The organism is Methylocystis sp. S23, from assembly GCF_054106005.1.
The window spans coordinates 3,115,380-3,907,646 of sequence record NZ_CM134185.1 but is presented as its reverse complement, the minus strand read 5'-3'; the positions used below and the strand labels follow the sequence as shown (position 1 = coordinate 3,907,646).

At 65.2% G+C, this 792,267-nt stretch carries 770 protein-coding genes, 14 tRNA genes, 24 pseudogenes and 2 riboswitches; of the genes and pseudogenes, 389 read left to right on the top strand and 419 right to left on the bottom strand.

All coding sequences use genetic code 11. The features are described from left to right. Positions 1-695: 695 nt before the first annotated feature. The 4 genes and pseudogenes from ACV7JP_RS19295 to tnpC (ACV7JP_RS19280) form a co-directional block, all read right to left on the bottom strand. Positions 696-1,181 carry a GNAT family acetyltransferase gene (locus ACV7JP_RS19295; protein WP_457797244.1) on the bottom strand — a complete coding sequence of 162 codons (486 nt, stop codon included), beginning with the start codon at positions 1,179-1,181 and terminating at the stop codon, positions 696-698. Between the two features lie 397 nt (positions 1,182-1,578). Continuing rightward, entirely contained in the window at positions 1,579-1,743 is a 165-nt protein-coding gene (locus tag ACV7JP_RS19290; protein WP_434506311.1) for a DUF3309 family protein, read from the bottom strand. A 52-nt stretch (positions 1,744-1,795) separates the two neighbouring features. Beyond that, positions 1,796-2,146 (bottom strand): annotated as a pseudogene (locus tag ACV7JP_RS19285) (AI-2E family transporter); the annotation flags it as partial. 126 nt (positions 2,147-2,272) lie between these two features. After that, positions 2,273-3,764, bottom strand: a pseudogene (tnpC, locus tag ACV7JP_RS19280) (IS66 family transposase). Between tnpC (ACV7JP_RS19280) and ACV7JP_RS19275 the strand changes: the two are divergent. Then, positions 3,729-4,019, top strand: a complete 291-nt coding sequence (locus ACV7JP_RS19275; protein WP_457799134.1) for a hypothetical protein — start codon at positions 3,729-3,731, stop codon at positions 4,017-4,019. The pseudogene tnpC (ACV7JP_RS19280) and the gene ACV7JP_RS19275 sit on opposite strands and share 36 nt — an antisense overlap. Here the strand turns inward: ACV7JP_RS19275 and tnpB (ACV7JP_RS19270) are convergent. The 5 genes from tnpB (ACV7JP_RS19270) to ACV7JP_RS19250 all read right to left on the bottom strand — a co-directional run bounded on the left by tnpB (ACV7JP_RS19270) (position 3,991) and on the right by ACV7JP_RS19250 (position 7,589). Next, positions 3,991-4,344 carry an IS66 family insertion sequence element accessory protein TnpB gene (tnpB, locus tag ACV7JP_RS19270; protein ID WP_457797243.1) on the bottom strand — a complete coding sequence of 118 codons (354 nt, stop codon included), beginning with the start codon at positions 4,342-4,344 and terminating at the stop codon, positions 3,991-3,993. The genes ACV7JP_RS19275 and tnpB (ACV7JP_RS19270) overlap by 29 nt on opposite strands. Then, positions 4,341-4,592 carry an IS66 family insertion sequence element accessory protein TnpB gene (locus ACV7JP_RS19265; protein ID WP_457797242.1) on the bottom strand — a complete coding sequence of 84 codons (252 nt, stop codon included), beginning with the start codon at positions 4,590-4,592 and terminating at the stop codon, positions 4,341-4,343. The genes tnpB (ACV7JP_RS19270) and ACV7JP_RS19265 overlap by 4 nt, the downstream gene beginning before the upstream one ends. 195 nt (positions 4,593-4,787) lie before the next feature. Next, positions 4,788-5,660 (bottom strand): AI-2E family transporter, encoded by an 873-nt coding sequence (locus ACV7JP_RS19260; protein WP_457797241.1) that lies wholly within the window; start codon positions 5,658-5,660, stop codon positions 4,788-4,790. Between the two features lie 94 nt (positions 5,661-5,754). Next, positions 5,755-6,606 carry an ATP-binding cassette domain-containing protein gene (locus ACV7JP_RS19255; RefSeq protein WP_457797240.1) on the bottom strand — a complete coding sequence of 284 codons (852 nt, stop codon included), beginning with the start codon at positions 6,604-6,606 and terminating at the stop codon, positions 5,755-5,757. Further along, complete coding sequence (locus tag ACV7JP_RS19250; RefSeq protein ID WP_457797239.1) at positions 6,504-7,589, bottom strand: SbmA/BacA-like family transporter; 1,086 nt, start codon at positions 7,587-7,589, stop codon at positions 6,504-6,506. The genes ACV7JP_RS19255 and ACV7JP_RS19250 overlap by 103 nt, the downstream gene beginning before the upstream one ends. A gap of 270 nt (positions 7,590-7,859) precedes the next feature. Between ACV7JP_RS19250 and ACV7JP_RS19245 the strand changes: the two genes are divergently transcribed. Next, entirely contained in the window at positions 7,860-8,051 is a 192-nt protein-coding gene (locus ACV7JP_RS19245) for a CsbD family protein (RefSeq protein WP_434506308.1), read from the top strand. A gap of 170 nt (positions 8,052-8,221) precedes the next feature. Here the strand turns inward: ACV7JP_RS19245 and ACV7JP_RS19240 are convergent, their stop codons facing one another. From ACV7JP_RS19240 to ACV7JP_RS19230, 3 genes and pseudogenes are all read right to left on the bottom strand, one after another. Beyond that, a complete protein-coding gene (locus ACV7JP_RS19240; protein ID WP_281932578.1) occupies positions 8,222-8,365 on the bottom strand; it encodes a DUF3096 domain-containing protein in 144 nt (47 codons plus the stop codon). Between the two features lie 88 nt (positions 8,366-8,453). Continuing rightward, a pseudogene (locus ACV7JP_RS19235) lies at positions 8,454-8,608 on the bottom strand (DUF3309 family protein). Between the two features lie 240 nt (positions 8,609-8,848). Next, the gene (locus tag ACV7JP_RS19230) at positions 8,849-9,211 is read right to left on the bottom strand and encodes a response regulator (RefSeq protein ID WP_457797238.1); all 363 of its coding nucleotides are present in this window, start codon (positions 9,209-9,211) and stop codon (positions 8,849-8,851) included. 472 nt (positions 9,212-9,683) lie between these two features. On the opposite strand from ACV7JP_RS19230, the gene ACV7JP_RS19225 reads away from it, so the two are divergent. From ACV7JP_RS19225 to ACV7JP_RS19200, 6 genes and pseudogenes are all read left to right on the top strand, one after another. Next, positions 9,684-11,120 carry a chemotaxis protein CheB gene (locus ACV7JP_RS19225; RefSeq protein ID WP_457797237.1) on the top strand — a complete coding sequence of 479 codons (1,437 nt, stop codon included), beginning with the start codon at positions 9,684-9,686 and terminating at the stop codon, positions 11,118-11,120. Next, positions 11,023-12,168: a PAS domain-containing protein gene (locus ACV7JP_RS19220; protein ID WP_457797236.1), complete on the top strand. Its 1,146-nt coding sequence runs from the start codon at positions 11,023-11,025 to the stop codon at positions 12,166-12,168. The genes ACV7JP_RS19225 and ACV7JP_RS19220 overlap by 98 nt, the downstream gene beginning before the upstream one ends. Positions 12,169-12,178: 10 nt before the next feature. Continuing rightward, on the top strand, positions 12,179-13,645 hold the full coding sequence (locus ACV7JP_RS19215) for a hybrid sensor histidine kinase/response regulator (RefSeq protein ID WP_457797235.1): 1,467 nt from the start codon (positions 12,179-12,181) through the stop codon (positions 13,643-13,645). Beyond that, positions 13,528-14,112, top strand: coding sequence for a response regulator transcription factor (locus tag ACV7JP_RS19210; protein ID WP_457797234.1), 585 nt, complete (start codon positions 13,528-13,530; stop codon positions 14,110-14,112). The genes ACV7JP_RS19215 and ACV7JP_RS19210 overlap by 118 nt, the downstream gene beginning before the upstream one ends. 139 nt (positions 14,113-14,251) lie before the next feature. Further along, positions 14,252-15,682 carry a hypothetical protein gene (locus ACV7JP_RS19205; RefSeq protein ID WP_457797233.1) on the top strand — a complete coding sequence of 477 codons (1,431 nt, stop codon included), beginning with the start codon at positions 14,252-14,254 and terminating at the stop codon, positions 15,680-15,682. A 293-nt stretch (positions 15,683-15,975) separates the two neighbouring features. Then, a pseudogene (locus ACV7JP_RS19200) lies at positions 15,976-16,258 on the top strand (IS21 family transposase); the annotation flags it as partial. Between the two features lie 733 nt (positions 16,259-16,991). Here the strand turns inward: ACV7JP_RS19200 and ACV7JP_RS19195 are convergent. The 4 genes and pseudogenes from ACV7JP_RS19195 to ACV7JP_RS19180 form a co-directional block, all read right to left on the bottom strand. Further along, a protein-coding gene (locus ACV7JP_RS19195; RefSeq protein ID WP_457799075.1) for an IS5 family transposase occupies positions 16,992-17,746 on the bottom strand; the annotation gives its coding sequence in 2 pieces (ribosomal slippage) (positions 16,992-17,182 and positions 17,182-17,746; 756 coding nt in all). A gap of 94 nt (positions 17,747-17,840) precedes the next feature. Further along, positions 17,841-18,602, bottom strand: a pseudogene (locus ACV7JP_RS19190) (IS5 family transposase). A gap of 535 nt (positions 18,603-19,137) precedes the next feature. Further along, positions 19,138-19,386 (bottom strand): helix-turn-helix transcriptional regulator, encoded by a 249-nt coding sequence (locus ACV7JP_RS19185; RefSeq protein ID WP_457797232.1) that lies wholly within the window; start codon positions 19,384-19,386, stop codon positions 19,138-19,140. A gap of 130 nt (positions 19,387-19,516) precedes the next feature. Further along, a pseudogene (locus ACV7JP_RS19180) lies at positions 19,517-21,576 on the bottom strand (AAA family ATPase); the annotation flags it as partial. 65 nt (positions 21,577-21,641) lie between these two features. On the opposite strand from ACV7JP_RS19180, the gene ACV7JP_RS19175 reads away from it, so the two are divergent. Together ACV7JP_RS19175 and ACV7JP_RS19170 are read left to right on the top strand one after the other, a co-directional pair. After that, positions 21,642-22,401 (top strand): IS5 family transposase gene (locus ACV7JP_RS19175; protein WP_457797231.1). Its coding sequence is split into 2 segments (ribosomal slippage): positions 21,642-21,973 and positions 21,972-22,401, totalling 762 coding nucleotides; the frame shifts between segments, so codons are not numbered across the junction. A gap of 73 nt (positions 22,402-22,474) precedes the next feature. Further along, entirely contained in the window at positions 22,475-22,882 is a 408-nt protein-coding gene (locus tag ACV7JP_RS19170) for a hypothetical protein (RefSeq protein ID WP_457797230.1), read from the top strand. A 792-nt stretch (positions 22,883-23,674) separates the two neighbouring features. On the opposite strand, the gene ACV7JP_RS19165 is transcribed toward ACV7JP_RS19170, so the two are convergent. Then, positions 23,675-24,277: an alpha/beta hydrolase gene (locus ACV7JP_RS19165; RefSeq protein ID WP_457799124.1), complete on the bottom strand. Its 603-nt coding sequence runs from the start codon at positions 24,275-24,277 to the stop codon at positions 23,675-23,677. Further along, positions 24,193-24,645: pseudogene (locus ACV7JP_RS19160) on the bottom strand (alpha/beta fold hydrolase); the annotation flags it as partial. The gene ACV7JP_RS19165 and the pseudogene ACV7JP_RS19160, both read right to left, overlap by 85 nt. Before the next feature lie 448 nt (positions 24,646-25,093). Here ACV7JP_RS19160 and ACV7JP_RS19155 point away from each other — a divergent pair. Next, on the top strand, positions 25,094-25,231 hold the full coding sequence (locus tag ACV7JP_RS19155) for a hypothetical protein (RefSeq protein WP_457797229.1): 138 nt from the start codon (positions 25,094-25,096) through the stop codon (positions 25,229-25,231). Between the two features lie 138 nt (positions 25,232-25,369). Here ACV7JP_RS19155 and ACV7JP_RS19150 read toward each other — a convergent pair whose 3' ends face one another. From ACV7JP_RS19150 to ACV7JP_RS19120, 7 genes and pseudogenes are all read right to left on the bottom strand, one after another. Beyond that, positions 25,370-25,777 carry a hypothetical protein gene (locus tag ACV7JP_RS19150; protein ID WP_457797228.1) on the bottom strand — a complete coding sequence of 136 codons (408 nt, stop codon included), beginning with the start codon at positions 25,775-25,777 and terminating at the stop codon, positions 25,370-25,372. Positions 25,778-25,965: 188 nt separating this feature from the next. Next, a pseudogene (tnpC, locus tag ACV7JP_RS19145) lies at positions 25,966-26,973 on the bottom strand (IS66 family transposase); the annotation flags it as partial. A gap of 279 nt (positions 26,974-27,252) precedes the next feature. Further along, a pseudogene (locus ACV7JP_RS19140) lies at positions 27,253-27,495 on the bottom strand (transposase domain-containing protein); the annotation flags it as partial. 54 nt (positions 27,496-27,549) lie between these two features. Next, positions 27,550-27,918, bottom strand: a complete 369-nt coding sequence (gene tnpB / locus ACV7JP_RS19135; RefSeq protein WP_457797227.1) for an IS66 family insertion sequence element accessory protein TnpB — start codon at positions 27,916-27,918, stop codon at positions 27,550-27,552. Next, complete coding sequence (locus ACV7JP_RS19130; RefSeq protein WP_457797107.1) at positions 27,915-28,043, bottom strand: hypothetical protein; 129 nt, start codon at positions 28,041-28,043, stop codon at positions 27,915-27,917. Before ACV7JP_RS19130 ends, tnpB (ACV7JP_RS19135) begins: the two co-directional genes overlap by 4 nt. Beyond that, positions 28,003-28,341, bottom strand: coding sequence for a transposase (locus tag ACV7JP_RS19125; RefSeq protein ID WP_457799123.1), 339 nt, complete (start codon positions 28,339-28,341; stop codon positions 28,003-28,005). Before ACV7JP_RS19125 ends, ACV7JP_RS19130 begins: the two co-directional genes overlap by 41 nt. Positions 28,342-29,236: 895 nt before the next feature. Beyond that, positions 29,237-29,312, bottom strand: a tRNA-Glu gene (locus tag ACV7JP_RS19120). A 111-nt stretch (positions 29,313-29,423) separates the two neighbouring features. On the opposite strand from ACV7JP_RS19120, the gene ACV7JP_RS19115 reads away from it, so the two are divergent. The 3 genes and pseudogenes from ACV7JP_RS19115 (at position 29,424) to ACV7JP_RS19105 (ending at position 32,095) form a co-directional block, all read left to right on the top strand. Further along, complete coding sequence (locus ACV7JP_RS19115; protein WP_457797226.1) at positions 29,424-30,719, top strand: glutamate-5-semialdehyde dehydrogenase; 1,296 nt, start codon at positions 29,424-29,426, stop codon at positions 30,717-30,719. Between the two features lie 211 nt (positions 30,720-30,930). After that, positions 30,931-31,222, top strand: a pseudogene (locus ACV7JP_RS19110) (GIY-YIG nuclease family protein). Positions 31,223-31,483: 261 nt separating this feature from the next. Continuing rightward, a complete protein-coding gene (locus ACV7JP_RS19105) occupies positions 31,484-32,095 on the top strand; it encodes a nicotinate-nucleotide adenylyltransferase (protein WP_457797225.1) in 612 nt (203 codons plus the stop codon). 15 nt (positions 32,096-32,110) lie between these two features. Here the strand turns inward: ACV7JP_RS19105 and ACV7JP_RS19100 are convergent, their stop codons facing one another. Further along, the gene (locus ACV7JP_RS19100; RefSeq protein WP_457797224.1) at positions 32,111-32,407 is read right to left on the bottom strand and encodes a hypothetical protein; all 297 of its coding nucleotides are present in this window, start codon (positions 32,405-32,407) and stop codon (positions 32,111-32,113) included. 650 nt (positions 32,408-33,057) lie between these two features. On the opposite strand from ACV7JP_RS19100, the gene ACV7JP_RS19095 reads away from it, so the two are divergent. Beyond that, positions 33,058-34,203 (top strand): hypothetical protein, encoded by a 1,146-nt coding sequence (locus tag ACV7JP_RS19095; protein ID WP_457797223.1) that lies wholly within the window; start codon positions 33,058-33,060, stop codon positions 34,201-34,203. Between the two features lie 128 nt (positions 34,204-34,331). Here ACV7JP_RS19095 and rimO read toward each other — a convergent pair whose 3' ends face one another. Beyond that, positions 34,332-35,681 (bottom strand): 30S ribosomal protein S12 methylthiotransferase RimO, encoded by a 1,350-nt coding sequence (rimO, locus tag ACV7JP_RS19090; protein ID WP_457797222.1) that lies wholly within the window; start codon positions 35,679-35,681, stop codon positions 34,332-34,334. A 472-nt stretch (positions 35,682-36,153) separates the two neighbouring features. Between rimO and ACV7JP_RS19085 the strand changes: the two genes are divergently transcribed. The 10 genes from ACV7JP_RS19085 (at position 36,154) to ligD (ending at position 46,089) form a co-directional block, all read left to right on the top strand. Then, positions 36,154-37,137, top strand: coding sequence for a beta-ketoacyl-ACP synthase III (locus ACV7JP_RS19085; RefSeq protein WP_457797221.1), 984 nt, complete (start codon positions 36,154-36,156; stop codon positions 37,135-37,137). A 246-nt stretch (positions 37,138-37,383) separates the two neighbouring features. Next, entirely contained in the window at positions 37,384-38,448 is a 1,065-nt protein-coding gene (gene ftsY / locus ACV7JP_RS19080; protein WP_457797220.1) for a signal recognition particle-docking protein FtsY, read from the top strand. Positions 38,449-38,454: 6 nt separating this feature from the next. Beyond that, positions 38,455-39,084 (top strand): septation protein A, encoded by a 630-nt coding sequence (locus ACV7JP_RS19075; RefSeq protein WP_457797219.1) that lies wholly within the window; start codon positions 38,455-38,457, stop codon positions 39,082-39,084. Positions 39,085-39,413: 329 nt separating this feature from the next. Beyond that, positions 39,414-39,638 (top strand): hypothetical protein, encoded by a 225-nt coding sequence (locus ACV7JP_RS19070; protein WP_457797218.1) that lies wholly within the window; start codon positions 39,414-39,416, stop codon positions 39,636-39,638. Positions 39,639-39,920: 282 nt separating this feature from the next. After that, entirely contained in the window at positions 39,921-40,634 is a 714-nt protein-coding gene (locus ACV7JP_RS19065; RefSeq protein ID WP_457797217.1) for a L,D-transpeptidase, read from the top strand. 108 nt (positions 40,635-40,742) lie between these two features. Next, positions 40,743-40,886 (top strand): oxidoreductase, encoded by a 144-nt coding sequence (locus ACV7JP_RS19060; protein WP_457797216.1) that lies wholly within the window; start codon positions 40,743-40,745, stop codon positions 40,884-40,886. Between the two features lie 10 nt (positions 40,887-40,896). Then, positions 40,897-41,838, top strand: a complete 942-nt coding sequence (locus ACV7JP_RS19055; RefSeq protein WP_457797215.1) for a tyrosine recombinase — start codon at positions 40,897-40,899, stop codon at positions 41,836-41,838. A 121-nt stretch (positions 41,839-41,959) separates the two neighbouring features. Next, positions 41,960-42,565 carry a bactofilin family protein gene (locus ACV7JP_RS19050; protein ID WP_457797214.1) on the top strand — a complete coding sequence of 202 codons (606 nt, stop codon included), beginning with the start codon at positions 41,960-41,962 and terminating at the stop codon, positions 42,563-42,565. A 161-nt stretch (positions 42,566-42,726) separates the two neighbouring features. Continuing rightward, the gene (gene ku / locus ACV7JP_RS19045; protein WP_457797213.1) at positions 42,727-43,626 is read left to right on the top strand and encodes a non-homologous end joining protein Ku; all 900 of its coding nucleotides are present in this window, start codon (positions 42,727-42,729) and stop codon (positions 43,624-43,626) included. A gap of 3 nt (positions 43,627-43,629) precedes the next feature. Next, complete coding sequence (gene ligD, locus ACV7JP_RS19040) at positions 43,630-46,089, top strand: DNA ligase D (RefSeq protein WP_457797212.1); 2,460 nt, start codon at positions 43,630-43,632, stop codon at positions 46,087-46,089. 10 nt (positions 46,090-46,099) lie between these two features. Here ligD and ACV7JP_RS19035 read toward each other — a convergent pair whose 3' ends face one another. From ACV7JP_RS19035 to hemW, 3 genes are all read right to left on the bottom strand, one after another. Continuing rightward, positions 46,100-46,291 (bottom strand): hypothetical protein, encoded by a 192-nt coding sequence (locus ACV7JP_RS19035; protein ID WP_457797211.1) that lies wholly within the window; start codon positions 46,289-46,291, stop codon positions 46,100-46,102. Between the two features lie 137 nt (positions 46,292-46,428). After that, positions 46,429-46,719 (bottom strand): hypothetical protein, encoded by a 291-nt coding sequence (locus ACV7JP_RS19030; protein ID WP_457797210.1) that lies wholly within the window; start codon positions 46,717-46,719, stop codon positions 46,429-46,431. Positions 46,720-46,792: 73 nt separating this feature from the next. Continuing rightward, positions 46,793-47,959 carry a radical SAM family heme chaperone HemW gene (hemW, locus tag ACV7JP_RS19025; RefSeq protein ID WP_457797209.1) on the bottom strand — a complete coding sequence of 389 codons (1,167 nt, stop codon included), beginning with the start codon at positions 47,957-47,959 and terminating at the stop codon, positions 46,793-46,795. 113 nt (positions 47,960-48,072) lie between these two features. Between hemW and ACV7JP_RS19020 the strand changes: the two genes are divergently transcribed. Together ACV7JP_RS19020 and ACV7JP_RS19015 are read left to right on the top strand one after the other, a co-directional pair. Beyond that, on the top strand, positions 48,073-49,317 hold the full coding sequence (locus ACV7JP_RS19020) for an SDR family oxidoreductase (protein WP_457799122.1): 1,245 nt from the start codon (positions 48,073-48,075) through the stop codon (positions 49,315-49,317). Beyond that, on the top strand, positions 49,317-49,787 hold the full coding sequence (locus tag ACV7JP_RS19015; RefSeq protein ID WP_457797208.1) for a DUF2269 family protein: 471 nt from the start codon (positions 49,317-49,319) through the stop codon (positions 49,785-49,787). Before ACV7JP_RS19020 ends, ACV7JP_RS19015 begins: the two co-directional genes overlap by 1 nt. Here ACV7JP_RS19015 and ACV7JP_RS19010 read toward each other — a convergent pair. From ACV7JP_RS19010 to ACV7JP_RS18955, 12 genes are all read right to left on the bottom strand, one after another. Further along, positions 49,784-51,037 (bottom strand): L,D-transpeptidase family protein, encoded by a 1,254-nt coding sequence (locus ACV7JP_RS19010; protein ID WP_457797207.1) that lies wholly within the window; start codon positions 51,035-51,037, stop codon positions 49,784-49,786. The genes ACV7JP_RS19015 and ACV7JP_RS19010 overlap by 4 nt on opposite strands. An 87-nt stretch (positions 51,038-51,124) precedes the next feature. Next, on the bottom strand, positions 51,125-51,400 hold the full coding sequence (locus tag ACV7JP_RS19005; RefSeq protein ID WP_457797206.1) for a (2Fe-2S) ferredoxin domain-containing protein: 276 nt from the start codon (positions 51,398-51,400) through the stop codon (positions 51,125-51,127). Continuing rightward, on the bottom strand, positions 51,397-51,693 hold the full coding sequence (locus tag ACV7JP_RS19000; protein ID WP_457797205.1) for a type II toxin-antitoxin system RelE/ParE family toxin: 297 nt from the start codon (positions 51,691-51,693) through the stop codon (positions 51,397-51,399). The genes ACV7JP_RS19005 and ACV7JP_RS19000 overlap by 4 nt, the downstream gene beginning before the upstream one ends. Continuing rightward, positions 51,690-51,902 carry a type II toxin-antitoxin system ParD family antitoxin gene (locus tag ACV7JP_RS18995; protein ID WP_457797204.1) on the bottom strand — a complete coding sequence of 71 codons (213 nt, stop codon included), beginning with the start codon at positions 51,900-51,902 and terminating at the stop codon, positions 51,690-51,692. Before ACV7JP_RS18995 ends, ACV7JP_RS19000 begins: the two co-directional genes overlap by 4 nt. A gap of 229 nt (positions 51,903-52,131) precedes the next feature. Next, positions 52,132-52,980: a carbon-nitrogen hydrolase family protein gene (locus ACV7JP_RS18990; protein WP_457797203.1), complete on the bottom strand. Its 849-nt coding sequence runs from the start codon at positions 52,978-52,980 to the stop codon at positions 52,132-52,134. A gap of 126 nt (positions 52,981-53,106) precedes the next feature. Further along, on the bottom strand, positions 53,107-55,539 hold the full coding sequence (gene gyrB, locus ACV7JP_RS18985; protein ID WP_457797202.1) for a DNA topoisomerase (ATP-hydrolyzing) subunit B: 2,433 nt from the start codon (positions 55,537-55,539) through the stop codon (positions 53,107-53,109). A gap of 81 nt (positions 55,540-55,620) precedes the next feature. After that, entirely contained in the window at positions 55,621-56,379 is a 759-nt protein-coding gene (locus tag ACV7JP_RS18980; protein WP_457797201.1) for a hypothetical protein, read from the bottom strand. Between the two features lie 389 nt (positions 56,380-56,768). Beyond that, a complete protein-coding gene (locus ACV7JP_RS18975; protein WP_457797200.1) occupies positions 56,769-57,374 on the bottom strand; it encodes a glutathione S-transferase family protein in 606 nt (201 codons plus the stop codon). A 51-nt stretch (positions 57,375-57,425) separates the two neighbouring features. Continuing rightward, entirely contained in the window at positions 57,426-58,499 is a 1,074-nt protein-coding gene (locus ACV7JP_RS18970; protein WP_457797199.1) for a 5-(carboxyamino)imidazole ribonucleotide synthase, read from the bottom strand. A 2-nt stretch (positions 58,500-58,501) separates the two neighbouring features. After that, complete coding sequence (gene purE / locus ACV7JP_RS18965) at positions 58,502-58,966, bottom strand: 5-(carboxyamino)imidazole ribonucleotide mutase (protein ID WP_457799121.1); 465 nt, start codon at positions 58,964-58,966, stop codon at positions 58,502-58,504. A 330-nt stretch (positions 58,967-59,296) separates the two neighbouring features. Further along, on the bottom strand, positions 59,297-60,640 hold the full coding sequence (locus ACV7JP_RS18960) for a (Fe-S)-binding protein (RefSeq protein ID WP_457797198.1): 1,344 nt from the start codon (positions 60,638-60,640) through the stop codon (positions 59,297-59,299). Positions 60,641-60,668: 28 nt separating this feature from the next. After that, positions 60,669-63,035 carry a TonB-dependent receptor domain-containing protein gene (locus tag ACV7JP_RS18955; protein ID WP_457797197.1) on the bottom strand — a complete coding sequence of 789 codons (2,367 nt, stop codon included), beginning with the start codon at positions 63,033-63,035 and terminating at the stop codon, positions 60,669-60,671. 107 nt (positions 63,036-63,142) lie between these two features. Further along, positions 63,143-63,335, bottom strand: a riboswitch (cobalamin riboswitch). A 175-nt stretch (positions 63,336-63,510) separates the two neighbouring features. Between ACV7JP_RS18955 and ACV7JP_RS18950 the strand changes: the two genes are divergently transcribed. Further along, entirely contained in the window at positions 63,511-64,719 is a 1,209-nt protein-coding gene (locus tag ACV7JP_RS18950) for a cation:proton antiporter (RefSeq protein ID WP_457797196.1), read from the top strand. Between the two features lie 54 nt (positions 64,720-64,773). On the opposite strand, the gene ACV7JP_RS18945 is transcribed toward ACV7JP_RS18950, so the two are convergent. The 4 genes from ACV7JP_RS18945 to ACV7JP_RS18930 form a co-directional block, all read right to left on the bottom strand. Beyond that, positions 64,774-65,007, bottom strand: a complete 234-nt coding sequence (locus tag ACV7JP_RS18945; RefSeq protein ID WP_457797195.1) for a hypothetical protein — start codon at positions 65,005-65,007, stop codon at positions 64,774-64,776. A 111-nt stretch (positions 65,008-65,118) separates the two neighbouring features. Then, positions 65,119-65,337, bottom strand: a complete 219-nt coding sequence (locus ACV7JP_RS18940; RefSeq protein WP_457797194.1) for a YdcH family protein — start codon at positions 65,335-65,337, stop codon at positions 65,119-65,121. 89 nt (positions 65,338-65,426) lie between these two features. After that, a complete protein-coding gene (locus tag ACV7JP_RS18935) occupies positions 65,427-66,854 on the bottom strand; it encodes a protein adenylyltransferase SelO family protein (protein WP_457797193.1) in 1,428 nt (475 codons plus the stop codon). Positions 66,855-67,200: 346 nt separating this feature from the next. After that, positions 67,201-67,380 carry a YdcH family protein gene (locus ACV7JP_RS18930; RefSeq protein WP_457797192.1) on the bottom strand — a complete coding sequence of 60 codons (180 nt, stop codon included), beginning with the start codon at positions 67,378-67,380 and terminating at the stop codon, positions 67,201-67,203. Between the two features lie 280 nt (positions 67,381-67,660). Between ACV7JP_RS18930 and ACV7JP_RS18925 the strand changes: the two genes are divergently transcribed. From ACV7JP_RS18925 to ACV7JP_RS18915, 3 genes are all read left to right on the top strand, one after another. Further along, positions 67,661-67,735: transfer RNA gene (locus ACV7JP_RS18925), tRNA-Val, on the top strand. 234 nt (positions 67,736-67,969) lie between these two features. After that, positions 67,970-69,358, top strand: a complete 1,389-nt coding sequence (chrA, locus tag ACV7JP_RS18920; protein ID WP_457797191.1) for a chromate efflux transporter — start codon at positions 67,970-67,972, stop codon at positions 69,356-69,358. Between the two features lie 22 nt (positions 69,359-69,380). After that, the gene (locus tag ACV7JP_RS18915; protein WP_457797190.1) at positions 69,381-70,262 is read left to right on the top strand and encodes a DUF1259 domain-containing protein; all 882 of its coding nucleotides are present in this window, start codon (positions 69,381-69,383) and stop codon (positions 70,260-70,262) included. A gap of 9 nt (positions 70,263-70,271) precedes the next feature. On the opposite strand, the gene ACV7JP_RS18910 is transcribed toward ACV7JP_RS18915, so the two are convergent. Further along, on the bottom strand, positions 70,272-70,682 hold the full coding sequence (locus tag ACV7JP_RS18910) for a MerR family transcriptional regulator (protein ID WP_457797189.1): 411 nt from the start codon (positions 70,680-70,682) through the stop codon (positions 70,272-70,274). A gap of 79 nt (positions 70,683-70,761) precedes the next feature. Here ACV7JP_RS18910 and ACV7JP_RS18905 point away from each other — a divergent pair, with 79 nt between their 5' ends. After that, positions 70,762-71,193 (top strand): mercury transporter MerT, encoded by a 432-nt coding sequence (locus ACV7JP_RS18905; RefSeq protein WP_457797188.1) that lies wholly within the window; start codon positions 70,762-70,764, stop codon positions 71,191-71,193. After that, entirely contained in the window at positions 71,193-71,429 is a 237-nt protein-coding gene (locus ACV7JP_RS18900; protein ID WP_457797187.1) for a GDCCVxC domain-containing (seleno)protein, read from the top strand. The genes ACV7JP_RS18905 and ACV7JP_RS18900 overlap by 1 nt, the downstream gene beginning before the upstream one ends. Positions 71,430-71,455: 26 nt before the next feature. On the opposite strand, the gene ACV7JP_RS18895 is transcribed toward ACV7JP_RS18900, so the two are convergent. Together ACV7JP_RS18895 and ACV7JP_RS18890 are read right to left on the bottom strand one after the other, a co-directional pair. Beyond that, positions 71,456-72,184 (bottom strand): sensor histidine kinase, encoded by a 729-nt coding sequence (locus ACV7JP_RS18895; RefSeq protein WP_457797186.1) that lies wholly within the window; start codon positions 72,182-72,184, stop codon positions 71,456-71,458. 135 nt (positions 72,185-72,319) lie between these two features. Beyond that, complete coding sequence (locus ACV7JP_RS18890) at positions 72,320-72,805, bottom strand: YgaP family membrane protein (RefSeq protein ID WP_457797185.1); 486 nt, start codon at positions 72,803-72,805, stop codon at positions 72,320-72,322. A gap of 174 nt (positions 72,806-72,979) precedes the next feature. Here ACV7JP_RS18890 and ACV7JP_RS18885 point away from each other — a divergent pair, with 174 nt between their 5' ends. Then, positions 72,980-74,275, top strand: a complete 1,296-nt coding sequence (locus ACV7JP_RS18885) for an adenylosuccinate synthase (RefSeq protein ID WP_457797184.1) — start codon at positions 72,980-72,982, stop codon at positions 74,273-74,275. A gap of 322 nt (positions 74,276-74,597) precedes the next feature. Here the strand turns inward: ACV7JP_RS18885 and ACV7JP_RS18880 are convergent, their stop codons facing one another. The 4 genes from ACV7JP_RS18880 to ACV7JP_RS18865 form a co-directional block, all read right to left on the bottom strand. After that, positions 74,598-75,029 carry an arsenate-mycothiol transferase ArsC gene (locus ACV7JP_RS18880; protein WP_457797183.1) on the bottom strand — a complete coding sequence of 144 codons (432 nt, stop codon included), beginning with the start codon at positions 75,027-75,029 and terminating at the stop codon, positions 74,598-74,600. Between the two features lie 5 nt (positions 75,030-75,034). Continuing rightward, positions 75,035-75,559 (bottom strand): UPF0262 family protein, encoded by a 525-nt coding sequence (locus tag ACV7JP_RS18875; protein WP_457797182.1) that lies wholly within the window; start codon positions 75,557-75,559, stop codon positions 75,035-75,037. Continuing rightward, on the bottom strand, positions 75,516-76,817 hold the full coding sequence (gene hisD, locus ACV7JP_RS18870) for a histidinol dehydrogenase (protein WP_457797181.1): 1,302 nt from the start codon (positions 76,815-76,817) through the stop codon (positions 75,516-75,518). Before hisD ends, ACV7JP_RS18875 begins: the two co-directional genes overlap by 44 nt. Positions 76,818-76,995: 178 nt before the next feature. Beyond that, positions 76,996-77,478: a DUF2948 family protein gene (locus ACV7JP_RS18865; protein ID WP_457797180.1), complete on the bottom strand. Its 483-nt coding sequence runs from the start codon at positions 77,476-77,478 to the stop codon at positions 76,996-76,998. 276 nt (positions 77,479-77,754) lie between these two features. Between ACV7JP_RS18865 and ACV7JP_RS18860 the strand changes: the two genes are divergently transcribed. Beyond that, positions 77,755-78,405 carry an FABP family protein gene (locus tag ACV7JP_RS18860; RefSeq protein ID WP_457797179.1) on the top strand — a complete coding sequence of 217 codons (651 nt, stop codon included), beginning with the start codon at positions 77,755-77,757 and terminating at the stop codon, positions 78,403-78,405. A 19-nt stretch (positions 78,406-78,424) separates the two neighbouring features. Here the strand turns inward: ACV7JP_RS18860 and ACV7JP_RS18855 are convergent, their stop codons facing one another. The 4 genes from ACV7JP_RS18855 to ACV7JP_RS18840 all read right to left on the bottom strand — a co-directional run bounded on the left by ACV7JP_RS18855 (position 78,425) and on the right by ACV7JP_RS18840 (position 80,531). After that, a complete protein-coding gene (locus tag ACV7JP_RS18855) occupies positions 78,425-78,553 on the bottom strand; it encodes a hypothetical protein (RefSeq protein WP_457797178.1) in 129 nt (42 codons plus the stop codon). Positions 78,554-78,685: 132 nt separating this feature from the next. After that, positions 78,686-79,390 carry an RDD family protein gene (locus tag ACV7JP_RS18850; RefSeq protein ID WP_457797177.1) on the bottom strand — a complete coding sequence of 235 codons (705 nt, stop codon included), beginning with the start codon at positions 79,388-79,390 and terminating at the stop codon, positions 78,686-78,688. A 183-nt stretch (positions 79,391-79,573) separates the two neighbouring features. Further along, positions 79,574-80,068: a VOC family protein gene (locus ACV7JP_RS18845; RefSeq protein WP_457797176.1), complete on the bottom strand. Its 495-nt coding sequence runs from the start codon at positions 80,066-80,068 to the stop codon at positions 79,574-79,576. 22 nt (positions 80,069-80,090) lie between these two features. Then, entirely contained in the window at positions 80,091-80,531 is a 441-nt protein-coding gene (locus ACV7JP_RS18840) for a MarR family winged helix-turn-helix transcriptional regulator (RefSeq protein WP_457797175.1), read from the bottom strand. Positions 80,532-80,588: 57 nt separating this feature from the next. Between ACV7JP_RS18840 and ACV7JP_RS18835 the strand changes: the two genes are divergently transcribed. Then, entirely contained in the window at positions 80,589-81,050 is a 462-nt protein-coding gene (locus ACV7JP_RS18835; RefSeq protein WP_457797174.1) for a VOC family protein, read from the top strand. Positions 81,051-81,605: 555 nt separating this feature from the next. Here the strand turns inward: ACV7JP_RS18835 and ACV7JP_RS18830 are convergent. Both ACV7JP_RS18830 and ACV7JP_RS18825 read right to left on the bottom strand, forming a co-directional pair. Then, a complete protein-coding gene (locus tag ACV7JP_RS18830; RefSeq protein WP_457797173.1) occupies positions 81,606-82,772 on the bottom strand; it encodes an amidase in 1,167 nt (388 codons plus the stop codon). A gap of 28 nt (positions 82,773-82,800) precedes the next feature. Further along, positions 82,801-84,573, bottom strand: coding sequence for a long-chain-acyl-CoA synthetase (locus ACV7JP_RS18825; RefSeq protein WP_457799120.1), 1,773 nt, complete (start codon positions 84,571-84,573; stop codon positions 82,801-82,803). A gap of 233 nt (positions 84,574-84,806) precedes the next feature. On the opposite strand from ACV7JP_RS18825, the gene ACV7JP_RS18820 reads away from it, so the two are divergent. Then, a complete protein-coding gene (locus tag ACV7JP_RS18820) occupies positions 84,807-86,120 on the top strand; it encodes an O-acetylhomoserine aminocarboxypropyltransferase/cysteine synthase family protein (RefSeq protein ID WP_457797172.1) in 1,314 nt (437 codons plus the stop codon). After that, positions 86,117-87,064, top strand: coding sequence for a homoserine O-acetyltransferase/O-succinyltransferase family protein (locus tag ACV7JP_RS18815; RefSeq protein WP_457797171.1), 948 nt, complete (start codon positions 86,117-86,119; stop codon positions 87,062-87,064). The genes ACV7JP_RS18820 and ACV7JP_RS18815 overlap by 4 nt, the downstream gene beginning before the upstream one ends. Positions 87,065-87,287: 223 nt before the next feature. Here the strand turns inward: ACV7JP_RS18815 and ACV7JP_RS18810 are convergent, their stop codons facing one another. Further along, the gene (locus ACV7JP_RS18810; RefSeq protein WP_457797170.1) at positions 87,288-87,536 is read right to left on the bottom strand and encodes a phosphopantetheine-binding protein; all 249 of its coding nucleotides are present in this window, start codon (positions 87,534-87,536) and stop codon (positions 87,288-87,290) included. Between the two features lie 230 nt (positions 87,537-87,766). Here ACV7JP_RS18810 and ACV7JP_RS18805 point away from each other — a divergent pair, with 230 nt between their 5' ends. From ACV7JP_RS18805 to ACV7JP_RS18790, 4 genes are read left to right on the top strand one after another with little or no spacing between them, the layout of a single operon-like run. After that, positions 87,767-88,963: an acyl-CoA dehydrogenase family protein gene (locus tag ACV7JP_RS18805; protein ID WP_457797169.1), complete on the top strand. Its 1,197-nt coding sequence runs from the start codon at positions 87,767-87,769 to the stop codon at positions 88,961-88,963. Between the two features lie 20 nt (positions 88,964-88,983). Beyond that, positions 88,984-89,901, top strand: a complete 918-nt coding sequence (locus ACV7JP_RS18800) for an amino acid--[acyl-carrier-protein] ligase (protein WP_457797168.1) — start codon at positions 88,984-88,986, stop codon at positions 89,899-89,901. A 37-nt stretch (positions 89,902-89,938) separates the two neighbouring features. Then, entirely contained in the window at positions 89,939-90,400 is a 462-nt protein-coding gene (locus ACV7JP_RS18795; protein ID WP_457797167.1) for a cupin domain-containing protein, read from the top strand. Between the two features lie 15 nt (positions 90,401-90,415). Next, positions 90,416-91,312: a branched-chain amino acid aminotransferase gene (locus ACV7JP_RS18790; RefSeq protein WP_457797166.1), complete on the top strand. Its 897-nt coding sequence runs from the start codon at positions 90,416-90,418 to the stop codon at positions 91,310-91,312. A 30-nt stretch (positions 91,313-91,342) separates the two neighbouring features. On the opposite strand, the gene ACV7JP_RS18785 is transcribed toward ACV7JP_RS18790, so the two are convergent. Both ACV7JP_RS18785 and ACV7JP_RS18780 read right to left on the bottom strand, forming a co-directional pair. Further along, complete coding sequence (locus tag ACV7JP_RS18785) at positions 91,343-93,016, bottom strand: thiamine pyrophosphate-binding protein (RefSeq protein WP_457797165.1); 1,674 nt, start codon at positions 93,014-93,016, stop codon at positions 91,343-91,345. 22 nt (positions 93,017-93,038) lie between these two features. Then, positions 93,039-93,872: an acyl-CoA acyltransferase gene (locus ACV7JP_RS18780; protein WP_457797164.1), complete on the bottom strand. Its 834-nt coding sequence runs from the start codon at positions 93,870-93,872 to the stop codon at positions 93,039-93,041. 146 nt (positions 93,873-94,018) lie between these two features. On the opposite strand from ACV7JP_RS18780, the gene ACV7JP_RS18775 reads away from it, so the two are divergent. The 4 genes from ACV7JP_RS18775 to ACV7JP_RS18760 all read left to right on the top strand — a co-directional run bounded on the left by ACV7JP_RS18775 (position 94,019) and on the right by ACV7JP_RS18760 (position 96,977). After that, positions 94,019-94,267: an acyl carrier protein gene (locus ACV7JP_RS18775; RefSeq protein ID WP_457797163.1), complete on the top strand. Its 249-nt coding sequence runs from the start codon at positions 94,019-94,021 to the stop codon at positions 94,265-94,267. After that, entirely contained in the window at positions 94,251-95,630 is a 1,380-nt protein-coding gene (locus tag ACV7JP_RS18770) for a class I adenylate-forming enzyme family protein (RefSeq protein WP_457797162.1), read from the top strand. The genes ACV7JP_RS18775 and ACV7JP_RS18770 overlap by 17 nt, the downstream gene beginning before the upstream one ends. Continuing rightward, positions 95,630-96,352, top strand: a complete 723-nt coding sequence (locus ACV7JP_RS18765) for an SDR family NAD(P)-dependent oxidoreductase (protein WP_457797161.1) — start codon at positions 95,630-95,632, stop codon at positions 96,350-96,352. The genes ACV7JP_RS18770 and ACV7JP_RS18765 overlap by 1 nt, the downstream gene beginning before the upstream one ends. A gap of 331 nt (positions 96,353-96,683) precedes the next feature. Beyond that, positions 96,684-96,977, top strand: a complete 294-nt coding sequence (locus ACV7JP_RS18760; RefSeq protein WP_457797160.1) for a hypothetical protein — start codon at positions 96,684-96,686, stop codon at positions 96,975-96,977. 246 nt (positions 96,978-97,223) lie between these two features. Here the strand turns inward: ACV7JP_RS18760 and ACV7JP_RS18755 are convergent, their stop codons facing one another. The 5 genes from ACV7JP_RS18755 to ACV7JP_RS18735 form a co-directional block, all read right to left on the bottom strand. After that, the gene (locus tag ACV7JP_RS18755; protein ID WP_457797159.1) at positions 97,224-97,634 is read right to left on the bottom strand and encodes a four-helix bundle copper-binding protein; all 411 of its coding nucleotides are present in this window, start codon (positions 97,632-97,634) and stop codon (positions 97,224-97,226) included. 149 nt (positions 97,635-97,783) lie between these two features. Further along, positions 97,784-100,987, bottom strand: coding sequence for an efflux RND transporter permease subunit (locus tag ACV7JP_RS18750; RefSeq protein WP_457797158.1), 3,204 nt, complete (start codon positions 100,985-100,987; stop codon positions 97,784-97,786). Then, positions 100,984-102,303: an efflux RND transporter periplasmic adaptor subunit gene (locus ACV7JP_RS18745; protein WP_457797157.1), complete on the bottom strand. Its 1,320-nt coding sequence runs from the start codon at positions 102,301-102,303 to the stop codon at positions 100,984-100,986. Before ACV7JP_RS18745 ends, ACV7JP_RS18750 begins: the two co-directional genes overlap by 4 nt. 21 nt (positions 102,304-102,324) lie before the next feature. Further along, on the bottom strand, positions 102,325-103,911 hold the full coding sequence (locus ACV7JP_RS18740) for an efflux transporter outer membrane subunit (RefSeq protein ID WP_457797156.1): 1,587 nt from the start codon (positions 103,909-103,911) through the stop codon (positions 102,325-102,327). Between the two features lie 204 nt (positions 103,912-104,115). Continuing rightward, positions 104,116-104,577 (bottom strand): DUF3617 domain-containing protein, encoded by a 462-nt coding sequence (locus ACV7JP_RS18735; RefSeq protein WP_457797155.1) that lies wholly within the window; start codon positions 104,575-104,577, stop codon positions 104,116-104,118. Positions 104,578-104,752: 175 nt separating this feature from the next. Here ACV7JP_RS18735 and ACV7JP_RS18730 point away from each other — a divergent pair, with 175 nt between their 5' ends. The 12 genes from ACV7JP_RS18730 (at position 104,753) to ACV7JP_RS18675 (ending at position 115,883) form a co-directional block, all read left to right on the top strand. Beyond that, positions 104,753-105,646: a c-type cytochrome gene (locus ACV7JP_RS18730; RefSeq protein ID WP_457797154.1), complete on the top strand. Its 894-nt coding sequence runs from the start codon at positions 104,753-104,755 to the stop codon at positions 105,644-105,646. 369 nt (positions 105,647-106,015) lie between these two features. Beyond that, entirely contained in the window at positions 106,016-107,890 is a 1,875-nt protein-coding gene (locus ACV7JP_RS18725) for a methanol/ethanol family PQQ-dependent dehydrogenase (RefSeq protein WP_457797153.1), read from the top strand. A 110-nt stretch (positions 107,891-108,000) separates the two neighbouring features. Then, on the top strand, positions 108,001-108,900 hold the full coding sequence (gene moxJ / locus ACV7JP_RS18720) for a methanol oxidation system protein MoxJ (RefSeq protein WP_457797152.1): 900 nt from the start codon (positions 108,001-108,003) through the stop codon (positions 108,898-108,900). Positions 108,901-108,937: 37 nt separating this feature from the next. Further along, positions 108,938-109,516 (top strand): cytochrome c(L), periplasmic, encoded by a 579-nt coding sequence (moxG, locus tag ACV7JP_RS18715; protein WP_457797151.1) that lies wholly within the window; start codon positions 108,938-108,940, stop codon positions 109,514-109,516. A gap of 73 nt (positions 109,517-109,589) precedes the next feature. Next, a complete protein-coding gene (locus ACV7JP_RS18710) occupies positions 109,590-109,889 on the top strand; it encodes a methanol dehydrogenase [cytochrome c] subunit (protein ID WP_457797150.1) in 300 nt (99 codons plus the stop codon). Between the two features lie 132 nt (positions 109,890-110,021). Further along, a complete protein-coding gene (locus ACV7JP_RS18705) occupies positions 110,022-111,050 on the top strand; it encodes an AAA family ATPase (protein ID WP_457797149.1) in 1,029 nt (342 codons plus the stop codon). Beyond that, positions 111,047-111,892 (top strand): DUF58 domain-containing protein, encoded by an 846-nt coding sequence (locus ACV7JP_RS18700; RefSeq protein ID WP_457797148.1) that lies wholly within the window; start codon positions 111,047-111,049, stop codon positions 111,890-111,892. Before ACV7JP_RS18705 ends, ACV7JP_RS18700 begins: the two co-directional genes overlap by 4 nt. Before the next feature lie 8 nt (positions 111,893-111,900). Further along, a complete protein-coding gene (locus tag ACV7JP_RS18695) occupies positions 111,901-112,797 on the top strand; it encodes a nonribosomal peptide synthetase MxaA (RefSeq protein WP_457797147.1) in 897 nt (298 codons plus the stop codon). Next, a complete protein-coding gene (locus tag ACV7JP_RS18690) occupies positions 112,794-113,798 on the top strand; it encodes a vWA domain-containing protein (protein ID WP_457797146.1) in 1,005 nt (334 codons plus the stop codon). The genes ACV7JP_RS18695 and ACV7JP_RS18690 overlap by 4 nt, the downstream gene beginning before the upstream one ends. Further along, positions 113,795-114,376: an MxaK protein gene (locus tag ACV7JP_RS18685; protein WP_457797145.1), complete on the top strand. Its 582-nt coding sequence runs from the start codon at positions 113,795-113,797 to the stop codon at positions 114,374-114,376. The genes ACV7JP_RS18690 and ACV7JP_RS18685 overlap by 4 nt, the downstream gene beginning before the upstream one ends. Beyond that, entirely contained in the window at positions 114,376-115,365 is a 990-nt protein-coding gene (locus ACV7JP_RS18680; protein ID WP_457799119.1) for a VWA domain-containing protein, read from the top strand. The genes ACV7JP_RS18685 and ACV7JP_RS18680 overlap by 1 nt, the downstream gene beginning before the upstream one ends. Beyond that, entirely contained in the window at positions 115,362-115,883 is a 522-nt protein-coding gene (locus ACV7JP_RS18675; protein ID WP_457797144.1) for an SRPBCC family protein, read from the top strand. The genes ACV7JP_RS18680 and ACV7JP_RS18675 overlap by 4 nt, the downstream gene beginning before the upstream one ends. A 61-nt stretch (positions 115,884-115,944) precedes the next feature. Here the strand turns inward: ACV7JP_RS18675 and ACV7JP_RS18670 are convergent, their stop codons facing one another. After that, a complete protein-coding gene (locus ACV7JP_RS18670; RefSeq protein ID WP_457797143.1) occupies positions 115,945-116,577 on the bottom strand; it encodes a response regulator transcription factor in 633 nt (210 codons plus the stop codon). A gap of 106 nt (positions 116,578-116,683) precedes the next feature. Between ACV7JP_RS18670 and ACV7JP_RS18665 the strand changes: the two genes are divergently transcribed. Then, positions 116,684-118,093, top strand: a complete 1,410-nt coding sequence (locus ACV7JP_RS18665) for an ATP-binding protein (RefSeq protein ID WP_457797142.1) — start codon at positions 116,684-116,686, stop codon at positions 118,091-118,093. 51 nt (positions 118,094-118,144) lie between these two features. Here ACV7JP_RS18665 and ACV7JP_RS18660 read toward each other — a convergent pair whose 3' ends face one another. After that, positions 118,145-119,002, bottom strand: a complete 858-nt coding sequence (locus ACV7JP_RS18660) for an outer membrane protein (RefSeq protein WP_457797141.1) — start codon at positions 119,000-119,002, stop codon at positions 118,145-118,147. A gap of 471 nt (positions 119,003-119,473) precedes the next feature. Between ACV7JP_RS18660 and ACV7JP_RS18655 the strand changes: the two genes are divergently transcribed. The 3 genes from ACV7JP_RS18655 (at position 119,474) to ACV7JP_RS18645 (ending at position 121,238) form a co-directional block, all read left to right on the top strand. Then, positions 119,474-120,412, top strand: coding sequence for an outer membrane protein (locus tag ACV7JP_RS18655; protein WP_457797140.1), 939 nt, complete (start codon positions 119,474-119,476; stop codon positions 120,410-120,412). A gap of 296 nt (positions 120,413-120,708) precedes the next feature. After that, positions 120,709-120,915 carry a hypothetical protein gene (locus ACV7JP_RS18650; RefSeq protein WP_457797139.1) on the top strand — a complete coding sequence of 69 codons (207 nt, stop codon included), beginning with the start codon at positions 120,709-120,711 and terminating at the stop codon, positions 120,913-120,915. Between the two features lie 140 nt (positions 120,916-121,055). Further along, complete coding sequence (locus ACV7JP_RS18645) at positions 121,056-121,238, top strand: hypothetical protein (protein WP_457797138.1); 183 nt, start codon at positions 121,056-121,058, stop codon at positions 121,236-121,238. A gap of 67 nt (positions 121,239-121,305) precedes the next feature. On the opposite strand, the gene ACV7JP_RS18640 is transcribed toward ACV7JP_RS18645, so the two are convergent. The 3 genes from ACV7JP_RS18640 to ACV7JP_RS18630 form a co-directional block, all read right to left on the bottom strand. After that, positions 121,306-121,382, bottom strand: a tRNA-Pro gene (locus ACV7JP_RS18640). An 81-nt stretch (positions 121,383-121,463) separates the two neighbouring features. Next, positions 121,464-121,985, bottom strand: a complete 522-nt coding sequence (locus tag ACV7JP_RS18635) for a dihydrofolate reductase (protein ID WP_457797137.1) — start codon at positions 121,983-121,985, stop codon at positions 121,464-121,466. 6 nt (positions 121,986-121,991) lie between these two features. After that, positions 121,992-122,798, bottom strand: coding sequence for a thymidylate synthase (locus tag ACV7JP_RS18630; protein ID WP_457797136.1), 807 nt, complete (start codon positions 122,796-122,798; stop codon positions 121,992-121,994). 614 nt (positions 122,799-123,412) lie between these two features. On the opposite strand from ACV7JP_RS18630, the gene ACV7JP_RS18625 reads away from it, so the two are divergent. The 4 genes from ACV7JP_RS18625 to ACV7JP_RS18610 all read left to right on the top strand — a co-directional run bounded on the left by ACV7JP_RS18625 (position 123,413) and on the right by ACV7JP_RS18610 (position 129,603). Continuing rightward, a complete protein-coding gene (locus ACV7JP_RS18625) occupies positions 123,413-124,420 on the top strand; it encodes a TIM44-like domain-containing protein (protein ID WP_457797135.1) in 1,008 nt (335 codons plus the stop codon). Between the two features lie 359 nt (positions 124,421-124,779). Further along, positions 124,780-127,311 (top strand): ATP-dependent helicase HrpB, encoded by a 2,532-nt coding sequence (gene hrpB, locus ACV7JP_RS18620; RefSeq protein ID WP_457797134.1) that lies wholly within the window; start codon positions 124,780-124,782, stop codon positions 127,309-127,311. A 151-nt stretch (positions 127,312-127,462) separates the two neighbouring features. Further along, complete coding sequence (locus tag ACV7JP_RS18615; RefSeq protein WP_457797133.1) at positions 127,463-127,999, top strand: retropepsin-like aspartic protease family protein; 537 nt, start codon at positions 127,463-127,465, stop codon at positions 127,997-127,999. Between the two features lie 104 nt (positions 128,000-128,103). Continuing rightward, positions 128,104-129,603 carry a phosphomannomutase/phosphoglucomutase gene (locus tag ACV7JP_RS18610; RefSeq protein ID WP_457797132.1) on the top strand — a complete coding sequence of 500 codons (1,500 nt, stop codon included), beginning with the start codon at positions 128,104-128,106 and terminating at the stop codon, positions 129,601-129,603. A 28-nt stretch (positions 129,604-129,631) separates the two neighbouring features. On the opposite strand, the gene ACV7JP_RS18605 is transcribed toward ACV7JP_RS18610, so the two are convergent. The 3 genes from ACV7JP_RS18605 to ACV7JP_RS18595 form a co-directional block, all read right to left on the bottom strand. Then, positions 129,632-130,339 (bottom strand): TadE/TadG family type IV pilus assembly protein, encoded by a 708-nt coding sequence (locus tag ACV7JP_RS18605; protein ID WP_457797131.1) that lies wholly within the window; start codon positions 130,337-130,339, stop codon positions 129,632-129,634. Continuing rightward, positions 130,339-130,962 carry a TadE/TadG family type IV pilus assembly protein gene (locus ACV7JP_RS18600; protein WP_457797130.1) on the bottom strand — a complete coding sequence of 208 codons (624 nt, stop codon included), beginning with the start codon at positions 130,960-130,962 and terminating at the stop codon, positions 130,339-130,341. The genes ACV7JP_RS18605 and ACV7JP_RS18600 overlap by 1 nt, the downstream gene beginning before the upstream one ends. A 149-nt stretch (positions 130,963-131,111) precedes the next feature. Further along, positions 131,112-131,588 (bottom strand): pilus assembly protein N-terminal domain-containing protein, encoded by a 477-nt coding sequence (locus tag ACV7JP_RS18595; RefSeq protein ID WP_457797129.1) that lies wholly within the window; start codon positions 131,586-131,588, stop codon positions 131,112-131,114. Between the two features lie 470 nt (positions 131,589-132,058). On the opposite strand from ACV7JP_RS18595, the gene ACV7JP_RS18590 reads away from it, so the two are divergent. The 10 genes from ACV7JP_RS18590 to cobS all read left to right on the top strand — a co-directional run bounded on the left by ACV7JP_RS18590 (position 132,059) and on the right by cobS (position 141,974). Beyond that, positions 132,059-132,223, top strand: a complete 165-nt coding sequence (locus ACV7JP_RS18590) for a Flp family type IVb pilin (RefSeq protein WP_457797128.1) — start codon at positions 132,059-132,061, stop codon at positions 132,221-132,223. A gap of 155 nt (positions 132,224-132,378) precedes the next feature. Beyond that, positions 132,379-132,885 (top strand): A24 family peptidase, encoded by a 507-nt coding sequence (locus ACV7JP_RS18585; protein WP_457797127.1) that lies wholly within the window; start codon positions 132,379-132,381, stop codon positions 132,883-132,885. Positions 132,886-133,205: 320 nt separating this feature from the next. Further along, positions 133,206-134,006 (top strand): Flp pilus assembly protein CpaB, encoded by an 801-nt coding sequence (cpaB, locus tag ACV7JP_RS18580; protein WP_457797126.1) that lies wholly within the window; start codon positions 133,206-133,208, stop codon positions 134,004-134,006. A 56-nt stretch (positions 134,007-134,062) separates the two neighbouring features. After that, positions 134,063-135,565: a type II and III secretion system protein family protein gene (locus ACV7JP_RS18575; protein WP_457797125.1), complete on the top strand. Its 1,503-nt coding sequence runs from the start codon at positions 134,063-134,065 to the stop codon at positions 135,563-135,565. A 28-nt stretch (positions 135,566-135,593) separates the two neighbouring features. After that, on the top strand, positions 135,594-136,367 hold the full coding sequence (locus tag ACV7JP_RS18570) for a CpaD family pilus assembly protein (RefSeq protein WP_457797124.1): 774 nt from the start codon (positions 135,594-135,596) through the stop codon (positions 136,365-136,367). After that, positions 136,367-137,632, top strand: a complete 1,266-nt coding sequence (locus ACV7JP_RS18565) for an AAA family ATPase (protein ID WP_457797123.1) — start codon at positions 136,367-136,369, stop codon at positions 137,630-137,632. Before ACV7JP_RS18570 ends, ACV7JP_RS18565 begins: the two co-directional genes overlap by 1 nt. Positions 137,633-137,682: 50 nt before the next feature. Next, a complete protein-coding gene (locus ACV7JP_RS18560) occupies positions 137,683-139,119 on the top strand; it encodes a CpaF family protein (protein ID WP_457797122.1) in 1,437 nt (478 codons plus the stop codon). 24 nt (positions 139,120-139,143) lie between these two features. Beyond that, a complete protein-coding gene (locus ACV7JP_RS18555) occupies positions 139,144-140,118 on the top strand; it encodes a type II secretion system F family protein (protein ID WP_457797121.1) in 975 nt (324 codons plus the stop codon). Positions 140,119-140,167: 49 nt separating this feature from the next. Further along, positions 140,168-141,145, top strand: a complete 978-nt coding sequence (locus ACV7JP_RS18550) for a type II secretion system F family protein (RefSeq protein ID WP_457797120.1) — start codon at positions 140,168-140,170, stop codon at positions 141,143-141,145. A 55-nt stretch (positions 141,146-141,200) separates the two neighbouring features. Further along, the gene (gene cobS / locus ACV7JP_RS18545) at positions 141,201-141,974 is read left to right on the top strand and encodes an adenosylcobinamide-GDP ribazoletransferase (protein WP_457797119.1); all 774 of its coding nucleotides are present in this window, start codon (positions 141,201-141,203) and stop codon (positions 141,972-141,974) included. A gap of 1 nt (position 141,975) precedes the next feature. Here the strand turns inward: cobS and dusA are convergent, their stop codons facing one another. Next, on the bottom strand, positions 141,976-142,989 hold the full coding sequence (gene dusA, locus ACV7JP_RS18540) for a tRNA dihydrouridine(20/20a) synthase DusA (protein WP_457797118.1): 1,014 nt from the start codon (positions 142,987-142,989) through the stop codon (positions 141,976-141,978). Positions 142,990-143,383: 394 nt separating this feature from the next. On the opposite strand from dusA, the gene ACV7JP_RS18535 reads away from it, so the two are divergent. Further along, positions 143,384-144,157 (top strand): site-specific integrase, encoded by a 774-nt coding sequence (locus ACV7JP_RS18535; RefSeq protein ID WP_457797117.1) that lies wholly within the window; start codon positions 143,384-143,386, stop codon positions 144,155-144,157. 231 nt (positions 144,158-144,388) lie between these two features. Here ACV7JP_RS18535 and ACV7JP_RS18530 read toward each other — a convergent pair whose 3' ends face one another. The 6 genes and pseudogenes from ACV7JP_RS18530 to ACV7JP_RS18505 form a co-directional block, all read right to left on the bottom strand. Then, entirely contained in the window at positions 144,389-144,634 is a 246-nt protein-coding gene (locus ACV7JP_RS18530; RefSeq protein ID WP_457797116.1) for a hypothetical protein, read from the bottom strand. A 60-nt stretch (positions 144,635-144,694) separates the two neighbouring features. Next, positions 144,695-145,255 (bottom strand): methyltransferase domain-containing protein, encoded by a 561-nt coding sequence (locus ACV7JP_RS18525; RefSeq protein WP_457797115.1) that lies wholly within the window; start codon positions 145,253-145,255, stop codon positions 144,695-144,697. Continuing rightward, the gene (locus ACV7JP_RS18520) at positions 145,248-145,598 is read right to left on the bottom strand and encodes a winged helix-turn-helix domain-containing protein (protein WP_457797114.1); all 351 of its coding nucleotides are present in this window, start codon (positions 145,596-145,598) and stop codon (positions 145,248-145,250) included. The genes ACV7JP_RS18525 and ACV7JP_RS18520 overlap by 8 nt, the downstream gene beginning before the upstream one ends. After that, positions 145,595-146,164 carry a hypothetical protein gene (locus ACV7JP_RS18515; protein ID WP_457797113.1) on the bottom strand — a complete coding sequence of 190 codons (570 nt, stop codon included), beginning with the start codon at positions 146,162-146,164 and terminating at the stop codon, positions 145,595-145,597. The genes ACV7JP_RS18520 and ACV7JP_RS18515 overlap by 4 nt, the downstream gene beginning before the upstream one ends. Positions 146,165-146,491: 327 nt before the next feature. Continuing rightward, a complete protein-coding gene (locus ACV7JP_RS18510; RefSeq protein ID WP_457797112.1) occupies positions 146,492-147,418 on the bottom strand; it encodes an SRPBCC family protein in 927 nt (308 codons plus the stop codon). Then, positions 147,415-147,755 (bottom strand): annotated as a pseudogene (locus ACV7JP_RS18505) (ArsR/SmtB family transcription factor). The gene ACV7JP_RS18510 and the pseudogene ACV7JP_RS18505 overlap by 4 nt, the downstream one beginning before the upstream one ends. Before the next feature lie 200 nt (positions 147,756-147,955). Between ACV7JP_RS18505 and ACV7JP_RS18500 the strand changes: the two are divergent. From ACV7JP_RS18500 to ACV7JP_RS18485, 4 genes are all read left to right on the top strand, one after another. Continuing rightward, entirely contained in the window at positions 147,956-148,543 is a 588-nt protein-coding gene (locus tag ACV7JP_RS18500) for a TetR family transcriptional regulator C-terminal domain-containing protein (protein ID WP_457797111.1), read from the top strand. Continuing rightward, positions 148,540-149,442, top strand: coding sequence for a haloalkane dehalogenase (locus tag ACV7JP_RS18495; RefSeq protein ID WP_457797110.1), 903 nt, complete (start codon positions 148,540-148,542; stop codon positions 149,440-149,442). The genes ACV7JP_RS18500 and ACV7JP_RS18495 overlap by 4 nt, the downstream gene beginning before the upstream one ends. Continuing rightward, the gene (locus ACV7JP_RS18490; RefSeq protein WP_457797109.1) at positions 149,439-150,005 is read left to right on the top strand and encodes a cupin domain-containing protein; all 567 of its coding nucleotides are present in this window, start codon (positions 149,439-149,441) and stop codon (positions 150,003-150,005) included. The genes ACV7JP_RS18495 and ACV7JP_RS18490 overlap by 4 nt, the downstream gene beginning before the upstream one ends. A 123-nt stretch (positions 150,006-150,128) precedes the next feature. Then, entirely contained in the window at positions 150,129-150,515 is a 387-nt protein-coding gene (locus tag ACV7JP_RS18485) for a hypothetical protein (protein WP_457797108.1), read from the top strand. On the opposite strand, the gene ACV7JP_RS18480 is transcribed toward ACV7JP_RS18485, so the two are convergent. From ACV7JP_RS18480 to ACV7JP_RS18455, 6 genes and pseudogenes are all read right to left on the bottom strand, one after another. Further along, positions 150,499-150,606 carry a transposase domain-containing protein gene (locus ACV7JP_RS18480; protein WP_457799118.1) on the bottom strand — a complete coding sequence of 36 codons (108 nt, stop codon included), beginning with the start codon at positions 150,604-150,606 and terminating at the stop codon, positions 150,499-150,501. The two genes, ACV7JP_RS18485 and ACV7JP_RS18480, sit on opposite strands and share 17 nt — an antisense overlap. Before the next feature lie 126 nt (positions 150,607-150,732). Then, positions 150,733-151,499 (bottom strand): annotated as a pseudogene (gene tnpC / locus ACV7JP_RS18475) (IS66 family transposase); the annotation flags it as partial. A 285-nt stretch (positions 151,500-151,784) separates the two neighbouring features. After that, positions 151,785-152,027: pseudogene (locus ACV7JP_RS18470) on the bottom strand (transposase domain-containing protein); the annotation flags it as partial. Positions 152,028-152,094: 67 nt separating this feature from the next. Beyond that, positions 152,095-152,451 carry an IS66 family insertion sequence element accessory protein TnpB gene (gene tnpB, locus ACV7JP_RS18465; protein WP_457796655.1) on the bottom strand — a complete coding sequence of 119 codons (357 nt, stop codon included), beginning with the start codon at positions 152,449-152,451 and terminating at the stop codon, positions 152,095-152,097. Further along, a complete protein-coding gene (locus ACV7JP_RS18460; protein ID WP_457797107.1) occupies positions 152,448-152,576 on the bottom strand; it encodes a hypothetical protein in 129 nt (42 codons plus the stop codon). Before ACV7JP_RS18460 ends, tnpB (ACV7JP_RS18465) begins: the two co-directional genes overlap by 4 nt. A gap of 77 nt (positions 152,577-152,653) precedes the next feature. After that, a complete protein-coding gene (locus ACV7JP_RS18455) occupies positions 152,654-152,875 on the bottom strand; it encodes a transposase (protein ID WP_457797106.1) in 222 nt (73 codons plus the stop codon). A 469-nt stretch (positions 152,876-153,344) separates the two neighbouring features. On the opposite strand from ACV7JP_RS18455, the gene ACV7JP_RS18450 reads away from it, so the two are divergent. The 11 genes from ACV7JP_RS18450 to ACV7JP_RS18400 all read left to right on the top strand — a co-directional run bounded on the left by ACV7JP_RS18450 (position 153,345) and on the right by ACV7JP_RS18400 (position 161,759). Next, positions 153,345-154,031 (top strand): glutathione S-transferase N-terminal domain-containing protein, encoded by a 687-nt coding sequence (locus tag ACV7JP_RS18450; protein ID WP_457797105.1) that lies wholly within the window; start codon positions 153,345-153,347, stop codon positions 154,029-154,031. Between the two features lie 4 nt (positions 154,032-154,035). Then, positions 154,036-154,476: a GNAT family N-acetyltransferase gene (locus ACV7JP_RS18445; protein WP_457797104.1), complete on the top strand. Its 441-nt coding sequence runs from the start codon at positions 154,036-154,038 to the stop codon at positions 154,474-154,476. A 76-nt stretch (positions 154,477-154,552) separates the two neighbouring features. After that, positions 154,553-154,780: a SelT/SelW/SelH family protein gene (locus ACV7JP_RS18440; protein WP_457797103.1), complete on the top strand. Its 228-nt coding sequence runs from the start codon at positions 154,553-154,555 to the stop codon at positions 154,778-154,780. Between the two features lie 243 nt (positions 154,781-155,023). Then, complete coding sequence (locus tag ACV7JP_RS18435; RefSeq protein ID WP_457797102.1) at positions 155,024-155,770, top strand: response regulator; 747 nt, start codon at positions 155,024-155,026, stop codon at positions 155,768-155,770. Further along, the gene (locus tag ACV7JP_RS18430; RefSeq protein WP_457797101.1) at positions 155,754-157,139 is read left to right on the top strand and encodes an ATP-binding protein; all 1,386 of its coding nucleotides are present in this window, start codon (positions 155,754-155,756) and stop codon (positions 157,137-157,139) included. Before ACV7JP_RS18435 ends, ACV7JP_RS18430 begins: the two co-directional genes overlap by 17 nt. Positions 157,140-157,237: 98 nt before the next feature. After that, on the top strand, positions 157,238-158,389 hold the full coding sequence (locus ACV7JP_RS18425; RefSeq protein ID WP_457797100.1) for a serine hydrolase domain-containing protein: 1,152 nt from the start codon (positions 157,238-157,240) through the stop codon (positions 158,387-158,389). Positions 158,390-158,520: 131 nt separating this feature from the next. Continuing rightward, positions 158,521-158,880 (top strand): YXWGXW repeat-containing protein, encoded by a 360-nt coding sequence (locus ACV7JP_RS18420; RefSeq protein ID WP_457797099.1) that lies wholly within the window; start codon positions 158,521-158,523, stop codon positions 158,878-158,880. A gap of 587 nt (positions 158,881-159,467) precedes the next feature. Further along, positions 159,468-159,686, top strand: a complete 219-nt coding sequence (locus ACV7JP_RS18415; protein ID WP_457797098.1) for a cysteine rich repeat-containing protein — start codon at positions 159,468-159,470, stop codon at positions 159,684-159,686. A gap of 267 nt (positions 159,687-159,953) precedes the next feature. Further along, entirely contained in the window at positions 159,954-160,421 is a 468-nt protein-coding gene (locus tag ACV7JP_RS18410) for an ArsR/SmtB family transcription factor (protein ID WP_457797097.1), read from the top strand. Then, positions 160,418-160,816 (top strand): SRPBCC family protein, encoded by a 399-nt coding sequence (locus tag ACV7JP_RS18405; protein WP_457797096.1) that lies wholly within the window; start codon positions 160,418-160,420, stop codon positions 160,814-160,816. The genes ACV7JP_RS18410 and ACV7JP_RS18405 overlap by 4 nt, the downstream gene beginning before the upstream one ends. Positions 160,817-161,174: 358 nt before the next feature. Beyond that, positions 161,175-161,759, top strand: a complete 585-nt coding sequence (locus ACV7JP_RS18400; protein ID WP_457797095.1) for a dienelactone hydrolase family protein — start codon at positions 161,175-161,177, stop codon at positions 161,757-161,759. A gap of 135 nt (positions 161,760-161,894) precedes the next feature. Here ACV7JP_RS18400 and ACV7JP_RS18395 read toward each other — a convergent pair whose 3' ends face one another. The 3 genes from ACV7JP_RS18395 to ACV7JP_RS18385 all read right to left on the bottom strand — a co-directional run bounded on the left by ACV7JP_RS18395 (position 161,895) and on the right by ACV7JP_RS18385 (position 163,220). Beyond that, positions 161,895-162,197: a type II toxin-antitoxin system VapC family toxin gene (locus ACV7JP_RS18395; RefSeq protein ID WP_457797094.1), complete on the bottom strand. Its 303-nt coding sequence runs from the start codon at positions 162,195-162,197 to the stop codon at positions 161,895-161,897. A 117-nt stretch (positions 162,198-162,314) separates the two neighbouring features. Beyond that, complete coding sequence (locus ACV7JP_RS18390) at positions 162,315-162,701, bottom strand: FitA-like ribbon-helix-helix domain-containing protein (RefSeq protein WP_457797093.1); 387 nt, start codon at positions 162,699-162,701, stop codon at positions 162,315-162,317. Positions 162,702-163,013: 312 nt separating this feature from the next. After that, a complete protein-coding gene (locus ACV7JP_RS18385) occupies positions 163,014-163,220 on the bottom strand; it encodes a hypothetical protein (RefSeq protein WP_457797092.1) in 207 nt (68 codons plus the stop codon). Between the two features lie 223 nt (positions 163,221-163,443). Between ACV7JP_RS18385 and ACV7JP_RS18380 the strand changes: the two genes are divergently transcribed. Next, positions 163,444-163,797, top strand: a complete 354-nt coding sequence (locus ACV7JP_RS18380) for a helix-turn-helix domain-containing protein (RefSeq protein ID WP_457797091.1) — start codon at positions 163,444-163,446, stop codon at positions 163,795-163,797. Between the two features lie 33 nt (positions 163,798-163,830). On the opposite strand, the gene ACV7JP_RS18375 is transcribed toward ACV7JP_RS18380, so the two are convergent. Together ACV7JP_RS18375 and ACV7JP_RS18370 are read right to left on the bottom strand one after the other, a co-directional pair. Then, positions 163,831-164,454, bottom strand: a complete 624-nt coding sequence (locus ACV7JP_RS18375; protein WP_457797090.1) for a hypothetical protein — start codon at positions 164,452-164,454, stop codon at positions 163,831-163,833. Positions 164,455-164,570: 116 nt separating this feature from the next. Further along, positions 164,571-164,882 carry a hypothetical protein gene (locus ACV7JP_RS18370; RefSeq protein WP_457799133.1) on the bottom strand — a complete coding sequence of 104 codons (312 nt, stop codon included), beginning with the start codon at positions 164,880-164,882 and terminating at the stop codon, positions 164,571-164,573. On the opposite strand from ACV7JP_RS18370, the gene ACV7JP_RS18365 reads away from it, so the two are divergent. Next, entirely contained in the window at positions 164,832-165,746 is a 915-nt protein-coding gene (locus ACV7JP_RS18365) for a LysR family transcriptional regulator (protein WP_457797089.1), read from the top strand. The genes ACV7JP_RS18370 and ACV7JP_RS18365 overlap by 51 nt on opposite strands. On the opposite strand, the gene ACV7JP_RS18360 is transcribed toward ACV7JP_RS18365, so the two are convergent. From ACV7JP_RS18360 to trbB, 11 genes are all read right to left on the bottom strand, one after another. Further along, complete coding sequence (locus ACV7JP_RS18360; protein ID WP_457797088.1) at positions 165,710-165,967, bottom strand: DUF2274 domain-containing protein; 258 nt, start codon at positions 165,965-165,967, stop codon at positions 165,710-165,712. The two genes, ACV7JP_RS18365 and ACV7JP_RS18360, sit on opposite strands and share 37 nt — an antisense overlap. Next, positions 165,964-167,172: a TrbI/VirB10 family protein gene (locus ACV7JP_RS18355; RefSeq protein WP_457797087.1), complete on the bottom strand. Its 1,209-nt coding sequence runs from the start codon at positions 167,170-167,172 to the stop codon at positions 165,964-165,966. Before ACV7JP_RS18355 ends, ACV7JP_RS18360 begins: the two co-directional genes overlap by 4 nt. After that, a complete protein-coding gene (gene trbG, locus ACV7JP_RS18350; protein ID WP_457797086.1) occupies positions 167,169-168,233 on the bottom strand; it encodes a P-type conjugative transfer protein TrbG in 1,065 nt (354 codons plus the stop codon). The genes ACV7JP_RS18355 and trbG overlap by 4 nt, the downstream gene beginning before the upstream one ends. After that, positions 168,230-168,913, bottom strand: coding sequence for a conjugal transfer protein TrbF (gene trbF / locus ACV7JP_RS18345; RefSeq protein ID WP_457797085.1), 684 nt, complete (start codon positions 168,911-168,913; stop codon positions 168,230-168,232). The genes trbG and trbF overlap by 4 nt, the downstream gene beginning before the upstream one ends. 3 nt (positions 168,914-168,916) lie before the next feature. Then, on the bottom strand, positions 168,917-170,257 hold the full coding sequence (gene trbL, locus ACV7JP_RS18340) for a P-type conjugative transfer protein TrbL (protein WP_457797084.1): 1,341 nt from the start codon (positions 170,255-170,257) through the stop codon (positions 168,917-168,919). Continuing rightward, the gene (gene trbK-alt / locus ACV7JP_RS18335; RefSeq protein WP_457797083.1) at positions 170,254-170,508 is read right to left on the bottom strand and encodes a putative entry exclusion protein TrbK-alt; all 255 of its coding nucleotides are present in this window, start codon (positions 170,506-170,508) and stop codon (positions 170,254-170,256) included. The genes trbL and trbK-alt overlap by 4 nt, the downstream gene beginning before the upstream one ends. Positions 170,509-170,571: 63 nt before the next feature. After that, positions 170,572-171,315 carry a P-type conjugative transfer protein TrbJ gene (trbJ, locus tag ACV7JP_RS18330; protein ID WP_457797082.1) on the bottom strand — a complete coding sequence of 248 codons (744 nt, stop codon included), beginning with the start codon at positions 171,313-171,315 and terminating at the stop codon, positions 170,572-170,574. Next, on the bottom strand, positions 171,315-173,750 hold the full coding sequence (gene trbE / locus ACV7JP_RS18325) for a conjugal transfer protein TrbE (protein WP_457797081.1): 2,436 nt from the start codon (positions 173,748-173,750) through the stop codon (positions 171,315-171,317). Before trbE ends, trbJ begins: the two co-directional genes overlap by 1 nt. 6 nt (positions 173,751-173,756) lie before the next feature. Next, on the bottom strand, positions 173,757-174,035 hold the full coding sequence (locus ACV7JP_RS18320) for a VirB3 family type IV secretion system protein (RefSeq protein WP_457797080.1): 279 nt from the start codon (positions 174,033-174,035) through the stop codon (positions 173,757-173,759). After that, positions 174,035-174,373, bottom strand: a complete 339-nt coding sequence (locus tag ACV7JP_RS18315; protein ID WP_457797079.1) for a TrbC/VirB2 family protein — start codon at positions 174,371-174,373, stop codon at positions 174,035-174,037. The genes ACV7JP_RS18320 and ACV7JP_RS18315 overlap by 1 nt, the downstream gene beginning before the upstream one ends. Then, positions 174,370-175,356, bottom strand: a complete 987-nt coding sequence (gene trbB, locus ACV7JP_RS18310; RefSeq protein ID WP_457797078.1) for a P-type conjugative transfer ATPase TrbB — start codon at positions 175,354-175,356, stop codon at positions 174,370-174,372. The genes ACV7JP_RS18315 and trbB overlap by 4 nt, the downstream gene beginning before the upstream one ends. A gap of 478 nt (positions 175,357-175,834) precedes the next feature. Between trbB and ACV7JP_RS18305 the strand changes: the two genes are divergently transcribed. Together ACV7JP_RS18305 and ACV7JP_RS18300 are read left to right on the top strand one after the other, a co-directional pair. Then, the gene (locus ACV7JP_RS18305) at positions 175,835-176,194 is read left to right on the top strand and encodes an ArsR/SmtB family transcription factor (protein WP_457797077.1); all 360 of its coding nucleotides are present in this window, start codon (positions 175,835-175,837) and stop codon (positions 176,192-176,194) included. Next, complete coding sequence (locus ACV7JP_RS18300; RefSeq protein ID WP_457797076.1) at positions 176,191-176,643, top strand: SRPBCC family protein; 453 nt, start codon at positions 176,191-176,193, stop codon at positions 176,641-176,643. The genes ACV7JP_RS18305 and ACV7JP_RS18300 overlap by 4 nt, the downstream gene beginning before the upstream one ends. Before the next feature lie 66 nt (positions 176,644-176,709). On the opposite strand, the gene ACV7JP_RS18295 is transcribed toward ACV7JP_RS18300, so the two are convergent. The 9 genes from ACV7JP_RS18295 to parA form a co-directional block, all read right to left on the bottom strand. Next, entirely contained in the window at positions 176,710-177,153 is a 444-nt protein-coding gene (locus ACV7JP_RS18295; RefSeq protein ID WP_457799117.1) for a ribbon-helix-helix domain-containing protein, read from the bottom strand. Positions 177,154-177,162: 9 nt separating this feature from the next. Then, positions 177,163-179,142 carry a conjugal transfer protein TraG gene (locus tag ACV7JP_RS18290; protein WP_457797075.1) on the bottom strand — a complete coding sequence of 660 codons (1,980 nt, stop codon included), beginning with the start codon at positions 179,140-179,142 and terminating at the stop codon, positions 177,163-177,165. A gap of 146 nt (positions 179,143-179,288) precedes the next feature. Next, entirely contained in the window at positions 179,289-181,046 is a 1,758-nt protein-coding gene (locus ACV7JP_RS18285) for a relaxase/mobilization nuclease domain-containing protein (RefSeq protein ID WP_457797074.1), read from the bottom strand. A gap of 370 nt (positions 181,047-181,416) precedes the next feature. Beyond that, the gene (locus tag ACV7JP_RS18280) at positions 181,417-182,193 is read right to left on the bottom strand and encodes a lytic transglycosylase domain-containing protein (protein WP_457797073.1); all 777 of its coding nucleotides are present in this window, start codon (positions 182,191-182,193) and stop codon (positions 181,417-181,419) included. Positions 182,194-182,197: 4 nt separating this feature from the next. Next, positions 182,198-182,533 (bottom strand): DUF736 domain-containing protein, encoded by a 336-nt coding sequence (locus tag ACV7JP_RS18275; RefSeq protein WP_457797072.1) that lies wholly within the window; start codon positions 182,531-182,533, stop codon positions 182,198-182,200. Between the two features lie 35 nt (positions 182,534-182,568). Then, complete coding sequence (locus ACV7JP_RS18270; protein WP_457797071.1) at positions 182,569-183,114, bottom strand: S26 family signal peptidase; 546 nt, start codon at positions 183,112-183,114, stop codon at positions 182,569-182,571. Beyond that, positions 183,111-183,629, bottom strand: coding sequence for a DUF2840 domain-containing protein (locus ACV7JP_RS18265; protein ID WP_457797070.1), 519 nt, complete (start codon positions 183,627-183,629; stop codon positions 183,111-183,113). Before ACV7JP_RS18265 ends, ACV7JP_RS18270 begins: the two co-directional genes overlap by 4 nt. Then, positions 183,626-183,880 carry a hypothetical protein gene (locus ACV7JP_RS18260; RefSeq protein ID WP_457797069.1) on the bottom strand — a complete coding sequence of 85 codons (255 nt, stop codon included), beginning with the start codon at positions 183,878-183,880 and terminating at the stop codon, positions 183,626-183,628. The genes ACV7JP_RS18265 and ACV7JP_RS18260 overlap by 4 nt, the downstream gene beginning before the upstream one ends. A 55-nt stretch (positions 183,881-183,935) precedes the next feature. Continuing rightward, positions 183,936-184,574 (bottom strand): ParA family partition ATPase, encoded by a 639-nt coding sequence (parA, locus tag ACV7JP_RS18255; RefSeq protein ID WP_457797068.1) that lies wholly within the window; start codon positions 184,572-184,574, stop codon positions 183,936-183,938. Between the two features lie 269 nt (positions 184,575-184,843). Between parA and ACV7JP_RS18250 the strand changes: the two are divergent. Beyond that, positions 184,844-185,062, top strand: a pseudogene (locus tag ACV7JP_RS18250) (transposase); the annotation flags it as partial. A 34-nt stretch (positions 185,063-185,096) separates the two neighbouring features. Further along, positions 185,097-185,624 carry an IS5 family transposase gene (locus ACV7JP_RS18245; RefSeq protein ID WP_457797067.1) on the top strand — a complete coding sequence of 176 codons (528 nt, stop codon included), beginning with the start codon at positions 185,097-185,099 and terminating at the stop codon, positions 185,622-185,624. On the opposite strand, the gene ACV7JP_RS18240 is transcribed toward ACV7JP_RS18245, so the two are convergent. The 6 genes from ACV7JP_RS18240 to ACV7JP_RS18215 form a co-directional block, all read right to left on the bottom strand. Next, positions 185,575-186,615 carry a replication initiator protein A gene (locus tag ACV7JP_RS18240; protein WP_457797066.1) on the bottom strand — a complete coding sequence of 347 codons (1,041 nt, stop codon included), beginning with the start codon at positions 186,613-186,615 and terminating at the stop codon, positions 185,575-185,577. The genes ACV7JP_RS18245 and ACV7JP_RS18240 overlap by 50 nt on opposite strands. 12 nt (positions 186,616-186,627) lie before the next feature. Then, complete coding sequence (locus tag ACV7JP_RS18235) at positions 186,628-186,852, bottom strand: DNA-binding protein (protein WP_457799116.1); 225 nt, start codon at positions 186,850-186,852, stop codon at positions 186,628-186,630. A 233-nt stretch (positions 186,853-187,085) separates the two neighbouring features. Continuing rightward, a complete protein-coding gene (locus ACV7JP_RS18230; protein WP_457797065.1) occupies positions 187,086-187,631 on the bottom strand; it encodes a DUF2285 domain-containing protein in 546 nt (181 codons plus the stop codon). A gap of 28 nt (positions 187,632-187,659) precedes the next feature. After that, positions 187,660-187,869, bottom strand: coding sequence for a transcriptional regulator domain-containing protein (locus ACV7JP_RS18225; RefSeq protein WP_457797064.1), 210 nt, complete (start codon positions 187,867-187,869; stop codon positions 187,660-187,662). A 138-nt stretch (positions 187,870-188,007) separates the two neighbouring features. After that, on the bottom strand, positions 188,008-188,271 hold the full coding sequence (locus ACV7JP_RS18220) for a DNA -binding domain-containing protein (RefSeq protein WP_457797063.1): 264 nt from the start codon (positions 188,269-188,271) through the stop codon (positions 188,008-188,010). A gap of 131 nt (positions 188,272-188,402) precedes the next feature. Beyond that, the gene (locus ACV7JP_RS18215; RefSeq protein ID WP_457797062.1) at positions 188,403-188,807 is read right to left on the bottom strand and encodes a hypothetical protein; all 405 of its coding nucleotides are present in this window, start codon (positions 188,805-188,807) and stop codon (positions 188,403-188,405) included. A 195-nt stretch (positions 188,808-189,002) separates the two neighbouring features. On the opposite strand from ACV7JP_RS18215, the gene ACV7JP_RS18210 reads away from it, so the two are divergent. From ACV7JP_RS18210 to ACV7JP_RS18200, 3 genes are read left to right on the top strand one after another with little or no spacing between them, the layout of a single operon-like run. Further along, a complete protein-coding gene (locus ACV7JP_RS18210; RefSeq protein WP_457797061.1) occupies positions 189,003-190,043 on the top strand; it encodes a HamA C-terminal domain-containing protein in 1,041 nt (346 codons plus the stop codon). After that, the gene (locus ACV7JP_RS18205) at positions 190,040-192,655 is read left to right on the top strand and encodes a DEAD/DEAH box helicase (RefSeq protein ID WP_457797060.1); all 2,616 of its coding nucleotides are present in this window, start codon (positions 190,040-190,042) and stop codon (positions 192,653-192,655) included. Before ACV7JP_RS18210 ends, ACV7JP_RS18205 begins: the two co-directional genes overlap by 4 nt. Before the next feature lie 18 nt (positions 192,656-192,673). Next, positions 192,674-192,967, top strand: coding sequence for a DCL family protein (locus tag ACV7JP_RS18200; protein WP_457797059.1), 294 nt, complete (start codon positions 192,674-192,676; stop codon positions 192,965-192,967). A gap of 96 nt (positions 192,968-193,063) precedes the next feature. Here the strand turns inward: ACV7JP_RS18200 and ACV7JP_RS18195 are convergent, their stop codons facing one another. From ACV7JP_RS18195 to ACV7JP_RS18185, 3 genes are all read right to left on the bottom strand, one after another. Then, a complete protein-coding gene (locus ACV7JP_RS18195; RefSeq protein WP_457797058.1) occupies positions 193,064-193,390 on the bottom strand; it encodes a DUF736 domain-containing protein in 327 nt (108 codons plus the stop codon). A 588-nt stretch (positions 193,391-193,978) separates the two neighbouring features. Next, complete coding sequence (locus ACV7JP_RS18190; protein ID WP_457797057.1) at positions 193,979-194,419, bottom strand: hypothetical protein; 441 nt, start codon at positions 194,417-194,419, stop codon at positions 193,979-193,981. A gap of 142 nt (positions 194,420-194,561) precedes the next feature. After that, a complete protein-coding gene (locus ACV7JP_RS18185; RefSeq protein WP_457797056.1) occupies positions 194,562-194,735 on the bottom strand; it encodes a hypothetical protein in 174 nt (57 codons plus the stop codon). A 1,026-nt stretch (positions 194,736-195,761) separates the two neighbouring features. Here ACV7JP_RS18185 and istA point away from each other — a divergent pair. From istA to ACV7JP_RS18170, 3 genes are read left to right on the top strand one after another with little or no spacing between them, the layout of a single operon-like run. Then, complete coding sequence (istA, locus tag ACV7JP_RS18180; protein WP_457797055.1) at positions 195,762-197,252, top strand: IS21 family transposase; 1,491 nt, start codon at positions 195,762-195,764, stop codon at positions 197,250-197,252. Next, positions 197,173-197,997 carry an IS21-like element helper ATPase IstB gene (gene istB, locus ACV7JP_RS18175; RefSeq protein ID WP_457797054.1) on the top strand — a complete coding sequence of 275 codons (825 nt, stop codon included), beginning with the start codon at positions 197,173-197,175 and terminating at the stop codon, positions 197,995-197,997. The genes istA and istB overlap by 80 nt, the downstream gene beginning before the upstream one ends. Beyond that, positions 197,994-198,200, top strand: a complete 207-nt coding sequence (locus ACV7JP_RS18170) for a hypothetical protein (protein ID WP_457797053.1) — start codon at positions 197,994-197,996, stop codon at positions 198,198-198,200. The genes istB and ACV7JP_RS18170 overlap by 4 nt, the downstream gene beginning before the upstream one ends. A 365-nt stretch (positions 198,201-198,565) precedes the next feature. On the opposite strand, the gene ACV7JP_RS18165 is transcribed toward ACV7JP_RS18170, so the two are convergent. Further along, a complete protein-coding gene (locus tag ACV7JP_RS18165) occupies positions 198,566-198,727 on the bottom strand; it encodes a hypothetical protein (protein WP_457797052.1) in 162 nt (53 codons plus the stop codon). A gap of 285 nt (positions 198,728-199,012) precedes the next feature. Between ACV7JP_RS18165 and ACV7JP_RS18160 the strand changes: the two genes are divergently transcribed. Then, complete coding sequence (locus ACV7JP_RS18160) at positions 199,013-199,315, top strand: type II toxin-antitoxin system TacA family antitoxin (RefSeq protein ID WP_457797051.1); 303 nt, start codon at positions 199,013-199,015, stop codon at positions 199,313-199,315. A gap of 391 nt (positions 199,316-199,706) precedes the next feature. Here ACV7JP_RS18160 and ACV7JP_RS18155 read toward each other — a convergent pair whose 3' ends face one another. Together ACV7JP_RS18155 and ACV7JP_RS18150 are read right to left on the bottom strand one after the other, a co-directional pair. Further along, the gene (locus ACV7JP_RS18155; protein WP_457797050.1) at positions 199,707-200,906 is read right to left on the bottom strand and encodes a glycosyltransferase family 2 protein; all 1,200 of its coding nucleotides are present in this window, start codon (positions 200,904-200,906) and stop codon (positions 199,707-199,709) included. Between the two features lie 38 nt (positions 200,907-200,944). Next, positions 200,945-201,766: a class I SAM-dependent methyltransferase gene (locus ACV7JP_RS18150; protein WP_457797049.1), complete on the bottom strand. Its 822-nt coding sequence runs from the start codon at positions 201,764-201,766 to the stop codon at positions 200,945-200,947. A gap of 221 nt (positions 201,767-201,987) precedes the next feature. Here ACV7JP_RS18150 and ACV7JP_RS18145 point away from each other — a divergent pair, with 221 nt between their 5' ends. Then, positions 201,988-203,397: a glycosyltransferase family 4 protein gene (locus ACV7JP_RS18145; RefSeq protein WP_457797048.1), complete on the top strand. Its 1,410-nt coding sequence runs from the start codon at positions 201,988-201,990 to the stop codon at positions 203,395-203,397. Between the two features lie 170 nt (positions 203,398-203,567). On the opposite strand, the gene ACV7JP_RS18140 is transcribed toward ACV7JP_RS18145, so the two are convergent. The 7 genes from ACV7JP_RS18140 to dctA all read right to left on the bottom strand — a co-directional run bounded on the left by ACV7JP_RS18140 (position 203,568) and on the right by dctA (position 211,312). After that, a complete protein-coding gene (locus tag ACV7JP_RS18140; RefSeq protein ID WP_457797047.1) occupies positions 203,568-205,154 on the bottom strand; it encodes a glucan biosynthesis protein in 1,587 nt (528 codons plus the stop codon). A 98-nt stretch (positions 205,155-205,252) separates the two neighbouring features. Next, positions 205,253-205,486, bottom strand: a complete 234-nt coding sequence (locus ACV7JP_RS18135; RefSeq protein ID WP_457797046.1) for a hypothetical protein — start codon at positions 205,484-205,486, stop codon at positions 205,253-205,255. 347 nt (positions 205,487-205,833) lie between these two features. Further along, on the bottom strand, positions 205,834-207,312 hold the full coding sequence (locus ACV7JP_RS18130) for a pilus assembly protein TadG-related protein (protein WP_457797045.1): 1,479 nt from the start codon (positions 207,310-207,312) through the stop codon (positions 205,834-205,836). 9 nt (positions 207,313-207,321) lie between these two features. Then, on the bottom strand, positions 207,322-207,960 hold the full coding sequence (locus ACV7JP_RS18125; protein WP_457797044.1) for a TadE/TadG family type IV pilus assembly protein: 639 nt from the start codon (positions 207,958-207,960) through the stop codon (positions 207,322-207,324). A 19-nt stretch (positions 207,961-207,979) separates the two neighbouring features. Next, positions 207,980-208,621 carry a TadE/TadG family type IV pilus assembly protein gene (locus ACV7JP_RS18120; protein WP_457797043.1) on the bottom strand — a complete coding sequence of 214 codons (642 nt, stop codon included), beginning with the start codon at positions 208,619-208,621 and terminating at the stop codon, positions 207,980-207,982. A 522-nt stretch (positions 208,622-209,143) separates the two neighbouring features. Then, positions 209,144-209,662 carry a single-stranded DNA-binding protein gene (gene ssb, locus ACV7JP_RS18115; RefSeq protein ID WP_457797042.1) on the bottom strand — a complete coding sequence of 173 codons (519 nt, stop codon included), beginning with the start codon at positions 209,660-209,662 and terminating at the stop codon, positions 209,144-209,146. A gap of 384 nt (positions 209,663-210,046) precedes the next feature. Further along, positions 210,047-211,312, bottom strand: a complete 1,266-nt coding sequence (dctA, locus tag ACV7JP_RS18110; protein ID WP_457797041.1) for a C4-dicarboxylate transporter DctA — start codon at positions 211,310-211,312, stop codon at positions 210,047-210,049. Between the two features lie 339 nt (positions 211,313-211,651). Here dctA and uvrA point away from each other — a divergent pair, with 339 nt between their 5' ends. Continuing rightward, entirely contained in the window at positions 211,652-214,738 is a 3,087-nt protein-coding gene (uvrA, locus tag ACV7JP_RS18105) for an excinuclease ABC subunit UvrA (protein WP_457797040.1), read from the top strand. Positions 214,739-214,895: 157 nt separating this feature from the next. Here uvrA and ACV7JP_RS18100 read toward each other — a convergent pair whose 3' ends face one another. The 4 genes from ACV7JP_RS18100 to clpS all read right to left on the bottom strand — a co-directional run bounded on the left by ACV7JP_RS18100 (position 214,896) and on the right by clpS (position 220,595). After that, the gene (locus tag ACV7JP_RS18100) at positions 214,896-216,188 is read right to left on the bottom strand and encodes an O-antigen ligase family protein (protein ID WP_457797039.1); all 1,293 of its coding nucleotides are present in this window, start codon (positions 216,186-216,188) and stop codon (positions 214,896-214,898) included. Then, positions 216,185-217,357 carry a glycosyltransferase family 4 protein gene (locus ACV7JP_RS18095; RefSeq protein ID WP_457797038.1) on the bottom strand — a complete coding sequence of 391 codons (1,173 nt, stop codon included), beginning with the start codon at positions 217,355-217,357 and terminating at the stop codon, positions 216,185-216,187. Before ACV7JP_RS18095 ends, ACV7JP_RS18100 begins: the two co-directional genes overlap by 4 nt. Positions 217,358-217,706: 349 nt before the next feature. Next, a complete protein-coding gene (gene clpA, locus ACV7JP_RS18090) occupies positions 217,707-220,142 on the bottom strand; it encodes an ATP-dependent Clp protease ATP-binding subunit ClpA (protein WP_457797037.1) in 2,436 nt (811 codons plus the stop codon). A 12-nt stretch (positions 220,143-220,154) separates the two neighbouring features. Beyond that, on the bottom strand, positions 220,155-220,595 hold the full coding sequence (clpS, locus tag ACV7JP_RS18085) for an ATP-dependent Clp protease adapter ClpS (RefSeq protein ID WP_457797036.1): 441 nt from the start codon (positions 220,593-220,595) through the stop codon (positions 220,155-220,157). Positions 220,596-220,809: 214 nt separating this feature from the next. On the opposite strand from clpS, the gene ACV7JP_RS18080 reads away from it, so the two are divergent. The 4 genes from ACV7JP_RS18080 (at position 220,810) to ACV7JP_RS18065 (ending at position 225,598) form a co-directional block, all read left to right on the top strand. After that, positions 220,810-221,145 carry a hypothetical protein gene (locus ACV7JP_RS18080; RefSeq protein WP_457797035.1) on the top strand — a complete coding sequence of 112 codons (336 nt, stop codon included), beginning with the start codon at positions 220,810-220,812 and terminating at the stop codon, positions 221,143-221,145. Positions 221,146-221,416: 271 nt separating this feature from the next. Further along, positions 221,417-222,895 (top strand): DEAD/DEAH box helicase, encoded by a 1,479-nt coding sequence (locus tag ACV7JP_RS18075; RefSeq protein WP_457797034.1) that lies wholly within the window; start codon positions 221,417-221,419, stop codon positions 222,893-222,895. A gap of 445 nt (positions 222,896-223,340) precedes the next feature. Then, complete coding sequence (locus ACV7JP_RS18070; RefSeq protein WP_457797033.1) at positions 223,341-223,643, top strand: hypothetical protein; 303 nt, start codon at positions 223,341-223,343, stop codon at positions 223,641-223,643. Positions 223,644-223,813: 170 nt separating this feature from the next. Further along, the gene (locus ACV7JP_RS18065) at positions 223,814-225,598 is read left to right on the top strand and encodes a hypothetical protein (protein WP_457797032.1); all 1,785 of its coding nucleotides are present in this window, start codon (positions 223,814-223,816) and stop codon (positions 225,596-225,598) included. Between the two features lie 22 nt (positions 225,599-225,620). Here ACV7JP_RS18065 and ACV7JP_RS18060 read toward each other — a convergent pair whose 3' ends face one another. The 6 genes from ACV7JP_RS18060 to rnr all read right to left on the bottom strand — a co-directional run bounded on the left by ACV7JP_RS18060 (position 225,621) and on the right by rnr (position 231,983). Further along, complete coding sequence (locus tag ACV7JP_RS18060) at positions 225,621-226,055, bottom strand: HIT family protein (protein ID WP_457797031.1); 435 nt, start codon at positions 226,053-226,055, stop codon at positions 225,621-225,623. 238 nt (positions 226,056-226,293) lie between these two features. Then, a complete protein-coding gene (locus ACV7JP_RS18055; RefSeq protein ID WP_457797030.1) occupies positions 226,294-227,160 on the bottom strand; it encodes a prephenate dehydratase in 867 nt (288 codons plus the stop codon). Continuing rightward, the gene (locus ACV7JP_RS18050) at positions 227,157-227,909 is read right to left on the bottom strand and encodes a 3-deoxy-manno-octulosonate cytidylyltransferase (protein WP_457797029.1); all 753 of its coding nucleotides are present in this window, start codon (positions 227,907-227,909) and stop codon (positions 227,157-227,159) included. Before ACV7JP_RS18050 ends, ACV7JP_RS18055 begins: the two co-directional genes overlap by 4 nt. 4 nt (positions 227,910-227,913) lie before the next feature. Further along, on the bottom strand, positions 227,914-228,318 hold the full coding sequence (locus ACV7JP_RS18045; RefSeq protein ID WP_457797028.1) for a hypothetical protein: 405 nt from the start codon (positions 228,316-228,318) through the stop codon (positions 227,914-227,916). 642 nt (positions 228,319-228,960) lie between these two features. After that, positions 228,961-229,128 (bottom strand): 50S ribosomal protein L33, encoded by a 168-nt coding sequence (gene rpmG / locus ACV7JP_RS18040; RefSeq protein WP_036286758.1) that lies wholly within the window; start codon positions 229,126-229,128, stop codon positions 228,961-228,963. A 566-nt stretch (positions 229,129-229,694) separates the two neighbouring features. Next, positions 229,695-231,983 (bottom strand): ribonuclease R, encoded by a 2,289-nt coding sequence (gene rnr, locus ACV7JP_RS18035; protein ID WP_457797027.1) that lies wholly within the window; start codon positions 231,981-231,983, stop codon positions 229,695-229,697. A 367-nt stretch (positions 231,984-232,350) separates the two neighbouring features. On the opposite strand from rnr, the gene ACV7JP_RS18030 reads away from it, so the two are divergent. Both ACV7JP_RS18030 and ACV7JP_RS18025 read left to right on the top strand, forming a co-directional pair. Next, positions 232,351-233,964: a pilus assembly protein TadG-related protein gene (locus ACV7JP_RS18030; protein ID WP_457797026.1), complete on the top strand. Its 1,614-nt coding sequence runs from the start codon at positions 232,351-232,353 to the stop codon at positions 233,962-233,964. Between the two features lie 236 nt (positions 233,965-234,200). Beyond that, positions 234,201-235,925: a VWA domain-containing protein gene (locus ACV7JP_RS18025; protein ID WP_457797025.1), complete on the top strand. Its 1,725-nt coding sequence runs from the start codon at positions 234,201-234,203 to the stop codon at positions 235,923-235,925. A gap of 287 nt (positions 235,926-236,212) precedes the next feature. Here the strand turns inward: ACV7JP_RS18025 and topA are convergent, their stop codons facing one another. Further along, the gene (gene topA / locus ACV7JP_RS18020; RefSeq protein ID WP_457797024.1) at positions 236,213-239,101 is read right to left on the bottom strand and encodes a type I DNA topoisomerase; all 2,889 of its coding nucleotides are present in this window, start codon (positions 239,099-239,101) and stop codon (positions 236,213-236,215) included. Positions 239,102-239,210: 109 nt separating this feature from the next. Here topA and ACV7JP_RS18015 point away from each other — a divergent pair, with 109 nt between their 5' ends. The 5 genes from ACV7JP_RS18015 to ACV7JP_RS17995 all read left to right on the top strand — a co-directional run bounded on the left by ACV7JP_RS18015 (position 239,211) and on the right by ACV7JP_RS17995 (position 241,457). Further along, the gene (locus ACV7JP_RS18015; RefSeq protein ID WP_457797023.1) at positions 239,211-239,696 is read left to right on the top strand and encodes a cupin domain-containing protein; all 486 of its coding nucleotides are present in this window, start codon (positions 239,211-239,213) and stop codon (positions 239,694-239,696) included. A gap of 13 nt (positions 239,697-239,709) precedes the next feature. Continuing rightward, positions 239,710-240,423 (top strand): MgtC/SapB family protein, encoded by a 714-nt coding sequence (locus tag ACV7JP_RS18010; RefSeq protein WP_457797022.1) that lies wholly within the window; start codon positions 239,710-239,712, stop codon positions 240,421-240,423. A 230-nt stretch (positions 240,424-240,653) separates the two neighbouring features. Next, positions 240,654-240,727 (top strand) — tRNA-Cys (locus ACV7JP_RS18005). Positions 240,728-240,852: 125 nt separating this feature from the next. After that, positions 240,853-241,056: a hypothetical protein gene (locus ACV7JP_RS18000; protein ID WP_457797021.1), complete on the top strand. Its 204-nt coding sequence runs from the start codon at positions 240,853-240,855 to the stop codon at positions 241,054-241,056. A 104-nt stretch (positions 241,057-241,160) separates the two neighbouring features. After that, entirely contained in the window at positions 241,161-241,457 is a 297-nt protein-coding gene (locus tag ACV7JP_RS17995; RefSeq protein ID WP_457797020.1) for a hypothetical protein, read from the top strand. A gap of 129 nt (positions 241,458-241,586) precedes the next feature. Here the strand turns inward: ACV7JP_RS17995 and ACV7JP_RS17990 are convergent, their stop codons facing one another. The 7 genes from ACV7JP_RS17990 to ACV7JP_RS17960 all read right to left on the bottom strand — a co-directional run bounded on the left by ACV7JP_RS17990 (position 241,587) and on the right by ACV7JP_RS17960 (position 249,067). Beyond that, positions 241,587-243,482 carry an AsmA family protein gene (locus tag ACV7JP_RS17990; protein WP_457797019.1) on the bottom strand — a complete coding sequence of 632 codons (1,896 nt, stop codon included), beginning with the start codon at positions 243,480-243,482 and terminating at the stop codon, positions 241,587-241,589. A 203-nt stretch (positions 243,483-243,685) separates the two neighbouring features. Then, positions 243,686-244,669 carry a DUF2865 domain-containing protein gene (locus ACV7JP_RS17985; RefSeq protein WP_457797018.1) on the bottom strand — a complete coding sequence of 328 codons (984 nt, stop codon included), beginning with the start codon at positions 244,667-244,669 and terminating at the stop codon, positions 243,686-243,688. 103 nt (positions 244,670-244,772) lie between these two features. Continuing rightward, a complete protein-coding gene (locus ACV7JP_RS17980; protein ID WP_457797017.1) occupies positions 244,773-245,213 on the bottom strand; it encodes a response regulator in 441 nt (146 codons plus the stop codon). A 91-nt stretch (positions 245,214-245,304) separates the two neighbouring features. Continuing rightward, positions 245,305-245,679 (bottom strand): DUF423 domain-containing protein, encoded by a 375-nt coding sequence (locus ACV7JP_RS17975; RefSeq protein ID WP_457797016.1) that lies wholly within the window; start codon positions 245,677-245,679, stop codon positions 245,305-245,307. Between the two features lie 20 nt (positions 245,680-245,699). Further along, the gene (locus ACV7JP_RS17970; protein WP_457797015.1) at positions 245,700-247,229 is read right to left on the bottom strand and encodes an undecaprenyl-phosphate glucose phosphotransferase; all 1,530 of its coding nucleotides are present in this window, start codon (positions 247,227-247,229) and stop codon (positions 245,700-245,702) included. An 18-nt stretch (positions 247,230-247,247) separates the two neighbouring features. After that, positions 247,248-248,453, bottom strand: coding sequence for a glycosyltransferase family 4 protein (locus ACV7JP_RS17965; protein ID WP_457797014.1), 1,206 nt, complete (start codon positions 248,451-248,453; stop codon positions 247,248-247,250). A gap of 17 nt (positions 248,454-248,470) precedes the next feature. After that, entirely contained in the window at positions 248,471-249,067 is a 597-nt protein-coding gene (locus ACV7JP_RS17960; protein ID WP_457797013.1) for a polysaccharide biosynthesis/export family protein, read from the bottom strand. Between the two features lie 162 nt (positions 249,068-249,229). Here ACV7JP_RS17960 and ACV7JP_RS17955 point away from each other — a divergent pair, with 162 nt between their 5' ends. Beyond that, a complete protein-coding gene (locus ACV7JP_RS17955) occupies positions 249,230-251,326 on the top strand; it encodes a GumC family protein (RefSeq protein WP_457797012.1) in 2,097 nt (698 codons plus the stop codon). An 8-nt stretch (positions 251,327-251,334) separates the two neighbouring features. On the opposite strand, the gene ACV7JP_RS17950 is transcribed toward ACV7JP_RS17955, so the two are convergent. Continuing rightward, complete coding sequence (locus ACV7JP_RS17950; RefSeq protein ID WP_457797011.1) at positions 251,335-252,531, bottom strand: GNAT family N-acetyltransferase; 1,197 nt, start codon at positions 252,529-252,531, stop codon at positions 251,335-251,337. A gap of 121 nt (positions 252,532-252,652) precedes the next feature. On the opposite strand from ACV7JP_RS17950, the gene ACV7JP_RS17945 reads away from it, so the two are divergent. The 3 genes from ACV7JP_RS17945 (at position 252,653) to ACV7JP_RS17935 (ending at position 255,972) form a co-directional block, all read left to right on the top strand. Next, positions 252,653-253,708, top strand: a complete 1,056-nt coding sequence (locus ACV7JP_RS17945) for a polysaccharide deacetylase family protein (protein ID WP_457797010.1) — start codon at positions 252,653-252,655, stop codon at positions 253,706-253,708. 75 nt (positions 253,709-253,783) lie between these two features. Next, positions 253,784-254,647, top strand: a complete 864-nt coding sequence (locus ACV7JP_RS17940) for a J domain-containing protein (protein ID WP_457797009.1) — start codon at positions 253,784-253,786, stop codon at positions 254,645-254,647. Positions 254,648-254,733: 86 nt separating this feature from the next. Further along, positions 254,734-255,972: a M48 family metallopeptidase gene (locus ACV7JP_RS17935; protein ID WP_457797008.1), complete on the top strand. Its 1,239-nt coding sequence runs from the start codon at positions 254,734-254,736 to the stop codon at positions 255,970-255,972. 76 nt (positions 255,973-256,048) lie between these two features. On the opposite strand, the gene ACV7JP_RS17930 is transcribed toward ACV7JP_RS17935, so the two are convergent. Continuing rightward, positions 256,049-256,300 (bottom strand): hypothetical protein, encoded by a 252-nt coding sequence (locus ACV7JP_RS17930; RefSeq protein WP_457797007.1) that lies wholly within the window; start codon positions 256,298-256,300, stop codon positions 256,049-256,051. A 197-nt stretch (positions 256,301-256,497) separates the two neighbouring features. Here ACV7JP_RS17930 and ACV7JP_RS17925 point away from each other — a divergent pair, with 197 nt between their 5' ends. The 5 genes from ACV7JP_RS17925 (at position 256,498) to clcA (ending at position 266,016) form a co-directional block, all read left to right on the top strand. Continuing rightward, entirely contained in the window at positions 256,498-257,835 is a 1,338-nt protein-coding gene (locus tag ACV7JP_RS17925) for a PAS domain S-box protein (RefSeq protein ID WP_457797006.1), read from the top strand. 175 nt (positions 257,836-258,010) lie between these two features. Next, positions 258,011-261,304, top strand: a complete 3,294-nt coding sequence (locus tag ACV7JP_RS17920; RefSeq protein WP_457797005.1) for a transglutaminase family protein — start codon at positions 258,011-258,013, stop codon at positions 261,302-261,304. Positions 261,305-261,386: 82 nt separating this feature from the next. After that, positions 261,387-263,828, top strand: a complete 2,442-nt coding sequence (locus ACV7JP_RS17915) for a circularly permuted type 2 ATP-grasp protein (protein WP_457797004.1) — start codon at positions 261,387-261,389, stop codon at positions 263,826-263,828. Further along, positions 263,825-264,712 carry a transglutaminase family protein gene (locus ACV7JP_RS17910; RefSeq protein ID WP_457797003.1) on the top strand — a complete coding sequence of 296 codons (888 nt, stop codon included), beginning with the start codon at positions 263,825-263,827 and terminating at the stop codon, positions 264,710-264,712. The genes ACV7JP_RS17915 and ACV7JP_RS17910 overlap by 4 nt, the downstream gene beginning before the upstream one ends. Next, positions 264,709-266,016, top strand: a complete 1,308-nt coding sequence (gene clcA, locus ACV7JP_RS17905) for a H(+)/Cl(-) exchange transporter ClcA (RefSeq protein ID WP_457797002.1) — start codon at positions 264,709-264,711, stop codon at positions 266,014-266,016. Before ACV7JP_RS17910 ends, clcA begins: the two co-directional genes overlap by 4 nt. A 373-nt stretch (positions 266,017-266,389) precedes the next feature. Here clcA and ACV7JP_RS17900 read toward each other — a convergent pair whose 3' ends face one another. From ACV7JP_RS17900 to ACV7JP_RS17890, 3 genes are all read right to left on the bottom strand, one after another. Next, positions 266,390-267,754, bottom strand: coding sequence for a DUF1236 domain-containing protein (locus tag ACV7JP_RS17900; protein WP_457797001.1), 1,365 nt, complete (start codon positions 267,752-267,754; stop codon positions 266,390-266,392). A 552-nt stretch (positions 267,755-268,306) separates the two neighbouring features. Beyond that, positions 268,307-269,242, bottom strand: coding sequence for a hydroxylamine oxidation protein HaoB (gene haoB, locus ACV7JP_RS17895; RefSeq protein WP_457797000.1), 936 nt, complete (start codon positions 269,240-269,242; stop codon positions 268,307-268,309). Positions 269,243-269,596: 354 nt separating this feature from the next. Continuing rightward, entirely contained in the window at positions 269,597-271,234 is a 1,638-nt protein-coding gene (locus tag ACV7JP_RS17890; RefSeq protein ID WP_457796999.1) for a multiheme c-type cytochrome, read from the bottom strand. 280 nt (positions 271,235-271,514) lie between these two features. On the opposite strand from ACV7JP_RS17890, the gene ACV7JP_RS17885 reads away from it, so the two are divergent. Continuing rightward, positions 271,515-272,240: a metallophosphoesterase family protein gene (locus ACV7JP_RS17885; RefSeq protein ID WP_457796998.1), complete on the top strand. Its 726-nt coding sequence runs from the start codon at positions 271,515-271,517 to the stop codon at positions 272,238-272,240. A 21-nt stretch (positions 272,241-272,261) separates the two neighbouring features. Here the strand turns inward: ACV7JP_RS17885 and ACV7JP_RS17880 are convergent, their stop codons facing one another. Together ACV7JP_RS17880 and rsmI are read right to left on the bottom strand one after the other, a co-directional pair. Beyond that, on the bottom strand, positions 272,262-272,639 hold the full coding sequence (locus ACV7JP_RS17880; protein ID WP_457796997.1) for a YraN family protein: 378 nt from the start codon (positions 272,637-272,639) through the stop codon (positions 272,262-272,264). Positions 272,640-272,859: 220 nt separating this feature from the next. Beyond that, a complete protein-coding gene (gene rsmI, locus ACV7JP_RS17875; protein WP_457796996.1) occupies positions 272,860-273,774 on the bottom strand; it encodes a 16S rRNA (cytidine(1402)-2'-O)-methyltransferase in 915 nt (304 codons plus the stop codon). 183 nt (positions 273,775-273,957) lie between these two features. Here rsmI and ACV7JP_RS17870 point away from each other — a divergent pair, with 183 nt between their 5' ends. Continuing rightward, positions 273,958-275,190: a penicillin-binding protein activator gene (locus ACV7JP_RS17870; RefSeq protein ID WP_457796995.1), complete on the top strand. Its 1,233-nt coding sequence runs from the start codon at positions 273,958-273,960 to the stop codon at positions 275,188-275,190. Between the two features lie 164 nt (positions 275,191-275,354). Here ACV7JP_RS17870 and glyS read toward each other — a convergent pair whose 3' ends face one another. Next, complete coding sequence (gene glyS / locus ACV7JP_RS17865; protein WP_457796994.1) at positions 275,355-277,733, bottom strand: glycine--tRNA ligase subunit beta; 2,379 nt, start codon at positions 277,731-277,733, stop codon at positions 275,355-275,357. A gap of 246 nt (positions 277,734-277,979) precedes the next feature. Then, positions 277,980-278,417 carry an SH3 domain-containing protein gene (locus tag ACV7JP_RS17860; protein ID WP_457796993.1) on the bottom strand — a complete coding sequence of 146 codons (438 nt, stop codon included), beginning with the start codon at positions 278,415-278,417 and terminating at the stop codon, positions 277,980-277,982. 139 nt (positions 278,418-278,556) lie between these two features. Between ACV7JP_RS17860 and surE the strand changes: the two genes are divergently transcribed. The 4 genes from surE to ACV7JP_RS17840 all read left to right on the top strand — a co-directional run bounded on the left by surE (position 278,557) and on the right by ACV7JP_RS17840 (position 284,386). Further along, positions 278,557-279,342 (top strand): 5'/3'-nucleotidase SurE, encoded by a 786-nt coding sequence (surE, locus tag ACV7JP_RS17855; RefSeq protein WP_457796992.1) that lies wholly within the window; start codon positions 278,557-278,559, stop codon positions 279,340-279,342. Then, positions 279,339-280,016 (top strand): protein-L-isoaspartate O-methyltransferase family protein, encoded by a 678-nt coding sequence (locus tag ACV7JP_RS17850; RefSeq protein ID WP_457796991.1) that lies wholly within the window; start codon positions 279,339-279,341, stop codon positions 280,014-280,016. The genes surE and ACV7JP_RS17850 overlap by 4 nt, the downstream gene beginning before the upstream one ends. 201 nt (positions 280,017-280,217) lie before the next feature. Next, positions 280,218-281,774 (top strand): peptidoglycan DD-metalloendopeptidase family protein, encoded by a 1,557-nt coding sequence (locus ACV7JP_RS17845; RefSeq protein ID WP_457796990.1) that lies wholly within the window; start codon positions 280,218-280,220, stop codon positions 281,772-281,774. 578 nt (positions 281,775-282,352) lie between these two features. Further along, positions 282,353-284,386: an NAD(+) synthase gene (locus tag ACV7JP_RS17840; RefSeq protein WP_457796989.1), complete on the top strand. Its 2,034-nt coding sequence runs from the start codon at positions 282,353-282,355 to the stop codon at positions 284,384-284,386. 118 nt (positions 284,387-284,504) lie between these two features. Here the strand turns inward: ACV7JP_RS17840 and ACV7JP_RS17835 are convergent, their stop codons facing one another. After that, positions 284,505-284,678, bottom strand: a complete 174-nt coding sequence (locus tag ACV7JP_RS17835; protein ID WP_457799115.1) for a DUF1328 domain-containing protein — start codon at positions 284,676-284,678, stop codon at positions 284,505-284,507. Between the two features lie 162 nt (positions 284,679-284,840). Between ACV7JP_RS17835 and ACV7JP_RS17830 the strand changes: the two genes are divergently transcribed. Continuing rightward, positions 284,841-285,506 carry a DUF6629 family protein gene (locus ACV7JP_RS17830; protein WP_457796988.1) on the top strand — a complete coding sequence of 222 codons (666 nt, stop codon included), beginning with the start codon at positions 284,841-284,843 and terminating at the stop codon, positions 285,504-285,506. On the opposite strand, the gene ACV7JP_RS17825 is transcribed toward ACV7JP_RS17830, so the two are convergent. Further along, entirely contained in the window at positions 285,507-286,364 is an 858-nt protein-coding gene (locus ACV7JP_RS17825; RefSeq protein ID WP_457796987.1) for a D-amino-acid transaminase, read from the bottom strand. A gap of 89 nt (positions 286,365-286,453) precedes the next feature. Between ACV7JP_RS17825 and ACV7JP_RS17820 the strand changes: the two genes are divergently transcribed. From ACV7JP_RS17820 to ACV7JP_RS17810, 3 genes are all read left to right on the top strand, one after another. After that, the gene (locus ACV7JP_RS17820) at positions 286,454-286,600 is read left to right on the top strand and encodes a hypothetical protein (RefSeq protein WP_457796986.1); all 147 of its coding nucleotides are present in this window, start codon (positions 286,454-286,456) and stop codon (positions 286,598-286,600) included. 262 nt (positions 286,601-286,862) lie between these two features. Then, the gene (locus tag ACV7JP_RS17815) at positions 286,863-288,266 is read left to right on the top strand and encodes a hypothetical protein (RefSeq protein WP_457796985.1); all 1,404 of its coding nucleotides are present in this window, start codon (positions 286,863-286,865) and stop codon (positions 288,264-288,266) included. Positions 288,267-288,268: 2 nt separating this feature from the next. Beyond that, positions 288,269-289,303, top strand: coding sequence for a M14 family metallopeptidase (locus tag ACV7JP_RS17810; protein WP_457796984.1), 1,035 nt, complete (start codon positions 288,269-288,271; stop codon positions 289,301-289,303). Positions 289,304-289,474: 171 nt separating this feature from the next. Here the strand turns inward: ACV7JP_RS17810 and ACV7JP_RS17805 are convergent, their stop codons facing one another. Then, positions 289,475-290,425 carry an endonuclease/exonuclease/phosphatase family protein gene (locus ACV7JP_RS17805; protein ID WP_457796983.1) on the bottom strand — a complete coding sequence of 317 codons (951 nt, stop codon included), beginning with the start codon at positions 290,423-290,425 and terminating at the stop codon, positions 289,475-289,477. 201 nt (positions 290,426-290,626) lie between these two features. Between ACV7JP_RS17805 and ACV7JP_RS17800 the strand changes: the two genes are divergently transcribed. From ACV7JP_RS17800 to ACV7JP_RS17775, 6 genes are all read left to right on the top strand, one after another. Further along, positions 290,627-291,316 (top strand): Crp/Fnr family transcriptional regulator, encoded by a 690-nt coding sequence (locus tag ACV7JP_RS17800; protein WP_457796982.1) that lies wholly within the window; start codon positions 290,627-290,629, stop codon positions 291,314-291,316. Positions 291,317-291,415: 99 nt separating this feature from the next. Then, complete coding sequence (locus ACV7JP_RS17795) at positions 291,416-291,856, top strand: polysaccharide deacetylase (protein ID WP_457796981.1); 441 nt, start codon at positions 291,416-291,418, stop codon at positions 291,854-291,856. Positions 291,857-292,179: 323 nt separating this feature from the next. After that, entirely contained in the window at positions 292,180-293,454 is a 1,275-nt protein-coding gene (locus tag ACV7JP_RS17790) for a hypothetical protein (RefSeq protein ID WP_457796980.1), read from the top strand. A 12-nt stretch (positions 293,455-293,466) separates the two neighbouring features. Continuing rightward, the gene (locus tag ACV7JP_RS17785; RefSeq protein ID WP_457796979.1) at positions 293,467-294,306 is read left to right on the top strand and encodes a FecR family protein; all 840 of its coding nucleotides are present in this window, start codon (positions 293,467-293,469) and stop codon (positions 294,304-294,306) included. Between the two features lie 35 nt (positions 294,307-294,341). Beyond that, positions 294,342-296,558 (top strand): CHASE2 domain-containing protein, encoded by a 2,217-nt coding sequence (locus ACV7JP_RS17780; RefSeq protein WP_457796978.1) that lies wholly within the window; start codon positions 294,342-294,344, stop codon positions 296,556-296,558. Between the two features lie 67 nt (positions 296,559-296,625). Beyond that, positions 296,626-297,303, top strand: a complete 678-nt coding sequence (locus ACV7JP_RS17775) for an HD domain-containing protein (RefSeq protein ID WP_457796977.1) — start codon at positions 296,626-296,628, stop codon at positions 297,301-297,303. A gap of 303 nt (positions 297,304-297,606) precedes the next feature. Here the strand turns inward: ACV7JP_RS17775 and ACV7JP_RS17770 are convergent, their stop codons facing one another. The 22 genes from ACV7JP_RS17770 to ACV7JP_RS17665 all read right to left on the bottom strand — a co-directional run bounded on the left by ACV7JP_RS17770 (position 297,607) and on the right by ACV7JP_RS17665 (position 317,009). Further along, positions 297,607-299,100, bottom strand: a complete 1,494-nt coding sequence (locus ACV7JP_RS17770; protein ID WP_457796976.1) for a bifunctional metallophosphatase/5'-nucleotidase — start codon at positions 299,098-299,100, stop codon at positions 297,607-297,609. 67 nt (positions 299,101-299,167) lie between these two features. Next, complete coding sequence (locus ACV7JP_RS17765) at positions 299,168-300,166, bottom strand: L,D-transpeptidase (protein WP_457796975.1); 999 nt, start codon at positions 300,164-300,166, stop codon at positions 299,168-299,170. 366 nt (positions 300,167-300,532) lie between these two features. Further along, positions 300,533-302,008 (bottom strand): ammonium transporter, encoded by a 1,476-nt coding sequence (locus ACV7JP_RS17760; protein ID WP_457796974.1) that lies wholly within the window; start codon positions 302,006-302,008, stop codon positions 300,533-300,535. A gap of 35 nt (positions 302,009-302,043) precedes the next feature. Continuing rightward, complete coding sequence (locus tag ACV7JP_RS17755) at positions 302,044-302,382, bottom strand: P-II family nitrogen regulator (RefSeq protein ID WP_457796973.1); 339 nt, start codon at positions 302,380-302,382, stop codon at positions 302,044-302,046. Between the two features lie 313 nt (positions 302,383-302,695). Continuing rightward, positions 302,696-303,559, bottom strand: a complete 864-nt coding sequence (locus tag ACV7JP_RS17750; protein WP_457796972.1) for an acyl-CoA thioesterase — start codon at positions 303,557-303,559, stop codon at positions 302,696-302,698. 14 nt (positions 303,560-303,573) lie between these two features. Then, a complete protein-coding gene (locus ACV7JP_RS17745) occupies positions 303,574-303,798 on the bottom strand; it encodes a Trm112 family protein (protein ID WP_457796971.1) in 225 nt (74 codons plus the stop codon). Between the two features lie 22 nt (positions 303,799-303,820). Next, positions 303,821-304,486, bottom strand: a complete 666-nt coding sequence (locus ACV7JP_RS17740; RefSeq protein ID WP_457796970.1) for an LON peptidase substrate-binding domain-containing protein — start codon at positions 304,484-304,486, stop codon at positions 303,821-303,823. A 26-nt stretch (positions 304,487-304,512) separates the two neighbouring features. Further along, a complete protein-coding gene (gene trxA, locus ACV7JP_RS17735) occupies positions 304,513-305,406 on the bottom strand; it encodes a thioredoxin (protein ID WP_457796969.1) in 894 nt (297 codons plus the stop codon). A 23-nt stretch (positions 305,407-305,429) separates the two neighbouring features. Beyond that, the gene (gene trmB / locus ACV7JP_RS17730) at positions 305,430-306,113 is read right to left on the bottom strand and encodes a tRNA (guanosine(46)-N7)-methyltransferase TrmB (protein WP_457796968.1); all 684 of its coding nucleotides are present in this window, start codon (positions 306,111-306,113) and stop codon (positions 305,430-305,432) included. Positions 306,114-306,132: 19 nt separating this feature from the next. After that, on the bottom strand, positions 306,133-306,375 hold the full coding sequence (locus ACV7JP_RS17725) for a hypothetical protein (protein ID WP_457796967.1): 243 nt from the start codon (positions 306,373-306,375) through the stop codon (positions 306,133-306,135). Between the two features lie 84 nt (positions 306,376-306,459). Beyond that, a complete protein-coding gene (gene metK, locus ACV7JP_RS17720) occupies positions 306,460-307,650 on the bottom strand; it encodes a methionine adenosyltransferase (RefSeq protein ID WP_457796966.1) in 1,191 nt (396 codons plus the stop codon). 134 nt (positions 307,651-307,784) lie between these two features. Next, on the bottom strand, positions 307,785-308,141 hold the full coding sequence (locus tag ACV7JP_RS17715) for a helix-turn-helix domain-containing protein (protein WP_457799114.1): 357 nt from the start codon (positions 308,139-308,141) through the stop codon (positions 307,785-307,787). A gap of 280 nt (positions 308,142-308,421) precedes the next feature. Continuing rightward, positions 308,422-310,056 carry an apolipoprotein N-acyltransferase gene (gene lnt / locus ACV7JP_RS17710; protein ID WP_457796965.1) on the bottom strand — a complete coding sequence of 545 codons (1,635 nt, stop codon included), beginning with the start codon at positions 310,054-310,056 and terminating at the stop codon, positions 308,422-308,424. A gap of 214 nt (positions 310,057-310,270) precedes the next feature. After that, on the bottom strand, positions 310,271-311,200 hold the full coding sequence (locus ACV7JP_RS17705; RefSeq protein WP_457796964.1) for a hemolysin family protein: 930 nt from the start codon (positions 311,198-311,200) through the stop codon (positions 310,271-310,273). Then, complete coding sequence (gene ybeY / locus ACV7JP_RS17700) at positions 311,184-311,711, bottom strand: rRNA maturation RNase YbeY (protein ID WP_457796963.1); 528 nt, start codon at positions 311,709-311,711, stop codon at positions 311,184-311,186. Before ybeY ends, ACV7JP_RS17705 begins: the two co-directional genes overlap by 17 nt. After that, positions 311,708-312,748 carry a PhoH family protein gene (locus ACV7JP_RS17695; RefSeq protein ID WP_457796962.1) on the bottom strand — a complete coding sequence of 347 codons (1,041 nt, stop codon included), beginning with the start codon at positions 312,746-312,748 and terminating at the stop codon, positions 311,708-311,710. Before ACV7JP_RS17695 ends, ybeY begins: the two co-directional genes overlap by 4 nt. After that, positions 312,745-314,187, bottom strand: coding sequence for a tRNA (N6-isopentenyl adenosine(37)-C2)-methylthiotransferase MiaB (miaB, locus tag ACV7JP_RS17690; protein ID WP_457799113.1), 1,443 nt, complete (start codon positions 314,185-314,187; stop codon positions 312,745-312,747). Before miaB ends, ACV7JP_RS17695 begins: the two co-directional genes overlap by 4 nt. A gap of 128 nt (positions 314,188-314,315) precedes the next feature. Further along, positions 314,316-314,474: a PIN domain-containing protein gene (locus ACV7JP_RS17685; protein WP_457796961.1), complete on the bottom strand. Its 159-nt coding sequence runs from the start codon at positions 314,472-314,474 to the stop codon at positions 314,316-314,318. Positions 314,475-314,493: 19 nt separating this feature from the next. Then, positions 314,494-314,679 (bottom strand): hypothetical protein, encoded by a 186-nt coding sequence (locus tag ACV7JP_RS17680; RefSeq protein ID WP_457796960.1) that lies wholly within the window; start codon positions 314,677-314,679, stop codon positions 314,494-314,496. Between the two features lie 139 nt (positions 314,680-314,818). After that, positions 314,819-315,307, bottom strand: coding sequence for a GNAT family N-acetyltransferase (locus ACV7JP_RS17675; protein WP_457796959.1), 489 nt, complete (start codon positions 315,305-315,307; stop codon positions 314,819-314,821). Between the two features lie 10 nt (positions 315,308-315,317). Further along, a complete protein-coding gene (tsaB, locus tag ACV7JP_RS17670) occupies positions 315,318-316,109 on the bottom strand; it encodes a tRNA (adenosine(37)-N6)-threonylcarbamoyltransferase complex dimerization subunit type 1 TsaB (protein ID WP_457796958.1) in 792 nt (263 codons plus the stop codon). Positions 316,110-316,448: 339 nt separating this feature from the next. Next, positions 316,449-317,009, bottom strand: coding sequence for a NifU family protein (locus ACV7JP_RS17665; protein ID WP_457796957.1), 561 nt, complete (start codon positions 317,007-317,009; stop codon positions 316,449-316,451). A gap of 228 nt (positions 317,010-317,237) precedes the next feature. Between ACV7JP_RS17665 and ACV7JP_RS17660 the strand changes: the two genes are divergently transcribed. Then, positions 317,238-318,473, top strand: coding sequence for an FRG domain-containing protein (locus ACV7JP_RS17660; RefSeq protein WP_457796956.1), 1,236 nt, complete (start codon positions 317,238-317,240; stop codon positions 318,471-318,473). Positions 318,474-318,489: 16 nt separating this feature from the next. Here the strand turns inward: ACV7JP_RS17660 and ACV7JP_RS17655 are convergent, their stop codons facing one another. Next, on the bottom strand, positions 318,490-318,720 hold the full coding sequence (locus tag ACV7JP_RS17655; RefSeq protein ID WP_457796955.1) for a hypothetical protein: 231 nt from the start codon (positions 318,718-318,720) through the stop codon (positions 318,490-318,492). Between the two features lie 108 nt (positions 318,721-318,828). Between ACV7JP_RS17655 and ACV7JP_RS17650 the strand changes: the two genes are divergently transcribed. Beyond that, positions 318,829-319,227 (top strand): nuclear transport factor 2 family protein, encoded by a 399-nt coding sequence (locus ACV7JP_RS17650; RefSeq protein WP_457796954.1) that lies wholly within the window; start codon positions 318,829-318,831, stop codon positions 319,225-319,227. A gap of 95 nt (positions 319,228-319,322) precedes the next feature. Here the strand turns inward: ACV7JP_RS17650 and aat are convergent, their stop codons facing one another. The 7 genes from aat to lptG all read right to left on the bottom strand — a co-directional run bounded on the left by aat (position 319,323) and on the right by lptG (position 327,542). After that, entirely contained in the window at positions 319,323-319,991 is a 669-nt protein-coding gene (gene aat / locus ACV7JP_RS17645; RefSeq protein WP_457796953.1) for a leucyl/phenylalanyl-tRNA--protein transferase, read from the bottom strand. A gap of 299 nt (positions 319,992-320,290) precedes the next feature. Next, on the bottom strand, positions 320,291-321,649 hold the full coding sequence (gene accC / locus ACV7JP_RS17640; RefSeq protein WP_457796952.1) for an acetyl-CoA carboxylase biotin carboxylase subunit: 1,359 nt from the start codon (positions 321,647-321,649) through the stop codon (positions 320,291-320,293). 9 nt (positions 321,650-321,658) lie between these two features. Beyond that, positions 321,659-322,243, bottom strand: a complete 585-nt coding sequence (accB, locus tag ACV7JP_RS17635) for an acetyl-CoA carboxylase biotin carboxyl carrier protein (RefSeq protein ID WP_457796951.1) — start codon at positions 322,241-322,243, stop codon at positions 321,659-321,661. Positions 322,244-322,261: 18 nt separating this feature from the next. Further along, a complete protein-coding gene (gene aroQ / locus ACV7JP_RS17630; RefSeq protein ID WP_457796950.1) occupies positions 322,262-322,693 on the bottom strand; it encodes a type II 3-dehydroquinate dehydratase in 432 nt (143 codons plus the stop codon). Positions 322,694-322,951: 258 nt separating this feature from the next. Beyond that, complete coding sequence (locus ACV7JP_RS17625) at positions 322,952-323,752, bottom strand: DsbA family protein (RefSeq protein WP_457796949.1); 801 nt, start codon at positions 323,750-323,752, stop codon at positions 322,952-322,954. A 107-nt stretch (positions 323,753-323,859) separates the two neighbouring features. After that, positions 323,860-326,457, bottom strand: coding sequence for an LPS-assembly protein LptD (locus ACV7JP_RS17620; RefSeq protein ID WP_457796948.1), 2,598 nt, complete (start codon positions 326,455-326,457; stop codon positions 323,860-323,862). Beyond that, a complete protein-coding gene (gene lptG, locus ACV7JP_RS17615) occupies positions 326,457-327,542 on the bottom strand; it encodes an LPS export ABC transporter permease LptG (protein WP_457796947.1) in 1,086 nt (361 codons plus the stop codon). The genes ACV7JP_RS17620 and lptG overlap by 1 nt, the downstream gene beginning before the upstream one ends. Positions 327,543-327,881: 339 nt before the next feature. Between lptG and ACV7JP_RS17610 the strand changes: the two genes are divergently transcribed. From ACV7JP_RS17610 to ppx, 14 genes are all read left to right on the top strand, one after another. Continuing rightward, the gene (locus ACV7JP_RS17610) at positions 327,882-329,426 is read left to right on the top strand and encodes a leucyl aminopeptidase (RefSeq protein WP_457796946.1); all 1,545 of its coding nucleotides are present in this window, start codon (positions 327,882-327,884) and stop codon (positions 329,424-329,426) included. Positions 329,427-329,641: 215 nt separating this feature from the next. Beyond that, the gene (locus ACV7JP_RS17605; protein WP_457796945.1) at positions 329,642-330,049 is read left to right on the top strand and encodes a DUF4383 domain-containing protein; all 408 of its coding nucleotides are present in this window, start codon (positions 329,642-329,644) and stop codon (positions 330,047-330,049) included. 67 nt (positions 330,050-330,116) lie between these two features. Further along, complete coding sequence (locus ACV7JP_RS17600) at positions 330,117-330,422, top strand: BON domain-containing protein (RefSeq protein WP_457796944.1); 306 nt, start codon at positions 330,117-330,119, stop codon at positions 330,420-330,422. Between the two features lie 60 nt (positions 330,423-330,482). Beyond that, positions 330,483-330,968, top strand: coding sequence for a DNA polymerase III subunit chi (locus ACV7JP_RS17595; protein WP_457796943.1), 486 nt, complete (start codon positions 330,483-330,485; stop codon positions 330,966-330,968). Further along, positions 330,965-331,669: a class I SAM-dependent methyltransferase gene (locus tag ACV7JP_RS17590; RefSeq protein WP_457796942.1), complete on the top strand. Its 705-nt coding sequence runs from the start codon at positions 330,965-330,967 to the stop codon at positions 331,667-331,669. The genes ACV7JP_RS17595 and ACV7JP_RS17590 overlap by 4 nt, the downstream gene beginning before the upstream one ends. Beyond that, positions 331,666-332,715, top strand: coding sequence for an ABC transporter ATP-binding protein (locus tag ACV7JP_RS17585; protein WP_457796941.1), 1,050 nt, complete (start codon positions 331,666-331,668; stop codon positions 332,713-332,715). Before ACV7JP_RS17590 ends, ACV7JP_RS17585 begins: the two co-directional genes overlap by 4 nt. Positions 332,716-332,819: 104 nt before the next feature. Further along, positions 332,820-332,993: a hypothetical protein gene (locus ACV7JP_RS17580; RefSeq protein ID WP_457796940.1), complete on the top strand. Its 174-nt coding sequence runs from the start codon at positions 332,820-332,822 to the stop codon at positions 332,991-332,993. Between the two features lie 223 nt (positions 332,994-333,216). After that, positions 333,217-334,128 (top strand): ABC transporter permease, encoded by a 912-nt coding sequence (locus ACV7JP_RS17575; protein ID WP_457796939.1) that lies wholly within the window; start codon positions 333,217-333,219, stop codon positions 334,126-334,128. Between the two features lie 29 nt (positions 334,129-334,157). Continuing rightward, positions 334,158-334,916, top strand: coding sequence for an ABC transporter permease (locus tag ACV7JP_RS17570; protein ID WP_457799112.1), 759 nt, complete (start codon positions 334,158-334,160; stop codon positions 334,914-334,916). Between the two features lie 28 nt (positions 334,917-334,944). Then, the gene (locus ACV7JP_RS17565) at positions 334,945-335,493 is read left to right on the top strand and encodes a CDP-alcohol phosphatidyltransferase family protein (protein ID WP_457796938.1); all 549 of its coding nucleotides are present in this window, start codon (positions 334,945-334,947) and stop codon (positions 335,491-335,493) included. Between the two features lie 4 nt (positions 335,494-335,497). Next, entirely contained in the window at positions 335,498-336,754 is a 1,257-nt protein-coding gene (locus tag ACV7JP_RS17560) for an AI-2E family transporter (protein WP_457796937.1), read from the top strand. A 6-nt stretch (positions 336,755-336,760) separates the two neighbouring features. Continuing rightward, positions 336,761-337,456, top strand: coding sequence for a hypothetical protein (locus ACV7JP_RS17555; RefSeq protein WP_457796936.1), 696 nt, complete (start codon positions 336,761-336,763; stop codon positions 337,454-337,456). A gap of 68 nt (positions 337,457-337,524) precedes the next feature. Next, positions 337,525-339,759: an RNA degradosome polyphosphate kinase gene (locus ACV7JP_RS17550; protein WP_457796935.1), complete on the top strand. Its 2,235-nt coding sequence runs from the start codon at positions 337,525-337,527 to the stop codon at positions 339,757-339,759. Beyond that, on the top strand, positions 339,752-341,284 hold the full coding sequence (ppx, locus tag ACV7JP_RS17545) for an exopolyphosphatase (protein ID WP_457796934.1): 1,533 nt from the start codon (positions 339,752-339,754) through the stop codon (positions 341,282-341,284). Before ACV7JP_RS17550 ends, ppx begins: the two co-directional genes overlap by 8 nt. Positions 341,285-341,408: 124 nt before the next feature. On the opposite strand, the gene ACV7JP_RS17540 is transcribed toward ppx, so the two are convergent. Then, positions 341,409-341,696, bottom strand: coding sequence for a hypothetical protein (locus tag ACV7JP_RS17540; protein ID WP_457796933.1), 288 nt, complete (start codon positions 341,694-341,696; stop codon positions 341,409-341,411). Between the two features lie 341 nt (positions 341,697-342,037). On the opposite strand from ACV7JP_RS17540, the gene uvrB reads away from it, so the two are divergent. Then, a complete protein-coding gene (uvrB, locus tag ACV7JP_RS17535; RefSeq protein WP_457796932.1) occupies positions 342,038-344,614 on the top strand; it encodes an excinuclease ABC subunit UvrB in 2,577 nt (858 codons plus the stop codon). Between the two features lie 50 nt (positions 344,615-344,664). Here uvrB and ACV7JP_RS17530 read toward each other — a convergent pair whose 3' ends face one another. Then, entirely contained in the window at positions 344,665-345,894 is a 1,230-nt protein-coding gene (locus tag ACV7JP_RS17530; protein ID WP_457796931.1) for a hypothetical protein, read from the bottom strand. Between the two features lie 674 nt (positions 345,895-346,568). Next, the gene (locus ACV7JP_RS17525; RefSeq protein ID WP_457796930.1) at positions 346,569-347,951 is read right to left on the bottom strand and encodes a hypothetical protein; all 1,383 of its coding nucleotides are present in this window, start codon (positions 347,949-347,951) and stop codon (positions 346,569-346,571) included. Between the two features lie 171 nt (positions 347,952-348,122). Between ACV7JP_RS17525 and infA the strand changes: the two genes are divergently transcribed. Together infA and ACV7JP_RS17515 are read left to right on the top strand one after the other, a co-directional pair. Further along, positions 348,123-348,341, top strand: a complete 219-nt coding sequence (gene infA, locus ACV7JP_RS17520) for a translation initiation factor IF-1 (RefSeq protein ID WP_016920926.1) — start codon at positions 348,123-348,125, stop codon at positions 348,339-348,341. 24 nt (positions 348,342-348,365) lie between these two features. Further along, positions 348,366-349,004, top strand: a complete 639-nt coding sequence (locus tag ACV7JP_RS17515) for a Maf-like protein (RefSeq protein ID WP_457796929.1) — start codon at positions 348,366-348,368, stop codon at positions 349,002-349,004. 154 nt (positions 349,005-349,158) lie between these two features. On the opposite strand, the gene alr is transcribed toward ACV7JP_RS17515, so the two are convergent. Beyond that, the gene (gene alr, locus ACV7JP_RS17510) at positions 349,159-350,304 is read right to left on the bottom strand and encodes an alanine racemase (RefSeq protein WP_457796928.1); all 1,146 of its coding nucleotides are present in this window, start codon (positions 350,302-350,304) and stop codon (positions 349,159-349,161) included. A gap of 77 nt (positions 350,305-350,381) precedes the next feature. Beyond that, complete coding sequence (locus ACV7JP_RS17505; protein WP_457796927.1) at positions 350,382-352,001, bottom strand: phytase; 1,620 nt, start codon at positions 351,999-352,001, stop codon at positions 350,382-350,384. 317 nt (positions 352,002-352,318) lie between these two features. On the opposite strand from ACV7JP_RS17505, the gene ACV7JP_RS17500 reads away from it, so the two are divergent. The 10 genes from ACV7JP_RS17500 (at position 352,319) to ACV7JP_RS17455 (ending at position 360,082) form a co-directional block, all read left to right on the top strand. Beyond that, positions 352,319-353,521, top strand: coding sequence for an MFS transporter (locus ACV7JP_RS17500; protein WP_457796926.1), 1,203 nt, complete (start codon positions 352,319-352,321; stop codon positions 353,519-353,521). A gap of 38 nt (positions 353,522-353,559) precedes the next feature. Continuing rightward, positions 353,560-353,847, top strand: coding sequence for a hypothetical protein (locus ACV7JP_RS17495; RefSeq protein WP_457796925.1), 288 nt, complete (start codon positions 353,560-353,562; stop codon positions 353,845-353,847). A gap of 157 nt (positions 353,848-354,004) precedes the next feature. Continuing rightward, positions 354,005-354,412 carry a succinate dehydrogenase, cytochrome b556 subunit gene (gene sdhC, locus ACV7JP_RS17490; protein ID WP_457796924.1) on the top strand — a complete coding sequence of 136 codons (408 nt, stop codon included), beginning with the start codon at positions 354,005-354,007 and terminating at the stop codon, positions 354,410-354,412. A 15-nt stretch (positions 354,413-354,427) separates the two neighbouring features. Beyond that, the gene (gene sdhD / locus ACV7JP_RS17485; RefSeq protein WP_457796923.1) at positions 354,428-354,823 is read left to right on the top strand and encodes a succinate dehydrogenase, hydrophobic membrane anchor protein; all 396 of its coding nucleotides are present in this window, start codon (positions 354,428-354,430) and stop codon (positions 354,821-354,823) included. A gap of 45 nt (positions 354,824-354,868) precedes the next feature. Next, complete coding sequence (gene sdhA, locus ACV7JP_RS17480) at positions 354,869-356,701, top strand: succinate dehydrogenase flavoprotein subunit (RefSeq protein WP_457796922.1); 1,833 nt, start codon at positions 354,869-354,871, stop codon at positions 356,699-356,701. Between the two features lie 71 nt (positions 356,702-356,772). Continuing rightward, positions 356,773-357,006 carry a FitA-like ribbon-helix-helix domain-containing protein gene (locus ACV7JP_RS17475; protein WP_457796921.1) on the top strand — a complete coding sequence of 78 codons (234 nt, stop codon included), beginning with the start codon at positions 356,773-356,775 and terminating at the stop codon, positions 357,004-357,006. Next, on the top strand, positions 357,000-357,449 hold the full coding sequence (locus ACV7JP_RS17470) for a type II toxin-antitoxin system VapC family toxin (protein WP_457796920.1): 450 nt from the start codon (positions 357,000-357,002) through the stop codon (positions 357,447-357,449). Before ACV7JP_RS17475 ends, ACV7JP_RS17470 begins: the two co-directional genes overlap by 7 nt. A 4-nt stretch (positions 357,450-357,453) precedes the next feature. Next, positions 357,454-358,233, top strand: a complete 780-nt coding sequence (locus ACV7JP_RS17465) for a succinate dehydrogenase iron-sulfur subunit (protein WP_457796919.1) — start codon at positions 357,454-357,456, stop codon at positions 358,231-358,233. A 225-nt stretch (positions 358,234-358,458) separates the two neighbouring features. Beyond that, entirely contained in the window at positions 358,459-358,830 is a 372-nt protein-coding gene (locus ACV7JP_RS17460) for a hypothetical protein (RefSeq protein WP_457796918.1), read from the top strand. A gap of 217 nt (positions 358,831-359,047) precedes the next feature. After that, positions 359,048-360,082: an aspartate-semialdehyde dehydrogenase gene (locus ACV7JP_RS17455; RefSeq protein WP_457796917.1), complete on the top strand. Its 1,035-nt coding sequence runs from the start codon at positions 359,048-359,050 to the stop codon at positions 360,080-360,082. Between the two features lie 37 nt (positions 360,083-360,119). Here ACV7JP_RS17455 and ACV7JP_RS17450 read toward each other — a convergent pair whose 3' ends face one another. Further along, a complete protein-coding gene (locus ACV7JP_RS17450; RefSeq protein ID WP_457796916.1) occupies positions 360,120-360,461 on the bottom strand; it encodes a hypothetical protein in 342 nt (113 codons plus the stop codon). 229 nt (positions 360,462-360,690) lie between these two features. On the opposite strand from ACV7JP_RS17450, the gene scpB reads away from it, so the two are divergent. After that, the gene (gene scpB, locus ACV7JP_RS17445; RefSeq protein WP_457796915.1) at positions 360,691-361,497 is read left to right on the top strand and encodes a methylmalonyl-CoA decarboxylase; all 807 of its coding nucleotides are present in this window, start codon (positions 360,691-360,693) and stop codon (positions 361,495-361,497) included. 13 nt (positions 361,498-361,510) lie between these two features. Here the strand turns inward: scpB and ACV7JP_RS17440 are convergent, their stop codons facing one another. The 3 genes from ACV7JP_RS17440 to ACV7JP_RS17430 form a co-directional block, all read right to left on the bottom strand. Beyond that, positions 361,511-362,263, bottom strand: coding sequence for an outer-membrane lipoprotein carrier protein LolA (locus ACV7JP_RS17440; protein WP_457796914.1), 753 nt, complete (start codon positions 362,261-362,263; stop codon positions 361,511-361,513). A gap of 265 nt (positions 362,264-362,528) precedes the next feature. Further along, complete coding sequence (locus ACV7JP_RS17435; RefSeq protein WP_457796913.1) at positions 362,529-365,063, bottom strand: DNA translocase FtsK; 2,535 nt, start codon at positions 365,061-365,063, stop codon at positions 362,529-362,531. An 82-nt stretch (positions 365,064-365,145) separates the two neighbouring features. Next, entirely contained in the window at positions 365,146-366,024 is an 879-nt protein-coding gene (locus ACV7JP_RS17430) for a YihY/virulence factor BrkB family protein (RefSeq protein ID WP_457796912.1), read from the bottom strand. Positions 366,025-366,199: 175 nt separating this feature from the next. On the opposite strand from ACV7JP_RS17430, the gene ACV7JP_RS17425 reads away from it, so the two are divergent. Further along, entirely contained in the window at positions 366,200-366,487 is a 288-nt protein-coding gene (locus tag ACV7JP_RS17425; RefSeq protein ID WP_457796911.1) for a hypothetical protein, read from the top strand. A 418-nt stretch (positions 366,488-366,905) separates the two neighbouring features. On the opposite strand, the gene ACV7JP_RS17420 is transcribed toward ACV7JP_RS17425, so the two are convergent. The 3 genes from ACV7JP_RS17420 to hflK form a co-directional block, all read right to left on the bottom strand. Then, a complete protein-coding gene (locus tag ACV7JP_RS17420; RefSeq protein ID WP_457796910.1) occupies positions 366,906-368,393 on the bottom strand; it encodes a DegQ family serine endoprotease in 1,488 nt (495 codons plus the stop codon). Between the two features lie 134 nt (positions 368,394-368,527). Next, entirely contained in the window at positions 368,528-369,454 is a 927-nt protein-coding gene (gene hflC / locus ACV7JP_RS17415; protein WP_457796909.1) for a protease modulator HflC, read from the bottom strand. After that, entirely contained in the window at positions 369,451-370,593 is a 1,143-nt protein-coding gene (hflK, locus tag ACV7JP_RS17410; RefSeq protein WP_457796908.1) for an FtsH protease activity modulator HflK, read from the bottom strand. Before hflK ends, hflC begins: the two co-directional genes overlap by 4 nt. A 128-nt stretch (positions 370,594-370,721) precedes the next feature. Between hflK and ACV7JP_RS17405 the strand changes: the two genes are divergently transcribed. Beyond that, on the top strand, positions 370,722-371,105 hold the full coding sequence (locus ACV7JP_RS17405) for a YidH family protein (protein ID WP_457796907.1): 384 nt from the start codon (positions 370,722-370,724) through the stop codon (positions 371,103-371,105). A gap of 128 nt (positions 371,106-371,233) precedes the next feature. Here the strand turns inward: ACV7JP_RS17405 and ACV7JP_RS17400 are convergent. Next, positions 371,234-371,323 (bottom strand) — tRNA-Ser (locus tag ACV7JP_RS17400). Positions 371,324-371,751: 428 nt separating this feature from the next. On the opposite strand from ACV7JP_RS17400, the gene ACV7JP_RS17395 reads away from it, so the two are divergent. The 5 genes from ACV7JP_RS17395 to ACV7JP_RS17375 all read left to right on the top strand — a co-directional run bounded on the left by ACV7JP_RS17395 (position 371,752) and on the right by ACV7JP_RS17375 (position 376,164). Continuing rightward, entirely contained in the window at positions 371,752-372,684 is a 933-nt protein-coding gene (locus tag ACV7JP_RS17395; protein WP_457796906.1) for an outer membrane protein, read from the top strand. 239 nt (positions 372,685-372,923) lie between these two features. Then, positions 372,924-373,856 (top strand): outer membrane protein, encoded by a 933-nt coding sequence (locus tag ACV7JP_RS17390; RefSeq protein WP_457796905.1) that lies wholly within the window; start codon positions 372,924-372,926, stop codon positions 373,854-373,856. A 457-nt stretch (positions 373,857-374,313) separates the two neighbouring features. Next, entirely contained in the window at positions 374,314-375,078 is a 765-nt protein-coding gene (locus ACV7JP_RS17385; protein WP_457796904.1) for an autoinducer binding domain-containing protein, read from the top strand. Positions 375,079-375,159: 81 nt separating this feature from the next. Next, positions 375,160-375,804 carry an acyl-homoserine-lactone synthase gene (locus ACV7JP_RS17380; RefSeq protein WP_457796903.1) on the top strand — a complete coding sequence of 215 codons (645 nt, stop codon included), beginning with the start codon at positions 375,160-375,162 and terminating at the stop codon, positions 375,802-375,804. 48 nt (positions 375,805-375,852) lie between these two features. Continuing rightward, a complete protein-coding gene (locus tag ACV7JP_RS17375; protein ID WP_457796902.1) occupies positions 375,853-376,164 on the top strand; it encodes a hypothetical protein in 312 nt (103 codons plus the stop codon). A gap of 70 nt (positions 376,165-376,234) precedes the next feature. Here the strand turns inward: ACV7JP_RS17375 and ACV7JP_RS17370 are convergent, their stop codons facing one another. Continuing rightward, complete coding sequence (locus tag ACV7JP_RS17370; protein WP_457796901.1) at positions 376,235-376,393, bottom strand: hypothetical protein; 159 nt, start codon at positions 376,391-376,393, stop codon at positions 376,235-376,237. Between the two features lie 177 nt (positions 376,394-376,570). Then, on the bottom strand, positions 376,571-378,034 hold the full coding sequence (locus tag ACV7JP_RS17365) for a helix-turn-helix domain-containing protein (RefSeq protein ID WP_457796900.1): 1,464 nt from the start codon (positions 378,032-378,034) through the stop codon (positions 376,571-376,573). A gap of 196 nt (positions 378,035-378,230) precedes the next feature. On the opposite strand from ACV7JP_RS17365, the gene ftsH (ACV7JP_RS17360) reads away from it, so the two are divergent. Beyond that, positions 378,231-380,156 carry an ATP-dependent zinc metalloprotease FtsH gene (gene ftsH / locus ACV7JP_RS17360; RefSeq protein ID WP_457796899.1) on the top strand — a complete coding sequence of 642 codons (1,926 nt, stop codon included), beginning with the start codon at positions 378,231-378,233 and terminating at the stop codon, positions 380,154-380,156. 374 nt (positions 380,157-380,530) lie between these two features. Here the strand turns inward: ftsH (ACV7JP_RS17360) and ACV7JP_RS17355 are convergent. Beyond that, positions 380,531-381,291: pseudogene (locus ACV7JP_RS17355) on the bottom strand (IS5 family transposase). Positions 381,292-381,442: 151 nt separating this feature from the next. Here ACV7JP_RS17355 and ACV7JP_RS17350 point away from each other — a divergent pair. From ACV7JP_RS17350 to ACV7JP_RS17340, 3 genes are all read left to right on the top strand, one after another. Continuing rightward, positions 381,443-382,197, top strand: a protein-coding gene (locus ACV7JP_RS17350) for an IS5 family transposase (protein ID WP_457799075.1) whose coding sequence is annotated in 2 segments (ribosomal slippage) — positions 381,443-382,007 and positions 382,007-382,197 — 756 coding nt in all. Because the reading frame shifts where the segments join, the coding sequence is not laid out codon by codon here. Further along, positions 382,198-382,968 (top strand): bacterial ammonia monooxygenase, subunit AmoC, encoded by a 771-nt coding sequence (gene amoC, locus ACV7JP_RS17345; protein WP_457796898.1) that lies wholly within the window; start codon positions 382,198-382,200, stop codon positions 382,966-382,968. A gap of 403 nt (positions 382,969-383,371) precedes the next feature. After that, positions 383,372-383,863, top strand: coding sequence for a DUF1269 domain-containing protein (locus ACV7JP_RS17340; protein WP_457796897.1), 492 nt, complete (start codon positions 383,372-383,374; stop codon positions 383,861-383,863). Positions 383,864-383,944: 81 nt separating this feature from the next. Here the strand turns inward: ACV7JP_RS17340 and ACV7JP_RS17335 are convergent, their stop codons facing one another. From ACV7JP_RS17335 to ACV7JP_RS17325, 3 genes are all read right to left on the bottom strand, one after another. Beyond that, positions 383,945-384,619, bottom strand: coding sequence for a hypothetical protein (locus ACV7JP_RS17335; protein WP_457796896.1), 675 nt, complete (start codon positions 384,617-384,619; stop codon positions 383,945-383,947). A gap of 246 nt (positions 384,620-384,865) precedes the next feature. Continuing rightward, positions 384,866-385,168: a hypothetical protein gene (locus ACV7JP_RS17330; RefSeq protein WP_457796895.1), complete on the bottom strand. Its 303-nt coding sequence runs from the start codon at positions 385,166-385,168 to the stop codon at positions 384,866-384,868. 5 nt (positions 385,169-385,173) lie between these two features. Further along, the gene (locus tag ACV7JP_RS17325; RefSeq protein ID WP_457796894.1) at positions 385,174-385,332 is read right to left on the bottom strand and encodes a hypothetical protein; all 159 of its coding nucleotides are present in this window, start codon (positions 385,330-385,332) and stop codon (positions 385,174-385,176) included. 437 nt (positions 385,333-385,769) lie between these two features. Here ACV7JP_RS17325 and ACV7JP_RS17320 point away from each other — a divergent pair, with 437 nt between their 5' ends. Together ACV7JP_RS17320 and ACV7JP_RS17315 are read left to right on the top strand one after the other, a co-directional pair. Next, positions 385,770-386,147, top strand: a complete 378-nt coding sequence (locus tag ACV7JP_RS17320; RefSeq protein ID WP_457796893.1) for a hypothetical protein — start codon at positions 385,770-385,772, stop codon at positions 386,145-386,147. 233 nt (positions 386,148-386,380) lie between these two features. Next, entirely contained in the window at positions 386,381-386,629 is a 249-nt protein-coding gene (locus tag ACV7JP_RS17315) for a hypothetical protein (protein WP_457796892.1), read from the top strand. Between the two features lie 2 nt (positions 386,630-386,631). On the opposite strand, the gene ACV7JP_RS17310 is transcribed toward ACV7JP_RS17315, so the two are convergent. From ACV7JP_RS17310 to ACV7JP_RS17285, 6 genes are all read right to left on the bottom strand, one after another. After that, a tRNA-Thr gene (locus ACV7JP_RS17310) sits at positions 386,632-386,707 on the bottom strand. 41 nt (positions 386,708-386,748) lie between these two features. After that, entirely contained in the window at positions 386,749-387,597 is an 849-nt protein-coding gene (gene rlmB, locus ACV7JP_RS17305) for a 23S rRNA (guanosine(2251)-2'-O)-methyltransferase RlmB (RefSeq protein WP_457796890.1), read from the bottom strand. Continuing rightward, positions 387,594-388,460 carry a 4-(cytidine 5'-diphospho)-2-C-methyl-D-erythritol kinase gene (locus ACV7JP_RS17300; RefSeq protein ID WP_457796889.1) on the bottom strand — a complete coding sequence of 289 codons (867 nt, stop codon included), beginning with the start codon at positions 388,458-388,460 and terminating at the stop codon, positions 387,594-387,596. Before ACV7JP_RS17300 ends, rlmB begins: the two co-directional genes overlap by 4 nt. A gap of 42 nt (positions 388,461-388,502) precedes the next feature. Next, positions 388,503-388,577, bottom strand: a tRNA-Gly gene (locus ACV7JP_RS17295). 154 nt (positions 388,578-388,731) lie between these two features. Continuing rightward, the gene (locus ACV7JP_RS17290) at positions 388,732-388,899 is read right to left on the bottom strand and encodes a hypothetical protein (protein WP_442753818.1); all 168 of its coding nucleotides are present in this window, start codon (positions 388,897-388,899) and stop codon (positions 388,732-388,734) included. A 596-nt stretch (positions 388,900-389,495) separates the two neighbouring features. Continuing rightward, positions 389,496-389,921: an iron-sulfur cluster assembly scaffold protein gene (locus tag ACV7JP_RS17285; protein WP_457796888.1), complete on the bottom strand. Its 426-nt coding sequence runs from the start codon at positions 389,919-389,921 to the stop codon at positions 389,496-389,498. Between the two features lie 256 nt (positions 389,922-390,177). On the opposite strand from ACV7JP_RS17285, the gene folE reads away from it, so the two are divergent. The 4 genes from folE to ACV7JP_RS17265 all read left to right on the top strand — a co-directional run bounded on the left by folE (position 390,178) and on the right by ACV7JP_RS17265 (position 393,199). After that, entirely contained in the window at positions 390,178-390,867 is a 690-nt protein-coding gene (folE, locus tag ACV7JP_RS17280; protein WP_457796887.1) for a GTP cyclohydrolase I FolE, read from the top strand. Beyond that, positions 390,867-391,253: a phosphoribosyl-AMP cyclohydrolase gene (hisI, locus tag ACV7JP_RS17275; RefSeq protein ID WP_457796886.1), complete on the top strand. Its 387-nt coding sequence runs from the start codon at positions 390,867-390,869 to the stop codon at positions 391,251-391,253. The genes folE and hisI overlap by 1 nt, the downstream gene beginning before the upstream one ends. Before the next feature lie 264 nt (positions 391,254-391,517). Beyond that, positions 391,518-391,790, top strand: coding sequence for an acyl carrier protein (locus ACV7JP_RS17270; RefSeq protein WP_457796885.1), 273 nt, complete (start codon positions 391,518-391,520; stop codon positions 391,788-391,790). 404 nt (positions 391,791-392,194) lie between these two features. After that, positions 392,195-393,199, top strand: a complete 1,005-nt coding sequence (locus ACV7JP_RS17265; RefSeq protein ID WP_457796884.1) for a patatin-like phospholipase family protein — start codon at positions 392,195-392,197, stop codon at positions 393,197-393,199. A gap of 167 nt (positions 393,200-393,366) precedes the next feature. Here ACV7JP_RS17265 and ACV7JP_RS17260 read toward each other — a convergent pair whose 3' ends face one another. Both ACV7JP_RS17260 and ACV7JP_RS17255 read right to left on the bottom strand, forming a co-directional pair. Beyond that, entirely contained in the window at positions 393,367-393,798 is a 432-nt protein-coding gene (locus ACV7JP_RS17260; protein ID WP_457796883.1) for a CBS domain-containing protein, read from the bottom strand. A 143-nt stretch (positions 393,799-393,941) separates the two neighbouring features. Next, positions 393,942-394,694: a rhomboid family intramembrane serine protease gene (locus ACV7JP_RS17255; RefSeq protein WP_457796882.1), complete on the bottom strand. Its 753-nt coding sequence runs from the start codon at positions 394,692-394,694 to the stop codon at positions 393,942-393,944. Between the two features lie 469 nt (positions 394,695-395,163). On the opposite strand from ACV7JP_RS17255, the gene ACV7JP_RS17250 reads away from it, so the two are divergent. From ACV7JP_RS17250 to ACV7JP_RS17235, 4 genes are all read left to right on the top strand, one after another. Then, entirely contained in the window at positions 395,164-395,751 is a 588-nt protein-coding gene (locus tag ACV7JP_RS17250) for a PAS domain-containing protein (protein ID WP_457796881.1), read from the top strand. A 90-nt stretch (positions 395,752-395,841) separates the two neighbouring features. Continuing rightward, a complete protein-coding gene (locus ACV7JP_RS17245) occupies positions 395,842-396,456 on the top strand; it encodes a PilZ domain-containing protein (protein ID WP_457796880.1) in 615 nt (204 codons plus the stop codon). A gap of 114 nt (positions 396,457-396,570) precedes the next feature. Next, the gene (locus tag ACV7JP_RS17240) at positions 396,571-397,875 is read left to right on the top strand and encodes a DUF2157 domain-containing protein (RefSeq protein ID WP_457796879.1); all 1,305 of its coding nucleotides are present in this window, start codon (positions 396,571-396,573) and stop codon (positions 397,873-397,875) included. Further along, on the top strand, positions 397,872-398,426 hold the full coding sequence (locus ACV7JP_RS17235) for a GDYXXLXY domain-containing protein (protein WP_457796878.1): 555 nt from the start codon (positions 397,872-397,874) through the stop codon (positions 398,424-398,426). The genes ACV7JP_RS17240 and ACV7JP_RS17235 overlap by 4 nt, the downstream gene beginning before the upstream one ends. Before the next feature lie 13 nt (positions 398,427-398,439). Here the strand turns inward: ACV7JP_RS17235 and ACV7JP_RS17230 are convergent, their stop codons facing one another. After that, positions 398,440-398,790: a hypothetical protein gene (locus ACV7JP_RS17230; RefSeq protein ID WP_457796877.1), complete on the bottom strand. Its 351-nt coding sequence runs from the start codon at positions 398,788-398,790 to the stop codon at positions 398,440-398,442. A gap of 497 nt (positions 398,791-399,287) precedes the next feature. On the opposite strand from ACV7JP_RS17230, the gene ACV7JP_RS17225 reads away from it, so the two are divergent. From ACV7JP_RS17225 to ACV7JP_RS17215, 3 genes are all read left to right on the top strand, one after another. Further along, the gene (locus tag ACV7JP_RS17225; protein ID WP_457796876.1) at positions 399,288-399,512 is read left to right on the top strand and encodes a hypothetical protein; all 225 of its coding nucleotides are present in this window, start codon (positions 399,288-399,290) and stop codon (positions 399,510-399,512) included. A gap of 16 nt (positions 399,513-399,528) precedes the next feature. Continuing rightward, positions 399,529-399,678: a hypothetical protein gene (locus tag ACV7JP_RS17220; RefSeq protein ID WP_457796875.1), complete on the top strand. Its 150-nt coding sequence runs from the start codon at positions 399,529-399,531 to the stop codon at positions 399,676-399,678. Positions 399,679-399,819: 141 nt separating this feature from the next. Then, entirely contained in the window at positions 399,820-400,011 is a 192-nt protein-coding gene (locus ACV7JP_RS17215; RefSeq protein ID WP_457796874.1) for a hypothetical protein, read from the top strand. Positions 400,012-400,138: 127 nt separating this feature from the next. On the opposite strand, the gene ACV7JP_RS17210 is transcribed toward ACV7JP_RS17215, so the two are convergent. The 4 genes from ACV7JP_RS17210 to ACV7JP_RS17195 form a co-directional block, all read right to left on the bottom strand. After that, a complete protein-coding gene (locus ACV7JP_RS17210) occupies positions 400,139-400,612 on the bottom strand; it encodes a hypothetical protein (protein ID WP_457796873.1) in 474 nt (157 codons plus the stop codon). Continuing rightward, entirely contained in the window at positions 400,599-400,895 is a 297-nt protein-coding gene (locus tag ACV7JP_RS17205; protein WP_457796872.1) for a hypothetical protein, read from the bottom strand. The genes ACV7JP_RS17210 and ACV7JP_RS17205 overlap by 14 nt, the downstream gene beginning before the upstream one ends. A gap of 166 nt (positions 400,896-401,061) precedes the next feature. After that, positions 401,062-401,139, bottom strand: a tRNA-Pro gene (locus ACV7JP_RS17200). Positions 401,140-401,182: 43 nt separating this feature from the next. Further along, a complete protein-coding gene (locus tag ACV7JP_RS17195; RefSeq protein WP_457796871.1) occupies positions 401,183-401,821 on the bottom strand; it encodes a MerR family transcriptional regulator in 639 nt (212 codons plus the stop codon). Between the two features lie 288 nt (positions 401,822-402,109). On the opposite strand from ACV7JP_RS17195, the gene ACV7JP_RS17190 reads away from it, so the two are divergent. Genes ACV7JP_RS17190 through ACV7JP_RS17175 form a run of 4 tightly spaced genes read left to right on the top strand, consistent with a single transcriptional unit; the run spans position 402,110 to position 405,536 of the window. Continuing rightward, positions 402,110-403,219: a COX15/CtaA family protein gene (locus ACV7JP_RS17190; RefSeq protein WP_457796870.1), complete on the top strand. Its 1,110-nt coding sequence runs from the start codon at positions 402,110-402,112 to the stop codon at positions 403,217-403,219. Between the two features lie 13 nt (positions 403,220-403,232). Continuing rightward, complete coding sequence (locus ACV7JP_RS17185) at positions 403,233-404,165, top strand: TIGR04222 domain-containing membrane protein (RefSeq protein WP_457796869.1); 933 nt, start codon at positions 403,233-403,235, stop codon at positions 404,163-404,165. Next, positions 404,125-404,988 (top strand): DUF692 domain-containing protein, encoded by an 864-nt coding sequence (locus ACV7JP_RS17180; RefSeq protein WP_457796868.1) that lies wholly within the window; start codon positions 404,125-404,127, stop codon positions 404,986-404,988. The genes ACV7JP_RS17185 and ACV7JP_RS17180 overlap by 41 nt, the downstream gene beginning before the upstream one ends. After that, positions 404,979-405,536, top strand: coding sequence for an Os1348 family NHLP clan protein (locus tag ACV7JP_RS17175; protein ID WP_457796867.1), 558 nt, complete (start codon positions 404,979-404,981; stop codon positions 405,534-405,536). The genes ACV7JP_RS17180 and ACV7JP_RS17175 overlap by 10 nt, the downstream gene beginning before the upstream one ends. A gap of 114 nt (positions 405,537-405,650) precedes the next feature. On the opposite strand, the gene ACV7JP_RS17170 is transcribed toward ACV7JP_RS17175, so the two are convergent. After that, on the bottom strand, positions 405,651-406,058 hold the full coding sequence (locus tag ACV7JP_RS17170) for a flagellar export protein FliJ (protein ID WP_457796866.1): 408 nt from the start codon (positions 406,056-406,058) through the stop codon (positions 405,651-405,653). A gap of 180 nt (positions 406,059-406,238) precedes the next feature. On the opposite strand from ACV7JP_RS17170, the gene ACV7JP_RS17165 reads away from it, so the two are divergent. Continuing rightward, positions 406,239-406,706 (top strand): cupin domain-containing protein, encoded by a 468-nt coding sequence (locus ACV7JP_RS17165; RefSeq protein ID WP_457796865.1) that lies wholly within the window; start codon positions 406,239-406,241, stop codon positions 406,704-406,706. A gap of 105 nt (positions 406,707-406,811) precedes the next feature. Here ACV7JP_RS17165 and pqqE read toward each other — a convergent pair whose 3' ends face one another. The 3 genes from pqqE to pqqB form a co-directional block, all read right to left on the bottom strand. Further along, a complete protein-coding gene (gene pqqE / locus ACV7JP_RS17160; RefSeq protein WP_457796864.1) occupies positions 406,812-408,272 on the bottom strand; it encodes a pyrroloquinoline quinone biosynthesis protein PqqE in 1,461 nt (486 codons plus the stop codon). Between the two features lie 339 nt (positions 408,273-408,611). Continuing rightward, positions 408,612-409,370 (bottom strand): pyrroloquinoline-quinone synthase PqqC, encoded by a 759-nt coding sequence (pqqC, locus tag ACV7JP_RS17155; protein ID WP_457796863.1) that lies wholly within the window; start codon positions 409,368-409,370, stop codon positions 408,612-408,614. After that, positions 409,367-410,296, bottom strand: coding sequence for a pyrroloquinoline quinone biosynthesis protein PqqB (gene pqqB / locus ACV7JP_RS17150; protein WP_457796862.1), 930 nt, complete (start codon positions 410,294-410,296; stop codon positions 409,367-409,369). The genes pqqC and pqqB overlap by 4 nt, the downstream gene beginning before the upstream one ends. Before the next feature lie 467 nt (positions 410,297-410,763). Between pqqB and ACV7JP_RS17145 the strand changes: the two genes are divergently transcribed. Both ACV7JP_RS17145 and ACV7JP_RS17140 read left to right on the top strand, forming a co-directional pair. After that, a complete protein-coding gene (locus tag ACV7JP_RS17145) occupies positions 410,764-411,939 on the top strand; it encodes an alpha/beta hydrolase (protein WP_457796861.1) in 1,176 nt (391 codons plus the stop codon). Positions 411,940-412,452: 513 nt separating this feature from the next. Then, on the top strand, positions 412,453-412,755 hold the full coding sequence (locus ACV7JP_RS17140) for a hypothetical protein (RefSeq protein WP_457796860.1): 303 nt from the start codon (positions 412,453-412,455) through the stop codon (positions 412,753-412,755). Between the two features lie 30 nt (positions 412,756-412,785). On the opposite strand, the gene ACV7JP_RS17135 is transcribed toward ACV7JP_RS17140, so the two are convergent. The 10 genes from ACV7JP_RS17135 to ldtR form a co-directional block, all read right to left on the bottom strand. Next, complete coding sequence (locus ACV7JP_RS17135) at positions 412,786-413,586, bottom strand: CDP-alcohol phosphatidyltransferase family protein (RefSeq protein ID WP_457796859.1); 801 nt, start codon at positions 413,584-413,586, stop codon at positions 412,786-412,788. Positions 413,587-413,597: 11 nt separating this feature from the next. Next, positions 413,598-414,296 (bottom strand): phosphatidylserine decarboxylase, encoded by a 699-nt coding sequence (locus ACV7JP_RS17130; protein WP_457796858.1) that lies wholly within the window; start codon positions 414,294-414,296, stop codon positions 413,598-413,600. A 276-nt stretch (positions 414,297-414,572) separates the two neighbouring features. Then, positions 414,573-415,784: a molybdopterin molybdotransferase MoeA gene (locus tag ACV7JP_RS17125; RefSeq protein WP_457796857.1), complete on the bottom strand. Its 1,212-nt coding sequence runs from the start codon at positions 415,782-415,784 to the stop codon at positions 414,573-414,575. A gap of 222 nt (positions 415,785-416,006) precedes the next feature. After that, the gene (gene moaC / locus ACV7JP_RS17120; protein WP_457796856.1) at positions 416,007-416,483 is read right to left on the bottom strand and encodes a cyclic pyranopterin monophosphate synthase MoaC; all 477 of its coding nucleotides are present in this window, start codon (positions 416,481-416,483) and stop codon (positions 416,007-416,009) included. Positions 416,484-416,537: 54 nt separating this feature from the next. Continuing rightward, the gene (gene trpC, locus ACV7JP_RS17115) at positions 416,538-417,329 is read right to left on the bottom strand and encodes an indole-3-glycerol phosphate synthase TrpC (protein WP_457796855.1); all 792 of its coding nucleotides are present in this window, start codon (positions 417,327-417,329) and stop codon (positions 416,538-416,540) included. A gap of 273 nt (positions 417,330-417,602) precedes the next feature. Continuing rightward, positions 417,603-418,622 (bottom strand): anthranilate phosphoribosyltransferase, encoded by a 1,020-nt coding sequence (gene trpD / locus ACV7JP_RS17110; RefSeq protein WP_457796854.1) that lies wholly within the window; start codon positions 418,620-418,622, stop codon positions 417,603-417,605. A 58-nt stretch (positions 418,623-418,680) separates the two neighbouring features. Then, complete coding sequence (locus ACV7JP_RS17105; protein WP_457796853.1) at positions 418,681-419,289, bottom strand: anthranilate synthase component II; 609 nt, start codon at positions 419,287-419,289, stop codon at positions 418,681-418,683. Between the two features lie 133 nt (positions 419,290-419,422). Beyond that, complete coding sequence (locus ACV7JP_RS17100; RefSeq protein WP_457796852.1) at positions 419,423-420,523, bottom strand: site-2 protease family protein; 1,101 nt, start codon at positions 420,521-420,523, stop codon at positions 419,423-419,425. Positions 420,524-420,632: 109 nt separating this feature from the next. Then, positions 420,633-421,418, bottom strand: coding sequence for a DUF5765 domain-containing protein (locus tag ACV7JP_RS17095; RefSeq protein ID WP_457796851.1), 786 nt, complete (start codon positions 421,416-421,418; stop codon positions 420,633-420,635). A 134-nt stretch (positions 421,419-421,552) separates the two neighbouring features. Then, positions 421,553-422,065, bottom strand: coding sequence for a transcriptional regulator LdtR (gene ldtR, locus ACV7JP_RS17090; protein ID WP_442753500.1), 513 nt, complete (start codon positions 422,063-422,065; stop codon positions 421,553-421,555). Between the two features lie 341 nt (positions 422,066-422,406). Here ldtR and ACV7JP_RS17085 point away from each other — a divergent pair, with 341 nt between their 5' ends. The 3 genes from ACV7JP_RS17085 to ACV7JP_RS17075 all read left to right on the top strand — a co-directional run bounded on the left by ACV7JP_RS17085 (position 422,407) and on the right by ACV7JP_RS17075 (position 425,637). Then, positions 422,407-423,432 carry a bifunctional nicotinamide-nucleotide adenylyltransferase/Nudix hydroxylase gene (locus tag ACV7JP_RS17085; RefSeq protein ID WP_457796850.1) on the top strand — a complete coding sequence of 342 codons (1,026 nt, stop codon included), beginning with the start codon at positions 422,407-422,409 and terminating at the stop codon, positions 423,430-423,432. Between the two features lie 195 nt (positions 423,433-423,627). Then, positions 423,628-425,022: a nicotinate phosphoribosyltransferase gene (locus ACV7JP_RS17080; protein ID WP_457796849.1), complete on the top strand. Its 1,395-nt coding sequence runs from the start codon at positions 423,628-423,630 to the stop codon at positions 425,020-425,022. A 141-nt stretch (positions 425,023-425,163) separates the two neighbouring features. Next, positions 425,164-425,637 (top strand): J domain-containing protein, encoded by a 474-nt coding sequence (locus ACV7JP_RS17075; protein ID WP_457796848.1) that lies wholly within the window; start codon positions 425,164-425,166, stop codon positions 425,635-425,637. Positions 425,638-425,783: 146 nt separating this feature from the next. Here ACV7JP_RS17075 and ACV7JP_RS17070 read toward each other — a convergent pair whose 3' ends face one another. From ACV7JP_RS17070 to ACV7JP_RS17060, 3 genes are all read right to left on the bottom strand, one after another. After that, positions 425,784-426,302, bottom strand: coding sequence for a DUF6163 family protein (locus ACV7JP_RS17070; RefSeq protein WP_457796847.1), 519 nt, complete (start codon positions 426,300-426,302; stop codon positions 425,784-425,786). A 65-nt stretch (positions 426,303-426,367) separates the two neighbouring features. Next, positions 426,368-427,900, bottom strand: a complete 1,533-nt coding sequence (gene trpE / locus ACV7JP_RS17065) for an anthranilate synthase component I (protein ID WP_457796846.1) — start codon at positions 427,898-427,900, stop codon at positions 426,368-426,370. Continuing rightward, the gene (locus tag ACV7JP_RS17060) at positions 427,897-429,798 is read right to left on the bottom strand and encodes a SurA N-terminal domain-containing protein (RefSeq protein ID WP_457796845.1); all 1,902 of its coding nucleotides are present in this window, start codon (positions 429,796-429,798) and stop codon (positions 427,897-427,899) included. Before ACV7JP_RS17060 ends, trpE begins: the two co-directional genes overlap by 4 nt. Positions 429,799-430,061: 263 nt before the next feature. Between ACV7JP_RS17060 and ppk2 the strand changes: the two genes are divergently transcribed. Both ppk2 and ACV7JP_RS17050 read left to right on the top strand, forming a co-directional pair. Beyond that, complete coding sequence (gene ppk2, locus ACV7JP_RS17055) at positions 430,062-431,069, top strand: polyphosphate kinase 2 (RefSeq protein WP_457796844.1); 1,008 nt, start codon at positions 430,062-430,064, stop codon at positions 431,067-431,069. Positions 431,070-431,421: 352 nt separating this feature from the next. Further along, a complete protein-coding gene (locus tag ACV7JP_RS17050) occupies positions 431,422-431,865 on the top strand; it encodes a hypothetical protein (protein WP_457796843.1) in 444 nt (147 codons plus the stop codon). Here ACV7JP_RS17050 and ACV7JP_RS17045 read toward each other — a convergent pair. Further along, positions 431,844-432,142, bottom strand: a pseudogene (locus ACV7JP_RS17045) (arsenical-resistance protein); the annotation flags it as partial. The gene ACV7JP_RS17050 and the pseudogene ACV7JP_RS17045 overlap by 22 nt on opposite strands. On the opposite strand from ACV7JP_RS17045, the gene ACV7JP_RS17040 reads away from it, so the two are divergent. The 6 genes from ACV7JP_RS17040 (at position 432,126) to ACV7JP_RS17015 (ending at position 435,036) form a co-directional block, all read left to right on the top strand. Continuing rightward, positions 432,126-432,314, top strand: coding sequence for a hypothetical protein (locus ACV7JP_RS17040; RefSeq protein WP_457799132.1), 189 nt, complete (start codon positions 432,126-432,128; stop codon positions 432,312-432,314). The pseudogene ACV7JP_RS17045 and the gene ACV7JP_RS17040 overlap by 17 nt on opposite strands. Positions 432,315-432,341: 27 nt before the next feature. Continuing rightward, a complete protein-coding gene (gene tpiA / locus ACV7JP_RS17035) occupies positions 432,342-433,094 on the top strand; it encodes a triose-phosphate isomerase (RefSeq protein ID WP_457796842.1) in 753 nt (250 codons plus the stop codon). After that, complete coding sequence (locus ACV7JP_RS17030) at positions 433,091-433,360, top strand: DUF4258 domain-containing protein (RefSeq protein ID WP_457796841.1); 270 nt, start codon at positions 433,091-433,093, stop codon at positions 433,358-433,360. Before tpiA ends, ACV7JP_RS17030 begins: the two co-directional genes overlap by 4 nt. 4 nt (positions 433,361-433,364) lie before the next feature. Next, positions 433,365-433,613 (top strand): DUF2283 domain-containing protein, encoded by a 249-nt coding sequence (locus tag ACV7JP_RS17025; RefSeq protein ID WP_457796840.1) that lies wholly within the window; start codon positions 433,365-433,367, stop codon positions 433,611-433,613. Between the two features lie 122 nt (positions 433,614-433,735). Then, positions 433,736-434,158 (top strand): nucleoside-diphosphate kinase, encoded by a 423-nt coding sequence (gene ndk / locus ACV7JP_RS17020; protein ID WP_457796839.1) that lies wholly within the window; start codon positions 433,736-433,738, stop codon positions 434,156-434,158. Positions 434,159-434,520: 362 nt separating this feature from the next. Further along, positions 434,521-435,036, top strand: coding sequence for a PRC-barrel domain-containing protein (locus ACV7JP_RS17015; protein ID WP_457796838.1), 516 nt, complete (start codon positions 434,521-434,523; stop codon positions 435,034-435,036). A 106-nt stretch (positions 435,037-435,142) separates the two neighbouring features. Here ACV7JP_RS17015 and ACV7JP_RS17010 read toward each other — a convergent pair whose 3' ends face one another. Together ACV7JP_RS17010 and ACV7JP_RS17005 are read right to left on the bottom strand one after the other, a co-directional pair. Next, positions 435,143-436,648, bottom strand: a complete 1,506-nt coding sequence (locus ACV7JP_RS17010; protein ID WP_457796837.1) for a replicative DNA helicase — start codon at positions 436,646-436,648, stop codon at positions 435,143-435,145. Between the two features lie 185 nt (positions 436,649-436,833). Further along, positions 436,834-437,058 (bottom strand): hypothetical protein, encoded by a 225-nt coding sequence (locus ACV7JP_RS17005; RefSeq protein ID WP_457796836.1) that lies wholly within the window; start codon positions 437,056-437,058, stop codon positions 436,834-436,836. Positions 437,059-437,150: 92 nt separating this feature from the next. On the opposite strand from ACV7JP_RS17005, the pseudogene ACV7JP_RS17000 reads away from it, so the two are divergent. Continuing rightward, a pseudogene (locus ACV7JP_RS17000) lies at positions 437,151-437,438 on the top strand (GIY-YIG nuclease family protein). A 199-nt stretch (positions 437,439-437,637) separates the two neighbouring features. On the opposite strand, the gene nadC reads toward ACV7JP_RS17000, so the two are convergent. The 4 genes from nadC to nadA form a co-directional block, all read right to left on the bottom strand. Then, on the bottom strand, positions 437,638-438,489 hold the full coding sequence (gene nadC, locus ACV7JP_RS16995) for a carboxylating nicotinate-nucleotide diphosphorylase (RefSeq protein WP_457796835.1): 852 nt from the start codon (positions 438,487-438,489) through the stop codon (positions 437,638-437,640). A 136-nt stretch (positions 438,490-438,625) separates the two neighbouring features. Beyond that, complete coding sequence (locus tag ACV7JP_RS16990; protein ID WP_457796834.1) at positions 438,626-440,170, bottom strand: L-aspartate oxidase; 1,545 nt, start codon at positions 440,168-440,170, stop codon at positions 438,626-438,628. Positions 440,171-440,173: 3 nt separating this feature from the next. Further along, positions 440,174-440,794 (bottom strand): DUF4202 domain-containing protein, encoded by a 621-nt coding sequence (locus tag ACV7JP_RS16985; protein ID WP_457796833.1) that lies wholly within the window; start codon positions 440,792-440,794, stop codon positions 440,174-440,176. A 59-nt stretch (positions 440,795-440,853) separates the two neighbouring features. Next, positions 440,854-441,939, bottom strand: a complete 1,086-nt coding sequence (gene nadA, locus ACV7JP_RS16980) for a quinolinate synthase NadA (RefSeq protein WP_457796832.1) — start codon at positions 441,937-441,939, stop codon at positions 440,854-440,856. A 417-nt stretch (positions 441,940-442,356) separates the two neighbouring features. On the opposite strand from nadA, the gene ACV7JP_RS16975 reads away from it, so the two are divergent. From ACV7JP_RS16975 to ACV7JP_RS16965, 3 genes are all read left to right on the top strand, one after another. Continuing rightward, a complete protein-coding gene (locus ACV7JP_RS16975; RefSeq protein ID WP_457796831.1) occupies positions 442,357-444,324 on the top strand; it encodes a putative bifunctional diguanylate cyclase/phosphodiesterase in 1,968 nt (655 codons plus the stop codon). 52 nt (positions 444,325-444,376) lie between these two features. Then, a complete protein-coding gene (locus ACV7JP_RS16970) occupies positions 444,377-445,324 on the top strand; it encodes an aspartate carbamoyltransferase catalytic subunit (RefSeq protein ID WP_457796830.1) in 948 nt (315 codons plus the stop codon). Positions 445,325-445,512: 188 nt separating this feature from the next. Next, a complete protein-coding gene (locus tag ACV7JP_RS16965; RefSeq protein WP_457796829.1) occupies positions 445,513-445,857 on the top strand; it encodes a hypothetical protein in 345 nt (114 codons plus the stop codon). A 56-nt stretch (positions 445,858-445,913) separates the two neighbouring features. On the opposite strand, the gene cysK is transcribed toward ACV7JP_RS16965, so the two are convergent. Both cysK and ACV7JP_RS16955 read right to left on the bottom strand, forming a co-directional pair. Next, complete coding sequence (gene cysK / locus ACV7JP_RS16960) at positions 445,914-446,891, bottom strand: cysteine synthase A (RefSeq protein ID WP_457796828.1); 978 nt, start codon at positions 446,889-446,891, stop codon at positions 445,914-445,916. A gap of 20 nt (positions 446,892-446,911) precedes the next feature. Next, on the bottom strand, positions 446,912-447,715 hold the full coding sequence (locus tag ACV7JP_RS16955) for a sulfite exporter TauE/SafE family protein (protein WP_457796827.1): 804 nt from the start codon (positions 447,713-447,715) through the stop codon (positions 446,912-446,914). 264 nt (positions 447,716-447,979) lie between these two features. Between ACV7JP_RS16955 and ACV7JP_RS16950 the strand changes: the two genes are divergently transcribed. The 5 genes from ACV7JP_RS16950 to ACV7JP_RS16930 all read left to right on the top strand — a co-directional run bounded on the left by ACV7JP_RS16950 (position 447,980) and on the right by ACV7JP_RS16930 (position 452,017). Beyond that, positions 447,980-448,465 (top strand): RrF2 family transcriptional regulator, encoded by a 486-nt coding sequence (locus ACV7JP_RS16950; RefSeq protein ID WP_457796826.1) that lies wholly within the window; start codon positions 447,980-447,982, stop codon positions 448,463-448,465. 78 nt (positions 448,466-448,543) lie between these two features. Beyond that, on the top strand, positions 448,544-449,260 hold the full coding sequence (locus tag ACV7JP_RS16945; RefSeq protein ID WP_457796825.1) for a protein-L-isoaspartate O-methyltransferase family protein: 717 nt from the start codon (positions 448,544-448,546) through the stop codon (positions 449,258-449,260). A gap of 118 nt (positions 449,261-449,378) precedes the next feature. Further along, positions 449,379-450,824: a TolC family outer membrane protein gene (locus ACV7JP_RS16940; protein WP_457796824.1), complete on the top strand. Its 1,446-nt coding sequence runs from the start codon at positions 449,379-449,381 to the stop codon at positions 450,822-450,824. Positions 450,825-450,962: 138 nt separating this feature from the next. Beyond that, entirely contained in the window at positions 450,963-451,622 is a 660-nt protein-coding gene (locus ACV7JP_RS16935; RefSeq protein ID WP_457796823.1) for a PopZ family protein, read from the top strand. Positions 451,623-451,687: 65 nt separating this feature from the next. Then, positions 451,688-452,017 (top strand): septum formation initiator family protein, encoded by a 330-nt coding sequence (locus ACV7JP_RS16930; protein WP_457796822.1) that lies wholly within the window; start codon positions 451,688-451,690, stop codon positions 452,015-452,017. Positions 452,018-452,154: 137 nt separating this feature from the next. Here the strand turns inward: ACV7JP_RS16930 and ACV7JP_RS16925 are convergent, their stop codons facing one another. From ACV7JP_RS16925 to ACV7JP_RS16910, 4 genes are all read right to left on the bottom strand, one after another. Then, the gene (locus tag ACV7JP_RS16925) at positions 452,155-453,036 is read right to left on the bottom strand and encodes an MBL fold metallo-hydrolase (protein ID WP_457796821.1); all 882 of its coding nucleotides are present in this window, start codon (positions 453,034-453,036) and stop codon (positions 452,155-452,157) included. 348 nt (positions 453,037-453,384) lie between these two features. Next, the gene (locus ACV7JP_RS16920; RefSeq protein ID WP_457796820.1) at positions 453,385-456,852 is read right to left on the bottom strand and encodes an error-prone DNA polymerase; all 3,468 of its coding nucleotides are present in this window, start codon (positions 456,850-456,852) and stop codon (positions 453,385-453,387) included. A gap of 448 nt (positions 456,853-457,300) precedes the next feature. Continuing rightward, positions 457,301-457,501 (bottom strand): hypothetical protein, encoded by a 201-nt coding sequence (locus ACV7JP_RS16915; RefSeq protein WP_457796819.1) that lies wholly within the window; start codon positions 457,499-457,501, stop codon positions 457,301-457,303. Between the two features lie 206 nt (positions 457,502-457,707). Beyond that, entirely contained in the window at positions 457,708-458,220 is a 513-nt protein-coding gene (locus ACV7JP_RS16910) for a hypothetical protein (protein WP_457796818.1), read from the bottom strand. Between the two features lie 590 nt (positions 458,221-458,810). On the opposite strand from ACV7JP_RS16910, the gene ACV7JP_RS16905 reads away from it, so the two are divergent. The 11 genes from ACV7JP_RS16905 (at position 458,811) to ACV7JP_RS16855 (ending at position 471,001) form a co-directional block, all read left to right on the top strand. Beyond that, complete coding sequence (locus tag ACV7JP_RS16905; RefSeq protein ID WP_457796817.1) at positions 458,811-459,080, top strand: hypothetical protein; 270 nt, start codon at positions 458,811-458,813, stop codon at positions 459,078-459,080. A 278-nt stretch (positions 459,081-459,358) separates the two neighbouring features. Next, entirely contained in the window at positions 459,359-460,537 is a 1,179-nt protein-coding gene (gene pstS / locus ACV7JP_RS16900) for a phosphate ABC transporter substrate-binding protein PstS (RefSeq protein ID WP_457796816.1), read from the top strand. 295 nt (positions 460,538-460,832) lie between these two features. Continuing rightward, positions 460,833-461,585, top strand: a complete 753-nt coding sequence (locus ACV7JP_RS16895; protein WP_457796815.1) for a glycosyltransferase family 2 protein — start codon at positions 460,833-460,835, stop codon at positions 461,583-461,585. Further along, positions 461,585-462,733, top strand: coding sequence for a glycosyltransferase family 4 protein (locus tag ACV7JP_RS16890; RefSeq protein ID WP_457796814.1), 1,149 nt, complete (start codon positions 461,585-461,587; stop codon positions 462,731-462,733). The genes ACV7JP_RS16895 and ACV7JP_RS16890 overlap by 1 nt, the downstream gene beginning before the upstream one ends. Beyond that, the gene (locus ACV7JP_RS16885) at positions 462,730-464,733 is read left to right on the top strand and encodes a hypothetical protein (RefSeq protein WP_457796813.1); all 2,004 of its coding nucleotides are present in this window, start codon (positions 462,730-462,732) and stop codon (positions 464,731-464,733) included. Before ACV7JP_RS16890 ends, ACV7JP_RS16885 begins: the two co-directional genes overlap by 4 nt. Then, the gene (locus tag ACV7JP_RS16880) at positions 464,714-465,475 is read left to right on the top strand and encodes a hypothetical protein (RefSeq protein ID WP_457796812.1); all 762 of its coding nucleotides are present in this window, start codon (positions 464,714-464,716) and stop codon (positions 465,473-465,475) included. Before ACV7JP_RS16885 ends, ACV7JP_RS16880 begins: the two co-directional genes overlap by 20 nt. Beyond that, positions 465,475-466,743: a glycosyltransferase family 4 protein gene (locus ACV7JP_RS16875; RefSeq protein WP_457796811.1), complete on the top strand. Its 1,269-nt coding sequence runs from the start codon at positions 465,475-465,477 to the stop codon at positions 466,741-466,743. The genes ACV7JP_RS16880 and ACV7JP_RS16875 overlap by 1 nt, the downstream gene beginning before the upstream one ends. Beyond that, on the top strand, positions 466,740-467,534 hold the full coding sequence (locus tag ACV7JP_RS16870) for a polysaccharide deacetylase family protein (protein ID WP_457796810.1): 795 nt from the start codon (positions 466,740-466,742) through the stop codon (positions 467,532-467,534). Before ACV7JP_RS16875 ends, ACV7JP_RS16870 begins: the two co-directional genes overlap by 4 nt. Then, entirely contained in the window at positions 467,507-468,469 is a 963-nt protein-coding gene (locus ACV7JP_RS16865; RefSeq protein ID WP_457796809.1) for a glycosyltransferase family 2 protein, read from the top strand. Before ACV7JP_RS16870 ends, ACV7JP_RS16865 begins: the two co-directional genes overlap by 28 nt. A gap of 22 nt (positions 468,470-468,491) precedes the next feature. Beyond that, entirely contained in the window at positions 468,492-469,817 is a 1,326-nt protein-coding gene (locus ACV7JP_RS16860) for a lipopolysaccharide biosynthesis protein (RefSeq protein ID WP_457796808.1), read from the top strand. Continuing rightward, complete coding sequence (locus tag ACV7JP_RS16855; protein ID WP_457796807.1) at positions 469,814-471,001, top strand: glycoside hydrolase 5 family protein; 1,188 nt, start codon at positions 469,814-469,816, stop codon at positions 470,999-471,001. The genes ACV7JP_RS16860 and ACV7JP_RS16855 overlap by 4 nt, the downstream gene beginning before the upstream one ends. A gap of 45 nt (positions 471,002-471,046) precedes the next feature. On the opposite strand, the gene ACV7JP_RS16850 is transcribed toward ACV7JP_RS16855, so the two are convergent. From ACV7JP_RS16850 to ACV7JP_RS16835, 4 genes are all read right to left on the bottom strand, one after another. Continuing rightward, entirely contained in the window at positions 471,047-472,402 is a 1,356-nt protein-coding gene (locus ACV7JP_RS16850; RefSeq protein WP_457796806.1) for an SLBB domain-containing protein, read from the bottom strand. 2 nt (positions 472,403-472,404) lie between these two features. Beyond that, positions 472,405-473,037, bottom strand: a complete 633-nt coding sequence (locus tag ACV7JP_RS16845) for a response regulator (RefSeq protein WP_457796805.1) — start codon at positions 473,035-473,037, stop codon at positions 472,405-472,407. A 1-nt stretch (position 473,038) separates the two neighbouring features. Further along, complete coding sequence (locus ACV7JP_RS16840) at positions 473,039-473,764, bottom strand: sensor histidine kinase (RefSeq protein ID WP_457796804.1); 726 nt, start codon at positions 473,762-473,764, stop codon at positions 473,039-473,041. A 222-nt stretch (positions 473,765-473,986) separates the two neighbouring features. After that, positions 473,987-474,062: transfer RNA gene (locus tag ACV7JP_RS16835), tRNA-Ala, on the bottom strand. A 159-nt stretch (positions 474,063-474,221) separates the two neighbouring features. On the opposite strand from ACV7JP_RS16835, the gene ACV7JP_RS16830 reads away from it, so the two are divergent. The 3 genes from ACV7JP_RS16830 to ACV7JP_RS16820 are packed head-to-tail and all read left to right on the top strand — an operon-like array spanning position 474,222 to position 475,890. Next, a complete protein-coding gene (locus ACV7JP_RS16830) occupies positions 474,222-474,509 on the top strand; it encodes a YggT family protein (protein ID WP_457796803.1) in 288 nt (95 codons plus the stop codon). Then, positions 474,502-474,825, top strand: coding sequence for a DUF167 family protein (locus ACV7JP_RS16825; RefSeq protein ID WP_457796802.1), 324 nt, complete (start codon positions 474,502-474,504; stop codon positions 474,823-474,825). Before ACV7JP_RS16830 ends, ACV7JP_RS16825 begins: the two co-directional genes overlap by 8 nt. Positions 474,826-474,831: 6 nt before the next feature. After that, complete coding sequence (locus tag ACV7JP_RS16820) at positions 474,832-475,890, top strand: MaoC family dehydratase (protein ID WP_457796801.1); 1,059 nt, start codon at positions 474,832-474,834, stop codon at positions 475,888-475,890. A 326-nt stretch (positions 475,891-476,216) separates the two neighbouring features. Here ACV7JP_RS16820 and ACV7JP_RS16815 read toward each other — a convergent pair whose 3' ends face one another. The 3 genes from ACV7JP_RS16815 to purM are packed head-to-tail and all read right to left on the bottom strand — an operon-like array spanning position 476,217 to position 478,659. After that, on the bottom strand, positions 476,217-476,927 hold the full coding sequence (locus ACV7JP_RS16815) for a glutathione S-transferase family protein (RefSeq protein WP_457796800.1): 711 nt from the start codon (positions 476,925-476,927) through the stop codon (positions 476,217-476,219). A gap of 14 nt (positions 476,928-476,941) precedes the next feature. After that, the gene (gene purN, locus ACV7JP_RS16810) at positions 476,942-477,586 is read right to left on the bottom strand and encodes a phosphoribosylglycinamide formyltransferase (protein WP_457796799.1); all 645 of its coding nucleotides are present in this window, start codon (positions 477,584-477,586) and stop codon (positions 476,942-476,944) included. Between the two features lie 8 nt (positions 477,587-477,594). Next, positions 477,595-478,659: a phosphoribosylformylglycinamidine cyclo-ligase gene (purM, locus tag ACV7JP_RS16805; protein ID WP_457796798.1), complete on the bottom strand. Its 1,065-nt coding sequence runs from the start codon at positions 478,657-478,659 to the stop codon at positions 477,595-477,597. A gap of 364 nt (positions 478,660-479,023) precedes the next feature. On the opposite strand from purM, the gene ACV7JP_RS16800 reads away from it, so the two are divergent. The 8 genes from ACV7JP_RS16800 to ACV7JP_RS16765 all read left to right on the top strand — a co-directional run bounded on the left by ACV7JP_RS16800 (position 479,024) and on the right by ACV7JP_RS16765 (position 490,376). After that, entirely contained in the window at positions 479,024-479,737 is a 714-nt protein-coding gene (locus tag ACV7JP_RS16800; RefSeq protein ID WP_457796797.1) for a DUF1013 domain-containing protein, read from the top strand. 60 nt (positions 479,738-479,797) lie between these two features. Beyond that, the gene (locus tag ACV7JP_RS16795; protein ID WP_457796796.1) at positions 479,798-480,298 is read left to right on the top strand and encodes a coiled-coil domain-containing protein; all 501 of its coding nucleotides are present in this window, start codon (positions 479,798-479,800) and stop codon (positions 480,296-480,298) included. Positions 480,299-480,391: 93 nt separating this feature from the next. Then, on the top strand, positions 480,392-482,050 hold the full coding sequence (locus tag ACV7JP_RS16790) for an acyl-CoA synthetase (RefSeq protein WP_457796795.1): 1,659 nt from the start codon (positions 480,392-480,394) through the stop codon (positions 482,048-482,050). A 184-nt stretch (positions 482,051-482,234) separates the two neighbouring features. Then, the gene (locus ACV7JP_RS16785) at positions 482,235-483,185 is read left to right on the top strand and encodes an outer membrane protein (protein WP_457796794.1); all 951 of its coding nucleotides are present in this window, start codon (positions 482,235-482,237) and stop codon (positions 483,183-483,185) included. A gap of 171 nt (positions 483,186-483,356) precedes the next feature. Next, positions 483,357-484,355, top strand: coding sequence for an AAA family ATPase (locus ACV7JP_RS16780; protein WP_457796793.1), 999 nt, complete (start codon positions 483,357-483,359; stop codon positions 484,353-484,355). A gap of 106 nt (positions 484,356-484,461) precedes the next feature. Then, positions 484,462-485,397: a DUF58 domain-containing protein gene (locus ACV7JP_RS16775; RefSeq protein WP_457796792.1), complete on the top strand. Its 936-nt coding sequence runs from the start codon at positions 484,462-484,464 to the stop codon at positions 485,395-485,397. Beyond that, the gene (locus ACV7JP_RS16770) at positions 485,397-488,180 is read left to right on the top strand and encodes a DUF4159 domain-containing protein (RefSeq protein WP_457796791.1); all 2,784 of its coding nucleotides are present in this window, start codon (positions 485,397-485,399) and stop codon (positions 488,178-488,180) included. Before ACV7JP_RS16775 ends, ACV7JP_RS16770 begins: the two co-directional genes overlap by 1 nt. 117 nt (positions 488,181-488,297) lie before the next feature. After that, entirely contained in the window at positions 488,298-490,376 is a 2,079-nt protein-coding gene (locus ACV7JP_RS16765) for a hypothetical protein (RefSeq protein ID WP_457796790.1), read from the top strand. Positions 490,377-490,383: 7 nt separating this feature from the next. On the opposite strand, the gene ACV7JP_RS16760 is transcribed toward ACV7JP_RS16765, so the two are convergent. Beyond that, on the bottom strand, positions 490,384-491,628 hold the full coding sequence (locus ACV7JP_RS16760; protein WP_457796789.1) for a class I SAM-dependent methyltransferase: 1,245 nt from the start codon (positions 491,626-491,628) through the stop codon (positions 490,384-490,386). Between the two features lie 386 nt (positions 491,629-492,014). Here ACV7JP_RS16760 and ACV7JP_RS16755 point away from each other — a divergent pair, with 386 nt between their 5' ends. After that, a complete protein-coding gene (locus ACV7JP_RS16755; RefSeq protein ID WP_457796788.1) occupies positions 492,015-493,127 on the top strand; it encodes an anhydro-N-acetylmuramic acid kinase in 1,113 nt (370 codons plus the stop codon). A 269-nt stretch (positions 493,128-493,396) separates the two neighbouring features. After that, positions 493,397-493,984: a redoxin family protein gene (locus tag ACV7JP_RS16750; protein WP_457796787.1), complete on the top strand. Its 588-nt coding sequence runs from the start codon at positions 493,397-493,399 to the stop codon at positions 493,982-493,984. Between the two features lie 159 nt (positions 493,985-494,143). On the opposite strand, the gene ACV7JP_RS16745 is transcribed toward ACV7JP_RS16750, so the two are convergent. After that, a complete protein-coding gene (locus ACV7JP_RS16745) occupies positions 494,144-494,818 on the bottom strand; it encodes an alpha/beta hydrolase (protein WP_457796786.1) in 675 nt (224 codons plus the stop codon). A gap of 334 nt (positions 494,819-495,152) precedes the next feature. On the opposite strand from ACV7JP_RS16745, the gene ACV7JP_RS16740 reads away from it, so the two are divergent. Next, the gene (locus ACV7JP_RS16740; RefSeq protein WP_457796785.1) at positions 495,153-496,244 is read left to right on the top strand and encodes a hypothetical protein; all 1,092 of its coding nucleotides are present in this window, start codon (positions 495,153-495,155) and stop codon (positions 496,242-496,244) included. Positions 496,245-496,357: 113 nt separating this feature from the next. Here the strand turns inward: ACV7JP_RS16740 and ACV7JP_RS16735 are convergent, their stop codons facing one another. Then, a complete protein-coding gene (locus ACV7JP_RS16735) occupies positions 496,358-497,473 on the bottom strand; it encodes an IS4 family transposase (RefSeq protein WP_457796784.1) in 1,116 nt (371 codons plus the stop codon). Positions 497,474-497,875: 402 nt separating this feature from the next. On the opposite strand from ACV7JP_RS16735, the gene ACV7JP_RS16730 reads away from it, so the two are divergent. The 13 genes from ACV7JP_RS16730 (at position 497,876) to ACV7JP_RS16670 (ending at position 511,461) form a co-directional block, all read left to right on the top strand. Beyond that, complete coding sequence (locus ACV7JP_RS16730) at positions 497,876-498,421, top strand: RNA polymerase sigma factor (protein ID WP_457796783.1); 546 nt, start codon at positions 497,876-497,878, stop codon at positions 498,419-498,421. Between the two features lie 346 nt (positions 498,422-498,767). Further along, complete coding sequence (locus ACV7JP_RS16725; protein ID WP_457796782.1) at positions 498,768-500,822, top strand: vWA domain-containing protein; 2,055 nt, start codon at positions 498,768-498,770, stop codon at positions 500,820-500,822. A gap of 161 nt (positions 500,823-500,983) precedes the next feature. Further along, positions 500,984-502,138, top strand: a complete 1,155-nt coding sequence (locus ACV7JP_RS16720) for a cysteine desulfurase family protein (RefSeq protein WP_457796781.1) — start codon at positions 500,984-500,986, stop codon at positions 502,136-502,138. Positions 502,139-502,196: 58 nt separating this feature from the next. Continuing rightward, positions 502,197-503,666 (top strand): Fe-S cluster assembly protein SufB, encoded by a 1,470-nt coding sequence (sufB, locus tag ACV7JP_RS16715; RefSeq protein WP_457796780.1) that lies wholly within the window; start codon positions 502,197-502,199, stop codon positions 503,664-503,666. Then, positions 503,666-504,022: a nucleotidyltransferase domain-containing protein gene (locus tag ACV7JP_RS16710; protein ID WP_457796779.1), complete on the top strand. Its 357-nt coding sequence runs from the start codon at positions 503,666-503,668 to the stop codon at positions 504,020-504,022. Before sufB ends, ACV7JP_RS16710 begins: the two co-directional genes overlap by 1 nt. After that, positions 504,019-504,429, top strand: coding sequence for a HEPN domain-containing protein (locus ACV7JP_RS16705; protein WP_457796778.1), 411 nt, complete (start codon positions 504,019-504,021; stop codon positions 504,427-504,429). The genes ACV7JP_RS16710 and ACV7JP_RS16705 overlap by 4 nt, the downstream gene beginning before the upstream one ends. Before the next feature lie 34 nt (positions 504,430-504,463). Next, the gene (sufC, locus tag ACV7JP_RS16700) at positions 504,464-505,216 is read left to right on the top strand and encodes a Fe-S cluster assembly ATPase SufC (protein WP_457796777.1); all 753 of its coding nucleotides are present in this window, start codon (positions 504,464-504,466) and stop codon (positions 505,214-505,216) included. Positions 505,217-505,219: 3 nt separating this feature from the next. Further along, positions 505,220-506,509, top strand: a complete 1,290-nt coding sequence (sufD, locus tag ACV7JP_RS16695) for a Fe-S cluster assembly protein SufD (RefSeq protein ID WP_457796776.1) — start codon at positions 505,220-505,222, stop codon at positions 506,507-506,509. Further along, the gene (locus ACV7JP_RS16690; protein WP_457796775.1) at positions 506,506-507,741 is read left to right on the top strand and encodes a cysteine desulfurase; all 1,236 of its coding nucleotides are present in this window, start codon (positions 506,506-506,508) and stop codon (positions 507,739-507,741) included. The genes sufD and ACV7JP_RS16690 overlap by 4 nt, the downstream gene beginning before the upstream one ends. 16 nt (positions 507,742-507,757) lie before the next feature. Next, a complete protein-coding gene (locus tag ACV7JP_RS16685) occupies positions 507,758-508,147 on the top strand; it encodes an SUF system Fe-S cluster assembly protein (RefSeq protein WP_457796774.1) in 390 nt (129 codons plus the stop codon). A gap of 32 nt (positions 508,148-508,179) precedes the next feature. Next, entirely contained in the window at positions 508,180-508,602 is a 423-nt protein-coding gene (locus tag ACV7JP_RS16680; RefSeq protein ID WP_457796773.1) for a VOC family protein, read from the top strand. A gap of 9 nt (positions 508,603-508,611) precedes the next feature. Then, entirely contained in the window at positions 508,612-508,986 is a 375-nt protein-coding gene (locus ACV7JP_RS16675; protein ID WP_457796772.1) for a HesB/IscA family protein, read from the top strand. 126 nt (positions 508,987-509,112) lie between these two features. Then, positions 509,113-511,461 carry a DUF2167 domain-containing protein gene (locus tag ACV7JP_RS16670; protein ID WP_457796771.1) on the top strand — a complete coding sequence of 783 codons (2,349 nt, stop codon included), beginning with the start codon at positions 509,113-509,115 and terminating at the stop codon, positions 511,459-511,461. A gap of 146 nt (positions 511,462-511,607) precedes the next feature. Here ACV7JP_RS16670 and ACV7JP_RS16665 read toward each other — a convergent pair whose 3' ends face one another. Next, a complete protein-coding gene (locus tag ACV7JP_RS16665) occupies positions 511,608-512,459 on the bottom strand; it encodes a GlcG/HbpS family heme-binding protein (protein ID WP_457796770.1) in 852 nt (283 codons plus the stop codon). A 520-nt stretch (positions 512,460-512,979) separates the two neighbouring features. On the opposite strand from ACV7JP_RS16665, the gene gyrA reads away from it, so the two are divergent. Next, the gene (gene gyrA / locus ACV7JP_RS16660) at positions 512,980-515,709 is read left to right on the top strand and encodes a DNA gyrase subunit A (protein WP_457796769.1); all 2,730 of its coding nucleotides are present in this window, start codon (positions 512,980-512,982) and stop codon (positions 515,707-515,709) included. A 363-nt stretch (positions 515,710-516,072) separates the two neighbouring features. Here gyrA and ACV7JP_RS16655 read toward each other — a convergent pair whose 3' ends face one another. Then, complete coding sequence (locus tag ACV7JP_RS16655; protein ID WP_457796768.1) at positions 516,073-517,203, bottom strand: DUF3611 family protein; 1,131 nt, start codon at positions 517,201-517,203, stop codon at positions 516,073-516,075. A gap of 332 nt (positions 517,204-517,535) precedes the next feature. Between ACV7JP_RS16655 and tuf the strand changes: the two genes are divergently transcribed. Further along, a complete protein-coding gene (tuf, locus tag ACV7JP_RS16650; RefSeq protein ID WP_457796767.1) occupies positions 517,536-518,726 on the top strand; it encodes an elongation factor Tu in 1,191 nt (396 codons plus the stop codon). Between the two features lie 510 nt (positions 518,727-519,236). Beyond that, the gene (locus tag ACV7JP_RS16645; protein ID WP_457796766.1) at positions 519,237-519,806 is read left to right on the top strand and encodes an NUDIX domain-containing protein; all 570 of its coding nucleotides are present in this window, start codon (positions 519,237-519,239) and stop codon (positions 519,804-519,806) included. 8 nt (positions 519,807-519,814) lie between these two features. On the opposite strand, the gene ACV7JP_RS16640 is transcribed toward ACV7JP_RS16645, so the two are convergent. Genes ACV7JP_RS16640 through ACV7JP_RS16630 form a run of 3 tightly spaced genes read right to left on the bottom strand, consistent with a single transcriptional unit; the run spans position 519,815 to position 521,274 of the window. Continuing rightward, positions 519,815-520,084 (bottom strand): TonB-dependent receptor plug domain-containing protein, encoded by a 270-nt coding sequence (locus tag ACV7JP_RS16640; protein ID WP_457796765.1) that lies wholly within the window; start codon positions 520,082-520,084, stop codon positions 519,815-519,817. A gap of 51 nt (positions 520,085-520,135) precedes the next feature. Then, positions 520,136-521,026, bottom strand: a complete 891-nt coding sequence (locus ACV7JP_RS16635; RefSeq protein ID WP_457796764.1) for a metallophosphoesterase — start codon at positions 521,024-521,026, stop codon at positions 520,136-520,138. 50 nt (positions 521,027-521,076) lie between these two features. Then, positions 521,077-521,274, bottom strand: coding sequence for a hypothetical protein (locus tag ACV7JP_RS16630; protein WP_457796763.1), 198 nt, complete (start codon positions 521,272-521,274; stop codon positions 521,077-521,079). 208 nt (positions 521,275-521,482) lie between these two features. Between ACV7JP_RS16630 and ACV7JP_RS16625 the strand changes: the two genes are divergently transcribed. The 3 genes from ACV7JP_RS16625 to ACV7JP_RS16615 all read left to right on the top strand — a co-directional run bounded on the left by ACV7JP_RS16625 (position 521,483) and on the right by ACV7JP_RS16615 (position 525,192). Next, positions 521,483-522,259: a DUF1499 domain-containing protein gene (locus ACV7JP_RS16625; RefSeq protein WP_457796762.1), complete on the top strand. Its 777-nt coding sequence runs from the start codon at positions 521,483-521,485 to the stop codon at positions 522,257-522,259. A 203-nt stretch (positions 522,260-522,462) separates the two neighbouring features. Next, positions 522,463-523,464, top strand: coding sequence for a pyruvate dehydrogenase (acetyl-transferring) E1 component subunit alpha (gene pdhA, locus ACV7JP_RS16620; protein ID WP_457796761.1), 1,002 nt, complete (start codon positions 522,463-522,465; stop codon positions 523,462-523,464). A gap of 333 nt (positions 523,465-523,797) precedes the next feature. Continuing rightward, positions 523,798-525,192: a pyruvate dehydrogenase complex E1 component subunit beta gene (locus ACV7JP_RS16615; RefSeq protein WP_457796760.1), complete on the top strand. Its 1,395-nt coding sequence runs from the start codon at positions 523,798-523,800 to the stop codon at positions 525,190-525,192. Between the two features lie 7 nt (positions 525,193-525,199). Here the strand turns inward: ACV7JP_RS16615 and ACV7JP_RS16610 are convergent, their stop codons facing one another. Then, on the bottom strand, positions 525,200-525,763 hold the full coding sequence (locus ACV7JP_RS16610; RefSeq protein WP_457796759.1) for a DUF29 domain-containing protein: 564 nt from the start codon (positions 525,761-525,763) through the stop codon (positions 525,200-525,202). Here ACV7JP_RS16610 and ACV7JP_RS16605 point away from each other — a divergent pair. Together ACV7JP_RS16605 and ACV7JP_RS16600 are read left to right on the top strand one after the other, a co-directional pair. After that, positions 525,732-526,679 carry a 2-oxo acid dehydrogenase subunit E2 gene (locus ACV7JP_RS16605; protein WP_457796758.1) on the top strand — a complete coding sequence of 316 codons (948 nt, stop codon included), beginning with the start codon at positions 525,732-525,734 and terminating at the stop codon, positions 526,677-526,679. The genes ACV7JP_RS16610 and ACV7JP_RS16605 overlap by 32 nt on opposite strands. Before the next feature lie 176 nt (positions 526,680-526,855). Continuing rightward, positions 526,856-527,962, top strand: a complete 1,107-nt coding sequence (locus ACV7JP_RS16600; RefSeq protein WP_457796757.1) for an Mrp/NBP35 family ATP-binding protein — start codon at positions 526,856-526,858, stop codon at positions 527,960-527,962. Positions 527,963-528,099: 137 nt separating this feature from the next. Here ACV7JP_RS16600 and ACV7JP_RS16595 read toward each other — a convergent pair whose 3' ends face one another. From ACV7JP_RS16595 to ACV7JP_RS16575, 5 genes are all read right to left on the bottom strand, one after another. Continuing rightward, positions 528,100-529,440 carry an OmpP1/FadL family transporter gene (locus ACV7JP_RS16595; RefSeq protein WP_457796756.1) on the bottom strand — a complete coding sequence of 447 codons (1,341 nt, stop codon included), beginning with the start codon at positions 529,438-529,440 and terminating at the stop codon, positions 528,100-528,102. A 180-nt stretch (positions 529,441-529,620) separates the two neighbouring features. Further along, positions 529,621-529,848 (bottom strand): sulfurtransferase TusA family protein, encoded by a 228-nt coding sequence (locus ACV7JP_RS16590; protein ID WP_457796755.1) that lies wholly within the window; start codon positions 529,846-529,848, stop codon positions 529,621-529,623. 10 nt (positions 529,849-529,858) lie between these two features. Further along, positions 529,859-530,359, bottom strand: coding sequence for a sulfur carrier protein DsrE2 (gene dsrE2, locus ACV7JP_RS16585; protein WP_457796754.1), 501 nt, complete (start codon positions 530,357-530,359; stop codon positions 529,859-529,861). Between the two features lie 92 nt (positions 530,360-530,451). Next, complete coding sequence (locus ACV7JP_RS16580; protein ID WP_457796753.1) at positions 530,452-532,968, bottom strand: cation-translocating P-type ATPase; 2,517 nt, start codon at positions 532,966-532,968, stop codon at positions 530,452-530,454. A gap of 157 nt (positions 532,969-533,125) precedes the next feature. After that, positions 533,126-533,452 (bottom strand): hypothetical protein, encoded by a 327-nt coding sequence (locus ACV7JP_RS16575; RefSeq protein ID WP_457796752.1) that lies wholly within the window; start codon positions 533,450-533,452, stop codon positions 533,126-533,128. A 183-nt stretch (positions 533,453-533,635) separates the two neighbouring features. After that, a riboswitch (TPP riboswitch) is annotated at positions 533,636-533,730 on the top strand. Positions 533,731-533,994: 264 nt separating this feature from the next. Between ACV7JP_RS16575 and thiC the strand changes: the two genes are divergently transcribed. Both thiC and ACV7JP_RS16565 read left to right on the top strand, forming a co-directional pair. After that, the gene (gene thiC, locus ACV7JP_RS16570) at positions 533,995-535,821 is read left to right on the top strand and encodes a phosphomethylpyrimidine synthase ThiC (protein WP_457796751.1); all 1,827 of its coding nucleotides are present in this window, start codon (positions 533,995-533,997) and stop codon (positions 535,819-535,821) included. 506 nt (positions 535,822-536,327) lie between these two features. Further along, complete coding sequence (locus ACV7JP_RS16565) at positions 536,328-536,540, top strand: hypothetical protein (protein WP_457796750.1); 213 nt, start codon at positions 536,328-536,330, stop codon at positions 536,538-536,540. Positions 536,541-536,967: 427 nt separating this feature from the next. Here ACV7JP_RS16565 and ACV7JP_RS16560 read toward each other — a convergent pair whose 3' ends face one another. Beyond that, entirely contained in the window at positions 536,968-537,471 is a 504-nt protein-coding gene (locus ACV7JP_RS16560) for a septal ring lytic transglycosylase RlpA family protein (protein WP_457796749.1), read from the bottom strand. Positions 537,472-537,814: 343 nt separating this feature from the next. Between ACV7JP_RS16560 and mog the strand changes: the two genes are divergently transcribed. From mog to ACV7JP_RS16515, 9 genes are all read left to right on the top strand, one after another. Continuing rightward, entirely contained in the window at positions 537,815-538,357 is a 543-nt protein-coding gene (mog, locus tag ACV7JP_RS16555; RefSeq protein WP_457796748.1) for a molybdopterin adenylyltransferase, read from the top strand. 151 nt (positions 538,358-538,508) lie between these two features. Further along, on the top strand, positions 538,509-539,324 hold the full coding sequence (gene dapB, locus ACV7JP_RS16550; RefSeq protein WP_457796747.1) for a 4-hydroxy-tetrahydrodipicolinate reductase: 816 nt from the start codon (positions 538,509-538,511) through the stop codon (positions 539,322-539,324). Positions 539,325-539,340: 16 nt separating this feature from the next. Further along, positions 539,341-539,967 carry a 2,3-bisphosphoglycerate-dependent phosphoglycerate mutase gene (locus tag ACV7JP_RS16545; RefSeq protein ID WP_457796746.1) on the top strand — a complete coding sequence of 209 codons (627 nt, stop codon included), beginning with the start codon at positions 539,341-539,343 and terminating at the stop codon, positions 539,965-539,967. Between the two features lie 30 nt (positions 539,968-539,997). After that, positions 539,998-540,621 (top strand): alpha-ketoglutarate-dependent dioxygenase AlkB family protein, encoded by a 624-nt coding sequence (locus ACV7JP_RS16540; RefSeq protein WP_457796745.1) that lies wholly within the window; start codon positions 539,998-540,000, stop codon positions 540,619-540,621. 196 nt (positions 540,622-540,817) lie between these two features. After that, entirely contained in the window at positions 540,818-541,210 is a 393-nt protein-coding gene (locus ACV7JP_RS16535; protein ID WP_457796744.1) for a cytochrome c-554, read from the top strand. Positions 541,211-541,482: 272 nt separating this feature from the next. After that, a complete protein-coding gene (locus ACV7JP_RS16530; RefSeq protein WP_457796743.1) occupies positions 541,483-543,909 on the top strand; it encodes a TonB-dependent receptor in 2,427 nt (808 codons plus the stop codon). A gap of 195 nt (positions 543,910-544,104) precedes the next feature. Then, a complete protein-coding gene (gene cysG, locus ACV7JP_RS16525; RefSeq protein ID WP_457796742.1) occupies positions 544,105-545,514 on the top strand; it encodes a siroheme synthase CysG in 1,410 nt (469 codons plus the stop codon). A 113-nt stretch (positions 545,515-545,627) separates the two neighbouring features. Then, positions 545,628-547,169 (top strand): serine hydrolase, encoded by a 1,542-nt coding sequence (locus ACV7JP_RS16520; RefSeq protein ID WP_457796741.1) that lies wholly within the window; start codon positions 545,628-545,630, stop codon positions 547,167-547,169. A gap of 632 nt (positions 547,170-547,801) precedes the next feature. Next, complete coding sequence (locus ACV7JP_RS16515) at positions 547,802-548,059, top strand: GNAT family N-acetyltransferase (RefSeq protein WP_457796740.1); 258 nt, start codon at positions 547,802-547,804, stop codon at positions 548,057-548,059. A gap of 4 nt (positions 548,060-548,063) precedes the next feature. On the opposite strand, the gene ACV7JP_RS16510 is transcribed toward ACV7JP_RS16515, so the two are convergent. Together ACV7JP_RS16510 and hemC are read right to left on the bottom strand one after the other, a co-directional pair. Further along, positions 548,064-548,777 carry a uroporphyrinogen-III synthase gene (locus ACV7JP_RS16510; RefSeq protein WP_457796739.1) on the bottom strand — a complete coding sequence of 238 codons (714 nt, stop codon included), beginning with the start codon at positions 548,775-548,777 and terminating at the stop codon, positions 548,064-548,066. Then, complete coding sequence (gene hemC / locus ACV7JP_RS16505; protein ID WP_457796738.1) at positions 548,774-549,700, bottom strand: hydroxymethylbilane synthase; 927 nt, start codon at positions 549,698-549,700, stop codon at positions 548,774-548,776. Before hemC ends, ACV7JP_RS16510 begins: the two co-directional genes overlap by 4 nt. 333 nt (positions 549,701-550,033) lie before the next feature. On the opposite strand from hemC, the gene ACV7JP_RS16500 reads away from it, so the two are divergent. From ACV7JP_RS16500 to ACV7JP_RS16490, 3 genes are all read left to right on the top strand, one after another. After that, entirely contained in the window at positions 550,034-550,654 is a 621-nt protein-coding gene (locus ACV7JP_RS16500; protein ID WP_457796737.1) for a hypothetical protein, read from the top strand. A gap of 109 nt (positions 550,655-550,763) precedes the next feature. Next, entirely contained in the window at positions 550,764-551,966 is a 1,203-nt protein-coding gene (locus tag ACV7JP_RS16495) for an MFS transporter (protein ID WP_457796736.1), read from the top strand. Positions 551,967-551,998: 32 nt separating this feature from the next. Continuing rightward, complete coding sequence (locus ACV7JP_RS16490) at positions 551,999-552,766, top strand: acetoacetate decarboxylase family protein (RefSeq protein ID WP_457796735.1); 768 nt, start codon at positions 551,999-552,001, stop codon at positions 552,764-552,766. Between the two features lie 3 nt (positions 552,767-552,769). On the opposite strand, the gene ACV7JP_RS16485 is transcribed toward ACV7JP_RS16490, so the two are convergent. Continuing rightward, the gene (locus ACV7JP_RS16485; RefSeq protein WP_457796734.1) at positions 552,770-553,009 is read right to left on the bottom strand and encodes a hypothetical protein; all 240 of its coding nucleotides are present in this window, start codon (positions 553,007-553,009) and stop codon (positions 552,770-552,772) included. A gap of 500 nt (positions 553,010-553,509) precedes the next feature. On the opposite strand from ACV7JP_RS16485, the gene ACV7JP_RS16480 reads away from it, so the two are divergent. The 7 genes from ACV7JP_RS16480 to metG all read left to right on the top strand — a co-directional run bounded on the left by ACV7JP_RS16480 (position 553,510) and on the right by metG (position 563,192). Beyond that, positions 553,510-556,575 (top strand): DUF6531 domain-containing protein, encoded by a 3,066-nt coding sequence (locus tag ACV7JP_RS16480; RefSeq protein WP_457796733.1) that lies wholly within the window; start codon positions 553,510-553,512, stop codon positions 556,573-556,575. 158 nt (positions 556,576-556,733) lie between these two features. Then, positions 556,734-557,513 (top strand): RHS repeat-associated core domain-containing protein, encoded by a 780-nt coding sequence (locus tag ACV7JP_RS16475; protein WP_457796732.1) that lies wholly within the window; start codon positions 556,734-556,736, stop codon positions 557,511-557,513. Positions 557,514-557,524: 11 nt separating this feature from the next. Continuing rightward, positions 557,525-557,947: a hypothetical protein gene (locus tag ACV7JP_RS16470; RefSeq protein WP_457796731.1), complete on the top strand. Its 423-nt coding sequence runs from the start codon at positions 557,525-557,527 to the stop codon at positions 557,945-557,947. 141 nt (positions 557,948-558,088) lie between these two features. Beyond that, entirely contained in the window at positions 558,089-559,624 is a 1,536-nt protein-coding gene (locus ACV7JP_RS16465) for an RHS repeat-associated core domain-containing protein (protein ID WP_457796730.1), read from the top strand. A 44-nt stretch (positions 559,625-559,668) separates the two neighbouring features. Then, on the top strand, positions 559,669-560,394 hold the full coding sequence (locus tag ACV7JP_RS16460) for a hypothetical protein (protein WP_457796729.1): 726 nt from the start codon (positions 559,669-559,671) through the stop codon (positions 560,392-560,394). 219 nt (positions 560,395-560,613) lie between these two features. Further along, positions 560,614-561,636, top strand: coding sequence for a hypothetical protein (locus tag ACV7JP_RS16455; protein ID WP_457796728.1), 1,023 nt, complete (start codon positions 560,614-560,616; stop codon positions 561,634-561,636). After that, positions 561,633-563,192 carry a methionine--tRNA ligase gene (metG, locus tag ACV7JP_RS16450; protein ID WP_457796727.1) on the top strand — a complete coding sequence of 520 codons (1,560 nt, stop codon included), beginning with the start codon at positions 561,633-561,635 and terminating at the stop codon, positions 563,190-563,192. Before ACV7JP_RS16455 ends, metG begins: the two co-directional genes overlap by 4 nt. A 250-nt stretch (positions 563,193-563,442) precedes the next feature. Here metG and ACV7JP_RS16445 read toward each other — a convergent pair whose 3' ends face one another. Next, the gene (locus tag ACV7JP_RS16445) at positions 563,443-563,820 is read right to left on the bottom strand and encodes a VOC family protein (protein WP_457796726.1); all 378 of its coding nucleotides are present in this window, start codon (positions 563,818-563,820) and stop codon (positions 563,443-563,445) included. A gap of 157 nt (positions 563,821-563,977) precedes the next feature. On the opposite strand from ACV7JP_RS16445, the gene ACV7JP_RS16440 reads away from it, so the two are divergent. The 10 genes from ACV7JP_RS16440 to ACV7JP_RS16395 all read left to right on the top strand — a co-directional run bounded on the left by ACV7JP_RS16440 (position 563,978) and on the right by ACV7JP_RS16395 (position 573,625). Continuing rightward, positions 563,978-564,790, top strand: a complete 813-nt coding sequence (locus ACV7JP_RS16440) for a class I SAM-dependent methyltransferase (protein ID WP_457796725.1) — start codon at positions 563,978-563,980, stop codon at positions 564,788-564,790. After that, entirely contained in the window at positions 564,787-565,266 is a 480-nt protein-coding gene (locus ACV7JP_RS16435; RefSeq protein ID WP_457796724.1) for a hypothetical protein, read from the top strand. Before ACV7JP_RS16440 ends, ACV7JP_RS16435 begins: the two co-directional genes overlap by 4 nt. A 61-nt stretch (positions 565,267-565,327) precedes the next feature. Then, positions 565,328-565,741: a hypothetical protein gene (locus tag ACV7JP_RS16430; RefSeq protein ID WP_457796723.1), complete on the top strand. Its 414-nt coding sequence runs from the start codon at positions 565,328-565,330 to the stop codon at positions 565,739-565,741. Between the two features lie 226 nt (positions 565,742-565,967). Continuing rightward, on the top strand, positions 565,968-568,097 hold the full coding sequence (locus tag ACV7JP_RS16425; protein ID WP_457796722.1) for a putative bifunctional diguanylate cyclase/phosphodiesterase: 2,130 nt from the start codon (positions 565,968-565,970) through the stop codon (positions 568,095-568,097). A gap of 149 nt (positions 568,098-568,246) precedes the next feature. Next, entirely contained in the window at positions 568,247-569,038 is a 792-nt protein-coding gene (locus ACV7JP_RS16420; protein ID WP_457796721.1) for a TatD family hydrolase, read from the top strand. Beyond that, positions 569,035-569,829, top strand: coding sequence for an MBL fold metallo-hydrolase (locus ACV7JP_RS16415; RefSeq protein ID WP_457796720.1), 795 nt, complete (start codon positions 569,035-569,037; stop codon positions 569,827-569,829). Before ACV7JP_RS16420 ends, ACV7JP_RS16415 begins: the two co-directional genes overlap by 4 nt. 32 nt (positions 569,830-569,861) lie before the next feature. Then, the gene (locus tag ACV7JP_RS16410; protein WP_457796719.1) at positions 569,862-570,815 is read left to right on the top strand and encodes an alpha/beta fold hydrolase; all 954 of its coding nucleotides are present in this window, start codon (positions 569,862-569,864) and stop codon (positions 570,813-570,815) included. A 606-nt stretch (positions 570,816-571,421) separates the two neighbouring features. Beyond that, positions 571,422-572,096 carry a cold-shock protein gene (locus ACV7JP_RS16405; protein WP_457796718.1) on the top strand — a complete coding sequence of 225 codons (675 nt, stop codon included), beginning with the start codon at positions 571,422-571,424 and terminating at the stop codon, positions 572,094-572,096. A gap of 78 nt (positions 572,097-572,174) precedes the next feature. Beyond that, entirely contained in the window at positions 572,175-572,984 is an 810-nt protein-coding gene (gene mazG, locus ACV7JP_RS16400) for a nucleoside triphosphate pyrophosphohydrolase (protein WP_457796717.1), read from the top strand. Positions 572,985-573,076: 92 nt separating this feature from the next. Continuing rightward, positions 573,077-573,625 carry a cytochrome b gene (locus tag ACV7JP_RS16395; protein ID WP_457796716.1) on the top strand — a complete coding sequence of 183 codons (549 nt, stop codon included), beginning with the start codon at positions 573,077-573,079 and terminating at the stop codon, positions 573,623-573,625. Positions 573,626-573,655: 30 nt separating this feature from the next. Here the strand turns inward: ACV7JP_RS16395 and ACV7JP_RS16390 are convergent, their stop codons facing one another. The 8 genes from ACV7JP_RS16390 to dusB all read right to left on the bottom strand — a co-directional run bounded on the left by ACV7JP_RS16390 (position 573,656) and on the right by dusB (position 583,905). Then, positions 573,656-573,976, bottom strand: a complete 321-nt coding sequence (locus ACV7JP_RS16390; RefSeq protein WP_457796715.1) for a DMT family transporter — start codon at positions 573,974-573,976, stop codon at positions 573,656-573,658. Between the two features lie 2 nt (positions 573,977-573,978). Continuing rightward, entirely contained in the window at positions 573,979-575,331 is a 1,353-nt protein-coding gene (gene hflX, locus ACV7JP_RS16385) for a GTPase HflX (protein WP_457796714.1), read from the bottom strand. Positions 575,332-575,336: 5 nt separating this feature from the next. Then, positions 575,337-575,600, bottom strand: coding sequence for an RNA chaperone Hfq (hfq, locus tag ACV7JP_RS16380; RefSeq protein ID WP_457796713.1), 264 nt, complete (start codon positions 575,598-575,600; stop codon positions 575,337-575,339). A gap of 658 nt (positions 575,601-576,258) precedes the next feature. Next, entirely contained in the window at positions 576,259-577,623 is a 1,365-nt protein-coding gene (gene ntrX / locus ACV7JP_RS16375; protein WP_457796712.1) for a nitrogen assimilation response regulator NtrX, read from the bottom strand. After that, complete coding sequence (locus tag ACV7JP_RS16370) at positions 577,623-579,878, bottom strand: ATP-binding protein (RefSeq protein WP_457796711.1); 2,256 nt, start codon at positions 579,876-579,878, stop codon at positions 577,623-577,625. Before ACV7JP_RS16370 ends, ntrX begins: the two co-directional genes overlap by 1 nt. A gap of 337 nt (positions 579,879-580,215) precedes the next feature. Further along, positions 580,216-581,691, bottom strand: coding sequence for a nitrogen regulation protein NR(I) (gene ntrC / locus ACV7JP_RS16365; protein ID WP_457796710.1), 1,476 nt, complete (start codon positions 581,689-581,691; stop codon positions 580,216-580,218). A gap of 28 nt (positions 581,692-581,719) precedes the next feature. Then, positions 581,720-582,907: a two-component system sensor histidine kinase NtrB gene (locus ACV7JP_RS16360; protein ID WP_457796709.1), complete on the bottom strand. Its 1,188-nt coding sequence runs from the start codon at positions 582,905-582,907 to the stop codon at positions 581,720-581,722. Beyond that, the gene (gene dusB, locus ACV7JP_RS16355; RefSeq protein WP_457796708.1) at positions 582,904-583,905 is read right to left on the bottom strand and encodes a tRNA dihydrouridine synthase DusB; all 1,002 of its coding nucleotides are present in this window, start codon (positions 583,903-583,905) and stop codon (positions 582,904-582,906) included. Before dusB ends, ACV7JP_RS16360 begins: the two co-directional genes overlap by 4 nt. A 143-nt stretch (positions 583,906-584,048) precedes the next feature. Between dusB and ACV7JP_RS16350 the strand changes: the two genes are divergently transcribed. The 5 genes from ACV7JP_RS16350 to ACV7JP_RS16330 all read left to right on the top strand — a co-directional run bounded on the left by ACV7JP_RS16350 (position 584,049) and on the right by ACV7JP_RS16330 (position 590,400). Continuing rightward, on the top strand, positions 584,049-585,263 hold the full coding sequence (locus tag ACV7JP_RS16350; RefSeq protein WP_457796707.1) for a bifunctional 2-C-methyl-D-erythritol 4-phosphate cytidylyltransferase/2-C-methyl-D-erythritol 2,4-cyclodiphosphate synthase: 1,215 nt from the start codon (positions 584,049-584,051) through the stop codon (positions 585,261-585,263). Between the two features lie 184 nt (positions 585,264-585,447). Then, positions 585,448-587,826 carry a putative bifunctional diguanylate cyclase/phosphodiesterase gene (locus ACV7JP_RS16345; RefSeq protein WP_457796706.1) on the top strand — a complete coding sequence of 793 codons (2,379 nt, stop codon included), beginning with the start codon at positions 585,448-585,450 and terminating at the stop codon, positions 587,824-587,826. 127 nt (positions 587,827-587,953) lie between these two features. Next, a complete protein-coding gene (locus ACV7JP_RS16340; protein WP_457796705.1) occupies positions 587,954-589,066 on the top strand; it encodes an acyltransferase family protein in 1,113 nt (370 codons plus the stop codon). Positions 589,067-589,479: 413 nt separating this feature from the next. Further along, complete coding sequence (arfB, locus tag ACV7JP_RS16335; RefSeq protein WP_457796704.1) at positions 589,480-589,902, top strand: alternative ribosome rescue aminoacyl-tRNA hydrolase ArfB; 423 nt, start codon at positions 589,480-589,482, stop codon at positions 589,900-589,902. Positions 589,903-589,908: 6 nt separating this feature from the next. Continuing rightward, entirely contained in the window at positions 589,909-590,400 is a 492-nt protein-coding gene (locus ACV7JP_RS16330; RefSeq protein WP_457796703.1) for a CinA family protein, read from the top strand. A 9-nt stretch (positions 590,401-590,409) separates the two neighbouring features. Here the strand turns inward: ACV7JP_RS16330 and ACV7JP_RS16325 are convergent, their stop codons facing one another. After that, a complete protein-coding gene (locus ACV7JP_RS16325; RefSeq protein WP_457796702.1) occupies positions 590,410-590,880 on the bottom strand; it encodes a type II toxin-antitoxin system RatA family toxin in 471 nt (156 codons plus the stop codon). 127 nt (positions 590,881-591,007) lie between these two features. On the opposite strand from ACV7JP_RS16325, the gene ACV7JP_RS16320 reads away from it, so the two are divergent. Beyond that, positions 591,008-591,502 (top strand): hypothetical protein, encoded by a 495-nt coding sequence (locus ACV7JP_RS16320; protein ID WP_457796701.1) that lies wholly within the window; start codon positions 591,008-591,010, stop codon positions 591,500-591,502. 10 nt (positions 591,503-591,512) lie between these two features. Here the strand turns inward: ACV7JP_RS16320 and lipA are convergent, their stop codons facing one another. The 5 genes from lipA to ACV7JP_RS16295 all read right to left on the bottom strand — a co-directional run bounded on the left by lipA (position 591,513) and on the right by ACV7JP_RS16295 (position 598,347). After that, the gene (gene lipA, locus ACV7JP_RS16315; RefSeq protein WP_457796700.1) at positions 591,513-592,505 is read right to left on the bottom strand and encodes a lipoyl synthase; all 993 of its coding nucleotides are present in this window, start codon (positions 592,503-592,505) and stop codon (positions 591,513-591,515) included. 23 nt (positions 592,506-592,528) lie between these two features. Then, positions 592,529-592,864, bottom strand: a complete 336-nt coding sequence (locus ACV7JP_RS16310) for a hypothetical protein (RefSeq protein ID WP_457796699.1) — start codon at positions 592,862-592,864, stop codon at positions 592,529-592,531. Between the two features lie 414 nt (positions 592,865-593,278). Further along, the gene (dnaE, locus tag ACV7JP_RS16305) at positions 593,279-596,740 is read right to left on the bottom strand and encodes a DNA polymerase III subunit alpha (RefSeq protein WP_457796698.1); all 3,462 of its coding nucleotides are present in this window, start codon (positions 596,738-596,740) and stop codon (positions 593,279-593,281) included. A 150-nt stretch (positions 596,741-596,890) separates the two neighbouring features. Next, on the bottom strand, positions 596,891-597,823 hold the full coding sequence (locus ACV7JP_RS16300) for a right-handed parallel beta-helix repeat-containing protein (protein ID WP_457796697.1): 933 nt from the start codon (positions 597,821-597,823) through the stop codon (positions 596,891-596,893). Positions 597,824-598,008: 185 nt separating this feature from the next. Next, positions 598,009-598,347, bottom strand: a complete 339-nt coding sequence (locus ACV7JP_RS16295) for a phasin family protein (protein WP_457796696.1) — start codon at positions 598,345-598,347, stop codon at positions 598,009-598,011. 271 nt (positions 598,348-598,618) lie between these two features. Here ACV7JP_RS16295 and ACV7JP_RS16290 point away from each other — a divergent pair, with 271 nt between their 5' ends. After that, positions 598,619-600,400, top strand: a complete 1,782-nt coding sequence (locus ACV7JP_RS16290) for a serine hydrolase (RefSeq protein WP_457796695.1) — start codon at positions 598,619-598,621, stop codon at positions 600,398-600,400. 53 nt (positions 600,401-600,453) lie between these two features. On the opposite strand, the gene ACV7JP_RS16285 is transcribed toward ACV7JP_RS16290, so the two are convergent. Both ACV7JP_RS16285 and ACV7JP_RS16280 read right to left on the bottom strand, forming a co-directional pair. Further along, positions 600,454-601,161 carry a DnaJ domain-containing protein gene (locus tag ACV7JP_RS16285; RefSeq protein WP_457796694.1) on the bottom strand — a complete coding sequence of 236 codons (708 nt, stop codon included), beginning with the start codon at positions 601,159-601,161 and terminating at the stop codon, positions 600,454-600,456. 3 nt (positions 601,162-601,164) lie between these two features. Continuing rightward, the gene (locus ACV7JP_RS16280; RefSeq protein ID WP_457799111.1) at positions 601,165-601,878 is read right to left on the bottom strand and encodes a VWA domain-containing protein; all 714 of its coding nucleotides are present in this window, start codon (positions 601,876-601,878) and stop codon (positions 601,165-601,167) included. 122 nt (positions 601,879-602,000) lie between these two features. Between ACV7JP_RS16280 and ACV7JP_RS16275 the strand changes: the two genes are divergently transcribed. Next, positions 602,001-602,540: a DUF2478 domain-containing protein gene (locus ACV7JP_RS16275; protein WP_457796693.1), complete on the top strand. Its 540-nt coding sequence runs from the start codon at positions 602,001-602,003 to the stop codon at positions 602,538-602,540. A 211-nt stretch (positions 602,541-602,751) separates the two neighbouring features. On the opposite strand, the gene ACV7JP_RS16270 is transcribed toward ACV7JP_RS16275, so the two are convergent. The 3 genes from ACV7JP_RS16270 to ACV7JP_RS16260 all read right to left on the bottom strand — a co-directional run bounded on the left by ACV7JP_RS16270 (position 602,752) and on the right by ACV7JP_RS16260 (position 605,104). After that, positions 602,752-603,003: a hypothetical protein gene (locus tag ACV7JP_RS16270; RefSeq protein WP_457796692.1), complete on the bottom strand. Its 252-nt coding sequence runs from the start codon at positions 603,001-603,003 to the stop codon at positions 602,752-602,754. A gap of 117 nt (positions 603,004-603,120) precedes the next feature. Next, positions 603,121-604,083 (bottom strand): DUF817 domain-containing protein, encoded by a 963-nt coding sequence (locus ACV7JP_RS16265; RefSeq protein WP_457796691.1) that lies wholly within the window; start codon positions 604,081-604,083, stop codon positions 603,121-603,123. Further along, positions 604,064-605,104, bottom strand: a complete 1,041-nt coding sequence (locus ACV7JP_RS16260) for an amino acid ABC transporter substrate-binding protein (protein WP_457796690.1) — start codon at positions 605,102-605,104, stop codon at positions 604,064-604,066. Before ACV7JP_RS16260 ends, ACV7JP_RS16265 begins: the two co-directional genes overlap by 20 nt. An 84-nt stretch (positions 605,105-605,188) precedes the next feature. Between ACV7JP_RS16260 and metC the strand changes: the two genes are divergently transcribed. After that, a complete protein-coding gene (gene metC / locus ACV7JP_RS16255; RefSeq protein ID WP_457796689.1) occupies positions 605,189-606,370 on the top strand; it encodes a cystathionine beta-lyase in 1,182 nt (393 codons plus the stop codon). Between the two features lie 76 nt (positions 606,371-606,446). Here the strand turns inward: metC and ACV7JP_RS16250 are convergent, their stop codons facing one another. The 10 genes from ACV7JP_RS16250 to ACV7JP_RS16205 form a co-directional block, all read right to left on the bottom strand. Beyond that, a complete protein-coding gene (locus ACV7JP_RS16250) occupies positions 606,447-606,929 on the bottom strand; it encodes an NUDIX hydrolase (RefSeq protein WP_457796688.1) in 483 nt (160 codons plus the stop codon). Then, on the bottom strand, positions 606,926-607,924 hold the full coding sequence (locus ACV7JP_RS16245; protein WP_457796687.1) for an anion permease: 999 nt from the start codon (positions 607,922-607,924) through the stop codon (positions 606,926-606,928). Before ACV7JP_RS16245 ends, ACV7JP_RS16250 begins: the two co-directional genes overlap by 4 nt. A gap of 9 nt (positions 607,925-607,933) precedes the next feature. Continuing rightward, complete coding sequence (locus ACV7JP_RS16240; RefSeq protein ID WP_457796686.1) at positions 607,934-608,578, bottom strand: DUF47 domain-containing protein; 645 nt, start codon at positions 608,576-608,578, stop codon at positions 607,934-607,936. Positions 608,579-608,794: 216 nt separating this feature from the next. After that, positions 608,795-609,574, bottom strand: a complete 780-nt coding sequence (locus ACV7JP_RS16235) for a DUF2865 domain-containing protein (protein ID WP_457796685.1) — start codon at positions 609,572-609,574, stop codon at positions 608,795-608,797. Between the two features lie 19 nt (positions 609,575-609,593). Beyond that, positions 609,594-609,670: transfer RNA gene (locus tag ACV7JP_RS16230), tRNA-Arg, on the bottom strand. Between the two features lie 56 nt (positions 609,671-609,726). Further along, positions 609,727-609,803: transfer RNA gene (locus tag ACV7JP_RS16225), tRNA-Arg, on the bottom strand. Positions 609,804-609,815: 12 nt separating this feature from the next. Continuing rightward, entirely contained in the window at positions 609,816-610,127 is a 312-nt protein-coding gene (locus ACV7JP_RS16220) for an ETC complex I subunit (RefSeq protein WP_457796684.1), read from the bottom strand. Positions 610,128-610,373: 246 nt separating this feature from the next. After that, a tRNA-Pro gene (locus ACV7JP_RS16215) sits at positions 610,374-610,450 on the bottom strand. Between the two features lie 93 nt (positions 610,451-610,543). Then, the gene (locus ACV7JP_RS16210) at positions 610,544-611,026 is read right to left on the bottom strand and encodes a DUF192 domain-containing protein (protein WP_457796683.1); all 483 of its coding nucleotides are present in this window, start codon (positions 611,024-611,026) and stop codon (positions 610,544-610,546) included. Positions 611,027-611,110: 84 nt separating this feature from the next. Then, positions 611,111-611,686, bottom strand: a complete 576-nt coding sequence (locus tag ACV7JP_RS16205; RefSeq protein WP_457796682.1) for a cold-shock protein — start codon at positions 611,684-611,686, stop codon at positions 611,111-611,113. A gap of 460 nt (positions 611,687-612,146) precedes the next feature. On the opposite strand from ACV7JP_RS16205, the gene ACV7JP_RS16200 reads away from it, so the two are divergent. The 3 genes from ACV7JP_RS16200 (at position 612,147) to ACV7JP_RS16190 (ending at position 614,830) form a co-directional block, all read left to right on the top strand. Next, positions 612,147-613,598 carry an aspartate aminotransferase family protein gene (locus ACV7JP_RS16200; RefSeq protein ID WP_457796681.1) on the top strand — a complete coding sequence of 484 codons (1,452 nt, stop codon included), beginning with the start codon at positions 612,147-612,149 and terminating at the stop codon, positions 613,596-613,598. Between the two features lie 146 nt (positions 613,599-613,744). Next, positions 613,745-614,311 (top strand): hypothetical protein, encoded by a 567-nt coding sequence (locus ACV7JP_RS16195; RefSeq protein ID WP_457796680.1) that lies wholly within the window; start codon positions 613,745-613,747, stop codon positions 614,309-614,311. Between the two features lie 45 nt (positions 614,312-614,356). Then, positions 614,357-614,830: a hypothetical protein gene (locus ACV7JP_RS16190; protein ID WP_457796679.1), complete on the top strand. Its 474-nt coding sequence runs from the start codon at positions 614,357-614,359 to the stop codon at positions 614,828-614,830. A gap of 148 nt (positions 614,831-614,978) precedes the next feature. On the opposite strand, the gene ACV7JP_RS16185 is transcribed toward ACV7JP_RS16190, so the two are convergent. Beyond that, positions 614,979-615,851, bottom strand: coding sequence for a branched-chain amino acid aminotransferase (locus ACV7JP_RS16185; protein ID WP_457796678.1), 873 nt, complete (start codon positions 615,849-615,851; stop codon positions 614,979-614,981). 299 nt (positions 615,852-616,150) lie between these two features. On the opposite strand from ACV7JP_RS16185, the gene ACV7JP_RS16180 reads away from it, so the two are divergent. The 3 genes from ACV7JP_RS16180 to ACV7JP_RS16170 are packed head-to-tail and all read left to right on the top strand — an operon-like array spanning position 616,151 to position 618,854. Then, a complete protein-coding gene (locus ACV7JP_RS16180; RefSeq protein WP_457796677.1) occupies positions 616,151-616,711 on the top strand; it encodes a MarR family winged helix-turn-helix transcriptional regulator in 561 nt (186 codons plus the stop codon). Then, the gene (locus tag ACV7JP_RS16175; protein WP_457796676.1) at positions 616,708-617,475 is read left to right on the top strand and encodes a response regulator; all 768 of its coding nucleotides are present in this window, start codon (positions 616,708-616,710) and stop codon (positions 617,473-617,475) included. The genes ACV7JP_RS16180 and ACV7JP_RS16175 overlap by 4 nt, the downstream gene beginning before the upstream one ends. 8 nt (positions 617,476-617,483) lie before the next feature. Further along, entirely contained in the window at positions 617,484-618,854 is a 1,371-nt protein-coding gene (locus ACV7JP_RS16170) for an ATP-binding protein (RefSeq protein WP_457796675.1), read from the top strand. A 209-nt stretch (positions 618,855-619,063) separates the two neighbouring features. Here the strand turns inward: ACV7JP_RS16170 and ACV7JP_RS16165 are convergent, their stop codons facing one another. The 4 genes from ACV7JP_RS16165 to ACV7JP_RS16150 form a co-directional block, all read right to left on the bottom strand. Next, the gene (locus ACV7JP_RS16165; protein WP_457796674.1) at positions 619,064-619,723 is read right to left on the bottom strand and encodes a TetR/AcrR family transcriptional regulator; all 660 of its coding nucleotides are present in this window, start codon (positions 619,721-619,723) and stop codon (positions 619,064-619,066) included. A gap of 75 nt (positions 619,724-619,798) precedes the next feature. Further along, positions 619,799-620,626, bottom strand: a complete 828-nt coding sequence (proC, locus tag ACV7JP_RS16160; RefSeq protein WP_457796673.1) for a pyrroline-5-carboxylate reductase — start codon at positions 620,624-620,626, stop codon at positions 619,799-619,801. Continuing rightward, entirely contained in the window at positions 620,623-621,126 is a 504-nt protein-coding gene (locus ACV7JP_RS16155; protein WP_457796672.1) for a YbjN domain-containing protein, read from the bottom strand. Before ACV7JP_RS16155 ends, proC begins: the two co-directional genes overlap by 4 nt. Positions 621,127-621,677: 551 nt before the next feature. Next, the gene (locus tag ACV7JP_RS16150) at positions 621,678-622,211 is read right to left on the bottom strand and encodes a L,D-transpeptidase (protein ID WP_457796671.1); all 534 of its coding nucleotides are present in this window, start codon (positions 622,209-622,211) and stop codon (positions 621,678-621,680) included. 247 nt (positions 622,212-622,458) lie between these two features. On the opposite strand from ACV7JP_RS16150, the gene ACV7JP_RS16145 reads away from it, so the two are divergent. Further along, a complete protein-coding gene (locus tag ACV7JP_RS16145; protein ID WP_457796670.1) occupies positions 622,459-623,322 on the top strand; it encodes a methyltransferase domain-containing protein in 864 nt (287 codons plus the stop codon). Between the two features lie 230 nt (positions 623,323-623,552). Here ACV7JP_RS16145 and ACV7JP_RS16140 read toward each other — a convergent pair whose 3' ends face one another. From ACV7JP_RS16140 to ACV7JP_RS16120, 5 genes are all read right to left on the bottom strand, one after another. Next, complete coding sequence (locus ACV7JP_RS16140) at positions 623,553-624,227, bottom strand: HAD family hydrolase (protein WP_457796669.1); 675 nt, start codon at positions 624,225-624,227, stop codon at positions 623,553-623,555. Positions 624,228-624,331: 104 nt separating this feature from the next. Next, a complete protein-coding gene (locus ACV7JP_RS16135; protein WP_457796668.1) occupies positions 624,332-624,802 on the bottom strand; it encodes a hypothetical protein in 471 nt (156 codons plus the stop codon). Positions 624,803-624,861: 59 nt separating this feature from the next. Next, positions 624,862-625,218: a protease inhibitor I42 family protein gene (locus ACV7JP_RS16130; protein ID WP_457796667.1), complete on the bottom strand. Its 357-nt coding sequence runs from the start codon at positions 625,216-625,218 to the stop codon at positions 624,862-624,864. Continuing rightward, positions 625,203-626,531 carry a glycosyltransferase gene (locus ACV7JP_RS16125; protein ID WP_457796666.1) on the bottom strand — a complete coding sequence of 443 codons (1,329 nt, stop codon included), beginning with the start codon at positions 626,529-626,531 and terminating at the stop codon, positions 625,203-625,205. The genes ACV7JP_RS16130 and ACV7JP_RS16125 overlap by 16 nt, the downstream gene beginning before the upstream one ends. A 72-nt stretch (positions 626,532-626,603) precedes the next feature. Continuing rightward, on the bottom strand, positions 626,604-627,263 hold the full coding sequence (locus ACV7JP_RS16120; protein ID WP_457796665.1) for a methyltransferase family protein: 660 nt from the start codon (positions 627,261-627,263) through the stop codon (positions 626,604-626,606). Between the two features lie 84 nt (positions 627,264-627,347). On the opposite strand from ACV7JP_RS16120, the gene rlmN reads away from it, so the two are divergent. After that, positions 627,348-628,595, top strand: a complete 1,248-nt coding sequence (gene rlmN, locus ACV7JP_RS16115) for a 23S rRNA (adenine(2503)-C(2))-methyltransferase RlmN (protein ID WP_457796664.1) — start codon at positions 627,348-627,350, stop codon at positions 628,593-628,595. Between the two features lie 126 nt (positions 628,596-628,721). Here rlmN and ACV7JP_RS16110 read toward each other — a convergent pair whose 3' ends face one another. The 4 genes from ACV7JP_RS16110 to ACV7JP_RS16095 form a co-directional block, all read right to left on the bottom strand. After that, positions 628,722-629,495 (bottom strand): class I SAM-dependent methyltransferase, encoded by a 774-nt coding sequence (locus ACV7JP_RS16110; RefSeq protein WP_457796663.1) that lies wholly within the window; start codon positions 629,493-629,495, stop codon positions 628,722-628,724. Between the two features lie 26 nt (positions 629,496-629,521). Next, complete coding sequence (locus ACV7JP_RS16105) at positions 629,522-632,263, bottom strand: glycosyltransferase family 2 protein (RefSeq protein ID WP_457796662.1); 2,742 nt, start codon at positions 632,261-632,263, stop codon at positions 629,522-629,524. 608 nt (positions 632,264-632,871) lie between these two features. Then, the gene (locus ACV7JP_RS16100) at positions 632,872-633,462 is read right to left on the bottom strand and encodes a disulfide bond formation protein B (RefSeq protein ID WP_457796661.1); all 591 of its coding nucleotides are present in this window, start codon (positions 633,460-633,462) and stop codon (positions 632,872-632,874) included. 13 nt (positions 633,463-633,475) lie between these two features. Further along, on the bottom strand, positions 633,476-634,054 hold the full coding sequence (locus ACV7JP_RS16095) for a YqaA family protein (protein ID WP_457796660.1): 579 nt from the start codon (positions 634,052-634,054) through the stop codon (positions 633,476-633,478). A 162-nt stretch (positions 634,055-634,216) separates the two neighbouring features. On the opposite strand from ACV7JP_RS16095, the gene ACV7JP_RS16090 reads away from it, so the two are divergent. Then, positions 634,217-634,301, top strand: a tRNA-Leu gene (locus ACV7JP_RS16090). Positions 634,302-634,326: 25 nt separating this feature from the next. Here ACV7JP_RS16090 and ACV7JP_RS16085 read toward each other — a convergent pair. From ACV7JP_RS16085 to ACV7JP_RS16075, 3 genes are all read right to left on the bottom strand, one after another. Further along, positions 634,327-635,436 carry a tyrosine-type recombinase/integrase gene (locus tag ACV7JP_RS16085; protein ID WP_457796659.1) on the bottom strand — a complete coding sequence of 370 codons (1,110 nt, stop codon included), beginning with the start codon at positions 635,434-635,436 and terminating at the stop codon, positions 634,327-634,329. A 240-nt stretch (positions 635,437-635,676) separates the two neighbouring features. Beyond that, the gene (locus ACV7JP_RS16080) at positions 635,677-635,928 is read right to left on the bottom strand and encodes a hypothetical protein (RefSeq protein WP_457796658.1); all 252 of its coding nucleotides are present in this window, start codon (positions 635,926-635,928) and stop codon (positions 635,677-635,679) included. A 212-nt stretch (positions 635,929-636,140) separates the two neighbouring features. Next, positions 636,141-636,365: a hypothetical protein gene (locus tag ACV7JP_RS16075; RefSeq protein WP_457796657.1), complete on the bottom strand. Its 225-nt coding sequence runs from the start codon at positions 636,363-636,365 to the stop codon at positions 636,141-636,143. Between the two features lie 229 nt (positions 636,366-636,594). Between ACV7JP_RS16075 and ACV7JP_RS16070 the strand changes: the two genes are divergently transcribed. The 4 genes and pseudogenes from ACV7JP_RS16070 (at position 636,595) to tnpC (ACV7JP_RS16055) (ending at position 638,997) form a co-directional block, all read left to right on the top strand. Beyond that, positions 636,595-636,957 carry a transposase gene (locus ACV7JP_RS16070; RefSeq protein WP_457796656.1) on the top strand — a complete coding sequence of 121 codons (363 nt, stop codon included), beginning with the start codon at positions 636,595-636,597 and terminating at the stop codon, positions 636,955-636,957. Beyond that, positions 636,917-637,045 carry a hypothetical protein gene (locus ACV7JP_RS16065; RefSeq protein ID WP_457797107.1) on the top strand — a complete coding sequence of 43 codons (129 nt, stop codon included), beginning with the start codon at positions 636,917-636,919 and terminating at the stop codon, positions 637,043-637,045. The genes ACV7JP_RS16070 and ACV7JP_RS16065 overlap by 41 nt, the downstream gene beginning before the upstream one ends. Beyond that, a complete protein-coding gene (tnpB, locus tag ACV7JP_RS16060) occupies positions 637,042-637,398 on the top strand; it encodes an IS66 family insertion sequence element accessory protein TnpB (protein WP_457796655.1) in 357 nt (118 codons plus the stop codon). The genes ACV7JP_RS16065 and tnpB (ACV7JP_RS16060) overlap by 4 nt, the downstream gene beginning before the upstream one ends. A gap of 67 nt (positions 637,399-637,465) precedes the next feature. Next, positions 637,466-638,997: pseudogene (tnpC, locus tag ACV7JP_RS16055) on the top strand (IS66 family transposase). 335 nt (positions 638,998-639,332) lie between these two features. Here tnpC (ACV7JP_RS16055) and ACV7JP_RS16050 read toward each other — a convergent pair. From ACV7JP_RS16050 to ACV7JP_RS15970, 17 genes are all read right to left on the bottom strand, one after another. Continuing rightward, the gene (locus tag ACV7JP_RS16050) at positions 639,333-639,632 is read right to left on the bottom strand and encodes a hypothetical protein (RefSeq protein WP_457796654.1); all 300 of its coding nucleotides are present in this window, start codon (positions 639,630-639,632) and stop codon (positions 639,333-639,335) included. Between the two features lie 929 nt (positions 639,633-640,561). After that, a complete protein-coding gene (locus ACV7JP_RS16045; RefSeq protein WP_457796653.1) occupies positions 640,562-643,102 on the bottom strand; it encodes a tape measure protein in 2,541 nt (846 codons plus the stop codon). 11 nt (positions 643,103-643,113) lie between these two features. Beyond that, entirely contained in the window at positions 643,114-644,712 is a 1,599-nt protein-coding gene (locus tag ACV7JP_RS16040; protein WP_457796652.1) for a terminase large subunit, read from the bottom strand. Continuing rightward, on the bottom strand, positions 644,709-645,092 hold the full coding sequence (locus ACV7JP_RS16035) for a phage terminase small subunit P27 family (RefSeq protein WP_457796651.1): 384 nt from the start codon (positions 645,090-645,092) through the stop codon (positions 644,709-644,711). The genes ACV7JP_RS16040 and ACV7JP_RS16035 overlap by 4 nt, the downstream gene beginning before the upstream one ends. Continuing rightward, entirely contained in the window at positions 645,092-645,448 is a 357-nt protein-coding gene (locus ACV7JP_RS16030) for a phage head completion protein (protein WP_457796650.1), read from the bottom strand. Before ACV7JP_RS16030 ends, ACV7JP_RS16035 begins: the two co-directional genes overlap by 1 nt. Continuing rightward, entirely contained in the window at positions 645,445-645,855 is a 411-nt protein-coding gene (locus ACV7JP_RS16025; protein WP_457796649.1) for a DUF3168 domain-containing protein, read from the bottom strand. The genes ACV7JP_RS16030 and ACV7JP_RS16025 overlap by 4 nt, the downstream gene beginning before the upstream one ends. Beyond that, the gene (locus ACV7JP_RS16020; protein WP_457796648.1) at positions 645,852-646,262 is read right to left on the bottom strand and encodes an HK97-gp10 family putative phage morphogenesis protein; all 411 of its coding nucleotides are present in this window, start codon (positions 646,260-646,262) and stop codon (positions 645,852-645,854) included. Before ACV7JP_RS16020 ends, ACV7JP_RS16025 begins: the two co-directional genes overlap by 4 nt. Further along, the gene (locus ACV7JP_RS16015; protein ID WP_457796647.1) at positions 646,262-646,543 is read right to left on the bottom strand and encodes a head-tail connector protein; all 282 of its coding nucleotides are present in this window, start codon (positions 646,541-646,543) and stop codon (positions 646,262-646,264) included. The genes ACV7JP_RS16020 and ACV7JP_RS16015 overlap by 1 nt, the downstream gene beginning before the upstream one ends. Positions 646,544-647,088: 545 nt before the next feature. Next, a complete protein-coding gene (locus ACV7JP_RS16010; protein ID WP_457796646.1) occupies positions 647,089-647,460 on the bottom strand; it encodes a phage tail protein in 372 nt (123 codons plus the stop codon). Next, positions 647,457-647,606 (bottom strand): HNH endonuclease, encoded by a 150-nt coding sequence (locus tag ACV7JP_RS16005; protein WP_457799110.1) that lies wholly within the window; start codon positions 647,604-647,606, stop codon positions 647,457-647,459. The genes ACV7JP_RS16010 and ACV7JP_RS16005 overlap by 4 nt, the downstream gene beginning before the upstream one ends. A gap of 201 nt (positions 647,607-647,807) precedes the next feature. Continuing rightward, positions 647,808-647,999, bottom strand: coding sequence for a hypothetical protein (locus tag ACV7JP_RS16000; RefSeq protein ID WP_457796645.1), 192 nt, complete (start codon positions 647,997-647,999; stop codon positions 647,808-647,810). Between the two features lie 51 nt (positions 648,000-648,050). Then, positions 648,051-648,617 (bottom strand): phage tail assembly chaperone, encoded by a 567-nt coding sequence (locus tag ACV7JP_RS15995; protein ID WP_457796644.1) that lies wholly within the window; start codon positions 648,615-648,617, stop codon positions 648,051-648,053. 13 nt (positions 648,618-648,630) lie between these two features. Beyond that, the gene (locus tag ACV7JP_RS15990) at positions 648,631-649,110 is read right to left on the bottom strand and encodes a hypothetical protein (protein ID WP_457796643.1); all 480 of its coding nucleotides are present in this window, start codon (positions 649,108-649,110) and stop codon (positions 648,631-648,633) included. A gap of 72 nt (positions 649,111-649,182) precedes the next feature. Then, the gene (locus ACV7JP_RS15985) at positions 649,183-650,376 is read right to left on the bottom strand and encodes a phage major capsid protein (RefSeq protein WP_457796642.1); all 1,194 of its coding nucleotides are present in this window, start codon (positions 650,374-650,376) and stop codon (positions 649,183-649,185) included. Between the two features lie 20 nt (positions 650,377-650,396). Beyond that, positions 650,397-650,900, bottom strand: coding sequence for an HK97 family phage prohead protease (locus ACV7JP_RS15980; protein WP_457796641.1), 504 nt, complete (start codon positions 650,898-650,900; stop codon positions 650,397-650,399). Next, positions 650,893-651,249 carry a gene transfer agent family protein gene (locus ACV7JP_RS15975; protein WP_457796640.1) on the bottom strand — a complete coding sequence of 119 codons (357 nt, stop codon included), beginning with the start codon at positions 651,247-651,249 and terminating at the stop codon, positions 650,893-650,895. Before ACV7JP_RS15975 ends, ACV7JP_RS15980 begins: the two co-directional genes overlap by 8 nt. Next, complete coding sequence (locus ACV7JP_RS15970; RefSeq protein WP_457796639.1) at positions 651,249-652,508, bottom strand: phage portal protein; 1,260 nt, start codon at positions 652,506-652,508, stop codon at positions 651,249-651,251. Before ACV7JP_RS15970 ends, ACV7JP_RS15975 begins: the two co-directional genes overlap by 1 nt. A 208-nt stretch (positions 652,509-652,716) precedes the next feature. On the opposite strand from ACV7JP_RS15970, the gene ACV7JP_RS15965 reads away from it, so the two are divergent. Further along, the gene (locus ACV7JP_RS15965; RefSeq protein ID WP_457796638.1) at positions 652,717-653,637 is read left to right on the top strand and encodes a hypothetical protein; all 921 of its coding nucleotides are present in this window, start codon (positions 652,717-652,719) and stop codon (positions 653,635-653,637) included. A 521-nt stretch (positions 653,638-654,158) separates the two neighbouring features. On the opposite strand, the gene ACV7JP_RS15960 is transcribed toward ACV7JP_RS15965, so the two are convergent. From ACV7JP_RS15960 to ACV7JP_RS15945, 4 genes are read right to left on the bottom strand one after another with little or no spacing between them, the layout of a single operon-like run. Then, positions 654,159-654,542 carry a hypothetical protein gene (locus tag ACV7JP_RS15960; RefSeq protein WP_457796637.1) on the bottom strand — a complete coding sequence of 128 codons (384 nt, stop codon included), beginning with the start codon at positions 654,540-654,542 and terminating at the stop codon, positions 654,159-654,161. A 59-nt stretch (positions 654,543-654,601) separates the two neighbouring features. Next, a complete protein-coding gene (locus tag ACV7JP_RS15955) occupies positions 654,602-655,099 on the bottom strand; it encodes a DUF2165 family protein (protein ID WP_457796636.1) in 498 nt (165 codons plus the stop codon). Then, positions 655,096-656,220, bottom strand: coding sequence for a GNAT family N-acetyltransferase (locus tag ACV7JP_RS15950; RefSeq protein ID WP_457796635.1), 1,125 nt, complete (start codon positions 656,218-656,220; stop codon positions 655,096-655,098). Before ACV7JP_RS15950 ends, ACV7JP_RS15955 begins: the two co-directional genes overlap by 4 nt. 1 nt (position 656,221) lies before the next feature. Next, entirely contained in the window at positions 656,222-657,169 is a 948-nt protein-coding gene (locus ACV7JP_RS15945) for a hypothetical protein (RefSeq protein WP_457796634.1), read from the bottom strand. An 85-nt stretch (positions 657,170-657,254) separates the two neighbouring features. Between ACV7JP_RS15945 and ACV7JP_RS15940 the strand changes: the two genes are divergently transcribed. Continuing rightward, the gene (locus ACV7JP_RS15940) at positions 657,255-657,959 is read left to right on the top strand and encodes a glutathione binding-like protein (protein WP_457796633.1); all 705 of its coding nucleotides are present in this window, start codon (positions 657,255-657,257) and stop codon (positions 657,957-657,959) included. Positions 657,960-658,073: 114 nt separating this feature from the next. Here ACV7JP_RS15940 and ACV7JP_RS15935 read toward each other — a convergent pair whose 3' ends face one another. Next, positions 658,074-658,367: a peptide-binding protein gene (locus ACV7JP_RS15935; RefSeq protein ID WP_457796632.1), complete on the bottom strand. Its 294-nt coding sequence runs from the start codon at positions 658,365-658,367 to the stop codon at positions 658,074-658,076. Between the two features lie 81 nt (positions 658,368-658,448). On the opposite strand from ACV7JP_RS15935, the gene ACV7JP_RS15930 reads away from it, so the two are divergent. Continuing rightward, positions 658,449-659,090: a M15 family metallopeptidase gene (locus tag ACV7JP_RS15930; protein WP_457796631.1), complete on the top strand. Its 642-nt coding sequence runs from the start codon at positions 658,449-658,451 to the stop codon at positions 659,088-659,090. 131 nt (positions 659,091-659,221) lie between these two features. Here the strand turns inward: ACV7JP_RS15930 and ACV7JP_RS15925 are convergent, their stop codons facing one another. Together ACV7JP_RS15925 and ACV7JP_RS15920 are read right to left on the bottom strand one after the other, a co-directional pair. Beyond that, positions 659,222-659,608, bottom strand: a complete 387-nt coding sequence (locus ACV7JP_RS15925) for a type II toxin-antitoxin system death-on-curing family toxin (RefSeq protein WP_457796630.1) — start codon at positions 659,606-659,608, stop codon at positions 659,222-659,224. After that, positions 659,605-659,856 (bottom strand): AbrB/MazE/SpoVT family DNA-binding domain-containing protein, encoded by a 252-nt coding sequence (locus ACV7JP_RS15920; RefSeq protein ID WP_457796629.1) that lies wholly within the window; start codon positions 659,854-659,856, stop codon positions 659,605-659,607. Before ACV7JP_RS15920 ends, ACV7JP_RS15925 begins: the two co-directional genes overlap by 4 nt. Before the next feature lie 105 nt (positions 659,857-659,961). Here ACV7JP_RS15920 and recG point away from each other — a divergent pair, with 105 nt between their 5' ends. Beyond that, positions 659,962-662,064: an ATP-dependent DNA helicase RecG gene (gene recG / locus ACV7JP_RS15915; RefSeq protein WP_457796628.1), complete on the top strand. Its 2,103-nt coding sequence runs from the start codon at positions 659,962-659,964 to the stop codon at positions 662,062-662,064. A gap of 1 nt (position 662,065) precedes the next feature. Here recG and ACV7JP_RS15910 read toward each other — a convergent pair whose 3' ends face one another. The 12 genes from ACV7JP_RS15910 to ACV7JP_RS15855 form a co-directional block, all read right to left on the bottom strand. Further along, complete coding sequence (locus tag ACV7JP_RS15910) at positions 662,066-662,572, bottom strand: hypothetical protein (protein ID WP_457796627.1); 507 nt, start codon at positions 662,570-662,572, stop codon at positions 662,066-662,068. Between the two features lie 240 nt (positions 662,573-662,812). Continuing rightward, positions 662,813-664,030: a DNA methyltransferase gene (locus tag ACV7JP_RS15905; protein ID WP_457796626.1), complete on the bottom strand. Its 1,218-nt coding sequence runs from the start codon at positions 664,028-664,030 to the stop codon at positions 662,813-662,815. Next, positions 664,011-664,517, bottom strand: coding sequence for a HigA family addiction module antitoxin (locus ACV7JP_RS15900; protein WP_457796625.1), 507 nt, complete (start codon positions 664,515-664,517; stop codon positions 664,011-664,013). Before ACV7JP_RS15900 ends, ACV7JP_RS15905 begins: the two co-directional genes overlap by 20 nt. 68 nt (positions 664,518-664,585) lie before the next feature. Further along, positions 664,586-665,719, bottom strand: coding sequence for a tRNA guanosine(34) transglycosylase Tgt (tgt, locus tag ACV7JP_RS15895; RefSeq protein ID WP_457796624.1), 1,134 nt, complete (start codon positions 665,717-665,719; stop codon positions 664,586-664,588). Positions 665,720-666,036: 317 nt separating this feature from the next. Next, positions 666,037-666,381: a hypothetical protein gene (locus ACV7JP_RS15890; RefSeq protein WP_457796623.1), complete on the bottom strand. Its 345-nt coding sequence runs from the start codon at positions 666,379-666,381 to the stop codon at positions 666,037-666,039. Then, the gene (gene queA / locus ACV7JP_RS15885; RefSeq protein ID WP_457796622.1) at positions 666,378-667,508 is read right to left on the bottom strand and encodes a tRNA preQ1(34) S-adenosylmethionine ribosyltransferase-isomerase QueA; all 1,131 of its coding nucleotides are present in this window, start codon (positions 667,506-667,508) and stop codon (positions 666,378-666,380) included. Before queA ends, ACV7JP_RS15890 begins: the two co-directional genes overlap by 4 nt. 135 nt (positions 667,509-667,643) lie before the next feature. Continuing rightward, positions 667,644-668,102: a peptidylprolyl isomerase gene (locus ACV7JP_RS15880; RefSeq protein ID WP_457796621.1), complete on the bottom strand. Its 459-nt coding sequence runs from the start codon at positions 668,100-668,102 to the stop codon at positions 667,644-667,646. A 150-nt stretch (positions 668,103-668,252) separates the two neighbouring features. Next, the gene (locus ACV7JP_RS15875; RefSeq protein ID WP_457796620.1) at positions 668,253-668,807 is read right to left on the bottom strand and encodes a peptidylprolyl isomerase; all 555 of its coding nucleotides are present in this window, start codon (positions 668,805-668,807) and stop codon (positions 668,253-668,255) included. A 27-nt stretch (positions 668,808-668,834) separates the two neighbouring features. Further along, on the bottom strand, positions 668,835-669,332 hold the full coding sequence (gene coaD / locus ACV7JP_RS15870; RefSeq protein WP_457796619.1) for a pantetheine-phosphate adenylyltransferase: 498 nt from the start codon (positions 669,330-669,332) through the stop codon (positions 668,835-668,837). Next, on the bottom strand, positions 669,329-670,633 hold the full coding sequence (pyrC, locus tag ACV7JP_RS15865) for a dihydroorotase (RefSeq protein ID WP_457796618.1): 1,305 nt from the start codon (positions 670,631-670,633) through the stop codon (positions 669,329-669,331). The genes coaD and pyrC overlap by 4 nt, the downstream gene beginning before the upstream one ends. Positions 670,634-670,642: 9 nt before the next feature. Then, positions 670,643-671,320 (bottom strand): TetR/AcrR family transcriptional regulator, encoded by a 678-nt coding sequence (locus ACV7JP_RS15860; protein WP_457796617.1) that lies wholly within the window; start codon positions 671,318-671,320, stop codon positions 670,643-670,645. 8 nt (positions 671,321-671,328) lie between these two features. Further along, positions 671,329-672,333, bottom strand: coding sequence for a hypothetical protein (locus ACV7JP_RS15855; protein ID WP_457796616.1), 1,005 nt, complete (start codon positions 672,331-672,333; stop codon positions 671,329-671,331). A 17-nt stretch (positions 672,334-672,350) separates the two neighbouring features. Here ACV7JP_RS15855 and ACV7JP_RS15850 point away from each other — a divergent pair, with 17 nt between their 5' ends. After that, the gene (locus ACV7JP_RS15850; RefSeq protein ID WP_457796615.1) at positions 672,351-672,956 is read left to right on the top strand and encodes a CPBP family intramembrane glutamic endopeptidase; all 606 of its coding nucleotides are present in this window, start codon (positions 672,351-672,353) and stop codon (positions 672,954-672,956) included. 3 nt (positions 672,957-672,959) lie between these two features. Here ACV7JP_RS15850 and ACV7JP_RS15845 read toward each other — a convergent pair whose 3' ends face one another. Continuing rightward, the gene (locus ACV7JP_RS15845; protein WP_457796614.1) at positions 672,960-673,604 is read right to left on the bottom strand and encodes a ceramidase domain-containing protein; all 645 of its coding nucleotides are present in this window, start codon (positions 673,602-673,604) and stop codon (positions 672,960-672,962) included. 78 nt (positions 673,605-673,682) lie between these two features. Then, positions 673,683-674,309: a hypothetical protein gene (locus ACV7JP_RS15840; protein WP_457796613.1), complete on the bottom strand. Its 627-nt coding sequence runs from the start codon at positions 674,307-674,309 to the stop codon at positions 673,683-673,685. A 133-nt stretch (positions 674,310-674,442) separates the two neighbouring features. Here ACV7JP_RS15840 and ftsE point away from each other — a divergent pair, with 133 nt between their 5' ends. From ftsE to ACV7JP_RS15820, 4 genes are all read left to right on the top strand, one after another. Beyond that, a complete protein-coding gene (ftsE, locus tag ACV7JP_RS15835) occupies positions 674,443-675,105 on the top strand; it encodes a cell division ATP-binding protein FtsE (protein ID WP_457796612.1) in 663 nt (220 codons plus the stop codon). Positions 675,106-675,110: 5 nt separating this feature from the next. Beyond that, positions 675,111-676,091: a cell division protein FtsX gene (locus ACV7JP_RS15830; RefSeq protein WP_457796611.1), complete on the top strand. Its 981-nt coding sequence runs from the start codon at positions 675,111-675,113 to the stop codon at positions 676,089-676,091. A 201-nt stretch (positions 676,092-676,292) separates the two neighbouring features. Continuing rightward, a complete protein-coding gene (locus tag ACV7JP_RS15825; protein ID WP_457796610.1) occupies positions 676,293-676,979 on the top strand; it encodes a YdcF family protein in 687 nt (228 codons plus the stop codon). A 65-nt stretch (positions 676,980-677,044) separates the two neighbouring features. Beyond that, positions 677,045-677,869, top strand: coding sequence for a lysophospholipid acyltransferase family protein (locus ACV7JP_RS15820; RefSeq protein ID WP_457796609.1), 825 nt, complete (start codon positions 677,045-677,047; stop codon positions 677,867-677,869). Between the two features lie 181 nt (positions 677,870-678,050). Here ACV7JP_RS15820 and ACV7JP_RS15815 read toward each other — a convergent pair whose 3' ends face one another. The 3 genes from ACV7JP_RS15815 to ACV7JP_RS15805 all read right to left on the bottom strand — a co-directional run bounded on the left by ACV7JP_RS15815 (position 678,051) and on the right by ACV7JP_RS15805 (position 679,689). After that, positions 678,051-678,317 carry a hypothetical protein gene (locus tag ACV7JP_RS15815; protein WP_457796608.1) on the bottom strand — a complete coding sequence of 89 codons (267 nt, stop codon included), beginning with the start codon at positions 678,315-678,317 and terminating at the stop codon, positions 678,051-678,053. A gap of 148 nt (positions 678,318-678,465) precedes the next feature. Beyond that, a complete protein-coding gene (gene thpR, locus ACV7JP_RS15810; RefSeq protein ID WP_457796607.1) occupies positions 678,466-679,035 on the bottom strand; it encodes an RNA 2',3'-cyclic phosphodiesterase in 570 nt (189 codons plus the stop codon). A 36-nt stretch (positions 679,036-679,071) separates the two neighbouring features. Beyond that, entirely contained in the window at positions 679,072-679,689 is a 618-nt protein-coding gene (locus tag ACV7JP_RS15805; RefSeq protein WP_457796606.1) for an arylesterase, read from the bottom strand. 97 nt (positions 679,690-679,786) lie between these two features. Here ACV7JP_RS15805 and ACV7JP_RS15800 point away from each other — a divergent pair, with 97 nt between their 5' ends. Further along, entirely contained in the window at positions 679,787-680,464 is a 678-nt protein-coding gene (locus tag ACV7JP_RS15800) for an ABC transporter ATP-binding protein (RefSeq protein ID WP_457796605.1), read from the top strand. Beyond that, on the top strand, positions 680,464-683,022 hold the full coding sequence (locus ACV7JP_RS15795) for an ABC transporter permease (RefSeq protein ID WP_457796604.1): 2,559 nt from the start codon (positions 680,464-680,466) through the stop codon (positions 683,020-683,022). The genes ACV7JP_RS15800 and ACV7JP_RS15795 overlap by 1 nt, the downstream gene beginning before the upstream one ends. Before the next feature lie 3 nt (positions 683,023-683,025). On the opposite strand, the gene ACV7JP_RS15790 is transcribed toward ACV7JP_RS15795, so the two are convergent. Further along, a complete protein-coding gene (locus ACV7JP_RS15790; protein WP_457796603.1) occupies positions 683,026-683,592 on the bottom strand; it encodes a Uma2 family endonuclease in 567 nt (188 codons plus the stop codon). A 158-nt stretch (positions 683,593-683,750) separates the two neighbouring features. On the opposite strand from ACV7JP_RS15790, the gene ACV7JP_RS15785 reads away from it, so the two are divergent. After that, entirely contained in the window at positions 683,751-684,848 is a 1,098-nt protein-coding gene (locus tag ACV7JP_RS15785; protein WP_457796602.1) for a helix-turn-helix transcriptional regulator, read from the top strand. Positions 684,849-685,383: 535 nt separating this feature from the next. Here the strand turns inward: ACV7JP_RS15785 and guaB are convergent. Next, complete coding sequence (gene guaB, locus ACV7JP_RS15780) at positions 685,384-686,871, bottom strand: IMP dehydrogenase (protein WP_457796601.1); 1,488 nt, start codon at positions 686,869-686,871, stop codon at positions 685,384-685,386. Between the two features lie 439 nt (positions 686,872-687,310). Between guaB and ACV7JP_RS15775 the strand changes: the two genes are divergently transcribed. Next, entirely contained in the window at positions 687,311-689,350 is a 2,040-nt protein-coding gene (locus tag ACV7JP_RS15775) for a pilus assembly protein TadG-related protein (protein WP_457796600.1), read from the top strand. A gap of 220 nt (positions 689,351-689,570) precedes the next feature. Here the strand turns inward: ACV7JP_RS15775 and ACV7JP_RS15770 are convergent, their stop codons facing one another. Next, the gene (locus ACV7JP_RS15770; RefSeq protein WP_457796599.1) at positions 689,571-691,412 is read right to left on the bottom strand and encodes an ABC transporter transmembrane domain-containing protein; all 1,842 of its coding nucleotides are present in this window, start codon (positions 691,410-691,412) and stop codon (positions 689,571-689,573) included. Between the two features lie 338 nt (positions 691,413-691,750). Between ACV7JP_RS15770 and ACV7JP_RS15765 the strand changes: the two genes are divergently transcribed. From ACV7JP_RS15765 to ACV7JP_RS15750, 4 genes are all read left to right on the top strand, one after another. Next, positions 691,751-691,918 (top strand): hypothetical protein, encoded by a 168-nt coding sequence (locus tag ACV7JP_RS15765; protein WP_169315509.1) that lies wholly within the window; start codon positions 691,751-691,753, stop codon positions 691,916-691,918. Positions 691,919-692,061: 143 nt separating this feature from the next. Next, positions 692,062-692,229 carry a hypothetical protein gene (locus ACV7JP_RS15760; RefSeq protein WP_457796598.1) on the top strand — a complete coding sequence of 56 codons (168 nt, stop codon included), beginning with the start codon at positions 692,062-692,064 and terminating at the stop codon, positions 692,227-692,229. 308 nt (positions 692,230-692,537) lie between these two features. Next, on the top strand, positions 692,538-692,795 hold the full coding sequence (locus tag ACV7JP_RS15755) for a DUF6111 family protein (RefSeq protein WP_457796597.1): 258 nt from the start codon (positions 692,538-692,540) through the stop codon (positions 692,793-692,795). Further along, on the top strand, positions 692,792-694,024 hold the full coding sequence (locus ACV7JP_RS15750; RefSeq protein ID WP_457796596.1) for a CCA tRNA nucleotidyltransferase: 1,233 nt from the start codon (positions 692,792-692,794) through the stop codon (positions 694,022-694,024). The genes ACV7JP_RS15755 and ACV7JP_RS15750 overlap by 4 nt, the downstream gene beginning before the upstream one ends. 144 nt (positions 694,025-694,168) lie before the next feature. Here ACV7JP_RS15750 and ACV7JP_RS15745 read toward each other — a convergent pair whose 3' ends face one another. From ACV7JP_RS15745 to ACV7JP_RS15720, 6 genes are all read right to left on the bottom strand, one after another. Further along, a complete protein-coding gene (locus tag ACV7JP_RS15745; protein ID WP_457796595.1) occupies positions 694,169-695,242 on the bottom strand; it encodes a DNA polymerase III subunit delta' in 1,074 nt (357 codons plus the stop codon). Further along, the gene (tmk, locus tag ACV7JP_RS15740; RefSeq protein WP_457796594.1) at positions 695,239-695,916 is read right to left on the bottom strand and encodes a dTMP kinase; all 678 of its coding nucleotides are present in this window, start codon (positions 695,914-695,916) and stop codon (positions 695,239-695,241) included. The genes ACV7JP_RS15745 and tmk overlap by 4 nt, the downstream gene beginning before the upstream one ends. Beyond that, positions 695,913-697,094: a D-alanyl-D-alanine carboxypeptidase family protein gene (locus tag ACV7JP_RS15735; RefSeq protein ID WP_457799109.1), complete on the bottom strand. Its 1,182-nt coding sequence runs from the start codon at positions 697,092-697,094 to the stop codon at positions 695,913-695,915. The genes tmk and ACV7JP_RS15735 overlap by 4 nt, the downstream gene beginning before the upstream one ends. A 108-nt stretch (positions 697,095-697,202) precedes the next feature. Next, positions 697,203-698,225 (bottom strand): septal ring lytic transglycosylase RlpA family protein, encoded by a 1,023-nt coding sequence (locus ACV7JP_RS15730; protein WP_457796593.1) that lies wholly within the window; start codon positions 698,223-698,225, stop codon positions 697,203-697,205. A gap of 319 nt (positions 698,226-698,544) precedes the next feature. Next, a complete protein-coding gene (gene recJ, locus ACV7JP_RS15725) occupies positions 698,545-700,347 on the bottom strand; it encodes a single-stranded-DNA-specific exonuclease RecJ (protein WP_457796592.1) in 1,803 nt (600 codons plus the stop codon). 26 nt (positions 700,348-700,373) lie between these two features. Continuing rightward, on the bottom strand, positions 700,374-701,051 hold the full coding sequence (locus ACV7JP_RS15720; protein ID WP_457796591.1) for a MarC family protein: 678 nt from the start codon (positions 701,049-701,051) through the stop codon (positions 700,374-700,376). A 216-nt stretch (positions 701,052-701,267) separates the two neighbouring features. Between ACV7JP_RS15720 and ACV7JP_RS15715 the strand changes: the two genes are divergently transcribed. Both ACV7JP_RS15715 and ACV7JP_RS15710 read left to right on the top strand, forming a co-directional pair. Next, on the top strand, positions 701,268-702,149 hold the full coding sequence (locus tag ACV7JP_RS15715) for an aldose epimerase family protein (RefSeq protein ID WP_457796590.1): 882 nt from the start codon (positions 701,268-701,270) through the stop codon (positions 702,147-702,149). A 36-nt stretch (positions 702,150-702,185) separates the two neighbouring features. Then, a complete protein-coding gene (locus tag ACV7JP_RS15710; RefSeq protein ID WP_457796589.1) occupies positions 702,186-703,217 on the top strand; it encodes a cysteine synthase A in 1,032 nt (343 codons plus the stop codon). A 164-nt stretch (positions 703,218-703,381) separates the two neighbouring features. Here ACV7JP_RS15710 and ACV7JP_RS15705 read toward each other — a convergent pair whose 3' ends face one another. After that, positions 703,382-705,889 carry a TonB-dependent receptor gene (locus ACV7JP_RS15705; RefSeq protein WP_457796588.1) on the bottom strand — a complete coding sequence of 836 codons (2,508 nt, stop codon included), beginning with the start codon at positions 705,887-705,889 and terminating at the stop codon, positions 703,382-703,384. A 286-nt stretch (positions 705,890-706,175) separates the two neighbouring features. Further along, complete coding sequence (mobA, locus tag ACV7JP_RS15700) at positions 706,176-706,784, bottom strand: molybdenum cofactor guanylyltransferase MobA (RefSeq protein WP_457799108.1); 609 nt, start codon at positions 706,782-706,784, stop codon at positions 706,176-706,178. A gap of 79 nt (positions 706,785-706,863) precedes the next feature. On the opposite strand from mobA, the gene ACV7JP_RS15695 reads away from it, so the two are divergent. From ACV7JP_RS15695 to sciP, 3 genes are all read left to right on the top strand, one after another. Then, the gene (locus tag ACV7JP_RS15695) at positions 706,864-707,247 is read left to right on the top strand and encodes a thioredoxin family protein (RefSeq protein ID WP_457796587.1); all 384 of its coding nucleotides are present in this window, start codon (positions 706,864-706,866) and stop codon (positions 707,245-707,247) included. 1 nt (position 707,248) lies between these two features. Then, positions 707,249-707,974, top strand: coding sequence for a cytochrome c biogenesis CcdA family protein (locus ACV7JP_RS15690; RefSeq protein ID WP_457796586.1), 726 nt, complete (start codon positions 707,249-707,251; stop codon positions 707,972-707,974). A gap of 263 nt (positions 707,975-708,237) precedes the next feature. Next, entirely contained in the window at positions 708,238-708,513 is a 276-nt protein-coding gene (gene sciP, locus ACV7JP_RS15685; protein WP_016920503.1) for a CtrA inhibitor SciP, read from the top strand. Positions 708,514-708,684: 171 nt separating this feature from the next. Here sciP and ACV7JP_RS15680 read toward each other — a convergent pair whose 3' ends face one another. Then, positions 708,685-709,677 carry a UPF0104 family protein gene (locus tag ACV7JP_RS15680; RefSeq protein ID WP_457796585.1) on the bottom strand — a complete coding sequence of 331 codons (993 nt, stop codon included), beginning with the start codon at positions 709,675-709,677 and terminating at the stop codon, positions 708,685-708,687. Between the two features lie 173 nt (positions 709,678-709,850). Between ACV7JP_RS15680 and ACV7JP_RS15675 the strand changes: the two genes are divergently transcribed. Then, complete coding sequence (locus tag ACV7JP_RS15675; RefSeq protein WP_457796584.1) at positions 709,851-710,417, top strand: Yip1 family protein; 567 nt, start codon at positions 709,851-709,853, stop codon at positions 710,415-710,417. A gap of 7 nt (positions 710,418-710,424) precedes the next feature. Here ACV7JP_RS15675 and ACV7JP_RS15670 read toward each other — a convergent pair whose 3' ends face one another. From ACV7JP_RS15670 to ACV7JP_RS15640, 7 genes are all read right to left on the bottom strand, one after another. Further along, entirely contained in the window at positions 710,425-712,470 is a 2,046-nt protein-coding gene (locus ACV7JP_RS15670; protein WP_457796583.1) for an ATP-binding protein, read from the bottom strand. A gap of 81 nt (positions 712,471-712,551) precedes the next feature. After that, positions 712,552-713,034, bottom strand: coding sequence for a molybdenum cofactor biosynthesis protein MoaE (locus ACV7JP_RS15665; RefSeq protein ID WP_457796582.1), 483 nt, complete (start codon positions 713,032-713,034; stop codon positions 712,552-712,554). Beyond that, positions 713,034-713,285 (bottom strand): molybdopterin converting factor subunit 1, encoded by a 252-nt coding sequence (gene moaD, locus ACV7JP_RS15660; RefSeq protein WP_457796581.1) that lies wholly within the window; start codon positions 713,283-713,285, stop codon positions 713,034-713,036. Before moaD ends, ACV7JP_RS15665 begins: the two co-directional genes overlap by 1 nt. Then, positions 713,282-713,890 carry a CDP-diacylglycerol--glycerol-3-phosphate 3-phosphatidyltransferase gene (gene pgsA / locus ACV7JP_RS15655; RefSeq protein WP_457796580.1) on the bottom strand — a complete coding sequence of 203 codons (609 nt, stop codon included), beginning with the start codon at positions 713,888-713,890 and terminating at the stop codon, positions 713,282-713,284. Before pgsA ends, moaD begins: the two co-directional genes overlap by 4 nt. 109 nt (positions 713,891-713,999) lie before the next feature. Beyond that, a complete protein-coding gene (locus ACV7JP_RS15650; protein WP_457796579.1) occupies positions 714,000-714,389 on the bottom strand; it encodes a DoxX family protein in 390 nt (129 codons plus the stop codon). Positions 714,390-714,396: 7 nt separating this feature from the next. Continuing rightward, the gene (locus tag ACV7JP_RS15645) at positions 714,397-714,993 is read right to left on the bottom strand and encodes a malonic semialdehyde reductase (RefSeq protein ID WP_457796578.1); all 597 of its coding nucleotides are present in this window, start codon (positions 714,991-714,993) and stop codon (positions 714,397-714,399) included. Between the two features lie 133 nt (positions 714,994-715,126). Further along, positions 715,127-715,897 carry a tetratricopeptide repeat protein gene (locus tag ACV7JP_RS15640; protein ID WP_457796577.1) on the bottom strand — a complete coding sequence of 257 codons (771 nt, stop codon included), beginning with the start codon at positions 715,895-715,897 and terminating at the stop codon, positions 715,127-715,129. Positions 715,898-716,139: 242 nt separating this feature from the next. On the opposite strand from ACV7JP_RS15640, the gene ACV7JP_RS15635 reads away from it, so the two are divergent. The 4 genes from ACV7JP_RS15635 (at position 716,140) to ACV7JP_RS15620 (ending at position 721,407) form a co-directional block, all read left to right on the top strand. Then, on the top strand, positions 716,140-716,400 hold the full coding sequence (locus tag ACV7JP_RS15635) for an acyl carrier protein (protein ID WP_457796576.1): 261 nt from the start codon (positions 716,140-716,142) through the stop codon (positions 716,398-716,400). A 300-nt stretch (positions 716,401-716,700) separates the two neighbouring features. Continuing rightward, positions 716,701-718,539: a dihydroxy-acid dehydratase gene (gene ilvD / locus ACV7JP_RS15630; protein ID WP_457796575.1), complete on the top strand. Its 1,839-nt coding sequence runs from the start codon at positions 716,701-716,703 to the stop codon at positions 718,537-718,539. Between the two features lie 127 nt (positions 718,540-718,666). Further along, on the top strand, positions 718,667-720,565 hold the full coding sequence (locus ACV7JP_RS15625; RefSeq protein ID WP_457796574.1) for a CHASE3 domain-containing protein: 1,899 nt from the start codon (positions 718,667-718,669) through the stop codon (positions 720,563-720,565). An 80-nt stretch (positions 720,566-720,645) separates the two neighbouring features. Continuing rightward, positions 720,646-721,407: a hypothetical protein gene (locus ACV7JP_RS15620; RefSeq protein ID WP_457796573.1), complete on the top strand. Its 762-nt coding sequence runs from the start codon at positions 720,646-720,648 to the stop codon at positions 721,405-721,407. Position 721,408: 1 nt separating this feature from the next. Here the strand turns inward: ACV7JP_RS15620 and ACV7JP_RS15615 are convergent, their stop codons facing one another. The 4 genes from ACV7JP_RS15615 to ACV7JP_RS15600 form a co-directional block, all read right to left on the bottom strand. Beyond that, positions 721,409-722,398, bottom strand: coding sequence for an NAD(P)H-dependent glycerol-3-phosphate dehydrogenase (locus ACV7JP_RS15615; RefSeq protein WP_457796572.1), 990 nt, complete (start codon positions 722,396-722,398; stop codon positions 721,409-721,411). Continuing rightward, positions 722,395-722,925 carry a phospholipase D-like domain-containing protein gene (locus tag ACV7JP_RS15610; RefSeq protein ID WP_457796571.1) on the bottom strand — a complete coding sequence of 177 codons (531 nt, stop codon included), beginning with the start codon at positions 722,923-722,925 and terminating at the stop codon, positions 722,395-722,397. Before ACV7JP_RS15610 ends, ACV7JP_RS15615 begins: the two co-directional genes overlap by 4 nt. A 178-nt stretch (positions 722,926-723,103) precedes the next feature. Further along, a complete protein-coding gene (tsaD, locus tag ACV7JP_RS15605; RefSeq protein ID WP_457796570.1) occupies positions 723,104-724,165 on the bottom strand; it encodes a tRNA (adenosine(37)-N6)-threonylcarbamoyltransferase complex transferase subunit TsaD in 1,062 nt (353 codons plus the stop codon). 127 nt (positions 724,166-724,292) lie between these two features. Then, positions 724,293-725,063: an SDR family oxidoreductase gene (locus ACV7JP_RS15600; RefSeq protein WP_457796569.1), complete on the bottom strand. Its 771-nt coding sequence runs from the start codon at positions 725,061-725,063 to the stop codon at positions 724,293-724,295. A 337-nt stretch (positions 725,064-725,400) separates the two neighbouring features. Between ACV7JP_RS15600 and ACV7JP_RS15595 the strand changes: the two genes are divergently transcribed. Beyond that, on the top strand, positions 725,401-726,078 hold the full coding sequence (locus ACV7JP_RS15595) for an outer membrane protein (protein ID WP_457796568.1): 678 nt from the start codon (positions 725,401-725,403) through the stop codon (positions 726,076-726,078). A 91-nt stretch (positions 726,079-726,169) separates the two neighbouring features. Then, positions 726,170-726,685 carry a peptidoglycan-binding protein LysM gene (gene lysM / locus ACV7JP_RS15590; RefSeq protein WP_457796567.1) on the top strand — a complete coding sequence of 172 codons (516 nt, stop codon included), beginning with the start codon at positions 726,170-726,172 and terminating at the stop codon, positions 726,683-726,685. Between the two features lie 123 nt (positions 726,686-726,808). On the opposite strand, the gene ACV7JP_RS15585 is transcribed toward lysM, so the two are convergent. Beyond that, positions 726,809-727,399 (bottom strand): glutathione S-transferase, encoded by a 591-nt coding sequence (locus ACV7JP_RS15585; protein ID WP_457796566.1) that lies wholly within the window; start codon positions 727,397-727,399, stop codon positions 726,809-726,811. Positions 727,400-727,597: 198 nt separating this feature from the next. Further along, positions 727,598-728,482 (bottom strand): phosphoserine phosphatase SerB, encoded by an 885-nt coding sequence (gene serB / locus ACV7JP_RS15580; protein WP_457796565.1) that lies wholly within the window; start codon positions 728,480-728,482, stop codon positions 727,598-727,600. Between the two features lie 170 nt (positions 728,483-728,652). Between serB and miaA the strand changes: the two genes are divergently transcribed. Then, positions 728,653-729,591, top strand: a complete 939-nt coding sequence (gene miaA / locus ACV7JP_RS15575; RefSeq protein WP_457796564.1) for a tRNA (adenosine(37)-N6)-dimethylallyltransferase MiaA — start codon at positions 728,653-728,655, stop codon at positions 729,589-729,591. Here miaA and ACV7JP_RS15570 read toward each other — a convergent pair. Continuing rightward, positions 729,519-730,397, bottom strand: a complete 879-nt coding sequence (locus ACV7JP_RS15570) for an RMD1 family protein (RefSeq protein WP_457799107.1) — start codon at positions 730,395-730,397, stop codon at positions 729,519-729,521. The genes miaA and ACV7JP_RS15570 overlap by 73 nt on opposite strands. Positions 730,398-730,531: 134 nt before the next feature. On the opposite strand from ACV7JP_RS15570, the gene fdxA reads away from it, so the two are divergent. Then, a complete protein-coding gene (gene fdxA / locus ACV7JP_RS15565) occupies positions 730,532-730,870 on the top strand; it encodes a ferredoxin FdxA (protein ID WP_457796563.1) in 339 nt (112 codons plus the stop codon). Positions 730,871-731,490: 620 nt separating this feature from the next. Then, a complete protein-coding gene (locus ACV7JP_RS15560) occupies positions 731,491-732,954 on the top strand; it encodes a CarD family transcriptional regulator (protein WP_457796562.1) in 1,464 nt (487 codons plus the stop codon). A 208-nt stretch (positions 732,955-733,162) separates the two neighbouring features. Here the strand turns inward: ACV7JP_RS15560 and ACV7JP_RS15555 are convergent, their stop codons facing one another. From ACV7JP_RS15555 to ACV7JP_RS15545, 3 genes are all read right to left on the bottom strand, one after another. Next, a complete protein-coding gene (locus ACV7JP_RS15555) occupies positions 733,163-734,047 on the bottom strand; it encodes an RNA polymerase factor sigma-32 (RefSeq protein ID WP_457796561.1) in 885 nt (294 codons plus the stop codon). A gap of 118 nt (positions 734,048-734,165) precedes the next feature. Continuing rightward, the gene (locus tag ACV7JP_RS15550) at positions 734,166-735,647 is read right to left on the bottom strand and encodes a M48 family metalloprotease (protein ID WP_457796560.1); all 1,482 of its coding nucleotides are present in this window, start codon (positions 735,645-735,647) and stop codon (positions 734,166-734,168) included. Next, positions 735,628-736,443 (bottom strand): thermonuclease family protein, encoded by an 816-nt coding sequence (locus tag ACV7JP_RS15545; RefSeq protein WP_457796559.1) that lies wholly within the window; start codon positions 736,441-736,443, stop codon positions 735,628-735,630. Before ACV7JP_RS15545 ends, ACV7JP_RS15550 begins: the two co-directional genes overlap by 20 nt. Positions 736,444-736,621: 178 nt before the next feature. Here ACV7JP_RS15545 and ybgF point away from each other — a divergent pair, with 178 nt between their 5' ends. The 3 genes and pseudogenes from ybgF to ftsH (ACV7JP_RS15530) all read left to right on the top strand — a co-directional run. Continuing rightward, complete coding sequence (ybgF, locus tag ACV7JP_RS15540) at positions 736,622-737,653, top strand: tol-pal system protein YbgF (protein ID WP_457796558.1); 1,032 nt, start codon at positions 736,622-736,624, stop codon at positions 737,651-737,653. 22 nt (positions 737,654-737,675) lie between these two features. Then, the gene (gene tilS / locus ACV7JP_RS15535) at positions 737,676-738,674 is read left to right on the top strand and encodes a tRNA lysidine(34) synthetase TilS (protein WP_457796557.1); all 999 of its coding nucleotides are present in this window, start codon (positions 737,676-737,678) and stop codon (positions 738,672-738,674) included. Positions 738,675-738,783: 109 nt separating this feature from the next. Continuing rightward, a pseudogene (gene ftsH, locus ACV7JP_RS15530) lies at positions 738,784-740,661 on the top strand (ATP-dependent zinc metalloprotease FtsH); the annotation flags it as partial. Positions 740,662-740,884: 223 nt separating this feature from the next. Here the strand turns inward: ftsH (ACV7JP_RS15530) and arsC are convergent. Beyond that, the gene (arsC, locus tag ACV7JP_RS15525) at positions 740,885-741,235 is read right to left on the bottom strand and encodes an arsenate reductase (glutaredoxin) (RefSeq protein WP_457796556.1); all 351 of its coding nucleotides are present in this window, start codon (positions 741,233-741,235) and stop codon (positions 740,885-740,887) included. A 151-nt stretch (positions 741,236-741,386) separates the two neighbouring features. Between arsC and glmM the strand changes: the two are divergent. Beyond that, positions 741,387-742,733, top strand: a pseudogene (glmM, locus tag ACV7JP_RS15520) (phosphoglucosamine mutase). Positions 742,734-743,166: 433 nt separating this feature from the next. Next, the gene (locus tag ACV7JP_RS15515; protein WP_457799106.1) at positions 743,167-743,805 is read left to right on the top strand and encodes an outer membrane protein; all 639 of its coding nucleotides are present in this window, start codon (positions 743,167-743,169) and stop codon (positions 743,803-743,805) included. A gap of 307 nt (positions 743,806-744,112) precedes the next feature. Here ACV7JP_RS15515 and ACV7JP_RS15510 read toward each other — a convergent pair. Next, a pseudogene (locus ACV7JP_RS15510) lies at positions 744,113-744,697 on the bottom strand (IS5 family transposase); the annotation flags it as partial. A 77-nt stretch (positions 744,698-744,774) separates the two neighbouring features. Between ACV7JP_RS15510 and ACV7JP_RS15505 the strand changes: the two are divergent. The 3 genes and pseudogenes from ACV7JP_RS15505 (at position 744,775) to tnpC (ACV7JP_RS15495) (ending at position 747,176) form a co-directional block, all read left to right on the top strand. Beyond that, the gene (locus ACV7JP_RS15505) at positions 744,775-745,020 is read left to right on the top strand and encodes a transposase (protein WP_457796555.1); all 246 of its coding nucleotides are present in this window, start codon (positions 744,775-744,777) and stop codon (positions 745,018-745,020) included. A gap of 203 nt (positions 745,021-745,223) precedes the next feature. Beyond that, a complete protein-coding gene (tnpB, locus tag ACV7JP_RS15500) occupies positions 745,224-745,592 on the top strand; it encodes an IS66 family insertion sequence element accessory protein TnpB (RefSeq protein WP_457796554.1) in 369 nt (122 codons plus the stop codon). A 54-nt stretch (positions 745,593-745,646) separates the two neighbouring features. After that, positions 745,647-747,176, top strand: a pseudogene (gene tnpC, locus ACV7JP_RS15495) (IS66 family transposase). A 14-nt stretch (positions 747,177-747,190) separates the two neighbouring features. Here the strand turns inward: tnpC (ACV7JP_RS15495) and ACV7JP_RS15490 are convergent. Further along, positions 747,191-747,361 (bottom strand): annotated as a pseudogene (locus ACV7JP_RS15490) (transposase); the annotation flags it as partial. A 160-nt stretch (positions 747,362-747,521) separates the two neighbouring features. On the opposite strand from ACV7JP_RS15490, the gene ACV7JP_RS15485 reads away from it, so the two are divergent. Next, positions 747,522-748,275 (top strand): IS5 family transposase gene (locus ACV7JP_RS15485; protein WP_457799105.1). Its coding sequence is split into 2 segments (ribosomal slippage): positions 747,522-748,069 and positions 748,068-748,275, totalling 756 coding nucleotides; the frame shifts between segments, so codons are not numbered across the junction. Between the two features lie 241 nt (positions 748,276-748,516). Here the strand turns inward: ACV7JP_RS15485 and ACV7JP_RS15480 are convergent. Further along, entirely contained in the window at positions 748,517-749,575 is a 1,059-nt protein-coding gene (locus ACV7JP_RS15480) for a phosphatase PAP2 family protein (protein ID WP_457796553.1), read from the bottom strand. A gap of 46 nt (positions 749,576-749,621) precedes the next feature. Between ACV7JP_RS15480 and xseA the strand changes: the two genes are divergently transcribed. Continuing rightward, a complete protein-coding gene (xseA, locus tag ACV7JP_RS15475; RefSeq protein WP_457796552.1) occupies positions 749,622-751,166 on the top strand; it encodes an exodeoxyribonuclease VII large subunit in 1,545 nt (514 codons plus the stop codon). Here the strand turns inward: xseA and ACV7JP_RS15470 are convergent, their stop codons facing one another. Beyond that, on the bottom strand, positions 751,167-751,616 hold the full coding sequence (locus ACV7JP_RS15470; protein ID WP_457796551.1) for a hypothetical protein: 450 nt from the start codon (positions 751,614-751,616) through the stop codon (positions 751,167-751,169). It abuts the gene before it with no gap. Positions 751,617-752,033: 417 nt separating this feature from the next. On the opposite strand from ACV7JP_RS15470, the gene pal reads away from it, so the two are divergent. The 3 genes from pal to ACV7JP_RS15455 all read left to right on the top strand — a co-directional run bounded on the left by pal (position 752,034) and on the right by ACV7JP_RS15455 (position 753,997). After that, complete coding sequence (gene pal, locus ACV7JP_RS15465; RefSeq protein ID WP_457796550.1) at positions 752,034-752,576, top strand: peptidoglycan-associated lipoprotein Pal; 543 nt, start codon at positions 752,034-752,036, stop codon at positions 752,574-752,576. 68 nt (positions 752,577-752,644) lie between these two features. After that, positions 752,645-752,720, top strand: a tRNA-Trp gene (locus tag ACV7JP_RS15460). A 494-nt stretch (positions 752,721-753,214) separates the two neighbouring features. Then, positions 753,215-753,997: a sulfite exporter TauE/SafE family protein gene (locus ACV7JP_RS15455; RefSeq protein WP_457796549.1), complete on the top strand. Its 783-nt coding sequence runs from the start codon at positions 753,215-753,217 to the stop codon at positions 753,995-753,997. Positions 753,998-754,281: 284 nt separating this feature from the next. Here the strand turns inward: ACV7JP_RS15455 and ACV7JP_RS15450 are convergent, their stop codons facing one another. Beyond that, positions 754,282-754,515, bottom strand: coding sequence for a hypothetical protein (locus tag ACV7JP_RS15450; protein WP_457796548.1), 234 nt, complete (start codon positions 754,513-754,515; stop codon positions 754,282-754,284). 440 nt (positions 754,516-754,955) lie between these two features. Here ACV7JP_RS15450 and ACV7JP_RS15445 point away from each other — a divergent pair, with 440 nt between their 5' ends. Next, positions 754,956-755,255 (top strand): putative quinol monooxygenase, encoded by a 300-nt coding sequence (locus ACV7JP_RS15445; protein WP_457796547.1) that lies wholly within the window; start codon positions 754,956-754,958, stop codon positions 755,253-755,255. Positions 755,256-755,422: 167 nt separating this feature from the next. Here the strand turns inward: ACV7JP_RS15445 and ACV7JP_RS15440 are convergent, their stop codons facing one another. Beyond that, complete coding sequence (locus ACV7JP_RS15440) at positions 755,423-755,689, bottom strand: hypothetical protein (RefSeq protein ID WP_457796546.1); 267 nt, start codon at positions 755,687-755,689, stop codon at positions 755,423-755,425. Between the two features lie 180 nt (positions 755,690-755,869). Next, entirely contained in the window at positions 755,870-757,447 is a 1,578-nt protein-coding gene (locus tag ACV7JP_RS15435) for an ATP-binding protein (RefSeq protein WP_457796545.1), read from the bottom strand. A gap of 368 nt (positions 757,448-757,815) precedes the next feature. Between ACV7JP_RS15435 and ACV7JP_RS15430 the strand changes: the two genes are divergently transcribed. Beyond that, positions 757,816-758,118: a hypothetical protein gene (locus tag ACV7JP_RS15430; RefSeq protein ID WP_457796544.1), complete on the top strand. Its 303-nt coding sequence runs from the start codon at positions 757,816-757,818 to the stop codon at positions 758,116-758,118. A 138-nt stretch (positions 758,119-758,256) separates the two neighbouring features. On the opposite strand, the gene ACV7JP_RS15425 is transcribed toward ACV7JP_RS15430, so the two are convergent. After that, complete coding sequence (locus ACV7JP_RS15425) at positions 758,257-758,601, bottom strand: hypothetical protein (RefSeq protein WP_457796543.1); 345 nt, start codon at positions 758,599-758,601, stop codon at positions 758,257-758,259. A 241-nt stretch (positions 758,602-758,842) separates the two neighbouring features. Here ACV7JP_RS15425 and proB point away from each other — a divergent pair, with 241 nt between their 5' ends. Beyond that, on the top strand, positions 758,843-759,973 hold the full coding sequence (gene proB, locus ACV7JP_RS15420) for a glutamate 5-kinase (protein WP_457796542.1): 1,131 nt from the start codon (positions 758,843-758,845) through the stop codon (positions 759,971-759,973). Between the two features lie 40 nt (positions 759,974-760,013). Here the strand turns inward: proB and ACV7JP_RS15415 are convergent, their stop codons facing one another. Further along, positions 760,014-761,135 (bottom strand): acyltransferase family protein, encoded by a 1,122-nt coding sequence (locus ACV7JP_RS15415; protein ID WP_457796541.1) that lies wholly within the window; start codon positions 761,133-761,135, stop codon positions 760,014-760,016. A 103-nt stretch (positions 761,136-761,238) separates the two neighbouring features. Between ACV7JP_RS15415 and ruvC the strand changes: the two genes are divergently transcribed. The 3 genes from ruvC to ACV7JP_RS15400 all read left to right on the top strand — a co-directional run bounded on the left by ruvC (position 761,239) and on the right by ACV7JP_RS15400 (position 763,102). Beyond that, on the top strand, positions 761,239-761,745 hold the full coding sequence (ruvC, locus tag ACV7JP_RS15410; protein WP_457796540.1) for a crossover junction endodeoxyribonuclease RuvC: 507 nt from the start codon (positions 761,239-761,241) through the stop codon (positions 761,743-761,745). Continuing rightward, positions 761,742-762,362 carry a Holliday junction branch migration protein RuvA gene (gene ruvA, locus ACV7JP_RS15405; RefSeq protein ID WP_457796539.1) on the top strand — a complete coding sequence of 207 codons (621 nt, stop codon included), beginning with the start codon at positions 761,742-761,744 and terminating at the stop codon, positions 762,360-762,362. Before ruvC ends, ruvA begins: the two co-directional genes overlap by 4 nt. Positions 762,363-762,529: 167 nt before the next feature. Then, entirely contained in the window at positions 762,530-763,102 is a 573-nt protein-coding gene (locus ACV7JP_RS15400; protein ID WP_457796538.1) for a methyltransferase family protein, read from the top strand. Positions 763,103-763,129: 27 nt separating this feature from the next. Here the strand turns inward: ACV7JP_RS15400 and ACV7JP_RS15395 are convergent, their stop codons facing one another. From ACV7JP_RS15395 to ACV7JP_RS15385, 3 genes are all read right to left on the bottom strand, one after another. Further along, entirely contained in the window at positions 763,130-763,564 is a 435-nt protein-coding gene (locus ACV7JP_RS15395) for a hypothetical protein (RefSeq protein ID WP_457796537.1), read from the bottom strand. Between the two features lie 105 nt (positions 763,565-763,669). Continuing rightward, entirely contained in the window at positions 763,670-764,086 is a 417-nt protein-coding gene (locus ACV7JP_RS15390; RefSeq protein WP_457796536.1) for a Uma2 family endonuclease, read from the bottom strand. Further along, positions 764,083-764,256, bottom strand: coding sequence for a hypothetical protein (locus ACV7JP_RS15385; RefSeq protein ID WP_457796535.1), 174 nt, complete (start codon positions 764,254-764,256; stop codon positions 764,083-764,085). The genes ACV7JP_RS15390 and ACV7JP_RS15385 overlap by 4 nt, the downstream gene beginning before the upstream one ends. A 60-nt stretch (positions 764,257-764,316) precedes the next feature. Between ACV7JP_RS15385 and ruvB the strand changes: the two genes are divergently transcribed. The 4 genes from ruvB to ybgC all read left to right on the top strand — a co-directional run bounded on the left by ruvB (position 764,317) and on the right by ybgC (position 768,851). Further along, a complete protein-coding gene (gene ruvB, locus ACV7JP_RS15380; RefSeq protein WP_457796534.1) occupies positions 764,317-765,357 on the top strand; it encodes a Holliday junction branch migration DNA helicase RuvB in 1,041 nt (346 codons plus the stop codon). A 117-nt stretch (positions 765,358-765,474) separates the two neighbouring features. Further along, positions 765,475-765,780, top strand: a complete 306-nt coding sequence (locus ACV7JP_RS15375) for a hypothetical protein (RefSeq protein ID WP_457796533.1) — start codon at positions 765,475-765,477, stop codon at positions 765,778-765,780. Positions 765,781-766,379: 599 nt separating this feature from the next. Continuing rightward, on the top strand, positions 766,380-767,927 hold the full coding sequence (locus ACV7JP_RS15370; protein ID WP_457796532.1) for a PepSY domain-containing protein: 1,548 nt from the start codon (positions 766,380-766,382) through the stop codon (positions 767,925-767,927). 486 nt (positions 767,928-768,413) lie between these two features. Next, complete coding sequence (gene ybgC, locus ACV7JP_RS15365; protein ID WP_457796531.1) at positions 768,414-768,851, top strand: tol-pal system-associated acyl-CoA thioesterase; 438 nt, start codon at positions 768,414-768,416, stop codon at positions 768,849-768,851. Between the two features lie 165 nt (positions 768,852-769,016). On the opposite strand, the gene ACV7JP_RS15360 is transcribed toward ybgC, so the two are convergent. Continuing rightward, the gene (locus ACV7JP_RS15360) at positions 769,017-769,994 is read right to left on the bottom strand and encodes a PstS family phosphate ABC transporter substrate-binding protein (protein ID WP_457796530.1); all 978 of its coding nucleotides are present in this window, start codon (positions 769,992-769,994) and stop codon (positions 769,017-769,019) included. A 267-nt stretch (positions 769,995-770,261) separates the two neighbouring features. On the opposite strand from ACV7JP_RS15360, the gene tolQ reads away from it, so the two are divergent. From tolQ to ACV7JP_RS15325, 7 genes and pseudogenes are all read left to right on the top strand, one after another. Next, positions 770,262-771,002, top strand: a complete 741-nt coding sequence (gene tolQ / locus ACV7JP_RS15355) for a protein TolQ (protein ID WP_457796529.1) — start codon at positions 770,262-770,264, stop codon at positions 771,000-771,002. A 3-nt stretch (positions 771,003-771,005) separates the two neighbouring features. Beyond that, positions 771,006-771,455, top strand: coding sequence for an ExbD/TolR family protein (locus ACV7JP_RS15350; protein WP_457796528.1), 450 nt, complete (start codon positions 771,006-771,008; stop codon positions 771,453-771,455). 9 nt (positions 771,456-771,464) lie between these two features. Beyond that, positions 771,465-772,745 (top strand): cell envelope biogenesis protein TolA, encoded by a 1,281-nt coding sequence (locus ACV7JP_RS15345; protein WP_457796527.1) that lies wholly within the window; start codon positions 771,465-771,467, stop codon positions 772,743-772,745. Between the two features lie 383 nt (positions 772,746-773,128). Beyond that, positions 773,129-774,430: a Tol-Pal system beta propeller repeat protein TolB gene (tolB, locus tag ACV7JP_RS15340; protein WP_457796526.1), complete on the top strand. Its 1,302-nt coding sequence runs from the start codon at positions 773,129-773,131 to the stop codon at positions 774,428-774,430. 129 nt (positions 774,431-774,559) lie between these two features. Next, positions 774,560-775,228 (top strand): uracil-DNA glycosylase, encoded by a 669-nt coding sequence (gene ung, locus ACV7JP_RS15335; protein WP_457796525.1) that lies wholly within the window; start codon positions 774,560-774,562, stop codon positions 775,226-775,228. A gap of 278 nt (positions 775,229-775,506) precedes the next feature. Continuing rightward, entirely contained in the window at positions 775,507-776,793 is a 1,287-nt protein-coding gene (locus ACV7JP_RS15330) for an IS4 family transposase (protein ID WP_457796524.1), read from the top strand. Positions 776,794-777,050: 257 nt separating this feature from the next. Continuing rightward, positions 777,051-777,811 (top strand): annotated as a pseudogene (locus tag ACV7JP_RS15325) (IS5 family transposase). 71 nt (positions 777,812-777,882) lie between these two features. Here ACV7JP_RS15325 and ACV7JP_RS15320 read toward each other — a convergent pair. Together ACV7JP_RS15320 and ACV7JP_RS15315 are read right to left on the bottom strand one after the other, a co-directional pair. Beyond that, positions 777,883-778,527: a glutathione S-transferase family protein gene (locus tag ACV7JP_RS15320; RefSeq protein WP_457796523.1), complete on the bottom strand. Its 645-nt coding sequence runs from the start codon at positions 778,525-778,527 to the stop codon at positions 777,883-777,885. A gap of 11 nt (positions 778,528-778,538) precedes the next feature. Further along, positions 778,539-779,618: a calcium:proton antiporter gene (locus ACV7JP_RS15315; protein ID WP_457796522.1), complete on the bottom strand. Its 1,080-nt coding sequence runs from the start codon at positions 779,616-779,618 to the stop codon at positions 778,539-778,541. Between the two features lie 183 nt (positions 779,619-779,801). Here ACV7JP_RS15315 and ACV7JP_RS15310 point away from each other — a divergent pair, with 183 nt between their 5' ends. Further along, positions 779,802-779,972 carry a Flp family type IVb pilin gene (locus tag ACV7JP_RS15310; RefSeq protein ID WP_457796521.1) on the top strand — a complete coding sequence of 57 codons (171 nt, stop codon included), beginning with the start codon at positions 779,802-779,804 and terminating at the stop codon, positions 779,970-779,972. Positions 779,973-780,022: 50 nt separating this feature from the next. After that, positions 780,023-781,999, top strand: a complete 1,977-nt coding sequence (gene uvrC, locus ACV7JP_RS15305; protein ID WP_457796520.1) for an excinuclease ABC subunit UvrC — start codon at positions 780,023-780,025, stop codon at positions 781,997-781,999. 202 nt (positions 782,000-782,201) lie between these two features. Here the strand turns inward: uvrC and ACV7JP_RS15300 are convergent, their stop codons facing one another. From ACV7JP_RS15300 to ACV7JP_RS15270, 7 genes are all read right to left on the bottom strand, one after another. Next, entirely contained in the window at positions 782,202-783,734 is a 1,533-nt protein-coding gene (locus tag ACV7JP_RS15300) for a PepSY domain-containing protein (protein ID WP_457796519.1), read from the bottom strand. Between the two features lie 17 nt (positions 783,735-783,751). After that, positions 783,752-786,091: a TonB-dependent receptor gene (locus tag ACV7JP_RS15295; RefSeq protein WP_457796518.1), complete on the bottom strand. Its 2,340-nt coding sequence runs from the start codon at positions 786,089-786,091 to the stop codon at positions 783,752-783,754. Between the two features lie 85 nt (positions 786,092-786,176). Continuing rightward, positions 786,177-786,506: a hypothetical protein gene (locus tag ACV7JP_RS15290; RefSeq protein ID WP_457796517.1), complete on the bottom strand. Its 330-nt coding sequence runs from the start codon at positions 786,504-786,506 to the stop codon at positions 786,177-786,179. Positions 786,507-786,872: 366 nt separating this feature from the next. Further along, positions 786,873-787,505: a hypothetical protein gene (locus ACV7JP_RS15285; RefSeq protein ID WP_457796516.1), complete on the bottom strand. Its 633-nt coding sequence runs from the start codon at positions 787,503-787,505 to the stop codon at positions 786,873-786,875. Between the two features lie 191 nt (positions 787,506-787,696). Next, positions 787,697-788,542, bottom strand: a complete 846-nt coding sequence (locus tag ACV7JP_RS15280; protein ID WP_457796515.1) for a 23S rRNA (adenine(2030)-N(6))-methyltransferase RlmJ — start codon at positions 788,540-788,542, stop codon at positions 787,697-787,699. A 57-nt stretch (positions 788,543-788,599) separates the two neighbouring features. Continuing rightward, entirely contained in the window at positions 788,600-789,358 is a 759-nt protein-coding gene (locus ACV7JP_RS15275; RefSeq protein WP_457796514.1) for a ribonuclease T2 family protein, read from the bottom strand. A 30-nt stretch (positions 789,359-789,388) separates the two neighbouring features. Then, positions 789,389-789,853 (bottom strand): hypothetical protein, encoded by a 465-nt coding sequence (locus tag ACV7JP_RS15270; RefSeq protein ID WP_457796513.1) that lies wholly within the window; start codon positions 789,851-789,853, stop codon positions 789,389-789,391. 133 nt (positions 789,854-789,986) lie between these two features. On the opposite strand from ACV7JP_RS15270, the gene ACV7JP_RS15265 reads away from it, so the two are divergent. Further along, positions 789,987-791,282, top strand: a complete 1,296-nt coding sequence (locus tag ACV7JP_RS15265; protein WP_457796512.1) for an SGNH/GDSL hydrolase family protein — start codon at positions 789,987-789,989, stop codon at positions 791,280-791,282. A 140-nt stretch (positions 791,283-791,422) separates the two neighbouring features. After that, a complete protein-coding gene (locus ACV7JP_RS15260; RefSeq protein ID WP_457796511.1) occupies positions 791,423-792,088 on the top strand; it encodes a L,D-transpeptidase in 666 nt (221 codons plus the stop codon). Positions 792,089-792,267 lie beyond the last annotated feature (179 nt).

The following is a 792,267-nucleotide window of genomic DNA, read 5'->3' as shown; positions in this document are numbered from 1 at the left end:
CCCATGTCGAGTGGCGACGCACGTCTACATGTTGCTGACGGGTATTTCAGTTACCGGGTCTGAATGGTCGATGGTGAGCTGAAGCCGCAAAATTCGTCCGGAAGATGCCGATAGATGCTGAAACCTAAGAAAAATTTTTCGGCCATTTTCCCTTTGAAATCAAGAGCGTTTCTTTTGACGGAATGCCCGCCGGTATTTGTGGCGCATCCAGCAAGAGTGTCCTAAATATATCAAGTACTTACGGGCATTGTTCATAATCGAGTGGGAGTGAGGGGACGTGCAATCGGCGGCGATAGAGTAGCTGCGGCAGTTTGAGCTGCCGTATAGGTGCTTTTCGCATCCATTTCCCAAGTCCGCTGGGCTCCTTCTGCCTTTCTGAACAGGTTCGATCTGCGCCCACTTCCAGGATGATGTAAAGACGTTTCAAAGGGCGATAGGGCTCTAGCGTAGAATAGCGTGCACAATGACGGGGCAGCTTTGCGCCCAATCTCAGTCATTGCGCCATCGCGACGCGTGACTGGAAGCGGCCATCGGCGCCAACCGCCCCAAAAAGCATTGCAGGACGATTTCGATATCCGAAAGCCCCTTCGTCGTTTCGATGCCAGGCCGATTTCGGAGATTTAGCGACGCAATTTATTCACTGCTGGACCGCTCTTGACCTTGACCCGACCCTGCCCGTGCGCCGCGAGCTTCACTCAGCCTTGTTTGCTCTTAGTTTGCTCGGCCTCGCTCCTTTCGTTGCTCTCTGCCCCGATGTTCAGCCGCTGGTAGATCCCCAGCCCGACCACGATGAGAATTCCAGTCGCGAGCAGGGCAGTCGGGTAGAGCATTTTCTCCACGTCCTGCTTGCTAACCTGAAACACCGTAACCAAGCCTTCGATAAATACGGCCATCGCAATCGTCGAGATGAATCGGGTTAGGCTGCGCCGCGCTTCAAATGCGGTGGGTAACCCGCGCGCGCTGACGACCTCTTCCTCCAGGAAAAACTTCGCTACGTCAAAGACCGCCATGGCGATGACGACATAGCCGATCGCCGTCAAAACTGCGTCGCCGCCCTCGCGCCAAGATTCGTTCAATGCGACGATCAGGTTGATCGCGCCATAGGCGACAAGTGTCAATGCCAAGAGCATCAAGGTGACGCTCGCGATCCCGAAGGCGAGACGCGACAGGGTGTCGATCATTTAGCCAGCCCTCCCCGCCAGACGATCCTGTGATCGGTAGAAATCGTGGATCCAACCGTCAGCGCTTCGCATACGAATTGACGCGAGAGATCGCAGTTCGCATTCAGGTCGCCGACATGCTCCTTTCGCCCCGCTCGATGAACAGTCGCACGGCCTGTACCAGGGTGCGTTTGGTCAGTGTCGAAGGAGCAATCATGCTTGACCAGCCACCTCCGAAACGTCGCGCTTTCAAATCTCCAGTCGTGCTCGATGCCATGGGCTTCGACCTGGGCGCGATCCACGCCGTCAGCGACCAGCAAACGACTGCAATTCATGGCAATTTGGATGGGCGCACAGTTGGTTGGCTAAACCGCGCCGCGAAAGTCGAAGACTACTCATCCGCGGCCCTTTCGTTAGATCAGATCCTTCCAAGCAGCATAAGAACGACAAGGATAATCAAAATAAGCCCGATCACGCCGACACCGCCGTGTCCATAACCGTAACCGTAACCGCCAAAGCGTCCGCTGAAGCCGCCCAGCAAAAAAATAAGGAGGAGGATGATCAGGAGGGTTGAGATTGACATGGTAGCATCTCCAATTTCAGGACCTCAGTCCCGGAGGCGGCTTAGTCAGCGTTTAGTTCTTCTTCAGGTCCGAGACTGGTTCCTTTATTGTATCTTTCGTGCCGCGGACAGCGTCCTGAACGGCGGCGCCGACTTCATCGGCTTTTCCCTGGAGCTCAAGCTCCCAGTGCGTTCCCTGCCTCGTTATGGAATAAATATCCCAAGCAGCGATGAAAATCGCCGCGATCACCGGCCCCATAACAAAGCCATTTAGCCCAAACATTTGAATGCCGCCTAACGTGGAGATCAACACAACGTAGTTAGGCATCTTGGTGTCCTTTCCCACCAAGATCGGACGCAGAACATTGTCCGCCAGACCGATCACGAACGCGCCGTAAACAATCAGAACGATGCCCTGCCAAATTGGTAAGCGCCGTTCCTCTCCCATGTTGGCTTGAACCGCGAGAAGAGCTTGCAATCTTTTACGACAAGCATTGCATACCTTTGGCGCAAAGCTTTGCAAACGATTGGTTGGTGTTGGGTTCGGTGATCAGGTCGTCGGCGCCGGCGGTGAGGATTTGAAGGCCCAGGGCATCAGCTCGTCGATGCGCGATTGCGGATGACCGTTGGCGATGGCCTCGAGGGTCGTCTTCATCCAAGCATAGGGCTCGACGCGATTGAGCTTACAAGTCGCAATGAGTGAAGCGAGACGCGACCAGGAACGGCCGCCTTCATCGTGCCCCGCGAATAGCGCATTTTTGCGCGTAAGAGTCAGCGGCCTGATTTGATTCTCGACGAGGTTGGTATCCATCTCGACGCGACCATCGTCGAGGAACAGCGTCAGCCCGCTCCAGTGATTCAAGAGATACGCGACGGCCTTGCCCATGTCGCTGCGGCCGGAGAGGCGCGCGGCCTGGGCGCGCAAAAATTCTTCGAGCTCGGCGACGAGAGGCCGCGACCGCTCGGCGCGAACGCTCTGGCGGATCGGCGCCTCTTTGCCCCGGATGTCCGCCTCGATCGCATAGAGCGCGGCGATACGCGCCAGGATCGCTTCGGCGATTGGCGAGCCCGCTTTCGGCGTGGCGGCGATGATCTCGCGCCTGCCGTGGCTCCAACACCAGGCGAGCCGTAACGGCGCGCCACCTTTGCGCTCGGGGCGAGCCAGACGATGATAGCCGCCATAGCCGTCGACCTGGAGGACGCCGTCGAATCCTTCGAGCATCCGCTCGGCGTGCTCGCCGCTGCGACCCGGCGCGTAATGATAGACCACGATCGGCGGATCGGCGCCGCCATGGCCGCGGTCGTCGCGCAGAACGGCCCAGAGATAGCCCGTCTTCGTCCGGCCGCGGCCGGGATCGAGAACCGGCGCCCGAGTCTCGTCCATGAATAGACGGCCGGACAGCTTCATCAGCACGCTCATGCGCTCGACGATCGGCGCGAGGTGGAAGGCCGTCGTTCCCATCCAATCGGCCAGAACGGCGCGGTCGAGCATGATCTCGTGACGCGCGAAGACCTGCGATTGACGGTAGAGCGGCATGTGCTCGCTGAACTTGGCGACCGCCACTCGAGCCAGCAGCGCCTCGGTGGGGACGCCGCCCTCGATCAGATGCGCAGGAGCCGGCGCCTGGGCGACGCCCGCGCATCCTTTCGGACAGGCGTAGCGGGGCCGCACGGTCTCGATGACGCGATATTGCGCCGGCGTCACGTCGAGGCGGCTGGAGCGGTCGTCGCCGATCCGAACCATCAGGCCGCAGCCACAGGGACAGGCGAGGCTCGAGGGCTCGATCACGCGCACGACGCGCGGTAGATGGGCGGGAAAGGCGCGTGCGGCGCGGCCGGCTCTTTCTCTCGAGCGCGCGGCCCGTGCGGCGCGCGCGATCGTCCTCGCCTTCCTGGATTTCGGCGATGGCGATCTCGATGTCTTCGAGCACAAGCTGCAATTGATCGGGATCGAACTTTTCTGAACGCTTGCCGAACCGCGCGCGCTCGTATTCCTTGACGAGCAGTTGGAGGCGTTCGACCGTCTCCTCGGACGCGGCCAGCTCGCTCTCGACGTGAAGGCGCGCCGCAAGCTCGTGCTCGGCTCGCTGGCGCTCGCGATCCGCGCGGACCCGTTCGGCCTCGAGCATCGAGCGCTGAGCTTCGAACAACGCGCGCAGATCGGCGGGCAGCTCTGCAAGTCGGGCAGGATCGAAGCTCGGCATCATGCAACGCAATCTATCTCATGCGAGGCGCCGCGCCGAACGAATAAAACCCGCCGGGTCCGAGTCAGTTTGCCGCAGCCGGAGCGGCCATGACCGGCTCGCCGACACGCTTCCAGTTCAGCCCGTCGAACAGCGCTTCGAACTGAACCCGGCTGAGTTGGAGAACGCCACCGCCGATCTGCGGCCAAACGAAGCCGTCCTCGGCCAAGCGTTTGTAAATCATGACGAGTCCGGTTCCATCCCACAGCAAAATCTTCAAGCGATCCTTCCGCTTCGAACGGAACACGACGATCAAGCCGGAATGCGGATCGAGCCCCAGCGTGTTCTGCACGAGAGCGGCCAGCGCGTCATGCCCGCAGCGAAAATCGACGGGACGAACGGCGAGCACGATCCGCAGTCCCTGAGCTGGGATGATCATGCGCTGCGGTCCAACGCCGTCACGATCTCGGCGATGCGTGTCGATGCGGCGTCGCTCTCCAGACGCAGCAGCACCTTGCCGACGACGATCTCGATCTTCGCCTCGGTCTTTCTGTGAGCGGCGACGTCCTCGATTGCAATCTCAACAAACTCGGCAGGCTCGTCGATCACGAGCGCAAGACGCCCCGAGCGCGCCGCGCGGCGCCAATGTGTCAGCTGCTGCGAGCGTAAGCCGTATTTGCGCGCCACGTCGGCGACAAGAGCCCCGGCGCAAGGCTTTCTCGAACAATCCGTCCCTTCTGCTCCTTCGACCAAAGCCGACGGCCCGATCGTGAACGACGAAAATCGACGCGTTCGACAAATCCAGCGCCTTCAATCGCATTGGCCTTCGTGCGTGCGCTCATCATTGGATCCTTCCAGAGACGGGATGTCTCTAAAAGAATCTCACATCAGAGAATCCGCACGAACCCAAAAAATCAATGGGGCAAAAACGGCGCTTACCCAAATTGCGCCAGAAGCCAGGAAATAGATCGCAACGGGACCCCATACCAAGGCGGCGCCTATTGCTGGGACCAGAGACAGTATCGCCATCAACGCTGCCCATAGCAGTGGGGCGCTGACTCCAAGGATCCAGAAAATGAGGCCGCCGAGCGCACCTTGCAGGACCGCGACGAGCAGATCCCCCTTTACTGTAGCGCGAATGACAACGGCGAATTTGCGGAGGAGTGCGTCTTTCTGCTCAGCGCGGAGCGGAATCGCATCCCTGATTTCGTGAGCGAGCGCCTCCTCGTCACGTAGCAGGAAGAACAACAGGTAAAGCATGACGCAAAGATTCACGGTTAAGCTCACCGCGCTCTGCCCAATACCGAGCGCCTTTGTTGCGAAAAACTGGCTTCCCTTGATAACCTCCGCGGACAATTTCTCCTGCGCTTCCCCGAGGCTGGCGAGGCCAAAGCGCCGCATGAGATCGGCGGCCCATGCGGGCAAGGCTTCGAAGACCTGCCGAAAAAGGCGAACGAGATCTAGATCTCCGGATTGAAGCTGTTCATAGACGCCGGACGCCTCCTGCGCCATTGACACGGCAATCAACGCCAATGGCAGGATAACGACCAATACAATGATCATTACCGTCACGATGGCGGCGAGGTTACGTCTTGGCTGCATTGAACTCAACAGGCGGCGATACAGCGGCGCAAACACAATTGCCGTCACGGTCCCCCAGAGAACGGCCCCGTAGAAGGGCCAAAGTATCCAGGCGAAGGCGACCGATACCGCCAAGATCAATGCCAGTAAGGCTGTGTCTTCAGTGTCGCGCATTCGCATGTTCCGTCACAGTTTGCCCTTGCCGACGGATTTGACAATAAGTAAGCCGCATGTAGTCGACCAGCGCCGACCGCGGGTCCAATGCAAATTAGTGGATAGTAGCAGTAGGCAGAAGGGATTCGGACATTCTAGCGGTCAGGCTATTCGCGGAGGCTCGGCAATGCATTGGATGACATCGCCCGTCGAAAATCAGTAACTCCATGAGCTTTTGAGGCAGGCCTCGCCTTGAGCTGAATCTCTCGGTCGTAGAAGCGCTTGTCCAGGTTGCGGCGTGCGGCATGGATGATGGTCGAGCCAGGCGCCCTTCGTTGAGCAGTTCCATCAGCCGGGTCCGGCTGAGGTCGTCGAGCGCCGAGGTGGGTTCGTCCATGATGATGATATCGGGCGGCTTCAGAAGCACCCGCGCGAAGCCAAGCTGCTGCTGCTCGCCGCCGGAGAGCACATCAGACCAGCTCTGCTCCTCGTCCAGCCGCGAAAGGAGATGAGCCAGGCCACAGGCGGCGAGGATCTTTTCGATATGCGCGGGGTCGGGTGGGGCCTCGTCGTGGGGATAGTCGAGCGCATCGCGTAGCGTGCCCCGCGGCATGTAGGGCTGCTGTGGCATATAAGCGATGCGTGCATCCCTTGGACGGAGAATGCGGCCGCTGCCCCAGGGCCACAAACCGGCAATCGCGCGGATCAGCGTGCTCTTGCCCGCGCCGGACTCTCCCTTCACGAGGACTTTCTCGCCGCGTTCAATCACGGCGTCGGTGTCGGCGAGCATCAGTGTGCCGTCGTGCTGGGCGATCGAGAGCCCGCAGAGATGCAATGCGCCATCGTCGCTGAAGGCAAGATCGATCATCTTCTCCTCGGCTGCGATCGCGAGTTCGTCGAGGTTATCGAAGAAAAGGTCGAGCGTGGCGACGCGCCTCGCCGAGGCGAACCAGTCGGCGAGGCGCATCGAATTGTCGGCCAGCCAGTTGAGCGCCAATTGCACCTGTATGAAGGCCGCCGCCGCTTGCATGAGGTCGCCGAGCGACATTTCGCCGGCAAGATATTTGGGGCGCCGAGCATGAGAGGTATGACCGGCGCGAGGACGTTATTGCCGCTCGACAAGAACAGCATGCGCGCCTGCCGTCCAATCACGGCAACCCAGCGCACGGCGACTCGATCAAATCTCGAACAGTGCCGCTCTCGCTCGGCGTCGTCGCCGCCAATGAGCGCGATCGTTTCGGCGTTTTCGCGCGTGTGCGAGAGCTCAAAACGAAAATCAGCCTCAGCCGCCGCTTTTCCCTCGACGCATGCGACGAGCGGACGGCCTAAAAGCAGCATTCCATAGGAGGTGCATGCGGAATAGATTACGACCGCAATCACAAGGTAGCCTGGAATCGTAAGGCCCCAAAAGGTCAGCGAGCCGCCGATGATCCACAACACGCTAACGAAAGAGGCCGCCATGAGCAGAGCATTCGTCACGCCGGTCGCAAAGTCGACAAAAAGCTCAATGGCAATGCGCCCGTCCTCGGCGATGCGCGCTTCCGGATTATCGACGAGGCGAAGGACGCTGAGCTGATAAAAGCGCCGGCGCTCCATCCACCGCCGCACAAGCGTCCGCGTCAGCCATTCTCGCCAGCGTAACTGAAACCGCATGCGCATTTGCAGCAGTGCGACGCTCGTCGACGCAGAGATCAAAGCGAGCGCCAACATGAGGCCGATGCTGAACAGGATAAGGCGATGGTCCTTGTTTTGCAGCGCGTCGAAGAAAGACTTGTTCCATCTGTTCACCGCGATTGCTGGGATGAGGTTCAAGACAAGGCAGCCGAATAGGCCGAGCACAAATAAGGCGGCCTGTCTGCGCGTCGGTCCTGTCCAGAAACCGAGGGAGAGCTTTGCAAAGTGTCGCAGAAGCTTCGCGTCGGCTCTCGTGGGAATAATGGCTTTGACCATGTTGTTGCAGATGCTCAGTTTGGGAGGGCGACGGATCCTCGCGCCTGCGCCTAGGGCGAAGTCGACGGAAATCCACGATCTCTTGGGCGATCATGTCGACTAGGACGGTCGAACGGGGCGGCGCATCCCATACGCGTTTTCGAGTTTGCTTGAGTATCTTCCGAACCTATACGACGCGTGTTCGATCCGCCTATGGTAGCGATGTCGAAAGAGACTTTCGGCGCGCGCAGTGTGATGAAGCATTGCTCTTAACTCTTTAAGGAGCCGATCATGGGCAGTACTACCGACAAGATCAAGGGAATGGCCAATCAGGCCGCCGGCACGATCAAGCAGGGGGTGGGCGAGGCCGTGGGTAACCCGAATCTCGAGATCGAGGGCGCGGCTCAAAAGCTTAAGGGTCAAGCCCAGGAGACAGTCGGCGAGGCGAAGGACGCTGTGAAGAAGCTCGTCGACAAGGCCTAACTGTTAGGCAGATCGAGATATCGAGATAATGAAAGAGCGGCCCGTTCGGGTCGCTTTTTCATGGCGTGATTTCCCCCAGAAAGATCGAGAGAGCGTGTCCATCTGGAGCAATTCTCGTGAAAAGCTCGGATACCTATTCTCGGCCTCATTTTCCGCGTTGAGGCCTTGGGTCATTTGATCAGCCCCAGGCCCAAGATACCCGAGACAATCAGAAAGATTGCCACGATGTAATTGAGCAACTGCGGCATGATCAAGATGAGAATGCCGGCGATCAACGATACGATCGGTTGCAGATGCGCCAAGCCAACAGTCATTTCTCTCTCCACAAACTAGAAGCTTTGGTATTTCCCACCGAACATGGCGCGGCGTCGACGAGTGCGCCTTTCGAGCGCGCGCGCGCACCTAAAGTTTGCCGAGGAGGACGAGGATCAGAACGACAATGAGAACTGTTCCCAATGTCCCCGACGGGCATAACCCCAACTCGCACTATGCGGCCAATTCGGAAGTGCGCCGACGAGCAAGAGGACCAGGAGGACCAGAACGATGGTTCCGAGCACAATAATGCCCTTTCTTTTTGTTGTGTGCCGCAGCGCCTATTCACAAAACCCAACGACAAAGTTTTATCTCGCCGCGGAAAATCTGTAACTGGTGCAGCAAACACGTTTTTGTGAGCATATGATTGATTCTGGATGTGTGCGTCGGCAAGGTTCGGAAAATACTCATCGGGTTGCGCGGGCTTTTGCCTCGCCCACCACGCTCGTAAGGGGACGGTTGATACGCTTCCTTATTCGTCAATCTCATGCCGGCAAGCCGTTGAGCGCAAGTCGAATGGCGTGAACGAGGTCGGCTTCCCGAAAGGGCTTTTGAACCGCTATCGCGCCAGGCCTGAGCACCTTGACCCTCGAAATATCGCCGCTCATAAAAAAGTGAGGGATGAATCCTGCGGCGCATGCTTTCTCTGCTGCGGAGACGCCGCTTCCTTCGCGTAGCCCCGCATCGATGATCATCAAATCTGGTTTGGAGCGGCGCGCGGCAGCCACCGCGTCCGGCTCGGTGCTCTCGATGCCACATACCTCGTGGCCCATCGTTTGGAGCATTTCGGCAAGCAAGTCACCGAGCATGGGGTCGTCTTCCACGACGAGGATGCGGATTCTCTTCATGGAGTGGCTTTGCCCCACCTTCGTTGATCGTTATTTCGATCCGCGCACGTGGCAGTGTGGCTGTTTCGCCTGGGCGTGCAGATCACTGGTCGCCACCAGATGCTTGTTGAGGAGTTCAACGGATCGGTCCCGAACATTTTGAGATAGGGTGTTGTTGGTTGCGTGCATAGCTGAAGTTCCCAACGCTGGCTAAGGCGGAGTCAATTTGGCGCTCGGCGAATGAGACGTGCACAGGACTGGCTGCCTGACCACAAAAGCTTGAGGCTGGACGCTAGCCGACGATCGTGCGCCCTGGGAAGGCACGGAAACTACTCAGGCTATCGCCATAGCGGCGGTCCATTCGGGGCAGGGACGGCGCTCGCCGAGCGCCAGCCCGTTTCAGTGGGCCGCGCCTGACCCCCAAACGTCGACGCAAAGAGCCAGGCGTGATATGTGTAAACAGCTATGTTCTGGGGCAATGACAGAAAAACCAATGCTGAAGCGCCGCCCCAAGGATACGAAGAGGATTCGATCAGAGCCGAAGAAGCGCATCGCGCAGGCGCCAAGGCCACCTCGCAACCGCGGAAAGTTTTTGGTTGTCGGGATCGGCGCGTCGGCGGGTGGACTCGACGCCTGTAAAAACCTTCTGGGCAGCCTCTCCGCCAGCAAAGGCATGGCGTTCATCCTCGTCCAGCATCTCGATCCAACCCACGAAAGCATGATGGTCGAGCTGCTCGCGGCGCACACGTCGATGACCGTGGTGCAGGCAATGGACGGCATGCCAATTGAGCCCGATCACTTCTACGTGATCCCTCCAGGGACCTATCTGTCTGTGGACGAGGGCGTGCTGCGGCTCTCGCAACCGCTTGCGCGTCACGGGGCGCGCCTGCCCTTCGACTATCTGCTGCATACGCTGGCCACGAACTTCGGTCGGCGCGCTGTCTGCGTGATCCTCTCGGGAACCGGAACCGACGGCAGCCTGGGGCTGAAAACCATCAAGGAAAATAGTGGCCTGGTTATCGTGCAAGACCCCGAGGAGGCGGCGTTTGACGGGATGCCGCGCAGTGCGATCATGACCGGCGCCGTGGATTTTGTGCTTCCAGTGCCAAAAATTGGAGAGGCGCTTGTCACCTACGACCAACAGATGGCTGGTTCAGATAAGCATTCCGGACATCCTGGAGCGGGGCCAGAAGACTGTCTTCTACAGATCGTCGAGCTTCTGCGCACAAAGACCGCCCACGATTTCACGCTTTACAAGCCGGGCACGCTAAAGCGCCGGATCGAGCGGCGGATGGGGATGGTAGAGGGCGGGGTTCCCGACATGAGCCACTACCTTAACTTACTCCGGAGCGACGCGAGGGAGCTTGACCTTCTCGCAAAGGACTTGCTCATCCATGTGACCAGTTTCTTTCGTGACCCTCGGACCTTCGCGCTGCTGGCCGAGAAAATCGTGCCGGATGTTGTCAGGAACCACGCACCCGATCGAAACATCCGCATATGGGTTGCAGGTTGTAGCACGGGCGAAGAAACCTATTCCCTCGCCATGCTGTTCCTCGAGCAGATCGCTTTAGAAAACCGTAGCCTCAAGCTTCAGATCTTCGCCTCGGATATTGACCCGGACGCCGTCGCCAGCGCGCGTGAAGGCCTCTACCAGGAAACCATCGAAAAAGACGTGTCGGCGGCGCGCCTTGCCCGCTTCTTCACGAAAGAGGATCATTGTTATCGGGTGACGCCTGAACTGCGGTCAACGGTGGTGTTCACGGTCAGGATTTACTCGCCGATCCCCCTTTTCCCGTCTCGATCTCGTTTCATGTCGCAATCTTCTCATCTATTTGCGCCCCGAGGCACAGGAGAAGGTGGTCGCGCTCCTCCATTTCGCCTTGCGGGAAGGGGGCGTCGTTCTCCTCGGCGGCGCGGAGACGGTTGGTAATGTCGACGGTCGCTTCGAGGCGATCTCCAAAGCCGACCGCATCTATCGGCGCATAGGTCGGAGCCGACCGGGCGAACTCAGCGCCTTGATTAGCCCCGCCTATGGAGCTAGTAGGCCGCCCCGACGTCAGGACTCGGAACAGAAAGGGTTGCGCCCGGCGGCGCTCGCCGACCTTTGCCAACGCCTGATCATGGAGACATACGCGCCGGCGGCTGTGCTGATCAATCGCAAGTGTGAGTGTCTTTATTTTCTCGGGGCTACGGACAGCTATCTGAAAGTCGCGCCCGGTCATCCCGACCAAGACCTGCTCACGATGGCGCGCGAGGGCTTGCGGACCAAGTTGAGGGCCGCCGTCCAACGGGCCGGGCAGGAGAATAGACGAATCGTCGTCGCCGGCGGGCGGATGAAACGAAATGGCGACGCGTTTTCCTTCAGCATCGCCGTGCAGCCGGTTGTGAACGAAGGGGAAGAGCTCCTGCTGGTTTGCTTCATCGACCAGCCTGAGCCCGCGCACAGGCGAGGCCAGCCAGCGGCTTCCGGAGAATTTTCACGGGTCGCCGAACTCGAGCAAGAACTCGAGGCCACGAAAATCGAGCTTCAGGGCGCGATTCACAATCTGGAGACTTCAAGCGACGAGCAGAAGGCGACCAACGAAGAGGCGTTGTCCGTCAATGAGGAATTGCAATCCACGAACGAGGAGCTTCTGACCTCGAAGGAGGAGTTGCAATCGCTCAATGAGGAGTTGACCGCGCTCAACGCCCAGCTCCAGGAAACCTTGGAACGACAGCGCATATTGTCCAACGATCTGCAAAACGTTCTCTACAGCACCGATGTGGCGACGCTCTTCCTGGACGCCAATCTCAATATCCGCTTTTTCACGCCGACCACCAAACTGCTGTTCAGCGTCATCCCGACCGACGTTGGCCGGCCGTTGGCGGACCTGCGCTCTCTGGCGGCGGATGACGCGCTTCTGACCGACGCACGAACGGTGTTGCAAAACCACGCGCCGATTGAGCGGGAAATCCAGGCTCAGACCGGCCTGGTATAGCCGCCGGATTATGCTTTACCGCGCCCAGGACGATCGTGTCGAAGGCGTTGTGATCACCTTTGCCGATGTCAGCGAAAGACATCGCGCTCAGCAAGCGCTAGAAGCCGCCAAGCTTCAGGCGCAACAGGCCAATATGGCAAAGTCGCGCTTTCTCGCCGCCGCAAGTCATGACCTCCGTCAGCCGCTACAATCGCTCGTGCTGCTGCAGGGGCTGTTGGCCAAGACCGTCGAGGGAGAGAAAGCAAAGAAGCTGGTCGCACGCTTCGACGAAACGTTGAACGCCATGTCCGGTATGTTGAACGCGCTGCTCGACATCAACCAAATCGAGGCCGGCACGGTCCGACCGGAAATCTCTCTGTTTCCGATCAGCGATCTTCTCGAGCGGCTGAAAAGAGAGTTCGCCGATCACGCGCACGCACAGGGACTTTCCTTCCGGATGGTCTCGTGCGGGCGTTCAATATGCAGCGATCCGGCGCTGCTCGAGCAGATGATCCGCAACCTGTTGTCTAACGCCCTGAAATACACCCGAAATGGCAAAGTATTGCTCGGTTGCCGTCGGCGGAAGGGAATGCTGAGCATCGAGATCTGGGACACCGGAATCGGAATTCCCGAGGGCGAGCTTCGCGCCATCTTCGACGAATATCATCAGATCGACAATGCCGCGCGCGAACGCAAACGGGGACTTGGCCTCGGTCTTTCCATCGTGCAGCGCCTGGGAGGCCTCCTCGGCCATCAGGTCCGTGTCGCCTCCAAACCTGGCAAGGGCTCGGTCTTTGCCATTGAGGTCACGGTCCCGACAAGCGACTCCGCGCCGCGGCCGGAGCGGGATATTCCAGGCAAAAGTGTCGAAGTCGCTAAAGGCGCTCTCCACACAGGCGCGGTTCTGGTCATCGAGGACGATCCAGAGGTTTGCGGCCTCCTCAAACTTCTCCTTGAAGAGGAGGGTTATCGCATAATGGCGGCGCCAGATGGGGACGCGGCGCTCGACCTCGTCGCGCACGAAGGCTTCCGCCCCGATCTCATTGTCGCGGATTACAATCTCCCGGGCAGTACGAACGGGCTCGACTCTGCCGGGACGCTACGCAAAAGATTTCAGCGCCAGATCCCGGTCATTATTCTAACTGGCGATATATCGACGAACGCTTTGCACGAGATCGCCAGCGGGGATTGCGTGCAGCTCAACAAGCCCGTTAAATCAGCCGAGCTGTTGCAGGTCGCCGAACGGCTTCTCGCGCGGTCCGTTTTCTCAAGCCCCATCGCATGCTTGTTTCGAATACAGGCGAGGCGACTACGGATCGGGAACCGGTCGTCATCTTTGTCGTCGATGACGACAAGCGAGTCCGTGAGACGCTGCGGGAAGTGCTCGAAGACGATGGACGGATCGTCGAGGAATTTGACAGCTGCGAAGGGTTCCTCGAAGCCTATCGCCCGGGCCGAGAGGGCTGTCTGCTGCTCGACGCCTATCTTCCTGGGATGAGCGGACTCGACTTGCTGAAACGGCTGCAGGAGCGCGGCGCGCATCCGCCAACCATCATACTCACCGGCGCTGCCGACGTCACGATGGCTGTCGACGCCATGAAGGCAGGAGCGTTTGATTTCGTCGAGAAGCCGATCAGCCGCGACGACCTGGTGGCCTGCGTGAGGCGTGCTCTCGAACACGCGCGGGATGTGAACAAGTTGACGGAATGGCAGGAGAAAGCCGCCGCTCACGTGGCGGGTCTGACTGCGCGACAGCGCCAGATCCTGGAGCTGGTCCTCGCTGGGCACCCCAGCAAGAATATTGCCGCCGATCTTGGCATCAGCCAACGAACCGTCGAAAATCATCGCGCTGCAATCATGAAGAAGTTGGGCGTCAAATCGCTTCCGGCGCTGGCTAGGTTAGCGGTCTCGGCCGCCTCGGGCTTTCGCGGCGGAACCGGCTCGTCGCGCAGCGGCCCCGCGTGACCCGGTTGAACACGCCCCGCACGAAGGCGCGCGGCGTTTCAACGTCTGGCCGGCGAATTCGGGCGATTCTACCCGACTCTCGCACAGTACTCGAGCGCTTCGACGGGTAGACCAAGCCCCTGATCGCGGAGCACGTGAAATGATGCTCCACCGCCGCGAGGCCCTCGTCGCTGTCACGGTCGCGCGCTCCAGCGTCGCCGAGACCAGCGCCATCGTCGTCGATCCGAAGCCGCTGTTCGAGATTTCGCCGTGGCTCTACATGCAATTCATGGAGCCGCTCGGGGCCACCGACGGCTCGGTCGAAGCCTGTTGGGACGACGACGCCGACGACTGGCGTAAGGACTTCGTCGACGCCGTGCGCGATCTTGCGCCCGGCGCCATCCGCTTCGGCGGCCTCTTCAGCCGTTACTACAAGTGGCGCGAAGGGATCGGCCCCGCGGCCAAGCGACCGGCGATGCGCAACTATGTCTGGGGCGGGTGGGAGACAAACCGCGTCGGCACGGATGAGTTTGTCGATCTCTGCCGCCGCGTCAACGCCGAGCCTTTCTTTTGCGTAAATTTCCTCAGCGACGGGGACAAGCGCTACGCCGCGCGTGCAGGCGACGCCAAAGAGGCGGCGGAATGGGCACGATACTCCAAGCTCAAGCTATGGCAGATCGGCAACGAGACCTCTTACGGGACGGCGTGCTTCACCAGGGAGCAGGCGATCGCGCACACAATCGAGTTCGCCAGGGCGATGCGGCAAATCGATTCGTCGATCAAGCTGATCGGGTGGGGCGACCGCGGGCGCGGCGGAAAGCTCTGGGCGACGGAGATGGAGAAGCAGGCGGGCGAGTTCATTGATTTCCTCGCCATCCACATGATGGGGCAGGACCCTAAGCGAGCGGACACAGTGCTCAAGGGTCTCGCTTATGAGCAGGACCCTGCACGTGCGTGGGAAGAGCTGATGGAGCTGTCGGACGCGGTGGAGCAGCGCGTGTCGGAGATCGAGCGGGCGACCGAGAAGCCGATTGCGATCACCGAGGGACATCTCAGCTTGAGCCCGCATAACGCCAACCCCATACTGTCCGAATGGCTCTCGGCGGTGTATCACGCGCGGTCGATGAATATCTATCAGCGACACGGCCAGCGCGTCCGCATGGCCACCGCGGCGGACTTCCAGGGCAATCGCTGGACAACCACGGCTGTTATGACACCAACTCCTTGCGGCAGAAGCTACCTGACGCCGGCTGGGTCGATCGCGCGGCTATTCGGCAAGCACAACGGGACGCACGGGGTCGCGTTGAAATCCGCGCCGGCGGGGCTCGACATCGCGGCCAGCCGCACTGGCAACAAGCTGTTCCTGCACGTTGCCAACATCCAGCACGACCGGGCGGTCGAGGCGACCTTCCCGGGGACGAAGGGCGGCCGCGTAATCGAGATCGCGCCGGAGAATCTCAGAAGCTATGTTAATCAGGATCAGCCGGACGTGTTCCGCCCGCGAGAGACAGAGCTGAAGGGGGCGTCCTGGTGCTTCCCCGCGGGATCGGTTTCGGCCGTCGAGCTGGAGCTATTTTTCCCGGCAGGTTAGTGAACGACATAGGCATCGCTAGTGACCGCCTCTCTCGCGCAATTTGTGGAGCCCGCTGGCTGCGTCTTTAGCGCGTCCCCGGTCTGTCCGCGCCAGACCGTCAATAGCCGCAGTGCTCACACCGTTGCGTTGTGCGACGCCCGTTATGTTCACGTTCGGCTCCGCGCTCTCGGCGCATGGAAGGGGCCGCTCGCACCGCCTGCGGTTGATTTCCTCAGGCTCGAATGCGTAGATTGGTTGAACAAAGAGCGACCGCAGGAGCCGTTCATTCGCACCGGCCAAAGCCGGCGCGCGGCGCCCTGAGGAACGGCGAGCCGTTCAAGGACTGGGTGTCGCCGTCGGGCATGGAAAAGATCCGCCGCAAGCTCGCGGGGTCTGCTGACGGCGCGCGGCAGATGGTGAAAATCCTCGCTACCCTTGTCCACGACGGGCTGCCAGCGGTTGAATCCGCCTGCGCGGAGGCCAATCGATTAGGGCGCCCATTCCGCCGACGTCATTCTCAATATTCTGGCGCGCCGTCGCTATCCCGGGCCGCCGCTGACCATCCTCACACCGGATGCCCTGAAACTCCGGCATCCCCTCCCGCTGAGGTCTCCAGAAAAAAGCCTTTGCGTCCGGTGGCGCCATCGACGACACGAGAGGCTAAACTTGGGCTATAGAGCGCTTGTCCGACGGTGCTTTTACCGATCCTCGGCTTCAGTCAGATCGCGTCGATCTGCGCTTCAAACGGCAATTGCCTTCGATAGACACCGAAACCACAAAAATTTTTTCGTGGCAAAATTTTGAGGAAAATCAAAAGGGTAGAATTTTGACGACCTCCGGTTCGGTATTTTGAGGGCACTGAGGAGAAAACCTATATGAATTTCATCGTCTTAGGCGATGCTGTGATAATCGAGTGGGAGTGACGGATACAAACGGCGGCCATAGCGTAGTTTCGGCGGTGGTTTTCGCCTTCGCTTGATTGCTGTTCTCCTCCATTTCTCGCTACTTTTGTGCTGACGCACACCATTTATGTCTTTCACAACTGATCTGCGATCACTCTCGAGAGGATGTAAACCCGCTTCGATAAGTGAGAGTGCCCTGGCGTAGGATAGCGTGCACAAAGGCGGGGCTGCTTTGCTTCTATGTTGTCCCACCTTAGCCGTGGAAGCCCGGTCTTAGAAGCTGCTGCCCCGTTATGCGGCAGAGAGGGAGCGTGATGGAAAGCAGCCAGTCCACTTTGGAGCGCCGGCCGCGCTTATCCGCATTCATTCATTTGGGCGCCTGGCAGGTAAGCGCGGGTCCGGATCGCGCTAGGACGGATCGACATTCAGCGTAACCAGAGAATGGCTGCGGCGAGGAAAGCGAAGCCGGCGAAGTGGATGGTTCGACGTTCGTAGCGGGTGGCGAAGCGTCGGAAGTGCTTGAGGCGGTTGAAGCATCGCTCGATGCGATTGCGCTGCTTGTAGGCGATGGCGTCATGCGGGATGATGATCTTGCGGGTGCGATTTGAAGGGATCACGGCTTCGCGCCGATATCGGCGATGATGGCGCGCAAGGCATTGCTGTCATAGGCTTTGTCGGCCAGCACGGCATTGCCTGTCTGTCCTTCGAGCAGGGCGGGAGCCTGGGTGACGTCGCCCACCTGGCCGGCAGTGACGATGAGGCGCAGTGGTCGGCCCAGTGTGTCGGCGAGCATGTGGATTTTGGTGGTCAGTCCCCTCGGGAACGCCCCAGCGCCTGATTCTTGGCCCCCTTTTCCGCTCGCCGCCTGCTGATGTGCGCGGACGATGGTGCTGTCGAGCATCAGATACTTGTTGTCCCGGTCCGCGGTCAGCGCCTCGAACACGCGCTCCCATATCCCCGCATGGCACCAGCGGCTGAAGCGGCGATGCACCGTCTTCCATTTGCCATAGCGATCGGGCAGGTCGCGCCAGTGCGCGCCCGACCGCAGAACCCACAGACATCCGTTCACAAACAATCGGTTATCCGAGCCAGTGCGTCCCGGATCACTCGCCTTGCCCGGCAGCAACGGCGCAATCCGCGCCCATTGTGCCTCGCTCAACTCATATCGCTTAACGCCCATCATTGGCCTCCGCTCAAATCGCGGAACCCTATGAATCAGCACTTACGCCGTTTGGGAATCCTGAATGTCGATCCGTCCTAGGCTGTGTGGACAGTTATCTGAGCCATAGGACGATTGCGGCGAGGGTTACGACCGCTCGATAGTTTCGGGCGGTTTTTTCGAAGCGGGTTGCAACGCGGCGGAACTGCTTGAGTTTTGAGAAGCAGCATTCGACGAGATGGCGCTGAGTATAAAGATGCTTGTCGAGCGGATATTTGAGCGCACGTGACGGGTTGTTTGGGATGACGGCAAGCGCGCCCTTCGCGGCGATGGCTTGGCGCAAATAATTGGCGTCATAGGCGGTATCGGCCATGACGACCTCTGCGGGCAGTCCCTCGATCAACGCCACGGCTTGCGGGGCGTCGCCCTTCTGACCGGCGGTCAGCGTGAACCGTACAGGACATCCCAAGCCGCGAACGGCCAGATGTATCTTGGTGCTCAGGCCGCCGCGCGAACGCCCGATCGCCTGATCTTCAGGCCCCCTTTTTCGCCCCGGCAGCGTGCTGATGCGCCCGGACGATCGTGGAGTCGACGATCAGATATTCGAAGTCAGAATCGTCAGACATCGCCTCGAAAACCCGATGCCAGACCCCTTGGCGCTCCATCGACTGAAGCGCCGAAACACACTGTTCCACTCCCCAAACGCTTCCGGAAGATCGCGCCAGGGGGAACCCGTGCGCACGATCCACAGCACGCCCTCCACAAACATCCGGTTGTCGCGGCCGGTCGAGCCCTTCTGGTCAGGCCGGCCAATGATCAGCGGAGCCATCCGCTCCCACGCCGTGTCCGTCAAAACCAATCGATCCATCACACCCAAGGCCGCCTCCCCAAAAGAACTCTTGAATCTGATTTGCGACCAAATGGGAATCCCTTAGAGTCCACAGGACCTAGACATTCTGACGGTGTTTCGCACCATGTTCGGCGCCAGCCGATACCTGCACCCCGGCCGATACGACAGCGACACGCCGATCAGTAACGCCACCCTCAACCGCGTGATCGACACGGTTGTGGAGCGTATCCGCGTGGCTGATCCTGACTTTCAGAGTTTCGGCGTTCACGACCTCCACCGCACGTTCTCGACAGGCCTGAACCGCGCCAAGTTCGATGATCGCTGGATCGAGATGAGCTTGGCCCACGCGCCCCGGAACCGGATCGCGGCCGTCTACAACGTGAACCGCTACCTTGCCGAGCGGAAGATCATGCTTCAGTGCTGGGCTGATATGCTCGACGCCTGGGCGAAGGGCGAATCCGCGAAAGACTTGATTGCTGAATTAAACGCGGCCTCCCCCGCGCGGCCGCGAAGCGACGTGCAGCCGAGGTGCACGACGACGAACTGGACGACGATCTCTGAACTACGTGCGGCTCGCGTCCATTCTGTTGTCGCGCTCCCGGCCCGGAGTTGTTATCGTTGGTGGCCGCCAGCCGGCAGGATCGGCGATCCAGCGGTCGATGTCGGATTCATGCCAGCCCGCACCATTGACGCTGATCCTCATCTGAGCGGGGAACGTGCCCTCGGCGATCTTGCGGTAGATGGTGGACCGGGACAGGCCGGTGCGGGCGAGAACGGTTTTCATGCGGACGATACGGTCTGCTACGAGCATGGCTGCGCTGCCTCCTGCCGGGTGTTTCTGACGATTACAGAGACCAGACAGGGCGATGATTTGTTGTTGTGCAATATATATTTAGCGGTCGTAGTAATGTGGCGTAGAGGCGGCGGAAAATAGGATAGTTCTAAAGTCCGATACCCAGCCCTCTGCCGAGGTCGATGCCGTGGCTGAAGGCGAGTTCCCGGCCAAGGCTACGGCCCGAGTCGAATGAGATGCCGAGTTCCCGCTTGCGGTTGGCGAGCAGGGATTCCATCTGCGGATCGCGCTCCAGGCTTTTCGCCATGTCGCCCATCGCCGACCGTGTGGCCTTGTAACCGGACATGTCGCCCGCCTGATACTGGCGCTCGCTGGCGCGGGTGAGCTTCCGCCAATCGTCCACGAAGCGGTCGGCGCGCCGGGCCGGGTCGGTGCGGATTTCGGTTTCGAGTTGGAGGGCGCGAATAGCGCGGTTGACCCGGCCCGTTGCTGCTTCTTGGGCGAGTTCCGGGTTCTTCTTGTAAGCAGCTTCGGCATCGTGCGAGCCATGAGGCCGCACTTCCTCGAAGGCTGCGCGGGACTCCTGCAATTCCTTCACCTGCTCCGGGCTGGCCCTGCCGCCTTGCTCCTGCATCTCGAAGATCGCATCCACGGCGCGGGCATGACGCACGAGCGCCTTGGTGCGGGCCTTGCGCAGTGCTTCTGCCGGGTCTTCCTCCACCTTCCTTTCCGGCCCTTGCTCGCCCTCGGTGGGCAGGTGCAACCCGTCGAACATGCCGCGCACCTTCTCCGGCACGACCTTGCGCACGATTTCGGCTACGCGCTCGCGGAAGGTGATCCCGCGCCGCTCGGCATAGTCCTGCGCCGGATCGGCGCGCTCGTAATCCGACGCCATATCCTTGGCTCGGTCGCGCGACAGGGTGCGGATGAGCCGGTTCTGGTCGGCGAAGTCATCGTGGCCGTAATGCAGGTCCATGCCGTCGCGATGGCGCGACAAGGCGACATAGCTGCCGTGGGCGTCCAGGCCAGGCGTCGCCAGAACATGGGTGCGGTCCACCGTCATGCCCTGCGCCTTATGGATGGTCGCCGCATAGCCGTGGTCGATCCGGTCGTAATTCTTGAGGTCGAAGCTGACGTCACGCCCGTCATCGGTGCGCACGGACATGGATCGTTCGCCGACCTCAACGACGGTCCCGAGGGTGCCGTTCTTCACGCCAAGTCCGCGCTCGTTTTGCAGGAACATGACCCGATCCCCGCTGGCGAAGCTGCGCGCACCGCGTTCCACCGTCAGGCGCACGTCATCGCCCAAATCGCCGGCTTCCCGCATCCGTTCGCGCGCGGCCTCGTTGAGCGCGCGCACCTCGTCGTTGGTGTGAGTGAGGATGATGCGGCTCTGGTCGGGCGATGCATGCCGCTCGCGGTCCCAGCGGTCGATCAGATCGCCGCGCGCCTGCTCGCGGGTTTGCGCCTCATGCACCATGCCATGCCGGTCATAGGCATGGATCGCGTCGCCGGTGCGGCCGATCGCCAGATCGCGCGTGGCGTCGCGCTGCCAATCTTCCCGCTGGCGGCGCACCTCGCCGATCTCCGCGCCGCCGTGGCGTTCGTGGATGGAGCGGAACGCCGCGCCCGCCTCGATGGATTGCAACTGCTGCAGATCGCCGACCAGCACCACCTTGGCGCCGGCCTCGGCCGCATGGGATAGCACCCGTTCCAACTGGCGCGTGCCGACCATGCCCGCCTCGTCGATGACAAGCACATCGCGGGAAGTGAGCACGTCGCGGCCCTGTCCCCAACCATGCTCCATGCTGGCGATGGTGCGTGATGCGATGCCCGAGCCGCTTTCCAAATTCTCGGCCGCGATGCCGGACAGCGCCACGCCCCGGACCTCGTAGCCCGCCGCTTCCCAGGCTTCGCGCGCCACGCCCAGCATCGCGCTCTTGCCCGTCCCGGCATAGCCGACGACGATGCCGAGATCGCGCCCGTTCGTGACATGCGTAAGCGCTTCGGCCTGCTCCCCGAAAGCACAAGGCCGCGCTGTTCGGCGCGCGCCAATGCGGCTTCGCGGTCCCTGTCACCGACCTCATGCCGTTCCGTCTCGGCCATGAGTTCGGCGGCGCGGTGCAGACGCTGCTCGGCCTCGATCATGTCGCGGGTGGTGAAGCGGTCTTCGCCCCGTCCGTCCGCCCCGAGCACGACTAGGTCCTGTGGACTCTTGAGCGATTCCCGAATCGGCGACGTCGTGATTCAAGGCTTCTTTTGTGGAGGAAGCCTTGGGCGTCTCTGAACGACTGGTTCTCACGGACCGGCATTGGGCCCGGATATCTGATTTGATCATCGGCCGCCCGGATCAGTGCGGGTCGACTGGGCGCGACAATCGCATGTTCGTGGAAGGCGTCTTGTGGCTGGTGCGCACGGGTTCGCCTTGGCGCGACCTTCCCGAGGCCTTTGGGGAGTGGAACAGCGTGTTTCGACGCTTCAGCCGCTGGAGCGCAAAGGGCGTGTGGTTGCGGGTGTTCAAGGCCCTGGCCGACGATCCCGACTTTGAATATCTGATCATCGACTCCACAATCGTCCGGGCGCATCAGCACGCCAGCGGCGCAAAAGGGGGCTCAAAATCAGGCCATCGGCCGCTCGCGCGGCGGCCTGAGCGCCAAAATCCATCTCGCCGTGCGCGGCCTGGGCTGTCCCGTTCGCTTTCACCTCACCGCCGGCCAGTCGGGCGACTCACCGCAAGCCCTTGCGCTTGTCGAAGGTCTGCCAGCGGACCTCGTCATGGCCGATACAGCCTACGATTCAGACGCGTTCCACCATGCGATCGCAGCCAAGAACGCGAAGGCGGTCATTCCCAACAACCCATCCCGCGCCATAAAGCATCCGCTCGACGCCCATCACTATGCCCAGCGTCATCTCGTGGAGTGCTGCTTCAGCAAGCTCAAACAATTCAGGCGCGTGGCAACCAGATATGAAAAGACAGCGAGGAATTACCTCGCCGTCGTCACCATCGCAGCCATCGTCCTCTGGCTAAGGTAACTGTCCACAGGACCTAGATCGCGAAGGGTATACGCGCAATCTGAAGACCTGGATTCCGGAGAACCGCGCGGATTTGGTTGCTGCCTGCCTGACGCTCATTCGCCACTGGATCAATGAAGGCTGCCCGGAGTGGCGTGGCAAGCCCCTGCCTTCGTTTGAAGAGTGGTCGCGCGTCATGGGTGGATTGCTCCAGACCATTGGCGTTGACGGCTTCCTCCAGAATCTGGACATGACCGCCGACGCTTCTTCGTCTGACGAGGGCGATTGGCCCGATTTCATCGGTGGCTGGTTTGACACGTTCGGCAGCAAGCCCCGCCTCAGCGGCAATCCGTTTGTGAGTAACGCTCTTGGCAAGGAGGCTGGCGAATTCGACGGCAGCGCTTCCTCCTCAGCTTCGTCGAAGAGAACGGCTGGGCTATCCCGATCAAGGGGAAACCCCTTCCCAGAGGAAGGCGTCCCTCGACACTTTGCTGGGATATAAGAAGGGCCACGTCTTCAAGCACAACGGGCGGTCGCTTCGTTTGGTGGCCAGCGGGCGCGGCACCGGGAACAAGCAACATTGGTGGGTCGAAGTCGTCACTGCCGACATCTTCGGGAAGGCGGCTGGGGAAATCTTCCTCGCGCATCCTGACGAGCGGGACGAAGACTGCGGCGTGGATCGTTGGGACGGCTACCACGACGCGGGAGAGCGCCGGGCCTATGCCATCCTGGAGCGGCGGCTTGCCGAACGAGACGACCGGACGCGAGAGAGGGTCGCTGCCATGAACCCGCTGGAGAAGGCTGCCCTGGCGACGCGATTGGCGGAGAGGAGGCGCTGCGCTGATACGCGGACAGAGAGCAAGAGTTGGGGCGGGTTGGGGCCTCGGCTGGACGTTTTCGCAGGCACTTCGAACGGCGTGGGCAGCCTCCGATCGGCTGGCGCGCGCGGCCGTCGTGCAGGCGCGCATGGTCGCCAGCGCGCGGCCATGCGTCGCCTATCCCGTCGTTGGTGGTGAACTCCCGCCGAGGCTCACCGTAGCCACCTGAGCCGAATCGCAACAATTTTACAAGAACCTGAGCACCGACGATTCACTCGGTCCCGTCAGAAAAAGCCCCGATTTCAAGCGGCGAAAAATCATGGACATGAGCAAGGTCTCTCTCACGGCGGGTGCAAATAGGCCCCTGCACCCGGCAACAATTTGTGGTGACTACGCACCTGACGCAGGACGCGTTGGGAGGGCAACATCCCTGCGGCCGGGCGGGTGCCAAGGAGCCCGCCCGCCTCGGTTTCATCTCACGTAGAGAATGCGCGCCGTGTCTCCGTAGTCCGGGCGGGCACCGGCCGATGCGACCGCGTGACCCGATCCACCGCCGCCACGACCTTGTCCGGCGCGGTGTGATGCGCCATGTGGCCCGCCCCGGGAATGACGATCAGCTCGCTTTGCGGGACCTCCTCATGGAAACGCCGCGACTGGCGGTCGAGATCGACCATCTTGTCGCCGTCTCCCGCCAGCAGCACGATCGGGAGCTTCAACTCGCCATAGCGCGACTGCAGCCTGGCGGCGGCGGCCACCATGAGGACGCCGTCCTCCGACTCCGCCCCGATCTGCACCGGTCGGGCCGCGAAGCTGTTGGGGAAGCCACGCTCGAACCTCTCCGTCATCGGCGCGGGCGAGAACAGCCAGCGCAGAATGCCGGGCAGGAAAGCCGCGTCAGCGGCGGGGAAGTCGTATAGCGCATCACATCGCCCAGACCCGGGACGGCCGTGAAGGACATGAAGAACACGTCGGCGCGGGCCGTGGGGTAGAAATAGCCGCCGACGATGACGAGGCCCTCCACCAGAGACGGATGCTGGAGCGCGAGGTCCAGTCCGATGAGCGACGAGAAGGAGTGGCAGACAATCGTCGCCCGCTCCACGCCGAGCTGGGCAAACGCCTTCTGCAACAGCTCCGCATAGGCGCTCGCCGTCCAGATGCGATGCGGCCGCTCGCTATAGCCGAAGCCGGGACGATCGAAGACGATGACCCGGTAACGCTCCGCAAGCTTGTCGACGACGCCGCTCAGGATGAAATCCTCGGCAAGCGTGAGGTTGCCGTGGATGAGCGTGACCACGTCGCCCTTGCCCCTGTCGATGTAATGCAGGCGGACGCCGTCCACGTTCAGAAAGCGCCCGATCGGCGGATGGTCGCGTTCGTCCTGCCGCGTGCGACGGATATTGTAATAGGCCAGAGCCGCGAGCGACGCAGCGACGCCGATCGCCGCCATCCCGAACGTGACGCCACCTTCGCCGGCGGCTCGACTGGGCGCTTCCAAGAGCGCATTTTGAGCCCGCATCGAGACTCGCTTCGTCGGGCTCCAGCTTTCCGCTGTCTTTCGCTTGGTCAAGTTCATGCCCATCTCCTCATGCCAAAGTGCTCAACGCCCGGGGCAGCACAGTGTTTCAACGGCGAAGCGGATCGGCGAATTGCATGATGGGCAAACCAATTCCCTTGCGATCAGGTAGCGACGATGCGATCCCCTGATACAGTCCTGTCACTGAGGCTGCCGAGGCGTGAACACTCTCCCGTAAACTCCAATCTCAGTGTGGATCCCGCTCGAGTGATGAGTGGCACGCGTGGGCCTCCTACTGGCGCGGAGGTAAGACGCCGCCGACTGACCGCCGCGGCGGCTGGCGGTTTCCAAGCCGATGGCCCCCGGCCGGCGAGGGGCGCCGATGACGAACCGCTATGCTCACCGCCGCTACAAGGACGGTGTGCGCCTGCGGCTGGGCTGGTCGTGGTCGCAATGCCTCTCGACGTCATGGGCGGCGGCGAAGATGCGGCGGGAGACGGCGCTGGCGCTCGCCGCGTGACTGCATTGCATTCCTAAGTTCGGCTGATACGTTGGTCCAATCCGCAAACCCCAAGCAAGCCCCGGATAAACGAACGCCCCGACCGTGGATGTAACGGCGGGGCGTTTTTGCGTGGAGCAAGCGGAATATTCGGGCCGTTTAGAATAGGCCACCCATGCCGAACAACCCGCCGCCGTCTCCGCAGCCGCCGCTATAACCATAAGTGGCGGGGTAGGCAGCGCCATAAGTGCCGCAGCAAGGGTTGCAGCCGCCGCTATAGCCATAAGTAGCGGGGGCGGCCATGCCGTAAGTGCCACAGGCGGAGCCATAAGCGCCGTATGGGTAGCTCGCCGCCGCCACGCCGCCTAGCAGGCCGGCGCCATAGCCCCAGCGACCATAGCCAGGGCGCCAGGCCGCCCAACGGCGATGACCCCAGCCTCCCCAACCATAGTGGCGACCCCAACCATGGTGGCGGCCCCAGCCGCCGCCCCAGCCAACATGGCGGTGCCCCCAGCCGCCGCCGTAGCCCCAACGGCCCCATGCGGAGGCCGGAGTAGAGATGGACACCGTGCTGACTAGCATGGTGGCGGCAAGCGCGGTCGTAATCATCTTACGTGAGTTTGTCATTGACACGTCTCCAGGGGTTCTTGTCGGCCAAAGCCCCAGACCTCCCCTGCAACGCGAGCCCGATTTTCTTGTTCCAGCCTAAGCTTTAAGGACCGCGAACGGCATGAGGATCACGGTAACCGCTGTTTTCAGGCCACGTGTTTGAGAGCGACCGGCTGCGCGTAGGCCCATGGCATGAGCTCGTCGAGTTTGCTCGCGAGATGTCCGTCGACGATCTTCGCGAGGACATCGGCCATATAGGCCATCGGATCGACGCCGTTCAGTTTGCAGGTCTCGATGAGCGACGCGACGATCGCCCAGTTTTCGCCGCCTCCGTCCGAACCCGCGAAGAGCGCGTTCTTGCGATTGAGGGCAATGGGACGGATCGCGCGCTCGACGATATTGGAGTCGATCTCGGTGCGCCCGTCGTCGATAAAGCGCGTCAAGCCGTCCCAGCGTGAAAGCGCGTAGCGGATCGCCTCGGCGAGCTTGGTCTTCTGGCTGATCAGCGCGAGCTTCTCGCGCAGCCATGGCTCGAGGGCGTCGAGGATCGGGCGGGATTTTTCCTGTCGCGCTGCGCGCCGGTCGTCCGGGTTCTGCCCGCGGATGTCGCTCTCGATGGCGTAGAGCGCGCCGATGCGCGCCAGAGCCTCACTGGCGATCGGCGCGGGACCTGCTGCGGCGAGTTCGTAGAAGCGCCGGCGGACGTGAGACCAGCAGAAGGCGAGCGACACGCTGTTCTTCTGCGTCAGCGCGCGATAGCCGGCGTAACCGTCGACCTGCACGACGCCCGTGAAGCCGGCAAGATGCGTGAGCGGCTGCTCGGACTTTCGGTTTTGCGCATAGACATAGACTGCGATTGGCGGATCGGCGCCGCCCCATGGCCGGTCGTCACGCGCATAAGCCCAAAGTTGGCCGGTCTTGGTGCGCCCGCGCCCGGGGTCAAGCACCGGCGCCCTTGTCTCGTCGGCGAAGATTTTTGTCGACGATCTGATGTGTTCCAGAAGCCGCTCGTGCACGGGCCGCAAATGCCAGGCGGCGCGGCCAACCCAGTCGGCGAGCGTCGAACGGTCGAGGGCGATCCCCTGCCGGGCGTAGATCTGTGCTTGGCGATAGAGCGGCAAGTGATCGGCGTATTTGGAGACCAGCATGGGCGATTGTCGCCTCGGTCGGCAGGCCGCCCTCGATCAGCCGCGCCGGGGCCGACGCCTGCACGATAGCGCCCTCGCAGGCGCGGCAGGCGTATTTGGGACGCCGCGTCACCAGCACGCGGAACTGCGCCGGCACGACGTCGAGCCGCTCGGAGACATCCTCACCGATCTGATGGAGCGCCCCTTGCAGCAGGGACAGGCTTTATCCTCGATGTCGACGATGGTTTCGATGCGCGGGAGATGCGCAGGCAGCGCGCCACGGTTCGTGCGGCGCTTTCTGGACGCCTTCTCGCGTTCGGTGGCGGACTTGGCTTCCTCCTCCGCGGCGGCGCCCGCTTCCGTCTGTTCGACCTCTTCGAGCGCGAGCAGCATCTGGTCTTCGGGAAGGGTCTCGGCGCGTCGTCCAAAGCGATGGCGCTGCATCTCCTTGATGATCTGCACGAGACGATCGTTGCGCGCCCGCTCGGCGAGGAGCATCGCCTTCAGTTCGTTAGGATCGTCGGGAAGCGTCTCGACCGCCTGCGCCATAGACGCAGAAGACCATATTTTGTGCCGTCTTTCGACGCTCTCCGACGCCCTGATTCACTGTGTCGCATCATCCCGACAAGGCCGGCGCCGACGTCTCCTTCGCGCAGTGACGCGCCGCCAGTCTAGCCCCTCCAGCAGCGCCGAAAATTGCGCCGCCGACAACCGCATCACCCCGTCTTCGATCTTCGGCCAGCGGAACTCGCCGTCCTCCAGTCGCTTGGCGAAGAGGCACACACCCGTGCCGTCCCAGAAGACAAGCTTGATGCGGTCCGCCCTCTTCGCGCGAAAGACGTAGATCGCGCCGTCGAAGGGATCGCACTGTATCGTCTCGCGCACCAGCGCCGCGAGACCCTCCGCGCCCTTGCGGAAGTCGACCGGCTTCGTCGCCACCATCACGCGCACCGCGCCCGTCGGACCGATCATTTGGCGGCTTTCAACGCCCGGATCACCGCAGCGATGGTCTTTGCTTGCGCGCCGCGTCCGACCCGAACCGTGACGCCATCAACTTCAAGTTCGATCGTCGGCGTCGAATCGACTTCCTGGCGCACAGCGCGTCGTTCGCGTTTGGTGAGCGGCGCGGGCGCAGGCCCTTGCGTGACTGCGGGAACGAACAATGGCGGCGCGCCTACGTCCTCGCGAGCCTCGGTCTCTTTGCGCGCCTGACGACGCCACGTAAAGCTGCTGCGGCGTCAGACCATGCCGCCGCGCCACTTCACAAACGCTCGCGCCCTCCGCGAAGCTCTCAGCGACAATCGCCGCTTTCTGATCCGCGCCCCACGTCCTCCGACGCCCCGAGCCCGTGAAGACCTCGATCCGCCGCGCCGGAAACGCTTCAGGCTCCGGCATATGTTTACGCTCTGAAATCGACATGTGTCGGAGCCCTCTATCGCTCCGATTATCGTCCCTACCGCTCGCTCAAAACAGGTGGGAGCAGAACAGCGCTTACGGATCACGATCACGCTACGCCACTGCAAGAGTCGGATCGTTGCAGGCGGCTCGTCGCCAATGCGTTCGAAAAACGGCGAGCCGCCCCCGCAAAGCGGACGCGAGCGAGGCCATAAATTTCTCTCGCGCACAAATACGATAGCCCAGCGAGAACCTTTAGCGACTTGTGGGAATCACGATCTTGCCGACGCCGATACCGAGGTCGTTAGTGCGCCTAACGTGACTGCAGGCTACCCCAAGAAAAGTGGAAGTTCCGTCGCTGCGGAGGCGGCTTAAGTGCGCGGCCTGCCGCGCCGGGCCGGCGCGCTATTAACAGTAAGAGCGGTGATTTCGAGAGAATTTGCGCGCAGCCGCGCCCCTGAAAATGCTAAGCCCTATCTCGGCCATCCCAAGGTTCAATTACATATCCGAACCCAACGTCCTTCAGCGGTATCGTAGACATAGCAATCTAAGAACGCGGCCGAACCTGTCTCGAAATGGCGAGCGGGACGGGGACGGCAAAGGTGACGCCCAAACGTCCGCCATCAAAAAGCAATTCCTATAAGTTGCGTGTTTGTTCGACATTCGTGCATGCCGTGCAATAAGTCCCCGCCGGAGCATCAGAATTATCACGTTCCGGAAGCGTTCTCTTTAGGCTCGCCGTTTTGGGCGAGCGAGACGAGGTGAAGTTGGGAGCGGCCGGGGCGCTTGACTGCGCATTGCTGCGTCATTCTCCGCACCCGTATATTGGACAAATCTTGGACAAAAGCCGATTTTGAGGCTTGCCGATTTGTGCGCAAGTCATTGATTTTAAAGGTGGCGCTCCCTAGGGGACTCGAACCCCTGTTTTCGCCGTGAGAGGGCGACGTCCTAGACCGCTAGACGAAGGGAGCGGGGAGCCGCTCTATAGACTGCCGCGAGCGTCTCGGCAAGCGTAAAGACGGGCGGCTTTCGCGCTTCTTTTCGGCGTGATAGGCCAACGGTCTGTTTTCGGATCCGAGACCATGACCCAAACGCTCTTCCAGGACGCGCCTCAGGCGCAGGCGCTGACGGCGTCGCTTTTCGCCCTCGGCCGCGCCGCCCGCAAGGCCGCGCGGGCGGTCGCGCTTGCGCCGGCGGCGGTCAAGGACGAGGCGCTGCGCGTCGCGGCCGCCGAGATCCGGCGCCGGAACGAGGCGATTCTCGCCGAGAACGCTTTGGACGTCGCCGACGCCAAGGCGCGCGGCGCGGCGGGCTCTTTCATCGACCGCCTGACGCTCGATCCCGGCCGCGTCGAAGCGATTGCGCGCGGCGTCGAGGAGATCGCCGCGCTGCCCGACCCCGTCGGACGCCTGCTCGCGCGCTACGAGCGGCCCAACGGCCTCGTCATCGAGCGCGTGTCGACGCCCCTCGGCGTGATCGGCGTGATCTATGAGAGCCGGCCGAATGTGACGGCCGACGCCGGGGCGCTGTGCCTCAAGGCCGGGAACGCGGCCATCCTGCGCGGCGGCTCGGAGAGCCTGCGTTCGTCGCGGGCGATTCACGCCTGCCTTGTCGCGGGGCTGAAGGCGGCGGGGCTGCCGGAGGCGGCGATCTCGCTCGTCGACACGCCCGACCGCGCGGCCGTGGGCGCGATGCTGGCGGGGCTCGACGGCAATATCGACGTGATCGTGCCGCGCGGCGGCAAGAGCCTCGTGGCGCGCGTGCAGCACGAGGCGCGCGTGCCGGTCTTCGCGCATCTCGAAGGGATCGTGCATGTCTATGTGCACAAGGACGCCGATCTCGACATGGCGAAACGCGTGCTGCTCGACGCCAAGATGCGCCGCACCGGCATTTGCGGCGCGGCGGAGACGCTGCTCGTCGATCGCGGCTGCGCCGCGACGCATCTCGCGCCGCTCGTCGCCATGCTGATCGAGGCCGGCTGCGAGGTGCGCGGCGACGCCGAGACGCAAGCGGCCGACGCGCGCGTGAAGCCGGCGGCGGAGGAGGATTGGAGCGCCGAATATCTCGACGCGATCATCGCCGCGAAAGTCGTGGACGGGCTGGAGGCCGCGATCGATCACATCGAGACCTATGGTTCGCATCACACCGACTGCATCGTCACGAAGAACGACGCGGTCGCGCGGCGTTTCATGTCGGAGGTCGATTCCGCCATCGTGCTGCACAACGCCTCGACGCAATTCGCCGATGGCGGCGAATTCGGCTTCGGCGCCGAGATCGGCATCGCGACAGGCCGCATGCATGCGCGCGGGCCTGTCGGCGTGGAGCAGCTCACCTCGTTCAATTATCGCGTGCATGGGGACGGGCAGGTGAGGGGGTAATATGTCGCGGGCTTGGCCCAGGCGCATTCCCAAGTGGATTCTTGATCGCTCGCTTTGCGAGCGTCGGGAACGACAAGAGGTCGGCGTTTGTGTGTCATTCCCGGCAGGCCGGAGGCCTGACCGGGAATCCAGGGCAAGTTCCCGGACGCCTTTACGTTTGAACTCCCGATCTCCTGCTGTGCGAGCGCGGGGATGACAGGATTGAGCTTCTATGGATCGCGCTTATTGCGTTTATCTTCTTGCCAGCCAACGAAACGGGACGCTCTATATCGGCGTGACCAATGATCTCGCGAGACGCGTCTATCAGCATAAGATGAAGCAGCTTCCTGGCTTCACCTCGCGATACAACGTCCATATGCTCGTGTGGTACGAAACATGGCGACATCAACGAAGCGATCGCGCGGGAGAAGCAGTTGAAGAAGTGGGAGCGGCGATGGAAGCTCGAACTTATCGAAAGCGTTAATCCGACATGGAAAGACTTGTATTTTGAACTCAATTGTTAACGCTGCGAAACATTATTTCTGGTGGGCCATCGGCTGGGCTAGGAATCCAGGCCCGGCGGCGCGAGTTATTGCTCTGGATTCCCGATCGCTCGCTCTGCGAACGTCGGGAATGACAAGAGGCTTGCCTGCGCTTGCGTGTCGTTCCCGGCGAGCCAAAGGCCCGACCGGGAGTCCAGGGCGACGTCCTGGGGCGTCATCCTTGCGCTGGATTCCCGCTTTCGCGGGAATGACGCCGTCGCGGCAACCCTTTGACGCCTGCCTATGACGCGCGCCTTTATCCGTCTTCCGCCTCACGCCCCCGGCATGCGCGTCGGGCTCTTCGGCGGCTCCTTCGATCCACCGCATGAGGGCCATGTGCTGGCGTCGCGCATGGCGCTGCGGCGGCTGCGGCTCGATCGGCTCTGGTGGCTCGTGACGCCCGGCAACCCGCTGAAGGACACAAGCGGGCTCGCTTCGCTCGGCGCGCGCATCGCGGCGGCGCGGGCGGTCGCTTGCGATCCGCGCATCGTCGTCACGGGTCTGGAAGCCGAGATCGGCGCGCGCTACACGGCCGACACGCTGCGTTTTCTCCATGCCCGCTGCCCGGACGTCCGCTTTGTCTGGATCATGGGGGCGGATAATCTTCTCCAATTCCATCGCTGGCGGGACTGGGAGGAAATTCTTCGCACGACGCCGGTCGCGATCGTGGACCGGCCGGGCGCGACGCTGAAAGCCGCGAGCGCGAAGGCCGCGCTGAGATTTCCCGGCGCGCGCCTGGAGGAGCAGGATGCGCCGCTCCTCGCCGCGGCGCGGCCGCCGGCTTTCGTCTATCTGCACGGGCCGCGCAACCCGTCCTCATCGACGGAGCTGCGCCGCAAAGCGGGACGCCGATAGAGGCGTCCGCGCCGATCACTTCTTCTCGAAGAGCGGGATGATCCAGCGCTTATAGGCCCAGAAGCTCGCCGGAATGCCGATGAAGATGGCGACCCACATCATCAGCGAATTGTCGGTGGCGTTCTCGTAGAAATTGCCGCCCTCGTGAACCGACTGCGTATAGGGATTGCGCACGAAGAGCGTCAGCAGGAAGGAGCCCACGACGATCGCGCCGACAATGTAGAAGAAGCTTTTGGGGATGAGCAGCGTCGGCGGCGGATTCCGGCCGGGCTTCTGATCCTGCTGGCCGTTGTCTCTTGGTTCCTCGGTCATTTTTCCGCTCCTGCGCGTTTTCCTCGGCCCCAATATGGGTCAGACCGCTCGGTTGCGCCAGAGACGCTTTCCCGCGCCTCCGACTCCAAGACATAGGCGCTCCGCCATCCCCGCGCAGCAGGCGTTTCTCGCCAAAGAGCGGCCAAATCCGGGGAAAGGCGAAATAACCTTGAGCGCAACTCGGGCGGTCGATGAAAGGCCGAAGCCCTATCCGGCGAGCGGAAGGCCGTCGGGGCGCTTGAGCGGCACCGGAATGGCCGCCGGATCGAGGACGTTCCGCGCGTGTCCCGTCGCACCGCGTGGCGACGCGAAAGCGCCCAATATTCGCTCGCGCATCCGGTCCGCCGCGCGCCTCGCATTCGAGAAAAGGAGTTTCGTCAAATGGAGTTCTGGAAATCCTTCGCTGACTCGGCGTTTTGGACCGGACTTGCCGATGCGCTCGTCTGGCTCGCCGTCGGATTCGGCGCCTGGTGGATCATGTTCCTGGCGCCGCTTGGACGTCGCCTTTTCCGAAACAGCGTCCTGATCCAGGCGCCCGCCGAAAAGATCTGGTCGGCCTATCTGCTGGAGCCGTCGCCGGAAGGCGGCTGGGGGCGCTTCGTGATATTGGCGAGCAGGGCTTTGTCGGGGATGAGCGCCACGAGGCGCTTGTGCGCGGCGCAAATTCGACCGCGCCTTACAAGCTTGTCGTCTCGCGCGTCCGCCGGTTGGAGCCGCACGCTTTCTACGAAAGCGAGATCGAGTCGATCGACGGCGCGCCCGCCTTGGGCGTCAACGCGGTGCAGGCCTGGGCGCGTTTCACGCCGCAGGGCGGCGCGACGCTCCTCGATCAGCAGGTGAGCCAATGCGTGCGCGGCCTTTTCGGCCATTTCGCCATGCAGGGCTATTACGACCGCTATTGCCAGCATTTGCGGACGCATTGCGAGGGCGCGCCGCCGCCTCCGAGAAGCGCCGTTCTGAGCCGCCGCGCCGGGGCTCTTCTCGCCGTCGCGGCCGTCGGCGCCTCCGCTCTCCTCATCGGCGCCTTCAATCCGGGCCTCGGATGGGCGTGCCTCCTCGTCGCGATCCTGCTGGAGCTGGCGATCCTCATTCACGAATTGGGACATTGGCTGGCGATGCGCTGGTACGGGCACGCCGACGCCAGCATCGTCTTCGTGCCGTTCTTCGGCGGCGCCACGATCGGCGCGCGGCCGTCCGGGTCGCGCTTCGAGAAGGCGGTGATCGCGCTGATGGGGCCCGCCTTTTCGGCGCTCTTCATTCTGGCGCTCATGCCCGCCTTGCCATGGGGGCTGGACTTTCTCGAACTCGAAGCCGAGCCCGGCGCCCTGAAAACGGCGATCGGCGTGATCGCGGTCGGCCTCGCCTCGGTGTCGATACCGCTCAACCTCTATAATCTCGCGCCGCTCGGCATGCTCGACGGCGCGAGGGTCGTCGCCGCGCTCGCGGACGGACGCGGCGCGCGCCTCGCCGCGATCGCGGCGATCTGCGCGGCGCTCGCCTTTGCCGTCGCCGAATGGGGCGGGGCCGGAGAGCTTGGCGGCCTTCTCGCCTTTCTCGGAGTCGTGTGGCTCGTCGGCCTGTTCTCGCCCACGCCGCCGCAAGAGACTCTCGCGCCGATGAGCCGGCGCGAGTCGGCGGTCGTCCTTGTTGCGCTCGCCGCGACGCTGGCGGTTTATCTTTGCGCCTCGCGGGCCTACATGCCCGCCATCGCCGAGGCCATCAAGAGCGGCGTCGAAACCTATGCGGAGCAACAGGACGACGCCCCTCCGCCCGCGCGCGACGCGCGTTCCTGGTAGCCTGTTCATTCGCTGCGCGGCCTCTGGATTGCTTCGCTTCGCTCGCAATGATGACGGCAGACGCGAGCAAGAGGCCAGCGGTCGCCGGCCACCCCGTAAAAGGGAGGTATTGGCCGGCCTTCGCCCGATTACCCTGCGGCCGGGCCATAGACGTCGTAGGCGTCGGCGCGCTCGACCTTGATCGACACGATATCGCCAGGGCGCAGCGGGCGGCGCGACTCGACGAAGGCCGCGCCGTCGATCTCGGGCGCGTCGGCCTTGGTGCGGCCCTTGGCGAGCGCGCCGGAGGGGCCGCCGCCCGCTTCATCGATAATGACCTGAAGGCGCTTGCCGACCTTGCGCCTCATCAGCCGCGCGCTCACCTGCCGCTGCTTCTCCATGAAGCGCTTCCAGCGGCTCTCCTTCACCTCGTCCGGGACGAGGGAGAGGCCGAGATCGTTGGCGGGGGCGCCGGCGACCGGCTCATATTTGAAGGCGCCGGCGCGGTCGATTTCCGCTTCGTCCAGCCATTGCAGCAGCGTCTCGAAATCTTCCTCCGTTTCGCCGGGAAAGCCGACGATGAAGGTCGAGCGCAGCGTGAGGTCCGGACAGGCCGCGCGCCAATTCTTGATGCGCGCCAGCGTCTTTTCCTCATTCGCGGGGCGCTTCATGGCCTTCAGCACATTCGGCGCGGCGTGCTGGAAGGGGATGTCGAGATAGGGCAGCACTTTTCCCTCCGCCATCAGCTCGACGACCTCGTCGACATGGGGGTAGGGATAGACGTAATGCAGGCGCACCCAGGCGCCGAGTTCGCCCAATTCCTTTGCGAGGTCGAGGAAGCGCGCGCGCACCGCGCGATCGCCGAAGGCGCTTTCCGCATAGCGAAGGTCGCGGCCATAGGCGCTCGTGTCCTGCGAGATGACGAGCAGTTCCTTCACGCCGGCGCGCACCAGCTTTTCCGCCTCGCGCAGCACGTCGGCCGCCGGACGCGATACGAGCGGGCCACGCAGATGCGGGATGATGCAGAAGGCGCAGCTATTGTCGCAGCCTTCCGAGATTTTCAGATAGGCGTAGTGGCGCGGCGTCAGCTTGACGCCCTGCTCGGGCACGAGATCGAGGAAGGGATCGTGCGCGGGCGCCACGGCGCGATGCACGGCCTCGACGACCGTTTCGTATTGTTGCGGGCCGGTGACGGCGAGCACGTCCGGGAAGCGCGCGGTGATCGCTTCCGGCTCCGCGCCCATGCAGCCGGTGACGATGACCTTGCCGTTTTCCGCGAGCGCCGCGCCGATGGCCTCGAGCGACTCGGCCTTGGCGCTGTCGAGAAAGCCGCAGGTGTTGACCACGACGACGTCGGCGCCCTCATGGCGCCGCGCGAGCTCATAGCCCTCCGCGCGGAGGCGGGTGACGATGCGCTCGCTGTCGACGAGCGCCTTGGGACAGCCGAGCGAAACGAAGGAAACGCGCGGGGCGGCGGCCGGATTCTGGTCTTCCTGCATCGCGCCGGATTGCCATGGCGCGACGCGGAAGGCAATCGGGGCGAAAGAAGCTAGGAGATGAGCGCGCCGACGAGGGCGTAAAGGGCGACGGCGGCGAAGACGAGGGCGTGGGTCATGGACGCAAAACTCCAACGGGCGCGCGGAGGAGGGACGCGCGGCAGGGCGGCTGAAATTCGGAAACGGGAAGCGCGGCGACGATGACGCCGCGCCTCTCGTTAATAGTTTTCAGCCCGTTAAAAAAAGGTTTCAAAAGCGCGGATTCGGCCGCCGAAATAAAAGGCGCGGCGTCGCGGCCAAGTCGGCGGTGGATAAGAAAGCTTCTTATAAACATAAGTTTATGCGCAGCGCAAAAAACGATTTGCGCTTCCCCGCCGCGCCACTATGAATAGCCGCGCCGGAGCCTGCCGCGCGCCAAAACGCGCCGGCGCCCGTTAACGCCGAGCCGACGCCGGCCTTCTGGAAAGACCCCGCCTTGCCGAACGCGATTGTTCTCGGAACCGGTTCCTATGCGCCCGAGCGCGTGCTGACCAACGCCGATCTCGAGAAAATGGTGGCCACCAACGGCGAATGGATCGTCAGCCGCACCGGCATCCGGGAACGCCGTATCGCCGCCGATCACGAGGCGACATCCGACCTCGCCGCCGCCGCCGCGCGCAAGGCGCTGGAATTTGCGGGCGTCGCCGGCGAGGCGGTCGACATGATCGTAGTCTGCACGGTCACGGGCGATACGCCCACGCCCTCCTGCGCCTCTTATGTCCAGGCGAAGATCGGCGCGCCCAACGCCTTCGCCTTTGACGTCGGCGCCGCCTGCGCCGGCTCGCTCTACGGGCTCGTGATGGCGGATCAGTTCATTCGGTCCGGGATGGTGCGGAAGGCGCTGGTCATTGGGGCGGAAACGCTGAGCCGCGTCGTGGATTGGACAAATCGCGAGACCTGCGTGCTCTTCGGCGACGCGGCGGGGGCCATCCTTCTCGGCGCGACGGAAGAGGAGGGGCATGGCGTCCTCGCCGCGACCCTGCGCACGGACGGGACCTTGACCGGCATTCTGAATATTCCCGGCGGGGGCAGCCGCGTCCCGATAACGCCCGAGCTCGCGGCCGGAACCGACGGCAAGATCAAGATGCGCGGCCGCGAGGTCTACAAGGTCGCGGTCCGTCTCCTGCCCGAGGTCGTGGCGGACACGCTCGCCAAGGCGGGCCTCGCGCCCGGCGACGTCGACCATGTGATCTGCCATCAGGCCAATCAGCGCATCATCGAGTCGGCGCTCGAAAATCTCGGCGTCCCGCGCGAGAAATGCTGGATCAATATCGACCGCTACGGCAACACGTCGAGCGCCTCCATGCCGATCTCGCTCGACGAGGCCAACCGCGCCGGAAGGCTCGAAAAGGGCGACGTCATCGCCATGATGGCGATCGGGGCGGGCATGACCTGGGGCGGCGTGGCGCTGAGGTGGTGAGAATGTGGGGCGAGCCGCTCATCGCGGCCCGCCCCGCGGAACCCATACGGCAGATACGCCGCCGCAACGCGATCCCGCCTTGACAGTCTAGGCGGCGCCTTGAAAGAGAAAAGCGCGGCCTGCCAATTATTTGCGGCAAAGCTCCGCATACTTTCGGCTGATATTTAGTCAAAGGCCGCGATCTTTCCGACCGCGCTGGCCCTTTAGTCCCGACTAGTGTAGGCATTTTGGCCGATCGAGGGACGCATGAGCACGGACGCAGACGGGTCTAAAAAGCGCGGCATGTTCGCCCGCCTCTTTGGCAAGGGCGGCCAGGAGCCCAAGGCCGACGCGCCACAGGCGGAGGCGGAGGAGGCGCCCAAGCGTTCCTGGTGGCAGCGCCTGTCGGGCGGGCTGGCCCGCACGTCGCAGGCGATCACCCAGGGCGTCGCCGACATCTTCACCAAGCGCAAGCTCGACGCGCTGACCCTCGAGGAGCTCGAGGACGTGCTGCTGCGCGCCGACCTGGGCGTGGGCGCGGCGACGCGCATCACCCAGGCGGTCGGCAAGGCGCGCTACGACAAGGACATCGCGCCGGACGAGGTGCGCGCCATCCTCGCCAATGAGGTCGAGGCGACGCTGACGCCCGTCGCGCAGCCCTTCGAGATCGACGAGACGAAGAAGCCGTTCATTATCCTCGTCGTCGGCGTCAACGGCTCCGGCAAGACCACGACCATCGCCAAGCTCGCCTCCAAATGGACTGGAGAGGGCAAGAAAGTGGTGCTTGCGGCGGGGGACACGTTCCGCGCCGCCGCCGTCGAGCAGCTCAAGATCTGGGGCGCCCGTTTCGACGCCGAGGTCGTCGCGGGCAAGGAAGGCGCCGACGCCGCCGGCCTCGCCTTCGACGCCATCAAGCGCGCGCGGGAGACGGGCGCGGACATTCTGCTGATGGACACCGCCGGACGCCTTCAAAACCGCGCCGAGCTCATGGCGGAGCTTGAAAAAATCGTCCGGGTGATGAAAAAGGCCGAGGCGGACGCGCCCCATGCGGTGCTGCTGGTGCTCGACGCCACGGTCGGCCAGAACGCGCTCCAGCAGGTCGAGATTTTCGGGCGCGTCGCCGGCGTCACCGGCCTTGTGATGACCAAGCTCGACGGCACGGCCCGAGGCGGCATTCTCGTCGCCATCGCCGAGGCCTATGGCCTGCCGATCCACTTCATCGGCGTGGGCGAGGGCCAGGACGACCTCGAACCCTTCACCGCCCGTGATTTCGCGCGCGCGATCGCCGGCCTGGACGAAAACGAAGCGCCGGAGGCGGCGCCGGAAAGCTAAGATAAAATGACGCAGGAACCGACGACCCGGATAAAGCCCATTGAGCAGCCGGCCGCCCCGAAGAAGAAACTCGATCCCTGGCTGAAAATCGCGCTCGAACTGGGGCCGCTCATCGTCTTCTTCGTCGTGAACGGCAAGTTCGGCATCTTCTACGCCACGGGCGTGCTGATGGCGGGCGTGCTTCTGACCCTCGCCGTTTCATGGGCGATCACCAAGCATTTGCCGGCCATGCCGGTCGTCACCGCGATATTGGTGCTGGTCTTCGGCGGCCTGACCGTCTTCCTTCAAAACGAGACCTTCATCAAGCTGAAGGTCACGATCCTCTATTCCATGTTCGGCTCGGCGCTGATCGGCGCGCTTTATTTCAACAAGCTCCTGCTGCCGATCGTCTTCGACATGGCGATCCATATTGACGACGCCGGCTGGCGAAAGCTGACCTGGCGCTGGGGCCTGTTCTTCTTCTGCCTCGCCGGCCTCAATGAGGTCGTGCGCCGCATCCTGACGACGGACGACTGGGTGAATTTCAAGGTCTTCGGCATTCTGCCCCTGACCATCCTCTTCGCCATCGCACAGGCGCCGCTCATCATGAAGCATGAGATTCCGGCGGAGGAGGAAGACGCGGAGTCGCATTTCTAACGCCGCCGCCGCATTCCCGGAGCGAGGGCAGGGCGATCGGCGAACGACAATCTCGGATGGTTGGCCGCCCAATATACCTCCCCTTTACGGGGAGATCGGCGGTCGAAGGACCGCCGGATGGGGTTCGCGCCGCCATTATATTTGGTGGGGCTTTACCCCGCCCGGCCCTGCTTCGCAGGGCCGCCCTACCCGTAAAGGGGAGGGATTCGCTCATGCCCGGCGTTCACCCGATTGCCCTGGCGGACAGGGCCGTCGCGACTCCCAAGCGCGTCGGATTGTGCTAGCTTTCAATGCGGCGGGGGCGTTCTCGCCTCGAGGGGAGTGAGCAAATGCGTTATTTTCTTGCCGCGATCTTCGTTTGCGCCATCGGCGCGCCGGTCGCCTCCGCGTTGCCGGCGCCGGCCCCCGGCGCGCTGTCAGTCTCGAAAGAGGATTCCATCCTCCAGGTCGCGAAGCGCGGCGGCGGCAAGCCGCAGGCGGCGAAAAAGAGCAAGAGCGGCGGCAACAGCAGCAGCAGCGGCATCCATCCGCTGGTCGGCAGCGGCGATTATTGAGATCGCAAGGGCGGCCTCCTCCCGGGGCGCCGTCTCGCATGATCCGCCCCCGCGCATTTGCGCGGGCGGCCTCGGTCGTCTGCCGATAGCCGCGCCTACGCTCTCAACCTATTTTTCATCATTAATATTCATCGGGGGCTAACCAAGCATTCGTTGGTTTTCCTAATTGCTAACCACGACAATTGCTTACAATTTACCGTAAAAATTAGCCGTATATGATGAGACCCATCGTCAATCGCGCCGTCCTCCCAACAAATGGCGCGCGCAATAGCGGTTCTCGTCATGTCTAAGCGGTCCGTTTTCTTTCGGCTCTCGACCTCGGCCTCCATTGCGGCGCTTCTTCTCGGCTCGGCGCAGGCCAAACCCGTCCTCTCGGCCGCGCCGGGTTATGGCGGCTATTATCAGCAGCAGAGCCCGCTCGGCGGCGGCCTGATCGAGGCGCTGGTCGGCGAGCCGGGGCCTGTGCGCTACGCCACGCCGCCGGCTCGTCCCCAGGCTGGCGCGCATCTCGCCGCCTATGCCCCGCAGCCGGCGGAGGTCCAGCGCGCGATCGACCCGATCTATATGCGCGCGGAGGTCGATTACGGCGGCTCCGAAGCGCCGGGCACGGTCGTGGTCGATACGCCCAACAAGTTCCTCTACCTCGTCCATGGACGCGGAAAGGCGACGCGCTACGGCATCGGCGTGGGCCGGCCGGGCTTCGAATGGTCGGGCGTGAAGACGATCAGCCGCAAGGCCGAGTGGCCGGACTGGACGCCGCCCGCGGAAATGCTGGCGCGCCGTCCCGACCTGCCGCGCCATATGGAGGGCGGCCCGGCCAATCCGCTCGGCGCCCGCGCCATGTATCTCGGCAATTCGCTCTATCGCATCCACGGGACGAACGAGCCGCACACGATCGGCCAGAACGTCTCCTCCGGCTGCATCCGCATGATGAATGACGACGTGGTGGACCTTTATAATCGCGTGCCGGTGGGCGCGCGCGTGGTTGTGCGCTGAGGCGCAGACCGCCGACGTAAACCGCGCCCGAAGGCCGAAAGCGCCGGTTGCAATCGCCGGCGCTTCGGGCGATAGCTGAATTGCGGTCTTTGCCGAAGAGTCTCTTCCTTGCCGAGTCTTCTCCGCTTCCTTGCCATTGTCGCCGCGATCGTCGCGCTTGTTTACGGCGCGATGATCGCCGTCGTGTCCTTCGTGACGCCGCAGCCGCGCGAGATGAGCTACACGATCCCCGCCCAGCGCCTCAACAAATGAGGCGCGCGCCATGAGCGGGAGCGCCCATCGCCAGCTCGACGCTTTTCTTGAGATGCTTGCGGCCGAGCGCGGGGCGGCGCTCAACACGCGCGACGCCTATCGGCGCGACCTTGCCGATTACATCTCCTTTCTGAAAGGCGCCGGCTCCGGGCCGGGCGACGTCGCGACGGACGGCCTGCGCGCCTATCTCGCCGATCTCGCTACGCGCGGCATGTCGACCGCGACGGTGGCGCGGCGCGTCTCGGCGATCCGCCAATTCCACAAATTCCTCTATGTCGACCGCCATCGCCCCGACGATCCGGCGGCCGCGCTTGAAGGGCCGCGCATGATCAGGAGCGCGCCCGGCGTGATGTCTATCGAGGAGGTCGATCGCCTGCTTGCCACGGCGCGCGAGGGGATTGACGACGAGAAGCGGCCATTGCGCGAGCGGCTGAAGGCCGCGCGGCTTCATGCGTTGCTGGAGACGCTCTACGCGACCGGCCTGCGCGTCTCGGAGCTTGTCTCTCTGCCGAAAAGCGCGGCGCGGGCGCGCGATCCCTTCATCACGGTGAAGGGGAAGGGCGGGCGCGAGCGCCTCGCCCCGCTGACCGACGGCGCGAAGCGCGCGCTGGGCGATTACCGCAAGCTGCTCGAGGCCGTGTCGCCGGGGCTTGCCGGCGGCCCGTTCCTTTTCCCCGCCGATAGCGACAGCGGGCATCTGACCCGCCAGGCTTTCGCGCGTGAACTGAAGACCTTGGCCGCCGCCGCGGGGCTCTCGGCCGCGCAGATTCATCCGCACGCGCTACGCCACGCCTTCGCGAGCCATCTTCTCCAAAACGGGGCCGATTTGCGCGTCGTGCAGGAACTGCTCGGCCATGCCGACATCTCCACGACTCAGATTTACACTCATGTCCTCGACGAGCGGATGCGGGCCATGGTGCGCGATCTGCATCCGCTGTCCGATGCGCGCTAAACGAGCGCGCCGATGTGAAGTTGAATTTCCAAGGTCCGCGAATAATCCTTTTTATTGCGATATGTGATTCGTTAACGTATGGTCCCCGCGGAAGATGTTCAGGGACGAGACAGGTAAAGGCATGGCCATTACTACAAGCGCGGGCTTCCGGCCGGATCAGGAGAACGTCGTTTATATTGGCGGCGGCGTGACGCTCAAGGGCGAGATTTCCGTGCCTGATCTGATCGTCGTCGACGGCGCTATCGAGGGCGGCGTCACGGCGCGCGTGGTCTGCGTCGGCGCGACCGGCGTGATTCGCGGCGGCGTCTCCGCGACCGAGGCCGACATTAGCGGCTCGGTCGGCGATCACATCGAAATCAAGCAGCTCCTCATCGTCCGTGCGACCGGCCGCGTCGAAGGCCGCGTCATATATGGCGAGATCGAGCTGGAGAAGGGCGCCGTCGTCACCGGCGACCTTTCGGCCGCCGACGATTATCGCGCGGCCGCCAAGCCGGTCGCTCAAGGCAGACCCGCCATTCAAGGCAAGGCCGCCACGCAAGAGCGCATCGAGGCCGCCGCGCCGGCGCCGGCCGCCAAGGCTGGCAACTCTCTCGACCGCCTGAACGAGGCGGTCCGCGCCGCCAGGAGCGGCCCCGCGAAGAGTCCCGTCTATCTCGCGACCGAGACCGATTCCGAGCGCCGCAACGTCCTGCGCGCGCCGATGTCGAGCCGACGCGCTTCCGCCTGAGCGTCCGCCGCCCGCAAGATTATCCCGCCGCCCGCCTTTCTCGAAAGGCGGGCGCTTTTGTTTTCGGGCGCCTCCGCGCATTGACCGCGTCGAGACCCTGCGCCGTCGCCGCCGGCCGCCTTATGTAAAGACGGGGAGGCAATGCGTGCGGGAGTTCAGTCATGGCCGAGTCGGCGCGAACCTTCTGGAAGGGTCATTTGCGCCTGGCCCTCGTTTCGATCCCTGTCCGGCTGGTCGCGGCGGAAAAGGCCGAGTCGGAGGTCCGCTTTCACCAGGTGGACCGCAATTCCAAGCAGCGCATCCGCTACCAGAAGATCGCGCCCGGCAAAGGCGAGGTGAAGAAGGAGGACATCGTCCTCGGCTATGAGGTCGAGCCCGGCAATTACGTCTTCATGGAGGACGAGGAGCTGGATTCGCTGAAGCTCGCCTCGCGCCACACGATCGAGCTCTCGCAATTCGTCGATGCGGACGAGATCGAGCCGTTTTATTTCAACCGTCCCTATTATGTGCTGCCGGACGGCGAGGTCGCCGAGGAAGGCTATCGCGTGCTGCGCGACGCGCTATGGGCGAAACATAAAGTCGGCATCGGCCAGCTCACGCTGAGGGGGCGCGAGCACCTCGTCGCGCTTTTCCCCATGGGCGAGGGGCAGGGGCTCGTGCTCGACACGCTCCGTTACGAAAGCGAACTGAAGAACGCAGATGAGATTTTCTCGTCCATCGGGCGCGAAAAACCACGGGAAGACATGGTGCGGATGGCGGAGGATCTGATCGAGAGCCGCAGCGAGCCTTTCGACGCCGCCAAGTTCCGCAATCATTACGCCGAGGCGCTGCGCGATCTCGTGAAGGCGAAGCTCAGCCGAAGAGAGACCGTGCCTGTGGAAGAGCATGTCGAGCCCGGCGCCAAGGTGCTCGATTTCATGGAGGCGCTGAAGCGTTCGGTCGCGACGAGCGGCGGCGCGACGCCGCCGGAGCCGCCGAAAAAGGGCAGGGCGCCCGCAAAGAAGGCGACGCCCGCAAAGTCTTCGAAAACCTCGAAGACGCCCGCGCGGCGAAGGGCTTAAGACATGCCGGCGCGCGCGAGGAAAGACGACGGCGCGCTCGCCGCCTATCGCGCCAAGCGCGATTTTTCGGTCACGCCGGAGCCGCAGGGCGGCGCCTCGCGCGGTTCCGCGCCGCGTCTCGTCGTGCAGCGGCATTTCGCGCGGCGGGAGCATTTCGACCTGCGGCTCGAAATGGACGGCGTGCTGAAAAGCTGGGCCGTCACGCGCGGGCCCTCGTCCAACCCCGCCGACCGGCGCCTCGCCGTGCGCACCGAGGATCATCCGCTTGATTACGGCGGCTTCGAAGGGCTGATCCCGAAGGGCGAATATGGCGGCGGCACGGTGATGCTGTGGGAAAATGCGACCTATGCGCCGCAGAACGGCGATCCGCTGACGGCGCTGGAGAAGGGCGAGATCAAGTTCCTCGCCAATGGGGAGCGCATGAAGGGCGGCTATGTGCTCGTGCGCATGAAGACGCGCGACAAGGGCGAGAACTGGCTGCTCATAAAGGAGCGCGACGCTTACGCCGCCGCGGACGCGAATCTCACGGAGCTTTACGACACGAGCGTCGCGACGGGACGCACGCGGGAGGAGATCGAGCGGGGCGCGAAAGCCAGGCGCGGCAAGGCGCCGGCGGGGCGCGCCAAAGAGGCCGCGACGCCGGCCTATTGGTCCGACAAGCCGATCGCGAGCGCGCCGACCCCGAAATTCATCGCCCCTGAGCTTTGCGAAACGGCGGAAAAGCCGCCCGCCGGCGCCGACTGGATCTTCGAGCTGAAATATGACGGCTATCGCCTGGAGCTTGCGACGGGCGCGGGGGGCGCGGTCGTTTACACGCGCTCCGGGCTCGACTGGACGAACCGCTTTCCGAATCTCGCGCGCGCCGCCTTCGCGCTTCCCTGCCGCAATGCGCTGATCGACGGCGAGGCGGCGGTCTTCGACGAGAAGGGCGTTTCCGATTTCGCCTTGCTCGTTTCCGCGCTCGAAGCCGGGCGCAATGAGCGCGTGGAGTTCGTGGCCTTCGACCTGCTTATCCTCGACGAGGAGGATTTGCGCGGCGAGCCCTTGCGCAAGCGAAAGGAGCGGCTGAAGCGGCTTCTCGCGAAAAGCGACGGCGGCATTCGCTACGGCGATTACATTGAAGGCGACGGCGCGACCGTCTTTCGCGAGGCGACGCAGGCCGGCGCCGAGGGCATTATCGCCAAGCGCGGCGACCGGCCCTACCGCAGCGGCCGCACCTCCGATTGGCTGAAGATCAAGGGCGACTTCCGCGAGGATGTGCTGATCGTCGGCTATCGCCCCTCGGAGAAAAGCTCGTCCTTCGCCTCGCTCATCGCCGCGAAGGAAACGCCGGAAGGGCTCCGCTATGTTGGCCGAATCGGAGCGGGCTATGACGCGCGAACCCGGCGCGCGCTGGAGCCTTTGCTGGAAAAGCGCGCGAAGGATGCGCCGAAGCTCCTCGCCGCCGATGAGATTCCGAAGAGCTCCGTCTGGATCGCGACGCCCTTTCCGGCGGAAGTGCGCTTCGGCGGCTGGACCATGGACGGGCAGTTGCGCCAAGCGCGTTTTCTCGGCGTGCGCGAGGATAGGAAGGCGAAAACCGTGGCCAAGCAAACGCAGGCGCCGAAGCTTCCGCGCGTCACTCACGCCAGCCGCGTCGTCTATCCGGCGGACGGGATCGCCAAGGGCGACATCGCGGATTATTACGACGCCATCGCCCCGCGCATGGCGCCGCATCTCGCCGATCGCCCCGTCAGCCTGTTGCGCGCGCCGGAGAATATCGAAGAGCTGTTTTTCCAGCGCCATCCTTTGAAAGGCATGACGCGCGGCATATTGACGGTGGAGAGCGGAGACGAGCCCTATATCGCCCTCGACGGCGCGCTCGGCCTGCACACGGCGGCGCAATTCGGGGCCGTCGAAATTCATGGCTGGATGTCGCTTGCGCGCGATCTCGACCGGCCGGACCGCATGGTCTTCGATCTCGATCCGGATGAGGATCTGCCGTTCACGGAAGTTTGCCGGGCGGCGGCGGATATTCGCGACTATCTTGGAGAGATCGGCCTGCGATCCTGGCCGCTCGTCACCGGCGGCAAGGGCGTCCATATTGTGCTGCCGCTCGATCGCTCGCTCGGCTACGCCGATACGGAAGTCTTCGCGGCGGGCTTTGCGCGCGGCCTGGCGCGGCAGGAGCCCAGCCGTTTCGTGGCCAATATGAGCAAGCGCAAACGGATGGGACGCATCTATATCGACTGGCTGCGCAACAAGAAGACGGCGACCGCGATCCTGCCCTGGTCGCTGCGCGCCCGCGCCGGCGCGCCGGTGGCGACGCCTTTGTCATGGAAGACGCTGGCGGAGGTTGAAAGCGCCGCCGCCTTCGACATTCGCACAGCGGCGACGGTCGAAGATGGGTGGAAGGACTTCTTCGCGACGCGGCAAGCCATTGCGCCGGGCGCCGTCGCCTTCATGCGCGCCGACGGCCGGTGAGCCGCGTTGCTCAGAACCGGAGCAGGCGCAAGCCGGACAAGTGGTTGAACGCATAGCTCAGCGCCACAAGCAAGGAGACGGCGAGCGAACTTGCGAGCGCGCCCCGCCAATGAGTCCCGGCGTTGCGTTCTTTCGCGACCCGAATGTCGCGCGACGTTCGGAACGTCTTCTTGAAATCGGAAATGGGAGGAAGGCGTGTCATGCTTGCCGGAATTTCTGGAAGGCCGCGACCGGGCTGGCGCGCCGGCCGCTTTTTGAATCCAGGCATCTTACGCGGCCGCCGCCTCGAGCGTATTTCGGGCCCGTTGCTCTTATGTCTGGGTCGTATTTTGACGGAAGCTAACCGACGAGCCGCTTCTTGAGCATATTGTAAAGCAGCGTCACGACTGCGCCGGTGACGCCGCCGCCCACCGCCTGCCCGAGCAGAACGCCGAGATCGAAACCGCCGCCGCCGCTGGCGGCGCTCGCGAGCGAGGGGATGACGGCGCTGAGAATCTGCCCGCCCAGCCCGCCGCCAAGGGCGCCGCTGATGAGGTCGCCGAGCGCGCTGTCGCTCTTCGTGGCCTTGCCGGCCGCTTTGCCGCCGAGCGCTCCGGCCACGACCTGAACGAGAATATCGGTGATGGACATGAAAACGCTCCCCGGAAAAATGGTCGAGCCTTCCGGATAAGCGCTCAGTTGGGGTTTTAGTTCCCTTGAAGCGTCAGGCGGCGAGGTCCGCCACCACGGCGTCGAGCACGGGAAAGCCCTCGGAGCTCACGCGCAGCCGGTTCTCGCGCGTAACCTCGACCAGCCCGTCGCCGATCAATTCCGAAATGCGCGACTGCGAGAGCTTCTTGCCGGTGAGCAGGAAATAGCGCTGCGGATCGATGCCTTCGCGCAGGCGCAGGCCCATCAGCAGGAACTCGTCGCCTTCCTGCTCCGAATTGAGCAGCTCGTCCTCGACGAGGCCATGGCCCTCCGTCTCGACGCAGGTAAGCCACATCTCCGGATGTTTTTCCGCCGCCTGCGCGCGGCGGCCGCGCGTCGTGACGAGCCGTCCATGCGCGCCGGGGCCGACGCCCGCATATTCGCCATAGCGCCAATAGACGAGATTATGCCGGCATTCGGCGCCGGGACGGGCGTGGTTCGAGACCTCGTAGGAGGGCAGGCCGTGGCGGGCCGTGACCTCCTGCGTCACGTCCCACAGGGCGCGCTGCGTATCGACGTCCGGGAGCGCCATCTTGCCGGTATTGACCATGCGCTCGAACAGCGTGTCGGGCTCGATGGTGAGCTGGTAGAGCGACACATGCTCGGGGGCGCGGGCCAGCGCGAGGTCCAATTCCTTGCGCCACGCCGCCGCCGTCTGTCCGGCGCGGCCGTAGATGAGGTCGAAGGAAGCGCGGTCGAAGACGCTCGTCGCGACGTCGAGCGCCATCAGCGCCTCGGCGACGGAATGCTGGCGGCCCAGCGCCTTGAGGTCGATGTCGTTCAGGGCCTGAAGGCCGAGCGACACGCGGTTGACGCCCGCCGCCTTGAAGCTCTTGAAGCGCGAGGCCTCGACGCTCGTCGGATTGGCCTCGAGCGTGACCTCCACGTCCTTGGCCGTCGCCCAATGCTTGGCGATCTGGCCGAGAATGGCTTCGACCGTCGCGGGCGACATCAGCGAGGGCGTGCCGCCGCCGAAAAACACGGAGCGGACCTCGCGGCCGGGGGCGAGCCTGGCCCGATGGCCGATCTCCACGGCGAAAGCCTCGACGAAGCGGTCTTCGTCCACGTCGCCGCGGCGAACGTGGCTGTTGAAATCGCAATAAGGGCATTTCGAGAGGCAGAACGGCCAGTGGACGTAAACGCCGAAGCCCGGGTCGAATGCATTCCGAATCGTCGCCATGTCCCCTTATCGCATGAAACCGGCTAAAAGGCAGGCGGGGGAAGGCGGCCGCGCTCCTATATGGTCCATGGCGGTCCGCCGTCCCGCTGCGAAAGGACGCTCCCTTGGCTCGCGTGCTGATCATCGGCGGGACCGGCTTCATCGGCCGCCACATTGCGGGGCGGCTCATCGCCGAGGGCCACGCCGTGAGGGCGGTGGGCCGCGCCGATGTGGACCTCGCCCGGGACGGCGCGGAGCGCCTGCGCGGCAAGGTCGACGGCTTCGAGGCGGTGATCAATTGCGCCGGCCTCGTGCGCGACGAAGGCGCGAACACCATGGACGCTGTGCATGCCGAGGGGCCGATGCGCCTCTTTTCCGCCTGCATCGCGGCGGGGGTGAGGCAATTCGTCCACATCTCGGCGCTGGGGGCCGCGCCGCAGGGGGAGACGGACTATCAGCGCAGCAAGGGCGCGGCGGAGGCCTTCTTTCTGGACGCCGATTTGCATGGGACGCGGCTCGACTGGCGCGTGCTGCGGCCCTCCGTCGTCGTCGGCCGGGGCGGAGCGAGCACGACCTGGCTCCTCGCCGCCGCCGCCTTGCCGATCCTGCCGCGCATCGGCCGGGAGGATTGGCGCTTCCAGCCTGTCCATGTCGGCGATCTGGCCGAGCTTGTGGCGCGGCTCGTGGAGGGCGCCGACTCGCCGCGGCTGATCGACGTGGTGGGGCCGGAGCCGATGACCGCCTATGAGCTGACGCGGATTCTCCGCAACTGGCTCGACCTGCCCCCGACCGGCTCCGTGCGAATTCCGGATCGGCTGCTCGAGCTCGCGACGGAGATCGGCGGGCGCTTCGCCAGCGGGCCGCTCAACCCGGACGTGATGAAGATGCTCGCGCGCGGCAATGTCTCCGATCCCGGCCCGCTGACGGCGGCGCTGGACCGCCCGCCGCGCGATCTGCGCAGCGCGCTGGCGCGGGAGCCCGCCTCGGCGGCCGACAGGCTGGCGGCGCGGCTTTTCCTTTTGCGTCCGCTTCTGCGCTTCAGCCTGGCGTTTCTGTGGATTGCGAGCGGGCTTTTCTCCTTCGGCCTTTATCCGGCGGCGAAAAGCTACGAGATGCTTGCCGCGATCGGCCTTTCGGGCGCTTCGGCGTCGCTCGCGCTTTATGGCGGCGCGGCCCTGGATCTGTTCCTCGGCGTTCAACTGCTGCGGGGCTGGCGGCCGGTCCTTGTCGGCTGGCTGCAGCTTGCGAGCATGGCGGTCTTCACGCTGCTGGCGACAAGGCTCCCGGGCGATTATTGGCTGCATCCCTTTGCCCCCATACTGAAGAATCTGCCCCTGGCCGCCGCCTTGTTGGCGATGATCGCGCTGGAGAGCGAGTAATGCTCGACGTCGCCGTGCTGAAATGGATTCACATCGTCAGTTCGACCGTGCTCTTCGGCACGGGGCTCGGCACGGCCTTTCATGGCCTCGCGACCAATCTGCGCGGCGATCTGCGCGCGATCGTCGCGGGAAACAAGAATGTCGTGCTGGCCGATTGGATCTTCACGACGCCGGCCGTGATCATTCAGCCGGCGACGGGCGTCGCGCTCGCCTTGCAGGAAGGCTGGCCGCTCGATACGCCGTGGATATTGGCGTCCGTCGCGCTCTATATTTTCGTCGGCGCCTGCTGGCTTCCCGTGGTCTGGCTGCAAATGCGGATGGCGCGCATCGCGGAGGAGTGCCTCGCGTCGGGCGAGCCGTTGCCGCCGCTCTATAAGCGCTATTTCTGGCGGTGGTTCGCGCTCGGCTGGCCCGCCTTCATCGCCATGCTCGGCATTTTCTGGCTGATGGTGGACAAGCCGCAGTTCTAGCGGCTCGCGACGCCCGCGCCGCTGCGCGGCGGCAGCTTCGTTCCCTTGTCGAGATTGTAGATGTCGCGGCGGAAATGCGCCGGCCCGTCATCGGTCGCCCAGCCGGTCATATAGACCCAGGCGACCGGGATAGGGTGAAGCAGCCCGATCTTTTCGGTTCTTCCCCGCTCTTCTTCGTCCTTCAATTTCGAGGCGTCCCAATCGCCCGTGTCCTGCAGGAGCCAGGAGGCGAGATCATAGACGCCCTCGACACGCACGCAACCATGCGAAAGGAAGCGATAGTCCTTGTCGAAAAGGTCCTTGCGCGGCGTGTCGTGCATGAACACGGCGTGATTGTTCGGCATGGAGACGCGCAGAGAGCCGAGCGCGTTTTTCGGCCCTGGCTCCTGGCGGAAGGTGAAGCTCGCGGCGCGCCGGCCGGATACGCGCCGCAATCTCAGCGGATTCACTTCGCGGCCCCTGGCGTCCAAAATGCGAATGTTCTCTCGCTCGAAGTAATGGGGGTTGCGCCTGAGCTTGGGCGCCAGCTCCTTCTTGATGATGGAGGCCGGAACCGTCCATGTCGGATTGATGTCGATGGAGACGATCTTTGCGACGAGTTGCGGCGAGGGATGGCGGCGCCCGCCGACCACGGCGGCATAGCGTTTGACGGTCTCGCCGCTTTCAACGGCCTCGACGGAAGCGGCGGGGATGTTGACCACGACATAACGCTCGCCGAAGCGGAACTTCGTCCGCGAAAGACGGGCGGCCGTCGCCGCCAGTTGGCGTGCGCGCGTCGCGGCGGGGACGTTCATCTCGCGAAGCGTCTCGCGTGACGCCTCGCCGGTCTGATCGAGACCCGTATGCGCCTGGTATCGCCGCACAGCGTCGGAGAGCGTTTCATCCCATTCTTCGCCCTCGCGGTCGTCCTGCGAGAGATAGCCTTCGATGGCGAGCCGGCGGCGCAGCGCGGCGACGGCCTGGCCCCTCGAGTCGGGCGTGACCGGCTTTGCAAGGCGCGGCCAGCCGCCATTGGCCGCAATGCCGGCGTAGCGCCGCGCGGCTTCCGCGGTGACGCGCGCGGCTTCCGGGCCGAAATCCGGGACGGAACGCGAGGGTCTTTCCGCCTCGGGCGCGGGCGGCGCGTCTTCGGCGCGCTCGGGGCCGGGCGGCGGCGGATCGTCGCGCTGCGCGCCTGCGGGGGGCAGGGAAAAGAAAAGGGCGGCGGACGCCAGGAGCGCGACGGCGCCGGCGTGAGGCTTTCGTTTCATGGGGCGGCTCGCTGCGCCGGCGTCACCGCGCCGGCTCGTCGCGCTCCTATCTAGCGCGTATCGACGCCACGCAAGGACAGGGCGCCGCTATTTCAGCGTCGCCGCGATCTCTTGCATTAGATTGTCAATGTCGGGATCCGAGAAGGCGTCGCCCGAGGGCTCGATCCGCAGAACCGGATCGCGCGTGCAGAGCCGCAGGCAATCGCGCGTCGAGACTTTGAGGCGGCCGTCCGCGAGTTGGTCGGGGAAAGTGGCGCGAACAGCCGCTTGCGCTTCGGCCAGCAAAGCGCGCCCGCGGCCGTTCGCGTCGCAATTTGGGCCGACGCAGACGAGGAGGCGGATGGGGTGGCTCGTGTTCTTCATTCTGTCGGAAAGAGGATTGGCTCGTAATCCCGTGCGCCATGCAAGATACGGAGTATGACGACTGCGTCGGAGACGCAGAAAAAGACAAGGAAATTGCCGTGAACCATACGGCGCACGCCTGAGGCTTCGTGTCGAGGCACGAGCGGGAAACGTTTCGGCATGTTCGCGAGCGTCTCGCAATGACGCCGCAATCCTTCGACGAATGCAAGCGCTTGCGGGAGACTCTCCTCAGCAATGTAATCGCCGACGCTCTCCAAGTCGGCGGCCGCCTCGTTCGTGAAGAGTGCCCTCACTTGGAAGACATCGCCTTGTATTTCTTCTCGAGGCGATCGAAGACGTCCCGCGCCGGCTTGACGCGACCCGCCTCCACGTCGGCGATGCCGTGCGCGAGAGCGGCATCTAACGCCTCAAGTTTGCGATCGCGTTCTTCCAGCAGACGGACGCCTTCGCGAATGACTTGATCTTTGGAGGCATAGCGGCCAGTGGCGACGAGCCGCTCCAAAGCCTCTTCCAGACTGCCTGTAGCCTGTGTCATCGACACCCTCCTGCCGCAGCAGATCATATACTATGTCGACACTGCAAAAGCCTTTAGTCACTTACCCCCGTTTCCTGCGCTTTTCGAACCGGAGGTCTCGGTTGGCGGGGAATCATGACTCACCGGGTTAACGGACGCAAGGAAGGTGGACTCAGTATGACAAGCGATCTCGACCAACGTGCGCAGCCCGAGTCGATCACGCATCGAAAAACGACAACCGATCATCGCTCCGCGCGTCTGTTACCAGACGCTCCGTATATATGCCGCCCGCCCTCGCGGCGGCGCGCCACGGCCGAGCCTTGTTGATCGCGATGTCAAAACGCGGATCATCCTTGTCGATCCCACCGCACACGAGGGAAGGCTTTCCACCCTCGGACGCCGTCGCCTGCAAGGCGCCATCGGGGCCGATCAGCCCAGCGGAGAGGCGACTGGTCGGTAATGCAGGAATCGACAAGCTGAGCCAAAAGTTGTTGGTGGCCGCGTGAGCGCGCGACAAAAGGCGGAACATTGGATCGTCCGAATAGGCGGAGAAGAGAACGCAATCCACTCCCATCCGACCGTATTCGAGAAAAAGCTCCGGAAACTGAACTTCGATGCAAAGCATCATGCCGAAACGCACGCCGTCGACATCGAAAGTGACGGCACTTCGGCCGGGCGTATACCAGTCAGCCAACTCGGTATTGGAACACAGCCGCTTGTCGTAACGTCCGACCAACCGCCCCTCATGCGAAATCACATAGAGACTGTTGTGCGGCGGGTGCGGCGGTGTGAGCCGGTGATTGCATCCTATTACCGTCCATAGACCGAGATGTGCGGCGTGCGCGGCAATGGCGACCAATTCTTCACGAAGGAGTTTCCAGTCGACGACGGCCCAGTTCTCGATCTGGGATTTGATGTATCCCGACAGGGCGCCCTCGGGAAAATGCGCCAAGCGGCAACCTGCCTCGCTGGCGGACGACATCAGGTCGCGGATGTGGCGCCCATTTTTGCGAACATCGGAAGTGACGATGCTCTGGGCCGTCGCAATTGGAAACACCGATTCCATGCATTTCCCCCGCGATCCATGCGCGAAATCGTCGCGAAAATAGGGATCGAGTCCATCTTCCTCGCAAACTGAGTCTGACTAATCCCTCAAAAGAGCCGGACTTCTGCATTGTCGGTCACGCGCTCGTCACACATCCAGATTCGCGACGTTCAGCGCGTTTTCGTGGATGAATTCGCGGCGCGGCTCCACCACGTCGCCCATCAGCTTCACGAAGATGTCGTCGGCCTCGGCGGCTTCCTTCACCTTCACTTGCAGCAGCGAGCGCGCCTCGCGGTCGAGCGTCGTCTCCCAAAGCTGCTCGGCGTTCATTTCGCCCAGGCCTTTGTAGCGCTGGATGGCAAGGCCTTTGCGACCGATCTGGCTCATCGCGTCATAGAGCGCGATCGGCCCCGAGAGCGGCGCCTCGTCGCCGCGGCGGATGAGCGCCGCCGGCGCGGAGAAGACATCGCGCAGGCTTTCCGCGCGCTCATAGAGCTTGCGCGCCTCCGATGAATTGAGCATCGCCTGATCGAGCGTCACCGCCTGCGTCACGCCGCGCAGCGTGCGTTTGAAGACATAGCCGCCGTCGCGAATCTCGCCCGCCCAGCCGCGCTCGGTCTCCTCGGCGATCGCGTCGAGACGCCGCGCGACATTGGCGGCGGCGCGCTCGGCCTCGCCATCCTCGCCATGCGGCTTCAACGCCCCGACCATCGCCGCCTGCTCCACGACGCTGCGATCGTAGCGCGAATGCAGGCTCGCCATCACCGTGCGGAAGGCGCGCGCATCCTCCAGCACCTTGCGCAGATCGGCGCCGGCGCGGTCCTCGGAGCCCGTGCGCAGCAGGGCGCCGTCGAGCAGCGAGTCGATGAGATAATCCTCGAGCGCGCGCTCGTCCTTGAGATATTGCGTCGACTTGCCCTTGGTCACCTTATAGAGCGGCGCCTGGGCGATGAAGACATGGCCGCGCTCGATCAGCTCCGGCATCTGCCGGTAGAAGAAGGTCAGGATCAGCGTGCGGATATGGGCGCCGTCGACGTCGGCGTCGGTCATGATGATGATCTTGTGATAGCGCAGCTTGTCGGCGTTGAATTCGTCGCGCCCGACGCCCGTGCCGAGCGCGGTGATCAGCGTGCCGATCTGCTCCGACGAGAGCATCTTGTCGAAGCGCGCGCGCTCGACGTTCAAAATCTTGCCGCGCAGCGGGAGCACCGCCTGAAAGGCGCGGTCGCGTCCCTGCTTGGCGGTGCCGCCGGCCGAGTCGCCCTCGACGATGAAGAGCTCCGCCTTGGCCGGATCGCGCTCCTGGCAGTCGGCGAGCTTGCCGGGGAGGTTCGCGACGTCGAGCGCGCCCTTGCGCCGCGTCAGTTCGCGCGCCTTGCGCGCCGCCTCGCGCGCGGCCGCCGCCTCGACGACCTTGGAGACGACATTCTTCGCCTCGGCCGGATGCTCCTCCAGCCACTGGCCGAGAAGGTCGTTCACCACATTCTCGACCGCCGGACGCACTTCGGACGAGACGAGCTTGTCCTTCGTCTGCGACGAGAATTTCGGGTCCGGCACTTTCACCGACAGCACGCAGGTCAGGCCCTCGCGGCAATCGTCGCCGGAGAGATCGACCTTCTCGCGCTTGGTGAGGCCGGAGGCGTCCGCGTAGCCTGTGATCTGGCGCGTCAGCGCGGCGCGGAAGCCGGCGAGATGCGTGCCGCCGTCGCGCTGCGGGATGTTGTTGGTGAAGGCTAGCACATTCTCGTGGTACGAGTCGTTCCACCACAAGGCGACTTCGACGGTGATGTGCTCGCGCTGGCCGCGAATGAGGATCGGCGCGGCGATGAGCGGCGTTTTGGCGCGGTCGAGCCAGCGCACGAAAGCCTCCAGCCCGCCCTCGTAATAAAGCTCCTCCTGCTTCACTTCGGCATGGCGCGCGTCGGTGAGGATGATGCGCACGCCGGAATTCAGGAAGGCGAGCTCGCGCAGGCGATGCTCGATCGTCGCATAGTCGAAATCGACCATGGTGAAGGTCGCCGGCGAAGGCAGGAAGGTGACTTCCGTGCCGCGTTTGGGCGCGCCGTCCTCGATCGGCGCGCCGCCGACGACCTTGAGGTCCTCGACCGCGTCGCCATGCGAGAACTCCATGAAATGCTCTTTGCCGCCGCGCCAGATGCGCAGCTTCAGCCACACGGAGAGCGCATTGACGACCGAGACGCCGACGCCGTGCAGGCCGCCCGAGACCTTGTAGGAGTTCTGGTCGAATTTGCCGCCGGCGTGGAGCTGGGTCATGATGACATTCGCCGCCGACACGCCCTCTTCCGGGTGGATGTCGGTCGGGATGCCGCGGCCATTATCCGTCACCGTGCAGGAGCCGTCGGCGTTGAGCGTGACCGTGACGCGCGTCGCATGGCCGGCGAGGGCCTCGTCGATGGCGTTGTCGACGACCTCATAGACCATGTGATGCAGGCCGGTGCCGTCGTCCGTGTCGCCGATATACATGCCCGGACGCTTGCGGACGGCGTCGAGGCCACGGAGCACCTTGATGGATTCGGCGCCATATTCGGCAGGGTCGTTCGGCTTCTCGTTCTCGCTCATTTCGCTCGCTTTTGCCGGCGATTCCGGGCGGTTGATTCGTAAATCCCATTCTACTCCGGAACAGTGAGCGAATGCACGCGTTTAGAGGGGTTTTCCCCTTGCATTAATAGCTTCCCCAAGCAAAATCATCCGGACGGCCAGAACGGCCAAGATGATCCCGAGAAGAAGGCTGAAGAAGCCCGCAATCGCGGAGGCGGTGAGCCGCCACAGCGAAAAAGTGACCTGGAGGCGATCATCCTGCACGGCGATCCTGTCCAGCGACGCCTTCATCGCCGCGCCCTTCACATCGTCCTTCAGCCGATAGACGGGGCGCTCCTCGAGATAGCGGCGCAGAACCGCGTCGACGATCCTGGCGGTCCAATCGTCGGCCTTGCGGGCTTTTTCCTCGATGAGCGCGCGCAGCTTTTCGTCGGCGACATGCCCGCGCGCGACGCGGGCGACGAGCTCGGCGGCGCTCTCGCCCCCATAGGCGAGGCGGCTGACGTCGATTTTCTCGGGCTCGAAATAAAGGGCGCCCTCCGCATATTTGGGGACGCCGAGCGCGGACGCTTCGATCTCGAAGATCTTGCCCGTGCGCAGCTTGCCTTCGACGCCGAAGGCGAGCGCGGCCTTGCCGTCGCGGAGGCTCACCGTCGCGCTTTTCACGCTCGCGGATTGGAGGAGGGCTTGCGCGGGGCCTTTGACGGCGATCTCCTTGGGGAGACGGTCGTCGATGCGGCTTTGCAGCTCGGTCGCGCTGAGAGAGATCTCATGCGTGGCGGCGAGGGTCCAAAGCCCGGCGGCGCCGAGCGCAATCAGGAGCGTGGCGGCGATCCAGCCATAGCGGCGTAGCTGTTTCATTGTTTCCTCCCGCCTCGAGAGCGTTTTAGAGACTGGAGAGTTCTATAGGCCAGTCGGAAACGCGGCTATGCGCGAACGCACGGGCTTAAGCGGGCTTTCGGGGCGGTTCCCGGCGGGAAATCCTGCTTATTCAAGAAAACGCTAAGGCGTGGTCCGGCAATAAGCGAGCCGGCAATCGCGGGAGGCTTTTTCCCTCTCCCCGTTTCACGGGGAGAGGGTAGGGTGAGGGGCAAAGCCGCCATGCGCATGCTCGCGGCTTGCATACTGCATACTGCAACAAATCGCCGATCTCCCCGTTGCGGCCTTGCCCCTCACCCCAGCCCTCTCCTCGTTTCACGGGGAGAGGGGGCGGTAAGCAGGCGTTCATTGGCGAAGCGACGAATGCCTGCTCAGCGATAGCCCTCTTCGGCCAGAACCTGCCGCACGGCGGGCCGCGCTCTCATGCGCTGATAATGCGCCGCGCAGTTCGGCGGCAGGGTCATGCCGATCTTGTCCGCCCAGAACTCGACATAGAACAGCGCCGCATCGGCGATGGAGAAGGCGCCGGCGGCGTATTCCCGGCCCGCGAGCTCGCTATTGACGGCGTCGAAGGCGGAAGCGGCGATGGCGCGGCCCTCGGCGATCGTCGCCTCGCGGTCTCCGCCATAGCGCTCCGGCGTGAAAACGCGGCGGAAGCCCTCGCCGTGGATATGGCGGTTGCAGAATTCCAGCATGGCGCGCGCCTCGTCCGCGCGCGCGGGATCGTCGGGCAGGAGCTTCCGGCGCGGGTGATTTCGCGCCAGCCATGTCGCAATGCCGACGAAGTCCGTGAGCGCCGTTCCGTCGTCGAGAACGAGAGTCGGGATCGCGCCTTGCGGGTTGATGGCGAGATAGTCGGGCTTGAGATGGTCGCCGCGCGGCAGATTGAGCACATAAGCCTCGAAGACGAGGCCGATTTCCTCGAGCAGGATGTGGATGCCGGTCGAGCAGGAGCCCGGAGTCATATAGAATTTCATCGGAAGGCGCCTTTCGGTTGCGGCCGATGTGCAACCGGGGCGCCAGACGCGTTACGGCTCGATCCTCGTCACATGCCCCATCTTGCGGCCCGGCCGGCTTTCCGTCTTGCCGTAGAGATGCAGGCAGGCGCCGTCCTCGGCCAGTATTTCCGCCCATTTGTCGGCCTCGGCGCCGATCAGGTTGCGCATCACGACCTTGCCGCCATGGCGCCGCGCGGCGCCGAGCGGCATGCCGGCGATGGCGCGCATATGCTGCTCGAATTGCGAGGTCACGGCGCCGTCGAGCGTCCAATGGCCGGAATTATGCACGCGCGGCGCGATTTCGTTGACGACGAGGCGCTCGCCATGCGCGTCGGAAACGACGAACATCTCCACCGCGATGACGCCGACATAGTCGGCGGCGTCCGCGATCGCGCGCGCCATGCCGGTCGCCGCCCGCGCGGTCGCGTCGCCGATCTCGGCCGGAGCCGTCGTCGTCGCGAGAATATGATGTTCATGCCGATTTTCGCAGACGTCATAGGCGCGGAACGCGCCGTCGAGCCCGCGCGCCGCGATGACGGAAATTTCCTTCGCGAAGGGCACGAATGCTTCGAGAATGCAGGGCGCGTGGCCGAGCGCCTTAAAGGCTCCGGCGAGATCGGCGCCTTCCGCGATCTTCGTCTGGCCCTTGCCGTCATAGCCGAAGCGCCGCGTCTTCAAGATCGACGGACGCCCGAGCTCGGCGACGGTCCGCGCGAGCGAGTCGACGTCGGAGACGTCCGCGAAAGGCGCCGTCGCAATGCCGAGGCTCCGGACAAACTGCTTCTCGACCAGCCGGTCCTGGGTCAGCGCGAGAATTTTGGGGTTCGGCCGCACGGGCCGATGCGCTTCCAGCACTTCGGCCGTGCGCGCGGGAACGTTCTCGAATTCATAGGTGACGACGTCGACCGACTCCGCGAAGGCCGCGAGCGCCGCCTCGTCGAGGAAGTCCGCCTTGGTGCGCGCCGCGCAGACGTCGAAGGCCGGATCGTCCGCGACCGGCGAATAGACATGCGACTTCAGCCCGATCCGCGCGCCGGCGAGCGCCAGCATGCGGGCGAGCTGGCCGCCGCCGAGAATGCCGATCGTCGCGCCGGGCTTCAGCATTCTCAAGCCTCGTCCTTGGGCGTCTCGGCGACGCTCGCCGTCTGCTCGGCGCGGAAAGCCGCGAGGCGCTCCGCGAGCGCCTTGTCCTTCAGCGCGAGGATCGAGGCCGCCAGGATCGCGGCGTTGATTGCGCCGGCCTTGCCGATGGCGAGCGTCCCGACCGGGACGCCGCCCGGCATCTGCACGATGGAGAGAAGCGAATCCATGCCCTTCATCGCCTGGGATTCGATCGGCACGCCGAGCACCGGCAGATTGGTCATGGCGGCGGTCATGCCGGGCAGATGCGCCGCGCCCCCGGCGCCCGCGATGATCACCTCGAAGCCTTCCGCCGCCGCGCCCTTGGCGAAGGCGACGAGCCGGCCGGGCGTGCGGTGGGCCGAGACGATCCGCGCCTCGCATCCGACGTCGAGGGCTTTCAGGGTCTCGACGGCGTGACGCATGGTCGTCCAGTCGGACTGCGACCCCATAATGACCGCGACAGGCGCACTCTGCTTCGCCACTTGAAAATCCATCGGCTCGAGCGTGGGAAGCCACGCCCCTTAGACGATGGGGAGCGCTAAAGCAAGGTCGGCAAGCGTGAGGCGGCGGCGAGCGGGGAATGCCGGGCATGAGCGAATCCCTCTCTTTTACGGGGAGGGCGGCCCTGCGGAGCAGGGCCGGGTGGGGCAAACCCCATCAACGTTATGGCGGCGCGAACCCCACCGGCGGTCTTCGACCGCCGACCTCCCCGTAAAGGGGAGGTATTGGGCGCCGCCAGCCATCCTTCCATTTTGTTTGTTCACCCGATCGCCGCCGCCTCAGGCCAGCGCGTCCCTCACCAGCAGCGCGATGTGCCGCGCCTGGCGCCCGCTGCCATGCGCGATCTGGTGGCGGCAGGAAAAGCCGTTGGCGATGACCGGCGTATCTTCCGGGGCGGCGCGCACCGTGGGCAGGAGCGTCAGTTCCGCCATTTGCATCGAGGCCTCATAATGCTCCGCCTCGAGCCCGAAGCTGCCGGCCATGCCGCAGCAGCTCGATTCGACCACGTCATAGGAGAAATCCGGGATCCAGCTCAAGACCTTGCGCGTCGCCTTCATCACGCCGAAGGCCTTCTGGTGGCAGTGGCCGTGCAGCAGCGCCCTGGGCAGGTTCAGCGGCTTGAGATCGAGGCGCAGCCCGTTGTTCTGATGCTCGCGGGCGAGAAACTCCTCGAAGAGATAGAGCTGCTTGCCGAGATCGCCGACCTCGGGGCCGAGGCCGAGACTGTAGAGCTCGTCGCGCAGCGAAAGCAGGCAGGACGGCTCGAGGCCGATAATCGGCGTCCTGGCGGCGACGGCGTCCTTGAAGGCGGCGAGAACGCGCCTCGCTTCGCCGCGCGCCTTCTCGACCATACCGGTCGTCAGATAAGTGCGCCCGCAGCAGAGCGGCCGGTCCGGCTCGGCGTCGGTCGGCGCGGGCTTCGCGATTTTCACCGCATAGCCGGCGCGTGAGAGCGTCTCGGCCGCCGCTTCTGCGATCTGCGGATCGAAGTGATGGCAGAAAGTGTCGACGAACAGGATGACCTCGCCGCGCGCGCCCGTCATCGCCGATGGCGGCGGCGCGAAGGCTTTCGGCGCCAGCTCCGGCAGGGGGCGGCGCGACGTGACGCCAAGCCATTTCTCGGCGAGCTTCGCGGCCGGGGCGAAGGCGTTGCGCAGCAAAATGGCGAAGCGCAGCAGATTGCGATGGCGGCCCGTCCATTCCGGCACGCCGCCGAAGAGGCGCGTGCGCAGCGGCGCGCCTTTGACCTCGTGACGCTGCGCGAGATACTCGGTCTTGATCAGCGTCATGTCGACGGCGCTGGGGCATTCCTTCTTGCAGGCCTTGCAGGAGACGCAGAGATCCATCGCCTCGTCGAGGCGCGGATCCGCGAAGGCCTGGGCGTTCCCGCCTTCGTTCAGGGCGGCCTTGAAGGCGGCGACGCGCGCCTCGGTCGAATGCGCGCGGTCGCCCGTGATGCGGTAGCTCGGGCACATGACGCCCTTGCCGGTTTTGTGACAGTCGCGGCTGTGCATGCACACCGCCACGGCCTTGGCGTAATTGCCGCCCGTCGCGGGGATGCCGGAATAGGCGTCGCCAATGCCGTATGTGTCGTAGGCCGACCAGTCCAGGAACGTCTTCATGGCCGGCCTGCTAGCAACATTTGCGCCGTCAGAGCGGCGGCAGCGGCCCGCCCAGCGTCACCCGCACGGCCGGCGGCTCCACCGGCTTGAAATGCCGGTCCATGACGCCGACGCCGCAGACCGACCCGGGCGCGGCGCCCGCGAGGCATTGCGCGTAGAGCGGATCGCTCGGCAGGAGCGAGCCATAGCCATAGGTGATCTGGTCCGAGCGCGAATTGAAGACGTTGAAGGCGTCGACTTGCAGCTTCCAGCCGTCGGCCCAGCGATAGCCCAGGCGGGCGTTGACGACGCCCGTGGCCGGGCCGGTGAGCCAGCCGTCCTCGGTCAGCGGCCGGCGGCCGAAATAGCGGTATTTGAGCCCGCCGAACCAGCCCGTGGCCTCGCCCAGCTCCAGCCCCGCCATCGCGACGAGGGCCGGGGCATTGACGAGATAATTGCCGGGCGCGTTGCCGAGATAGGTCCCGTAGGGGAACGCCTCCGGCGAGAGCAGATCGATCCAGGCGAGCGCCTGCTGTTGATCGACGCCGCGAAAACGGGCCTGCACGAGCGACACGTCGCCGTCGAAGCTGATCCAGCTCGCCGGCTTGTAGTGATTGGCGATCTCGACGCCATAGCGCCGGCTCGGTCGGCCGAAGGTCGTGGTGCCTTCGTCGCCGACGAACTGGTTCTCCGAATCGAGATCGAGCCAAAAAAGCGCGACGCTGGCGTCGAGCCCTTCGATGGATTTCGTGCGCAGGCCGATCTCGGCGCCGCGCGACTTCACGAGCAGCGGAATGCGCGCCACGGGGACGAAGCCGTCGGCCTCCGAAAGCTCCGACGTCGAGAAGCGCTGCACGGTTCCCCGAGCGTCCGTCGAATGCATGCCCTCGCCATAATTCGCGAAGAGCTCCGTCTTCGCCCACGGACCGACGACGATCGACGCCTTGGGGCTGAAGATGGCGGCGTCGCGGGTTGCGCTATTGAAGGGGCCGGTCCAGAGGAAGGCGGGCAGTCCTGTGCTCGCCGTGAATTTCGGCGCGTCCCACAGCGTCTGGATGGAATTGACGCTCGCCGCGTAATAATCGAAGCGCCCGCCCGAGACCGTCTTCAGCCAGGGGGTCCAGCGCACGGTCGTGTCGGTCCAAAGGCCAATGCTGCCTTCTCCGACCGCATCGTTGCGGATCGCGTCATAGGGCTGGCGACGCACGCTGTCCTGCAATCCGAGACGAATATCGTCATAGCGCGTCTGCAGGCCGATGCGCGTCTCGATGGGCAGGCCGAGGCTCTCCCATTTGAACGCATGCTGCGCGTTCGCGCCGATCATCGTGCGATAATCGAATTGCCGGAACTGGTCGCCGAGATCGGGATGCGCAAGAAAATAAGTGAAATTGTTGAGAAGCTCCAGGGTCGAGCGCATCGCATAGGCTTCGATGCGGGTCGAATGATCGCCGCTCGTCTCGCTCCACCGCGCGGAAAGCGAGAAGCGCGAGGTCGCGCCGCCATCGGTCGGATCGAGCGTGCCCCACAGCGATTTCAGACCGGAATAGACGGCGCGCTCGGCGATCTGGTCCGTCGAACGCCATTTGTTCGCATAGGCCATGAAGGCGACCGACGCGCCGTCCGCCTCCGTCCCTCGCGACCAGCGCAGCACGCTGTTGATGCGGCGCAGATTGTCGCCGCGCTCCCACGGCCCGTTGTAATATTGCGCCTCGACCGCGCCATAGGCCGCGCCGCCGGCAAAATCCTTGTAAGGCGCGACGGCCAGCGCGCGCCCATAGCCGAAACTTCCGCCCGTGAGCTGGAAGAAGCCTTTGTCGATCTTGTCCTTGTATTGGAGATAGATCGAACCGGCGGAGGAGAAGTCGCCGTCTTCGGCGTCATAGGGTCCCTTGCGCGCGAGCACGTAAGCGAGCAGTTCCGGGATGAGGAAATTGGAGTCCGCATAGCCCTGCGCATGGCCGTGCGTGCGCATGTTGAGCGGCACGCCGTCGAGATAGAGCGCCATGTCGGTGCCGTGATCGAGATTGAAACCGCGCAGGAAATACTGGTTCGCCTTGCCGTCCCCGGAGTGCTGGCTGACGATCAGGCCGGGCACGATTTCGAGCGCCTCCGCCGATCTGGCGAAGGGCAGGGCGTTGACCTCCTTGCCGGTGAAGAAGCTTTCGCTGGCCGCCGTGAGTGGCGGCGGCTTGGGACCGTCGGCGACGGGCGCCGGCGCCGCGACAGGGCGCGAGACGGCCGCGACGATGGGAGACGCGGCGCGCGGCAGTTGCGGCTTCGCGGGCGCGGCGACATGCGGCGCCGGGCGGGCCGGATAGCGCCCGCCGATATTGATGGTGGGCAGGGCCTGCTGGGCCTGCGCCGCCGTGGCGATGGACAGAGCGATGATGGAAGGGGGAAGCGAAAGACGTAGCATGGCTGACTCGCAGCGGACGTGGACCGTCACTGCGAATGGCCGCCGCCTTCGCCGCTCACGCGACAAAGATTGACGCCGCCCCGGTGCACCCCGCCCGACGCTTTCGCGCGTGACCACGAATAACGGCAGGTCTCCTGGCTCGCGGGTCTTCGCGCCAAACCGCCTTCCCGGGTGGTCCCAGTGGCTTTCTCGGTCTCGCGCTCGCCGCTTACAGTTGCGGGGGCAGCTACGGCATTGGGCCGAAGCCCGCACCGCATTCCCTTTTGATCCCCGAAGGGAACCGTTGGCTTTAATAAACGGGGTTGACGTAGATTGTGTCAAGGGGGCGGAAGACGCCCGGCGATAGGATGACCGCCGGCATGGCGCCTTTGCAACATGCGCCCAAAGAGGGGAGCCGGCGTTCGGATATTCATCGTGCCCGATTTTGGCGTGCGATAAGAATGGATTTCCGCTTAGCCATATTTCTCGAGCTCCCATGGACGAACACCTCACCAAAGCCGTCGCGTCTCTCGCCGTTGCGATGATCGTCGCGATCGTCGCGCGGCGCCTGAAGCTGCCTTACACGGTCGGCCTTGTCATTGTCGGGGCCGTCATCACCTTGACCAGGCCCGATTTCGGCCCGCATCTGACGCATGAGTTCATCTTCGATCTCATCCTGCCGCCGCTTCTGTTCGAAGCGGCTTTGGCGCTCTCCTGGAAAGAATTGCTGCGCGACTCCGTTCCGCTGCTGACGCTCGCGGGCGTCGGCACGGTCGTCTCCGCCGCGGTCGTCGCTTACGCCTGCGTCGCGCTGCTCGGCTGGCCCTTGCCTTCGGCGCTCGTCTTCGGCTCGCTCATCGCCGCGACCGATCCTGTCGCGATCATCGCCATGTTCAAGGACAACGGGGTCAAAGGCCGCCTGCGCCTCCTCGTCGAGAGCGAAAGCCTGCTCAATGACGGCGCGGCGGCGGTGCTGTTCGTGATGGCGCTGGCCTGGGCCGAAAGCCATGGCGCGGGGCAGGGCGCAGGCGAGATCATGCTCACCCTCGCGCGCATCGTGCTGGGCGGCGTGGCGATCGGCGCGCTTGTGGGCGGCGCGGCGATCATCATCGCCATGGGCACGGCCGAGCATCTCGTCGAAGTGGCGCTCACCACCATCGCCGCCTTCGGCTCGTTTCTATTCGCCGAGCATTTTCACTTCTCCGGCGTGCTCGCCTGCGTGACGGCCGGGCTGATGATGGGCAATCTCGGCCTGCTGCGCGAGGACGACCGCAGCTATCTGAGCGAACGCGGCCGCGAATTCGTGCATGGCTTCTGGGAATATGCTGCTTTTCTGGCGAACTCCATGGTGTTTCTGATGATCGGCGTCGACGTGGCCTCGACGCCCTTCGCGGAATATGGATTCGCGCTCGTTTTCGCCGTCATCGCGATCACGCTCGCCGCGCGCGCCGCCGCCGTCTATCCGCTGAGCGCGCTGTTTCTTCCGACGCGCTGGCGGATCAGCTTCGGCGAGCAACATGTGCTGTGGTGGGGCGGCCTGCGCGGGGCGCTCGGCCTCGCGCTCGCTCTGTCGTTGCCCGAAAGCCTGCCGATGCGCGACGTCGTGGTCGTCGCGACCTTCGGCGTCGTGGCCTTTTCCATCGTGGCCCAGGGGCTGACCATGCCCCTGCTGATGCGCGCCCTCGGCTTTACGCCAAGGAGCTGAGCGGCGGAAAGCGCCATGCCGCCATCGGGCGGAGCCGCCCAATCGCGGAGCGCGCTATCGGTGGAAGGCGTAGATCCGGACGATGGCGAGCGCCACGGAGAGCATGGCGAGCACGGCCAGCGTCGCCGTCACCTTTAGGAAAAGAAAAGAGAAAATCGGCGCCCTGTCGCGCTCGCCGACGATCTGGACCCCGGCGACCTGCCGCGGGCGGCGGCCATAAGCGTCGGCCTTGGAGGCCCTGGGGTAGCTTTCAAAGGAATCTTTGATTGAAAGACCGAGACGAGGCATGGCTTGGCTTTCCCGAATATTGACCGATGACGGATCGCATCCGTCCCGAATGGGGACAGTGGACCGGCCGACGGTCACGGGCTTCAAGCCGCGTGCCCTTTTAAGAGATTGTCAGGCGATGATGTCGGGCGTGAGCTGGTCTTCGAGGAAGACGATGCGGTCGCGCAGGACGAGCTTGCGCTTCTTGAGGCGCTGGATCTGAAGCTGATCCGGCGCGCCGACCGCGATCAGCGCGTCGATTGCGGCCTCGAGATCGTGATGCTCCAGCCGCAGCCGCTCCAATTCGGCCCTGATCGCGTCTTGCTCGGCGTCGTCGGGATTGTCGTTCATTGCCGTCAAAACTCGCCCCGCCGCAGGCTCGCAGAATCGTATGAGGCATTATCGCGCCGCACATAAGAGCCGTTCAAGGGGAAAACGCCTCACAAGGGGGCGAAACCATAAGCCTCGCGCATCTCCTTGATCTGCGCGATTTTCGCCTGCAGCGCGGACCAGTCGTCCTTCTCGGCGATCGGCGCCCAGATGGCCTCGACCTCGTCGATGAGCATGGCGCAGGGCGCGGGGCGCCGGAAATAGGGATGGTCGAGCCGCGCCGCCTCCGTCGTCTCGTGCTCGGCGAGCGCCGCGCGGACGGGCGCGAATTCCGGCGTCTCGTAAAAGGGCGCCGAGGGACTCGCCTTGGCGCGCGCTTCGCTCGCCAGCCCGCCGCGCCAGTCGAAGAAAGTCTGCTCGAAGGGCGCGCGCGTCGCCATCAGAAAATCGGTGAAGGCCTTGGAGAGGCGCGCGTCGGCCTCGTCGCCGGCCGAGGCGAGGGCCAGGCGGCGGAGCAGGGCGGCGCGGAATTCCCGCTGGATCAGCGCCGCGAAGTCGTCGAGCGTCTTCTGAGCCGCCTCGAGCCCGGTGAGATGCAGCAGGCATTCGGCGAGCCGCGCGAGATTCCAGGCGAGCGCCGGCGGTTGGCGCCCGAAGGAATAGAGCCCGCCTTCGTCGAAATAGGCGGCGGTGAATTTCGGGTCATAAGACGGCGCGAAGCGCCAGGGACCGTAGTCGAAGCTCTCGCCGGTGACGTTGATATTGTCGGAATTCAGCACGCCATGGACGAAACCCGCCGACATATAGCCGGCGCCGAGCCTTGCGACGCGGGCGCAGACCTCCGCGAGGAAGGCGCGCGCCTTGGCCTGGCCGGAGAGACCGTCGAGCGCCGGGAAATAGTGGCTGCAGACATAGTCCAGGAGCCGCGCGATGGCCGGCTTGTCGTCGTGAAAGGCGAGGCGCTGGAAGGTGCCGATGCGGATATGCGAATGCGAGAGCCGGACCAGCACGCCGGAGCGGGTGGGCGAGGGCTCGTCGCCGCGCGTCAGCGCCTCGCCCGTCTCGATGAGGCTGAACGTCTTGGAGGTGTCGACGCCGAGCGCCTCCAGCATCTCGGTCGCGAGAATTTCGCGCACGCCGCCCTTGAGCGTGAGGCGCCCGTCGCCGCGCCGCGACCAGGGCGTCTGCCCGCTGCCCTTGGTCCCGAGGTCGAGCAGGCGCCCGTCGGCGGCGTCGCGCAACTGCGCGAAGAGAAAGCCGCGTCCGTCGCCGAGTTCGGCGTTGTAAACGCGGAACTGATGACCGTGATAGCGCAAGGCGAGCGGATGCGGCAGGCCGCCGGGCAGGGGCTCGAACCGACCGAAATGCCCGACCCACTCCTCATCGGTGAGCCCATCGAGCCCGACCCGCGCCGCCCAGCGCTGGTTGCGGAAGCGCAGGATCGTCTCGGGGAATTTCGCGGCGTCGACGCGGTCGAAAAAGGGTTCGCCCAGCGTCTCGTGCAGGGTCTCGGGACGGTAGACGGCGGTCACGGGCATGGGCTGGTCTCGTCGGGGCGGGCGCCGTGGGGGAGCAAGGCCCGCGCCAGAACATATGGCGGTCTTTGGCGTCCGCCTATGACGGGCGCCGCGGATTCGCGCGGCGGCGTCCCCGCGCGCTCAATCCCCCTGCCCCTCAAAGGGCGGCGGGCGGCGGCTTTACGATCGAAGCGGCCGGCAGGGGCAGGATGGCGAGCGGGGAGCCCGGAGCCACTGCGGCGATCATGCGCTCTGAAGATAAAGCTTCCACGCTTCTTTGCGTTGGAAAGAATCGCCTGAAAAAGAAAGGGGCGGAAAGTGCTTCCGCCCAACATCTCGACGGGTTCCGTCTAATCGTCCGGCCGCGTCAATGTCGCGTTTCGCTGATCGCCAATTTGGCGAGCTCGTCCTTGATCTGCAGCTTCTTGCGCTTCAGCTCGATGATTTTCGCCTCGTCGGCGTTGGGGTGGAGCTGTTCTTTCTCGATTTCCTTCTTGAGCGCCTCGTGGCGGCGTTGGAGTTCGACGATATGGCCCTGTAAGGACATGCGAAACCTCCTTTTTCGTCTCTCCTCCAGAAGAGGAGCGCACGGTGAAGCATGCCACAACAAATGGCGGCCGCAAGGCGTGAAATGACGCGGGCGTCACAAATCTTTCGTCCGGCGGAAGGAAAATATTTACGTTTTGTCAATCTGTGCGGGACTTAGGCGCGCGCCCGCGCGGATTGCCGCAGGCGAAAAAATTTCGCGACAAAGCCGCTTGCGCGCTGCCGCGTCCGACACTATACACACGCCACCCGAGCCGCCGCCACGGCGGAACCCCGGAAGGGGGCGCGTAGCTCAGCGGGAGAGCACTACGTTGACATCGTAGGGGTCACAGGTTCAATCCCTGTCGCGCCCACCATCTAAATCAAGCACTCCCGGAACAGAATGCTCGTCGCGGCCCGTCCTTCTGCTGCGTCGCCTCGCCAAACGCCTGTCGAGCGGGACGGCGGCGCGGCCGTCCGGAGGCTCCGCGAACAAGCAGGCGGCTTGACTTCCGCGGCAAAAAGCCATCTTCTCGCCCTCATGGGGAAGCGATCTCCCCACGAGGCGACATGCCCAAGAATCGCGTCCGGTTTTCCACCAAGGGCGCATCATGTCGTCATACAGCTCGATCTCTCCCGACAAAGCCGCCGCCCGCGATCACGGCGTGTCGCTGGCGCAAGCTGCCCGTGTTTGGGCGCGCGTCGCCTTGCTGAGCTTCGGCGGGCCGGCGGGACAGATCGCGGCGATGCACCGGATCATCGTCGATGAAATGAAATGGCTGTCGGAAAGCCGCTTCCTGCACGCCCTCAACTACTGCATGCTGCTGCCAGGCCCTGAAGCGCAGCAGCTCGCCGCCTATATCGGCTGGCTGATGCACCGCACTGTCGGCGGCCTCATCGCGGGCGGGCTATTTATTCTCCCCGGCGCCGTCTCGATCATGGCGCTCAGCGTCATCTATGCGCTCTGGGGAAATGCGGGAATCGTCTCCGGCCTGTTCTTCGGGCTGAAGGCGGCGGTTCTCGCCATTGTCGTCGAGGCGGTCGTCCGGATCGGCAAGCGCGGCCTCAAGACGCCGCGGATGCGCCTTCTGGCCGCCGCGTCCTTTGTCGGCATTTTCTTTTTCGCCGCGCCGTTCCCCGTCATCATACTGGCGGCGGCGCTGATAGGATATGTCGGCGCGGCGAGAGGGAGTCCCGCCTTCGCGACGGCCGGACAGGGGCCGGCGCATGAGGACGGCGAGAGCCTGCTCGGCCACGACACGCCCGCTCATGCGAGGCCCTCAGCAAAAGGGGCGCTGCGCGTCGGTCTGATCTGGCTCGCGGTCTGGCTGACTCCCGTCGGCGCGATTCTCATTATCGCCGGACCCGGCGACGTCTTCTCGCAGATCGCCGTGTTCTTCAGCAAAATGGCGGTCGTGACCTTCGGCGGAGCCTATGCGGCTCTCGCCTATGTCGCGCAGCGGGCGGTCGACAGCTATCACTGGCTCTCGCCTGCGGAAATGCTCGACGGCCTCGGCATGGCTGAAACGACGCCGGGCCCCCTCATCATGGTCTTGCAGTTCGTGGGTTTCATGGCGGCGTTCCGCTCGCCGGGCGGCCTGCCGCCGCTCCTTGCCGGCGCGCTTGGCGGCCTTCTCGCGATCTGGGTCACCTTCGCGCCGTGCTTTCTCTGGATATTCGTCGGCGCGCCCTACATCGAAAAAGTCCGCGCCAATAAGGCTCTGTCCGGCGCGCTGGCCGCCATCGCCGCCGCTGTGGTCGGCGTTATCCTGAATCTCGCCGTCTGGTTTGGCGTCCACGCCATCTTTCGTGAGACCGTCGCCGTCGACGCCTATGGGCTCTCCCTCGACGCGCCGGTTCTCGCAAGCGTGGACTTCCGAAGCTTGGCTCTCTCGGTCGCCGCCGCGATTGCGATCTTCAGGTTTCGGGTCGGGATTCTCCAGACCCTGGCGGGCTCTTGCGTGGCGGGGATAAGCCTGTTCCTCGCCGGGGCGCTCTAACATGCAGCAGAAAGGACAATTCATGAAAACGGCGTTCGGCACTTTTGCCGCAGCTGCGCTGCTTTTTTCCGCTCCGGCCGCTGTCGCGGAAACGGATTGGCCGCTAGTCGACGCCGCGATCGGCAAAAAGCCCGTAATATCGGGAGCCGTGCACAGATACGGCCTGCCGCGCGGCGATCTTCGCGTGACGGTCGACGGGGTCGGCGTCCGGCCGGGTCTCGCCCTCGGCGGCTGGATCGCCTTCGAGCCGAGCGGGCGCGAGGCGGCGATGATGATGGGCGACTTGGTCCTGACCGAGAACGAGGTCAACCCGGTCATGCGGTCGCTGCTCGCCAACGGGATCGAGGTGACGGCCGTCCACAACCACCTTCTGCGCGCAAGCCCCGCGACCTTCTACATGCATGTCGGCGGGCATGGCGATCCGGTGAGACTGGCCAAAGCCGTCCGGGAAGCCCTGGCTGAAACGAAAACGCCTTTCGAGGCTTCCGTCGCCGAAACGCCGAAGCTCGGCTTCGACGCCGCGCAAGTCGAGGAAGTCCTCGGATTCCAGGGCAAGAACAATGGCGGCGTCTATCAGTTCAGCATTCCGAGGGCCAACCAGTTGAAGGCCGGCGGCGCTGTGGTGGCCCCGGCGATGGGCGTCGCGAACGCCGTCAACTTCCAGTCCACGGGCGACGGCAAGGCGGCGATCGCCGGGGACTTCGTCGCCGAGGCGAGAGAAGTCGGGCCCTTGCTGAAGGCGCTTCAATCGAACGGCGTCGAGGTGACGGCGTTGCACAACCACATGCTCGATGACGAGCCGAGACTGTTCTTCGTGCATTTCTGGGCGAACGACGACGCCGTGAAGCTGGCGCGCGCGCTGCGGGCGGGCCTCGACGCCGTGCATGTCGCGGCTAGAAGCTGACGCGCCCGATCATGTCTCCTGTAGCTCCCCGAGCATGTCGAGCACAGGACATGACGGAGCCGCCTCGTCGGCGCATCGGGCGACGGTCTCGGCCAAGAGACGCTCCAATCTGGCGAGATCGGCGAGCTTCGCCCGCACCTCGTCGAGATGCGTCCGCGCAATCCCGTTCGCCTCCGCGCAGGAGGCGCGGGACGGTTCGGCGAGCGCAAGCAGGGCGCGGATGTCCCCGATGCTGAATCCGAGCTCTCGCGCCCGGCGGATAAAGGCCAGCCGCCGCACGTGTCCCGCCTCATAGGCGCGATGGCCGCTCGTTGTTCGCGCGGGCGGCGGCATGAGCTTGATGCGCTCGTAATAGCGCACCGTTTCGAGATTGACGCCCGCCGCCGCCGCCAATTTTCCGATGGTCAAAACGCCGCGCATGATGGCGCCCGATTTTCCGCTTGAACCCGTAGCCCCTACGGGGCGCATGGTAGCCCGATCCGCAGAGGAAAGGCGAGCCATGACGATCAACCACGCAGCACATGAGGCGCCGCAAGCCGTCGCGCCGCCCGATTTCACGCCCGCCGCGCCAAGATGGTTGGCGGCCGCCGGGCTGGCGGCCGGCCTCGGCGCGGTGGTCGCGTCTTCATGCTGCGTCATCCCGCTGGGGCTCGCCGCCCTGGGAGCGGGCGCGGGCGCCCTCGGCGGCCTCGAGGCGGTCGCCGCGTGGCGCATTCCGCTTCTGTCTGTCGCCGCCTTCGCTATCGTCGCGGGGTGGGTCGCGTGGCGGCGACAGCGGCCGGCCGCTTGCGCGCCCGGTTCGGCCTGCGCTTTGGCGGAGCGGTCATGGGCGACGCCGGCGCTGCTTCTGTGCGCTTCGCTTGTCGCCGCGACGGCGGCGGGTTGGAGCTATATCGACCCCGTGCTGCTGAAACTGTTCGCGGGGCGGTGATGCGACTCCTCTCGACGATCGCCTGCCCGTCATGCGGCCATCAATCGACCGAGACGATGCCGACGGACGCCTGCCAGTTCTTCTATGAATGCAAGGGCTGCGGGACGCTGTTGAGGCCCAGGCCCGGCGATTGCTGCGTATTCTGCTCTTACGGCGACGTTCCATGTCCGCCGATGCAGGAAGCGCGAAAGCCCGAAGGAGCGAAGGGCTGTTGTTCAGGAGCCGCCCCGTCCTGAGCGCCCGCGGCCTTCGCCGACGCGTATCAGCTTAGCTCGTCGACTTCGGCGAGCGGCAGCGTGAAGCTGACGATCGACCCGCCGCCCGGATTGGGACGCATCCAGATTCGTCCGTCATGCGCCTCGATGATCGAACGCGAGATCGACAAGCCGACATCGAGCCCTCTCGCCCTGAAGGCGACGAAGGGCTCGACGAACGCCGCCATCGCCTCGTCGCAAAATCCGGCGCCGGTGTCGGTCACGTCGACCTGGATATTATCGCCGGCGCAGGAGGTCGCGATGGTGAGCCGGCGCGAGGCGGCGCCATGCATGGCCGATATGGCGTTGCGGCTGAGATTGACGATCGCTTGCTCGATCTGAATCTTGTCCGCGACGACAAGATGTTTCCCCGCGTGAAATTCGAAGGCGACGTCGATATGCAGTTGCCGCGCGCTCTCATTGGCCAGCGTAAAGGCGTCTTGAATGAGGTCGTGGAGGCTCCAGAGCGTCTTGTCGAATTCGCCGCGCGACACGAATTCCCGAATGTGTCCGAGGAGCTTGCCGGCGCGCAGCGCCTGCTCGGCCGCGCGGTCCAGCGCCGTTTCGAGACTTGCCGGACGTCTTTCCTTAGGCATCCGCATGAGGCGCTGCGCCGCCCGCAAATAGCTCGTCGCGGCCGTCAAGGGCTGGCTGAGCTCATGCGCCAAGGCGGTCGCCATCTCGGCGATGACGGCGACGCGGTCCGCGTGAAGCTGCCGGCTCCGGGCCTCGGTCAAAAGCTCGGCGCGATCTCTTCCCGACGGGGGCGGTTCATTCGCGCGAGAGCGCTCCCCGCGATGGAGGATGTTCGTTACGTTGCTGTTCAAGGCGGTGTCTTCCGTCGCCGCGCCGCTGCGTCATTAGCAACACAATCAGGGCGTCAAGCAAGCGCGGCTTTGGAGACTCTGTCCCTGCAACGTCTCCTGCAGCCGGGCCATGGCTTTCTCCACCTGCTGAAAATCGCCGCGCAGGGCCTTGAGCGCGTAGCGCTCCTGATCGATCTCATGGCTCGTGCGGAAGCCGAGCCGCCGCAGCATGGGCAGAGGCGGACACCAGCCCTGCACGGCGTGCTGGAGCAGGAAGCCGGCCACGAAGGCGGGAAGAGCCAGCCAACGGCGGTCGGAGGCGAGCCCGAGCGTGAGCCCGACAAGCGCGAACGAGGCGGCGTTGGCCTCCAGCGCGCGCTCGATATCCCATTCGCGGTCGAGCTCCGCCAGCCTTTCTCCGATCTTGCCGGGATGAAGCGCGAAATAGACGAGCCGCTCCAGCATCTCCTCGTGGATCATGCTGTTGACGGCGTCGGATGTGTGAAGCTGGACCCGGTCGGCTGTCCGTTCGGTCAATTCGGCTGCGGTCATCGGGGAGGCCTCTCTCCTGCCAACCGGCAACCGGCGGGCCGCCCGGAAGTTCCGGTCCCCGAGGCCGCGCGGCTCTTTACCGCGAGGGCGTCCTGCGCTAAACCCCGCCGGTAACGAGCCCTTCGCGTTACCGCGCGGGGCTTTTGCCGTTTTTTGAAGCGCGAAGACAAGATCATGGCGAATGTGGCGGTGATCGGCGCCCAATGGGGCGACGAGGGCAAGGGCAAGATCGTCGACTGGCTGTCGCTGGAGGCGGACGTGGTCGTGCGCTTCCAGGGCGGCCACAATGCCGGCCACACGCTCGTCATCGACGGCAAGACCTACAAGCTCGCGCTGCTGCCCTCGGGCATTGTGCGGCCGGGCAAGCTTTCGGTCGTCGGCAATGGCGTCGTGATCGATCCTCACTTCCTTGTCGGCGAGATCGACCGGCTGCGGGAGCAGGGCGTCGAGATCACGCCCGCTAATTTCAAGGTGGCCGAAAATGCGCCGCTCATTCTCTCGCTTCACCGCGAGCTCGACGCCCATCGCGAGGAGGGCGCGGGCGGCGGGGCCAAGATCGGCACCACCAAGCGCGGCATCGGCCCCGCTTATGAGGACAAGGTCGGCCGCCGCTCCATCCGCCTGATGGACCTCGCCGAGCCGGATACGCTCGACGACAAGATCGCGCGCGTCCTCGCCCATCACAATCCGCTGCGCCGGGGCCTCGGCCTGCCGGAGGTTTCGCCGGCCGCGCTGCGCGAGGAACTGCTCTCGGTCGCGCCGAAGATCCTGCCCTTCATGGACGCCGTCTGGGACCTGCTGGACGAGCAGCGCCGCGCCGGCAAGCGCATTCTTTTCGAGGGCGCGCAGGGCGTGCTGCTCGACGTCGATCACGGCACCTATCCTTATGTGACGTCCTCCAACACGGTGGCGGCGTCGGCCGCGAGCGGCTCAGGGCTCGGGCCCGGCGCGATCGGCTATGTGCTGGGCATCGCCAAGGCCTATACGACGCGCGTGGGCGGCGGGCCGTTCCCGACGGAGCTAAACGACGCGACCGGCGAGCTGATCGGGGATCGCGGCCATGAATTCGGCACCAATACGGGCCGGCGGCGCCGCTGCGGCTGGTTCGACGCCGTGCTGACGCGCCAGGCCGTCAAGACCTCCGGCATCAACGGCGTCGCGCTGACCAAGCTCGACATTCTCGACGGCTTCGACGAGATTAAGATCTGCACGCATTACATGCTCGACGGCAAGCGCATCGACCGCCTGCCGGCCTCGCAATCGGCGCAGGCGCGGGTGACGCCCGTCTATGAGAGCTTCCCCGGCTGGAACGAGACGACGAGCGGCGCGCGGAGCTGGGCCGAACTGCCGGCGCAGGCGATCAAATATGTTCGCCGCATCGAGGAGCTGATCGGCGCGCCCGTCGCGCTGCTCTCCACCAGCCCGGAGCGCGACGACACCATCCTGGTGCATAATCCTTTCCAGGATTGATGGGCGCGGCGTGCTTGCCTGATTCATTCTCATCACGGCGCCGCCCCCCACCCACGATCCCTCCCCGCCACTTCGTGGGGGGAGGGAGGTCGCCTTCCTTCCAGGACTGTGGATGTGGCCGGGTCGTGATTCCGAACGGCGCCGCTTCCCTCTCCCCTCTCCCCGTGAAAACGGGGAGAGGGGAGGGTGAGGGGCAAAGCCGCAGGGCGGGCTGTGCTCACGACGCCAGGCCAGGAGCAGGAGACAACGACGCATCTCGCGCGACGCCCTTCGCCTCTCACTTTGCCCTCTCCTCGCAAGCGGAGAGCGTGGCGGCGGCGCCTCACCTCCTCGGCGCGAGGAACTGCTTGATCCGCATCGTCAGCCGGTCCCTCACCTCGCGATAGCCGGCGAGGATCGCCTCGCGCGATCCCTGCCGCACCGTGGCGTCCGGCGTCGGCCAATAGACGACGTCGACCGCCATTGTGCGCGTGAACTCCAGCGCCTTGTGATGCGCTTCCGGCGAAAGCGTGACGATGAGGTCGAAGTTGGAGTCCTCGAGGTCCTCGAATGTGTGCGGCTTGTGGCGCGACATGTCGACGCCGATCTCCTCCATCGCCACGGCGGCGAAAGGATCGGGCTCGCCGCGCTTGATGCCGGCAGAAGCGAAGTAGATCTCGCGGCCGAAATAATGGCGCGCGATCGCTTCCGCCATGGGCGAGCGCACCGTGTTCAGCGTGCAGGCGAAGAGGACGGATTGCGGGCGGTCGCCCATCGCCGTCACCCCTTCCAGTGCAGGGCCGTGATCAGCGTGAAGAGCCGCCGCGCCGTGTCGGTGTCGGTCTCGATCTTGCCTTTCAGCCGCTCGGCCAAAAGATGCGCCCCTTCATTATGCAAGCCGCGGCGCCCCATGTCGATCGCCTCGATCCGGCTCGGCGTCGCGGTGCGGATCGCGGCGTAATAGGCGTCGCAGATCATGAAGTAATCTTTGAGAATGCGCTTGAAAGGCGTGAGCGACAGAATGTGGGTGACCACGCTCGCGCCGTGGGGATCGCGTATGTCGAAGACGAGCTTCGCGTCCATCAGCGAAATGCACAGCGCGTAAGGCCCGCCATTATGGCCCACAAGCGCGAAGCTGTTCTCCTCGATCAGATCGTAGACCGCGATGGCGCGCTCATGCTCCTGATCCGCCGAGCCGCGCCCGATCGAGTTCTCGTCGAGCGTGACCGAGATCAGGCGATTCTGCGCGCCAGCGTCCACGCTACGCCCCGATCGAATTGAGGCGGATGGAGACCGAGCGGGCATGCGCCGTGAGGCCCTCCGCCTCGCCGAGCGTCACCGCCGCCGCGCCGATGGCGCGCAGCGAGGCCGCGTCGCATTTCAGGATGGAGGTGCGCTTCACGAAGTCGAGCACGTTCAAGCCGGAGGAGAAGCGCGCCGAGCGCGCCGTCGGCAGAACGTGATTGCTGCCGCCGACATAGTCGCCGACGGCTTCCGGCGTATAGCCGCCGATGAAGATGGCGCCGGCGTTGGACACGCGCGCCGCGAGCTCTTCGGCGTCCTCGCTGATGATCTCCAGATGCTCGGCGGCGATGCGGTCGGCGAGCGGCAGCGAGTCGGAGAGCTTCTCGACGAGGATCACCGCGCCATAGTCGCGCCAGGACTTGCCGGCGATCTCCGCGCGGGAGAGCGTCGAAAGATGGCGCTCGACGGCGGCGACCGTCGCGTCGGCGATCTCGGCGCTGTCGGTGATGAGGACGGACTGGGCGCTTTCGTCATGCTCGGCCTGCGCCAAAAGGTCGGCGGCGATCCAGTCGGGGTTGGCGGTCTTGTCGGCGAGGATCAGCACTTCCGACGGGCCGGCGATCATGTCGATGCCGACCTGGCCGAAGACGCGGCGCTTGGCCGCCGCGACCCAGGCGTTGCCGGGACCGACGATCTTGGCGACGGGCGCGATGGTCGCGGTTCCATAGGCCAGCGCCGCCACGGCCTGGGCGCCGCCGACGCGGTAGATTTCGTCAATGCCGGAGCGCTTGGCCGCGGCGAGCACCAAAGGCTCGACATGGCCGCCCGGCGTCGGCACGACCATGACGATGCGCTTCACGCCGGCGACCTTGGCCGGCACGACGTTCATGAGGACGGAGGACGGATAGGCCGCCGTGCCGCCCGGCACATAGAGGCCGACCGAATCGAGCGGCGACCAGCGCCAGCCGAGCTCGACGCCCGCCGCGTCGCGATAGCGCAGATCCTCGGGCCTCTGCTTCTCGTGGAAGGCGGCGATGCGCTCGAGCGCGAGATCGAGCGCGGCGAGCTGCTCCCCGGAGCATTTGGCTTCCGCCGCCGCTGCCTCGGCGGCCGAGACGGCGATGCCGGTTTGAGAGAGATCAATGCGGTCGAAGCGCCTGGAATAATCGATCAGCGCCTCGTCGCCCCGGGCGATCACGTCCTCGATGATGCCCCGGACGGTCGTGTCGACGTCCTGGGAGGACTCCCGCTTCATGGCGAGCAGGGACACGAACTGCTGCTCGAAATCAGGGGCGGCGGCGTCCAAACGCAGGGTCATTTCCATCTCCAACCGGGGTGCCCGGCTGTCATGGCCTTGCGCGAGCGCTTTCGTCAAGTTTGACGCGCGGCGAGTGCGAACGGGCCGCAAATGCGCGACGCGCCCCCAGCGGCGGGCGCGGGGCCGTCCGGCCGGGGAGGATTACCCGATCGCCCGCCTTTCCTCCGCCTTCGCGGGCTCAGGACGCGGAAGGACGCAGATCAAGGCTCGCAATCTCATGGCTCGGCCGCGCGGCGGTCTTCCAGCGCGGGCCGATATCGGTCAATTGCGCCTCGACGCATTCCACGTCGAGACAAATCGCCGCGCCGCCGGCGAAAGTCAGGCGGATGACGCCTCCCGGCGGCTCCGGCCCCGGCTCGAAGGTCACGGCGAGCAGATCGAGAATGGCGTCGGGCTGATCGCGGGAGACGCGGTTGCATCGCACCCGCTGCACGCCTTCGAAATGCAGGCCCGAGCGGCAGCGTTCGAGGCGTCCCTCCATCTCCGCCGCCCAGTCGAAGCGCGAGCCGACGAGCGCGAAGCGGCGCTTGGCCGGGAGGTAGGTTATGTCGCCGACGCGCACCAGCGCGTCCTGCAGATGCGCGGAAAGTAGCGCGAGATCTTCGCTGTCGAGCGCATGCAGACGCAGCGCGGGCGCATTCTCAAGCGGGGTTACGGCCATGCTGATCCTCCCTGCACGCGATATGGCGAGAGGCGCTGGCGGACGCAAGTGCGGGGATGCGCCGCTCCTGACGGCTTGGCGGTCGGCTTGGCTCCCACCCGCAAAATAAATGCGCCGATAGCGCTTTCGCCCTTCGCCAATAGCGGAAAGAGGGAACGCGCGAGCGATCGATTCAATAAAACCTCGCGTCGCCTTAGCCTGTTCTTTCGTCTTTTCGAGCGGTCGAAATTATGGCCTGATTCGGCGGCCAGCATTGCCCGACCGAGGAACATGACGATGACCGATATTTACGCCGGCTACGCCAGGGACATTTACACGGAGCCCTCCGGCGTCGACAGCGACACGCTGAAAAATCTCGGCCCCTTGCGTCCCATGGCCGGCGTCTGGCGCGGCGTGAAGGGCGTGGACGTCAATCCCAAGGCCGAAGGCCCCGAGACGCAGGCCTATATCGAACGCTTCACGCTCGAACCTATCGATCCGCAGACCAACGGGCCGCAACTCTTCTACGGGCTGCGCTATCACCAGCATGTCGTCAAGCCGGGCGAGACGGAGACCTATCACGACCAGATCGGCTATTGGCTGTGGGAGCCCGCGACGGGCGTCATCATCCAGACGCTCGCCATTCCGCGCGGGCAGACCGCGATGGCGGCCGGCAGGGCGACGCCCGACGCCAGGGAATTCGAGCTCGTCGCGACGCGAGGGCTCACCACCTACGGCGTCTGCTCCAATCCCTTTCTGGAAGAGGCCTTCCGCACCGACGAATATCGCATCAAGGTCACGATCAACGGCGACGGGACCTGGTCCTATGACGAAATCACGACGCTGATGGTGAATGGCGAGACGCCTTTCCAGCACCGCGACAGCAACACGCTCGTGAAGGTCGGAGACGCCGCGCTCAACCCTCTGGCGCCGGCGACGCGGCGATAAAATTCTCGGCGAAGGATTATCAGAAGGACGCGGCGTAATCGGCCGCCCCCGTCATTGCGAGGAGCGAAGCGACGAAGCAATCCAGAGCCGCGGCGAGGCCCTGGATTGCTTCGCTCCGCTCGCAATGACGGCGCGGTCGGGTAGTCATAAGAGCGTTTCCCCGCCGCCGATCACGCATATGGCCGCCGTCCGTCATTGCGAGGAGGCGCAGCCGACGAAGCCATCCAGAGCGCCGTCACGGCTCTGGATGGCTTCGCTTCGCTCGCAATGACGAGTGCGCCTACAGCGCCCCCTTCACCACCCGCGTTTTGCAGACGATGTCGTGAAGGCCTCTCTTCTCGTCGTCCCAAAGGATCATCAGGAAGCCATAGAAAAGCAGGATCGCCGACAGGAAATAGGCCAGATAGCGCCCCGTCGCGACGCCCCAGCCGATCCGCTCGCCATCGGCGCGGATCACATAAATGCCGAGCGCGCGCTTGCCCGGCGTGGCTTGCCAAGGGCCGGCGGTGAAATAGCCGTAATAGGCCAGGCCGACGATCAGGCCCAGAATCGCGCCGATGACGTTCCAGGTTTCGTCGCTCAGCGGGTCTTCGGTCCTTCCCGTGGCCACGGCCAGCAGGACGCCGACCATGACGGCGATCGCGAAGATAATCGCGGCCATGGCCAAATAGTCGATGACATAGGCGCCCAGCCGGGGGAAGAAGCCTGCATATTCGTAAGCCCGAGCCGCTTGCGGGGCCGTGGACGGCCCGACCGCCAAAGCCGCCGGGAAGCAGCTCGAAAATAGCGGGATCCTGGCGAGCTCGGTCCACTCCTCGCCGAGCCGCATCACGTTCGTCCGCGCGGTCGCTCTGCCCGTTTCGATCATCTTGACGAGTTGGAAGCCGGATATCGGCCCGACGATCTCCGAGTCGAGCCGGACGTAGAACTGTTCGTCGAGCGGACGAGGCGCCTGCGCATCGTCCTGCGTCGGAAGGTCGGACATTTCAATGTCTCCGGATGGGGAGCGGGCGCGGCCGGAGCCGCGCCTGAACCGATTTCCGGAAAAGCTAATGCAGGCCCGGCCGGCCAACAAGCGCCAAGGCGCGACGCGCGAACCGCGCGGGAGGGAGCCTCGAAGGAAAGCGGGGCCGGATCGCGCCGGCCCGTATCGACCGCCCCAGGAAACTCACCCGGCTTTCGGCGCCTCCGCGCAGCCCTGCTGCATCGCCTCCCGCCCGGCGGCGGCGATCTCTTCCGGCGTCATGTCGCGAATATGCGTCGCGATCGACCATTCATGCCCGAAAGGATCGACGACGATTCCGTAGCGGTCGCCCCAGAACATGTCGGCCACCGGCATTTTCACCGTGGCGCCGGCGGCGAGGGCCTGCGCGAAGACCTCGTCGACATTGGGCACGGCGAGGTGAAGAGTGACGGAGGAGCCCTTCAGCGCCTTGGGGCCGAGCGCGCCCCATTGCGGCATTTCGTCGACGAGCATCAGCGTGGAGTCGCCGATCTTCACCGCGGCGTGCATCAGCTTGCCGTCCGGCCCGGGCATGCGCATCAATTCCGTCGCGCCGAAAGCCTTCTTGTAGAATCCGATCGCCTCGGCGGCGCCGGCGCAGACGATATGCGGCGTCAGCGTATGCATGCCCTCGGGAACCGGTTTCACATTCTCGCCCATGGCGGCCTCTCCCTGGTTGACCTCAGCCGATCTTGCGGAGCGAAGCGCGCAGGGCCTCGGCGTCGCCCTGCGCGAGTTCTCTGTCCAGCGCCGCATGCGTCGCCCGCCATATGGGGACGGCCGCCGCCAGCGTCCCGCGCCCCGCTTCGGTCAGGGACAGGCGGCGCGTACGCCTGTCCTTCTCGCCGGCGGCGACGCTCACGAGCCCGCGCCGCTCCAGCGACTTCAACGCCGCCGTCAATGTCGTGCGGTCCATCGCGAGGAAGTCGGCGAGCTTGCCGACCGTCGGCGCCAGCGGGGCGCTCAACGCCATCATCAGCGAGAACTGCCCATTGGTGAGCCCGACCGGCGCGAAGGCGCGGTCGAAGCGCCGCGCAAGCAGGCGCGCGGCCCGCTGCGTCGCGAGGCAAAGGCAGGCGTCGCGAACCTCATGAACGACCTCGACGGGCAGCGTCTTTGACATGGCTTATTTATGTTGATACCAACATTTATGGGGCTTGTCCAGCCGAAGGAGCGGCATATGCATAAAGTGAGAACCTGCCTCGCTTTCCGGGATCAGGCGGAGGAAGCGGCGCGCTTCTACGTGTCGCTCATTCCCGGCTCCGAATTCGAAACCGCCTTCCGCCCGGAACCGGACGGGCCGGCGCTGACGGCCCTGTTCACGCTCGCGGGGACGCCCTATCAGGCGCTGAACATGGGCGATTACGTCACGCTCAACGACGCCGTCTCCATCTCTGTGACGACCAGGGATCAGGAGGAGACCGACCGGCTCTGGGGCGCGCTGCTCGCGGATGGCGGCGCGGAAAACCACTGCGGCTGGCTGAAGGATCGCTTCGGCCTCTCCTGGCAGATCGTGCCCGAGGCCCTGCCCCGCCTGCTCACCGACCCCGACCGCGCCGCCGCCGCCCGCGCCATGCAAGCCATGATGGGCATGGTGAAGCTCGACGTCGCGGCGCTGGAGAAAGCGTTTCGCGGGGAGTGACCGAGGCGGCGCAGCCTTGCGCCCGCGCATGATGCGCGCGATCCGGACCGGAAACTTATCCCCAGGCTGCAAATATCCTCCCTGATGCGTCCGCTTCGCCACGCAGGGGCGCCGTCACGATCCCCTCGCTGCGCTTCCTCGACCTCATCGTGCAATGCCTGTGCGAACGCCGCTGCATCGCCGCCATCGACAAGTCGCCCCCGTCAATCCAAGCCGAAAATGCGACAGATCCGCCCCAAACCAGATGAGTTTCGCCTATGCCTAACTTTCCCCGGACAGCCGTGCGTGGAAACGGGGAGAGGGGGCGATAGCGATAATCCTCGTAATCTGTGGCGAGCAACAATTCCCGATCTTTAGCCGCCGCCCCCAACCTCCCCTTTACGGGGAGGTCGGCGGTCGAAGACCGCCGGGTGGGGTTCGCCGGACCGCTCCGCCAATGTCGGATGCGTCATGTTGATCGCGGCAGCCGCTCGCGATACGGCTCGCCCCTCACTCCAACCCTCTCCCCGCAAAGCGGGGCGGGCTCGGGATCAGCGTTCTGAATGAAGGCCCGCGTTACTTCTTCATCTTCCCACAAAAACGCTGCGCCAGCGCGATGAGCTTGCGGTCCGTTCCGCGCCGTCCCACGAAGGAGAGGGCCACCGGCGCGTCGCTCGTCGGCAGCGGCAGGCTGATCTGCGGCAGGCCGAAATAGCTCGCGATGAGGAAGAGCCGCATCATCTGATAGCGCTTCGCGTCGAGCTGCTCCTCGCTCTCATTGAGGAGCGGCGCGCGGAACGGCGTCGTCGGCATGACGAGGAAGCCGTCCTCGCCGAGCAGCGCGTCGACGCGCTTCCCGGCCTCCTCGCCGAAGGCGATCGCCGCCTTCTTCTGATCCGGGGTCACCTTGGAAGCGATGGCGAAGCGCTCTTCGACGCCCTTGCCGAAGGTCGGATGGTTCGCCGTGATCCAGGCGCCATGCGACGCCCAAGCCTCATGCGCCTGAAGATTGCGGAAATGCGCGAGCGCGGTCTTGAAGAAGTCGTCGTCGAGCCGGCCCTCGCGCCACGGTCCGCTCTTCAGCAGGTCGACCGCCGGCGCCGCGGCGGCGGCGAATTCCGTTTCGACGCCGCGAAAGCCGTCGCTCAGCAGCACCGCGTGATTATATTCGCCGGCGCCGGAATCCTCCGGCAGCAGCACGCCGCCTACGGCCGCCATTCGCGAGAGGTCTCGTGCGAACCAGCCGATGACATCGAGAGAGGGCGCCAGCGGCACGACGCCGTCAATGGGGACGGCTCCGTGCGAGGAGCGAAATCCGAAGACGCCGCAAAAGGCCGCCGGCGCGCGGCAGGAGCCCGCCGTGTCCGTGCCGATGGCGAAATTGACGAGGCCGGCGGCGACGGCGACGGCGGAGCCGGAGGACGAGCCCCCCGGATGGCGATCCTGCGCCGCCGGATTGATCGGCGTGCCGAAATGCGGATTGGCGCCGAGAAGGCTATAGGCCATCTCGTCCATATGGGTTTTGCCGACGAGGCGCGCGCCGGCCGCCAGCAGCCTGTCGACGACGGATGCGTTGGCCTGCGCCGGCGGATGGGTGGACGCCCATTGAGGATGGCCGTTGGTCGTCGCCTGACCCTTGACGTCGATATTTTCCTTCACGACGAAGCTTGCGCCGGAAAGGGGACCGGGGCCGTCGACGCCTTCGTTGAGGACGACCGTCAATGCGCCGACATCGACTTTCATCGGGGCAAACCTCTCGCGCTGCTGCCGCCTACAAAGATACGGCGCCGGCGAGAATTTTCTCATAAAGCGCCAAATCCAAGGCGGCATATATAGAACGCTCGGAAGACCCAAAAAAGACAGGGTCGGCGATCCCGCGCGGATCGAAGCCCTCGGCCGCAAGCTCGCGCTTGCGGTGCTTGAAGGTCTCCGTGATCTCGAGACCTTGCGACAGACGCAGGAAGAGCGGGCGCGCATAGGCCGGCAGTTGCGCCGCAAGGTGGGAGTACAGGCCGTCGAGATCGAAGCCTTCGCCCGCGACGACGGCCGCCATGCCCGCGCGGCCGTCGCGCCCGGGAATCTCGACGCCATAGACATTCACGTCCAGGACGCCCGGAAAAGCGGCGATGGCCTGGGCGACTTCCGCCGTCGCCACATTCTCGCCCTTCCATCGGAAAGTGTCGCCGACGCGGTCGACGAAATAGAAGAAGCCGCGCGCATCCTTGCGCATCAGATCGCCGCTGCGCATCCAGGCGTCGCCCGGCTTGAAGACGTTGCGCAGAATCTTCTTCTCGGAGGCCGCGCGATCGAGATAGCCCTCGAAATCGCCGGCGATGCGCGCAATGGCCTCGCCCGCCTCGTCGGCGCCGCAGGCGATGCAGAAGCCGTCGGCGCCCCGCGCGGGCGCATCGTTCTCCGGCTCGTATCTGATAATCCGCACGACCTGACTCGCGGCGAGAAAGCCGGGAATCCGGCCGATGGCGCCGGGCTCGCCCTCGACATTGTAGAGCGAGAAATTGCTCTCGGTCGCCGCGTAGAATTCGAGAATGCGCGGAATGGCGAAACGCTGCTCGAAGACGGGCCAGACCTCCGGCCGCAGCCCATTGCCGACCGCCATGCGCAGCCGGTGCTTCTTTTCGGCGGCGCTTGCGGGCGCGTTGGCGAGATAGCGGCAGAGCTCGCCGATATATTGAAACAAGGTGCAGTCATATTTGACGACGTCGCTCCAGAAGGCGCTCGCCGAAAAGCGCTCGCGCAGCGCCACCGAGCCGCCGCCGAGCAGCGGCGCAAAGATCGCGACGACGCCGCCGACGGAATGGTAAAGCGGCAGGCAGTTATACATGCGGTCGCCGGGCGTGACGTCGATGAGCCCGCAGAACCACAGCGCCCAATTGAGCACGCGCCTATGCGATACGATTGCCGCCTTGGGCAGGCCGGTGGTGCCGGAGGTGTAGATGTAGAGCGCGTGATCTGCGACGGTCGGCCGCGATTCTTCGTCGTCTTGGAGCGGCGCGGCCGAAAGCGCTGAAAGCTCCTCTTCCAGCGCGTCGCCGCAAATGACGAGGCGCGCGCCGCATTCCCGCGCGGCGGGCGCGCAATTTTCGGCGAAAGCGGGCGAGACGAGAACGGCGCGCGGCGCCGCAATCCGGATGCAGTGGGCGAGCGCCGGTCCGGCGAGATTATTGTTGATCAGCGCGACGACGACGCCGATCCGCGTGAGGCCGAGCCATATGGCGACATAGTCGGGCCGGCTCTCCATCGCCAAGGCGACCGCGTCGCCCTTTGCGAGTCCCTGAGCGAGGCCCCAGCGCGCATAGCGGCGCGCCCGCTCGGCAAGCTCACGAAAGGTGAAGCCGCCGCGCTCGGAGAGAATGGCCGGCGCATCGCCGCGCGCTTGCGCGACTTCCTCGAGAGCGATGGGAAGCGTGCGAAGCGGATTCTCGCCGATCGACGCGGTGAGCTTCAGCGCGCGCAGCCAGTCCTTATTGACCGAGCGGCCCGCCGCCGGCGCCGGATTATGGAGAGTCGCGCCCTGGGGCGTCATGGTCTTGTCACCGTCCGAAATGGGCGCCGCGCGCCAAATGCGCCTAGCTTCAATCATATCCAATAATCCCCAGAAAATCTGAAGGAAAGAATGCCGCTTCGTTAGGGTTACGATGCGCTTTTCGTCGCGGCGCCCGCGAAAGCCGCTTAAATGTTTAGACGATTTATCCGCATCCCGCCTCATGCTCCCTGGCGATGCGGGCCACGGCGGCGCCGCCGCGGGAGGCAAATCACATGCGTAACGAAACGATCGCGGTCCATGGCGGCTATGAGGGCGATCCGGCCACGCGCGCCGTCGCCGTGCCGATCTATCAGACGGTCGCTTACGAATTCGACAGCGCGGATCACGCGGCGGCGCTGTTCGATCTCGAGGAGGAGGGCTTCCGCTACAGCCGCATCGCCAATCCGACCGTCGCCGTGCTCGAGCGCCGCGTGGCGCAGCTTGAAGGCGGCGTCGGCGCGCTCGCCGTCTCGACAGGGCAGGCGGCGCTCTATTACGCCTTCGCCAACGTCGCCGACAGCGGCGGCAATATCGTTTCGGCGCCGATGCTTTACGGCACGACGCACACGCTGCTCCAGCATGTGATGGCGCGCCAGGGCGTGAAGGCGCGCTTTGCGGCGAGCGACTCTCCGGCCGATATGGCGGCGGCGATGGACGCCGACACCAAGGCCGTCTTCTGCGAGAGCGTCGGCAATCCGGCCGGAAACATCTGCGACATGCGCGCGCTCGCCGACATGGCGCATGCGCATGGCGTTCCGCTCATCGTCGACAATACGGTGGCGACGCCGATTCTCTGGCGGCCGATCGAGCATGGCGCGGACATCGTCGTGCACTCCATGACGAAATTCATGGGCGGCCACGGCGCGACGCTTGGCGGCGTCATCGTGGACGGCGGCAAATTCCCCTGGCGCGATTATCCGGCGCGCTTCCCGACCTTCAACGAGCCGGACGTTTCCTATCACGGCCTCGTCTATGTGGATCGCTTCGGCGAGAGCGCTTACATCGCCCGCGCGCGCAGCGTGTATCAGCGCACGACCGGCGCGGTTCTGGCGCCGCTCAACGCCTTCCTGCTGTTGCAGGGGCTGGAGACCGTCGCGCTGCGCGTCGAGCGCCACGTGGAGAATGCGCGCAAGGTGGCGGAATTCCTGCGCGACGATCCGCGCGTCGCATGGGTCAATTATGCGGGCTTTCCCGAGAGTCCCTATTACGCGCTGGCGCAAAAATATCTCGACGGCCGCGTGCCGTCGCTCCTGACCTTCGGCGTCAAGGGCGGATTGGAGGCGGGCAAGCGCGCCTACGACTCGCTGAAGATCGTCAAGCGGCTCGTCAATATCGGCGACGCCAAGTCGCTCGCCTGCCATCCGGCCTCGACGACGCATCGCCAGATGTCGCCGCAGGAGCAGGCGAAGGCCGGCGTCACGCCCGAGATGCTGCGGATCAGCGTGGGCATCGAGCATATTGACGACATTATCGAGGATCTGGACCGCGCGCTGACCGCGGCGACCAACGCCATGCGCAACCCCACCCTCGCGGAGGCCCCGCAATGACTGGACTCGCCCGCCGGCCCGGCGACGCGCTGGATGTCGCGCTCGTCAACAATATGCCGGACCAGGCCTTGTCCGCGACGCAGGCGCAATTTGCGCGCCTGGTTCGCGCCGGGGCGGACGGGCGGGAGATCCGTTGGCGCTGCTATTGGCTGCCGGGGCTCGAGCGCGGCGACGTCGCGCGGCGCTATCTCGAAAGAAGCCACGAGGATATCGAGGCGCTCTACCGTCGCGGCGCCGACGCGCTCATCGTGACGGGCTGCGAGCCGCGCGCCGCGCGGCTGGATCACGAGCCCTATTGGCCGCAAATGCAGACGCTGGTCGACTGGGCGCGCGCGCATACGCACTCGACGATCTGGTCATGCCTCGCGGCGCATGCGGCGACCCTGCATCTCGCCGGCGTCGAACGCCGTCGCATGCCGAAGAAGATCAGCGGCGTCTATTCTTTCTCACGCGCCGGCGAGCATTGGAGCGGGAAGGCGGAGGCGCCCGCATCGCTGACGCCGCATTCGCGCTACAACGATCTGCCCCGCAAGGAGCTGGAAAAACAGGGCTTCCGAATAGCCTCCTATTCCGACGAGGTCGGCGTCGACATGTATTGGCGCGAGGAGCCGAGCCTCTTCGTCTTCCTGCAAGGACATCCCGAATATGACGCCGACACGCTGCTGAAGGAATATCGCCGTGACGTTCTGCGGCGCCTTTCCGGCGAAAGAAGCGGCTATCCCGATCAGCCTGAAAACTATTTCAGCGCCGCGACGGCGCAAGAGCTCGACGCGCTGCGCGATCGCGTCGCGGCGGGCGATTGCGGCGACGCTGAAAGCGAGCTGACAAATATATTATCCGGGGAGGATTGCCGAAAGATCTGGGCCGCCGACACGTTGCGGCTCTACCGAAATTGGCTGAACGTCGTCTCCCAAAGGGCGGAAGCCCTGCGCGACAGCGCTTGAAAAAATCAGCTTCGCCGAATTGTGGGCGAACCTAGGCGGCCTCGTCCTTCGAGACGCGAGCTTCGCTCGCTCCTCAGGATGAGGCCTGAGCGTTTCACCCAGACTCAAAAGCCCCCTCATGCTGAGGAGCCTGCGCAGCGGGCGTCTCGAAGCATGAGGGGCGTCGCCATGGCTTTGTCAGCAGCTTTCGCGCACTGCCGGATCGCATGCGCGGCGCATTGCGCTAATGCGCGAGATCGCGAAGCAGGGCTTCGATATTTTCGATCGTGCGAAAATTCGCGGGAACCAGCTTCGAGCTCGGGATGGTGAGATCGAACTCGGCTTCGATCGACAGCATCAAATTGACCATCTGCATCGACGTCAGGCCGAGCTCCTGAAGGTCCTGATTATGCGCCACCTTTTCCTGAGCAGCGATGAATTGGCCGACGATCGCGTTGATGCGGGCGGTCGTCTGAAGCGTTGAGGCGTCCACGGTCTATCTCCAATATGTCGCGACACGAATGTGATCCAACGGTTAGAATTTTAGACGGAGCCAGTAAAGAAATGTCCGCGAATTAAATTACAATTGTAGGGGTTAACCTTTACTTCGACAATTTTCGAAAGAACATGGATTAATTGCGATCGTGAGCCTAACTTCGCCTCGGATACAGACGAACGGAAACAAGCCAAGCGAGGCGCATTATGTCGATGGCGGAAAACTTCGTGACGATCGATGCTCGCAGCAGGTTCGCGTGCGAGGACGATTTCTCGACCAGAATTGCGGCTGTCGCCGAGGTGGCGGCGCGGTTCGCCGGCGCGGTCGATCAGGAGGCGCGCTTTCCGAAGGAAGCGTTCGACGAGTTGAAGGCGCAGCGCCTTCTCGGCATTATTCTTCCGCGCGCCTATGGCGGCGAAGACCGCTCGGTCGCGGACGCGGCGCAAGTCTGCTACGCGCTGGGCCGCGTCTGCTCGTCGACGGCGATGATCTACGCCATGCATATGGCGAATGTCGCTTGCGTTCTGCATCACGGCGACAAGGGAGCGCGCTACGCCTCCTATCTGCGCCGCATCGGGGACGAGCAGATGCTGCTCGCCTCATCGACGACGGAGGGGCAGAACGGCGCGAATGTCCGCTCCAGCGCGTCGGCGATCATGCGCGAGGGCGATCGCATCTCGCTCGACCGCGACGCGTCGGTCGTCTCCTACGGCGCCGCCGCGGACGCGATCGTGACGACCGCGCGCCGCTCGCCGGAATCGCTTTCGAGCGACCAGGCGCTGGCGCTCTTCTTCAAGGAAGATTACCAGCTCGAACGCACCGTCAAATGGGACGTGATGGGCATGCGCGGCACGTGCAGCGAGGGCTTCCGCCTGCTCGCGAGCGGCGAGGCCGAGCAGGCGCTGCCCGAGCCCTATGACAAGATTCATCGGCGCAGCATGGTGCCGGTGACGCATATTCTATGGGCCGCCTGCTGGGCGGGCGTCGCCGCCGGAGCCGTGGAGCGCGCGCAGGGCTTCATCCGCAAGGTGTCGCGGGCGCAGAAGGGCAATCTGCCGCCGGGCGCGCCCTACGCCACGCAGGCGTCGCTTTCGCTGATGACGCTCGTCAATCTCGTCGATTCCGCTGTGGCGGATTATCTCGCCCGCGCGGCCGCTCCCGACGCGCTCGACGAGATCGCCTTCCAGACGTCGCTCAACCTTTTGAAGGTCAGCGCGTCGGACATTGCGATCTCGACGGTGATGCTCGCTTTCCAGGCCTGCGGAATCGCGGGTTACCGCAACGACAGCGAGTTCAGCGTCTCACGTCCGCTGCGCGACATTCTGTCGTCGTCGATCATGATCAACAACAATCGCATCCTCAACAATGTCGCGATGTCCTGCCTCATCGGCGGCGTTCCGGAGACGATCGTCAAGGCGCGGTGAGCGGGGAAGGAGAAGGGTCGATGGAAACGGCAACGCAGACAAAGCCGGTCGCGGACGAAAAGATCCTCGACCATCTCTTTCGCCCGATGGGCGTCGACGGCGTCTATGCGCGCACGCGCCAATATGAGGAGGTCGTCGACGCGTTGCAGCGGCTGATTTCCAAACATCGGCCCGAGGACGCCGAAATCTTCCGCTTCCCGCCGGTGATGAGTCTGCGGCAGCTCGAGAAGCAGGGCTATCTGAATAGCTTCCCGCAGCTTCTGGGCTGCGTCTGCGCGCTTCATGGAACGGAGGCCGACGTCGCCGCCGCCGTCGATCGCGCGAGGCAGGGCGCGGATTGGACCGAGGAAACGACCTCCGCGGATCTCGTGCTGAGCCCCGCGGCCTGCTATCCCGTCTATCCCATCGCGGCCGGGAAGGGCGCCGTGCCGGCGGAGGGTCTGACCTTCGACGTCGCGGCGGATTGCTTCCGGCATGAGCCGTCGACGAATCTCGACCGCCTGCAGTCGTTTCGCATGCGCGAATATGTGCGCATCGGCGCGCCGGCGCAGATCGCGACTTTCCGCGAACAATGGATGCAGCGCGCGCAGTCGATCGCGGAGTCGCTGCAGCTCCCTTATCATTTCGATCGCGCGAGCGATCCTTTCTTCGGCCGCGTCGGCCAATTGATGGCGGCGAACCAGATCGAGCAGGCGCTGAAGTTCGAACTGCTGATACCAGTGCGCGCGGAAGGCGCGCCGACGGCTTGCATGAGCTTTAACTACCATCGCGAACACTTCGGTAAGACCTGGGGTCTAATGGACGAAAGCGGCGAGCTTGCGCATTCCGGCTGCGTCGCCTTCGGCGTCGACAGGCTCACGCTCGCGCTCTTCGCGACGCATGGCCTCGAAACCGAGGCCTGGCCGCGAGGCGTTCTGGAAGTTCTTCGTTTGGATTGAGCCCGGATCAGGGCCCCTCGAGCAGAGTGAGATCGCGATGAGCGTCGACGACAAGATCGTTTTCTACCAGGGCAAGAATGTCGAAATGGAGCCTTGCCCGATCCATCCCGCCTGGGTGATCGAAGGCGCGCCGGTCGCGCGCAATTTCGTTCTCTCGCGCAGCACGGACGGCAGCGCCTCGACGCTGCTGTGGGATTGCACGGCGGGCGTGTTCGATTGGCGCTATGACGTCGACGAGACGGTCTATGTGCTCGAAGGCGCCGCGACGATCCGCGACGATGACGGCGTCGAGCACATTCTCGGCCCGGGCGACCATGCGCTGTTCCGCGCCGGCTCGCACGCCGTCTGGCGGGTGGACGGCTATATTCGCAAGGTGGCCTTCTGCCGGAATCCCGTGCCGCAGCCGGTGATGTTCGCGACGCGCGCTTTCCGGAAGATCGGCCGCATGCTCGGCCTCGCGCCGGCGTCCGATGCGCCGGCGATGTTCAGCAACGCTTGAGTAGCGAGCTCAGCCATGGCGTCTCCCGCGCAGCTTCGACCGGTTTCCCAAACCTGGACCTTTTTCCGGGGGGAGTGGCGTGACGGAAACGCGCCGATCCTCGGGCCGCGCACGCATGGCGTATGGCTCGGCTCGATGGTCTTCGACGGCGCCCGCGCTTTCGAGGGCGTGACGCCGGATCTCGATCTGCATCTCGCCCGCGTCAACAATTCCGCGCGCGAGATGCTGCTGGAGCCGTCGCTGACGGTGGAGGCCTGGCGCGCGCTCGTCGAGGACGGCCTGCGCAAATTCCCGCGCGATGCGCAGCTCTATATTCGCCCGATGTATTGGGCGGAGGAAGGGCTCGGCGGCGGCGTCCGCTTCGAGCCCAATTCGACCAATTGGTGCCTGACGATCTATGAGGCGCCCATGCCGGCTCCCAAGGGCGGCGCGATCACGCTTTCGCCCTTCCGGCGCCCCACCGCCGAAACGGCTCCCGTCGGCGCCAAGGCGAGCTGCCATTACGCCAATGGCGCGCGCGCCTTGATCGAGGCGGCGAAGCGCGGCTTCGACAATTGCCTGATGCGCGACATGCTCGGCAATATCGCCGAGTTTGCGAATTCGAACGCCTTTCTGGCGAAGGACGGCGTCGTCTTCACGCCGGCGCCGAACGGAACCTTTCTTAACGGCGTCACGCGCCAGCGCGTGATCGGATTGCTGCGCGCCGACGGCGTGCAGGTGGTCGAGACGTCGCTTTCCTATGACGACTTCCTGAAGGCGGACGAGATTTTTTCGACCGGCAATTTCCAGAAGGTCGCGCCGATGTCGCGCATCGACGAAAGAACGCTCGAGGCGGGACCTATATATCGGCGCGCCCGCGCGCTCTATTGGGACTTCGCGCATTCGCGGCCGACGATGCGCATCGCGTCGTGACGGTCGGATGACGCGCCCGGCCGGGCGTCGTTACGCGCGCGCCAGCGCCTCGCTTCTGATCCTGGAGAGCGACCCCGTCGGCGAGATGCGGTCCGGGTCGATCATCAGATGTATGATCGACGGGAGGCCCGACGCGCGCGCGGCGGCGAAGGCTTGCGGGAACTCGCTCGTGCGCTCGACGCGCGCGCCGAAGCCGCCGAAGGCGCGGGCATAGGCCGCGAAATCCGGATTGCGCAGATCGGTGCCGATCACGCGCGCGGGATAGTTGCGCTCTTGATGCATGCGGATCGTCCCGTAGCTGGCGTTGTCGCAAATGACGACGACGATCGGCAGCTCATATTGCACGGCGGTCGCGAATTCCTGGCCGTTCATCAGGAAGTCGCCGTCGCCATTGAGCGACAGAACGAGCCGTTCGGGGTAGAGGCGCTGGATCGCGACGGCGGCGGGGACGCCATAGCCCATTGTCGCGGAGGTCGGCGCGAAATGCGAGCCGTAGCGGCGGAAGCGGAAATAGCGGTGAATCCAGGCGGCGTAATTTCCCGCGCCGTTGCAGATGACGGCGTCCTCGGGGAGATTGTCCGAAAGCCAGATCATGGTCTGAGCTAGGTCAACCTCGGCCGAGGGCGTGAAGCTGCGGGAGAAATCGAGATATTCTTGATGCGCCGCGCGGGTCTCCTCGCGCCAACCGATCCGCGCAGGCGGCGCAAGCGTCGTCAGCGCGTCGACGAAGGGCTTAGGAGAAGCGTGAATGGCGAGGGCCGGCGCATAGACGCGGCCGAATTCCTCGGCCTGCGGATAGACATGCACGAAGCGCGTCCGGGGAGCCGGAATATCAAGGAGCGTATATCCCTGCGAGGGGATTTCGCCGAGGCGCCCGCCGATGAGCACGAAGAGATCGCTTCGTTTCGCACGCGCGACGAGCTTAGGATTGGCGGCGAGGCCGAGATCGCCGGCATAGCATTCATGCAGCGGATCGAAGAGCGGCAGGCGGCGATAGCTCGTCGCGACCGGCATGTCGAAAGCGCGCGCCCAATCCATCATCCTGCGCGAGGCGGATTGGTCCCAGCGCGCGCCGCCGAGGACGAAAAGCGGACGCTCGGCCGAGGCGATCATTTCGGCGAGCCGCGCCATGGCGTCGGCGCCGGGCGCGGTCTCGATGGCGGACGCGGCGGGGCAGGCCACGGGGCTCACGCGCTCTTCGAGCATGTCCTTGGGCAGCGCCAGCGCCACCGGGCCGGGGCGTCCGCCCATGGCCACATGAAAGGCGCGGGAGACATATTCGGCCATGCGCGCGCCGTCGTCGATCTCGGCGGTCCATTTGGTCTGGCCGCCGAACATGGCGCGATAGTCGACCTCCTGAAAGGCGCCGCGTTCGCGGTTGGCCCGCTCGATCTGGCCGATGAAAAGGATCATCGGCGTCGAGTCGTGCTGCGCGATATGCACGCCCGCAAAGGCGTTGGCGGCGCCGGGCCCGCGCGTGACGAAGCAGATGCCGGGGCGTCCCGTCGCCTTGCCATAGGCGTCCGCCATCATCGCGGCGCCGGCCTCGTTGCGGCAGACGGTGAGCTTGACGTTGCTTTCGTAGCAAGCGTCGAGCACGGCGAGATAGCTCTCGCCCGGCACGCAGAAGATGTGATCGACGCCATTGACGACGAGCTGATCGACAAGCGCCTGCGCGGCGGAAATTTCGGTCACGGCTTTCACTCGGGCGCCCGTCCTTTGGGTGTTACGGTCCGAAGAGGACGCTCTCGCAGAAAGAGAGATCGCCGAGGCGCGGACGCTGCGGCCCCTTGAAATATTTCGGTCCCCGATCCCGGAAGAACTTGCCGAACAGGCCGGGGATTTTCTCGCTCGCGTCGACCAGCACGGTCGGATGGCCGTGACGCAGCAGCTCGCGGCCGAGCGGGCCCGCGAAGCGCTGAAAATCCGCGATATCGCGGCAATAGACGAGCTGAAGCGTCGGGAACAGGCCCTTGAGCAAACGTCTCGGCAGGAAGACGAAAGGATGCGCTTCCCGCTTTTCGTGCACGACGAAGGCGAGGCATCCGCGCTCGACATGGGCGACGAGGAGATCTCGCTCCTGCGGCGTGAGGGCGTCGCCATAATCGCGCTTCCCGTCGAAGGGACGCACGCGCGCATTGGCGGTCCAGCGGCTCAAGGCCGGGAGGGCGATCATCTGCCCGTTGCAATAGCGGCGAAATCCCTGCGCCTCGATCACGCGCCAGGTGTGAACCGAGGGAGAGATGTTCACATAGGTGACGTCCTTGTGGCGGACCGCGGCGGCGATGAGCAGGGAGGCGTAGCCGCGATAGGGCTCGTCCACATACCAGCTCGAAATATTGCAGCGGATTTGCTTGTCGCCGGTCTTCGTGAAGATCATGAGAATGACGCCGACGGGGGCGCCCTCATGCTCCAGCATATAGCCGAAGCGCGGATAGCCTTCCGGCGCGTCGCGTCGCGCGAGGGTCTCCAGCGCGCGACGCCAGTAGTCGGGCGTGCGGTCGGGGAAGCCGCGCGTGAGCAGCCCGGCGAGCGCCGGCGCGTCCGTCTCGGCGATCATTCTGCACCGGATTCTCGGTGTGACGTCCTGGGTCATTTTCGCTTAACCATCGTTCTGAACGTTCACCATTCATGGCCGAACTACTTGCGGATTGAAGATAAAAATAGCTAGGTCTTCCTTAGCCGACAATGAAGAGGCGCCCGACAATGAGCATACGGTTAACAGTGCTTTCCGTGATGGAAGAAGTCGCCGCGGAGCAGCAAAAGAAGCTTGCGCCTCTCGCGGACGATACGGTTCTCGCAAATTCCGGACTCGACTCGCTTTGCTTCGCGATCATCGTCGCGCGGCTCGAGGACGCGCTCGGCGCCGATCCGTTCACCGCGTCCGAGGAAGTCTATTTTCCGGTGACGCTCGCGGATTTCGTCGCGCTTTACGAAAATGTCGCGACCGCTTGATCTTCGCGCCCTCGCGCGCGCCGCGGCGCCGGGCGACGATGCGCGTCTTTGCGCGCCTCTCGGCGAAATATCCTGGCGCGCGGCGATCGAGGGAACGGTCCTTGGCGGCCGCCGCGCGGCGCTTGCGGGCAAATCCGTCCTGATCGGCGTCACGTCGCAATATGCCGCGGCGCTCGCCATGATGGAGCTCGACGGCGTCGTCGCGCGCATGGTGATCACGCCGCCGGATTTCACGCCGGATCGACTGGCCTCGGCAATCGCGCAGGCCGGCGTCGACGCGGTCGTCTGCGACGACGAGACGAAGGATTTCGGAACGCAGACGCCGCGCCTTCTCCTTTCCGGGCCCGCGCATGACGCGTCGACGCGCCCGGAGCCGGTCGCCACCGAATGGGTCTTGCCGACATCGGGAACGACGGGCGCGCCGAAGCTCGTCGCGCATCGACTCGACGGCCTGCTCGGGGCCATGCGGCGGCGCGCCGCCCATGAGCCGGCGCCGATATGGGCGACGTTCTACGACATTCGCCGGTATGGCGGCATGCAGATCTTTCTGCGCGCGGCGACGAGCGGCGCGACGTTGGTCCTGACCGGCGCCGACGAGCCGCTCGCCGATCACGTGTCGCGCATGGCGCGGGCCGGCGTGACGCATTTGTCCGGCACGCCGTCGCATTGGCGCCGCCTGCTGATGAGCCCCGACGCTGCGCGCATTTCTCCCGCTTATCTTCGCCTCTCCGGCGAGATCGCGGATCGCGCCATTCTGGAGAGCCTCGCGGCCTTCTATCCGAAGGCGAAGATCGTTCACGCCTATGCGTCGACGGAGGCGGGCGTCGGCTTCGAGGTGACGGACGGGCGGGAAGGTTTTCCGGCCGCCTATCTCGACGGGCTTTCCGGCGTCGAGATGCGGGTCGTCGACAATTCGTTGCGCCTCAGATCGCGGCGCACGGCGGATCGCTATATCGGCCGCGACGACCCGCGGCTTGCGGACGACGAGGGTTTCGTCGACACCGACGACCTCGTCGAGCGCGTCGGCGATCGCTTCTATTTCAAGGGCCGGCGCGCCGGCACGATCAATGTCGGCGGATTGAAGGTGCATCCCGAAGAGGTCGAGCAGGTGATCAACATGCATGAGGCGGTGCGCATGTCGCTCGTGAAGGCGCGGCGCAATCCAATCACCGGCGATCTGATCGTCGCGCAGGTAATGTTGAAGGAAGGCGACGCGTCGCCGGAACGAAGGCGCGCGGTGAAGGACGAGATCCTCGCAACCTGCCGCGCGCGGCTCGAACGCCACAAGGCGCCGGTCTCGATCGACTTCGTGGCGTCTCTCGCCATGTCGGCGGGCGGCAAGCTTCTGCGCGGGCAAGCGTGATGCGCAATGTCATCGTCACCGGCGGCAGCAGGGGCCTCGGCCTTGCGATTTCCGTTCGTCTCGTCGCCGAGGGATTTCGCGTCGTCGCCGTGGCGCGCAAGGAGAGCGACGAATTGCGCGAGCGGATCGCCGGCAGCGGCGGCGCGCTCTCCTTCGCGGCGCTCGATCTCGCGGCGCTCGACGCCATTCCGGACTTCGTCCTTCGACTGAAGAAGGAGTTCGGCGCGCCCTACGGCCTCGTCAACAATGCGGGGCTCGGCACGGAAGGCCTGCTCGCGACCATGCATAATTCGCAGATCGAGACGCTTACGCGCGTCAATGTGACGGCGCCGATCATTCTGTCGAAATATGTCGTGCGCAACATGATGTCGGCGGGCGGCGGGCGCATCGTCAACGTCTCGTCCATCATCGCCTCGACCGGCTATAGCGGCTTGGCCGTCTATGGCGCGACGAAGGCGGCTCTGGTCGGCTTCACGAAGTCGCTGTCGCGCGAAGTGGGGCGCATGGGCGTCACCGTCAACGCCGTGGCGCCGGGCTTCATCGAGACGGAGATGACCGCGTCGCTCGGCGCGGAGGATCGCGCCAAGATCGCCGGCCGCGCCGCGCTCCGCCGATTGGCCGCGCCGGAGGATGTCGCGAACGCGGTGGCCTTCCTTCTGGACGACAAGGCCGGCAACGTCACCGGGACAGTGATCACGGTGGATGCGGGCGCGACGGCTTGAGCGCCGAGGCGCGGCGCTCTTCGCCAGCCCGAGGCGGCGCGTTAACCGTCCGTTAACCATGACGCCGCAGTCTGCGATTCGCCAGGTCAGTCCGGTCGCCGTCCAAGCAGGCGGATCGCTACGGATGCGGTTGGAAGGTTTCGCGCCAGACAACCTCGATATGGAAGAGCCGACGCCAGCGCCTTGCGCTGACGCCTGATGACGGCCCGCGACCTCGGAGGTAAAGGCGCGGGTCGTTTTCATTCCGTCCACAAGGCGCGGCGAGCGCTTTTCAAAGGCGTTGCGCTGTTGCACTCTCCTTGCGTCGCAGTTGGATGCGCGAGGAGGGGTCATGCGCAAACTGGCCGTTTTGATTGCAAGCGCTTCGTTGATCGGCGCGGGGCAGGCCGCGGCCCAAAACACCTGGGCGGGGAATTCGGCGGCGGACTATGCCGACGAGCAGAACGCCTGCTACACGGACGCCTATCGCTTCTGCGGAGGCAATACGGTCTTCATTTTCGAGATGGAGAACTGCCTGAAAGAGCATTTGGGGCAGCTCTCCCGGCCGTGCCGCAAGCTGCTGTCGCCGACCGATTTCCGGAAATATTATCGGGAGGAGGCCCATCCTTTCGGCTTCCTCGACTGAGCGGCGGCGCAAAAATAGCGGCTCCCCGATATGCGTGGGAGCCGTCGCGCACGTCACGGAGAGTCGGGTTGCTCGGGGCCTTCCGCACGAGCGACGACGTTCATACGATCAGACGGCGAAGCGCTAAACCCTCAGAAATTACATAGCTTGGCCGCGGTCGCCCGAAGCGTCAGCGCGAGGGGACCGCATTTTTGCGATTGGGCGGCTCCGCCCAATCGCCGCGTGATCCGGGCCGGCCGATCCGGCTCAGTGGCTGAATCCGACAGTCCGAAGCGCGCCTTCGCACGCCTCCTCGCAGCGTCGACAAACCTGCGCGCAGACCTTGCAATGCTCATGGTGGGAGGCGTGCTTCTCGCATTCCTCCGCGCAGAGGCGGCAGGCGACGGCGCAGGACTCCAGCATCGATCTGATGACCTCTTCATTGGAGCCGGCGCGCCTCGACGCAATCGATCCGGTCGCAAAACACATATCCGCGCAGTCGAGGTTCAGGCGGATGCACTGCCTCAGCTCGGCGACGTCGCTCTCCACGATGCATGCGTCCGCGCAAGAAACGCAGGTCTGGCCGCAATCGTAGCATTCCTCGATGCAGCGTATGAGAGCGACATTGACCTGACCCTTTACGTCGGGATGCGTGCTGATGATCTCCTGAGCGTGCATGGGAACTCCTCCGGCAGGTTTCGAACCTTTGGAGAACACATATCAGCTTGTTTTGTTTCGACGGCCGTCTCCGGCGCCGGCCGCGGCCAAGGCGGGAAGCCCGGAAGACGCCGCGCCGCCGCTTCGCGGGGCGGCGGCCAAAGCTCGGCTTACTCCGCGCGCATCTTCTCGACCTCTTCGACGCGCGGCGAAAGGGCGTCGGCGCTCGCCGGCGCGGCAGGCGCCTTCTTTCGCTTCCGGCTTTCGTCGAGCCGCTGCAAAACGACGAAGAAGGCCGGCACGAAGACGACGGCGAGACAGGTGGACGAGAGCATGCCGGTCAGGACGCTGACGCCGAGCGACCGGCGCGCATTCGCTCCCGCGCCGGTCGCGATGGCGAGCGGCACGACGCCGAGAATGAAGGCGAAAGAGGTCATCAGAATGGGGCGGAAGCGGGCGCGCGCCGCGTCTATGGCGGACTCGACGATGGGTTTTCCGCCGAAAATTCGATGTTCGCGCGCGACTTCGACGATCAGAATGCCGTTCTTCGCCGAGAGCGCGATGAGCAGCATGAGTCCGATCTGCACATAGAGATTATTGTCGATCCCGAGGCTCGTGAGCGTGAGCATGGGCCCGATGAGCGCGAGCGGCACGGCGGCGATGACGGCGAGCGGAAGAATCCAGCTCTCGTACTGGCCCGCAAGCACGAGATAGACAAGCAGCACGGAGAGAGCGAAGCACCAATAGAGCAGGTCGCCGGTGATCTTCTCCTGGAAGGAAATCGCGCTCCACTGATAGGCGATGTCGTCCGGCAGCGTCTTTTTGGCGATCGACTCCATCTCCTCCATGGCTTGTCCGGAGCTGAAGCCGCGCGACGGCGAACCGACGATCGTCGCGGAGGGATAGAGATTGTAGAGCGTGATCAGCGACGGCGCGGCGGTCTCGGTGAGGCGCGCGAGCGTCCCGAGCGGAACCATGTCGCCGTCCCGGCTGCGGACATACATGCCGAGCAGATCGTCGGGCCGAAGGCGGTAGCGGGAATCGGCCTGGACATAGACTTGCAGCGGCAGCCCGTATTTGACGAATTGATTGACGTAGCTCGATCCCACATAGGCGGTCAGGGTGGCGAAGACGTCGCCGACCGATACGCGCAGGCTTTCGGCCTGAACGCGGTCGACCTCGACCGCGACATGCGGCGCCGACTCGCGAAAGGTCGTGAGCACGCGCTGGACAGCCGGGTTCGTTTTCGAGGCTCCCACGACGCCGTCGGCCCCCGCGGCAAGTTTGGGAAAGCTGAAGCTGCCGCCGAGGAGCTCGAGCTGCATCTGGAAGCCGCCGGCGTTGCCGATGCCCTGAATCGCGGGCGGAACGACCATGAAAGCCCGGCCGTCCGCGAGGGTCTCGACCTTCTTCTGCAAAGCCGTCACCAGCGAGACGATATCCTCGCCCTTCTTCTTTCCGCGCTCCTCCCAATCGTCGAAAATGACGTAATTCACGCCGGCATTGGCGAGCGTGGCGCTGTTGTCGAGGACGGAAATGCCGGCGATCGTCAGAACCTTCTTCACCCCCGGCGTCTCGAGCGCGCGCTTTCCGACCTCATGCAGCGCGTCGATCGTCCGCCCCAGCGCGGCGCCCTCGGGCAATTGCACCGCGGTCATGGCGAAGCCCTGATCCTCATTGGGGATGAAAGCGGTCGGCAAGCGGGCGACGCCGACAATCCCCACCAGCGAAGTGAGAAGCCCCACGACCACGACGAGGCCGCTGCGCGCGACGAGCCGCTCGATCAGCCGCGTATAGGCGCGTTCCAGCGGGTCATAGACCGCATTGAACAGTCGGTAGACGGCATGGCGCTCTTCCGGCGGCGTGGCGGGCCGCAGCCACAGGGCGCATTGAGTCGGCTTCAGCGTCATGGCGTTGACGGCGCTGATGAGCGCGGTCGCCGCGATGACGACCGCGAACTGGGCCAGCATTCGGCCCGTCAGGCCCGGGAGAAAGGCCGCCGGGAGGAACACGGCCATCAGAACGAGCGTAATGCCGATGACCGGCCCCGTCAGCTCCGACATGGCCTTGATCGCCGCGTCATGGCTGTTCATGCCGCGTTCCATGTCGGCGGACACGGCCTCGACGATGACGATGGCGTCGTCGACGACGATGCCGATCGCGAGCACGATTCCAAAGAGCGTGGAGAGATTGACGGTGTAGCCGAGCCCCGCCATGGCGGCGAAGGCGCCGATGATGGTGATGGGCACGGTTGTCGCCGGCACGAGGGTCGCGCGGAAATTCTGAAGGAAGAACAGGATGACGGCCAGAACGAGAAAACCGGCCTCGTAAAGCGTGTGATAGACCTCGTCGATCGACGCCTTGACGAAGATCGTCGTGTTGTAGGGAATGTCGTAAACGAGGTCCTGGGGGAAGCGGGCGGCGAGCTCGTCCATCTTCGCCTTCACCTCTTTGCCGACCTGCAGCGAATTCGCGTCCGGGGTCTGGTAGATGGCGATGAAGGCCGCCGGCTTCCCATCGACATAGGTCTGCTGGGAATAGTTCTGCGAGCCGAGCTCGATCCGCCCGACATCCTTCACCCGCACGAGCCGGCCGCCTTGCGCCGTCTGCGCCTTGACGATGATGTTCGCGAATTCATTGGGATCGTCCAGGCGCGACTGGATGTCGATCGTATATTGGAAATCCTGGGCGCTCGGCGCCGGCGGCATGCCGGTCTGGCCTACGGCGACAACCTGGCTCTGCTGCTGGACGGCCCGGATGACGTCCGCCGGCTGCAATCCGAAGGAATGGAGCTTCTCGGGATCCATCCAGATGCGCATGGCGTATTTGCCCGCGCCGAAGACATTGGCGTTCCCGACGCCGGGAAGGCGCGCGAGCTCGTTGACGAGATTGATGGTCGCGTAATTGCTGAGAAACAGCGCGTCATGCGTCCCGTGGGGCGAGACGAGCGTGATGATTTGCAGAATCGCGGTCGATTTCTTGTTGACCGTGACGCCTTGCGCCTGAACCGCGGTCGGCAGGGAGGCGAGCGCGTTCGACACCCTGTTCTGGACCAGCACCTGGGCCGTATCCGGGTCCATGCCGATCTTGAACGTCACCGTCAGCGTATAGGTCCCGTCGGCGGCGCTCGTCGACTGCATGTAGAGCATGCCGTCGACGCCATTGACCTGCAGCTCGATCGGCAGGGCGACCGTATCGATCACCGTCTGCGGGCTTGCGCCGGGATAGCGCGCGGTCACCTGCACGGTCGGCGGCACGATGTTGGGATATTGGGCGACCGGCAGATTGAAGAGCGCGACGCCGCCGATCACGACGAGGAGGATCGCGATGACATTCGCGAGGACAGGGCGCTCGATGAAGAATTTCGACATCATTGCGCGTCCTCGACGGCGCGCCCGGAGCGATCCAGCGATACGAGCCTGGGCGTGATCTTAGCGCCCGGATTCGCGCGCCACAGATCGGCGATCACGACGCGGTCGTCGGCGTTCAGCCCCGAAAGGATGACGCGCAGCTCGCCGTCCAGCTCGCCGAGCGTCACATAGCGCTTCTCAACGACGTCGCCGGGACCCGCCACCGTCAGGAAGCGCCCGCCCTGATCCGTTTGAACCGCGCGATTGGGCGCCAGCAGCGCATTGGGGATGACCTTGCCCGCGGGCAGGCGAATCCGGACGAAGAAACCCGGCAGAAGCTTGTGATCGGGATTCTGGAGAACGCCGCGCACCAGCAAGGTCCCGGTCTTCGGGTCGAAGGCCGGGGCGACATATTGAATATGGCCGTGATAGGGATAGTCCTGCCCGGCCTCGAGACCGACATCGACCGGATAGTCGTGGATTTCGGCCAGCGTCAGCAATCGGCCGAGCGCCTGCCGCACGCGCTGCACCTCCTGCTCGCTGAGATTGGCGACGACATAAATCGGATCGAGCTGGATGATCTCGGCGAGAATGGTCGGCTGGCCTGCGCCGCCGACCGTATTGCCCGGATCGATCTGGTGCTTGCCCATCTGGCCGTCGAAAGGCGCGCGCACCTGCGTGTATTCGACATTGAGCTTCGCGACCTCGACCTGCGCCTTTGCGGAGGCGAGTTCCGCCTCGGCCTTTTTCGCCTGAAAATTCCAGTTGTCGACGACGACCTGCGAGGCGGCGCCCTTGCGCCGCAGGTCCGAGAAGCGCTGGACCTCGATCCTCGCATAGGCGAGCGCCGCCTCCTGCGCGCGCACCTGCGCCTCGGCTTGGATGAGTTGGTTCTTGTACTGCTCCTGCTGGATCGTGAAGAGCAGGTCGCCTTTCTTGGCGATCTGGCCGTCCTGGAAATGTATCTTTTCGAGATAGCCCTCGACGCGCGCGATGAGGTTGACCGTCTTCGTCGGCGCGGCGTTGCCGGTGAGCTCGATATATTCGGTGACTTTCTGCTTGAGCGGCAAGGCCACGGGAATGGCGCGGCCCGCCGCGTCCGACGACTTGGCCGAGGATTTGGCCGAGGATTTGGCGGCGTCCTCGGCGGGCGATTTGTCGGCCGCCGCCGCAGGGGACGCTTCCTTGCCGCCGAGAAGCTTTCCGAGCCAGGGCTCCGCGGCGGCGGGAGGCGCGGCGCAAGCCGCCAGCAGGCAGGAAATGAACATTAATCCGCGCGTGGAGGACAGGGTCCTTGCCGAGATCAGTCCCTTCCACATGTCATGACGCCTTCCGCTCATGAAGGGCAGCGCTCCTCCGCCTTACCATTCCGGTAGTCTGATGCTTGAATCCACGTCCTGGGCGGACGGCAGGCCGGGAGTCTCCGGCTGAGGCTGATCCGGCGGGGGAAGCAGATTCCCCCAATTCGTCCGGTTGCGCATTTCCTGAGCGGTCGCGGCGTCGACGAAGGGCTTGCCCTCGCGAATCTGCCAGCCGCCGCCCAGCGCGCGATAGAGGGAGACGAGGCCGACCGAGATATTGCCGGTCGCCACCGCCAGATTGTTCTCGGCCTGATAAAGATTCTGCTCGGCGGTCAGCACGGTCGTGAAGTCGCGCGAGCCCTGCTGATATTCGATCGTCGCGATGTCGAGCGCGCCTTTCGCCTCCGACACGCTGCGGCGCAGATAGCCCGCTTCGACGGACGACAGGAGGAAGGTGGCGACCCCGTTCTCGACCTCCTCCTGCGCCTTCAGAACCTTGGTCTGATAGTCGATCAGAAGCTGCTGGAGCGCGGCGTCCTGCACCCGGACGTTATTGGTGATCTGCCCGTAATTCAGAAGGTTCCACTTGAAGGAAGGCCCGACGAAAAAGGCGCGGCCGATCGGGTGGAACATCTGCGCGAGATTGCGCGCGCCGACATTGCTCGCCTGTCCGCCGAAGGCGCCGCTGATGCTGATCGCCGGGTAGAGCTCCGCCTGCGCGACGCCGATCTGCGCGCTCTGCGCGGCGGCGCGAAGCTCGGCGGCCCGGATGTCCGGCCTGCGGCGGAGCAGATCCGCGGGAATGCCCACCGCGGCGCGTCCCGGCGCAAGCGGTATCTTCCCCGTTCCGCGCGCCAGCAGGAGGCCGAGCGGCTCGGGCGCCATGCCGAGCAGAACGCGCAGCGCGTTGAGGCCGTGCTTCAATTGTATCTCAAGCCGCGGGACGGACGCCTCGGTGGAGGCGAGGACGTTCTGGGCCTGATGAACGTCGAGAAGCGTCGACGCGCCGCCCCGGAAGCGGTCCCGCGCGATTCGCACGGCTTCGCGCTGCCGCGCGACATTGGCGCGGGCAATGGCGATCTGCCGCTCGAGCGTTCGAATCCCGATGTAAGTATTGGCGACGTCCGACAGCAGAGTGACGAGCACGTCGTCATAGGAGGCGATCGATTCGAGATAGGCCGCGTCCGCCGATTCGACGCCGCGCCGGAACTTGCCCCATAAGTCCAGTTCCCAGGAGGACTGCACGAGCCATCGGTCCGCCCAGAAATTTCCGAGAGACGCCGAATTGCCGCCTTGCGACGCGGGCGTGGCGTTGCTCGCGCGATTATAGGTGACGGCGGCCGACGCGGTCTGTTGCTGAGGGAAAAACTCGCCGACCGCGACGCCGAGCTCGGCCCGCGCCTGGAGAACCTTCGCGCCGGCGCTCAGAAGCGTGAGATTCTGGGAATAAGCGGCGTCAATCAGGCGGTCCAGAACGGGGTCGCGAAAGACCCGCCACCAGTCGCCGGGCGCCGCCTCCGAAGATCTGAGGCCCTTGTTCCGCCATTCGAGCCATTTGTCGGCCACGGGGGCGGCGGGCGCCGAGAAATCGGGACCGACCATGCATCCCGCCAGAGAGGCGGCAAGGACGCCGAGCAAACCCGCCACGGCGCCGCGCCGGCCGAGCCTCTTCGCCTCTCGAAGCGAGCCCCTGGCCGCATCGCGCAAACTGGAGTGTCGAGGCATGAGCGGTTGGGTCCAGGCGAGGACCCGATGGGCGGTCCCCTGCGGCAGGCGTAGCAAGCAAGCGGAAGCCTCGCAATCCGAATTAACGTTTTATCAAGAGGTATTATCGGCGGCGTTCGGAGGCCCTCATCGGGGTCCTTGGGAGCCGCAATCCGGGGCCAGGAACAGACCTTCCACCGTAAACCCGGAGCGCCGCTCCCGTGAGCGCGGGTCGATCCGGGTCGTCTTGGCTTGCGTCCGATACCAGTTGCGATAGTCGCCGGTGAAAAGCAGACTCGTCACCTCGCGTTCTTCGCCGCGTCGGCATTCGATGGTCACGATGATCTGTTCGTCGGCGCGCGAGACGGAAGGCTCCGCGCAATCGTCGTCCCGCGGGCCGACGATGCTGTCGCCCGACCCGATGCAGACGGCGCTCCTCCGCATGCCCAACTCGGGCGCAATGGTCGTGATGCGCCACAGGCCGGGCCGACGCGCCGGCAGCGACGGCGGCGCGGGGTCCGGCGCTGCGGCGGGATTCGCGGCGGCCTGAGCGCATGAGGCTCCGAAGGCGAGGATCGACAGCCTGGCGAGGCGGCGAAGTTCGTTCATGGTCTGCATCCGATTCAGCGGCGTCGTCTTGTTGCCGGCTAAGCGACGCCGCTCGCGGCGTAAAGGAGGAAAGCGCGCGATTTCCGATCTTTCCCGCGCGCCCGAGAATCTTTCCCGCGGACGCGGCCGGAGCCTTGTCCTAGGATCGCCCGACGCTCCTCTCAACGCCTTCCTCATGCAAGAGATCGACGATCACATCATCGCCCGCGCGCCGTCGCGGCTGCTCGCCGCCGGGACGATGGCGGCGCTGCTGGCCATGCTGCTGGCGAGCGCGAATGCGCGCGCGGCTGACGTCTCGCGCGGCCAATATCTCGTCGAGGCGGTGGCCGCTTGCGATAACTGCCACACGCCGCGCGGCGGCGAAGGCTATGACCTTTCCGCGCGTTTTTCCGGCGGCTCGCAAACATTCTCGGAAAAGACCTACAAGGTTCGCGGACCGAACATTTCGTCCGACAGAGAGGCCGGAACGGGCGCATGGAGCGATGACGAGCTGCGCGCCGCGATTGTCGACGGCGTCGGCCGCGACGGACGGCGACTCGCCCCGACCATGCCGTCGGCCTCCTACCGTCTGCTCACCAAGGCGGATCTGGCCGCCATCGTCGCCTTCCTGCGCGCCGCGCCGCCTGTATCCGGGACGGCCCGGCCGGTTCAAACGCGCGTGGGAGCGCCGCAGCCCCTCTTTGGCGCCGAACGGCCTCTCGACGAAGCGGACCTTTCCGACCGGCTCAAGAGAGGCCTTTACGTCGCGTCGCTGGCGCGCTGCGTCTCCTGTCATAGCGGCGACGCCGAAGACGCGCCGGCGCCGACGCGCCTCGGCGCGGGCGGCAAGACGTTTCGCACGCCCGACGGCGTCGTGATCGCGTCGAACATCGCGGGAGATCGGGAGAAGGGCGTCGGCGCCTGGTCCGACGACGAGCTGAAGCGCGCCGTCACGAAAGCCGTCGCGCGCGACGGACGCCCGCTCAAGGGGCCGATGGCGCATCTCTCGAAAGCGCATTTTTCGAAAATGTCGGCCGAGGATCTTGACGCGCTCGTCGCCTGGCTGCGCGCCTTGCCGCCATCGGAGTGACGCGGCGCGGCCGCGCAACCGCTTCCTCTATCCCCTCACGAAACCGCCTTTGAAAAGCGGGGCCGTCTTTCCACGCGCGGCGAAGAAGCGCGCGACGCGGTTGCGCCGAGCGGCGGGAAAAATCGAGGGAAATATGCCGATCATTCCCGAGCGACATTACCGATAAATCGTGGAGACACGTCGTCGCGCTTAAACTTATATGCCTGCGGATCGTGGCTCCGAGAAAGCGTCGAACGCGGCGGAGAAAAAGCGACCTTCAACGAACCAGGACGGCTCCAAGGAAATCAGGACCGTCGCATGCGAGGCGTCGTCGCCCTTCGAGAGGCCTGGAAAAAGGCGCTCCCGGCGATGTCGCAGGAGGACTCGTCGATGAGGAAATTGCTGACTTCGGTATCCTTGCTGTCTGTCTTGATCGCAACGCCATTCGCGGTCCTTTCGCCGGCGCGCGCGGAGGATCGGCTTGAGGCGCTCGCGAAGAGCGAGGACAATTGGGCGATGCAGGGCAAGAACTACAGCGCCAACCATTTCAGCGCGCTCACGCAGGTCAATGCGGACAACGTCAAGAATCTGAAGGTCGCCTGGTCGTTCTCGACGGGCCTGCTGAGCGGCCATGAAGGCGCGCCGATCGTCGTCGACGGCAAGATGTATGTTCACACCTCTTTTCCGAATAACACCTTCGCGCTCAGCCTCGACGATCCGACGCGCATTCTCTGGCAGCACAAGCCCAAGCAGAACGCCGCCGCGCGCGCCGTCGCCTGCTGCGACATCGTCAATCGCGGCCTCGCCTATTGGCCCGGCGACGGCAAGACTCCCGCGCTCGTCGTCAAGACGCTTCTCGACGGTCATGTCGTCGCGCTGAACGCGGAAACGGGCGCCGAATATTGGAAGATTGAAAACTCCGACTTCAAGGTCGGCTCGACGCTCACCGTCGCGCCGCATGTCTATAAGGACGTCGTTCTCATCGGCAGCTCGGGCGCCGAGCTCGGCGTGCGCGGCTATCTGACCGCCTATGACGTGCGCACTGGCGAGCAGAAGTGGCGCGCTTATGCGACGGGTCCGGATTCCGACGTTCTGATCGGCGACGACTTCAACAAGGCCAATCCGCATTACGGCCAGAAAGGCCTCGGCACGGCGACCTGGGAAGGCGACGCGTGGAAGATCGGCGGCGGCACCTCCTGGGGCTGGTTCGCCTTCGATCCGGGCACGAACCTCGTCTATTACGGCAGCGGCAATCCGGCGCCGTGGAATGAGACGATGCGTCCGGGCGACAACAAATGGACGATGACGATCTGGGGCCGCGACCTCGAAACCGGCCAGGCGAAGTTCGGCTATCAGAAGACGCCGCACGACGAGTGGGACTATGCCGGCATCAACTTCATGATGCTCAGCGAGCAGAAGGACAAGGACGGCAAGCCTCGCAAGCTGCTCACTCATCCCGACCGCAACGGCATCGTCTATACGCTCGACCGCACCGACGGCACGCTGGTCTCGGCCGACAAGATCGACGACACGGTGAACGTCTTCAAGAAGATCGATCTCAAGAGCGGTTTGCCGGTTCGCGATCCCGAATACGGCACGCGCATGGATCATCTCGCCAAGGACATTTGTCCGTCGGCGATGGGCTATCACAATCAGGGCCTCGACTCCTACGACCCGAACAAGGAGCTGTTCTTCCTCGGCGTTAACCATATCTGCATGGATTGGGAGCCCTTCATGCTGCCCTATCGCGCCGGTCAGTTCTTCGTCGGCGCCACGCTGAACATGTATCCGGGTCCGAAGGGCGACCGCCAGAAGGGCGAGGGCCTCGGCCAGATCAAGGCCTATAACGCCATTACCGGCCAATTCAAATGGGAGAAGATGGAGCGCTTCGCGGTCTGGGGCGGCGTCGCCGCGACCGCCGGCAATGTCGTCTTCTATGGCACGCTCGACGGCTTCATCAAAGCGCGGCACAGCGACACCGGCGAGCTGCTGTGGAAGTTCAAGTTGCCTTCCGGCGTCATCGGCCATCCGATCGTCTATCAGCACAAGGGCGTCGAATATCTGGCCATCCTGTATGGGGTCGGCGGCTGGCCGGGCGTCGGCCTCGTCTTCGACCTTCAGGATCCGACGGCCGGCCTCGGCGCCGTCGGCGCCTTCAAGCAGCTCGCCAACTATACGCAGATGGGCGGCGGCGTGATGGTGTTCTCCCTCAACGGCAAGGGTCCCTACGACGATCTGAGCCTCGGCGAATACAAGGCGAACTGATCGCGACGGCAAGGCTCCCTCGCCGTCCTCCCCGTCCGGAGGCGAGGGAGCCGGTTGCGCCCGTGCGCGGCGCGAGCGCTCTCCGCAAATAACCTGAGATGACAGATCCTATGTTGGCGAGACCGAGCATCAAATACACGATCGGCGCGGCGGCGCTCCATTTGCTGAGCTGCGGAGCCGCAAACGCGGCTTCCTTCGGCGCCTCCGTCGATCAACCCGCGGCGCCGATCGACGTCCCGTCGCCGGCCGATCCGGGCGCGCTGCGCGTTTGCGCGGCCAAGAACCAGCCGCCGCTTTCGCTCGAGGACGGCTCCGGTCTCGAGAACAAGATCGCCGTCGCGCTGGCGGAGGCGATGAAGCGCAAGGTTCAGTTCGTCTGGTCCGAGCGTCCGGCGATCTATCTCGTGCGCGATTATCTGGACAAGAAGCTCTGCGACGTCGTCATCGGCCTCGATACGGGCGATCCACGCGTCGCGACGTCGAAGCCTTATTATCGCACCGGCTATGTCTTTGTGAGCCGCGCCGATCGCAATCTCCGCGCGGCGTCCTGGAACGATCCCGAGATCAGGAAGCTCGGGCGCCTCGTCGTCGGCTTCGGCTCGCCCGGCGAGGTCCTGCTCAAGGATCTCGGGAAATATGAAGACGACATGGCTTATCTCTATTCGCTGGTGAATTTCAAATCCCCGCGAAACCAATATACGCAAATCGATCCGGCGCGCATGGTCGCGGAGGTCGCGAATGGGAGCGCCGAGCTCGCCGTCGGCTTCGCGCCCGACGTGGCGCGCTACGCGAAGGCGTCCTCGACCCCGCTGCGCGTGACGCTGATCGAGGACGACGCCGTCAAGAGCAATGGCGAGAAGGTCGCGCAGCGCTTCGATCAGTCCTTCGCGACGCGGCGCGACGACACGGCGCTCATCAACGAGATCAATGCGGCGCTGCCGCGCGCGAAGCCGCGGATCGACGAGATCCTGACGGCCGAGGGCGTTCCGCTGCTTCCGGTTTCCCAATAGCGACGCGCCGCGCGAGAGACGAACAGGAAAAGACATCGTGCCAAAATCTGGAAAAATCGCTTCTTCGCTGGTTCTTGGCCTGGGCGGCTTCGTCGCCCTCGCGGCGGCCGAGCAGACGCCTTCGATCGCCTTCCGCAATATGATCACGGGCGACGTGCTGAATTTCAACGACGCGCTGCCCGAAGGGCGCGACACTGCGGGCGTGAAGACGTTCCTCGAAACGGGCAGGAACCCCTACAATGAAGATGCGAGCTGTTTGAAGCAGGGCGAGCAGACCTTCCTTTCCGCCTGCTCCGGCTGCCACGGCCATATCGCCGAAGGCAAGATCGGTCCCGGCCTCAACGATGCCTATTGGACCTATCCGCAGAACGAGACCGATGAAGGGCTGTTCTCGACCATCTATGGCGGCGCGCAGGCGTCGATGGGGCCCCAATACCAGAACCTCACGCTCGACGAGATGCTGAAGGTCATGGCTTGGATTCGCCATCTCTTCAAGGAAGCGCCCGAAAAGGCGACGTGGCTCACCGCCGAGCAGCAGAAGAAATTCCGGCCCTACGCGGGTCACGAGACCTTTCCGGACGATCCGCCCGGCATGTGCAAGGGCAAGGAAAAATGAGCCTTCGCCGCTTGAAGACGGCGGCGTGAACAAGGAGGCCTCGCGGCCTCGAACAAATGGAGGAAGCTGAAGGATGCGCGTAATCCATCTGGCCGCGGCGCTCGCCGCGGGACTTCTGATCGGCGGCGCGGCGACGAGCGCCATGGCCTATGACGGAACGAAGTGCAAGGCGCCGGGCAATTGCTGGGAGCCGAAGCCCGGCTTCCCGGAAAAGGTCGAAGGCTCGAAATACGACCCCAAGCACGACCCCAAGGAGATCGCCAAGCAGCAGGCGTCGATCCAGGGCATGGAGGAGCGCAACCGCAAGCGCGTCGAGTATTTCAAGAAGTCCGGCAAGTGGGAATATGACGTGAGCAAGATTCCCGCTCAATGACGAGTTTCATCGCGTCGCGATGACAATGGCGGCCACGATCTGGAGCCCGGCGTTATTCGACAACAACGCGTCCGGCTCCGTTCCCGAGATCGTGGCCGCTCATCCTTCTGGCAGATCGCTTCGCAGGTCACCTTGAAAGAGTCGTCAACCGCCCGACAGCTCGAAGACTGGCGCGCGCGCGCCCTTGCCTTCGAGCGGGAAATCGAGAAGGCCGTCGTCGGCCAGCCGCGCGCGATCCGCCTCGTGACGATCTGCCTTTTTGCGCGCGGCCATGTTCTGATCGAAGGGGATGTCGGCGTCGGCAAGACGACGCTGCTGCGTTCGGTCGCCCGCGCGCTCGGCGGCGATTTCGCCCGCTTCGAGGGCACGGTCGACATGATGCCGAGCGACATGCTCTATCATACCTATCTCGCGGATGACGGCCGCCCGCGCGTCGAGGCCTCCGAGCTCATCCGCAAGGCCGACACGCTCTCCGTCTTCTTCTTCAACGAGATCAACCGCGCGCGTCCGCAGGTGCATTCCCTGCTACTGCGCCTGATGGCGGAGCGCAGCGCTCAAGCGTTCAACCGCGTCCACGATTTCCCGCATCTGCAGGTTTTCGCCGACCGCAACATGGTGGAGCGCGAGGAGACGTTCGAGCTGCCGGCGGCGGCGCGCGACCGCTTCCTGATGGAGATCCCCATGGCGGCGCCGAAGGACGAGGAAACGCGGCGCCGGCTCATCTTCGATCCCGCCTTCCAGGACGTCGAGGCGCTTCTCGAACGCGTCGCGCCTGGCGCGTTCGATTACCGCAAGGTCGCGGGCGTCGCCCGCGCCATTCAGGACGAGGTGAGGTCGAGCCCCGCGATCGAGGCTTATGTGCTCGCCTTGTGGCGCGGCCTGACCGATCCCGTTTCCGCCGGCGTTTCCTTGCCCGATATGGACGCCGCGACGCTCGTGAAGGGAGGGGCGAGTCCGCGCGGGCTGGCCGGGCTGGTGCGCGCGGCGCGGGTGCGCGCCTGGCTCGAAGGGCGCGACCATCTCATCCCGGACGATGTCCGGGACGTGTTCCTCGAAATCATGGTCCACCGCATCTTCGTCGATCCGATTCACGCGCTGAGCGGCGACGAGGCGGCGACGCGGTTTTGCCGCGCCGTCTTCGAGAAGACGCCCGCGCCATGACGGAGGCCTTCGAGCTCCTCTACCGCCCGCGCGGGAAATTCGCCACGAAATATGCCGGCGCGCATGCGTCGAGCGAGGTTGGCGGCTTCGGCGTGTTTCGAGACCAGGTTCCGTTCCTGAGGCGGCCTGACGCGCGGCGGATCGATCTGCGCGCGACGCTGCGCGATCCCTTCGGCGAAACCTATGTCCGGCGTTTCGAGCAGCGCAGCGCGATCGATGTTTACGCGCTGGTCGATCTCTCCGCTTCGATGACGTTCATCGGCGCCGTCGACCGATTCGCCGTCGCCTGCGATCTTTGCGAAGCGCTCGCCATCGCCGCGACCCGGATCGGCGATCGTTTCGGCCTGATCGGCTGCGGGCGCGAATTGCGTCGGGAGACGACCTTCGCGCCGATGCGCGCGGCCCGCGCCGCGCGCGCCGCCGTTGAGAAAATCCGTCACGCGCCTTGCGACGATCGCGGCGCCGACGCCTTCGTCGAGGCGGCGCCGCTGCTCGGCGCGTCGCGAAAGCTCGCTTTTCTGATATCCGACTTCAGATGGCCCGAGGCGATTATCGATCGCGTCCTGAGCGTCCTTGCGCGCCATGACGTCGTTCCGCTCGTTCTCGTCGACAGCGTCGAAGCGTCGCCCCCCGAATGGGGGCTGCTCGCCTTGCAAGACGCGGAGACGGGACAGCGAAAGACGCTGGCGATGCGGCCTGGCCTGCAACGCAACTGGATCGAGCTGGAGCGGGCGCGCCGCCAGAGGCTCGCCCGCCTCGCCGCCGGCCGGGCGCGCAATCCCATTTTCCTGACGGACGGTTTCGATCATGTCGGACTGAGCCGTCGACTGTCGGCCGCGTGAGGCGCGCGATGCGGCTTGCGGCTCTCGCCCTTTTGCTCCTCGCGGCGCCTCCCGCCGGCGCCGAAGCCGTTTCCGTGAACGTGCGTCCGGCGCGCGCATTCGGCTTTTTCGTCGGCGATCTCATCGCCGCGCGCGTCGATGTGTCGGCGCCTGCCGAAGCGACGCTGTCGGCGGCCTCTCTGCCGCGCCCCGGCGCGCTCTCGACCGCGCTGGAATTGAGGAAGGCGGCGCTGAGCGAGGAACGCGACGGCGCGCGTAAAATCTGGCGGCTCGATCTCGTCTATCAGAATTTCTACGTGGCGCTCGACGCGCGAACCATCGACATCCCCGGCTTCGAACTGAAAGTGGACACGGCCGCCGGCGCCGAGACCGTGAAAGTTCCGGCATGGCGGGCCGGCGTGGCGCCGCTGCGCGAGATCGCGCCGGATCGCGAGACGCGCGCCGGCGATTATCTGCGTCCCGACGGGCCCGCCGCCTTCGTCGACGAGGCGGTTCCCCGCGGCGTCTCCCTCGCGCTCGCCGCGACCTTGGCGTTCTCGATCCTCGCTTTGGCGCGGGACCGGGCTTGGCCGCCATTTCATCGGCGCCCCGCGCGCGTCTTTTCCGCCCTGTCGCGCCGCCTGGCCGCAATATCGCGGAGCGGAGCGGGCGAGGAGTGCTTCGCACGCGCGCTGCGGGAGGCGCATCGCGCCATCGACGCGAAGAACGGCGCATGCGTTCTTGCGTCCGATCTCCCCGATTTTTTCGACAAGCGGCCCGAATTCGCGCCGCTGCGCGCCGAATTCGAACGCTTCTTCGCGGCGTCCGCTCGGCTCTTTTTCGGCGACGGCGCCGGGACCGGATTCGGCTGGCCGGATCTCCTGCGTTTCGTCGCGGCGCTTGCGGCAAGGGAGCGTCGCGTATGACGCTTCCGCATGTCGATCGGGATTGGGCGCTCGTTCTGGCGCCGCTGGCTTTGCTTCCCTTCCTGCTGCCGGCGCTGCGCGCCTCGCGCGTCTCCTCCCTTCTCGCGGCGCCCGACGATCCCATCTCGACGGTCTTCTCATTCGCGCTGAAGGTCCTGGGCGCCGTCGCTATCGGCGCGAGCTTTCTCGGCGCCGCGGGGCCGTTTCTTTCCGGCGGCGTGACGGAGCGCCTGGCCGAGGGCGCGCAGATCGTGATGCTGATCGACCGCAGCGGCAGCATGAACGAAACCTTCGCGGGCAGGAGTCCGACGGGCGCCGAGGAATCGAAGGCCGCGGCGGCGAAACGGATTTTGCGCCGCTTCGTCGATGCGCGGCGTCATGATCTCGTCGGCGTCGCGGCCTTCTCCACATCGCCGATGATGGTGACGCCGCTTACCGATCGCCTCGAGGCGACGAAGGCGGCGATCGACGCCATCGACCGGCCGGGGCTCGATTACACCAATATTGCGCGCGGTCTCGCCATGGCGCTGTCCATGTTCCGAGCGAGCGAGGCCGATCGCTCGCGCGCCCTTTTGATGATTTCGGACGGCGCCGGCGTCATCGATCCGAAAATCCGCGACGATCTTTCCGCGGAGTTCAAGAAGGCGAATGTCAGCCTCTATTGGCTGTTTCTGCGCACGGAAGGCAGCCCCGGCATTTACGATCCGCCCGAACCGGGAGAGACCGAGCCGTCGCAGGCCGCGCCCGAGCGTCGTCTCGATCTGTATTTCAAATCGCTTGGCGTCCCTTATCGCGCTTTCGAGGCGGAAGGGCCGGCGGCGACGGAAGAGGCCTTGCGCCAGATCGATCGTCTCGAACGGCGTCCGCTGCGCTATGTCGAAGAGCTTCCGCGCCGCGATTTCGGCGCGGCCTTTTTTGCCGTCGCGCTCGTCGCCGTCGCGCTGCTTCTCGCCGCGCGGCTGTGCGAAGCGCGTCTGTCGCCGGGGGCGTCCCGGCCATGAACGACGGGCGGCTCCTCGCATTATGGCGCGCGTCGCGGTCGCCGCTGCTGGCCGCGCTGACGTCGGCGCTCGCCGCCGCCACGCTCGCCGCCGCTCTTTCCTGGCGCGACGCCCTGGAGGCCAACGGCGCAATCGCCGCCTTGCGCGACGGTCACGACATCGCGCCCGACCTCGCCTCGCGTCCAGAGCTCCTGCTCGCCCGCATCGCCTTTCTGACCGCGCGGGGCGAGCTCGATCGCGCGCGCGCGCTGCTGGAAGCGCTCGATCGACGGGAAGAAGCGGGGCTGCGCGCGCGCGGCCATTACCTTCTGGGCAATGCGCTGATGCGGGAAGCCTTCGCCCATATCGAAGGCTCGGAATTCGACGCGGCCAATCCTTTCGTCACGCTGGCGAAGCGCGAATATCGCATTGCGCTCCGGCTGACGCCCGACGACTGGGATGCGAAATATAATCTTGACGTCGCTGCTAGGCTGCGTCGCGATTTCCCCGACGACGCGCGCAAAGGCGACGACGAACTCGTCGCCGATCCCAAGAAGCTCTGGACCGACATTCCCGGCAAGCCGAAAGGGCTCCCGTGATGCGCCTCCGGCTCGATTTGCGGCTTCTCTCTCTCGCCCTCGCCGCGTCCCTTCTCGTCGCGACTTTCGTCGCGCCGCGCGCGACGATCGAGCGCGACGGCTTCGAGTTTCTTGCAATCGTCGACATTACGGGCAGCATGAATGTGCGCGACGAAGGCGCGCCCCTGCGACCGATGAGCCGTCTCGACGCGGTGAAGACGGCGTTGCGGGAGATGATCGCGGACCTGCCTTGTCCTTCGCGCGTGGGGCTCGGCGTCTTCACGGAACGACGGCCGTTCCTGCTGTTCGAACCTTTCGACGCCTGCGCCAATTTCCCCGCGCTGGCGGCCTCGATCGAGGCGCTCGACTGGCGCATGGCCTGGGAGGGCGACAGCCGCATATCGGCGGGGCTTTTTCGCGCGATCGAGATGGCGCGCGATCTCGGCGCCGATCTCCTCTTCTTCTCCGACGGCCACGAGGCCCCGCCGCCGCCCGCCGCCGGAGGGCCGGCCTTCGAGGGCAAGCCAAGCGAGGTTCGCGGCCTGATCGTCGGCGTCGGCGGCCAGGCATTAGCGCCGATACCGAAATTCGACGACAAAGGCCGAGAGAGCGGCTTTGTCGGCGTCGACGAGGTTCCGCATGAAAACCGCTTCGGCCCGCCGCCCGAGGGCGCCGAGCGGCGTGAGGGCTATAATCCGCGCAACGCGCCTTTCGGCGCGGCGGCGGCGGTCGGCGTCGAGCATCTCTCTTCCGTGAAGGAAGCGCATCTGCGCGCGCTCGCGGAAAAGACCGGCCTGGCTTATGCGCCGCTCGGAGACGCGCGCCGCCTGCGGGCCTCCTATGCCGACGTCGCGACGAAGCGGCCCCGCGCCGCCGAGCTCGATTTGCGCCCCTTTCTCGGCGCCGCCGCCGGCTTCTGCCTCGTCATGGCCTATGCCGGCGCGCCGCTCGCGGAACGCCGCATGCGCGCGCGACATGCTTCCAATCCAAAACGAAGGAGACAATCGTGAGAGCCAAATGGGCGACGATCGCCGTTTTTCTCGCCGCGCCCGCGCTGGCGCATGGTCCGACGCCGATCAAGGTCGATGAGTCGATCACGATCGCGGCCGAACCGAAAGCCGTCTGGGCGATCGCGGGCAAGTTCGACGGACTTGCGAATTGGCATCCGGGCGTTCAGTCGGTAAAGGCGACGGGCGGCGACAAGGCGGGGGCCGAGCGCGAGATCACGCTGAAGAAGGGCGGCGCGCTGAAAGAGAGCCTCGACGAATATGATCCGGCCGTCTTCAAATATTCCTATCGCATGTCGGATCCCAATCTCGACGCGCTGCCGGCAAGCTCCTATTCCGTCACTTTCGCCATCGCGCCCGCGAATGGCGGCAGCGAGGTGAAATGGTACGGGCGCCTCTATCGCGGCGATACGGGCAACGAGCCGCCGGAAAATCTCAACGACGACGCCGCGCGTTCGGCCATGTCCGAGTTCTTGCGCTCGGGCCTCGAAAACCTGAAGAAGAAGGTCGAGGCCAAATAGGCGTTTCCGTCGAACCGCCGTCTCTCCGCCGTCTACGGCGGAGAGACCCGCAGATGCGCGCTCAGACCAGTTTCATGGCGACTCTGTTTTCGACGGCGATGCGCAGCAGGTCGGCCTTCGACCGCGCGCCGAGCTTGCGCTTGAGCAGCAGGCAGTTGTTGGCGACGGTCTTGTACGAAATCTTCAGGAGATGCGCGATCTCCGCCATGTCCTTGCCGTCAGCGAGGTTGCGCAGAATCTCGATTTCCCGTCCGCTGAGCGCGTCGAGCGGATTGTCGGCGAGATTGCGGTCGGCGAAGGCGAGCCGCAGCGCAAGCGCGTTGGACAGAAAACGCTCGCCCGCGGCGACGGCGCGGATCGCCTTTTCGAACACTTTGGGATTTTCGCTCTTCGCCACATAGCCGCGCGCGCCGCGCTCGATCGCCCGCGCCGCGAAGACGGGATCGTCGTTCATCGTGAAGACGATGATCTTCGCGCCAGGATTCCGCTTGAGGAGCTGGCGCAAGAGCTCGAAGCCCGAAACGCCCGGCAGATTGATGTCCAGAACGACGACGTCGGGCGCGCGAGACGCATAGGCCTCCATCGCTTCGGCGGCGTTGTGCGCCTCGTCGATCTCTATGTCGGCCTGTGCGGAGAGCATGCCGCGACAACCTTCGATCACCATGGGATGGTCGTCGATGATGAGAACGCGCATGGAGCTTTTCGCTTGTTTCCTTCTTGGCTCTTATGTTGAGAAACGGCTGGCGCTTGTCAATGATCGCAGCGGCGACGCGCACTTCAAATCGTCATGAGGCGGCGGCATGAACTGTCTTTCTCTTCGCGCGGGACTGAGCTGGCTGATCGGACTCGTGCTCGTCTCGACGCTGCTGATCAATCTGTTCATCCAGCTCTTGCACGCCGCGCCGCGCGTGCGCGCTGAAGCGGGAAGCAATCTCCGGCTGATGCGGGAATTCGTCCTGGCGACGATTGCAAATCTTCCCGCAAACGAAGATCCGACGCCGAAACTGCGGCGGCTATTCGCGAGCCTCGGCGACCTGCGTCACGTCGACATCGTGATCCTCTCCGCGAACGAAGAAGCTCCCGCGCCCTGGGCGGGACTCGCTCACGCGGGCGAGCGCGACGTTCCCGCATGGTTCGTGCGGCTCGTCGGGGCGTCGCCCCGGATCGTGATTGCGCCGGTGACAATGGGCGATCGTGTTTATGGCCGTGTCGCGATCATCTCCAATCCGCTCGACGAGCTGGAGGAAATCTGGTCGGACATGACCTGGCTCGCATCGATCAGCCTGAGCGTCACGCTCGCCATTCTCATCCTGGTGCTGGTTCTGGTGCGGTTCTCGCTCGCGCCTTTCGACGCCTTGCATGCGGGGCTGGCCGATCTCGAAGGCGGCCGGCGCGGCGTGCGGATCGCGCCGCGCGGCGCGCGCGAGTTCCGCAGGATCTCGAATGCGCTGAACTCCCTTGCGGCGACGCTCGACCGCGTGAAGGACGAGAATCGACAGCTCATGAACGAGCTGATTGAGATTCAGGACAATGAGCGCAAGGAAATCGCGCGCGACCTCCATGACGAGGCGGGACCCTGCCTGTTCTCGATCCGCGCCTCGGCGGCGGCGTTGCAGGAGGCGCTTTCTTCGCCGGCGCCGGACTTCGGCCGGCTGCGGCGGCTCAGCGCGATCATGGACAAGGCGAGCGAGGCGCTGCAAAGCTTGTTCAGGGGCTTGCTCGGTCGGCTGCGGCCGCCGGGACTGGACGAGCTTGGCCTCGAATCCGCGCTCAAGGCGCTTCTGGCTTCCTGGGAGTTTCGCCATCCGGAAGTCTCGTTGCGCCTCATCCTGCCGCGCGGCCTCTCGTCTCTCGACGAAGCGACGTCCTTCGCCGCCTATCGCATCGTGCAGGAGGGGGTCACCAATATCTTTCGGCACGCGGACGCGGATCGGGGCGAGGTCAGGCTCGAATTTGGATGGGAATCCGGCCGGGGCGCGGCCGAGGACGAGTCGGACGCGCCGAAGCTGAAGATCACGATCACGGATAATGGCGTCGGAATCCCCGACGCGCGAGGCGCCGGCGTCGGGCTGCTGGGCATGAGCGAGCGTGCGCGCGCGCTCGGCGGGACGATCGAAATCGAAAGATGCGCGGCGGGAGGAACGCGGATTTCGGCTTCTCTGCCGCTTCGCGACGACGAGGAATCGCTGTCCGCCGCCCCTCGCGAGTGATTCTAATTTTCGAAAAATGCGGCCCGGCCCGTAGAAGGCCGGGCCTCCCGCCTAATAGGAGGCGAGAACCGATGGCGCCGGCGCGCCGAACAGGTTGAAGTGGTAGTTGAGGCCGATCTTTGCGGTATGGAAGCGATGGGGCGCGCCCGTCTGACCTGAGATGAAGCTCAACGGAACGACCGGCGGGGGCGCCGGCGGCGGCATGTGCCCATGCCTGACGTCATCCAGGAGGAACCCGCCACTGCCCAGATCGACATAAAGATATTCGATCTTCAGCGACAAGTTCGGCAGGAAGGCCCATTCGAGCCCGCCGCCCGCGGTCCATCCCGTGCGGGTCGCGCTTTCCCAGGCGCCGTCGAAGAAGCCGTTTGTAAAGCCGATCACGAAATTGCTGGAGGTATGGCCATAGGCGAATCCGCCCGTGCCAAAAATGAGCAGGGTCGGCAAGATGGCGTAGCCGACGCGCCCCCGCACCGTGCCGAACCAGTCAAGACTCTGGCGCGTGGTGATGAACGGGAAAACCGCCGTGCCGACCACAGGCGAACCGATGACGGTCGTGCTCGAATTGATGTCGGCGCCCAGAAAATCCGTTTCCAGTCCCACGACGAAGCCGGTTCCGGCGAATTGGTAATTGTAGCCGGCCTGCACGCCGCCAATGACGCCGCTGGCGCCGGGGCTGACGGAGGTCCAGGCGACGCCCGTGGCGGCTAGCCCAGGCGTCAGCGAAACGCCGTCGATCGAACCCGTGTTCGCCCAGCCGCCGCCGATCGTCGGACCGACATAGAAGCCCGTCCAGGAGAAGAGCGGTTGCGGTGGCGCAGGCGGCGCTTTGATCGAGGGCAAATCCGCGGCGACCGCCCCGGTGACCAGCAAAGCCGCGGCCGGCGATAGGATAAGGCGCTTTGTCATTCTCGTCCCTTGCGTAGTGAGTCAGGCGTTTTGCAAGAGACACGACAATTTTATCTTGATAAAGGTCGAAAATAGATGTTAGACGAAAGCTTGTCAGCTATTTATGAAACGAGTTGGAAAAATACAACAGTATACTTAGCAGTATTACGTATTACTACTTAATTAATAGGCGCGAAGTATAACTACGGCAAAGCAAAGCTTCGCCTCTTGAGGGGGCTGTGAATTACAAAAATGCCTGCGGCAATGGCGTTGGAAATCGGTCACGGCGTCGAGCTCCATGATAAAAGCGCAGAGGCGGGGTCAGGCGAGCCGCGGCGTTCCGGCCGTGCTGTAGGCGCCACAGTCGCGCCGAAAAGCGCCAGGGGCTCGCGGAAGGGCCTATTTTCCTTTTGACTGTGTGGACTTAGAGAGATTTCCCTTCCTGTAGGTTGACTGGATTCGCCAACCGTTCTGACCGTCAGGAGCATTCAGATGAAAAAAATTGCGCTCTATGTGACAGCCTTCGCGGCGACCGCGGGCTCCGCGTTCGCGGCGGACCTTCCCTCCCATAAGGGCCCGCCGATCCTTCCTCCGCCGCCCCCGCCGCCGCTGTGGACCGGCTTCTATGTCGGTTTGAACGCTGGCGGCACATGGGCGAACAGCAATACGATTTCCACTGGCGTCGGCAATCTTCAGTTCTGCTCCCCCGCGCAGGGCTGTGGCGGCGGGTTCGAGGTCGCCGCCGCTTCCGCCGCCGGCGCCACGGGGGTCATCGCGGCCAACAATGGCGGCGGGTTCATCGGCGGCGGGCAGATCGGCTACAATTATCAGTTCTACAACAGCCTCCTCGTCGGCATCGAGGCCGATATCCAAGGCGTTGCGAGCAGCGGTTCCGCGGTCTCCTACGCGACGATCGCTCCGGTTCCCGGCTTTGCGGCGAACAGCGTTTCGTCGGTGGCGTCCGTCTCGCGCAGCATCGACTATATCGGCACGGTGCGCGGGCGTCTCGGCTGGCTGGCCACGCCGACCTTGCTGATCTATGGCACGGGCGGCCTCGCCTATGGCGGCGTGAATTCGAACACCGGCATATTCCAGGGGCTCAACGGTCCGAGCGCGGGCATTGCGACCGCTTGGGCGTCAGCCGGCGCCTTCTCCGATACGCGCGTCGGCTGGACGGCCGGCGGCGGCGTCGAGTGGATGTTCTGGCCGAACTGGTCGGCGAAGGTCGAGTATCTATATTACGATCTTGGCAACGTCACCTATTCGGGCATCCTCGCGGATCCCATCCTTGCTCCGGCGCCCGGTCAGCCCGCCACCTTCTTCCTCAACGCTTGGCGGACGACGACCCGCTTCGATGGCAACATCGTCCGCGCCGGCGTGAACTATCACTTCAACTGGGGCGCTCCGGCTCCGGTCGTCGCGAAATACTGATCGAACGAAACCCAGCCTCATCTCGTTCGCAAGAGGAAGGCCCGGCTCGCGCCGGGCCTTTTTCCTTGGGCGCTGACGAGGCGAAGATGCGCGCTCTCGTTTGACGCTCAAGGTCTTGGAATTCAAATACGACGCCACCGCTGGACGGCCTTCGGGACCGCCCGTCCTCGAGGCGGCTCCCAGATCAGAAGTTCGTCGCTATTGAGGGGCGCCAGCACGCTTGACGACATCCGAGGGCTCGGATTCATACTCGAGAACGGCGGGCCGGGGGGCGAGGCTGAGGAAGGCCGATGCGGATGGGATGGCGAAGCAAGCTTCAAAGCAAGCCGCCCGAGCGCGACCCCACGCCGCTCTATGTCGCCGCGACCGGCATGCTCATGTCTATCGCGAGCTACGCCATCCCCGGCGAAGGCGTTTCGGGAACGCTTTTCGGCTCCGGCTTGATCACCGCGGGATTCTGCATTGTGTATTGGCTCGCGAATCCGAGCCATGGCGCGGATTGACGTCGAGGCCCCGCCATCGGGATTCCCGTTTCGGAGCTGGAACATTTGCTGTCGGGTCCGGTTCTATGAGCGGCGGAACCGGCGCCGTTCGCACTGACGCCCAATCGCCCGGATTAGCTTGACCGAAAGGGAGTCGCTCGATGCACGTAGCCGACATCCAGGATTACGCCAGGCAGCTATTTGAGGCGCATGGCGATAAAGCCGTCGCCGAAGCCGCACAAAAAGCCGCGGCTTTGGAGGAAAAAGGCGAGAAGGAGCAGGCCGAAAACTGGCGCCGGATCGAGGCCGCGCTCTATCAAATGCTCGGGCCGCACCAGAGCTGAGCATGGCCCTGGGCGTCTGCCTTGGCGAGTGGTCCACGCCGCGGCGGCGAATGACTGTGATGATGTTTGGTCGGAGTGAGAGGATTCGAACCTCCGACCCCCTCGTCCCGAACGAGGTGCGCTACCAGGCTGCGCTACACTCCGATCCAGCGGCCGCGCGGGCCGCTTTCGAGGGGCCTTATAGCCATTGAGCGCGGTCCCCGCAACTGGTCTTCGCCTGTTATTTTATCGCCCTTTGCGACGTCGCCTGAGGGTCACATAGGCGAAGTCGGCGTCGTCCCTTTCGCCGCGCGGCGGCGTCTCGCGGGCGATTTCTTCCCAGTCTTCCGGGGAAAGCGCGGGGAAATGCGCGTCGCCGGGGATGTCAAGCGCGACCTCGGTCAATTCGATCAGATCCGTCCGCGGGAGCAGCGCGCGATAGATTTCCTCGCCTCCCGCGACGATGATCTCGTCGGCTCCCATCTCCGCCGCGAGCCGTCTGGCGATGGCGAGCGATTCGGGCAGGCTCGACGCGACATGGGCGCCGGGCGCTTCATAGCCGGGGCGGCGGGTGACGACGACGCTTTCGCGGCCGGGCAGAGGGCGCCCGATCGATTCCCAGGTGCGGCGGCCCATGATCATGGGCCGCCCCCAGGTGCGCGCCCTGTAGCGCTTGAGATCGCTGGAGAGCCGCCAGGGCAGGCCGTTGCCGACGCCGATAACGCCGTTTCTGGCCCGCGCGACGACGGCCACGAGTTTGGGTTCCATGCGCTTCTATACCGCGATCGGCGCGGCGATGGCCGGCCAGGGGTCGTAGCCTTCGACCGCGATATGCTCGTAACGGAAGTCGAAGAGCGAGGCGACGGCCGGGTTCAAAGCGAGGCGGGGCAGGGGCCTCGGCGCGCGCGAGAGCTGGAGCCGCGCCTGCTCGACATGGTTCAGATAGAGATGCGCGTCGCCGAGGCTGTGGATGAAATCGCCCGGAACGCAGCCCGTGACCTGCGCGACCATCTGGGTGAGCAAGGCATAGCTGGCGATATTGAAGGGGACGCCGAGGAAGACGTCCGCCGAGCGCTGATAGAGCTGGCAAGAGAGGCGCCTTCGCCCGTCGATCTCCGCGACATGGAACTGGAAGAGGCAATGGCAGGGCGGCAAAGCCATGAAATCCACTTGAGCGGGGTTCCAGGCGGAGACGATCAGGCGGCGCGAGAACGGGTTGCGCCGGATTTGTTCGACCACATTAGCGAGCTGGTCGATTGCGCCGCCTTCCGGCGCCGGCCACCGGCGCCACTGCACGCCGTAGATCGGCCCGAGATCGCCATTCGCGTCCGCCCATTCGTCCCAGATGGTGACGCCATGCTCTCTTAGATAGGCGATGTTGGCGTCGCCCTTCAGGAACCAGAGCAATTCATGGATCACCGACGTCAGATGCACCCGCTTGGTCGTGACGAGCGGGAAACCCTCCGAGAGGTCGAAGCGCATCTGGTGGCCGAAGATGGAGAGCGTGCCCGTGCCCGTGCGATCCTCCTTGCGGGCGCCTTCGCGCAGGATTTTGTCGAGCAGATCGAGATATTGGCGCATGGGATCGTGTAGCGCGTCGAGACGCGCGCGCCAATTGTTTCATCTTCCGCGCCAGCGCGTCATCCGAAAGAGCGGAAGCGCGCTTCGCATTTGAAGCGCGCTCCCTCAATCAGGGGAGCTTGGCCTATTGGCCTCTGTTGCAGGCCAGGAAATTATCCTTTGTCGTTTGCGCCGCCGGGTTGGTTATCACGTTGTAATCCAGGAATTTCTGCGCATTGCTGACGATAGGCGTCGCAAAGGCGAACACGCCCGTGGACGCGCTCTTGTTGCAGCGCTAGGTCTTGCTCGATTGCCGGAAGGAGGGCGTCGTCGGCTGCTCATAGGGAGGGCCTGCATTGCCGCCGCACTCGATCAACGCCGCGGTTGCGGGATTCCATTTGGCCTAGGTAACATCAGGCCAATGCTTCGAATTCGGGCGGAGGGAAATGGCCCAACTATAGCCGGCGCGCCCCGCTGCGTGCGGATGGCAAAAATTCCGTAGCGAAGTCGGGTTCGTCTTATCGTTGCGGGCGGAGTCCGGAGACGCCGCCTTACCGACCTTTGCAGTCGAGCCATCCTCTTCCTATATTTCCTCTCCGAGGGGAGCGACGCTCTCCGGCGAAAGGGGAGGGCACATGTTGCGGTTTCTTGCGCAAAGGCGCGGATCGCTGATTTCACTGGTTCTCGCGGCGCTCCTGGCGCTCGCGCCGGCCATCGCCGAGGCGCGCATGGGCGGGGGCGGCAGCTTCGGTTCGCGCGGCTCGCGCACCTGGTCGGCGCCGCCGTCGACCCGCACGGCGCCGGGCGCGGCTTCGCCCTTCGAGCGCAGCGACACGCCGCGTCCTGGCTACGGAACGAGCCAACCGGGCTGGAACAACCCCGCTTATGGCGGTTCGTCCTTCGGCCGCGGCCTCATGGGCGGCCTCGCCGGCGGCCTGCTCGGCGCGGGCCTCTTCGGCCTGCTGACGGGACAGGGCTTCTTCGGCGGCATGGGCGGTTTCATGTCGATCATCGGCTTTCTGTTGCAGATCGCGCTGATCGTCTTCCTGGCGCGCCTCGCCTTCGCCTGGTGGCGGAGCCGCCAAGCGCCGGCGGGCGCTGGCCCGCAGGGCTCGACCTTCAATTTCGGCGGCGGCGCGCCTTTCGGCGGCCGTCCGATGGGCGGATTCGGCGCCGGCCCGATGGGCTTTGGCGGCGGCGCCGGCGCGCAGCAGCGTCCGCGCGCGCAGCCGATCCAGATCGCGGCCGGCGACTTCAACGCCTTCGAGCGCCTGCTCGGCGCGTCGCAGGCGGCCTATAGCCGCGAGGACCTGGACGCGCTGCGCGCCATGGCGACGCCGGAAATGGTTCGCCGTTTCGACGACGAGCTGGAGGCGAACCGCCGCAAGGGCGTCGTCAACCGCGTCACCGACGTGAAGCTTCTGCAGGGCGACCTGTCGGAGGCGTGGCGCGAGGGCTCGGACGAATACGCCACCGTCGCCATGCGCTTCGCGCTCAACGACGTGATGGAGGACCGCGCCACCGGCAAGCCCGCGCCGGGATCGCCGGGCGCGGCGCAGGCGACCGAGGTTTGGACCTTCCGCCGCCAGGCGGGGGCCGGCGCCGACGCCTGGAAACTTTCCGCGATCCAGCAGGCGGCGTAACGCGCGGACGGATAGGGAAGGGCGCTTCCTCCTCCCGGAGGGGCGCCAATACCTCCCGTTACGGGGAGGCCGGCGGTCGAAAGACCGCCGGGTGGTTCCCTTCCGCCATGATATTGCCCGAGCGCTGCCCCACCCGACCCCGCTTCGCGGGGGCGCCGTCCCCGTAAAGGGGCTGCTGCCGCATGCACATATCTCGAAAGTCGCCAACGCCGTCATGGCTGGGCTTGTCCCGGCCATGACGGCCTCCCGGAGATGTGTGACTCCCTTAACCCGTAAAAGGGAGGCATGGGGCGCCGATCACCGGGGATCGTTCGTCCGATTGCTTGCGAAGGAAGCGCTTTCTTGTTGATCCGTTCGAGATGACGCTTCCGCGAGACCCTCTACCCATCGACGCCGTGCTGCCCGACATTCAGGCGGCGCTGGCGGCGTCGCCCAATCTCGTCATCGTCGCGCCGCCCGGCGCCGGCAAGACGACGCGCGCGCCGCTCGCGCTGATCGGCTCCGACTGGGCGAAGGGCGGCAAGCTGATCTTGCTGGAGCCGCGCCGCCTCGCCGCCCGCGCCGCCGCGAGCCGCATGGCCGCGACCTTGGGCGAGGAGGTGGGCCAGACGGTCGGCCTGCGCATGCGTTTGGAATCGAAAGTCTCGGCGAAGACGCGCATCGAGGTCGTCACCGAGGGCGTCTTCGCGCGCATGATCCTCGACGATCCCGCGCTCGACGGCGTCGCCGGCGTGCTGTTCGACGAATATCACGAGCGCTCGCTCGACGCCGATCTCGGACTGGCGCTGGCGCTCGACGCGCAATCGGGCCTGCGCGACGATCTGCGCCTCGTCGCCATGTCGGCGACGCTCGACGGCGCGCGCGTGTCGGCGCTGATGCGCGACGCGCCGACGGTCGTTTCCGAGGGCCGCGCCTATGAGGTCGAGACGCGCTATCTCGGCCGCGACGCCAATGAGCGCATCGAGGATGCGATGACCCGCGCGATCCTGCGCGCGCTGCGCGAGGAGCGCGGCTCCGCGCTGGCTTTTCTGCCGGGGCAAAGCGAGATCATGCGAGTCGCCGCACGGCTGGAGGAGGCGCGGCTCGAGGGCGTCGACATCGCGCCGCTCTATGGCGCGCTGGACAAGGGCGAACAGGACCGCGCGATCTCGCCGGCGCCGAAAGGGCGCCGCAAGGTCGTGCTCGCGACCTCGATCGCGGAAACGTCGCTCACGATCGAGGGCGTGCGCATCGTCGTCGATAGCGGGCTTTCGCGCGTGCAGCGCTATGAACCGGACCTTGGACTGTCGCGACTCGAGACCGTGCGCGCCCCGCGCGCGAGCGCAGATCAACGTCGCGGCCGCGCCGGCCGCACGGAGCCGGGCGTGTGCTACCGTCTGTGGGACGAGCCGCAGACGGGTTCGCTTCCGGCCTTCGCCGCGCCTGAGATTCTCGCGGCGGATCTGTCGAGCCTTGCGGTCGACCTCGCCGCCTGGGGCGTAGCCGATCCCGGGCAATTGAAATGGCTCGACGCGCCCCCGACGGCGGCCTGGAAAGAGGCGGTGGCGCTCGATCGCGAGCTCGGCGCGCTGGACGCCGACGGGCGGCTGACGGAACAGGGCAGGGCGCTGCGCGCGCTGCCCCTGCCGCCGCGCCTCGCCCGCATGGCGCTCGAAGCCGCGCGCCACGGCGCGGCGGAGCGCGCGGCGGAGCTCGCCATGCTGCTTTCCGAGCGCGGTCTCGGGGGGAACGACGCGGATTTGTCGCATCGGCTGGACAGGCTGCGGGGGGACGGCTCGAAGCGGGCGAAGGACGCGCGGCGCTTGGCGGCGAATTGGGCGCGTACGGCGAAGGGCGTCTCGCCGCGTCTCGCCGAAGCGCCCCCTCTCCAGCGGCGCGGGGGAGGAACGGCGAGAGGAGCTTCGGATTCCTCAAATGGCGCCTTGCTCTCCGACGGCGCGCTCGTCGCCCTCGCTTATCCCGACCGCCTCGCCAAGTCACGCGGCGCGAAAGGCGACTTCCTCATGGCGAATGGCCGCGCCGCGAGCCTGCCCGTCGAAGACGGGCTGTCGCGCGCGCCCTTTCTCGCCATTGCGGAGCTCACGGGCCGCGCGGCGCAGGCGCGCATTCTCGCCGCCTGCGCGCTCGCCGCCGAAGAGCTGGAGGAAATCGCGCGCGATCGCATCGAGACGCGCGACGAAACGGTCTTCGATCCCGCGAGCGCGAGCCTGCGGCGTCGGCGTTTCCGGCGTCTCGGCGCGATACGGTTGAGCGAGCAGAATCTCCCGGTGGACGCCAATGAGGAAAGCGCGGCCGCGCTTGCGCGGGGCGTCGCGAGCCTTGGCGTCTCCCGCCTGCCCTGGACGAAGGCGCAGGCGCAGCTTCGCGACCGCGTCGCCTTCCTGCGCAAGGCCGAAGGCGAGGAATGGCCCGATCTTTCGGATGCGGCTTTGGCCGAAAGCGCGTCGGAATGGCTTGCGCCCTACATTGTGGGACGCGTTTCGCTGAACGACGTCGCCCCAGGCGATCTCGACGCCGCGCTCGCGCATTTATTGCCTTACGATCTCACGCGCCGCCTCGAAGCCGAGGCGCCCTCGCATTTCGAGACCCCCGCGGGTTCGCGCCACGCCCTCGATTACGACGCGCCCAATGGCCCGCTGCTTTCCGTGCGCGTGCAGGAGCTTTACGGCCTCTCGCAGCACCCGACGCTTGCGCGCGGGCGCGTTCCGCTCACCCTCGAGCTGCTCTCCCCCGCGCATCGGCCGATCCAGACGACGCGCGACCTGCCGAGCTTCTGGGCCGGCTCCTGGAACGAGGTGAAGAAAGAGATGAAGGGCCGCTATCCGCGCCATGTCTGGCCCGACGATCCCGCCAGGGCCGCGCCGACGACGCGAGCGAAGCCGCGCGGGTGACAATCTTTCAAGGGGCGCGACTCGCTCGCGCCGATTCATCCGATTTTCGCCGCCTGTCTTAAGACCGGGGCAAAGATTTCGCACGAGGATCGCCTCGTCATGCGAGCCGCCGGCGAGGCGCCTCCTTTCAGTCAGTTGCGGGCGAAGCATCATGCTCTGGACGCAGATCCAATACGCCGCCATCGCCGTCTTCATCAGTCTGATCGCGGCCGGCGCTCTTGCCCGTCTGGGGCCGGGCGCCGGCGGCGCGCCGCAGAACGCGCAGCGCCTTCCCGCGCCCGTCGCGCCGACCCGCGCGGCGCTGCCGGTGCGCGCCGAAGAGGTCCGGATGGGCGCGGATGGCGGCGGCCAGTTTCTGACCGATGCGGAAATCAACGGCGCGCGAATATCGAGGATGATGGTCGACACGGGCGCGACGCTCGTCGCGCTCTCCTATGAGGATGCGGCGTCGGCCGGGCTGTATCCCGCCCCGGCCGATTACAAATATCAGGTCAGCACAGCGAATGGCGTCGCCCATGTCGCGCGGGTCAAGCTCAACGACGTGCGCATCGGCAATATCGTGGTCCACGACGTGGACGCGGTCGTCGGCGAGCGCGGCGCGCTCTCCGGCAGCCTGCTGGGCATGACCTTTCTATCGAAGCTCGCCAAGTTCTCGGTTGAGTCGGGCTCGCTCGTCCTGAAGCGATAAGGGGCCATAAGGCTGGGTCTCAGCGGCGCCTGAGGCGGGCGATTTGGCCGCTCTCCGGCGACGGTGTAAATGGGGCGCGTCGAGAGATTGCTCCAAGGACCATCATGCTCCCCAAGCCCGTTTCCAGCCTCACGCCGAATACTTTCGAATATGAGCGGACGCCGCTCGTGAAGCCGACGGGCTTTCGCGAATATGACGCGCGCTGGCTGTTCGGATCGGAACTCAACTTGATGGGCGTACAGGCGCTGGGCATGGGGCTCGGCACGTTAATCCACGAAATGGGCGTCGCGCCGGACATCGTCACCGGGCATGACTATCGTTCCTATTCGGCGTCGATCAAGCTGGCGCTGATCGCCGGGCTCATGGCCTCGGGCGTGCGCGTGCGCGACATCGGCCTCGCTCTGTCGCCCATGGCCTATTTCGCGCAGTTCGAGCTCGACGCGCCGGCCGTCGCCATGGTCACGGCCTCGCATAACGACAATGGCTGGACAGGCGTGAAGATGGGCGCGCAGCGGCCCGTGACCTTCGGGCCCGAGGAGATGGGCCGGCTGAAGGAGATCGTTCTTGCCGGCAGGTTCCGGGAGGCGGGCGGCGGCTCCTATCGCTATATCGAGAATTTCGGCGCGCGCTATCTCGACGATCTGACGCGGCGCCCGGGCTTTGCGCGCAAGATGAAGGTCGTCGCCGCCTGCGGCAACGGCACGGCGGGCGCCTTCGCGCCGCAGATGCTGGCGCGGCTCGGCTGCGAGGTCGTCCCGCTCGACATCGAGCCTGACTATACTTTCCCGCGCTACAATCCCAATCCCGAAGACATGGAGATGCTCCACGCCATCGCGCATAAGGTGCGCGAGACCGGCGCGGATGTGGGCCTGGGCTTCGACGGCGACGGCGACCGCTGCGGCGTCGTGGACAATCATGGCGAGGAAATATTCGCCGACAAGATCGGCGTGATGCTCGCCCGCGATCTCTCCAAAGTCTATCCGAACGCGAAATTCGTCGTAGACGTGAAGTCGACCGGCCTCTTCGCGACCGATCCGGAGCTCGCCGCGCGCGGCGTGCATACCGAATATTGGAAGACGGGCCACTCCTATATCAAGCGTCGCGTCAACGACCTCAATGCGCTCGCCGGTTTCGAGAAGTCGGGCCATTTCTTCTTCAACGCGCCGATCGGGCGCGGCTATGACGACGGCCTGCTGACGGCGGTCCATATTCTGGAGATGCTCGACCGCAATCCGGAGAAAAGCATGGCCGATCTCTACAATGATCTGCCCAAGACCTGGGGCTCGCCGACCATGTCGCCGCATTGCGACGACGAGAAGAAATACGATGTGGTGAGGAAGGTCACCGCGCGTATCGAGGGCATGAAGGCGCGGGGCGAGCCATTGCTCGGCCAGCCGATCCGCGACGTCGTGACGGTCAACGGCGTGCGCGTGACCGTCGCGGACGGAACCTGGGGCCTCGTGCGCGCCTCCTCAAACAAGCCGGAGCTCGTCGTCGTCGTCGAGAGCCCGGCGTCGGAAGCGCGCATGCGCGAGATGTTCGGGGCGATGGACGCGATTCTGCGGGAGAATCCGGAAGTCGGCGCGTATAATCAGACGATCTGAAAACGGCGCGCCGGCGTTTTGCGGCGCCTCAGGGCGTCGAATTGCAGTTCGTGCCGGTGGTCATGAAATATTGGATGTGGCTCGGCACATAGGTGTTGCGGACCGGGGCGTAGCTCGTGCGCTGCATCGTCCATGTCGGCGGCGAGCCCCATTTGAAGAATTCGAAGTGCACGCCGGGTGAATAATTGTAGATGACGTCGGCGACGATGACCGGCCCCGTGGTTGGATTGACGCCGTTCGTGGCCTGTACATAGCTCGACGGGATTGTGGCGACCGAGACGGGCGCCGCGTTCGACGGCGAAAGCGCCGGGTTGCAGGGACGCGGCGTCGCGCCGTTGCGCGTGACGGTCCAGTTCGTTTTCGCTTGCCATGTGCCGGCCGAAGGGGAGGAGATGTTGATCTCCGAGATCGTCATCTTCAGGGCCGTAGAGGTCGCGGACAGGCCCATGAGCGTGTTCGCCGCCGAGAAGATGTCGGCGACGTCCGTTTCATTGATGCAGGCCGGGCCGCTCGATTTGCATGAGCCTTTGTCAGCGGGAAGAATCTGCGCGGTCAGATCGGCGAGCGTATGCGCGACGAGATCGAGCCGCTGCGCCGTGCGCATGCCGCGCGACAGCTCGACGAGGCCCAAATAGATCATCAGCATGAGCGGCAGGATCAGGCCGAATTCGACGGCCGCTATGCCGGATTCGTTTCGATGCAGCCCTTTGAAGGCAGGGCCTCTGCGCTTGATCATCACGGCTCCACGCGGAAGGCGGCGATGCCCATGAGCATATAAGTCCAGGCGCTGTTGTATCGCATCTGGCCGGTGTGGATCTGTCCATAGCTGTCGCCTTTGAAGACGCCGCCGCCGAGCAGGCCGGAAATCACCGTCATGGGATAGACGATGCGGACGATTGCGATCTGCCCGGGCGCAGGCATGTTGATGACGGACGAGCCGGCGTTCGGAGTCGAATAAAAGCTGTTGCTGGTCTCGGCGGCGCCCCAGCTCGCGGGGCTGCGCACGTCCACCATGATCTTGTCGCAGTCGAACATGGTCGACAGAGTCCCCGGCTTCACGGCGCCGGTCGCTTTCCAGGTGCAGACGTTCTTGTCGACGAACTGCTTGTAGGTCAGTCCTGGATCCGTGCTGTGCGTGAGCACGGCGCGGCTCGCCGTTTCCGTCGCCATTTGTAGCTGGGCGGTGCGGAAATAGACGGCGCCGGTTTCGAAGATGGCGCCGATCAGTCCGAGAAACGGCACCGAAATCATGGCGAATTCGATCGCCGTCGTTCCTTTGACGTCGGCGAGAAAACCCCGCCGGGAAAGTCGCTTCGCAAGCAGCGAAAGCCGTGTGACGAAACGATTGGCGGCTGGCATGTTCACACCCGAAGCGCTCGATGGCGGAGCAAAAGGCTCTCCGCCCTCGCAATTCAGAAGCAAACTGACGCCGAACGGTTGCTGGGCCGTTACCAATCTCCGCGATGCGCCCGCGATCGGGATTCTTGGTTATCGCCGTCGATAAAGCTTTACCGCCGCGTCGAGGTCGCGGCGCTGTCATGCGCCTTCACGGCCTCGATAACGCTGTTCATGTAATTTGAATCGTCGGCGAGATCCACGGCCTTGGCGCAATGCGGATTGCAGGACATGGATTCGCGGTGCATGCCGCGCTGCACGACCAGCTTGTCTTGCGCCGGGACCACCGTGACCGTCGACTCGCCGACCTGCGCTCCGGATTTGTCGAGCACGATGAGGTTGGTCGTGCCGAAGCTCTTGCCGGTGATCACCATGAGCTGGCTGTTCTTCAACATGGTCACGTCGGCGATCAGCGGATTTCCGATGACGAGCGTCGACGCGCCCTCCGGGATCTTCACGATGCGCGCGTAGTCGATGTCGACGCGAATGGCGCGTTCATTGGCGGACGCTTCGCCGACCGTCGCCTGAAGGCTGGCGGCGCCGAAGGCCAGAAGCAGGGCCCCGCGGAAGAGAGTCGTAGCAAAGGTCATTCGGCTCACCATGAAGCGCCGATTTTCGGCGCCGTTCCGCGGAGGGGCGCGCCCTTGTCCGCATAGGAGATAGATGTGGTCTCGTTCGCGCCGGATCCGGTCGTGGCGGAAACCCCGGCGGTCACGGCATGGATGAAATAAAGCATCTAATGGTGAACGATTGCTAAAAAAGATTTTATTAAATTCCATGCGCAATATTGCGCTGGGCGTCGCAAATACAGGCGGTCCAAGGTGAATCTCTCGTAAGGGCGCCGAGGCGCGGGCGCGCGCGGGAAATGAAAAGCGGCGTCAGTCGGCTATTTCAAGTTGAATTTGTCTGAAAACGAATCATCGCAAGGCGTGAACGGGCGCGGCGCCGCGGTCTCGATCAACGATCTTGAAAGATTTGATGGCTACCTTCCGATCATTCGATCGAGCCTTGATATGGAGCGGGTTCGACGAAATGTGAAAAACCAGTTCGGAGCAGGAACATGAACAAGATCTTCGCGCGTTTCGTTAAGGATGAGTCGGGCGCGACCGCGATCGAATACGGCCTGATCGCCGCGCTTATCGGCGTCGCCATCATCGCCGGCGTCAAGGCTCTCGGCACGAACCTTTCGAGCACCTTCGCCAAGGTTTCGGGCAACCTTTCCTGATTGCTCTTCCTTGCAAAAGCGCATCAGCGGCCCGGAGACCGGGCCGCTGATATTTTGCGCAGGACGCGTCGCGGCCCTCTTAACGGGGGGTTAATGATCGGATCGTAACTTCCGGCCGAACGCGTCGCGCGAAACACGATCGGGTAGGATATTCCATGATCGAAGCCGTGGCGTTCGTCGTTTTCCCGACCCTGATGTTCTTCGCCGCGTTTTCGGACCTGCTCACGATGACGATTCCCAATCGGGTTTCGTATATTCTCGTCTTCGTCTATTTCGCGGTCGCCGCTTACCTGCCGCTTCCCTGGGATACGCTGGTCACGCATGTTTCATGCGGCGTGGCGGTTCTCGCTCTTACCTTCGCGATGTTCCAGTTTGGATGGGTTGGCGGCGGCGACGCCAAGCTCGCTTCCGCGACGGCGCTTTGGCTGGGCTGGGAGAATCTGCTCGATTACGGGCTCGTCGCGTCGCTCGCGGGCGGCCTGCTCACGCTCGTCATCGTGATGATGCGCTGGAATGACTTGCCGAAGCGTCTGCTCTCGATCGGCTTCGTCGCACGGCTCGCCGGAAAGACCGAGGGCGTTCCTTACGGAATCGCGCTCGCGGTCGCCGGCCTCGTGATCTATCCGCAGTCTCTGCTCTGGTTCAAACTCTCCGGCGTCTAGAACGCGCGGCGAAGAGCGGGCTTTTTTGCGAGGCGGCCGCAGCGGCGTGATCTAACGCCGGTCGGGGCCCATAACGCGTCGGAATCATTCGTCGATTCCGCAAGGCTCCTACTATGGCTTTCTTAAGGACCTCATCTGCCGCCCGAAATCGCGGGAGAGGGGCGCCCCACGCGACGGAACACAAATTTCTCAGTGCTTTACTATGCATTTTCCGGCCTTCTAAATATCCACGACTTGTAACATCTGATTAACCCTAATTTGACGTTTATCCGCTTGAATTGTGTCCAACCTCGATTTGGCGGGGCGTTGGATATCGCACGATGAACAAGGCACAAATCGCAGTTCTCGCAGTCGCTGTCGCTGCTGGCGGCGCCGCGTTCATGATGATGAACGGCTCAAGTCCGCCGCCGCCGGTTCAGGTCGTCGCGCCCGCGCCCGTCAATGTCGATCAGGTGCTGGTTGCGACGCGCGATCTGCCTTACGGCACGGAAATCGCCGACGCCGACGCCAACTGGGTCGATTGGCCGAAGAATTCCGTTCCCGTCGGCGCGCTTTCCAGGAGCGAGGCGCCGAACGCCAAGGAGGACGTCAAGACTTCCTATGTGCGCATCCCGATTTCGAGCGGCGAGCCGATACGCAAGGATCGTCTGATCAAGGGCGTCACGGCGGGCCTCATGTCCACCATGCTGTCGCCGGGCAAGCGCGCCATCGCCATCGACGTCACGCTCAACAATACGGCGGGCGGCTTCATCCTTCCCAATGACCGCGTCGACGTGATCCGCACCTATCGCGACACGGAAGCCTCGAAGGATCTCGGCCACGAAGTCTACGGCTCGGAGGTCGTGCTTTCGAATGTGCGCGTCCTCGCCATGGGCCAGACGATCGAGAAGAAGGGCTCCGAACCGGTCGTCACCGGCTCGACGGCGACTCTCGAACTCGATCCGCGCCAGGCGGAGCAGGTCGTGCTCGCCCAGCGCACGGGGCAGCTCGTCCTCTCGCTGCGTCCGATCACCGACGCAATCGTGAAGGACGCATCCGCCGAGGCGCCGGGCAACTCCGATGAAGACGATACGCTGACCGTGGTGCGGCACGGCGTCTCCGCCAACATGCGAATGAAATGAGCGCCCAGATGACGTCCTCATATCCGAAATCCAACCAATTGCGAGGAGCGCCGCATATGAGCCGCTTGGTGCAGAATCTGGTCGGCGCCGCGGCGGCGGCGATCGCAATCGCGGCGGCGAGCGCGCCTGCGCCGGCTTTGGCGCAGGGGCCGTACCCCGCAGGCATCGAGGCGGACTCGAGCGCGATGCTGGCGCGGCGCATCTCGATGGGCGTCGGCAAGTCGATGATCGTCGACCTCCCTCGCGACGTGACCGAAATCGTGGTCGGCAATCCCAAGATCGCGGACGCGGTCGTGAGAACGCCCCGCAAAATCTATGTCATGGGCGGCGAGGCCGGGCAGACGACGATCATCGGCCTCGACGCCGGCGGCAGGCAAGTCGCCAATCTTGAAATCAGCATCGGCCGCGACGTCGGCGAATTGATGCCGCTGTTGAAGGCGGCTTTGCCGAAAACAAACATCGTCGCGCGGACGGTGAACGACATCATCATTCTGACGGGCGATGTCGGCTCCGCCGGCGAGGCGCAGCGGGCCGTGGACATCGCGAAGGGCTTCGCCTCTCGCGCCATGAGCGGCTCCGGGGTGACCGGCGGCGCGTCGTCGACCTCCATGCCCGGCGGCGTCGGCGGTTCGGCGGACGGCAACGTCATCAACGCCATGACGATCCGCGGCGAAGAGCAGGTGATGCTGAAGGTCACCGTCGCCGAAGTCGAGCGCAAGGTCATCAAGCAGCTCGGCTTCTCGGCCCAATCGGGCGGCGACACGCTCCTCAGCGGCGGGTGGGGCAAGTTCATCTCCGAGAACCCCTTCGCGGTCAATCCGATCGTGTCGAACACCGCGCTGATCATCAACGGGCCGAACGACACGCGCGCGACCTTGAAGGCGTTCGAGCGCTACGGCGTGACGCGCATTCTCGCCGAACCGACGGTCACCGCGATTTCCGGCGAACAGGCGAAGATGCTCGTCGGCGGCGAGATCGCCGTGCCGGGGTCCGGCGCCTGTACCGTCTCGACCGGCGGCTTCCAGCCCGTCTGCACGCCCGGCATCGTCTTCAAGCCCTACGGCGTGTCGCTGAATTTCATTCCGGTGGTCCTCTCGGAAGGACGCATCTCGCTGCGTCTCGCCACGGAAGTCACCGAGGTCGACGTTCAGAACAGCTTTACCTACGCCAACGTCACCGTGCCGGGCTTCAAGACCCGCAAGAACGAGACGACCGTCGAATTGCCCTCCGGCGGATCGATCGCGACGGCGGGCCTGCTCACGCAGAAATCCGCGCAGGCGATCACCGGCGTTCCGGGCCTTCTGAACCTGCCGATCCTCGGCGCGCTCTTCCGCTCGCGCGACTATCTGCGCAACGAGACGGAGCTGCTCGTCGTCGTGACGCCCTATATCGCTCGCGCGCTCACCCAGCAGGAAGTCGCGAGGCCCGACGACAATCTCGCCGACGCCAGCGATCCGCAGGGCTGGCTGCTCGGCCGCGTGAACCGGATCTACTCGACGCGGAGCAATCCGCAGATGATGCAGAACTTCAAGGGCCGCATCGGTTTCATTCACGATTAACGCGCGACGGCCGCGAGGGATCATGACAATGTCCACCAATATCGAAATCGCGAGGACGCCGGGCGGGTTCGCGCGCGGCACGAAGCGGCGCGACGCGCTTCGGACTGGCAGAGTCCTCGCATTGCTCCTGGCCGCTCCGCTCGGCGCCTGCGGCGTGCAAAGGACTCTGCCTCCGCCGGTCACGCCCTATGACTATCATGATCGGCATCCGGTGGTTCTCGGCGACGCGCCCCAGGTTCTCGACATCTTCCCCGCGTCGATTCGCGGGCGTGTCGATCCGGAAACGAAAGGTCGAATTCGCGAATTCGTGGCGCGCTATCGGGAACTGGGACATGGCCAGGTGACGATGCTGACTCCGGTCGGCAGCGCCGCCGCGCAAGCCAGCGCAGGCGAAGCGGGCGCGGTGCGCCATGCGCTCGCCGCGGCCGGTCTCGGCGGCAACATACTGGTGGGGACTTACCCGGTGAGCGATCCCAAGCTCGCCGCGCCGATCCGGCTGTCCTTCCAGTCGATCAAGGCCAAGGTGGCGGGGCGCTGCGGCGAATGGCCGAGGGATCTCGCCTCCGGCTCGTCGATCGACGGCTGGCAGAACGAAACCTACTGGAATTTCGGCTGCGCGTCGCAATCGACCCTTTCCGCACAGGTCGCGGACCCCCGCGATCTCGCCAATCCGCGCGGCGAAACGGCTTCCGACATCGAGATGCGGATGCGCAGCATCAACAAAATGCGCCGCGGCGAGGATCCGAGCACGGTCTGGCGTCTCAAGGCGAGCGATATCAGCAGTGTGGGTGGGGGCTCGTAATGTCAGACACAGCAGTCGATCGCGCGTCGCATAACGACGCCGCGAACCAGATCGCGCCGGTTCCGCGCATCTCGATCCAGGCCTTCTGCGAGTCGCAGGATGTCGCGGGCGTCATTGAAAGCGCCGCGACCGACCGCCGGATGAGCAAGGCCCATGTGAAGGTTCACATGGGCGGCCTTCCCGCCGCCATCGAGGCCTATCGTACGGCCCCGACGCCGAATCTCATCGTTCTCGAGAGCTTCGCCGATCGCGCCACGCTGATGGACCAGCTCGACAATCTCGCGGAGTTCTGCGACGCGGGAACCAAGGTGATGGTCATCGGCCACGAGAACGACATCGCCCTCTATCGCGAGCTGACGTCGCGCGGCGTCAGCGACTATGTCGTCGCGCCGCTCGAAGTGCTGAGCTTCATCTCGCAAGTGTCGCATCTCTACAACGGTCCCGCCTCGGACGTTCTCGGCCGCACGATCGCGGTGGTCGGCGCCAAGGGCGGCGTCGGCGCCTCGACGATCGCTCACAATCTCGCCTGGTCGATTTCGCGCCTTCTCGAATATCAGACGGTCATCGTCGATCTCGATCTGCCCTTCGGCACCGCGGGCCTCGATTTCAACCAGGATCCTCCGCAGGGCGTCGCGGACGCGGTGTTCTCGCCGGAGCGGCTCGACACGGCCTTCGTCGACCGCCTGCTCTCGAAATGCAGCAACACGCTCAGCATTCTCGCGGCGCCGGCGACGATCGACCGTCTCTACGATCTGCCGGAGCAGGCTTTCGACGCGACGCTCGACATACTCCGTTCCACGACCCCGTGCTCCATACTGGACGTTCCGCATCAATGGGCGGGATGGACGAAACGCGTGCTCGTGGCGGCGGACGAGGTCGTCATCGTTTCCGCGCCTGATCTCGCAAATCTGCGCAACACCAAGACGATCATCGATTCGCTTCGCGTCGCCCGCGTCAACGATCATCCGCCGCGCGTCATTCTCAACATGGTCGGCGTTCCCCGCCGTCCGGAGATTTCGCTCTCGGAATTCGCCAAGGCGATCGAGATAGAACCCTTCGGCGTCGTCCCCTTCGAGCCCAAGCTCTTCGGCACGGCGGCGAATAACGGGCAGATGCTCGCGGAGGTGGAGACGGGATCGAAGATCGTCGAGACGCTCGACGACATCGGTCGTCTCCTGATGGGCCGGACGGCGGCGCGTCGCGCCAAGAAAACGCTTCTTTCGCCGCTCCTCGAACGGCTCTCGGCCCGCAAGAAGGCGAGCTGACGGCTTCGAACCTTCGAGATGACGCACAGGTAACGCAAAGGTAATCGGCAATGTTCGGAAAGCGTACGAATGTCGGCGAAGCGGCGGCCCGCCCGCGCGGACCCGCTGCGCCCGCGGCGGTGAAGCCGCAATTGCCTTTGCCCGTCGCGCCGGCCCTGGAGTTGGCGCCCGCGCAGCCGGCGCCTCCCGAGCAGAAGAGGTCCGAAGAATATTACGTCACGAAAAGCGTCATTTTCGGCGCGCTGATCGAGGCCATCGACCTTGCGCAGCTCTCCAAGCTCGATCCGGAAAACGCGCGCGAGGAAATCCGTGACATCGTCAACGAAATCATCGCGATCAAGAATGTCGTCATGTCGATCGCCGAGCAGGAGGAGCTGCTCGACGATATCTGCAACGACGTTCTCGGCTATGGCCCGCTGGAGCCTCTGCTCGCGCGCGACGACATTGCGGACATCATGGTCAACGGCGCCTTCAAGACCTACATCGAAGTCGGCGGCAAGATTCAGTTGACGAACATTCGCTTCCGCGACAACTCGCAACTGATGAACATCTGCCAGCGCATCGTCTCGCAGGTCGGCCGCCGCGTGGACGACGCCTCGCCGATCTGCGACGCGCGCCTGCTCGACGGCTCCCGCGTCAACGTCATCGCGCCGCCGCTCGCGATCGACGGTCCCGCGCTCACCATCCGTAAGTTCAAGAGGGACAAGCTCACCCTCGATCAGCTCATCAGATTCGGCGCGATTTCCCCCGAGGGCGGCGAGGTGCTCAAGATTATCGGCCGCGTGCGCTGCAACGTGCTGATTTCGGGCGGCACGGGCTCGGGCAAGACGACGCTGCTCAATTGTCTGACGAACTATATCGAGGCCGACGAACGCGTCATCACCTGCGAGGACGCCGCCGAGCTGCAATTGCAGCAGCCGCATGTCGTGCGCCTGGAGACGCGTCCGCCAAATCTTGAAGGGCAGGGCGCCGTCACCATGCGCGATCTCGTCAAGAACTGTCTGCGCATGCGTCCCGAACGCATCATCGTGGGCGAGGTTCGCGGACCGGAGGCCTTCGATCTTCTGCAGGCGATGAATACGGGCCATGACGGCTCAATGGGAACGCTCCACGCCAACTCGCCGCGCGAGGCCCTGGGCCGTCTCGAGTCGATGATCACCATGGGCGGCTTCTCGCTGCCCGCGAAGACCATTCGCGACATGATCGTCTCCTCGGTCGACGTCATCATCCAGGCCGCGCGCCTGCGCGACGGCTCGCGCCGCATCACCCACATCACGGAAGTGATGGGTCTCGAGGGCGATGTGGTCACCATGCAGGACCTCTTCGTTTACGAAATCCTCGGTGAGGACGCGAACGGCAAGATCATCGGCCGTCACCGCTCGACGGGCATCGGCCGCCCGCGCTTCTGGGAGCGCGCGCGCTATTATGGCGACGACGAACGGCTCGCCGCCGCGCTCGACGCCTCGGAAGTGCGCGACGAGGAATAAGAACAAGCCGAGGAGCTTGAGTTCATGAATCAGCAGCTCATCGTTGTCTTGCTGATCGGGATCGCGGTGGCGGGCCTGATGTACGCCCTTGTCTATCCCTATCTCTCGGGAGACATCAAAGCGCAAAAGCGCCAGAAGGCGCTGATGAGCGGATCGTCGGAACGTTCCGTCGCCGGCAGGGGAACCGACCCGGCCAAGCGCCGCAAGATGATCGCCGAGAGCCTCAAGGAAGTCGAGGAAAAGAACAAGAAGAAGCGAGTCGATCTCGAGACGCGCATCACGCAGGCGGGCCTGACCTGGACCAAGCAGGGCTTTCTTATCGGCTCGGTCGCCTTCGGCCTGATGCTGGGCTTCTTCATTTTCGTCGTGAACGGCGATCCGATCATCGCCGCGGGCGGCGTCGCGGTCGGCATATTCGGCATTCCGAATTGGGCGCTCGCCTTTCTGCGCAAGCGCCGCATCGCTCAGTTCATCGAGGAGTTTCCAGGCGCGATCGACGTCGTCATTCGCGGCGTCAAGGCTGGTCTGCCGGTCGCCGACTGCTTTCGGATGATCGCGAGCGAAGGGCAGGAGCCCGTGCGCAGCGAGTTCAGGCGCATCGTCGAATCCCAGACGATCGGCCTTTCCATCGGAGAGGCGGTCGAACGCTTCGCGGAGCGCGTTCCGGTGCCGGAGGCGTCCTTCTTCTCGATCGTCATCAACATTCAGCAGAAGGCCGGCGGCAATCTCTCCGAGGCGCTGACGAATCTTTCCCGCGTGCTGCGCGACCGCAAGAAGATGAAAGGCAAGGTGAAAGCCATGTCCTCCGAGGCGAAATCCTCGGCGGGCATCATCGGCAGCCTGCCCTTCCTCGTCGGCGGCGCGGTCTATCTCACCACGCCGTCCTATATAATGATCCTGTTCACCACCAATATTGGCAAGATCATCATCGCCTGCGGGCTGCTGTGGATGTGTATCGGCATCTTCATCATGCGTAAGATGATCAACTTCGACATCTGACGGAAGCGAAGACAAAAGAAGCGGCGGTTCGACCGGCGAGGCTTGCAGGATGAACGAGATTATCGAGAATGTCACGAGCACACAGTTCGCCGTCAGCGCGCTGACGGCCATCGCCGTCATTGCGACGATCATCACGCTGGCGATGCCGCTCCTCAACACGGATACGCTCGAGAAGCGCATGAAGAGCGTCTCCAGCGAGCGCGAGCGCATTCGCCAGCGCGAGCGCGCGCTGGCCAAGAATCAGCAGCAGAGCAAGGGCCTTCGGTATGAACCGAAGGCGTATATGAAGAACATTGTGGACAGGTTCTCGCTCTCCAAATGGCTGAACACGGAAGACGCGAAGATGAAGCTCGCCTCGGCGGGCTTCCGCGGTCCGCAGGCGGAAATCGCCTTTCTCTTTTTCCGGCTTGTGTCGCCGATCGGCTTCTTTCTCGCGGCTTTGCTCTACATCTTTTTCCTGGGCGACCCGGAAATGGGCGGCCTCATGCAGATCGCGATCGTGATCGGCGCCACCTATCTCGGCATCAAGGCGCCGGAGCTTTTCATCAGCAACACGATCGCCAATCGCCAGATGTCGATGCAGCGCGCTTTTCCGGACGCGCTCGACCTGATGCTGATCTGCGTCGAGTCCGGCATGTCGATCGAGCACGCCTTCCGCAAGGTCGGCCAGGAGATCGGCGCGCAGTCGATTCCGCTCGCCGAGGAATTCGCGCTCGCCACGGCGGAGCTTTCCTATCTGCCGGATCGCCGCACCGCCTACGCCAATCTCGCGGCGCGCACGGGCCTCGAAAGCGTCAAGCAGATTTCGACCGTGCTCATCCAGGCCGAGAAATACGGCACGCCGCTCGGTCAGGCGCTGCGCGTCACCGCGCAGGAAAGCCGAGATATGCGCTTGCTGGAGGCCGAAAAGAAGGCCGCCGCTTTGCCGCCGAAGCTCACCGTGCCGATGATCGTGTTCTTTCTGCCGGTTCTCATGGTCGTGGTGCTGTCGCCGGCCGCCATCCAGGTGATGCAGACTGCGGGCTGAGAGGGAAGGCGAGGAGGCGCTCGACAAGTCGGGCGCCTTCGTCCATGACTATCTCATGGCTTCGACGATCGCCGACGACATACGCGCCTGTCTCAGCTTTTATTCGCGCCTGCCGGTTCCGCCGGGAGCCGACGGCTATGTCATGCCGGATTTCGCGCGCGCGAGCTGGGCGACGCCGATCGCCGGCGCGATCATCGGCGCGATCGGCGCCGGCGCGATCCTGATCGCGAGCATTCTCCATCTTCCGCCGCTCGTCGCCGCCACATGCGCGATCGGCGCGCTCGCATTTGCGACGGGGGCCTTGCATGAGGACGGACTCGCCGATGTCGCGGACGGTTTCGGCGGGGGAGCGACGCGCGATCAGAAGCTTTCGATCATGCGCGACAGCCGCCTCGGCGCCTATGGGGCGCTGGCGCTTTTCGTGACGAGCCTGCTGCGCGTCTCCGCGCTTGCGGCGATTTTGGAGGGCGGGGTGTTCCGAGCCGTTTTCTCGATCGTCGCGGCCGCGGCCTTGTCGCGCGCGGTCGGACTGATCCCTTTGGTGACGCTGCTTCCGGCGCGGAGCGACGGCGCGGGCGCCTCGGCGCCGACGCCGTCTCCCACCGCGCTGCGGCGCGCGCTCTATATTGGAGGCGCCATCGCGCTGGCGCCTTTGTTCGGGGGCGCGACTCTCGCGCAGACGGTGGTCGCGCAAATCGCGGCGGTGGGCGGCGCGCTCGGCGTGTCGAAGCTCGCCGAGCGGCAGATCGGCGGTTATACGGGCGACGTGCTCGGCGCCGCGCAGCAGGCGGCCGAGATCGGCCTCCTCATCGCCTTGTCGGCGGCGTGAGTCAGGCCGCGTTGGCGTCGCGCATGCGGGAGACGGCGTCGGTCACTTCCTGAACGGCGCGCGCCAGAACCTCCACGCCCGCGCCGGGCTTGACCGCATCGAGCGCCAGCCTGCGGCGGAAGCTCCGCGCGCCGGGGAGGCCGGCGAAGAGGCCGAGCATGTGGCGCGTGACGCTGGAGAGCTTCTCGCCTTTGGCCAGCTCCCTTTCGATATAGGGGATGAAAGCGTCGACGGCCGCGAAAGCGTCGCCGACGGGCGGCGCCTCGCCGAAGAATTCCGGATCGACCGAAAGCAGCAGGCCGGGATCGTGATAGGCGGCGCGGCCGATCATCACGCCATCCATGATTTCGAGCTGCGCGCGCATCTCCTCTATGGCCGCGAGCCCGCCATTGATCGCAATGAGCGTGTCCGGAAATGCGCGCTTGAGCCGATGCACGAGCGGGTAATCGAGCGGCGGAATGTCCCGGTTTTCCTTGGGCGACAGCCCTTTCAGCCAGGCCTTGCGCGCATGGACGAAGAGCGCGTCGGCGCCGGCCGCGACGCAATGCGCGGCCATGTCGAAGAGCGCTTGCTCGGGCTCCTGATCGTCGACGCCGATGCGGCATTTGACGGTGACGGGGATGGATACGGCGTCCTTCATCGCCTTCACGCAATCGGCGACGAGGGTGGGACGCAGCATCAGGCAGGCGCCGAAGGCGCCGTTCTGCACGCGATCGGACGGACAGCCGACATTGAGGTTGATTTCCGCATAGCCGAACTCGGCCACGGCTTTCGCCGCCTTCGCAAGATCGCCCGGCTCCGAGCCGCCGAGCTGGAAGGCGACAGGCTGTTCGAAGGCGTCGAAGCCCATGAGACGCGCGCGATCGCCGTGGATGACCGCGCCGGTCGTGAGCATCTCCGTATAGAGGCGCGCGCGCCGCGAGAGGATGCGGTGGAAGTAACGACAGTGGCGATCCGTCCAATCCATCATAGGCGCGGTAGAGAATCTAATGTCTTGATTTGTAAGCGATTTCATTTTAGTCTCAAGGCCATAGGTCGGGTCGTGTGCACTCTCCGGTACGCCTCGATACGACACTTTTCGCTCCTTTTCGACTTCTCAGTGCACACAGAGCGCACACGAAATGGCGACCTTCACGAGGCTCAAATCCGGCTCCTGGCGCGCTCAAGTTCGACGCAAGGGGAAATATGTCAACGAGACGTTTCTCCGCCGGCGCGACGCGGAGGAGTGGGCGCTCGACATAGAGCGCCGGATCGACCGTGGCGAGTCGCCTTCGAAGCGCGCGCGCAAGGAAGCTCGAACATTCGGCGATCTCGTCCGACTCCATAGAGACGATCTCGCGGAAGTCGGAAAGCGGATCGGTCGGTCGAAAGCCGCGAGCCTCAAGTCTCTCGAGCGTCGCCTTGGGCGATTGAAAATTTCAGAGCTGGATCGAGAGCGGCTCATTCAATTCGGTCGAGATAGAGCGAAGGAAGGAGCGGGTCCCGTCACGCTCGGCATCGACCTCGGCTATGTCAAAACGATCTTGTCGCACGCGGCGGCGGTTCACGGCATCCAGCTTTCGACGGAGCCGACCGATCTCGCACGCATTGCGCTGAACCGTCTGGGATTGGTCGGGAAGGGAAACGAACGCGATCGCCGGCCGACGCAGGACGAAATCGATCGCATTATCGCACGAGCCGATTTGACGCCGAAGCTGACAATTCCGTTGGGACGAATCGTGCGCTTCGCGATCGCGACTGCGATGCGGCTCGATGAAATTTGCCGCGTCGCATGGGAGGATTTCGATCCCGACCATAAGATGCTTCTCGTCAGAGATCGGAAAGACCCGCGCCGGAAGTCGGGAAACAATCAGAAGATTCCGCTTCTCGGCGTGAGCGGCTATGACGCATGCGCTCTCGTTCACGAGCAGAAGGAAGCCTCGAAAAGCAGCAAGGGTCGAATTTTTCCGTATAACAGCCGGTCGGTAGGGACGGCGTTTCGTCGGACATGTCGCGCCCTCAAGATTTCCGACCTTCATTTTCACGATTTACGGCATGAAGGCGCGAGCCGCCTCTTCGAGGCTGGCTTTTCGATCGAGCAAGTGGCGCTCGTCACAGGGCATCGAGACTGGAAGATGCTTCGACGATATACGCATCTCAAACCCGAGCAGTTGCATGCCCGGAAGAGTGGTGTGGCGGCGTGAAATCCGTGCGCGATGGGCTGTGGGAACCAACACCCGGATTTTCAGTCGCGAGTTATTGACCTATTTTATAGCGCAAATACAGTTATCTATTAGAAGCAGAAAAATTCGTAGCAAGGGGTCAGCAAGGAGGGAGTTTGCCGAGTTCTGAGCCTGCGGATATGCGACTACCGATAAGAGCCAGCGACGAGGGTCTGCCAAAATCGGCGCCTCCTGGGCCGCCGTGCAGCCAGATCAGAGAGGGGCGTTCGCGTGATCGCCGCGCGCCTCGAGATAGAGGTGCGCGCCGTCATCCTTCTCGACATATTCAGAAACCGCGGGTCCGTCCGTCGAGTCGCCCACACGCGTGTCCGAGTCGCCCGCACGCGTGTCGTCCGACCTCGGGCAGGACGCGCAAAGATACGCCGCGGACGCGAGCGCGACCGTCGCATTGCGCGCCGCGCGGGTCCACGCGCTCGCGGCGTCAAGAGGCGAGGCCATGAGGCCTCGTGAGCCGGCGGCGGAAAGCCGACGTCCGGATTGCCGTTCTCATCGCTCTAATCATTCCTTTTCCAGCAGCGCGGCGACGCAACGCTTTATGGAAGGACGATCGACGACCTTCAGACCATTTGCGGCGGCGGCCGAGAGTTCTCCCGCGAATTCGGCTTCGCCGACGTGACCGTCTGGTTCGGCGAGCAGGAGACTGGCGCCCTTCTTCATGGCCCTCGCCGTTTCGGCGAAGAAACCTTCGGTCGAAGGCGTCTCATGCACGACTGCGAAAGCGAAAGTAAAATCGACCGAGCTATCCAGGTCGTTCAGAGCCATCGAATTTATCGGACAGACACGAGCGTCTATACGATCGAGCAGACCCGCTCTTTGCGCTCGGCGCCTCAGTCCGTCGATCATCTTCGGTTGCGCATCCACCGCGACGACATGGCCGGTGGGGCCGACCATGCGCGCGGCCTCGAGCGTGAAAAAACCCATTCCCGGACCGGGCTCGAGCACGGTCATTCCGGCGCGCACATAGGGCGCTAGGATGAGAGCGGGATCTTGAAGCAGCTTGCGAAGGGGGCTTGCGAGCAAATAGCCCATCCACCAGGGGCACACGGAATGTTCAGCCATCAGTCTTGCTCCAATGTCGTGAGCTTCTCGCTCCATCCGTCGGATCGGCGCGAACCGGCTCGTCGAGCAGCGCCCGCAAATAGGCGACATGAGCCGAGAACGCGCGGCGCCCGACGCTCGTCGCGCGCACGCGGGTCTGCGGTTTCTTGCCGACGAATTTCTTTTCGACGGCCACATATCCCGCTTGGCCGAGCGTTTCGAGATGCGCGCCCAGATTCCCGTCTGTCGCGCTGACGATCGCGCGCAAACGGGTGAATTCGATCCACTCCCCCGGCCCGAGGACGTTGAGCGACGCCATGATCCGAAGGCGCATCGACTGGTGAATTATTTCGTTGGGCTTCATCGCTCGCCGACGCCGTGTCGATACAGCCAGAAACCGCCGAGCACGAAGGCGACTACATATGTCGCGCCGATCCATGCGTGCAGCCATGCTCCCGCGAACAGGAAAGCTGCGAAGCTCATCGCTGTTCCGACGAGTCCGAGGACGGCGAAAAGCGGTCCTCGCCACAGGCCGGCGACGACATAGCCCAACATCATCAGCGTCGCCCAAAAGACCGCGAGGCGATCATGGCCGGCCGGCGCCAGAAGATATGACCATGCGACGCCATAGGCACCGAGAACGAGAAAACCGACGATGATCCGCCAGCCCGCGCGATCAAACGTCCCGATGCGGAGTCGATAGAGCGCGATTGCGGCGGTCCCGAGAACACCGGCCGCGTCGACGCCGTACCAGATTGCCCCAGTTTGGTCAGGGCGCGCCTCGGAGATTCCCGCTCCTACGGCGACCAACGCGCCCCAGAGGATCAAGAACGCGCCAGCACGACGATACGCCAACGCCGCTCTGGTCCGCCGCTCGACAATGGCTATCTGGGCGAGCGAACCAGCGGCTCCGTCACGTGCGCCGTTCATGAGAGGCTCCGTGTTTGTAGAGGACTCTGTAGCACAGAGTAAATGACTTGCGCAACACGGTCGACGCGCCGAGGCGGCGCTTTGATCGCTTATCGATCGAGCGTCGTCTTCATCGCGGCCGTGCCCTTGTCATCAATGGTTCGATAATCGCCGCGGCATCACCAGGTCGGACATCCGCCATCCATACGACCCTCGCGCCGTCGCCTCGATGGTCGGCGTGATCCTCGGCTTTCCCCGAGGATGACGACCATCGCCGACGCGAGCCGCTTCCTCAAAGTCGTCTCATTTCGGCAAGCCCGTTTCGAACGGATGGGAAGCCGTAGCGGTTCAGCGGGACGTGACGAAGCGCTCCAGTTTGCCCAGAGTTTGCAGTCCCAATTCCACGGCGCCGAAGGCCTTTGCCTCCCGAAACTCGGCAGCCGTGCTCAATACCATGCCCAGCGTCACCCTCGTCGTCCCGTCCTGATCCTCGAACGAGACCCAGGCGTCGGCATGCTTCGGCCCGTTCTCGCCCCATAGCAGCATATAACCAATCCTCTCCTCGGGCCGGACCTCGCCATAGAGATGGTGGTTCGGAAAGACCGCGCCGTCAGGCCCGATCATGTCGAACACCCATTCGCCGCCCGTTCGCAGGTCGATCCTCTTCGTTCGGCAGGAGAACCCCTCCGGCCCCCACCATTGCGGCAGCGTCTCGGGGTTCATCCACGCGCTCCAGACCATGGTTCGCGGCGCCTGTATCACTCGCTGCAGCACCATGGTCCGCTCGGCCACGCCTGCGAGATTGTCCAGTGCGGCGCCGAAACCCTGTCGGTAGCCCGCCTCCATATCCCCGGCCAGCGATGAAAGCTGCACCGTCACGACCAGCCGGCTGCGCTCGCCCACGTCTGAGATATCCGCCGTCACCAGCGCTACTGATTGCGTCACGCCCCCGGACGAGACCACCTCGTAGTTCACGCTGCATATCGCCGGCTGCAACTCCAGCCAGCCGTTCTCGCAGCGGATGTCCGGTTCGCCCTCGACCTTGCAGAGCGAGACCTCGCGTCCGCCCACCCTGGTGTCGGCCTCCAAGAACTTCACCGTGACCGAGGGCGTGGGGGCGGCCCAGATCGCCCGCGCGGCCGGCGCCGTCCAAGCCTGCCACAGCGCCGACGACGGCGCGGCCACGTCCCGCTCGAAGGTCAGCGTCGCAAAACGGCGCCTCCTGTCATCAGGCCCCATACGCGTCGTGCTGCTCGGATCCGGGTTCGGTGTCATTTCGCGCGCTCCTTCATCGCGTTCGTCACAAATGCATCCAGCCGATCGAGCGAGCTTCCCAGATGGTCCGCTGCTCGTCGAACCATGTTCGCGCCGGATCCAGCGCCTCGGGCACGATGGCGCAGGTGCGTATCCGCCCGTCCTTGGACGTGGTGATCAACCCTGCGTCCTCAAGCACGGAAAGGTGCCGCATCACCGTGGGCAGACTCAGGCCCGTGGGGCCTGCCAAGTCCGTCACCCGCGCGGGCCTTTCGGCGAGTCGAGTCAGGATCGATCGACGGGTCGGATCGGCCAGAGCGTGGAAGAGCAGCGAGAGATCTGGATCATGCTTAGCCATACAGCTAACTATCATGCGGTCTATCGGCGACGCAAGAGACACTTCGTCATATCGCTAAGTGTTTGCTCCCCGGCTCGTCGCGCCCTTGGAACAATCTGCTTCTGTTGCGCTCGCGCTCCGGAGCGGGGGTGAGTTGGTCATTGAAGCGCAAAAAATAGGGTTGCGCTTGACAACAATACGTCCGTACGTATTATACGGTCATGGCAAAAGCATCGCACCGTGACCGCATTCTGGACGCAGGCCTCAAGGTCATGTTCCGTAAAGGCTATATCGGCTCCGGCGTGCGCGACATCGTCGCCGAGGCCTCGGCGCCCCAAGGCTCCTTCACCAATCATTTCCGGTCGAAGGAAGCTTTCGCTCTCGAGGTGCTCGATCGGTATTTCGAGCACGTCAAAAGACTCGTCGCGCAAGCTCTCGACGACACGCGGCTCTCTCCACGCGAGCGCCTGAAGCGTTATCTCGACATTATTTCCGACCGGCTCGCCGCCGACGGTTTTTCTCGCGGCTGCCTTATCGGAGATTTCAGCCTCGAAGCCGCTCCGCAGAGCGATCTCTTGCGAGAGCGACTCGGCGTCATCTTCACCGAATGGCGTGCGCCATTCGCCGCCTGCATCGCCGAGGCTCAGAAGGCGGGCGAAATCGGCGACGACTTCGATCCCGACGACCTCGCCGAATTTCTGCTCGCGTCCTGGGAGGGCGCGATCCTGCGCATGAAGGTGGAGCGCGGCCCCGAGCCGCTCGAACGATTCAAGCGCATCGCCTTCGCAACGGTTTTCAAGGAGCCATGACCATGAACAAGGACGTTACGCTCCCGCGGCTTTCCGTGCTCGATTCGACGATCGCATATCGTGAAGCCGGCTCCGCCGAGGCGCCGGTCGCGCTTTTTCTGCACGGCAATCCGACATCGTCATATATTTGGCGCGACGTCATTCCGCATGTCGTGCCTGTCGCTCGCTGCATCGCTCCTGATCTGATCGGCTTCGGTCAGTCTGGGAAGCCGGACATCGCCTATCGATTCGCGGATCACGTTCGCTATCTCGACGCGTTTCTCGAAGCGGCCGGCCTGACATCGGCCTATCTCGTCGCGCAGGATTGGGGGACGGCGCTCGCTTTTCATCTGGCGGCGCGCAGGCCCGATTTTGTTCGCGGCCTCGCCTTCATGGAATTCATCCGCCCCATGCCGACTTGGGACGACTTCCATCAACTTCCCGCGGCGCGCGAAATTTTCCGCAAGTTCAGAACGCCCGGCGAAGGCGAGACGCTGATTCTCGAAGATAATGCCTTTATCGAGCGAGTGCTCCCCGGCTCCGTCGTCAGGAAGCTGAGCGATGAGGAAATGGCCGCATACCGCGCGCCCTTCCCGACGCCGCAATCGCGACGACCGATCTTGCGATTTCCTAACGAGTTGCCGATCGCAGGCCGCCCCCCCGACGTCGTCGCCGCCCTAGAACAGGCGCATGCGGCTTTGGCGTCGTCCCATTATCCCAAGCTGCTCTTCGTGGGCGATCCAGGCGCGCTCGTTTCTCCCGCCTTCGCAGACTGCTTCGCTCGGACCTTGCATGATTGCCGTGTCGTCCGACTCGGCGCCGGCGCTCACTATCTGCAGGAAGACCATCCCGAAGCGATCGGGCGAACGCTCGCAGGCTGGATTGCGGCGACAAGCCATGAAGAGAGTGACGCGACGTGAACGGCGAGAGAACGACGTCGCAGCGCAGCAGCAACCCCATCCAAGGATCACGTCATCTGGAGGATCAATCAATGATATCGACAAACCGCCCCATCGATTCCGCAACGCTCGAATGGATTCCGCTCCGAGAAGGTCTATTTTTTCGCCCTTTGCATTTCGCCGATGACGGCTATTCCCTTCAATTGCGCCTCGAACCGGGTGTGACGATCGCCAGGCACAGACACACTGGTGAAGTGCACGCCTACAACCTTTTCGGAAAGCGAGAGCTCATCGAGACGGGTGAGATCGTGGGGCCAGGGACCTATGTCTTCGAGCCTGCCGGCAACGTCGACAGCTGGCGATGCGTCGGGGACGAGCCTTGCATCGTCCAAATCTCTTTGAAAGGCCGGGTCGAGTATCTGGATGCCGATGGCGTCGTCACTGACATCGACGATGCATTCAGCACGCGCGACGCCTATCAAAAATGGTGCGACGTTCGAGGCGTCATCCCCAACGTCGCGCTCATTCCCGATCACGACTCGACGAGCGCATCTCAGGGGAGGCGCCGAGAAGGGCGGCAATAGCCGCCCAGCCTCCACTCCTCCTGCGCTGCAGGCTTCCTGTTCGACAGGGACTTACATCCCGCATCGACGGCCTCGACAGGCCGTCGTGTGGGACTACCCCCGTCAGAATCGAGCGGCGACCCCATGGATACAGCGATCAGTTCGAACCCACGCACGTTTCTGGAAGGCCTCGCCTCGAAAGGGCCTGCCGCCGAATATGCCGATCAGCTCATGCTGTACGGGCAGTTCGTGGGCGATTGGCTCGCGGAGGCGATCGAGTTCGCAGCCGACGGAACAGTCACACATTCACACTGGGATATTCGTTTCGACTGGGTGCTCGAGGGACGTGCGATCCAGGATCTATGGATCACCCCGCCGCGGGAAGGCAAAGAAGTGAGTTGGTCGCAAGTCGGGAATCGATATTCGACGACCATCCGCGTCTACGACCCTGAGATCGACGCCTGGCACATCATCTGGATCAATCCGCCCAATGGAAACATCGTAACCGCTGTTTTCAGGCCACGTGTTTGAGAGCGACCGGCTGCGCGTAGGCCCATGGCATGAGCTCGTCGAGTTTGCTCGCGAGATGTCCGTCGACGATCTTCGCGAGGACATCGGCCATATAGGCCATCGGATCGACGCCGTTCAGTTTGCAGGTCTCGATGAGCGACGCGACGATCGCCCAGTTTTCGCCGCCTCCGTCCGAACCCGCGAAGAGCGCGTTCTTGCGATTGAGGGCAATGGGACGGATCGCGCGCTCGACGATATTGGAGTCGATCTCGGTGCGCCCGTCGTCGATAAAGCGCGTCAAGCCGTCCCAGCGTGAAAGCGCGTAGCGGATCGCCTCGGCGAGCTTGGTCTTCTGGCTGATCAGCGCGAGCTTCTCGCGCAGCCATGGCTCGAGGGCGTCGAGGATCGGGCGGGATTTTCCTGTCGCGCTGCGCGCCGGTCGTCCGGGTTCTGCCCGCGGATGTCGCTCTCGATGGCGTAGAGCGCGCCGATGCGCGCCAGAGCCTCACTGGCGATCGGCGCGGGACCTGCTGCGGCGAGTTCGTAGAAGCGCCGGCGGACGTGAGACCAGCAGAAGGCGAGCGACACGCTGTTCTTCTGCGTCAGCGCGCGATAGCCGGCGTAACCGTCGACCTGCACGACGCCCGTGAAGCCGGCAAGATGCGTGAGCGGCTGCTCGGACTTTCGGTTTTGCGCATAGACATAGACTGCGATTGGCGGATCGGCGCCGCCCCATGGCCGGTCGTCACGCGCATAAGCCCAAAGTTGGCCGGTCTTGGTGCGCCCGCGCCCGGGGTCAAGCACCGGCGCCCTTGTCTCGTCGGCGAAGATTTTTGTCGACGATCTGATGTGTTCCAGAAGCCGCTCGTGCACGGGCCGCAAATGCCAGGCGGCGCGGCCAACCCAGTCGGCGAGCGTCGAACGGTCGAGGGCGATCCCCTGCCGGGCGTAGATCTGTGCTTGGCGATAGAGCGGCAAGTGATCGGCGTATTTGGAGACCAGCATGGGCGATTGTCGCCTCGGTCGGCAGGCCGCCCTCGATCAGCCGCGCCGGGGCCGACGCCTGCACGATAGCGCCCTCGCAGGCGCGGCAGGCGTATTTGGGACGCCGCGTCACCAGCACGCGGAACTGCGCCGGCACGACGTCGAGCCGCTCGGAGACATCCTCACCGATCTGATGGAGCGCCCCTTGCAGCAGGGACAGGCTTTATCCTCGATGTCGACGATGGTTTCGATGCGCGGGAGATGCGCAGGCAGCGCGCCACGGTTCGTGCGGCGCTTTCTGGACGCCTTCTCGCGTTCGGTGGCGGACTTGGCTTCCTCCTCCGCGGCGGCGCCCGCTTCCGTCTGTTCGACCTCTTCGAGCGCGAGCAGCATCTGGTCTTCGGGAAGGGTCTCGGCGCGTCGTCCAAAGCGATGGCGCTGCATCTCCTTGATGATCTGCACGAGACGATCGTTGCGCGCCCGCTCGGCGAGGAGCATCGCCTTCAGTTCGTTAGGATCGTCGGGAAGCGTCTCGACCGCCTGCGCCATAGACGCAGAAGACCATATTTTGTGCCGTCTTTCGACGCTCTCCGACGCCCTGATTCACTGTGTCGCATCATCCCGACAAGGCCGGCGCCGACGTCTCCTTCGCGCAGTGTACGCGCCGCCAGTCTAGCCCCTCCAGCAGCGCCGAAAATTGCGCCGCCGACAACCGCATCACCCCGTCTTCGATCTTCGGCCAGCGGAACTCGCCGTCCTCCAGTCGCTTGGCGAAGAGGCACACACCCGTGCCGTCCCAGAAGACAAGCTTGATGCGGTCCGCCCTCTTCGCGCGAAAGACGTAGATCGCGCCGTCGAAGGGATCGCACTGTATCGTCTCGCGCACCAGCGCCGCGAGACCCTCCGCGCCCTTGCGGAAGTCGACCGGCTTCGTCGCCACCATCACGCGCACCGCGCCCGTCGGACCGATCATTTGGCGGCTTTCAACGCCCGGATCACCGCAGCGATGGTCTTTGCTTGCGCGCCGCGTCCGACCCGAACCGTGACGCCATCAACTTCAAGTTCGATCGTCGGCGTCGAATCGACTTCCTGGCGCACAGCGCGTCGTTCGCGTTTGGTGAGCGGCGCGGGCGCAGGCCCTTGCGTGACTGCGGGAACGAACAATGGCGGCGCGCCTACGTCCTCGCGAGCCTCGGTCTCTTTGCGCGCCTGACGACGCCACGTAAAAGCTGCTGCGGCGTCAGACCATGCCGCCGCGCCACTTCACAAACGCTCGCGCCCTCCGCGAAGCTCTCAGCGACAATCGCCGCTTTCTGATCCGCGCCCCACGTCCTCCGACGCCCCGAGCCCGTGAAGACCTCGATCCGCCGCGCCGGAAACGCTTCAGGCTCCGGCATATGTTTACGCTCTGAAATCGACATGTGTCGGAGCCCTCTATCGCTCCGATTATCGTCCCTACCGCTCGCTCAAAACAGGTGGGAGCAGAACAGCGCTTACGAAACATCACCCGCCAGCTCGCGCGACGAGCGGGCGATGAAATCATTCAACTGTCCGGCGTCGACGCCGCTGGGTCGATGACTCGATGGGTCTATCGGGACATGACGAGGGACAGCTTTCGCTGGTGCAATGAACGATCTGCCGATCAAGGAAAGACTTGGCGATTGGTGCAGGAAATGCGGGCAAAGCGTCAATCTTCCAGGAGCGGCTCGCGCGTTTTTCCGCGCTGAGATTCATCAGTCGACCGGCGCACAATCCAGCGAAAGGCCGCGACGAGCGCGCCACCACGCCACCACATCGACCCCTGTGCGGCGCCTCTCCACAGCATTGCGACAATGAGAGGAGCGCGGCGCGAATGAAGGATTCGATATGATTGAGCTCTATTATGCGGCGACGCCGAACGGTCTCAAGGTTCGCATTTTTCTCGAGGAGGCGGGCCTTCCCTACCGCATCGTCCCGGTAAATCTCTCTATAGGAGAACAATCTCGGCCTGAGTTCGTCGCGATCGCGCCGAACGGGCGAATCCCCGCCATTGTCGATCATTCGCCCGCCATGCGCGACCAGCCGCTATCGATATTCGAGTCGGGCGCGATCCTCCTCTATCTCGCCGATAAAGCCGGGATGTTCATGCCCGAGGAGCCGAGCCGGCGTCTGGAGGCGCTTCAGTGGCTGTTCTGGCAAATGGCGGGATTGGGACCCATGGCGGGCCAGATCGGCCATTTCAATGTCTATGCGAGCGAAAAGGTCCCCTATGCGATCGAGCGCTACAGGATCGAAACTGCGCGGCTCTATGGCGTTCTGGACAGACGCCTCGCGGATCGGCCCTTCATTGTAGAGGAGTATTCGATCGCCGACATGGCCTGCTTTCCATGGATCGTCCCGCATAGGGCGCATGGTCAGAGCCTGCGGGAGTTCCCCAATCTTCGTCGATGGTTCAAGGCGATTCGTCTCCGACCTGCGGTCATGAGAACCTACGGCGACAGCAAGGATGTTTACACCGGCCGGACGTTGCAATCGTCAGATTGCGCCACGCTGGGCTCGCAGTCGGAGGAATAGAGTCATGACGTACATCGACGGCGAACCGATATTCGTTTCGACATTTCGCGATGACGATCAGCTCGCCGGCCTCTACGCGGCGGCGAGGCTCGGAGAGCGGCCGGCGCACGCCATAGTGGAAGCGTTTCGCAATAGTCGATACCGGATCTTCGCGCTCGAGCGAGAGAGACTCGTCGGCGCCGGTCGCGCGTTCGGCGACGAAGTCGACTGCGCCGTGATCTGCGATATGGCCGTACATCCGGAATATCAGGGGAGGGGCTATGGCGGCCTCATTCTCGAAGCGCTGAAGCGAGAGGTGCAACATCATAAGCGGGTCATTCTCTATGCTCGGCGCGGCAAGGAGGATTTCTATTCGAAGCGCGGGTTCAACCTGATGAAAACCGCCATGCTGTGGTCGTTCGCAGTGTCGGTCGAGCGCAATCGGGAAGACGGGATCATCGAATGATCGCGCTTCGGTATTCCTCATCGGCGCAAAGCCACGAGCACTATCGTCCAGTCGTCGACATGAGAGCGCTGAAGCCATGAACGACGTCACGATCACCTATTGCAAGCCATGTGGCTATGAAAAGCGGGCAAAGGAGGCTGCCGATGCGCTAAAGGGCAATCTGTCGGTCGCCGCGCGCCTCGTAGCGGGGAAGGGCGGCGTATTCGAAGTGCGTGTCAATCCGGAAATCGTCGCTAGGCGCGTCAAAGGCCAATTTCCGGATATCGATGAAATTGTCGAGTCGGTCTCCAAGGCGGTGAAATAGCAAGGCCGGTGCAACTCGACGCCATCGTGCCCCTCGCGAAGGGTGAAGACGCTGGAACGGCCGATGGGCGGCGGCTGCAACAATTCGAAATCGACACGCAACGATTGCGTTACGGTTCTCGAGCACCCTTCAGAGTTCCAGAACGCCATCATGCGAGAACCGCTCGGGAAAACGGTCAATTCCTTTCGCTGGATGATCCGGCGAGCGAACGAGCAAATGTCTCTTTAGTTGTGGGATCACCACATGGTTCAGTCGACGACGATCGCCGTGGTGGAGGACGATCCGGAGATTCGCTCCCTCGTGAAGGGCTTGCTCGATCGCGAAGGCTTCGACGCCGCCGCCTGCGGCGACGGGCGCGACCTCGACCGTTTGATGGCGCGGCGCCGGATCGATCTCGTCGTCCTCGATCTCATGCTCCCCGGCGAGAACGGTCTGGCGATTTGCCAGCGGCTCAGGCGGGAGTTTCCCGATACGCCCATACTCATGGTGACGGCGAAGGGCGACGCCATCGACCGAATTATCGGACTTGAGATAGGCGCGGACGACTATCTGCCGAAACCATTCAATCCGCGTGAGCTCGTCGCCCGCGCGCGCGCCATCCTGCGCCGAACGCGCGGCGCGTCCCGGTCTGCGCAATCGCCGCCGGCGGAAATCTATCATTTTGCGGACTGGAAGCTGAATGCAGCCTCGCGGGAGTTGAATGCGCCGGACGGCCGCAATGTCGAACTGACCGGCGGAGAGTTCGACCTTCTGCTGGCGTTTCTCACCCATCCCCAACGCGTTCTCAATCGCGATCAGCTTCTCGATTGGACAAGAGGGCGAAACACGACGCCGTTCGACCGCTCCATCGACGTTCAGCTCAGCAGATTGCGCAAGAAGCTCGAGGACGATCCGAAGGGGGCGGCGATGATTCGCACGGTGCGCGGCGGCGGCTATCTTTTCGGCCCCGCGGTCGAATGTTCGAGGGGCCGACATGTCGAGGATCCTTGACGGTCTCGCTGCTCGCGCCGTGGCGATCTTCCTTGCAGGATTGATCGCGCTGCAACTCGCCATAGCGCTTGCCGCCATTTGGCCAGAGCGCGGGCCCGCCGCGTTTCGACTGCCAGCCCCCAAGTCGGTCGCAGCGATGGCTGGGGTCTTAGAGCTCGCGCCGCCGGCGTTGCAACCCGCGATTCTCGAAGCGCTGAACAACAACGGAACGGTCGTCAGACTTGCGCCGGATGTTTCGGACGACAATGGTCGTGCAGACCCGGCCGACGATGCTCCGGCCTTGAAGCGATTTCTCAGAAGGCGTTACGAATCCGAGCTGGAAGGCCGTTCCTTGCGGTTCGAGATCGAGGCAGGCGGCGCCTTGCTTCAGTCCTTGTCGAGTCGGCCCATCGGCGCCGAAGGCCCGATCCGCTTGATCGTGCGTTTGAACAACGGGCAAATGCTCTCTGTCGAACGCGCGCCTTTGCTCCTGCGACGGCTCGGCAACCGATTCATGGCGATCGCCGCCGCGGCGGCCGTCGTCTTGTTGCTCATCCTGGTCTTTCTCATGCGCCAAATCACGCGGCCCGTGCGTCGCCTGGCCGAGGGGGTGCGATTGCTGGCGGCGGATCTTCGCGCGCCCGACTTGCCGATGCGTGGACCGCGTGAGCTCCAGGAACTCGCTGCGGCTTGCAATGAAATGAAACGGCAGATTCGAGAACTGCTCGATGACCGCACCAGAATCCTGGCCGCGATCGCCCATGACGTTCGCACCTATCTCACGAGACTTCGGCTTCGCACGGAGTTCATCGACGACTGTGACCAGAGAAGGCGTGCGGTAGGCGATCTCGATGAGATGAGTCGCCTGCTCGAGGACACATTGACCTTCGCGCGCGAGGCCAGGGTGAGCGCCGACAGCGGAGCGGAGCGCACGGATGCGTCGGCCGAACTTGCAGAATTTGTCGGCGTGCGGCAGGAGCTCGGCGAGCCGGTTCGGCTCGCGTCGGCTTCCGACGATCTCCCCTATGTTCGCTGTTCTCCGCTTGCGCTGCGACGAATGCTGGCGAATTTGACGGACAACGCAATTCGGTACGGCGACGCCGCCCACTTGCGCGTCTGGAGAGAGGATGGATACGTCTTGATCGCGGTCGAGGACGACGGCCCCGGCGTTCCCGTCGAGGCGGCCGAGCGTTTGACGGCTCCCTTCGAACGTTTGGAGCCTTCGCGCGCGAGAGAGACCGGAGGCGCAGGTCTGGGGCTGGCCATTGTGAAGGCGTTGGCGGAAAGCCAGGGCGGAGCGCTCCATTTGGAGAATCGTCGAGAGGGCGGCTTGCATGCCCGGGTGGCCCTGCGCGTCGCCGCGGAGAAAACCTCGGGCGGCGTCATGTGACGCGACGCGTTTACAATTCGTCACAATTTGTTGCGCGCGCCACAAATTGGCGCCTTGCAGAAGGCCCACGATCGTCGCGATCCACAGAGGAATTGGCGATGATCCATCTATCTAAAATTCGGCCGCCTGGCGCGCTCTGCACGATAGCGGAGGCGTCGGGCGTTTTCGGTGCGATATTTCTTTTCGCCGCATTGGAGCAATGGTCGGCGCCGGCGCGCAGCGACATTTCGCCGGCGCCCTCGACGCTGATCATGAAGCTGCGCGACATCGTCGAAAGAGACGGCGCGCCGGGCGTGACCGCCATGGCCTTTCATAAGGGGCGGCTTCTTTACCGCGCCGATATCGGCGACATAAAGCCGGGCGCGCAATTTCCAGTCGCCTCCGCATCCAAATGGATGGCGGCCGCGCTACTGATGACATTGGTCGATGACGGCAAGCTTTCGCTCGATGAGCCGATCGGTCTCCGTCTGCCCGAATTCGAAGGCCGATCCGGCGCCATAACCCTCAGGCAGCTCCTATCGTTCACGTCCGGTCAAGGCAGTCTTCGCGGACTCTTCGACATCGCGCAGGAGGCCCGCATGACCTTGTCGGAGTCGGCGAAGCGGATCGCGGCGAGGCCGCTCGAAGACCCGCCGGGCGCCGTCTTCAAATATGGCGGTCCGTCATTGCAAGTCGCCGGCGCTCTCGCCGAGCGAACGACCGGCAAATCCTGGGCCGCTCTGTTTCGCGAGAAGCTCGCGGAGCCGCTGGGACTGACTCACAGCTATTGGACGAATGTGCTCGAGCCGAATCTCGATCCGGCCCTCGTCGCCAACCCCAATCTCCAGGCGGGTCTCGTCACGACCGCGGAGGATTACTCGATGTTTCTCACGATGATCGCGGAGAACGGCTCCTATGGAGGCCGGCAAATTCTCTCGCCGACCGCGGTCGAGACGCTCGAGAAGGCGCAGACGTTGAACGCGTCCTTCGGCTATCTGCCGCCCGGGGTTCCGAACAAAGTGCACTACGCTCTCGGCAACTGGTGCGAAACGGTCGCAACCGACGGCGCCTGCACGCTCGTCTCCAGCCCGGGCGCGTATGGAACCTATCCCTGGATCGATCGCAAGAGCGGGCTCTACGGAGTCTTTTTCATGCGCTATCGGCTTCCGCTCGTCGCGGATCGTCTGCGGGAGGCGCGGAGCGTCATTCTCGACTCTTACGACCCGTTCTCGACGAGCGAAGCAGGTCGCGCGTCAGACGACGCCGAATGAAGACGATCCGCGCCGATCGGAGCCGTGCTGCGACCATCAGCCGAAGCGTGCGGCGTCATGATTTGTCAACCTATGTCGCGCGCAGGAAACGCCGACGCGCCACAGTCATGTTCATCAAAAGGAGTCCCGACATGAAACCAGACGCTGCTCGATACATTCTGAAGAATATCGCCCACCGGTCCGCGTCGCTCGCGCGCCTGTTGTCGATACTGGGCGCGTCCGCTGGATTGAGTATGTCGGCGGAGGAAAGCCGGGCCGCGGAAATCGTCGTCGTGCGGCCTCCGCCCTATACGCTTCCCGTCCTCGCTCCGCCTCCGCGGCGCGGCTGGATTTGGGCTCCGCTTCACTGGCGCTGGACGGGCGCGGCCTATGTGCCGGTCGCCGGGCATTGGATCGTCGCGCGGCCCGGCATGACTTACGTCTCCGCGCATTGGAGGGCGACGCCGCGCGGCTGGATATTCGTCCCGGCTCACTGGCGGGCGATCCCGTGAGACCGAACAGCGACCGGCGCGGCGGGACGGTTCGGCGCCGCGCTTTGCGCTTTTCATCGCGCCCGAATCGCCGCGTTACATTTTGAAAGATTTCGATTCCTTTTCGCACATCGCGCGCAAAGGACGACGCCGAGACTGCTCACGCTCCGCATTCTCATCGCGAAGCCACGCCTGACAAAGAAAGGAATGAGGAATGAAGCTCGCTTTCATTTCGCTTGCATTCGCTGGCATATTGTTCACTGCCGACTCTGCCGGAGCGGCGGGATGGTCGCGCAACGGTTCGGTATCCACCCCGCGCGGCGTCTATTCCCGGTCGGTGAGCGGAAACTGCTCCCCGGGCCATTGCGCGCGCTCCGCCTCGACGACGGGGCCTCAAGGGCGCACCGTCACGCGCACGAGCGGGACCAATCGTCGCGGCCCCCATATTTATGGTCACTGGCGCACGGTTGCAGGGCCTTCGGGAGGAAGCGCGACGCGCCGAGGCTTTGTGCGAGCCTATCCTTACTACTGATCGCGCGCTGGCTCTGAGCTTGCTCCCCACATGATTAGGGTAAGAACCGATGAAACATCGCCTTGTCACTTCGGTCGTGATCGTCATTCTGACGATCACGACAGGAGGCTGCCGGCAAGCCTCCTCGCAATCCTTCGGACAGGTCCGCGCCGCTTGCGAGGCCGATGTCCGCAAAATTTGCGCCGGCATTGAGCCGGGCGGCGGACGTATCCGCGAATGCCTGAAAGAAAAGCATGAACAGTTGTCGCCGGCATGCAAAGGCGCGCTGATGGATGCGGCGGCCAAACGTCCGTGATCCCACGCGACCGATCAAGTCGCGTCCGGCCGCGACAGCACTCGACGATCAAAACCGAGTCGTCGGCACGATCCGAGCAAAGTTTCGGCGACCGCGCGTCGCGAAAAAGCCCCGCGCGTGTTTCGACGAGAGCTTCGAATCTACAGTGCGCCTGCGAGGCGCACTGCCCGCTCGACAAAGTGAAGTGGAAATTTCGAGCGGAACGCCGAAATGCGCGGTTCCTGTCTGGTTGCACCCGATGTCTCGACTTGGCGGGAGGCTTCGTTCGTGTCTGTCGTCAGCGACGCTTTCGCCAAGTCGATCGCCGACGGACGAGTGTACGCGCAGCGGCCGCAAACGCTGGCGGCCTGGCGCGCGCCGCAGTTGGCAATAATATGTCGGGAAAAGTTGACATGTCGGAGATTCCCGACATTATATGCCGTTATGGACGAAGCTGTTTTCTCCGCTCTTGCCAATCCGGTCCGCCGCCAGGTGGTGATGCTGTTGCTTTCGGAGGAAAGAAGCGCGGGATCCATCGCGGAGGCGTTCGACATCAGCCGTTCGGCTGTTTCCGAACATTTGGGCGTCCTGCGTCAAGCGGGCCTCGTGCAAGAAACCAAGGCCGGACGTGAGCGGATTTATTCGCTCAACGCCCAACCGCTGGTCGCGCTTCGCGACTGGCTGGCGCCCTATGAGGACTATTGGAAAGCGCGCCTCGCAGATTTGGCGGGGGGCCTCGAGGAGACGAACGAATGACACTGCAGACAGTGATCGTGGAACAGGTCATCAAAGCATCGCCAGCGCGTGTCTGGGAGCGAATTTCAACGCCGGACGGCGTTTCGCGCTGGTGGCGTCCTGGAAACATCGCTCCAATCGAAGGGCATGAGTTCACGATGGACATGGAGAAATGGGGGATGGTCCCATGCCGTGTCATTGCGGTCGAATACGAGCGCAGACTGGCTTACACCTTCGGCGATTTCGAACTTCACTGGGAGATCATTCCACGGGGCGAGGAGACGATCCTGAGGCTCGAGCATCGTGGTTTCGATTTTGAAAATCCTCAACATCGCTTTGCGTTCGAGAATATGGGGGCGGGTTGGCGTAGTGTCGTCTTGCCGAGGCTGGCCGAAGGGCTGCTCGAAGTTGCCTGACCAGCCGTCAATGAAATTGAGCGAGCTGTCTAGGTCAAAATTGTGCTGGAACCAACGATGTCACCATGCTGGTCGCTCACCCGTCGGCGCCCGATTGCCTATATGGACATCAATTCGATGAAGACCGAATGCTGAATGACGAGGAGCAGATCCGCGCGCTTGTCCAAACGTGGCAGTGTGAGTTCACAACCTAATCGCATTCTTCGTAAGCGCCGTCGTCTGGCCACGGCCTCGAGGGTCGGTGTGTGGTTGTGCTGGCCGTTGCGTTGAACGTGAGTATGGCATTCTGACGCACGCTTCGCGGTGACGTGGATGACGCGCTGCTGCATGTTTCTTCCATTCCGCCCGGAGACGCTTTGTGGCTGAGGTCTTGCTGTTTCATCACGCACTGGGGCTTACCCCCGGTGTCTGCGCGTTTGCCGACGACCTGCGGCAAGCCGGGCACATCGTACACACACCGGACCTGTTCGGCGGACGCACGTTCAAGAGCATCGACAACGGTCTCGCCTACATCGAAGAAACAGGGTTCGATGAGATGCGTGAACGCGGTGTCCGCGTCGCCGACAAACTGCCCGTCGATCTCGTTTACGCCGGCTTCTCGTTCGGTGTGCTGCCGGCGCAAAAGCTTGTACAAACACGGCCCGGCGCCCGCGCAGCGCTGCTCTTCTACTCCTGCATTTCGATCAGCGGCGCGTGGTCCTTTGGACCATGGCCGGACGGCGTCCCGGTTCAGATCCATGGGATGGACAACGACCCGGTCTTCGTCGGCGACGGCGGCGATATCGATGCTGCCCGCGAGATCATAGAGAAGGTCGAGGACGCGGCGCTTTTCCTGTACCCAGGCGATCAACACTGCTTTGCAGACAGTTCGCTCCCTTCATTCGACGCCGATGCGGCGGCGCTGCTCACTCGACGGGTGCTCGAGTTCCTGATCCGCGTCTGACGATGCCGGCCTCAAGCTGGGGAGCGTAGATGTAGGCCCAGGGCAACGCGAGTATCGCGTCGCAGCCTCGAATCAGTCGACTGACTTAGCGGCCATGCCGGCGCACCGCGCGACGAGTCCTGAAGCGGTTCATCCTCACGGAACATGGAAAGGATCGACAATCACGATGTCGCATCCCTCGAAATTACGGACATTATTGGTCGCCACCGCGACTCCTCTGACACGGGCGATGGCGGCGATCTGGCAATCGGCTTCCATGCTCGGCTGGCCAGCGGCCCGACGGCTCGCGGCGATGGCTGCGTGAGCTTTCGCCGCTGCGCTGTCGAAGGGCAGGACGCGGCCCGCGAAATCCTCGGTGATCATGATGTCTATGGTGGCGGTCAGACTGTCGCGGCGCTTCCCGGCCGTCGCGCCCGTGCGCAATTCGGCCTCGGCCACCGCGCTAAAAGCAGCTTGGTCGAGTCCTGCGCGGCGAACCAGTCCAAGACCACCTGCGCGGGCTTGGGCCGCATCAGGTCTAGACGACGTTGGTGTCGAGCAGGATGGCGGCGTCGCTCACGAGAACGATGGCGGTTCGCGCATCGGGCCACGCGCGGGAAGCTCCAACTCCACGCCGCCGATGGCGGCGAAGCGGGCGTGAATAGCCTGGCCGAGATTTGTCGGGGCGATGACGCCGCTGATCGCGCGGCGCAGGATTTCCCGCGCTTCTTCTTCCATGGAGCGGTCATGTTCAGCCGCACGCATGCGTAAGCGGCGCTTCAAATCGTCGTCCAGATTGCGGATTGTGATGCTCGCCACGACAGCCTCCAGAATGGAGTCGCCAGCAAAATAGGCAATGACTGCACGGCACTCAAGTTTGGCGTTGCCGGATGGATCGCGCGACGTGAATTTCGCTGGATGCTCCACGTGGGCCTTTTCGGGGCTCGCCAGCGACGGGAACAAAGCAAAAGCTCCGTCCGCCCAGCGATCCTTGATAGGGAGCGTTGCGGCTGTGGCGGAATAGTCGAAATTGCACGGACGTGTTCGGCACCGCCAGCGTCAACGACGTCTCGTCGGCGGCGATGATATCGACTTCGAGCGCCTCTCCAGGGCGATCTATGTCAGTGAGAGTTATTCGTCTTTCCACGACAGATGCTCCCAAAATGAATTTTTGAAATTGATCAACGTCAGTCGCGCTGTTGGTCCGGAAACGTCGGCTCCTGATGGCGCAAGCGCAATGCGCCGCCCTAGCCGGCGCACCGAAAGCGCGATCGACTAATTATCCGTCCGCCGCATTCTCGCGTTTTCCAACGCCTCTCGTATCATTTCGTCGACTGCGAAGCGGACATTGCTCTCGAGCGCGTCGAGCCCGTCTCTGCCGATCAGATAGAGAGCGTCGTCGACGTGCGAATCGAGGAAATAGCGGGAGATGATCGGCTGGTCGAAACCCGCGCCTCTCGACCTCGCTCTGATGCTCGCCATCGCAGCGTCACGTAGCGCGCGAGCGAATTGCTCGCGCGTGCTCAACAAAATCGTCGCCAAAGAGACGGCGTGACCCAGATGCTTCTCACGCATATTCGGACTCTCGGTCGTTTACGGCTTCGCCCCCTCTGCCGCGCCGGCGATTCCCTTCCTCGAACCAGCGGATACCGTTTGTAGAGTATACTCCGTAGATAAATACTCTTCAAGCTGGCTGGTTCTCGTCATGGAAATGCGAGAGACGCTGGCGCGCAATCTGAGGAAATATCGACGGGCGCAACGCCTGTCGCAGGAAGAGCTCGGCCATCGAGCCGAGCTCGACCGCACCTATATCAGCTCGATCGAACGCTGCGTCTATTCGGCGACGGTCGACGTCGTCGGGCGCCTCGCCGACGCTCTCGGAATTCCGGCGCTCGAGCTTTTGAGGCCTGCGAGCGAAAGCGCGGAGGCGAAATCGTCGTCCACGACATCGACTGAAAGCGCGAGCACGAAGGCGCAGCCCAAGAAAGGCGCAAAGCCCTCTCGGAAAAGTGAGGGGCCGGCGCAATGGCGGGCAACTCGAAAGAAGCCGGGCCCGTAACCAGCCGAGCGACCACGGACCCGAGCATGAGGATCACATCGGCGAGACCGCCGCTTCCGGCGACGCCAGCCGCGCGATATCCGCCAGCGCCGAGCGCAGTTCCGGCCAGGGAAATTCCGCATCTGTCGGGCTCGGCTCGCCGAGCTGAATGAGGATGGCGAGCTTGGCCGCGACGCCCGGCAGGCTGGCGGCTTTCGTCTTCGGGACCGAAGCCGTGAAATCGCGCTCCTTGCCGAGAGCGGCTCGGAGTTCGGCGTCGACGGCGTCGAAGCCGAACGCGGCCGCCGCCTCGTCCCATCGCTTTTGCTGCGCGTCGAACGCCGCGAGCAGCGCTTCTCTCTCGATCGCCGGCTCGTTCGCGACCAGCTCCTCGATCTCGTCGACGGATTGAGCGATTTTCGGCTCCGCCTCGCCGGGAAGGCGGATTGCGACCTCGGGGATTCCGACCGAGTGAATGAGCTTCTTCTCGATGCGCTGCCACTGGCGCGTCAGCGCGACGACCTGAGTGTGATTGGCTTGCCAGTTCCGCCAGAGCTGCAGCGCGGGGTCGGACGGCGCCCCTCCCGTCGTCTTCCCGGACGGCAAGGCGCCGGTTCCTCGCAAAATGGCGCGCCAGCTAACGGCGGGCGGAGTCGTGCTATCTTCAGAATCAGCCATGATCCAGGCTCCACGTAAGCTTGGGTTGTGGTCAGGCCGGGCGGGATGCTCCAACATTCCGTTCGGCCGCTGCTCATGAAATTGCAGCCGGGAGAAGGTATGCCGGCTAGAACATTTTAGCAACGCATATTGGAAGCGCAGGTGTCCATAGCGTTGCGCCGCAGAGCGGTCGGGCTGTTCGGGACGGCGCATCGATTGAGGAGGAATCGAGTCCGTTCGCCGAAAAACCCATAGCTTGCAAAGCGATAGCCGCCCGTTCGGCGGCCTTTAAAAGGCCATTTATTTTCAATGAAGTAGGAAGCATTAGAACGGCCGATGGCGGCCCTGTCGCCGGCATAACCGATTCTGAAATCAGCTTGTGAAACCGGGCTTTTCAGGTGAATTCGGAGCTTCGAGATCTGAAATGGGCTCTTGTCGCCTCGCGGCATCGAAGCCTTCGGCAAGCGGCGGAGACGCTGAACACGCGTCAATCCACCCTCAGCCGTCGATTGCACGATCTCGAATGTGAGCTCGGCGTGGACTTGTTCGAGCGCACGACCGGCGGAACGAAGCTCACGCCGGTCGGTCGCGAATTTCTGGATTTGGCGCGGCCCCTCGTCGACGAAGCGGACCGCCTCTTCCTCACATTCAAAACGCGACGCAACGGCGGAAGCAGGCCATTTCGAATTGGGATTTGCTCGTCGCTCTCAGCGGGCAATCTGCGGGAGACGCTCGCGGAGTTGCGCCGCCAGATCGCAGATGCGGATATTCTCTTGGTCGACGGCGCCAAGGAGGGATTGCTCGGCGAGCTCGCCGCCGGCGCGATCGACGTCGCCATATTGACCTCCGGCGGCGGAAGGTGGAACGACCGTGTTCTGCCGCTCTGGGGCGAACGGGTAGTCGTCGCCGTTCCGGAACATCACCCGTTCAATCGGCCAGCGATCAAATGGCGGGAACTTTGCGACAATCGGATATTGCTGACGCGGAGCGGCGTCGATTCCGAGCTCGAGCAATTATTGAGCGTGAAGGCCGGCGGCTCCGATGCTTTGCGTATCAGCTATCAGGATGTCAGCCTCGACCGCCTGCTGAGCCTCGTCGGCGCCGGCTATGGCGTCGCGCCGCTGCTCGAAGGCGCCGTCGGCTTCATCTGCCCCGGAGTGGCCCATCGCGAGCTGCATGGCGACTGTGGGCAAATGCGGCTTCAGTTCGCGGCCTATTGGAAAGAGACGAACAGCAGTCCGATGCTGCAGCCATTTCTCGATCTGTTGCGCGCCCGCTATCCCGACCTTTCGGTTTCCGCGACATCGGGTTGAGGTTTCGGACGCGTCCGAGTCTTCGCGAAGGCTCTGTCGGTCGCGATGAAGCGCTGGAGCATGGGAACGACCAGCTTGAGCGGATCGGCGATCGTCTGCCCATTGGCTCTGCCGAGCGCGTCCGCATAGGCGGCGAGATCGCGATGCAGAGAGGCGGGAATCTCGACGGTGATTTTGACGGGCTTGTCGTCGGCGAGCGGACCGAGCTTCAGTTTCGTCACGGCGCCATTCCTTCCTTGTATGGAGCCAACAAGAGATCCCGCGTCACGAGCACGCGAACAGGAAAGCCTGGACGAATGGTGAGAGTGGGCTGGACATTGAGCTGGCGTTGAATGAGCAACTGTCCGGTCTGGCTCGCGCTGCTGGAGCCGCCGCGGCGGATCGCCTGAATGAGGCTGCTCTCGCTGCCTGTGGTTCCCGCTTCGGCGCCGATGCTGAGGAGCGTCGAGAGCGCGGCTCCTTTGAGAAGCATATCCCAATGATTGTCGACCTCGTCCTCGAGGCCGGCGTAGCCTGCCGCGTCGGCGCCGGGTTGCCGCTCCAGCACGATCGAGGTCCCGTTGGGCATGATGAGCCGTGTCCAGGCGAGAAGCACGCGCCTCTGGCCGTAGGCGACGGAACTGTCGTATTGGCCGATCAGCTTTGAGCCCTGAGGGATGAGCAGAAATTTCCCCGTGGGACTGTCGTAGACCGCTTCGGTCACCTGCGCGGTGATCTGTCCCGGGAGATCGGAGCGGAGGCCGGTGATGAGCGCAGCGGGGATCACCGTTCCGGCCTGGACGACGTACGGCGATGCAGGCTTGGCGAGCCGATCGGGACTGACGGTTCGCCGATCGGTCGATGCAGTCAGAAAAGAGGTCTTGCGATCCTGCATGTTCTGCGCGGAGCCGGCGTCGACGGACGGCGCCGCTGTAGCATCTGCTTCGATAGCAGAGATCGTTGTCGGAGCGATCGGCGTGATCGGCCTCTCTCGCTCGTTCGTCTGAGCAAAGAGCCGACTCACGCGCGCGGCCTCACCTTCCTGGGCGCGACGTTGCGCCTCGGGATCAGACGCCGATGCGCCGACGATCGTCGTATTGCCGGCCGCGCCGGCATTCAGAATGGGCCGGCCGAGATCGCCAGGGAGAGGCGGCCCGAGGGGCGGCGCCGGACGCGGGATTCCGGTATAGTCCTTGGGCAAATTGGCGAGACCGTCGGCCGCGGGACGATTCTGCGTGTTGTAGAGTTCCTGGGCCGCGCCGCTTCTGTCGCGAGGTTGCAGGGCGTAGCCGAGCGCGCCGGCGATCGCGAGGGCGGCGACGCTCGCCATGCCGATCAGAACCTTGCGCGACAGCCGCGTCACGCGCGGGCGTTCACCTCGCAGGCGAAGGTCCGGCGCGATCGGCGGCGATGCGGCGAGCCGATCGTCATTCGCGTCCGGAGTCATGAGCGCGGCCTTCCATCGGTGCGGACGATGCGCACGCGCCGCTCGCTATCCGCATCGCCGAGGCGCAGTTCTGCGGCGGCGAAGAGACGGTCGACGATGTAATAATTGCGGCTGACGCGATAATTGACGAGCTCCGAGCCGCCCGCCGGACCGATGACGAAGAGCGGCGGCGTCTCGCCCTGGCGAATGCCGGTCGGGAATTCGATATAGACCTTCGATCCGTCGTCGAAGGCGCGCAGCGGCCGCCAGGCCGGACTGTCTCCCTGGATCGCGTAGCGGAAATTCAACGCGGAGACGTCGACACCCGCCGCGATCGGCGCGGCGGATTCGGCGACCGAGTTCTGACGGCGCAAGGCGATGAGCTGGTCTTCTGGATATTGCCAGGAGACCGAGGCCATATAGGTCTTCTCGGTCGATCGCAGCTCGAGCAGATAGGTGCGCCGATCGGTGTTGACGATGAGATTGGTGACGAGATCTGGCCGCGTCGGTTTGACGAGAATGTGGATCTTTTTGCTCGCGCCTGCGCCGCTCTCCGTGTCGCCGATGATCCAACGGACGGTGTCGCCCGCGGCAACAGGGCCAGAGCCGACGAGTTGTTCGCCCTCCTGCAGGGCGACGTCGGTGATTTGCCCGGGCGCGGCATAGACCTGATAGAGCGCGCCGCTCGAGAAGGGATAGACCTGCACGGCATTGATGAATCCGCCGCGCACCGGCTGCACGCGGGCGGCGGCGTTGGCCTGATTGACGCGCACGGCCGGATCGGCGGGCTCGGGCGCCGCCTTGCCGGCGTGCAGCGGCTTCAATTGGCCCGGCAGGGGAAGAGGCTTGGCGAGCGTGACGATTTTCACCGGCGCCGGCGGATCGGCGGAGAGCCGCGCCGGCGCCGCGTCGTCATAATCGATGTCGGGCGGAATGAATTTCGCGCATCCGGCGAGCGACGCGGCGGAGATGAGCAGAGTAGCCAAGCCGGCTTTACGGAGAGATGCGTTTCCGCCTATCCGGAACCGCATGTTCGCGGCGATGTCCGGATCGCCGGCATTCAGGAAATTCGGCCGGGTCATTGTCCGAGCTCCTTGGACCAGTTGATGGCGTTGACGTAGACGCCGAGAGGATTCTTGCGGAGGCGATCGGCGTCGGTCGGCGGTTGGATGGCGATGGTGAGGATCGCCGTCCATCGCGTTGTGTCGGCGAGCGCGCCGTCCTGGTAGCGGCGCTCGATCCAGGCGACGCGAAACGAGTCGGTCGAGGCGCGGATGACGCTGGAGACATCGACGGCGATCTGCTGTTTGCCGAGCCTGGCGAAGGGATCGTTGGCGCGGGCGTAATCATTGAGCGCCGCGGCGCCCGCCGTCGTCGTGAAATCGTAGGCCTGCAGCCAACTCTGGCGAACGACGACCGGATCGGCCGGCGCGGAGCGCACATCCTTGATGAAGCGGGCGAGATACCAGGCGATCTGCGGATCGGACGGCGTGTAATCCGCCGTCGCCGGCGCGATGGCGTGCGCCTCGCCGAGCCGGTCGATTTCCACGACCCAGGGGACAACGGACCCATGCGTCGACTGCCAGACGAGGCCAGCCGCGAGACCGCAGGATAAGAGCAGCGAGCCGAAGGCCATCAGCCGCCAGTTCTTCGCCTGGACGCGCGCGGAGCCGATGCGCTCGTCCCAGGCCTGGGCGGCTCTCTGATAGGGCGTCTCCGGTTCGGGCGTGCGGCCATAGCGCACCGAGGCGCGTCGGAACATGGTCTATTCCTGTTGTGAGAGATCGACGGAATGGCCGCCGCCGTGGCTGTCGCCGGACTGAATGACATGCGCGGCGGTCGTCGCGCCGTGGCTCGCGAGCTGATTGCGCTTCATGCGCCGCGCCCAGGCGGGCGGCGCATTTCCCGCCGGAGCGCCGGTCGCGCCGTCGCCTATGCCTCCTGTCGTCGACGAGCCGCCTGTCGCCGCGAAGGCGGCGCGCGCGCCGGCGGAATAGTTTTCGGCCAAGGAATTCGTCGCGCGAGCGGCCGCCCGCCGGAAGGGAGCCGCAGCGACGGCGCCCGCCGCGCGGCCGACGCCGGCGAGTCCAGCGGCGACAGCTGAAGGCCCGGACTCCCCGGCCGAGCCCAGCGCATAAGCCGACGCCGCTCCGCCGGCGAGCCTCGCGCCGCCGCGTGCGGTGGCGGCGGCTCCCGAGGCGGCGGCCGTCGCTCCCCTTCCGGCGAGGCCGAGCGCCGCGCCTCCGACCATTCCGGCGCCCGCGACGGCGACGCCGGTTCCGACCGCCGCGCCGGCGCCGAGCTGCGGCGCGCCGGAGACGAGGCCGGTCGCGATGCCGGGACCGAATATGCCGAGGCCGAGCATGGCGAGCGCGGCGAGCACGACGGAGAGCGTCTGCTCGATCGTCGGCTGCTCGCCGCCATAGCTCGTCGTGAATTGCGAGAAGAGTCCAGAGCCGATTCCGACGATGACGGCGAGCGTCATCACCTTCACGCCCGAGGCGACGATATTGCCGAGCACCTTCTCGGCGAGAAAGGCGGTCTTGTTGAAGAGCGCGAAGGGAATGAGCACGAAGCCGGCGAGCGTCGTCAGCTTGAACTCGATCAGTGTGACGAAGAGCTGCACGGCAAGGATGAAGAAGGCGATGATGATCAGCAGCCAGGAGATCATCAGCACGGCGATCTGAACGAAATTGGCGAAGAAGGACGCAAAGCCCATCATCTGGCTCGCGGCGTCGAGCAACGGCTGGCCGGCGTCGAGGCCGACCTGGGCGAGACGGCCGGGCCGTAGAAAGTCGGCGGTCGATACCGAAGAGCCGCCGGCCTTCAGGCCGACGCCGGCGAAGCTATTAAAGACGATTCCCGAGAGCTTGTTGAAATTGGTGATCAGGAAGGCGAAGAAGCCGATGTAGAGCGTCTTCCTCACGAGCCTCTGGATCACGTCCTCGTCGGCGCCCCAGGCCCAGAACAGGCCGGCGAGCGTGATGTCGATCGTGATCAGCGTCGAGGAGAGATAGGCGACGTCGCCCTTCAGCAGGCCGAAGCCGGAATCGATATAGGTCGTGAAAGTGTTCAGGAAGGTATCGATGACGCCGACATTGTTCATTGCGCGGCGCCTTTCGATGTCGATGTGGCCGGCGCGGCCGTGGGAGGCGTCGGCCGCGCCGGCCTGCCGAAGAAGCGGCGGCGGTTCTCCGTCCAGACCGCCTCACAGCGCTGGTCTTCGGCATCCTGGAGACCGAGCGCGCCGCAGCGGCGCAGCTTGGCGGAAAGATCGTCGGGAGCGATGGCAACGGCGGCTCCGGCGTCACGGATGATCGGCGCTGGCGCATCGATCGCCGCGAGCGTCGCGACCAATGTTGCGATCAGAATGAGGATCGCGCCGGCGCGCCATATGTCCCATCGTCCCATGGGCGCGCCTCAATTGCCGTGGAACATGGCGACATTGCCCGGCTGATAGCCGGAGCGCGTCGAAAAACGCCGATATTGCTCCTGTCCTTGAGACTCGGCGGCCGTCACGCGCGATTGCTCGAGCGCATCGGCGCGACTCTTCGCGGCGACGACGGCGACGAGGTCAGAGAGCTGCTGCGATTGCAGCGCGAGCAGCTGATTGCCCGCCTGCGCCGCCTGCAGCGCGCCGGTCGCCGTCTGGCTGGCCGAGGTCAGCGACGACATGGCGGAGCCGTTGCTCGAGATGTTGCCAACGACGCCGGCCTGCACTTTCAAGGAGTCCTCGAAGGCGGCGACGGAATTGCGCCATCGTGTCTGTGCCGTGGCGATCAGTCCCGAGCCGGAGGCGCTGGTCGACGCCGAACCATAGGTCGTCGCAAAGGCGGTCTCGATCTGCTGGACATCGAAGGCGATGTGCTGCGCCTGGGCCAGCAGGGATTGCGTCTTCTGAATTGTTGACTGAAGCTGGCTCAGCGTCGAGAGCGGCAGGCTCGCGAGATTGCGCGCCTGATTGGTCAGCATCTGCGCCTCATTGGCGAGGCTCTGGATCTGATTATTGATCTGCTGCAGCTCGCGCGCCGCGGTGAGCACGTTCTGCGAGAAATTGCTCGGGTCATAGACGACGAGCTGTGCGGGCGCTGTGCTCGCGACAAGAGAGAGCGAGAAAGCCACGGCGGAGAACAGGCCCGCGCGGCGAAAAGAGCAAGCGGCCATCACGAGAACTCCAGATTGGTGAGGTCGGGGATGAGATCGGCGGCCCATTCAAGGCCGCGCTCGATCAGCCAGGCGCGCAGGAATCCATTCGACCCGTGCTCTGCGAGGATACGCTCGACCGCGGCGTGATCGGTCTTGGATGAGGCAGCGCAGAAGGCGAGGCCGATCGGTCCGAGCCCCAATTCGAACAGACGATTGCCGCCTCGCGATTGACAGTAGTAGTCGCGCTTGGGTGTGGCGCGGGCGATAATTTCGATCTGGCGGTCGTTTAGACCGAACCGGCGATAGATCGCGGTGATCTGCGGCTCGATCGCCCGTTCACTCGGAAGGAAGATCCGGGTCGGACAGCTCTCGACGATCGCCGGCGCGATCGGGCTACTGTCGATGTCGGAGAGCGACTGCGTGGCGAAGACGACGGAGGCGTTTTTCTTCCGCAAGGTCTTGAGCCATTCACGCAGCTGACGCGCGAAGGCGGGATCGTCGAGAACGAGCCAGCCCTCGTCGATGACGAGCAAGGTCGGACGACCGTCCAAGCGATGCTCGAGGCGATGAAAGAGATAGGTGAGGACCGCTGCTGCTGCGCCGGCGCCGATGAGGCCTTCCGTCTCGAATGCCTGGAAATTGGAATAGCCGAGGCGCTCCTCTTCGGCGTCGAGCAGCCGGCCGAAAGGACCTCCGATGCAATAGGGTTGAAGCGCCTGCTTCAAGGCGGTCGAATGCAATAGGACGGCTAGCCCGGTGAGCGTGCGCTCATTGGATGGCGACGAGGCGAGCGAGGTGAGCGCCGACCAGATATGTTCTTTCGCCGTCGGATCGATGGCGGCGCCTTCCTTGGTGAGGATGGCGGCTACCCATTCCGCCGCCCAGGCGCGCTCGACCGCGTCGTCGATGCGGTCGAGCGGCTGCAGCGCCACGCTATTCTCTGAGCCCGCCGACAGGCCGCCGCCGAGATCATGCCAATCGCCGCCGCAGGCGAGCGCCGCCGCGCGGATCGAGCCGCCAAAATCGAAGGCGAAGATTTGCGCGCGCGCATAGCGACGAAACTGCATCGCCATCAGCGCCAGAAGCACGGATTTGCCGGCGCCGGTCGGACCGACGATCAGCGTATGGCCGACGTCGCCGACGTGCATCGAGAAGCGGAAGGGCGTCGAGCCCTCGGTCTTGCCGAAGAGCAAGGGAGATGCGCGAAGATGCTCGTCTCTGTCTGCTCCCGCCCAGATGGCGGAGAGCGGAATCATATGGGCGAGATTGAGCGTCGAGATCGGCGGCTGGCGGACATTGGCATAGGCGTGACCGGGGAGCGAGCCGAGCCAGGCTTCGACCGCATTCACGCCTTCCGCTATGCAGGTGTAGTCGCGGCCCTGGATCGCCTTCTCGACGAGTCGCAGCCTTTCCGTCGCTATCGCCGGGTCGTCGTCCCAGACGGCGACCGTGGCGGTCACATAGGCTTCGCCGACGTCATCCGCGCCGAGCTCCTGCAACGCGACATCGGCGTCGGCCGCCTTGTTCGCCGCGTCGGAGTCGACGAGGATCGAAGCCTCGTTCGTCATCACCTCCTTGATGATGGCGGCGATGGATTTGCGCTTGGCGAACCACTGCCGCCGGATCTTTGTCAGCAGCCGAACGGCCTCCGTCTTGTCGAGCAAGATGGCGCGCGTCGACCAGCGATAGGGGAAGGCGAGACGATTGAGCTCGTCGAGAATGCCGGGGTGGGTCACGGTCGGAAAGCCGACGATGGTCAGAATCCGCAGATGCGCGTTTCCGAGCCGCGGCTCCAGCCCGCCGGTGAGCGGCTCGTCGGCGAGCAAAGCGTCGAGATGCATCGGCGTTTCAGGGACGCGGACGCGCTGCTGGCGTGTCGAGATCGTCGAATGCAGGAAGGTCAGCGTCTCGCCGTCGTCGAGCCATTCGGCCTCGGGCATGAAGCTCTCGACCAATTGCAGCACGCGATTGGTGCGATCGATGAAATCGCGCAGCAGCTCCCACGGGTCGACGCCGTCCTGGGCGCGGCCTTCATAGAGCCAATTCTCGGCGCGGGACGCGTCCTCCTCCGGTGGCAGCCAGAGGAGCGTGAAAGAATACCGACTCTCGAAGTGCGCGCCGGCCTCCTCGAAGGCATTCTGTCGCTCGAGGTCGACGAGCGCCGAGGCTGCGTCGGGGAATCGATCATGCGGATAATGCTGCGCCGGCAGGCGATCGGCTTCGACGAAGATGGCCCAACCGGAGCCGAGGCGGCGCAGCGCATTGTTGAGGCGGGCGGTCACGCCGACGAGCTCGGCCGGCGTCGCGCTGTCGAGATCCGGTCCGCGGAAGCGCGCGGTGCGCTGAAGCGAGCCGTCCTTGTTGAGAACGACGCCTTGGGCGACGAGGGCGGCCCAGGGCAAGAAGTCCGCGAGGCTCGTCGGGCGGCCGCGATATTCAGCGAGATTCAGCATGGAGCCTCACACGCCGAGATAAGCGGGATAGCGCAGGTGTCGGCGCACGACCTCGACGAATTGCGGATCGCGCTTCGCGGCCCAGACCGCGGCGCTGTGGCTGACGGCCCAGAACAGAGCGCCAGGAAGCCAGAGGCGGAGTCCGAGCGCGATCGCCGCGGCGAGCGTGCCATTGGCGATGGCGACAGCTCGCGGCGCGCCGCCGAGCAGGATCGGATCGGTCAGTGCCCGATGCACGGGGACGAAGAAGCCGGGGACGTCCTCGGCGCTGTTGAATCTGCTCATCAGATCAGCGCTCCGCCGGAGAAGGAGAAGAAAGAGAGGAAGAAGGAGCTGGCGGCGAAAGCGATCGAGAGGCCGAATACGATCTGGATCAGACGGCGGAAGCCGCCCGAGGTGTCGCCGAAGGCAAGCGTGAGGCCCGTCACCGTGATGATGATGACGGAGATGATCTTGGCGACCGGGCCCTGGATGGATTCGAGAATTTGGTTAAGCGGCGTTTCCCACGGCATAGAGGAGCCGGAGGCGTGGGCCGAAGAAGTAGAGGTCACCGCGAAGGCGACGATGGCGGCAATAACGGCGGCGCGTCGGCCAAATCGGCTATTCGGAGCAAAGGGCGTCATGATTGGTCTCCTGCGACATGTGCAGCGATCGAAAGGACTCGGTAATCGCCGGTGGATGGATCGAGGCCGTCGACGGTCGCGAGCTCGGCGAGGCGCCGCTCGCCGCCGCGGCCCTGGAGAACGGCGATGACATCGATGGTCTGGGCGATCAGCGCGCGCGGCACGGTGATCACGGCTTCCTGAATGAGCTGCTCGAGACGGCGCAGCGCCCCGAGCGCCGTGCCGGCGTGAATCGTGGCGATGCCGCCGGGATGTCCGGTTCCCCAGGCCTTCAGCAAATCGAGGGCTTCGGCGCCGCGGACCTCGCCGATCGGAATGCGGTCGGGCCGCAGTCGAAGCGACGAGCGCACGAGATCTGAGAGGGAGACGACGCCGTCCTTGGTACGCAGAGCGACGAGATTGGGCGCGCGGCATTGCAGCTCGCGCGTATCCTCGATCAGCACGACGCGATCGGCGGTTTGTGCGATCTCGGCGAGCAGCGCATTGGCGAGCGTGGTCTTGCCAGTCGACGTGCCGCCGACGACGAGAATATTCTTCCGATCCGCGACGGCCTTTCGCAGGACGTCCGCCTGACTGGCTGTCATCACGCCTTCGCGCGCGTAGTCGTCGAGCATGAACACCGCGACGGCAGGCTTTCGGATCGCGAAGGCGGGCGCCGACACGACGGGAGGAAGAAGTCCTTCGAACCTTTCTCCCGTCTCGGGCAATTCCGCCGAGACACGCGGCGAGCCCGGATGCACCTCGACGCCGACATGATGGGCGACGAGCCGCACGATGCGCTCGCCGTCGGCCGCCGACATTCTGCGGCCGCTGTCCTCGAGACCGCTCGGTAGTTTGTCGATCCAGAGCCTGCCATCCGGATTGAGCATGACCTCGACGACGGTAGGATCTTCGAGAAAGCTCGCGACAGCCGAACCGAGCGCCGTGCGCAGCATCCGCGCGCCGCGTGCGTGTGCCTGCGAATGGAGAAGAGAAGCCGCCAAGATCGCCCCCGTTTCGACCGATGGCTCGCACGCGATCGGTCGCGGGGATGATTAGAAAAGGCAAGAAACCGGGCGGATCAACAAGGTTTCGGTCGTCGTAGCAGTCTGTCGTATAGCAGCGAAAAAATACTTGCTCGCTAGGGTCCAGCTCATAGAACCCAACACACTATAACGGCGATAAGGCAGGGTGACGGACCCAGACTGCGATTTGCCTGTGTGGGCGGGTGTGATTCCCCGTGACCGCCGTTGTCGGCGAGGCTGTTGCTGATACGCGCCTCCTGGTCCCGGACGCGGCGCCGGCGTACGTTCCGGACTGGTTTGGCCGGCGGCTGGACGAGGTCTTGAGCCGGACCGCAGCGGCGACGGGGCAAACAGGGCGGTTGGCGAGTTACCCAGCGGTCGCCGTCGACGGATCTGAAATAGCACGAACACTAAAGTAAGTGCTTGACTATATCCGGTTGCCCGAATACATAAGCATATGCTTAACGATCAGGCTGCGCTCGACCTCGTGTTTCACGCACTCGCGGATCCGACGCGTCGCGCGATCATTGAGCGCCTGACCCGCGGTCCCGCCTCAGTCAGCGAGCTGGCCGCGCCGATGGCAATGTCGCTGGCTGCCGTGATGCAGCACCTACAGGTGTTGGAGGAGAGCCGCCTGCTGCGCACGGAAAAGCGAGGTCGGGTTCGGACCTGCATGATCGATCCCGACGTGCTCGCGCGCGCAGAGGCCTGGCTCACCGGCCGCCGCACCTTCTGGGAAAACCAATTCGACCGGTTGGGCGAGATGCTCGCCGAGGACGACTTCAAATCCAAAAAGCGCGAACGGAGAAAGCCATGACCAAAGCTATCCACGGATCGTTCACCATCGAACGCGTCTACGACGCATCGCCGGCCCGCGTGTTCAAGGCCTTCGCCGACCCCAAATCCAAGGCGCGCTGGTTCGTCGGGCCGGGGGGATGGCAGGAGATCAAGCGCGAGCTGGATTTCCGCCCGGGCGGCCAGGAGATCGCGCACGGCAAATTCCCGAACGGTCCCGAAACCATGTTCGTGGCGCGCTATCATGAGATCGTGCCCGACGAACGTCTGGTCTACGTCTACGACATGCACGTCGATGGCGTCTTCATGTCGGTGTCCCTTGCGACCATCGAATTGACGCCCCAGGGCGGCAAGACGTCGCTTCGGTTCACCGAACAGGCGGTCTTTGTCGACGGCCAGGACGGCACCGAATCGCGCCGCCACGGCACGGCGTATCTTCTCGAGCAAATCGCCGCCAATTTGCCCGACTAGGAAGACGGGGATCGTGCCGCGATCCTCCAGTTTCTCGTGCAGTTCGGTGCTGTCGTAGTTTTGACCCTAGTCCCGAGTGTCCTTCGAGGCTTCCGGGGATTGCTCGGCGCCGGGCATGTCTCTCGGAATCTCGTCGGACAGGGTCCGTCCCTGATTGAGCCGCCGCCCCAGCGCTTCGATGAACCCCTCATAGCGTTCGCGCCCTTTCACTTGCGCGCTCGCCTGCGCCTCCGGCGGCAAGGGCGGCGTGACGGTCAGCCAGAAGCGAACGAACAGCGCGAGCGCTTCGGTCGTGAGTCCGCTGTTGCGTTCGAGTCGGTGGACCTGACGGGTCAGTCGGTCGAGGCGGCGGGTGAAAGCGGCCTCCATGCGATCTGCGCCGTCGGGCGATAGAAAGGACGCGACCGCAGCCTCGACAATGGCGGAGCGCGTCAGACGTTTCTGCGCGGCGAGTTCGTTGATCCTCGCGATCATCTCCACGGGAAGCGAGACATTGAGGCGATCGCGCATCATGACCTCCTACAGCTCGAGGCCGTCGGCCGGGTCCATCGCGCCCTGGCGCGCGAGGCCGCCCATACGCTGTCGAACGATCTCTTGCTGGCGCGCAGCCTGCTCGGGGGTATCGTCCATGATGGCGAATTCGTTTCTCTCCCGACGCGATGGCGTCGTCTCCTTCACGATCGCGACGTGGTCGGGCAGCTCCGGCTCGCGTCTCAACCCGCCGTTGGCCTCGTCCTCCGCCGTCGACCGCGCGAGGAGATCGGTTGCTGGGCACCGGATCGGCAAGGCGGACCAGTCGTCCGGCCGGGGCGTGTGAGGCGCGACTTTCGGCGGCGGCAGAATCCGCTCGGCGAAACGGCGATCCTCATAGTAGCGCGCCTTCTTCGCGCGGATCGGATGCAGGCCCGACATCATGACGATTTCGTCGGACGGCGGAAGCTGCATGATCTCGCCGGGGGTGAGCAGCGGGCGCGCCGTCTCGGAGCGCGACACCATCAAATGACCGAGCCAGGGCGAAAGCCGATGCCCAGCATAGTTCTTCATCGCCTTCATCTCGGTCGCGGCGCCGAGCGCGTCGCTCACGCGCTTCGCTGTCCGTTCGTCGTTGGTCGCGAAGGACACGCGCACATGGCAATTGTCGAGGATGGAATTATTCGCCCCATAGGCCTTCTCGATCTGGTTCAGCGATTGCGCGATCAGGAAGCTCTTGATGCCATAGCCGGCCATGAAGGCCAGAGCGCTCTCGAAGAAATCGAGCCGTCCCAGCGCCGGGAATTCGTCGAGCATGAGCAGCACGCGGTGACGGCGGCCCGTGGGCCGCAATTCCTCGGTCAGGCGGCGTCCGATCTGATTGAGCACGAGTCGGATCAGCGGCTTGGTGCGGCTGATGTCGGAGGGCGGCACCACGAGGTAGAGCGTGGCCGGACCTGGGTCGGAGACGAGATCGGCGATCCGCCAGTCGCATTGGCGGGTCACTCTCGCTACGACCGGATCACGATACAATCCGAGGAACGACATGGCGGTGCTGAGGACGCCCGAACGCTCATTGTCTGATTTGTTGAGCAGCTCGCGCGCGGCGGAGGCGACGACAGGATGAGGACCGGCGTCGCCGAGGTGGCGCGTGGTCATCATCGCTCGCAGGGTCGTCTCGATCGGCCGGTTCGGATCGGAGAGGAAGGCGGCGACGCCCGCGAGCGTCTTGTCGGCCTCGGCATAGAGAACATGGAGGATGGCGCCGACCAGAAGCGAGTGGCTGGTCTTCTCCCAGTGGTTCCGGCGCTCGAGCGATCCTTCCGGATCGACCAACACGTCGGCGACGTTCTGCACGTCGCGGACTTCCCACTCGCCCTTGCGCACTTCGAGCAGCGGATTATAGGCGGCCGAGGCGCCGTTGGTCGGGTCGAACAGCAGGGCGCGGCCATGGCGGGCGCGAAAGCCGGCGGTGAGCTGCCAGTTCTCGCCCTTGATGTCGTGGACGATGGCCGAGCCCGGCCAGGTGAGCAGCGTCGGCACGACGAGGCCCACGCCCTTTCCGGATCGCGTCGGGGCGAAGCAGAGGACATGCTCCGGCCCGTCGTGACGCAGATATGAAGTCTCATGCCGACCAAGCACGACGCCGTCGGGGCCGAGCAGGCCGGCGGCCTTCATCTCGTTGGGCCGCGCCCAGCGAGCGGAGCCATAGGTCTCGGCGTCGTCGACCTCTCTCGCGCGCCAGATCGACATGGCGATCGCCGTCGCGATCGAGAGTGGACCGGCCGAGGCTGCGATATAGCCGCCTTCGACGAAGATCGTCGGAGCGTAAGCGTCGAAGGCGTACCACCACCAGAAGAAGGCGGGCGGCGGATAGAAGGGGAAATGGGCGAGCTCGAACCAGGGATGTCCGAGCTGCAGCTGGAAGCCGAGGCGCCAGGCTGTCCATTCGGTCGCCGCCCATATCGTCGTCAGCACGATGAGCGATACGACGAGGATCTGGCCCCAGAGAATCCTGGTAGCGGACAAGGACGCCTCCATTCGAATAGAGCGAGACGTCGAGACAAAGACGCGGTCCGAGCGCATTCAAGGGTGTTCGCGTCGCGATCGTAGCGTGGCGAACCGAGACGAAAAAATACTGGCGTCGTGAACTGGCGATCGACGCTGGTCGATCGTCACAAGTCCAATCCTCGTTTTCGGCCGAGGCTCCATTCGATGCCGCCATCGTCTCGCGTTGTCCCGGCGACATGCTGGCTGAGCTTTTTCTCGAGCGTCGGCGACCAGGGCACGAGCTGGAAGCCGAGACCGTCGTCGATCATGGCGAAGCGCCCGGAAGCGAGCACGAGGCGCTGCCGATAGACGCCAGAGATTTGATTGCCAGCAGTGGCCGGGGTGTGTGGAAGGCCAGTCTCGGCCGAGAGCTTTGCGGCGGCGTTATTCAGCTCGCGGCCGCGCAGCGTCGCGAGCAGATCGCGCTGGAAAATGACCTGTCCACCTTGTCGTCGCGCCAAGCCTTCAGCGATGAGATGCTCGGCGCGCGCTTTCATGGCCTCGCGGACCTCGCCACCGAATCCGCCCATCGCCAGCGGCGTCGGCGTGCGCTCGACGAGACGGTGATCGAGCCAGGTCGCGCCGGATGCGCCGATCTGGCGGTCGAGATCGAATTCCGAGCGGGTCGCCAGGATGAGCGTCGGCTGCGGATCGTCGGCGCCGCCGAAGCGCCGCAGCTCGACGACGCCGCCGATCGGCGGAGCATGGTCGAACGCTTCGACGCTGCGGAAACGGACATGATGGGCGCGGCCGTCGGTCCCGTCGATCACGGCATAGGCTTCTCCGCTCAGCTCGTCATGCAGTCCCTTGTCGACCAGCCGCCCGAGGATCGGCGACTCTGAAGGCGCTGCATCGATGGCATAATCACCGATGCCGCGGTCCTGGCCACGCTCGGCGAAGGCGCGATGCATGGTCTTGATGATGTCGCCGCGCATTCCGAGATCGCGCAGCGTGCGTTCGGCCTCCAGGCCGATCATCCATCGGCCGGGACCAGCGGAGGCGGCGAGGCCCATTCGCTCGAGCTTCTGAGCGCGGCCGACCATCAGGCGGCGCAATTCGGGGTCGTCGGGACCGGGATGGGCCGGGCGCAGGTCGATCATCCCAGTCTCGTCGGCGGCGCAGCGGATGGCGGCGTCGAGCCGCGTCCACCGATCGGCTTCGACCTCGCGCTCGAGCGCCGAGCGGATCGCATGTTCGGAGCGCGGGCCGAGCTCGACGGCGACGAGGTCTTCCGCGCGCGAGCGCAGGCCGCGGCTGATGTAATCGCGGGCGATGACGAGATCGCCGCCGCTCTCGTCGACGCCGCGCACCAGCAGATGGACATGCGAGTTGTCGGTGTTCCAATGATCGACGGCGATCCAGTCGAGCTTCGTCCCGAGATCGGCCTCCATCCGCTCGGCGAGGTCGCGGGTAAAGGCTTTGAGATCGGTCATCTCGCCAGCGTCCTCGGGCGAGACGATGAACCGGAAATGATGCCGGTCGCCCTCGCATCGCTCGGCGAAGGCCCGATCGTCGGCGTGATCGTTCGCCGCATCGAACATCATGCCATTCTCTCCCTCGCGGCTGACGCCCTCGCGTTTCAGATAGGAAAAATGTGCCGATAGCGGCGCCGATCGAAAGCTGCGGCCGTTGTGGCGGACGACGCGCGCCTTGACGACGACGCGGCGGCCCGGATCGAAGAGACGGGCGCGGCCGAAGGCGGCGCGCCCGCGCCCGAAGCCGGAGCCGCCGGGGGCAGCGGATTGCGCGCCGCTATGCGGCGTCGCAGGTCCCGCCTTGCGCGCGGCTTTCAGAACCTCTGCGACGAAGCTCTTCGGCTTCGGCGCGCGTGTCGTGCGGGCCCGTCCCGGACGGACGCGGAAGTCGTTCTCCTCCCGGCTCATCGGTGCGCCTCGCCGAGGCGAACGGCAGCCTTCAGAACGTAGTGTGCAAGTCGAAGCCGTATAACTCCATGAGGATTTGGTGAAACCTGCCAACGACCGACCAGCCTGCCCGACGAAAGACGAGTCGCGACAGCGACTTGTCTGCCGGCGTGGCAGGCGCTTTTATCTCGCCTTAGCCCGGTCGTGTTCTGCGCTGAATTGCCTTCCGCCGTTCTTTCTTCGCCATATTGCGCTCGGGAACGCTGGAATGCGAATTGGTCACAAACCGCGCTCGCGATGCGCCTGCACGCGTTCCGCGTCGGGCAAATCGCGGCGAAGTGGCCACCCAGTGCGCAAATGTCGGCAGTCAGACTGCAACAGCGATGCAGGTTCATTGCGCGTGCTCCGTCGACGAGAGCGCGACGAACAGGCCGTCGGAGCGAGGCGCTATGGCGGACAGATCGCGCGTGGCGGCGACAGCGATCGTATCGCTCGCTGTCCGAATTGGCGTCGGATGATTGAGGACGCAATGGCTGTCGTTGTTCTCGACGAACAGCGGCGCCTTCGTCCACGGAGAAAGACCGGAGTTCGCGCGACTGGCGGGTCGAGCGCCGTCATTTTCGTCGATCAGAGGGGCGAGCGCCGCGACATAGGCGACAGTCTCGGATGGCAATGAACGGCGCCCGTCGAGATAATCCTCATAGCGACGCGGTCCCGCATTATAGGCAGCGAGGAAGCCCGGGGAACCGTAGCGATCGTGCAACTCGCGAAGATAGGCCGCGCCCGCGAGGATGTTGTCGTGCGGATCGAAAGGATCGCCGGCAAGAGCGTGATGGGCACGCAACTCCGACCAAGTTTCGGGCATGATCTGCATGAGCCCGATTGCGCCTTTGGGAGATACGGCGCCTTTCTGGACGCGGCTTTCGATCTTCATGACGGCGCGAATCCATGCCGCGGGAATGCCGAAGCGCCGCGCCGCCTCTGCGACGTGGACGGCGTAGGCGGCACCATACGACGGGCGCTCGATCGGCGCTGCCTCTGCGGCCTGGACTCCGTCCAGCGCGCAGGCCGGGGCGAGGCCGATAAGGAGAAGGAGCGTGAATCGCGCGCGCGTGCAGGCGCGGTCTGGGCGGTCCGATTTGCTCATGAGCGGGAGTGCGGAGCGCATATGGTCAGTCCCGCTCGTTGCGCTTCTGAAGTCGGGTCCAGTGCGGCATCCAGCTGGACTTGTCTTCGCTCGACTGGAGCAGATTGGCGCGGATCGGCTGCGTCAGGGCTGGATCGTCGAGGAGCAGTGAAACATAGTCGCCGGCTTTCTTGCCGATGCGCTTCCATGCCGCCCCGATTTCCGGTCCTTCGTCATCGCCGAGCAGGATGCGGTAGTCCGGCGCGTTCTCCGCGCCACTATGGTCGGAGGGAATGAGAACGATCTGGGCGTCGAGGGACAGCGTGCGGATGGCGCCGGAAAAGCCTGATTTGGTGCGGATGAATCGACCGATCTGCGTCATCGGAATTCTCCGTAACTGATAGGATTATGCGGGGGTCAATCGACGGCGGCGCGCCATACGAAGCGGCCGTCGCCCTCCTCGTCGGTCCAGATTGGAACCGCGCGAGCGACGATCGACGCGATGAGGATTGGGCCGAAGTAGCGTCCGTCGAGGCTGTCCTGGACGGTCGGATTCATGAGGAAGACCTCGTCCACCCGCAGCTTACGGCAGCCTGTCCAGCTCGGCAGCGGACGACCGCGACGATCGCGATCTCGCGCTTCGCCGACGTCGACGTCGTCGACCATGACGACGGCGCCGGCGCGGCATACATTCTGTCCGGGGAGCGCCAAGACATGCTTCAAGAGAAGCACGCCTTTCGGCAGGAAGCCGCCGTCAGCGAGGAAGCTCACGATGGGTTCCGGCGGGCGGACTGCCACCAGCTGCATAGCGCGGAGTCGGCCCGTGGCCTGAAGCGCATAGAGTCCTGTCGGCGTGCTCGCCGTGGCGTTCCAGACAAGCCATGGTGTGGCGGGAGCCAAGGACTGGCCGCCGATCAGCAGCACGGAGGAGAGCGTCGCCGTGACATAGCCGAGGCGGATCATGGCGCGACGCTCCGGCGCTTCAGCCACGCGTCATGCTGCTCGCGCGTGTAGGCGCGCGGCTCGTCGCCGACGGCGAGACGGTTGTGTAAATGCCGCCAATAGTCGGGCGACGCGTCGGTGGGGTCGACGCCGATCGCCTCTATGGCGTCGATCACCTGGAGCGCTCGCTCGACCCTCGGCCAGGCGTCGACGCGCAGCAGGATCTCGCCGCCGGGCCGCACGAAGGGCAGCGTCTGATAGCGCTCGCCGACTCCGACGGCGCGCACGATGTCCATCCGCGAGATTACCGTGCCATAGTCGTTCGACGCCCATCGGACGAAGCAGAAGATGCTGCCGGGAGCGAAGCTGGCGATGCGGCGGCGATGGTCGAGTATCTTGTCCGCCGCGCGATGGCCGAAGCGAATTCGGAACTCGATCTTCTTCTCGATCCAGGTCAGCTCGACATGGGTGAGAGGCGCGGCGCCGCGACGTGGCGGCGCTTCGACGCGAGCGGATTGCGGCTCGTTGTCGTTCATGATGTTTCTCCGGGATCGTCGGGGAATTCGCGCGCGAGCAGGTCGCGCAGCATGTCGGCGACAGTGACGCCGCGCCGAAAAGCGGCGACCTTGATGCGGCCGCGGAGCGTCGGCGTGACATCGATCGTCAGGCGCGCGGTGAATTCGCTGGCGTCATTCGCGCGCCGGGCGGGGACATCGGCTGATCTAATCCAGCCGTCGGCGTCGCCGGGACGCGCCGCGAAACCGCGCTTCGGAGTGCGCTCATTCATGCGGCGCCTCCGTCGACGAACCGCGAAGCGTTGCGTACATATCCCGCGAAAATCGTCATGGCGCGATCCTCCCGACCTCGGCCGCGAGCGCGACGATCTCGCGCGCCGCCGGCGTGTCGTCGGCGAGCTCTGAGACGAGGCGGCCGGTCTGCGCGGCGTCGGCGAAGGCGATGCGTTGACCGATGGTGGCGGAGAGCGCCGGCGGATCATGATCTGCGAGCGTCTCGACCGTTTCGCGCGCGATGACGGTGCGCGCGGCGTAGCGATTCAGGACGAAGCGGGCGGCGAGCTGCGGGCGATAGATGCGCGCCTCGCCGAGCAGAGCCAGCATCTCGGCAGACGCCCAGCCGTCGAAGGGCGATGGCTGCACCGGGATCAGCGCCAGATCGGCGGCGAGCAGCGCCGAACGCATCAATCCGGCGACGCGCGGTGGACCATCGATGACGAGATGGTCGACCCCGAGCGCCAGCTCGGGCGCCTCGCGATGGAGCGTGTCGCGCGGCAGGCCGACGACGGTGAACAGCCGTGAGGGGTTCTCGCGCGCTCGCTGCTGTGACCAGTCCAACGCCGAGCCCTGAGGATCGGCGTCGATCAGCGTGACGCGCTTTCCCTGCCGAGCCCATTCGCCGGCGAGATGCAGGGCGAGCGTCGTCTTGCCGACGCCGCCCTTTTGGTTGAGTAGCGCGACGATCATGACGCGCCTCCTTCCCTCTCGCCGAAGAGAACAGGCGCCTCGAAAGTCGCATCGTCCGTAAAGCCGGATTTACGGAAAGTCGTATCAGGTGTAGTCTTTTCAGACGGAAGTTTCGGTGTGCGGGAACGCTCGGATGAGTTTTCCACATTCGCCGGGCGCAAACAAAAGTTAGGTCGTGTGGACGAATTGAGAGCGGTCGAATTTTCACGATTCCCAGCCTGAATCTGGTGTGATTCATAGACCTCCGACCGATTCGGAGGCCGGACGTCATGTCGACGAGGATGGATGAAGAAGACTGGGCGCATGTGCTCGCCGTGTTTCGGGCCTGCCTTCCTCGCCGAGGACGCAAAGCCGAGGACGACCGACTGTTCCTGGAGGCGCTGCATTTCTTCACGGTCGAGAACGTGCGATGGCGCGCGTTGCCGGAGCGGTTCGGTCATTGGAACAGCGTATGGAAGCGGTTCGATCGCCTGAGCAAGGCCGGCGTGTTCGAGGCGTTCTTCGACACGCTCGCGTCGATGAGTGCTTCCGCCCATCTCATCCAAATGTTCGACTCGACGATCGTGCGCGCTCACGTCTCCGCCGCGGGCGCAAAGGGGGCAAGAGGGGCAAGCGCTCGGGCGCTCGCGCGGCGGTTTCACGACGAAAATCCACGCGAAAGCCGATGCCTCGGGAACGGTCATCGGCTTCGACCTGACCGGCGGCGAGGCTTCCGACGCGCGCCACTTCGAAACCCTGCTCGATATCGGACCCGATATGAAGCCTCGCGCCGTGGTGTGCGACAAAGGCTATGCCAGCAAGGCGAACCGCGAGGCTGCGAGGAAGCGGGGCATCGCTCCCGTGATCCCGCACAAGGCCAACGAAAAGGAGCGGCCCAAGTTCTTCGCCAAGGCCCTCTACAAAGCTCGCGCTCGCATCGAACAAGGCTTCGGCCGCCTCAAGCGATTCAAAAGGGTCGCCCTACGATGCGAAAAGACGGAACGAAACTTCAGATCGATCGTCAGTTTCGCCGCTGGCCTTTGCTTGATACAATTCGTCCACACGACCTAGAGTCTCTGTTAGACTCTAAGTTAGCAGCGCGGATTTTTCCTTCGGGCCAGAGGGTTAGCTGCCTTCCGCGCGCCCGAAGTCCCGATAGGGCCGCGCCCGAAGTCCCGATACCATGCGCGCCCGAAGTCCCGAGTGTTTCCACAGGTTTATCCACAGGGGCTGTGGATAAGTCGATCGGCAGGATGTGCAGCAGCTCGCGCCGGCCCTCGTGCTCGATCCGCAGGCGATAACCGGGCAGCGACTGCCGGCACACGATGAGCCGGATGTCGATCGCGAAATCCCTGAGCCTCGCGAGGCTGCCGGATTTTTGATGCAGATGCGGGATGTCGAAGATCCAGCCCAGCTTCTGGCGGCCGGCGTGCTTGCGGGCGACGCGATAGAGCCAGCGCTCGACGCCGCCCGCCAGCCTGAAATAGGCGGGGTCTATGGCGAGCACGAGAGATCGGTCGACGACGCCGCGGTAGAACCATTCCGGGAGAACGAATTCCATGCCTTCGACGCGGCCGTCGCGTGTCACGCACTCTTCCCATTCGTTGATCCAGGAGAACTGGCTTCGACGCCAGTGCTCGCCGTTGCGAATGGTGGTGCAGATGGCCGTCGACTGCAGGCGCGTGAGCGCGCCCTTCAGCAGTTTGTAGTCGCGGGCGCCGGTCGCGCGTCCGACCGCCTTGAGGAGCTGATAGGGCGTGAAACGTAGGAAGCGGGAGGTCGTGAGGCCCTGGTTCTCGGCCTCGACGATCTGGCTCGCCGCCCAGATCAGCACGTCGGCGTCCCATATGGTCGCCATGCCGTGCTCTGGCATGGCGAAGACTTCCACGCGCGCGCCGGCCGCCTCGTAGAGGATCGGCGTTGTGCGCTTCGCCTTGGCGAGCGAGAAGAAGGGCCGCTCCATGAGATCGCGCTGATCGCGCGGCGATGCGTCCCCCGTCGCGATGACGAAGGGGTGGAGGCGGCTGCGCTCGCTCGAGGTGACGGGGAGGCGGCGCGACATGGCGGTGTCGCCTCAGCGGTGGGAGTTCGGGCGGGCAATGCGCACGCCGGTGTCGACGTGGACGGCGTCGCGCGCTTCGACATATTGCGGATCGGACGTGGAGCGGCAGGCGGCGCCATCGGCCCAGGCCTGCAGATCCTCGATCGCATAGACGACGCGCCCGCCGAGCTTGCGGAACGTCGGCCCGGCGCCGTGGCATCGGTATTTTTCGAGCGTGCGCGCGGAGAGGCTGAGCATTCGTGCGGCTTCATGCGTCCGGACGAAGCGCGTGGCGCCTTCGGGTGATTTGTCGCGCAAGAGACGCCTCCGTAGCGGTGAGGTGCGCCGCAGGGACGTCGCGGCGTTTCGAGATCACCGTGGCGGAGAAGAGAAGCGCAGGGGGAGGACGAAGTTTTGAGGCCGGTCCGTGTCCCCCCTTCCGCGAGGCGCACGCTGGGATGTCCTAGGAAACGGAGAATGCGGAAGGTTCATCAGCGGCCGCGCAGCAGCCTCTTGTAGCCGCCGTTCATCAGCGCGATGGAATCATGGATGAGACGGTTCGCCTTGCGGCGCGTCGCCGAGCTCTTCCACTCGAGCGCGGGAAGAGCAGCGTCCTCGGCGTCGATCAGGGACGCGGCGATGTCGCGTGGCCCCGCGCCGCCGAGCCAGAAATCCAGAGCGTGCAGCAACAGGATGAGACGCGCGCGGCGCTGCGCGGTCAATTGTAGCGCGCGAGGTAGCGGACCTGCGGCCCCGCCCTGAAGGAGCCGAACGAGCCGGGACGCGCTTTCGAGCCGGATTTCGAGCGACGCATCGAGCGGCAATATGATCGCGGGGCGGCTCGGCACGCCTTCGTTCATCCAGACATGAATGTCGCCTCGGGCGCCGCCGACGACGAGCCGCCTTCCGCCATCGTCGGACTTATCCGCGACGATGGCGCCGAAGGCGGTCGGATCAAAGGTCCCGTTCGCTGCGAAGCAGGGCGGCGCCGAAGCGATGATCAGCGTGCCGGGGTCGATCTCAGGGAGCCAGAGCACTGGCTCCCTTCCTGCCGGAGATTCCGGGTCATGAGCGAAACTGCAACCCCCAGCGACGCGCGAGGCTCGAAAGCGCAGTTGCTTCGTCGACGACGCCGCGTTCGATCCGCCTCAGCGTCTCGCGATAATCCTGGCGATATTTCGGGTTCCGGCGCAGAAATTCGAGCGCGAATCCGGAGTGGTCGAGTTCGTCCAATTGCTTGATAGAATCGGGAGATTTCCAGAAATTCGTCGGCATGAAGCGCTCCTCGGCTTGGCCTCGTAGCTCGAGCGGCGACTTCGACGATTCCGGAATGTCAGAAACAAAACTAGCCCAAAGGGTTGCATCGCATGCCGCGAGCGCCCGTGACCTTTTTATGGCAGGCGAGAAGAGAGACTATTGCGCGCGCGTGCCCAAAAGCTGCCGATAGCCGGCTGCCGACATCCATCTCGCTCTGGCTAAATGGCTCTCAAGGATGACCTTCGCCCGTTCCGGCTCGCGCTCTGGATCGATCCCGAAAATCACCGCGACGACCTCTCGCCAATCGGCGCCTTCTTCGGCGGCATCCAGCAGTCGCAGGTAGGTCGTGAGGTGACGTTCGTCGTAGGCGTTCACGTGCTCGGTGAGCGGCGGACGATCTTCGAAGGCTGGCGTGCTCATTGCGGACCTGCCTGTCGCTCTATGCCGGCGAATTCATGGCGATACGGCGGGATTATATCCCAGGATTGGTTGGCGTTCTATGCCGACGGTGATGCAATCGGCGCATCACGTTGTTCGCTGGGAACGCAGACTCACAGGTTCGGCAGAGGCCGAGCGTAGCATGGTCGTCGACGAATAGGAACGTTCGTTCCTGGAATGAACGTTCTTGACTCGGCTTCCATGCCAGCATGGAAATTGAGGAGGTCATAGCGACGAATGTCCGTCGCCTGCGTCACGCCAGGAAGTGGACGCAGGAAGCGCTTGCCGAGAAAGCGCAGCTGAGTTCTCGTTATGTCGGTGCGATTGAACGCGCCGATGTGTCGGCAAGGGTGAACATCGTAGCTCGGATCGCCGAAGCATTCGGCGTCGAGCCCGCCGATCTTCTCAAGCGCAGCAAGCCGAAAGGTCGCGGCTGAGTGCTCGGCAACTATCTTGGCCGCGATCGAGGCGATCTCCCCCATTGCAAGGCATGATCGCCCTGGTGCTTCCAGCACCATTCGAACCGCTCGCTCCCAAACATTTGATGAAAATCTGTTCTATGGCTTCTTCGTATCCATGGTCCAATTCTCTGAAGGGTTGGGGCCTCCGGGAGTCCCGGAGCGGTTAAAATACGGCGAGGCGATAGGATTCCCTTCGCTACTATCTTGCCCTCGATAAACCTCGGATGGCCGCGAGGAGGCCGCCTCGTCACCGTGCAACCGAAGATTGACGGCACTATACTGAGGAGCCTGATTCGTGGGCTGAAGGCATCGACCTACCTGTGTCGGTGGACAAGGGGGGATAATCTGTCGAGTATTACCGAGACCGATTTGGCAGCTGCGTTGACCGGAGATCCCGAAGCGCTCCAGGTTCACCTTTCGCTGATCGAGCGGGACGTTCTTATTGATGGCCATTCGGTCAAGGTCCATTGCCATTGCCTCACCGTTGATGGCAACGGGCGTGTTCAGCCTCGCCGGCTTGCCGAATTCATGCGTAACGCAGTTGCCGATTATGCGATTTCTCGAACGCAGCTCGCCAAAGCCAAGGCACGTGATCTCAAATATAATAGCACTGAGGCCGTCACCGCACTGGTGGAGCAGGCACGCCGTTCGTTCACCGATCTGGCGAAAACTGGCGAAGGCGGTGAAATGCTTCTGTTCTTGCTGGCCGAGCGATTCCTCCGGCTTCCACAAATTCTTTGCAAGATGGATCTTAAGACCGACACTCGCATGCACTATCATGGTGCCGACGGCGTGTATGCGAGTGTAACCGCCGATGGGCTGCTAAAGCTCTACTGGGGTGAATCAAAGATATACAAGAATGCTGGGTCAGCAATTCGGGATTGCCTAGCATCGCTCGCACCGTTCCTTGTCGAGCCAGAGCATGAAGACGCCGAACGCGAGCGCGATCTCATTCTACTTAGCGACAAGGCGGATCTAAGCAACCCTGACCTAACGGAGGCGCTCAAGCGCTATTTCGACAAGACCTCAGTTATGTCGAAACGCGTCCAATATTGCGGGGTCGCTCTGGTCGGCTTCGACGTGCCATTCTATCCCGGCGATGAAGCCAAAGCTGTGGCCGAGGAGATTGCGGAAGCGGCGCGCGCTGAACTAGAGACCTGGAAGTCAAAGATCGGTGAGCATATCAAGGCGGAGAAGCTAAATCAGTTCGAGATTGAATTCTTCTGCCTGCCGTTGCCATCGGCCGAAGACTTTCGCTCGGCCTTTCTCAAGGCAATGGGGTTCGCAGAATGACTCTCGGCGACCTTCAGACCTGGCTGATGGGCGAAGGGATTCGGAACGATCTCGATGAGCTCACCAGACGCACGGTTGTCACCGAGCTCGACAATCTCGCCCCTGCTCTGGACGCCGCTCCAGCGGCACCGATCGACTGGCCCCGCCTGCTGCTCGCCGGTAGCATCCTGGCTAAGTCCGACCGACGCCAACATCAAGAAGCCGCGCTGCGGATCGCAACAGGCGCGGTGACCTTGTCCGAGAGCGGCACGATAAAGGATGCGGGTGCCGTGCTGTTGAGCAAGCTGTCGAACTTCCGCGCCATAGCTTTGGCAAGCGAGCGGGATCTACTTGCTGCCGGCTTAGATGGAAGGCTTGGCATGGCATCGCGGATCGAGGCGCAACGCCGGCAGATGGATCACGCGATTCTCGTTGAGACGAGCGGACGGTGGCTGCAAGTCAACGATTTTCAGCGGCGGTTCTGGAACGATGCTGCCGATCACCGCTGGCTCTCTGCGTCCGCACCTACCGCTTCGGGTAAGACGTTCCTCGTCCTGCAGTGGTTGATCGACCATATACGGTCGAGCGATTCGCGCGTTGCAGTCTACCTTGCGCCTACCCGCGCGCTGGTATCGGAGATCGAGAGCACCCTCCTGGTCTTACTCGGTAAGGACAGCGGGGTCCAGGTTTCCTCGCTGCCCTTGCGCGACAAATATGACGCCGCCCGAGCCGAAGGAGCGCGCCTCATCCTCGTCTTTACGCAAGAGAGGCTGCACCTGCTCACGAACATCCTAAGCGATGCAATCGCCATCGATCTGCTAATCGTCGATGAAGCGCACAAGATCGGTGATAGTCAGCGCGGCGTGATCCTCCAGGACGCGATCGAGCGCGCCTGTCGTGCCAACCAAGCGCTTAAACTCATGTTCATTAGTCCGGCGACTCAGAATCCCGAGGAATTGCTTGCCGACGCACCGAAAGGTGTCGAAGTGAGAGCGATCAATAGCGACGCGCCCACGGTCCTCCAGAATGTGATCGTGGCAGAACAGGTTCCACGCAAACCGAAACGGTGGAACCTGTCGATCCGTCAGCAAGATACAACCCTGCCAGTCGGCGTGCTCCAACTGGCTAGTTCCCCCGCGGGCATTCAGAAGAGGCTGGCGTTCATCGCTGCGGCCGCCGGGGAGCGAGGCGGAACGCTTGTATACGCCAATCGTGCAGCCGACGCGGAGGAGATCGCCGGTCTAATCAGTCAGCTTGTTCCATCGGACGGCCCGCCCGACCCCGAGTTGCTCGAGTTGGCGGATCTCGCTCGAAAGGGCGTGCATCCACAGTTCAAACTAGTGCCGCTGGTCGAACGCGGTGTCGCCTTCCATTATGGCAACATGCCGTCGCTGATCCGGCTAGAGGTTGAACGACTGTTCCGGTCCGGTAAAATTCGTTTCCTCGTCTGCACCTCGACGCTGATCGAGGGCGTCAACTTGTCTTGCCGCACCATCGTACTGCGCGGCCCGCGGAAGGGCATCGGTCATCCCATGGAGCCCCATGATTTCTGGAATCTTGCGGGACGGGCTGGTCGTTGGGGTGACGAGTTTCAGGGCAACATCATTTGCGTCGACCCTCAGGACACGAATGCTTGGCCCGGTGGGGTTCCTGCACGCGCGCGTTACCCGATCAAGCGCGAGAGCGATGCCGTGATCGAGCTGGGAGACGACCTTGTCGACTATCTCGACCGCCGAGCTACGGCCGCCCTCGCGGAACTGGAGGATTCCGACCGGTACGAGCAGGTTGGATCGTATCTGCTTGCCACATACCTACGGCTCGGCTCGATCTCGCAAGCTAGTCTCGCCAAGCGTCACGATCCTGCGATCATCGCGAAACTTGACCAGAGCCTCGCCGCGATTGCCAGCCAGATTGAGATCGGCCACGAGATTGCGAATCGCCATCCCGGGGTCAGCGCGCTCGGTTTGCAGCGCCTCCTTGAGGCCTTCCGCAGCTATGAAGGCGACATTGAGAACCTGCTGCCCGCAGCGGTCGACAGCCAGGATAGCTATGATCGCTTCGTGACTATCATGCGGCGTATCAACCAGCACCTATTTCCAGCATTTCTGCCCGACGGACTGATTCCACTACACGCGCTCATTGTCGTCCAGTGGCTCAAGGGTTTTTCGCTTGCTGCAATGATCCGGAAGAACATTGATTACCACCGAAGCCGCGGTATGAAATACAGACTCCCTGCATTAATTCGTCATACGATGGAGCTCATCGAGCAAATCGCCCGCTTTAGAGCGCCGAAATACCTATCAGCCTATATGGACATCTTGAATATGCATTTGCGGGCTATAGGACGTGCCGATTTGATTGACCATGACTTCGACATTGGCATCCAGCTGGAGTTTGGCGTGTCGTCGCGAACTCTGCTCGCGCTAATGGAGCTCGGCTTGTCGCGCATGAGTGCGGTCGCGCTTTACGAAAAAATCGCGAGTGACGACCTGAGCAGGGAAGGCTGCCTAGCGTGGGTTGCCGAACGCGAGGCGCACTTGGAAGGGATGGATATCCCCGCGATCATCCTTCGAGAGATTCGCGAGAAGCTTCTACCTCAAAGCGGTGAGCAGGCCGCAACGTCAACGTCATGAGCGGACTAGGAGATTGAAATGCCTGCCACGCCAATCACGATTGGGTCTCTGCATTTCGCCAAGAAGAGCGATGCCGCCGCATACCTCCAAAGCATGCTCCACCGTTATGATGTTGGGGATAAAGTAAGTGTCGCGGACGAGCATGTCTTGAGAGCTGCGCTTGCCCTCCATCCTGAGGCAGAATCGAAGGTCGGCTGCGGCGTCACGCACTTCAGCGTACGGAGTGCCGACTTCGGGACCAAGTGCTTCTGGCTCAATCGGACCGATGGCACGACCGAGAAGTTCTCCTACAAGGCGTGCGTGTATGGGTGATTGAAAAAATAGACGTCATTTTCGCATTTCGAATGCGCCCTTGGCTGCAACTGGGGAGTTCCCCGCCCGGATTTGCCGAGCGGGGCTCTTTGGAGCTCAGTCGCCATTCCGGCGGCTGGGGCGGGACCAAATCAGGCTGCAGCCTTCGCCGCTCTCGTCGTCGAACAGGTTGGCGAAGATCGGGGCGTTGAAGCTCGGATCGTCGAGCTTGAGGCCGAGATAATCGCGGCCCTCGTTGGAGCGCTTGGACCAGGCGGCGCCGATTTCCACTCGGCCCACGTAGACGCGGTGGCTGGGCGCATTCTCGCCGGAGCGGCTGGTTTCGGGGACGATGCGAACGTTCTTCGCCTGGACGGAAAGGGTGACGATCTCGCCGGTGAACTCGCTGTTGCCGGTCTTCTTGAAGGTGCCGATGGTCGCCATTGTAAATTCTCCTCGATTTGAAGTTCCGAGCCCGCGCCATTGCGGCCTCGATGGCGATCGAAAGGCCGGAGGCGATCGACGCGGCATCGCTCGCGACCGCAGCGTCAGCGGAGGATGGCGCAAGAGCGACTTTGTTGTCTCGCGAGGAATGACGGCGCAGCCGTCAGGGGAAGAAAGTCGTTCGGCGCCATTGCCGCATAGGCGATCGAGGCGCAGCCGGCCTTCGGCCAGATCCGCCCATCAAAGAGGCCGTTATGGAGCGCTCGGCCTGACGGGTATCGGGGAGAATTCGGCGACGTCGTGCGATCGCAAGGATGCGGCGACGAGCGCCGACGATGATGACAATCCTCTGTCCGGCTACAAAATTTCGTCATCGCTTCCGAACCGCGTATTGAAATGCCTGCCTCCACGCTGATTGCCGGACGACCATGAGATCGCTCCCGCCAATGGATTGCGTCGAGGAGCATCACAATTTCGACCAGCTCGCCACGACGATTGGAACTCGCCGCCATCGTAGCCTCCGTGTCACGACGATGACCTCGGAGAGATGCAGATCGACATGCGCCGATCGGAGCAGCTGGAGCGGTGTCAGGCCCGCGCGAGACGTGTTTCTCCCCGTCCCAGCGGGGTTGCTCCAGCGATGCGGATCAAAGCGGTGACGCCGACTGCGACCGCGCCGACGAGCGAAAAAATCATCTGCCATGTCGCCGACGGCATAGCCATCTGGGCAATTCCGTGCGTGGCGTAATAGCCGGCGACCGTCGCCGGCGCAGCGTAGACGATTACGATGGCGAGCCGGAGCCAGGTCCAGGGAACGAAAGCGAGCGCCAGTTGCCCGACGCCGAATGTCACGCCTGCGGCGATGGCGCCGACGATTGCTCCGCCGAGCCAGCCGGCTCCCGTGTGAAAAGCCCAATTGCCGACCGTCAGGCCGGCATATAAAGGGAGCGCGAAGACGGCGAGCGTGAACAGCAGCCAGCAGAAGAAGCCGATGCCGGCGATGACGAGCAGCGGTCCGAAGATGATCATGGCGGTGGTCTCCGTGAGACAAAGGTCTGACGAGCGCGCCTTCCACCACCGCCACGGCGCAGCGGCGAGTCTAGCCGGAAAGATGAGACAGGGCGAGCGAAAATCCCCGCAGGATTTTCGCCGCTCGTGGTGGCAGATTCCTTCATGATTGGAAGGGATCGAATTCATGGACGATGGCGGCGGGATCGCCGTCGTATTCGGTCGACGGCATGACGCCGTAGTCTCCCGCGCCATCATGGAAGACGACGACGCAGATCATGAGGGTGTTCGCGAGATCCCAACCGCGAACGTGGGCGAATGTGAGGTTTCGAGACATCGATCGGCTCCTGTGCTGAGGCGGGGGCCATCCCCGCGCGACAGGCGCCCGATGTGTCCGGCTGATGGCCGCGATCACCGCGCAGGTGAAACCGAAGCGGCGGCACGCTCGCGTAGCCGACCCCTCGTGGGTTGATGGCGTCAGGCCATCGGTCGGATAGAGGATCAGCGCCGATCAGAGCGGGGTGGCGCTCGCCGACGGGAGTCGATTGCTTCGAAATCATGGAGCCCGGTCACGGACTGCTCGAACCTCGTCTATCGTTGGCGGACCACGTGCATCTGCTGTCGATGGCGGTGAAAATCCGCGCATAGATGGCGCGGTCGGGGTCTGGCCGGTTTCCTCCGAGGCTTGCCGAGATGATTACGGCGTCTGGTTGAGGTCTATGCGGCGGCACGCGGTCGCGGCCTGCCGTGGCGGGGAATGCTGGGGTAAGCTTGGCCTTTTCGAAGGCAAGCACGGCGTCGACCTCGACTTGCCGGTTCCGTTCGACGCCGTGCCCCACACCGTGCCGGGCACGCATGTCCAATCAATATCGCGGAAAGCTGGGCGTTCGTCCACATGGCGCCAGCCAATCCGACCATGCCGACGCGGGGTCGGCGAGGCTGTTTCTATGCGCCGGGTGTCGCGCCCAGGCGCTGATCTGTAGTTGTTGTGATCGCGGCCAGATTTACTGCGCCGAGGGGTGCGGCGCTCATGCGCGGCGGCGCGGCCAGCGCGCGGCGGGAGCTCGTTACCAGGCCAGCCGCCGAGGGCGGCTCACGCATGCCGAGCGCGCGCGTCGATACCGGGCGCGATGCAAGAACGTGACGCATCAGGGTTCACCTCCACCGCCTCCCGATGATTTTCTGTCGATCGGCTCGCCGACGATCGCGAGCGACGCAACCACCGCGGATATCGAACCTCGGCGGCCGATCTCGCACTGCCACTGGTGCGGCCGGCGCTGTCTCGATCTCGTCCGCCAGGGATTTTTGCGCCGCCGCCTCGGTCGTCGCGGCGCGCCGCGACACGAGCGGGCGGGACGAGACCATGGTGACGTCACCTGATATCGAGGCGCAAATCCTGCGCTATTATCACGCCGAAAAATGGACCATCGGCACGATCTCCCGTCAGTTGCACGTGCATCACGACGTGGTGCGGCGTGTGCTGGCGCAGGCCGGTCTGCCGAGGCTCGGGTCGCCACGCAAATCGCCGATCGACGCTTATCTGCCATTCATTCATCAGACGCTGGAGGCGTTCCCCTCGCTGACCGCGAGCCGCCTTTATGAGATGGTGCGCGAACGCGGCTATCCGGGCCGGCCCGATCACTTCCGCCACCTCATCGCTTGTTATCGGCCGCGTCCGAAGGCCGAAGCCTATCTGCGTCTCCTCAGCCTCCCGGGCGAGCAGGGGCAAGTCGACTGGGGCCACTTCGGTCATCTCCAGATCGGTCGCGCGCGGCGCCCGCTGATGGCCTTCGTCATGGTGCTCAGTCATTCGCGGCAAATTTTTCTGCGCTTCTTTCTGGACGCCCGCATGGAGAACTTCTTGCGCGGCCATGTCGACGCCTTCACCGCGTGGGGCGGCGCGCCTCGCGTTTTGTTGTACGACAATCTCAAGAGCGCGGTGCTGGAGCGGCGCGGCGACGCGATCCGTTTCCATCCCACCTTGCTCGGCTTTGCGGGACAGTATCGTTACGAGCCGCGTCCCGTGGCGATCGCCCGAGGCAATGAAAAAGGCCGCGTCGAACGCGCCATCCGCTACGTGCGCGAGGCCTTTTTCGCCGCTCGCGAGTTCGTCGATCTCGATGACCTCAACGCCCAGGCGCAGGCCTGGAGCCTTGGTCCCGCCGCCGATCGCCGGTGTCCTGGAGAACCCGACCGCACCGTACGGGACGTGTTCGCCGAGGAAAGAGCCCGCTTGCTCCCGCTGCCCGAAAGCTCGGCGCCCGTGCTCGAACAGGTCGCGGTGTCGGTGGGCAAGACGCCCTATGTCCGGTTCGACCTGAACGATTATTCCGTGCCCCACACATATGTGCGGCGCGTGCTGACCGTGCTCGCCGATCCGCGCGAGGTTCGCATCGTCGATGGCGCGAAGGTGCTCGCCCACCACTCGCGCAGCTACGACAAAGGAGCGCAGGTCGAAGAACCCGTCCATGTTCAGGCGCTGGTCGACGAAAAGCGCGCCGCGCGCCAGCATCGCGCCAACGATCGCCTCGCGCAGGCCGCGCCGGCCAGCCAGGTCTTGCTCGTGCGCGCCGCCGAACGCGGGGCCAATCTCGGCGCCATCACCGCCGCTCTGCTGCGTCTGCTCGAACGATATGACGCCGCGGCGTTGCAAGCCGCCATACTCGAGGCGCTGGAGCGCGATGTGCCGCACCCGAACGCCGTGCGTCTCGCTCTCGAACGCCGCCGCGAGCAACAAGGCGTCGCCCCTCCCGTCGCCCTGACGTTGCCCGCGCATGTGCGCGACCGCGATGTGCCGGTGCGGCCGCATGCGCTCGAAACTTATGACCAACTCAAGGACGATCGAGATGACTGAACCGGACACGCGGCGCGCTCGCGCCGGCGCTCTCAATCTACATGGACTTCTGGCGCATTGGAACGAGGTCGCCAGCGAAACCTGGGTCGATACGCTGCTGGGCTGGGAGGAGCGGGAGCGAGGCCGCCGCGGCCTGGAGCGTCGATTGCGCGCCGCCCATATCGGTCGCTTCAAGCCCCTCTGCGACTTCGATTGGAACTGGCCAAAACGCTGCGACCGCGCCGCCATCGACGCGCTGATGACGCTCGAGTTCCTCGAGGACGCCACCAACGTCGTTCTCGTCGGTCCGAACGGCGTCGGCAAGTCGACCATCGCGCAAAACATCGCCCATCGAACGCTGATCGAGGGACATGCCGTCCTGTTCACCAGCGCGGGCCAACTGCTGGGCGATCTCTGCGCGCTGGACAGCGACTCCGCCTTGCGTCGTCGCCTGCGCCACTATGCCCGGCCACAACTGCTGGTGATCGACGAGGTCGGATATCTCTCCTATTCCAACCGGCACGCCGATCTGTTGTTCGAATTGATCTCGCGCCGCTATCAGAACAAGAGCACGCTCGTCACCACCAACCGCCCGTTCGCCGAATGGCGAGAGGTTTTTCCCAACGCGGCCTGCGTCGTCTCTCTGGTCGACCGTCTCCTTCACCACGCTGAAATCGTCTCCATCGAAGGCGACTCCTGGCGCCTCAAGGAAGCCCGTGACCGCGCCGAGCAACGGACCCGCCAGCGCCGCGAGGCCAAATCATGAGAAACCCGACGCGATTGCCGGCCCATCTTTGTCCGCTCTCGATCGACATTCCCCGGACCTGGACGCCCGAACAGGCGCTGGCCTTGTTCGAGCTGGTCGACGATCTGCGCGACAAGATCTGGGCGCTCTATGGCGACCGAATGCAGGAATTGCTCCGAGATCAACGAGGCCGCGACGACGCCAGCGACGAAAAACCTCTCTGAACCGCCGAATATCCCGTGGTTCGATCGGGACGGCCATCCCGTCGTCCCGACCTGAGCGCTGCAATGCTGGCGCGCGCAGCGGCCGTCAAGGACGCCCGAAGGGCGCCGCGGCGCGGCGCGAAGCGTCCTTGACGGTCGCGAGCACGACAGCATCATGGGCGCGGAGGGACGTCACCGCCTCGCGCATCGATTCCCGTCTGAAGCCATTCGCGCTGATTGACGTGTTCCTGTTCCGACCGCAGCTCGCGCCAAATCAACATATCCAGCCCGTAATTGCCGAGCCCCGCCAGAGAAAGCGCTCTGACGCCTCCAACCGTTGCGGACCCAGCCCGACCGCGCCGTCTATGCGCGGATTTTCACCGCCGCTAACACCTGGCCCAGTAGCCGCGCTCGGGCGTCGGGACGCCGAGCTTTCGGCAATGCTTCGCGATCGCCACGTCGGAGATTCCGATTTGCTTCGACAGGTTCTGCATGGATTCCGACCAGACCAGGTCGTAAAGCTGCTCTCGAGTGATACGGAAGGTCATTGAAATCAACCTTTGGGCGCCGGCCCCGTCAGGGTCCCTCCAAGCCGAGCGCACGAGGCCCTCAGGAAGAGCGTCGGCTGTTCAACGACGATTACGCAAGGTCGCCTGGCGCGTCCAGGAGTGGTCGCTGAGGAGGCGGCGGCGATCTTCGGCCTCGAAGCCGGGACTGCGTGGGGCGCCGCCGCTTTCGAGGCAGATTTTGTGCGCAGGTAGCCGGACGATCCGATGTCGTCAGTCTTGGAGTAGCCGGTTATTGGCCGTACCTTATGCAAAGAGAACAGAGCCATGACCGACGCAGCATCCAGATCTAATGGGAGACGCGCCCGAGCGGAGCGCTTGGAGGCCCGCGTTACGGCCGAGCAAAAGAGCCTGATTGAGCGAGCGGCGGCCCTGCAGGGGCGGAGCGTCACCGATTTCGTGCTGACCAGCGTGCAGGACGCCGCTCGGCGCGCCATCGAGGAACACAATCAGCTCTCGCTCTCGGTTCGCGATAGCGAAGCATTCGTCGATGCGCTGCTTAACCCAAAGCCTGTTAATGACCGCCTTCGCGACACTGTGCGCCGCTATCGCGCGCGAACCGGCGTTTGACGCGTGCCGCCCGGAGCGAGATCGCCTCGTTCGCGTTGATCGTCGAGGCGAAGTACGACAGCGCCCGCCGCTCTACGAGCGCGAGAGTATTCTGCCCTTTCCTGAACGGCTCATGAAGCTGTTTTGTACGAAGGCGGACATAAAGCGGCTCTTCGAATGAGCGGCGACGGGCGTGAACGGCTGGCGAAATCGGATGCCGAGGGGCGCCCGAAATTCGCGTCCGGGAGAGGGGCGGCGTGTTCCAGCGCGACCTGGCGGGCAGGAAGAAAAAGAGAACAAGCCCTGCACACGGCGTGCGCACGATAGTTGTTATCTATTTGAAGTAGCGACTATTTCAGTCCAGTCCATCATAGGCGCAACGGCGAATCTAATATCTTGCGGCGTGAGCGTGCTAGCCATTGCGCGGTTCCGTTGCGAGGGTGAGCGACTCGTCTTGCAAGGTGAGTTCGGGCGGATAATAGGGATCGTCCACCAAAGCGCGGCCCCATCGCGTCATGAACAGCGTCCGGTCGAGCACTTCCTGGGTGCGCAGGGGCCTTGCCTGGCGGGTCGAGCCCTCTTTATGCAGGAGCGCGGGCGTGGCGGCCGAAACGACGGCGTAGCCGGACGCCCCGGCGCGCAGGCAATAATCGACATCGTTGAACTCCACCACGAAGTTCTCGTCGAAGCCGCCGAGCTTCTCGTAAACGTCGCGGCGCGTCAGCAGGCAGGCGCCGGTGACGGCCGAAACGCGGCGCGTCGTCGTCAGCATGGCGTGCGGGCCGGGATCGTCGGCGGCGCGCCCGGCGCCGGCATGAGCGGTGAGGCCGCGAATGCCGAGCGCGATGCCGGCATGCTGCACGGTTCCGTCTTCATTCAGCAGCTTGACGCCGACGACGCCGACGCGCGGATCGATCGCGAGCGCGACGAGCGGCGCGAGCCAGTCGGGATCGCCGGTCTCCACATCATTATTGAGCAGCGCGATCACCTCGCCGCGCGTTGCGCGCGCTCCCTCATTGACGAGGCGCGCGAAATTGAAAGGCTCGTCCCGGCGCAGGATCGTGACGCCGGCGCGGGCGCGCAGCCTGTCGAAGAGCGCGAATGTCTCGGGCTCGACGGAGCCATTGTCGACGATGACGAGCTCGATATTTCGCCAGCTCGCGCGCTCGAACAAAGTCTCGACGGCGCGCGCGAGAAGATCGGCCCGGTCGCGCGTGGGGATGACGATGCTGACGAGCGGCGTCCCGGACGAAGTCGCGGCGCCCGCCGCCGCGAAGGGAACGATGCGCGACGGATCGGGCGCCGGGAGGGCGGGTTGCGGCTTGCGCCGGAACCTGTCGAGGAAATGATCGAGCTTGCGGCCCCAATAATAGCGCCGTCCGCAGGGCGTGATGCGCGCGTAAATGCGCGCTTCGGGGTCTCCGCAATCGATCTGCACGGAAAGCGCGGGGTCCATCATCACTTCGTTGAAGAGCGTGACGCGCTTTTGCAGGCGGAAGGGAAAGGCGATGACGCAGTCGCCCGCCGCGTCGAAGAAGCGAAAGAACGCCACGACGGGCCGGTCGGGCGCGTGGCGGATCATTTCGATCTGGCAGGGTCTTTCGTTGGCCATGAAGCTCGCATGCGGTTGAAGCTGGTTCAGCCTCTTTATCAGAGGCTGAGCAGCTTTTCCGCGATTCTTTGCGCCATCGTGCGGCTGCGCGGCGGGCAGCGCTTCGCGGCGGCGTCGAAAAGGCTGAAATCCGCCGAGACCGTCTCCGACCGCCGGGCCGTGGTGACGACCTGATAAATATCGGCGTGCGGGCTCACGGTCAGAGCCGCGCGCACGGCTTTCGGCAGCTTGTTCCAGCGCGCATGGAACTCGGTCGCTTCGGGGCGGCGCAGCACGATGCGCGCATCTGTGATGGCGAGGCCGGCGTTCTTGTGCAGCGCCTCGATGTTCTTGAGTCCGAAAAAGCGGATATGCGTTTTGTCGAGCAGGCCCGCTTCGCGATAGTCGAAATCATCGTCATAGAGCAGGCCCAATATCGCGCCATTGCCGATATAGGGCAGGGAGACGATGATCTCGCCCGTATCCTTCAAGAGCTTCTTCATCTCCGCGACCGCGGTCCAGGGATCGTAGAGATGTTCCAGCACATCCGCCGCGATAATCGCGTCGAACCTGCCCTCGGCGGCGAGCGCCTGCGTCCAGCCGGAGTCGTTCAGGTCGAGCGAATATACGCGATCCGTATATTTCTTCAGCTTCTCGACCGACGCCGGATTGATCTCCACGGCGACGACGTCGTTGCGCTTGTCCTTGGCGAGGAACTGCGTCTGCATGCCCGCGCCGGCGCCGAGCTCCAATATCTTTTTTCCCGCGCCGGCGAACGCCACGACATAGGCGAGCGCATTGTCGCCTTCGAGATCGATCTGATATTCGTAATCATGCAGGGTCCCGAGATCGGGCGCCGCCATGCTCTGCTGCTCACTCATCGCGCGTGCTTTCGGAAGGGCTGGAGCGGGAGATATAGTCCGCCGCTCGCAGTCGCGGCAAGGCGCGCTCCTGCGCGCGGCGAGAAGGTTTAAGCGACGCCATGGAACAATCTAAAACGCCAGCAGGCGCCTTCTTGCCCAAGCTTAAGTCGCTGTCACGCAATATTGCAGCGCTTTCATTTTTTCGCCCCGGCTCATATGCATTTCTTACAGAGAATCAATTGCAGCAAGAACTTGACAGCGAGCATGATATGCTTCTCGAAAAGACAGAAGAGCTCGAAATAAGCACGTATTTAACTGCTCTGACCCGGCTGGAGCGCGCCGATGAAGCGGGCGCGTCTCACGCCTGCCGACAGCTTACGCGCCTGCAAAAGCTTATCCGCCTGCGAGCGATGGAGCTTTACTGGACGATTTCCCGCCTTTTGCGGCAAGGCGAGGCCTTGCTTCTTCCGGGCTATGTCGAGCGGCGCAATCGAATCCCGGCATGGAAGAAAACGGATGCGCCCGCGCTCGTCCCGGAGGCCCTGCCCGCCGGGCGGCCGCGCCTGCTTCTCGACATGACGAGCTCGCTGCGCTCGGGCAAGAACACGGGCATTCAGCGCGTGGTTCGCGAGATCGCGCGCAACGGGTGGCTGATGGGCGCGGGCCTGCCCGTGGCTATTCATAACGGCAGGCTCTTCGCCTATTACAGCCATCCGGAAATTCCCGAGACGATTGCGATCGACGAGGGAGACGTCTTCCTGATGCTCGATGCGAGCTGGAACCATACGGAAGAATATCTCCCGATCCTCGATGCGGTGAAGGCGAAGGGCGGCAGGAACATTGTCTGCCTTTACGATATTCTGCCGCTGATCCATCCGGCCGCGTTTCCGCCCGCTCTCAGGCAGCGCTTCGAGGAATGGCTGTCTCATATCGTCTTGAGGAGCGATGGCGTGATCGCGGATTCTCGCGCGGCGGCCGAAAGTCTGCGCGATTATCTCGCGGCGAACGGGCGCACGAAGCCGGGCATGCCGCTCGGCTGGTGGCGCCTAGGCGCGGATTTCTCCGGCGCCGCGGCAGGCGAGGCCTCGGAGCGCGCGCAAGGCGTCGTCGCCGGAGGCAAGCCCTATTTCCTCGGCGTCGGCACGGTCGAGCCGCGCAAGGGCTATCCGGTCGCGCTCGACGCGCTGGAGAAGCTTTGGGATGCGGGCGTCGACGCGACCTATGTCGTCGTCGGCGGCAAGGGGTGGGGCATGCGGCAGTTCGAGCGGCGGCTGAAACACCACCCCGAATTCAACAAGCGCCTGTTCTGGTTCGATCATGCGAGCGACGCCGATCTTGCGCTTCTCTACCGCAATGCGCGTGCGCTGGTGCTCGCCTCGGTCGCCGAAGGCTTCGGCTTGCCGATCGTCGAGGCGGCGCATTACGGCGTTCCGGTCATCGCGACGGACATCGCCGTGTTTCGCGAGGTGGCGGGCGACAGCGCGCGCTATTTCCAACTGCTCGACAGCGACAGCCTTGTCGAGCGGATGAAGGAGGCGCTCGGCGAAAAGCCGGCGGCTCCCGTCGTCGCGCCGACGAGCTGGCGCGAATCCGCCGCGCAGCTTCTCGGCATGGCGCGCGACGGCGGATTTCAGTCGCGGCTCGATTGAGCGAAACCAATTCCGTTTGATCCCTTCGCCGCGCGGCCGTCATTGCGAGGAGCGTTAGCGACGAAGCAATCCAGGGGCCGTGATGTGGCTCTGGATTGCTTCGCTCCGCTCGCAATGACGCCGTAAGCATTGTCGCGAAGCGATCAGGGGGAAGCCGCATGAAACTCGGATCAGAACGGATGATACTGGTAGAGCCAGCTTTCCGAGAGGATCGCGTCGCCGTTCTTGAGATAGAGCCGCATCTCCACGGGGTCGTTCCCTTCGACGGCCAGATCGAACTGCGCGCGCCAATGGCCGGGCACGCCGTCGAAGACCGCTTCCGTATAGATATAGGAGAAGGTCCCGCGCGAGGCCCAGAGAACGGGCTCGGGCTTCACGCCGAAGGGAAGCCTGGCGAGCGGATCGCCGAGAAACTCCACCATGAATTTGCGCACGCCTTTCGGGCGCGGCCTGCCGGGCTGGCCGCCATTGCCGAGACGCGTCGCGACGCAGCGCGCCAACGGGGCGGGGTAGGGCTCGTCGGCGAGCCAGTGCAGCCGGTAGGAGAATTCGAACTCCGCGCCCGGAACGGCCTTCTTCTCGGGGACCCAGACGCAGACGACATTGTCGTGAATCTCGTCGTCCGTCGGGATTTCGATGAGCTGAATCGTTCCCTTGCCCCAATCGCCCTTGGGCTCGACCCACACGCTCGGGCGCCGGTCATAGAAGACATTGTCGAGATAGTGGTCGTAAACGCGGTCGCGCTGCATCAGGCCGAAGCCCTTGGGATTATTGTCGCCAAAGGCGGAGGCCATGACGCGGTCGGGATTATTGAGCGGACGCCACAGGCGCTCGCCGGTTCCCGTCCACATGGAGAGGCCGTCGGAGTCGTGAACTTCCGGGCGCCAGTCGGCGGCGGTCGGCTTCTTCGTCTCGGAGAACCAATACATGGAAGTGAGCGGCGCAACGCCGAAGCGCGTGAAGGAGCCGCGCAGATAGAGCGCGCAGTCAATGTCCATCACGACGCCCCTGCCGCGCGTCATCAGGAATTTATAGGCGCCCGCGATTGACGGGCCTTCGAGCAGCGCATGCAGCACGACGCCGTCATTGGTCTCCGGCCCGATATAAATCTGGGTGAAATCCGGAAACTCCTCATTCGCCCCCATCTGCCAGGTGTCGAGCGCGACGCCCCGCGCGGAAAGGCCGTATTGGCGCAGCTCGCCGATGGCGCGGAAATAGGAGGCGCCGAGAAAGGCGACCCAGTCGTTTTTCTTCCAGTCGAGCGGACCGTCCTTCGACTCCTGAATGCGGAAGCCCGCGAAGCCGGCGCCGGGGGGCAGCTTCCGCGCGACGGAGTCTTCCGGCATGTCGAAATAGCTGGTGTCGTAAAGGACCTCGCGGGCGTCGCCGTTCTCCACCGCGAAGATGCGCACCGCCTTCTTGAAGAACATGCCGAGATGGAAGAACTCGATCGGAAAGCGCTCCTTCGTGTCGGCGAAGAGCGCATGGTCGGTGTCGTAGGTGATCTGGCCCCACTTCTCGTAATCGATCTGCGAGGTGATTTCGGGAGAGGGAATATTTGGCTGGCGATAGGGCTCCTTGACCAGCCGTTTCGCTTCCTGCTTCAGCGTCTCGAAGGAGAAGGGCCGGGCGTCGCCGAGCTTGACGTTGGAGACGCGCGACGGCGCGGCGTCGGCCGGCCGCGCGCCGACGGCGCCGAGCGCGCTCGTCGCGGCCGCGACTTTCAGGAAGGAACGACGGTCCTGCTTCTCGATCATCCCGGAATCCTTCTGATGAAACGAAGGCTATGAGCGCGCATTGCGGCGCGCTCGGGGCAAAGGCTACGCTGACGTTAAGGCTGGGGCCTGACGGACCGTCAACCGCGGATCGGCTCGTTGCGGATCGCGGTTTTCATAAAGAAATAGAGGCCGACAAGGCCGAAGAGAGAGAAAACGACTTCAATCGCGCGGCTGACCATCGGGTCGAGCTGAAACAGGCCGCCGAGCGCCCATCCGGCGGCCCAGGAGGCGCCGACGAGCTCCGTTCCGACGAGGATCGCGACGGCGACCAGCGTGGACAGATGCAGGAAGTTGATCGGCTTCTGGCTCATGGCGCACTCTCGAGCTTTGTCCCGAAGGGGACGCGGTCAGGCCGCGCTTCGCTAACGGTCTGCTATATCAACGGGCGCCGCAAGGCAAGGGCCGGAGCGGCGTCGTCCAGGGCGATCGGGCGAACGATCACCTTGGGAGGGTTGGCGCGACCCGTAAAGGCTAAGGGAGTCACCTCTCCAGGAGGCCGGCATGGCCGGGACAAGCCCGGCCATGCCGGCGTTGGCGACTTTCGAGATGTGCGCATGCTGTAGCCGTAAAGGGGAGGGATTCCCTCACGCCGGCGCTCATCCGATCACCCTGCGGCATCGCCCTCTCGCGCCGCGAGCGGAGAGAGGGAGCGTCACCGTCATTGCGTCAGCCGCGCGGATTGCACCGCCTGACGGAACATGTCCTGCATGGCGGCGGCGATGTCCGCCGGCCCGTCCGCCTTGTGGTAGAAGCCCGGCGAGGCGCAGGCCTGCATGGCGGCGTCGACGCCGGGCACTGCGTTATTGACCTTGAGCGCTTCCCATTGCGCGTAACTCGTCGGATGCGGGAAGGTCGGATACGGGATCTGAAGAACCGAGATCGTCACGCCTCGCGCTTTGAGCGCCGCGCATTTGGTCGGGTCCATGGCCCGGATCGAGACGGTCTCGCCATGCGTGTTCGGGTAGAGCGTCACGCCCGGCCAGTTGGTCGGCGCATAAGGATAGGTGGGAGACGCTACTTGCGACGACGAATACCACTGGCTGTCTTCCATTCCATCCGAGACGAAAAAGACAAAGGGCTGGCCCTTGCTCGCGCCGGAGCCGTCCCCGACCGCGGGGATTTTCGCGCTGATGTCGTCGAAGACCGTATGTATATGCGATCCGCCCGCGCCGAGCGGCGCCGTATCGGCCGGTATCTTCGGATTGGCCCTGTAATTGGGGTTGAGGCTGCGGGCAAAAATCTTGTCGTCGCCGCCGTCGAGCAGCTTGCCGAAATCCGTCATCTGCGTCGCCGGATTGTAGTTGATCGCGCTCGCCACCGAATATTGGTCGCCGATCAGATCGTCGGTGAGATCGACGAAGGCGTTTGCGTGCGTCACAAAGGGATAGACGCCCATGCGGAACTGCTTGGGCAGCGTCGCCGTATCGTTCGCGGTCTTCATGAGCTGCGCGATCGCGGCGCCGACCGCGTCGACGCGAAGTTGAATATTGTGCGCGCGCGCATAGTCGTAGCTGTTCTTGCCTGAGAAATGGCAGGCGAACATGCAGCCGTCGCCATTATCCTGTTTGCCATCCGGGCTCGCGGCGGCGAGCTGGTTCTGGCCGGCGATCGTCGAAGGCAGGCCCATCGAGGCGGAAACGTCGATCAGCATGTAGAAGTCGAGAAACTTCGCCATGGTGAGCTGCGCGCCGGCGGAGCCGCTGTAGTTCATGAGTTTAATGCCGGCGATCTTGCCGAAATTGGAGGGCATGGCGGCGTTGTAGGCGACAGTCGCCGTCACATTCTGGCCGTCGATCGTGACGTCGAAGGTCGGCTTGCCGAGCAGGTCCGAGGCGCGCTTGCCGGCCTGGGCGTAGAAGGATTTCTCCGCCTGGGCGAGGGCGTCGGAGATCGCCTGCGGCTTGGGGTTCCGATTGGTCGCCGAGAGCGTCGCGATCGTGTTCTGCGCGGTCTTGATCGCCGTCAGGGCGGCCGCGTCGGCGGAGGCGTCGAGACGCGCCTTGGCGGTTTGCAGAATGGCGTAATCCGCCGCGAGGCCCGAGGCCAGAACCAGCGGGACGATGGTGAGGCCCATCACGACGGCGACGCCGCCCTTCTCGTTTTTCGCGAAACGCGCAATCTTGGAGGTCTGACGCATGATACGCTCTCAAGCACAGGTGGTGACGAAGGAATCGCCGCCGGCGACCGAATAGGAAAGATTATTGACGTAGCGCGGCTGCAGATAGCTCGAGCGCTTGATGGTGAGCGGGCCGAAGATCTTCTGCGCGAAGAGCGGCTGATAGGCGAAGGTGAGATCGACCACGATGACGGCGTTGGGGCCGTAGACGTCGGTCGGCAGGGTCGTCTTGCTCGGCGCCGTATTGTCGGGCACGGGCGTCAGCGCCGTGTTGCAGGGGCGCCGATCCGACCCGCCGCTCCAGGCGACCTTCGCCTGATAGACGCAGGCGGCGACGCAGCCGGGGACGGTCGGCGTGAAACCTACCGCGCTCATGCCGATCTTGACCATATTGTTCCAGCTCTGGCCCAGCCGCGCGCCGTCCTGCAGCGCGCGCGGGAACAGGACCATCACGGAGTCCTGGGCGTATTTCATGTCGACGGGCTCGACCTTCTGCGATTGCGACAGCATCTGCGCCACGGCGTTCGCGGTCATTTCGAGCTGCCGCGTCGCCCAGGCGTAGCGGTCGAGCTCGATGAAGCCGAGCAGCATCAGGCCGAGCAAGGGAAAGGCGAGGCCGAATTCGACGGCGGCGAAACCCTGTTTCTCGCGAAGAAGATTCTTGCTCATCTCACGTCGTTCCTTGGTTTCAGCAGCCGGCATAGGCGGCCGGGAAGGGCTCGTTCTTGAAGGTCGCGGTCGATACGACGATGCGGGACTTGCGGCCCTTGTAGATCGCCTGGTTCGGGAAGAGCGCGGCGGTCGTGAGGATCGGCGTCGGATAAGCGGCGCGGATCACCACATATTTCTTGGCCCCGCCGATGCAGTAGGCGTTCAGCGCATTGTCCAGCGCCGGCGGCTTGAGGCCGCTTTTGTCGGCCTTGACGTAATTGGCGTAGGGCGTCGTCGCGGGCGCCGCGCCGCCAACCGGCGCGTCGAAAGTCTGCACATCCACATAGAGGTCGTCGCAGCTCATGACCGCCGGCAGTTTCGGGCACATGACGTTTGCGCGGAACTGATTGGCGTTGAGAGGCTTTCCGCCGATCGACTGGTTCTGCGCATAGCCGGTCATGATCGCGCGGGCGGTCTGCTGCACGACGGCGTCGAGCCGCGACTGCGCGAAATTGCCGTAGCTATATTCGAGGATCGCCAGGATCAGCAGCAGGAAGGGGAGCGCGATGAGGCCGAATTCGACCGCCGCGAAGCCGCGGGCGTCGTGAACGAAATCAGCGCGATTTTCCGCTTTCGCGGGGATGTCCCGTGAAGAGGATTCGTTAACGCGTTCGATCATTTTTCGTTCTCGCTCAATGGCGGGAAGCGCGGTCGATCGCCGCGCGCCCCCTGAAATTCCAGGCGGTTCCGCTTTCTTGAGCGCCGCCTCTGACGCGCGAGAGTGTTAGCGTTTCCTTAACGAATCCTTGTCCCGATCTTCGAATGTTTTAGACAATTGCAACTAGTTTTGATCGATCTGGGCTTAACGTTAAATTCACCGGTAGGAGATGCTCGGAATCCTTGGGGATTGAGGCGCGCTTGGGAGCGCTTCATTCGCGGGCGAGAATCCGAGAGGCCGCCGGGCCGACGCCCTTTCGTATGATACGGCCCCCGCATCGCTTTGCGACGACGCTCGCGCGCCCGTCATTGCGAGCCGAAGGCGAAGCAAACCAGAACGCCGCCCGGACGAAGCTTCTGGATTGCTTCGTCGCTTCGCTTCTCGCAATGAGGGGGCGCGCGGAATGAGTCGAACGGAGCCGGTACGACAAGGCGAAAGCGCCGGCCGCTTGCGCGGCGGCGTTGCGGCCGGCGACCCGGCGGATTAGAACGGAATGTCGTCGTCCAGCTGGTCGGAAAGGCGGCCGCCGGCGGAGGCCGGGGCGGGGCGGCGCTCGGCGGGCGCGCGCTCCATGGGCGAGGAGCGGCCGAAGGAGCCGCCGCCGCCCTGATAGCCGCCGCCCTCGAAATCGCCCTCGCCGCGGCCGCCGCCCTTGCTGTCGAGCAGCGTCATCTCGCCCCGGAAGCGCGGAACCACGACTTCCGTGACTTTGCGCTGATTGCCGTCCTTGTCCGTATATTCGCGGGTCTGGAGCTGGCCCTCGATATAGATCTTGGCGCCCTTGCGGCAGTATTGCTCCGCGATCTTTCCGAGCGCCTCATTGAAGATCTGGATATTGTGCCACTCGGTGCGGTCCTTGCGCTCGCCGGTGTTCTTGTCGCGCCAGGACTCCGTCGTCGCGAGCGAGAAGGAGACGACGCGGTCGCCCGACGGAAAGGTCCGCACTTCCGGATCGCGGCCCAGATTGCCGACCAGAATGACCTTGTTGACGCTACCCGCCATGTCTCTCTCCAATTGATTGCGCAGGGCACTCTAACGCCATCCCGCCCGCCGCCGACGTTCTGGAAGGGCTTGTCCACAGATGATGCAAGCGCGGCCGGGCTTATGTTCTTTTTTTGTTCTAGCATCCGGCCCGGCCCGGCGCAAGGCCCGTCATGCCGGGCGGTCGCGCCATCTACCGGTTCCGGCTAATTCGCTCGCGCGCCGTCATTGCGAGGAGCGTCGGCGACGAAGCAATCCAGGAGCCGTGACGACGCTCTGGATTGCTTCGCCTTCGGCTCGCATGACGGCGGGAGCGTCATAGGAAGCAATCAAGCGGAAACCGTATCAGAGGGGCGTAAAAGGCTATGGCGCGGCGAAGTCGCCACTCCGATGAATGCGAAACGGCTAAACCTCCCCGCCGCCCGTCCCCGAGAGCTCTGCTTTCAGCTTCTCCCGGTCCAGCTCTCCCTCCCACGCCGAAACGACGATCGTCGCCACGCCATTGCCGATGAAATTGGTCAGCGCGCGGCACTCGCTCATGAATTTGTCGATGCCGAGCACGAAGGACATGCCCGGCGCCAGCGCCGGATCGACGGCGGTGAGCGTCGCGGCCAGCGTGACGAAGCCGGCGCCCGAGACGCCGCTCGCGCCTTTGGAGGTGAGCATCGCCACGACGAGGATCGTCGCCTGATGGGTGAAATCCAGCTCCGAGCCCATGGCGCGGGCGATGAAGAGCGTCGTCAGCGTCATATAGATATTCGTGCCGTCGAGATTGAAGCTGTAGCCCGTGGGCACGACGAGGCCGACGACGGATTTCGAGCAGCCGAGGCGCTGGAGCTTCTCCATCAAAGCGGGCAGGGCGCTTTCGGATGACGAGGTGCCAAGCACGATCAGCAGCTCGTCCTTCAGAAAAGCCAGGAAGCGGAAGATATTGAAACCAACCGCCGCCGCGATGGCCCCGAGCACGATCGCGACGAAAAGGGCCGAGGTGAGATAGAAGGCGCCGATGAGGCCGCCCAGCGACAGGAGCGCCGCCGAGCCATATTTGCCGACCGTGTAGGCCATGGCCCCGAAGGCGCCGATGGGCGCGGCCCTCATCACAATGCCGATGAGGGCGAACATGGCGTGGCCGGCCTCCTCGACCCATTGCCGCATCGGCCGTCCCCGCTCGCCGAGCGACAGCAGCGCGAAGCCGAAAAGCAGGGAGAACAGGAGCACCTGCAGAATGTCGCCCTTGGCGAAGGCGCCGACGGCGCTGTCGGGGATGATGTCGAGCAGGAAATCCACGCCGCCGCGCCGCGCCGCGGCCTCCGTATATTTGGCGATGGCCGCCGCGTCCGCCGTGCCGGCGAAATCGCCGCCGGGCTTCAATATATTGCCGACGAGGAGGCCGATGGCGAGCGCGAAGGTGGAGACGATCTCGAAGTAAATGAGCGCCTTGACGCCGACGCGCCCGACCTTCTTGGCGTCCTCTATATGGGCGACGCCCGAGACCACCGTGCAGAAGATGATCGGCGCAATCGCCATTTTGATGAGCTTCACGAAGCCGTCGCCCAGCGCCTTCACCCAATCGGCGGCGGCGAGATGCGGCGCGAGAAAGCCGAAGAGCGCGCCGAGCGCGATGGCGACGAGGACCTGAACGTAGAGCAACTGGTGAATCGGTTTCTTCATGCCGGCCTCTGGCGGGAGACAAGGCAGAGCTTACGCAGCCGGCGGCGGCGGCGTCCATCCCCCCGCAGGGGAGCGTGGTCTCGCGAAGCGAGGGCGGGTAGGGGTAACGCTCGAGCAATATTGTGGCGGAAAGGACCCCACCCGGCGGTCGTCAACCGCCGACCTCCCCGTGAAGGGGAGGTATTAGGCGCCGACATCCGAGATCGTCGTTCCTTTGATCGTTTTGTCCATCCCCGGCGACCGGCTCGCGCGCCCGAGATTTCCGCAGCGCAACAAGTGGCGTTTGGAGCCGGCAGCGCCTAGATTAGCGTCTCCCGTTTCCCGACCAGCCCCGAGCCCATGGCGAGCAACAAGAAATCCACGCAAGCGTTGGAGAAGGCGTTCGACGACGCCAGGAAAGCGTCCGACGAAAAAACCATCTCCATCCGCGGCGCGCGCGAGCACAACCTCAAGAATGTCGACCTCGTGATTCCACGCGACAAATTCGTCGTGTTCACGGGGCTTTCCGGCTCGGGCAAGTCGTCGCTCGCCTTCGACACGATCTATGCCGAAGGGCAGCGGCGCTATGTCGAATCGCTCTCGGCCTATGCCCGCCAGTTCCTGGAGATGATGCAGAAGCCGGACGTCGATCAGATCGACGGGCTTTCGCCCGCCATTTCCATCGAACAGAAGACGACCTCCAAGAACCCGCGCTCGACCGTCGGCACGGTGACGGAGATCCACGACTATATGCGCCTCCTCTGGGCGCGCGTGGGCACGCCCTATTCGCCGGTCACAGGCTTGCCGATCGAGAGTCAGACGGTCTCGCAGATGGTCGACCGCGTGCTCGCTTTGCCCGAGGGCGCGCGCCTCTATCTGCTGGCGCCGGTCGTGCGCGGCCGCAAGGGGGAATACAGGAAGGAGATCGCCGAATTCACGCGGCGCGGCTTCCAGCGCCTGAAGATCGACGGCGCCTATTACGAGATCGCCGACGCGCCCGCGCTCGACAAGAAATTGAAGCACGATATCGACGTGGTCGTGGACCGCATCGTCGTGCGCAAGGACATTTCCGCGCGTCTCGCCGACAGTCTGGAGACGGCGCTGGAGCTGTCGGGCGGGCTGGCCGTCGTGGAGTTCGCGGACAAAGCCCCCTCTCCCCGCTTGCGGGGAGAGGGTGGGGGTGAGGGGCAGGCCGCCATGACCTTGCTCGCCCCTCACCCTAACCCTCTCCCCGCAAGCGGGGAGAGGGAAAAAGCCGCCAACGTCTCCGCCCATTACGCCTACGGCCACATCGTCTTCTCGTCGAAATTCACGTGCCCCGTTTCGGGTTTCACGATCCCTGAAATCGAGCCGCGCCTCTTCTCCTTCAATAATCCCTTCGGCGCCTGTCCGACCTGCGGCGGCATTGGCTGCGAGCAGAAGGTCGACGCCGATCTCGTCGTGCCGAATCCCAAGGCGACCCTGCGCAAGGGCGCCGTCGCGCCCTGGGCGAAATCTTCCTCTCCCTATTACGCGCAGGCGCTCGAAGCGCTGGGCCGGCACTACAAGTTCAGGCTCGACATCCCATGGGAGGAATTGCCGGAGAAAGCGCGAAACGTCATTCTCTTCGGCTCCGGCAAGGAGGAGATCAAATTCTCCTATGAGGACGGCTTCCGCGCCTATGACGTGAAGAAGCCTTTTGAGGGCGTCGTCATCAATCTCGAACGACGTTACCTGGAAACGGACAGCGAATGGGCGCGCGAGGAAATCGGGCGATATATGTCGGCGACGCCATGCCTCGCCTGCGAAGGCTTTCGTCTGAAGCCCGAGGCGCTGGCCGTGAAAATATCGGGCAGGCATATTGGCGAAGTGTCGGAATTATCCGTGCGCGCGGCGCTGGAATGGTTCTCGAAGCTTCCCGGCGCGCTCGACAAGAAGAAGAATGAGATCGCCTTTCGCATCTTGAAGGAAATTCGCGAGCGCCTGACCTTCCTCGTCGATGTCGGCCTCGATTACCTCACGCTCTCGCGCAATTCCGGCACGCTCTCGGGCGGCGAGAGCCAGCGCATCCGGCTCGCCTCGCAGATCGGCTCGGGACTCACGGGCGTTCTCTATGTGCTGGACGAACCGTCCATCGGCCTGCATCAGCGCGACAATGACCGCCTGCTCGACACGCTGCGCCGGCTGCGCAATCTCGGCAACAGCGTCATCGTCGTCGAGCATGACGAGGACGCCATCCTCGCGGCCGACTATGTCGTGGACGTCGGACCCGGCGCCGGCATTCATGGCGGCAGGATCGTCGCGCAGGGCGTGCCGCGGGAGATCATGGAGGATCCGGCCTCGCTCACCGGCCAATATCTCACCGGCGAGAAGCAGGTGCGGCTTGCGCATAAGCTGCGCAAGCCCATGCCCGGCCGCTGGCTCAAGCTCTCCGGCGCGCGCGGCAACAATCTCAAAAACGTCGACGCGCAAATCCCGCTCGGACTGTTCACGGCGGTGACGGGCGTCTCGGGCGGCGGCAAGTCGACGCTGGTGATCGAGACGCTCTACAAGGCGTTGGCGCGGCGCCTGAACAACGCCCATGAGGTTCCGGCGCCCTTCGACAAGCTCGACGGGCTGGAGCATATCGACAAGATCATCGACATTGACCAGTCGCCGATCGGCCGCACGCCGCGCTCGAACCCCGCGACCTATACGGGCGCCTTCACGCCGATCCGCGAATGGTTTGCGGGGCTTCCCGAAGCCAAGGCGCGCGGCTATGCGCCGGGGCGCTTCTCCTTCAATGTGAAGGGCGGGCGCTGCGAGGCCTGCCAGGGCGACGGCGTCATCAAGATCGAGATGCACTTCCTGCCCGATGTCTATGTCACCTGCGACGTCTGCAAGGGCAAGCGCTATGATCGCGAAACGCTGGAGGTGAAATATCGCGAGAAGAGCATCGCCGACGTGCTCGACATGACGGTCGAGGAGGCGGCGACGCTGTTCAAGGCCGTGCCCGCCATTCGCGACAAGATGGAGACCTTAAAACGCGTCGGCCTCGACTATATCCATGTCGGCCAGCAGGCGACGACGCTCTCAGGCGGCGAGGCGCAGCGCGTGAAGCTCGCGAAAGAACTGTCGCGCCGCTCGACGGGGCGAACGCTCTACATTCTCGACGAACCGACGACCGGCTTGCACTTCCACGACGTGGCGAAGCTGCTCGAAGTGCTGCACGAGCTGGTGGAGCAGGGCAACACGGTCGTCGTCATCGAGCACAATCTCGAAGTCATCAAGACGGCCGACTGGATCATCGACATGGGGCCGGAGGGCGGCGACGGCGGCGGCGAGATCGTCGCGGCGGGGCCGCCCGCCGACATTGTGAAAGAAAAGCGCAGCCATACCGGCCGCTATCTCGCGGAGGCGATGGCGAGAAGGCCGCCGATAATTGAGAAAGCTCTTCCGGAGCGGAAGAAGGCCGTTCGAGCAAGATAGGAACAGATGCCGGCGGGTAAGTGAGTCAGTAAGCGCGGGGTTTTTCCCTCTCCCCGCATGCGGGGAGAGGGCAGGGTGAGGGGCGAGGCCGCCCTGAGAATGCTCGTGGTTTGCATGCTATAGCAAATCCCCGACTTTCCCGTCGCCGCCTTGCCCCTCACCCGAGCCCTCTCCCGGTTTTCACGGGGAGAGGGGGCTGCGACATTGGTCTTCCCTGATCGACCCATCTTTGTCGCAGCGCCTCCAGGCCCCAAATGGCGCCAAGCATGAAGAAGACGAAGCGCCAATGGTCGATGTCGATCTGGAGGCCTTGCAGGAAGAGCCCGATCGTCGGCGGCACGACGGCCTGAGACAGGCGTTGCGCGGGGGAGGGCGTGAACATGAGCCTCAGTCCGACGAAGACCGTCACGCCGATGAGCAGAACGAACAGAAAGCCGCCGATCCAGCCATTATTGGCGAAGGCGCCGACATAGGAATTGTGCGGCTCGAGATCGAAGACGAGGCGGAAGCGCAGCGGACCGAATCCCATGAAGCGGTCGAGCAGCATGGGAATCGAGCGCAACTGATTGCCGAAGCGGCCGGTCGAGCCCTCGTCGTAATCCTGCGTCGCCGCGGTGCGCTGATTGAAGAAGTCGCGCGTCTCCGGCATGGAGAGCAAAACCGCGACGACGACGGCGATCATCGCCAGCGCGCCGAGCGCGGCCATGACGATGCGCCGCTTCATCTCGCGGTTCTCCGAGGTCGCATAGACCGACGCGACCATCAGCGCGAAGGCGACGACCGTCGCGCCATAGGAGCCGCGCGAGAAAGACAGGAACATGCCGAGGAAGACGACGAGCAGCATCGCCCCGGCGCGCAGAACGCCCTTCGCGCGCCCGAGCATCAGGCCGTGCGCCAGATAGATGATCGGCAGCACCAGGAAGGAGCCCAGCACGTTCGGGTCCTTGAAGGTGCCCGAGGCGCGGCCGGCGTGAAGGAAGACGCCTTCGCCCAGCCCCGCCATGTTGAGATAGCCGAGAATGCCGGCGAAGGCCGCGACAAGCGAGCCGGCGAGATAGGCCTTCAGGCAGAGCTCGACGCGATGCGTCGTGCGATTGCCCATGAACAGCGCGTAGAACAGGGCCGTCAGCACCAGATAGGCCGATTGATATTGATAGAGCGAGGAATCCGGATTGTCCCAATAGGGGATGAGCGCCAGGAAGCCCATGAAGTTGAAGGCGAGGATCAGGAAGGCGAAGACCAGAAAGCTTCGATTGATTGAAAAGCCGCCGAAGAACCAAAGCGGCATCGCGAGAAGCGAGGCGAAGTCGTATGGGGAGGGCTCGATAATGGCGATCGCGCCCATCGCGACGAAGAGAAAGACCGCCGCGTCGACGAGACGCTGATAGCTGAAGACGAGGCCCGTCCGCTCCTCCGGGGCGAGGCCGGCGCCGGGGGAGGCGCTCGTCATGGCGTCGCGCCTCTGGCGGCGATCGCGTCCCGATAGCCCTGGATGATCGCTCGCGCCATCTGCGACACCGAGAAACGCGACGCGGCGTAATCGGCGAGCGCCTGCGCCCTTTCATTGCGCGTCTCGGGGGACTCGGCGAGAATCCGCCGCAGGGCCTCGGCGAGGATCTCGGGGTTGTTCGGCTCGATGAGCCTGTCGGCGTGGGGGCCGAAGATCTCCGCCATGCCGCCGACATTGGTGGCGACAAGCGGAATGTGCGCGCCCGCCGCTTCGAGCACGATATAGGGGAGCGATTCGAAGCGACTCGGCACGACCATCGCCTTGCCGAGCGCGAAGGCGTCGCGCGCGCGCCGCGGCGCGCCGAAGGTCAACTGATCCGCGACGCCCGCGCGCGCCGCGCGCGCCTCGAGCGATGCGCGGTCCGGCCCGTCCCCGATGAGGGTGACGCTGGGCGTCAGTCCTCCGGCTTTGAGCAAAGCGACCGCGTCGATAAGAGTGTCGATTCCCTTCGCCTCGCGAAACTCCCCGACATAGAGCAGATCGGCGGCGTCGGGCGCCGGCTCGACCGGCGCGAACTCGCTTTCCGAGATGCCGTTCGGGATGACGCGCGCAAGGCTCTTGGGCTTTCCGACGAAGGCTTCGAAACGCCCGGCGATGAAGGCGCTTTCGAAGAGGAGCGCGTCGGTGCGCGCGGCGAGCAGCGCCTCCATGGTCATGAAGACGCGATGGCTGAGCGAGCCGGGCTCGTAATTCAGGCTGCCGCCATGGGGCGTATAGATCCGCACCGGGCTCTTCCGGCCGGAAAGAAATCCCGTCGTCCGCGCATAGACGCCGCCTTTCGAGCCGTGCCCATGGACGACGTGGGGCGCCAGCGCCGCGACCCGCCGGTTGACGGCGACCGCCGCCGAAAGATCGGTGGGATGAGGGAGCCTGTGGATCGGCAGACGCAGAAGGCCCAGCGCAAGATCGGGGCGCAGGGCGGCGAACCGCCTTTCCGCCATCTCGCCGCCCGTGAGCGAATCGGCGATGATTCCGACCTGATGGCCGCAGGCGATCTGCTCGCGGGCGAGATCCGTGACGTGACGGAAGAGGCCGCCGACGGGCGCGCGGAGCACATGCAAGATGCGCAGAGGCGCGTCAGAGCTTTCGCCGGATTGCAGCACCAGCATGTCCCTTTTTCCTCTGCCGGATCAGGCGCCGCCGAGCAGAGTCGAGCCGTTCTCCCTCACGCTGAAGTTAATGAGATTTGGGTTAACAATGAATGAGCGGCCCGGCGAAGGGCGAAGGTGGGCGTGAGCAAATCCCTCCCCTTTACGGGGAGGGCAGCCCTGCGGAGCAGGGCCGGGTGGGGCGAAGCCCGACATTTATGCGGCGCGCGAACCCCGCCCGCCGGTCTTCGACCGCCGACCTCCCCGTAAAGGGGAGGCATTGGGCGCCGGCCAATGGAGATAGCTGTTTATCCGATCGTGCTGGGCGCCCCGGCGCGCGCGCCGCCTGCATATGCGTCCGGCCGATACGTCAGTTGCGGACCGGGGCGGGCTTGGCGTCCGCTTCCGGCGCGTCGGGCCCCTCGCTTGCGGGCGCGATATTCTCCTCTGCGCTCGCGCGCTTCTTGCCGGCCTCGATGATGTCGCGCTCGGGACGCGGCAGAACCGGGCCTTCCGGGAAGACGAAGCCGAGCTTCTTCTCGCCCTTGTCGTCGCCGACGACCACCACGCGCACCGCGCCGCCATTTTTGAGCCGCCCGAAGAGAACCTCGTCGGCGAGCGGCGTCTTGATGTGCTGGTGGATGACCCGCGACATCGGGCGCGCGCCCATCGCCTCGTCATAGCCGTGCTCGACGAGCCAGCTACGCGCTTCGTCGGAGAGTTCGATCGTGACGTTGCGGTCGGCGAGCTGCGCCTCGAGCTGCATGACGAATTTGTCGACCACGCGCTTGATGACGTCCACCGGCAGATGGCCGAAAGGCACGATCGCGTCGAGACGGTTGCGGAACTCCGGCGCGAAGAGGCGGTTGATCGCCTCGCTGTCGTCGAGATCGGCGCGGGTGCGGGTGAAGCCGATCGGCGTGCGGGCCAGATCCTGCGCGCCCGCATTGGTCGTCATGATGAGGATGACGTTGCGGAAGTCGATCGTCTTGCCGTTATGGTCGGTCAGCTTGCCGTGGTCCATCACCTGCAGCAGGATGTTGTATAGATCCGGATGCGCCTTCTCGATCTCGTCGAGCAGCAGCACGCAATGCGGATGCTGGTCGATCGAGTCGGTCAAGAGCCCGCCCTGGTCGAAGCCGACATAGCCGGGAGGCGCGCCGATGAGCCGGCTCACCGTGTGGCGCTCCATATATTCCGACATGTCGAAGCGCACGAGCTCGATGCCGAGCGACGTCGCGAGCTGGCGCGCGGCCTCCGTCTTGCCGACGCCGGTGGGGCCGGAGAAGAGGTAGCAGCCGATCGGCTTTTCCGGATCGCGCAGGCCGGCGCGGGCGAGCTTGATCGCGGAGGTGAGCGCCGAGATCGCCTTGTCCTGGCCATAGACCACCCGGCGCAGCGTCTCGTCGAGATGAGCGAGCACTTCCGCGTCGTCCTTGGAGACGGTCTTGGCCGGAATGCGCGCCATGGTGGCGATCGTCGCCTCGATCTCCTTGAGGCCGATCGTCTTCTTGCGCTTGTTCTCGGCGAGCAGCATCTGCGCCGCGCCCGTCTCGTCGATCACGTCGATCGCCTTGTCGGGAAGCTTACGGTCGTGAATGTAACGCGCCGACAGCTCCACCGCCGCCTTGAGGGCGTCGTTGGTGTAGCGGATCTTGTGGAACTCCTCGAAATAGGGCTTCAGCCCCTTTATGATCTCGATCGCGTCCGGGATCGACGGCTCGTTGACGTCGATCTTCTGGAAGCGGCGGACGAGGGCGCGGTCCTTCTCGAAATACTGGCGGTATTCCTTGTAGGTCGTCGAGCCGATGCAGCGCAGCACGCCCTGGGCGAGGGCGGGCTTGAGCAGATTCGAGGCGTCCATGGCGCCGCCGGAGGTCGCGCCGGCGCCGATGACGGTGTGAATCTCGTCGATGAAGAGGATCGCGTTCTTGTGGTTCTCGATCTCCTTGACGACCTGCTTCAAGCGTTCCTCGAAATCGCCGCGATAGCGCGTGCCCGCGAGCAGGGCGCCCATGTCGAGCGCATAGACCGTCGCGCCGAGAAGCACGTCGGGCACCTCGCCCTGCGTGATCTTGCGGGCGAGGCCCTCGGCGATGGCGGTCTTGCCGACGCCCGGATCGCCGACAAGCAGCGGATTGTTCTTATGACGGCGGCAGAGCACCTGGATGGTGCGCAGCACCTCCGCCTCGCGGCCGATCAGCGGATCGATGCGGCCGTCGCGCGCCTTCTTGTTGAGATTGACGCAATAGGCGTCGAGGGCGCCTTCCTTCTTTCTGTTCTCGCCGTCGCGCCCCTCGCGCCCTTCGGCGCGTTCGTTGTCTTCCTCGACCCCGCGCGGCGTGCGCGTCTGGTCGGAGAGACCTGGCCGCTTCGCGATCCCGTGGCTGATATAGTTCACCGCGTCGTAGCGCGTCATGTCCTGCTCTTGCAGGAAATAGACGGCGTGGCTTTCGCGCTCGGCGAAGAGGGCGACGAGGACATTGGCGCCGCTCACATCCTCGCGTCCGGAGGACTGCACGCTGATGATGGCGCGCTGCACGACGCGCTGGAAGCCCGCGGTGGGCTTGCACTCGTCGGCGTCCTCATTGACCAAATTGTCGAGCTCGCGGTCGATATAGTCGCGCAGATTCTTGGCCAGAAGGTCGAGATCGACCGAACAGGCCCGCAGCACGGCCGAGGCGTCCGCGTCCTCGATCAGGCTGAGCAGCAAATGTTCGAGCGTGGCGTATTCGTGATGACGCTCGCGCGCGGAGGCGAGGGCGCGGTCCAGAGTCTGTTTCAGATTGCGCGAGAACGTCGGCATTCGCTGCGACCCCTATTTCTTCTCCATGATGCATTGCAAGGGATGCTGGTGCTTCCTTGCGAAATCCATCACTTGGGTGACCTTGGTTTCGGCGACTTCATATGTGTAGACCCCGCATTCGCCGACGCCGTGATTGTGGACATGCAGCATGATGCGTGTGGCTTCCTCGACAGACTTGTTGAAATACTTACGAAGCACGATCACGACGAACTCCTGCGTGGTGTAGTCGTCGTTGAGCAGCAGGACGCGATACATGTTCGGGCGGCGGGTCTGCTGACGCGTGCGCGTGATCAGCGCGGTCCCCGAGCCGGGACCGCCGTCGCCCGATTTTTTCGGCTCTTTGCCGGCCAAGAGAGGCCTGCCCAGCGCCGGTGAAAGCGTGTGCTGGGATTTGATGGATATCAACGCCGCCACGTCCGTCTCGTCCTTCAGTCCTTTCCATGTAGGTCCCATGAAATGTTCTTTCAGGGGCGCATGGAGCAATTTCTTTGCCGCGGCCGGCCCTGGTTTCTGAAAATTTTCGGCGGCGGCGACTCGCTCAGTGTTCTGCGTCCGGGACGCCTTGGCAAGAGCCTCGCGCCGCGCCGGTCAGGCAAACGCTGACGTGAACCAGATATTTACCATATCGCGATAGAGAAGGGGGCGTAATCGATAGGCGCCCCCCCCAATGTCCGATTTCGACCATGACCGCGTTCCCCGCATGACCGCTTCCGGTCCTGTCTGGAGCCTTGCGGCCTTTTCCGCCGCCGTTTTCCTATGCAGCGTGCTCGGCGCCAAGCTTCTCTCCAAAATGGTGGAGCGGGACGATCTGATCGAGACGGCCTTCGACCGCACCATGGACGGGCTGGCGAAGCGCGCGGCTTCGCAGGAGCCTACCCAGGTCTATTCGGTGGTGCGCAGCATCGGGGTCGATGGCGTGACGACGGCGACGATTCCGCTCCGGGGCCCGGCGCCGGTCTCGCCCTGTGGCGACGAAAAGGCCCCGAACAAGTCCAGGAAATAGGCCGGAACGCCCGAAATCGCGCCTGCGCGTCCGCCTTGCGGAAAAAAATCCGCGAAATCGCGCGGGCGGCTCGCAATTTCATTGACATTTGCCCATTTGTTCTTCAAGCATGCGGCCGTGGCTTTCGCCCGCGCCTCTTTGCGGCGAACGTAAGCGAGCCAGACCGTCTTCGCGGCGACGACGGCGCCCCTCTCTAGGACATCTTGCGCGCTTCTCGAACGGCTGGCGCGCATCGCCAACCCGCGTCCGTGCAGCCGAACCAGGATAATTGATGACATTCGACGAATTGGGCCTTTCGGAAAAGGTTCTCGCGGCCGTACAGGCGGCCGGCTACGCTCATCCGACGCCCATCCAGGCCCAGGCTATCCCTCCGGCGCTTCAAGGCCGGGACATTCTGGGCATCGCACAAACCGGCACCGGAAAAACGGCGGCCTTCACCCTCCCGATGCTGAGCCGCCTCGAACAGGGCCGCGCTCGCGCCCGCGTGCCCCGAACCCTGATTCTGGAGCCCACGCGCGAGCTGGCCGCCCAGGTCGAGGAAAGTTTCGCCAAATACGGCGTCAACCATAAGCTGAATGTCGCTCTCCTCATCGGCGGCGTCTCCTTCGGCGACCAGGAAGCCAAGATCATGCGCGGCGCCGACGTGCTGATCGCGACTCCGGGCCGGCTTCTCGATTTCTTCGACCGCGGCAAGCTGTTGCTCACGGGCATCGAGATTCTCGTCATCGACGAGGCGGACCGCATGCTCGACATGGGCTTCATTCCGGACATTGAGCGCGTCTGCAAGCTCGTTCCCTTCACCCGGCAGACGCTTTTCTTCTCCGCGACCATGCCGCCGGAGATCACCCGCCTCACCGAGGCCTTCCTTCATAATCCCGTCCGCATCGAGGTCGCCCGAGCCGCCACCACGGCCGCGACCATCCGTCAGGCGCTCGTCGCCTCGCATGGCCACGCCGACAAGCGCGAGACGTTGCGCAACCTCATCCGCGACGCCGAGAATCTCAAGAACGCGATCATCTTCTGCAACCGCAAGCGCGACGTGGCGATCCTCCACCGCTCGCTCCAGAAGCACGGCTTCTCGGCCGGGGCGCTGCATGGCGACATGGACCAGCTCGCCCGCATGGCGTCGCTCGACGCCTTCAAGAGCGGCGAGGTGAATCTTCTCGTCTGCTCCGACGTCGCCGCCCGCGGTCTCGACATTCCGGATGTGAGCCACGTCTTCAATTTCGACGTGCCGACCCATAGCGAGGATTATGTCCATCGCATCGGCCGCACCGGCCGCGCCGGCCGCTCGGGCGTGGCGCTCACCCTCGTCACCGAGGACGACACGAAATATGTCGACCAGATCCAGAGCCTGATCGGCAAGGCGATCGACTGGGAAGGCCCGGGCTTCGACGCCCTGCCGCCGCCCATGGAAACGACGCGTCCGCATGAGCACCGCCGCGGCGGGCGCGGGGAACGCGGCGAACGCGGGACCCGTCGCGAGCGCGGCGCGGAACGCGGCCGCCGAACCGAGCGCGCCGAACGCCGGCCGGCTCCTGCCGAGGCGGAGGGGCCCGTCGCCATGGGCCGCCCGGCCCATTCGCCCCGGCGTCCCGATGCGGAGCCGATGCGCGTCCGTTCGGATGACCGCCGCTCGCGCCGCCGTCATGAGGATGACGGCCCGCCCGTCATCGGACTCGGCGACCATGTCCCGTCCTTCCTGCTGCGCCCGGTGGTGTTGCGTCCGGCCAAGGTGGCGGAGGAATAGACCTGGGCCAGGGCAACGCTGGGCGTTAGTGAATCCCTCCCCTTTACGGGGAGGGCGGCCCTGCGCAGCAGGGCCGGGTGGGGTCAAGCTCCACCAATGTTATAGCGGCGCGAACCCCACCCGGCGGTCTTCGACCGCCGACCTCCCTGTAAAGGGGAGGTATAGGCAGCTAACGTCCGAGATTGTCGTTTACCCGATTGCCCTGAGACCTAGGCGGGTAGAAATCGCTTGCGGGCGGCCGAGCCGGCCCCCGAAATCGCCTTGTCGACGGCCTTTCGACGAATCTTGAATGGCCCCCAGCCCCATGTTAACCATTTATTCGCCATAGCATTCGAGTCTTTGGCCGCGTCGCCTTTTCGCAACCAGCGTCTTCATCGCCTATTTGTTAGGAGAAGGCTCCGGGTAGCGAGTTGGAGCGCGGCGCATGGAAAGAAGAAATTCAAGAATGGGCAACCCAACTCTTCCGCTCCCGCCCGTCGACCGCGACATTGCGATGAAGTTCATTGCCGCGCGCCGTTCGCCGGAAAAGTCGGACGTTCAGGAACAGCTTTTCGAGAAGCTGAAGGCCAACGAAACCGTCCGCAAAAAGCTGATGGGCGCGTTTCAATATGCGCTCGACAATATCCGCGCGACCTATCCCGACCTCGTCAAGCCCAAGGAAGACATCGTTCCGAATGCGGAGTGGCGAAAGGCCGGCTATGACGTCATCGCCGATGAGAACGAGGCGCTGGGCCTGGACGGCAGGTAAGTTCGAGCCCGGCCCCGCGCCGATTGCATGGCTTCCTTCATTTCCGTTTTTCGATGACCGATAATCGAGCCGAGGGCGACTCCATGCGGGGTCTGTCGATAGAATCGTCTCTAAGGCGATTATTCCCGAGAGGCACCAATCCGGATCGCGCGGCCGACGGCGTCGACGAGATGCCGGCTTATCCGGCCGACGTGTTCGCGGCCGCCGCTTTTCTGCTGGAACGCTCCGGCGCTTACCAATACATCGTCGCCGTGCTCGACGGTTCGGGCGCTGCTCTGGAAAACTGCGAATATGACCCTCCGACCGGCGGCGTGACGATCGAGCAGATCGCATCCTGGACGGAGCTCGGACGCAAATGGCGCGAGGCGCCGGAAGACTGTGCCGGGGTCAAGGCGTGTTGGAGCGCGCTTCTCGAGCATCGGGACAAGCCGCTCGTGGTTTCCAACTCGCGATTGTCGGGACGTCCCGACTGGTGGTCGATCGCGCATAGTCTCTTGATCATCGCGGATGAGGCGAGCGACGGCGTCGGCTATTTCGATCCGAAGACATGGATCGAGCTCGCCGCGCGCACCTTCGCGGAAGTCGCCGTGCGCCGGTCGGCCATTGTCGACAGAGATGGAAAGCCGGACCCGTATCATCTGGCTGAGCATGGTCCCTTGGACACGATCGCCTTCATGGCCGACCGGCATGTCGCGCGCGTCTTGCCGAAGGGTCGCACGCCGGATCTCGGCTGCACGATGCGCACCATGAGCCATAACCTCGCTTTGCTGCCGCCGCTGGGCGAGGGTCGGGCCTATTGGCAACATGTCGATTTCTGGGCCTCGAAGCCTGACCGCGACCCTCTAAATCTTCTTCTCGTTCCTTTTCCGTATCGAATTCGCCCGAACTGCTTTCATGGCGTCGAGAGCGAGGGCGCGCCGACGACGTTGGACGGCGAAGCGAGCCTCCGGCAACGCAGGGAGCGCTGGGGGCGATTCAAGGTCTTCCAGCGTTGGCTCAACGAGTCGGGAGAGTTTATCCCGGGGGAGGGCGGCCTTTCGGACGCGGAGTCGCGCGAGCGCATCGTCGATTTCGTGCTGGCGCTTCTGGCGGAGGCGCGGCGCGATTGCGAAGCCGTCCACGGCCTTGTCTTTCCGGAATATGCGCTCGATTGGCCGACCTATAACGCGCTCGTGGCGGCGTTGCGCGACAAGGCTTCGGAAAGCGATCTCAAATTTCTGGTCGCCGGCGTTTCCGAGGATTGCGGGGGGTCGTCCGGCAATATCGCCGTTTATACCGTCTTTGGCGAAGTCGATCGCTCGTCGGAGGAAGAAGGAGGGCCGAGGCGCGGGGCGGTGTCGAGGTCCAGGCGCAAGCATCATCGCTGGCGGCTCGACGCCGATCAGATCGAGACCTATGGGCTTGCAAGCGCGCTGAACCCTTCGGTCAAATGGTGGGAGTTCCTGGAGGTCGGCGAGCGCGAGATGCATTTCGTGGTGTTTCGCCAGAAATCGACCTTCACAGTGATGATCTGCGAGGATTTGGCGCGCGCCGACCCGGCGCACGCCTTTCTGCGTTCGCTGGGGCCGAACCTGGTTTTCGTGCTGCTAATGGACGGCCCGCAGACGCGGACACGCTGGCCGGCGCGTTACGCCACCGTCGTCGCCGACGATCCGGGCTCCTCGGTCCTGACGCTCACCTCCTACGGCCTCGTCGAGCGCTCGAACCACAACAGGCGGGACGGCAGCGAATCGGTCGCCCTGTGGAAGGACGATACGGGTCAGGTGAGGGAGCTCGCCTGTCCAAGGAGCGACCACGCGGTCCTGCTCACGCTCTCGGGCAGGGAGGCGAAGGAGTTTACGCTCGACGCGCGGCCGAATGTCGAGACATGCGCCTGGCGCTACCACGGCCACCGCACGATCCGGCTGGCGGGCAGGAAAATGAAGGACGAATGGGCCTGGATCGTCGGCGATTAGTCCGCCGGCGGCCGTTTCAGCCTCATCCCGGATAAGGCGTCATCGCCGCGCGGATCCTTGCCGCCTGTTCGGCGAGCTTATTCTCGTCGGCCATGGTTCCCGGCGGGCGCAGCGGCACGCCTTCCCAGCGCGGCAGGAGATGGAAGTGCAGGTGGTAGATCACCTGGCCGCCGGCGCTTTCGTTGAATTGATGCAGCGTCAGGCCGTCGGCGGCGAAGGCCTTTTCAAGCGCCTTGGCGACGTGCTGCACGCGCTTTACGAGCTCGCCGAGCGTCGCGGACGAGACATCCAGCAGATTGCGCGCGCCTTCCTTCGGAATCACCAGCACATGCCCCTCGGCGCGGGGCATGATGTCCATGAAGGCGAGCGCGATCTCGTCCTCATAAACCTTATGCGAGGGAATTTCGCCGCGCAGGATTTTTCCGAAGATATTGTTGGGATCGTAGACGGCCGACATGACATCTCCTCGCTGCGCGGAACGCTGACTCTGTTTCTTGTTCTTGGCCGTTCTTTCTGGCCGTCCAGGCGGGCGCCTCTCTCGGGCGGCGCCGCGACCGGATCGCCGGGCGACAGGCCACTGGTCACGCAAAGAGGGCGCGAAAAGAAAGCAGTGGCTCTTGCGCGGTGTCAATCCCTCAGCGACGCGCCCCGCGCCCGATCGAAGCCGCGTGAGGAAGCTCAATCAAAGATTTGGTTCAATCACCATATTCGAAGGCGCGAATATTTGTGACCCTGAACTCCGCGGCCGGATAGACCCCGAGAATCTCCACCTCCTTGGAGAAGAAGTGAAGCTCCTCCATCGCCCGCGCGACATGCGGCTGCTCGGGATGGCCGTCGACGTCGACCAGGAAGCGCGTCGCGGCGAATTCGCCGTCGACCATATAGCTTTCGAGCTTCGTCATATTGACGCCGTTCGTCGCAAAGCCGCCGAGCGCCTTGTAGAGCGCGGCGGGCACGTTGCGCACGCGGAAGATGAACGTTGTCATGGCCGGGCCGCCATCGGCCGGCGCCCATTGGCTCGTCTTCGACAAAATGACGAAACGCGTGGTGTTGTGCGCCTCGTCCTCGACATTCTCGGCGAGCACGTCGAGCCCGTAAATCTCGGCGGCGAGGCGCGGGGCGAGGGCCGCCTTGGTCGGGTCGTTCCACTCCGAAACTTCGCGGGCCGCCCCGGCCGTGTCGCCCGCCGTATGGGCGGCGAGGCCCAGATCGCGGATGACGCGGCGGCATTGGCCGAGCGCGTGGACATGGCTGTAGACGGCGCGCAGCCCGTCGCGCGTCGCGCCCTTCGGCGCCATGAGATGAAAATGGATCGGCAGGAAATACTCGCCGACAATATGCAGGCCCGAATGCGGCAGGAAATGATGAATATCCGCGACGCGGCCGGCGATGGAATTCTCGATCGGAATCATGCCGAGCAGCGCGCGGCCTTCGGTCACGGCGGCGAAAGCGTCCTCGAAGCTCGCGCAGGGCAGGGGCGTCAGATCGGGATAGGCGTCACGGCAGGCGATGTCGGAATTCGCGCCGGGCTCGCCCTGATAGGCGATATATTGCTCTGTCACTGTTTTTCCTGCCCGATGGCGGCGCGCAGAGCCGCGAGGTCGCGCCCGGTATCTACCGATGGACCGGCTTTGTCCAGCACGGCCGCGTCGATGCGCATGCCGGCCTCGACGGCGCGCAACTGCTCCAGCCGCTCCCGCAGCTCGAGCGGGGAGGGGGGAAGGCCCGCATAACGTTCGAAGCTCGCGCGGCGATAGGCGTAGACGCCGATATGCTTGTAAAGCGGCCCCTCTCCCCAGGGCGCGCGGGCGCGGGTGAAGTAGAGCGCGCGCAGGCGCTTCGGCGCGATTTTGGTCCCGACAAGCTTCACCGCGTCGGGGTCGTCCGCCGCTTCGTGATGCGCCACCGCCGCGAGCGTGCCGATATCGACGCGAGCGTCGCCAAGGAGCTGCAGCGCGGCCGCAAGCGCGCCCTCGGGAAGATAGGGATTGTCGCCCTGCAGATTGACGACCGCGTCATGGCGTCCGTCAGGATCAAGCAGGCGAAGCGCCTCGCCGATTCGGTCGCTGCCGCAAATATGCGCGCCGCTCGTCATCGCGACCGCGCCGCCGGCCGCGCGCGCGACCGCGGCGATTTCTTCCGAGTCGGTTGCGATCGCCACGGGGCCGAGCCCGGCGGCGACCGCGCGCGACCAGACATGAAGGATCATCGGGCGCCCGCCAATATTGGCCAGGGCTTTCCCGGGCAGCCGGGTCGAGCCCAGCCGCGCCGGAATCACGACGATCGGCGCGCGCGGCGCGTCGGCGCTCAAAAGCTCAGTAGACGTTATTGTCTTCCGCCATCCAGCCCTTGTCGGTCTTCACGAAATGCAGCGTGCCTTCGCTGGTGTGCACTTCGCTCTTGGCGAAGGTGCGGTCCTCGTCGATTCCGAGAAAGGCGCATTTGCCGCGCTCCCTCTCGTCGCGGCACTTGGCCTCGAAGCCCTCGGGGAACTGGATTTCCGCCTCGTACATCAATTCGAAGGCCTCGATCTTGTCGCGCTTCACGTCGCGGGCGTTGACCTTCTTGAAGGAGACGATCTTGGCGTCGACGCCGCTCTTTTCCAGGATGTTGCGGAGCACTTTCGCGCCAGTGGCGTCGCCGGGCTGGTGATCGCCGCAGCCGGCCAAAGCGACGGCGGCCGCAAGCCCGATGAACAGGCGCAGACTGCGAATATGCATCTATTTCCTCCGAAGCGGTCGCGCTCAACGGCGCGCATTTTTGTGTCTCTTTAGCGGAAAAGCGCCCGTCCGTCGCGGAAATTCACTTTTGCTATGACGCCATTGTGAAAAAACATATCAGATAGTTGCATTTTTGTGCAGCCGGGGTAACTTGGTGTCGCCAAATGAATTGCGTGTCTGGCGGCGGCGAAGGGGCTGGAAAAGCGCCCACGTCGCGATCAAGCGTTCGATGCGTAACGGCAGAACTCGAATACCCTGCGGAGTGCTCAGGTCCGCCGCATCTCCTGGGTCCGTGGGGTTGGCCGGCTGACGGTGGTTGGAGTGGCCTCCTTGAAGCCATTGTCAGTCGGCCGCCTTCATCTCGAAGATGAAGCGCGCGCCGCGGGCGGATTTTTCCTGTCGCGACGCTCTCATCCGATCCTCGCTGACGCGTGGGCCGCCCTTCTCCCGCGAACGGGAGAAGGATGAACCCCGAAATTGCTGAACAAGGAGGTCGCGTCGCGACTCCTTCTTCCGCCTGCGGGAGAAGGCGGTCCCGGCGTTGGCGGTGGGATAAAGGCTCCCCTCAAAAACAAAAGGCCCCGCAAAGCGGAGCCCTTTTTCAAAAGCCGGCGCGCCCGCCGGCCGCAAGGCTGACGCGCCTTACTTGATCTTGGTTTCCTTGAACTCGACATGCTTGCGCGCGACCGGATCATATTTCTTGAAGACGAGCTTCTCGGTCTTGGTGCGCGCATTCTTCTTGGTGACGTAGAAATAGCCCGTGTCCGCCGTGGACAGGAGCTTGATCTTGATCATGGCGGACTTGGCCATCGCACTCGTTCCAGTTCGATTGAAAAACGAAATCGTTCCCGCCGCTCCGAGAGTCGGCGGGAGACGAATTGGCGCGCACCATACGTGCGGGGAGCTGGATGTCAAGGCGGTGACGGCCTTTTCCCAGACGATCGGGTGAAGCGCGACAATCCTCGCCCTCATGCTGCGGAGCCGCCGAAGGCGGCGTCTCGAAGCATGAGGAGGCTCCACAGGAGCCGTCTCAAAGCACGAGGGCGAACTCCAGATTTCGGGAAATGAAGGCTTCCTCGTCCTTCGAGACGCGAGCTTCGCTCGCTCCTCAGGATGAGGAAGCCTTCACCCGGTCGCCCTGGGCTCGATCAGGATAATCGGGTGAACGCCGGCGAATCCCTCGCCTTTACGGGGAGGGCGACGTAACGCTTGAGCAATATCGGAGTGGAACGGACCCCACCCGGCGGTCTTTCGACCGCCGACCTCCCCTGAGGTATTGGGCGCCAGCTCTCCCCAAGATGATCGTCCATCCGATCGCTCGGCGGCCTCTCCCGATCAGGGCCGCCGGAACGCCTTGGCCATCGGCCCTGGCGCGCTCAATTCCGCGACTTGGCCTTCCGGGTCTCCCGGAGAGCCGCGCGTGGCGTTTTCGCGCGGGAGGTCTTGCCGTTTCTCGGCGGCGTCCGCCGTTCGCCGCCGCCCACGACCTCGAATCGCAGGGCGCCGGCGATGGGGGCGGCCTCGACGAGGCGTACTTCTATTATGTCCGCCAGGCGGTAGCTCATCCCCGAGCGGGAGGTGAGCGAGTGGCTCGCCTCGTCATAGGAATAATATTCCCGCCCGAGGGTCGCGGCGGGCACGAAGCCGTCGGCGCCGGTCTCGATCAGGCGCACGAAGAGCCCCGATTTGGTGACGCCGGAGATGCGCGCCCCGAAACGCGCGCCGATCTGGTCCGCGAGATGATGGGCGATGAGGCGGTCGACCGTCTCGCGTTCGGCCGCCATGGCGCGGCGTTCGGCGGCGGAGATTCGCGCGGCGATCTCGGCCAGCTCGCTCGCCGGCATTTCGGGCAAGGCGCCCTCGCCGAGCTTCAGCGCGCGGATGAGGGCGCGATGCACGATGAGATCCGCATAGCGGCGGATCGGAGAGGTGAAATGCGCGTAACGGCGCAGATTCAGGCCGAAATGGCCGTAATTCTCATGCGTATATTCCGCCTGCGCCTGCGTGCGCAGAACGATCTCGTTCACGATGTTCTCGTGCTCCAGACCTTTCACGCGCTCCAAAATCACATTGAAATGGGCGGGCTTCAACGCCTGGCCCTTGGCGAGCTTGACGCCGATCGTGGCCAGAAACTCCGCGAGCGCCGTCACCTTCTCCTTCGAGGGCTCGTCATGGGCGCGATAGATGAGTTGCTGGCGATGCTCCTCCAGCGTCTCGGCGGCGGCGACATTGGCGAGGATCATGAATTCCTCGATCAGCCGATGCGCCTCGAGGCGCGGCGGAATGACCACGCGGTCGAAAGAGCCGTCGGGCTTCAATAATATCTTGCGCTCGGGCAGATCGAGATCGAGCGGCGCGCGCAGGTTTCGCGCATGTTGCAACGCTTCATGCGCCGCGTAGAGCGGACGCAGCACGCTTTCGAGCAGCGGCTTCGTCTTCTCGTCCGGCGCGCCGTCGATCGCCGCCTGGGCCTGCTGGTAGGAGAGCTTCGCGCGCGAACGCATCATCACGCGGTGGAAGCTGTGGCCGATTTTCTTGCCCTTGCTTGTGACGCGCATGCGCACGGCGAGCGCCGGGCGGTCCTCGTTCTCGCGCAGCGAGCAGAGGTCGTTGGAGATGCGCTCGGGCAGCATCGGCACGACGCGGTCCGGAAAATAGACCGAGTTGCCGCGCTCCAACGCCTCCCTGTCGAGCGGCGAACGTGGCTTCACATAATGCGCCACATCCGCGATGGCGACGGTGATAACGAAGCCGCCTTCATTGTCCGGCGACATATCCGGCGCGGCGTACACGGCGTCGTCATGGTCCTTCGCGTCCGGCGGGTCGATGGTGACGAGCGGGAGCTCGCGCCAGTCCTCGCGGCCCTGCAGGGTCGCCGGCTTGGCGCCTTCGGATTCCGCGAGGGCCTCGGCGCGGAAGACTTCGGGAATGTCATGCGCGCGCAGGGCAATGAGGCTTACGGCCTTTTCGTTCTCGACCGAGCCGAGCGTGTCCCTCACGCGGGCCCGCGGCGCGCCGAAACGCGTCTTGCCGACGAGATCGACCGAAACGAGGTCGCCGTCCTTGCCCTCGCCAATGTCGACGGCGGCGACCATGAGCTCGCGTCCGGCCTGCTTCTTGTCGATCGGCGCGATGCGGCCATTGCCGTTCGGCTCGATCTTCAGCACGCCGAGCAGGCGATGGCGCGCGCGCGACAGGAGCTTGATGACGCGGCCGACATAAGGCGGCTCGTCGGGCCCGGCGTCGCGGTCCGGCTCGGCGCGCACAAGGGCGCGGTCGCCAAGGCCGGGCAGGGGTTCGCCCGGCTTGGCGCGGCGCGGCGCGCGGATGAGGATGCGCGGCGGGGGGCCGAGCGCGTCCTCATCCCATTCGACGGGCGTGGCGATCAATTCGCCGTCCCGGTCGCGCGCGGCAATGTCGACAAGCGCGACGGGCGGCAGCGCGCCCTTCTGATTCACGCGGCGGCCGCGTTTCTCCAGCACGCCCTCGTCCGCGAGCGTCGACAACATGCGCTTCAGAGCGGCCCGATCCTCGCCCTTCACGCCGAAGGCGCGGGCGATTTCGCGCACGCCGATTTTCGTTGCGCGGCCGGCCTCGCGCTCGCGCGCAAGGAAGGCGAGGATGTCGTCGCGGGAGGGCGGCTGCGGGGCTTTCTTGGTCGCCAAGGTCTTTCTCAAAAGCGGTCGTGCGTCTGATCAATCGATTTTCAGCATATTGCGGGCCGGACCGCCACGCTAATCTCCTGTCGCGCCATCCGCGCCGCGACGGCCCCGCCATGCTCGCGGTTGAAATCGGCCCGGATTTCCTGTGAATCGGACCATCGGAGGTTAAGGTTCACGCCAGTTAACCGGCATTCTGCGAATTCGCTTGAAAAATGCGAAAGGGTTGATCCCTAGCTTGTCCCCCCGGGCAGAGAAGGTCCTCTGGAATATGAGGATTCACAACGTCGTTTTGGGGGTTGTTATGGCTGGCAAGCTCACGCGCAGAATAGCCGGGCGCGCTTTCATTTCGGATGAAGGCGGCAACACCTTCATGATTTTCGGGCTAGCCTTCGTCCCTGTCATGTTCATGCTGGGCGCGGCGACGGATTATACGCGCCTTTCGATCAAGCGCGCCGCGCTTCAGCAGGGAACGGACGCCGCCACCCTTGCCGTCGCTTCAAAAATGACCAGCGACACGACCGTGGATCAGGCGAAGAAGCAGGCGCAAGTGATCCTGAATTCCGAGCCCCAGCTTGCGACCGCGACAGTCACGGATGTCACGATCAGCGAGGACAAGCAGACATTCTGCGCCAACGCGCAGGTAACGATTCAGAACGCCTTCATGCAGATGGCGCATATCGCGAACATGACCGCCGCCGTCGCTTCCTGCGCTAATCTCGCGGGCGGCGTCGATCCGGGCACGACCTATGAAATCGCGCTGGCGCTCGACAATTCCGGCTCGATGTCCTCGAGCGCGGGCGGCGTCTCCAAGATGCAGGCGCTGCGCAGCGCGGCGACGAGCTTTGTCAACACCATGTATTCCAAGTCGCAGAACGTGAAGTTCTCGATCACGCCTTTCGCAGCCGGCGTCAAGGTTCTCGATGGATCGGATTCGAACAGCCGCAATCTGGCGTGGCTCGATAAGAATGGCGAGAACTCTCAGCATTGGATCGCCTTCGGGGGAAAGACGGCCGCCAACGCGCAGGGTTTCACGAGCCGCTTCGATATTTTCGACAAGCTGAAACTCATCAAGTCGTCCTGGAACTGGGCCGGCTGCCTCGAAGGTCCGAAATATCCGATGAACGTCAACGACACGTCCCCGAATCCAAGCGATCCGGAGACGCTGTTCGTGCCTTTCCTGGCTCCGGACGAGCCGAGCAGCGACGATGACTATGGCAACAGCTATTTGAGCGACAGCAGCGGCGCGAGCTGTCCCTCCGTCAGCGGGCAATGGGCGAAGCTCACCAATGTCTGCAAGTACAAATATGTCACGAGCTCGTCGTCGAGCAACTCGCCGAACGATCATTGCCCGACCGCTTCGTCGCAAACGCTCATGCAACTCACGACGACGCAATCGACTGTGACGGCAAAAATCGCGAGCCTCGACGAGGGCGGCAACACCAATTTGCACGAAGGCTTCATGTGGGGATGGCGCACGCTGTCGCCGAACCAGCCTTTTGCCGGCGGCCGTTCCTATAGCGCGCCGAAGAACCGCAAGATCATGGTCTTCATGACCGACGGCTACAATAATTGGGCGAGTCAGACCAGCACGGCGACGGGCTCGACCTATCAGGCGCTCGGCTACTATAGCTACAACGGGACGAAGAACCTGCGCTTCCCGGACGGTACGACGGGCAACGGCGTCAGCTATCAGGACCAGTTGAAGAACGCCGCAAACACTTCGTCCAACTATTGGAGCGCGTCGCGCGACATGCTCGACGAGCTGACGGCGGAGGCCTGCGCCAACGCCAAGGCCGCGGGCATTGAGATCTTTACGATCGGCTTCTCGACTCCGGACGACAAGATCGACGAGCAGGGACTCAATCTCTTGAAGAACTGCGCGACCAACTCGGATCACTACTTCAAGGCGGAGAATGCGAAGGATCTGAACGCAGCCTTCTCCTCGATCGGCATCGGCCTCGGCAAGCTGCGTTTGTCGCAGTAGTCCAAAAGACCCCGCCGTACGGCCGCGCCTCGGAAGACCGAGGGCGGCCGCTTACCTTCGGATAAAAGAAACACATCAAATTTGACCAAAAATCCTGAGCGCCGCATTAGGCCTTCCGGCTGAAAATCCGGACCGCCCGCAGAATGTGGGCTCAGTGGAAACTTCTGTTCCCTAGCGTCTCCTCAAGCAGAGCGCTCTCCGAGCGATCGGACGACAAGCATCAGAGGAACGGATCGATGAAACGTGATGCGCTAATCCCTTTTCTCGCTGATTTCCGGAAAGACGACAGCGGCAATGCGTTCATCATTTTCGGACTGGCGTTCGTGCCGGTCATGTTCATGATCGGGGCCGCGTCGGACTACACGCAATTGACCATCACGCGATCCAATCTGCAGCAAGCAACGGACGCCGCCGTGTTGTCGGTCGCCTCGAAGATGACCGACGCGACGAACGACCAGCAGGCGAAGAAGCAGGCGCAGGTCATCTTGAATTCACGGCTTGTTCTCGCGAACGCGACGGTCTCGAATGCGACGATCAGCAGCGACAAGCAGACTTTGTGCGCCGACTCCCAGATATCGATCAACAACGCCTTCATGAGGATTGCCGGCATCGGATCGCTGACGGCTGCGGCGCATTCCTGCGCCAACCTTGCTGGCGGCGTCGATCAGAAGACGACCTATGAGATTGCGCTGGTGCTCGACAATTCGGGCTCGATGTCATCGAGCGCTGGCGGCGTCTCGAAGATGCAGGCGATGCGCAGCGCAGCGACGAGCTTCGTCAAGTCCATGTATGGGAAAACGACCAATGTGAAGATGTCGATCGTGCCTTTCGCGGCGGGCGTGGTCGCTCTCGATCCGACGAACGCCGGCAATCGTGGCAAGGCCTGGATCGATAAGCAGGGCGCAAACTCTCAACACTGGATCGCCTTCGGCGGCAAGGCGACGGCTAATGCGCAAGGCTTTACGAGCCGGTTCGATATCTTCGACAAGTTGAAGACGATCAATTCGTCCTGGGATTGGGGCGGATGCCTGGAGCAGCCGAAATATCCCTACAACGTCACGGACGCGACGCCGAATCCGAGCGATCCCAAGACGCTGTTCGTGCCTTTCCTGGCGCCGGACGAGCCCGACGAGGATTATTCCAACGATTATCTCGACGATAATGGCGGCTCGAGCGGCGGCGGAAAGAAGAAGAAGAAAAAAAGCGACTCCTCGTCCACCGCCGCGTGCAGCGACTCGCCGGGCGACGATTGGGGGCAGTTGACCCATGTCTGCAAATACAATGCGACGAAGAGCGATGGCGAGGGCAGTCCGAACAAATTCTGCCCCGACGCTTCGACGCAGACGCTGATGGAGTTGAATACGCAACAGACTTCCGTCACGTCGAAGATCGCCAAGCTCGAAGAAGGCGGCAACACCAATCTGCATGAAGGCTTCATGTGGGGATGGCGCACGCTGTCGCCAAACCTGCCCTTCGCCAATGCGCGCGCCTACAACGCGCCGAAGAACCGCAAGATCATCGTGTTCATGACCGACGGATTCAACAATTGGGAGAGCCAGGAAAATACCGTGACCGGCTCGACCTATCAGGCGCTGGGCTATTACAGCTACAATGGAACGAAAAACGATCGTTTCCCCGACGGCTCGAAAGGCGATGGCGTCAACTATCAGGACAAGCTGAAGGCCGCCGCCAGCAGCCGCGCGGACTATCACGACGATTCGCGCGACATGCAGGACGAACTGACGCTCGAAGCCTGCACCAACGCCAAGACGGCGGGCGTGGAGATATTCACCATTGGCTTCTCGACGAAGAACGACCCGATCGACGAACAGGGTCTGAATTTGGTGAAAAACTGCGCGACGAACGCCGATCACTACTACAAGGCGGAGAACGCCGATCAGCTCAACACCGCCTTTTCCTCGATTGGCATCGGCCTCGGCAAGCTGCGGCTGTCGCAGTAAGCCGGCAGTGAATGCCAACTCCGTTTGATCGGTTCGCCGTGCAGTCTCATTGCGAGGAGCGTGAGCTCCGAAGCGATCCAGAGCCACGATAGCTGCTTCTGGATTGCTTCGCCTTCGGCTCGCAATGACGCCGGGCGCGTCGTAGCAAGGTTTCCTTGTCCTTCGAGACGCCGCCTTTGGCGGCTCCTCAGGACGAGGAAACCTTCACCCGATCGCTTTGGCGTCTTTAATTTGCTCCGCTTGTCTATCGCCAATGCGGGAAATTCATGCGCGGGAAGACGCGCGCCTCACGCGATCCCGCGTTTTTTCGCCGGCCCGGCCTTCTTCGTCGCCGTCTTCTTCGCGGGCGCTTTCTTTGTCGTCGCCGTCTTCTTCACGGGCCTGGCGTCCTCGAATGGCGTCTCGTCGCTGTCCTCGATGACCTTCTTCGCCTTGGCGGGCGCCTTTCTGGCCGGAGCTTTCTTCTTCGCCGCGCCGCCCTTCTCGTCGATGAGCCTGATCGCGTCCTCGAGCGTCACGTCCTCGGCGGACAGATTCTTGGGCAGCGTGGCGTTGATCTTGCCGAGATTGACATAGGGGCCGAAGCGGCCCGCCCGCACAGTGATGGTCCCGCCGTCGGGATGCTCGCCGAGCGCCCGCCCGCCCGTCGCGCCGCCGCCGGCCGCCTTGGCGGCGATCATCTCCAGCGCCTGTTCGAGGGTCAGAGAGGCGGGATCGACGTCCTTGGGGATGGTCGCGTTGACCTTCTTCCAGTTCACATAGGGGCCGAAGCGTCCGGCCTTCACCGTCACGGCGCCGCCTTCCGGGTGATCGCCGAGCGTGCGGCCCGAGTCGCCGCCGCGCGAGAAGCGCGAGCCGCCGCCGCCGGACTCCTTTTGCACGATGAGATCAATGGCGCGATTGGCGCCGATGGTCAGCACGTCGTCCTCGCGCCCGACATTGGCGTAAGTCTTGCCGTGCTGCACATAGGGGCCGAAGCGGCCGATATTGGCGATGATCGGCTCGCCCGTCGTCGGGTGCTTCGCCACTTCGCGCGGCAGGGAAAGCAGAGCGAGCGCCTGCTGCAAGGTGAGATCGTCGGGCTTGATGTTCTTCGGCAGGGAGGCGCGCTTGGGCTTCTCGCCGCCTTCCTCCTGCTCGCCTTCCTGCACATAGGCGCCGAAGCGACCGTCGCGCAGCGTGATCTCCGCGCCCGTATCGGGGTTGACGCCCAGAACCTTCACGCCCGGCCGCGCGTCGGCGGCGGCGTCGCCTGTCGGCGGCGAAAGCGTGCGCGTATAGCGGCATTCGGGATAGTTCGAGCAGCCGATGAAGGCGCCGAACTTACCGACCTTGAGCGATAATTGCCCGGCGTTGCAGGCCGGGCAGAGGCGCGGATCGGAGCCGTCCTCCTTGGCCGGGAAGATATGCGGGCCGAGCAGCTCGTTGAGGCTGTCGAGCACCTGCGTCGTGCGCAGGTCCTTCGTCTCGTTCACGGCCGCGGAAAAGTCGCGCCAGAAGTCGCGCAGCACCTGCTTCCAGTCGATCTCATTATTGGAGACGAGATCGAGCTTTTCTTCGAGCGAGGCCGTGAAGTCGAACTCGACATAGCGTGAGAAGAAGCTTTCCAGAAAGGCGACGACGAGGCGGCCCTTGTCCTCGGGGATGAGCCGCTTCTTGTCGAGCCGCACATAGTCGCGGTCGCGCAGCGTGGCGAGCGTCGAGGCGTAGGTGGAAGGACGCCCGATGCCCAGCTCCTCCATGCGCTTCACGAGCGTCGCCTCCGTGAAGCGCGGCGGCGGCTCGGTGAAATGCTGCGTCGCGTCGATCTTCTCGCGCGCGCAGGGTTCGCCCGCCTTCATCGCGGGCAGACGGCCGCCGTCTTCGTCCTGATCGTCGTCGCGGCCTTCCTGGTAAAGTTCGAGGAAGCCGGGGAAGCGCACGACCTGGCCAGTGGCGCGCAGCTCCAGATTGCGCGCGCCGGCTTTCGCGTCGATGTCGACGGTCGTGCGCTCCAGCTCCGCCGACTCCATCTGGCTCGCGACGGTGCGGGTCCAGATCAGCTCATAGAGCCTGGCTTGATCGGGCTCCAGATATTTCCCGACGTGCTTTGGCAGGCGTGTCGCGTCGGTCGGGCGGATCGCCTCATGGGCTTCCTGCGCGTTCTTGGCTTTCGCCGTATATTTGCGCGGCGCATTGGGCACGAAGCGGTCGCCATATTCCTTGGCGATCACCCTGCGAACGCTCGCCACGGCTTCGGGCGCCATGTCAACGCCGTCGGTTCGCATATAGGTAATGAGGCCGACGGTCTCGCCGCCGACATCCACGCCCTCATAAAGGCGCTGCGCGATGCGCATGGTGATGGCCGGGGCGAGGCCGAGCTTGCGCGAGGCCTCCTGCTGCAGCGTCGAGGTGGTGAAGGGCGCGTAAGGGTGGCGCTTGACCGGCTTCGCCTCGACCGAGCGCACGGTGAAGGCCGCCGTGAGCAACGCCTTCTTGAAGTCCTCGGCCTCCTCGCCCTTGCCGATGTCGAGGCGCGTGATCTTCCGGCCGTCGGCGCCGACGAGACGGGCGACGAAGGGCTCGCCCGCTTTCGTTTTCAGATGCGCGACGAGCGACCAATATTCCTGCGGGACGAATTTCTCGATCTCCAGCTCGCGGTCGCAGACGAGGCGCAGCGCCACCGACTGCACGCGGCCGGCCGAACGCGCGCCCGGAAGCTTTCGCCACAGCACGGGCGAGAGGGTGAAGCCGACGAGATAGTCGAGCGCGCGGCGGGCGAGATAGGCGTCGACCAGCGCCTGGTCGATCTGGCGCGGATTGGCCATGGCCTCGCGCACGGCGTCCTTGGTGATGGCGTTGAAGACGACGCGCTCGATCTTCTTGTCCTTGAGCGCCTTCTTCTTGTTCAGAATCTCGATCAGGTGCCAGGAGATGGCTTCGCCTTCGCGATCCGGATCGGTCGCGAGAATGACCTTGTCCGCGTCCTTGACCGCCTGGGCGATCTCGGTGACGCGCTTCGATCCGCGGGCGTCCATCTCCCAGACCATGGCGAAATCGGCGTCCGGATCGACCGACCCGTCTTTGGCGGGCAGGTCGCGGACGTGGCCCATGCTGGCTACGACGTTGAAATCCCGGCCCAAATATTTGTTGATGGTCTTGGCTTTGGCCGGCGACTCGACGATGACGACATTCATTCGCGACAATTCCAACGGGGCGCCCGCCGGGCGCAGCGGGCGGGAAGATGGTCAGAATGGGCGGCGCCTGTCAAATTGGGGGCCGCCGGAGAGGAGGGGAAGGGCCGCCATGGACAAAGTAAATGAAGCGCAATTGCTTGCGATCGTGGCCTCTGCCGTGGCGCCGCGCAGCCGCCCCTCCAATTATCCCGCGCCTTTCGCCGCCCGCGTCGCGGGGCGGGAGAAGCGGGCGCTGGGCGATGTCTTCGGGCTCAAGAATTTCGGCGTGAATCTCACCCGCCTCGCGCCCGGCGCCCAATCGGCGCTTCTGCACCGGCACAGTCGGCAGGACGAATTCGTCTTTATACTGGAGGGGGCGCCGACTTTGGTGACGGAGGCCGGCGAGAGGCGGCTCGCGCCCGGCATGTGCGCCGGTTTTCCGGCGGGCGGCCTCGCCCACCATCTCGTCAATCGAACTGACACAGACGCGCTTTACCTCGAAATCGGCGATCGCGCGCCCGGCGATGGCGGGGAATATCCGGCCGACGATCTGGAGGCGCGCCTCGGGCCGGACGGACGCTGGCAATTCTTCCACAAGGACGGCCGCCCCTACTGATTTGGGAGGAGTGATGGCTGGTCTGACCAGTTTCAACCCGGACGAGTTGCTGAATACCTTCATTTCCCTTTTCGTCGCGATCGTGCTGGGCACGCTGATCGGCGCCGAGCGGCAATATCGCCAGCGCAACGCCGGCCTTCGCACTAATGCGCTCGTCGCGCTCGGCGCCTCCGCCTTCGTCGATCTCGGCATGCGGCTCATGGGCAATCAGGGCGCGACGCAGGTGCTCGCCTATGTCGCCTCGGGCGTCGGCTTTCTGGGTGCCGGGGTGATCCTCAAGGAAGGGATGAACATTCGCGGGCTCAACACCGCCGCGACGATCTGGTGCTCCGCCGTCACCGGCGCCTTCGCGGGAGCGGATCATCCGGCAGAGGCTGTGCTGCTCTGCGCTTTCGTTCTTGCCGGCAACACTTTCCTGCGGCCGCTGGTCAATCTGATCGAGCGCGCGCCGATCGACGAGAGCCGGACCGAATCGACCTTCGAGATCCGCGTGACGACCGACGAGGCGAGCCGGGACTCGCTGCGGGAGCTGGTCGAGGAGCGTCTGGAGGCCGCGAAATATCCCGCCCGGGAAATCCGCGAAAGCGAGCGGGAGGAGGGCGTGGAGATCGTCGCCACGCTCGCGGCGACGAGCGTGGAAGCCGCCGAGCTCGATGCGATCGTCGATGCGCTGGGCCGGCTGGAGAGCGTCGCCCACGCCACCTGGATGTCGCGAGCGTCGGATTGATTGGGGCCTCTGCCGCGCCAAGGCGGTCGGCGGTCGCAGACCGCCGGGTGGGGTTCGCGCCGTCACTATATTGGTCGGGCCTTACCCGCCCGGCCCTGCCGCAAAGGGGGATCCTCTCTCGCCAGCCTTCGCCTGATTGTTCCGTTCGCCGCATCGCTTGCACTTGCCCGGCGTGGCGCCCTCCTGTATGAGCGAGCTCACGCAAAGCGCTTCGCGTTTTGCGCCGGGACGGCCTCGTGGCGGAGTGGCTACGCAGAGGACTGCAAATCCTTGTACTCCGGTTCGAATCCGGACGAGGCCTCCATTTCCATCGCGGCAATTTCCGCCTATAAGTTCGGCGAAGCTTTTGCACGGGCGGGGCCACGCGTCCGGCTTGGCCCAAGGCGCGGTCCTCACAACAGTTTTTCATGCTCATGAAGAGGGGGAAAAATGCTCCATGCTCTGATTGCCGACGCGCAGGCCCGGCTCGACAACGCCCGCCGCGAACTGCGCCTCGCCGCCATCAATTTCGACGTCTCGGACGAGCAGCTTCTGGAGCTGCGGGCGAATGCGCGCAAGATCTATGACGAGCTCGCCGCACTCGATCGCAAGAAGCTGAAAAAGGGCCTTTTCAGCTTCCTCAAGCTGTGGTGAGCGGCGCCTTCCGCTGATTTGCGTCTTGCTTCCGAAGCAGCCGCGCCCTCCATAACATCGCGAGAGGGCGCGGCGCGTATCGCCGCTGGCGATGAGGAAGAAAAATGATCAGCCCGGACACTCCTCCAGGAACGGAGGTCGTCTGCGTCGAGGCCGGGCCCGGACGCTATGGCGACGGGGGCCTGAGACAGGGGGCCATCTACACCGTCGAGCGGATCGCTCCGGCCATAGATGGCGGCCATGTCGTCGTCCTGACGGAAATACCGCCTTGGGAAACCTATACGCCGCCCTGGGGCCTCGTCGGCATCGGCTTCGAGCTGCGGCGCTTCCGTTATCTCGACATTCCCGACACGCTCATGCAGTTGCTCGAGGCGGCGTCTCTGGAAAAAGAGGCGGTTTAGAGCGCATTTCGATTGGATACGACTCCGCCGGATCGCCTTGCGGCGTCATTGCGAGCCGAAGGCGAAGCAATCCAGGGGCCGCGACGACCGCCTCTCGATTGCTTCGTCGCTTCTCGCAATTGTGCAGGTTCAACGCGGCGCAGGGTCGGGCGGCTCCGGCAGGAGCGGGGCCGCGGCGCCGGATCGGCGGATGAAGGCCTGCGGATCGGGCGCGAGCGTCAGATCGTCCCATCCGCCCGCGAGATCGAAGGCGATTTGCAGGCCCTTGTCGCGCGGCTTGCCCGAGGCGTCGGCTTCGCGCGCAATCGCCTTGAGCGCGAGACTGCGCTCGGCGAGATTGGCGCTGCCCTTGAGGCTCAACGCGAAGCCCGGCCCATAGGCCAGCGCCTCCTCCAGCGACCCGATTCCGTTCTCGACGAGCAGCGTCGCGCCGGCGCGCTCGATGGGCGAGCTTCCCGAGCGAATGTCCTGCGCGCTCGACAGCGGCCGCTTTTCGAAGCGGCGCAGCGCGCGCTCGAAATCGACGCCGGCGATCTCGCCGTCGGTCAGAGCGAGCGTGGCGCGCCCTCCGAGGCTTTTCATCAGATCGGCGACCGTCTCGCCGGCGGCGTCGAGCGTGAGCGACGAGGTGAGCGCGCCGCCGACCGCCTGCTTGCCGAAGGCGTCCCAGAGCAAGGCGCGGGCGTCGACGCCCCAGGTCTGCGCCGTGGCGTGAACGGCGAGCGCGCCGGTCCCGGCCGGCTTGAAGCCGGCATGCGCCTTCAGCCGGCCGCGATAGGCCTGGGCCTCCAGTAGGGAGAGGTCGAGCGCGCCATCCCGCAAGGTCGCCGTCACGGCGGCGGCGTCGATCGTCAGGCGGCCGAGCCGCGCATGGGCGGCGCTGAGTCGAAGATCGACATCGGCGCCCGACATGTCCGGCGGCTCCAGTGGCTCGCGGCTCCATTGCCCATCCGACGAGACCAGCGCGGGGGCGTCGGAGAACATGGGTTTCAAAGCCACGAACTCGCTTTTCAACGTCGCGGAGACGTTCGGCCGCCCGTCTTCGTCGCGGATGGTCAATTCGCCGTCAAAGGCGTTGCCGTCCACATAGACGTGAAAATCCTTGAGCGCCGCTTCGCGCGCGCTCAGCGCCGCCTGCGCGGCGAATTGCGCGCCTCCGAAAGGTCCCGGCAGCGGAACGTCGACATTGAAGAGCCGCAGCGCTTCTCGCGCGGACGCGGCCGATCCGCCGATGCGGCCGGCGTAGTGCGCATTGGGGAGGTTCTGGACGACGCCCTGCGCCTCGAGCCGCAAGCTGTCGCCGTCGAGGCGCGCGGTCGCGACGGAAGGATCGCCGCGGAGGAAGGAGCCGGGGCGCGCGACCCAGGCCATGAGCTGCAGGCGTTCGCCGCGCCAGTCGAAGGCGCCCGTCAGCAGCGCGGGCTCGCCGATCTTGCGCCATTCGAGCGCCGCTTCGATCTTTTCGGCGACGTAATCCGCGCCGCCGCGCCGCACGCGCAGGGCGCCGTCCGTGACGGTCAAGACGCCGAGGCGGAAATTGTCGGCCTTCTGCGCTTCCGCGCTCGCCGGCTTCGCCGCCGCCGCGCGCGCCGCGGCGCCCGGGGCGTCGATCGGCTTCTGATCGAGATCGATGCGCGCCCGCGGCCGCACCAGCGCCAATACGTCGACGTCCAGGCGGCCGGAGAGCAAAGGCAAAAGCTTGAGGACGCCGTGGAGCTGCTCCGCCTCGATGACGAGCGCGCCGTTATGATCGGCGAAGACGACGCCATCCAGCGTCACATGGGGACGGGGCGTGAGCGATAGCCGCGGATAGCCTCGGGCGGCGACGTAAAGTCCGGTGGCGTCCTGGAGCCGCGCATAGATGGCCGATTTGGCGGCGGCGGGGGAGTAGAGCCAGGGCGCCAGCGCCGCCGCGGCGCCGAGGACGACGATACAGGCCGTGACGGCCCATATCAGGGCGCGCGCGCGACCCGGCCGGCCCGCTTCGCCCGCGGTTCTGGAAGGATCGCTTTCGCTTGGCGACAAGTCGCTCGCCTCCTACGCCATCGTCGCGACGCTTCTCGCGGGGAAGCGCGGCGAGAAAGTGGCGAAGCGCGCGAGAGTCGCCGCGCTCATAGGGCGCACGGCGAAAAAACGAGGACCGGCTCTCGCGCGAGACGCTTGCTCCATATCTTGGAGCTGATCCCCTTTCCGCGATCGGGCGTTCCGCCAGCCGTGGCGTGATCTGATCAGAGCGCCGCTTTCGAGCGCCCGTTGCGGCGGCGATCGCCATTCATGACCGCGAGACGCCCCTGCGGCGTCTTCAGCGCCTTTTCGATCGCATAAAGCGCGCTCTTATTGGAGAGCGAGATGTCGCCGCTTTCCGCGAGAGACAGAAAATCCGCCTCCTTGAAGGGATAATGACTGCCGCGCCGGACGATGCGGACGCCCTGCGCGGTGATCACCGAGTCGCCCGGCCGCAGGGTGGAGTCCGACAGCAGCGCGCGGGTCGCGGCGGCGGCCGTCGCCTCGGTCTGGCATGAGCAGCTCTTGGCGCGGGCGTCGTTCGGATCGAGCCGGGAGAGCAGAGCCGCATAGGTCTCGCCGCGCCTGGCGGCCCGGGCTTCCTCGATCCTGTCCGATCCCTCGGGGAGGAGGAAGAGCGTCGATTGCGCGCCCGGGCAGAGCTTCTCGCAGCTCGCCTGCTGGGCGGCGAGGTCCGAGGCGCGCGAGACGGGCAGGGCCGGGAAATAATAGCCGTCGCAAGCGCGCACGCAGACGGCGCGCCGGCTGACCCCGACGGAGGCGCCGCCGGTCGCGGCGGAGACCTTGAAGATCCGGTTCGGCGCCGGCGACGCCGTCTCGATCGCGCCGGCGCGGCGGCGTTCGGGCGCCGCCGCATGGCGGGCGAGCGCGAATTTGCGGCGCTCCACGAGCTGGCGGCGCGCCTGGGCGTAATGCCCCCGCGCCTTCTTCGCATGGCGGGCGCGCCGGCTCCCTTCACGCGGCGCGGAAGCGCGATAGCTCGGCGCAAGATCGCTGTAATAACGCTGCGGCGGCGAGGCGGCTCCGAAAAGCGCCTCGACCAACCCACCGGCGGCGCGGCTGGCGGGAATGTCGTAACCCGTGAAAACGAGGCAGAAAAACGCGAATGCGGCGCCGAGGGAAATTGCCGACCGCGCACGGGCGAAACGGGCGTCCCGGCGCGAGGCCGGCGTGAGACTCGAGAACATCGAACGCGCTCGCTTTAAGAGAAAATTAAGAATTTCTTCGGCCCAAATTAAAATGGGCTCGCTTGGGCTTCAAGCATTTATTGTGGATTTTTCCGGTCAAAAACTAGCCGCTTTTGAGGTTGGAAAGCTCTTCTCGGAGGGTGCGAAGTATCTCCTCGACATAAAAAGGCTTTTCAACGATCGCCTGCTGGAGATAGGCTTCCGGCAGCCCGGCGCGCCCGCAGCCGGTGGTGAAAACAAAGGGTATCCTGCGCATCGAAAGAATATCCGCCACCGGGTCTATGCGGTCCTGTCCGATATTCACGTCGAGAAGCGCGAGATCGAAGGCGACCGTCTGCGCGAGGCGCACGGCCTGCGGCACGGTGCGGGCGGAGCCGGCGATGACCAGGCCGAAATCGGTGAGCGTCTCTTCCAGCGCCAATGTGATGAAAGGGTCGTCCTCGACAATCAGAACCCGGCGTCCGAGCAGAGGGTCGCTCGGCCGTTGCGTCGCATCGCTCGATGCGCCGCCAGAAATGGGTTGTGGCGCGTCCGAGACAGACATGGGGTCGATGGTGCGGCTGTTTGCCGCGCGTGTCCAGCATTTGCGCGCGCCAGTTGAAGATCGCCTCCGACTGTTGCCTTTTGGCCGCAGTCTAGTCCCGACGGGCGACGCCCAATGCGCTCCAAAGGGCGAGCGCAAGCCAGGCAAGAATCGTCAGCGAGCCGCCCATCGGCGCGGCGAAGGGGAAGAGCTTGCCGCCGAGATAGACCCGCGCCGCGAGGTCGGCCGAGAAAAGCGTCACGCCCGCCTGAAGGGCGAAGGCGGCGCCGGCGAGGAAGCGGGGGAAGGCGGGCGCCGTCCGCGCCAGCGCGGCGAGCGCGAGCCCGGCGCCGGCGTGAAGCGTCAGGAACTGGCTCGCGGTTGCGAGGAGGGGATTGGCGTCGGCATGCGCGGCGGCGGCCGCGAGGGCGACCCCGGCGGCGCCCTGCAGCGCCGCGACGGTCGCGATGATCGGCGCCTTGTTCACGCGCGGCCCTCCATCCGCCCTCAATAAGCGTTTTCGGCCTTGATCAAGGCGAAGGGCGTCAGCGCCAGAATATAGATGTCGAGGAAGATCGACCAGTTCTCGATGTAATAGAGATCGCACTCGACGCGCTTTTGGATCTTCTCCGGCGTGTCGGTCTCGCCGCGCCAGCCATTGATCTGCGCCCAGCCGGTGAGGCCCGGCTTCACGCGGTGGCGCGCGAAATAGCCGTCGACCACCTCATCATAGAGATGGTCCGCCGCGCGCGAGACGATGGCGTGCGGACGCGGGCCGACGAGCGAGAGATTGCCTTTGAAGACGACGTTGAAGAGCTGCGGCAGCTCATCGAGCGAGGTCTTGCGGATGAAGCGCCCGACGCGGGTGACGCGCGGATCGCCGCGCGTCACCTGCTTCGCGGCGGCATAGTCGAGCCGGTCGACATACATCGAGCGGAACTTGTAGACTTCGATATTCTCATTGTTGAAGCCGTGGCGGATCTGCTTGAACAGAACCGGCCCCGGCGAGTCGAGCTTCACGGCGAGCGCGATGAGCGCCATGACCGGCGCGAGCAGGATCAGACAGACAGAGCCGACGACCTTGTCGAAGACGTTTTTGACGACGACGTCCCAGTCCGCGATCGGCTTGTCGAAGACGTCGATGACCGGAACATTGCCGATATAGGAATAGGAGCGCGGACGGAAGCGCAGCTTGTTGGTGTGCGCCGCGAGGCGAATGTCGATCGGCAGCACCCAGAGCTTGCGCAACATTTGCAGGAGCCGCGCCTCCGCCGAGATCGGCAGGGCGAAGATGACGAGGTCGATGCGCGTATGGCGCGCGAATTCGACGAGGTCGTCGATCGTGCCGAGCTTGGGATAGCCCGCGACCACGTCGGGCGAGCGCTTGTCGGCGCGGTCGTCGAAGAGCCCCAGAATCTGGAGGTCGCCATCATTCTGCGCGGCAAGGTCGCGCAGCACCGGATCGGCCAGTTCGCCGCCGCCGACGATGACGGTGCGGCGATCGAGCTTGCCCTGCCGGGTGAGCGCGCGGACGATGAGGGAGAGCGCGAGGCGCTCCGCGGCGAGCAGCGCGAGGCCCGAGACGTACCAGCTCAAGAGCCAGACGCGCGAGAAGGAGTCGTCGAGCTTGAAGAAGAAGAGCACGATGAGCGCGGCGACGAAGACCAGCGACCAGGCCGCCGCGATCTTCAAGCCGTTGCGCATCGGCGCGCGGAAGGCGCCCGTTGTGTAGAGGCCGAGCGATTGCAGCGCGGCGATGGCGGCGAGCGCCATGGCCGGCATGACGAGATAGTAGTCGAGCGAGCGGCCCCAATTGGCGGCGACGTAGAATTCGTGGATGAGCAGTCCGGCGCCGAGCAGCGTCGCGAGCTCGACGAGGCGAACGAGGCCGGCGAGGACGATCGGCGAATAGGCCTTGCCGGGCGCGCCTTTGCTGGCGATCTCGGCGAGCGTCGGGCTCAATTTTCTTTTCTCGGAGGCGCTCCCGTTCTTTTCAGGAGGCGCGCCCTTCATGTCGCCTATGGCGAAAGCGCACATTTTTCCTTCTCCCGTAGGTTAGACTGCGGCGGCGGTCCGCCGCACGCGCGCGAGCGCCGCCCGGTAGCCGCGCAGCACGCCCTCGGTCATCGATTCGATGGTGAAGTCCGCCTTCACGATTTCCGCCATTTCCTCCGCAAGGGCGCCGCGCGCCGCCGGGCTCATGTCGAGCATGGCGCGCATGGCCGTCGCGAGGCCGGACGGGTCGCGCGGCGCGGCGAGCCGCGCCGCCCGCGGTCCGAAAATTTCCGGAACGCCGCCGACATTCGTGGCGACGACGGGAATCTTCGCCGCGATGGCCTCGAGGACGATGTAAGGCAGGGATTCGGCGCGGCTCGGAACGACGAGTATCCTGCCGCGCGCGAGCGCCTCCCGGGCGGGCATGCGCGCATGGAACGTCACGCGGCTCTCGAGGCCGAGCCGCCGCGTCAGGGCGCGAAACGCCGCTTCGTCCTGGCCCGAACCCACCAGCGCGAGGCGCGGATCCTCGGGCAGGGAGGCGAAGGCCCGTAAAAGGTCCTCGACGCCCTTGGCGACGCGCATCTCGCCGATGAAGACGAAATCGGCCGCGTCCGGCGCCGGGGTCACCGGCGCGAACTCGCTTGCCGCGAGCCCGTTATGGACGACGGGGGCGAGTGCTCGCGGCGCCTCGATCGTTTCGATGAAACGGCGGCGCGCATAGTCGCTCTCGAAGGGCAGGAGGTCGGTCACGCGTCCCATTATGCGCTCCGCGGTAAAGAAAACTCTTCCGGCGAGCGTGTCGGCGCGGAAATGGAGCGTGCCGCCATGGGGCGTATAGACGCGCGCGACCGGCCGCGCCGGATGCGGAAAGATGGGCAGAATTCGGGGAAGCCGCGCATAGAGGCCGCCCTTGGCGCCGTGGCCGTGCACGATGTCCGGCGACAACAGGCGAACCAGCGCGGCGACGCGCCAGGCGATGTGCAGATCGTCCGGATGGGGCAGGCGCCGCATGGGCAGGCGCGTGACCCCGAGCGCGAGAAAAGGCGAAAGTGTCTCGAGGGCGCCGGCCGCGTCCGCCCCGCCGGTCAGCGAATCGGCGACGACGCCGACCTGACAGCCCGCTTCCGCCTGGGCGCGCGCGAGGTCGGCGACGTGACGGAAGAGCCCGCCGACGGGGGCGCGCATGACATGGAGAATGCGCAATCCCGAGGGCTGCCTCGCAGCATCTTCCGTCGCGTCCTGATCGTCGACCGCCGCGGCCACGATTGACCTTTCTTCTCTTAGAAAATTCGCTCTCGAACCGTAATGGTGTCGCCGGGCCGGATGGGCGTGTCGAGCGGCACGCGGCCCGTGATCGGATAGCCGTCGATGACGCGCGTGAGATCCACGGCCCCCTGATAGCCGCGCGGGCCGAAGCCGCCCGCGATCGCGATGGCCGTGCGCGCCGTCATGGCCTCGACGAAGGGATATTGGCCGGCGGTCGTGACTTCGCCCAGCACGAAGAAGGGACGGAACGCCTCGACCTCCACGGAAACGCGCGGCTCGCGCACGAAGCCGGCGCGAAGCCGCGCCGCGATCTCGTGTTCCGCCTCGGGAACGGTGAGGCCCTGGACCGGCACCGAGCCGATGAGCGGCATGGCGACGCGGCCGGCCCCGTCCACCGAATAGGAGTTGGAGAGCGAGTCCTGTCCGAAGACGATCACGCGCAGCCGGTCGCCGGCGGCGAGCCGGTAGGGATCGTAGGCGGAAGCCGCGAAGAGCTCCGGCTTGTAAGCTCCGGGAACCGCGCAACCGGACGAGAAAGCGCTCATTGTCATCGCTATCGCCAAGGTGAGCGTCTTGCAGGCGACCTTTTTCGAGGCGACTGGCTTCGCCATTTCGGTTCCATGAGTTGTAGCAAATCGGGCGACCGCCTTCAGGCGACGGATCGTTTTTATTGTTTCATGGTTAACAAACTTTGACCTGAGCCGGGCCGGCGGATTTAACCAGCCCTAAACCATAATCGCGTTATCTCGCCAGGGCAGACCCTCGGAGATGCGATGCGCTCGGGTATTCCAATCGAGACGGAGGCGGTGACAAACGAGATCGATTTGTCACATGTCGGCCGCGCGCTGATGAAGAAGCGCTGGTGGGTGATCGGACCCACGCTGGTTGCGCTGGCCGGCGCGCTGGTCTTCGTCAATCTGGTCAAGCCGCGTTACACTTCGGACGCCAAGCTTCTCCTCGAAAATCAGGACGACTTCTTCACGCGCGTCGACAAGGGCGAGCGCGTCGACGCCAACGGCCCCGACCCCGAAGGCGTCCAGAGCCAGATCCAGCTCCTCACCTCGCGCGACCTCGCGCGCCGCGTGATCAAGCAGCTCGATCTCCAGGGCAATGTCGAGTTCGATCCGCTGGCGAACGGCATGGGCGCGCTGACGCGCGTCATGGTGCTGCTCGGCCTGACGCGCGATCCCACGCGGATGTCGCCCGAAGACCGCATTCTCGAAAAGTTCGGCGAGAAGCTTTCGGTGCTCTCGCCGACCAAGACGCGCGTGCTCTCCGTCGAGTTCTCCTCGCGCAATCCCGACCTCGCCGCGCGCGGCGCCAATGCGGTCGCGGAAACCTATATCGAGATGCAGCAGGAGGCCAAGCGCGACGTCGCGCGCGCCGCCGCGCAATCGCTCGCGACGCTCGTTTCCGATCTCCGCGGCCGCGTCGCCGAGGCGGAGGCGAAGGTGGAGGACTATCGCGCCAGGACGGGCCTTCTCGTCGGCGCCAACAACGCCGTCATTCCGACGCAGCAGCTCGGCGAATTGAACAATCAGCTTTCCAACGCGCGCGGCGTGCAGGCGGACGCCCAGGCGAAGGCGAACATATTGCGCGACATGCTGCGGCAGAATCGCATCGGCGAGATTCCCGACGTCGCGAACAATGAAGTGATGCGGCGCATTTTCGAGCAGCGCGTCGCGTTGCGCGCGCAGCTCGCCCTCGAGTCGCGCACGCTGCTGCCGCAGCATCCCCGCATCAAGGAGCTCGACGCCCAGCTTCGCGATCTCGACATGCAATGGCGCGCCGCGGCCGAGCGCACGGCGCGCACGCTGGAAAACGAGGCGCGCATCGCCTCGGTCCGCGTCGAGAACCTCACCAGGGTTCTTGAAGATCAGAAACGCGTCGCGGGGGCCGCCGGCGTCGAGGAGATCAAGCTGCGCGAGCTCGAACGCGCGGCGCGCCTGTTGAAGGATCAGCTCGAGAGCGAGACCGCGAAATATCAGGAAGCGCTGGCGCGCGAGCGCGTGAAGGCGACGCCGGCCGACGCCCGCATCATCCAGCGCGCGCTGGCGCCGCAATTGCCGTCCTTCCCCAAGAAGCTTCCAATCACCGCCTTCGCGACGCTCGCCGCCTTGATCCTCTCCGCCGGCGCGATCGTCGCGAGCGAATTGCTGAGCGGACGCGCCCGCGCCGCCGCCCCCGCGATTCCGCTCGACGCGCCGCGGGGGGAGCCGGTCCGCATTGCGGCGGAGGACACGTCCGCCGCGCCGCTCGAAACCGGCGCCGCAATTGGCGAAGCGGAGGCCGCGCCCATCGCGGCCACGCGCGCGGCGAGCGTCGAGGCGGCGCAGAAGATCGACAGCGCGCGCGCCGCGCAGACCTGCGTGAAGGTGCTGGTGACTCCCTGCGAGAGCGAGGGCAAGCCGGCCGAGACGGCGATCGCGCTCGCGCGCAATCTCGCGCGCCGGGGGCGCACGGTGCTCGCGGCCGCCGATCGTGGCGCCAGGGCTTTCGACGCGCTGGTGCATGCGCCGGACGGCCCGCCGAAAGGCCTGTCCGATCTTGCGGCCGGCGCCGCGGATTTCGCGCAGGTCATCCACCGCGACATCGGTTCGCGCCTGCACGTGCTGCCCGGCGGCGTCGCCGAGGAAGAAGAGCGTTACGATCTGGCGCTCGTCGTGGCGGCGCTTGCGCATACCTATGATTTCGTCATCTTCGCGGCTTCCGCGGAGCAGGCGCCGCGGCTCGCCCCGCTTGTCGATCTCGCCTTCGTTCTCGGCGGCGACGCGGCGGCCGAGTCCCTGCGCGCGCGGCTCGCCGAGGCGGGCGCCGAGGCGCATTTGCTCGAAGGCGTGGAGAAGGCGGGCGGATTGGTCGCGGCCTGACCCGGCCTTCAGCTCATCGGCAAGCGCGACGCGAGCCGGCGGGCGCGATAATAGGCGCGCGACAAAGCGGGGCTCTGCTTCACGCGGCGCTTGAGGCGCAAAAAGGCGGAAAAGAGCGGAGCGGCGGCCACGCCGCGCGCCGAGATCGGCTGGATGAAATCGCTCAATTCGATCGTCTCGTCGCAGACGGCGCTCTTGTAGCGCGCTTCGCCGGCGCCGAGATCGAAATAAGCCATGCCGCGCGAGACGAGGTCGCGCATCACGGCGTGCAGCAGGAGATCGCCCGGCGACGAGCGCGCGACCGCCTCCTCCATCTCGAATGAGTTGAGCATGGCCGAGAAGCGGCCGCCGCGGACAATCCCGGCATAGGTCGCGACGATGCGCCCGCCGACGGAGAGCGCATGCAATTCGAGCCCGCCGTCGCCCGTCTCTCCATTGAGGCGGTCCAGCAGGTCATCCAGTCCCAGACCGCCGAAGCGGCGACCGACGCCGATATCCGAGAAGCGGGCGGATTTCTGGCGCATCAGCGCCGAGAGGATCTCGACCGCCCGCGCGCCGCCCGCCCGATGCTCATAGGCGAGCTCGCCCATCTCCGCGAGGCGGGCCTCCTTCTTCTTCAGCTTTTTGCGCGTATCCTTCGAAAGGCGCGCGGCGAGGTCCTCGACGCGCGACGGCAGCGTGGCGCCGTAGGCGTAGCTGGCGCTCGGCCGCGCCTCCCGGAAGGCGAGGGGATTGTCGACATTCTCGAAGCGGCGCGGCTGATTGCGCAGATAGATCAAATCCGGCGGCCGGTCCGCCGCGCGCGCGCCCTCGATGAGAAGCGCGCGCATGCCGCGCTGGTCGTAGCGCGCGTCGGGATCGAGCAGCGGGAGATTGAAATTGCTCTCCCGCCCCCCGAGGAACAGGGCGATGTCGAAGCCGGCGCGCTTATGGACGCATAAGGGCAGAAGGGCGCGCGGCCGTCCGGACTCCTCGCGCGCAACGATAATGAATGGCCTCGCGCCTTCGGCCCGCCCGACCGTATCGGCCCAGGCCTCGACGAAGAAAAAGGACTGATAGGGGCTGATCGTCGCGCGGCTGGAGAGTTCGGCCCAGTCTTTCCGGGCGTCGGACAGATGCGTGAAAACGTCGATCCTCGCGCGAGACCGGCTCGTCTGCAGCGGCCGGGCAAACTCGTTCTCCAGGCCTTCCAGTCTCGTAACCATATGCGCCCAGCATCCCCGCGCTCGCGAACCCATAATCTATATCTGCCACGACTCGCATAACAGATAGTTAGAATCTTCGTCCTAAATCCTGGAAGCTTTCAGGCCGGATTTCGGGGGAGCGATGGCGAGTTGGCGGGAGCGGGCGATCGTCGCCGGCATGCGGCTCTTTCAGGCGAGCGGCGCGCATCGGCTCGCCGCGCCCTTTACGCGCGGCCTCGGCGCCATCCTCATGTTTCACCGCGTGAGACCGGATCCCGGCGCGGACTTCGCGCCGAATGCGGGGCTCGAAGTGACGCCGGCCTTTCTGGACGGCTTGCTCGTACATCTGCGCGCGCAGGGCTATGACATTCTCCCGCTCGACGCCGCGCTCGGCCATCTGCGCGCAGGGGCGGCGCCGGCGCGGCCCTTCGTCGTTCTCACCTTCGACGACGGCTATCGCGACCTTGTCGACCATGCCCTCCCGATCCTGGAGCGCCGCCGCGCGCCCTTCGCCGCTTATGTCGCCGCCGGCTTCGCCGACCATCGGGCGCGGCTGTGGTGGATCGAAATGGAGGAGGCGATACGCCGGCTCAAGCGCGTAGACGTGACGATCGGCGGACGGCGCATCGTCCGCGATTGCGCCGGCGACGCGGAGAAGAGCGCGGCTTTCAGCGACATCTACTGGTCGATCCGCGACGGAAGCGAAGAAGAATTGCTCGACGTCGTCGCGGCGCTCGCCGCCGAGGCGGGGGTCGACTCGCGCGCGCTGACGATCGAGGCCTGCCTCGGCTGGAAGGAAATCGGCGCGCTCGCGGGCCATGAGCTCGCGACCGTCGGCGCGCATTCGGTCATGCATCCGCGCCTCGCCAAACTGGCGGAGGCGGACGCGCGGCGCGAAATGTCGGAAAGCCGCGACCGCATCGCGCAGGAGACCGGCGTGACGCCCCGCCATTTCTGCTATCCCGTCGGCGATCCGACCTCGGCGGGACGGCGCGAATTCGCGCTCGCGGCCGAGCTCGGCTTTGCGAGCGCCGTCACCACGCGGCCGGGAATGATATTTCCGGAGCATCAAGATTATTTTCACGCGCTGCCGCGCCTGTCCGTCAATGGCAGGCATCAGAGCCTCGCCGCGCTCGACGTGCTGTTGAGCGGCGCCCCCTTCGCGCTGATGAACCGCGGCCGCCGCGTCGCGGCCTGACAAGGGAGAAAGACGATCAGCTTCGATCCTTTCGAAGGCTGCTGGCCGGAAGCGACGCAGGGCGAGACGCGCGGCATGCTGCTGCCGGCGGCGGCGGCCGCCTTGATCTCCGCCGGCCTCACTCTGCTCATCCTCCTTGCGCTGCATGTGACGGCGGCGTGGGAGTTTGCGCCCCTGTCGACGACGGACGACGCCATGCGCGGCTACGCCGAGGCGGGCTATTTCCCGCTCCAGGCGGCGGCCGAGACCGAGGGCCGCCATGCTCTGGCGACGGGCGTCAATCTGCAGACCTTCGGCGGCCTGCTGGTCATGGTCATGTCGGGCGCCTACGGCGCCTGGCGGGGCTTTTCCAGTCCGCGGGCGCGGGGCTGGAGCAACGCCTTCTGGATGACGAGCGTCGTCGCGATATGTCTGGCGCTTTCCGCCTTTCACGGGCTGACGCCGCAAATGCTGGACTACTTCATCGGCTCGGATGGGCCGGGCGTCCCTGCGCCGCCGACGCTCGTTCTCGTCAAGCGTGGCCTCTACGCCGCCGGACTCTCGGCTTTCCTCTGCGTCTTCGCCCATGATCTGGGCTACCGACTGCGCGAGTCCCTCGTCGATTTCGGACTGATCGAGGAGGACGAGGCGCGCGCCGAGCGCCGCGAAAGGCCGAGGTCTTTCAAGGACAAGGGCCGGCCGCGCGCGGATAAGGAGCCGCCGAGGGAGGAAGGCGGGTTCGGCCAGCGCGAGATGCCGCGAAGCTGGACCGCGCCGACGAGCGAAGAGGCCCGCGCCCGCGCCGTCCTCGGCGTCGGGGCCGGCGCCTCAAGGCGAGAGATCGAGCGCGCCTACCGCTCCCAGATGAAGCGCGCCCATCCCGATCACGGCGGCTCGGTCGAGCGCGCCGCCGCCTTGAACGCGGCGCGCGATCTGCTGCTCGGGCGCCGGCAGGCTTGATCCGGGCGGCCTCCGCCGCGCTACCCCTAGCAAAGCTGGGCCAGAGCGCCTATTTTTGACAGAAATCATACATGCGGAGCGGATCGATGAGCCTGATGGGCGTTTTAATCTGTGTGGCCATCGCCCTGTCGGCGGCCTTGGGCGTCTATTTGCGCATGCGCCAGACCGACAATGTCGCGGCGAACCGCGACGCGGTGCCGGTGGATTTCGCCCGCGAGGTGACGCTGGAGGAGCACCGCCGGGCGGCCGATTACACTATCGCCCGCACGCGCTTCGCCATGGGCGAGACGCTCTATGACGCCATTCTCTCCATCCTTTGGCTCGCCGCCTGGCTGGCGCCGCTTTACGCGCTCGTTTCGCAGGCCGTCGCGCCCGGGCTGACCCGCAGCGTCGTCTTCGTGCTGGCGGCGGGCTTTGTCAGCCATGTTTTCGAACTGCCCTTCACGGTCGCCAACGCCTTCCTGCTGGAGGAGCGTTTCGGCTTCAACCGGCTTACCCCCAGGACCTTTCTTCTCGACGAGATCAAGAGCGTCGCGCTCGGCCTCGCGCTCGGCGCGCCGCTGCTATACGGCATGTTCTGGCTGCTGGGCGCGTTTCCCGAGACCTGGTGGCTCTTCGCCTATGTCGCCTTCATGGCGCTGATCGTCGCCATGACGCTGATCTACCCGACCTTCATCGCGCCGCTCTTCAACACCTTCACGCCGATGGAGGAGGGCTCGACCAAGGCCCGCATGGAGGCGCTGCTGGCCAAATGCGGCTTCGAGTCCAAGGGGCTCTATGTGATGGACGCCTCCAAGCGCTCCGCGCATGGCAACGCCTATTTCACGGGCTTCGGCAAGGCCAAGCGCATCGTCTTCTTCGACACGCTTCTGGAGAAGCATACGCTGGAGGAGATCGAGTCGATCCTCGCCCATGAGCTCGGCCATTTCAAATATGGCCATGTGCGGCAGATGATCGTTCAGGCGGCGGCCATCGCCTTTGTCGGCTTCGCCGTGCTCTATTGGGCCTTCGGCAACCCGACCTTCGTCACCTGGTTCGGCCTGCCGACGGATCCGGGCGTCGTGCTCGTCGCGCTGCTGCTCGCCAAGGAGCCGATCTCGCATCTTCTGCATCCGCTGCTGGCGCATCGCTCGCGCAAGAACGAATTCGAGGCCGACGATTTCGCCCGCCGCATCGTCGGCAAGGAGCCGATGATTTCCGCGCTGACGCGGCTGACGCGCGACAATCTCGCGACGCTGACGCCCGATCCACTCTACGCCAGATTCTATTTCTCTCACCCGCCCGTGCCGGTGCGCGTGGCGCAGTTGAGGGGCGCGGAAGGATAGGCTTCCAGGACAAGGGGACTATATGAAAAGGGGCCCGCGCGGGCCCCTTTTATGTCGCAGAGCAGCCGGCCGGCGGTCACCAGCGGCGATAATAGGGCCGGTAATAGGGGGCGCGAACGACCGCGCCGCCACGCGGCCCGACATAGGCCCCGCCGCCATAGCGACCGCGATAGGTCGTGCCGCCATAAGGCCCGCGGACAACGGAGCCGGCGGGACCCGCGCAGCCGGCGCGATACGGGCCGCGGGCGCAGACGAAAGCCTCGGAGACGTCGATCGTCGCGAGCAGAGCGGCGCTCGCGAGCGCCGCGGTTAGAAGAATTTTTTTCATCAGGTTCTCCTGTCAAAGCCCCGCCCGTCGCGCGCCCGAGCGGAAGCTCCGCCGTTCCTCGCGACGCCGGAGATTAGCCCCCTTTGCCGTCGAAGCAAAGCCGGGCAGGGACACATAAGCGCACGGAAATCGCAGGCGACGCGATGGCCTCGCGAGGCTTGGCCACTATGTGACAACCTGAACCGGAGGCGCCGGAGATGACCATGCAGACCGCGTTCAGCCGTCGGCTGGAGCTGGTGATCAGACGCGAAAATCCGCTTCTCGCCTATGCGATCGCCATCGTGACGCTCGCCGCGGCGACATGGACGCGCTGGCTCGCCCAGGATTGGCTGACGCCGGGAATTCCGTTCATCACATTCTTTCCCGCGGTTCTGATCGCGACGGTCGTCGGCGGGAAGCTTGCGGGCCTTTGCACGACCTTCGCTTCCGTCGTCATCGCATGGTCCTTCTTCATGGAGCCGCCGCTGACGTGGAACATGAATGTAAGGACGGCCGTGTCGCTGTCCTCTTTCCTGTTTGTCGCCCTGTCGATCGTCGCGGTCGTCTCCTCTTACAAGGACGCAATCGAGCGCATCGCCGCGCAGGCGCAAAGGCAGCGCTCGCTCATCGATTCGATGCCCAACGGCATTGTCATCGTCGGCCGGAGCGGCGCGATCGTCGGGGTCAATTCCAGCGCGGAGAAGCTCTTCGGCTATACGCGCGCCGAACTTCTCGGCAGGCCGGTCGAAACGCTCGCGCCCGAGGAAGTCGCCGCCGGCCATGCGCGGCTGCGGGAGCAATTCCAGCGCTCGCCGGAAACGCGGCCGATGGGCGCCGGACGCGACCTTTGCGGACGCCGCCGGGACGGCTCCGAATTCCCCGTGGAAATCGGATTGAATCCGATTGAATGGGACGATCAGCAAGCGGTGCTCGTCACCGTCACCGACATCACGGAGCGCAAGCAGCACGAGGAGCAACAGGCGATCCTGGCGCGCGAGCTGGAGCATCGCGTGGGCAATATTTTCGCGGTCCTTCTTGCGACGATTCGCCGTACCCTGACGCGCGGAAGAAGCGTGACCGAGGCGGAGCAGGCGCTGACTCAGCGCGTGCAGCTTCTCGCCGACGCGCACGCCGTTCTTTCCGAATCCATGTTCAGGGACATTTCGATGGACAGGCTGATCGCCATCGGCGTCGGCGGCTTCAAGGACCAGATCGTCTCGACCGGGCCGGATCTGCGCGTGAACGCCAAAGCCGCGCAGGCCTTCTCCTTCATCGTCCACGAGCTTCTGACGAACGCCGTCAAGCACGGCGCGCTCTCGTCTCCCAGCGGCGCGGTTTCCATCGAGAAGCAAATCGAGACGGTCGATGGGGCGGACGTTCTCATTTTCATATGGAGCGAAAGGGCTGGCCCGCCGGCCAAGCCCTCGAAGCGCAAGGGCTTCGGCAGCTTCATTCTGCACGAAACGCCGAAGCAGTTCGGCGGCGAGGCGACGGCGCGGTTCGAGGCGAGCGGCTTGCGCTACGAGCTGCGCCTGCCCGTGAAGACGATCCGGTAGGGAGCCATGGCCCGCCTCGCCATCATCTTGTGCAATCGCTGCCCATGACGCCGTCACGCTGCGGGAATTAAAAGCAAAGCCGTTGGTTTCCCGCCGATCCGATTGACTTGGACGCCCGCGCCTCCGCTTAATTCCTGTCGCGGCGCAACAAGCCGCCTCGCGAAAGGCGCCCCCCTTGTCAATCCAAGTCGCGCTTCATCATGTCACGCATTACAAATATGATCGTCCCGTCGGCCTCGGGCCGCAGATCGTCCGGTTGAGGCCCGCGCCGCATTGCCGGACGCGCGTCACGGGCTATTCGCTGAAGATCCTCCCCGCCGAGCATTTCATAAACTGGCAGCAGGACCCGCACGGCAATTGGCAGGCGCGGCTCGTATTTCCCGAGAAGGCGCGGGAGTTCAAGATCGAGGTCGATCTTCTCGCGGAGATGGCCGTCTTCAATCCATTCGACTTTTTCGTCGAGCCTTACGCGGAAGAGTTTCCTTTCATCTACAAGGCGGAGCTGGCGACGGAGCTTGCCGCCTATCTCGAAATCGAGCCCGCCGGCGCGGCGCTCGACGACTATGTGCGAAAGATTTCGCGCGAGAAGCGGCGCGCGATCGACTTCCTCGTCGATCTCAACGCGCAACTGCAAAAGGACATACGCTACGTTATCCGCATGGAGCCCGGCGTGCAGGCGCCGGACGAGACGCTGACGCTGCGCTCCGGCTCCTGCCGCGACTCGGCCTGGCTGCTCGTTCAAATCCTGCGCCGCCTCGGCTTCGCGTCGCGCTTCGTCTCCGGCTATCTCATCCAGCTCAAGGAGGATCTCGATCCCATCGAGGGCCCGATGGGCGCGGATCACGACTTCACCGATCTCCACGCCTGGACGGAGGTCTATATTCCCGGCGCGGGCTGGGTCGGGCTCGACGCGACCTCCGGCCTCTTCTGCGGCGAGGGCCATCTGCCGCTTTGCGGCGCGCCGCATTACCGCTCCTGCGCGCCCGTATCGGGCCTCGTCGAGCCCGCCGAATGCGATTTCAATTTCGAGATGCGCGTCGACCGCATTCGCGAGGCGCCGCGCATCACGGCGCCCTTCTCCGACGAAGCCTGGCGCCGGCTCGACACGCTGGGCGAAGCGGTCGACGCCGATCTAAGGGCGCAGGACGTGCGCCTCACAATGGGCGGCGAGCCGACTTTCGTGTCGATCGACGATTTCGAGTCGCCCGAATGGAACACCGCCGCCGTCGGCCCGACGAAACGCGCGCGTTCCGACGATCTGATCCGGCGCCTGCGCAATCGCTTTGGACCCGGCGGCTTCCTGCATTACGGGCAGGGCAAATGGTATCCCGGCGAAAGCCTGCCGCGCTGGGCCTTCGCCCTCTATTGGCGCAAGGACGGCCAGCCGATCTGGAAGAATCCGAATCTCGTCTCGGGCATGGCGCCCGATCCGGGCGTGGCCAACGCCGTCAATGCCGGGCGCTTCTGCTGCGAGCTCGCCGAGACGCTGGGCTTGAGCCGGGACTATGTCGTTCCGGCTTATGAGGACCCCGCGCATTGGATGGTCAAGGAAGGCCAGCTTCCGATCAATGTCGATCCGCTCGATCCAAAGATCGAGGACGCCGAAGAGCGCGCGCGCATGGTGCGCGTCTTCGAGCGCGGGCTCTCGACTCCGACCGGCTACGTTCTGCCCATCCAGCGCTGGAACGCCCGCGCCGAGCAGCGCTGGCTGTCCGAGCGCTGGCCGCTGCGGCGCGGGCGCCTCTTCCTCGCGCCGGGCGACTCGCCGGTTGGCCTGCGCCTGCCGCTCAATGCGCTGCCCTGGGCGCCGGCGTCGTCCTATCCCTACATCCAAAATCAGGACCCGTTCGAGGATCGCGGACAGCTGCCCGATCCTTCTCATCTCCAGCAGATCTACAGCGCGTATCGCGCGACCCGCCAGGAACAGATGGGCCAATCCATCGTCGAGGGCGTGGTGCGCACGGCGCTCGCCGTCGAGCCGCGCGACGGCGTGCTCTGCGTCTTCATGCCGCCCGTGCCGCGACTGGAGGATTATCTCGAATTGCTCGTCGCCGTGGAGACGACGGCGGCGGAGCTCGGCTTGCCGCTGCATATCGAGGGCTATCCGCCGCCCGTCGATCCGCGGCTCGACGTCGTGAAGGTGACGCCCGATCCTGGAGTCGTCGAAGTGAATATTCACCCGGCTGCGTCGTGGCGCGAAGCGGTGGACAATACGACGACGCTTTACGAGGAGGCGCGGCTCGCGCGTCTCACCGCCAGCAAGTTCATGACCGACGGCCGCTGCGTCGGCTCGGGCGGCGGCAATCACGTCGTTCTCGGCGGCGTGACGCCGCCGGACTCGCCCTTCCTGCGGCGGCCCGATCTGCTCAAGAGCCTGGTGCTCTATTGGCAGCGGCATCCGTCCCTTTCCTATCTCTTCTCGGGCCTCTTCATCGGCCCGACGAGTCAGAGCCCGCGCATCGACGAGGCGCGGCACGACGCGCTTTACGAGCTCGAGATCGCATTGGCGAACACGCCAGGGCCCGCCGAGTGGGGCTATCCGATCTGGCTCGTCGACCGCCTCTATCGGAATCTGCTCGTCGACGTTTCCGGCAATACGCACCGCTCGGAAATCTGCATCGACAAGCTCTATTCGCCGGATGGTCCGACCGGCCGTCTCGGCCTCGTCGAGTTCCGCGCCTTCGAGATGCCGCCGGACGCCCGCATGAGCCTCGCGCAGCAGCTCCTGTTGCGCGCGCTGGTCGCCTGGTTCTGGCGCGAGCCGCAGGAAGGCAATTGCGTGCGCTGGGGAACGGCGCTGCACGACAAGTTCATGCTGCCGCATTTCGTCTGGGCGGATTTCCTCGGCGTGCTGGACGATCTGAAATGCGCCGGCTACGCCTTCGAACCGGAATGGTTTCAGGCGCAATATGAGTTTCGCTTTCCGCTGGCGGGCCGCGTCGAGCATGGCGGCGTGACGCTTGAAATTCGCCACGCGCTGGAGCCCTGGCATGTGATGGGCGAGGAGGGCGCCATCGGCGGCACGGTGCGCTATGTGGACTCGTCGATCGAACGTCTCGAAGTGAAAGCGAAGCATTTCGTGCCGAACCGCCACGTCGTCGCCTGCAACGGCCGCCGCGTGCCGCTCGCCTCGACCGGCGTCGTGGGGGAGGCGGTGGCGGGCGTGCGCTTCAAGGCGTGGCAGCCGGCCTCCGGCATGCATCCGACGATCCCCTCCCACACGCCGCTCACCTTCGACATCGTCGATAGCTGGAGCAACCGCTCGCTGGGGGGCTGCGTCTATCACAGCGCGCATCCGGGCGGGCGCAATTACGACACCTTTCCGGTCAATTTTCACGAGGCCGAATCCCGGCGCCTCTCGCGCTTCGAGGATCATGGCCACACGCCCGGCCGCGTCGAGCCGCCGCGCGAGGAACAGGCGGGCGAGTTCCCGCTGACGCTGGACTTGCGGAGGCGATTTGGCCGTTGAGCTCGAAGCTGACGCGGCAGGCGACGCGACCCTTGGCGCGGAGGCTCGGAGGCTCGCGGCCTGGATCGCGGATTACCGGCCGATGCCAGGCGTTCCGGACGAGCTGATCGGCCCCGACGGGCTCCCGCGCGCCCATTGGTCGACGCTTCTCGACACGCTGGCGGGGCTCGGACGGGAGGGCGTGAAAAGCCGCTTCGCCGCCGCCGAGCGCCGCATCAACGATATGGGCGTCACCTATCGCGTGCATGGCGAGACGCGCGAACGGCCCTGGCCCTTGAGCCGCCTGCCGCTCCTGCTCACGGAAAGCGAATGGCGGGACATCGCCGCCGGAATCGCGCAGCGCGCGGAGCTTCTCGACCGCATCCTGCAGGACGTCTATGGCGAGGGCCGGCTTGTCGCCGAGGGCGCGCTGCCCGCGGCGGCGGTCGCGGGCTCCCCGGAGTTCATCCGGCCGATGCGCGGCGTCAAGCCTGTCGGCGGTCGCTGGCTGCGCTTCTACGCGGTCGATATCGGGCGCGGCCCGGACGGCAAATGGTGGGTGCTGGGCGACCGCGCCCAGGCCCCCTCGGGCGCGGGCTACGCCATCGAAAACCGCCTCATTCTCGCGCGCGCCTTTCCGAGCCTCTTTCGCGAGATGAAGGTGCGCCGGCTCGCCGGCTTCTTTCGCGATTTCCGCGCCGGACTCGCGGCGGCGGCGCCGCGCGGCGATCCCCGCATCTGCCTCATGACGCCGGGCGGCTGGAGCGAGACCTATACGGAGCAGATCTATCTCGCCCGCTATCTCGGCTTTCTGCTGGTGGAAGGCGAAGACCTCGCGACGAGCGAGGGCAAGCTGCATGTGCGCACGGTCGCGGGCCTCAAGCGCGCCGACGTCGTCTGGCGGCGCGTCGACGCCGACTGGCTCGATCCGCTGGAGGCCAATGCGGCCTCGCGGCTCGGCGTGCCGGGCTTGTTCGACGCCATCCGGCAGGGTTCCGTCGCGATGGCGAACATGCCGGGGGCGGGGCTCGTCGAGTCCCGCGCGCTGATGAGCTTCCTGCCGGCTCTCGCGCAGCGGCTGCTCGGCGAGAGCCTGCGGCTGCCGAATGTCGCGACCTGGTGGTGCGGGCAGGAGGCGGAGCGCGACGAGATCCTGCGCGCCTTCGACAGCCGCGCCATCGCCGGCGCCTTCGGCGACTGCGCCGAGGGCCTTGAGGGCGGCCGCGCGGCCATCGGCGCCGAGCTCGACGCCGCGCAGCGCGCGCGCCTCGTCCGCGCGATGGAGACGCGCGGCATGGATTATGTGGGGCAGGAGGTCGTGAAGCTCTCGACGACGCCGGCCTGGGACGGCGGCGCGTTGACGCCGCGTCCGTTCTCGCTGCGCATCTTCGCCGCCGCGACGCAAGACGGCTGGAAGATCATGCCCGGCGGCTTCTGCCGGGTTTCCGACCGGCGCGACGCGCGCGCGGTCTCCATGGGCGCCGGCGCGCAATCGGCGGACGTATGGGTGATCGGCGAGGACGCGGCCGAGCACGCGGCGACGCTGCTGCCGCAAAAGAACGACGCGCCCGTGGTGCGCGTGTCCGGCAATCTGCCGAGCCGGGCCGCCGACAATCTCTTCTGGATGGGCCGCTATCTCGAACGCGCCGAGGCGACGCTGCGCGTCGTCCGCTGCCTCTGCAACCGCATGACCGAGACGCCGGGCAACGCCATACAGGGCCGTCAGCCCATTGAGCGTTGCGAGCGCCTGCTCTTCGCCTGGGGGGCCGCGGCGCCCTTCGCGGCGCCTCATTCCGGCGCCGTGATCGCGCTGACCGCCGCGAGCAACGCGGATTTCTACGGCTCCGCGCGCGCCATTGCCGGGCAGGCCAAGCGCGCGGCCTCCATTGTGCGCGAGCGCCTGTCGCAGGATATGTGGCAGTTGCTGGTGCGCCTCGAGATCAGGCTCGATCGCGTGGCCGGCGGCGCGCCTCTGGAGCCGGAGATTCTGGAGATGGCCGAGCGCGCGCTGCATACGCTCGCCGCGCTCTCCGGCCTCATGGACGAGAATTTCAACCGCGTCTCCGGCTGGGCCTTCATCGATCTCGGCAAGCGCATCGAGCGCGCGATCAACGCCTGCGGCTTCGCGCGGCAATTCGCCGATTCCGATCCGACGATGGAGACGCTCGACGCGCTGCTCGAACTCGTCGACTCGCAGATCACCTATCGCTCGCGCTATCTCGCGGGGCCCGCATTGGCGCCGACGCTCGACATCACGATTCTCGATCCGTTCAATCCGCGCTCGATCGCCTTTCAAACGAGGCGGATCGACGAGCATCTCGCCGCGCTTCCCGCGCTCGCCGACGACGGCATGATGGAGCCGCAACGCCGGCTGGCCGTCTCGCTGCGCGCCGATCTCGAAGCGGAAGACGCGCGGCGGATCGACGGTCCCTGGATGCTTTTCGTCGAACAGCGGCTCATGGCGCTCGCCAACGCCATTTCCGAGCGGTATTTTTCTCATTCCAGCGACCTTGCGCCGGCCGACAAGCGATCGAAGCTCGCGTGATCTACGACATCAACCACGTCACGACATACAGTTACGAAGCCAGCGTCGCCGCCACCCGTTGCGCGATACGGCTCACGCCGCGCAACGGCAAGGGGCAGCGCGTGCTGAGAAGCCGCGTCGACGCGGCGCCATTTCCCGAATCGATGCGGGAGAGCGTGGACTTCTTCGGCAACCGGATCGTCGAGGCCACGATCCGGGAGGCGCATGCGCGATTGCGCATCACGGTCGCCGCCCGCGTCGAGGTCGAGCGCGAGGAGCCGCCGGCGGGGTGTCTCACGCCGGCCTGGGAGACGATTTCGCGCGAGGCTTGCGCGGTCAGGACGCTCGGGCGCGACTCGCCCGTCCACTGGCTCTTTCCGAGTCGCCAGGCGCCGCTGCATCCGCCGGCCGCCGACTATGCGCGCGAGAGCTTTCCGCCCGGCCGGCCGGTTCTCGAAGGCGCCGAGGAGCTCATGCGCCGCATCAAGGCGGATTTCGCCTATGATCCGGATGCGACCCATGTCGCGACGCCGCTCGCCGACGCTTTCGCGGCGCGGGGCGGGGTTTGTCAGGATTTCGCGCATATCATGATCGCCGGGCTGCGCGGCCTCGCGCTGCCGGCGGCTTATGTCAGCGGCTATATCCGCACCGTTCCCGCGCCCGGCCAGCCGCGGCTGGAGGGCGCCGACGCGTCCCATGCCTGGGTGGCCGTCTGGGCCGGCGAGCCCTTCGGCTGGATCCATCTCGATCCGACCAACGCCATGCACGCCGACGATAACCATATCGTCGTCGCCATCGGCCGCGACTATGCGGACGTCTCGCCGATCGACGGCGTGTTCGTCGGCGCCGGCCGCCAGGCGCTGGGCGTCTCCGTCGACATCCGGGCCGTGGGGGGCGCTCAATGAACCTTCATGCGCCGGTGGAGAGCGAGAGCGCTCAGAAGAGCCTTCTTGAGCTCTCGGCCCTGGCGCTCCTCGTCGGCGGCGTCGCGGGGGCCGTCGGCGCGTTGTTCCGGATGGCGTTGCAGGCGGCGGATCGGTTCCGCGACCTCGTCGTCGCCTGGGCGCAGGGCGGGGCGTTGCTCGGCTTCCTCTGCGTGGTCGCGCTCTGCGCGCTTGCGGCCTTTGTCGCCGCCTGGATGGTGCGCCGCTTCTCGCCGCACGCCTCGGGCAGCGGCATTCCGCATGTCGAGGCGGTGCTGCGGGGCGAGGCGCCGCCGGCCCCTTTCATTCTGCTCCCCGTCAAATTCCTCGGCGGCTGCCTCGCCATCGGCGCCGGGCTCGCGCTCGGGCGCGAGGGGCCGAGCGTGCAGATGGGCGCCGTCATCGGCCATTTGACCGGCGACGCTTTCCGGCGAAACCGGGCCGACTGCCGCGCGCTGCTCGCCGCCGGGGCGGGGGCGGGCCTCGCCACCGCCTTCAACGCGCCCATGGCCGGCGCGGTCTTCGTGCTCGAGGAGCTCGTCCAGAAATTCGAGCAGCGCGTCGCCATCGCGGCGCTCGCCGCTTCCTCGACGGCTATCGCCGTCGCGCATCTGCTACTGGGGGATTCGCCCGATTTCCCGCTGCCGCCCCTGGATTACCCGGCGCCCGGCATCGGCCCGCTTTTCTTCATTCTAGGCGCCGTCATGGGGATATTCGGCGTCGTCTACAACCGCTTTCTGCTCGCGACTCTTTCGGCTTTCGAGCGCTCGCGCCTGCCGGGGGAGGCCAAGGCCGCGCTGACCGGCGCCGCCGTGGGCGCGCTGGCCTGGTTCGCGCCGCGTCTCGCCGGCGGGGGCGACGGATTGACGCTCGCCGCGCTCGCGGGTTGGCAGGACCTGTTCATCCTGCCTTTCGTCCTGCTTTTGAGATTCGGCCTTGGCGCCGCTTCCTATGCCGCCGGGACGCCGGGCGGTCTCTTCGCGCCGCTGCTGGCGCTGGGCGCGCAGGCGGGCCTGTTTCTGGGCGCCGTCTTCGGCCTTCTGCTGCCGGGGGCGGATATCCAGCCGCAGGCCTTCGCCGTCGTCGGCATGACGGCCTTCTTCACCGCGGTGGTGCGGGCTCCGCTGACCGGAATCGTGCTGGTCACCGAGATGACGGGCGGCGTGACCATGCTGTTGCCCATGCTCGCCGCCTGTTTCGCGGCGATGCTGGCGCCGACGCTGATCGGCGACGCCCCGATCTACGAGTCGCTGCGCGACCGCCTGCTGCGCCCTTCGAGAAATTAAGCGGCGGCTTCGCAGCAATTATATGAATAGAAAGTGAATTCTGGCGTCAGGCGCGGTTCAATCCGCCCATGCGATCCTGCCCCGGCTTGGGGTAAGGAAGCATGGAGCAGCAAAGATGAAAAACATTCTTTTCGCTATGGCTCTTATCGTCGCCGGCGCCGCTTTCGCTCAGCCGAGCTTCGCCGCCCCCGAAGAGCCCGCCCCCGCGGCCTCGGAGCCCGCCAAGGCAAAGCCCGCGAAACACAAATCCCAGCGTCACATCCAGAAACATGAGCGCCACTCGTCAACGACGAAGGCGCACAAGGCCGGGTAGCAGCTTTCTAACTTAAAGGAGACGCCGGGGGCGGTCCCCCGGCGTCTTGGTTCGGCGCCGTCAGCGCGGCTCCTCGACGATGTCGACGACTCGCCGGCTGTCCGGATCCACCAGGACCACCTGATCGTTGAGCACGAAATAGTCGAAGCGCTCGACATCCGGCGCCTCGGCCGCGATCTGGCGGGGAACCGGCTCGATATCGACGAACTCCGGGACGCGGTCGCCCACGCGGACGCAAACCTGCCGCATGCTCGTGCGCGCCTCCCGCATCACGCCTCGATAAAGGGCGCGCTCTTCCCGGCTGTCGAGCCTGACGCGCGGCGCATAGCCATAGGCTTCCCCGCGCGAGCCGCGCTCGCGGCCATAGCTTTCGTCGCGCCGGGCGGAGCCGTAGCGGCCGCCTTCGCGCCGGTCATATCGGCCCTCGCGCCGCTCATAGCCGCCGCCGCGCTCCTCATAGCCATAGACGGCCCCCGGCGCGCCTTCGCCGATCATCGTGACCACCTGGCGGGAGCCGGGGTCGATAATGGCGATCTGATCCTCGACCCGCACAAAGTTGTAGCCGCGATATTGCGGCAGGATGGACACGATTTCCTCGGGAAGGGGATAGAACTGCACGGTCGGCGGCAGGACGGCTCCGATGCGCGCATTGAAGTCGCCGCGCGGGATGCTGCGCACGCCGCGCCGCTCGATGATGTCGCGCACGCGGCTCTGTTCGCGCTCGCTCAGCCGCACCGCGCCGCGCTCCTGGCCATTGCGGCCGGCTCGCGGCTGCTCGCGATCCGCGCGGCCGGCCGCGTCGCGATCCTCGCGCGGCGTCGTCGTCTCGGCCCCGCGCGTCCTGTCCGCCTCGGGGGATCGGCCGAAGACGTCGCCGGAGCGTTCCGAGCGGCCGGCTTCGCCCTGGCGGCGCTCCCGATCCGACCGGGCCGTCCCGGTCCGCTCATCGGTCGGCGCTTCCGCGCCTCCGGTCTTCTCCCGCTTGTCGGGCTCCTTCGCTCCACGGGTCGTCGCGTCCGGCCGGTCGCCGGATTTCTGGCGGGCGCCCTTGGCCCCGGGACCAGATTCGCGATTCTCGTCCGCGGCGCCCTGCTTGCGGCGGCGATCCTCGTCCTTCATCTCCTTCGCGCCTCGGCGGCCGGCCTTCTCCTGGTCGGAGAGGCCCTGGCGCTCCGTTTCCCGGGCGCCCTGCGCCTCGGCGCGGTTGCGATTCTGTTCCTGCGTCCGTTCGGACCGCCGCTCCTGCGCGTCCTTCTCGGCGGCGCCCTGCTCGCCGGGCTTGACTTGCGGGGTCGCCGGTTCGGTCTGCCCGGGCCTGCCCGCCTCGCCTCCCGCCTGGTCTCGTCCGGCGGGTTGCGCATTGCCGTGGGAAATGCAGAGCGACAGTGTCGCAACTGCCGCAGAGAGAAGAAGCCTGGCTCGCATTGCGGCCTCCATTTGAAGCGAGCGCGGGTCTTCGTCTTGGCCGCGCCTGCTGGGGTCGGTAATGCCCTGCAACGCGCAAGAACACGTATTGTTCTTTTAGAATTTGCCCGTGACGACGACTCGTCGTAGTGTATGGCGGCTGTCGCGTGCAGGCAGCCAGTCAGGCGCCTTGGAGCGTGGATAATTGGCTCCGGCGCGGGATTGGGCTTGACAAAAACCAAGCCCTCCGCTGTACTGCCGCACGCGTAAAGCAGAAAAAACGGCGCTTTAAGGGCGCATTCTGAGGGAGGTAAAGATGGGTTGGCTCGTCCCCGCTGCCATGCTGGCTATGGTTGTTATCGCCGCTGTGACCATCACGCGCCTCTGATCGGCACGATCAGCGTGTGAATCGGCCCTTTAGCGGTCCGGTTTAAAGACCGTCAGCACGAAAGCGCTGGCGGTCTTTTTGTTTTGGTTTCGCGCGATCGCCGCGGATAAGCTTTGGAGGGAAGCAATGAGGGCGGCGACGCGGCCCAGGATTGCTTCGAAGCTCAGGGTCCTCGCAAAGACGGCTTACTTCAACCGATAAACCCACCAGCCCTTGAGCTGATAGACGAGTTCGAACTTCTCCAGCTCCGCCGGGTTCGACGTCGAGAAAGGCAGGAGCTTCGCGATCAGCGCGTCGCCGTCCCGCTTGCGCGTGAAGTAATGCAGCCGCATGGCGCCGCCGATCGGCTCCGCCGCGAAGCCGCCCTCGATCTTCTGTTCGCGCATCCACTGCGTCGCCGATTTGATGACGCCATGCGACACGCCCGACGATGGAAAATCCTTGTAGCCGATCGAGAGGCGCTCGGGCCGCGCCGCGGCGGCTTTCCAGACGTCGGAAATATGCACGGCGACATAGGCTGGCTTGCCGGCGGCGAGTCTCGCAAGCGCCTCGGCGCCTTGCTTCTCGTCCGAGACCAGCGCATCGATGAACTGGCCGAAGCTTTCGTGAGACGGCGCCTGCGCGCCCGCGCCCCAGCGTGCGCGCTCCGCTTCAGCCGCTTCCGTCCAGGCCGCGGGAATGAGCAGTCCGGCCGCATGGCTGTCGTCGAGAGGCGCGTCGCGCTTCGCCGCGACGCGAATGGCGCGCGACAGGTCCCACCAGGCGAGGATGACGGCGTCCTCCGCGACATGATCGCGAATGGCCGTGAGCACTTTCGTCATGTCGGCTGCGGAGACGTCCGAGAACAAAATCGATTCCGTCACCTCGTTGCGCCAGACGAGCGGCGCGAGGCGCGCGCCATCTTTGGCGACGAGGCCCGTCGCGACCGGACGGCGCTCTTCGGGGCTCTTGATCTCGATGCGCCGCAGAACGTCCGGCGGGAGGCCGAGGCCGGCGATTTCCTTCGCGTCGTCAGGGCGCGCGGCCGCGATCGTCAGCGTATAATGCGATACGGGCGTCAGCGCCGAATAGGCGGCCCAGCCGAGCAGCGCGAAGCCCGCGGCGATCAGAGCGGCGCCCATTATCCTTCTCATCTTGTCGTCATCCGTCATTGCGAGCGAAGCAATGCAGCGAGCCATGGCGGCTCTGGATTGCTTCGTCGCCTTCGCTCCTCGCAATGACGCGGGGGCGAGAGCATTGTCCTTCTCATCTTGCCGCCATCCGTCCTTGCGAGCGGAGCGAAGCAATCCAGCGGGCCGTGGCGGCTCTGGCTTGCTTCGTCGCTTCGCTCCTCGCAATGACGCGGGGGCGAGAGCATGTCCTTCTCATCTTGCCGTCATCCGTCATTGCGAGCGGAGCGAAGCAATCCGGCGGGCCGTGGCGGCTCTGGCTTGCTTCGTCGCTTCGCTCCTCGCAATGACGCGAAAGCGAGACTCTTACCCCTTCTTCTTGTCCCGGCGCATCAGCATCACGCCGCCGGCGAGCAATGCGAGCAAGCCGAGGCCCGCCGCGACGCCGCGGCGCATGGGCGAGTCGAGCTCGAGATCGCCGCGCTTCTCGCCGGAGATGCGCTTCAGCTCGGCGCGGATCTCGGCCGCTTCGCGCAGCTTCGTGTCCTCGTCATTGATCCTCGCCGCGGCGCCGATCAATTGCGACCAGCCTTCCGAATAGGTGTAGCCGCCGGGGTTCATATGCGCGAGCGCCTTATAGTGCTTGATCTGATGGTGCTCCCACATGTCCGCGAAGACATATTCGATCATGCTCGGATTATTGCCCTTCTGCCAGAAGAGCTGGAAGAAGCCGCCGGCCTCGTCCTTCTCGGGCGCGGGCGGGGCGGGGCGGTTCGTCTTCTGGCCCGGCAGCAGCTTGTCGTTGAAGAGCTTCACGAGCACGCTGCGCGACTTCTCGGTGATATCGAGGCCCGAGACGACGCCCTTGTCCATGTCGTCGAGATAAGCCCGCGCGAAGCTGTCGGAGTGACAGTTCGAGCAGGTCGAAACCCACGACTCCTTGCGCGCCGTGAACCAGGGATGGTTCAGGTTCTCCGCGATCTTGGGCATGGGCACGAAGGCCCAGCGCGCCTTGCGCACCATGTTGTGCGTGAACTTGCCCTCATATTCCATATGGCAGAAGGCGCAGGTCGGGGCCTTCATATTGCCCTTCTCGAGCGCGTCGGCGAGGCGGACGTTCCAGTCCCACTGATCGCCGCGCGCCTGATAGACCGTGCCGTGCTTCGAGAGCATGTAGCCTTCGAACTCATTGTGGTCGACGCCGTTGTGGCATTGCGCGCAGGCCTGCGGCTTGCGGGCTTCCACGGCCGAAAATTCGTGGCGCGTATGGCAGGAGTTACAAGTCGTCTGCGGCGTGTGGCAGAAGGTGCAGCCTTCCGCGACCTCGCGCTGCTCCATCGCCGCCCAGATCGCGTTCTCGACATTCGCCTTGTAGGAGAGGGCGTGCGAGGGATGGCCCGGCTTCCACTGCTCCTGCGGCCAAGTGAAGGTGTCGCGCTCCGACTCGCGCTCGGCGAATTGCTGAACGTGGCACTGGCCGCAGGCCGCGGCGTCGGGCATTTTAAGCTCGGCCTTGTGTTGCCCGTGCTGCTGGCCCACGCCCATATGGCAGTCGATGCAACCGACTTCCTTGAGGCTCTCGCCGGCCTTGAGCTTGCCCATGGATTGGAGGTTGGCTTCGACCTCCTTGATCATGACCTTCTTATAGGCGCGGGAGTCCGAGTCGGGCAGCTTGCGGATTTCGTCTAAATTGCCATGGACGCTCTTCTGCCAGCTATGCGTCCAGCCCGGCGTCGTCTGCTGATGGCACTCCACGCATTGCTGGCGGGTCGCATCCACGTCGATCGTCTGCGGCGGCTTATAGAAAGTGTGAGGATTGAGATATTTCGAGATCGGGATCGGCTCCCAATATTTGGAGAGCGATCCCTTTCCGGCGCCCTGGGCCTCGTCGTGGTAGCGCTTCTCGAGCGCGTCATAGAGTTCCTTTGGCGTGGCCGTCTTGGTGAGGCCCAGCGCCTTATAGGTTTCGTCCGGCGTCTCCGCCCGCGCGGGCGCGAGCGCCAAAAAGGCTGCGCCGACCAGCGCTAAAAGGCCGACGCCCAAGCGTCGGCGAAGGATCGCCCCAAATTTCAACATTTTTCCCTCGGCGCGGAAGATTCCCCCTGTGGCGGCATTTTCGATAGCGGAGCATTCAATGGAAAGGACCACAGCTTTGGGCGCAAATGGCGCCAGCCCTGCTTTCCTCCCCATGCGCCGCTCGCCGCCGCCTCTCCGCACGATAGATGAGAATCGACATCGGATCACGGCCGGACGAACGATCTTGAATGCGGCGGCGCCGAAAGGAATGCGGATTTACGCCGTCGGCGACATCCATGGACGCGCCGATCTTCTGGCGCGGCTCGCGCGGCTTGTCGCCGCCGATCTCCGCCGGGGCGATTGCGACAAGGCGCTGACGGTCTTCCTCGGCGACTATGTCGATCGCGGACGCGACTCGCGCGGCGTGATCGAGCGTTTGGCGCGCCGCGATTTTCCGACGCCGATCGTCGCGCTGCGCGGCAATCACGAAGACGCGACGCTGCGCTATCTCGACGATCCGGCGATGCTCGATCAGTTCGCCGCGCTCGGCGGATTGACGACGCTCGCCTCCTATGGCGTCGATCCGGGCGAGGAGATGCTGCGCGGCGGCGCGGCGGCGGTTCACGCGGCCTTTCTCGCGCGCCTTCCGCCGGATCATCGGCGGTTTCTGGAAGAGACCGCCTTTTCAGCCGAATATGGCGATTATTTCTTCTGCCACGCCGGCGTGCGGCCGCAGGTTCCGCTGGATCTCCAGGACCCCCAGGACCTGATGTGGATCCGCTATGAGTTCCTGAACTACCGCGGCGCTTTCGGCAAGGTGATCGTGCACGGCCATACGCCGCATGCGCATGTGGAGAATCTGGAGAACCGCATCAATCTCGACACCCGCGCCTTCAAGAGCGGCGTGCTGACGGCCGTCGCGTTGGAGGGGAAAGAGCGGCGATTCATCGATACGCGCGAAGGCGTTACTCCCTATGAAACGGGAGACGGTTAGGGCGATTTGGAAAATGAATTTTTACCCGACGCCCAGCTCGAAGGCGTTTTCCAGATGCCGGGGCAACCGCCCGGGCGCGATGAAAATGGCGTCCGCGCGCAAAGTGCAATTCATCGCCCAGGGATGCGTCGCGACCCAGCGATTGGCGGCGTGGGAGACTCGGCGCTGCTTTTGCGGGGTGATGGCGATGGCCGCCTCCTCAATGTCGCCGCGCGCCTTTACCTCGATGAAGAGAACCGTCCGTCCGCGCCGCGCGACGATGTCGATCTCGCCGCCCTTTATGCGATAGTTCCGGTCGAGGATCGTATAAAGGCGGGCGCGCAGCCACAGCGTCGCGACGGTCTCGGCTTGGAGGCCGTAGGCGCGCGCGGCGCGGCGAATGTCGTCAGATTCGCGCATGCCTCTAGCTTAGCCGCTATTGCGAGCGAAGCGAAGCAGAGCGGCTGGCGCGGCTCTGGATTGCTTCGCTGCGCTCGCAATGACGGTGGAAGGCTGGCGAGGGCCGGGGGGCGAGCCCAACGCCCCGCCCGCCGTCATTGCGAGGAGCGAAGCGACGAAGCAATCCAGAGCCGCGACGGCCGCCTCCGGCGTGCTTCGTCGCTTTGCTCCTCGCGGCGTCCTATTTCCCTCGCTCCGCCGCCAATTGCAGCGCTCGCGCATAAACCTGTCGGCGGGGCTGGCCGGTCGCGGCCGACACCATGCTCGCCGCGTCCTTCACCGAATAGGCGCCGAGCGCCTCCGCGAGGCGGGCGTCGAGGTCGGCCTCCGCGACTTCCGCCGCGCCTGCTTCCGGCGGCGCGACGAGCAGCACGATCTCGCCTCGCGGCGGCTCCTCGGCCGCCAGCGCCTCCGAGAGCTGGTCGAGCCGCCCGCGCCGCACGGACTCGTATATCTTGGTCAATTCCCGCGCGATCGCCGCCTTGCGCGGGCCCAGCACGACGGCGCAGTCGGCGACGGTCTCCGCGAGCCGCCGGGGGCTCTCGAAGAACACCAGCGTGCCCGGCGCCTGCGCCAATTCGGCGAGCCGCGCGCGGCGCGGGCCGCTCTTATGGGGCAGGAAGCCCTCGAAGAAGAAGCGGTCGGTCGGCAGGCCCGCGACGACCAGCGCCGCCAGCACGGCGGAAGGGCCGGGGACGGAAGTGACGCGCAGCCCCTTTTCCAGCGCCTCCTGCACCAGCTTGAAGCCAGGGTCGGAGACGAGCGGCGTGCCGGCGTCCGAAACCAGCGCCAGCGCCGCGCCTGATTCGAGCCGCGCCAGCAGATGCGGCCGAATGACCTTGGCGTTGTGCTCGTGATAGGCGACGAGCGGGGTCGAGATCCCGTAATGGGCCAGGAGATTTTTCGTGACGCGCGTATCCTCGGCGATCACCGCGTCGGCGGCGGCAAGCGTCGAGAGGGCGCGGAAGGAAATGTCTTTCAGATTGCCGATGGGGGTAGCGACAACATGCAGCCCAGGTTCGATTTTCTCCGCCTCGGCGCGCAGGCCGAAAGCAGTGTAGCCCGCGGCGGGGGCAGGGGCGTCGTCGCTGGCCATAGAAGGAGCCTCCAGGGTCCGTTCGGTTTGTCGATCAATTGTTCGGAATATGGAACGATCTGGCCCGTCTCGGCAAGGCCTCATTTTATGCCCATTCTCTCATCTATTGACTTTCGGTTGGGGAGGCGGACCCTATGCGCGGAAAAAAGGCGCGGGTCGTCCGTCGCGGGGGGTTCTATGAGGATGGATTTTTCTGCGGGCTTTCGCGGCGCCCTCGGGCGCAATCGCGCGCTCGGCCTCTTCGCGGGCGTGGCCGCGCTCGCGCTCGCGGCCTGTAATCCGGGTTCCGGCCCCGGCATTCCCGGCGTCAGGGATCTCCGCATCGGCGCGCCCGCGACCCCGGCCGGGCAGGTCGCCGTGGCCGACGCCGGCGAGACGATCGGCGAAGGCGCGGTGAAGGTGGCGCTCATCGTGCCGCTCACCGGCCCCAACGGCCCGTCGGCGGTCGGCGCCTCGCTGCGCAACGCCGCCAGGCTTGCTTACGCCGACAGCGGCTCGAGCGACGTCACCATTCTCGTCAAGGACGACAAATCCTCGCCCGCCGGAGCCGCCGCCGCGACCCAGGCCGCCATCAACGAGGGCGCGGAGATCATCCTCGGCCCCGTCTTCGCGACCGACGTGAAGGAGGCGGGCCGCGTCGCGCGCTCCGCCGGCAAGCCGGTCATCGCCTTCTCGACCGACGCCTCGGCGGCGGGCCATGGGCAGTATCTCCTGTCCTTCCTGGTCGAGGGCCATGTCGATCGCGGGCTGAACTTCGCGGCGCAGAAAGGCAAGAGGTCCGTCGCCGTTCTCGCGCCGGAAAACGACTATGGCACCCTGGCGCTGGGGCAGTTCCAGCAGAGCGCGGCCAATTACGGGCTGCGCGTGCCGCTGATCGAGCGCTACAAGCCCGGCGCTTCCGCCGAGTCGGTCCAGCGCCTCGCCGCCGCGCGCGACCAGTTCGACGCGATCTTCATTCCCGAGCAGGCGGACGCCATGCCCGCCGTTTCGAAGGAGCTCGTGGCGGCGGGCCTCGACTCCAAGAAGGTGCAGATCATCGGCACCGGCCTGTGGAACGACGCGCGCACGCTGAACCTGCCGGCGCTGCAGGGCGCTTGGTTCACGGCGCCCGAGAACGCCGGCTTCAACGCTTTCGCGACGCGCTACAAGACCAAGTTCGGCGCGGATCCGGCGCGCATCGCGACGCTCGCCTATGACGCCGTGTCGCTCGCCATCGCGCTGTCGCGCTCGCAGGGCTCGCAGCGTTATTCGGAGAACGTGCTGACCAATCCGTCGGGCTTCAACGGCGCCGACGGCGTCTTCCGTTTCAAGCCCGACGGCACCAATGAGCGCGGCCTCTCGGTGCTGGAAATCGGAGGCGGCGCGGCGCGGATCATCTCGCCAGCGCCGAGGACCTTCACGGGGAACGGAGCCTGATTTCCTTCTCCCCGCTGGCGGGGAGAGGGCCAGGGTGAGGGGCGAGGCCGCGCGTCCGGCGCAGCCGCCATTTGCGCGAGCGCCCGACGTCGAAGATTCTTGAAGCTGCTTCGCCCCTCACCCCAGCCCTCTCCCCGCTGGCGGGGAGAGGGGGCGATTTGGCGTCATGCCGTCCCCGCTTCGCCCGCCACCTTCCCGAAATCCGCCACGCCCGTCATCACCCGGCGCAGCTCCGCGAGCAGGCGCAGGCGGTTGAGGCGCAGATCGGCGTTTTCCGCATTAACCGTCACCTTGTCGAAGAATTCGTCCACCGGCTCGCGCAGCTTGGAGAGGGCGCGCATGGCGCCGGCGAAATCTTCCTTTTCCAGCTTCTCCGCCGTTTCCTCCCGCGCGCGGGCGATGGCGGCGGCGAGCTTATGCTCCTCATGCTCGATGCGCAGATTGGCCGCATGGCGATGGGAATAGGCCTTCGCCCCGTCCTTCTTTTCCTCGGCCTTCAAAATGTTCACGGCGCGCTTGAAGCCGGCGAGCAGGTTCCTGCCGTCGTCCGTGGCCAGGAATTTAACGAGCGCCTCGACTTTCTTCGTGATCATGAGCAGGTCGTCCTGTAGCGGGGAGCTTCCTTCTCCCGCTTGCGGGAGAAGGCGGCCCTGCGACGCAGGGTCGGATGAGGGCCTCTCACCCGGCTCGCGGTCGGAGGCCAGCTCTTCCTTCGTCAGAGGAACAGCGCCGAGCGCCGCATCGATAAGATCGTAGCGGGTGCCCTTGTCGCGCAAGTAGACCTTCAGGCGGTCGATGAAAAATTCGAGGAGATCGAGCGCGCTCGTTCCGGCCATTTCGCCGTCGAGCTTCTTCACCGACTTCGAATGGAACGCGAGAGCGTTGTAATGACGATCAAATTCCGGGACGAGCCGCAGCCGCAGCTCGTTCTCCAATATGATCCTGATGACGCCCAGCGCGGCGCGGCGCAGCGCATAAGGGTCCTTGCTCCCCGTCGGCTTCTCGTCGATCGCCCAGAAGCCGACAAGCGTATCCAGCTTATCCGCTAGCGCGACGGCGATGGAGACCGGGTCCTTCGGCGCGTAATCGCCCTGGCCCTGCGGCTTGTAATGCTCGTAGCAGGCGTTGGCGACCGACGCGTCCTCGCCCTGCGCGGCGGCGTAATAGCTGCCCATCAGCCCCTGCAATTCGGGGAATTCGCCGACCATCTCGGTCACGAGATCGGCCTTGCACAAAGTCGCGGCGCGCGCGGCCTTCTCGGGATCGGCGCCGATGATCGGCGCAAGCTCCCGCGCCAGCGCCGCGATGCGCTTCACGCGCGCGCCCTGCGTGCCGAGCTTCTCGTGGAAGACGATCTGGTCGAGCTTCGGCAGTCGGTCTTCCAGCTTCGCCTTGAGGTCCGTCTCGTAGAAGAATTTCGCGTCCGACAGGCGGGCGGCGATGACGCGCTCATTGCCGGCGACGACCGTCTTGCCGCCGTCCGACGCCTCGATATTGGAGACGAGAATGAAGCGGTTGGCGAGGTGGCTCCCTCTCCCCGTTTGCGGGGAGAGGGTTGGGGTGAGGGGCGAGGGGGTTGGCGACGAAGCCGGGCCAAGCCCGGGCCCCTCATCCGTCCCCGCTGACGCGGGGCCACCTTCTCCCCGCGCGCGGGGAGAAGGGTCGCGCAGCACGAAGCATTTCTGGTTCACGCGGATCGTCGCGCGAATGACCTCGGGCGGGATGGAAAGGAATCTTTCGTCAAAGGAGCCCATCAGCGTCACGGGCCATTCGACCAGGCCGGCGACTTCCTCGAGAAGGCCCGCATCCTCGACGAGTTCCAGCCCCTGCGCGAAGGCGAGGTCCTTGGCGTCATGCAGGATGATGTCGCGCCGGCGCTCCGGGTCGATGACGACCTTCGCGCGTTCCAGGGACAAGGCGTAGTCTTCGAAGCGCTTCACGCGCATTTCGAAAGGCGCGAGGAAGCGATGGCCGCGCGTGACGTCGCCGGACGCAATGCCGTCCACCTCGAAATTCACGATCTCGGGCGTCTCGGTTTCCGGTCCGAACGTCGCGACAATGGAATGGAGCGGACGCACCCAGCGCAGCGAATCCGTTCGCTCCGAGGCCGCGCCCCAGCGCATGGATTTCGGCCAGGGGAAGGATTTGACGATCCCCGGCAGAATGTCGGCCAGGACGGCGATCGTCTCGGCGCCCGGCCGCTCGATGACGGCGAGGTAGAATTCCGCGCCCTTCTTGTCCTTCTCGATCTTCGCGCCTTCGAGCGAGGCGAGGCCGGCGCTCTTCAGAAATCCGGCGACCGCCGCTTCCGGCGCGCCGACGCGCGGGCCTTTCCGCTCCTCGCGCACGTCCGGCTGGCGGCCGGGCAGTCCCACGACCTGAAGCGCGAGGCGGCGCGGCGTGGCGTAGGCGGCCGCGCCCTCATAGGTCAGGCCGCGCTCGACGAGAGCGTTGCCGACGAGCTTTTTCAGGTCGTCGGCGGCTTGCCGCTGCATGCGCGCGGGAATTTCTTCGGAGAAGAGTTCGAGGAGAAGATCGGGCATCTATCTTTCAATCGTTTCTGCGCGACTGCGACGGGGCGGTGGGGCGACCCGCTTTTATGTCGACGAGACCCGTACAACGCCGCATAAATCGTGTCGAGAACGCCGTCGAGCTTTTCGTCGGCCTCGCCGGCTCTCGTGGGCGTGCGAGCGGCTAAAGTCAAATTGACTGAATAGGCGATCAATGAGATTTCCTTGCGCGCCGTCCGCCGTCGATCCCTCCCCGGGAGAGGGATCGACGGCTCGCGGTCAGTAGCCGGCGACGACCGGCGGTTCGCCCGCCGGCGCGGCGCCATAGGTGTAATCGGCGGCGCCATAAGCGTCGCCGAAGAGGCCGCTGGCCGCGCCGCCCACCGCGTCGACGGGGGCGGTCAGAAGCCCGAGCGGACCCGGGTCGGCGTAACCGGGCGCCGCGCCGTAATAGGCGGGCGCCGCCCCGCCCGCGGCGACGACGAGCGGCGATTGGACGAAGCCCACGGCGCCGCCATAACTGACACGGCACCAGGCGCGGCAGGCGCGCGCGTCGATGGGCGCGCCGGCGGGAATCATGGCGACGACCGCGCTCCGCATGCCCGGACGCGCATGGAGCGCGGTGGTCGTCGAGACGGTGGCGGGCGCGGCGGCCGCCGAGCCCACGGAGGCGGCGAGGGCCGCCGCAACGAACAGAGGCGTAAGTGTCGAACGCATTTCTCTCTCCCTACGCTTTGCCCAGACCCACGCACCATGTAGGGCGCGGGTGGACGCCAGCCGCCGAATCGGTTCAAAAACATGCGCTTTCCCTAACGCTCACGTCCGGCCGCCTCGCGCCGGAGGCAAGATTTGCCTGATGCGCATCCTCGTTACCAATGACGATGGCGTTCACGCGCCGGGACTCGCCATAGCGGAGAAGATCGCGCGCGAAATCTCCGACGACGTCTTCGTGGTCGCGCCGGAATGGGAGCAGTCGGGCGTCGCCCATTCGCTGTCGCTCAACGATCCGCTGCGCCTGCGCGAAATCTCGCCGCGCCATTACGCGGTGAAGGGCACGCCGACCGATTGCGTGATCATGGCCGTCCGCAAGCTCCTGCTCGACCATCCGCCGGATCTGGTGATTTCGGGGGTCAATAGCGGGCAGAACCTCGCGGAGGACGTGACATATTCCGGCACCATCGCCGGCGCGATGGAGGCCACGATCCTCGGCGTCCCCGCCATCGCGCTCTCGCAGTGCTATGATTTCTTCGCCGGCAAGCGGGTCGTCCACTGGGATTGCGCCGAGGCGCATGGCCTGGGCGTGGCGCGCAAGCTGCTCGACGCGGGCATTCCGCGCAACGTTCTGATGAACGTGAATTTTCCCAATTGCCACGCCGACGAGGTCACGGGCGTCGCCGTCACCATGCAGGGGCGGCGCAGCAACGATCTCATGAGGATCGAGGATCGCAAGGACGGACGCGGCAATCCCTATCACTGGATCTCGTTCCAGCGCGGCAGTTTTACGCCGGGGCCGGGCACGGACCTGCTCGCGATCGACGAAAACAAGATCTCGGTGACGCCGCTTCAGCTCGACCTCACCGACCATCCGACCGTCACGCGACTCGCCGCCGTCTTCGAGGAAAGCGCGAAGGAGCGCGCATGACCGAAACCGCCGCCAGAGCCGCTTTCGAGGAGCGCGCCGCGCTGCTCCTCGCGGTGCGTCAGGCGGGCGTGCGGGACATTTCGGTGATGCGCGCGATCGAGGCCGTGCCGCGCGAGGCTTTCGCGCCATACAAATTCCGCGACCTCGCCAATCGCAACATGGCGCTGCCGCTGGGCTGCGGGCAGACCATGTCGCGCCCCGCCGATCTCGGCCGCCGCATCGAGGCCTTGCGGATCGGGCGCGGCCATCGCGTGCTCGAGATCGGCGCGGGATCGGGCTATGGGACGGCGATCCTCGCCCGGCTCGCCCGGGAGGTGGTGACGCTGGAGCGTTACGAGACTCTCGCCATCGAAGCCGCCCGGCGCCTCGCCGCGCTGCCCGCCGCCAACGCCTCGGCGCTCCATGCCGACGGCCTTGCGCCCGCGCGCACGCTCGGCGCGTTCGACCGCATCGTCGCGCAGGCCGCGTTCGAGGCTGCGCCGACCGCGCTCCTGGAGATGCTGTCTCCCGGCGGCGCCATGGTTTACGTGCGCCAGGAAGCCGCCGGGGGCGAAAAGCGTCCGCGTCAACGATTGATTAAGGTTGATCGCATCGAAGGCGGCCAATTGCGCGAGACGGACCTCGGCCCGCACAGCCTTGGCGCGGCGACGCCCGGGATCGCAAAGGCCCTGTAGATCGCGGGCTTGCGACATGATGAAGATTTTAGCGGCGCCGTTCTCGCGGGATTCATCTTAAACGCCTCCTTAACCCGCTTGGGCATAGAACTATTGTGTTGGTGGTGCGTGCGAGTGGGTCGCGTCATGGCTATAGAGCGTCAAATTGCATATTCGCGGGTCGCGGTGCGGCTCTTGATGGCGGCGGGGGCGGCCGCCCTGATGGCGGGTTGTTCGGACGCCTCGCGTTTCTCCGATCCTTTCGCTGATCCCTTCAGCTCGGGCGGCGCGCCCAAAGTCGCGAATTATCGCGGCGTCGATCGCGCGCCGACCGGAGCCATCTCCAATCCGGCGCCCGCCCGCGTCGAATCCCGTCCGCTGCCGGCGCCGGCCGCCCAGCCCGCCGCGCCGCGCGCCCCGGCGCCTGTCGCGGGCGCCCAGCCGCCCGCCGGTCCCGGCGGCTCGCATTGGACCGCCGATGGCGGCACGCCGATCACCGTCGCCTCCGGCGAGACGGCGGGCATGCTCGCCACGCGCTACGGCGTGCCGACCGACGCCTTGCTGCGCGCCAACGGCTACAGCTCGGCCGCGCAGGTGCAGCCCGGCTCGCGCCTGATCGTCCCGGTCTATCGCGCCGGCGCCGTCGCCCATTCCGGCCCGGCCGCCGCCCCGGCGCCCGTCAAGATCGCCGAGGCCAGGCCGGAGCCCAAGCGCGATCCGAAGGCCGAAGCCGCCGCCGCCCGCGAGGAGCAGCGCAAGGCGGAAGCCGCGGCCAAGGCCGCCCGCGAGGAGCAGCGCAAGGCCGAGGCCGCCGCCAAAGCCGCCCGCGAAGAGGAAGCCAAGGCCAAGAAGGCCAGGGCCGCCGCCGAGGAGCAGGAGCTGAAGCGCCAGAAGAAGGCCGAAGCCGAGAAGGCGGCCGAGGAGGCGCGTCTCGCCAAGATCGAGGCCGATAAGCAAGCCGCCCAAAAGGCCGCCGAAGCCAAGAAGCTCGCCGACGCGAAAAAGGCCGAAGCGAAGAAGGAAGCGGAAGCCAGGGCCGCCGAGGCCAGGATCGCCGCCGAGAAGGCCAAGCTCGCCAAGGCGGAGGCCGCCAAGTCGAAGGCGGACGCCGCCAAGGCCGCCGAGGCGAAGTCGGAAGCCGCCAAGGCCGCCGAGGAGGCCAGGCTCGCCAAGGCGGAAGCCGCCAAGGCCGCGAAGGCCGAGCGTCTCGCCAAGGCGGAAGCCGCGCGCGAGGAAGCTGCCGCCGCCGCGGAAAGGCAGGGCGCCGCCGACAAGCAGCAGCAGAAGGCCGCCGCGGCCGAGAAGCCTGCGGAGCCGGCTCTCGCCGCTCGTCAGGTCGACAAGAGCACGCCGACCGCCTCCATTCCCCCGGCCGAGGAGACGACCAAGGTCGCCGCGGTCGACAGCGACAAGCCGGAATTCCGCTGGCCCGCGCGCGGCCGCATCATTCAGGGCTTCTCGTCGGGCGGCAATGACGGCATCAACATCGCCGTGCCGGAAGGCACGCCGGTGAAGGCGGCCGAAGGCGGCACGGTGGCTTACGCCGGCAGCGAGCTGAAGGGTTATGGCAATCTGGTGCTGATCCGTCACCCGAACGGCTTCGTCACCGCCTACGCCCATAATGGCGAGCTCGACGTCAAGCGCGGCGACTCCGTCAAGCGCGGCCAGACGATCGCCAAGTCCGGCCAGTCCGGCAATGTCGGCTCGCCGCAGCTTCACTTCGAGCTGCGCAAGGGCTCGACCCCGGTGGATCCGACGAATTACCTCGCCGGCCTGTAAAAGAGGGCGCGGTAAGAAATTCTCCGGAGTTCGCGAGACACTTACGTCCGGAGAAAAGCTGGGCGGCGGGTCCCAGGAAAGGCCCGCCGCCGGTTTTTGACGCGATCAGCTTCCCCCCAGCAGCGCGCTTTCGATCCCCGGCCCATATCAGTCCCGCTTGATCCGTTCGCCGCCGTCATTGCGAGGAGGCGAAGCCGACGAAGCAATCCAGCGCCGCAATAGCGTCTCCTGGATTGCTCGGGACGATCGGGCGAAAATGATTTCGGACGGTTGGCCCGCCCAATACTTCCCCTTTACGGGAGGTCGGCGGTCGAAGGCCGCCGCGTGGGGCCGTTTTCACCAATATTGCGCAAGCTTTAACCCACTCAGCCCCAGGGGGAGAGGGATGCGCCGCCGGCCGCGCCGGCTGCTTTTATCTTAACCGTTGAAATAATACTATTGAATAGAAGACCGGCTCCATATCCTAAGCTGGAGAGATGAAGGGGTTGGGATTTGGGCGCGGGAATGGCTGCCGCCGTGGCTTTGATGCATTATCTTTCGTCTTCTTCAGCGCGCTTCGGCCGCACGCGCGGGCTCACATGACCCATCCTTTCTTCTCGCTGCATACCCATGGCTTCATTCGCGCCGCCGTCGCCTGTCCGCGCGTGCGCGTCGCGGACCCCGCCTTCAACGTCGCGCGCACGATCGAGATGGCGCGGGAGGCGCATGAGAAGGGCGCCTCGCTCGTCCTGTTTCCGGAACTCGGAATTTCAGCCTACGCCATAGACGATCTCCTGCAACAGGAGGCGCTGCTGCGCGCCGTCGAGACGGCGCTTGGCGATCTGATCGAGGCGTCCCGAGAGCTGCATCCGATCATTGTCGTCGGCGCGCCGCTGCGCCATCGCGGGCGACTCTATAATTGCGCCGTCGCGCTCCTGCGCGGACGCGTCCTGGCGGCGACGCCCAAGACCTATCTGCCGAACTACCGCGAGTTTTACGAGAAGCGCCATTTCGCTTCCGGCGCCTTCGTCGCGGGCGAGGACATCGCCGTCGCCGGCCAGATCGCGCCTTTCGGCTCGGATGTGCTGTTGGAGGCCACGGACGCCGACGGCCTCGTGATCCATCTGGAAATCTGCGAGGACGTCTGGGTTCCCATTCCGCCGTCCGCGCGCGCGGCGCTTGCGGGCGCGACGGTGCTGCTCAATCTCTCGGCCTCCAACGCCATCGTCGGAAAGTCGGATTACCGGCAGACGCTCTGCGCCGCGCATTCGGCGCGCTGCCTCGCCGCCTATCTCTATTCGGCGGCGGGGCAGGGCGAGTCGACAACCGATCTCGCCTGGGACGGCGAGGCGATGATTTATGAGAAAGGCGATCTCCTCGCCAAGGCGCCGCGCTTCTCGGACGAGCCTCAGCTCGTCACGGCCGACATTGATATTGGCCGCCTGACGGCCGAGCGCGCGCGGCAGGTCACCTTCGGCGATTGCGCCGACGCCGAGGCGGGCGCCACGCAATATCGCCGCGTCGATTTCGAGCTCCGCGCGCCGCGCGACGCCGATCTCGGCCTCATGAGGGGGGTCCCGCGCTTTCCCTTCGTGCCGAACGACGAAGCCCGATTGGCGGAATTGTGCTTCGAGGCCTTCAACATCCAGTCCCATGGGCTGGCGCAGCGGCTGCGCGCCTCCGGCTTGGAGAAGGTGGTCGTCGGCGTTTCCGGCGGCCTCGACTCGACGCAGGCGCTGCTCGTGGCCGTTACCGCCATGGACGCGCTCGGCCTGCCGCGTCCGAACATTCTCGCCTTCACGCTCCCCGCCTTGGCGACGACCGACCGCACGAAGAGCAACGCCTGGGCGTTGATGCGCGCGCTTGGCGTTTCCGCGCGGGAGATCGACGTCTCCGCGGCCTGCAAGCAGATGCTGGAGGATATCGGCCACCCCGCCGCGCGGGGCGAGGCGGTCTATGACACGACCTATGAGAATGTGCAGGCGGGCGCGCGAACCTCGCTGCTCTTTCGCCTCGCCAATCTGCATAACGGCCTCGTCCTCGGCACGGGCGATCTCTCCGAGCTGGCGCTCGGCTGGTGCACCTATGGCGTCGGCGACCAGATGGCGCATTACAACGTCAACGCCTCCGTGCCCAAGACGCTCATCCAGCATCTCATCCGTTGGTGCGCGCGCGACGCGCGTTTCGGGCCGGAGACGGTTTCCGTGCTGGCGGACATTCTCGCGACGGAAATCTCGCCCGAGCTCGTGCCGGGGGAGGAGACGCAACGCACGGAGGCCTTTGTCGGCCCCTATGCGTTGCAGGATTTCAATCTTTATTACACGACGCGCTACGGCTTCGCGCCGGCGAAAGTCGCCTTCCTCTCGTGGCATGCATGGCGCGACGCGCATGCGGGCGCATGGCCTTCGGTGATCGCGGATAAGGATCGCGTCGCCTATGACCTCGCGGAGATCAAGCATTGGCTCGGCGTGTTCCTGCGCCGCTTCTTCGCGACGAGCCAGTTCAAGCGCTCGGCCTTGCCCAACGGTCCGAAAGTGAGTTCCGGCGGATCGCTCTCCCCGCGCGGCGACTGGCGCGCGCCGAGCGACTCATCGGCGGACGCCTGGCGCTCGGCCCTTGGCGACATCCCATAAGGGGCGCGAGGCGCAGCCGACTTGACCGTGACTATTTAAAGACAGTCGCCGCTCGGCCCGGAAAAAAGGCCGGCTAATGCCGGCCAGTTGGGAGCGTCGAAAGGAAAACGCTACGTCGTCAGGCTCTGCGGAGGAAGCCGACGACAGCGGAAATGACGAAGAGAGCCAACGCCACCCAGAAAAGAATCCGCGCGCCTTCCATCGCCGTCCCGGCGACGCCGCCAAAGCCGAAAAACGCAGCGATGACGGCGACGATGAGAAACAGGATCGCATAGTGCAGCAGGCTGCCCATGTTGACCTCCGTAGTGACCTTCATTCGCAGGCAGAACGCGCGCTCGCCACGTCTGTTCCGGCGCGAGCGGCGCGGAGCGGGCCTAGACCATGGCCAGCGGGATGCTAAATTTCGCAGCGTCGGTCTTTCGGCATAGGCTCACGGGAAATTGGGATCCGCGACATGTGCTATTCGCTTGAAGCAAGCATTATGGCCGGAGTCGGTCTGGGGTTGGCCGGCTTTGGCATGGTCGCCAAGGCAGTCCTTTTCGATCGGCGCATGCTGATCTTCGCCGCCTTTCCGCTGGTCTTCGCCTTCCACCAATTCACGGAGGCCGCCGTGTGGTGGACGGTCGACGACCCGCAGGCGGGCCAGCCTTTCCGCTACCTCTACACGCTCGTCGCCTTTGCGCTCTGGCCGGTGCTGACGCCTTTCGCGGCCGCCTATTCGGAGACCGATCCGGAGCGGCGGCGCCTTTGGCGCCTGCTCGCCGGCACGGGAGTCGTTTTGGCGGTCTATCTCATCGCCATGCTCGCCTTGTCGGGCGGCATCGATCTCAAGATCGTGCGTCACGCGCTGGCTTATGATCCGCTCTTCGAGCGCCCGCCGCTCATCGTGCATTTCCTGTATGTGCTGCTGACGGTCGCGCCGCTCGTGCTCAGCCAGCGGCGCGGCGTCGCGCTTTTCGGTTGGGCGGTGTTCGCGACATTCGTGCTCGCTCTCGCAGGGAACCGGCCCGCTTGGTACTCTCTCTGGTGCCTCGCCGCCGCCGTGCTCAGCCTGATCCTCGCCTTCGCCATCGAGGAGCAGCGCAGCGCCGACTATGACGAGATGGAGACGCAGAGCTGATCATCGGGCGGTCGCGCGCGCGAAGTCGAGATAGAGCGCGCGCAGCCGTCCGGCGTGCGGTCCCGGCGCGCCGTCGCCGAGCGGCCGGCCGTCGATCGAGACGACCGGCAGCACGAGATTGGAGGCCGAGGTCAGAAAGGCCTCGGCCGCCTCATGGGCTTCCGCGACCGTGAAGGCGCGCTCCTCGATCGTCAGGCCGTGCTCCTGCGCGAGCGCCATCACGGAGCGGCGCGTGCAGCCGGGGAGAATGGCTTCCGAATTCGGCCGCGTGAGGATCGCGCCCGCTTTGGTCACGATGAAGGCGGTGGAGGAGGAGCCTTCCGTGACGAAGCCTTCCGGATCGACCATCCAGGCTTCCTGGCAGCCTGCTTCCGTCGCCGCCTGCTTGGCGAGCACCTGGGCGAGCAGGGCGACGCTCTTGATGTCGCGCCGCGCCCAGCGCAGATCCGGCGCGGTGACGACTTTTACGCCCTTCCTGGCGTAGAGCGAGGCGAGGATGTTCTTCTGCTGGGTAAAGGCGACCAAAGTCGGTCTGACGCCTTTCGGAAAGGCGAAATCCCGCTCCGCCGCGCCGCGCGTGATCTGGAGATAGACCATGCCTTCCGTAACGCCGTTGCGCGCGACGAGGGTCTTTTCGATCTCGACGATCTCCGCCATGGAGACGGGGCTTTCGAGCCGAAGCGCCTTCAGCGAGCGCTCGAGCCGCGCCATATGCGCTTCGTTGTCGATCAGCTTGCCGTCTATGACGGCGGCGACTTCATAGACGCCGTCGGCGAACAGAAAGCCGCGGTCGAGGATGGAGACCGTGGCGTCTTCAAGCGGCGTATAGGCGCCGTTCACATAGGCGATGTCGGACAAGGGGAGGGGCCTCCTGGTTTGGAGCTGTTTAGCGCAGAAGCCTGCATCCTGTCCCGCCGCTCATTTCCCTCTCTCCCCAGGAGGCCGTCATGGCCGGGCTCGTCCCGGCCATCCACGCCGGGACGGTGTGCAAGAGCGAAAGGAAAAACCATTCCGTTGCAACGCTCTCCGCAGCGCGGGCGCTCGGCTTTGATGTGACCGAACTGCGATCCGAGGGCTGGATGAAATGGCGTTGACGGGTCTGGTTTCACGCCAAATCGCCATATGAATCGCGCCATTCGGCCGTGCGCCGTTCGGACGGTTCGTCACGATGAAGATCCAGCCGTCGCGCATTGCGAATGTTGCGCGGCGTGGATGGCCGGGACAAGCCCGGCCATGACGGGGTGGGTGACTTTCGAGATATGTCCATGCGGCAGCCGTGAAAGCGGGCGGTCGCGGCCCTTCGTCACTTTCCCGCGCCGCGCCTACGTAATAGAAGGATGAAAAAGGGAGCCGGCGGTGGGCGAGGAAATCAAGGCCACGGGCTTTTCCGAGGCCGACAAGGCGCAATTCGCCGCGCGGCTCGCGGCGGAAACGGACCTTGCGCGAAGCCTTTTCTCGGACGGCAAATTCTCCCGCGCCGGCCATATGATCGGATTCGAGATCGAGACCTGGATCGTCGACCACAATTACTTCCCGGCCTCCATCAACCAGCAGCTTCTCGAGGCGCTGGACAACCCGCTCGTCGTGCCGGAGCTGTCGCGCTTCAATCTCGAGCTGAACTGCGATCCGCTGCCGCTCCAGGGCGACGCGCTCGGCCTCGCCTATGACGCCTTCGTCAGGGTCTGGGCCGCCTGCAACGAGACGGCGCACCGGCTCGACGCCAATCTCGTGCTGATCGGCACGCTCCCGACGATCCGCGACGAGGATCTCACGCTCGCCAATATGTCGCCGCTCAACCGCTATTATGCGCTCAACAGCGAAGTGCTGCGCATGCGCGGCGGGCGGCCCTTGCGCGTCGATATTCTCGGCCGCGAGCATCTCGTCTCCGAGCATCGCGACGTGATGCTGGAGGCGGCGACGACCTCCTTCCAGGTGCATCTCAAGGCGCCGGCCGATCTCGCCCATCTCTATTACAACGCCTCCATCGCGGCCTCGGGTCCGATCCTCGCCGCCTGCGGCAATGCGCCTTTCCTCTTCGGCAAGGCGCTGTGGGAGGAGACGCGCATCCCGATCTTCGAACAGGCCGTGGACGTGCCCGGACCCCCGCGGGTTTGCATGGGCTCCGGCTACGTGACGAAGTCGCTCCTCGAAATCTTCGAGGAGAATGCGCGCGACTATGACGCGCTGCTGCCCATCGCCTTCGACGACAGGCCCGAGGCGATGCGCCATTTGCGCCTTCATAACGGCGTCATCTGGCGCTGGAACAGGCCGCTCATCGGCTTCGACGACGACGGCGCGCCGCATCTGCGCGTGGAGCACCGCATCCTGCCGGCGGGGCCGAGCTTCGTCGACATGATGGCGAACGCCGCGTTCTATCTCGGCCTGACGCGGGCGCTGGCGCTCGCGGGCCGGAATGGAACGGTCGGGCTCTCTTTCGAGGACGCATTGCGGAATTTCTATACGGCCGCGCGTCTCGGGCTCGACGCCGTCCTGACATGGCCGGGACTCGGCGAGATCGGCGCCGACCAATTGCTGTTGGAGCGTCTCATCCCCGCCGCGCGCGCGGGTCTTCGGGATTTCGGCGTGACCGACGCGCGCGGCTTTCTCGACGTGATCGAGGCGCGCGTGCGCTCCGGTCAGACCGGCGCGGCGTGGCAACGCAAGGCGCTTCAAGCCTGCGGCGGCGACCTTTATGCGATGATGGCCGCTTATTGCGAAGGGCAGCGCAGCGGCGCGCCCGTGCATGAATGGGAAGCATGAGAATGGATGCGATCGACGCGCCCTGCGCCGTGATGGACCGATTGCCGGAAGGTTTCCTCGACTGCCCCGCCGACAAGCTCATCGACATCCTGCCGGGACCGACGCTCTTCGACCTTTCGGGCCGCGATCCGCATCCGCTCTTCGTCTCGACCCTGCTGCACGGCAATGAATATAGCGGGCTCGACGCCATGCAGCAGGCGCTACGGCGTCACGCGGCGCGGGGGCTGCCGCGTTCGCTTCTCTTCTTCGTCGGCAATATTCGCGCGGCGGCCGCCAATCTGCGCACGCTTCCGGACGAGCGCGACTATAATCGCGTCTGGCCCGGCACGCTCCATCCCGGCGAGAGTCAGTCGGCGCTCGCGCAATGGGTCTATGACTATGCGGCGAAGCGCGGGCTCTTCGCGAGCATCGACATTCACAACAATACGGGCTTCAATCCGCACTATGCCTGCGTGAGGAGGCTGGAGCCGAAATTCATCGCGCTCGCGCGGCTCTTCTCGCGCATCGTCGTGCATTTCCAGCGGCCCGTGGGCACGCAGGCGGCGGCTTTCGCCAATCTCTGCCCGGCGATCACGGTCGAATGCGGCAAGGCGGGGGCGGGTTCGGCGACGCAGCACGCCATCGAGCTCGTCGAGGCGGCGCTCTCTATCGCGCATCTGCCCGATCATGCGCCGGCGCCGCACGACGTCGATCTCCTGCGCACCTACGCCATCGTGAAGCCGCCGGCGGAATCGACCTTCTCTTTCGACGGGTCGCCGGCCGATTTCATGTTCCGCCCGGACATCGACCATCTGAATTTCAGCGAGCTCGCGCCCGGCGCCTCCTTCGGCGTCGCGCGCGCGGGCGTGGCGCTCGACATTCTTCCCGGAGACGGCGACGATCGGCCGCCCGGCGATTATTTCGACTATTCGGGCGGCGAGATCAGGCTCTCGCGTCCGGCGATCCCCGCCATGCTCACCGTCGATCCGCGCGCCGTGAAGCTCGATTGCCTGTGCTATCTCATGCACCGCATCGGGATAGACGGGGCGCCGTTGTAAGATTGTCTTTTCCCTCTCCCCGCTTGCGAGGAGAGGGCAGGGTGAGGGGCGAGGCGAAATCATTGGCGCCGCGTTTTGATCGCGGGTCGGCCGAACATCGTCGTTGCGGCTTTGCCCCTCACCCCAACCCTCTCCCCGCAAAGCGGGGAGAGGGGGCTTGGCGGCTCGCGATCAAATCTCGAAACACGCGACGATCGGCGCATGCAGCGACCCTAATACCGGGTCCGCGGCATAGACTTCATCCAGCAGGCCGTCGTTCAAGATGCGCGTCTCGCGCCATCCCGCGGCGAGCGCCGGCGAGGCGAGAATATGGTCGATCAGCTTCGGACGCCCCGCATGCAGCACTGTGAATTGACGCGCCGCTTCGATGCGCTCCTCCATCGGCGCCAGCGCCCGCGCGCCTTGCTGCAATTCATTGTCGCCGCCGCGCAGGAGACGCGTCGGCGCGTCATATTCGTCGGCGTTGAAATCGCCGCAGACGGCGATCAGCGCCTCCGGCTCGGCGTCGAAGAGCGTTTCGACGAAAAGCCGCGCCTCCAGCGCCTGTCCCTCGCGCTTCTGAGCCGCGACGAACTGCCCTTCGATCTGCGATTTGCTGGACCCTTCGCCGCGCGCCGTGGCGACGGGCGCGGGGCGGGGCGCGCGCAGATGCAGGTCGATGAGATGCAGCGACCGGCCCGAGGGAAGCTCGGCCTCGGCGTAGAGCAACGGCCTGTCCCATTCGATGACGATGGGCGGCGGGACGACGTCGCCCTCGCGGGGCGGCGGCCAGGACCAGCGCTGGACGATCTCGTGATGGATCTGGCGCGCCTGCCGGATCGGCCAGCGGCTGAGGATGGCGAGATTATGCACATCGGCCGGCGAGTCGCTTCCCGGCCGCACGCTGGCCGCGCGATGAAATCCGGCATGGGGCGTCCCGGCGAGCAGGCGCTCGAGCGCGAGAAATTCGCGCGGACCGCGCTTGTGCGGCTTCTGCGCCCCGACCTCCTGCAGGCAAAGCACATCCGCGTCGAGCGCGGCGAGCAGCGGCAGCAGGGCGGCGCGGCGCGCCTCGAAAAGCGGCTGGTTCGACGCCGAGAAGTCGAGATTTTCGAGATTGAAGGTCGCGAGCCGCAGGGTCATCGTCCGATTGTCGCGCGGCTCGCCGCCGGGCGCCAGAGCTCCCCGGTCGGGTCCGGCGCGAATCGCGGAAGCTCCTGCGGGCGAGCTTACGCCTGACGAAAGACGCGCCTGTCGGGAAAATGCGCCGCGCCGCCCCTCGACGGCGGCGGCGTTTGGCGTCACTATTGCAAGGCTTTAAGATCTCCTCGGGAGCTCCTCGCCTTGTCCGTTTTCGACGGCATTCCCTTCTTCGCCGGGCTTGAGTCCGCGCGCGCCGAGATTTTCGGCCGCCAATGCGTGCGCAAGCGCTATTCCGAGGGCGAGCTCGTCCTCGACTTCGACGATCCCTCGACCGACGTTTATTTCATCGTTTCGGGCGATGTGCGCGTCCTCGTCCGCACCGCCGCCGGCAAGGAGATGATCCTGGGCGACTTCGGTTCGGGCAAGTTCTTCGGCGAGATGGCCGCGATCGACGGGGCCAAGCGCTCCGCGAACGTCACGGCGCTCACAAATGCGGAACTCCTGCTCGTCCCGCCGACCGTCTTCAAGGAGATCGTCCTGCATGCGCCGGAAATCAGCGATCGCTTGCTGCGCCTCCTCACCGCGCGCGTGCGCGAGCTCAATATCCGGCTTTTCGAGCGTTCGGTCCTCGATTTGCGCCACCGCCTCTATTCGGAGCTTTTGCGCATGTCGGCGCCCCGCAAGGGCCATGAGGGCCAGGCCATCGTCTCGCCGCCGCCCTTCCAGCACGATCTCGCCGCGCGCATCGGTTGCCGGCGCGAGCAGGTGAGCCGCGAGCTGAGCGCGATGACGGAAGAGGGGCTCGCCGAGAAGGTGCGCGGCGGCCTCGTGCTTCTGCGCCCGGGCGTGCTGGAGAAGCGCGTGAAGGATGCGATGAACGCGGCGGAGTGACGCCTGTGTGCGCCCGCGCACAAACGAAACCCTCGTCGTCTCCTAGCTTCGACCCATCTTTACGGGACAAGGACGTCTCGATCGATGAGGGAGAAGCGGATGATCGCTCATTTGACGCCCATCGAGCGCTGCACGGAAGTTGCGGGCCTCGCCCCGCATGAAATCATGCTCGGCGTGAGCCCCAGCGAGAAGCATGAGCGCCTGCTCGCCAAATATCGCAGCGCCCGCCGCTCGCGGGCGGCGGCGCGCGCCAGAATCGTCGCGGACATTCGCGCGGCCGTTTCGTCGGGCGCGACCGGCGAGGCGGCGGATCTTCTCGTCGTCCTGCGGCGTCTTCTGGCCGTGGATCCGTCGCGCGAGCCGGGCCGGAAAGGCTCCGCCGTCTCTCGCCGCCGCGCCCCGGCCCCGCGCGGCCGATCGGCGAGCCGCGCTCTCAGCGCGCGCCTCGCGAGCGAGGCTCCGAAAAGCTCGGAGGCGATTGTCCTTCGCCTCCCGCGAGAGCGGAAACCCCAAGGCAAATCGGGTGAAGGCTGGGCATGAACAAATTCCTCTTCTTCACGGGGAACGCGACCTTGCGGCGAGGCCTGTTGTCCAGCTGCAACAGTGAGGGATTGTTTCATTGGGGGCGCAGCGGCCAATTGGGACGGTGCAGCCGGTTCTGATCCTTTATTTACAATTGCTTGCTGTTGCGCCCCTTGTCGCTCTGGTCGGACTCTTCCGTCTTGCCGCGCCGGCGCCTTTGAGTCAGCTTCGGTTTCGCTGGGGTAGAGCGATGTGGGGGGCGAGTTTTGATTTCGATGAGGACGAACGCTTTGAAACGATTTGGCGGTCTCCTGGTCGCCGCCGCTCTCTGCGCTCCAGCCATGGCGCAGGACATCCGCGCGGAGCGCGACCAGCTCGCGGCGCGAATTCAGGCCCATCCCGAGGATTACGACGCGACCTACCGCTTTGTCGTGGTGACGACCGAATTGCGGGACTATGAAGCGGGCATCGGCGCGCTGGAGCGCCTGCTGATGTTCAATCCGCAGCTCTCCCGCGCCCGCAAGGAGCTGGGCTTCCTCTATGCGCGGCTCGGGGCGTGGGAAGTCGCGGCTCAGCATCTGAAGGCCGCCAGGGCGGCCGGCGATCTCGATCCGGCGCAGACCGCGCAGATCGACGCGCAGCTCCCCGACATCGAGAAGCGCACGCAGACGAGCCGCATCTCGGTGCGCATGCATGTCGGCTTGCGCGGCCAGTCCAACGCCAATTACTTCCCCGCCAACAATCTCTTCCAGGTCGGCGGCGTCGGCCTCGCCTCCGCCGCGCCGCAAAAGGCCGATCTCAATTCCTTCCAGCTCATCCAGGCCGCGCATGAATATGAATTTGGCGGCCAGCGCGGCGACCGCCTGGAGACTCGCGTCACGGGCTACGCCACGCAGCAGTTCAACCTGCCGCAATATAGCGTCATGCTTTTCTCGGCGACGACCGGTCCGCGCTTCTTCATCCCGCAGACCTTTGTCGGCAATCTGTCGGTGCGGCCCTATCTGACCGGCGCCGTCTCCATGCTCGGCTCCAACAATTATCTCAACACCGGCGGCGCCGGCGCGAGCCTGCGCGCCGATTTCGGCCCCGACGCCTGGCTGGAGCCCGGCGCCGAGTGGCGCGGCATTTGGGTTGATCCGGGCCGCTATGTTTTCGGCGTGCCGCCTTATGCGACGCTCTCGACCCTGGCCACGGGCGACGTCGTCACGGGCTATGTGAGCGGCTCCTATCGCGTGCTCGACGGCGTGCGGCTCGACGGGCGCGTGGCCTATTCGCGCGCAAGCGCCGGCTATGCGGCGCAGAGCTCCGATCAGGTCGACGTGCAGGCGATGGTCCGTTTCGAGGTCGATCCGCCGCATCCGATGATCGCCCGGCGCTGGACGATCGCGCCCTATGCCCGCTTCACCCACCTCGCCTTCGACGCGGCGAATCCGCTGGTCAATCCTTTCGTCGCGCGCCATGACGCGGCCTGGACCCACGGCGTGATGCTCGACGCCCCGGTGACGGAGACATTCGGCTTCGCGGGCAATCTGGAGTTCCTTCGCAACGACTCGAACATCCCGAATTTCAAGATGCACAATGTGGCGGTCTCTTTCGGCCCCACGGCGAAGTTCTAAGGGAGAAGCCTCATGAAAAAGATCTCCCTTCCGGCGCTCGCCTCCGCTTTCGCGCTGGCTTCTTTTCCCGCTGCGGCCGAAAGGGTCGGCAATGTCGGCGCGGTCAACGTCGCCGCTCACGGCACGCCGCCCGGCGCCGCCAAGCGTCCGCTATCCATCGGCCTCGGCGTCGAGAAGCGCGAGCGCATCGAGACGGCGGGCGAGGGCAGCGCCCAGATCGTCTTCAATGACAGCTCGACCATGACGGTTGGGCGCAACAGCTCGATCGTGATCGACGATTTCGTTTACAACGGCGCGAGCGGCAGCCAGGGCGTCACCATCGCCAAGGGCGTGATGCGCTTCGTCGGCGGCGGGGTCAGCCACGGCTCCGGCGCGACGCTGAAGACGCCGACGGCCTCGATCGGCCTGCGCGGCGGGTCCGTGCTCGTGCGCATCGGCGGCGAGTGCGAGGCGCTCGTCGTGCATCAGAACGGGATCGCCGATATTGTCGGCCCCGGCGGCGACTCGCAGACGCTGAACCGTCCGGGCTTCGGCGTCTGCGCGCGCAGCGGCGGCGTCTCGGAGCCCTTCCGCGTGCCGGCGGAGACGATCGCCGCGCTCAATGCGCAGATGGCGAGTCGGATCGGCCAGTCCGGCGGGGCCAAGGCGAAGCCGCGCAACTCGGACGCCAATTTCGCGCTCGGCAATGACCGCCCGGCGAGCGTCGAGCCGCCGCCGGGCCTCGAAGCGCTGGGCCCCGTCTGGGCCGGCGCCGCCATTGTGCAGAGCCGCGCCAATGTCGAGAACCAGCCGGCTCCGCCGGTCGTGGTCGAGGAAAGCGAATATTACCCCGAATATCCCGAAGGCCGGTAAAACGCGCTATCGCCGGCGCGCCGGCGGATTGCTGAATGTTCAAACGTAAGTGGGTTTTCCTTTTCGCGACCTTGCTCGCGGCGGCGCTCGTCCTTCCCTGGGGCGCGTTGCAGCCGCGCCGGCTCGAGGATTTGCGCAATCTCGTCTTCGACGAGTTTCAGCGCCTTTCGCCGCGCGCCTATGATCCCGAGACTCCGGCGCGCGTCGTCGGCGTCGATGAGGAAAGCCTGAAGGCCTACGGCCAATGGCCCTGGCCGAGGACGCGCGTGGCCGAGCTTGTCGACAGGTTGCGGGAGCTCGGCGCGGCCGCGATCGCCTTCGACTTCATTTTCTCCGAGCCGGACCGCGCCAGCGCCCACATGCTGGTCGAGGCGCTGCCCGATCCGAAGCTGCGCGCGGACGTCTCCAGGCTCATCGCCAAAGCGCCCGACAGCGACGCTGTCTTTGCGAACGCGTTGCGCGATGCGCCCGTGGTGCTCGGCGCGACGCTCGCGCTGGAGGGAGCCGGCGACTATCCGGCGAAGGCCGGCGTCGTTTCGGCGGGCGACGACCCGGCGCCTTTCCTCTTTTCGTTCCCCGCCGTCGTTGCGCCGCTGCCCGCGCTCGTCGCGAATGCGCAAGGCCTCGGCGCGACCAACTGGCTTCCCGACCGCGACATGGTCGTGCGCCGCGTGCCGCTGCTGACCCGCGTCGGCGCCTCGATCGCGCCGTCGCTCGCGCTGGAGGCGCTGCGGGTCGCGCAGGGCGAGCAAAGCTTCGTCATTCGCTCCTCCAACGCCAGCGGCGAGACGGCCTATGGCGCGCAGACCGGGGTCAATGCGGTGAAGGTGGGCGCCTTTCAGATCGCGACCGGCCCCTCCGCCGATGTGCGCCCGCGTTACGCCTTCTCCACGCCTGCGCGCAATATTTCGGCCAAGGCGGTGCTGGAGAAGAAGGCGTCGCGCGCGGAGATCGAGGGGCGCATCGTTTTTGTCGGCGCGCTGGCGGTCGGGCTCGGGGACGTGCGCGCCACGCCGCTGGAGCCGGTCGTTCCCGGCGTCGACGTCCATGCGCAGATCGTCGAGTCCCTGACGAGCGGCGCGCTGCTCTCGCGGCCGGATTGGGCGCCCGGCCTCGAATATTTCGTCGCCATCGCGGCCTTCGCATTGACCATGCCGCTGCTTTTCCTCGCGCCGCAGCTCGTGTCGGCGGCGTTCGTGCCTCTCGCGGTCGCCGGACTCTTCGCCGGCTCCTTCTATCTCTTCGAGAAGCAGGGGCTGCTGCTCGATCCCGCCTATCCGAGCCTCGTCATCGTCGGCGCCTCCATCGTCGGAACGGTGACGCTGTGGCGCACCGAGACCATGGCGCGCCGTCAGGTGCGGCGCGCCTTCGGCAAATTCGTCGCGCCCGCGGTCGTCGACCGAATCGCCGAGCATCCCGAGCGTCTCGTGCTCGGCGGCGAGACGCGCGAATTGACCGTGCTCTTTTCCGACCTGCGCAATTTCTCCGGCATTTCGGAAGGCTTGAGCGCGCGCGAGCTCACCCAGTTCATGAATGATTATCTGACGCCCATGACCGACGCCATTCTCGAATGCGAGGGCACGGTCGACAAATATATGGGCGACGCCATTCTCGCCTTCTGGAACGCGCCGCTCGACATCGCCGACCATCCGCGCAAGGCGGTGCGGGCGGCGCTCGCCATGCGCGCGGCGATGCTGAAGTTCAACGCCGAGCGCGCCGAGATGGCGCTTGCGGCGGGGCGCCCGCATAAGGAGGCCGCGATGGGGCTCGGCCTGAACCTCGGACGGGCGAGCGTCGGCAATATGGGCTCGATCCGCCGCTTCGACTATTCGATCCTCGGCGACAATGTAAATCTCGCCTCGCGTCTCGAAGGCGCCAGCAAGGCCTTCGCCACGGACATCGTCGTTTCCAGCGCGGTTCGCGACGCCGCGCCGGACATGGCCTGGCTCGATCTCGGGCGCATCGTGGTCGTCGGCCGCACCGAGCCGACCCATGTTTTCGCCTTGGCGGGGGACGAAAGCTTCAGCCGCACGGATTCGTATGTGCGCTGGCGCACGGCGCATGACGAGATGCGCGCCGAATATGAAGCAGGTCGATTCGACGCCGCCGCGGCGCGCGCCGAGACCCTCGCCCAGATGCTTCCCGGCGCCTGGCCCGCACTCTATCTGGGCATGGAACAACGATATTCGAAGCTGGCGCGCGAGGGCTTGCAAGAAGGTTGGTCTTCGATATGGAATCTCCAGAGCAAGTGACCGCGTTTCATTTCCCTCCAGCGCTCCGCGCGACCCGTTGGCTCTTCTGAAGGATCGCCGTCAGCGCATGACCGATACGATCGTCGCGAAATATTGGAACCTCCTCGCGTCTCGCCACGATGCGCAGGCTTTCGCCACGCTCGACGCCGCCTATCGTGAGCCGCAGCGCGCCTATCACGCATGGGGACATATCGTCGATCTGCTCACAAAGCTCGAAGCGCTGGCGCACTTGCCCATGCGGGCCGATCTCGTCGCCGCGGCGATCTTCTGGCACGACTCGGTCTATCTCACGCGCGATCCCGACGGGCGCCCGCGCACCGATCCGGAGAATGTCCGCGCGAGCGCGGAGCTGTTTGCGCGCCACTCGAAATTCGACGTATGCGAGGCGCGGGCGATTGAGGATCTCATCATGGCGACCGCGAGCCATATGAAGGCGAAGGCGTCCGCCGAGCATTATCCGGGCTTTTCGCGCGATCTCGACTTCTTCCTCGATCTCGACCTGTCGTCTCTCGCCGCGCCATGGAGCGTGTTCGAGAAAAATCTCGACGACATTCACTTCGAATTCGGCTGGGCGCCGGAGCGAGCGTTCTATCTGGGACGCGTGCAGATGCTCGAGAGCTTCCTCGCGGCCGGCGACGCGCTCTATCGCCTGCCCGAGTCGCGCAGCCTGTGGCTCGCCCATGCGCGCGCCAATCTGCAACGCGCCGACGCCGATCTGCGCGAGCGCCTCGCGCGGTCCGCTTGAATAGCAATCGGGCAACCCATAAGCCGGGACTTGGTTCGCCGCCCTACCTCGAAAGTCACTAACGCCGTCATGGCCGGGCTTGTCCCGGCCATCCACGCCGTGCGGCATTCGCAAATGCCTGACGGCTGGCTCTTCATCATGACGAACCGTTCGAACGGCGCATGCTCGAGTGGCGCGATCATAACGGCGATTTGGCTTGCGGCGCGAACGCCACCCGGCGGTCTTCGGCCGCCGACCTCCCCGTAAAGGGGAGGTATGGGGCGGTTAACGCCGGGGATCGTTGTTCGCCCGATTGCTCCGCCGTCAATCGATCGTGATGCGCCCGTCGATGACGGGCGCGATGGCTCCCGCCTTCTGGATGGCGTCCATCACGACGGTCGCGAGCAGCGGCGCTTCGTCGTCCGTAATGAGGGGCGTTCCGCGCAGGAAAGCCTCATAGCCGTCCTTTCCCCGCGCGAGATAATCATTGGTCGCAACCTTGTAGCGCTTCGCGTCGTCGAGCGGCTTGCCGCCGATTTCGACGGAGACGATGCGCGATCCGGGAACCGCGTCGCGGCGCAGGACGATGCGCGCGCCCGAGAGTTGCGGAAAGCGGCCGGCGCCCTTGCCGAGCATCCAAACGCCCCGCTCGAGCGCCGCGCGAAGATCGGCGCCGTCTATTTCCAAGGCGACGAGCTTGTTGCCGAAGGGAAGCGAGGCGGCCACCATCTTGCGGGTGAGCTGCGTTCCCGGCGGCACGATGACGTCGCCGCGAATGCCGCCGCCATTCATAATGGCGATGTCCGCGCCGGCCCATGCGCGCATGGCGTCCGCGATGAAATCGCCGATCGCCGTCTCCTGTCCACGCACGCTCGCCGTGCGGCTGTCGAGCGCCGTCCGCGTGACGCCGATAATTTGATCGAGCTCCTTGTCCATCCCCGCCTGATAGTCGACGACGCGCGCGGCGACGGCGGCGTCCGGCTTCACGTCGGCGGTGTCAATGACGCGGAATTTCGGCGTCCAGCTCACTTTGCGCGGCTCGCCTTCCGTCACCGTGACGGCGAGATCGACGGCGACGATCTGCGCGCCGTCGGCCTGAGTTTCGGCGATCGCCGCGCGACCGTCATACGCGATGAAGAGATTGTGGTCGTGGCCCGACAGCACGATGTCGATCAATCCCGACCTGGCGAGGCGCAGATCGTCCCGCCACTCCGAATGGGTGACGGCGACGACAAGATCGGCGCCCGCGCCGCGCAGACGTTCCGCTTGCCGTTTCGCCGTCTCGATCGCCGGCGAGAATTGCAGCCCGCCCGTATTCGAACGTCTCGCGCTTTCGTCTTCCGTCAGGCCGAAAACGCCGATCTTCACGCCGTCGATCTCGAACATCCTGCTGTCGTCGAAGCCCGCCAGCGGCTTTCCCGCGGCGTCCCGCAGATTGGCGGCGAGCCGCGCGGCCCGCACCTCCGACATGCGCTTGCGGAAGACTTCCTCGCCGAAGTCGAATTCATGATTGCCGGGCGTGAACACGTCGACCCCGATGCGGTTCACGAGATCGACGATATGCGCGCCCTTGTCGAAGCTCGACATGAGCGAGGGCGAGATCGTGTCGCCCGCCAATGCGACGAGGACGTTCTTGCTCGCCTTGCGCTCGGCGTTCACCGCCCCCGCGACGCGCGCAAAGCCGCCGCGTCCGTTCTTCTCGGCCATTTCGTAGATGTCGCTGAAGACGAGCAGCGTCGCGTTGACCGTCCGCTCCGCGGCATGCGCGGGAAGGACGAAGAGCGAAAGAGCGAATGCGAGAGAGCGGAATTGCATCATGAAGCCATGTTTGCGCGCTTTGGCGACGAAGAGGCGACAAGCGGCGCCGGTCGCCTCTTCCGATGCGTCAGGCGCCGGTGGTCACGATCACGAAATCCTTGCCGCTGCGCTTGTCGGGGCTCAGCGGGGCGTCGGTGAGCACCATGGTCATGCCCGGATGCATGCGCGCCTTCATCTCGCTGACGAAGGCGGGCTCGGCGGAGATGCGTTGCATCACCACGTCGTCGCGCTGGAGCGGAGTCGCCGCCTGCTGATGCGTGATGGCGCTCCAATGCATGCCCTGCGCGTCCGTATTCGCGCCATTGAGCACGAAGACATGCGAGCCGAGCTTGTCGCCGTCCTTCAGCGTCAGCTTCGAGCGCGCCACGACATGGTCGTTCTCGATGAGCTCGATCACACGATCGGCGGAGGAGACGATGACGCTGGTGATCGGCAATTTCTCGGCCTCCACCCAGTCGGAGGGATGCTTCTTGCCGTCAAGGCCCGCAAGCACATGCTCGAATTCGCTTTCCGCATAGCCCGAGAGCACCATGCCCGGATGCGTCAGCTCCCACGGATCGGTATGCGCGCCCGCGATGATCACCGGCGTGCCGATATGGGTGACGGTGAAGAGCAGCTCCGAAAATTTCATCGGCAGGCGCACGCAGCCATGCGAGGCGGGATAGCCGGGGAGATTGCCGGCATGCAGCGCGACGCCCGACCAGGTCAGCCGGTTCATATTTGGCATGGGCGCGTCGTCATAGATCGACGAATGGTGGTTCTTGTCCTTTTGCAGCACGACGAAGACGCCCGTCGGCGTCTCATGGCCCGGCTTGCCCGTGGAGCAGGTCGCGACGGCGATGCGGATGCCGTTGCGATAGACATGCACGCGCTGCTCGGGGATCGACACGACGACGGAGACCGGGCCCGTCTCGGCGCGCTCCGGATGCCAGGTGAACTCGCCGGGCTTGAGCTGGGAAATGTCCTTCAGCGTTTCGACGGCGAAGGCTGCGCGCGGGACGGCGAAAGCGGACGCCGCAAACATGCCGCCGAGCAGCCCGCGGCGGGTAAAGGCAAACGTGGTCATAATATTTCCCCCTTATTGCCCAGCATTGACCGCGCAGTAACATAGCGGCGGCCAGCGGCCAAGGTCCGCATAGGACCAGGGGAGCGCGGCGCAGACAAAATTGGCGTGGGCGCCCCTCGCGCTTCGAGACGCCTGCTGCGATCCCGGGCTTGCCCGAGATCGATTCTTAAATGCGCAAATCGGGCAAGCCCGACTTGCGCAGGATCCTCAGCATGAGGAGCTTCTGTATCTATGCCAGGCACTTAGGCCTTATCCTGAGGAGCAAGCGAAGCTCGCGTCTCGAAGGACGAGGCCGCCCTCTGAGGTGTGTCCGCAAACTAAGACGGCGCCCATGGGCGCCGTCTCATCGCTTGCTTGGGGGCTACGTCAGTAATTGTAAGCGCGTTCGCCGTGATCGGTGATATCCAGTCCCTCGCGCTCCTGATCGGGCGCCGGGCGCAGGCCGATGATGATGTCGACGACCTTGTAAAGGATCGCCGAGCCGATGCCCGAGAAGAGCAGCGTCGCAATGACCGCCGTGCCCTGCGCCTTCATCTGAGTGACCATGTCGTACGTGCCGGTGAAGCCGTCGATATTGGTGTAGTCGACGATGCCGGCGCCGCCGAAGGCGGGGTTGACGAGCAGGCCGGTCGCAAGCGCGCCCGTGATGCCGCCGATGCAGTGCACGCCGAACACGTCGAGCGCGTCGTCATAGCCGACCTTCTTCTTCACGATGTCGACGAAGAAGAGGCAGATCGGCGAGACGGCGAGGCCGAGGATCAGCGCGCCGACGGGACCCGAGAAGCCGGCGGCCGGGGTGACGGCGACGAGGCCGGCGACGGCGCCGGTGATCAGGCCGAGCAGCGAGGGCTTGCCCTTGACCAGCCATTCGACCACCATCCACGACAGGCCCGCCGCGGCGGTCGCGACCATGGTGTTGACGAAGGCCAGCGCGGTGCCGCCATTGGCTTCGAGGTTGGAGCCCGCATTGAAGCCGAACCAGCCGACCCACAGCAGCGAGGCGCCGATCATCGACATGGTGAGCGAGTGAGGCGGCAGCGCCTCCTTGCCGTAGCCGATGCGCTTGCCGACCATGACGGCGCCGACGAGGCCCGCAATGCCCGCATTGATGTGAACGACCGTGCCGCCCGCAAAGTCCAGCGCGCCCTTGGCGAAGAGCCAGCCGGCGCTTGAGGCGAGTCCGTCGATCGTCGCCTGCGCCGCCGTTTTCGCAGCTTCGTCGTCACCCGCGGCGGCGAGTTTCGTCGCAGCGTCGACGAGCGCGTTCGGATCCGGCGCGCCCCAGACCCAGTGCGCCACCGGGAAGTAGATGAAGGTGACCCAAAGCGCCGTGAAGAGCAGAACCGCCGAGAATTTCATGCGCTCGGCGAAGGCGCCGACCACGAGGGCGGGGGTGATCATCGCGAAGGTCATCTGGAAAACGAGATAGGCAAATTCCGGAATGACCTTGCCGGGCGTGAATGTCGGGGAGATCGCCGCCGAGTCGACGCCCTTGAGGAGCACCTTGTTGAAGCCGCCAATATAGGCGCTGAGCGAGCCGCCGTCGCCAAAGGCGAGCGAATAGCCGTAGACCGTCCAGATCACGCCCACGAGGCAGACGATGGCGAAGACCTGGGTCAGGATCGACAGCATGTTCTTGGTGCGCACGAGGCCGCCATAAAACAGCGCGAGGCCCGGGATCGACATCATCAGCACCAGCAGCGACGAGGTCAGCATCCACGCCACGTCGCCGGGATTCGGGGTCGGGTCGTTGCCAGCAAAGGCCGGCCCCGCCAGCGCGACCAGCGCCGCTCCCGCAAGGATCGAAGCCGTAAACGCGCTTCGAGACGAAGGAAGTTTCATGTAGGGAAGCTCCTTAAGTTGTCGGGAGAAGGCGATCAGAGCGCGTCGGCGTCGGATTCGCCGGTGCGGATGCGGATGGCGCGCTCGAGCGGGCCGACGAAGATTTTGCCGTCGCCGATCTGGCCCGTGCGGGCGGTGGAGGTGATCGCGTCGATGACCTTGTCGACGAGGTTTGCCGCAACTGCGACCTCGATCTTGAGCTTCGGCAAAAAGCTGATGGCGTATTCGGCGCCGCGATAGATTTCCGTATGTCCCTTTTGTCGTCCGTAGCCCTTGACTTCCGTCACCGTGAGGCCGTGCACGCCGATATTGGTCAGCGCGTCGCGGACCTCATCGAGCTTGAACGGCTTGATGATCGCTGTCACGATTTTCATCTGCCAATCCTGTTGTTATCGACCCCTTGGACGGGCGCCGCCGGTCAAGGCGGGACGCCGCAGCGGCGCGGTCGTTGGAGAGAGCGTTTGAGCGCTCGGCGCAATCGCCTTCAAAAGCCGTGCCAGCCGCGCTAGGCCAGAGAAATCCTGGGGTTTCACGCGAGAACGCGTCTATGGCGGATCGGGCTGCGCCGCCGCCGCGCGGGCGGGCCGCCAAGGAAAAGCTCGGAGTTCCGGCAAGACCAAGCAAAATGGTTGAAGAAGAGGCGGAGGGCGCTGATCGTGGCGCGGCGCCTAGAAAAACGGCAGGCGCCTAAAGATTGGCGCGCAGGCGGATGAGGCCCTCTTGCGCCACGGAGGCGAGCAGGCGCCCATCCCGCGTGAAGATGCGGCCGAAGGTCAGTCCGCGCGCATTTGAGGCGGCGGGGCTTTCCTGGGCGTAGAGCAGCCACTGATCGACCCGCGGGGGATGGTGCAGCCAAAGCGCATGGTCGAGGCTCGCGACCTGAATCTTCGGGTCGAAAATATTGCGGCCATGCACCATGAGCGCCGTGTTCAGCAGCGTCATGTCCGATAAATAGGCGAGAAGCGCCGCGTGGAGGGCGTCGTCTTCGGGCAGGGGGCCCTGGACGCGAAACCAGATGAATTGCCCCAGGCGGTTGGGCGCGACCAGCGTCTCGGGGGCGACGATGCGCATATCCAGCGCGTCGGCGCGCTTCATCCAATGCTCGGCGGGCGTCGGCAGGAAGCCCCGGAAGCGCTCGACGAGGGCGCCGATGGGCTCCAGGCTTTCGGGCGCCGGCGTCGACGGCATGTCGGCCGTGTGCTCGAACCCGCTTTCCCGGAGCTGATAGGAGGCCTCGAGCGAGAAGATCGTGCGCCCCTGCTGGGCGGCGACGCAGCGGCGAGTCGTGAAGCTCCGGCCATCGCGGATGCGCTCCACCGCGAAGTCGATCGAAATTTGGGGATCGCCCGCGAGGACGAAATAGGCGTGCAGGGAATGAAGCGGCCGGTCGGCGGGCGCGGTGCGGGTCGCCGCGACCAGCGCCTGGGCGACGACCTGCCCGCCATAGAGGTGCCGGCCCGCCGCGGCGGGGCTGTGGCCGCGGAAGCGGTCGTCGCCCAAATTTTCCAGGTCGAGCAGCGCGACGAGTTCGTGGGCGGGCGCGTCATCCATGACGAAGAGGCGCGTCAGTCGATCTGCCGCGCCTCTTCCGGCAGCATGATCGGTATGCCGTCCCGGATCGGATAGGCGAGCCGCGCGGAGCGCGAGATCAGCTCCTGGCGCGCGCGGTCATATTCGAGCGTGGTCTTGGTGAGCGGACAGACCAGGATTTCGAGCAGGCGCGGATCGACCTTCGTCCCCTCGGGCGCGGTGGCCTCATTGGCGCCGGCGGCGTCGGTATTGTCGCTCATCTTGTCGTTCCCGTCTCTTGCGTCAGTGCCATTGCGGCCGGTCGCCGTCGCGCTGGGCCATGTCCAGCTTTGCGAGGGCGACGAGCGTCTCGGCGCGGGTTTTCAGGTCGATCGCCTCGACCAGCGCCTGCTTTTCGTTCGCCCCGAAGGGCGACATCATCGCGAGGGCGTTGACCAGCGTCTCCGTCGGAGCCGCGTCGATGCTCGCCCAGTCGATTTCGAGTTTCGAATATTCGGCGAAACTGCGCAACATGGCCACCATGGACTCGCGGTCCACGGCGTTTTCCCCCGCGCCGGGCAGGAGGTCGGCCTGGAAGCCGTCAAAATTCACCCGAAACTGGCGATAGGGGCTTCCGGCCTTCAGCTCCTCGACGAGGCGGAAGCGCGCCACGCCGGTGAGCGTGATCAGATAGCGCCCGTCTCCCGTCTCGGCGAAACGGGTCAGACGGCCGGCGCAGCCGATCTGGAAAAGCGGCGGCGGCGCGGCTCCATTGCCGCCAGGCAGCGGCTGGATCATGCCGACGAGCCGCGCGCCCGCGATCGCGTCGTCGATCATGGCGACGTAACGCGGCTCGAAGACGTTGAGCGGGAGCTCGCCCCGCGGCAGAAGCACGGCGCCCGTCAGCGGAAAGAGCGGAAGCGTCTGAGGCAGCGCGCGAATATCGGTGTAAGGGCTGTTCAGGCTCATGGCGGCTGGCGGGAAAGCCTCTCCCTTTATGAGAAGAGCAGGGTGGAGAGCCGCCGCCGCGCGGCGACGGCCGCCTTGTCCATCGGTCCCCACGCCTCGAAGAACTGGACGAGCTGCTTTCTCGCCCCGTCATCGTTCCAACTACGGTCCCGCCGGATGATTTCAAGAAGCGCGTTCGCCGCTTCCTCGCGCCGGTCCTTGGCGTTGAGGGCCAAAGCGAGATCGAAATAGGCCTGGAGGTCGTTGGGGTCGAAATTGATCCGCCTCTTGAGGTCCTCGATCTCGCCGAGATCCTGGGCGGCCGCCGCGTTCTCGATCGCCGCCCAGGCGGCCGCGACGTCGGTGTCCTTCCTGGCTGATTCGGGCAGGTTTTCGAGGACGGCGCGGGCCGCGTCCAACTGCCCGGCGCCCACATAAAGCCGCGCAAGGAGGGCGAAGGCCTTGGGATCGACCGGCTCCTGGCTCGTAATCTCCGAGAGCAGCGCATGCGCGCCCGCGACGTCGCCTTCGGCGATCATCGTCCGCGCGGCTTCCAGCGCGTCGCCCGCTTCCTCGACCGGACCGACGAGGCGCTCCAGGAAGCCTTTGATCTGGCTCTCCGGCAAGGCGCCGACGAAGCCGTCCACGGGGCGACCGCGCTGAAAGGCGACGACCGCCGGAATCGATTTGATTCCGAGCTGGTCGGCCACCTCGGGCTCCGCGTCGATGTTCATCTTGACGAGAACCGCCTTGCCGCCGGCGGCCGCGACGAGCCGCTCAAGGACGGGGGCGAGCTGCTTGCAGGGGCCGCACCACGGCGCCCAAAAATCGACGAGGACGACCTTGCGCATCGATGCTTCGAGAACGTCGGCGCGAAAGCGCGCCACCGTCGTCTCGATCGGCGCCGGCGTCGCCGCGCCCATATTCGCCAACTCCACCATCCCGCCGCTCCCCTCTCGCTTCTTCAGTGGTCCTGTCTGACGAAGGTCAGATAGACCGGACGGCGTCCCGCCGCCATCGCCTTGGCCTCATATTTGGTCCGCGTCCAGCCTTCCCAGGGGACAAGCCAATCCTGCGCCGTTTTGGCGCGCCAGCGGAAAGCCTTGCAAGCGCGCAGCCGGGCGAGCGTCCAGGCCGCATAGTCGTCAATGTCGGTCGCGAAGCGCAGCTCCGCGCCCGCGCGCATGACCCGGGCGAGCTTCTCGATATTTTCCGGCGAGACGAAGCGGCGCTTTCGATGGCGCCGCTTGGGCCAGGGATCGGGGTAGAAGAGGTAGATGCGCGAAAGGCTGGCCTCCGGCAGAACGTCGAGAAGCTGGGCCGCGTCGCCCCGGTGGAGACGGATATTGGAAAGGCCCCGCGCCTCGATCTGCGCCAGGAGCTTCGCCATGCCGTTGACGAAGGGCTCGCAGCCGAAGAAGTCGACGCCGGGCTCGCGCGCCGCCGCTTCGACGAGATGCTCGCCGCCGCCGAAGCCGATCTCCAGGCGGGTTTCGCGGTCGGGCCGCAGGGGTAGGGGTTTGGACAGATCGAGCGCGAGCCGCGGCAAAAGCGCCGCCATCAGCTCGCTCTGATGCGGGCGTAGCGCCTTGCCCTTGGAGCGGCCATAGAGGCGCGTCCGGGCGCGAGAGGGCGTCGTTTCAGTCATTTTAGCGAGGAGCCCGCCGCTATTTTGCGAATTTAATCGCGGCGAAGAGAAAACCGGCGAGGGCGATCTGCGTTACGATGAGCCAGCGGACAATATCGACTTTCAAATCGGCGACAGCTTCTTTCAAATCACTTTTCGTCACCAATTGGGAAGCGTCGATTTCGCGAAGCGCCTCCACGACGCCAGTGGCCTGCTCTTCGGTGAAGCCGCGCTTGCGCAGGAGTTGCGCGACAGCGAGGGTGTCAATGGTGAAAGCGCTCATGGAGCTCAAAATAAGGCCTAGGTCCCAAGCAATCAATTCATGTGGAATGCGGGGGCTTTCGTCACGAAAGCCCCCTCGAATCGATCAAAGGAAGTGAGACTTCAACTGGTCGACAAGGTCCGTTTTCTCCCAGGAGAAGCCGCCATCCGCTTCCGGCGCGCGGCCGAAATGGCCATAGGCCGAGGTGCGGGCGTAGATCGGGCGGTTGAGCTGGAGATGCTCGCGAATGCCGCGCGGGGTCAGGCGCACGAGCTGCGGCAGGACGGCTTCGATCTTGTCCTCCGCGACCTTGCCGGTGCCGTGGGTGTCGACATAGATCGACAGCGGCTCGGCGACGCCGATGGCGTAGGAGAGCTGGATCGTCACGCGGTCGGCGAGGCCGGCGGCGACGATGTTCTTGGCCAGATAGCGCGCGGCATAGGCGGCCGAGCGGTCGACCTTGGTCGGGTCCTTGCCCGAGAACGCGCCGCCGCCATGCGGGGCCGCGCCGCCATAGGTGTCCACGATGATCTTGCGGCCGGTGAGGCCGGTGTCGCCGTCCGGGCCGCCGATGAAGAACTTGCCCGTCGGATTGACGTGCCAGACGGTCGCGTCGGTGATCCAGCCCCTCGGCAGCGCCTCGCGAATATAGGGCTCGGCGATGCGGCGGATGTCGGCCGGCGAAAGGCTCTCGTCGATATGCTGATGCGAGAGCACGATCTGCGTCGCCTCGACCGGCTTGCCGTCGGCGTAGCGAACGGTCACCTGGCTCTTGGCGTCGGGGCCGAGACCCTTCTCCTTGCCCGTGTGGCGGGCCTGCGCGAGCAGCTCGAGGATCTTATGCGAATAATAAAGCGGCGCAGGCATGAGGGCCGGCGTCTCGTTCGTCGCATAGCCGAACATGATGCCCTGGTCGCCCGCGCCCTCGTCCTTGTTGCCGCTGGCGTCGACGCCCTGGGCGATGTCGACCGATTGCTCGTGCAGCAGGACTTCGACCTTGGCGGTGTTCCAGTGGAAGCCGTGCTGCTCATAGCCGATGGCGCGGATCGCGTTGCGGGCGATTTCCTCGATGCGGCTGAAGGCGATATGCGGGCCGCGCACCTCGCCGGCGATCACGACGCGGTTGGTCGTGCAGAGCGTCTCGGCGGCGACGCGGATCGCGTAAGGATCGATCCCCGCCTTGGGACCCTCGCGGAAGAACTCGTCGACGATCTCGTCGGAAATGCGGTCGCTCACCTTGTCGGGATGGCCCTCGGAAACGGACTCGCTGGTGAAAAGATAATTCTTCCGGGTCACTTCGGAATCTCCCAATGGCCGCCTGCCGGTTAAGCGAGCGATTCTACAGCGCTAGTATGCGTCATCTGCCAGCCCGTGTTCGATAGGTCAAGCCAAAAAGGGGGAAACGTTCGTTAAAGAGAACTCGACTGGATCTAGCCCTCGTCCTGCTCGGCCAATGTCGTCACGAGGTCGAGAACCCGCTTGCGAATCTTGGGATCCTTTATGCGGGCGAAGGCGCGGTTGAGATGCAGGCCCTCGGCGGTCGAGAGGAAGTCGACGACGTATTGGGACGAGCTTTCCTCGGCGAAGCCGTTCCCCTCGGCGACGCCCAGGGTCGGCGCGCCTTCGAAGAAGAAGGACGGAGGGACGTTCAAGGTCTTGGAAATCTGCTGTAAACGGCTCGCGCCAATCCGGTTCAATCCCTTCTCGTATTTCTGGACCTGCTGGAAGGTGAGGCCCAGAGCTTCGCCGAGCTTTTCCTGACTCATCTTCATCAGGATGCGCTGCATCCGCACGCGGCTGCCGACGTGACGGTCGATCGGATCTGGCGTCTTCTTCACGTTTAACGACCTCCTGCCGCGTTTTAGCCGAACGCTGATCAAATGCAAACAGGATTAATGTCGAGCAGTCTGAATTCGAACAAGTAAAGTTATCGTTCTTCGCAGTCCTCGCTTTCGCCTGGCCGTATCGACGGCGACGCCGATTGAGCCAAATCAATAACCTTTGAGTGAAAGATCGGTTGAGCGGCATTGTCGACTTTTCATAAGGACAAGTCTTCACAATGCTTTCTCAGCCTCGCCATCTCCCGGCGAGCGCCGCGCCCAAAAATAAAGTCCAGAGGACGAGAAACCCGCTTGCGCCCCATTTTGCGAAGACGGTCTCCGCCGCAGCCTTCGGCAAGGCGCCGTCGATCACGCCTTCCTCGCCGAGCGGCAGCGACTCATTCACGCGTCCATAAGCGTCGACTATGGCGGAAATGCCGGTATTCGCGACTCTGATCAGCGGCAAGCCTTCCTCGATCGCCCGCAACCGCGCCTGCGCGAAATGCTGATAGGGTCCGATGGTCTTGCCGAACCAGCCGTCATTGGTGAGGTTGAGCAGGAGCTGCGGCCGATTGCCGCCTTTGTCCCTTTGCGCCGCTTCGCCCGGAAAGATCGCCTCGTAGCAAACGAGCGGGGAGATTGGCGGCAGCCCGGGAACGGCGAGCGTTCTCGGCCCCTGTCCCCGGTCCCATGCGCCTGGAACGAGATGCGAGATTCCCAGCGGCCGCAGCAGCCCCTCGAGCGGCAGATATTCCCCGAAGGGGACGAGATGCATCTTGTCGTAGAAGGCCAGGATGCGGCCGTCCTGGAGCGCCTCGATCGAATTGAATATCTTGCCGCGCTTTCCGCCGCCGTCGCCCTCGACGCGCGCCGCGCCGGTGATGAGAATTTTGCCTTGCAGCGCCTGCGAGATGGCGGCGAGGGCCTGAGGCTCGCGCGAAAGCACGTAAGGAAAGGCGGATTCCGGCCAGATAAGATGGGTGACGTCGGAAATTCCCGTGCGCCCCGGCCCGGTCGCGCGGTCCGAGAGCGCCAGATAATGGCGCAATATTTCCGCCCCGTTCTCCGGCCTGAACTTCGCGTCCTGCGGCAGATTGGGCTGCATCAGCCGTAGCTTGACGCCCTCCACAAATTCGGCGTGGCCGGTCGCGAGCCGAAGCGCGCCATAGGCCGAGAGCGTCAGGAGGAGAAAGGCGGCGGTCCAGGCCGCGGCGTTGGACGGAAAGCGCTGTCCGGGCCGGAGATCGACGATGGTCGCGGGCGCGGCGAAGATCACGATCGCCAAGAGGTCGAGGCCATGCAGGCCGACAAGCGCGGCCGCTTGTCCGAGCGGCCCGGCCTGCGCCAGCGCCATGCCGAAATCGTTCCACGGAAAGCCGGTGAGAAGGCGGCCGCGCAGCCATTCCGAGGCGCCGAGCCCGGCGGCGAGCGCGAAGACGCGCAGGCTGCCCGAGGACCAGAGCAGGCGGGAGAGCGCGAAGCCGAAGGCGGGGAAGAGCGCCAGCGCGGCTGGGAGGCCAATCACGGCGAGCGGGATCGCCCAGGCGAACTGGTCCGCCTCCACCAGCATGGCCGCGCCGAGCCACCACAGGCTCGCCAGAAAATAGCCGAAGCCGAGCCACCAGCCCGCGGCGGCGGCCGCGCGGATCGGCGCGAAGCTGAAGCGCGCCCCGCGCGCCGCGGCGCCGTCGATCAGCCAGACGGCGGCGGTGAGCGGGACGGCCATGGCCGGCGCGAAATCGAACGGGGGGAGGGCGAGCGCGCCAAGCGCCCCGGCGACGAAGGCGACGGCGCGCCGCGCCCAGCCATCGGCCAGAATGACGCGCTGGGGCAGAGACGACAGTCCCGCCCGCGCGCCGGAAATTTCGGCAGTCTGCGCCATGGCGCTGGAGTTCCCCGCGAATCGGCGATTCGACTCTAGTCGCTTTCCAGCCGAGGCAAAGCCCGGGATCGGCTATAGTTCAGGCAATCAGGCGAAACGGGCCAACAGCGGGAATTGGCTTTTGCGCGGAGCGCGTCCACAAGGTCGACCGACGCCTTGTCATTGCGCGCGGACGCCCCTGGATCACTACGTCGCCGGCGGCTAACGCCGCGGGCTAGGGATGGCGCCGCGCCCGCACCCGCAGCTTGCCGACGCGGCGCGGATCGGCCTCGACGATCTCGAATTCATAGGCTTCGACCGGCGTCGCGATGATTTCGCCCCGCATCGGGACGCGCCCGGCGAGCCAGGCGACGAGCCCGCCGATCGTCGTGACTTCCGCCGGCGTGTCCTCGAGCCGGAAATCGACCCCGAGCCGCGCGGCCACCTCGTCAAGATCGGCGCGCGCGTCGACGAGATAGTCGCCGTCGTCGAGCTCCTCGATCTCCGGCGGCTCGGCGACGTCGTGCTCGTCCTCGATATCGCCGACGATCATCTCCATGATGTCCTCGATCGTGACGAGCCCGTCCGTCCCGCCATATTCGTCGATGACGAGCGCAAGATGGGTGCGCGTCGTCTGCATGCGGATCAGGAGGTCGAGCGCCGGCATGGAGCGCGGCACGAAGAGCACCGGCTTGAGCAGATTGGCGTCGGAAACCGGCGAGTCGAAATCGATTTCTTTCGCGCCCGCCTCCGGCGCGTCGTCTTCTCCCGCGCAGATGGCGAGATGATTGACGAAGTCGCGGATATGAACCATGCCGCGCGGGTCGTCGAGCGTCTCGGCGTAGACGGGCAGGCGCGAATGGCCGGCGTCGCGAAACACCGCCAGCGCCTCCCGCAGGGACGCGCCAAGCGAGATGGCGATGATGTCCGCCCGGGGGATCATGGCGTCCTCGACGCGCAGATCGTGCAGGCCGAGAACGTTCTTCAGCAGCGCGCGCTCATGGGGCGTCACATCGCCGGCGGCTTCCTCAAGCGCGTCTTCAATGTCTTCGCGGACGGAGGCCGGCGCCAGGCCCAGCAGGCCGCGCAGCCGGTCGATGAGCGTCACGCGCGGCTCGTGGCCGCGTCTTAAAGGCTCCTCGGCGTTTTCAGATCGTATCGACATGACCTTCGTTCAGTTCGCCCGCTTCATCCTCTTCGCCGGCCGCCTCGCCGGCGTAGGGGTCGCGCAAGCCCAACCGCGACGCGATCCGTCTTTCGAGGCCCTCCATTTCTTCGGCCTCGGCGGCAGTCTCGTGATCATAGCCGATCAGGTGCAGAAATCCATGGATGACCATGTGGGCGGCATGGTCGCGCAATGATTTTTCCTGCTCGGCCGCCTCTCTGGCCACGGTCTCGTAGGCGATCACGACGTCTCCGAGAAGCAGGCGGGCCGAGAGGGGGCCGGGCGTCGGAAAGGACAGGACATTGGTCGGCTTGTCCTTGCCGCGCCATTCGGCGTTGAGTTCCCTTATTTCAGCGTCGTCGCAAAATGTGACGCTGATTTCACAGCCGACGGCGGGCTCCGCGCCGCTCTCGGCGAGGCTCGTCTCGACGCAGTCGCGGGTGAGGCGCTCCAGCCCGTCGACGCTTTCCCAGGCCTCGGCGGCGACGTTGATGTCGACTTCCATGCTCATGCTTCGCCGCGCGGCTTGTTTCTGGCGCGGGCCGCGCGGTCATAGGCGCCGACGATCTGGCGCACCAGATCGTGACGGACGACGTCGCCTTCGGAAAATTTGACGCGGCCGACGCTGTCGATCTCGGAGAGAAGCGAGATCGCCTCCGACAGTCCCGAGACTTGGCCCGGCGGCAGATCGGTCTGCGACGGATCGCCCGTGACGATCATGCGCGAGCCTTCGCCGAGGCGGGTGAGAAACATCTTCATCTGCATGGAGGTCGCGTTCTGCGCCTCGTCGAGCAGGATGCAGGCGCGCGTGAGGGTGCGGCCGCGCATGAAGGCGAGCGGCGCCACCTCGATGATGCCGGTCTGCATGCCGCGCTCCACCATGCGGGAATCCATGAAATCATGCAGCGCGTCGTAGATCGGGCGCAGATAGGGATCGACCTTCTCGCGCATGTCGCCGGGCAGAAAGCCGAGCCGCTCGCCGGCCTCGACCGCCGGGCGCGAGAGGATGAGGCGCTCCACCGCGCCCTGCTCCATGAGCTGAACGGCGTGGCCGACGGCGAGCCAGGTCTTGCCGGTGCCGGCCGGGCCCGAGCCGAAGACGAGCTCATAGCGCTTCAAGGCGCGCAGATACTGGTCCTGCGCGGCGTTGCGGGCGCGCACAAGCCCGCGCTTGCGCGTGATGATCTGCTCGAAGGCGCCGCGCGCGGGCTCGGCGTCGGGGAAGAGGCTGCGCTGGCGGGCCGTCTCTTCGATCGCGCCGTCCACGTCGCCCGGCGTCACGGCCTGCCCCTTGGCGATGCGCTCATAGAGCGCCTCCAGCACGCGGCGGGCGTGCTCGCAGGCCTCGGCCTTGCCCTTGAGCGTCACGTGATTGCCATTGGCGAAGGACGCGATCTTCAACCGGCGCTCGACCCTGGCGAGATTCTGGTCGTAATGTCCGAAGACGAGGGAAGCGTATCTATTGTTTTCGAAGGCCAGGGTGATTTCCGCGTCCGGCTCGGCCGCCTCGTCCCGGCGTCCGACCGTCAAGCCGTCAATCGTCGTCAAGCCTTCGCCTCCTTGGCCTTGCCCGTGAGCCGGCCCGCCAGCGAATTGGAGCCCGCCGCGACGATCGCAACCGGCGCGACGCGCCCGATCATCTCGGTGGGGCCGCTGACATGGACAGCTTGCATATAGGGGCTCTTGCCAGCGATTTGACCCTCGTGGCGGCCGGGTTTCTCAAACAGCACGTCGATCGTCCGGCCCACCGTCGCGCTGTTGAACGCTTGGCGCTGCTCTTCCAGCAGCGCCTGCAGCGCGGCGAGACGCGCGCGCTTGACCTCTTCGTCGATCTGATCGCCGCGCTCGGCGCCGGGCGTGCCGGGGCGGGGCGAATATTTGAAGGAGAAGCTCGAAGCGAAGCCGACCTCGCGCACGAGCGCCATCGTCGCTTCGAAGTCTTTGTCCGTTTCGCCGGGAAAGCCCACGATGAAGTCCGACGACATGGCCACGTCCGGCCGCGCCTTGCGCAGCCTGGCGACGATGTCGAGATAGTCGGCCGCTTCGTGCCTGCGGTTCATGGCTTTCAAGATTCGGTCGGACCCCGACTGCACCGGGAGATGGACATAGGGCATGAGCTTCGGAATCGATTCATGCGCGTCAATCAAATCCTGCGCCATGTCGACAGGATGACTGGTCGTATAGCGCAGCCGCTCTATCCCCTGCATTTCCGCGAGATAAGCGAGAAGGCGCGCAAGGCTCCAATCCGAGCCCTTTTCATCCGCGCCGCGATAGGCGTTGACGTTCTGGCCGATCAGCGTGATCTCGCGGACGCCGGCGTCCACGAGCCGGCGCGTTTCGGCGACGACGTCCGCCACAGGGCGGGAAACTTCCGCGCCGCGGGTGTAAGGAACCACGCAAAAGGAGCAGAATTTGTCGCAGCCTTCCTGCACCGTGACAAAGGCGGAGACGCCGCGGGCGCGGATCTGGGCGCGGCTTGGGTGGGGCAGGGCGTCAAACTTGTCCTCGACGGCGAATTCCGTGTCCGCGAGGCGCCGGCCGTCCTTCGTCTGTTTCAAGAGGTCCGGCAGGCGGTGATAGCTCTGCGGGCCGACGACGAGATCGACCGCGCGCTGGCGCTTCAGCACCTCCTCGCCCTCGGCCTGGGCCACACAGCCGGCGACGACGATCGTCATGTCCCGGCCCTGGGCCTCGCGCGCGCGCTTCTCGAGCGCCAGCTTGCCGAGCTCGGAATAGATCTTCTCGGCGGCCTTTTCGCGAATATGGCAGGTGTTGAGGATGACGAGATCGGCCTCGGCCTCCTCGACGGTCTCGGCGTAGCCCTCGCGGCCGAGCAAATCCGCCATGCGCGTCGCGTCATAGGCGTTCATCTGGCAGCCATAGGACTTGACCAGAACCTTGCCGCCCGGGCCGCTCCCGTCTTGCGGGGCCGCCGTCTCGGGGGACGCCTGAAGCGCTTCAGCGGCGTTCGAAACGGGGGTGGAAATCTTTGACGCTCCTTTAGGCCTGAAGGCGCGACTCGCTCGCGGCCCAAGCTCTTCGGAACTATTATAGCGGTTTTCGAGAGGACAGCCGACTCGAATATTCGATCGAGCATGGCCAAGCCGGATGCGCCTCAGATCGCGCGAACCGGTCCCGGGTAGCGCGACAGCGCCTTGTCAGACGTCAGCAGGAGAAGCCCCTCGACGATCGCTTGCGCAAGAAGAAGCCGATCGAATGGGTCCTTATGTAGCGCGGGCAGCGCTTCGACGGCGAGCGCATGCTCGGCAAGCACCGGTAGCTCCTCGAAATTATTATCGAGGAGCTACCGGTGCTTGCCGCAATTCGCCCGCGTCAACAACGAAATCGGTGCGGCCCCGACCATTCTTGATGATGATTTCCCACAGGCTGGCGACACTGAACGTAATGTCGTTGCCGCTGTCCTTCAACAGCGATTGCACGTCGCGCGGCAGCGTCATGGCCGCGCTTGTCGCGGCCATCCACGCCACGCCACGATCAAATCTGAGAACATGAGCCGAACATACTGTCTCCGCGCGATGCATTTCGCGATCGCCCGGTGTGGATGCCCGCGACAAGCGCGGGCATGACGGCGGAAAGTGAGCTGAAATTAACCCGAGTTCACATCTCCAGCCGCAAATTCACCGCCGCGCGCTTCGTCCCGTCGGCGCGCTGATAATAGTTTTCGCGCCGGCCGATCTCCTTGAAGCCGAAGCGGTAATAGAGCTTCAGCGCCGCCTCGTTATCGTCGGCGACCTCGAGAAAGACGAGCCGGGCCCCGCCGCGCTCGAGATTTTCGAGATGCTTGTCGAGGATCATGCGCCCGAGCCCCGCGCCCCGGCGCGCCGGATCGACGGCGAAAGTCAGCACCTCGGCGTCGGGCGGAAGCAGGCGGGAGAGGATGAAGCCGCCCAGCTTCCCCCGCGCGCCCTCGGCGACCGCGCCGTCGGCGATGACATGGGGATCGGTGAGATAGCTCTCGAAATCGATCTTGGACCAGCCGAAGGCGAAGGAGGCGCCGTGCAGCGTCTCGCATTCTTCCGCGCGCTCGGCTCCGATCGGCCGAACGACAAAGGTCGGCTTGGCGAAAAAACTGGTCAGCAGGCTCATGGGAGAGAATCTACGCCTGCACGGGCGCCGAGGCGAGCGCTTCCTGTGCGGGCGCGCTTTCCGGCGCCGTCTCGGCGGCCGCGGCTTCCGCCTCGGGCGCGGCGGGCGGCGGTTCAGCGGCAGGAGCGGCTTCCGGCTGCTTGCCGGGAAGGGTGACGTCGGGCTCCTTGAGATAGAGCGGCTTCGCCGGCGCGGTCTCGGGCCGCGCGGCGAGGCCGAGCCGGGCGACGAATTCGATGTCGGGCGAAGCCCGCTCGCTGACCACTTTCGCCGTCATGCCCCGCGCGCGGGCCTCTTTCGCGAGCAATTCGGCGCCCGAGCCGATCAACACCAGAGGCCCGTCGCCCAGCGCGCGCAGCGCCTCATGGGCGCCGGCGCGGCGCGGGGTCAGCAAGGCGCGGCCGTCGGGGCCGAAGGCCGCGACATAGACCTTGCCGTGCCGCGCGTCGATCGCGGCGGCGACGACGCCGTCGAGCGCCTCCAAAATCAAGGGCGCGGCGAGCGCGGCGAGCGTCGAAACGCCGACGACCTCCGCCTTGCAGGCGAGCGCGATCGCCTGGCCCGCGGCGAGGCCGATGCGAATGCCCGTGAAGGAGCCGGGACCGACCGCGACGGCGACGCGGTCGATCGAGGAGAAGCCGCCCTCGACCTTGCTCATGACCCGCTCAATGAGCGGCATGATCGCTTCCGCATGCCCGCGCTCCATGGCGAGGGTCTCGGACGCGATGGGCTGCGCCGCGTCCTGGTCGAGCACGCAGGCCGATACGGCGGGCAGGGCGGTGTCAATCGCAAGGATTCGCATGCGCGGAGCATATGACCCTTTTGGGGCCGCGATCAACAAAGGGTGGTAACGGCCAAACAAATCCCGGCAATTTTTAGGACAGAAGCGCGCCTGAAGGCGCGCTCCTCAAGGCGACGCGGCAAAATGAGCGCGCCAATGGCGTCATCGCCCTCTCCCGCTTGCGGGGAGAAGGCAGGGCGAAGGCCAAGGGAATCACCGCGATCTCTATCGATATGCCAGCAACTTCCGGGCGTTCACGAGATTGACGCCTTTGCTTCGCCCCTCGCCCCAACCCTCTCCCCGCATAGGGCGTCAAAAGACGCCCTATGCGGGGAGAGGGAGCGCGCCGCGTCGCCTAAGTCAGGCCGGTTCGACCGATTTTACCTGCGGAACGAAGTGCCGAAGCAGATTTTCGATGCCGTTCCGCAGCGTCGCGGTGGAGGAGGGGCAGCCCGAGCACGCGCCTTTCATGGCGAGATAAACGACGCCGTCGCGGAAGCCCCGGAACACGATGTCGCCGCCGTCGCCGGCCACGGCCGGGCGCACCCGGGTCTCGATCAATTCCTTGATCGTGGCGACGGTTTCGGCGTCGGCGGGGTCGTAGAACTCCCCGCCCAGGTCGGTCGCGGCGGCGCGGCCGTCCGTGAGGAGCGGCGCGCCCGACGCGAAATGCTCCATGATCGTGCCGAGAATGGCGGGCTTGAGATGCGCCCAGTCCTTCCCGTTCTTGGTGACGGAGACGAAGTCGCCGCCATACATCACCGCCTCCACGCCCTCGATCGCGAGCAGCGCCTGCGCCAGAGGAGCGTTGGCGGCGGCGTCCGCCGAACGGAACTCCATGGCTCCCTGGCCGAGCACGTTCTGGCCGGGGAGGAATTTCAGCGTGGCGGGATTGGGGGTGGCTTCGGTCTGAATGAACATGGATGGGCCTCCTGCGCCCGGTTCAAGGCCGGGGGATTGGCGCGTGCTTAGCACAAATTCGGCGCGCAGCGATATGCGCCGCCTTCATGTGGGCGTTCGAGCGCTCCGTTGAAAGCCGCGGGAGCGGTCATGGGGTTCCCCGCTCAAGGAGCTTTGTTCTTGCCGGCGCGGCGGAAGATAGTAGGGTTGAGCCGATTTTTAGAGCGGAATTTCAGAGGCGGGGGTCCGATGGAGCCGACGCACGCAGCGCGTATGAAGATAGGTAGCTGGGCTGATTTCAATCGGGAATTGGAGCCTCATCTCGATGGAAGCTGGCTTTTTCGCGGAGTCGCTTCGGCGAATTATTCACTGGCCCCGTCGATCGGCCGCGTGACGCCCTCGCAGCCTAAATATTCAGCCGCGGCGGAGGAGGAAATCTTCGAGAAGTTCAAGCGCGAGGCGATTCCCCATCTCGCTTATCTGGGCGCGCGTCCGTCCGACGAGTGGGAGTGGCTCGCGCTCGCTCAGCACCATGGGGTTCCCACCCGTCTCCTCGACTGGTCCGAGTCTCCGCTCGTCGCGCTTTTTTTCGCCGTTCTCGAAAACGAGGTCAGCGACCAAATGGACGCCGGCTTCTATATTGTGAAACGGCCGACCGCCGTTCCGGCGAAGCGACCGAAAACGCCTCTGAAGCTTCTGAAGTCGAAGACCCCTTATTTCTTCTATCCGGGTTACGTGACTCCCCGTCTGGTGTCGCAGCGGGGCGTTTTCACGGTTCACCCCATCCCGGACGAACCATGGCAGCCCGAGCTCGAGGATCCGGCCAGCGTCAAGCTCCTGGCCATCGACCGCAATTGCAAGGCGGACTTCCGGCGGAAGCTCGACGCGACGGGCGTTCATCACGCGATGATCTTCGCGGATCTGGACGGTCTGTCCCGGCGGCTTGTCGCTTTGCGAAAATACAGCGTCCGCCCGCCCCAGGCGCCGCCCCTCCCGCTATCGCCTCCCGCGCCGCTCGCCCCTCCGCCGTCTCCGGACGCCGTTGAGCCGCTTTCCGTCTCCGACGCGCCGACGGCCGCCCCGCCTGTCGTTTCGTTCGAGAAGACGGAGCGTTCGTCGCGTCCGGCGGCGAAATATAATCCGGCCGATCCGCAGAAGGGGCAATGGGGCGGATCGCCGAGCGCGAATGGCTGGACGCTCAGCGCCGAGGTCGTCGAGGTCCAGACGAATTGGTTCAAGATCATGCTCGCCGTCGCCCCCGAGCGGGGGTCGGGGAAGAAGTTCAGCGGCGACGTAAAATTTTATCTTCACGACACGTTTTCGAAGCCGATCGAAACCGTCCGGCCGAGCGGGGGCAAGGCCATGCTGACCACCTGGGCCTACGGCGCCTTCACCGTCGGCGCCCTCGTCGCGCAGGACGAAACCCGGCTTGAGCTTGATCTGGCGGAGCTTGAGTCGGCGCCGGAACGATTCAGGACGCAGTAAGGCTGGCCCTGAGGGCTCAATTGCCCCGGCGGCCCGCCGAGCGCACGCGCCAGCGTCTCAGCGCCACCGCCGACCAGACGGCCTCGACGAGGCCGAAAGGCCAGGCCCCTTGCAGAAACCCGTATAGGGAGCCCAAGGCGCAAGAGGCGGCGAAGCCGAGCACGAACCAGTGGCTGCGCTCTTCCAAGGCGTAAGCGAGCAGCATGGCGCTCACGGCGAAAAGGCCGAAAAGGGTCAGCATGTCCATTTCCTAGCGACGCAATTTCCGCGCCGGCGTCAGCCGCGCCGCATCGGCCGGCTGTCGGAGAGGCGCGCCGCTATTGCCATATGGGGGCGAATCCCGCACTGTTTCCTTATGGACGAAGACAGCCTTCTCGCCGCCAACGCCGCCTATTACCGCGCATTCTCCGCTCGCGATCTTGCCGCCATGGAGGAGATTTGGGCCGAGGACGGCGTCAGTTGCGTGCATCCGGGCTGGCCGGTGGCGCTTATCGGGCGCGCCCCGGTTATCGGCTCCTACCGCGACATCTTCCGTAACCCTTCGCAGGAGGCGGTCGCCGCGGAGGAGGAGCAGCCATTGATCGAAGGGATCGACGGGCGGGTGTTTTGCGCGGAGTCGGTCGGCGGCGGGCTGTTGCTGGCGACCAATTGGTTTCGCTTCATCGATGGCAAGTGGCGGCTTCTGCATCATCAGGCCAGTCCGATCGCCCCGCCGCCACCGGCGCAGAAGGAAGCGAAGCGCTCGTTTCATTGACGGCCGAATGGCTGGCGCGCAGAGCCGTGACAGCCGCCTGGACTGCTTCGCCTTCGGTTCGCCATGACGCCGCGAAGCGTCGGGCGGAGACCGTATCAGTCCTCCAGGGCGGCGATCGCCTGGCGGCCGGGGACTTTCTCCTCCGGCTTCCAGACATGGAAATTCGCGACGACGCAGAGCGCCTCCTCCAGCGCCCGGTGATAGGCCTCGCGCGAAATCTCGATCGCGCCCAGCGAGGCGAGATGCGAGGTCATGAACTGCGTATCGAGTAGCTGGAAGCCGCCGGCCCGCAAGCGCGCCACCAGATGCGTGAGAGCCACTTTCGAAGCGTCGCGCTCGCGATGAAACATGCTCTCGCCGAAAAAGGCGCCGCGCAGGGCGACGCCATAGAGCCCGCCGACGAGGTCGCCGTCTCGCCAGCACTCGACCGTATGGGCGAAGCCCATGTCGAACAGCTCGCGATAGAGACGGCGGATCTCGTCATTGATCCAGGTCTTTTCGCGGTCGGGCGCGGGCGCCGCGCAGGCGTCGATCACCGCGTCGAAATCGCGATCGACCACGACTTCGAAACGGTCCGATTTGACCGTCTTGGCGAGCGAACGCGAAACGATGAACGTATCGAGCGGAAAAATCGCGCGCTTCTCGGGATCGACCCAGAAAAGCTGGTCGTCGTCGGCGCTTTCCGCCATGGGAAAGAGGCCAATGGAATAAGCGCGCAGCAGAAGCTGCGGCGTGATGGCGTAGGGCGCGCCGGGTCGGGACATGCCAGACAGTTTAGCGTTTCTCGGCGCGCGCGCCAGTGTCTCGCCGGGCGTGGGCAGGGCAATCGGTGAATGCTGGGCGTTAGTGAATCCCTCCCCTTTACGGGGAGGGTGGCCCCGCGAAGCGGGGCCGGGTGGGGTCAAGCCCCACCAATTTTATGGCGCGCGAACCCCACTCGGCGGTCTTCGACCGCCGACCTCCCCGTAAAGGGGAGGTATAGGGCGGCTAACGTCCGAGATTGTCGTGCTTCGCCCGATCGCCCTGATCTCCCCATAAATGGGAGGCGGCATTTCATCCTTGCTCAGAACCCCGGCTCGATGCCCCCAGTCGCGAGGAAATGCTCCAGCCAGTGGATGTCGTAAACTCCGTTCTGCACGTCGGCGTTGCGAACGAGGGTGCGGAACAGCGGCAGCGTGGTGTCGATGCCGTCGACGATGAATTCGTCGAGCGAGCGGCGCAGGCGCATCAGCGCCTCGGTGCGATTACGGCCATGCACGATCAACTTGCCGATGAGCGAGTCATAGTTGGGCGGAATGGCGTAGCCCTGATAAACCGCCGAATCGACGCGCACGCCGACGCCGCCCGGCGGGTGATAATAGGCGATGCGGCCGGGCGACGGGCGGAAGGTCAAGGGATGCTCCGCATTCACGCGGCATTCGATCGCATGCCCGTAGAACTGAACGTCTTCCTGCCTCATCGACAAAGGCGATCCGGCCGCGACGCGGATTTGCTCGCAAACGAGATCGACGCCGGTGATCGACTCCGTCACCGGATGCTCGACCTGAATGCGCGTGTTCATTTCGATGAAATAGAACTCGCCGCTCTCATAGAGGAACTCGATCGTGCCGGCGCCGGCATATTGCAGTTCGCGCATCGCCTTGGCGCAGGTTTCGCCGATCTCGCGGCGCTGCGTGTCATTGAGCGCGGGGGAGGGGCTCTCCTCGAAGACTTTCTGGTGACGGCGCTGCAGCGAGCAATCGCGCTCGCCGAGATGGATCGCCTCGCCTTTGCCGTCGCCAAAGATCTGGACTTCGATATGGCGCGGCTTTTCGAGATATTTCTCTATATAGACCGTGTCGTCGCCGAAGGCGGCTTTCGCCTCGGTCCGCGCCGTCGCCATGGCGACGGAGAGATCATGCGCGTCGCGCGCGACTTTCATGCCGCGCCCGCCGCCGCCGGACGCCGCCTTCACCAGCACGGGGAAGCCGATCTTCTGCGCGACCTTCAGCGCCTCCTTCTCGGAAAGCACCGGCCCATCCGAGCCCGGCACGCAAGGAATTCCGAGGCGCTTCGCCGTGGCTTTCGCCTCGATCTTGTCGCCCATCAGGCGGATATGCTCCGACTTCGGGCCGATGAAGGTGATGTTGTGCTCTTCGAGAATCTCGGCGAAGCGGGCGTTCTCGGAGAGGAAGCCGTAGCCGGGATGCACGGCGTCCGCGCCGGTGATCTCGCAGGCCGACAGAAGCGACGGGATGTTGAGATAGGAATCGCGCGCCGTCGCGGGACCGATGCAGACGGATTCGTCGGCGAGCTTCACATGCATCGCATCCGCGTCGGCGGTGGAGTGCACGGCGACCGTCGCGATGCCCAGTTCTTTCGCCGCGCGGAGAATGCGCAGCGCGATTTCGCCGCGGTTGGCGATGAGAATCTTATCGAACATTCGCGAACCTTATTCGATCACGAGGAGCGGTTCGCCATATTCGACCGGCTGTCCGTCTTCGACAATGATGGCCGTCACCACGCCCGACTTCGGCGCGACGATGTCGTTGAAGGTCTTCATCGCCTCGATCAGCAGCAGCTTGTCGCCGGCCGAGACGCGCGAGCCGATCTCGACGAAGGGCTTCGCGTCCGGATTGGGGCGCAGATAGGCGGTGCCGACCATGGGCGATTTCACGGCGCCCGGATGGTCCGCGAGCGATTCCTCGACGACCGGCGCCGGCGCGGGCGGCGGCTTGGGCGCGGGAGCCGCCGGCGCCGGCGCGACGGCGGGGGCGGGTGCATAAGCCGGCGCAGCCGGCGGCGCGGCGATGGTTACGGTGGCGGGCGGCGGCGCCGGGGTGCGCGCGGCGCGAATGCGCAGGTCGCCTTTTTCGATCTCGAATTCCGTCAGGTCGCTCTCGGCGACCAGCTCCGCGATGGTGCGCAGCAGCGCCGGATCGACGACCGGCGCCGGCGCGGCGCGCGGAGCGGCGGGGGCGGCGGCCGAAGCGCGGCCGCGCGTGGCTTTGGAAGGCGGTGTAGCTTTGCGCGCCATTGGTTTCCCAGGTCTTTCTCAGATGTTTTCGAGAACGGCCTCTAGGGCCAGATAATATGAAAGCGGGCCGAAGCCGAGGATCACGCCCCGCGCCGCCGGCGAGATATATGAGTGATGACGGAAGCTCTCCCGCGCATGGACGTTGGAGAGATGCACCTCGATCACTTCCGCCTTGGCGCCTTTGATCGCGTCATGGAGCGCGACCGACGTATGGGTGTAGGCGCCGGCGTTGAGAATGACCGGCGCGCCGGCTTCTCCCGCCTCCTGTATCCAGGTCACGAGGTCGCCCTCATTGTTCGACTGCTTGAAGACGAGCGAAACGCCGCGCGCCTTGCAGCGCTCTTCGAGCTTCGCGCGGATGTCGTCGAGGGTCGCGGTTCCATAAATGCCGGGCTCGCGCTTCCCGAGGAGATTGAGATTGGGACCGTTGAGCACGTGGACGGCGGACATTGCGTTCCCGAACGATCAGAATCCTCGATAGCGCGACGCGCGCTTTCTCTTAGCCTCATTGTCGCCGCAAAGGAAGCCCGCCGCGACCCGAGCCCATGGCGATCGGATGGCAGGGCCGCCCTCCCCGTAAAGGGGAGGGATTGGCTCATGTCCAGCGTTCACCCGATAGTCCTGGACCCGAGCGCGATCGTGAAAAACGCAAAATCCTGCGCCCGGAAACGCGGCTCCAGCCGCTTCGATGCGTCGCGCGCGAGGCGCTCAGCAACTCGCCTTGCCGCATTTGCGCATATTGTCGACCTTCGCCTTGAGCTGGCCGAAGGGAAGGCCGCCGACAATGGCTTCCTTGCCGATGACCCAGGAGGGCGTTCCGTCGAATTTCAACTGCTCGGCGAGAGTCGCGACTTCCTTCAGCGCGGTCTGCGTCTCCGCGCTGTTGGCGTCCTTCTCGAGACGGTCCATATCGGCGCCGACTTCCTTCGCGGCGGCGAGCGCCTGGGCCTTGCCGATATGGCCGCGCGTGGAGAGAAGCTTCTTGTGAAACTCCCAGAATTTCGCAGGGGAGAGCTGAATGCGGGCGGCGGTCGCGACATGCGCGGCCTCGACCGAGTCGGCGCCGAGGATGGGGAAGTCCTTCAGGACGACGCGCAGCTTGGGATCGCCTTCGATGAGCTTCGCGACGGAAGCGAGCGACTGTTTGCAATAGCCGCAATTGTAGTCGAAGAATTCGACGAGGGTGACGTCGCCGTCCGGATTGCCGACGACGGCCTGGTTCACCGAATGGACGATCTTCTCGCTTTGCTCGACGACCGCCTTTTCGCGCGAGGCGAGCTCGGCGGCCTCCTCGCGCTTCTTCAGCTCGTCGATCGCCTCGCGGATCACTTCCGGATTGCCGACCAGATAATCGTGGATGATCTTCTGTATGCCGGCCTTCTGCTGATCGGTGAAGGCCTCATTGGCCCGCGACGGCGTCGCGGCGACGAGGAACGCGCCGGCGGCTGCGCCCGCGAGCGCAAGAGCGCGCCACGTGACGAGGGCGGCCGGGAAAAGGGAGCGGCGCATCTTTTTCTCCTTCTTGCGCGGGGCTTTCGGCTGACGGGCTTTTAGCAGACGGCCGCAGCCGTGTCATTGGCGGGCCATTGGCGGCGGGCGACCGGGAAAAGCCCCGGTCACCGAATGTAGCTGCCGCCATATCCGCCGGAATAGGCGCCGCTCGCATTGCGGACGCCGTCATTCACCAGCACCGAGCCGAGTCCGTAATTGAAGCGCGCTTCGCCGAGCGTGCGGAAGCTCAAGGTCACCATCACCGACTGGTTGCGCGCCGGCAGGCCCGTATAGGATTGCGGCTGGTAGATCTGCGAATAATTGATGGACAGGGTCGTGCATTCGTCGTGATAGCCGACGCCCGCGCCGAGCGCCGCGACGGAGAAGAGCGGCGCCGTGCCGATGAGGTTGATGCCGGTGAGATTGGTGTAGAGCGCCGGCTGCTGGGTGAGGTTGTTGTAGAGGTAACGGCTCATGTCGAAAGTGACCGTGCCGTTCAGGAAATAGTTCTTCGTGAGGTCGTAGCGGCCGGTGGCGGAGAGGCCCTGGCGGCGCATGTCGAATCCGATCGCCGGCTGCGACGCGTAATTCGCATATTGCAACTGGAGGGTGACCGGTTCGAAATTGAAGGTCGAGAACAAATCGATGCGCTTCGCGTTGAGGTCGCTCTTGTCGAAGCGGCCCTTGGCGACGAAGCTGACGAAGGCGTTCGGCGCGAAGGCGAAGCGGCCGACGAGGTCGGAGACGCGCGAGTCGAGGCCGGAATTCAGGCCGACATTGGCGGCGTCGGCCGTGGAATAGGAGTTCGAGCCGGCGATCTGCGAGGATTGCCCAACCATGGCGTTGACGAAGCCGCCATTGGGCAGCGACAGCGTCGCCTGGCCGCCATAATTGAGGCGCGTGCCCGTCTCGAAGCGGTCATAGCCGGAGAACTTGCTCCACTCGAACAGCGTCGAATCGTCGAAGACGAGGCTCTGCGCGTCCATATTGACGAGAGAGGGAATCGACGTCTGGTTCGGGCGCGCGATGATCTGGGCGATCGGCTCGAAAACGATGTTGCCGATGGGGCTGCGCGCCAGGATCGGGTAGCGCCATTCGGCGCCGAAGCCCGGCGTCGCCTGTCCGCGGAAGCGCTGGTCCTGGCCGTTGAAGAACAGGCCCTGATTGGCGTTCGGGATCGGCTGCCAGAAGCCGTTGTAGATGGGGTAGAGACCTTCGCGGTCGTAGTCGAGATAGCTGCCGACGAAGCGCGCAAAGGCGAAGGCCGTCCAGACGCCGCCGATCGGATCGATGACCTTGCGCTTCCAGTTCCCGCTGATCGTGGCGTGCTCATAGCTGCCGCCGACGCCGCGCAGCAAGCACTGGCTGCGCGCCGGAATGACGTCGCGCGTATAGAACTGGCAGACATTGTAGAGGCCGTAGATGCTGTCCAGCGTGCGCGGGTTGATCGATTCGTAATTCGCGACGTCGGCCGAGGTGCTCGTGACGTTGGCGTCGACCTCGATCTGGCCGCCAATGCCGGCGGTCCTGGCGGGATCGACGTCGAAGACGCGGTTATAGTCCATCACCGGATGGACGATGGGCTGCTGCGCCTGCACGTCGTTGGGCGACAGGCCCTGGAAGTAGTAGCCGCGCAGGTCGAAATAGCTGCGCGGTCCCTGGCCCGTCAGATAGATCGTCGAGGACGACTCGCGGAAGAAGTAGTTTTGCAGGAGGTAGTTGTACTGCTTGTAGTCCTGCAGGAAGTAGCGGTCCGAAAGCGCCGTGATGTCCCAGCCGAAGCGCCAGCGATCATTAAGCGCGAATTCGCCGATCGACTGGACGGCGCCGCGCCATTCGCGGTTGCGCGCGCCGAGCGGGGCCGGGGCGAAGGCGCCCGGATCGCCGACATGCGTTCCTTCGGCGCGCACCGAGAAGCCGCCATTTTCAAAGCGCTTGCGGAACTCGCCTGTGAGGAACGGGCCCTGGCGCGTGAAGATGGTCGGCGTGACGGTGAGATCGGCGTCCGGCGAGATGGCCCAGAAATAGGGCGCGCCGAAGCCGGCCCCGAGCTGCGAGCGATAAGTGAAGACGGGCGTCAGGAAGCCCGATTTGCGCTTCACCGACGGATCGGCCGACGACCAGAAGGGCACATAGGCGACCGGCGTTCCGAGAAGCTCGAAAGTGGCGTCCTCGTAATAGATCATCTTCTCGACATTGTCGTGGATGATCCGCTTCGCCTTCACCACCCAGGTGCGCGGCCTGGAGGGGTCGTCCCTGCAGGCCTCGCAGGCCGTGTAGGAGCCCATCTCGAACGTCGTCTCGTCGTCGGCGCGCTCGGCGCGGGCGGCGCTCATATGGGTGTTTTCGGGCGTGTCGACCTGAAGGCTCTCGATGAAGCCGGCCTTGAAGTCGTCGGTGAGGTCGAAACGGTCGGCGCGCGCGATCGTGCCGTCCGTCTCGGTCAGCCTGGCGTGGCCTTCCGCATAGACGCGCGACGTGTTGCGGTCGTAGACGACGCGATCCGCCTCGAGCAGGCGACCCTTATAGAGGATCTGCACCTGTCCGCGCGCGGTGACGGTGTTCTTCTTCTCGTCATAGACCATCTCCCTGGCCTCGACGACCATGCGCTCGCCGGCGGCCGGGGGCGCGGCCTGCGCGGATGCGGCAAGGAGAGTCGAGGCGCCGGAGAGGGCGGCGACGGTCGAGAGGAGGGCCGAAAGGCGACGGAGGCGGCGACGCATCAACCATCCTCCGAATAAAGCAAGGTAAGCGTGCCCAACATGCTCCCGACAAGCGCAGGCGACCAAGCGGCTACGAGGGGAGAGATCATTCCCGCGCCGCCGAGATCAGAGAGGACCTTGGTGACGATGTAAAGCACGAAGCCTGCCACGACGCCACCGGAAAGGGTTTTCGCGACGCCGCCAAATCGAAAGAACCTTAATGAAAAGCTAGCCGCGACGAGAACCATGGCGACGAGAAGCAGCGGGCGCGCGAGGAGCGTCTGGAATTGCAACCTGTAGCCGGTGGCGTCGAGCCCCGCCTCGGCGGTGCGGGCGGTCATCTCCGGCAGCGCCCAGAAGGGCGTGCCGGAAGGCGGCGTCGTCGCGGCGGCCGCCTGTTCGGGGGTGAGGTCCGTCGCGAGCATATAGGCGCTGACTTGTCTCGCGGGCTCGCCCGGCGCGCTGACGGTCGCGTCCTTCAGCACCCAGACGCCCGGCTCCAAATGCGCCTTCGCCGCCTCGACGCGCTCCACGAAGCCGCCATCGGCCGAATAGATATTGACGCTCACGCCTGTGAGGTCGACGCCGGCATTGGCCGTCTCCATGGCGTGGATGACGGCGAGCCCGTCGACGCCGTGCTGGCGCAGCCAGACGCCATGGTCGATCCGGATGCTGCCCGGGCGGCCGAAAATTTCCAGCTCCATCTGATCGGAGCGCTGCTTCATCTCGGCGGAGAGCGGATTGTAGATCGTCACCGAGACGACGCCGATAAGGAGCGCGGCGAGCGCCGGCGGCGCGATGAACTGCCAGACCGACATGCCGGCGGCGCGCGCCACGACCAGCTCGAGCTTGCGGGTGAGGTCGACGAAGGTCGCCATGGAGCCGAAGAGGACGGCGAAGGGGAGAATCATCTCCGCGGCGGCGGGCACCTTCATCGCGGTCATCAGCGCCACCGCGCCGGCGCCGGCCGCCGGATTGTCGCTCGAACGCCGCAGCATCTCGACGAAGACGACGACGAACATCAGGCAGAAGATGGTGAAGAAGATCGCGAGAATCGTCTTCGTGAAGCGCATGGCGAAATAGCGCGTGATCGTCACGCCGATCATGAGGGCGCTCCGACGCGGAGAGCCGGACGGATCGGCGCGGGGCTTCGCGTCAATGTCGTCATCGGCCTCGGCTCGCCCCTTTCAATCAAGACATTCGAAGCCGGCTTAGGCTTTCATTAACGATCGCTAGACGCTCGCGGCGGCCTAGGCAAGCGGCGCCTCGCTCCCCAGCGGCGCCCCAACGCATTCATTTTGCGAGCGTTGCTTTTCCGCAACGGGCGCATTTTTGGCGCGGATCGCGGCGTTTTGGGGGCATGATTTGACCCGCGCCCTTGGCCGGGATATTGCGCGCCCAATGTTCCTTTAGCGCGGCCAGTCGGCCCCCAGCGAGGCTCGTCCATGTCTCTCAACGCGAAATTCGAGGTTCTGTCCTTCGACGAGGCGGAAGCCGCCCTGCGCACGCCCGAGGACGCCGGCCGTCCGCGCGCGCTCGTCGTGTTCGCCGGGACCGACCTCGCGCTTGGGGACCGCGCCAAGGCGCTGCTGACGGACGCCCAGGCCCAGCTCGAGCGCGCCGCCGCGGCCGCCAAGTTCAAGGGCAAATCCGGCTCGTCGCTAGAGATTCTCGCCCCGGCCGGCGTCCCGGCGAGCCGTCTCCTGCTGATCGGCGTGGGCGCCGGCAATGCCGACGACGCCGACAAGCCCGCGAAATTCGAGGATTATCTGTCACTTGGCGGCCAGACGGCGGCCAAGCTCGGGCATGGCGCCTCGGCGGTGGTCCTGTTCGATCTTCCGGAGGCGCCCGCCGAGCCGGCCGCGGCCACCGCGCAATTCGCGCTGGGCGGCTGGCTGCGCGCCTATAAGTTCGACCAGTACAAGACCAGGAAGAAGGACGAGGAGAAGGACGGCCCCGTCGAGGTCAGGCTCGGCGTCGCCGACGCCGAGAGCGCCAGGGCCCTTGTGGCCGAGGCGTCTCATACGGCCGAGGCCGTGGTTCTCGCCCGCACGCTGGTCAACGAGCCCGCCAATGTCCTGTCGCCGGCGGAGTTCGCCCGCCGCGCCTCGGAGCTGATGAAGCTCGGCGTCGAGGTCGAGATTCTCGACGAGAAGGCCATGGCCGAGATGGGTATGCGCGCGCTGCTGGGCGTGGGGCAGGGGTCGGAGAACGAAAGCCGTCTCGTCGTGCTGCGCTGGAACGGCGGCGCGCCGGACGCCGCGCCGATCGCCTTCGTCGGTAAGGGCGTCGTCTTCGACACGGGCGGCATCTCGATCAAGCCGGCGGCGGGGATGGAGGATATGAAGGGCGACATGGGCGGCGCCGCCGCCGTCACCGGCGCGCTCCACGCCATCGCGGCCCGCAAGGCGAAGGCCAATGTCGTCGGCGTTCTCGGCCTCGTCGAGAACATGCCCGACGGCAAGGCCCAGCGCCCCGGCGATATTGTGAAATCCATGTCCGGCCAAACCATCGAAGTCATCAATACGGACGCCGAAGGCCGTCTCGTGCTGGCCGACGCGCTCACTTATGTGATCGAGAAGCACAAGCCCGTGGCCGTCGTCGACCTCGCGACGCTCACGGGCGCGATTCTCGTCGCCCTGGGGCAGGAATATGCCGGGCTCTTCTCCAATAATGACGAGCTGGCCGATCGCCTCACAAAGGCCGGAACGGCGACGGGCGAGAAGCTGTGGCGTTTCCCCATGGGCCCCGCCTACGACAAGCTGATCGACTCGAAATTCGCCGACGTCAAGAATACGGGCGGCCGCAATGCGGGCTCCATCACCGCCGCGCAATTCCTGCAGCGCTTCGTCGGCAAGACGCCCTGGGCGCATCTCGACGTCGCCGGCACGGCGATGGGCTCGCCCGCGAGCGACGTCAATCAGAGCTGGGGCTCGGGCTATGGCGTGCGCCTGCTCGACCGGCTGGTGAAGGATTATTACGAAGGCTGACGTGCCCACGCCGTTGCGACGAGCGATCCGCGAGCCGAACCCGGCTTTGGACCGCTTCGCTTCCGCTCGCAAGGACAGATTGCGCCAAGCGCAATCTAAGCCTTTGTTTTTCATTTGAAAACCTTTCGCTCTGTCCCACCTAACGGCGATGTGTGGCTACAGGGAATGCGCGCATTCCCTGTACGCATCATGCGAAAGTGCGAAAGGAACCTCCCATGGCTAACGCCTTTGCCGGTCGGGGCTGGAGCAGCGCCGACACGCTCGCCAAGATTTTCGGCGCGATCTTCATCATCGCCGGAATCGTGGGCTTCATCCCCAATCCCCTCGTGTCCTATCGCGGCCTCTTCGAGGTCAACACCTTCCACAACATCGTCCACATCGTCTCGGGCGGCATTCTTCTCGCAAGCCCCTATTACAATGCGCCCGTAATCACCCTGCGCGTATTTGGCGTCATCTACGCGATCCTGACGATCCTCGGCTTCATCTCCCTGGATTCGCTCAGCTCGATGGGCATGGCGTCGAACCAGGCGGACAATTGGCTGCACCTGCTGCTCGCCGGCGCGCTGCTCTGGGCGGGCTTCGCCATGCCCGCGGAGGAGCGGGTCACGACAGCGCATATGTGAACGTTCACGGGGAAGCGTTTCCGCGCCGCGGCTCGAGCGCCGCGGCGCGCGGCTATTGGAGGCCTGAATGACGGCGCTGCCGCAGGACGTGAAAACGGCGATCGTCGAGGCGCTGCGCGAGAGCGGGGTCGATCTTTCCCGCATCCTCGTGGAGCTCCATGGCGACGAAGTCGTCGTGAAGGGCGACGTGAATACGGAGGAGGAGAAAAAGGCGGCCGAGCAGGCCGTCGAGCGCCTGTCGCGCCGGGCGAAAATGCGCTGCGAGCTCACCGTCTCGCTCCTCTATGAGGCGGGCAAGGACGAAGTCTACGAGGCCGGCGTCGAATCCTTCCCCGCGAGCGACCCCCCGAGCTGGAGCGGCGGAAAAGCCTAAAGGCTTGCGCGCCGCCGCCGAATTGGCCATCAAAGGCTCCGCCGCCGGTCGCGAGGGCCAATGGTCGATATTTCCTTCTACCACCATCAGACCCGCAGGATTGACGATACGCTGCCCATCCTGCTGGAGCGTTCGCTCGCGCGCGGCTGGCGCGTGGTCGTGCAGGCGGCGAGCGAGCCGCGCCTCGCGGCGCTCGACCAGCATTTATGGTCCTACCGCCCCGAGAGCTTCCTGCCGCATGGGACGAGGCGCGACGCCTCGCCCGAGACGCAGCCCGTCTATCTGACCTGCGCCGACGAGAATCCGAACGGCGCGGATGTGCGCTTCTTCATCGAAAGCGCGCATATCGCGCCGATCCTTACCGGCGACGCCGCGCCGAAGGAACGCGCCGTGCTGCTCTTCAACGGCGACGATCCTAACGAGCTCGCCAACGCCCGCGCGCAATGGAAGGAGTTGCGCGACGCGGGCCGGACGCTCGTCTATCAGCAGCAGGACGAGAACGGCCGCTGGGTGGAGAAGGCGCGCGAACCCAAGGCGACGTCATGAGCGGGGCGGATTTCGCCGAAAGGCGCGCCCGCGCGCGCGAGAAGCTCGACGCCATCGACCCGCATAAGAGCGCGGGGGGCGTCGCTGCCGATCCGCGCCGGCGCGAATGGTTCGAAGCGGTCTACGAGCTTGCGGGGGACGATCCGGCGGGCGTGCCCTGGGCCGGCCTCGCCCCGCATCCCGTGCTGGCGCAATGGCTCGACGGGCGCTCGCTCGCGGGGCTGCGCGCGCTCGACGTCGGCTGCGGGCTCGGCGACAACGCCGAGGCGCTCGCAAGGGCCGGCGCGCGCGTCGTCGCCTTCGATCTCGTGGCGCGCGCGGTGGAATGGGCGCGACGGCGCTTTCCACAAAGCGCGGTCGACTATCGCGCCGCCGATCTTTTTCACGCCCCGCCGGAATGGCGCGGCGCCTTCGGCCTCGTGCACGAGCTTTACACCTTGCAGGCGCTTCCGGAGTCGCTGCTGCCCGATGCGGCGCACGCGCTGGCGTCTTTCGTCGCGCCCGGCGGCGTGCTGCTCGTGATCTCGCGCGCTCGCGACGCGGCGCAGGAGATTGTGGGCCCGCCCTGGCCGCTGACGCGCGCGCGGATCGAGTCGCTCGCAGTGGACGGATTGCGGCTCGCTTCGCTCGAAAACATTCCCGCAACGGAAACGGCCGTACGTCACTGGCGGGCGGAATTTCGCCGCGGGGGCGCAAGGTGAGCGCGCCGCTTCTCCGCGTCTCCGAGGTGACGAAGAAATACGGCGCCGTCGTCGCGCTCGAAGGCGTGTCGATCGAGGTGGGCGCCGGCGAATTCTTCGCTTTGCTCGGCCCTTCCGGTTGCGGCAAGACCACGCTGATGCGCTGCGTCGCCGGTTTCGAGACGCCCGACAGCGGCCGGCTCGCCTTGGCGGGCGCGGATCTCGCGGGCGTGCCGCCCCATCGGCGGCCCGTGAACATGATGTTCCAGAGCTACGCGCTCTTTCCGCATCTCAACGTCTTCGACAATGTCGCTTTCGGCCTGCGCCGCAAAAGCGAAAAGGCGGAAGCGATACGTATGCGCGTGACCGAGTTGCTGGAGATGACGCAGCTTTCGTCCTTCGGCGCGCGGCGCGTCAACGAGCTCTCGGGCGGCCAGCGCCAGCGCGTCGCGCTCGCCCGCGCCTTGGCGCCGCGTCCGGCGCTGCTGCTGCTCGACGAGCCGCTCGGCGCGCTCGACCGCAAGCTGCGCGAGGAGACGCAGTTCCAGCTCAAGGAAATACAACGCAAGACGCGGACGAGCTTCGTCATCGTCACTCACGATCAGGACGAGGCGCTGGCGCTCGCCGACCGCATCGCGGTGATGCGCGCGGGCCGGGTGGAGCAGATCGCGCCGCCGGTCGAGATTTACGAGAAGCCCGCGACGCGCTTCGTCGCGGGCTTCGTGGGCGAGACGAATTTCATCGATGGCGTGATCGCGCGGGACGGCGGCGCGGCTTTGGCGACATCCTTCGGCCGCCTTCCGCGCGCGGAATGCGCGCTTCCCGTCGGCGCGCGCGCGACGCTGAGCGTGCGGCCGGAACGCATCGACATTTCTCGCGAAGGGGAGGGGATTGCCGGCCGAGTCGAGGACTTCGTTTTTCGCGGCGAATATACGCTGCTGCGCGTGCGCGCCGCGCCGGACGTCGTGCTGCGCGTCGGCGCCTATGACGGCCGCTTCGCGATCGGCGACGCGGTGAAGCTGACGATCGCGCCGGATGCGGGCGTGTTGTTCGCGGGGGAGGCATGAACGGCGCTCGCAACCCTTACGGCCTTGCCGTCGCAAGACCCGTTCGCCGTCATTGCGAGGAGCGCAGGCGACGAAGCAATCCAGAGCGACATTGCGGCTCTGGAGTGCGTCGCTTCGCTCGCAATGACGGCGGGACGCCGCAATGCCTGCCGCGCGTGCGCGTCGCGCCGGATGTCGTGCTGCGCGTCGGCGCCTATGACGGCCGCTTCGCGATCGGCGACGCGGTGAAGCTGAGCATCGCGCCCGATGCGGGCGTCTTGTTGGCGGGGGAGGCATGAGCGCGCGCGCTTGCGACAATCACGCCCTCACCCTGAGGAGGCCGCATCGCGGCCGTCTCGAAGGGTCGGCAAATTCCCGGAGGCCGTCGACGCGGCGGAGCGTGGATGGCCGCCACGAGCGCGGCCATGACGCGGGCAGGAGAGCGGCTCCCGCGCCCTCGCCCTTCGAGACGCGCGTTTCACGCGCTCCTCAGGATAAGGGCGCTTTTCCGAGACCGTGCGGATGAAGGCGCGCCGTCTCTCCCTCGGCCAGCGGCTCGCGCTCGCGATCCCATATGTCTGGATGGCCGCCTTTTTCCTCGCGCCGATGCTGCTCATCGCGAAGATTTCGGTCTCGCATTCGGTGCTGGCGCGTCCGCCCTACGAGCCGCGCTTCCATTGGGGCGACTCGCTTGCGGAAATGTGGGCGAAGGCGCGGACGCTCACTTTCGAGAACTACCGCGCGCTCGTTTCGGACAGCCTCTATTTCGACGCCTATGTGTCCTCACTGTGGATCGCGGCGGTCGCGACGCTCGCGACGCTTCTCGTCGCCTATCCCTTCGCCCTCGCTATGGCGCGCAGCCCGCGCGACTGGCGGCCCTTTCTCATCGGCGTCGCGGCGGCGCCGTTCTGGACGAGCTTTCTCATTCGCGTCTATGCCTGGATCGCGCTGCTGAAGGATGAGGGCCTCATCAACAATGCGCTGATGGCGCTGGGCCTCATTCATGCGCCGCTCGAAATGTTCGCGACGACCGGCGCGGTCATTGTCGGCATCGTCTATTCCTATCTGCCCTTCATGCTGCTGCCGATCTACGCCGCGCTCGAAGGCCAGGACCCGAGCCTGCGCGAAGCGGCGGCCGATCTCGGCGCCTCGCCGCCCGAGGTCTTTTTGCGGGTGACGCTGCCGCTCTCGCGCGACGGCGTCGTCGCGGGCGCGCTGCTCGTCTTCATCCCTGCCGTGGGCGAATTCGTCATACCCGACCTTCTCGGCGGATCGGACACGCTGATGATCGGCCGCACGCTGTGGAACGACTTCTTCGCCAATCACGACTGGCCCGCCGCCTCCGCCGCCGCCATCGCGCTCGTCAGCATTCTCCTCGCGCCGCTTCTCCTGTGGGAGCGCGCGCGGCTTCGCGAGGAGGAGGGGCGCCGGTGAGCCGTTCCTCGAACCTCGCGCGCATCGCCATGCTCGTCGCGGGCTTCGTCTTTCTTTACGCGCCCATCGTCATTCTCGCGGCGATGAGCTTCAACGCCTCGCGTCTCGTCTCGGTCTGGGGCGGCTTCTCGACGAAGTGGTATGCGGCGCTCCTCGAGAACGAGCTGCTGATCGCATCCGCCAAGATCAGCCTCGCGGCGGCCGCGCTCTCGGCGACGATCGCGACGCTTCTCGGCCTTCTCGCGGCCGTCGCGCTCGCGCGTTTCGGCGCCTTCCGCTCGCGCATGCTGTTCTTCGGCGCCGTCCATGCGCCGCTCGTTCTGCCCGAGGTGGTGCTGGGCCTGGCGCTGCTTTCCTGCTTCGTCGCGCTGGGCGTCGGGCGCGGCTTCGCGACGCTGGTCATCGGCCATGTGACGCTGACAATGTGCTTCACGACGGTGGCGCTTCTCTCGTCCCTGCGCGGATGCGATCCGACGCTGGAGGAGGCGGCGATGGATCTCGGCGCGACGCCCGTCCAGGCCTTCGCCCTGGTCGCCTTGCCGCAGATCGCCCCGGCCATGGCGAGCGCCTTCCTCCTGGCCTTCACGCTCTCGCTGGACGATCTCGTCATTGCGAGCTTCGCCACGGGACCGGGCGCGACCACGCTGCCGATGCGGATCTATTCGCAGGTGAGACTCGGCGTTTCGCCGCAGATCAACGCCATCTCGACCCTGCTGCTCGGCCTTGTCGCGCTGGCGCTCGGCGGCGCCGCGCTCTTCATGCGGGCGGGCAAGCGCCGGGGATTGTGAAAGGCCTGCGACGCGCCAGATAGGGCTCATGGCGTCCCGCTGGTTTGCGTCCCTTCCGAATTTCATCACGATCGGCAGGCTGGTGCTGACGCCGGCCGTCATCGGCATGGCCATCGAGGCGCGCTGGGGCGCGGCGTTCCTGATCTTCATCGTCGCGGGCGTCTCCGACGCGCTCGACGGCTGGCTGGCCAAGACCTACCATTTGCAGTCCGAGCTCGGCGCCGTGCTCGATCCGCTGGCGGACAAGGCGCTGATCATTTCAATCTATATCGCGCTTGCGAGCGCGGGCGTTCTGCCGGCCTGGCTCGCCATCCTCGTCGTATCGCGCGACGCGCTGATCGTCGGCGGCGTGGTGGTGGCGTGGTTCCTTTCGCATCCCGTCAAGGTCAGGCCGCATATTGCCTCGAAAGTCACAACCGCCGCGCAGCTCGGCCTCGCCGGCTTTGTTCTGGCCGGGCAGGCCTATGGTTTCCGGATCGAGGCTCTGGAAAGCCTGTTGGTGGGAAGCGTCGCCGCATTGACCATTGCTTCCGCGAGCGTCTATCTGTGGCTCTGGGTCCAGCATATGAGGCCTTGAGCATATGGCGAAGCAGAAGCAGCCGGCCGCCCCCCGCGCGCCGGGGGCGCGTAAGCCCGCGAATTTGTCTTCGGCGGCCGTGACGACGGCCGACATGGCGCCGCCGGAACCCGTGCAGGTCGTCGCCGTGAAATGGGCCGGGCTCAGTCTCGAGCGCCAATTGGCGCTCTGGGGCGTCACGCTCCTTGTGCTGGCCGGAATCCTCTATGTGCTGAGTCCGGTGCTTGCGCCTTTCGTCGCGGGCACGGCCCTCGGCTATCTGCTCGATCCGGTGGCCGACCGCCTGCAAAGGCTCGGCTGCTCCCGCCTCGGCGCGGCGCTGCTGCTGCTCTCGGTCTTCCTCGCCCTCGTGGTGACGGGCCTTGTGATATTGCTGCCGATCCTGACCCATCAGCTCGCGGGCTTCCTCACCGCGCTGCCGGGCTATCTGCAGACCCTGCATGGCCTCGTGACGGAATGGAGCGCCCATTTCACCAGCGAATATCTCAAGGAATTCCTGGACAAATACGGTCTCGGCGGCGCGGGCGCGAGCCTGAGCCTGGACGTCGAGAAATATTTCAACGATCTCGCCAGCCAAGGCGCGGCGCTCGTGGGCGATTTCATCAAATCGCTCCTGTGGCGCGGCTATGCGCTCATCAACGTCATCTCGCTCGTCGTCATCACGCCGGTCGTCGCCTTCTACATGATGCTCGACTGGGACCATATGGTGCACATCATCGACGACCTCGTCCCGCCGCGCCATCGGGAAGACGTGCGCATGCTGGCGCGCGACATCGACCGCGCGCTCGCGGGCTTCGTGCGCGGGCAATCGCTCGTGTGCCTCTTCCTGGGGGTCTGGTATGCGGTGGGGCTTTCGGCCATCGGCCTGAATTTCGGCTTTCTGATCGGCGTCATCGCGGGTTTTCTGAGCTTCATTCCCTATGTCGGCTCGATCACGGCCTTTGTGTTCTCCATCATCATCGCCATCGTGCAGGCTTGGCCGCACATCAATCTGCCGGTCGAGGCGGTGGCGATCGTGACCACCGGCCTCGTCATGGACGGCTATGTGCTGTCGCCCCGCCTCGTCGGCGCCTCGGTGGGCCTGCATCCGGTGTGGATCATGTTCGCCTTGCTGGCGTTCGGCGCGCTTTTCGGCTTCACGGGGCTCATCGTCGCCGTGCCGGCGGCGGCGGCGCTCGGCGCCCTCATGCGTTTCCTCGCCCGCCGCTACCGCGCGAGCGCGCTCTATCGCGAGTCGCCCTACGCGCATGACCGGGCCTGACGCGCCGTGGGCGAAGGCGCGCCGGCGCAACTGCCGCTGGAGCTGCCCTTGGAGCCGCGGCTGGGGCGCGCGGATTTTCTGTCGGCGCCCTCCAACGAGGCGGCGCTCGCCATGGTCGAGCGCTGGCCCGACTGGCCGGATCGCGTCCTCGCGCTGATCGGCCCGCCCGGCAGCGGCAAGAGCCATTTGCTCGCGATCTTCTCCGAGCGCGCCAATGCGAAGCGGGCGGAGGGCCGCGCATTGCCGTCGCTCGAGGCGCTGGCCGCCGCGCCGGCCGCCATCGCGATCGACGACATTGACTGCGTGCGGGAGGAAACCGCGCTTTTTCACCTCCTCAACTTCGCGGTCGAGCACCGGGTCTTCGTGCTGATGACCGCCAAAAAGCGTCCGACCGCCGCCGAGGTTAGGCTCCCCGACCTCCTGTCACGGTTACGTCGCGCGCCTGTGGTCGAAATCGGAGCCCCGGACGACGATCTCATGCGCGCCGTGCTGGAAAAGCATTTCCGCGACCGGCAGCTTCTCGTCGAGCCGCCGGCCCTGGCCTATGCCGCCTTGCGGCTCGAACGCTCCCTTGGCGCGGCGCGCGCTTTCGTCGCGGCCCTGGACCGAGAGGCGCTCGTCCAGCAGCGCCCGATCACGCGCGCGCTGGCCGCGCAGGTAATGGAGCGGTTCGCCGCATCCGCCGCCGGGACGGAGGATTAACCGGGCGGCGTTTTCGCTCTGCCGCCCCCGACGCCATTGTGGCAAGATACGAAAAACGGGAAGGCGGCATGACAGCCAATATGCGAGAGAAGATTGAGCGCGGCGCGACGCAGATCGAGGCTGCGACCATCGAGGTGATGGACCCCGCGGGCGAGATTCTGGCGCATCCCGACGAATTGGCGGTCTCGCCCAGCCGGTTCATCAACCGGGAGCTCTCCTGGCTCGAATTCAACCGGCGCGTTCTGGAGGAGGCTTCCAACAAGAACCATCCGCTGCTCGAGCAGCTCCGCTTCCTGTCGATTTCCGCCAATAATCTCGACGAATTCTTCATGGTCCGCGTGGCGGGCCTGCGCGGGCAGATCCGATCGGGCCTCACCGCCGTCTCGCAGGACGGGCTGACGCCGTCCGAGCAGCTCGCGAAGATCAATGAACGCGTCGTGCTGCTGACGAACGAGCAGCTTCGCCGCTGGCGGGAGCTGCGCCGCGAGATCGAGGAAGTCGGCATCGTCATCGTCGAGCCGGGCGACGTCTCCAAGGCCGACCGCGAATGGCTGGAGGACCATTTCCTCAACAAGATTTTCCCGGTGCTGACGCCGCTCGCCGTCGACCCGGCGCATCCCTTCCCCTTCATCCCCAATCTCGGCTTCACGCTGGCGCTGGAGCTGGTGCGGCCGGGCGACCGCAAGACGCTTCAGGCGCTGGTGCGCCTGCCGCCCAAGATCGAGCGCTTCGTGCAATTGCCGAATCCCGGCGGCGCGCGCGAGCGCTTCATGCTGCTCGAAACGCTGATCGCCATGAACGCGCAGCGCCTCTTTCCCGGCTATCTGCTGCGCGGGCAGGGCCTGTTCCGCGTGATCCGCGACAGCGATCTCGAGGTGGAGGAAGAAGCGGAAGATCTCGTGCTCTTCTTCGAAACCGCGTTGAAGCGCCGCCGCCGCGGCTCGGTCATCCGTCTCGAGGTTGCCGCCGACATGCCGGAGACCTTGCGCGCGCTGGTCGCCGAGGAGCTCAGCGTGGAGCCGGGCGAGACCTTCCAGATCGACGGCATGCTGGCGCTCAACGATCTCTCGGAGCTCGTCGCGCTCGAGCGGCCGGACCTCAAATTCAAGCCCTATAATCCCCGCTTTCCCGAGCGCGTGCGCGACAATGGCGGCGATTGCTTCCTCGCCATCAAGCAGAAGGACCTGGCGGTCCATCACCCGTACGAATCCTTCGACGTGGTCGTGCAGTTCCTGCAGCAGGCGGCGCGCGACCCCAACGTCATCGCGATCAAGCAGACGCTCTATCGCACCTCCAATAACAGCCCCATCGTGCGCGCGCTGGTGGAGGCCGCCGAGGCCGGCAAATCCGTCACCGCGCTCGTCGAGCTGAAGGCGCGCTTCGACGAAGAGGCCAATATCCGCTGGGCGCGCGATCTCGAGCGCGCCGGCGCGCAGGTCGTCTTCGGCTTCATCGAGCTGAAGACGCATGGCAAGCTGTCGATGGTGGTGCGCCGCGAGGGCTCCGGCCTCGCCACCTACTGCCACATCGGCACGGGCAATTACCATCCCGTCACGGCGCGCATCTATACGGACATCTCCGTCTTCACCGCCGATCCGGTCATCGGCCGCGACGTCTCGCGCATCTTCAACTTCATCACCGGATATGCCGAACCGGCCGGGCTGGAGCGCATGTCGGTCTCGCCCATCTCGCTCAAGAAAAAGCTGCTCGAACATATCGAGCAGGAGATTCAGTTCGTGAAGGCCGGCAAGCCCGGCGCCATCTGGGTGAAATGCAACGCCCTCGTCGATCCGGAGATCATCGACGCCTTCTACATGGCCTCGAAGGCGGGCGTGCAGATCGACTGCGTGGTGCGCGGCATTTGCTGCCTGCGGCCGGGCGTGCCGGGGCTTTCGGAGCATATCCGCGTCAAGTCGATCGTCGGGCGCTTCCTGGAGCATGCGCGCGTCTACGCCTTTGGCGGCGGCCATCCGCTGCCGCATCCGCGCGCGCATGTCTATATCTCTTCCGCCGATCTCATGCCGCGCAATCTCGACCGCCGCGTCGAGACCCTGCTGCCGATCATCAATCCCACCGTGCATCAGCAATTGCTCGACCAGATCATGCTGGCCAATCTCATCGACAATGAGCAGAGCTATCGCGTGCTGCCCGACGGCTCCTCGCAGCGCATCGCGCCGGCGGAGGGCGAGGAGTCTTTCAACGCGCATAAATATTTCATGACGCATCCGAGCCTGTCGGGGCGCGGCAAGTCGCTAAAGGACTGGCGTCCGCGTTCGCTGCTGAAGCGCAAGCAAGATGCTTAAACGGTTCCTTCGTCCGCATCCCGTCGAGCAGCCTGCGCCGGGTTCGGCCAAGCCTGTCGCGATCATCGACATCGGCTCGAATTCGGTGCGTCTCGTCGCCTATCAGGGGCTCTCCCGCGCGCCCACGCCGATCTTCAACGAAAAGGCCATGTGCGGCCTCGGCAAGGGCGTGCTGACGACAGGGCGGCTGCCGGAGGAGGGCGTCGAGAAGGCGATCAAGGCGCTGCGCCGCTATCGCGCCTTGTGCGAGACGATGGGCGTCCTCGACATGGAGGTCATCGCCACCGCCGCCGCCCGCGACGCCGAAAACGGCCCGGCGTTCATCGAGGCCGCGCGCGCCGCGATCGGGCGCGGCATTTCCCTGCTCTCCGGCAAGCGCGAGGCCGAGCTGTCGGCGCTCGGCGTCATCTCGGCGGTGCACGAGCCCAACGGCGTCGCCGGCGATCTCGGCGGCGGCTCGCTCGAGCTCATCGACGTGAAGGGCGACGATCTCGGCAAGGGCGTGACCTTGCCCCTGGGCGGGCTCGCGCTCATGGACGCGTCGCGCAAATCCCCGCGCGAGGCGACGCGCATCGCCCGCAAATCCATCGCCGACGCCAAGCCGCTGGAGCATCTCAAGGGCCGCACTTTCTACGCCGTGGGCGGCACGTGGCGCTCGCTCGCCAAGCTCCATATGCGCCAGCGCAACTATCCGCTGGGCGTGATGCACAATTATCGCATCCAGACCAATGAGGCCGCCGATTTCGCCGCGCTTGTCGAGCATGTCGACACGGCGGCGATCGAGGACATCGAGACCGTCTCGGCCGCGCGCCGGCCGCTGCTCGCCTATGGCGCCATTGTGCTCGACGAGATCATCCGCCGCGCCAAGCCGCGCGAGATCGTGATTTCCGCGGCGGGCGTGCGCGAGGGCCTTTTATTCGAGCGCCTCTCGGAGGCCGAGCGCAAGGTCGATCCGCTGCTCGCCGGCTCGCGCGAGCTGGAGACGCTTTATTCGCGCGCGGCCGGCTATGGCGACGAACTCGTCGCCTGGACGGACGCCTTCCTCGCCTCGAGCGAAATCGACGAGACGCCGGACGAGAAGCGGCTGCGCCATGCGGCCTGCCTGCTTTCGGACATCGCCTGGCGCGCCCATCCCGAATATCGCGCCCAGCGGGCGATGAACATCGTCACCCATGGTCCCTTCGTCTCGGTCGACCATCCCGGGCGCGCCTTCCTGTCGCTCGCCATCGTCATGCGCCATGAGGGGCCGGACGGCGGCGAAGGGATCGGCGCGGTGCGCAGCCTGCTGACGACGCGCCTCTTCGTGCGCGCGCGCCTCCTCGGCGCGGCGATGCGCGCGGCCTATCTGCTCTCGGCCTCCATGCCGGGCGTCCTGCCGCGCACGAGCCTGTTGATTCGCGACGGCGTCCTCGTGCTGGCGCTGCCGGCGGACTATGCCGATCTCGCCAGCGACCGCGTGCTCAATCGGGTCAAGGCGGTCGGCCGGCTCCTGGGCGTCGACGGGCGGATCGAGATCGGAGGCTAGCAGCCTGCGTCACTTATCGTCCTTGCGAGGCGGCGCAGCCGCCGAAGCAATCCAGAGTCGTGGTGGGGGGCGCTGGATTGCTTCGCCTTCGCTCGCAATGACGGCGGGAGGAACGCCGAAATCTTCAGCTCCCCGTCAGCCGCCGCAGATTGCGCTCGACCCGCCTTTTATAGACGGCGACCGCGCGGCCGGGGGCGTGGAGGGGCTCGCCGACGGCGATCGCCCGCGCGGCGGCGATAGAGGCCTCCGCCGCCGCGTCGATCTTCTCCGCGACCATCAGGCTGCTTTCCCGCTTCGGATCGACCGCGCCAAAGGCCATCTTCGTCAGCCGAACGGCGATGACCGCATTGGCCGCGACGCTCAGGGCGAGCGCGTCGGCGAAAAGCGTCGTCAGTCCCGGCCTGCTGTCCATCGGCGTGAGTCTCCCTCGGCAAGAGGCCAAGTCTGCGCCATCTGTGACAGAAATGCAAAGGCTGGGCCTTTCCGAGGGCCGGGCTTTCGTTGTTGCAATGCGTTCTCCGGGGCGATCGGTGAACGGCGGGCGTGAGCGAATCCCTTCCCTTACGGCTACGGGACAGCCCCCATCATGTGGCCGTGGCGCGAGCCCACCCGCCGGTCTTCGACCGCCGACCTCCTTGTAAAGGGGAGGCATTGGCGGCGAACGCCCGAGATTGTCGTTCGCCCGGTTGCCCTGGACCAGTTCGCGAGCGAAACCCGCTTCCCTCCGCCGCCCGCGCCCCCCATATTGCCGCCATGGCGAAGTCCCCGGAAAAGCCGAAGTCTCCCGAAAAGCCCAAGAAGGACCCCGCGCGGCCCACGCGCGCCAAGGCGTCGAAGCCCGAGCTGGCGCCGCTCGCGCCGCATCTCGCGCAACTGCTGAACCCCGCCCTCGCGCCCGGCTTCGAGGATGCGGGGCAGGCGTCCTATGACCCTTCCGATCCGGTCGGAGACGAAGACGTTCAGAAGTGGGTTCTGGGCGATCTGCTGCCGCAGGGCGGGGGCGTGCAGGCCACCGCCGACTCGCTCGCCGACCTGCTGCGCCTCGGCGACCCCAATCTGCGCGACAAGAAGCCATGGGTTCCGCATCGCCCCGAGCGCCCGGAGAAATCCGAGGGCGGCGTCAAATTCGAGCTTGTCTCCGACTATACGCCCAAAGGCGATCAGCCGGCGGCGATCGCGGAGCTGGTGAAAGGCGTCGCGGCGCAGGAGCGCGATCAGGTGCTGCTCGGCGTCACCGGTTCGGGCAAGACCTTCACCATGGCGAGCGTCATCGCGGCGACGCAGCGTCCGGCGTTGATTCTGGCGCCCAACAAGACGCTCGCGGCGCAGCTCTATGGCGAGTTCAAGAGCTTCTTCCCCAACAACGCCGTCGAATATTTCGTCTCCTATTACGACTACTATCAGCCCGAGGCCTATGTGCCGCGCTCCGACACCTACATCGAAAAAGAGTCGAGCGTGAACGAGCAGATCGACCGCATGCGCCACGCCGCGACGCGCGCGCTGCTCGAACGCGACGATGTGATTATCGTGGCGTCGGTCTCCTGCATTTACGGCATCGGCTCGGTCGAGACCTATACGGCCATGACCTTCTCCGTGCAGCTCGGCGAGAAGCTGGAGCAGCGGCAATTGGTGACGGACCTTGTCGCGCTCCATTACCGCCGCGTGCAGGCGGATTTCACGCGCGGAACCTTTCGCGTGCGGGGCGATACGGTCGATATTTTTCCGGCGCATTATGAAGATCGCGCCTGGCGCATTTCCTTCTTCGGCGACGAGGTGGAGTCGATTTCCGAATTCGATCCGCTCACCGGCAGGAAGACGGTCGATCTCGAATTCGTGAAAGTCTACGCGAACTCGCATTACGTCACGCCGCGCCCGACGCTGTTGCAGTCGATCAAGGCGATCAAGGAGGAGCTGAAGCAGCGCCTCGGCGAATTGAACCGTTCGGGGCGGTTGCTCGAAGCGCAAAGGCTCGAGCAGCGCGCGCGCTTCGATCTCGAAATGATGGAGGCGACGGGCTCCTGCGCCGGCATCGAGAATTATTCGCGCTATCTCACCGGCCGCAAGCCGGGCGAGCCGCCGCCGACCTTATTCGAATATCTGCCGGACAATGCGCTGGTCTTCGCCGATGAAAGCCATGTCTCGATTCCGCAGATCGGCGCGATGTACAAAGGCGACTTCCGTCGCAAGGCGACGCTCGCCGAATATGGCTTCCGCCTGCCGTCCTGCATGGACAACCGTCCCCTGCGCTTCGAGGAATGGGACGCCATGCGGCCGCAGACGGTGAGCGTCTCGGCGACGCCTGGCAATTGGGAGCTGGAGCAGACGGGCGGCGTCTTCGTCGAGCAGGTCATTCGCCCGACCGGCCTCATCGATCCGCCCGTGGAAGTCCGTTCGGCGCGCACGCAGGTCGACGACCTTCTCGACGAAGTGCGCGCGACGTCGGACATCGGCTATCGCACGCTCGTCACCGTGCTGACCAAGCGCATGGCCGAGGACCTCACCGAATATCTGCACGAGAATGGCGTGCGCGTGCGCTATATGCATAGCGACATCGACACGATCGAGCGCATCGAGATCATCCGCGATCTACGCTTGGGCGCTTTCGACGTGCTGGTCGGAATTAATCTGCTGCGCGAGGGTTTGGACATTCCCGAATGCGGCCTCGTCGCCATTCTCGACGCCGACAAGGAAGGCTTTCTGCGCAGCGAGACCTCGCTCGTGCAGACCATCGGCCGCGCCGCGCGCAATGTCGACGGGCGCGTGATTTTGTACGCCGACCAGATCACCGGCTCGATGAAGCGCGCCATGGACGAGACCGAGCGCCGCCGCGCCAAGCAGATGGCCTATAATCTCGAAAACAACATCACGCCGGCCTCGATCAAGCGCGGCATCGCCGATATTCTGGGCTCTGTCGCCGAGCAGGATCATGTGACGGTCGACACGGGCTACGACATCGCGCCGGGGCACAATCTCCAGGCGACCATCGCCGATCTCGAAAAGCGCATGAAGGAGGCGGCGGCCGATCTCGCCTTCGAGGAGGCGGCGCGGCTGCGCGACGAAATCCAGCGGCTTCAGAAGATGGAGCTGCTCGGCGATCTTCCGCCGCTCGAACGCGCGCAACGGGCGCGAGAAGTTTCGCGTCACAGGGTCCGCGAGCCAGAAGGGGCGCTTTCGACCCGCGCGCGCAAACCCACCGACGCCGACATGGGCCCGCATAATTTCGGGGGCGGCGAAGCGCGCCCGGTCGGCCGCATGCCGCCCGCGCGGCCGGCGGGGCGGTCCTCCGGCGGCAAGCCGGGGACAAGGACGGTGAAGGGGAAGCCGAAGTGACGCGCTCCTTGTGACGAAGCGCGGCTGGCCCGTGTCGGCGACGATCCAGATCAGGTATGTTCAGCCTGGAAATGCGCTTCCGGCGCGTAGGCCTCTTTCACCGCTAGGATGCGCTCGCCGCCAGCCGAAAGCACATTGGGAATTACGAGATTGCCGAGGGTTTTTTCTGTCACGACGTGAAAGACATGGGTTGGCCGCAGCTTGGAGATGAGATCGTAGTCGACCGCATTGTTCCAGACATGGCCGACGACACGGAAGAAGGTTGAAAAGAAGGGGATCATGATCTTCGACGACGAGGTCCCGAAGACAAGCGCGACGCCGCTGTCTATCGCCTCGTTGACATAGGCTCGAGACGACCCGGTGAGGTGCTTGCTCGGATAGATGTGGAGCGTGTCAAAAACCTCGATTGGAGCTACATTGAAGCGGGGCGCCAAGTATATTTCGGACGCGTCCAGACCTCCGATGAATACGAGGTCGCCTTGATATTTCGTCTCCTCCCATTTGATCCATTCCTCGTGTTTTTCGACGCGTTCCGGGAAATAGCGCGCCGCCAGCGCGAGAAACGCCCGATAGGTGGCGTAGCCTGTCAAATGCGTGTCGAATTTGAGCGCGCGCCGTTCCGTCGGCAAGCTGCATATCTGCTCGATCGGGTACAGAAGGTCGAGGCCGTATTGATTGCGCGCATGCTCGATCAAGCGAGGCGCCGGGCGCTTGGGAGAGAGCTCGAACGAATTGCCGACCTCGTCCGGAACCGCCGCCGCGCGGTCCGGCATGATCATCGCGCCATATACGGCGCCGAAATTCGAGCAAACCGTGTGTGTCGCCGCCAGCGCCATGCACGCCGCATCTATGGCGCTCTGAGTTTGGGCGCAGGGGCGGCTGAGCTGCACGAGCGCGTCGTTGGAGTCGCCTTTGTAGAAAAGGTACCCGTTAGGCCCCTCCAGCAGTTCGATTCCGCTAGGTATGACTTTGCAAAGGAAAGAGCCGCCGGAGAGAAGTCCTCCGCCGCGATTGAAGCGAATTTCCACGGTCTGATCGATCGGTTTCAACCACTGCCGAATGTCCAGCCTGAAGCCGAAATGATCCCTTTTTAGTTCTGGATAAGACGCTACGACGTCTGGCCTTCCGACATTCCCCGTGCGCGTCGTCAAGGCGAACGCGCCATTGATAAAGAGATCGAGCGCGCAAGGCTCGTCAGGGTTTTCGAAATCGACCGCCCAACCCACTACCGTCGGGCTTCTTACATCCACATTGCCCAAAAGAGTCTTGTTGGAACTCATTTCTTCTCATTCTCCGCGCCAGCCTGTTGTATTATTACGATAATTTATTTCAGCCGGATTGGCTACCATGAGAGGAGAGACGGGGAGACCGCGGCGTTGCGGGGTCAGGGCGATCGGGTAACGCCGGCGTGAACGCGTCCTTCCCCTTTACGGCTATCGGGTTCCCACATCTCGAAAATCGCCAACGCCGTCATGGCCGGGCTTGTCCCGGCCATCCACGCCGCGCAACATTCGCAAATGCACGACGGCTGGATATTCCTCGTGACGAACGTCCAAACGGATATGCCCGAGTGGCGCGATCCTTACGGCGATTTGGCGTGAAACCAGACCCGTCAACGCCATTTCACCTAGCCTTCGGATCGCAGTTCGATCGCATCAAAGCCGAGCGTCTGCGCTACGGAGAGTCGTTGAAACGAAATGGCTTTTTCTTTTCGCTCTTGCACATCGTCCCGGCGTGGATGGCCGGGACGAGCCCGGCCATGACGGCTTCCTGGAGATGTGACGCCCTTAGTCTTTACGAGTCGGGTGGGGTAACGCGCGAGCGATATCGTCTGGTGGAAGGGACCCCCACCCGGCGGCCTTTCGACCGCCGACCTCCCCGTAAAGGGGAGGTATTGGGCGCCAATCCTCCCAAGACGATCGTTCACCCCGCCTGGCGCTCTGGGATACGCGGGTTAAAGGCGAGCCGGCGCCGGCAATGCGACAATCGCGACGCTTGGCGCCTGTCGGGCGCTCCGGGCTTCCTTCGCACTCGCGCGGGTCGCCGCCGCGTCGGTCGAGGGCACGCCGAAAAACATCAAGGCCAGCGGCGCTGCGATTAGCATGACGTTGAGCGCTTCTCTCCGGCGCGGAGCGCGTATCGCCGATAGGAGGGACAAGCCCGCGAGCGGCACGACGGCGCCGAGCGGCAGATAATATCGCGGATATGCGTCCGCGACATAAGCATAGACGACATGATGGCGGTAGCTGAAGACCAAATGGCAGGCGAGCGTGAAAAGCAGGAAGACAAATCCGACCGCCACGAGCACGTCGACGCTTTGCTCCTCGCGCCGCGCGATGCGTCGAACGGAAACGTAGAAGCCGGCGACCGCGCAGGCGATAGCGAAGACCGGCGCTACGAGCATGGCGTAATGGAGCATATTGCGTTCGGCGGGCGTCGGCACCCATTGCACGATGAACGCCTTGGCGAAAGCCGCCGCATAGCCCGGAAACGAAAGGCGCGGCGCGTTCTCCCAGCCAATGTCCTGGGGCGCCGTGCTCTTCAATAACAGGATCTGGCCCGGAGTGTCCGGCGCAGGGCCGCCATATTGCGCCCAAAGCGCGAGATAGGGAGAAGCGGCGACGAGCGCCGCTACGGCCGCCGCCGCAATCCACCACGTCTTATGCCGCCCTCGCGAGATCATGAACGTCAGGACGCCGGCGACAAGGCCGCCGACCAGCAGCAGCGCCGTGAGCTTTGCAAGACTGGCGATCATTCCGAACAGGAGCGCGGCGACGAGCCATTTGTCCTCGCGCGTCTGGAGCAGCCGCTGCGCGGCGAGAAACGCGACGGCGCCGCCAAGGAAAGCCAGATTGTCGTTGTTCACCGCTCCGGCAAGATGGGCGAGCACGGGGATTGCGAATAGGGGAACATACAGGCCGTATTCTTCCAGCCTACTGCGGTCCGGTTGTTTGCCGAGCAGGAGCAGCGCGGCGAGACCAAGGGCGACGAAACCAACATTGACGGCGCGTAGAAACAGCAGCGAAGCGGGGTTATTCTCGACGGTCGGACCAAGACGCGCGAGCAGCCAATAATATGGCGAGGGATGATTCAAGTAGTTCGGGAGGTCTCCAAAGTTGAAATTCACGGGATCGATCAGCCGCATCGTCGTCAGATCCGGCCAGACGTTGCCGCTTTTCTGAAGATGAGCCACGTAGGAAACATGGGCGACTTCGTCGAATCCGCCGGTAATGTCCTTCACGGCCGCGCGGCTGATCGCGGCGATGAGGAAAAGGCAAAGGATGGCGGGCTTTGACCAGTTTGAGGCCGTCGATTTCCGCGCAGGCGGCGCGCGCATCGAAAGGGCTGTCGGTAAACATGGTGAAAAGCTAATGAGGAATCCTAAATTCTTCTATAAAGGGAAGGTTGCCGGGGCGCCGAGTCCCAGGTTCACAAATCGAACGATCTCGTTTAGTTTCCGCGCCAATCCAGCGGGCGTCGTCCGGCGCCCGCCTGACAAAGGAACCACATGGCCAAGGAAGAACTGCTCGAATTTCCGGGTATCGTGACCGAGTTGCTGCCCAGCGCAATGTTTCGGGTGAAGCTCGAGAACGATCACGAGATCATCGCCCACACCGCCGGCAAGATGCGCAAGAACCGCATCCGCGTGCTCGAGGGCGACAAGGTGCTGGTCGAGATGACGCCCTATGACCTCACCAAGGGCCGCATCACCTATCGTTTCCGGTAATCCCTTTCGGCGGAGCCGCTTCACGTGACAGCCGAACCCGCCGCCCCCAAGACGAAGCTGATCCTGGCTTCCGCCTCGCCGCGCCGTCTCGCGCTCCTGCAGCAGGCGGGGCTGGAGGCCGACGCGCTGCTGCCCGCCGATATTGACGAGACCCCGCAAAAGGGCGAATCGCCTCGCGCGCTGGCGGTCCGCCTCGCAAGCGAGAAGGCCGCCGCCTCGGTCAAGGTCCGGGGGGCGCATGACGATCTGAAGCCGTCCTATGTCATCGCGGCCGATACGGTCGTGGCCGTGGGCCGCCGCATCCTGCCCAAGCCCGAAACGACCGAGGAGGCCGAGGAGTGCCTTCAGCTTCTCTCCGGCCGCCAGCACCGGGTTTACACCGCGGTGAGCCTCATTAATCCGCGCGGCTTCGAGCGCAAGCGCCTCGTCGAGGCGCGGCTGCGCTTCAAGCGGTTGAGCTCCATGGAGGTCGACGCCTATCTCGCCTCGGGCGAGTGGCGGGGGAAGGCCGGGGGCTACGCCATCCAGGGATTGGCCGGGACCTTCGTGGTAAAGCTCGTGGGCTCCTACACGGCGGTGGTCGGCCTGCCGCTTTACGAGACCGTCTCGCTGCTGGCGGGTGAGGGGTATCCGGTGTTGCAGCCATGGTTCGCGAAAGCGTGAGCGACGCTTTTTCCAGCCCCCGGAACGCCCCTCCACACTCGCCCGCCTGGCCAATAACCCCGTCATTGCGAGCGAAGCGAAGCAATCCACAGCCGCATTGACGCCCGCTGGATTGCTTCGTCGCTAAATGACGGCGCCCTCAGCCAGCCTCGCCTCACCCTATGTAACGCCGCGCATAGCGGCGCCCGAGGCGCGTCAGCACTTCATAGCCGATGGTCCGCGCGCGGGTTGCAAGCGCCTCGACATCGATCGTCTCGCCCAGCAATTCCACCCATTGCCCGCGCTCGGCGGCGCCTTTCGGGGCGTCGGTGACGTCGAGGACGACGTAATCCATCGAAACGCGGCCGACAAAGGGACAGCGCATGCCGCCGACGACCGCCTCGCCGGCGGGCTTGCCCGGCGCGGCGGTGGCGGCGACGGGAAGACCGTCGGCATAGCCCGCGCCCAGGGTCGCGACACGCGAAGGGCGGGGGGCTTTCCAGACTCCGTCATAGCCGACGGTTTCGCCGGCCGCGAGGTTGCGCACGGAGACGATTCGCGCCGCGAGACGCGCCACGGGGCGCATGGGATTGGCGGCGCCCGGCGTCGGATTGCCGCCGTAGAGCGCGTAGCCCGGCCGCACGAGGTCGAAATGCGGCTTCTCGGGCAGGAAGACGCCCGAGGAGTTGGCGATCGAGCCGGGCACGCCGGGGAAATGCGCCCACGCCGCGCGGAAATCCTCGATCTGGCGCGGATTGGCCGGATCGGCGGGGAGTTGCGAGCTGAGAAAGTGGCTCATGATCAGCGTCGGGGCGACGGACCGCGCCCGTGCGGCGGCGTCGACGGCGTCGCGCGGCGCGAAGCCCAGCCGGTTCATGCCCGTATCGAAATGCAGCGCCGCCTCGAGCTTGCGGCCGAGCGTCGCGCCCGCCGCCGCCCATTCCTCCAGCTCGGCGAAGGAGCCGATGCAGGGCCGCAAGCCCGCCGCCGCGAGGCGCGGCGCGCAGCCGGGGACGACGCCGTCGAGCACATAGATCGCCGCGTCCGGCGCGAGCGCCCTTGCGGTCTCGCCCTCCAGCAGATTGGCGACGAAGAAGGTTCGGCAGCCCGCGTCCGAAAGCGCCCGCATCACGGCCGCCTGCCCGAGCCCATAGCCGTCCGCCTTCACCACGGCCCCGCATTCGGCGGCGCCGGCGAGACCCGCAAGCTTGCGCCAGTTGGCGGCGAGCGCGGAAAGATCGATGGTCAAAAGCCCGCTCTCGACCGGCTCTTGGACATTGGCGGCGGTCGGCAGGCGCTCGGCGGGCGAAATGATTCCCATGGCGCGGCAATCTAGGCGCCGAAAGACGGCGGGGAAATGGCGGCGCCGTCCGGTTCGGACATTGGCGGTCGATTGATCTAGCGGCCCAGCGAGGAGCCGCCGCTCGAGCTCCCGCCCACCGCGATCGAGGGGTGGATATAGATTGACAGGAGCTGGCCGCCCTCGACGAGCTCCGGATCGCGCGACGCCTTGTGGCTCTGGCTGACGAACAGGTACCAGCCGTCGCCCATGATCGACGACGCGTCCACGATGCCGGAGGATTCCTCGTCATTCGTCACGAAGTTCGGGTTCGTCTGCGCATTGCCGCCGAAGAATTTCGGATTGTGCGCGGCGACCTGGACGAGATTGCCGCTGTCAATGCCGTAGACATAGATGCGGCCGAGGCGATTATTGCCGCCGACGTCTTCCTGCAAAATGATGCGGCCGTATTTGTCGATCGTCATATTGTCGAACATCTGATACGATGGATCGGCGTCGGGCGTCGCATTCGCGCCGGCGAAGAACTGGTTCTGCAGCAGCATGGCGATCTCGCCGCCCCATTCCGGATGCGCGATGTCATAGAAGCGCAGGCGCCACAGGCGCGACGGGCGCCAGCTTCCGATGTCGGAAGTGATGCGGCCCGTCGTCACGAAATAATAATCGCGCTCCTTGCCCGGACGCGGATCCCAGGCGCCGTCCTCGATGCGGATGAACTGCGTGATCTGATAGGCGAACATATAGCCCTGGATCTCCACGCCGGTCATGTTCGACACGTCCGGGAAGGGGACGGGCTCAAAGCGGGCCGTCGTGATCGCGGGAGCCTGCTTGTTCAGCGCGAAGTCCTTGTGCTCGCCCAAGAGGTTCGAGCCGTCGGGCAGCTTGACGCGGACGCCGTAGAACTTGCCGCCGAAGAGGCCAGCGCGCTCGATCGCATTGCCGGCGGCGCGCTTGTCGCCGATATACATGGCCAGTTCGCTGGACGGCTCCTGGCACCCCGTCTGGCCTTCGCGGCTGCAGACGGTCTCGAGGGTGACATTCGTCTCGCGATTGGCGTCGTCGCTCAGCATGACGACCGTTCTGCCCTGCGCGAAGGGACTCGCCAGCGCATTCTCGAACGCCATCTTGCCGAGATGCGGGAGCTCGAAGGTCTTGTTCGCGTCCGCGCCGGTGAGGACATGCGCGAAGACGCGGCCGTGATCAGGCGTGAAGCCCGGAGTCGTCTCCTCGCCGGAGAGGAAGATGCGGTCCGGGACGCCGTAAGCGCTCTGAGGCGCAAGGTCGGCCGAGCACAGGCGCTCAATGGCCGACGTTCCGGCGGCGTAGGCGCCGTTCTTGAAAGTGAACAAATTGTTGGGGCTGGTCATATGATCGCGGCCGGCGGTCACCTTGCCCGAGCTGTCGATCGTCCAGCGCGAGACGAAGGCGCCTTTCGATCCATGGGCGCGGACAATGCCGGCGTTCCGGCTGATTTCGTGATTGAAGACGACGTCGATCGTCGCGCTGCTGCTGAGGAAGACGCCCAGGCCGTCCGGCACGCCCGCCATGCGGTAGCCGTTGACCGAGTCGCCCACCGTCAGGACGGAACGGGTGAGAACGCCCGGCGCGGTCGGAAGAACATAGGGTTCGGTCGTTGTGCTGGGTCCGATGGCTTGCGCCATCGCGGATGTCGAGATCGCGGCGGCCAGCGCGGCGATCGGAAAGGAATAACGTAGGTTCACCTTGAGCCCCCTTGAGACGGATGGTCTGCCGCACGGCGAAGCGTGCGAGAGCGCTGCCGCGCTCCTCAAGGTTCAATGGCGCCCGCGTGATTCACTTCTGTGTCGGAAATATTATGTCTGCTTGACACGCCTTCATCCGACCATGCGGCGCTCGGGGCGCCGGCTCGCGAAAAAGCCGAACGCTCAGGCGAAAATTTTTCGATCGCCGTCTCGAGCTTCTTCGAAAAAAGCGATTTCCGCCCGCGCACCCGGCGAACGAAGGTCGATCGGATCAATCGTGCTAAAAGGCGGCTAAACGCTCCAGAGCGAATCGCCAGATGACCGACGACACGACGCGCCGCTTTTCCATCCTTCGCCGAATTCCCTCGAGCGTCTGGGCGCTGGGGCTTGTTTCGCTCTTCATGGACTTCTCCTCGGAGATGATCCACGCGCTGCTGCCGATCTATCTCGTCGGATCGATGGGCGCGACCATGGCGCAGGTCGGCGTCATCGAGGGAATCGCCGAGGCGACGGCGTCGATCGTCAAAATCTTCTCCGGCGCGATTTCCGACTGGTTCGGCGACCGCAAGCTGCTCGCGATCCTGGGATACGGCCTCGCGGCGGCGACGAAGCCGATGTTTCCGCTCGCGCCCGATGTCGCCTGGGTGACGGCGGCGCGCTTCATCGACCGAGTCGGAAAAGGGATTCGCGGGGCGCCGCGCGACGCGCTCGTCGCCGACGTCACGCCTCCCGAATTGCGCGGCGCGGCTTTCGGCTTGCGGCAATCGCTCGACACGGTCGGCGCCTTTCTCGGGCCGGCCGTGGCCGTGCTCGTCATGCGGGCGACCGTGGACGATATCCGCGTGGTGTTCTGGGTCGCCTGCATACCGGCCGTTCTTGCGGTGGCGATCCTCGCTTTTGGCGTCCGCGAGCCGGAAGAGACGCGGCCCGCGCGTCCGGCGCGCTTTCCGCTGCATTGGAACGAGCTCAAAGGGCTCGGCGCCGTCTTCTGGCTCGTCGTCGCCATGTCGACGGCCTTCAGCCTTGCGCGTTTTTCAGAGGCCTTCCTGATTCTCAAGGCGCAATCGGTCGGCCTGCCGGACGCCTTCGCGCCGCTTGTGCTCGTCGCGATGAATGTCGTCTATGCCGGCGCCTCCTATCCCGCCGGCGCCTTTTCCGATCGCGGCGACCGCGTCACGCCTTTGGTCGCCGGGCTTGTGCTGCTGATCGGCGCCGATGCGGCGCTCGCCTTTGCGCGGTCGCCGCCGCTCGTCTGGGTCGGCGTCGCGCTCTGGGGCCTGCATATGGGGCTGACGCAAGGTCTCTTTTCGGCGCTCGTCGCCGATTCGGCCCCGGCGGGCCTGCGCGGCACGGCCTTCGGCGTTTTCAACCTCGCAAGCGGGCTCGCCTTGCTCGCGGCGAGCTTCGCGGCCGGGAAGCTTTGGGACCTCCATGGCCCTTGGGCGACCTTTGCCGCGGGCGGAAGCTTTGCGATGATTTCCCTCCTGGCTTTGCTGTTCGCAAAAAGACAAATTAAGTGAAAACACCTATGAAAATCTGACAAAAGTCAAAGTTTATATTGATTTACATCAAGGATGCCGGTTTAAAAGGCAGGCAAAATACCTTGCAGGCAAGGATTTACATTGGTGTTGGGATGGGACCGTATCGAGATTTCTACGCCGCGTGCACGATCGCCTTTGGCCTGTTCGTCCTGGCCGCGTGGATGATTCTCGCTCAAGGGCTCTCCCCAAATTGCGCCGCGCCCGGCGGGCTGATCGATATGCGCGCGGCGCCTTGCGGAACGACAAGCGTTTCTCCCGCGCAGGACCGTTTGAGCGACAGAATCTGGAAGCTGCTCGTCGGATGAAGCCGACCGGCGGACGCCGATCTCGCGGCGCGCCCCGATATAAACTTCGCTTTCCCGCCCGGCGCCCATGGCCTAGTTGCGGCGCCGCATCAATTGGCTTATCCACTCTTTTGGAAGCTTTTTCGGACTCACTCCAAAAAGCGCGAGAGGGACACGCATGGCAAACGCCGGAACGGACGAGCGCGCCGCAAAGCGCCCGTTGTCGCCGCATCTGACCATCTTCAAGCCCTGGCTCACCATGGCGATGTCGATTGCCCATCGCGTCACCGGGGCCGGACTCTATGTCGGCATGGCGCTCATGGCGCTTTATCTGCTCGGCGCGGGATGGGGCGGCTGGCTGCATGCGCTCACCGGCTGGCTCGGCTCGGGATTCATCGGCGGGCTCATCGTCTTCCTGATCACCTGGGCGATTTTCCACCACCTCCTCGGCGGAATTCGGCATGCGCTGTGGGATCGCGGCCTTTACATGGATGCGGAGGGCAGGGAGCTTCTCGCCCAGGCGTCGCTCTATGGCGGGATCGGGCTCACCGTCCTGTTGTGGATCATCAAGTCTTTCGCGAGCTGAAAGGGACGCGTCGAAATGTCGGTTCCGACTCATTTCAAGAGCGGACGGAGCGGCCAGGGGGCCGCTTATGTCTCGGATCATGAAGGCTCCGCTCACGCATATTTCATGCGCGTCTCCTCCTATGCGCTGGCGCCGCTCGGCGTGCTGACGGCGTGGTGGCTCGCGGGAGTCGCCGGCAAGACGACCGAAGGCGTGAAAGCGGAGATCGGCCATCCGCTTCCGGCGATCGTCCTCATTTCCTTCGCGGTCCTCGGCATGATCCACGCTCGCCAGGGCGTGAACGAGATCATCGAGGACTATGTCCACGACGCGGCGCTCAAGGAGAAGGCGCTGCGCTGGAACAAGATCGCGTCTGTCGCGATCGCCGCCGGCTGGACGTTCGCGATCATGCTGATCGCGGCGCCCCGATAGAGCGTCGCCCAGCCGCTCAGAACGACGACAACAAAGGCTGCGAGAATGGTTGTGAATGGCGCTGCTTCATCCGTTTCGATCGGCGGACGGGCCTATCCGATCGTCGATCACACTTTCGACGTGGTGGTCGTAGGCGCCGGCGGCTCCGGCCTGCGCGCCGTCGTCGGCTGCGCCAAGGCGGGATTGAACGTCGCCTGCGTCACCAAGGTTTTCCCGACCCGTTCGCATACGGTCGCGGCGCAGGGCGGCGTCGCCGCCGCGCTCGGCAATATGGGGCCGGACGACTGGAAATGGCATATGTACGACACCGTCAAGGGCTCCGACTGGCTCGGAGACCAGGACGCGATCGAATATCTGTGCCGTAACGCGCCGCAGGCCGTCTATGAGCTCGAACATTGGGGCGTGCCCTTTTCGCGCACGGCGGAGGGCAAGATCTATCAGCGCCCCTTCGGCGGCATGACGACGGATTTCGGCAAGGGCCCGCCCGCGCAACGCACCTGCGCCGCCGCCGACCGCACCGGCCACGCCATGCTGCATACGATGTACGGTCAGGCGCTGAAGCATGAGACGAAATTCTTCGTCGAATATTTCGTGATCGACCTCATCATGGACGGCGAGGGCGCCTGCCGCGGCATTGTGGCCCTCAAGCTCGACGACGGCACGGTTCACCGCTTCCGTTCGGCGCTCACCGTGCTCGCGACGGGCGGCTATGGCCGTATCTATCTCTCGGCGACCTCGGCGCATACCTGCACGGGCGACGGCGGCGGCATGGCGCTGCGCGCCGGCCTGCCGCTGCAGGATATGGAATTCGTGCAATTTCATCCGACCGGCATTTATGGCGCGGGCTGCCTCATCACCGAGGGCGCGCGCGGCGAGGGCGGCTATCTGACGAATAGCGAGGGCGAGCGCTTCATGGAGCGCTACGCGCCTTCGGTGAAGGATCTTGCGCCGCGCGACATGGTTTCGCGCGCCATCACAATGGAAGTGCGTGAGGGCCGGGGCGTCGGCAAGCGGAAGGACCACGCTTTTCTGCATCTGGAGCATCTCGACCCGGCGATCCTGCATGAGCGCCTGCCGGGCATTTCGGAAAGCGCCAAGATTTTCGCGGGCGTGGACGTCACCCGCCAGCCGATCCCGATCATTCCGACCGCGCATTACAATATGGGCGGCATCCCGACGAATTATCACGGCGAAGCGCTGCGCAAGGTTGACGGCGATCCGGACTCGGTGGTGCCGGGCCTGATGGCGATCGGCGAAGCGGCCTGCGTCTCGGTGCACGGCGCCAACCGCCTCGGCTCCAATTCGCTCATCGACCTCGTGGTATTCGGCCGCGCCGCCGGCCTGCGCGCCGCCGAGGTGGTGAAGCCCGGCCAGTCGCAGCCGGAGCTGCCGGCCGATTCGGCGGAACTGCCGCTGTCGCGTCTCGACTTCGCGCGCAACGCCAACGGCTCGATCTCGACCGCGTCGCTTCGCGACAAGATGCAGCGGACGATGCAGTCGCATTGCGCGGTCTATCGCACGGGCGAAGTGCTCGCCGAGGGCGTCGCGGGCGTGCACGAGGTTTGGCGGGAGGCGGCGGATGTGAAGGTGTCCGACCGCTCGCTGATCTGGAACTCCGATCTCGTCGAGACGCTGGAGTTCGACAATCTCATCGTGCAGGCGGCGGTGACGATCGAATCCGCCCTGAATCGCAAGGAATCGCGCGGCGCCCACGCCCGCGAGGACTACCCCGACCGCGACGATAAAAACTGGCTCAAGCACACGCTGGCGTCGATCGACCGCGACAAGAAGACGGTCGCGATCGATTACCGCCCGGTGCACAGCTATACGATGACGAACGAGGTGGCTTATATCGAGCCGAAGGCGCGAGTGTACTGAATGCGCCTGACGGGCAAGAGTGACAGCCGGTTCGCATGTTGCTTCCGGATAGCCCAAACCAGGAGGGCGGCATGAATGCGATCATCATCCGAACCATCAGCCCGCAGGCGATCGCTCGAATAGAGGAACTCGCGGCAACCCATCATCGAACCGTGGAGGAGGAGGCGGCGGCGATTCTGGAGAGAGCGGTTTTCGATCGCGCTTCACGCCTCGCGGCAATCGACCGTATTGCCGCTATGACGCCGAAAGGCGTGGAGCAAACCGACAGCACGGCGATCATCCGAGAGGCCCGTGACCGGTGGTGATTATCGACGCCAGCGTCGCCGTCAAATGGTATGTCGGCGAAGCGCTGCATCCGGAAGCGCGAGAGATTTTGGCCTATGCCGATGATCTTCTGGCCGCGCCGGACATCATCTTCACTGAAGTCGCCAATGCGCTCCGCCGAAAAGTCGCGGAAGGAACGGCGACGCGCGAGCAGGCGCTCGATGCGTTGGACGACCTTCCGCGCTGCTTCTCCCGGATTATTTCTTCCGATAGAACCTTGCGAGCCGCTTTCGACATCGCCCTCGATCTTGGCCACCCCTTTCCCGATTGCGTCTATCTCGCCTGCGCGATTATGAACGACGCAACTTTGGTGACCGACGATCGCAAGTTCCTGGAAAAGGCTGTCGTTAACGGTCACAAAAGCCGCATCGTCCTTCTTGCGGATTGCAACCCGCGAGAACGGCGTGACGAGATCGAGGGCTAAGCAAATGGTCGAATTCACCCTTCCCAAGAACTCCGTCGTCGCCGAGGGCAAGGTCTGGCCGAAGCCGGAAGGCGCGTCGAATCTGCGCGAGTACAAGATCTATCGCTACAATCCCGACAGCGACGCCAATCCGCGCATCGACACTTTCTTCGTCGATACCGACGATTGCGGGCCGATGGTGCTCGACGCGATCATCTGGATCAAGAACAAGGTCGATCCGACTTTGACTTTCCGCCGCTCCTGCCGCGAGGGCATTTGCGGCTCCTGCTCGATGAATATTGACGGCGTGAACACGCTCGCCTGCACCAAGGGCATGGACGAGATCGAGGGGCCGATCAAGCTCTACCCGCTGCCGCATATGGGCGTGGTGAAGGACCTCGTGCCCGACCTCACCATTTTCTACGAGCAGCACGCCGCGATCGAGCCTTGGCTGCACGCGGGCGCAAACCCGGAGAAGGAGCGCCTGCAATCGCCGCAGGACCGCGCCAAGCTCGACGGCCTTTACGAGTGCATCCTCTGCGCCTGCTGCTCGACCGCCTGCCCGAGCTATTGGTGGAACGCGGATCGCTTCCTGGGCCCTGCCGCGCTTTTGCAGGCGCACCGCTGGGTGCAGGATTCGCGCGACGAGGCGATCGAGGAGCGCCTCGGCTATGTCGACGACGTCTTCCGCCTCTATCGCTGCCACACGATCATGAACTGCTCCAAGGTCTGCCCCAAGAACCTTTCGCCCGCCAAGGCGATCGCGGAGCTGAAAAACTTGGCGATCGCCCGGCAGGAGGGCTGAGCGGAAGGCCTGGACGCTTTACGGCCACGGGATGCACACGTTTCGAAAGTCGCCAAAGCCGTCATGGCTGGGACGGGCCCGGCGATGACGGTCTCCTGGAGCGTGACCCCGCGGAAGTTGGGGGCGCCCGCCGTCAAGGATTGTCGCTCGCTCGAACGCCGGGCGCCTTGATCCTGCCGCCGCGCGGCGGTAGGAGGGCGCTTTCGCTTTCTCGGAGACAAAGCCATGCGTTTTCGCGCGCGTCGTTTTCATGGTCCTCTCCTCGTCGCGGCTCTTGCCTTCGTGGGCGGCGCCGTCGCCCAGGAGCTGCAGCTCGATCCCAAGGCGCTCGACACCGGCGGCGCGCCGTCGGTCCAGCTCAAGCGCGGCAAGGGCAAGAAGGGCGCGGAGGCCAACAACGCTCAGCAACAGGGCGCGCCCGGCAAGCCCTCGGCGCCGTCCAACGGCCCCAACCGCCAGTTTGGCGAGCTTGAGGGCTGGTCGCCGGGCAAGGCCCCGCCCAAGCCGAAGGAAAAGGAAGATAACAGCGGCTCCGCGTCGAAACCGCCGGTCACCATGACCCCTTCCGGGAACATGGGAACGGGCTTCGCCTTCTAGAGGTTTCCGTCACTCGATTGCTCACGTCTTCGTCATTGCTTCGCTTCGCTCGCAATGACGGGCTGGAGTGACAACTGCCAGAGCGCGCGGCGAAAAATCAGGGCGCGGTTTTGTAGGACGCGCTCCAAACTGGGAAACGATCGCAGTTGCGATTGGGCGATTCCGCCCGGCCGCAAGGCGATCGTCGAGACGCCGGCGGCGCCGGCTGGAGAAAATCATGGCGTATAAGGTCGCGATCGTCGGCGCCACGGGCAATGTGGGCCGCGAGATGCTGGACATTCTGGCCGAGCGCCGCTTCCCCGTGTCGGAAGTCGCGCCGCTCGCCTCGTCGCGCTCGATCGGCGTGGAGGTCTCCTTCGGCGACAGGACGCTCAAGTGCCGCCATCTCGACACCTATGATTTCTCGGATACGGATATTTGCCTGATGTCCGCCGGCGGGTCGGTCTCGAAGGAATGGTCGCCCCGGATCGGCGCGCAGGGCTGCGTCGTCATCGATAACAGCTCCGCCTGGCGCTACGACGCTGACGTGCCGCTGATCGTGCCGGAGGTGAACGCCGACGCGGTCGCGGGCTTCAGGAAAAAGAACATCATCGCCAATCCGAACTGCTCCACCGCGCAGCTCGTCGTGGCGCTGAAGCCGCTGCACGACAAGGCGAGGATCAAGCGCGTCGTCGTTTCGACCTATCAGTCGGTTTCCGGCGCCGGCAAGGACGCGATGGACGAGCTTTTCGCCCAGACGCGTTCCGTCTTCGTGTCCGATCCGGTGGAGGCGAAGAAGTTTCCCAAGCGCATCGCCTTCAACCTCATTCCGCAGATCGACGTCTTCATGGAGGACGGCTTCACGAAGGAAGAGTGGAAGATGGTCGCGGAGACGAAGAAGATCCTCGATCCCAAGATCAAGCTCGTCGCCACCTGCGTGCGCGTGCCGGTCTTCATCTCGCATTCGGAGGCGGTGAATATCGAGTTCGAGCATCCGATCACCGCCGACGAAGCGCGCGACATCCTGCGCGAGGCGCCGGGCGTGCTCGTCATCGACAAGCGCGAGCCGGGCGGCTACATCACGCCTCATGAGGCGGCGGGGGAAGACGCGACCTATATTTCCCGCATCCGCGAGGACCCGACCGTCGACAACGGCCTCGCGCTCTGGTGCGTCAGCGACAATCTCCGCAAGGGCGCCGCGCTCAACGCCGTGCAGATCGCGGAAGTGCTGATGAACCGCAAGCTGCTGACTCCCAAGAAGGCGGCCGCCTGAACGTTGGCGGCGGGTAGGCGGTCGCGCGCCGGCGCGCTCAGGATGAGCGGGAGTTCCTGCTTTCCGCCAGCTCTTCCATCAGGGTCGAGACGGTGTCGAGCAGGCGGATCGCTCCGGGCAGGCGCGCATGAGCCTCGCGCTGGCGTTCGTCCGCCGGTTCGAGCGACCGCCACCAACCGATGAATTTGCCGATCAGGGTCCTTCCGGGAATGGCCGCCAATGGCGCGCCCGAAAAGGCCTCGACGCCGAAAGCGGTCTCAACCCCGCGGAGACAAGTCTCGATGTAGCGCGCGTCGTCCTCGGTCAGGAGGAAGGGCCGCTCGGGCGCGCGGCGCACCATGCGGATTTCGCTGAGTTCCGGGATGTAGTCCGCTTTCAAGACGCCACGCTCCGCCTAAAGCCGTCCAGATCGTTCCCCGGCCATCAATTCTCATGCCGCGCGGTTCCCAGGCTTGTCGCTTGCACCATCATCGGCCGTGACCATGGGGCTGCGAGGCCGGGATAGCGACGGCGATTGAGGCCGCATTAACGCTACGCCGCGACCTTCTCTTGGCGGCGCTTCAAGGCGGTTATCCTTCGCGCGCCTGCAAGCTATTCGGAGCGCCGCGATGGGTGAGATCGACATGACGGAAGCCCCCTGCCTGATCTCCGTCTCCGTCGACGGAAATATCGGCGTCATTACCCTGCAAAATCCCGCAAAGCGCAACGCGCTCAGCCGCCGGATGATGCGCGAGCTCACGGACGCGTTCGCGCGCTTCGCCGCGCAGAAGATCCGCGTCGTCGTTCTGCGCGCCGCGCGGGACGCGAAGGTCTGGTCCGCCGGCCACGATATCGGCGAATTGCCGAAAGCCGGCCGCGACCCCTTGAGCTACGCCGATCCGCTGGAGGAAACGCTCAGAGCGGTCCGCGCCTTTCCGGGGCCCGTGGTCGCGATGGTGCATGGCTCCGTCTGGGGCGGGGCCTTCGATCTGGTTCTCAGTTGCGACCTGGTGGTCGCCGACGAGACCGCGACCTTCGCCATCACGCCCGTCAATCTCGGCCTTCCCTACAACACGACCGGCCTTTTGCATTTTATGGGCAGGCTGCGCGTGAACGTCATCAAGGAGCTTTTCTTCACCGCCGCGCCGGCCGAGGCCGACACGGCGCTCGAATGGGGCGTCATCAACCATCTCGTGCCGGCGGCGGAGCTCGAAACGCATACGATGGCGCTTGCGCAGAAGATGGCGGCGAAGGCGCCCCTCGCCATGGCGGCGATCAAGGAGCAGCTTCACATACTGAGCGACTACCAGCCCATCGCCGCGCAAGTCTTCGAGCGCGTGCAGGAGATGCGCCGCAGAGCCTATGAGAGCGCGGACTACAAGGAAGGCGTTGCGGCCTTTCTCGAAAAGCGCGCGCCTGTCTTCAAAGGCGAGTGAGCGAGCGGCGCGCTTATTTGCTGATCTTGAACAGCGCCGGGTCGGGCGTCTTCGTCTGGTCGATGTTGAAGAGCGTGATCAGCGTCTCGTAGCCCTGCGGGTCCTTCACCTGCCATTGCTTCAGCTTGAAGGTCTTCGGATCGAAGATCAGGCGCAGATGCGAGGTGCCGCCGAAGGTCGCCTTGTCCTCGATGAAGATCGTCACGCCAGAATCCTCGATCTGGACGTCCTGCACGGTCACGTCCTTCTCGAGGTCGATCTTTTCCTTCATCAGGAATTTGAGCGGCGTCTGATTGATGAAATAAAGGTCCTGCGTGCCGAGCTTGCGGTCGCGAATGGCGACCTGCGCGCCGTCCGCGACGACCTCCATGGTCGCCGGCTGGGCGTATTCGAAGCGCACGCGGCCGGCGCGCTGCACATGCAGCTTGCCTTCCGAACGCTTGCCGTCGGCGCCGATCTGCACGAAATCGGCGGTCATCACCGGCGAGGCGTTGAAAAAGGCGTTGGCGCGCTTCAGGGCCTCGTCGCGGTTGAGCGGCTTCGGCTGCTCGGCCGGCGCGGCGGGGTTGGCGAGCTGGACGGGATCGGCGTTCTTGGCGGCGGCGGGAACCGGCTTCGCGCCCTTCTTGCCCTTGGTGGGCTTGGCTTCGGCGGGAGCCGGTGCGGCTTCCGCGGCGGGGGCGGGCTCCTTCTTGGCCTCCTCGGCGACGGCCGGCGCGACGAGCGCGAATGCAAGGGCGAGGGCGGCGAGGGGCGTCTGTTTCACGGCGCTGATCCGATTCGAAGGGCTTGAGCGTCGTCTTCGTAACACAAGTTGGCGAATTGGGGGCGGGGATCGGACGGTCGGCGACGACTTCCCCTTCGATTTGCGGGCGGGCCGTGTCGGCGCCCCTCGCGCTTCGAGACGCCTGCTTCGCAGGCTCCCGACATGAGGCGGCTTCTTCGTCTGCGCCAAACGCTTAGGCCTCATCCTGAGGAGCGAGCGAAGCTCGCGTCTCGAAGGACGAGGCCGCCTCGGTTGAAACGGCGGATTACTCCGCCGCCTCAATGTCGAACGCCCCGCGATCAATCCCGCCGCCGACCAGAATCTCGCGTTTGCCCGCATGGTTCGGCGCGCCGACAACGCCTTCCTTCTCCATGCGCTCCACGAGCGAGGCCGCCTTGTTGTAGCCGACCGACAGGCGGCGCTGGATGTAGCTCGTCGAGCATTTCTTGTCGCGCAGCACGATGGCGACGGCGCGGTCATAGAGGTCGCCGCCTTCCTCCGCATCCATCGAGCCGGGCGCCGGCGCCTCGCCTTCTTCGCCGCCTTCATTGTCTTCCGACGTGATGTTGTCGAGATATTGCGGCGCGCCCTGCGCTTTGAGATGCGCCACGACATGCTCGACCTCCGCGTCCGACACGAAAGGCCCGTGCACGCGCGAGATGCGGCCGCCGCCGGCCATGTAGAGCATGTCGCCCTGGCCGAGGAGCTGCTCCGCGCCTTGCTCGCCGAGAATGGTGCGGCTGTCGATCTTCGACGTCACCTGGAAGGAGATGCGGGTCGGGAAATTCGCCTTGATCGTGCCGGTGATGACGTCGACCGAGGGACGCTGCGTCGCCATGATGAGATGGATGCCGGCGGCGCGGGCCATCTGCGCGAGGCGCTGGATCGCGCCTTCAATGTCCTTGCCGGCGACGAGCATGAGGTCCGCCATCTCGTCGACGATGACGACGATATAGGGCAGGGCGGAGAGGTCCATCTCCTCATGCTCGAAGATCGCCTCGCCCGTCTCGCGGTCGAAGCCCGTCTGCACCGTGCGGGTGATGGTCTCGCCGCGCTTCTGCGCCTCGGCGACGCGGGCGTTGTAGCCGTCGATGTTGCGCACGCCGACCTTCGACATCTTCTTGTAGCGGTCCTCCATCTCGCGCACGGCCCATTTGAGCGCGACAACCGCCTTTTTGGGGTCGGTGACGACGGGCGTGAGGAGGTGGGGAATGTTGTCGTAGACCGAAAGCTCCAGCATCTTCGGGTCCACCATGATCAGGCGGCATTCCTCCGGCTTGAGCCGGTAGAGCAGCGACAGGATCATGGTGTTGATCGCGACCGATTTGCCGGAGCCCGTGGTGCCGGCGACGAGGAGATGCGGCATGCGGGCGAGATCGACGATCACCGGCTCGCCGCCGATCGTCTTGCCGAGCGCGATGGCGAGCTTGTGGTTCGAGTGGATGAAATCCTCGCTCGCGACCAGCTCGCGCAGATAGACCGTCTCGCGGCGCTGGTTCGGCAGTTCGATGCCGATGGCGTTGCGGCCCGGCACCACGGCGACGCGGGCCGAGACGGCCGACATGGAGCGGGCGATATCGTCGGCGAGGCCGATGACGCGCGAGGATTTGATGCCCGGCGCGGGCTCCAGCTCGTAAAGCGTGACGACGGGGCCGGGACGGACATTGATGATCTCGCCGCGCACGGAGAAGTCTTCCAGCACGCCTTCGAGCACGCGGGCGTTGGATTCGAGAATGTCCTCCGAAATCTTCACGCCGCCGGCGGGCTTTCTGGGCTCGGCGAGCAATTCGAGATCGGGGAATTCATACATTTCCGGCGAGACAGGCGCCGGCTGGCGCATGGGCTGGCGGGTGACGCGGCGCGCGGGGGCCGGCGCGGGCGCGCTGGCGGCGGCGGGCGACCGCGCCGGGGGCGCGGCGGCGGGTTGCTCCGCCTCGATGTCCTCGTCGAGATGACGCGCGCGGCGGGGCGCGTAAGTCATATAGCTGTCCGTCCCGTCGAAGATCGGCTCCCGGCGCGGATGCGCTCGAGCGGGCTCCTGAATGACGGGCTCCGCGGTCCGGCTCGTCGCCTTCTCGACAAGGCGCAGGGCCCAGCATTTCAGCGTGAGCCCCAGATGGATCAGCGCGCCCAGCGAGATCAGCGCGAAGCCGGGTTCGCCCGCGCGGTCGTCGTCGTCGTCGCCATAGGGCGCGCGCGCCTCCTCCTCGTCGTCCTGGAAGGCCGCCTCGCGAATATCGTCGGCCGATTCGAATCCGAGACCGGCCGCCCCGCTGACCGAGAGGATCGCGACGAAGGCGGCGGCGAGGCCGAAGATCGCCATGACCACGCCCGAGCCCGCGAATATGGCGCGCGGCACGGCGAGAATGGCGTCGCCCGCGACGCCGCCAAGGCCCGTGGGCAGGGGCCAGCGGTCGGTCGGGGGCAGCAGCGAGGCCGTTGCGGCAGTGGCGAAAACGCCGGCGACCCAGAGGCCCAGCCGCAGCGTCGCGCGCTCGACGCGGCGGCGCTTGATCATGCGCATGCCCTGCACGGCGAGCGGCGCGATCGCCGCGATGGCGCCGAATCCGACGAGCTGCATCAGAAGATCGGCGACGACCGCGCCGGGGTGGCCCAGCAGATTGCGGACATGCCCGCCGGTGGCGTGGTTGAGGGAGGGATCCTGCGCGGACCAGCTCACCAGCGCCAGCGTCGTCGCGCCCGCGCTCGCGACCATCGCCGCGCCGACGCCTTCCGCGAAGCGGCGGGCCGAGAATTCGCGGACCTGTTCGGAATAGTGACCAAATCGATGGCTGCGCATGTGAGGAAACGCCCGCGTGGCGCGGCGCCGCCAGAGGGCGCGCCGACTCCGGGCAGGGTAAAAAAGCTCGGTTAAGGGGCGCTTAACCCTGGCCCGGCGGCGCGCCGGGCACGGCGTCCGGCTTATTGGCGCGCGGCTCGACGATCGCCTGGTTCAGCTCCGCGCCGTAAATGAAGATCACCGCCAGCGTCTGCAGGAAGACGATGGCGATCATGATCGAGGCGAGGCCCGCATAGGTCGAGGCGTAGCTGCCGGCGAACTCGGCGAGATAGGCGCCGAAGCCGGCGCCGAAGGCGAGCGAGGCGACGAGCGTCAGGACGAAGCCCGGTGCGAGGCTGAGCAAAGGGGGCCGTCCGGCCGGCAACAATATATGCGCGGCGAGCACGGCGACGCCAACGACCGCGGAGGTGACCCCGTAACGCACGGGGCCGTAAAGGGGCGCGAGCTGGGGCTCGATCTCTCGCATCAATCCCGGCAAATGCCTTTCCGCGAGCGCGACGGCGAGCGGCGCCAGCACCATGAGAAAGGCGATGGCGAGAAGCGAGGCCGCGCCGAGGAAGACATAGAGGATCGACTCCAGCCGCAGCAGCCACCAGGGCCGTTCGTCGCGAATGTCATAGGCGCGGTTGAGCGCGATGCGCAGCGACTCGACGCCGCTGGACGAGAAATAAATGGCGAGCACGGCGCCGATGGTCAGCAGCCCGCCGCGCTGCTGGGTCAGGACGTTCTTGATTTCGGCCGCGATCGGCTTCGCCACGCTCGGCGGCCAGTTTTCGAAGATGAGCTTCGTCGCCGTGTCCGCTTCCTTCTCCAGGCCGAAGAAGCCCGCGAGCGCGGTGAGGAAGATGAGAAAGGGGAAGAGCGAGGTGAGGATCGACAGCGCGATATGGCTGGCGATGGCCCAGCCGTCGTCGCGGTTGAACTTGAGATAGGCGCCGTAAAGGATGCGAAGAAAAGACATGCGGCCGCCAGCCTAATAGGGGCGGGCGGCGGACGCCAGAGCGGCGGCCCGCGCCGTTTGCGGCGGGCCGCGGGCAGGCGCCGGCATGTGCGCCAGGACACGGCGGCCGCGCCCGCATGCGTTAAGTTATTTTTCACCTGAACAAGTTGTTCGGGCGCAACTATGGAGCAAAGCCATGTATAGGAAGACCGTTTATGTTATGCTGTCGGCTCTCGCGCTGAGCGCCGCGGCCATTCCCGCCGCTTACGCCGACAGCGTCCTCGCGCAGCGCGTCACGCGGGTCGACGACTTCGGCAACCGCGTCACCAAGATGCGCGTCATCCGGACCGACGCCTTCGGCAATCGGATCGCCGCGATGAAGATCGTGAAGACCGATCCGTTCGGCAACCGGGCGATCAAGACCGTCAAGACCAACGCGTTCGGCGACAGGATCGTCAGCACGACCTTCGTGTCCCGTTTCTGACGTAAGAGGGCAAATTTTGCTGATCTTCTTCCATCCGTCCTGCTCTCGGACCGGAAAATCCCCGAGCAGGACGGCGATATTATTTTTAGTTAAGACCGCAATATCCGCCGATCAAAATTTCCGAGCCAGCCGCGCAGCGCCCGTCATCGCGAGGAGCGTCGCGAAGCAACTCAGAGCCGAGATATGGCTCTGGATTGCTTCGCTCCGCTCGCAATGACGTTGCTGGTTTCGGGGCCATTGCGAGAACGGGCGCCGGCGGCGGTCCGCGATTGCGGCGACGCTCCGGATTGTTTAGCCCTTCGGCCCGCAAGGGCGGTTGAAGCAACTTCCGCCGTCATTGCGAGGAGCGAAGCGACGAAGCAATCCAGAAGCCGCGACGAGGCTCTAGATTGCTTCGCTCACAGCAATGACGCGCCGGTCAATCCACCGGCAGCGCCACGAAATGCGCGTCGCCGGCGCCGTTCGCGACGATCAGCAACGCGGTCTTTTTGCCCGAATCCTTCAGCGCCTTGATCTTCTTCACGGCGTCGGCCGGGTCGCTCACCGGCTCCTGATTGACCTCGAGCAGGATTTCGCCGGGTTGCAGACGCTTCTCGGCGGCGTTGGAGGACGGGTCGACCGAAGTGATCAGCACGCCGCTCTTCACCGTGTCCTTGATCTGGAATCGCGCGCGCAACTCGTCGGTGAGGCGCGAGAGTTCGAGACCGAGCGCGCTCTGCGAGGCGGGGCCGGTCGACTCCGGCTTATCCTTGTCGCCCGACTCTTTCGAAGCGACCTTCTCTCCATCCTCGAGGCGGCCGAGCTTGACCTTCTTCGTTTCTTCCTTGCCGCCCCGCATGATCACGAGATCGACGTCCTTGCCGACGGGCGTCGCGGCGACGAGCTTGGGCAGGTCGCGCGATTCCTTGATCGGCTTGCCGTCGAATTTGACGATGACGTCGCCGGCCTTGAGCCCGGCGGGCTTGGACGGACCCTTGTCGTCCACGCCCGCGACGAGGGCGCCGCGCACTGAACCGAGGCTGAGCGTTTCGGCGATGGCGTCGTCGACGTTCTGGATGCGCACGCCGAGCCAGCCGCGGCGCGTCTCGCCATATTGCTGGAGCTGATCGATCACCGGCAGCACGGTGTTCGCGGGCGTCGCGAAGCCGATGCCGACGGAGCCGCCCGAAGGCGAGAGTATCGCCGTGTTGATGCCGATGACTTCGCCGTCCATGTTGAACAGCGGGCCGCCGGAATTGCCCTTGTTGATGGAGGCGTCGGTCTGGATGTAATTGTCGTAGGGCCCGCTGTCGATGTTGCGATTGCGCGCCGAGACGATGCCCGCCGTCACCGAGCCGCCCAGGCCGAAGGGATTGCCGACCGCGAGCACCCAGTCGCCGACGCGCGCCTTGTCGCTGTCGCCGAACTTCACCGCCTTCAGCGGCTTCTCCGGCTTCACCTTCAGCACCGCGACGTCGACCTTCTGGTCCTTGCCGATGATCTCGGCCTTGAGCTTCTGCCCGTCATTGAAGATCACCGTCACTTCGGTCGCATCGGCGATGACGTGGTTATTGGTGATGACGACGCCGGCCGAATCGATCACGAAGCCCGAGCCGAGCGACGAGGATTTGCGCTGGCGCGGCATGTCCGGCATGCCCTGGCCCTGGCGGCGCTTGAAGAATTCCTCGAACAGGTCGTCAAAGGGCGCGCCGGGCCCCATGCCGGGGGGCATGCCCGGCATTTCGCCGCCGCTCTTGCCACGCTTCGTCTCCACGGTCTGGGTCGCGGAAATATTCACGACCGCATCGGACACTTGCGTCGAGAGGTCGGCGAGCGAATCGGGACCCTTGGCCGAGGCGGGGCCGGCGAGCCATAGGGAGGAAGCCGTCGCGAGCGCCAGAGCGGCGCGACGAAATGCGGGTGTCATGCGTTTTGTCTCCTGCAGGGACAAGAAGTCTGGAGCAATTTCGCAGAAAAGCAGAACCTGCGCCAGTATTTTGATTTCATTGCGATTACGTGCGGACAAAGACGGCTCCGGCCGCCTCGCCGCCGAGGCGGCTTCTATCTTTTTTGCGCCGGCGCGGGCTGAGCTTCCGCCGCGCTCCGCGCCGCGACGCCTTCGGGCGCCGAGAAAAAACGGAAGAACTCGGAACGCGGACTGACGAGGAAGCGCGTCTCGCCCGGCTTGAAGGCGGTCTCATACGCCTGCATCGAGCGATAGAAGGCGAAGAAGTCCGGATCCTTCCCGAAAGCTTCGGCAAAAATGCGGTTGCGCTCGGCGTCGCCCTCGCCCTTGATCTGATCGGCCGTCTGCTGCGCCTCGGCCTTCAGCACGACGACGTCGCGGTCGGCCTTGGCGGTGATCTTCTGCGCCTGCTCGGAGCCCTGGGCGCGATATTCGGCCGCCTCGCGCTGACGCTCCGTCTGCATGCGGCCATAGACCTTCTCCGAGATCTGCTGGGGCAAGTCGACGCGGCGGATGCGCGCATCCACCACAGCGACGCCGAAGCGGCGAGCCTCCGTATCGGCCTGCTTCTTGATCTTCGCCATCAGGCCCGAGCGCTCGTCGCGCACGATCTGCTGCTGATTGGCTTCCGACAGCACGCGGCGGACGGCGGAATTCAGCACGGAGCCGAGCTGGTTGTTGGCGCCCTGCACGCTGTTCACCGACTGATAGAACTTCAACGCGTCGACGATGCGATAGCGGATGAAGCTGTCGACCTCCAGGCGCTGATTGTCGGCGGCGAGCACTTCGAGATTGGGGCTTTCGACGTCGAGAATGCGGTTGTCGAAGGCGACGACGTTCTCGATCAACGGAATCTTGAAATGCAGGCCCGGCTCGGTGATGAGCCCGCGCCCCGCCACCGGCTCGCCGAAGCGCAGCACGAGGGCCTGTTCCGTCTGCTCGACGGTGAAGAGCGCGCCGCTCGCCGCGGCGGCGGCGATCGCCGCGACGATGGCGAGAACGAAGAGAAGGCCGTTTCTCACTTCTGTCCTCCGTGAAAGGGCGCGAAGGAGGGCAGGGGCACGAAGGGCGTGACAGAGGCGCCGCCTTTGGCGGGATCGTCGAGAATCACTTTCTCGGCGCCGCCCAGCACGCGCTCCATCGTCTCGATATAGAGGCGCTGGCGGGTGAGGTCGGGCGCGTTCCGGTATTGCCCGTAGATCTTCTCGAAACGCGCCGCCTGGCCGCGCGCCTCGGCGACGGTCTGCTCGCGATAGGCCTCCGCCTCCTGCTCGATTCGAGCCGCGGCGCCGCGCGCTTCCGGCACCACGCGATTGGCGTAGGCGTCCGCCTCGTTGCGCATGCGCTGCGCGTCCTGCTGGGCGGCGGTCACGTCGCGGAAGGCGGCGATGACCTGCTGCGGCGGATCGACGGAAAGCAGAAGCACCTGCAGCACGAGCACCCCGCTCTTGTATTCGTCGAGCACCTTTTGCATCAGCGCCTGACAGGCGGGCTCGATCACCTTGCGGTCGGCGGTGAGGATCTTCTGAATCTGCGACTGGCCGACGATTTCGCGCATCGCGCTTTCGGCCACGGCCTTCACCGTCGTCTGCGGATTGGCGACATTGAAGGCGTAGTCCTCGGGCTTCGACGGATCGATCTGCCAGACCACGCGGAACTTCACGTCGGCGATATTCTCGTCGCCGGTCAGCATCAGGCTTTCCTCGGGCGCCTCGGGCCCAAGACGCACCGCCTGGCTGCTGCGCCGGCGTCCGCCCTCGGCGGGCGTCTCCTCCCGGAAGCCGACATCGGTGACGTTGCGGTCCGTGACGGCGAGCTTGATGATCGAGCCGACCGGGGCGGGGAGATTGTAATTGAGGCCCGCCTGGGTCTTTCCGCGATATTTGCCGAAGATCAGATTGAGGCCGATCTCGTTCGGACCCACCGTGTAGAAGCCGGAGAAGAGCCAGGCGAGCAGGGTGAGAAGGACGAGGATCGCCAATCCGCCGCCGCCGAAGCCCGATGGAAGGAACTGTCTCAGCCCTTCCTGGCTGCGGCGCAGGAGCTCTTCGAGGTCCGGAGGCTGCGCGCCGCCGCTCGGGCCTTGACCCCAGGGCCCGCCCGGCTGTCCCCATGGATTATTATTCTGATTGCGCGGGCCGCCTTGATCGCTCCAGGGCATTTCGTCTCGCGGAGATGTTGTCGTGGCCTCTGGCGCTGCGGCTTCGCCGCGCCTCCCATGTTATAGGCATTCGCCGGCGTGGCGGCAATGACGCGCGGCCTAAATGCACAGCCGGAGGAGGACCGCCCGTGATCAGGGACTACGCCAATGTCGCCGCCAACGAGCGCACGTTTCTGGCCTGGATTCGCACGGGCGTCGCCGTGATCGCGCTCGGCTTTGTGATCGAGCGCTTCAATCTTTTCCTGCTGGCCATGACGGCGGAGGCGGGCGCGAATTTGGCGCTTCCCGGCCTTCGCCGGCTCGCGAGCCCGACCGGGCGCTATGGCGGCATGGCCCTCGTCGGCGCCGGCGTGGTCCTCATCGCCGTCGCCACGATTCGTTTCTTGCAGACCGAGCGGCTTCTCTGCGACGAAGAGGCGCACGGGCCGCAGAAGACCCACGCGACGCTGTTCCTCTTGTCCGGGGTCGCGCTGAGCGTCGCGGTCTTCAGCGCCTATCTGGCGATCGGGTGATCAGCCGCCGAACCAGATATAGGCGAAGGACACGAGCAGCGCCAGGGCGAAGCCGATCAACGCGTTGATAAGGAAGTTGTTGTTGCCCAGATCGTCCATGGCCAGTCCTCCGCGCCGGCCGCGGGGGCTGGCGGAGACGGTGGGATTCGAACCCACGATAGGGTTTCCCCTATAACGATTTAGCAAACCGTCGCCTTCAGCCTCTCGGCCACGTCTCCGATCGCGCAGCCGCTTCGGCCGCACGGTGAGCGACATATGCCAAAGCGACCGTGTCTTGGCAAGCGAAGTCGCTTCCCCGACAGATAGGCGAGGCGCGCGCTTTGGTCGAGCGAGAGATCCCCGGCAAACGGAAAATGGGCCGCTTGCGGGGCGCCTATTTGGAAGGCCGCGTTTTTCCAAGCGCGCGCGGATGCACATTTTTTGACCCTCCCCGAGATTGCGGCGTGTCTTCTCGGCAACAGCGCGGGCCAAACCGTCGGCCGAGCGCGCCCGCGCGGCGTGATTTCGTTGACTGTGCGGCGGGGTAGCTGATGGATTAGGGCATGGCTCAGGGAGGAAGATTCGTTTCTCCGGCCGAGCCTGGCAACAGCGTTGGACGCGTGCGCTTGGGCGCGTTTCCGACAATATTCGTTAAATAGAGGCTGGAATGAAAAAAATCGCTCTTTCGGTCGCCGCTTTGGCGCTGACCGCCGGCTCCGCCCTCGCGGCGGACCTTCCCTCCCGCAAGGGCCCGCCGATCCTTCCCCCGCCGCCTCCGCCTCCGCCGCTGTGGACGGGCTTCTATGTCGGTCTGAACGCCGGCGGCACGTTCGGCAACAGCAGCAACATCACCACGTTCGGCGCGCCGATCTTCGTCAATCCGCTGTTCCCGGCCGGCGCCGGCGCGGTCGCCAATTCGCTCGCCTTCGCGGCGACGAGCAACCTGTCGGGCGGCAACAACAGCGGCTTCATCGGCGGCGGCCAGATCGGCTACAACTATCAGTTCTACAACAGCTTCGTTGTGGGTCTGGAAGCCGACATCCAGGGCATTGCCGGCTCGAACAACACGTCGACGGGCGCTGGCGTCGTGTCGCTCGGCCCGTGGGGCTTCCCGGCTGAGAGCTACGCCGCGGTTTCGTCGGCTCGCCGCAACATCGACTATCTCGGCACGGTGCGCGGCCGTCTCGGCTGGCTCGCCCTGCCGACCCTGCTCATCTACGGCACGGGCGGTCTCGCCTATGGCGGCGTGAACGTCAACACGGCCTTCACGGCTCAGGAGTCGCTCGGCGCGGCGGTTTATCCGACCGTCTTCGGCGGCGCGAACTTCTCCGACACGCGCGTCGGCTGGACGGCCGGCGGCGGCGTCGAGTGGATGTTCTGGCCGAACTGGTCGGCGAAGGTCGAGTATCTGTATTACGATCTGGGCACCGTCACGACCAACGGCGTCGTCGCCCAGATCAACAACACGCTCGCTCCGCCCCAGGTTTGGGGCGCCGCCGCCACCCAGACGACCACCCGCTTCGACGGCCACATCGTCCGCGCCGGCGTGAACTATCACTTCAACTGGGGCGCTCCGGCCCCGGTCGTCGCCAAATACTGATCGGGACTTTACGTCTCGACGGAAAGCCCGGCCGGAAGGACGGGCTTTTTGTGTCTTTGGCGCCACAGTGCCGGAGAAAGCGACGCCGTGAGAGGGGTCCGTCGCCAATTTGCTTTGACTGTCCGGACGCTGACCCGCAAAAGAGGCGTAAGGACCAAGGCGCGAGCGTTTGCAAGATTGTGCCCCCGGGTTCTGTGAGCGCGGCAGGCGTCGCGTCCTTGAGCTGAAATGAGGCCGTTATGAAAAAGATTGCTCTTTCCTTTGCCGCTTTGGCGCTGACCGCCGGCTCCGCCCTCGCGGCGGACCTTCCCTCCCGCAAGGGCCCGCCGATCCTTCCCCCGCCGCCTCCGCCTCCGCCGCTGTGGACGGGCTTCTATGTCGGTCTGAACGCCGGCGGCACGTTCGGCAACAGCAGCAACATCACCACGTTCGGCGCGCCGATCTTCGTCAATCCGCTGTTCCCGGCCGGCGCCGGCGCGGTCGCCAATTCGCTCGCCTTCGCGGCGACGAGCAACCTGTCGGGCGGCAACAACAGCGGCTTCATCGGCGGCGGCCAGATCGGCTACAACTATCAGTTCTACAACAGCTTCGTTGTGGGTCTGGAAGCCGACATCCAGGGCATTGCCGGCTCGAACAACACGTCGACGGGCGCTGGCGTCGTGTCGCTCGGCCCGTGGGGCTTCCCGGCTGAGAGCTACGCCGCGGTTTCGTCGGCTCGCCGCAACATCGACTATCTCGGCACGGTGCGCGGCCGTCTCGGCTGGCTCGCCCTGCCGACCCTGCTCATCTACGGCACGGGCGGTCTCGCCTATGGCGGCGTGAACGTCAACACGGCCTTCACGGCTCAGGAGTCGCTCGGCGCGGCGGTTTATCCGACCGTCTTCGGCGGCGCGAACTTCTCCGACACGCGCGTCGGCTGGACGGCCGGCGGCGGCGTCGAGTGGATGTTCTGGCCGAACTGGTCGGCGAAGGTCGAGTATCTGTATTACGATCTGGGCACCGTCACGACCAACGGCGTCGTCGCCCAGATCAACAACACGCTCGCTCCGCCCCAGGTTTGGGGCGCCGCCGCCACCCAGACGACCACCCGCTTCGACGGCCACATCGTCCGCGCCGGCGTGAACTATCACTTCAACTGGGGCGCTCCGGCCCCGGTCGTCGCCAAATACTGATCGGGACTTTACGTCTCGACGGAAAGCCCGGCCGGAAGGCCGGGCTTTTTTGCTTTCGCCCCCGGCCAAATGGCCGGGCCTCCTTCAGTTCGTCGGCAAACCTTCGAGGCGGCCTCGTCCTTCGAGACGCGAGCTTCGCTCGCTCCTCAGGATGAGGCCTAAGCGTTTGGCGCAAAAGCGCTCATGCCGAAGAGCCCGCGCGGGGCGTCAACACGGCTTCGTCAGCGTCCGATACAATTCCCTGCGCGTCATTGCGAGCCGAAGGCGAAGCAATCCAGAGCCGCCTGAGAAAGCTTTCGGATTCGTCTCGTCGCATCGCGATGCGATCGAGTCAAACGGAACTCCGTAAGTCCGGCTCCTTTGCTTCTTTGAGGAATTGATTCATGCGCGACAGGTTGTCCGGAGCCGCCTTTCGCTTTACCTTGACCGTAAGAGTTTCAGAACCGCGGCGGGTTTCGTGCATCCGGACGACTTTTTTGATTTGATCGACCGCCTTGCGGCCGCAAACCGAATCGAGTCCGCATCCAATATCATCGACGACTTCATGAGGTCCTGGGGCCTTCACAACGTCGCCTATGCGGCGCTCAACATGCCGACTCCCGGCGCCGCGCGGCCGCTCCTCTCGGTGACCTATTCCGCGGAATGGCAGAAGCATTACGCTCAAAGCGGCTATGTCGATCTCGATCCCATCGTGCGCTCGGGGCTCGGAGGCATCCTTCCGATCGATTGGGCCGAAATCGATCGCGGCGACCCCATTATCCGGAAATTCTTCGGGGAAGCGCAGGAACTCGACGTCGGCGCGAACGGGCTGTCGATCCCGATACGCGGGCGACTCGGCGAGTTCGCGCTCTTCACGATCACCTCGAATGAATCGCCGGCCGATTGGCGCTCCATGAAGCGCGAGCTCTTGCGCGACCTGATGGTCGTCGCTTTCAATTTCCACGCGGCGGCCCTGCGGTCCTGCGGCGTCATGGAGGAGGCGACGGTTCACATTCCGTTGCGGGAGGCAAGCTGTTTGCGGTGGAAGGCGCTGGGGAAGACCGACGAGGAAATCGGACGCATTCTCGGCATCAGCTCCCACACGGTCCGCTTCCATCTCGAATCGGCGCGCGCGCGCCTAAATACCGCCAACACAACGCATACTGTCGCCAAGGCGCTGGCGCTCGGCCTGATCAATCTGTCCTATGAGCCGAGCCATCTGATCCCCAGGAAGCGCAACTGACCCCCCATTTTCGGGAGGTGATAACCCTCTGTGTTTGCATCAAATTCTACTCATCACGCCAACGGATGAGGGGTTTGAGCGATGATCAGGATCATTCCGGGCGAGTGGCGCGCGCGCTATCCCCGGCTCATTGACGAAATGCACAGGCTGCGGCGCAACGTGTTCCACGAGCGCCTCAAATGGCAGGTGACGGTCATCAACCGCTGGGAAATAGACGGCTATGACGCGCTGGATCCGCTCTATGTTCTGGTTCTGGACGAAACGGAGCGGGTCATTGGCGGCCTGAGATTGCTGCCGACAACCGGCTTCAATATGCTCAATGACACGTTTCCGCAATTGCTGCCGGACGGCGCCCGCATCCAAAGTCCGCTGATCTGGGAGTCGAGCCGGTTCACGGTCCGCATGACCGGCGACAGCCGGATCGACGCGCCGACGATCAGCCGGGCCACGGCGGAATTGGGAATGGCGCTCAACGAGATCGGCAAGGCGGCGTCGCTCACTCATATCGTCACCGTCTATGATCGCGCCATGCATCGCATGCTGACGCGATGCGCCTGCGCCGGCGAGCCGCTCGGGCCTCCCCAGATGATCGGCGGCGTCGAAACTTACGCCGTCCTCTACGAGGTGGGCTCCGAATGGGACGCGCGCGTCCGCCTTCTCGCCGGCTACGCCGGAATGTCGCTCGAGCCCGCCATCGTCGAGTCGATGCGCGCCCGACACGCCTGAGCTCGCCCGATCAAAACCTTTCAGATCAATCATGACCAGAGGCGCAGTATGATCCGCGTTTTGACCTATGAAAATTTCAGATTGCTCGATCCCAGGATCGAGGACGCCTATCGGCGGAGGCACATTCCCGACGCGTGCGATTATTGCTGTCGGCGCATGGATGACGCGCCGCCGCGCCAGCGAATGGAGAAAGGCCGGGACTGGCTGCGCCAGCTCGTGAGCGACATCGAGGCGCTGGCGCAATCCGTCGAGAGCGCGCCCTTGCGGCGGCGCCGCTCGTCCCGGACGGTCGCGGCCAATTCGCAGAAGCCGGCCGTCGCCAGCCGGGGAAAGGCCCGCGGGCGATCGGCCCGGCGTTGAAACGAAGGCCCCCAACGAAATGGCGCGCGTCTTCACTGGGACGCGCGCCGGAAAAAGTCCGTCCGGCGACTCAGTTCACATAGGCGGTGATCGCGAAGGTGACGGCGGCGGCGGCGGCGAGAATCGAGACGATGGCGGTGAACGAGTTCATGGCGCTTCCTCTGCCTTTGGCGTTGCCGGCGGGGCCCGTTTGTGAGTTCTTGACCGACGGCGCGACGAAATAACGCACCCTGTTTGGAAAAGGCGCAAGCTGGAAAAGTTATTGCGCCGCACGCGGAAATGGGGAGCGGCGCCGGCGGCGTCCAAGGATACGAGAGACATAAAACCAATAAAAACCGTTTATCGAACCGCGCCGCCGCATCGCAATGACGATCTTCGGGCGGTGCGCCGCGCGAATTGACGGCGATCAGGCGATCGCCTGAAGCTTTGCCTTCAGGTCGCCTATTTCCGTCTCCGCCAGAACTTGATCGGTGACGTCAAACTGGACGCCGAGAAAGTAAATGAGCTTGCCGCGCGCGTCGAAGAGCGGCGTGATGTTGAGCTTGTTGTAGAAGAGCCCGCCGTCTTTCCGGTAGTTTCGCAACGTGACCTCGATGGGCTGACGATTCGTGATCGCGTCGCGCAGCCGGCGCAGTCCTTCCTGGTCGCGGTCGGCGCCCTGAAGGAAGCGGCAATTGCGGCCGAGAATCTCCTGCGGCTCATAGCCGGTCATGATCTCGAACCGTTTGTTGGCGTAGACGATCGGCGCGTCTTCAATATCGGGATCGGCGAGCGTCACGCCGTTGACGCAACTGTCGAGAACCGTCGTGAGGATCTCCGGGATGATCTCCGATTCCTTGCGGATGGAGAACATCTGCGCCTTGTCCTGACTCTTGGCCTTCGCCCAGACGCGATAGGCGGAGGGCGCCATGCCCGCATAGCGGCGGAAAGCGCGGCGGAAGCTCGCCTCGTCGATGAAGCCCGCGCTCGCCGCCAGCTCCTTGACGGGCTTTGCGCTGGTCTCGAGCAGCGTGCGCGCCGTTTCGACGCGGATGCGGTCGATGAAGGTCTTGGGCGACTCGCCGCAGGCCTGCTTCAATTTGCGGTGCAGCGTGCGCTCGGAGGTGGAGAGCGCCTTGGCGAGATCCCGCGCGTTGAAGGCGGCGTCCGACTGCCGCACGATTCTCTCGGCGTCCGCGAGGAAAGCGTCCACGCCGCCGCTGACGACGTTCGGCAGATATGCCGCGCCGCGCGCGCCGCCTTTGGCCGGCGCCGTTTCGCCCAGCGTAAAATCGGCGGCGATACGTCCCGCTTCCTGGCCGCAAAGCGTGCGAATGACATGCAGGCCGACATCGATCCACGACAGGGGACCGGCGGCGGTGACGACGCGGCGGTCGTCAATGAGCCGCGCGCCCCAGGCCGTGTCCGCGCGAGGATAGCGTTTCTTAAGGTCTTCATGGTGCCACCAGCTCGTGGTGCAGCGTCGGCCCTCCAGCAGACCCGCTTCGCCGAGCAGGAAAACGCCGGAACCGCATCCGCCGATGAGCGCGCCACGCGAATGATGGCGACGCAGCCAGGCGGCGGCGGCCGCAAGCGGCGACATGTCGGGCGTCTTGCCGTCGGGGCCCGGCGAGAAGCTCGGGACGATGACGGCGTCGCAGGCGGCGATTTCGTCGAAAGAGGCCTCGACCGCCAAATTCGCGCCGGCGCCGGCGCGGACGGGCAGGCCGCTTGCGCTCGCCGTGACCGCGCGGAAATCCGGCGCGCCGCTGAATTCCGAGGGCGGAATGGCGGCCATGACCGCCTTGCGGGCGAGCGCGAAGAGATCGGAAAGGCCGAGGAACGCGGACCCCAAACACCCGTCCGATCCGGCGATGACGATCTTGATCATGCCTCCCACCATTTGTCTTTTTTGGCGAATTATGGACTCGATTTGGCTATTTCGCCATCCTGACCTAGGATGACCACAACCTCATCTTGGGAAAAGGCGAGGGCATCCGTCCTCCGCCCAATGATGTAATTCGAGCGATGACCTTCCCAGAATTCTGCCCAGAATTTCTGCGAGCTCACGCCCTGAGGAGGTGGAAATGAAGGCGAATTGGAAGAAATATTTGCCTTGGGTCGTCTTCGTCGCCGTCGCGGGAATCCTGTTGGCCATGTTCCAGCATCAGCAGTCCCGCACGCCCGCGCGTGAAATTACCTTCAGTGAGCTGCTCGTGCAGATCGACGAAGGCCGGGTGCACGACGTAACGATCGCCGGCAATGAAATCTCGGGACACTTCAACGACAACCGCACCTTCACGACCTATGCGCCGAACGATCCGACGCTGGTCCAGAAGCTGGAGACGAAGAAGGTCCAGATCAGCGCCAAGCCCGCGGGCGACAATCCGGGCTGGCTCTCGACCCTTCTGGTGAACGGCCTGCCGCTGCTGCTCTTCATCGGCGTGTGGATCTACATGGCGCGCCAGATGCAGGGCGGCGCCGGCGGCCGCGCGATGGGCTTTGGCAAGTCGAAGGCGAAGCTTTTGACGGAGATGGCGGGCAAGGTGACGTTTGAGGACGTCGCCGGCGTCGACGAGGCGAAGGAGGATTTGCAGGAGATCGTCGAGTTTCTGCGCGATCCGGGCAAGTTCCAGCGTCTCGGCGGCCGCATTCCGCGCGGCGTGCTGCTCGTTGGCCCGCCGGGCACCGGCAAGACGCTGCTGGCCCGCGCCATCGCCGGCGAAGCGGGCGTGCCCTTCTTCTCGATCTCGGGCTCCGACTTCGTCGAAATGTTCGTCGGCGTCGGCGCCTCGCGCGTGCGCGACATGTTCGAGCAGGCCAAGAAGAACGCGCCCTGCATCATCTTCGTCGACGAGATCGACGCGGTCGGCCGCCATCGCGGCGCCGGCCTTGGCGGCGGCAATGACGAGCGCGAGCAGACCTTGAACCAGCTGCTCGTCGAGATGGACGGTTTCGAGGCGAATGAGGGCATCATCCTCATCGCCGCGACCAACCGTCCGGACGTGCTCGACCCGGCGCTGATGCGTCCGGGCCGCTTCGACCGGCAGATCACCGTGCCGAACCCGGACTTCATCGGCCGCGAGAAGATCCTCAAGGTTCACGCCCGCAAGGTGCCTCTGGCGCCGGATGTGGACCTCAAGGTGGTGGCGCGCGGCACGCCGGGCTTTTCGGGCGCCGATCTGATGAACCTCGTCAACGAGGCGGCGCTCCTGGCGGCGCGGCGCTCGAAGCGGATCGTCACGAACCAGGAGTTCGAGGACGCGCGCGACAAGATCATGATGGGCGCGGAGCGTCGCACCCTCTCCATGACGGAGGAGGAGAAGAAGCTCACGGCCTATCACGAGGGCGGCCACGCGCTGGTGCAGCTCACGGTTCCGGGGGCGATGCCGATCCACAAGGCGACGATCATCCCGCGCGGCCGGGCGCTGGGCATGGTGCAGGGGCTGCCGGAGCGCGACCAGGTCTCGCAGACCTATGAGCAGCTCACGGCGATGCTGGCCATCGCCATGGGCGGCCGGGTGGCGGAGGAGTTGATCTTCGGCCACGACAAGGTGACCTCGGGCGCGGCGTCGGACATCCAGCAATGCACGCGGGTGGCGCGGGCGATGATCACGCAGCTTGGCTTCTCGGACAAGCTGGGGACGGTGGCCTACGCCGAGCCGCAGCAGGAGCAGTTCCTGGGCTATTCGCTGGGCCGGCAGCAGACGCTTTCGGAGGCGACGCAGCAGACGATCGACGCGGAGGTTCGGCGTCTGGTTCAGGAGGCCTATGACAAGGCTAGGCAGATCCTGACCGAGAAGCGGGCGCAGCTCGACACGCTGGCCAATGGCCTGCTGGAGTTCGAGACGCTGACCGGCGAGGAGATGAAGGGCCTTCTGCAGGGCAAGCGCCCGGTGCGCGAGGACACGAGCTCCTCCGCCCCGCAACCCCCGCGCGGCTCCGCCGTGCCGACCACGGGGCATTCTCCGGAGCCCGACGTGGACGGCGGCGTGGCGCCCCAGCCGATCTGATCGGCAAAATAGAAAAGAGGTCCGGCCTTTCGGCCGGGCCTCGGTCCCCACCTCTGAGGCAACCTCGTCCTTCGAGACGCGAGCTTCGCCCGCTCCTTCAGAATGCGGCCCAAACTGTTCGGCGCAGGCGCAGAAGCCCGGAGCCCGCGCAGCAGGCGTCTCGAAGCGCGAGGGCGCCGACGCTGCTCCATCAGCAGTCCTGCGATGCAAAATCGACGGATCGCCGCTCGGGCGATGGCGGCTTTGCCCCCATATTGGCGACAAAGTCACTGTTGTCCGCCGGCGCAGGACGCATGATGCAACAGCTTCGGGGAGACCTCGACGCTCAGATGGAGGAGTTAAATATGAGCTCGACGACTAGGCTGTGTGGACAGTTATCTGAGCCATAGGACGATTGCGGCGAGGGTTACGACCGCTCGATAGTTTCGGGCGGTTTTTTCGAAGCGGGTTGCAACGCGGCGGAACTGCTTGAGTTTTGAGAAGCAGCATTCGACGAGATGGCGCTGAGTATAAAGATGCTTGTCGAGCGGATATTTGAGCGCACGTGACGGGTTGTTTGGGATGACGGCAAGCGCGCCCTTCGCGGCGATGGCTTGGCGCAAATAATTGGCGTCATAGGCGGTATCGGCCATGACGACCTCTGCGGGCAGTCCCTCGATCAACGCCACGGCTTGCGGGGCGTCGCCCTTCTGACCGGCGGTCAGCGTGAACCGTCAGGACATCCCAAGCCGCGAACGGCCAGATGTATCTTGGTGCTCAGGCCGCCGCGCGAACGCCCGATCGCCTGATCTTCAGGCCCCCTTTTTCGCCCCGGCAGCGTGCTGATGCGCCCGGACGATCGTGGAGTCGACGATCAGATATTCGAAGTCAGAATCGTCAGACATCGCCTCGAAAACCCGATGCCAGACCCCTTGGCGCTCCATCGACTGAAGCGCCGAAACACACTGTTCCACTCCCCAAACGCTTCCGGAAGATCGCGCCAGGGGGAACCCGTGCGCACGATCCACAGCACGCCCTCCACAAACATCCGGTTGTCGCGGCCGGTCGAGCCCTTCTGGTCAGGCCGGCCAATGATCAGCGGAGCCATCCGCTCCCACGCCGTGTCCGTCAAAACCAATCGATCCATCACACCCAAGGCCGCCTCCCCAAAAGAAGTCTTGAATCTGATTTGCGACCAAATGGGAATCCCTTAGAGTCCACAGGACCTAGGACGGATCGACATTCAGGATTCCCAAACGGCGTAAGTGCTGATTCATAGGGTTCCGCGATTTGAGCGGAGGCCAATGATGGGCGTTAAGCGATATGAGTTGAGCGAGGCACAATGGGCGCGGATTGCGCCGTTGCTGCCGGGCAAGGCGAGTGATCCGGGACGCACTGGCTCGGATAACCGATTGTTTGTGAACGGATGTCTGTGGGTTCTGCGGTCGGGCGCGCACTGGCGCGACCTGCCCGATCGCTATGGCAAATGGAAGACGGTGCATCGCCGCTTCAGCCGCTGGTGCCATGCGGGGATATGGGAGCGCGTGTTCGAGGCGCTGACCGCGGACCGGGACAACAAGTATCTGATGCTCGACAGCACCATCGTCCGCGCACATCAGCAGGCGGCGAGCGGAAAAGGGGGCCAAGAATCAGGCGCTGGGGCGTTCCCGAGGGGACTGACCACCAAAATCCACATGCTCGCCGACACACTGGGCCGACCACTGCGCCTCATCGTCACTGCCGGCCAGGTGGGCGACGTCACCCAGGCTCCCGCCCTGCTCGAAGGACAGACAGGCAATGCCGTGCTGGCCGACAAAGCCTATGACAGCAATGCCTTGCGCGCCATCATCGCCGATATCGGCGCGAAGCCGTGATCCCTTCAAATCGCACCCGCAAGATCATCATCCCGCATGACGCCATCGCCTACAAGCAGCGCAATCGCATCGAGCGATGCTTCAACCGCCTCAAGCACTTCCGACGCTTCGCCACCCGCTACGAACGTCGAACCATCCACTTCGCCGGCTTCGCTTTCCTCGCCGCAGCCATTCTCTGGTTACGCTGAATGTCGATCCGTCCTAGCGCTGCTGCTGGCGCAGCTGCTGAGGTAGAGTCCGTAGTCGATCTGCGTGGCATGTGGATTGGCCTGGCTCTGCTGAACGTATTTTATCTGATCGTGCGCATTTACGAGCAGATCTATGGCTGGCGCGCCGGCCTGGATTCGTTTGCGCCGGAGTTCCAGACCTACTGGATGTCGATCCTTTGGACCGAGATTCCGCTGGAGCTGGTTTCGGGCCTTGGCCTTGCGGGCTATCTGTGGAAGACGCGCGACCGCAACGTCGACGCGGTTTCGCCGCGCGAGGAGATGCGCCGCCTGGTTGTCCTGGTTCAGTGGCTGGTGGTTTACGGCATCGCCATTTACTGGGGCGCTTCGTTCTTCACGGAGCAGGACGGCACGTGGCACATGACGGTTATCCGTGACACGGACTTCACGCCGTCGCACATCATCGAGTTCTACATGAGCTACCCGATCTATTCGGTGATCGCGGTCGGCGCTTTCTTCTATGCGAAGACGCGCATTCCGTACTTTGCTCATGGCTACTCGCTGGCGTTCCTGATCGTGGCGATTGGCCCGTTCATGATCATCCCGAACGTTGGCCTGAATGAGTGGGGCCACACCTTCTGGTTCATGGAAGAGCTGTTCGTGGCTCCGCTGCATTGGGGCTTCGTGTTCTTCGGCTGGATGGCGCTTGGCGTGTTCGGCGTGGTTCTGCAGATCCTGATGCGCATCCATGCGCTGATCGGCAAGGACGGCGTCGCCCTCCTGACCGAGTAAGACGACGTGGCGAAGTAAGCGCGGTCACCCTCTCCCCGCGAGCGCGGAGAGGGCCGGGTGAGGGGCAAGGGATTGCCGCGAACTCTGTTGGCGACGCCGGTCAAACTCATCGCGTTCACGAGAGATCGGCGCCTCTGCCTTGCCCCTCACCCCAACCCTCTCCCCGCAAGCGGGGAGAGGGGCGCGCGAGCAATCGATTCGGTTGTCTCGCCGCTTTGGCCCCAAGCCTCCTGGCTCGACGAAGCAATGACAGCGGAAGTGACGCAGACAGCCTTCGTCCTTTTGCCGCGGCGCCGCCTCCTCAATTCACGGCGAACGGCCCTTGCATTGTAATTTCATTCGTCTCGACTAGATCGGAAAATGCGGCGCGCGATCGAACGTCGCCGACATTGGGAGAGCCCTCATGAACGATCTGCTCGTCATCGCCTTCTCCTCGGAGCAGAAGGCCGAGGAAGTCAGGCAAAAGCTGTTTCAGATGCAGAAGGAATATTTGATCGAGATGGGCGACGCCGTCGTCGCGGTCAAGGACGCGGAAGGCCACGTCAAGCTGAACCAGCTCTTCAACACGACGGCGATCGGCGGCGTGTCCGGCATGTTCTGGGGCGCGCTGATCGGGCTTATCTTCATGATGCCGCTCGCGGGCGCGGCGCTCGGCGCGGCTTCCGGCGCGGTCTCGGGCGCGCTCACCGATTTCGGCATTGACGACAAATTCATGAAGGACGCCACGGAAGTCATTCCGCCGGGCGGCGCGGCGCTGTTCGTGCTCGTGCGCAAGATGACGACCGACAAGGTCCTCGAGGGATTGAAAGGCGTCGGCGGCACGGTGTTGCGCACCTCCTTCGAAAAATCGAAGGAGGAAGCCATCCGCGCGGCGCTTTCCGCGCATTCGAGTTGAATTGGGCCGCCTCCCTGGCGGCCTGAAAAAAGAAGCGGCGCTCGCAGGCGCCGCTTTCTCGAAAAGTGAAGGTTGACGCGGTTACGCCGGTTCCCGCCGTTTCTCGCGCCGCTGCGCGTGGAAGGTCATCCACAGGCTGACCGCGACGAAGATGATCCCCAGCGACGCGACCATGATGAAGAGCGACGAGCGCTGAACGATCGCCATCGCCGGCACGAAAAGCGCGAGGATCAGGCCGACGACGCAGATCTGCCAGGCCTCGGCGTGGACGCCCGCGACGAATGTGCCGAGCGCCAGCAGCACCATGAGATTGAGGCCCGTGGCGTTCACGTCGATGAGGGCCCGCATGGTCGGCGTGTAGATCAGCCACATGGCGGCGAGGAAGGCCGCCCAGTGCAGCACCTGCGTCCAGACGAGCTTGATCTGCTCCTGGCGCGTTTCCGCATGGCGCCAGCCGACGTAAATGCACAGCCCGCAATAGATGATGGTGAGAAGCTCCCAATAGAAGCCGATCGGCTCCCCCGTGAAGGTCACGAGGCCGATGCCGACCACCGCCATGGAGAGCATGATGATATAGGGCAGATCGATCTTGAGCACGTCGACGAAAAGCACGTCCGCCGACTGCGTCTTGATCTCCTCTATGCCTTCCTCGATCGCGGCGACCCAGGATCCTTCAGACGCGTTCTCCTTCGGAGTCTCGGCCTCCTTGTGCGGTTCGGCGGCGTCGCCGGCAGGCGTTTCCGGGCTGTTGGACATTTCAAGATCCTTCTTGAGAAGCGCTGGATATGAACGCGCTCTGTTCCCGCGGCGATGGCCGGCGCAGGCAAAAGCTCGCCGAAGATAGAGCGCCCCCCAAAGCTCGGCAACCGCCGTCGTCCGGCTCTGGCGCGTTGGCGCCCCGCCGTGCGGATTTAGCTAGGGCCGGGAGTCTCTCGCTGGCAGGCTCCGATGACGAAAATTCTTCTCGCGCGGGCGCATTCATGGCCGGGTCGGAGCGAAGCTTCAGGGCCGCTGGGAACGCTTCGCCTCGTCGCGTTTGAGCGGCATCACGTAATCGAGCGCCGTGACGGAGAGAAAGCCGCCGATCCAGGCGCCGGCGGCGGCGAAGATCACATAGGCCCAGTTCGAAGTGTAGCTGATCACGGCGAAGGCCGAGAGCATGTACCAGGCGCTGCTCCAGCTCGCCGCCGCCACGCGCCGCCGCGCCGACACCGACGCGTTGAAAAACACGTAAACGGCGTCGGTCGCGGCGGTCGACAGCATCACGCCCGCGGCGATCAGGGGATCGAAGGTCGGCAAATCCATTCCCGTCAGCGGTAGAAATGTTCTTCCTGCAGCCTGGTCGTCTTCGTCGGCGCGAATTCGCGACGGCAGGCGGGGCTGAGGCGGGACAAATTCGCGTCGAGGCAGCTTTCGATCTCGGAGACGAAAGGAATGTCCGCGCTGCAGAACCGTACAGCGTCTCCCATGCAGTCGGAGCGCTCCTGCGCGGTTCCCTGGGCGAAAGCCGGAGCGGCGGAGGATATAATGAAAGCAAAAAGGAATTTGCGCATCGCAACCCCCTGTGCCGGGTTTTACCCCTGAAAGATGGGCGCCCGGCGGAGCGACTGCAACCCTGCGAAGACGCCGCTAGCTGACGAGCAGCACCGCCGCGCCCGCGATGGCCGCGAAGAGCACGGAGAAGACGACGGCGTTGGCGATAGGAGGTCTGATCATCGCGGCTGAGGGTGGCGCGCGGCCGCGAGGGATTCAATTCGCCAAATCCGCGCGCGTCCTTGAGTCGCGGAGCCGGCGTGGCCGCAGGTCGATCCGCTCGCGCGACTGCGCGCATAAGCTCCATCTTGTGGCCGGGATTTTCCTTCTAACATCGGCTCGACGATTCGTTGAAGCGAGAGGGGCTCGGGTCATGAAGAAGCTTTTCCTTGCCGGAGTTTTCCTCGCCGCGGCGGGCGGTCCCGCCATGGCGAGAGGCGGGATGCAGACGTGGATTCTCGTCTGTCCGAAGAGCCTGGGGCAGGGCGAATGCAATCTGACCACGGCGAGCCGCTGGTATCATTTGCCGTCGGCGCAGCCTTCGGCGTCGAGCCCCGCGATCAAGGCCGCGAAGGCCAAGATTTCAGCCGCGCTGGACGCCGGATCCTATGTCTCGGTCGAGCAGTTCCCCGCCGGCGTCTCGATGGGTCCGCGCGGCGACGTCTTCAGGGCCTGCAACGCTGGCGGCGGCGCTACGCCCGCCGACGCGCAAATGGCGGAATGGGCGCAGCGGGGCGAATGTCTGAGATAGGAACGCCGCATTGATTCCCATCCGCCGGGCGGAAATTTGCAAGCCGTTGGCCGCATGGGGCAATTCGGCGGGACCGCTGCAAAGCGCGCGGGCGCCCAATCCTGTCACGGCTGCATCTTTCGAAGGCGCCTCTCAAGGCGATGCGCTGAGAAATGCAATTTATTCAATATGATATATTTTGGCCCAGCGATTGCGACGCTCTGTCCCGTCGCCGGACCGGGAGGTAATGAAGCATGAGGGAGATTCTGACAGCCGCCTTGCTTCTTGCCAGCATTGCAGCGTCCAGGGCGGAGCCGGCGGGGGAAAGCGCGGCGCCGAAATCCACGGAATCGCGCGACACGCAGGAGTTTTTCGACGCCAGGGGACGCCTGATCGGAAGCGTCACCAAGATCGGCGGCGTCATCTATTTCAACGGTCCCGACGGAAGGCTGGTGGGCGCAGCCGAGACGATAGAAGGGCGGCGGGTCTACAAGACATATTGAGCTGGCGCCGGTTGAGGGATTCGAACCCCCGACCTACTGATTACAAATCAGTTGCTCTACCAGCTGAGCTAAACCGGCTGTCGCAGACGCTCAACTAATCGTCCAAGGCGCGCGCAAGGTCAATCCTTCGGCGCCGCGCGCAGGCGCAGGCGGACGACGCCCAGCGTTGCGGCGCAGGCGTTGGAGACATTGAGGCTTTTGATCGGGCCGGGAAGGTCGAGTCTGGCGACGAGGTCGCAGCGTTCGCGGGTGAGGCGGCGCAGGCCCTTGCCCTCGGCGCCGAGCACGAGCGCGAGCGGCGTCGTGAGCGGGATCGTCTCGATCGCCTCCGCGCCCTCGGAATCGAGGCCGACAATGCTGTAGCCGCGCTCCCGCAGCTCGTCCAGCGCGCGAGCGAGATTGACGACCGCGACGATTGTCACATGCTCCAGCGCGCCGGACGCCGCCTTGGCCAGCACGCCGGTGAATTCCGGGCTGTGACGCTCGGTCACGATCAGCGCGTCGACGCCGAAGGCGCAGGCCGTGCGCAGAATCGCGCCGACATTGTGCGGATCGGTGATCTGGTCGAGCGCGAGCACGACGCCGCTTTTCGATTCGATGTCGCCAATATCGGCGTCGTCCAGCGGCCGCGCCTCGAGCAGCAGGCCCTGATGCACCGCCTCCTCGCCGAGATGGCGCGCGAGGTCGCGCGCGTCGACGAGGCGCGGCGCGATTCCCGCCGCATGGGCCAGATCGGCGATGCGGGGCAAAGCGTTCTCGGTGGCGTATAGCGCCAGCAGCTTGCGGCGGCCGCCTTTCAGCGCCTCCCGCACCGCATGGGCGCCATAAAGCGTCACGACGTCGTTCGAGGGGCCGCGGAACGGACCTTTCGGCGCCTCGCTCCGGCCGCGCGCGCGCGATTCGCGCGGGCGCTCGTCGCGCCGGCGCGACTCGTCGGACTGGTTCTTTTGCGGCGGCCTTCGGCTCATCGCAGCGCCGCCGTCTTCACCCACCATTCGGGGCGCTGCAGGCGAATCGCGCGCGCGGCCCTGGCGGCGGCGGCGGGCGTCGAGAAGATCGCGAAGCAGGTCGCGCCCGAGCCCGACATGCGGGCGAGCTTGCAGCCGCGCGCCGCGCGCAGCACCGCCAGAACGTCGACGATGACGGGCGCCTGGAGGCAGGCGGCGTCCTCGAGATCGTTGCGGCCCTTGGCGATCCCCGCGAGGAACTCGACCGGCGGGCCGCCGCAGCCGATCTCGGGATGGGCCGCGCTCTCGACGCTCTCGCCGGGCCGCAGCCCGAGCTTTTGGAAGATGAGGCGCGTCTCGACCGGCTCGCCGGGATTGATCAGCACCGCCGGCAGCAGCGGCAGGCGCAGCGGCGGCCCGAGCGATTCGCCGGCGCCGCGCATCATGCGGGCCCGGCCGGCGAGGCAGACCGGCACATCGGCGCCCGTGGCGCGCGCGGCGTCGTGGAGGCGCGGATCGTCGGGCGCGAGGCCGTTGGCCTGCGCGAGCAGGCGCAGCGCGGCGGCCGCGTCGGAGGAGCCGCCACCGATTCCCGCCGCCACGGGCAGGCGCTTCACGAGGCGGAAGGCGCCGGGCGTCAGGCCCTCGACGCGCTCGGCCAGATGGCGCGCGGCGCGCAGCACGAGATTGTCGTCGTCCGCGCCCGCCGCCGGCGCCGTCGGGCCGGAAACGTCCAGCGAAAGGGCGGGCCCGGGGACGAGAGAAAGCGCGTCGCCGGCGCCGCTGAACGCGACGAGGCTTTCGAGCGCGTGATAGCCGTCCGTCCGGCGACCGAGAATGTGAAGCGTGAGATTGATCTTCGCGGGGGCGCGCGTGACCAGCATCGAACCCCGACCTCCGCTTTAGGGTTATCGCGGAGCTTCATTTGGAGCGGGCGAAGGGATTCGAACCCTCGACCCCAACCTTGGCAAGGTTGTGCTCTACCCCTGAGCTACACCCGCATCCGTCGCTTCGGTTTCGCGTATCGCGCCGCCGTCGCGGGGGTCTTATGCAACAATCGATCTGGCTTTGCAACTGGCTGCGTCATCAAAATTACAAAGCTTGGAAATGACGGCGTCCCGGGCGGATCGGATCCCGGAACGCCGCACGGCGCGCTTACTGAATCATGCGCGCCGTCGAGCCCGTATTGCCGGTGATGTTGGCGCTGTCGGGCGAAATCCACTCGGGAACCCAGGTAAGCGCGACGATCACGAAACCGACGAAGCCGGCGATATAGAGCAGGATCTTCCCGAGCTCGCCGCCGCCATGAACGTTAACAGCCATTTTTTCCTCCCTTTGCCTTGATCGATGCGGCCGCCCCGTCTGCTGATGAGAGAGCGACGGCCGAGCCGCCACGGCCTCGGCCGCCCGGCCATCGCTCTCGCCAACAAGGCAACAGGGGGAGCCGTCTCGTTGACGCGCCGAGCTTGCGTGAGGAGGCGCGCAAGCAAAAGGACCACTGAGCCGGCGCGGCATGGGCAATTTACTTGGCGCTATATGATTTTTATTGAGTGGCCTCAAATAGGCTGGGCGGTTGTTTCTTGAGCGATGCTTTGGCTCCTTGCCGGGTCCGCGCGTCCGGCTTCGGGCATTCTCGTCGCGGCGCGGACCCCCACCCTTGTGCGGGGAGAGCAGGGTGGGCGCCTTGCCGTTCCATGAATGTTCCGACGCGAATCCGCGCGCCGAGCCCGTGACATTGTCACGGACGGGAGGACGGCCGGACAGGATGCTCAGACAGGCCGTCGGAGGAAGGCGTCATGAACTATCGGTTTGCAATCATCGTCCTGGGGGTCGCGCTATTCGTCGCCGCAATGATTCCCTACGCATACAAGCCGCGATGCGCCAATCCGGAATGCACGCCCACGGCGCCGTACTAGCGCCTAGCTTTCCGCCTTCCCCACGGCGTCCACCACGGCGTCGAAGGCCAGCATGGTCGAGCCGTGTCGCGCCTTGTAATCCCGCACGGGCTCCAGCACGGCGAGGTCGGCCCATTTTCCGGCAGGCGGCGGGCCGTTTTCCTTCAGCATTTTGCGCAGGGCCTCGCGGGCCTCGCGCAGCTCCTCGGGGGTCGAGCCGACGATGTTGCGCGCCATGATGGAGGCGGAGGCCTGGCCGAGCGCGCAGGCTTTCAGCTCGTGGGCGTAGTCCGTGACCTTCCCGTCGCGCAGATTGAGGTCGACGGTGATGGTCGAGCCGCAGAGCTTGGAATAGCCCTTGGCCGTGGCGTCCGGCTTTTCGAGGCGGCCGAGGCGGGGAATGTTTCCGGCCAGTTCGAGGATTCTGGCGTTGTAGACCTTGTCGAGCATATCAGCGCAGGCTCTGGCGCGGGGCTTACCTTCGCTCCCGCTCCCCTCTATATAGCTAGCCGAGGGCCGGCGTGAAAGCGCAAGCCCCGGCGCAACGCCGAGGCGCCGCATTTCTTGCATTGGCTCTGGCGAGGTCTCGAATTCTCGCGGTTTCTCGAAGTCAGAGGGGCGAAATTTGAGGTTAGGTCCCGTGCGTCTTGACCGCATGGGGGACAGCGTCGTGGGTTTTGCGACGCGATTGTTGAGGAGGCGCCACATGGATGACGTGGTTAAGACCTTTCCCGTTCGCCCCAGTTTCGAGGAAGACCGCAGCGACGCCGTGCTAGATTCCCCTCCCGCCGCCGACCGTTCCGGGCCGGCCCAGAAAGCCCTTGAACGCCCTTCCCGGGAGGAGGCCGAAGCCGCCGTCCGCACCCTGCTGCGCTGGGCCGGCGACGATCCCGACCGCGAGGGCCTGCGCGAGACGCCGCGCCGCGTCGTGAAGGCCTATGAGGAGTTCTTCAAGGGCTACAATGAGACGCCGGACGAGGCGCTGTCCCGCGTTTTCGAGGAGGTCGAGGGCTATGACGACCTCGTGCTGGTGCGCGATATTCCCTTCACCTCGCATTGCGAGCACCATGTCGTGCCTTTCGTCGGCAAGGCGCATATCGCCTATTATCCGACGGGCGGGGTCGTGGGCCTCTCCAAGCTCGCCCGCCTCGTCGACGTCTTCGCCAAGCGCCTCCAGACGCAGGAGGCGATGACGGCGCAGATCGCCGAGGCCATCGAGAGCCATCTCGTCCCGCGCGGCGTCGCGGTGCTGGTGGAGGCCGAGCATATGTGCATGTCCATGCGCGGCGTGCTCAAGCAGGGCTCGTCCACCGTGACCGTGCAGTTCTCGGGCGTCTTCAGGGACGATCCGGGCCAGCAGGCGCATTTCTACACGCTGCTGCGCGGCGCGCGCTGATGGCGGGCGCCAGAGATCTGGAGGAGGGGACGGAGTTCACGCCCCGCTTCGACGCGAACGGCCTCATCGTCTGTGTGACGGTCGAGGCCGCGACGCGCGAGATTCTCATGGTCGCCTATATGAACCAGCTCGCGCTCGACAAGACGATCGAGACGGGCGTGGCGCATTACTGGTCGCGCTCGCGCAACGCGCTCTGGCGCAAGGGCGACACATCGGGCCAGGTGCAGCGCGTGCTCTCGCTGTCGGTCGACTGCGATCAGGACGCGCTGATGCTGGCGGTCGAGGCCGGCGGCGACGGCAAGGCCTGCCATACGGGCCGCAAATCCTGCTTCTACCGTAAGGTCGTGACCGAGGGCGGCGCGCCGCGGCTGGCGTTTACGGAGTAGCGGCGTCCGTCACTCGAATTGGCGGGCTTTTTTTGGTATCGCCGTCATTGCGAGGCGGCGCCGCCGCCGAAGCGATCCAGAGCCGTGGCGCCGCCCTGGATTGCCTCGCTTCGCTCGCAATGACCGCGAAAAACGCGCGCGAAAGGGCCGGCAATTCGAGCGAGGAGGCTGGCGGGTTCCACAGCGTGCGGCCCCGCACGGAAATCTCTTGCGCGGCTGGCTACTCTCCCACCATCGAATTCAAAGACGGCAGGGAGAGCCAAGATGTTCGCCACCATCCAACGCCTGATCGAGCAGGAAACCAGGCTCGCGATCCCGGCCGGACGGCTGACGCCCGACGCTGACCTTTACCGGCTCGGCCTGACCTCCTTCGACGCGATCCGCCTGCTTGTCGCCGTCGAGCGGGAATTCGGGGTCGAGTTTCCCCGCGAGGCGCTCAACCGCAAGGCCGTGTCGTCGGTCGCGGCGATCGCCGAAGCGGTTCTGGCTTTGTGGCAGCTCGAAATGGAGCCGAAGAGCCTGCGCAAGGCGGCGTGAGAGCTCTCGCCAAAGGTAATTTGATCCTCTTTTCCTCCCAGCCTCCCGCGCCCGGCCCCGAGCCGGGCTTTTTTTCGGCGCTGCGGCGCGGAATGACGACTCCCGCCCGGCGCCGGTTCATTCGCGCGTTCCGTCATTGCGAGCGAAGCGACGCAATCCAGGGGCCGTCCGACGCTCTGGATTGCGCGTGGGCTTCGCCGCCTGCCCGGCGAACGGATCAAACGGAAGTCGCTGGAGACGCGGAGGGCGCGACCTAAGGTTAACCTTCTGGACATTTTCCGAGTGCAGCCTCGCTCCCATATAAAAAATCAAAATCTTGGGTAGTGAGACGACTGAGCAGGAATAATGTGATGTTATCGCTGCTACGACGCAATGACCCTTCCGTCCCCGAGTCGCGAGACTTGATGAGCGTTTCGGAAGCAAATCCCGGCTCCACGTCGCCCGTGGTCGTCGATGACGACGCCGAGGGCGCGCCCCCGCGGCGGCGCGGGCAGCCCCTGATCGGCCTCGCGCTCGGCGCGGGCGCGGCGCGCGGCTGGTCCCATATCGGCGTGCTGCGCGAACTGGCGGAGCAGGGGATTCAGCCCGACATCGTCGCCGGCACGTCGATCGGCGCGGTCGTGGGAGGCTGCTACGCCGCCGGCCGGCTCGACCAGATCGAGGCCTTCGCCCGCTCGCTCACGCGGCGGCGCGTCTTCACGCTGATGGATCTTTCCTTCTCCGGGGCGAGCCTGATCACCGGCGAGCGGCTGAAATCGGCGCTGGAGCAGGAGCTCGACGGCTTCAAGATCGAGGAACTGCCGATACCCTTCGCCGCCGTCGCGACGGAGGTGGGGACCGGGCATGAAGTCTGGCTGCAGCGCGGCGTGCTCGCCCAGGCCATCCGCGCCTCCTATGCGCTGCCCGGCATTTTCGAGCCGGTGCGCGTCGGCGACCGCTGGCTCTTCGACGGCGCGCTCGTCAATCCTGTGCCGGTCACGGTCTGCCGCGCGCTCGGGGCGGAATTCGTGATCGCCGTCAACGTCACGGCGGACACCATGTATCGCGCGCGCGTCATCCGCGACGATCCGGCCGCGCAGAAGAAGGCCGCCGAGGCGGGGCCTTTCGGCGACAAGCCGGATATCTCCTTCGTCGATCGCATCCTGCCGCGCTACTTCGACCGCCAGCCGGGCGACGCGCCCAATGTCGCGACGGCGATGATCGACGCTTTCAACATCATTCAGGACCGCATCCTGCGCTCGCGCCTCGCGGGCGATCCGCCGGACGCCACCATCACGGCGCGGATGGAGGATATCGGCATGTTCGACTTCCACAAGGCGGATCAATTGATCAATGTCGGGCGCTCGGCCGCCAAGCGCGCGCTGCCCAACATCTTCGCGCATATCCCGATCCCGGGCGCCACCGCATAGAGCGCGCGGCGCCGGATTGCGTCTTCGCTCCTCGCAATGGCGGCGACGCCGCATCAACCGTCACTGCGAGCCGAAGGCGAAGCAATCCGGAGCGGCGGCGCGGCCTCTGGATTGCTTCGCTTCGCTCGCAATGACGCGGCGCGCGAATGAATCAAACGGAGCCGGCGTCACGCCTGCGCGATATATTCGCGCATGGAGCGATGCTCCTCCTCGATCACGCGAATGCGGTATTTCACGATGTCGCCGATCGAGACCAGTCCCGCCAGGCGGCCTTCGCGCAGCACGGGAAGATGCCGGCGCCGCTCGAGCGTCATGGTCTGCATGGTGGAGTCGACCGTGTCGTTCTCATGCGCCGTGACCGGACTGCACTGCATATGCTCGGCGACGGGCGACTCGAGCGCTTGCGGTCCGAAAGCGGCGATCGCCGCCACCAGATCGCGCTCGGAGATGAGGCCGACGACCTCGCCGTCGCCATCGACGATGACAAGCGCGCCGATGCCATGGCGAATCAGCTCCTGCGCGATCTCGCGCAGCGAAACGTTGGGCGGCGACGTAACGACGTGACGGCCTTTTTCAGAAAGGATCGTTGCAACGGTCATGGCTTGCTCCTCGGCGACCCCCAACCCAAAAGCCCCGCGCGCGCTTCTTTCTCGCGCTTGCGGCGTGCGGCTGGCCGGCGGCGGATTTCACGTCCGGAGCGCATATCTCTCGCAAGAGTCTCGCAACGCTTGCGGAAACGCCCTCATACGCGCCGCGCCGACGGTTCGAAGGCGCCGAAGGTAAGCAGACCGAACAAAAAGCCGCCTATATGCGCCTCCCAGGCGACGGGCTCCGATGAGCCGGCCGTCGCCGGAAAGGCGCCGAGGAGGAAATTGGCGCCGAACCAGACGATCAGAAAAAGCATCGCCTGACGATTCTCGCCGATTTGCGAGAGAGGGGCGGTTCGCGCTTCTCTCCCGTCCATTGCGCCGTTCTCTCCCAGCCGCGCGCCGGGGGTGAAAGCAAAACGCACGATGCCGGCCATGGTTCCGGAGATCGCGGCGGAGGCGCCGACGACCGGAGCCGCGTCGAGCGGATGAAAGGCGTAATGCGCGGCGGCGCCCGCTATGGCGCAAGCCGCGAAGAAGGCGAGAAAGCGCGCGGGCTCGAGTCGTCGCGCCACCGGCGCGCCGAAGGCCGCGAGCGTCAGCCCGTTGACGACGAGATGCGTCCAGCCGCCGTGAAGGAAGGCGTAAGTGAGCGGCGTGAGATAGACCGTGCGCCCGCCATTCAGCATGGTCACGATCTGCCGCTGCGCGTCGGGGCCGAGCGCGTCCGCATCCGCAAGAGAGGAAAGCACGGTCTGGGGCGCGAGCGCGAAGCTCAGCCGCAGCGGAACGAAGGCGAAGGCGTCATAGACCGCATGGACGAGCCCCTTGGGCGCGACGGCGGCGAAAAATTCGATCGCCAGCATGACGCCGAGGAGAGCGGTCACCACCCCCGGCAAATTGATCATTCGTTCCCTGTCGGCGTCCACGGCGTCCCCTTTTTGGCTCGTCCCAATCAACGCTCACGGCCTTGTGTCCCGATGAGGGACAACAAATCATTCATTCCTGGGCGATTGGGGCCGCCGGGCCGCGGGCGGACGGCCGCGGCGGGGAGCGGACAGGGGAGGGGGAACGCCGGAGCGAACGTCCCCCCTCTTGTCTCTTTCCCTTTGCTTGGAAAAACCGACTTTATGAGAAAATTTCTTTTTCTTTCGGTGGTTGCCCTGGGTTTCCTCGAGAGCGGAGCATCTCCCGATCAACGTCCCGGCATGATCGAAAGGTGCCACAGCGCTCCGGTCCCGGCAAGGAATGCATTGAAAAAAGGTTAATTCCGTTAACCGATGGCATACGCGCTGCAGTTTGCCGCCGGTGCGGGCGCGGCGAGGGTGTCGCCGTTTCAATCCGGGGCAGGAAGCCGCGTGAGCGGCGGGCGGAGCGATGAGACAGCAGATCAGCAAGGATTTGTTCGCTTATTGGAGCGAATTGAAAGGCGCGCGGTCGGCGCCCGACCGGGCGGATATCGATCCCGTCGCCATCCGCCACCTATTGGCGGACACGTTCATCGTCGAAATCGATGCGGATCGCCGTTTCCCGTTGCGTCTCTGCGGGACGCGCATCGACGCGCTTTGGCTGAGCGAGAAGAAGGGCCAGCCCTTCGTCGACGTCTGGCGCCCGGAGGATCGTCGCGGCGTCGCCGCGGCGCTGCTCGCGGTCGTGGACGGCGTGACGCCGGTCGTCGCCGGCGTCAAGACCCATGCCGCAGGCTACGCCGCGCTGGAGTTGGAGCTGTTGCTTCTCCCCCTGCGGCATTTCGGAAAGACCCATTCGCGCGTGCTCGGCGCTCTGTCGCCCGTTTATCAGCCGGAATGGCTCGGTCAGCTTCAGGCGGGTCCGCTCGAAATGATTTCCATGCGGATCATCGACGCGGCGCCGCGCGCAAGCTCCCCGATTTCCCCGCCTTTTCAGGCGCCGAACATGACGGGCCGGCGGCCGCGCCTCATTGTCTACGATGGAGATAAACTCTGATGGAGACAATCTTTTCCGTTCCAAGCGTAAGCAATCTTTAATTCGGCCGGCGGTATTGTCTGGAAACTCAATGCGGAAGCACGCGCAGACATGGCCGCAATTCATCCCCAACTCAATTATCTCTATGACTCGCGGGAGAACCGGCGGTTTCAGCGGGTCCCCGTCACCCTTTTTGGGCGATACATGCTCGAGTCGCGGCGCGAATATCCGTGCCAGACGGTTGAAATGTCGCCGGGCGACATGACGTTGTTCGCGCCCGTCAAGGCGCAGATCGGCGAAAAGGTCGTCGTCTATCTCGACGAGATCGGCCGCTTCGCGGGCGTCGCCATGCGTCAGACCGACGTCGGCTTCGCGCTGTCCATGAACCTGCCGCCGATGAAGCGCGACAAGCTCGCGGATCAACTGACCTGGTTCGCGAACCGCCACGCCTTCAGCCTGACGGAGGACCGCCGCCACGAGCGTATCGTGCCGCTCATGCAGCGCACGCTGCTGCGTCTTCCCGACGGGCAGGAGATCATCGCCAAGATCAAGGACATCTCGCTTTCGGGCGTCGGCATCGAGACGGAGACGCGTCCCCATCTCGGCTCCAAGGTGATCATCGGCACCACGCCCGCCGTCGTCGTCCGCCATTTCGAGGGCGGCATCGGCGCGGAGTTCGAGAGGCCCTTCAATCCCGGCGACATCGACGAATCGACGCGCCTCTGAGGGCGGCCGGACGGGGCGGCGCGATCATGTTGCGCCCTGTGCGGAATTCCATTTGAATGCGCATATCAGCGCTTCGCCGGGAAAGGCGGCGCGCGCGTCAACCCCGAGCGCCGCATGCAGGATCGCAAATATGTGGCCTGGCTTTATGGCCAGTTGCCCGATCTCGTGCGGGACGGAACGCTCGACGCCGAGGCCGCCGCAAGGCTGCGGCTTCGTTATGGGGACGTCGCGCAGAGCGGCAAGAGCCGCGCCGTCGTGCTCTTCGGCGTTTTGGGCGCGGCGCTGATCGGCGGCGGAATCATCCTGCTGCTCGCACATAATTGGGACGACCTCGCCCGCGCGACGCGAACGGCGCTGTCCTTCGCGCCGCTGCTGATCGGACAGGCTCTTTCCGGCTGGACCCTCGCGCGCAGACCTGACAGCGCGGCGTGGCGGGAGGGAGCCGGCGCTTTTCACACGCTCGCCATCGGAAGCTCGATCGCGCTCGTCGCCCAGACCTATCATCTCGGCGGCAGCTTGGAGGATTTCCTGCTGAGCTGGGCGCTGCTCGGGCTGCCCGTCGCCTATGTGATGGAGGCGACCCTCCCCGCCATCCTTTATCTCATCGGGATCACGAGCTGGGCGGGCCTCTCTTACGCCGCCTTCTGGCATGACCATGGCGGGGCTTTCCGGTCGCTCGGCTATTGGGGACTGCTGGCCCTGGCGGCGCCCTGGTGGCTGCTGCAAATGAGAGAGGGCCGCTACCGCTCGAAGGTTGCGCTCTTCGGCTGGGTGCTGGCGTTGACGCTGCCCATCGGCTTCTTTCTGTCCATCGAAAGATTTTCGCTGGGCTACGCATGGCAGGTCTGGCACAGCGCCTTTTGGACGACGCTGTTTCTCGCCGGCGCGAAATGGTGGGGCGACGCGGCGTCGGCGGGGCAGCGCCCGCTTCAGACCGTGGGCGCGCTCGGCGCCGTTGCGCTGGCGCTGGCGCTCACTTTCGAGGACCTTTGGAAGGTGCATGAAACCACCGGTCCAGGCGCCGCCGGTCTCGCGATCGTGGCCGCGTGGCTCGTCGCGGGTCTCCTGCTTCTGGCGGACGCCTTGCGCCGGGGCGCCGTTGCGCCGGCGCTGCTTGGCGCGCTGCCGGTCGTGACGGCGATCGGCCTCATTCTGGCGAAGACGTCCCCGTGGGCGGCGGTCGCGCTGATGAATCTCTACGTCCTGGGCCTCGGCGTCGGCGTGCTGTCGGCCGGCGTGCGCTCGCACGGATTGGGCGCCATGAACGCGGGCATGACGATCCTCTCGGCGCTCATCCTCTGCCGCTTCTTCGACGCCGACATCGGCTTCGTCGCGCGCGGCGTCGCCTTCATCGTCATCGGCGCTGGCTTCCTGCTCGCCAACCTCATGATGCTGCGCAAACGCGGAGCGGCGCAATGAAGCGGGCGTGGATATTCGCGGCTTTCGCCCTGATCTGCCTCATCCAGTTGGCGGCGCCGGCGAGCATGATCTGGCGGCAGGAGCGCACGCTCGCCCAGGGCCAGCCTTTCAAGATCCAGACCGCGCCGGTCGATCCCTACGACGCCTTTCGCGGCAAATATGTCGCGCTGAATTTCCGCGAGGGTCTCCCCAAGCTGCCGAAGGACTTCCCGTCCGGCTTCAGAGGCAAGGTCTATGCGCCGATCGTCGTCGGCGAGGACGGCTTCGCGCGTTTCGGCGAGGCGGCCCTGTCGCCTCCGCAAGGATCGCCTTACCTGACGCTCAATGTCGAAAGCGGCTATCCGGGCCAGGAACTGAGCCTGCCCTTCGACCGCTATTTCATGGAAGAAGCGAAGGCGCCGGCGGCCGAGGCCATCTATGGCGAGAATACGCGCGAGCGAGACGCCTTCGTCGTCGTGCGCATCCTCGACGGCGGCTGGGCGGTCGAAAATCTCTTCGTCGGCGGCAAGCCGATCAGCGAAGCGCTGAAAGAGGCTGAAAAGGCGCGCTGAGGCAGTGGGGCGCTTATTGGCAAACGTCCCAAAAGCCCTGGGATGCGTTTTCGTCCGTATAATACCAGCACAGCCCGTCGGCCGGCGCGGCGACCGTCGCATAGCCGATGGCGTCGTCCGCGGTCATGACGCCGACAGCCGCGCCCGCCGCGATCGCGCCGCCCGGCGGCCAGGCGTAGGGACGTCGCCATGCGCCGGCATAGGCGCCGCGATAGCCGATGACGGGGCCGGCGCGAAAGCCGCGCGCGAGCTCGATCTGCCTGCTCGCCGGCAGGGCCGGGGCGAAGAGGGGCGCTGCGTTCGCGCTTGCCGAAACAAGCGCGGCCGCGACGTGGATCAGGCGAAGGAACGGGCGTTTCGGCATGTCGCTCTCCGGACGCGTTGATTGTCGATCGCCCGAGGAAAGCGCCGGTTCTACGCCGAGGCAAAGGCGAACCGAAAATTTGGCGATCAAGCCGTCTTCGCGATTGCGACAATTTACTCAACCGCCGCCGATTCCCTCGATAATGCGGCCGGCGCCATCGCAGCGCGGGCAGGGCGCGTCGATCCGCGCGCCGGTCGCGGGATCGGTCTTCTTTCCGCTCCCATGGCATTCCGGACAGACGTCCTCGCCCGTTCCCGGCGCGCCGGGGGGCGGGTCGTCTTCAGGGGTTCGCTGGCGTGGAGGGAGGTTGGGTTGCATCGCTTGCGCCGCCTTCGAAGGGAACGACGCATGAGATAGGGCGGCGGGCGGCGCGCGCCGAAGCGGCGAATTTCGACGGCTCGGGCGCGGCGCCTTGCCGCGCAAGGCTGTCATCCGGCTGTCACCGGACGAGCGAATGCTCGCCTCAGCCATCTTGCCTCAAATCAAGGAGGCGCCGGATGCCCAAGCTTATCTCCGCGCTGACCGCCCTCATTGTCGGCTATCTCGACGGCGCGGGGCTCGGGGCCGCTTCATACGACGCCCTTGCCGGCCTGGGGCCGGACAAGGACCTGAAAATCGCCCTCGTCGCGGGATTGGTGATGGGACCCCTGGGCGCGCTGCTCGGTCTGCTTTTCGCGCTGATGCAGCCGTCCGGCGCGGAGCCGGCGAAACCCGCCGAATAACGATGGAGAGTCCGCAATGCTCGGCGAACTGATCGGAGCCGCGCTGCTGATCCATGGCCTGGTCGGCGCCGAGGCTTCGAGCGCCATGAGGCAGGGACTGCTCATCCTCGGCGCCCTCGCCATCATGGCGCGGATCAGGTCGAAATCACGCGCCGGCCGCGCATAGAGGAACGCCTGAAGGCGCGCCATCGCCTTGCATCCGTTCGAACGGCGCGCCCTTGCGGCAAGCTTATTGCTCGCGCGCGCAGGCGCGCGCTTCTTCGTGCATCTTTCCGACAAAAGCGCCAAGAACGTAAGGGAGAAGGAAATGGCTGAGGAGAAGGTTACGGTCGAGCAATTGCCCAATGGGAAATGGGCCTGCTTCCTTCATTTGCCGGGCCATGACGAGCCCATCAATCTGGGCCGCGAGTTCAAGAACGACGAGATGGCCGAGAACTGGCTCAACGTGTCGGAATCCGTCACCGCGATCGAGATGATGGTGCGGAAGCACAAGAAATAGCCGCTCACCCAGCGCTATCTTCGTAGAATGAAAGCGCCCCGCGCGTGACGCGCCGGGGCGCGTTTCATGGGGCGTTCGGTAAATGGATGTCGGAGCGTCGTGAAAAGGTGGCCTTTCGATATCGGAATCAGACTCGCCGCTGTTTTAGCAGCACATAGGCGGCAAATGCGCGCTTATCCTTCATTTTGGCGGTTTTAAATTTAACTATGGCTTGCTCTGTAATGGCTATGTCCAGAACTACCTCAGATTTATATATTTTGTAGTCTGGGTCATAATCAGCCTTATGCCTTTTTGTCTGCATCGTGACGAATGTGTTCGCGAAGTCTTGTATCTCAATTTGGAATGTAGATATTTTGTTATTCTCGCAAGCCTGTTTTGCATATCCGTGGTCGAGAGCCCGATATACTTGGGTCCAAGCCGGCTCGCTGCGAAGCGAATTTGATCCGCCAATCAACAAGTCTGCGCAGCAGCGAGCGAGAGTATGGAATAACGCATAATAGGCCGTGCTTTCCGCGCGTAAGAGATTTGATTGACGTGGCTTCCGAGCGCCGTTGGCTTCAGCCAAATCTCTTGCAGTGGCGATAAGATCAAGCGCATCCAAGCCTTGTATCTCTGTCTTTGTTTGAAATAAATGAGAATAAGGGAAAGGCGTCTCTTCCCATCTCGCGCAATTTAGGCCGAACATGCCGAACAGCGCCCGACAGCTTGCTCGCATTCACGTCTATTTCGGCTCCCTCGAAGACGACATCGATGCGCAAGAATTCATTCCCATCGGAATCGACCTCCGACGTGGCGCAAATATCCACGATTTTTATATCCTCGAAATCGTCGCTCAACGCATCTTTCACGATGCGCTCGATTTCAGGATCGTGGTCGCCGGTCATGGCTCGTTCGTCTCCTATCGAAAGAAGCTATGCTTGAGCCGAAGGGTCGACAAGGCCGTTAACTTTTTTGCCGATTTCGGGAGAATATAAAATCTTTCCCTTGGCGCGACTGGATTTTCAAAGGCGGCCAATCAAACGATAAAGGCCAAGTTACTGCCTGTAAACATGGTCGGAGTGGCGGGATTCGAACCCACGACCCCTTGTCCCCCAGACAAGTGCGCTAACCGGGCTGCGCTACACTCCGACTGGCCGTCCTTATAGAGAGGCGAGGGGCCTCTGGCAACGGGTCAGCGGCGCGTGAGGTTGAGGAGTCTTTTGCATTCCTCGATTTCCGTCAGAACCTCGCGCAGGAGCTGCGCCTGCTCCTGATCCAGCCGCCGCGTGACGACGACGGGCGCGTTGAAGACCGGGGCGGGGGGCGCGATCGGCGGCGGCTGAGGGATTTCAATCGTGGGCTCGGGGGAGGGCGGCGGCTCGACCGGGGGCGCGGCCGGCGGCGGCTCGGGCAGGTCGAGCGACGCCTGCTTTGGCGGCTCGGGCGCGAAATCCGGAATTTCGGGTTCGACTCGGGCCGTATCCGGCGCGGGGGCGGCGGGCGCGGACGGCGCGCGCGGCGGCGATTCGCCGCTCTGGCGCCGGCGCACATCGGCGATGACGCCGTCGACGCCCTGCTCCTTGAGGATGCGCTGCACCCCCTTGATCGTATAACCCTCGCGGTAGAGCAGGTGGCGGATCGCCTCCACGAGCTCGATGTCGCGGGGCCGGTAGAAACGGCGCCCGCCCGCGCGCTTGACCGGATCGATCTCCTTGAAGCGGGTCTCCCAGAAGCGCAGCACATGCTGCGGCAGGTCGAGATGCTCCGCGACCTCTCCAATCGTGCGCAGCGTGGCGATCTCTTCCCTCGATATCGCGCCTCTCGCGGCCACCTTCGATCCCCGACTCAACCAGCGGCGTCATTCTTACATCGCGGGGCGGAATCCTTTCAGTCCAAAATCGCAGGTCGATCGCGTGCATGCCGGACGCGAGCAAATCGCCCGCTCACGGCTACCGCATGCGCACATCCCGAAAGCCGCCAACGCCGTCATGGCCGGGTTTGTCCCGGCCATGACGGCGATGCTGTTCGTCCGATGCATTGTTCAAAATCGAAGGGGTGTGGACAAGCGTGGCGGCCATCCCTTAACTGCCGCGGTCGGGAAATCCTTCAGGCGAGCGCAATGGAAGATTGGCTTCTCTTTCCCCATCCCGTGCCCGAGGTACGGCATCACGCGACGGAGCGGAACGCCGTCGCCGTGCGCAACTGGCTCTGGGCCGTCGTGGCGCTGGTCTTTCTGATGGTGATCGTCGGCGGCGCCACGCGGCTCACCGAATCCGGCCTCTCCATCGTCGAATGGAAGCCCGTCACCGGCGCGATCCCGCCGCTCTCCGAGAAGGAATGGGCGCAGGCTTTCGAAGATTACAAGCAGATCCCCCAATACAGGGAATTGTTTCCGGATATGGACCTCGCCGGATTCAAGTTCATCTACGCCTGGGAATGGGCGCATCGATTGCTCGGGCGCCTGATCGGCGTCGTCTTCGCCGTTCCCCTCGTCTGGTTCTGGGCGACGAAGCGGCTGCCATCCTCGGTGAAGCCGAAGCTCGTCGGAATTCTCGCGCTGGGCGCGCTGCAGGGCGGCGTCGGCTGGTGGATGGTCTCCTCCGGCCTCGTCCATCGCACAGAGGTGGCGCAGGAGCGGCTCGCCATCCATCTCATCATCGCCGCCTTCATCTTCTCCTCCTGCCTCTGGGTGGCGGGCGGCCTGGGACCGCGCAGGGAATCGAGCGCGCACGACCATATCGGGCGACTGCGCGCCGCCGGGCTCGCCATTCTCGCGCTCGTCTTCGTGCAGCTCTTCATGGGCGGCGTCGTCGCCGGCCTGCGCGCCGGGCTCGTCGAGAACACCTGGCCTCTGATCGGCGGCGCCTTCATTCCCTCGGCGGACGTGCTGTTCCCGAAGGAGCCATGGTGGTCGAACATCGTCGACACGCCCGTCACCGCGCAATTCTTCCACCGCATGATCGCCTATGCGATCTTTGCGGCCGCGGCGCTGCATCTCGTCGACGCGCTGATGAATGCGGGCGGCAGGGCGCGCAGCGGCGCGATCATTCTCTTCGGGCATGTGGTCGGGCAGATCGCGCTGGGCGTTGCGACGCTGCTCCTCGTCGAGCCGCCTTACGCCGGCGCGCCGCATATTCTGCTCGCGCTGGCGCATCAGGCCTTGGGCATGGGCGTGCTCGCCGTGGCGACGCTGCAGGCGCGCCGGCTCGTCGACGACCTCAGGGAATAAGGGAGCAGGCGCCGTGGAGAAGCTTCCCTTCCTCAATCTGCCGGGGCCGGAATTTCTCAACGTCTTCGGGGCGCTCGCGATCGTCGTGCTCGTCGCGGGCTGGCTGCTCATCCGCTTCGCGGATCGGACCGGCGGCGCGCCGCCGCCGCCCGTGCCGCAGAATCCGGACCCTGTCGCGATCGCGTTTCTGCAGGGCGGCGTGAACCAGGTCATCCGCATGATCTGCTACGATCTCGTGCAGCGCGGCTATGCGGCGCTCGGTCCGGACGACAGAATCGCGCCGACCAAGAAACGTCCCGAGCCCGGCGCGCTCGACGCCATGGAGCGCCGCGTGCTGGAGTCGATCCGGGCGAAGCCCAAGGCGCACCAGCTTTTCGCCGATCGCGCGCAGCGGCGGGAGTTGCTGGCGCAGCTCGAGCCGGTGCGCGCAAGGCTCGCCGCCGAGAATCTGGTGAAGCCCGACTCGGTGAAGGCGTGGCGGACGCGCGTGCAGGTCGTCGGCGCGCTGTTGCTCGTCGGTTTCGCCGGCGCGAAAATTTATGTCGCGCTCACCACCGGCCACACGAATGTCTCCTATCTGATCTTCCTGTGCATCGCCGCGGTGCTGGCCCTCTTCGTGCTCTGCTATGCCGCGACGCGCAGCCATGCGAGTCGTCGCGGGCAAGCCTATCTCGAGGCGATGAAGCTCGCTTATAAGCCGCGTCTCGACGAGGCGCTTCTCGAGCTTGGCGCGCCGGCGCCGACAAAGGCCTTCGAAGGCGCGTCGCTCTTTCTCATCGGGCTTTACGGTTTCTCCGTGCTCAAGGGCACGGCCGACGCGGCCTTCGCCGAGCATTTCAAGCGCGCCTCGGGCGATGGCGGGGGCGGTTGCGGCTCGAGCTGCGGCGGCTCCTGCGGCAGCGGCGATGGCGGCGGCGGTTGTGGCGGCTGCGGCGGTGGAGATTGAGCTCCCCGCGCTCGGCTCGGGGCTGGGCTATCGGCCGCCTTTTCGCGCCGATCTCTTCGCCAATCGATCCCGCGTGGATTTCCTGGAGATCGTCGCCGATCACTATTTCGACGCGCCGCCTGAGAAGCTGCGCGAGCTCGATCTGCTGCGCGCGCATTTCCCGATCGTCGCGCATGGGCTCGATCTCTCGCTCGGCTCGGCCGAAGGGATCGACGGCGCCTATCTCGACAAATTCGCCGCGCTGATCGAGCGCGTCGATCCGCCCTGGTGGAGCGAGCATCTCTGCTTCACGCGCGCGGGCGGCGTCAATATCGGCCATCTCGCCGCTCTGCCCTATACTCAGGAGGCGATCGACGCCGTCGCGCGCAATGTCGAGACGGTAAAGAGGCGCATCAGGGCGCCGCTCCTGCTCGAAAACATCACGACGGTCGTGCGCGCGCCCGGCGCGGAGATGGACGAGCCGGAATTTCTCGCGCGCGCGCTCGACGCCACCGGCTGCTTCTGGCTCTGCGACGTCGCCAATCTCCATGCCAACGCCGTCAATCACGGCGTCGACATCGACGCGACCTTCCAGCGCTGGCCTTGGGATCAACTCGTGCAAATTCACTATGCGGGCGGGCGATGGCGCGACGGCGCGCTGATCGACAGCCATGACGCGGCGACGAGCGACGCGGTCTGGGCGCTCTATGACCGCGTCGTCGCGCGGGCGCCGGCGAAGGGCGTCATCCTGGAGCGCGACGAGCGCCTGCCGCCGTTCGAGGAACTGCTCAATGAGGTCGCTCGCGCCCGCGCGACGCTTCAGGAATGCGGTCGATGGGCTTGATGCGGACGCAGGCGCTGCTCGCGCGCCTCTTCACCGACGCGAAGCTGCGGCGCGTCTTCTTCGAGGACCCGCGAGGCGCCGCGCGAGGCTTCGGCCTGTCCGAGGAAGAGGCGGAGACGCTCGCCGCGCTCGATCGGCGCGAGGTCGAGCAATTCGCGCGCAGCCTTCTCGGCAAGCGCGCGCTCGACGCGCGCAAGGTTCTGCCGCTCACGACGAGGGCGCTGGGCGAAGATTTCGACCGGCTGCTTTTTGAGGCGATCGACGGGCCGCCCTCGGCGGAGCGCCATCGCGGCGACGCGGCGGCGCTGACGCGGCTGCTCGCCTTTCGCGGGGAGCCAGCCTGGATCGGCGACCTCGCGCGCTTCGAGATGGCGTTTGTTTCGGCCGCGCGGCCCGGCGCCCTCATCCTGCTGCGCCGCTTCGCCTGGCCCGTCGACGAAATCGCGCGCCAGCTTCTCGCGGGCGCGCGCCCGCAGGCGGCTCCGCATAGGCGCTTCGGGCTTTGGCTCCGCGCGCCGGGAGGAAATTTGCATTGGCGGCTGTTTTAAGCCGCCTTCGGCGATTCGGGTTCGCCGTCATGGCGAGCGGAGCGAAGCAATCCAGCGCCGCGGCGGGGCTCTGGGTTGCGTCGTCGGCTCCGCAATGGCGGGTTGTCGCCGGGACTAAACTCCCCGCCGGAAAGCGTGCGGCATCTCGGCCTGGCGGCGTTCCGCCACGACCTCGATCATGCGCTCGGCGCCGCGATCGCGCGCTTCCTGATGCTGCGCCTTGGCGAGCTCCTCGCTCGCTTCCTTGAACTGGGTCTCCGCCTCTTCGAGCTGGCCGCGCAATTCGTTGAGCGACGCCACGATGTTGTCGCGCCGCGCGCGAGCGGCGCGGGCATAGGTGGGGTAGGCGAAATGGTTGGGGTCGGAAATATTGGCGCGCTGCTCCTCATGCGTAATCTCGCGGTCGAGATCGTTCGACATGCGCGTGAATTCCGCAATCATCGTGTTGAGCTGCACGACGCGCCGGCGCTTTTCTTCCGCTTGAAAGCGTTTCAGGCGGACAAGTGTATCCCGCGACTTCATGCCTTGGACTCCGTTACGCGACGCTTATGCAAAACAAACTCTTAACTCCGCGAGACGCGTTAAATATGCCCGCCGTAGGTTGCTCTTTGGTTACCGCGTTGGAAAAATCCAAGGGGTATCGGGCAAAAGGCTTTGCGCCGCCCTATCTGCAATCGAGGGCCGACGGAGGAGGCGGAGCCTATGCGGTCCATTGCTCTCACTTTCGGCGCCCTTTGCGCCTTTGGAGTCGGCGGCGCGCTGGCCGATGCGAGCGGCCTGCGCCGGGCCGACGGGTTGGAATGGAAACCGGCGCCGGCCGATCTGCCGAGAGGCGCGGAAATCGCCGTTCTCTTTGGCGATCCGCTGGCGTCGGGGCCTTTCGTGGTGCGGCTGCGGGCGCCGGCCGGCTATCAGGTGGCGGCGCATAAGCACCCCGATCTCGAAACCGTGACGGTGATCTCGGGCGTGCTGCGCTATGGGGAGGGCGCTCGCGTCGATCCGCGGGCGGAGACCTTCATCCATGCGGGCGACTTCCTGGCCGCTCCGGCCGGCATGAGCCACTGGATTGCGGTGAATGAGGACACGGTCGTGCAGGTGAGCGGGACAGGGCCGTGGAAAATCGACTATCTCGATCCGCGCGACAAGCCGCGCTCGGCGCAGTTGAACTGACGCCGTATCCCGCGCCGCGCCCTCGTCATTGCGAGCGCAGCGAAGCAATCCGGTAGCCGACTCCGGGTTACTTCGTCGCGCCGCCGGCCGCAGCGAGGCTTATCCTCAAACCGATTCTTCGGCCGGCGCGCTTTGCGGCGCGCCGCCGAAACGGCGGTAGACATAATCGGGCGGCGGCGCGTGCGACTCTTTCTCGGCATAGGCCGCGAAGCGCGCATGGTCGGGCGACAGGTGGCAGGCGGGGTCCGTCGCCGCCGCGTCGCCGGCGATTGCGAGGGCCTGGCAGCGGCAGCCGCCATAGTCGATCTCGCGCCGGTCGCAGGAGCGGCACGGCTCCTTCATCCAATCCGCGCCGCGATAGGCGTTGAAGGCGGCGCCGTTCCGCCAGATATCGCCGAGCTCGCGCTCGCGCACGTCGTCGAAGACAAGGCTCGGGATTGTCTGCGCGGCGTGGCAGGGCAGGGCCTTGCCGGAGGGCGTCACGACCATGATCGAGCGGCCCCAGCCGCCCGTGCATTGCTTCGGCCGCGTCGCGTAATGGTCGTGAATGACGAAGTCGAAATTGAGCACGCCTTGCAGGCGCTTTTTCGCCTCGTCGACGACGCCGACCGTCTCCATGAAGGTCTCGCGCGTCGGAATCAGCGCGGCGCGGTTTTCCTGCGCCCAGGCGTAATATTGGATATGCGCGATCTCAATGCGCTGCGCGTCGACCTCGACCGCGAAGTCGATGATCTGCGGCAGATGCGCGATGTTCTGGCGATGCATCGGCGCGTTGATGGTAAGGCCCATGCCGAGCTCGCGCGTCCAGCGCGCGACGTCGCGCTTCTTCGGCACGCCGCCTTCATAGGCTGAAATGCGGTCGGCGCTTTCGGGCGCGACGTCCTGGATCGAGACCTGAACGTGATCGAGGCCGATCTCGGCCAGGCGCTCAAGCCGCGCGCGCGTCAGCAGAACGGCGGAAGTGACGAGGTTGGTGTAGAGGCCCGCCTCGACGGCGTAGGTCAGGATCTCTTCGAGATCGCGGCGCGCGGTGGGCTCGCCGCCGGAAAGATGCAGTTGCAGCGCGCCGATCGCGGCCGCCTGCCGGAACGCCTCGCCCCATTGCGCCGCGCTCATCTCGACATTGGCGCGCTCCAGCTCCAGCGGATTGGAGCAATAGGGGCATTGCAGCGGGCAGCGATGCGTCAGCTCCGCGAGCAGCCCCGCCGGCCCGCCCGCGAAAGGCGCGATGGAGGAAGCGAAAGCCGAGAACTTCGGCGGCGCGACGGGATCGGCGCCGTCGCGCAGCAGGCGCTTGTCGGCAAGGCCTTGCAGCAGATTCGTCACGTCGCGCGTGATGACGTCGAGCGGCGCAGCGTATTGGCGCGCAAGCGTCGCGCAGAGATCGGCGATGCGCGTTTGACCGTCTATGGCTTTGAGCACGATGAGGCCGATCGGGTCGAGCTCATAGGCGCGCTCGGGCGCGAGAATGACGATGCGCTGACGCGCCCGGTCCTCATGCAGGCGCGAATAGCGCGTGAAGGCGGGGCGAGAGTCCGGGCCGATGATGTAGCGCGTCGCGGTCATTTCTTACCCGGCATTGTCAGGGTCGCCTCGCCCACTCCGTCAGCGTTCATGATGGCTCCCGTCATTGCGAGCATTTTTCGAAGTCGCACATACCCCAGCACTCCAGGGGCAGCGCAATCGGGCGAACGCTGGGCATGAGCCAATCCCTCCCCTTTACGGGGAGGGTGGCCCTGCGAAGCAGGGCCGGGTGGGGTAAAGCTCCATCAATGTAATGGCGGCGTGAACCCCACCCGGCGGTCTTCGACCGCCGACCTCCCCGTAAAGGGGAGGTATTGGGCGGCTAACGTCCAAGATTGTTATTCACCGGATCGCCCTCAATGACGGCGTACGGCCGCCGAGTTAATCCCCCGGCCGCCACGCGCCCGGCGGGATCAGTCCCGGCGTGACGTAGGCGTGATGTAAGGCGTCGAGCTGCGCCCACAAGACATCGCATTTGAAGCGCACGGCCGCGACGCAGGCTTCCTGCTCCTCGCGCGTGCGGGCGTTGTCGAGCACATAGGCGAGCGCGAATTCGGAGTCGCGCGGCGCCTGCGAGAGGCGGCGCTTGAAATAGGCCATCACATGGTCGTCGACGAAGTCGTAATTCTCCAGCATCCCGGCGATGCGCTCGCGATGGATGGAGGGCGCGAAGAGCTCGGTGAGCGAGGACGCGACGGCGACGACGAGCGGCTGCTCGACCACGAAGCGCACATAGGCCTCGACCGCGAATTTCGTCGCGGGCAGGGCGCCGTGGCGGGACGTCACATATTCGCGCGGGAAGCCGAGCGCGTCGGTCAGCACGAGCCAGCGCTCGATGCCGCCGCCTTCCTCGCCCAGGCCGTCATGGTCGTGAATGCGGTGAATCCATTCGCGGCGCAGCTCGCGGTCATGCACGCGGCTCATAAAGGCCGCATCCTTGCGCGGCACGGCCTCCTGATAGCAATAGCGGTTCAGCGCCCAGGCGGCGACCTGGTTCTTGTCCAGCTTGCCGCCATGCAGCAGCTTATGGAATTCGTGCTTGTCGTGATAGCGCTCGGCGCCGACATTGCGGATCGCGGCCTCGAAATCGGCCCTTGAAAGCGGCGCGGCGTCGCGCCAATCGGTCACGATCTGGTTCATAGCGTCACCTCCATGCCGTCCGCGCCGACCTCCCAGCCGGCCGCGCGCACGGCCGCATGTTCCTTCGAGTCGGCGTCGAGGACCGGATTCGAATTGTTGATGTGCACGTAGATTTTTCGCGCGACGTTCAGCGGCGCGAAGGCGGCGAGGGAGCCGTCTTCGCCGCTCATATTGATGTGACCCATGCGCGAGCCGGTCTTGCCGAGCAGGCCTTGCTCGATCATCTCATTCTCACGGAACAGCGTGCCGTCGAAGAAGACGAGCGCGGCGTCGCGCAGCCGGTTCGCGAGCGCTTCCTCAACCTTGGCGCAGCCGGGAATGTAGAAGAAGGACTTGCCCGTCTTCGTCTCGACGACCTCAAGGCCCAGCGTGTCGCCCGCGCTGGTGCCGAAATTGGGCGCGTTCTTGTCCTCGAGATAAAGCGCGATCTTGCCCGGCGCCGGAAAGGCGCGGATCGCGAGTCCGAGATCGACGCCGGCCCCTTTGAGCGGAATCGTCTCGTCCATACGCAATTCTATGCGCGGCACGAGCTGCGTCTGTAAAATCGTGAAGATCGGATTGGCGCCGAGCGCCTGCAGCACGCGGCCCGCCGCATAGACGGCGAAAGGCTGCGCCTCGCGCAGATTCAGCAGGCCCGCGACATGGTCCACATCGCCATTGGTGAGCGCCACGGCCTTAATCGGGCTTGCGCGGACGGGATCGCTCTCCGCAGGCGCAAGCTCCGGCGCGGCGGCGATCTGCTCGCGCAAATCGGGCGAGGCGTTCAGCAGAACCCAATTGGCGCCGTCGGCCGAGACGGCGAGAGACGATTGCGTGCGCGGCGAAAAGCCCGGCGCGCCGGCGCGCACCGCGCGGCAATTGGCGCAATTGCAGTTCCATTGCGGGAAGCCGCCGCCGGCGCCCGAGCCCAAAATCCTGATCCGCATCGCGTCTACGGCGTTTACTCGAAAAACGCCGCTCTCCCTTGTCGAGGCATTCGGGCAAATGGCGACCCGGCGATGTCGGCGCCCATACCTCCCCTTTAACGGGGAGGTCGGCGGTCGCAGACCGCCGGGTGGGGTTCGCTCGGCGACGGCGGCGGGCGGTCTTACCCCACCCGACCCCGCTTTCGCGGGGCCACCCTCTCCGTAAAGGGGAGGGATTGGCTCACGTCCGGCGTTCGCCCGAATGCTTGTCCCTTATCCTGTTCTTTTGGCCGCGCACTATGCACCCTCGGCGCGGCCGCGCAAGTGCGGCAAATTTGCCTGCTGTTAACCGGAGGCCTCAACTTTTCAGTGTGCGGCGCCAAAGGCTCGCCCCGCTTTCGTCGCTTTCTCGGGTAAGAACAGGGGCCGGCCGGGGCGCCTTCGCATGGCGGGCGGGAAAAAAATCCCGGCCGCGCTGGACCAGCCAATTGCCCAACGCTTCGCTGAAACGAATCGCTCTTCTCGCCGCGACGTTGCTTTCGGGCTGCGTCTCCGACGGCATGCGCGCGGTCGACGGCCATATGACCAACGCCGCGTCCTTCGTCGCGGGGCCGCAGGGCGAGCCCAGCCGCGTGCCGCTCTTCGTCGCCTCGACGCGGCGAGGGGAGGGGGCCGCGGATGACGGGCGCCCGCATTTCTCGCTGACCGCCATCGGCGTGCCGCAGAACCATCGGCCGGGCGCGGTGGAGCGGCCGAGCTTCGGCGGCGCGGACAGGCGTCGCCACTTCACGATCCTCTCCAAGCGCAACATGGACGAGGAGGAGTTCTACGGCGAGCTCGCCGCCCATGTGTCGGGGCGGATCGGCAGCTCGCGCGACATTCTGCTCTATGTTCACGGCTTCAACACCAGCCATGACGAGGCGCGCTTCCGCCTCGCGCAGATTGTCGCCGATGGCGGCTTTTCGGGCGTTCCGACGCTCTTCTCCTGGAACTCGCGCGGCGGACTCTTCAACTATGAATCCGACAAGGAAGCCGCGACCGTCTCACGCGACGCGCTGGAGAAGGAGATGCTGGCGCTCGCCCGGACGCCGGGCGTCGGGCGCGTGCATATTCTCGCCCATTCCATGGGCTCCTGGCTCACCATGGAGACGCTGCGCGGCGTCGCGCTTTCGGGCCATCCCGATCTCGACGGCAAGCTCGGCGAGGTGATGCTCGCCAATCCGGACATCGACCTCAACGTTTTCCGCCAGCAGGTCGCGCGCGTCGATCCGCATCGCGTCTCGATCTTCGTCGCCAATAACGACCGCGCTTTGTCGCTCTCGTCGCGTATCGCCGGCGACCGGCCGCGATTGGGCGCCATGGACCCGGCAAAGCCGGCGGATAAGGCGGAGCTCGACCGGCTCGGCGTCGCCGTGCACGACATTTCGTCCTTCTCCACCGACTTCATCGGCCACGGCGCCTTCGCCGAGGCTCCCGACGTGGTGAAGAAGATCGGCGCCCATATCGCCGCGCCGCGCGCCCAGGACGCCGACAAGATGGCGATTCCGGATTTCCGCGCGGACGAGACCGCGGGGACGACGAACGTCCCCCAAACCCCGCCGCCGCCTCCGGCTATGGCGCAGAAGGTGGAGACCTCGCCGCTGCCGCCGGTGGCCGGACGTTGACTGGAGCGCGCCGCGATTCCGCCTAAACAATGAGCTTCGCTATGGTTCGCCCGGTCCCGCCGCGCCTTCCAGAACGATGTTTCCGCAAGGATCGTGAAGTCTCGTCCGCGGTAGCGGCCCGTACCCGTAATGAGGGCCGATGAAATCGCATCGCGGCGCGGCCGAAGCCCAGTAACCCCACCAATGAGAAGCGACATGCGGGCGACAGGGCGCACGGCCGAGAGCCGGGCCTGCGATGATGAGCGTTCCGATGAGTAAGGGAACAAAAGCTGATTTGGGCATTCGAGTCCTCCGGAGACGCCGCATTGCCCCCGAGTGCGCATCTGCTGTTATATTTCTGTCATGAAATTCTTCGAGCGAGTCCGTGCGAGTTTTTTCGATTTGCGCCGCTTCAGCGCGCCGCTCCGCTCGCAATGATGGGACGACGCTTTTCGGCTGCGCGCTCTAGCAAGTCCGGCGCGCCTCGCTAGGTCCAGTGGGGGGAAGATTCGACGAGCTGCGCCGGAGGCGGAAGTGAAAAGAATTTTCGCCGCGTTCCTGCTTCTTCCGCCAGCGTTTGTTCTTGCGGAAGAGAAGACGTTCGACTGCGTTAGGGAGAATGGCCTCGTTCAATGCGAAGCGCTGCAGGATAATGTCGGGATTCTCGGCATCGCGATCAATGGCGGAGAGTGCGTCTCTCCGCGAACCGGCCTCTATCGTTCCGCGCTGAAAAAGGGCGCCAAGTTCATGCCGCCGGGCGCCCGGGAATGTTATTACGTGCGCATGATCACGATCATCACGCGCGACGGCAAAGCGCACACTTTCCTTGCGCTGTAACTGTCCGCGCCCCTCGACGCCATTCAGAAATTACGTCTGAGATTCCGCCTTCGCCAAAGCATTATACCGCTTCACGCTGAAGGGAATCATGGCGAGGAACGCGACGCTCACCACCGCGAGCAGCTCCATCGGATAGATCGCCAGAAGCAGCGCCGTCACGCCGACGCCGAACAGCACGGGAATGACGAGGTCGCGCGGAATGCGGCCGATGCGCTTGCCGGAGAAATGCGGAATCGTGCTCGCCATCAGGAAGGCGATCGCCAGCACGTAGATGATGTAGAAGGGCACGAAGGCCTTGGAGGCCGGCAGCTCCAGCGCCGAGAAATGCAAATAGAGCGGCAGCAGCACCGTCACCGCGCCGGCGGGCGCCGGCATGCCGACGAAGAATTCCGCGTGCCAGGCGGGCTTGCCCGGATCGTCGATCATGACGTTGAAGCGCGCGAGACGCAGCGCGGCGGCGATGGCGAAGGCCAGGACGGCGAACCAGCCAAGGCCCTTGATCTCGTGGAGGCTCCACAGATAAAGCAAGAGCCCCGGCGCGACGCCGAAGTCAATGAAATCGGCGAGCGAATCGAGTTCGGCGCCGAAGCGCGACGTGCCCTTGATCGCGCGGGCGAGGCGCCCGTCCAGCCCGTCGAGCACGGCCGCCGCCATGATGGCGGTGACGGCCTTCACGAAGTCCTCTTCGATCGCGTAGCGGATCGCCGTCAGACCCATGCAGAGCGCCAGCAGCGTGACGAGGTTCGGCAGCACGACGCGGAGCGGGATGTTGCGGAAGCGCAGGCGCCGCATTTCGGGCGGCGAAAGCTGGAAACCTTGATCGTCGCTCATGCCTGCCTGCCTCAGCCGGTCTTGAAGGTAAGGGTGGGCGCGTCCGCCGTCAGATCGGCGAGCACGGTCTCGCCCGCCACGGCGCGCGTGCCGACCGCCACCATGGCGCGGGCGGATGACGGCATGTAGACGTCGACGCGCGAGCCGAAGCGGATGAGGCCGAAACGCTCGCCGACGCCAAGGCTCTCGCCCTCTTTCGCGAAGCAGACGATGCGGCGCGCCACGAGGCCCGCGATCTGCACGACGCCGAAGCGCCCGCGCGGCGTCTCGACGACGAGGCCGTTGCGCTCATTGTCCTCGCTCGCCTTGTCGAGATCGGCGTTGACGAAGAGGCCAGGCTTGTAGGCGATCTTCGCGATGCGGCCCGTGACCGGCATGCGGTTCACATGGCAGTCGAAGACGCTCATGAAGACGGAGATGCGCTGCAGCGGCTCCGCGCCCATTCCGAGCTCCTGCGGGGGCAGGAAGAAGCCGATGGAGCAGACGACGCCGTCGGCCGGCGACACGACGAGCCCGTCGCGCAGCGGCGTGACGCGCGGCGGATCGCGGAAGAAATAGACGCACCAGGCGGTGGCGATGAATCCGATCCAGCCGAGCGTCGGAGAAATCCAGTCCAGCACGAAGGCCGCGACGGCGAAGCCCGCGATGAAGACATAGCCTTCGGGATGAATGGGGACGAGGACTTTCCGGACGGAATCGATGACGGACATTGGGCGGGGCTCCCGTTGCGCGATTCTTGAGCGGCGGACGGACGTCTCTTTGCCATGTTGCAGCGCCAAAGTCACGGGCGGCGGCTCGGTCCTTCAGAGCGACCGGTTGAACGCCAATCTTGGATGGCTGGCGCCATACCTCCCCTTCGCGGGGAGGTCGCCGGTCGAAGACCGGCGGGTGGGGTTCGCGCCGCTACCATAATGCGGGGGTTCTACCCCGCCCGGCCCTGCTTCGCAGGGCCGCCCTTCCCAAAAAGGCGAGGGATTTAGCGTTCCTTACAGCCGCCAGATGCGGCAGGGCGCGCCCGCCGGCAGCGGCGCGTCGCCGGGTTCCCGGATCAATAGCGCCTGCGACCGCGCGAGCTCCGTCAGCAGCGAGGAATCCTGCATCGGCAGCGGCGTCGCGACCAGGCGTCCTTCCGCGTCCTTTACGAGCGTCGCGCGCATATAGTCGCGCCGGCCCTTATTGGCGGGGAGATCCGCGCCGGCGATGGCGGTTTCGGTCGGGTCGGCGCCCGCCTTGGGGTCGCCCTGCAAGGCGCGGATCAGCGGCGCGAGGAAGACGAGCGCGCAGACGATCGACGCCACGGGATTGCCGGGCAGGCCGAGAATATGCGCGTCGCCGAGGCGGCCGGAGATGAGCGGCTTGCCGGGCCGCATGGCGATCTTCCAGAAATCGAGCGTCATGCCCTGCCGCGCGAGCGCCGGGCGCAACAGGTCGCGGTCGCCGACCGAGGCGCCGCCCAATGTGACGAGAATGTCGGCCTTCGCTTCCCGGGCGAGGCCGATGCCGCGTTCGAGCTCGCCTAGATCGTCGCGGAACAGGCCGAGATCGGTCACCTCGGCGCCCGCTTCCTCGGCGATGGCGCCGACCGCGAAGCTGTTGCAGGCGATGATCTGGGACGGGCCGGGCTCCGCGCCGGGCGATACGAGCTCGTCGCCCGATGCGAGCAGCGCCACGCGCGGCCGGCGCGCCACGGGCAGCGTCGCATGGTTCATCGCCGCGGCGAGCGCCAGCTCGGCGAAGCCGAGCCGCGCGCCGGCCAGGAGCGCGGCCGCGCCCTCGCGGAAGTCGAGGCCGGCCTTGCGGATGTGATTGCCGGGCGCCGCGCCGGGCTTGACGCGGACGGCGCCGTCCGCGGCGTCGGCGTCCTCCTGCAGCAGAATGGCGTCGGCTCCCGCCGGCACGGGCGCGCCCGTGAAAATCCGCACCGCTTCGCCGGGTTTGAGCGTCGAGCCGTAGCCATGGCCCGCGGCGCTCTCGCCGACGAGCCTCGCCGGACCGGCGGAAAGATCGGCGGCGCGGACGGCGTAGCCGTCCATGGCGGAGACGTCGACCGGCGGCTGGGTGCGCTTCGCGACGAGATCGCGCGACAGGGTGCGCCCTCGGGCGGCGGCGAGCGCCGCCTCTTCCTCGCCGAGCCGCGCGGCGCCGGCAAGCACGCGGGCAAGGGCGTCGTCGACAGAGAGGAGCTTGTTATCGGACATGATCTAACACTCGTATCACGGTCGGGAGTCGCCAACCCTCTCCCCGCGTGCGGGGAGAGGGCAGGGTGAGGGGCAGGGCGATGCCGAGCGCGTATCGGCCGGATCGACCTGTCATCCAGAACTGTCGCCTGGCCCCTGGCCGCTCACCCTCGCTTCGCTCGACCTCTCCCCGCAAAGCCCGTCGAAAGACGGGCGTCTTTCGACGCCCTATGCGGGGAGAGGTTAATCCCGCCGCCAGTCGCCGCTTTTGCCGCCTTCCTTCGAGACGAGCTCGACGCCTTCGATGCGCATGGCGCGGTCGGCGGCTTTCAGCATGTCGTAGATCGTCAGGCAGGTGACGGAGACGGCGGTCAGCGCCTCCATCTCCACGCCCGTCTTGCCGGCGACGCCCGCCTCGGCCTCGACCCGAAGGCCGGGGAGCGAATCGTCGGGCGTAATGTCCACGGTCACGCTCGATAAAAGCAGGGGATGGCAGAGCGGAATGAGGTCGCTTGTCTTCTTCGCGGCCATGATCCCGGCGATGCGCGCGACGCCGAAGACGTCGCCCTTCTTCGCTTGCCCCGCCAAAGCGAGCGCCAAGGTCTCCGGCGCCATCACCACGCGCCCGCGCGCCCGCGCGAGCCGTTTGGTGTCCGCCTTGGCGGAGACGTCCACCATATGGGCGTTGCCGGCGGCGGAAAGATGTGAAAGTTTCGTCATGCCGGCGCTTTTGCGCCCTCGCGCCGCGCAAGACAAGGGGCGCGCCGTCGCCGGTCAGCCGTTCAGCAGCTTCCTTGTCGCCGCCTCCACGTCGTGCTGGCGCATCAGGCTTTCGCCGACAAGGAAGGCGAAAATGCGCGACTTTTCCAGCCGCAGGCAGTCGTCATGAGTCACGATGCCGCTTTCGGCGACAATGATCTTGTCGTGCGGCGCCTTCTCGGCCAGGCGCTCGCTCGTTTCGAGAGACACCGAGAAGTCATGCAGATTGCGGTTGTTGATGCCAATAAGCCGCGTCTCAAGAGCGAGCGCGCGATCCAGCTCGCGCTCGTCATGGACCTCGACGAGCACATCCATGGAAAGGTCGTGCGCGGCGGTGTTGAGCGCCTTCGCCTCCTCGTCGGAGACGGCGGCCATGATGATCAGGATGCAATCCGCGCCGTAGGCGCGCGCCTCGTAAACCTGATAGGGATCGAAGAGGAAATCCTTGCGGATCGCCGGGAGATGCGTCGCCTTGCGCGCGGCCTCCAGATCTTCGAGCCTGCCTTTGAAGGAGGGGCCGTCGGTCAGCACGGAGAGGCAGGCGGCGCCGGCCTTCTCATAGGCCCTCGCGAGCCTCGGCGGGTCGAAATCCTCGCGGATGATTCCCTTGGAAGGCGAGGCTTTCTTTATCTCGGCGATCAGCGCGATGCGGCGTTGGTTGAGCTTTGCTTCGATCGCATGAACGAAGCCGCGCGGCGGATCATGGTCGCGCACATTGCGCTGCAGCGTCGCGAGCGGCATGCGCACTTTGGCCTCCGAGATTTCGGTGCGCTTATAGGCTTCGATTCGGTCGAGAATGTCAGTCATGTCGTTCGCCTGAAGGCGCCGCGCCGCGCGGCCCCGGTGATTCAGCTAGATGAATAGCGGATCACGAGCCGCAAGCCTATCCCGCAAGAGGTCGCGCCGTCGCTGCGGGGGCCCTCATCCGACCCTCGCTGACGCGAGGGCCACCTTCTCCCGCAGGCGGGAGAAGGAAACGGCCCGAAATTTGAGAGTTACAAATCTAAGCGACCGCGACTCCTTCTCCCGTTCACGGGAGAAGGTGGCCCCTGCGTAAGCAGGGGTCGGATGAGGGCGTTCTCACCCCTCCGCATTCGAGCGCCTCACCAGCGCTTCGAGCTTTTCCGCCGCCGCGCCCGAGTCCAGCGCCCGCGCCGCGAGCGCCGCCCCCTCGCGAATATCCGCCGCGCGCTCCGCCACCACCAAAGCGATGGCGGCGTTCAGCACTGCGATGTCGCGATAGGCGTTCTTCTCGCCGGCGAGAACGGCGCGCAGAGCCTTGGCGTTATGGGCCGGGTCGCCCCCGACGAGCTGTTGCGCCGTGGCGCGGGGGAGGCCCGCATCCTCGGGCGCGATGTCGAAGGTCCGGATGACTCCGTCCTCCAGCGCCGTCACATGGGTGACGCCCGTGGTCGTCGCCTCGTCCAGCCCGTCGCTTCCGTGCAGCAGCCAGACGCGCTTCGACCCGAGCTCCCGCAGCGCTTTTGCGAGCGGCTCCAGCCAGTCGCGGGAATAGACGCCAATGGTCTGGCGCTCGACGCGGGCGGGATTGCAGATCGGCCCGAGCAGGTTGAAGATCGTGCGCACGCCCAGCTCCGCGCGCGCCGGCGCGGCGTGGCGGAGCGCGGGGTGATGCGTCGGCCCGGCCATGAAGCAGATGCCGGCGCTCTTCAGGCAGGCGGCGGCCGCGGCGGCGGAAATGCCGACCTTCACGCAGAGCTCGCCCAGGACGTCAGAGGCGCCGGACCGGGAGGAGGACGCCTTGCCGCCATGCTTGGCCACGATCGCGCCGCAGGCGGCGGCGATGATCGCGGCGAGCGTCGAGATATTATAGGTGCCGGCGCCGTCGCCGCCCGTCCCGACAATGTCGATGGCGCCGGCGGGCGCCTCGACCGGGGTCATGGCGGCGCGCATGGCTTGCGCCGCGCCGATGATCTCCTCGATCGTCTCGCCGCGCATGCGCAGGCCCATCAGGAAGGCGCCGAGCTGCGCCGGCGTCGCGGCGCCGTCGAGAATCAAGGCGAAGGCCGCGCGCGCCTCGTCGCGGGCCAGCGGATGGCCCTCGGCTAGGGTGGCGATATAGGGTTTGAAGTCGGTCATCGGGCGCTCGGCGGTCGGGCTTGGGCGGTCGTCGCGGGAGAGCTGAGGCCGCCCGCGGTCACGCCGCCTTCCGCCTCGGCCCTTCGTTCCACTCCGCCGCGAGGTCCAGGAAATTCTGCAGGATCTTATGGCCGTGCTGCGAGGTGACGCTCTCAGGGTGGAACTGCACGCCATGGGTCGGCAGCTCGTTATGCGAGAGCGCCATGATCAGCCCGTCCGGCGTCTCGGCGGTAACGCGCAGGCAGGCGGGCAGGGTCTCGCGCTTCACGACGAGCGAGTGATAGCGCGTCGCCTGGAACGGACCCTCAATGCCGCGGAACACGGCGTCGCCACTGTGCAGGATCGTCGCCATCTTGCCGTGGATCGGCAGCGGCGCGCGGATCACCTCGCCGCCAAAGACCTCGCCGATCGACTGATGCCCCAGGCACACGCCGAAGATGGGGACCGTCGCCGAAGCCGCCTCGATCAGCTCCATGCAGATGCCCGCCTCGTGCGGCGTGCAGGGGCCGGGCGAGAGGACGATGGCGTCCGGCCCGCCGGCGAGCGCGTCCGCGACGGAAACCGCGTCGTTGCGATGCACCGTGACATTCGCCCCAAGCTGGCCGAAATAATGGACCAGATTGAAGGTGAAGCTGTCGTAATTGTCGATCAGCGTGACGTTTGGCATGATGGTTCCGGGCGCGGCGTGAGCTGAATTTCCAATAGGCCGAGGGGGCGAGTTAGGCAACCTTTCCTCCGGGCGCGCCCTCATCCGACCCTCGCTGACGCGAGGGTCGGATGAGGGCGGATCGTCGGGGCGATCAGGAGGCGATCTCCCGTTTCGGAAACCGCCAGTCCGGCCGCGCGTCGCGGATCATCATGATCTCGGCGAGCGATTGCCGCGTCAGCAGTCCGACGAGCCGTCCCTCGGCGTCCACCACCCCCACGGGATCGCCGGCGTTGAGAATCGGCAGAGCGGCGTCGATCGTCTCATGCGCGCGGATGGTCGCGACCTCCTTCTTGGCGAAGGGGGCGACCGGCGCGCCGGGGTCGGAGACGCGCAGCGCCTCGACGATCTCGGCGCGGGACAGAAGGCCGGCGGGCCGCCCCGACAGGTCCACAATCGGAAAATCATCCTGCGAGGTCGCGAGCAGAACATCGACGGCCTCCCCGACGGTCGAGCCGCGATTGAGCGTCGCGATGCGGTGCTCCATGGCGTCGGCGGCGGGCAGGCCGCGCGCCGCCTCGGCCATGGTCGTCATCTGCGCCTCGCCGGCCGCCGCCATATAGACAAAGATGGCGATGAAGAGCAGCATCGGGTGGCCGAAGAGGCCTGCAAACCCCAGGAAAAACGCGAATCCCTGGCCGATCATCGCGGCGATGCGCGTCGCCTTGGCCTGGCCGAGCCACATGGCGAGCCCGGCGCGCAGAACCCTGCCGCCATCCATGGGGAAGGCGGGGATCAGGTTGAAGACGGCCAGAAAGACGTTCGTCGCGGCCAGCCGCTCGAAAATGCTGATCGAGGGATCGCTGATATGGGCCGCGTCGGCCAGATTGAAGGCGCCGGCGGCCGCGACGAGCGCCGCCGCGATGGCGATGTTCACCGCCGGCCCGGCGACGGCGATGAGCAATTCCTGATAGGGCTTTTGCGGCATGGACTCCATATCCGCCACGCCGCCGATCGGAAGCAGCGTCACCTCGGGCGAGACGATGCCGAATTGCCGGGCGGTGAGAATGTGCCCGAACTCGTGCAGCACCACGCAGACGAAAACGGCGGAGATGAACAGCACGCTCTGGCTCGCCGCCTCGGCGCCGCCGCGCTGGAAGGCGGCCATGCCGATCCAGGCCAGGAACAGCAGCAAAGTGAGATGAATCCGAACGGCCGTTCCCTTGAACGTGCCGATCGTGAAGGACCAGCGCATTGCTCCCCCGAGCGTGGTTAGCTTTTCAAGAAATAGGCGCTCCGGGCAGGTTAGGCCAGGGCGCGTCGGCCAAGGGCCGAATCCCTCCCCGTAAAGGGGAGGTATGCGGCTAACGCCCGAGATGGCTGTTCACCGGATTCCCCTGGGCGGATGGCGGCAATTCGGCGGTCCAGCGCTTCGGCCAGAGCGGCCAGGTCCTCACGCGGAACCAGTCCATCATTGGCGGGAAGAAGGCCAGGATCACGATGCCGACGGAGAACAGGCACCAGATCGCCGGAATCTCGTTGTTCTGGCTCGTCAGCGTGCTGGCGAAGACGGGGCCGAGCAGCAGGTGGAAGAGCGTGAAACGCCAGGATCCGTAGATAACCGGCATGACGAAGACCGCCAGCATGTAGAAGGGCAGTCCCCAATTGGCGCCGATGAGGTCCTCGATCCCTGTCCCGAGCCCATTGAGGGGAATGTCCCAGGCGATGTGCCAATCGCCCGAGCGCGTGCAGAGCGCCCTCGCGCACAGCGCCTCCGGGATGCGGCAGGAGCCGGCCCATTCCAGGGGCAGAAGTTGCGCCAGCGTCAAAGCCGTGCTCACGCCGCAGACGAGATAGACCCAGAACCGCACGCGCCGGCGTATTCCGGCCGGTATCAGCTCCAGCGATATGGCGTTGATGAAGGCGGGCTGGACGGCGATGTGCAGGAAGGACAGGAAGGTTATCGCCCGATTGGCCGGGGTCCCGCAGGCGTTGATGACGAGATAGCCCGCCGCCTGCAGCGCTTCCATCGAAGAGAAAAAGGCGAGGGCGACCCAGATCGCCGTCGGCGATCCCCGCCGGCGCGCCATGATGGACGCCCCGCCGCCGATTGCGGCCACGCCGACGGAAACCGGCAAATTCCAGCACATAAAGCCCCCGATCCGCTCTGCTCAAATTCGCCGCTTCGGGAGCTTAACAGAATTGTCTGATTTAAATCAAAAGCGCCGGCCACGCTCGGAGGCGGCGGCCGGCGAAGTCTACGACGGAAAGAAGGCGGGACGGATCAGAGACGGTAGCGGATCTGATCGGTCCAGAAACGCTCCAGGCGGGTCAGGGACTGGTTGAGATTGCGGAACTCGTCGCAGGAGACGCCGCCAATATGCTCGATCGTCGTGGCGTGCTTGTCATAGAGCTGCGCGACGATGTCGTGAACTTCCTTGCCCTTGGGCGTCAGGCTGATGCGGACGGAGCGGCGGTCGAGGCGCGAGCGGGCGTGATGCAGATACCCCATCTCCACAAGCTTCTTGACGTTGTAGGAAACGTTCGAGCCGAGATAGTAGCCGCGCGTGCGCAGCTCGCTCGCGGTCAGCTCCTTGTCGCCGATATTGTAGAGCAGCAGAGCCTGGACCGAGTTGACGTCGCCGCGGTCGCGGCGGTCGAATTCGTCCTTGATGACGTCGAGAAGGCGGCGGTGCAGACGCTCGACGAGAGTTAAAGCCTCGAGATAGACCGGGCGAATCTCGCTGATGCGTTCCACGCGGGCCTGCTGGGGGGCGGTCTTCGTAACGGCGCTCATCTTCTTCTCCATCATCCATACAGGGGCGCGTTGATCGCTTGATAGGCTCAAATTAGATCGAGCCGGATGAACTTGAGTTTAAATAACAGGCTGAATCCGGCGTTTACCTAGGATTGCCGCCTTTCGGTGAACATCCGCTAAATTGCAATGATCGATTTACGCTGAATCTGCCTTAAAGATCTCGCCGATTTTATTACGATTTGTCGAAGAATTTAACGAATGGCGGCCTGTCGAATTAACAAGGCTGATCCTTTCTCCTTGTGGAAAACTCGAGCGGCGCTATCGGCGGATCGCCGAGCCGTCCGGGCGGACCGGACGCTTCCATAGCATGAGGGAGCCTCATGACGCGTTACGACCTCGCGGTCTTCATCGGCCGTTTCGAACCCTTCCATCTCGGACATCTCGCCATTCTGCGGCGCGCGCTCGCGCTCTCGGAGCGCGTCGTCGTGCTCGTCGGCTCGGCGGAGGCGCCGCGCACGGCCAAGAATCCCTGGACCTACGCCGAGCGCGTGGTGATGATCCGAGCGGCGCTCGGCGAAGAGGCCGGACGCGTGACGGCGCTGCCCTTGCGTGATCATCTCTACAACGACAACGCCTGGCTCGCGGAAGCGCAGGCGCAGGTCGCGAGCGTCGCGGGCGGCGCGAAGTCCATTGCGCTGTTCGGCTTCAGCAGGGACGCGTCGAGCGACTATCTGAAGGCTTTCCCGCAATGGGCGCTTGTCGACGCGACGAGCGTGCCGCTTCTCTCCGCGACGGAACTGCGCCGTCAGCTTTTCTCAAATGAGCCGGGCGCGCTGCGTCTCATCGAAGCGAATGTGCCGGCGCCTGTCTTCGACATCATCGACGCCTTTCGCAAGACGGAAGCCTATCGGCAGACGCTCGACGAATTCCGCCATGTCGAAGACTATCGCGCCGCCTGGGCGAATGCGCCCTACGCGCCGGTCTTCGTCACGGTCGACGCCGTCGTCGCGCATTCGGGCCATGTGCTGCTCGTCAAGCGCAAGGCGCAGCCGGGGCGCGGCCTATGGGCCTTGCCCGGCGGCTTCGTCGGCCAAGATGAGACCCTGCGCGACGCGGCGCTGCGGGAACTGCGCGAGGAGACCCGGCTGAAAATACCCGCGCCCGTGCTGCGCGGCAGCCTGCGCGGCGAAGCCGTGTTCGATCATCCCGACCGCTCGCTGCGCGGCCGCACGATCACGCATGCTTTCTACTTCGAGTTTCCGTCCGGCGAATTGCCGAGCGTGCGCGGCGCGGACGACGCCGCGCGGGCGCGGTGGATTCCCGTTTCCGAAATTCACGGCATGCGCGCGAGTCTGTTCGAGGACCATTTCTTCATTCTCGAACATTTTCTGGGAGCCGCGTGGTGACGTCTTCCGTCATGCGAGCGAAGCGAAGCGATCCAGGGGCGACCGCTACGGCTATGGATTGCTTCGCCTCCGGCTCGCAATGACGGCGGCGCCCGGCGCGCTCATCCTCCCGCCAACGCCAATGCAATGAACCAATGATCTTCCGCCCCGAGGGGAGAGACCCCGAAGCGGGCTTTCGCGCGAAGGAGTTTCGCCATGTTTCCCATCAATCCGATCCTCAACACGGACAGCTACAAGACCGGCCATTTTCTTCAGTATCCGCCGGGAACGACGCGCGTCTTCTCCTATGTGGAAAGCCGCGGCGGCGCCTGGGACCGCACGATTTTCTTCGGCCTGCAGGCGATCCTGAAGCGGGAGTTTCTCACGCCCGTCGCCCGCTCGCATATCGAGGAGGCGCGCGACCTGCTCGCGCCGCATGGCGTTCCTTTCAACCAGGCCGGCTGGTTGCGGCTGATCGACAAGCATGGCGGGTTTTTCCCGCTGGAAATCCGCGCGGCGCCGGAAGGAAGCGTCATTCCCGTCCACAACGCCATGATGAGCGTCGTCAATACGGACCCGGAATTCTTCTGGCTTTCGTCCTATGTCGAAACCGCTCTGCTGCGCGTCTGGTATCCGATCACCGTGGCGACGATCAGTTGGCAAGTGCGCCAATCGATCAAGGCGGCGCTGGAGAAGACCGCCGACAATCCGGAAGCCGAGCTTCCTTTCAAGCTGCATGATTTCGGCGCGCGCGGCGTGTCGAGCTACGAAAGCGGGGCGCTGGGCGGGCTGGCGCATCTCGTCAGCTTCAAGGGAACCGATACGCTCGCGGCGCTGCTCGCGGCGCGCGATTTTTATCACGAGCCGCTGGCCGGCTTCTCGATACCAGCCGCCGAGCACAGCACGATCACCGCCTGGGGCCGGGAGGGAGAGCTCGACGCCTACGCCAATATGCTCGCGCAGTTCGGCAAGAGCGGCAAAATCTTCGCCTGCGTCTCGGACAGCTACGATATCTTCGCGGCGGTCGATCGTCTCTGGGGCGAGGCGTTGCGCGAGAAGGTCGTCGCGAGCGGCGCCAGGCTGGTGGTGCGGCCGGACAGCGGCGATCCTGAAACGATTGTCGCGAAGACCTTGGAGCTGCTCGCGGCGCGCTTCGGATTCGACGTGAACTCGAAAGGCTACAAGGTGCTGCGCAATGTCCGCGTCATTCAAGGCGACGGGGTCAATCCGGAGAGCATCAAGGCGATGCTCGCGCGCGTGGTTCGCGACGGCTTCAGCGCCGAGAATGTCGCCTTCGGCATGGGCGGCGCGCTGTTGCAGCGGCTCGACCGCGACACGCAGAAATTCGCCTACAAGGCCAGCGCGGCCGAGATTGGCGGCGCGTGGCGCGACGTCTACAAGGACCCCGTCACCGATCACGGCAAGCGCTCGAAGCGCGGGCTTCTGGGGCTCGTATATGACGGCGGCTACAGAACGGTCGCGGTCGATGCGGCGCGCTTCGAACCGCTCGAAGGCGGCGAGAATGCGTTGCGGCCGGTCTATCGCGACGGCGAATTGCTGATCGACGAGCCGCTATCCGTCATACGGGAACGAGCCGCGGCCGCATATTGATCGCGGCGCCGCCGGCAAGGCGTGGGCCGCCCTTATCGGCGGCTTTGGCTTCGAACATGCATGGACGCGGCGCGGCTCGGTTCTCGCGTAGGCTTTCGGACAAAAGACGGAGGCGCCGGCCCGTGCATGAGGGTCCGCCGCATGACGGATGAAGAGGAATGGGTCGTCTGGAACGGCTCGCTGGGAATCCTCGTTACGGCGGCGATCGGCCGGATCGAGCGCGGGGAAGACGGAAGACGCGCCTGTCTCGCGGCGCCCTATGACGTCGTCGGCCCGTTCAGCCTCGACGAGCTGGAGACGCAGGGGCGGGTCGCCTTCGGCGCGTGTCTCGTCATGTCGCGCCGCAGATGGCGCGAAGATCAGGTCAGGCTGCGCATCGAGGGGCGGGAAACGCGCCGGGCCTTTCTGTCTCGGCTGGACGCCGGCGAGGATGATCTCGCGCACCGCGAGGCGCTGGAGCTGCCGATCGATGGCGCGCTCGAGCCGTCAGAGATCAACGCCGCCTTCCGGCGGCTCGCCAAGAGCGCGCATCCCGACGCGGGCGGCAGCAACGAGGATTACCGCCGGATCACGGCGGCGCGCGATGCGCTGCTGGAGCGCTTCGCGAACGCCTGACGCCGCTTCGATTGATCCGTCGGCGCCTCCGTCATTGCGAGGAGGCGCAGCCGACGAAGCAATCCGGGAGCGGCTATTGCAGCGCTGTATTGGCGCCGGCGGCGCCTCCGCGCGACGACGGCCTGAGCAATTCTTTGCCCAGAAAGCTAACCTTCTTTCTGGGCGGCGGCGCGGCTGCGCGCTTCCGCCTTGCGCCGGCGGCGTTCGCGCAGGCGCTGCGCGTCCACGTCGCGGCCGGCTTCGAAAGTCAGCGCGAAATACATCAGGATCAGGACGGCGTTGACGCCGATGAGCCAATAGCCGCCGATGAAGAATCCCGGCATGCTGAGCGTGAGGAAGATCTGCGCGCTGGCGATCAGCAGCCACAATACGCCGCCCCAGGGCGTGGCGAGCCACAAGCCCACGCCCGCCACGAGATCCAGCACCGCGAAGAAGACGATCGCGAAGGCGGCGTTCTGCGGCAGGGTGTCGAAGATCGATTGCGGCGCGGTGAGCACGATGCGCCAATGCATCATGCCTTGCAGCAGCCAGAACAGCGCGACGATGCGCATGAAGCGCGAGAGCAGCATGCCCCATTTCGCCGCATCGCCCGCCGGGCCGGGATCGCCGACGCGGATCGGCCGGTAAGGATCGTCGCCGTCGTCGTAAATCGTGGGATCGGCCATGGGCGTTTTCGCGAAGGGCGAATGGCGAAGGGCGAATAGAATTCCTATTCGTCATTCGCCACTCGCTATTCGCCCCTCTTTCTCGTCGCGAAGCGCACCGCTTCCTCCGCGGCGCGGAACAGCGCCTTGGCCTTGTTCACGCATTCGCGGTTCTCATATTCGGGCTCGCTGTCATAGACGACGCCGGCGCCCGCCTGCACATGCATCTTTCCGTCCTTCACGATCGCCGTGCGCAGCACGATGCAGGTGTCCATCTGCCCGCCCGAGCCGAAATAGCCGATGCAGCCGCCGTAAATGCCGCGCTTGTCGGTCTCTAGCTCGTCGATGATCTCCATGGCGCGCACCTTGGGCGCGCCCGAAACCGTGCCCGCCGGAAAGCCCGCGGCGAGCGCGTCGATGCAGTCGAAATGCGCGTCATCCAGTTCGCCCTCGACATTGGAGACGATGTGCATGACGTGGCTGTAGCGCTCGATCGTGAAGCTGTCGGTGACGCGCACCGTGCCGGTCTTCGAGACGCGGCCGACGTCGTTGCGCCCGAGATCGAGCAGCATGAGATGTTCGGCGCGCTCCTTCTCGTCGGCGAGAAGCTCGGCGGCGAGGCGCGCGTCGGCCGCCTTGTCGGCCCCGCGCCAGCGTGTGCCGGCGATGGGGCGGATCGTGACCTTGCCTTCGGCGGCGCGAACGAGAATTTCGGGGCTGGAACAGACGATCTGGAATCCCCCGAAATCGAGGAAGCACAGGAAAGGCGCCGGATTCACGCGGCGCAGCGCGCGGTAGAGCGCGAAGGCGGGCAGGGCGAAGGGCGCCGTGAAGCGCTGCGACAGCACGACCTGAAAAATGTCGCCCGCGCGGATATATTCCTTGGCGCGCTCCACCATTTCGAGGAAGCGCGGCTTCGGCGTGTTGGAGACGGGCTCTTCCGCGAGGAATTGCGGATCGCAACCCGCGTCGCGATGGTCGAGCGGCGCCTCCAGCGTCGCGACGATCCTGTCGAGACGCGCGAGCGCGGCTTCGTAGGCGGCCTTGGCGGAGAGGCCCGCGCGCGGGCGCGCCGGCGTCACGATGGCGATTTCGTCCTTCACCGTGTCGAACACGACCATGACGGTCGGGCGCAGCAGCAGCGCGTCGGGAACGCCGATCCTGTCTTCCTTGGGGGGCGCCAGACGCTCCATCTGGCGCACCATGTCGTAGCCGAGATAGCCGAAGACGCCCGCCGCCATGGGCGGGAGCTGCGTGGCCGCCGAGGGCACGGCGGATTCGGCGATGAGCTGGCGCAGCGCGACGAGCGGGGCGGCCTCGCAGGGCGCGAAGGCGCTTTTGTTCGTCAGCGCGTCGCGATTGATCTCGGCCCGGTCGCCGACGGCGCGGAAGATTACGTCCGGATCGAGGCCGATCATCGAATAGCGCCCGCGCGCGGCGCCGCCTTCCACCGATTCCAGCAGAAAGGCCGCGCCGTCGCGTTTGCGCGACAGCTTGAGATAGGCCGAGACGGGCGTCTCCAGATCGCCGACGAGGCGAGTCACCACGAGCGTCGGGCGGCCGGCGTCGTAATCGGCGCCGAAGGCCCCGAAATCAGGCTCGAACACGGCGCCGGTCACTGTTCCTTTTCCACTCCCGTCGCGAGGCGCAGCGCCTTCTCGTTGATGTCGACACTGAGCGCCTTTTCCAGGCCGCCGACATATTGCTCGAGCAGATCGTTCTGCAGGGCGGGCTTCAACTGCTCGGCGATCGTTCGCGATTCGATCGAGGTCGGATCGAACGGCGGGGTCTGGGCGTCCTTCACGAAGAAGATCAGCCGGCCGCCATCGGCCGCGACCGAGCCCGAGCCGCCGGGCGCGACCTCGAAGAACTGCACGATCGTATTGGTCGCGAAGTCCGGGCGCTGGGCGCGCTTCACCTCGGTGGCGCGCTTCGCCTCGAGGCCGAGCGCCTTGGCGGCTTCGTCGATCGGCTGGCCGCCCTTGATCTTCGCCACGATCTCGTCGGCCTTCGCATTGAGCGCCTTCTGGGCGCTCTCGGCGCGCATGGCCTCGGCCACGGCGTCCTTCACCTCCTCGAAGGTCTTCTGGCGGGCGGGTTCGACGCCGTTGACCTCGAACCAGACATAGCCGCCGTCGCGCGTCGCGACCGTCTCATTGTCGACGCCGATATCGGAGGCGAAGGCGGCCTTCAGCAGATCCGCGCCCGCCGGAACGTCGACGGCCTTGCCGTCCTTGCCGGCGCCGGAATCGTCCACGGCCTCGATCACGCGGGGCTTGAGGCCCGCGGCGGCGGCCGCTTCGGCCAGCGGCTTGCCGGAGGCGCGCTGATCCTCGACCGCCTCGTGCAGGCGGCGCACTTCCGGGGCGGCCCTTTGCTGGGCGACCTCGGCCTTGAGCTGATCGGCCACCTGCTCATAGGTCTTGGTGGTGATGGCGGGCGTGATTTTCTTGACGACCGAGACGACCGTGCCGAAAGCCGTGGTCACGGGCTCCGCGACGCCGGGCTGGGGCAGGGCGAAGACGGAAGCGCCGACCTTGGCGTCGCCGAAATCGCGCTGCTCGACGAAGCCGAGGTCCACATCCTTCGGATTGCGCTTCAGCTCGGCGGCGAGCGCGTCGACGTCCGCGCCGCCCTTCAGCTTCGCGATGGCGTCCTGGGATTCCTTCTCGGTCTTGAAGACGAGCTGGCGCACCTCGCGCTTCTCGGGCGTCCCGAAGCGCTTGGCCTTCACTTCCTCGTAGAGCTTGCGGGCGTCGGCGTCGGACACGTCGGCGGGCCTGGCGACGGTTGCGGGGCTGACTTCGAGAACGGTGAGCTTGCGATATTCCTTGGCGCGGAAGGTCTGCTCGCGATCCTCGAAATATTTCTTGAGCTCCTCGTCGGAAGGCGTCGCGGCCGCGCCGGCGGCCGCGACCGGCAGCACGAAATAGTCGACCGAGCGCGCCTCGTTGCGGAAGCGGTGGATCGCCTCGATCATCAGCTTGGGCGGCTCGACGCCGTCGATGACGAGGTCGGTGAGGGTCTTGCGCAGATAGGCGGTCTTCTGGTCGGCGAGGAAGCTGCGCTCGGTGAAGCCGGCGTCGCGGGCGATGGCCTTGAATTTCTCGGCGTCGAACTTGCCCGCGGTCTGGAAGGCCTTCTCGCCGGCGATTATGCGCTGGGTCGCCTCGTCGCTCGCGGCCAGGCCGAGCTGCCGGGCTTTCTGGTCGAGGGCGACGTCGGTGATCAGGCGCTCGAGGACCTGGAGGTCCATGCCGGCCTTGTGCGCCTCCTCGGCCGTGACCGCGCGGCGCAGGCGCTGCTGGATGCGGCGCAGATCGTTCTGGAAGGCGTTGCGGAACTGCTCCACCGTGACTTCGCCCGCGCCGACCTTGGCGAGGCGCTGGGAGGTGAAGCCGCGAAAGACGTCGCCGACGCCCCAGATCGCGAAACTGACCACGATGACGCCCATCACAACCGCCATGATGGTGCGGCCGATCCAGTTCTGCGAAGCGACGCGCAGGCCCTCGAGCATGATTTCCGGTTCCCTCTTGGTGTTTTTAGGGGCGCCGCGCCCCGTTTTGGCGGCGGACTATAGGGAGGGGCGCTCGCCGTGGCAATCAGGCGCGCGCCCCATCGCTCCCGAAAGGCGAGGGATTCCCGCACGCCCGGCTTTTGCGCCGCCGCCCCCGCATCCTCGGCGCGTCGATTTGCGGCATTGCAGGCTTGGTCTCCGGCGCGCAGCTTGGTCGTTTCCGGGACGGACCGGGTTCCGGTCGATTGCTTGAAGGAATTCGAATGGAAGAAACGAAGAACGAGATCAGCGCCGAGGCGGTCGAGGCGCTGGAGAAGATGGGCGCGGGCGCCGTCGCGGCCGAAGCGCGGGCGTCCGCCGGCGAGCCGGCGCCCGAACCCCGCCGGGAGGACGTCCGCCGCCTGCGCGCCGATTCGGACGCCATCCGCCATGCTTTCGAGACGGGCGAATTCCCGTACAAGACCCGGCTTTCCAACAGGGTCTATCTCGACCATATGCAGTCCCTGCAGGTCGAGCTCCTGAAGGCGCAGAACTGGGTCAAGGAGACCGGCCAGCGCATCGTCATGATCTTTGAGGGGCGCGACGCGGCCGGCAAGGGCGGCACGATCAAGCGCTATATGGAGCATCTCAATCCGCGCGGCGCGCGCGTCGTCGCCCTGGAGAAGCCCTCCGAGCGCGAGCGCACGCAGTGGTATTTTCAGCGCTATGTCGAGCATCTGCCGGCGGGCGGCGAGATCGTCTTCTTCGATCGCTCCTGGTACAACCGCGCCGGCGTCGAGCGCGTGATGAATTTCTGCACGCCCAACGAATATCTCGACTTCATGCGCCAGTGCCCGGAGCTCGAGCGCATGTTCGTGAGCTCCGGCGTCCGTCTCTACAAATACTGGTTCTCGGTGACGCGCGAGGAACAGATGCGCCGCTTCAAGGCGCGCGAGACCGATCCGCTGAAACAGTGGAAGCTCTCGCCGATTGACCGCGCCTCCATGGATAAATGGGACGACTACACCGAGGCGAAGGAGGCGATGTTCTTCTTCACCGACACGGCTGACGCGCCCTGGGTCGTCATCAAGTCGGACGACAAGAAGCGCGCGCGCCTGAATTGCATGCAGCACTTCCTGTCGAGTCTCGAATATCCGAACAAGGACCATGGCGTCGTGCGCGGCCCCGATCCGCTGATCGTGGGCGCCAGCGCCCATGTCATCGGCCGCAGCGAGCATATCGTCGGCCGATCGCTGACGCTGGATCTCGAAAAGAAGCGCAAACGGGGTTAGCGGTTCGGCCGCGCTACAGCGATCGGCTCTTCCCGAATCTCGGGGAGAGCCTTGTTTTAAACCAAAGTTCGAGCTTGGTCGGCGCGCCGCGCCATACCCTTGCCGCATTCGCGCCCAAGGATGTGCACGGTCTGCACATTTCAAGACGGCGCCTGCAGATTTTTTCAACAAAACCTCGTTCAAAATCAATGGCCTACTTGCCGTTGTGGCGAGGCTCGCGTAACAATCGAGACGCTGAAGCTGCCGGGCTCCATTGGCCCGAGCGACGGTTCCGGGGCGCGCGCTTGGCCCGCGGAGCTCGAAAAATGCGGCGATTAAACGCAACGCTCAAGCGCCCCTAAAAGGAACCGCCATGCTGCGATCTTACGGTCTTGCAGGAATGATGACGCTTGTACTCTTTTCCGCCCCCGCCAATGCTTTCGACGTCGTCGATCACGACTATGGCGGTCGCGTCGAGCCTTATGTCGCACGTCTCGCCCGCGCCCAGGCTCGGGGCGAGGAGGTGCGCATCGGGCCGGTGGAATGCGATTCTTCCTGCACGCTTTTTCTCGCCGCGCGGCGTTCCTGCGTCTCGCCCGGGGCCGTCTTCGGCTTCCACGCGCCCTGGGTCGGCGGGCCGACCGGCGGCGTCGTCGACCGGCAGATGACGGCGGTCTTCGCCTCGGCCTACAAGCCGCCGCTGCGCCGCATCTTCCTCAACCATGTCCGCAACTCGCGGGGCGTGGCGCCGGGGCCGCTGCTGAAAATGTCCGGCGCTCAGCTCGCGAGCCTCGGCTACCGCCTCTGCAGCGAGTGAGGGCAGGCGGGCGCGGCTTGGGTCTCGCCCGCCGCGCCGCGCTCGCGCCAGCCCTTGCGCCTGTTCACGACCGCGCGGACGCTAAGCATGATGGCCGCGTCGATCAGGACGCCGAGGAGGCTGATCGACGCCGCGACGGCGAGCTCGAAGAAGTCGCTGGCCGAGGGGCCGGCGACGCAATCCGCTCTCCCGAGACGTGGTTGAGCGCATAAGCAAGCGCGACGCCGAAATAGACCTGGATGAGGATCGGAACCGCGGGCATGGCGATGATCGCCGGCCCGGTCGATGCGGTTCTTGAGGCAACGGAAGGCGGCGGCGAAAGCGCGCCGCCGCTCGATATCCGAGCCGCCCTCGGCCGCGGCATCTACCACGAGCGTTATTGCGAGAGCGCGGCGAGGCGGGCTGCGCGCGCCCGCCGCATTGCGAGTCCGTTAGCTTCTGTTAGGTAACCTCTTTCAGATCGAAGGATTCCATGCATGACCCGCCGCCCGCTCGTCGCCGGAAACTGGAAAATGAACGGGCTCATCGCCTCGCTGGCGGAAGTCGCCACGATGGGGACGGCCTATGACGCCGCGCTGAAGGCGAAAGCCGAATTGATTGTTTGTCCGCCAGCGACGCTGATCGGACTGGCGCTGGAAGCCGCCACGCAAGGCGGGCTCGGTCTCGGCGCGCAGGACTGCCATGTCGCTCCGAGCGGAGCCCATACGGGCGATATTTCCGCTGAAATGCTCAAGGACGCCGGCGCGTCCTACGTGATTGTCGGCCATAGCGAGCGCCGCGCCGACCACGGCGAGACGGACGCCATCGTCGCCGCCAAGGCGGGGGCGGCGCTGCGCGCGGGGCTCACGCCGATCGTCTGCGTCGGCGAAACGCGCGTCGAGCGCGAAGCGGGCAGGGCGCTCGCCGTCGTCGGCGCGCAGATCGAGGGCTCGCTTCCGGCCGACGCGCCGGGGACGATCGTCGTCGCCTATGAGCCGGTCTGGGCTATCGGCTCGGGGCTCACGCCCACGCCGGGCGACGTCGCCGAGATGCATGCTTTCGCGCGCGAGCGGATCGAGGCGCGGCTGGGCGGCGGCAAGAGCGCGACGGCGCGCATCCTTTATGGCGGCTCGGTGAAGCCCGCTAACGCTCGCGAACTGATGAGCGTGCCGAATGTCGACGGCGCGCTTGTCGGCGGCGCGAGTCTCACGGCGGCGGATTTCATGGCGATCGCCGAGGCGTATCGTTGAGGGCGCAGCGGATCGGTTTCACGCGTCATGCACTGGAGCGTATCAAAAGCCGTAATCTGGAGCGAGAGACCGTCATCCGCGCGATCGAAGAGCCTCTCTGGACCGAGTCCGATCCGGCGGATGCGTCACTGACGCGCTTTTTCGCTTTTTCCGACGAAACGCGAACCCGGATGATCCGCGTCGTCGCTCGTGTTATCAATGCGGAGGAAATCCTCGTGGTGACGGCGCTCATGGATCGCAACGCCCGGGACAAGCGTCCGAAGTGAGAAGATGATACCCCATTCGAAAGCCGTCGAAGTCGACATCGAGGCGGACGCCGCATATGTGGCGTTCCGTTCGGATGCAGTTGCGACGACTGAGGAAATAGAGGAAGGCGTCCTGGTCGATTTCGACGCCGCGGGCCGGGCCGTCGGCGTCGAGATTCTTGCTGTCCGCGCGCGCGCGGGAGAACGCGAGCCGGCCTCCTGGGCGGCGGGCTTCGCCGAAGGCATTCTCTCGCGGCTGTCGGCGGCCGCTTAGATCACGTGATCGACTCCAAGGAATAGAGCGCGCTCCAGGCGGTCTTGCCGCCGCGCGGCGCCGCCGGTATAAGCGCGGCGCTTACCCTTTCAGCACTCCAACTCACGAGGCGATGCGCTCTCATGGCGATCGAACGCACCTTTTCCATCATCAAGCCCGACGCGACCAGGCGCAACCTCACCGGCGCCGTCAACGCGCTCATCGAAGGCGCGGGCTTGCGCATCGTCGCGCAGAAGCGCATCCGCCTGACCCGCGAGCAGGCCGAAACCTTCTACGCCGTGCATAAGGAGCGCCCCTTTTTCGGCGAACTCGTCGATTTCATGATCTCCGAGCCGGTCGTCGTGCAGGTGCTCGAGGGCGAGAACGCCATCGCCCGCTATCGCGAGGTCATGGGCGCCACCAACCCGGCCAACGCCGCGCCGGGGACGATCCGCAAGGAGCATGCGCTGTCCGTCGGCGAGAACTCGGTGCATGGCTCCGACGCCGCCGAGACCGCCGCGGTCGAGATCGCGCAGTTCTTCTCGGGCAACGAGATCGTCGGCTGACATCCTTGCCGGCGCCGCCGCATAGAGATTTTTCATCGGCGCCCACGGGCGCCTTTGTTTTTCGTCATCCTTGAAGCTTTCCGCGGCGAACGCGCTCGCCGGCGCGCCTGAAGGTTCGCTCGCGGCTCTTCGCCATAAGCGGCCCATCGCGAAGCGCGAGCTCGAGACGAAAGGCCGTTTTCCTGTTTCCTCACATTTTTCCATTGCCGGCCAAGCTAGGAACAACGTCCGAGCCCGTCTGTTTTAAAGGCGCGTGAAGCAAGTCTGGTTCACGTGCATTCGAGCCTCGAAAAGCGCGGACTTCTCCGCCGGGCGCGTCCCGCGCGCCCGGGAAGCGCGCTTGCGACGACGGAGTAACAGACATGTTGAAAGCGATGATGTTCGCGGCTGCGCTGGCCACGGCAGGGGCAGGCGCCGTCTATGCGCAGGCGACTGGCGGCTCGCCCGGCACGGGAACGGGGTCGGAACGTGGGACGATGGGAACGGAACGCGGAATGGGCTCGGAGCGCGGGACCGGCGCGATGACCGGGAGAACCGGCTCGACAGCGCAGATGATGACGACGCTGCCGCAGCACGCGACCGCCGTCTCCAATTGGTACGACCAGAACGTCTATGATCCGCAGGACAACAAGATCGGCGAGATCAAGGACATGCTGCTCGACCGCGAGGGCAGGGTGCAGGCGGTGATCGTCTCCGTCGGGGGCTTCCTCGGCATGGGCGAGAAGGACGTCGCCGTGGCCTTCGACGCCGTCCAGCCGACCCAGCGCGAAAGCAGGTGGTGGCTGACGATGAACGCGAACAAGGATCAGCTCCGCACGGCGCCGGGCTTCCGTTTCGACCGTTCGAAACAGGCCTGGACGGTGGCGGCGCGGGATTGACGCTGCGTTATACGCGAGAGGCCTCGCCGCGAAGCGGCGAGGCTGAGCTTCGGATAAAAGTCCCGAGGCGGCCTCGTCCTTCGAGACGCGCGAGCCTTTAAGGCGTTCACCTCGGCGCCGGCAGCTTGTCCTCATCCGCGAGGTTGGAGAAGCGCGTCACCTCGGCTTCGAAGGCGAGCGCCACCGTGCCCGTCGGCCCGTGACGCTGCTTGCCAATGATCACCTCGGCCCTGCCATGGGCGTTCTCCATATCGGCCATCCATTTGAGATGTTCCTCCGTGCCTTCGCGCGGCTCACGGAACTTCAGGTAATACTCCTCGCGATAGACGAAGATCACGACGTCGGCGTCCTGCTCGATCGAGCCGGATTCGCGCAGGTCGGAGAGCTGCGGGCGCTTGTCGTCGCGCGCCTCGACCTGACGCGAGAGCTGCGAGAGCGCGATGACGGGAACGTTCAACTCCTTGGCCAGCGCCTTCAGGCCGGTGGTGATCTCGGTGAGCTCCTGCACGCGATTGTCGCCGCGCGATTTGGAGCCCGACAGCAATTGCAGATAATCGACGACGAGCAGGTCGAGCCCCTTCTGACGCTTCAGGCGACGCGCGCGCGCCACGAGCTGCGCGATGGAGATGCCGCCGCTCTGATCGATATAGAAGGGGATGCTTTGCATTTCGCGCGAGGCCTGCACGATGCGCTCGAAATCGTCCTGCCCGAGATCGCCGCGGCGGATCTTGTAGCTCGGCACCCCGGATTGTTCGGCGATGACGCGCGTCGCCAGTTGCTCGGCCGACATTTCGAGCGAGAAGAAGCCGACAATGCCGCCATTGATCGTCTTGTGCGCGCCGTTGGGCTCGACCTCATATTGATAGGCCTTGGCGATGTTGAAGGCGATATTGGTCGCGAGCGCCGTCTTGCCCATGCCGGGGCGGCCCGCCACGATGATGAGGTCGGATTTTTGCAGGCCGCCCATCTTGTCGTCGAGGTCGACGAGCCCGGTCGACACGCCGGAGAGATGGCCGTCGCGCATATAGGCGCTCGACGCCATGTCGATGGCGATGGTGAGCGCGTCGGAGAATTTCTGGAAGCCGCCTTCGTAGCGGCCCGTCTCGGCGATGGCGTAAAGCTTGCGCTCCGCCTCCTCGATCTGCGCGCGGGGCGGGGCGTCGATGGGCGAATCAAAGGCCGTGTTGACGATGTCCTCGCCGATAATGATGAGATCGCGCCGCACCGCGAGATCATGGACGATATGGCCGTAATCCTCGGCGTTGATGATGGTCGTCGCCTCCGCGGCCAGGCGCGCCAGATAGGCCTGGATCGTTACGCCCGCGGGCAGCTCGATGTCGGCGAGGAAGGTCTTGAGCGTGACGACGGTCGCAAGCTTGCCGGCGCGGATGAGCTGGCCGGCCGTCTCGAAGATGCGGCGGTGCAGATCCTCGGAGAAATGCTCGGGCTTGAGAAAGTCCGAGACGCGGTCGAAGGCGTCGTTATTGACGAGAATGGCGCCGAGCAGCGCCTGTTCGGCCTCGATATTGTGCGGGGGCGTGCGATAGGCGGGCGTTTCGGCCTGCGCGACCTGAAAGGCGCGCCGGCCCGCCAATTGTTCGATTGGAGGCATCGGGTCTCGTTATTGCGAATGAAACGCCCGGGACTTTCAAACGCGACACGGAAGCCGACCGGATTGGTCGCGACTGTCGCATGAAGGCGGAACGGGCGCCAGACTTGACTCGTTGCGCGCGGGGTTGCGAGTCATATCCACAATGCGGCGAAGGCGGCGTTTATGGAGGCTTGCGCGTTGCCGAATCACTCGGGACGCAAGCGGCGGCGGGCTTGCTTTAAAGCAACCTCCGCCGTCGAAGCAACTTCCGCCGTCATTTCGAGGAGCGCAGCGACGAAGCAATCCAGAGCCGCGATGTGGCTCTGGATTGCTTCGTTCCGCTCGCAATGACGGTTGATGCGAGTTTCGCGATTATTGCGGCGCAATTCCGGGTTGCTTCGCCTTGGCTCGCAACGATGAAGCGCCGTCATTGCGAGGAGCGTGAGCGACGAAGCAATCCAGGGCCGTCGACACAGCTCTGGATTGCTTCGCTCTGCTCGCAATGACGGTTAAGCTGGAGCCGATGAGAAATTCGGCTGTTTACATCGTCGCCAGCAAGCGCAATGGGACGCTTTATACGGGCGTGACGTCCAACCTGCCGCGACGGGGTTGGGAGCATCGCGAAGGGCTCATTGATGGGTTCGCCAGGCGATATGGCTGCCGTCTGCTCGTCTGGTACGAGTATTACGAGACCATGCCCGAGGCGATCGCTTGAGAGAAACAGATCAAGGCTGGGTCTCGCGCGAAAAAGCTCGCATTGATCGAGACGATGAATCCGACTTGGCGCGATCTCTACGAAGAGCTTCATTAAGCCGATTGCCAGGCGCGCGGCGAGAACGCAATCCGGGCGCGTGATGTGGCTCTGGATTGCTTCGCCTGCGGCTCGCAATGACGGTTAAGGCGGCTTTTCCGCCGTCATTGCGAGGAGCGGAGCGACGAAGCAATCCAGGGCCGCGACGTAGCTCCGGATTGCTTCGCTCCGCTCGCAATGACGGTTGAGGCCCGCTTGCTCAGGCGATCTCGATGTCGAGGCCCAGATCGAGCGTGCGCGCGGAGTGGGTCAGCGCGCCGACGGAGATGAGGTCGACCCCCGTTTCGGCGATCGCCGCGACCGTGTCGAGCGTGACGCCGCCCGAGGCCTCGCAGATCATGCGGCCGGCGACTGTCTCGACGGCCCTGCGGAGTTCGTCAGGGCGCATATTGTCGAGCAGCACGGCGTCCGCGCCCTCGGCGAGAACCTCCCGCAACTGATCGAGCGTATCGACTTCGATCTCGATCTTGGTGAGATGGGCGACAAAGGCCTTGGCGGCGCGCAGCGCCGGGCCGACGCCGCCGGCGACGGCGATGTGGTTGTCCTTGATGAGCACGGCGTCGTCGAGGCCGAAGCGGTGATTGGCGCCGCCGCCGCAGCGCACGGCGTATTTCTCGAAGGCGCGCAGGAGCGGCGTCGTCTTGCGCGTGTCGCAGACCCTCGCCTTGGTATGCGCGATACGCCCCGCATAGGCCGCCGCGAGCGAGGCGATCCCCGAAAGATGGCCCATATAATTCAGCGCCACGCGCTCGGCCGACAGAATGGCGCGGGCGGGGCCTTCGATGCGGGCGACGATTTCGCCGGGCGCGACCCTGGCGCCGTCCTCGAGCCAGGCTTCGAAGCCGATGCGCGGCTCCATTTGCAGGAAGGCCGCGCGGGCGAGGGGAAGGCCGGCGACGACGCCCGCCTCGCGCGCGGCGATGACGGCGCGGGCCGAGGCGCCGGCGGGGATGGTGGCCTGGGTCGTGACGTCGCCGGCGCGGCCAAGGTCTTCGGCGAGAGCCGCGCGGACGGCGCCTTCGACGAGAAGGGGCGACAGATCGAAGGTCATGCCCGCGCCCTTGCGTTCTCGGAGCCGATCCAACGCCCGTCATTGCGAGCGAAGCGAAGCAATCCAGGGGCGGCCGTAGCGGCCCTGGATTGCTTCGCTTCGCTCGCAATGACGGTGAAAGATCCGATTGAGTCCATCATGTTCCCGCCTCATCCGCGATACGTAAGGCGTCCGCGAGCGTCATCTGCGAGCGCCGCGCGAGGGCGGGGCTTTCTTTCGGAAAATCCGAGCGGAAATGCGCGCCCCTGCTTTCGCGCCGCGCCAGCGCCGAAGCCGCGATCATCAGCGCGGTGGCGAGCATGTTGGAGACCTCGATGTCGCTCGTGCGCGCGGAGAGGCGGCGAATGGCCTTCAGCGCGCCGGTCAATCCGGCGGCGTCGCGAATGACGCCGACATTGGCGGACATCAGATCGCGCAGCTCCTCGACGACGGCGAAATCCCGGTCATGCGCGGGAGGCTCCGTCCGCTCTGACGCGATACGTAAATCGACATCCGGAAGAGGCGCCGCGGCGATGTCGGCGGCGACGCGCGCGCCGAAGACGACCGCCTCCAGCAGCGAGTTGGAGGCGAGGCGGTTCGCGCCATGGACGCCGGTGGAGGCGACTTCGCCGACCGCCCAGAGTCCAGCGAGGCTCGTGCGCCCCCGCGCATCCGTCCAGACGCCGCCCATATGGTAATGCGCCGCCGGCGCGATGGGGATGGGCTCCGTCGCCGGGTCGAAGCCGGCGGCCTTGCAGCTTGCGTAAACGGTCGGGAAGCGGCGCGGGAATTCCGCGCCGAGGGCGGCGCGCGCGTCGAGAAAGGCGCCGCGGCCCGCTCTGATGCTGGCGAAAACGCCGCGCGCGACGATGTCGCGCGAGCCCAGCTCTCCGTCGGGATTTCCGTCGAGCAGAAAGCGCCTGCCGGTCCGGTCCACGATGATCGCGCCCTCGCCGCGCAGCGCCTCGGTGGCGAGCGGCGCGGGGTCGGCGTTGATGTCGATGGCGGTCGGATGGAACTGCACGAATTCGGCGTCGGCGACGACCGCGCCGGCCCGGGCCGCCATGGCGACTCCGACGCCGCGCGCCTCGATGGGATTTGTGGTGACGCGATAGAGATGGCCGACGCCCCCCGTGGCGAGCGCCAGCGCCGCGCAGGGAATGTCGCAGATGCGGCCGGAGGCGTGGCGGGCGCGCACGCCGACGACGCGGCGGTCGAGCGTCAGGATCTGCTGCGCCGAATAGCCCTCGACCACGGTGATGGAGGGCGTCTCCTTCACCCGTTTTTCGAGCGTCTCCATGATGGCGCGGCCGGCCGTGTCGCCCATGACGCGAACGACGCGCCGGCGCGAATGCGCGGCCTCCCGCGAGGGCGCGAAATTGCCGCCGCTCTTGCGGTCGAAAGGCGCGCCCCAGGCGGCGAGATCCTCGACGCGGGCGCGGGCCTCGCCGGCCATGCCGAGCGCGATGTCGCGATCGACGATGCCGGCGCCGGCGGCCACCGTGTCTTCGGCGTGCCGTTCCGGCGTGTCGCCTTCCTCGACCGCGGCGGCGATGCCGCCCTGCGCCCAATAGGAGGAGCCGCTCGAGCCGACCGGCGTCGGCGCGAGAATGGCGACGGGATGGGGGGCGAGCTTGAGCGCGCAGAACACGCCCGCCAGTCCGCCGCCGACGATCACGATGGGAGGGAGCTTTTCCGGCATGCGTCAGTCGAGCGAGACGGCGGCGAGCCGCTCGAGCGCCGCGGCTTCTTTTTCCACGGCGGCGGCGACGAGCGCACGGGCGCGAGCGGGCAGGGGCAGGGCGAGCGCGGCGGCGTGGCCCCTGGGCGACATCTTGCACAGCGTCTTGCCCAGAATGTCGACGATCTTCCCGTCGTCATAGCCCGCGTATTTTTCGAGGAAGCCGTCGAAATAATGCTCCAGGAAAACGACGGCGGCGACGTTTTCGAGCGCCTGCGACTCGGGGTCCTTCTTGAGCTGCTCCTTGCGGATGAGCGCGCCGGCATGGGCGATCGCCGCCTCGTCATAGCCGTTGGCGCGCATGATCCGGCCCGCGAGATCGGCGTGATGAACCCGGCAGGCGCGCCGCCAGTCATTGTAGCCCTTGCGGCCTTCGGGATAGTCGCCGCGCGATATTTCCCATCGCCGCAAATGCTGGGCGCGGGCGGCGATTTTCAGGAGATCCGAGGCGTCCGGGTAGATGGCCGCGAGGCGCGCGCTCATGCGCTCCGCGTAAACGGTCTCGAAGGCCTGGCCGTCGACCTTGCGCGGGTCTTCGGCGTTGGCGGCGTCGATGGCGGCGAGAGTGGCGTCGAGAGAGGGCATTGGAACTCCAGAAGGGGCTTCCCCCTCCCTGTCTCCCGGGGGAGGGCTTGGAAGGGGCCTCACCCCAGATCGATCATCCGCTGCACGCTTCGCCGCGCCCGGGCGGCGACGGCCGGGTCGACGATCACCTCCTCGCGAATATGCAGCAGGCTGTCGAGGATCTTCGGCAGCGTGATGCGCTTCATATGCGGGCAGAAATTGCAGGGGCGCACAAATTCCGTGCCCGTCGTCTCTGCGGCGATATTGTCGGCCATCGAGCATTCGGTCACGAGCAGCACGCGCGCCGGCTTCTTCGTGCGCACATAGTCGATCATCGCCGCGGTCGAGCCGGAGAAGTCCGAGGCCTCGACGACCTCGCGCGGGCATTCCGGATGGGCGATGACCTTCAGGCCCGGATGGTCGGCCTTGAAGCCCTCGATCTCGTCGGCCGTGAAAAGCTCGTGCACCTCGCAGGCGCCTTCCCAGGCGATGATCTTCACCTTGGTCTGCGCGGCGACGTTCTGCGCCAGGAAACGGTCGGGGATCATGATGACGCGGTCGGCGCCCAAGCTCTCCACGACCTTCACGGCGTTGGAGGAGGTGCAGCATATATCGACCTCCGCCTTCACCTCGGCGGAAGTATTCACATAGGCGACGACCGGAACGCCGGGATATTTCTTGCGCAGCGCGCGAATGTCCGCGCCCGTGATCGACGCCGCGAGCGAGCAGCCGGCCTCGGCGTCCGGGATCAGCACGGTCTTTTCCGGGTTCAGAATCTTCGACGTCTCGGCCATGAAGTAGACGCCGCCTTGGACGATGATGTCGGCGTCGGACTTGGCGGCGAGCTTGGCGAGCTGGAGGCTGTCGCCAATGTAATCCGAGACGCAGTGATAGATTTCCGGCGTCTGGTAGTTATGCGCCAGAATCACCGCATTGCGCGTCTTCTTGATGTCATTGATCGCCTTTACGTAGGGCGCGTGAAACGGCCACTCGACCGGCGGAATCACCTTCGAGACGCGCTCATAGAGATGCGCGGTCGCGGTCTCGATCTCGGGCGTCCATTCGAGATTTGGGCGCGGCAGCACGGGAAAGCGCGCTTTCGCGCCAACTCCGAGCGACTGCGCAGGCGCACGCTCGCTCAGAAGCTCAATCGTCTCCGCCGTCATTCGCATGCCCTCTTCCCATCCACTTATGCTCACAGTGAGTATAAGTGGTCCATACAAAAACCCCGCGGCGGACCCCCGCCCGGAGCGCTTATTCGCATGAAGTTTAATGACGCCGCGCCGCGCCGGCAACCCCAGCCATCAAGGAGATGTGCTCGCTGAGAGTATAAGTCAAGGCGCCGAAAGCGCGATTTGGCGCGCGCCGATTTCTTTGGCCTCCCGGCGATTCGCTCCGCAAACTTTAAGGAATAGCAAGGACTACCGTGGAATCTGGCTCGATCAGATTCCTCCCTCCTTTGCTCCGGCGGGCGTGAGGAAAAAGGATGCGACCGGATCATGCAAATTTTTTCAGCTATTTCTGGAGTGCTCTCTCGACTGGGAAGCGTCCGCGACGATTCCAAGGGCGGCCGCCTGGCGCGTTTGCGCCATTTTCTTGATGGCGACCCCCTCGCTTTCGACGAGGCTCCTCTCCCGCCGGAAGTCGGGGCGAGGTTTCGGGCGGAGCAGCTCGGCGATCTCGAGCGCTGCACGCCGGTCGTCATGCTGGTGTCCTGCTTCAGCGCGCTCGCCTTTTGCATTTCCGTATGGGAGACGTCCTTCGCGGATCAGGCGAAAATCTGGGCGACGCTAATCTTCCTTCTCGCCGGCGTCATCTATGCGCGGCGCATCACCGCGCCGCCGCGGCATACGCGATCGGCTTCCGCTCATGGGGTCTGGCGCGCGACCGCCAACGCGCTTCTCCACGGCTCGCTATGGGGGGCGCTGCCCGTCTTCTTCTTCGCCGAAGCCTCGACGCGGCAGCAATTCATGATCATGGGCTTCGTCTTCGCGACCCTGTTCGGCGGCAGCTTCGCGCTCAGCTCGATCCCGAGCGCCGTGCTGGCGCATGTCATCCCCATTGGCGCGGGCTTCGTCGTCGCGACGCTGCCCGAGCGCGATCCCGTATTCGACATCGTCGCCGCGACGGCCGTCACCTATACTTTCGTCGTGGTGAGCGGGGCGCTGAAGAGGTCTGGCGCGGCGGCGCGGCGTTGCGCGGCGGAGGCGGCGGCGCAGGAAGGCGCGCTGCGCGACGCGCTTACCCGCATGCCGAACCGCGTCGCCTTCCGGGAGGAGCTGACGCGCTCATTCGCCCGCCTGGCGCGCCGCAACGAGCGCTTCGCCGTGATGTGTTTCGATCTCGACGGCTTCAAGGGGGTCAACGACTCCATGGGCCACGAGACCGGCGACGCCGTGCTCGTCGAAGCCGCCCGCCGGCTCAAGGCCTCGACGCGCGAGAACGATCTCGTCGCGCGCCTTGGCGGCGACGAATTCGCGCTTATCGCCGTCGACATTGGCGGCGTGGAGGACACGGTCGGCATCGCCCATCGCATTCTCGCCAATTTCCGCGCGCCCTTCGAGGTCGACGGCCGCTCCGTTCCCATCTCGGTCTCCATCGGCGTCGCCATCGCCCCGAGCGACGGCGTCGATCCGGAAAGCCTGATGCGCAACGCCGACAGCGCGATGTATGCGACGAAACAGGCCGGGCGCTGCGGCTATACGCTTTTTCGCGACCGTTTCGGCTTCGTGGCGGAGCGCAACACGCTCGACGCCGAGCTCGACCGCGCTTTCGCGCTGCGCGAGCTCTTCATGGTCTATCAGCCCTTCGTCGACACGCAGACGCAGCAGGCGACGGGCTTCGAGGCGCTGCTGCGCTGGCGGCATCCCGTGCGGGGCGTGCTCAGCGCCGGAGAAATCGTCCCGCTCTTCGAGCGCGCCGGCCAGATCGACCGGGTGGGCTCCTGGGCCTTGCAGGAGGCGATGACCGCCGCGACGCATTGGCCGTCCCATCTGCGCGTGGCCGTTAACGTCTCGGCGCTTCAGCTTCGCAAGCCCAATTTCGAGCAGATGGTGCTCGACGCCGTCGCGGCCAGCGGATTGGACCCTCGCCGCCTTGAGCTCGAACTGACCGAGACGGCGATGATCCTCGACGGCGAGAAGGCGTTCGAGATGCTCGCCAATCTGCGCCGCCTCGGCATGCAGACGTCGCTCGACGATCTCGGCACGGGCTATTCGTCCCTCGCCAATCTTGTCGGCCTGCCCCTCGACCGGCTGAAGATCGATCGCTCTTTCGTGGCGAATATCGAGACGAACCCCATGTGCAGCTCGGTCGTGAAGCTGACGATCGAGCTCGCCCGCTCCCTCTCGCTTCAGGTCACGGCCGAGGGCGTCGAGACCGAGAGCCAGTTCCGGCTTCTGCATGATTTCGGCTGCCGGGAGGTCCAGGGCTATCTGTTCAGCCATCCCCGGCCGGCGAGCCAGATCGCCGGCCTGTTCGGCGTCTGTCCGATGACGAAGGCGCCGGAGCTCGCCCGGGTCGACGCGCCGCCGATCGCGGCCGCCGGCTGAGGCCGAAATCGAAGGGTCGCGGCGGCCGGCAAAGCTGCTATAGACGTTCGCCATGCAGGCCGACGTCAAAGCGATTTTCCCGTACCGCCACCTTCTCGGCATAGAGGGCCTGAAGCGCCCCCATATCGAAACGCTGCTCGACATGGCCGAGCAGGCGGTCGAAGTGTCGCGCCAGGTGGAGAAGAAGCGCTCCAATCTGCGCGGGCGCACCCAGATCAATCTCTTCTACGAGCCCTCGACGCGGACGCAGGCCTCCTTCGAGATCGCCGGCAAGCGCCTCGGAGCCGATGTGATGAACATGTCGGTCGCGCGTTCTTCCGAATCCAAGGGCGAGACGCTGCTCGACACGGCCGTGACGCTCAACGCCATGCGGCCCGACATCATCGTCGTGCGCCACGCGCAGGCGGGGGCGGCGCATCTTCTCGCGCGCAAGGTCGATTGCTCGGTGGTCAATGCGGGGGACGGCGCGCATGAGCATCCGACCCAGGCGCTGCTCGACGCGCTGACCATTCGCCGCAACAAGGGGCGCATCGAGGGCCTGACGGTCGCCATTTGCGGCGACATCCTGCATTCGCGCGTCGCGCGCTCCAATATCATCCTGCTTTCGGCGCTGGGCGCGAGGCTGCGCGTCGTCGGCCCGTCGACGCTCGCGCCCGACAGCCTCTCGCGGCTCGGCGTCGAGGTGCATCACGATATGAAGCGCGGCCTCGCCGGCGCCGACATCGTCATGATGCTGCGCCTGCAGCGCGAGCGCATGGCCGGCGCGCTGGCGCCGAGCGCACGCGAATATTTCCATTTCTTCGGCCTCGACGAGGAGAAGCTCGAACATGCCGCGCCGGACGCGCTCGTGATGCATCCGGGACCGATGAACAGGGGCGTGGAGATCGACTCGGCCGTCGCCGACAGCGCGCGCTCCCTGATCCGCGAGCAGGTCGAGATGGGCGTCGCTGTCCGGATGGCGGTCCTGGAGGCTCTCGCGCAGCACTTGCCGAATGTGTAAGATCGCCCGCAAACGGGTCTAGCGGCTTGCTTCATTGAATTGCGAGGTTCGGACCCCCACCCCAGCCCTCCCCCTTTCAGGGGGAGGGAGTAAGGGCGTCGTTTCCCTCCCCCTGAAAAGGGGGAGGGTCAGGGAGGGGGTCCGCCAGCTTTTGCGGGATGCGCCCGAGACCTAAAAAGGGGTGAGAAATGCTCAAGTTGATCCGCTTCCTCGGTTTGGTGTCACAGTCGATCTTCATCCAGTTCGCGCATGTGTTCGGCGTCGTGGCCTTCGTCGCGGCGGCCGCGCTTGGCTGGCTGCGTCTGCCGTCCTGGCTGGTGCCGGTCCTCGCCGTCGTCTGCGGCGTGGTCGCCGACAAATTCCTGGATGAAAGCTCCGTTACGGGCCTGCTCGAAAAAGCGCACACCGCCAATCAGCGCGGAGGCTTTCTGATCGTCGTCTATTTCGTGATCTGCGCGGTCGGTTATCTCATCGGCGCCTACGGGCGTCATTACGCGCGCGGGAAGGGACTTTCGGCGGCCGTCAAGAAATAGGTTCGCGGACAAAGGAGCAGGGCCGGGCGGCGTTCAGCCGATCCGGCCCTTTTCGGTCACAGCCCCTCGAACAGCGCCGTCGAGAGATAGCGCTCGGCGAAGGAGGGGATGATCAGCACGATGTTCTTGCCCGCCGCCTCCGGACGGCCGGCGATCTCGAGCGCCGCGGCGACGGCCGCGCCCGACGAGATGCCGACGGGAATGCCTTCGATCCGCGCCAGAAGCCGGGCGGTGTCGAAAGCCGTCTGATTGCCGATGGTGACGATTTCGTCGATGACGCCGCGATCGAGGATGGGCGGCACGAATCCCGCGCCGATGCCCTGAATCTTATGCGGTCCCGGCGGGCGGCCGGAGAGAACGGCCGAGTCTTCCGGCTCCACGGCGACGACGCGCAGCGCCGGATTGCGGCTCTTCAGCACCTGGCCGACGCCGGTGATCGTGCCGCCCGTGCCGACGCCCGAGATGAAATAGTCGACCTTGCCCTCGGTGTCGTTCCAGATTTCCTCGGCCGTGGTGATGCGGTGGATTTCCGGATTGGCGGGGTTCTCGAACTGCTGGGGAATGACCGCGCCGGGCGTTTCCGCCGCGAGCTCCGAGGCCTTGGCGAGCGCGCCCTTCATGCCCTGGGAGGCGGGCGTGAGCACGAGCTCCGCGCCGAGCAGCGCCAGCATCTTGCGGCGCTCGATAGACATGGATTCGGGCATGACCAGGATGAGCCGGTAGCCCCGCGCGGCGGCCACGAAGGCCAGCGCGATGCCGGTGTTGCCGGAGGTCGGCTCGATGAGCACGCTCTGGCCCGGCGAGATCTTGCCGCTCTTTTCGAGCGCGTCGATCATGGCGACGCCGATGCGGTCCTTGACGCTCGCAATGGGATTGAAGAATTCGAGCTTGGCGAGCAGATTGGCCTTGACGCCCTTCTCCTGCGCCAGCCGGTCCAGCCGCACGATCGGCGTATCCCCGATGGTCTGGGTGATCGACTCGTAAATCCGGCCTCTGCCGGGCTTCGTGGACGGCGTGAAGCTCTTGTCTGACATTTCTGCTCCTCCCCTTGTCACTATATCGACAGTTTGACTCCCACCGCCGCCATCATCGTCGCGAGCGCCGGCCTCAAATAGTGGTCCGGAACGCGGGCGGCGAGATGACTCCCTATGGCGATGCCCGGCAGAGAGCCGATCAGGAGAGAGAATAGCAAGACCCAATCCACGCCGCCCATGAGCCAATGCCCGAAGCCGGCGATGAGCGTCAGCGGCACGGCGTGCGCGATGTCCGAGCCCACGAGCCGCACGGTCGGCGTGCGGGGATAAAGCGCGAGAAGGACGGTCATGCCCACCGCGCCCGCGCCCACCGAGGAAATCGAGACGAGAACGCCGAGAAAGGCGCCGAGCGTCACGGTGAGCAGGCCGATATGCCGGTCGCTCATATCGTCGAGGCGCCGGGCGATGTAATCGAGAATCCAGCGCCGAAACAGGATCGACGCGGCGGTCAGCAGCAATGCGAAGCCAAGCGCCGAGGTGATGAGCCCATTGGCTGCGTGCCCCGCCGTCTTGCCCAGCCAGGAGAGCGTCAGCAGGGCGATGATCGACGCAGGGACGGAGCCGGAGGCGAGGCGGCGCGTGACGCGCCAGTCGACCGTGCCGTTGAGGGCGTGGACGAGCGTGCCGTTGCTCTTGGTGATGGCGGCGTAAAGCAGATCGGTGCCGACGGCCGTCGTGGGCGCGACGCCGAAAAGCAGCACCAGGATGGGGGTCATAAGAGAGCCGCCGCCGACGCCGGTGAAGCCGACCAGGGCGCCGACGATGAAGCCCGACAGCGAATATAGAGGGTTGAACGCTTGGAGCGCGTCGGCGATGGCGGACATTCGGGCAGTTTTCCATTAATACACGCAATTAGCGTGTTATTCCAACCAAAACACAGGCATGCCGCGTCATTTAATTGGCCGAAAACGCCGAGGCAGTCAAATACTCCATTGGTCTACTTAAATACTAGAGTAAAAGGGCGCCGGTCAAGCAGGGGTGGATCATATGAAAAATTTCAAATATGTGATTTAGTCACGAAATTCGATGGACGCGCCGGATTAAGGTCGCGCGACGCTCTTCGCGCGAAGCTGTGGTAAAAGTTTCGAATGCTAACGAAGAAAGCCAAATACGGCCTCAAGGCGATGGTCTATCTAGCTGGAGTCGAGCAGGGGCAGACCGCCCTCGTGGCCGACATCGCCGCGGCAAATCAGATCCCCAAGAAATTTCTCGACGCCATTCTCAGCGAATTGCGCAACGCCGGCTTTGTCCATTCCAAGAAGGGAAAGGGCGGGGGCTATATGCTGGCGCGCGCGCCGGCCGAGATCAGCGTTGGCAATCTCGTCCGCACGCTCGACGGGCCGCTGGCGCCGATTCAGTGCGCGAGCCGCCGCCTTTACCGCAGATGCGAAGACTGCATCGACGAAACGCACTGCGCCGTCCGGCTCGTCATGATGGAGGCGCGCGACGCCATCGCCCGCGTCCTGGACAATACGTCGCTGGATCAAATGCGCGTCCTCGGAGACGCCGGGATCGCGCTCATCGACGGCTCGGCGTCCGAGGCGGCCGGCCCCGCGGCCATGGACATGGCGTGAGGCGGAACCTATAAAGCGCATCGGCCTTGGGCCGGAGAATTCTGCAAAAATAGAGGCCGGCGCGACGCCGGGAAGCGAATGTCGGAAGCAGCGGTGGCGACGGTTCGTCGGGATTCGGAAGAAGGGCGCGCGGCCGCCGAGTTACGGCGCACCATGGTTGAGCGCCAGCTACGTCCCTTCGACGTGACGGACGTGCCGCTGCTGGAGCGCTTTCTCGAGGTTCCGCGCGAGCTCTTCCTGCCGTCGAGCCAGGCGGCGCTCGCCTATTCCGATCTTGCCGTCACGGTAAAGGGCGCCGGCGGCCGCAAGCGCGCGCTGCTGCCGCCGCTGGTTCTCGCCCGCATGCTGCAGGGCGGGGAGCCGCGCCCCGGCGAGAAGGCGCTCGACATTGGCGGGGCCGGCTATTCGTCCGCCCTTCTGTCGGGCCTCGTTGGCGAGGTGGTCGCGCTCGAAAACGACCCGGAGCTCGCCGCGCGGGCCAGGCAAGGCCTCGCGGCGCTCGGCGCCCGGAACGTGCGCGTCGAAACGGGGCCGCTCGAAAAGGGCTTCGCCGCGGCCGCCCCTTACGACGTCATCTATGTGCAGGGCGCCGTCGAGGCGGGCCTCGACGCGCTCTTCGCCCAGCTTGCGCCGAACGGACGCCTCCTCGCCATCGTCACGCCGGAGCCCGGCGCCGGCCAGCACGTCGTGCGCTTTGAACGGCAGGGCGGACAGCCGGCCGGGCGCATCTCGCTGTTCAACGCAAATGCCACAGTGCTCGACGGATTTGCCCGACTGCCCGGTTTCTCGTTCTGACGCCACTTTTCTGCCCCATTTGCATTCCTAGCGTTCTCGCACCGCGTAACTTGAGTAATCGGAAGTGGCACAAATTGCTGAGCTTACGGTTGTTTCGGGAAAGTGAGAGGAACGCCAAATGGATGGGGCGGCGGTGAGGCGGCTGCGTGCCGCCAGGTTGAAGTCGGCTGCCGTTTTTGCGGCCGCAGCTATCGTCGCCGCCATCGCCGCCGCCGACGCTCGGGCCGAGTCCCTCTATTCCGCGCTGGCGCGCGCCTATGGCGGCAATCCCGACCTCAATCAGAGCCGCGCCAATGTGCGCGCGCGCGACGAGGATGCGCCGATCGCGGAGGCCGGCATGCGCCCAAAAGCGAGCATCCAGGCGACGTGGGGGCCGCAATTCAGCACGGTGAAGCTTCCCGCCGGGCGAAATCAGCTCGATAACGGCCGCGCTTTTTCCTATGACCGCTATCTTGGCTATCCCCGCGGCTCGACGCTGAACGTCACGCAGAACATCTTCGACGGCGGAGCCACCGAGAATTCCGTGAAGCGCGCCGCCTCGGGCGTCTTCGCCGCGCGCGCGACCATGCGCCTGACCGAGCAGGCGATCCTCCAGAACGGCGCCACCGCCTATATGAACGTGCTGCGCGACACGGCGGTCGTGAATTTGCGCAAGAACAACATCGCCGTCCTCGATCAGCAATTGAAGCAGACCCGCGACCGCTTCCAGGTCGGCGAAGTGACGCGCACGGACGTGGCGCAGGCCGAGGCCTCGCTCGCCCAGGCGCGTTCGGAGCTCTATGCGGCGCAGGCGCAGCTCAAGACCAGCATCGCCAATTATCGCCAGATCATCGGAAACGAGCCGGGCCATCTCGAGCCGGGCCGCTCTTTGGAGCCGCTCCTGCCGAAATCGCTGAACGACGCGATCAACATCGCGCTCGCGGAGCATCCAGGCGTAGTGTCGGCGCTGCATCAGGTGGACGCCGCCGAACTCGCCGTGAAGGTGGCGGAGGCGGCGCTCTCGCCCACGGTCTCCGTGAACGCGCAAGTCTCGAATCAATACGACAGCTTTCTGGGCTCGCCCGGCTCGCGTTATTTCTCCGCGGGCGCCAGCGGGCAGCTCAATATTCCGCTTTATCAGGGCGGCTCCGAATACGCCTCGATTCGCCAGGCGAAGGAGCAGTTGGGGCAGGCGCGGCTGAACGCCGATCTGCAGCGCGACAGCGTGCGCGCCAGCGTCGTTTCGAGCTACGGCCTGCTGGAGACGGCGAAAGCCTCGATCATTTCCGGTCAGGCGGCCGTGAAGGCGGCGGAGACCGCGCTCGCGGGCGTGCGCGAGGAGGCGAAGGTCGGACAGCGCACGACGCTCGACGTGCTCAACGCCCAGCAGGCGCTGCTCAATGCGCGCGTCAATCTCGTTCTGTCGCAGCGCGACCGCGTCGTCGCCTCCTATGCCGCGCTCGGCGCGATAGGACGGCTCTCCGCGGAGGAGCTGAGCCTCAACGTCGCATTTTACGATCCGTCGATTCACTATGAGCAGGTGAAGACGAAATGGTTCGGGGTCGACACGCCCGACGGCAGATGACCTCAAGAGATCGGATGACAGCGCGCGCCGAAAGGTGTGGAATTCGGGGAAGGCCGTGTTGATTCGCGGGATGCGGACGGTCACAGATGTTCGGCCACCGCACCGCAACACGTCGTTAACCGTTTAAGAAAGCACTCCATGAGCGCAGCCAACGCGTCCGCCCCGTCGCAATCGCTCCAGGAAGAGATGCGCGCGCATGAGCCCTCGATGGAGGAAATTCTCGCCTCGATTCGACGGATCATCGCCGACGACGACAGCTTGCCGGGCGCCCGGCGCGAGCGTGACGGCCGTCGTCGGGAGGAGGAGACCGCCGAGCCCGCGATCGCCGTCCAGAACGCCTATCCCGCGCCCGCTCTCGAGCCCGCGCCGCCGCCGCAGCTCGAGCCCATGGCGGAGCGGCCGCAGCCGGCGCCGATAGCGGATATTCGCCAGCTCCGTCTCAATCGCGCGGCGCCGGAGCCGGTCGCCGAAGAGCCGGCGGAGTCCGAGGACGATCATGCCGACGCGCCGGAATCGCCGGCGGCGGCGCTTGTCGCGGCGGCCGAGGCGCCGCTCGACAATGACGAGCCGATCGACGGCGCGCCGCTGGTCTCCGCCGAGGCGGCGTCGTCCATCGCCTCGCATTTCCAGGCGCTCGCGACGAGCATGTTCATCAATGACAGCGGACTTCTGCAGAAATATGCGCAGGAGATGCTGCGTCCCATGCTCAAGCAGTGGCTGGACGACAATCTCCCCGTGATCGTCGAACGCCTCGTGCGCGCCGAGATCGAGCGCGTGGCGCGCGGCGGGCGCCGCTAGATCGGGCTGCGCATTTTGACCCCTCGTTAACGCCGCCTATAGAAGTCGGCGCTATTCTTGGGAGCATGCACAGACTGGGCGCATTCCTCCGTTCGCTGATCCTGCCTTTGACGCTTTATTGCGTGGCGGGGGCCGTCGCGTCCTATTTCGTGTGGCACGGCGTCAACGGCCAGCGCGGGCTGAAGACCGGCGAGGAATATGAGCAGAAGCTCGCGCAACTGCGCATGGAGCGCGACACGCTGAAGTTCCAGCGCATGCAGTGGGAAAGCCGCATCGCGCTGATCAAGGGCGAGAATGTCGACGCCGACATTCTCGAGGAACAGACGCGCAAGAGCCTCGGCCGGGTTCACAAGAATGACGTCGTGATCCTGCTGCCGCAGGGCGAGGCGCGCTGAGCGCTGCTCCATTTGCGGCTTCGCCCGATTGCTTTGCTACGGCGCCTCCACCGTCATTGCGAGCCGAAGGCGAAGCAATCCAGGGCCGTGATGTGGCCCTGGATTGCTTCGCTCCGCTCGCGATGAGGGGGCGAGCGTTATTTCCTGAAATACCGCCCCGTCAGGGTCAGCGGGCCGTCGCTGGCGACGACCCCGCGCGCGACCAGATCTTCGAGATGGGCGAGGACGTTCATCGCCGCCGCGCCGTGCAGGCGGCTGTCAACGCTTTCATAGATTCGCGCGACCATTGCGGGGATGGTGTCGTCGCCGGCTTCGAGGCGTTGCAGGATCGCGGCCTCGCGCGCGCGCCGGTGATGCGCGAGGGCGCGCAGATAGCGGGGCGGATCGCGCACGGGGTCGCCATGGCCGGGCCAGTAGATGGCGTCGTCGCGTCGCCGCAGGCGCTCGATCGATTCCATGTAATCGGTCATGGAGCCGTCCGGCGGCGCGACGACGGTCGTCGACCAGCCCATGACGTGATCGCCGGTGAAGAGCGCCCTTTCTTCAAGAAGCGCGAAGCAGAGGTGATTCTGCGTATGGCCCGGCGTCTCCAGCGTTTCGATCGTCGCGCCGCCGAGCTCGATCCGCGCGCCTTCCGTCAATGCGGCGTCCGGCGCGTAAGCGGGGTCATGCGAGGCGTCGAGGCCCGGTCCCGTGACGAGAATGTCCATGCGCGGCGCATGAGACGCGCAGCCCATGATCGTCGCGCCCGTCGCCGCCTTCAGCGCGCGCGCGGCGGGGGAATGGTCGCGATGCGAATGGGTGACGAGGATGCATGCGAGTCGCTCGCCCTCGATCGCCGCAAGCAGGGCGCCGATATGGCGCTCATCGGCGGGGCCGGGATCGACGATGGCGACTTCGCCCGCGCCGACGACATAGCTGCATGTGCCCTTATAGGTGAACGGCCCGGCATTGGGCGCGACCAGGCGGCGCAGGAGCGGCGAGACGCGCTCACATGTCTGATCGTTCCGCGCGCCCATGCTTTCCTCCACGACTCGGACGAAAATAGGCGCTTCGCCGCGCGGTTTCGAGGCTTGACGCCGACTTCGCAAAAATGCGGCGCGCAATCCAGGAGTCGTCTCTTAGGGTTCCGGATTGCTTTGCTTTGCTGGCGATGACGGGCCTTCGCCAAGGCGATAGCCAATGGCGACGCGGGAACGGGCGCCCGCCCGTCATTGCGAGAAGCGAAGCGAAGCAATCCAGGGCCGCGCTGGATTGCTTCGCTTCGCTCGCAATGACGCCGAGGCGTTCGCGAAGCGGATCAGGCGGAAACCGGGGAAGGGGGCGCCCCATGCGGAAGCCGCCCGGCGGAGCCACGCTTTCGCGCGTCAGTGGAAATTGCGCGCCTTGGGCATGGGCTCGCTTTTCGCTACCCGCATCGTCTCCAGGAGCCGCAAATCGCTGGACAGATCCTCGACGCGCTCGGCGACGACATGGATGACGCCCGACTCCTTTTGCAGTCTTCCGGTCACAGCGACATGGCGCGCGCCGATGATCTCCGCGCGCTGGCGCTCCAGCAGCTTCGGCCAGACGATGATATTGGCCTGGCCGGTCTCGTCCTCGATCGTCATGAAGATCACGCCCTTGGCCGTGCCGGGCCGCTGGCGCAGCAGCACGAGCCCCGCGACCGTCACGCGCCGCTTTTCGCCGTCGGGGAAATGCGATAGCGCCTCGCAGGGCAAAGCGCGCCGCGCCTCGAGACGCGGCCGCAGGAAGGCGACGGGATGGCCTTTGAGCGAGAGGGAGAGGAAGCGATAATCCTCGACGATCTCCTCGCCCGGCGGCATGGGCGGCAGATGCGCGTCCGGCTCCAGCGGCGCGAAGGACAGCTCTCGTAGAAGCGGCAGATCGTCCTTGTCGCCGGCGCGATTGAGCCCCGCCGCCGCCCAGAGCGCGTCGCGGCGCGACAGGCCGAGCGAGGCGAAGACGTCGGCTTCCGCAAGGCGCGTCAGCGTCGCGGGCGAGAGCTCGGCCCGGAGCCAGACGTCGCGCACCGAGTCGTAGCCCTTGCCCCGCCGCATCACGAGCCGGCGCATGTCCTCTTCCGCGACGCCCCTGATCTGCCGGAAGCCGAGGCGAACCGCGTGGTTTCCGCGAATGTCGCCGGCCATTTCCGCATGGCGGGGGTGGAGGGGCGGGATATTGGGCGAATGGCGAGCAGGCGAGGCTGGCGCCCAATACCTCCCCTTTACGGGGAGGTCGGCGGTCGTAGACTGCCGGGTGGGGTCCTCGCCGCCACATTCTGGCTGGGCCTTGCCCCACCCGACCCCGCTTCGCGGGGCCACCCTCCCCGTAAAGGGGAGGGATTCGCTCACGCCCGTCATTCGCAGGTCCGGCTCCGGCGATGACGTTTGAGAGGCGGGGAGCGGCTTCCCTCCCTCCCCTTTACGGGGAGGGTGTCGCGCGGAGCGCGACGGGCGGGGCTCCAACGTGCAGTCCCAGTCCGAGGCGTTGATGTCGACCTCCCGCACCTCGACCCCATGCTCCCTGGCGTCCCGCACGATCTGCGCGGGGGCGTAGAAGCCCATGGGCTGCGCGTTCAACAGCGCGCAGGCGAAGACGTCGGGGTAGCGGCATTTGAGCCAGGCGGAGGCGTAGACAAGCAGCGCGAAGGAGGCGGCGTGGCTTTCCGGGAAGCCATAGGAGCCGAAGCCTTCAATCTGGCTGAAGCAGCGCTCGGCGAAGTCGCGCGTATAGCCCTTGTGCATCATGCCCGTGATCATCTTGTCGCGAAAGCCGCCGATGAGGCCCGCGCGCTTGAAGGTCGCCATGGCGCGGCGCAACTGATCGGCCTCGGACGGCGTGAAGCCGGCCGCGACAATGGCGATGCGCATGGCCTGCTCCTGAAAGAGCGGCACGCCGCAGGTCTTGGCGAGCACGTCCTCCAGCTCCTTCGACGGATAGGAGACAGGCTCCTTTTTCATGCGGCGCTGAAGATAGGGATGCACCATATTGCCCTGTATGGGGCCGGGGCGGACGATCGCGACCTCGATGACGAGATCGTAGAAGCATTGGGGCTTCAGCCGCGGCAGCATGGACATTTGCGCGCGGCTCTCGATCTGGAAGACGCCGATCGTGTCGGCGCGCGAGATCATGGCGTAGACGCGCTTGTCGTCGTTGTCGGAAATGCTCGAGAGGCGATGAACGATCCCGTAATGCCGCGCCAGAAGGTCGAGGCCCCTGCGCAGACAGGTGAGCATGCCGAGCGCGAGCACGTCGACCTTCAGCAATCCGAGCGCGTCGAGATCGTCCTTGTCCCATTCGATGGCGGTGCGGCCTTCCATCGCCGTGGGGAGGATGGGAACGACCTCGTCCAGCCTGTCGCGCGAAATGACGAAGCCGCCGGAATGCTGCGTGAGATGGCGCGGGAAGCCCTCGATCTCCTCGGCGAGCGCCAGCGCCATGGCGAAACGCGGCTCCGAGGCGTCGAGGCCGAGCCTCGCAATGTCCTGCATGCGCGTCCCGCGCTCGCTGCCGCGCCCGAAGGCGGCCGACGACAGGCGGCCGACGAGGTCGCCGGAGAGGCCGAAAACCTTGCCGATCTCGCGAATGGCGCTCTTGCCGCGATAGGTGATGACGGCCGCCGCGATGCCGGCGCGCGCGCGGCCGAAGCGGCGGTAGATATACTGGATCACCTCCTCGCGCCGCTCATGCTCGAAATCGACGTCGATGTCGGGCGGCTCGTTGCGCTCGGTGGAGACGAAGCGCTCGAAGAGCAGATCGTGCTTCGTCGGATCGACTTCCGTGACGCCGAGGCAATAGCAGATGACGGAATTCGCCGCCGAGCCGCGCCCCTGCGCGAGAATCCCTTCGCCGCGCGCAAAGCGCACAATGTCATGCACGGTGAGAAAATAGGCCGCGTATTTCAGCTCCGCGACAAGCGCCAGCTCGCGTTCGAGCAGCGCGGAAATATGTTGGGGAACGCCCTGCGGATAGCGCGCCTTCGCGCCCTCGCGGGAAAGCGCCTCAAGCGCCTCCTGCTCGCTCGCAAAGCCTTCGCGCAATTCGCTCGGATATTCGTAAGCCACGTCGGAGAGGCGGAAGTCGAGCGCCTCGATGAAACGCGCGCTTTCCTCGACGGCGTGGGGCGCCTCGTGAAAAAGGCGCGCCATTTCTTTCGCGCTTTTCAGATGACGCTCGGCGTTGGCGGCGAGCAGGAAGCCGGCTTCCTCCAGCGTCGTCTTTTCGCGAATGCAGGCCAGCGCGTCGGCGAGCGGGCGTCGCCCGGCGACATGCATATGCGCGTCGTTCACGGCGACGAGCGGAAGCCCAAGCTTTCGAGCAAGCTCGATGCGGCCGAGAAGGCGCGCGCGCGGGCGCGGGCCGTAAAGGGCGGTCGCCGCGAGCCAGACGCGGCCGGCCAACGCCTCCAGAAGGGCAGGGGGCGGCGCGCCATTCTCCATGACGACGACCTGCTGGCCTTCGGAGAATTCCAGCAGGTCGTCGAGAAAAAGCGCGCAGTCGCCTTTCCTGGTCCGCAAATTGCCGTTCGTGAGCAGGCGGCACAGGCGCCCATAGGCGGGGCGGTCCTTCGGATAGCAGAGAATGTCCGGCGTCCCGTCGCGAAAGACGAGGCGCGCGCCCACCGCCAGGCGGAAATCGCCGACGCTCTTCTCATGCGCCCGGAGATAAGAGAAGGCGCGCACCACGCCCGCGAGCGAATTGCGGTCGGCGATCCCGACGCCGCAATGGCCGAGCGCCACCGCCGTCGCGGCCATTTCTTCCGGATGCGACGCGCCGCGCAGGAAGGAGAAATTGGTGGTCGTCGCAAGCTCGGCGTAGCGGGGCGTGGGCATAGGAGAGCCGATTGTTTGTTCCTCTATTGTTCTCTCTTTTTTCCGCCCGTCAAGCGGGGCCAGGGGTGGAACAGGGCGATCGGCGAACAACAATCTCGGCGGCTAGCCGCCAAATCCTCCCCTCTCCCCGCGAGCGGGGAGAGGGCAGGGTGACGGGCAAAGCCGCCATGCGAATGCTCGTGGCTTGCATGCTGCAACAAATCCCCGATTTTCCCGTTGCGGCCTTGCCCCTCACCCCGGCCCTCTCCCCGTTTTCACGGGGAGAGGGGGAGGGATTGGCCGGCTAATCGTCCGGGATCGTCGTTCGCCTGACTGTCTCCGCAATACGAAAAAAGGCCCCGCTGAGCGGGGCCTTGAGTGCGGCGCGAAAAACCGTGCGCCGGCTCTGGTTGTTCTTCAAGGAGCAGCTACGCGCTCAAATGCTTACGCTTGAAAACTCCGACTGTCCTCAGTCGAAGACCGAGCCGAGACCCACGCCGAGCACGCCCACCATGACGGCGATCGGGAAGATGGCGTAATCGCCGAGCAGGAGGGCGCCGATGACGCCGCCGATCGCGCCGCCCACCAGGCCGCCCGCGATCTTACCGGTATAACGTTCCTTCTTTTCCGCCGCATTCGAGCCGGCGTTCTGCATCGTCTCATTCGACATGACGTGTCCCCCGACAAATTGGAGCCTTGCCGCATCGCGCATTTGCTAGCGGCGTCATGTGAGCGTGCGATGAGCGTTTGATGAAGGAGGCGTCACGCCCCGGTCGCGAAAAATTCGCGCGTCAGCGCAAAGCGTCCGAAGACAATCGAAAAGCAACGGCCGGCGCTTGCGAAGCGCCGGCCGAAAAATTTTTGCGAGCCGTCTTGTTACTGCTGCGCCGGGGGCTCTTCCGCCGGGGCGTCGGCCGGAGCGGCCTTCGGCTTCGGCTTCGGCTTGGGTTTCGGCTTCGGCTTGGGTTTCGGCTTGGCGGGAGCGGCAGCGGCGTCCGGCGCCGCGGCGGGTTCGGCGGCGGCCGGCGGCTCGCCGGGAAGCGGTGCGGCGGCGGCCGGCGCTTCCGCCGCAGCAGGCGCGGGCTCGGCCGGCGGCGGGGGCGCCGCAGGCGCCTCAACGGCCGCGGGCGTCTCGGCCGGCGCCGCTTCGGCGGGCGGCGCGGCTGCGGAGTCGGGCTCCTTCGGCGTTTCGGACTCGGCGGCCGGAGCGGGCTCCGTCGGCGCGGGCTCGGCGGCCGGCGCCGGCTCTTCCGCCTTCGGCGCCATCAATTTCTGAATTGCCGCCCGCAAGGAGGCGACGCCTTCGCTCGGCGCCGCATAGACGCCAAGGCCGAAGCCGATCGCGCCCGCGACGAGAGCCGTCACAATGGTCGATAAAACACGCGCCATTCGATGCGTTCCTCCACAAATCGTTATGCTTGCGCTTAGATCGCGCTGCGATTGGGCGGAACCGCCCAATCGCAGCGCGATCGATTCCAAGGTTTAGAGCGCGCCTTTCGCGAAAACCGGCTCCCGCTTTAATTCGCCGCGCGCTCCAGGCATATCGGGCCTATCCAAATACGAGTATTGTCGGATCGTAGCAATTCTGAGACTTCATCAATTGCAGCGACGCCAATTCCTATCGCGCCGCGCGGCATGGGCGCAAGACGCATTCCGTCAGGGAATTCCTTCCGCCAAGCAATATTCCCTGGCGTTATAGACGCGCTTCGGTCTGTCGCGCCGCGCAGCCTGCGGTCTCCTTCTCACAATCAGAATCGTCGCAAAGACGCTCGGAAAATGCGAATCAGTCGCGGTCAAGCGGGGATTTCGGAAGGCTTCGCTTCCATCTGGAGACAGGATGCAGCGGCGCATCGACATCATGCGGCCGAGCCGGGGCTCCCTTTGACGCAAAGCGCCGTTTGGGCAAGACTGCGCGGGCAAAAAGCAAAGAGCGCGATAGCCTTGCCTGAGATTGGCGCGCGCCGAGAAGGGACGAAGGGATGAAGAAACGTTACATCGGCGCCGCCGCCGTCGTCGCCGCGGCCTTTGCCGTCACCGCGGCGCAGGCTCAGTCGGCCGCGCAGATCGCCGCCATGGAGGCCAAATTCGTTTCCGCCGACAAGGACGGCGACGGCAAGCTGACCCCCGAGGAAGCGAAGGCCGGCATGCCTCGCGTCTCGGCGAATTTCACAAAGATCGACAAAGGCAATAAGGGCTTCGTCACCGTCGAGGACATCAAGGACGCCATGTCGGTGATGATGGGCAAGTAGGCCCGTTGCTTTTCCCGGCGGGAGCCCGTGTCCGGGTCGCGCGGGCTCCAGCTTTTTGCGCGACCTTGTAACGCATGTGTCCCTAAGGCTGGCGCATGCGGCATGATTTGATCGACGGCCGTCCGTTCGGATGCGCGCCAGCAATCGGCGTCGCAATAGCTTCATAACTCTATCTGATAAATCTTCAGCGAAAAGCGGGCGACCACTTTTCGCCGCGCGCTCTCGCCTCGATTGACGCAATCCGGGATGATCGCTAAGAGGCGGTCCAGGATAAAAAGATGACAATGGCGTTGAAGGCCGGCTCGAAAAAGCGCGCGGCGCGAGGAGTGCGCGCGCTGATTTCGGCGATCGCGCTGCTGAGCGCGAGCCATGGCGAGTCCCTGGCGGCCGGCGTGGAGCTGCACGGGGCGGGCGCGACCTTTCCGGCGCCGCTATACGAGGCCTGGATCGAGCGCTTCCACAAGGATCATCCGGACTCGGCCATCACATATGAGTCCGTCGGATCGGGCGAGGGCCTTGCGCGCTTCGCCGAGGGCGAGTTGGACTTCGCCGCAAGCGACGTCGCCGCGCCGTCGCCCGGCGATGAAAGATCGAACGGCGTCGGCGCGCAGTTCCCCGTCACCGCCGGCATGGTGACGATCGCCTACAACCTTCCCGGCGTCGGCGCCAGGCTCCGGCTTCCGCGCAGCGTCTACGCCGATATTTTCTTGGGCAAGATCCGCCGCTGGGACGATCCGCGCCTCGCCGCCGCCAATCCGGGCGTCCATCTGCCCTCGCGCGAGATCGCCGTCACGGCGCGCCTCGACTCCAGCGGGACGACTTTCGCTTTCACGAGCCATCTCTTCGCGATCAGTCCGAGCTGGGTGGACAGCGCCGTCGGCGTCGGCAAGAAGGCGAACTGGCCGGACTTCGTGAAGCTCGCGAAAGGAAATGAAGGCGTCGCCGCGCAGATCAGGTGGATCGAGGGCGCGATCGGCTATGTCGAATATGGCTACGCCAGGCGCAAGGGCCTGCCTGTCGCGGCGCTGGAGAACAAGGAGGGCAAATATGTCGCCCCCTCGCCGGAAGCCGGAGCCGCGGCGATCAATCAATCCTCCTATCTCGGACTCCAGAATCTCAAATCCTCGACCCTCGACCCCGCCGGCCCCGGCGCCTATCCGATCGTCTCCTATAGCTGGTTGATCCTGCGTTGGGACTATCCGGCAGACAAGCTGCGGCTGGTGAACGCTTTCGTGGACTATATTCTCGGCGAGGGGCAGAAAGTCGCGCTCGATCTCGGCTATGTTCCGCTCCCTGGCCCGGTCGCCTATCGCGGCAGGGCGATGGTCGCGCGCATTTTCCCAAGCGAAGGCGCGGAAGGCGCGCTGGCGACGGCGGCGCCGCCAAAGCCTCTCGAACGCGCGAAAGCCGGCGGCGGCGAAAGCGCGGCGAAGCCTCGCGGCGCCGCGAGCCCATAATCGTCGGACGCATCCCTGTCGTGCGCGAAGAGGCGACGGAAGCGCGCGGCGTTTCCGCCTGACGCCGACAACGGCGTTCAATCGACAAAAAGCTCGATCTTAAAGCATCGCTGAAGCAAGAGCCGGCGTGTCAAGATATCTTTCCGCCAAACAGGCTCACTTTACGCCAATCATCCAATAAACTATTGAGCGTGCTCCGGATATAACTAAAGTTATATGGCCAATACACGTAGAATAATTAGCCTAAAGCCACTCGATCCAAATACGTGTTAAGTCACGTAGAAAGAGTATGGCCATGGCTACAGCGTTATATGCAAATACAAATGTCGTAGATGCTTGCAGTGACGCGAAACTACTCGAAATACCTCGTGTTTCCGCCGTCATTCCTACGCTCAATGAAGAAAACAACCTGCCGATCACCTTGCCGCGCTTGCCGGTCTGGATCGACGAGGTTGTGATCGTCGACGGCTGCTCGACGGACCGCACGATCGAGGTGGCGCGCGAGCTGCGGCCGGATGCGACCATCGTGCTTGAGAAAAGGCGCGGCAAGGGCGCCGCGCTTCGCGCCGGCTTCCAGGCCGTGACGGGAGACATCACGCTCATTCTCGACGCCGACGGCTCCATGGATCCCGGGGAGTCGATCATGCTGGTCGGCGCATTGATGGCGGGCGCGGATTTCGCCAAGGGTTCGCGCTTCATCCAGGGCGGCGGAACCGACGACATGACCTGGTTCCGCATGACGGGGAATTGGGGCCTGACGCAAGCGGTCCGCCTGCTGTTCGGCGGCGCCTATAGCGATCTCTGCTACGGCTACCTCGCCTTCTGGACGAAGCACAGGGACATTCTGGAGCCGACCTGCGACGGCTTCGAGGTGGAGACCTTCCTCAACATCAAGGCGCTGAAAAGCGGCATGAAGATCGTCGAGGTGCCGAGCTTCGAGGCGCCGCGCGTGTTCGGCGAAAGCAATCTGAAGCCGATCCAGGACGGCTGGCGCGTGCTCATGACCATCTTGCGCGAGCGGCTTCCGCACAGCCAGAGCGCGCTCTAATGAACGCGGCGGTCCGCCAGGCGCCGGCCGTCATGGAGGCAGGACGCGCGCGGACGCGCGTCCTGATCGTCACCGCGCGTTTCTTCCCGGAAATGGGCGGCGTCGAAACCCATGTGCATGAGGTCGCCGCGCGTCTCGCCTCGCGCGGCTTCGACGTGCAGATCCTGACGACGGATCGCAGCGGCCGCCTGCCGAAGATCGAAACGACTTCCGCCGCGACGGTCCGGCGCGTCAAGGCGTGGCCGGCGAAGCGAGATTATTATCTTGCGCCCGGCGTCTTCCTCGAAATCTTGAAAAGCGGCTGCGACGTCATCCACGTCCAGGGCTGCCACACGCTCGTCCCGCCGCTCGCAATGCTGGCCGCGCTGGTCAAGGGCGTCCCCTATGTCGTCACCTTCCACAGCGGCGGCCATTCGTCGAGTCTGCGCAACCAGATGCGCGACGCGCAGTGGCGCCTGCTGGCCCCACTCTTCCGACGCGCCGCGGGATGGATCGGCGTCTCCCGATACGAAGCCGATTTCTTCGCCCGGGCGATGGGGCTTCCGCGAGATCGGATCGAGGTGGTTCCCAACGGCGCCGCCATGCCGGAAAGCGTCGACGCCGGGCCGGCGAGCGGGATGCTGATCGCCTCGGTCGGCCGTCTTGAAAAATACAAGGGACATCACCGCGTCATCCGCGCCTTCGCGGAGGTGTCGAAGCGGCATCCGGAAGCCGAGTTGCGGATCGTCGGGGAAGGACCCTACCGACCGCAACTGGAGACGCTCGCCGAACGGCTGGGTCTGCGGCGCAAGGTGACGATCGGCGGCGTCCCGCCACAGGATCGGAAAGGCATGTCGCGCATCCTGTCGCGCGCGCGGCTCGTGATGCTGCTCAGCGATTATGAGGCGCATCCCGTGGCGGTTATGGAGGCGCTGGCCTTGGGGCGCCCCGTGCTCGCGACCAATTGCTCGGGGTTTGTCGAGCTCGCCGAGCAGTCGATGGTGAGCGTCGTCGAGCCCGATGCGAGCGAAACCGAGATTGCCGATGCGGTGGATCGCATCCTTGCGACGCCGGCGGCGCCGTCTCGAATGGCGCTGCCGAGCTGGGACGCTTGCGCCGCGCGCGTCGCCGCGCTTCTCGACAGCGTGCGCCTCGGAGGCGTCGCATGACGCTTCCGGTCGGGCTTGGAGACGGGCGGGGCGTGGGGTTTCGGTTTCCCGCGTGGCTGCGCCGCGCCGTCGGCCGGGCCGACGCGCTCATCGGACCGGACGCCCGGGGGCGCGAGGCCGGCCAGGAGCCCGCCGCCATCAATTGGGATGCGGTTTCCGCGCTCGCCCTGACCATGTCGGTCGGGCTGATTCTCGTCGCCTTCGGCCATGGCGCGGGGCGGCGCGGCGAAAGCGTCATGACGGCGCTCTATTGGGTCGGGCTGATCGTCACGACGCTGCCTGTCGCCATGCGCCTGGCGGCGCCGGGCGTTCGGCGCGACGAGCGGCTTTTGCTGGCGACGGCGCTCGCTTTGGCGCTGCTCGTGGTCAAGATCCTTTATGCGCCGACGGCCTTCGCGCATTTCGACGAATTTCTGCATTGGTCCACGGCCATCGACATGATGGCCTCGCGGCGCCTCTTCACGCCGAATCCGCTGCTGCCGGTCAGCCCGTTCTATCCCGCTCTGGAAATCCTGACGACGAGCATTGCGAGTCTGACGCAGCTTTCGATCTTCGCGGCTGCGACGATCGTTCTTATCGTCGCGCGCGGCTTCCTCCTCGTCGCCCTCTTTCTGCTCTTCGAAAAATGCGCGGGCTCGGCGCGCGTCGCCGGGATCGCGTGCCTGGCTTTCATGGCCAATTCGAACTTCATCTTTTTCGAAGGGCAATTCGCCTATGAAACGCTGGCGATCGTCTGGCTCGCGGCGATCCTTTACCTCGAATGGGCGCGTCCGCGGTCGAGCGATCCGTGGAAGGACAGGCTGTTCCTGACCGTCCCGCTGCTCGCGGCGCTGACGGTCACGCATCACGTTACGGCCTATATCGCCGCCGCGCTGCTCCTGGGCTTCGCGGCTCTCGAGCTGCTGAAACGCGAGGAAGACGATGAGCGGCGGGCGCGCGTCGCCGTCGCGGTCCTGGCGATCGCCCTGCCGGTCTTGTGGTCATGGCGCGCGGGCTCGGCTTCGCATGGCGGCTCGCTTGCGCATTATCTCGGTCCCGTTTTTGAGACGGGCGTCCGCGAGTTCTGGTCTTTCGTGCAGGGCGGGCTGCGCGGGCGAAAGCTCTTCGTCGCGGAGGACGGCGTCCAGACTCCCGCCTGGATGCGCATCCTGTCTCTGGCCTCCGCGCTCCTTGCGGCTCTCGGCATTGCGGGCGGCTTCTTCAGCGTCGTCGCCGCTTCCGCCGGCGGGTCTGATTGGCGCGCCGTCGTCGAGGTCCTGCATCGGCGATGGCGGGACAGCCGGATGCTGATGTTCGCGATTCTCGGCGTCGCTTTTCCCTTCTCGCTCCTGCTGCGGCTCACCTCGAGCGGCTGGGAGATCGGCAATCGCATGACGCCCTTCGTCTATCTCGGCGTCGCCCTGCTGAGCGCGACGACCTTGATGCGCTTCCTGGCGCGACGGGACGTGCGCGCGAGGCGGATCGCCGCCGCGGCTCTGATCACGCTCGCCCTTGCGGGCGGCGTCGTCTCGGGATGGGGCATCGCTTGCGTGCGGTCCCGCTATGTCGTCTCGGCGGACGCCCTGTCGATCGAGCCCATGGCGATCGCCGCCGCGCGATGGATCGGCCAATGGCTCGGGCCCGGCAACAGGATCGCCGCCGATCGCGTCAACAGCCTGCTCGTGACCACATATGGCGGCCAGGCCGCCGTGACGTCCCTTCGCGACAAGGTCGACACGTCGAGCGTCTTCATGAGGAGGACCTTCTCGGATGTCGAAGACTGGGCGCTGCGCCAGGGCAGGGTCGACTATCTTCTCGCCGATTTGAGGCTGACGACGGGGCTCCCGCGCCTCGGCGTCTATTTCGACAAAGGCGAATACAGGCCCTGGCGGAGCGGCCCCCCGCCGGCGTCGGCCTTCCTCAAATTCAATTCCATGCCCGGCGCGAGCCGCCTTTTTGACAATGGGTCGATCGTCGTCTTCGACGTGAAGGGAGTTCATAATGCGCGCTGGGGCCTTTGAGCGCGGCGTCGCCGCATGGATGCTCTTCGCGGCCGCTTCGGCGATGTCGGACGTCGCGCTTTTGCGCGTCGTCGCCTGGCTGCCGCTGATCCTCTATCTGCCAGGCCGGCTGTACCTCGCCGCGGCGCAGATCGAGACGAAAGGCGCGGCGGAGCTGGCGCTTCTTTCGGTCTCTCTCAGCGTCGTCAACGTGCTGATCGGCGGCTTCCTTCTCGGCCCGCTGCATCTGCTCACGCCGTTCTGGTGGGCTTTGTGGCTTCTTGCGAGCTCTGCGCTCTTGCTGCGCCGCGCCGCGCCGTCCTCGCGAGATGCGCGCGATGCGCGCGCCGAGCCTTCGCCCGGCCTCGCGCGCCGGCATCTCGGGCTTTTCGGCCTCGCCGCGCTTGGCGTCGCTTCGGCCTATGCGGTCGCGGTCAGCGACGAAGCGGCCGACCGCGAGTTTCTCTATTCGGAGCTTTGGATGGTTCCGCATAAGGGAATCCCGCAGGCGCTCACCGTCGGCGTGCGCAACGCCGAGGGGAAGCGGGCCTCCTATGAGATCGAATTTCTGCTCGACTCGTCGGCGCTGGAATTGTGGCCCGCTTTCGACCTCGCGCCGGGGGCGTGGTCGACGCGCGACTTCATGATCCCGCCGCTGCGCCGGGGGCGGCACCGGCTCGAGGCCCGGCTCTTTCGGGACGGCGACCGCAGCCGGCTTTACCGCAGGGTCTTCGTCGAGCTCAACCCGATTGGAGGGGCGTGATGCGCGTTTTGCTGCTGAGCCAGTTCTATCCGCCGATCATTGGCGGCGAGGAACGACATGTGCGGGCGCTGGCGCATGCGCTCGTCGCGCGCGGTCACGACGTCTGCGTGGCGACGCTCTGGCGCCCGGATGCGCCCGAGCGCGACGGCGCGGTGCGGTTGCGCTATGTGAAGGGAACCGCGCAAAGAGCGTCCGCGCTCTTCACGGACCCCGAGCGCCGCCACGCGCCGCCTTTTCCTGATCCCGAGCTGTCCTTCGCCCTCAAGCGCGTCGTCGACGCCGAGCGGCCGGACGTCGTGCACGCCCATAACTGGATCGTGCACGCCTTTCTGCCGGTGAAATTCCTGACCGGCTTGCCGTTGGTGCTGACCATGCACGATTACGGCTTCGCCTGCCCCAAGAAGAACGCTATGCGCCGCGAGGACCTGCCTTGCGACGGGCCGGCGCTCGGCAAATGCGTGGATTGCGCCGCCGGGCATTACGGCTATCCGATGGCGCTCGCCGTCACGCTCGGCGTGCGCGCCGGCGCGCCGTTGCAGCGGCGCGGCGTCGACGCCTTCCTTGCGGTGAGCGCCGCGGTCGCAAGGTTCAACGGTTTCGCGGCCGACGATCCGAGCTGCGCGGTCGTTTCCAATTTCGTGCCGGACGATGTGGAGCGGCTCGACCCCGGCGCGCCGCCGCTCGCGGCGCTCCCCGCCGGCGATTTCATCCTCTTCGTGGGCGATCTTTATCGGCAGAAGGGCGTCCATATCCTCGCCGAGGCCTATGCCCGGCTCAAGAGCGCGCCGCCGCTCGTCCTGATCGGCCGCCGCTGCGCCGACACGCCCGCGGCCTTTCCGCCGAATGTGATCGTCATCGAGGGCGCGCCGCACGAACAGGTGAAGCAGGCCTGGAGCCGCTGCCTGTTCGGCGTCCTTCCCTCGATCTGCCGCGACGCTTGCCCCACCGTCGCAATGGAGGCGATGGCCTTCGGCAAGCCGATGATCGGCGCGGATGTCGGCGGGATGGCGTCGATCATCGACGACTGCGTCACCGGTCTGCTCGTCCCGCCCGGCAATATCGAGGCGCTGACCCGCGCCATGTCCATGCTGCTCGCGGATTCGGCCTTGCGAGAGAGCATGGGCGCGGCTGGCGCCGAAGCCGTCCGCCGCCTGAAAGCGTCGGCGGTCGTCGAGAAGATCGAGGGCGTCTATCGGCGCGTGATCGCAAGAGGAAGCGCTTCCTCCGCCATTCCGGCGGCGCCGCTTCCGCAGGAACGCGGCCGATGAGCGTTCCGATCCTCGTCTATCACAGCGTCGCGGATCGGGCGCCGGCGGGCTTTGCGCCTTTCGCCGTCAGCCCGCGGCGCTTCGACGAACAGCTTAGGTTTCTTCGGGGCGAAGGTTATGGAACGCTGACCGTCAGCGAATTGGCGCGCATCCGGCGCGGCGGCGGCGAGGCGCCGGCGCGGACGGTCGTCCTCACCTTCGACGACGGCTTCGCGGATTTTCATGCGCGGGCGCTGCCGGCGCTTGCAAAGCATGGCTTCACGGCGACGCTCTATGTCGTCTCGGGCGCCGTGGGCGCGAAGAGCGCCTGGATTGAGGGCGCGGCCGGCCGGACGCCGATGCTCGATTGGGCGCAACTCGCGGAGACGGCGCGGGCCGGCGTCGAGATTGGCGGCCATGGCGTCTCTCACGCGGCGCTGGACATGTTGTCGCGCGACGAAGCCGAGGCGGAGATTTTCTGCTGCAAGGCGACGCTCGAAGCGCATCTCGGGAAGAGGGTCGAAAGCTTCGCCTATCCCTACGGCCTCTATTCGCGCGAGACGCGGCGGCTGGTGGCGGAGGCCGGCTATGTCTCGGCCTGCGCGGTTCGTTACGCGAACAGCCCGCGAGACGACGACCTCTTCGCCTTGCGCCGCCAGATCGTGCGCGCGGACGCTTCCCTTGCCGATTTCGCGGCGACGCTGCGAGGCGCCGCGCCGCGCCGCCATGTCGATCGCGTCAGATCCGCGGGCTGGAAATTCCTACGCAGCGCTTGGAGGCGTTCATGGCTCAAGACGGCCCTATCTCAGTGATCATCTGCGTCTATACGATGCGCCGTTGGGTCGACATATGCGAGGCGGTGGATTCCATGCGCCGCCAGTCGCTGCGGCCGGACGAGATCATCATCGTCGTCGACCACAATCCCGAGCTGCTCGATGCGTGTCGCACGGCTTTCGCGGATGTGACGGTCCTCCCCAATCATCGCGCCCGGGGCCTCTCCGGCGCGAGGAATACGGGCGTTTCCGCCGCGCGCGGCGAGATCCTCGCTTTTCTCGACGACGACGCCGTCGCCGACGAGAATTGGCTGTCGGCGCTGTCGAAACATTTCAGGCGTCCGGAGGTGCTCGGCGTCACCTCCGTCATCCGCCCCGTCTGGAGGAGCTCGCGGCCCGACTGGCTTCCGGAAGAATTTTTGTGGACCGTCGGATGTTCCTTTCGAGGCGGGCCAAGCCGATTGCAGGAAATCCGCAACGTGCAGGGCGGCGCCGCCTTGCTTCGTCGCGCCCTTTTCGCGAAAGCGGGCGGCTTCGCCGCCGGGCTGGGGAGAGTCAACTCGTCGCTGCCGCTGAGCTGCGAGGAAACCGAGCTTTGCATCCGCGCAAAGGCGGCGCATCCGGAAGGCTGCTTCCTGTTCGATCCGGAAATATCCGTCGGCCATAAGGTGACGGCCGAAAGGGCGACCTGGTCCTATTTCGTAAAACGCTGCTACGCGGAGGGGATCTCCAAGGCTTTCCTGACCCGCCTTTCGGGAGCCAATGGCGTGATGGGCGTCGAGCGAGACTATGTCTTCCGCGCAATCCGGCAGGGATTTCTGCGCGACATGTCGACCTTCCTGCTGCGCTTCGACGTCTCGGGCCTGAAGCGGGCAGGGGCGATCGCGCTCGGCCTCGCCAGCGCGGGCGCGGGCTTCCTCGTGGGGAAGATGACGCCAGGCGACCGCGCGTCCGCGACTCCCATCGAGGCATGAGCCATCACGCAAGGACAAATGGATGTCGCTTTCCTCCAAAGCTTCCGCGCTCGAGACCCTGTCGTCGGGCCTTCGCGCCAATGTCGCCTGGTTCATGAATTCGGCGATCATCGCGGCCGGGAGCTTCGCTTCCGCCACGCTGGGATTTTTTTACTGGTGGCTCGCGGCGCGGTGCTTTTCGCCGGAGGTCGTGGGCAGCGCGTCGGCCTCGACGTCGCTCATGGGGCTTATCGGCGTTTTCGGCGAAATCGGGCTCGGCGCCTTTCTCGTCGGAGAAGCGCGCGAGGAATCGGCGCGCATGGCGGTCGCGGCGCTGCTGACGAGCGCCGTGGTCTCCATGCTCTGCGCCCTGGGGGTCGTCGCCGCCGCGCACAGCCTCGGCTTCGGGGCGAAATTCCTTTCAACGGATCCGCTTTCCACCCTCGTGCTCGCGCTCGGCTGCAGCGCCACGTCGACGGCCCTGGTGCTCGATCAGAGCTTCGTCGGCTTTCTGAAAGGCCATCTCAGCTTTCTTCGCAACATCGTCTTCTCGGCGATGAAGCTCGCCTTTCTCGCCTTCCTGGCGTTTAGCGCGTGGACGGCGCCATCCGAGTTCGCCATCGTCGCGAGCTGGACGCTCGCCTGCGGCGTCTCGATCCTCGTTCCCCTGTTCTCGAAGGAAGGCTCGATCCTCGCGCGGCGCCCGGACTTTTCGAGCCTCTACGAAGCGCGCGCGAAAATTATCCGCCATCACGCGCTGGACATTGCGACGCTCGGCTCGGGCCTCGCCCTTCCAGTGGTCGTCGCCGCGACGCTCGGACCCGCGAGCAACTCGGCCTTCTATCCGCTCTGGACGATTCTGAATGTGGCGCTGCTGGCGCCGGCGTCGCTTACGATCGTTCTCTTCACGGTCGTCTCCCGCAGCCCGGAGAAGCTCGCCTCGAGCCTCGCCGCCTCCCTGCTTCTCAGCGTCGCGGCGGGCCTGGCGGTTTCCCTCGTCTTCTATTTCTGGTCGCGGGACATCCTTGCGATCTTCAACCGCGCCTATGTCGAAATCGCCGGCGACGATTTGCGCCTGCTCGGCTTCGGCTTTCTCGCGGTCACGGCCAAGCAGCATTACGTCGCCCTGAGCCGTATCGAGAACGCCATGCTGAAGGCCTCGGGCGTCCTCGCTCTGGGCGGGCTCGCGGAGGTCGCCTTTGCCGCCCTCGGCGGATATGCCGGCGGGCTTTCGGGTTTCGTCTCGGCCTGGCTCGCGGCCGCGTTTCTGCAGGCTGTTCTCGTGTCTTTCCCGCTGCTCGGAGCGCTCCGCGGCTCGCGCGAAAAAGGCGCGCCGCGCCGGCGCCTCGCTTTCGGGAGCCGAACATGATCCGGGACCTTCTGAGGGGCGCCGGATCGCTCGCGGCGCTGGCGGCCGCGCAATGCGCCGCGCCGGCCATCGCGGCGCCGGAGCGTCCGATGGCGCAGGCTTTCGTCAGGGCGGCCGGCGTCGAATTCCGGCTTGAGGGCAAGCCCTTCCGTGTCGCCGGCGTCAACAACCATTATCTCACCTTCGGCTCCGAGCAGGAGGTGACGCGCGTGCTGGACGATGCGGTGGCGATGGGCGCCAATGTCGTCCGCACATTCCTCCAGCCGGTCATCGGCTCGAAGGACGGATCTGTCCGGACGATCTGGGATTTCAAGAGCCGCGAGGAGTCGAGCAATCTCGGCGTGCACGGGAATTACATGCTCTATTGGGACGCCCGTAACCGGAAAATGGCGATCAACGAAAAATCGAACGGCGTCGGCAAGCTGGATTTTCTCGTCGCCGAGGCGTCGAAGCGCGGCCTCCGGCTCATCATCTGCTTCGTCGACTTCTGGGACTATACCGGCGGGGCTCAGCAGATTCGCGCCTGGTACGGAAGCAGCGACAAGAAAGCCTTCTTTTTCCAGGACCCGCGGACGAAGGAAGACTATCGCCGCTGGGTCCGCTATGTCCTCGAGCGGACAAATCCGCAAACCGGGCGGCGATACAAGGACGAGCCGGCGATCTTCGCGTGGGAGCTGGCGAACGAGCCCGATGATTGCCCTGACGGTCTGCGTCAGGAGTGGATCGCGGAGATGTCGGCCTTCGTAAAGTCGCTCGATCCGAACCATCTCGTCGCATCGGGGCTGTCGAACGTCAAGCATCGACTTTCGGATATCTCTATTCCGACGATCGACTTCTCGGCATGGCACGGCTATCCGCTTTATTACGATCTCTCCGTGGATGAGTTCGACGACCAGATAAGGGAGTTTTGCTGGATCGGCCGCAAGGCCGGCAAGCCGGTGCTCATGGAGGAGTTCGGCTATGCGCGTTCAAACGCGAATTACGTCCAGGCGTACGAAAAGTGGCTGAACACGATGCAGGACGATCCGGACTGCGCCGGCTGGCTCGTCTGGCGGCTTGTATCCCGGCAGGACAGCGGCGCCTTTCCCGCGGACGCCCATGATCAATTCGACGTGCATAATGACGGCGGGGCGCTGTGGCGGACGCTCAGGGCCGCGGCGGAGAAGCGGCGCGCGACCCCCTGATCGGGGGCCGCTTTCCTTCGAGAACCCGAAGCGGCGCGGCGGCGGTCAACGTGTGGCCACGCTGACGTCGATCCGCACGAGGTCGCCCGGCTGCAACTGGAAATATTCGTCAGCGGGCAAAACCTCCGGACCGGCGTCCTTCGGTCTCACCACGGTGTAGGAGAGGACGGACCGGTCGATCTTCTGAAGCGCGCTTGTCGATTTCAACGCGCTGAGCACGCCGGCGCTGGCGCTCAATCCCAGGGTCGCCTCGGAAATTTCACGGTCCAGCCGCGCGATCTGCTGCTCGAGATCGGCGGCGAGGTCCATTTCGAAACGCGTGAGCTCGTTCTTCAGCATCGTCAGGCGCTGCTCGGCCTCCAGAATGATATTCTGGGTCGAGAGCTTCTTGTCCTCGATTTCCGACGCTTCTCCTTGCGCCTGAATGAACAGGGGCTTGGTGATGGAGCCGTGGTCCATGAGCTTCTTCAGCGCGGTCAGCCTCTCCTTCTTCAAGGAAAGCGTCTGTTCGAGAGGCGCGATGCGCGCGCGCGACAATTCGATCGTCTTGACGGCCGAGTCGATCATCGCCTTCAGCGTGTTGCGACGCTCGTCATCCGCCCTGGTCTTGATCTTCCGCCGATCCGCCGCCGCGGCGATGAGCTTCTGCGCCTCCTCGGCGCCGACCATGGCCGTCAGCTTCTCCGAGGCGGGGCGGGCGCGGGCGCGCTCGGCGTGGAGCACGCTGGCCTCGGCCAAAATCTTCTTCAAATTCTCGTTCGAGATCTCCGCCTTGCCCTTTTCGCGTGAGACCTCGATCCGGCTCCAGCTATCCTTCGGCCCCTCCTCGAAGCCGCCGGCGCGGGCGATCGCGTGCAGCACCGTCATGCCCTGCGCGAAGGCGTAGACGCCCGGTTGCCGCACGGGGCCGACGACGGAGATCGGCATCCGCTCCACCAGGACGATATTCACGACGGCCGGCCGGCCGAGCGCCTTCTGAAAGGCGGCGCCGCAATCGAGAGAGAGGTCGGACGGGCCGCGGGACGCGAAGACGAAGGGGCCGAGCATGGGGAGGGTCACGGAGCCGTCGCTTTGCACCACATATTCGCCGGACATTTCCGTGCGAAGCGCGAAGTTTCTGAGCGGCGCCTTGTTCTTCGTGCCCCACTTGTCCTCTTCGTTTTCGATCTGCTCATAGACGGCGACCTTGACCCTGTCGCCCACCCGGAAGCGCGTTTCGACGACGCTCTGCGACACGGCGCCCTGTCCGGCGCCGCCGCCGCGCGTCGACGGGTCGATCGCGGAAAAGAGCTGATCGCCGGCGACGAGCTTGCCGGAGATCAAGACGCCGGCGCCGAGCGCAAGCGCCAGCGACGCAATTTTATTCCCGCTGCGCGGGCGGAGGGCGTAACGCTTGAACATGATCACCTCACAAATTGCAGGGAAATGGCGAGCTCGGTTCGGTTCCTGACGCGCGTCTTGCGGAAGATGCGGTTGAGATGGATTTTCACCGTGCCTTCGGAGACATCCATTTCCTGCGCGATCGCCTTGTTCGGCAGTCCGCGCGACGCGAGCTGCGCGACCCGGAACTCCTTGGCGGTCAGCGCCTCGGCCGGGGCGGCGTCGATCTCGGCGTCTTCGCCAGGGGGTGGAGGCGCGCCCGGCGGCCTCAGCCGCGCGGGCGACCAATGGTCGCTGCCGGCGACGGCCTCGACGGCCGCGACGAGATCCTGCGGCGGCGCATCCTTCGGCAGCAGCGCCCAGCATCCGAATTTCATCGCGTCCGAAAAAAGCTGGCCCGTGATCGAGCCCGTCAGCAGCACCACTCGCGTATGCAGCCGCTTTCTGGATATGGTCTTGAGGACGTCGAGGCCGGAGACATTGGGCATGTTGACGTCGAGAAGCGAGATGCGCGGAATCATGTCCTCGATCAGCGGCATCGCCGCGGCGCCCGAGCGGCACGCCGCGAGGATCGCGTAAGAGGGCGCGGTGAAGAGGCGCTCGAGCGCGTCGAGCATGAGCGGGTGGTCGTCCGCGATGATCAGCGTGGTGCGCATGTCAGCACCCATCATGCGTTGGAATGGCGAAGGCGATCGTGACCTCGTCCGGCGAGGAGAAGATCGACATTGATCCGTTGAGCGCGGTCACGCGCGCCTCGAGAGAGCGCGGCTTGAATTGCGGAGCGGACGAGGGGAATGCGCGGCGCTCCTTCATTTCAATGCGGACCGCGCCCGGAGGGCAGGCGATGTCTATGGACAGATTTCTCACGTCGGCGTGACGCACCGCGTTTGAGATGGCTTCCCGCATCAAGAGGCCGATCTGCTCGGCGAAGCGGCAGGGCAGGGCGGCATGGGCGGGTTGGCAACTGACGCCGGCCGAGCATCCCCAGGCGTCCGCAATGCGGCGGATGTCTTCGACGATGGCTGAGAGGGGCACCGACGCGCTTTGGTCTTCTCCCGGGCCTTGCTTCGCCGCCGCCTCGATGAAGGATCTCAACAGGCGCTGCTCATGGGCGATGATGTCGATGGCGCCGTCGATCGCGGCTTTCTGTCTGGCTCCCTGCTCGGTCTTCGCCGCGTGAAGCCGGTATTTGACGGCCGCGAGGCTCTGCAGGACGCCGTCATGGAGATCCATGGCCAGCCGGATTCGCTCCGCGAAAGCGGCGTCGGCCGGGCCCGGCCTCAGCCGCGGGGCGCCGTTCTCCGGACGACGGATGCGAATGTTGCTCACGACAACGCCTACGCTTACGCCAACACCTTGTTTATTTATCCAAGAGAAGCGCAAGCGCTGTAAATTCGTGCAACTACTTAAGCAATTTAGGCATTCTTTTTCGACGACTTGAAATTAAAGGACCGTCGTCTTGCAGCGGCCCCGTTCCCACCTTCTTTCGCCGCGCTGGATCACGCCGCGTTTAGGCGGAATCGTCCAAACGCGGCTAACGTGACTGGCGGCGCCCCTGCCGAGGCGGAAGTGCGGGTGGGGAACGAAAGGGAGCCGGCGCTTTCCTGGTGGAGCTGGGGGGATTCGAACCCCCGACCTCTGCAGTGCGATTGCAGCGCTCTCCCATCTGAGCTACAGCCCCGTTCCGAGGCGGGTGGATATAGGGCGCGACTTTCCGTGTCAATCGCCGATCGCCCCGCTTTCCAAATTTTCGTCATGAAGCCTGCGGCTTCGCAAGAGGTTGCCGCGCGGGGGCGGGAAGGCTACAGAGGCCGCAGCCCATAATTTGCGGGACGAAGACATGTCTTATGCGGTAGCGAATCTGCTTCTCACGGTCATCGACCTTTACTGGTGGGTGGTGATCGTGTCGGTGATCCTGTCCTGGCTCGTCGCCTTCGACGTGCTGAACACGCGCTCCCAGGCGGCCCAGACCATCTGGCGCGCGATCGACGCCTTGACCGAGCCGCTGTTGCGCCCCATCCGCTCGGTGCTCCCCGCCGTCGGCGGGCTCGACATTTCACCGCTGATTCTGCTGCTGGGCCTGCAATTTCTGCGCGACGTGGTCGCCCGCACCCTGGTCTATGGCTGAATCGCCCTGGACGGCGGAATCTGAGGGCGTCACGCTCTGGCTGCGGCTCACGCCCAAGGGCGGCCGCGACGCGATCGACGGCGTCGAGACGCTCGCCGACGGCAGGCGCGTGCTCAAGGCGCGGGTGCGCGCCGCGCCGGAAGACGGCCGCGCCAACGCCGCGTTGGTCGAACTGATCGCCAAGACGCTCGCGGTCCCCAAAAAGGCGGTGACGATTCGCTCCGGCGAGACGAGCCGCGTGAAGAAGCTTTTCATCGCGGGCGACCCCGCGCCCTACATCGACGCGCTGGCCCGGCTGGCGCCAAACAACGGTTGAGACGAGATGAGCAAGTCGAAAATCAACGTCGGCAATTTCTTCGAGGATTTCAAAATCGGCGAGACGCTGCGCCACGCCGCGCCGCGCACGGTCACGGTCGGCGAGGTCGCGCTCTACACCGCGCTCTATCTGCCGCGTTTCGCCGTGCAGTCCTCCAAGGCCTTCGCCCAGGCGATCGGCTATCGGGAAGCGCCGATCGACGATCTGCTCGTCTTCCATCTCGTGCTCGGCAAGACCGTTCCGGACGTCTCGCTCAACGCGATCGCCAATCTCGGCTACGCCGATTTCAAGTTCCTCGCCCCCGTCTATCCGGGCGATACGCTCGACGCGACGTCGGAGGTCATCGGCCTCAAGGAGAACTCCAACAAGGAGACCGGCGTCGTCTATGTGCGCACGACCGGCAAGAATCAGCATGGCGAGACCGTGCTCTCCTATGCGCGCTGGGTGATGGTGAAGAAGCGCGACAAGGATGCGCCGGTCGGCCCCGCCGTCGTGCCGGACCTGCCGAAGGCCGTGTCGCCCGCCGAGCTCGGCAAGGCCGTGCCGCCGCTCAATGTCGCGGCTTACGACAAGGCGCTCGCCGGCTCGCCCTTCTTTTGGGGCGATTACGAGGTGGGCGAGAAGATCGACCATATTGACGGCATGACGGTGGAGGAGGCCGAGCACATGCTCGCGACGCGCCTCTACCAGAACAATTCGAAAGTGCATTTCAACCAGTATTACGAATCGCAGGGCCGCTTCGGAAAGCGCATCATCTATGGCGGCCATGTGATCTCCATGGCGCGCGCGCTCTCCTTCAACGGGCTTGAGAACGTCTTCCACATTTCCGCGGTGAATGGCGGCAAGCATGTCAATCCGCTTTTCGCCGGCGGCACCATCTTCGCCTGGAGCGAGGTGCTGGACAAGGCGGAGATCCCCGGCCGCAGCGACATCGGCGCGCTGCGCCTGCGCCTCGTCGCGACGAAGGACAAGCCTTGCGCGGCGTTTCCGTTGAACGGCGCCGACGGCAAGCCCGATCCGGCCGTGCTGCTCGATCTCGATTATTGGGCGGCGCTGCCGCGCTGATCCGGCGCCGTTTCGCCGAGACCGTATACCCGACTTCGCGGAAGCGCAAAGCAATCCAGTGCGTCAATGCGGCCCTGGATTGCTTCGCTGCGCTCGCAATGACGTTGGCGCGGCTTTCGCGGTATTGCGAGGAAGCGAAGCCGGCGAAGCAATCAGAGCCGAGGCGCCGCCAGTGGTTTGCTTCGCTCCGCTCGCAAGGACGTTGCCGGGGCGTCCGCCGTCATTGCGAGGAGCGAAGCGACGAAGCAATCCAGAAGCCCTTGATGCGAGTCCGCATCGCGTCGCGATCAGTCGGCGCCCGACTTCGAAAAACGCAATGATGTTTCTTATCGCCGCACGATCTCGGAGAAATATTTTTCCATCAGCCTGTCCCGATAGGCGACGAGATTGGGTTTCGACAGCGCGGCGTCGCGCAGGGGCGAATCCGTCGCGGGATCGAAAAGCAGCGCCAATGTGGCGAACACGGCGGCGTCGGCGGCGCAGGGCGTCTCGCCCATGAGGAAGGGCTTGTCGCCGATAAGCGTCGAGAGGGCGCCGGCGTCCCGCGCGGCGAAGGCGGCGAGCTCTTTGCGGGTGAAACGCGCGAGGTTCTTCCTGTAGCGCCCCACGATCCTGCGGCGGACTATCCATTTCGCCGGCGCGCGAATGGGCGCGGGCAGCATCTTGTCGATAAAGGCGCCGATTCCGCGCGCAAAATTGTCGTCGTCCGCCCAGCGGTGAAAGGCGACGAGCGCGATCAAATGGTCGTCGCAATATTTCTCGATCGCCCAGCTTTGCGCGCGTCCGACGGCGTCGAGGCCCAAGTCGAAATCGACGCCTCGCGTCTTTTCGATATGAAAGCGGATGAGCGTGGAATCGGGGACGATGACGCCATTGTCGTCGATATAGGGAAGCTTGCCCTTCGGCGCCTTGCGGAAGCCGGTCGTGTCGACGACGTAATCGACGCCCGCCATTTTCAGGAGCGTCATCGCCTTGACGACATAGGGCGAAAGGTCGGGAAGTCCGGGCGCGGGGCCGAAGCCGTAAAGTTTGAGCATGGGATTTCCTCAAATCAATTCGGCGCGATCAATCTGTCGCCGCTCTCCGGCAGCGCTCCCAGCACGCGATTGCCGTCAATCCGCACCGCGCCGGACGCGACGAGCCGAAGCGCCAGCGGATAGATGACATGCTCCTGTGACAGAACGCGCGCGCCGAGCGTCTCCGGCGTATCGCTGTCGAGAACCGGCACGGCCGCCTGCGCGACGATTGGCCCCTCGTCCATTTCGGGCGCGACGAAATGCACCGTGCAGCCATGAATCTTCACGCCGTCGGCGAGCGCGCGCTCATGCGTATGCAGGCCGCGATAGGACGGCAGCAAGGCAGGGTGGATGTTGAGCATCCGCCCGCGCCACTGATTGATGAACCAGGGCGTGAAGAGGCGCATGAAGCCGGCGAGGCAGATGAAGTCGATGCGATACGTCTCGAGCACGATCTGCAGCGAGCGCTCGAACTCCTCGCGGCCGGCGTAGATTTTATGGTCGACGGCGGCGACGGCTATCCCTGCGGCCCTAGCTTTCGCAAGGCCCGGCGCGTCGGGGCGGTTGGAGAGGACGAGGACGATCTCCGCCGGAAAGTCCGGGGCGCGCGCGGCGGCGATCAGCGCGTCCATGTTGGAGCCGCGGCCGGAGATGAGAATGGCGGTGCGCAATCGGGTCATGTCGGGGGCTACAACCCCAGCGCCCCGTTCATCGCGACGCGCTCGCCGCCCCTGGCTTCGATCGCCTCGCCGATCCGGACCGGCTTTTCGCCGACGTCATGCAGAACCGTCTCGACCTCGTCGGCGCCTTCTCTGGCGGCGAAAACGACCATGCCTATGCCGCAGTTGAAGGTGCGCAGCATCTCATATTCCGCAATTTCGCCCGCCCTGGCGAGCCATTTGAAGACGCGCGGGACCTCGAAGGCGCCGAGATTCAGCGAAACGCCGACGCCCTTGGGCAGCACACGGGGAAGATTGTCCGGAAAGCCGCCGCCGGTGATATGCGCCAGCGCCCGGATATGGGGCGTGCGCTTCAGGGCGGCGAGCAGGGGCTTCACATAGATGCGCGTCGGCTCCAGCAGCGCGCGGGCGAGGGTCATTTCCGGCGCGAAGGGCGCGGTGGCGCTCCAGGACAGGCCCGTATCCTTCACGATGCGGCGAACGAGCGAGAAGCCGTTTGAATGGACGCCCGAGGAGGGCAGGCCGAAAGCCACGTCGCCGGCCTGGATCTCGCGCGGGAGGAGACCCTTGCGTTCGGCGGCGCCCACGGCGAAGCCGGCGAGATCATAATCGCGGCTGGCGTAGAGGCCGGGCATTTCCGCCGTCTCGCCGCCGAGCAGCGCGCAGCCCGCCAGGACGCATCCGTCGGCCACGCCCTTGACCACGGCGGCGGCGACATTCGGATCGAGCTTGCCGGTGGCGTAGTAATCCAGGAAGAAAAGCGGCTCGGCGCCCTGCACGACGAGATCGTTGACGCACATGGCGACGAGGTCGATCCCGATCGTGCCGTGCATGCCCGATTCGATCGCGATCTTGACCTTGGTGCCGACGCCGTCATTGGCCGCGACGAGCACCGGGTCGGTGAAGCGCGCCGCCCTGAGGTCGAAGACGCCGCCAAAGCCGCCGATCTCGCCATCGGCGCCGGGGCGGCGCGTCGCGCGCACGGCGGGACGGATCATGTCGACGAGCTGGTTGCCGGCGTCGATGTCCACGCCCGCGTCGGAATAGGTGAGGCCCCTTGCGTTATTTTGCATGGCGTTGTCCCGTCGGGCCCTCCCGCCCGTCGGGGGTTAATGGGCAATGCGCTTGCGGCTGTCAAATAAGCCGCTAACCGTTAGGCTTCTGTGCTTTGCACAATACTCTTTTCATCGCCGCGCGGGGTGGGGCGATATCGAAGGAGGGCAGGGGCGGCGAGGCGCGGGCCCCGCGAACACGCCTTTGGCAAGGAGCGCGCCGCGGCCGCGATTCGCAGCGCCGGGGCGCCCAATCATTGCGCTTTTGCCTGGAAACGCGTATAAGGCGCTTATTCCCATCATGGACGGTAGAGCCAAATGGGTCGCCGCGGAAAGGCGCGGCGCCGGACGCTCCCGCCATGCCCGCGACCAAGGAGATTCTCAGATGAGCAACGCCCCCTTGATGCCGAAGGCGACGGCTGTCTGGCTCGTCGAAAACACCTCGCTGACCTTCGATCAGATCGCCGAATTCTGCAAGCTTCACCCGCTGGAGGTGAAGGGCATCGCCGACGGGGAGGTCGCCGCCGGCATTCGCGGTCACGACCCGATCACCTCCGGCCAGCTCACGCGCGAGGAAATCGCTCGCGGAGAGCGCGATCCCAACCATCAGCTCAAGCTGTCCGTGTCGAAGGTCGTCGTGCCGGAGGTCAAGAAGGCGCGCGGGCCGCGCTATACGCCGCTGTCGCGCCGGCAGGACCGCCCGAACGCCATTCTCTGGCTCGTCCGCAATCATCCCGAGCTGAAGGACGCTCAGATCATGCGCCTCGTCGGCACGACCAAGGCGACGCTGAAGGCGATCCGCGAGCGCACCCACTGGAACTCCGCCGCGCTGACGCCGATGGACCCGGTGACGCTCGGCCTCTGCTCGCAGATCGACCTCGATTTCGAGGTCAACCGCGCCGCTAAGGACCGTCCGGCCGTGATCGAGGATCATGGCCAGACGCTCATGCCGGCCGCCGTCACCACGGGTCATCGCGAGCCGGTGACGACCGAAGAGGTCTTCGGCAAGGCCGCCCCGCCGCGGCCCGCCGAGGAAGACGACAATTTCGACGCCGACCGCGTCTTCGGCCGGCTGAAGGATCTCGATTTCGGGGAGTGATCCAGCGGGAGCTGAGCCTTTATTGTTGATTTGCCGCGCAGCCGCGCCTATCCTTTCGGCATGGCCGCTCCCGCATACACATTCGACCGTCTTGCCTATGTCGACCGCCTCAAGGGCGGCGGGATCGACGAAGCGCAGGCGCGCGCCCATGCCGACGCGCTGGACGCCGCGATGCGGGACACGATCGCGACGAAAGCCGACGTCGACGGGCTCGGGCGCGACCTGCGGCGCGAAATGGCGGAACTAGGAACAGACCTGCGGCGCGAAATCACGGAGCTGGGAACAGACCTGCGACGTGAAATTGCGGAGCAGGGGACGGATCTGCGGCGCGAAATCGCGGAACAGGGATCGGATCTGCGGCGTGAAATGGCGGAGTTGCGGGCCGAGTTTCGCGGGGACATGGCCGATGTCCGGCGTGAAATTAAGGCGGTCGAGACTCAGCTCGACGCGAAGATCGACACTTCCGCCGCCAATCTCAAGGTCGATATTCTTCGCTGGCTTTTCGTTTCGCAGATTACGCTGGGCGGCTTCATTTTCGCCGCGATGAAATTCACCCGCTGACAGGCCGAGCCTCGACTCTCCGGCTTGGCGCCTTCCGCGAAAATTGCATGTATAGAGGCGCGCCTCCCGTGACGCCGCCCTCTGGAGCCATTTATGACCGCATCCGCCTATGATCGCGATCTCGACCGCAACCCGGCCAATTACCAGCCGCTGACGCCGCTGACTTTCCTGGCCCGCGCGGCGGCGGTCTTTCCCGACCGGATCGCGATCATTCACGGGGAGCTGCGACGCACCTACCGCGACTTCTACGCTCGCAGCCGCCGCCTCGCGAGCGCGCTGGAGAAAGCCGGCGTCGGGCGCGGCGACACGGTCTCCGTGATGCTCGGCAACACGCCCGCCATGCTCGAATGCCATTACGGCGCGCCGATGGCCGGCGCCGTGCTCAATACGCTCAATACCCGCCTCGACGCGCCGGTCCTCGCCTTCACGCTGGACCATGCCGAGGCGAAGGCGCTGATCGTCGACAGGGAGTTTTCCGGCTTGATCCGGGAGGCGCTGGGACAGTGCGAATCGAAGCCGCTGATCATCGATTACGACGATCCGGAATATGAGGGTCCGGGCGAACGGCTGGGCTCGATCGATTATGAGGATTTCATCCTCGCCGGCGATTCCGATTTCGCGTGGGAGCCGCCGCGCGACGAATGGGACGCAATCTCGCTCAACTACACCTCGGGCACGACGGGCGACCCCAAGGGCGTCGTCTATCATCATCGCGGCGCCTATCTGCTGGCGCTGGGCAATATCCTCACCGGCGATATGGGACGGCATCCGGTCTATCTCTGGACCCTGCCCATGTTCCATTGCAATGGCTGGTGCTTCCCCTGGTCGCTCTCGGTCGCGGCGGGCACGCATGTCTGCCTGCGCCAGGTGCGCGCCGGACATATGTACGAGCTCATGGCCGAGCATGGCGTGACGCATCTCTGCGGCGCGCCGATTGTCATGTCGACGCTGCTCAACGCGACCGAGGCGGAGAAGAAGCCGCTGACGGAGACGGTGCGTTTCTTCACCGCCGCCGCGCCGCCGCCCCAGGCGGTGCTCGCCGCGATGAAGGCGGCCGGTTTCGAGGTGACGCATCTCTATGGCCTGACCGAGACCTACGGCCCGGCGGCGGTCAATGAGTGGCAGGAGCGCTGGGACGATCTCGACGACGCGGCGCAGGCCCGGATGAAGGCGCGCCAGGGCGTGCGCTACAGCGTTCTCGAGGAGCTCGACGTCATCGATCCCGAGACCATGCGGCCCGTGCCGCGCGACGGCCAGACGATGGGCGAGGTGATGTTCCGCGGCAATATCGTGATGAAGGGCTATCTCAAGAACCCGTCAGCCTCCGAGAAGGCCTTCCATGGCGGCTGGTTCCATTCGGGCGACCTCGGCGTCATGCATCCGGACGGCTACATCCAGCTCAAGGACCGTTCCAAGGACATCATCATCTCGGGCGGCGAGAACATCTCGTCGATCGAGGTCGAGGACGTGCTCTTCAAGCATCCCAAGGTCAGCGCCGCGGCGGTCGTCGCCGCGCCCCACGACAAATGGGGCGAGACGCCCTGCGCCTTCGTGGAGCTGAAGGAGGGCGAGACGGCGACGGCGGACGAGATCATCGCGTGGTCGCGCACCCATCTCGCGCATTTCAAATGCCCCCGCCATGTCGTCTTCGGCCCGCTGCCCAAGACGTCCACCGGAAAGATCCAGAAATACATTCTGCGCAACAAGGCGCGCGAGATGTGGCCGGGCGGGGCGTCGGCGGCGACGCTGTAGGCGGGCGTGCGCCTGGATCGCGCCGCGGCGGCCGGCTTGCAAGCCTGCCTGCGGAGCAGACCCATTCTTAAGGATTGATTCACGCATTTGCGCGCTATCGGCCGCATTTGATTCAAATTAACGCGATGGTGATTTCGGCGGGGCGAGGATCGGCGCCGTGAAGACGTAACCGTGCGAGCGCGTTATGAAGAAATATCTGCTCGGCGCCGCGCCGACGCTGGCGCTGATGGGCGCCCCGGCGCTCGGGGCCGATATGCCTTATTTGCGCGCTCCCCCGCCCATGGCCCGCTATGTTCCGCCGCCGATCATCACCTGGACCGGCTTCTATGCCGGCGTGAATGTCGGCGGAACCTGGAACATTTCGCCCTTCATCAAGCCCGCTCAGGACGCCGCCATGCTGCGCGTCGGTCCTCCGATAGAGGCGAATATCGCCGCGATCGCCGCGACTGCCGCTAGCGCGCAGCTCAAGGCCGACAATAGCGGCTTCGTGGGCGGCGCGCAGATCGGCTACGACTGGCAGGCGGGCGGAACGGGAGTCGTCGGCGTCGAGGCGGACGTCCAGGGATTCAGCAGGATCAAGGCGCGCTCCGACTCCGCGCTGCTCATGGACGTTCCGGGCGGCGGCGGCTTCCAGATCGGCGCCTTCACAACGGGATCGCGTTCTCTGAATTTCCTCGGCACGGTTCGCCTTCGCGCGGGCTGGCTCGCCATGCCGAGCCTGCTGATCTATGCGACGGCCGGCTTCGCCTATGGCCAGATCAGCGGCGATTACGGCGTGACGCAGGCCTATTACCCGCCGCCCATGGCGCCTTTCGCCGCGGCCGCGTGGACGGGGCAGGGCTCCTATTCGAAGATCGCCACGGGCTGGACCGGCGGCTTCGGCGTCGAGTGGATGATCTACCCGGGCGTCAGCATCAAGGGCGAATATCTGTATTATGCGCTCGGCTCGATCATGACGCCGATGGTCATACAGCGGGATCCGACCGGCGTCATGCTCGGCCCCGCCTGGCAGATCGCGACGCGTTCCTACACGAGCTATGGCGGGCACATCTTCCGCGCCGGCCTGAATATCCGCTTCAGCGACTACGGACCGGTCGCCGCGCCGGTGAAGGGCCCGATCTACGCGCGCTATTGAGCGAGCGGCGCGCCTTATTTCGCGCGCGTTTGACGGGAAGACTGTCGAGCGTCCAAAATCGCGGCGAGGATTTGTTTTCTCCCGTGAAGATGGCGCGCCCAGGACCGATGCAATCGCGGGCGCCACTTCCTATCTTCTTGACAACCGTGGCAGATGGACCGTCCCGCGCCCATGACCTCTCACAATATCGCGCCTATCGAAACCGCCGTCGCCGAATCGGCCGAGCGGGCCCTTGATCACATCGGGCGCGCCCGCGCCGCCATCGGCGCCGTCATTTTCGGCCAGGATGAGGTGGTGGAGCAGGCGCTCGTCACTATTCTGGCCGGCGGCCACGGCCTGCTCGTCGGCGTGCCGGGCCTCGCCAAGACGAAACTCGTCGAGACGCTCGGCAAGGCGCTCGGCCTCGCCGAGCAGCGCGTGCAGTTCACCCCGGACTTGCTGCCCGCCGACATTATCGGCTCGGAAGTGCTGGAGGAGGGAGCCGACCGCTCGCGCTCCTTCCGCTTCATCAAGGGGCCGATCTTCGCGCAGCTCCTGATGGCGGACGAGATCAACCGCGCCTCGCCGCGCACGCAGTCGGCGCTCCTGCAGGCGATGCAGGAACATCACGTCAGCGTCGCCGGCAAGCGCTACGACCTGCCGCGCCCTTTCCATGTGCTTGCGACCCAGAACCCGCTGGAGCAGGAAGGCACCTATCCGCTGCCCGAGGCGCAGCTCGACCGCTTCCTGCTGCAGATCGACGTGCATTATCCCGACCGCGCCAGCGAGCGCCGCGTGCTTCTGGAGACGACCGGCGACAAGACCGCCGAGGCCGCCCAGGCGCTCGACGCGGAGGAGCTGATGGCGACGCAGCGTCTCGTGCGCCGCCTGCCGGTCGGCGACAAGGTCGTGGACGCGATCCTCGATCTCGTGCGCGCCGCGCGTCCGGGCGAGGGCGACCCGGCGATCGCCAGGCATGTCGCCTGGGGCCCCGGCCCGCGCGCCGCGCAGGCGCTCATGCTCGCGACCCGCGCCCGCGCCCTCGCCACCGGCCGTCTCGCGCCCTCGCTCGACGACGTCGCCGCGCTCGCCGCGCCGGTGCTGCGCCACCGCATGGCGCTGAATTTCGCCGCGCGGCGCGAGACGACGCTCGCGGAGCTGATCGGCAAGCTCGTGTCGCGGATCGGATGATGGCTCGCTTTTCCCTCCGTCATTGCGGGCGAAGCGAAGCAATCCAGAGCCGCGCCGTCGCCCCTGGATCGCTTCGTCGCTCCGTTCCTCGCAATGACGGGCGCGGATGGAACAAGCCACGATGATCCGCCCGGTCGAAACCCGCGCCTACGATCCGGCGAGCCGCGCCCGTACGGACGGCGCCGTCGCCGCGGATCTCGCCGCGAGCCTGCCTCGGCTCGTCAATCGCGCGCATGAGATCGCGGCGAGCGTCGCCTATGGAGTCCATGGCCGCAAGCGCGCGGGGCAGGGCGAGACCTTCTGGCAATACCGCCCCTTCACGAATGGCGAGGCCGCGCACCGCATCGACTGGCGGCGCTCCGCCCGCGGCGACATGCTTTATGTGCGCGAGCGGGAATGGGAGGCCGCGCACGACTATTTCCTCTGGATGGACTGCTCGCCTTCCATGGCTTTCGTCTCGTCCCTCGCGCAGGACGACAAGCTGTCGCGCGGCGTGACGCTCGGCCTCGCGCTCGCCGACGTTCTCGTGCGCGGCGGGGAGCGCGTTGCGGCGCTGGGATTGACCGCGCCCATTTCCGCGCGCGACGTGATCGACCGTCTGGCGCGCGCCCTCTATGAGCGCGCGGCCGATACGGCCTGCGACGAATTGCCGCCCGACGCGCCGCTCCGGCCGCGCGCGCGCGTCGTGCTGATTTCCGATTTTCTCTGCGACCTCCCTGCGCTCGCGGCGCGGCTGCGTCGCTTTGCGGACTCCGGCGCCTCCGGCGCATTGTTGATGATCGTCGACCCAAGCGAAGAGAGCTTCCCCTTCGCCGGCGAGACCATGTTCCTCGACACGGATGGCGGCCCCGCCTTCCACGCGGGCGACGCGAGCAGCCTGCGCGAGGCGTACGCCCGGCGTTTCGACGCCCATCGCGAGGCGGTGCGGGAGGCCGCGCGCGGCGCGGGCTTCCTTTTCCTGCAACACCATACGGATCGCCCCACGACGGAGGCCGCGCTGTCGCTCGCCATGGGCCTGCACGGCATAGAGGAGGAGCTTTGATGGGCGGCTTCTCCTTCGCCGCGCCGCTCGCGCTCGCCGGCCTCGCGAGCCTGCCGCTGATCTATTGGCTCTTGCGCGTGACTCCGCCGCGCCCGCGCCAGATCGTCTTTCCGCCGACCAGGATTCTGCGCGAATTGCAGCGCGACGAGGAGACGCCGTCCAAGACCCCCTGGTGGCTTCTCGCCTTGCGGCTCGCGCTGGCGGCGGCGCTGATCCTCGCCATGGCGGGGCCCGTATGGGCGCCGAGCGGAGCCGCGCTCCTCTCGCGCGCGCCGATCTTGCTCATCCTCGACGATGGCTGGGCGGCGGCTCCCACTTGGGAGAAGCGGATGTCCGCCGCCGCGGGCATTGTCGAGGCCGCCGGCCGCGCCGGAGCCCCCGTGGCGTTTCAGGCGGTCTCTGAGCGGGCCGCGCCGATCCTGACCGACAGCAGACAGGCGCTCGAAAAGTTGCGTTCCGCGAGGCCCAAGCCGTTTCTGCCGGATCGCAGCGGCGCCGCCCGCAATGCGGAGGCTTTCGCCCGGGCGAATCCCACGGCCCGTATCGTCTGGGTGGCCGACGGGCTGGCGGAGGGCGGCGCCGAGGCTTTCGCCGCGACTCTCAAATCCTCCGGCGCGAGGGTCGAAACGCTGGTCAGCGACCACGAGCCGCTTGCGCTCGTCGATCCCCATAATGACGCAAGCGAATTGCGCGTCACGATTCTGCACGCCAAACGAACCGGCTCCGGGGGCGGCGGTTTCGTCGAGGCGCTCGATTCAAAAGGCCGGGTCGTCGCGAAGCGGCCGTTCGAGCTTCCTCCGAACGCGGCATATGCGGTTCCCTTCGACCTTCCGGTCGAGCTGCGCAACGACGTCGCCCTGATGCGCATCGAGGGGGAGAGCGCCGCCGGCGCCGTGGCGCTGTTCGATGCGCGCTCGAAGGTGCGGCGCGTCGCGCTGGCGGGCGGCGGCGCTTTCGACGAAGCGCAGCCGCTGCTCTCGCCCGTCTATTATCTCGACAAGGCGCTGGCGCCATTCGCGCAGATCCGGCAGGCGCGCCCCGGCGCCGTCGATCCGATCCAGACGCTGCTCGGCGAGCGCCCCAATGTCGTGGCGCTCGCCGATATCGGCCTCGCGCCGGGCGAAACCTTTGACGCCCTCGCGAAATTCGTGGAGGAAGGCGGAACGCTCGTGCGTTTCGCCGGCCCGCGCCTCGCCAATGCGGCGGACGATCTTTTGCCCGTGCGCCTGCGTCGCAACGGCCGCGTGCTCGGCGGCGCCATGTCGTGGGAAGAGCCCAAGGCGCTCGCGGAGTTTGACGCGTCGAGCCCCTTCTTCGGCCTGTCCGCCTCGACGGACGTCAGCGTCCAGCGGCAGGTGCTGGCCGAGCCCGACCCCGGACTCGCGCAGAAGAGCTGGGCGCGGCTCTCCGACGGCACGCCGCTCGTCACCGCGGAGCGGCGCGGCAAGGGGCTCATCGTGCTCTTCCATGTCAACGCCGATACGAGCTGGTCGAACCTGCCGATTTCCGGCCTCTTCGTCGACATGCTGAAGCGCATCTGCGCCATGTCCGGCGAATCCGCGCCTCTGCCGGACGAGAGCGACGCGGCCGCCGCCGCCGACCAGCGGGTTCTCGCGCCGATGAAGGCGCTTGACGGCTATGGCGCGCTCGGGGCGCCGGGGCCGAGCGCGCAGGCGATCCCCGCGCATTTCGAGGGGCCGGCGAGCGCCGAGCATCCGCCCGGGCTTTACGGCTCGGGCGACTCCTTCATCGCGCTGCAGACCCTGAGGCGGGGGGACGACATCCACAGTTTCGATTTTGCCGGCGCGGGGCTGACGGTTTCCGCGCTTGAGTCCGGCGCGCCGGTCGATTTTCGCGGGCCGCTGCTCGCCGCGGCGCTGCTCGCCTTCATCGCCGACGCCGTCGCGGCGCTTGTCCTGTCGGGGAAATTGCGCCTGAGGCGGCTCGCGACGGCCGCGAGCGCGCTCCTGATCCTTTCGGTCCCCTTCCATCCGCGCGAGGCGAGGGCGGAAAGCGACGTGAAGCCCGTCGTGACGCAGCGCGACAAGGAAGCGGCGCTGACGGCGCGGCTCGCCTATGTCGTCTCGGGCGATCCAAGGGTCGACGACGTGTCGCGTCTTGGGCTCGAAGCGCTCTCGAAGGCGCTGAACCTGCGGACTTCCTTCGCGCCCGGAGATCCGGTCGGCGTCGAACCCGCCAAGGACGAGCTCGCCTTCTATCCGATGCTCTATTGGCCGATCGTCGCCAATGCGCCGCAGCCCTCGGCCAAGACCGCGGCCAAGGTCGCCGCCTATATGAAGCAGGGCGGCACCATCGTTTTCGATACGCGCGACGCGCTCAATCAGCGCCCCGGCGACGGTCCGACGCCGGAGACGCAATGGCTGCGCGAGCTGACCAAGGGGCTCGACATTCCCGAGCTCGAAGTAGTCCCGCGCGACCACGTCATCACCAAGACCTTCTATCTGCTCGATAACTTTGTCGGCCGCTACGCGACCGGCGAGACCTGGGTGGAGGCGCTGCCGCCGGATCCGAAGGAAGAGTCGGCGAGGCCCGTGCGCGCGACCGACAGCGTCTCGGCGATCGTCATCACCTCCAACGACCTCGCGGCGGCCTGGGCGCAGGACAAGCGCGGCCAGCCGCTCTTTCCGCTGACGCCCGGCGGCGCAAGACAGCGCGAGCTGGCGCTGCGCGGGGGAGTGAACCTCGTTATGTATACGCTGACCGGCAACTACAAATCCGACCAGGTGCATGTGCGGGACCTGCTGGAGAGGCTGGGGCAGTGAGCGCGCCACACACCGTCATTGCGAGCGAAGCGAAGCAATCCAGGGGCAGCCGCGCCGCCGCTCTGGATTGCTTCGTCGCTTCGCTCCTCGCAATGACGCTAAGGAGGTGAGAGGCCTATGACCGACCTCAACCTCACCTTCGCGCCGCTGCTGCCCTGGCCGGTCCTGATCGCTTTGGCGATCGCCGGCGCCGTCGCTCTCCTCCTCGGCGCCGTCGCGGGGCAGCGCGGGACGGCCTTGCGGGCGCTGGCGCTGGGGCTGGTCCTCGCCGCGCTGACCGACCCTTCCCTCGTCACCGAGAAGCGCGACCCGCAAAAGACCATCGTCGCGGTCGTCATCGACAAGAGCGAGAGCCAGAATTTCGGCGCCCGCGCCGCGCAAACGGAAGAGGCGCGCAGGTCGCTCGAAGCCGCGCTCGCCAAATTCGGCGACGTCGAGACTCGTTTCGTCACGGTGACGAACGACTCGAGCGGCAATGACGGCACCAGGCTTTTCGGCGCGCTGGAGCAGGCGCTGAAGGACGCGCCGCCGGAACGCGTCGGCGGCGTCTTGCTCCTAACGGACGGCGTCGTTCATGACATTCCCGCGAAGGCCGAGGCGCTCGGCTTCCGCGCGCCGGTCCATGCGCTCGTCACCGGCCGGGAAAACGAGCGCGACCGCCGCATCGAGCTCGTCGAGGCGCCGCGCTTCGGCATTGTCGGCAAGGAGCAGACGATCCGCGCCCGCGTCGTCGACACCGGCGGCGACGGCGCCCGCGCGCCCATCGCCGTGCGCCGCGACGGCGAGCGATTGCCGACCTACAGCCCCGTGCCGGGCGACATCGTCAATATCCCCGTGAAGATCGCGCATGGCGGCGCCAATATCGTCGAGCTGGAGGTCCCGCCCGCGCCGGGCGAGCTGACGCTCGTCGACAATAAGGCGGTGGTCTCGATCGAAGGCGTTCGCGACCGGCTGAAAGTGCTGCTCGTTTCCGGCGAGCCGCATCCGGGCGAGCGAAGCTGGCGCAACCTGCTGCGCGCCGACGCCAATGTCGAGCTGGTGCATTTCACCATTCTCCGCCCGCCGGAAAAGCTCGACGTGACGCCCGCGAGCGAATTGTCGCTGATCGCCTTTCCGACGGCCGATCTCTTCGGGCGCAAGATCAACGAATTCGACCTCATCATCTTCGACCGCTATTCGAACCAGACGCTGCTGCCGTCGATCTATTTCGACAATATCGCGCGTTATGTCGAAAATGGCGGCGCCTTCCTCGCGGCGGTCGGTCCGGATTATGCGACGCTGCGCGGCCTCTATTACTCGCCGCTCGAAAACATTCTGCCGGCGCGCCCGGACGGAGCCCTGTTCGAGCAGGCCTTCAAGGCGCACGTCAGCAAGGACGGCGAGAAGCATCCCGTCACGCGCGGCCTGCCGGGCGCGAAAAGCGATCCGCCGCAATGGGGCGAATGGTACCGGCAGGTGGACGCCAATGTGATGAAGGGCAATTCCATCCTCGCCGGCGCGCGCGACAAGCCGCTGCTCGTGCTTTCGCATGAAGGCAAGGGCCGGGTCGCGCTGCTGCTGACGGATCAGATCTGGCTTTGGGCGCGCGGCTATGACGGCGGCGGCCCCAACGCCGACCTCACGCGCCGCCTCGCGCACTGGCTCATGAAGGAGCCGGACCTCGAGGAGGAGGCGCTGCGCGCCGAGGCGCGCGGGCGCGAGGTGACGGTCGAGCGACAGACCCTGAAGGACGAAGCCGCGCCGGCGACGGCGACGTCGCCTTCCGGCGCCCATGAAGAGATCGGCCTCAAGAACAGCGCGCCCGGCCTCTGGCGGGCGCGCTTCGACGCGAAGGAAATGGGGCTTTGGCGCTTCGAGAGCGACGGCCTGACGGCGCTCGTCAATGTCGGCCCCGCCAATCCGCAGGAGTTCCGCGAAGTGGCCTCGACGACCGAGAAGCTGGCGCCATTGGCGGAAGCGACGGGGGGCGTGGCGCGGCGGTTGAGCAAGAACAGCGACGCGGTGACCATGCCGCGCATCGTCGAGCTGCGCGACGCGAACCGCTATGGCGGGTCGGACTGGATCGGCGTTCGCCAGACGGGGGCGTCGGCGTTGGTCGGCGTCGAGACGGCGCCGCTGGGGCTCGGTCTCTGGGCGATGCTGGCGCTGCTGGGAGCGGTGGTCGCGGCCTGGGCGTGGGAAGGGAAAAGAGGGTGACCGCGGCTCACGCCGCCTTCACCAAAGCGGCCTTCAGGCTGAACCCCCAATCGCACCGCGCCTCCACGCAAGCAAAACCCGAAGCGGCGAACATCGCCTGATAGGCGTCGAGCGGAAACATCTGCTCGTTGACGCCCGCACGTATCAAATTCTTGGTCGCCTCGTCATATTGGGTGGCGACCGGCTCGCATAGCAAAAACAGGAGACCGTTCGGCTTCAGGACGCGATGGCATTCGCGCATCGCCCGGACCGGGTCTTCGAAGTGATGCAGGCTGCGACAGAAGGCCACGACATCCGCCGAAGCGGATTGGATGGGCATTTCGTTGGCGTCGAAGCGGGCGTGCACGGTCGCCGGATCGGCGCCCTTCGCCGACAGCATGGCGGCGATGCGCAGCAGGCGCACCGAAACGTCTCCATTGACGACGGCGCCGGTCCTGCCGTTCGCCCACATCCATTTCGAGAGAGCGGCGACGATGCCGCCGCCGATTTCGATGCCGATGATCGGCTCCGAACGCGAAGAAAGACGGCCGCTCAGAAATTGCGCGGCCAGCTCGTCGTCCAGCGCTTCGCTAAAAGGCCGGTCGGCGTCAAGACGAGGCAATAAAGGCGGCGCGTGCGACAAGACCTCGACTTCGAGAGTCTGCCCGCCATCCTCCAACCAGGAAACATATTCGTGCACGGGAACGACCTTCAGTCGAAGGCGCTCCCGATCATTGGGAACATCGACGGCGAGATGCGCCGTAATGGCTTGCCCGGGCTTGACGTCCACCGGCAGGGGCGTGCGGGGGCCCTCGAAATCGACGATTTCGCCGGCGGAGTCGAGCCAGTGGTATGAAAGCAGCACCGGGCGCTCGCCGTCGGAGGTGATCGTGAACGGCCCGTCGTTTCTGACGCGAACCGCCAGCCAGTGCCGCGATCCGGCCTGCATTTGTCCGGTCGCATGGATATTTCGCACCGTCAGCCGGGGATGAATGTTCGAGAAGGCGAAACGGTCGAAGAAAATCTCTTCCTCGGCGTCGAAGAAGGCGTTCCCCGTCGGCGCCAACGGCTCAAAAAGCTTCGCCGCCCGTATCTCCTCGGCGCGCAGCCCCAACCGCTCCGCGAGCGCCGAGACGATCGCCTCCTCCTTGCCGGTTTCGACTTCGCAAACCGGCTCCGTCGGCGGCGCGCGATACATGTCGAGCACGCCGTGCTCAAATTCGAGCTCGTGGCCGCCTTCGCAGAACAGACGCCCATCCTCGGCCCGGCCCATGGGAGCCCGACAGAGGCGGCAGGCAAGCACATTTGAATGGATCAATCGATCGAGCGCGACCTGCGGGGAGAAGGCGGACGTCAAACTTATTCCCTATATCGCTTAACTTCGAGAATGTTTTAAACCGTCCCTCGGCGATGGCAAGGCGATGATCGGCCCCGCCCGCCTTTCGATCTCCTGGGCAATCGGGCGAGCGGCGGTCTCGGGCGTCAGCCGCCACATACCTCCCCTTTACGGGGTCGGCGGTCGAAGACCGCCGGGTGGGGTTGGCGCCGCGCCATGCCCGGCGTTCGCCTCACTGCCCTGCGTCCATCTCGTCGCGGAGAGGCGACGGCGGATCATTCCTGCTAATCTCTCATAAAAGTTTCATCCGGAGAGATTCGCCCTTGCCCACCTATCGCGCCATCGGCCTCATGTCCGGCACCTCGATGGACGGCGTCGACGTCGCGCTCATCGAAACCGATGGCGACGCGGCCCTCTCCTTCGGGCCGACGGGATTTTGTCCCTATAGCGACGCCGATCGCGCGCTGCTGCGCAACGCGCTCGCGGAGGCGGCGACGCTGGAGGACCGCGACGCGCGGCCGGGCGTCCTCGCCTTCGCCGAGCGCATGGTGACGGACCGGCACGCCGAGGCGGTCGAAACGTTTTTGCGCGACAATTCCATCGAGGCGGGGTCGATCGGCGTCGTTGGATTTCACGGCCAGACCGTCCTGCATCGGCCCAAGCGGAAGCTCACCATCCAGATCGGCGACGGGGAGGGGCTCGCCAATCGCCTGGGCATAGACGTCGCATATGATTTCCGCGCCGCCGACATTGCGGCGGGCGGCGAGGGCGCGCCCATCGTGCCGGTTTTTCATCGCGCGCTCGTCATTGCGGGCGGCATGAAGGGCGAGGTCGCGCTGCTCAACATCGGCGGCGTGGCGAACGTCACCTATGTCGCGGACGGCGAGCCGCCCATCGCCTGCGACACCGGCCCCGGCAATGCGCTCATCGACGATCTCATGCTCCAGCGAACCGGCGCGCCGATCGACCGGCACGGACACATGGCGGCGCGCGGGCGGGTGAACGAGGCGGCGCTGCTGCGCATGCTCGCCCACCCCTTCTTCGACCAGCCGCCGCCGAAATCGCTCGACCGCAACGCTTTCGCGCTCGATCCGATCGCCAAGCTCTCCACGGAAGACGCCGCCGCGACCCTCACGGCCTTTACTGCGGCCTCGGTCCTGCGGCTCTTCCCGCATCTGCCGAACCAGCCGCAATTGCTCATCGTCTGCGGCGGCGGGGCGCGCAATCCGATCCTGGTGCGCGAATTGGTGATGCGCCTGCCTTGCAAGGTCACGACCGCCGACGCGGTCGGCTGGTCCGCGGATTCGATGGAGGCGCAGGCTTTCGCCTATCTCGCCGCGCGCGTGCTGGAAGAGCTGCCGATCACTTTCCCGACCACGACCGGCGCGTCCGAGCCGCTGCCGGGCGGGAGGCTGGCAAGAGCGGGCGCGGCGTAAAAGAGCGGCGTCGCGGCCGTCATTGCGAGAGGCCAAGCCGAAGCGATCCAGAGCCGGATGGGGCTCTGGATCGCTTCGCTTCGCTCGCGATGACGGCGGACCGGCCTTTGCGTTTCAAGCCGCCGCGGCGCTCGCCGCTTTCTCTTGAGAAGGCGCCGGCGGCAACCTCTCCGGCCGGCAGATGCGAAGGAAAGGAAGCACGAATCATTCACCACTTTTGAAGTATTCGTTTCGCGGGCGCGGTCGCGCCGGCGAAAGGGGCGACAGACATGCAATCCGACGAGAAGGCCGAGTGGTTTGCAACGAGGCGCAGCCTTATCCTGGGCGCGATCGGAATGACGGGATTGGGCGCCGCCGCCGCCGTCGTCGAACATGTCTGGAAGAAGAAAGACATCAGCGCGCGGCTCTTCAATCCGTTCTCGATCGGGAATTTCGAGCTGCCGCCCGTGCCGGGGCTGTCGAACGCCGAAGGCGGGGCCATGCCGGGCTTCTCCAGCGCCGACCTCGCGGACAAGCGGTCGCTTCTCGTCGTCTGGGCCTCCTGGTGCCCGACATGCCGGGAGGAGCATAAGCACATCGTCGCGCTGGCGAAACGCAAGCTCGCGCCCATCTACGGCGCGGATGTGAAGGACCCGCCCGCGAAAGCCGGATATTTCCTCACCAAACACGGCAATCCCTTCGCCGCCGTGGGCATGGACGAGCATGCTTATCTCCAGCGCGCGCTTGGCGCCAAAGGCGTGCCGGCGACTTTTGTCGTCGGGCCGGGTCCGGTCGTCGAATGGTCGAGCTATGAAGGTCTCGACGAAGATGTGATTGAAACGGAGATCGTGCCGAGACTGACGGCGAAAGTGGGATAGCGACCCCCCTCTCCCCGTTTTCACGGGGAGAGGGCTGGGGTGAGGGGCTAGCCGGCTCAAAAATCATTTTTTGCGGCCGCGACGCTATTGTCAGCGTGCGTCCAATATGGCTTCGCCCCTCACCCTAACCCTCTCCCCGCAGGCGGGGAGAGGGGATAATCAATCTCCCCGCGCGGGAATCGCGATCCGCGGCGGATTGCCGAGGCGCCGGTCGAGATAGGCGTCCACATGCGCGATCAACGGCTCGACCTTGTTCTCGAAGAAGTGATTGGCGCCCTCGACCACGGCGTGCTCGATAACGATTCCCTTTTGCGTCTTGAGCTTCTCGATCAGTCCGGTGACTTCCTTCAGCGGCGCCACGCGATCCTGGTCGCCATGGATGAAAAGGCCCGATGACGGGCAGGGGGCAAGGAAGGAGAAGTCGAAGCGGTTCGCCGGCGGCGCGACCGAGACGAAGCCCTCGATTTCCGGCCGGCGCATGAGAAGCTGCATGCCGATCCAGGAGCCGAAGGAGACGCCCGCGATCCAGCAGGCGCGCGCCTCTGGATTCACCGCCTGCGCCCAGTCGAGCGCGGCCGCCGCGTCCGAAAGCTCGCCGGAGCCGTGGTCGAAGCAGCCCTGGCTGCGCCCCACGCCCCGGAAATTGAACCGCAGCACGGAAAAGCCGCGCTCCGCGAAAGCGTAATAGAGATGATAGACGATCTGATTGTTCATCGTCCCGCCGAATTGCGGATGCGGGTGCAGGACGATGGCGATCGGCGCGCCGCGCGTGGCGGACTGATGGAAACGGCCTTCGAGCCTGCCTGCCGGGCCGGTGAAGATGACTTCGGGCATTGGAATTCCCTGTGGAAACGGGCGAGCGGGCTTCTTAACACGCTTGACCGCGTGAAATGCAAGGGAATTCGGCGCGCGGCGCGGCGTCGGAAAATCCTTCTCCGCCCGCGCGGGGCGCGTCGATCAAATTGATAACTAGCCTTTTTATTGATATTTTCCGCCGTCATTGCGAGCGCAGCGAAGCAATCCAGAGCCCCGGTGACGCCCCTGGATTGCTTCGCTGCGCTCGCAATGACGGCCGCGAATGAACGTCCCTCCAAAAAGCCCGTCAATTCGAGCGACACAGGCTACTAGGGGACCTCCCGCAATCAGGCCGCGCACTTAAATCCTTCTCATGGCTCTTATCTCCACGCGCGCCCGCGCGGCGCTTTCCCTCGCCCTTGCGGCGGCGCTCTTTTGGCTCGCCGCCGGAAGCTTCGCGCCCGCGCTCGACGGCCTCCGGCTTGCGGCGGCGAGGGACGATCCGGTTGCGCTCGCCGATGCGCGGCTCGACCAGACGCTCACCCCGGCGCGTTTCACGCATGAGCTCGACGCGGCGCTTGCCGCCGGCGACGAGGATCTCGCCAACAGTTTCATCGAGCTCGGCCGCCCGCGCGGTCTCGCGCCTGCCGCCGGGCAACAGGCGCGTCTCGCCGCGCTGCGCGCCAGGGCGGACGAAAGGGCCGCCGAGGATTTCGCCGAGGGCTTCCTCCATGGCGCGCGCGACAATGGCGCCGCCTTTGCCGGGGCGCTGGCGGGCGACCTTATCGGCTATGGCGATCTGCGCGACCTTTGGCGTGAAGGCGAAAAACTTCAGCGCGGGGAGGAGCCCGATCAGCTCGTCGCGGGCCTCGCGGCGGCGGGGCTCGCGCTATCGGCCGTCACCTGGTCGAGCGTCGGCGCGCTTCTGCCGGCGCGCTCGGGGCTGACGATCGTCAAAAGCGCCCAGAAGGCCGGGCGGCTGTCGCGCCCGCTGGCCAAGGCGCTGACCGGCGCCGCCGCCAAATCCGTCGATCGCGAGGCGCTGACGGTTGCTCTTTCCGCTGCGTCCAAGCTCGATCTCGCCGCCGCGCGCGCGGCCGCCGCCAAAATCGTTCGGCCGGGCGGCCTCGCGCCCCTCCGCGCGCTCGGCGACGACGCCGCCACCATCTATCGCCGCGCCGGCGCAAGCGGCGCAAGGGATGCGCTGGCTGTGGCGGAGGATGGCGCGGAGCTTGGCAAGGCCGCGCGGCTCGCCAAGGCGAGAGGCGGCGCGACGCGGGCGATCCTTGCGACGCTGGGGCGCGGAGCGCTGATCTTCGGCGGGCTCGCGGCGGCGGCGGTCGAGGCTTTGTTTGTCTTTATCGGCGCGCTGCTGGGCCTTGCAATGCTCGCGCAGCGTTTCGGCTTCTGGCTCGGACGCCGCCGCTTTTTCCCTCTCGCCGCAAGCGGGGAGAAGGCAGAGTGAGGGGCGAGGGGAGCGGCTGGCGGCTGGGGATTATTCCCGAGATCAGCTCCGTTTGGTCGTTAGAGCGGTTTTGCCCCTCACCCCAACCCTCTCCCCGCTCGCGGCTAGCAGATTCACACATCTGTGTTGGTTAGCGGCGGCGTTGGTTGGGTGACGGCGATGGCGTATTTTCCGTGCTGGAATTTGAGCCATCCGGCGAGCATGACGACGGGGCCGGGTTTTCCGTAATAGCCGGTCCAGCCGCCGAGGCGGGCGAGCACCCAGGACGCATAGGCCAGGGACCCTCGCGGATGTGGGTTCTTCTGACGCTGCGTCTTGCCTTCGAGGGTGGCGCAATAGGCTTCCAGCAGCGGTTGGTCCTTGGGCTCGAAGGCGTCGAGGAGCGGGCGCAGACGTTGCGGGTCGCCGCCGTCCCGGGCGTGGACGAGTTGTTGGATCGTCACGGCCGCGATCAACGTCGCGGCCGCCAGGGTCTGGCGCGGCGCGTCGTCTTCCATCCGCACGGCCTCGATGTCGAAGCCGCCGGTCTTCATCGTGCGGAACAACTGCTCGATCGCCCAACGGCGTCGATACAGATCGACGACCTCGAGCGCTTGCGCGAGGCGGTCGACGGGGCGCGTCGTGATCAGACGCCAATGGACGTTTTCGCCTGGGGGCGGGTCGATCTCGCGCACGTCGACGAGATGGACCGCGATCGTCGAGGGGTCGTTCTGGGCCGCGCCGTTCCGGGGCCGCGCGAGATCAAAGCGCCCATGCCGGACGGCCAGTGTCGCTTCGCGCGCCGGCCGTCCGGGCCTCGCCGGAAGCGACAGCGTCGCCCGCCCGGCCTCCTCCAGCGCATCCAGGCGCGCAAACAGTCGCTCGCCATCCTCCAGCGCGCGGTCCTGCGCGGCGCGCACGAGGAGGTGAACTCCCGGCGGGCGCCGCGCGAAGGCGGAATAAATATCGCTCTCGCGATCGGCCACGACCGTGACCTCGCGCGCCGAAGCGCAAACTTTCGCCGCCGCCGCGCCCTCCAGCCAGCGCCGGCTTTCCTTGTCCTCGATCGGCCGCTGACGCCGATCCGCCTTGCGTCCCGTCGCGCGTTCAAGGAACTGCGCGTGCGCCAGACCCACGATCGAACCGTCCTCGGCGTCGACGACGAGGGTCGGATGCAGATAGAGCCCGCCGCCGCCCCGGACTTGACGACCGTCGTGTCCTGTATCGCCAGGACCGCGCGCCCGGCGCAACGCGCCGACGCGCGCGCGGCCGCCGTGGCGAACATCTCCGCGCCGGTCACCGCCCGATTGCGAAGAAAGCGCGTGATCTTAATCTCACCGGCCCGGTCGCCGCCGAGCCGACGAATGCGTATGCCCCCGCCGCCCTCCGCCACCAGCCGGGAAAGCAGAAAGGCCCCCTTTTCCAGTCGCGCGTCGCCAAAGCGACCCAGCGTCCGTCCGTCCATCGTCCGTCCCTCCGATTCCTTCAAATGGAATCAGACGCCCAGGCCACATGCAACCAAGATGTGTGAATGCGGTAGCCGCTCGCGGGGAGAGGGGGCAAAGGCGTCTCAAAAAAAATCTGCCGGAGCCCCAAGAAAATCCCAACTCCTGCCGTCTAAGTCGCCACGGGGCTGAACATGCGGGGGCGGCTTGGCGAGCCAGGACACCGATTGCGACAGTGAGCTGGCGCGGCGCGCGGCGGCTGGCGATCGCGCGGCTTTCGCGGCCCTGGCCGAGCGCCATTACGACCGCGTGCATGCGCTCGCCTGGCGCTGGTCGGGCGCGCGCGCGGAGGCGGAGGACATCGCGCAGGAGACGATGGTGAAGATGGCCGGCGCGATCCGGAGCTTTCGCGGCGACTGCGCCTTTTCCAGTTGGGCCTATCGCATCGCCTATACGACGGCGGTGGATCACATCCGGGCCCGCGCCAGGGTCTCGCCTTTTCCGCCCACGCAAATGCTGGAGCTGGCGGAGAGCGCCGACTGCGATTCTCCCGAGGACGCCGCGATGAATCAGGATTTATGGCGCGCCGTGCGCGAACTGCCCGAGCGGCAGCGCGACGCGGTTCTGCTCGTCTATGGCGAGGACCTGTCGCATGGCGAGGCGGCGGCGGTGATGGGCTGCTCGGAGAAGACCGTGTCCTGGCGTCTGCACGAGGCGCGCAAACGGCTCAAGATTTCGCTGGAGGCGGTGTGATGCGCGCGATTTGCCGCCCGCCGGCTTTCATGCGGTTTCCGCCGGATCGCTTCGCTGCGGCGCTCCCGGCGTCATTGCGAGCCGAAGGCGAAGCAATCCAGGAGCGGCTATCGCGGTTCTGGGTTGCTTCGTCGGCAAGGCCTCCTCGCAATGACGGCGCCGCGGCGAACGCCGGGCCGAAAGCCCGAGCCTCCCGTCATTGCGAGCGAAGCGACGCAATCCAGAGTCGCGCCGACGCCGCTGGATTGCTTCGCGACTTCGAAAAAACTGCTCGCAATAACAGGCGTTGCGCCTTTTTCACCTCCCTTTTGAGGATGGAGCGGAACCACGCCCGAAAGGAGCCGGCATGACCGAGCCCGATCTCGCGCGCCTGAAAGACGTTCCGCCGCCGCGCCCGGAGGCGAGGCGCGCCGCGCTCGCGGCGGCGCTCGCCGCTTTCGACGAAACGAAAAAAAGCGGGAGCGAGACCAAAGGAACCGACGCGCCTGTCCGTCTCAGGGACGCATCGTCTCGAACGGAAGGGAAAAAGCCTATGCGTCTCCTTCACACGAACCGCGCGCTCGCCGCCTCGATCGCAGCGCTGATGGTCGGCGCGCCGACCGCTTTCATGTTCTATCGGAACCAGGTGGAGCGACCCGCCGGGACCTTTGCGAATGTCTCGGGCGCGCGCACCGGCGACAGGCTCGACGCCGTCGCCCCGCCCGCCAGTCTCCCAGCGCCGCCCCCGGTCGCCGAAGCGGCTCGCCGAGTCGATCTCGGTTTGGCTGCGGGCTCCGGCGTGACGGCGGCTCCGCCGGCGGCGCCGAACGTCCCCGCGCGCGGCGTGGCGAAGAAGGCCGAGCGCGTGGCGAATTACGCCATGCCGGCCTCTGCTCCGCCCCTTGCCAAGACAAGGGATGCGCGCCGGAGCGAGGCTGTCGGCGCGATGGCGCCGCGCCCGGCGCAAGACGCCGCCGGCTTCCTGCCGCCGCCCACCCAACAGGAATTCCGCGATAAGTTCGACTCGAAAGACGTCAACCCCGTCAAGCAGGTCGTGCAGGAGCCCGTCTCGACCTTCTCCATCGACGTCGACACGGCGTCCTACGCCTTCGCGCGGCGGATAATTAATGGCGGACGCTTGCCGCCGAAGGACTCGGTGCGCATCGAGGAATTCATCAACTACTTCCCCTACAATTATCCGCAGCCGGAGAGCGCTGAGGCGCCTTTCAAGCCGACGATCACGGTGACGCCGAGCCCATGGAGCGCGCACAATAAGCTCGTGCATATCGCCCTGCAGGGCTATGCGCTGCAAAGCGCGCAACGCCCGCGCGCCAATCTCGTGTTCCTTGTCGATGTGTCGGGCTCGATGTCGTCGGAGGACAAGCTGCCGCTTGTGAAGAACGCGCTGCGCATGCTGGTCGACGAATTGAAGCCCGAAGATACGGTCGCGCTCGTCACCTATGCGTCGGGCTCGGGCGTCGCGCTGGGGACGACGAAGATCGCCGACAAGGGCAAGATCGTTGCGGCGATCGACGCGCTCGGCGCGGGCGGCTCGACAGCGGGGGCTCAAGGCATTCAGGACGCCTATCGCCTCGCCGAGGAAAGCTTCGACAAGGCGGCGGTCAATCGCGTGATCCTTGCGACGGACGGGGACTTCAATATCGGCGTGACAGATCAGAGCGAGTTGAAGGGCTTGATCGAAAGGAAGCGCGACAAGGGGATTTTCCTGTCCATCCTCGGCGTCGGGCAGGGCAATTACAATGACGCGCTGATGCAGGCGCTCGCGCAGAACGGCAACGGGGCGGCGGCCTATGTCGACAATCTCAACGAGGCGCGCAAGGTGTTGGTGGAAGAGGCGTCGTCCACGCTGTTTCCCATCGCGAAAGACGTGAAGATCCAGGTCGAGTGGAATCCCGCGCGCGTTTCGGAATATCGCCTCATCGGTTATGAGACGCGCGCGCTGCGACGCGAGGATTTCAACAATGACAAGGTCGATGCGGGCGACGTCGGCTCGGGCCATCGCGTGACGGCGATCTATGAGATCGCGCCCGCAGGCGGCAAGAAGCTCGTCGACGATCTGCGCTACGGCAGGAAGATTGCCGAGACTTCGGCAGGCGCCGAGTCGGAGCTCGGCTTCCTCAAGCTGCGCTACAAGCTGCCGAAGGAGGATGAGTCCCGGCTCATCTCGACGCCGATCGGCGACGCGCAGTCGGTCGAGAAGCTCTCCGCGGCGTCGGAGGATGTGCGCTTCTCCATCGCCGTCGCCGCCTTCGGGCAATTGCTGAAGGGCGCGCCCTATCTCGGCAAATATGGCTATGACGATGTGGCGGAGCTCGCCAAGGGCGCGAAGGGAGAGGACTCGTTCGGCTATCGCGCCGAGTTCGTGAATTTGGCGAGGCTGGCGAAAACGGCGCGGCCCTAGAACCCTCTCCCCGCATGCGGGGAGAGGGCAGGGTGAGGGGCGAAGCCCAACCCGGAAACCCTCATTGCCGCCACGGCGACATGCCCTGCTTGAGCACAAGCCGCCTCGCCCCTCACCCTAACCCTCTCCCCGCAAGCGGGGCGACGGATTACATGTCGCGCATGGCTAGAATCTACCTCGACCACAACGCCACTTCGCCGCTACGCCCCGAGGCCCGTGCGGCGATGCTTGGGGCCATGGCGGCGCCGGGGAACGCTTCCTCGGTCCATGCGGAGGGGCGGGCGGCCAAGGCGATCCTCGAGCAGGCGCGCGCGACGATCGCGAAGGGCGTGGGGACGGCGGCGCGCAACGTCACCTTCGCCAGCGGCGCGACCGAGGCGGCCAATCTTGCGCTGACGCCCATGGTGCAGCGCGGCAAGGACACGGCGCCGATGGACGTTCTGCTTGTCGGCGCGGGAGAGCATCCGGCCGTTCTCGCCGGCCACCGATTCCCCGCCGAGGCCGTCGAGCGACTGGCGCTCACGGCCGAAGGCGCCTTGTCGCCCGTCGCGCTGGACGAAGCGCTCGCGCGTCACGCCGGCAAGCGGATCATGGTCGCGCTCCAGGCGGTAAACAACGAGACAGGCGTGATTCAATCCGTTTGCGAAGCGGCCGCGCGGGTCCATGCGGCGGGCGGTCTCCTCATTTGCGACGCGACGCAGGCCATTGGCAGGATGGAGACGACATTCCAAACAACGGGCGCGGATTTTTTGTTCTTTTCCTCACATAAGCTTGGCGGACCCACCGGCGTCGGCGCGCTTGCCGCAGCGCAAGATACGCTCCACATAATGGATGCGTTGATGCGCGGCGGAGGGCAGGAGTTCGGCCGCCGGGCGGGAACCGAGAATGTCGTTGGGGTTGCGGGATTTGCGGCGGCTTTCGAGGCCGCGGTCGGGGGCATGGCCGCCGAGAATGCGCGGCTCGCGCCGATGCGCGATTCTCTGGAGAGGCGGATCGCCGAAACCGCGCCGCAAACGCGCTTTTTTGGGCGCGGCGCGCCCCGCGTCGCGACCACGAGCGCCTTCGCCCTTCCGGACATTCCCGCGCATACCGCATTGATAGCGCTGGATCTTTCCGGCGTCGCCGTCTCCAGCGGCTCGGCCTGCTCGTCGGGGAAGGTGCGCGAGTCTCATGTGCTCGCGGCGATGGGCGCAACCGAAAAGGAAGCTTTGCGCATCAGCCTGGGTTGGTCTACGCGCGAAGAGGATGTAGAACAGTTTGGAATGGTTCTTGCGGAGGTCGTGGACCGTATCAGGTCGCGGCGTTCCGTCGCCTAAAGGCGGAACCGGATCGGCCGGCGGGCCTTGAACCCGTCGTGACGAGGAGATGAGAAACATGGCGGCTCGTCAGGAGACCGTTGCGCGCGTCGAGGAAATCGACGTCGACGCCTACAAATATGGTTTTACGACCGACATCGAGTCGGAGAAGGCGCCCAAGGGCCTGAGCGAAGACATCGTTCGCTTCATCTCCGCCAAGAAGAACGAACCCGCCTGGCTGACCGAATGGCGCCTCGAGGCCTATCGCCGCTGGCTGACCATGGACGAGCCCAATTGGGCGCGCGTCCATTATCCGCCGATCGACTATCAGGACCTCTACTACTACGCGGCGCCGAAGAGCACGCCGGGGCCGAAGTCGCTCGACGAAGTCGATCCCGAGCTTCTGCGCACCTATGAGAAGCTTGGCATTCCGCTGCGCGAGCAGGAGATTCTCGCCGGCGTCGAGACGCGCAAGGTCGCGGTCGACGCGGTGTTTGACTCCGTTTCGGTCGCGACGACCTTCAAGGAAGAGCTGGCCAAGGCGGGCGTGATCTTCTGCCCGATCTCGGAAGCCGTGAAGACGCATCCCGAGCTGGTGCGCAAATATCTCGGCTCCGTCGTGCCCGCGACCGACAATTTCTACGCGACGCTGAACAGCGCCGTCTTCTCGGACGGCTCCTTCGTCTATGTGCCAAAGGGCGTGCGCTGCCCGATGGAGCTTTCCACCTATTTCCGCATCAACGAGCAGAAGACGGGGCAGTTCGAGCGCACGCTGATCATCGCCGACGAGGGCTCCTATGTGAGCTATCTCGAAGGCTGCACGGCGCCCAAGCGCGACGAGAACCAGCTTCACGCCGCCGTCGTCGAACTGGTCGCGCTCGACGACGCGGAGATCAAATATTCGACGGTGCAGAACTGGTATCCCGGCGATAGCGAGGGCAAGGGCGGCATCTACAATTTCGTGACCAAGCGCGGCGACTGCCGCGGCCGCAACGCGCATATCTCCTGGACGCAGGTGGAGACGGGCTCGGCGATCACCTGGAAATATCCGTCCTGCATCCTGCGCGGCGACGGTTCGCAGGGCGAGTTCTATTCGATCGCCGTGTCGAACGGCCATCAGCAGGTCGACAGCGGCACGAAGATGATCCATCTCGGCCGCAACACCAAGAGCCGCATCGTCTCCAAGGGCATCTCGGCCGGCAAGTCGCAGAACACCTATCGCGGGCAGGTTTCCGCGCATCGCAGGGCGGAAGGCGCGCGCAACTTCACGCAATGCGACAGCCTGCTGATCGGCCATGACTGCGGCGCCCATACGGTTCCCTATATCGAGTCGAAGAACCCAAGCGCGCAGTTCGAGCATGAAGCGACGACGTCGAAGATCTCCGAGGACCAGCTCTTCTATGCGCAGCAGCGCGGGCTCTCCGCGGAGGAGGCGACGGCGCTGATCGTCAATGGCTTCGTGCGCGACGTGCTGCAGCAATTGCCGATGGAGTTCGCGGTCGAGGCGCAGAAGCTGATTTCGATCTCGCTGGAAGGGAGCGTGGGATAATGGACGTCCGTCCGAACCACGGCGTTTTCGTTGATGAGGACTCCGCCCTGGCGGCGGTCGTCGCGCGACTGCGCGAAGCCATTGACCCGAAGGAAATCTGGCTTTTCGGCAGTCGAGCGCGGGGCGACGCCCGGCCGGATAGCGACTTCGATCTGCTGGTGGTCGCCAAGCGTGGCGGCGCTTTCGGTTCGGACGATTACGAATTTGTGGACGCACCATTGAAGGGCTCCGGCGTCGGCTGCGACGTCATTCCCTGCTCGGCGGAAGATTTTGAGGATGGCGCCGCACTGCCTACCTCTTTCGTCTCACGCGTCATCGGCGAGGGGAGGAAGTTGTATGATGTGGGCTCTCCGTGACCGCCGAAGCGCAGAAACGGCGACGGGTCGCCTCCTTTCTCGCGCTTGCCGAAGAGGAACTGGCGGCGGCCCGCATATTGCTGGACAAACTGCCGCGACAGGCCGCCTATTTCCAACAGCAATGCGTGGAGAAACTTCTGCGCGCCGTTCTGGAAGCCGAGGGCGTTCCGGTGGGTCCCACACACAATATACGGCAACTCGCGGACATGTTGCCGGCGAACCACGAACTGAAACCGCGGTTCCTCGATTTCGAAACATTGAGCTCGGCCGCGACGCGTTTCCGCTACCCAACCGCCTCCGGCGCAGTCGCAAGTCCGCCCAGCGGCGACGCATCGAGCCGGCAAGAAGACATCGAGCGATTGAAGCGTGACGTAATCCGCTCTTTGGGGCGCTTTGACAAGGAATGAGGCCGGCGGCGCCGGCGGTGACAGGAGCAACGAAATGCTCGAAATCAAGAACCTCCATGTTTCGGTCGGCGACCGGAAAATACTCAAGGGCCTGACGCTCACCGTGAAGGACGGCGAGGTCGCCGCCATTATGGGGCCGAACGGCACGGGCAAATCGACGCTCTCCTATGTGATCTCCGGCCGCGAGGGCTATGAGATCACCGAGGGCGAGGTCCTGCTCGACGGCGAGAATATTCTCGATCTGGAGCCGCATGAGCGCGCCGCCAAGGGAATATTCCTGGCCTTCCAATATCCGGTCGAGATTCCCGGCGTCGCCACCATGACCTTCCTCAAGGCGGCGATGAACGCGCAGCGTCGGTCGCGCGGCGAGGAGGAGCTGGCGACGCCCGAGTTTATGAAGGCCGTAAAAGAGGCGTCCGCCAAACTCGGCGTCTCGCAGGAGATGCTGCGCCGTCCGCTCAATTCCGGCTTCTCCGGCGGCGAGAAGAAGCGCATGGACATTCTGCAGATGGCGCTGCTTCAGCCGAAGTTCGGCATTCTCGACGAGACGGATTCAGGGCTGGACATCGATGCGCTGCGCGTCGTCTCCGAGGGCGTCAATTCGCTGCGCGCGCCGAACCGCGCCTTCCTCGTCATCACGCACTATCAGCGCCTGCTCGACTACATCAAGCCGGACACGGTGCATGTGATGGCCAAGGGCGTCATTCAGCGCTCGGGCGGGCCTGAGCTGGCGCTCGAGCTCGAAAAGCACGGCTATCAGGAATATCTGGCTGAAGAGGCGGCGTAGGCCATGATCAAGCTCGCGACCGAAACCGACGCGGTTCTCTCCTCGCTCTTCGAGGAGATGAAGGGCAGGGGCGCGACGGGCCTGCGCCAGGCGGCCTGGCAGGATTTCGCCGCCAGGGGCCTGCCGAACCGCCGCGTCGAGGCCTGGCACTATACCGACCTCAAGGCGGCGCTCGCCAAGCCCGCGCCGATCGCCGCCGCCACGGCGGCCGCGCTGGAGCTGCCGGCCGCCTCCGGGACCATCCGGCTGGTGACGCTCGACGGCGTGTTCCGCCCGGACCTTTCCGATCTCGCCTCTCTTCCGGAAGGCGTAAAGATCCAGCCGCTGCGCGAGGCGCTGGCTCAGGGCGCGCCGGGGATCATGGCGCTCGTCGCGAGCAGCGACGTGCAGACCGACGACGCCATGGTCTCGCTCAACGCCGCGCTGATGCAGGACGGCGTCATCCTGCGCATCGCCGGCGGCGTCGCGTTGGAACAAACGATCGAACTCGCGACCTTCGTCTCCTCGGCCGAGGCGCAATCGAGCTTCACCCGTCACCTCGTGATCCTCGGCAAGGACGCCAAGGCGACCATCGTCGAGACGGCCGGCGCGCTTTCCGCTGCGCCCGCGCAGGACAATCAGGCGCTGATCCTCCGGCTCGCCTCGGGCGCCTCGCTCGACCTCGTCACCCATGCCTCGGGACAGGGCGACGCGCTGGTGCGGGTCATGAGCCTCATCGCCCATCTCGACGAAGGCGCAAGCCTCAATTCCTATGCCCTTATCGAGGGCGCGGGCCTTCTTCGTCGCCAGATCTTCGCCCGTCTCGACGGAGAGCGCGCCAAAGTGTCGCTCAACGGCGCGACGCTCGCAAAGGGCCGCCAGCATGTGGACACGACGCTCGTCGTCGACCACGCCTTGCCGAATGGCGAAAGCCGCGAGCGCTTCCGCAACATTCTCGACGAGCAGGGCACGGGCGTCTTCCAGGGCAAGATCGTCGTGCGGCCGCATGCGCAGAAGACTGACGGCGTCATGCAGTCCAAGGCGATCCTGCTTTCGGACGGCGCCACGATGAATAACAAGCCGGAGCTCGAGATCTTCGCCGACGACGTCCAATGCGGACATGGCGCGACCTGCGGCCGGCTCGACAAGGATCAGCTCTTCTATCTCGTCGCGCGCGGCATTCCGCGCGCCGAGGCCGAGGCGCTGCTGATCGAAGGCTTCGCCAACGAGGCGTTCGAGGATTTGGAGAACGAGGCGCTGCGCGGCTTCCTCGCCACGCGCATCGCCTCCTGGATGGGGGCGAGGGCGCGATGAACCAGCACGTGACCCTCTACGACGTCGACAAATTCCGCGCGGATTTTCCCATCCTCGTCGAGCGCCCCTATGGCAAGCCGCTCGCCTATCTCGACAACGCCGCCTCGGCGCAGAAGCCGCGCGCGGTCATCGAGCGGCTGACGCATTTCTACGAGCACGAATACGCCAACGTGCATCGCGGGCTGCACTACCTCGCCAACGCCGCGACGGAAGGGTATGAGGGCGCGCGCGAGACGCTGCGCCGCTTCCTGAACGCCGGGTCGACCGAGGAGATCATCTTCACGCGCGGCGCGACCGAGGCGCTCAATCTCGTCGCCGCGTCCTACGGACTCGCCCATATCGGCGAGGGCGACGAGATCATCCTGTCGCTGATGGAGCATCACTCCAACATCGTGCCCTGGCATTTCCTGCGCGAGCGCAAGGGCGCGGTCATCAAATGGATCGTGCCCGACGACAATGGCGTCATCGATCTCGGCGCCTTCGAGAAGATGTTCACCGAGCGCACCAAGATCGTCTCGGTGACGCATATGTCGAACGTCGTCGGCGCGCCGACGCCGATCGCCGAGATGGCCCGCATCGCCCATGCGCATGGCGTTCCGATTTGCGTCGACGGCTCGCAGGGCGCGGTGCATCTCGATGTGGACGTGCGCGAACTTGATGTCGATTTCTATATCGTCACCGGCCACAAGCTCTACGGGCCGACGGGAATCGGCGCGCTTTACGGCAAGCGGAAATGGCTCGAGAACCTCCCGCCTTTCGCGGGCGGGGGAGAGATGATCGAGACCGTCACGCGCGAGACTGTCACCTACAACGCGCCGCCCCATCGCTTCGAGGCCGGCACGCCGCCGATCGCCCAGGCCGTCGGCCTCGCCGCCGCGCTCGATTACATGGAGAGCATCGGCCGCGGCGCCATTCGCGCGCATGAGGCGCGGCTCACGGCCTACGCCCAGCAGCGCCTTTCAGAAATCGAGGGCCTGCGCATTTTCGGCAATGCGCCCGACAAAGGCCCGATCATTGCTTTCGAAATGGCGGCGGCCCATGCGCATGACGTTGCGACGATCATCGATCGCTCCGGCGTCGCGGTGCGCGCCGGCACCCACTGCGCCATGCCGCTGCTGAGTCACTTCGGGGTCACCTCGACCTGCAGGGCGTCCTTCGCGCTCTACAATACGCGCGAGGAAGTCGACCGCTTGGCAGAGGCCTTGCTAAAAGCTCAAAAACTTTTCGCGTGAGGAGGTTCACGTGCTGATGACCGACGCTCTCAAGACCAGCGAAACGGATGTCTCGGCGGAGGACGATCGCGCGGCCGGCGGCTCCGCTGCTAGTAGTAGCGGCGAGCGCTTGACCGACGAGATCGTGAAGGCGCTGAAGACCGTCTACGATCCCGAGATTCCCGCCGACATCTACGAGCTTGGCCTCGTTTATCGCATTGATATCTCGGATGAGGGCGCGGTCGAAATCGACATGACCCTGACGGCCCCGGGCTGTCCGGTCGCCGGCGAAATGCCCATATGGGTGAAGAACGCGGTGAGCGCCGTGCCGGGCGTTTCCGACGTGAAGGTCAATCTTGTCTTCGATCCCCCATGGGATCAGAGCCGCATGTCGGACGAGGCGCGCGTCACGCTCGACATGTTCTGAACGAAAGGCGCCAAGGACAGGCGCGGCGTGTCATGTTTGCTCCGAAGCTGAAGCCCAAGGTCTTGGAAACCTCCCTCTATGTCGAGGATCTCGAAAGGGCGGGGCGCTTTTACGGGGAGACCTTGGGACTCGCGCCCATGGCGCAGGACAGCCGCATGTGGGCGTTCGATTGCGGGCCGGCGAGCGTGCTGCTCCTCTTCAAGGAGGGTGGAACGCGGGAGCCGATCGAGCTTCCGGGCGGGCGCATTCCGCCGCATGGCGGCGCAGGCTCCATTCACTTGGCCTTCGCGGTCGAGACGGAAGATCTACCCGCCTGGAAGGCGCGCCTCGCCCAATGCGGGGTGGAGATTGAAGCGGCCATGAAATGGCCGCGCGGCGGCGAGAGCCTTTATTTCCGTGATCCGGACCGCCATCTTGTGGAGCTGGCGTCGCCCGGCGTCTGGGCCAACTACTGAGGAAGCGAAATGGCTTTGCCGAAACTGAGCGTGATGACCGTGAGCGCCGCCGCCGCCGAGCGGGTGCGCGGATTGCTCGCCAACGCCGCGCCGGGGGCGGGCCTGCGCGTCTCGGTCGAGAAGGGTGGCTGCGCCGGCATGTCCTATAAAATGGAAATCTCCGAGCCGCGGATGGGCGACGAGGTCATCGACTTCGGCGGCGGGCGCGTGATCGTCGACGCCAAGGCCGTGCTCTATCTGCTCGGCACGACGATGGATGTGAAGATCGACCAGTTCTCCTCGACCTTCGTCTTCGAAAACCCGAACCAGACATCGGCCTGCGGCTGCGGCGAGAGCGTCGAGTTGAAGCCCGCCGACCCCGCGCAACTCGGCGCTGTTTCGTAGAACGGGATAAACCGCGCATTAACGCTGATGATGCGTTTCGTTTTCGCCGCGACGGAGAAATAGCGCTTTCTTCAGCATCGGCCGCCAACGCTGCGCAGCGTGCGTATCGCATGCGTGGAGTGGTCGATGTCGTTTCCCAAACCGCCTGTTGTCGCGTCGAGCGTCGCCTTGCTCGCCGCATTATCCTTGGCGCCGGCGCAAGGCTGGGCGAAGGATGGCCGCAACCACGGCGGCGCGGGCGTCATCTACGAGATGGCGCCCATGTCCGCGGACACGTCCCACGAAATCATCTTCGAGATGGCGCCGCTGAAGCCGGCAGGGGGCGCGACAGCCCAGGCGCCGAAACCTTCCCGGCAGGTCGAGCCCGTAATTGCCGCCAAACCGGCGGCGCCCGCCGTCGCCGCGAAGCCCGCGCCCGCGCCGGTGAAGGAAGCCGCTCCCGCCCAGTCGCCGGCGCAGCCGGCCCCCGTCGCGGAAGCGCCCAAGCCTGCGGAGACGCAGCCGGCCGCGGAGGCGCCCGCGAACGCCGAGGCCGTCGCCCGGCAAGCCGCGCCTGGCGAGGCGCCTGCGGCTCCCCTGGCCGAACCGCCCGCGGCTCCCGTCGCCGAGGCGCCGCCGATCGCGGCACAGATTCCCGTTGAGCCGCCTCCGGCCGCCGCGCCTGTCGAGCAGCCGGCGGTCGCCGAGGCTCCCGCCATTGTCGAGCCGGCTCCGATCGGCCCGCCGGTCCTGAGCGTCAATCCGCCGCGCAAGGCGCTTGTCGCCCTCAAGGCGCCGGCGATCGGCCTCGCCAGCCATATTCTGTCGCCGCAGGGAGATTCCTCGGCGCCGTCGCTCGTTCCCAAGCTCCAATCGCTCGCGCCCGAACCCGCCCCGACCGCGGCGCAAGCGGCGGCCGAACCGGGCGCGGAGGAACAGCCCCAAGACCAAGCGGCGGCCGGCGCGCCGGTCGATCCCGCCGCCGCGCAGGCGGAGACCGAGGCGCGCATCGCGGCTCTTCTCGCTGAAGGCCTCGTCGGCCCGGTCGAAATCCGCATCGCCGACCGCGCGACCATGTGGCTGCCGGCCGGCCGCGTCTTCCTGCCGATCGACACGGCGCGCAGGCTCGCCCAGGAGGCCGGCCTCGAATGGCGCCCGGGGATACAGGGCATGGTGGCCCCGGCCGGCGGCGCGCTCGAATGGCTGGCGCCGGTCGAATTGCTCGACGACGGATATATCAAGGCCGGCGAGGCCGATTTGCTTCAGCCGGAAAAGCTCCTGACGGCTTTTCAGGCGAGCCTTCCGGAAGTCAATGCGCAGCGCGCCCGCGCCGGTCAGCCGCCGGTGGTCCTCGACGGCTGGCTGACGGCCCCGACTCTCGACGAGAAGCATCGCCTCGCGGCCTGCGTGAACGTCTCGACGCGCAACGACCCGAACGGCTTCGACAAATTCTTCAATTGCGAAGCGTGGGCGCTTGGCCGCCAGGGCGCGGTCAAGATCGGACTCGCCAGCGGCGGCGACGGCGCCGCGCGGCTCAAGGGCGAAGCCGCCGCGCTTGCCGACACGATCGTCTTTGATCGCGGCAAGACCTATGAGGAATTCGACGCCGCTTCCGACAAGGCGGCGCCCTATATGATCGCCGACCTCTTGACGCGCGACGTGGCCGCCAAGACGGCGCCGGCCGCGCCTCCAGTCGAGGAGGCGCAGGGCGGCGGATGGATTTCGAGCCTGTTCTATCCGGCGCTCTTCGGCGTCGTGGCGCTCGGCCTCTATGTCTTCCTCAAGCGCCGCCGCGAGGCGACGAAAGAGGACGAGGCCGCGCCGGCGCCGGAGCGGATCAAGACGGCGCCCGAGCCGAGCCGCGCGCGGGAAGCGTCCGTCGTCGCGATGGAGAAGCCGGCCGCCGGGCCGTCGCCCTCGCTCTTCGCCCGCCTTCTGCCGACGCTCCATGCGCGCCTCGCCAAAAGGGCCGAGCCCGCGCCGGCGATCGTCGCCTCCGCCGGGAGCCAGGGACCGTCGAATGTCGGGAAGCCGGAAGCCCCGCGCGGCGGGCTGATGGGCAAGATCGCCGCCCTGCGGGCGAGCGGAGACGCCGTCGCGCCGCCGTCGAACGACGCCGATGAGCCCGCGTCGGCTCTCAAGAAACTTGCCGCGAGAATGCGCGGCGGCTCCGAAGCGCCGTCGCCCTTTGAGGTGAACGTCTCGCGCGTGATGCGGCCGGCCCGCGGCATGGGCGGCGCCGCGCCGGCCGTCGCCGCGCCTGTCGCGGAGCCGCTTGTCGTCGAACAGGATCCGTTCGAGAAGGCGGAGCCTCGGATCGGCCTGATCGAGCCGCAACTGGTCGAGCCGAAAACCGCTCCCGCGCCCGCTTCGCCGCCGGTCATGAATGCGCCGGGTCCGCGATTGGCTTTCGACGAGAACGATCTCGGCCTCGTCGAGCCAGGCGCCCCGAAAGGCGGGGACGTTCCGCGCAACCGGCGGGCGACCGATCTCTGACGCCAATTCCGCGCCGTCATTGCGAGGAGCGTAAGCGCCGAAGCAATCCAGAGCCGCGGCGCCGCTCCTGGATTGCTCCGCTCGCAATGACGCGGCCGGATCGGGTTTCGAGGCCCGGTCCGGCCGCGGCTGCTTTGGCTGTTCGCTTACTTCACCTTCCGGAAGCGCTGGGCCGGCGCCGGCGGCGCGCCGGGAACCTTCGGCAGGCTCTGGGAGATCGTCACTTCCGGCGGGATCGGATTGGCGTCCGTGGGCTGGTTGCAGGTCGGGTGGCCCCAGCCGCTCTTGCTGAGGCCCGGCATCTGCCCAGCCTGCGAGGTGATGTCGTAGACGATATTGTCCGGCCGCGACGGATCGCCGGAAACGCCGCCCGGCACATAATCGAGATGCAGATTGTTGCGCGTGCGCCAGGCGATATTGTGATCGGCGCAGGACGAGTCGCCCGAGACTCCGAGTCCGCCGACAAGTTGTCCGTTTGCGTTGTAGAGGCCGAGGCCGCCGCCGAACACGTTCACGCCGCCGATCTTGCCGCCCACCATCGGATCGTTCGGCTGGCCGTTATTGCCGGCGTTGCCGCCATAGGCGACGCTCGTATCGACGGGATTGGAGTGCTGCAGGCCGAAGAGCGAGCCGCCCGACTGCGTCGCTGTGTAGAGATTGGCGGTCGACAATGCGAGGCCCGGCAGGCTGAAGGCGTTCGCCGTATTGGCCTTCTGGGCGGAGATCACGCGGCTTCCGGGCCACTGGTCGCCACGATTGCCGCCGGTGAAGGCGACCGCGCAGACCTGCCCGTCGCGATTCACGATCGTGCCCCACATGTCGAGATTAAAGCCGCCATTGCCGGCGTTGCGCGCCGCGACGAGCGCGGCCTTGAGCGCCGCATGGCTGGGCAGGCCGGCGCAGGCGGAGGCCCCGCCGGCGGAGGACTGAGCGAGAACGGGCGTCGAAAGAACCGCGCCGGCAAACAAAGAAATCACGACAAATCCAAGCTTTTTCATATTGCCCCTCCTTGTCCGGCGCCGCAGAGCGCAGGACGTCACGATCTAGTTTTGCGCCGCCCGCGCAAAAACGGTTCGAGGAAATCTTCTCTGTCGAAAAAACGCGCCTTGGCGACGCTTGTTGATCCCGCCGGTCGTCTCGCCGGCGTGAAAGGCGGACCGCTACATTCAGCCCCGTTAATCTCCCCGTCGTTCCTTTTGGCTTCGCCAAGCGGACGCGGCGCAATTAGGACCACGCGCCCGCCAAACGGTCAAGGCGCCGCGCCGGAATCGAAGGCTGCGCTTCAGCTTAGGGGCGCGGCCGGCTCGGCGGGCCGGGCGATTGCAGCCTGAGCGCCGCCTTTGAAAGGCTCCCATGGCGCGGCGCGCCGGCGCGGGGCGGCGCGCAATTCACAGCAAATCGCGGTATGAGCGTAACTATCTGTTTTCAAAAGGTCGTTATCCGCCTATGCAACTAGCCGCGGCCTTCCGAATCGCCTATACCGGAAAGATCAGGAATCAGCCTTAGATTGGCGCGCCCTTGGCCGAAGACGACACGAAAAAAGACGATCCCGAAAAGCACGGCTCCGACATCAAGCCGGTCTCCATCGCCGACGAGATGAAGCGCAGCTATCTCGATTACGCGATGAGCGTGATCGTCTCCCGCGCGCTTCCGGACGTTCGCGACGGCCTCAAGCCCGTGCATCGGCGCATCCTGTTTTCGATGAACGAGAACGGGCACACGCCCGACAAGCCTTACGTCAAGTCGGCGCGCATCGTCGGCGACGTGATGGGTAAATATCATCCGCATGGCGACGCCGCGATCTACGACGCGCTGGTGCGCATGGCGCAGCCCTTCTCGATGCGGCTCATGCTCGTCGACGGGCAGGGCAATTTCGGCTCGGTCGACAATGATCCGCCGGCGGCGATGCGTTACACCGAGTCCCGCCTCGCCAAGCCGGCGCTCGCGCTGCTCGAGGACATTGACGAAGGCACGGTCGACTTCCAGCCGAACTATGACGGCAAGGAGCAGGAGCCGACCGTCCTTCCGGCGCGCTTCCCGAACCTGCTCGTCAACGGCGCCGGCGGCATCGCCGTCGGCATGGCGACGAACATCCCGCCGCATAATCTCGGCGAAGTCATCGACGCCTGCATCGCGCTGATCGACAGGCCGGACATGACCGTCGCCGAGCTGATGGAAATCGTGCCCGGCCCCGACTTCCCGACGGCGGCGACGATTCTCGGACGCGGCGGCATCCGCAACGCCTACGCCACTGGGCGCGGCTCGATCATCATGCGCGCGAAAGCCGAGATCGAGACGCTGCGCAAGGAGCGCGAGGCGATCATCTTCACCGAGATTCCCTATCAGGTGAACAAGGCGGCGCTGATCGAGCGCATTGCCGAGCTCGTCAAGGAAAAGAAGATCGAGGGCATCGCCGATCTGCGCGACGAGTCCGACCGCGACGGCATGCGCATCGTCGTGGAGCTGAAGCGCGAGGCGGTGGCCGACGTCGTGCTGAATCAGCTTTGGCGGCACACCGCGCTGCAATCGAGCTTCGCGGTGAACATGATCGCGCTCAATGGCGGCCGGCCGGAGCTGATGACGCTTCATGACGTGCTGCGCGCTTTCGTGGATTTCCGTGAGACGGTCGTCACGCGCCGCACCAAATTCCGCCTGGGCAAGGCGCGCGACAATGCGCATCTCCAGGTCGGCCTCGCCATCGCGGTCGCGAATATCGACGAGGTGATCCGCCTCATCCGCCACTCGCCGGACGCGGCGGCGGCGCGCGAGGCGCTGATGGCGCGCGACTGGCCGGCGAAGGACATGGCGCCGCTCGTCGAGCTCATCGCCGATCCGCGCCACAGGCTTTCGGACGATGGCGCGATCCGCCTTTCCGAAGCGCAGGCCCGCGCCATTCTCGATCTGCGCTTGCAGCGCCTGACCGCACTCGGCCGCGAGGAGATCGCCGAGGCGCTGAACAAGCTCGCCGCCGAGATCGCGGAATATCTCGACATTCTGCGTTCGCGCGAAAAGCTCTTTGGCATCGTCAAGGACGAGATGCGCGCGGTGAAGGAAGCCTACGCCACGCCGCGCCGCACGGAGATCCTCGATTCCGACGGCGAGGTGGAGGACGAGGACCTCATCGCCCGCGAGGACATGGTCGTCACCGTTTCCCACGCCGGCTACATCAAGCGCGTGCCGCTCTCGACCTATCGCGCGCAGCGGCGCGGCGGCAAGGGCCGTTCCGGCATGCAGATGAAGGAGGAGGATTTCGTCCACCGGCTCTTCGTCGCCAACACCCATACGCCGGTGCTGTTCTTCTCCTCGCGCGGCAAGGCCTATAAGGAAAAGGTCTGGCGGCTGCCGCTCGCGGCCCCGCAGGCGCGCGGCAAGGCGCTCGTCAACATGCTGCCGCTCGAACCGGGCGAGCGCATCACCACCATCATGCCGCTGCCCGAGGACGAGTCGAGCTGGGAGACGCTCGACGCCATCTTCGCGACGACCGGCGGCACGGTGAGGCGCAACAAGCTCTCCGACTTCGTCGATGTGCGCCGCAACGGCCTCATCGCCATGAAGCTCGACGAGGGCGAGGCGATCGTCGACGTCGCGACGGCGAGCGAGAACGACGACATTCTGCTGACGACGCGCGAAGGCCAGTGCATCCGCTTCGCCGTGCCGGAAGTGCGCGTCTTCCAGGGCCGCACCTCCATGGGCGTGCGCGGCGTGTCGCTGGCTGAAGGCGACAGGGTGATCTCGCTCTCCATTCTGAAGCATTTCGAGGCGACGGGCGAGGAGCGCGCGGCCTATCTCAAAAAAGCGAGCGCGCTGCGCCGCCGCATGGGCGAGGACGTCGCGCCGGAGACGGGCGCCGAGCCGGAGGAGGGGACGGGAACCGTCGAGCTCTCCGACGCGCGTTTCTATGAGATGCAGGCGGCGGAGCAGATCATTCTGACCGTCTCCGAGAACGGCTACGGCAAGCGCACGTCTTCATACGAATACCGCATCACCGGCCGCGGCGGCAAAGGCATCGTCGCCATGGCGGTGAACGCCCGCAACGGCAAGCTCATCGCCTCCTTCCCCGTGGCGCAGGACGACGAAATCATGCTCGTCACCGATGGCGGCCAGCTCATTCGCTGCCCGGTGGAAGGCATCCGCATTGCGGGGCGCGGAACGCAGGGCGTGATTGTGTTCAACACCGCCGAGGACGAGCGCGTGGTGTCGGTGGAGCATATTGAGGATGTGGGCGAGGGGGATGAGGCTGAGAGCTGAAGGCGCCCATCGGGAGACGCGCAGAATAAACTGGCAGCGCGGGTGCTCGGATTTGAGTCGTGGCTCGGATGCCAAGGATCGTTTACGAAGCGCCGATAAGCCTTCGGCTGGACCCCTCTCCCCGTGAAAGCGGGGAGAGGGCTGGGGTGAGGGGCAAGGCGGCGACGGGAAAATCGGCGATTTGTTGCAGTATGCAAGCCGCGAGCATTCGCATGGCGGCTTTGCCCCTCACCCTGCCCTCTCCCCGCGAGCGGGGAGAGGGAAAAAGACTCCCACGACGGCTGGCTCACTTACTGTCGGACCACCTTAGGAAGCGCTCTCGCTCCGGAGGCCGCCGTGCTCTGTCGATGGCCTGGTCAAGGATCACTTTCCTGCTTCGGTCGCGACCAAATACTGATGCCGCGCCCTCAGCGCGCTGATGCTCAGCCAGGCGGCGACGCCGAAGCCGATGAAATGCGCGAAGAGGAGGCTGAAATTCACCAGCAGGACGAAGACGTCGAGCGCTCGGATGATCTTGTTGGGGTCGGTGATGGCGATGCCCGGCGGCTGGGACACGGTCTTGCCCACGAGAAGCGCGACGCTCAGTCCCACGCCCACGAAAGAAACCAGCGCGCCGAGCACATTGACGAAGCCGCCCGCGCTGACGAACCAGAACGCCATGCGCCGCTGATGGGCGAGGTAATGGTCCGGATGAATGCGCACCCGCGCGGCGGCGCTCATGTAGCGGAAGCCGAAAAGCGTGGTGATCAAAAGCAGCGCCAGCCCCGCTGACGCCCAATAAATGGCGTCGCTGAAACTCGAGCCGCCCGGGCTCACCGTATGGCCGACAAAGCCGAAGACCAGCAGCAGGGCCGAAACGACGCCGAGAAAAAGCTGGATCCAGAACGCCGTCGCGCCGAAGAAGCGGAAGCTCTGCGCCAATCCGTCCGCGATCATTGCCGCGGCATTCGGCGGCGCGGACATTTCCAACGCCTTGCGGGGCTCGCTCGCCGCGATGGGCGAGAGGCGGTCGAACAGAGCCAGCCCGGCGTAAATCGCCACGGCGGCGACGAGGGCGTAGGCCGCATAGCCATGCAAGGCCTGAAGCCTCTCCGCCAGCGCCGGGTCGCCCGCGTCCCAGAAGGGCAGCGCGTAGTCCCAGAAAAAGAGCTGCTCGCCTCGGAAGGCGGCGGCGAGCGCGCCTGCCGCGGCCGTCGCCGCGAAGAGGAGATAGATTGCCTGCCGCAGCCAGAAGGCGGCGGCGCGGCGGCCTTTGCGCGGCTCCTCGCTCTCGACCGTGAGATACAGAAGGGTCCCGAGCAGCATTTGCGCGGCGAGGAAAATCGCCGCGGTGAGCCCGAGCGACACATGCAGTTCCGACAGATAAGCGCGCGTCGCGGAATCGAGGCCGGCATGTTCCCGCGCCGCGCCGGCCCCGAGCGCCGCGGCGCCCGACAGAATAAAAATCCGAAAAATCACGACAGATAAGAGGTTTCGCCTGGGGTCGGAGGTCATGGACGGCTCCATTGGGCGGTTTCGCGCTGCAATATAGCTCACGCGCCGCTCCGCGTCCCTGCGCCAAAGGGTCCGCGCCAAAGCTCGTCTTCCGGCCCGATTAGGGAGAGCTTCCGCCCGCCAAATGTAAGGGTCGCTCAATCTGCTTCGGCGCGGCGCCGCGCCGCGCGGGCGGCGTCATCTTCCCGAAACAAATCGGCGCGCGCGGCGCGGTCGTCGCTTCGCCATCGCCGCGACGGGCGGCGGACGGCGTCACCCCCTTGCTCTCAGCCTTGTAACCCCGTAAAAGCCCGCCGCGCGCGGGCAGAGGACCCGCCAAACGGAACGGGACCATGGCCAAGGAAAAATTCTCTCGCACGAAGCCGCATTGCAACATTGGGACGATTGGGCACGTCGACCATGGCAAGACGTCTTTGACGGCGGCGATCACCAAGGTTCTTGCGGAGACGGGCGGGGCGACGTTCACGGCGTACGACCAGATCGACAAGGCGCCGGAGGAGAAGGCGCGCGGCATCACCATTTCGACGGCGCATGTCGAATATGAGACGCAGGACCGCCATTACGCGCATGTGGACTGCCCCGGCCACGCCGACTATGTGAAGAACATGATCACCGGCGCGGCGCAGATGGACGGCGCGATCCTGGTGGTTTCGGCGGCCGACGGCCCGATGCCGCAGACGCGCGAGCACATTCTGCTCGCGCGCCAGGTCGGCGTGCCGGCGCTGGTGGTGTTCCTCAACAAGGTCGACATGGTCGACGATCCGGAGCTGTTGGAGCTCGTCGAGCTCGAAGTGCGCGAGCTTTTGTCGAAATACGACTTCCCCGGCGACGACATTCCGATCGTGAAGGGCTCGGCGCTGTGCGCGCTGGAGAACAAGAACCCCGAGATCGGCCATGACGCGATCCTGAAGCTGATGGCGGAAGTCGATCGCTATATTCCGCAGCCGGAGCGTCCGAAGGACCAGCCCTTCCTGATGCCGGTGGAGGACGTGTTCTCGATTTCGGGCCGCGGCACGGTGGTGACGGGCCGCATCGAGCGCGGCGTGATCAAGGTGGGCGAGGAAGTCGAGATCGTCGGCATCCGTCCGACGACGAAGACGACGGTGACGGGCGTCGAGATGTTCCGCAAGCTTCTGGATCAGGGCGAGGCGGGCGACAATGTGGGCTGTCTGCTGCGCGGCACGAAGCGCGAGGAAGTGGAGCGCGGGCAGGTTCTGTGCAAGCCGGGCTCGGTGAAGCCGCACACCAAGTTCAAGGCCGAGGCCTATATCCTGACGAAGGAGGAGGGCGGCCGCCACACGCCGTTCTTCACGAACTATCGTCCGCAGTTCTATTTCCGCACGACGGACGTGACGGGCATCGTGACGCTGCCCGAGGGCGTCGAAATGGTGATGCCGGGCGACAATGTGACGATGGAAGTGAACCTGATCGTGCCGGTGGCGATGGAGGAGAAGCTGCGCTTCGCCATCCGCGAGGGCGGCCGCACCGTCGGCGCCGGCGTCGTCGCCAGCATCATCGAGTAATCGAGGCGAGCGCCCCACCAACGTCATGGCGGCGCGAACCCCACCCGGCGGTCTTCGACCGCCGACCTCGGGAGGTATCGGGCGGCTGACGGCCTGTTATCTCGAGAGACAAGCGCGGTTCGCCGCGCTCGGATTGCTGGCAAAGTGGGGCTGGCGCCCCTCGTGCTTCGAGACGCTTGCTTCGCAAGCTCCTCAGCATGAGGGGCTCCTTCTTCTGCGCCAAACACATCGGCGTGGTTGACAGAAAGTGAGCCAGCGGTCGCGGAGTCTTTCTCCTCTCCCCGCTCGCGGGGAGAGGGCAGGGTGAGGGGCAAAGCCGCCATGCGAATAGATGGCGGACATATTCTTTAGATCACGCTGCGTAGACGGAATCGCCGATTTTCCCGTCGCCGCTTTGCCCCTCACCCCGGCCCTCTCCCCGTTTTCACGGGGAGAGGGGGGCGGCCCGAGGCCGCCCTCGCCGTTTTGCCGGCAAACTCGCCGCGCTTTTGTGCGGGAAGGAGAGGGCGCATGAAAAGGCACGAATTCGTCTCCCTCGATCTCCGGCATAAAGGCTGGACGAGCCTCTCCGTCGCCCATATCCGCCTGCCGGACGGCAAGATCATTAATCGCGAGATCGAGGATCATGGCGCGGCCGTCGCCGTCCTGCCCTACGATCCCGAACGCAAGACCGTCATTCTGGTCGAGCAGTTCCGCGCGGCGCCGTTCCTGACGCTGGGGCTGGAGCACACGCTCGAAGCCATTGCCGGCGTCATGGAGAGCGAAGACGCCGCCGCCGACGCGCGGCGCGAAGCGCTCGAAGAGGCCGGCCTCGAGCTGCGCGATCTCGAGCGCGTGGCGACCGCTTGGTCAATGCCTGGAATCTCGACCGAGAGAATGACCCTCTATCTCGCCGCCTATCGGCTGGGGGACCGCATCGCCGATGGTGGCGGCGTCGCTCACGAGGATGAGAATATCCGCGTCGTCGAAATAAGCCTTGACGCGCTCGCCGGCCTTATGGAGGCGGGCGAACTGGTGGACATGAAGACGCTCGCGCTCACCCAGGCCTTACGGCTGCGGCGCCCGCAGCTATTTTCCTGAAATAAGCTTCAGCGGCATCCGCCGGTCGAGACGCCCGGCGCGAGCCGCAACGCGTCGCACAGGCTGCGCGCCTGGACGTCGTCCATCATTTTCCGGGTTATGACGGAGGTCGGAACCTGCGCCGCCGGCGTTTTCGTTCCGGAAGGTCCGGTCACGTCTTCCGCGAAATAGTCGTCGGTTTGCGCCGGCGACGCGCGCCGGACGCGCTGCCCGGCGGAAGCCTCGACGGCCGACAATGAAAGAGCGGCGGCCAGGCCGATCAGGAGAGCGTTACGCATTTTCTTTCCTCGCACGAACATCCCGCAATCAATATAGGCGTGGGAAACTGCTCAGGCGAGGTCGGCCGCTTCCACCGTCACTTCCACGATTTCCGGCGGGCGCAGGAAGCGGACGGGCAGGATCGACTCGCCCAGCCCGCCGGAAACCACGAGATGGCGGCCATCCTCGGCGTGATGGCCGTAGACATAAGCGGATTTGTAGCGCAGCTCGGCGACGACCGGTCCGAGGAAGGGCAGATTGACCTGTCCGCCATGCGTGTGTCCGCAAAGGGTGAGCGCAATGCGCTTCGGCGCGCGGCGGAAGACGAAGGGTTCATGCGCCAGAAGGATCGCCGGCGCCTCGTCGGAGACGAGCCCCAATGTCGCGTCGAGGTCGTCGTGGCCGCGCCAGCCGGTCCCCTCGCCCAGATACATGGCCATCTGGTCGCCGAGGCCGAGAAGCCAGAAGGGCTGGCCGTTTTTCGTCAAGCGCAGGGCGTCGTTCTCATAGACGCGCGCGCCCATCTGCTTCAGCGCGCGCCGCGCGCTCTCGGCGTCGTCGCCGGGGTCGTTGACGAGCGCGCCGTGCCACCAGTCGTGATTGCCGAGAACGGCGTGGACGCCGAGCGGCGCTTTCAGTTCGGAAAGCGCCTCCGCCCACTGCTCGGGCAGGACCGGGCCGGCGACGAGATGCGTGCCGGCGACGAGGTCGGGCTCCAGCGCATTTGTGATCTGCGCGATCCTGCGGATGCGCGCGGCCGGCATCCAGGGCTCGCAGGCGTGCAGGTCGGTGATGACGGCGATGCGCAGGCTCAGACCCTTCGGCCAGTCCCGCGGCGTCACCCGATAGCGCGTGACGTCGAGAAGGAAATTGGGCTCGACGACGATGGAATAGGTCCCAAGGCCGAGCCCCGCGAGCGCGAGCCCGGCCGGCATGCGCAGAAGCGCGCGGCGGCTGATCATCGAGACATCCCTTGCGGCGCCCGTCAGGCCGCCCGCGGGGAGGTCTTGTATCAGGCCGCGAGGTCCTCGCCCAGCGGCGGCCATTCCGGCGGGAAGGCTTCCTTCTCTTGCTTTTCGGGGAGGCGGGAGATTTCGAGCGCGGCGGCGACGGCGGAGATGCCGATTTCACGGTAAAGCCGCGCGAGGAGATCGTGCGGATGGCCGCCGAACGGCGACACGGGAAACTCGATCGAATACTTGTCCGACATGGCCGGCCTCTACGCTCTTACGCTTGGATAACGCTGGGTGAACCCGATGCTTGAATTTCGCCGCATTGGTTTAACGCGAGCCTAACGGGAACGGGGTTCGCCGCATTTTCGTGACATTCCCGGGCGCCGTTGCATTTCGCGCCGGGTTTGACGAAGAATGTTTCCGCGCCGCCGGAATGGCGGAGATCGAGCGAGGCCGCTTCTCCCGATGCGTCGAACACTGCCGCCGGAGCCTTGGTCGCAAGCCGCCCTGTGGAGCCGTAACGTCGCCGTCTTCGGGGCGACGGTCGCGCTCCTTGCGGTGCTGCTCGTGCGGCTCAATGTCATGGAGCCGGTTTCGGCGCTCGCCTGCCTTGGCGCCGCGGTCGCTTTGGCCTTGGTGGCCCTGCTTCTGGCGTGCGCGGCGAGCGTCGCCATCTGGCGCACCGGCCGGCGCGGCGTGGGCGCGACGGTCGCCGCCGCCTTCATCGCGATTTTCACGCTCGCCTATCCGTCCTGGCTCGCCGTGGAGGCGGTTCGCCTGCCGGTGCTGTCGGACATTTCGACCGACATCGCCAGCCCGCCCTACTTCTCGCTCTCCAGCGCCGCCTATGAGGCGCGCAAGGGATTCCAGCCCAGGGGCCTTCCGCAAAGGGCGCGCGAGGCGCAGCGCCCCGCCTATCCCGATGTCGAGCCCATCGTCGTCGACCTCGACGCGGACGAGGCTTTCGCGCTGGTGCTCAAGACCGCCAAGGCGATCGGCTGGCGCGTCGTCGACCAGCGCCCGCCCGGCGGCCGAACCGGGGAAGGGCACGCCGACTTCCTGGACAAGACATTGATCATGGGCTTCGACGAGGACGTCACGGTGAGGCTGAAGCCGTTGCCCGGCCAGACGCGCATCGACCTGCGCTCGGCCTCGCGCTACGGGCGGCACGACTTCGGGGCGAACGCCAAGCGGATCACGGCTTTCGCGGAAGAGCTGCAAACCCAGCTCGACGCGCGATGACGAGCGGCCTTCCCGAACCTCATTGCGAGCGGAGCGAAGCAATCCGGAGCCATGTTGCCGCCGCTGGGTTGCTTCGCTCCGCTCGCAATGACCGCGTGGCGGATCGCCCCGTCTTCGTAACCCGCCGCACTCGTTTTTGAACAACGACTCTGGTATTGTTCCGCTCGTTCTCCAATTAACGGGCGGGAGGCCGGGAACAGCCGATGGCGAACGCAGGCGACGGCGCGAATGCGACGCACACCGTTCCGAATTTCACCCGCGAGGAAGAGCTTCACGCGCTGCGCGAGATGCTGCTGATCCGCCGTTTCGAGGAGAAGGCGGGCCAGCTCTACGGCATGGGCGTGATCGCCGGCTTCTGCCATCTCTATATCGGCCAGGAAGCCGTGGTCGTCGGCGTCAAGATGGCGGCGCGAGAGGGCGACCAGTTCACCACGAGCTACCGGGACCACGGCCACATGCTCGCAAGCGGCATGGAGCCCAAGGGCGTCATGGCGGAGCTCGCCGGCAAGCGCGGCGGCTACTCCAAGGGCAAGGGCGGCTCCATGCACATGTTCTCGCATGAGAAAGCCTTCTACGGCGGACATGGCATCGTCGGCGCGCCGGCGCCGATCGGCGCGGGCGTCGCCCTCGCCAACGCCTATCGCGGCGACGGCAAGGTCTCCATCACCTTCTTCGGCGAAGGCGCCGCCAATCAGGGCCAGGTCTACGAGGCCTTCAACATGGCGGCGCTGTGGAAGCTGCCCGCGCTCTTCATCGTCGAGAACAATCGCTACGCCATGGGCACGTCGCTGACGCGCGCCGCCGCGCAGACCGACTTCGCCATGCGCGGCGCCGCTTTCGGCATTCCCGGCCATCAGGTGGACGGCATGGATGTGCGCGCGGTGCGGGCGGCGACGGCTGAGGCGCTGGAAGGGCGCCGCTCGGGGAAGGGGCCGTACCTCCTCGAAATTCAGACCTACCGCTATCGCGGGCACTCCATGTCGGATCCCGCCAAATACCGCTCCAAGGAAGAAGTGCAGAAGATGCGCGAGGAGCATGACCCGATCGAACAGGTGCGTCTGCGCCTGCTCGCGGACGGGGTCGGCGAAGACGAGCTGAAGAAGATCGACGCGAGCGTTCGCAAGATTGTCGCTGAGGCGGCCGATTTCGCCATGATGGACAAGGAGCCGGAGTCGTCCGAGCTTTACACGGACGTGCTGGCCTAAAACCCTCTCCCCGCTCGCGGGGAGAGTTAGGGCCAGGGTCTGGCCCGCAAATTGTTACAGAGAGATCTCGTCAATGTTCGAAGGGACGATGAAAATGGCCCCGGCCCCTCACCCAGGGCGATCGGGTGAAGGTTTCCTCATCCTGAGGAGCGAGCGAAGCTCGCATCTCGAAGGACGAGGAAGCCTTCATTTCCCGAGATCAGGAGCTTGCCCTCGTGCTTCGAGACGGCTCCTGCGGAGCCTCCTCAGCATGAGGGCGAGGTTTGTCGTCCTTCACCCGATCGCCCCGGACCCTTACGGCAAGGGGGCGCGCGTCGCGACGCGGGTGACGCCATGACCATCAACGTCCTCATGCCCGCGCTCTCGCCCACCATGGAGCAGGGCAAGCTCGCCAAATGGCTCAAGAGCGAAGGCGACGAGATCAAGGCCGGCGACGTCATCGCCGAGATCGAGACCGACAAGGCGACCATGGAGGTCGAGGCGGTCGACGAGGGCGTTCTGGCGCGCATTCTGGTGCCCGGCGGCACGGAGAATGTCGCGGTCAATACGCCCATCGCCGTGATCGCGGGGGAGGGCGAGGACGTTTCGAGCGTGGCGGCGCCGCCCGCCGCGAAAGCGCCGGCGCCGCCGACGGCCCCGCAGGACGAGCCGGGCGAAGCCAATAAGGCGCGCACGGAAGCGGCGGCCGAGGCCGCCGCGCCGCCCGCCATTGCAGCCACGCCGGAGGTTCCGGCCGGCGCGACCATGATCCCCATGACCATGCGCGAAGCGCTGCGCGACGCCATGGCGGAGGAGATGCGCCGCGATCCCAACGTCTTCGTCATGGGCGAGGAGGTCGGCGAATATCAGGGGGCCTATAAGGTCACGCAGGGACTCTTGCAAGAATTCGGGCCGATGCGCGTGCGCGACACGCCGATCACCGAATATGGCTTTGCGGGCGTCGGCGTCGGCGCGGCTTTCGCGGGCCTGCGGCCCATCGTCGAGTTCATGACCTTCAATTTCTCGATGCAGGCGATCGACCACGTCGTGAATTCGGCGGCGAAGACGCTCTATATGTCCGGCGGGCAGATTCGCAGTCCCATCGTCTTCCGCGGGCCCAACGGCGCCGCCGCGCGCGTCGGCGCGCAGCATAGCCAGGATTATTCCGCCTGGTATTCGCAGGTGCCGGGGCTCATCGTCATCGCGCCGTCCAACGCCAGCGACGCCAAGGGCCTGCTGAAGGCGGCGATCCGCAATGACAATCCGGTCGTCTTCCTCGAGAATGAAATTCTCTACGGCAAGACCTCGGAAGTTCCCGCCCTAGAAGATTTCGTGCTGCCGATCGGCAAGGCGCGCATTGCGCGGCCCGGAACCGACGTCACGCTCGTCTCCTTCTCCATCGGCATGACCTACGCGCTCGGCGCGGCCGAGGAACTGGCGAAGGAGGGGATCGAGGCGGAGGTGATCGACCTGCGCACGCTGCGTCCCATGGACATTGCGACCATCGTGGAATCGGTGAAGAAGACCGGCCGCTGCGTGGCGATCGAGGAAGGCTGGCCGCAATGCGGGATCGCCTCCGAGATCGCGGCGCGCTTGCAGCAGGAGGCCTTCGACTATCTCGACGCGCCCGTGGCGCGCGTCACCGGCAAGGACGTGCCGATGCCCTATGCGGCGAATCTCGAGAAGCTCGCGCTGCCGAGCGTGGCGGAAGTCGTCGCGGCGGCGAAGGCCGTGCTTTACCGGGAGTAAGACAACGTCACTCGGGCCAAAAATCTTGCGACATCATCTGCTCGAAGGTCCAGGGGCAGACGCCGGGAAACTCGTCCACATCGAGCTCGGTTTCGCGCGCCGCCTCGATGCGCGCCCGCCGGTAGGCAAGGGCGATCGCTCCGTCGAGTTGCGATTTCAGGCTGGGATTGTCAGAAAGATGAGACCGCACATCAAGGCGCTGGCCCTCAGTCGACAGCCGCCAGCTTCTGCTCCGCATTCTCGCCTGGAATCGCCATTTCAACAGATGAAGAATGAGCACCGTCAAACGACTGATCAGCTCGCGCTTCTCGGTCTTGCCCATGCTTTCGATCTCCTCCGCGATATGCTCGATGTCGGCTTCCGAAAACTTGCCGGCGCGCAGAAGAGCCGCCTGTTCGTTCGCCCAGGCGTAAAAGTCGTCGTCGTAAAGTCGTGCGTTCGACACGCTTGCCTCCAATCGCCGTGGCGTCCGCTTTTCGAAAATGTAACATATCTGCGATCCAAATTGACGCTGTTTCCAACCGGGATGGCGAACTGACATGAACGCGCTCGCCCAGGCGGCTCCCGCCACCCGCATCTTCGCCTCGCCTCTCGCGCGGCGTCTTGCGAAAGAGGCCGGACTCGATCTCGCCCCGTTCGCCGGCTCCGGCCCGCATGGCCGCATCATCGAGCGCGACGTGAAGGGCGCGCTCGCTGGCGGCGCCGCGAAGAAGGCCGCGCCGGCGCCTGCCCGGCTCGCCGAGGCGCCGTCGGCGGAGACGACGCGGAAATTCTATGAGATCGACTCCTATGAAGAGGTCCCGCACGACTCCATGCGCAAGGCGATCGCCCGGCGCCTTACCGAGTCGATCCAGACCGTCCCGCATTTCTATCTCGACATGGATTGCGAGATCGACGCGCTGTTGAAGCTGCGCGAGGATTTCAACGCCGCCGCGCCCAAGCGCGCCGACGGCTCGCCCGAGTGGAAGACCTCGGTCAATGATTACGTCGTGAAGGCGCTGGCGCTCGCGCTTCAGCGCACGCCCGACGCCAATGTCACCTTCACGCCCGAGTCGATGCTGAAGCATAAGGCGTCCGACATCGGCGTCGCCGTGGCGATTCCGGGCGGGCTGATCACGCCCATTATCCGCAACGCGCAGGCGAAGACGGTGCGCGAGATTTCCGACGAGATCAAGGAGCTCGCCGGCCGCGCGCGCGAGCGTAAGCTCAAGCCCCACGAATATGAGGGCGGCGTGTCGGCGGTCTCCAATCTCGGCATGTATGGAATCCGAAGCTTCTCGGCCGTGATCAATCCGCCGCAATCGACGATCCTCGCCGTGGGGAAGGGCGAGCAGCGCATGGTCGCGAAAGACGGCGAGCCCGTCGTCGCGACGATCATGAGCGTGACGCTTTCCTGCGATCACCGTGCGGTCGACGGAGCGCTGGGCGCCGAGCTGCTGGCGGCGTTCAAGACGCTCATCGAGCAGCCCATGGCGTTGTTCGCGTAAGCCCCCTTCGTCATTGCGAGCGAAGCAATTCAGGGGCCGCGATGTGGCTCTGGATTGCTTCGCTCCGCTCGCAATGACGGCGTAAGCAAAGCCAAACCGAATATTCGCATGGACGCGCAGCGCATTTGGCGGCATATCCTTGTCTAGAATTACTCTAAACAGGCAAGGAGCGGCCCGTGGCGACCGAAGCTGACATTCTGAAAGCGCTCGAAAATCTATATGGTCCTGGCGGGATATCGCTGGCGCGGGCGGTGAGCGGCGTCAATCTTTCCGGCGCGAAGGCCTTTGTCTCGCTCGCCGGCGATCCCGCCAAGCCGGAGGGATGGGAGGTCGCGCGCGTCAACGCCGAGAAGGCGATCAGGGCCGTGCCGGGCATCGAGTCGGCCGTTGTGACGCTCACCGCCGAGCGCGCGCCGGGCGCGCATGACCATCGCCACGACCATTCCCACGCCGCGCCGCCGCCGCAACAACGCAAGGGCATGGCGCCAGCGCTGGAAAAAATCCGCTACATCATCGTCGTGGCGTCCGGCAAAGGCGGCGTTGGCAAATCGACCACCTCCGCCAATCTCGCGCTCGGCCTCGCCGCGCAGGGCTGGCGCGTCGGACTGCTGGACGCCGACATTTACGGCCCCTCGGCGCCGCGCCTCTTCGGCCTGCATGACAAGCCCAGGGTCGAGAACGGCAAGCTCGTTCCACTCGAAGCCTATGGCGTGAAGATCATGTCCATGGGATTCCTTGTCGACGAGAATACGCCCATGGTCTGGCGCGGGCCGATGGTCGCGCAGGCGCTGACGCAAATGCTGGGCGATGTGCTCTGGGGCGATCTCGACGCGCTCGTCGTCGACATGCCGCCCGGCACCGGCGACGTGCAGCTCACAATGGCGCAGCAGACGCCGATCGCCGGCGCGGTGATCGTCTCGACGCCGCAGGATCTCGCGCTCATCGACGCGCGCCGTGCGGTCGCCATGTTCCAGAAGGTCGAGGCGCCGATCCTCGGCATTATCGAGAATATGAGCTACTTCCTCTGCCCGCATTGCGGCGGCCGGTCCGAAATCTTCTCGCATGGCGGCGCGCGTCACGATGCGGAGAAGTTGGGCGTGCCTTTCCTCGGCGAAGCGCCGCTCGATATGAAGATTCGGGAAACCTCCGACGCCGGCAAGCCCGTCGTCGGCGCCGAGCCCGACAGCCCGCAGGCGGCGGTTTATCTCAACCTCGCGGCCAAGGTGAAGACGCTGCTCGAAACGAACAGGCAGCGCGCCGCGCCGAACATCGTCGTGGGTTGAAGCGCCCGCATCGCCGCGCGCCCGTCATTGCGAGCGGAGCGAAGCAATCCAGCGTCGCGATCGCGGCTCTCGGGATTGCTTCGCTCCCTTGCAATGACGCGGGGAGCGTCGCAGCGAAGCGTCAGGCGGAAACCGTATCAGAAGTGAGCCGGGATGATCGAATGGTCGCCGGCGTCCCATTTGTAGTTGTAGCCGAGCGTCAATTCCCAGGCCTGCACCCAGGGCGTGATCGTCGCGCGCGGATTGAGCGCGCCGAAGGGGAGGCCCGGCCGCTGCGGGATCCACTCCTGGCCGGTAAACGCGTTCTTGAAGGCGTAGACGAAGGCGAAGTCGAGCGACGAGTTCCTGGTGAAGGCGTAATTGGCGCCGACCGACGCATGGTGGCGGTTGAGGATCGGCGCCAGGACGTTCACCGTCACCGAACGCGCGCGGATCGGATTGGCGCTGTAGTGATAGCCCGTGCGCAGCGTCAGGGTCGGGGAATAGCGCCACTCCGCGCCGATCGCGCCCGCGTCGACATCGGTCCAGTCGAAGCCGGGACCGTTCGCTATGCCCATCGAGCGGTAGGTGAGCGGATTCGACGGATTGCCGAGCGTGGCCTGCATCGAATAGAAAATGTGCCGCCAATCCACCATCACCGTCAGATTGGGCAGCACGTCATAGGCGAAGCCCGCCTGCATGCTGGCCGGGATGTCGAAGCGCCCGTGATCGGCGATGATGCCGGAATATTTATCGAGGCGCGACATCCACATTGGCGTGGAGCCGGAGAAGCCGAAGCGGAGCCGGTCCGTGACGCCCCAGACGAGGCCCGCGCGAACGCCGCCGCCCCACGACCAGTCATAGGCCATGTCGGATAATTGCCAGGGGTTCGACGCATAGGGCGCGAATCCCTTGACGCCCTGCAAATTGAACATCTGCGCGGCGACCGTGGGCGCGAAGCCGATGGTGACAGGGCCGATTCCCGTGTCGAAGCGGCGCGCATAGGACACGCTGAAAAAGGCCTGTTGCAGATCGACGCCCGCAAAGCCGCCGCCGAGAGGACCGCCATTGGGGCCATGCCAATGGCCCCAATCATAGGCCGTGTTGATGCCGCCATTCGCATAGCCGGCGACGCTCCAGGCCGATTTCTCGTCGATCGGCTGGACATAGCCGGCGTTCGGCACGGGGAACCAGGGACGCCCGCTCTCGACATAGCCGGGCGCGACGACCGCCGGCGCGCCGCCGGTGTAGTAGCCGCGCTCGCCATTGATGATCGTTATGCCCTGCTGGAACTGGCGCTCCAGGCCGACAATGCCGGCGGGATTCATGGAGATGGCCATGGAGTCGCGCTGATCGGCGACGCCGGCGCCCGCAAGCGCCTTCTGGCGCGGGCCGTAGCCGATCATGAAATAGCCGTCGGCCGCGATCGCCGGGGCGGCGTCCGCGAGCAGCAGCGCGGAGACGGCGAGCGCAAAACGTCGCGTGAGGATCTTCTGCATTTGTGGGCTGCCTAATCCGTTCCTGAAACGCGAATAGACGACGCAGAACAACTAAAGCACAGCGTAGCAGAGTCGGCGCAGGACAGGCAGGCCGCTTGATCTCGGCAATCGAAAAAGCCAAGCATTGTCACGTTCCTGCAACAGTTTAGCCTGCGCAGGGGCCGCGATCCCCATGAAGGATCAGCTTCTTCGCCGGATGACGTAACGGAAATGCGCGTCCAGCCGCTCGGCGCTGACCAGCTCGTCGCCGGTCTGCTTGGTGAAGGCCTCGAAGTCCGACATGGAGCCGGGATCGCTTGCGAGCACCTCCAGGGCGCCGCCGACCGGTATCTCCTTCAGCGCCTTCTTGGCGCGCAGGATCGGCATCGGGCAGTTGAGGCCGCGCGCGTCGACGGTCTTGTCGGTCATTTTGCTTCGCTCAAATGAAGAGGTTGACGTCGGCCTTCACGGCCTCCGAAAGATAGGTCGCCGCGCCGCCGAACGAGACTCCGTCGATCATGTCCTCCTTCTTGAACTCGAAGAGGTCCATGGTCATCTGGCAGGCGACAAGCTTCACGCCGCTTTCCAGCGCGATGTCGCGCAGCTCTTCGACGGTCGCGACGCCTTTCTTCTCGATCACGTTCTTCATCATCGCGGTCGCGCCGGCGGTGACGCCCGGCAGCGCGGCGACGAGATTGGGCATGCCGAGATGCAGGCCGCCGACCGGCATTTTCATCGCCGGATTGCCGAGAGGCGAAATTTCGAGATCGAGCTCCTTCTTCAGCAGGCCGAGGCCGTAGAAGGTGAAGAAGAGCGTCACGTCCATATCCATCGCGGCCGCCGTCGTCGCGAGGATGAAGGGAGGATAGGCCCAGTCGAGCGTGCCTTTCGACACGATGATGGAAAGCGATTTCCGGTTCCCGGCGGTCTCGTTCGTCACCTGAATCCGCTCCTTGCGCGCATGTGCGGCGAGGCGAAGCCCATAGCAGCGGGCGCGGGCGAAATGCAAACGCCCGCGGCGCGGCCGTAAACCTAGCCCGCCGATCTCATGGACATGGCTTTTTCGGGCGGGCCGATCAACCGCCGCCACATGCCATACCATCCGCCCGCGCTGATCGCGAGGAGCGACGCCAAAGCGAGGTCTTCCCCCGGAGGCGGCGCGAAACGCAGCAATTCGGCGAGCGGCGGGAAATAGAGCGCGGCGGCGACCACCGACAGCGCCCCCGCCGCGATCGCCCAGAAGAACAGATTCTCCCGCGCGAAAGGCGAGACTCCCTTCGGCAGCGCGTCGGACAGGGCGAGCGTCAGATTGCCGGCGATCAGCGTCGCGAAAGAGAGGCCGCGCGCCTGCGCCTCGGAGACGCTTAAGCCGTTGGCGAGGACATAAACGGCGAGCACCGCCAGAAAGACCGCAAAGCCCTGAACGACGCCGAGCAGCAGATCGCCCGCGCCAAAGAGCGGCTCGCTCTGCGGGCGCGGCGGCTTCAGCATCGCGTCCTTCTCGCCGGGCTCCGCCTCGAAGGCGAGCGAGCAGGTCGGGTCGATGATCAACTCCATCAGCACGACATGCGCCGGCAGCAGCATGGGCGGCAGCCCCATGAGGATCGGCGTGAGCGCGAGCCCCGCGATCGGAATATGGATGGCGGTGACATAGGTAAGCGCCTTGCGGAGATTGGACGAGATCCGCCGGCCGAGCTCGACGCCCGCCACGATGGAGGCGAAGCGGTCGTCGAGCAGAACGATATGAGCGGCCTCGCGCGCGACGTCGGAGCCGCGCTGGCCCATGGCGATGCCGATATGAGCGGCGGCAAGCGCCGGCCCGTCATTCACGCCGTCGCCCGTCATGGCGACGATATGCCCATCGGCCTTGAAGGCCTCCACAAGCGCGAGCTTGCTCGTCGGCATGACGCGCGCGAAGACGCGCACTTTCCTGATGCGCTCCGCGACCATTTCCGGCGGCGTCCCGGCGACCTCGGCGCCGGTCAATACGCCGCCCGACGCGTCGATGCCCGCCGCCCGGGCGATGGCGAGCGCGGTGGCCGGATAATCGCCTGTGATCATGGCGACTTCCACCCCCGCGCGCCGCGCGGCGGCGACGGCCGCCGGCACGTCGTCGCGGACAGGGTCCTCAAAGGCGAGGACGCCGAGGAGAACATAGGGCGCCTTGTCGAGATCGCCGTCGGTGGCGGGGGTTTCGGCGACCGCCAGCACGCGGTGGCCCTCCCGCGCCAGCTCCTCGACGATGGCGGCGTAACGCGCGTGTTCCTCCGCGCCGACATTCGCGAGGCGAAAGATCGCTTCCGGCGCGCCCTTCGCCGCTTTCAGCGCGCCGCCCGCGACGCGCCAGGACTGAATGAAGGCGAGAAGCTCGGGCTTGATCGGAAAGCTTTCCGTCGCCGTTCCGCCCGCCGGTATTTCCAGCCGTTCCGCCAGCGCATGGACGGCCCTGTCCATCGGATCGACGGGGTTCTCGGAAGAGGCCCGCAGCGCCGCCTGAATGAGCCGGTGCTGTTCGGCGTCCGGCGCCGCGGGAACGGGCTCGACGGCGCCGCCGGTGTAAAGCCGAGCCACGGCCATGCGGTTCTGGGTGAGCGTGCCCGTCTTGTCGACGCAGAGGAGCGAGGTCGAGCCCAGAGTCTCGGTGACGGAGGAGCGGCGCACGAGGACGTTGCGTCCGGCGAGCCGGAAGGCTCCGATGGCGAGGAAGATCGCCAGCACCATCGGGAACTCCTCCGGCAGCAGGCCGATTGCGAGCGTGATGCCCGCGATCGCGCCTTCGAACCAGTCGCCATGGACGAGGCCATAGGCGACGATCACGAGGACGCAGAAAAGAAGCGCGAACAAGCCGAGCCTGGCGACGAGCTCTCCCGTGCGCTTCTGCAGCGGGCTCGGCTCGCCCTGGATCGCGGCGAGCGACGCGCCGAGGCCGCCGACGGCCGTGCGCGGCCCGGTGCGCCGGACGCGCGCGACTCCCGAGCCGCGCACGATCATGGAGCCGGCGTAGAGGAAAGGCGTGTCGTCGCCGCCGGGCTCGGGGAAGGCGGCGTCGGCCCCCTCGCCGGCGAGCCTCTTGGCGACCGGCGCGGATTCGCCGGTGAGGATCGACTCGTCGACGACAAGCGCGTCGCCTGAAAGCAGCATGGCGTCGGCGGGGATTCGCTGGCCTTCGCCGAGAAGCAGGACGTCGCCCGGCACGAGATCGCGCGCCGGGATGCGCCGCTCCGCGCCGTCGCGCAGGACATGCGCCATGGGCTCCGCAAGCCTCTGCAAAGCCTGCAGCGCCCGCTCGCTGCGGAATTCCTGAACGACGACGAGCGCAATGGACGCGCTCGCGCCGGCGACCATGAACAGGCCCTCGCCGAGATCGCCGACGAAAAGATAGAGGGCGGCCGCCGCGGCGAGCAGGAAGAACATCGGCTCTTTCAGCGTGCGCAGCACGATGCTGAAGACGCCGAGCGGCTTGGGCTGCGGCGGCGCGTTGGCGCCATATTCGGCAAGCCGCCGAGCGGCTTCGTCGGATGAGAGACCAGAGAGAGAAGGTTGCGTCATTCTGCCCGTATCGCCGGATCGGATGACAGCCACTCTAGATCACGCTGCGGAATCGCCCAATCGCGGAAGAGGCGGTCAGGAGAAAGTCCGCAGATAAATGAAAAGGGCGCCTGCCTCGCAAGCGCCCCTTGGGGAGAACGGCGGACGTCCGGACGGATTACAGCGCCTCGAAGGTCTTCTTCTTGCCGTCGTGGGTCTTGATCGTCACGGCGCGCACATAGCCGCAATCGTCGAAGCCCGGCAGCGGGTAAGCGCTTTTCGCGGGGACGGTGAACTTGTCGCCCTTATTGTAGGCGTGATGCAGGACCTTGTCGGAGTCGGCGACCGGGCACTCGCCGCCATTCACCATGATGGCGTCGACGACGACCTTGTCCTTCTTGACCTCGCATTTGACGGCGCCGTCCTTCTTGGCGCAATCGACGGCGTCGTCGGCCGCATAGGCGAATGAGGGGAGAATCGCGAGGACGAACAGGAGCTTTTTCATGGCTGGCGCTCTATGTGTGGATGCGAGACTTGCGAGCTTTGCGCTCTGGCTGAGGTCCAAAGCACAGTTTCAAAAAACAATTGTGACAGTCCGATCACGCCCCCTCGCACATGATCCGGCCGCCGCGCCCGAGGCCGCCCGCCCGGACCGCTTGCCGGCGCGCGCCCGAGCGACTAGTTTTCACGCAATGGCGAGGGGCGCCGCTTGTCGCGGCTGAGAAGCACCCGTCGAACCTGATCCGGGTCATGCCGGCGGAGGGAATGCCAGGGCAGGGACGCTTGCGCCCGTAATCCCCCTTCTGCGCTTCGCTGGCGTGATCCAATAAGAGTTGCGTCAGCCGGGAGGCGACGTCGCTGATCTCGGGCGGGGACCCCCTCCCTGACCCTCCCCCTTGCAGGGGGAGGGGATTACGGGCGGCGGCGCTTTTGCTCCCTCCCCTTGCAAGGGGGAGGGCCGGGGTGGGGGTCCACACTGCGAATTCTGGCTGACGCAAGCCACATCCGCTCCTCTTGAAGGAGCGCGATCCAGAGGGAAGCGCGACCATGAACGTCCACGACAAACGCACGCCGCTCAGCGTCACCACCGGCCCCATCGGCAGGTCGCGCAAGGTCTATTCGTCGCCCGAGGGCCGCCCGGACATTCGCGCGCCCTATCGGGAAATCGCGCTCGATCCTTCCAGCGGCGAGCCGCCGCTGCGCGTCTACGACTCGTCCGGCCCCTATAGCTGCGAGAATTTCACGCCGGACCTCTCGGCCGGCCTGCCGGCGGCGCGGCCCTGGCTCGCGACGCGCGCGGGCCTCGAGACCTATCAGGGCCGCGCGGTGAAGCCCGAAGACAACGGCTTCGCCGAGGGCGAGCGCCTGGTTCCCCCGTGCCCGGCGGAGCGAAAGCTTTACCGCGCCGCGGGCGCCGCGCCCGTCACACAGCTCGAATTCGCGCGCGCCGGGATCGTCACGGAAGAGATGATCTATGTGGCGCATCGCGAGAATCTCTGCCGCGCGCGCGCGCCGGACGCCGCCAGGGAGCGCATCGCCGAGGGCGAGAGCTTCGGCGCGGCGATCCCGGAATTCGTCACGCCGGAATTCGTGCGCGACGAGGTCGCGCGCGGCCGCGCCATCATCCCGGCGAACGTCAATCACCCGGAGCTGGAGCCGGTCGTCATCGGCCGCAACTTCCTCGTGAAGGTCAACGCCAATATCGGCAACTCCGCCGTGACCTCGTCCGTCGCCGAGGAAGTGGAGAAAATGGTCTGGGCCTCGCGCTGGGGCGCCGACACGGTCATGGACCTCTCGACCGGCCGAAACATCCACAATATTCGCGACTGGATCATCCGTAATTCGAGCGTGCCGATCGGCACCGTGCCGATCTATCAGGCGCTGGAGAAGGTCGGCGGCGACGCGCTCAAGCTCGACTGGGAAGTCTTCAAGGACACGTTGCTCGAGCAGGCCGAGCAGGGGGTCGATTACTTCACCATCCACGCCGGCGTGCGCCTGGCCTATGTGCCGCTGACGGCGAGCCGCGTGACGGGCATCGTCTCGCGCGGCGGCTCGATCATGGCGCGCTGGTGCCTCTCCAAGCACAAGGAGAGCTTCCTCTATGAGCGCTTCGACGAAATCTGCGACATCATGCGCCGCTACGACGTCTCCTTCTCGCTCGGCGACGGATTGCGCCCCGGCTCCAACGCCGACGCCAACGACGCCGCGCAATTCGCGGAGCTGGAGACGCTCGGCGAACTGACCAAGATCGCCTGGGACAAGGGCTGCCAGGTCATGATCGAAGGCCCCGGCCACGTGCCGATGCACAAGATCAAGGCCAATATGGACAAGCAGCTCAAGGCCTGCGGCGAGGCGCCTTTCTATACGCTCGGACCGCTCGTCACCGACATCGCGCCGGGCTACGACCACATCACGTCAGGCATCGGCGCGGCGATGATCGGCTGGTTCGGCACGGCCATGCTCTGTTATGTCACGCCCAAGGAGCATCTCGGCCTGCCGGATCGCGACGACGTCAAGACGGGCGTCATCACCTACCGCATCGCCGCTCACGCCGCCGACCTCGCCAAGGGCCATCCGGCGGCGCGCGAACGCGACGACGCCATGAGCCGCGCGCGCTTCGACTTCCGCTGGAGCGACCAGTTCGAGATCGGCCTCGATCCCGACACGGCGCGCGAATATCACGACGAGACCATGCCCAAGGAAGCGCACAAGCTCGCGCATTTCTGCTCCATGTGCGGCCCGAAATTTTGCTCCATGCAGATCACGCAGGATCTGCGCAAGGAGGCCGCGCAGATCGCCGAGCGCGAGAAGGGCATGGCGGAGAAGGCGGAAGAATTTATCGAGAAGGGCGCGGAGATTTATGTGAGCGGGTGATTTGGTTGGAGGAATCCCCGGAGGCTAGCCGCCCATGCCTCCCCTTTACGGGGAGGTCGGCGCTCGAAGGCCGCCGGGCGGGCATCCTCGCCCTCATGCTGAGGAGGCCCCGCAGGAGCCGTCTCGAAGCATGAGGGGCCGCCGAAGGCGGCGTCTCGAAGCGCGAGGGCGAGTTCCAGATTTCGGGAAATGAAGGTTTCCTCGTCCTTCGAGACGCGAGCTTCGCTCGCTCCTCAGGATGAGGAAACCCTCACCCGATCGCCCTGAGCACATTCACGTAATTGCGCGGCCCGCCAGATTCCCGGTCACGCCTTTGGCGCATCGGAACGCCTCGAACCATTACGGATCGGCGGCGGCCGCCACGAGCCATGCCGCGAGGGACAAGCGCCTTTCCCTTCCTTTGGCGAAGAACGCCCCCATTTTGACGACAATCCGGCTGTCTCCCTGGGCGGAACGGCGTGACCCTCCATGGCGAGGCGCCGGCGCGACAAGAAGGAGGAAACGTCATGGCGGATCATGAGTCCAATCTGCCCAAGGACAAATATACGGGCATGCGCAACTTCGACTTCGCCATTACGCCCAACGTCGTCATCTGCGCGGCGGCCGGCGCGGTGCTGGGCCTCATCCTCGCGCTCTGGGGCACGACGGATGTCGGCATCGTCACGGCGACCGTGATCGTTTTCACGATCCTCTCGGGCATTTTCGGCATGTTCGTCTGAGACGCTCGGACAGCGTCTGAACAGCCAGGAAATCACGCCCGGCCTTTGCTTGGGGCCGGGCGCGCTCTCTATTTGGCCGTTTCGTCACGGCGCGCAGCCTATTCCAGGATCATCTGAACATCTGGGAGGCCTGATGCATGACGACCAGAAAAAACCCCAATCCGCCGGCGATATACGCAAGCGCTTTCATGAGAGAGCTGCGTCCGTGTTGAACCATCGCGTTCCTCCAGGCGTTCATCTATCGCTACCTGCAGGAGGGACTGTAATTTGCTTGGGCAATATGCAAAGAGCCAGCGTCGACAAAATATTGGGAGCCAAAATCCGGAAAATCGACTAGACCACTCGGGGCGGGAACCTGGCGGCGAAGGATAATATTTGCCCGGAGGGCCCCGCGCCCGGCGAGGCCGCCGGGCGCGGGGCCGGCCGTTCAACTGCGGCCGAGCACCTGCACGCGCACCGCGCCCGAGCCGCTGGAGATCAGGCCGATGCGCGACGCCGCGCCGCGCGAGAGATCGAGGCTGCGGCCGGTCCAGGCCGCGGGACCGCGATCGTTGACGCGGACCACGACCGAGCGGCCGCCCCGCGACACCAGTAGGCGCGTCCCCAGGGGCAGCGTGCGATGGGCGGCGGTCAGGCCCCATTGATTGAATCTCTCGCCGCTCGCCGTGTGGCTGTTGGGCTCGAACCGGCGCGGTCCGCCGCCATAATAGGACGCGCTGGCGACGAAGGAGCGCGCGCCCTCGGGCATTGCCTGGCTCGCCGCCTCGTTCGCGCCGTCGACATGGCTGAGACGCCCATGCCGCCGCGCGGATTGCATTTGCTGTGATTGCCGCGCGCCGGAGCCGCCGAACAGGTTGGAAAGGATGTCCTTCGCAGCGGCGGGGACGGTCGTCAGGCCAAGCACGACAAACACAGCAGAGACACGCTTCATTCTGTACCGAACTCCTCATGGGGTGCGCCGCAGTGAAAAATGAGACGCATCGAAGAAGATGCTCCTCATTCCACCAGATGCGGCGCGATCGAAGTGAGGATCGGCCTATTAGAGAGCGATTGAGGCAAAATATGTACATGCGCAATTTATAATTATTCTTTTTTGTCGCGGCGTAATTGGCTCGCCGATCCGGCGGAGATCAGATGAATATTCATACTAATCCTGAGCGTGATTTCTTTAAAACCCCCGAGTCTTTGCGGATTTTCGGGAAGGTCCCGGCCGCCGGCGCCAGCCGGCTGACAAATTCGCCGCGAGGCGCCAAAAGGCGATGGGAGACATCGACATGACCGACACCCACCGCCCCGCCGTCATCGGCGTCGTCACCGCCTCCGACCGCGCCAGCGCAGGGGTCTACAAGGATGAGAGCGGCCCGGCGATCGAGGCCTATCTCGCCGCCGTGCTGACGACCCCCTTCCGCATCGAGCGGCGGATCATTCCGGACGGATTCGAGAGCGTGCGCGACACGCTGATCGAGCTGGCCGACACGATCGGCTGCGACCTCGTGGTGACGACCGGCGGCACGGGGCCGAGCCCGCGCGACCTCACGCCGGAGGCGACGCTCGCGGCTTGCCCTCGCGAGCTGCCGGGCTTCGGGGAGCTGATGCGCCAGGTTTCGCTTTCGCAGACGCCGACGGCGATCCTGTCGCGGCAGGTCGCGGCGCATCGCGGCAAATGCCTCGTCGTCAATCTGCCCGGCAAGCCCGCCGCGATCGAGCTGTGCCTGAACGCCGTCATGCCCGCAGTGCCTTATTGCCTCGACCTGATCGGGGCCGCCTATATCGAGACCGACCCCACGCGGGTAAAGGCCTTTCGACCAGGGAAATAGCCACCCGTTCGGGCGGGTGCCGGGAATCCGCCTTGCGACAATCGGAAGGCTTCTCTTAACGTCTTCCCGTCTGTATAGGGAGGTGCGCGTCAGAAGGCCCGAGTCGCCCATTCGCGCATCCGGTAAATTGCCGCAGGCGAGGGCTTGAAGGATGAGCGATTTGCGTCTGGTCGTGGTGGGCGCGGCGGGCCGTATGGGCCGTATGCTGACGCAGACCATCCCCGATACGCTGGGCGTGCGGCTCGTCGCGGCGCTGGAGAGCGAGGGGGCGCCGTCGATCGGCGCCGACAGCGGCGCCGCCTTCGGGCAGGGGCCGAACGGCGTGCCGGTGACGAGCGACGTCGAAGCCGCTTTGGCCCAGGCCGACGCCATCATCGATTTTTCGAGCCCGGCCGCGACGGTGGCCATGGCGCGCGCCGCCGCGCGGGCGCGGGTGCCGCATGTCGTCGGCACGACCGGCCTCGCATCCGAGGATCTCGCGGCCCTCGCCGACGCCGCCCGCGCGACCGCGATCGTGCGCTCGGGCAATATGAGTCTCGGCGTCAATCTGCTGGCGGTCCTCATCGAGAAGGCCGCAAGGGCGCTCGGCCCGGCCTGGGACGCCGAGATCGTCGAGATGCATCACAAAATGAAGGTCGACGCCCCGTCGGGCACGGCGCTGCTTCTCGGCGAGGCGGTCGCGAGGGGCAGGGGCATCGACCTCGCCGGGCACAGCGCGCGCGGCCGAGACGGCGTCACCGGACCGCGCAAGGCCGGGGAGATCGGCTTCGCGGCGCTGCGCGGCGGCACGGTCGTCGGCGACCATACGGCGATCTTCGCCGGAATGGGCGAGCGAATCGAATTTTCGCACCGTGCGGAGGATCGCGGGATTTTTGCGCGCGGCGCCATCGCCGCGGCGATCTGGACCCGCGGCAAGGAGCCCGGACTCTATTCCATGGCCGATGTGCTGGGCCTTACCGGCGCCTGAGTTCTGCGAGACCTTCATGAGCATGCACCGCACACTCGTCCTTGTCCGGCACGGCCAGAGCGAATGGAACGCCAAGAATCTTTTCACAGGCTGGAAAAACCCGGATCTCACGCCTGAAGGCGTCGAGGAGGCGCGCCGCGCCGGGCGAGAACTTAGGAAGCTCGACCTTCTGTTCAGCATCGGCTTCACCTCGGCGCTGCTGCGCGCGCAGCATACGCTGGAGCTCATCTTCGAGGAGCTCGGCCAATCCAATGTGCCGACCGTCAAGGACCGCGCGCTGAACGAGCGCCATTACGGCGATCTCTCCGGCCTCAACAAGGACGAGGCGCGCGAGAAATGGGGGGAGGAGCAGGTGCGCCTGTGGCGCCGCTCCTATGACGTGCCGCCGCCCGGCGGCGAGAGCCTCAAGGACACGGTCGCGCGCGTCGTGCCCTTTTACGTGCAGCGTATCCTGCCGCCTGTTATGCGCGGCGAGCGCGTGCTCGTCGCGGCGCATGGCAATTCCCTGCGCGCGCTCTGCATGGTGCTGGAGCAGATGTCGCCCGAGGCGGTGACGACGCTCGAGCTCGCGACCGGCGTGCCGATCATCTACAAGCTCAACGCCGATTCGACCGTCGCCTCGAAGACCGTGCTGGAGCACTGATTCCGGGCGCGGGCGGGATAGATAAGGCCTATGCCCGAAATCGCGCCCGGCGCCTTTCACCATCTCCGCTTCCTCGACGCCGCCGGGCAGGAGCGGCTCGCGCGCGAGATCGCGGCCGTCATCGCGCGGGCGCCGCTCTTCACGTCGCGCATGCCGAAATCCGGCCTGCCCATGTCGGTGCGCATGACCAATTGCGGGCCGCTCGGCTGGATGAGCGACAAGGACAGGGGCTATCGCTACGAGGCGCGCCATCCCGGGACCGGCGCGCCTTGGCCGCCCATCCCGCAAATGCTTCTGGACGTCTGGGACGCGCTGACGGGCTATCCCAAGCCGCCGGAGGCCTGCCTCGTCAACGTCTATTCCGACGACGCGAAGATGGGCCTGCATCAGGACCGGGACGAAGCCGATTTCGACGCGCCGATTCTCTCGCTCTCGCTCGGCGCGGATTGCCGCTTCCGTTTCGGCGGTCCGAGAAGATCGGACAAGACGAGCGCCATCACGCTCTCTTCCGGAGACGCCCTCGTCTTCGGCGGCCCGGCGCGGCTGTGCTTCCACGGCGTCGACCGTATTCTGCCGTCGCCGCCGGCGTCTTTGCCCGCGCCGCTTACCGGGCAGGGGGCGCGGGTCAATCTGACCTTGCGGCGGGTGACGTGAAACGGAGTTCAGTCCCGGTTCAGCTCCAACGCCATATTGTGCCGCGTCGAGACTGCAGGGTGGCGGTATTGTGTCAGGGCGGCCCTTCTTGTAGTTTCCAGCCCGTCTAAAGAGCGCCCTCGGGGCCATTTCGGCAGGCGCGTTTCAAGAATAGGCGGTCGCAGGAGCGACGCCAAGGATGAGGAAAGGATCAAGGATGAAGACGATTTCCCTGCTGACGTTCGCCGCGAGCGTCGCTTTCGCCGCTTCCGCCGGCCAGGCCTTCGCCGGCGACGCCGCCGCGGGCGAAAAGGTCTTCGCCAAGTGCAAAGCCTGCCATCAGGTCGGGGAAAGCGCCAAGAACGCGGTCGCCCCGCAGCTCAACGGCCTCAGCGGCCGCAAGGCCGGCTCGGTCGAGGGCTACAACTACTCCGAGCCGATGAAGAGCTCGGGCATCACCTGGGACGAGGCCTCCTTCAAGGAGTTCATCAAGAACCCGAAAGCCAAGGTGCCGGGCACCAAGATGATCTTCCAGGGCCTCGCCGCGGAAGGCGACCAGGACAATGTCTGGGCCTATCTCACCCAGTTCAAGGCCGACGGCACGAAGTAAGAAAGCCTCGAGCGGTCAATCGGAAGCGGCCCTGATCCAGGGCCGCTTTTTGTTTCATTTGCGCAACAGTCAAGAAAAAATAGTATTGTTTGGAATGAAACAATTCCAACAAGCGCTCTGAATGCTTTAGTTCATTAAAGCAGACAAACTTGTAAGATTTCTAAAGTGTGTTGCTTTACGTTGACCATGCTCCAGGCGCGGCAATACTGAAGCCGGGATAAGCGGCTCGATTCATGCGGAAAATCGTGCCCTTAGTTCTTGGGGGTACCAAAATGCCGGGCAATTCCATCTCGAAGCCGTCTGATCGTTCGCTGGTTGGTCTGATCGCGCTCTCCGCCGCCATCGCTTGCTACGAAAGCCCGGCCCGGGCGCAGCAGACGCTTCCCACGATCGACGTCGGCGGCGGCGCCCGCCGGACCGAGACGCGCGCCCCGGCGCCGCGCGGCGCGCAATCCGTCCGCGCGCCGGCCGCGCCGGCGACCGGGCCGGGAGGGCCGGCCCAGGCCTCCTTCATCCCGGCGGGAGAACAGGTCTGGCGCGGGCCCACCAATGTGGTCGGCTATCTCGCGGGCGGCACCTCGACGGCCACCAAGACCAACACGCCCATCCGCGACATTCCGCAATCCATCACCATTCTCACCCAGCAGCAGCTTCAGGACCGCAACAGCCTGACGCTCAACCAGGCGCTTCAATATGTGCCGGGCGTGACGGTCGCGCAGGGCGAAGGGCAGCGCGACCAGCTCACCATTCGCGGCCAGCCGACCACGGCCGACTTCTATACGGACGGCGTTCGCGACGATGCGGAATATTACCGCGACCTCTACAATATCCAGGCGGTCGAGGTGCTCAAGGGCCCGAGCGCGCTCATCTTCGGGCGCGGCGGCGGCGGCGGCGTGGTCAACCGCGTGACCAAGAAGGCGGATGGCGAGACGCTGCGTTCCATGCAGGTCTCGACCGGCAGCTTCGGCCGCAAGCGCGTGACCTTCGATGTCGGCCAGATGCTGACCGACACGCTCGCCTTCCGCGTCAACGGCCTCTTCGAGCAGTCCTACAGCTACCGCGACTATTTCAATATGCGGCGCTGGGGCCTCAATCCGACCTTCACCTGGAAGCCTTTCGAGAAAACCTTCGTCACGCTCAGCTACGAGCATTATTTCGACCATCGCATGATGGATCGCGGCATTCCGTCGGTGAACTACAACGCCTCGCCGGCGGTCCTCGCCGCGCAGGCTTTGGGCTTCGCTCATCTATACCCGGGCTATCCCGCCCCCGCGGGGCGCTCGACCTTCTTCGGCAATCCCGACGTCAATTACGCCAAGACCGACGTCGACCGCGTCGCGCTCATGCTCGACCACACGACCGATTTCGGGCTCAACATCAAGAACCAGACGGTCTACGCCCATTACGCGAAGTTCTATCAGAACACCTTCGCGAACAACGCCGTCACCTTCGGCCCGGGCGTGCCAAACGGCCTCAACTGCGCGGGCGCCTTCCCGCCTTGCGTCCAGCTTTCAGGCTATAATAACGAGACGCCGCGTCAGAACATCTTCAACCAGACCGATCTGACCTACACGCTGCAAATGGCGCCGGAGATCAAGCATGTGCTGCTCGCCGGCATGGAGTTCGGCAATCAGAGGTCGGACACCAACCGCAACAACGCCCGCTGGCTGAACCCCTTCACCGGCGGCGCCAACATCAACACCTTTTTCGGTCTGCCGACGACCTTCCTGCCCGTCATCTTCACCAATCCCAACTTCCGCCGCCACACGGATCTCGATCTCGCGGCCGGCTATGTGCAGGATCAAATCAGCGTCACGAAATATGTCGACATTCTCGCGGGCGTGCGCTTCGATAGCTACCGCCTGAAATTCGTCAACAATCTCATCAATCCGACGCCCACCCTCGACAATTATTGGGGGCAGACGATCGTCAACAATGTCGGCAAATGGTCGCCGCGCGTCGGCCTCGTCTTCAAGCCTTTCGAGCAGCTCTCGCTCTATGGCAGCTATTCGCGCTCCTTCCTGCCGGCGGCGGGCGATCAGTTCAACACGCTCTCCATCTCGCAGGCTAATCTACAACCGCAGGGCTTCGAGAATGTGGAGGCCGGCTTCAAGGCGGAGATTCTGCCGGAGGTGCTTTTCACCGGCGCCATCTATAATTTGAACCGCAGCAATCAGCCGGTGGCGATCAACGCCTTCTATAATGTGCTCACCAACACCCGCACGGCCGGCGGCGAGCTCGGCCTTGTCGGGCAGGTGACGAAGGAGTGGCAAGTCTCGCTCGGCTACGGCAATCAGCATGCTTATGTGACGAGCTCCGACCGCGTGCCGATCGCGGGCGTCGGGCCGCTCTTCACCGAGAAGGGCAAGGTGGTCCCTTCCGTGCCGCAGAACACCTTCTCGTTCTGGAACAAATATGACGTGTCCACGCTGCTCGGCTTCACGCCCGGCTTTCTGGGCCTGGGCTCCGGCGTGATCTACAATGACAAATTCTATGCGGCGCTCGACAACGCCGTGGTCATTCCCGGCTACGCCCGCTGGGACGGCGCCGTTTACGTGAGGTTCAGCGAGAATATTTCGGGGCAGGTGAATGTCGAGAACATTCTCGGCGCGTACTATTTCGCCTCGGCGCACAACAACAACAACATCATGCCCGGCGCGCCCCGCTCCGCCTTCGTGACGGTCAACGCGAAGTTCTAGCGCGCGAGAAGACGCCGCCTGATTGCTCTACGGCAATGCTCGCGCCGTTCTGCGAGCGAAGCGAAGCAATCCACGAGCATAACGGCTCTGGATCGCTTCGCTGCGCTCGCAATGACGGGGCGCGGGCCGTTCGGCGCCTTTTTCGGCTCCGGCGGATGGGCTATGCGTGGGGCCGATCAGCACACAGGCTAAACCTTGACCCGCAAACCCGACGAAATTTCCTCCGAAGTCATGCAGCCTCTCGAGACGCTGCCGCTGTTCTATCCGCTTGCCGGCAAGCGGGTCGTCGTCATCGGCGGCGGGGAGGGGGCGGCGTGGAAGGTCGATCTCGCGGCCGCGACCGGGGCGCGGGTCGACGTTTTCGCCCGCGACCCCTGCGAAAAGCTGCGCGAGATCGTCGGCGGCCGCGCGAATGTGGCGCTGCACGAACGCGCGGCGACGGCGGCCGATTTCGAGGGCGCGACGCTGGCCTTCGGCGCGACTTTCGACGACGCCGAGGCCGACGCGGCCCGCAAGGCGGCGGATGCGGCGCATGTGGCGCTCAATCTCGCCGACCGGCCGGCCATGAGCGACTTCATCATGGGCGCCATCGTCAACCGCTCGCCGCTCGTCATCGGCGTTTCGACCGGCGGGGCCTCGCCCGTCTTCGCGCAGGCGGTGCGCGGCCGCATCGAGTCGCTTGTGCCCGCGACTTTCGCCGCCTGGGCCAAGGCGGCGCAGGACTGGCGTCCGCAAGTGCTCGCCTCCGGTCTCGACTTTCTCGCGCGGCGGGATTTCTGGCGCCGCTTCACCCGCTTCGCCTTCCGCGACATTGAGCGCCCGCCGACGGAGAAGGATCGCGACGCGCTGCTCGCCGAGGCGCGCGACGCCGGGGAAGCCGAGCGGCGCGGCAGGGTGACGCTCGTCGGTTCCGGGCCGGGCGATCCCGAGCTTCTCACCCTCAAGGGCATGCGCGCGCTGGCCGGCGCCGACGTCGTGCTCTTCGACGATCTCGTGCCGGCGAGCATTCTCGACTTCGCCCGCCGCGAGGCGACGCGCATCAATGTCGGCAAGCGCGGCTACAAGCCCTCGGTGCGGCAGGAGGAGATCACGGCGCTCCTCGTCGAGCTCGCCCGCGCCGGCAAGAACGTCGTGCGCCTCAAGGGCGGCGATCCGCTGATCTTCGGCCGCGCCAATGAGGAGATCGCCGCGCTGCGCGAGGCGGGCTTCGACATAGAGATCGTGCCGGGCGTCACCGCGGCCTGCGCCGCCGCCGCCGCGCTGGGCGCCTCGCTCACGAGCCGCGAAACGGCGCGGCGCGTGCAGTTCATCACGGCGCATACGAAGGAGGGCGAATTTCCCGAAGACTTCGACTGGGGCGCGCTCGCCGACCGCCGCGCCACCACGGCGGTCTATATGGGCAACCGCACCTTGCCCGAACTCTCGCGGCGCCTGCTGGAGGAGGGCATGGCGCATGACACGCCGGCCTTCGTGATCGAGCGCGCCTCGACGCCCGACGAACGCATCGTCAAGGGCACGATCGCGGATTTGCCGGAGAAGGTCGCGCGCGAGACGATCGTCGGGCCGGTGATGGTGCTGATCGGCTGGGCTCTGGTCGAAAACTGATTGGCTTCGGATCGCGCCAAATCCGGCCGAATCGCTGCAAAGCGTGGAGCCGCTCCGTTTCCACTTTCTCGCCGCGCGATCTAATGTTGCGTCCTGGCTAAAGGGGGCGCGGCATGGCGGTTACGAGACGGTCGGCGATTCTTTCCTCTGCTCTGGCGCTTCTGGCGCCGGGCGCGGCGGCGCGTCCCGAGGCCGCGCGCGAGGACGCGGTCGAAAAGCATCTTGGCGACCTCGACCGCATCGTCGCCGAGACGATGAAGAAGACCGGCGTTCCCGGCATGGCGGTCGCGGTCGTGTCGCATGATCGGGTCGTCTATCTGAAAGGCTTCGGCGTGCGGCGGGCAAGGCGCCCGGAGCGCGTCGACGCCGATACGGCTTTCGCGCTCGCCTCTCTCTCCAAGCCCCTTGCGACGACGGTGGTCGCCGGGCTCGTGAGCGACAAGGTCGTCTCCTGGGACGATAGGATCGTGCGTCACCTGCCTGACTTCGCGATGAGCGATCCCTGGATCACCAGGGAGATCACGCTGCGCGACATGTTCTGCCATCGCAGCGGTCTGCCCGACCATGCGGGCGATCTGCTGGAGGATATCGGATATGGCCGCGACGAGGTTCTCCGCCGGCTGCGCTATGTGAAGCCCGCCGGCGATTTCCGCGCTTCTTACGCCTATACGAATTTCGGCTTCACCGCGGCCGCCGTCGCGGCGGCGAGGGCCGCGGGGAAATCCTGGGAAGATCTCTCGAGCGAGCGTCTTTACCGCCGTCTCGGCATGACCGGCACGACTTCGCGCCATGCGGATTTTACGGCGCGCGCAAACAGGGCCTTCGGCCATATTCGTCGCGACGGCGCCTGGGTCGTCGGCGAGCAGCGGGAGCCCGACGCGCAATCGCCGGCGGGCGGGGCGAGCTCCTCCGCGCGCGACATGGCGGCCTGGCTGCGGCTGCAACTTGCAAAGGGCAGATTCGACGGGCGGGAAATCGTCGCGGAGGCCGCTCTGGACGAGACGCATCGGCCGCAGATCGCAACCCAGCCCGCCGATCCGGCCGCCGCGCCGACCTTTTACGGGCTTGGTTGGGACATCGGTTATAACGAACATCCGTTAGTACATTGGGGCCATTCCGGCGCCTTTTCGCTCGGCGCGGCGACCTGCGTGAATATCCTGCCTTCCCGCCAGCTCGGCATTGTCGCCCTGAGCAACGCCTCTCCCGTCGGCGCGCCGGAGGCGGTCTGCCGGAGTTTTCTCGATCTCGCGACAACGGGGAAAATCCAGCGGGACTGGCTTGCGCTCTTTGGCGGCGTTTTCGCCAGGATGGCGGAGCCGACCTATGGGCGAGACGCCGACTACGCGAAGCCGCCTCGAGGCGCCGCGCCGCCCGCGGCGCTCTCCGATTATATTGGCGCCTATCGCAACGATCTCTATGGACCCTTACAAATTACGCAAAACGTAAATGCTCTTGCTCTGACCATGGGGCCTGGTGACAGGCTTTACGAAATACATAATTACGACGGCGACATATTCACTTTCCAGCCGCCGGGAGAAAACGCCTTCGGCGTGTCTCCCCTAAGATTTATTCGAGACGTAAGCCATAAAATCGTGTCGGCGCGCATCGATTATTTCGATGGCGACGGGCAGGGCCTTTTCCTGCGCGCGGGCTAAAAGCAGAGGGCCGCGACGATTTCTCGGCGCGGCCTCCGTGAGCTTGGCTGCAGCTTCGTCCGCGCCGCCGAATTAGCTTCGGCGCCGCGCGCTCCCGATGCAATTTCGGAAGCGTCCCACAGCGGGGTCAATCCACTCCGCGCCGCCAGCGGAAAATTGCCGACGATAAAAGCATACCGATCAGGCGCTTGGGGGCATCTCCCAAACGGGGTATCGGGCGATCGCGCGCCGCGAACGCCGAACGCCTGTAGCGCAAGAGGCCGGAGGGAAGGATCGACCGCGGCGTCTAGATCAAGCTCACGGCTCCGGCTGAATAGCTTTTAAATTCTCTTCAGCGCCGATGATGATTGGCGGAGAGCAGCCATCGCAAACTAAGCGGTTTCATTCCTGCTTCGGGTGGAAAGCAGCCGCGCCAGCCGCTATCAACAACTCCATGCTCATCCGAAACGCCACGGTCGCGGACGCTTCGAATATTGCCGATTTGTTGAACCAGCTTGGTTATGAAGCGGGGACCGAACTCGTCGCCTGCAAGCTTGCCGAGCTGTCGCGCTCCGCCAACGACGCCGTGTTCCTCGCGATTCACGGCGAACGGGTGGTCGGCTGCCTAAGCGCTCATGCTCACGAGCTTTTCCATGTCCCAGGCCGGCTGGGGCCGGATCACCGCCCTCGTCGTTGACGCCGAGGCGCGCAGGCTTGGCGTCGGCCGCACCCTTATCGACAGGGCTGCGAATTACTTCCGGGATCGCGGCTGCGTCCACATCGAGGTGACGAGCGCGGATCATCGACCCGGCGCGCACGCCTTCTACCGATCCGTAGGCTTCGTCGAGGACGAACGTCGCTTCGTGAAAAATCTTGAACCGCGAAACGAGACGAAACCAAATCCGAAGTGAGACGCTACCCGTCTTTGAAGCATGTCCCGATCGCTTGCAACAGATCGCCTTCTTCCGGCTTGGCCGCCCGCGCGACCTTGAGGGACAGCGCCTCGAGCGGCGCGGCGATCTCGGCGGAGAGCGCCACATGAGCGATCGCCGGGAGGGCGGCGGCGAGTCCGGCCGCTTCGGCGAGGCTCAGAAAAATCTCGACGCTGCGCCGCGAATAATGCAGCGCCACGTCGATGTCGCCGGCGCGGATCGCCGCGCGCGCCTCGTCGGAAAGGCTTTCGGCCGCGCGCGCCTCGTAGACGTTCACCGCCGTGACCTTATGGCCGTCGCCCGTCAGCCCGGCTTCCAGCGCCGCCTGGCGGTCCCGCCCCGCGAGATAGAGAAAATGCGCCGGCTCGGGATAGCGGGCGAGGAGCGGCGGCAGGATCGCCCCGGCGTCGCCGGCCACAATATCGGGCCGCCAGCCGCGGGCCTCGGCCGCTTTCGCGGTCCGGGCGCCGACGGCATGGAAGGGCAGGCGCTTGTACGGCTCTGCGCCGGCGCCCGCGCATTCGATCCCCTTGGCGCTCGACGCCAGGACGGCGTCGTAATCGCCCGGCGGGATCGGCGCGCCTGTGGCGGCGATCTCCAGCACCGGCGATACGACAGGCGTAAAACCCATCGCCCGGAGCTTTTCCGAGCTACGTAAAGCGTCATCCCGCGCGCGGAGCACGAGAACGCGGGTCACATGAGCCCCGCGACGCCATGGGGGAGCTTCAATACGATCTCGTTGCCGGCGTCGGCGCCGATCATCGCCGCGTCGATGGCGCGCCCCTTGCGGCGTGTGCTCCACACCTCGCTTCCGTCCGCCTTCAGCACCTCGCCATAGAAGACGAGGTCGCCGTTCGCGACCGTCGCATGGCCGGCGATGGGCGTGCGGCAGGAGCCGTCGAGCGCGGAGAGAAAGGCGCGCTCGGCGGCGAGCGCCAGCGCCGTCGCCTCGTCGAGGATCGGCGCGATCGCGGCCTGTGTCTCAGGGTCGCTGGCGCGGGCTGTGATCCCGATGGCGCCTTGCCCGACGGCGGGCGGGAAATCCTCGAGCGGCAGCAGCGCCGTCGCGCGGTCGGCGAGGCCGAGCCGCTTCAGCCCGGCGAGCGCCAGCAGCGTCGCGTCGACCTCGCCGCTCGCGACCTTGCCGAGTCGGGTATGCACATTGCCGCGCAGCAGCGTCGTTTGCAGATCCGGCCGCCGGCGCTTCACCTGCGCGGCGCGCCGCAGCGAGGCGGTGCCGACGACGGCGCCGGCGGGAAGCTGGTCGATCGTCGCGCCGTCGCGGCCGATCCACGCGTCGCGCACATCCTCGCGCGGCAGATAGCCGGCGATGACGATTTCGGCCGGAAGATGGGTCGGCAGATCCTTGGAGCTATGCACCGCGAGGTCGATGCTCCCGGCGATCAGCGCCGAGTCCAACTCCTTGGTGAAAAGCCCCTTGCCGCCGGACTCCGAGAGCGGTCGATCCTGAATGACGTCGCCCGTGGTCTTGATGACCTCGATGGCGAAATGCGCCTCGGCCACGCCATGCGCCTGGGCGAGCAGGGCCCGAACCATATGGGTCTGCGCAAGCGCCAGCGGACTGCCGCGCGTGCCGATGCGAAGGCTTTTGATCGTCATGAACCTTTCCGGCGTGAGAGTTGGCGGACTATAGGAGTCTGAAAGGGAAGGGCAAGCGCCACACGCCGAAACCACGAGACGGCGCAATCACCCCTCTCCCCGCTTGCCCCCGCTTGCGGGGAGAGGGTCAGGGTGAGGGGCGAAGCGTCCGCGCGCCGCTGCTGATTTTCTCGACGGAGGATATTTCCTGCTTCCGGATAACGGCCTCGCCCCTCACCCCAGCCCTCTCCCCGTTTTCACGGGGAGAGGGGGCGCGATCGACCCAGCTATTTCGCCGCAATTTTGCTTGGCTTTCAATCATACTAAATTTGTAGATTTAGGAGCAGACCAGCAATGCGACTTTTTGCGAAATATCTTTCCATCGGGTTGGCCGTCGCGCTTTTGAGCGGCGCTTTCTATGAGGCCTATGCGGTGATCGTCGCTCGGACGACCACGAAGCGCCTTTTCGCAAAATATGAGGCGGCGACTGAAAGCGGGGCGAAACCGCCCGCCGCCCTGTCGCTGGAGCGAGTGGATATTCTCGTTAGGGTTCAGGACCCGCGATTCTGGTCGCATCGCGGCGTCGACTGGAGCGCGCCGCTGGCGACGACGGTGACGCAATCCGTCGTCAAGAAGCTCTATTTCGACAAATTCGAGCCGGGCGTCGCCAAGATCAAGCAGACGCTGATCGCCTATTTCGCGGTCGGGCCGCTCGCATCCAAGAATGCGCAACTGGCGGCGTTTATCGACGTGAACGGCTTCGAGTCGCTTTCCGCGCAGTGGTTCGGCAAGCCGCTCGGGGAGTTGGATGACGGAGAATATCTTGCGCTGATCGCCACCAACAACACGCCTAAAATCGCGCCGGGCACGCCGGAGAATGCGGCGCGCGTGGCGAGGATCAGGAAATATCTCGCGGGACAATGCGAGCGGCGCGGATTGGCGGATGTCTGGCTCGACCAGTGCGGGGCAGGCTGAAAGAGTTTCATCGGCAATTCGCTGGACCGCGCCTTCGCGAATGCAATAAGGCTTTTCCCGCCCCCAACGAGCAAGCCGCGCAAGCGATCCGCGCGGCGGGAAAGCCCATTTGTCCGCAACCGCGCCGCCGCATCCTTCCCCCTACCGCTGGGCCGTGCTCGCCCTCGCGACTCTCGCACAGATCGGCGGCTGCTTTCTCGTTCAGGGGCTCGGCGCGCTGGGGCCCGCCTTGCAGACCGCCTTCGCGCTCGATGCGGCGCAGATCGGCTTCGCCATGTCGGCGGCGCAGACGGCGCCGATCGTCGGCCTGCTCGTCGCGGGCATGCTGCTCGATCGTTTCAGCGAGCGGCTCATTGTGGGCCTCGGCGCGGGCATGGTCGCCGCGGCGCTCTTCGCCGCCGCGCGCGCCGAGAGCTATGGCGGCGTGCTCTTCTGGCTCGCCGTCGCCAGCATCGGCTATTGCACGGTGCAGCCGGGCGGCGGCAAGGTGGTGGCGGCGTGGTTCTCGCCCGATACGCGCGGCTTCGCCATGGGGATACGCCAGGCGGGCCTGCCGCTCGGCGCGGCGCTGGCGGCGCTGATCCTCCCTGTCGCGGCGGCGCGGCATGGGTGGCGCGCGGCGTTCGATCTCGGCGCCGTCGCGGCGCTCGCAAGCGGGCTGCTTTTCGCCTTCCTTTACCGTCCGCCGCCCGAACCCTTGCCCGAGCGCAGGCGAACGCCGGACTTGTGGCGCGAGCGCCTCGACGAGATCGCGCCGCGCCTGCCGCGCATCGTCTGGCCGGGCGTGACGCTGGTCAGCGCGCAATTCGCCATCGCCGTCTATCTGCCGCTCGATCTGCGCGACCGCTTCGACATTCCGGTCGCGACGGGCGTGAAAATCCTCTTCGCGGCGCAATTCGCCGGCGCGGTCGCGCGCATTCTGCTCGCGGCCTGGAGCGATCGCAGCCGGCGCGGGCGCTTCTTTCCGCTCGCCATGAGCATGGCCGCGATCGTGCTGGGGATCGCGGCCTATATCGCCGCGCCGGGCGCTCCCTTATGGATCGTGGCGCTGATCGCGTCCTGGCTCGGCTTCTTCGGCTTCGGCTGGTACGGGCCCTGGATCGCGCTGGTGAGCGAAGCCGCGCCGCGCGGGGCCATCGGCTTCATGATCGGCCTCGCCATGGCGATCAATCAGTTCTTCGTCGTGCTGGCGCCCCCGGCCTTCGGCGCGCTGCGCGACGCGACGGGAACCTTCGCCTGGGGATGGGGCGCCATCGCGCTTGCGGTGATGGTCGTGCTTCTGACTCACGCGCGCGCTAGCTTTCGCCATTGAGAGGCGGCTCGCCTCGAAGGCGAGGTTCCGCAATGTACCAAACGATCCTGGCCCGCGAGGCGGTCAATCACGTCGATCTCTCGAGCGGGCTTCGTGTCGGCCTTCCCGCTCAATATTTGGATTGGACGGGCGTGATGGCGCATTTTCCCGCCTCGTCCGCCGCCATCCGGCGGCTCTTGCCGAGCAGGAAGCTCGCGCCCGCGCAGATCGCGCCGGGGACGGCGATTTTGTCCCTGGCGGCGATCGAATACAGGCGCCTTGCGGATATCGCGCCGTATAAAGAGGTCGCGATCATGACGCCGGTTCTCTACAAGCCGCTCGTCAACCTTCCGGCCCTGCCGCTCTTCTTCCCCGGCTTGTTCGGGAGCTTCGGCTTTTTCGTCCTGCACATGCCCGTGACGACGCCGGACGCCCGAGAGCTCGGCGCCAAGGTCTGGGGCTGTCCCAAATTCCTCGCCGACATCAGCTTCGAGGAAACCGAAAATATTCGGCGCTGCCGCGTATGCGCCGACGGAGAAGACCTCCTGACCTTCGAGGTCGAACAGGTCCCCGCCAAAATCAGGCGCGTCGATTTTCGCATCTACACAGCGAAAGACGGGCGCCTGCTGCGGAATAAGATCGAGACCGAAGGACTCTATGGCCTGTCGCCTTTCCCCGGCGGCGCGGCGGCGTCGTTCGGCGATCATCCGATCGGCCGGCAGCTCAAGGCGCTCGGCGTCGGCAGGAGGCCGATCGCGCGGGTTTTCGGCAGCAATGTCGCGAGCCTGCTCCACGAGGCAAGCGACAGCTTTCCTCTCTGAGGGCTAATCGGCGCTGGGCAGGCGGCGCATGACGAATTCGATGCGCCCGTCGTCGAGCTCGCGCCAGAACTCGATCTCGGTCATATAGGCCGCCTTCGGATAACGGTCGAACCATTCGCGCGCCTTGGCGCGGGCGTCGAGGCGCGGCAAGGTGAAGGTCTCGCGCCGCCAGCCATCGCTTTGCGCGCGGCTTTTTTCCGCGAGCTTGCGTGCAATGTCTCTGGGCGCTTTCGATACGCTCATCACCCGTGCTCCCGCATCCGCGAAAAGATAACGCGCCGGGGCCGGGAAGGGGAGTCGCTATTCGCGAGCCCGTGGCGAAAGCGCACGGCCATGGCGCGGCGAACCGGAGCTTCGCGCGAGCATAAGACGGCGAATGCCGGCCCAGATTGGCTTCCCTGATCGCCGCGCGGAATATTCCTGTGGATAACGCCACGTTCTCGCCGGAACGCTGTATTTGAAACAACTCGCCTTTTTCACGACGGCCTGATTTGCGCCGCCGCGCCTAAGCGCCCGAGGCGACCGCCTAATTTTCGGATTCGCCGATGCGCGTCATGCGCATGCGTTTCGCCGCGTTGACGCGGCGACCGCGCAAGGCTCCTAATTCGCAACGATTTGAAGCAAAGCTTTCGCCAGACGGCGGGCGCGCGGCTATGACGCTCCGCCCCCGGACTTCCCAGCGGGCGCCTTCGTTTCAATTGCGGCTGGAGGCGGTTATGCGCTGGAATTTTTTAGTTTTCAGAATGACGGTTGCGGCTTTTGCTGTCGGTCTCGGAGGCCTTCCCGATTCATCGCGGCACGATGCGCAATGGCCGCTGGCCTCCGTCGCGCGGGCGCAGACCGCCTGTCAATTTCCGCCTTCGGGCGGCGCGACGACGCAAGCTTGCAATCCCAATTATCTCGCGCAGATCAGCGCACCGAAGAATCTCGGCGCTTCGAGCGGACCGCGCCCGATCAATTTCGCGATCGGCAATCTTTATCTCGCCGAGACGGAATATTCGGGCGGCGGACCATTCCCGCTTGCCGCGAGCCGCCACTACAACAGCCTCGACGCGGCCGGCGTCCATTCCTTCGGGCAGAATTGGCGCGGCTCCTACAGCCGTTCGCTCGCGCAGGCGTCCGCCAGTCTCGTCAGGGCGACGCGCGACGACGGCCGCGTATTCGCCTTCACGCTCTCGGGGAGCAGCGCGACCGGCGGCGGGTGGTCGCCCGAAGCCGACGTCAATTTCAGGCTGACGCAGACGGCGAGCGGCTGGTCGCTCGTCACCGAGCAGGACGCGACCGAGATTTACGACGCGCAAGGCCGGCTGACGGCGGTGACGAATCGCGCCGGGCAGACGCAGACGCTCGCTTATGATGCGCAGGGCCGTCTTTCGACTGTGACGGATCCTTACGGCCGCAAGCTGACCTACAGCTATGCGTCCCCGACGAGCCCGCTGGTCGCGCAGGTCAAGACGCCGGATAACGGCCTCTACGCTTTCGCCTATGACGCGGCCGCCCGGCTCGTCGCCGTCACCTATCCGGACGCGACGCAGCGCAAATATCTTTATGAGAACGCCGCTTTCGCCAACGCCGTGACGGGCGTCGTCGACGCCAATAATAATCGCGAGGCGACCTACGCCTACAATGCCGGCGGCCTTGCGACGTCGAGCCAGGGCGCCGGCGGCGCGAATTTGTCCAGCGTCGATTACGCCTATCAAGCGCAGGGCGTCGTCACGACGACGAACAGCCATGGCGCGAAAACCTCCTATCTGCTGCAAGGCGTCAGCGGGACCGCGAAGCAGCTCAAGGTATTCGACGCGACGCGCAACGCCTTCGCCACCAATGTCTACGACGCCAACGGCAATCTGACGCGCCAGACCGATTTCGGCGGCAATGTCGCGACCTTCGCCTATGACGCGACACGCAACTTACAGACTTCGCGCACGCTGGGCGGCTCCTCGACCGGCGGATCAGCGGGCGACGGCGCTGGCGGGATTACTGTCGCCACCGCCTGGCATCCGGCGCTTCGTCTGCCGACGCAGATCGTCGAGGCGACGAAAACGACCAGTTTCACTTATGACGCGCGCGGCAATCTGCTGAGCGTGACCGCCGCTTCCTCGGCGGGCGGCGCGACCGGAGGGTCTCTTGGCGGCGGCGCGAGCAGCACGCAATCCTACAGCTACAACGCCGCCGGGCAGCCGCTCACGGCAACCGATCCGAACGGCGGGGTCACGACTTACGCCTATGACGCGCAAGGGAATCTTGCGAGCGCAATCAATCCTCTCGGCCAGGCGACGACCCAGACCTTCAACGTCAACGGTCTACCTCTGACGACGACCGCGACGGGCGGCCCGACAACGACCAACGCCTATGACGCGCGGGGCCGCCTCATATCCAGCACGACCGGCGGGCTGACGACGAGCTACGTCTATGACGGCGCCGGCAACCGGACCAAGGTCGTCAACCCGGATGGCTCCTTCACGTCGAGCGTTTACGATCAAGCGAACCGCCTGACCGCGACAGCCGATGCGCTCGGCAATCGCACGGTCTACACGCTCGACGCCGCCGGCGCCCAGATCCAGACGGACGTCTACAACAGCGCCAATGTCCTGATCGAGACGCGCAGCGCGGTCTATGACGCCCTCGGCCGCAAGATTCAGGATAGAGACGCGGCCGGAAACGTCACGGCCTACAGCTACGACGCCAACGGCAATCTGCTGACCGCGACGGGGCCGCTCGGCGCCAGCACGAGCAACCTTTACGACTCGCTGTCGCGCAAGACGCAGACGACCGACGCGCTGAACGGCGTCACGAAATTCGCCTATGATTCGAACAGCGCCGTCACCAGCCAGACCGATCCGCTCAATCACGCGACGAGCTACGCCTATGACGGTCTCGGGCGCGTCACGACGTTGCAGAGCCCCGACACGGGCGCAACGACGAACACCTATGACGCGGCGGGCAATGTCCTCAGCACGACCGACGCGCGCGGCAAGACGACGACGCATGTCTATGACGCGCTGAACCGTAGGACGAAGGCGACCTACGCCGACGGAACGAGCGTCGTATGGCTCTATGACCAGGGCGCCAACGCCGCCGGCAAGCTGACCTCGATCACGGACGCCACCGGCTCGCTGACCTATGGCTATGACGCGCTGAAGCGCATCGTCTCCGCGACGCAGGTCACGGGCGCGGTTTCGAAGACGGTTGGTTACGCCTATGACGCCGCCGGCCGCGCCTCGGGCGTGACCTATCCGTCGGGCGCGGCCGTTTCCTACACATTCGACGCCGCCGGGCGGGTGAGCGGCCTGACCCTCAACGGCCAGCCGCTGATCTCCGGCGTCGCCTATCGCGGGTCAAGCGTCGTGTCCGGCTGGACGGCCGCCAACGGCTCGACCTACAGCCGCGCCTATGACGCCAATGGCCGGCTGACGGGGATTTCCTTCGTCACGACGGCGGGAAGCCGCACGCGCGCGCTCAGCTATGACCCGGCGGGCCGCATCGTCGGCATGTCGGAGACGGGCCTGCCGGCGAAGAGCTTCGCTTATGACGCGCTCGACCGGCTGACCGGCTATGCGAGCGGCGCGACGGCGCAGAGCTATTCCTACGACGCCAACGGCAATCGCAGGAGCTTCTCGACCAATGCGCCGGCCCGCAGTCCTTCACCTATGGCTACGATCCGTCGAGCAACCGGCTGCAATGGCTGTGGGGAAACTGGTACGAAAGCTTCGCCTATGACGCCTCGGGCAACATCGTTTCGCACAACACGCCGTCGGCGGCTTACGCCTTCACCTACGACGCCAAGAACCGTCTGGCGCAGTCGCTGACCGGCGCGATCCCGGCGAGCTACGGGATCAATGGCCTCGGCCTGCGGGTCTCCAAGACCGATTCGGCGACGCCCGGCGCACGCATCGTCTATGTCTACGACGAGGCCGGCCGCCTGATAGGCGAATATGACGGAACCGGCGCGCGCATCCAGGAGACGGTGTGGCTCGGCGATCTCCCCGTGGCCGTGCTGCGGGCGGACGGCGTCCTGTCTGTCGCGCCGGACCAGCTCGGCGCGCCCTGGGCGCTCATTGGCGGCGGGGCAGGGGCGTCGCAAGTCTCATGGCTGTGGGATCACGACGCCTTCGGCAACGGCGCCCCCTCCGCCGCCGTAGGCGTCGCCTACAACCCGCGCTTCCCGGGGCAATATTACGACGCCGTCACCGGCCTGCACTACAACGGCGCCCGCGACTATAACCCTCGGCTCGGCCGCTACATCGAAAGCGATCCGATGGGGCTGCAGGGTGGGCTGAACACCTACGCTTATGCGGAGGGGAACCCGCTCAGCAAGATCGATCCGAACGGGAAAGAAGCGCTTTTAGTCACATGCTTTGCTGGCGGGCCGGCGAATCCGATTTGCGACCTGGCCGTCGCGGCAACCATCATCGGCTCATTCGGCGTCCTGTCGGTCAGTAAAGCGGCGATTGAAACCGCGATAACAGAAGCGAAAAAGGTTCACGGCAATTCGCACCTGAGCCAGGACCCGACAGAACTCTATTATTTGATAAACAGGACGACAAAAGAGATTGATAAAATTGGAATTACAGCAAATCCGTCCGGACGATATAGTCAAATATATCTTGACATCGAAAATGTAGATTATCTGCCAAAATACCAATTCTCGTCACGTTATCCCGCCGTGATCGCAGAAAATATCGAACTGACCACCTATTTCATTTCCCATGGACGCTTGCCTCGGCTAAATCAGGCATTTCGTTAGGAGCGGCTGGCATGGAGTTCCGGGCTTTGGCCGAAGTGTTCGATCTTGCCTATCCCGCGCTCGATAAAGTCCGAGACTTGGTGGAGCCGCAGCTGAATGCGGCTTTTGCCATGTCGGCCTTATCGAGCGTCGAGGGTAAGCTGCGCTACGTACCTATCGTCATGCCGGAAGGGATGCGGGAGCGCTATCCCGCGCGTTCGAAATTGAGGAAGAAACAGCAAATCTATGATTGCGCGCCGCAGTTGAATTACGAGGCGTTCGTTGATGGGACGTTCGAGCAGCAGGTGCGGGAATATATTCGGGGGATCGGTGAATCCGCGCCGCATCTGTCGGGGCTTGGCGCGTCGCCCGAGCAAATCGCGGAATTCGAAAAAATCCTGAACGACATCGCCGATCGCATCATCGCCAACGAGCTCGACAAGACGCGACATTAACGCGCTTCGAGAGCCGACGCCACCGGCTCGCTGACCTATGGCTATGACGCGCTGAAGCGCATCGTCTCCGCGACGCAGGTCACGGGCGCGGTTTCGAAGACGGTTGGTTACGCCTATGACGCCGCCGGCCGCGCCTCGGGCGTGATCTATCCGTCGGGCGCGGCCGTTTCCTACACATTCGACGCCGCCGGGCGGGTGAGCGGCCTGACCCTCAACGGCCAGCCGCTGATCTCCGGCGTCGCCTATCGCGGGTCAAGCGTCGTGTCCGGCTGGACGGCGGCCAACGGCGCGACCTATAGCCGCGCCTATGACGCCAACAGCCGGCTGACGGGAATTTCCTTCGCCACGGCGGCGGGAAGCTATTCGCGCGCCCTCGCTTATGACTCGGCGGGCCGCATCGTCGGCATCACCGAGACCGGCCTGCCGGCGAAGAGCTTCTCCTATGACGCGCTCGACCGGCTGACGGGCTATGCAAGCGGCGCGGCGACGCAGAGCTATTCCTACGACGCCAACGGCAATCGCACGAGCTTCTCGACCAATGCGCCGAGCGCGCAGTCCTTCACCTATGGCTACGATCCATCGAGCAACCGGCTGCAATGGCTTTGGGGAAGCTGGTATGAAAGCTTCGCCTATGACGCCTCCGGCAACATCGTTTCGCACAACACGCCGTCGGCGACATACAGCTTCGCCTACGACGCGAAGAACCGCCTCGCGCAATCGCTGACCGGCGCGATCCCGGCGACTTACGCGATCAACGGGCTTGGCCTGCGGGTCTCCAAGACTGATTCGGCGACGCCGGGCGGACGCGTCGTCTATGTCTACGATGAAAACGCGCATCTGATCGGCGAATATGACGGGATCGGCGCGCGCATTCAGGAGACGGTCTGGCTCGGCGACCTGCCGGTCGCGGTGCTGCGGACGGGCGGCGTCCTGTATGTCGCGCCGGATCAACTCGGCGCGCCCTGGGCGCTGATCGGCGGCGGGGCGGGGGCGTCGCAGGTCTCATGGCTGTGGGATCACGACCCCTTCGGCAACGGCGCGCCCACGGCCGCGGCGGGCGTCGCCTACAACTCGCGTTTCCCGGGGCAGTATTACGACGCCGTCACCGGCCTGCATTACAATGGCGCGCGTGATTATAACCCGAAGCTTGGGAGGTATATCGAAAGCGATCCGATCGGGCTGGAAGGCGGGCTGAACACCTACGCCTATGTTGGCGGGAATCCCGTCAGTCGGACCGATCCGAGCGGCCTCGTCGCTCCTGCTGCGATCGCCGCAGCCTGCCTGGAATATCCGCCATGTGCGGCCGCCGCCGCGGCGGCTGCAGTCAAGGCCGCTCAACTTGTAGGCGCGATCGCATCCAAGGCGCTATTTGGGAGGTCGCCGAATGATGACCAAAAACATTGGCATCATGAGTTTCCCCAGCAATTTCGGGACAGGTTTATAGTGGCTGGCATCGACATTGACGCACCGGAAAACGGCCGCGTGATACCCGGCCTTGAGCATCGCGCTATCCATGCGCACGGATATAACCAGGACTGGAAAAATTACCTGAATAATTCTCCCAACCCCTCGCGGATCCTTGCGTTCCGTGACACGATGATCAACGCCTATCAACTTTATCTCTATCCTCGTCCCGTTGGGCGTTACCCAGATAAACTACTCCTAGACGAATACTAAATAATATGGTCCCCGGCTTTGCCCGGCAACGACAGGAAAAACTGATGTTCTGGTTGCTCCGAGAGCGCTATATGCGGCGTGACTGCGAACTGTGGGACAATGAAATCGGTTATTACGAGAAACACAAGATTTGTCCACTTGACCCAAATCATGGCGTCTTGGCGCGTCGTTGGGGTCCAGCGATGTTTCGTGAAGAGCCAGAATTGGAGGGTATGTCGCCGCTCGACCGATCCCAGGATGCTTTCGCTACCCCCAGGAGCTCCTTCGTTTTTACGCGCCGCGTTTTCGAAGCGCTGGAAGAGGCGGGGCTGACCGGGTGGACAATGAATCCTGCCACCGTCTCCTTCGCTGACGGAACGGTCAGCAACGATTTCGGAGAGCTCTGGATCAACGGCTTCGGCGGAGTCGCCCAGCCATCGGCGGGATGTAAATTGCTGTGGCGCTGCCGCGGCTGCGGGCAACGCGAATATCAAGATGGAATCATTCGAGGCGAAGCCGTAAGACAGGCCCGCTGGGATGGCTCCGATTTCTTCATCGTGTGGCCTCTTGTGAATTATCCCATCTGCACCGATCGGGCGAAAGACATCCTCGAACGATTCCGCATGGACAAAATTATTTTTAGGAAGCCGGAAGAGGATTTAGCTCCGATAAACGGATATAGCGATACAGCCGTCCCACCTTATTACAAGCTCGAAGCCCGCGCCGAGATCGAAGCCTTTTGGGCCAAGGCTCCGGTGTGGCCGGATGATTTCGAGAAGCCCTGTCCATAGCGGCGGCGTCGCCTCATCGCCAACGAGCTAGACAAGGCGCGGCATTAAGGCGCTTCGAGCGCCAACGCCGCCGGCAAGCTGACCTCGATCACGGACGCCACCGGCTCGCTGACCTATGGCTATGACGCGCTGAAGCGGGTTGTCTCCGCGACGCAGGCGACGGGCGGGATTTCGAAGACGGTTGGTTATGCCTATGACGCCGCTGGCCGCGCGTCGGGCGTGACCTATCCGTCGGGCGCGGTCGTTTCCTACGCCTATGACGCCGCCGGGCGGGTGAGCGGCCTGACCCTCAACGGCCAGCCGCTGATTTCCGCGGTCTCCTATCGCGGCTCGAACGTCGTGTCTGGCTGGACGGCCGCCAACGGCGCGACCTATAGCCGCGCCTATGACGCCAACAGCCGACTGACGGGGATTTCCTTCGCCACGGCGGCAGGAAGCCGCACGCGCGCGCCCAGCTATGACGCGGCGGGCCGCATCGTCGGCATGACTGAGACCCGCCTGCCGGCGAAGAGCTTCTCCTATGACGCGCTCGACCGGCTGACCGGCTATGCGAGCGGCGCGACGACGCAGAGCTATTCCTACGACGCCAACGGCAATCGCAGGAGCTTCTCGACCAATGCGCCAAGCGCGCAGTCCTTCACCTATGGCTACGATCCGTCGAGCAACCGGCTGCAATGGCTGTGGGGAAGCTGGTATGAGAGCTTCGCTTACGACGCCTCCGGCAACATCGTTTCGCATTACATGCCGTCGGCGACATACAGCTTCGCCTACGACGCCAAGAATCGCCTCGCGCAGTCGCTGACCGGCGCGCTCCCGGCGAGTTACGGGATCAACGGCCTTGGCTTACGGGTCTCGAAGACCGATTCGACGACGCCGGGCGGACGCGTCGTCTATGTCTATGACGAAAACGCGCATCTGATCGGCGAATATGACGGGACCGGCGCGCGCATTCAGGAGACGGTCTGGCTGGGCGATCTCCCCGTGGCGGTGCTGCGCGCGAGCGGAACGCTCTATGTCGCGCCCGACCAGCTCGGCTCGCCCTGGGCGCTCATCGGCGGCGGGGCGGGGGCGGCGCAAATCTCATGGCTGTGGGATCACGACCCCTTCGGCGACGGAGCCCCCTTCCGCCGTCCCGGGCCGCACTACGACGGCGCTTATGCTTGCGACCCAACCCGCTTATTCCGCCTTGACCGTCGCGCCGTCTTCCCCGCGCCGCGAAAGAACGCTAGATCAGCGCCATGAGCGACCGCCCCACCTACATGATCACGACCGCCATTCCTTACGCGAATGGCGCGCCCCATATCGGCCACGCCTATGAACGCATCGCGACCGACGCCTTCGCGCGCTGGAAGCGGCTTGACGGCTATAACGTGCTGTTCATCACCGGCATGGACGAGCATGGGCAGAAGGTGCAGCGCACGGCCGAGAAGGAGGGCGTGACCCCGCAGCAATTCGTGGACGGAATCGCCGCGCAATTCGCGCGCATGGGCGAGGCGTTGAACGCGCGGGCCGCCGACATTGTGCGCACGACGCAGGCGCGCCACAAGGAGGCGGCGCTCGAAATGTGGCGGCGCATGGAGGCGAATGGCGACATTTACCTTTCGAAATACGCCGGCTGGTATTCCGTGCGCGACGAGGCCTATTACGCCGAGGACGAGCTGACCGAGCGCGAGGGCAGGAAATACGCGCCGACCGGCACGCCGGTCGAATGGGTGGAGGAGGAGAGCTGGTTCTTCAGGCTTTCGGCCTATGCCGGCAAGCTTCTCGCCCTCTACGAGTCCAACCCGGACTTCATCACGCCGGAGCATTACAAAAACGAGATCGTCGCTTTCGTGAAGCGCGGGCTCGACGATCTCTCGGTGTCGCGCACGACTTTCGACTGGGGGATCAAGATCCCGCCGAGCCCCGAGACGGGCGCGGACCACGTCATGTATGTCTGGGTCGACGCGCTGACGAACTACATCACCGCGACCGGCTGGCTCACGGGCGGCGAGAAGGCGCGCTACTGGCCGGCCGACGCCCATGTCATCGGCAAGGACATCACCCGTTTTCACGCCATTTATTGGCCGGCCTTCCTGATGTCGGCCGGCGCGCCGCTTCCGAAGCAGATCGTGGTGCATGGCTTTCTGTTCTCGCGCGGCGAGAAGATGTCGAAATCGCTCGGCAATGTCGTCGGCCCGCAGGAGCTGATCGACCGCTACGGCGTCGACCAGATGCGCTACTTCTTCCTGCGCGAGGTGCCCTTCGGACAGGACGGCAATTATTCGCATGAGGCGATCGTCATGCGCATGAACGCCGACCTCGCCAATGATCTCGGCAATCTGGCGCAGCGCTCGCTTTCCATGATCGCCAAGAACTGCGACGGGGTCGTGCCGAAGAAAGGCGAGCTGACGGAGGCCGACCGGGACATTCTCGCGCAGGCGGCGGGTGTGCTGGAGAAGGCGCGGGCGGCGATGGGCGCCTATCAGCCGCATCATGCGCTGGCGGAGATTTTCCGCGTCGTGGCTGAAGCGAACCGCTATTTCGCGGGCGAGGAGCCCTGGGCGAAGAAGAAGACCGACCCCACCCGCATGGAGACGATCCTCTATGTCACGGCGGAAACGCTCCGCCGCCTCGTGATCCCCCTGCAACCCTTCATTCCGGACGCGGCCGGCAAGTTCCTCGACTCGCTCGGCGTCGCGCCGGACGAGCGCGATTTCGCCCATGCCGGCGAGGCCAATGCGCTGCAGGAAGGCGCGCCGCTGCCGCCGCCCACACCGGTGTTTCCGCGGTATGTGGAGACGGAGGAGGGGGCCTGATAAGCTTCGCCGCCCGCACCCTCACTCCGCTGCGCTCGTCAACATCCTGGCTGGACGCCCGCGACAAGCGCGGGCATGACGGGGGGAGAGATGGCGCCCAATTCAAGGGCTCGTCATGGCCGGGCCTGTCCCGGCCATCCACGCTGGGACGTTGTGCGAGCGCTGCAAGGCGCGTGGATATCCGGACAAGCGCGGGTATGCTGAGGGAGCCCCGCTCGACGGCGCGAAACGAACAATATGAGGCGTCGCCTCACTGCGCCATCGTCATCAATTCCAGCACATGGCCGTCGGGGCTCCTGAAATAGACCCCGCGGCCGCCATTCCAGTGGTTGAGCTTGCCGTCCTCGAAATTGCCTGGCGCGCTGCCAAATTTCAGGCCGCTCGCCTTCACCCGGCCGAAGATCGCCTCGAATTCGGCGTCGCTGACATGGAAGGCGTAATGACCAGGCTGGAAGTTCGGCTCGTCGTCAAAAAGCAGCGTCAGCGTGTCGTTGACCCGGACCGGCGCGAAATGCGTGGCCGCCGCCTCGTCGAACGGCAAGCCGAAGATATGCGCGAACCAGCGCGCGGCGTCCCGCTTGTTCTTCGCCGCCACGATTGTGTGGTTGAGCACGATGGTCATCGTCATTCCTTATATTTCTTGGCTTCCGCGTCAAATGGCGCCGGGGCGCGGCGCGGTCACGAGCTTCGCAGGTCGCGCCGCCGAGCGCTGCCGCCGGCGGGCCGTAGACGAGCGGCGAGATGTTCAATTCGCTTTCAATCGGGCGAGCCGCTACATTGTCGGCATGAGCGCTTCCGACCCCGCCCGCTTCATCGGCGACATACCGCGCCACTACGATTTGGGCCTCGGCCCCGTCATCTTCGAGGGTTACGCGGCCGACATCGCGCGGCGCGCGGCCCTGCGGGCGCCGCATGACGTGCTGGAAATCGCGGCGGGAACGGGGATCGTCACGCGGAAGCTCCGCGACGCGCTGCGGCCCGAGACGCGGCTGACGGCGACGGACCTTAACGCGCCCATGCTGAGCGTGGCGCGGGAGAAGTTTCGCCCGGACGAGCAGGTGAGCTTCGAGGCGGCCGACGCGCTCGTGCTTCCCTTCGTGGACCAGACCTTCGACGCCGTCGTCTGCCAGTTCGGCCTGATGTTTTTCCCCGACAAGGACGCCGCCCATCGCGAGGCCCGGCGTCTGCTGAAGCCCCATGGCCGCTATCTCTTCAGCGTCTGGGACGCGGCGCGCTACAATCCCTTCGCGCGCATCGGTCTCGAGGTCATCGAGCGCTTCTTCCCCGAAGATCCGCCGAAATTCCTCCAGACGCCTTTCTCCTGCCCGGAGACCGACCCCACGAAAGAGTCGCTTATCGCGGCGGGCTTCGCGCATATCGTCATCTCCGTGCTCCCGCGCGTGCACGAGGTCGCGGATGCCGCCGCCTTCGCGAAAGGGCTCGTCTTCGGCAATCCTTTGATCGACCAGATCCGGGCGCGCGGCCGCGTCGCGCCCGAGACGGTCGTCGAGGCGCTGGCGGCGCGGCTGACCGAGGAGTTCGGCGCGCCCGCGAAGCTGCCGATGCAGGCGATTCTGTTCGAGGCGGCGCGGATATGAGGGCTCTGCTCGCGGCGATCCTCACGGCGGCGGCCACGGCCGCTACGGCCGCCTCCTGGCAGACCTATCGCAATGACCGTTTCGGGACGACCGCCGACGTTCCGGCGGGCTGGCGCATGGGGCCGGAGCCGGGGAATAGCGACGGGCGCGTTTTCGCCTCGCCCGACGGAGCCGCCGAAATCCGGATTTTCGGCGGCTATTCCGTTCTTTCCCAAGATGAGGAATTCGGCGTGAGGCTCCGGCCGTCGCCCGGCGAGACGATCGACTATCGGCGCCGGGGCAGGGATTGGCTGGTCGCCTCCGGCCGAAAGGGCGATCGCATCTTTTATCGGAAATCGCTGCTTTCCTGCGGCGCAAAGGTCTGGAACAGCGTCTATCTGGACTATCCCGCCGCCCGGAGGCAGGCCTTCGATCCCATCGTCGCCCATGTCGCCGCGTCGTTGCGCGGGGGCAGGGGCGTGGACGATTGCCGGTGACGCGGGGCGCCGGAGGGGCTATCTAACCGCCCGGGGGCGACGCCAGGACGGCGACACCGACGTGAAGAAGCTCATGCGCGGCGCATCCGGCAATCGCGGAATTCACGCGGCGGCGGCCCTGCTCGCCATCGCGCAAATGGGCCTCGCGCCCGCGAGTCCGGCCCGCGCCGCCGCATCTCCGCCGGCCTATGACGGCGTCTGGATCATCGACGCCACGACCTCCAGTTTCTTCTGCCCCATCAAGAGCAAGCGGATCGTCGCCCTCGTCCGGGACGGGCAGGTGACGAAGCTCACGGGCATCCCCGCCGCCGCCTCGGGCCGGATCGGCCCTGACGGCGTGGTCTCCTTCATCCTCAAGCTGCTCGGCGTCACCGCCACGGTGACCGGCCAGGTGAATGGCGGGAGCGGGGCCGGCGGATGGTCCTCCAACAGCATCCTCTGCGCGCGCGGCGACTGGCGGGCCTCGATGCGATAACTTCGGAAAATGAAGAGATTTTCCTGCGCCTGAGGCGATTATTCCATTGGCGGAAGCCGACGCGCGAACAGGCACGGCGCCGAGGATTTCCGCGGTCGCCGTCTGAAAAATAGTCATTGAAACAAATATTTAGGATTGTTTCGATCGCGGCCGGCAAAAGCCGGAACGTTGACATTCGCTTAACCGCGCCGCGATCAGGATGGCCCCCGCCATCTGGGGATTTTCGATGATCGCGGCAACCACTTACGCGCGGCGGGCGCTGGGCTTCGGCAAGTCGCTTCTGATTTCCCTGCGCAGCCTCGACCGCTTCGGACGCCCGCTCGCCGTCGCGATCGAATCACGCCGCGCAAAAAGCCGGGCTCGGGCGGCGGAGCAGGCGGGCGACCTTCTGCGCGCGGCGATGGACGAGCTTCCCGAGGGCGTCGTCCTGCTCGACCCGGAGGGGCGCTACATCCATTGGAACCGCAGCTATGCGAAAATCTATGCGCGCAGCGCCGATCTCTTTCGCGTCGGCGTGCGAATGGTCGACACGCTGCGGGAAGGGGTGGCGCGCGGCGACTACCCCGAGGCGGCCGGGCGGGAGGCGCAATGGATCGAGGAGCGCATGCGCCGCCTCGCCAATCCCGGCGAGCGGCACGAACAGCAGCTCGCCAATGGCCGCTGGATCATGATCGACGAGCGCCGCCTGCCGAACGACTGCACGATCGGCTTGCGCATCGACATTACCGACATGAAGGCCCGGGAGGAATCCTTCCGGTTGCTGTTCGAGAGCAATCCGATCCCGATGTTCGTCCTCGACGAGGCCTCGCATCGCATTCTCGCCGTCAATGACGCGACCGTCTCCCATTACGGCTATGGCCGGGAGGCGCTGGTCGGCATGGACTTCGGCGAGGTGACGGAGAGCGGCGGCGTCCATCTCGACGCCGCCGAAAAATCCGACAGGCATTTCCGCGCCGACGGCTCCAAGATCGACGTGCAGATCTATTGGCGAAAATTCGTCTACGAAAGCCAGCCGGCCGTTCTGGCGGCGGCGGTCGATACGACCGAGCGCAACAGGGCGGAGGCGCGCATCGCCTTCATGGCGCGCCACGACCCGCTCACCAATCTGCCGAACCGCGAGGCCTTCCGAGAAAGCCTGGAAAGCGCGCTGGCCAAGGCGGCGGAGCTTGCCCTCCTCCTCGTCGATCTCGACTATTTCAAGCAGGTGAACGATACGCTCGGCCATTCGGTGGGCGACCGCGTGCTGCAGGCCGCGTCTCTGCGTCTCCTGGAGGCGGCGGGGGCTCAGGACGTCGTCACGAGGCTTGGCGGCGACGAATTCGCCATTCTTTATCGCGGCCGCGTCGACGAGGCCTCGATCGACCAATTCGCCGACGGCCTTCTCGCGCGCCTCGCCCGCCCCTTCGAGGTCGACGGACAGACGATCGTCGTCGGCGCCAGCATCGGGGTCGCCCGCGCGCCGCGAGACTCCCTATCCGCCGAGACGCTTCTGCGCCAGGCCGATCTCGCGCTCTACGCTTCGAAAAGCCGGGGCCGGGGCATGTGCTCCTTCTTCGAGCCCGCCCTTGACGAGGCCTCGCGCGCCCGCGCCCGGCTCGAAGGCGAGCTGCGCGAGGCGCTGGCGCGAAAAGAGCTTCTGGTTCACTATCAGCCGATCGTCGATTTGCGAAGCGGCCAGGTGCGCACGATGGAGGCGCTCGTCCGCTGGCGCCACCCGACGCGCGGCGTGGTCCCGCCGGGCGCGTTCATTCCCTTCGCGGAGCAATCGCCGCTGATCTCGGGAATCGGCGAATTCGTGCTTCAGCAGGCCTGTGCGGACGCCGCCTTATGGCCGGAGGAGGTGAGGGTGGCGGTCAACGTCTCGCCCATCCAGTTCCGGCAGACCAATATTTTCGCAACGATCGCGAAGGCTCTCGAGCGCTCCGGCCTCTCGCCGCGGCGTCTCGAGATCGAGATCACCGAATCCCTGCTGATGGAGCGCGCCGAGACGACCCTCGCGACATTGACCGCCCTGCGCTCGCTCGGCGTCGCCATTTCGCTCGACGATTTCGGCACGGGCTTCTCCTCGCTGACCTATCTGCGCAGCTTCCCCTTCGACAAGATCAAGATCGACCGCGGCTTCGTGCAGGCGATCGGGGCCGAGCCGGCGTCCCAGGCCATCGTCGACGCGATCGTCACGCTCGGCTCGCGCCTCGGCATGCGCGTGACGGCCGAAGGCGTCGAGGATTCCGAGCAATTGCGCTACCTCGTCGCCATCGGCTGCAATGAAGGGCAGGGGTATTATTTCTCGCAGGCGCGGCCGGCCAACGAGCTGCGCGCGCTGATGGAGGTCGGCAAGGGAAAGATCGCCGCCTGACCGGGAGCCCGCCGCGTTGATAGCCGATAAGGGCCATGCCATATATCCGGCAACGCCCCCGATCGTCGTCAGGTCATCAGGCACAGCCGGTTCGGCGGAGCCGCGGGCGACGGTCGCTCGCTCATGTCGCCGTTCATGGACCGCAACCGATGCTCATCGACACGCATTGCCATCTCGACTTCCCCGATTTCGCGCCGGAGCAGGCGGAGATCGTCGCGCGCGCAAAGGCGCGGGGCGTCGGGCGGATGATCACCATCTCCACGCATCTGTCGCGCTTCGACCGCGTGAAGGCGGTGGCCGAGGCTTATCCGGACGTGTTCTTCACCGTCGGCGTCCATCCGCATCATTCGCATGAGGAGGCGGAGCCCACGGTCGAGGAGCTGACGACGCTTTCGCGGCATCCGAAATGCGTGGGCCTCGGCGAGGCGGGGCTCGACTATCATTACGACCGCGCGCCGCGCGAGGTCTCGCAGCGCGTCTTCCGCACCCATATCGAGGCCGCGCGCGAGACCGGGCTGCCGCTCGTGATCCACACGCGCGACGCCGACGAGGATTGCGCCGCGATCCTCGCCGAGGAAATGGGGAAGGGCGCCTTTCCGGCCCTGCTCCATTGCTTCACCTCGAGCCGCGCGCTGGCCGAAACCGCGATCGAGCTCGGCCTCTATATTTCCTTCTCGGGCGTCGTGACCTTCAAGAACTCGGCGGAGCTGCGCGAGACCGCCAGGGCCGTTCCGCTGGCGCGGATGCTGGTCGAGACCGACGCGCCATTCCTGGCCCCCGTCCCGCATCGCGGCAAGCGCAACGAACCGGCCTATGTGGTCGACACGGCGCGGCTCCTTGCCGAGATCAAGGGCGTCTCCGAGTCCGAGCTTGCGCGCGCGACGACCGAGAACGCCCTGCGGCTCTTTTCGAAAATGCCGCCGCTGGAGCAGGCGGCTTGACGCTCGCCGTCACGATATTGGGCTGCGCGTCTTCGGGCGGCGTGCCGCGCGTCGCGCAGGGCTGGGGGCAATGCAATCCGAACAATCCGAGGAACCGCCGCCGCCGCTGCTCGATCCTCGTGACGCGCGGCGATCGCGAAGCCTCGACGCAGGTCTTGGTCGACACCGGCCCGGATCTGCGCGAGCAGCTCCTCGCCGCCGACGTCACGCGCCTCGACGCGGTGTTCTACACGCATCCGCACGCCGACCATACGCATGGCGTTGACGACCTGCGCGGGCTCGTGATCCAGAGCGGCCGGCGCATCCCGGCCTATATGGACGAGCCGACGGCGCGCGAGGTCACGCAGAAATTCGGCTACGTCTTCGTCACGCCGCCGGGCAGCTACTACCCGCCGCTGATGACCGAGCGCCGGCTGCATCCGGGCCGCCCCGTGACGATCGAGGGCCCCGGCGGGCCGATCGAGGCGACGCCGTTCCGGCTCGACCATGGCGACATGGACGCGCTCGGCTTCCGCTTCGGCGACGTCGCCTATACGCCGGACCTCAACGCCATCCCGCCCGAGAGCTCTCGCTTTCTGGAAGGCCTCGACCTCTGGATCATCGACGCGCTGCGCTGGCAGCGCCACGGCACGCATCTCTCGGTCGAACAGGCGCTGGCCTTCATCGACTTCTACCGGCCGAGGCGCGCGGTGCTGACGGACCTCCATGTCGATCTGGATTACGACGCGCTCGCCGCCGTGCTGCCGGCCAATGTCGAGCCGGCCTATGACGGGCTGCGAATCGAGACGTAACTTTGAGTAGTTTCGAGGAAGGGTTTGAAGCCATGAAAACCGAGCGGCGCGCATTTCTCGTCGCAGGCGCGCAAGCCATTCTTTTCCAATCGGCGCCCGCGGGCGCCGCCGGCGAGCCTTCCGTTCCGGAAACCCTGACGGAGTCGCCGCCGCCGCCAGGCGGAACGAGCCATTTTGCGCGGATCAACGGCGTGAGGCTGCATTATGTGGCCGCCGGGTCGGGTCCGACCGTGATCCTGCTGCACGGCTGGCCGCAAACCTGGTTCGCCTGGCGCGGAGCCATGGAGCGGCTTTCCTCCCGTTTCAGATGCGTTGCGCTCGATCTCAGAGGGCTCGGACTGTCGGAGAGAACGCCGGCCGGCTACGACAAGCAGACGATCGCGGCCGACATTGCCGCGCTGATCGCCGATGTCGCCGGCGGCCGCGCCCATGTCGTCGGCCACGATATGGGCGGCAAAGCCGCCTTCGTGATGGCCCATCTGCACCCCGAGAAGGTCGATAGGCTCGTCCTGGTCGACTGTCTCGTTCCGGGGACGGAAAACATGGACGCTCGGCGGGGCGGGGCTTGGCACTACGGCTTTCATATGGCTCCCGACATCCCGGAAATGCTGACGCGCGGGCGGGAGCGGGATTATATCGCCGCCCAGATTCGCGCCTGGTCCCATAAGAAGGACGCCGTCTCGGAAGCCGCGATTTCCGAATTTGCCCGCCATTACGCGTCGCCCGGCGGGATGACCGCCGGATTCGCTTATTATCGCGCTCTTTTGGACGACGCCGCGCTGGTCGCGTCCTTCGAAAGCCGCAAGCTCGAAATGCCTGTCCTGGCGATCGCAGGACGCTACGGCGTCGGGCCGAAGCTCGCGGAGGCGCTGAGGCCGCGAACAACCAGCTTGACCGCCGTGATCGCCGAGGACAGCGGCCACTTCGTCGCCGAAGAGGTCCCGGACTTTTTCTGCGCGCAGATCGAGCGATTTCTGGTGGGCTGACACGGCGCCGGCTCCACAAATTCGCGGCAAATTTTCCATGTTTCGAGAAATCGGCGCCCATGGCGCAAGGGCGTGTTAGCGTGAGAACGCGCTTGCAAGCCTTGCCGTCCCGCGCGCCCGCCAAATGAATTTTGGTTCCATAATATCGATTATGCGAATAATAGGCCGACGCGTCCCCGCTCAATATCCGCCATGGCGGAATGTCGGCTTTGGATCAAAGACGCCGCCGGGAGGACGCTTTTGTCCGCCGCGAAACGGCGATCGGCCACTCTCCTGCCGCCGCCGCAAGGAAAGCCGAAGGGCCGACCCCATTTTTGGGAAAGGCGCGCCGCAAAGGCAAAACGCCTTGAAAAGCAAGGAGGACGCCAACGTAAGCCTGGCCGGACTGTGGCGTTTCTTGGGTTTTTTCGATGGGCCCACGAAAATCTCTGGCCAGAACGGCCCGATATCTGCTAAAACCGCTGGTGCGCGGGACTATATGGCATTCAACTGGCAACATCCCATCTTTTCCGAGCGGGCGTATTTTTCGCGCCCGAACGGTTCTGCATGGGCGCACGCGTTTGGCATAAAAGTCTTGCCGTTTTTGGCGGAGACGAGCAGGTAAACATGAGCAAAGGTAGAGATTTCCGGGGACCCCGCAAGCGCGGGTTCGATGACGACGCGCCGTACGGCTATGACGCGCCGCGGCCGAGTCGACCCCCGAGGTCGCCTTTCGGGGGCGGGTTCCCCGATGCGGCGCCCCCGATGATGGGCAATGAGCCCGCCGTCGACGCCATCGTGAAATGGTTCAAGCCGGATAAAGGCTTCGGCTTCGTCGAGCTCGCCAATGGCACGGGCGACGCCTTCCTGCATATCGGCGCCGTTCAGTCCGCCGGTTATGACACGCTGCCGCCAGGCGCGAAGCTGCAGGTCGTCGTCACCAGCTCGGTCAAGGGCCAGCAGGTCCAGCGCATTCTCGACGTCGACCTCGCCGGCGCCGCCGAGCGCGCGCCGCCTCCTCCGCGCGGCGGTGGCGGCGGTGGCGGCTTCGACGGTCCCCGGCCCCGCCGCCAGGCGCCCGATCCGTCGACCGCCGTGCCGGTTTCCGGGAAGGTCAAGTGGTTCGACGAGACCAAGGGCTTCGGCTTCGTTCAGTCGAATGACGGCGGCAAGGACGTCTTCGTCCATATCTCGATCCTCGGCCCCTCGGGCGTGCAGCGCCTGCTGGAAGGCCAGCCGGTGACCATGCAGGTCGTCGACACCGCCAAGGGCCGCGAGGCGCTGTCCATCACGCTCGACTGATCGCTGAGCGCTCTGAGTTCGGACGCCGCGTTTCCAAGGGAGCGCGGCGTTTTTTTTTGCGGGAAGGGTCCGACTTTAATGTCCGGCGACATTACGCGTCTCATCGAGATCATGGCGGCGCTGCGCACGCCCGGCACGGGCTGCCCCTGGGATCTCGATCAGGACTTCCGCTCCATCGCGCCCTACACGATCGAGGAGGCCTATGAGGTCGCCGAAGCGATCGAGCTCGGCGATCTGGGCGAGCTGAGGGACGAGCTCGGCGACCTTCTGCTGCAGGTCGTCTTCCATTCGCGGATGGCCCAGGAGCAGGAAGCCTTCGCCTTTCCCGACGTGGTCGACGCGATCTGCGAAAAGCTCGTCCGCCGCCATCCGCATGTCTTTGGCGACGGCGACGCCAGGACGGCCGAAGGCGTGACCGTGCAGTGGAACGAGATCAAGGCGGCGGAGAAAGCCGCCAAAGGCGCCCCCGCGCCGGCAAGTCTCCTCGACGGCGTTCCGCTCGCTTTGCCCGCGCTCACCCGCGCCGTGAAGCTTCAGCAAAAGGCCTCCAAGGTCGGCTTCGACTGGAATGACGCAGCCCATGTGATGGGCAAGATTCGCGAGGAGACGGAGGAGGTTGCGGCCGAGCTGGCCAATCCCGACATCGACGCCAAGGCGCTGGAGGAAGAGATCGGCGATCTGCTTTTCGTCGTCTCCAACCTCGCCCGCCACGCCAAAGTCGACCCCGAGCAGGCGCTGCGCGGCGCCAACGCCAAATTCGAGCGCCGCTTCCATCATATCGAGCGCCGCCTGGCGGAAATGGGCTCGTCGGCCGAGGCCGCCTCTCTCGACGAGATGGAGGCGCTATGGGTGGAAGCGAAGCGGCTGGAGAAAAGCCGGAAGGGGTAAGGGCATGACCGCCTCCGCCCTGGCGCGACGAGACGACGCCTTGATTTAATCGCCGCCCGGCGCCACCTTGCCCGCCCCTCATGGAGGCCGCCATGTCCGACGTCGCGACCATGTCCCGTTACAGCGCGCCGGCGCAGGCCTTTCACTGGCTGACGGTTCTTTTCGTCGCGGCGGCCTGGACGCTCGGCGTGCTCGGCGACGAGCTCCCCAAGGGCTCGATCCGCCATATGGGCGAATTCCTGCATATCATCTTCGGCCAGTTGGTCCTGTCGCTCCTCCTCCTGCGCGTCGCCTGGCGCTTCGCGACCCCTGCCCCGCCACTTGAGCTCACGGGCTTCGGCGCATTCGCGGCGAAAGCCGTCCATCTGGCCCTCTACGCCTTGCTGATCGCGGTTCCGGTCGTCGGACTGGTGACCTTGTTCCATGGCGGCGAGCCGCTTCCCTTGTTCGGAATCGCGGACATCCCCTCGCCTTGGCCCAAAAATCGCGAGCTAAAGCATTATTCCAAGGAAATCCACGAATTGCTCGCGCATATTCTGGCGCTGCTCGCGATCACGCACGCGGCGGCCGCGCTGGCGCATCATTTTCTGCTGAAGGACAGAACGCTGAAGCGCATGCTGCCCCCGTTCCTCGCGAGTTAGGCGGCCTGAGAGACGCCCGATCGCAGCGGTCTAACGCCCGCCGCCGATTTTCAGAACGACGACGCCGAGGCCGATCAGCAGAATGCCCGCGATTTCCACAGCGCCCAGCGTCTGGCGGTAGAAAATCCAGCCGGCCAGCGAGATCAGCGCAAGGCCGACCCCGGACCACACGGCATAGGCCACGCCGAGCGGAATAGCCTCCAGCGTCAGCGAGAGGAAGTAAAAGGCGGTCACGTAGCCGGCCACGACCACGAGCGACGGCAAGGGGTTGCGGAATCCCTGGGCGGCCGGCAGCGCCGAGGAGCCCGCGACCTCGGAGAAGATTGCGATGGCGAGATAGAACCAATGCATGGCTAGCCGGTCCGCCCCTCCGGCGCGGCCGCGCTATAGCGCCGCTTCACCTCGTCGAAACGCTCCGGCGCGACGCGAACCACGAGGCGCGAGCCGCCATCGTCCCGCGTCTCCCGGGACAGCACTTCGGCATGGGCGTGGAGCCAGGCGAGCCCCTGCCCGTCCTCGGGCGGCAGTTCCAGCGCCAGGGTCATGCGGCTCTCGGCCAGGATATTCTCGATGCGCGCCAAGAGATCGTCGAGCCCCTCGCCCGTCAGCGCCGAGACGAGCGCCGGCCGCCGCCGCGGATCATAGCCGCGGCCCGCCACGCGCAGGGCGTCGAGCCGTTCGCGATCGAGCGAGTCGATCTTGTTCCAGACTTCGATCGTGCGGCCCTCGGCCTCGCCCTTGAGGCCCAGCTCCTCCAGGATCGCCTCGACATCGCGCGCCTGGGCTTCGGAATCCTCATGGGAGACGTCGCGGACATGCAGGATCACGTCGGCAAGCGTCACCTCCTCCAGCGTGGCGCGGAAGGCGGAAACGAGCATGGTCGGCAGGTCGGAGATGAAGCCCACCGTGTCCGAAAGCAGCACGCGGGCGCCGTGCGGCAGGCGGATCTGGCGCAGCGTCGGATCGAGCGTCGCGAAGAGCATGTCCTGCGCGAGCACCTCCGCCTTGGTCAACCGATTGAAAAGCGTTGATTTTCCGGCATTGGTATAGCCGACGAGGGCGACGACCGGATAGGGAACCTCGCGCCGCGTCTTGCGGTGCAGGCCACGCGTGCGCTTCACCTTGTCGAGATCGTGCTCGATGCGGCGCATGCGCTCCTCGATGAGGCGGCGGTCGGTCTCGATCTGGGTCTCGCCGGGGCCGCCCAGAAAGCCGAAGCCGCCGCGCTGGCGTTCGAGATGGGTCCAGGATCGCACGAGGCGCGATTTCTGATAGGCGAGATGGGCGAGCTCCACTTGCAGCGCGCCCTCCTTGGTGCGGGCGCGCTGGCCGAATATCTCCAAAATCAGCCCGGTCCGGTCGATGACCTTGGCGTTCCAGGCCTTTTCGAGATTGCGCTGCTGTACGGGCGAGAGCTGGCAATCCATGCTGACAAGGCCGGCTTCCGACGCCTTCACGGTCTCGCCAATCTCCTCGACCTTGCCCTTGCCGAGATAGGTCGCTGGTCGAACATCGTTCAAAGCAACCGGAATCTCGCCGACAATATCGAGATCTATGGCTTGGGCGAGGCCGACGGCCTCCGCGAGGCGCGCTTCCGGGTTGCGCGAGAGCGATGCGGCGCCCTTCGATGGGTAAGGCCCGACCACGATCGCGCGCGTCCCGCCCTCGCCGAGCGCGCGTTCTTCTCCTGCAAGATCGTCGTTCAAGCCGCTTACCGTTGCTTCTCCGATGGCCCTTCGTCGTCGCTGGGCTCGAACATCTGGATCGGGTGGCCCGGCATGATTGTGGATATGGCGTGCTTATAGACCAGTTGCGAGTGGCCGTCCCGGCGCAGAAGCAGGCAGAAATTGTCGAACCAGGTGACAATGCCCTGCAGCTTTACGCCATTGACGAGGAAGATGGTGAGCGGAACCTTGTTTTTCCTGACGAAATTGAGAAATGTATCCTGAAGGTTTTGCGAACGCTCCGACGACATCGGCTGTCCTGTTCTTTTCTTGATTGAGCCGAGCGGTTTGAGCCGCCCCCGCGGTTATGATTTTTGATTGGCCGCCGCTGGCGCTCATTAGAGCCCTTCGCATGTCCGAGCGCAAGGCGGAAGTCGCGGCGCCCGCCACTTAGCGGCGCCAAAAGTTGACCAACCGGACGCCCCGCGGCCATCGGAGACGTCCCTTTCGGACGGGCTCACGGGCGCAACCTTGAATTGAGCAATCAGCCTGGCCGGGGGACGAATGGCGCCCGCTTCGCGGGCGTCCGCAACGAGAGCGTCGCCAAAACAGCCCGCCTCCAACTCGCGGGGGAAAACGCCCTCGATCGGCCTCGCGAGACGATATCGCCGCGGCGCGGCCGTTTCCGCCTATCATTCGCGCCCCGTCATTGCGAGCGGAGCGAAGCAATCCAGGGCCACATCACTGCCTCCGGATTGCTTCGCCTTCGGCTCGCAATGACGTTGTGAGCATCCGCGAAGCGATCAGACGGAAACGCATCGCCAACCGCGGATCAACGGGCGCGCCCAGGGCGGCTTCGCTCGCCGCCCAGGACGCGGGGAGCAGGCATAAGCTCGGCATGCGGCGAAAGCAACTCAACTCCTTATTTAAGGTCATACGTGAAGATAAACTCATAATAAACTGAAAATACTAGTCTATCGACAGAGACTTCAACTTCCGGTGAAGAGCGGACCTCTCCATTCCGATGAACTCCGCCGTCCGGGAGATATTGCCGGAGAAGCGGTTCAACTGGGCCACGAGATATTCGCGCTCGAAGACCTCGCGCGCTTCGCGCAGCGGCAGGCTCATCAGTTTTTCGCCCCGCACGCCCGCCGGCGTCGCCGGCACCAGCTCACCGACATCGGCCGGCAACATCTCCGCCGTGATGGCCGCGCCGGCTTCGCCGGCCGTCAGGATCATCAGCCGCTCGACATTGTTCTTCAACTGACGGATGTTTCCCGGCCAATCATGCAACTGCAGGACGGCGAGCGCGTCGTCGGAAATTTGGCGCCGCGGCATCCCCGAGGCGAGCGACATATTTTCCATGAAATAGTCGATCAGGGCCGGGATGTCCTCTCGGCGCTCCGCCAAAGACGGCACCCGGATCGGCACAACCGCAAGTCGATGGAAGAGATCCTCGCGAAGCGTCCCTTCCTCGATCGCCGAGGCGAGGTCGCGCGCCGAAGACGAGATGACGCGCACATCCACCTGCACCTTGGTCGTGCCGCCGACGCGCTGGAAGGTCTGGTCGACCAGCACCCGCAATATCTTCGCCTGCGTATCCTTGGGCATGTCGGCGATCTCGTCGAGGAAGAGCGTGCCGCCATGGGCCTCCTCCAGCGCGCCGATCTTGCGCTCGCCATCCGGGCCTTCCCGGCCGAAAAGCTCGATCTCCATGTTCTCGGGCGTGATCGTCGCCGAATTGATGACCACGAACGGCCCGCCGGCGCGCGCCGACGCCTCGTGGATGCAACGCGCCGCGAGTTCCTTGCCCGTCCCGGGCGCGCCGGTGATGAGCACGCGCGAATTCACCGGCGCGACGCGGGCGATGAGCTGCTGGAGCTGATGCGCCGCCGGCGAATTGCCGACAATGCGGTCGAAGGCCCCCGCCCGCTGGCGCAGCGCCGATAGCTCGCGCCGGAGCTGATAGGCTTCGAGCGCGCGCTCGGCGACCAGCACCAGGCGGTCGGCCTTGAACGGCTTCTCGATGAAGTCATAGGCGCCGATCTTGATGGCGCTGACCGCCGTCTCGATATTGCCGTGGCCGGAAATCATCACCACGGGCAAGCCCTTATGCTGCTTCTGGACCTGCTCAAGCACCTGTAGCCCGTCGAGCCGGGAGCCTTGCAGCCAGATATCGAGGAAGACGAGATGGGGGCGGCGGAACGCGATGGCCGCCAGCGCCTCGTCGGCGTCCTTGGCGGTGCGGGTCCCATGTCCCTCGTCGCCCAAAATGCCCGCGACAAGCTCGCGGATGTCTTCTTCGTCGTCGACGATCAGAATGTCGCTCGCCATTAGGCCCCACCCGTTTCAGAAACACTTGTTTTTTCGAGTTCTTCAATTGTCCGGCCGCCCTCCGCCAGCGGCAGGATGAGTCGCACGCAGGCCCCTTGACCGGCCGGGGCGTCGAGAAGCTCCAGCCGTCCGCCATGATCCTCGATGATCTTGGCGACGATCGGGAGGCCGAGGCCCGTGCCGTCGGCGCGCGTCGTCATATACGGTTCGAGCAGCCGCTGCCGGTTCATCGCCGGGAAGCCCTTACCATTGTCGATGACGTCGACTTCCGCCATGCGGTCGCGCACGGACAGCCTGATCTCCACCCTGCCCTTTTCGGTCGCGTCCTCGGGCGGACGCGCGGCGATGCCCTCGACGGCGTTCTTGACGATATTGGTGAGCGCCTGAGACAGCAGCCGCCGGTCGAATTGCGCGTAGATCGGGGTTTTCTCGTAAGATTCGACAATATCGACATCGGCGTTGCCGACCCGCATCAGAAAGGCGACCTGCCGCGCGCATTCGGTAAGGTCGTCGCGGGCCGGCCGCGCCTTGGGCATGCGGGCGAAGGATGAGAACTCGTCCACCATGCGCTTGATGTCGTCGACCTGGCGCACGATCGTGTCGATGCATTGGTCGAAGACCTCGCGGTCGACCTGGATCAGCTTGCCGTATTTGCGTTTCAGGCGCTCGGCCGAAAGCTGGATCGGCGTCAGCGGATTTTTGATTTCATGGGCGATTCGACGCGCGACATCGGCCCAGGCCGATGTGCGCTGAGCGGTGACGAGGTCGGTGATGTCGTCGAGCGTCACGACGAAGCTCGGCGCGCCCTCGTCCAGCCGCCGCGCCGAGGTGATGCGAATGTTGAAGGTGCGCTCGGCGGCGCCGCGCTTGATGGTGATCTGGCTCTGCACGGCGCGTGGAAAAAGCTCGACCGCGTCGGTAAGCAGCGGCGCGATCTCCGGCATCGCCTCGGCGATGCTGGCGCCGACCGTCGCCTGTCCCTTGGCGTCGTTGAGCGACAATTCCTCGGCCGAGCGGTTGAGGACCGTCACGATTCCGTCGGGGTCGACGCCGATCACGGCCGCCGGCACGCCGGCCAGCACGGCCTCGGTGAACTCCCGGCGCTCGTCGTTGATTCGATTCGCCTCCAGCAGGCGACTTTGCTGGAGGTTCAGCTCGGTCGTCATATTATTGAAGACGTCGCCGAGCCGCGCCAGCTCGCCATGCGAGCGGTCGACCTTGACCCGCACGGCGAGATTGCCCCCCGAAACCTGATCGGTGGCGGCGATGAGCGTGCGGATGGGCGTCACGAGCCGGTCGGCGAAATCCAGGCCGAACCAGATGGACGACAGCAGCATGATGGTCGTCAGCAGCGCATACATCAGCACGAAAGCGCGCTGCACCGCGGCCCGGTAGCCGTCGAAGGCGTCGTAATTGCTGATGAGCGTCTGGGCCTGCTTGGGAAAGTCGATCGCGAAAGGGTCGATGGGGCGCGTCACATAGAGAAAGGTGTTCTCGAAGGCGTGGAGCGCCCGCAGCGCCACGAAGCTCTTGCCGTCGTCGATCATCAGGCAGAGCGGCTCGCCTTTGCGCGCATTCTCGAACTCCGACTCCGGCGGCGCGATGACGATGGCCGAAGCGTTCTTGGCCACATCCACGCGGTCGATGATCTCGCCATTGGACTTCACCAGCGCCGCGACCGAGAAGCCGAGGAAATTCGCGCGGGAGACGAAAATCTGGTGGAAATAGTTGCGGTCGGTGATGAAGAGCACGCGCGCGCGGTCGAGATCGGAGGCGGTGAGCTGGGCCTCCTGGAGGAGCGCCTGGCACTGGCTGGATTGAAAGGCCTCGGCGGCCTGCGCCGTATTGTGGACGAAGATCTTCACCCCGTTCATGAAAGCGGGATTGAGCGCCCGCTCCAGCGTCAACGAGCCGGCGGTGGCCAGCAGGATGGCGGGTATGAGCGCGATGACGGAGAAGAATCCGACAATCCTGACATGGAGCCGCGCCGCCGCCTCGCCCCGTCGCCACACGCGGTAAAGGCGCGTGGCCTTGATGACCACCATGACGAGCAGCACGCCGACGAACAGGACATTCGCGACGAGAAGCGGGATGAGCCGATCGTCGGTCGGCGACAGAATACCGAATTCCGCCGTGACGAGAAAGGTCGCCAGCGCGCAGCCGACGGCGCCGATGGCGACCACAGGGCCGAACCAGGCGCGGGTCGCCGCGCCTTTTGCATTATCCGACAATGCCTGATCATGCGTCTGGGCCATGTCCGGGTTATAGGCCCGAGGCGCAACTGTTGCAAATGTGCAACGGTTTGGGCGGGCCCGCGAGTTGCGAGCGAAGCAATCGAGAAGGTCGCCACGGCTCTGGATTGCTTCGTCGCTGCGCTCCTCGCAATGACGGCGGAGAATGCATATCCTTCAAAAAGCCCGCCCATTCGAGTGACGCGGGCTTGCCTTCGGTCGGATGACGCATGTCCTCGATATTGCGGAGGGAGTTTTGGCTTTCGCGTCATTGCGAGCGAAGCGAAGCAATCCAGAGCCCCATCCTGGCTCTGGATTGCTTCGTCGTCTCCGCCTCCTCGCAGTGACGGCGGAGAGCGCCTCACCTCGGCGAGCGCATCAGCCTTATATCCAGGTCGTTGACCTTCTTGCGCAGCGTGTTGCGGTTCAGTCCGAGAAGCTCCGCCGCCTTGATCTGGTTGCCGCGCGTCGCGGCAAGCGCGGCCGAGATCAGCGGAATTTCGATCTCGCGGATGATGCGGTGATAGAGGCCGGGCGGCGGCAGGCCGTCGCCGCAGTCGCGGAACAGCTTAGCGAGATGCTGCTCGACGGAGGTCGAGAGCGTCTGGCCGTTCTCCAGCTCCCTGGACGGCGCGGCGCCCGGCGCGGCGGGCTTGCTGTCGACGCTCGCCTGGCGCAGCTCGTGTTCGAGCTCCACTTCGACGAGCTGGTCGGAGATGACTTCCTGCGGATGTAGCGCCGCGAGGCGGCGGATCAGATTCTCGAGCTCGCGGATATTGCCCGGCCAGCGATATCTCTTCATCCGGTCAAGCGCCGCCTGCTCGATATATTTCTGCGGCAGGCCCTCATTCGCCGCCTGCTTGAAGAAATGGTGGACGAGGTCGGGAATATCCTCGGTGCGCTCGCGCAGCGGCGGCAGGCGCAGCGGCACGACGTTCAGGCGGAAATAGAGGTCCTCGCGGAAAAGCCCCTGCTGGATCAGCCCCCGCAAATCCTTGTTGGTCGCGGCGATGATGCGGACATTGGTCTTGATTGGCGTGCGGCCGCCGACGGTCGTATATTCGCCCTGCTGCAGGACGCGCAGAAGCCGGGTCTGGGCCTCCATCGGCATATCGCCGATCTCGTCCAGAAACAGCGTGCCGCCCTCGGCCTGCTCGAAGCGGCCGGCGGATCTCTGATTGGCGCCGGTGAAGGCGCCCTTCTCATGGCCGAACAGCTCGCTCTCGATGAGGTCGCGCGGGATCGCCGCCATATTGACCGCGACGAAGGGACCCTTCTTTCGCTTTCCGTAATCGTGCAGCGCGCGCGCGACGAGCTCCTTGCCCGTGCCGGACTCGCCATTGATCATGACCGTGAGGTCGGTCTGCATCAGGCGCGCGAGCGAGCGATAAATCTCCTGCATCGCCGGCGATCTTCCGACGAGCGGCATCCCCTCCATTTCCTCGGGGGCGGCTTCGTCGGCGTTCCTGCGCGGCTCGGCCATGGCGCGGCCGACAATGCCCACGAGCTCCTTCAGATCGAAGGGCTTGGGCAGATAGTCATAGGCGCCTCTTTCCGAGGCGCGGATGGCCGTCATGAAAGTGTTTTGAGCGCTCATCACGATGATGGGTAATTCGGGGCGCAGCTTCTTGATGCGCGGCAGAAGCTCGAAGGCGTTTTCGTCCGGCATCACCACGTCGGTCACGACGAGATCGCCCTCGCCCGACTGCACCCAGCGCCAGAGAGTCGCCGCCGTTCCCGTCGTCCGGACCTCGTAGCCGGCGCGCGACAACGCCTGGGCGACGACCGTGCGGATGGCCGCGTCGTCGTCCGCGACAAGGATTTCGCCTCTCGTCATCAGACCATTCTCCCCCGCTGACGAAGGGTCATGAGCGCCCTCCCCCCGTTTTGTCCGATGGCTTCTCCGCTGTCTTGGCGCGATACATGGGCATCAGAATTCGGAAGGTCGTACGTCGGGGAAGAGATTCGCATTCAATAACGCCGCCGTGGTCGTTGACGATCTTTGCAACCAGTGCAAGTCCGAGGCCAGTCCCCGAAGACTTCGTGGTGACAAAGGGGTCGAAGAGATGCGCGGCGATGTCGTCGGGCACGCCGGGACCATTGTCGCGCACGCAGAATTCCAGCGGCAGGCCCACGGGGCTGCGCGCGCCGAGCGCCCGCAGGCTCACGCCGGGCCGGAAGGCGGTGGAAAGCTCGATCTCGCCGTCCACCGAGTCGTCGCCAATGGCTTCGGCGGCGTTTTTCACGAGATTCAAAAAGGCCTGGACGAGCTGGTCGCGATTGGCCAGGACCGGCGGCAACGACGGGTCGTAATTCTCGACGAATCTGATGCGCCGCGCGAAGCCGCTCTGCGCCACCTGCTTCACATAGTCGAGCACGGAATGGATGTTGACGCGCTCGCGCTTCAGCGGCCGCGCGTCGGAGAAAACCTCCATGCGGTCCACGAGCCGCACGATGCGGTCGGTCTCCTCGCAGATGAGCCGCGTCAGCGCCCGGTCCTGGTCGGAAAGGCCGCTCTCCAGCAATTGTGCGGCGCCGCGAATGCCGGACAGCGGATTCTTGATTTCATGGGCGAGCATTGACGCAAGTCCGGAAACCGAGCGCACGGCCCCCCGGTGGCTGAGCTGCCTGTCTATTTTATCGGCAATTGTACGTTCTTGCAGCACGACCAGCACGGCGCCGTCCGATTCCGGCAGCGGCGCGCAATGCACGTCGACGCGGCGGTCGGTCTCCTGTCCCGGCCGGCCGAGATCGACCTTATATTCGTTGATCGCCGCGCCGCGGTCGCGCACATGCTGGATGAGCGTGGTGAGCGGCGAGCCGAAAGGCAGGAGCCGGTCGATATTCTGCCCGATAAGCAAGGGCTTGCCGAGCTCGAAGAAGCTCTCGGCGGCGGCGTTGGCGTCCTCGATCGCGCCCTCGCGCGAGACGGTGAGAATGGCGTTGGGCAGCGCCTCGAGCACGCAGCTCCGGCTGCGCTCGTCCACGATTCGGAGCGGAGCGAAGTCCTTGCGCCGGACGTCGTCGCGTCCCGAGCGGTCCGATAGGCTCATGCGGCGTCCTCTTGCGGCTCAGCGCTGAACATAGCGTCGATCAATCGGAAGGCCTCCTCGGCGCGGTTCGCCGTCACCAGGGCGCGGCGCAGCGCCGCCACTTGCGCGCTCGCCGCGCCGAAGGCGTCGTCGACATAGGAAGCGAGATGTTTGCGCGCATGGCGGAGACCCGCCCCGGCGCCCATCTGGGACAGCAGACCCTCGAGATGCTCCCGCGCCACGGCGCCGCGTTCCGCAAGGGAAGGCGGCGCCCGGCGCCGGCCGGTTGCGAGATAATGCGCGACGTCGCCGACCAGCCATGGCCGCCCCTGCGCGGCGCGGCCGATCATCACGGCGTCCGCGCCCGACATTCCCAGCATATGCGCGGCGTCTTCCGGACCGCGGCAATCCCCGTTCGCGACGACCGGAACGGACACCGCCCGCTTTACGGAAGCGATCGCCGCCCAGTCCGCGCGGCCCGTGTAAAACTGCTGGCGCGTGCGCCCATGCACGGTGATCAGGCTGGCGCCTTCGGCCTCGGCGCGGCGCGCCAGCTCCGGCGCGTTGCGCGAGGCGTCGTCCCAGCCGAGTCGCATCTTTACGCTGAGCGGAACGCGTATCGCCGCGCGAGCGGCGGCGATGAGGGCCGTCGCCTGGTCGAGATCGCGCATCAGCGCGGCCCCGGCGAGGCCGCCGGTCACGCGCTTGCAGGGGCAGCCCATATTGATGTCGACCCAGTCGGCCCCCGCCGCTTCGGCGTGCCGCGCGGCGGCGGCGATCTCCTGCTCGTCGCGCGCGGCGATCTGGATCACGCGCGGCGCCGAATTTGTATCGCTGGACGAGGCGAGCCGCCGCGCCGTCTCATGGTCGCCGCGCGCGACCCCGGCCGCCGTGATCATCTCGCTCACGGTGACGCTGGCGCCATAGCGCTCGGCAATTTTCCGCATGGCTGGATCGGTGACGCCGGCCATGGGGGCCAGAAAAGCGCGGCCTGCGAGCCGGATCGAGCCGACTTGCAATGGCGGACGCGCCTTTGCGCCCACATTTTCAGCAGTAGTCATCGTGCCCACACTATAAGCAGCCATCTTCGCAGTTGCAACATGACTTTTCCGCCGGGTCGCCGTCTATTTGACGCAGCGGATGAAACGCGACACAGAGCGGCATGGTCGCTCGAACGGAAATCGCCATTCTCGTCGTCGCCGGCGGACGCGGCTCGCGCGCCGGAGACGGCTTGCCCAAACAATATCGCGCGCTCGCCGGCGCGACAGTCCTGACGCGAACGCTGCGCGCCATGCGGGCCGGCGCGCCGGAAGCGCGCTTGAAGGTCGTCATACACCCTGACGACCGCGAACTCTACGCGCAAAGCCTGGCGGAGCTGAGCGAGGCGGAGCGCGCCGCCTTGTCGGCGCCTGCGCTCGGCGGCGCCTCGCGGCAGGAGAGCGTGCGCAATGGGCTCGAGGCCGTTGCCCGGGAAGGCGCGCCGGAAATCGTGCTGATCCACGACGCCGCCCGCCCCTTCGCCGATCCCGCCCTGATCGCCCGCGCGATCGACGCCGCCCGGACCCACGGCGCCGCCGCGCCTGGCGCGCCGCTCAACGATACGGTGAAGGAGATCGACGCGGCGGGCTTCGTCGTCGCGACGCCCGACCGCGCGAGGCTGCGCGCCGTGCAGACGCCGCAATCCTTCCGCTTTCCGTTGATTCTCGACGCGCATCGCGCCGCGGCGGCGGCCGAGCGCGACCTCACCGACGACGCCATGGTCGCCGAGGCGGCGGGCTGCGCCGTGCATGTCTTTCCCGGCGATCCCGCCAATTTCAAGCTCACCACCCCAGAGGATTTCGCCCGCGCCATGAACCAGATCGACGCCCCGGCCCGCCCGGACCCGCGCATTCTAACGGATGTAAGAATGGGACAGGGCTATGACGTCCACGCCTTCACTGACGGCGATCATGTCTGGCTCGGCGGCGTCGCCATTCCTCACACCCATTCGCTCGCCGGCCATTCCGACGCCGACGTGCTGATGCACGCCGTCACCGACGCCGTGCTCGGCGCCATCGCCGAGGGCGACATCGGCGCGCATTTCCCGCCTTCCGATCCGCAATGGAAAGGCGCGCCGTCGCGCATCTTCCTGGAGCGCGCCTGCAAGCTGGTGCGCGATCGCGGCGGCATGATCGCCCATATCGACGCGACGGTGGTCTGCGAAGCGCCCAAGGTCGGCCCGCATCGCGACGCGATCCGCGCCAAGCTCGCCGAGATCATGAGCCTCGACATCGGCCGCGTCGCCGTCAAGGCGACGACGACGGAGAGGCTGGGATTTACCGGCCGCAGGGAAGGCGTCGCGGCGCTGGCGATCGCGACGGTGCGGCTGCCGGAGTGACCGGAGGCGACTTGGCTCCATCGCAAGCGTCATCTTGGCTTGACCGGCCGGCCGCGCCCGCATGGTAAAGCAAAATGACTCGAAAAATCATAGTCTTCGCCCCGCGGTTAGGACTTCGGTAAGGACGTTCGGGAGCAAATTGTAAAGGTTCGGCGCGGCAAAGTCGCATGAGCAGAGGGACGTCATGCAGCCGCGTTTTTTTAAGAAATTTTTTCAAAAAGATCCGCGTCTTACGAGTGACGTTCTGGCGGATCTCGTCGACTCGCTCTATGCGCCGCTTGCTTCGCTCGCTTTGGGCTCGGCCAGCGCCGTTTTCCTGGCCCTTTTCGTCTCCCTTTTCGCCGGCCTTCCCCAGCTCGCATATTGCGCGGCCTTGATGGCGCTCGTCTCCGTGCTGCGGGGAATTTCCGTCCTCGCCTATCGTCGTCGCGATCCCGCGAAGATTCATGATCCCAGGGCGCTGGCGAAGTGGGAGGCCGTCTACGCCGTCGGCGCCTACGCCTTTTCCGGCGCGCTCGGCGCGCTGGACGTCGTCGCGCTCAACGTCACCGACGACGCCGTAGTTCATATGCTCGCCCTGATCGTGACCACGGGCTGCACGGCGGGCGCGGTGGTCCGCAACTCGGGCGTCCGAAACATCGCGGTCGGACAAATTCTGTTCAACGTCACGCCGCTTTGCGCCGCCGCGATCATGCGCCACGAAACGGCCTATTACGTCCTTGCCTTTCTTTTCGTCATCTTCGCCCTCAGCGCCCTGGACGTCTGCTTCTATCAATCCGCCAATACGCTGCGGGTTCTGCTGGCGCGGAAGGAGACGTCCGAGCTGGCGCTGCGGCTCGCGGAGCAGAACAAGCGCTTCGACGCGGCGCTCAACAATATGCCGCAGGGCCTCTGCATGTTCGACGCCGAGCGGCGCCTCGTCGTCGCCAATGCGCGCGTGGCGCAGGCCTTCGGGGCGCAGGCGATCGACCTCTCCGCCGGCCAGACCATCGAGGCCTTCGCGGAGTCGCTGCATAAGGCCGGCGCCCTCACGAAAGAGAGCGCCGATCTCGTCACGCGCGAAATCTGCGCCAATCTCAGCGCCGGCGTCACCGCCTGCACGCTGATCCCCCTTCCCGACGGCCGCATCGTCTCGGCGACTCAGGCGCCGCAGGAGGGCGGCGGCGCGGTCGTGATCTATGAAGACGTCACGGAGCGGCACGAGGCCGAAGCGCGCGTGCGCTATCTCGCCACCCATGACGCGCTGACCGGGCTGCCAAATCGCGCCTTCTTCACACAGCTCTTGCGCGAAAAGGTGGGCGCCTGCCGGAAGGGTCAGAGATGCTTCAGCGTCCTCTTCGTCGATCTCGACCGTTTCAAGGCGATCAACGACACGCTCGGCCATGCGGCGGGCGACGCCCTGCTTCGCGAGGTCTCCGCCCGGCTCAAGGAGCGCCTGCGCGCCTGCGACGCCGTCGCCCGCCTCGGCGGCGACGAATTCGTGGTCGTCCTGCACGAGATCGACACGGCGCGGGAGGCGATGCGGGTCGCCGAAACCCTTCTCGCGCGCATTGCCGCCCCAATGCGGATCGCCGGCCAGGAATGCGGCGTCAGCGCCAGCATCGGCGTCGCCCTCTATCCGGCCGACGGCCAAGACGACGAGACGCTGTTGCGGAACGCCGACTCGGCCATGTATCTGGCGAAAGCCGAGGGAAAAAGCGTCGTGCGCCTCTTCTCGCCCAAGGCGAAGACGCAAACCCTGCAGGGACTGACGCTCGAGACCAGCCTGCGCCGCGCGATCAAGCGCGACGAGTTCCTGCTTGTCTACCAGCCCAAGCGCAGCATCGCGACCGGCGCGATCACGGGCGTCGAAGCGCTGCTGCGCTGGCGCCATCCCGAGCTCGGCCTGCTCTCGCCGGATCGCTTCATCCCCATCGCCGAGGAAACCGGCCTCATCGTTCCGATCGGCAAATGGGCGCTGGAGCAGGCTTGCGCCCAGCATATGGCGTGGCGCGCGCGGGGCCTCGATCCCATCTCCGTCGCGGTCAATCTCTCGCCGCGCCAGCTCTATGACGACCATATCATCGCGGATATTTCCGAAGCGCTGGCGAAGGCGGGCATGGAGCCGGAATGGCTGGAGCTGGAAATCACGGAGAATATGGTGATGCAGGACGCCAGCGACGCCTTGATGGTTCTGCGCGCGATCAAGGACACGGGCGTCAAGCTCGCCATCGACGATTTCGGGGCCGGCCACACCTCCTTCGCGCTGATCCGCCAGATCCCGCTCGACAAGATCAAGATCGACCGTTCCTTCGTCAACGACATACTGACCGATCCGAACGACCGGGCGATCGCGGAGGCCATCATCTCGCTCGGCCAGGCGCTCAAGCTGCGCGTCGTCGCGGAAGGCGTCGAGACCGAAGCGCAGGAGGCGTTCCTGCGCGAGCATGGCTGCGACGAGATACAGGGCTACCTCTTCAGCCGGCCGCTCGAAGCGGACGCCCTGCTCAGCTTCGTCTCCGACCATAATCTCGGCCGGCTGCTGCGCGTGCGGGACGGCGCGCCGATGAAGAAGAGCGCGTGAGCCGGCAATTCTTAACGGGCGAATTCAGTTAATTTTACCGTGATTTAGCAAAATCGAAGACAATTGCGCCGGCCTCCCCCATCATTGCGGCCGGCGCCTTTTTGACGGCGCCCGACGGAGCATGCCGATGCCTTGGAGCAAGGCCGCGCCCATGGATCGCCAAGCGGAGCGCGTGGACTGGGTCGATTACGCCAAGGGCTGGTGCATCATTCTCGTGGTGATGATGCATTCGACCCTCGGCGTCGAGGAAGCGCTGGGCCGCCACACATGGCTGCATGGCTTCATCGACTGGGCGCGGCCGTTTCGCATGCCGGATTTCTTCCTGGTCGCGGGACTCTTCCTCTCCCGCACGATCGACCGGCCCTGGCGCGACTATCTCGACCGCAAGGCCCTGCACTTCGTCTATTTCCTCGTGCTGTGGACGCTGATCCAGGGCGCGCCGAAATTCCTGCTCGGCGGCGCCGATCCGCTCTCGGTCCTCGGGAGCCTGGCCTTCGCGATGATCGAGCCCTTCGGCACCTTGTGGTTCATCTATCTGTTGCCGATCTTCTTCGTGACGGCCAAGCTCCTGCGGCGCGTTCGGCCGGAGGTCGTGCTGTTCGCCGCCGCCGCCCTGCAGATCGCCGACCTCCATACCGGCTCGACCGTCATCGACGAGTTCGCCGCGCGTTTCGTCTATTTTTACGCGGGCTATCTCTTCGCGCCGAAAATCTTCCGCCTGGCGGAAAAGGCGCGCGGAAACATGCGCGGCGCGGCGGCCGCGATCGTCGCCTGGGCGATCGTCAACGGCCTCGCCGTGATCTCCGGTTGCGCCGCCCTGCCCGGCCTGTCGCTTCTTCTCGGCTTCGCCGGCGCCGCCGCCGTCGTCGCCTTCTCGGCGCTGCTGGCGGAAACGCGCAGCCTGCCCCTGCTGCGGCGCCTCGGCGCGCAGTCTCTCGTGGTTTATCTCGCCTTCTTCCTGCCCATGGCGGCGACGCGCATCGCCTTGCTCAAAACGGGCTTGATCGCGAATGGCGGCGCGGTCGCCTTGATCGTGACGGCGATGGCGGTCATCGTTCCAATTTTTGTTAGAACGTCGACACGCCACACCGTGTTCGCATTTTTGTTCGAACGTCCCGCGTCCTTCCGTCTGGGCCCGCCGCCCAAGGCCTCGCGGGCGACGCCCAATCACGTTTCGCCGCCCGCCTCCGGCGACGCCTGGCCGATGCGGCGCGATTGCCTGCCTTCGGTCGATCCGTAACGCAAAAAGGCCGAAGGCGGCGCAGGCTTCGGACCTCTCGGGAGCGGCGGCCCATGCAGAAACGCGCGCCAACCGCCCAGGGCGATCGGGTGAATGCAGCAAATCCTTCCCCTTTACGGGGAGGGCAGCCCCGCCATAGGACGTCTGAAAGACGCCCGTCGCAAGCGACGGGCTATGCGGGGGCCGGGTGGGATCACACCCCACCCGTATAATGGCGGCGCGAACCCCACCCGGCGGTCTTCGACCGCCGACCTCCCCGTAAAGGGGAGGTATTCGGCGTCCAACCACCGAGATCGTTGTTCGCCCGATCTCCCCGGCCAGCCGCCCCTTGCGCCTTGACAAACCGGCCGGCGCATCTCCGATAGAGCGTCGAAAGCGCGCATTCGCGCGCCGCAAGCGAGGCCAGCAGCCGCATGATCCGCGTCACGCCGACCCTCTTCCTCGACGCCTCCGAGATTTCGCTCGAATTTCTGCGCGCCTCCGGGCCGGGCGGTCAAAACGTGAACAAGGTGGAGAGCGCGGTGCGTCTTCGCTTTGACGTCAGGCGTTCGCCGAGCCTTTCGGAGAGCGTCAAGGCGCGGCTGGAGCGGCTCGCGGGCGCTCGCCTGACCAAGGACGGCGTCCTCCTCATCGAGGCGCAGCGCCACCGCACGCAGGAGCGCAATCGCGAGGATGCGCTGGAGCGCCTGATCGAGCTGATCCGCGAGGCCGCCGCGCCGCCCCCGCCGCCGCGCCGCAAGACCAAGCCGACATTCGGCTCCAAGATCCGCCGGCTCGAAGGCAAGAAGCTGCGCGGCGGCGTGAAGGCGCTGCGCGCCAAGCCCGCACAGGACTGAAAATCCATGCCTGTTACTGCATCCGTAAAAGCGATTACCATTATCGTAAACGCTAAGAACGCGTGCTTAAAAATCGCTGCGGCGGAATCCTGCACCGGCGGCCTCGTCTCCGGCGCCCTCACCGAGATTCCCGGCGCGTCGGATGTCTTCGACCGCGGCTTCGTGACCTATTCCAACGCGGCCAAAATGGAGATGCTGGGCGTCTCCGAGGCGATCATCGCGGCCCATGGCGCCGTCAGCGCCGAGACCGCCCGCGCCATGGCGCGCGGCGCTCTCGAACGATCGGTCGCGGATGTTTCCGTGGCCGTTACGGGGATTGCCGGGCCGGGCGGCGGATCGCCGGAGAAGCCCGTCGGCCTCGTCCATTTCGCCGCCGCCCGCCGCGACGGCGCCGTCCTCCATATCGAACGGCGCTTCGGCCCTCTTTCCCGGCGCGAGATTCGGGAGGCCTCGGTGGATCAGGCCCTCGATATGCTGATCGCGGCGATCGGAAGCTGAAGGAACGGGTCAGCGCCGTCCATATATTGTGTCGGCGCGCGCGACGAAGGCGTCGGCATATTTCTGGAACGCCTTGTCGAACATGGCGCCCATGACGACGCCGAGCGCCATGCTCTTGAACTCGTAAGCGATAAAGAACTCGACCATCGACCGTGCCCTGCTATCCGGCCCCGGCGGCTCCTCGCGGAAAGACCAGCGATTGTCGAGCTTGCGGAAGGGGCCGTCAATATAGTCGACCTTGACCTCCAGCGTGTTGGAATCGCAGGTGACGCGGCTCGCATAGCGCTCGCATATGGCCTTGAAGCCCACCTGCATCTCGGCGACGAGCTCGATCACCCCCGGCGCCTTCTCCGCGCGGCGGCGAATCCTCACCGCCTCGCATAACGGCACGAATTGTGGATAGGCTTCGACGTCGCAGACAAGGGCGAACATGTCGGCGGCGCTGTGAGAGACATGGCGGCGGGTGCGAAAGCTTTTCATGAGCCAGCGCTTTTAAGGCATTTCCGCCGACGAGGAAACGCCGGCGCCCGTGGCCCTTGCCGCGCCCGGCAAACCGTCTAGTCTAGCCGACGCCCGCAGGCCAATATTCCATATTCGGAGAGAGGTTATGGCAAACAGGTCGAGCTTTACGCCGGATCAGTGGAGCAAGGTTTTGCAGGCGCCCCTGCTGGTGGGCTTCGCGGTGAGCGCGGGCGATCCGAGCGGAATTATCGGCACGCTTCAGGAGGGGATGGCGAGCGCCGGCGCCTTTGCCGCGGCCAAGGCCGACGCGGACGGGGACGCCCTTATCAAGGCTGTGGTCGACGATCTGCTGACGCCCGAGGGGCGCACCAAGGCGCGCGAGGATGTGCGGCTCCTGATCCAGGGCGTCGAGTTGAAGGAAATCAAGATCCGGGCGCTCGAGGAGTTGCGCAATATGTCGAAGATCCTCGACGCGGCGGCGCCGCTGGAGGCGCGCCCCTTCAAGAACTGGCTGCATTACATCGCGAATCTCGTGGCGGAAGCCGCGTCGGAAGGCGGGTTTCTCGGCTTTGGCGGCGAAAAGGTCAGCACGGCGGAACGCGCCACGCTCGCGGAGATTTCGGCCGCGCTCGGCGTTTGAAAATGCGCGGTTAAGCGGGCCCTCGCGCCGCGCGCCGCGCCCGCAGACGCAAGAAATCCTCCCCCGCGTGATGGGAAGAGCGCGTCAGGGGCGAGGACGCGACATGGGCGAAACCCTTGGCGAGCGCGATCGCCTTATAGGCCTCGAATTCCTCCGGGGGTACGAACCGGTCGATCGGGTGATGCTTGCGCGTCGGCTGGAGATATTGGCCCAGCGTGATGAAATCGACCTCGGCGGCGCGCATGTCGTCCATCGCCTGCATGACCTCGTTGCGGGTCTCGCCGAGGCCCAGCATCAGGCCGGATTTGGTGAAGAGCCTCGGATTCAGCTCCTTGGCGCGCTGGAGCAGCCGCAGGGAGTGGAAGTAGCGGGCGCCCGGCCGCACCGTCACATAGAGCGAGGGCACGGTCTCCAGATTGTGGTTGAAGACATCGGGCGCGGCCGCCACGACGCGCTCGAGCGCGCCCTCCTTGCGCAGGAAATCGGGCGTCAGCACCTCGATCGTCGTGTCCGGGCAGGTTTCCCTTATCGCCAGAATCGTCCGGGCGAAATGCTCGGCGCCCCCGTCGGGAAGATCGTCGCGGTCGACCGAGGTGACGACCACATGGGAGAGACCCAAGGCCTTCGTCGCCTCCGCCACCCTGCCCGGCTCGCTCGGATCGAGCGGCGCCGGCAGGCCCGTCGCGACGTTGCAAAAGGCGCAGGCGCGGGTGCAGATCTCGCCCATGATCATGAAGGTGGCGTGCTTCTTCTCCCAACATTCGCCGATATTGGGGCAGGCCGCCTCCTGGCAGACCGTCGCGAGGCCGGAGCCCTTGAGAAGCGCGCTCGTTTCGGCCCAGGCCGCCGAGCCCGGCGCCTTGACCCGGATCCATGGGGGTTTTCTGAGAACCGGCTGATCGGGCCGCGCCGCCTTTTCCGGATGACGCGAAGCGGCGGCGGTCCGGCCGATTTTCGCCCCGGGCCGCGGGTCGTCTTCGAGCAGGTCGATGGTGATGGGCACAGGGGGCCTCCCTGCGCCATTATCTATGCATGGGGCGGCTGAATGGCAACGCCGGCGTCGGGGCTGGGAGCGGGCCGGCGCATGCGCCGCCAGACATAGACAAGCGCCCAGGCGCCGACCGAGGCGGCGATGAGCTGGTTTGCGCCGCCGCTCTCCACCTGCCCGAACAGATGGGCGAACTCCGCACCCAGCCAGGCGCCGCAGACGCCCATCATGGCGAGAGAGAAGGTCCATGCGCAAATCTCGCGCGGCTGGGCCAGCAAGCCGCCGACGATGACGCCGATAATCAGAAAGGCGAGGAAATGAACGAAGGACGCATATTGGGAAGCGCCGAGCGCCGCGTCGATTGTCGCGGTCATGAAATTGTCCCCCGAGACGCCCCCGCCCCGGCGCCGAACGAACGGCTCCACATGTCAGAACGCCGACCGCGCCTGTGAAGTTCCTTCCAGTGACCGTTCGCTCATATGGAATATATTCCTTGATATGGGCGGGTTCCAACAATGGTCCGCCGACGGCGCATCGCGGACGTCGCGTCCATCAGGCCGACGGACGCGATGCCTTGGGCGGGTGAAGCTTCCTGATCCAGGCGCGCCGGAAAGGACGGTTCGAGTCGAGCGCCACTGACCCGCGCGCCGCTCCCTCTGCCCGCCCGAATGTCGACGACCCCCGACAGATGCTGCGGAAGCGCTTTAGGATGAACTTTATTATAAATTATTATCATATATTTATGAGTTCATATTCATCTAAAAGATGAAGTTTAGACGCGCTTTGCCTCACAAATATTCCACCTCGATGACGCCGGGAATGTCCCGCAATGCGCTTGCGACGTCGGCATTAACCGGATAGGCGCCCGGCAGCCGGATTTCGATCTCCTCGGGCGCGACTTCCCGCTTGATGAGCAGCGAGACCTCCCCCTCGCCCTTTCCGGAGAGCTTGTCTTTAATCCTATTGATCGGACTTTGGTCTCCAACGACGATGCGCAGCCCTTTCTGCGCGCGGGCCGCCGCGGCGGCCAGAGGCTCGACCGCGACGATCCGGGCGCGCACGTCGTCGCCCTCGACAGAGGCCGAAAGAGTCACGAGAACGGCGGCGCCCTTTTCCAGCGCATCGCGATACTGGTTGAGCGCTTCGGAAAAGAGGATGGCTTCATACTGGCCGGTCGTGTCGGACAATTGAACGATGCCCATCTTGGAGCCGGACTTGGTGCGGCGTTCCGCACGGTCCAGAACGACCGCCGCCAGGCGTCCGGCGGTCGCTCCGTTTTTCACGTCCGCGACGAATTTGGTCCAGCGCGACACCCTCAATTTGGGTAGGAGGCTGGCATAGGCGTCGAGCGGGTGGCCGGAGAGGAAGAAGCCAGCCGCCTCATATTCCCGCCTGAGCGTCTCGCCGGCCGACCAGGGCTGGACCTTCGGCAGGACGAGGTCCGCCGCCTCGGCGGCGCCGAAGAGCGCGTTCTGTCCCGCCTTGCGATCCTCTGCGTGGCGGTTGGCGGTCGCGAGAACGGCCTCGATCGCGGCGAAGGCGCGGGCGCGGTTGGGCTCCAGCTCGTCGAAAGCGCCGCAGGCGGCAAGATTCTCCAGGACCTTCTTGTTCACCTCGCGCGGATTGATGCGGACGGCGAAATCCGACAGGCTCCGGAAGGGCTTGTCGCCCCGCGCCCGGACGATCGACTCCGCCTGGCCCTCGCCTACCCCCTTGATGGCCGACAGCGCGTAGCGGATGACGAGCTTGCCGTCCGCCCCCGGCGCGACGTCGAAATCCGCGCCCGATCGTCTGATGGACGGCGGCTCCACGGCGATGCCGAGCCGGCGCGCCTCGTCGCGGAACTCGGCCAGCTTGTCCGTCTGGCTCTTGTCGAAGGTCATCGAGGCGGCGAGGAACTCCGCCGGATAATGCGCCTTGAACCAGGCGGTCTGATAGGCGATCAGCGCGTAAGCGGCGGCGTGGGACTTGTTGAAGCCGTAATCCGCGAATTTCGCCAGAAGGTCGAAAATGAAATTGGCCCGCTCCTTCGTCAGGTCGCGCTCGACGGCGCCCTTCACGAAGCGCTCGCGCTGGGCGTCCATCTCCGCCTTGATCTTCTTGCCCATGGCTCGGCGGAGCATGTCGGCCTCGCCGAGCGTGTAGCCCGAGAGCGCCTGGGCGATCTGCATCACCTGCTCCTGATAGATGATGACGCCGAAGGTCTCCTTCAGAATGGGCTCGATCCTGGGGTGGTAATAGTCGGCCTCCTCGTCCCCGAGCTTCACCGCGCAATAAGTGGGGATGTTGGCCATCGGGCCCGGCCGGTAGAGCGCGACGAGGGCGATGATGTCCTCGAAGCGGTCGGCGTGCATCTCCACGAGCGCCTTCCGCATGCCCGCGCTTTCGAGCTGGAACACGCCCACCGTCTCGCCGCGTCCGAGCATGGCGTAGGTGTCCGCGTCGTCGAGGGGAATTTTGGCGAGGTCGAAATCGGGATCGCGGCGGCGCGCGAGATCGCCCGCCATGGCGAGCACGGTCAGCGTCTTGAGGCCCAGAAAGTCGAATTTGATCAGGCCCGCGGGCTCGACCCACTTCATGTTGAACTGGGTCGCCGGCATGTCGGATTTGGGGTCGCGATAGAGCGGCGTCACTTCATGGAGCGGCCGGTCGCCGATGACGACGCCCGCCGCGTGGGTCGAGGCGTTGGAATAGAGCCCCTCCAGCGCGCCCGCGATCTTGAAGAGCCGCGCCACGCGCTCGTCCTGCTCGGCCGCCTCGCGCAATTTCAGTTCGCCGGCGACGGCCTCGGCGAGGCTCACCGGCTTGGCCGGGTTCTGCGGCACGAGCTTGGCGAGCTTATCCACCTGCCCCAGCGGCATTTCCAGCACGCGGCCGACGCTGCGGAGCACGCCGCGCGCCAGGAAGGAGCCGAAGGTGATGATCTGCGCCACGCGGTCCGCGCCGTAGCGGTCGCGGACATAGTCGATCACCTCGCCGCGCCTTGTCTGGCAGAAGTCGATGTCGAAATCCGGCATCGACACGCGCTCGGGATTGAGGAAGCGCTCGAAGAAGAGGCCGAAGCGGAGCGGGTCGAGATCGGTGATGGTCAGGGCGTAGGCGACGAGCGAGCCGGCGCCCGAACCGCGTCCCGGCCCGACCGGAATGCCTTGCGACTTCGCGTATTTGATGAAGTCCGAGACGATCAGGAAGTAGCCGGGAAAGCCCATCTTCTCGATCGTGCTCAACTCGAAGTCGAGGCGCTTGAAATATTCCTCGCGGTCGTGACCCTCCGCCGGCCCATGGGCGGCGAGGCGCGCCTCGAGCCCCTCGGTCGCCTGGCGGCGCAGCTCCTCCGCCTCCACTTCGCCCAGCGGGCGGTCGCCGGGCGCGTCGCGCAGAAAGCGCGGCATGATCGGCTTGCGGGTCCGCGGCCGGAAGCTCACGCGCCGCGCGATCTCCACCGTATTCGCCGTCGCCTCGGGGAGGTCGGCGAAGAGCGCCAGCATTTCCGAACGCGTCTTGAAATAGTGCTCGGGCGTCACGCGGCGCCGATCCGTGACGCTCGTGACGGCCCCCTCGGCGATGCAGAGCAGCGCGTCATGGGCCTCGAAGTCGCCGCGCGAGGCGAAATAGGGTTCGTTGGTCGCGACGAGCGGCGCGCCCCGGCGGTAGGCGAGATCAAGAAGCTGAGGCTCCACCTCACCTTCAACTTGAAGTTTATGTCGTTGAATTTCAATGTAGAGCCTATCCCGAAACAGCTCTTGAAGCGTCTCCAGCCGCGCGCGCGCCAGCTCCGGCCGGCCGGCCGCGAGCACATGATCGAGCGCCCCGTCGGGTCCCCCGGTCAGCGCGATCAACTCGGCGGCGTCTTCCGCGAGCGCGGCCAGGGAGACATGCGGTTCGTCGCCTTCCGCCGTGTCGAGATGGGCGCGAGAGGCGATCCGCATGAGGTTGAGATAGCCGGGCTCGGTCTTGGCGAGGAGCACGACATTGGCGAAGCCCTCTTCCCGTCCGGCCAGGCCCCCGGACTTGCCGTCCGCGAAATCGACGCGCAGTTGCACGCCCGTGATCGGCTGAATGCCGGCCTTGGCCGCCTTCTCGGAAAATTCCAGCGCCGCGAAGAGATTGTTAGTGTCGGTGACGGCGAGCGCCGGCTGCTCGTCCCGCGCCGCGAGGTCGATCAGCTTGCCGATCGTCAGCGCCCCCTCGCGGAGCGAGAAGGCGGTATGCAGATGAAGATGGACGAATCCGGCTTTCTCGGCGCTCATTATGGACCGCTCTCCCGGCCGGCTGGCGGCGCCGGCGTGAAATTCCCGAGAGGAATTTAGCGATCCGGCGACGCCGCCGAAACGGCCGCGCGACGTCCATCCACTAAAGAAGCGGCGGGCGGGGCCGTCTCGCTTTGCCCGCCTCGCCGTCTATTGCTGCGCCTGCGAGCCGTTGAAGGCGCCGTTCGTCGTGTTGGCGAACACCTGGTTGTTTCCGAAAGTGTTGATCGTCCCGCCGACGGGGGAGACGCCCGTGCCGTTGAGAAAGACCGAGGTGTTCGTGAGCGCCATGATCGAGCTCGCGCCGCTGGTCGACACGCCGGTCAGATTGGCGGAGATCACGGAGTTCTTGATGTTCAGCTCCGTGAAGATTCCCGCGCCGCTGGTGACGACCGTCGCGCCCGCGCCAGTGTTCTCGGAGAAGACGCTGTCCGTCACCGTCACAAGCCCGCGATCCTGAACCCGGAGACCGTGGCCGCTGCGGGTCACCGCGACGTTTTTCAACTCGCCAAAGGCGTTGGGACCGCCGGTCGGCGAGACCGTCACGCCGCCGGCGACCGCTTCATTAATCATCGTGTCCTTTACGAAAAGCTTCGAGGTGAAGGACGCATTGCTGGGCGCGAAGCGGATGCCGGTCTGCGTGAAGCCGAAGATCTTCGCGTTCTCGACCTGCAGATTCACCGCGCCGCCCGCGACATTGACTCCATTCAGGCCCGTGCCCGCGCCGTTGATCGACAGATTGCGGAGGATCACGGTCGGCGCCGGCGAGGTCGTCGAGATGTTGATCACCACCCCGTTGGTTCCGGAAGCCAGAATGCTCGCAAACGTGCCCTCGCCGTCAATGGTGATGGACTTGGTGATCGTGACCGCGCCGAATCCGCCGGGATCGAGCACGTCGATCTCGCCGCCGGCGATCGTCTTGGAGATGGCGCCGGCGAAGGTCTTGCAAGGCGCGGTGCGCGAGCAGGGATTGACGTCGTCGCCCACGCCGGAAACGAAGGTCCTCGTCGCCTGGGCGTTGGCCTGCGCCACGCCGAAGCACAGGCCGGCCGCAACGCCGGCCGTCATCAGAATCTGTCTCATGAAAATATTCCCCATAAGCCCAAAAGCAGACGAAGCCTTAACGCGATACTATGGAAAAAGTTGCATGAGACGGCGCAGTTGCGCATCCGCGCCGACAGATGGCGAAAGCCCGGCCGAGCGGACGCCGCGGCCGGGCTTGTGACAGGGAGATTCGCCCCGGACGAAAGGGATGGCGACTGGGGACCTTACTCGGCCGCCGTAAAGCTCTTCGCGGCCGTCTCGATCGGCTTGAAGACTTCCTTGGTCATCGAAGTATAAAGCTCGCCGATCTTCGTCGCCTCGGCGATAAAATCTTCATAGGCGCTCTTGGCGAAGTCGGACTGCAGCGCGAAAGCCTCGTCGATCTTCTTCACCGTGATGAGCTTCTCCGCGAGCAGACGGCTTTTCTCGAAAGACTTCTTCGAGTAGTCGGTCGTCTCGGCGGCAATGCTCTGCCAGCCCTTCGTGACGGCCGCGGCGGCGGCGGACACCGCCTCGAACTGCTCCTTCCCGAGCTGCTGCACGCTTTCGAAATTGGCCACCATGGGGTTCGTCCTCATAAAATGGCGCTCATTCTCCATCCGCCGCCCCCTGGCGGCGCGGCAAACGCGCCTGCTAACAAGTCCCTGTATATGCGCTGCACAAAAGTTCGTCAATGAAAATGTTGCGCCGCAAAATTCTCCGAAAAAATTCGTCGGGCGCTTAACTCCCGGGTAACTGCGTTCTCTTACCCTGAATAACTGTAGCGTTTTTGCGACGCCCATCTCCGGTTGTCGCCTTCCAGTGCATGTGCCAGTTCCGTAAGGGCGAGTAGCAATGTTGAAACCCAGTCTGCTGGACCGCTTGGCGCAGCCCCGCTCCCTCGCCGCCATCTTTGCGGTCATCATGGCTTTCGTCGCCATTACGGCGATTCCGGCGGAGGCGCGGCGCCATGGCTATCGCCACCACGCCTCCTACAGCCGCCATGTCTATCATCGCAATTTCGCGCATCACCGCGGCTATGTCCGGCATGCGCGCAGCCATCGCCTCCACGCGCCGACCGCCAGCGGAGACAGCGGCGGCGGAATCGTCGGCGAGCATCGCGGCTTCGCCGCCATCGTCATGGACGGCAATAGCGGCAGGATGCTCTACGCCCGCAACGAGCATGAACTCCGTCACCCCGCCTCCGTCACCAAGGTGATGACGCTTTATCTTCTCTTCGAGCAGATCGAGAAAGGCCATCTTCGCCTCGACACGCCGCTGATGATCTCCGCCCGCGCCGCCGCGCAGGCGCCCTCCAAGCTCGGCCTGCAGCCCGGCGAGACGATCAGCGTGGAGAACGCGATCAAGGCGCTCGTGACGAAGTCGGCCAACGACATCGCCTGCGCCGTCGCCGAGAATATCGGCGGCGACGAGCGCAGCTTCGCGCAGATGATGACGCGCAAGGCCCGCGCGCTCGGCATGCGCGACACGCATTACGAAAACGCTTCCGGCCTGCCGGATCCGGGCCAGATCACGACGGCCTACGACCTCGCGATCCTCGGCCGGGCGATCCAGGACCGCTTCCCGCGCTATTACCGTTACTTCAGCACGCACAGTTTTGCGTATAATGGCGCGTTGCATCGCAATCACAACCATCTCCTCGGCCGCGTCGAGGGCATGGACGGCATCAAGACGGGCTATACGCGCGCCTCGGGCTTCAATCTGCTGACCTCGGTGCGTCGCGGCGGGCGCCACATCGTCGCGGTCGTCATGGGCGGCGCCACGGCTGGCGGACGCGATCGCATCATGGCGCAGCTCATCGAGGACCATATTGGCGGCGGCGCCAATATCCGCACGGCGGCGGCGATCGCCGAGGACGCCTCCATGGAGGAGGCCGTCGCGGCGGCCCCTGCGCCCGTGCCGGCGCCGGCGGTCGAGCGCGTGATCGTCGCCGAGCGGCAGCCCATCCTGTCGGATCCGGTGGTCGCGTCCCGCCCCGTCGAGCGCGTCGCGGAGCGCCAGCCGGAGCGCGCGTCCTACGCCGCCGAGGAGCCCGCGATCGACACGGAGGCGGTCGCCGCCATCCCGGCCCGCGCCCTGCGCCGCGCCGTCGCGCCGGTCCCGCCCGCGCCCATCCCCGCTCGGGAAAAGGCGGAGAAAGAGGTGCGTCCGGCCTTCGTATCGGGCGTGCAGAAGCGCGCCGAAGAGCCGGCGGTCGACAATAAGAAGGGCGCCGCCAAAAGCCTCGCCAAGAACGCGCTCGCCGCGATCATCGACGGCTCGACCTCCGGCCGCCCGTCCAGGGCCAAGGAGATCACCGTCGCGACCACGACCCCCTCGGCGATCCGCTCCACCTCGAACGTCGCCAGGGCGGAGGCGGCGCGCCCGACTAGGCCGGGCTGGATGATCCAAATCGGCGCGGCGGAAGATCCGAACAAGGCGAATGAGCTGCTGTCGCGCGCCCGGAGCCAGTTGCAGGGCTTCCCGGCAAACGCCAAGGCTTTCACCGAGAAGGTTCAAAAGGGCAAGGAGACGCTCTATCGCGCCCGCTTCGCGGGTCTCGAGGAGCAGAGCGCCGTCTCCGCCTGCAATGCGCTGAAGCGCTCCGGCTTTTCCTGCTTCACCACCAAGAACTGAAAGCGCCCGCCATGTCCGCCACCTGGGACGACGTAGAGGCCCTGCGGCGCGCCTCAATGATGGCGCCGCATCAGGACTTCCTTGGCTTCATTCACTCGGGCGGCAAGATCGGTCGCCCCGCCAAGGTCTGGATGAAGCTTCTTCATCAGATCGCGATGCGCCCGGGCGATATCGGCGGCGGCCGCGCCCTTTTTCAGACCGAGAATCTCGTACGCTTCATCCTCGGTGATCGAGCCGGAGCGGCGCGCGCGCGCCTCGCTTGCGCCCCCCGGGTCTCGGTGCGGATCGCCTGCCGCGCGCCATCCGGCAAACCGGCGGTCCAGATACGCCTCTAGGAGGCGCGCCCCGTCCGGGTCGTCGCGCAGGCAGACATTGTAGAGCTCGAGCAAGGCGGGACGCGTCAAGGCGTCGAGGCGCTTTCCCTCGTCCCGCCCGGCGAGGATCATGCCGCGAATGGCGCCGGTCGCATGGTCGAGCTCCATCTCGATCATGGCCGAACGAACGCGGGAGACGCCCCCGCCGCCATCGGCGCCTCCCAGGCCGCCGCGTCCGGCGAGACCCATCAGCCACAGGCCCGCGACGCCGAGCGCCAACCCGAAATCGAGCCGCCCGCGCGCAAGCAGCAAGCCGCCGAGCGCCACCAGGAAAAAGCCGCCGCCGCGCTTGATCGTCCTCGCCAGAAAGGCTGGCGACGCCTTCACATAGGCCTTGAGCGCCAAGAGCAGGAGCGCGAGCGCGAGAAATCCCATCAACACCGGCATGGCTTATCGTGACCCCATCTGCGACAGCAGCAAACGCGCGGCGCCTTCGCCCCGCCCCGCGCGTTTCTCCAGCTCCGGCAATCCGCCGGCGGCATAAGCAGCCGCGGCGCCAAGCAGCTCAGCCAGGCGGCGCGGCGCGGAACGATCAAAGGCGGCGTAGGCCCCGCCCGTAAGCCGCGCAATCTCTCGAAAGGCCGCCATGGTCGGGAGGTCGTCGCCCTCCTGGAACATGAAGGCCTTCAGGCCGAGCAGCCCCAATTCGCCCGCCGTCATGGAGAGGCGGTCGATATTCTCCTCCATCGCGTCGCCGACGAAGATCAGCGCGCCGACAGGGCGCGCGCGGGTCTCGGTCAAGGCGTGCCGCAAGACGCGGCCGATCTGCGTGCGACCGCCCTGGCAGGCGATGCGGGACATGAACGCCCCGAGCCCCTCGCCTCCGGACACGAAAGGGGAGGCGCGGCATTCCTGGATCCCGCGAAAATAGACGAGCTGAACCTCGAGCCCTCCCTGCGCCGCCGTCGTGCGAAACATCTCGCCCTGTATGGATTGCGCCAAATCCCACGTCGGCTGCCGACTCATGGTGGCGTCGAGCGCGAATATAAGGCGGCCGCGCGAGCCGCTGGGCTCGGCGACGCTGCGCGCCTTTTCAAGAAAGGCGTCGATGGCGCTGTTCTGTGCGGGGCGCGGCGCCGGCGCCCTCTTCAGGTCGTCGCCCACTTTGTTCACGTCGCTTGTTCGTAACGCTTGTATAAAATCGGCTTCGCGCCCTTTAAAGCAAGTGGGGCGTTACACCTTACCCGCCCTGCGGGCGCAGGGGAAAGCCGATAGAAGAGGGGCTCATGGACCGCGAAACATTGCCGCCGACGCCCATCGCCGCGCTGCCGGCGCAAGACAGCGCAAATGTGCAGGCCTTGATGCGGAGCTTCGCGCTGGAGCTCGCGCAAGCGGGAGCGCGCGTCGCGGGAATGACGCAAATGCGCGGGGCCGACGCTTCGGGACGCTCGCGCATCTTCCTGCGCGATCTGGCGTCCGAGGCGGAGTTCGTGATTTCGCAGGATCTGGGCCCGGGCTCCGTCGCCTGCAATCTCGACACAAGCGAGCTGGCCATGGCCTGCGCCGCTGTCGAGCGCGCCGCGCGCCTGGGCGCCGACCTGATCGTCGTCAGCAAATTCTCGAAGCAGGAAGCTGAACGCGGCGGCCTGTGCGACGCCTTCCGCGCCGCCATGACGGCGCGCATTCCCGTCGTCGCGGCGGTCTCGCCGCATTTCCGCGAGGAATGGCGCATCTTCGCCGGCCCGCTTGCAGAGGATGTGGAGCCGACGCGCGACGCGCTGGCGGAATGGTGGGAGCGCGTCATCCGCCGTCCGCGCCTCGCCTGACGCTGAACAGATTCCGATCAACCGAAAGCTCGGCTATAAGCAGGGAGCCAGTCAGATTGGCTGGCGAACCGAAAGGGGGTGTTGCGTGTGAAAATCCGGGTGAAGGTCGAAATCACGGTCGGTTCTTGGCGGATCACCGTGACCATCGGCTAACGCAAAGGGGCCGGGTTAAAACCCGGTCCCCACCGGAAAGGAAGCCGCAACACCCCCTCTAGGCGAGGAGATTACCACGAGGATCGATGCGTTCAAGCGGCCACAGCGCTGCTGTGGGCGTCTGACCACGGCGTGCAACGCAGGGCGCGCGCAAGCCCATGCCCGAGAACGTAACTTCGACCCAGCCTCGAACTCGGCTATACCCGGCGCGCCAGCTCATCCGACTGGCGAACCGAAAGGGGGTGTTGCGTGTGAAAATCCGGGTGAAGGTCGAAATCACGGTCAGGTCGTGGAAGATCACCGTGATCATCGGCTAACGCAAAGGGGCCGGGATAAAACCCGGTCCCCACCGGAAAGGAAGCCGCAACACCCCTTCTAGGCGAGGAGACTAGCATGACGGCCGGCCGGTTCAAAGCGACCGCGTTGGTCAGGTCGACGCGCGCGAGCGAAATGTCAGCCGGTCATCATGCCGCGCCCGCGATTCTTCGAGCGGCGCGTCGTCGGGCGGCTGCGGCTTGCAGGCGAGCGCGACCAGCGCGTAGCTCACGATCTGCAACAGGAACCACGAGCCGAGCTTGCCGATCCCCACCGGCTTCCACGCCGCCATCTGATCCGGATAGAGCCAGACATGGCTGTAGGTCGCGATATTCTCCGCGATCCAGATGAAGCAGGCGGCGAGAAAGGCCGCGAGCAGCAGCGGCATGGTCCGCCAGCTATGGTGGATGCGATAATAGATCGTCGTGCGCCAGAAGATCGCCGCGCTCGCCGCGAAGAGCGGCAGGCGCATATCGGCGACGTAATAATGCGCGAAGAAATTGACGTAGATGGCCGCCGCCAGCACGCCGACCTGCCGGAGCGGCGGGTGGTTCGTGAAGCGAAAGTCGAACAGCGCCCAGGCGCGCATCATATAGCTGCCGACGCAGGCGTACATGAAGCCAGTGAAAAGCGGGACGCCGCCGATACGGAAGAACGCTTCCTCGGGATAAACCCAGGAGCCGTGCGCGGTCTTGAACAGCTCCATCGCCGTTCCGACCACATGGAACAGGAAGATCACCCCGGCTTCCTTCAGCGACTCGAAGCGCAGGAGGATCAGCGCCGCCTGCACGCCAAGGGCGGCCAGGAAGAGGAAGTCGTACCGGGCGAGCGGCGCATCGGCTGGATAGAACAGCCGCGTCGCCAGCACGAGAAAGACCATGATCGCGCCGAAGAGGCACGCCCAGGCCTGCTTGATTCCGAAGCGGATGAATTCATAGACGAAGCGTCTGGCCCGGCCGCCTTTCGCCGCCCATTGCCCGATGGCGGCTTCGGTCTCGACGAAGCGCCGCAGCGGCGGCCAGAGTTCGGCCGCGCTTTTCTCCCTTATGCTCCGTTCATCTGACCGAAGGCGCATACATCAGCCCGCCCTTGCTCCACAGAGCGTTCAGGCGGCGCTCCATGCCCAATGGCGAAGCTTGCCCTAAATTGCGCTCGAAGACATCCGCGTAATTGCCGACATGCTTGACGATCCGATAGGGCCAGTCTCCCGGAAGCGCCAATCCCGCGCCGCGGTCGCCCTCGACGCCGAGCAGATGCCGGATGCTCGGCTCCTCGGATTTCAAGGCGGCGTCGGCGTTGGCGGCGGAGACCTGGAGCTCTTCGGCGTCGATCAGCGTGAAGAGCGTCCAGCGGACGATGGAGAGCCATTGGTCGTCGCCCTGCCGCGCCACCGGGCTGCGCGGCGCCTTTGTGAGCAGGTCCGGCAGAACGTCATGCGCCTCGGGGTTCGAGAGCTTCGCGCGCGCGGCGTGAAGGGTCGAAGCGTCCGCCGTCAGCGCGTCGCATTGGCTTTTATCGTAGCCGGCGGCGGCCTCCTCGAAGGTCGGAAAGAGCTTGGGCTCGTACTGCGCCTTCCGCTTGTGGAAGAAGTCGGCGAGCTCCAGCTCATAGGAGCTTCCCTGCTGCACGCAGACGGAGACGCCCGAAAGATCCTGCGCGGAGGCGAGGCTGCGCTGGCGCCGCACGAGGAAGGACTGGCCGTCGTAAAGCGAGACCCCGGCATAGATCGCCCGCTGCCCGCCATCGCGCGATTGCGTCCAGGGCGCGGCGCTCGCCAGGAGATCGACCCAGCCCGCCTGCAGCGCCTGGACGCGGTCCTTGGGCGCAAGGCCGAGGAAGCGCACCTTCTTTGGGTCGTCGAAGATCGCCGACGCGACCGCCCGGCAGAAATCGACGTCGAATCCGGTCCAATCGCCCTTTTCGCCGCCGGGCGGCTGCGCGAAGCCGGCCGCCTCCGATACGCCGCAGGAGAGATAACCGCGCTTGAGGATCGCTGAAAGCGTCGGGCCGGCGTCGCTCTGCGCCGATGCCCCCTGCCCGCCGACCGCAAGGATGGCCGCCAGGACGGCGGCGTGAAGGAAGCCTCGGGCGATCATGGACGGGCTCGGATTTGCGTGCTCGGTATATTACGGTCGAGCCCGGCGGGCGCAAGCGCCCCCGCCCGCGACCCAGGGAAGACCATGAAGAGCGATAAAGACGAAAAGCGGCGAAAAAAGCGTATGGCCACGGTTGTCACCCAGGCGGGCCGCGAACCCTTCGAACATTTCGGCTTCGTCAATCCGCCGATCTTTCGCGGCTCGACCGTGCTTTTCCCGACGGTCGCGGACCTCGAGGGCCTGCGCCAGCCCTATACCTACGGAACCAAGGGGACGCCCACGACCCGCGCGCTGGAGAAAGCCTGGAGCGAGATCGCCGGCGCGGAGGATACGGTGCTCGTCCCTTCCGGCCTCGCCGCCATCGCCATCGCGCTTCTGACCGCGACCAAGGCGGGCGCGCATCTCCTCGTCACCGATTCCGCCTACGCCCCGACGCGTTTCTTCTGCGACGGCCTTCTCGCGCGCTTCGGCGTGACGACGCAATATTACGACCCGAAAATCGGCGCCGGCGTTTCGGCGCTTATCCGGCCGGAGACCGCCGCCATTCTCACGGAATCGCCCGGCTCGCAGAGCATGGAGATTCAGGACGTCCCGGCCATCGCCGCCGCGGCGCATGAGAAAGGGGTCTGCGTCATCGTCGACAATACATGGGCGACGCCGCTTTTCTTTCCGCCGCACGAGCGCGGCTGCGATCTCGCGATCGAGGCCGGCACGAAATATCTTTCCGGCCATTCCGACATGCTGCTCGGCCTCGTCTCGGCCAACGCCAAATGGGCGAAGCGGCTGCGGCACACCTTCAATCTCTTCGCGATCGGCTCCAGCCCGGACGACGCGTCGCTCGCGCTGCGGGGCATGCGCACCATGGCGCTGCGGCTGCGCGAGCAGCAGCGGGCGGCGCTGGAGATCGCCAAATGGCTCGCCGCGCGTCCTGAGGTCGCGCGCGTGCTGCATCCTGGCCTGCCCGACCATCCCGACCACGAGCTGTGGAAACGCGATTTCTCCGGCTCTTCGGGCGTGTTCTCGATCATCCTGCAACCTGCCGCCAAGGAGGCGGTTGAGGCCTTTGTGAACGGGCTCGAGCTTTTCGGGATCGGCTTCTCCTGGGGCGGCTATGAGAGCCTCGTCCTGCCCTTCGATTGCACGCCGTACCGCACGGCGACGAAGTGGAAGGCGGAAGGGCCGGCGCTGCGCTTCTCGATCGGACTCGAGGACGTCGAAGATCTAAAGGAGGATCTCGCGGCCGGCTTTGCGCGGCTCGCCGCTTGATCGCGCGGCGTTCAGGGCGGAAACGCCTAAGCGCCGATAACGCGATCGATTCTTCAGAGCGTTCGCAATGCGGGCCTCAGGCCGGGTCGATCGTCCGCGAGACGGCGCTTCCGAAGGCGAGGATCAGCTCCCGCAATTGCGGCTCGTCGACTTGATTGGCCGCGATGGCGTAAGGGAACCAATAGGTGACGCGCTGATTTCGCTCCGGCCATTTCTTGCGCTGGCGCTCCACGCGCAGCGGAAAGACCTCGACGCGGCAATCGACCGCCGCCCCGCCCTGCAGCCTTTTTTCATATTCGAATTCGCCGAGCTTCGCTTTCTCGATCTTGCCCTGCAGGCCCGCCTCCTGCGTCGCCTCGATCGCGGCGACGATATGCGGCTTGCGGCCCTTCATCGGCCAGCCTTTCGGAATGACCCAGCGCTTCGTGTCGCGCGACGTCACGAGGCAGATCTCGACGCCGGTCTCTGCGTCGATCCGCCAGGGCAGCGCCGCATATTGCGTGCGGGGCGCGCCGGACGAAGCGTCTTGTTTCGGGGATTTCGGCGCCTTCTTCTTCATTCGAAGAAACTCGCGCCCGCATAGAAGGCCGCCGCGATGCAGGCCGACATCGGCATGGTGACGACCCAGGCGACGACGATGTCCTTGGCGACGTTCCAGCGCACCGCCGAAACGCGCCGGGCCGCGCCCACGCCGACAATGGCGCCGGTGATCGTATGCGTCGTCGAAACGGGAATGCCAAAGCCCGTCGCAAGAAAGAGCGTGATGGCGCCGCCCGTTTCGGCGCAGAAGCCCTGCATGGGCGTCAGCCGCGTGATCTTCGAGCCCATTGTGCGCACGATTCGCCACCCGCCCAGAAGCGTCCCCAGCCCCATCGCTGCCTGGCATGTCAGCACCACCCAGAACGGCACGTGGAATTCACCGCCCAAGGCGCCATGGGAATAGAGGAGCGCCGCGATGATGCCCATGGTCTTTTGCGCATCATTGCCTCCATGGCCAAGGGAGTAAAGCGAAGCAGAAACAAATTGAAGGGAGCGGAACAGCCTGTCGACGGCGTAAGGAGTCCGGCGCAGGACGGCCCAAGAGACGACGAGCACGAGCAGGAGCGCGAGCAGGAATCCGAGCGCGGGCGAAAGGACGATGGCCGAGCCGGTCTTGATCAAGCCGCTCCAGACCACGGCGCTCATGCCCGCCTTGGCCACGCCAGCCCCGACAAGGCCGCCCACCAGCGCATGCGAGCTGGACGAGGGAATGCCGAGCGCCCAGGTGATGAGGTTCCAGGAAATGGCGCCCATCAGCGCGCCGAAAATCACATTGTCGTCGACGATCTGGGGCGAGACGATGCCCGTGCCGACGGTCTGCGCGACATGCAGGCCGAAGAAGAGGAAAGCCACGAAATTGAAGAAGGCGGCCCAGAACACGGCGTATTGCGGCCGAAGCACGCGGGTCGACACGATGGTCGCGATCGAATTGGCGGCGTCGTGCAGGCCGTTCAGAAAGTCGAACGACAGCGCGACGGCGATAAGGCCGTAAAGGAGAAGCGGGACATCCGCCACGACGCGCTCCTAGACGTGCTCGATGACGATGCCCGTCACCCGGTTGGCGATGTCCTCGAATCCGTCGACGACCTTCTCGAGATGGCCATAGATCTCGGAGCCGACGATAAAGGCCATCGGATCGCTCCCGCGGTGCGCCCGGTACAGCTCCTTGAGCCCCTCGTCGTGAATCGCGTCGGCCTCGTCCTCAATCCGGGTGATCTCTTCGCTGAAGGCGTTGAGCTTGCCGTGATTGGCGCCCATGGCGCGCAGGAGCGGCATGGCGTCGCGCGTCAGCTCCGCCGACTGGACGATAATGTCGCCGATGCGCCGCATCGAGGCGTCGAAGTCGCGCGTCTCATAAAGCTGGGTCGCCTTGGCGGTCTGGTGCATCTGGTCGATCGTGTCGTCCATCGCGGTGATGAGCTCGCGTATGTCGCTGCGATCGAATGGCGTGATGAAGGTGCGGCGCACGGCGAGCAGCGTATCCCGCGTGATTTCGTCGGCCGCATGCTCCTGACGGCGGATTTCCTGACGACAGTCGGCGACGCCCTCCCCGCCGTCGAGCATGCGCCGCAGGGCCCGCGCTCCCGCGACGAGAGTCTCGCCGTGACGTTCGAAAAGGTCGAAAAAGCGCTCCTCCTTCGGCATGAGCGCCTGGAACCAGGACAACATCTACGGCCTCCGCCTCTTTAAAAATCGCGCCGACCCACTGTCACAAAACTGTCACAAATGGACTCGAGGGCTAGTAGCCAAGGCGGAGCGGTCATGTAAAGCGCAAAATGCGTGCGCGGGATTGCGCCGTGGCTGGGGCGGAATCGCCAAATTGCGGAAAAGGCGGTCGATTCCCAAACTAAAAGAGCCGCGCCTCGCGAAAAAACGGCCTTCGTTCTAATGCGTGCTGCCTGTCCGGTCTTCCTTGCTCGCGTCAATGGCGGCCGGCGGCGGGCTGGGCGGCGTCTCGCTCATGGCCGGCTTGACGCTCGCCGCCCGGCGCAGCATCGCGCGCAGCCGGTCCCGCAGATTCGACGACATGAAAGAGGCGTTGCTGAGCGGCACGAATTTGGCGCCGCTATAGACGAAGGCGCCGTTGTCCTCCACCACGACGTCGCCCGATTGCAGCGTCGGGTCGCTGCGCGCGGTCTTCTCGAAAAAGGCCTGCGAGGAGCGCGGATCGTTGCAGGCGCAACTGCTATTGGCCCTGTCGCGGAAGGCGAAGGCGACCGGCAACGCCGAATAGCGCTGGCCCTTATAGTTGCGCGCCGACTCGATCGTCGAGCCGTCGTAGATTTCCATCGGCGCCGAGGGACAGGCGAGTTCGCAGGATTGCTGCCGCGTGGCCCTGGTCGATTTGATGAGCGGAAAATAATAGCCGTCGCAGGTTCGCACGCAGAAGCCGCCCGCGGTCGGCTCGGACGAGAAGCCGGTCCCGGGCTTGCCGAAGCGCAACTCGCCGACCGCGCCTTTCACGCGCCGGCCCGCCGCCGAATCGCGGCGCGCGCGGGGCGGCGCCATTTGCGGCGGCGCGGGAGTCGGATCGGGTCCGAAAAGGAATTCGAGCAGCCCGCCCTCGGCCCGCCCCGGCTCCGGCGCAAATAAAAGACCGAGCGCCAGAAGCGCCGCTAAGCCAGTCGCCAACGCCCGGTCGAGCCGCATCTTCGCCGTTCCCATTCCCTCGTCTGCGTCGCTTTGGCGACCCCGGCAGGACTCGAACCTGCGACCCACTGCTTCGAAGGCAGTTGCTCTATCCGGCTGAGCTACGGAGCCATCCCGGCTCTTCGGCCGCCGATGGTTGGAAGGTTGTTATCAAAATATGTCGATTCTGGCGACCCCGGCAGGATTCGAACCTGCGACCTACTGCTTAGAAGGCAGTTGCTCTATCCAGCTGAGCTACGGGGCCACGAATCTCCGTTCAGTGCGTCCACAAACCGATGCGGCTCGTTTTGAAATTGTCCGAATAGGAAGCGATCCGGCGCGAGGACGCATTGGGCTTCGGCTCATCGACGCGATAGGGAAGGCCCTCACGCTCGGCATAGGCCACGGCCTCTTCCTTCGTGGCGAAGCGCAGCCGGATCTGCTGCTTCATGTCGCCCGAGCTGGTCCAGCCCATCAGCGGCTCGATGGAGCGCGGCGTCTCGGGATCGAAATCCAGCCGCCAAGGCTTGGCCGGCCCCGGACCCGACTGAGTCACGCTCGGCGATTGACGATAGATGCGAGCCGTCATTTCAACCTCTTGCCTCTCTCGGAGCGGCGGCGAAGCCGCGTCGGTCCCGATCGCCTCGCCTGAGGCTCGAACCCTCGCTCCCCTTCGTAAGCAGCCAAATGCAATTTGCAACCTGATCTTTTCAGTTTGATGGCCTCGCGGCCCCGCCGCGCTCCCGGCTTTCGAATTCGCGCCAAAGGCCGGTACCTTGATCCAACGCCGTAAGCAAGCTTGCAAGCCAACTATGTCGGGAATTCGGGAAGGCGCTGGTCGGGGCAGCAGGATTCGAACCTGCGACCTGAAGTACCCAAAACTTCCGCGCTACCAGGCTGCGCTATACCCCGCCGGATTCGGGGCGCGCCGCGGCGGCCCCCACCCTGCTCTTCCGCTACCACGCGGCGCTCCGCCTCACAAGGCGAGGCCGCGCGCCGTCCCGGCTATCGCCTGACGGCCGGATGACGCACCTCGTCTCCCGGCTTGAGGCCGATCTTGCCCGCCGTGCCCGCATTGAGCTCGATGACCGCGTAAGCGGGACCCTCGGACGAGATCGTCGCCTCGGACAATGGAACCGTCTCGGCGGCCACCGCCGTCACCATGCCGCGCCGCGACACGAAGATCATGTCCAGCGGAATATAGGTGTTCTTCATCCACATCATGATCGGCCCCTCTTCATGGAAGACGAAGAGCATGCCCTGATCCGCCGGCATGTGCCTGCGATACATGAGTCCCTTGGCGCGCTCGGCCGGCGTGTCCGCCACTTCGACGCGGAACTCGTGCGACCCCGTCGCGGTGACGAATTCGAGGCGCTGAAGCGGCGCCTCCGCGCGCGCGCCGGGGCCGGCGAGGATCGGCGCGGCCAAAACGATCAGCGCCGTAAGAAGTCCCGGAAAATTGAGAGATGAGCAAAGCCGACGTCCCATGCGCCCTCCGAAGGCTTCCAACGCGTCCGCTATAAAAGGCCGGAGGTTCGCAAGGTCAATGCGGCGCGTCTCGTCGGCAAAATCTCAGTGCGAGGCGCTCTTGGCCTCGAGCGGGCGCACTTCCGCGGCCATGAGGCCCTTGGGACCGTCGCCATAACGCACGAGCACGCTGTCGCCTGGCTTGAGCTCCGCCATGCCGTAGCGGCGCACCGTCTCCATGTGAAGGAAGATGTCTTCCGTCCCCTCGCCGCGCGTAAGAAAGCCGAAACCCTTCACGCGATTGAACCATTTCACGATCGCGATCTCATAGCCGCTGGTCGGCTTGATCTGGACATGGGTGCGTCCGGCGGAAGACTGCGCCGGATGCACGGCCGTCGAATCGTCCATGGCGATGACGCGGAAGACCTGCATGCCCTTTGCGCGCCGCTGCGCCTCGCAGACCACGCGCGCGCCCTCGAAGGCGGTTTGCAGGCCGCTGCGGCGCAAAATCGTCACGTGGAGCAGAATGTCCGGCGAACCGTCGTCGGGAACGACGAAGCCGTATCCCTTCGCGACGTCGAACCATTTGATGCGTCCGGCTACCTCGATGAGTTCGAGGCCTTCTTCGCTCTCGGCGGACACGGCGTCTAACTCGTCCTGAAATGTCACCTTCGCTCCCAACCGACCAACTCCCCAGTGCTGATCCAGAGCATTCGACCGGCGCAGACAGCGAGCTTATAAAACTCTCGAATCGCTGCGTGGCAAATGAATCGCTAACGAGAGGATAACATCGCCTGCCGTTCATCCAACCAGAGATTTCGACCATCGACGCGAATGCCTGTGGATACGCGCGGCGCGGGCGCCGCCGCCCCCGCCGCTTTCCGGGCCGCCGTCGCCCGGCGGCTTAAAACGAATTGAATTATATGGCGCGATCCCGCCTTCCGGCCGCCGCGCGACAACGCGTCGCGGCGGCCCAGGCGCGAGCGCAGCAATCGCGCCGCGAAACTTCGCTCGGCCTGGCTCGGTTTACCAGGATTTGACAAATTCCGCGCCGCGCGCAATCGAGAAAAGCGCGGACTTGTCTTGGCCGGAGGCGCGGCACGAGAGACCCGCGCCCAACGCCACCTTCCGGAGCCGTCGCATGACTGATCTGTCGACTGCGCAATCGAGCGTTTCCGCTGCGCGAGGCGGCGCGGGCGCCGCCTCTCCTTACGACCTCGCGGCGATGGTTTCGGCGCGCGAGAGCGAGCGCTTCTCCCTTCATTCGAAATATCTCAACGAGATGTGGGTGCGCGTTCTCAAGACGATCGGCTACGACGTCGGCTTCACGCGCGGCCTCGGGCCTTATCTGTGGGACCGCAAGGGCGATCGCTATCTCGACCTCTTGAGCGGCTGGGGCGTCTTCGCCGTCGGCCGCAACCATCCGGCGGTGCGCGACGCGCTCGTCGGCGTGATCGACGGCGAGTTCGCCAATCTCGTGCAGCTCGACGTCTCGACTCTCGCCGGCGTCCTCGCGGAGAAGCTGATCGAGCGCGCGCCCTATCTCGAAAAGGTCTTCTTCGCCAATTCCGGCGCCGAATCGATCGAGGCGGCGATCAAATTTGCGCGCGCGGCGACGGGGCGTCCCGGCGTTCTGCATTGCTCCCATTCCTTCCACGGCCTCACTTACGGCGCGCTGTCGATGAACGGGGACGAGATCTTCCGGAAGGGCTTCGGGCCGCTGCTGCCGGACGCGAGGGAGATTCCCTTCAACGACCTGCCCGCCCTCGAAGCGGCGCTCGCCTCGCGCGAGATCGCGGCCTTCTTCGTCGAGCCGATCCAGGGCAAGGGCGTCAACATGCCCGACGACGACTATCTCGCCGGCGCCCAGCTTCTATGCCGCAAATACGGCGCGCTCTTCGTCGCCGACGAAATCCAGACGGGCCTCGGCCGCACGGGCGGATTCTTCGCGATCGACCATTACCGGGGCGTCGAGCCCGACATGGTCGTCGTCGCCAAGGCGCTTTCGGGCGGCCATGTTCCCGTCGGCGCCGTGCTCACGCGCAAATGGGTCTTCGACAAGGTCTTCGACCGCATGGACCGCGCCGTCGTGCACGGTTCGACCTTCAGCAAGAACGATCTCGCAATGGCGGCGGGCGTCGCGACGCTCGAAGTGATCAAGAACGAGCGCGTGGTGGAGAACGCGGCGGCGAAGGGCGAGCGCCTGCTTGCGTCCTTCCGCAAGATGGCCGACCGCTACGAGCTCGTCTCCGACGTGCGCGGCAAGGGCCTCATGATCGGCGTCGAATTCGGCCCTCCGAAATCGCTCATGCTGAAAGCCACCTGGAACCTGCTGGAGACCGCGAACTCCGGACTCTTCGGGCAGCTCATCTGCATCCCGCTCTTCAAGGACCATAAGGTCCTCACGCAGGTGGCGGGCCACGCCAATCCGACGATCAAGCTCCTGCCGGCGCTCACCCTGAGCGACGCCGATTGCGACTGGATCGAGAGCGCTTTCGACGCGGTGATCGCCGACGCGCACAACGCCTCCGCCGTCTGGTCGCTCGGCAAGACGCTCGCCGAGCACGCGATCAAGGCGCGCATGAGCGGTTGACGCCTATCGCCCGCGCGGAGCTTTGCCGCGCGGGCCGGAACGCTATTTGCCCTGAATGTTCCGCACGCCGCCAAGGCGCGCCAGAATCGGACAGTTGCGCCGCGTTGCGTCGTTCTGATCCGATCAGACATGAAAGGGCGTCAGTCATGCGTTTCAATTCAGGACTTCGCGCGGCCGCCTTTGCAGGAGCGCTCGCGCTGCTTCCCGGCGCCGCGCTGGCGCAGGCTGGCGGTTTCGGCGGCGGCCATGGAGGCGGACATGGCGGCGGCGGATTTGGGGGCCATGGCGGCTTTCGCGGGTTGCCTGCGGTCGGCGTGGGCGCCTATGCGCGGGGCCAGGGCCCGACAGGGGCGGCCGGTCTGGGGTTGGGCGCCAATCGACACGGCGTCCTGAGCGGCTTCTGGGGCGGCGGATATGGCGGCGACGCGGTCTCCATGGGCAACTCCACCAATATCTACACCTACAATCACTACGACAATCGCCGTCGCGACGGCGGCTTCTACGGCGGCGGCGGAGTCTTCTATCCGGACGACGGCTACAGCCGCCTCTACACCATCCGGCCGCCGGGCGGATATGACGACGGTCAGACGACCTACGGCCCGACTGGTTACGCGCCGCAGACCGTTTACCGTCCTTCGCAGCACATCTTTTACCTGCACGACAACAATCGCCGGGCGACGCGAAAATCCGCTCGCCGCGACGGCGTGGATTGAGCTTCAATGGCGCATGTTCAGCGCCGTAATCTGAGGGTGAGCATCATGCGTTTTGTTTCAATCATCCGGTCGCTGTCTCTGGCCGGCGCCGCGGCGTGCGTTCTCGCCGCGGGCGGCGCTTCGGCGCAGGACTTCACGGCGCCCTTCTTCGGCGGCGCCTATACGCCGGGACCCAGCTACGCCTATGGCGGCGGGATCGGAATCGGCGGCGGCATCGGCGTCGGGGCCGTCGGCTATGACGAGGGATATTATCAGGGCGGCTACCAGTATCCGGCGGGCGGCTATGGCGGCGGCCCCTATCGCCGCGCGGCCTACAGCGCCGCCGACGTCTATGTGAACGGCGGCTACGCCACGAGCTATGAGCGCGCCTATGTCGTGCCGCAGACGTCCTATCGTCCCTATGTCCGCACGCACTACGTGCCGGTGACGACCTACCGCGCCTACAATACCGTGCACTATCAGCCCGTGACGACCTATCGCGTTGTGCGCAAGCGCTGCAATTGCGAGACGATCTACTGAAAATGAAGCGGCGGCCCAAAAGGCCGCCGCAAAACTTTTCGCCTGTCATTGCGAGGAGCGGAGCGGCGAAGCGATCCAGCGTCCGCGATGACGCCCCTGGATTGCTTCGCTCCGCTCGCAATGACGAGCGCGGCGCGCTTTGCGATTCTCAGGCGTGAACCGCCTTCTCGTAGTCCTCGACCAGCGCGCGCGACACGTCGCCCGGGGTGAATTTGTAGGGACCGATCTCCGCGACGGGCGTGACCTCCGCGCCCGTGCCGCAGATGAAGCATTCATCGAAGCCCGCCAACTCCTCCGGCTGGATGCGGCGCTCGATCACCTCAATGCCCCGCGCCTTGGCGAGATCAATGACCGTGCGGCGGGTGATGCCGTCGAGGAAACAGTCGGCGATCGGCGTATGCAGCGCGCCATCCTTCACGAAGAAGACATTGGCGCCGGTGCATTCCGCCACCCGGCCCTGCCAGTCCAGCATCAGCGCGTCGGCATAGCCGCGGCGCTCGGCGCGGTGCTTCGAGATGGTGCAGATCATATAGAGGCCCGCCGCCTTGGCCAGAGACGGCGCGGTGCGCGGATCGGGCCGGCGATATTCGGCGATGTCGAGCCTGACGCCCTTCATCTTGGTGGCGATGTCGAACATGCTCGGCCAGTCCCACACCGCGATCGCGACATGGATGGTCGAATTCTGCGCGGCGACCGCCATCATCTCGCTGCCGCGCCAGGCGACCGGGCGCACATAGGAGTTGACGAGGCCATTGGCCTTCAGCGTCGCGTCCTTTGCAGCGTCCAGCTCCTCGACCGTGTAGGGAATCTCGAAGTCGAGCACCTGGGCGGAGCGCCTGAAGCGCTCGGAATGCTCGCGCGACTTGAATATCCTGCCGGCATAGGCGCGCTCGCCCTCGAAGACGCAGGAGCCGTAATGGAGGCCGTGCGACAGCACATGCAGCTTCGCGTCGCGCCAGGGAACCAGCGCGCCATTGTACCAAATGAATCCGTCGCGCTGATCGAAGGGCGGGACAAGCATGGCAAGCTCCGGAAAGCGGCGTCTCGGCGAGGGCCGATCGGCCGCTTCGACGCTGACGGGAAGCACTAGCCATCGGTCAGAAATATGTCAATATAGCTGACATATAGGCGCGCGGGGGAATCGGGTGAACGATAATCTCGGATGGTTGCCGCACCAACGCCTCCCCTCTACGGGGAGGTCGGCGATCGAAGACCGCCGGGCGGGACTCGCGCCGCCATAATCATGGCTGGGGTTCGACTCCGCCCGCCCCAGCTTCGCCGGGCGTCCAGAATCTCAAGAAGAAGTCCAGGAAACCGCGATTGAGCGATCTTCTCCCGCCAAAGGCCGCCGTCCTGTCGTCCGCCGTCCCGGCGGCGCCGAGTCAGGCTCCGCGCCGCATGGAGGAGGACGCCGAGGCGCTGGATCTCGTCGAGCTGTTTTTCTTCGCCTATCGCGACTTCGTCGGCGACGCCGACCGCCTCCTCGAGAATTACGATTTCGGCCGCGCGCATCATCGCGTGCTGCATTTCGTGCATCGGCGGCCGGGCCTCGCCATCGCGGCGCTGCTCGATATTCTGAAGATCACCAAGCAGAGCCTCAACCGCGTGCTGAAGCAGCTGCTCGACGGCGGCTTCGTCGAGGCGCGGGCGGGCGCGGTCGATCGCCGCCAGCGCCTGCTCTATCCGACGCCGCGCGGCGCGCAGCTCGCCCGCGAGCTCGCGGCGCTGCAATCGGAACGCTTCCGCCGCGTGCTGGACGAGCTCCCTCCCGCCGCGCGCGACGCGGCCGCCGCGTTTCTCTTCGCCATGGTCGATCCCGAGGAACGCGAGCGCGTCCGGCGGCATCTCGGCCGCGCCGATCTCGGCCGGGGCAAAAGATGAGCGCCGCCGCAACGGCCATCCTCCCGCGCGCGCCGGCGGCGGCGTCGAAAGGCGCGCATATCCTCATCGTCGACGACGACAAGCGCATCCGCGCGCTGCTTTCCCGTTATCTCATGCGGGAGGGCTATCTCGTCAGCGCCGCCAGCAATGCGCGGGAGGCCTCCGAGCGCCTGCAGGACTTCGCCTTCGATCTCATCGTCCTCGATGTGATGATGCCGGGCGAAAGCGGCACGCAATTCGCCGCGCGCCTGCGCGAAGGCCCCGAGCCCTTGCGCTCCGCGCCGATTCTGATGCTCACCGCGCTCCACGAGACCGCGAACCGGGTCGAAGGACTCGAGGCGGGCGTCGACGATTATCTCGCCAAGCCCTTCGATCCGCGCGAGCTGTCGCTGCGCATTGCGAGCATTCTGCGGCGGTCGCGCCGCCTTGAGCCCGCCGACCCGCTCGCGCGCTTCGGTCCCTTCGCCTTCGATCCCGCGCGCGGCGAGCTGACCCGCTTCGGCGAGGCCGTGCGCCTCACGACGCGCGAGCGCGACTTGTTGCAGACTCTGGTCGAACATGCGGGCGCCATCGTTTCGAGGCAAACTCTTTCCAACCGCGCCTCGGAGCAGAGGGCGGCGGAGCGGACGGTCGATGTCGAGATCGCCCGCCTGCGCCGCAAGATCGAGGCCGACCCCAATGCGCCGCGCCATTTGCAAACGGTGCGCGGCCACGGCTATCGACTTGTCGTCGACTCGTCGCGCGCTACAAAGTTGCAGAGCTAGAGGCGAATATGTCCCTCGTGATCACCGAAGTCCTTTCCGCGCCGCGCCAGCTCTGGCGCCGCTTCGCAGACTGGCTTCACGCGCGCATGCCCAAGGGCCTTTATGCGCGCGCGCTCCTTATTGTGATTCTTCCCGTGGTGCTGCTGCAATCGGCGGTGGCCTATGTCTTCATGGAGCGTCACTGGGAGGTCGTGACCTACCGCCTGTCGGCCGCCGTGGCGCGGCAGGTCGCCGCCGTGGCCGACGTCTATCAGACTTTCCCGGACGATCCGGGCCACAGCCAGCTCCGCCGAATCGCCGCGCTCGACCTCAATATGGAGCTGTCGGTGCTGCCGAAGGAGCCGCTGCCCGAGCCCGTCTCCAAGAAGTCGCTCTTCTCGCTGCTCGACAAGGCGCTGGCCAGCGAATTGTCGCGCAAGATTTTGCAGCCCTATTGGATCAATACGAGCCTGCCGGGAAATCTGATCGAGATCCGCGTGGCGCTCAATGACGCGACGCTGCGAATGCTCGTCACGCGCACCCATGCTTACGCCTCGAACTCCTATATTTTCTTCATGTGGATGGCGATCGCCTCGGTCATCATCCTCGCCATCGCGACCTCCTTCCTGCGCAATCAGATCCGCCCGATCCTGCGGCTGGCCCGCGCGGCCGAGGAATTCGGCAAGGGCCGCGACGTGCAGTTCTCCCCGCGCGGCGCGCGCGAGGTGCGCCAGGCCGGCCACGCCTTTCTGGAGATGAAGCGCCGCGTCGAGCGCGCCATCGAGCAGCGCACGACCATGCTCAACGGCGTCTCGCATGATCTGCGCACCATCATCACGCGCTTCAAGCTGTCGCTCGCGCTGATGGGCGAGAGCAACGAGGCCAATGAGATGCGCAAGGACGTCGACGAGATGGAGCGCATGGTCGAAGCCTATCTCGCCTTCGCCCGCGGCGATGGCGGCGAGGCCTCGTCGCCGACGGACGTCGGCGCGATTCTCTCGGAGCTCAAGGCCGACACGGAGCGCCGCGGCATTCCCGTGACGCAGAATGTCGAAGGCGACCCCACGATCGTCGCGCGCCCGGCGGCGATCAAGCGGCTGCTCGCCAATCTCGTCGGCAACGCGCAGCGCTACGGGAAGAAGATGGAGTTCTCCATCGTCAATGACGGCGAGGCGATGGTTATCCATATCGACGACGATGGACCCGGCATTCCGGTGGAGCGGCGCGAGGACGCCTTCAGGCCTTTCTATCGGCTCGACGAGTCGCGCACCCAGGACAACGGCAATTCCGGCCTCGGCCTCGCCATCGCCCGCGACATCGCCCGCTCGCATGGCGGCGACATCGCCCTCGACCGCAGCCCCCTTGGCGGCCTGCGGGCGACGGTCACGCTGCCGATTTAAGCCGCCGCGTCCGCCCGGCATTGCGAGAGGAGCGAAGCAATTCACAGCCGGGACGTGGCTCTGGATTGCTTCGCTCCGCTCGCAATGACGGCGGTCCTGGATAGTCATCCGCATCGCCCGTCTTTGCGAGAGCAAAGCCACGAAGCAATCCAGAGCCGGGACGACGTCCCCGGATTGCTTCGCCGCTCGCAATGACGAGAGCGTTTCGCCTAGGCGCTCGGATGCGGATAGTCGTCATCCGCCGCGTGACGGCGGCGGAGCCCGCCGATCTCGAACAAGCGGTTCGCCATATCCGCGAAGGGCCGCGTGATGCGCGCAATGTCCTCGACATGCTCGACATAGCGCTCGCCGCGCGCGATCTCGCGGTCGAGGGTCTCCAGCGCGAAGGAGAAACCGTCCTGGAACCAGGCGTCGAGCACCCTGCCCCAGGCCAGCGCCAGCCCTTGCAGCTTCAGCGAGCCGACAGGCCCGTCGCAATCAATGTCCGCCGCCTCCAGCATGAAACGCATGGAGTTGACGACCTCTCGATTCAACGCCGTTCCGGTCAGCGGGTCGCGCGCCGCCCAGCGGGCGACGCTCGCCAGCGCGTCGCGATAGGGCTCCAGCGCTTCGAGGCGCTTGCGCAGCACTTCGTACAGGCGGTCGCGCGCCGGATCATGCGAATCCTGCGTCGAGACGGCCTCCAGCACCTCGCGGTCGATCCTGCGGTTGAAGCCGCCAATGATCGCCCCCTTGGAGGGGAAGAGATCGCGCATCTCGGCCAGAGAAATATCCGCCTCATGGGCGATGTCGGTGAGGCTGACATCGCCGAAGTCGCGGCGGGCCGCGAGCCTCAGGGCGGCGTCGATCACCCTGTTTCGAGCGCTCATCGTCGTCTCCGATCTAGTTTTCTCTTTGGGTAATCTATTGCCGCGCCAGATGGGGGCAAGGCGAGAACCGCCGCCTCAGCCCGAAAGTTCGCCCGCGCGCTTCTTTGCGGCGGCGACGGCGCGCGCAAGGAGCGGCGCCAGCCCATCCGCGGCCATCAGCACGGAAAGCGCCGCCGCCGTCGTGCCGCCCGGAGAGGTCACGCGCTGGCGCAGGGTTTCGGCCGGGACATCCGCCTGCCGATACAGAAGCTCGCCCGCCCCCTCGACGGTCGCGCGCGCGAGGCGGCCGGCGAGATCCGCCGGCAGTCCCGCCTCGACGCCGGCGGCCGCGAGGGCCTCGACGAGATAGAACACATAGGCCGGGCCGGAGCCAGAAACGGCGGTGACGGCGTCGATGAGCGTCTCGCTGTCGACCCATTCGACCTGCCCGGCGGCCGCGAGCAGCGCATGGGCGAGCGCGCGCTGGCGCTCGCTCGTCCCGGCGCTCGCATAGGCCCCGGTCATCCCCCTGCCAATGGCAGCGGGCGTGTTGGGCATGGCGCGCACGAGCGCCCCGGCGGCGGGCAGGCGCGCGGAAATGTCGGCGACGCGCTTGCCCGCGAGGATCGACACCACGACCGATTCCGGTCCCACGAAAGGCGCGGCCGCCTCGGCGCCCGCCTCCAGCATTTGCGGCTTGACGGCGAGCACGACGGCGTCGAACGGCCCCGCGCCCGGCGCGCCGGAAAGCGAAAAGCCCTGCGCGGCGCAGAGCGCGCGCAGGCGGTCCGACGGATTGGGCTCGACGATCGCGACGCGGTCGGCGGAGAGACCCTGCGCCGACCAGCCCTCGAGCAAAGCGAGGCCCATATTGCCGGCTCCGACCAGCGCGACCGAAGCCTCTTTCAAGGACAAGGCGCTCACGCCTCGCCCTTCGTCTCGAAATTGGCGGTGTCGAGCGCTTCTCTGGCGGACTTGCCCGCCCAGAGCACGAACTGGAACGCCTGGTAATAACGCTCGCAGGAGGTCAGCGCGTTCTCGAGCAGGGCGGCGCATTGCGTGGGCGAAGGCTGCGCGCCGCCGCAGAGCATAAGGCCGTGGCGATGCATGGCGACGCCCTCCTGCGGCCAGAAGTCGAAATGGCCGATCCACATCTGCTCGTTGATGGCGTTGACGAGGGCCATGACCTCGGCGCGGCGGCGCTCGGGCGCTTTCAGATCGAAGGCGCAGCTCACATGGAGGGTCTCGAGCTGCGGGAGCCAGGTGAAGGCGACGTGATACTCGGTCCAGGCGCCGGCGACGGAAATCGAGATTTCGTCCTCATCCTCACGGTCGAAGGACCAATCGTTCGTGGCGGCCAATTGCTCCACGACATCCACCGGATGTTCGGCCCGTTCCGTTTCTTTTTCTGTAGCGATCAGCATGAGCCAACCTTCATCGGAGTGTCAGCAGGACGCGGCGACTTGCAAAAACATAGGACGACGCATCACGAGACTTCGAGTAACAGGCGCCTCCTTCGAGCAGAGGGTTCGAGCGGTCGAATCATTCCCTACGGCCACTATACTCCACCTGTTCAGAAACGCGTGACGGTTCAAGCGCCAGCGCAATCGGGCGAAAGACTGTCTTTCTTTCCTTCATCCCGACGAGGCGGCGAAGCGGCCGTCTCAAAGGACGAAGGAAAGGAAAGCCGCGTCTTACTGGATTTCCGCGTCCTTCGAGACGCCGCAGGCGGCTCGGGAGGAGAAAATCCTTTACTCCGATCACGCTGGCTCGAGCGCGAAAGGCGCGTCAACCTGGGCCGCAGACTGCTGGATTCGTCTTCCTCCGTCTATGGGCGGCGGGCTCCATTCCACAGCTAGACGCAAAATGCGGACAAAAAGCTTTGGAGAAAAATAACTTTACTTTCTCGGCCGTCTGGAAAAGCGGGCGCCGGGAATCTTCTCCCGCCGCCCGCCCGCGGACGAATGCGCCGGCGTCAGCGCTCCATCATGACCGGCGTGCCGACGCTCACGCGGGAATAGAGATCGGCGACGTCCTCGTTCAGCATCCGGATGCAGCCATAGGAGGCGGCGGTGCCGACAGAGGATCGCATTCTCGGGCTCGTGCCGTGGATCGCGACCTCGCCGCGGTCGAGCGTCAGCGCGGCGACGCCCATCGGGTTGCGGGAAGAGCCCCCCGGGATGAAGCGCGGAAGCTCCGGATGGTCGGCCCGGACGACGGCCGGCGGCGACCAGTCGGGCTGGAAATATTTGCCGTCGACGGCGGCGTAGCCCGACCACTCCTTGCCGCGCTTCGGCACGGCGACGGGGTAGCGAATGGCGACGCCCGGGCTCACCACATAGAATAGCCTGCGCTGGCTGGCGCTGATCACGATCGTGCCCGGCTCGACGGAGGGCGAGAAGGACACGGTGTCGCGGGCCGAGGCGGCGGTCTGCGGAAGGGCGGCGACGCCGAGCGCCGCGACGGCGCCGATCAGAAGACCCTTCAGCCGGTAGGACGAGCTACGCATTGGATTCACCTTTTAACTGACGCGCCGAACGCGGATGCTGACAATATCGGCATTCTAGCTTTCGCCATGATCTTGTCTAAGCGTTCCGCATCTTGCGGTTAGGGCTTAACGTTAAGTATTTCCGTATGTTGCGCTCAGGCAACAGGCTGCGCCCCGCCTTCCCCCGCCCTTATCTAGCCCTCTTTCGTCCAAAATCCCGGCGCCCGGCGCTTGCCGCGGCGGCGCCCCTGCGCAATAGAGAAAGCTTATGGAAAAACAATCACCCCCGCCCCGTATCTTCGACCAGGGCCTGCTGCGCGAGCGGCTGCGGCGGGCGCTCGTCAAAGGCGCGCCCGACTTCCTGCTCGCGCGGGCGGCCGACGATCTCCTGGACCGGCTCCTGACCGTTAAGCGGGACTTCCCGCGTTCACTCGATCTCGGCGCGCCGGCGGAGCATTTTTCACAGGCGATCGTCGCGAGCGGCCGTGCGGCTCCCTTGCGCGCGAGCCGGCTCGGCGGCGCGGTGATCGTCGACGAGGAGGCCCTGCCCTTCGCGCCGGCCTCCTTCGACCTCGTCGTTTCGGGAATGGCCCTGCAATGGGTCAACGACCTGCCGGGCGTCTTCGCCCAGGTGCGGCGCATTCTCGCGCCGGACGGGCTGTTTCTGGCCTGCCTGCCGGGCGGCGCCAGCCTCGTGGAGCTGCGCATGGCGCTGGCGCAAGCCGAGGAGGAGATCACCGGCGGCGCGAGCCCGCGCGTCTCCCCTTTCGTGGATGTGCGCGACATGGGCGCGCTGTTGCAGCGCGCGGGATTCGCCCTGCCCGTCTCGGATGTCGACAGCTTCGCGCTGCGCTACGATTCGGTTCTGGGGCTGATGAGGGACTTGCGGGCCATGGGCGCCGCGAACGCGCTCGTGAAGCGCGACTCCCGCCCCCTGCGCCGGGACGTGCTCGCCCGCGCCGCGCAGATCTACGCCGACCGCTTCTCCGACCCGGACGGGCGCGTGCGCGCGAGCTTCGAGATCGTCTGGATATCCGGCTGGGCGCCGCATGAGAGCCAGCAGAAGCCGGCGAAACCGGGCTCGGCGACGATGCGGCTGGAGGATGCGATGAAGGCGGCGCGGCGCGAGTGAGGCTTTCTGCTCATGAAACGCTTTTGCTCGCGTCTTCCACCGTTATTGCGAGCGAGGCGAAGCAATCCAGGAGCGGCGCCACGGCTCTGGATTGCTTCGTCGGCTTCGCCTCCTCGCACTGACGGCGGAGAAGGAACGTTCGCCGAGAAATTCGAGCGGCGCAGGCTTCAAGCCTTTAGAACCGACCATGCTATCTGCGTTTAGGCGATTCCGCCTAAGCGCAACGTGATCTAAGCCTTCCGCCAAATCAAATCCAAAACTTCGGGCAGAGCGTCGATTACTGCGCCGGGTGGCGCCTCAAGGTCAGCGGGCCACGCCATGCCGGAGCGAAACCACGCTGTCGCCATGCCCGCTGCATGTGCGCCAAGAATGTCGACGGTCGGGTTGTCGCCTACGAACAGACAATGTGCAGGTTGCACGTCGAGTCTTTTCGCGGCCCGCATAAACAAACGTCTGTCCGGCTTTCGCAATCCTTCGCTCTCCGAGATCAGAATCGCGTCAACGCGTTCGCGGAGTCTCAAAGCCTCAATATGCCGTGACTGAAACGCAGACTCGCCATTGGTGACCACGCCGATCGCCAAGCCCCGGGCTCGCAGCGTTGCAAGGGTTTCGGTCATGCCACGGAACGCCATGGCGTAACGGCAGCAGTTTTCCTGGTAATCCACAAGCATGAGCTCAGCTATCGCCGGGTCGCCACTAAAGGTAGCCAGAATAGTCGGATACACTAGCGACTTGTGAACATGGCCGCGCGCGTCGAGAGCAAGAAATTCGTCACGCCAAGCCTCAAAGGACGCAGAACCTAGCCGATCGCCAAAGCGGTGATATTGGTCGGCAAGAAAGGCGACCAGCGAACCGGTTCGGTCAAGCAATGTTTCGTCGAGATCAAAAAGAACAGCCGAGATCATTATATACCATAACAGACGCGCGCAATTCTGCGTTCACTTTTCATCCGCGCGCCTATGGGCCAATCGACCGCCGCCATGCGGCGGGACAATTACGGGCGGAGGCCTCAGCCGCCCCGGCAGCGGTCGAGAAATTTCTTGGCCGTCCCCGAGGCGTCGGCGTCGACCAGCGGATGTTTCTTCTGGTCGGGCGTGACGATCGAAACCGCCTTGCCGCTGAACAGGACGCCGATCGCGGCGTCGTCCAAGGGAAGCTCGGTTGCGAGCTCCGTTCCGCCGGTCATTTCGATATCGGGGCTTTTCCTGGAAAGGCCCTGCACCCTGGCGGATTTCCCGTCGCTCTCGATCCTCACGGAAACGGGCTCGCCGTTTCCCTTGCCGACGCCATAGACCGCGCCGAGACGCAACGAGATCAAGCCGTCAAACATGCAGGCGGCGCGCACGGCGGCGTCGGACTCCTCCTCGGTCGGCCGGGCCTCCAAATAAGGCCGCGGCTTGCCGCCCCAAAGCGTCTTGGCGAGCGCGGGCGAATGCGGCAGGGCGAATGCGACCGCGGCGGCAAGAAGGAAACGGCTCATGCAAAATCCCATGCAAATCGGTCCTTCGGCAGCCTATGCGATTGCAAGCTCCAGGGCAATCAGTGCGCGCGAACAACGACTTCCACGCGTCGCGCCTCTATCGGCGCGGGCTCCCATGGGCGCTGATAGACGAATTGGATCACCGCCTGGCCGGGCGCCGCGCCGCGAATGAGCCAGCCATGCGCCCCCGGCGCGCCGGGCATATTGGCCCCGGCCTTGTAGCCCTCATCCGCGATCGCCACCCGATCGAGCCCGGCGCTCGCCCGCGCATCGATCCGCCAGCTAAATCCGGTGGAAGGGTTTTCGGTCAATTCGATGCGCGCGCTCTCGCCCGGCGAGAGGCGCAGCGTCTCGGCGCGAGCCCCCTGCATGGCGGCGACGAGCGCCGCCGCGGCCAAAATCAGCGCGCGTCCCATCGGGCGGCCTCCCCTTTTGGAGGACCCGGCGCGACCAGCGCCGCGATCCGCGACGCCGCCGTCGCGGCGCCGTCCTCGCGCCGCACGCTTTCCGCCACATTGGCGGCCCGCCCCTCATAGACGCCGTCGAGACGCTCGAGCTCCCGCCGCATCGCCTCCGGCGTAGCGGTCTTTCCGTCGACGATGCGGGCGACGCCGAGCCGTTGCACCCGTTCGGCATTGTCGAACTGGTCGCCCAGAAAGGGCGCGACGAGCTGCGGCCGGCCGGCGCGCAGCGCCTGCCCCGTCGTGCCGACGCCGCCGTGATGAACCACGGCCCAGGCGCGCGGAAACACCGCCGAATGCGGCGCATAGGGCGCGACGCAGATGTCGCCGTCCTGCTCTCCCATGAGCGACGGAAGGTCGTCCTCATGCGCCAGCAGCACCGCCCGGCGCCCGAGCCGGCGCGCGACCGTCACGCAGTCCCGGTAGAAATCCTGTCGCGCCCGGGCGACGAAGCTGCCGAGCGTGAAGACAATGGGGGCCGCGCCATGATCCAGAAAGGCCGAGAGATTGGCCGAGAGCGCGGCGCCGCCCAGATAGCGGTCGTGGAAAGTGTGCCCGGCGATGAGCGTGCGCGAGCCGTGATCCGGCTGCGGCGGCGCGAGCGCCGGACTGAACAGGCCGATGACGGCGTCGCTTGATTTCACCCCGAGCAGCAGGTCAAGTCCGTAGCGGGGCTTCAGGCCCAGTTGGCGCCGCAGGCGCCGCAAAGGCTCGGCCCAGAGCGCGATGGCGTGGGAGAGCGACCAGAGCAGGAAGCGGTTATAGGCGATCTCGACCGTTCCGACCGGCGCGCGGCGCAAGGGCGCGCGCGAGCCGAGCGGCGGGTCGTAGGCCGAATAGAGCATCATCGGCGAGAGCAGCACCGTGGCGAGCGGCAGGCGGCGGGTCTCCGCCACGAGCCGCGCCGAAAAGGCGAGGCTGTGCGAGACGATGGCGACCGCGCCGGCGCTCGCGGCCAGAAGATCGTCATAGCTTTCCCGGAGATGGGGAAAGATCAGCGTGTCGAAGAGAAACTTGTCGTCTTCCGACATTTTGCGGGCGATCTCGCCCAGATCCATGCCAAGCCGCGTAGTGAGGTCGTCGGCGTCCGGCCGAATGGGCGCGAAGCCGAGGCCCTCCCCCCGGACATATTCGCCATAGGCGGCGCTGGTGGCGATGACCGGCGCGAAACCCTCGCGCGCCAGCGCATGCGCGAGCGCGACAAAGGGGTGGAGATCGCCCAGCGATCCGAAGGTCGCGATGAGGATTTTGGCACCCGGCTTTTCCAATCGAATCTTCCGGCCGCCTTTTCGAGGCGACCCGTTCTCGAGAACGCTTTTCGGCGGTTGTTTCAGCCTGCCCTAATAGAGACCCGGGATCAACCGCCACGTTCTTGCGCGATAGGCGTCATATTCGGCGCCGAAATGCGAGCGCAGGAGCCTTTCCTCGGCGCGAATCCGGGCGATGAGAGGCAAGGCGTTGAGCGCGCCCAGAAATACGCCCACCATGGTGTTGAATGCGAGCCCCCAGCCCAGCGCGCCGATGAGCAGGCCGAGATAGCTCGGATGACGGATGGCGCCGTAAAGGCCGGTCGTTTCGAGCCGATGGTCCGGCTGGATCGCGACCAGCCCGCTGAATCTCCGGCCGAGAACGGCCACGGGCCACAAGCGGAGAGCGCCGCCCGCCGCAAGCAGCGCGACGCCAAGCCAGCGGACGGCGTCGCCGTCGATGGGCCAAAGCCCGATCCGATCGGCCCAGGGCGGCGCATAGGCTCCGGCGAGGCCGAGGATCGCGAAGACGGCGATGACCCACCGATTGCCGCGGTCCTCTCGCACCCCGGGGCTCAGATTGCCGCCGACGAAGAGAGACGCCACGCCCAGAGCGACGGTGACGAATGCGAGCGCGGTCCGCGCCGGGTTGGCGAAAAACAGGCCCGGTCCCCCGCCGGCGACAACCGCCAATCCGAGATAGATAGCGATCGACGCCGCGACTGACGCGGTTCTGGCCAGCGTTGGCTTCATAGCGGCTCGCCCATCCTTCTGCGGGCCGTCATCGCGGGAAGAGCAATCCGGAGCCGTCGCGCCTCCGGATTGCTCTTCCCTGCAATGACGACGCCTGGAATCTCGCCGACGCGTGCTATAAATGGCTTCGATTTCGAGGTTTCCATGACCGCCCCGCTACAATCCACGCATGCTTCCGCAAAGCCGTCGCTCGCCGGCATGACCCGCGCCGAGCTCGGCGACGCCTTGCGCGGACTCGGCCTGGCCGAGCGCGAAATCCGCATGCGCGTCTCGCAATTGTGGCACTGGGTCTATTTCCGGGGCGCGCGCGACTTCGGCGAGATGCTCAACATCTCCAAGGCGCTGCGCCTTACGCTGGACAGCGCCTTCGATTTGCGCCTGCCGGAGATCGTCGAGGAGCAGGTCTCGGTCGACGGAACGCGCAAATGGCTGCTCCGCCTTGCGCCGGTCGACGCGCGGGACAAGGGCGCCGAGGTTGAATGCGTCTATATTCCCGAGAGCGACCGGGGCACGCTCTGCGTTTCCTCGCAGGTCGGCTGCACGCTGAATTGCAGCTTCTGCCACACCGGCACGCAGAAGCTCGTGCGCAATCTGACTTGCGCCGAGATCGTCGGGCAGTTGCTCGTCGCCCGGCAACGGCTCGGCGACTTCCCCGACCGCGAACGTCCGACGGACGGGCTCGCGCCCTCGGGCGAAGGCGTGCGCGCCGTCTCCAACATCGTCTTCATGGGCATGGGCGAGCCGCTCTATAATCTCGACGACGTGATGGCCGCGATCGAGGTCATGGCCGACGGCGACGGGCTCTCGCTCTCCAAGCGCCGCATCACGGTCTCGACCTCCGGCGTCGTGCCGCAGATCGAGCGGCTGGGCGCGGAATGCGGGCCGGCGCTCGCCATCTCGCTCCACGCCGTGCGCGACGATCTGCGCAACGAGCTCGTGCCGCTCAACCGGAAATATCCGATCAAAGAGCTGCTGCAGGCCTGCCGCGACTATCCCGGCGCCAGCAATGCAAGGCGCATCACCTTCGAATATGTGATGCTGAAGGGGATCAATGACAGCCCCACCGAGGCGCGCGAGCTGGTGCGGCTCTTGAAGGGCGTGCCGGCCAAGATCAATCTCATCCCCTTCAATCCCTGGCCCGGCGCGCCCTATGAATGCTCGGACTGGGAGACGATCGAGCGCTTCTCCGACATCGTCTTTGCCGCCGGCTACGCCAGCCCCGTCCGCACGCCGCGCGGGAGGGACATTCTGGCGGCCTGCGGGCAGTTGAAGAGCGAAACGGAGAAGCTGAGGGCTCGGGCGAGGTTGGCGGCGCAGGACGCGGCGGAATAGGGACGCCGCCCGCCGCCGCCGGCGATAAGATCACGCTGCCAAGAGCGACGGAGCGGGAGGATTGTTGGGTAGTACGACGCTGAGGGCCGCCGCGGCTTCGCGACCGCCACTCAGGAATGGGCTCTTCTACGCACGGGTTGCAAGAAGACAGGCGGCCGGCCCGTTGGCGGCCGCAGGCTCCTCCAGGGCTGTCGTGACTACATAGCCATGGCCCTCCAGGAGCGCGCGGACCTGCTTCAACTCGAGCCATACCGACTCTGAGTAGATTCCCCCGCAGAAGTCACGCGCCGTAACCTTTCCGCCGTAGCTGCGCATATGGTAGTTCAGCGTTTGTCCGTCGATCGTCCGTTGGACGACTTCGCCCGTCAAAGCCGCCCTTCGAGGGTCTCCAACCGGCATGGCGTCGTCGTCGAAAAAATGGCTCCAGATAAAAATCCGAGGCGCAGCCTTTACCATTCCTGACAGGACAACGAGCGGATCGGTCAAATGGTATAATACCCCGCTTGCAACGATCAGATCAAAGGTTTGGCCGCTCCGACTGAAAAAGGAAGTAAAATCCCCAAGCAGAAACTTCGCGCGGTCTAGCCCAAAAATTTCTTTCACAAGTAAGCACTTCAGGAAACTGAGCGAATTCGCTTCGATGCCGGTGATCTGCCCCGCGCCTGCTTTATGCAACATATAGGTGTGGGCTGCTTCCAACGGTCCCAACTCAAGAACATTCATACCCTGTATCGAGCCGAGTTGGGAAAGGAACCACTCAACCCGTCCGTCGCTGAAAAGCGGCGCATATCCGCTCTCGACGCCTTCTAGGGGCAGTTTGGAAGACCAAGTTCCAGCAAAAAGGGAAACCGCAGCTTCCGCGCTGGGAAACCCAGCGACGTAGTTATCATTGACCAACATTAAGCGCTCTCCATGTAAAGGCGTTGTCAAACGCGAGTCCTATTATCGCCCTTACTAAAGAATGACCTTACTGTTTTCCAGCTTGTGCTTTGCTTTTCTGCGTGCCATTTTGAAGGAAGCTTCCAAGGATAGGTGGCCCTCGGCGGGAATGCGGGCGTGAAATCTGCGTTCAGGGAGAGATTTGGGCTGTAGAAGGGGTCGGCATCGAGCACTGCAGCCCATTTCTCCCTCATCATTGTAGCCTCGCGGTCAAGCCGCGCCGCCTTCTCCGGAGAAACGTCATGCCCGCGCGTGAGCGATTCCTTATGGAGTAGCAGCACTTCTGGATCAACGATAATGCGGTAGCCCGCCCGTCTGATCCGAATACACAGGTCAACGTCGTTGTAAGCGACTTTCAGAGCTTCATCGAAACCGCCGATTGACTCGAACACATTGCGACGAACAAACAGACAAGCTGCCGTCGCAGCTGAGAACTGCTGAATGAGCGTAGCCTTGGAACAATACCCGGGCGCGTCGCCGCCAATGCCCAAATGCGGATGCGCCGCTGTCCTATGCGAGCCCATCCCGAGGTAAACTCCGAAATGCTGTATCGCCCCGCCAGGAAAAAGAAGCTTCGCGCCGACCGCGCCAATGTCGGGAATTTCGAAATGCGCCGTCGCTCGTTTTAGCCAATCTTCTGCAAGCACCTCTGTGTCGTTGTTCAGGAAGCAAATAATCTCGCTTTCAACGCTTTTCGCCGCACGATTGTTGATGGCGGAGAAATTGAATTCCCCTGGGTAGCGAATGACCCTGGCGCGGTCCTCGCGCGCTGCGTAGCTATCGAGAAAGCTCAGAGTCTCGGCCTCCCCCGAGTCGTTATCGACAATCACGATTTCATGAGGTTGCGAACTCGCCTGCTCAATCGACTTCAAGCAAGCGGTCAAATCCTCGACGCGATCCCGCGTCGGTATGATGACGGCGACGTTCCTCGGTCGATCCCAAACTTCGGGAGTGATTTTGATCGAGGAATTCCCAGGAAATTTGCCCTCAACAGACAGATAGGGCAGGCCCCTTCGGACGAAATGGTCGCTGATCGCCTTGCGCGCCGCAACGATTGCGTAATCCTTCTGATCCGCCGAAACGGCCGTGGACCCGATCACTTTGCGCCAATGATACAGCACATGGGGAATATGAATGATATCTCGGGGCTCGCACGCGTCCGCGCAGCGAAGAAGGAGGTCGTAATCTTGACTTCCCTCATATCCCTTCCGAAAACCGCCCACCTTCCGAACGAGGGACGTGGCGTAAACGCCGAGATGACTGACCAGATTATGCCCGTACATGAGGTAATTGTCGAAGTCGCCCTTGAAATAGGGATCGCATCTGCCGCCGTCGACTTCGAGCTTGTCCTCGTCTGAATAAAGTATTTTCGCGTTCGGATGAACATTGGTGTAGTAGGCGACCATCCAGAGCGCATGAGGGGCGATCACGTCGTCGTGATCGACAAGAACGAGATATTCGCCGCTCGCGAGGTTAATAGCAGAGTTTGAGCACTCCGAAATATGCCCGTTCTTCTCGCGAAAAACATAACGAATGCAGTCGTGCTCGGCCGCAATCTTAGCGATGAATTCACGAACCTCCTCCCTTGTGGAGCAGTCGTCCGCAATGCAAATTTCAAAATTCCTGTACGTCTGCGCAAGTATGCTTTTAATCGCTTCATCAAGTAACTTTATATTCGAGTTGTATGTTGGCATAATAATCGAGAAGAGAGGCTTGATCGGAAAGCGTCCAGCCTGCTCCTTCATATCGGCGAAGTCTTTTTCCGAAAGCGTGTCGCAACGATCAACCCACCGCCGATATTGGATTTTTCGAGCGTCTAGATTCTTATTTAAAGCATGCAACGCTCCGGCAGCCACCATCGCGTAAGCACGGCGCTGTGCATCAACTGTGTCCAGGAGAGAGTTTTCGCCTCTCGCTCGCTGTTCCGAATGCAGCTTGAAGCCCACCTGCTCTACAATGCGCTGCACTTCCTTCGCTAAATCCGCGCCGCCTGCCTGATAGCAAGCCAATAGAGGCTGAGTGATCGGCGTAAACCGCACAGACGCCTTCGTTAAACGTGCGAATCCTTGTGCCGAAGCCGGATCGAGCCTGAAGCCTACAGCAAGCGCTGGAAATGGAATGTGAACTGACCAAACATGCTTTTTGACCTCTGCAAAATTGACCGAGTTTTCCTCGGACAACCCGCTTCCATAGTCGAAATATAGACGGGGATCGACCTGGGTGCCGTCAGCGGGCTCGATCTGGATGATAAAATCCATGATGTGGAAATTATGGACAATATCTGTAAGAAATTGAAATAATATCTGTGGGTCGTCTGTCGTAAATTGTGATACTCCAGATCCAGTTTCAACTATATTAACTACTTTCGTAATCTTAGCGAATGAGCAAAAAAGCTCGTCGATGGTTACTACTTGTTCAGGAGTTCGATATTGACGGCCCTCACTTCGGCCGAACTGCAGATAATGCAGCTTTAGCCGCCAATCTTGAGATGGCAATTCAGGGTTAAGCTGCAAGTATTCAGCTGAAGAAAAATCCTCCGGAAGCGAGCCATGCCTACGTTGCAAGGAATGCATCGCTTCCTCAAAATTCTTGAAGCGGCCTTCGGCAGCGCCGTGACGCTGATAATGCAGCCTGAGCTCCCGCTGCGAAAATCCACGGAGATCGTCGTAGTACTCGCCGTAGAAATCCGGATCAAAGCGACTCATGTCGAAGCTGAAGAGCGCCTTCAATTTCCGCATCCTCTTTCTTCACTTCCGTCACTAAATTTTGGCGTCGCTTTCGCAGCGACCGGGAGACCCGGTGCGCGAAACGCCGGCGAACATGCGCGGCGCTATGCCGCGATGGATTGCTTTCGTGAATTTGGCGGACTCACGACTCCATGACGGAATGGTTGAGACGCCACGATTGAGATTGGAGGGTCGCGCGCGGGGCGGCCTAAGCACATTGTCAGGAAATACGGCATGTATCCCCGCCCGGATCACTCGACCCTACAAGCGTTGAAGCGCCGCACATGAAGATGGCCTCCGCAAAAATATAAATCTTTTCATTCGGATAGGCATTTCTGGACGCGTCTATTGGCGATAGACGACATATCCCCGAAACGCCCAATCTCATAATGTATATAATACTATAAAAGCTTTGCGATTTCAAATTATGCTAAGCCTTTAAGAAAGCTAACATTTTTTGTATTCAGTAGAAATCTGTCAAAAAAAGACGAGAAACGGCGATAAATCTGGTCAAATGCTTGATCCGTATAACAGAATTTGCGCGACTACGCTCACGGCCGCGCTCGGCGGCGGCGTGGAGCAAGACGGCCAGGGATAAGGAGATTCGGCCTCTATCGGCGCGCGCCGGCCGCCGACAGCCACGCCAGCGCCGCCGTCAGCGCGACGTTCCAATTGGCCAGCGTCAGTCCCAGCACCCGCAGCGCCGGCTCGTCGCAGCGCACGACCTTCACGGTCTTGAGCTGAGTCATGAAGTCGTCCATGGAGCCCGCCGTCGAGAGCGCGCCGGAGCAGTCGGCGGGGCCGGCGACGAGCTTCCATTCGACAAGCGAGTGATAGACGGAAAGCGCCGCGTCGCTTGCGAAAAGCAGCGCCATGAGCGCAAAGGCGCCGCGCGCCAGGCCCGCCCGGCCCATCCGCGCGGCGACGCCCGCCAGCGGCGCGAGGGCGAAGGCGGCGTAATAGGGAATGCGCTCCTTGTAGCAGAGCTCGCAGGGGAGATAGCCGAGCGCTTCATACGCCCACGCGCCGCCGATCGCCGCGAGGGCGGCGGCGAAGATCAGCGCCGCAAGCGTTCCGGGTTTATAGAGATCGACAGGCATCGTTCGGGCGCTTTCCCTCGCGTCCCGCCCAATATCGAGCGGCTCGCCCGCGCGCGACGAAAAGCCGAGCGCGAGCGCGCGCCAGACCCTGGAATTGGGCAATCTTCGCAGGATCTTAAAACATCTTGGCGGCGACGGCGAAACCCGCGACCACCACCAGCGCGAGCGAGCCGATGAAAAGCCCGAAATGACGTTCGAGCTTGAGGCGGATCGTATCGCCGAAATGGTTGATGGCCGCCGCCAGCACGAAGAAGCGCGCGCCGCGCGTGATGAAGGACAGCGCGATGAAGAGCGGGAAATTATAAGCCAGCAGGCCCGAGACGATGGTCACGAGCTTGTAGGGAATCGGCGTGAAGCCCTTCACCAGAATGAAGATCGCGCCCCATTGCGCATAGAAGGCGCGCAGCGCGTCCATCTTCTCGGCGTAGCCGTAGAGATTGATGAGCCACAGCCCGATCGTGTCGTAGAAGAGCGCGCCGAAAGCATAGCCGAGCGCGCCGCCGGCCACCGAGGCAATGGTGCAGACCGCCGCGAAATACCAGGCCTTTTTTGGCTCGGCGAGCGTCATCGGCACAAGAATTACGTCCGGCGGCACGGGAAAGAAGGAGCTTTCCGCAAAGGCGATGGCGCCGAGCGCGAAGGGCGCGTGCTTGCTCGAGGCAAGGGACATGGTCCAGTCGTAAAGCTTCTTCATTTTGCCTCATCAGAGCGGCCGAGGCGCCGATGGGCGCGCCGGTCAGAGCCGCCAGCACGATAAAGATTAGCGTAAAGAAGGCAAACGCCGGGTTGACGAGGCGCCCCGCCCCGCTAATATCCGCCCCGCTCGCGCGCCCGATCCTCCGACTCGGCCGCAAGGGCCCCTGTGGCGGAATTGGTAGACGCGCTCGACTCAAAATCGAGTTCCGCAAGGAGTGCTGGTTCGACTCCGGCCAGGGGCACCATCCAATATCTATCCACTTGAAATTACTAGCTTTTCTCACCTGAAACCCGCACCGGATTTGAAGGTGCGGGAATAGATGTTCCTGTTTCAACCCGGTCCAGCTTATCCATCGCCTGTTTCGCGAGCCGGGCGCGATCCGCTTCCTTCGTATAGACCTCAGCCATTCGCCCGCTCTCCCACCCGAAGACCGCTTGCAGTTCGTGAACGCTCGCACCGGCATTGGCGAGACGGGTCGCGCCAAGCTTGCGAAGGCCATGCGCAGAGCCGGGAACCTTCGCGGCTATACAGGCGTCTTTGAACCAGTTGCCGAAGCTCTCCTTGGTCATCGCCTTACCGGAAGGCGTCGAGATGAACGCCAAGCCTTTCGAGGGCGTCGCGGCGATGATCTCGGCAAGCTCCGTTCTAACAGGAATATGAACAACCGCCCCCGTCTTCTCAGTCCGCATTGTTATAACGCCTGATCGAACATGCTGGCGTCCAAGCTGCGAGGCGTCGCCCCGGCGAAGGCCGCTGTAGAGTAAGATCGCCAGCGCAAGGCGCTCCCGCGTGCCGATGGGCCAGCGTGCTTCGAACTGAGTGACTTCTTCCTCGGTCCAGGCGTGAAAACCATCGGTCTTCTGAGTCAGGCCTTTCACGCCGTCGCATGGGTTGGTGCCGACATGCTCCGCCTCGACCGCCCATTTGAAGAAGGCTCGCATGGCCTTCAGATAGTCATTCGCTGCGAATGGTGTCTCCCGGCGTCGATCTCGACCGGCGACAATGTCGGCGCGCGTGATGGCCGCGTAGGACTCATCGCCGGCACTCTCGATGATCCGCTTGAAGATGTTCTCGCGGGCGCGGCGCGTCGCCATAGAAAGCTCTGTCCATGCGCTGCTTTCTCGATAGCGATCGATCAGCCAGCGCAGCGAGCCGGACTTCGGGCCGGCCTTCTTCTTCACGACCTCGCCGGCAAGCGCTGCGGCGTAAGCGTCCGCGAAGTCCGGCGAGCCAAAGTCCGGAAGCCGGATGCGAAGCCCCTTCCCTCGCCTGAAATACCAGACGCGCCGATCATGGCGCGTGATTTCAGAGTGAACGAAGAGCGGGCGCTTGCGCGGCATGAGGGCTTCCGGCGTCGGGGTTGCGTCGGGCCGAATCATAGGCGAATCCGGGATTCGCGCGCAACGTGGCCCTTATTGGCGTCGTTTGCCGGCGTCGGGGGCGCGGTAAAAGGAAGGATGCGGATAGCGCCATCCGGCTCGACGCGGATTTCCATTGGCGCGCTCTCTTTTTGAACTGCGCGGATGGCCCGGCGAAGGTCGGCTTCTGTGAAGCGGGAGGCTTTGCGGCTCATAGGAGAATGAAAGCGCCGCAACAGAACTTGCGGCGCTTTTCCATCTTTAGAACACGTTAATCACGATGCGAGGCGCGGGCGCTTCGTCGCGGCGCTCCAACTCGTCATATCCATCATCGCCGGTAGCGCCGTCGTCTGCGGCCACCTCGTCGAGAAACTCGCTGATCTTATTTTCGAGTTCGTCGATACGATCGTCGCGCCGGACGATCTCGACGCCGAGCAATCCAACCGTCTTCTCAAGCTCAGCGATCCGAGCATGAAGCGCCGGAAGCTGATGATGTTCCGCGTTTGTAGACATAGGACATCCTTTAGGTTGAGGCCCGGCGCACCACAACCTAATCGCGCGCCGGGCCAAGGACGCCAGACGGGGACCGCCTGACCTTAGCCGATATAGCTAAAAAAGAGAGTCGCGACCGCGACAGATTGCCGCATGTGATGGAGTAGGCGTTTCGAGAAGAAAAAAGCCCGCCGACTCCGGCGGGCTCTTGGTCGCTGCGATCTTGGCGCCGGTCAGGTGCGCAAGCCGCATGATTCATAGTGCTTCACGCGCTCGTCAATCGGGATACGGGCGAAGCTATAAAGCTCGGCCTCATTGTCGCGCGCCGCCGCTGCGAGCGCGTGAAACAGGTCGCCAACGGCCTCATCCTCGCTAATGGTTCCGTCACGATGTGCGGTCACGATCGATCGCAGGAAGCTCTCAATATTCTTCGATTCAGTTTTGGCAATCAGGAACATACGCTTCTCCTAATATATTGACCTTAGCGCTCCGAGGTGATGATCACCTCGACGCCGCCCGCGTCGGCAAACGCTGCAAATTGACCGTGGTCTGGATGCAGTCCGCTCCAGACCGTAGACCATCCACGGTCCATCCGCTCCGAGAGCTTTACCGTAAGCGCTGTTCTGCTCCCACCTGTTTTGAGCGAGCGGTAGGGACGATAATCGGAGCGATAGAGGGCTCCGACACATGTCGATTTCAGAGCGTAAACATATGCCGGAGCCTGAAGCGTTTCCGGCGCGGCGGATCGAGGTCTTCACGGGCTCGGGGCGTCGGAGGACGTGGGGCGCGGATCAGAAAGCGGCGATTGTCGCTGAGAGCTTCGCGGAGGGCGCGAGCGTTTGTGAAGTGGCGCGGCGGCATGGTCTGACGCCGCAGCAGCTTTACGTGGCGTCGTCAGGCGCGCAAAGAGACCGAGGCTCGCGAGGACGTAGGCGCGCCGCCATTGTTCGTTCCCGCAGTCACGCAAGGGCCTGCGCCCGCGCCGCTCACCAAACGCGAACGACGCGCTGTGCGCCAGGAAGTCGATTCGACGCCGACGATCGAACTTGAAGTTGATGGCGTCACGGTTCGGGTCGGACGCGGCGCGCAAGCAAAGACCATCGCTGCGGTGATCCGGGCGTTGAAAGCCGCCAAATGATCGGTCCGACGGGCGCGGTGCGCGTGATGGTGGCGACGAAGCCGGTCGACTTCCGCAAGGGCGCGGAGGGTCTCGCGGCGCTGGTGCGCGAGACGATACAGTGCGATCCCTTCGACGGCGCGATCTACGTCTTTCGCGCGAAGAGGGCGGACCGCATCAAGCTTGTCTTCTGGGACGGCACGGGTGTGTGCCTCTTCGCCAAGCGACTGGAGGACGGCGAGTTCCGCTGGCCGAAGATCGAAGACGGGGTGATGCGGTTGTCGGCGGCGCAATTTTCGGCGCTGCTGGAGGGGCTAGACTGGCGGCGCGTACACTGCGCGAAGGAGACGTCGGCGCCGGCCTTGTCGGGATGATGCGACACAGTGAATCAGGGCGTCGGAGAGCGTCGAAAGACGGCACAAAATATGGTCTTCTGCGTCTATGGCGCAGGCGGTCGAGACGCTTCCCGACGATCCTAACGAACTGAAGGCGATGCTCCTCGCCGAGCGGGCGCGCAACGATCGTCTCGTGCAGATCATCAAGGAGATGCAGCGCCATCGCTTTGGACGACGCGCCGAGACCCTTCCCGAAGACCAGATGCTGCTCGCGCTCGAAGAGGTCGAACAGACGGAAGCGGGCGCCGCCGCGGAGGAGGAAGCCAAGTCCGCCACCGAACGCGAGAAGGCGTCCAGAAAGCGCCGCACGAACCGTGGCGCGCTGCCTGCGCATCTCCCGCGCATCGAAACCATCGTCGACATCGAGGATAAAGCCTGTCCCTGCTGCAAGGGGGCGCTCCATCAGATCGGTGAGGATGTCTCCGAGCGGCTCGACGTCGTGCCGGCGCAGTTCCGCGTGCTGGTGACGCGGCGTCCCAAATACGCCTGCCGCGCCTGCGAGGGCGCTATCGTGCAGGCGTCGGCCCCGGCGCGGCTGATCGAGGGCGGCCTGCCGACCGAGGCGACAATCGCCCATGACTGGTCTCCAAATACGCCGATCACTTGCCGCTCTATCGCCAAGCACAGATCTACGCCCGGCAGGGGATCGCCCTCGACCGTTCGACGCTCGCCGACTGGGTTGGCCGCGCCGCCTGGCATTTGCGGCCCGTGCACGAGCGGCTTCTGGAACACATCAGATCGTCGACAAAAATCTTCGCCGACGAGACAAGGGCGCCGGTGCTTGACCCCGGGCGCGGGCGCACCAAGACCGGCCAACTTTGGGCTTATGCGCGTGACGACCGGCCATGGGGCGGCGCCGATCCGCCAATCGCAGTCTATGTCTATGCGCAAAACCGAAAGTCCGAGCAGCCGCTCACGCATCTTGCCGGCTTCACGGGCGTCGTGCAGGTCGACGGTTACGCCGGCTATCGCGCGCTGACGCAGAAGAACAGCGTGTCGCTCGCCTTCTGCTGGTCTCACGTCCGCCGGCGCTTCTACGAACTCGCCGCAGCAGGTCCCGCGCCGATCGCCAGTGAGGCTCTGGCGCGCATCGGCGCGCTCTACGCCATCGAGAGCGACATCCGCGGGCAGAACCCGGACGACCGGCGCGCAGCGCGACAGGAAAAATCCCGCCCGATCCTCGACGCCCTCGAGCCATGGCTGCGCGAGAAGCTCGCGCTGATCAGCCAGAAGACCAAGCTCGCCGAGGCGATCCGCTACGCGCTTTCACGCTGGGACGGCTTGACGCGCTTTATCGACGACGGGCGCACCGAGATCGACTCCAATATCGTCGAGCGCGCGATCCGTCCCATTGCCCTCAATCGCAAGAACGCGCTCTTCGCGGGTTCGGACGGAGGCGGCGAAAACTGGGCGATCGTCGCGTCGCTCATCGAGACCTGCAAACTGAACGGCGTCGATCCGATGGCCTATATGGCCGATGTCCTCGCGAAGATCGTCGACGGACATCTCGCGAGCAAACTCGACGAGCTCATGCCATGGGCCTACGCGCAGCCGGTCGCTCTCAAACACGTGGCCTGAAAACAGCGGTTACGCTTTACCTCCTGTGCGTTCAGAAAGTCGTCGATAAAGTCTTCAAGCTTGGTGTTCCAAATTTTCATTTGATTTGCTCTCCGCGCTGATTTGCGACGCGAAGTGACTCGCACGCCGGGATTCGTGGCGTCAATATATAATTTCATTAAATTTCAATAACTTAAGTCAGTTATGACTGACATGCTGGATTGAACGAAAAAAAAGCGCTGCGGCAGGGTATAGGCCGCAGCGCTTTACCAGAGGAAAAAAGCACGCAAAAACGCACATGAATATTGTAATGGAAACGGATACATTTGCAATGATTAAATCAAATATATGAGCCACTATTCTTCTATATTATCTATCTGCGCGAGTATCTTATTAACTTCTTCGTTTACCTTCTGAGTGCGCGGCTCTTCGATCGTGGCGAGCCGATCCTTAAGCACTGAATTTTCGGTTTCCAACTCGGCATTGCGAGTGCGCAGCGCGACGATTTTTGGAACGGTCTTTTTGACTTTCCGGAACACAGATTCAAATTTCGCGATCCTCGCTTCAAGCTCAGCGATCCTCGCGTCACGCTGAGCAAGCTCGTCACGAAGCGTCGCGCGCTCCTGTCGGATTTTCGCCCGGTAAACCTTGTTCATTGCTACCTGTGACTTAGCCATTGCCGAACCTAATGATTAGGTCCTAATCATTAGTGAGGCAAGCGCTAATGATTAGGACGGGAACCGGAGCCTAATGATTAGGCCCTAATGATTAGCGAGGCAAGCACTAATGATTAGGGTGGGAGCCGCAGCCTAATGATTAGGCCCTAATGATTAGGTCCTAATGATTAGGATGGGAACCGGGAAAAGGAAGGGGGCGGCATGACGCGAGGCCTCCGGCGGAACTCCGGAGGGGTTGAAAAAGCAGGAACTCCGATAGTCGATCTAGGCTTCGCCAAAACCGGAGGGGTTTCAAAAAAAACGGGCGCGTCCCAAAGGGCGCGCCCATTATCGAAAAATTGTGAGCTGCCCATAGACGACTAACCCAAGTGTTTCCCATTAAAAGCGCCTCCGGAGAGACGCTAAAGGAAACGCTCGGGTTAGTCCTCTAGGACAGCGGAAGCGGGAAAAAGCCCTTTCGGTAGGAAAACCCGCTTCGCTCGCCGCCACATAGCTACCGACGTTGGCGCTATGCTTACCAGCAACTTTCCAGACCTAACGTCGGCCTGCCCTGTCGGCTTCTGGTTTTGAGACTGCCTTGCGCGCTTGAGGGACCCACGGTTCGCGCTTTAAGTCTTAGCCCCGCCGTATTGCACCGACAACTAAAACTGATCCGGATCGTTCCGGAATGATGGATTGCTTGTTTGCTTTGGTTCGTTGGGTGCTTTGCTTGCTTTGGTTCGTTGGGTGCTTTGGGTGCTCGCGACTTAGCGCAAGAGAATTATACGATACAGTCGCTATGCCTTGCAATGGTATTTCATTTTTTTCAAAGAAATTATTCTCAGCTCTACTGTCGAATTACAGCCAGATCTTTCCGTATAGTCGCTATACCAGTCTCTCCGGAAAGGGTGGCACAATCTCGACTACGGTTATCGCGCCGACAAAAGATTGCCGGGTCGAAGCTGCGCTGCAATTTCACTTACAACCACCGCGCGAATTTGCTGTTCGACCGCCCGGCTTGTCTGCTTCGCAAGATCGCGGTTTTGTTCATCCGTCCCGCCAGCGGCGTTCAAGGTCACATTCGACGTGAGATTGATCGGCGCGCCCTTCCCCGCCGCAAATGCCGGCGTCGAGATTGATGGCGCGCCGACAATTCCACCACTGGCAAATTTCGGGATGCGACCGGAATTGATCGCATCGAGCAACCCACGGTGCCGCGACGTGGCGCGGGCGTTCACAATATATTCGCCATTGCTAATATATGCCGGGATGCTGTCGCTTCGTCCCGTTCCCGGTCCGCGAATATATCCGCCATCCGCAAAACCGAAAATGCCTCTAAGCATTCCGAACATTCCAGCGCCGCCGTTTCCTGTCAGCGCATTGAAAATTCCATCAAAGCCCTTGTCGAAAAGTCGGCTCGCCATTTTCTTTAAGAGACCGTCGAGAACTTTATCGAGGCGCTCGCCGTTCAAAAGCGCTTCCGAAAACGCCGATTTAAGATCGTCGCCGAACGCTTTGACGCCAGATTGCCATTCCTCTTGCGCCTGCTTCGCTTCATCGAGCTTCACCTTCGCATTCGCATACGCGCCGGCAAGATCATTTACCTTCGCCTGAAGCTCCGGAGTTATTTCAACGTTCGATTTTTTCGCCGCCTCCAACAACTCGAATGCCGCTTTTGTTTTTTCGGCATCGATAGCTTCTTTTCCGATAGCCTCGCGTTCCTGATCGAAGGCGCGCGCCCGGCGTTCAAGATCAGCAATCTCACGCTGAAAATCGTTTTCATGGTCGGCTTTCGGCTTGTGACCGCCCTTCCCGGCTCCGCTTCCGGATTTTCCCGGCGCGGTCTTCAGCGGCGCGTTTAGATCGCCATCGTCAGGAGCCGCCCTGTGATTGAAGGTGCGATCGATCGCGGCCTTATTTGCCCTGTCGCGGAGACGATTCAGGGCGTCCTCGATATCGCCGAGATAATCCTGTTTCAGCGCCGCCGCGCCATCTGCGAACGCCTTGCCGGCAATCTCGCCGGCCGTGCGGTAGGTTCCAGCAATTCGGCCAATCTGAATCGGCGCGATCTGCGGGAAAGCGGTCCCAGCGCCAGCATTCGCCGCCGCAGTGATCGAATTGACGATCTGCGCGACCTTATTCGCCGCGCCCTCGACGGCGGAAATAACGGCGTTCATTGCGCCGACGATCGTATTGACGATAGCCGCGCCGGTCGCGTTCCACGCCCCGACGATCGCATGACCAGCGGCGACGAATGCGCCAATTGTTAAGTTTGCGGTCGCCTTCACGGCCGAAAGCAGATGCGCCAGCGCATCTCCGGCGTCGATCGAAGCGAGCGCCTGTGAGACAAGCGCCGCCGCCCGGCCGAACTGCGCGGAGAACCAGCCCGCCGCCTCGCTGCCCTGATCTTTCACTAGATCGAAGGCGACGCGCGCATAGTTGGCCAACGAGGCCAACTCGCCGGCGATGGGGTGCATTTGGTTCCCGAATCCGGCGAGCGCGACGGTCGCGGCGCTGATTCCGGCGACGATCGGTCCGCCTGTATAGAAGCCCGCGAGGCCAGCCGCGAAAGTTGCTGCTAGGGGCGCGACTACATTCATATGACCGGCGAGGCCCTGAATTGCGCCGGAAAGCGCCCCAGAGACGCCCGTCGCCTGATCAACCTCGCCGACATAGCGCTGAAGGCTTGTCGTCAGGATTTGGACGCTTTGCGCAATCGTCGGCGTCGTCTTCGAAAACTCGCCCTCGATCGTGCTCGCGCCGTTCAGGATGGCGGAAAAGACGCGATCGGCCGTAAGCTTCCCTTGCTCGCCAAGCGACTTCAGTTGCCCGACGCCCACGCCAAACTCTTTAGCGATAAGGCGCGCGAGGGGCGGCGCGCCTTCAAGAACAGAATTCAATTCATCGCCCCGGAGCGCCCCGGAAGCCAAAGCTTGATTGAGTTGCAGGATTGCGCCGGCCGTCGTCTCACTCGACGCGCCAGAGACTGCGAAGGCCTTCGAAATAAGGCCCGTCACCTTCAGGACTTGCGCCTGCGACGCGCCAAGGTCAGCCGTGCTGCGCTTCAGGCCCGTGTATAGATCGACAACCGCGCCAAGATCAGACCGGCTCGCAATCGCAAGGTCGGCAAGCTGCGACTGGCGCGCCGCGACGTTTCCAAGCTCTTCGCCGGCGGCTGCGATCTTCGAACGCGCGGCCGTCCATTCGTCGGCATACTTCTTCAGTTGCGCGACGCCCAACGCCGCCGTGAGCGCCCCCGCTGCGCTTGTCGCCATGAGCTTGAACTGATTCGAAACGCCTTTCGTCGCCTGCGCGAAGGTGCTTTCGAGTTTCTTTGCGCCTTGCTCGCCGCGACGCTCGATAGAACGCCAATTGTCATTGGCGGCGCGAGAGGCCTTTTGAAAATTTTTCTCAAAGTCCCGGATTCGCGCTTCAAGAGAAACAACAAGCTGTTCAGCCGTCTCGGCCATGGTCCAATCCTTTAGAAAAAGAGAAGCCCATCGGGGCGCTCATTGATATTCGAATAAATGAAGCCGCCGCCTTCGTTTATCTCGGCACGTCCTACGGCCATGATTCCCGCAACCGCCGCGTCGGTTTTTAGATCACGACGCGCCGACTTGCCCGGCTTGATGTTTCCGGCCGGGTCTGTGACGACGACGACGTTACTCACGCAAAATCGCAGAATCGGATTTCCGTCATGCCGGAAATTCTTCGAAAGCGCGGCGCGCTCAAATGCCCGCATCGGCGCGTTCATCGACGCGAAGCCTTGGCCGTGGTCCATGACAGGCAAACCGTCGTCTAAAAGGTTGCTCTTGATCTCGGTCGCGTTCCATCGATCAAAAGCGATCTCTCGCACGTCGAAACGCTCGGCCAATTCGCGAATCTTCGCTTCAACAATCCTATAGTCTACCACTTCGCCCGGCGTCGCGATTAGGTATCCTTCGTCGCGCCATTGAAGGTATGGGCCGTCGCCTTTGTCCTGTCGCGCGCGCAGACCAGCCTCGGGCGCGAAGACGTTTGTGTAGAGGCTATAACCGCCGTCTTCGTCGCGGAACGCTACCATAACCGCCGTAAGGTCTGAGACAGACGACAAATCAACGCCTATCCAACACGGCTCACCTTCACGTTCATCGATCGGCGTTGCGGTCGCGCATTCATCCCACGAATTCAGATCAAGCCAAGGGTCTGCGAGATTGTCGAGCCAAATGCCGAGATGATCATTTCGGAACTTCTCGCGCAGCGCCGGTCGGTTTTCGGCCTCTCGCGCCATCTGGCGAAGCGACGGCAAGTCGGGATATCCCAACGCTAAGCCGGGATTCGCCCGATGCCAGACCGCTTCGTCTCGCCAATCTGCATCGCCAGGCGTCTCGAAAAGAACCGGGAGCGTTCCTGGGTCGTCAATCTCGCCCCGCGCAACTTTCCGGGCGTAGTCATAGACTTCCGCAGCGGCGGTTTCCTGTCCGCGCCCCGCCTGCGAAATGATCATGCAGAGCGTGCCGGCCGTCTTCGAAAGGCCAGTCCGGAGAACGTCGAGAAGCTCGCGTTTGCGCCAACAATGAATTTCGTCAACCAGCGCGAAAGCCGGCGTTAGGCCGTTGCTCGCGTTGGCGTCGGAAGAAACCGCCTTCAGAGTCGCGCGCGATTTCGAGTGCCGGATTTCATGCTTGTAATCGAGGATATCGACCGCCGATTGTATGCGTCGATCGGCCATAACGATTCCGTGCGCTTCCTGATAGGCAATACGCGCTTGGTCGCGGTCATAGGCGGCAAGGAAGACTTGCCCACCTGACACCTTCTCCGGCCCAATCGTATGTAGAAGGGCCAGCGCCGCGCCGAGCGTCGTTTTCCTCGCGCCGCGCGAAACGAGCATGATGACTTGCCGGACGATGCGCGTTCCATCGGGGTTACGCGGTCCATAAATGCGCCGAACAAGGCGTTCCTGCCACGGATCAAGCTGAAACGCCCTGCCCGTCTTCGGATGCTTCAAAGCCCGGATGAACCTAACCGCGCGCTCGCCATAGCCGAACGTGTCTTCGATCGGCGAGGCGCCAAAGAGCCAATGCGGATAGGTGTCGGTCATAGGCCTAGCGGGTCATCTTCCGGCTCGCTGGCGTCATCGCGCATCGTCGGACGGGAGCGGCTTACCGGGGTTAGGCCAAGCTCGCTGGCAATGAGTCGGGCCGTTTGCGCCGCCTTGTCCTGCATACGGAATAGACGAGGATCGATATCGCCGCCGGCCGCCTGAATGAGTTTCTCGACCTCGCGGACGCGACCAGCCGAAACGCAAAACGTCTCGACCATGGCAAGGTCTGCATCCGTTAAAATCCGGCGTTCAATAAGCAGCGGCATGACGCGCCGCCACTCTTTTTTCGCCTCCGCAGACAACCACGCCGGGACAGGCGGAGCGCGGCGGAACGAATCCTTATCAGTCCGCACAACGGGTTTGACGCCCTTCGCCATTAGAGCCCCCGACGCCGGCAAACAATCTGCCAGCCCCGACGCCGGCCGATCTCGACAAGGCCGATAATGTCGAATGTCCGGTTCTCATAAATAAGCCGATCGGCGACCGTGAGCCCCGATATCCAACGCGTCCGGAAAGTAAGCAGTGTTTCGACCGAATCGACCGCGCCGCCCTCTTTAACGATCTGCGACGTGGCGGAATCCCCGGCGCTATCTCGCACAAGCTCAGCCCGATACGGGCCTTGCATCATATAGACCTCAGTCGGCGCGCCGAAATCATCGATGGCGTCGGTCTGTTTACTCCCTATGGAGATGCTGCGATCTAAACGCCCTGCCCGGATAATGTTGCGGCTCATTCGAGCGCCTCGCCGACGAGGGCCTCGAATGACACGACGCCATGCGACGTAACGCCATCCGGATCGCGCATGAAACGACTGTCGCTATAGCGGAAATCAATCAGCCCAAGCGTCACGATGGGATTGCCGACAAGCGTCTTGCGAAGCTGCCAAGCGATATCTTTGACCGCGACAAGCCCCGGCTCGCGCGTCCAAACGTGAAAGACAGGAAACAGGCGGAAGTAGTTGCGCTCAAGCGTTAGATCGTCGGAAACCTCCTGCATCTCGCCCATGAGGATGCAGGGGAAGACTTCCGGACGCGCATGGCGGTCATAGATATTCGACGCCGGGACAAGGGCAGTCATCGCCGGATCATTGATCAACGCGGCGCGCATGGCGGATTGTAGGGCGAGAGCGGGAGCGATCACTTATTCCATCCTTCACGAACTGCTTTCGAAATTGAGCGCTTCAAGCGGGTTTGAATCCGCTTCTTTGTGAGCCGGTAGGCGGGCCAGAAGAACGGATGCGCGAGCGCTTCGGAGGTGCCGTATTCGACCAAATGGGGGTAACGCACATCCGAATTGCCGGCCGTGACGATGACCTCATTCTCGCGCGCCGTGCGACTGCCGCCCGGCTGAGAATAGGGCGGCGTCGTCTCGCCCGGCATGGTGACATGAAGGGAGTGCTTCAGCGCGCCGGTATCTTCCGGGGCGAGGGCTTGCATTCGGCCGGCAAGTTCCTCGCCCGATTTGATCAGCGCGGGCTTCACAGCTTCTTTGACGGCCGCCGGGATGGCTTCGAGGCGCTGCAAAAGGCGGTCAAGATCAGCGGCCATTAGAATGCGAAGCTCCGGTAGGGCGTGATTAGCTCCCACGTTCCGAAGGGAAGATCATGGACGGTCGCGCCGATAAGCGATGCTTCCCGGTTCTCATAGAGATGGGCGGCAAGCTGGCGAACGGCTTCAAGCAGCGGCGCGGGCGTCGTCTCAGTGAACGGCCCGCCCGTGAATTTCTCGACGAAAGCGGTAGCGACGGCGATTTTATCCTGAAGAAGATCATCATCATCCGCGCCGGTGATATTCAGGTGCCTTTTCAGATCGTCAATTGAAATGGTCATGGTTCGAATGTCCTAGCAAGGAATATATTCTAGCATAGGACTTTAGTCTTTGAAACTCCAAATAGGCTCGATATCATACGAAAGGCCTTGCACCGGTCTCCAATGACAAGCCGGAATTGAACCGCTCCCCCGCCACTATCCCCCTTCAACCAAAGCGTTTTGCAGAATTCCAGCTAATGCTATTGTTGCCAATCGGATGACGAGGGGAAACATGATGCCGAGGCACGATCAAGTATTCTATACGGATGATTTTATGTATGACACGTTGAATATCAGAGAATTACCTAGTCATCTCTTCTTACACCAGCATTGTTGGCCCAAAAGCCAGTGATGCATTAATGTCCAAAGCCGAAGCAATTTTGGCTGAACACACTCCCAAAGCACGACTTCAAATTAGCGCCATTCCAATTCGTTAAAGGTATATATGGCCAAATTTTAAAGCAACTTACAGTCGGCAGCGATGCCCATGGGAGACGCCAATGATCATCGGCGTAACGTTTCCTGCACTTGGCAAAAAGTGACCGTTAGAGCATCTTGATCCGGCGTCATGTTACGATATTGAAGCTTTGCGTGAAAGTGGCTTTGATCGAACGGAAATTTTCGCCCTGATAGATCGCGGCGAGAAACGAAACTTCCCATTGCTCGCACGTCCACTTGTCGGGCGTGGATTTGCCGGGAGCGGTCCACAGGAAGGGAACGTCGCCGCCGTGCTCTATAAGGAAGGCCTCGATTGTGTTCGCCTGTGCCGGAGTTAGAACCTCCCATGTCAGCGAAAATTCGTTCCGGATATGGTTCAGGCCGTCACGGGAGGCTTGCCCATATCCGTCGCCGAACTCAGCTTTCAGGATTTTCACCTTCGGTTTGTTGCTCGCGCCGATGCTCGGCTGAATCGGCGGGGTAAAAGTTTCGAGAGTCATTGCGCGTTCCGGCGCTCTTGAGATTGCTTCCGGGAGCTATGGCAAGAGATGCAAAGCGCCTGATGATTGTCGTGTCGCCAGAAAAGCGCTTTGTCGCCCTTGTGTGGCTCGATATGATCGACGATCGTCGCCGGGGCGCCGCACATGACACAGACCGGGTGCTTTCGAAGGAATGCCTCTCGGTAGGCGCGCCATTTCGAGTCATAGCCGCGTTCGCTGGCGCTTGGCCGGGTAAGATCGAAAGCCGCCTTGCGCTCAGCGTCGCGTCGAATCTGACAAGCGCATTTAGCGCCAGACGCCACTACATGGCCACAGGCGCAGATACGGGGTGCGCGGCGCGTCATGGATTAATCCGAAGAAGCTGACAGAACGACAAGCTTTTCGTCTGAGCCAAGGATAACGATACGCCCCTGAGCTTCTGGAAGCGATTTCCCGAGTGACTCTCTAATCCTATCCTTGACTTCCACGGTCATTTTACTGTTATTCGAGAACTGAAGCACAAGATAATCAGTTGCTGTATTGAACTTAATCGTTTTCATCTTTGTTTCCATACTTTGTTGATATTGTCAGCTTTCATTCGCGGCACGTCGTTAGACTGCCCTCACGCGGGAGCGTAGAAACGCCGCAAGCGCCGCCTCGGATTGCGCCGGCGTCTTATTCTCTTCGCCGCCGAAGATCGCTTTCAGAAGCTCGAAACGGCCCTCATAAGCGGCTTTAATTTCCGACGGTGTGGCGTTCCATGCTTCCAAAGGCGTCCAGCCGAGATAACCGGTTGCGATTTTGAAAAGGCGTTCATGATGCTCGGCGAAAGGAACTTTCTCGCCGGCTTCGGTTTCATCCTGTTTCTGCAACTGATCTTCGTCCACTCCGGCGAGCATGAGAACCAGCTTCAGAAGCTGCGGAACGAGAATGCTGTCGCATACGTTCAGCGGCAGTTCGTTGTGGCGATCAAGAAAATCGACAAGCTCGAAATGATCGGACGTTTCGCGAATGACGGTAGCCATCGCAGAGATGTTTTCCTCCGCGATGGCCTTTAGAAGATTTTCGAAGCCGTTGTATTGGCGTTCGAGGCGCATGGCCGCGCGAAGCGTCGGACGGCAGATAACGGCCTCGCCGTCATAAAAACGGATATGAATTTCTGAATCGGCGAGGCTCATCGATCGATTGTCCTTACGCCGCCGCGCCCATGACAACGTCGGACGTGACGCTGATTTTCATTTTCAGCTTTACGACTTCGTTTGCGCTGCCGGCTTCGAAGCTCTGGGAAAGAACAACGCCCTTCCAAAAGAACTGCGTGCCGTGGTGCGGGCCAGCGCCGCCCGTGAGAGCGTCGTTCAGCTCGGTCTTGAAGTTGTAGGGCGCGCCGGCATTGGCGTTGAAAGCAGCAATCAGCGCCGTTTGCCCGGCGTCGTCCGGATCATAGCCCATCGAAACTTCGATCGTTCCGGCGTCGCGAACGCCGGCGACCTTCTGAACACGGGAGTCGGTAAGGCTCGTAAACTTGACCTCTTCCGCCGAATCTTCAATGGGGCCGATAGATTCGACCTCGCCGACAAGAGAGTAAGTATCGGTCTGAAAGGTCGTTAGGTCGGTCGCGGCGGCCGTCGTTCCGATATAGAACTTGGTTCCCGCAGTCGTCTTAATGGTCACTGGAATCTTTCCTTCTTTGAAACTCTTGGATATGCCGGCGCATCGAAGCGCCGGCGTTTATGGATCGATTGATTACGCGCCCGCAGTCGTCTTGAGATAGCGCAGCGCCGGAGCGTTCACGACTTCGCCGCCGACGCGCCTGCGAGCGTGAAAGCGAACCTTTCCAGACGTGCGTTGCGTATAATCATCGCGCAGGAAATCGAGGCCGACGCGATCGATAATGCGATAGGCTTCCTTGAAATCGCCCACGACGGCGACAACCGTCGAAGCGGCAAGGCTCGGCATGTCGGGAACTTCGATTACCGGCGCGCCAAGCAGCGTGCCAGCGCCGCCGAACGGAAGCGACGCGGAAGCAACCGCGTTGTCGTGCCAGATATACTCGCCGGTCGTGCCGTTTTTCATTTTGCGAACCGCGCCGAGCATAGAGCGGTTCATGACCCAAACAGCGTTGCGCGCAAAGGCGGAAGGAAGCGCATAGAACGCCGAGATAAAATCATCGGCGCTCGGCATAGCGCCAAGGGCAACCGTGCTATCCACAACAGAACCCGCCGCCGGTGAGGTGAGGAAGCCGGTAGGCTTGCCGTCGCCGTCGCCGCTAACGAAAGCAGCGCCCTCGGCCTTGGCGAACGCTTCGGCAAGGTCTTTCACGATTTCCGAACCCACGTCGAACATGCTGTCTTCGAGAAGCTGAAGCGAAACGTCCGTATAAACGCCAAGCTCATAAGCTTCGATGCTCTGCGGCGTGGGATAGGTGCTAGACGTTTCGGTGCGCGTGCCAGTTTCAGAAACCCAAGCGGCGGTCGGGCCGGCGCTGCGCTTCGGAAGCTGCACAACCGGAACGCCAACATTCGTCACGCGCGCGAGACTGCGGACAGGCGAAATCTCGACAAGATTCTTCAGAAGCTCAGTCAGAAGAATTTCGGGAATCAGAACGCCGCCGTTCGAAGCAACCGAAAGCGCCTTGCGGTCAATCTCGCCGCTGCGCGCATAATCGACAAACGCCTTCTTTTCGGTTTTGCCGTTATCGTCGCGATGCGCGATGATCGCCGGAGCGCCGGGGCGATTCAGCTTCGCCTCAATCTTTTCGAGGCGCGCGGCGAGCTTGTCGCCATTGTCGTTTTCGAACTTCTTTTCGATCGCTTCGAAACGCTCATTGACGGTCGCCGTGAAATCTTCAAGGGCCTTCGTCACAATATCAGCGGCGTCGTTTTCATCGCCGCTCTTCAGTTCGATCGGCGCGAGCGCCGCATTCGTATTCGCAACCATTTTTTTCTTACTACCTCACTTCACTTATTGAGAGCCGACGCGGCTCGATTCAGTGCCTCGACGATCTTGAAGGCCGTCGCGGCGTCTTTCGCGCTCGTAACCCGCGCGCCGGGATGGGCTGGAATGGTGACAAGGGAGCACTCGACAAGCTCAAGATCGCTGATCGTGCGTCCGCCGCCCTTTCGCGGCGTCGCGCTCTTCGTCCTGAAGCCGATGGAAAGGCCGCTGATCGCGCCGGCTTGAACCAGCGCGCGGACTTCGCGGGCGCGTTCAACATCTTCAACCAGAAGCCGGCCCTTCAGCGTGAGCCCCGCCCCGGTCGTCTGTATATCGGTCCAGACCCCAACGGGTTGCGCCGGATCATGTGCAAATAGGAGCGGAAGCGGCGCGCGGGCGTCTGCAAACGCCTTCGGCTCGATAATGTCGCCCACTCGGTCCGGCGAGCCGAACGGCCAAGCAATGCCCGTGATCTCTCCGGCGTCCGAAACAGACAAATTAGCTTTGATCTCGATATGATCAGACATTGGAAGCGCCCTCTTGTGTTTCCGGGGCGAGCGCTTCCTTAGTGGCGTTTGAGCCAAACCAAAGCGCCTCAAGAATGGCGACGGCGAGCGGATAGACTTGCGAGAGCGGCGCATCGTCGGCATAGACGGCGACAAGCGTCGCGGCGTCTTTCGGATCAGCGCCGCCGCCGATCAGCGCGAGCCTGATCGTCTCTCGAATATCGGCATGGCTGAAATCCCCGGCGAAGAGGCGCTTGCAAAGCGTGCCAATGCCGGCGTTCGCGACGCGTTCGAGTTCCGGAATGAGCTTCGGCGTAAGGCGGAAAGTGCGCTCTTTGTCGCCAAAGAAATGGTTTACGGCCGTCGTCATTATGCGGCTTCCTTCGCCGGCAAAGTCGCCTTGGCGGTCTGGACGTGCGGAGATTCGAGGCTATCGCCGGCTTCGTGAGCCGGGAGGGATTCGACCGCCCGGCATTCGTTGGCGGTGAAAATCCCGTTGCTGCGCATCTTCGCGAGGAATTCACCGCGCGCCGCCGTGTCGCCCCGGAGAAGATCGGACGTGTCGAACTCAACGCTGTAGGTGCGGCGTTCCTCCGGAGAGAGAAGCACGCGCCGATAAGCGGATTCGAAGTTCCGGAGCCACGGGAGCAAGGTTAATTGAAGGAACTGGCGATTGCTGGATTCGAGATTCGACCATGTAGCGCGGGACAAGTCGCCGATCAGCGCCGGCGAGATATTGAAGGCGCGCGCGATTTCGACAGTCTGCAACTGGCGCTGTTCGAGGAATTGGGCGTCAACGCTTGTGAGCGCGAGCGGCTGAAACTTTCCGCCTTGTTCGAGGACGGCGGTCTTGCCGCTGGCGCTCCCGGCGTGCGCAGCGTTCCATGAATCGCGGATGCGTGCGGCGGCCGCGGCGTCTAGCTTCTGTTCAAAGGAAAGCACGCCGGAAGGACGCGCGCCATTTCCGAAAAGCCGCGCTGCGTAGGCTTCAAGCACAATCGCAAGGCCGATGGCTTCGCGGGCGTGTGCGATCGGCGCGACGCCGGTAAGTCCGTTCACAGACAGGGGCGCGCGGACGTGGATGATATCCGACCAGTGGTAATCGCGCGGCGTGTCGGCATTCGACGCCGGGCGAACTTGGGCGGTCGTGTCCAGTGTCGCGATATTCTGAGACTGGTGTCGATAGACCGGCTCTCCGGTCGCGGGCTCATACAGGACCGTCACGCTTCCCGGCATTAGCCGGATGAATTCGAAAGCCTTGCCGTCGCCGATACGATTCACGGCCGCGAAGCCGTCGCCGTGCAAGAGCGCATCGGTAGCGAGTTGCGTCCGGAGCGAACTTGAACTTGTCCAATCATTCGCCTCATAGGCGACAAGATCGAACGCCGGATGATCTTCGGCGACGGCCTTCCCCTGCCCTTCGTCGCGGTAAATCCAAAGGGGAAGCGTTCCGATTGCGCCGCTGATCAGGGAGACGGCATTGGCAACGGCGGGAACGGAAAGGGTGGTCTGGGGCGTGACAGATACGCCGGACAGAACCGAAGGGGCCAGAAGGTCAGTCGGGAAGCTGTTGGCGTCGAGACTTTTGGCCTCGACGCCCAATGCCTTGCGAATAAGAAAGCCGATCAAACTAGGTTCCAAGCCCTACTTAATTGAATCTACATAATTGTAGCGCGGCCACTAAGTGGTGTAAACTATAAATGCACATATGCATATATCTTTATGTGCATGCTGCTAGCAGTAAATCAAGTGGATTTGATATCCACTCCGCTTGCCCCCAACAATTTGCTGTTGGAGAATACGGCCCACTCTTTCGAATTAATGAGGCACGAATCAAGTGGATGAAAGGCTAACTCCATTTGCGCTGTTTTCCCTTTTCTTGGGATCCGGTCTCCAAATATTTGGATACACAAACCCTGTTATTGGGATTGCTTTATTAATAGCGTCGTCAGTTTTTTTAGTAGTATGGGTATGGGGATACATCAATAATAGAAGAAAATTAAAAAACCTAAGCCCTTTCGTTCTAGATAGAAGTCATTTTTTAGCTATCACTCAGTTTTTTGGAACACTATCATTGGGCGCACTAGCATTATTTGCTGCCGAGATATTTTTTGAATTCTCCCCTTTGCCAGAAAAATTGATAACTGTAACAGTTCCACCAGCGTCACATACGCTACCCCTGCTACCTTCGCCACAGCAGTTAGTTGCTAATAATCCTCCGCCAATTTCTAATGACATTGCGATCAATGCTTCTCGATATCTACTCTTGGAAGAAGCGACACAGAAAGCTGAAACAATTCGTGACTCTCTTGAGAAGAACGCTCAAGGAGTTCTGGCTAACGAGTTACGAAACATTGAAATGCAGCAACAAATAAAAGACGGTAAACTTGATATGTTTCACCAAAGAAATATAATTATGCATCAGGTAGGTTATAATTATATATTTTCATGGAAAAATACTGTTACTGAACTAGAAGATTTGAATAAGAAGTTATATTCGAACAGGCCTCTTGATGTTACTACAACAAATGAGCTTTCGATTCCTACAGTTGTTGCTCCAGGAGAAGAGAGATTCGTGGGTGCTGATGAAGCAACAAGCATGAAAAAGTATGAATTCAGGAAATTCTATTTTTTATCAAGAAATGTAGTAAAGCAGGCAAATGCCTTTATCGAAGATATAAAAAAGGAAAAATCGATCGTGGCTCAAGGCCTCGAAAAAAGTGCTGAAGGAAGGAACTTTGTAATCCCTAAGAAATAGATCGTGATCCATTAAGGGTGCGGGCGGCGCGCTAGAAAGCCCTTAGCTTTCAATAGGCCCTTTAGCGCCCGCACGTTTCGATAAGATATTGATTTCAAATAAAATTACTAGAACGGCCAGGGGCACCATCATACTCGTATTGTCAGGCTTCCTATCCCCGCCTCCGCGATCGGACTGCAAGGAGCGAAACGACGAAGCAATCCAGCGCTATGGTCGCTTCTGGATTGCTTCGCTTCGCTCGCAATGATGATGTGAGGCGGTTTTCGGCTCCTCGGCCGTCATTGTTGTGCGCCGGGAGCGTCGTCGCGAAGCAATCAGGCGGAAGCCCTATGAAGGCGCGGCCTGAAGCGGCTGCGCAAGGCGGCCCCCGGCGCGAACCTGGCGCGCCGCGCCGAGGGCCTCTTGTCCGCGCCGTGAGCTTGGGGAATTCCGGCGGCGGGCAGGCTAGACTTAGGCCCGGGACTTGTCCTCGGTATGGCCTGGCTGTTGCCGGCCCATGTCCGAACGGCGCCCGGCCGGCCTCAATGGCAATAATGGGATGGCCGCACCCGCTGGTAGCGGATCAGCTTGCCGCCGGGGCTCTCATTGATCTCGCTCGCGACGCATCGGCGCCCGACGCGGACGAAGGGCGTCGTATAGCCCCAGGGATACCAATCGGCGGCCGCGGGATAGCCCGTGACGGGGTCGTAATCCCATGGCGCCGAGAAGCCCCAGCCGCGCACAGGCGCGCGAGACCAGTCCTCCCTCTCCCAGCCCTGCTGGAGCCACGGCCCCTCCCGGGTCGGGCCGCTGGCGCGCAGCTCCTGCGTCCGTCCGCGCGCAGCGGCGAAGCTGGCTCCAAAGACAAGCAAAGCGGCCAGCGCGAGGATCGACAGGCGACTAAAGCAGATTTCACGCGCGCGCATGGCGACCTCCGACTCTCCCCGCCTATCGCCGCTTCCCGGCTTGAGGCTCCGCCTCTCGATCAATGAGCTTTCGGCTCCGCATCCGCCAGCGCGATGAAAATCATCGCGATCCCCACGCTGCCGATGAAGCGGAAGGCGGGCTCCTGCATGTTGTAGACGCCCGCGCGCCACATCTGGAACCATTCGCCGCCCACCGCCATGAAGCCGAGCAGATAAAGCAGAAAGCCGACGCAGAGCCCGGCGATCGCCATGCTCTTCTCGCCGTTGAACGCGGCCGCGCCCCCTGCCCGCGCCCGCCACAGCCGCCAGGCGCCGTAGAGCGTCAGCGCGGCGGAGGCGAACTCCGTCGCAATGATGAAGAGGTAGCAGAGATGATGCAGCGCCGGGCTCTTGACCGCGCGCCATTTGAGCGGGCTCGGCGGGATCATGTCCATGGAGAGGATATGCTGCACGACGTCGAAATTCGCGCCGTAATCGAAGACATTGCCGAGCGCGACGAGCAGGATCAGAAAGCCGGCCGAGAAGGCGACCGCGATCTTGGCGAGCCTCACCGTCATATGGCCGTTTCCTCCCGACTCGACGGCGACAGGCTAGCGGGTTCGCGGGCGAAAGAAAACTTGCGCGTCAATCGCGCCCGCCACGGTCCCGCCGCATGGACCAGGCGCTTGGCGAGGGGCCGCAGCCGCGCGATGATGAAAGCGGCGGCCCGGCCCTTCAAGCCCGTCGCGACGAAGCGCGCCTCGATCCGCGTCTCGCCTGTGGCCCAGGCGCGCTTATAGGCGTCGGCGGGGAGCAGCATGTCATAGGCGCCGAGCCCCTCCTCCGCGCAACGCGCGATGAGGCGGCCGGTGAGCGCCTGCCCCGGCGAGCCTTCGGCGAAACGTTCGTCATAGCAGCCGAGCAGCGAGCGATAGGCGCCGCCGCCCACAAAGCCGAGATCGATCGCGCTGATTTCGCCGCCGACGCGCAGGACGTTGACGCGCAGAAAGCCCTCGCGCGCCAACGCCGCGAGGAAGTCCTCGGAAATCGGATCGGAAAGGCCCGCGCTATAGGCGCCCTTGCCGCCAAGCCATGTGCGCTTGAGCGCGAAAGCGTGGCGGGTCAGGCTTTCTCGCTTCGCCGGGGACCCGGCCTCGTCGATCAGAAGAGGGCCATAAGCTTCAAGCCTTTTCAGGCGCCGCTCGACGCTCTTGTGGCGGCGCGGCTTTCGGTTGCGCAGATCGACATAGGGCGCGGAAAGCGGCTCTCCGGCCAGGCTTCCGTCCGCCATCACGCCGCCGGCGCGCAGCCTGGCGAAGGCGAAGAGATCGACGTCGCGCCAGCGCGCCATCTCGGCCTGCGCCGCCGCGATCCATCGCGCGCGCCCTTCGCCCGGCAGCGCCAGCGCGTCGCCATATTGGGTCAAAGGCTCGCCGATCCACCGGGCGACGGCGACGCCGAGGCGCCGCTCGATCTGCAAGGGCAGAAGCAGGGCGAGCCGCCCCTCGTCGCGCAGGCAGAGAATGCTCGGCCGCGCCCGCTCCCCCGCCAATGCGAGCCAGGAGCGGCACCAGGCGAAGCTCTGAAAGCCCGTCGCCTCCGGCGTGGCGCTTTCGAGCGCGGCCCATTCTGCGGCAAGAGCGTCGACGCCCGCGAGCGTCTCGACGCGTTCGATCGAATATGGCGACGGCGCGGGCATGTTATTTCATGATCCGATAGGGCGCGACGTCGCTGAAGCCCTGAGCGGCTTGCGGGTCGACGCGGAAATCGATCGTCATGGGCGCGCGCCTCTTATTGGCGAGCTTTCGCCATCCCTTATGCGCGGCGGCGAGCGCGAACTTGCCCCAGAACGCCGGCCCGGCGGTCTCCCGCGAGAGGCCGCGGCCTCCGGCATAGGGACGCAGCAGGCCGTTGGCGTAGTTCACGGCGTATTGGTTGCGAAGCTCGTCCGTCCAGTGCTCGGTCGTAAAGGAAACATTCACGCAATCGGCGTTGCGCACGCGGTGCGGGGAATTGAGCGGCCAGCTCGCCCAATCGCCGGCCTCCAGCTCGAAACTTTCCGCCTCCGCCTCAAATGAGGGATCGTAAGGCAGATCGGTGTCGGCGCCGCGCTGGAGCACGATATTCTCGATCCTGTCCTGCGGCAGATAGGGCGCCCTCGGCGGATAGACCCAGACGCGCTTCCTGCCCCGCACCTGCCAGAGGCTCTGGCCCGGAACGTCGGCATGCAGCGCGACATTCATATTCGGGGAGGAAATCAGGACGCTCATCGAGCGCTTGTAGCTGTGGAAGCGCGGGACATGACGCGCAATGTCGTCGAAAAGCCTGTCGAGAAGCTCCCGATATTCGTTGAAGGCCTCGTGCACGCGCTGCAGATGGACCCAGATATTGCCTTTGGCGACGGCCGTCATGACCTCTCGGCCGGAGAGGCCCGACATGTCGCCCTCGCGCCAATTGCGCGGGTCCGTCTCGTCGCGCGCCATGGTGTTGACGTGGAAGCGCTCGCGCGGCGACGCTTCGATCAGGCGCTCGAGCGCGGCGTCCGAGAAGAGCGGACTGTCGGCGAGCCGGTGCGCGAGAAGCATCGGCTCGCGCCCGAAGTTCCGGATCTGACCTGGGCGCCATTCGGTGAGAGATAATTTTTTCATGGAAAAACGCCGGAGCCGTTTCGAGGTGTCGACAAGCTAACGCCGGAATGGGAAATAAAGAGTGGACGCCCGTCAGGAGTCTTGAATGATCGATCTCTACTACTGGCCCACGCCGAACGGCCATAAAATCACGATCTTCCTCGAGGAGACCGGGTTGGCCTATCGACTCAAGCCGGTGGACATCGGCAAAGGGGACCAGTTCAAGCCGGAATTTCTGGCGATCTCCCCGAATAACCGCATGCCCGCCATCGTGGATCGCGCGCCCTCGGATGGCGGCGCGGAAGTGGCGATCTTCGAGTCCGGCGCCATTCTGCTCTATCTCGCCGAGAAGACCGGCCGCCTGCTGCCGACCGACCTTCGCCCCCGCATGCGCGTCCTGCAATGGCTCTTCTGGCAGGTAGGCGGGCTCGGCCCCATGGCCGGGCAGAACCATCATTTCGGAAAATACGCCCCGGCGCGCATCCCCTACGCCATCGATCGCTATCGCAAGGAGACGAACCGCCTCTACGGCGTGCTGGACCGGGAATTGGCGAAGTCCCCTTATGTCGCCGGCGACTATTCCATCGCCGACATCGCCTGCTATCCCTGGATCGTGCCCCATGAGGACCAGGACCAGGACCTCGACGACTTCCCGCATCTCAAGCGCTGGTTCGAATCGATCAAGGCCCGGCCGGCCGTGACGCGCGCCTATGCGGCCGGCGCGCCTTATGGGCGGCGGGGGCCGGACTTCACGGCGCTGGAGCGCGAGATCCTGTTCGGGCAGACGGCCGCGCGCCCGGAGGCAAAATAGGGAGCCGCGATGACGCTCCTCTGGATTGCTTCGTCGCTTCGCTCATCGCAACGAAGCGGCGGACGCGCGGGGTTGTGCCCGCGCCTTCGGCTTGTCCGCTCCGCCGCCGACATCTCAATAACAACTGATGAACTCGCGATAGACCCAGCCGAGCCGCCTGCCGCCCTGCGTCGACACATAGGCCCAGGGCTTGCCGGCGTTATCTTCGCCATAACGCTGGACGTAGACGATGCGGCCGTTCTCGATCGCGCCGATGACGTTCTTCTTCTGGTCGCGGATATTGAGCGGCGTCCCGGTCGGGTCCGTCACCTTGCAGCGGTCGCCCGCGAGCGCGGGAGCGGCCCAGGCGACGACGGCGGCGAGCGCGGCGAGCACGAAGCCGGTGGTCAGCGAGGATTTGACGGACATTGAAATCTCCTTCGGTCGATGCAATCGGCTATAGTCCTGCCCTCGCCGCGCGGAGTTGCGCCGGCGCACATGAGCTTCGTCATGAGGAAAGCCGCTCTCCCGCTCTGCCTTCTCGCTTTCGCCGCGCCCGCAAGGGCCGAGCCGCCGCCGGGTTTTGCGCGCCTCGCCGACGTCGCGCCGGACATTGCGCAGGATATGCGCTATGCGGGCTCCAATAATTTCACCGGCCATCCCGCGCCCGGCTATCGCGCGCCGCAATGCTGGCTGCGCGCCGAGGCCGCCAAGTCGCTCGCCGCCGCGCAAGCGGACGCCAAGGCGCAGGGCTTTTCGCTGGTGGTCTATGATTGCTATCGCCCGAAGCGCGCCGTCTCGTCCTTCGTGGAATGGTCGCGCAACGCCGACCGGTCCACAAAAGCCGATTATTATCCGAGCCTCGAGAAGAGCCAGCTCTTCCCGCAAGGCTATATCGCCGAGCGCTCGACGCATTCGACCGGGCTCGCGGTCGATCTCGGCGTTGAGGGCTGGGATTTCGGCACGCCCTTCGACTTTTTCGACCGGCGGTCCTGGACGAAAGCCAAGGTCCCTGGCGACGCGCATGCGCATCGCGAGGCGCTCGTCGCCTTGATGAAGCGGCACGGCTTCGAAAATTATCCGCGCGAATGGTGGCACTTCGCCTTCAAGGGCGCGGGAAACGCGGCGAGCTACGACGTCGAGGTGGAGTGAGCGCCCTTCTCGGCGCGATTCCCTTCGCCGCGCGGCCGTCATTGCGAGGAGGCGAAGCCGACGAAGCAATCCAGAGCCACGTCGCGGCCTCTGGATTGCTTCGCTTCGCTCGCGATGACGCCGGGGCGCAGTTAGGACTTTCTGCAACTCCGTCGAATCCACTCCGCAAGCGCCTCTTCGTCGATCTCGCGATTGGCGAATTGCGAAACGAGAATGAAGCAATCCTCGTCGCGCGCCGTCAGCTCATAGCCATTGTCGGCGAGAAACGTTTCCAGCGCGACCAGGGCGACGCGCTTCTTGCCTTCGACGAAAGGATGGCTGCGGATGAAGCCGGCGGCGCAGGCGGCGGCGAGGCGCGCCGCGTCGCTTCGCGGCTCCATGCGCGCGACGTCCCGCGGGCGGAGAATGGCGTTCGCCAGCGCCGCCTCGCTGATGAGCCCGACGGCGCCGCCATGCGCGGCGAGAACTTCCTCGTGAATGGCGAGCGCGATGTCGCGATCCAGAAACCGCCAGCTCACTTGGAAAGCTCGCGCAGCGCATTGTGGCGCTTGCTGATGATGCGGCGCGCCAGCGCCACGCGCCGCTCGAAATCGGGATCGCTCTTGGTGATGCGATAGCCCTCGGGCGAGCGCGTCAGATATAGGCGGTCGCCCTTCTCGACATTGAGATCGGCGATGATCTCCCGCGGGAGGACGACGCCGAGCGAATTGCCGATGCGGATGATCTTGAGCGCGCCGAAGCCTTCGGCGGAATCTGTTTCGGTCATGGTTCCTACTTCCGTATTAACCTTAACTGTTGCAACAAATGTTATAACAGCTCCGTGAACGGCGCAACATGACAAATCGGCGCGCGTGGATAAACTGCGCGCCGCATGCGTCCCGACATTCTCGCCCCGCTCTTCGGCCGCGTCGCCGCCCTGCCCGGCGTCGGCCCCAAGACCGCGCCGCTCTTCGATCGACTGCTGACCGGCGCGGGCCGGCAGGCGCGCCTCGTCGACCTTCTGTTTCATCTGCCGACGAATGTCATCGACCGCAGCCAGCGCCCCACGATCGCCGAGGCGCCGATGGACACGATGGTCGTGATCAAGGCGCGCGTCGCCGAGCATCGCCGCCCGCAGGGACGCTACGCCAAGCAGCCGTTTCGCGTGCTCGTCGAGGACGACACCGGCGATGTGGAGCTCGTCTTCTTCCTCGCCAACGCCGACTGGATCGAGCGCAGCCTGCCGATCGGCGCGACGCGTTGGATCTCCGGCCGGATCGAGCTTTATGACGGCCGGCGCCAGATCGTGCATCCCGACCGCGTGCTCGACGAAGCCGGGCTCGCGAAGCTGCCGCCCTTCGAGGCCGTCTACGGCCTCACCGAAGGCCTTCAGCCGCGCTTCGTCTTACGCGCGACGGAAGAGGCGCTGGCGCGCGTTCCGCCGTTGCCGGAATGGCAGGAGCCGACCGTGCTCGCCGCAAACAAGCTCCCGCCTTTCGCGGAAGCGCTGCGCGCCGCCCACCGCCCCGACAGCGCAAAGGCGCTTTCGCCGCAGCATCCCGCGCGCCAGCGCTTGGCGCTCGACGAATTGCTCGCGAGCCAGCTCGCGCTCCGGCTCACGCGCGCCAAGATGCGGCGGCTGCCGGGCCGCGAGAACAAGGGCGACGGACGCCTGTCGCGCGCGATCGAGGCCGCCCTTCCTTTCCGCCTCACCGGCGCCCAGCGGCGCGCCCTCGACGAGATACGCGCCGATCTCGGCTCCGATCTGCGCATGCTGAGGCTGGTGCAGGGCGATGTCGGCTCCGGCAAGACGGTTGTCGCGGCGCTGGCCATGGCGAGCGTCGTCGAATGCGGGCGGCAGGCCGCGCTCATGGCGCCGACCGAAATCCTGGCGCGCCAGCATTACGACCGACTCGCGCCGCTCATGGAGCCCGCCGGGATGCGCGTGGCGCTGCTCACCGGGCGATTGAAGCCGAGCGAGCGCGCCGCGACCCATGCGGCCGTCGCCGCCGGCGGCGTCGATGTCGTCATCGGCACTCACGCTTTGGTCCAGGACGATCTCGCCTTCCACGACCTCGGCCTCGCCGTCGTGGACGAGCAGCATCGCTTCGGCGTGCAGCAACGCCTTGCGTTGGGCGCAAAGGGCGAGGCGGTCGACGTGCTGGTCATGACGGCGACGCCCATTCCCCGCACGCTCGCGCTCACCGCTTTCGGCGACATGGACTCTTCCGCGCTCGACGAAAAGCCGCCGGGCCGAACCCCGATCACGACGCGAGCCTTGCCGGCCGGGCGCATCGGCGAGGTCGTCGCCGGCCTTCAGCGCGCGCTGGCGCAGGGCGCGCGCGCCTATTGGATCTGTCCGCTCGTCGAAGAAAACGAGGATCTCGATCTCGCGGCCGCCGAAGCGCGCGCCGGCGATCTGCGCCATTATTTCGGCGACGCGGTCGGCCTTCTGCACGGGCGCATGAAGGGGCCGGAAAAGGACGCGGCGATGGAGGCCTTTCAGCGCGGCGAAACGCGCGTGCTCGTCGCGACCACCGTCGTCGAGGTGGGCGTGGACGTGCCGGAGGCGACCATCATGGTCATCGAACACTCCGAGCGTTTCGGCCTCGCGCAATTGCATCAATTGCGCGGCCGCGTGGGACGCGGCTCGCGGGAATCGACCTGCCTCCTGCTCTATAAGGGGCCGCTGAGCGAGGCGGCCAAGTCGCGATTGATGGTCTTACGTCAGACGGAAGACGGATTTCGTATTGCGGAAGAGGACCTTCGCCTGCGCGGCGAAGGCGAATTGCTCGGCACGCGCCAGGCCGGCCTGCCGGGATTTCGCTTGGCCGATCTCGCCGCTCATGCAAGGCTGCTCGCCATCGCCCGCGACGACGCGGAGCTCGTTCTGCGGCGCGATCCGGAGCTTGCGAGCGAAAGGGGCGGGGCGCTGCGCGCCCTGCTCTATCTTTTCGAACGCGATGAAGCGATCAGGCTTTTGCGGGCGGGATGAGTCAAGCGGCCGCGCGCTGCGTCTGGCCGAACTGGGGAACGAAACCCGCAATCGTCTCGAAGGGAATGCGACGGTCGAAATTCAGCGTGCGGGCGTCGCCGACGATCAGCGCCTGCGGCGCGAGCAGCACGGTCTCATAGTCCATATAGTTCAGGAAGCATTCCTGATTCATCATGGCCTGAGCCAGCGTGCGATAGGAGCATTTCTCGGACGTCGCGAGATCCTGGGCGCGCGTCACGCTTTCGACATGCAGCGCAAAGCGCAGCTTCGTCTGCTCGACCTCGAAGACGAAAAGCATCTTCGTCGCCAGGCGGCCCGCGCTCTCGGAGCGCCAGTTGCCCCACCAGGGGTCGCCGCCCTGCGCTTCCTGCTGCTCGGCCTGAAGCAGGCGCGCGAGCGGCCAAAGGCGGGCGAATTTCGTGCGGCTCAGGAACCAGGAGCGAAATTCATGGGATTCCACAAGCTTCGAAGCGAAAATTTCTTCCAGTCCGGAAAAGGCGCTATCCATCGTTGAGTTCCTGCTTTGGCAAATCGGCCCGGTCCGCCCGCCGAGCCTTCCGCCTTCATAGAACAGCCGACGTGAAAGTTCGGTTTAAGAAATGCATTGAAAAAGAATAACGTCAAATAAGCGTAAACGCCGCAAAGGACCTAGTAGCCTGCGTCGCTCGAATTGACGGGCTTTTTGGAAGACGTTCATTGAGGCGGAAAACATCAACAAAAAGGCCAGCAATTCGAGTGACGGAAACCACTAGCTCGCCTTGCGCCGCGCGAGGACGATGCGGTTGCTGTTGACTCCCTTGGCGTTGTTGGCCACACCCCAGCAATTGCTCGTTTTGGTGAAGCGCTGGCGGTTGACCATCACGCCGAGGCGCTCGAACGGCAGCCCTTCCATCGCCGACCAGACGAGGCGTTCGAGCAACAGGCCCCCGCCCCGCACCTCGCCGACTTCATAAGCCACGTGGCCGCCGGGCCGTACGATTCGCGCCAGCGCTTCAAAGACGGCGCGCGTCATCTCGGCCCAGGCGTCGGCGCTTCGCAATTGCGAAAGCCGCATGGCGTCGGCTTCGATCCCGGCGAACCAGTTTCGCAGCCAGTTATCCGCGCGATAATCGACGACGTCCAGAAAGGGCGGCGACGTCACGACGAGGTCGACCTCGGCGTCGCGCAAATGATCCGGTCGCGTCGCGCAGGCGACCGCGAGGAGCGATGGCGGCGACGGCGGCGTCCCGTCCGCGAGCAGCGCGCGCGACTTCTTCAGGATCAGCGCGGCGACGTCCCGGGCGGGAGGCCTCTGCGCGCGCCGTTCGTTGATTCTGAGCTGCGCCTTGACGCTCACCGCCTGATTCGGCGGCAGGGTGTATACGGAAAAGAATCCCGGCGAGTGGCCCGTCAGCCGGTTCAGCGCGACCATTCTGATCCAGTCGTCCACGGGATCGGGCTCGGAAGCGCCCGCCAGGCGCGCGAGCAGCCAGGCGCGCAGCCCGCAAATCCGCCGGAGCGTGTCGGGATGGTAGAAGGCGAGCAGATCGTCGCGTTCGATCTCGCCCCTATCCAGCGGCGCCTCGGCGAGACGCGCGGCGACGGCGTCGATCGCCGGCGGGCGCAGTCTCGGCCTTGTCAGCATCAGCGACAAGGGATTGGCGTCGGAGCCCACGGCGCGGCGGCCGAGCAGCGCCGCCTGAAGAGGCGTCGTGCCGCGCCCCATGAACGGATCGCAGACCGTATCGCCGGCCGTGGTCAGCCGCTCGATGAAAAAGGCCGGAAGCTGCGGCTTGAAGCAGGCGCGATAGCTGATCTCGTGCAAGGCGTGCGCGGAGCGCTGACCAGCCGTCCAATATTCGTTTACGTAATAAGTAAGACCCGCCTCCTCCACGATTTGCGTGGGGGCGCCGAAGGCGTCGAAGGCGCGGAGCGCGTCGACGAAGCCGCCGACCGGGCGCGCGGCTTTATGAGACGCGATCGACAAGTCGCGGCAATCGGCTGATCCTGGCGCCGTTTTCCTCCCGCGCCAGCGACAATTCGAATTGGAGCTGCAGCTCGAGCCAGTCCTCCGGATCGACGCCGAACCAGTGGCCGAGGCGCAAGGCCGTATCCGCCGTTACGCCGCGCTGGCCGTTGATGATCGCGGTGACGCGATTGACGGGCACGTCGATGTCGCGCGCCAGATCGGAAGCCGTCATGCCCAGATCGGAAAGATGCCGCGCGAGAATCCGTCCGGGATGAGTCATGCCGTTCTCCACCGGGTCGGGGCGGAATTTGCGTTGGCGCGTCGGGAGTCGCGCGGGCGCGCGCTGGACCGGCTCGGCGACCACGCGGCGCGGCGCGGCGACGTGTCGGGCGCGCATGGGAGGCGCAACCGCGGCGGCGGGCCGGACCGGCGCTGCGCCGTTATAGCTCGACGGGAACGCTCCCGAAAGGAAGAGACGCGTGAGCGCCTCGCGATATCGGCCCATTGCCGGCTCCGCTCAATTCCTTCAATGTCGCTCATTTATGTATTCCGTAAAACACAATTCGACGCGTCTCATACCCTGTCCGCCTGCTCGCCGGCCTGCCATCCGGCGCGGGTTTCCGCGATGAAATCCGTAAGGCGGCTTTCCGCGACGGCGTTCCGCAAACCGGCCATCAATTCCTGATAATAAGCGACATTGGCCTGGGTCAGCAGCATCATTCCGAGGATTTCCCCCGCTTTTACGAGATGGTGCAGATAGGCGCGGGAATAGTCGCGCGCCGCCGGGCAGCTCGACTCGGGATCGAGCGGCGCCGCGTCTTCCGCATGGCGGGAGTTCTTGATGTTGATTTTTCCGAACCGCGTATAAGCGAGGCCGTGGCGCCCGGCGCGGGTCGGCATGACGCAGTCGAACATGTCGACGCCGCGCGCGACCGCCTGCACAATGTCGTCTGGCGTCCCGACGCCCATGAGATAGCGGGGCTTTCCCATCGGCAGATGCGGGACGGTCGTCTCCAGCATCTCCAGCATCACTGCCTGCGGCTCGCCGACCGCGAGGCCGCCGACCGCGAGGCCGTGGAAATCCATCTGCGCGAGCGCGCGGGCGCTCTCGACGCGCAGCGCCTTGCTGGCGCCGCCCTGCACGATGCCGAAGACCGCCCTGCCCTTCTGTTCGCGAAACGCCTTGCGCGAGCGTTCGGCCCAACGCAGCGACAGCCGCATGGCGCGCTCGGCCTCTTCGTCCGAACATGGCAGGCGCACGCATTCGTCGAACTGCATCTGAATGTCCGAGCCCAGCAGATGCTGGATTTCCATGGAGCGCTCGGGCGAGAGATGATGGCGCGAGCCGTCGATATGAGACTGGAAGGTGACGCCGCTCTCATCGAGCTTCCTGAGCTTGGCGAGCGACATCACCTGAAAGCCGCCCGAATCCGTGAGGATCGGATAGGGCCAGCGCATGAATTCATGCAATCCGCCGAGCTTTGCGACGCGCTCGGCGCCGGGACGCAGCATCAGGTGGTAGACATTGCCGAGCAGAATGTCCGCGCCCGTCGCCCGCACGTCCTGCGGAAACATGGCCTTCACCGTCGCGGCCGTTCCGACCGGCATGAAGGCGGGCGTGCGGATGGTTCCGCGCGGCGTAAAAATCTCGCCTTTGCGCGCGGCGCCGTCCGTGGCGTGGACGGCGAAGGAGAAGTCCTGACTCATCTGCGTTCCTTAGTCATTCGGGCGCGCGCCCTCTCCCCGCGAAAGCGGGGAGAGGGTTGGGGTGAGGGGCAAAGCCGTAACGCGAATGCTGGCGATTTGCGGAGAAAGCCCAAGCGTCTTACTTTCTCGTGGCGGCTTCGCCCCTCACCCTGCCCTCTTCCCGCTTGCGGGGAGAGGGTTGGGGTGAGGGGCAAAGCCGTAACGCGAATGCTGGCGATTTGCGGAGAAAGCCCAAGCGTCTTACTTTCTCGTGGCGGCTTCGCCCCTCACCCTGCCCTCTTCCCGCTTGCGGGGAGAGGGATTGGACCCGGCGCCCCTCATTTGTTGTCAGAAGACGACTTGGCGCCAAGTTCGGCAATCTTGACGATCTTATACTGTCCGCTGTCCGTCTCGTTGAACCAGACGGTGAAAGACGCGTTCACCTTGAGTTCCGCCTCGCGTAAATCCGTCCGCCAATGGTCGGCGCCCGCGCCGAAATCGATACGGCCGTCACGGCGCAGAATGAAGGGGCGCGGATGCGCGCCGTCAAGATCGACGGCGCCGAAGACGTCCCAGGTCGAGGCGAGCCGCGCGCCCTCGATCCGCAGATCGACGGTCATCCGCGCTTCGGTCGGATCGTCCCGCCACAGCGCGATCAGGCGACAATCGCGCGCCGCGCTCATAGGCCGGCGCGATGCAGCAGGCTTGCGTCGCCATAGGAGTAGAAGCGATAGCCGCTTTCGATGGCGTGAGCATAGGCCTGCTTCATGCGGTCCAGGCCGCAAAAGGCGGAGACGAGCATGAAGAGCGTCGATTTCGGCAGATGGAAATTGGTGACGAGCATATCCGTCGCGCGGAATTTATAGCCCGGCGTGATGAAGATGTTTGTCCGCGCCGCGTAAGGGGCGAGGCGCCCGTCCGGCGTCGCGGCGCTCTCCAGCGTGCGTAGCGCCGTGGTGCCGACGGCGACGATGCGGCCGCCTTTCGCTCGCGCGTCGTTCAGCGCCTGCGCGGTCGCGGCGTCGATGCGCGCGAATTCCGCGTGCATCTTGTGCGCGTCCGTATCCTCCGCCTTCACTGGCAGGAAAGTGCCGGCGCCGACATGGAGCGTCACGCGGTGGAGCGTCACGCCCTTCGCTCGAAGCGCGTCGAGAAGCTCGGGCGTGAAATGCAGCCCCGCCGTCGGCGCGGCGACGGCGCCGGCCTCTCGCGCGAAGACAGTCTGGTAATCGGCCTCGTCCCTGACGTCGGCGGGACGCTTGCCGGCGATATAGGGCGGCAGCGGCATCTCGCCCGCGGCCTCGATCGCCTCGTCGAGCGCGGCGCCGGAGAGGTTGAAGCGCAGCGTGATCTCGCCTTCCTCGCCCTTGGCGTCGACATGGGCGATGAGTTCAACATCGTCATTGCGAGCGCAGCGAAGCAATCCAGAGGCCGTGCTGTGGCTCTGGATTGCTTCGCTGCGCTCGCAATGACGGGTGAAGCGGATTTCATCGTCCACAGCCAATTTTTTCGCCGGCCGCATGAGCGCGCGCCAGCGGGAGTCGTCGAGCCGCTCGATCAGCGTCGCCTCGACGCCCGCGCTCAATTCGCCGCGAAGGCGCTTGCCGGAAAGCCGGGCGTGAATGACTCGCGTGTCGTTGACGACGAGCGCGTCGCCCGCGCGCAGATATGACGGCAGGTCGCGCACGATCCGGTCCTCGAAGGCGCCGGTCGGCGGAACGATGAGCATGCGCGCGCCGTCGCGTGGCTCCGTGGGACGAAGCGCGATACGGTCGGGCGGAAGATCGAAGTCGAAGAGGTCGACGCGCATGAAAGTGCGTTTGCCCCCTCTCCCCATGCAATGGGGAGAGGGCTGGGGTGAGGGGCGAGGCCAGACCGAGAGCGCCAAAAGCGGCTCTGCCCCTCACCCTAACCCTCTCCCCGCATGCGGGGAGAGGGAACCGAGTCAGCCGCCCAGCGTGGCCTTGACGATCTTGTCGGGATCCTTCACAGGCTCGCCGCGCTTGATCTGGTCGACATTCTCCATGCCGGAGATCACCTCGCCCCAGACCGTATATTGACGGTCGAGAAAGCGGGCGTCTCCGAAGCAGATGAAGAATTGCGAATTGGCCGTGTCGGGATGCGAGGCGCGGGCCATGGAGCATGTGCCCCGCACATGCGGCGCCGTGTTGAACTCGGCCTCGAGATTCGGATAGCTGGAGCCGCCCGTGCCGGTGCCGCGCGGGCAGCCGGTCTGCGCCATGAAGCCCTCGATCACGCGGTGAAAGACGATGCCGTCGTAAAAGCCCTCGGAGACGAGCTGCTTGATGCGCGCGACATGCTTGGGCGCGAGATCGGGGCGGAACTTGATGACGACCGGACCCTTGGTGGTCTCCAGCGTCATGGTGTCGGCGGTGTCTGTCATATGGACTCCTGTGTTTATGCCGTCATTGCGAGGAGCATATGGCGAAGTCGGGTATACCCGACTTCGAGAAATGCGACGAAGCAATCCAGGGGCCTCGTCGCGGCTCCCGATTGCTTCGCTTCGCTCGCAATGACGAGCCTACGTACGGTTTCAGCTCTCGTCGCCCGCGACGCGCATCTTGACGATCTTGTCCGGCCCCTCGACCATGCCGTTATTGGACTTGTCGCCCTTCTTGATCTTGTCGACGACGTCCATGCCGGAGACGACCTCGCCCCAGATCGTATATTTGCCCTGGAGCTGCGGCGCATCGGCGAAGCAGATGAAGAATTGCGAATTGGCGGAATCCTTGTCGCCCGGCTGGCGCGCCATGGCGACCGTGCCGCGCTTGAAGGGCAGATCGCTGAATTCGGCCTTGAGGTCGGGATAGCGCGAGCTGCCCATGCCCGTCCCCTCCGGATCGCCCGCCTGGGCCATGAAGCCGTCGATCACGCGATGAAACACGATATTGTCGTAGAAATGCTCCTTGGCGAGGCGCTTGATGCGCTCGACATGCTTGGGCGCGAGATCGGCGCGCAGCTTGATCGTGACGCGCCCGTCCTTGGTGTCGAGATAGAGGAGCTCGTCCTCCGCGCGGACGACGGAAGCCGAGCCGAGCGAGACGGAGAAGGCCGCGGCGGCAAGCAGCAGGCGGCGGGTGATTTTCATTGAAAAGCCTCCCTTCAGGCCGTGGTTTTAGCCGCGCCTTGCAATGGCGCGTTTAAGGGCCTCGACGGAGGCGGCCGGCGCGAAGGCCGACACGTCGCCGCCAAGCGCCGCGATCTGACGCACGAGCGTGCCGCTGATATGGCGGAGCCCTGGCGAGGCCGGCAGGAAAACCGTGCGAATGCCGGGCGCGAGCGTCCCGTTCATCCCCGCCATCTGCATTTCATAGTCGAAATCGGAGCCGTCGCGCAATCCGCGCAGAATGGCGCAGGCCCCCTGCTCTTTCGCGGCCTCGACCACGAGCCCGTCGAAGCTGACGACCCCGACCCGCGCCGCGAAACCCTCCTCGTCCGCAACCGCGCGGACCGCCTCGGCGCGCTCCTCGAAAGTGAGCCACGGCGCCTTCCCCGGGTGCACGCCGATCGCGACGACCACGCTGTCGAACAGCGCGACGCCCTGGCGGATGACGTCCAGATGGCCGTTGGTCAGCGGGTCGAACGTGCCGGAATAGAGCGCGGTCCGGCTCATGGCGAAAGCTCGTGCGCGATCTTGCCCGCGACCACGGTCGTCTTCACGACGCCCTGCAGCAACGCCCCGTCGAAGGGCGTGTTGCGGCAGCGGGAATGCAGCTTCTCGGGATCGACGACGAAGGGTTCGTCGGGGTCGAGGCGGATGAGATCGGCCGGCGCGCCTTTTTGCAGGCGTCCCTGCTCCAGCCCGAGGATCTCCGCCGGGCGGGAGGACATGGCGGCGAGGAGCCTCGGCAGCGCGACGTCGCCCGAATGCACGAGCCGCAGGCCGGCGGCGAGCATGGTCTCGACGCCGATGGCGCCGAATTCGGCCTCCGCGAAAGGCAGGCGCTTGGTCTCGACGTCCTGCGGATCATGGTCCGAGACGATGACGTCGATGAGCCCCTCGGCGAGCGCCGCGACGAGCCGCTTGCGCTCGTCCTCATGGCGCAAAGGCGGGCGCAGCTTCAGGAAGGTGCGGTAGTCGCCAATGTCGTTTTCGTTCAGCGTAAGATGGTTGATCGTCGTGCCGCAGGTGACGGCGAGGCCGGATTCCTTCGCTTTACGTAACGCATCCAGCGACAGCGTCGCGGTGACGATCGCCGCGTGATAGCGCGCGCCGGTCAGCGCCGCGAGACGCAGGTCGCGATCGAGCATGACCGCTTCCGCCTCGCGCGGCACGCCGGCAAGGCCAAGGCGCAGCGCGAAATCGCCCTCGTTCATCACGCCGCCGGCAAGGTCGGGATCCTGGGTGAAATGCACGACGAGCGCGCCGAAATCGCGCGCGTAGGTCATGGCGCGCCGCATGACGAGCGCGTTCCGCACCGAGCGCGCCCCATCGAAAAAGGCGACGGCGCCGGCTTGCTGAAGAAGTCCCAGCTCGGCGATCTCCTTGCCCTCGCGCGCCTTGGTCAGCGCCGCCATGGGCAGCACGCGCACGCGCCCCGTGTCTCGCGCGCGGCGCAGCACGAAATCGACCACGGCGGGGTCGTCCACCGCCGGGAAGGTGGAGGTCGTGGCGACGAGCGTGGTGACGCCGCCGGCGGCCGCCGACAGGGTGGCGCTGGCGATGGTCTCGCGATGCTCGGCGCCGGGCTCGCCGACAAAGGCCTGCATGTCGATGAGGCCGGGCGCGAGAACGTCGCCGCCGCAATCGATGATCCGGGCGCCGCCGGGGGCGGAGTCGCCTGTGATCCCCGGCCCGAGATCCGCAATGCGCCCGTCGGAGACGAAAAGCCCGCCGCGCGTCTCCGTCCCGTTGGCCGGGTCGATCAGGCGGGCGTTGACGAAAAGAAGCGGCGCGGGGCGTTGAGGCGACATGGCGCCTGATTAGGGCATTTTGCGGGGGTTGGAAATGCCGCCTCCCGTCAATCCCGCCAAGCTCAGTTGCGTGAGCGCCTCTACAAGACGCTCCACGCCCGCCGCGTCGAAAACCATCCCGAACGGAGACAAGGCCAGCAGTTCGGCCTTTCGCACGAAAAAGATCGGTTGCTGCGCGAGCCAGAGCGTGTGGATGGCGATTTCTTCACGCAGCGCGTCGTCCGGCAGGAAGCGGCGCACAACTCTCTCGGCCAGTCTGAAAATCCGGGGCGGCCGGGCCTCGACGAAGCTCTTGAACACCGCGCTCGGCCGCACGCTCTCCCAGGTGTAGAGCCGCAAATATTGACTCACCCGGTCGCGCTTCACGAGCGGCGACAGGAATTGCCGCAGATAGAGGCGCAGCGCGTCTTCCGGCGGGAGGCGGTCGAGCTCCTCGGCGTCGAGAAAGCTCTCCTTCTCCAGCGCGTCGGCGGCGGCTTCGAGCACGGCGCGGTACAAGCCCTCCTTGCCGCCGAAATGATAATTGATCGCCGCCTGATTGGCCTCGGCGCGCCGCGTGATGAGCCGCACCGAGCCGCCCTCGAAGCCGTGCTCGGAAAAAACGGACACCGCCGCCTTGATCAGCGCCGCCCGCGTCGCTTCCGAAGCGCGCGAGACTCCGCGCGCCTTCTCCCGCGTCTCCAACAAGCAAGCCCTCAATAGCCGAGCCAGTTCAGCCCGCCGCTCACGGCGCTCCCGACCGACCGCGCCCCGCTCCAGACCTTTTGCGCGAGCTTGGCGGAGACGACCGAAGGCGTCAATGAGGCGAGGACGCCCGGCTCTTCGAGCTTCGACTCGGGGACCGTTTCGCTCGCGGCCGGCGACGGCGACCGGGTCGCCTCGGCGCTCCTGGGCTCGGGCGCGCGCTCTGTCCTTTTCGGCGCCGGTTCTTTCGATGGCTTCGCCGGCGCGACCTCCGCCCTCGGACGCGGCGAGGCGGGGGCCGGCGCCTCGGCGCTTCCGGGAAGGATCGGCATCGTGGTGAAGGCCGGGGCCGGCGCGACCGCCGCGTCCTCCTCCCAGGCGATCGGCTGCAGCCCGCCGACCAGCACGCGATCGGTGAACTTGCCGCTTTCCGGATCCACATTGGCGGCAACGGGCTTGTTCGCCGCGAAGTCGAAAAGGTCCGGCGCCTGTGGAACCAGCGATCCGAGCGCGGTCGCGACGAAGCAGGCGGCCGCGTTCATGAGAATCGAATGCGACTTGGCCCGAATGACGCGATGCGCCGAAACGCGCGCGTCGACGGGAATGCTGCGCGAACTGATTTTTTTGTCGATCTCGACCGTCATGGCGGCAACCTCGATTTCAAACGAGCGCTCGATTTCAAACGAACGACTGAATTTCATACGATCGTTTGAAGCAGAAATATGGCGAGCCGCCGACCCTCTTCCGCCGGGGGGGGGAACCGTTCCGAGGAGGAGGAGGAGGTTCAGCCTGCCGACGTCGCGCCGGGCAAGGCCGCAACAAGGCTTCTCCGCCGTCGTTGCGAGCGGAGCGAAGCAATCCAGTGGGCGCTCGCGGCTCTGGATTGCTTCGCTCCGCTCGCAATGACGCGGAAAAAATGGGCAAAAGCCCGAGTGACGGAAGCCGCTCGACGCCCGAGATGGTTGTTCGCCCGGCCGCCTGATCGCCGCAAACCATCTTGGAAGGGCGCCACGCACATGTATATTACGTTGTCATGACGATAACGCATCGGCTTCGTGACATATCGCCGCTCATCGGCTTCGCCCTGCTGCTGCTGACGCCGGGGGTGGCGATCCGCTGCGGGGTCATTCCTTTCGACATGCGATTCGAAGCGCTGCTGATCGTCTCCGCCCTATGCGTCGGCCTGTGCGTGGTTGCGGGCTATACCTCGGCCGAGCTCGGCCTGCGCGAGCCCTGGGTGGCGCGGCACTGGGTTGTCTGCGCCCTCGTCACGCTCGGCGTCGGCGCCGCCGTCTATCTGGAGGCGCAGTTCTTCTCCGCCGGCCGCGAGCAGCCCGACTGGATGAAATTCGCCCCCTTCTACGTGCTGGTGTCGAGCCCCTGCCAGGAGCTCGTCTGCCGCTCCATCCCCAAGCTCATCAGCGACAAGCTCCAAATGAGCGGCGTGAACTACATGCTGTTCTCGGCCGCGACCTTCTCGCTGATGCACGTCGCTTATGGCGACGCGCTCTTGCTTTGGAACACATTCTTCGTCGGCCTCGTCTGGGCCGCCGCCTATCAGGCGACGCGAAACGTCTGGCCGGTCGCCGCATCGCATGCGGCGGTCGGGACTTTCGCTTTCTGGCTCGGAATCGCCTGATCTCTAATCCGCTGGCGCCGCGACGATCGCCGTGCGCAGCAGCAGCCAGAGCACGCAGGCGTTCAAAAGATGCCACAGGAAATGCGTTCCCGCCGGCAGGGCCGCGCAAATGTCGCGGTCGATGGTGCGGAAGATCAGCGAAACGAGAAAGGTCGCCGCCGCCGCCGCGAGCCCTTTGGCGGCGCCCGGATTCCCGCCCCGCAGCAAGGCCGCGAAAGCGACCAGCGCCGCGAGCGCCGGCAGATAGGAAACCGAGCCGTTCAGGCCCTCCACATGCGCGTCGACAAGCGCGCTCGCGATCCCGAAAGCGATCGTCGCCGCCACGGCGGGAAGCAGCGCCAATTTGAAGAATCGGCGCAGGGCCAGCAGGAAATAGCCATAGATGAAGACGGCGATCGGGATCACGTCGAGCAGCATGGCGCCGCGCGTCGCAATCGTATGAAAGACGAAGCTCCCGACGCCCACGGCCGCGGTGACGGCGACGAGCGCCGCCGCCGGCGCGTCGCTCCTTTCCTGACGGCGCAAAAGCGCAAAGGCGGCGGCGGCCGCGATCAGAAAGGCGGCGTTGCTCACGGCGTTGAGCGGCTCGGCCCAGAAGCCGCCATCGAGCCGCTCGCAATAGTCGATGACCGGTTCTCGCCAGTTCATGGGAAATGCGCCGCCTCGCTTCGGGATGGCGCATCTGTCGCGGATGCGGCTGTCACAATCAACGCCGCCCCGGCGCGATCACTTCCCGGCGAGCGACTTTAACGAGGGCGGCGGCGGCGCCTTCGTCTCCTCGAGCTTGGCGAAGCGCACCAGCACGTCGGCGCCGTCTTCCGGCGGCGAGGCGAGCCGCGCGCGGAAGGCGACCTTCTCTCCCGCCTCGAGCCGCGATTTCGGCGTCGGCGCGCTCCAGGCATAGCGGTCGAGGCCGTTGGCGCCCCGCACGGCGAGCGTTATCGACGGAACGCGATTCGCTTCGCGGCGGATATTGACGATCTCGCCTTCGGTCACGAGCACCCGGCGCGGACCGTCCATCACGATGCGCGAACGCACGCCGCGCAGTTCGAGCCCGGCGAGATTCACCGGCATGCCGACCGCCCGATAGGCGGTCGAGAGCGGCGGAAAAATACGGACGATGCGCTCGCGCATGGCGATAAGCGCCGTCGCGCCGATGATGATGGCGACGATTGTCGCAAAGACCGGCCAGCGGTCGCGCTTTTGTTCGGGCAGCGCGCGCGCGACGGGACGCGCGGGGCGGCCCCATAGCTCGTCATAGCTCGGCGCGCGCGGCGCGTCGCTCGACGCCTCGGCGGCGATCTCCCGCGGAGCCGCCAGCCGGTCGAACTCCCTGTCGTGAGCAACGCTCATTTCAAGCTCCCGCTTATGCGCCGCGCGACGTCGCGAGCATGATTCAATTAAGCGGGGATTATGGTTAAGGACGGGTGAACTGGTATGCTTCCGCCGCCGATTCCCGAGGGCGCGCGGCGAAAGCGAGAGACCAGTGTTGAGCTTCGAGAATGTCGGCCTGCGCTACGGCGTGGGGCCGGAGACGCTCCGCGACGTCACCTTCGACATCGCGCCGGGCTCCTTCCAGTTCCTCACCGGCCCTTCCGGGGCCGGCAAGACCACGCTTATGCGCCTCATCATCATGGCGCTCAAACCCACGCGCGGGCTGATCAATATTTTCGGCCGCGACTCGGCGACGCTGGACAAGGACGAGATCACCGAGACGCGCCGCCAGTTCGGCGTCGTGTTCCAGGATTTCCGCCTGCTCGATCATCTCACGCTCTACGAGAACGTCGCCCTGCCGCTGCGCGTGCTCGGCCGCGAGGAGGCGAGCTATCGCTCGGAGGTCGTCGAGCTTCTGAAATGGGTGGGCCTGGGCGAGCGCAAGCACGCTCTGCCGACCGTTCTTTCCGGCGGCGAGAAGCAGCGCGCCTCCATCGCCCGCGCGCTCATCTCCCAGCCCAAGCTTCTGCTCGCGGACGAACCCACGGGAAATGTCGATCCGACTCTCGCGCGCCGTATCTTGCGGCTCTTTGTGGAATTGCACAAATCGGGGACGGCGGTGGTGATCGCGACGCATGATCTGAGCCTGATGGACCAGTACGAAGCCGCGCGGCGACTCGTGCTGGCGGATAGCCGCCTACACGTCTTCGAGTGAGAAAGATGTCGCCGCCCTTCGCCGGCGCGCTCCTTGCGCGCGTCAAAGCCATCCGCCAGCCGCCGGCGCCCGGCGAGGAGGATGCGCCCGCTTCGCCCTCGGCCCTCGTGCCCACGGATTCGGTCGCCGGCCGCTCGCTCGTCATCGTCATCGCGATCATGACCTTTCTCGCCGCGCTCGCCGCCGGCGCGGCGCTGCTCGTCGCCCAGGCCAGCGTCGAATGGCGCGCCGAGGCCTCGAGCGAGGCGAGCGTGCAGCTCCGGCCCGCGCCGGGGCGCGACATGGAGGCGGATCTCAGGAAGGCCGCCGAAATCCTGCGAGCGACCGCGGGGGTTCGCGAGGCGCAGATCTATAGCCGGGCCGAGTCCGAGGCGCTTCTGGCGCCCTGGCTCGGCCAGGGGCTGGACCTCTCCGAGCTTCCGACGCCCCGCATGATCGTCGTGAAGCTCGACCCCAGGCGCCGCCCGGACCTCTCCGCCTTGCGGGAGGAGCTGGCGGGCGCGGCGCCCAACGCCGTGCTCGACGATCACCGCATCTTCCTCGAGCGGCTCGGCGACATGGCGCGGGCGGTGGTCGCGGTGTCCGCCATGATCTTCATCCTCATCGTCGGGGCCATGGGCATTGCGGTGGCCTCCGCCACCCGCGCGGCGGTCGCCACCAATCGCGAGATCGTCGAGGTTCTGCATATCGTCGGCGCGGCCGACACCTTCATCGCGCGGGAGTTCCAGCGGCGCTTCCTGGCGCTCGGCCTGCGCGGCGCGCTGATCGGCGGCGGCGGCGCGATCGGCTTTCTGTTCCTGGCGCGGATGCTCACGCGAAACTGGCGCGCGACGGCGGGCGGCGAGCAGATGGAGGCGATGTTCGGCGATTTCTCGATCGGGCCGGAAGGCTTCGTCGTCATCCTCCTGCTCGCCGGCGGGATCGCGCTGCTTACGGGCTATCTCTCCCAGGCGATCGTCTTCCGCCATCTGAAGCAGCTCGGATGATCGCCCTCGCCCAGACCGCCGCCTTATGACCATATATCTGTCGAGAAACCGCGCGCTCGCGCGGGGAACGCCGGAGCGCGCGGCAAAGCAAGAACGGGCCTTTCGCGAGGCGCGTGCTCTAAACTTTGGAATCGATTACCTTTTCTGCGAGTGGCGATTCCGCCCATTGCAGCGTGGCCTAAGGCTTGGAGGAGCGGCGAGGTGAGGTCGACGGCGCGCCGCGGCGGCGCGGGGGAGAGCGGCATCGGGCGCGCGGCCGCGCGGGTGGCGATCGCCTTTCTCGGCGGCGCCCTCTTCCTGTTCGCCGCCGGCTATGTCTGGTTCGCCTTGTCGCTCGCGCGCGTCGAGCCGCGCTTGACCGTCAAGGCCGAGGGAGTCGTCGTCTTCACCGGCGGATCGGATCGTGTGCTCGAGGCCGCCGGCCTGTTCGCCCATGGGCAGGGAAAGCGCATGCTCATCACCGGGGTCAACCGGGCGACGCGCAGTTCCGAGCTCGCCAGGCTTCTTCCCCTGCCCCGCGACCTCTTCAATTGCTGCGTCGATCTCGGCTACCAGGCGCTCGATACGATCGGCAACGCCCGCGAGACGCGCGAATGGGCGCAGGTCCACAACATCACGCGCTCGCTGATCGTCGTCACGTCCAACTACCACATGCCGCGCGCGCTTGCGGAGCTTTCCGCGGAGCTGCCGGAGGTGAGGCTCTACCCCTTCCCCGTCGTCAGCGAGCATGTCAACGTCGCGGGATGGGCGAGCGATCTCAACGTCATCCGGCTCGTCGGCGGGGAATATCTGAAATATCTCGGCGCGCTCACGCGCATCGCCTTCCGTCAGAACGAGAGCGGCCTCGATCTCGCCCAGCTTCGGGCGAGCGAGACGGCCTCGCAATGAGCGCCTTGTTAAGGCCGGCGCGGCTGGCGTAAAAGGCCGCGCAACCTGCCAGAGAAACGCCGCCCATGATCTTCCTGCGTTCGCTCCTTTTCCAAATCCTGTTCTTCGCCTCGATGGTCGCGCTGCAGATCGTCTGGCTGCCCGGATTGTTCATGCGCCGCCAGGTCTCGCAGGAGCTGGGGCGCACATGGGGCCGCATCTCGCTCTGGCTCCTGGACAAGATTTGCGGGACCAAGGTCGAGTTCCGGGGCCTGGAGAACATCCCTCGGGGCGCCGTGATCGTGGCGTCCAAGCATCAGTCGATCTGGGACACTTTCGTCCTACCGACGAAATTTCCGGATTTCAGCTATATTTTGAAACACGAGCTCGTCTGGATACCCTTCTTCGGCTGGTATCTGAAGGCCGCCGAGCAGATTGGCATCGACCGCGCCAAGGGCGGCAAGCTGCTCCCGCAGCTCATCGAAAAATCCAAGAAGATTTTCGAGCAGGGCCGCCAGCTCTTCATCTTCCCGGAGGGCACGCGCCGCCCCGCCGGCGCGCCGCCCGCCTATAAGATCGGCGTCGCCCATCTCTATGCGGCGTCCAACGCGCCTGTGCTGCCCGTCGCCCTGAACGCCGGCCTCTTCTGGCCGCGCCGCTCCTTCCTGATCCGTCCCGGCGCCATCGTGATGGAGTTTCTCCCCGTCATTCCGCCGGGCCTGCCGACGCGGGAATTTTTCGACAGGCTTCAGACGGAAATCGAGACCGCCTCCGACCGGCTGATCGCCGAGGCCGTGGCGAAAGATCCGAGCCTCGCGGCGGTCGTCGCCGAGAACCGCGAGAAGGCCATCGCGAAGGACAGGGAAAAGGCGGCGGAGAAGGCCGCGCGGGCGGGAGCGGAGAAGGCCTGACACCGATTCCGTTTGATTCATTCTCGTGCGCCGTCATTGCGAGCGGAGCGAAGCAATCCGGAGCCGTGATGACGCCCCTGGATTGCTTCGTCGCTTCGCTCCTCGTAATGACGGTGTGCAAGCATTGTCGCGAAGCAATCAGGCGGAAACCGTATGAGAGACCGGGTTAATGCGCCTCCAGCTAAAGCTTGAGATGCTGCTCGACGCGGCGCAGGCGGCCTTCCATCTCGCTGATCAGCACGCCATGGCCGACGACCGTCGTGTGATATTCCACGACGGCGCGGCGAAGGCCGACGATCTGGTCGCTCAAATCCTTGCGCGTGCGGTCGACCTTGGCGTCGAGGGTGGCGAGGTCAGAGGCGACGTCGGCGCGGAGGGAATGCATCTCCGAGCGAAACTCCGCGCGAAGCTCGGCAAGATCGTCCTTTGTCGCCATAACCGCACGCATGCTCGCCATTTCTGCGCGCATATCATTCAAAATTCGCAAGACCAAGCTTTCCGGTTCGTCGCTCAACTCAGCAGCCTCGCTTTACCAAGACAATAAGATCTATTGTTGCCCGCTTGCTTCGCCCGCGCAATATCCATTTCGCGCAAGGCTACATCCCCGCCGCTCCTGTCAGCGCCCGTCGCGTCTCGTGGAGCGGATACTCCGCTTCCACGATATACGGCCCGCCGCCAACGGAATCTCGAGACGAGTAGAGCACGAAGCGCTCCGCCGTGAAGCACAGCGGCGGGAAATAGCCGCGCGCGCCGAGATAGGCGGCGACGGAAGCCGAATTCGAGCCGCGCAGCCGCGCCAGCGTCACATGGGGAGCAAATTTGCGCGGCTCGGGCGGCGCGCCGAGACGGCGCATCAGCCGCTCCTGCTCCGCCTGCATTTCCATGAGCGGCTGATCGGGCCGCACGCGCGCGACGATGGCGCGCGGCTTGTCGCCGCCGAAGGAGGCGAGCTGGTCGATCCTCACCTCCAGTTCCGGCCGCTCGATATAGGCGAGCGCATTGGCGGCGTCGCGCGCGAAGGCGTCGTCGACATCGCCCAGAAACCGCAGGGTGATGTGGTAATTCTCGACGTCGATCCAGCGCGCGCCGGAAACGCCGCCGCGCAGCCGCGAGAGGCTCTCGGCTATATGGGGAGGAACTTCCAGGGCCGTGAACAGTCTAGGCATTTGCTCCTCCTCTTTCGCCACCGACGCGCGCCCACGCTATTGCGAGCGCGACTCCTTCGTCGCGCCCGGGGGCGCGAGAACCTTTTCCACATAGGGAGCGATTTTCTTCGCGATCTTCTGCACGCCCGCGGCGTTGGGATGCACGCCGTCTCCGATCAGGAGCTTGGGGTCGCCCCAGACGCCTTCCATGAAGAAGGGGACCATCGTCACTCCATATCTGGTGGCGAGGGCGGGATAGATCGAATCGAATTCCTCGCGGTAAGCTTGCCCCCAATTATTGCTGGAGACCATGGCCGCGAGCACGACATCGACCCCTTTCGACTGAAAAGTTTCGATCATCTTCGCGAGATTGGCGCGGGCGTCCTTCGGCGACATCCCGTTGAGCATGTCATTCGCCCCAAGCTCCAAAATCGCGGCGTCCACGGGGCCGGCCCCCAGCGCATAGTCGAGCCGGTCCAGCCCCATGGCGGTCGTGTCGCCCGAGACGCCGGCGTTGATCACCTCGACGTCATGCCCCCTCGCCTTTAAGAGCTTCTGAAGCTGGACCGGCAGCGTGTCCTCCGCCGCGAGCCCGGGCCCTGCCGTGAGGCTGTCGCCAAAGGCGAGAATGCGCTTTTGCGCCGCCGCCTCGGCGCCGCCGGAAAAGAGGGCCATGGAAACCGCCAGGATTTGAAGCCAACGCCCGAACAGGCGATATAACGGCAAAGTCACAAGCGTCTGATGCGGCGCGTCGTTCAAGGAAAGCTTCTCCGTGCAACCGGTCATCGAACTCGCGGACGTCGATCTCACGCTGGGCGAAGGCGCGGCGCGGGTCCATGTCCTCAAGGGCGTCAGCTTGAGCATAGCCCTTGGCGAGACGGTCAGTCTCCTGGGTCCCTCCGGCTCGGGCAAATCGACGCTGCTCATGACCCTCGCCGGACTGGAGCGGCCGGATTCCGGCTCCGTCAAGATCGACGGAAGCGATCTCGGCGCGCTCTCGGAAGACGCGCTGGCGCGGTTCCGTGGCGAGAAGATAGGCGTTGTCTTTCAGTCTTTCCAGTTGATTCCGACCATGACGGCGCTGGAGAACGTCGCCGTTCCGCTCGAACTCGCGGGAAAGTCAGAGGCATTCGACATAGCGGCGGCGGAGCTGGAGGCGGTAGGCCTCGGCCAGCGCCTCTCCCATTATCCGGCCCAGCTCTCCGGCGGCGAGCAGCAGCGCGTGGCGCTCGCCCGCGCGCTCGCGCCCGATCCGCTGATCCTCGCGGCGGACGAGCCGACCGGCAATCTCGACTCGGAGACCGGCGCCTCGGTCATCGACCTCATCTTCGCTCAGCAGAAGCGCCGGGGCGCGACGCTGGTGCTGGTCACGCACGATCCCGGCCTAGCGGCGCGCTGTGGCCGGCGGGTGCGGCTACGTTCGGGGCGGATCGAGGCGGACGACGCCTGATGGCCGCTTCCCGCTTTAACCGACTGCCTTTCGGCCTGCGTTTCGCCCTGCGCGATCTCCTGGGAGACCCGCGCGGCTTCGGCATTTTCATCGCCTGCATCGTCATTGGCGTCGCGGCGATCTCCGGCGTCTCGGGCTTGTCGCGATCGCTCGCGGAGGGACTCGCCCGCGAGGGGCGGACAATCCTCGGCGGCGACGCCTCCTTCAGCCTCGTTGCGCGCGAGCTCTCGTCCGAGCAGCGCGCTTTCTTCGAGGCGCGCGGCCGCCTCTCCGAGATTTCGCTCATGCGCGCCATGGCGCGGCGCGACGACGGCGAGGCGGCGATGGTCGAGATCAAGGCCGTCGATCCGACGAGCTATCCGGCCTTCGGCGCCGTCGCGCTCGATCCCGCCTTGCCGCTGGCCGACGCGCTGGCGGAGAAGGACGGCGTCGCCGGCGTCGCCGTCGATCCGATTCTACTTGCGCGGCTCGACGTGAAGCTCGGCGACACGCTGCTGATCGGCAATGCGCGCGTGCAATTGCGCGCGAGGCTCATGAGCGAGCCCGACAAGCTCGCGGGCGGCGTCGGCTTCGGCCCGCGCGTGATGATGACGCGCGCGACGCTCAAAGCCTCGGGACTCGTGACCCCCGGCACGGTCATTCGCAACGCCGCGCGCGTCACGCTCCGTGAAGACGGCGCCGACGAGGATGTGAAGGCCTTCGTGAAGGCGGCGGACGACGCCTTTCCGCAGGCGGGCTGGGAGGCGCGCACGCGCGACGCCGTCTCTCCGCAGTTTTCGCGCAATCTCGAGCGCTTCACGCAATTGCTGACCCTCGTGGCGTTGACGGCGTTGGTCGCGGGCGGCGCCGGCGTCGCCAACGCCGTGCAGGGCTTCGTGGAGCGCAAGCGCATGCAGTTCGCCGTGCTGAAGGCCTTGGGCGCGACGGGCTCGCGCGTCTTCGCCATCGCGCTCGCGCAGGTGATGGCGGCGGCGTCCTTCGCCATCCTCCTCGGCCTCGCCGTCGGGGCGCTCATCCCCTGGGCGGCGGCGGGCGTCCTGCGCGAGGTCGCGGAACTGCCGGTCTCCGCCGCGCTCGACGCGCGCGGCGCCTTTTTGGGCGCGCTCTATGGATTGCTGGTGACGCTCATCTTCGCGCTCGTCCCGCTCGGCCGCGCGCATGAGGTTCCGGTCGCGGCGCTGCTGCGCGACGATGCGCGCAACGTCAAGCTCACCCGCTACCGCGCCGGCGCCGGGGCGGCGAGCCTCGCGCTCGCGGCGCTTGTGATGCTCTCCTCTCCGGACCTCAAGCTCGGCGCGGCCTATGTCGGCGCCGCGATCGTCGCCTTCGCCGCCTTGCGTGGCGCCGCCTGGCTCGCCATGCGAGCGGCCCGCGCCCTTCCGCGCCCGCGCGACGCGAGGCTGCGATTGGCGCTCGCCAATATCTGGCGCCCGAAAAGCCTCACCCCGGCCCTCGTCGTTTCCATCGGCCTCACCCAGACCCTGCTCACCGCCCTCGCGCTCGTCGAGGGCTCCGTTCACAACGAGCTTGCGCGCGCCGATGCGGGCGAGATCCCGAACTTCTTCTTCATCGACGCGCCGAAATCGCAGGCGCAGGCCTTCGGCGCCTTTCTGGCGGAACAGATCCCCAGCGCGAAGATCGAGCATGTGCCGATGATGCGCGGCAGGATGATCGAGGTGAAGGGCGTTCCGGTCGGCCGGATCGCCATCGCCGACGACCAGAAGTGGGCGTTCGAGGGCGATCGCGGCGTGACGTTTTCATCCGCCCTGCCCGCGAATTCCGAGCTGGCCGAGGGCGAATGGTGGCCCGCCGATTATGCCGGCCCGCCCCTCGTCTCGCTCGAACAGAAGGTTGCGGAGGGCATCGGCGTTTCCGTCGGCGACGACGTCAAGGTCAATGTGCTCGGCCGCGAGGTGACCGCGAAGGTCGCCAGCCTGCGCAAGGTGGATTGGCGCAGCTACGCCATCAATTTCATCATGGTGTTCTCGCCCAACGCCTTCCAGGGCGCGCCATACACGGAGCTCTTCACCGTCGCCTATGGCGCGCCGAGCGCCGACGCCCGCGACGCCCTGGATGCGAAGCTCGCGCGCGAAACGGCGAAGCGCTTTCCGATGATCGTCTCCGTGCGCGTGAAGGAGGCTCTCGCGGCCGTCGACAAGATCGCCGGACAACTCGCCCTCGCCGCCCGCGCGGCGGCGGGCCTCGCCATCGTCACCGCCATCCTCGCCCTCGCCAGCGCCGTGGCGAGCGGCCAGCGCGCGCGGCTCCACGACGCCGTGGTGCTGAAGACGCTCGGCGCCACGCGCGGCTGGCTCGCGACGGCCTATGGGCTGGAATTCGGCCTTGTGGGGCTCGTCGCCTCGCTCATCGCGCTCGCGGCGGGCGCGGGCGCGGCCTATGCCATGGTCACGCTGGTGATGAAGATCGATTTTGTCTTTCCGGCGAGCGTCGTCGCGGCGACGACGGCCGCGACGCTGCTCGTGACGATCGGACTGGGTCTCGCGGGCACATGGCGCGCGCTGTCGCGGCGCCCGGGGCCGGAGCTGCGGGAGCTTTGAGGTTCAGGCGTCGGCGAGGCGGAATTTGAATTCCGGAACCGCCGCGCAGGCGAGAACCTCTTCCGGCCGCTTGCGCGCCACGCTCGCCCAGCCCGTCGCGCCCGGGCTAAGATGAATGAACGCGACGCGCTCGTTCGCGTCGACGACCCAATATTCTCGCACGCCATGTCGGGCGTAGAGCTTCGCCTTTAGATCGAGATCGTAAACGAGGCTCGACGCGGCGACCTCGATGGCGAGCAGAACATTTGGGCCCCGAACCTCCTGAGAGCGCAAATATTCGGGATAAATCGAGATATCCGGCTCGACGATCGTATTTCCTGAAAGGAAAATCGACGTCTCGACGCCGACGATGAGCGATGGCGGGCAAGCGCGGGCAAGCGCCATGAGCATCTTGGATTTTATGCGCTCATGCGCGGAATATTTCGGCCCCATGGGGACGATTTCCCCTTCGATCAACTCGAAATTCTCGTCTTCTGAAATGATGCCGGCGTCCTGCATGGCGACGATTTCATCGACCGTGAAGGCGCGGCGGCCATATCCTTCGGCGGCTTTGGTCGTGGCGGACGGCATGGGCGGCTCCTCTTTGGAAGCCTAGCACATGAGCCGTTCCGTCGCGAGGTCAGCGTGAGGGCGAGAACTGTCGCAACTCCCAAATTTCTTGCGCGCCCGGAGAAATTGAGCGACCCTTGGGCTTAGCGCGCCAACAAGTCCATTGCCTGGAAATTTCAATGAAACAGGAGCTCGTCGACCGGATCTACGCAAGTTCCTTCGCGCCGGAGCTTTGGCCGGAGGTCATGGACGAGCTTTCGTCGCTCGCCGAGGCGCGGGGCGGCGTTCTTTTCGCCGCCAATCCTAAAGGGCTCAACTGGAAGTCCTCGGAAAGCGTCGCCGAGCATATGGACGCCTATGCGACGCAGGGATGGATCCAGCGCGGCCAGACGCGCCGCGCTCGGCAATTGGCGCTCAATCACGCCGGCTTCGTCATCGAGGCGGATATCTTCTCGTTGGAGGAGCTCGAGCGCGATCCCACCTTCAGCGAGTTCCTGCGCCCCCGCGGCCTGGGCTGGACCGTTTCGACGGCGATGCCGCTGCCGACCGGGGACGACCTCTTCATCTGCATCAATCGCGATTACAGGCGCGGCCCCGTCGAGCGCGCGGTCGTCGAGCAGCTCGACGAATTGCGCCCGCATCTCGCGCGCGGCGCCTTCATGGCGGCGCGGATGCAGCTCGAGCGCGCCCGGGTCGCCAGCGAGACGTTGGCGCTCATCGGCCTGCCGGCCCTGGTGCTCGGGCCGAATGGCAGGGTCCTCGCCGCCAACGGCTTGATCGACGCGATGCGGACGCATGTGCGCTGGCGCGCGCATAACGGCTTCTCGCTGCGCGACGAAACCGCCGACAAGCTTCTCGCCGATGCGATCGTCTCCCTGCATGACGACCGCAGCGCGGCGCCGCGCTCCTTCCCGGCGCGCGACCCGGAAGCCGGGACGCCGATGATCGTCCATCTCATCCCCATTCGCGGCGCGGCGCGGGATATTTTCGCGGGCTGCTCCGCCGTGCTGGCCATGACGCCGGTCGGCGCGCCGCACGCCCCGCCGGCCGAGCTGGTTCAGTCGCTCTTCGACCTCACGCCAGCCGAGGCGCGCGTGGCGCGCAGCCTCGTCGTCGGCAAGTCGATCGAGGACATCGCCTCGGACGGCGCCGTGTCGCGCAATACGGTGCGCACCCATCTTCGCGGCGTCATGGAAAAAACCGGCTGCAACCGGCAGGCGGAAGTCGTGGCGCTGCTCGGCGGCCTTGCGCCGCTCGGCATGGCCTCGCCCGCTTAGAAGCCCGTCACTCGAATCGACAGGCTTTTTGGAGGAGTCCACCCCCGCCGTCATTGCGAGGAGCGAAGCGACGAAGCAATCCAGAACCGTGGGGCGGCTCTGGATTGCTTCGCTTCCGCTCGCAATGACGGCGGTGTGGGCGATTCCGCCCAATCGCTGCGTGATCCACAGAGTCCCGTTGCGCTCGAAATTGGCTGCTCGGAGGATGTTCGCCTCGTCATTTGCGAGGAGCGAAGCGACGAAGCAATCCAGAGCCACGCCGACGCCCCTGGATTGCCTCGCTTCCGCTCGCAAGGATGGAGCAAAAAATTATGACTCATCATCCATTTGAACGATGCGCGCCGGCGCTCTTTGGTCGTAATTTTTTCATCGAACGACGAGGGGCGCTCGAAATTGCCGCGAGCGTGCGGCGTCTCGGAGTTCGACTTTATATCGCGTTTCTTGAGGGGCAGCTTTTTCCAGATTTCCTTACCGACAAGGGATCTTCTTTTCTCGATCAATTTATGGGGGCCGGCGCGAGGCCCCCATTTTTGATTCACACGCCTGTCGGATAGTTCGGGCTCTCGCGGGTGATCGACACGTCGTGCACATGGCTCTCGCGCAGGCCGGCGTTCGTGATGCGCACGAATTGCGCGCGCTCCTGGAATTCGCGGATCGTCGGCGCGCCGACATAGCCCATGGCGGCGCGCAGGCCGCCCGCGAGCTGATAGAGAATCGGCGCGATGGGGCCGCGATAGGGCACCTGCCCCTCAATACCTTCCGGAACGAGCTTGAGCTGGTCCTTCACGTCGCCCTGGAAGTAGCGGGTCGCGGAGCCCGCCGTCATGGCGCCGACCGAGCCCATGCCGCGATAGGCTTTGAAGGAGCGGCCCTGATAGAGGAAGACCTCGCCGGGCGACTCCTCCGTGCCCGCGAAGAGCGAGCCGATCATCACGACTTCGGCGCCCGCCGCGACGGCCTTGGCGAGATCGCCCGAATATTTCACGCCGCCGTCGCCGATCAGCGGGACGTCGGCTTTGCGCGCCTCCTCGGCGACCTCCATGATGGCGGTGAGCTGCGGAACGCCGACGCCCGCGACGATGCGCGTCGTGCAGATGGAGCCCGGACCGATGCCGACCTTGATGGCGTCGGCTCCGGCGTCGATCAGCGCCTTGGCGGCGTCGGCGGTGGCGATGTTGCCGGCGATGATCTGGACCTTGTTGTTCTCGCGCTTGACGCGCGCCACCTGGTCGATCACCGCCTGTGAATGGCCGTGCGCCGTGTCGATGACGACGCAGTCCGCCCCCGCGTCGATGAGCTGGAGCGCGCGCTCATAGCCGTGGTCGCCCACCGTGGAGGCGGCGGCGACGCGCAGGCGGCCTTCGTGATCCTTGCAGGCGTTGGGATGCTGGGTGGCCTTCTCGATATCCTTCACCGTCACGAGGCCGACGCAGCGATAATCCTCATCGACCACGAGCAGCTTCTCGATGCGATGCTCGTGCAGGAGGCGGCGAGCCTCCTCCTGCCCCACGCCCTCGCGGACCGTGACGAGCTTCTTGGTCATCAACTCGGCGATGGGCTGGCGCTTGTCCTGGGCGAAGCGCACATCGCGGTTCGTGAGAATGCCGACGAGCCTGCCCTTGCCGCCGACCGCGTCCCGCTCGACGACCGGAATGCCGGAAATGCCGTTCGACGCCATCAGATGGAGCGCGTCGGCGAGCGTCGCGTCGGGAAAGATGGTGATCGGATCGACCACCATGCCGCTCTCGTAACGCTTCACCTTGCGCACTTCGGCGGCCTGATCGGAGGGCGAGAGATTCTGATGGATGACGCCGATGCCGCCAGCCTGCGCCATGGCGATGGCGAGCCGCGCCTCGGTCACCGTGTCCATGGCGGCGGAAATGATCGGCAAATTGAGCGTGATCTCTCGCGTGAGGCGCGTCGTGACGTCGACGCCGGAGGGCATCACGCGGGAATGGCCGGGCCGCAGGAGCACGTCGTCGAAAGTGAGCGCTTCGGTCAACGTGGCGGTCAATCGGGCCATGGGCCAACTCCTTCATTCGAGCGAAACGACGGCGATCCATTGCGCGCCGCCGTTCAGGGTTGGCGCGTGCTCATAGCATTAATCATTGCAAAGGCAAATGGCGCCGCCGCGACGCAGCGGGGCAATCGGGGGAACGCTGGGCGTGAGCGAATCCCTCCCCTTTACGGGGAGGGCGGCCCCGCGAGAGCGGGGTCGGGTGGGGTCAAGCCCGATCTATGCAGTAGCGGCGCGGACCCCTCCCGGCGGTCTTCGGCCGCCGACCTCCCCGTAAAGGGGAGGTATGGCGGATACGGTCCGAGATAGCTGTTGACCCGATTGGCCGAACACGACTCAGGCCATGCGAGAAGACCAGCCGAAAATCGTCCGAACATTCAGATTCCAATTAACGCAGACTTGACCTTTGAGGCGGATAGTGTCGCGTGAATTGGAGTAAAATCAAATGCGTGCATCTTACCATCTCATGGTTCGCGCCGCGCGCGGCCTGACGCGCCTCGCCCGCGCCCGTTCGGGATCGGCGGCGGTCATTTTCGGACTCGCCTTCATCCCGGCCATGCTCGGCGTCGGCGCCGCGATTGACTATGGCCGCGCGACGATGATCAGGACGAAGCTCCAGGCTGCGACCGACGAAGCGGTCCTCGCGGCGGGCGCGCAGCCGAAGCTCAAGCAAATCGAACGACAGAACATCGCGCTGAACAAGGTGCTCGCCAATCTCGGCCCCGCCGCGAACGGCCTCGACGTCACGGTGACGGAGACGGAGCCGAAGGCCGGCGTCTATCAGGTTCGGGCGGAGGCGACCGTGAAGACGTCGCTGCTGAAATTCGCCAATTTCCACTCGATCGCCGTCACGGTAAATTCGGAGGCCAGCGTGACGCTCGGCGGCGAGGCGCCGGTCGAGATCGCTTTGGCGCTCGATAATACGGGCTCCATGCGCGACGACATCCCGGCGCTCAAGAGCGCCGCGAAGACGCTCGTGCAGAACGTGATGGCCGACGGCTCCAAAGGCAAAGTGCGCGTCAGCGTCGTGCCCTATGTCGCCGCCGTGAATCCCGGCCTGACCGATTCGAGCATGATCGATACGGGCGTGAAGGCGCCGTGGACCGGCAACTGGTTCAACTGGGCCTGGATCGGCTATGATAAGAATTGCAAGCAGGACTGGGGTTCGGGCGGCGGCGGCTCCGGACCGGGCGGCGGCTCCAGCGGCGATTCCGGCGACGCCGGCGATCTGATCGATCTGCTCAATCCGTTCCGGCGCATCGCGAACGAATTGTTCGGAATTTCCGCCGCCTTCGCCGCGGACGTCACGCCGAACACCATCCCGCCGCTGACGCTTCAGAAGCTGAAATCCAAAACGACCGGCCTCACCTTCAAGGCGCCAGTGGGCTTCAACTTCCAGCCGAAAGACAGCTTTACCGGCGGCTGCGACTGGATCGTGAATCCCGGCCAGGTGAGCCCCTACGAACTCTTCAAGCGATTGAAGGACGACAAGGGGGGCGCCGTCGCCTGGAAAGGCTGCGTCGAAGCGCGCGCCAGCGCGGCCGAGATCGCGATGATCAACGCTTCGTGGGGCGGATCCTATCAGACGGGCGTCGACTATGACGTGACGGACATTCCGCCGTCCGGCGACAATGCCGCGACCCTGTTCACCCCCTATTTCTGGCCCGACGAGCCCGATTACAATTTCGGGAACTGGAGCAACGTCCTGCCGGGAAAATGGACGTCCGGTTCGACGACCTTCCATAACAATTACAAGACCGATTACGCGGTTCCAGAATCCTGGAGCTGGGCGTCGAACAGTTGGAACGCCGGCCAGAACATCTTGAAATATGACGGCGCGACAAACTCCGCCGTCATCAAGGAGACCGCTCCGGACTCCTATGGCCCCAACGCCTCCTGCCCCCAGCCCATTACGCGGCTGACCAATAATCAGGGCGCGGTCATCTCGGCGATCGAGGCCATGAATTTCTGGTACAATGGCGGCACGGTCATCTCGGAAGGCCTGACCTGGGCCTGGCGCACGCTGTCTCCGGAGAAGCCCTTCGCCGACGGCGCCGCCTATACGGACACGAAGACCAAGAAGGTCATCGTGCTGATGACGGACGGCGTCAACGGCCTCGCGGAAAACGGCAACGCCTCGAGCGCGGGCGTCTCGGACTATTCGGCCTATGGCTATATGGGCGCGAGCCGCCTCTCCTGGGCCGACAATGTCCAGACCTATGATCAGCTCCAGACCTTTCTCGACAAAAGGCTGAAAAGGGCCTGCGACAACGCCAAGGCGAAGGGCGTCTCCATCTACACGGTGATGTTCAACCACAACGGCTTCCTGAGCGCCGACCAGCAGGCCCACTCCGCGGAGCTTCTCGCCTATTGCGCCACCAAGCCGGAGAACGCCTATGTGGCGACGGACGCGAAGGCGCTGAGCGAAGCCTTCTCCAATATTTCGGTCGCGGCGACCGCGACGCCGCTCCGGCTGACGAAGTAACGGAAGAGGCGGACGACGCCTCCCCCGCCGTCATTGCGAGCGAAGCGAAGCAATCCAGAGCGTCAGCACGGCCTGGATTTGCTTCGTCGGCTTCGCTCCCCGCAATGGCGGCGAAAGCTGCGCCCACGTCATTGCGAGCGGAGCGAAGCAATCCAGAGCCACGTCGCGGCGCTGGGTTGCTTCGTCGCTTCGCTCCTCGCAATGACGTCGGAGAGCGAACTTAATCGAGTGACGCCGCCTGCGCGGTCCCCGCCCGCTCCGTGTCGAACTGCAATTTCGCGAGGCGCGCATAGAGGCCGCCGGCGGCGCTCAGCGTCGCATGGGTCCCCTCCTCCACGATCCGCCCTTCGTCGAGCACCACGATGCGATCGGCTTCGAGCACCGTCGCCAGGCGATGCGCGATGACGATGCTGGTGCGGCCTTCCATCACGTCATGCAGCGCCGCCTGCACGGCCGCTTCATTCTCGGCGTCGAGCGCGGAGGTCGCCTCGTCGAGCAGCAGCACCGGCGCGTCCGCCAGAATGGCGCGGGCGATGGCGAGGCGCTGGCGCTGCCCGCCGGAAAGCGTGACGCCGCGCTCGCCGAGCATCGTGTCGTAGCCCCGCGGCAGCGCGGAGATGAAGTCGTGCGCCTGCGCGCGCTTCGCCGCGGCGACGATCGCCTCGCGCGGCGCGCCGTCGCGGCCATAGGCGATGTTCTCGGCGACCGAAAGCCCGAAGATCGCCGGGTCCTGCGGCGCGAGCGCGATGGCTTGGCGCAGATCCAGCGGATCGAGCGCGCGCAGATCGACTCCGTCGAGCGTGATCGCGCCTCTGTCGACGTCGTAGAAGCGCAGGAGCAGCGAGAACAGCGTCGACTTGCCGGCGCCCGACGGACCGACGAGGGCGACGCGCTCGCCGGGAGCGACGGTCAGCGTCAGATCGCGCAGCGCCGGGCGCTCGGGCGCCGTCGGATAGGCGAAGCCCGCATGCTCGAAGGAGATGCGCCCCCACCAGCGCGCGGGCGCGGGCGTCGGATGCGGCGGCGCTACGATCTTCGGCCTGACGGCGAGAATGTCGGCGATGCGCGACGCCGCGCCGGCGGCGGCGACGACTTCGCTCCAGACCGAGGACAGCTCGCCGAGCGAGCTCGCGCCCAGCACGGCGTAGAGGACGAATTGCGACAAGAGGCCCGAGCTCATCTTGCCCGAGAGAACGTCTTGCGCGCCGAGCCATAGGACTGCGACGATGCTCGTGAAGACGACGAGAATCGCGCCGGCCGTCACGAAGGCGCGCGCCAGGGTCGCGGCCTGCGCGGCGTGATAGGCGGTCTCGACGGCCCGCGTGAAGCGCGCGACAGTCGAAGCCTGCGCGCCATTCGCCTGCATGGCGCGAACCGCCGAAAGATTTTCGCCCGCATAGGCCGCCGCCTCGGCCAGCGTGTCCTGAGCGTGCTTGGAGCGTTTGCGCACGCTGCGCCCGGAGGCGATGAGCGGCAGGACGATGACCGGAATCGCCGCGAGCGCCAGCCCCGCAAGCTTCGGGCTCGTCGCAAACATCATGATCACCGCGCCGACGAACATGAACATGTTGCGCAAGGCCACGGAAGCGGACGATCCGAAGGCCGATTTCAGCAAGGTCGTGTCGGCCGTGAGGCGGGACAGCAATTCGCCGGTTCTGGCCGTGTCGTAGAAGGCGGCGTCGAGCGAGGTCAGATGACGGAAGAGATCCGCCCGCAAATCGGCGACGACGCGCTCGCCGAGCGTCATGACGAAATAATATCGCGTGGCCGAGGCCAAAGCGAGAGTCGCCGCGACGCCGATCATCGCGCCGAAATAGGCGTTCACCGCGCCGGCGCTGTCGGTCGAGAAGCCATGGTCGATCATGCCGCGCACCGCCGCCGGCAAGGTCAGCGTCGCGCCCGATGCGAGAAGCAGCGCGGCGAAGGCCAGCGCGATCGTGCGCTTGTAGCGCAGCGCATAGGGCAGCAGGGGGCGCAGCGGAGCGAGCGTGGCGCCGAAGCGCCGCTTCGTCTCGGCGGCGGGAACGGCGGCGGAAAGGGCGGCGTCGTTGATCTCGGTCATGGCCCGTCCCTATAGCGCCCGGCCGCGACGAAGACGACCCTTCCTGCCAGGAGGTCCCGATTTTGCGGCGCAAAAAGAAAAAGTGCGCCGCATCATAAAAATTTTTTGCTGACCCATAGGCGCTCCCATGTCCGCCGCTCAACGCAAATCCGCATTTATCAACGAGTTAAGCGGTGCGACATGTTGTCGCGGATATAGAGGGCCGCGGCTGGACAGCGCCGAAACTTATGCTAACTTTCCCCTGCGTCGATATGACGCGCCACCATAAGTGGGTAATGCGCCAACGAAAAACAAAAGCATAAGGCGCGGCTCTGGGAACACAAAGAGGAGTGAAGGTTATGGCTGACAAAGAGCTCGAAATCACGACGAACACCTACATCTTCGCTGGCGTCGGCGCCGTTCTTCTCGGCGGTCTCGCCGCCGCGGCTCTCGGCGGCCTGCAGAACACGATCGCGGCCGGCGTCGTGGGCGCGCTCGCGGGCGGCTGCCTCGGCCTGTTCTTCTAATCCTGGAGCGCGCGGCGAAAAGCGCGCTCTTACGTTTTTGGAAATCGACCGCGCCGCGACGGCCAGTCCGCCCAATCGCGGCGTGGTCCCGCGCCGAGCCGCGATGGCTCGGCTCCAGACAATCGCATCAGGGGAGAGAAATCATGGCTGACAAAGAGCTCGAAATCACGACGAACACCTACATCTTCGCCGGCGTCGGCGCCCTTCTTCTCGGCGGTCTCGCCGCCGCGGCTCTCGGCGGCCTGCAGAACACGATCGCGGCCGGCGTCGTCGGCGCCCTCGCGGGCGGCTGCCTCGGCCTGTTCTTCTAAGCGACTTTCCCGGCAAGCGCTGGTCTGGCCGCCGGCGTAAGCCCGTCGACGCTAGCCAGCAATTGCGGAAGCGATTGCTGGCTGTGCTGTTTTCAAAGGGGCGTTTTCAGGACTTTCCGAAGAGACATTTTCAGAGCCCGGCGCTTTTCGACTCCGTCGAGAAGCGCTTTTTCGTCGCCGGGCGCGACGCTCCGCGGGCTCGGTCGCCGCGCATGGCGCGCGGCTCTCGACCAAGACGCGGCGAACGGGCATTGTTGCGCCCGTCCGTGCGGCCGTCCCGCACCGCCGCTCGAAAGGCTCACCCGCCCATGTGGCGCGCAATTGTCGAAACCGCCCTCCTCTTCCTGACGCCCTTCCTGGCCTATACGCTGTTCCACGCCGCGCAAAGGCGCTGGCCTTTCGTCGCCGAGCTGTGGCGCAAGCGTATCGTGGTCGCCCTTGCGATCGCCGGACTCCTGACCGCCATCGCCGGCATGGTGACGCTCGGCCTGATGGAGCGCCAGCAGGGCGCCTATGTCCCCGCGCATGTCGAGAACGGCAAGCTCGTGCCCGGCCGTTTCAGATGAACCCCGCCCAGCATCTGCTCGACGATCCGCGTCTCGCGACGCTATTCGCGGCGCTGTCGAAGACGGGCGCCGAGACGCGGATCGTCGGCGGCGCCGTGCGCGACGCGCTGTTCGGCCTGCCGCCGCATGAGATCGACCTCGCCACCACGGCCTTGCCCAATGTCGTATTGGCGGCGGCGCGCGACGCCGGGCTCAAGGGCGTCCCGACCGGCATTGAGCACGGCACGGTGACGATCGTCGTCGCCGGCGCGCCTTTCGAGGTGACGACGCTGCGGGAGGATGTGGAGACGGACGGCCGCTACGCCGTCGTGCGTTTCGGCGGAGATTTCGAGCAGGACGCCCGGCGCCGCGATTTCACGGTCAACGCGCTCTCGCTCTCGCCGGACGGCAAGCTTCACGACTATACGGGCGGGCTGAAGGACATCGCCGCCAGGCGAATCCGCTTCATCGGCGACGCGGCGACGCGCATCCGCGAGGATTATCTCCGCGTCCTGCGCTTCTTCCGCTTCAACGCCTCCCATGGCGAAGGCGCGTTCGACCGCGAGGGGCTGCACGAGTCGATCGCGGCGCGCGAAAACCTCGCGCGGCTCTCCCGCGAGCGGATCCGGGCGGAAATCCTGAAGCTGCTGCCCGCTCGACGCGCGCCCGAGATCATGCGCGCCATGTCGCAGGCCGGTATCATTGAGGTGCTGCTCGGCATGGGTTATCCGGCGCGGCTGGAGCGGCTCGCGGCGTTCGAGGCGGCGCAGGGCGGAAAGAGCGACTCGGTGCTGCGGCTCGCCGCCTTCTCCGCGCTGACGACGGAGGACGCCGACCGGCTCCGCGAGCGGCTCCGGCTGTCGAATGACGAGCACGCCCGGCTTCTCGCGGCGACGAAGACGCTCGCGGCGCTGCATGGAATCGACCAGGCGCCGCCGGCCTCCCATCTGCGCGAGATGCTTTTCCTCTGCGGCTCCCGCGCGGCCCGCGACGCTCTCGCGCTCGCTTTGGCCGAGAGCGCCGCCGCGCCCGACGACCCGCAATGGCTGGAGGCGGCCGAATATCTCGACCAGACGCCCGCCCCCGCCTTCCCCATCAAGGGCGCGGACCTCATCGCCCGGGGAGTCGCGCCGGGACGCGCGCTGGGCGCGACGCTCAAATCGCTGCAAGCCAAATGGATACGCGCAGGCTTTCCGCGCGACCCGGCGGTCGTTCGGCAATTGGTGGAAGAGGCCATCAGGGGGGAATAATGAGACCGGCCTTGTCATTGCGAGCGGAGCGAAGCAATCCAGGAGCCCTGATGACGCTCTGGATTGCTTCGCCTTTGGCTCGCTGACGCCGCGAGCGGCGCCTCAGGCGGAAACCGCATGGACGGCCCGGCTCGCTCCCGGCGCCTAACCCGTCTCCGCTTTGGCGATCCGCTCGAAAATTCCCAGCACCATGGCGCGCTTGTCGAAATTGAAGACTTCGGTTTCGCGCGCGAGGACGCGTATGTCGTCCCAGGCGCGAGCGAAGCCCATCAGCCGCGCGGGCGAAGCCCCGCCGCGCGAGAGCGCGCGCACGCGGGAATCGAGGTGGCGCTCCAGCGCGCGCATGAAGGTTTCATAGGCCGCCTCATTGTCGCGGCCGGCGAGCTTGTCGGCGAGGAGATGCGCCCCGACCCAATCCACCTGCGGCAGTCTCTGCAACAGCCGCGCGACCGTGGAGTCGAAGGTCATCGCGTCGCCGCCCAGCAGCCGCAAGGTCTCGCGCACCGAGCCTTCCGCGCGCGCCGCCGCCGCCGCGATCTCCTCCGCCGGTCGGTCGCTCCATGGCGCCCCCACGGCTCCGACCGCCGCAACGGTCTCGTCCTGCGTCAACGCGCCGAGCATGAGCTTGCGGCAGCGGGAGCGGATCGTGGGCAGGACGCGGCCCGGCTGATGCGCGACGAGCAGGAAGAGCGAGCGCTCCGGCGGCTCCTCGATCAGCTTCAGCAAGGCGTTCGCGGCGCTGCGGTTGAGATCGTCGGCGCAGTCGATGATGGCCACGCGCCAGCCGCCCGCGCCCGAGGCCCGATGGAAGGCGCGGGTGACCTCGCGCACGTCGTCGACGCGAATTTCCGTGAAATGCTTCTTGGTCTTGTCGTTCCACTCGCGCCGCAGGAGGAGGACGTCCGCGAGCGCCATGCTCGCGACGCGACGCGCGGCGATGTGATCGGGCGGCACGGCCAGAGTATCGGCGCCCTGAACGTCAACCGCGTCCGGGTCCGGATGGGCGACCAAAAATCGCGCGAAGCGCCAGGCGAGCGTCGCCTTGCCGATCCCTTCCGGCCCGCCGACGATCCAGGCCTGGGCGAGGCGATTGCGTCTATACGCGTCAAGCAGCGCCTGTTCGGGGGCGGCGTGGCCGAACAATGCGAGCGTCTCGCGCGGATGCGGCGCATCGTCGAAGCGATCGCTTTCCGGCGGGCCGGCGGGCTCCCTGCTCATTGGGCGGCGTCGGCGGCGTCTTGCGGGTCGAGATAGCGCGCGTCGACGAGCTGGCGGATGGCGCGGGCGACTTCGTCCGCCGGCAGGGCGCCGTTCACCACGCAGCAGCGCTCCGGCTCCTGCTCGGCAATGTCGAGAAAGGCGCGGCGCAGCCCTTCATGGAAGCCGTCATCCTCGGCTTCGAAGCGATCGGGGCGCTCCCCCGCCGCCTGTCGCCGGACAGCCGCGCGGGCGAGACCTTCTTCCGGCGAGAGATCGATGATCACGGTGAGATCGGGTTTGAGTTCGCCCACCGCGGCCTTCTCCAGCAGCGCGAGCGCCGGCGCCCCGACGCCGCCGCGCGCGCCCTGATAGGCGCGGGTCGAATCCACGAAACGGTCGCAGAGCACCCATGCGCCGCGCGCGAGCGCCGGCGCGATGAGCTGCTCGACATGGTCGATCCGCGCCGCCGCGAAGAGCGCCGCCTCGGCGAGCGGCCCGAGCGGGGCGATCCGGCCGGAAAGCAGGATCCGGCGCAGAGTTTCCGCCTTCGGCGAGCCGCCCGGCTCGCGCGTCGTCACCGCCTCGATCCCGCAGGCGCGCAAATGCTCGGCCAGGCGCTTGAGCTGGGTCGACTTGCCGACGCCCTCCCCGCCTTCGAATGTGATGAACCGGCCTCTTCCGGCGCCCGTCATTTTCTGGCCGACAGCTTCTCGTGAATCTTGGCCGCAGCATACTCGTAAACCGCGTCGAAAGCGCGGCTCGAAAGCGATCCTTCCTCGACCGCCTCGGCCGCCTCCAGCGGCTGCTCCAGAACCATGGTCGGCCCGCGCCTGATCTCGAGCCTGCCGATCTTCCGCCCCGCCTCGACCGGCGCCATCACCGGGCCCTCATAGACGATCTTCCCCGAGAGCTTCTCGGCGGAGCCCCGTTGCAGCAGCACTTTCACATCCGTCTTGGAAACGAGATCCACCGAACCCTTGGTCCCGCCATAGACCTGCGCCGGACCGACGGGCTCGCCCGCCTTGAAGAGGTCCTTCTCCTCGAAATTGCGGAAGCCCCATTGCAGCAGCTTGCGCGCCTCCTCGCCGCGCTCCTTCGCCGTCTTCGCGCCATAGACGGCGACGACGAGGCGCCGGCCTTCCTCTATGGCGGAGCCCACAAGGCCGAATTCGCCCTTCTCGATATTGCCGGTCTTGAGCCCGTCCGCGCCGATGCTCATGGTAAGCAGCGGATTGCGGTTCTGCTGGCGGATGTTGTTCCAGGTGAACTCCTTCTCGCCGAAATATTTGTAGTATTCCGGATATGTCTTGATCACATGCAGAGCGAGCTTCGCCATCTCGCGCGCCGTGACCTTCTGGTCGTCGCTCGGCTTGCCCCAGGGATTGCCGAAGCGCGACTTCACGAGGCCGAGCTCCGCCGCGCGCTTGTTCATGCGGATGACGAAGGCTTCCTCATTCCCGGCGACGCCTTCCGCCAGGACGAGCGCCGCGTCGTTGCCGGAGTCGACGATGAGGCCGCGCAGGAGGTTCTCGACGCTGGCGCGGCTGTTGACCTTGAGGAACATGGCCGAGCCGCCGGCCGGCGCGCCGCCGTTGCGCCAGGCATATTCCGAGACCTGCATCTCGTCGCCGAGCTTGAGTCGGCCCTCGGCCAGTTCGCGGAAGATCATCTCGGCGGTCAGGATCTTGACGGTCGAGGCGGGGGTGACGAAATCGTCCGCGCCTTTTTCGAACAGGACCGTATTGGTGCCGGCGTCGATCAGAATGGCTTGCGGCGCGCTCGTCTGAAAAGCCTGCGCCCAGGCGCGGCCCGGAAGGAGAGCGGCGAGGCTGACGAGAATGGCGGCGACGGCCGCGCGGGCGTGGCGCATGTGCAAGACAATACTCCGCGAGAAGGCGCCGCGGGAATTGACGGCGCCGAGCGGAGAATGGGCCCCAAAAGGTTAAAAAGCAACGCGCCGAAGCTTGAGCGCCGCCGCTCAGTTGAGCGCCTGCCGCATGGGCGGGGTCGGGATCGCCGCCTCGTCACGGCCAAGCGAGGCCGGACGAACAGGCGGCAAGGGCGCCGCCTGAAAGGCCTTCATCTTTTCCTCCGCCGGGGCGGCGGACCGCGCGCCGCGGGTCGAGGCGACCGGCTCGGCGTCGACGCCGTCGTCGCGAGAGATCGTCGTCGTCTCCGGCAGCGGCTCGGGCCGGGCGTCCGGGGCGTAGGCCATCATCTCGGCCGTCTCGCCCACGGCCGGCTGCTGAACCGGCGGCGCGTCGTTCACGACCGGGCGGGCGGTCGGCTCCGGCGCGCGCTCGGCCAGCGCGGCCGCGCGAACCGGCTCCTGCCTCGCCGCGACCATGACCGGAGCGGCGCCCTCCATATTGGCGGGCTGGCCGTCGTCGCGCAGCGTCGCGAGAAGCTTGGCGTCGTCGTCGCCGGCAAGGTCCGCCTTGCCGATCCACTCCACCTTGACTTTGGCGGTGCCGGCCGAACGGAAGTCGAGCGCCTCGGCGACGCGCTGGGAAACGTCCATCACGCGGCCGCCATGGTACGGACCGCGATCGTTCACGCGCACGACGATGGAGCGCAAATTCTTGAGATTGGTGACCCGCGCATAGCTCGGCAGCGGCATGGTCGGATGGGCGGCCGAAATCGACTCGCGATCGAAGATTTCGCCATTGGCCGTGCGGCGGCCGTGGAAATCCGCGCCGTACCAAGACGCCGCGCCGGTCGCCGAGAACGGCTTCTCGCTGGGATAATAGGTCTGGCCGGCGATCTTATAGGGCTTGCCCACCATATAATTGCCGCCGCCCTTCGGAACCTCGTCCCCGTCCGCAATGACGCGCGGGCTGGCGCGGACGCCATATTTGGCGTCGACGCCGGAGCCGGAGGTGGAATATCCGAGGCCCGCATAGCGCGGCGAGTTGGCTGTAGAGGCGCATCCGGCGAGAGAGGCGAGAGAAAGAAGAAGGACCGATCGGCGGAGCGCGGCGACTGTCGGATCGAAGCTCATCAGCAAGCGCTTTTGCTCCCGGAATTCGGCAAATCGCATATGAACGGTCCTTGTCCCCGGCGGCTTTGCCGCCGTTCCGGATCCGCTCGCAGACCGGGCGGCGCCCTCGGACGCTCCCGATCACGCACATCCTTGATTCGACGCGCGTTGCGATGGGCCGGAGTTTCTCCCCGATTTCTGAACTTGCCGTTAACGTCACGGCCAGGCTGAGGCGAGACGCGGGCGGGAAACGGGCGAAATTGGGATTTTCCACATCGCCGGGCGCGGCAATGTCGCTTTTGCGACAGGCTGTGGCGCGATCGCCACAGCCGAAGGCGGCTTACCGATCGCGCGCGAGATCCACGATCCGCGTCTCGACCTTCTCCGCGCCACGGAACTGGTTGGCGGAGAGCCGCGCGGCGACGTGAAACATCTCGCCTCGCCCATGCAGCAGCGCGTCGCCGAGCGGCGAGCCGACGACCCGGAAGGCGATGGCCTCGACCGAGGCGCCGTCGCCCGAGCGCAGCCGCGCGCGGACATGGTTCTCGCCGACGATCATGGCGTCGGCGACGCGCTGCTCCGGCAAGGCGAAAAGCGGCTCGGGATTCCCCTGCCCGTACGGACCCGCCTGCTCGATTCTCCGCAAGACGTCCAAAGAGACGCCTCGCCCCGCGAGCGCGGCGTCGATCACCAAGGCGTCGGCGTCCCGCGCGGCTTCGACGGCCTCGGCGAGGACGTCATTCAGGAAAGCGCGGAATTCATCGACCCTGCCGCGCGCGAGCGTGACGCCCGCCGCCATGGCGTGGCCGCCGCCCTTGATCGCGAGACCGAGATCAACGCCGCGGCGAACGACCCGGCCAATGTCGACGCCACTTAAGCTTCTACCTGAACCTGATGCCGTTTCTCCATTAAAAGCAAATGCAAACGATGGTAAGTTAAAGCGTTCCTTCAAGCGAGCCGCGATCAGGCCGACCACGCCGGGATGCCAGTCCGGCCCTTCCACCACAAGACAGCTTAGCCGGTTCGACTTAAGAAATTGCGCCTCCGCCTGGGAGATCGCCTCCTCCAAGGCAAGCTTTTCGATCCCCTGCCGCTCGGCGTTCAGCCTGTCCAGTTCACGGGCGATCCGGTTCGCCTCGTCGGGGTCGGAGACCGTCAGGAGACGCGCGCCGAGCCCCGCATCGCCGATCCGGCCGCCGGCATTGATCCGCGGCCCGAGGGCGAAGCCGAGATGATGGACGCGCGGCGGCCCACCCATCCGGGCGGCGTCCATCAGCGCCGCGAGACCAGTTCGCGAACGGTTCCGCATGACCTGCAGCCCCTTCACGACGAAAGCCCGATTGAGCCCGACGAGGGGCGCGACGTCGGCCACGGTCGCCAGGGCGACGAGATCGAGGGCGGCGAGGAGGTCCGGCGCCGGGCGGGAATTCCCCCACCATCCGCCCGCCCGCAATCGGCGGGTCAGCCCGGCGAGCGCCAGAAAGACCACGCCGGCGGCGCAGAGCGCCCCCTGCCCCGCAATATCGTCCTGCCGGTTCGGATTGACGATGATGGCGGGCGGCAGCTCCTCGGGCGCCTGATGATGGTCCAGGACGATTACGTCGAGGCCGAGCTCTCGGGCGATCTTGAACGGCTCGTGGCTGACCGTGCCGCAATCGACCGTGACGAGGAGCGTCGCGCCCCGGCCGGCTAGCGCCCGGATGGCCTCGCTATTCGGCCCATAGCCTTCGAAGATGCGGTCGGGAATGTGCAGGAAGGGCTCCGGCGCGCCGGCCGCGCGCCAATAATCGACGAGCAGCGCGGAGGAGCAGGCGCCGTCCACGTCGTAATCGCCGAAAATGGCGATCTGCTCCCCCGTTTCGACGGCGTAAGCCAGGCGCTCGATCGCCGCGTCCATCCCGGTCAGCGTCGAAGGGTCGGGCATCAGCTCCCGAAGCGTGGGGTCGAGATAGCGGGCCGCCTCCGCCACGCCGACGCCCCGCCCCGCGAGAATGCGCGCCAGCAGGTCGTCGATTCCATGGGCCTGGGTCAAGGCGAGGGCCGTCGCCTCGCCGGCCGCGTCGAGCCGCGCCCGCCAGGGACGTCCGAGAATGGAGCGCTCGACGCCCAGAAAAGGGCGCGCGCCGCCGAGAGGTGCGTTCATCCGACTACTTGAAGTTGAGAAAGAGGTTAAAGCACAACCTTGACTCCATGCGTCCCGAGCGCGCCGACAATGCCGTCGAAGACGAGCGACACGCCCATGGCCGAGACGAAGAATCCGACAATCCGGGTGATCGCGTCTATGCCCATGCGGCCGATGGAGGCGACGAGCCGCCCCGCATAAGCCAGGCAGACGTAAGTGACGAAGATGGCGAGGATCGCCGCTGCGAGGATCGCCGCATAGGCGACCGTCTCGTTCGGCGCGCGCTCTATGTTCGTCATCATGCTGAGCACCGTGGCGATGACGCCGGGCCCGACCATGAGCGGCATGGCGAGCGGCATGAAGGCGATATTGTCGTCCGGCCCGGCGCTCAGAAAGGCCCCTTGGCCCGAGCCCGACGGCGCGAACAGCTCGAAGCCGATCCGCGTCAGCACGATGCCGCCGGCGATGCGCACCATGTCGAGCGAAACGCCGAATATTTTCAGCACGAAGGCTCCAAAGAACAGGAAGAACAGTATGAGCAGCAGCGCATAGAGGGAGGCGAGAAAGGCGATGCGCTTGCGTCCCGCATCGTCCTTGTCATGGGTCAGGGAAAGGAAGACCGGCAGGGCCTCCAGCGGGTTGATGACCGCCAGCATCGTCGTGAAGGTGCTGAGGAAAAGCGGCAGGATGGGGTTGAGCCCGACCGGACCAAGACTGGAAGCCACTTTGCCGACACTCCCTGGATCACGCCGCGGCGGAACCGCCCAATCGTGGAAAAAAGCGGCCGCGCATCTTGCGAGAAGCCGGCGTCTTTTGGCCCCACGCGCTTAAATTCGAACCCTGGCGAAGCCGAAGGGTTGGAGAGGAGCCTATTGCCCCGGCCCCTCGCCCTCAAGAGCGCGGGGCGGCGGAGCCGTCCAAAACTGTGTAAAGGTCATCCCATGAGCGACGCGATTCTTCTCGAAGCCGACGGCGATACGGCCGAAATCCTGCCCTTCGGCGCAGAGCTCGCCGCCTGGCGGGCCGATGGCGTGGACATGATCTGGGCGAAGGACCCCATGGTCTGGGGCCAGACCGCGCCGATCCTCTTCCCCGTCGTCGGCTGGACCCGCGACGGAAAGGTCACGGTCGAGGGCCAGAGCTACCCGCTGGCGCTCCACGGCTTCGCCTGGAAGAAATGTTTCGAGATCGCCGAGCGGCGCGCCGACTATCTCCGCCTCGTGCTGTTCGACGATGCGGAGACCCACGCGCTTTACCCCTTCGCCTTCCGCTTCGAGGTCGAGTTCAAGCTCAACAAGAGCGCGCTCGACAATAATCTGATCGTGACCAACGCCGACGCCCGGCCCCTGCCCTATGCCTGCGGCCTGCATCCCGCCTTCCGCTGGCCACTCGCGGGCTCGACCGCCGAGCACGCCGTCATTTTCGAACTGGATGAAAACCCGGACGTGCCGGTCATCGGCCCCGGCGGCCTGTTCATGAAAGAGACCAAGCGCACGCCGCTCGCCGGCGCCCGGATGCCGCTCGACCCGCCCATCTTCGCCCGCGACGCGCTCTGCTTCCTCAATATCAGGAGCCAAAGCCTCGTCTTCGACAATGGCGCCGGCGCGCGGCTCAGGGTGGCGCTCGAGGACTTCCCCCATGTCGGCTTTTGGACGCTGCCGCCGGCTCCCTATCTCTGCATTGAGCCCTGGACCGGATATGGCGATCCGGAGGATTTCCACGGCGACCTCTATGAGAAGCCTTCCATGCGGATTCTCCAGCCGGGCGAAAGCGCGCGCCACGGCGCCAGTTTTGCGTTTGAGCGGAGCGCCTCTTCCGGCTAGGAAAGGGCTTTCCCGACCCGACAGGAATCAGCTTTCATGACCATCGCCCCCAGCGTTATCGAGGCCATTGGCCGCACGCCGCTCATCGAACTGCGCGCCGCCTCGAAAGCCACTGGGTGCCGCATTTTCGGCAAGGCGGAATTCATGAATCCCGGCGGCTCGGTGAAGGACCGCGCCGCGCTCTTCATCGTGCAGGACGCCCTGGCGAAGGGGACGCTCAAGCCGGGCGGCGTGATTGTCGAGGGCACGGCGGGCAATACGGGCATTGGCCTCGCACTCGTCGCAAACGCCATGGGCTTCCGCACGGTCATCGTGATCCCGGAGACCCAGAGCCAGGAAAAGAAGGACATGCTGCGTCTGCAGGGCGCGCAGCTCGTCGAAGTGCCGGCGGTCCCCTACGCCAATCCCAATAATTACGTGAAGCTCTCCGGCCGCCTGGCCGAGCGGCTCGCGAAGGAAGACCCGGCCGGCGCCGTCTGGGCCAATCAGTTCGACAATGTCGCCAACCGCGAGGCCCATATCGCGACCACGGGACCGGAGATTTACGAGGAGCTCGGCGGCGAGGTGGACGGCTTCGTCTGCGCCTGCGGCACGGGGGGCACGCTCGCCGGCGTCGGCATGGCGCTGAAGGCGCGAAATCCGGAGATCAGGATCGGCCTCGCCGACCCCTTCGGCGCCGCGCTCTATTCCTATTATACGAGCGGCGCGCTGAAGGCCGAGGGCTCCTCCATCACCGAGGGCATCGGCCAAGGCCGCATCACCGCCAATCTCGAAGGCGCGCCGGTCGACGTCGCCTATCAGATTCCCGACGGCGAGGCGCTCGACATCGTCTTCGATCTCGCCGAGCATGAGGGTCTGCTGCTCGGCGGCTCGTCGGGGATCAATGTGGCGGGCGCCATCCGCCTCGCGCGCGACCTCGGCCCCGGCCACACCATCGTCACGATCCTCGCGGACGGCGGCGCCCGCTACGCATCGAAGCTGTTCAACGTCGAGTTCCTGCGCGGGCTGAACCTGCCGACGCCGAAATGGCTGGAGAAGCAGGTGGCGATCGACCCGGGATTTGCGTGATGCCGGTTCCGTTTGATTCATTCGCCGTGCGGCCCCTGGATTGCTTCGCTTCGCTCGCAATGACGGCCGCACGGCGAATGAATCAAACGGAAACCGTATAAGGCAAAAAAGGACGCCCTCGGGGACCGAGGGCGCCAAGTCGGGAGTGCCACAAGAGTGGTAGATCAATACAAAGAGATACGCAGAGTTCCTCCTATCGTTCGCGGGAAGCGGTAAAAGTTCAGCGTCGCCGGCGCCGTCGCCGTGCCGGGATCGATCGCCACGCCATTGCTGATAATCGGCAATTGATTGGTCAGGTTCTTCACCCATACGTTGAGGCTGTACCGCTCGTCTTCGGTCTTCAGTCCGAAGCCGAGATTGGTGATGGCGTAAGCGGGCTGCCAATAGCGGAAGACCGCGTCGGGATTGGTCACGAGCGTCTTGTCCAGCCAGGCGACGTTCGCATAGGCGAAGCCGGTCAGCGGCCCGGTCCACCACTCGCCATTCCCTTCGAAAAGCCGGCCCAATTTCTTTTCGTAATTGACGCCGGCGTTGAACGAAAAGGCCGGCACGCCATTGAAGCGCGTATTGCTGCGGCTGACCTGCGTCGGCGCCGGAAGGCCGGCAAACGGCCCGGTGGCGGCGATGGCGCTCCAGGTCCAGGCCGCGTCGAGCGGCGCGTCCTTGAAATCGATCCACCGCGCCTCCGTGATCGCGCCGGAAAAGTTGAACCAAAGTCCTTCCCAGGCGTTCCAGCGGCCGTCGAATTCGAGGCCGCGCAGGCGCGCATGCGGCGCGACGCCAAGATAGGTCTGCCTCGTCGGGACGCCATTGGCGTCCACGACGGATGTGTCGACGAAATTCGTCTGGAAATTATAGATGTCGTTCCAGTAGAAATTGGCGTTGACGACGAGGCCGCCATCGTACCAGTTGGTCTTGACGCCGAGCTCGTAGTCCCATGACGTTTCGGGCGCGGTGAGAACGGGCTGGAATTTCTGGAACACGCCGCCGACGAAAATCGCCTGGGCGCCGGTATTGACGGCGCCGGCCTTTTCGCCACGGCCCACAAGCCCGTAGACCATGACGTTTTCGTTGTACTTATATTGCGGGTTGAAGATGCCGGTGATCGCGTTGAGCGTGGCCTTCTGTCCGCCCGTATCGTAGAAGCGCTGCCCGCCCGCCGCGACGATCGCCGCCTGCTGCTGCGCCACCGAGCCATTGCCCGGGACAATCGTGATCCAACTGAAGTTGGAGCCGGACCGGACCTCCCAACTGTCGCGCAGGCCAAAGGTCAAAGCGAGCTCTTCATTGACGTGGTAGGTCGCGTTTCCGTAAACGGCGAATTGCAGATCGCGCGCCTTGCCGTCGCGGTTGCTCGCCATGTCGCGCAGCAGGAAGGGCACGGGCGTCACCACGCCATTGTTGATCGCGCCGAACCATCTGGCGGCGTCTCCGCCGTAAATCGTGTTCGCGCGGTTCCAGACATAGTCATAGAAGGCGAAGAAGCCGGTCTGCCATTCGAGCGGCTGGTCGCGCGGCGAGGTCAGCCGGAATTCCTGGGAGAACTGGTCGACGTAAGTGTCGGACGCGCCCTTGCTGATCTCCGTCAGATTATTGCCCCGCGAGTTGCGCGGCAGCAGCCGGAAATTTCCGTAGGCGCTGATGGAAGTGAAGACGTTCTCGCCAATATTGTAGTTGAGCTCGTTCGAAACGATATGAAGGCGCTGATCGAGCGTGCCGTTGTCCGTATTGAGCGGAGACCGGGGATCGAGCGTCAATAGAGGCAGGCCCAGGCGCTGCCGAAGATTGAGCGAATAGGATCGCGCGGGCCGCGTGCCGTTCCAGAAGACCTGGAACGTGTCGGCGTAAGGCCCGCTGCTATTGTTGTTGTATTCGTGCGACTGGGAAATATTGAAAATGAACCTGTCGGTGAAATTGTCGCCGACATAGAGCAACTGCCCGCGCGCGCCCCAGCGATTATTGTTCAGGAGGGTCGCCCCGGAGACTTGATCGCTGAACCAGCCGTCGCCGCGGTCATAATAAGCCGCGATGCGATAGGCGAGCTTGTCGTCGATGATGGGACCCGTGACATTCACCTGCTGAAGCACGTGCGAATAGCTGCTGAACTGCGTCTCGAAAGTCGCTTTGCGCTGGAACGACGGCATTTGCGTGCGGATGACGAAGCTGCCGACCGTCGTGTTCTTGCCGCCGGCCGTGCCTTGCGGGCCCAGGGCCACTTCGGCCGACTCGATGTCGATAAAGTTCGCCCATTGGAACCCGACATGTTTCAGAAACACATTGTCGAGCATGAAGCCCGTGTCGAATTCCGCGCCGTCGCCCGTTCCGGCGCCCGCGCTGACGCCGCGGATCGCCGGGCGCGCCGTACGCGGATTGCCGGAGCCGGGATTGTAGTTCGGAATCTTCTGGGCGAAGTCCTCGAGTCGGTAGAGCTGCTCCCTCTGGGCGGTCTTGGGGTCGACCACCACGATCGGCCGTGAAATTTTCTCGACCTGCATCTTCCGTTTCGAGAGCTCGCCCGGCTTGTCCTTGTCGCCGCCGCTGACGATGACCTCCTGGACCTGAGCCTCCTCCGCACTGGCCGCGCCGTCCCATGAGCCCAATGCGACAATGGCGCCCAGAACCGTGCCGGACAGCAGCCGACCTCTCAACCCCTTCGATGCATTCAACATCATCACGCCTCTTATTTTCATATTTCTCTAGTATGAAAATATGGTTTTAGAAACACAAGCCAGCAATGTTGCAGCTTGCCAAATTTGCGCTGGCCTGTTGCAAATTTGCGACATTTACATGCATTTCGCATATAACGACGCGGCGGCGCCACGGCCGCAATAAGCTTGGCGTCGCCTTAAATTATATTAAGTTAGTATGATTATAGCGCTCGACGCCGGTCATACGGCTCGACCGGCCATGCAAACTCTCTTGCGGCGCACACGACGCCTCGTTTGCGGATATGCGCGATCAGCCGGCGGCGAAAGCGTTCGCCGTCTCCACGTCCTCGGGCCGATTCACATTGAAGAACGGGTCGAACGGCTCCATCGGCCATTCCACATTCACATTCGGATAGTTCGCGATGAAGGCCGAGACTTTCCGCACGCCCTCCTCGACCAGCGCCCGCCGCAGCGCGGCGCGCAGCTCCACCGGCCAGAGCGCCACCGCGTGATGCGCGCGGTCTCCGGATTTGGCCACGGCGATGCGCGCATCGGCGCTTTTGCGCGCCTCATAAAGCCTCTTGACGAGGTCCGTCGGGAGGAAGGGCGTATCCGCCGGCGCGCTGACAATGTCCGTTACGTCCGGACGCGCGGCCGATGCATAATCCATCCCCGCCAGCACGCCGGCGAGCGGGCCGGCGAAACCCTCGACGCTGTCGGCCACGACCGGCAGGCCGAAGGCCGCAAAGCGCGCCGGATCGCCATTGGCGTTGACGACGAGCCCGGCGCATTGCGGCCCGAGGCGGTCGATGGCGTGGGCGACGATCGGGCGCCCGCCGATCTCGAGGAGCGGCTTGTCTCCGCCGCCCATCCGCCGCGCGAGACCGCCCGCGAGTAGAATTCCGATACATTGCCGCATGAGTTCTTCGCCCATCTTGCGCAAACCGCCCGCGCGCTCGATTTAGCTTATTGCAGCGCTTTGCAAAAAGGAGCCTTTCATGTTGTCACGCCGTGGCCTTCTCGCCGCCGCCGCTTTTCTCGCCGCCATGTCCGCCGTCTCCGCCGCCGAGACGCCCTTCTCGCAGGAAGCCTTCGCCGCCGCGCGGGCCGCGGGAAAGAGCGTCATCATCCATATATACGCCCCCTGGTGCCCGACATGCCGGGCGCAGGAGCCGATCCTGCGCCGGCTGGAGTCCGATCCGAAATTCTCCGAGGTCGAACGTTTCCGCGTGGATTTCGACGGGCAGAAGGACGCCGTTCGGGCGCTGAAGGCGACGAACCAGAGCACGATCATCGTTTATAAGGGCGCGAAGGAGGTTGGCCGCTCCGTCGGCGAGACGGATGAAAAGGCGATTTCCGCCCTGCTCGACAAGGCGCTCTAGAATGGCCGCCGGGACGCTCGGGCTCGCCTTCCTCGCCGGGCTGCTCTCGGCGCTGTCGCCTTGCGTGCTGCCGCTGCTGCCCCTCGTGCTCGGCGCGGCGGCGGCGGAGCATAAATGGGCGCCGGCTCTTCTTGCGCTCGGGGTCGCCTTGTCCTTCGTCGCGATCGGACTCTTCGTTTCGCTCGTCGGATTCTCGATCGGACTGGACGGCGACGCCTTTCGCCTCGCCGCGGCGGCGCTGATGATCGCGCTCGGCGTCGTTCTGACGGTCCCCGCCCTCCAGGCGCGCGCCGCCGCCGCGGGCGGGCCGGTCAGCGACCGGCTGAACGCGGCCTTCGGCGGCGCGGGCGCGTCGGGCGGCGCCTTCGGGCAATTCGGCGCCGGCCTCCTGCTCGGCGCCGTCTGGAGCCCCTGCGTCGGTCCGACGCTCGGCGCGGCCTCCGTGCTCGCGGCGCGCGGCGAAGACTTGCTCGCCGTCGCCGCGACGATGGGCGTCTTCGGCCTCGGCGCCGCTACGCCGCTCCTGGCCCTGGGCCTTTTATCCCGGCAAGCTTTCGCGCGCTGGCGCAATCCGCTGCTCGCCGCCGGCAAGCGGCTGAAACAGGCGCTCGGCCTTCTCTTCGCCGCGCTCGGCGTCCTAATCCTCAGCGGCGCCGACAAATCGCTCGAAGCCGCGCTCGTCGCCGCCTCGCCGGAATGGCTGACGGCCTTGACGACGCGGTTCTGAAGGCTTTTCAGCTAAAACCGCCGCCCCGCCTTTAACGGCCGTTAACGATACTTTTCTCCTGTGCGATTATCCCCGCGAGCGGCCCGGCGCGCCGCCCGGCCGCGAAACCGGCGGAATTCCGGCAAGAGCGCGACGCCCGGGAATATTTGCTAAATTTCGGTTTAAATTGGATTGCGTATGGACCAAGCGCGTTTAGGCAAATCTTAAAGGCGTGTGCGCTACAAGATCGCTACTGTGTGGTCGTAGAGTATGCGAGTAATGATATGACCGAGACGCATCGTCCGCGTGTCAAATATGTCATCGGCCCCGACGGCAGCCCGCTCACCATTGCGGACCTTCCCCCGCCGACGACGAAGCGTTGGGTCATTCGCCGGAAGGCGGAAGTCGTCGCCGCCGTGCGCGGCGGGCTCCTCTCCCTCGACGAAGCGTGCAGCCGCTATACGCTGACCGTCGACGAGTTTCTAAGCTGGCAGATGTCGATCGACCAGCACGGCCTCGCCGGCCTGCGCACGACGCGCCTCCAGCAATACCGGATGTAATCGCTTATCTCTGCGTCCGCCACGAGAAAAAGCCGGTCCTCTCACGGGCCGGCTTTTTCTCGCGCCAGCGTGAGCTAATGGCTCGAATTGACAGCGAACGCTTGATTGTCGCCGTCATTGCGAGGCGGCGCAGCCGCAGAAGCAATCCGCCGCGCCAGATCGCAGGCCCCGCTAGCCTTGCGGCGGGCCCTCCGCCGCCCTGGTTTCGCCCCGCCATTTCTCGACGAGCTTCTTGCGCTCGAACAGGGCGACGACGACCAGCGCCGCGAGCAGCGGGATGATGAGATAGAACAGGCGCCAGACCAGGAGCGCCGCGAGCACCTGCAGGCGCGGGACGTCCGGCATCAGATTGATGAAGAGCAGCTCGAAGACGCCGAGGCCCCCGGGCGCATGCGAGACGAGCGCGGCCGAGAAGGACAGGAGAAAGGCGCCGAGCACGACGATGTAGCCCGGATTCCCCTGCTCCGGCAGCGCGAAATAGATGATGCCCGCCGCGCCGATCAGCTCCGCCGGCGCCGCGAAGAGCTGGCGGACCATGATCTCGGGACGGGGATAGAGAATTTCGAACTTGCCGAAGCGGAACGGCTTGAAGTGCATCAGCGAGCCGGCGACGTAGACCGCGACGAAGCCGAGGCACAGAAGGCCCACGGTGCGCGCCGTATGCGGATGGGTGAGCATGTCCGGCAGAAAGCCGGAGAGGCGCTGCATCATCGCCGGATCGTAGGTCAGCAGAATGCCGCCGAGCAGCACATTGCCGAAGCCGAAGGTGTAGGAGCAGAGCACGACCAGCGCCGCCACCTGCGTCGCCGACAGCCCTTTGGAGGAATAGGCGCGATAACGCACCATGGCGCCCGAAAAGACGCTCGCGCCGATATTGTGGGAGAGCGCGTAGGTCGTAAAGGAACAGACCGAAATGAAGATCCACGATATATGTCTTACGCCGAGATGGAGCAGCGCGATCTGGTCGTACCAGGCGAGCGCCGCATAAGCGAGGAGCGTCGAGAGCGCCGCGAAGAAATAGTCGCTCGCCGGAATGGCCTTCAGATAGGCCCAGACCTCGGTTCCGACCGACTCCCCCTGAAACTCGTGATAGAGCAGGTAGAAGGAGGCGGCCACCGCGGCGAGCCCGACGACGGGCCAGAAAAATTCAGCCAGTTTTCTCATGCAGCCTATCGCGTTAGACGTAACCGTCGGGCTTCGACAGCGGGGCCGCTACTGGCCTGCGCACTCCCTCGCATGTAAGGAAGCGGCGGGCAAGCGCCAAGTGCCAGTCGCTAAGCGCCAGCGGCCGGACGCCGGCCGACAGCGTCGGGCGCGGCTCCAAAAGGAGGGAAGCCATGAAGGGTCTGATCTCGCGGGTCAAAGGCCTGATCCTGACGCCTCAAAAGGAATGGGCGCTGATCGAATCCGAAGATACCTCCGTTATAGAACTCTATCGTGACTATATTGTAATTCTCGCCGCCATTCCGCCTTTCGCGAGCTTTCTCGGCGCCTGGCTCTTCGGCGCCCATGGCCTGCACCCGACCTTCCTTGCGGGCCTGTTCCGCGCAAGCGTGCAATATGCGCTGAGCCTCCCCGCCCTTTTCGCCATCGCCTTCATCATCTCGATGGCGGCGCCGCATTTCGACGGCAAGAGCGACGACCGGCGGGCCTTGATGCTCGCGGCCTATTCCTACACCCCGGCCTGGCTGGCCGCGCTATTCGGGCTCGCGCCCGGTCTGCGCTTCCTGGACGTGCTTGGCTTCTACGGCGTCTATGTCTTTTCCCTCGGCCTCACGCGCATGATGCGCGTGCCCAAGGACAATCTCGACGTCTTCACGCTCGTGACGCTGTTCGTCACCGTCGCCATGGGCGCGGCGCATGCGTGGGTCGTCTCTCTGATCGCGCCGGCGCAACTGATATAGAAGCCCTCTATGAGCGAAGGACGAGCGCCCGTTCGATGTCGCGGAGCGAGGCGGGCTTGACCATGTGGAGATCGAAGCCGGCGTCCCGCGACTTCTCGCGCGCGCTCTCGCCGCCCCAGCCGGTGAGCGCGATCAGCGTCGCTGCCTCGCCCGCTTTGGTCGCTCGGAGCCGCCGCGCCGTTTCATAGCCGTCGAGCCCCGCCATGCCGAGATCGAGAAAGACGGCGTCGGGCGCCGAGGCGACGACCGCCTCGATTCCGCTCTCGCCGTCAAAGGCGACGCGAACCTCGAGACCCTGCGCCCGAAGCAGCATCGCAAGGCTTTCGGCGGCGTCCCTGTTGTCGTCGATGACGACGACCCGAGAGGCCAGGCGCGCCGGCCGCGGCGCCGCGCTCGCCTCGGGGCGCGCCTCGGACTCTCCGGCGAGCGGGAGCCGCAGGATGAACCGGCTGCCTTTCCCCGCGCCCTCGCTTTCGACGGCGACCTCGCCGCTGTGAAGGCGGACGAGCTTGCGCACCAGAGAGAGCCCGATGCCGAGACCGCCCTGGGCGCGGCCGAGCGTCCGATTGACCTGCGCGAAGAGATCGAAGACGTGGGGCAGCATGTCGTCGGGAATGCCAAGGCCGTTATCGACGACGTTCAGCACCGCCTCGTCGCCCGATCGCCGCAGATCCAACTCGGCGCGGCCGCCCGCCTCCGTATATTTGGCGGCGTTGTTGAGGAGATTGGCGACGACCTGAGTGAGGCGCACGGGATCGGCGACGACCATCAGGGGCGCGTCCGGCCACGTGACCGACAGGAGGACCCCGCTCGCCTCGAAAAGCTGCTGGCTCGCTTCGACGGCGTGACGGACGATGTCGACGAGATCGACCCATTCGCGTTTCAGCTCGATCTTGCCGCTCCGAATGCGGGACACTTCGAGAAGGTCGTCGACGAGGCGGACCATGTGGTCGACCTGCCGCTCCATCATTTCCTGGATGCGGGGCGTCTGGTCCGCGCCGCGCCTCATCGCCATCAGGCCTGTGCGGATCGGCGCGAGCGGGTTGCGCAATTCATGCGCGAGGGTGGCCAGGAACTCGTCCTTGCGCCGATCGACGTCGCGCAGCGCCTGCTCCATTTTGAGGCGGACCATGGCCAAGGAGACGAGCTGCGAAACGGCGTGCATCACCTCGACGTCGTCGTCGTTGAAGCTCTGGCGCGTCCTCGTGCCGAAGGCCAGCGTCCCGAGCAACTGGCCTTGCGACATGAGCGGGTGGCAGCAATAGGACTTGATCCCGTAGGAATCGGTGAGTTCGGTCCGTATGTCGTCGGTCGTCGGGATGCGTTGGGCGGCGGCGCATTCCCGGCTGCGCGCGACGCAGCCGCAGGGGGCAGAGCCGAAATCGAGCCACTCGAACCGCGCGGCCTTCTCCTTCGGAATGCCGGCGTAGGCGTTGAGATGCAGGCGCCCCGCCCCTTCGACGACAAAGTTGAAAAAGATCTGGCAGTCGAGGAACCGCATCACATCGGCGCACAGCGCCTCCACGACGCTTTGGACGTCGCTGGACTGCAGGAGCCGCGCCCCTGTTCTCGAAAGAAGCTCGTTGCGGCGTACGCTCCACTGCAGGGCCTTTTCGATATTTTTCCGATCCGTGATGTCCTGCGTCACGCCGAACCCGCCGAGCAGGGCGCCGTCGGAATCGAATTCGAGACAGGCTTTCTCGCGGACCCATTTTACCTGTCCGCCGACGACGATCCGATGCTCGATGTCATAGGGCGCGCCGCGCAGCGCCGCCATCCAGCTTTCGTGGACGAAGACGCGGTCGTCGGGATGAACGGCGGCGAGGAATGTCTGATAACTCTGCGGCGTCCCTCTCGGAGCGCCGAAAATGCGGTAATTCTCCTCGGACCAAGTGAGGATGTTTTTCCTCACGTCGAGCCGCCACCAGCCGATCTGCCCCAGCTCCTGCGCGCGCGCGAAATTCTCCCACAGCCCCCAGCTTTTGCCCGTGGTCTCAAGGGATGCGGCAACAGGCGTCTCGCGTCCGTCGGCGACCTTTGAATCCTTGTTCATGGCGTCCCTTCTACGCCTGAGGATTTCAAAAATTGAAATGGATCAGCTTTTCAGGCAAGCTAAGCACTAGAAATATCATGTTCAGGACGCGTCGCCGTCCCAACGCGCCGCCGCGGCGTCATCCTCGCCCTTGGCGGCCACCCAGCCGCCGTCCGTTCCGTCGGCGCGGCGCTCCTTCTTCCAGAAAGGCGCGCGGGTCTTGAGATAATCCATCAGAAATTCGGCGGCCGCGAAGGCCTCGCCTCGGTGGCGGGCCGCGGCGACGACGAGAACGATGCGCTCGCCGGGACGGATGACGCCGTAACGGTGGATCGCCGTGAGGCCGATCAGAGGCCAGCGCGACAAAGCCTCGTTCGCCACGCGGAGCATCTCCTGCTCCGCCATGCCGGGATAATGTTCGAGCTCCAGCGCGGCGAGCGTCCCCTCCTCGTCGCGGCAGAAGCCCGTGAAGCTCACCACCGCTCCGACGTCGCGCCGGCCGGCGGTCAGCAACGACTCCTCGCGGGCGGGATCGAAATCCTCCGCCTGGACGCGGACCGAGGGCGAAATCGTCGAGGCCCGCATCAGCCGCCGGTCATCGGCGGGAAGAAAGCGATCTCGCGCGCGCTGGCGATGGGCGCGTCCGGGGCGACATGGGTCTTGTCGATCGCGGCGCGGATCGTCTTGGGGTTGGCGAAGGCGGCCGCATAGCCGTCGCCGCGCGCCGCCAGCCACTCGAGAAGCTGGCGCACCGTCTCGACCTCGCGCGGGGGCGCGATTTCTTCCTCCGAAAGCCCGATCCGCTCGCGAACCCAGGCGAAATACACCGCCTTCATGACCGCTCGTCTTCCGCGAAATGCGCGAACGCCGCCTGCATATAGTCGAAGCCCGTATATAGGGTGAGCACCGCGGCGGCCCAGAGCATGGCCGAACCGATCTTGACCGAGCCGGGCAGGATGGCCTCGCCCGCCGGCCCCGCGATGAAAAAGCCGAGGGCCACGAGCTGGAAGGCGGTCTTCCACTTGGCGATGGCCGAGACCGGAAGGCGCACTTTCAGCTCGGCGAGATACTCCCGCAGCCCGGAGACGAGAATCTCGCGGCACAATATGATGATGGCCGCCCAGATGGTCCATCCGGCGAGCGTCTGGTTGGCCACGACGACGAGCAGCGTCGCCGCGACGAGGAGCTTGTCGGCGATCGGGTCGAGCATTCGGCCGATGGGCGACTGCTGATGCCAGGCGCGCGCCAGATAACCGTCGAAAAAGTCGGTCACGGCCGCCGCCGTGTAGACGCCGAGCGCGGTCCAGCGCGCCCAGTCCTCGTTGGGCGCGAGCAGCAGACCCGCCACCACCGGCACCGCGACGCAGCGCCCATAGGTGAGGAGATTCGGTAGCGCCCATACATGCGATCGGCGCTTGGTCGTGACTGCCGTCTCGGTCATGTCCGCAAGGGAATAGGTCGCCGACGCTTCTTGTCAATAGATTTGGCCGCGCTCTCGTTTTCGGCCGATCCCCGGCCGCCGCCGGCGCGTGCGGCGCACAAACGAACGCCTACTCCTTGTCCAGCGCGAATTTCCCAGGCCCCGCGACGGAGAAGAACAGGAAGACGAAGCAATAGAGCGCCGCCAGCTCGCCCTTATTGTGGAGAGGCCAAAACGCCTCGAGCGCATGGAAGCCGAAATAGGCCACCGCCATCTCGCCCGACAGAACGAAAGCGACCGGGCGCGTGAAGAGCCCGACGAGCATCAGCGCCCCGCCCACGAGCTCCAGCACGCCGCCGACTCCGAGCACGGACAGCAGCCTGAGATTGTCGAACATGGCGACATGCGGATAGCCGAAGAGCTTGGCCGTTCCGTGCTGCATGAAAAGCAGGGCCGTCGCAATGCGCAGCAGCCCCTGCGCATGCGGCGCAAAACGCTCGGGGATGATTCGAAACGTCATGGGCGCCTCAAATGATTTTGGCCATGTCCTCGAAGGCGAAGCGCGGCCCGCGCGGATAGAGCTTCGCGGGATCGCCATAGCCAATATTGATCAGGAAATTTGATCGCACCTTGGCGCCGGCGAAAAATTCGGCGTCGACCTTCGCCTTGTCGAAGCCGCTCATCGGCCCGGCGTCGAGACCGACCGCGCGCAAAGCGAGAATGAAATAGCCGGCCTGCAGCGTGCCGTTGCGAAAGGCCGTCTCCTCGATCAGCGCGTCATTGCCCGCGAACCAGGAGCGCGCATCGGTCGCGGGATAAAGGAACGGCAGATGTTCGTGGAACTCAAGGTCGTAGCCGATGATCGCGGTCGCGGGCGCGGCCATGGTCTTGTCGTGATTGCCCGGAGACATGGCCGGCGCGAGACGCGCCTTCGCCTCTGGCGAGCGCACGAAAAGGACGCGCATCGGGGAGCAATTGGCGCTGGTCGGCCCCCATTTGGCGTAATCGACCGCAAGCTCGAGGAGGGAATCCGGCACCTCCTTATCGAGCCAGCCATTATGGGTCCGCGCGCCGGTGAAGAGCTGCTCCATCGCCTCCGGCGTGAGATGCTTCGCGTCGCTCACTTTGCTTTCCCTTTCGCCGAAAAACCGAGGAGTCGCCCCCGCCGAGGCGCAGCTTCCCTCTCTAACCCGCCCACCGAAAGGGGGAAGGCCGGAGTGGGGTCCAACCTGTCGGGCCAGTCGAAGCGACCCGTCACTATATATCGCGTCCTTCAACTTCTATGCGCAGGCGCTCCTCGTTCTTGCGAAGCGACTCGTTGCGCGGCTCGATCTCCATCGCCTTGCGATAGGCGCCGAGCGCCCGTTTCTTTTCCCCGGCCTTTTCGGCGAGGCCGCCGATCGCCTCCAGCGCGTCGAAGCGCTTCGGCTCGAGCCGCGCCGCCGTCTCGAGATCCGCCAAGGCGCCCGCGACGTCGCCCTCCGCGGCCATAACGCGCGCCCGGCGGACGAAACCCTCCGACCAGTTGGGAGATAGGGCGACGACGTAATCCAGCAAAGCTTTGGCGAGAGACGGCGCGCCGGCGACCTCCGCCGCGAGGGCGCGCGCCGCGAGAAGGTCGATCGTATCGGAGCCCGATTGCGACCAGCGGCGCAGAATGGCGGCGCCTGCGGATTGCGATTCGCGCTCGTCCTCGGCGTTGAACATGCGGCCGAAGAGCCGGTCCAGTTCCTGCGCCCGCCGCTCCTCGGGCGATTTCGGCGGCGCGGGCGGGGGATTGGCGGCCTTCGGGCCGAGACGCCCGGGCGAGAGACTGTCCTGCGGGTCCGGCGCGTCGCCGGGGCCGAAGCCGCGCGCTCCCGGCGGCAACGGAATCCTGCCGATGCCGGGAATGAACAGGAAGTTCCCGCCCCGCTCGTCGTCTCCGAGCGTCGGAGGGGCGAGCGGCGGCGGCTCGTCCTGGCCCGAGGCCGTCGACGGACCGCAAGAGAGGGCGATCAAAATCAGGAAGCCGCCAAGTCCTCTCATCTCGCCACCCCGAAGCAACGCGCCCGCGCCCGCCAAGATCGACCCGCCCGAAGTTAACCTCACATTAACCTAACCATATAGGAAATTCGGTCGAATTTTCCGCGAATTCATTTTCGGTTCAGGGAGGGCGCCCCAATTTCTTTCCATGATATTCACGATTGCCTGCCACGATCGCGAACATCACTTCAAACGAAGCCTGCGGCACGCGCAAACGCCCTGCGCGCGCTTTTGGAGTTGACGCCATGATCGAGACCATTCGCCGTCTTCTACAAGAAAACGGTCGCCTGCATAGCCCGATCGAAACCCTGTCCGACAACGCGGACCTTTATGAGGCGGGCCTGACCCCCTTCGCCGCGATCCGCACCATGCTGGCGATCGAAGAAGCCTTTGACGTCGAGTTCCCGGTGACCATGCTCCGCCGCCAGAGCTTTTCCACCGTCAACGCGATCGTCGCCTGCCTCAACCAGCTAAAGCCCGCCGCCGTCGCCCGCCAGGCCGCGTAACGTCTCGCAAGCGCTAAATCTCCAGCGCAACGTCTTTTTCTCAAAGCCCGAAAGCTCGCGGCCCAGCTCCCGCCGACTTTCGGGCTTGTGCTTTTTAAGATGGCTTGCCCGTCTTGCGGCGGCGCGTCCGTTCGGGCGACGCCCTGGGACCCACGCCACAACCTCGCGCCCTCCGCAATTTCCCGGGCGCAACCCAGAAGCGAATTATGATATAGTGGCATAGAAGCGCCCGAAGGTTGCGAGGGCGCGCGGCCTGGGCTATCGCCTCACGAAAACTCGCAGCCAAGAAAGCGAATATAGATGCCCCCCTATCGTTCCCGCACCACCACTCACGGCCGCAACATGGCGGGCGCGCGCGGCCTTTGGCGCGCGACGGGCATGAAGGAAGAGGATTTCGGCAAGCCGATCATCGCCGTCGTCAACAGCTTCACGCAGTTCGTGCCCGGCCACGTTCATCTCAAGGACCTGGGCCAGCTCGTCGCCCGCGAGATCGAGAAGGCCGGCGGCGTCGCGAAGGAGTTCAACACCATCGCGGTGGACGACGGCATCGCCATGGGCCATGACGGCATGCTCTATTCCCTGCCCTCGCGCGAGATCATCGCCGACAGCGTGGAATATATGGTCAACGCCCATTGCGCCGACGCGATGGTCTGCATCTCCAATTGCGACAAGATCACCCCCGGCATGCTGATGGCGGCGCTGCGCGTCAACATTCCCGCGGTCTTCGTCTCCGGCGGCCCGATGGAGGCCGGCAAGGTCGTGCTCGCCGGCAAGGAGCATGCGCTCGATCTCATCGACGCGATCGTCGCCGGCGCGGACGACAAGGTGGCCGAGAGCGACGTGAAGGCCATCGAGCGCAGCGCCTGCCCGACCTGCGGCTCCTGCTCGGGCATGTTCACCGCGAACAGCATGAACTGCCTCACCGAGGCGCTGGGCTTCTCGCTGCCCGGCAACGGCACGATCGTCGCCACACACGCCGACCGCAAGCGCCTCTTCGTCGAGGCTGGGCATCTCATCGTCGATCTCGCGCGCCGTTATTACGAGCAGGACGACGCCAGCGCGCTGCCGCGCGGCATCGCGACCTTCGAGGCGTTCGAGAACGCCATCGCGCTCGACATCGCCATGGGCGGCTCGACCAATACGGTCCTGCATCTCCTCGCCGCCGCCCATGAGGCCGAGGTGAACTTCACCATGGCGGACATCGACCGCATGTCGCGCCGCGTGCCGGTGCTCTGCAAGGTTGCGCCCTCCGTGCCGGACATCCATATGGAGGACGTGCATCGCGCCGGCGGCGTCATCGCCATTCTCGGCGAGCTGCACCGCGCCGGGCTGATCCATGGCGACCGGCCGACCGTCCACAGCGCCACCATGGCGGACGCCGTCTCGCGCTGGGACATCGGCGTCACGACGAGCGAGACGGCCAAGGCCTTCTTCCGCGCCGCGCCCGGCGGCGTGCCGACGCAGGAGGCCTTCAGCCAGGACCGCCGCTACGACGCGCTGGACGATGACCGCGAAAAGGGCGCGATCCGCGACGCCGCCCACGCCTTCTCCAAAGATGGCGGCCTTGCGGTGCTCTTTGGAAACCTGGCCGAGGACGGCTGCATCGTGAAGACGGCGGGCGTCGACGAGTCGATCTTGAAATTCTCGGGCCCCGCCCGCGTCTTCGAGAGCCAGGACGCCGCGGTCTCCGGCATTCTGACGGGCGCCGTGAAAGAAGGCGACGTCGTCGTCATCCGCTATGAGGGTCCGCGCGGCGGTCCCGGCATGCAGGAAATGCTCTATCCGACGAGCTATCTGAAATCTAAGGGACTCGGAAAGGCATGTGCGCTGATCACGGATGGGCGCTTCTCGGGCGGCACGTCGGGCCTCTCCATCGGCCATGTCTCGCCGGAGGCGGCGGAAGGCGGAACGATCGCGCTGGCGCAGGACGGCGACCGCATCGAGATCGACATTCCCAACCGGAGGATCGCGCTGGCCGTGAGCGAGACGGAACTTTCCGCCCGCCGCGCGGTTCAAGCCTCCAAGGGATTCCAGCCCGCCAGCCCACGCCACCGCAAAGTCTCCACAGCGCTGCGCGCCTACGCCGCGATGACGACGAGCGCCGCGCGGGGGGCGGTGCGCGAGGTTCCCGAGTCGTAATCGTCCCCGCGTGGGAGGGCGGGGCCTCGCAGCGCATGCGAGGCCCGGAACACAGGGTCGTCGGCGACGCCGGCGGCGATCAATGCGGCGCATAAATTCGCCTGATCGGTTTGCTACTGGAACGCGCATGGCCGCGACGCGAAAGTACCTGCCCTTCGAGACAGTCAGTCTGATCGTGGCCTTCGCCATTCTGGCGTCGGCGGGGCTCGTCACCATACGCACGGAGGAGCATCGCCGCGAAAGCGGCGCGATGGTGCGGCACACGCTGCAAATCGAGACCGCGCTGCACCGGCTCAATAGCGAGGTCCGCCGCGCGGAGAGCGAGGAGCGCGGCTCCATCATTACGCGCGGAGCCGATAATTTCACGCTGAAGGCGGACCTCTCCACTCTCATCGAATCACAGCTCATCGAGCTCGGCGCGCTCGTCGTCGACGATTCCGAACAGGCCGAGCGGCTCGCCGCGCTGCGCCCGGCCTTGCAGGAGCGCCTCCGTCTTCTCGAACGCAAGCTCGATCTGATCAAGGCCGGCCGCTTCGACGAGGCGGCGGAAGTCGTCCGTTCGGGCCAAGGCAAGGCGCTGATGGATCAGATCGACGCGCTGATCAACGACATGGTCGCGGCTGAGGAAGATCTTTATCGCAGCCGCGAGGCGCGCATGTCGCAAGCGACCGATTCCCTTCAGGCCGCGATCGGCACGATGATCGTGCTGCTGGGATTCGTCGGCGCCTTCTCGGTGCTTCTCACCCACAAGCAGATCACCGCGCTGCGCAGGTCGAGCGAGTCTTTGAAGCTCGCCTATAATGAGCTGATCACGGAATCGACGAAGCGCGGCGCGCTGGAAGCCCAGCTCCGACAATCCCAGAAGCTCGAGGCGCTCGGCCAGCTCGCCGGCGGGATCGCGCATGACTTCAACAATATGCTGGGAGTCATCGTCGCGAGCCTCAATATTCTGCGCCGCAAATTGCAGAGAAAGGAGGACGGGATCGACCAGATGATCGATTCCGCTTTGGACGGCGCCGATCGCGCAGCCAAGCTCGTCCACCGGCTCCTCGCCTTTTCACGCATTCAGCCGCTCAATCCCACGCCGCTCGACGCCAACCAGCTCGTCACCGGCATGTCGGCGATTCTTCAACGGACGCTCGGCGCGCCCGTGCAACTGGCGACCGTGCTCGACCGGAACCTCTGGCCGACGAAAGTCGACGCCAACGAGCTCGAAAGCGCCATCCTCAACCTCGCCGTCAACGCCCGCGACGCCATGCCCAAGGGCGGACAGCTCACGATCGAAACGGCCAATACGGAGCTCGACGAGGACTATGTCGCCGAGAATCCCGACGCCAGGCCCGGCCAGTATGTGGTCATTTCCGTCTCCGATACGGGCGCGGGAATGACGCCCGAAGTGATCGCGAAGGCCTTCGATCCGTTTTTCACCACCAAGCCCATCGGGAAGGGCACCGGGCTCGGCCTTTCCCAGGCGCATGGCTTCGTGCGGCAGTCGGGCGGGCACGTCACGATCTATTCGGAAGTCGGCCAGGGAACGTGCATCAAGCTTTATCTCCCCCGCTATCTCGAAGACAATGCGGAGGCCCAGCCCGCGGCGCCCGAGCCCACGCAGGAGGAGTTTCCGCGGGGGCGGCCGGAGGAAATCGTCCTCCTCGTCGAAGACGACGACAATGCGCGGCGGGTCGCGTCGCAGGGCGTGCGCGAGCTCGGCTACACCGTGCTAGAGGCCGGGAGCGGCAAGGATGCGATCCAGATCATCCGCGCGCGCGCCGATATTTCGCTGATGATCACGGACGTCTTCATGCCGGAGATGGACGGCGCGCGGCTCGCGCGCGAGGCCGTGTTCCGCCGTCACGCCCTGCATGTGCTCTTCATCACCGGCTATTCCGAGCACGCGATCATGCGCAACGGCATACTCGACCCGGACGTGAATCTGCTCACCAAGCCCTTCACCCTCGCGCAGCTCGCGCGCAAGATACGGGACGCGCTCGACGGCAAGGCGAACCTCCCCGCCGGGACGCGGTAGGCGTCCTTCGTCTCAGCTTGCAATTTTCATCGCCAGGCGCGACGCTGGCCTCTGTTGTCCTGTTGATTTCAGAGGCGCATATGGCCGATGGCGGCGTTCTCAAGGAGAAATTCGTCAGCTTCGTGTTCACGAGCCTGCTCGCGGGCGTCGTGACCACGAGCTTCACCTATAAGAGCTGGCGGGAGCAGACGCGTCTCGATCTCGCCAAGAGCCGTCTCGGCGAGGCGACGAAAAGCTTCGACCGCGCGTCGCAGCTCATGTCGGCTCGAGTGTTCCATTCCTACCGGATCGCCAGCGGCGCGGATGGCGACGACGACGCGACTTTCGCGGCGAAGCTCGAAAAATACGACAAGGTCATCGAGGATTGGAACGTCGCCTATCCCGATCTCGTGCAGGACTTCCAGTTCGCGCTCGAGATCGACGAGAACGGCCGCACGCTTCCCTATCACGACGTCAACACGAACGAGTTCGACAAGATGCTGCGGTGCCGCCACGCTTTCGGCGGGAGCAACGGCCCGAAGGAAGCCGACTGGCGCAGCCCGACCTGGCGTCTCGCGGCCCTGCATCATTGCTTCATCGAGGCGAAGGTGAAAAGCCGCGCGCTGGCGCTGCGGCAGAAGCCCGCGCCCCAAGCCGGGCTGGTGAAGATCGCGGAGAAGGCCCTGCCGCCGCCCGCCGAAAGCGCGGAGGCGCGCCGCCAAAAGCTCGACGCGCTCGATATCGACATCGACGATCTCAAGACCCATGCCGACGAGGTGCGCGTCGCCGGCAAGAAGGCGATTGCGCGCCTGCGCGACGCGACGGAGACGCGCGGCTTTATCGAGTTCCTGAAAAGCTGGTGAATCAGGCCTCGGCCTTGAGCGGCCGCATCAGGAGCGCGTCGATCGCGGCGTCGACGCCGAGGCGCGATGACAAAATGGCGTCCACCGATTCGGCGATCGGCATTTCCACGCCCGCCGCCTGCGCCATTTCCACGAGCACGCGCGCCGTGAAGGCGCCCTCGGTGAGCTTGCCGCCGGATGCGTCCTTCGGCGCCGCGCCCTGCCCCAGCGCCTGGCCGAAGGCGAAGTTGCGCGATTGCGCCGAACTGCAGGTCAGCACCAGATCGCCAAGGCCGGAGAGGCCCATCAGCGTCTCGCTCCTCGCGCCGAGCGCGCGACCGAGCCGCGTCAGCTCAGCGAAGCCGCGGGCGATCAGCGCCGCCTGCGCGCTCGCGCCGAGTTGACGGCCCGACGCCATTCCGGCGGCGATGGCGAAGACGTTCTTGGCTGCGCCGCCAATCTCGACGCCGCGCAGATCGGTCGAGCGATAGAGGCGGAAGGTCTTGGTCGACAAAGCCTCGCAAAGCTGCTGGGCGAGCGCCTCGTCCTCGGCCGCGAGCGTCACCGCCGTCGGCAGGCCCTTGCAGACATCCGCGGCGAAGCTCGGACCCGACAGGACGGCCGGACGCGCCTGCGGCAGCTCCTCGGCGACGACGTCGCTCATGAAATGCCGCCGGTCGCGCTCGATGCCCTTGGCGCAGATCACGAAGGCGGCGCCCTCGGCGAGATGCGGCCGCGCCGCGCGCGCCACCGCGCGCATCGCCTGCGCCGGCACGACCGCCAGCACGATGCGCGCGTCCCTGATACAGGCGAGATCGCTCGTCGGCGCGACGGCGGAGGCGATCGGCAATCCGGGAAGATGCCGCTTGTTCTCGCGATCCCCGGCCAGGGCGGCCGCATGGGCCGGCTCATGCGCCCAGAGGGGCACGCGCGCGCGCCCCTGCGCGGCGACATTGGCGAGCGCGACGCCCCAGGCGCCGGCGCCGAGAACGGCAAGGTAATCGCGCGTCATCTCGTCCCGATCCGCTGATTGTCGGGGCGCGCCCAGAGACGCTCGAAGATGTCCCGAAAGCGCGCCGCCGCTTGCGGGTTCTCTATAACGATCAGATCATTGTCCTGATAGACCTCGCCGGAGACGGAAAAATTCGCCGACCCCGTGCGCAGGGTGCGGCCGTCGATCTGATAGCTCTTCAGATGCATCAGGTCGCGGGAGCGCCCCTTGAGGCGCACGTCCAGATTGGGCGCGTCGGCAATGCCGAGAATGGGCGAATGGCGTCCCATCTCCTCGCCGTCGAGATAGACGCGCACCTTCACCCCGCGCATGGCGGCGCGGCCGAGCGCGGCGACGAGCGCGCGATCGGTGAGGACATAGGCCGCCATGTCGATGGAGCGCCGGGCGCCGTTGACGAGCCGCGCGTCGACGGTCTCGAAGCCGTCGCCGGGGCCGTAAAAGACTTGAACGCCCGTATAGAGCGGCTCCTGCGACAAGGGGCCGGCCGCCTGCGGCTGCGGCGCCAGCAGCATCGCCGCGAGCGCCACGAAGAAAGCGCCTCTCATGAAAAGCGGACGAATGCGCGGCCGCCCCGGTCACTCCCGGCGGGCCGCAGGCCCGGCCGGAAATCCGGAACCGCGGGCGAGCGCCTCCGCCCCTGGATCGCCGATCGCGCGCTTTGCGCGCGTCGGGAATGACACAGACCCGGCATATGGAAAAACATCGCTACGCCTTGCCGTGATGGTCGCCGCTCGCCGAAGCGTCGAGCGGCCAGCGCGGACGCGGCGCGAAGCCGAGATCGTTGGTGAGGCCGCGCTTGAGTCGCTCGAGTCCCGCCCAGGCGATGATGGCGCCGTTGTCGGAGCAGAGATTGCCCGGCGGCGAGACGAAGCGCAGGCCGCTCTCGGCGCAAAGCCGCGTCAGCGCGCGGCGGATCGCGCCATTGGCGCCGACGCCCCCGCCAATGACGAGCCCGGTCGGGCGCCCCTCGCCTTCCGTGAAGAGCTTGACGCCGCCGCGCACGCGGTCGACGATGACGTCCACGATCGCCGCCTGGAAGGACGCCGCGACATCCTTCGCTTCCTGCTCGCTCGGAGTCCCGAGCTTGAGGATTTCGAGCCGCACGGCCGTCTTGAGCCCCGAGAGCGAGAAATCGGCGCCGCCGCGTCCGAGCATGGGCCGGGGAAAATCGAAGCGATGGGGATCGCCTTCCTGGGCGAATTTTTCGATTTCCGGTCCGCCGGGATAAGGCAGGCCGAGCATTTTCGCGACCTTGTCGAAAGCCTCGCCCGCCGCGTCGTCGACCGTCGAGCCGAGGCGGCGATAATCGCCGACGCCGCGCACGGCCACGAGCTGCGTATGCCCGCCGGAGACCAGCAAAGCGAGATAGGGAAAGTCGAGATGATCCGTAAGCCGCGCGGTCAGCGCATGGGCTTCGAGGTGATTGACCGCGATGAAAGGCTTGCCGGAGGCGAGCGCCAGACCCTTGGCGGCGGTGAGGCCCACCAGCACGCCGCCGATCAGCCCCGGCCCCGCGGCGGCGGCGACGGCGTCGACGTCGGCGAGCTCGATCTTGGCGTTGGCGAGCGCGCGGGCGATCAGCCGGTCGAGCACGTCGATATGGGCGCGCGCCGCGATCTCCGGCACGACGCCGCCATAGGCCGCATGCTGCGCGATCTGGCTCAGAACCTCGTTGGAGAGAATGTCGCCCCCGTCCATGCCGAGACGGTCCGACACGACGGCCGCGGCCGTCTCGTCGCAGGTGGTTTCGATGCCAAGCACGCGCATATACGCTCCTTAAGGCGCGAAACGCGCCTTTTTGACGCCCGGAAGCGGTTGCGCCGCCCCGGGATAACTGACCGCAACCGTTAGATGTTTAGCGGATTATGGTTTGCGAAGGGTTTATGAGCGTAGGCTATTCCGCCACATCCGGCGTCCGCCACGCCAGATGCTGGCCGGCGTCCACCGCGATCATCTGGCCCGTGACGCTCTTCGCCTTGCTGAGATAGATCACCGCGTCCACGACGCCCGAAACCTCGGCGGCGTGGCCGAGCGGCACGCCATGCGCTTCGATCTCGAATTCGCGGTCGCCCAGCGCCTCGTTCGGGAAGACCGGCCCCGGTCCCACGGCGTTGACGCGGATGCGCGGGGCGTAGGCCTGCGCCAGGGTGCGCGTCGCGGTCCAGAGGGCGGATTTGGAGAGCGTATAGCTGAAATAGCGCGGCGTCAGGCGCCAGACGCGCTGGTCGATGATGTTGACGACGGCGCCTTCCGCGCCTTCCGGCAGGGCGCTGGCGAAATCGCGGACGAGGATCAGCGGCGCGCGGAGATTGATCGCCATTTGCCGCTCGTAGCGCTCGAGCGTGAAATCCTGCGCCTGATCGACCTCGAAGACGGAAGCGTTGTTGACGAGCAGCGTCAGCGGCCCGAAGGCGCGCGCCGCGAAGTCGGCGAGCCGCTCCGTCTCCCGGGCATTGGCGAGATCGGCGACGGCGACGCAGGCGCGGCCGCCTTGATGGCGGATCGCTTCCGCCGCAAGCTCCGCCTCCTCCGCCGAACGCTGCGACGAATGCAGCACGACGGGGCGGCCTTCGCGCGCGAGGCGCCCCGCGATCGCAAGCCCGATGCGCCGCGCGGCGCCCGTCACCAGCGCCGGCCCGCTATGTGTGTCGCTCGCCTTTGTCATCGCCGCTTCGCTCCGTCGCAGGGGGATTCTCACGATGCGCTTGCAGGGTCAACGGCTCGCGGGCGGCCGCGTTTCAACGAAACATTAGCCAAGGTCGTCTGCATTCGAACTGAATCTTGCCGCGGCGCTTAACCCCTGCGGCAAGTATAGAAACGTCGATTCTACAACTACCTGCATTTTGACAAGAAAAATATTGGCCTGCCTGCTTTCAGCCACGCTTTCCCGCCCCTCCCGGCAAGAAAGCGTTAAGCTGAACGAATTCATTTCATCCCATCGAAAAGCGAAAAAATCGCCCCTTCGACGCAGCCGCGCCTAGAACGGCCATGGGAGCAAGAACATGAAATTCAGCCGCGTCCTCCTTTGCGCGCCTTTCCTCGTCGCGGCGAGCGCCGCTCTGGGCGCGGATCTGCCCCGCCGCTCCGATCCGCCGCTGGTGGACTATGCGCCGCCGCCCCCTGCCTTCACCTGGGGCGGCTTCTATGCGGGCGTGCAGGGCGGCGTCGGCTTTGCGTCCTTCACGAATGACGGAAGCCGTCTCATCGGCGATCCGACGGGCGGGCTCATCGGCGTCACGGGCGGCTTCAACTATATGGCGGCGCCGCAATTCCTCGTCGGCGCGGAGGCGGATTTCTCCTTTACGGGCGTCAGCGCCGCCACCGCTCCCCTTTGGAACGCCGTCGCCAAGGGAGAGGTCGACGACGTCCTCACCATCCGCGGCCGCGCGGGCTATGCGGTGATGGACCGCGCGCTCCTCTATGTGACCGGCGGCTTCGCGGCGAGCAAGAACACGCTGCAATTCGCCCAGGGGCCGTTCTACGGCTTCCAGGCGAGCTTCCAGCCCGGCTGGGCGCTCGGCGCGGGCGTGGAATATCTGATCACCCAGAGCGTCTCGGCGAAAGGCGAATATATGTTCACCTCGACCGGCTCGGGCCGCTATTTCGATTTTTCGCCTTACGCTTTGGATTCGGGCGTGAATATGTCCGCGGTCAAGGGCGGCCTGAATTTCCATTTCTGACGGGTGACGAAAGGCCCTGTCACGAAAGCCGCCGCCGCCTCATATAATGCTCGGCGCCGCGCAAGAAGGCGTCGTGGCCAGGAGGCTTTTCATGGGCATTTTCGACTTTTTCACCGGCAAGAGCAAAGCGGCCCCCGCCCCTGCGGGCGCAACGGACGCTTCGGCGGCGCCCGCCGACGCGCTGATGAAGGAATTGCAAGCCCACGGCTTCGACGTGTCGGGCGTCGACATCGAGGTCGACGGCGGCAAGGTGACGCTCAACGGCGCCGTCAATTCGCGCGCCGACATGGAAAAGATCGTGCTGCTCGTCGGCAACACCAAGGGCGTCGCGCAGGTCGAGAACAATCTCATCGCGCCCGACGCCGATCCGGAGGCGCCCTCGGGCGTTTACGTCGTCAAGGAAGGCGACACGCTCTGGAAGATCGCCGAGGCGAGCTATGGCGACGGCGCGCGCTACGAGGAAATCTTCGAAGCCAACAAGCCGATGTTGAAGAACCCCGACCGGATCTATCCCGGCCAGCGCCTGCGCATTCCGGGCGGAACCGGCCCCGCCGCCGCCAGCGCGGAAATTTGGGCCCCGCCAGCGGAGATCGCCAAGAAGGCGTGACTGAGGCCCCTTGTCATTTTCCCGACCGACGGGCCGAGGGCCCGATCGGGAATCGGGGCGACGCCCGTCAAGGTCGACCTGGATTCCCGCTTTCGCGGGAATGACAGGACGCGGCCTCCCCCTTTACGCCTTCGTCGCTTCGAAAGCGGGAACCTGCGCCGTAAAATCGTCAAGCCAGGCGACAAGCTTGGGATGCCGGCCGCGCCAGGCGCCTTCGAAACGCAGGTCGAGATAGCCGAGCGCGCAGGCGACGGCGATCTGGCCGATATCGACGGGACCCGAAGGCGGCGCGGCCTCCAGCGCGGCGAGCGCGCGGTCGATCTTGCCCTGCTGCAGGTCGATGGCGTCCTGGTCGCGCAGCTCGGCGCGGCGCGTCGCCGTCTCATAGCGAATGAGAAGCGCCGCGTCGTTGATCCCGTCGCCGAGCCCCTGAAGGCGCAGAACCTCGAACCGGCGCGGCGCCGCGGGAATCAGCTTCCCGCCGCCGAGATGATCGAGATAATCGGCGATCACGCGGCTGTCATAGAGCGCCGAGCCGTCCGCCAGGATGAGCGTCGGAATCTTGCCCAGCGGATTCTGCGCGCGCAACGTGTCTTCGGGATCCGTCGTGCTCGCCGCGACAATGTCGATGCGGCCGGCGAGGCCGAGCAGTTCCGCCGCGATGCGGATCTTGCGCGCATAGGGAGAAGCGGCGGAATAACGGAGGATCATCATCGGGGGCCTTCTTCCATTGCGGTTTGAACTTTATAACAACGCCTCGAAACAGCTTCGAGAGAGCGTCCATTGCGAGCGGAGCAGAGCGATCCAGAGCCGTTGCCCCGATTGCTTCGTCGCTTCGCTCCTCGCAATGACGACGGTTGAGCGGGTTTCCTTGACGCGGAAGCCGATCGCTTTCCCGCAAGCCGGAACCGCTCATTCCGTAAATTCCTCCCGCCGATATCCTTGCGCGTAAAGCAGCGCCCGCAGATCGGCGTGAGCCACGCGCGCATGCGCGGCTTGCGCCACTTTCGGCTTGGCGTGATAGGCGACGCCGAGGCCCGCCTCGCGCAGCATGTCGAGATCATTGGCGCCGTCGCCGATGGCGAGCGTCGCCTCGCGTGAAAGCCCGAGACGCTCGCGCAGGAAAGCGAGCGCGGCGCGCTTGCCTTCCCGGTCCTGGACCGGATCGAGCACCGCGCCCGTCAGCGCGCCGTCGACGATTTCAAGATGGTTGGCGAAAGTCTCGTGAAAGCCGATGCGCGCGGCGACGGGCTCCGTGAATTGCGTGAAGCCGCCCGTCACGAGCGCCGTATGCGCGCCATGCGCGCGCATGGTCCGCACCAGAGCGCGGGCGCCGGGCGTGAGCGTGATGCGGGTCACGAGCGTTTCGATCTGGTCGAGCGTCACGCCCGCGAGAAGCGCGACGCGTTCGCGCAAAGCCGATTCGAAATTCAGCTCGCCCGCCATGGCGCGCTCCGTGATCGCGGAGATGCGGTCGCGAATGCCGATAAGGCCGGCAAGCTCGTCGAGGCATTCCTGCTCGATCATGGTCGAGTCCATGTCGGCGACGAGCAGAAGCTTGCGCCGGCCCTCGACGGGCTGAAGCACGGCGTCGATCGGCTCGTCCGCGAGCGCCGCCTGCAGGCGCGCGCGCGTCGCGCCGAGATCGTCGTTCTCGAAAAAGGCGTCCGCCGCGACCTCGGGCGCGAGCCAGTCGAGCGACGACGTTGCGACGCCCGCGTCTCGCAGCGCGCGCGACGCCGCCGCCTCGGCGAGCGACGCGCCTTGCCCCGCGACAAAGGTCGCCACGAGCCTCATGCGATCGCGCCGGCCCGAGCGTCCGCGTCCCGATGAGCGACCGACGGCGCCGCCATTCTTCCGCCTTCGGGACGCGCGCCAAAAGGTGCGCTCCTCAGGATGAGGAAAGGGCTTCCGAGCCCCATGAGGATCGCCTTTGACATCTCGCTCATTTACGCCGCAATAGCGCCATGTCCGACAGCATCACGTCTGCGCGCGCCATTCTCATTGCAGGTCCGACCGCCTCGGGCAAGTCCGCCCTGGCGCTGGAGCTGGCGAAGCGCGTCGGCGGCGCGGTGGTCAACGCCGATTCGATGCAGGTCTATACCGACCTGCGAATCATAACGGCGAGGCCCACGCCGGAGGAAGAAGCGCAGGTCCCGCATTTTCTGTTCGGCCATGTCGACGCCGGCGTGAATTATTCCGTCGGCCGCTATCTCGCCGACCTGGCGCGGACGCTGCGCGACGTCCAAGCGCGCGGCCTCACGCCGATCATGACGGGCGGCACGGGCATGTATTTCAAGTCGGCGCTTTACGGACTCTCCGACATCCCGGCCGTGCCGGAGGAGGTGCGCGCGCAATTGCGCGAAGCGTCGCAAGGAAAGACGCCGCAAGCGCTTCACGCCGAGCTTGCGGCGAAAGACCCCGACACCGCCGCGCGGCTGCGCCCCACTGACCCGCAACGCGTCATGCGCGCGCTCGAAGTCCTTGCCGCGACGGGCAGGCCCCTCGCCTCCTACCAGGGCGCGCGCGGCGCCCCGCTCCTCGACGCGGCGAGATGCCCGGCGTTCTTTCTGGCGCCGGCGCGCGAGACGCTCTATGCGCGCATCGATTCGCGCTTCGACAAGATGATGGAGATGGGCGCGCTGGACGAAGTCGCTCGATTGCGCGAGCGAGGACTCGATCCCGCGCTGCCAGCCATGCGCGCCCATGGCGTTCCCGGCCTGATCGCTTATCTCGACGGGCTTGCGACGCTCGACGCGGCGATCACGCGCGGAAAGCTCGACACCCGCCGTTACGCGAAGCGGCAGTTCACCTTCGCGCGGCACCAACTGCCTCACTTCGCATGGCTCTCGGGCGCCGAGACCGGCGCGGAGGTCGAGGCCGCATGCGTGGCCCTTGGCCGCTGATCGACGAAGATCTGAAACAGCGACAGCCCGAACTCCATCGCGATGAGCACGATGATGATCCATTCGAGCCGCACCGATCGGTCGGCGTCGATGAGATCGGTGAGCGCGCGCGCCGTCTCGCCGATCACGTCGATCTTCGCGTTGAGCGTGCGGCCGCGCGCTTCGAGCTCATATTCGTCCTCGAGACGCGCATAGAGACGCTCGAGGTCCGGCCGATCCCACAAAACGTCGGGCTTGTCCTCGACGGCGACGCGGCCCGAGACGCGGTGGCGCACGAGCAATGTCTGGCCGATCAATTCGAGCATGGCCTTGCGCTTCCAGGGCGGACGGCCCTTGCTCGCGAGCTCGGCGGCGAAAGGCTCGATCGTGTCGAAGACCGCGTTCACGCGCCGCTCGTCGCGCGCGAGCGCCACGCTCTTCGCCAGCGCGTCCGCGATGACGAGAAGCCGCGCCTCGGAAAGGTCCTTCACGGCGAGGCGGCCATTGGGCAGCGCCTTCTCCTCGCCGTCATGCACGATTTCGATGACCAGCGTCTCGTCGTCGCCGCGCGACGCGCCGGCGACGCGCGCGCCGATCTTGGTGACGATCTCGTCTTCCTCTAGCGGCGACAGGCCGAAAAGCACCGCGACGCCGAAGCGGTAGAGAACGGCGAAACCCGCCTGCCCCACATGGAAGGCGAGCGGCGCCGTCGACACGAGGTCCGCACGCTCGAGCCCCACCGTGTCGATGCGCTCTCCAAGCATCAAGGCCCGCGCCGTCGCGATCTGCGTGACGGAAGGATTCGCTTTGAACTCGATGTCAGTCATCATCAGCCTATCGTAAGCGCCATTATGGGCCGCGTCGCGGCGGCGCCGAAATGGATTTCATGCACGCCTTGCATGACGACGGCAAAAACGCTAGCTAGCGCAGCAATCGGCGCAAGACGCTCAAGAGAGTCCTCATGACCTACGTCGTCACGGAAAACTGCATCAAGTGCAAGTATATGGACTGCGTGGAAGTTTGTCCGGTAGACTGCTTCTACGAAGGCGAGAACATGCTCGTCATCCACCCGGACGAATGTATCGATTGCGGCGTCTGCGAACCGGAATGCCCGGCCGAGGCGATCAAGCCCGACACCGAGGAAGGCCTGGAGAAGTGGCTGCAGCTCAACGCCGAAATGGCGCAGAACTGGCCCAACATCACCATCAAGCGCGAGCCGCCGGCCGACGCCAAGGAGTGGGACGGCAAGCCCGGAAAGTTCGAGGCGCATTTCTCGGCAGAGCCCGGACAGGGCGATTGATCCGGATTGGCGCCCAACGCTCGGGCGCCGGTCGAATCAGATTAAATTGCGGGCGCCAGCCAGGGAGCCGCAAATAGTTTCCACATCCTTAATCGCTCAGAAATAGCTTTTATTCTCCATACCTTGGCGATCGACAACGAAGCTCTCAGGCTGAACTTGGCCGAGGGTTGTCTTTGATTTTTGCGCCACGGCATGATATAGAGTTTGTCAGATGATCGCCGCCCCTCTGGCGACCGGCCGATTCCATAAGTTTGCCTCTCAGCAAGAGAAAGCGCGCGCTTGACCGTTGTGTCCAAAGCCCGACTCCGTCGCCCGCGGCTCTAGCTAAGGTGTCAGATCGACAAGCTTGCCATCCGAGCGGTTTCCGCTGCGGGACGGTGAGAGGTCTGCAATTCCGCCCCGTCTCCACAGCGGGGCGCAGAAGGAGTGTCCCGCGTATGCCGTCCGCCACGAAGAACGAGAAAAAGAAGGGGGCCGGCGTCGCTTCATCGGATTCGCGCTCCCGCGGTTCGGCGACGAAGAACGCGTCCAAATCCGCCCGGTCCCGGGCGACCGCCTCCGCTTCCTCGAGCAAATCTGCTGCCAAGACCGTGACCGCCAAGTCGGCGGCGGCCAAGTCCGTGGCCAAGGCCGCTGGAACGGGCAAGGCGCCGTCTCGAACCAAGACGGCGGCGAAAGCCGCGGCCGGCGCCGCGACCAAGACGGCCGCGAAAACGGCCGCGAAGGCCGGCGGCGCGAAGGCGCCCGCGAAAAACCTGACCAAGACCGGCGCGAAGACCGCGTCGGCGCAGACGGCCTCCAGGGCGACGGCCCGCGCCGCCGCTCAGGCCTCTCCGCGCGCCACCGTCTCGGTCAAGAATGCGGCCGCACGGGCGGCCGGCGCGATCAGGACGGCGAGCGACAAGGCCGCCGGCGCCAAGGCGGCGGACGCCAAGCGCGTCAACGTCAAGGCCGCGTCGAAGCCGGCCGCCAAGGCGCCCGCCCCCGCGACGCAGAAAGCGCCCGCCAGGGCGGCGGCCAAGGCGGTGAAGAACGCCGTCCTTTCCGGCAAGGCCCCGGTCGCCGAATCGAAGAAGCCCGTCGCGGTCTCGCCGGCGGCCGCAAAGACGGCTCGCGCCAAGCCCGAAGCGGCCATGGTCACGACCGCCGCGCGCGCCGAAGCCGCCAAGCCTGTGGAAGTCGTGAAGACGCCTGAGGCGACGAAGACCCCGGCGCCCGCCAAGACGGCGGCCGCTCCCAAAGCCGTCGCGGCCCCTGCGCCCGCGACATCGGTCGCCGCGCCCAAGCCGGCGCGCGACACTGCCGCCCCCCCTTCCCCCGCTCAGAGAGCCGCTTCCGCGGCCTCCGCGACGGTCGGAAAGACTTCCTCAACCACGACAGCCGGCGAAGACAAAAAATTGGCAAAAAGAAACGAGCCCCCCGTTGCGACGGCGACGCCCGTCGCCGCCGAAAAGACTGCGATCGACACCAAGGCCGCGGCCAGGTCCGCGCCCGCGCCCGCCAAGGCGAAGCCGGCGGCGCCCAAGCATGGCTTCAAGCTCAATGAATTCATCGTCTATCCGGCGCATGGCGTCGGCCAGATCGTCGGCGTGGAGACTCAGGAAGTCGCGGGCTTCAGTCTCGAGCTTTTCGTGGTGAGCTTCATCAAGGACAAGATGATCCTCAAGGTTCCGACGAGCAAAGTCGGCAATGTGGGCATGCGCAAGCTCGCCGAGACCAATGTGGTCGACAAGGCGCTGACGACGCTTTCCGGCCGCGCGCGCATCAAGCGCACCATGTGGTCGCGCCGCGCGCAGGAATATGAGGCCAAGATCAATTCGGGCGATCTCGTCACCATCGCGGAGGTGGTGCGCGACCTCTACCGCTCGGACACGCAGCCGGAGCAGTCCTACTCCGAGCGGCAGCTCTACGAGGCCGCGCTCGATCGCATGGCGCGCGAGGTCGCGGCGGTCCGCAAGCTGATCGATTCGGAAGCGCTGAAGCTGATCGAGTCCTTCCTGCAGAAGGGCCCGCGGCGGGGGCCGAAGGCGGACGCCGACGTTGCGGACGACGCCGATGATGAGGATGTCGAGCGCGCGGCTTGAGCGGAGCCCGGAATTAAGCCGGAAGCGAGACGCTTTAATCGTCACTGCGAGGAACGCGGTGACGAAGCAATCCAGAGCCCATATCGCGGCCCTGGATTGCGTTGTCGGCTTTGCCTCCTCGCAATGACGGCCGTGTGCGGCGTGAAGCCGACACGCGACAAAAAGCCCTCCGTGGCGCGACGGAGGGCTTTTCGTTTCTCGCGCCCACTCACGCCATGGGCGCGGCTTCGTCGGGTTTGTCGTCGTCCTTCAGCTTCGACAGCGCGCGGCGCAGCTTGGTCAGCGCGCGGCTCTCGATTTGGCGGACGCGCTCTTTCGAAATGCCGAGCTTGTCGCCGAGCGTCTCCAGCGTCACGAGATTTTCGGTCAGCCGCCGCTCCTGCACGATGCGCAGCTCGCGCTCGGAGAGGATGGCCAGCGCGTCCTTGAGCCACCGCGCGCGGCGGTCGGAGTCGAGATGCTGCTCCACGACCTCGTCCGGCAGCGGCGAATCGTCGACCAGAAAATCCATGCGCTGGGCGGAGCCGGCCGATTCGTCGTCGACGAGTTGGGCGTTGAGCGAGACGTCCGAACCGGAGAGACGCGAATCCATCATCTCCACATCCGCGCGCGAGACGCCGAGCGTCTGCGCGATGCTCTCATAGGCGTCCCCCGAGCTGAAAGCGTCGGGCTCCCGCGCAAGCCGCGCGCGGAGGCGGCGCAAATTGAAGAACAGCGCCTTCTGCGTGGAGCTCGTCCCGCCGCGAACGATCGACCAGTTGCGGAGCACGTAATCCTGGATCGAGGCGCGGATCCACCAGGTGGCGTAGGTCGAGAAGCGCACGTCGCGCTCCGGCGCGAAACGGGCGGCGGCCTCGAGGAGGCCGACATGGCCTTCCTGCACGAGATCCGCGATCGGCAGACCATAGTGACGGAACTTGGCCGAGATGGCGATCACGAGCCGCATATGGGCGGCGGTCAATTTATGAAGCGCGAGCCGGTCGCCGCGATCGCGCCAGGCGATGGCCAGATTCTTTTCTTCATCTCTTTCGAGAAAAGGGGCGTCGGCCGCCGCCTTCATCAGCTCTCTGCCTAGTCCCGGAAGATACGCCATGGTCAAATCTCCATAGCGCGCTATCTCTTTTGTATGACGAAGCGAGATATCCGCGCATTTTGAACAACTCTAAGCGTTCAACCCGCGGGTCCGCGTCATGTTCCCGGGCGCGCCGGCCCTACTCCGTTACGATTTTGTAACGCTCGCCGGCCGTGACCGGCTCACTCTCATCCAAGCCGTTGAGAAGGCGGAAGTATTCGAGCGGCCGGTTGGGCGTCGTCATATGCGCGGCGAGGCTCTCCGCCGTGTCTCCCAGGCCAGCCGAGATTACGGAAATTTTAAGTCCATGCGCCTCGCGCGCTTCCTCCGGCGTGATGCGCCGGAAGGTGAGGATCGAGTCCATGAACTCCTTCTCTGCCTGGTCCGTCAGCGTCTTGGCGGCGAAGATCAGGCGATAGAGATAGTCCCCAGACTGGATGACCGCGAGGCGGAAATTCCACTCGCCGGCGCGCGCCACGGCCGTCACCGCCGGCAGGCCGTTGACATCGATCTTCTTGACCGAGGACGGCAGCAGGCCGTCGACCCAGCCCGAGCCGACATAGGCCTCCAGGCTCTCGAACTGCGGATTGCGCACCGTATCGAGGCGCAGCGCCTCATTGTCCGCCTGCCGGACGCCGAAGACCGCCTCGCTCGAATTCTCCAGCAGAAAGCCCTCGGGCGCCGCGAAAGCGAAGCGCAGGCGCGGATGGGTGAACTTCCGATCGCGGACATAGCCCTCCATCGGATCGTCGCCGAAGGCGACGCCGTTGATCGCGGCGAGATAGCCGGCGCGGTCGCGGTTGCCGATCCCCGGCGCGCTGATCTGGCGGGCCACCGCCACCGCCCGCGCAACGCGCTCGGGCGTGGAGGGATGCGTCGACATGATGTCGAAACCCATGGAATCCTTGCGCTTGCCGTAGAGCGCGGCGCGCAGCTCGGAAGAGCGGCCGAGCGCCGTGAGGAATCGCGCCGCGCCATAGGGATCGAAGCCCGCCCGGGCGATGACCTTCACGCCGGTCTCGTCGGCGTCGAGCTCCTGCTGGCGCGAGAAGCTCGCGACGGAGAGCCGCTGCTTGGAGCGCTCCTCCTCGCCCTTCTGGCGGCTCTGAATGACGGTCGCCGCCTGCGAGATCACCGCCGCCTCGCGCTCCCTCTCGGCGCGCAGCGCGCTGTGGCGCAGCGAGACATGGGCGATTTCATGCGCCATCACCGCCGCCGCCTCGGAGGCGTCGCCGGCCAGCGCCAGCAGGCCGCGCGTGACGTAAAGATTGCCGGACGGCAAGGCGAAGGCGTTGACGACCGGCGTGTTGAGGATCGTGACCTTGTAGGCGGCCTGGCCGGGCGTGTCGCTCGATTGCGCGAGCTTCGCCAGAATGCCGTCGAGATAGCGCTCCGCCGTCGGCGCCTGATATTCCCCCCCGAACTGGGCCAGCAATTCCTTGTGCTGGACCGCGCCGCGATTCTCCGTCCTGAGCGGCGCGGGCTTCGTCGCCGGCGCCGGAGGCGGCGGCGTGGGCGCGAAGATCTGACCCTGCCGCTCGAGCTCGGCGCAATCGGCGAGGAAGAGGGCGCAGGCGGCCGCAAGCGCCCGGCCGGCGGATTTACGGCTTGGGGTCTTCAAGAATTTCGATCTCGGCTGGCGCGGAAATTTCCATGCGCGGTCCCAAACCTGTCTCAATCAGCCCTCGCACGCGCGCCCGCCGCCCGATGAGCGTCCGGGGTTCGATTCCCGACGCCTGGAAGATAGCCAAATTGCGGCGCGAAATCACGACGGCGAAATCCTCTGCGCGCTTTTGGCCGAAATTCAGGTAGAGGGCGCCTCTGCTCTCGCCGAAACTGGAAATTTTGCCCTCCACCAGCGTCATTCCCTTGCGCCGCAGCAAGCTCGCGCCCGCCCCCTTGGCGGCCGGATCGACCGGCCGCGACGCCGGATCGGCCCAGACGCCCCGCCCCGCCTCCCGCGCCGGCGCCTCGGCGGCGAGATAGGCCTGCGCGCAGGGCGCGGCCGGCGGATCGGGCCGGAAGCGGGCGAGTCCCTCCTCCAGCATCGCGGCGCCGACCGAAACGAGGGGCGTGTCGGGCTTCTCGCCTTGCGCGGCGAAGATCCGCGCCGGAACGCGGCCCCAGCGGTCCGTGGCGGCGGCGAAGGCGCCGAGAAAGACGTCCCGCCCGGCGAGCCAGCCGGAGAGGCGCTTATGCGCGGCGGCGCGTCGATCCGGCGCGCTGACGCCCGGCGGCGGAAATTCCAGCCCGGAGATCGCGGCGCGGCGGCCGTCGTCGAGCAGGAGATCGAAATCGTCGTCCACCACGGCGACGGTGGCGGGAGTCGCGGCTTCGAGAGAACAGGCGCCGGATTCGGCGGCCGGCGAGAGCGCGAAGGCGGGAACGGCCGCCGCGACCGCGAGGGCGGCGGCCATTGCGGCTCTTCTCTCCCGCCCGAGGGGGAAAAGAGAGGCCGCCCGGAAGCTCGTCATGGAAAAAGCTTAGCTTGCGTTTGCCTCGCTCTGCAACCTCCGCCGCAATTACGCCCAACCAGCGCCTATGATGCGGCGCGCCAGAGCACGGCTTTCAGCGCGGCCGTCGCATCCCCACATCATGCCCATGATCTCTCGCATCGCCCTCTCCGCCGCCCTCCTCCTCAGCGCGGGCGCCGCGCTGGCCTATGATCCCTACGGCCCGGCGCGGCCCGACTCGGATATTGAGCCCACGCAAGGCTACAACCGCCCGCCGGCCGATATCGACCTGCCGCCGCCCGGCGAGATCGACGGCGCCGGCCCCGACGCGGCCGCCATGGTGACGCGCATCGACCGGCTGGAGCGCGACATTCGCCGCCTCACCGGCCAGAACGAGGAATTGCAGCACAAGGTGCAGATGCTGGAAGAGCAGCTCCGCTCCGCCAGGGACGCCGCCGCGTCCCGTCCGGTCGATCCCGCCGCCGCGCGGCCCGCGCCGGGCCCGGCCGCCGCCGCGCCGGCGGCCCCTCCCCCGGCTTCCGCGCCCACGGGCATGCGGCGCAGCGACGCGTTCGATCCCGCAAGCGATCCATCCGCGCCCGGCGCGCCCAAGCCGCTGGGGACGGCCGCGCCCTCCGCGCCGCTCGCCAACCCGCCCAGGATCGCCGCCGGCTCGGTGACCGCCGCCGCGCCGCCGGTCCGGGAAGTGGGCCAACCCATGGACATCGCCCATGGCCGGCTTGTCGGCGACCAGCCCGCCGCCTCGCCGGAAATCCCGGCGGCCCCGCCCGCCGGGCCGAAGGAGGAATATGAAGAGGCGGTCGCCACGCTGAGGGCCGGCAAGTTCGAGGCGGCGGAAAAGGAGCTGGGAGCCTTCCTCGCCAGGAACCCCAAGAGCAAATACGCTCCGGCGGCGACCTTCAATCTCGGCGAAAGCTTCTTCCTGCGCGGGCGCCATCGCGAGGCGGCCGAGAAATATCTCGAAATCTCGCAGAAATTCGGCCAGTCCGCCCAGGCGCCGGATGCGCTGCTGCGGCTCGGCCAATCGCTCGGGGCGATGGGCGCCAGGGAGCAGGCCTGCGCTTCCTTCAGCGAGATCGGGGTGAAATATCCGGGCTCGGCGGCGCGCATTCGCGAGGCGGCGGCGCGCGAGAGCAAGAAGCTCGCATGTTGACCGCGCGTGGCGGGCGCTGACCTTGGACGAAGCGTCGGCGCTCGACCTTCTGAGGCCGCATCGCAGCTTGCTCCTCGCCGCTTCGGGCGGGCCGGACTCGGTCGCGCTCATGCTTCTGGCCGGGCGCTGGGCCGAGCGCGGCGCTCATGACATCGCCGTCGCCACCGTGGACCACGGCCTGCGCGCCGAGGCGCGGAAGGAGGCGGAGCAAGTCGGACGATGGGCGCGCGCGCTGGGCTTCGCCCATCATCTGCTGACTTGGGAGGGCGAGAAGCCCGGGACCCGCATTCAGGAGCGCGCGCGGCAAGCCCGCTACGCCCTGCTGGAACGCCGCGCGACGGAAATCGGCGCGAGCGCGATCGTCACGGCGCATCACGCCGACGATCAGGCGGAGACCATTCTGTTTCGCCTCGCGCGCGGCTCTGGGATTGCGGGCCTCGCCGGCATGGCGCGCGAGTCGCGCTGCGGGAGCGTGGCGCTTTTGCGGCCGCTTCTCGACCTGCGCAAAGCCGCGCTCCTCGAAATCTGCGCGCAAGCCGGCCACGCCTTCTTCACCGACCCGTCGAACAGCGACGAGGCCTATGCCCGCGCCAGGCTGCGCAAGCTCATGCCGCTGCTCTCCCGGCAGGGGCTCGACGCCGAAGCCTTGCTGAGACTCGGCGAAAGGGCGGCCCGGGCCGACGCCGCGCTCGCCGCCTGCGCGGAGGCCGCGCGCCAGACCGCTTGCGTCGAAATCCGGCCGGACCTCTCCCGTCTCGACCCGGCGGCGCTTCGCGGTCTGCCGCTCGAAATTCTCCAGCGCGTCCTCGGAGCGGAAATCGAGCGGCTGGCCCCGCAGGCCCGCCTCCGGCTCGACCGGCTGGAGCGCGCGGCTTCGCGGCTTTCGCAGTCGGTGCAATCGGGCGCGCCGCTGCGTCTCACCATCGCCGAGCTGTTGATCGAATCCGCGGCGAAAGGCGTGTCGATCCGGCCCGCGCCGCCCCGGCGCGGGAGCAATCGCCAAGCCTGCGGCGGCGCTTGACCTGGACCGCGCCTCTCTTGGCAAGAAACGGGGGCGCGCCTAGATTAATTTCAACTCGGAGCGCTCCGGGGGAATCGTCCCGCGCGAGCGCGTCCCTACGGAATATCCAATGAACGCAAACTTCAGGAACCTCGCTTTGTGGGCCATCATCGGCCTGCTGGTGGTGGCCCTTGTCATGCTGTTCCAGCAGCCCGGCCAGCGTACGCCGATACGGGACATTTCGTTCAGCGAGCTGCTCACGCAAATTGACCAGGGCCGCGTCCACGACGTGACGATTGCGGGGAATGAGGTCGTCGGCCATTTCAACGACAACCGGCCTTTCTCGACCTACATCCCGAACGACGCGAACGTCATTCCGCGGCTGCAACAGCATAATGTGTCGATCAGCGCCAAGCCGATGAGCGACGGCTCGAGCTGGATCATGACGCTGCTTTTGAACGCGCTGCCGCTCGTCGCCTTCCTCGGCGTGTGGATTTTCCTCTCGCGCCAGATGCAGGGCGGCGCCGGCCGCGCGATGGGCTTTGGCAAGTCGAAGGCGAAGCTTTTGACGGAGATGGCGGGCAAGGTGACGTTTGAGGACGTCGCCGGCGTCGACGAGGCGAAGGAGGATTTGCAGGAGATCGTCGAGTTTCTGCGCGATCCGGGCAAGTTCCAGCGTCTCGGCGGGCGGATTCCGCGCGGCGTGCTGCTCGTTGGCCCGCCGGGCACCGGCAAGACGCTGCTGGCCCGCGCCATTGCGGGCGAAGCGGGCGTGCCCTTCTTCTCGATCTCGGGCTCCGACTTCGTCGAAATGTTCGTCGGCGTCGGCGCCTCGCGCGTGCGCGACATGTTCGAGCAGGCCAAGAAGAACGCGCCCTGCATCATCTTCGTCGACGAGATCGACGCGGTCGGCCGCCATCGCGGCGCCGGCCTTGGCGGCGGCAATGACGAGCGCGAGCAGACCTTGAACCAGCTGCTCGTCGAGATGGACGGTTTCGAGGCGAATGAGGGCATCATCCTCATCGCGGCGACCAACCGTCCGGACGTGCTCGACCCGGCGCTGATGCGTCCGGGCCGCTTCGACCGGCAGATCACCGTGCCGAACCCGGACTTCATCGGCCGCGAGAAGATCCTCAAGGTTCACGCCCGCAAGGTGCCGCTGGCGCCGGATGTGGACCTCAAGGTGGTCGCGCGCGGCACGCCGGGCTTTTCGGGCGCCGATCTGATGAACCTCGTCAACGAGGCGGCGCTCCTGGCGGCGCGGCGCTCGAAGCGGATCGTCACGAACCAGGAGTTCGAGGACGCGCGCGACAAGATCATGATGGGCGCGGAGCGTCGCACCCTCTCCATGACGGAGGAGGAGAAGAAGCTCACGGCCTATCACGAGGGCGGCCACGCGCTGGTGCAGCTCACGGTTCCGGGGGCGATGCCGATCCACAAGGCGACGATCATCCCGCGCGGCCGGGCGCTGGGCATGGTGCAGGGGCTGCCGGAGCGCGACCAGGTCTCGCAGACCTATGAGCAGCTCACGGCGATGCTGGCCATCGCCATGGGCGGCCGGGTGGCGGAGGAGTTGATCTTCGGCCACGACAAGGTGACCTCGGGCGCGGCGTCGGACATCCAGCAATGCACGCGGGTGGCGCGGGCGATGATCACGCAGCTTGGCTTCTCGGACAAGCTGGGGACGGTGGCCTACGCCGAGCCGCAGCAGGAGCAGTTCCTGGGCTATTCGCTGGGCCGGCAGCAGACGCTTTCGGAGGCGACGCAGCAGACGATCGACGCGGAGGTTCGGCGTCTGGTTCAGGAGGCTTACGACAAGGCCAGGCAGATCCTGACCGAGAAGCGGGCGCAGCTCGACACGCTGGCCAATGGCCTGCTGGAGTTCGAGACGCTGACCGGCGAGGAGATGAAGGGCCTTCTGCAGGGCAAGCGCCCGGTGCGCGAGGACACGAGCTCCTCCGCCCCGCAACCCCCGCGCGGCTCCGCCGTGCCGACCACGGGGCAAAGCCCGAGCCGGATGTCGGCGGCCTCTCGCCCAACCCGGTCTGACAAGCAAAGCCCGACCCTGCCCCTCTCCCCGCTTTGCGGGGAGAGGATTGGGGTGAGGGGCGAGCAGTGGCGCCGATCTCTCCTGAACGCGATGGCCGTCGTCACCAACAGAGTTCGCGGCAATCCCTTGCCCCTCACCCTGCCCTCTCCCCGCAGGCGGGGAGAGGGTGATCGCGCGTTGCTTATAATATCAGCTCCTGCAATTTTTCGGCGGGCCGGCACAGCGCGGCCTTCTCCCCGAAAATGACGATCGGCCGCTCGATCAGAATGGGATGCTTCTCGATCGCGTCGAAAATCTCCTCGTCGGAGAGAGCGGGATCGTCGAGGCCGAGCTCTTCGTAAGGCGCGCCCCGCTTGCGGAGAATGTCGCGCACATTCTTGCCCATGCGCTTCAGAATGCTCTTCAGGGTCTCACGATCCGGCGGCGTTTTCAAATATTCGACGATCTCAGGCTCATATCCCGCCTCGCGCAAGGCCGCGAGAACCTTGCGCGAGGTTCCGCAGGCGGGATTGTGATAGATGACTGTCCGCATTTCCTCTCCTCTTGCAGCCAAGTTCGACATTTAAATTAACTTATGATTCAGATTAGGGAATACGCCGGCCTGTGAATCGGGCAGGCTGTATCTGTCACAGTGACGTCTAACTCCGCGTGAAATTGCGCTTGTCATACGAAAAGGGATGGAGATGACACGTAACTATTTCGGAACGGACGGCATTCGGGGGCTTGCCAATGTCAAGATAACGCCCGAGCTGGCGCTGAAGGTCGGACAGGCGGCCGGCCTGATTTTCCAGCGCGGCGAGGGGCGGCATCGAGTCGTCATCGGCAAGGATACGCGTCTGTCGGGCTATATGATCGAATATGCGCTGGTCGCGGGCTTCGCCTCGGTGGGCATGGACCCGCTATTGCTCGGCCCGATGCCGACGCCGGCCGTCGCCATGCTCACGCGCTCCATGCGCGCGGATGTGGGGGTGATGATCTCGGCCTCGCATAATTCCTTCGAGGATAATGGCATCAAGCTCTTCGGCCCGGACGGGCACAAGCTCTCCGACGAGATCGAGGACGAGATCGAGCGCCTGCTCGACAGCGATCTGAGCCGCCGGCTCGCCGGCTCCGCGCAGCTCGGCCGCGCCCGCCGCATCGACGACGTGCGCGCGCGCTACATCGAATTCGCCAAGCACACTCTGCCCCGCAATATGAGCTTCGAGGGACTGCGCGTCGTCGTCGACTGCGCCAACGGGGCCGCCTACAAGGTCGCGCCGGAAGCGCTATGGGAGCTTGGCGCCGAAGTCATCGCCATCGGCGTCGAGCCGGACGGCTTCAACATCAACCGCGACGTCGGCTCCACCTCGCCGCAGGCCTTGCGGGCCAAGGTGCGCGAATTGCGCGCCGATGTCGGCATCGCGCTCGACGGCGACGCGGACCGGGTGATCCTCGTCGACGAGACCGGCGCCGTGATCGACGGCGACCAGGTCATGGCGGTCGTCGCCCAAAGCTGGCGCGAACAGGGCCTCCTCGCCAAGCCCGGCCTGGTCGCGACGATCATGTCGAATCTCGGCCTCGAGCGTCATCTGGCGGGGCTCGGCCTCACCCTCGAGCGCACCGCCGTCGGCGATCGCTACGTCATCGAGCGGATGCGGCAGGAGGGCTACAATGTCGGCGGCGAGCAATCGGGGCATGTGATCCTGTCCGACTATTCCACGACCGGCGACGGGCTCGTCACGGCGATGCAGGTGCTGGCGGAGGCGAAGCGCAAGGACAGGCGGCTGAGCGAGGTCTGCCACTGCTTCAAGCCCCTGCCCCAGGTGCTCATGAGCGTCCGCGTTCATGGCCGCATGCTGGAAAGGACTCGGTCGTCGTCGCGATGAGACTCGGCGCGCGCGCGCCTCGGCGCCGCCGGCCGCCTCATCGTCCGGCCATCGGGCACCGAGCCCGTGGTTCGCGTCATGGCGGAGGGCGACGATCGCGACCTCGTCGAGGCCCTTGTCGCGCAAGTATGCAACGCGCTTCGGGAATCCGCGGAGGCGGCGTAGAGACGGCGGAAAAATAGGACGCGGCGGCGGAGCTCCCTTGGCCGCCGCGCCTTTTCCTGGGGCAGAAACATGAAGAAATGGAGTAACTTAAAGAGAATTCCGGTTAAGCGGTAAGGTTAACTTCGCTTTAAGTCTTCTCGGTCATGTTTACTCCCGATGGCAAAGCGCCACGGGTCCGCTCTGCGGCCCTCTTTACGCAAAAGGGAAGTAATCATGGGCCGTTCATTCGCCCTCCTTTAGCGGCCGTGATCGTCGCCGGAAGCGCCGGCGCAAAGGCGGCCGATCTTCTGCCGCCTCCGCCGCCGATCGAGCCGCCGCCGCCCGTCGAGTTCGGCGGCTGGTATCTTCGCGGCGATGTGGGTGTGGGCGCCTACGAGTTGAGCGGCCTGCGTTCGACCTTTAACGATCCGACCGTCGTCGTTCCCGCGCCGCTATTCAACGGCTACTCCATCGGCGACGCGGCCTTTGCGGCGCCGGCGTCGGCTATCAGTTCAACAACTGGTTCCGCTTCGACGTCACCGGCGAATATCGCACCGCCGCGCAATACAGCGCCATCCAGAGCTACACCGACATCTGGAGCGCGCCGGGCTTCTCGCCCTGCGGCCTCGCGGCGCGCTGTCACGACGTCTATCACGGCCAGCACAGCGCGGCGGTCTTCCTGGCCAACGCCTATTTCGACCTCGGCACCTGGTACGGGATCACGCCCTTCGTCGGCGGCGGCGTCGGCTTCGCGACGAACTTCCTGAACAATTTCTACGATATTTCGGCGCAGCCCGCCGGCGGCTTCGGCTATGCGTCGGACAAGACCCAGACGAACTTCGCCTGGCAGGTCGGCGCCGGCCTCGCCTATAACGTCACGCCGAACCTGAAGCTGGAAGTGGCCTACCGCTATCTCGATCTGGGCAAGATGTCGACGAACCAGATCATCTGCCAGGGCACGCCGGTCTGCGTGCGCGAGGTCCAGAGCTTCTATCTCGCCTCGAACGACATCCGCGTGGGCTTCCGCTATGTGATCCCCTCGCTCATCCCCGCCCCGCCGCCCCCGCCGCCGCCGCTGGTGCGCAAATACTGATCGATTGAAAGATCGAAATAAAACGGCGCGGGCGATCCCCGCGCCGTTTTCTTCTCCTCGATGCGTCGCCGTCCTGGGCAGGGCGCGACGGCTTCCTGGAATTACGTTGACGATGACGCCAATTGCAGGAATTCCGCCCCATCCAACAAGCGCGACCCGCGTCGCTCGCATCGCCTCGTCGTTCCCGGCGTCCCGCATCACGCCATCCGGCGCCAGCCGATTTTTGTCCAACGGATAATTTCGGCAATGGGCAATCATTGTCTCTGTAATTCCAGAGCTTATTCTGGGCGTTAGGCTGTGTGGACAGTTATCTGAGCCATAGGACGATTGCGGCGAGGGTTACGACCGCTCGATAGTTTCGGGCGGTTTTTCGAAGCGGGTTGCAACGCGGCGGAACTGCTTGAGTTTTGAGAAGCAGCATTCGACGAGATGGCGCTGAGTATAAAGATGCTTGTCGAGCGGATATTTGAGCGCACGTGACGGGTTGTTTGGGATGACGGCAAGCGCGCCCTTCGCGGCGATGGCTTGGCGCAAATAATTGGCGTCATAGGCGGTATCGGCCATGACGACCTCTGCGGGCAGTCCCTCGATCAACGCCACGGCTTGCGGGGCGTCGCCCTTCTGACCGGCGGTCAGCGTGAACCGCAGGACATCCCAAGCCGCGAACGGCCAGATGTATCTTGGTGCTCAGGCCGCCGCGCGAACGCCCGATCGCCTGATCTTCAGGCCCCCTTTTTCGCCCCGGCAGCGTGCTGATGCGCCCGGACGATCGTGGAGTCGACGATCAGATATTCGAAGTCAGAATCGTCAGACATCGCCTCGAAAACCCGATGCCAGACCCCTTGGCGCTCCATCGACTGAAGCGCCGAAACACACTGTTCCACTCCCCAAACGTAAGCGCTGTTCTGCTCCCACCTGTTTTGAGCGAGCGGTAGGGACGATAATCGGAGCGATAGAGGGCTCCGACACATGTCGATTTCAGAGCGTAAACATATGCCGGAGCCTGAAGCGTTTCCGGCGCGGCGGATCGAGGTCTTCACGGGCTCGGGGCGTCGGAGGACGTGGGGCGCGGATCAGAAAGCGGCGATTGTCGCTGAGAGCTTCGCGGAGGGCGCGAGCGTTTGTGAAGTGGCGCGGCGGCATGGTCTGACGCCGCAGCAGCTTTTACGTGGCGTCGTCAGGCGCGCAAAGAGACCGAGGCTCGCGAGGACGTAGGCGCGCCGCCATTGTTCGTTCCCGCAGTCACGCAAGGGCCTGCGCCCGCGCCGCTCACCAAACGCGAACGACGCGCTGTGCGCCAGGAAGTCGATCTCGACGCCGACGATCGAACTTGAAGTTGATGGCGTCACGGTTCGGGTCGGACGCGGCGCGCAAGCAAAGACCATCGCTGCGGTGATCCGGGCGTTGAAAGCCGCCAAATGATCGGTCCGACGGGCGCGGTGCGCGTGATGGTGGCGACGAAGCCGGTCGACTTCCGCAAGGGCGCGGAGGGTCTCGCGGCGCTGGTGCGCGAGACGATACAGTGCGATCCCTTCGACGGCGCGATCTACGTCTTTCGCGCGAAGAGGGCGGACCGCATCAAGCTTGTCTTCTGGGACGGCACGGGTGTGTGCCTCTTCGCCAAGCGACTGGAGGACGGCGAGTTCCGCTGGCCGAAGATCGAAGACGGGGTGATGCGGTTGTCGGCGGCGCAATTTTCGGCGCTGCTGGAGGGGCTAGACTGGCGGCGCGACACTGCGCGAAGGAGACGTCGGCGCCGGCCTTGTCGGGATGATGCGACACAGTGAATCAGGGCGTCGGAGAGCGTCGAAAGACGGCACAAAATATGGTCTTCTGCGTCTATGGCGCAGGCGGTCGAGACGCTTCCCGACGATCCTAACGAACTGAAGGCGATGCTCCTCGCCGAGCGGGCGCGCAACGATCGTCTCGTGCAGATCATCAAGGAGATGCAGCGCCATCGCTTTGGACGACGCGCCGAGACCCTTCCCGAAGACCAGATGCTGCTCGCGCTCGAAGAGGTCGAACAGACGGAAGCGGGCGCCGCCGCGGAGGAGGAAGCCAAGTCCGCCACCGAACGCGAGAAGGCGTCCAGAAAGCGCCGCACGAACCGTGGCGCGCTGCCTGCGCATCTCCCGCGCATCGAAACCATCGTCGACATCGAGGATAAAGCCTGTCCCTGCTGCAAGGGGGCGCTCCATCAGATCGGTGAGGATGTCTCCGAGCGGCTCGACGTCGTGCCGGCGCAGTTCCGCGTGCTGGTGACGCGGCGTCCCAAATACGCCTGCCGCGCCTGCGAGGGCGCTATCGTGCAGGCGTCGGCCCCGGCGCGGCTGATCGAGGGCGGCCTGCCGACCGAGGCGACAATCGCCCATACTGGTCTCCAAATACGCCGATCACTTGCCGCTCTATCGCCAAGCACAGATCTACGCCCGGCAGGGGATCGCCCTCGACCGTTCGACGCTCGCCGACTGGGCTGGCCGCGCCGCCTGGCATTTGCGGCCCGTGCACGAGCGGCTTCTGGAACACATCAGATCGTCGACAAAAATCTTCGCCGACGAGACAAGGGCGCCGGTGCTTGACCCCGGGCGCGGGCGCACCAAGACCGGCCAACTTTGGGCTTATGCGCGTGACGACCGGCCATGGGGCGGCGCCGATCCGCCAATCGCAGTCTATGTCTATGCGCAAAACCGAAAGTCCGAGCAGCCGCTCACGCATCTTGCCGGCTTCACGGGCGTCGTGCAGGTCGACGGTTACGCCGGCTATCGCGCGCTGACGCAGAAGAACAGCGTGTCGCTCGCCTTCTGCTGGTCTCACGTCCGCCGGCGCTTCTACGAACTCGCCGCAGCAGGTCCCGCGCCGATCGCCAGTGAGGCTCTGGCGCGCATCGGCGCGCTCTACGCCATCGAGAGCGACATCCGCGGGCAGAACCCGGACGACCGGCGCGCAGCGCGACAGGAAAATCCCGCCCGATCCTCGACGCCCTCGAGCCATGGCTGCGCGAGAAGCTCGCGCTGATCAGCCAGAAGACCAAGCTCGCCGAGGCGATCCGCTACGCGCTTTCACGCTGGGACGGCTTGACGCGCTTTATCGACGACGGGCGCACCGAGATCGACTCCAATATCGTCGAGCGCGCGATCCGTCCCATTGCCCTCAATCGCAAGAACGCGCTCTTCGCGGGTTCGGACGGAGGCGGCGAAAACTGGGCGATCGTCGCGTCGCTCATCGAGACCTGCAAACTGAACGGCGTCGATCCGATGGCCTATATGGCCGATGTCCTCGCGAAGATCGTCGACGGACATCTCGCGAGCAAACTCGACGAGCTCATGCCATGGGCCTACGCGCAGCCGGTCGCTCTCAAACACGTGGCCTGAAAACAGCGGTTACCCCCAAACGCTTCCGGAAGATCGCGCCAGGGGGAACCCGTGCGCACGATCCACAGCACGCCCTCCACAAACATCCGGTTGTCGCGGCCGGTCGAGCCCTTCTGGTCAGGCCGGCCAATGATCAGCGGAGCCATCCGCTCCCACGCCGTGTCCGTCAAAACCAATCGATCCATCACACCCAAGGCCGCCTCCCCAAAAGAACTCTTGAATCTGATTTGCGACCAAATGGGAATCCCTTAGAGTCCACAGGACCTAGGACGGATCGACATTCAGGATTCCCAAACGGCGTAAGTGCTGATTCATAGGGTTCCGCGATTTGAGCGGAGGCCAATGATGGGCGTTAAGCGATATGAGTTGAGCGAGGCACAATGGGCGCGGATTGCGCCGTTGCTGCCGGGCAAGGCGAGTGATCCGGGACGCACTGGCTCGGATAACCGATTGTTTGTGAACGGATGTCTGTGGGTTCTGCGGTCGGGCGCGCACTGGCGCGACCTGCCCGATCGCTATGGCAAATGGAAGACGGTGCATCGCCGCTTCAGCCGCTGGTGCCATGCGGGGATATGGGAGCGCGTGTTCGAGGCGCTGACCGCGGACCGGGACAACAAGTATCTGATGCTCGACAGCACCATCGTCCGCGCACATCAGCAGGCGGCGAGCGGAAAAGGGGGCCAAGAATCAGGCGCTGGGGCGTTCCCGAGGGGACTGACCACCAAAATCCACATGCTCGCCGACACACTGGGCCGACCACTGCGCCTCATCGTCACTGCCGGCCAGGTGGGCGACGTCACCCAGGCTCCCGCCCTGCTCGAAGGACAGACAGGCAATGCCGTGCTGGCCGACAAAGCCTATGACAGCAATGCCTTGCGCGCCATCATCGCCGATATCGGCCGAAGCCGTGATCCCTTCAAATCGCACCCGCAAGATCATCATCCCGCATGACGCCATCGCCTACAAGCAGCGCAATCGCATCGAGCGATGCTTCAACCGCCTCAAGCACTTCCGACGCTTCGCCACCCGCTACGAACGTCGAACCATCCACTTCGCCGGCTTCGCTTTCCTCGCCGCAGCCATTCTCTGGTTACGCTGAATGTCGATCCGTCCTAGTGCATCCCTCCCTCTTGCGGGGAGGGCGGCCCTACGAAGCAGGGCCGGGTGCGGTAAAACCTCATCAAAGTTATGGCGGCGCGAACCCCACCCGGCGGTCTTCGACCGCCGACCTCCCCGTAAAGGGGAGGTATAGGGCGGCTAACGTCCGAGATTGTCGTTCACCCGATTGCGATGCCTCTCCCGCGACCCGTCATGAATAAGAAGGGTTGGAGAAATTCGCTTCACCTGGGGAGGGCCGCCTCTGAAGGGGGCGACCGCCATTGGCGCGCTGTCTCGCCCGCATAGGCATTGATGCGGTTGGCGATAGCGCTTCTTTCGAGCCACCTGACCGTGCCGATCGCTATTCCAAAAACCGCCATTCCGCCTATTGCATCGACGAAATAATGCCCTCCAAAAGGGAAGATCGAACAAAGTGTCAGACCACTGAACGCCACCGCCGGCCAAAAAATGTAGCGGGGCATTCCTTTGGCCGCCCAAATATACATTAGCGCCAGGCATGTGTGGAACGACGGAAAGTTTATGATGCCTTCGAGGCGGTCAAAACTGACCATTGTCGTACTGCCTGACCGATAGGCTTCGACGATTTTCATGAAAGCGGTAGGCGCGCCGGGCACGCCGCCGTTGGTCGCCGCGGGGATCTGCAAATAGATAAGCGACCCCGCGGCTGGAAAAAGGCTGCCGATGAAGCCGCAGATCGCCAAAGTCGTAACAAACAAGAAACTCAATTCTCTCGCCCGTTGGCAGCGCCCCACAAACGTCAGAAGCCACGGGACGACGATGATCGCATAGGCCGACAAGCCATATACGCGCTGGAGCAATTGGATGGTCGCCGGCATTTGAGCGACGGTTTCCACCCAGGTGGCCACGTTTATGCCCATGGCGGCGTCAATGGCGACAAGATGCGCATCGACGAACGGCATTTGCCAGCGGCAGGCCGCGAGGATGATCCCGCCGATCACGGTCGCGCCCCATGTCTGGGTCGCCAATGTAAAGGTGAGGGTAGCGACGCCTTCGTCAGGGCGGATCGTCCAATAGAAGGCGTGGACAAATAATGGCACCAATATCAGTAAGATAAATAGGGAAGATGACCCCGCGTTGAACGATATTCGAGTAGCATGGAGAGCCCCCGCGAAAATGATGGTTAGCAAAACGCAGATGGCCAATACAGCCGCTTCGACAATCGATGTTTCGCGCATTTCTTCTCGCTCAGCGTTCCTGCTGTTGTTCTGCACTGAAAAGGTGAATGTCCAATAAAGCGTATGGCTGGTCTTATTCATCATGAGCGCGCGACTTCAAACGCGCGCTTCGCCCCGCTATACTCCGCCAATGTCCGATCTCGAACCGCCTGCCCCCGGCGCCTCCTTTACCAACGCCCCCGAAATCAGCGTCACGGAACTCGCCAATGCGCTCAAGCGCACGGTGGAGGATCGGTTCGGGCGCGTGCGGGTTCGGGGCGAGATTTCCAATTACCGTGGGCCGCACGCCTCCGGCCACGCCTATTTCTGCCTGAAGGATCAGGGCGCCCGGCTCGACGCCGTGATCTGGAAGGGAACCTTTCAGCGCATACGCACGCGCCCGCAGGAGGGGCTCGAAGTCGTCGCGACGGGCCGCATCACCACCTTTCCGGGCAAGTCGTCCTATCAGATCGTCATCGAGGCGATGGAGCCCGCGGGCGTCGGGGCGCTGATGGCGCTCCTGGACGAGCGGCGCCGGAAGCTCGCGGCCGAGGGCCTGTTTGACGAGGCGCGCAAGCGTCCCCTGCCCTTTCTGCCAAAGGTCGTCGGGGTGGTGACGTCGCCGACGGGGGCCGTCATACGCGACATTCTGCATCGCCTGAACGATCGCTTTCCGCGCCGTGTTCTGGTCTGGCCGGTGCGCGTGCAAGGCGAGACCTCGGCGGCGGAAGTCGCCGCGGCGATCGAAGGCTTCAACGCCTTGCCGGCGGACGGCCCTATCCCCCGCCCCGACGTGCTGATCGTCGCGCGCGGCGGCGGCTCGCTCGAGGATCTGTGGAGCTTCAACGAGGAGATCGTCGTGCGCGCGGCGGCCGCGAGCGAAATCCCGCTCATCTCCGCCATCGGTCATGAGACCGACACCACGCTGATCGATTTCGTCTCGGATTTGCGGGCGCCGACGCCGACCGCCGCCGCCGAAAAGGCGGCGCCGGTGCGCGTCGAGCTCGCCGAGCGTCTCGCGGCCCGCGCGCGGCGCCTTGCAACCGCGAAGACGCGGGCGATGGAGCAGCGCCGCGCGCAGCTCGCGACCTTCGTCCGCCTGCTGCCGACGCCCGAGAAGCTGCTGCAAAATCCGAGGCAACGCCTCGACCGCTCGACCGAGCGGCTAAAGGCGACGCTGCGCGCGGCGCAGGACGGCCGCCGGCTCAAGCTGGCGCGGCTCGCCCATGTCCTCTCCCGCCACTCGCCGCAGGCGGAACTTGCCGGCCAGACGGAGAAGCTGCGGGGGTTGAGCGCGCGGCTGAAGGCCGGGCTCGAAGCGCGGGTCGCGCTCGCGCGCCATCAGAACGCCGGCGCCGCGCAGCGCATCGCTGGGGCCGCCGCGCGCATGGCGCGCGCAATGGCGGCGCTTGTCGCGCATAGAAGAGAGAAGCTCGAGCGCCTTTGCCGGCTGCAGGATTCGCTCAGCCACAAGGCGGTGCTGGCCCGCGGCTTCGCCTTGGTGCGCGACGAGCATGACGCCCTCGTCCGCAGCGTCTCGCAGGCGCTTCCGGGCGCGGCGCTCACCATCGAGTTCGCCGACGGCCGCGTCGCCGCGCGCGCCGGTCAGAGCGAGGCCCCAAATCCGCCGCCCGCCGTCTCGCCCCGGCGCAAACCGCGCAAAGACGAAGGCGACGATCAGGGTTCGCTCTTCTGACTACTCGAAGCGCATCTGCCAGGCGACGATGCTGCGCTGCATGGGCGCGCGGGGGATGTAGCAAAAGACATTGGTGGAAAGTCTTGCCTCCCGGCAATGCTCGTGCTCCTCGGACCAGTCATAGCCGAGCGTGTCCATGCAGGCCCTGATCCTCTCCTCGATGAGCTTCGGATTTTGGCGCCGCTCCAGCGGGAAGTCGCGCTCCACCTGATATTCGCAGTCGGTCACGTCGATCTTTTGGCCCTCGAAATAACGGCCGCTGGCGCCGCTCGTGACGAACATGGCCTCCGTCGCGAGGATCAGGGCGAGGCCGGCGATCAGCGCAAGCTTCTCCTGCGTCTTGCTCTTGAGGAAGTGCAGATCGAAAAAGGAAAGGAGTCCGATGACGAGAAGTCCGCCGCCGACAATCAACGTGAGCGGCGACAGAAACGGCGCGATGCCTTCGTTCATCTCAATCCTCCGACTCGTGCCGCATCCTAATGATAGTCAGGCCGGGGCGAGCGGCAAGCAGATTGCGGCTTTTTGACAGCTTGACTAACTTTTTCCGACAAATGTCACAGCGACTTTGTCGCCGAGAGACAGCGCCTTGTCGCCGATTGGCCTCGGGAAGGAGCCCGGCGGATGTCGGAGAGGCGGGCCTCCGCTTGGCCGGATTAAGAGCCGGCCGGAAAGAGCCGACGGCAGGATCCCGCGCGCCGCGAGCGGGGCCGTTCACACTTCGTTAACCATTTAACCTCTTATTAAGGAAGGAGAGAATTCGTTCAAATGTGACGGGTTCCACACACCCTCGATCAAGGTTGATGGAACCTTCGCTTAACTGTGCGAGACTAGGACTGACGGCAGTCGGTCCGTGACAGGAGTTGTTTCATGCTGCTTCCCGCCTCCGCCCGCCGCGCCAAATTCGCCGTCGCGCTGACGGCGGCGCTGGCCATGGCGGCCTGCGCCAAGAATACGGCGGACGAGGCCGGCGCCGACTTCGCCGGCGGCGTGGGCGGACCCGGCGGGCGCGGCGGCGTTGCTCGCAACGGCCTCCCGGCGACGCCGGGCAGCGCCCAGGATTTCGCGCAGAATGTCGGCGACCGCGTCTTCTTCGAGACGGATTCGACGGAATTGACCTCCACCGGCCAGGCGACGCTGGACCGCCAGGCCGAATGGCTCAACCGCTACGGCCGCTACAGCTTCACGGTGGAGGGCCACGCCGACGAGCGCGGCACCCGCGAATATAATTTCGCGCTCGGCGCCCGCCGGGCCGAAGTCGCCAAGAGCTATCTCATCTCGCGCGGCGTCGCCGCCTCGCGCATCCGCACGGTGAGCTACGGCAAGGAGCGCCCGGTCGCGGTGTGCGACGACATCTCGTGCTGGTCGCAAAACCGCCGCGCCGTCACCCTGCTGGCCGGCGGAAATTCCTGACGCGCCCACGAAACAGCCCTTGCGTCGGCGGCGGTGTTGCGGCAATAAGGCGCGCGCTTCGGCGCTGCAGGAGTGTAGCTCAACTGGTAGAGCACCGGTCTCCAAAACCGGGGGTTGGGGGTTCGAGCCCCTCCACTCCTGCCATTTCAAAAACAATAACTTACGCTGAATTTTCGCGGGCGGTTTTGGCTAAGGGTATGCACCGAGGTAACCCAAAGGGCCTCGATGGCGAGCACAAACGTCCCTTATTCGCCCAAGCGTGGCCAGAAACGACCAGGGCGGCGCTATGGCGCCGCCATTGATCCATCCGCCCGATGGAGCTTTGGGGAACGGCCGCAGGCGCGGCAGAAACAGGGCGCTGATGGTCGAAAAGACACGCCAGCGGCCACCCCTGAGGGCTGGGAGAGGGCGTCAGGTCATTACGTGACGGCCGCGCGCCAGCGGGAGGCGTCACCGCCCCATTCCGCTCGCCTGATGCCGCAGCCGGTCCGGCCAGACGTCTTCCGGCCGCCGGTCGCAGACCGTGCAGCGTAAGCGCCGGCGCAGCGACGGGACTTCGATCGATCGGCGAGCGCTATTCTCCACGCTGGCCCGCAATATGGCGCGTTCCATGCAGAGATGAAAAAAAGGGGCCGGACGTGCGGGACAATAAGGCCGCGGCATTCGGCGGCGGCGCGGTTATCGGAACCCTCGGCGGCCTTATCGGCCTTGGCGGGGCTGAATTTCGCCTCCCCCTGCTTATCGGCGCTTTCCGTTTCCCCGCACTCGAAGCGGTCATCGTCAACAAAGCGACAAGCCTTGTCGTCGTCGCATCGGCGCTGCCCTTTCGGACCGCCGCCGTGCCATTTGGGGAAGTCGCCGCCCATTGGTCGATCATCCTCAACCTTCTCGCGGGAAGCCTCCTCGGCGCATGGTTTGGAGCAGGATGGGCAACCCGCCTGAAATCCGCGACCCTCTACCGCGTGATCGCTGTCCTGCTCGTGTGCATCGCAGCCCTGCTGCTGTTGGGCCACGATCAGCGCGCGGGCGGGCAAGCTCTCGCAAGCGGCAATCTCCAGCTCGTCGCGGGAGTCGCCGCGGGGTTCACCATTGGGGTGGTAGCCTCGCTTCTCGGCGTTGCGGGAGGCGAGCTGCTTATTCCGACCCTCGTCCTGCTGTTCGGCGTGGATATCAAACTCGCGGGAAGCCTCTCGCTCGCAGTCAGTCTGCCGACGATGATTGTGGGTTTCACCCGCTACAGCCGCGACCGTAGTTTCGCGGTCTTGGGACAAAGCCGCTCCTTTGTGCTCGTCATGGCGCTCGGCTCTATCGTCGGGGCGTTCATCGGCGGGCGGCTGCTCGGCATTGTGCCGAGCGCAATTTTGCTCCCGCTGCTGGCCGCCATCCTCACTATTTCCGCCGTCAAAGTCTGGGGACATTGAGGCAAAGACGCCCCGCCGTTACATCCATGGTCGGGGCGCGCAGGCGGGCCTGTGAGCGAGCCGCGCCCGCCCGCAAGATCGGGCAACTTCCACACATGCGGGTTGAAGGGGAGCAACGCCGCTCTAACTTGTGGAATCTGAGGCGCGATCAGCGCCTTCACCCTTCCCAGGGGTGTTATGCGCCCAGCCCGGCCCCAAAAGGACCGGGCTTTGCTTTTTTGGAAGCGCCGCGAAGTTGAAGCAGCGATCAGGCCGAGAAGAAGCGATCCAAGCTCCCGTCATGTTTAAGACGGAGAGCCGGAGCCCAATAATTTTCTTATTTCCGCCAGTTCGTCCGCGATTCTCTGCAAAGGATCGCTTAGGTCGAGCGACACGCCGACCACGGTTTTGCAGTAGGGGCAGGTCGCCACGACGCCATGCCAAAAGTTGCCCGCGAACTGATCGCCAACCACCATTTTTTTCGCATCCAGTTTTGAGAGTTCAACCTCACAGTGAGGGCATTTCGGCTTGGTAAACATTCAAGAAAGCTCCAGACACATTCTGGAAACAAACGCGTATCTGATTCGCACTGCGCCGGAAAGACGCTTCATTCTAAACCGCTGAACTACCAAAGAAATTTGAAGAGTCTGATCACATGGCGCGATCGAAATCCAGCTTTCTTTCCATTGGCGAGCGCCGGACCCGGGCGCCTCGGCCGTCTAACGCTTTCGCAGGATGAAGTAAGCCGCGAGCGCCGCGAGTGCGACATATAACAGGACAAGTCCGACGCCGGTCATGACACCCTCCCTTGCCGCTTATGTTGGAGGTAGGACTCGGAAAGAAGGGTTCCAGCTCCCCTCCAGCGCTTCCCGCTTCAGCTAAACGCCCCCGCGCCTGCCGGCGTAAGGGCCGTCGTGGAAACAAAATGATTTGATGCGAATCTATAAGGCGTGAATCCAAGGTCAGAGGAGCGCGCGCAATGATCAAGTTTGCAATATTGGCGACGCTGGAAGCGAAAATCGGCAAGGAGCACGAGGTCGCCGCTTTCTTGAAGGCGGCGCTGCCGCTGGTGGAAGCCGAGCCGGGAACGGTCGCATGGTTCGCCGTCCGGATGTCGCCCACCACCTTCGGGATATTCGACGTCTTTCATGAAGAGGCGGATAGAAACGCCCACCTCGCCGGCGAAGTGGCGAAAGCGCTTATGGCGAAGGCGCCGGATCTCTTCTCGCTGCCGCCGAAAATCGAGAAGCTTGACGTGCTGGCCTCGAAGCCGGCCTGAAAAAAAGCGGGAACGCCGCGCGCGCCTCGCCGCCGGGGCGCTTCGCTTGCACGGGCGTTCCATCCCGGCCAGCCCGAGCCGGCCGCGCATCCTGCAGGCGGCCGGCTCGAAGTCGGCGCCGCAAGACGAAATGACTGGCAGCGGCGCCGACCGCGGCGCTCCGACGGTCAATGCAGCAGTTTGGCGATCTGCTTTGCCAGAAGCTCGGCCTGCCGCCGGGTCAACCGGATTCGAAGCTGCACTTCAAAGCTCGGCAAATGGCCGGCGAATACGGAAAAAAGCAGGATGATCGCGTCATCGTCCGCCGTCTCGACGGCCGGCTCGGCTCGCAGCTCCAGAAGAAAGGGAGGCGCGCCCTGGAAAACAACAGTGCCCATCAGAGTCTCCAAAGTATCAATCCTCAAGCCGCCGTTGGCGAGGCGGAACAAAGCCATTGGCGTGTAGCAACGAGATTTCTAGCGTCGGCGGCGAGTCGATCAATCGGGGCGCTGGCGATCTTGCGCGTTCCGACGCCGCGCGCCGCGCTTTTTCCAAAACTCGGCGAAGCGATTCGCGCCGAGCGAACTCGCGTGGGCGCAAATCACGGCCCCAGCTTCCCCGAAGCCAAACCCCGATCATTCCGGCAGGACCGGATTTTTCAGAAGCGCCTGCACTCTTTCGGCCAATTCCTCGAGGGTGAAGGGCTTGCGCAGCACCTCCACATTCGGCGCCATCTTCAGCCTTTCCAGCGATTTCCCGGCGTAGCCCGTTATGAGCAGGATGGGGAGATTCGGTCGCTCGGCGCGCGCGGCTTCGCCCAACTGGCTTCCGCTGACGCCGGGCAGGCCGACATCCGTGATCAGCAGATCGAAGGGCTCGCCGCTTTCGAGCGCTTTCAGTCCGGCCGTCCCGTCCCCGGCCTCAACGACCGCGCTTCCCATCTGCTCAAGCGTTTCGACGATCTGCGCGCGGACTTCGGCCTGATCCTCCACCACGAGAATCCTGCCTTCATGCGCCGGATAGTCCGAGCCGGGCGGCTCCGCGACCGGCGGCTCCTCGACCGCCGGATGCGGCGGCGGCTCCTGCCCCGGCAGGAAAATGCGCACGCTGGTTCCCTTGCCGGGCTCGCTTTCGATCCGAACGACTCCGCCCGACTGCTTGACGAAACCGTAAATCTGCGACAGGCCCAGCCCTGTTCCCTGCCCGGTCGACTTGGTGGTGAAGAAGGGCTCGAAAACGCGGCTGAGCACCTCCGGCTCCATTCCGGCGCCGCTATCGGCCACCTCGATTTCAACATAATTGCCCGGCTGCAAATCGGGGTCGCGCTGGTCGGCCGTGATCTGCCGATCCGCGGTCGAGATTCTGAGATTGCCGCCTTGCGGCATCGCGTCACGGGCGTTGATCGCGAGATTCAGCAATGCGCTCTCGAGCTGGGACGGGTCGCAATTCACTACCCACCGGCCGTCGCCCAGGCGCATTTCCAGCTCAATTCCCGGACCCAGGGACCTGCGCAGCATATCCTCCATGCCGACGACGAGCTTGTCGGGCTCGATCACCCGAGGCAGCAATGTCTGGCGGCGGGAAAAGGCCAGCATCCGGTTTATGAGGCTGGAGGCGTTATTGGACGCCTTTCTTATGGCGGCGACGGCGGGCATGATCTCATTGCCGCGCCCACGTGAAAGCTGGTGCTCGATCACGCTCAGAGAGCCAACGATGACTTGAAGCAGATTGTTGAAGTCGTGCGCGATGCCTCCGGTCAGTTGCCCGATCGACTCCATTTTCTGCGCATGCGCCAGCCGCTCCTCGCTTTCGAGCAGCGCGGCGTTGGCCTCGCGCAACTGGGCCTCCGACGGAAGCGCGAGAAACTTCGGCAGCGTCCACCAAAGCGCGACGGCGGTGGAAACCGAAGCCAGAGCCGTCGCCGCCTTAACCGCTCCCTGGAGGCCGTAAAGCGGTGACCAGAGAGTCAACAGATCGAGCCAATGAGTGGTGCCGCAGAGAAGGATGAAGGCCGCGAACAGCCACAGCATCGGCCGATAAACGAGATCGCCGCGCCGTCTACCGACGACGAGCAGCGTGAGGGGAATAGAAAAATAGGCGAGAGCGATCGCGGCGTCAGAAACGGCGTAAAGCCATATGAGCCCCGGCTCCCATAAAAGACAATAGCCATGCGGCGCCAGGTCGGACGACCCAAAGATCCACGCTGACAGCATATGAAGCACTCCTGCGGGACGCACTCATAACTCCCGCACCAAAATCGGGCCTATCCCCGCTCCGGCGTTTCTCCATGCGGCGCCCGGCGGCTTTCGCCGCGCCCCCGGCGGAGAGGATTTAATACAGAACGCGAAAAACTAAGACAAACAGAAAGCAAGTCCAAACGAACACGGTCGCGAACGGCTTATGACCTAGGCTTTACTTTAACGCCGGCGAAGTTTCCGTCCGTCTCGGACGGCGCCCGGCGGAGAGGCGAGCGGCAAGGGAGGCCGCCATCTCCCATTGTCTCGGCCGCGCTTGCAGCCTTTCGGGACGCTGCCTATCCTTCGTGAGCGTCGCATGGCGTTTTGCCGACACGGAGGCAATCGTGAAAAAACTCGCCCTTTTCCTTGCCTTTACTTTCGGGCTTTCCTTCCAGTCGCTTGCCCAGGCCCCACAGGACTCCGCTGAGACTCCCGCCGTTCCGCCGCCGGCCCCGGATTGCGCGGCGAAGGCGGCCGAAAAGAAGCTCGCCGGCGCCGCTCTCGCGAGCTTCCTGAAGAAATGCGAGCGCGACGCCGCCACGAATTCCTGCGCAGCCGCGGCCGTGGAGAAGAAGCTCAAGGGCGCCGCCAAATCGAGCTTTACGAAGAAATGCGTGAAGGACGCAACCGCGAAGAAACCGGAGTAACGCCGGCTCCGTCCGATTATCATTGCGAGGAGGAGGCGACGACGCAATCCGGAGCGGCTATCGCGGCCTCTGGATCGCTTCGCCTGCGGCTTGCAATGACGTTCGGAGCGTCGTGGCGAAACCATCAGGCGGAACGGCCTATTCGCAATAGTCGATGGCGAACGCCCGGTCGGTGAAGGCGTCCGTATATGTGACCTGCCTCCGACCGGAGAGGGTTACGATTATGTGCGAATCCAGCAATTTGCCGGAGGCCGTCACCTGGCGGTCGCCTTTCCGGTCCTCTACGGATTCGATCGCATAGACGTCGACGCGATCGTCGTCCCTGATGACGAGCGCCGCATTCTTCGCGTCGATGCTCACCCGATAGGGAGCGGCATAGACATTGTCGCCATGCCGGCAGGCGAGCGTGATCGGACCGGCCTGCGCCGCCCCCGCCACGACGATCGTCGCCGCCGCCATTAAAAGCGCCCCCCGATATGTCACGCCGTCTCTCCCTTTTCCGCCCGGGACCCCTCCGATTCCCCGCCGATTATCCATGCGGTTTGTGACGGCGTCGAGCGGCTGGCCCGGCGATCGTCGACTCCGCGCGATCGCCGGATGAATTTCGTGACGCGGATCGTCGCGGAGATCGGGCGAGGCGCCCATTTGCCCTCCCCGCCCCCATGGGCTAACTCTCGCCTCCTCTTTGAATCGCCCTCAGCGAATCGCCCTCAGCCCGTTCGCAATGACCCATCGCGCTCCCGACATCGCCTCCTTCCGCCGTATCGTCGTCAAGGTCGGCTCGAGCCTCCTCGTCGATCCCACGGCGGCGGCGGTGAAAGGCCGGTGGCTGACCCGGCTCGCGGACGACATCGCCGCGCTCCATCGCGGCGGCGCGGATGTGCTGGTCGTTTCCTCCGGCGCGGTGGCGCTGGGGCGGAGCGTGCTTGGCTTCCCGCATGGCGCCCTCCCGCTCGAAGACTCGCAGGCCTCCGCCGCCGTCGGCCAGATCGCGCTCGCCCGGCTCTGGGCCGAGGCGCTGCACGAACGCGGGCTCGTCGCCGGACAGGTGCTCGTCACCTTCGGCGACACGGAGGAGCGCCGCCGCTACCTCTATGCGCGCGAATGTCTCAACCGCCTGCTGTCGCTGCGCGCCGTGCCGGTGATCAACGAGAACGACACGGTGGCGACGGCGGAAATCCGTTATGGCGACAACGACCGGCTCGCCGCCCGCGTCGCGACCATGGCGAGCGCGGATCTGCTGGTGCTCCTCTCGGATGTCGACGGCCTCTACACCGCCCCGCCCGCCTTAGACCCCAATGCGCGGCATCTTCCCGTCGTGCCGCGCGTCACGGCGGAGATCGAGGCCATGGCGGGCGGCGCGGCCTCGCAATATTCGCGCGGCGGGATGCGCACCAAGATCGAGGCGGCGAAGATCGCCACCACCGGCGGCGCCCATATGGTCATCGCCGACGGCCGCGCCGAGGCGCCGATCGAGCGGATCCGCAAGGGCGAGCGCTGCACCTGGTTCCTCACGCCCTCGAATCCCGTGACGGCGCGCAAGAAATGGATCGCCGGCTCGCTCGAGCCCAAGGGCGCCGTGCATATCGACGAAGGCGCCGAAAGAGCGCTGCGCGCCGGCAAGAGCCTGCTCCCCGCCGGCGTCACGCGCGTCGAGGGCGCCTTCGCGCGCGGCGATTGCATCGTCATCCGCAACCATCTCGGCGGCGAGATCGGGCGCGGCCTGGTGACCTATGATCTGCTCGACGCGGCGAAGCTTGTGCGCCGCTCGACGAAGGAGATCGAGGGGCTCCTGGGCTATACGGGTCCGGACGAGATCATTCACCGGGACGACATGGCGCTGGCGGGAGAGTGAGAGCCTCCGCCATGGCCCGTCCCGGCCGTCCGACAAGCGCCTAGCCCTCGCCATGCGCGGCGCGCTCTTCCCGGATCAGCGGCGCGCCATGCGCGGCCCCGTTCAGCCGGGCCTTCAGATTCAGAAAAGGCGCCTCCACCCAGCGATGGGACAAAGTCGCCAGCGCGAGGGAGGCGGGCGTCACGATCGCGAATTCGACGAGGTCTCGCATGAACCCTGTCGGCGCGCCGGCCCAGGCGAGATCGCTCGTCTCATGCGCCCAATAGGAAATCGGCAGATGCACGATGTAAAGCGCGTAGGAAATCTTGCCGAGGAAACGCAAGGGCGCCGTCTCCAATAGCTGCACCGGCCGGGAGGAAGGCGCGGCGAGCGTCGCTTTCAACAGCGTCGCCATGGCGCCGGCCGAGGCCGCGACGAGCAGGACATAGGGAAGCCGAACGACTCCGGCGCGCTCCAGCATCGGATAGGCGGCAAGGAAGAACGTCGCCGCCAGCGCCGCGACGACGGCGAAAGGCCTTGCGAGAAAGCCGCCTTGGCCGGGCCTCGAGATCGCCAGCAGGCCGCCGGCGGCCATGAAGACGAAGCCGGTCGAGGGCGCGGTATAGAGCGTCGCCTGCTCGAAGCCGGCGGCCGCGAGCGCAACGCCGACGGCGAAGCACGCGCCGATCGCGGCGACAAAGAACCGCCCATGCCAGCGGCTGGGCAAAGCGAGGAGCAACGGCGCGAAGAACACATAATATTGCTGCTCGACGGCGAGACTCCATGTGTGGGTGAAGTCCTGCCAGGCATGGGTTGCGAAGCCGATCAGGAAATTCTGCGCATAGAGCAGATACCAGAGGAGATGGTCGAGCGTCTGGCTCTGGAACAGCAAGCCGTCGAACGGCAGGAACGCCGCGAGCCAGAAGTAATAGGCGGGGAAGATGCGCAGCGCCCTTTGAGTCCAGAATAGGCCGAGCGCCGCTCGGCGGCTGGCGCCGCCGGCCTCGATCTCGCGGCGCATGCGCGCCAGAATGCCGGTGATGAGAAAGCCCGACAGCGCGAAGAACAGGAAGACCGAGAGGCCGCCAATATCCGTGCCCTTCAGGGCCGTGTGATGGAGGATCACGAGGAAGGCCGCGAGGCCGCGCAGCCCGTCCAGGCCTGGATAGCGTTTGTCTGACAAGTCTCGGTCCGGCGCTCACGGCGAAGATCACGCATCCGACGCCACAAACTTGGCCGCTATGGGGCGGCTAGCCTCGCCGGCCCCGCTGCGCCTAACCTGCGGCATGTCCGCGCCACCGATTCGCATCCTCGGCATCGACCCCGGCCTCAGAAACACGGGCTGGGGCGTGATCGAGTCCCAGGGCTCGCGCCTGTCCTTCGTGGCTTGCGGGCGCGTGAAATCGGACGGCGCGCTCGACATGGGCAACCGGCTGCGGCAGCTTCACGAGGGTCTCATGCAGATCATCGCGGAGCACCGGCCCGACGAGGCGGCGGTGGAGGAGACCTTCGTCAATCGCGACCCGCAATCGACGCTCAAGCTCGGCCAGGCGCGCGGGATCGCGCTGATGGCGCCGGCGCTGGCCGGCCTTGTCATCGCCGAATATGCCGCAAACCTCGTGAAAAAGACCGTGGTCGGCGCGGGCCACGCCGAGAAGGCGCAGATCCAGATGATGGTGCGCGTGCTGCTGCCGACGAGCCAGGCCGCCAGCGCCGACGCCGCCGACGCGCTCGCGGTCGCCATCTGCCACGCCCAGCATCGCGGCGCGCGGGCGCTGAAGGCCGCCCTATGATCGGGAAGCTCAAGGGCCTTATCGACAGCTATGGCGAGGATTTCGTCATCCTCGACGTCAACGGCGTCGGCTATGTCGTGCATTGCTCCGGCCGCACGCTGCAGAAGCTGCCGCGCCCCGGCGAGGCGGCGGCGCTTTCCATCGAGACGCAGGTGCGCGAGGATTCGATCAAGCTTTTCGGCTTTGCGAGCGAGGCCGAGCGCGATTGGTTCCGCCTGTTGCAGACCGTGCAGGGCGTCGGCTCCAAGGTGGCGCTCGGCATCCTCTCCATCCTCTCGGCGAGCGAACTCGGCTCGGCCATCGCGGCGCAGGACAAGGCGATGGTGGCGCGCGCGCCGGGCGTCGGGCCGAAGCTCGCCGCCCGTATCGTCGCGGAGCTCAAGGACAAGGCGCCCGCCTTCGGCTCGATCGACCCGCTGGCGACGAAGCTTGCGGGCGAGGACGAACAGGCCAACGCCCCGTCCGCCGTGCGCGACGCCATTTCGGCCTTGGTCAATCTCGGCTATGGCCGGCCCCAGGCGGCGGCGGCCGTCGCCGCCAGCGTGAAGGCGCTGGGCGAAGGGACGGAGACCGGCGCGCTGATCCGGCAAGGGCTCAAGGAGCTGGCGAAGACGTAGCCGGCCGCCCGCCCGTCATTGCGAGCGGAGCGAAGCAATCCAGAGCCACGCCGCGGCCCTGGATTGCTTCGCCTTCGGCTCGCAACGACGGGGAAAGCCCGGCCGCTTCCACAAGTTTAACCCCCGGGGGCTAAGATTCCGGCCTCAAAGCCGTTGCGGAGTTTCTCATGAGCTTGTCCGCCGACAATAAAGGCTCGTCCATTCTGGGCTTCATCGCGCGGCGCATCCGTCAGGACCTGCAATTTTCGCGCATCTTCCTCGTCGATTTCGCCGCCTCCGCTTCTTACGCGGCGGCGACTCTCCTTCTCCTCAGCCTCGCCGATCCAACGGAAGGCGGCGCCCGCGCGCTGATCCTCGCGGCGCTGGGCTGGGTCTTCTTCTTCGTGCTGAAAATCCTGCTCGTCGTCTATCTTGAGAAGCGCGGCGGCGACGCACGCGAATTCGTGGGCTCGGAGACGCTCGTCACGAGCGGCGTCTACGCCCTCTCCCGCAATCCCGTCTATGTGATGTCGCTCCTCCAGAGCCTCTGCTGGTCCCTTGGCCTCGTCGGCCTGGGCGTAAATGGCCAACCTTACGCCTTCCTCGCCTACGCCGCCGCGCCCGCCCTGCTCTATGGCCATTGGCGGGGCATGGACCGCCTCATCGTGCCGCATGAGGAGGCGGCGCTGCGCGCCCGGCATCCGGACGAATTCGCGGCCTATTGCGCGCGGGTGAACCGCTGGTTCGGGCGACGGGTCTGAGGGCGGCGGCGCGCGGCTCCCTTTGTCCTATTCGACGTGGACATTGACCCGTTTCATGCGGACCTCTCCGTCCGGGAAGACAATCTGGAACACGAAAGCGTCGTCGCCGACGAAACCACGCGCCGGGCGATAGCGAATGGTCGTTCCGGAAAGCGGCCGGTCGTTGCAATGAGCATAGGGCTCGCCCTCCCCGAAGGCGATCTCGCCACGTTGCTTGACGATCGCAACCCGTCCATAGCGTGGGCTCTCCAGCACCCGGGCGCGCGAGTCGCCGGTCTTGCGGCATCCGGCGGAAGTGGTGGAAAACGGCCCGAGAAAAACGCCGCCGTCGCGTTCGACCTGCGTGTCGACGGTTTCATAGGCGTCGCCGCTCAGCAATTCGCCGGTAGCGGCCAGGGCCGGACCCGCGGCCAGAAAAGCGAAACCCACAGCCAGATAACGGCCGGTGACGATCAAACGCATCTTTGCCCCCCATATAGCTAGGCGTTTCCAACGCATCGAGAGCAAGGTAATCGACAGCGGTCCGCCGGGGCGTTTGCCGGCGCACAGGATAAGCAGAGGCGCGCTTCAGGCTTCGAGGACGTCCCGGTAAACGTCGGCGAGCGACATTTCGAATGTGATTGCCGGCAGGCGCAAAATGTCCGACGCGGCGCCGAGCCTCGGCCGCTCGAAGAAACCTTCGCCTTCGGCCCGGTCGAAGACGTCGACCGCGAAATAGTCCCGCTCCACCAGCACGTAATGCTGAAGCGACGGCAGGCGGCGGTAGAGCCCCCATTTCTCCCAGCGGTCGCGCTGCGCCGAGCCCTTGGAGACGACCTCGACCAGCACGACCGGATCGTCGATCGACGTCGCGTCAAGCGGCAGGGGGCCGCAGCGGACCATGACGTCCGGGAAACAGGCGAGATCGAGCGGCCGATCCTTGAGCCAGAACGTCTCCTGGAACGGCCGGCAGTCCGATCCGCGACGCCGGAAGTCGGTCATCATCGCCGTGCGATGTTCTGGCAGACGCGGTTATGCTGCCACCGCGCGCCGACCATCATGCGCACGACCCGGCCGCCGATCAGCTCCCACTTTTCATCGGCGGGCTTGTCGGCCAGAAGTTCCTCGAAATCGTCGAGGGACATATACTCATATTGCGAGGACGGGCGATTCACGGCGCGGCTCCGTTTGGCGAAGAATAGCATAGCGCGCGCGCCGGCGCATTGGAGCGATCCTTGACCACCCCTCCCCGGCGGCTCGTCAGCCCTGAACAGCGCGACGACGACACGGATTCGAGCCTGCGGCCGCTGACGCTCGCCGATTTCACCGGCCAGGAGGCGGCGCGGGCCAATCTCAAGGTGTTCATCGAAGCGGCCAAGACGCGCGCCGACGCGTTGGACCATGTGCTGCTCGTCGGCCCGCCGGGGCTCGGCAAGACGACGCTCGCTCAAATCGTGGCGCGCGAGCTCGGCGTCAATTTCCGCTCCACCTCCGGTCCCGTGATCGCCAAGGCGGGCGATCTCGCCGCGCAGCTCACCAATCTCGAGCCGCGCGACGTGCTGTTCATCGACGAAATCCACCGCCTCAACCCGGCCGTGGAGGAAATCCTCTATCCGGCGATGGAGGACTTCCAGCTCGACCTCATCATCGGCGAAGGCCCGGCGGCGCGCTCGGTGAAGATCGACCTTGCGAAATTCACCCTCGTCGGCGCCACGACCCGCGCGGGGCTTTTGACGACGCCGCTGCGCGACCGTTTCGGCATTCCGGTGCGGCTGAATTTCTATACGCCGGAAGAGCTGGAGCTGATCGTCAAGCGCGGCGCGCGCGTGCTCGGCGTCGGCATGAAGGATGAAGGCGCCCGCGAGATCGCGCGCCGCTCGCGCGGCACGCCCCGCATCGCCGGCCGCCTGCTGCGCCGGGTGCGCGACTTCGCCGTTGTGGAGGGAATCGCGACCATCACGCGGGAGTTGGCCGATCGTTCGCTGTCGCTGCTGGAGGTCGACTCCATCGGCCTCGACATCATGGACCGGCGCTATCTCAATATGGTCGCCGTGAATTTCGGCGGCGGGCCGGTCGGGATCGAAACCATCGCCGCCGCGCTTTCGGAGCCGCGCGACGCGATCGAGGACATTATCGAGCCCTATCTGCTGCAGCAGGGATTCTTGCAGCGCACCCCGCGCGGACGCCTGCTGACGCCCCACGCTTTCCGGCATCTGGGGCTTGCAGAGCCGGCGCGGCCGGCGGGACAATTCGGGTTGTTCGGGGAGGAGGACTGATGGCGCCGCCGTCCGCGACAAATCTCCCGCTTGACGTCGCCCACGGCCCGGCTAATTTCGCGCGGCTGCTCTCCCTCTGAGCAGATCCTACAATGAGCAAAAATTAGGCAGGGCGGAATGATCCAGGAATTCCAATATAAGGGCGAAACCTTCCGCGTGAATGCGCATGGCGTCGCGGGTCACGAGGAAGTGTTCATCATCCATCTCGTCGACGGCGAGGAGATGGGCGAAATCTCCATCGACCGCATGACCGAGGAAAACGACACCTCCGCGCCGATCGAGGCGATCTGCGTCATGCTTTGCGACAAGCTCATCGCCGAGCAGGAGATCGACTGCGCCGCCCCTGACGCCGGCTTCGTCTGGGTGGAAGGCAATCGCGTGCGCCGCGTCCTTCCCAGCAACACCGGCGTCGCCGCCCAGTGACCGGGGCGACCGCGCGAAGGCCGCGCGCGAGCGAATCCCTCCCCTTTACGGGGAGGGTGGCCCCGCCATAGGGCGTCTGTAAAGACGCCCGCCGCAAGCGACGGGCTACGGCAGGGCCGGGTGGAATAAGGCCCCCATCAATATAGCGGCGGCGCGAACCCCTCCCGGCGGTCCGCGACCGCCGACCTCCCCGTAAAGGGTAGGCATTGGGCCGCAGGGCGATCGGGTGAGGACGACAATCCTCGCCCTCATGCTGAGGAGCCGCCAAAAGCGGCGTCTCGAAGCATGAGGAGGCTCCGCAGGAGCCGTCTCGAAGCACGAGGGCGAGCGCCAGATTTCAGGAAATGAAGGTTTCTTCGTCCTTCGAGACGCGAGCTTCGCTCGCTCCTCAGGATGAGGAAACCTTCAACCGATCGCCCCGTATTGGGCGGCCAAGCCCATTGACTAATTTCATACCTATAAAGTAGGAATACTCTTCTCGCCAGCGGCGCGGCCTTTTCCCCACCAGCGGCGGCGTCCTTTCAATTGCGCAAGCGAATCCCTCCGTCGCCCGGCGTCAGAGGCGGGTGTGTTCGCTATGCCCGATATCGGATTTGATCATGCCGCAGCTTCTCTTCATCCATCGCTGGATCGGCGTCGTTCTCGCCGTCTTCATGCTGGGCTGGTTCGGTTCCGGCCTCATCATCGCGAATAGCGGCGGGCTGGGCATGTCACGCGAGCGGCAATTGGCGCATGCCGAGAGCCTCTCGCCGGAGGCGTCATGGCTCTCGCTCGGCCAGGCGCTGGAGAAGAGCGCGGCGGCGCGCGCCAAGCCGTCCGGCGGCGGGGCGGACGCAGTCGCCGAAGCGCGCCTTGTCCGCCGGGCCGGCGCGCCGTTCTGGCTTGTCGAAAACGATTCCGGCCGGCGCATCGCCATTTCGGCCGTCGACGGGCGCGTGAAGAACTTCTCCATCGAGGAGGCCCCGCGCCTCGCTCATGACTGGCTCGCCGTCGACGGTCCGGTTCCGGCGGTCGCTTACGTCGATACGATCGACGCCGCTCCGGGCCTGCGAAACGCCGAGGGACTCAAGCCCTTCCATCGCGTCTCCGTCGCCGACGGCGCCGGAACGATCCTGATCCTTTCCGCGAAAAGCGGCGAGGTCTTGCAGGCCGCCACGCGCCTCTCGCGCGCCGTCAACTACGCCGGCAACTGGCTCCACCTTTTCCGCCCGCTCGATTTTCTCGGCGCCGGCGACTATCGGCGCAGCGCTTTGACCTATGCCGGCCTCTTCGCCTTTGTCGGCGCGCTCACGGGCGTCGTCATCGGCTGGATCAAATGGAAGCCGGGCTTCTTCGGCCGCCCGACCTATGCGCGCGGCCGCACGCAGCCTTATCGCGAGACCTGGCTCAAATATCATTTCTGGGCCGGCCTCGTCGGCGGGACATTTGCGGTCATTTGGGCGGGAAGCGGCTTTTTGTCGACGAATCCGGGCGAGATTTTCTCGCCCGCGACGCCGAGCCGCGAAGAGCTCGCCCGCTATCGCGGCGGCGATCTGCCGAGCATCGTCAAGGATTGGCGCCCCGCCACGGCCGTCGGCCTGGGCGCGGAAACGGTCGAGCTGCGCTGGAGCCGTCTCGGCGAGGAGGCCGCGCTCCTGGCCTATGCCAGGGACGGCGCGCGCATGCCTGTCGCGACAGCCGGCGGCGTGGAGAAATTCGCGGACGACGCGCTCGTCGCCGCCGTCCAACGCCTCGCGGGAGACAAACCAGTCGCGTCGGTCGAGACCCTTCGCGACTATGACAGCTATTACTTTGCGGGGCACGGACAGGGGCGCGCCGAGCGGCCGCTGCCCGCGCTGCGGGTCGATCTCGCCGACCCCGGCAAGACCTCCGTCTATCTCGATCCGCAGGACGGAAGGCTGCTTTTACGGGTCGACAACAGCCGGCGCGCCTATCGCTGGCTCTATTCCGCCGTCCATCATTGGGATTTCGGCTGGTTTCGGGAACATCACGCCGCGCGCCGAGTCTGGATCGTGGCCTGGGCCGGACTCGGCCTCGTCCTTGCGACGAGCGCGATCGTTCTGGCCTGGCGGCGCCTGCGGCGCACCCTGCCGGAGCGCGCGCCGCAGCCCGAAAAGTCGCGGAGCCCGTCGCCCGCGCGCGCTTGAATTTCCGTGGCGCGCTTACGCCGTCGCCAATATTTCCGACGAACCTCTATCCTTAGGCGACGCGGCGAAATGAGGCGTCTCCTTCTCCCCGCTTGCGGGGAGAAGGTTGAGGTGAGGGCGAGGGATCGTCGCAAACTCTATTGATAAGCGGGAATTTGCCGGCGTTCAGAGAGATTGGCGCCTCTGCTTCGCCCCTCACTCCAACCCTCTCCCCGCATAGCGGGGCGAGGGAGCGCGCGGGCGATCGATTCAGTTATTCGCCATTATTCCCCGGACATGTGGCTAGAGATACGCTAAAGCGCACATACCAAATCAAATGACGCCAATTCCGTTTGATCTGTTCGCCGTGCGGCCGTCATTGCGAGGAGCGTGAGCTCCGAAGCAATCCAGAGCCACGATATGCTTCTGGATTGCTTCGTCTTCGGCTCGCAATGGCGCCGGGAGCGTCGTAGCAAAGCAGTCAGGCGGAAATCGAAGAGAGCCCGCATGTCCGTCGCCCACACGCTTCCCGTCCGCGTCTATTGGGAGGACACCGACGCCTCCGGGCTCGTCTATCACACTTCCTACATCCGCTTCATGGAGCGCGGACGCACGGAGCTATTGCGTTCGCTGGGGCTGGATCAGCGTCCGCTGCTCGAGGGCGCGACGGGCGCGCCGACCTTCTTCGTCGTGCGCGCCATGCAGCTCGATTTCATCCGCCCCGCAGTGATGGACGATCTGCTGAGCGTGGAAACGCGCGCGATCGAGCTGGGCGGCGCCTCGCTGACGCTCGACCAGCGCGTCCTGCGTGGGATGGAGACGCTCGTGACGGCGGCCGTAAAGGTCGTCTGCGTCGAAGCCGGCCGCGCCAAGCGCCTGCCGCCCGACGTGCGCGCGAAGTTCGAGGGCGCGCGCGGCCGATCGAACTCCGCTTCCAACGGATGACGCCGCTTTGTCATTCCCGGCGGGCCGCAGGCCTGATCGGGAATCCAGGGCCACAACGAGCAATGTCGCGGCGCTTCTGGATTCCCGGTCGCCGCTTCGCGACGCCGGGAATGACGCTCAAAAAGGAAACGCCAGATTCGCAGCGCAGGCGCGCGCCGGTAGCGCCTATTCAGCCGAGGCGATCAAGCCCAGCCGCGCCAGCTCATGCTCGCGGATGTTTCGGGTGATCGGATAATAGCCGCCCTTTTTCGCCTGGGTCTGGCCGTCCTTCGACAGCACATATTTCACGAATTCGCCGGAGAGCGTGTCGATCGGCGCCTTCGGGTCCTTGAGGATGTAGACATAGAGGCCGCGCGCCAGCGGGTATTTGCGCGTATAGGTGTTCTCGAAGAAGGCGTCGTAGCACTTCTTGCCGAAGCTCGCCGCCACAGGCACGGCGCGCACCGCATCGGTCTTGTAGCCGATGCCGGAATAGCCGATCGCCGAAGCATTATTCGCAACCGCCTTCACAACGGCTTCGGACCCCGCCTGCTGCTGAACGGCTTCCTTGAAGTCGCCGCCGCCGAGCACATTCTGCTTGAAGAATTTGTTGGTGCCCGAAAGCGCGTTGCGGCCGAACATGGCGATGGGCTTCGCCGCCCATTCGCCCGTCACGCCGACCTCGCCCCATGTATGGGCGCTCTTGCCGTCTGCGCTCTTCGGATTCTCCGCGAAAATGCGGTCGAGCTGCTCCAGGGTGAGGCACTGCACCGGGTTGTCCTTATGGACATAGATCGCGAGCGCATCCACCGCCACGAGGACCGCGGTCGGCTTGTAGCCATGTTTCGCCTCGAAGCTTGCGAGCTCGTCCGGCGTCATCTGACGCGACATCGGCCCGAGCTGCGATTCGCCCGAGAGCAGCGCGGGCGGCGCCGTGTTCGAGCCCTTGCCTTCGATCTCGATCTTCACGTCCGGATAAATGGCTTTGAAGCCCTCCGCCCACAGCTCCATCTCATGGAGCATCGTGTCCGAGCCGACGGATTTCAGATGGCCGGAAAGCGCGCGGACGGGCTTGTAGGGGGAAAGCTCGAGATCGAGCGAGAAGGCGGCGCCCGCGGAGAAAGCGGCAAAGGCGAGAGCGGTAATGAAGGTGCGGCGGTTCATGGCGGGTCTTTTGGTGGAAATGGAATTGGCCGACACAATCGGGAAATGATGTGACAGTCGAGTGACGGTCCCAAGTCCGCGCATGCGAAAAGGGCGGCGCGCCGTTCCGCCTTTTCGCCCGCCCTTAACCCTTACCGCTTGTTAACGCTTCGGCGATAATTATCGTTGTGCGGCGCACCCCGCAGCCCCAGAAAGGGCGAAATTGCGGGGAATAAGGGGCGTCGCTTTTTCCGAAGTGCGCGCCCAACTCCGCCTCAAGGACAAAACATGAATCCAGCCGACATCGCCGCGACCGCCGCCGGCGCCGCCCCCGCCGCCGACATCACCATCTGGAGCATGTTCTGGGGCGCGCATATCGTCGTGAAGATCGTGATGGTGGGCCTGCTGCTCGCCTCGGTCTGGTGCTGGGCCATCATCATCGACAAAACGCTGCTCTTCGCGCGCATCCGCCGCGCCATGGACCGCTTCGAGGAGAGCTTCTGGTCCGGCAATTCGCTGGAGGAGCTTTATGGCAAGCTTTCCGAACGCCCGACCTCCGGCATGGCGACGCTTTTCGTCGCCGCGATGAAGGAATGGAAGCGCTCCTTCCAGACGGGCGCCTCGGCGAGCTTCATGGGCTTGCAGGCGCGCATCGAGAAAGTGCTCGACGTCTCCATCGCCCGCGAGGTGGAGAAGCTCGAATCGAACTTGCTGGTGCTGGCGACCGTCGCCTCCGCCGGCCCCTTCGTCGGCCTCTTCGGCACGGTCTGGGGCATCATGACCTCGTTCCGCTCCATCGCGGCGTCGAAGAACACCTCGCTCGCCGTCGTGGCGCCGGGCATTGCGGAGGCGCTGCTCGCCACCGCCATCGGCCTCTTCGCGGCCATTCCCGCGCTCATCGCCTACAACAAGATGCAGGGCGACGTGGCGAGGGCGCAGGCGCGCATGGAGAGCTTCGCGGACGAATTCTCCGCGATCCTGTCGCGCCAGATCGACCAGCACGCGGCCAATCGCGACCGGGCGGCCTGAGCCATGGGCGCCTCCGTCTCCGCTCCCGGACGCAAGGGCGGCCGCCGTCGCCGCGGCGTGCCGCGCTACGGCGCCATGGCCGAGATCAACATGACGCCCTTCATCGACGTCATGCTGGTGCTGCTCATCATCTTCATGGTGGCGGCGCCTTTGCTCGCGACCGGCGTCGCCGTCGACCTGCCGCAGACAAAGGCGGGCCAGCTCAATGTCGATCAGAAGCCGGTGTCGATCGCGATCGACGAGAAGGGCCAGATCTTCCTGATGGATCAGGCTGTCGAGGTCGCGCAGCTTCTCGACAGGCTGAAGGAAGCGGCGAAACAGGGCTTCGACGAGCGCATTTATGTGCGCGGCTCAAAGGCCGTGAATTACGGCCGCGTGGCCGAGGTGATGTCTCTCGTCACCACGGCCGGCTACAAGAAAGTGGCTCTGGTGACGGAGCAGGAGAAGAAGTGAGGCTCTGAAATGAGAGTTTCGCGCTCCGAGCCCGGCGTCGTCATCTCCTCCGCGGCCCATGCGGGCCTGCTGGTCGTGGCGCTCGTGCTGTTCTCGGACGCGCGGAAATTCGACGACGCCGAGGAAAGCATTCCCGTCGAGGTCATCGCTGAGGAGCCGCTTACGCGGGTCTCGAAAGGGGAGAAGACCGCGCGGGAGGCGAAGCCGGCGCGTCGCGCCGACAAGGTTGCGAGGGAAACGGAAGCGAAGCCGCATCCGCCGCTCGCCGAGGCCAAAAAGGACGTCCCCATCCCGCCCCCGCCCTTGAAGCGCCTGCCCGACCCCGGCGCCGACGACAAGCCGGAGCCGATCCCGCCCAAGCGCGTCGCCGCCCTGCCCCCGGCGCCCGAGCCGCCGACGCGGCCTGTGGAGAAAAAACCCGAGCCGCCGAAGCCGGCCGAAAAGCCGGCCGAGGCGAAGCCCGCCCCCGCGCCGCCCGTGAAGCCCAAAGCCGCCGCGCCGGAAAAGGAGCAGGAGGAGCCGAAAGAGGCCGAGGCGATCAGGCCGAAGCCGCCCATGCGTCCGAAGGCTGAAAAGGAGCCGCAGAAAGAGGCGAAGGAAGCGCCCAAGCCCGAAAAGCGGCCCGAGCAAAAGCCGGAGCCTGAGAAGGCGGAGGCCAAGACGGAGCCAAAACCGGCGCCTGAAAAGCCGCGCCTGAAGGCCGACGACGTGGCGAAGCTTCTGGAGGCGAAAAAGGCCGAGGAAAAACCCGTGAAGGACAAGGCCGCGAAGACGGAGAACAGCGCGGACGGCGAAGCGGCGGCGAAGAGCGCAAAGGGATCGAAGCCCAAATCCGGCGACGAGAGCGCGCCCAAGTCGAAATTCGACGCGGCGAGCATTGCGAATTTGCTCAGTAAGGAAGCGCCGCAGCGCCGCGCCGCGACCGACAGGGAGATCAAGACGGCGTCAATCGGCGCGCCCGAAGCCTCGGCGCCGAAACTCTCCGGCTCCATGGAGGCGCGCATCGCCTCCTTCATCCACGATCATTACCACCCCTGCTGGGCGTCCGCGCTTTCGCTCGGCGGCGCGACCTTCGCGCCGGTCGTGGAATTCCATCTCTCGCGCGAGGGCGCGCTCGAAGGCCGCCCGCGTCTGCTGAACCCGTCCGCCAATCCGGTGGAGCAGGCGCGCGGCGAGCAGGCCCTGCAGGCCGTGCGCCGCTGCAGCCCCATGCGCATCCCGGCGGAGTTCATGCCCTATTACGAGGAAGCGCTGCATGAGGTGACCATCCGCTTCCAGGACGCCAATTGATGCGCCCTTCGCGAACTCCCAAGACGCCCCCTCTCCCCGCGCGCGGGGAGAGGGTCGGGGTGAGGGGCAAAGCCGCCGTCACATATGAGAATCGCAGGAACAGAAGCGATGACGCGCAATCATTGTAATAGCCCCTTGCCCCTCACCCCAGCCCTCTCCCCGCAAGCGGGGAGAGGGAGCAATGCGGCGCCCATCTATGCCGATCATGAGCGCGCCCCCTCTCCCCCGCGCGCGGGGAGAGGGTCGGGGCGAGGGGCAAGGCCGCCGTCACATATGAGAATCGCAGGAACCGAAACGATGACGCGCAATCCTTGTAATAGCCTTCGGCCCCTCACCCCACCCTCTCCCCGCGCGCGGGGAGAGGAGGTCAGAACGGACCTCGCATGACCCGCCTCCTCACCCGCCGCGCCGCCGTCGGACTCCTTGCGAGCGCTGCGCTCGCGCCTGTCGCGCCCGCGCGCGCCGGCCGCGTCATCGATCTCAAGGGCGGCGGCTTTCAGCCGATCAACATCGCCGTCGCGCCTTTCGTCGGCGACGAGGCGGCGCGCACCATCGCCTCCGTCACGAACAACAATTTCAAGCGCTCCGTCTTCCTGCATCCGGTCGACGCCAATGTGGGCGAGGCGGGCTCGCCGGACCAGCCGGACCTCGACGCCTACAAGACCGTCAACGCGCAATTCGTGCTGACCGGCCGCTCCGCGCGCGCAGGCGACGGGCGGCTCAAAACCGAGTTCCGCCTTTTCGACGTGACGACGGGCGAGCAGGTCGCGGGCCAGCAATATCTGACGGAGGCCGCCAATATACGCCGCGTCGCGCATCTGCTGTCGGACGCCGTCTTCAGCCGGGTCACGGGCGAGAAGGGATTCTTCGACACGCGCATCGTCTTCGTCGACGAGAGCGGCCCCAAGGACCGGCGCCGCAAGCGCCTCGCCATGATGGACCAGGACGGCGCCAATGTGCGCTATCTGACGCGCGGCGACGAGCTCGTCGTCACGCCGCGCTTCTCGCCCTCCTCGCTCGACGTCACCTATATGGCCTTCAACGACGACGGCGATCCCAAAGTGCTGCTGATGAACATCGAGAACAGCCAGCGCGAGGTCGTCGGCAATTTCCCCGGCATGACCTTCTCGCCGCGCTTCTCGCCGGACGGCCAGAAGATCATCATGTCGCTGTCGCAGGGCTCGTCCACCAATCTCTATGCGATGGATCTGCGCTCGCGCGCGACGACGCGGCTGACCGACACCAGCGCCATCGACACCGCGCCCTCCTATTCGCCGGATGGCTCGCGCATCTGTTTCGAGAGCGATCGCGGCGGCTCGCAGCAAATCTACGTCATGGGCGCGCATGGCGGCGAAGCGAAGCGCATTTCCTTCGGCGGCGGACGCTATTCGACGCCGGTGTGGAGCCCCAAGGGCGACTATATCGCCTTCACCAAGCAGAATGGCGGCAATTTCTCGATCGGCGTCATGAAGACGGACGGCTCAGGCGAACGCATCCTGACCGAAGGCTTCCACAATGAAGGCCCGACCTGGGCGCCCAACGGCCTCTTCCTGATGTTCTTCCGTGAAAGCGGCGGCGCGGGCGGGCCGAAGATTCATATGGTGGACGTCTTCGGCCGCTCCGAGACGCTGGTGCCGACGCCGAATTACGCCAGCGATCCGGCGTGGGGCCCGCTTCAGGATTGAGGCGTTACGAGAAAGCCCGTCATTGCGAGGAGCGCAAGCGACGAAGCAATCCAGGGCCATGATGAGGCTCTGGATTGCTTCGCTTCGCTCGCAATGACGAATTCGGCGGATCGTGTTAAATGCGCCAATATGACCAAACCCGTCCGCATCGAAGAAAGCTGGAAGAAGCATCTCGCGACCGAGTTCGAGAAGGCCTATTTCACCGAGCTTCGCGAATTCGTGCGAAGCGAATACGCCGCTTGCGCGGTCTACCCGCCAGCGGCGCAGATTTTCCGCGCTTTCGATGAATGTCCCTTCGACAGCGTGAAGGTCGTCATTCTCGGGCAGGACCCCTATCACGGACCTGGGCAGGCGAACGGCCTTTGCTTCGCCGTTGGCGCAAATGTGCCGCCGCCGCCTTCGCTGCAGAACATCTTTAAGGAAATCGAGTCCGATCTCGGCCATCCCGTTTCGCGCGACCCCGATCTGTCGCGCTGGGCGAAACAGGGGGTCCTGCTCCTCAACGCAACGCTTACCGTGCGCGCGTCGCAGGCGGGCTCGCACCAGAACAAAGGCTGGGAGCAGTTCACAGACGCGGCGGTGCATGCGCTCTCGCGCGAGCGCGAGGGGATTGTGTTCATGCTGTGGGGCTCCTATGCGCGGCGCAAGGGCGCCAATATCGACCGCAGGAAGCATCTCGTGCTCGAATGCGCGCACCCATCGCCGCTCTCGGCGCATAACGGGTTCTTCGGATGCCGGCATTTTTCGAAAGCGAATGATTATCTGGCCGCCCGCGGCGAAACGCCGATCGAGTGGTGACGGCGCCGCATAGGGAGAGGGTCTATTCGCGCGCGGCGAGACGCCGATTAAGTGGCGGCAACCTCTCCCCGCTTGCGGGGAGAGGTCGAGCGAAGCGAGGGTGAGGGGCAAAGCGCATAGCGAATGCGGCGGCGCTCTTATTGCCGCTCGCCCCTCACCCTGCCCTCTCCCCGCTTGCCTACCGCATTCACACATCTTGGTTGCATGTGGCCTGGGCGTCTGATTCCATTTGAAGGAATCGGAGGGACGGACGATGGACGGACGGACGCTGGGTCGCTTTGGCGACGCGCGACTGGAAAAAGGGGGCCTTTCTGCTTTCCCGGCTGGTGGCGGAGGGCGGCGGGGGCATACGCATTCGTCGGCTCGGCGGCGACCGGGCCGGTGAGATTAAGATCACGCGCTTTCTTCGCAATCGGGCGGTGACCGGCGCGGAGATGTTCGCCACGGCGGCCGCGCGCGCGGTCCTGGCGATACAGGACACGACGGTCGTCAAGTCCGGGGGCGGCGGCGGGCTCTATCTGCATCCGACCCTCGTCGTCGACGCCGAGGACGGTTCGATCGTGGGTCTGGCGCACGCGCAGTTCCTTGAACGCGCGACGGGACGCAAGGCGGATCGGCGTCAGCGGCCGATCGAGGACAAGGAAAGCCGGCGCTGGCTGGAGGGCGCGGCGGCGGCGGCGAAAGTTTGCGCTTTGGCGCGCGAGGTCACGGTCGTGGCCGATCGCGAGAGCGATATTTATTCCGCCTTCGCGCGGCGCCCGCCGGGAGTTCACCTCCTCGTGCGCGCCGCGCAGGACCGCGCGCTGGAGGATGGCGAGCGACTGTTTGCGCGCCTGGATGCGCTGGAGGAGGCCGGGCGGGCGACGCTGTCGCTTCCGGCGAGGCCCGGACGGCCGGCGCGCGAAGCGACACTGGCCGTCCGGCATGGGCGCTTTGATCTCGCGCGGCCCCGGAACGGCGCGGCCCAGAACGACCCCTCGACGATCGCGGTCCATCTCGTCGACGTGCGCGAGATCGACCCGCCCCCAGGCGAAAACGTCCATTGGCGTCTGATCACGACGCGCCCCGTCGACCGCCTCGCGCAAGCGCTCGAGGTCGTCGATCTGTATCGACGCCGTTGGGCGATCGAGCAGTTGTTCCGCACGATGAAGACCGGCGGCTTCGACATCGAGGCCGTGCGGATGGAAGACGACGCGCCGCGCCAGACCCTGGCGGCCGCGACGTTGATCGCGGCCGTGACGATCCAACAACTCGTCCACGCCCGGGACGGCGGCGACCCGCAACGTCTGCGCCCGCTCCTCGACGCCTTCGAGCCCAAGGACCAACCGCTGCTGGAAGCCTATTGCGCCACCCTCGAAGGCAAGACGCAGCGTCAGAAGAACCCACATCCGCGAGGGTCCCTGGCCTATGCGTCCTGGGTGCTCGCCCGCCTCGGCGGCTGGACCGGCTATTACGGAAAACCCGGCCCCGTCGTCATGCTCGCCGGATGGCTCAAATTCCAGCACGGAAAATACGCCATCGCCGTCACCCAACCAACGCCGCCGCTAACCAACACAGATGTGTGAATCTGCTAGCCGCTTGCGGGGAGAGGGTCTATTCGCGCGCGCGAAGAGACGCCGATTAAGTGGCGATAACCTCTCCCCGCTTGCGGCGAGAGGTCGAGCGAAGCGAGGGTGAGGGGCAAAGCGCATAGCGAATGCGGCGGCTATCTTGTTGCCGCCTTGCCCCTCACCCTGCCCTCTCCCCGCCTAGGTCCTGTGGACTCTAAGGGATTCCCATTTGGTCGCAAATCAGATTCAAGACTTCTTTTGGGGAGGCGGCCTTGGGTGTGATGGATCGATTGGTTTTGACGGACACGGCGTGGGAGCGGATGGCTCCGCTGATCATTGGCCGGCCTGACCAGAAGGGCTCGACCGGCCGCGACAACCGGATGTTTGTGGAGGGCGTGCTGTGGATCGTGCGCACGGGTTCCCCCTGGCGCGATCTTCCGGAAGCGTTTGGGGAGTGGAACAGTGTGTTTCGGCGCTTCAGTCGATGGAGCGCCAAGGGGGTCTGGCATCGGGTTTTCGAGGCGATGTCTGACGATTCTGACTTCGAATATCTGATCGTCGACTCCACGATCGTCCGGGCGCATCAGCACGCTGCCGGGGCGAAAAAGGGGGCCTGAAGATCAGGCGATCGGGCGTTCGCGCGGCGGCCTGAGCACCAAGATACATCTGGCCGTTCGCGGCTTGGGATGTCCTGCGGTTCACGCTGACCGCCGGTCAGAAGGGCGACGCCCCGCAAGCCGTGGCGTTGATCGAGGGACTGCCCGCAGAGGTCGTCATGGCCGATACCGCCTATGACGCCAATTATTTGCGCCAAGCCATCGCCGCGAAGGGCGCGCTTGCCGTCATCCCAAACAACCCGTCACGTGCGCTCAAATATCCGCTCGACAAGCATCTTTATACTCAGCGCCATCTCGTCGAATGCTGCTTCTCAAAACTCAAGCAGTTCCGCCGCGTTGCAACCCGCTTCGAAAAAACCGCCCGAAACTATCGAGCGGTCGTAACCCTCGCCGCAATCGTCCTATGGCTCAGATAACTGTCCACACAGCCTAGGGCGTCGAAAGACGCCCGTCTTTCGCCGGGCTTTGCGGGGAGAGGGTAAGATCCTTATCCCTTCGCGGCGGCCGCGGCCTCGTGGATCTTCAGGAGTTGCTTGTCCGTCTCCGCCACGCGCGCGACGGACGGCCGCGCGCCGACGCGCTCGATATAGGCCGAAATTTCCGGCGTCGCCGGCGCGAGGCCGAAGCTCGTCGTCCAGCGCAGCGCCGTCGCCCATAAGATGTCGGCGGCCGTGAAGCGCGCGCCCAGGAGATACGGCCCCGTCGCAAGCTGCTTATTGACGAGCGCCATCACGCTGTCGAAATCGCCATAAGGACACATGCGCTTCGGCGGCTCGTTCTTCATGTAGCGATCCATGATCGCCGGCTCGAAGGACGAGCCGTAGAAGACGAGCCAGCGAAGATAAGGCCCGCGCAGCGGATCGCCGATCGGCGGCGCGAGCTTTTTCTGCGGAAAGGCGTCGGCGAGATAGATGAAGACCGCGCCGAGCTCCGTGACGAGCGCGCCATTGTGAATGATCGCCGGGACCTTCCCCAGCGGATTGACGGCGAGATAGTCGGGCTCGCGCTGCGCGCCGAGCTTGAAATTGAGGTCGCGCAGAACATAGGGCGCCTCGAGCTCCTCCAGCAGGATCAGCGCGCCCGACGAGCGCGTATTGGGGGAATGGTAGAATATCAGATCGTCGTCGCTCATCGCCGGTTCCCTCACGGGACGAACAGGAAGAAGACATATGTCGTGAAGACGACGAGATGCACAAGGCCGGTGAAAACGTTGGTTCGCCCGGCGCCGAAGCTCACGACCGAGAGCATCAGCGTCAGCATGAGCATCGCCGAATCGCGATGGTCGAGGCCGAAGACGATCTCGCGGCCCGTCGCGAGAGTCATGAGCGCCACGGCCGGCACGGTGAGGCCCGTAGTGGCCACGACGGAGCCCAGCGCGCCGTTCAGGCTCGTCTGCAGGGCGTTGCGATGCGCGGCGCGAATGGAGTTGAGCGACTCCGGCAGGAGCACCAGCGCCGCCACGGCCGCGCCGGTCACCGGGTTCACCTCTTGCACGCCGGCCCAGGTCAGCGCCTCCTCGAGACTCGGAATGACGCGCTCCGCGAGGAGCGACACGCCCAGCAGGCTGGCGCCGAGGCCGACGGCCGCGACAATGGTTTCGCCAAATGACGGCTTCTCCTCGCCATGCCCCAGCGCCGCCGCGTGAGCGTCGATGAAATAGGAGCGATGCCGCACCGTCTGGATGAAGAGAAAGGAGCAATAGAGAAGGATCGAGAGAATGCTGACAAAGGCGAGCTGCGCGGGCGACAGGCTCGGTCCGAAAGCCGAGGTCGTATAATTCGGCAGAATGAGCGTCAGCACCGAGAGCGCGATGAGCACGGCGAGATAGGCGCTGGCGCCCATGGGATGCAGCTCCTGCTCGCCGTGGCGGGCGCCGCCGAGCAGCAGGCACAGGCCGACGAGTCCGTTGCAGACGATCATGATCGCCGAAAACACCGCCTCGCGCGCTTCCGTCGGGTCCTCCGAGCCATGCGAGATCATCGAGGCCATGATCGTCACTTCGATGATGGTCACGGAAATGGTGAGGACCACCGTGCCGAACGGTTCGCCGACTTTCTCCCCGACGATCTCCGCATGTTGCAGCGTGGAGAAGACCGCGCCGACGACCAGGATCGCCGCCAGCAGGGGCGGCGCGAAGACGATCGAGGGATGCAGGCTTTCGAGCCATGCTTCCGTGGCCTTGAACACGCCCGCAAGCCCGAGGGCCAGCGTTGGAAAGACCATTCCGCCGACCGTGATCCGCCCGCTACACATCTCGTCCCCGCTCGCCGCCCCCAAAATGGACCGCGACTTTGGGCCGGCCGCGACGCAAGCGCAAGCGTTCCGGCCCGACTCGGCGCCCGAATTGCCGCGATCCGCGAGAGCGAAGGCGATTGTTCGATTTTGAAACACGGCTGGACGAAGACGATGCTCCTGCGATTCTTGCGAGACGAAGCCGGCGCCGCCGCGACGGAATATGCGGCCATCGCCTCTTTCCTGTCGATTGTCGTTCTGGCCGGCGCGACGGCGATCGGGCGCCTGATGAGCGACAAGCATTTCGAGACGCTGCTCAAGGCCTGGCTCAAGGCGCAGGCCTGAGCCGGCGGCGGCTCTTCCCATCGCCGCAAACGGGGCATAAATCTGGGGCCATGACCCCCTCCCCCACTGCGCCGCGCGACCTCCCGCCCGAGGAGGACGACGTCTACGAGGCGTCCGAGGCCGCGGACGAGCCCATTCAGGAAGAAATCGCGCCGCAGACGCCCGAGAGCGTGAAGCGCGGCGTCGCGGTCATCAAGAAATATTGGAGGCACGCGCCGAACGGCCCCGGCGTCTATCGCATGATCGCCGAGAATGGCGAGGTGCTTTACGTCGGCAAGGCCAAGAATGTCCGCAAGCGCGTGGCGAGCTATACGCGCCTCGCCGGCCATGTGAACCGCATCGCGCGCATGATCTCGGCCACTGTCTCGATGGTTTTCATCTCGGTCGAGACCGAGACCGAGGCGCTGCTGCTCGAGGCGAACCTCATCAAGCAGATGAAGCCGCGCTTCAACGTGCTGATGCGGGACGACAAGTCGTTTCCCTATATTTTCATCGCGCGCGACCACGAAGCGCCGCAGATCGCCAAGCATCGCGGGGCGCGCGTGCGCAAGGGCGATTATTTCGGACCCTTCGCCAGCGTCTGGGCGGTCAACCGCGCATTGAACGCGCTGGAGCGCGCCTTCCTGCTGCGCTCCTGCGCGCAGAGCTTTTACGACAATCGCACGCGGCCCTGCCTGCTCTATCAGATCAAACGCTGCGCCGGCCCCTGCACAAGCGAGATTTCCATCGAGGATTACGGCGTGCTGGTGCAGGAGGCGCGCGACTTTCTTTCCGGCAAAAGCCGCAGCGTGCGCGAGCAGCTCGCGCAGGAAATGACGGAAGCGGCGGAGAAGCTGGAATTCGAGCGCGCGGCGCGGTTGCGCGACCGCATTTCCGCGCTCTCGGCCATTCAAGGCGCGCAGGGAATCAATCCGCGCAGCGTGGAGGAGGCCGACGTCTTCGCCATCGCCAAGGAAGCCGGGCGCTTCTGCATCGAGGCCTTCTTCTTCCGCGCCTATCAGAACTGGGGCAACCGCTCCTATTTCCCGCGCGCCGACGCAAGCCTCTCGGAGTCGGAAGTGCTTGACGCCTTTCTGGCGCAATTCTACGACGAGCACCCTTCCGCGCGCTGCGTGCTGCTCTCGCATCCGATCGAGGACAGCGCGCTGCTTGAGGATGCGCTCTCTGCGAAGCTGCGCAAAAGCGTGGACGTCATCGCGCCGCAGCGCGGCGAGAAGCGCGAGCTCGTGGAGCATGCGCTCAACAACGCAAAGCAGGCGCTGGGCCGCAAGCTGGCGGAGGATGCGAGCCAGCAGAGATTGCTCGCGGCGCTGGGCGAGGTCTTCGGCCTCGCGGCGCCGCCGCGCCGCGTCGAGGTTTACGACAATTCGCACACCGGCGGTTCGCAGGCGATCGGCGCCATGATCGTCGCAGGGCCGTCCGGCTTCATGAAGGCGCATTACCGCACCTTCAACATCAAGAGCGCGGACATCACGCCGGGCGACGATTACGCGATGATGCGCGAAGTGTTGACGCGCCGCTTCGCGCGGCTCGCGAAGGAAGCCGAGAAGGACGCGGACCCCGAGGCGTTCCCCGCCAAGCCCGATCTCGTCTTGATCGACGGCGGGCGCGGGCAGTTCGACGTGGCGCGCGAAGCTTTGCGCGAGAGCGGCGTCGAGGGCGTGGCGCTCGCCTCCATCGCCAAGGGCCGCGACCGCGACGCCGGGCGCGAGCAGTTCTTCATCGAGGGCCGCGAGCCCTTCCGCCTGCCCCCGCACGACCCCGCGCTTTATTTCGTGCAGCGCCTGCGCGACGAAGCCCACCGCTTCGCCATCGGCACGCATCGCGCGCGACGCAAGAAAGAGTTCACGAAGAATCCGCTGGACGAGATCGCGGGGATCGGGCCGTCGAGGAAGCGCGCGCTGCTGCTGGCCTTCGGCTCCGCAAAAGCGGTCGCGCGCGCGGCGCTGTCGGATTTGGAGAAGGCGCCGGGAATCAACAAGGCGACGGCGCGGATGGTGTACGATCACTTCCAGCGCAGCGATTGAACGCCCGCACACCGCCCGTCATTGCCAGCGAAGCGAGACAATCCAGAACGCGATGGCTGCCCCTGGATTGCTTCGTCGCTTCGCTCATCGCAATGACGGACGGCGTCACCATTGGCCATCGCCCGGCGAAGGCCCGTCATTGCGAGCGGAGCGAAGCAATCCAGGGCCGTGATGAGGCTCTGGATTGCTTCGTCGCCGACGATCATTTCCAGCGGGCCGAGTATTCGGCATGCGCCATGGCGGGCCGCGCCGTCAATTGCTCGCTCTTTCGCCGCAGCCGCCGCCAGCCGATGACGATTCCGGTCACGCTCAGCGCGAAGCCGCCGCCATTGAGCGCGATCATGAAGACGTCCCAGACGGGCCGGGCGTCGAGCAGCGCCGGCCAGTCCCAGCTATGCAGGAAGGCGAACAGCCAGCGATTCACGCGCCTACGAAAGTCGAGCTTGCCGAGCACGGCGCCCGTATAGGGGTCGATATGCGTCCAGGTGGCGTTGGCGTCGTCGAATTCGAGACGCAGGACAGGCAGGCGCTTGTCGGCGTCGCCATGCATCGTATGCGGCGCGCGGGCGAAATAGTAGGCGTCATAGGCCGTCATGACCGTCTTCGCCTTCACAGGAGCCTTGACCAGACGCGCGCCGGCGCGTCCGAGCCGTTCGATCGGCAGCATGGCCGACGGCTCGGCGCCGGCCTCGGCGGCGAGGATTTGCGTCAGTCCCGACTCGTTATGCGTAACGTAATAGCCCCGACCGTCGACAAGACGCCATTCGATCTCGCGCGCGTCGAAGCCGGCCCGGCGAAACACCTCGAGCGCTTCTCTTGCGCCGAGCGCAAACCGCTCGGGCGCAAGGTCGCCGCCAGCATAGGCTTTCGCATTGAAGGTCGAGTTGGGCGTCTCGAAGATCTTCCACGGGTTCATCGACATCATGCCGCTGAACACAAAGGCGACCGCCGTCACGCCGAAGACGAGGCCGACGATATGGTGCCACCACATATAGCCTTCGCGATAGGGCGAATGCGAGCCGGTTTTGTAGGGCGCGCCGAAACGCCAGCGCATGACGCCGACCGTGAAGCCCGTGAGCGCGAGAATCGTGCCCACAAGCGAAGCGTAGACGACGATGTCATGCCAATATTTGTCCAGCGCGCCGCCGCGAAACGGATAGAGCCAGTGAATCCAGGCGCCGACCCAGTTCCAGACGCGCTCATTGCGCGTCGCGTCGCGCACCACCTCGCCGGTGACGCTCGAAACATAAAGCAGCGTCGCATTGGCGTCGGACATCCGCACCTTATGCAGGGGCCGGTGGCCGTCGAGTGCCTTCGAATGCGTCCAGGCGTCCTCCTCGATCTCGCCGTCATAGACGCCTTCCACGCCCAAGAAGGCGCGCGCCGCCGCGACCGCCGCCTCGGAAGTCACGCGCCCGACCCGCGCGCCGTCGCTGGCGCGCAAAGCGACGAAATCCGCTTTTCCGAAGGTGAAGACGAAAGTCGGCTCACCGGCGATCGCCACGAGCCGAGCGGCCTGCGGCGGCTCGCGCGCGCCCGCCGCCGCGAGCGCATGGGCGAAGTCGACGCGCACCCGCGCCGCCTCGAGCGGACCGGCGCCCGCCAGCCGCTCCGCCGGCGTGAGCTTCGGATAGCCGACATACATCATGACAATGCCGGAGAAAAACCACATCGCCATGAACAGGCACAGCGCGATTCCGAGCCAGCGATGCGTGAGATAGAGATAGCGTTTCATGGCCGTCCCCTTTCCGCTCAGAAGCTCATCTTCAACGACATCTCGAAGGTGCGCGGCTGTCCGATGAACAGCAGCGGCCGCCCCGTCGTCCATTCGATGTAATTGGCGTCGGCGATGTTCTTGAGACTCGCGGCGAGCCGGGCGTTCTTGTGAATCTGCCAGGACACGATCGTATCGAAAGTCGTGTAGGCGGGAACGCGCATGGCGTTGCGCGTGTCGGCGAAGCGGTCGCCGACGAAGCGCGCGGCGAACATCCACTGCCAGTCGGGCATGAAATCCCAGGTGATCCAGCCATTGGCGATCCAGCGCGCCATGTTCACCGGCCGCCGGCCGGCCATCGAGATGGGACGGCCGGCGATCGTTTCCTCGAATTTGTCGAATTTCGGATTGATCCAGGCGGCGTTGCCCTGAAGGTTCAATGTCGGCAGAAGCTGCATGCCGATATTGGCTTCAATTCCGTTCGAGGATTGTTGGCCGACCGGAATGACGCTGCCGGGATTCAAAGGATCGGGCGTGGTGAGGTTCTTGCGTTCGATGAAATAGCCGGCCAGCGTCCCGGAGCCCTTGCCGTCCCAGAAATCCGCCTTGGTCCCGGCCTCCAATTGCCAGCCGGTGGTCAGGTCGAAATTGCGCACGCCGCTGACATTGTTGGTCAGGATCGTGCCCGAGGCCGGATCGGCCGCCGTGCTGTAGGTGACATAGACATTGGCGTCTTTCGTCACGTCGTACATCAGCGCCGCGCGCCAGGTGAAGGGCTGATAGTCCTTGCTGAAATAAGCCGGCTCGCCATAGGGATTGGCGAGAGTCGGCAGCGTCGGCGGACGGAAGTTGAATCGTTCCAGCGCGATCGTCTCCCAGCGGGCGCCGGTCACGAGATGGAGCCTCGGCAGGATGGACAGCCTGTTCTCCGCGAACAGCGCGAAAACCCCGAGCTTGTTGCGCGCGCCGCCGATCCAGCCCGTGGCGAAGGGGTTGTCCTCATATTTTTTGATAGGGGAATAGTAATAGGGATGCACGACGTCGATGGCGCGCGTCCCGGGTTCGAAGCTCGGATTGCGGACCTGCTGAACCAGCGAATATTCGACGCCGGCGACCGTCTTCGACTCCATGCCGAAGATTGTCGTCTGGTTCGTCGCCTCCAGGCGATCGCCGACGACGTAATGAAGATGGCGCGTCGCGAATGACGCGCTTCGCGTCAGCAGCGTATTGGCCGCATTGTAATCATAGCCCTCGACATTGTAATATTGGCGATCCGCGCGGTAGAAATAAAAGAGGTTCTTGAACTGCAACGCCTCGCTGGGCTTGTATTCCGCAATGTCGCGCACCCAGAGAACCTGCTGGTCGAAGACCGGGGAATCGGCGTTGTAGTTCTTGAACCTCACGCCGGGATCGAAGCGCAGGGTCAGGACCGGCAATCCCACCGTCGTCCAAGGAACCGTGCCGGCCCCAACATAGGGCCGCGGAACAGGCGTCCCCCAATTGGCGTTGCGTTCCTCGTGCTGGAACTCCACCGCGACGGTGTTCGACAGTTGCGGCGTGATGTCGGTGAGCCAGGAGGCGTTGCCGGCGCCGGAATTGAAATGCGAATTCTCCGCCCACCCGTCGGAGCCGAGATAGCTCACATCGAACTGCGCCCAGTTATTGGCGTCGATCTGTTTGTTCATTCCGTAGGAAGCGCGGCGGTTGAACCACATGCCGCCCTGCAGCAGCGCCTCGTTGCGGTCCTGGCCTCTCGTCGCGACCTTGCTGACATAATTGACGACGCCGCCGACCGCGCCCTGACCATAGAGATAGGAGGAGGCGCCGCCGAGCAGTTCGACGCGGTCATAGAGCCAGCTATCGACCGCCCGCCCCGTTATGGCGTCGTTATACGTCGCGATCCCGTTGAAGAGCTGCACGGTCGAAGTCGGACCGAAGCCGCGCAGGCTGACGGAGCCGGCGGAGCCCGGCGGGTCGGCGGCGATCACGCCCGGCATGCGTGACAACGCTTCTTTGGTTGTCTGTGCGTTGCGAGCCTCGATCGTGGCGCGGTCGACGATTGAGATGGAGCCCGGCGTCTGGCGCACCGTCAGACCGAGGCGACTCGCAGACCCCGCCGGCGCGTCGAGCTGAATTTGGGCGTTTGGCGGCTGGAGAACCAAGCCTCCCTGGCCTCCCCGCTCCCCGCCATTGCTGGCCTGCGTCGTCGCGCCGGGACGCGCCGCGGTCGGTCGACCGCCATGGGCGCCCGGCTGGCGGGCGCGGGCGCCGCCGACATTGATGGTGGGCAGGGATTGCTGAGCGAAAGCGGCGGTCGAATGCAAAGCGACCACGAGCGCGCAGGCGGAAACGCCGCGCGAAGGGCGGTAAATGTTCATGAATGGAACTCCTGACGCGGCGCGCTCCAGGGCGGCGCCTCGGTCGGTTATGACGATGCGCGGCCGTCAGGGCCGCGCGCGGCTGTCAGGAGAAAGAAGGGGGCGCTCGGGAGGACCAGGAGCTGGTCCAGCCGGAGACGGGCGGCGGGCATTCGTCCCGCTGGCGCCATTCCTGCGGCGACGGCGCAGAACGCTCGATCGTCGCCGCCATAATCGCGACGATCGTGCGCACCGGCTGCGCGACGCCCGCAGCGGCGCAGATCAGGCAGTGCTCGCCATGGGCATGATGCGCCGGCGCCGGCGGGCCGTCGGGACTTTCGTTGGCCGCGCAAAAGACGGGCTGTCCGGCGAAGCCCGCATCAACCGGCGCCGCGCGGGCGACGGCGATCGCCTGCAAGAAAAAAAGACAGGCCATGGCGAGGGCGCAAACGCCCCTTGCGCCCGTTCCTGCTTTGCTGCGCCGCATCCAGACTGTCATTTCGACTCCGCCGCAGACATTGTTAACGCCAAGCTTGAACGCCGGTCAAGCGCGTCAGTCGCGCAGGGGAAGCGCTCCCGGCAATGGCGGCGAGCGCCGTTCGTAAGCCGGCGCCGGTCTTCGACTCGGCGACGGTCGTCATTTCGAGCGAAGCAATCCAGTGCTTCATCACGACTCTGGATTGCTTCGTCGCTACGCTCCTCGCAATGACGGACGGGGCCGCCCGGGGCGCCACCACTCGCCTTCGACGCGGCGACGGCCGTCATTCGGCAAGGGGACGCCCCCCAACGCGGCCTCAAAGCGCTATCGATTGTTCTGGCTGACCACCCGCGGCGCGGCCGCCTTTTCGGCGAGCGCGAACGGGGCGCGGCCCGCCTGCACGGTGTGTTCGAGCGATTCGAGCGCGTTGCGCTTCGCCGCCGGCAATCGCGACCGGGCGAGGCTGACGAAATCCGCCGCGCTGTGCGGACAGGCGGCGCGGCCCTTGAAGACAAGGATTCCTCCCGCCGTGACGATGCTGTCGCCGGCGCGCAGCGTGCCGTCATGCAACCGCACCTCGGCGCTGTCGGGATTGGCGCGGGCGGGAAGGCCCGCCGCGCAAAAGACGGCCTTTTGCGGCTTCGTCCCGCCGTCGCTCTCATGCGCCGCCGCGTCCTCGACGGGCCTGCGAATGACGGATTGACGGCGGTCACGCGCCTCCTTGGGCGCGACATTGGCGCGGATCGAATAGGAGAGGCGGCCGGCTGGCGGCCGGCGTCGCGCATGGGGGACCGGCGCCGGCGCGCTGCGGGCGGCGCGGGTCTCGCCGCCGTCGCCGAATAACTCCTCGAAGAAACCCGCTTTAGCGCCCGTCATCCCCGCAGACGCCAGAAGAAGCGCCGCCAGCAAGGGGCTCGCGAACCGCGCCGTACAAGCGAAACCGTTGGGGGACTTCATATCCTCACCTCCCAATAAATCTAATTAGCGGCTGTTTGATATTGAACAGCCGTCCGGCGCCGGCGAAACCGCGAGGGGCGGTTAAGCCTTGGTCGCCTCGCAAAGCCGCATTTGTCGACATTTGAAAAAATGGCGGAAAGACGAGCGCGCCGCCGCGCGCTGGCGCACATGCCGGACGCTCCGGCCTCCGATCACGCCTCCGTCAGCCGTTCGACCGCAAATCCCGCGCCCGCGTCCTGCGCCAGCCGCGGGGCGAGGAAGGCCAGTATCTCCCGCGCCTCTTCCTCGAAGACGAAGGGCGGATTGACGACGACGAGGCCGGTGCGCCTCAAGCCTTCGCCGCCGCTCGCCACCGCGAGCGACAGCCGCAGCGCGCGCTTGACGCCCTCACGCTTGAAGCCTTGGAGAAAACCACGCTCGGCCGCCGCGTCCTTCGACGGATGCCACAGGGCGTAAACGCCGGTCGGCCACTTCCGGTAGGCGGCGAGGAAGGCCGAGAACATTGCGTCGAATTCATCGACGCGCTCGAAGGGCGGATCGATGAGGACGAGGCCCCGGCGCTCCTTTGGCGGCACATAGGCGCAAAGGCCGGTATAGCCGTCAATATGGATCGTCTTCACCCGCGCGTCGCGGCCAAAGCGATAGCGCAGCGCCTCGAAGGCGTCCGGACGAAGCTCGCAGAATATGGCGCGATCCTGCGCGCGCATCAGCCGCGCGGCGATGAGCGGGGAGCCGGGATAAAGCGCCGGCCGCCCCTCCGCGTCGAAGGCGCCGACACAATCGAGATAGGGGGCAAGCCGCGCGCGCGTCTCGTCGTCCGCGCCGGAGAGATCGGCGAGGCGGCCGATCCCGCCTTCCCATTCCCCCGTGCGCCCGGCCTCGTCCGAGGCGAGGTCGTAGGCGCCCTCTCCCGCATGCGTGTCGACGACGCGGAAAGGCGTCTCCTTGCGCGTCAGATAGACGAGCAGGCGGGCGAGCAGCGCGTGCTTGAAGACATCGGCGAAATTGCCGGCATGGAAGCCGTGGCGATAGTTCATGACGGCCCATCATTCGCACGCCACGTCATTCCCGCGAAAGCGGAAATGACAGCCCGCTCACAACGGCGCCGGGACGGAAATCTCGCGCTGGCGGCAGCCGCGCCGCGCGACCTCCGGACAGGCGCGAAACTCCCTCAGATCCTTCGAAAGGCAGATGCGCACTTCCTCGAGCATGTCGCGCCGGCAGGCGACCGCCATCATGCCCGGCCGCAGGCGCGGATTGGCGTCGTAAAAGGCGCGCTCGATATCGATCGGGGTGAAGGTCTGGTCGCGCGTCGGCTTCGCGAAGGGGGCCGGAATCGCCACGGCTTCGCGGGCGCGGGCGACGTCGGCGAAATAGTCGCTCGGGCTCCTGCCCGAGCATGTCCCGTGCTTGCGCCATTCATAGCGGGCGAGGCGGTCGTCGGCGAAGAGGCCGCTGGCGCGTTCGAGCGCGATGCGCGAGGGGCTGCGCGGCCCGTCGCAATCGCTCGGAAAGCCATGCTCATATTGCGGCCACAGGCCGTGGACCACGAAACCGAGCCCCCTGCCCGGCTCGCATTGGTCGCGCGCGCCGCCGACGCTGTCGCAGAAGCCAGGCGACCAGCTCAAGGCGAGCACATAGAAATCGAAATCCTTGGACGGCGCGCCGGCGCGGAAGCCGCCGTCATTCTTCGTCTCGCTTCTGGATTCCGGCGCGGGCCGCTCTCCGGGCGGCGAACGATCGGCGCAGCGGTCGAGAATGCAATCGTCATCCTTGGCCTGCGCGGGCGAACAACAAACAGCAAGAAAGATCGCGGCCGCGCGAAGGGCGGCGCTCGGCGGATTACAAAACATGGAAAGGTCCTTTTCGCCTTGCGGCCGAGCTCAAGGCCCGGCGGCGCGGCAATTCGGACTGAAGGCGTGGTTGCGGTCAAGCCCCACGACGCACCATGTGACGCCCGAGCCGAGGCCGATGAAGCCGAGCGCCTCGCCGATATTGTAGACGACGCGGCGGCGCGCGCCGTCGCTGAACACCGCCTCGGCCTGGCAATAGCGGCGCGGGATATAGCTCAACCCGTTCGTGCGATAGCCAAATTCGGAAGCGCTCTCGAAATCGGCGATGGCGAGGCCGGAATTCCAGTATTGGAGCTCGCGCCAGGCGAAAGTGTCGGCGATCTCTTTCAGCACGCCCGGATCCGAGCAGAGCGGCAGCACGCCGCTATAGGGCGTATAGCGATATTCGGCCGGCGGATCGTGCTCGCGGGGCGCCGCGAGCGCCGTCGCCGCGCCAATCGCCGAGGCCGCGGCGACAGCAACCTTGACCATGCCAAAAACGGCCGATTTGCGCATGCGAAATCCCCTCTCCGACTCGCCGCCGATTGGGCGCAAAAGCCGCGGCCGCGTCAAGCTGTGATTTGCGAAGGGCGCCCCCTTGCGCCATATTGTCTCCATGGCGACCGATCGCAAAGCTAAGGCGTTTCCATTGGCGCGCGCGCTCGCGGCGGCGCTGCTCGCTTTTGCCGCCCTGCTCGCATCCGCGCCGGAATCCCATGCGCAGGATCCCTTCGCCGATTTCTTCGGCAGCCTCTTCGGCGGTCCCAAGCGAGCGCCGGCCGCGCGGCCCGAAGGACCGTCGCGCGTGCGCCGGATCATGCCGCATCAGGAGAATCGGCCGCCGACCTATTGGCGCGGCGGAGAAGCCGCGCGCGCCGCGCCCAAGCGCGCCGTCAAACGCGGCGAGCCGAGCGGCGAAGCGGCGGCGGGGCAGAAGACGCCCGAAATCGCCGCGAACTATTTCGTCGCGGTGATGGGCGACACGCTTGCAATCCAGCTTGCGAGCGGCCTCGAGGAAACCTTCGCGGACAAGCCGGAGATCGGCGTCGTCCGCAAGGGCAAGGAAAGCTCCGGGCTGGTGCGCGACGATTTCTACGACTGGCTGAAGACGGCCAAGGATATCGCCGGCGGCGCGCAGAAGATCGACGTCGCCGTCATGATGATCGGCTCGAATGACAGGCAGCCTTTGCGCCAGGGCGCGCAGAACGAAGATCCCCTGTCCCCGCGCTGGCGCGACATTTACGCGGCGCGCGTCGACGCCGTCCTGGCGGCGTTCCGCGACAAGAAGATCCCGGTGGTCTGGGTCGGCCTGCCCGTCATGAAGAATGAGAGCTTCTCGGCGGATATGGCGAAGATCAACGACATCTTCCGGGATCGGGCGACGCGGGACGGCGGGGTCTATGTCGATCTGTGGGAAGCGCTCGCCGACGAGAAGGGGCAGTTCAGCGCTTTCGGGCCCGACGTCAACGGCCAGATCGTCAAGCTGCGCACGGCCGACGGCGTGCATCTCACCGACGCCGGCGCGCTGAGCGTCGCGCATTTCGTCGCGAGCGAGATCAAGAAGCTTTACGAGGGCCATCACCCCGCCGCGTCTCCCGAGCAGCCGCCATCCGCCGCCGCGCCGTCCGCCGACGTCAAGCAGTCCGAGCCGTCGCAGGCCGCCGCGCCGGCGCCCGCCGCTCCTCTCGTGTTCCGCTCGCCCGTGAGCCCGTCAACGACGTCGGCGCCCGCCCTTCCGGAGCGTCCGGCGATCGGTCCCGTGCAGAATTTGACCGGCGCGACGGGACAGGCCGGCGCCTCGGAGCTCGCGAGGCGCGCTCCCGCGACGACGCCCGCCGACCCCGATTCGCAGGCCCTCGCGCGGCATGTCTTCCTCAAGGGGGGCGATCAGCCCTCGCGTCCCAATCGCGCCGACGACTATAGCTGGAAGCCCGCGGCGCGCTGAGGCCGTTGATGGGCTCTTAACGGGCGCGGCGATTTTGCGGCGTGGAATTTCGCCATGCGTTGACTATTGTGCGCGAGCGCACGGAACCAATTGCCCCGCTTCTGCATTGTCCAGCCCAGAGGAATTCTGGGAGCCGCACAATGTCTCGTTTCAAAATCCGCCTTTTCCTTGCCGCCGCTTTCGCGCTGACCGCCGGCGCCTTCTCGACGACCGCCTCGGCGGAAAATAGCGGTTTCTTGGCTTTGTTCGAGGAAGCGACACCTACGGACGCTCCGGACTACAGCGCCTATTACGGCGGCCAGCAGCAGGCGTCCTACGACCAGCAGGACGAGACGCGCCTGCAGCGCGAATATCCGACCGCGACGCGCGAGATCGTTTCCGATCCGACCAATGAACGTCCCGGCACGATCACCGTCGACACCGAAGGCCGCTATCTCTATCTCTCGCTCGCGAACGGCAGGGCGGTGCGCTACGGCATCGGCGTCGGCCGCGACGGCTTCACCTGGAAGGGCCGCGTCCATATCGGCCGAAAGGAAGCCTGGCCCGATTGGACGCCGCCGAAGGAAATGCTGAAGCGCCGTCCCGACCTGCCGCGCCATATGGCCGGCGGCGAAGAGAACCCGCTCGGCGCGCGCGCCATGTATCTCTATTCGGGCGCCAAGGACACCATGTTCCGCATCCACGGCTCCAACGAGCCCTGGACGATCGGCCAGGCCGTCTCCTCCGGCTGTATCCGCATGACGAATGACGACGTGACCGACCTCTTCAGCCGCGTGAAGGTCGGGACGACGGTCGTGGTCCTGTAAGCCCTCGGTCGTTACGAAGAGACGAGCCGACGAAGCAATCCGGAGCGGCGATCGCGGCGCTGGATTGCTTCGCTCCGCTCGCAATGACGGCGAAGCGGCGTGGCGAGGCGGTCAGGCGGAAGCCCCTATCCATCCGGGGAGAACAAGCGCGCCCCGACGCCGCCGTTTAATCCGCTCGC

Excerpts from the sequence above, each read along its gene's own strand:
- metC (WP_457796689.1), top strand. The coding sequence starts at position 605,189 with ATGAAGAGCGATAAAGACGAAAAGCGGCGAAAAAAGCGTATGGCCACG.
- ACV7JP_RS18915 (WP_457797190.1), top strand. The coding sequence starts at position 69,381 with ATGAAAACGGCGTTCGGCACTTTTGCCGCAGCTGCGCTGCTTTTTTCC.
- ssb (WP_457797042.1), bottom strand. The coding sequence starts at position 209,662 with ATGGCGGGTAGCGTCAACAAGGTCATTCTGGTCGGCAATCTGGGCCGC.
- ACV7JP_RS16740 (WP_457796785.1), top strand. The coding sequence starts at position 495,153 with ATGGCTCTTATCTCCACGCGCGCCCGCGCGGCGCTTTCCCTCGCCCTT.
- ACV7JP_RS15830 (WP_457796611.1), top strand. The coding sequence starts at position 675,111 with ATGTCGCCGCCCTTCGCCGGCGCGCTCCTTGCGCGCGTCAAAGCCATC.
- ACV7JP_RS18655 (WP_457797140.1), top strand. The coding sequence starts at position 119,474 with ATGAAAAAAATTGCGCTCTATGTGACAGCCTTCGCGGCGACCGCGGGC.
- ACV7JP_RS18860 (WP_457797179.1), top strand. The coding sequence starts at position 77,755 with ATGACCGATATTTACGCCGGCTACGCCAGGGACATTTACACGGAGCCC.
- ACV7JP_RS17475 (WP_457796921.1), top strand. The coding sequence starts at position 356,773 with ATGAATGCGATCATCATCCGAACCATCAGCCCGCAGGCGATCGCTCGA.
- ACV7JP_RS18520 (WP_457797114.1), bottom strand. The coding sequence starts at position 145,598 with ATGAAGCCCAACGAAATAATTCACCAGTCGATGCGCCTTCGGATCATG.
- ACV7JP_RS18670 (WP_457797143.1), bottom strand. The coding sequence starts at position 116,577 with ATGCGCGTTCTCATCATCGACGACCATCCCATGGTGATCGAAGGTTGT.
- ACV7JP_RS16360 (WP_457796709.1), bottom strand. The coding sequence starts at position 582,907 with ATGAGCCTATCGGACCGCTCGGGACGCGACGACGTCCGGCGCAAGGAC.
- ACV7JP_RS16725 (WP_457796782.1), top strand. The coding sequence starts at position 498,768 with ATGACCGAGCCCGATCTCGCGCGCCTGAAAGACGTTCCGCCGCCGCGC.
- ACV7JP_RS18680 (WP_457799119.1), top strand. The coding sequence starts at position 114,376 with ATGCGCCTCCGGCTCGATTTGCGGCTTCTCTCTCTCGCCCTCGCCGCG.
- ACV7JP_RS17180 (WP_457796868.1), top strand. The coding sequence starts at position 404,125 with ATGGCGGCGGCGGTTGTGGCGGCTGCGGCGGTGGAGATTGAGCTCCCC.
- ACV7JP_RS16665 (WP_457796770.1), bottom strand. The coding sequence starts at position 512,459 with ATGAAAAAGCTTGGATTTGTCGTGATTTCTTTGTTTGCCGGCGCGGTT.
- ACV7JP_RS17315 (WP_457796892.1), top strand. The coding sequence starts at position 386,381 with ATGAGGGAGATTCTGACAGCCGCCTTGCTTCTTGCCAGCATTGCAGCG.
- ACV7JP_RS18590 (WP_457797128.1), top strand. The coding sequence starts at position 132,059 with ATGAACAAGATCTTCGCGCGTTTCGTTAAGGATGAGTCGGGCGCGACC.
- ACV7JP_RS17430 (WP_457796912.1), bottom strand. The coding sequence starts at position 366,024 with ATGTCTTTTCTTCGCATCCTTTACGGCGCCTATCTCAAGTTCAACCGC.
- ACV7JP_RS18065 (WP_457797032.1), top strand. The coding sequence starts at position 223,814 with ATGCCGGCTTATCCGGCCGACGTGTTCGCGGCCGCCGCTTTTCTGCTG.
- ACV7JP_RS16990 (WP_457796834.1), bottom strand. The coding sequence starts at position 440,170 with ATGCCGGAAAAGCTCCCTCCCATCGTGATCGTCGGCGGCGGACTGGCG.
- sufD (WP_457796776.1), top strand. The coding sequence starts at position 505,220 with ATGATCAAGCTCGCGACCGAAACCGACGCGGTTCTCTCCTCGCTCTTC.
- ACV7JP_RS16170 (WP_457796675.1), top strand. The coding sequence starts at position 617,484 with ATGTCCCTCGTGATCACCGAAGTCCTTTCCGCGCCGCGCCAGCTCTGG.
- ACV7JP_RS17130 (WP_457796858.1), bottom strand. The coding sequence starts at position 414,296 with ATGTCCGTCATCGATTCCGTCCGGAAAGTCCTCGTCCCCATTCATCCC.
- ACV7JP_RS16860 (WP_457796808.1), top strand. The coding sequence starts at position 468,492 with ATGTCGCTTTCCTCCAAAGCTTCCGCGCTCGAGACCCTGTCGTCGGGC.
- ACV7JP_RS18730 (WP_457797154.1), top strand. The coding sequence starts at position 104,753 with ATGCAAGAGATCGACGATCACATCATCGCCCGCGCGCCGTCGCGGCTG.
- ilvD (WP_457796575.1), top strand. The coding sequence starts at position 716,701 with ATGCCCCCCTATCGTTCCCGCACCACCACTCACGGCCGCAACATGGCG.
- ACV7JP_RS17390 (WP_457796905.1), top strand. The coding sequence starts at position 372,924 with ATGAAAAAGATTGCTCTTTCCTTTGCCGCTTTGGCGCTGACCGCCGGC.
- ACV7JP_RS17220 (WP_457796875.1), top strand. The coding sequence starts at position 399,529 with ATGCTCGGCGAACTGATCGGAGCCGCGCTGCTGATCCATGGCCTGGTC.
- ACV7JP_RS18710 (WP_457797150.1), top strand. The coding sequence starts at position 109,590 with ATGCGCGTAATCCATCTGGCCGCGGCGCTCGCCGCGGGACTTCTGATC.
- ACV7JP_RS18830 (WP_457797173.1), bottom strand. The coding sequence starts at position 82,772 with ATGAAAGTCGATGTCGGCGCATTGACGGTCGTCCTCAACGAAGGCGTC.
- ACV7JP_RS17995 (WP_457797020.1), top strand. The coding sequence starts at position 241,161 with ATGATCAGCCCGGACACTCCTCCAGGAACGGAGGTCGTCTGCGTCGAG.
- parA (WP_457797068.1), bottom strand. The coding sequence starts at position 184,574 with ATGATCGTCGCGCTACTCAACCAAAAGGGCGGCGTCGGCAAGACGACG.
- ACV7JP_RS17100 (WP_457796852.1), bottom strand. The coding sequence starts at position 420,523 with ATGCGCTGGTCCTTCACGATCGGCACGTTCAAGGGAACGGCCGTTCGG.
- ACV7JP_RS18625 (WP_457797135.1), top strand. The coding sequence starts at position 123,413 with ATGTTGCGGTTTCTTGCGCAAAGGCGCGGATCGCTGATTTCACTGGTT.
- ACV7JP_RS17375 (WP_457796902.1), top strand. The coding sequence starts at position 375,853 with ATGATCCGCGTTTTGACCTATGAAAATTTCAGATTGCTCGATCCCAGG.
- tnpB (WP_457797243.1), bottom strand. The coding sequence starts at position 4,344 with ATGATCATCCCAGCTCAGGGACTGCGGATCGTGCTCGCCGTTCGTCCC.
- ACV7JP_RS16520 (WP_457796741.1), top strand. The coding sequence starts at position 545,628 with ATGGCGGTTACGAGACGGTCGGCGATTCTTTCCTCTGCTCTGGCGCTT.
- ACV7JP_RS17190 (WP_457796870.1), top strand. The coding sequence starts at position 402,110 with ATGGAAGATTGGCTTCTCTTTCCCCATCCCGTGCCCGAGGTACGGCAT.
- ACV7JP_RS18550 (WP_457797120.1), top strand. The coding sequence starts at position 140,168 with ATGAACGAGATTATCGAGAATGTCACGAGCACACAGTTCGCCGTCAGC.
- ACV7JP_RS15315 (WP_457796522.1), bottom strand. The coding sequence starts at position 779,618 with ATGGTCTTTCCAACGCTGGCCCTCGGGCTTGCGGGCGTGTTCAAGGCC.
- ACV7JP_RS18565 (WP_457797123.1), top strand. The coding sequence starts at position 136,367 with ATGTCAGACACAGCAGTCGATCGCGCGTCGCATAACGACGCCGCGAAC.
- ACV7JP_RS18315 (WP_457797079.1), bottom strand. The coding sequence starts at position 174,373 with ATGACGCCCTTTGCTCCGAATAGCCGATTTGGCCGACGCGCCGCCGTT.
- ACV7JP_RS17025 (WP_457796840.1), top strand. The coding sequence starts at position 433,365 with ATGATACCCCATTCGAAAGCCGTCGAAGTCGACATCGAGGCGGACGCC.
- ACV7JP_RS15785 (WP_457796602.1), top strand. The coding sequence starts at position 683,751 with ATGAAACAGGAGCTCGTCGACCGGATCTACGCAAGTTCCTTCGCGCCG.
- ACV7JP_RS16750 (WP_457796787.1), top strand. The coding sequence starts at position 493,397 with ATGCAATCCGACGAGAAGGCCGAGTGGTTTGCAACGAGGCGCAGCCTT.
- ACV7JP_RS17795 (WP_457796981.1), top strand. The coding sequence starts at position 291,416 with ATGATCGCTCATTTGACGCCCATCGAGCGCTGCACGGAAGTTGCGGGC.
- ACV7JP_RS15650 (WP_457796579.1), bottom strand. The coding sequence starts at position 714,389 with ATGACGTTTCGAATCATCCCCGAGCGTTTTGCGCCGCATGCGCAGGGG.
- ACV7JP_RS16485 (WP_457796734.1), bottom strand. The coding sequence starts at position 553,009 with ATGAGCGTATCGAAAGCGCCCAGAGACATTGCACGCAAGCTCGCGGAA.
- ACV7JP_RS18430 (WP_457797101.1), top strand. The coding sequence starts at position 155,754 with ATGTCGAGGATCCTTGACGGTCTCGCTGCTCGCGCCGTGGCGATCTTC.
- clpA (WP_457797037.1), bottom strand. The coding sequence starts at position 220,142 with ATGCCGACGTTCTCGCGCAATCTGAAACAGACTCTGGACCGCGCCCTC.
- ACV7JP_RS18215 (WP_457797062.1), bottom strand. The coding sequence starts at position 188,807 with ATGGTGCTGGAAGCACCAGGGCGATCATGCCTTGCAATGGGGGAGATC.
- ACV7JP_RS17015 (WP_457796838.1), top strand. The coding sequence starts at position 434,521 with ATGTTGAAAGCGATGATGTTCGCGGCTGCGCTGGCCACGGCAGGGGCA.
- ACV7JP_RS17250 (WP_457796881.1), top strand. The coding sequence starts at position 395,164 with ATGAGACAGCAGATCAGCAAGGATTTGTTCGCTTATTGGAGCGAATTG.
- ACV7JP_RS16295 (WP_457796696.1), bottom strand. The coding sequence starts at position 598,347 with ATGGTGGCCAATTTCGAAAGCGTGCAGCAGCTCGGGAAGGAGCAGTTC.
- ACV7JP_RS16680 (WP_457796773.1), top strand. The coding sequence starts at position 508,180 with ATGTTTGCTCCGAAGCTGAAGCCCAAGGTCTTGGAAACCTCCCTCTAT.
- miaA (WP_457796564.1), top strand. The coding sequence starts at position 728,653 with ATGTCCGACAGCATCACGTCTGCGCGCGCCATTCTCATTGCAGGTCCG.
- ACV7JP_RS17600 (WP_457796944.1), top strand. The coding sequence starts at position 330,117 with ATGACGGCGCTGCCGCAGGACGTGAAAACGGCGATCGTCGAGGCGCTG.
- clcA (WP_457797002.1), top strand. The coding sequence starts at position 264,709 with ATGAACCTTCATGCGCCGGTGGAGAGCGAGAGCGCTCAGAAGAGCCTT.
- moaC (WP_457796856.1), bottom strand. The coding sequence starts at position 416,483 with ATGACGAAACTTTCACATCTTTCCGCCGCCGGCAACGCCCATATGGTG.
- ACV7JP_RS18665 (WP_457797142.1), top strand. The coding sequence starts at position 116,684 with ATGAACTGTCTTTCTCTTCGCGCGGGACTGAGCTGGCTGATCGGACTC.
- ACV7JP_RS16655 (WP_457796768.1), bottom strand. The coding sequence starts at position 517,203 with ATGACCTCCGACCCCAGGCGAAACCTCTTATCTGTCGTGATTTTTCGG.
- ACV7JP_RS15840 (WP_457796613.1), bottom strand. The coding sequence starts at position 674,309 with ATGAGCGTTGCTCACGACAGGGAGTTCGACCGGCTGGCGGCTCCGCGG.
- ACV7JP_RS17950 (WP_457797011.1), bottom strand. The coding sequence starts at position 252,531 with ATGGTTACGAGACTGGAAGGCCTGGAGAACGAGTTTGCCCGGCCGCTG.
- ACV7JP_RS18930 (WP_457797192.1), bottom strand. The coding sequence starts at position 67,380 with ATGTCCTTACAGGGCCATATCGTCGAACTCCAACGCCGCCACGAGGCG.
- ACV7JP_RS18120 (WP_457797043.1), bottom strand. The coding sequence starts at position 208,621 with ATGATCGAACGCGTTAACGAATCCTCTTCACGGGACATCCCCGCGAAA.
- ACV7JP_RS15615 (WP_457796572.1), bottom strand. The coding sequence starts at position 722,398 with ATGACGCGCGATTACCTTGCCGTTCTCGGCGCCGGCGCCTGGGGCGTC.
- ACV7JP_RS18160 (WP_457797051.1), top strand. The coding sequence starts at position 199,013 with ATGACCGACGCAGCATCCAGATCTAATGGGAGACGCGCCCGAGCGGAG.
- ACV7JP_RS17395 (WP_457796906.1), top strand. The coding sequence starts at position 371,752 with ATGAAAAAAATCGCTCTTTCGGTCGCCGCTTTGGCGCTGACCGCCGGC.
- ACV7JP_RS18240 (WP_457797066.1), bottom strand. The coding sequence starts at position 186,615 with ATGTCGCGCCGCCTCCCCGTCACCTCGAGCGAGCGCAGCCGCCTCCAC.
- ACV7JP_RS18765 (WP_457797161.1), top strand. The coding sequence starts at position 95,630 with ATGCGCAATGTCATCGTCACCGGCGGCAGCAGGGGCCTCGGCCTTGCG.
- hfq (WP_457796713.1), bottom strand. The coding sequence starts at position 575,600 with ATGTCGTCGGAGCGTTCGCAAAACCTTCAGGATACATTTCTCAATTTC.
- ACV7JP_RS18355 (WP_457797087.1), bottom strand. The coding sequence starts at position 167,172 with ATGACTCCGGACGCGAATGACGATCGGCTCGCCGCATCGCCGCCGATC.
- ACV7JP_RS15545 (WP_457796559.1), bottom strand. The coding sequence starts at position 736,443 with ATGGCCGCCGCCCTCGCGGTCGCGGCGGCCGTTCCCGCCTTCGCGCTC.
- ACV7JP_RS15445 (WP_457796547.1), top strand. The coding sequence starts at position 754,956 with ATGATCAAGTTTGCAATATTGGCGACGCTGGAAGCGAAAATCGGCAAG.
- ACV7JP_RS18155 (WP_457797050.1), bottom strand. The coding sequence starts at position 200,906 with ATGGCCAACGAAAGACCCTGCCAGATCGAAATGATCCGCCACGCGCCC.
- ACV7JP_RS17175 (WP_457796867.1), top strand. The coding sequence starts at position 404,979 with ATGGGCTTGATGCGGACGCAGGCGCTGCTCGCGCGCCTCTTCACCGAC.
- ACV7JP_RS16635 (WP_457796764.1), bottom strand. The coding sequence starts at position 521,026 with ATGATCAGCCGCCGCGCGCTTCTGCGCATGCCGGCCGGGCTCGCGCTC.
- ACV7JP_RS18380 (WP_457797091.1), top strand. The coding sequence starts at position 163,444 with ATGGAAATGCGAGAGACGCTGGCGCGCAATCTGAGGAAATATCGACGG.
- ACV7JP_RS17575 (WP_457796939.1), top strand. The coding sequence starts at position 333,217 with ATGAAGGCGCGCCGTCTCTCCCTCGGCCAGCGGCTCGCGCTCGCGATC.
- ACV7JP_RS16140 (WP_457796669.1), bottom strand. The coding sequence starts at position 624,227 with ATGATCTCGGCTGTTCTTTTTGATCTCGACGAAACATTGCTTGACCGA.
- ACV7JP_RS19260 (WP_457797241.1), bottom strand. The coding sequence starts at position 5,660 with ATGCGCGACACTGAAGACACAGCCTTACTGGCATTGATCTTGGCGGTA.
- ACV7JP_RS17460 (WP_457796918.1), top strand. The coding sequence starts at position 358,459 with ATGCGTTTTCGCGCGCGTCGTTTTCATGGTCCTCTCCTCGTCGCGGCT.
- ACV7JP_RS17550 (WP_457796935.1), top strand. The coding sequence starts at position 337,525 with ATGACAGCCAATATGCGAGAGAAGATTGAGCGCGGCGCGACGCAGATC.
- ACV7JP_RS19050 (WP_457797214.1), top strand. The coding sequence starts at position 41,960 with ATGGCCATTACTACAAGCGCGGGCTTCCGGCCGGATCAGGAGAACGTC.
- ACV7JP_RS17595 (WP_457796943.1), top strand. The coding sequence starts at position 330,483 with ATGGTCGATATTTCCTTCTACCACCATCAGACCCGCAGGATTGACGAT.
- ACV7JP_RS16865 (WP_457796809.1), top strand. The coding sequence starts at position 467,507 with ATGGCTCAAGACGGCCCTATCTCAGTGATCATCTGCGTCTATACGATG.
- ACV7JP_RS15470 (WP_457796551.1), bottom strand. The coding sequence starts at position 751,616 with ATGAACGAAGGCATCGCGCCGTTTCTGTCGCCGCTCACGTTGATTGTC.
- ACV7JP_RS16040 (WP_457796652.1), bottom strand. The coding sequence starts at position 644,712 with ATGACCGACACCTATCCGCATTGGCTCTTTGGCGCCTCGCCGATCGAA.
- ACV7JP_RS17380 (WP_457796903.1), top strand. The coding sequence starts at position 375,160 with ATGATCAGGATCATTCCGGGCGAGTGGCGCGCGCGCTATCCCCGGCTC.
- ACV7JP_RS17970 (WP_457797015.1), bottom strand. The coding sequence starts at position 247,229 with ATGTGCGCTTTCGCCATAGGCGACATGAAGGGCGCGCCTCCTGAAAAG.
- ACV7JP_RS18455 (WP_457797106.1), bottom strand. The coding sequence starts at position 152,875 with ATGCCGGAGCCTGAAGCGTTTCCGGCGCGGCGGATCGAGGTCTTCACG.
- arfB (WP_457796704.1), top strand. The coding sequence starts at position 589,480 with ATGATCCGCGTCACGCCGACCCTCTTCCTCGACGCCTCCGAGATTTCG.
- ACV7JP_RS15695 (WP_457796587.1), top strand. The coding sequence starts at position 706,864 with ATGTTGTCACGCCGTGGCCTTCTCGCCGCCGCCGCTTTTCTCGCCGCC.
- ACV7JP_RS17570 (WP_457799112.1), top strand. The coding sequence starts at position 334,158 with ATGCTCGTCGCGGGCTTCGTCTTTCTTTACGCGCCCATCGTCATTCTC.
- ACV7JP_RS16275 (WP_457796693.1), top strand. The coding sequence starts at position 602,001 with ATGGACCGCGAAACATTGCCGCCGACGCCCATCGCCGCGCTGCCGGCG.
- ACV7JP_RS15675 (WP_457796584.1), top strand. The coding sequence starts at position 709,851 with ATGAAGGGTCTGATCTCGCGGGTCAAAGGCCTGATCCTGACGCCTCAA.
- ACV7JP_RS18375 (WP_457797090.1), bottom strand. The coding sequence starts at position 164,454 with ATGGCTGATTCTGAAGATAGCACGACTCCGCCCGCCGTTAGCTGGCGC.
- gyrB (WP_457797202.1), bottom strand. The coding sequence starts at position 55,539 with ATGAGCGAGAACGAGAAGCCGAACGACCCTGCCGAATATGGCGCCGAA.
- tnpB (WP_457796655.1), top strand. The coding sequence starts at position 637,042 with ATGATCGGTCCGACGGGCGCGGTGCGCGTGATGGTGGCGACGAAGCCG.
- ACV7JP_RS15775 (WP_457796600.1), top strand. The coding sequence starts at position 687,311 with ATGCGTGCATCTTACCATCTCATGGTTCGCGCCGCGCGCGGCCTGACG.
- ACV7JP_RS17500 (WP_457796926.1), top strand. The coding sequence starts at position 352,319 with ATGACCGACGACACGACGCGCCGCTTTTCCATCCTTCGCCGAATTCCC.
- ACV7JP_RS16130 (WP_457796667.1), bottom strand. The coding sequence starts at position 625,218 with ATGGGACGCGCGCTGATTTTGGCCGCGGCGGCGCTCGTCGCCGCCATG.
- tpiA (WP_457796842.1), top strand. The coding sequence starts at position 432,342 with ATGACCCGCCGCCCGCTCGTCGCCGGAAACTGGAAAATGAACGGGCTC.
- ACV7JP_RS18530 (WP_457797116.1), bottom strand. The coding sequence starts at position 144,634 with ATGGCCTCGCCTCTTGACGCCGCGAGCGCGTGGACCCGCGCGGCGCGC.
- ACV7JP_RS17060 (WP_457796845.1), bottom strand. The coding sequence starts at position 429,798 with ATGCTCGAGGGCCTGCGCGTCGCTTCGCAGAACTGGATCGGCCGCACC.
- folE (WP_457796887.1), top strand. The coding sequence starts at position 390,178 with ATGGATGACGTGGTTAAGACCTTTCCCGTTCGCCCCAGTTTCGAGGAA.
- ACV7JP_RS17980 (WP_457797017.1), bottom strand. The coding sequence starts at position 245,213 with ATGTCTGTCTCGGACGCGCCACAACCCATTTCTGGCGGCGCATCGAGC.
- ACV7JP_RS15555 (WP_457796561.1), bottom strand. The coding sequence starts at position 734,047 with ATGGCGTATCTTCCGGGACTAGGCAGAGAGCTGATGAAGGCGGCGGCC.
- ACV7JP_RS18835 (WP_457797174.1), top strand. The coding sequence starts at position 80,589 with ATGCATAAAGTGAGAACCTGCCTCGCTTTCCGGGATCAGGCGGAGGAA.
- tnpB (WP_457797227.1), bottom strand. The coding sequence starts at position 27,918 with ATGATCGGTCCGACGGGCGCGGTGCGCGTGATGGTGGCGACGAAGCCG.
- ACV7JP_RS16820 (WP_457796801.1), top strand. The coding sequence starts at position 474,832 with ATGAGCAAGTCGAAAATCAACGTCGGCAATTTCTTCGAGGATTTCAAA.
- ACV7JP_RS15900 (WP_457796625.1), bottom strand. The coding sequence starts at position 664,517 with ATGGGCCGATATCGCGAGGCGCTCACGCGTCTCTTCCTTTCGGGAGCG.
- ndk (WP_457796839.1), top strand. The coding sequence starts at position 433,736 with ATGGCGATCGAACGCACCTTTTCCATCATCAAGCCCGACGCGACCAGG.
- ACV7JP_RS18660 (WP_457797141.1), bottom strand. The coding sequence starts at position 119,002 with ATGACAAAGCGCCTTATCCTATCGCCGGCCGCGGCTTTGCTGGTCACC.
- ACV7JP_RS17285 (WP_457796888.1), bottom strand. The coding sequence starts at position 389,921 with ATGCTCGACAAGGTCTACAACGCCAGAATCCTCGAACTGGCCGGAAAC.
- ACV7JP_RS17235 (WP_457796878.1), top strand. The coding sequence starts at position 397,872 with ATGAAGCGGGCGTGGATATTCGCGGCTTTCGCCCTGATCTGCCTCATC.
- ACV7JP_RS18910 (WP_457797189.1), bottom strand. The coding sequence starts at position 70,682 with ATGCGCGGCGTTTTGACCATCGGAAAATTGGCGGCGGCGGCGGGCGTC.
- ACV7JP_RS16200 (WP_457796681.1), top strand. The coding sequence starts at position 612,147 with ATGACTGATCTGTCGACTGCGCAATCGAGCGTTTCCGCTGCGCGAGGC.
- ACV7JP_RS18165 (WP_457797052.1), bottom strand. The coding sequence starts at position 198,727 with ATGACCTTCCGTATCACTCGAGAGCAGCTTTACGACCTGGTCTGGTCG.
- ACV7JP_RS17610 (WP_457796946.1), top strand. The coding sequence starts at position 327,882 with ATGTCTCTCAACGCGAAATTCGAGGTTCTGTCCTTCGACGAGGCGGAA.
- pqqB (WP_457796862.1), bottom strand. The coding sequence starts at position 410,296 with ATGCGGATCAGGATTTTGGGCTCGGGCGCCGGCGGCGGCTTCCCGCAA.
- ACV7JP_RS16795 (WP_457796796.1), top strand. The coding sequence starts at position 479,798 with ATGGCCGCTCCCGCATACACATTCGACCGTCTTGCCTATGTCGACCGC.
- ACV7JP_RS18750 (WP_457797158.1), bottom strand. The coding sequence starts at position 100,987 with ATGATGTCGAAATTCTTCATCGAGCGCCCTGTCCTCGCGAATGTCATC.
- ACV7JP_RS18000 (WP_457797021.1), top strand. The coding sequence starts at position 240,853 with ATGCTCCATGCTCTGATTGCCGACGCGCAGGCCCGGCTCGACAACGCC.
- ACV7JP_RS17880 (WP_457796997.1), bottom strand. The coding sequence starts at position 272,639 with ATGCGCGAATCTGACGACATTCGCCGCGCCGCGCGCGCCTACGGCCTC.
- ACV7JP_RS15750 (WP_457796596.1), top strand. The coding sequence starts at position 692,792 with ATGAACCCCGCCCAGCATCTGCTCGACGATCCGCGTCTCGCGACGCTA.
- ACV7JP_RS17755 (WP_457796973.1), bottom strand. The coding sequence starts at position 302,382 with ATGAAAATCGTGACAGCGATCATCAAGCCGTTCAAGCTCGATGAGGTC.
- ACV7JP_RS18150 (WP_457797049.1), bottom strand. The coding sequence starts at position 201,766 with ATGAGTGAGCAGCAGAGCATGGCGGCGCCCGATCTCGGGACCCTGCAT.
- ACV7JP_RS16015 (WP_457796647.1), bottom strand. The coding sequence starts at position 646,543 with ATGACCATTTCAATTGACGATCTGAAAAGGCACCTGAATATCACCGGC.
- ACV7JP_RS19295 (WP_457797244.1), bottom strand. The coding sequence starts at position 1,181 with ATGATCGACACCCTGTCGCGTCTCGCCTTCGGGATCGCGAGCGTCACC.
- ACV7JP_RS16070 (WP_457796656.1), top strand. The coding sequence starts at position 636,595 with ATGTCGATTTCAGAGCGTAAACATATGCCGGAGCCTGAAGCGTTTCCG.
- trbJ (WP_457797082.1), bottom strand. The coding sequence starts at position 171,315 with ATGGCCGCTTGCTCTTTTCGCCGCGCGGGCCTGTTCTCCGCCGTGGCT.
- ACV7JP_RS15985 (WP_457796642.1), bottom strand. The coding sequence starts at position 650,376 with ATGGTTGCGAATACGAATGCGGCGCTCGCGCCGATCGAACTGAAGAGC.
- ACV7JP_RS18305 (WP_457797077.1), top strand. The coding sequence starts at position 175,835 with ATGCTTAACGATCAGGCTGCGCTCGACCTCGTGTTTCACGCACTCGCG.
- ACV7JP_RS17925 (WP_457797006.1), top strand. The coding sequence starts at position 256,498 with ATGACCATGCAGACCGCGTTCAGCCGTCGGCTGGAGCTGGTGATCAGA.
- ACV7JP_RS17805 (WP_457796983.1), bottom strand. The coding sequence starts at position 290,425 with ATGACCCTGCGGCTCGCGACCTTCAATCTCGAAAATCTCGACTTCTCG.
- ACV7JP_RS16185 (WP_457796678.1), bottom strand. The coding sequence starts at position 615,851 with ATGCTTGTCCCGCCCTTCGATCAGCGCGACGGATTCATTTGGTACAAT.
- ybgC (WP_457796531.1), top strand. The coding sequence starts at position 768,414 with ATGTCCGTCGCCCACACGCTTCCCGTCCGCGTCTATTGGGAGGACACC.
- ACV7JP_RS18095 (WP_457797038.1), bottom strand. The coding sequence starts at position 217,357 with ATGCTGGTGCTGCAATCCGGCGAAAGCTCTGACGCGCCTCTGCGCATC.
- ACV7JP_RS17840 (WP_457796989.1), top strand. The coding sequence starts at position 282,353 with ATGACCCATCCTTTCTTCTCGCTGCATACCCATGGCTTCATTCGCGCC.
- rlmN (WP_457796664.1), top strand. The coding sequence starts at position 627,348 with ATGACGACGCCTGGAATCTCGCCGACGCGTGCTATAAATGGCTTCGAT.
- ACV7JP_RS16830 (WP_457796803.1), top strand. The coding sequence starts at position 474,222 with ATGTCTTATGCGGTAGCGAATCTGCTTCTCACGGTCATCGACCTTTAC.
- ACV7JP_RS18135 (WP_457797046.1), bottom strand. The coding sequence starts at position 205,486 with ATGAGCCAGAAGCCGATCAACTTCCTGCATCTGTCCACGCTGGTCGCC.
- ACV7JP_RS18745 (WP_457797157.1), bottom strand. The coding sequence starts at position 102,303 with ATGAGCGGAAGGCGTCATGACATGTGGAAGGGACTGATCTCGGCAAGG.
- hisD (WP_457797181.1), bottom strand. The coding sequence starts at position 76,817 with ATGACCCTGCGTTTGGACGCCGCCGCCCCTGATTTCGAGCAGCAGTTC.
- cysK (WP_457796828.1), bottom strand. The coding sequence starts at position 446,891 with ATGTCAGACAAGAGCTTCACGCCGTCCACGAAGCCCGGCAGAGGCCGG.
- ACV7JP_RS18865 (WP_457797180.1), bottom strand. The coding sequence starts at position 77,478 with ATGGCCGTAACCCCGCTTGAGAATGCGCCCGCGCTGCGTCTGCATGCG.
- ACV7JP_RS18270 (WP_457797071.1), bottom strand. The coding sequence starts at position 183,114 with ATGATCCGCCTCGGCTATGTCACGGCGACGCTCTCCTCCGTGCTGCTG.
- ACV7JP_RS18725 (WP_457797153.1), top strand. The coding sequence starts at position 106,016 with ATGAGGAAATTGCTGACTTCGGTATCCTTGCTGTCTGTCTTGATCGCA.
- ACV7JP_RS19015 (WP_457797208.1), top strand. The coding sequence starts at position 49,317 with ATGCTCGACGTCGCCGTGCTGAAATGGATTCACATCGTCAGTTCGACC.
- tuf (WP_457796767.1), top strand. The coding sequence starts at position 517,536 with ATGGCCAAGGAAAAATTCTCTCGCACGAAGCCGCATTGCAACATTGGG.
- tmk (WP_457796594.1), bottom strand. The coding sequence starts at position 695,916 with ATGACGGGCGCCGGAAGAGGCCGGTTCATCACATTCGAAGGCGGGGAG.
- ACV7JP_RS16905 (WP_457796817.1), top strand. The coding sequence starts at position 458,811 with ATGAAGAAACGTTACATCGGCGCCGCCGCCGTCGTCGCCGCGGCCTTT.
- ACV7JP_RS15670 (WP_457796583.1), bottom strand. The coding sequence starts at position 712,470 with ATGAACAAGGATTCAAAGGTCGCCGACGGACGCGAGACGCCTGTTGCC.
- ACV7JP_RS17225 (WP_457796876.1), top strand. The coding sequence starts at position 399,288 with ATGCCCAAGCTTATCTCCGCGCTGACCGCCCTCATTGTCGGCTATCTC.
- cpaB (WP_457797126.1), top strand. The coding sequence starts at position 133,206 with ATGAACAAGGCACAAATCGCAGTTCTCGCAGTCGCTGTCGCTGCTGGC.
- ACV7JP_RS17075 (WP_457796848.1), top strand. The coding sequence starts at position 425,164 with ATGACGGATGAAGAGGAATGGGTCGTCTGGAACGGCTCGCTGGGAATC.
- ACV7JP_RS15950 (WP_457796635.1), bottom strand. The coding sequence starts at position 656,220 with ATGCCCGCGCCGTCGCCATATTCGATCGAACGCGTCGAGACGCTCGCG.
- ACV7JP_RS17930 (WP_457797007.1), bottom strand. The coding sequence starts at position 256,300 with ATGAAAAAAATTCTTCTAACCGCGGCGCTCGCGAGCGCCGCTCTGCTC.
- ACV7JP_RS19010 (WP_457797207.1), bottom strand. The coding sequence starts at position 51,037 with ATGAAACGAAAGCCTCACGCCGGCGCCGTCGCGCTCCTGGCGTCCGCC.
- ACV7JP_RS18445 (WP_457797104.1), top strand. The coding sequence starts at position 154,036 with ATGACGTACATCGACGGCGAACCGATATTCGTTTCGACATTTCGCGAT.
- tsaD (WP_457796570.1), bottom strand. The coding sequence starts at position 724,165 with ATGCGCGTGCTTGGCATCGAAACCACCTGCGACGAGACGGCCGCGGCC.
- chrA (WP_457797191.1), top strand. The coding sequence starts at position 67,970 with ATGTCGTCATACAGCTCGATCTCTCCCGACAAAGCCGCCGCCCGCGAT.
- ACV7JP_RS17540 (WP_457796933.1), bottom strand. The coding sequence starts at position 341,696 with ATGGACAGCAGGCCGGGACTGACGACGCTTTTCGCCGACGCGCTCGCC.
- hemW (WP_457797209.1), bottom strand. The coding sequence starts at position 47,959 with ATGGCGACGATTCGGAATGCATTCGACCCGGGCTTCGGCGTTTACGTC.
- rlmB (WP_457796890.1), bottom strand. The coding sequence starts at position 387,597 with ATGAGCCGAAGGCCGCCGCAAAAGAACCAGTCCGACGAGTCGCGCCGG.
- ACV7JP_RS17740 (WP_457796970.1), bottom strand. The coding sequence starts at position 304,486 with ATGAGCCTGAACAGCCCTTACACCGATATTCGCGCGCTGCCTCAGACG.
- ACV7JP_RS18485 (WP_457797108.1), top strand. The coding sequence starts at position 150,129 with ATGGATACAGCGATCAGTTCGAACCCACGCACGTTTCTGGAAGGCCTC.
- ACV7JP_RS17320 (WP_457796893.1), top strand. The coding sequence starts at position 385,770 with ATGAAGAAGCTTTTCCTTGCCGGAGTTTTCCTCGCCGCGGCGGGCGGT.
- ACV7JP_RS19230 (WP_457797238.1), bottom strand. The coding sequence starts at position 9,211 with ATGAAGAGAATCCGCATCCTCGTCGTGGAAGACGACCCCATGCTCGGT.
- ACV7JP_RS18495 (WP_457797110.1), top strand. The coding sequence starts at position 148,540 with ATGACCATGAACAAGGACGTTACGCTCCCGCGGCTTTCCGTGCTCGAT.
- ACV7JP_RS16330 (WP_457796703.1), top strand. The coding sequence starts at position 589,909 with ATGCCTGTTACTGCATCCGTAAAAGCGATTACCATTATCGTAAACGCT.
- pdhA (WP_457796761.1), top strand. The coding sequence starts at position 522,463 with ATGGCGAACGCAGGCGACGGCGCGAATGCGACGCACACCGTTCCGAAT.
- ACV7JP_RS18690 (WP_457797146.1), top strand. The coding sequence starts at position 112,794 with ATGACGCTTCCGCATGTCGATCGGGATTGGGCGCTCGTTCTGGCGCCG.
- ACV7JP_RS19250 (WP_457797239.1), bottom strand. The coding sequence starts at position 7,589 with ATGGTCAAAGCCATTATTCCCACGAGAGCCGACGCGAAGCTTCTGCGA.
- ACV7JP_RS18755 (WP_457797159.1), bottom strand. The coding sequence starts at position 97,634 with ATGCACGCTCAGGAGATCATCAGCACGCATCCCGACGTAAAGGGTCAG.
- ACV7JP_RS19155 (WP_457797229.1), top strand. The coding sequence starts at position 25,094 with ATGACGAACCGCTATGCTCACCGCCGCTACAAGGACGGTGTGCGCCTG.
- ACV7JP_RS15945 (WP_457796634.1), bottom strand. The coding sequence starts at position 657,169 with ATGAAAAAATTATCTCTCACCGAATGGCGCCCAGGTCAGATCCGGAAC.
- ACV7JP_RS17955 (WP_457797012.1), top strand. The coding sequence starts at position 249,230 with ATGCGCTCGGGTATTCCAATCGAGACGGAGGCGGTGACAAACGAGATC.
- rimO (WP_457797222.1), bottom strand. The coding sequence starts at position 35,681 with ATGCAGGAAGACCAGAATCCGGCCGCCGCCCCGCGCGTTTCCTTCGTT.
- hisI (WP_457796886.1), top strand. The coding sequence starts at position 390,867 with ATGGCGGGCGCCAGAGATCTGGAGGAGGGGACGGAGTTCACGCCCCGC.
- ACV7JP_RS17170 (WP_457796866.1), bottom strand. The coding sequence starts at position 406,058 with ATGAAGTCGCGGGATACACTTGTCCGCCTGAAACGCTTTCAAGCGGAA.
- ACV7JP_RS18450 (WP_457797105.1), top strand. The coding sequence starts at position 153,345 with ATGATTGAGCTCTATTATGCGGCGACGCCGAACGGTCTCAAGGTTCGC.
- moxJ (WP_457797152.1), top strand. The coding sequence starts at position 108,001 with ATGTTGGCGAGACCGAGCATCAAATACACGATCGGCGCGGCGGCGCTC.
- ACV7JP_RS18285 (WP_457797074.1), bottom strand. The coding sequence starts at position 181,046 with ATGAGCCGGGAGGAGAACGACTTCCGCGTCCGTCCGGGACGGGCCCGC.
- ACV7JP_RS15390 (WP_457796536.1), bottom strand. The coding sequence starts at position 764,086 with ATGATGACCGACTTCCGGCGTCGCGGATCGGACTGCCGGCCGTTCCAG.
- ACV7JP_RS17340 (WP_457796897.1), top strand. The coding sequence starts at position 383,372 with ATGAACGATCTGCTCGTCATCGCCTTCTCCTCGGAGCAGAAGGCCGAG.
- ACV7JP_RS16500 (WP_457796737.1), top strand. The coding sequence starts at position 550,034 with ATGCGACTTTTTGCGAAATATCTTTCCATCGGGTTGGCCGTCGCGCTT.
- ybeY (WP_457796963.1), bottom strand. The coding sequence starts at position 311,711 with ATGAGCATGGAAGTCGACATCAACGTCGCCGCCGAGGCCTGGGAAAGC.
- accB (WP_457796951.1), bottom strand. The coding sequence starts at position 322,243 with ATGGCGCGCAAAGCTACACCGCCTTCCAAAGCCACGCGCGGCCGCGCT.
- ACV7JP_RS17070 (WP_457796847.1), bottom strand. The coding sequence starts at position 426,302 with ATGGCCGATCCCACGATTTACGACGACGGCGACGATCCTTACCGGCCG.
- ACV7JP_RS19185 (WP_457797232.1), bottom strand. The coding sequence starts at position 19,386 with ATGCTCGTAGCAGACCGTATCGTCCGCATGAAAACCGTTCTCGCCCGC.
- ACV7JP_RS18905 (WP_457797188.1), top strand. The coding sequence starts at position 70,762 with ATGACGATCAACCACGCAGCACATGAGGCGCCGCAAGCCGTCGCGCCG.
- ACV7JP_RS16320 (WP_457796701.1), top strand. The coding sequence starts at position 591,008 with ATGGCAAACAGGTCGAGCTTTACGCCGGATCAGTGGAGCAAGGTTTTG.
- ACV7JP_RS18510 (WP_457797112.1), bottom strand. The coding sequence starts at position 147,418 with ATGACACCGAACCCGGATCCGAGCAGCACGACGCGTATGGGGCCTGAT.
- ACV7JP_RS17785 (WP_457796979.1), top strand. The coding sequence starts at position 293,467 with ATGAAAAAGATCTCCCTTCCGGCGCTCGCCTCCGCTTTCGCGCTGGCT.
- ACV7JP_RS16670 (WP_457796771.1), top strand. The coding sequence starts at position 509,113 with ATGTCGTTTCCCAAACCGCCTGTTGTCGCGTCGAGCGTCGCCTTGCTC.
- ACV7JP_RS16210 (WP_457796683.1), bottom strand. The coding sequence starts at position 611,026 with ATGGGACGTCGGCTTTGCTCATCTCTCAATTTTCCGGGACTTCTTACG.
- ACV7JP_RS19100 (WP_457797224.1), bottom strand. The coding sequence starts at position 32,407 with ATGACCGAGGAACCAAGAGACAACGGCCAGCAGGATCAGAAGCCCGGC.
- ACV7JP_RS19070 (WP_457797218.1), top strand. The coding sequence starts at position 39,414 with ATGCGTTATTTTCTTGCCGCGATCTTCGTTTGCGCCATCGGCGCGCCG.
- ACV7JP_RS18170 (WP_457797053.1), top strand. The coding sequence starts at position 197,994 with ATGAGAAACCCGACGCGATTGCCGGCCCATCTTTGTCCGCTCTCGATC.
- aroQ (WP_457796950.1), bottom strand. The coding sequence starts at position 322,693 with ATGTCCGCCGTCCACGTGCTCAACGGTCCCAATCTCAATCTCCTCGGG.
- ruvA (WP_457796539.1), top strand. The coding sequence starts at position 761,742 with ATGATCGGGAAGCTCAAGGGCCTTATCGACAGCTATGGCGAGGATTTC.
- ACV7JP_RS16190 (WP_457796679.1), top strand. The coding sequence starts at position 614,357 with ATGCGTTTTGTTTCAATCATCCGGTCGCTGTCTCTGGCCGGCGCCGCG.
- ACV7JP_RS15270 (WP_457796513.1), bottom strand. The coding sequence starts at position 789,853 with ATGCGCAAATCGGCCGTTTTTGGCATGGTCAAGGTTGCTGTCGCCGCG.
- ACV7JP_RS18940 (WP_457797194.1), bottom strand. The coding sequence starts at position 65,337 with ATGAACGACAATCCCGACGACGCCGAGCAAGACGCGATCAGGGCCGAA.
- ACV7JP_RS15260 (WP_457796511.1), top strand. The coding sequence starts at position 791,423 with ATGTCTCGTTTCAAAATCCGCCTTTTCCTTGCCGCCGCTTTCGCGCTG.
- ACV7JP_RS18500 (WP_457797111.1), top strand. The coding sequence starts at position 147,956 with ATGGCAAAAGCATCGCACCGTGACCGCATTCTGGACGCAGGCCTCAAG.
- ACV7JP_RS16045 (WP_457796653.1), bottom strand. The coding sequence starts at position 643,102 with ATGGCCGAGACGGCTGAACAGCTTGTTGTTTCTCTTGAAGCGCGAATC.
- thpR (WP_457796607.1), bottom strand. The coding sequence starts at position 679,035 with ATGCCTAGACTGTTCACGGCCCTGGAAGTTCCTCCCCATATAGCCGAG.
- ACV7JP_RS18300 (WP_457797076.1), top strand. The coding sequence starts at position 176,191 with ATGACCAAAGCTATCCACGGATCGTTCACCATCGAACGCGTCTACGAC.
- ACV7JP_RS17105 (WP_457796853.1), bottom strand. The coding sequence starts at position 419,289 with ATGCCAAACGTCACGCTGATCGACAATTACGACAGCTTCACCTTCAAT.
- ACV7JP_RS17935 (WP_457797008.1), top strand. The coding sequence starts at position 254,734 with ATGAGCCTGATGGGCGTTTTAATCTGTGTGGCCATCGCCCTGTCGGCG.
- ACV7JP_RS15755 (WP_457796597.1), top strand. The coding sequence starts at position 692,538 with ATGTGGCGCGCAATTGTCGAAACCGCCCTCCTCTTCCTGACGCCCTTC.
- ACV7JP_RS16405 (WP_457796718.1), top strand. The coding sequence starts at position 571,422 with ATGAGCAAAGGTAGAGATTTCCGGGGACCCCGCAAGCGCGGGTTCGAT.
- ACV7JP_RS18075 (WP_457797034.1), top strand. The coding sequence starts at position 221,417 with ATGACATTCGACGAATTGGGCCTTTCGGAAAAGGTTCTCGCGGCCGTA.
- ACV7JP_RS18635 (WP_457797137.1), bottom strand. The coding sequence starts at position 121,985 with ATGGAACCCAAACTCGTGGCCGTCGTCGCGCGGGCCAGAAACGGCGTT.
- ACV7JP_RS18275 (WP_457797072.1), bottom strand. The coding sequence starts at position 182,533 with ATGACGCAGATCGGTCGATTCATCCGCACCAAATCAGGCTTTTCCGGC.
- ACV7JP_RS16020 (WP_457796648.1), bottom strand. The coding sequence starts at position 646,262 with ATGGCCGCTGATCTTGACCGCCTTTTGCAGCGCCTCGAAGCCATCCCG.
- ACV7JP_RS15635 (WP_457796576.1), top strand. The coding sequence starts at position 716,140 with ATGATCGAGACCATTCGCCGTCTTCTACAAGAAAACGGTCGCCTGCAT.
- ACV7JP_RS17290 (WP_442753818.1), bottom strand. The coding sequence starts at position 388,899 with ATGGCTGTTAACGTTCATGGCGGCGGCGAGCTCGGGAAGATCCTGCTC.
- ACV7JP_RS16545 (WP_457796746.1), top strand. The coding sequence starts at position 539,341 with ATGAGCATGCACCGCACACTCGTCCTTGTCCGGCACGGCCAGAGCGAA.
- dusA (WP_457797118.1), bottom strand. The coding sequence starts at position 142,989 with ATGAAATCGCTTACAAATCAAGACATTAGATTCTCTACCGCGCCTATG.
- ACV7JP_RS16930 (WP_457796822.1), top strand. The coding sequence starts at position 451,688 with ATGCACAGACTGGGCGCATTCCTCCGTTCGCTGATCCTGCCTTTGACG.
- trbG (WP_457797086.1), bottom strand. The coding sequence starts at position 168,233 with ATGACCCGGCCGAATTTCCTGAATGCCGGCGATCCGGACATCGCCGCG.
- ACV7JP_RS16540 (WP_457796745.1), top strand. The coding sequence starts at position 539,998 with ATGCCCGAAATCGCGCCCGGCGCCTTTCACCATCTCCGCTTCCTCGAC.
- ACV7JP_RS16250 (WP_457796688.1), bottom strand. The coding sequence starts at position 606,929 with ATGAAGAAGAAGGCGCCGAAATCCCCGAAACAAGACGCTTCGTCCGGC.
- ACV7JP_RS18890 (WP_457797185.1), bottom strand. The coding sequence starts at position 72,805 with ATGACCGCAGCCGAATTGACCGAACGGACAGCCGACCGGGTCCAGCTT.
- ACV7JP_RS18525 (WP_457797115.1), bottom strand. The coding sequence starts at position 145,255 with ATGGCTGAACATTCCGTGTGCCCCTGGTGGATGGGCTATTTGCTCGCA.
- aat (WP_457796953.1), bottom strand. The coding sequence starts at position 319,991 with ATGTCCCGACCCGGCGCGCCCTACGCCATCACGCCGCAGCTTCTGCTG.
- ACV7JP_RS17525 (WP_457796930.1), bottom strand. The coding sequence starts at position 347,951 with ATGCGCGCGCCGCCTGCGCGGAAATCGACGGCCTCAAACTGGTCAAAG.
- lnt (WP_457796965.1), bottom strand. The coding sequence starts at position 310,056 with ATGGCGCAGACTGCCGAAATTTCCGGCGCGCGGGCGGGACTGTCGTCT.
- sdhC (WP_457796924.1), top strand. The coding sequence starts at position 354,005 with ATGGCAAACGCCGGAACGGACGAGCGCGCCGCAAAGCGCCCGTTGTCG.
- dapB (WP_457796747.1), top strand. The coding sequence starts at position 538,509 with ATGAGCGATTTGCGTCTGGTCGTGGTGGGCGCGGCGGGCCGTATGGGC.
- ACV7JP_RS15280 (WP_457796515.1), bottom strand. The coding sequence starts at position 788,542 with ATGAACTATCGCCACGGCTTCCATGCCGGCAATTTCGCCGATGTCTTC.
- ACV7JP_RS18955 (WP_457797197.1), bottom strand. The coding sequence starts at position 63,035 with ATGCTACGTCTTTCGCTTCCCCCTTCCATCATCGCTCTGTCCATCGCC.
- scpB (WP_457796915.1), top strand. The coding sequence starts at position 360,691 with ATGGGTGAGATCGACATGACGGAAGCCCCCTGCCTGATCTCCGTCTCC.
- ACV7JP_RS17665 (WP_457796957.1), bottom strand. The coding sequence starts at position 317,009 with ATGTTCATTCAGACCGAAGCCACCCCCAATCCCGCCACGCTGAAATTC.
- ACV7JP_RS17560 (WP_457796937.1), top strand. The coding sequence starts at position 335,498 with ATGGCGAAGCAGAAGCAGCCGGCCGCCCCCCGCGCGCCGGGGGCGCGT.
- ACV7JP_RS19225 (WP_457797237.1), top strand. The coding sequence starts at position 9,684 with ATGCTGAAGCGCCGCCCCAAGGATACGAAGAGGATTCGATCAGAGCCG.
- ACV7JP_RS16675 (WP_457796772.1), top strand. The coding sequence starts at position 508,612 with ATGGCTTTGCCGAAACTGAGCGTGATGACCGTGAGCGCCGCCGCCGCC.
- pyrC (WP_457796618.1), bottom strand. The coding sequence starts at position 670,633 with ATGTCGCCTCAACGCCCCGCGCCGCTTCTTTTCGTCAACGCCCGCCTG.
- ACV7JP_RS18010 (WP_457797022.1), top strand. The coding sequence starts at position 239,710 with ATGGCTGGTCTGACCAGTTTCAACCCGGACGAGTTGCTGAATACCTTC.
- pgsA (WP_457796580.1), bottom strand. The coding sequence starts at position 713,890 with ATGACCGAGACGGCAGTCACGACCAAGCGCCGATCGCATGTATGGGCG.
- trpC (WP_457796855.1), bottom strand. The coding sequence starts at position 417,329 with ATGACTGACATTCTCGACCGAATCGAAGCCTATAAGCGCACCGAAATC.
- ACV7JP_RS19125 (WP_457799123.1), bottom strand. The coding sequence starts at position 28,341 with ATGCCGGAGCCTGAAGCGTTTCCGGCGCGGCGGATCGAGGTCTTCACG.
- ACV7JP_RS17915 (WP_457797004.1), top strand. The coding sequence starts at position 261,387 with ATGCCAGGCGTTCCGGACGAGCTGATCGGCCCCGACGGGCTCCCGCGC.
- ACV7JP_RS15275 (WP_457796514.1), bottom strand. The coding sequence starts at position 789,358 with ATGTTTTGTAATCCGCCGAGCGCCGCCCTTCGCGCGGCCGCGATCTTT.
- ACV7JP_RS17985 (WP_457797018.1), bottom strand. The coding sequence starts at position 244,669 with ATGTTCTCGAGTCTCACGCCGGCCTCGCGCCGGGACGCCCGTTTCGCC.
- ACV7JP_RS16605 (WP_457796758.1), top strand. The coding sequence starts at position 525,732 with ATGAACGCGCTCGCCCAGGCGGCTCCCGCCACCCGCATCTTCGCCTCG.
- ACV7JP_RS18875 (WP_457797182.1), bottom strand. The coding sequence starts at position 75,559 with ATGCCCGCTCGGTCTCCATCCGCCTCAATTCGATCGGGGCGTAGCGTG.
- ACV7JP_RS18800 (WP_457797168.1), top strand. The coding sequence starts at position 88,984 with ATGGAAACGGCAACGCAGACAAAGCCGGTCGCGGACGAAAAGATCCTC.
- ACV7JP_RS16290 (WP_457796695.1), top strand. The coding sequence starts at position 598,619 with ATGTTGAAACCCAGTCTGCTGGACCGCTTGGCGCAGCCCCGCTCCCTC.
- uvrA (WP_457797040.1), top strand. The coding sequence starts at position 211,652 with ATGGCGAGCAACAAGAAATCCACGCAAGCGTTGGAGAAGGCGTTCGAC.
- ACV7JP_RS17240 (WP_457796879.1), top strand. The coding sequence starts at position 396,571 with ATGCAGGATCGCAAATATGTGGCCTGGCTTTATGGCCAGTTGCCCGAT.
- ACV7JP_RS18025 (WP_457797025.1), top strand. The coding sequence starts at position 234,201 with ATGAAACGTGATGCGCTAATCCCTTTTCTCGCTGATTTCCGGAAAGAC.
- ACV7JP_RS17885 (WP_457796998.1), top strand. The coding sequence starts at position 271,515 with ATGCGGATTTACGCCGTCGGCGACATCCATGGACGCGCCGATCTTCTG.
- ACV7JP_RS17820 (WP_457796986.1), top strand. The coding sequence starts at position 286,454 with ATGGCCGGGCTCGTCCCGGCCATCCACGCCGGGACGGTGTGCAAGAGC.
- ACV7JP_RS17835 (WP_457799115.1), bottom strand. The coding sequence starts at position 284,678 with ATGGGCAGCCTGCTGCACTATGCGATCCTGTTTCTCATCGTCGCCGTC.
- ACV7JP_RS18855 (WP_457797178.1), bottom strand. The coding sequence starts at position 78,553 with ATGACTACCCGACCGCGCCGTCATTGCGAGCGGAGCGAAGCAATCCAG.
- ACV7JP_RS16965 (WP_457796829.1), top strand. The coding sequence starts at position 445,513 with ATGCTCAAGTTGATCCGCTTCCTCGGTTTGGTGTCACAGTCGATCTTC.
- ACV7JP_RS17590 (WP_457796942.1), top strand. The coding sequence starts at position 330,965 with ATGAGCGGGGCGGATTTCGCCGAAAGGCGCGCCCGCGCGCGCGAGAAG.
- ACV7JP_RS18295 (WP_457799117.1), bottom strand. The coding sequence starts at position 177,153 with ATGCGCGATCGCCTCAATGTCTCGCTTCCCGTGGAGATGATCGCGAGG.
- trbF (WP_457797085.1), bottom strand. The coding sequence starts at position 168,913 with ATGTTCCGACGCGCCTCGGTGCGCTATGGCCGCACGCCCGAACCGGAG.
- ACV7JP_RS16285 (WP_457796694.1), bottom strand. The coding sequence starts at position 601,161 with ATGCCGGTGTTGATGGGATTTCTCGCGCTCGCGCTCCTGCTCTTGGCG.
- ACV7JP_RS16560 (WP_457796749.1), bottom strand. The coding sequence starts at position 537,471 with ATGAAGCGTGTCTCTGCTGTGTTTGTCGTGCTTGGCCTGACGACCGTC.
- ACV7JP_RS16800 (WP_457796797.1), top strand. The coding sequence starts at position 479,024 with ATGAGCAACGCCCCCTTGATGCCGAAGGCGACGGCTGTCTGGCTCGTC.
- ACV7JP_RS16435 (WP_457796724.1), top strand. The coding sequence starts at position 564,787 with ATGAGGGCTCTGCTCGCGGCGATCCTCACGGCGGCGGCCACGGCCGCT.
- purM (WP_457796798.1), bottom strand. The coding sequence starts at position 478,659 with ATGCAAAATAACGCAAGGGGCCTCACCTATTCCGACGCGGGCGTGGAC.
- ACV7JP_RS18815 (WP_457797171.1), top strand. The coding sequence starts at position 86,117 with ATGACTGGACTCGCCCGCCGGCCCGGCGACGCGCTGGATGTCGCGCTC.
- ACV7JP_RS17420 (WP_457796910.1), bottom strand. The coding sequence starts at position 368,393 with ATGACACCCGCATTTCGTCGCGCCGCTCTGGCGCTCGCGACGGCTTCC.
- serB (WP_457796565.1), bottom strand. The coding sequence starts at position 728,482 with ATGAGGCTCGTGGCGACCTTTGTCGCGGGGCAAGGCGCGTCGCTCGCC.
- ACV7JP_RS17215 (WP_457796874.1), top strand. The coding sequence starts at position 399,820 with ATGGCTGAGGAGAAGGTTACGGTCGAGCAATTGCCCAATGGGAAATGG.
- ACV7JP_RS17605 (WP_457796945.1), top strand. The coding sequence starts at position 329,642 with ATGGCTAACGCCTTTGCCGGTCGGGGCTGGAGCAGCGCCGACACGCTC.
- ACV7JP_RS18845 (WP_457797176.1), bottom strand. The coding sequence starts at position 80,068 with ATGGGCGAGAATGTGAAACCGGTTCCCGAGGGCATGCATACGCTGACG.
- ACV7JP_RS16165 (WP_457796674.1), bottom strand. The coding sequence starts at position 619,723 with ATGAGCGCTCGAAACAGGGTGATCGACGCCGCCCTGAGGCTCGCGGCC.
- ACV7JP_RS16850 (WP_457796806.1), bottom strand. The coding sequence starts at position 472,402 with ATGTTCAAGCGTTACGCCCTCCGCCCGCGCAGCGGGAATAAAATTGCG.
- ACV7JP_RS17900 (WP_457797001.1), bottom strand. The coding sequence starts at position 267,754 with ATGCGAGCCAGGCTTCTTCTCTCTGCGGCAGTTGCGACACTGTCGCTC.
- istA (WP_457797055.1), top strand. The coding sequence starts at position 195,762 with ATGGTGACGTCACCTGATATCGAGGCGCAAATCCTGCGCTATTATCAC.
- ACV7JP_RS16410 (WP_457796719.1), top strand. The coding sequence starts at position 569,862 with ATGAAAACCGAGCGGCGCGCATTTCTCGTCGCAGGCGCGCAAGCCATT.
- ACV7JP_RS17125 (WP_457796857.1), bottom strand. The coding sequence starts at position 415,784 with ATGTCCGATAACAAGCTCCTCTCTGTCGACGACGCCCTTGCCCGCGTG.
- ACV7JP_RS15505 (WP_457796555.1), top strand. The coding sequence starts at position 744,775 with ATGTCGATTTCAGAGCGTAAACATATGCCGGAGCCTGAAGCGTTTCCG.
- ACV7JP_RS16970 (WP_457796830.1), top strand. The coding sequence starts at position 444,377 with ATGCAGGCCGACGTCAAAGCGATTTTCCCGTACCGCCACCTTCTCGGC.
- accC (WP_457796952.1), bottom strand. The coding sequence starts at position 321,649 with ATGTTCGATAAGATTCTCATCGCCAACCGCGGCGAAATCGCGCTGCGC.
- ACV7JP_RS15880 (WP_457796621.1), bottom strand. The coding sequence starts at position 668,102 with ATGACAGACACCGCCGACACCATGACGCTGGAGACCACCAAGGGTCCG.
- ACV7JP_RS17330 (WP_457796895.1), bottom strand. The coding sequence starts at position 385,168 with ATGGATTTGCCGACCTTCGATCCCCTGATCGCCGCGGGCGTGATGCTG.
- ligD (WP_457797212.1), top strand. The coding sequence starts at position 43,630 with ATGCCGGCGCGCGCGAGGAAAGACGACGGCGCGCTCGCCGCCTATCGC.
- ACV7JP_RS18220 (WP_457797063.1), bottom strand. The coding sequence starts at position 188,271 with ATGAGCACGCCAGCCTTCGAAGATCGTCCGCCGCTCACCGAGCACGTG.
- ACV7JP_RS16630 (WP_457796763.1), bottom strand. The coding sequence starts at position 521,274 with ATGTCGGACAAGTATTCGATCGAGTTTCCCGTGTCGCCGTTCGGCGGC.
- ACV7JP_RS16005 (WP_457799110.1), bottom strand. The coding sequence starts at position 647,606 with ATGTGCGGCGCCCCGGCGACGATCGTCGATCATATCGAGCCACACAAG.
- ACV7JP_RS16780 (WP_457796793.1), top strand. The coding sequence starts at position 483,357 with ATGACCTCTCACAATATCGCGCCTATCGAAACCGCCGTCGCCGAATCG.
- tnpB (WP_457796554.1), top strand. The coding sequence starts at position 745,224 with ATGATCGGTCCGACGGGCGCGGTGCGCGTGATGGTGGCGACGAAGCCG.
- ACV7JP_RS18575 (WP_457797125.1), top strand. The coding sequence starts at position 134,063 with ATGAGCCGCTTGGTGCAGAATCTGGTCGGCGCCGCGGCGGCGGCGATC.
- ACV7JP_RS15295 (WP_457796518.1), bottom strand. The coding sequence starts at position 786,091 with ATGAACATTTACCGCCCTTCGCGCGGCGTTTCCGCCTGCGCGCTCGTG.
- thiC (WP_457796751.1), top strand. The coding sequence starts at position 533,995 with ATGAACGTCCACGACAAACGCACGCCGCTCAGCGTCACCACCGGCCCC.
- ACV7JP_RS17050 (WP_457796843.1), top strand. The coding sequence starts at position 431,422 with ATGCTGCGATCTTACGGTCTTGCAGGAATGATGACGCTTGTACTCTTT.
- ACV7JP_RS17085 (WP_457796850.1), top strand. The coding sequence starts at position 422,407 with ATGACGCGTTACGACCTCGCGGTCTTCATCGGCCGTTTCGAACCCTTC.
- ACV7JP_RS16855 (WP_457796807.1), top strand. The coding sequence starts at position 469,814 with ATGATCCGGGACCTTCTGAGGGGCGCCGGATCGCTCGCGGCGCTGGCG.
- lysM (WP_457796567.1), top strand. The coding sequence starts at position 726,170 with ATGGGCATTTTCGACTTTTTCACCGGCAAGAGCAAAGCGGCCCCCGCC.
- uvrB (WP_457796932.1), top strand. The coding sequence starts at position 342,038 with ATGGCGAAGTCCCCGGAAAAGCCGAAGTCTCCCGAAAAGCCCAAGAAG.
- ACV7JP_RS16920 (WP_457796820.1), bottom strand. The coding sequence starts at position 456,852 with ATGCCCACGCCCCGCTACGCCGAGCTTGCGACGACCACCAATTTCTCC.
- ACV7JP_RS16240 (WP_457796686.1), bottom strand. The coding sequence starts at position 608,578 with ATGTTGTCCTGGTTCCAGGCGCTCATGCCGAAGGAGGAGCGCTTTTTC.
- ACV7JP_RS17080 (WP_457796849.1), top strand. The coding sequence starts at position 423,628 with ATGTTTCCCATCAATCCGATCCTCAACACGGACAGCTACAAGACCGGC.
- ACV7JP_RS15735 (WP_457799109.1), bottom strand. The coding sequence starts at position 697,094 with ATGCGCCACGCCCGCGCGGCCGTCGCCGCCATTCTCGTCAGCCTCGCC.
- ACV7JP_RS19115 (WP_457797226.1), top strand. The coding sequence starts at position 29,424 with ATGACCCAAACGCTCTTCCAGGACGCGCCTCAGGCGCAGGCGCTGACG.
- guaB (WP_457796601.1), bottom strand. The coding sequence starts at position 686,871 with ATGGCCCGATTGACCGCCACGTTGACCGAAGCGCTCACTTTCGACGAC.
- ACV7JP_RS17165 (WP_457796865.1), top strand. The coding sequence starts at position 406,239 with ATGCGGTCCATTGCTCTCACTTTCGGCGCCCTTTGCGCCTTTGGAGTC.
- ACV7JP_RS16470 (WP_457796731.1), top strand. The coding sequence starts at position 557,525 with ATGGAGTTCCGGGCTTTGGCCGAAGTGTTCGATCTTGCCTATCCCGCG.
- ACV7JP_RS16145 (WP_457796670.1), top strand. The coding sequence starts at position 622,459 with ATGGAAAAACAATCACCCCCGCCCCGTATCTTCGACCAGGGCCTGCTG.
- ACV7JP_RS17960 (WP_457797013.1), bottom strand. The coding sequence starts at position 249,067 with ATGGCGAAGCCAGTCGCCTCGAAAAAGGTCGCCTGCAAGACGCTCACC.
- glyS (WP_457796994.1), bottom strand. The coding sequence starts at position 277,733 with ATGCCCGATCTTCTCCTCGAACTCTTCTCCGAAGAAATTCCCGCGCGC.
- ACV7JP_RS15680 (WP_457796585.1), bottom strand. The coding sequence starts at position 709,677 with ATGAGAAAACTGGCTGAATTTTTCTGGCCCGTCGTCGGGCTCGCCGCG.
- ACV7JP_RS15730 (WP_457796593.1), bottom strand. The coding sequence starts at position 698,225 with ATGAGCTTCGATCCGACAGTCGCCGCGCTCCGCCGATCGGTCCTTCTT.
- ACV7JP_RS18990 (WP_457797203.1), bottom strand. The coding sequence starts at position 52,980 with ATGGAATCGGTGTTTCCAATTGCGACGGCCCAGAGCATCGTCACTTCC.
- ACV7JP_RS15285 (WP_457796516.1), bottom strand. The coding sequence starts at position 787,505 with ATGAAGTCCCCCAACGGTTTCGCTTGTACGGCGCGGTTCGCGAGCCCC.
- ACV7JP_RS19035 (WP_457797211.1), bottom strand. The coding sequence starts at position 46,291 with ATGACACGCCTTCCTCCCATTTCCGATTTCAAGAAGACGTTCCGAACG.
- queA (WP_457796622.1), bottom strand. The coding sequence starts at position 667,508 with ATGCGCGTCGACCTCTTCGACTTCGATCTTCCGCCCGACCGTATCGCG.
- sufC (WP_457796777.1), top strand. The coding sequence starts at position 504,464 with ATGCTCGAAATCAAGAACCTCCATGTTTCGGTCGGCGACCGGAAAATA.
- tgt (WP_457796624.1), bottom strand. The coding sequence starts at position 665,719 with ATGAGTCAGGACTTCTCCTTCGCCGTCCACGCCACGGACGGCGCCGCG.
- ACV7JP_RS17650 (WP_457796954.1), top strand. The coding sequence starts at position 318,829 with ATGGACGAAGACAGCCTTCTCGCCGCCAACGCCGCCTATTACCGCGCA.
- ACV7JP_RS16050 (WP_457796654.1), bottom strand. The coding sequence starts at position 639,632 with ATGAACAAGGTTTACCGGGCGAAAATCCGACAGGAGCGCGCGACGCTT.
- ACV7JP_RS16760 (WP_457796789.1), bottom strand. The coding sequence starts at position 491,628 with ATGGGCCGGGCCGAGGATGGGCGTCTGTTCTGCGAAGGCGGCCACGAG.
- ACV7JP_RS16615 (WP_457796760.1), top strand. The coding sequence starts at position 523,798 with ATGACCATCAACGTCCTCATGCCCGCGCTCTCGCCCACCATGGAGCAG.
- ACV7JP_RS17830 (WP_457796988.1), top strand. The coding sequence starts at position 284,841 with ATGTGCTATTCGCTTGAAGCAAGCATTATGGCCGGAGTCGGTCTGGGG.
- ACV7JP_RS19005 (WP_457797206.1), bottom strand. The coding sequence starts at position 51,400 with ATGAAGAACACGAGCCACCCCATCCGCCTCCTCGTCTGCGTCGGCCCA.
- ntrX (WP_457796712.1), bottom strand. The coding sequence starts at position 577,623 with ATGGCGAGCGACATTCTGATCGTCGACGACGAAGAAGACATCCGCGAG.
- ACV7JP_RS15910 (WP_457796627.1), bottom strand. The coding sequence starts at position 662,572 with ATGGATAGCGCCTTTTCCGGACTGGAAGAAATTTTCGCTTCGAAGCTT.
- ACV7JP_RS17095 (WP_457796851.1), bottom strand. The coding sequence starts at position 421,418 with ATGTGCTGGAATTTGCCGGTTTCCGTCGGCGTGGCCGCAATCGGCGGC.
- ACV7JP_RS16075 (WP_457796657.1), bottom strand. The coding sequence starts at position 636,365 with ATGTTCCTGATTGCCAAAACTGAATCGAAGAATATTGAGAGCTTCCTG.
- ACV7JP_RS16690 (WP_457796775.1), top strand. The coding sequence starts at position 506,506 with ATGAACCAGCACGTGACCCTCTACGACGTCGACAAATTCCGCGCGGAT.
- ACV7JP_RS16870 (WP_457796810.1), top strand. The coding sequence starts at position 466,740 with ATGAGCGTTCCGATCCTCGTCTATCACAGCGTCGCGGATCGGGCGCCG.
- lptG (WP_457796947.1), bottom strand. The coding sequence starts at position 327,542 with ATGATCGGCGTGACGATCACGCGCTATTTCGCCATGCGCTTCACGAAG.
- ACV7JP_RS17260 (WP_457796883.1), bottom strand. The coding sequence starts at position 393,798 with ATGACCGTTGCAACGATCCTTTCTGAAAAAGGCCGTCACGTCGTTACG.
- purE (WP_457799121.1), bottom strand. The coding sequence starts at position 58,966 with ATGGGGTCGCAGTCCGACTGGACGACCATGCGTCACGCCGTCGAGACC.
- ACV7JP_RS16370 (WP_457796711.1), bottom strand. The coding sequence starts at position 579,878 with ATGGCCCAGACGCATGATCAGGCATTGTCGGATAATGCAAAAGGCGCG.
- ACV7JP_RS15795 (WP_457796604.1), top strand. The coding sequence starts at position 680,464 with ATGGCCGCTTCCCGCTTTAACCGACTGCCTTTCGGCCTGCGTTTCGCC.
- trpD (WP_457796854.1), bottom strand. The coding sequence starts at position 418,622 with ATGACCGACTTCAAACCCTATATCGCCACCCTAGCCGAGGGCCATCCG.
- ACV7JP_RS19255 (WP_457797240.1), bottom strand. The coding sequence starts at position 6,606 with ATGCGCCTCGCCGACTGGTTCGCCTCGGCGAGGCGCGTCGCCACGCTC.
- ACV7JP_RS16955 (WP_457796827.1), bottom strand. The coding sequence starts at position 447,715 with ATGTCCGCCATCGCCGACGCGCTCCAAGCGTTCAACCCTCTATATTCG.
- ACV7JP_RS18820 (WP_457797172.1), top strand. The coding sequence starts at position 84,807 with ATGCGTAACGAAACGATCGCGGTCCATGGCGGCTATGAGGGCGATCCG.
- ACV7JP_RS18970 (WP_457797199.1), bottom strand. The coding sequence starts at position 58,499 with ATGCTGAAGCCCGGCGCGACGATCGGCATTCTCGGCGGCGGCCAGCTC.
- ACV7JP_RS16685 (WP_457796774.1), top strand. The coding sequence starts at position 507,758 with ATGACCGACGCTCTCAAGACCAGCGAAACGGATGTCTCGGCGGAGGAC.
- ACV7JP_RS17850 (WP_457796991.1), top strand. The coding sequence starts at position 279,339 with ATGACCGAAACCGCCGCCAGAGCCGCTTTCGAGGAGCGCGCCGCGCTG.
- tnpB (WP_457796655.1), bottom strand. The coding sequence starts at position 152,451 with ATGATCGGTCCGACGGGCGCGGTGCGCGTGATGGTGGCGACGAAGCCG.
- ACV7JP_RS16710 (WP_457796779.1), top strand. The coding sequence starts at position 503,666 with ATGGACGTCCGTCCGAACCACGGCGTTTTCGTTGATGAGGACTCCGCC.
- ACV7JP_RS16935 (WP_457796823.1), top strand. The coding sequence starts at position 450,963 with ATGAGCGCAGCCAACGCGTCCGCCCCGTCGCAATCGCTCCAGGAAGAG.
- ACV7JP_RS17435 (WP_457796913.1), bottom strand. The coding sequence starts at position 365,063 with ATGCGCAGCCATCGATTTGGTCACTATTCCGAACAGGTCCGCGAATTC.
- ACV7JP_RS19105 (WP_457797225.1), top strand. The coding sequence starts at position 31,484 with ATGACGCGCGCCTTTATCCGTCTTCCGCCTCACGCCCCCGGCATGCGC.
- ACV7JP_RS17465 (WP_457796919.1), top strand. The coding sequence starts at position 357,454 with ATGGTCGAATTCACCCTTCCCAAGAACTCCGTCGTCGCCGAGGGCAAG.
- pstS (WP_457796816.1), top strand. The coding sequence starts at position 459,359 with ATGACAATGGCGTTGAAGGCCGGCTCGAAAAAGCGCGCGGCGCGAGGA.
- ACV7JP_RS18650 (WP_457797139.1), top strand. The coding sequence starts at position 120,709 with ATGGGATGGCGAAGCAAGCTTCAAAGCAAGCCGCCCGAGCGCGACCCC.
- ACV7JP_RS18840 (WP_457797175.1), bottom strand. The coding sequence starts at position 80,531 with ATGTCAAAGACGCTGCCCGTCGAGGTCGTTCATGAGGTTCGCGACGCC.
- ACV7JP_RS17565 (WP_457796938.1), top strand. The coding sequence starts at position 334,945 with ATGGCGTCCCGCTGGTTTGCGTCCCTTCCGAATTTCATCACGATCGGC.
- dnaE (WP_457796698.1), bottom strand. The coding sequence starts at position 596,740 with ATGAGCGCCGAGAAAGCCGGATTCGTCCATCTTCATCTGCATACCGCC.
- ACV7JP_RS17365 (WP_457796900.1), bottom strand. The coding sequence starts at position 378,034 with ATGATCAAGATCGTCATCGCCGGATCGGACGGGTGTTTGGGGTCCGCG.
- tolB (WP_457796526.1), top strand. The coding sequence starts at position 773,129 with ATGACCCGCCTCCTCACCCGCCGCGCCGCCGTCGGACTCCTTGCGAGC.
- ACV7JP_RS16035 (WP_457796651.1), bottom strand. The coding sequence starts at position 645,092 with ATGGCGAAGGGCGTCAAACCCGTTGTGCGGACTGATAAGGATTCGTTC.
- ACV7JP_RS16310 (WP_457796699.1), bottom strand. The coding sequence starts at position 592,864 with ATGACCGCGACAATCGACGCGGCGCTCGGCGCTTCCCAATATGCGTCC.
- ACV7JP_RS15790 (WP_457796603.1), bottom strand. The coding sequence starts at position 683,592 with ATGCCGTCCGCCACGACCAAAGCCGCCGAAGGATATGGCCGCCGCGCC.
- ACV7JP_RS17810 (WP_457796984.1), top strand. The coding sequence starts at position 288,269 with ATGGATGCGATCGACGCGCCCTGCGCCGTGATGGACCGATTGCCGGAA.
- xseA (WP_457796552.1), top strand. The coding sequence starts at position 749,622 with ATGTCCGATCTCGAACCGCCTGCCCCCGGCGCCTCCTTTACCAACGCC.
- ACV7JP_RS17675 (WP_457796959.1), bottom strand. The coding sequence starts at position 315,307 with ATGAGCCTGCTGACCAGTTTTTTCGCCAAGCCGACCTTTGTCGTTCGG.
- ACV7JP_RS17780 (WP_457796978.1), top strand. The coding sequence starts at position 294,342 with ATGTTCAAACGTAAGTGGGTTTTCCTTTTCGCGACCTTGCTCGCGGCG.
- ACV7JP_RS19075 (WP_457797219.1), top strand. The coding sequence starts at position 38,455 with ATGACGCAGGAACCGACGACCCGGATAAAGCCCATTGAGCAGCCGGCC.
- ACV7JP_RS16950 (WP_457796826.1), top strand. The coding sequence starts at position 447,980 with ATGCTAACGAAGAAAGCCAAATACGGCCTCAAGGCGATGGTCTATCTA.
- ACV7JP_RS17625 (WP_457796949.1), bottom strand. The coding sequence starts at position 323,752 with ATGCGCCGCTCCCTTTTCCCGGCCGCCCTCGTCACGTGGCGCGCTCTT.
- mobA (WP_457799108.1), bottom strand. The coding sequence starts at position 706,784 with ATGCGGCAATGTATCGGAATTCTACTCGCGGGCGGTCTCGCGCGGCGG.
- ACV7JP_RS17940 (WP_457797009.1), top strand. The coding sequence starts at position 253,784 with ATGCTGCTGCCGGCGGCGGCGGCCGCCTTGATCTCCGCCGGCCTCACT.
- ACV7JP_RS16340 (WP_457796705.1), top strand. The coding sequence starts at position 587,954 with ATGCCTTGGAGCAAGGCCGCGCCCATGGATCGCCAAGCGGAGCGCGTG.
- ACV7JP_RS16640 (WP_457796765.1), bottom strand. The coding sequence starts at position 520,084 with ATGCGTAACGCTCTCCTGATCGGCCTGGCCGCCGCTCTTTCATTGTCG.
- ACV7JP_RS17725 (WP_457796967.1), bottom strand. The coding sequence starts at position 306,375 with ATGAGCGCTTTCACCATTGACACCCTCGCTGTCGCGCAACTCCTGCGC.
- ACV7JP_RS16480 (WP_457796733.1), top strand. The coding sequence starts at position 553,510 with ATGACGGTTGCGGCTTTTGCTGTCGGTCTCGGAGGCCTTCCCGATTCA.
- ACV7JP_RS16745 (WP_457796786.1), bottom strand. The coding sequence starts at position 494,818 with ATGCCCGAAGTCATCTTCACCGGCCCGGCAGGCAGGCTCGAAGGCCGT.
- ybgF (WP_457796558.1), top strand. The coding sequence starts at position 736,622 with ATGCCCATGATCTCTCGCATCGCCCTCTCCGCCGCCCTCCTCCTCAGC.
- ACV7JP_RS16395 (WP_457796716.1), top strand. The coding sequence starts at position 573,077 with ATGTCCGACGTCGCGACCATGTCCCGTTACAGCGCGCCGGCGCAGGCC.
- ACV7JP_RS17845 (WP_457796990.1), top strand. The coding sequence starts at position 280,218 with ATGGCGGGTTGTTCGGACGCCTCGCGTTTCTCCGATCCTTTCGCTGAT.
- ACV7JP_RS19055 (WP_457797215.1), top strand. The coding sequence starts at position 40,897 with ATGAGCGGGAGCGCCCATCGCCAGCTCGACGCTTTTCTTGAGATGCTT.
- ACV7JP_RS16175 (WP_457796676.1), top strand. The coding sequence starts at position 616,708 with ATGAGCGCCGCCGCAACGGCCATCCTCCCGCGCGCGCCGGCGGCGGCG.
- ACV7JP_RS16530 (WP_457796743.1), top strand. The coding sequence starts at position 541,483 with ATGCCGGGCAATTCCATCTCGAAGCCGTCTGATCGTTCGCTGGTTGGT.
- ACV7JP_RS16815 (WP_457796800.1), bottom strand. The coding sequence starts at position 476,927 with ATGCTCAAACTTTACGGCTTCGGCCCCGCGCCCGGACTTCCCGACCTT.
- ACV7JP_RS17325 (WP_457796894.1), bottom strand. The coding sequence starts at position 385,332 with ATGGGAGACGCTGTACGGTTCTGCAGCGCGGACATTCCTTTCGTCTCC.
- ACV7JP_RS15980 (WP_457796641.1), bottom strand. The coding sequence starts at position 650,900 with ATGTCTGATCATATCGAGATCAAAGCTAATTTGTCTGTTTCGGACGCC.
- ACV7JP_RS18080 (WP_457797035.1), top strand. The coding sequence starts at position 220,810 with ATGTCCGATTTCGACCATGACCGCGTTCCCCGCATGACCGCTTCCGGT.
- ACV7JP_RS18770 (WP_457797162.1), top strand. The coding sequence starts at position 94,251 with ATGTCGCGACCGCTTGATCTTCGCGCCCTCGCGCGCGCCGCGGCGCCG.
- trbE (WP_457797081.1), bottom strand. The coding sequence starts at position 173,750 with ATGCTGAATCTCGCTGAATATCGCGGCCGCCCGACGAGCCTCGCGGAC.
- ACV7JP_RS17715 (WP_457799114.1), bottom strand. The coding sequence starts at position 308,141 with ATGCAGCGCATCCTGATGAAGATGAGTCAGGAAAAGCTCGGCGAAGCT.
- metG (WP_457796727.1), top strand. The coding sequence starts at position 561,633 with ATGAGCGACCGCCCCACCTACATGATCACGACCGCCATTCCTTACGCG.
- ACV7JP_RS18030 (WP_457797026.1), top strand. The coding sequence starts at position 232,351 with ATGATTTTCGGGCTAGCCTTCGTCCCTGTCATGTTCATGCTGGGCGCG.
- ACV7JP_RS16785 (WP_457796794.1), top strand. The coding sequence starts at position 482,235 with ATGAAGAAATATCTGCTCGGCGCCGCGCCGACGCTGGCGCTGATGGGC.
- ACV7JP_RS15920 (WP_457796629.1), bottom strand. The coding sequence starts at position 659,856 with ATGACCGAAACAGATTCCGCCGAAGGCTTCGGCGCGCTCAAGATCATC.
- ACV7JP_RS18235 (WP_457799116.1), bottom strand. The coding sequence starts at position 186,852 with ATGCTCAGCCTCTCCGCGCGCACGCTCGAAAAATACCGATGCCACGGC.
- ntrC (WP_457796710.1), bottom strand. The coding sequence starts at position 581,691 with ATGACGAGAGGCGAAATCCTTGTCGCGGACGACGACGCGGCCATCCGC.
- ACV7JP_RS18790 (WP_457797166.1), top strand. The coding sequence starts at position 90,416 with ATGGCGTCTCCCGCGCAGCTTCGACCGGTTTCCCAAACCTGGACCTTT.
- ACV7JP_RS18795 (WP_457797167.1), top strand. The coding sequence starts at position 89,939 with ATGAGCGTCGACGACAAGATCGTTTTCTACCAGGGCAAGAATGTCGAA.
- ACV7JP_RS17040 (WP_457799132.1), top strand. The coding sequence starts at position 432,126 with ATGGCGATGATCGCCGGCCCGGTCGATGCGGTTCTTGAGGCAACGGAA.
- ACV7JP_RS18610 (WP_457797132.1), top strand. The coding sequence starts at position 128,104 with ATGCTCCCCAAGCCCGTTTCCAGCCTCACGCCGAATACTTTCGAATAT.
- ACV7JP_RS15875 (WP_457796620.1), bottom strand. The coding sequence starts at position 668,807 with ATGAAAATCACCCGCCGCCTGCTGCTTGCCGCCGCGGCCTTCTCCGTC.
- ACV7JP_RS15345 (WP_457796527.1), top strand. The coding sequence starts at position 771,465 with ATGAGAGTTTCGCGCTCCGAGCCCGGCGTCGTCATCTCCTCCGCGGCC.
- ldtR (WP_442753500.1), bottom strand. The coding sequence starts at position 422,065 with ATGAGCGCCGTTACGAAGACCGCCCCCCAGCAGGCCCGCGTGGAACGC.
- ACV7JP_RS15940 (WP_457796633.1), top strand. The coding sequence starts at position 657,255 with ATGATCGATCTCTACTACTGGCCCACGCCGAACGGCCATAAAATCACG.
- ACV7JP_RS18405 (WP_457797096.1), top strand. The coding sequence starts at position 160,418 with ATGACACTGCAGACAGTGATCGTGGAACAGGTCATCAAAGCATCGCCA.
- ACV7JP_RS17945 (WP_457797010.1), top strand. The coding sequence starts at position 252,653 with ATGGCGAGTTGGCGGGAGCGGGCGATCGTCGCCGGCATGCGGCTCTTT.
- ACV7JP_RS16270 (WP_457796692.1), bottom strand. The coding sequence starts at position 603,003 with ATGATCACGGTGATCTTCCACGACCTGACCGTGATTTCGACCTTCACC.
- ACV7JP_RS19290 (WP_434506311.1), bottom strand. The coding sequence starts at position 1,743 with ATGTCAATCTCAACCCTCCTGATCATCCTCCTCCTTATTTTTTTGCTG.
- ACV7JP_RS17705 (WP_457796964.1), bottom strand. The coding sequence starts at position 311,200 with ATGTCGATACGATCTGAAAACGCCGAGGAGCCTTTAAGACGCGGCCAC.
- ACV7JP_RS16875 (WP_457796811.1), top strand. The coding sequence starts at position 465,475 with ATGCGCGTTTTGCTGCTGAGCCAGTTCTATCCGCCGATCATTGGCGGC.
- ACV7JP_RS15350 (WP_457796528.1), top strand. The coding sequence starts at position 771,006 with ATGGGCGCCTCCGTCTCCGCTCCCGGACGCAAGGGCGGCCGCCGTCGC.
- recJ (WP_457796592.1), bottom strand. The coding sequence starts at position 700,347 with ATGAACGCACCTCTCGGCGGCGCGCGCCCTTTTCTGGGCGTCGAGCGC.
- ACV7JP_RS16010 (WP_457796646.1), bottom strand. The coding sequence starts at position 647,460 with ATGACTCTCGAAACTTTTACCCCGCCGATTCAGCCGAGCATCGGCGCG.
- ACV7JP_RS17790 (WP_457796980.1), top strand. The coding sequence starts at position 292,180 with ATGGCGCAGGACATCCGCGCGGAGCGCGACCAGCTCGCGGCGCGAATT.
- ACV7JP_RS18570 (WP_457797124.1), top strand. The coding sequence starts at position 135,594 with ATGTCCACCAATATCGAAATCGCGAGGACGCCGGGCGGGTTCGCGCGC.
- ACV7JP_RS17530 (WP_457796931.1), bottom strand. The coding sequence starts at position 345,894 with ATGAGTTCCAACAAGACTCTTTTGGGCAATGTGGATGTAAGAAGCCCG.
- ACV7JP_RS18370 (WP_457799133.1), bottom strand. The coding sequence starts at position 164,882 with ATGCCGCGAGGCGACAAGAGCCCATTTCAGATCTCGAAGCTCCGAATT.
- ACV7JP_RS18980 (WP_457797201.1), bottom strand. The coding sequence starts at position 56,379 with ATGAAACAGCTACGCCGCTATGGCTGGATCGCCGCCACGCTCCTGATT.
- ACV7JP_RS18585 (WP_457797127.1), top strand. The coding sequence starts at position 132,379 with ATGATCGAAGCCGTGGCGTTCGTCGTTTTCCCGACCCTGATGTTCTTC.
- ACV7JP_RS17270 (WP_457796885.1), top strand. The coding sequence starts at position 391,518 with ATGTTCGCCACCATCCAACGCCTGATCGAGCAGGAAACCAGGCTCGCG.
- uvrC (WP_457796520.1), top strand. The coding sequence starts at position 780,023 with ATGACCCCCTCCCCCACTGCGCCGCGCGACCTCCCGCCCGAGGAGGAC.
- ACV7JP_RS17230 (WP_457796877.1), bottom strand. The coding sequence starts at position 398,790 with ATGCCGAAACGCCCGTTCCTTCGCCTGATCCACGTCGCGGCCGCGCTT.
- ppk2 (WP_457796844.1), top strand. The coding sequence starts at position 430,062 with ATGGAAGAAACGAAGAACGAGATCAGCGCCGAGGCGGTCGAGGCGCTG.
- ACV7JP_RS15595 (WP_457796568.1), top strand. The coding sequence starts at position 725,401 with ATGAAATTCAGCCGCGTCCTCCTTTGCGCGCCTTTCCTCGTCGCGGCG.
- infA (WP_016920926.1), top strand. The coding sequence starts at position 348,123 with ATGGCCAAGGAAGAACTGCTCGAATTTCCGGGTATCGTGACCGAGTTG.
- ACV7JP_RS16895 (WP_457796815.1), top strand. The coding sequence starts at position 460,833 with ATGGCTACAGCGTTATATGCAAATACAAATGTCGTAGATGCTTGCAGT.
- ACV7JP_RS15715 (WP_457796590.1), top strand. The coding sequence starts at position 701,268 with ATGAGCGACGCGATTCTTCTCGAAGCCGACGGCGATACGGCCGAAATC.
- ACV7JP_RS16155 (WP_457796672.1), bottom strand. The coding sequence starts at position 621,126 with ATGCTGATCGCTACAGAAAAAGAAACGGAACGGGCCGAACATCCGGTG.
- ACV7JP_RS18440 (WP_457797103.1), top strand. The coding sequence starts at position 154,553 with ATGAACGACGTCACGATCACCTATTGCAAGCCATGTGGCTATGAAAAG.
- ruvC (WP_457796540.1), top strand. The coding sequence starts at position 761,239 with ATGTCCGCGCCACCGATTCGCATCCTCGGCATCGACCCCGGCCTCAGA.
- ACV7JP_RS18515 (WP_457797113.1), bottom strand. The coding sequence starts at position 146,164 with ATGAACGGCGCACGTGACGGAGCCGCTGGTTCGCTCGCCCAGATAGCC.
- ACV7JP_RS19030 (WP_457797210.1), bottom strand. The coding sequence starts at position 46,719 with ATGTCCATCACCGATATTCTCGTTCAGGTCGTGGCCGGAGCGCTCGGC.
- trbL (WP_457797084.1), bottom strand. The coding sequence starts at position 170,257 with ATGAACAATGTCGGCGTCATCGATACCTTCCTGAACACTTTCACGACC.
- ACV7JP_RS16910 (WP_457796818.1), bottom strand. The coding sequence starts at position 458,220 with ATGGCGCGTGTTTTATCGACCATTGTGACGGCTCTCGTCGCGGGCGCG.
- clpS (WP_457797036.1), bottom strand. The coding sequence starts at position 220,595 with ATGGGACCTACATGGAAAGGACTGAAGGACGAGACGGACGTGGCGGCG.
- ACV7JP_RS15805 (WP_457796606.1), bottom strand. The coding sequence starts at position 679,689 with ATGGCCCTCTTTTCCGGCGGCGCCGAGGCGGCGGCGCAAAAGCGCATT.
- ACV7JP_RS18140 (WP_457797047.1), bottom strand. The coding sequence starts at position 205,154 with ATGATCGAGAAGCAGGACCGTCGTTCCTTCCTGAAAGTCGCGGCCGCG.
- ACV7JP_RS18045 (WP_457797028.1), bottom strand. The coding sequence starts at position 228,318 with ATGCATATTCGCAGTCTGCGCCTGTTCATCGGGCTTGCGGCCGCCGTC.
- ACV7JP_RS15620 (WP_457796573.1), top strand. The coding sequence starts at position 720,646 with ATGGCCGATGGCGGCGTTCTCAAGGAGAAATTCGTCAGCTTCGTGTTC.
- ACV7JP_RS17425 (WP_457796911.1), top strand. The coding sequence starts at position 366,200 with ATGTATAGGAAGACCGTTTATGTTATGCTGTCGGCTCTCGCGCTGAGC.
- ACV7JP_RS15320 (WP_457796523.1), bottom strand. The coding sequence starts at position 778,527 with ATGAGCGACGACGATCTGATATTCTACCATTCCCCCAATACGCGCTCG.
- ACV7JP_RS15375 (WP_457796533.1), top strand. The coding sequence starts at position 765,475 with ATGATCCAGGAATTCCAATATAAGGGCGAAACCTTCCGCGTGAATGCG.
- ftsY (WP_457797220.1), top strand. The coding sequence starts at position 37,384 with ATGAGCACGGACGCAGACGGGTCTAAAAAGCGCGGCATGTTCGCCCGC.
- ACV7JP_RS16915 (WP_457796819.1), bottom strand. The coding sequence starts at position 457,501 with ATGTCGAATGAGACGATGCAGAACGCCGGCTCGAATGCGGCGGAAAAG.
- ACV7JP_RS15760 (WP_457796598.1), top strand. The coding sequence starts at position 692,062 with ATGGCTGACAAAGAGCTCGAAATCACGACGAACACCTACATCTTCGCC.
- ACV7JP_RS15600 (WP_457796569.1), bottom strand. The coding sequence starts at position 725,063 with ATGACAAAGGCGAGCGACACACATAGCGGGCCGGCGCTGGTGACGGGC.
- hemC (WP_457796738.1), bottom strand. The coding sequence starts at position 549,700 with ATGACGATCAAAAGCCTTCGCATCGGCACGCGCGGCAGTCCGCTGGCG.
- ACV7JP_RS15290 (WP_457796517.1), bottom strand. The coding sequence starts at position 786,506 with ATGGCCTGTCTTTTTTTCTTGCAGGCGATCGCCGTCGCCCGCGCGGCG.
- ACV7JP_RS18775 (WP_457797163.1), top strand. The coding sequence starts at position 94,019 with ATGAGCATACGGTTAACAGTGCTTTCCGTGATGGAAGAAGTCGCCGCG.
- ACV7JP_RS16720 (WP_457796781.1), top strand. The coding sequence starts at position 500,984 with ATGGCTAGAATCTACCTCGACCACAACGCCACTTCGCCGCTACGCCCC.
- rsmI (WP_457796996.1), bottom strand. The coding sequence starts at position 273,774 with ATGGCCAGCGACGACGCCCCTGCCCCCGCCGCGGGCTACACTGCTTTC.
- ACV7JP_RS16945 (WP_457796825.1), top strand. The coding sequence starts at position 448,544 with ATGTCGGAAGCAGCGGTGGCGACGGTTCGTCGGGATTCGGAAGAAGGG.
- ACV7JP_RS15890 (WP_457796623.1), bottom strand. The coding sequence starts at position 666,381 with ATGAGCGCGGCGCGCGATTGTCGCCTGATCGCGCTGTGGCGGGACGAT.
- ACV7JP_RS16440 (WP_457796725.1), top strand. The coding sequence starts at position 563,978 with ATGAGCGCTTCCGACCCCGCCCGCTTCATCGGCGACATACCGCGCCAC.
- ACV7JP_RS15440 (WP_457796546.1), bottom strand. The coding sequence starts at position 755,689 with ATGGCTTTGTTCCGCCTCGCCAACGGCGGCTTGAGGATTGATACTTTG.
- ACV7JP_RS18260 (WP_457797069.1), bottom strand. The coding sequence starts at position 183,880 with ATGAATGAGCGCACTCCGAAGCGCGGTTTCGCGGCGCGTCCCGGCGAC.
- ACV7JP_RS19245 (WP_434506308.1), top strand. The coding sequence starts at position 7,860 with ATGGGCAGTACTACCGACAAGATCAAGGGAATGGCCAATCAGGCCGCC.
- ACV7JP_RS16535 (WP_457796744.1), top strand. The coding sequence starts at position 540,818 with ATGAAGACGATTTCCCTGCTGACGTTCGCCGCGAGCGTCGCTTTCGCC.
- ACV7JP_RS17745 (WP_457796971.1), bottom strand. The coding sequence starts at position 303,798 with ATGAGCGACAATACCGACGCCGCCGGCGCCAATGAGGCCACCGCGCCC.
- ACV7JP_RS18960 (WP_457797198.1), bottom strand. The coding sequence starts at position 60,640 with ATGAAGACGTTCCTGGACTGGTCGGCCTACGACACATACGGCATTGGC.
- alr (WP_457796928.1), bottom strand. The coding sequence starts at position 350,304 with ATGGGAATCATTTCGCCCGCCGAGCGCCTGCCGACCGCCGCCAATGTC.
- ACV7JP_RS17010 (WP_457796837.1), bottom strand. The coding sequence starts at position 436,648 with ATGCCTCCAATCGAACAATTGGCGGGCCGGCGCGCCTTTCAGGTCGCG.
- hrpB (WP_457797134.1), top strand. The coding sequence starts at position 124,780 with ATGACGCTTCCGCGAGACCCTCTACCCATCGACGCCGTGCTGCCCGAC.
- haoB (WP_457797000.1), bottom strand. The coding sequence starts at position 269,242 with ATGGGCGCCGCTCTGATCGCCGCGGGCTTCGCGCTGCTCGGCTGGGCC.
- coaD (WP_457796619.1), bottom strand. The coding sequence starts at position 669,332 with ATGAGCCGGACCGCGCTCTATTCCGGCACGTTCGACCCGCTGACCAAC.
- ACV7JP_RS16000 (WP_457796645.1), bottom strand. The coding sequence starts at position 647,999 with ATGAAAACGATTAAGTTCAATACAGCAACTGATTATCTTGTGCTTCAG.
- ACV7JP_RS18600 (WP_457797130.1), bottom strand. The coding sequence starts at position 130,962 with ATGCCAGCCGCCAATCGTTTCGTCACACGGCTTTCGCTGCTTGCGAAG.
- ACV7JP_RS15710 (WP_457796589.1), top strand. The coding sequence starts at position 702,186 with ATGACCATCGCCCCCAGCGTTATCGAGGCCATTGGCCGCACGCCGCTC.
- ACV7JP_RS16985 (WP_457796833.1), bottom strand. The coding sequence starts at position 440,794 with ATGCCCTCTCTCGACGCCACTCTCGCCGCCATCGACGCCGCCAACGCC.
- ACV7JP_RS15450 (WP_457796548.1), bottom strand. The coding sequence starts at position 754,515 with ATGTTTACCAAGCCGAAATGCCCTCACTGTGAGGTTGAACTCTCAAAA.
- ACV7JP_RS15955 (WP_457796636.1), bottom strand. The coding sequence starts at position 655,099 with ATGACGGTGAGGCTCGCCAAGATCGCGGTCGCCTTCTCGGCCGGCTTT.
- sdhD (WP_457796923.1), top strand. The coding sequence starts at position 354,428 with ATGTCGGTTCCGACTCATTTCAAGAGCGGACGGAGCGGCCAGGGGGCC.
- arsC (WP_457796556.1), bottom strand. The coding sequence starts at position 741,235 with ATGCGGACAGTCATCTATCACAATCCCGCCTGCGGAACCTCGCGCAAG.
- ACV7JP_RS18480 (WP_457799118.1), bottom strand. The coding sequence starts at position 150,606 with ATGGCCGATGTCCTCGCGAAGATCGTCGACGGACATCTCGCGAGCAAA.
- istB (WP_457797054.1), top strand. The coding sequence starts at position 197,173 with ATGTGCGCGACCGCGATGTGCCGGTGCGGCCGCATGCGCTCGAAACTT.
- ACV7JP_RS19215 (WP_457797235.1), top strand. The coding sequence starts at position 12,179 with ATGCTTTACCGCGCCCAGGACGATCGTGTCGAAGGCGTTGTGATCACC.
- ACV7JP_RS18015 (WP_457797023.1), top strand. The coding sequence starts at position 239,211 with ATGGACAAAGTAAATGAAGCGCAATTGCTTGCGATCGTGGCCTCTGCC.
- ACV7JP_RS15480 (WP_457796553.1), bottom strand. The coding sequence starts at position 749,575 with ATGATGAATAAGACCAGCCATACGCTTTATTGGACATTCACCTTTTCA.
- ACV7JP_RS16420 (WP_457796721.1), top strand. The coding sequence starts at position 568,247 with ATGCTCATCGACACGCATTGCCATCTCGACTTCCCCGATTTCGCGCCG.
- ACV7JP_RS18320 (WP_457797080.1), bottom strand. The coding sequence starts at position 174,035 with ATGAGCAGATTCAACAGCGCCGAGGACGTCCCCGGCTTCTTCGTCCCC.
- ACV7JP_RS16580 (WP_457796753.1), bottom strand. The coding sequence starts at position 532,968 with ATGACGCAACCTTCTCTCTCTGGTCTCTCATCCGACGAAGCCGCTCGG.
- ACV7JP_RS15815 (WP_457796608.1), bottom strand. The coding sequence starts at position 678,317 with ATGCGTGCGGTTATGGCGACAAAGGACGATCTTGCCGAGCTTCGCGCG.
- ACV7JP_RS16260 (WP_457796690.1), bottom strand. The coding sequence starts at position 605,104 with ATGATCGCCCGAGGCTTCCTTCACGCCGCCGTCCTGGCGGCCATCCTT.
- ACV7JP_RS17005 (WP_457796836.1), bottom strand. The coding sequence starts at position 437,058 with ATGACGGCGCTTCATCGTTGCGAGCCAAGGCGAAGCAACCCGGAATTG.
- ACV7JP_RS18615 (WP_457797133.1), top strand. The coding sequence starts at position 127,463 with ATGCTCTGGACGCAGATCCAATACGCCGCCATCGCCGTCTTCATCAGT.
- ACV7JP_RS15935 (WP_457796632.1), bottom strand. The coding sequence starts at position 658,367 with ATGTCCGTCAAATCCTCGCTGACCACCGGCTTCGTGCTCGCCGCGCTC.
- ACV7JP_RS15960 (WP_457796637.1), bottom strand. The coding sequence starts at position 654,542 with ATGCGCGCGCGTGAAATCTGCTTTAGTCGCCTGTCGATCCTCGCGCTG.
- ACV7JP_RS15370 (WP_457796532.1), top strand. The coding sequence starts at position 766,380 with ATGCCGCAGCTTCTCTTCATCCATCGCTGGATCGGCGTCGTTCTCGCC.
- ACV7JP_RS18950 (WP_457797196.1), top strand. The coding sequence starts at position 63,511 with ATGGACGAACACCTCACCAAAGCCGTCGCGTCTCTCGCCGTTGCGATG.
- ACV7JP_RS18555 (WP_457797121.1), top strand. The coding sequence starts at position 139,144 with ATGAATCAGCAGCTCATCGTTGTCTTGCTGATCGGGATCGCGGTGGCG.
- ACV7JP_RS17680 (WP_457796960.1), bottom strand. The coding sequence starts at position 314,679 with ATGGCCGCGACAAGCGCGGCCATGACGCTGCCGCGCGACGTGCAATCG.
- ACV7JP_RS17265 (WP_457796884.1), top strand. The coding sequence starts at position 392,195 with ATGAGCGTTTCGGAAGCAAATCCCGGCTCCACGTCGCCCGTGGTCGTC.
- sdhA (WP_457796922.1), top strand. The coding sequence starts at position 354,869 with ATGGTTGTGAATGGCGCTGCTTCATCCGTTTCGATCGGCGGACGGGCC.
- ACV7JP_RS16300 (WP_457796697.1), bottom strand. The coding sequence starts at position 597,823 with ATGAGACAGATTCTGATGACGGCCGGCGTTGCGGCCGGCCTGTGCTTC.
- ACV7JP_RS16265 (WP_457796691.1), bottom strand. The coding sequence starts at position 604,083 with ATGCGCCTTCGGTCAGATGAACGGAGCATAAGGGAGAAAAGCGCGGCC.
- ACV7JP_RS18130 (WP_457797045.1), bottom strand. The coding sequence starts at position 207,312 with ATGCGTCAGACCTCCAAGATTGCGCGTTTCGCGAAAAACGAGAAGGGC.
- topA (WP_457797024.1), bottom strand. The coding sequence starts at position 239,101 with ATGAATGTCGTCATCGTCGAGTCGCCGGCCAAAGCCAAGACCATCAAC.
- ACV7JP_RS19240 (WP_281932578.1), bottom strand. The coding sequence starts at position 8,365 with ATGACTGTTGGCTTGGCGCATCTGCAACCGATCGTATCGTTGATCGCC.
- ACV7JP_RS16460 (WP_457796729.1), top strand. The coding sequence starts at position 559,669 with ATGTTCTGGTTGCTCCGAGAGCGCTATATGCGGCGTGACTGCGAACTG.
- ACV7JP_RS15975 (WP_457796640.1), bottom strand. The coding sequence starts at position 651,249 with ATGACGACGGCCGTAAACCATTTCTTTGGCGACAAAGAGCGCACTTTC.
- trmB (WP_457796968.1), bottom strand. The coding sequence starts at position 306,113 with ATGACTGAAACGACGCCCTCTCGCGCCCGGACGCGCCTCTATGGCCGC.
- ACV7JP_RS18435 (WP_457797102.1), top strand. The coding sequence starts at position 155,024 with ATGGTTCAGTCGACGACGATCGCCGTGGTGGAGGACGATCCGGAGATT.
- ACV7JP_RS18425 (WP_457797100.1), top strand. The coding sequence starts at position 157,238 with ATGATCCATCTATCTAAAATTCGGCCGCCTGGCGCGCTCTGCACGATA.
- recG (WP_457796628.1), top strand. The coding sequence starts at position 659,962 with ATGCGTCCCGACATTCTCGCCCCGCTCTTCGGCCGCGTCGCCGCCCTG.
- ACV7JP_RS16220 (WP_457796684.1), bottom strand. The coding sequence starts at position 610,127 with ATGACGGCTCGCATCTATCGTCAATCGCCGAGCGTGACTCAGTCGGGT.
- ACV7JP_RS16325 (WP_457796702.1), bottom strand. The coding sequence starts at position 590,880 with ATGAAAAGCTTTCGCACCCGCCGCCATGTCTCTCACAGCGCCGCCGAC.
- ACV7JP_RS17255 (WP_457796882.1), bottom strand. The coding sequence starts at position 394,694 with ATGATCAATTTGCCGGGGGTGGTGACCGCTCTCCTCGGCGTCATGCTG.
- ACV7JP_RS16790 (WP_457796795.1), top strand. The coding sequence starts at position 480,392 with ATGACCGCATCCGCCTATGATCGCGATCTCGACCGCAACCCGGCCAAT.
- ACV7JP_RS15640 (WP_457796577.1), bottom strand. The coding sequence starts at position 715,897 with ATGAGAGGACTTGGCGGCTTCCTGATTTTGATCGCCCTCTCTTGCGGT.
- ACV7JP_RS16120 (WP_457796665.1), bottom strand. The coding sequence starts at position 627,263 with ATGAAGCCAACGCTGGCCAGAACCGCGTCAGTCGCGGCGTCGATCGCT.
- nadA (WP_457796832.1), bottom strand. The coding sequence starts at position 441,939 with ATGACGGCGGAGACGATTGAGCTTCTGAGCGAGCGTGCGCCTGCGCAG.
- rpmG (WP_036286758.1), bottom strand. The coding sequence starts at position 229,128 with ATGGCCAAGTCCGCCATGATCAAGATCAAGCTCCTGTCCACGGCGGAC.
- ACV7JP_RS16940 (WP_457796824.1), top strand. The coding sequence starts at position 449,379 with ATGGATGGGGCGGCGGTGAGGCGGCTGCGTGCCGCCAGGTTGAAGTCG.
- ACV7JP_RS16770 (WP_457796791.1), top strand. The coding sequence starts at position 485,397 with ATGGGCGGCTTCTCCTTCGCCGCGCCGCTCGCGCTCGCCGGCCTCGCG.
- ACV7JP_RS18100 (WP_457797039.1), bottom strand. The coding sequence starts at position 216,188 with ATGACGAGCGCCTCCCCCGGCGCCGGCCTCGCCCCGGAGGAGCGGACG.
- ACV7JP_RS15585 (WP_457796566.1), bottom strand. The coding sequence starts at position 727,399 with ATGATGATCCTCCGTTATTCCGCCGCTTCTCCCTATGCGCGCAAGATC.
- nadC (WP_457796835.1), bottom strand. The coding sequence starts at position 438,489 with ATGACCTTCGATCTGTCGCCCCTTCTCGTCGAAGGCGCCGTCCGCGCG.
- ACV7JP_RS16390 (WP_457796715.1), bottom strand. The coding sequence starts at position 573,976 with ATGCATTGGTTCTATCTCGCCATCGCAATCTTCTCCGAGGTCGCGGGC.
- cobS (WP_457797119.1), top strand. The coding sequence starts at position 141,201 with ATGGCTTCGACGATCGCCGACGACATACGCGCCTGTCTCAGCTTTTAT.
- ACV7JP_RS17205 (WP_457796872.1), bottom strand. The coding sequence starts at position 400,895 with ATGACCGGCGACCACGATCCTGAAATCGAGCGCATCGTGAAAGATGCG.
- ACV7JP_RS16825 (WP_457796802.1), top strand. The coding sequence starts at position 474,502 with ATGGCTGAATCGCCCTGGACGGCGGAATCTGAGGGCGTCACGCTCTGG.
- ACV7JP_RS15395 (WP_457796537.1), bottom strand. The coding sequence starts at position 763,564 with ATGCGTTTGATCGTCACCGGCCGTTATCTGGCTGTGGGTTTCGCTTTT.
- ACV7JP_RS15690 (WP_457796586.1), top strand. The coding sequence starts at position 707,249 with ATGGCCGCCGGGACGCTCGGGCTCGCCTTCCTCGCCGGGCTGCTCTCG.
- ACV7JP_RS18735 (WP_457797155.1), bottom strand. The coding sequence starts at position 104,577 with ATGAACGAACTTCGCCGCCTCGCCAGGCTGTCGATCCTCGCCTTCGGA.
- trxA (WP_457796969.1), bottom strand. The coding sequence starts at position 305,406 with ATGGTGGAGTTGGCGAATATGGGCGCGGCGACGCCGGCGCCGATCGAG.
- ACV7JP_RS16765 (WP_457796790.1), top strand. The coding sequence starts at position 488,298 with ATGACCGACCTCAACCTCACCTTCGCGCCGCTGCTGCCCTGGCCGGTC.
- ACV7JP_RS15705 (WP_457796588.1), bottom strand. The coding sequence starts at position 705,889 with ATGATGTTGAATGCATCGAAGGGGTTGAGAGGTCGGCTGCTGTCCGGC.
- ACV7JP_RS16080 (WP_457796658.1), bottom strand. The coding sequence starts at position 635,928 with ATGTCTACAAACGCGGAACATCATCAGCTTCCGGCGCTTCATGCTCGG.
- amoC (WP_457796898.1), top strand. The coding sequence starts at position 382,198 with ATGTCGATCCGTCCTAGCGCTGCTGCTGGCGCAGCTGCTGAGGTAGAG.
- ACV7JP_RS17870 (WP_457796995.1), top strand. The coding sequence starts at position 273,958 with ATGGATTTTTCTGCGGGCTTTCGCGGCGCCCTCGGGCGCAATCGCGCG.
- ACV7JP_RS17655 (WP_457796955.1), bottom strand. The coding sequence starts at position 318,720 with ATGGACATGCTGACCCTTTTCGGCCTTTTCGCCGTGAGCGCCATGCTG.
- ACV7JP_RS15570 (WP_457799107.1), bottom strand. The coding sequence starts at position 730,397 with ATGACTGACATCGAGTTCAAAGCGAATCCTTCCGTCACGCAGATCGCG.
- ACV7JP_RS18885 (WP_457797184.1), top strand. The coding sequence starts at position 72,980 with ATGGCGAATGTGGCGGTGATCGGCGCCCAATGGGGCGACGAGGGCAAG.
- ACV7JP_RS18935 (WP_457797193.1), bottom strand. The coding sequence starts at position 66,854 with ATGCCCGTGACCGCCGTCTACCGTCCCGAGACCCTGCACGAGACGCTG.
- ACV7JP_RS17860 (WP_457796993.1), bottom strand. The coding sequence starts at position 278,417 with ATGCGTTCGACACTTACGCCTCTGTTCGTTGCGGCGGCCCTCGCCGCC.
- ACV7JP_RS15820 (WP_457796609.1), top strand. The coding sequence starts at position 677,045 with ATGATCTTCCTGCGTTCGCTCCTTTTCCAAATCCTGTTCTTCGCCTCG.
- ACV7JP_RS16110 (WP_457796663.1), bottom strand. The coding sequence starts at position 629,495 with ATGTTGGTCAATGATAACTACGTCGCTGGGTTTCCCAGCGCGGAAGCT.
- ACV7JP_RS15930 (WP_457796631.1), top strand. The coding sequence starts at position 658,449 with ATGAGGAAAGCCGCTCTCCCGCTCTGCCTTCTCGCTTTCGCCGCGCCC.
- ACV7JP_RS15400 (WP_457796538.1), top strand. The coding sequence starts at position 762,530 with ATGAGCTTGTCCGCCGACAATAAAGGCTCGTCCATTCTGGGCTTCATC.
- ACV7JP_RS18200 (WP_457797059.1), top strand. The coding sequence starts at position 192,674 with ATGCCTGCCACGCCAATCACGATTGGGTCTCTGCATTTCGCCAAGAAG.
- ACV7JP_RS16575 (WP_457796752.1), bottom strand. The coding sequence starts at position 533,452 with ATGAAAAAGCTCCTGTTCGTCCTCGCGATTCTCCCCTCATTCGCCTAT.
- ACV7JP_RS18225 (WP_457797064.1), bottom strand. The coding sequence starts at position 187,869 with ATGCCGACGAATTTCTGGAAATCTCCCGATTCTATCAAGCAATTGGAC.
- ACV7JP_RS18630 (WP_457797136.1), bottom strand. The coding sequence starts at position 122,798 with ATGCGCCAATATCTCGATCTGCTCGACAAAATCCTGCGCGAAGGCGCC.
- ftsH (WP_457796899.1), top strand. The coding sequence starts at position 378,231 with ATGAAGGCGAATTGGAAGAAATATTTGCCTTGGGTCGTCTTCGTCGCC.
- ACV7JP_RS16095 (WP_457796660.1), bottom strand. The coding sequence starts at position 634,054 with ATGAAGAAGCTTTACGACTGGACCATGTCCCTTGCCTCGAGCAAGCAC.
- ACV7JP_RS17770 (WP_457796976.1), bottom strand. The coding sequence starts at position 299,100 with ATGATGCAATTCCGCTCTCTCGCATTCGCTCTTTCGCTCTTCGTCCTT.
- ACV7JP_RS15625 (WP_457796574.1), top strand. The coding sequence starts at position 718,667 with ATGGCCGCGACGCGAAAGTACCTGCCCTTCGAGACAGTCAGTCTGATC.
- pal (WP_457796550.1), top strand. The coding sequence starts at position 752,034 with ATGCTGCTTCCCGCCTCCGCCCGCCGCGCCAAATTCGCCGTCGCGCTG.
- ACV7JP_RS18825 (WP_457799120.1), bottom strand. The coding sequence starts at position 84,573 with ATGACGCCCCAGGGCGCGACTCTCCATAATCCGGCGCCGGCGGCGGGC.
- ACV7JP_RS18645 (WP_457797138.1), top strand. The coding sequence starts at position 121,056 with ATGCACGTAGCCGACATCCAGGATTACGCCAGGCAGCTATTTGAGGCG.
- pqqC (WP_457796863.1), bottom strand. The coding sequence starts at position 409,370 with ATGAACCAGATCGTGACCGATTGGCGCGACGCCGCGCCGCTTTCAAGG.
- ACV7JP_RS18125 (WP_457797044.1), bottom strand. The coding sequence starts at position 207,960 with ATGAGCAAGAATCTTCTTCGCGAGAAACAGGGTTTCGCCGCCGTCGAA.
- ACV7JP_RS16030 (WP_457796650.1), bottom strand. The coding sequence starts at position 645,448 with ATGAGCCGCAACATTATCCGGGCAGGGCGTTTAGATCGCAGCATCTCC.
- ACV7JP_RS18880 (WP_457797183.1), bottom strand. The coding sequence starts at position 75,029 with ATGGGCGACCGCCCGCAATCCGTCCTCTTCGCCTGCACGCTGAACACG.
- sciP (WP_016920503.1), top strand. The coding sequence starts at position 708,238 with ATGACCGAGACGCATCGTCCGCGTGTCAAATATGTCATCGGCCCCGAC.
- ACV7JP_RS16645 (WP_457796766.1), top strand. The coding sequence starts at position 519,237 with ATGAAAAGGCACGAATTCGTCTCCCTCGATCTCCGGCATAAAGGCTGG.
- ACV7JP_RS16880 (WP_457796812.1), top strand. The coding sequence starts at position 464,714 with ATGCGCGCTGGGGCCTTTGAGCGCGGCGTCGCCGCATGGATGCTCTTC.
- ACV7JP_RS16845 (WP_457796805.1), bottom strand. The coding sequence starts at position 473,037 with ATGCGCACCACGCTGATCATCGCGGACGACCACCCGCTCATGCTCGAC.
- ACV7JP_RS17765 (WP_457796975.1), bottom strand. The coding sequence starts at position 300,166 with ATGACCACGTTTGCCTTTACCCGCCGCGGGCTGCTCGGCGGCATGTTT.
- ACV7JP_RS16235 (WP_457796685.1), bottom strand. The coding sequence starts at position 609,574 with ATGGGAACGGCGAAGATGCGGCTCGACCGGGCGTTGGCGACTGGCTTA.
- ACV7JP_RS18190 (WP_457797057.1), bottom strand. The coding sequence starts at position 194,419 with ATGATCATCTTCGGACCGCTGCTCGTCATCGCCGGCATCGGCTTCTTC.
- ACV7JP_RS16775 (WP_457796792.1), top strand. The coding sequence starts at position 484,462 with ATGGAACAAGCCACGATGATCCGCCCGGTCGAAACCCGCGCCTACGAT.
- tolQ (WP_457796529.1), top strand. The coding sequence starts at position 770,262 with ATGAATCCAGCCGACATCGCCGCGACCGCCGCCGGCGCCGCCCCCGCC.
- ACV7JP_RS16150 (WP_457796671.1), bottom strand. The coding sequence starts at position 622,211 with ATGCGTAGCTCGTCCTACCGGCTGAAGGGTCTTCTGATCGGCGCCGTC.
- ACV7JP_RS18945 (WP_457797195.1), bottom strand. The coding sequence starts at position 65,007 with ATGCCTCGTCTCGGTCTTTCAATCAAAGATTCCTTTGAAAGCTACCCC.
- ACV7JP_RS16565 (WP_457796750.1), top strand. The coding sequence starts at position 536,328 with ATGGCGGATCATGAGTCCAATCTGCCCAAGGACAAATATACGGGCATG.
- ACV7JP_RS16425 (WP_457796722.1), top strand. The coding sequence starts at position 565,968 with ATGATCGCGGCAACCACTTACGCGCGGCGGGCGCTGGGCTTCGGCAAG.
- mog (WP_457796748.1), top strand. The coding sequence starts at position 537,815 with ATGACCGACACCCACCGCCCCGCCGTCATCGGCGTCGTCACCGCCTCC.
- ku (WP_457797213.1), top strand. The coding sequence starts at position 42,727 with ATGGCCGAGTCGGCGCGAACCTTCTGGAAGGGTCATTTGCGCCTGGCC.
- ACV7JP_RS17455 (WP_457796917.1), top strand. The coding sequence starts at position 359,048 with ATGGCGTATAAGGTCGCGATCGTCGGCGCCACGGGCAATGTGGGCCGC.
- ACV7JP_RS18070 (WP_457797033.1), top strand. The coding sequence starts at position 223,341 with ATGGGCAACCCAACTCTTCCGCTCCCGCCCGTCGACCGCGACATTGCG.
- sufB (WP_457796780.1), top strand. The coding sequence starts at position 502,197 with ATGGCGGCTCGTCAGGAGACCGTTGCGCGCGTCGAGGAAATCGACGTC.
- ACV7JP_RS15845 (WP_457796614.1), bottom strand. The coding sequence starts at position 673,604 with ATGAACTGGCGAGAACCGGTCATCGACTATTGCGAGCGGCTCGATGGC.
- ACV7JP_RS18385 (WP_457797092.1), bottom strand. The coding sequence starts at position 163,220 with ATGGCGAGCATCAGAGCGAGGTCGAGAGGCGCGGGTTTCGACCAGCCG.
- ACV7JP_RS15745 (WP_457796595.1), bottom strand. The coding sequence starts at position 695,242 with ATGAGCAGGGAGCCCGCCGGCCCGCCGGAAAGCGATCGCTTCGACGAT.
- ACV7JP_RS18850 (WP_457797177.1), bottom strand. The coding sequence starts at position 79,390 with ATGTCCGACCTTCCGACGCAGGACGATGCGCAGGCGCCTCGTCCGCTC.
- proB (WP_457796542.1), top strand. The coding sequence starts at position 758,843 with ATGACCCATCGCGCTCCCGACATCGCCTCCTTCCGCCGTATCGTCGTC.
- ACV7JP_RS18605 (WP_457797131.1), bottom strand. The coding sequence starts at position 130,339 with ATGATCAAGCGCAGAGGCCCTGCCTTCAAAGGGCTGCATCGAAACGAA.
- ACV7JP_RS15665 (WP_457796582.1), bottom strand. The coding sequence starts at position 713,034 with ATGCGGGCCTCGACGATTTCGCCCTCGGTCCGCGTCCAGGCGGAGGAT.
- ACV7JP_RS18695 (WP_457797147.1), top strand. The coding sequence starts at position 111,901 with ATGCGGCTTGCGGCTCTCGCCCTTTTGCTCCTCGCGGCGCCTCCCGCC.
- ACV7JP_RS15360 (WP_457796530.1), bottom strand. The coding sequence starts at position 769,994 with ATGAACCGCCGCACCTTCATTACCGCTCTCGCCTTTGCCGCTTTCTCC.
- ACV7JP_RS16925 (WP_457796821.1), bottom strand. The coding sequence starts at position 453,036 with ATGGGCGCGCGGAACGATCAGACATGTGAGCGCGTCTCGCCGCTCCTG.
- ACV7JP_RS15300 (WP_457796519.1), bottom strand. The coding sequence starts at position 783,734 with ATGAAACGCTATCTCTATCTCACGCATCGCTGGCTCGGAATCGCGCTG.
- ACV7JP_RS16515 (WP_457796740.1), top strand. The coding sequence starts at position 547,802 with ATGTCCCAGGCCGGCTGGGGCCGGATCACCGCCCTCGTCGTTGACGCC.
- ACV7JP_RS16625 (WP_457796762.1), top strand. The coding sequence starts at position 521,483 with ATGCGTCGAACACTGCCGCCGGAGCCTTGGTCGCAAGCCGCCCTGTGG.
- ACV7JP_RS16490 (WP_457796735.1), top strand. The coding sequence starts at position 551,999 with ATGTACCAAACGATCCTGGCCCGCGAGGCGGTCAATCACGTCGATCTC.
- ACV7JP_RS18560 (WP_457797122.1), top strand. The coding sequence starts at position 137,683 with ATGTTCGGAAAGCGTACGAATGTCGGCGAAGCGGCGGCCCGCCCGCGC.
- ACV7JP_RS18205 (WP_457797060.1), top strand. The coding sequence starts at position 190,040 with ATGACTCTCGGCGACCTTCAGACCTGGCTGATGGGCGAAGGGATTCGG.
- ACV7JP_RS15850 (WP_457796615.1), top strand. The coding sequence starts at position 672,351 with ATGACGATAACGCATCGGCTTCGTGACATATCGCCGCTCATCGGCTTC.
- ppx (WP_457796934.1), top strand. The coding sequence starts at position 339,752 with ATGCTTAAACGGTTCCTTCGTCCGCATCCCGTCGAGCAGCCTGCGCCG.
- ACV7JP_RS17760 (WP_457796974.1), bottom strand. The coding sequence starts at position 302,008 with ATGAAACTTCCTTCGTCTCGAAGCGCGTTTACGGCTTCGATCCTTGCG.
- ACV7JP_RS18060 (WP_457797031.1), bottom strand. The coding sequence starts at position 226,055 with ATGTCGGCCGTCTACGATCCCAACAATATCTTCGGAAAAATCCTGCGC.
- dctA (WP_457797041.1), bottom strand. The coding sequence starts at position 211,312 with ATGAAGAAACCGATTCACCAGTTGCTCTACGTTCAGGTCCTCGTCGCC.
- ACV7JP_RS16595 (WP_457796756.1), bottom strand. The coding sequence starts at position 529,440 with ATGCAGAAGATCCTCACGCGACGTTTTGCGCTCGCCGTCTCCGCGCTG.
- ACV7JP_RS15770 (WP_457796599.1), bottom strand. The coding sequence starts at position 691,412 with ATGACCGAGATCAACGACGCCGCCCTTTCCGCCGCCGTTCCCGCCGCC.
- ung (WP_457796525.1), top strand. The coding sequence starts at position 774,560 with ATGACCAAACCCGTCCGCATCGAAGAAAGCTGGAAGAAGCATCTCGCG.
- ACV7JP_RS17135 (WP_457796859.1), bottom strand. The coding sequence starts at position 413,586 with ATGAGCGACGATCAAGGTTTCCAGCTTTCGCCGCCCGAAATGCGGCGC.
- ACV7JP_RS15765 (WP_169315509.1), top strand. The coding sequence starts at position 691,751 with ATGGCTGACAAAGAGCTCGAAATCACGACGAACACCTACATCTTCGCT.
- mazG (WP_457796717.1), top strand. The coding sequence starts at position 572,175 with ATGTCCGGCGACATTACGCGTCTCATCGAGATCATGGCGGCGCTGCGC.
- ACV7JP_RS19065 (WP_457797217.1), top strand. The coding sequence starts at position 39,921 with ATGTCTAAGCGGTCCGTTTTCTTTCGGCTCTCGACCTCGGCCTCCATT.
- ACV7JP_RS17300 (WP_457796889.1), bottom strand. The coding sequence starts at position 388,460 with ATGCTGGTCACGCGCGCCCCCGCGAAGATCAATCTCACGCTTCACATT.
- ACV7JP_RS16890 (WP_457796814.1), top strand. The coding sequence starts at position 461,585 with ATGAACGCGGCGGTCCGCCAGGCGCCGGCCGTCATGGAGGCAGGACGC.
- hflK (WP_457796908.1), bottom strand. The coding sequence starts at position 370,593 with ATGCCCTGGAGCGATCAAGGCGGCCCGCGCAATCAGAATAATAATCCA.
- ACV7JP_RS18195 (WP_457797058.1), bottom strand. The coding sequence starts at position 193,390 with ATGGCGACCATCGGCACCTTCAAGAAGACCGGCAACAGCGAGTTCACC.
- moaD (WP_457796581.1), bottom strand. The coding sequence starts at position 713,285 with ATGAAGGCGGTGTATTTCGCCTGGGTTCGCGAGCGGATCGGGCTTTCG.
- ACV7JP_RS18185 (WP_457797056.1), bottom strand. The coding sequence starts at position 194,735 with ATGTCTCGAAACCTCACATTCGCCCACGTTCGCGGTTGGGATCTCGCG.
- ACV7JP_RS17620 (WP_457796948.1), bottom strand. The coding sequence starts at position 326,457 with ATGCGTCGCCGCCTCCGTCGCCTTTCGGCCCTCCTCTCGACCGTCGCC.
- ACV7JP_RS19205 (WP_457797233.1), top strand. The coding sequence starts at position 14,252 with ATGATGCTCCACCGCCGCGAGGCCCTCGTCGCTGTCACGGTCGCGCGC.
- ACV7JP_RS18975 (WP_457797200.1), bottom strand. The coding sequence starts at position 57,374 with ATGAAATTCTATATGACTCCGGGCTCCTGCTCGACCGGCATCCACATC.
- ACV7JP_RS18265 (WP_457797070.1), bottom strand. The coding sequence starts at position 183,629 with ATGAACGACAACGAGCCGCAATCCGCTCGCGTCGAAGCGCCGCCACGT.
- ACV7JP_RS18685 (WP_457797145.1), top strand. The coding sequence starts at position 113,795 with ATGAACGACGGGCGGCTCCTCGCATTATGGCGCGCGTCGCGGTCGCCG.
- purN (WP_457796799.1), bottom strand. The coding sequence starts at position 477,586 with ATGACCCGATTGCGCACCGCCATTCTCATCTCCGGCCGCGGCTCCAAC.
- ACV7JP_RS18280 (WP_457797073.1), bottom strand. The coding sequence starts at position 182,193 with ATGCGCTCCGCACTCCCGCTCATGAGCAAATCGGACCGCCCAGACCGC.
- ACV7JP_RS17335 (WP_457796896.1), bottom strand. The coding sequence starts at position 384,619 with ATGTCCAACAGCCCGGAAACGCCTGCCGGCGACGCCGCCGAACCGCAC.
- ACV7JP_RS18900 (WP_457797187.1), top strand. The coding sequence starts at position 71,193 with ATGCGACTCCTCTCGACGATCGCCTGCCCGTCATGCGGCCATCAATCG.
- ACV7JP_RS18700 (WP_457797148.1), top strand. The coding sequence starts at position 111,047 with ATGACGGAGGCCTTCGAGCTCCTCTACCGCCCGCGCGGGAAATTCGCC.
- fdxA (WP_457796563.1), top strand. The coding sequence starts at position 730,532 with ATGACCTACGTCGTCACGGAAAACTGCATCAAGTGCAAGTATATGGAC.
- ACV7JP_RS17660 (WP_457796956.1), top strand. The coding sequence starts at position 317,238 with ATGGAGCCGACGCACGCAGCGCGTATGAAGATAGGTAGCTGGGCTGAT.
- ACV7JP_RS17750 (WP_457796972.1), bottom strand. The coding sequence starts at position 303,559 with ATGGATGACGCGCCCGCCCACGAACTCGTCGCGCTGCTCGACCTGGAA.
- ACV7JP_RS16885 (WP_457796813.1), top strand. The coding sequence starts at position 462,730 with ATGACGCTTCCGGTCGGGCTTGGAGACGGGCGGGGCGTGGGGTTTCGG.
- ACV7JP_RS15310 (WP_457796521.1), top strand. The coding sequence starts at position 779,802 with ATGCTCCTGCGATTCTTGCGAGACGAAGCCGGCGCCGCCGCGACGGAA.
- pqqE (WP_457796864.1), bottom strand. The coding sequence starts at position 408,272 with ATGACCGCGACGCGCTACATCATCGGCCCGGACTCTCGCCCCGCCTTC.
- ACV7JP_RS17245 (WP_457796880.1), top strand. The coding sequence starts at position 395,842 with ATGGCCGCAATTCATCCCCAACTCAATTATCTCTATGACTCGCGGGAG.
- ACV7JP_RS16350 (WP_457796707.1), top strand. The coding sequence starts at position 584,049 with ATGGTCGCTCGAACGGAAATCGCCATTCTCGTCGTCGCCGGCGGACGC.
- ACV7JP_RS16135 (WP_457796668.1), bottom strand. The coding sequence starts at position 624,802 with ATGAGCCGTTTCCTTCTTGCCGCCGCGGTCGCATTCGCCCTGCCGCAT.
- ACV7JP_RS18760 (WP_457797160.1), top strand. The coding sequence starts at position 96,684 with ATGCGCAAACTGGCCGTTTTGATTGCAAGCGCTTCGTTGATCGGCGCG.
- ACV7JP_RS15435 (WP_457796545.1), bottom strand. The coding sequence starts at position 757,447 with ATGCTGTCAGCGTGGATCTTTGGGTCGTCCGACCTGGCGCCGCATGGC.
- surE (WP_457796992.1), top strand. The coding sequence starts at position 278,557 with ATGCGCATCCTCGTTACCAATGACGATGGCGTTCACGCGCCGGGACTC.
- ACV7JP_RS16590 (WP_457796755.1), bottom strand. The coding sequence starts at position 529,848 with ATGACCGACAAGACCGTCGACGCGCGCGGCCTCAACTGCCCGATGCCG.
- ACV7JP_RS16345 (WP_457796706.1), top strand. The coding sequence starts at position 585,448 with ATGCAGCCGCGTTTTTTTAAGAAATTTTTTCAAAAAGATCCGCGTCTT.
- ACV7JP_RS16195 (WP_457796680.1), top strand. The coding sequence starts at position 613,745 with ATGCGTTTCAATTCAGGACTTCGCGCGGCCGCCTTTGCAGGAGCGCTC.
- ACV7JP_RS17775 (WP_457796977.1), top strand. The coding sequence starts at position 296,626 with ATGACCGATACGATCGTCGCGAAATATTGGAACCTCCTCGCGTCTCGC.
- ACV7JP_RS18420 (WP_457797099.1), top strand. The coding sequence starts at position 158,521 with ATGAAACCAGACGCTGCTCGATACATTCTGAAGAATATCGCCCACCGG.
- ACV7JP_RS16085 (WP_457796659.1), bottom strand. The coding sequence starts at position 635,436 with ATGATTCGGCCCGACGCAACCCCGACGCCGGAAGCCCTCATGCCGCGC.
- ACV7JP_RS18595 (WP_457797129.1), bottom strand. The coding sequence starts at position 131,588 with ATGACCTTTGCTACGACTCTCTTCCGCGGGGCCCTGCTTCTGGCCTTC.
- ACV7JP_RS18780 (WP_457797164.1), bottom strand. The coding sequence starts at position 93,872 with ATGATCGCCGAGACGGACGCGCCGGCGCTCGCCGGGCTGCTCACGCGC.
- tsaB (WP_457796958.1), bottom strand. The coding sequence starts at position 316,109 with ATGCGAATCCTTGCGATTGACACCGCCCTGCCCGCCGTATCGGCCTGC.
- ACV7JP_RS16445 (WP_457796726.1), bottom strand. The coding sequence starts at position 563,820 with ATGACGATGACCATCGTGCTCAACCACACAATCGTGGCGGCGAAGAAC.
- ACV7JP_RS15995 (WP_457796644.1), bottom strand. The coding sequence starts at position 648,617 with ATGAGCCTCGCCGATTCAGAAATTCATATCCGTTTTTATGACGGCGAG.